Source organism: Demequina flava (genome assembly GCF_000975035.1).
Taxonomy (GTDB): domain Bacteria; phylum Actinomycetota; class Actinomycetes; order Actinomycetales; family Demequinaceae; genus Demequina; species Demequina flava.
Window position 1 is genome coordinate 1 of record NZ_BBRA01000001.1, and the last position, 886,787, is coordinate 886,787.

The window sequence follows — 886,787 nt, forward strand, 5'->3', positions numbered from 1 at the left end:
CCTGCTGACTCACCTTGTCAAATCGCCGTATTTGGCTTCATTCGACATGATCTCGTCAGCGGGATCTCTACTCTACACCCTCAGGCGCGCCGCAGCGAACCCAAGTTCGTGGAGTGAGAGTGGCTGTCAATCAAGCTCTTCGTCGGGACCATTTCTGATCTTGTCCGAAGCGCTTCCGTCGTTGGCAGCGAGGAATACATTACGGCTCCCGGGACACCGCGTCAAATCGTGATTTGTCCGGGCGTGTCGCAGGTTTTGACCGGCATCTCGCCTGGTAAACCAGCATATAGCCTCCGGTTCGTGCGGTCGTCGCGTCAAACGACGCGCAACATTCCTACAGATTTTTTTCCACGGCGCAGGACAGTCCACCCGCCGGCCAGGCTTGCAACGTCGCCGAGTGTCGTCTCGAGCTGGTCAACCTTGGCGTTGTTGAGGTACGCGCCGCCGTCCTGGACTGCCCGGCGCGCATCGGACTTTGACTTCACAATCCCTGCCAGCACGAGCGCATCAACCACAGTCGTGTCGCTGGGAGCTTCCACTCCCCCAAGCTCCTGAGCGCAACCGGCCAAGGTGCGCTCATCGAGCCCCTCAAGTTCTGCGCGACCGAAGAGAGCCTGCGAGGCCTGAACAACAGCATCGGCCGCTGCGGCCCCGTGTACCAACGCGGTGACGTCCCACGCGAGCGTGCGCTGCGCTTCACGCTTGAAAGGCTCGGTTTCCACCTTGCGCTCCAGCTCTTCAATCTCCTCGCGCGTGCGGAAGGTGAAGATCTTGGCGAAGCGGATCACATCGGCATCGTCGGTGTTGATCCAGAACTGGTAGAAGGCGTAAGGGCTCATCATGTCCGGGGCCAGCCACACGGCCCCGCCCTCGGTCTTGCCGAACTTGGTGCCGTCGGCCTTCGTGATCAGCGGCGTCGTCATGGCGTGTACCGCTTCGCCCTCAGCCTTGCGGATGAGCTCCACGCCCGACAGCAGGTTGCCCCACTGGTCGTTGCCTCCTGTTTGGAGAGTGCAGCCGTGACGCCGGTAGAGTTCGAGGAAGTCATTGCCCTGGAGCACTTGGTAACTGAATTCGGTGAACGAGATTCCTTCGTCGCTTGCGAGCCGCCGCGCGACCGTGTCCTTCGCGATCATGGTGCCGAGCCGGAAGTGCTTGCCGACTTCGCGCAACATGTCGATCGCAGTCAGGTCTCCGGTCCAGTCAAGGTTGTTGACCATCTGGGCGGCGTTGTCGCCATCGAAGTCAAGGAATCGTGAGATCTGGGAGCGCAGACGCTCGACCCATTCGGCCACGGTGTCCTTGGTGTTCATGACGCGCTCGCCGGACATGCGCGGGTCGCCGATCATTCCCGTCGCGCCGCCCACGAGGGGAAGGACGCGGTGGCCGGCCTGCTGCAAGTGGCGCAAAAGCACGAGCTGGACCAGGTGGCCGTGGTGCAGGCTCGGTGCTGTGGGGTCGAATCCGCAGTACACAGTGATGGGGCCGCTCGCGAGCGACTCTCCCAACTCGTCTTGTCCGGTGGTCTGCGCGATCAGCCCGCGCCAAGCGAGTTCGTCAAGAATGTCCGTAGTCATGATGCTCGCCATTGTGCCAGCAGTCGCGCCGCAGCGGCGCAAGCTTGTGCCTGCCGCACGGGGCTGAAGAAGAGAGGTCGCTGGACGCGCGGGCTACAGACGCGGATCGGTGCTGAGGGGTTGGACACCTAGGAGGGGTCCGACCGACACGGTTGGCGGCGCGTCCAGCGACACTTCGACGGTAGGCGGCACGATCTGAGAGCCATCTCAGATTGTTCACGAGAAACCGTTACAACTCTGTGAGATGGACCGTGCCATGAAGGCTCAGGTCGGCAGCTTCGCGCGTCTTATCCGACGCAAAATGTTCCCGCTCCGAGTCCATCCACGTGAGCCATTCGCTCCGCATCGCTTCACCATCGCGTTCGATGCCTCGCTCGAGGCGCACGTCATCGGGCGCTTCGATCCAGACCAGGACACTGGCGCGTTCGCGCGCAGCCACCCGCCCCACCCCGACACCCTCGATGATCAGATACGGGCGTGGCGGCACCTCAATGCGGTGAGTGCGTTCGCTGCGGTGCCAGTCCCACATGCGGAAGCCCCCGCGTTGCCCTCGCGACAGCGGATCTAGAACCTGATCCACCAGCACCTGGTCGAGGACGGGTAGCCCCGACCACCCCTCGTACATGTCGTCCCCGTGCAGCGTATGAACGGGAGCGCTATCAGGCAACGGGTTGACGGGATCGAACTGGCCAGCACCCGCCGAAGCGACACCGCCCAGTGCGTTGGCGAGACGCCCAGCCAGGGTCGTCTTGCCCGAGCCCGCTGGGCCATCGATCAGCACGACGCGCGTGCCACCCGGGAGCGCACGAGCCGCCGAGACAAGATCGACGAGGTCACGGATGGAACTGACAGTCACGCGCTCAGGGTACGGCAGGTGCATCCGGCCGATGCTGTGGTCACCTCAGACTCACGCCACCTGAAGGTGGCGGGCTCCGACCTCGAACTCAGCCACGGCATCGGCCTGAGGCTCTTCACACAGGCCTGCAAACGTCGGCACGGCGATGCGCCCGTTCTCGATCACAAACGGCGTGGTGAGATCGCGCTCATAGAATCGGCTCGACGCGGAGATGTCGCCGGGGAGCGTGAAGCCAGGCAGCCCGGCCAAAGCCGCGTTGGCTCCGCGTGCTAAGCCCGTCTCGAGCATGCCGCCGCACCACACCGCAATCCCGGCTGCACGCGCGACATCGTGAATGCGGCGGGCCTCGAGGTATCCGCCCACACGCGATGGCTTGATGTTGATGACGGCTGCAGCACCCAACGCGATGGCGTCGGCAGCGCCCTCGGCGGACACGACCGACTCGTCGAGACACATCGGTGTGGACATGACCCTCGCGAGTTCGGCGTGCTGGCGCATGTCCGCCTCCCCCAGCGGCTGCTCGATCAGCAACAGGCCGAACGCGTCGAGGCGGCTCAGGTGCGCGGCGTCAACCAAGGTGTACGCAGCATTGGCGTCCACCTGGAGCGGGATGTCGGGGTGTGCTTCACGCACGGCCGCGACGGGTTCCGTGTCCCATCCGGGTTGAATCTTCAGCTTGATTCGCTGGTATCCCTCGTCGACGTAGCCGGACACCACATCAAGCAACTGCGGGATAGAGTCCTGGATGCCCACCGAGACCCCGGAGGCCACCGAGCGTGCCGTGACGCCCAGGTACTGCGCGAAAGACGTGCGAGTGGCCTTGAGTTGTGCGTCGAGCACGGCAGATTCAATCGCAGCCTTCGCCATGCGGTGGCCCACGATTGGAGCGAGATGTTCGCCGACCGTCTCAGCGCTCAGAAGGTCCAGGCTCTGGGCGTCCATGAGGCGAGGGAGCAGGAAGCGTTCAATCACATCGACGGCGCCCGAGGCGTACTCCTCCGAATAGACGGGCTCAGCCAGCGCGCCGCACTCGCCCCATCCGGTGACTTCCCCGGCCTCGGTGCGGGCTGCGACCTCGACGGCCACAACGGTCCGCGCGCGCTGCGTAGAAAAGGACGTCGTAAACGGGGTTACGAGCGGTATCCGCAGTTCGTGAAGTGTCACGTGGTCGATCTGCATCATGATGCCTCCAAGAGGTAGCGATTGTCGTCGAAACCGACCACGGTCCACCCGTGGCTCAAACGCGGGGCTACGGCATCTCTCACCGCTAGCCTCCACGCAGTTCCGAGCGCGGGGTCCTGCGCGCGCAAGCGAGCGATGTCGGGTGGGACCGATACCGAGGCCAACCGAGTGGTGGCTACGGGCACGAGGGGTACGGGCTCACCGTGGACGCCTGTGGTCAGCAGGGCCGATGCTTGCTCGCCTTCCGTGGCCGGCTTACCCGGGACACGGGGGTGGCCGACGGCGTCAACACGACGCGACAGGTTCCAGCTCGCGAGCATGCGGTCGCTGCCCTGGCCGGCATTGACGGTGTCCGGCATGTCTCCGTAGAAGTCGACGAGATACTCGGCGATGTCGACCTGAAGCCGCGTCAGGTTGAAGGCGGCGTTGCGGGCCACCAGCGGATCGAAGGTCCATGTAATGCGTTCAAGCCCACGCGCGAGTGCCCAGGCGCGCTGATGCATTTTGAGGGCAATACCGATCCCCCGGCGCCCGGAGTCGGGTGCAACGGCCGCGACGTGAGAATGCAGTGCCGTGCCCAAGGGCTGCGAGAAGTAGCCGACGCACACGCCGATCAGGGACGCCTCGGCAAAAGCGCCTGCAACGTATGCGCCCGCGTGGCGCAGCGCCACCATCATGGGTGCCTCCACGACTCCCGAGCCCCACATACTCTCGAGCAGCGCGGCGGCGTCGTTGACTTCGCCAGTGTCGAGCTCGCGCACCGTGACACCAGCGCGATCTGCGGCCTCGGCCGCGTCCTGCGCGGCGTCGCTCACCGTGACAGGGGCCGATGCTGGCGTGGGTTGGCCCGTCACGAGGTACCCAAGATGTCGTCGATCAGCAGCGCGACGAGCGCGGTGCGGTGCGGAACATGGGCGATGTCGACATGCTCGTCCTCTGCGTGTGCGCCGCCCCCGACGCCTCCGAGTCCGTCGAGCGTAGGGATGCCGAGGCCAGCAGTGAAGTTTCCATCGGACGCTCCGCCTACCGAGCACTCGTCGAGATCTTGAATGCCCGCCGCGGGGGCCAGTCGGACGGCGCGCTCGAACAGCGGATACGCCAGTGCGCGCTCGAGCGGAGGTCTGTTGATACCGCCTGCGACGCTCACGCTGGCTCCCTCGAGGTGGGGTGTCAGCGTCTGCATTAGCCCGTCGACCCTGGCGAGCTCTTGTGACGTGCGTGCCCGGACGTCCACGTCGAAAGAGGCATGGGCGGGAACGGTGTTGGTCGTGGTGCCGATCGAGCCGCGCGTGGGGACAACTGACGTGCCAGCCCCCGTGCCGTTGAGCCTCGCGACGGCCTGCAGTTGAAGAGCGAGTTCGACACCTGCGTTGATGCCGTTCTCGGGCTCCAAGCCTGCATGCGCAGCACGGCCGGTCGCTGCGACCGTGTAGATACTCGTGCCCTTGCGTTCGGTCTTGAGTGCTCCGCCGGGGCCCGAGGCCTCGAAAACGAGCACGGCATCGGCGTCCCGCGCCTCATCCTCGAGCAAGGACCGTGACGTCGTGGACCCAACTTCCTCGTCCCCGGTGACGAGCAACGTGATCCCAGCCACGGCATCGGCCCCGCTGCGTTGGGCAAGCGCCGCCACGGCATGGGCCGCCTGCACCAAGCCGATGGCCATGTCGAAGCATCCGGGGCCCGTGAGCACGCCGTCGCGGACTTCGAACGGGTGGGTCGCGAGGGTGCCGTGGGGCCACACAGTGTCGTGGTGCCCCAGCAGAACGATGCGCGCGGGACCGCCGAGGCGCCAACGCAGGTGGGTGACTCCATCGATGACGATGCGCTCGGGCTCGCTCGGGAGGCTGGCCTGAGCGAGGATCCCGCCAAGGACATCGGCGACCACCTCTGCGCTGCGCGCATTCGCGACGAGGTCATCCGACGGGGATTCGCACTCGATGATCCGCTGCGCATCCTCCAGCATCGCTGGCAGACGGGCGGCGGCGTCATCGAGGAGGGTCACCCCGCCATCGTGTCAGAAGACACGTGACGGCGGTGTTTCGCGCGCGGGGCCGGCGTGAACTGGCGGTAATGCTAGTTAGGAACCGGCTTCTGCCCAGGGACGGAAGTGGCGCACGCGCTCACGTGCGGCCTTGCCCTGCTCCACAACGCGCTCAGGTGCGGTGCCTCCGACGCCGTTGCGCGCGGCGAGCGAGCCTTCGACCGTCAGTACTTCGAGGACGCCTTCATTGAGCGCGGGATGGATGCCTTCCATCTCCTCCGCCGTCATCTCGTGCAGTTCCTTGCCGCGCTTTTCGCACAGGCGCACGCATGCCCCTGCAACCTCGTGGGCGTCTCGGAAGGGCACGCCTTCCTTCACCATCCACTCGGCGATGTCTGTGGCAAGCGAGTAGCCAGCGGGTGCAAGTTCAGCCAAACGGTCCTCGTGGAAGACCAGGGTGCGCACCATTCCGGAGAATGCGGGGAGGAGGACCTCAAGGGTCTCGACCGCATCGAATCCGGGTTCGTGCACTTCCTGGATGTCGCGGTTGTAGGCCAGCGGCAGGCCCTTGAGCGTGGCGAGCAGACCGGTGAGGTCACCGATGAGACGGCCGGCCTTGCCTCGTGCCAGCTCGGCGATGTCCGGGTTCTTCTTCTGCGGCATGATCGACGATCCCGTAGAGAACGCGTCGTCGAGGCTCGCGAAGCCAAACTCGACAGTCGCCCACGCGATGACCTCTTCCGAGATACGCGACAGGTCAACGCCAATCATCGACGTCACCCACAGGAACTCTGCGACGACATCGCGTCCCGCGGTCGCGTCGATCGAGTTCTCGCACGGGCCTGAGAATCCGAGCTCATCCGCGACGCCCTGAGGGTCCAGGCCAAGCGTGGAACCGGCAAGCGCACCAGCGCCGTAGGGCGATTTAGCGGCGCGAGCATCCCAGTCGACGAGGCGGTCGACGTCACGCAAGAGCGGCCACACGTGCGCCATCAGGTGGTGGCCGAGAGTGACCGGCTGCGCGTGCTGGAAGTGTGTGCGGCCAGGCATGGGCGCGTCGAGGTGACGGTCCGCCTGCTCAAGGAGCGCATCCACAACGCCGAGGACTTGACCAGCGATGACGCGGGCGTGGCGGCGGAGGTACATCCGCGCCAGCGTCGCGATCTGGTCGTTGCGCGAGCGGCCAGCGCGAAGCTTGCCTCCCACTTCTGGGCCGATGCGCTCGATCAGCAAGCGCTCGAGCGCGCCGTGGACATCCTCGTCGGACTCCGACGGTACGAGCTTGCCGTCAGCCTCGTCCCGGCGTAGCCCATCGAGGCCGTCGATCATGGTGGACAGTTCGTCGTCGGAGAGCAGCCCAGCACGGTGAAGGGCGTTGGCGTGCGCGATCGACCCCCGCAGGTCGTCGTCCGCATAACGCCAATCAAACTGTGTCGACTTGCTCAAAGCGGCCAAAGCATCGGCCGGACCTGAGGCAAACCGGCCACCCCACAGGGCGCCTTCATTCGTGCCGTGCTGCTCTCCCACTGAACTATCCCTTCACGCGTGCGGCGCGTGCAGCAGCCTGCTTGGCTGCCAGGCCGTAGATCTCGATGAATCCGCGGGCGGCCGACTGGTCGAAGGCGTCGCCCTCGTCGTAGGTCGCCATGTTGAAGTCATAGAGGCCAACATCGGACTTGCGGCCGGTGACGGTGGCGCGGCCACCGTGGAGGACCATGCGCACGTCTCCGGAGACGTACTCCTGGGTGTCCTCGATGAACGAGTCGAGCGAGTCCTTCAGCGGCGACGACCACATGCCTTCGTACACGAGCTCGCCCCACTTCTGCTCGACTCCGCGCTTGAAGCGAGCCTGGTCACGCTCGAGCGTGACGTTCTCGAGCTCGCGGTGCGCCTCGATGAGCGCGATCGCGCCGGGGCACTCGTAGACCTCGCGCGACTTGATGCCGACCAAGCGGTCCTCAACGATGTCGATGCGACCCACGCCGTGCGCACCGGCGCGACGGTTCATGATCTCGATGGCCTGCAGCGGGGTGACCTTCTCGCCGTCGATCGCGACGGGAACGCCACGGTCGAACGAGATGATGACCTCGTCGGGGACCGGCGGGAAAGCCGGGTCGTCGGTGTAGCTGTACACGTCCTTGGTGGGCGCGTTCCAGATGTCCTCGAGGAAGCCGGTCTCAATGGCGCGGCCCCACACGTTCTGGTCGATCGAGAACGGGTTGGACTTCGTGGTCTCGATGGGCAGGTTGTGACGGCCTGCGTACTCGATGGCCTTGTCGCGGGTCAGCGCGAGGTCACGCACAGGTGCGATGCACTTGAGGTCAGGTGCAATCGACGTGATGCCGACCTCGAAGCGGACCTGGTCGTTGCCCTTACCGGTGCAACCGTGAGCGACGGTCGTGCCGCCAAACTCACGGGCAGCTTCCACCAGGTGCTTGACGATCACGGGACGCGAGATGCCCGACACCAGCGGGTACTTGTCCTGGTAAAGGCCGTTCGCCTTGAGCGCCGGCATGCAGTACTCCTCGGCAAACTCATCGCGAGCGTCGGCGACATACGCCTCAACCGCACCGCAGTCGAGCGCACGCTGACGGATGACCTCGAGGTCCTCTCCGCCCTGGCCGACGTCCACCGCAACAGCGATGACCTCCGCGCCCGTGGCATCGGCGATCCAGCCGATTGCCACCGAGGTGTCCAGTCCGCCCGAATATGCGAGCACCACCCGGTCAGTCATGTTGTGTCTCCTTGTGAATCGTGTGTCGTTGTGTCGTAGTTCTAAATCGTGTTGCCGGCCGGGCCGGCGTGTCTCAGAGAGGTCGTGTCACGAAGGGGGCGTTACGAGCGCTCGTGCCCGCCTCCGACGGCTCGCTCCAAAAAGCGTCGCGCCAGGCGTAGGCCGCCCTCGGGATCGCGAGTAATGACCATGATCGTGTCGTCACCGCCCACCGTGCCGAGAATGTCCTCGTCATCGTGCTGATCGATCGCGCTTGCGAGGTACTGCGCAGCCCCGGACGGGGTGCGCAGGACTGTGAGGTTGGCAGACCCGTCCGCGGTCAGCAGCAATTCGCCGCACAGCCGCGTGAGTCGCTGATCCGTGTCTTCCGACGCGCTCAGTGAATCAGTGGTGGCGTACACATGTGCACCGCCGAGCCCACGTACCTTGACCGCGCCAATATCCACGAGATCGCGCGACAATGTTGCCTGCGTCACCGCAATCCCTTGGCCCTCCAAGCGCAATGCCAACTCACCCTGCGAGTGAATCGACTCCGACTCGATGAGTCGGCGAATCAGCGCCTGACGCGCGGCCTTGGTGGCGGGGATGGTCTGCGTCATCGTCACTGCTCCACCAACCAGGTCAGCAGTGCCTTCTGCGCGTGCAGGCGGTATTCGGCCTCGAGCCACACGATCGACTGGTCGCCGTCAATGGCCGATGCTGAAATTTCCTTGCCGCGGTACGCGGGCAGGCAGTGGATCACCTGAGCGCCAGGGGCGGCGAGCTGGAGCGACGTGTCGTTGACCTGGAAAGCGAGGAAAGCCTGCTCGCGAGCGGTCTTCTCGCCCTCGTCACCCATGGATACCCAAGTGTCCGTCGCGATGACGTCGGCGGCGTGGACGGCCTCATCGTGCTCGTGGGTGATGGTGATCGAGCCGCCTGTCTGCGCTGCGATCTCGGTCGCCCTCGCGATGACCTCCGCATCGGGCAGGTATCCCTCGGGAGTACCGATGCGCACGTGCATGCCTGCCGTCGCACCGCCCAGGAGGTAGGACTGCGCCATGTTGTTGGCGCCGTCACCGATGTACGCGAAGTCCAGGCCGGAAAGCGCGCCCACTCCCCCGCGTTCGTCGGCGATAGCAGCAAAGTCAGCGAGGATCTGGCACGGGTGGAACGAGTCGGTGAGCGCGTTCACGACAGGCACCGACGAGTGCGCCGCCATCTCTTCGATGCGGTCGTGGCCGAAAGTACGCCACACGACGGCGCTCACCATGCGCTCAAGCACCTTCGCGGTGTCGGAAATCGACTCGCCGCGACCCATCTGCGAACTCGCGGCATCGATGACCAGCGGATAGCCGCCAAGTTCCGCGATGCCAGCGCTGAATGACACGCGGGTGCGCGTTGAGTGCTTATCGAAAATGACCGCCACTGCCTGCGGACCCTCAAAGGGTCGGTGCATGAACCGGTCGTGGCGCATGGCTAGCGCCAGCGTGAGTACCTCACGCTGCTCGGCCGGTGTCAGGTCGTCGTCACGCAGGAAGTGGCGGGTCATCACCGTCCCCCGTCTTGGGTTAGGGGGTTCGCGGCGAGGTGGCCGGCGAACCAGTCAAGGAAGGAGTCCGCCTCGGGGACGGACAATGTCAGTGCAGGCACCAAACGGATGGTGTCTGGCGATGGCGGGTTCACGATGAAACCAGCGTCGATTGCAGATGCCGCGATGGCGGGCGCCTGGGGCGATGCCAGGCCAATTGCCAGCATCAGGCCCTCACCGCGGACCTCAACCACGCCGTCAAGCTGCTCAAGGCGCTCGGTCAGGTGCGCGCCAACGTTCTTGGCGTTGGCAAGCAGCTGCTCGTCCTCAATAGCGTCCAAGGTCGCCAAGGCCGTAGCCGCGCCCATGGGGTTTCCGCCGAACGTGGTGCCGTGTTCGCCCTTGCCCAGCAGGTGCCCGGCGCGTTCGCCATAGGCCACAACGGCGCCGATGGGGAAGCCTCCGCCCAGTCCCTTGGCCAGCGTCATGACGTCCGGCTTCACGCCGTACAGCTGGTGCGCAAACCAGGCACCGGTACGTGCGACGCCCGTCTGTACCTCGTCGAGGATGAGCAGCGCGCCTGCACTGGTAGTGAGTTCGCGCGCCAGCGTGAGGAACTCGTGAGTCAACGGCTGCACGCCGGCCTCGCCCTGAATGGGCTCGGCGATGATTGCGGCGAGGTCGTCGCCTGCCTGGGCGACTGCGGCTTTGAGCGCTTCCTGGTCGTTTGCAGGAAGAAACACCACGCCACCCGGCATCGGTGCGAACTGCTCGCGGATGGCCGGCTTGTGAGTCATGGCCAACGCACCCATCGTGCGGCCGTGGAAGCCGCCCTCGAACGCGATGATGGTGCCGCGTCCAGTCTTGCGCGCCATCTTGAAGGCGGCCTCGTTGGCCTCCGCGCCGGAGTTCGAGAAGAACACGCGCGAGCCTTCGGGCGCGTCTGCCAACTGGAGCAGACGTTCGGCGAGCGCCACCTGTGGCGCCGTCGCGAAGAAGTTCGACACGTGGGCCAGCGTTGCGGCCTGTTCGGTGAGCGCCTTCACCCACGCGGGGTGGCCGTGGCCAAGCGCATTGACGGCAATGCCACCGAGAAGATCAAGGTAGCGGTTGCCGTCGGCATCCCAGACGTAGCTTCCTTCACCGCGCTCGAGCATGCGCATCGGCATGCCGTACGTGCCCATGAGGGCGTGCTCGTAGCGCTCGAGGCCCGCGGTACCGGCGGGTGCGGTGGTCTGTGCGTCGCTCATGCCCACAGCTCCGTGTCATCCGGGCGCACCATGGTGCCGATTCCGCGGGTCGTAAAGATCTCGGTCAACAGCGAGTGCGGCTCGCGGCCGTCAATGATGTGGGCCTGTGCCACACCACCGCGCACGGCGCGGAGGCAACCTTCCATCTTGGGCACCATGCCTGATGCGAGCGAGGGCAGCATCTTCTCGACGTCGGAGGCGTGAATCCGGCGCACCAGCGACTCGGGGTCGGGCCAGTTGGCGTACAGGCCCTCCACGTCGGTGAGCATGACGAGTTTGCGGGCGCGCAGTGCCACAGCGATAGCGGCAGCCGCGGTGTCCGCGTTTACGTTGAGAACCGTGGTGGGGTCCTCCATGTCAGGAGCGACAGTGGACACGACGGGGATACGACCAGCCGTGATGATGTCCTCGATCGCGGCGGGGTTGACTTTGACGACGTCACCGACGAGGCCGACGTCGACCTTTTCGCCGTCGACGGTCGCCTTGCGGCGCTTGGCCTGCAAGAGGCCTGCGTCTTCACCGGAGAGGCCGACCGCGAGCGGGCCGTGATCATTGATGAGGCCCACCAGTTCGCGCGACACAGAGCCGGTCAGCACCATGCGGACCACGTCCATCGCCTCGGGGGTCGTGACGCGCAGTCCACCTCGGAACTCGGACTCGATACCGAGCTTGCCCAGCATCTCCGAGATCTGCGGACCGCCACCATGCACGACGACGGGATGCAGCCCCAGCAGGCGCAAGTGGACGATGTCCTGGGCGAAAGCAGCCTTGAGGTTCTCGTCGATCATGGCGTTGCCGCCGTACTTCACGACGACCGTGGCGCCCTTAAAGTTCTCAATCCAGGGCATGGCGTCGATGAGGACGCCCACCTTCTGGTGAGGGGTCATGTCGGGATATTCGATGTCTGTGCTCATGAGCTATATGCGCTGTTCTCGTGGACGTAATCGTGGGTGAGGTCGTTGGTCCAGACGGTCGCCGTCGCGTCGCCTGCGTGGAGATCCACGACGACGGTCACTTCGCGGCCGGTGAGGTCGACGAGGTCGCGGTCGTCGCCTACGCCGGAAGCGCGGCAGACCTGGACTCCGTTGACGTAGACATCGAGGGTGGTCGCGTCATACGGCGCGACCTCGGCGGGCACGGTGCCTGCGGCGGAGATGATCCGGCCCCAGTTGGGGTCGTTGCCGAAAATCGCCGTCTTGAAGAGGTTCGAGCGAGTAATCGCACGGGCGACAGCCTCAGCCGCGTCTTCCGTCGTCGCGTTCTTCACGGTCACCGCGATGTCGTGACCGGCACCCTCGGCGTCAGCAACGAGCTGGCGCGACAGGCTCGCGAGAACCTCGGTCAGCGCCGCCTCGAAGTCCTCAGCGGAGACCGCGGTCTCCGAAGCGCCCGAGGACATCAGGATGACGGTGTCATTGGTCGACATGCAGCCGTCAGAGTCAACTCGGTTGAGAGTCTGTCCCACGGCCGATGCCAGGGTCGCCTTGGCAACCTCCGGGTCAATGACCGCGTCGGTCGTCACGACGCACAGCATCGTCGCCATACCCGGGGCAAGCATTCCTGCTCCCTTGGCCATGCCGCCCACAGTCCAGTCATCGCGCGAAGCGACGGCAGTCTTAGCGACCGAGTCGGTCGTCATGATGCCTTCGGCAGCAGCCTGACCACCGTCGGCCGACAGACCTGCGATCGCAGCATCGGCCCCACCCAAGACGGTGTCCATGGGCAGGCGCACGCCGATCAGCCCGGTTGAGCAGACCACGACATCTCCTGCGCCAATGTCGCGGCCGGTGCCCTGGAGTGCGGTAGCGACGTGTTCGGCGGTGCGGTGCGTGTCCTGAAAGCCCTCTGGACCCGTGCACGCGTTGGCGCCGCCGGAGTTCAAAACCACAGCGTCGGCCCGACCGTCGGCGACGACCTGACGCGACCAGGTGACCGGAGCGGCCTCGATGCGGTTCGTGGTGAAAACGCCGGCAGCGACCTTGTGGGGGCCTTCGTTGACGACGACCGACACGTCCTTGGCGCCGGTGGACTTGATGCCCGCTGCGACGCCGGAGGCGGTGAAACCTTGAGCTGAGGTGACACTCACGGCGCCACCCCCAGGACCTGGAGACCAGTGGTCTCGGGCACTCCGAGCGCGAGGTTCATGGACTGAAGTGCCTGACCCGCGGTGCCCTTAACGAGGTTGTCGATCGCGGAAATCACGATGACGCGGCCGGCCTTCTCGTCGACGGCAACCTGCACCAAGCAGGTGTTGGCGCCGAGTGTTGCCGCGGTCGTTGGCCACTGGCCCTCCGGAAGGAGGTGCACGAAGGGCTCATCGGCGTAGGCCGTCTCCCATGCGCCGCGAACCTCGTCGGCTGTGACGCCAGCAGCCAACGGCGCCGTGATGGTCGCGAGGATGCCGCGAGCCATGGGAACCAGCGTGGGCGTGAAGGAAATCTTGATGTCCTCGGCACCTGCGACGCCAAGGTTCTGGACGATCTCGGGGATGTGACGGTGAACGCCACCCACTCCGTAGGCGCTCGCGGCGCCCAGTCCCTCGGAGGCCAGCAGGTTGGTTGCGAGCTTCTTGCCCGCGCCGGAGTATCCATTCGCCAGGACGGTGACGATGTCGGTCGGGTCAATGACACCGGCCTTGACACCTGGCTGGAGACCGAGAGTCACAGCGGTGACGTTGCAGCCCGGCACTGCAATGCGCTTGGCGCCAGGCAGGTTGTCGCGCTGGTGGCCGTCAGCCGTGATCAGTTCAGGCATTCCATAGGGCCAGGTGCCGGAGTGCTCGCCGCCGTAGTACTCGGCCCAGGCTTCAGACGAGGCAAGGCGGTGGTCGGCGCCGCAGTCGATCACGAGGGTCTCGGGAGGCAACTGTGCCGCGACCTCGCCGGAGGCGCCGTGCGGCAGGGCGAGCACGACCACGTCGTGGCCTGCGAGCGTTTCCGCGCTCGTGGCGACGATTTCGCGGTCAGCAAGCGTGCGCAAATGTGGCTGGTGCACCCCCAATCGATCGCCGGCGGAGGAATGCGCGGCCAGTGCGCCGAACTCAACGTCCGGGTGCTCACTGAAAACGCGCAGGACCTCGCCACCGACATATCCGGAGGCACCAGAAACTGCGACAGAGATTGACATGTGCATAACTATACATGCCAGTGAATGGCCGACGCCAAACCTAGGCCGGTTTCAGGCCGGCATGCCACGATGGACAGATGAAGCAAATCGTCGTGCACTCCCCCGGCTCACCGCAGGCTATGCAGGTAGAGGACGTTCCGACGCCGCAACCCGCTGCCGACCAGGTCCTCGTTGACGTGGCTGCATGCGGAGTCAACTTTATCGACACCTATCAGCGCTCGGGTGTCTACCCCGTCCCGATGCCTCACCCACTGGGCCTTGAAGGCGCGGGAGTCGTGCGCGAGGTGGGTGCGGACGTCGATTTTGCGACTGTCGGTGACCACGTCGCGTGGGCGGGATCGCGCGGCTCGTACGCCGAACAAGTACTGCTGGGCGCCCAGGATTGCTATCGCGTTCCGGAAGGCGTTGACCTCACCGTCGCCGCAGCCCTGATGCTTCAAGGCCTCACGGCTCACTACCTCAGTGCCTCGACCTTCCCTTTGGGCGCCGACCACACCGCGCTCGTTCACGCGGGAGCTGGCGGGGTCGGACTGCTATTGACCCAGTTGGCAGTCGCGCGGGGCGCCCGGGTCATCACGACGGTGTCTACTTCCGACAAAGAAGCGCTGTCGCGTGAAGCCGGCGCGAGCGACGTGATTCGCTACGACCAATTCGACTCGGTGTCCGACGAGCTGCCCGCCGCAGTCCGTTCGCTTACCGACGGCGCCGGAGTCGACGTCGTGTACGACGGCGTGGGCGCGACGACGTTCGACGGCTCGCTCGCGTCCCTCAAACCCCGCGGAATGCTCGCGCTGTTCGGCGGTTCGTCGGGCCAGGTCCCGCCGTTTGACCTTCAGCGTCTGTCCCGGGCTGGATCGATGTATGTCACCCGCCCGTCGATGGGTCACTACCTCGCCACCGCCGAGGAGCGCTCCTGGCGTGCCGAAGAACTGTTCGGTGCGGTGAGGTCCGGCAACCTGAATGTCCGCATTGGTGAGACCTTCCCGTTCGATCGCGCGGGGGAAGCCCACGCGGCACTGGAGGGTCGCCGCACCACCGGGAAAGTTGTGCTGATTCCATAACTGAGCAACGGGCATGAATCGTCATTGTCACGCAATCGTGACAATCGCGGGGCACAATAAGCACATGCAGAACCTTCGCCTCCGCGTCATGCGCCCCACCGATCTCGACACGGTGCTGCGCCTGAACAACGAGGCAGCGCCTGCGGTGAATGAGCTCACGGCGGAGTCGCTAACGGCGGTGCGCGACATGTGCGACGTCGCACTCGTCGCGGCGAACCGCGATGGCGATGTCATCGCCTTCCTGTTGTCACTTGCCGGCGGGCAGGACTACGACTCCGAGAACTATCACTGGTTCGAAGAGCGTCACGTCCGTCACCAATACATCGACCGCATTGTTGTCGGCGAGCAAGCGCGCGGAACCGGCGTGGGCCGCGCGATGTATGAGTCGGTCTTTGAACGCGCCCGCGAGCGCAGCGTCACCGACGTCACAGCAGAGGTCAATCTGCGCCCGGCGAATCCACGCTCGATGGCCTTTCACGAGCACCTTGGGTTTCGCCGTCTAGGCGAGTTGGAGACCAAGGGCGAGACCGTGCGCGTGGCGTTGCTGGCGCGAGCGGTCGACACCGGCTTCTAGCCGCCCCCCGCGGGTGCCGCAGGCGCCGTTGGTCCCGTCGCGGGCGCGAGGATTCCCGCCGCGGGTGCGGACCCTTCAGTCGCGGTTACGCTGGGAAGATGCGCATCCTCATAGTTGGCGGTACCGGCCTGATCTCCTCCGAAGTCGCGTCGCTACTGGCCGCCCAAGGCCACGACCTGACGCTTGTCACGCGCGGCCGCTCAACCACAGCCGCGCCACCGCCCGGGGCACACACCATTACGGCCGATGCCACGGACCCCGAGGCGCTGCGGGCAGCTTTGCGGGGACCCAGGTTGCGAGGCGAACGGTTCGATGCCGTCCTCCAGAGCGTGGCGTTCACCCCCGAGCATGTCGCTCAGGACGTCGAGACCTTTGCGCCGCTGACAAATCAGTACATGCTGATCGCGACGTCTGCGAGCTACCGCACATTCGATCAGTTCCATGCACTGCGCGAGGACGACCCACAGGAGAACCTCTACTGGGAATACGCGCAACTCAAGGCGCAGGCTGAACAAGCCTTGCGAGAGCGTGCCCCCGCAGCGGACCTCAACTGGACCATTGTGCGGCCGGCCCACACCTACGGGCCTTCCAAGATTCCCGCCTACACCGGCAACTCGTCGGCTCCTTGGACCGTCGTGGATCGGATGCGCCGCGGAGCTGACATCGCCGTGCCGGGAGACGGCACCGCTCTGTGGACTCTCACTCACGCACGGGACGTCGGGGCCGGGATCGTGGGCCTCATGGGCAATGAGCGTGCGCTCGGTAAGGAAGTCCACATCACCTCGGATGAGGCGCTCACGTGGAACGCGCTCTACGGAACCATCGCCGCTGCAGCAGGCCTGTCTCCCGAGCAATGGCACGCCCAGCGTGTAGCCGTCCCGTCCGACGCGATGGTCGCAGCCGCCCCACGCCAGGCAGGCTCGATCTACGGCGACAAGATGCACAATGCGGTGTACGACACCTCACTGATCAAGGACTTGGTCCCGGGCTGGACGGCAACAACGTCGTTCGCCGAGGGGATCTCCGAGTGCATTGAGTGGTTCGAAGCGGACCCCGAGCGCCAACACGTCGACGATGAGGCGAACGCCATGTTCGACTCGCTGTGCGCGATCTACCGCGCGGCATTGCGTGAGGCTGGCGCGTGAGCCCCTGGCGCCGGCGCTCCCCTGAACCGACCCCCGAGGCGGACGCGGCCGCACGCCGCAAACTGATGGATGTCGCGCTCAAGGAGTTCGAGCGCAACCCGGAGGCCTCCCTCGAGGACGTCGCTGACCGGGCGCGCGTCGACCGCGCTCAGGCCGTCCGGCTGCTGGAAGACCGTGATGGCCTCATCCGCGCCACGGCCATGCGGGGCGCCGAGCGAGTCGGCCGCGCGGCGTTTCTGGACGACGGCGAACCCAGCGAACAGATTGCGATGCTGATCGGCCGTGTCTGGGAGGACCAAAAGGACGTACTGCATGTCACGCGAATGGCCGCGCGCGGCGGATTCCGCTCCGATGTCGAGAACGCGCTCACGCCGCTGCGGGCGGTCCTTGTTGTGGCCCTTCAGCGCGGGATCGCTCAGGACTCCGTCCGCACCGACATTCCGGAGGCTGCGCTGGCCTGGTACGTCGAGCAGGCAGCATGGGACACGTTGATCCTGGCCGCCGCACGTCCCGAATTGGCCTCTGACTGGCGGCGACTCGCCATGACCCATGCACTGTGTGCCGCGGGACTGGGCTGGCGTGAGGCCGCCGCTGTCGCACACGCCGCGGGAGCTCGCCTCGACGCAGAAAATCACCGTCCCCGGTAGACCCCTCCACCCCACAGTCCCCTGTACCGAAGGAGCAGTTCATGCACGCGATTGCCGCACTCGAAGCATTGCCCATCGATGACCCGCTTTCACTGCAAGATATTGACCTTCCGGACCCCGAACTGCGCCCCACGGACCTGCTCCTCCGCGTCGAGGCGACGTCCGTGAACCCCACCGACGTGCAACGCCGCTCACGAGTGAAGGCAGGCGGGCCACCACGTGTGTTCGGCTTCGACGGCGCGGGCACCGTGACCGCGTTGGGTTCCGACGTCGAGGGATTCTCCATTGGCGACGAGGTGTGGTGGGCAGGCGACGCCAGCAGGCCAGGAGCGAATGCCGACCTCGAGGCCGTCGACCATCGCATCGTGGCGCACAAACCGCGCAGCCTCTCGTTCGCCGAGGCAGCGGCGCTTCCCCTCACGGCGCTCACAGCCTGGGAAGGCATGTTCGATTCGATGCGCCTCAGCCGCGAAGACTCCGGCACGCTCCTCATGGTTGGCGGCGCCGGCGGCGTGGGATCAGCGCTCACCCAGATCGCCAAGGCAGTCACGTCCTTGAAGATCATCGCGACCGCGTCTCGCCCACAGTCCCAGGACTACTGCCGACAGATGGGCGCAGATCTCGTGGTCGACCATCACGACCTGACCGCGGCCGTGCGGGCAGCGCACGACGGCGACGTCGATTACGTCTTCTCGAGTTACACCCCGGGAAATATCGCTACATACGGCGAACTTCTGCGGCCCTTCGGCCAGATTGTGTCCATCGATGGCGGCAAACTAGACCTCCTCCCCCTGTTTCCCAAGGCGGTTGGATTCCATTGGGGCTACATGTTCGCGCGCTCGCGCTATGAGACATGGGACATCTCGCAACAGGGGCTGATCTTGGCGCAGGTCGCCGACCTCGTGGATGCGGGACAGGTCCGAAGCACCATGACCGAGGCCATCAACGACTTCTCTGCCTCTGGACTCCAAGAAGCCCACCGGCTCGTCGAGTCGAAGTCGATGATCGGCAAGGTCGTCGTCCACCGCTAATCGCTGGCGCGACGAGGCACTCCGGCCCCCGCACCAACTACGAGCGAGGAGGCCCATGTGACATCCTCGTGGCATGCGACTGCGCCTTCTCATCATCGTGCCCACCGTTGCTCTTGTTCTGAGCGCCTGCACCGGCTCGGAGAGCTCCGAAGGCGAGACCACGACGAGCGTGGCACCCACAGGCTCCACGGTTCCCACAGCATCGGCCGATGCTGACGCAAGTGGGTCGGATAGTGGCACCGAGGACGGCGGTATCGAGGGCGACGCGGAGTCCGGGGCCGACGAATCTGGCAATGACTCAGGCAGTGAGCCGGACGACGCGATGGCCGCGGGCATCGACCCCTATTGCGAGCCGGCACTCGCCGGCGCGAAGGCGATGGGGGACCTTCTCGATGCAACCGATCGCAAGTCTGCCCAGACGGGAGTCGACGGCGACGGCGGCAGCGTTGCCGAGATGAATGCCGCTGGCACCGAGATGCTCGCGGCATCCGCCATCGTGGCTGATCAGTGGAGCGAAGCCGCGGGCGCGCTAGAGAACCCCGCGGCTCCGACCACTCCAGACTTCGCTAGCGCGGACGTTGAGGCGGCCCTGACCGACATCGAGACGTACCTGACCGAATGGGTGAATCCGGAGGCCGAGATTGCCGCGAGCGCGGGCTCGATCGCCGAGTACGACCAGGCCACCGTGGCCCTGCTCTCAGACGCCTCGGTGGTCGAAGCAGCATCGGCCGGCGGTGAAGGACTCAGCGTGGTGTTGCCCTACACACTCGAGCGCTGTGGCGAGCTCCCTGACCTCTAGGCCACAGCATCGGCCCGGCTCCACGGGACAACACGGAACTTAGGCGCCCAACTGCTCACGCACTCGCGCTAGCAGGTCCTCCCACGCATCGGCGAACTTCGCGATGCCCTCGTCCTCGAGCTGGGAGGTCACGTCACTCATATCGATGCCGGCATCCGCGAGCGCCGCGAAGGTGGCACGGGCGTCGTCGTATGTGCCACGGACGGTGTCCCACTGCCCACCGTCGCCACCAGGCTCGCCGTGGTCACCGAACGCATCCAGGGTTGACTCGGGCATGGTGTTGACGGTCCCGGCAGTGACCAACTCGTCGACATAGAGCGTATCGGGGTAGGCGTCGTCCTTCACCGACGTCGAGGCCCACAGTGGGCGCTGCGGGTGCGCGCCCGCGCTGGCGAGCGTGGCCCAGCGGTCCGAGGCAAGCACCTGCTCGTGGTGCTCGAACGCGAGCCGCGCGTTGGCGATTGCTGCCTTGCCGCGCAGTTCCGGTGCCGCCCCTCCTGTCTCCAGGCGGGAATCCACCTCAGAGTCGACGCGCGAGACAAAGAATGACGCCACGGACTCGATGCTCGGGAGGTCCTTGCCGTCCGCGTGGGCATCCTCCAGTCCGGCGACGAAGGCTTCGACGACCTCGCGGTAGCGGTCAAGGGAGAAGATCAGGGTCACGTTGACCGAGATTCCCTCGCTGATTGCGGTGCGGATCGCGGGAAGGCCCTCGACCGTGGCAGGAATCTTGATCATGACGTTGGGCCGGTCAACGAGCCACCACAATTGGCGTGCCTCGGCAATGGTTGCTTTGGTATCGCGCGCAAAGCGTGGGTCGACCTCGATCGACACTCGCCCGTCGACTCCCCCGCTCGCCTCCCACACGGGGCGCATCACATCGCAAGCGTGACGAACATCGGCCGTCGTGATCATCCTCACGGATTCCTCGACACCCACGCCACGCGTTGCCAACTGCGCGATCTGGGCGTCGTACGTGTCCGCACTCGAGACTGCCTTAGCGAAGATGGACGGGTTGGTCGTCACACCCACGATTGACTTGGCGTGGACGTCCGCCTCGAGGGATCCGGAGTTGAGGCGTTCGCGACTGAGATCGTCGAGCCAAATGGAGACGCCGGCGCTCGCCAACGCCTGGAGCGACTCATTGGGTGGTGCGGCCTGCGAGTCAGGCGCGGTCGCGGTGGGGTCGGAATCGTGAGTGTGCGTCATTGCGTATCTCCTTCTTCTGAGGTGTGGCGGCCGTAGAAGCCGTCGATGTGAGGGGAACCACTGCTGACACATGAGCATTCCATCGGCTCGCCGCCCTCGCGAGCGCGTCGCCGAACGTTCACCCACCCACTCACGAGCCCGCGCCTGATTGCCCGCCGTTCAGCCACACGTGCCTCTAGGGTGGGAGGAGACGACGACGCCCGACTTACCAGCGAGCACAAGGAGTGCGCATGCCAGGAGCTGCCCCCGAAACCCCCTCAGACTGCCTCGTATTCTTTGGCGCCAGCGGAGACCTGGCGCGCAAATCGATCTTTCCTTCGCTGTACCGCATGGTGAAGGCCGGAACGCTTACAGTGCCGGTCATCGGCGTCGCGTTCTCCTCGTGGTCCCTCGACGACCTCAAGCAGCGAGCCCACGACGCCGTCGAGGCAACCGCCACCGGCATCGACGACGCGCACGCAATGGAACGCCTGTTGGCCTTGCTGCGCTACGTCGACGGCGACTATCAGGACCCAGCGACCTTCGACGCGCTACGTGAGTGTCTGGGCACCTGCCAGTTCCCGACGCACTACCTGGCGATCCCACCCGTGCTGTTTGGCACCGTGGTCCAGGGCCTCAAGGGGGTGGGGCTGCACGAGAATGCGCGCGTGGTCGTAGAGAAGCCATTCGGCCGTGACCTTGCGTCCGCGCGTGAGCTCAATAGCGTCATCACTGACGCCTTCGACGAGCACGCTATCTTCCGCATCGATCACTTCCTTGGCAAGGAAGAGATCATGAACCTGCTGTACTTCCGGTTCGCCAACTCGATGTTCGAGCCCATCTGGAACCGCAACTACATCGAGTCCATCCAGGTCACCTTCGCCGAGAGCTTCGGGGTCCGGGGCCGCGGATCGTTCTATGAGTCCGCCGGAGCCCTGCGCGATGTCGTCGAGAACCACCTCTTCCAGATCGTCGCACTCTTGGCCATGGAGGCGCCGACCTACCAGGGATACGGTGCCGTTCAGGCTGCGAAGGCGAACGTCTTTAAGGGGATGCGCCCACTGACGCGTCACGACTATGTGCGCGGCCAGTTCAAGGGCTACCGCGACGAGGAAGGTGTCGCCCCGCACTCCGATGTCGAGACGTTTGCGGCTGTGCGCTTGTTCATCGACTCGTGGCGCTGGTCAGGAGTCCCCTTCTACCTGCGCACCGGCAAGTGCCTCGCGACCTCGGCTGGCGAGGTCGTCGTGAACTTCAAGCGCCCACCTCAGGCGCTCTTTGGCGATGCGATGGACCCCGACCAGCACCCCAACCGCCTGCGCTTCCGTCTCCAGCCTGAGGGCGAGATTGGCCTGGGCGTGCGCGTCAAGCGTCCCGGTGAGGAGTTTGTGGGCCACGAACGCGAGCTCCTGCTTCCGACGGAGAGCCCGCTCGAGCTCGAACCATACGAGCGGTTGCTGACCGATGCGCTTGCTGGCGACAGCGCCCTGTTTACCCACGAGGATTCGGTCGAGGCCGCATGGCGCGTGGTCGACGGGGTACTCACCGATCACGCGGCCACCATTCCTTACACCCCCGGCACGTGGGGTCCCGAAGAAGCTGCCGGACGCCTCATTGGCGAAGACGGCCCCTGGCACAACCCAGAAGCACACGCTGCGACCGATGGAGGCAACTGACATGACTGACACCCCAATGCAACTCGGAATGATTGGACTGGGCCGCATGGGCGCGGGCCTCACCCGTCGCCTTATGCGCGACGGTCACACGGTTGCCGTCCACGACGTTTCGGCCGATGCTGTGGAGACCTTGGCAGCCGAGGGCGCCGTTCCTGCGCCCCAGGTGGCCGACCTCCTCACCGCGCTTGAGGCGCCGCGCACGGTATGGGTGATGGTCCCCGCTGGCGCCATTACACAGGGGGTCATCAATGAGCTTGCTGAGGTCCTAGAGCCGGGCGACACCATCATCGACGGTGGCAATAGCTACTACCGCGACGACATCGCGCACGCGGCCGCACTAAGTGACAAGGGCATCCACCTCGTGGACTGCGGCACCTCGGGCGGCGTGTGGGGCTTGGAGCGCGGCTTCTGCCTCATGATTGGCGGCGAAACAGATGTGGTGACGCGCCTGTCACCCATTTGGGACACGATCGCACCCGGTGCTAAATCCGCCGGTCGCACACCTGGATTGACCGGCGAGGTCTCCCCCGCCGAGCGTGGTTGGCTCCACTGCGGTCCCAACGGCGCGGGACACTTCGTCAAGATGGTGCACAACGGCGTCGAGTATGGACTCATGGCTGCCTACGCGGAGGGGCTCAACGTGCTGCGCAATGCCGACATTGGCACACAGCAACGCCAGGCCGACGCGGAGACCGCGCCGCTGTCGAACCCCGAATTTTACCAGTACGACATTCCGGTGGATCAGGTCGCCGAGGTATGGCGTCGCGGATCAGTGGTGGGCTCGTGGCTGCTCGACCTCACTGCCGAGGCGCTTCAGCGTGACCCCGATCTGGATGAGTTCTCGGGCTCGGTTGCTGACTCGGGTGAGGGCCGCTGGACATCGATCGCGGCGATCGACGAGGGTGTGCCGACCCCCGTGCTCACGACGGCCCTGTACTCCCGCTTTGCCTCGCGCGACCTCGACATCTATGCGGAGAAGGTGCTGTCCGCCATGCGCAAGGGATTCGGCGGACACGTGGAGCGCCCGACCGGCGAGTAAACGGACACCGCCCCGCGCGGCCAGTGCGTTGGTGGCCGTGGTGGGTCTGTGTGCCCGTGCGTCGGTGAATCAGCGAGTCAGGCGGTGACCTGAGCGAGTGCCTCTGCGCACTTGCGGTCGTCGGCGACGCCGAGGTAGACCTTGCCTCCGTCGTGGAGCGTCAGCACCAAGGCGGTCGACCCGGTGACGGTGTACGCGCGTGCCCGCTTGTCGTGGAGACCAAAGCGCCATCCCCACCCGCCGAACTCCCGCATCGGCCGGTATGACGCGACCGTCACCGACGCAATGTCCGCGGCAGGGATGTCTCGCTTGAGCACCCCGCCAAGGGACACGTGTACGCCCGCTGGCGCCACGGTGATCGTCAGCGGGATGCATGCGCACGCGACGAGGATCGCAATCGACGCCACAGCGATCCACGGCGTCTCCAGCCATGTGTCGGCCACGGTGAAGGCCACGCCACAGGCGACCGCTGCGAACGCCAAAGCACCGAGCGCAATTGAGTTCTGCCAGGCCCACTGCCGCGAAACATACGTTGCCATGGTCATGATCGTGCCATCGCACCCGGGGACCGTGGCGTACGCCGGAAGAAGGATTCACCGCAAGTCACAGCACATACGCCTCAAGCACAATCCACCCGAACGTCGCCAGCGCCACGAGGCCCGCAAAAATGCTCAGCACTCCGACCCTGACGCCTGCTCGCGCGATGCCCGCGTGGTGCTCCCCTTGCCTGATGCCGTGGGAGACCTTGACGTACCGGCGCGAGGCCGACAGGTGCATGATCAACGCAGACGCGAGGCCCAGAACCGCAAGCAAATAGGCGGCAGGACCGTAGTACAGAACCAGGAGCTGAGCTCCCGCGATCGAGACTGCCCCGATCCGCAATGACGTGCGTCGCCACGCCAACGCGGTCAAGGTACGCAGATCGAACGCGTCTGGCGGACGCATCGGACCGGGGTCGTGACTGTCCGCGCCGTCCGGAAGCCTTCCGCGCGATCGCCGGCTCATGCGAAGAATGCTCCAAAGCACAGGATCAGCGTTGCGACCACGACGCCGACGGCAATGACACCACCGAGAGGCAGCGTCGGCTCCCAGTCGCCCCGCCCCGCATCGCGATTGGTGATGCGCCAGCCAATCCACGCATGAATTGCAGTCACGATGCCAAGGAGCACGAATACTCCACCGGACACCAGCAGCCAACCCGGATGAACAGGGGGGTCGAGCGCGACGAGGGCACCGCCGGTCGCCGTCAGCGCTAGAGAGGTTCTAATCCACGCGAGGAAGGTGCGCTCGTTTGCAAGCGCGACCTGCGGTGTTACCTGATGCGGCATGCAAACCTCCTGGTCAACGATCTGTGAGGGTGCCCCAGAGTCCTCGGGAAGCCCACGTTCTCGACGGTAGCGTTTGGAGCGGGCCGATGCTCGCCGGACACGGCGCTGTCTCGCACCTCCGTTGAGGGGACGCGGCGCACGGGTGCGGGTTGCGACCGGGCCAGCAGCGCCAGCGCTACTTCTGGTGCGCGGTGATGATCCCTGAGTAGGGGCCGTCGAGCGGACCGGGCTCATCCATCCCGGTGACCCAAAGGGACGAGATGTCGCCGTCGAGGTAGAGCGCATCGTCGACGCCCAGCTCGTCGCGATACAGCGTTGCGAAGTCCCAGAAGTTTGTGAGGCTGCGGCTGATAGCCAGATAGACCGTCTCCCCATCGGGGCTTACTCCCACGCCGGACCGCACAGCGAGATTGGTCGAGCCCTCGTTGAAGTCTGGGTGGATGTCTCCGTCCAGGATGAGTGCTGGACCGGACTGGGTCGCTTGCAGCACGCCGTCTGGGACGTAGTCACGGCTGTCCATCACCGCCGCGGTATCGCCATACACAGCGAACACTGCGTTCGGCATCAGGTGAAAGTTGCCCCCGCCTTCGTTGAGATTCACCGGCACGAGCTCCTCACCGTCCGAGACCAGCAAGCCGCCTGGCACCAGCTGTTCCGTGAAGATTCCGGCGTTCGTGGCGACTGCGGCCGTGGGGTCGTCCGCAAGTGCGTCGCGCAGCATGGTGCCGGGGTCACCCGGGTCCCAATCGATGGAGATGTCGAAGTCGTTGAGCGGAAGCGTCACCACCAGGTAGCGATTGTCGGCGTGCTCGATCACTTCTGCGTCGACGTCGGCGATGGGGTCAAGGCCGCCATCCGCGCCCTCGGGAGCCGCGGCGGACGCGGTTGGAGTGACGGTGACTGTCGACGCTGGAGTCGGCGCGCCGGGGCCGATGCACCCTGTCAGCGTCAGCACCACGGGCACGGCGAAGAGCATCGCGCTCCGCGTCCTGCTGCGCCTCACAGAAGTGTCATCCACACCATTAGCCTGGCACGCCCGGAAGCGCTGTGGTGCCACGCTGACATGGGAATCCTCGCGGCCGGCGATTGGTTGTCGACAGAGACAGGGGCATATGAGACGCCCATCCCGAGATTTGCTCAGGAGGTTCACATGTCATTTGATCAACTCACCTTCGACGACCCGTCGCAGCGCTACGCGCACATCCGTCCGAAGGCACAGAAGCATCCGTTCCCGGGCCTGGACCGAGACCTCGATCCCCAAGCCGATCACGGCGAGGAGACCTACCGCGGCACCGGCCGACTCCAAGGCCGCAAGGCTCTGATCACCGGCGGAGATTCCGGCATTGGCGCTGCCGTCGCCATCGCATTCGCACGTGAGGGCGCGGACGTTGTCATTTCCTATCTTGAGGCTGAGCGGGCTGACGCCGAGCGCATCGGCGGCCTTATCGAGAGCGAGGGCCGCCGCGCCGTCCTCATCGCGGGCGATCTACGGCACCGCGACTTCTGCCGCACCCTTGTGAGCAAGGCCGTCGACGCTCTTGGCGGACTGGACATTCTCGTGAATAACGCTGGTTACCAGGTCTTTCACGAGGACTTCAAGGACTTGTCCGATGACGATCTGGACCAAACGTTCAAGACCAATCTCTACGCGATGGTGTGGCTCACTCAGGACGCGCTCCAGCACATGGGTCCGGGCTCAACCATCATCAACACCACATCGGTGCAGGCATACAAGCCCTCGCCCATCATCGTGGATTACGCCACCACGAAGGCCGGTATCAACGGATTCACGAAGGGCCTGGCCATGCAATTGGCCGATCAGGGCATTCGCGTTAACGCCGTGGCCCCTGGTCCTGTCTGGACGCCGCTCCAGGTGAGCGAAGGACAGCCACAGGGCAAACTCGACGGCTTTGGCGACAACACGGCGCTGGGCCGTGCGGGCCAGCCCGTCGAAATGGCACCTGCGTATGTCTTCCTCGCCTCACCCGAGTCGAGCTACGTTGTGGGCGAGACCATCAACGTCAACGGCGGACTGCCCGTGCCGTAAGTGGTGCTGAGGCAACCGCCGCGAACAAGCATGCGGGCACGAGCGCGTCTACAGTTCGAGCCGGATTTGGTCGGCATCGAGGCGGTCCATTTTGGCCGACAGCGCCTGCGAACTGAAGATCCCTAGTCCACGGGCGTCGATCAGTGCTTCCCGTTTGGCCTCGATTACCGCGACGTGTTGGCTTACGCGATGTTCTGCGGTGCCCTCGTCGCGGTACTCGGCGCGGGCTTGATCGGCGGTCTCCGCCAAGTACTCGTCGAGCGCGGCCGCTTCCGCGCGCTCCTGTTCGGGGCTCGCGCCGCGGGAAGGCTTCAGGAGTTGGATTGCCCACTTGACGGTGCCTCCCTGAATGACGAGCGAGCCGACGGCGACCGCGTATGCGATCAGCACTAGGAGCGCGCGCCCAGGGGTGTCCGTGGGAAGGGTCTGCGCAGCGGCGACCGTGACGACACCGCGCATGCCTGCCCACACCATCAGTCCGCCTTCGCGAGGCCCCAGCGGTTCCCGCACGAGGTAGCTGATGTCTGCCTCGGTGCGCCGGAGATGGCGGTGGACGTGCTCTTCGCTGACCTTGCCACGAGCGATGGCGCGCCCGCGCAGGCCGCCCGATGCGCGTCCGACCTGCTTCATGGCGCCAGTCGCGGTATCGGGGTCGCGAAGTCGTTCGCGCAGGGACTCAAGATGCGGTTGAAGGGCGGCAGCGCGACGCGCGCGCTTGGCCTGCACCCACAGCAGCGGCGCGATAAAGGCCGCACGAATTGCCAGCACGAAGAACAGGGCTCCCGCCGCAACCGCGACAGCGAATCCCACCCCCTGGTGGTTGGCCTCAACCTCTTCGATCGTGGCAAGAAGCTCGAGACCGACAATGAGGTAGACGACACCCTCGAGAATCAACTCGATCGCGTGCCAAGTCTGCGCGTCAGAAATCCGCACCTGTGGCGACAGCGCCCGCGCGGCGCCATTTCCGGTCACGAGCCCACAGACGACCGCGGCGACGAGTCCGGAGGCTCCAACCAGCTCGGCTGGAATCGAGGCGATGAAGGGCACCGCCAGCGTGAAGACAGTGTTGGCAGTCGTATCTGTGATGCGTCCCGAGATCCACAGGTTGAGCCGCCCCACCACGAGCCCAATGATCACGGCCACCGTCATCGCAAGGATGAACTCGACGGCGACATCCCAGATGGTGACTGCCGCGGCGGCCGCAGCAACCGCAGCGCGCAACAGGACAAGCGCGCACGCGTCGTTGAGGAGGCTCTCCCCCTCCAGGATGCTGACCACGCGGGGCGAGACACCCAGGCGCTTGATAATCGCCGTGGCGACGGGGTCCGAAGGCGACACGATCGCGCCCATGGCGAACGACCACGCCCAGGACAGGTCCGGGATCACCCAGTGGAAGAAGACTCCGAGCAGCAGCGTCGAAATGATGGTCAAGGCCACCGACATGCCAGAGATGGCTTTGAACTCGCGACGGAAGTCTGTCGCCGGGATGGAGGCACCGGCCGCGAACAACAGCGGGGGCAACACGCCCGCGAGGATGACCTCCGGATCGACTGAAATGTCCGGCACGAACGGCAGTAGTGACACGCCAAAGCCGAGCGCGACAAGGATCAGCGGCGACGCGATCCCGACTTTGGGGCTCACCGCCGTGGAGAAAGCAATCGCGACGAGCGCGATAACGGCAATAACCAGGAACTCCACTGCGTCCTCCCAACGACGGCGAGTCCCATCGTAGCCAGGGAAGTCACGCGCAACTGAGGCTCAGGAGATATCCGGGACTTTTGGTGCTGGCCACAGGGCCGATGCCCGGGTTACGCTCACAGGGTCCACTCACGAGGAGATGAAGATGACTGCGACAATTCGCATCGTCAGGCCCGCACGCTCGGGCGCCGCTTCCACCTCGCGCACCTCGGCTATGGGCCAGGTGAGCGGCAAGGAGGCGGACATGATGACCATGCGCGTCTACATCATCACCATGACTCCTCGCGGCGTGATCGTCACGGACGGCGAAGGCTCAGGGCTCTGGCAGCTCGATGACGCCGCGACCGCAACGCTCACGACCGCCGTGGCTGCCGGGATTACACGAGTCGACGTCCTCGAGCAGGGCCGCGCCTCCATCGCTGGCACGGAGTTCGCCTTCGCTGAGTAGCCCGCTCGCCCTGCGCTTCATCTAGAAAAGACGAGCAGGCTCCTGCGCCGCGGTGTCGGGAAGTGCGGCGTCGGGAAGCGCGGCGTCATGATCTGTGGCACCGAGCGCGACGGACCTGGCACCTGCGCTCCCCGACTCCCCGATGCGCTGACGTGAGGCTTGGGTTCTCCGCCACTCGCCGTTACCGTCGCGGGCAGTCGCACGCGCACTAGCGCTACGCTCCCGTGCGCTGTCAGTTGATCCCATCGACCCAGTGTTGGGGTCCTCGACAGTCGGTGCGAGCTCGTACTTGCGGATCAGCGGCTTGATGCGTGCGGCGAGCTCGTGTCGGTAGTGCTTGGGCGCGTAGGCGCCGTCGCCGAAGAGACGCCGGTACCTGGGCGTCAGGTCTGGTCGGTGGGTGTTGAGCCACCGGGCGTACCACTCCTTGACCCCGGGCCTGAGGTGGAGTGCGGTGTAGGTCACCGACGATGCGCCGGCTTCCTTGATACGCGTCAGCGCCGCGTCGAGGTGAGGCTCGGAGTCGGTCAGGTAGGGCAAGACCGGCATCATGAATACTGCGACGTTGAAGCCCATGTCCGCGGCCGCCTTGACGGTCGCCAGACGGGCAGCCGTTGTGGGCGTGCCCGGTTCAATGGACTGCTGGAGGTCGTCGTCGAAGATCGCGATCGACATCGCAATATCGACGGGGACATCTTGTGCGGCCTGGGCTAGGCGCGGGAGGTCGCGCCTCAGCAACGTGCCCTTCGTAAGGATGGACATCGGAGTGCCCGATTCCGCGAGCGCATCGATGATGCCGGGCATGAGTTGATAGCGGCCCTCGGCCCGCTGGTACGGGTCGGTGTTGGTGCCGAGCGCCACGTGCTCGCGCTGCCACGACTTCTTCGCCAAGTCCGCGCGGAGTGCATCAACGATGTTGGTCTTGACAATCACCTGGTTGTCGAAGTCGTCCCCGGCATCAAGCTCAAGGTACTTGTGGCTGGGCCGCGCGAAGCAGTACACGCAAGCGTGCGAGCAGCCGCGGTATGGATTGATGGTCCAGGTGAACGGCACCACCGAGGAATCCCCGACTTTGTTCAGCGCGCTCTTGGCGTGAATCTCGTGGAACGTCACTCCCGCAAACTCGGGCGTCTGCACAGACCGAATGAAGGTGTTGAGTTTGGCCAAGCCAGGCAGGGCGTCGGCCCGCTCCACCGTCACATCCTGTGCTTCCCATCGCATGCCGCCATTCGAACACATGTTCGACTGACTCGCAAGGACTCCCCCGGCGCGCCGGAGTAGCGTAAGACAAGGACCACCCACGAGAGGCACACGCTGATGGCTGACATGATCGATGACGATCCAGACCGGTCCGAGTTCGACAAGATGGTGGCCGGCGATTGGTTCCGCTATCGGCACGCCGGGCCAGAGCTGACGGACCGCACCGACGCCACTCAAGCCGCCTGCCGCGCCATCAACTCCGTCTACCCTGACTCCCCGCGGCGGGCCAATGAACTCATGCACGAGTTGCTCGACTCGTGTGGTCACAATCTCGACTTTCGCCCGCCCATCTACATGGATTACGGCGAGCGCGTCCGCATTGGCGACGACGTCTTCATTAACGCGGGCCTATTGATCCTGGGCGGCGGGCTGGTCTCCATCGGTGCGAAGTGCCTCATTGGGCCCGACGTGCGGCTCTACACACCCAACCACGCCATGGATCCCGCAACTCGACGCGAGGGCTGGGAGCGCGCCCTCCCCATCACTGTCGAAGAGAACGTATGGATCGGTGGATCGGTCGTGGTGTGCCCGGGCGTGACGATTGGTCGCGACAGCGTGATTGGCGCCGGCTCCGTCGTGACGCGAGACGTGCCGCCCGGAGTCCTCGCCGCGGGCAATCCTGCACGCGTCATTCGCTCACTGACGGACGACGACCGCGAGCGCCCGTAGCCTGCTGCCCCAACAAAGGCGATCCACAGACAGAGGTGAAGGGCCGATGCTGTGGTCACCACAGCATCGGCCCTCACCAATCAACTGCTGACGTCCGGGGCGATGCGGACGGCACGAACGGGTCCGGCCCGGGCATCAGTCAGGTCAGCGGCGGCGCTATCCGCACAAGGCGCCGGCCTCCCATGCTCCCCAGGGCTTGGACCCAGGAGCGGTGTTGGTGTTCCACCACGACGAGGTGTGGTTGACACCTGCAAGCGAGACCACGTCACCGCGGGTGTACACCTCGGCAGAATCCCACGCGGGTGCACATTCCTCGAGCACGATCTCCGTTCCGGAAGATCCGCAGTCGCCGATGATGCTCCAGCCGTTGCTGGGGGCGGCACCCGGCTCCACGTTGCGTACCCACCAGTCGGCGCGATACTCGGCGCCGTCGTGCGAGACAACCTCACCGCTCGTGTAGACGCCCGCGGCAAACCACCGTGCGGCGCAGTTGTCGGCGACAGTCGGCCCCGAGGCGGCGGCCGCGAACGCGTTCCCGGCTTCAGTCACGAGGTCGGCGTTCTTGTCTCCCGACAGGTCCCACCACATCGCGCCACCGAAGTCACCTTCGGCAAGCCACATCGACTTTGCGCGGACAGACTGGGTGTCGTCATAGCTCCACCACTGATCGCCGTCGTAGCGCCATGAGGCGCCTGCGGCGGGATCGAAGTATCCATCGCCTAGGTTCTTGATCTCGTCGTAGGTGGCAGTCCCGGTGGCACCGGTTGCCGCGGTTCCGGCGATCTCGCCGTCGTCCACGCCTTCCCAGCCGTGACCGTAGATCGCCATACCAAGGTTGAGCTGCTCACCGGTGTAGCCCGCAGCCTTGTACGCGTTCATGAGGCCATCTGCAGCTAGTCCCCAGTTCGCGGTGGCCTGATCACCAGTGGGGTCTGCGGGGTCGACCGGCCAGTCGTAGGCGTGAAGGTTGCCCTGGTGCCCGGTCCGGCCCGCGACCCAGGTTCCGTGATAGTCGTAGCCCTGAACGTTGAGGAAGTCGAACGCCTCAACGGCGCGCGGATCAACCCAGCCACCGTTGGTGCGCGGGGCCCAGCCGGCAGGCGCAAAGCCCGTCAGCAGGTATTCCGCGTCGTTGGCCGCCTCGCGCTCGTCCAGCTGGGCACGGAACTCCTCGAGGAGTGACAGGAAGTTCTCCTTGTCGACGTCCGGCTTTGGCCTGGGGTGCTCGCCGTTGGCCGCCGGCCACTCCCAGTCGATGTCGATGCCGTCGAAGATGCCGGCCGCGACGCCTTCGCCACCGAAGGTGCCGTCGACGGGCAGGTCGCCATCAATGTAGATATCGAGGCACGAGTCGACGAGACGCTCGCGACTCTCGGCAGTGAGCGATGCTTCAGAGAAGTTGTCCGACCAGGTCCAACCGCCGAGCGAAATGAGGATCTTGGTGTCGGGGTACTCCTCCTTCAGCTTGAGGAGCTGGTTGAAGTTACCCGCGAGCGCTTGGCCTTCCTTGTCGGCCTTGCCATCCACCGAGTCCTTCTTCGACACCAGGCGCTGATAGTCGTTCAGCGGGTCGCCTTCAATCTGACCGGGGTCCGGCGCATCGGCCGGGGCCTCGGCATCGGTGATGTCACACACCAGGTCGCTCGTGACATTTCCGAACGAATAGTTGATGTGGGTCAGGTGATCAATCGCACCCGAGTCGATAATGTCGGCCACTTGGTAGTCACGCCCGTCCTTGTTGGGGGCGTGCTGTTGGAAGTACCCGACCGACCTGTAGCCGTTGATGCCGTCGGGATCGCTGGCAGGTTCAGACGTCTGGGGTGCGGCCGATGCTGTGGTGGCCACCAGCGCGGTCACCCCCAGGGCGGCTGTGGTTGCCAGCGCGGTTGTTGATGTGCGCGCGATGCGCGATTTCCATGTGTGCATTGATCAGGCCTCGTTGCTCTGTTCAGTCCCATTGCGGGGGATCCATCACGGACTCTCGAACGCTAGCCAGACCAACGGCACGCTGTAGATACGGGAAATCACGTATCTTGTCCGTTTTGTGCGGAGACGCGTCTCACTTTCCGCACGCTCGTTGCACTCTTTGCGACACCTGGGCCCCTACGAGTACGCCTGAACCCGTCCCGCGTGGCGAGCCATCTCCGCCAGGATCTCGAGATCGACGTCCTCGACACTCTTGAAACTGATCGAGGCTGCACCGACTTTCGTCTTCCCCAGACGCGGCCCATACTCCTTCGACAGGTACTGGCGGCCGTCTGCGGCATTCACGTACAGGCTCACGTAGTCCTTCTGCCGCGCGAGCCCAATCAGAAACCACTCCACGTCCGCGCCACGCGGGCGCGGCTGCGTGATGTCGCCGTAGCCGATGATCGCCTGCTCCGACCCACCCCAGAAGATTCCGCGCCACAGCGTGCGCGTCCCATCTGGCAGCGCAGCCACGATCACCGCGTCGATGGCAGTCAAGGTGCCATCCGCGTCGCTGTCCCCCTGTGCCAAGAACTCATCGACGGATTCTGCGGTGCGCTCCATGGGTCAGACCTCTCATCGCGGACGTCACGAACTACATCTCGCACAAGGGTACGGAACCCACCCGTTGTACGTGCTTGACCCCGCCCATTTCCCGTACAATCCATCCATGCCCGACGGCCATAGTCCGAAGCGCCAGCCCGCAGCGATCACGCGCGGCCTGGCGCCTGCCCTCATCCCTCTGTCACGCGACGCTGCCTGCCCTGATGCCACGAGCATCGGCCCGGCGCGGTGCTCCATCGATTCGGTGGGTCTGATCGCATGACCACTGCCGGCATCCTGCTTGTGCTCGCGGTGCTGCTGATCGCCGCCAACGCATTGTTCGTCGCTGCGGAGTTCGCCTTCGTCACCGTGGACCGCCCGACCGTCGACAAGGCGGTCAAGTCCGGTGACAAGCGCGCCAAGTCCCTTCAGTTGGGCTTGCGCACGCTCTCCACCGAACTCTCCGGCGCTCAACTCGGTATTACTGTCACGAGCCTGCTCGTCGGATTCATCGCCGAGCCATCGCTTGCAACCCTCATGCGGCCCGCACTCGAGGCCACCGGCATGCCCGATGGCACAGTCCTCGCGGTGTCGTTCACGGCCGCGTTCATCATTGCCACCGGCACGCAGATGGTCTTTGGCGAACTCGTTCCCAAGAACTGGGCGATTGCGGAGCCGATGCGTGTGGGTCGCGCCGTATCCGGCCTGCAGCGCGGCTTCACGTGGTTCGCGGGCCCGCTCATTCGTTTCCTCAACGGCTCCGCGAACTGGCTGGTACGCCGCATGGGCATCGAGCCCGTGGAGGAGTTGGCTTCCGCGCGATCTGCGCAGGAGTTTGAGTCGCTGGCGAACCGTTCTGCGGCACAGGGCAAGTTGGACCCTCGCGTGGCGACTCGCTTGTCACGCGCCGCAGAAATGCGTGAGCGGACCGCCTCCGACGCCATGACGCCGCGCACCCGCGTGACGTTCGTTGAGGCCGATGACACGGTCGCGGATGTCTTGGCGCTCGCGGCCCGCACGGGTCACGCCCGCTTCCCCGTCGTGGGTGAAGACGTCGACGACATCGTGGGCGTCGCTCACTTCAAGAAGGCGCTGGCCGTGCCCGCGCGTCAGCGCAAGAGCATGACGGTCCGCGAGATCTCCATGAAGGTCGAGTCGGTTCCGTCAACCATGCCGCTGTCTGCGGTGCTCGAGGCGCTGCGCCGTGGCTCGCAGATCGCCGTAGTCGTTGACGAATACGGCGGCACGGACGGCATCGTGACGCTCGAGGACCTGGTCGAAGAGATCGTGGGCGAGATTGAGGACGAGCAGGACCGTCCTCTCGCGCGTCACCGCGAGATCGACGAAGGCAAGTGGTCGCTGTCCGGCCTGCTGCGTCCCGACGAAGCGGGCGACATCATGGGCTTCGATCTGCCTGAAGCCCGCGAGTCCGACACCCTCGGCGGATTGCTCACTGAGCACCTCGAGCGCTTCCCCCAGCTTGGCGACCAGGTCACGGTCGAGGCCCGAGATGAGAAGCACCGCGACGAAGACGACATCCCAACACCCGTCGATGTCCGCATCACCGTCACCCGCCTGGATGGCCACCGCGTTGACCGCGTGATGCTGGAGGCGATGCCGCGCGACGATGACGACGACGAGGATGAGGAGGACGACAATGTCTGACGGAGTAGCAATCCTCATCGCCGTTGCCCTATTGATCGGTAACGCTTTCTTTGTGGGCGCGGAGTTCGCGCTCGTATCCGCCCGTCGCACGCAGGTTGAGCCGTACGCCGCCGAAGGTTCGTGGTCCGCGCGCATCACCGTGCGAGCGATGGAACGCGTATCGCTGATGATGGCCGGCGCGCAGCTGGGCATCACGATGTGTTCGCTGGGTCTCGGTGCCATTGGTGAGCCTGCCGTGGCGCATCAGCTCGAGAAGCCGCTCGCTGCCATCGGTATCGAGGGCGCGTGGCTGCATGGCATCGCGTTCGGTATCGCGCTGGCGATCGTCGTGTTCCTGCACATGGTGCTGGGCGAGATGGTCCCCAAGAACATCTCACTCGCAAACCCCGAGCGCATGGCAATGCTGCTCGCTCCCCCGCTGTATGGCATTGTGTGGATCCTGAAGCCTGTGATTTGGGCACTCAACTGGATCGCCAACTGCGTACTGAAGTTGCTGCGAGTGGAGCCTAAGGAAGAGGTTGAGTCCGCGTTTAGCGCCGATCAGGTTGCGGCCTTTGTCGCCGAGTCGCGCGACGAAGGCCTCCTCGATGACGAAGAGCATCAGGTGCTTTCCGGCTCCTTGACGCTGTCCTTCGAGACTGTCGAGACCGTCACCACGCCGTGTGAGGAGCTCGAAACTCTTCCCGCGGACGTCACGCCGCAGCGCGCGCAGAAGACCTCGCTCAAGACTGGCTTCTCTCGCTTCCCCGTGATGAACGACGACGGCGACTACGTCGGATACCTGCACCTCAAGGACTTCGTTGAGGTCCCGCGTGGCGGCGCTACAAAGCCGGTTCCACCGGAGGCTATCCGGCCTCTGACAACCATTCCGGCCGATGCCTCACTTGAGTCCGCGCTCACCGCCATGCAGGCGCGCGGTACCCACATCGCGCTCGTCGTGAAGGACGGCAACGTGATGGGCGCCGCGATGCTCGAGGACGTCATCGAACGGCTCGTGGGCGAAGTGGTCGATGCGGGGCAGCTCGTCGCGAACGACTAGGTCGTGTGGTGGTGCCTCTGTTACCTGGCGTTTGGATCGGGTAGCGGTTCGTCGTCGCCGCCCGTGGGCATGTCATCGCGTTCGGGCTTGGCACGCAGGAACAAGATCGATGCGATGAGGCCTCCCCACACCACGGCGAGGGTCACAACCATGAGGATGATGGCGCCGGTACTCATCGCGTCTCCTTTGCGGGGGTCGTGTCGTGGTCTGGCGGCGAACTGAGCCCGAGTTGTTCGCGCGTAGGCCACGCCACAAAGTCATCGGTGCCGCGCGCCCACTTGATTGTCGGCATGACCAGGGCCGCCACGACGATGAACGCGAGCGTCCCCCAGCCGAAGACGCCCAGGTACCACGTCGGGTAGCCCTCATAGCCTTCCGAGACGAGCGTGATGACCTTGTCGACGAACATGTACATCAGCAGCACCGCCACGAGTGATGTGACGACGAGCCACACCCTGCCGACCTTCATCGTGGACACCGCTGACAGGTGACGCGCGAGTTCTTCGCCACGGCGCCCGAACCACATCACCACCACAACCATCAGGAATGCGCCGGCCACGATGCCAAGCTGATTCGACCATTGATCCAACGTGTCCAGGAGGTACAGCCCGGTTGTAGTACCGAAGCCGACCAACGACACGATGGCCATCGGGATGCAGATCCACAACGCCGTGCGGCGGACGTTGAGGTTGAACTTTTCCTGGATGGCGGAGAGCACGACTTGCAAGACCGAGACAAGTGACGTCATTCCGGCGAGCAAGAGCGACCCAAAGAACAGCGCACCGAAGATCGCTCCCCCGGGCATTTGCGCGATCACGGCTGGGAATGTGATGAAAGACAGCGTGATCCCGGTCAGGCCCTCGAGCTCGGATACGGAGACGCCTTGCTGGGCGGCGAGGAAGCCGATGGTTGAGAACACGCCGATGCCCGCGAGCATCTCGAACGACGAGTTACTGAACGCCACGACGAGGCCCGGGCCAGTCACGTTGGAACGGCGCTTACGGTACGAGGCGTAGGTGATCATGATGCCGTAGGCGATCGACAACGAGAAGAAGATCTGCCCGTACGCGGCGATCCACACGGCGGGGTCTCCCAGTGCCGCGAAGTCCGGGCTGAAGAGCGCGTCAAGCCCGTCTGCGGCGCCTTCGAGGAAGAGCGCTCGCGCCACCAACGCAGTGAACGTCACGACCAGCAGCGGGATCGCAATGATGTTGAGCTTCTCGATCCCCTTGGTCACGCCGAGCGCCAGGACGACGATCGTGACCACCCAGATCGCAGCCAAGGGCCACAGTACCCCGGGAACGAAGTCGAGGCTGAAGCCAGGATCCGCGGCTTGCAGGTATGTCCCCGTGAAGAACCCTGCGGGGTCCTCGGCGTAGGCCAGGTTGAAGCTGAAGAAGAAGTACGACAGCGCCCACGCAATGATCACCGTGTAATACAGGCCGATGATGAAACACACAGCGACGTGCCACCACCCCACAGCCTCTCCACCCTTGGCCGCACGCTTCAGCGACAGCGGCGACGACCCTCGGAAACGGTGTCCGAGAGCGTGGTCCAGGAAAAGGATGGGGATTCCCGCCGTGATCAGCGCGATCAGGTAGGGGATCATGAACGCTCCCCCGCCGTTGTCGTACGCCTCGCCTGGGAATCGCCAAATGTTCCCTAGTCCGACTGCGGAACCGACTGCGGCAAGGATGAAGGCGGTTTGACCCGACCACGCCTCGCGTTTTGGACGCGCCGCTGTCGAGCCGCCTGCGGAGCCGCCTGTGGAGTTGCTCGCCGGAGGTGGTGCTTCTTCGTCGCCAGACATCGCCGTCCCTCTCGCTTGCTATCGCTGCCACGCAAACACTGTTGCTGCCAGGGCTATCGACCATACGTCGCCGATATCGCTCCACCGTAGCGCGCGACGCCCGCTGGGGTCCTGCTGGGCGCCGCGCCTCGGGGCCACCCACGGCCAGCGCGGTCTCTGTCAGGTATCGACTCACTCGGACTGATGGAGTCGCTGACGAACTACCCCCTGACGCACTGACGCAGGAGCGAGCACTCACGGCGCGGAGAACTCAAGCTCCGACGAAGTCGAGAACATTGATGAATACGCACACAGCGACCGTTGCGCGCGTACTGCCACGTCCCGTCGCTCATCGCCTCGCGACCGTTGATGTCGTGCTGTGTGAATCGAATCTCGCGGCGGCGGATCCGGTGGAATCCCTGGATCAGGCTCGCGGATGTCTATCGCCCGCACCCCACCGGCAATCGGTCGGCGGCGAGGGTCGATCTGGGTTGGTGGAATGAAACTCACACTCGTAGCGGTGGCGACGATGTCCCATCCATATCGATGGATGTCATGGTGACAACGGGTGCAGAGCATGACGCCGTTGTCGAGGTTGGACAGACCACCCCGAGACCACCAGGTGATGTGGTGCGCCTCGCAATGCTCGGGAGGCGCATGGCACTTTGCACAGCCCCCATCCCGCTCAAGCAGAGCCAGCCTCTGAGCGCGCGAAAACACACGTACATGCCGCCCAAGGTCGAGCACTTCGCCGTCCTTACCGAGAACCTCGGGAATGATTCCGGCGTCACCGGCCAGGCGGCGCAGTTGACCCACAGAAACGGGAGCGTCGATGCCGTCGATTGTGCCAATGCCGTCGTCACCCTCGATGTCGGAAACGTTCATTCGCACCACAATCGAGGTGCGCACGCCCGAGCGGTCCATCTGCTGGCATCCGGCTGCATGGCGCGCAAGTGTGTGGAGAGCGTCGGCGCGCATCTGTCCGACCGTGCGCTGGTCAGCCTCAGCGGGATCTGAATCCCTCCGAGCGCGGAAGTCTTGAGTCACCATCTGCTCAATCGCATTGATGATGGGAGCCGCAGTCACCGCGTCCATCTGTCCGTGAAAGCGCACCATCCCCCGGTGGTCCTGCTTCCACGCCACGTACCGCTCGTCGTACTGCTCACGCTCGCGACGCTGCCGTCCCTCACGGTTCGCGCGTGCCAACGCGGTGGCGACCATCTTTTGCACCTCATGCGCTGACAGACCGACGGCCTTGCCAACAAGCCGCGCCTCGAGCTCGGCGACAGCCTGAGGGTCCAGGTCTTGCGCCGCCTCGTTGAGCGCCTGAACGACGGTCCCGGCAGCCTCCACTGAGAGTTCGCCTGACACCTGAGCCTGAGCTACGCGCGGATACTTCACAGACCGCGCAGCACGAGGCCTGGCCGCGTCACGTTCGGCGTCCGCGGGCTCACCACCGCCAAGAAGTCCCGGCGACTCCGCGACAGGAGCCACGGGCGTAAACGCGTCGCCGGCTTGTATGGTTCGCTTTGCGCGCCCAGCGGTCCCACCTGACCGCTTCGCAATCATCTTCCCCGCATCTCCGAAGCCTTCGCGGCGTGCGAATCCACCATCCGGGCTACCGGGCGCGGAGCGGCGCGAAATCTCACCCGCAAACCAGGAGTTCAACGCACCCGCAACCCGTTCCAAACGTGCCGCAGATGCCTGCCCATCACGCAGTTCATCCCGCGACAGCGCCGACGCATCGCCGTCGATGACCGCACTCACCAGTGCGATTACCCGGTCGATCTCTGCGACGTCGCTTGCCATACCTACACTCAATCAGAGGGGTCTGACATGGAACCATCGGCCCACCAAAATCCCAGGCAAACGCACAACACCCCGCGCAGCGAGCGATCCACCGGAGTGGACCGCCCACCACACGGGGCGTCGCGGAGGAAGTAGCGCTCGAGCGTTAGCCCAGCGTCACCACGACCTCTACCTCAGCACCAGGCTCTTGTACGGGAATCGGCGCGGACGCATCGACAGCCACACCGTCGACAGTCACAGACGCCACACCCTTCGACACGTGCGACGGGTTCTTCACCTCGATGTTGTACACGGCTCCGCGCCATTCGCGACGGACGTTGAACCCGTCCCAGTCCTTCGGAATGGAGGGGTCAACGATCAGACCATCGAAGGCCAGACGGATACCCAAGATGTACTTGGTCACCGCGGTGTACATCCAGCCGGCGGTTCCGGTCAGCCACGGGTTCTGGGCCTTGCCGAACCACTCGTGGTCGCGTCCGTAGAGGAACTGCACGTACGCGTAAGGCTCCGAACCGCGGACCTCGATGTTGTCGTTGTGGTTATACGGCAGGATCTTGTCGTAAAAGTCGACAGCCTCGTCGCCGCGTCCCAGCATGGCCTCGGCGATGATGGGCCAAGCGTTGGGGTGCGAGAAGATTGCCGCGTTTTCCTTGATGCCTGGGTAGACACGCGTCACGAAGCCAACGGTGTCGTCAACCTCGGTGAAGGCCGGCCAGTTCAGGTGGTTGCCGTATTCGGAGCCCAGCAGTTCGCGCACGGAGTTCATCGACTGCTCGCCGCGTTCCTGGGACGTGATGCCCGCGATGACGGGCCATGCCTGGTGCTCAAGGAAGATCTTGCCTTCCTTGTTCTCGTTCGACCCCACCTTGACGCCGTCGCGGGTATAGCCGCGGATCCACCAAGCGCCGTCCCACAGCTGCTCATCAGCAACCTTGGCAATTCGCTCGCGCTCGGCCGTGTACGTCTCGACAGCCTCGGCATCGCCGCGGTGTTCAGCAACCTCGAGGAACGCGTTGATAGCCCACGCGTGCAGGAACGTCACGAGCGAGGTCTCGCCGCCGCCCAGGTTCAGGCAGTCGTTCCAGTCCGCGCGCAGACCCAGTGCCACACCGTTCTGGCCGATCTGCTCAGCAGAGAAGTTCAGCGCGGCCTTCAGGTGCTCGTAGACAGTCGCCTCGGGCCCGTCCGCGAACGGAATGACCTCGTCGAGGAAGGCGTGGTCGCCGGTCTCCTTGACGTACTCGATGATCGAGGGCACCAGCCACAGGTGGTCATCGGAGCAGGTGTCCTCGAGGCCGTGGATGAGGTCGTCCATGGATGGCGTGGGCACGATCGTCGGCGACGGAATGTCGGGAAGCTTCTCTGCATCTGGGTCGAACGACTTGGGATCGAACAGGTGGATGCCGTAGCCGCTGGAGACCTGAGCGCGCAGCAGTTCGATGATGCGCTGGCGCGTCTTGGTGGGGTTGGAGTGGATGACGCTCATGACGTCCTGCGCGGTGTCGCGGTATCCAAGCCCGGTACGCCCACCGACCTCGACGAACGAGGCAAAGCGCGACCACACCACACAGGTTTCCGCCTGCAGGAGCGTCCACGAGTTGATCATCGTGTTCATGCCCTCGTGCGGGGTGGAGATGCGCTGCTTGGACTGCTTGTTCTTCCAGTACTGGCGTAGCGCGGCGAACTCGGCGTCCACGTTTGCGACGTCGGCGTACTTGGCCTGGATCTCGCGTCCCGCAGCGTCACGCGAGCCGTAGCCGAGCATGTAGACGAGGCGCTTGGTCTCGCCGGGCTGCAGCGTCACCTTGTGCTGCAACGAACCGCAGTGGTTCTGCGTGGTGGCGGACTTGTTGGTGCCCTCTCCACGCTCGATCGCGATGGGGTTGCGCTCATCGCGGTACGGGCCAATGAAGTTATCGCGCAGCGAGTCGTACGAGTCCGGCGTCTCCGAAGAGCAGAAGTAGTGGAACGTCCAGGGCTCGTAGTAGAAGTCGTACTCGATGATGCCGTCTTCATAGGACGACCCCGAGGCGTACAGCGACATCTGCAGGTTCTGGTTGTCGATCTCGATGGTGTGGAAGGAGAACTCCACGTACGAGCCGACCGTCAGTTCGCGGACCTTGTCCGACGTGTTGGTGACGCGGACGTCCCACAGCTCCACGTCGTCATCGAGCGGAATGAAGATGGTGTGCGAGGTGTCGATGCCGCGGTAGCTCGACTCGAAGCGCGAGTATCCCAAGCCTTGCGCGGTGGTGTACTTCGCGGCGCCCTCCCCCTCGAAGGGCTTACCGACGGGCTGCCATGCCGACGACCAGTAGTCGCCGTCCTCGTTGTCACGCACGTAGACGTAGTGACCAGGACGGTCCAGCGCCGCGCCGTTCTGACGGAAGCGCGAGATGCGTCCGTACTGCGAGGACTTGTAATACGAGTACCCACCGCCGTTGTGCGACAGCACGGTGCACATGTTCTTGGTGCCCAGATAGTTGGTCCAGGAGACAGGAACGTCGGGGCGGGTGATGACGTATTCGTCATTGTCGGTGTCGAAGTGGCCGTACTGCATGGGGTGACAGTGTCCGTTCTTTGGATTGAGAGGTAGGGGCCGATGCTACGGGCACCGGGCCGATGCTGTGGGGGACCTGGGTATTGGGTTCAGTTAGGCAGTCACGAAGGACTTGAGCCAGTCCATCAGTTCCGTGGCCTTCTCCGGGCTGTCCGCTTCGACGAACATGCGCAGGATGGGCTCGGTGCCAGAGAAGCGAAGGAGCGCCCAGTTGTCATTCTCCAGCAGGATCTTGGTGCCGTCGAGGTGACTGATCGACTTCACGGGGTACGGCCCGATGTGCGTCAGTGGGTCGGCTTCAAGGCGACGGGGCACGGCCACGCGCATCTCAGGAGTCGCAGGCACGCCAGCTTCCTCTGTGTAGAGGCGCCCAGTGATCTCGTAAATCATGGCGCGCAGCTCGGAGATCCGCTTGCCGGTCTGGGCCAGCATCTCCGCAACAAGGGCACACGCGAAGATGCCGTCCTTGCCCAGAATCCAGCCGCGCACGGTCAGGCCACCGGAGGATTCGCCGCCGAGCACGGCGTCGATCTCGTCCATGCCCGCAGTCACGTGCTTGAAGCCCACGCGGCACTCGCGCGACTCCTCGCCAAAGTGCGCGGCAAGGCGGTCCAACAGGTGCGTCGTCGCGAGGTTGCGGACTACGCCGCCCTTTTCGCCACGGACCTCGTGCAGGTACCAGTACAGGAGGAGCAGGAGGTCGTTTGTAGAGATGTACTCGCCGGTCTCGTCAACGATGCCGATGCGGTCGGAGTCACCATCGGTCGCCATGCCGAGGTCGTACTCCCCGTCAGCCTTCTTGATGATTCCGATCAGGCTGGACAGACGCTGGAGGTCAGGCGCGGGCGCCACGCCACCAAACAGCGGGTTGTGCGCGTCGTGAATGAACTCCGCGCGCACTCGCATGTCGGACAGGATGGTGCCGAGCGTCAGCTGGCTGGTGCCGTACATGGGGTCCACGACCACGCGCAGGTCGGAGCCGCGGACAGCCTCAACGTCAATGATCTTCTCGATCGCGTCGATGTAGGGCTCGGTGAGCGGCTTGTCGACGACCATGCCGGCCTTGCGGGCCAGCGGCAGGTCGAGCGAGATGACGTCATCCACAGACATGGCGTTGGCCTCGTCCTGGTAGCGGTCCGTTTCCTCGTCCAGCGGCAGCGAGCCGTCCGCGCGGAAGACCTTAACGCCGTTCCACTCCGGCGGGTTGTGGCTCGAGGTGATGATGACGCCATATGCCGCGTTCGTGTGCGGCGCAGCGAAGGTCACGAGCGGAGTCGGAACATCGTCAGGCAGCAGGATCACGGGGATGTTGTTGCCGGCGAAGACCTCCGCGGCAGCCTCAGCTGACTCGCGAGACAGGAATCGACGGTCACCACCAATGACGACGCCCTTGCTAGCAATCCCCTGGCGCGTGGCCTCGTTCGCGACGGCCTGGCACAGGCGGCGCAGGTTGCCGAGCGTGTAGCCCTCGCCGATGACGGCACGCCAGCCACCGGTACCAAACTTGATCGTGGTGTCGGTGTCCTTCTTCGGCATGAACAGGCGCTTCAACACAATGTCGGCTGCCTGCTGCAACTCCTCAGGCGTGTTGATGCCCTGGACCTCATCAGGGTCAAGGCTGCGGTAGGTCACGACCGTGGAGCCGTCCTGGATGAACTGGCGCGCAACCTCGGTCAGGCGGTGCTCGCCCTTGGCCGCGAGCGCATCGATCTGCGCGAACAGGCGCTCGGGGGCCGCAACGTAGGAGCCCACGTTGATCTCGTGCAGGTCTGCCTCGGCCGTCGTCAGATCTTCGGGCTCAACAATCGAGGTGACCTGGTCGTGGTCGCCCCGCTCGATGCGCCCGTACGGCAACGGCTGGTCAACTACTGCAGAGAGCAGAGAGAAATCCGCGCCGAGCAAGTGGTGACGGTTCAGCAATCCCCGCAGCGAATCGGTGCGCAACAACGGCGTGTCAGCGTATGTGACCAACAGTGCCGCAGCATCGGCCGGAATCGCGGAGCGGGCCGCAAGGACCGCGTCTCCCGTACCCAACGGCTCCGTCTGCTCGACGTAGGTCAGGTCGGTGCCCAGGTGCTCGCGAATGGCGGCGTCTCCCGGAGCGGTCACGACCACGATGTGGCTCGCGGGCACCACTGCGCGGACGTTCTTGAGCGCGAGCTCGGCGACCGTGGAGTCCCCGAGGGACTCGGACAGCAGCCCCCGCGAGGCGTCATCTGCGCCAGCGGCGAGGACGACAGCCGCGGTGACGGGCTTGGCGAAGGGTGACTCGGCGTCTTTGGCCATCGGTGTGCTCCTCAGGTCGACCACATTGTTTGTTAGGAAACCTACCTAACTCCTGAGTGAAGCCTATCTTCTTCCGGCCACATCGCATAGACACGCAGGCGCGCCACGAGCAAAACGCGGGTTTAGAAGGGCCGATGCTCGGGCCCAGAGCACAGCAACGTCGCCACACGAGGTGGCAAGGTGAGCGCGGAAGGGCTACTGCGTGGCGGAAAGCCAGTCGCGCGCCTGGGCCCGCGCGGTGTCGAGCGAGGCGCGGCGGGCGCGCAACGAGTCCGCATCCGTGCCGGCCGCTGACGACGTGTCAGCATCAATCGCCTCGGCGAGTAGACGCAGAACCTGCTGCCCCTGAGCCGCGCGGTGACGCCGCTCGTCAGAGGGCGCGGACTCGGTGAGTTCGTGCAGTGCCTGGTCTGTGTCAATGACCCGCGTGCGGCCCGCCTGCCACATCGACATCGCTTCCGTCTGGCTGGGCTTGGCGAGGATCTGCGGGATCAGCGAGTCCTCGAACCAGGCGATCTCCGCGCGAGCCTCCATGAGCTGCTTGTCCCACCCGCTGCGCTTGGAGTGCCACACACCCCAGATGATCGCGATGGCGGCAAGAATGAGCGCCGCGATGGCCCACGGCCACAACTCGTCACCGGAGCCGTCTGCGACGTCATTGCTCGACGCGGTTTCCGTCGCGGTCGGCGTGGGCGTGGGCTCCGGGTCCGGCTCGGGAGCGATCGTCTCGGTCTCCGTGGGAACGGGCTCCGGGTCTTCAGTCACCGTCTCCGTCGGAGCGGGCTCAGGACTACTGGAGTTGTCCGGAACGCGCGTGATGCTCGGAAGGTTCGAAGGATCGATATCCGGCAAGTACCCACAGCCCGCGACTCCCGTCACAAGCGTGGCGCCAAGGATCAGTGCGGTAATGCGACGGGCAGTAGACCTCACGGGACATCCTCCGTTGGAATCAGCGGTTGCTGGTGAGCCTAGCGGGCAGCACCACGAATGTCTGCGTCTATCAGGCGGGTTCGTCAGACTCCGGCGCAGCGCCAGGCAACCGGTCAAGCCGCGCCATCACGTTAAACACGATCGCCACGACGACCCACGGCCACCCAATCGCAAGCACGGGGTCAATTCCGCTCGGCTCCCCCGCCGCCGCAATCACCGCAGTTCCCTGAGCCCACACGCCCAACGGAACCACCACTGCCCACGCCACAGCGACACCGGCGGCTGCGTCCCAATCTCGCCGACGCATCGGCCCTACCAACGGCTCACCATCAGCCAAGTGGCGTGCGAAGCGGCTCAGTACAAAGGCCGTAAACGCGATCGACAGCCACATCGCCACATCGCCGAGATAGATGCGCGCGCGGTCGGCAAGATCGGTGATGTTCGAGTATTCGAAGGTCGCGGAAGCCTCAACGCCCTTCAAGACGCCTTCCGGCATGGACGCGGGGTTGAGCACGTCGCTGTCGAGAACCACCGCGGCGCTGCCCTCGGACACAGTGAGCCCGTAGCCAAACTGGAAGATCGCGATCAGGAAGGTCATGCCCATGACGAACAGCAAAGTGCGCGATGCGTTGAGCCAGCGGTGGGCAGGGTCAGCGGTCTGCTCGGTCTCGCTCACGTGACTCCCCTGCTGTTCTGTGTGGCTTGGTTCCGCATGGATCGTATCGCTGAGTGGCGCTCACGTGGGTGTCGTGGCGGGCCGATGCTCGGGTTGTGCGGCGTTCCTGGGCACCACCTTGACGTGTCGGTGCTGATTGATACGGTCGTCAGTGGATCAGGAAGTTTGGCCGTCAAGCCCTCCAGCTGGCCAACTGGCAACCGCGTCCCGACACGGTGCCTCTGGAGGAAGATCCGCCCTGTGTCACATCGTCACGGGGAAGAACGGATTCTCGAGGAGAGAACCATGTCGCAAGACAGCCCTGCCCGTTGCACCTACTCAGCTTCGGGCCACATGATTCACCCCATTCAACGCAAGCTCGCGCGCCGTGCGGGTCGGAGGGAACAAATGCAGATTGTCGGCGAACACGACCGTGGCTTCGTCGTAGCGCCGCTGGAGAATCCGGACCGAGTCGAGGTCTGGTGCATGCATCAAGAGTGGCGCGACAAGGTACGCGATGCAGTCAAACGGACGAACCCAACCGTGATTGCGTACGACTACGGTCTCGCAACCGTCGGAGGCTTCGATGTCTCCTACGCATCGCCCCACGGCTGGGAGCCCTGTCCCTCACCGGATGAGATGGCTCCGTGGATGAAGGGCATTATCACCCGTCAGGAACTCAGGGCGTGGGCGCAACGTGAAGGGGGCGCTACTGGGTCCTGACCTACGCACCTAGAGAACGAGAAAGCGGGACATGAGTGCCCGATTCCTCACGGATTCGGACACTCATGTCCCGCTAAGACGCGTTTGGGTTAGCGCGTGCGACGACCGCCCCGGCTGGACGAGAAGTCCGCTGCCGATTTGTGGCCGCCCGAGGACTGTCCACCGGAACGGCGCCCCGCAGGCTTGCTGCTGGCGTGGCGAGTGCCACCCTGCTCGTTTGAGGTCGCGGTCGAGCGCGACTGGGTGTTACGCGAGCGACCGCGTCCACCCTGGCCACCGGAACGCTGTCCGCCCTGGCTCTGGCCACCGCGCGACTGTCCGCCACCGTGACCACCACGGCGCGAGTTTCCGCCGCCGTTGCCACGGCCGCGTCCACCGCCGCCCTGCTGCTTGGGAGCCTCGGGAGACGGCTTCACGTAAGGAGCGACCTCACCAATCAGGTCGATGACCTGGGAAGAGGTGGAGCTGACAGCCTCGGGCTTGACCGTGATCTTTGCGCGACGCAGAAGCTGGTCGGCGTCACGACGCTGCTCGGGTAGAACAATCGTCACGACGTCACCGGCGGTGCCGGCGCGGGCGGTGCGGCCCGAGCGGTGCAGGTATGCCTTGTGCTCGGCTGGCGGGTCAACGTGGATGACGAGTTCGATGCCATCGACGTGGACACCGCGCGCTGCGACGTCGGTCGCGACGAGCACCTTGACCTCGCCGGACGCGAATGCCGCGAGGTTACGGTCACGGGCGTTCTGCGACAGGTTGCCGTGCAGGTCGACCGCGGGGATGCCGTCGGACGTGAGCTGCTTGGCAAGACGCTTCGCGTGGTGCTTGGTGCGCATGAAGAGGATGCGGCGCCCGGTACCTGATGCCAGGACGCGGACGACCTCCTTCTTGGCTTCAGCATCGGCCACACGGAAGACGTGGTGCGTCATGGCCTCCACTGGGCTCTCAGCGCTGTCGACGCTGTGAGTGGTGGGGCTGTCGAGGAAGCGCTTGACGAGCTTGTCCACGCCGTTGTCGAGCGTGGCGGAGAACAGCAGGCGCTGTCCCTGCTTAGGAGTGGCGTTCATGATGCGCGTGACGCCGGGCAGGAAGCCGAGGTCGGCCATGTGGTCGGCCTCGTCCAGCACTGTGATCTCGATTGCGTCGAGCGACACGATGCGCTGCTTCATGAGGTCTTCGAGGCGACCCGGGCAGGCCACGACGATGTCGACGCCACGTGCCATGGCACGCTCCTGGCGCGACTGGTTGACGCCACCAAAGATGGTGGTGGTGCTCATGCCGTAGGCGGCTGCCAGCGGTGCGAGCACGGCGTCGATCTGGGTTGCGAGCTCACGGGTAGGAGCAAGCACGAGCGCACGAGGGCGACCGGGCTGAGCCTTGCCGCCCTTGGTGTTAAACGTGGTGGAGCCCAAGCGAGCGACGATGGGCAGCGAGAAGGCAAGGGTCTTACCCGAGCCAGTCTTGCCGCGTCCCAGGACGTCGCGTCCTGCGAGGGTGTCGGGCAGGGTGTCTGCCTGGATGGGGAAGGCGTTGGTCTTGCCTTCACGCTCGAGTACATCGGTCAGTGCGGTGGGCACGCCGAGTTCGGCGAAAGTCTGAGTCATGCTGTGGTGATGCCTTTCGGGGCAAGGTGCCGGACGCGTCACTGAACGTCAGCAGCGCGTGTTGTCCGTGGAAGTCACGGCACCGGCAATGGTGGCGAAGCGCGAAGGTGTCCGCGTTCGTTCGCCGAAGAGAGGATTTCTACGAGCCGCGCTGGTGTCCAGTTGGTGGACGTGGGCCTAGATACAGGCCGAGCGCTAAGCGAGAAGGAGAAGCAATCTGCGACGCGTGTCCGGTCTTGTCGACCGGGCTACAGCCTCAAGGATACCAGGTGCAGCGCCAGCGGCGTGGATCCTGGAGAGCGCCGGGCTAACCGGAACTCCCCAGGACCGCCAGAAGGCCTAGCGCAACTGCGCGCCGAACTCCTTCTCTGCGGAAGCGATGATCGCCTCGCGCACAGCGAGCACCTCATCAGCCTGGAGCGTGTGGTCGGCAGAGCGGAGGCGGACGTTCACGGCCAGCGACTTCTCGCCTTCGCCGATCTGTTCGCCTTCGTAGACGTCGAATACGCGGGCGTCCTCGACGATCTCTCCCCCGGCGCGCTTCACTGCATCGACAAGTTCGCCAGCGGCGACATCCGCCGCCACGACGAACGCGAAGTCCTCCTTCGCGACGACCTGCTGCGACACAGCCACAGCCTCAACGATGGAGCCTTCGCCCTCTTCGATCAGCGGATCGAGGATGACCTCGAACGCCACGGAGCGCGCGGGCAAACCGAGCGTCTCGCAAACCTTGGGGTGCAGCTCACCGGCGTGCGCAACGAACGAGCCGTCTGCGAGCCAGTAGCTCGCGCCGCGACCCGGGTGCCACGGCATGCGCGCACCCTGCGACACGACAACCTCAACACCGGCAGCACGCGCAATGCGCTCCACTGCGGCGAGGGCGTCTTCCCAGCTCCACGCCGTCGCGTGACCGTTCCAGCCAGCACGCACGCGGTTACCCGCCATGATGCCGGCGACGCGGCGCTCCTGGCCGGGTAGCGCCTCGTTGAGCGCCTGGATCTCCTCAGGCGTGATGCGGCCGTCGTTCGGGTTGGCCGCAGGCACGTCGCCGATGTTCTTCCCCTGATAGGCGCGCCCCAGCTCGTATACGGCGATGTCCTGCTCGCCACGGCCCAGGTTCACCTTCACGGCGTCGACGAGCGTCGCCATCATCGAGGTGCGCATGATCGGCAACTCGGCAGACAGCGGGTTGGCCAGGCGCACAATGTCGCGACGGGCATCAACGTCGGCGATGCCGAGCTCGTCCAGGCGCGACTCCGCGATGAACGGGTACGTCAGCACCTCGGTCAGGCCGGACTCGGCGAGCGTGCGCGCCACCGAACGACGCACGCGCTGGCCATGCGTCAGCCCACGCCCAGGAGGCGCCACGGGCAGCACGGAAGGCAGGTTGTCGTAGCCACGCAGGCGTGCGACCTCCTCAACGAGGTTCACCGGTGCTTCAAGGTCCGGGCGCCACGTGGGCGGCGTGACGAGTAGCGATTCGTAGTCGCGGTCGACCTCGCAGCCAACCTCCTCGAGCGCCGCAACGACCTCGTCGGGCGTGTACTCCACACCCACAATGAGGGACGGGAACGCCACATCCATGGCAATCTGCGGAAGCGCGACGGTCGAGTCGACGTCGGTGAAGACGTCCTCGATCTCACCCCCACCAAACTCCTTCATCAGCTCCAGGGCTCGCTGCACCGCCAGCGGCGGGAGCTGCGTGTCGACTCCACGCTCGAAACGGCGCGACGCCTCGGACCCCAGACGGTGCCGGCGCGCGGTGCGGGCGATCGTGATGGGGTCGAAGTGCGCGGCCTCAAGCAGGATGTCGGTGGTCGCGTCGGAAACCTCAGTCTCCGCTCCACCCATGACACCGGCCATACCAATGGCACGAGCACCGTGACCACCGGCGGAGTCCGTGATGAGCAGGTCCTCTTCCGACAGCGAGCGCACAGCGTCGTCAAGCGTCGTCAGCTTCTCGCCAGTGTGAGCACGGCGCACCACGATGGGCTCGGTCAGCGTGCCCAGGTCGTAGGCGTGCAGCGGCTGGCCTAGCTCGAGCATCACGTAGTTGGTGACGTCGACAGCCAGCGAGATGGGACGCATCCCTGCCTGGTCAAGGCGACGCTTCATCCATGCTGGAGACGCGGCAGTGGGATCGAAGCCGCGCAGGCGGCGCGCCACGAAGCGATCGCAACCGACGGTGTCGCGCACGGGCGCCTGGTCCTCGACGACCACAGCGAAACCGTCGCCGGCAGTTCCGGTGACCGAAACATCGGCCGGATCCCGGAACTCCTGCCCCGTGGCGTGGCTGTATTCACGTGCGACACCGCGCACGGAGAACGAGTAGCCGCGGTCGGGGGTCACGTTGATCTCGAGGGTGGACTCGTCCAGGCCCATGAGGGCAATGGCCGATGCTCCAGGCACCAAGTCGCCGTCGCTCACCAAACCGGGGAACGTGACCTCGGACTCACCGGACGGCGAGGACAGCACGATGATGCCGTCGTGGTCCTCCCCCAGGCCCAGCTCCTTGGACGAGCAGATCATGCCGTCAGACCAGTGGCCATACGTCTTGCGGCCACCGATTTGGAAGTTTCCAGGAAGCACGCCGCCGGGCAGGATGCACACCACGAAGTCGCCCTCGTGGAAGTTATGCGCACCGCACACAATGCCCTTGGAGGAGGGGTACTCCTCCTTGTTGTCAGGCTTGTGGCCGGGGCCCGCAGGGTCGTTGTGCTCCCCCACGTCCACGCGGCAGTAGTTGACGGTCTTGCCGTTGGAGGCAGTCTCCTTGGTCAGCGTCATCACGCGACCAATCACGAGCGGGCCGGACACGCCGCCGCCCTCGATGCCTTCTTCTTCCAGGCCCACCTTGGCGAGCGCTGCGGCTACGTCCTCGGCGGTGTGTCCGTCAACGAGAGAGACGGACTCTTCAAGCCACTTCAGCGGAATCTTAGGCACTTAAATCTCCATTCCGAACTGCTGGGAGAAGCGAATATCGCCCTCAACCATGTCGCGCATGTCCTTGACGCCGTGGCGGAACATGAGCGTGCGCTCAATGCCCATGCCGAAGGCGAAGGCGGTGTATTCATCGGGGTCGATGCCGGCCGCACGCAGCACGTTGGGGTGCGTCATGCCGCAGCCGCCCCACTCGATCCAGCCGGTGCCGGAGCAGGTGCGGCAACCGGAGTCCGCGCCGCCGCACACGAAGCAGCGCAGGTCCATCTCAGCGCTGGGCTCGGTGAAGGGGAAGAACGATGGGCGCAAGCGCGTGACGGCGTCGGGGCCAAAGAGTGAGCGCGCGAAGGCGTCGAGCGTGCCCTTCAAGTGCGCCATCGTGAGGCCCTTGTCGACCGCGAGGCCCTCGATCTGGTGGAAGACCGGGGTGTGGGTCGCATCGAGTTCGTCAGTGCGGAAGGTCTTGCCCGGGCACACGACGTAAATACCGCGACCCTCATCGACGAGGCCGTCGCGACGGTCCATGGCGGCGCGGATCTGCACCGGCGACGTGTGGGTACGCAGCAGCAGGCCGGACTCGGGCGGGTCGATGAAGAACGTGTCCTGCATCTCGCGCGCCGGGTGATCGGGGTCGAAGTTGAGGGCATCGAAGTTGAACCACTCCGCCTCCATCTCGGGCCCTTCGGCGACTTCCCAGCCCATAGCGACAAACGTGTCGCACATGCGCTCCTGCATGGACTCCAGCGGGTGGCGCGCGCCCACGAGCGCGCGGTTCACGGGAAGTGTGACGTCAACGGTTTCCTCGATCAGCACGCGCGCGTCGCGCTCGGCCTCGAGTTCCTCCTGGCGCGTCGCGAGTGCCTTGTTCAGGCGACCGCGGGCCGCGCCCATGGTCTTGCCCGCAGTGGCCTTGTCTTCAGGAGCGACCTGGCCAATCTGGCGGTTCGCCAGCGTCAGGGGTGCTTTGTCCCCCGTGTGTGCCAGGCGCGTCTCCTTGAGAGCGTCTAGAGAATCGGCGGCGGCGATATCCGCCAGTGCGGTCTGAACGGCCGCGTCGACGCCAGCGGCGTCCAATGGTGAGAGCTCAGTCATAGCTGCTTTCCAGAAAGCTGTTTTGGGTCCGTGCGGAAGTCTACCGGCGCAGGCTGGCACGCAACGTGGGGCCAGGCCGGATTGGGCCCAGGGGTCCTCCCTGGGCCTACATAAACAGCGAAGGTGCGGTGCGACGCGGCGCGACCGACTCCCCGAACACGGCAGCGCGGCGGGCCTGGACGGCGATGCGGGCGCTGGTGTTCATGAGAACTACTGTATCGGGAACGCCGACGCATCCCCGGCATCGGGCCGATGCTCGCTCAGGTTTCGAATTAACCGGAAGCCAGGAGGCCGGCAAGCAAGATGACGATCAGGCCACCTGCCACGGTGTTGATGATCGGCAGAGCGATCCGCAGGAAGATCGGCATTGCGGGAGTCTTCACCACGCGCACCGACATGAAGAACAACACCAGCCCCAAGACCACAGCGAGGAAGCTTCCGAGGAGCACCAGCAGCAGCGGCGCGAACATCGCGATCTTCTCTGCCAGCGTGGCGTGTGCGCCCATGCGGAAAATCTCGGTGCCCTGCCACGACAGGCGCTGGAACCCAGGAACCCACCCGTGTGCTCGGAGCTCGCCCATTTCGCCGTTGGCCATGGGGATCAGCCACCGGCCGCGGCGCCGCGAGACGATCTCGTCGTCGTGGCGAATGAAGTAGAGAACGCCCTGGGCACCCTTAATCTCAGTGGAGCCCACTGAGCCGGGCAGTTCTAGCGGCGTGATTTCGTTGGTCATGCGTACCTCGTTTCCGCGCTGAGGTTAACAGCCGCGTGTTTCCGCTTGGTATCAGCGTGGGGTGTCGTCGGCGGTCGGCGTCCCGGTGTCGTCGGGATCCAGGCCGGCGTCAGGACCGTACGCACGGCCCTTGCGGGTCCTCTTTCCGCGCACCAGGCGCTCGTCCGCTTCCGACAACAGCGCGTGAAGCTCAACGCGCGTGCCAGGAGCGATGACGGTGTACCCGGCGGTCACGCCCACGTGCACAGCGTCGCCAGACACCGCATGAATCTTCTGCGCGACGGCCTCGCGCAAGCGTTCTGCGAGGACTCCTCCGTCATCAACGTGGCGGACGCTGTGGAGAGTGACGAACTCGTCTCCCCCGAAGCGCGCAGCCACGTCCTTGCCGCGTGTTGAGTCCCGCATCGCGGTTGCCGCGGCGATCAGCACCTGGTCGCCGGCATCGTGGCCCGCGGAGTCGTTCAGCGCCTTGAAGTTGTCGAGATCGAGCACCGTGAGCACCACCGCGTCGCCTTGTTCAACGGAGCGGTCGAGCAGGCGGTCACCGCGCAGCGTGAACTCCGCCCGATTCACGAGGTTGGTGAGAGGGTCCCGGGCCGCGTTGTGGCGCAATCTGCGCAATGGCCGCCTCACTTGCCAGATCAGTACCGCTGCGATCACCGTGACGGTGAAGGAGTACAGGGTGATCCAGGCAAGCAAGTCGCGTGTGCCACCCAAGCCGCTCGACAACTGACTGGAATCGGCCGTCATATGGATGTACCAGTCCAGGTTGTCCTCAGCGGCGAAGGTCTGGTCAAGAACGAGGGTCTGGCCGCGTTCGGTGAAGCGGGCCTGGTCCGGTCCACCTGGAGAGCCTTCCGTCGCGATCCCGAGATCGGTGGCGTAAGGCACTTCGCCGGTGTCGACGACGTACGACGTCAAAGCGTCGAGGTACTCCAGTGGGACAGCGATGACGTGAGAGTCCGCGGACAGGACCACCGCCTCGGCTCCGGCCCCCAGTGGCAGGTCGTCGAGAACGTCCCCGAGCGCGTCCAAGCTCAAGTCAGCGCCGATCACTGCAACTGGGTCCCCTGTGGGCCGCTCGCGCGCTGCCAGCGCGACAGAGACAAGTGGCGCCGGCGCAACGAAGGACACGTAGGGGTCGGTCCACTCGATGTGAGCGCCGTCTTCCCCCGCGAGGTACCAAGGGCGAACGCGTGGGTCGTACTCTGTGTCTCCAGTGGCCGGCTCGCCGAGCGGGGTAAACACACTGTCGTAGGTCAGGACATCGACCTGACCATCGCCAGTGGACGCTCGCGACACATATCCCCCGGCAGAGCGCTCGAGGTTGAGAAACGCCCCATCCGGCCAGCCCACATACATCGATCGCACATCGGGAGCCGCGACCATCCGCTGGTACAGGGAGTTCAGAAGATCGTCATCGGATGGAGCCTGGTCGCCTCGCGTGATCTGCAGTGCGGTGGCAATGACGGCACTCTCCGCGAATTGGGCGTAGCGCGCGACGCGCTCGGTCGTGAGGTCCCCAACGTAGGAATAGGTGTCAAGAGCGGCGTCTTCCAGCTTGCGGTCCGCGGCAACGGCGAACACGACGGTAGCGGCGCCTTGCACCACAGCGATCGATGCAATCAGCACCAACGCCAACAGATACCCGCGCGTGCGAGTAAGCCGCCAGCGCCTACGAATACCCATGGATCAAGGTTAAGCAAGGGCTATGGCCACGATTGGCCAATTACGTGTGGAGTGTGTCACCCACACCCGCGGCGTCAGGCTGAGTGCTGAGCCTGCGCGGAGGCGTACAAGCAGACGCTTGCCGCGGTTGCGAGGTTGAGGCTTTCGGCGCGGCCGTAGATCGGAATTCGCACCACCTGATCGACGAGCGACAGTTCGTCGTCGCTGAATCCCCAGGCCTCGTTGCCGAAGACCCACGCGGTGGGCTCGGAAAGGGCCGATGCATCGGCTGAGTTATCGCCCAGCGTCACGTCCCCGGAACCATCAGCGGCGAGGAGTCGCAGGCCCGCAGTCGACAGCGCCGCGAGGGCATCCTCGTACGGGAGCGACCGCACGACGGGAAGGTGGAACAGGCTTCCTGCAGTCGCGCGGATCACCTTGGGGTTCGAAATGTCCACGCACTGCCCGGCGAGGACGACAGCGTCAGCCCCTGCAGCATCGGCCGCACGAATTACCGTGCCGGCGTTACCTGGATCCCGGACGTTACTGAGGACCGCAACCAGGGTGGGCTTGGTCGCCACGACGTCGTCGAGCGAGGTGCCGGCATCATCCAGCACCGCGACGACGCCTTGTGCGTCCTTACTCATTCCCTCAAGCACCTGCGCGGTGCCGAGGTGAACGTAGCGCCCGGCGTCCAATGCACGCTGGGCGATCTCGGGGTGGCGCTCAAGCGCCTCTTCCGAGATGTAGAGGTCGCGAACGCGTTCGGGAACGCACGTCACGGCCTCTCGCGCTGCTTGCGGCCCCTCCACGAGGAGGGCACCGACGCGCGAACGCGCAGAACGCCCCGCAAGCGCGGCGACCTTCTTGATGCGCTCAGCCTTCACGTTGGTGAGGGTGAGCTCCAGGTCTGCCAGCGATGCGGGGCGTTCTGTCATGCGAATGCGCTTTACGCGGCGGGAGCGTTGACGTCCTCGGGAAGCGCCTTCTTGGCAGCCTCCACGAGGGTCGCGAACGCGGCCTCGTCGTTCACAGCGATCTCTGCGAGCATGCGACGGTCAACCTCGATCTCAGCAGCCTTGAGGCCCTGGATGAAGCGGTTGTACGTCATGCCGTTCGCACGAGCTGCGGCGTTGATGCGCTGGATCCACAGACGACGGAAGTCGCCCTTACGCTTACGGCGGTCGCCGTAGCTGTAGACCATTGAGTGGGTGACCTGCTCCTTTGCCTTGCGGTAAAGGCGCGAGCGCTGGCCGCGGTAACCCGCTGCCCGCTCGAGGGTGCTACGGCGCTTCTTGTGGGCGTTTACTGCCCGCTTGACGCGTGCCATGTGTTACTCCTTGCGTTAAACGGGCGTTACTCGCCCAGCAGCTTCTTGATCTTCTTCGAGTCGGCGTCCGACAGAATCGCCGAACCGGCGACGCGGCGCTTGCGCGAGGAGGTCTTCTCCTCGAACTTGTGCACGTTCATTGCGTGAGCGTGCTTCACCTTGCCGGTGCCAGTGAGCTTGAAGCGCTTCTTGGCGCCCGAGTGGGTCTTGTTCTTCGGCATGTCTGCCCTTTCTTGACATCAGGCCCGGTTGTGACCGGACGCGTCTGTACCCGGCTTATTCGCCGGACGGCTTCTTGGCAGCCTTCGCGGCTGCTCGCTCTTCACGCTCAGCGGTCGCTGCGACCTTTGCCGCATCGCGCGCCTTGCGCTGCTCTTCCTTGGCTTCCGCCTTCTTCTTCAGCGGGCCCAGGACGAGCGACATATTGCGCCCCTCTTGCGAAGGTGCGTTCTCGACGACTCCGTACTCCTCGAGCTCAGCCGCCAGCTTCATCAGCAGGCGACGACCCATCTCAGGACGGGACTGTTCGCGACCGCGGAACATGATCGTGACCTTGACCTTGTCGCCGCCCTTAAGGAAGCGGATGACGTGGCCCTTCTTGGTCTCGTAGTCGTGCTCGTCGATCTTGAGGCGGAATCGCATCTCTTTGATCTCAGTGTTGGCCTGGTTGCGCCGGGCCTCACGTGCCTTGACAGCCGCCTCGTACTTGAACTTTCCGTAGTCCATGAGCTTGACGACTGGGGGGCGCGAGTTGGGAGCGACCTCGACAAGGTCAAGCTCTGATTCCTGCGCCAGACGGAGCGCATCCTCAATGCGGACAATGCCGACCTGCTCGCCCTGCGGTCCGACAAGACGGACCTCAGGAACGCGGATGCGATCGTTGATGCGGGGCTCGTTGATGAGTGGCTCCTTACACAGTGGACGTGGCTACTACCCCCGAGCAAGGAAAAAGGCCCTCACCCGAACACGAGTGAAGGCCACCGTCATATCTGTACTGGCCTCATCGTAATGAGGTCGATACCTGACATGGGACCCAGGCCCATTTGCTGGCCCTAGGGTGGGAGGTGGACTCCACTTGCGCGCCGAGAAACCTCTTCCCGGCCGGTCGACTCACAAGGATATCACGATGACTGACTCCCCGTCCGCCAATGACTCACTGGGCGGCGCTGACGCCAACGCGGCACGCGATCTCGCCGAGGTCAATGCGGTGGAACTTATCTCTACTGTAAGCGTTCATCTACTGAGCGCCGCCGCGCTCCGTTGCGGATTGGCCGACGAAGGCGAAGAGCACCAGGACCTCGATGAGGCCCGCACGCTCATCAACGCCCTCGCTGGTCTGATTACAGCGTCCTCACCGGATCTCGGCGACACTCATGCACGCGCGCTGCGTGATGGATTGCGAAGCGTACAGTTGGCGTTCCGGGAAGCCTCAGTGGTTCCCGATGCGCCGGGTGAAGGCCCAGGAGAGAAGTACACGGGGGCAGTGAGCTAGATGGATCGAACTCCTCAGGAGACAGACACCGACGACACAACTGTCGTTGGCGACCCTGGCGCGCCTGAGGAGTCCATCACTGACACGGCTGACGAGACTCCCTCGGAGACGGCGGCACCCCCCGCAGAGGTTGAGACAGCTCTCGACGAACCGGACAGCACCGATGACGAGGCTGTGAGTACCGACGACGTGTCCGCGAGCGCGGACACCGCGACTGCCGAGCAACGCATTGTCGGAACCGTGCCGGCCACCGGACCCATCCCGATCGTTGGCGATGCCATCCCCGTCACGGGTCCCGTTCCCGTCATCCGTCCTATCTACCCACCCAAGCGCCGCCTGCCGTGGATCATCTCCACGATTGCGCTCCTGCTCCTGCTGATCGGCGGCGCGTACCTGGGATGGCGGATGTACGAGGTCAATACAGAGTGGCAGGCGTATGCAGGCGATCTGGAGATGGCCAACTACGAACTGGGCGAGCAGATCGCGCAGGAGCAGGCGACTGTGGTGGAGAAGGAGGCCGAGGTCGACCTCCTGTCGGAGCAGCTCGCCAATTCCAACGACCGGTTGCTGGACCTCGCTGACGAGAAAGCCTCCGCTGTCGACGGCCAGGAGTTCAATGAGCAACTCATCGAGGGCCTCAACACGACGTTGAGCCTGGGGCAGACCGCCACGGCTTCGCTCAACAGCTGCATCGACGGCCTCGAGCAGCTCAACGAATACCTTGCGGCCCCCGAGGACGAGTACGACCCGGAACAGGTCGAGGACTACGCCGACGGAGTCAACGAACTGTGCGCGGCCTCTGACACTGCGACGGCAAACTTCCAGTCAGCCTTGGCGTCCGAGTGAAACGCCTCGCTGCCGCCGCCATCGCAGCCGCCCTGACCTTGGGTGGATGCGCGGTCCTCCCCGCATCCCCGGCGCCCATGCCCTCGGACTGGGTGCCGGAGCCCTCAGCGGCCCCTGAGCTCAACAATGTGGCCCTGTCCCCCGACGGGTTCAGTGCCGCCCAGCGGATGACGTTGCGTGTGCGCAATATTGGTTGCGGATTCATCTCGACCGGCTCAGGCTTCGCGCTTGACGCCTACACGCTGGTCACGAACCGTCACGTGATCGACAACACCCAACGCATTGAGTTGTCGACGCACGACGGCCGCACGGTCGAGGTCGAGACCGCATCAGTCACCACTGTCGCCGATATCGCGATCGTCACCACCGCCACATCGATGGGCGGTGCCTTCGCCGTTCGCGCCGACGAGGATCCCCTCGAGGGCGACGCGGTCACCGCCGTCGGCTACCCCAAGGGCGGACGCCTCACCACCACTACCGGTGTTGTACTGGGTCCCGTCCAAGATCCGCTCGCGGAGGACGGCGCGGGCGGCGCAGTCGACAAGGTTCTGGCAACAACTGTGCCCGTCGAGGTCGGGTCATCCGGCTCACCCGTGCTGAACGAGGCCGGTGAAGTGGTGGGTGTCGTCTACGCCAAGAACGACAACAATCAGAGTTTCATTGTGCCCGTGTCGACGCTGAACTCGCTACTGACCCAGCCAAGTCTCCTGGTGCCCGAGCCCACCAACTGCGACGCCTAGCGTCCGCACCGTGGCGATCGCGGCATCGGCCCAATGCGCCCACCACACGTCACGCTTGGGTGAGCTTCAACTCCAAGCCATCCACCCGCTGCGCCACCACATCTGACTGTGCGAGCTCGCGCTGGACGCGCTCCAGCACCGTATCGACCTCGGGGCGCGTCAGCCCCGCGACCAGCGCCAGGACAACAGCAATCTCCGCCCCTGTGCCCTGCCGGACTGACACCGCCTTGAGCGCGGAGTCCAACGTCACTGCGTCGCGGACAGCCTCGACGATGTCCGGCTGAACCTCGCCCTCGATGACTGCGGGCTTCCACGTGTCCCCCTGACCAAGGGCCCACACCGCAGGCCGCGGAATGAGCACAGTCTCCATGCCGGGGTTGAGGACCAGCGACGACCAATTCTCCGCGATCGCGGCGAGCGCTGCCCGTGGACCTTCAGCGGGGATCGGCCGGGCCTTGTCGTTCCAGGCCTTGACGGCATCGACGTCGGTAAAGACCGGAAGCGCGGCGCGACCGTCAGGCATCTGGACCGCCACGACGCCGGTGGATGCCACTGCGTCTTGTTCGAGTCCGTGCTCGCCCACGAAGCGCTCTTCCCCCGTGGCCAGGACGGGTATCAAAACCCGCGCATAGGCGAGGGCGTCCACCACCTCAGACAACGGCGCGTGGCCATGCGAGTGGCGGATGAGCACCTGAGCCAGGCGGGCATCGGCGGTCCCGTCGTCGTCGGAAAAGACCGACTCGGGAATCTCTTTCATGGGCTCGTCACTCATACCTACGACTCTACGCGCAGGCTGTGACTGGAACTACGGGCGACCCGCGATGTCCAGCGCCTGCGGCAGCGTGAAGTTGCCGTTGTAGAGGGCCTTACCGACGATGGCGCCCTCGACGCCGATGTCAGTGAGGGTGCGGATCGCCGCAATATCGTCGAGGCTCGAGATTCCGCCCGAGGCAACGACAGGGGCCTTGGTGGCCTCGGCAACCTGGCGCAACAGCTCCAGATTGGGCCCGGACAGCATGCCGTCCTTCTTGACGTCGGTGACGACGTAGCGCGAGCAGCCTTCGGAGTCTAGGCGAGCGAGGACGTCCCACAGGTCGCCTCCGTCGCGGGTCCATCCGCGTCCCGACAGCGTGGTGCCGCGTACATCCAGTCCCACGGCCACGCGGTCGCCGTGCTTCGCGATGGCGGCTGCGGTCCACTCGGGGTTTTCCAGGGCCGCGGTGCCGATGTTGACGCGGGCGCATCCGGTCGCGAGAGCGCGCTCGAGCGACTCGTCATCGCGGATTCCGCCGCTCATCTCAACCTTGATGTCCACGCTCTTGACGACGCTCTCCAGCAGTGACGCGTTCTCACCACGACCAAAGGCGGCGTCGAGGTCGACCAGGTGAATCCACTCCGCTCCCCCGTCAACCCAGTCCTGCGCGGCCGACAGCGGGTCGCCATAACTGGTTTCCGAGCCGGCCTCTCCCTGAGTGAGGCGCACGGCCTGGCCGTCAGCAACATCGACGGCGGGAAGGAGTTCGAGGCGGGGGGTGTCGGTCATGGTCTCGCTTTCTCAGGCGGGCTCGTGTGCGGCTTGTCAAGGGCCGATGCGGGATCAAGGCTACCGGCACCCTCGCCTAGGGTGCGCCGTGGGTAGAGAGGGCGGAGTTCGCCTCACGAAGATTGATACACGTTTTTCTGGACAGTTCATCACTTCGTGTATTACCGTGGCGGCTATGACAGCAATGGCACACGCGAACGCCGGCGCCGAGGGCATGGACCCCGGACTCATCGCCCTGAGCGCGACACCCACCCACACCGCGGCGCTCGCCCACCTGGGCCACGCGCTCTCCGATGCGACGCGCTCCGCGATTCTGCTCGCCCTACGCGATGGTGCTCAGTGCCCCGCTGACCTCGCCGAGGCGCTCGATGTCAGCCGCCAGAAGATGTCCAATCACCTTTCAACGTTGCGCGGTTGCGGCCTTGTGGTGGCTGAGCGCGACGGGCGTCACGCCCATTACCGGCTCGCGCACGACGACGTCGCTCGCGCTCTGGACGCCATGCTCGGCCTCGCTCTGGCGCTCGACCCTGACTGCTGCGACAACAAGGAATGCACCTGCTGATGACCACTCCGACTCTCACCACTCCACGCACAGCCGTCCTACGGCGCCGCATTCGCTGGATTGTCGCCGCCACGATCGCCTACAACACCGTGGAAGCGATCATTGCGCTCAGTGCCGGGGCAGTCGCCTCCTCGAGCGCCTTGATCGGCTTTGGACTCGACTCCGTCGTCGAGGTGGGCTCAGCGGCGGCCGTGGCATGGCAGTTCGCCGCGCCCGATCCCAAGAAGCGCGAGCACCTCACGATGCGGATGATCGCGGTCGCCTTCTTCGCGCTAGCGGCAGTGGTGACGGCCGATGCCGTGAGGAGTTTGGTCTTTGGCGCTCCCCCGGAGACATCGTCTGTGGGCATCGTGCTGGCAGCCGTGTCGCTGGCGATCATGCCGACGGCCGCTTGGTTTGAGCGCAAGACGGGCGAAGAGCTCGGGTCGCCTACGGCCGTGGCCGACGCACGTCAACTGATCCTGTGCTCGTACCTGTCCGCCGCGCTGCTCGTGGGGTTGTTGCTGAACGCCACGCTGGGCTGGTGGTGGGCTGACCCGATTGCCGCCATCGTTATCGCTGGATTCGCGATTCGCGAGGGGCGCGAGGCCTGGAAGGGCGACGGGTGCTGCGCCACCTCGGGGGCGCTACTTCACGGAGAAACCGACGTTGCCTGCGAGGACAGCTGCTGTGACGCGCCTGCAGCGCACACGACCGTGTTGGCCGCAACGCGCGCAGACGATTGTGGCGACGAGTGCTGCACGGCAGGTGCCTCCACTGGTGAGGCACCCCCCGCGGCCACAAACCGTGGCGCCCGCAAGGACTTGCTCTAGAGGCTTGTCACCCAGTTGCGAAGCAACTGCAGCCCGGCTTCACCGGACTTCTCGGGGTGAAACTGCGTGGCCTTCAAAGCGCCGTTCTCGACGGCTGCGACAAACCTATCCCCAGCATCGGCCGTACCTGCGGTTGACCACGTCACCTTGGGTGCCGCAAAGCGCCCTGTGTCCTCTGTAGTACCGAGCGGGAACTCCCGCGCAGCGTAGGAGTGCACGAAGTAGAAGCGCTCGTCTTCGATGCCAGCAAAGAGCTCGGACCCCTGGGGCACCTCGACCGGAGCCCAACCCATGTTCGGGACGATCGGACTGGCGAGCTTCTCGACGACCCCGGGCCACTGGTCGAGACCATCGGCCTCTTTACCGTGCTCTACGCCACGCTCGAACATGACCTGGTGGCCGACACAGATGCCGAGCACCGGGCGGCCGCCTGCGAGGCGCCGGCCTACGATCTGGTCTCCGCGGACGCGCTTAAGCCCCTCCATGACCGCTTCAAACGCTCCCACGCCGGGGACGACGAGGCCGTCGGAGTGCTCGGCGATCACGCGATCGTCCGTCAACACCACGCGGGCGCCGACGTGTTCGAGGGCGCGCACGGCCGAGCGCACATTGCCGAAGCCATAATCAAGAACAGTCACCAGTGGTTTTGTCACGCCACAAGAGTAACGACCGCGCTAGGGTCGAAGAGACGCACTCCCGCGCTACCAGGAGGTTGCCATGGAAACCCAGGAAATCCTGATCATCGTCGCCGCCGTAGCGGTGGTGGCACTCATCATCGTGATCCTTATGCGGGTGCGTCACTCACGCAAGGTCAAGGCAATGTCGCCCGAACAGCGTGACCTGCACTACGCGCAACGAGCACACAAGAAGCGCGTCTCTGAGCTCAAGAGCGACTACAAGGCCGTCGAGAAGGACACCGAGCGTGCGGTGAAGGAGGCGCGCGACCGCCTCAAGAACGCCCTCGCGATCGGCAGCGAGAAGATCGACTCCGTGAAGGGCCCCGAGGGAACCGTGTCCCTCACCCAGCTGACGGTGACGCTGCCCGTGGGCGAGCGTGAGCTCCAGCCCGGCACATCCGCCAGCGCGTCAACGGAAGGGACCGCGCCCGCGGCCGAGGGGGACGAGGACACTCGCAAGGCAGTTCTCACGGTCACCATCGGCGAGGAGACGGCCACCGTGCCGTTCAAGCCCGAGCAAGAGGACGCCGTGCGCGCCATCGCCGCCAAGATCACGTCCGCGGCGAGCCACGTCGACGAGGTGAAGCGCCAGCGGGACGAAGCTACTCAGGCCGCCGAAGCCGACATTGCGCAGGCCAACGAGCAGGCAACTGTCCGCCTCAACGAAGCGCAGAAGACCTACGACAGCGGTATCGCCGAGTCTGACGAGAAAGTGCGCAAGGCCGAGGAAAAGGTTCGCCAGACTCGGGTGCGCTGACAGGCAGTCGCACTTCGAGCATCGGCCCTAGTCCGAGCCCGAACCGTCCGGGTTTGGGTCCGAATCGCGCTTGTTCTTCTCCATGGCCTTGTAACGCTTTTTCGCGTCCTTCGATGCACGGCGCAGTTCCTTGAACGCGGCCATCTTGGACATGCGCGCCTCGAAGACCTTGCCGGGGTGCGTCATCGCGAGTTCGTCGACAGTCTGCACGCCCGTCATGAGCGTCTCGAGGACACCCGGGGCGTTGTCGAGCGCGAGTCCCGGTGGGACCTTGCCCTTGTCCTCGCCAGCGAGCCAGCGCGTGATGGAAATCTGACCGGCGCGGCGATCCATCTGGAGGATCGGCTGCGTCTTCACGAACGCGGACAGCGCCTGGGCGGCGCGAGCCGAATTGCCGGGCTCGGTGTCGTCGAGCATCACGAGCGCTCCGGCGGAGGTCTCGATGCAACGGCCCTGCACTTCGTTGAGCGAGCACACCGCCGCGAGCATGCGGCCGTTGTTCACCGGGGTGAAGATGGCGCTGACCGCCTCTTCGACGTGCCGCCCGCTCTCCCCCTGCGGGGCTGCGTTGTCCAGGCCCGACAGATCGTCGGGAATCTCGACGCCCTCGGGGAACGAGTCATCCGACTGACTCACAGCGCGCCCTTCGTTGACGGGATCCCCTGAACCCGAGCATCGGCCGTCACAGCGAAGCGCAGCGCGCGGGCAAGCGCCTTGAACTGCGCCTCCACGATGTGGTGCGGATCGCGACCGGCCAGGACGCGCATGTGCACGCAGATGCCCGCGTGGTGCGCGATCGACTCAAGAGCGTGACCGGTGAGCGACCCCGCAAAGTTGCCGCCGATGAGGTGTGTCGCCTGGCCGACAGGCTCGCCGACGTGCACAAAGTACGGGCGACCGGAAACGTCCACGACGCACTGCGCGAGGGCCTCGTCAAGCGGCACCATCGCGTCGCCAAAGCGGGAGATCCCAGCCTTGGTGCCGAGCGCCTGCTTGAGGGCCTCCCCGATGCAGATCGCCACGTCCTCAACGGTGTGGTGCGAGTCGATGTGCACGTCTCCCGTCGCCTTCACGGTGAGGTTCATCAGCGAGTGCTTGCCCAGGGCAGTGAGCATGTGGTCGTAAAACGGCACGCCGGTGTCGATCTCGGTGGTGCCGGATCCGTCCAGGTCGAGTTCAACGAGAACTTCAGACTCGCTGGTCTTGCGCTCAATGCGTCCCGTGCGGGTGCCGAGCTCGGGTGCGGCGTCGCTCATGCCGTGACCTCCATCAGGGCGCTGCGGAACAGCGCCATCTCCGTCGCGGTGCCGATCGACACACGCAGCCATCCTTCGGGTCCCGTCACGCGGATCAAAACGCCGCGTGCGAGGAGCCCCTGAAACACTTTCTCACGGTTATCGAAGGGACCGAACAGGCAGAAGTTCGCGTCCGTCTCCGCCACGATGTAGCCCTGTGCGCGTAGCCACTCGACGGTGTCGTCGCGCTCGGCCCGGATTTCGTGAACCTGGGCCTGCAGTTCGCGGTGGTGCGCCAGGGCTGCACGGGCAACCGCCTGGGTGATCGCGCTCAGGTGGTACGGCAATCGGACCACGCGCAGGGCGTCGATCAGTTGCTCGTGCGCCACGAGGTAACCCAGGCGCCCGCCAGCAAGCGCAAAGGCCTTCGACATGGTGCGGCTGACCGCGAGGTTCTTGTGGGTGGGGATGAGCGTCGCGGCACTGGGGACCCCCGAGCGGCGGAACTCCGCGTACGCCTCGTCGATGACGAGCACGCAACCACCCTCGACCTCCTCGGTCGCGGCGTATAGCGCGCGGACCTCGTCGAGGGTCAGCGCCGTTCCCGTGGGGTTGTTGGGGCTTGCCACGATGACGAGGGTGGGCTGAGTCTCGCGAATCTGACGCGCGGCTGCCTCAATGTCGATCGTGAAATCGTCGTTGCGCGGCACCGTGAGGTACTCCGTGAGACTGTCACGCGCGTACTCGGGATACATCGAGTACGTGGGGGCGAAGCTCATGACCGTGCGCCCGGGGCCACCAAAGGCCTGGTGCAAGTGCAGCATGACCTCGTTGGACCCGTTCGCCGCCCAGATATTGCGCGATTCGACGAAGTCCACGTGGCTCTCCGCCGCCAAATAGTTGGCGAGATCCTGGCGCAACAGGGTGAAGTCGCGGTCCGGGTAGCGGTTCAGCCCCTCCGACGCCTTGCGGACCGCCTGCGCGATCGCATCGACCACCACCGGTGGCGGCGAGTAGGGGTTCTCATTCACGTTCAGGCGCGCGGCTACTGACAGTTGCGGGGCGCCATACGGCTCGAGCCCCGCGAGGTCGGGGCGCAGGGGCAAAGTCATGGTGGGAAGTCTAGTGGGATCGGTGAGGCGGGCCGATGCTGGGGTGTTCCGAGGCTCAATCCTCAGATTCCGAGGGCACGGGCCTTCGCCGCAGCGAACTCCACATCGCTGAGAACTCCGGTTCGGTGGAGCTCCTCCAAGCGCTGAATCTGGTCAAATGCGTCGTGCTTAGGAGGCGCGCCCACCAGGCGTTGCTTCGCCGCGTCGTACTCTTCGCGCGTGATGACTCGGGAGTAGACAAGATGGTTGAGCTGCTCAAGCGCCTTGGCCGTGTCCGGGTTTGCGAGCGCGTTGACCTGAGCGGCCGTGGCACGGTCCCCGCCACTGGTGTGCTCGGGCGCCGGGCTGGTCCCCATGCCGAAAAAGCGGGCCGTGACGCCTGCGACGTTGCCGCTTCGACGGCGGCTACGCGCCTGCTTGCGTTCCTCATCCAAACGGCGTTCCACGGCCTCCGTCGTGGGCCCTTGGCCCCGTAGTTGATATATACCACCTGCTATTCCAGCTAGCCCTAGACCGAATAGCACGGCGAACAGAGCGAATGTCGGAACGCTCCCGTCATTGAGGGGGCCCGCGAATACGCCAGCGACGGCGAACGCGCCGCCGAAGAGAATCAGGGGCCACGCAGTCTCCTCGCGCGCCTTGGCCGCGAAAGCACGCCGTGGCGGCCGGGTATCCCCCGTCCATCGAGACCCGTCCCAATACCGAGTGCCACCAGTTTCGGGATCTGCGTACCAACCGTTGAAGGTGGGATCAGGCGTGCTCACGAGGCTCCTCCGTTCCAGCCCGCGGCGTATACGCCCCTCTGCGTACACAGTGCAACTACGCGTGCCGAACTGTCCGCCAGCGTACTAGGGCATCCAGTGTCAGCGGGCGCACGTACGGTGGGGCCATGGCAGACAATGCAGGGCTCAGCGCACCTTCCGCGAATACGGCAACGGGGGCATCGGACGCTCCCGGCGAGGGCGACGTCCGCAATGAGGCCGAGGCGGCCCTGCGACGCCTTGTGGGTCGGGACGATGCCCGTTTGCGTGACGATCAGTGGCTCGCGATCGATGCTCTCGTCGAGCGGCATGCGCGTGCGCTGGTGGTGCAGCGCACAGGGTGGGGAAAGTCCGCGGTCTATTTTGTGGCCACGTCGTTGCTGCGTGCTCGGGGCGCGGGACCCACAATCATCGTCTCTCCCCTGTTGGCGCTGATGCGCGATCAGATTTCGGCGGCGGCCCGGGCCGGAGTAAAGGCGGCCACGGTCAATTCCGCGAACGTCACAGAGTGGGATGAGGTCCACGAAGCGATCCGCGCGGGTGAGATTGATGTGTTGCTGTGTTCACCCGAGCGTCTGAACAACCCTCAGTTCCGTGACGAGGTCTTGCCTAAGCTTGCTGCCGATGCAGGGCTGGTCGTCATCGACGAGGCGCATTGCATCTCTGACTGGGGCCACGATTTCCGCCCGGATTACCGCCGCATCCGCACGCTGCTCACCGAACTGCCGTCAGGAATCCCTGTGCTCGCCACGACGGCCACCGCGAATTCACGAGTGACGGATGACGTGGCGGAGCAGTTGGGTGTCTCCGGCGTGGACGGCATCGAACGCGACGATGTCCTCGTGTTGCGGGGCGAACTCGATCGCGAATCGCTTCACCTCGCGGTGATGCCGCTGTCGGATCCCGCCACCCGTGTCGCCTGGCTCACCACGGCGCTCCCGCAGATGGACGGCTCAGGCATCATTTATTGCCTCACGGTGTCTGCTGCGGAAGAAGTTTCCTCACAGCTGCGCAGCGCAGGGCTGGAGGTCGCCTCATACACCGGGCGCACGGACCCCACCGAGCGTGAGTCCCTCGAGGAGGACCTCAAGAACAACCGCGTCAAGGCACTGATTGCGACGTCGGCCCTTGGGATGGGCTTCGACAAGCCTGACCTCGCGTTTGTTTTCCACTTGGGCGCCCCGTCGTCTCCTATCGCGTACTACCAGCAGGTCGGCCGTGCGGGCCGTGGTGTTGACCGAGCCGTCGTGGCGCTCTTGCCCGGGGCTGAGGACAAAGCCATCTGGGATTGGTTCGGATCGCAATCGTTCCCTGGCGAAGACCAGGTGCGCGCGACTCTGGATGCACTGTCACCGGACAACGCGTTGTCGGTCATGGCCCTCGAAACCCAGGTTGACCTTCGCCGGTCACGGCTCGAGGCGATGCTCAAGGTGCTCGACGTCGACGGCGCGGTCAAGCGGGTCAAAGGCGGGTGGGTGTCTACCGGCCAAGAGTGGGTTTACGACGCTGATCGGTACGCGCGCGTAGCTCAGGCGCGCGAGGCAGAACAGCAAACAATGATCGACTACGAGAACCTCACTACGTGCCGCATGGCGTTCCTGCGCCACGTTCTCGACGACCCCGACCTGGTGGAGGGGTGGCAGTGTGGTCGTTGCGACGTGTGTGGCGGCGTCGAACTCCCCGCTGCGCCCGAGTTGGCAGCCATCGAGTCTGCCCGGGCGGACATGGACCGGGTTGGCGTCGAGATCACGGCACGCCGTCAGTGGCCGAGCGGCCTGGATCGCATCGGCTTTGACCTGCGCGGCCGCATCCCGGCGGATGAGCAGGCGCAACCTGGCCGCGCGGTAGCCAGGCTTGATGGCCTGGGCTGGTCCGGCGCGTTGCGTGACCTCTTGGAGGCGCGCGATGCCGATGGCCGCCCGGTGGATGGCGAGACCCCCGTACCACTACGTGGGGCAGCGACGCGCGTACTCGACGACTGGGATGGCCTCTGGAACGGCTCTGGGCTCATGCGCTCGCTCGCTGTTGACGCCGTGGTGGGCATCCGGTCCACCACCCGTCCGCAACTCCTGAGTCACCTGGCGCCCGGCCTCGCCCGGTACCTGGAGATGCCGTTCGCGGGCTGGCTCGGGCCGGCTGCAGGCCAAGAAGAACCCGGCCGTCACGACCTCAACTCAGCGCAGCGACTTGCTGTCGTTGCGCGCAGGTTGACGCTCGAAGACTCGGCACGCGCCTCGCTCGCAGGACGGTCGGTACTGCTCGTCGACGACTACACCGACTCGGGCTGGACGCTCACCGTGGCGGCACGGCTTCTGCGACAGGCGGGAGTGCAGGCGGTCTACCCATTCGTCCTAGGTGTGCGCTGACCTAGCGGCACCGAATCTGGTGCGGAGTGCAACGACGAGCCACTACTTATCGAGTCGCGCCTGAATCGCCTGGCCGTGTGCCGGGAGGTCTTCAGCGTTCGCCAAGGCGACGACTTTGTGACCAATCTCAGCCAAAGCATCGGCCGTGTAGTTGATCGTCGAGACCGCCTTCAAGAAGCTGTGCGCGCCCAGACCAGACGCGAATCGCGCCGTGCCGCCTGTAGGCAACACGTGGTTCGAGCCCGCCATGTAGTCACCCAACGGCACAGGACTGTAGGGGCCAACAAAGATGGCACCCGCGCTCCGGATGCGCGCGGCCACGGCCTCCGCGTCCCGCGTGTGAATTTCGAGGTGCTCAGCTCCATACGCATCCGCGACCTGGACCGACTGGTCGATGTTGCCGGTCAGGATGATCGCGCTTTGGCGGCCGGTGAGGGCCTCCTTGGTGCGAGCGATGTGGGGCGTCGCATCCACGAGGCCGTAGAGGGCTTGCTCTACCTTGTCGGCGAGCTCCTCCGAGTCCGTGATGAGAACAGAGCCGGCCATGGGGTCGTGCTCGGCCTGGCTCAGAAGGTCAGCGGCAACAAAGTGGGCGTCGGCGCTGTCGTCAGCAATGATCGCGATCTCAGTCGGACCAGCCTCGGAATCAATACCCACCACACCGTTCACCGCACGCTTGGCCGCAGCGACGTAGACGTTTCCGGGGCCGGTGATGACGTCGACGGGGTCGCACAGTCCGTCCACGCCGTACGCGAGCATGCCGATGGACTGCGCACCACCAGCTGCATAGACCTCATCGATTCCCAGCAGCGCGCACGCAGCGAGGATCGTGGGGTGCGGCTCTCCGTCGAAGGCCTTTTGCGGAGGCGTCGTCACCGCGATGGACTCCACGCCAGCAGCCTGCGCGGCCACGACGTTCATTACGACTGAGCTGGGATACACCGCCAGTCCGCCTGGCACGTACAGACCAACTCGGCCTACCGGGATCCACCGCTGGCTGAGCTTGGCCCCGGGCGCGACCTCCATCTCCACGGGAGGTGGGACGGTGGCCTCGTGAAAGGCGCGGACTCGCGTGATGGCCTCGCGCAGCGCGTCAATGACGGCTGCGTCCTGATTCTCAAGGGCTGCCTCAATACGCTCATTCGGCACTCGGAGGTGCTCGGGGTTGACGCCGTCGAACTTCTCGCCGAACTCGCGTAGGGCGGCCTCGCCGCGCTCGCGCACGTCAGCGAGCATCGGCTCGACGATGGTGAGCGCATGAGAGACGTCGACGTCGGCGCGCGGGACAATGTCCAGCAGCTCACGGGCAGTCGGGGCAGATTCACGAAGATCGATGCGGCTCAACACACAAGCGAGTCTAGTGGCCACCGCTCCTCCTCTCCCCTGGCCGTACATACGCGGCGGGGATTCGGAGTCCGGGGGCTCCTGGCCGTCAGTTTTCGGTGGAACGCGCAGGGCCCGCTCCACCAATCCACCCCAAGTGTGTGTGCTTGAAGTCGTCGCTGACCTTCAAGCCATAGCCGAGCGCACGGTCCACTCCGACGTGGAACACCCACGAGGCCGTGATCAGCGCGGCAACGCGCCCGCCCGGCACCCCAAAGCCCCAACCAGCAAGAGCCCACATCCCCATCAGCGACGGACCAATCAACGAATGGCCGGCGTTGTAGAGCGCGGCACCCAAGCGGGGGTTCGACACATAGCCAAGCGCGCTGAGGTCAAACAGCAGGAACAACGCCAATGGCCACCACCAGCCATCGAGCATCACGGCGGCCATGATCGCTACCACCGCGATTGCCACACCTTCGAGCCTTTGCCAGGTCACTGGAGTCATGGGGCCGATGCTAGCGGCGGCCTGGCAACCGACACGGACTAGGCGAGGCGGGAGCGCCCTTGGCTCGCGATGGAAGTCATGTGCTCCATCGACGTGCCACAACACCCTCCGAGCACAGTGAGATGCGGGTGATGCGCGCGCAGAACAGCAAGCTGCTCGCCTAATTCGATGGGGTCGCCGGAATCGAGTTCGGCAGCGTTGTCGAGTTCCTCGTGTGTCTTCCGCGACGCGTTTGCCACGACGCCGCGCACGCGCTCCACCCACGTGCCGGCAAGCACTCCCGTGAGGTGATCGGGATGCACGCAGTTGATCAGGTACCCCAGCGCGAACGCTTCAGTGCCCCGGTCGACGGCATCAATGGCGTCACCCAGCGTCGAGCCATCGGGCAAGAGTCCGTCGGTACCCAACGTGAACGACATCAGCACGGGCAGGTCGCAGTCCCGGGCCGCGCGCACTAATCCGAGTGCCTCATCGACCGAACCGATCGTCGCGGCCATCAGGACCTCCGCACCGGCATCCCCAAGCGCCGCAACCTGCACCTGGTGATAATCCTGAGCCTCCGCGGCCGTCATGAGTGCGTCGTGGGCGTACCCGTCATCCCGCGGGCCAATCTGCGCGCTGAGCAACGCCGTGACACAGGGATTGTCATCGCGGACCTTCGCAACCAGCGCGACGGCATCGCGGTACACACGGGAGAGGTCGGCGCTCGAATACCCCAGAGCGGCCGCGCGCTCGGGGCTCGCAACCCACGTGCAGGTGTCGAGCAATGCCCCAGTCCCGTGGCGACGCGCTATGTCGACGACTCCCTGCGCATATCCCGATAGGAGACGGCGACCTTCGGGCGTCTCGAGCAGCGGAAACGATGCGAATCCCGGGAGTTCAACGCCCTGGGTGAAGACAAGGTCGGTCTCCATGCCGAAGTAGGCCAAGTAGAGCGCGTCCTCACTGGTCAGGGCCGATGCCGGCGTCAGTGAGGACATCACGTCACCTCAGACTGCGAGGCAGTTGGGACCGAATGCCGCCTTCAAGTCCCCGTAGAGGGCTGAGGAGCGTGAGACCCGGAATTTGTCGTCCAGGCGCATCGTCACTGGATCCTGCGATCCGGTGAGGACCATCCGAACCTCGATGTTGCCCGGGTGCGAACCCAAGATGTTCTTCAGTTCGTTCACCAGCGCCGGATTCACCCGTGCCGCGGGCAGCGTGATCGCAAGCGGCGACGTGTCCTGAACCTGGAGGTTCGGAATACGCACCTCGACAGCAGAGAACTGCAGACCACCGTCACCACGCTCGCGGGCGCGGACCTTGATCGCAAGCACGGCATCGTCCGTCAGGTCCCGGGCGTACGTCTCGTAGGTTTTGCCGAAGAACGAGATCTCGGTCTCGCCAGTCATGTCCTCAAGGGTCACGATGGCGTACGGGTTGCCCGACTTGGCAACCCTGCGATCCACCCGCGTCAGCAGGCCGGCGAACGACACCTGAGACCCATCGGCTACGCCAGCTGCGGGCGTCGCGTTCAAGATCTGATGTGACGCCTCGGAGCGGATGATGTGGTCCAGCCCGGACAACGGGTGATCGGACACATACAGACCCAGCATGTCGCGCTCGAGGTTGAGCTTGGTCTTCTTGTCCCACTCCTCGAGATCAGGAACGTGGACGGTCACCCCACCGCTGAGATCGTCATCGCCACCAAAGAGATCGAACTGGCCTGTGGCCTCTTGGCGCTTCACGCCCACGACGGAATCGATCGCCTGCTCGTGAACCGCGTTCAGCGAGCGGCGCGAGTGACCCAGCGAATCGAAGGCACCGGCCTTGATGAGCGAGTCGATCGTGCGCTTGTTGCACACCTGTGCTGGGACCTTGTCGAGGAAGTCCTGGAACGACGTGAAGGCGCCCTTCTCGGTGCGGGCTTTGATGATGCCCTCGACCACGTTCGTACCCACGTTGCGCACGGCGGACAATCCAAAGCGAACGTCGGTCCCGACTGCGGAGAAGAACGCAATCGACTCATTGACATCCGGAGGTAGCACGGTGATACCCATGCGGCGGCACTCCGCGAGGTACATCGCGGACTTGTCCTTGTCCGCACCCACCGAGGTAAGCAGGGCCGCCATGAACTCGGTCGGGTAGTGCGCCTTGAGGTACGCGGTCCAGAACGACAGCACTCCATAGGCCGCTGTGTGGGCCTTGTTGAAGGCGTAGTCGGCGAACGGGAGCATCGTGTTCCACAGCGCCTTGATGGCCTCATCTGAGTAGCCATTGGCCTTCATACCCGCGCTGAAGGGCTCGAACTCCTTGTCGAGGATCTCCTTCTTCTTCTTACCCATCGCGCGGCGCAGCAAGTCTGCGGCGCCCAGTGTGTAGCCCGCGACGATCTGCGCAATGCGCTGGACCTGCTCCTGGTACACGATCAGGCCGTGCGTAATGCCGAGGACCTCGCGTAGCGGCTCCTCGAGCTCAGGGTGGATCGCCTCGACCTGCTGACGCCCGTTCTTGCGCTCGGCGTAGTTGGTATGCGAGTTCATGCCCATGGGGCCCGGGCGGTACAGCGCAAGGACCGCGGAAATGTCCTCAAAGTTGTCAGGCTGCATCTGACGCAGCAGCTGACGCATCGCCACGCCATCGAGCTGGAACACCCCAAGGGTGTCGCCACGGCCCAGGAGCTTGAATGTCTCCTCATCCGCGAGTTCAAGGTCCTCCAGCACCAACGGTTCCTTGCCGTTGTGCTCGATGTTGTACAGAGCATCGTCCAGGATTGTGAGGTTGCGCAGTCCCAGGAAGTCCATCTTGACCAGTCCCAGACCCTCACAGGTCGGGTAGTCGAACTGGGTAATGACAGCGCCGTCTTGCTCGCGGCGCATGATGGGGATGATGTCGATCAGCGGATCGGAGGACATGATCACGCCGGCGGCGTGCACTCCCCATTGACGCTTCAGTCCTTCAAGGCCCTGGGCCAGTTCCAGAACCTGAGGAGCATCGGGGTCGCTTTCCAAGTGGGCGCGGAAGTCAGCGCCCTCGCTGTAGCGCGGGTGCTTCTCATCGAACAACCCTGACAGCGGCATATCGCGCCCCTGCTGCGGCTCCGGGTAGAGCTTCGTGAGCTGCTCGCCCACTGCGAAGGGCTTACCCAGGACGCGCGCGGCATCCTTGAGCGCCTGCTTGGCTTTGATGGTGCCGTAGGTCGCGATCATTGCGACCTTCTCTTCGCCGTACTTATCGGAGACGTAGCGGATGACTTCGGCACGCCTGCGCTCATCGAAGTCGATATCGAAGTCGGGCTTGGACTCGCGCTCGGGGTTGAGGAAGCGCTCAAAGTACAGCTGGTGAACGAGCGGGTCGATGTCCGTGATCTTCATCGCATACGCAGCCATGGAACCTGCACCGGAACCACGGCCGGGACCCACCCGGATCCCCTGTTCCTTGGCCCACTTGATGAAGTCAGCAACGACCAGGAAGTAGCCGGGGTATCCCTTGCCGGCGATGACATCGATCTCGAGATTGGCGCGCTCCTGGACTTCGCCAGGAATCTCCTCACCAAAACGCTCGTGCAGGCCGCGCTGGACTTCCTTCACGAACCACGAGTGCTCGTCTTCACCGGCGGGGACGTCGTAGACCGGCATGTAGTCGGCCTTGGTGTCGAACTCGACCTCGCACTTCTCGGCGATCTCCAGTGTGGAGTCGCAGGCCTCGGGAAGTTCCTTCCACAGCTCGCGCATCTCAGCGGCGGACTTGAGGTAGTAGCCGTCACCATTAAACGCGAAGCGCTTTCCGCCCTGGTCATACGTGGGCTCGTTGAGGTTGGACCCCGACTGGACGCACAGCAGCGCCTCGTGCGCGACGGAGTCTTCCTTCTTCACATAGTGCGAGTCGTTGGTCGCAACGAGCGGTGCGCCGATCTGGTGCGCGAGCCGCAGCAGATCCTCTCGCACCCGCTTCTCGAGGTCGAGGTTGTGGTCCATGAGCTCGACGTAGAAGTTGTCTGCGCCAAAGATGTCCTGGAACTCGCCTGCAGCCTTGAGCGCCTCGTCGTACTGCCCCAGCCGCAGCCGGGTCTGCACCTCACCCGAGGGGCACCCGGTCGTCGCAATGATGCCCTTGGAATAGCGCTGCAAGAGGTCGCGGTCCATGCGCGGCTTGTGGAACTGACCTTCGAGCGAGGCGTACGAGGACATGCGGAACAGGTTGTGCATGCCAGCGGTGTTCTGCGCCCACATCGTCATGTGCGTATAGGCGCCGTTGGCGGAGACATCGTCGCGCTCCTGGCCACGCTCGCCCCACTTCACGCGGGTCTTGTCTTGACGAGCCGTCCCGGGGGTCAAGTACGCCTCGACACCGATGATGGGTTTCACACCGTGCTGCTGGCCCTTGGACCAGAAGTCGTAGGCACCAAAGATGTAGCCGTGGTCAGTGGTCGCGATCGCGCTTTGACCCAGCTCTTTGGCGTGCGAGAACAGGTCATCCAATCGGGCAGCACCGTCCAGCATCGAGTATTCGGTGTGGACGTGGAGGTGCACAAAATCGCTGCCGGGCATGGGGTTGATTGTAGGACCGTCCACCGACATCGCGTCTCGCTTCCCGGCCCTGGGAACCAGATCTTGCGGCAACACGCCGTCACAGCACGGGCGATGCTGTGGTCACCCGGCGTGTCGAAGTGATCCAGGGTTCGCGTGACGCACCTTCCCTCCCTGCGACAATGGCACCGTGAGTTCCCCGTCCCCATCCCGCAACCGCCGCGGAAACGCGAAAAGGCGAGGCCAGCATCGGCCCGATCCCCACCGCACGGTGAGCTCACGCGAACTCGAAAAGGCCGCGAGCGCCAGGCGCGCCGTGACCGTGCCGCCCATCGACTACCCCACTGAACTTCCTGTCTCAGCGAGCCGCGGCGAGATCTCCGAGGCCATTCGCGACAACCAGGTCGTGATCGTGGCCGGCGAGACGGGATCGGGAAAGACGACGCAGATTCCTAAGATCTGCCTGGATTTGGGCCGCGGGCGCGAGGGGCAGATTGGCCACACGCAGCCGCGCCGCATCGCAGCACGCTCGGTCGCCGAACGCATCGCGGAGGAGTTGGGCACCACCCTGGGCGAGATCGTCGGCTACCAGGTGCGGTTCACCGACGAGTCCTCGGAGCGCACGCTCGTCCGTGTGATGACCGACGGCATTCTCCTGGCGCAGATTCAACGCGACCCGGACCTGCGCGCCTACGACACCCTGATCATCGACGAGGCTCACGAGCGCAGTCTCAACATCGACTTCCTGCTGGGCTACCTCACCAACCTGTTGCCGCGCCGCCCCGACCTCAAGATCATCATCACGTCGGCGACGATTGACTCGCAGCGGTTCGCGCGTCACTTTGCGCCCGGCGGGCCGTTGCCGCCGCTTCCCGAGGATGCGGCCGATGCCGTGGAGGGGGCCGATGCTGCCGTTCAGTCCGCGGGTCAGTCACCGAAAAACGACGGCCAGGGCGGCCGCGAGTCCGAAAGCCCGCCGAGTATGTACGGCCAGGGGGAAGGGGGGCACGCGGAGACTGCGCCTGTTGTTGAGGTCACCGGGCGCACGTATCCCGTCGAGGTGCTTTACCGCCCGCTGGAAGGCGAGAAGCGCGGCGAGGAGGTCGACCAGGTCACTGGGATCGTGAGCGCGTGCGACGAGCTCATGGCGGCCGGCCCCGGCGACATCCTGGTCTTCCTGTCCGGAGAGCGAGAGATCCGCGACGCCGCAGACGCGCTGGAGGGGCACCTGGGGCCGCGAGCGCGTGACCCCAAGCACCCCAGCGCCGTCGACATCCTGCCGCTGTACAGCCGGCTCAGTGCGGCCGAGCAGCACCGTGTCTTCGAGCGGCACAGCACCCGCCGCATTGTGCTGGCCACCAACGTCGCCGAGACCTCGCTGACAGTCCCTGGCATTCACTACGTCGTTGACCCGGGAACGGCCCGCATCTCGCGCTACTCGAAGGCGACGAAGGTCCAGCGCCTGCCGATTGAGCCCATCTCACGTGCCAGCGCCAATCAGCGTTCTGGGCGTGCGGGGCGTCTCGCCGACGGCATCGCGATCCGCCTGTACGTCGAGGAGGATTTTGAGGGCCGGCCGGCGTTCACGGAGCCGGAGATTCTGCGCACCTCGCTTGCCAGCGTTCTGCTCCAGATGATTGCCGTCGGTGTGGTTTCCTCCCCCGACGACGTCGCGGCGTTCCCGTTCGTCGAGCCGCCGGACACGCGCGCGATCCGCGATGGCGTGCAGCTGCTGACCGAACTGGGCGCAATCGAAACCCGTGAGGGCCGCACCCGGCTCACCCAGACCGGCCGCACCCTGTCCCGGCTCCCCATGGACCCGCGAGCGGCGCGAATGGTGGTCGAGGGCGCCAAGCACGGCGTCGCCCATGAGGTCGCAATCATCGCCGCAGCGCTCAGCATCCAGGACCCGCGCGAGCGCCCCGCGGAGCACCGCGAGGCCGCGGACACACTCCACCGGCGCTTTGCGGACCCCACCTCCGACCTGCTCAGCTACCTCAACCTGTGGGAGCACTTGCGTACCCGCCGCGACGACCTCTCCGGCAACGCGTTCCGCCGCGAGGTGCGCGGCGAGTTCCTCAATTACCTGCGCATCCGCGAATGGCAGGACGTGGTCAGCCAGATTCGCCAGACGGCCAAGCCGCTTGGCATCACCCTGACGCGTCACGAACCCAAGCCTGCGGACTCCGATAGCGGCGGCGCCGAGAAGTCAGATGCCGTCCGCTACGTGTGGAACGAGGAGGCCATCCACCGCTCGGTGCTGTCCGGCCTCTTGAGCCAGATCGGCATGCAGGTGACGCAGGAGCCCAAGGCCTCCGACTTCACTCACCTGCGTGGTGGCGCGCGCGAGGCGGCGGTGCGGCGCGCAAAGAAGTCCGGCCGCAACGAATACATGGGTTCTCGCGGCGCCCGGTTCGCGATCTTCCCCGGCTCTCCCCTGTCCAAGAAGCCACCGAGCTTCGTCATGGCCGCGGAACTCGTCGAGACCTCCCGTTTGTGGGCGCGCGATGTTGCCTCGATCAAGCCGGAGTGGGCCGAGGAACTGGCAGGCGACCTCGCCAAGAAGACGTACACCAACCCTGTGTGGTCGGCCAAGCGCGGGGCGGCCGTCGCCACGGAAAAGGTCCTGCTGCACGGCGTGCCCATCGTCACGGACCGAGTGGTCCTGTGGGGAAAGACGCACCGCGAGGAAGCGCGCGAGATGTTCATCCGCCACGCCCTGGTCGCAGGCGAGTGGCGTACGCATCACCACTTCTGGCGTGACAACCAGCGCACGCTCCGCCAGGCGGAGGAGCTTGAGGCGCGCACGCGTTCGCGCGGCCTCATCGTGGACGAAGAAACGCTCGTGGAGTTCTACGACGATCGCCTGCCCGAGTCGATCATCTCCCAGCGCCACTTTGATCGGTGGTGGAAGGACGAGCGGCGCCGGTCCAAGGACCTGCTCACGTTCACGATGGCCGATGTCGCTCCCGAGCACGAGCAGGTCGACACCTCGGCGTTCCCCGACCGTTGGCCCCAGGGCGACCTCTCCTTGCGCCTGACGTACCAGTTCGAGCCCGGCACGGACGCCGACGGCGTGACGGTGCACATCCCCGTCGAAGTCCTGGCCCGCGTGGCCCCCAACGGCTTTGACTGGCTGGTGCCGGGGATGGCCGATGATCTGGCGACCGGCACAATCCGGGCGCTGCCCAAGACTGTCCGCCGCCTACTCGTGCCCGCGCCAGACACCGCGCGCGACGTCGTGGCGTGGATGGGGCGGGAGACTCCCGCATGGGAAGACATGGCGCGCGCGGGCGACATGGCGGAGTCCTACCAATCTGCCTTCACCCGCGCCGTGCGCGAGCTTCGCGACGTCGAGATTCCGGACGCGGCTTGGGATGAGGCCGCGACCCGGATCGCTCCGCACCTGCAAGTGACCTTCCGGGTCGAGGACGGCAAGGACTCTCTCGACGAGTCGACCTCGCTCCTCGCGTTGCAGCGCCGGTTGGCCCCGGAGGCCCAGGCGGCAGTCTCGGCTGCAGTCGGTACCCCCGCTGGTCTGGCGCAAGCGAAGGCCCGTAGCGCGAAGCCGGAGAAGTCAGGGAAGCCGGCCGATGCTCCGGTCACCTCTTCAGGGGCGTCCCGGACCGTATCGAGCGCGATCGAAGTGGCTCAGCTGGACGGCTGGCCGGACGTTGCGGGATCCAGCGGCGACGCGCTGCCGCGCGAGGTGACCGTTGAGGCTGCCGGCGCGACCGTGCGGGGCTACCCCGCGCTGGTTGACGAGAGCGGCGACGGAGTCGCGCTGCGCGTACTGGCGCATGCAGAGTCGGTCGAGAGAACCCACCGCTCGGGCGTGCGCGCGCTCCTGCTCAGCGAGCTCGCGCTCCCCACCAAGCGGATCACGAGCCTGTGGGACACGCAACAGTCCATGAACCTGGGCACCTCTCCCTACCGGTCCACTGATGCACTCGTGACGGACCTACACCGTGCAGCCATCGAGCGCCTCACCAGCGGCGACGATGATGTTGCGCGCGTGACCACGCGAGCCGACTACGAGGCAACCCGCAACCGCATCCGCGATGTGCTTGAAGGCGAGGTCCAAGCGGTGGCGACCCAAGCATCGGCCGTACTCGCCGCCCACCGCGATCTCGAAACCGCGATATCCAGCTCCAACTCGTTCGCCCTCTTGGCCACGGCCACGGACCTGCGAGACACCACTGGCGCGCTCGTGCATGACGGCTTCGTCGCGACCACCCCGCCCGCCTGGTGGCCGCACCTGGAGCGCTTTGTGCGTGCCGGGAGCATCCGACTGGAGAAGGCAGTCGCGGACCCTCATCGCGACGCGGTGCTCGCTGGCCAGGTGCGCGATGTTGAGGACACCGTTCAGCAGGCTCGTGCCGCGTACGACAAGGGCCGTGTCGATGCGGACCGCGAGGCGGCGCTGGTGCGCGCTCAGTGGCTCATCGAAGAGCTGCGAGTGTCCTTGTTCGCCCAGCAGCTCGGCACCAGCGAACCGATCAGCGCCAAGCGCATTGTGAAGGAACTCTCGTGACCGCCTCCCTCGCGCCCCCGTGGCGGGTGTGGACCGAACGCGGCATTGCCGTCCTGTGGATCGCCGTCGTGGTGTGGGCCTTCGCGACCGCATGGGGCGGCATCATCCATAGCCACCCCGCCTACGCGGTGCTCTTGATCCTCAGCGCCGTCGCGGCACTAGCCGTCCTGATTCGCTCGCTCACGTGGCAGCGCCGCACGGCTCGTCACGGATGCCGGCGGGTGTTCCGCATCACGGGTGCCGTCCTGGCGATCGGCTGGGCGGGCCTGCTGATCTGGCTCAAGCCCTTCACCGCTATTGAGCCAGCGCTCGACGCGATGGATTCCGATGCCGCGGTGACCGTGACCGAGACCGCGACGAGCGTCACGATGGTCCCCACGGAGCAGGCCACGGATACCGGCGTGCTGTTCCAGCCGGGTGCACTCGTGGATCCCCGCGCCTACGCCGCTCACCTGCGTCCGCTCGCGGAGGCCGGCCACACCGTGGTCGTCACCAAGCAGCCGCTGGGTATCGCCTTCCTCAACACACGTGCGCTCGATGGCGCGCGGGCCGCGCACGCGGGACTGACGACCTGGGCGGTCGGCGGCCATTCGCTGGGCGGCGTGGTTGCGTCGATGGAAGCCAATGGCTCAACGGATGCGCAGGGTGCGGACGGGCTGTTGTTGTTCGCGTCCTACCCCGCGAATGACATGAGCTCGTCACTCACGGCCGCTGTCGAATCGATCTCGGGCACCGACGACGGGTTGTCAACGCCGGACGCGATCGAGCTCTCACGCGGGAATCTTCCTGCAAGCGCTCACTTCACGGTGATCGACGGCGCGAGCCACTCTCAGTTCGGGGACTACGGACCACAGCCAGGAGACGGCGTCGCCACCATCTCCGATGATGATGCGCGTTCTCAGATCTCCTCAGCCGCGTTGGCGTTCGTCGACTCGCTCGGCTGATGAGGTTCGAGGCGCCCCACATCCTTGAACGCGTCCCGGTGCCAGATGCCCTCGTCTAGATACGGGTCGCCGTAGACGGTGTACCCAAGACGCTCGTAGAACGGGATGGCGTGGTCTTGCGCGGACAATTCCACCCGCACGCCGCCATCGACTCCGTAGTGCTCTAGCGCGGCGCTCTCCAGTGCCTGCATGAGGGCCCGGCCCGCGCCAGTCCCGCGAGCTGCACGAGATACCGCGAGGCGGCCGATGTGAGCCGTTGACGGGTCCATCACGCCGTGTCCGGTGCCCTCGCCGTGCACGGTGTCGGTGAGGGGTGCCAGCAGGCGTCCGGCGCCAAAAGCCATGCCGTCGCCGTCAAAGGCCACCACGTGGATGGTGCGTGGGTCGTCATCGAGCGCGTCGCGCTCACCTTCAGGCGACACTCCCTGCTCATCGACGAAGACCTCGAAGCGCACCTTCATGGCGTCCTCGAGCGTGGCTCCCTGCCCAACGATGGCAACGCGCATGTCAGTCCCTCAGAATCGCGAGCGCGGAGGCGAGGTCATCCGGGTACTGCGAGGTGACGCGGACCTCCTCGCCATGCGCGGGGTGTGCGAAGGCAAGTTCGTGGGCGTGGAGCCACTGACGGCTCAGTCCCAGACGCTTTGCCAAGACCGGATCCGAACCGTACGTGAGGTCACCCACCAACGGGTGCCGCATGGCCGTCATGTGCACGCGGATCTGATGCGTGCGCCCGGTCTCGAGGTGGATCTCCAGCAAGGATGCCGCGGGAAACATCTCGAGGACCTTGTAATGCGTGATCGAGTCCTTGCCGTCTTGCATCACCGCGAACTTCCAGTCGGACTTGGGGTGGCGGCCAATAGGGGCGTCGATCGTGCCTTCGGTGGGGTCCAGGTGGCCCTGCGCAATTGCGTGATAGACCTTCTCGACCGTGCGTTCCTTGAACGCTCGCTTGAGCTCGGTGTAGGCGATGTCCGAGCGTGCCACGACCATCAGGCCTGAGGTTCCGACATCCAGCCGATGCACGATCCCCTGGCGCTCGGGAGGTCCCAGTTGAGAGACGGTCACGCCGGCGGCGGCGAGGCCACCCACCACCGTGGGGCCAGTCCAGCCTGGAGAAGGGTGGGCCGCAACGCCGACGGGCTTGTCGACGACGACGATGTCCTCGTCCTCATAGGCGATCGTGAGCCCGCCTGGAAATTCCGGCTCAGGGGTCGCTTCGCGCTCGTCAGGGATGTCGACAGCGAGCACGCCATCGGCGACCCGGTCAGACTTTCCCAGCGGACGCCCGTCCAGGAGCACCGCGCCGTCAGACAGCAACTGGGCAGCCTTGGTGCGGCTCACACCCAGCACTCGCGACAGGGCGGCGTCGGCGCGTTCGCCGACCACTGCATCGGGCACTGGGAGATATCGAGTGTCAGCCACGTTCCTCATTGTCCTGGGTTGAAGCATCGGGCGCCTCTTCAGTCGAGGTCCCGGGCGCGGGCGTGAGGAGCTGGGTCCCTCGCATGGTGAGCAACAGCACCGCGATGGCGACGCCAACGATCGCGATATCCGCGACGTTTCCGACAAACCAATCGTTGTAGTTGATCATGTCGATCACGTGGCCCTGGCCAAAACTCGGGTCACGGAACAGCCGGTCGATCAAATTACCGACGGCGCCTCCGAGGCCGATGCCGAAGAGCCATACCGCGAGAGTTGACTTAGCCCGCCGCGCGTAGAACACAATTCCGACCGTGATCGCCAGCGCGACGACGGTCAGAACCCACGTGAAGTTGTCCCCTAAGGAGAACGCCGCGCCGGAGTTGAACACCAACTGGATGGACAGGAAGTCACCCAGAACCTCGTGCTTCTCGTATGGCACAAGATTTTTCAGCGACCATTGCTTGGTCGCCTGATCAACCAGGACAACGGCAAGTGCGACCAACCACAGGGTGGGTCGCCAGGTCAACGACGCTCCTCGCGCTGCTTGCACGCCACGCAGTGAGTAGCGCGCGGGAAAGCCTGTAGACGTGCTTTGCCAATGCCTTCACCGCAGACCTGGCAGGTGCCGTAGGTGCCTTTGCGGACGCGGCGCAGCGCGTCGACGCTCTGTTCGAGCATGTCGCGCGTGTTGTTGACGATCGACATCTCCTGCTCGCGCTCGAGAGCGGATGAGCCGACGTCGGCCTGGTCGTCGCCAGCACCTTCGGAGGTGTGGAGCAGATCGTCGAGTTCATTCTCGACGCCCTCAAACTCAGTGACGAGGCGCTCGACGTCCTCATTCAGCGTCGTGACGAGTGCGCGAAGCTCTGCGAGCTTCCACGAGTCGTCCCCCTCGCGCACTGCGAGCTTCTTGGCGTCGGCGGCCTTTAGGTCGGCCGGATCGATCACGATCACCGTGACATCTGTGCTGGACATGACCATCCTCGTTTCGAGTAGTAGCGCGAGACTAGTCCCGTTCGGACCCCGGCGCAAAGCGCCACGCCCCATGAGACACAGCGACGCCGTCGCCAGCCCGGAGGCTGACGACGGCGTGAACGCTGGTGAAGCTGTTGTGCTTAGTTGTGCTGGTTGTCTTCGCCTGCGGGAGGCTGAACGCGCGGCGTGTACTGAGAAGCTCCCCACGGAGTGGTGGACTCTTCAGCCTCACCGGCGCTCGACGAGCTCTCGGGACGGACCTGGGCCCACGGACTCGCAGCGGGCTGCTCGCCCTCCGCTGCGTCTGCTGCGGGCTCGTCCTCAGCGCTGGCCTGGGCCACCGAGGGGGCGGAAACGACCGAGTCGCTCGCCTCTTCACTGACGGACTCTTCCGTGGCTCCAAACGAGGCGCCGAACGAGACGCGATCCGGTGCGGGTGCGTCGTCAAGCGACGCGGCGCCGGGCTCCTGGTTCGACGAACCGTGGTCGAGGTCACCGAGCAAGTTCTCGAGGTAGCCCTTGAGACGCGACCGGTAGTCACGCTCAAAGCGACGCAGGTCGTCGATCTTGCCCTCAAGCTCGGTGCGCTCGGAGGAGAGCTCATCGAGGCGGGACTTCGCGTCGGTCTCTGCCTGGCCAACGATCGACTCCGCCTTGACCTTCGCGTCGTCAATGAGGCGATCACGCTCTGCCTCACCTGCCGACACGTACTCGTCGTGGAGACGCTGGGCCATCGCAAGCATGCCCGTCGCCGTCGGAGGCGTGGGGTCGGTTGCGGCCTGGAGAAGGCTCTCGCTCTGAGGCGCGGCCTCTTCCGCGGAAGGTGCGACCGGTGCCGGAGCGGTGGCCTGTCCTGCCTGAGCCTGTGCCAGACGCTGCGCAAGGTCATCGCGCTCAGCTGTCAATGCCGAGATGGCCTGCGCCACCTCGTCGAGGAAGTCGTCGACCTCATCCTGGTCGAAACCCTCGCGGTACTTCGTCTTGGAAAACGCCTTGTTCAGCACGTCCTCTGCAGTCAGCAGTGCCATGTGTCGACCACCTCTAGTCACGTCAAGGCCATAGTGTCCGGCCCAAACTGGTTGTACTTCACTCTATATACGTATCGGCAGAAGCATGAGTCTGCCGTAGTAGGAAATATCAGCCGACCACGAGGATCAGCTGACTCAGGAGCCCATCGAGCACGATGCAACCGATGAAGAGCACCAAGAATGCCAGGTCTAGCGACGCTCCGCCCAGTCGAAGGGGCGGAATAACACTCCGCAACGCCTTCAGCGGCGGATCAGTGACTGTCAGGACGCCCTCAACCAGCACGAGCATGGGTCCCTTGGGACGCCACTCGCGGGAGAAAACCAAGACCCAACTGATAATCATGCGCGCAAAAAGCAGCAGCATGAAGAGATAGAGCGCGAATTTCAGCGCGGCAAGAGCGAAGACCACGCAGTGAGCCTAACTGGTTTAGTGCTCGTTGAAGAATTCGCTCTCGGCGGGAGCCTGAGGCTCCTCGTCGACACCGATCTCCACGTGTGCGGGCGACAGCAGGAAGACAGCGGTCGTCACGCGCTCAATCGATCCGTGCAGACCAAAGGACAGACCTGCAGCGAAGTCGACGAGGCGCTTGGCGTCCGCGTCAGACATCTCGGTGAGGTTCATGATCACGGGAACGCCCTGGCGGAACGCTTCACCAATCAGGCGCGCATCGTTGTAACTACGAGGCTTGACGGTCTGAATACGACGCAGGTCAGTCTCGGAAACGGACGCACGGCGTCCCTCGCCGCGGGAGCGCGACTCGCTCTTATCACGCACGTCAGAGACGTCGTGAAGGTGGGTGACGGGAGCAAGCTCCTCGTCCGCGTAGTCGTAGTCCTCGTGCTGCGATGTGTCGAAGCCGAGGTACTGGATCGCCTTGCGCATGGCGCTCATGGGCCCGCTCCTTACCAAGTTGCCAGGTGGTTGTTCTCACGGTACGGCTCGCGTCGACATCGATCAGGGAGCGACACGCCGCGCATCGCTACGGATGCACAATGACGCCCGCGTGACGCCCCGTCAGACCGTCACGCCGATGCGAGAAGACCTGCTGGTCCTCGAGAGTGCACACCGGGATGCGCACAATGGTCCGCACGCCCAACTCCCCTAGCCGCGCCTCCACGGCGCGAGGAAGGTCGAGCGCCGGTGTGCCCCACGACGTGGTCGCGAAGGCGGCCCTGTGGCGTGCAGACACTTCCGCACGCATCTGTTCGGGGACCTCGTAGCACTTGCCACAGACGGACGGACCGATCGAAGCGCTGATGGAGGTCGTGGGCGTGGACTTGCCTCGCAAGTCGATCAGGGCTGCCATGGCGGCATCGATCACGCCTGCGTACAGACCCGGCCTGCCCGCGTGCACCGCGGCCACAGCGCCAGTCCCGCCATCGTGCAACAGCAACGGCACGCAGTCCGCGGCGATCGCCCCGAGTGCGACGCCGGGCGTGGTGGTGATGAGGACGTCGGCCGGCGGTGGTTCTCTACCCGCCTCGGTGATCCACTCGACGCGCACTCCATGGGCCGCATTCAGGAACGTCACGGGCGCGTCCGCGTGCCTCGCCACGACCGCCCTATTGGCGGCTACCGCCTCAGGGTCGTCGCCGACGTGGGTCGCGACGTTAAGGCTTGCGTAGGGCGGTTGGGATTGTCCGCCGGTCCGCGTCGTGAAGAAGGCGCGGACCGGCAGACCGGCGTCAATCACCGCTTAGCGGAGGAAATCAGGGATATCGAGGGCGTCGGCTTCGCTCTTGCGTGCCTTGCTGACGTCGATCGCGTCAGTCTCAGGCGCCGGCTCGGCGTCGATTGCCTGCGGGACTGCGGCGGGTTCGGGCGCGACTGCCGGCCTTTCGACCGGTGCCTGCACGGGCTCCGTCGCGGAGGCGGCCGGTGCGGCAGTGGCACCTTCTACACCGCCAAGCGCGCCTTCGTGCTTGCGAACAGTCGGCGCTCCCCCGTCGAATCCAGCGGCGATCACGGTGATACGCAGTTCGTCGCCGAGCGAGTCGTCGATGACCGTTCCAAAGATGATGTTGGCCTCAGGGTGGGCGGCTTCGCGCACCAGACGGGCTGCGGTCTCCACTTCCTTGATGCCGAGGTTCGTGCCACCGGCGATCGACAGCAGCACGCCGTGAGCGCCTTCGATCGAGGCCTCAAGCAACGGCGAAGCGATCGCGCCTTCGGCTGCAGACAGCGCGCGGCCCTCGCCGCGCGACGAGGACACGCCCATGAGTGCAGTGCCCGCATCCTTCATGACCGACTTCACGTCGTTAAAGTCAACGTTGATCAGGCCGGGGGTCGTGATGAGGTCGGTGATGCCTTGCACGCCGCCCTGCAGAACCTGGTCGGCAGCGGCGAAGGCACCGAGGATCGAGAGCTCGGCATCGGAGATGTCGAGCAGACGGTCGTTGGGGATCACGATGAGGGTGTCGACCTCTTCGCGCAGGCGCTGAATGCCGGAATCTGCCTGGTCCGAGCGGCGGCGCCCTTCGAATCCGAACGGGCGCGTGACGACGCCCACGGTGAGCGCACCTAGCGAGCGCGCGATCTTGGCCACGACGGGCGCGCCACCGGTTCCGGTGCCACCACCCTCACCGGCGGTGACGAACACCATGTCGGCGCCCTTGAGTGCCTCGGCGATCTCGTCCTCGTGGTCATCGGCAGCCTGGCGGCCCACTTCGGGGTCGGCGCCGGCGCCAAGGCCGCGCGTCAGGTCCCGGCCGATGTCGAGCTTCACGTCGGCGTCCGACATGAGCAGTGCCTGAGCATCGGTGTTAATCGCGATGAACTCGGCGCCCTTGAGGCCGACGTCGATCATGCGGTTGACGGCGTTCACGCCGCCGCCGCCCACGCCGACGACCTTGATGGCGGTGATGTAATTCTGCGGTGCGGCCATGAGCCCTCTCCCAACCTTAACCTTCTACTTGAAGGTTATAGTTATGTCAACTACTTCCACCGATGACGGTACGGTCCGCACGCCGATAACGGCGGCACCGGCGCGCGCGTGTCGCATCTTGAATTCGACCCATTTGCGCGGCCTCAATCAGCCCACCACACTGGTTCCCCATGACTGCCCGTGCCCGCCCGCGGATCCAACCCAGCATCGGCCCTGCTACCCAGGCTGCACGCGTTGTCACCCTCGTCCTCACGGTATGCGGCGCAGCCGCCGGACTCATCGCATACCCATCGTTGCCGGACCGCATCCCCATTCACTGGAATGCCGCTGGCGTCGCCGACGGGTGGGGATCCCCGGTGATGCTCGCCGTCCTCATCGGATTGTGGGTGGCGCTGGTCGCGGGGCTCGAATGGCTCTCGCGCGTGCCGCACATTCTCAACTACCTCGTAGAGGTAACGCAGGACAATGCACCGGGTCTGTATGGCGCAGCGGTCGACATGCTCGTGTGGCTGAACCTGGCGATCGCGGTGCTCTTCGGCTCACTGGTTGCGCAGTCCTACGGAATGAACCTCGAGGTTGCCACCGGTTTCGCGCTCGCAGGCACCCTCGTCATCCTGGTGGTCGGCATAGTCCGCATGGTGCGTGCCGCGCGGACTAACTCTTGACGACGGTCGGCAAACTCGGTGCCGAGACGTCGATGACCTCAGCGTCCTCAGCCTCAGGCGAGGCCAGCAGGACGGTCAGTACCTCCGCCTTCAGCGGCGAATCGTCAACGCTGCCCCACTCCACGCGCGGGCCGTCGCGAAGGACAAAGTGAATCGAGTCCTCCGTGTCAGCCTCAACATTCTCGATCCGCTCGCGCAGGTCCACCGGGGTCTCGTCAAGGACGCCGAGCACACCGGACAGGATCCGCTCATGCTCCTCCCCCACCGGAACGGCAACAACGGGCAGGTCTCCCGGCTTCTCTTCGCTCGTCGACACCTGTTCGCCGGTGTCGGTCACGAGCGCGAACCCATCCTCTGATGGAATTGCGGCGACAGGCTCCGATGGTGTCAGCGTCACCCGCAAACCCGATGGCCACACCACCTCGACCTGTGCGGCGCTCACGCCAATGATCTCCGTGAGCTGATTCTCAACGTGTGACGTGTTGAGGGTTGCGAGCGCGGAGCCGTCATACGCGGCAAGCACGGTGTCGACCTGCGCCGGATCCACGACCGAGCCGTAGCCCGAGGCCTCGATTGCTTCAGCGTCAAACTCGAGCAGCGGCGACATCAGCACGACCCAGCCAGCAGCGGCCACCGCGGTGGCGAGTGCAGCGCGCTTGCCCCACTTGATGGCCCACACCCGGCGTTCGACCGAACGCTTCTCTTTGAGCCGGTCCTGCATGCGTCCGGTGACGACTGCGCTGCTCAGACGCGTGCTGACCCGCGCCCACGGGGTGGCAACGGTCCCTGGCTCCGCCGTCGTCGAGGTGGCTGTCGCGACAGCCTCGTCCGAGCCGCGCTTGGGAAGTCGGATTGTGCGCGCCCACATGCGTAGCCGACCCGCGCGTGGGGTCGCCTGGGTGGCTGGCGACTTCTCACTTCCTTTCGCGGGACGGGCCGATGCTCGGGCTGAGGTGGTTGCCGACGTCGCCTTGCGGGTGGGGGCGGTCCGTGGGGCGGTTGTGCGCGTTGATGCTGTGCGCGTTGAGGCCGTGCGCGGAGCTGCTTTGCGCGTACTACCGGCGCGCACCGCGCCTGGCGTCGGAGGCTTGGGTGCGGACTTCCGTGTGGCTTGTTGGCCGCTCCGAGGCTTCTTGGCGCCGCCCAACGGCTGTTTGCCCGTGCGTGGAGGCGTGGGCTGGGCGCGCCGGACAGGCGCCTCCGACTCGCGCTTACTCGTAGTCCGGGGCACAGCGGGCCGCCCCGGCGCTGCCGGACGGCCGGAAGACGGCGGCGTGCCCTTGTCAGCCATTGCCGGCCTCGCGTGCCTTCAGTGCATCAAGGATCCACTCGCCGGCATACGTCACGGGTCCCGAGCCGACGGTGAGCACCAAGTCGCCCTCGGAAGCAACGTCAGCGACGCGTGCTGCCGCATCCTCGAGCGTCTCGACGACGACGGCAGTCGAGTCCTCAGGGATCACCATCTGATCGAGAATGGTCTGCGAATTGACGCCGGGAAGGGGGTCCTCGCGGTCACCGTGGACCCCGGAAATGACCACATCCGCGTTAGGCGCGGACAGCGCCGCGGCGAAGTTGGCGGCGTGGAGCTGAGTACGGCTAAAGAGCGCAGGCTGGAACAGCACCACTAGGTGGCCAGCTCCAGCAGAGCGAGCCGCCGCGATCAGGGCTGCCACCTCGGTGGGGTGATGCGCGTAGTCATCCACGACGGTGATGCCCGCGACCTCGCCGCGAAGCTGATAGCGCCGGCCGGTGCCGCCGAAGGACTCCACGGCACGCGCGGCTGCCTGGCGGTCTGCGCCCATCGCGACAGACGCGGCCCAGGCCGCCGCCGCATTGAGCACCATGTGATCCCCTGGCACCGGCACCGCGACGGTGTACTCCTCGCCTTGGTATGCCCAGCCGGTAGCCGAGACGCGCACATCGCCGTCTCCACGTCCGTAGCTGATGACCTCGACGCCGCGCTCGCTCGCGGTGCGGGCGATGCTGATCGCGGTGGGGTCATCCGCGCACACCACGAGGACGCGGCAGTCGGAGGAAAACTCGGTAAAGGCCTCGTGGAGGCGTTCCTCGGTGCCGTAGTAGTCCAGGTGGTCGGGTTCAACATTGAGAAGAATCGCCACCTCGGGGTGGTAGCGCAGGAACGAGCCGTCGGACTCGTCCGCTTCCACTACAGCAATGTCGCTGTCTCCTGCGTACCCGCCCGCGACAGCGCCGTCAATGCCGAAGACGCGTGCGCCGACCGCGAACGACGCGTCAACACCCGCGCCGTGAAGCACGTGAGCGACCATCGCGGAGGTCGTGGTCTTGCCATGAGAGCCTGCGACCGCGATCAGGCGGTGGTGGTCGAGAGCACGCGCGAGCGCCTCCGAACGGTGCACCACCTCGATGCCGCGCTCACGAGCGCGCGCAAGTTCTGGGTTGGTCTCACGCACAGCCGTCGAGATCACGACCTGATCGACGCCATCTACGTTGGCGGCATCGTGACCAATCGTGACGTTCATGCCGGCGTCGCGGAGCGCCTCGAAGTAGTGGCTAACGCGCATATCGGTGCCCGAGACCTCGTGTCCGGCCGCCGCAGTGAGGCGAGCCACCGCGGACATGCCGGAGCCACCCACGCCAATGAAATGCACGCGACTCACAGCGTTTCCTCCACAAGGTCTGCCACTCGCGCGGCTCCGTCAGCGATGCCAAAGTCGGCAGCCGCTTGAATCATTTGCTGTCCATCGGTGCCCTCAAGCAACATGCGCTCGGCACCTAGTTCAAGAACGACTGGGGACAGCTTTGCGTCCTCCACCATCGTCGCGGCGCCCGCCTCCACGGCTGGGATCGCGTTAAGCGCCTGCTCGCCGTTGCCGTGAGGCAATGGCACATACATTGCGGGAAGGCGCATCGCAGTGACCTCTGCCACCATTCCGGCACCCGCGCGGCACACAACGGCGCCCGCGGCCGAGTACACCGTTGCCATGTCGTGGCAGTACTCCTCGACGCGGTACATGTCTCGCTTGGCGGCGCTCAGGTCGCCCTTGGCGCGCTCGGCCTCCACCGACTTGCCCCGACCGGTGATGTGCCACACGTGCACGCCGTGATCGGTGAGCGTCGCTGCTGCTGCGGCCGTCGCTGCGTTCAGGCTTGCCGCACCCTGGGAGCCGCCGGTGACAACCAGCACCGGGGCATCGGCTGCCCATCCCAACGCCTCACGGGCGGCGCCACGAACGTCCGCGGCGACCCGAGCATCGGCCAATGTCTCTGCCAACTCCCGCACAGGCGGGAGAAGCGGCATGCCGGTCACGACACCGCCCTTGAGCGGCGTATCCGGAAGGGTGATCGCGACGCGAGCGGCCCAGCGAGCCCCGAGTTTGTTGGCCAGTCCAGGGCGCGCATTCGCCTCGTGAACGATGATCGGCAACTTGCGGCGGCGAGCAGCAAGATAACCAGGCGTCGAGACAAAACCGCCAAAACCCACGACGGCCGATGCTCCGGTTGCGTCGATCGCGTCCTCCGCCGCGCGTACGGCGGCCCGCAGCCGGCCAGGAAGCTTGAACAGGTCGCCAGAGGGGCGACGCGGCATGGGCACGCGCGGCACCACATGCATCTCAATGCCGGCTCGAGGCACGAGGTCCGCTTCCAGTCCCTCGGAAGTGCCGAGCGCTGCGACATCGTGGCCGCGGTCGCGGAGCTCGTGCGCAGTGGCGAGCATGGGATTCACGTGTCCGGCGGTACCCCCGCCAGCGAGCAGGATGCTAGCCACGACGGCCTCGCGAAACGACCGCGATGGAACGGCGCAGAACGCTGGGACGGGCAGCGAAGGCTGCCTCTGCCCCTGGCTCGCGGCGCGCGAAGGCCATGAGAACTCCAACGGCAGCCAGCGACATGATGAGAGACGAGCCTCCAGAAGAAATCAGCGGCAACGGCACACCGGTGACGGGCAGCAGGCCGATCACCACGGCAATGTTCACGAGTGCCTGACCGACAAGCCACGCGCCAAGGGCGGCAGCAGCGATCTGTACGAACGGGTCGGTGTGGCGCTGGACCAGGCGGTTGATCGCGACCGCCAACATGCCAAACGCGATCAGGACCAGAAGAGTTCCGATGAGGCCGAACTCCTCGCCGATGATCGCGAACGCGAAGTCGGAGTCCGCGACGGGAAGGTAGCCGCCCCACTTTTCGCGGCTCATGCCAGGGCCCAGGCCCCACAGACCACCGGACGCCAGCGCCCACAGACTGTGCACCGACTGCATGCCGATCCCCTGCGGGTCTGCCAGGTCGGGGTTCAGCCAGGCGTCAATACGGGCAGAGCGGCTCGACCCAACCGTGAGCGACGCCGCGACCAAAGCAACTGAGGCCAGGGCTCCGATGACGAAGAACTTCTTAGGGGCGCCGGCCACCCAGAATGCTGCGGCAACCATCATGATCATCACGAGCGTGGTGCCGAGGTCCTGGCCCAACATGACCAAGCCAATGACAGCAATCGACATCAAGCCACCGGGGACCAAAATGCCCTTGATGGTGGTCAGGTCGCGGCGGAAGCGCGCAAGCACGACGCCCAGGTACAGCGCGATGCCCACCTTGGCCATCTCTGATGGCTGGAAGCTCATGGGGCCAATGCGGATCCAGTTGCGGTTACCACCGACGGACTCACCCACCAGGGCCACCATCACCAGCAAACCCATCGAGACGTAAAGAATCACAGGGCCGCTGCGTTTCCAGAATTCGATGGACATGCGCGATCCCACGAGGAGCGCGGCCAGTCCCAGCACGAGCGCGACGGCCTGCGTCACAAACAGCGTGTACGGCGAGTTGTCGCCGTCGATGCGCAGTGCGGTCACCGAACTCGCCGACAGCACCACCGCGAGACCGATCAGCACCAACATCGTGGTGGCGGCGACGATCAGGTAGTACGTCGTGACCGGGGAGCCGGAGGGCGGGGTGTCGGAACGGGAACGTCGTGAAGCCGTGGCCGTCATCACCCCTCCTATCCGTCCAGTGCCTCCACCGCTGCGGCGAAGGCTTCGCCTCGATCCGCATAGCTGCGGAACTGATCAAAGGAGGCACATGCCGGTGACAACAGCACGGTGTCGCCCGCCGATGCGGCCTCCCGAGCCGCGTGTACGGCCCTGACCATGACAGTCTCCCCCGGCTCAATGCGTGTGACCGGGATATCCGGCGCGTGTCCCGCGAGCGCGCTTGCCAGCGGCTCGGGGTCCTCACCGATCAGCACGACTGCCCGGATGCGTTCCTTTACGGCGCCGACCAGGTCGTCGAACTCCTGACCCTTGGCCAATCCCCCGGCGATCCACACCACCGATTGCGGGCTGTGGCCCCCGAAAGCAGCGATAGCGGCGTGGGCATTGGTGGCCTTGGAATCGTCGACCCACGTGACGTCACCGACGCGCCCCACCAGCGCAGTGCGGTGGGCGTCGAGCGCAAAGGTGCTGAGACCTCGCGTGACAGCCTCGGGAGCGACGCCCAGGGCTCGAGCCAGGGCGGCGGCGCACAGCGCATTGAAGATCAGATACGGAGGAACCGTGCCTCCGACAAGGTGAGCCAAGTCGTCAACGTGGCCGAGCTCGATGGCCTCGTGACGCCGGCCATCGTGGAACGCGCGATCAGCGAGCACGCCCTCGACAACGCCGAGCTGGGACAGCCCTGGTGAACCGAGCGTCACTCCTATAGCCCGGCATCCGTCCACGACGTCGGCGTTTTCCACCATCGACTCCGTGACGGGGTCATGTGCGCCGTAGACGCATGCGACCTGGACGCGTTCATAGACGCGCGCCTTGTCAGCGCGGTAGGCCTCGACGGAGCCATGCCAGTCCAGGTGGTCTTCATCGGCGTTGAGGCACACCGCGGCGTGCGGCGACAACGTGGACGTGAAATGCAACTGCAAGCTGGCGATCTCGACGGCCACGGCATCGTGCTGCTCACGTGCGGCGGCAATCACGGGGACGCCCATGTTGCCGCACACGGCGACATCGACGCCTCCAGCTTCAAGAATCGCGCCCGTCATCTGCGTCGTCGTGGTCTTGCCATTGGTACCGGTGATGAGAACCCACGGGATGCCTGGAGTGCGCACCCGCCACGCGAACTCCATCTCCGAGACGATCTCGACGCCGGCATCCTGCACGGCCCGGACCCACTCGTGGTGTGGAGCAAAACCCGGCGACGACATGCACAGGTCGAAGGATGCGAGATCGACACCGGAGAGGTCGGTGTGATCGGCGCGACCGCTGGGATCGACCGTGACGGCCTGTGCTCCAAGTTCATCGCAGGCGTCTTTGGCGGACGCTCCGGCAACGCCGAGGCCGAGGATCAAGACCCTCAGTCCGGCAAAGGCGCTCACTGGCCAGAGGGCAGCGTGACTACCCACTCGGTATAGAACAGGGCTCCACCAGCGGCAGCACACAGCGCCGCAATAATCCAGAATCTGATGACGATCGTCACTTCTCCCCAGCCCATCAGCTCAAAGTGATGATGCAGGGGCGCCATCTTGAACACCCGTTTACCGCCGGAGATTTTGAACCAACCGATCTGGATGACCGAGGACGCGACGATGATCACGAACAGGCCACCAATGATCACGCCGAGCAGTTCGGTGCGCGACATGATCGTGATTCCCGCAATGGCACCACCGAGGGCCAACGAGCCGGTGTCGCCCATAAAGATCTTCGCTGGGGATGCGTTCCACCACAGGAAGCCGAAGCACGCGCCGGCGATCGCGGCGGCGAGGATGGCGAGGTCTCGCGGATCTCGCACCTCGTAGCACTGCGAGGACGCGGAGGTGAAGCCACACCACTGGTTGTACTGCCACACGGTGATGAGCGTGTACGCGCCAAAGAAGATCAGGGCGGCACCGCTGGCGAGACCATCGAGTCCATCGGTGAGGTTCACGGCATTCGACCAGGCCGTGATGAGGAAGTTCGACCAGATGATGAACAGAATGATGCCGATGGCCGGGCCCCAGTAGGCCAGGTCCAAGAAGGTATCGCGGAGGAAGGATATCGACTCCGACGCTGGCGTCAGTCCACGCTCGTTGGGGAACTGCAGCGCGAGCACACCGAAGGAGATACCGACGATGGCCTGGCCGAGGATCTTCCACCGGGCTCTCAGACCCAGCGATCGCTCTTGGCGGATCTTGATGTAGTCGTCGAGGAAGCCGACGAGGCCGAGGCCCACGATCAGCAACACCACGAGCATCGAAGACGCGTACGGCGTGCGGCCCGTGAGCAGGTTGGCACCCAGCCAACCGACAACGAGCGCGAAGATGATGACGACGCCACCCATAGTGGGCGTGCCGCGCTTTACCAGGTGAGAAGCGGGACCATCGTGCCGGATGAACTGCCCATACTGATGGCGAGTCAGGTAGCGGATGAAGACAGGGGTCCCCAACAGTGCGATCACGAGGGAGATGCCGCCTGCGAACATCACCGCTTTCATGCAGTCTCTCCCACCAAGTCGTCCGCCAACTTCCACAGCCCGGTGCCGTGGGAGCCCTTGACGAGCACGGTATCTCCGCCGCTCACTCGTTCCGCGAGAAACTCGCGGGCTTCGTCAATCGTAGCGACGAACGCAGCCTCGTCGCCCCAGGAGCCCTCGCGGACCGCGGAAACGTACGCGGCGCGCGCACCAGCGCCCACCACGACAAGGTGATCGATGCGTAGGCGCACAGCGTCCAGCCCCACCTCCTCGTGAGCCGCAAGCGACGCGTCGCCCATCTCGAGCATCTCGCCAACCACCGCAAAGGAACGGCCAGCGTCCGCGACGTCCTTCAACGCGCGCAGCGCAGCACGCATCGATTCAGGCGACGCGTTGTAACTGTCATCCAGGATGCGCACTCCGTCAGCGCGCACCGTCAATGCCATGCGGTGGGGGCTCAGTGGCGTGGCGGCAGCGACACGCTCAGCGGAGTCGCCGACCGTCAGCCCCGCCTCAAGCGCCACCGCGATCGCGGCGAGCGCGTTGGTCACGTGGTGTTCGCCGACGAGCGACAGCGTGAGGTGCTCGGTGGCAGTCGCAACGGTGAGGTCGAAGTCAGCGCAGCCGGCCTTGACCTCGATACGCGAAGCCTGGAGCGTGCGGCCCTGTCCGCCCACTCCGAACGTCACCAGACGGCGGTCGCCCTCGGAAAGCACTGGCCGCGACTCCATCGCCGCCACTCGCGGATCGTCGCCGTTCAGCACAGCCAATCCACCCGGCACCAATCCATCCAGAAGGCTGGCCTTCTCCTCAGCCAAAGCATCGGCCGATCCATATCCACCCAGGTGCGCCGTACCCACGGTCAGCACCACCGCAATGTCGAGGGGCGCAATCCGTGTCAGGTAGGCCAGGTCGCCCGGGGCGGACGCGCCCATCTCGAGCACAAGCCACTCGGTAGTGACGTCTGCGCGTAGGACCGTCAGCGGCAGGCCAATCTCGTTGTTGAAGCTCCCCTGGGGCGCAATGGCCTCGGGCAGGACCTGAGCCAACAGATCCTTGGTGGTGGTCTTGCCATTGGAGCCGGTAATGCCGATCACCCGAATATCGCCCTCGACACGCAGCAGCGCCAGATAGGCGCGCGCGAGCGACCCAAGCGCCGCAACGACGTCGTCGACCAAGATGTGCGGACCGGCCACAGGCTGCGACACGAGCGCGAGCGCTGCACCGGATTCAAAAGCGCGAGGGGCGTACTCATGGCCGTCGACACGTTCGCCGACAAACGCGACGTACAGCGCGCCCGGCGTGATGAGTCGCGAATCCTTCTCGACGCTTCGCACTCGGGTGTCGACGTCAGCGGCCAACTCACCTCCTACGGCGTTGGCGATCCACTGCGCCGTCAGCTCCCTCATGCGTGCCCTTCCGTTTCGGCAGTAATGCGTGCGTACGCCTGCAGGTAGGCGTCGCGGTCGTTGTATCGATGGAACACGCCCGCAATTTCTTGCGTGGGTTCGTGTCCCTTGCCCGTCACGATAACGGTGTCTTCTGAGTTCGCCAGGCGCAAGGCGGTCTCGACGGCCAGTGCGCGCGGCTCGACTTCGTGGACATCGGCGAGCGCAGGGCGCACCTTCTGGATGCCTTCACGGATCATCGCCCGCACCGCAGCGGGCGCCTCGGACCGGGGGTTCTCGTCTGTCAGCACGATGACGTCGGCAAGCCGCGCGGCAATCTCGCCCATGACCGGACGCTTGCCCTGGTCGCGGTCGCCGTCCGAGCCAAAGATGAGGATGAGGCGGCCCGGGGTAATTGGGCGCACGCCTTCCAGGGCCAACTCGAGAGCGTCCGGGGTATGGGCGTAGTCCACAATCGCAAGCGGATCCACGTCACTGCGCTCAATCACGCGTTCCATGCGTCCGGGCACGCCATGAGCAGTCGCCACGCCCTCAATGGCCTCCGCGAGGCTCACCCCCGCGGCATGCGCCGCAGCGATCGCAACAATCGAGTTGGAGACGTTCACGAGCCCTGGCAGTGGAGAGAATCCCTGGTGCTCCGCGCCATCTGGGTCGGTAAAAGTGAATCGCGAACCGACGCCGTCGAGGCCGATGTCCGCGTGCGTCACGGTCCAGTCGGCCGGGTGAGGATCGGCTGCATGTGTCGACACGGTCTGGACGGGAATCTCGACGCGGGCGGCCAGCTTGCGCCCCCACTCGTCGTCGACGTTGATGATGCCAAAGCGCGCACGACCCGGAGCAAAGAGCTTCGCCTTGGCATCGAGGTAGTTGTCCATGGTGCCGTGGAAGTCCAGGTGATCCCACTGCAGGTTCGTGAAGACCGCGACGGAGAACTCGACGCCGGAGATGCGCTCCAAGGAGGCGGCGTGTGAGCTGACCTCCGTGACGGCAGCGGTGACGCCCTCTTCCCGCATGCGGGCAAGGAGCCCGTGGAGCACCGGCGACTCGACCGTGGTGCGAGGCGACTCGATCGCCTCATCTCCAATCCGAAGTTCAACCGTGCCCATGATGCCGGTGTGCTCGTGCACCCGCGCCAGAACGTTCTCGATGAGATATGCCGTGGTGGTCTTGCCATTGGTACCGGTCACACCCACAAACGTGAGATCGCGGCTGGGGTCCCCATAGATTAAGGCGGAGGCCTCGCCCATAGCGAGACGAGCATCGGCCGTCACCAAGACCGGCACGTCCACGCCCGCCTCAGACAGAAGCTCAGCTCCTTCAGCATCGGTGAGGAGGGCCGATGCTCCACTCGCGACGGCATCGGCCCCAAAGCGGGCGCCGTGGACGGTAAAGCCAGGGAAAGCGCCGAAGAGGTCGCCTGGGCGCACGTCCCGTGAGTCAACGGTTGCCCCGGTCACGCTGATGCCTTCGCCTCCCGCGGACAGCGGTGCGCCAATGCGGTGCGCGACGTCTGCGAGTGCGGTGGGCGCCGCGCTCGAAGGTCGCAGTGCCATATCTGCCACTGTCACTCCCAGGTGGTCGGGTACATCTCCTCAGCAGGAGCCGAGGGCGGAACCCGCAGAGCCTGCAAGGCAAAGGTTGCCACGTCGGAGAACACCGGCGCGGCCACCTCGCCGCCCCAGATGGAACTCTTGGGGTCAAACACGATCACGGACACGACGATCTCAGGATCGTCAGCGGGCGCGACGCCTACGAACGATGCCACGATCGAGTCGAGTTCACCAGAAGTGCCAACGGCCTGTGCGGTACCAGTCTTGCCGGCAACGCGATAGCCATCGATCTTGGCCAGTCCACCGGTTCCAGACTCGGTGACATCCTCCAACATGAGCATGACCTGATCTGCAGTCTCTTCCGAGACAACGCGGACGGGCTCGGTGTCCTCGGCCGGCGTGAACTCACCATGACCATCGACAAAGCCCTTCACCACGGAGGGCTGCACGCGCACTCCCCCGTTGGCGAGCGTTTGGTAGACCTGCGACGTCTGCAGCGCAGTCACTGCGACACCCTGGCCGTACAGCACGGCGTACTCGGTGCGGCCGTCCCAGTCCTCCCAGTCGCGCAAAATGCCGGGCGACTCCGTTGGCATTCCCACGCCCGTCCGGGTTCCGAAGCCAAACTTCTCCAAGTACTCGTAGCGCTGCGCCTCGCTCAACTGCTCACCGATCTTCACCGTTCCGGTGTTGGACGAGGTGACCAGGATGCCGGAGGTCGTCAGCTGCTGCGTCTCGTGCTCGTGCGAATCCTTGAAGGTCTGGCCATTTTCCGTCGTGTACTCGTAGGGAACGGAGAAGCGGCTGGTAGGAGTGACGATGCCTTCCTCAAGCGCGGCAGCGACCGTGATCGCCTTACCGGTCGAGCCGGGCTCGAACACGTCTTCCACGGAGGCCGCGCCGCGATCGCCCGCGTCAGAGGCGCCCGGGTCATTGGGGTCGACACTGCTGGAGTCGGCAATGGCGAGAAATTCACCCGACTCCACATGCTGGACCGTCACGATTCCCTGGCGGCCGCCCGTCGTGGCGAGAGCCTCATCGAGGCGCTCTTGCGCGTAGTACTGAATGTCACGATCGATCGTGAGCATGACGTCTTGACCTGGCGTAGCGGGATCCTCGTCGAGCACGCCGGTGGGGATCACCGTTCCCTGCCCGCCGCGCTCGTACGTCAGCGATCCGGACTCGCCGAGGAGCACGGACTCGTACGAGGCCTCAATGCCAGCAAGTCCCCAATTGACGCCTACGGCATCGGCCTTACCGCCCACGAAGCCCACCAGGTTTCCGGCGACATCTCCGTTGGGATACTCGCGCTCGGACACCGGCTCATAGTCGATGCCGGCAATCTTCTCGTCGGCAACCAAATCCCAGGTCTCTGGCGTCACGTACTTCGCGATGTACTGAAAGTCCTTGTCACCCACGAGGTCCGCGGCAAGCTCCGACTCACTGACCCCGAGGATTGGAGCCAGGATTCGCGCGGCGTCGAGAGCTCCGGAGGCGACAACCTGACCGCCCTCCTTGCGCTCCCACGCCGCGACATCGTTCTGGTCCACAAAGAGGTGGAAGCGCTCAGCGGACGTAGCGAGCACCGTGCTGTTGCGGTCAACAATGTCCGCGCGCTGCGAGGCAATCTCCGTTGTGGCGAGCCTATTCTCGAGCGCGGCCGTGGATAGTTCCTCCGCGTTCACGACCTGAACCATCACCAAGCGCGCAGCGAACACTCCCAGGATCGCCAAGATCATGAGCATCATGAAGCGCTGGCGGTTGACAGGGTTGCCGACGCGCTCGACGCGCGAGGTCCGTGGAGGCGTGGATGAGGCTGTTCGCGGGGCCGTGGGGCGCGCCTGGGCAGGACGTTTGCGGGCTGGACCGGGCTGAGTGTTCCGCCGAGGTGCACCGGCCGCCGGCTTGGCCGACCCCGATGTGGAGCGAGACTTGCTTTGCGTAGGGCGCTGAGGCCGAGCGGACTTGTCCGTACTACGTGTCTTTCGCGGTCCGCGTGGAGGCTGCTTTTGGCTCATCACTCTCCCTGGTGCAGGACCGACGACTCTGCGATGGACACAAATCCTCTGGCTTCCGCGGGCACCATGCCCAGCTCATCGGCAGCCGACGCGAGGTAGCGCGGCGCCGAGAACGACTCGAGCTCACTCACGAGCGCTGCGCGCTCCTGGTGCAACGTAGCGATCTCAATCTTGAGGTCGCGACGCTCGAAAGCGCCTTCAGTCATCTGGGTGTTGATCAACAGCACTGAGGCCATGGCACCGAGGATGATCAGCACGCACGTGATGGCGAAAGGTGCCAACGACCGTGCTTGTTCCGGCGCGGCGACCGCATGAAGATGGCGTCGAGGTGCCGGGGCCTGCGCGGCGCCGCGGCTGCGCGAAGGCTGGCTCGCGTTCACGGGCCGGGACTGACGAAGGGGCGCTGCACTCATGCTGCCCTCCTATGGCGCTTCGACGGGGTGGGACGGGTTCGTTCGGCGGCACGGAGCCTGACCGGCTTGGAGCGAGGATTAGCCTCTGCCTCTGCCTCGGGGGCCTTCTCCGCTCCCCGAGTGAGGAGTTTCAGGTACGGCTGATCCTCATCCGGGATGACAGGCAAACCAGGAGGGGCCGATGCTGTCGAGCCTTCCGCGAGGACGTTCTTGACGATGCGGTCCTCAAGTGAGTGATAGGACTCGACCACGATGCGGCCGCCGGTTCCCAGGGCTTCCACCGCAGCGGGTACGGCACGCTCAAGGATTTCGATCTCGCGATTGACGGCGATGCGCAATGCTTGGAACGTGCGCTTGGCGGGGTTGCCGCCAGCGGTGCGGGTGGCGGCAGGGATGCACGCCCGCACAAGGTCGACCAGTTGAGCGGAACGCTCCACGGGGTCAGTGTCGCGCCGGGCGATGATGGACTCCGCGATGCGCGCCGCGTAGCGCTCTTCGCCATACACACGCAGGATTCGCGTCAGTTCACGCTGGTCCGCGGTCGCGAGAAGGTCCGCGGCCGTCACGGAGTCCTCGGAGTTCATCCGCATATCCAGCGGAGCATCCTGGGCATATGAGAAGCCGCGGTCGGCCTCATCGATCTGGAGCGAGCTGACCCCCAGGTCCAGCAAGATTCCATCGGCCTTGTCGACGCCTGCGGCCGCGAGCGCCCCGGCCATGTCGTCGTACTCCGCGTGGTGAGCAATGAAGCGGTCACCGAAACGCTGCAGCCGCTGAGAGGCCAACGCAATGGCTTGAGGGTCGCGGTCGATTCCGACGAGCGTGGCGTCCGGGCACTGGGTGAGGAGGGCTTCCGAGTGGCCGCCCATTCCGAGCGTGCCATCGATGACGACCGCGCCCTCGTGGCTGAGCGCAGGCGCGAGAAGGTCGACGCATCGCTGAAGCATCACCGGCTGGTGACGTGATGCTGCATCCGACATGGTCCCTCCTTCCCTGTCTTTCACCGTGTTTCCCGGTCTCCCTCCGGCTCTCTGGCGGGGGGAAGTCCGTCAGAGCTGCGCGGGAGGAGGCCGCGAAACACGGTGCGTCTACATGGCGTCAAACACCTCCGCCGCAGTAGCGGCGTACTCGTCTTCGCCTCGTTCGAGGTAGTCCTCCCAGGCCTGCGCATCCCACACCTCAACGCGGGAGCCCATGCCCACCACGGCGACGTCTCGATCAAGCCCGGCGTACTTGCGTAGCGGAGTGCTGAGCAAGATTCGACCCTGCTTATCGGGAATGTCATCCGAGGCGTGACCCAGGAAGTTACGTAGGTAGTCGCGTGCGTTCTTGTTCTCCAACGGCGCGCGTCGCAGGCGGTCGTGGACGACTGCGAACTCGTCGAGGGGGAACAGGAACACACAACGATCCAGCCCACGCGTGGCAACAAGACCCGACGCGAGCCTCCCGCGAAATTTCGCGGGCAGGATCAGCCGGCCCTTGTCATCGAGTCGAGGCGTGAACGTGCCAAGGAAGACCCCTGTGGGGCCCAGACCGTGCGCCAGTGCTTCCGACACGCGATCACCTCCTCAGCGCCACGACTCGCTCGATTCCCCCACTTTACTCCACTTCTCCCCACATTTGGAGGCGAAGTCCACGATTCACCCGCGACTGACCCTAAACCTCCTGGTAAACAGCGTGGATGTCGAGTGGAGGGATTTCCGCGTCGAGGCGAGCCGAAGGCGCCCCGGGAGTGTCGCAAGCGGCGTTCATCGCATAGGCTCACCAGGTAGAGACGCAAAGGAGCTTCCATGACCCAGTCCCCTCCCACGGCCGTGCAACTCGAACAGGTCCAGCGCCGGATGAGCGCGATTCACGAGTCGATGAGCAGGGTCATTGCGGGGCAGGAAGATGCCATCACCGCCGTCCTCGCGACGGTGCTGGCACGAGGCCACGTCCTGATGGAGGACGTCCCGGGCGTGGGAAAGACCACGTTGGCCCGCGCGTTCGCCGCAAGCATCGATGCCTCGGTAGGCCGTATTCAGTTCACTCCTGACCTGCTGCCAGCGGACGTGACCGGAGTCAACATCTATCGCGCGGCTGAGCACACCTTCGAGTTTCGCCAAGGACCCGTGTTCGCCAACGTCGTCATCGCAGACGAGATCAACCGTGCTTCTCCCAAGACACAGTCAGCGCTGTTGGAATCCATGCAAGAGCGATCAGTCACCGTCGACGGGACCACTCGCCCGCTCCCAAACCCGTTTGTGGTGGTCGCGACGCAGAACCCGATCGAGATGGAGGGCACCTATCCGTTGCCCGAGGCTCAGCGCGACCGCTTCATGGCGCAGGTGTCGGTCGGGTACCCCTCAGCGCAGGCAGAGATGGCGATGCTGGACGGCCGCGACGGCGGTGGCGATCCGCTCGCCGATGTGGTCCCAGTAGCCTCAACGCGCGATATTGCCGAGGCGATGGCTACGGCCGACGCGGTCCATGCCTCTGCGGCTGCGAAGCAGTACGTTCTCGCGCTGGTCGCTGCAACGCGCGGGCATTCGGCTCTCCGGCTCGGAGCGTCCCCGCGTGCCTCGCTTCAGCTTCTCGCCGCTGCGCGAGCCACTGCCGTTATGCACGGTCGCGGCCACGTACTCCCCGAAGACATCAAGGCGCTTGCACCCGCAGTGCTGTCGCACCGCCTCCTCCCCTCCCACGAAGCCCGCCTCGCGAGCCTCGACCCCCAGGACGTCGTGACACAGATCATCGCGGACACAGCGATCCCTGGTGCACCCGCATCTCGATCGGCTACCCGCGTCGCCAGCGCACGTCGCTGACATGTCTACGCGTCACGCGTCTACGCGCCTGAGCCCCACGGGCAGCGGCGTCGGTGTCTTCATCGCCGGCGTCTCCATGGTGGCGCTCGGTGTTGGATTCGCGTCCCCAGCATTGACCTACATCGGGGTCATGACCTTTGGGGCGGCCACATTCGCGGCCATCTGGGTCGTCGTCACGGGAATTGTCCTGCCGTCGCGCTACGCGCGAGTCTCACGCGCCGTGGGACCAGGACACCCCATGGTGGGCGCGCCATCCAAGGTCATCACCACCGTCAAACCCATCCGCTGGAATGCCACCACGCACGCCATGGTGCGCGGTCTCGGAGTCAGCGAGCAGGCCGCGGCGGAGATTACGGGAACGGCCCACCAGCGCGCGGCAGTGTCGCGAGCTGACCGCGCCGTCACCCTCACCTACCCGATCACTCCCTCGTTGCGAGGGAGATGGATTCTGGGGCCGTGCGTCGTCGACTCCGCGGATCCACTCGGCCTGATGCGCGCGTCGTGCGCCATGGGCGCGACCGACGAGGTCAGCGTGTGGCCCCAGATACACGACCTCTCCGACGTAGCCCGCGCGATCATGGGTGAAGCAGAACAGACACGCTCGGGCACGAGGTCCTCCTCGGCCGACGACGCATCACTGCGCGAGTACCACGAAGGCGACGACCTGCGCCGAGTCCATTGGGCATCGTCCGCACGCCGAGGCACCATGCTCGTACGCAGCGACGAGCACGAAGGCAAGCGGCCCGCAGTGGTTGTGCTGGACCTTCCCTTTGCCCCGCAGGCCACCGAGTGGGCAATTTCGGCGGCGGCGTCGATCGCGTGCAGCGTCCTCGATTCCGGCCACGCGGCACATATTCATGCGCGGGACCTGCCCCCAGCGCAGGCACACACCGGCGATGCTCGTGCGCGCCTCCTCGACTCCCTGATCGATCTCGAGGCACCTGCACGCAGGCGAGCCGAAGATCTCCTGGAACCCATTTCTGCAGCCTTCGACGTGGCACGTCGGGGCGCGGTCGTCTTTGCCGTCCTCGAGCCTGCGAGCGACGAAACGCTCCGCGCGCTGAGCGCACTTGGCCCCGATGGCCGAGCGTGGGCGCTGGTCCGCGAGACCGGTAACGCAGCCGCGGCCGGTCGCACCGCGGCGTCGCTTCGCGCGGCGGGATGGCACGTTGCCCTCGTTGACTCCAACGCCGGCGTGCCCGACGGGTGGGGGCATCTCCTCAAGGAGGCCGTGAGCGTATGACCTTGCAGCCTCGCGCCGGCGCCCGGACCCTTGCCACTGCGCTTATCGCACTGGCATCGTTGTTGGGTCTCAACGCCGTGTCTGCATGGGTCACGTTCGACGGCGGCATCGCCACCATCACGCTCATTCTGTTGGCCACCGCGACCGCCGTCGCGTTGACTCGTGCCTATTCGCCGGTGCGCGCACTTCCCAGCCTGGTGGGCATCGTCGTCGCGATCGTCGTGAGCGTCCCATTCTTCTCGGTTGGCGACGATGGGAGCACGAATTGGCTCCCCACGCCCGAGGCGCTGGGGCAACTCGGCGACGTCGCACGCGATGGTGTGAACTATGCCGCAATCACGGTCGCCCCTGCTGACCTCACTGCGGGGCTCACCCTTCTCATCGCGCTTGCCGTCGTAGCGACCTTCCTCGCCTCCGACCTGTTGGGCGTGGGCCTTGGCTTCGCAGCATCGGCCGGCATCATCTTGCTTGCCCCGTGGCTACCCGCTGTCATCCTCGACAGGTCCGTACCGATCCTGCCCCTGATGGTCGCTGTCGGATGCTGGATCGCCACCCTGGGGCTGATGCGCCGCGGCGAAGGTGCTCGCCGCACCGCGCCACCACTGGCACCGCCATTGCTCGCTGCGACGGCTGTCGTACTGGTCGCCACGATCGTCTCACCGCTCCTGGTCAGCGGCCCCGGCTGGGGCTCCTTGCCGAGGTTCGCTGCGGCAGGCCCCGGCGCCGAAGTCACTCGCCTCAGCCTGGACCTGGATCTGCGCGCCTCTCTTGGTGCACGCTCGTCCGTGCCCGTCCTGCGGTACACCACCGACGGAGGGCGCCCGAGCGCGTTCAAGTTCCACACCGTCAGTGACTTCAACGGCGTCACGTGGGCGGACACCGGCGCCGAGAACCTCGAGCCGCAGGCCGACGATGCCGTGTTGTGGTCGGCACCCGTGGATGACTGGGAAGAGCAACGGCTTATGACCATCGCGCTCGATCCCGTCGGCGTGGGCGAGTCCAACCTGCCGCTTCCCACCGCCCCGCGGGTCGTCGAAACGGATGCCTCATGGGAGTACGACGCCCAACTCGACGAGGCGGAGGTGACCAGCGGCTCCGCGCGCGGCCAAGAACTCATGATCACGGCTGCGACCTCGTACGTCACGGGAGAGCGGCTCTTGGCGGCGCAAGACAATGTCGGCACCGAGCTCGATGCTGTGCCGGGTATCTACCTTGAACTCCCCGATGCCATGGACGCCGAGGGCGTGCTGGCGGTCGCCCAAGAAGTCACCGCGGACGCGACCACCCGCCACGAGCAAGCCGTCGCGCTCCAGCAGTACCTACGCAATCCCATGGAGTTCACATACGACACGTCGGTACAGGACAGCACGGACGATGCTGTCAGTACCTTCCTGGACGAACGGTCGGGATACTGCGTCCAGTTCGCGACGGCTATGACGATGATGGCGCGCACCTTGTCGATCCCTGCTCGGCTCGCCGTGGGTTACTTGCCAGGTCAGATCAATTCCGAACGCGAGTACGTCGTGACGGGCTCCGAGGCTCACGCCTGGCCTGAACTGTGGTTCCCGGGCGTCGGGTGGGTCCGCTTTGAGCCCACCCCAGCCGTGCAAACTGGCTCTGCCCCCTGGTACGCCACGAACGCCGCAGTCGACACCGCGGCCGCGCCGGACGCGTCAGACCAAATCACGCCGAAGCCGGAAGACGAGGAACTCCCCGAAGAGATCGAGCCAACGACCGAGGGAACCTCGGCACCCGTGACGACGGCCTCCAGCGACGACTCGTCCGTATGGTGGCTCGTCGCCCTTGCCGGCGTGCTGCTGCTCACCAGTGGAATCTGGGCGTACCTGCGTCACCGCGCGAGCCGGCCACCCGAGGCGGCTGCCACGGACGGAGTTTGGGCGCGTCTGTACCGCGACGTGCCCGATGGGATGCGCTGGCCTGAATCTCTGACCCCAACGGAGGCAGTCGAGTACGTGCGCGCCGAGCGGACCGAACGGGGCGATCCGCTTCCTACGCACGCAGATGATGCGCTCGCTCACCTGGCGCATGCGGTCACCGCCTATCGCTACGACCCTGCGGGCACTGACGTACCGCTAGCCCACATGAACGCGTGGCGCGCGACGGTCGTCGATGCACTCAAGGCAACCGGCGCGCGGAAGTAAGCCACGGCATCGGCCCTGCCCGAAAGACCCCGGGCGGGACCGCCTGGAGCCGGACACAGCAATGCCCCGGGCTTCGACGCCCGGGGCACTACTTAGAAAATCTCTGAACCGACCCTAAAAGTCGCCGTTCTCCCGGCGACGATCGAATCGCTCTTCGAAGCGCTGCATGAAGTCCTTGTTGTCGCTGGCAGGCTTTGCCTGCGGCGTAGGACGCTTAGGCCGCGGCGCGGCTGCGGCCTCTGCAGTGGGCTCTTCCTTCTTCCCGGTGGCCAGGAGCGTCCACAAGGCGACACCAGCCATCAGGACGAAGCCAGCGATTCCCAAGACGGGGATCTGCATGGCCACACCAGCGACCACGATGCCCAGCCCGGCGATGACGCCGATGATGCCGATAATGACGCGCGTAGGCGTCGCCGACGATCGATTCATGGCACGGTGAAGCGACGGGTCACTCCCGAGATCTTGTTCAAGCTCGTCGAGTACACGCTGCTCATACTCAGAAAGCGGCATGATGCCCTCCTCCAACACGGTCTGTGGCGTAGACCCTAGTCTAGTTCGCGTCGCCCTCGCACACTAGTCCTGGCGCAGAAAGTTGGATCATGTCTCCCCGCTCACCTCAAAATCCCGTCGCAGCGGGGGTTAAACGCGGTGTCGACATGCCAATTTCGAGTGGAATGGTGCGGCTCGAGGACGAGCCTGATGGGTCAACGATCGTATGGGTGGGTGGAGTTCCCAGTTCTTCGATGCGGATTGAGCCCGATTTCTTGGACTTCGAGTACATGCGGCACGAGGCTGCGGCTGTCGATGCGTGGGCGCGCCCCGAACGGCTGCTTGCGCTCCACGTCGGCGCTGGGGTGTGCACGCTGCCACGCTATCTGGCGCATCGCTACGGCGACTCTCGGCACATCGCGGTGGACATCGATGCCGATCTACCCCGGCTGGCACGTGAGTGGTGGGACCTGCCCCGCGCGCCACGGCTGCGCATTCGAGAGCAAGACGGGCTCGAGGCATTAACGACGCGCCACGACGACAGCATTGACCTGCTGGTGCGTGACGCGTTCGCAGGCGACGAGACTCCCCCGCCCCTGTGCAGCGACCAGTGGTGGACCGAGGCCCGCCGAGTGCTCCGGCCGGGCGGATTGATTCTTGCCAATGTGGGGACAAGGCCGGGCGGGTCCGCACACAGGACCGATGCGCGCGCGGCGAGCGACGTGTTTGGCGCGATGGTGGCGATCGGTGAGCCCGCAGTGCTCAAGGGGCGACGTCGCGGCAATGTGATCCTGGCGCACTCGTCGGGACTGAACGTTGATCAGCTCCGGAGGTACGCCGCTTCTGCACCGCTACCCACCGGAGTCTCGACTCGCTGGCCTGCCTAAAGCCTGGCGCGCCCGCGTGCAGCACCGCACGTGAGGCCCCTGAAGACACACAAAGGCCGCTGCCGGTTTCCCGGCAGCGGCCTTCGCTGCTATTGAAAGTCTCTAGGTCTTAGAGGGGGCGAACGTTCGCCGCCTGGGGGCCCTTCGGACCGTCCGTGACCTCGAACTCGACGCGCTGCGCCTCTTCGAGGCTCTTGTAGCCGTCGGTCTCGATTGCCGAGTAGTGGACGAACACGTCGTCGCTCGAACCATCCTGAGCGATGAAGCCGTAGCCCTTTTCAGCGTTGAACCACTTCACAGATCCCTGTGCCATGCGTATTTCCTTTGTCTATCTTGCCCGCGGACGGGAGCAACGAACACTTTGCTCGCCGCTGTCGCCGCAATGTTCTTGTTCCGGGCCAGACAGACCGGTTCTTGCACACTACGTTTTCTGCAACCACCCCTAGTGTGTCACGGATTACGTCCCAGGGGGAGAGTCTCCGCGCTGTTGTTTGAGGAATTTCTCGAATTCGGCACCCAATTCGTCTGCCGAAGGCAGTGGACCGTCCGCTTCGATGCCGTCCTCACGGCGCTCCATGAAGGCGTCGTACTGCTCTTCTAGCGCCGTCACAAGGGTCTGGATCTCCTCCGACTCGGAGGCCTGACGCACAATTTCGCTCTCAGCGACTTCGATGTCCTCTGTCAGTCCCTCGGAGTCAAGCAACAGTCCGGAGATGTCCTCGATCGCCGAGATTGCGCGCGTTGCGGCCTGCGGGTACGACGACTGCGAAAGGTAGTGCGGGACGTGCACGGCGACGTTGACCGCCGACAGACCCCACTGACCAAAGCGGTACTCCATCAGGTTCATGGCACTGGCGGGGACAGCCGCGTTGCCGAAGAAGGACGGTGAGTCCGGCAGCAGCTCCTGCGGCGTGCCGTGCACCGTCACGCCAAGCGGGCGCGTGTGCGGCGAAGCCATCGGAATGCCATGGGCACCAAGGGTGAGCCCCACGTGGGTGCGCGAGACAATCTCCCGCATCGCGGCGATGTAGCCCTCCCACCGAATGTCCGGTTCAAAGCCGTGCAAGAACAGGAACGGCGTGTCCTCGCTGTCACGGACGATGTCCACGTGCAGGTGTGGTTCGTCGTAGTCCGTGAACTCGTTGACGGAGAACGTCATCTCGGGGCGGCGCGAGCGGTAGTCCAGCAATTCGTCGATATCGAACGAGGCAAGCCGGATGGGCTCGGAGTTGTCCAGAATCTGCGAGGCCACGAGTGACCCGGTCTTGCCGGCATCGATGAAGCCTCGCAAGGAGTGCATGAGGACCGCAGAGTCGGCGGGCGCAATACGCGCCCACTCCTCGACACCGTCGGGGTCCCAGCTCAGGAGTGAAGAGTTCATAGTTCCTTCATTGTTTCACGCGAGGTGCGTGCATCGGCCGATGCACGCTGAGCGCGAAACACCGGCCGTCCCAGGTGAATTCCCGGCAAGGCGGTGGCACTCACCCCAAGTTGCGGGGATAATAGAGGACTGCCTCGGCGCGAGCGGGCTGGGGATGAAGGGCGAAAGCATGCAAGACGACAGCACCCGGACCGACTTTGGACTGGATGCCGAGCAAGACGTGATCGATGGGCTCTATGGCCGCCTCGATGACGTGCGCACCGAAACGGAACTGCGCCTGGCTCAAATCCGCAAGGAGGGACCCTCCGGTTCCCCGCAGAACCGATCGGAACGCGATGCGTTTGCGACTCTCTACGAGGACCGCATCATGCAGCTGGACGCCGTCGAGGACCGCCTGTGCTTTGGGCGGCTCGACCTGGCAGACGGCGACCGCCTCTACGTAGGCCGCATCGGTTTGTCCGATGAGCAGCACGCTCCCCTGCTGACCGACTGGCGTGCCCCCGCCGCCCGTGCCTTCTACTCCGCCACCGCTGCTTCCCCCTCCGGCGTCGTCAATCGTCGGCACCTGACCACGCGTGGCCGCACCGTAGTCGCTGTCGAAGACGATGTCCTCGACGTCGCAGCCCTTCGCGAAGCAGGTCTCGAAGACACCCTCGCCGGTGAGGGCGCACTGCTCGCCGCCCTGGACGCGCGCCGCACCGGACGCATGGGCGACATCGTGGCGACGATCCAGGCCGAACAGGACGCGGTCATCCGTGCCGGTCTCGACGGCGCTCTCGTTGTCCAAGGTGGCCCCGGTTCGGGCAAGACGGCTGTGGCCCTGCACCGTGCAGCCTTCCTGCTCTATCACCACCGCGAGCAACTCGAACGGCGCGGCGTCCTCATGATTGGACCGTCGGCTCAGTTCCTGCGCTACATCGACCACGTGCTGCCATCGTTGGGCGAAACCGGCGCGGTCTCGACCACCATGGCGGGCCTGGTCCCGGGCGTCCGAGTCACGGCCATTGAGGAAGACGACATTGCCTCCGTCAAGGGCCGCACGATCATGGGCCGCGTCATCAAGAACGCGGTCCGCGAGCGCCAGCGCCAGCCACGTGCCGATCAGGAAGTCAGCATCGACGGGCGCACCGTGGTCATCCGCCGTGCCGATATCCGCGATGCCCAGGCGAAGGCGCGCCGCGAGGGAAAACCACACAACGAAGCGCGCGCCAGCTTTGCCAAGGAGATGATTTCGCGTCTCACCACACAGCTGATGGAACAACTCGATCATCAGCTCGACGGTGAGGAGCGCATGGAACTCGAGCGCGATGTGCGCGACTCGAAGACCATTCGCATCGCGCTGAACCTATGTTGGTTGCCGATCACGCCGCAGCAGTTCGTGCGTGACTTGCTGTCGAAGCCGCACCTACTCGAGCACGCAGCCCGGGGACTCAGTGCCGCCGACCGCGGTCTGCTCCTGCGTCCGGCCAACGCGCCGTTCACCGATGCCGACATTCCCCTCCTGGATGAGGCCGCTGAACTCTTGGGCGACATGCCGTCCTCCGCTCCGCGCGCTTCGCAGGGGCCCAGCGATGAGGAAGTCGCATACGCGGAGGAAGTGCTGTCGACGTTCGACACTGACGGAATGGTGACGGCTCAAGACTTGGCGCAGCGGATGCGCGGCGGTTCGTCTCGCATGAGCCTGGCCGAGCGTGCCGCGTCAGACCGCACGTGGACCTACGGCCACGTCGTCGTCGACGAGGCCCAGGAGTTGTCCCCGATGGCCTGGCGGATGTTGCTGCGCCGCTGCCCCACGAGGTCGTTCACTATTGTGGGCGACGTCGCGCAGGTGACGTCCGCGGCCGGCTCGCGGTGGTGGCCCGAGACGATGGACCCGCTGTTTGGGCCCTCGTGGCAGTTGCGCGAGCTCACCGTTTCCTACCGCATCCCGGCCGCCGTGGCAGAGGTCGCACAGGCCTTCGCGACCGCGGCCCAACTGCCTGTCAGCGAGTTGAGTGCAGCGCGCGACGTAGATGACGCGGTGGCCCAAACCAGGGCCGATGCCGGGGCACTGTCATCGACGGCCGTCGCCATTGCTGTGGGTCACGCCGAGCGGATGGCCGATGCCGAGGCCGGGTTGGTTGCCATCATTGCGCCTTCCGAATTGCTGGGAGACGTCCGACGAGCGCTTACCGACTCGGATCTAGCTGACGACGTCACCGTGTGCACGGCACGGGAGTCGAAGGGACTGGAATTCGATGTCGCGGTGGTCGTGGACCCCGCCACTATCGCGGTCCGTCCTGGCGATCTCTACGTGGCGCTCACTCGACCGACTCAGCGCCTCGAAATCGTCCACGACGGAAACCTACCTGCGGGCCTCTAGCGACCTACTGGCAGGGCCCAGCGCCCGCGATGGCCAGGCCTTGGCGGTCGCCGGGGCCCCATGCGGCTGCGGCCATATTCTCCGCATGCATGAGTTCCGTGGAATCTTCCACGTGTCCGAGGCCTACGACGTGCGCGAGTTCGTGGCGAATGATCGACTCGGCTCGCTCGGAGCCGTTGGACTCTCCGAGCAGCTCGCCGAGGTCTTCGGTATCGAGGATGACGACGCCTGCGGCAAGAAAACGCTGATCCCCGTAGGCGCCCGTGACCGAGGACGAACCTCCGAGCCCGGCGGTCGATCCAGCAAGGTCCGGAGTGCTTTCCTCATCGGACCAGCCAATGATGATGGGGGCGAACCGATCGCCGTATTCTTCCTGAATCAGGGCGCGGTCAAAGTGGGCGACCTCGTCGACCTCGCCTTCATAGGAGAACGCCAGGCCGGTGTACGTCTCGATGTCTGCAACGGCGCTAGCTACAAGGCCCTCCGCACCATCAGGCATGCCGGCCGGATTGTGTACCCAGGCCAGTTCCATGCACGGGTCGTACCGGGTCGGCTCCTCATCCTCGGTAAACAAGAAAGAGTGCTCGCCGGTCGTCGAGACCGCCACCGCTGGCGACAACCTCTCCCCCGTTGTTTGCGCCTGGGGAACGCGGATTTCCTGGCCCTCAATCTCCAGCACGTTGCGTGGCTGGCCCATGTGGGTGATGTCTTCCCAGGTCGCGCCAGTAGCCCAGATCCCGGCGCCCGCCGCAGCAGCGCCGAGCCCGAGGATGATGGCTATTCGTGTCGGCGCTCCCATGTGGCATAGCCTGCCATGAGCCCTGGTGAGACAACGACGCCAAGGCGTGCGAGCATCGGCCCGATGTAGGGGCGGGGTGTGCCGTGCGGCGTCCTTGAGGTCGCGGATTGGTCACGGGGACCAATATGGGGAAAGATGACCACGTGCGCGCACTCCTACTTGAAAATCTTCATCCCAAGGCCACCGAGAACTTCGAGGCCGCCGGCATCTCCGTCGACAACCACGGCGGAGCGATGGACGAAGACGAGTTGATCGAAGCCCTCAAGGGCGTCGAAATCCTCGGCATTCGTTCCAAGACCCAGCTCACCGAGCGAGTCATTGAAGCGTCCCCGTCACTCATCGCCGTTGGTGCATTCTCGATCGGTACCAACCAGATTGACCTCGATGCGGCAGCTCGTCGCGGTATCGCAGCGTTTAACGCTCCGTACTCGAACACCCGCTCGGTCGTGGAGATGGCAGTGTCCGAGATGATCTCGTTGACGCGCCGCCTGCCCGTGCACCAGAAGCTCATGCACGAGGGCCTGTGGAACAAGAGCGCCGATGGCGCTCACGAGATCCGCGGCCGCACGCTCGGCATCGTGGGTTACGGCAACATCGGCTCGCAACTGTCTGTCGTGGCTGAGGCCCTTGGCATGAACGTCATCTTCTATGACGCCGCCGAGAAGCTCGCACTCGGCAACGCCACCCGCATGCCTTCGCTCGACGCGTTGCTGCGCGAAGCTGACATCGTCACCCTTCACGTCGACGGTCGCAGCGGCAACCAGGGATTCTTTGGCCGTGCGCAGTTCGAGGCGATGAAGCATGGCGCGCACTTCCTGAACCTGTCCCGCGGCTTCATCGTGGATGTGGATGCTCTGCGTGAGGGCCTTGAGTCGGGCGCGATTGGCGGTGCCGCCATCGACGTGTTCCCCGAGGAGCCCAAGAAGAAGGGTGACCCCTTCATCACTCCGCTGCAGAACATCCCGAACGTGATCCTCACCCCGCACATCGGTGGTTCAACCGAAGAGGCTCAGCGCGACATCGGCATCTTCGTGTCGACGCGCCTGGTGGACTACGTCCAGAAGGGCTCGACCTCGCTGAGCGTGAACGTGCCCAGCCAGCAGCTTGATCGCCCCATGGGTTCGCACCGTATTGCTCACCTGCACGAGAACATCCCCGGTGTGCTCGCGGCCGTCAACCACGTCTTTGCCGAGCACGACGTCAACATCGAGGGCCAGATGCTCTCGACGCGGGGCGAACTCGGTTACGTCGTGACGGACGTCGCTGCCGGCCTGACTGACGAGGCCGTGGCCGCGCTTGGCGCCATGCCCGGCACCGTTCGTCTGCGGGTGCTCTCATAACTGGCGACGCAGTCCAATTCGCAGACCTCGGTCTGCCCGACGCCCTCATCCAAGCGCTGGACAAGGCAGGTCTCACGACCGCGTTCCCGATCCAGTCGGCGACGATCGCCGATGCCCTGGCTGGGCGCGACGTGCTGGGCAAAGCACGCACCGGCTCGGGAAAGACGCTCGGATTCGGGCTACCCGCCATTTCCCGTCTAGCCGACGGTCCTGCGCCTGAAGCGCGCAAGCCGCGTGCAATCGTCCTGGTCCCCACCCGGGAACTCGCGATGCAGGTCAATGACGCGCTGGAGCCCTTCGCTCACGCTATGCAGGTTTCGCTACGTCTCGTTGCCGGCGGCCTGTCGATGACGAAGCAGGTCCAGGCGCTCAACCGTGGCGTGCACCTCGTGGTGGCCACACCCGGCCGCCTCGCGGACCTTGTTCGCCGCGGCAATGCCGACATGTCTGACGTCGATCTCGTCGTCCTCGATGAGGCCGACCACATGGCGGACATGGGCTTCATGGACGAGATCAACGAGATCCTCGAGCACGTGCCCTCCGGAGGTCAGCGGCTCCTCTTCTCTGCGACCCTCGACGGCGACGTCGATCGCCTCGTCGCCGAGCACATGAGCGACCCGGTACTCCACGACGTCACCGATGGTGCTGCGGCCCAAGTGGATATGACCCACGTGGTGCTGAGCATCCCGCCACACCTCAAGTACCAAACGGCGCATCGCATCGTTGCCCGCGACGGCCGCACGATCGTCTTTGTGCGCACCAAGCTCGCATGCGACCGCATCGCTACCCAGATGCGCGACGCCGGCATCCTCGCGGTTGCTCTGCACGGTGACAAGACGCAGAACGAACGCAACGCCGCCATCACCGGCTTCCGCTCGGGTCAGATTCCCGTCCTGGTCGCCACCGACGTGGCAGCACGTGGCATTCACGTGGACGCCGTCGACTTGGTCCTTCAGATGGACCCCCCAGCCGACCACAAGGACTACACGCACCGCGCCGGTCGCACGGCGCGTGCCGGTTCCGCAGGGCTGGTCGTCACGCTGTCACTTCCCCACCAGCGGCGCACGATCGACCGCTTGATCGAAAACGCTGGTGTCGACGCTACCTTCCGCAAGATCAAGGACGACGGCGACGAGTCGCTCGCGATGCTCGAGTCACTCACTGGCGCTCAGGAGCCCTCCGGAGAGCGCGTGAAGCTCCCCCGCTTGGCACCAGCCGAGCGCGAACGTGGTGGCCGCGACAAGCGCGGACGTGACAATCGCAGCGGTGGAGGCCGCGGACGCGGGCCACGCGTTGCAGGCCAACGGCGCGACCCACGCGACCGCGACGATGACCGCGCATACGGTCATGATGACCGTTCCACTGCTCGTGGCGACCGGCGACCTGCCCGTGACGACCGAGACGCGGCTCGCGGTGAACACAAGGAGCGCCCCGCCGAGCGCCAGCGGGACGACCGTGCCTCAGCCTCGCGTAGCCAGCACCGCTCTCAGGGAGATCGCCCGCAGCGCGGTGGCAAGGGTGCGAAGCCGCCACGCAAGGGTGCCAATGCACGCGCGCGCGACAACGACTGGGCCGGCGACGCGTCCCGGGGCCGCGGCGACTCACGCAAGGCTGGCTCGAGTCGTGACGGTGGCCAGTCTCGCGGCCGAAACGCGTCGACCGACCGTCGTGAGGCCAATAGTTGGGATTCCTCGCGTAAACGAGATGACTCGCGAGGCCGCTCCGAGACGAGTGGGCAGAAACTCACTTCGCGGGAGCGTGAAGCCGCCCGCCGCCAGCGCGGTCGTGACGAGGTCGATCCTCGCGACCGGCGTGGACCCAAGAAGCCGGGCAGGACATCCGCTCCTCGTGACGATACGGCACGAGGAGCGGGCGCAAAGCCCTCTCGCAAGCCTCAAGACAACGGGTCTGCCTCACATGGTGACAGTGCTGGATCCGCTGCACCGCGTGGTGAATGGCCAAAGTCGTCTCCCGATGGCAAGAAGCGGAAGAAGTCTTCGAAGGCATCCGGCCGTTCGGGCAAGCCTCGCCCCAAGAACAAGAGCCAAGCGAAGTCTAAGAAGAAGCGTTAACTTCCAGCGCCTGTCGAATCGCGCTCTGCGCGGAGGTCGCTGATTGCTCCCTGGAAGTCGTCCAGGTTCTGGAAGTTTTGGTAGACACTCGCGAAGCGCAGGTACGCGATCTCGTCGAGCTCACGCAGCGGTGGCAAGATCGCCAGCCCGATGTCCGTCGCGTTGATCTCCGCGACTCCCGAGGCGCGAATTGCTTCTTCTACCTTGTGTGCCAGCACGGCGAGGTCGTCGTCGCTGACAGGTCGTCCTTGACATGCCTTACGGACGCCGCTCATGACCTTTTCACGACTAAAGGGTTCAGCAACCCCATTGCGCTTCATGACGGTCAGGCTTGCCGTCTCCACCGTCGAGAACCGCTTTCCGCACTGGGGACACTCGCGTCGACGCCGGATGGACAGGCCATCATCGGTCGTGCGTGAATCGACGACACGAGAGTCTGGGTTCTTGCAGAACGGACAGTGCATGACACTACTGTCCCACGACCGACCCCTCAGATAGCAATCCGCCACCTACCAGCGACGCCACAAATCCGGCCTTGGCGGCGTTCCGGCTAGTCGAGAGCGGGAATTCGCAGCTGCTCGCCGACCTGGAGCGTGGAACCGGACATTGCGTTCATGTTCGAGATGTCTGCCACGGCGTCACGGACGTCCTCCCCTGGCGCGGTGATGGAGGACGCGATCGACCAGAGGGTCTCGCCGTGAGCCACCGTGTGGGTGTCATAGACAGCAGGTGTACCTGAGCCGTCACCGGCGAAGGCCTGGGGGCCAAACACCGCTGCGGCAATCGCCAAGATGACGGCCGCCAGCACGCGACGCCGACGGCGCATCACTGGACTGTCGATGATGCGGACGCGTCCGACGGAGTGAGAGGCGGCGTTGCGCTCACGCTTGTGCGCGGGTGCGGGGCTCTGGGACCGCACACGGTAAGCACCTGCGGGAATGGTCATCGCTGCTGCAGTCATGATCTCCTCCATTCGAACATCTGTTCGTCGAACATCTGTTCTATTTGTAGCACTGTCGGCACGGAAGGGCAAGACACGCTCGAACATATGTTTGATTCCTGTGCGTGGTTGCTCTACCGTCATGGAAGACAGCGAATCACCGGGGTCTGACATCGAATCGGTCACCGGGTATCTCAGGAGGAGACATGGAGCACTCAACGGGCGGCACGGATGCCACCATTCACGAGTTCCCCGACAAGGGCGGCGCCGGAGTGAGCGAGCGCCAGCGGCTCATCCTCGAGTTCATTCGCGAATGCGTCGACTCCCGCGGGTATCCGCCGTCAATGCGCGAGATTGGTCGCGCCGTCGGCTTGACCTCAACCTCTTCGGTTCAGCACCAGCTAAGTGCGCTGCAGGGCAAGGGGCTTTTGCGCCGCGACCCAAACCGGCCACGCGCGATGGAAGTGATCCTGCCGGAAGAGGCGAGCGAGACCAGCGCACCCGCAGAAGTCGTCTCGGACGGCCCGGTTCCGGCCGGAGACGTCACGACCGTACCTCTAGTGGGCCGCATCGCCGCAGGTGGGCCGGTCTTGGCCGAGCAAGCGGTCGAGGACACCTTCACACTCCCCCGCCAGCTAACGGGTCAAGGCGAGTTGTTCATGCTGACGGTCACCGGTGACTCGATGATTGACGCCGCGATCTGCGACGGCGACCTCGTCGTGGTCCGCCGGCAGAACACCGCTGAGAACGGTGACATCGTGGCCGCTCTGCTCGATGATGAGGCCACAGTGAAGACCTTCCGTCGCAAGAACGACCAGGTGTGGCTCATGCCTCACAACCCCGCGTACACGCCCATTGATGGCACTCACGCGTCCATCATGGGCAAGGTCGTGTCAGTGCTACGTAAGGTCTAACTCACGACCTCGTCGCGGCGCGCAGCTACTTCTTCCAGCCGTCTTGCCAGTGGAATTCACCGGTGATAGCGCGGCGCATGGCGTTCATCGCGTTCGCGATGGTGGTTTGGTAGACACGCGAGTCTTCGGTCTCTGCCTGCTCGGCTAGCTTTCTGGAGCCGGCCTCATACGACTGAAGATACTCCGCAAAGCGGGCGCGCTCGGCCTCTTGGCCGCGGCGAAACTCTTCGGAGGTCTCGTTGTCACTCATCGTGGTTGCCCACCCTCTCGTTGTGTTCTGCATAGAGGCTACTGCCCCTGCTTGCTCGCAGCATCGTCCAGTCGCTCAAGTGCCCCGAGCACGACGCCCCGATCGGTCGTCCCCCACAGCGGGGGCATAGACCGCGCGAGGAATCCGCCGTATCGCGCGCTCGAGAGCCGGGAGTCCAGTACCGCTACGACGCCCCGGTCAGCGGAATTACGAATCAGGCGTCCGGCACCCTGAGCCATCAGCAGCGCCGCGTGCGTAGCTGAGACGGCCATGAAGCCGTTTCCACCGCGCTGAGCGACTGCTTCGGTGCGGGCCTGAGCAATGGGCTCATCCGGGCGCGGGAACGGGATGCGGTCAATGAGCACAAGGCTCGCTGAAGCGCCGGGAACGTCAATTCCCTGCCACAGCGATGTCGACCCGAACAAGCACGCACGCGGATCAGCCTTGAACTGCTCGACGAGCGTCGGGAGCTGATCGTCCAGTTGGTAGAGGATCGGCATATCGAGGCGTTGGCGCATCGCTTCCGCGGCTGCCTGACCCGCTCGATGTGACGAGAAAAGGCCCAGAGTGCGCCCGCCCGCGGCACGGATCAGCGCCTCCATCTCATCGAGTGCCTCCTCCGAGATTCCGCCGGGACCGGGACGCGGCAGGTGCGAGGCCACGTAGAGGATGCCCTGGCGCTCATAGTCGAAGGGGCTACCCGCGTCGAGGGTTGTGGGTTCGTTGACGCCCAGGTGCGCGCTGATGGCGCGGAAGTCTCCGCCGAGCGCAAGGGTCGCGGATGTGAAGACCGCAGCCTTGTCTTCAATTAGCCGGTTCTTGACGAGACCGGCTACGTCCAAAGGTGCCGCAACGATGCGCACCGCTTGCCTGGAGTCGTAGTCGCCGTCCGGTGGGGCCAGCCAGATCACGTAGCGACCGTGCTCGCCCTGCAGTTCTTCACAGACATCGTGAATCTCCTGCAAAGCGGCGGTTGCGACCTTGGTCGTCGCCGATGCCGCTTCGGGAGTGGTCTGGCTTTCTTTCTGGATGGCGCTGAGCAACGTGCGCGTCTCCATGCGGACGGTCTCGATCGCTTGCGCTAGCCCTTCATCGAGGCCCGATCGCAACCGAGTCGGCTCGTGCTCACCCAGCGCCGCGTCCAATGCCCTCGCCGCGCTGTCGAGCGCCTCGGTTGTGTGCCCGGCTTTACGGGCGGCCCTTGCTGCACGGTCGACTCGCAGCACTGTGATCTCGTGGGTCGCGGCGGAGGTAATGCGGGAAACCAGCTCGTGGGCCTCGTCGACAATTAGAGCGTCGTGCTCGCCCAGGAGGTCGTGGGACGCAGCCTGCACGCCGAGCACGGCGTGGTTCGTCACGACGATGTGCGCCTTGGCCGCTTCATCGCGGACCTTCTGCGAGAAGCACTCCTTGATGACGGGACACTTTGACTCCAGGCACTCACGGCCGGAGACCGACACCTGGGCCCACGCGCGATGAGACACACCCGGCACCAAGTCGTCGCGGTCGCCGCTGTCAGTCTCGTCGGCCCACTGATGCAGGCGCGCCACTTCCTCGCCGAGCTCGCTCGTGGGCCCCGCCGCGATGGGCAACATGTCGTCGTCCGGCTCGCCATACCCGCCTGCGAGTTTGTGCACGCAAAGGTAGTTAGCCCGACCCTTGAACAACGACGCTGCCGGCCGCTTGCCCAACTCAGGCTCAAGAGCGTCGAGCACCATGGGCAGGTCCTTCGAGAACACCTGGCGCTGGAGCGCAAGGGTCGCAGTCGACACCACGACTCGCGACCCTTCGCGCGCGGCGTGGGCGACCGCGGGCACAAGATAGCCCAGCGACTTACCGGTACCAGTGCCCGCTTGGACTAAGACATGCTCGCCGTCACCCAGCGCTTCGTCCACCAACACGGCCATCTGGGTTTGGCCCTCACGTGCAGAGCCCCCGAGAGCGCTGACCGCGACCTCGAGCAGCCGTGCGGCCTCGGCGTCCCCGCTCACTCGCCGCTAGCCGCGTCGTGCAAGCGGCCGGCCAGAGGTTCGTCGACGAGCGCCACCAGGTGGGTTCCAGCCGCTTCGTGGTCTTCAGACAGGACCTCGCCGTGGAGGTGCACTTCGTTGACAAGGTCGCCCCGCGTGTATGGGACCACAAGGTCGATGCGTACCTCGGGTCGCGGCAGCTCACGCGCGATGAGCGCCATGAGCTCAGCGATGCCCTCGCCGGTCAGCGCGGACACTTCGATCGTCATCTCGCGTCGCCCACGAAGGCGCATGAGCGTTTCCGGCTCCGCCGCATCAGACTTGTTCAGGACGATGACTTCCTTCACGTCATCGGCCCCAGGAACGTCTGCCAGGACCTCGCGCACCGCGGAGATCTGGCTCTCCGGGTCAGGGTGCGAGGCGTCGACCACGTGCAACATCAGGTCAGCGTGCGCCACTTCTTCCAGCGTCGAGGCGAAGGCCGCCACCAACTGGTGCGGGAGGTCGCGGACAAATCCCACAGTGTCGGACACGGTGAACTCACGACCATCGGGAGTCTGAGACCGCCGAACTGTGGGGTCAAGCGTGGCGAACAGAGAGTTCTCGACCAATACTCCAGCTCCCGTCACGCGATTGAGCAGCGACGACTTTCCCGCGTTGGTGTAGCCGACAATGGCGACGTTGGGCAACGCCAAGCGCCGGTCGCGTCGCACATTGCGCGCAGGCTCCATCGCCTTGATCTGCCGGCGTAGCTGAGCCATACGCGTGTGGATACGACGGCGATCGAGCTCGATCTTGGTCTCACCGGGGCCGCGCGAGCCCATACCGGCGGCGGCGCCACCCACCTGGCCACCGGCCTGGCGGGACATCGAGTCACCCCAACCACGTAGACGTGGAAGCAGGTATTCCAGTTGCGCGAGCTCGACCTGCGCCTTGCCCTCCTTGGACTTGGCGTGCTGCGCGAAGATGTCGAGAATCAGTGCGGTGCGGTCGATGACCTTGACCTTCACCACGTCCTCAAGTGCGCGCCGCTGGCTCGGCGCAAGGTCGTCATTAACGACGACGGTGTCCGCGCCCACCGCCTTGACGATGTCCTTCACTTCTTCGGCTTTGCCCTTGCCGATGTACGTGGCTGGGTCCGGGTGAGGCCGGCGTTGCAGCACACCGTCAAGTACCTGGGAACCGGCGGTCTCGGCGAGCGCAGCGAGCTCTCTCAAGGCGACCTCGGCATCGGCTGTAGTGCCCCGCGAAAACTGCCCCACGAGGACAACTTTCTCGAGACGCAACTGGCGGTACTCGACCTCAGTAATGTCTTCGAGCTCTGTCGAGAGGTTGTCGACGCGGCGCAATGCGGCGCGCTCGTCGCGGTCGAACTGGTCGCCGTCGTAATCGGTGCGTGCGGTGGCGCCAGCGGCTACCGCGGTGCCGGCGCGCGACAGTACGCGCTCGATCGTCGCATCGTCGCGGCTCGCCTGCTCGGCGCTGGTCGGGGTGTCAAGGTCAGCCATATGCCTCCATTGTCTCACTGTGATTCACCAATGACCACGACTGTGCATGTAGCCTCGCTGGAATGAGCCCGACCGACCACTACTTCACCGCGGAGCCCGCGTCCTCTGATGAACGGCGCCGGATCCGCGTGCCTCTCGCGGGACGCGAGGTTGAACTCGAGACCGCCGCGGGCGTGTTTTCCCCCGGACACATAGACCTTGGAACCCAGGTCCTGCTCAAGCACCTCCCGCCGCCAGCGGCGACGCTCCTCGACTTGGGCTGCGGTTGGGGGCCCCTCGCTCTCACTGCGGCTTTGCAGAGGCCCGATGCTCGCATCACTGCCGTAGACGTCAACCGTCGCGCGCTGGACCTGTTGGAGCGCAACGCCGCGCGCCTAGGTGCAGCCGGCGCCATTACGGCCGTCGAGCCCGATGCCGTGCCCGCGGAGCAGACCTTCGACGCTATCTGGTCGAATCCGCCTATCCGCATCGGCAAGCAAGCGCTGCACGAGCTCTTGACCGCGTGGCTCCCGCGCCTCAACACAGGGGGTCAGGCGCACCTCGTCGTGCAGAAGAATCTTGGGTCTGACTCACTCATGGCATGGATCGCTCGACAAACCGATGCCAACGGAAAGCCGTGGGGCCAGATAGAGAAGGTGGGATCCGCGAAGGGGTTCCGCGTCCTGAGGCTCACGCGTTCTTGACAGCGGTCAAGGAAGAGTGACGACGCCCTCGGCGACCAGGACTGCTGGTCCTTCCAGCACCGTGTGGTCCTCGAAAATCCGTACTGTCACCACGCCGCCGGGAACTTCAACGTCCCACACAGCCGGAGCATCGGCCCCCGCCCAGGTCTTGACAGCCAACGCGACCGCGCACGCCCCGGTGCCGCACGACTGAGTCTCGCCAGAACCACGCTCGTGGACACGCATTCGCACTAGCCCGCGGGCCTCCGCGTTCACGGCGCGCTCCCCCAGCGCGACCACAAACTCGACATTGGAGCCGTCCGCCGGAACCGGCATCACATCCGGTGCGACGGTGAGGTCAAGGGCTTCCAACTCGTCGAGGGAGGCCAAGGCGACGACGTGATGAGGGTTCCCGACGTCGACGGAGAGGGCGGGCCTGGCCATATCCAGTCCGCGCGCTTGCACTTCCGCGTCAAAAGGCGCGTCGCCTGTGCCGACCGTGTAGCCGCCCATGCCGATCGCGTAGGTGCCGTCGCCGGCCGACGTCACGCGGCGAGCTCCACCGCGGGTCATGAAATCCAAGCCGCCGCTGAGGTCTGCGCCCGTTTCGCGTTCCAAGAACGCGCCAAACACGCGCGCCCCGTTTCCACACATCTCCGACGTGCTGCCGTCGGCGTTCCAGTAGTCCATGAACCACGAGTCAGGCTCCGCGGCGCTTCCCGCCGGCAGGTTGCCCGATCGCACCGCGCGGATCACTCCGTCGCCACCAAGCCCGCCTCGACGATCGGCAAGAAACCGCACAACCTCGGGCGTGAGGTCGATGTCACCGTCCTCATCAAGAAGCAAGACAAAGTCGTTGCGCGTCCCGTGCCCCTTGGTGAAGGGCAAGGTAGTGCCTGGGGCCGATGCTCGGGTCATGTTTCCAGGCTACCCGCGATACGTACGACCTCAGCCGCCGCACGATCGGCGTCCGCGGCATCGACAGGCCCGTCGACCCACGTCACGCGTGGATCAGGTCCAAACCAGCGCCGTTGACGCCGCGCCAGTCGCCGCGTGTGTTGGGCAATGAGGTCCTGGGTTTCGCTGCTACTGAGCTCACTGTCGAGATAGCGCAGAGTCTCCGCATAGCCCACCGCGCGCTGCGCTGTTGTGGCCGTGCGGAGGCCTGCGTCGACCAGCCGCTGCACCTCGTCGACCAGGCCGTCGGCCCACATGCCCGCCACCCGGGCTTCGATACGTGGGTCAAGGACGTCATAGCCCATCTCAAGCCCGATTTGGACTGCGGGCATCGCGTACTGGTGCGTGGGAAGCGTTGACGAAAACGGCTGCCCGGTCAATTCAATGACTTCGAGCGCACGCACGATGCGTTTGGCGTTGCGGGCATCGATCCGCTCCGCGGCCACCGGATCAGCAGCGACGAGCTCGCTGTGCAGGATGCCGGGGCCCTCCAGCTCCGCTCGCGCTTCCAGGCGGGCGCGGACCTCGGGGTCGGTGGGTGGAAAGGAAAAGTGGTCCAGCAGCGCGCGGTGATAGAGGCCCGATCCGCCCACGACAACCGCTCGCTTGCCGCGCGCATGAATCGCGTCGATGTCCGCGCGAGCGTCACGTTGAAACGCGGCCACGGAGGCATCCTGGTCGACGTCGAGGACGTCGAGTTGGTGATGCGCGATCCCGCGCCGCTGAGCCAGGGGAAGTTTCGCTGTGCCGATGTCCATGCCGCGGTAGAACTGCATGGAGTCGGCGTTGACGATCTCCCCGTTCAGCGCCTCTGCGACGGCCAGAGAGACATCCGACTTGCCTGTGGCAGTAGCGCCCACGATCGCAATGACGTGCGGCGCGTCGTCACTCACGCGCTTGTGGACCGCAGCGTCGGCATACCCAACCCCACGGGACCGTCAGCCGGCGCTCCTGTGCCACACGAGGACCCGCAACCGCCGCCTTCGTGATCGTGGTCACCATCGCGCACCTGCTGCCATACGTCGCCAGCACGCGTGGGACGCACTGAGTACGTGCCACCGTCCAGAGCCGAATCTGCAATGAGGTGGTACGGAGCCGCGTGCGTGACATCGACGGTCACGAGATCTCCCGGACGGGGATTCTCGGCTCCGCTCGGCACCGTGAAGTGCACGAGGCGGTTGTCGGGGCTACGTGCCGACATGCGCTCGTGCTGAGCGTCCTTGCGGCCGCCGCCCTTGCCCTCGTTGTCCATGACAAGCAGCTCCACGGTTCGCCCCACCAACGTGGCGTTTTCTTCTGCGCTGATGCGGTTCTGCAGTGCAAGGAGACGCTCAAAGCGTTCCTGCACCACGTCCTTGGGCAGTTCGGGCAATTCGAAGGCAGGCGTGCCGGGGCGCGGCGAGTACTGGAACGTGAATGCACTGGCGAACCGCGACTGTTCGACGACGCGGAGAGTGTCCTCGAAGTCTTCGTCCGTTTCGCCGGGGAAGCCCACGATGATGTCCGTCGTGATGGACGCTTCCGGCATGAGCTCACGGACCTTGTCGAGGATCCCGAGGAACTTCGAGGAGCGGTACGAGCGGCGCATCGCGCGCAACACTGCGTCCGAGCCTGACTGCAGCGGCATGTGCAGGCTCGGCATGACGTTGGGAGTCTCCGCCATTGCCTCGATGACGTCGTCGGTGAATGCAGCGGGGTGAGGCGAGGTGAAGCGGACCCGTTCCAGACCTTCGATCTCGCCGCACGCGCGCAGGAGTTTCGCGAAGGCGCCGCGGTCGCCGAACTCGACACCATAGGAGTTCACGTTTTGGCCAAGGAGCGTCACCTCGACCACGCCCTGCGACACCAGCGCCTCTACCTCGGCGAGGACTTGGCCGGGCCTGCGGTCACGCTCCTTGCCACGTAGGGAGGGCACGATGCAGAACGTGCAGGTGTTGTTGCAGCCAACAGAAATCGACACCCACCCGGAAGCGATGGCATCGCGACGGCTCGGGAGCGTCGAAGGGAAAACCTGAAGCGACTCTTCGATCTCAACTTGCGCCTCGGCATTGTGCCGGGCGCGCTCAAGCAGGACGGGCAGAACGTCCAGGTTGTGGGTGCCGAAGACGACGTCGACCCAGGGAGCCCTGTCGACGATCTCGCCGCGGTCCTTCTGCGCCAAGCAACCGCCCACGGCGATTTGCATCCCCGGACGACGAGCCTTGACGGACGCGAGTTGACCGAGGTTGCCGTACAGCTTGTTCGCGGCGTTCTCACGCACTGCGCAGGTGTTGATGACAATGACGTCAGCCTCGTCGGCAGACGGGTCTGCAGCACTGTATCCGGCGCCCTCAAGGAGACCTGCCATGTGCTCGGAGTCGTGGACGTTCATCTGACAGCCGAGTGTCTTGACGAGGTAGGTCGGTGCGAGTGCGGTGTCTGTCATGCCTATCCTGCGACGGCATCCGCGCGAAGTTCGCGGATGACGGTCACTTTGATCTCCCCAGGGAAACTGAGGTCCTTGCTGATGTGCTCAGCAATTGTACGCGCCAGTTCCGGCACCGCGGTGTCAGCAACCTCACCGGGATCGACCATCACGCGCACGTCGCGGCCCGCTGACATCGCGAGGACCCGGCTCACACCGGTGTGCTCAGCGACGAGGTGCTCGAGGTTCTCGAGGCGCTCGACGTAGCCATCCGAGTCCTCGCGGCGCGCTCCCTCGCGGCCCGCGGAGACTGCGTCCGCCACTTGCACGATGACAGCTTCCACGCTTTCTTGAGGTACCTCATCGTGATGAGCTGCGATCGCGTTGACAACAACGCTCGACTCGCCGTGCTCAGCAGCAACAGCCGCACCGATCGCCGCATGGGTTCCGGGAGTGTTGTGGGTGAAGGCCTTGCCGACATCGTGGAGGAACGCCGCGCGACGAGCCGTGTCCGCGTCGGCACCGATCTCGCTGGCGATGTCTGCCGCTATCTGTCCGCATTCGACAAGGTGCGCGAGGACGGTCTGGCCATACGACGTCCGTAGACGTAGCCGCCCCAGTGCGAGCACCACCTCATGACTGATGCCCTTGACGCCAGCGGCCTCGATGGCGTCGAGCCCGGCCTCTTCGTGGCGCTGCTCGGCTTCCTCGACTGCAGTGGCATACGCCGCCTCTACGCGCTGCGGATGAATACGCCCATCATCAACCAGCGCATGCAGCGTCACTTCAGCAATTTCACGACGCTCGACGTCAAAGCACGACAACTGGACCGCATTCACGCCCTCTTCGACGATGACGTTGACGCCAGTCAGCGCTTCAAAGGCACGAATGTTGCGCCCTTCGCGGCCGATGATGCGCCCCTTCATCTCCTCGTTGGGCAGATCGATCCACACCGTCGCGCTCTCCGACGACGTCGCGGCTGCCTGACGCTGCATGGCGCTGACCAATATCTCGCGAGCCTTCGCGTCGGCTTTACGGCGCGTTTCGCGTTCGATCCGGCGGATGGAGGATCGCGACTCCTCCTTGGCCTCGGCAAGGAGCCTGGCCTCAAGTTCCTTCTTGGCGTCATTCATCTCGAGATGGGCAATATCCGCCAACGCCTCACGTTGCGCACGCTCGTATCCGGTGCGCTCGTCATGCAACCGCCGCTCATCGCGACTCACGACTGCGGCGCGCTCTTCGAGCACGCGGGAGTACTTCTGAGCGGCGCGCTGATCGCTCGACAGCTCTTTCTCGCGCAACGCGACACGTTCCTCGCGCCGCTGCGCCTCAGACAGGAGATCGCGTGCTTCTGTCCGGATGCCCTGAACTTCTTCTTGCGACGACCGCCGAATGTCGGAGGCTTCGCGCCGCGCGAAGTGGACAAGCAGGAGCGACACCAGCAGGAGGATCAGCGTCGCAGCGGTCGCGATCACTTGTGCCACGGCGACGCTCCTGTTCGGTCGGTGTAGTGCGCCCGTGCGGGCACTCGAGTCAGACTACGCGTCCTCAATATCGGCACGTTGCAAGTCTTTCACGAGTGCAAAGGCCAACGACGGTGAGTAGCCGCGCCTTCCGAGCATCCCGACCACGCGCCTGACGCGCGCATCCTCATCGACATTCGACAGTTGCCGCCACCGCTTTTCGGCAAGGTGAGCAGCGGCGTCGCGCTCGTCATCTTCGCTGATTTGCCCGACAGCCTCGTCGACCTGGGCGGCGTCGAATCCTTTGCGCTGGAGCTCCTGAGCGATGACTCGGCGTGCCTTGCCTCGCTCGCGGTGCCGCGTGCGGGCGATCGCGCCGGCCAGCGCGGCATCGTCGAGCAGACCAACCTCGACGTACCGCGCGACGACCTCGTCCGCGACGTCCTCGGGTATCTCACGCGACACGAGAGCCTCGCGCAATTGCCCAGTGGAACGCGGCGCATGCGAGAGCAGGCGCAGGGCAATCTCCCGCGCCTTCTCTCCCTGCTGAGCCGCATCGTCACTGTGCGTCAATGACGCCTCGGCGGCCGCTTCATGCTCGCTGACCGACTGTGCCATTAGAAGGTGGCGCTCTCCTTGTCTTCGGGAGCGGCGGTCTCTGCGACCGCATCATCCTCTGACATTCCGGCCACGCCAAGTTTGCGCTTGACCTTAATTTCGATCTCAGTGGCGAGGTCGGGGTTGTCCTTGAGGAAGTTGCGCGAATTCTCCTTGCCCTGTCCCAGCTGGTCGCCCTCGTAGGTGTACCAAGCACCTGACTTCTTCACGAAGCCGTGCTCAACACCGAGGTCGATGATGCTGCCTTCCTTCGAGATGCCCTGGCCATACAAGATGTCGAACTCGGCCTGCTTAAACGGCGGCGCCATCTTGTTCTTGACGACCTTGACACGCGTACGGTTTCCGACCGGCTCCGTGCCTTCCTTGAGCGTCTCGATGCGGCGCACGTCCAGTCGCACGGACGAGTAGAACTTCAGTGCCTTTCCACCCGTGGTGGTCTCGGGAGAACCGAAGAACACGCCGATCTTCTCGCGCAGCTGGTTAATGAAGATTGCGGTGGTGCCGGTCGTGTTCAGTGCGCCGGTGATCTTGCGCAGTGCTTGCGACATGAGGCGTGCCTGAAGGCCCACGTGGGAATCGCCCATTTCGCCCTCGATCTCCGCCTTGGGCACCAGTGCCGCCACGGAGTCAATGACCAGGATGTCCACTCCGCCGGAGCGGACCAGGATGTCTGCGATCTCCAGCGCCTGCTCGCCGGTGTCCGGCTGGGAGACGATGAGGTTGTCGGTGTCGACACCAAGCTTCTTGGCGTACTCCGGGTCCAGGGCGTGCTCAGCGTCGACGAACGCCGCAGTACCACCCTGACGCTGCATGTTCGCAACGGCGTGAAGCGCAACCGTGGTCTTACCGGAGGACTCTGGTCCGTAAATCTCGACGACACGACCGCGAGGCAGTCCGCCAATGCCGAGAGCGACGTCCAACGCCAAGGAGCCAGTAGGGATCGCTTCAATCGCGACCTTCTTGGACTCCCCCAGTCGCATGGCTGAGCCCTTACCGAACTGACGGTCGATCTGTCCGAGTGCCGCTTCTAGTGCCTTGCTACGGTCTTCTGCCTTAGCCATGTTTTTCCCTGTCCTTACGTGACGTTGCTGTCATGTTCCGGTGATCACTGATGACGCTACGCCGCACCTGTGACATGGAATCCGTGCGCATCACCATCTGTGTGCAATGAGCCGGTGTTCCTCGCTCTGTGCACTACAGTAATCGAACGCATGTTCGAACGCACGCGCTACGGTGGGCGTGTCGCGCAAGGGCAAAACGAATGGGGCGGCTAGCGCCGTGGAGGCACGACGTTTTCTTGTCGGCCACCGTCACGGGCACCTTCGGGGATATCCATCTGGTCACACAGCGCGTGCCAGACATCACGTGCGGCTACGCCGTCACCGAGCGCTTGATCCGCGGTACGAGAATCGAGACCGTCAAGGGCCAGTTCCCTCGCAAGGGTGTGGGAGTAAGTCTCCCCGAACACTGTGTCAGCCAGTGACCAGAATTCACTTAAGCGCACTAGCGCGCACGCACACCGCTGAGGAGTTCGGGCACGGTGTCAGGAATGCGAGGCATGACCTCGACCGACTCAAGCGACTCTGCAGTCGCGAAGCGATCGGAGACCTCACTCAGCACCGTCGACATGGGCACGTCAAGTGCATCGCAGATCGACGCGAGCAGTTCCGAGGAAGCTTCCTTCTGTCCGCGCTCAACCTCGGACAGGTAGCCCAGGGAGACGCGAGCGCCAGAAGAAATGTCCCGCAGAGTCTTGCCCTGCGTCAGTCGGGCGTCCCGCAGGACGTCTCCGATCTCATTACGAAGCACTGGCATGTGCCCCTCCTCACGTTCATGGTGGTTCGCCATGTCCAACGCACACTACCGCAGTTATGTTCCCGACTTCCAGGCCAACATGCGCGTAGGTGACTCAAGAATACCAATTGCTAGTTCCATGGCGGCCTCCGCCGCCCGCTCACGTACCGACTGGCGGTCACCGTCAAAGTGATGTTCGCGCGCCCACACTCCGCCCTCGTGGGCAACGCTGACCCACACGGTCCCGACTGGTTGGCCTCCGTGAGGCTCAGGTCCCGCGACACCCGTGGTCGCCAAGGCCAGGTCCACGTGGAGACGGCCTTGGGCCCCTTGGGCCATGGCGGTCGCGACGGTCCGCGAGACCGGCCCGGGATCGTCAAGAGCTGTTTGCGGCACGTCGAGCAGGTCGTGCTTGAGGTCCACGGCGTAGGAGACCACGCCACCGCGCACAACCTCCGAAGCCCCAGGAATCTCGACCAGTGCGGAGACCACCTGGCCGCCGGTGAGGGACTCAGCAGTGCCGATGGTCGTGTGCGTGGCGACCGCAGCAGCCACCAGCGCGCGCGCCTGCTCGCTCAGCTGTGTGGTCGCCATGGGGACGTCAGTTTTCGGAACCGCCGGTCGCGGATCGCGACGCGTCATGGTCCGTCGCGTTCTTGCCCTCGCGGTGGTCACGGGCCGCGCGTGAAATCATCCGCGCATAGTCAACGCCTGTGATCACTGCGACCACGACCGCTGCCACAAGAACCCACCACGCGATGGCGTCGAACCAGCCCGGCATGCCCGGGACCAGGTACATGCAGATCGCGGTCATCTGTAGGACCGTCTTGATCTTGCCGCCGCGCGAAGCCGGAATGACGACTCCCTTTGCAACAGCCAGCCTGCCGACCGTCACGCCCACCTCTCGGACAATCAGGATCGCCAGCGGCCACCACGGAATGCCGTCAACCCATACGAGTGCGGCGAGGATTCCTAGAACCAGTGCTTTGTCAGCGATGGGGTCCGCGAGTTTGCCGAACGAGGAGACCACGTTCCACCGTCGCGCCAGGTATCCATCGAGCCAGTCAGTAAGTGACGCAAGCAGCACCAGGATCAGTGCCCACCATCGCTCGGCGCCGTCCTGGCCGCCGTCCATGATGAGCAAGATGACGGCAACAGGCACCATCACGAGCCTGAGGGCCGTGATCACGTTGGGGAGAGTCGCAGTCACGCCTTCACCCTATAGCCCCGAGCGGTGGATGTCCGCACCCTTCTCGGCCTGGATAATGGCCCTATGCCCCCCGCCAAACCGCCGGCACACGCCCGTCGCCACGCCACCCCAGCGCTCCTCACGACGGTGATCGTGTACCTGCCGCTGGCCGTCGTCGCTGGCGCCGTTCTGGCTTCAGGTCTCGGGGACGACGACTCGAACCCGGCATCGGCCCTCACCACACCTAGCCCACGTGCCACACCGAGCGTCACTCCTAGCCCCACGCCCTCCCCCACTCCGACGACTCCCACCGTCGAGTTTTCCTTCGTCGCGGGCGGTGACGTGCTGACGCATATGCCGGTGGTGTGGTCAGCCACGACCGATGAGGGCATGGACTTCTCACCGCTCATGGCCGGAGTAGACCCCTATGTCGCCGGCGCGGATCTCGCGCTGTGTCACCTGGAATACCCGGTCGATACGGAGGGCAACTACACCGGCTACCCGATGTTCGGTGGGCCCGCGCAATTGATCACGGACTTGGGCGAGGCGGGCTGGGACGGGTGCTCGACGGCGTCAAATCACTCGGTCGACCGTGGATATGCGGGGCTCGAGGCGACGATCGACACCCTCGAGGCCGAAGGCATGGGCTACGCCGGCACGGCGCGCACCGAGGCAGAGTCCACGCAAACACAGATGTACACGGTGTCGTCGCAGGGGCGCGACATCACCGTCGCCTCTGTGTCGTGGACCTACGGACTCAACGGTTTGCCTAAACCCGAGGGGATGCCGTGGTCGGTCAACACCTTCGATGCGGATGGCATGGACGCTGCACCGATTATCGAGTCGGCGAGCGCGGCACGGGATCAAGGCGCGGACGTCGTGATCGCCTCGGTGCACTGCTGCGTTGAGTACCTCACCGAGCCCACTGCCGCGCAGCGAGACATTGCTGAGCAGATCGCCGCGTCAGGCGAGGTCGACCTGTACGTCGGCCACCACGCTCACGTGCCGCAGCCCCTCGAGCTTCTCGAGGGAGGCCCCTACGGCGACGGCATGTGGACGGCATTCGGTCTCGGTAATTACCTGTCCAACCAAGACGACGCATGTTGTGTGCCTGAGACGGGAGCGAGCGTGCTCTTGTCCGCGACTCTTTCCGTGGCACCGGACGGCGTGACCGACGTTGAAGCGTCGTGGACTGCGCTGACCTACGATCGCCGCGGAGATCACACCATGCACGCTTTGCACGACATCGCAGACGAGGGAGCGGGCACTCTGAGCGCTGAAGAAGCGCAAGCGCGCTACGCGCGGGTGGCTGATGCTGTGGGGCCGGACGCGCTAGAGCGGACGATGCCGGTCGCACCATTGGCGGACAGCGTCACCGTTGAGGCGCGGGGCTGATACAGTCCCTTCCGCCCTCGCGCCTTAGTACCCGGGGGTGCTTGCCGCTAGTCGCGGTTGAGACGCATCGCGTCTTGAGCTGACTCGCCCTCGGTTGGCCGAGGGTCAATGAGACTGGATGTGTATTCCGGCGTGCTCTCTCGCAAGGCACCCACCGGCTGTGCGACCCCGAAGAGCCACCCTTGCCCGTAGCGCCAGCCACAGTCCGCGAGGAACTGGGCCTGGTCTTCGTTCTCAATGCCCTCCGCGATTGTGGCAAGGCCAAGTTCGCGCGCCAGGGCGCCCAGCGCGCGGGAGACGCGAGCCCCCGCGGGGTCCTCGGGGATTCCCGCGACAAACGACATGTCGAGTTTCACGCCAGAGACGGGCAGGTCGCGCAGATACGACAACGGAGATACACCGGTACCGAAGTCGTCCAGCAGGATCGGGACACCCGCGTTGCGCAACTCCGTGAGTTCGTGACGAATACGCGTGTTGGGTGCCACGAGCGAGGCCTCAGTCAATTCCACGACTAGGCGCTGGGGGCTCAGGTGATACCGGCCGATGGCGCTCAGCACCTTGTCGGCAAACTCCGAGTCGCCCAACTGGTCGGCCGAGACGTTGATGGAGACCCAGGTGGTCTGTGACGGGCCATTGGCCAGGAACGAGGCGGCCTGTTCAACGAGCGACATGCCGAGTGCGACGGCAAGGTTGCGGTCGTCGATCAGCGGCAGGAAGCTCGCAGGAAGCAACAGGCCCCGGGTGGGGTGTTGCCACCGCACCAGCGCTTCGTAGCCGACCACCGTGCGTGTGCGCAGCTCCAAGATGGGTTGATAGTGCAGCACGAGGTCGCCGCGCTCGATCGCGTCAACGAGTTCAGCAGCCAAGCCGGTGTGACGCTCGCTGGCTGCGCGCATCGATGGTTCGTAGACCTCAGTGCGGGACTTTCCGAGCGACTTGGCGCGGTACATCGCAGAATCCGCGGCGCTGAGAAGGGCGGGCGCGCCGCCGTCAACCGTCTCGCCGTCGGCCATGGCGATGCCCACCGAGGCGTGCAGCGCGACCTGGTGGCGCTTGACCTGAATGGGGCGGCGCAGTCCTTCGTGAATCGCACCGGCGATGTCGTACAGCGCCTTCGAACAATCGGGGTCTTGGACCACAATGACGAACTCGTCACCGCCGATGCGCGACACAGTGCCACGGCCCCCCGCGGCGGCACGCAGAACTCCCGCGACGTGGACAAGGGCGTTGTCACCGGTGGCGTGTCCAAAGCGATCGTTCAGGCCCTTGAATCCGTCAAGGTCGATCGCCAGCACACCCACCCGTGACTCAGGATCGGGCTGATCGAGCAGTTCCTGCAACACCTCTTGCATCAACGTGCGGTTAGCAAGCCCCGTGAGGGGGTCGTGCATTGCCCGATGAGCAAGGATCTCGGAGTGCATGCGGTCGTCAGTGCTGTCTCGCAGCTGGACCACGTAGTGATCGGGGGCACCGCCGGCGTGACGCACGAGGCCCACGTCAAGCTGTGCCCACACCACGTTTCCGTCGGCCTTGACGTAGCGTTTTTCCACGTTGAAGCGGTTCTGCGCGCCTGAATACAGGCGCTCGAGCTGGTCTTGCTCCGCGTGTAGGTCTTGGGGGTGCGAGAGGGATGAGAACGGCACGGATCTCAGCGCGGACACGGTTGAGCCCATCATCTCCGCGAAGGCGCGGTTCACTTCCATCAGGCGCCACTCGAGGTCCACGAGCGCCATCCCGCTGGGGGCGTTCTCCATGGCCTTGCGGAACTGGGCATCGGACCGCGAGATGGCCTCTGCGGCTTCCCGAAGCCCGGAGGTGTCCATGATCGTGACGATGGTGACCGGCCCGTCATCGAGTCCGTCCTCGACAACGCGTGCGCGCACCTGGACCCAGCGAATGTCGTCGGCTCCTCGGCGTCCTGGAACGCCGATGATGCGCGACGTCAGGTCGTTGGAGTCGATTCCAAACGCTTCTCGCAACAGCAGCGGCCGCATGCGGTCATCAACGACCCGCATCCCCAGTCGGGATAGTGGCTTACCGACCGCCTCTTCACGGTCAATGCTCAACACATTGGCGGCGACGTCAGACAGCAACGCGATCTCATCGGTCTGCGTGACGATCAGGATGCCGTCGCGAGTGGACGACATGACCGCCTCGAACTGCCGCTGAAGCTTGCGCTCACGCGCCATGACCTGGTCGCGCGCAATCCGGGCACGGCGAGAACGCCAGAAAAAGAAGAGGGCGAAGAAAGCGAGAACGAGAACCGTGATGGTGCCGGTCCATGCCACAGCCGGCTCGGTTATGGCCTCTACGACTCCTCCCACGGTGCTCCTTCGCTCTCGTCATCGGGTGCGGATGCCGCTGCCGGAGCAGGGGTCTCACCACGAAGAATAGCGAGTGTTCCAGCCAAGTCATCCGGACTAACCAAAACTTCTCGGGCCTTCGAGCCCTGCGACGGACCAACGACCTCACGGCTTTCGAGCAGATCCATCAAACGACCGGCCTTCGCGAAGCCCATCTTCAGCTTGCGCTGGAGCATCGATGTCGAGCCCAACTGCGTCGTGATCACAAGTTCAGCAGCGGCAACCAGGTCATCCAGGTCGTCGCCGATGTCCTCAGCCACAGTCGCGGCGCCGCCTTGCGGCTGCGTGACATCGTCGCGGTACTGCGGGTTCGCTTGGTCCTTAGCGTGCTCCACGGCCGCGTGGATCTCCGATTCGGAAACCCAGGCTCCCTGGACGCGCATTGGCTTTGACTCCCCCATCGGCAAGAAGAGCGCGTCACCCTGTCCAATGAGCTTTTCCGCACCGGGCATGTCGAGCACCACGCGCGAGTCAGCCAGAGACGAGGTCGCGAACGCCAACCGGGATGGAACGTTGGCCTTGATGGTTCCGGTGATGATGTCCACGGACGGGCGCTGAGTGGCCAGCACCAGGTGGATTCCGGCCGCGCGAGCCAGCTGCGTGATGCGCTGGATCGACTCATCGACATCGCGAGGCGCCACCATCATGAGGTCGGCGAGCTCATCGACGATCACCAGCAGGTACGGGTACGTCGTCAGTTTGCGCTCTGAACCTGGAAGCGGCTTGAGCTTGCCCGTGCGCACTGCCTTGTTGAAGTCGTCGATGTGCTTGAAGCCGAACATTGCCAAGTCGTCGTAGCGCATGTCCATCTCCTTCACCACCCACTCCAAAGCCTGTGCCGCCTTCTTGGGGTTGGTGATGATGGGCGTGATCAAGTGAGGGATACCCTCGTAGATCGTCAGTTCCACGCGCTTGGGGTCAACGAGCACCATGCGCACCTCATCGGGCGTGGCGCGCATCAGGATCGACGTGATCATCGAGTTCACGAAGGACGACTTACCAGCACCGGTGGCACCGGCGACCAGCATGTGCGGCATCTTGGCGAGGTTCGCCATGACGTAGCCGCCCTCGACGTCCTTACCGATACCGATGGCCATGGGGTGATCGTTCTTGATCGCGTTGCCCGACCGGAGCACGTCGCCAAGCGCGACCGTCTCGCGGTCAACGTTGGGGATCTCGATGCCGATCGCAGACTTACCCGGAATGGGCGACAGGATCCGGACATCGGGGCTCGCCACGGCGTAGGCAATGTTCTTCGACAGGTTGGTGATGCGCTCAACCTTGACGCCCTGGCCCAGTTCCAGCTCGTAGCGCGTCACGGTGGGGCCACGCGTAAAGCCGGTTACCTCGGCGTTCACTCCAAAGTCCGTGAAGACTTGCTTGAGCGCGTCAACCACACGATCGTTCGCCGCCGACCGTGTCTTGTGTGGAGCACCCTTCACCAGCAACTCGGTGCTGGGAAGCACATAAGGCGAGGAGTTCTCCAACTCGCCCTGCTCCCCCGTCGGAACCAGGCGCGTCGTGGCCGGGGCCTCGCGTTGGGGAATCTCGCCGCTAGGCATCTCGGCCCACTCGTCGCCGGCCTCGGACTCGGTCTCAGCCCCGGCATCGGCCCCGGACAAATACGGCGAGACCTTGCCCGCGTTCGTCGACAACAACTCGGTGCCGCCGGGAGTGAACTCGGGCTCCTCTTCCCCGCGCACAACCTCTGCGGCGGACGCGAAGGCCTCGTCGGCCTCGTAGGACTCCAGCTGGCCGTCGTCCTCCTTGGGCTTCTTGGGCCCAAAGAGTCGCTTCTTGGTTCCCTTGGGCTTGGGTTCCTTGTCGCCCTTGCGGGCCAAGGTGCGGTGCTCAGGGAACTCTTCGTCCGCGCCCTCGCCACCGGCGCGGCCGAAGCGCTCCTTGGCCATGGCGATCAGTTCACGTAGAGGGATTCCGACAATGATCAGGATGCTCAGCAGGGTCAGCAGGATCAACGTGATGACGGCCAGTGGTGCCGACAGCACGGCAGCAAGTCCGGTCCCCACTGCCCAACCGACGACGCCGCCGGCACTGCGGACTGCGTCCATATCGTCAAACGGGCTAGGACGGCCTGCGCCAATCTGGATCAGACCGGCAACGCCAATGGTCAGGAGGACCGCACCAAAAGTGATGCGGTGGTTCGCCTGCTCCTCATCCGGGGCTCGCATGAAGCGCACCGCAAACACCACGAGCACCACAGGAAGGGCAACCGCCAGGACACCGATCGCACCAGCAAACAGCCAGTGAATCGCGGTCCCGGCCCAGCTGGGAAGCTGGAACCACTCGCGCGCCGCAATGATGATGGCGAGCAGGATCAGGCCAATAGCCAGGCCGTCGCGGCGCACCTCGGGACTCACTTCGCGTGCACCGTGGCCGACACTGCGCACGCCTGATCCGACCGCATTTGAGATGCCGCGCCCCATCGCGGCGATGCCACGCAGGATCGCCGGTGGTCGCTTGCGCTCGGTCTGTTGCTTGCTTTTGGGCGCACCCTTAGCGGGGGCGCGCTTGGCAGCGGGCTTGCTTCGGGTGCTCGTGGGACGTGACTGAGCCATGCTTCCGGAGGCTACCGGCGCATCGGCCCTTCACGCGGTTGCCACCCCGCGCGTACGCGTTTCGTTCTCCCAGCGTTCCCTAGGACTCAATCACGATCGGGATGATCATGGGCCGGCGTCGCAGTTTGGTCCCCACGAAGCGACCCAGGACGCGGCGCATGACCTGCTGGAGCTGGTGGTTGTCCGCGGTTCCGGTCGCTGCGGCCTCTTCGAGTGCTTCGCGGATCTTGGGCAGGATCGGGTCAAAGACCGAGTCGTCCTCCGCGAGACCTCGCGCGTGCACCTCTGGCCCGGAGACGACCGAGCCGTTCGTGGAGTCGATCACGGCGAAGACGGACACGAAGCCCTCCTCCGACATGATTCGACGGTCCTTGAGTTCCGCATCCGTCACCTCGCCCACCGAGGATCCGTCGACGTACACGTTGTGCACCTCGACCGCGCCAGCGATCTTGGCGACGCCATCCTTGAGGTCCACCGCGACGCCATTCTCCGCGAACAGGACGTTTTCCTTGGGGATACCCGTCTTGATGGCGAGGTTTCCGTTGGCCAGGAGGTGGCGAACCTCACCGTGAATGGGCATCACGTTCTTGGGGCGAACGATGTTGTAGCAGTACAGGAGCTCGCCCGCGGAGGCGTGACCTGACACGTGCACGCGCGCACTGCCCTGGTGAACGACCGTGGCGCCCAAGCGCATGAGGCCGTTGATCACGCGGAAGACCGCGTTCTCGTTGCCCGGGATCAGGGACGATGCCAGGATCACCAAGTCGCCCTCGCCCACCGAGAGCTTGTGGTCCTGCGAGGCCATGCGGCTGAGTGCCGCCATCGGCTCACCTTGGGAGCCCGTGCACATGTACACGACCTCGTGAGCGGGGAGGTTGTCGGCCTTCTTGGCGTCGACCAGGATGTTTGCTGGCACGTCGAGATAGCCCAGCTCTGCTGCAATGTTCATGTTGCGCACCATCGAGCGGCCCACAAAGGCCACGCGGCGCCCGTGGGCGTGTGCGGCGTTGATGACCTGCTGAACGCGGTGGACGTGGCTAGAGAAACTGGCAACCACGATGCGGCCCGTGGCCTGCGCGAAGGTTTGGTCAAGCACCGGGGTGATCTCGACCTCGGAGGCCGTGAATCCAGGCGACTCGGCGTTGGTGGAGTCCACCATGAAGAGGTCGACGCCGCGCTCACCAAGAGCACCGAATGCGCGCAGGTCGGTGATCCGGCCATCCAGCGGCAACTGATCCATCTTGAAGTCACCTGTGCCGAGCACGGTGCCTGCGGCGGTCGTGATGAAGACCGCGAGCGCGTCGGGGATGGAGTGGTTGACGGCGACGAACTCGAGGCCGAAGCCTCCGAGTTGCTCTTCCTGGCCCTCCTTGACGGCGAGCGTCAGAGGCGTGATGCGGTGTTCCTTGAGCTTGGCCTCGATGAACGCAAGCGTGAGCTGCGAGCCGATGATCGGGATGTCGCGGCGCAGGCGCAAGAGGTACGGCACGGCGCCGATGTGGTCCTCGTGACCGTGCGTGAGCACGATCGCCTCGATGTCGTCTACGCGGTCTTCGATGTAGCCGAAGTCCGGCAGGATCAGGTCGACGCCTGGCTGGTGGTCCTCGGGAAACAGCACGCCACAGTCGACGATCAACAGGCGACCATCGATCTCGAAGACGGTCATGTTGCGCCCGACCTCGCCGAGGCCTCCCAACGGGACGACGCGCAAGGTGCCCGGCTCCAGCGGTGCCGGCTCGGATAGTTCGGGGTGGAAGGTCACTTCTCTCCTAGGGTTCGACGGGCACACCTGCGTCGCGCAACAGCGCGACGTACTCGGCGTACTCGGCATCATCAAAACTCACGTGTGGCAGGCGCATGTGGCGGCTGCCAATCAGGTCAAGCGCGTACATCGCGCTCTTGGCGGTCACGGCGCCCAGGCCTCCGCCCATCACGGCGTCAATGGCGCCAGCGTGTGACATGAACTCAGCGGCGGCCTTCTCAGGTTCACCAGCGCTGTGTGCGGCAACCATGCGGGCGATGGACTCGCCCACGACGTGGCTGGCCACGGAGACAACTCCGACAGCGCCTGCGCGCAAGAACTCGAGGGTGAGTGGGTCATCACCCGAATACCAGTCCAGTCCCGTGCGCTCAATGCGCGCCTTGGCCTGGTCGATGTCACCGGTGGCGTCCTTCACAGCCACAACGTTGGAGCGCTCCGCGATCGCGTCGAGAACCGTGTCAGAGATGGGCTTCGCCGTACGTCCCGGGATGTCGTACAACATGACGGGCAGGTCGGTCGCGCCGGCCACAGCCTCGAAGTGGGCAAGGACGCCGAGGTCCGAGGGCTTCGAGTAATACGGCGTCAGTGCGAGCACGCCATCGGCGCCACATTCCTGGGCCTGCTGGGCCATCATGACCGCGTGGGCGGTGTCGTTGGAACCCGCTCCCGCCACGATCGTGGCACGGTCACCGACCGCCTCGACAAGGGCGGTCGTGAGTTCGAGCTTCTCGGGAGCGTGCGTGGTGGGTGCCTCGCCGGTCGTACCCGACACCACGAGCCCATCAGAGCCGTGGGCAAGCAGGTACTCGGCCACCTTGATGGCACCATCGATGTCGAGAGAACCGTCATCGTGCATCGGCGTCACCATCGCAGTGAGCACCGTCCCCATCGGGCGCATGTCATCCATGATGACAAACCTATCGCGTGTGCGCCATCAGTCCGTCATCGGCGGAGCGCAACTGTGCCCCGCGACCAGCGCGGTTGCGGGGTACAGCGCGTTCAAGCGATCCGATGGCCTCGCGGCCGCTTACGGCACCACGATCTCAAATCTGGGGTCGCCCGGCTGCATCACCGACAGCAGCTGGTCGAGGACATCACCGTCACCGTCGATCTCGATGCCGGGCGACTCGGTGTCGCCCGCCGTAAGCGCGATGAGACGCATCTTGGTGAGCGACAGTCGCGCTGCGGCGCCCTCGCGGGGCTCGCTCTCGTGACCGACCAGGACTCCGTTGCGAAGCGTCACCCGGAACGAGCGGCCAAGGTCCGTCAATGTCACGTCGAGCGCGAGATCAAGGTCCCAGGCCTTGGGCCCGTCTACCGCGATAGCCATCGCGTCCCAAATCTGTTCTGGACTGAGCTGCGCGACGATCTCGGGCGCGGCAGTCGTGGTCGGGGTACCAAAGTTTCCTTCTCGCAACTCCTGCGCACCGGACAGGAAGAAGTTGCGCCACGTGCCGTTCTCAGACCCGTATCCCAACTGCTCGAGCGTCGCGGCGTACAGCTCGCGCGTAGCGGCGTGGTCTGCCTCCGTGAAGATCGCATTGTCGAGCAACGTCGCAGCCCAACGGAAATCACCCTCGTCGTATGCCTCCTGGGCAAGTTCCACGACACGCTCCATGCCGCCCAGCGCCTTCACGTAACGCTCCGCTTGAGCCTTAGGAGGGTGTGGCCATAGGCGCGCGGGGTTGCCGTCGAACCAGCCCATGTAGCGCTGGTAGATAGCCTTGACGTTATGGCTGACCGAGCCGTAATAGCCATGGGTGCCCCAGACGTTTTCGATCGCTGGCGGCAGCGTGATCTCCTCGGCGATCTCCGCCCCAGTCATGCCCTGGTTGAGCATTCGAAGTGTCTGGTCGTGCAGGTACTTGTAGAGATCGCGCTGAATCCCGATGTAATGGAACACGCGCTCGCGACCCCAGGTAGGCCAGTGATGAGAGCTAAAGAGAACATCCGTGCGGTCGCCGAACGTGCCAATGGCTTCCGTCAGGTACTTCGCCCACACGTTGGGGTCACGTACGAGCGCGCCGCGCAATGTCAGGAGGTTGTGCAGCGTGTGCGTGACGTTTTCCGCCATACACAGTGCGTTGTAGCGCGGGAGGAAGAAGTGCATCTCCGCGGGCGCCTCGGTGCCCGGCGCCATCTGGAACTCCATCTCCACGCCATCGATGGTGTGCGACTCGCCGGTCTTCGCAACATCAATAGTCGGCACGATCAGACCTGCTGCCCCCACGCTCGTCGACTGACCGAGCCCGGCGCCCACCTGCCCTTGCGGACCCTTGTGCAAGAGCGCGCCGTACATGTAGCCCGCGCGACGCGCCATGGCCGTACCTGCATAAACGTTCTCAGCGACCGCGTGCTCGACGAGTCCCTCGGGGGCGATGATCTCAACCTCGCCGTTGTCCACCTGCACCTGCGATACGAGCCCGAACACTCCACCAAAGTGATCGATATGTGAGTGAGTGAAGATCACCGCCTTGACCGGGCGGTCGCCACGGTGGTCGCGATACAAACCGATCCCGGCGGCGGAGTTTTCCTTTCCGATGAACGGATCCACCACGATCACGCCTTCATCACCCTCGATGATCGACATCACCGAGAGGTCAAACCCGCGCACCTGGTAGATGCCCTCGACGACCTCGTAGAGACCGTGCTTTGCGACGAGCTGAGCCTGTCGCCACAAGCTGGGGTGGACGGACTCGGGTGCCTCGCCATCCAAGAAGTCGTAGGCGGAGTTGTCCCACACAACGTCGCCTGCTTCATTCCGGATCGCGGGATCCTCAAGGGTTCCGAGAAATCCACGATCTGCATCCTCAAAGTCCTGGCGATCGCCAAACGGCATCGTCTGCAAATGCCGCGCGTGCGCTACCTTGATCGACTCGCTCGGGTCATGGTGAGACATGTGGTTCTCCTCTTAGATCGCAATCCGTGGTGCCAACGTCAAAAACATCATTGCCCAGGCAACGGCCCACCGCAATGGGGCTCATCGGCGTCTCAATGGGGTCCCGCCGAACCTCAAGCGCAGCACACGGAGCTCCACCACGACCATCACCTACTCTTTACCTTCCCGCGCGCGATGCCACGGTCAGCAGCACCGCACAATCGGTCGCTGCGGTGAGCCCATGACGCACCGGCGGAATGACCAAGAAGTCACCGGCCGACAGCGCCAATTCGGAATCACCAGAGGTGAATGTCACTTCTCCCCTGAGCACCTGCAGCGTCGCTTCTCCTGGACTGTCGTGATCATGGAGTGCGTTGCCACCCGCTATCGCGATAACCGTCTGACGCAAGTCTCGGTCGCGCCCTCCCATTAAGGTGACCGCATGGCGCCCGCTGGGCGCTTCGTAGGCCAGGGCCAATTGCTCGTCGACAAGGCCGTCCAGGTCAACAATGCTCATGTCACGTTCCTCACTCCCCCTGCGAGCCAGTCAACCGCAACTGCACCCCGAGCGCACGGCGACCCCAGCATCGGCCCTCCGGTGTGGCACCCACCCGCGAGCACAGGTCGCCCTAGAGTTGGACCCCATGAGCACCATCCCCACGCCGTACGAAGACCTGCTGCGCGACGTGCTCGCGCATGGCACGCGCAAGGAGGACCGCACCGGCACCGGCACGCTGTCCGTGTTCGGTCGCCAAATGCGGTTCGACCTGCGCGAGTCTTTCCCGCTGATCACAACCAAGCGGGTGCACATGAAGTCGATCACGGGCGAGTTGCTGTGGTTCCTGCGCGGCGACACGAATGTGCGGTGGCTCCAGGAGCGCGGCATCTCGATTTGGGACGAGTGGGCCGATGACAACGGGGATCTTGGTCCGGTCTATGGCGCGCAGTGGCGTTCGTGGCCCACCCCCGGCGGGGACTCCATTGACCAGATCGCGAACGTGATCGAGTCCATTCGCACTAAGCCCGATTCCCGCCGTCACATCGTCACTGCGTGGAACCCGGCCGAGGTGGACAACATGGCGCTCCCCCCGTGCCACGCGATGTTCCAGTTCTACGTCGCGGGCGGCGAACTGTCGTGCCAGCTCTACCAGCGCAGCGCTGACCTCTTCCTCGGCGTGCCGTTCAACATCGCCTCCTATGCGCTGCTGACCCACATGATCGCGGCGCAGACGGGGCTGAAGGTCGGCGAGTTCGTGTGGACCGGCGGCGACTGCCACATCTACTCGAACCACCTCGAGCAGACCGAATTGCAGCTGAGCCGCGAGCCGTATCCGTACCCCACGTTGCGCCTCGCCCAGCGGGACTCCCTCATGGACTACGACCTGGATGATGTCGTCATCGAGGACTACCAACACCACCCGGGCATCAAGGCCCCGATCGCGGTCTGAGACATGGCACTCAAGGCAATCTGGGCACAGGCTCGCGACGCGGACGGCCGGCCCGTCATTGGGCTCGACGGCGACATGCCGTGGCACTTGCCCGAGGACCTGAGGCACTTCAAGAACTCGACCATGGGGTGCCCGGTGATCATGGGACGCCGGACGTGGGAGGCGCTGCCTGAGCGATTCCGGCCGATGCCGGGGCGCCTCAACATCGTCGTCACCTCCCGCGACAGCGTGGAGGGGGCCGATGCCGTGGTCGCCTCACTCGAACAGGCACGCGATATCGCGACGGACAGGGCGCCGGGGCGCGATGCGTGGGTCATGGGTGGCGGGCAGTTGTATGCGGCCGCGATGGACGTCGTCGATGCACTCGTGGTCACCGAGATTGATCTCGAAACGCGCGGCGACACGTACGCGCCCGAGGTTAACGAAACCGACTGGGAAGCCACCGAAGACTCCGGATGGCGTGACTCCGCAACGGGGCCGCGCCACCGCTTCCTCACCTACACCCGACGCTGAGAGCCGGCGCATGAGGTTCACCGTGCCACACCGCGTGGAGACCGAACGGCTCGTCCTGCGGCGCTACACCCACGCCGATGCGGAGGCGCTCGGCGAGGTCACAACCCGCAACGTCGATCACTTGCGTCGCTACATGGAGTGGATCCAGTTCGAGCCGCAGAGCATCGAGCAAAGGCGCGCCCTCATCGATACGTTGAATTCCCAGGCGGACGCGGGTGAGGACTACACGCTTGGGATGTTCCTGCACTCAGGGGAATTCATCGGCGGCACCGGGTATCACGTGCGGGCCCATCCTGACCGGCTCGAACTCGGCTACTGGATCGATCGAGCACAAGAAGGGCGTGGTCTTGTCACGGAGGCCGCGGTGGCTCTCACGCTTGTGGCGTTGAATCTCGCGGGCGCGGACATCGTCGATGTGGCTCACGCGCCGTCAAACGAGCGGTCTGCGTCTATCCCCCGCCGGCTGGGATTTGTGCGCCAGGAGGCTGTCGCGCACGGATGCTTCGATGACGGTCAGATGCACGATGGCGTGATGTGGTGGGCGACGCGAGATCACCTCACGCAGGAACCGTTTGCCGCCGCACCGCGCCCGCGCGCCTGGGGCGCCGACGGTACCGAGTTTGCCTGGCCCGCTGAGCGGGCAGACGCTTAGCCGAAGATCGTGGCGAGAACGATGCCACCGGTGACCGACAGGGTCAGCGCGATGATGGTGATCAGGGCCACGATGCGCACACGGCGCTGCTTCTTGTCCTCGGTGCTCATGGGACGCAACTCTACCGGGCGACAGGACACAGGTCATCACCTGCCACAATGACCGGCATGTCTGTGTCCCGACTCGATGCCACGCGCCAACAGGCGCTGTCGGTGTCACTGGCCACAGGGGCCTACGCGATTAGCTTTGGGGCGCTGTCGGTTGCGGCCGGTCTGGACATTTGGCAGACCATGGCGCTGAGTTTGCTGGTCTTCTCCGGGGGCTCTCAGTTCGCCTTCGTGGGGGTACTGGGTGCCGGAGGCACGGCTGCCGCGGCGGTCGCCACGAGCACATTCTTGGGTCTTCGCAATGGCTTCTACGGAGTGGGGCTTGCGCCTGTTCTCCGGCCGATGCGTGGGTTGCGTCGCGTGTGGGCATCCCAGGTGACGATTGACGAGTCCACCGCGGTCGCTTTGGCGCAGCCGCCCGAGGACGTCGAGGCTCGCCGAGCTGGATTCTGGTGGACCGGTGTTGGCGTCTTTGTGGCGTGGAACGCCGTCACCGTGGTCGGTGCGTTGCTCGGTTCGCGGATCGGCGACCCGGCTCAGTGGGGGTTGGATGCGGCAGCTGCCGCCGCGTTCCTTGGCCTGCTGTGGCCGCGACTAGCGAGCCGCCCTGCGCAGGCGGTGGCCGCAGCATCGGCCGTCGTCGCCCTGCTGCTCACTCCCGTGCTGCCGTCCGGTCTTCCGATACTGGCCGCAGCGCTCGTTGCGGTCATCGCGGGCTGGCCGGCGCCCGAGGATGTCGAGGCGGTGCCGGAATGAGCGAGTACATGCTGATGTGGGTCGCGATCGTCGTCGCGGGCGTCCTGGCGTGGGCGACGAAGTACGCGGGGCACGTCGTTCCAGAGACCTGGCTCGAGAACCCGCGTGTGCACCGTATCGCCGCCTACGTGACGGTCGCGCTACTCGCGGCGCTGTTCGCGGTGCAGGCCTTCACGGCAGGCTCCGACGTGGTGCTGGATGCCCGCGTGGCCGCGGTGGCAGTTGCGGCCGTGTTGCTGTGGCGCAAGGCCCCATTCATTGTCGTGGTGTTCGTCGCCGCGGGGGTGGCCGCAGGCTTGCGGCTCCTTGGCTGGGGTTAAGCGGCCTACGTCAGCTCATTGAGCACGAAGGCGACCAAGAATCCTGCCGCGGCGAGCAGGCCCGTGGCCCAGTGATCCTCGTGGAAGGCCTCGGGAATCATGGCGTTGCACACCATCGCCAACAGCGCACCGGCAGCCAGCGAGACAATCACCGCGAGTACCTCCGCCGGAGCATCGGCCAGTAATGCGGCGCCCGCGACAGCAGCCAGCGTGGCGATCACGGTGATTGCCGCCCACAGCCCAAACACCTGACCGGCAGGGCGACCGGACTTCTTCAGCGGGACTGTTCCAGCGAGCCCTTCGGGGATGTTGCTCAAGCCGATAGCCGCAACGATCGCCACTGGGAAGCCGCTGGCGGCGCTGAGTCCGATCACGATTGCTTCAGGAATGCCGTCCAGGAGCGCGCCCACAGCAATCGCCCCGCCGTTGCCACGGGTGGCCCCACCTCGCCTCGCAGTGATGTTGCGCGAGTCGGTGCGCGCTCGCTCGGCTGCCCGCGCCGCGCGCGCCGCGACCAAGCGATCGCCGCCCACGTACAGGAGCGCACCCGCAGCGAAGCCGACAACGACGGGCCACACTCCCCCGCCGTCGGCCGCCTCAGCGACGAGTTCAAGCGCGAGGGTCGCGACCATCACTCCCGCACCAAAAGCCATGACACCCGCGACGACGCGGCGGGGCACGTCCCAGAACCAGCCGATGGCCGCGCCGATGAGCAGCGTGCCAATTCCCATGGCGCTCGCGAGCGCAGCAACTCCGACGTCCATCAGGCCACCATAGCCATGGCCATGAGCCGCGTACGCTTGTGGGCATGCCCACCGCTGATGTGTCCGCCCGCCCCGCCGTCCCCGGAGACGAGGAGGCCATCACTGACATCCAGTTGGCCGCGTGGCGACTCACCCTTGGCGAAGACGCCGTCGACGAACTCCCCCGCGACCAGATCTTGGCGCAGTGGGCATCTGCGATCGAGTCGCCTCCGTCCCGAAAGCACCGCATGTTTATCGCCACGGACGGCCCCAATGTTGTGGGCTTTGCGGCGTTGGCGATGACCGAGATCATTGCCCTCGAGGTCGCCCCCGAGTACCGGCGCCTTGGCCACGGATCGCGCCTGTTGGCCGCCTGCGTCGACACCGTCCGGATTCACGGCGGCGGCGAGATCAAGGCGTGGGCGCTTGAACAGGACGAGGTGCGCACCGCGTTCCTGCGCTCTGCCGGACTGGGCGAGGGCGGCATGCGCCGCGGCATCGACGGACCTGGCGATGAACTCAGCGAGATCCTTTGGAAGGCGACCCTCGTCGATTAGTCGCCCGGGGTGGGGGCTCTAGCGGCCCGCGCGCATCCGCCGGCGCTCGGCGCGGAACAGGTCTGCGGCGTGACGCAGTGACTTTCGGGCCATGGAACGGTCGCGGTTTTCCTCATACGCGTAGGCGACTCGGAACCAGGCTTCCCACTGCTCGGGCTGGGCGTCGACGGCGGCCTTAGCCTCCTCGTACGCGACCTCTGCAGACTCCGGGGTCAGGCGTCCGCTGACTGTGACCTCACCGTCGAAACTCGGAAGTTCCTCACGCTCCTGCAGGTCGCGCGCCATCTTCTGGACGGTCATGCCCAGACGCCACTCAATGATGAGATACCAACCCGCAATGAGTGGCAACACCATCATCGCTACGCCGAGTGCGCGAGCCTGCCACGCATCGGTGTTGATCAGCACCCAGGCGTAGTTCGCGACAAACGCCACGTACAGCGCCAGGATCACCGTCATCGCGACGGCGCCAAGGAACGCGGGTGAGCGCATGAGTCCCATTTACAGGCTCATGTACTGGTCGAGGCCAACGGTCAGTCCCGTGTGGTGACCTACCTCACGCACACCCAGCAACACGCCTGGCATAAACGACACGCGATCAAAGCTGTCGGTGCGGATCGTGAAGGCCTCTCCCTCGTTGCCAAAGAGAATCTCTTCGTGGGCGACCATTCCGCGCAGGCGCACCGCGTGCACGTTGACGCCATCAATATTTGCACCGCGAGCTCCGCCGGGATCGTAGGTGGTGGCATCCGGGCTCGCGCCGAGTCCCGCTGCGGCGCGCGCTGCGGCAATCCCCTGAGCGGTGTGAGTCGCGGTGCCCGAGGGTGCGTCGACCTTGTTGGGGTGATGGAGCTCGACGACCTCTGCGGACTCGAAGTATGGCGCGGCCATTGCCGCGAAGCGCATGGCGAGAACCGCACCGATCGCGAAGTTGGGTGCGATCAGGACACCGAGTTCAGGACGCTCGGCAAGGTGCTCCTGCACTCGACCAAGCGACTCGCTCGTCCATCCCGTGGTGCCGACGACCGCGTGGATGCCAGCATCGATCAGCGCGTGGACGTTGGCCTCGGTCGCGTCGGGAACGGTGAAGTCAACGGCCACGGTGGCGCCCGCGCGGGCAGCGTCAGCGATGTCGTCGCCCACGTCGAGAGATGACACCACTTCCAGGTCCTCAGCGCCAGAGACGGCGTTCACGACGTGGGTTCCCATGCGCCCCGAGGCGCCCAATACTGCGACGTTGATCATGGCGTCTACTCTACGGGCGCATCGACCTTTCCTACACGCACACTGACACGCTCACGCGAGGCGAGGTCCGATGCCAGGGCAACCACGTCATCGGCCGTCACCGCGCGTACTCGATCAAGAGATTCTCCGATTGACCACAGCTCACCTTGGACGAGTTCGGCCTTGCCCAAACGCGACATGCGGGAGTACGAGTCCTCGAGGCGTAGCACGGTGGTTCCGGCAATTTGGCCCTGGGCACGCTCGAGCTCCTCGGCGGTGATGCCCTCTGCCAAGCGTTCCAGTTCGCTTCCTAGCAGGCGTTCGACCTCATCGGCGTTGGTCGGGTTGCACGCGGCATACATGCCCCACAGCCCCGTGTCTGCGCTCGGAGCACCGAACGAGTACACACCGTAGGTGAGCCCGCGCTTTTCCCGGATTTCCTGGAACAAGCGCGATGACATTCCGCCACCGAGAATTGCGTTAGTCACGCCGAGAACCGCGCGGCGCTCGTCGGTGGCACGGAATCCCCGCATGCCGAGGAGCACGTGCGTTTGTTCGAGATCGCGGTCGACCCGCACCTCGGGAACGACGCCGGCCTCCACGTGGGCGAGAGTGTCGCGGCGGTCCAAGGGCGCACGGTTGTCCGTCAGGTCCCAGCCGCCTCGCGCGAGCGCGTCGGCCACCTGTGCGCACACCATGTCGTGGTCGACTCCCCCGGCGGCCGCAATGATGAGTCCTTCGGGAACGTAGTGCTCGCGGTAGTGGTCTTCGACCGCGTCGCGGGTGACGGCGCGGATGATGTCCGGCGTGCCGCCGATGGGACGGCCCAGCGGGTGCCCGTCAAGGACAGCCTGCGTGAAGCGCTCGTGAGCCACGTCACCGGGGTCGTCCTCGCTCATCGCGAGCTCTTCCAAGATGACGCCGCGTTCCATCTCGAAGTCAGCGTCATCGAGCCGGGCCGAGGTCACCATGTCGCAGATCACGTCGATCGCGAGTGCCAGGTCCTGGTCGATCACCCGGGCGTAATAGCAAGTGAACTCCTTGCCCGTCATCGCGTTGGACTCGCCTCCGACGCGGTCAAACTCGACGGCGATGTCTTGCGCACTGCGTCGCTGGGTTCCCTTGAACAGCAAGTGTTCAAGGAAGTGTGTCGAGCCGGCGTGCTCTGGGGTCTCGTCGCGGCTCCCGACGCCAACCCAGGCGCCAACGGTCGCCGACCGCATCCCGGGGATGTGCTCCGTGAGGACTCGCACGCCTCCCGGGAGCACACTGCGGCGTATCACCGCACCATGATCCTGTTCAACGGCGAGATGAGAACCGATGGACTGGGCAGGGACAAGAGGAAGGGCGTGAGGCATACGGGCGAGCCTAACTGCTTGGCGGGTGTGCGGCAGAAACGCCACGAGGGCGGCCCCGGCGAACCGGGACCGCCCTCGTGAGCGTCAGATCAGACGACGATTACTCGCCGGCCTCGTCCGAGTCTGCGGACTCAGCGCCCGCCTCCTCGACGACGCCCAGCGACAGCTTGCCGCGTGGGTCGACCTCGTTGATCTCGACCTGAATCTTCTGGCCGATGGACAGGACGTCCTCAACGTTCTCGACACGCTTGCCACCGACGAGCTTGCGGATCTGCGAGATGTGCAGCAGTCCGTCCTTGCCGGGGCTGAGCGAGATGAAGGCACCGAAGGCAACCGTCTTGACGACAGTTCCCACGAAGCGCTCGCCGACCTCAGGCACGTGCGGGTTAGCGATCGCGTTGATCGCCGAGCGCGCAGCCTCAGCAGCTTCACCGTTGTCGGCGCCGATGAACACGGTGCCGTCGTCCTCGATGGAGATGTCAGCGCCAGTGTCGTCCTGGATCTGGTTGATCATCTTGCCCTTAGGGCCAATGACCTCACCGATCTTGTCGACGGGCACGCGCACCGTGATGATGCGAGGTGCGAACGGGTTCATCTCGTCAGGCTCGGAGATGGCCTCGTTCATGACCGACAGGATGTGCAGACGCGCATCCTTGGCCTGGCCCAAAGCACCGGCGAGGACCGATGCGGGGATGCCGTCGAGCTTGGTGTCCAGCTGGATGGCGGTAATGAACTCGGAGGTACCTGCGACCTTGAAGTCCATGTCACCGAACGCGTCTTCTGCACCGAGGATGTCGGTCAGAGCTGCGTAGCGGGTCTCACCGTCAACAGTGTCGGACACGAGGCCCATAGCGATCCCGGCGACGGGGGCCTTCAGGGGCACACCGGCGTTCAGCATGGCCAGGGTCGATGCGCAGACAGAACCCATCGAGGTCGAGCCGTTGGAGCCCAGTGCCTCAGAGACCTGGCGAATCGCGTACGGGAAGTCCTCACGCGACGGCAGGACGGGAACCAGCGCGCGCTCAGCGAGAGCACCGTGGCCGATCTCGCGACGCTTGGGGGAACCCACACGACCGGTCTCGCCCGTGGAGAAGGGCGGGAAGTTGTAGTGGTGCATGTAGCGCTTCTTCGTCTCGGGGTTAAACGAGTCGATCTGCTGCTCCATCTTGAGCATGTTCAGCGTAGTGATACCCATGATCTGGGTTTCGCCGCGCTCGAAGATGGCGGAGCCGTGCACGCGCGGGATGGGGCCAACCTCGGCCGACAGCGGACGGATGTCCTCGAGGCCACGGCCGTCGATGCGGACGCCGTCCTTGAGGATGCGCTGGCGGATGGTCTGCTTGGTCACGGAGCGAATAGCTGCCGAGACCTCCTTCTCGCGGCCTTCGAACTGCTCAGCGAAGTTCTCGAGTGCGCCAGCCTTGATCTCGTCAAGGCGGTTCTCGCGCTCAGCCTTGTCAGCGATCTGCAGGGCAGCGGTGAGGTCAGCAGCGACGAAGGGCTCGACGGCTGCGAAGACGTCGTCCTGGTAGTCAAGGAAGCGCGGGAACTCCACGGTCTCCTTGGCTGCCTTGCCGGCGAGCTCGGCCTGAGCGTCGCACAGCGACTTGATGAAGGGCTTCGAAGCCTCAAGGCCCTGCGCCACAACCTCTTCGGTGGGTGCCTGGGCACCCTCGGAGATGAGGTTGAAAGCGTCGTCGGTGGCCTCAGCCTCGACCATCATGATGGCGACGTCGTCACCAACCACGCGGCCAGCAACGACCATCTCGAAGACGGCGCGCTGCTTGTCGGAGTAGCGCGGGAACGCGACCCACTGGCCGTCGATGAGTGCCACGCGGACACCACCGATGGGGCCGGAGAACGGCAGACCGGACAGCTGGGTGGACATCGACGCAGCGTTGATTGCGAGGGTGTCGTAAGCGTCGTCGGGGTTGATCGCGAGGACGTCGATGACGACCTGGACCTCGTTGCGCAGGCCGGACACGAAGGACGGGCGCAGCGGGCGGTCAATCAGACGGCACGTGAGGATGGCGTCGGTCGAGGGGCGGCCCTCGCGACGGAAGAACGAACCGGGGATCTTGCCGGCTGCATACGACCGCTCTTCGACGTCCACCGTCAGGGGGAAGAAGTCGAAGCCGTCGCGGGGGTGCTTGCCAGCCGTGGTGGCAGCCAGCAGCATCGTGTCGTTGTCGAGGTAGGCGGCGGTGGAACCGGCGGCCTGCTTGGCGAGGCGACCGGTCTCAAAGCGAACGGTGCGCGTGCCGAAAGAACCATTGTCGATGGTTGCTTCAGCGAACTGAATCTCAGGACCTTCCATGTGGAAGTTGCTCCTTTTCTGTGGAGCAGGCCAGGCGAACATAAGGGACTCGTTGAGTCCGATACTGATCGTCAGTCGACATAGTCAGACGTGCGCCCGCGTCTGATGCGCGGGGATTCTGCCCATCTCCACCGAGGATCAGCGTCCAGCTGCCCTGCCAGGTGTATGAAATTGGGCACCGCCATGAATGGCGGGCCTTGCCCATGCTATCAGTGTGACCGCTTCTGGCGCACGAGTGCGGGCTGGGCGCGCCCCAGCAGATGGCTCACTCATATACATCACGAGCCTCGTGGGGCCGATGCTGTGGTGCCGCATGCGCATGGCTTGCCTAGTTTGTGGGTGCGGCAGGGTGGAGCGGAGTGGCGGCGGGGCGGACGGGTGGGGCGAGGGATCCGTCCAGACAAGCGAAAAGCCCGGCTGCTCGACCTCCGTGAGGAGGGAGCAACCGGGCCGAGCGCGACCGGATCTGCGCGTTAGCGGCGCAGACCCAGGCGCTCAATCAGCGAGCGGTAACGCTCGATGTCGATGCGCTGAAGGTAGTTCAGCAGGTTGCGGCGCTTACCAACGAGGAGCAGCAGGCCACGACGCGAGTGGTGGTCGTGCTTGTGCTCCTTGAGGTGACCGGTGAGGTCGTTGATGCGCTGCGTGAGGAGCGCGACCTGAACCTCAGGCGAACCGGTGTCGCCCTCGACGGTGGCGTACTCGGTCATGATGGACTTCTTGGTGGCTGCGTCAAGAGGCACGGCTCACTCCTTCTGATGTCTTGTTGCACGGAGCTCCCGGGCATGTTCTCCGGGGGCTTGGGATCCGCGGCCGTTTCACGGCGACGTCCCACTATACAGCAAGGAGAAGGCTTCGGGCGAGCCGATGCTGGCTCACCGGGGCGAGATCAGAGCCCTAGCGTGCTGTCCTTCAGCGTACGGCAGCTCTGAGGTGACGGATTCCAGTGCCACAGGCGGAGCCATTAGCGATCCCCAGTCGCGGGTGGCATGTGTGCCCGCCAGGAAGTCCAACGCTGCGAGCAGGTGGTGAGGGCCCACGTGCGGAGCGCCGCGAACCGACAGCGCTTCGCGCGACAGACGGGCCATGTCGAGGTGCAGATGCGCCACGCGTGCACGAGTGCGGCCCACCACGAGCACTCCCCCGGTGTCGAGGGCATCGCTGGCGGCCGCCAACGCCGCCGCTCCGCCGGAGACATCAATCACCACATCCGCGCGTGCCAGCCCCGTGGCGGGATCCAGTGCAGCGTCCGCCCCAAACTCGAGGGCGCGCTGGCGCCGTTGCGGGTCCGGCTCGACGATGGTGATCGACGATGCACCCGCCTCCGCCACCATCGCGACGGCCACGAGGCCCTGCATGCCTGCTCCAAGAACGAGCACACGCTTGCCCGCAAGCGGCCCAGCCGTGTCGATCACCGAGCAGACACTAGCCACTGCACACCCAGCAGGTACGGCAATCATGTCCGGGATGCTGCGCGGCACTATCGCCACGACCGCGGTGGGCGGTAGCACTGCATGCGTGGTGAGGCTGCCGCTCAGGGCGACCTCAGCATCCGCCTGCGCCTCGCCCAGGACCGTAGGGTTGCGGCAGGCTCTCCCCGTAGCGCACCCCTGGCACCGCCCACAGCCGGCGTTGCGCCCCCACACCACTCGCATACCTGGTGCCAAGAGCGTGCCATCGGCAGCAACGGCGGCTTCCCCCCGGCCAATTGCTTCAATGACCCCGACTCCTTCATGCCCCAGCACTGCTGGGTGAGCGCCCGCGTGCTGCTGCTCCACCATGTCGACCACGCATCCGCACACGGCACCGAAGTGCATCGCGACCAAGATCTCCCCTGGAGAGAGATCTGGAACCGGGAGGGTCAAAGTGTCGAGCACGGCACCGTCATGGGAGACGAGTGCGCGCGCGGTGACCGCAACGGCGGCGTGGGGAGCAGGCATGTGCTGGACCTTGCCGGACCAGGGCCGATGCGCACAACCGGCACACTCGATCCTCGCCTGACATTCACCGCTAGTTCACACCTTTGTCACTCACGGTGCCATTTAGGTGTCGCGATGTTCACAAACTAGCTGTCGCTGTCGCCTTCTGCGGACGCCTCATACCGGTCCAGGTGAGGCCGCTGTGGCTCGGGGAGAACGGTGCCCGCGGTCGAGTCCCACGCGTCCTGCCACGAGCCATCTTCCATCGATGCTTCGAGGGTGTCGTTGATCCACGCGCGGAACTCGTCGTCGTCATGCGCGACGCCAATGCCGTAAGGCTCGGCGGTGAAGGGCGCACCCACAATCCGGAACTGACCATCGGACTCGTCCGCGTACCCAGCGAGGATCACGTCATCGGTTGTCACGACGTCCACTTGGCCGGTGCGCAGTGGCTCAAGGCAGTCGGAGTAGTCGTCGAACAGCACAACCGATGCGTCCGGGGCAACGCGACCGATCGTGACAGCTGCGGTTGAGCCGGCCACGGTGCAGACCTGTTTGCCGTCCAAATCCAGCGGGGACGCGATGTCGACATCGTCCTTGCGAGTCATCAGCGTCTGGCCTGCGACGTAATAAGGACCGGCAAAGCCGACCTTCTCTTTGCGTTCCTCGCTAATTGTGTAGGTCGCGACGATGAGGTCGACCTTGCCGTTCACGAGGAGGTTCTCGCGCTCATCGCTCGGCGCCTCGACCCAGGTGATGCCCGACTCGTCGATGTCTAGGGCGTCGGCAACAATGCGCGCTACCTCGACATCGAAACCCTGGGGAACACCCTCGGAATCGAGTTCGCCGAAGAGGGGCTGATCGTGCTTGACGCCGATCGTAATCTCCCCCGACTCAGCAAGGCTGGACATGGTCGAGTCGCTTGGGTACTCATCGGCCGAGCAGGCGCTCAGCGCCGCCACGAGAGCGATAGCACCGGCGATCACGCCGCCTCGCACAACTGTTCTCATCATCGATATCGTTCATCCCCTCTGCGGCACGAGAGTACACGTGAGCGCAGCAGCTATGGGGCTTCGTCGTGCCATGTATGTCACACCGCGGGGGCGCCGCCCGCCTGAGTGGGGGCCGCGGCGGGCTTGGCTCCGGCGGAACTGTGGCGCATACGGCCCTCGAGCCAGGTCGCCAAGCGCGACACTGCCATGTTCACGCCGATGTAGATGACAGCAGCCGCGAGGATCAGCGGCACCACCGAGCTGTTGCCGAAGAAGTTGTACAGGTTCTTGGTCACGGTCAGCAGCTCGACGTACGCGATGATGAAGCCCAGCGAGGTGTCCTTCAAGAGCACCACGATCTGGCTGATCAGCGCGGGCAACATGATGCGGACCGCTTGCGGGAGCTGGATTCGCATCATGGTTTGCAGCGGCGTCAGGCCGATGCTGAGGCCTGCCTCGCGTTGCCCGGAAGGCAGCGCCGCGATGCCAGCGCGCAGGATTTCCGCCACCACGGCCGTGTTATAGACCACGAGACCAAGGACAACAGCCCAGAGCGGACTGAGGTTGAGGGCGAGCACACCAAAGTAGATGATGAGCAGCACGGGGATGCCGCGGAAGATGTGAGTAAAGCCGTATGCCGGGTAGCGCACCCAGCGCGTGGGCGCCTGACGTGCGATGGTCAGCATCAGCGCGAAGACGACCACAATCGGCACCGCGATGACGACAGCCTTCATTGTTCCGAGGATGAGTCCATCCCACAGAAGGCGCTGCCACACCTCGAGACCGGAGAAGCCCTTGTCTCCGGCCCACAACACCTGCCAGCGGTCATCAAAGATGCCGCGGCGGTAAGCGTCGAACGCGAACCAAGCGATCGCGCCCAAAATCACGATGGAGAAAATCACCGTGTAGAGCTTGTCCCGGACGATGGCCTTGGGGCCCGGGATGTCGTAAAGAACCTGCTGCTTTTCGCTCATCGCGCCACCGCCACCTTCGACTCGAGGTTCTCCGCTGCGACGGACAAGGGCACCGTCATCACCAGGTACGCCAATCCAACCCCGAAGAAGATCCCAATAACGTCACCGGGATTGCCGTTGGACAAGCGGTTCGCGATCGCGGTGAGCTCCGTCGTGGCAAAGCCTGCCGCGACGGACGTGTTCTTGATGTGGGCAATGTAAACGTTGATCAGCGGCGGAACGACGGACCTAAAGGCTTGGGGCAGCACCACTGTCGACAGGGACTGCACAAAGGTCAGGCCTACACTCCGGGCCGCTTCTGCCTGGCCCACTCCCACGGAGTTGATACCCGAGCGAACCGCTTCACAGACGAAGGTTGAGGTGTACAGCGTCATCGCCAAGATCGCCATGGGAATGCCGAGCGGAACAACCAAGCCAAGCAACTGCGGCGACGCGGTGACAAGGAACAGGAACAGGAGCGTCAATGGCGTGTTGCGAATGATGTTCACATACGCCGTGGCGAACGAACGCAAGGGGCCAATCGGAGACACGCGGAATGCCGCGAGCGTCACGCCCCAGGCGAACGACAGCACACCTGCCGCTGTCGCGATCCACAGTGTGGTCAGGAAGGCCCGCCACAGTAGATCGAAGTTTTCGAGAAGTGCTCCCATGTCCCCAGTTCCTCAAGAGGTGTGCGGGTGGGGCCCGGCGCCGTATGCGCCGAGCCCCACCTCACAACGGTTACGTCAGTGGATCAGTAGCGGTCTACCGACGGAACCTCAGGCTCCGGCAGCACGGTGCCAGCCGAGCCATCCGCGTTCCAGGCCTCGAGCCAGCGTCCGTCCTCGAAGATCTCTTCGAGCACGTCGTTGATCCAGTCGCGGAACTCATCGTCCTCGAGACCCACACCGATGCCATAGGGCTCCTCAGTGAAGGGCTCACCAGCAATAGCGAACTCGCCGTCGGACTCATCCACGTAGCCAGCAAGGATCACGTTGTCGGTGGTGACAACGTCGACCTGGCCGTTACGCAGCGGCTCGAGGCAGTCGGTGTAAGCACCGAACAGCACGAGGTTCGCGTCGGGGTAGTTCTCGTCGATGTTCGCGGCGGGAGTCGAGCCCTCGACCGAGCAGACGTTCTTGCCCGACAAGTCGTCAGGGCCAGCGATGTCGGAGTTGTCCGCCATCACCATCAGCGACTGACCAGCGTTGTAGTACGGGCCGGCGAACGACACGACTTCCTTGCGCTCATCGTTGATCGTGTAAGTAGCGACAACCATGTCGACCTGGCCACCCTCGATGAAGGGCTCGCGGTTGGCTGAAACAGTCTCAACCCACTCAATGCTGTCTGCGGAAATTCCGAGCTCTTCCGCGATGATCGTGCCGATGTTGACATCGAAGCCGACCGGGGCGCCGTCAGGGCCCACGAGTCCGAACAGGGGCTGGTCGAACTTGGTGCCGATGGTGATCGATCCGGCGTCGGACAGGGCTGCCATGGTGGAGCCTTCGGGGAAGTCGCCCGAAGCAGCTTCTTCGGAGCCTCCATCGTCAGAACTGCAGGCGGACAGTGCGAGCACTGCTGCGGCGCCCAGCGCCGCCACCTTGGTCTTCGTGAACATGCGGTGTTCTCCTCTCATCAGCTACGGACGGACAGTCCGCAACACTTCTGTGACGCGTCAGTGCGTCAAAATCTTGGACAGGAAGTCCTGGGCGCGGTGTGACTGCGGGTTGGTGAAGAACTCCTCTGGGGTGTTCTCTTCCTGAATCTTGCCGTCAGCCATAAAGACGACTCGGTTCGCGGCCTTGCGAGCGAAGCCCATCTCGTGCGTGACGACGATCATCGTCATGCCTTCCCTCGCGAGGTCGGTCATGACGTCGAGGACCTCGTTGATCATCTCCGGGTCAAGCGCGGAGGTGGGTTCATCGAAGAGCATCACCTTGGGATGCATCGCGAGCGAACGAGCGATAGCAACACGCTGCTGCTGGCCGCCCGACAATTGTGCAGGGTACTTATCCGCCTGGTTGGCGACCCCCACGCGCTCAAGGAGTTCCATGGCCTCGGACTCGGCCTGCTTCTTCGACATCTTGCGGACCTTAATGGGTCCGAGCGTCACGTTCTCGAGGATCGTCTTGTGCGCAAAGAGATTAAAGGACTGGAAAACCATCCCGACATCCGCGCGCAACTTTGCAAGCGGACGCCCTTCAGCGGGCAACGGAGTGCCGTCGATCTCGATGAGTCCGTCGTCGATTGACTCAAGACGGTTGATGGCGCGACACAAGGTCGACTTACCCGACCCTGAGGGCCCAATCACCACCACGACTTCACCGCGCTTGACGGTCATGTTGATGTCATTGAGGACGTGCAAGTCCCCAAAGTGCTTATTGACGTGCTCTAGCCTGACGAGCGCCTGTGCTCCGCTGTCGGGCGAGCCGATTGAGGCATCGTCCATTCTGTGACCTTAGCGGCTTTAGCAGGCATATGGGCGGCTTTAATCAAGTTGTAACACGCGGCGGCACCACGCTACGTCTGCCGCCAAGGCATCGGTGAGCGCTTCTACGGAACCGAAGTCCAGCATCGGCCGGTGCCACTTCACCAGGTCGAAGGCGACTTCCACGTCGTAAAGGTCCAAACCATCTCGATCCATAACGAAGCCCTCAACACGCAGACCTGCCACTCCGACGGTGTAATTGAAGCCAATGCTGATGGCCGTGGGCATCGACTCGCCGACCAGCGACTCCGCCGCAGCGTTGTCGCGAGCGTCAAGCACGGTCAGCCATCCGGCGTAGACACCGTGACGGGGAATCATGCCGCCCGTGACGCCAAGGTTTGCGGTGGGAAAGCCGATCTCGCGGCCCAATTTGTCGCCGTGCTCAACGACGCCGCGCACGCGATGTGGGCGGCCTAGAATCTTCGCGGCCTCTTCAAGGTCACCGGACTCAAGCAGGTCTCGAACCCAGGTCGATGACCACCGCCGACCGGCTTCAGTCACCGCGCACGCGTCGGAAATCACGTCCGTCTCAAAGCCAAGCGTGGAACCCAGCGCACGCATCGTGCCCACATCGCCGGCATTACCGCGGCCAAAGCGGGTGTCCTGACCCACAACGACGGTCTTCGCGTTCAGCCCCTCAACGAGCCAGCGCCGCACAAACTCCTGCGGCGTCTGTTGCGCGAACTCGAGCGTGTAGTTCACCACGAGCACTGCGTCGAGACCTGTCTGGCGCAGGCGGTCCAGTTTGTCCTCGAGCCCTGTGATGAGTTCGGGAGGGTGCGCGGGGTCGTGGACGGCCTTGGGGTGCGGATCAAACGTCATAGCGACGGCGATCTGCCCGCGCTCGCGAGCATCGGCCACCATTCGTTCAAGGACGGCTTGGTGACCGCGGTGGACTCCGTCGAAGTTGCCGATCGTGACGGCTGCCGGGCCTGAGTCAGCCGGGATATCGGCGAGGGAGTGCCAGATCTGCATGGCGCCTATTGTGCCCGATGCTTCTCCGCGCTCCTAGCGGGCGTCCAGCATGATCAACGCGAGCTTGCTGGGCTCGAGTGCGTCGACGGCGTGGGGCAGGCGCGTCGTCAGGTGAATCACGCCGCCGGGCACCAGTTCTTCCGTGCGACCGTCAGCCGTGATGGTGAGCCTTCCTTCGAGCACCATCAGCAGCACGGGCATCGCCGCCGTGTGTTCGGTCAGGATCTGTCCCTCATCGAAGGCGAAGAGCACAATGCGCGACCCATCGGCCTTGAGGACAGTGCGCGACACCGTTGACTCCGGCTGCACCGAAACCAAACTCGCAAGCTCTTCCACCCCTGTCATGGCCCCGGCAGGCGTTTCGCTTGCGCCGAGCATGGAGGGGCGGGCCGATGCTGGGGTTGGGTCAGTCATGAGGGGTCTCCTTGAGTGGGGTCCTCATCAGATTAGGCACGGTGCGTATCCAGCACATCGGACGTACGTCCCGGGGCGAGCGCTAAGACTGAGAAGGCTTGAAGACGATCTCTGCCTTCACGCGACCCTTGACCTGGCGCACGATCGCCACCAACTCGCCATCCGGGTCAAGCCCTGCGAGAGGACCGTCCCACTTGAAGTCTTCGGTGTCGTCGAACTGTTGGCCAAAGCCTAGGGTTCTCGCCTCACGCTCAGTGAGAGCGCGGACCGGAAGGATGTCGGCACCCGCAGAGCCCATCGACAGGCGCGGGACCTCTCCCCCGCCGTCAACGACCCCGCCGAGTTGCTCGAGGGTCATCGCGTCCGTAACCTCGAAGTCGCCGACGCTGATGCGGCGCAGCGCAGTGAGGTGACCGCCCACGCCGACGGCGGCACCCAAGTCGCGTGCCAGTGCACGGACATAGGTGCCAGATGACACATCGACGCGCACGTCGAGGTCGATGAAGGGGCCTTCGCGGCGGGCGCCGGTCACCTTGAATTCGTGAACCGTGACGGGGCGCGCTGGGATGTCGACGTCCTCGCCGTCGCGTACACGCTTGTAAGCGCGCTCGCCGTTAATCTTGATGGCGCTCACGGCGCTTGGGACCTGCTGGATATCGCCGGTCAACTCAGCCACGGCATCGGCGATCTGCTCCTGCGTAACACCCGCGGCATCAGCCTCAGCCACGACGTCGCCTTCGGCATCGTCGGTGACGGTGCTCTGACCCAAACGAATGGTCGCGGTGTACGTCTTGTCGTGGCCTACGACGTAGGTCAAGAGTTTGGTGGCCTTACCGATGCCAATGACCAGCAGGCCAGTCGCCATCGGGTCCAACGTGCCGGCGTGGCCCACCTTGCGGGTGCCCGCCAGGCGACGCATTCGTCCGACGACGTCGTGCGAGGTCCACCCCGCGGGCTTGTCAACGAGGACAATTCCCGGGGTGGGCTCGTCCTTAGCGCCCTTCGCCATCCTCATCCGAGTCAGCGCGCGTGCGGTAAGGGTCCTCGTCGCCCGCATACTTCGCGTTCTCGCGGAGGCGACGCAATTCCTCGTCACGCTGGTGGGCCTCATGAAGAGCCTTGTCCAACGTGGCCGCGGTCTCGGGGACCGCGTCGAGGTGGAACTCGAGGGTGGGCGTGAGTCGGATACCCAACTCACGGCCCACCAGCGAGCGCAGCCGGCCCTTCGACGAGGCGAGGGCGGCGGCCGTAGCCGCGCGCTCCTCTTCCCCGCCGTAGACCGTATAGAACACGGACGCCTGCTGAAGATCGCCGGTGACGCGAACATCGGTCACCGTCACGAAGCCCAGTCGTGGGTCCTTGATTTCGGTCTCAAGCGCGCGGGCCACCAATTTCTTGATGGTTCCCGCGAGCTTGAGCGCCCGTGCACTGTCTGCCATTAGTTCCTCGGAATCTCAACCATCTCGAAGGTTTCGATGATGTCGCCCACCTGGATGTCATTGAACTTACCGAGTCCAATACCGCACTCGTAGCCGTCCTTGACCTCGGTGGCGTCATCCTTGAAGCGGCGCAGGGTGTCGATCGTGGGCTCGCCGATGACGACGCCCTCGCGGACCACCTTTGCCTTGGCGTTGCGAACGATCTTTCCGCTGCGCACCAAGCAACCGGCAATGTTGCCGAACTTGGAGGAACGGAAGATCTCCATGATCTCTGCTCCACCGACCTGACGCTCTTCGTACTCCGGCTTGAGCATGCCCTTGAGCGACGCCTCGACGTCCTCGATGGCACGGTAGATAACCGAGTAGAAGCGCATGTCCACGCCCTCGCGGTCTGCGAGGTCCTGCACACGCTCGGCGGGACGGACGTTGAAGCCCAGGATGATCGCGTTGTCGACCGTTGCCAGGTTCACATCGTTCTGCGTCACAGCACCCACACCACGGTGGATGATGCGCAGGTCGACATCGTCGCCCACATCGATCTGGAGCAGCGCGTCCTCGAGTGCCTCGACGGCACCGGAAACGTCACCCTTGATGATGAGGTTGAGCGTGTCGACCTTGCCGTCCTCGATGGCCTTGTTGAGGTCTTCGAGGCTGATGCGCTTGCGACGCTTGGCCAGCTGAGCAGCACGCTGTGCGGCTTCACGCTTCTCGGCAATCTGACGCGCCGTGCGGTCGTCGTCAGAGACCAGGAAGGTGTCACCGGCGCCAGGCACCGACGTCAGACCGATGACCAGCACCGGACGTGCCGGAGTGGCCTCCTGAACGGGATTGTCGTGCTCATCGAACATGGCGCGGACACGGCCGTGAGCCGTTCCCGCGACGATCGAGTCACCGACACGCAGCGTTCCGGAGTTAACCAGCACCGTTGCGACTGCACCGCGGCCCTTGTCCAGGTGCGCCTCGACTGCGACACCGCGGGCGTCCTTGTCGGGGTTGGCACGCAGGTCAAGGCCGGCGTCTGCGGTCAGCAGCACCGCCTCAAGCAGCTTGTCGATGTGCAGGTTCTCGCGAGCGGAGACCTCGACGAACATCGTGTCGCCGCCCCACTCCTCGGAAACCAGGTTGTACTCGGTCAGCTGCTGGCGGATCTTGTCCGCGTTTGCGCCTTCCTTGTCGATCTTGTTGATCGCGACAACGATCGGCACGTCAGCTGCCTGAGCGTGGTTCAGGGCCTCAATGGTCTGCGGCATCACACCGTCATCGGCAGCGACCACGAGGATCGCAATGTCGGTGACCTCGGCACCACGGGCACGCATGGCGGTGAACGCCTCGTGACCCGGGGTATCGATGAACGTGATGGCGCGAGTGATGCCCTCGTGCTCGTGGTGAACCTGGTACGCACCGATGTGCTGGGTGATACCGCCGGCCTCGCCGGAGATGACGTCTGCCTGACGGATCGAGTCCAGGAGGCGCGTCTTACCGTGGTCAACGTGACCCATGACGGTGACGACCGGAGGACGAGCCTCAAGAACGTCATCGCCTTCAGCCTCAAGCTCAGCCTCAATGTCCAGGCCGAAGTCCTCGAGCAGCTCGCGGTCCTCTTCCTCAGGCGAGACGATCTGGATCTTGTAACCCAGTTCGGCGCCCAAGGTCTCGAACGTGTCCTGGTCGAGCGACTGCGTGGCCGTTGCCATCTCACCGAGGTGGAAGAGCACGGTCACGAGCGACGCGGGATTGACGTCAATCTTCTCGGCGAAGTCCGTAATGGTCGCACCGCGACGCAAACGGATCAGCGTGTTGCCATCACCGCGAGGGATCTGCACGCCGCCGACTGCTGGAGCCTGCTGCTGCTCGTACTCGGCCCGCTTGGCACGCTTGCTCTTACGCGAGCGTGCAGGACGGCCTCCCTGGCGCCCGAAGGCACCAGCAGTACCGCCACCGCGGCCACGACCACCAGCTGCCGGACGGCCACCAGGGCCACCGAAGCCGGGACGACCACCAGGACCGCCGCCGGGACGACCACCGGGGCCGCCACCAGGACGTCCACCGAAGCCACCGGGTGCCTTCTGAGGCATCTGGCCGGGAGTCGGGCGTGCACCGCCGCGACCGCCGCCGCCACCGGGTCCACCAGCGCCGCCGGGTCCACCAGGACCACGACCGCCGGGTCCACCCTGCCCGCCCTGACCGCCGCCACCAGGGCGAGGTCCGGGACGGTTGGTCTGGAACGGGTTGTTGCCTCCCGGACGCGGACGGGGGCGTGGGCCCGCCGAACGCTCCGAGAACGGGTTGTTGCCGCCGGGCTTGGGGCGCGGCTTCGGCATGTCTGCCGGGGTCGGCGCACCGGGCTTCGGCGCAGCCTTGTCGGCAGGCTTAGGCGCGGGCTTGCCGGCAGGCTTGTCAGCGCCCTTGTCTGTGGCAGCGGCGGGGGCCGATGCTGCAGGGGCTTCGGGTGCGGGTGCCTCCTGCGCAGCGGGAGCCTCGGGCTCCGGCGCAGCAGGCTTGGGGCTTGGCTTGGGGCCAGGCTTGGGTGCGGCCTTCTTCGCGACTGGCTTCTTCGCAGGGGCAGCCGACTTCTTGTCAGCGGCGCCAGCGGGGAAAGCTTCGCGGGCTTTACGCACTACAGGGGCTTCGAGCGTCGAGGAGGCTCCCTTGACGTACTCGCCCATGTCATTGAGCTTGGCGATCAGGTCCTTACTCGGAATACCGAGTTCCTTCGCGATCTCGTGAACGCGGGGCTTTGCCACAATTCTCCTGTCTCGGTCCGACCGAGGCAGGGGTCGAACCGTCGTTACTGGTGGGTACTCATCGTGAGGGACTCATCGGATGACCATGGGCTTTCATCCCAACTTGTTGACGATCGGTGGACGGTGCTGAAGAACCTGGCAATCCCACTGCAGAGGTGTCGGCACCCGGTGAGCGCAGGGCTCTACCAAAGGCGCGTCGCCTATGAGCGAGGTCCAGACATGTCGCGTCGGGGTGCAGCCACGCTCCCCGACCCGGCTTGGTCGCGGTCTCATCGACAATCACGCGATCGCCGTCAAGAACCAGACGCATCAGAACCGACCGAGGTGCCGTCTCCTTGCATCCCACGCACGTGCGCATCGGCTCTAATGAGCCTCCTGCGGGCGTGCGGGAGTTACCGGACATGGCTTCTCGGCCTCTCTAGTCTAGCGGTTCGCGGCTTGAGCCCGAACCGCGGCGTGTTGTCAGCGGCGTGCGACGGGCGATTCCGGGTCCTCATCGGAACGGATATCGATGCGCCAGCCCGTGAGACGAGCGGCCAGGCGGGCGTTCTGCCCTTCCTTGCCAATGGCCAGCGACAAGTGGAAGTCGGGAACGACCACGCGGGCGGCGCGTTCTTCCTCATCCACCACCGTGACCGAGACCACGCGGGAAGGCGACAGTGCGTTGCCAACAAACTGCGCGGGGTCGTCATCCCAGTCCACGATGTCGATCTTTTCGCCGTGCAGTTCGCTCATGACGGCGCGCACGCGCGATCCCATGGGGCCAATGCAGGCGCCCTTAGGGTTCACACCCGGCACCGTGGCGCGGACGGCCATCTTGGTGCGGTGACCAGCTTCCCGGGCGAGCGACATGATTTCGACCGTGCCGTCAGCGATCTCAGGCACCTCGAGTTCAAAGAGTCGGCGCACAAGGTTGGGGTGCGTGCGCGACAGCGTGATCGACGGGCCCTTGTTGCCGCGAGTCACCTCGAGCACATATCCGCGGAGGCGTTCGCCGTGAGTGTAGGTCTCCGTCGGCACCTGCTCGTGCTGCGGCAGTACGGCTTCCACATCACCAATGTCGACGTGAACGTTGCGAGGGTCAGCCGCCTGCTGAATGACACCGGACACCAGGGTCCCGGCACGTTCGGCGTAAGTGCCCAGCACCTGGTCGTCACCCGCCTGGCGCAGTCGCTGAACGATGACCTGGCGTGCGGTCATCGTGGCGATGCGGCCAAAGTCCTTGGGGGTGTCGTCGAACTCGGGCATGTCACGAGCATCGACCCCTGCTTCGAGGTCAACCTCCTCACGCGCGAAGATCGTCACGCGACCGCTGGTGCGGTCCACGTGCGCACGCGCCTCCCGGTAAGCGCCCGGCGTCTTGTGGTACGCCGACACCAGCGCCTGCTCGATCGCGTCGATCAGGACGTTGAGCGAAATCTCACGTTCCCGCTCCAGGCCCTTCAGGGCCGCCATATCAATGTCCATCAGTCCTCCTGCTGGCGTGAGGGAAACCCCACGCGTCAATTGCGATCGTTAGTCGAGACGCTTCAGTTCAACAACGATGTGGGCGCTTTCCACGTCGGCCAAAGCCACCTCACGCGCACCGGAATCAGTGTCCAGTTCGAGCCTGTCTCCCGTCACCTCACGAAGGCGACCCTTGATGGTCTCTCCCCCGGTCACGAGTTCCACGAGACGCGTGCGCGCTCGCATGAAGTGGCGACGCTCGGTGAGCGGCCGGTCCGTGCCTGGCGTCGACACCTCCAACACGTACGGCGTGGAAGGCACGTTCGCCTCGTCGAGCGCAGCACCAATAGCGCGAGATGCGTCCGCGACTGCGTCGAGTTCTGCGCTACCGGTGCGGTCTTCTGGAAGGTCAACCGTGACAAGCACCTTGGTGCGCTTGCCAGCGGGAGACACGTGCACTCCATCGAGCTCCAGACCGGCCTGCTGGGCGGCTGGGCCCGCGAGGTCGGCAATTCGGCTGTCTAGGTCCATGGGCCATTCGCCTCCTCGCGTGCGGGTGCACGCTTCCGTTGCTGAAGTTCGTCTGCGCCATTCTACCGGTGACACGTGGAATCATGGCCGCCATGACTCGGTCCGTTTTCGCGATGCGCTCTGTCGCCGCTGTCGCCGCCATCGCCATGCTTGCGGGATGCTCATGGCGACTCGAAACGCCCGAGCCGGACTGGCCCACCCCAGACGCAGAAACCCTCATGCGTGATGCCGCCGCCCAGCGCGAACAGGACGTCATCGAGGCGATCGACGCGCAGGACAGTTCCGCGAGTCAGGAGGCATCCGTCCTCGCGGACCTCGAGGTCAACGACGCGCCAACGAGGCTCGAAGCCCTGGGTGGGGTCTACGTCCCCTACCCCGACGCTTCCGCGTCCCCCACGCCGTCCGTATCGGCTAACGCCACCACAGTCCCCGACGCCGTCCTTGCCGCCCAAGAAGGCCACTTTGGTGACGCACTGACGACTGAGGACGACAACCTCGCTGTCATCACAGCATCGGCCGGACTGTCCCACGCTTTGAGCCGTTGGTATGCCACCTGGGTGACGGACGTAGTCGCGGCGGTCGACCAGCCGGTATCCGCGGAACGTTTGCTTGAGTCCGAGACTCTCGAAGGGGAAACGCTTGTGCCGACCGCGCCCGCTTTGGACGCTGCAACCGTCACAGACCTTGCGCTGGCTCACGACCAGGCGGGATACCTCTACGAGGTCCTCGCGGCGCGGTCTGCGGACACCGAGCGCGAGCAGTGGCTCGCCCGGCGCGACATTCAACGAGACCGCGCCGCCGCCCTCATTGCACTACCAGGCGTCGACGACCTCCGTAAAGCGACATACGTCACCGCGACCCGTGAATTGCCGGACGCCGCCGCCCGCACGCAGGCGGCCCAGACGGAGGAACTGGCAATCGGCGAGACCTACGCGACACTGGCGGCCGGCGCCGATGTGTCCGACCTGCCATGGCTCCTCAGCGGAGCCTTTGACGCCTACGCGCAAGCAGGCGCGTATGGCGACGCGACGGTGGAGGTACTGGCCGTGCCAGCCCTGCCAGGCGTCGCGAGCCCCTAAACCGGACTAGCCCTGAACAGCTGAGGCGACGCGGCGCGCCACCTCGGCCACAGCATCGGCCACCGGAAGGTTCTCTGACTCCCCCGTGGCCCGGGTCTTGAGTTCAACGACACCGTCTGCAAGTCCGCGTCCGGCGACCAGAATGAACGGCGCGCCGATCAGCTCTGCGTCCTTGAACTTCACGCCCGGAGACACCTTGGGACGGTCGTCGTAGAGCACCTCTGCACCCTGCGACTCCAGTCCCGATGCCAGCTCTTCCGCAGCCTCGAAGATCTGAGGGTCCTTGCCCGTTGCCATCACGTGAACGTGGAACGGTGCGACGTGCGCGGGCCACTTGAGACCCAGTTCGTCGTTGTGGAGCTCTGCCAGGAGCGCCATCACACGGGTGACGCCGATGCCGTACGAGCCCATCGTGACGACCTGCTGCTTGCCGTTGACGTCGAGCACCTTGAGGTCGAGCGCCTCGGCGTATTTGCGTCCGAGCTGGAAGATGTGGCCGATCTCAACGCCGCGCGCGAGCTCGAGCGGGCCCGAGCCGTCCGGGGCCGGGTCGCCTGCACGGACCGACGCAGCCTCGATGGTCCCGTCGCCAACGAAGTCGCGGCCAGCGGTGAGTTCGAAGACGTGCTTGCCGGCCTCGTCAGCTCCGGTGATCCACCGGGTGCCGGGGACGATGCGGGGGTCAAGAAGATACGGAATCGCCGTGTCGTTCTCGTCACCGCGCTCCACGCCGTCCGCTCGGTGCTGTGGGCCCAGAACTCCGGGGCCGATGTAGCCCTTGACGAGTTCGGGGTGCTTGGCGAAGTCGGCCTCCGTCGCAGCCTCGACGTCGTTGGGGGCCAGTGCAGCCTCCACGCGCGCCATGTCAGCGTCACGGTCGCCGGGGACACCGACCACGAGGAGCGAACGCTCCCCCGCCGGGGTCGTCACGGCGAGGACAACATTCTTCAAGGTGTCCGCCGCGGTCCACTCCCGGTCAGGGCGCGGGTGCTCAGCATTGGCGACGGCCACGAGGGTGTCGATCGTGGGGGTGTCGGGGGTGTTCTCGACGTGCGCGGCAGGGGCGTCTGCCCAGTCGATCGCGTCGGGTACGGGGGTGGTCACGGCCTCGACGTTCGCGGCGTATCCACCGGGCGAGCGGACGTAGGTGTCCTCGCCAATCTCGGTGGGAGCGAGGAACTCCTCGGAACGCGAACCGCCCATTGCGCCCGATGTTGCGGCCACGATGACGTATTCCAGACCGAGTCGGTCGAACACGCGGATGTAGGCCGCGCGCTGGGCCTCATACGATGCCTCGAGACCCTCGTCGTCGATGTCGAACGAGTACGCGTCCTTCATGATGAACTCGCGTCCGCGCAGGAGTCCCGCGCGAGGGCGCGCCTCGTCGCGGTACTTGGTCTGGATCTGGAACAGCGACAGCGGCAAGTCCTTGTACGACGAGTACAGGTCCTTCACGAGGAGGGTAAACATCTCCTCATGCGTGGGCGCCAACAGCATGTCGGAGCCCTTGCGATCGTGCAGGCGGAACAGGTTGGGACCGTACTCTTCCCAGCGGCCCGTGGCTTCGTAGGGCTCGCGCGGCAGAAGCGCCGGGAAGTGCACCTCCTGGCTTCCTGCACGCTCCATCTCTTCGCGCACCACGGCCTCGACCTTGGCGAGCACCTTGAGACCTAGCGGCAGCCACGAGTAGATACCCGGCGCCGCGCGACGGATGTAACCCGCCCGGAGGAGAAGTTTGTGCGAGGCGACCTCGGCATCGGCCGGGTCCTCACGGAGGGTGCGCAGAAAGAGTGTGGACATGCGAAGCATGGGGCCAAGCCTAGTGCGGGCGGCCGATGCTGCGGTTCAGAACCAACGCAGAAGTACGGCCTGGAGGTGGCGAATGCCAAAAGCCCGCCGAGTATGTACGGCCAGGGGAGAACGTCAGCGAGCGTGATAACTGTCCGTTGCTGACGCGTCAGAACATGATCGTCGCGAAGGCTCCATGCCGGTCGAAGCCCACTGCGTCGTACGCGGCGACGGCGGGCTCGTTGAAGTCGTTGACGTACAGCGAGACTGTCGGCGCGTGGTGCGCTCTTACGCCGTCGATGACGGCTCCAAGCCCAGCCCGCGCGAGACCCCGTCCGCGCAACGACGGGTGCACCCACACACCCTGAAGCTGCGCAACTCCCCCGCCAAGGGCCCCAACTTCTGCCTTGAAGACGACTTCCCGGCGCCCCTCGATGTCACCAAACTGGACGTAAGCCCGTCCGGCACGGATCAGGTAGTGCAGCCGATCCTCGTAGGCGGCGCGGCCGTGCCGCATGGGGTCATAGCCAACCTCACCGATGAACATGTGAACACACGCGGGCAGGAGGCGTTCATAGTCGATCTCCCGGGCAGGGCGCACCGCTTCGAGGTTGAGGTCTGCGACATCGAGCGCTCCCACGGTGCGGGCGGGCCCTGTAATCGACATCGACACCTGATGCGGCCGCACTTCGCGGGCCGGAGCCCACCACGGCTCAACCCTGCCCCACAGATCGAGGGTGATTTCTGCAGGCCCAACCATGGCCGCGGGGCGCGTGAGCCGGCCAATGATCGCCGCGGCCAGGTCTGCGCGAACGTCGTCGTCCTCACTCAGGTCCCCGGACGACGGCAAGACGTATGTCAGGTTTGCGCCGCCCCACACCAGTCCAATGAGCGAGCGGGACCAGCCGGACCGGCGCCGCACGGCCCACAAACCCGCGGGCACCACACCCGAGGCGAGCGCGACCTCCACGTGCATCGCGGGGACCACATTCGTGACGGGATCGGCCGCACACAGCGCGGCCATCTCCTCCAAGTCACGCCGCTGCGCCGGCGCCAGCACATGCTGAGCGCGCCGGAGCAGCGAATCGGTCATGACGTGGCAACCACCTCAGGCGACGAGCCCTCTTCGGTCTCCATCGTCTCTGCGATGCGCATGGCCTCTTCGATGAGGGTTTCCACGATCTGCGACTCTGGCACGGTCTTGATGACCTCGCCCTTGACGAAAATCTGGCCCTTGCCGTTACCGGATGCGACGCCGAGGTCTGCCTCACGGGCTTCACCGGGACCGTTCACGACGCAACCCATGACGGCGACGCGCAACGGAACTTCCATGCCTTCAAGACCGGCGGTGACCTTCTCCGCGAGTTCGTAGACGTCAACCTGCGCGCGGCCACACGAGGGGCACGACACGATCTCGAGCTTGCGCTCCTTGAGGTTAAGCGACTGCAGGATCTGAATGCCTACCTTGACTTCCTCGACAGGCGGCGCGGACAGCGAGACGCGAATGGTGTCGCCGATGCCCTGGCTCAGCAGTGCTCCGAAGGCCGTCGCGGACTTGATGGTCCCCTGGAACGCCGGGCCGGCCTCCGTCACTCCGAGGTGCAGGGGCCAGTCACCGCGCTGCGACAGCAGTTCGTAGGCCTTGACCATCACGACAGGGTCGTTGTGCTTGACGGAAATCTTGAAGTCGTGGAAGTCGTGCTCTTCGAACAGGCTCGCCTCCCACACTGCGGACTCCACGAGTGCCTCGGGCGTGGCCTTGCCGTACTTCTCAAGCAGCCGCGGGTCAAGAGATCCGGCATTCACGCCGATGCGCAAGGACGTTCCGTGGTCCTTGGCCGCCTGGGCGATCTCCTTGACCTGGTCGTCAAACTTGCGGATGTTGCCAGGATTGACGCGCACGGCGGCGCAACCAGCCTCGATCGCCTTGAAGACGTACTTGGGCTGGAAGTGGATGTCGGCGATCACGGGGATCTGCGACTTCTTCGCAACTGCGGGGAGCGCGTCAGCGTCATCCTGAGTAGGACACGCAACACGCACGATGTCGCAACCGGCAGCCGTGAGCTCCGCGATCTGCTGGAGCGTCGAGTTGATGTCGTGAGTCTTCGTGGTGGTCATCGACTGCACGCTCACGGGCGCGTCGCCACCGACATACACATCACCGACCTTGATTTTGCGCGTCTTACGGCGCGGGGCAAGAGTAGGGGCGGGCATGGCCGGCATTCCGAGTCCGATAGCAGTCACGGGTTCATTATCTCCTTCAACGTCTCACCACAGTGCATCACGTCACCGTCACAGGAGCGACGATGTCCGCATAGATCAAAATCACGCCCATCACGAGCAATAGTCCGAACATGCCATATGCAAGCGGCATCATGCGAGCCACGTCGACAGGTGCGGGGGTACTCATACCTCGAACACGCGCCCACCCGTTCTTGATTCCCTGCCACAAGGCGGAGGCAATGTGCCCACCGTCGAGCGGCACGAGCGGAATCATGTTGAACGCGAAGAGCGCCAGGTTCAGGCCGCCCAGCAGCATCAGCATGTCGCCGATGCGCTGTTCCATCCCATAACCGTCAACCTCAGCAGAAGCGATCTCACCGGCGACCTGGCCTACGCCCACGACACCGATGACGGACGAGGCGTCGCGCTCTTCGAGCCCGAAGGCCGCGCGAGCCGTGTGATACAGGTGCTCAGGGAGCGTGAAGATCACCTTCATGGTCTGCCCTAGGTAGTCCCAGGTCAGTTCTGCGCCTGCCGCGAGCGGCTGCTGCTGGACCTCGACCTCGGAGTACATGCCCATGTAGCCGACCGTCTCGGTCACGGGATCGCCGGCGTCGTCGATAACGGGCTGGCCGGCTTCGTCGTACACGACGCGTTCGCGCGGCTCCGGCGTCACGCTCAGCGGCACAATCTCGCCGCCGCGGTCCACATCGACCTCGATGGTCTCCCCCGCGGACGCCGCGATGATCGCGGTTGCGTCTTCCCACGTGGTGACGTCCTGTCCGTCGACAGCGACAATCTCGTCGCCCGCCTCCAGGCCTGCAGCCGCCGCGGGCGATTCGGGATCATCCGCAGAGCACTCGACCGCTCCGGCAGCAGGCACACATGGCACCACAGACTCGACCTTGAGCGTCGACGTGGGAGCGCCAATGACGGACAGCACAAACGTGAACGCAATGATCGCCAGGAACAGATTCACGAGCGGCCCGCCGGCCATCACGATGACCTTCTTCCACCACGCCAGGTGATAGAAAGCGCGGGCGTCTTCGCCCTCGTGAATCTCCTCGACGGCAGCGTCACGCGAGTCGGCGATCAGACGCGCGGCCCAGCCATCGCCCTTGACTGGCTTCACCCGCTCTGCCGGCGGAATCATGCCAACAAGCTTGACGTATCCACCCAGGGGGATGGCCTTCACCCCGTATTCGGTTTCCTTGCCGTGCCTGGACCACAGGGTCGGCCCAAAGCCCACAAAGTACTGGCTCACACGCACGCCGAACTTCTTGGCCGGCACCATGTGCCCGACCTCGTGCAGCGCGATGGAGACCAGCAACCCGATGACAAGCACCAGGACGCCGATGACGGTTGCCATAGTCCTACCCTACGTTTCAGTAATCAGTCCGCGGCGTTCAGCCGATCGCTGCGACGGCACGCTCACGTGCCCATCGCTCAGCCTCGTCGACCGCGGCCAGTGACAATTCCTGAGGAGCTTCATACGCCTCCACAACGCTCGTGAGGGTGTCAACGATCCCAAGGAACGGCAGCCGTCCATCAATGAAGGCGGCGACGCACTCTTCATTCGCCGCGTTAAATACAGCGGGGTGGAGGGCCGATGCTTGGACGGCTTGGCGTGCGAGTGCGACAGCTGGGAAGGCGGTTTCGTCGAGCGGCGCGAAGGTCCAGGTTTGGGCCTGGGTCCAGTCCATCGCGGGAGAGGCATCCGCGACGCGCTCGGGCCAGCTCAGACCCAGCGCGATCGGGAGACGCATATCAGGAGGCGAGACCTGGGCCAGGGTCGATCCATCAATGAACTCAACCATCGAGTGCACGATGGACTGCGCGTGCACCACGACGTCGATCCGCTCCATGGGGATGTCGAAAAGCAGGTGCGCTTCGATGACCTCGAGCGCCTTGTTCACCATTGACGCGGAGTTGATCGTGACGACCGCTCCCATGTCCCAGGTGGGGTGCTTAAGGGCGTCTGCGGCGGTCACATCCGTGAGTTCCTCGCGTGAACGCCCGCGGAATGCTCCCCCGGAAGCCGTGACAACGAGGCGCTTCACCTCGTCGGCGCGACCGCCTCGCAGTGCCTGCGCGAGCGCGGAGTGCTCCGAGTCGACGGGCACAATCTGGTCAGGCCGTTGCATCGCGCGCTTGACCAGCGCGCCGCCCGCGACCAGCGACTCCTTGTTGGCCAAGGCCAAGGTGCTACCCGATTCCAGCGCCGCCAAGGTAGGGCGCAAACCCACGGAACCCGTGATGCCGTTGAGTACCACATCCGCGCCGCGACGCGCCGCCTCAACCACAGCATCGGCCCCACCTGCAACCTCTACGCCGGGGAGCTCGCCTGCGATCTGCACCGCAGCATCGGCCTGTGCGACTGCAACAAACTGCGGACGGAACTGACGTGCCTGAGCAATGACGAGGTCCGGGTCGGAACCGCCAGCGGCCAGCGCCCTGACGGTGAAGCGGTCCGGGTTGCGCGCAATAACGTCGAGCGCTTGCGTGCCAATGGAACCAGTCGAGCCCAGGAGCGCGACCGAGCGGGTCGCTTCGCTCACGAGGCGCCGAGGAGGATGTCGATCGCGCGGGCCAAGTACGCGTCCACGACGCGCTCTTGGTATGCGTGTGCGCCGCGCTTGCGCTTAAAGGTCAGCGCACGGATCTCGTCCGCGGTGATGGGCGTGCCCTTGTCAAAGAACTCGATGAGGCGATCCAAGATCGCATCGACCTCGTCGGCCGCGTACCCGTGGCTCATCGCGCCCGGGTGGGAGAAGCGCTCACCGACTGGCCGGCGCAAGCGCGGGTAGAGCGTCTGCGCGCGGTCAGCGAGTTCACGCATCCAGGCATCCTGGCCGCGGTCTTTCACGTAGGTCTCGCGCCCACGAAGTGAGAAGGCCACCTCGAGGCGGTCCAGGGCTGCATCTACCGCGGCGGGGTCGTAGCCACCGTGCGAGAGATCGAACGATGCGCGGCGAACCTCGAAGGGCTCCAACTTCTTGTCCGAGGCCATGTCCTCGTACGCATCGCGCGCGAAGTTGAAAAACTCCTCAACATCTTCGCGGTCGTAACCGAGTTTGAAGACATTGACCCTAGGAAACATGCCCTTCGCCACCGCTTACGCCTCCTTGATAGCCAGCTGCCCGCAGGCGCCGTCGATGTCACTACCTCGAGTATCGCGGATTGTGGTCGGAATCCCGTGAGCACGCAGGCGGTTTACGAATTCTTGTTCCACGGCAGGGTCAGATGCGGTCCAGATCGAGCCGGGCGTCGGGTTCAACGGAATGGGGTTCACGTGGACCCAGCCCTCACCGCGCGCGTTGAGCTTCTCGCCCAGCAGGTCAGCGCGGTGGCCGTGATCATTCATGTCGCGGATCAGCGCGTACTCGATCGACACGCGGCGTCCCGTGGCGTCGAAGTAGCGGCGTGCTGCGTCGAGGACCTCGTCGACGGACCAGCGCGTGTTGATCGGCACGATCTCGTTGCGCAGTTCATCGTCGGGAGCGTGGAGGCTGACCGCCAGCGTGACGGGGATGCCCTCCTTCGACAGCTTGTCGATGGCCGGGACCAGGCCGACGGTCGACACCGTCACGTGACGGGCAGACAACCCGAAGCCCTCAGGCTCCGGGGCAGTCAATGCGCGCACAGTGCCCATGACTGCCTTGTAGTTGGCCATCGGCTCACCCATGCCCATGAAGACCACGTTCGACATGCGCACCGGGTCGCCGCCCAGTTCGCCGTCGCGCGCGGACTTGGCGGCGAGGCGCACCTGCTCGATAATCTCCGCCGCGGACAGATTGCGAGTCAGGCCCATCTGGCCGGTCGCGCAGAAGGGGCAGGCCATTCCGCAGCCCGCCTGGCTAGTGACGCACAGCGTCGCGCGCTCGGGGTACTTCATCAGCACAGACTCGACCTTGACACCATCGTGGAGGCTCCACAGCGTCTTGCGGGTCGCTCCCCCGTCGGCCTTCAGCGACGTCACGGGAGACAGCAACTTGGGGAAGAGCGACTCAACGAGCGCATCACGAGACGCTGCCGGCAGGTCTGACATGTCCGAAGCGTCGTCGGTCAGGTGCGAGTAATAGTGCCGCGACAACTGCTTGGCGCGGAACGCCGGCTCACCGAGTTCGCGCACAGCCTCTTGTCGCTCTTCGCGGGTGAGGTCGGCAAAATGGCGCGGCGGCTTGCCACGCTTGGGTGCTGCCATCTGCAGCACGGGTCGGTCAGTCATTACGCTCCCAAAAACAATGCGAAGACGACGTAGCCCACGGGTGCGGCTACGACGATAGAGTCCAGTCGGTCCATGATCCCACCGTGTCCGGGGATCAGCCCGCTCATGTCTTTCACCTGGATATCACGCTTCAGTGCACTTTCGGCAAGATCGCCCAAGACGCCGGCCGCCGCACAGGCAGCTCCCACGGCTGCACCAATCCACCAGCGTTCATCCAGCGTGAACCAGGCCGCGATGCTCGCCACTAACGTTCCCAGGATCATGCCGCCCGCGAAACCCTCCCAGGTTTTCTTGGGGCTCACGCGGGGTGCCATCTTGTGTTTACCAGCAAACATTCCGGCAAAGAGTCCCCCTGTGTCGTTACCGACGACAGCAAGAACAACGATCAATACACGTGCCCAGCCGTGGTCCGCAGTCTCCATCAAGATCAAGAAACTGGCGAGGAACGGGATCCACATGAGGGTGAGAATCGACGCCATGGCGTCGGCCATCGTGTTCTCAACACGTTCATCCGCCACGCGCCACGCGACAACGCCGGCACACCCCACCAGCAAGGCCACGACGAGGCCCTCCGGGCCGCCAGTCCATGTCGCCACTCCCATGCCGGCTGAGGCCAGCATGATCGGGATGATCGCGACCTCACGCGAATGCGTGGCGAGCGCCTGCTTCCACTCGTACGTGGCACCGATGCACACGACCGTCAACACGATCGTGAATGCCAAAGGGCTCCACCAGGCCAAGGCGAGCGTCGCGACCAGAATCGAAATACCCACAGCAGCAGCCACGGGCATGTTTCGTCCACCGCGACGTGCGACAGGTGCCACCTGTTCGGTGGGAGTCTCGACGCTCGTCGTAATACGAGGGTCGATGTCTTCGCCGTCGACTCCCTCATCGGGAACGTCCGCTTCCGCACGTGCGCGCTGCTGGGCCTCGCGAACCTCTGACGCCGAGTTCGGATGCATGGCGCCGTGAAGGACGGGTTCGTGTGTCCTCTGCACTGCCGTGGCGTCCGCGGGCGCGAACGGAGACGTCGAAGCAGCCGGGTCTACAGGTGGCGGCGGGTCCTCGTGCAGGGAGGGCATACCCGAGCCCTTGAGTTTCTCCGGGGTGAACTCCACAGGTTTGGACGCAGGTGTCTCCTCAGGAGGCTGCTGTCGCCTGCGGAATCTACTCATGGTGATGCACGGAGGACCGAAAGGTCGGTCAGACCTCCAGCAGCTCGCTCTCCTTGGCGGCCAGCAGCGCGTCAACGGCGTCGACGTGCTTCTTGGTCAGCGAGTCCAGCTCCTTCTCCGCACGCGAACCCTCGTCCTCGCCGACTTCGCCGTCCTTGACGGCTCCGTCGATCAGGTCCTTGGACTTGCGGCGCATGTTGCGAATCGTGACGCGGGCGTCTTCTGCCTTGGACTTAGCAAGCTTGACGTAGTCGCGGCGACGTTCCTCGGTCAGCTGCGGCATGTTGATGCGCAGCACCGTGCCGTCGTCGGAGGGGTTGACTCCCAAGTCCGAATTCCGCAACGCCGTCTCGATGTCCTTCTTCGCGGATGCGTCGTAGGGCGAGATCAGCACCATGCGAGCCTCAGGCACCGAGATGGAAGCCAGCTGCTGCAGCGGCGTGGGGGCACCGTAGTAGTCGATGCTGATGTTCGCGAACATCGAGGCAGATGCCTGACCCGAGCGAATACCTGCGAAGTTGTCCTTGGCAACCGCCACGGCGCGGTCCATGTTGTCCTCTGCCTCGAGCAGAATCTCGTCAATCACGTGCGTCTCCTTCAAGTGTGGCGGTCCCGCGCTACGCGGTGACCAGGGTGCCGATTCTCTCACCCAGTAGGGCGCGGGTCACATTGCCGGTCTCTTCGAGTCCGAACACGACCATGGGAAGTTCGTTTTCCATGCACAGGGAGAACGCAGCGGCGTCCATCACCTGGAGGTTCTTAGCGAGAGCTTCGCGGTACGTCACCGTCTCGAGTCGCTCCGCGTCGGGGTTAGTGCGAGGGTCAGCCGAATACACCGCATCCACACCGTTCTTGCCCATGAGCACCTCGGTGCACCGCGTCTCAAGGGCTCGCTGTGCGGACACCGTGTCGGTGGAGAAGTACGGCATGCCGGCTCCTGCGCCAAAGATGACGACGCGGCCTTTTTCGAGGTGACGCATGGCGCGGCGCGGGATGTAAGCCTCCGCGACCTGGCCCATGGTGATGGCTGTCTGGACACGAGTGTCGACGCCAGCCTGCTCGAGGAAGTCTTGGAGGGCGAGGGCATTCATCACGGTGCCCAGCATGCCCATATAGTCGGCGCGGGCGCGTTCCATGCCGCTTTGCGACAGTTCTGCCCCGCGGAAGAAGTTGCCGCCACCGACGACGATGCAAACCTGCACGCCATCACGGACGGCATCCGCGATTTCCTGCGCGATGCGCTTGATCACAGCCGCATCGAGTCCTACTTCACCACCGCCGAAAGTCTCGCCTGAGAGCTTCAGCAGAACGCGCCGCTGCGCCGTGGGATCCTCCGTGCCCGTCGTCATGTCACTGTCGTCGGGCATGGAGTTCCTCCTAGGCGTAGCGGCGCGTTACTGATGCTGAAAGGTGGTGGTAATTAGGCTCCCACACGGAAGCGTGCGAAGGCAGTTACCTCGCCGCCGGAGTTCTCGATGACCTTGCCGACCGTGGTCTTGGGGTCCTTCGCGAACGCCTGGTCCACCAGGGTGTTCTCCTTGAAGAAGCCGTTCAGACGGCCCTCCACGATCTTCGGCAGGGCGCCCTCAGGCTTGCCCTCGCCCTTCGCGGTCTCCTCGGCCACACGACGCTCGTTCTCGACGACGTCAGCGGGGACGTCATCGCGCACGAGATAGGTCGGCGAGTAGGCAGCGATGTGCATGGCGATGTCGCGAGCGACCTCACCAGCCTTGGCGTCCGAACCCACGAGGACACCTACCTGAGCAGGCAGGTCCTTGTTGGTGCGGTGGAGGTACTCGGTGACAACCGGGGCCTCGACGCGAGCGACGCGACGAAGCACGACCTTCTCGCCCAGGATTCCGGCGTTCTCGTCGATGAAGGCCTGAATGGTCTTGCCATCGATGTCGGCAGCAAGTGCAGCCTCGGCCGAGTCCGCACCAGCGGCCTCAGCGGCAGCGAGCACCTGCTGAGCGAGAGCCACGAACTTGTCGTTCTTGGCCACGAAGTCGGTCTCGGAGTTGAGCTCGATGAGGGTTCCCACCTGGCCGCCATCGGCGTCCTGGATGGAAGCGATGACCAGGCCCTCGGAAGCGGCACGGCCCTCACGCTTGGTGACGCCCTTGAGGCCCTTCACACGGAGGATGTCAACGGCCTTGTCCAGGTCGCCGTCAGCCTCGTCGAGAGCCTTCTTGACGTCCAGCATTCCAGCGCCAGTGCGCTCACGCAGTGCCTGGATGTCGGCAACGGTGTAGTTCGCCATGAAAGCGTTCCTTACTTGTCGTCGGTGGCAGCCTCAGCCGGAGCGGCCTCAGCGTCGTCAGTCTTGGCAGCAGCCTTCTTGGCGGCTGGCTTCTTGGGGGCAGCCTTCTTGGCGGGAGCCTCTTCAGCCTTAGCCTCGTCGGCCTTGGCGTCGTCAGCCTTCGCCTCGTCCTTCTTGGGCTCCTCAGCCTTCTTGGGCTCTTCAGCCTTGGCGTCGTCGGCCTTGTCAGCCTTGGCGTCGTCCTTCTTGCCCTCGAGGAGTTCAGCCTCCCACTCGGCGAGGGGCTCGGTCTCGCCCTCGGCCTCAGCCTCGTCACCCTTGGGGGTGTGGCGGATGCGCAGGCCCTCGGCGCAAGCGTCCGCGATCACGCGGGTCAGCAGCGAGACGGCGCGGATGGCGTCGTCGTTACCGGGGATGCCGTAAGCGACCTCGTCGGGGTCACAGTTCGAGTCAAGGATGCCAACGACGGGAACGCCAAGCTTGCGAGCCTCGTCAACGGCGAGGTGCTCCTTGTTGGTGTCGACGATCCACACGACGGAGGGAACCTTGCCCATGTCGCGGATTCCGCCGAGGACCTTGTCCAGCTTCTCCTTCTCGCGGCGCATGCCGAGGAGTTCCTTCTTGGTGCGTCCCGAACCGGCGACGTCGTCGAAGTCGATCTCTTCGAGCTCCTTGAGGCGCGAGATGCGCTTGGAGACGGTCTGGAAGTTGGTGAGCATTCCACCCAACCAGCGCTCGTTCACGTAGGGCATGCCCACACGAGCGGCTTCCTGAGCAATGGGCTCCTGCGCCTGGCGCTTGGTACCCACGAAGAGCACGCTGCCACCGTGAGCGACGGTGTCGCGCACGAAGGTGTACGCGGCGTCGATCTTGGCGAGCGACTGCTGCAGGTCAATGATGTAGATGCCGTTGCGCTCGGTGAAAATGAAGCGCTTCATCTTGGGGTTCCAGCGGCTGGTCTGGTGTCCGAAGTGGACTCCCGAGTCGAGCAGCTGGCGCATGGTCACGACGGCCATGGCTGTCCTTATCCGCACACCACAAGGTGTGCCTTGCTTAGGCGGGCTTTGTGCCCGCGTTTCGGTTACCGATGAGCCTCGAGTGAGACTCATCCCTAGCGCCTACGCGTGGACGGCACCGAGCGAACTCGGACCTTGCCGCTTCCGGCGCACTTCCCTGGCGATCGAGATCGCGTAGGAAGCGCGAAAGGCGCGCGATGTCATCCGGGCATGCCGGATGCAGGCTCAATCATAACCGATGAAGCCTCCGTCGCGCGCCCGCTTCCCGCGTTCGCGCATCGTCCCCCGCGCGCCGAGTTACCCGGGCTATCCACACGTTGCGACTGACCACACGCCGGGAGCGACGAATCGGTCCAACCTGACTACATGGTTACGCGTCTCACGAATCGTCCTCGCTTCTGGCTTTGCACCCTCGCCGTGGTTTGCGTGGTGGCTTGGACCACCACAGCATCGGCCGATGCTCGGGGCACTTTGACGCCGGACTCCCCCGCTGTGGTGGTCCAGTGGGAACGGGACTTCGGCGCGGTGGGAATCGCGCCGATCCACAGCAGCCGAGCGGTCGAGCAACCGGTGTTCCAGTCGCCGGTCGCGCCGTTGACAGTGATTGAGCACGCGAGGATCCCGGCGCAGCCATGGCATCCGGGCCATCGGGGAGTTGATGTTGCTCTCGAGCCCGGTGGCGGCATTCTGGCGCCCCGCGGTGGAGTCGTGTCCTTCGTGGGGGTGGTCGTGGACCGGCCTGTCATGACGATCACCCATGACAACGGACTGCGATCATCATTCGAACCGGTGACGGCGACTGTGGCAGTGGGCGACACGGTGCTTGTGGGCGAGGATGTTGCCACGCTCGCGACAGATCCCCACCATTGCGCGGAGACTTCATGCGTTCATTGGGGCGTTCGCCGGGGCGACGCCTACGTCAATCCGCTCGATCTGCTCGCGGGATTTGGTCCGGTGCGATTGCTCGAGGTGGACCCGTAGTCCGCAGCACAGGGCGACGGACCACTTACGCCGGAGCCTTCAAACGGGTTAGAACGCTCCGGTACGCAGGAGCGACTCGCGAAGCTTCTTCACTGCTCCCGAGTGGATCTGCGACACCCGGGACTCCGTGACGCCGAGGATCTGGCCGATCTGCGCCAAAGTCAGGTTGTCGAAGTAGTAGTACCGCAGAACCTCTTGCTCACGGTCGCGCACACCCTGGATCGCGGTGGCCAGCAAGGCGCGCGTTTCGCGAGCTTCGACCGGGCTAGAGGCCTCTGGCATGGCGAGATCCTGGGCGGCGTCGAGCACATCGTGTTCACCACCGGCCACCATCGCGTCCAGCGCGCTGACGTGCGACAACGCGACCTGAGCGCGCACGGTACGCACCTCGCCGGTTGCCCACCCCAGGTGGTCCGCCACGTCCTCGTCCGTCACGGGACGCATCAGCGACTGCTCGAGCGCGCGCGTGGCGTGCTCGACCGTGCGCGCCTTCGAGCGCACGGAACGCGGAACCCAGTCGGAGGCGCGGATCTCGTCGATGATTGCACCGCGAATGCGCTGAGAGGCGTACGTCTCAAACTTGAAGCCGCGCTCGATGTCGAACTTCTCAACAGCGTCGATGAGGCCAAAGAACCCGTAGGAGACCAAGTCTGCGAGCTCGACGGTCTCGGGCAGGCGGCCGATCATGCGCGACGCCACCTGGGACACCAGCGGTGAATAGTGCGTGATGATCGCATCGCGCGCCTCCTTGGCCGCTAGCTCGTTGCCGCTAGCCAGCGCAGCCCACGCATCGGTCAGGTCGGGCGCGTCAGCGCGCAACGGTGTGCGCCCTTCGGTCATCTGGCGGTGTGCCACAGCGGTCTCCCTCAGCTCAGTCATCGTCATTTCCCTCAGGCGCGCGGATGCGCAAGTTGATAGGCGGCGCGAAGCCGCTCAGCGGATACGTGGGTGTAGCGCTGCGTCGTGTTGAGGCTCGCGTGCCCCAACACTTCTTGCACCGAGCGCAAGTCAGACCCCTCGGTCAAAAGGTGGGTCGCAACGGAGTGGCGTAGCGCGTGCGGAGCAACATCAGGGATGCCCGCCGCGGCACACAGCGTGTGAATCACGTCGCGAAGTTGGCGCTGGTCTGCCCGCTTGCCGCGCCGCCCCAGCATGAGCGCGCCGTCTGTGTGGGGCGTGACGAGCTTGGGGCGAGCCTGGTCGATCCAGGTTTGAAGGGCGCGTGCCGCGGGAACTCCGAAGGGGACGACGCGCTCTTTGTTCCCCTTGCCGATCACGCGGATCATGCGGCTGTCCAGGTCGACGGAGTCGACGTTGGCACTGACAAGTTCACCCACGCGCATGCCCGTCGCGTACAGAAGTTCAGCGGCTGCCCAGTCCCTCACGTGCAGGGGGTCGTTGTCATCGCACCGGGTGCGGGCCACATCGAGAAGGCGCTCGATGTCCGCCCCAGACACCACGTCCGGCATCACGGATGCGGGACGAGCAGACGCCAATCGCGCCGCGGGGCTTGCGGCGACCACCTGGGTGGTCTCGGCCCACGCATAGAACGTGCGTGCGGCGGCACCGCGACGAGCGAGTGTTGTACGGGACAAACCCTCCTGGGACATCGCGGCGAGCCACGACCGGAGGTCCGCTAGCTCGATGCGACACAGGACGGAGTCAATCCCCTCGTCATCGCCGGCGCAGAAGTGCGCGAGGTGACTGAGGTCGCCCAGGTAAGCGCGCACGGTGTTGGCCGAGAGCCCGCGCTGGTGCAGCAGGTACCGCTCAAAGCGCGCGAGAAGATCACTCGCGGCGATTGCGTCCGTGCCAGGCATGACGACATCGTGGCACCGTCACACCTGTCAAATCAACCCCTTCTGTCACATTTGTCACATCAACATCGTTGCGTCACTGGATTTTGATGGCGTTTAATATGCTTTGACTACCTTAACAGGCGTCACCTATCGGGACCGAACCCACCGAGACCCCCGCATCTGAACTGTGCCGGACAGTTCCATGCGGCCCAACGCCGCGAGCGCCTCGCCCGCGCTCAGGCCCGCACCGACCACGACCTCTTCCACCAGCGCACCGCGCCTGCCGAGGACATCGAATACGGCACGATCGTGCGGGTGCGCGAAGTTGACCCTGTCGTCGCGGGTTCCGAGGTTGAGGTCGAGTTCCAGCGCCTGCTCCAACGGTTCGACAAGTTCCAGGACTTCCGAAGCCTTAGTGACGAGCACGGCCTCCTGGTCACGCACCAGTGCGTGACATCCCCCGGACGAGGCACTCGTCACCGGTCCAGGGACAGCCGCCACTGGCCGGGCGATCGCCGTCGCGTGCCTTGCAGTGGATAGTGCACCTGAGCGATACGCGGCTTCCACGACGACGGTGGCCGCCGCCGTCGAGATCAGGCGGTTGCGCAGCAAGAATCGCGAACGGTGGGGCGCGAACCCAGGCGGCGCCTCCGACACCACGGCCCCGGTTCTCATCACTTCCGTCAGCAGGTCCGCGTTGCCCGCCGGGTACAGGCGGTCCACGCCGCCGGCCAGGAACGCAACGGTGATGCCGTCGGCCGCGAGCGCACCCCTGTGAGCCCGCGCGTCGATCCCGTAGGCGCCGCCAGAGATCACGGGCCGTCCTGCATCCGCGATCGATGCACCCATCTCCGCCGCCACGTGTTCGCCGTACCCCGTAGCCGCTCGAGCGCCGACCACCGCGATCCCGGTCGCAAGCGCGGCATCCACATCGCCGTCGCCCCGAACCCATAGTGCAAAGGGCGCCGCGTCACCCAAGTCCGTCAGGGACTGCGGCCATCCAGGTTCACCGCGCGTGAGCACGCGAGCTCCGCAAGCGCGGGCGGCATGAAGCAGTTGGGCAGGGTCCGCCCGGCCTTCACGCGCCACCCAGCGCTCCACGGCGCGCTGGAGTGCGTCCCGCTGTTTGGCGTCGACATCAAGCGGAAGCCCTCGCGAGACATCGCCGTGGATGCCCACCTCTCGCCGCCATGCGAGCGCGCCACTCGCGCCTACGGTCCCCACGAGCCACTGCGCCACGGAGTCGGATGGCTCAGCGAGCGCCGACCACGTCACCCATGCATCCGCCTCGGAAGTGTCGACGTGAAGCTCGGCGAAGGCCTCCCGCGCTGTCATGACGCCACCCTGGTGCGCAGCGCCATAGCCGCCGCGACGTGATCCACAGACGGACTGTCGTCGCCGGCCAGGTCTGCCAGCGTCCAGCCGACACGCAACACGCGGTCGGCCCCACGAGCCGTGATGACGCCAGTGTCGAGCGCTCGCAGCACATCTGCAACCGCACCTCGCGGCGTGTGTGCGCGTAACCACGTGCCAGTCACTTGAGAGTTCGTCACCCAGCCATGCTCATTCAGGCGTTCGGCGGCATGCGTTCGTGCCGCCGCCACCCGTGTGGCGATCGATGCGCTGTCTTCTCCAGACTCGTCAAAGCCCCGACGCACCGGCCGCACCTCGACTTGAAGATCGATGCGGTCCAGCAAAGGGCCTGAGAGCCGGCTGAAGTATCGACGACGAGAAATGGGCGCACAGTCGCAGTGCTCACCAGAGCCCGCGAACTTTCCGCATGGACAGGGGTTGGCGGCTAGAACGAGCTGAAACCGCGCGGGATAGCAGGAAGCACCCAAGGCTCTGTGCAACACGACCTCTCCGTGTTCGAGCGGCTGACGCAGAGTCTGCAGTACGCGAGAGCCAAACTCGGGTGCCTCATCGAGGAAGAGCACCCCGCCGTGTGCGCGCGAGATTGCGCCGGGCCGCGCCCACGCACTCCCTCCGCCCACGATGGCGGCCGCTGAAGCGGAGTGATGCGGGGCTTCGAACGGGGGCCTTCGCATGAGTCCCCCGCCAGGATCGAAGGTGCCCGCGAGCGAGTGCACTGCGGTTGCATCGACGGCATCCGCATCACACAGGTCCGGCAGCAGTCCGGGCAGACGAGTCGCCAGCATGGTCTTGCCGGCCCCTGGAGGGCCCACCATCAGCAAGTGATGCCCGCCCGCTGCCGCGACCTCCAGGGCCTGACGCGCCTCTGGCTGGCCACGCACGTCTGACATATCCCTCGTGGTCGCACGCTGCGCCGGACGCTCAGCCACGTCTACAGACATGCGTGCCGCTACCGGGTCCTCAACAGCGGTCCTGCAGCCGTAGCGCAGCGCCACCTCAGCGAGCGAGCGCACGCCCACGACTGTCGCTCCGGGCACCAAGCGCGCCTCGGCGACGTTCCCTTGGGGCACCACCACCGTGCGCGCACCGTCCTTCACCGCCGCTGCAACCGAGGGAAGGATCCCCCTCACCGCGCGCACCCGTCCGTCGAGGCCCAACTCGCCGACGTGGACGCAGGCGGCTGCGCGTGCAGGATCGATCTCGCCAGCGGCCGCGAGCGCGGCAATCGCCACCGCCAAATCGGTGCCAGCGCCCGATTTTGGAAGGGACGCTGGTGTGAGGTTGACCGTGACGCGGCGCGCCGGCCAGGAGATGTGCGACGAAGAACAGGCCGCGCGCACGCGGTCCCGCGCTTCGCTGAGGCCCGCGTCGGGCAAGCCAACGATCGTGAAGGCCGGCAATCCCGACGCCACGTGAGCCTCGACCTCGATCACGTGGCCCGTCACGCCGGTCAGGACCACTGAGCGCGTCCGGCCAATCATTCGATACCGCGCACGTGCTCGACGTCGGTGCGACCGTTGGCGCCGACACGGACTGCGACGACGTCGATGCGGACATCCCGCCACCGCGCGTGATGGCTATGGAGCCAGACGCCAGCCAAGCGCCGCAGGCGCCAGACTTTATGTGGGGTAACTGCCTCCAGCGGAGTCCCCGCTGACACGCTGCGCCGCGTCTTGACCTCAGCGATCACAAGCGTTCCGCCGTCGGCGGCCACGATGTCGATCTCCCCCTCCGCGCACCGCCAATTACTCGCGAGCACCTGCCACCCGCGCTCCACCATCCACGCGCGGGCTACCTGCTCGCCGTAGCGCCCCACTTCTTGTGCTGTCGTCACGTCTGCACCTCCGCAACGACACTCGCGCACGGGTCCGGAGGCCACTAGTACCGGAGAGGGAACGGTGGACTACACGACGGCGTCGGTCTCCTTGGGGACGACGGCAGCGCTCCCACTGTCCACGTCTTGCTCGCTGGCCAAGGCAACCTCAGCATCGGCCCTCATCAGGAGCGGGATGCCAACGAGCGAAACAACCAAGGCGATCGCGCCACCCACCACAAAGGGAACGGGAAGGTACGCACGGGCAATCCACGCGCCGAGCATCGTGGCGATCGGCATGAAGAACCAGGTGACCGTGCGGATGGCGCCCACGACGCGCCCCAGGATGCGGTCGGGAATGATGACCTGACGCAAAGTCGCCCACGGCACATTCCATGTCGAGATTCCGAAGGCGCTGATGGCGTAGCCCACCATTGCCAGCCATAGCCAGGGCGCGACACCGACAACGATGAGGCCGACGGCGCCCAGGACTGAGCCCCCGACCAACGTCCGCCCGTACCCCAGTCGCTGCATAAGCCGGCCTGCCAATAGCGAGCCCGCGAGCCCACCGACACCAATCCCCGCGGTCACGACACCCACGGCCGCCTCGGTGACGCCAAAGTGCTCCACGAACACGAGAACGGTCACGGACTGGGCAAGTGCGATCGAGGCACCGATGGCCGTCGTCAAGAGCGTGACGGACCGCAGATACCGGTGGTTCCACAAGAATCGCATCGCCTCGCGCAATGGAATCGGCGCAGTCGCCTCCTCACCTGGCACCGCGCGAGGTCCGGCGGCAGCGACGGGAAGGGCCAGGACGAGGACCACGGCGACGATGTATCCCGCGCCCGAGACGATCATCGGCAGGGCCACGGCGATGGCGTAAAGGAGCCCGCTGAGCGGGGTGGCGACGAACATGTCGACGCCCACTTGGGCCGCTTGGATCCGCCCGTTGGCTGCACCGAACTTCTTGCGCGGTACCAGCGAGGGCACGACGGCATTGGTGGCGTTGTCAAACAGCGTCTCGCCCATGCCGAGAAAGAGCGTCGCTGCGGCGAGAATTGCGATCGAGATTGTGCCCGTGGCGATCGACACCGCCACGAGCGCGGCAGTCAGCATCCGCGCGACATTCGCGATGGCCATCGCTTTGCGGCGGTCGATGCGGTCGACCAACATGCCCGAGGGGATTCCGAAGATCAGCCACGGAACGTACGTCAGTGCCGTCAGCAGGCCGATTGCGAGGGGGTCTTGAGTGAGCGCGACCGCGGTGAGTGGGATCGCTAGGCGGCCAATGCCGTCGGCAAGATTCGAGCTGATGGCGGCGGTGAAGAGTTTGCCGAAGTCAGCGCCCAGGCCCGCGCGGGTCATGACCCACTCTCCGGCTCTCCCTCGAGCGGGAAGACGTTGATGTGCGTTGCGACGCGGCGTGCACCGTGAGGCGTGTCGCGCTCACGTCTGGGATCAAGAAAGTCACTCAGAGTGTCCATGAGCAGTTCGGACAGTTCGCCCATCTCTTCGAGCGTGAGCGAGGCGGTCGCACTACTCAGCACAGACGCGTCAACCCAGTCAGCGCCCATACCCCTTTCGCCCGCGCGAATGAAGGCGTCCGCCCGTCGAGCCCGCTGGTCAATGAACTGACGCGCGACCATTCCCACGGCTTCACGCGCAGCGGCGTCGTCCCCCATCCCCGATGCCGCAATGGTCATGCCACCATGAACGACTCGCCACCACCGCTCGCGCCCACTCGCGTGGTCAGGGTCGTCCTCGATGTAGCCGTGGCGCGCGAGCTGGCGCAGGTGATAGCTGGTGGCGCCGGACGACTCACCCAACTGCTCAGCCAAGGCGCTGGCGGTCGCTGGCCCACCCACGACGAGGGCGTCCAGCAGATCCACACGCATGGGGTGCGCAAGACCCTTCAGTGCGGCGGCATCAACTCTGCGTTGCGGTGTGGTCATACGGAAACGATACGACTACAAAGAAACCTTTGCAACACTTTCTTTGCGATCAGGCCGCGCTTGAGTACTCGCGGGGTGGAGGGCCGATGCTGACTAGGCTCGGGCGGGAGGCTCGCCGTCGGATTCTGGTCCCGAGTCGGAAGACTCGCCGGGCCCGGGCTCGCCTGAGAATCTTGCGCAAGCAGAGCCTTTGCCTCGGCATCCAGTTCGCGCGCGAGCTCTCGCGCGTCAGCGCTGGCATCTTCGAGGATCACCGCGCGCAGTTCGTGCGTCGCGGGCGCGGTGTAGTCCGACTCCCACTGCCCGTCGCGGTCCAGCGCCTCCCCCGGCCCAAAGTCACGGTCAATGTGCGTGCGCAACGGAACCCCTTCAACGAACATGAGGAGAACCATGGCGATCAGGGTCAGTGGCGCGATCAGGCCCAGCACGGGTGCGAGCGCATCGCTATAGGAGCTCACCACGATGTCGTGATACGGATTTGGCAGCGACGCGACCGCCTCCGGCGTGATCGAGTTGAAGTCAGCGCCCGACTGTTCCACAGCATCGGCCGGAAGCCTTTCTTGGAACAGGCCCGTGAGGTTCGCGGTGAACATCGAACCCACCAGCGCCGCGCCCAGCGAGGCGCCGATCTGGCGGAAGTAGTTGTTCGAGGACGTCGCCGTGCCCACGACCTTCAGCGGGAAGGTGTTCTGCACGACCAGCACGCGGTTCTGCATCGTCATACCCAGGCCCATGGCCAGGTACGTGCACGTCAGCCACAGCGGCTCATCCCACACCATCGTCGACATCAGGAACAGCGCGATCGTCGAGATGCCTGCGCCCGCAACGAGCAGCTTCTTGTACCTTCCGGTGCGGCTCACCGCGCGGCCCGCCACGATCGACGTGACCAGCATGGTTCCCATCATCGGCACCAGCAACAGACCAGCCTCCGTGGTGTTAACGCCGGTGACCATCTGCATGTACGTCGGCATGTAGGTCAGCGTGCCGAACATCGTGATACCGATCAGCAGGCCGGCCGCGGTGGTGAGGACAAAATTGCGCTTGCGGAACAACTCGAGCGGCAGGACTGGCTCGGCAGTCGCGTTCGACGGCGACGAACGCGACTGCCGCCGCCACCGTGACGATCGCGAGACCGATAATCATGGGCGAGATCCAGTCGTACTCGTGCCCGCCACAGACGAGAATGCGAAGACGGACCCGAGGATGCCCATGTAGCGCCCGCGCTCGCGGGCTGGAATGACGTCCGCAATGATCGCTTGGGACAGCACCATGAGGCCACCACCGCCGAGGCCCTGGATCGCGCGGCCCGCAATCAGCTCGGGCATGTCAGTCGCAAGCGCACCCACGACCGACCCGAGCATGAACACGGCGATGGCGGCAAGCAGGAGGCCCTTGCGGCCAATGAGGTCGCCGAACTTCCCGGACAGCGGCATCATGATGGTCGCGGCGAGGATGTAGGCAGTGGTCACCCACCGCGTCAGGTTGACTCCGCCAAGCTCGCCCACAATGGTGGGCAAGGCCGTCGCGAACATCGTCTGGTCAAGGGCTGACAGCAGCATCGCCGTCATCAGCCCAATGAACATGGGGACAATCCCGGCACGGGACTGAGAAGACGCCGTCGTCGCCATGTCGCCGACCCTAGCGACCGGGGTTTACCAGGCGCGAAAAAAACCCAGCGGTCAGCGTCCCCTGATCTGACGGATGTCCGGCATCGCGTCATCCTGCGCGAGTTCTTCGATGTTGACGTCCTTGAACGTCACGACGCGAACGTTCTTCACCAACCGTGCGGAACGGTAGACGTCCCACACCCAGGCATCGGTCATATTGACCTCGAAGTACACGTCATTGCCGGACGAGCGCACGCCTAGGTCCACCTTGTTGCACAGGTAGAAACGTCGCTCAGTCTCCACCACATACTGAAAGAGCCCCACGACGTCGCGGTACTCGCGGTACAGGGCCAGTTCGGCTGCGGTTTCGTAGTTCTCAAGATCGTCACTGCTCACAGGAACCATCTTGGTGGCTTGGGCGTGTTGGTGCGGACCGGCGCGCCGCGATTCGACTGGCGACCTACGCGTCTTGCGCGGGCAGTGACCAGCTGCGGCGATGCAAATCGGACGGACCCAGCCGCCGAATCGCATCGAGATGACCGGCGGCCCCATAGCCCTTGTTGCCGTCCCAGCCGTATTGCGGGTGCTGCTCGTGCGCGGCGACCATGATGGCGTCGCGCTCCACCTTCGCTCCGATCGACGCCGCCGCGATCGACGCACAGCGGTCGTCGCCCTTGATCACCATGGTCACCGGGGGCACGGGAACATCCGGGAAGAGGGCCGATGCTGCGGTCGCCTCAGGCTCCACACTTGCGAAGAGGTCGGCTTGCGGGGGCGTGAGCCAGTCGTGTTTGCCGTCCAAGAGGATGGCGTCAACGCGGATGCCTTGCGCTGAGACCTGCGCGAGCGCACGCATCCCGGCGAGGCGGAGTGCGCCGACGATGCCAACTTGGTCGATTTCAAGGGCACTGGCGTGGGCAACGGTGCGGGCCAATCCAAAACCCGTGCCGTCGTGCTCGGCCAGAGCATCAACCATCGCCACGCGGCGCGCGGGCGTCAACCGCTTCGAGTCGGCGAGGCCATCTGGCCATGAGTCACACGCAGCGGCGGCGCACACGCCCACCGTCACGGGGCCAGCCAGTGCTCCCCTGCCTACCTCATCTATACCGGCCACCACGCGCGCGCCGGCAGACCAGAGGTCGTGCTCAAATTCGAGGGAGACGGGCACGGGCTAGTCCGTGACGACGTCGGGGTCCTCGTAAGGGTTCCCGATGCCGTGGAAGTGCGACAGCGGCCACACCGTGGCGAATGCGGTTCCCACGATCGAGTCGATCGGGACGGAGCCGCCGCCGGGGTTGCCCACGTGAGCACGGGAGTCGGCGCTGTTGGCGCGATTATCTCCCATTACCCAGATGTAGCCCTCGGGCACGGTGGTCTCGAACTCGCTCAGCGAGGGGTCAACGTCGCTGGGCAGATACGTCTCGTCGAGCGGTTCACCGTCGATAGTGATGTTGCCGTCCGCATCGCAGCACACCACGGTCTCGCCGGGAAGGCCCACGACGCGCTTGACCAGGTGGGTTCCGGCGTCCTCGGGGAGGAGCCCGGTGAAGGTCAGGACGGTCTTGCCGAACGCCTCGAGCTCAGTGTCGTCGGTGTCCTCGGGGACGGTCGGCAACCATCCGCCCGGGTCTTTGAAGACGACGATGTCACCGCGGCGCAGATCCAAGGGGTCCGGGCGCCACTTCGTGACAAGAATGCGGTCGTTCTCTTGAAGGGTGGGATCCATCGACGCTGACGGGATCCAGAACGACTGGAAAACAAACGTCTTGAGGATCAGCGACAACGCCAGCGCGCACAGCACGATGACTAGGAGTTCCTTGATAAACCCCCACAGACGCCGACCGGCGGAGGGCGCTGAGCCCTCCGCCGGTGCGTGCGACGTGTCGCCGATGATCAGTTCTCGCGCTTCTCGCGGATGCGAGCAGCCTTACCGCGCAGGTTGCGCATGTAGTACAGCTTGGCGCGGCGAACGTCTCCGCGGCTGACGAGTTCGACGTGGTCGATCGTGGGGGCGTGAACCGGGAACGTACGCTCCACACCCACGCCGAAGGAAACCTTGCGGACCGTGAAGGTCTCGCCGATGCCGTGACCCTGGCGACGCAGGACGAAGCCCTGGAACACCTGGATACGAGAGCGGTTGCCCTCAACGACGTTGACGTGGACCTTAACGTTGTCGCCCGGACGGAAGTCGGGGACGTCATCGCGGACCTGGCCCGCGGTGACGTGGTCAAGCTTCTGCATGACTTACTCCTACGCACACGCCACAGGTCCTGCACGCACTCTGCCTTACGGCCTTGTTCAGTGGTGGTGAAAAGTCGGGATGTGCTGAGGCCCCCTGTGGCAGGCGTCAGCCCCGCTTACACCGAAGATCGATTATGCCATATCTGAAGGCTCACCGGGGAGCAGATCGGGCCTGCGCTCGCGCGTGCGCTCCACCTGCTGCTCGTGACGCCATTGCGCAATCTTGCCGTGGTGGCCGCTCAAGAGAATCTCGGGGACGTCGAGGCCGCGCCATGAGGCCGGTCGCGTGAAGCTTGGGTATTCGAGCAGCCCGTCCGAGTGTGACTCCTCAACGATCGACTGCGCATTACCCATGAATCCCGGGATGAGGCGCGTGATCGCCTCAATCATCGCGACCACGGCGACCTCTCCCCCGTTGAGCACGTAGTCGCCGATCGACACTTCGGAGACAGTAAATCCCGCCTCGGCGTAGTGCTGCGGAACACGCGCGTCGATGCCTTCGTAGCGGCCACAGGCAAAGACCAACTGCTGTTCCTGCGACAGCTCCGCCGCCATGGCCTGCGTGAAGGGACGCCCTGCGGGTGTCGGCACCACAAGGTGAGCGCCCGGCTGCATGACGTCGTCGAGTGCGGCTCCCCACACATCGGCCTTCATCACCATGCCAGCCCCGCCGCCAAAGGGAGCATCGTCGACTGTGCCGTGAACGTCGGACGTCCAGCCGCGCAGGTCATGAATGTGCGCGTCAACGAGTTCCTTGGCACGAGCCTTGCCCAATAGCGAGAGGTCCAACACCGAGAAGAACTCGGGAAAAATGGAAACGACGTCGATCCTCATCCGTGCGTCTCCCCTGTCTGCTCGGGCTGCTCGCCGTCCAGGAGCCCGTACGGGGGCGTCACGATCACGTGCCCGGCCTCGAGGTCAACCTCCTGCACAAACTCCTCCACGAACGGAATCATCGCGCGCGAGCCACTGCCCTGCCGCACCACGAGCAGGTCCTGAGCCGGCATCGACTGCAGATCAACAACCTCACCAAGGACCTCGCCGGACGGGCGCTGCACGCCCAGCCCCACCAACTCATGCACGTACCAGGCGTCCTCTTCGTCAGACTCGTCACCGTCGAGAACCAGCTCCACGCCGCGGACGGCATCAGCCTCTTCGCGGGTTGCGATCTCCTCGAAGCGGACGTACCAGCGGCCCGACTGAGTGCGCACATTCTCGATGGTGAGGGGCCCCGCGGTGGCCGGCTCCGTCTCGTATACCTCGCCCGGGACCAAACGGTCCTCGGGGATGTCGGTTCGAACCTCAACGGTGAGTTCACCCTTGAGCCCGTGAGCACGGCCGATGCGCGCAACAGTCAGTTTCATAGGTCCAAGGGTAGGCGACGCTCACCACGGCAGTTCCGCGGGCGAGGGCACTACATTGGTGCGTGAACACACTTTTGTCCCCCGACAAGGAGCTGCCATGGCCCCCCGGAACGTGCGACCTGGGTCCGTCACCTTCGTCGTCGTGCTGACGTGGATCTACGCGATCCTCATGATGATCAACGGAGGGCTGTGGCTCTTCGCGATGGGCGAGGACGGCTTCCTGTCCGAGGTGGATGCCACGGCAAACACCGTGGAGATCTACGCGTGGAGCATCCTGATCATCGGGGTATTCATCGCATTGCTGGCGATAGGCCTTGGCAATGGCTCACGCTTCGCGCGGTTCCTGATCAACGCAGTGATGGTCATCCGCATCGGCCTCGATGTCTGGGGACTGATCTCCATTCCGGGGTATCCGCTGTGGCAGGCCGTCATCTCGATCGCGTGGGCTGCGCTGATCTTGGCGTTGCTGAACCACCGCAGCGCATCGCAGTGGTTCCTCGACACGTAAGGTCCTCGGCTCCACGCAAAAGCCCCCGCCACCTCACGGTGACGGGGGCTTTTCTCGCTACGTAGGGGTTTAGGCCACGTCGACGATGTTGACGCGTACGTCGTCGCGCGCAATGGCGTCGACAACGGTGCGCAGTGAGGTCGCGGTGCGGCCACGACGGCCGATCACGCGCGGAAGGTCCTCGGGGTGCACCACGACGTTCAGCGTGGTGCCACGACGGCCGGAGCGCTCGGACACGGTGACGTCGTCCGGGTGACGGACGATGCTACGAACCAGGTACTCCACGACGTCGACAACCACGATTACTTCTCCTCGGCCTCAGCAGCCTCGTCGGCTGCGGGCTCCTCGGTGGCGGCGTCAGCCTCAGCGGCCTTCTCAGCCTCGGCAGCCTTTGCGGCCTCCTCGGCTTCCTTCTTCGCCTTCTCAGCCTCAGCGGCCTTTTCAGCCTTGAGCTTCTCGGCGGCGTCAGCGGTCGCCTTGATCTGGTCGTCTGCGCTGGCCTTGCCTGCAGGCATTTCGAGAGTGGACTTTGCGTCCTTGTCACCCTTGAAGGTGCCCCAGTCGCCGGTGAGCTCGAGCAGCTTGCGGACCTGGTCGGAGGGCTGTGCGCCCACCGAGAGCCAGTACTGCGCGCGCTCGGAGTCAATCTCGACGAACGAGGGGTTGGACAGCGGGTGGTACTTGCCGATCTCTTCGATCGCGCGACCATCACGCTTGGCCTTGCCATCGATCACGATGACACGGTAGAAAGGCGCCTTCTTCTTGCCGAAGCGCTTGAGTCGAATCTTCACAGCCATGGCTGTTCTCCTTGTATTTTCGGTGTGAGCCGGTCCGCTATCCACGGGGAAAATCGCGGAGACGGACTAGCCAGACGAAAGGCCGATGCGGGTAGAGGGCCACATCAGCCAACGCACCATTGTGCCAGATGTTGACCCCTGCCGCGAAACCGGCGCTACCGCCCAGGTGCAACCCTCGCGGTTACGCGAACTCGTCCAGCCGCGGCTCGATGACCGCCTGCACGACCGCATCGTCAACGAGCAACCACAATCCGGCTGCACGGCGCTCAGTAATGGCTTCGCGCGCGTCCTCCGCAGCGACATCGGAACCCACCGGCTCCCAGTTGTGAGCGGCGAGATACATCTGCGCGTCCCGAGCGACCTCAACTTCGATATCCAGACGCACGTCGTTGGTAATGACATGGTTGCTCGGCGCGACATCGTCATCCAGGCCCTCTGCGTACGCCTCCCACGCCGCAGAGTTGACGCCGAACATGCAAGCAACGTCAACGGTCAACGTGTGAGCGCTCTCGTCCACCGCGTGGACGAACACGAACCACTGCCCGTCAGGCAATTCGGTAGCTTCCTCAATCTCACACCCCGAGCCCAGCGAACCATCTTCGTTCGTGGGGCCCGAAAGGTTAGACAGCGCGGGAGCGGACAACCGGACAAGATCACGGGTGTCACCCGTGGCCGTAGCCGATGCTGTGGCCGCGACAGCCGCCTGCGAGTGGGCGGCGGCGTCACTTAAGACCTGGCTCGACGGAACCGTACAAGAAGCCGTGAGTGCGGCCGTCACCATGACGACTCCCACCCGGCGGAGCGAGTTTGCCATCGCACTCCCTCGGACAATGAAGTGCCTATGAACCTACCGCACTCACGCGTCGTGACGCACCTATACGCCATCGACGGCACGCATCGTGCCTGTTAAGCCGGCCACCCTGGCGTGCGTGACGACTTGATCCGCTCCCCGACCTGACGCAGTGCCAACACCTCGACGCCGTACTTCGGTGCACGTCTGGCCACCTCTGCGCCGCCGGCGACAATCGCGGTGGCCCAGGCATCGCACTGAACAATGTCGGGACCGATGACGCTCGCCTGTGCCACCTGGGCCCCGCGCTCCTGTCGAGGGGTCCAGATAGACCCCGCGGTCGCCCTCCCTGATGTCGCGATGGCATGTGGGGAGCGCTTCCCGCCTCCCAAGACGACCTTGGCCACCGTCCGTGCCGCGGGCCCAGGTTCAGCGCGCGGATCGGCTACGCCGATGCGCCACCCGGCATCGGTCGGCGGCGTGCCACTAACTTGGATGTCTCCTGCACACCCCCACGACCAGCCTTCTGCACCGAGGAGCGCAATCCTCCACGCGCTGCGTTGCATCGCCCACGTCTTCACGATTCCGGTGGGGTCGATGCGCCCGTCAGGAGTGCGTGCGTCGAAGTGGCCGCCCGTTTCCTCTCGAAAGTGCTCGCATAGGTCGAGCACCTCGGCAACGGCGGGTGGCGCATCGGACACTGTCGCGGCGCCTGCCCCCATGCGCGATATCCACGAATCCTCGCGGAACGTCGAGAACACAGCGTCGACCCATTGGAGGTCGCTGTCGACATGCGGCATCACGGTATCCAGGGAGGCGTCGGCAACGTCGCCCACGACGGTCAAGGTGAAGTCCATCGCCATCGCGGTGACCGTGCGCGCATGGGTCGGCCGGGGCGGGCTCGGCGTGGGTCCGTCGCTCACAGCCCGGCGTCCTCAAACGCCCCCTGAGCGGACTCGATCATGGCCGGCGAGGTGTAGCTGGCACCCGAGACATGCTCCACGTCCCAGTCTTGAGCCTCGAGGAACTCTTCTTCAAGGATGGGCAACGCCATGTCGTTGACGCGTCGCGACTCGGCCGCCTCGGTGCCGGCGACCGGATAGTCGACAGCCACGAGAACCCCCGCCTCGAACGTCAACTGAACCTGATAGTCACCGCGGATGTTCGACACGACTGGACCATCGAAGGTCCCGGTGACTGCGGCATCGGCCCCCTGCTCCCTTTCGCTCGCCTCAGCGGCAGGGCTAGGCTCCCCCGTCGTTGTACCGTCAGCATCGGACTCGGCGAGCCCGTCAGTCTCCTTCGCTGTGGGTTGCGGGGCCGCGGCAAATCCTCCAACGAGAATCACCGCGGAGGCGCCTCCCACCATCACAGCTCTTGCGCGCTTCACACCATCACCACCCAAACTCTTCACGGTGAATTGCAGCTGGCGCGACGCCCGCCGCGAGCGCATCGGCAGCAACGACCTGCGCCCATCCCCGGGGTCCGCAAATGTAGACGTCTGCGTCTTGGGGTGAGGCGACCAGATCGCTTATGGACGCCGGATTCTCGCGCGTTCCCCACGTCTGGCCCCTCGATCCCAGGAGCAGGTGCACTGTGGCCCCGCGCGCAGTCGCGAGGTCCTCAATTTCATCTAGCAGCGGTGCCTCGTCGCGTGAACGTGCACGGACAATGACCGTGACGTCGTCGCCGGGTTCGCACTCTTCGAGCATCGACCGCACAGGTGTGACTCCGATGCCGGCGGCGACCAGCACGAGCGCGCTACGAGTTCTGGACTGATGAGTGAAGATTCCTAGCGGCCCCTCCACCATGACCCTGGTTCCCGGCGTGAGGTTCTTCACCGCGGTCGACCCGAACCCCGATGGCTTGACCGTAATGCGCAGACGGTCCCCGGGCGCGGCAGACAGCGAGTATGGATGCTGTTGCGTCCGCAGCTCAGGGCTGAGGAAGCGCCACAGGAAGAACTGCCCGGGTTGCGCCTTGAGTCGGTCCAGGTTGCGGCCGGCGACCGTCACCGTGGTGCTGCCGTCCGCCAGTGGCGTGACCGACTCCACCATGAGCCCGTGCCGCCCAATGCGAACGACCGGGCGAATGAGACGGAAGAGTACGAACGAACCGATCGACAGTGTCCACAGCACGGCCCAGAACCACCACGCGATACCGCCTGCGCGGAATGTCGAGCCTTCTAAGAACTGGTGCGGGACCGCGAACGCCACGCCTATGTACACAAGCATGTGCACCGCGTGCCAGCGCTCATAAGGCCACCGCAGTCGCACTGCCGTCAGCGACGTGACGAGGACGACGATGAAGGCCGTTGCAGCCACGAGCGCCGCGAGCATCCACCAGCCGTACTCGGGCCACGCGAACACCTGCGCTCCGACTGAGCGCCCGTCGTACGAGGCGGTGACGGTCGTCATGATGGCCAGATGCACGAGCATCAGGACAATCGCGACCTTGCCCCACCTGGTGTGCACTGCAATGGCCCGGTCGTGCCCGATGGCCCGCTCCACCCACGGCACCCGCGACGCAAGCAATACCTGCGCCATCATCAGGACAGCAGCCACGATGCCGAACGCGCGGCCTGCCGCATACAGCCAGTCGGCCGGGGAGGTCGCGTAGGCGACACCGCCGGAGGCGATCATGAGCGCGATTCCGGTCACGGCAGCGAGCCAGACTGCGGCCTCGAGCCCGTCGGTCCACCAAGAGCGGCGCGCCGACCGGCGGCGACGATCTTCCAGGAGAGTCAGAGCCGGTTGCCGTGTCGAGCTCATGCGGTCCGGCCTGCGACGACGCGGCCACGGAGGACGACCGCGTCCGGCTCATGCAGCACAGAGATGTCCTCGCGCGGGTCACGCGGATAGGCCACAAGGTCAGCGGACGCCCCCTCGGTGAGCGTGTCCACGCCAAGGAACCGTCGCGCCCGCCACGTCGCGCCGGCCAACACCTCGGCGTCAGGAATGGCGCGGGCCATCTCGACCGCCTCCTGTGGCAACAGTCCGTGCCCCAAGGTTCCCCCAGCATCGGTCCCCACCAACAGTATGACCCCAGCGTCGTGGAGGTCACGTACGTGGTCGTAGCGACGTTCGTGCATGCGCCGCATACGTGCCGCGTACTCCGGATACTTGGCCGCACCCGCGTCCGCGAAGCCGATGAAGTTGTCCACCTGCAGCATGGTCGGCACCACCGGGACGCCGCGCTGGGCAGCCACGCGCATGTGCTCCGCGGTCATGCCGGTGCCGTGTTCGATGCAGTCGATGCCAGCGTCCAGTAGCGGCCCGATGGCTTCGGTTGAGAACGTGTGCGCGGTGGCGCGGGCACCAGCATCATGGACACGGACAAGCGCCTCGCGCAGTTGCTCCGGCGTCCACAGCGGCGTCAGGTCTCCCGCGTCGCGGTCGATCCAGTCCGCGATGAGTTTGATCCACCCGTCGCCCTTGGCGGCTTCCTCTGCCGCGACGTCGGGAAGTTCGGTGGGCTCAACCTCGCGTGCGTAGTAGCGCAAGTAGCGCTTGGGGCGGGCGATGAAACGTGCGGCCCGGATGAGCCGGGGAAGGTCCTCGCGGGCGTGCACAAAAGATGTGTCGAGCGGGCTACCCGCGTCTCGGATAAGAAGTGTGCCGGCGTCACGGTCGAGCGTCGCCTGCTTGACGGCCAGCTCCGGATCCGTCGCCCCACCGGAGTCCAAGCCCACGTGACAGTGCATGTCGACAAGTCCAGGCACCACGAACCCGCCGACCGTGGTGATCTCCCCGCTGTGACGGGGCTGCTCAAACGTGAGGCGGCCACCCACGGACCAGGCCTGGTCGGCGACGGTGTCGTCGTCGACCAGCACGGGCCCGGTGAAGTGGAGCGCCTCCACGGCGACTACTTCCCGAGGTACTTGCTGAAGTCGGTGTCGAGGTCCTTGGGGTCAAACTTGGGCTTCTCTGCGAGTCCGAACGCGCTTCCCTGCGCGCCCTGGCCAGACGCCCGAGACTTGGCGGCGGCCTCTTGCTGAGCTCTCTTGGCGGGGTTGCCCGACTTGCCCTTGACCTTCTTCTGCGGAGCCTGCTTGCCCTTGGACTTCTTGCCGCCGGGCATTCCGCCCCACGCACCGGGAGCACCGCCGCCTTGACCTGGCATTTGCGGCATGCCCCCACCGGCGGACATCGCGCGCATCATCTGCTGTGCCTGCTCAAAACGCTTCACGAGCGAATTGACCTCGGTGACTGTGGTGCCGGCACCGGCCGCGATGCGCGAGCGACGCGATCCATTGAGCACCTTGGGGTTGTCGCGCTCAAGCGGCGTCATGGACTGGACGATGGCCTCGGTGCGCACAAGCTCGCGCTCGTCGAAGTTCTCGATCTGGTCGCGCATCTGCCCCATACCAGGCAACATGCCCAGCATCTTCTTCATGGAGCCCATGTTCTTGAGCTGCTGCATCTGCGACAGGAAGTCGGTGAAGGTGAAGTCTTCGCCCTTGGAGACCTTGTCGGCCATGCGCTGGGCTTCGTCCTGATCAAAGGACTTCTCAGCCTGCTCAATCAGGGTGAGGATGTCACCCATGTCGAGGATGCGGCTAGCCATGCGGTCCGGGTGGAAGACCTCGAACTCGTCGAGCTTCTCACCGGTGGACGCGAACAGAATCGGCTTGCCGGTCACTTCGCGCACCGATAGCGCCGCACCACCGCGGGTGTCGCCATCGAGCTTGGTCAACACGACACCGGTGAGGTCGACGCCCTCGTCGAACGCGGTGGCCGTAGCAACGGCGTCCTGACCGATCATCGCGTCGATGACGAACAGAACCTCGTCGGGCTCTACGGCCTTGCGGATGTCCGAGGCCTGCTTCATCAGCTCGGCGTCAACACCCAAGCGACCCGCGGTGTCAACAATCACGACGGAGTGCTGCTTGGTGGCAGCTTCCTTCATCGCCTTCTTTGCGACCTTGACGGGATTGCCCTTGACGCGCTCCCCTTCGCGGGTCACACCCGGCTCCGGCGCGAACACGGGAACACCCGCGCGCTCACCAACGACCTGGAGCTGGTTCACAGCGTTGGGTCGCTGGAGGTCGGCCGCCACCAGCATTGGCGTCTGGCCCTGGTCCTTCAGGTAGTGCGCGAGTTTTCCGGCCAGAGTGGTCTTACCCGCACCCTGGAGACCGGCCAGCATGATGACCGTGGGGCCAGTCTTGGCAAACTGCAGCGGACGCGCTTCGCCACCGAGGATGGCGATGAGCTCCTCGTTAACGATCTTGACGACCTGCTCGCCGGGGTTCAGCGCACCGGAGACTTCGGCGCCCAGGGCACGCTCACGGATGTTGCCGGTGAAGGTGCGGACGACGGGCACGGCGACGTCGGCGTCCAGGAGGGCACGACGGATCTCCCGAATGGTGCCGTCGATGTCTGCCTCAGTGAGGCGACCCTTGCCCCGCAGGTTGCGGAAGGTCGACGTCAATCGGTCGGAGAGGTTGGCGAACACGTACTGTCCCTTCAAAGTGCTTCAGGTGCATAGCCTACCGGCGTGCCGAGGGACCGTGGCCGCTACGCCCGCTTCGCCAGCTGCGCCCTCGCGTTGTCGGTCAGCGTGTCCACGAGCTTGGCCCGCCACGAGGTCCATGCCTTGGGGCCGGCAGCCCGAGCATCGGCTTCCGTCAGCGCCCGCAGCGTATCGAGGAGATCTACACGGCCGTCCAGGCGATCCAGGAGGGCCGCTGCTGTGGTCGGGTCTGCGGGGTCGTGTTTCGTGGCGAACTCGGCCAGGGTCAGGTGCTCCCGGACAAGGAGGGTCACGTCGGCGGTGAACTGGTCGGACAGGCCAAGACGGGAGCCGATGCCGGGGATCAGTTCCGCGCCATCAGCGGAGTGATCGGTGGCGCCGGGGCGCTTGCCGATGTCGTGGAGCCAGGCGGTGACGACGAGAAGGTCGAGATCGGGAACGTGCCGGCGCATCTTTCCCGCCAGCGCCGTTGCCTCGATCATGTGGCGGTCCACGGTGAAGCGGTGGACCGGACTGCGCTGCGGACGGTTGCGCACGCCCTCCCACTCGGGAACCCAGCGCGTGGCAAGGCCGTACAGGTCGATCGCCTCCCACACATTCACCAGGTGATTGGAACCGCGCAGCAACTCACGCAAGTGCTCGCGAGCCTCCGCAGGCCACGGTGCCGGGAGGTCGGGGCACTCGGCAAGGGCTTCGAGCGTGCCCGGCGTGAGGGGAAGTCCCGTTGTGGCGGCGATTCCCGCGGCGCGCGCTGGGAGCAACGCATCCAGCTCAGCCTTGGGCGCCAATGCGAGCTCGCCGTCAACATCGATGAGCCCCGGCGCCACTTCAAAGTGGCGCGGCGCTGACCTCTGCCGCCGTGCCTTCCATGCGCGCGAGCCGATTCCGGAACGCTCGAGCGAACGGCGCGCTCCCCTCTCCGTCGTATCTACCGCAAAGGCGACCGTGCGCCCGGCCTGGGCAAGGGATGCCAACAGATCATCAGCATCGGCCATCCCCATCACCTGGGCGACGTCATCGGCCAGGTGCCGGCCCAAGATATTTACAGGACGGCCAGAGACAAGATGGATCGCGTCGCGCACGTCACGCAGGTGCTCGGCGGCCGCGTCGACAGCACCGTGGGGCTTGTCGGTCAGCCACGTCGCACTCAGTGCCTGAAGGCTCGCGTAATCGCGTAGGCCTCCCCTGGCCTCCTTGAGGTGGGGCTCGATGAGGTAGGCAATCTCGCCGTGACGCTCGGTGCGTGCGTGCGAGGCGGCGAGGAGTTCAGGAAGGCGCTTGCGGGCGGCGGCGCGCCAGTCTTGATAGATGGCCGCGCGGGCCTGGGTGACGAGCGCATCGTCTCCAGCCAGCGGCTGCACGTCCAACAGTCCGGCTGCGGCGGCGAGGTCCTTGGATGCGACCTGCCGGCACTGGGTAATCGACCGCGTGGAGTGATCGAGCTCGAGGCCGGTGTCCCAGATCGGGTACCACAGCCGCTGCGCGAGTTCGCCGAGCCCGGCATCGTCAAGCGTGCGACCGTCGTGCAAGAGCACCAAGTCGAGGTCGGAGGCAGGGCCCATATCTCCACGGCCCAACGACCCGACCGCAGCGAGGGCAACGCCCTCAGCCGGAGCATCGGCCTCGTTCCAATGCTGGATAAGACGCTCTCGCACAAGGCGCGTGAGTGCGGCCCGGCGCTCAGGACCAAGAACGCCATCATCGAAAAGCTGCTGAGCGAGGTCCGCCCTGACGCGCTTGAGGTCCCGCACCCCAGAAGGGTGCGGGACCTCAGCGTCGGAGCCCTCAGCAGTGCTGGGGGGTGTCTCCATTAGTTCTGCATGACTCCCATTTACAGAGCGTCGGAGCCGTGCTCGCCAGTGCGAACGCGGGCGACGTCGTCAACAGACACGGTCCAGACCTTGCCGTCGCCGATCTTGCCGGTCTGCGCTGCCGAGACGATTGCCTCGGTCACGCTGGCGGCATCTGCGTCGTCGACGAGGACCTCCATGCGAGCCTTAGGCACCAGGTCCACGGTGTACTCAGCACCGCGGTAGACCTCGGTGTGACCCTTCTGGCGGCCGTATCCGGCTGCCTCGGAGACCGTGACGCCCTTGACGCCTGCGGCTTCGAGAGCTGCGCGGACCTCGTCCGTGCGGTGTGGCTGAATGATCGCTGTGACCAACTTCATGGCTACTTCGCCTCCTCGTAGGCCGTCTCACCGTGTTCGGCGAGGTCAATACCCGAGATCTCGACCTCTTCGCTGACGCGCAGGCCGATCGTGTACTTGATAGCAAGACCGATGATCAGCGTAGCAATCGCGGCGTAAACAATCGTCACGAGAGCTGCCACGATCTGTGCCCAGAGTCCGCCGAGACCGCCGCCGAGCAGGAGTCCGTCCCAAGCACCGAAGGTGGTGGTACCGAACAGGCCGATGGCCACGGTGCCCCAGAGACCGGCAACAAGGTGAACGCCCACGACGTCAAGCGAGTCGTCGTAGCCGAACTTGAACTTCAGGCCAACAGCGAGTGCGGAGAACACACCGGCGAAGGCACCGATAAGGAGCGCGCCCCACGGGTCCACTGCCACAGCAGCGGGAGTGATGGCGACCAGACCGGCAACAACACCGGAAGCGGCACCGAGCGAGGTGGCCTTGCCGTCACGGATCTTCTCCGTCAGCAACCAACCAAGGATGGCGGCTGCAGCAGCAGTCGTGGTGTTGACCCAGGCAGCAGCTGCCGAGTCGTCAGCAGCGAAGGCCGAACCAGCGTTGAATCCGAACCAGCCGAACCACAGCAGGGCGGCGCCCAGCATGACGAACGGAAGGTTGTGGGGACGCATGGGCACCTTGCCGAAGCCCTTACGGACACCCAGCAGCAGTGCCAGCACGAGGCCAGCAACACCAGCGTTAATGTGCACGACGGTACCGCCGGCGAAGTCCTGCGGGAACCAGTCTTCGCTGAAGATGGGGCCGCCATCCGAGAGGATGCCGCCGCCCCAGACCCAGTGCGAGACGGGCGAGTAAACGAGGATGACCCACACGAAGGCGAAGACCATCCAGGCGCTGAACTTCATGCGGTCCGCGACCGAACCGGAGATCAGGGCCACGGTGATGATGGCGAAGGTCGCACCGAAGCCGGTCGCGATCAGTGCCTCACCATCTCCAGACACGAACGACGACTGAAGCAGGAAGTCCGTGCTTGGGTCACCGAACAGTCCGCCAATGGACTCTCCGACCGAGATCGAGTTACCTACGAGCACCCAGGCAACCGCGCCAACCGCGATCGCGCCGAAGCTCATCATCATCATGTTCAGCACCGACTTGCCGCGCGACATGCCACCGTAGAAGAACGCCAGTCCAGGCGTCATCAAGAGCACGAGCGACGCAGAGGTCAGGAGCCAGGCAATGTTGCCGCTGTCCATTCTGCTTCTCCTTTGTTCCCGCCCCTCGGCGAGTCAGGAGTCACACTTCCGCACTGCTGTTGCCCCTGCGCGGCCATTGTGTTTCGCGACTGTTACAACAGGCTCTCTCAGGTAAAAACTCTGTTGCGACAACAAATATGGGGAACTAATTGGCGATAACTGAGTCGACGACCCAGTCGCCGTCCGGATCGACGACCAGTCCATAGGTGAGGGTGTCGGTGATGTAGTCGGTGCCATCCAGCACCGTTTCGACCATCACAACCGTCGCTTTGTTGCCGTCAATCGTGAAGTCCGTGACCATGCGTTGGGCGGACTCGGCCTCTTCCGCGTAGTCCGCGGCGCTGTCCGCAAACTGCTCGCGGGAGTTAATCCCGAGCGACTCGAGCAGATGTGCCGTCGTGATCCACAGCAGGGCGCGGTAGTTGGCCTCGTCCCATGCGCGGCAGTACGCGTTGACGATCTCGACAGGCGTGCCGTTTTGTGGCAACCAGTCGATGCTCTTCTCGTCGAGCGGATCGCTCACGTTAGGAACCCAGGAGTCCGTCGACAAACTCTGCGGCGTCGAACGGCGCCAGGTCGTCAGCGCCCTCGCCGAGGCCAATCAGCTTGACCGGAACGCCCAGTTCGCGCTGCACCGCGACGACAATGCCACCCTTTGCGGTGCCATCCATCTTTGTCAGGACGATGCCGGACACCGGTGCCGCTTCTGCGAACACCTTGGCCTGGGTCATCCCGTTTTGACCCGTGGTGGCGTCAAGGACGAGGAGCACCTCGACCGGCGTCGCCGCCTTGGAGGACACCCGGATGATCTTGCCCAGCTGATCCATGAGGCCCGCCTTGTTCTGCAAGCGTCCCGCGGTGTCGATCAGGACGACGTCCGTGCCGTCTTCCTTTGCCTTTGCGGCGGCCTCGAAGGCAACCGACGCGGGATCGGCGCCATCGCGGTCCGAGCGCACGACGGGCACACCCACGTGGGCGCCCCATGTTTCGAGCTGGTCTGCGGCGGCCGCGCGGAAGGTGTCGGCGGCGCCCATCACCACGGTGCGGCCCTGCGCGACGAGAACGCGCGCAATCTTGCCTGCGGACGTGGTCTTACCGACTCCGTTTACGCCCACGACGATGATCGCCTCGTGCGCGCCGGATGCGGGAGCGGACAGATTGAGTTCGCGGTCGAGCGTGGGATCGACGATTTCGAGGAGGACCGCTCGCAACGTCTCGCGGGGATCGGCGTCGGGGTCAGCCTTCAGTCGCGCCTTGAGAGATTCGAGGATCTCGTCGGTGGCGCTGGCTCCCACGTCTGCCATGAGCAGCGTTTCTTCGAGTTCGTCCCAGTCATCCGCGGACAGCGAGCCGCGCGAGAAGATCGCCAGCAGGCTCGCCCCGAGGCCACCGGACAGGCGTGAACGTAGCCGTCCGAGGCGGCCATCGGGAGACTCCGGCGCCTCAACAGTCGCGGTCGCGGCGGGGGAACTGGGTTCCTCGCTCGCTGGTGCGGATGCCTCAGCGCCCGCGTCGCGTGTCTCTGGGGGGCGCGTGGTCGGGGTCGAATCCGAGCCCTTGCCTAGCTTGAGGAACCCGACGGCACCGCCGAGTGCTGCCAATGCCACAACGGCGACGACGATGAGGTCGGCATCACCGGGAATCCAGGTCACGTCCATGACGCCCAGTCTCTCAGGTCAGCGCAGTGCTTCACACCCGCGCACTGGATATTAAGGTCAGGCGTTAGCGGCGTCCCACGGCGAGTTCGCCAGTGGTGGGGAACTCGCTCGTGTCAGTCGAGGGCTCGATGGGAGCAGCCTTAGCGATCTGCTCGCGGCCAGCGTCGAAGGCGGAACGCGTCAGGTCCTTGGCCTGGCCGTAGGCGTCGATGGTCCATGCCTTGGCGCGGTCGGCACCAGAGAGCTCCTCGGGCTCAGCGTGGATTCCCTGCAATAGGGACCAGTCGCTGGCGGGGCGCTCGATCTCGTCGTAGACGTGTTCCTTGCCCCGATTGCGCTCCAGGCCAAAGGCGATCCGGAGCACGTGCCGCAGGCGACCCTCCGACAGTCCGGCGACAGCCACAACGGCGAGCGACAGCAGGACGGTGACGATGAGGAAAGACACGGGCGAACTGAACATCGAAGCAACCTCCATGCGAGACAAACGGACAAAACGGACACTCGCGGACGGCGCCAATAACCTTGGGATACAAGGAGGTGGCCCGCGCCGCGTCGTGGCCGCGCATGCACTCCGGAGCCGATAGCCTCCCCCACATGATGAACGCATCGCCTGCGCGCACCCGCGGAATCTGGATAGCCGTCGCCATCGCGCTCGTGGCGCTTGGCGTGGTCACCGTAGTGCTGACCACGGGATCAAATGAGGGCCCGACGGAGACCTCGTCCACTCCCGTGGCGGAAGCCGGCTGCAACGCCGACGGTGTCGAGTATATCGACCTCAATACTCAGGTCTCTGAGCCCGAGGACCCCATCTGCGTCACGATCGACACCGATACGACGCTGACCGTGGGCGCCGCATCGCTCGAGCCCGACACCCCCATTACGGTGACGCTCGCGACTGCCAGCGGTGATGTCCTCGCGACGGCGGACTCCACGCCTGAGGCCGACCCCGAAGTGACCGCTGAGGTCACCCCAGGAATCTATGAAATTCAGGTCACAGTGACCGGCGCGCCGAGTGATCCTCCCCCGCCGTTCCTCTTGGTGACCGCCACCTCCCAGGCAACTGAAGCATCGGACGAACCCACGAGCGAGCCCGATTCCTCGACGGCCGCCGCGACCGCGTGCCCAGCGGACGTACCGACTGTGGCCACCGATGCGCCCGCGACCGTGTCCGACGAGAACCCCTTGGCGTGCCTTGAGGTATCCGCGGACGCGTTCGTGAAGATCGGGGCGGACTCCGACGGCGGCGATGCGGACCTGAGACTGCTCGTCACGACGGCCGACGAGGCCCGCTCCCCCATCATCGCGATCGACGACACGTTCGGCACCGACCCGGAAGTGAGTTGGGACTTGGAGGCTGGCGCGTACTTCGTCGAGATCGCCGCCTGGGACGAGGCGCCCTTCGCGGACGTCGAGGTTTATGTCGACGACACCGGAACGCTGATGCGCCACGGAACGCCGTCCGCATCACAGGCCTCGCTCACGCCGGACGTGTGCGAGGACGCCCCGGCGCTCAGTGTGGGCGACGCGATGACCGTCGAGAGCGAAGGCGAATACCTCTGCGTCAGCGTCGATGAAAGCCAGCGCCTCACTATCCAGGCGGCAACGCTCGGCTCTCAGGATCTGGTGCTCGAGGTGCTGGGATTCGAGGCCGATGGCACACCGTTCCGCGTGGCGTGGGCCGACGGGAATCCGCTGGCAACCAGCCTCGCCGACACCGATCCACTGCTCGACCAGGTGTTCAGCAGCGGCACATGGGTTGTTGCGGTGACGGACTACCTCGGCGAGCCAGGCGAGGCCTACGACTTCCGGGTTGTCGCGACGGATTCGTAGCGCGCCGCGGGCGTGAGTTAGACCTCGTCGCTGAGGCGCTGCGAGATCACCGTCGTCACACCGTCGCCGCGCATCGTGACGCCATAGAGCGCATCGGCGATCTCCATGGTGTGCTTTTGGTGCGTGATGACAATGAGCTGGCTGTCTTCTTGGAGCTCGGTGAAGATCTCGAGAAGGCGACCCAAGTTGATGTCGTCGAGCGCCGCCTCGACCTCGTCCATTACGTAGAACGGGCTAGGGCGGGCCTTAAAGATTGAGACGAGCATCGCCACGGCCGTGAGTGACCGCTCGCCGCCCGACAGCAGCGATAGCCGCTTGACCTTCTTGCCCGCGGGGCGCGCCTCAATCTCGATGCCCGTGGTGAGCATGTTCTTGGGGTCAGTGAGGACGAGCTTTCCCTCGCCGCCAGGGAAGAGCCGCGGGAAGATCCTGTCGAACTGCTTCGCGGTGTCCTCGAAGGCCTCGACGAAGATGCGCTCAACGCGTTCGTCGATCTCGCGCACGATCTCGAGCAGGTCCTCGCGGGACTTCTTGATGTCGGCGAGCTGATCTTGGAGGAAGGTGTGGCGTTCCTCGAGCGCGGCGAACTCCTCGAGCGCGAGAGGGTTGACCTTGCCCAGCTGGTTCATGGCGCGCTCAGCGGTGCGCAGGCGCTTCTCCTGACGCTCGCGCACGTACGGCTCGGTCGGGGGGTTGCCGTCCTCGTCCGGTTCACCTTCGTGGACGGGGACCGGGAGGTGAGGGCCAAACTCCTCGACCAGCTGCGCCGGGTCCATGCTCAGGTCATCGACGGCGCGCTGTTCCAACTGCTCATGGCGCACACGTAGCTGCGTGCGCATGACCTCGTCGCGGTGGGCGTCGTCGGTCAAGCGACGGTGCTCGTCGGCCATCTGCTCGACAAGCTTGCGTACGTCACCGAGCTGTCCGGAGCGCTCGTTGCGAGCGGCCTCCGCCGCGGCGCGCGCGTCGTCTGCCTGGGCGACCGAGGAGTCGATGGCCGCGAGCGCGTCCGTGCAGCCAGCAATGACCTCTCGCGCGGCGAGGGCCTGGCGTTCGCGTCGCTTGGCGGCCTCTTCAGCGCGCACGCGGGCGTCCCGCTCGGCTTCCACAGCGCGCTCAAGTGACTCGGCACGGGCGGCCGATGCTCGGGCTCGCTCTTCAGAAGTACGTAGCGAGAGGCGGGCTTCAGTTTCGCGGGCACGTGCGGAACGGGCCGATGCTTCATCGTCATCGCGCTGCGTTTGCGCTTCGCGGGTGTCGGCTTCGGTTTGCTCGGGTTCGGCCTGAGCTGCGGCAAGGCGTTCGGTGAGGCTCTTGAGCTCCTCGGACTGCTCGGCCATGCGGGCTTGGGCGGCCTCAATCTGGCCGACGTGGCGTTCAGAGTCCGCCTTTGCGGCACGGGCTGAAGCGCCCAAGTGGCCAAGTTGCTCCGCGACGGCGGCCATTTTGGCGTCCGACTCGTTGAGGCGCTCGAGGGTGCGTTCATGGTGGCTGCGGGCGTCCGCGGTGGCCTCTTCGGCATCGGCGAGATCCTGGGTGATCTTCTCCACCTGCTTGGCCGCGGCGTCCCGCTTGGCGCGTGCCTCGTCGTGCGCTGCCTGCATCTGGAGGACGCTTGGGGCGTCTCCGGCACCTCCCGAAGCGGACCGTGCTCCCAGCACATCTCCGCGGCGCGTGACTGCGGTCACTTGAGGAAGCTTCCCGACCAGGGAGCGCGCTGCGGCGAGGTCGTCGACGACGGCGACGCCGGACACCAGCGAACGAACGGTCTCCGCGATTCCGCCGGCTCCGGACACGAGGTCTGCGGCCCAGTCAGCGCCTGCAGGCAGCGTGACATCAGGCTGGCTGATCGTTGCTGATGGGTCGGCCACCAGGAACCGCGCGCGACCTGCGTCTTCATCGCGTAGCCAGCGAATGGCGTCGACGGCGTCTTCGACGGATTCAACGGCGAGTGCGTCAGCAAGTGGGCCGAGCGCGGCGGCAATCGCGTCCTCTGCTTCTGCGCCCACTTCGATCAGGGCGGCGACGGTTCCGCGCACTGACGTCGAACCCGAGGCCAGAAGCTCTCCGGCGCCGTCCTTACGGGCCAGCGACATCTCGAGGGCTTCGACCTTCGCGGCCCACGTGTCACGCTCGCGCATCGCGACGTGGAGGGCGTCCTTAAGTTCGTCGCGCTTGGCCTTGGCGTTGTCCCACGCCTCGGTGGCGGCTTCGTGAAGTGCGTCGAGGTCTTCCTCGTCGCCCTCGACCGATGCAACGGTCGTTTCGAGCGCCTTGAACTCGGTGTTGGCGTCGTGGGCGCGCTTGTCGGCATCGTCCTTGGCCTCGCGCAGACGCCCGATCTCTTGCTCGGCCGCCTCGACACGGCTGCGGCGCGCGGATACGTCGCCCGCTAGGCGCGCAACGCCTTCACGTCGGTCGGCGACCGACCGCATGAGGTTAGCCAGGTGCTTTTCTGAAGCCTCGGCGACCTTCTCCGCTTCTTGACGCTCCTCCTCAGCAGTGACCAAAGCATCGGCCGCTTGCTGGACTTCCGCATCCAACTCCTGCTTGGCCGCCCGAGCCCGCTCGAGCTGCTCGTCCAGGTCCACGAGGTCGGTGGGCGGCGCGGCGTCGGTCGCGGTGCCGAGCATGCGTAGGCGCTCTTGGGCGAGCGACTCGAGATTGCGCAGGCGCTCACGGATCGCGCTGAGTCGGTAGTAAATGTCATTCGCGGCGGTAAGGGCGGGGGTGGCTTCGGCGGCGCTGCGCTCGAGTGTCGCGAGGCGGTCGCGGGCCTCCCCCAGTTCTTTCTCGACCTGTTCACGGCGTTCAAGGAGTGCTGACTCATCTGCCTTACCGGCATCCAGCTTGGCCTGCATCTGCGCCAGGTCATCTGCAAGCAGTCGGGCACGTGCGTCGCGCACATCGATTTGGATCTGCTGAGCGCGGCGGGCGACCTCTGCCTGCTTGCCGAGGGGCCCGAGCTGGCGGCGAATCTCAGCGGTCAGGTCCTGGACGCGCGTGAGATTCGCTTGCATCCCGTCAAGCTTGCGCAGCGCTTTGTCCTTACGGCGGCGGTGCTTAAGGATGCCGGCGGCCTCCTCAATGAAGTGGCGTCGCTCCTCAGGGGTCGCGCGCAACACGGCATCAAGCTGACCCTGACCCACGATGACGTGCATCTCACGGCCGAGCCCAGAGTCACTCAGCAGGTCCTGAATATCCATCAGACGGCAGTTGGAGCCGTTGATCGCGTACTCGGACCCGCCGGAGCGGAACAGGGTCCGCGAGATCGTGACCTCGGTGTACTCAATGGGAAGAGCGCCGTCGGTGTTGTCGATCGTCAGCGAGACCTCGGCGCGGCCCAACGGAGCACGACCGGAAGTACCAGCGAAGATGACATCGTCCATCTTGCCGCCACGCAGGGTTTTCGCACCCTGCTCACCCATCACCCAGGCGAGCGCATCCACGACGTTGGACTTGCCCGAGCCGTTAGGGCCCACCACACAGGTGACTCCCGGCTCGAACTCCAGCGTCGTGGCAGACGCAAAGGACTTAAAGCCTCGGAGCGTCAGTGTCTTGAGGTACACGCAGGTCAGCCTAGGGGACGCACAGCGCTACGAACGTGAGGCGTACCAGGTATAGCCAGCATCGGCCCTCCTCCCGAATGGCCTCACGCCTTGGGTTGCGCACTACAGCGAAGGGAACCAGATCCCAATCTCGCGGGCGGACGACTCGGTGGAGTCGGAGCCGTGCACGAGGTTTTGGAGCACCTTGGTGGGCCACTGACGACCCAGGTCACCGCGAATGGTGCCAGGCGCTGCCGACGTGGGGTCGGTGGTGCCGGCCAGCGAGCGGAAGCCCTCGATGACGCGGTCACCCTCGGCGACGACCGCCAGCGTGGGCCCGGACAGCATGAACTCAACCAGCGGCTCGTAGAACGGCTTGCCGACGTGCTCTTCGTAGTGCTGCTCGAGGAGTTCGGGGGTCGCGGTGCGCAGTTCGACGGCGGCGAGCTTGTAGCCCTTGGCCTCGATGCGGCGCAGGATCTCGCCGGACAGGCCGCGGCTGACGCCATCAGGCTTGACGAGGATGAGGGTGCGTTCGGTGGGCGTATTCGCATCGGTCATGGCCACGACCATACCGGCGCGAAGGCGCGCGTGGGAGCATAGTGCGGTGATCACGCTCGATGACTTTGCGACCTTTCCCGACTTCCCCGTTCCCGGCGTCTTGTTCTACGACATCTCGCCGATCCTGGCCGACCCTGCGCGCTTCCGTGACGCGTGCGATGGGTTGATGCCTGTCTCCCCCGTCGATGTCGTCGTGGGCGTGGACGCGCGCGGCTTCATCTTTGCGCCGGTTGTTGCTCAGTCCCTTGAACTCGGCATGGCGATGGTGCGTAAGAAGGGCAAGATGCCCGGCGAACTGCTCGAGGCCGACGCGACCATTGAGTACGGCGCATCCGAGCTCGTCCTCGACCCAAACGGCATTGCGGGCAAGCGCGTGCTCGTGATCGACGACGTGCTCGCCACGGGCGGTACCGCGGTCGCCGTTGCGGACATGCTGGAGCGCGCGGGTGCGGCGAGCGTGCAGTTCAGTTTCTTGATGGAGATCGAAGCCTTGATGGGCCGCGAGCGGTTGGCCGACTACGCCGTCAACACGGTCGTGCACGTCTAGCGCTCCGTCGCCCCCTTCCCTGCCCTCTCCCTCGCCCCCTTGTGCCCTGGCCGTACATACTCGGCGGGGTTTGGGAGCCGGAGGGCTCGTGGCCGTCAGTTCTCGGTGATTGCTGCGTGAGTGGTGCTGGCCGGGGTTAACCGCGTCCGACTTTGTCGAGGTAGGTGTTGATGTCGTCGTCTGGGACGGTGTAGTTGTCGGTGCCGTCGGCATCCGGGTCGGTCAATGTTGGGACCGCACCGGTGGGTGCCTTCTGGCCGGATGCGCAGTTGCCGCCCAAGTCACAGTCCACCAGGCGTGGCGTCGGCGAATAGAGGTGGACGGAGCGCTGTTCGCTGGTCGTGGTTGCCGTGCCCGGCGCATCGATCCAGGTATCACCGCCGTTGAGGCTGTAGGCACCTTCCCATGTCGTGGTGAGATTCCAGCCGATGCGTCGCTCACCCGGCATGAACGTGATCGGATCATCATCGCTCTCGTAGCCACCTGACGGGGTGGTGTGGACGTATTCGTCGCCGTCGGTGGAAGACCAGTGCCATGTAGTTGGAGTGGCTCGCAGTGTGACCGTGGTGCCTGCGAGCGTCACGGTCGCAGTCTGCGGTTCTCCATTGGGAATCGCGTAGAACCCCTGGTGAGTGGTCGCCCATCCGTTGTCGGGCTGCAACACATAGCCCTCGGGCGCGATCGTCATGGACTGCCACGCCTCAATCGCCAACGCATGAATCGGATCCGTAGTGCAGGTGTAGTTGCTCACACGTCGCCACGGACCGTATGCGGTGTCAGAAACCGGATCCGACCGCCAAAGCGGATCCTGAAGAACTTGCCCATCCGTGCATTCGACGCCTGGGGTGGCCTCTCCCGCACCTCCACAGACGGGGATTGTGCCGTGAAACTCTACTGACACCCCTGCGGCATACTCGCCCGACATAGTCCATGCCGCACAAATCGGCGCCCGTTCCCAACGCACTTCGCGATGCTCGGCACCTTCACCGAAACCGGACTGGTCGACGGTCTGTCCGGAATCCTCGCGGAGCTCCGCTTCAAGGCGGTCTCCGCAAGTCATCGCAAAGAGGCCCGAACTCGCATCGCCGTCATTACATGGGGCAGAGGCCCGAGCCAGCGGCTGGGAAATCAGCAAGCTGCCGGCCGCTAACCCAAGCGCGACCACGACAGGAGACATCACGTGCGCTCTGCTCCGACGTATTGCACGCGCCAGTGGTCTTCATAGATCAGAATTACAGTCGCAAGCCCTGGACCACCATCGTCAATCACCTCAGAAGCGCCATCCGACGAGGTCCTCACCAAGTCCTCGACGTCAACCTCAAACTCGATTGCCCAGGTGCCGTCTTGCTGCAGGCCTGATTTTGAGTCGACTGCTCGCGCTTCGATGGCACCGCCACTGAGCTCGGCATTCTCACTCGCCACTTGTTCATAGTGATCCTTAACACCAGAACAGAAGTCACAGTCCGCGGTGGTCAACGCGGCGAAGAGCGCCGGTGCCTCACCAACAATGTCGTGGTAACTCGAAAGAAACCGCGTGGCAAACGCAGTTGCGCCCGCGACGTCTTCAACTGACTGCGCTTCGGGAAAATCCTCAGCCAACTCCACTGGGTTCACCTCGGCCGCCGTCGCGGGTGGCGTGATCGAAGTAGGCGCCGCGGACACCTCTGCCGCGCCAGCATCGGCCGATGGGCTCACCGAGACCCCAGCAACACCTTCCCCGGTGCACCCGGCGAGCAGTACCAACGTACCCAGGCCAGCAACGGCGCCGACCAAGGTTCTACGAATTCGAGAAGTCTGTTGTGCCCCCATGCCACGCGACGATAGCCGCGCCACGCGCCACCTCGCGAGGGCAAAACCGCAATCTGTGGAAAACCCGCGTCGAGCTCAGCGCTTGCGCGGAACCGCCTTATACCCAGGCGCCCAGCGCACGCCGATCAACACCAGCGGGACGAGCACGAGCGTCAGGCACAGAGTCTCGAACAGAATGAATCCGAGGTCGGGCTCGAGCGGCACCGGGCTCTGCTCGCGCATCCAACCCGCGTGGATGGCAAGCGCGGTAATCAGCAACGCACCGGAGATCGCCATGACCAGGATCGCCACCCACAGCGGCATCTGCTTGGTCCCGGGGTTCTCCCGCAGGTGCTGGGCCCACGTCCGTAGCGCGAACGCGACGGTGAAGAACGTCACGAGAAGGCCAAAGAAGATCGTCATATAGACCGTGAAAGGCAGGTTTCCATCGGACTCACCTCGCACCTCCGCCATCCGCAAGAGCGCGGCCTGCTCCAAGCCCCAGAACACCATCGAGATGCCGATGGTCCCGGCCACAAGAGCAAGCATCATGCGCCTGAGGAAGACCCGCGCGGAACTCACTCCGGCGACTCCCGTGCTTCCTGGGCCGCGTCGAACTCGGCTCGTTCGCGGTCAATACGGCCGCCAATGCGCAGTCCCATGATCCACAGAATCAAGAAGACGACGCCGACGACGGCAATCGCGGGGTCAAGCAAGCCGGCAACGATCAGGGGTACCTGCAGCGCCCATCCAAGCGGCTGGCCCCACGACTTCGCTTGCTTCCCTGACGCCCAGGCCATGATGAGCACCAGCACGAGTCCGCCGCCAAGCAGCCACGGGATCGGCACGTCAACCATGCCGCCACGCGCGAGACCCCACAGAAGCAGCGTCGCAAACAGAGCGCAGAACGCCTCGAGCATGAGAACGGCCTGTGTGAAGATCAGCTTCGCGGAGCGCTTCTTGCCGGTCTTGGGGACGTCCGGTTCCGTGGTTTCGGCCGATGCTGGGGCCGGGCTGGAAGCGGCGCCTTCACCATCGAGTGGCGTGGGAGGCGTGGGGTCTTGCTCGGTCATCGTGCCTGCCCGGTGCCCTTACGCTCGTCGGCCCGCATGAGGATGCGCACCTCTGAAATGAGCGTGACGGAACCGACGGCGAGCACACCCGCGCCCATGTCGTGGTCGCGCTCGGCAATCTGCACGGCGCGGTCGAGCGCATCAGGCAGGTTGCTCGCGACGGTGACGCGGTCCTCGCCGAACAGCGGAGTGGCGATGGCTTCAAGGTCATCAGTCGACATTGCGCGCGGCGAGGTCGACGCGGTCAGGACCACGTGGTCGAGCGCAGGCTCGAGTCCCGCCAGGATTCCCTCGGCATCCTTGTCCTCGAGGATCCCGACGACGCCGACGAGCGACTTGAATGTGAACGACTCCTCGAGCGCGCCCACGAGCGCGTCGATGCCCGCAGGGTTGTGAGCGGCATCGACAAGAACCATGGGCGAGGTGCGCACAGCCTCGAGGCGGCCCGGCGACGTGACGTTTCCGAAGCCGGTCTCGATGGTCTCGCCGGCTAGTGCGGCGGGCTCTCCCCCGTCGGCCATGAGTGCCTCGACCGCCGCGAGCGCCAGCAGCGCGTTGGATGCCTGGTAGTCGCCGTAAAGCGGGACAAAGATGTCGGTGTAGGTCGCCGCCGTGGTGCGCAGAGTGACGAGCTGGCCGCCTACGCCTGGCTGGCGTTCAACAACCTCGATGTCGGAGCCCTCCCACTGCACGCGGGCTTCGCGCTCCGCCGCAGCGCCAATCAGCACCGGCAGGACCGCCTCCGACTGCTCGGAGATGATGGTCGCGGCTCCGGGCTTGATGATGCCCGCCTTCTCGCTCGCGATACCGGCGAGCGAATCGCCAAGCCACTGCGCGTGGTCCATCGAGATGGGCGCGATGACGGACACGTCGCCATCGGCAACGTTGGTCGCATCCCACACGCCACCCATGCCGACCTCGATCACTGCGACATCAACGGGCGCGTCGGCGAAGGCCGCGAATGCGAGCACCACGAGCACCTCGAAGAAACTCAGTCGCGGCCCGCCGTTCTCGATCGACTTCGCATCGACCAGGTGGATGATCGGCGCGACCTCGGTCCACAGGCGGATGAAGTCCTCCTGCGCAATGGGCTCACCGTCGATCTGGATACGCTCGCGCACGGACGACAGGTGCGGCGACGTGAACATCCCGGTCCGCAGTCCGTGCTCGCGCACGAGCGACTCGGCCATGCGGGCGGTCGACGTCTTCCCGTTGGTACCGGTGAGGTGAATCACCTTGTACGCATGCTGGGGATCGCCGAGCAGCGCGCACACGTCGCGCACACGGTCAAGGGTCGGTTCAAAGGAGTGCTCGGGGTTGCGGGAGATGATGTGCTGATAAATCTCGCGCTCGGCCTCGTCCGGAGAGAGGCCACCAAGCATGAGGTCAGAAGACTCAGGCATGGGACCCAGTCTCCCATGCCGCACCTAGACTCGCGCCATGCCCGTCACTCACATCGACCTGTCGCAGCCCGTCGCCGACGGCACGGTAACCACTCCCGGCCAGCCCAGCGCGCGCATCGGCTGGTGGCGCACCCATTCCGACACCGCGTCGATGTACGCCGAAGGGACGTCGTTCGCGTTCTCTCACCTGGATGTCATTGGCGGCACCGGCACGTACATGGACGCTCCCCTACACCGCTTCCCCGGCGGCGCGGACATCACCGGATACGAGTTGGACCGTCTCGTGAGTGTTCCCGGGATCGTGATCGACGTTGAGGGGTCTTTTCTTTCGGCCGATGCTGTGGCCGGCCTGGACATCGAAGGCAAAGCCGTCCTTGTGCGCACCGGCGCGAGTGCACGGTTCAATACGGATGGCTACGTGGTCGACGCTCCGTTCATCAGCGCCGACGCCGGAGCCGCGCTTGCTGCCGCGGGGCCGGCCATGGTGGGAATCGACGGCCCAAACGTCGACGGCACATCCACGAACGCGAGACCCGTCCACACTTCGCTGCTCGCTGCGGGCATTCCGATCATCGAGCACATGACGAACATCGACCGGCTGCCACGCGACGGCTTCACCGTGACAGCCGTTCCGTTGAACTTCGCGGGCCTGGCGACCTCGCCCGTCCGTCCGTTCGCAACCGTTCCCGCGTAGCACCACCACTCGCAAGGAGTTCTCGCATGACAGAAGACATCTCTGGAGGTCACGTCAACGAGGTCGAACGGATTGGCGACACCGTTCACCGCACAGCGGGGCCATGGACGCCGACCATCCACGCATTCCTCACACACGTGCGCGACAGTGGCATGACATTCGTACCGGCGCCCCTGGGCTTCGACTCCCAAGGCCGCGAGGTACTGACGTGGATCGACGGCAACGTGGGCGGCTGGCCGGTTCCGCAGTGGGTGTGGACGGAGAAGACTCGAGTCCAGGTTGGCCAGATGTTGCGCTTCTTGCACGACGCATCCGTGGACTTTGATCCCGATTCCCCGCACTGGCGTTCGCCCAGCCACGAGCCGCCCGAAGTCATCTGTCTCAACGACGCCGCCCCCTACAACATGGTCCATGACGGCACTCGTGTCGTGGCGTTTATTGACGTCGATATGTCCTCGCCCGGCCCCAGAGTGTGGGATCTCGCCTACCTCGCGTATCGCCTGTGTGGCTGGTGCGAAGATATGCCCGCCCCGGCGGGTACGACTCCAGGAGATCGTCTCCACGATCTTCTCGACGCGTACGGTCGCGATGTAGCACCCACGTCACGCGAAGTACTCGCCACCATGCACACGCGCCTCCTGGACCTCGCGGATTGGTCAGATAACCATGCGGTCGCTTCGGGCGCGTCGGAGCTCCACGCTCACGCTGAGATGTACCGCCGCGACGCGACCCGCCTGACCGGCCAGCCGGACTGCGGGCAACGGCCCTGGTGAGCCGTAACGTTTGGTGGAGCCGCATCGATACCGTCCGACCCTAAAAGATCGCTGGCTGAACCCGCGCCCTCGGACACCGCAGCCATAACGGCGGGGTTGGCGATTGGACACTCAACGGTTCCCGCGAAAACACACCCCAGGCACAACCCATCGCTGTCGCTCCCAGCGGGTCCGCATCGGGTCCAGTGGGCGCGAACGAGGGACCGCGTGAGGAAATAGCGCGGACAACGATGGAGACGACCGACAGTCCATCAGAAATCACCCACTTGAAGGCCGGGAGTGCTAGCGGGATTAAGGCTGCGGGGGCACATCAGGCAGAGCAATTTGACGCCCCCGCAAGAAAGGTATCCAATTAACGTATTATCGGATGCAACATACCTAACGGCTGATCATCGGAGGCCCCCGTGGACAACCACACGACTGCCGTCTCGCGCGCACACGCAACCCTGAAGCGCATCGACGCCGACCCCACTCGAGCGGTGTGGATTGAGCTCCGAGACGCCTCAGCCATTCTCGCCGAGGCGCAGGCTGTCGATGAGAGGGTCACAACGGGCGAACCACTCCCCCTCGCGGGGCTCACCGTCGCAGTCAAGAACAACATTGACGTGGAGGGGATTCGCACCACTGCTGCACACCCGAACTTTGGTGCGGTTGCCAGTGCCGACTCTGCAGCTGTCGCGAGGCTTCGCGAAGCTGGCGCAATCATCATTGGGTCGACAAACATGGACCAGTTCGCCACTGGGCTCGTCGGCACCCGTTCCCCTTTTGGAGCCCTGGAGTCCGCCACCCACTCAGGCAGGATCGCAGGAGGCTCGTCCTCAGGCTCGGCGGTGGCGACGGCCCGCAATTTAGTCGACATCGCACTCGGAACCGACACCGCCGGCAGTGGCCGTGTTCCTGCCGCCCTGAACGGCATCGTCGGCATCAAGTGCACTCGCGGACTCATCCCTGCGTCCGGCGTCGTGCCCGCCTCTCGCACTTATGACTGTGTCACCGTGTTTGCACGGGACGTCGCCACTGCAGCAAGGGCCGCCGCAGTCCTCATCGGCCCCAATACTGCGGACCCGCTATCTCGAACATGGTCACTAGATGCCCCGCTGGCGGCTCCCCCGACGCCTACCGTTGCAGTTCCTCGCGCCGAAGACCTCACGTCTCTCGACGCTGAACGAGTAGAGGCCTTCGAGGCGGCCGCGCGCCGCCTCGAGGCGAGCGGAGCCCGGTTGGTGACAGTGGACATCAGCGGACTGCTCGAAGCCGCGAAGCTCCTGTATGGCGGCGCCATCGCCGCAGAACGTGCCGCAGCATACGGAGAATTCCTTGCCAGCCACCCGGAAGGTGCGAACCCGATTGTCGCGAGCATCGCCGCTGGCGCAAGCCGGCACAACGCTGTCGACCTTGTGAAGGACACCGAGCGGCTTGACCAGGCGCGCGCCGAGGCAAGACGGCTCCTCAAAGAAACTCACGCACTACTCATTCCCACGGCGCCCATGCACCCCACTCTGGCCGAGGTGGAAGCGGATCCCGTCGCCACGAATACGCGCATGGGGACTTTCACAAACTTCATGAACCTTCTTGACCTGTGCGGCGTCGCAGTGCCGGCAGCAAGCACGAAAACCGGCGGCTTTGGCGTCACCGTGGTCGCGCGCGCCTTCGAGGATCAGGTTGCGCTGGACCTCGCCGCTATCTTAACCGGGGAGAGTTCGCCACCGCGGCTGGGTGGGGGCACCCCCCTAGCAGTCTTTGGCGCCCACCTCTCGGGAGAGCCGCTGAACGGTCAACTCACTGACCGAGGCGCCACTCTTGTCGGCCCAATCGCCACCACGGAGAGCTACCGCATGGTCGAGCTACCAGGAGATGTGCCGAAACCAGGAGTAGCACCAGCACCGCAGGGTGAAGGCGCACGCATCAACGGGGAACTGTGGATGCTCCCTCCGAGCGCTTGGGGCCCGCTCCTCGCCGACGTTCGAGTACCGCTGGCACTCGGCCCGGTTGAACTCGATACCGGCGCAGTGGTCACCGGGTTCTTGTCTACGAACATGGACGGCACGGACATCACCTCCGTTGGTGACTGGCGAGCACACAGGCGTTCCCAACGGACCGCCTGACAGGCGTGCCCTAGACTGTGTCAATTGGATCCAACGGCGCGGTATCGCGCGCGCTCCAAGACAACCTGCGAGGGGCAATTCCTATATGACCGCCACAGACAGCGCCGCACTGGTCGACGATCTTGCCAACAAGCTTCGTGACTTGATCGTGTCGGGAGAAATCGCCGCGGGGACACCACTGCGCCAAGCGGATCTGGCCGTGCGCTTTGGCACGAGCCGCACTCCCGTACGAGAAGCCCTCCGTCAACTTCAGGCAGGCGGGCTGATCGAAATATTCCCTCACCGCGGCGCGATCGTGCGGATTCCCACACCCTGGGAGGTCCGCGAGTCCTACGAAGTGCGCGCAGAACTAGAGGCCCTCGCCGCACGACGCGCGGCGACGCGGCTGTCGACTCAAGCCATCGCCCAGATGCGCGAGCACAACGACAAGCTCTTCGACCTCACCCGAGCGGCCGCCCAGGAGGGCTCCCAGGACTCCACGAGTCAGATACTGGATGCGGCGAACGAGTACGCACTGCACCCAGCAATCCTGGCGGCCGCCGACAACGCCCGCCTCGAGTCCGTGCTCGACGGCGTTCAAGCGTCTCTTCCCAAGAATGTGCCAGGTTTGCTCCTACTCGAAAACGCAAGCCACCGCGAAGAAAACCACCGAGAACACACACGCATCATCGACGCGCTTGCCGCCCAGGACGCCAACGCGGCATCGGACCTGATGCGGGCCCACGTCCTCAGCGCGGGTGATCAGGTCGCACGCTGGTACGAACGGCGTTCGACCAAGATACTTCGCCACTAAGCCCTCACTCCCGGTTTTGACATCCGACACTGAGCCAGTGCACGTCATTCGGGTTTGGATCCAATATACTGATAATAGGGTCCATTACGCTATGTCTCGGAGCACTCCATGCCTCTTGCCCCCGCAGGTCACCGTTCATGGGGCTTTTGGCTCGTCACTCTTGCCGCGACCGCGAACTACGCAGTTATGGCAGCCACAGCCCCGCTCCTGAATAGATCCGTCCCTGAACTTCTCGGGTACGACACGGCCATCGCGGGTAGCTTTGTTGCGATAGCGGGGTTCGCGGGAATGGCCACCATGCCCGCGCTGGGCTACTTAGCAGGACGATTCGGCCCACCGAGAGTCACAATTGTGGCAGCCGCCCTGGCCACCATCGGGATCGGGATCGCGACCATCGCGTTCGCAACTCCTGGAATCGTGGCGAGCCGGATCGTATACGGCCTCGGAAACGCTGGAATTACCGTGGCGACCACAGCGTGGGTTAGCGCCACCTCCCCTGCGGCTTCTCGCGGCCGCGCTCTCGGTTATTACGGGATGAGCGTCTGGTTGGGCTTGGCGATCGGGCCAGTGCTGGCAGAGAACGTATATGCAGCCATTGGCAACGGCCGCACCTGGGCCGTTCTGCTCGCGGTCCAGGCTCTGACCTTTATTCTCGCTGTGACGGTACGGGGCAACCCCGTGCGTGGTGAAGACTCCCGGGCGGGTCAGGCCTCCACCGTGACGACCGTGCGCCGAGCCGTCGCCGTGCCCGCCGCAGTGGCCATTGCAGCTTGGGGCGCACAGGGCGTGCTCACGGCATTCCTCGTTTCGCATCTGGAGGCACGCAGCATTCCCGCAACGGGGCTCCAGGGCGGAGCCACCATCCTGCTGGTGTTCGCGAGTTCAGTATTACTCGCCCGTATCGCGCTGGCGTCCTTCACCGACCGCCTTGGACCCACACGCGCCACGCAAACGGCGCTCGGAGTCGTTGCACTAGGACTAGCGGGACTTGCTGTTGCCCCAGGATTCGCTACTGCATGCGCGGCAGCAATCGCCCTTGGATTTGGCTATGCGCCGCTCTATCCCTCGCTGACCGTGCTGGCGACCCAGTCGCTCGCGGGGCCAGATAGGTCAACCGCCATTGGCTGGTTCTCCGCCGCGACGTCAGCAGGCATGGCAGTCGGGGCCGTCGCTGGAGGATCCCTGATTGTTGTCGTGGGATCGACAGCGACGATCGCGCTCTGTGCTGTGGCTCAAATCGCAGTTATCCCCCTCTTACCTCCGGCTAAAACTCGAAATGCCGCGAGGAGTTAAAAGGCACGCGCGTCAAGGGTCGATGGACGCGACGCAAGGCCAACGAAAAGCAGCCGGCGGCCACCACAGTGACCGCCGGCTGAATCGTCGAAATGCCTATCGCGTGCGTTGCGGCTCCTGCTCGCGAACAGCCGCTGCAAGCGCTCGCGAGGTGCGTTCGACACAACGATCAAACTCGGCTCGTCCATGCTCGGCATTTGCCGCTTCAACTTCGTTGCCCCACACCCCCGACTCCGACACCTGATCCATTCGGTAGTCCCAGAACGAATCTACGTCGGCATGTGAGATCGCCTTGTCCATGCGCACCAGATCGGGCCGCAAGTGCAGCATTACAGAAGTTTCAAAGAAGTTGGCGTGCATCAAACCACGTCCGAATTGGACTCGCCCGTCAACCTCGGGCCCGGGATACATGGTTACGTACCCGATCGAGCGAGCGCGCACGTCGTCGTAACGAGTACGGAGCTTTTCTATCGACACGTCGAGGGCACCGTTGTTCCAGATGTGCCCCGAAATGAAGATGAACTGGCGCACACCGGAGGCGTACAAAGAGTCGGTCAAGTCATGCATGACAGCAATGAGCGTTTCTGGGCGCAAGGTGAGCGTGCCGGGAAAGTCGCCGTGAGACCCGGAGACCCCGATCGAGACGGGGGGTACAACTGGAATTCCAGTAATGGCGGACACGCAGTCGGTCAGTGCGGCATCGATCTCGGTGTCAACATTCATGGGCAAGTGCGGCCCATGCTGTTCGATCGCACCGATAGGAATGATGGCTGCACGGTGGTGTTCGACGGTCGAGGACACTGATAGCCAATCGAGTTCCTCCCACCTCAACGGCGCGCCGGTTCCTCCTAGTTCTGAGGCAAGTGCGCGGATATCAAGTCCAGTGGGTGGCAATGATGGGGTCATGCGGGGTCCTCCTTGAAAGGCGTAGTTAGGCGTCCTATGCGCTGATGGCGGTAGGGCAACAGCTCTTCTGCAGTAACGGCCGCTGGATCCCCCGCCTTGCCAGCCCATACACGCGCGCTCGGCCACATCTCGGCCAGGAGCTCAGCGCACACGCCGCAAGGCTCAATGAGATGATCCGTGCCGTCTGGCCTCCTCACAACCGCCACGAGGGACACGACGCGCAGCCCGACGGCCACCGCGGCAGAGGCGACTCCCGACTCTGCGCATATTGAAGCGCGACCCTGGGAGGCTTCGACGTGAATGCCCGTCACCACTCGGCCGTCCTCTAAACGCGCAGCGGCCGCGACCTCATGTCGACGAACCTCATACCGCGCCTCAAGAAGTGCGATGGCTTCGCTCATGAGCGCAGAGTCAGCGGTTCCCATACAGGCCTGGGCCTGGATCACTGTTGGGCGTTGGGCGCTCATACCCAGCCCATGATTCGGCACATGTTCCCTCCTTCAATCAACGCACGATCATCGGCATCCGGTACCGCCTTCGCAATCTTCATACGCTCAAGGTCGAAGTCGGAACCGGGCCACTCGGAACCCATCAGGATCTTCTCCGCCCCGACCCGAGCGTACGCTCGCTTAACGTCTGACATGAGGGTCGCCGACGTTTCTAAGTAGACGTTCTCGCGGCGCTCAGCGACGATGATCGCTTCTGGGACGTTCCACACTGCACCCATGTGAGCGATGATGGTGGGCACCGTCGGGTGGTCTTTCGCAATCTCCTCGATAGCAAACGGCGCACAAAACGCATCATCCAGCGCGTTAATAAGTACCGGGATCTTCAACTCAGCGCAAACCTCAAAAACGGGATCGAGCAGTCCGTGATCGGCAACGTGGTAGCCGTGCATACTCGGATGAAGCTTTAGTCCGACAAGACCCGCATCGACGAACGTTCGGATCTGCTCGGTGGCGTCGTCGTCTTGTGGCATGACTTGGCCAAACCCGAAGAGTCGGTCAGGGTGACGCTTGACAAGTCCCGCGAGGAACTCATTCTCGATGCGCTGCGCTAGCGAACACACCATCGCCTTGTCCACTCCCGCCGCGTCCATCCGGTCGAGGATGCGAGAGGCATCAAACGGCACATAAGGCGGCGCCTGTTGCCCTGGACGCGCGCCGGTGAGGTAGTCACTGCGCCCACGCACATCCTGCGTTGTGTTGTAACTATCAATAATCATGAGCTTCTCCTTGTGTTCAGACGATGGGACGGACGATGGCTACCGGTTGGCCCGCGGTGACCGGTTCGCCGGGGTTGACAAGTAGTTCCAGGACAGTGACGGCACGCTCGGGCACAACGGGAACTTCCATCTTCATGGCCTCGAGGACAACGATTGCGTCGCCCGCGCCAGCTTCCTGACCTGGTACGGCGGGTACTTTCCAGACGACACCGGCCATGGGTGCTACGCACACGTCCGCCCCGTCGGGGACCTCAGTAGCGGGACTAGTTCCGAGGTCGGAATCGCCCAAGGGCCCGGGGTCGGCCACTTCAAATTCCCCTGAGGCCTCCCATGCGGCGCGCTCTGCTTCGAAGGCTTCGCCTTGTCGCCCGCGGAACAGCGATATTGATTCGGCTTCCCGCTCCAAGAACTCACGATGCTCCGCCAGCGAGAACTCTCCTTCAGTCACAGGGACTTCGAAGCGCCCTGCTGCGAAGGCAATCCGCTGTTCTTCAAGGGTGTCTGGATCGACCTCGACAAATTTCACGCGGTCGAAGAACCGCAGCAACCACGGTTCACCCGGGAGAAAGTTTGGGTTTGAATTACGAACTCCGCCCCAGATCGGGAGCGTTCTTCCAACAAGTTGATATCCACCGGGGCTATCCATGCCATAGATACACATGTAACTTCCACCGATGCCAACTGTTCCTTCCGCAGTCCATGTGCGTGCCGGGTTGTACTTAGTCGTGACGAGGCGGTGCCGGGGGTCGATCGGTACAGCCGCGGGCGCACCCAGGTATACGTCGCCGAGTCCGAGCACCATGTATGACGCGTCAAAGACCGTCCGCCGTACATCGTCGGCCTCTGCCAAGCCATTGATGCGGCGAATGAACTCAATATTGTCCGGGCTCCATGGTGCGTCGTCACGAACGAGATCTTCGTAGCGGCCTATCGCAGCTCTAACCACAGGGTCATCCCACGACATGGGGAGGTGCACCTCCCTACTCGGCACCACGAGGTTGTCAGTGGCAGGCAAAGCGGATTCGAGCTCTTCCAAGAGACGATGAAGGTCCCGCACACTCATCTGGTCGGCGTCGACGTGGAGGTGCAACGACCGGATACCGGGTGTCACATCGACGACCCCACGCGCGGAATGTTCGGTCAGCGCCTCCATCAGCGCATGGACGCGCAAGCGGAGTCCGAGGTCGAGTTCCATGTCGCCGTACTCGACTAAGAGATTGTCGTCACCGCCACGGCGGTACACAACGGCTGGGCTGTCGGCTTCAGCCTCGCGTCGCCCAAGCACACCGTCGTCCGAGTCACTGCCGACGTGGGAAGGGTTGAAGACAGCAGCCTTTGCGCGGGCGGAACGGATATCAGACGTTATTGAGTCATCTACGGGGACGAGCGTTACCGTGTCACCAGGACGCATCTGGCCGATCTTCCATCGATCAGCCGAGACCACGGTCACCGGGCACGCGAACCCTCCCAGAGACGGGCCGTCGGGGCCGAGAATCGAGGGAGTGTCACCAGTAAAGTTGATTGCCCCGACGGAGTAGGCATTGTCGTGGAGGTTGGATGGGTGCAGTCCAGCTTCGCCGCCATCTGGCCGTGCCCACGTAGGCTTCGGGCCGATCAGCCTCACACCGGTCCTCGCAGCGTGGACGTGAACGCGCCATTCGGCTTCATAAAGCGCGTTAATAGACTCTCGAGTGAAGTACTCCGGCGCTGGCTGCGGGCCCTCAGCAACATGCAACACCCACGCACCGGGGAACTCAGGACGGTCGAGCCCGGCACTCTTGTCAGGGGCAAGAGCGGCACCCGCCCCTGCCCGCAAGACGTCTCCGAGCCGCAATGCTCGCCCGCCGTGGCCGCCAAATCCTCCTGCGACAAAGGTCGATGCACTCCCCAGGTACGTGGGAGCGTCGAATCCTCCAGCAACCGCGATATACGTACGCGCACCTGCCGTAGGAGTTGCGACATCGAGCACCTGCCCGGCATCGACCCGGATCAGTTCCCACTGCTCCACGTTTACGCCGTCAAGTCGGACCTGCGCTGGCGCTCCCGTGACCGCCACATAGGTGTCATAGCTGAATGAAAGGGCGGGACCCTGCATCGTAGCTTCAAGCGCAGTTGCTCCTTCATCGTTACCCACCAACCGATTGGCGCGGCGCATCGAGACATCATCGAAGGGCCCGGACGGAGGAACTCCCACTTGCCAGTGGCCAACACGGCCCGGCCAATCCTGCAATGTTGTCGACATACCCGGCCGTTCAACAACGATCCTGGCGTCAGTTACGTCGACGGACGCCAAGGTATTCGTCGTGGGAGTCGTATCGACCACAAGCGGATCCACGGCGAGCGCCTTCAGCAAAGGAAGGTTCGTCTCGATGCCGTCTATTCGAGTGTCAGCGAGCGCACCCGCCAAGATGGAGAAGGCTTCGGCCCGATCCTGACCAGTCGCGATGATTTTGACCAGCAAACTGTCGTAGTCAGTCGTCACGACATCACCGGTTTCGATTCCCGCTTCGACGCGGACGCCGGTGCCCTCGGGCAGTAGCACCCGGGTAACCAGTCCCGAACTTGGTCGAAAGCCTGCAGAGACGTCCTCCGCACACACTCGAGCTTCTACGGAGTGTCCTGTCTGGACTATTTCAGGCAGAGTTTTCTCACCGCCAGCGAGCCGGAGCATCACGTCGACCAAGTCAACTCCGCTCACCTGCTCGGTCACCGGGTGTTCAACTTGGAGACGGGTATTCGCCTCTAAGAAATAGTGATCATCACCGCTCACGAGGAACTCCACAGTTCCTACGGAGCGGTAGTTCACTGCCGATGCGATACGTCGCGCATCCTCCCAAAGCTGGTCACGCAGACGGCAGTGAAGGCCAATCGCCGGAGCCTCCTCCATCACCTTCTGATGACGCCGCTGGAGACTACAATCTCGATCACCCAGCACGACAACATTCCCGCTTCCATCCCCTACGATCTGGACCTCGACGTGGCGCGGAGCGATGATGGCCTTTTCAAGAAACACGCTGGAGTCACCGAACAGGCGGAATGCAAGCGAACCTAGCGCCGAGTAGGCCTCAACGAGCTCTGTCTCGTTGTCGCACCGCTGAACTCCCATCCCTCCTCCCCCAGCAACGGCCTTCAGCATGACCGGATATCCAATCAACGCTGCGGCTCGATTCGCTTCCGCCGCAGAGCCAAGAACCCCCGTGCCTGGGATGCTGCTTACGCCTGCACTGGCGGCGAGCGATCGGGCACGGGATTTGGAACCGAACAACGCGATTTGGCGGGCTGTTGGGCCGATGAACGTGAGCCCTGCGTCATCGACAGCTTCAGCAAACGCGGCGTTCTCCGAAAGGAACCCGTACCCTGGATGAATAGCGTCAGCTCCGACACCAGTGGCAATGTCAATAATCTCAGCGATGTCGAGATATCCGGCTCCGTCCGCAGACAATGCGACCGCCACATCCGCCTCGCGCACGTGCGCAGCAGCAGCATCGGCAGCCGTGTATACCGCGATTGCTGTCTGTCCCGCGGACTGAACGGCACGGATGATACGGCGCGCGATCTCGCCGCGATTCGCAACCAATACAGCGGTAATGGTGAGTGACATGTCCGGCTAGGTCCTTTCAGACAAATCCGCGACCGCCCTGGGGATCTCACAAGTCGGAGCAACCATGCGGAGTTGTCTACTATTTAGAGCAAGTTGGATCCAATCTACACGCTTGAGTATCCGAACAGCGACACGAGCGTTTCCCCCATGTAAATTTTCCCGCCGATGGCGCGAACGACTCATGCCGCGGGGTGATCCTGGAATCGAGACAGGGCCTGGCCTGCAAGCATCGGCCCCGACCGCAACCCCTCGACACCCGCATCGTCGGCCTCGAATTTACAAGAACGTAACCTGGGAGTTCACGTTCGGATACACGGGAATGTAGATTGGATACACATCAGCACAAGTTGGATGCCTGACCGCTCTCCGCGACTCACCTTTGAGCTGATCCGCAGCGGCCTCGCAAACGTGAGGCGGAACCACTGCGGCTACCTCCCCCTCCGTCCACTAGGAGTAACAATGGCTAGGAAAACCGTCGCCTTCGCGACTTACGCACTTACCGCGACACTTACGCTCGCGGCATGCTCAGCCGCCACGGAAGAACCAGGAACCGCTACCTCGGCTGGCGAGTCTTCGGCACCGACCGCATCGACCGACACCATCAATACAGAGCTCTTTTCCGCTCCGACTCAGTTTGATCCCGCAATCGCATCCGGCTCGGCAAGCGTCTCGGCCGCCCGCCTTGGGTTCGACACCCTGCTCAGGGCTAGCGACGAAGGATATGTTGGCGGATTGGCATCGGACTGGGAAGCCCAGTCCGCGTCGGACTACACTCTCACCATTCGCAGCGACGCCACGTGTTCCGATGGCACAAGCATCGATGCGCAGGTTGTCGCGGACTCGCTGACGTACCTCACAACCGTCGACGATGCCGCCGCACAAGCCGCCACGGCACAGGCATTCGGAGCGGGCAGCGCGACGTTCACCGCGAGCGACGATGTCCTCACCATCAGTTTGAGCGAACCGTATTCAGCAGTGTTGGCGGGCCTTGCGCTCGAGAACACCGGCGTGATCTGCCCTGCCGGTCTCGAAGACCTCGAGGGCCTCGCAGCGGGGACAGTTGAGGGTGCCTGGTCGGGCCCTTACACCCTGAGCGACAGCAACCCAGGCGTGAGCGCTTCCTACGCCTTGCGTGACGACTACACAGTCTGGCCCTACGAGCTCGACGGTGTGCCGGCGGAAACGATCAACATCACCGTTGCCGCAGATTCGACTACCTCCGCCAATCTCCTGCAGTCAGGAGGAGTGGACGTTACTCGTTTCTACGATTCCAACGCGCTTCAGTTCACCGAAAGCGATGACTACTCATATGAGACAACCAACGCCTCAGCTTACTCTCTCGTCTTTAACCAAACGGAGGGTTCTGGATCCATCTTCATCGATGCTCCGGAACTCCGTGCCGCTGCTGCCAGCGCAGTATCGCGCGAAAGGTTCAACGAGGCCGCACTCGATGGTCTCGGCACTCCGCTGACCTCCATCACGTACACGCAGTCCCCGTGTGTAGCTGATGACGAGTCACTACTTCAGCCGTACGACACGGCGGCCGCCACGAGCGAGCTCGAAGGCGTGACGATCCGTCTGCTCACGATGTCGAACTGGGACGCCGCGACTGACTACATGTCAGAGTCTCTGCGGGCCGCAGGCGCAACCGTCGAAGTTACCGAACTTGACCCCGCCGACTGGAGAGCAGCTCAGCGGGCCGAGAAGGGCATCTGGGATGTCACTCTCGTCGCCGATGGCAACACCACCGGAATTGTCAGCCTTTCTCTCGAACGTGTAATGGGGCCGCTGACTGAAGACGGCGGTTCCAACATCACAGGCAAGGTCAACGACGTTGCAGACTCTGCACTCGCCGTCTCGATGTCGACCGACGATGAGGATGCCGCGTGCGCTTCCTTGCTCGAAGCTCAAGAGTCGGTACTTGCCGACGTCGCCTTTGCCCCCCTGATCTCCGACACGCACTTCATCGTGTCGCGCGCAGGTTTCTCGTCGCCGATCATCGCCGGCAACTGGGACCTCACCGCCATGCGTGTGACGGCGTAGAGACATGAATAGCGCCGCTCGCGCCGGAGACCAAGGAAGGAACGACACCACAGTGCCCGAATCGCTGTCGAACGACTCCGAGGCCCCCGGCACGGGCGGCGCTCCCGCCGTCAGCCCGCATGGAGCAGGAAGTCGGGCTCAGACGTGGAAACGGTTCCTCATTCGCAGGTTCAAGAGCCTCGCAATCAGCCTCGTCATGCTCGTCCTCATGACGTTTTTCATCGTTCAACTTATTCCTGGGGACCCAGCTGAGGCTATCGCCGGCCCCGACGCCTCGCCGGCCACCGTCGATGCTGTGCGCTCAGAGCTTGGCCTTGATGACCCCACCCTTGCCCAACTGTGGGACTACCTCGTAGGGGTGGCGACCGGCAATTTTGGCGAATCATTTCGCTACGGCGTTCCGGCCCTCGACATCGTCATGGCTGCTGCGCCGTACACAATCACAATCGCGTTCGCGTCCGTTCTGATCGTGCTGGTGGGCGGTGTGGCGTTGGGGATCTCGGTCGCAATCGCAACGCGTGGCGACCGCCGCCGCTGGCTCGGCACAAGTTTCACCACGATTACAAGTGTTCTCACATCGATTCCCCCGTACATCCTCGCAACATTTCTCGTCGTGATTTTCGCTCTGTGGCTGTCGTGGTTTCCGCCGGCGTACACCCTTGCCTATGGGTTTTGGCAATCTGCCGTGCTGCCTATCGCAGCACTGTCCATTGGCAGCATCGGAGGCATGGCCCGCATCGTGCGGCGTGAAGCCGCGGTGATCGAAGAAATGGACTACATGCGTAGCGCGCGCGGATGGCGACTTCCGGCCATCGTGCGATATGGGAAGCACTTGCTCCCAAACGTGCTCACCACCGCGCTCACGCTGTCAGGGATCATCCTCACCGCGTTGCTCGGTTCCGCTCTTATCGTGGAGACGGTGTTCGGCTGGCCGGGAATTGGCAGTGCAGTGATCCGCGCTATCGCTGAAGACAAGGACTATCCCGTCATCCGCGCCGCGGTGTTCGTCATCGGCGCGATCTCGCTGATCACTACCCTCGTCATCGACATCGTCCTTGGCGCTATCGACCCTCGGACCCTCGGAGAAGAACGTTGAACGCCACCGTAGCGCGCCCGCAGACGCGCCGTGTCCGTTGGAACGGCACACTGATCGCGGGCATCGTCATGTTCGCGATCGTGGCGCTCGTCGCCATCTTTGCGCCGTTTTTCTACACCGACCAGGCGGCCGAGTTAACGGGAAACTCAAACCTTGGCACCGTTGCCGGTCACCCACTCGGGACGGATGCCCTTGGACGAGACATGCTCGCCAGGACCCTCGTCGCCACACGGACGACAGTATTGATGGCTCTCGCGGCGACCTCGCTGGCGGCAGTCGTGGGAATCGGCTTCGGGATCGGCGTCTGGCTGGCTCCTCGACGTATCCGCAACCTTGGACTACGGCTAATCGAGTTCTTCATTTCCTACCCGGGACTCCTGCTGGCGATCATCGTGGCCGCTATCTTGGGACAGGGTGCGGTCACTGCAGTGATCGCGGTCGCCATCGCCAGTATCGCGGGATTTGCGCGCCTCACTGCCAACCTCGCGTCAGGCATTGCGGCCCGCCAGTACGTGACGACAGCCCGTCTCTTGGGCGTTCCAGGCCCCCGCATCGCAATTCGGCACGTGCTCCCTAATATGGCTGAGCCGATGCTAATCATTACCGCTCAGGCATTCGCCGGAGCCTTAGTCGAGATATCCGGGCTATCGTTCGTCGGCCTAGGCACACAAGCTCCGTACTACGACTACGGGACCCTACTTTCCGACAGCCTGTCAAAGATCATGACGAACCCGATTTTGCTCGTTGGTCCTGCGGTGGCCATCATCTTTGTCTCAATGGCCGCCCTCTTCGTTGGAGACGGGCTAGCCGCCGCAGCAAACCCCCGGTCCAACGCAAAGCAAGCGCGCGTCTCCGCGCGATCTGACAAGTCCACTTCACTCGAGGTGCCGCAAGACGCACTCCTTGTCGCCGATGGTATCCACGTGAGCCACATTGAGTCTGGACGGGAGATTGTCTCCGACGTCTCGTTCACGATTCGCCGCGGGGAGATCGTGGGAATTGTGGGAGAGTCCGGCTCGGGAAAGTCTCTGACCGCTTCTGTCGCATCTTGTCTTTTGCAGGATGGATTGCACGCTTCCGCACGCCGCCTGACCCTAGGTGAAACCGACCTCCTTGGGCGAGTTCCACAACCTGAACTCGCTTCACGCATCGGCCTTGTGTACCAAGACCCAGGAACAGCGCTCAATCCCGCCCTTACTCTCGGTTCGCAACTCACAGACGTGTTGCGCACCAGGATGGGGATGCGACGGCGTGAAGCTCGCAATGCCCTAGTCGCGGCATTCAAAGATGTTCTCATGCCAGACCCAGAGGGCCGCCTGCGCCAGAATCCTCATGAGCTCTCTGGAGGCATGAACCAAAGGGCGATGATTGCATCCGCGATGAGTGTTGAGCCCGAGTTGCTGATTGCAGATGAGCCAACCACCGCACTTGACGTCACTGTGCAGCGTGAGGTCCTGGCGCTCATCCATCGCCTTAACTCAGAACGAGGCACCGCCGTGCTCTTCATCTCACATGACCTCGGAGTGGTTCGTCGCCTATGCGACCGAGTTCTGGTCATGCAGCGGGGTCAGATTGTTGAGGAAATCTCTTCGATGGAGAATCTCACTGTTGAGGGGGCTCAACACCCGTACACCAGGCAACTCCTTGCGGCCACTCCCGTCGTGAGCGTGGCAAACGAGGAGCAGCAATGAACGAGACCATCGTCAACGTCGCCAATCTCAACGTCCACTTTGGCTCGGCCCACGTCCTGCGCGATGTGTCGTTCGCCCTCGCTACCGGCACGACCATCGGGGTCGTTGGCGAGTCAGGATCGGGAAAGTCCACGCTCGCGAAGACGCTCGTAGGAACTGTGCCTGCATCCGACGGTGAGGTGTGGGTGGACGGCCTGGATGTGCGTCACGCCACCCGCCGGCAACTTGCAGACTACCGACGACGAACCCAGATGATCCCGCAAGACCCTTTCTCCTCGCTATCACCCAGGAGGACCATTGGCCAAACGTTGGCGGAAGCGATCGAGCCCGGCCGAGGCCGTGTGCGGCCGCACCGCGAACGGATCGTCGACTGGCTCGAGAGAGTGGGCCTCGCAGGGTCGATGATGGATCGCTATCCCCACGAGTTCTCCGGCGGCCAACGCCAACGAATTGCAATCGCGCGTGGGCTGATTGTGGACCCGACCCTGGTCATCGCAGATGAGATTACGTCGGCGCTCGATGTGTCTGTACAGTCGCAAATCCTGGAACTTCTGGCCGAGATCAGGGACACCCTCGGCCTCACCATGATGTTCATCTCGCACAACCTTGCCGTCGTCCAGCGTGTGAGCGATGAGGTGCTGGTTCTGTACAGGGGCGTCGTGGTCGAACGCGGGCCTGTGGCACAGATTTTCAACGATCCAAAGCACTGGTACACGCGCTCGCTCCTGGAAGCTGACCCGGGATCGCCAGGCTTCACCCTCGATGCCACAGCACTGGACGCCGAGCGGTCAATGGCTTCCACTCCGCGGGGAAAGGCATCTCACCAATGACGGTCGCTCGACTCCCACACGTGCCCGCTTCTCCCGGCATCACTCGCATCGTGGGCGCCACCGTGCTCGATGGGACGCTCCGGGATCCTCTATTCGATGCTGAGGTGGAGTTTGTCGACGGCGTAGTGTCCTACGTCGGCCCTCGCCGCCCGTCACGCGGCCACGCTATGACCGTGGTCGATGCTCGGGGCGGGTTTGTCATGCCCGGCTTTGTCGACCTCCATGTGCACCTTGCGATGTCCCATGAAGCGGATCAGGAGGAACAACGGCGATGGTTCCCTGAAGAGGAAGCCTTTGCCACCGCGTCGACCATGCGATCGACGCTGAACGCTGGCGTCACCACGGCTCGTGACCTCTCGGGACTGACCCCGGGATATCGCAAGGCCATCGCGCAGGGCAGAGTCTCTGGCCCCCGTCTACACCTGGCTATCGCACTGCTCTCCCCCACCGGTGGGCACGGAGATCCAGTCCACCCGAATGGCTCCGTCCCTCTCTACGCCGAGCGCGCCACCACGCCGGGGTGGGAGGTTGTTGACACTGACGACGAAGTGATCCGCGCCGTTCGCAGACTCGCCCGGACTGGGGCGGATGTCATCAAAGTTTGCACCACTGGGGGCATGTCGTCACCGAGTTACGGTCCCGACCACCCCGGCGTACCCACGTCCCAAGTCTCGCTCATTGTTGAAGAAATGGCGAAGCTTCAAGGCCAGCCCGTCACTGCCCACGCACAAGGTGCGGACGGCGTGACGGCTGCGGTAGTTGGTGGTGCATCCAGCGTCGAGCACGGGTACGACGTTACAGACGAGACCTTGTCGCTGATGGCCGAACGCGGGACTGCATTGATTCCCACGCTTGCCACTCTCCTCAAGCCAGCGGACCCCACAGTGGTCGGACCAGAGAGGGCAGCACTCAAGCGAGGTTGGCAGGAGCGCGGTCGTGATTCGACGCGACGCGCCATCGACGCCGGCGTCACCCTTGGGATGGGTACTGACGCGGGGATCCATACACAAGGACGCAACCTAGCGGAACTCGGCCACCTGGTCGATGCTGGGTTGACCCCTTTCGAGGCTATTCACGCAGGGACTGCGGTAGGTGCACGCATTCTTCGTCTCGGCGACAGCCTAGGGACTCTGGGACCGGGGATGATGGCGGACCTCGTCGTTACTGAAATCGACCCGCTCAAGAGCATTCACGCCCTCGAGGATCCAGACACGATCCGCGCGGTTGTCCAAGCGGGCACGGTAGTCAAGGACCTCGACTCGATGACAAGCCGAGTGTGAAGTAGCTTTCCTCCGCGCGGTGCCCGCCTTGAGGAAAGCTACTTCACATACGCACTCAGTTCCCGACGGCGATCTCCGCTAGCAGGTCATCCCCGGCCACCACGGACACTCGAGCCGCTCCGGTCGCAGGGTCGACCGCCAAGGTTTCCGACGCGATGAGCTCGGCCCACGTCTCCACGGCCGCAACGCGGTCGGAAGGCACCGTCAGCGCAAGCACGATCCGGTCTGCGACGTTGAGGTCGAGCGACTTGCGGGTGTCCTGCACGGTGCGAATGACGTCGCGCGCGTAGCCCTCGTCTTCCAGCGACGGCGTCAGCGCGGTGTCGAGCAGCGCGAAGCCGCCAGACGGCAGAACAGACGCGGCGTCCGAGGACTCGCCCCCGTCCCCAATCACGGTCGCAAGCTCGTACTCGCCCTCGACCAGCGCGATCCCGCCGGACACCAGCTCACCAGAGTCGGACACAGACCAGTCGCCCGTCTTGGATCCCTTGATCGCGGCCTGGACCTGCTTGCCGATGCGCGGACCAGCGGCACGCGCGTTAACCGACAAGCGCTGTTCAACGGGGTGCGCGGCGGTGAAGTCCTCCACGGACACCAGCGACACCGCCTTGACGTTGAGCTCGGACGCAATGAGGCCCGCGTACGGCTCGAGCGAGACGGGTGAGGCGACGGCAACCTTGAGCAGCGCGAGCGGCTGGCGCACACGGATCTGCTCGGCCTTGCGCAGCGCGTGAGCCGAGGACACGACCTCACGTACCTGGTCCATGACGCCACCCAGCGAATCGTCTCGCCACGCATCCAAAGCCACCGGGTAGTCGGTGAGGTGCACGGAGCGCTCGCCAGTCAGCCCTCGGTAGACCTCTTCGGTCAGCAGCGGCAGCAGCGGAGCGGCCAGGCGCGTGACCGTCGTGAGGACGGTGTAGAGCGTGTCGAACGCCTGAGCATCCTCCGACCAGAAGCGGTCGCGCTGGGTGCGCACGTACCAGTTGGTCAGCAGGTCCATGAAGGACTGCAGGGTGTCGGATGCTCCGGGCACGTCGTACTCCGCCAGTTGCGCGGACATGGTGTCGACCAGTTCCGCGGTCTTGGCGAGCACGTAGCGGTCCATCACGGGCAAGCCCGTGACGGCGTCCGGCGATACGGCCGATGCTTCGTATCCGTTTCCGCCGTTGGCGGCACCCGCGTAGAGGGTGAAGAAGTAGTACGACGACCATAGCGGCAGCATCACCTCGCGTACGCCTTCGCGGATGCCGTCCTCTGTCACGACCAGGTTGCCGCCACGGAGGATTGGTGAGGCCATGAGGAACCAGCGCATCGCGTCGGAGCCGTCGCGGTTGAAGACCTCGTTGACGTCCGGGTAGTTGCGCAGGCTCTTGGACATCTTGCGTCCGTCAGAACCCAGCACAATGCCGTGCGAGATGGCACTCGAGAACGCCGGGCGGTCAAACAGCGCGGTCGCGAGCACGTGCATCACGTAGAACCAGCCGCGGGTTTGCCCGATGTACTCGACGATGAAGTCCGCCGGGTTGTGGGTGTCGAACCACTGCTCGTTCTCGAACGGGTAGTGCACCTGTGCGAACGGCATGGAACCGGAGTCGAACCACACGTCGAACACGTCGGAGATGCGGCGCATCGTGGACTGGCCGGAGGGGTCGTCCGGGTTGGGGCGCGTGAGCTCGTCGATGAACGGCCGGTGGAGGTCGGGCTCGCCGTCCTCGTTCAGGGGGAGGCGACCAAAGTCGGCCTCGAGTTCAGCAAAGGAACCATAGACGTCGACGCGCGGAAACTCCGGGTTGTCCGAGACCCACACGGGGATGGGCGTGCCGAAGTAACGATTGCGGCTGATGGACCAGTCGCGCGCACCCTCGAGCCACTTGCCGAACTGACCATCCTTGATGTGCTCGGGCACCCAGGTGATGTCGCCGTTGAGCTCGACCATGCGGTCGCGGAAGTCGGTGACCTTGATGAACCACGACGAGATGGCGCGGTAGATCAGAGGGTTGCGGCAGCGCCAGCAGTGCGGGTAGCTGTGGTCGTAGGTCTCGTGGCGCAACACGATGCTGCGTTCTTTGAGATCGCGGATGATGTTCGCGTTCGCGTCGAACACCTGCTGCCCCGCATAGTCAGACACCTGACTGGTGAAGCGACCCTTGGAGTCAACCGGCACGACCGTCTCGATGCCTGCCTCGCCACACACGGCGGCGTCGTCCTCACCAAAGCCGGGAGCCATGTGCACGATTCCCGTACCGTCCTCGACCGACACGAAGTCGGCAACGAGCACCTGGTGCGCGTTGTCGAGGTCCGCGAAGTACTGGAACGGAGCGTCGTAGGTGAGCGCGCCAAGCTGCGCGCCCGTCACCGTCGCGACAACTTCGGCATCCTCGCCAAGTTCACGCGCATACGCAGCCACGCGACCAGAGCCAACGACAACCTTGCGGCCAGCAAACGCCGACTCGGCGCCGGGAGCCACAATCGAGTACTCGATTTCCGGCCCCACCGCGACGGCAAGGTTGCTGGGCAGCGTCCACGGGGTCGTCGTCCAGATCAGGATCTCCGCGCCAGTGAGCGCCTCCTTCACGGAAGGATCAAGCGCAGACCCAGCCACGGCATCGGCCCGTAGCGGCATTGCAACCGTGAGCGCGGGGTCCTGGCGCATCGCGTACACGTCGTCGTCCATGCGCAGCTCGTGGTTGGACAGCGGCGTCTCATCGCGCCAGCAGTACGGAAGCACGCGGTGCCCCTCGTAGGCCAGGCCCTTGTCGTACAGCGTCTTGAATGCCCAGATCACCGACTCCATGAAGGTGGGGTCGAGCGTCTTGTAGTCGTTGTCGAAGTCCACCCAGCGCGCCTGGCGAGTGACGTACTCCTGCCACTCGTCGGTGTACTTCAGGACCGAGTCCCGGCATGCCTTGTTGAAGGCGGCAATGCCCATCTCGTCGATCTGCGACTTATCGGTGATGCCAAGGATGCGCTCGGCCTCAAGCTCAGCGGGCAGTCCGTGCGTGTCCCAGCCAAAACGCCGCTCGACCTTGAATCCGCGCATAGTCTCGAAGCGCGGCACCACGTCCTTGACGTAGCCGGTCAGCAGGTGGCCGTAGTGCGGCAACCCATTCGCGAAGGGAGGACCGTCGTAGAAGACGAACTCCTCGGCCTCCGCGCGGTTGTCGATCGACGCCTGGAAGGTGTCGTCGTCCTTCCAGTACCCGAGCACTTCCTCCTCAATGGAGGGAAAGCTCGGCGAGGCCGGGATGGAGGATTCGGGCCGATGCTGGGGGTAGGCACTCATAGCAGCTTCAGTGGTCCTTTGCGCGGGTCTCGTGGGACTGTTCCGTACGAGGACGCAACCTTCCGTGCTCACACGGCCGATGCGCGGTACCACCTCGCTTGCCGCACTCCCCTGCCGTTGCAGGCAAAGCGCGACCGCTCATGCTCTCGCTTCCACGAAAGCGCCGCTGTGACGGGCTGCCCGTGCGGTTCTACTGAGACCCACGTCCTAGGACAAGAATCCGTTCTTCCGCAAGCTCACCGGTGATGGCCGGGTCTGTGCTGATGCTCCCAGTGTATCGCCCGGACCGGCACGCGCAGATCAGGAACAAACCGGGCACGCGCGCCGTTGTCGGGACGGACATGCGCAGCACCCAGATTGCGCCCACAGACAAGGGACTGTACCCATGGAGTAGCCACTCTCCACCAGCCGCGAAAGGAGTGCTGCGTGAACGACGTGCCCCGCACCCTAGAACTGGACATGCGGCCGTACCTTGAGAGTGACGCGACGCGCACGATGGAGATCATCGAGCGCATCGACGCCGAGGAGGCGGAAGCCGCGGCGCACTCCGCCGAGCAGTCCTCCGAACCGGGCCAATCGGATGGCGAAACGACTGACGGAATCCCTACCGTCGAGGCACACGCCACCGACGATACCGCCGACGCGGAGCCCACCCACGACTCGTATTACGCAGAGCACTACGAGCACCAGCCCACCACGATGTCCATACCGGTCATCGGCGGTGCGGCAGCCGTGGTGCTCGAGGAAGAAGAGCCGGGTAGCCGGTCCGAAGCCTCGCTTCTGGTCAGCGCGCGGCGCGCCAAGCTTGGACTTCTGACCCTTGCAGTCGGCGCCTTCGCGATGGGTGTGAACGAGGCGACGATTGTCGCGTTGAGCACCGATATCGCCGCGGGGCTGGGCGTCAGCGTCTCTGCTGTAGGTCTCTTGGCCACGGCGTTCGCGCTCACGGTCGTGCTCAGCGCGATCCCTCTGACGTTCCTCACAAAGCGATGGAGCCGCCGTGTCTCGATCACCGCGGCAATGTCGGTGTGGAGCGTTGGGCTCGTCATCGCAGCGACATCGACCACCATGGGGCAACTCGCGGCTGGCCGTGTCACGTCGGGCGTGGCACACGCACTGTTCTGGGCTCTTGTCGCGCCTACTGCTGCGAGTCTCTTCGCGCCTCATCTGCGCCCCAAGACGGTGACCGGCATCATGTTGGGCGCCGCAGCCGCGGGTGTCATCGGTACACCGCTGGTCACGGCTGCGGGCGCAAACCTGAGCTGGCGCGTGCCGTACTTCGCGCTCGCCGTCCTCGGTATTGCGCTCGCCGTTGCCGTCGCCATGGTGTTGCCGAGCAGTCGCGGAGTGACCTCCACGTCACACACCCTCGGTGACCTGCCGTCCCGCAACGACTTCTTCCGCGTGCTTGCGGTGACCTTCCTGGCCGCGATGGGCATGTCCGCGACGTGGACCTACATCGTGCCGTTCTTCACCGAAGTGTCCGGTCTTGACACCGACATGTTGCCGCTGATGTTTGCGTTCGGCGGCCTCCTCGCCGTCGCGGCCACGATGGCGGTGTCGCGCTACATCGTCCGCCACGCGGTGCGCACGGTCGCGATCGGTGCGGCCATGGTTGCGCTGGCATGGGCGATTCTGTGGACCGGCGGTGGCTGGGCGGCCGTCATCGCCCAAGGACTCCAAGCGGCGGGATGGGCCGTGCTGGTCGCGGCGCTACTGAACTGGGCCATGCGTCACACACCGTGGCGCACGGAAGTTGGCGGCGGCATCTACACGACGACAGCGAATGCAGGTGCGGCAGCCGGTCCGGTCGTCGGTGCAGGCATCGTCGGCACGTGGGGAACGCAAGCGCTCCCCGCCGTGTCCTTCTTCATCTTCATGATTGCGCTGCTCATCACGGTCACCGTCGACAAGCGCACCCGCTCCCTGCTGAACGTGCCACGGCACGTGCGCGCGGCCCAAGCGAGCGTCGCCGAGCTCAATGCGCGCCGTTCCGCCTGGAGGCAGCGCGAAAAGGAGCTCGGAATTCAGCGCCGCAAGGGTGGCAAGCCCAAGTCCGGCAAGGTCCGCACCCGCTCCGTGCCGGGTGACCGGTCCGAGCGACTGCAGTCGATGGAGAGCGTCGGCTACGGCATCACCACGCGGATGCGCTGACGTTTCCTCGCGCGCTGGCAGGTGCTCAGTGCCCATATCGCGTCGATTCGGGCACTGAGCACCTGCTGGGGCGACGCGGGGCGGCCCGCGCGTCACACTGGTGAGAAGAGGAGGCTCCATGATCCGCGCCATCGCGACAGCTGCAGCAACAGCGCTCGCTATCACCGCATGCTCAGGCGACTCCCCTGAGGCAACGCCCTCGGCGACGATCGGCCTCCCGGTCCCGGGAGTCACCGCGTCCGCCGCGCCCGACAACTCAGGTGACACGAGCATCGTCCCTCCGACTGTCAGCGACCCCGTCGAGTCGATCACCGTGACCGGCTCCACCGATATCGCGACGGACCTCGATGCCCCGTGGGAGGCAGTCTTCACGTCCGACGGCGCGGCACTCATCACCGAACGCGATGCCGGCCGCATTGTGCGCGTGGTCGACGGCGAGACCACTACCCTGAACGGCCCAGGTGCGGACGCCATCGCGGAGGCTACCGACCCCACGGGCGAGGCCGGCTTGCTCGGGATCACGCTCTTGCCGACGGACGAGTCCATGCTGTACGCCTACCTCACGCGCGCCGACGGCAATGCGGTGGTACGTATGGACCTCGACGGTGACAGCCTCTCCGTCCCCGCCGATGTCCTCACCGGGATCCCCAAGGCGTCGAACCACGACGGCGGCCGCATCGCCTTTGGCCCGGACGGGCACCTCTACGTCGCAACCGGCGACGCGGCACAACCCGGCCTAGCGCAGGATCAAGACTCGCTCGCCGGAAAGATCCTACGAGTCACCGCCGACGGCAGCGATGCGGACGGTTCTGTGCCGGAGGGGAACCCCTTCGATTCACCCGTGTGGTCCATGGGGCACCGCAACGTACAGGGCCTCGCGTGGCTTCCGGACGGCACCATGGTCGCCAGCGAGTTTGGGCAGTCGCAAGCGGACGAACTCAACGTCATCGAACCGGGCGCAAACTACGGCTGGCCCGCATTCGAGGGACTCTTTGGCGCACCCGAGGGCACCGAGTTGGGCGAGACGGCCAACGGATTTACCTATCCCGTCGCGCAGTGGTCTCCGACGTCGACGGCGTCGCCCAGCGGCATCGCCGCCACAGAGGCTGGAGTATTTGTCGCCGCACTACGTGGCGAAGCTCTCTTTTGGATCCCGTGGAGGGCCGATGCTGGCTTCAGTGAGCCTGAGACCATCGTTGAAGATTTGGGGCGCCTGCGCGCGGCGGTCGTGGACGCCGACGGATCGCTTCACGCTCTCACGAACAATACCGACGGGCGCGGCTCGCCCACAACGGGCGATGATCGACTCGTGCGGCTGCAGCTCGAGGTCGACTAGTTATTAGGCTCCTCGTCGACACGATCGTCGTCGACAGGAACGTCGGCGACGTCTGACGGCTCGATGACGCCGGTCTCGGGCACCGCGACGACCATGAGCGCGTGACGCCGAGCATCATCACGCTCGGGCAGCGCCGAGTACTTGGCGTACACAGCCTTGAGGTCAGACGAGAGCTCTTCACGTTCGGCAGCGGTGAGCCAGACCGACTCGTGACGCAGCGAATAGCGGTCTTCGCGCCACTGGGGTCCGTCATGAGCGATCGATCGCGCCACGGTTGCTGGAATCCAATCAGCGAACGTCTGGACGGCCGCCATGAACTCGGCGCCGTCCGATGACGTGAACTCCTCCGGCGTCATGAGCGTCTCTTCTGGGACCGCACTATAGGTGCGCTCAACGGCGCCGCCCTTGCGCTCTTCCTTGACCACCTCAATGGCGCCACCGGTGAACAATTGCTTGATTGCGCGGTACAGGGAGGCCTGCGGGACATCGGGAAGCAGTTGTTGCAACTCGCGCGCGGTGAGCTCGTCCTGGCTCAGCGCCATCGCCACCTGCATACGCACAGGGTGCAGGAGAAGTCTTGCTCGTTCGCTAGCCACCCGCGTCATGTTACTCACTTAACGCCAGGTAACGAGCACCCCGCGCACAATCCGCACATAACCGACAACCGTCGTTTTCCAGGCTGAACGTTAACGTCGCACGAGCTTGGTGGCTCCACCCTGTTCGCGAGGACGCAGCACCATGAGGTCGACGTTCATGTGGTGCGGACGGGTCAAAGCGTAGGAGATGGCATCGGCGACGTCGGCTGCTGTCAGGGGCTCGACGCCTTCATACACAGCAGCAGCCTTGTCTTCGTCACCGTCAAAACGCTTCTTTGAGAACTCTTCCGTCTTCACCATGCCCGGCGCGATCTCGATCACGCGCACGCCGCTGCCCGTCAGTTCGAGCCGGAGTGTCCGTGTCATGGCGGCCTCGGCATGCTTAGCGGCGACGTATCCGGCGCCGTTCTCGTAGGGCTCATGCCCTGCAGTCGAGGTGAGGTTCACGATGTCGCCACGGCCCGACGCTTCCAGAAGCGGCAGGAGCGCCTTGGTCACACGGACTGTGCCCACCACATTGAGCGCGTACTGCTGGGTCCATGCATCCAGGTCGGAGACCGCAACGTTTTCCCACCCGATCGCGCCGCCGGCGTTGTTGACCAGTGCGTGCACCGGGCCTTCGAGCCCGGCCGCGAGCGCCTCGACGTCTGCGTCGCTGGTGATGTCCGCGACAGCAACCGCACAGCCGGTCTCAGCCGCAAGGGCCTCGAGGCGGTCGGCGCGACGCGCCACCGCGGTGACTCGCCATCCCAGTCCAATCAGGTCGCGGACGGTGGCTGCACCAATACCGGACGATGCTCCAGTCACCACAGCATGCAAAGGTGTCTCAGTCATGAGGTGAGCCTAGTAGCCGGGGCCACCCGAGCATCGGCCCGTCAGCGTCGCTTGCCGACGCCAGGCAGGAACTTGCCGGTGCGTGCGGCGTACTCGGGATAGCCCTCGTAGCTGCTGGCAAGGTAGCGCTCCTCGACCCGGGTCTTCACCTCGAAGAAGATGATCAGCGCGAGGACGCTGAGCCAGCACGCGATGGTTCCGGCGCTGACCGCGATGCCCGCGCACATCATGATCAGCGCGGTGTACATGGGGTGGCGGACCCAGCGGTAGAGCCCGCGCGCGACGAGCCCTTCCCCGTTGGGCACGGGAGACGGCGTGAGGGATCCACCGAGCGAGCGCCCCGTCGAGATCACGCCGATCGCTCCCCCGACGATCAGCACCAAGGCCACCCATAGCGACGACCACAACGACGGGCCGACGGTCACAAATGCGGTAACGGCAACGGCGAGGAAAAGGAGGCCTTGCACGGCGACCATGACCCACCGGCCCTCGCTCACGATCTCGCTGAAACGGGACATCACTGGGCTGCCTTTTCTTTGCGCTTTGCGGCCTTGGACTCGCGTCGGCTCTCGCGACGGGCCTTGGCGACGGCCTCGGGCGAGGTCTGCGGCTGGTTCTCATCAATCCAGGCGTCGATCCGCTCCCACCAATCAAAGAGCCACTCCTCGCGGGCTTCGCGGCCCTCAGGAATGTTGGCGGGGTCGGTAGCCCAACCGCGCAGGATGATCTCCTTATCGACCGGGAGTTCGCGCCATATGTCGCGCACTGTCGAGAGTCGCTCAAGACCGGTGTGGGCCACCATCACGATGGTCGCCTCTGGGCAGGCCTCCATTGCGGACAGCACTCCCCCGGCGTGCGGCGGCATCACATGGGGCATGGACTCGGCGCGGGCGGCGAGTTCCTCGTGCCCGGAGCGGCGCAGTTGCTCGATACGGCGGTCGCGGCGCTTGGGTGTCGCGTTGGCGCCTTCAGGGAAGATCAGCAGTGCGTCGTCGCCCTTGAGCCCGGCGGCCAGGGACCCGACGGATGCCGTGCCGCTGGCAGCGCCAGGCTTGCGTCGCTTGTACGGCGAGACGAAGCGCGTGGGGACACGGTTGAGGAGCACGTCAACGGCAGGGTCCCATTGCAGCGTGTCCTTGAGGACGATGGCCGGCTCGCGCTTGAACCGGTTGATGAGCGACTCCACGATGATGAAGGAGTCGGCGGGGCCCGCGTGGCGGGAGACGACGATGATGGGCCGGCCAGGTGCCACCGCATCGAAGTCTGCGTCACGAAACTCGATGGTGAGGCGCAGGATGCGACGCGCAGCTGCGAACAGCGACTTCAGCATCACTCCCGCCAGCTTGTAGTGCTCACGCTGGAAGCGGTCCGTGCGGACCTTCCAGCCAAAGCCGGACACGATCCACAAGCCGAACATCCACACGAGCGCCATCGCGTCCCACAGCAAATACAGCCCGGCCATGAAGAAGATACGGAACAACCGCAGACGGCCAGGCAGCGCCCACGCCACCACACCTGCGATCAGGATCGCCAGCCACAGTGCAGCTGGCGTCCACGCGAGTGCCAGCAGGACAATGAACGGCGCAATCACGCAGCGGCGCACCCACACGGGTGGGAGTGACCACGAAATGCGTCGGAGGGCCTTTGCCCGTTTGCGGTCCTCGGAGTGCGAACTCACTGACCGACTCCGGCCTCGCACAGGTATGTTGCCGATGCCTCATACCCAGCGTTCATGCGCACCTGCGCCAGTTCGAGGTCCTTATAGGCGCCCAGTTTGGTGTCGCCAGGCTGGGGACCACCGTAGGGCAAGACGTGAACGGTGACGCCCTCGGGGACCTCGGACATCTCGCGCACAAAGCGGTGGCGACGGGAGATCTCGAATGTGACCTTGCCCACGTCTGCGGGGTTGGTCGGCACGGACAATGGCTCGTCGATGCGGCCCACTTGCAACACGTAGACGGTATTCGCGCCGCGCTTGATCGCTTCGCCCAAGGGGATTGAGTTCACGACTCCGCCGTCGACGTAGTGCTCGCCATCGATGAGGGTAGGCGGCAGCGCCGCGGGCACGGATGCGCTCGCGATGACGGCGTTCATGAGCGGGCCGGAATCGAACCAGGTCTCGGCAGTTCGCTCGATCGACGCCGCGCAGACGGCCAGCGGGATCTCAAGGTCCTCGAACGTGCGGACGTCGTCCAGCACTGACTCAATGAGCTTCTTGAGCGGCACATGCGAGTTGAGGTGCGTCCGCGAGCGCGCCAAGCGGGTGAGTTGCTTGGTGAAAGGTTCGCCGTAGATGGTGGAGGCCGTCTTGGACTTCCACGCGGTCTCGAGCTGCTCAATCACATCCATGCTGGGCTTGTGCGCAACCGCGGCGCCGTTAATGGCTCCGATCGACGTGCCAACGACCAGGTCCGGCGTCACGCCGGCCTCGAACAAGGCACGCAACATACCTACCTCGACGGCTCCACGTACCCCGCCGCCACCAAGGACGAATCCGACTGTCATGTGACCAGGCTAGCCGCACCCACCCACACGGCTGCGGACGGCATCGGCCCTGTTGCCTTGCCGGCCAGACAGCGCGACCCAACCTCGGGCCGCTTGGCACCGAATGCCCCACATGATCACGCTCACCATCGTCGGCTTCCTGTCCGGCATCATCACGGCGCTGAGCCCGTGTGTGCTGCCGGTCCTCCCTGCGATCCTCACAAGTTCCGTCCAAGATGGCGCCACGTCGCGCCGCCGGCCCCTCATCGTTGTGTTGGGTCTCGTCACCAGCTTCGCGTTCTTCACGCTGTTGGGTGGCCTGCTCCTCAGTTCGCTCGGCCTGCCCGATGACCTGCTCCGCTGGGCGGGAATCATCATCCTCGCCATCGTGGGACTGGGACTGGCGATCCCGCCGCTGGGTGAACTGCTCCAGCGCCCGTTCGAGCGCATTCGTCCCATCCAGATGGACCGCGACGGCAACGGCTTCGTCATGGGCCTTGCGCTCGGACTCGTCTTCGTTCCGTGCGCCGGCCCCATCCTCGCGTCCATCACCGTTCTCGCCGCCACCAATGGCTTCAGCTGGGGACTCGTGACTCTGACGTTGTCCTTCGCCGCCGGAATCGCAATCCCCCTGCTGGGCTTCGGGCTCGCGGGTCAGGCCATGGGCTCGCGCATCTCCTTCGTGCGTGAACGCCTGAACGCTATCCGCATCGGCTCCGGCGTGGTCCTCATGCTCACCGCCCTGGTCATCGCGACAAATATCGCCGAGCCGCTGCAGCGCTGGGTTCCCGGCGTGCTCGCCAGCGCCCAGGAGGCCATCGAGGACAACGACACCGTCCGCACCGAACTCGACGATCTCCAGGGCCGCGAAGAGCAAACAGCCGCTGTTGGCGCGATGACCTTCGACGAGTGCGAGGACGCAGGAGGCGACGTGCTGCGCAATTGCGGCCCCGCCCGCGACCTCCCCGGAATCCAAGAGTGGCTCAACACCCCGGATGGCGAGGCCGTTGATCTCGACAACCTCGACGGCCCCGTGCTGATCGATTTCTGGACCTATTCCTGCATCAACTGCCAGCGCACCTTCCCCTACATCACCGAGTGGGACGACCGCTACCGCGATGAGGGCCTGACAATCGTGGGCGTGCACTCCCCCGAATTCGCATTCGAGAAGGAGGTGGGCAATGTCGAGGACGCAGCCGAGCGCTACGGGATCGAGTACCCCATCGCGATCGACAATGACTTCGAGACCTGGCGCGAGTGGGACCAGCGCTTCTGGCCCGCCCACTACCTCGTGGACTCGTCCGGAACCGTGGTTCAGGTCCACTACGGCGAGGGTGCCTACGACGACACCGAGCGACTGATCCAGGAGCTCCTCGACTCCGATCAGCAGGACGTCGTCGAGGCCGATCCCGGCAACCACACCTCGGGCCGCACCCACGAGACGTACGTGGGCTACGGACGCCTCGAGTACGCCGAGAACGAGGACCAGGTTGTCCGCGACGAGCCCACGACTTACACCTACGGGTCCACGCCCGGCGAGGACATGTTCGCCTATCGGGGCGAGTGGACCTTGACCGACGAGTACGCCTTGGCTGGGGCCGATGCTTCACTCACCTTGAACTATTACGCGGCCGATGTTCACCTCGTCATGGCAGGTGAGGGAACCGTAACCGTCACTTCCCAATCGACGGGTGAGACCACCGAGGTGGTCGTGGACGGCACCTCGGATCGCTACGACCTGGTGCTCGGGGAACCCGAGCGCGACGTCATCGACATCGAGTTCGAGGAAGGCATCGAGGTTTACGCCTTCACCTTTGGGTAAAGGACTTGGCCAAGATTTTGCCCGTCTCGAGTGGAAGAAACGGACATTTCGGGCGTGAATGGTAGAGGCGGGTCAGAGTGGCTCGCCGCAGTACTAAGTCCCCAGGAGGTATCCACCATGGAGCTTCGTAAGGCACTTGCCCTTCCCGCCACCGTTCTACTCGCCGGCTCACTGCTGGCCGGTTGCGGAGACTCATCGTCGGACACCAGCGACGACTCAACGATGGACACCGAGATGGAGTCCACCATGGAATCCACGATGGATTCCGAGGGCTAAGACCCCTCACCCTCCCATCCGAGGGGCGGCACCGCAGCATGCGGGGTCGCCCCTCGGCCCATGTCTGGACCCATGCGCAACAAAAGAGAACGCTGCACCCATCCGCAAGCATCGGCCCTCCGAATGCTTGATATCGGGCCACCCCTGGCCCGCACCAACGCAAGGAGGAATCATGCCTGCACTACGCACATTCGCCGTTCCCGCGGTCATCCTGCTGTCCGGCTCGCTGCTGGCTGCCTGTGGCGACTCGTCCGAGCCCGAGGACGCCATGAGCGAAGACACCATGATGGAAGAGTCCATGGAGCCCTCGGAAGACGCGATGATGGAAGAGGACGACGCCATGGAGGAAGACGCCATGGAAGACGACTCCATGGAGCACGACGAGGACTCGATGGAAGAAGATGACGCCATGGAGGACGACTCCATGGAAGAGGACGACGCGTAACCTAACGCGAGGAATGTGACGGAGATGGACGAGAGGGATGACGCGATGAGCGCTCAACGGCACTTGCGCGCCGTCCCCTCGGAGACCTCTGGCGCCACCAGCAAGGACGCGAAACCCGATTCCCCGGAAGCCCTCGCATCCTTGCTCGAAAGCACCGCCCGCGGTGACGAGGAGGCGTTTCAAGCGCTGTACGACCTCGTCGCCGCGGCGGTGTTCGGCCTGGCCGTGCGCATTGTGCGCGACCGCGAAATGGCACGGGACGTGGCACAGGAAGCGCTGGTTGAGGTGTGGCGGCAGTCGTCGCGCTTTGACCGCAGCGCCGGCACCGCGCGCTCGTGGATCCTCACGATCGCCCACCGCCGCGCCGTTGACCGCGTCCGCTCCGAGCAGGCACATACCGACCGCATGCTCAACCACGGCGTCGCAGCCGAGGTGGACCACGGCGAGCAGGACGATGTCGTGGACCAGATGCACGGCCAGTGGCGCGCAGCGCGCGTTCGGGCCGGAATGACCGCACTGACCGAACGCCAGCGCGAAGCAATTGAGTTGACTTACTTCAAGGGGTATACGCACCGCGAGGTGGCGCATGCCCTCGACGTGCCGCTAGGCACAGCCAAGGCGCGCATCCGCGACGCCCTTATCAAACTGCGAGACTCGTGGGGAGTGGAACGATGAACGACAACATTCACTCCCTTGCCGCGCCCTACGCCGTGGACGCCCTCACCGAGCTCGAGCGCACCGCGTTTGAGGCGCACCTGACCTCCTGCGAGGACTGCCAGGAAGAGGTCGTGTCGCTCGCAGGCGCCGTCGAAGAGCTCGCCCTGGGCGAAGAGACCGCTCCCCCGCTGAGCCTCAAGGGTTCCGTGATGGACGAGGTGCGGCGCACGTCGCAGTTGCCTCCCATCGTGGAATCGGGCGTTGCTGAGACCGGCGCCGCTGGGCCGCGCACCCACGATTCCGACACCGAGGTGTTGAAAGCCAATTCCGGCGATGACCTGAGCGCCCGCCGCCACCGCCGCGCCCGCCGCGGATGGGCAGTGTCCGCAGTCGCCGCAGCCTCCGCCGTTGTGCTAACGCTGGCTGGAGTGGCCTGGATGGACGTGCGCTCCGACCGCGAGTCCGAGCTCGCCATCGAGAAGGACGTGATGATGGTCGCGTCTGCGCCGGACGCCAACTCGATGGACCTCGAACTGGGCAAGGGCCACGTCGTCACGAGCGAGCGCATGGACTCGCTCGCAGTGATGGGCACGTCTGCCCCCATGCCCGAGGACGGCATGGAGTACCAGTTGTGGCTCGTGATGGCCGACGGCTCCAAGATGGCCGGCCCCACGTTCATGCCGCACGACGGCGAGTACATGGCCGTTGCCGAGGGCGCGATGGGTGACGTCGCTGCCGTTGCGGTCACGATGGAGCCTCCGGGCGGCTCGCAGGAGCCCACCTCGGATCCCGTGTGCGTCACCAACATGCCTACTAAAGCCTGAAGTTTCCGCGCGCATCCCGGTTCACCGCGCGCCGGTGAGCATCTCGGGGAAGACTGAAGACATGGCGAACGTCATGCTTTTCCACCACGCGCACGGCCTCACTGGCGGGCTGTGTGCGTTCGCGGATCGCCTGCGTGCCGACGGCCACACCGTGTACACCCCCGACACCTACTCGGGGCGCGTCTTCACCAATCTTGACGAGGGCATCGGCTTTGCCGAGACCATTGGGCGCGACGCCATTGCCCACGTGGGTATGCGCTCGGCGCGCAAGCATCGCGATGCGGATGTGACGATCGGGTTCTCGATGGGCACCATGCAGGCGCAACTGGTCGCGCAGCACGTGCGGCGCATGCGCGGTTGCCTGTTGATGGGCGGGGTGTCCGCACCGGACAACTTGGGCTCGTCGTGGCGGCCCAATGTCGCGCTTCAGATCCACGTCGCGGAGCCGGACGATTGGTGCACATCTGATGAGGTCGAGTCGCTTCACCGCGCCGCCCCCGCAGCCGATGTCTTCACCTACGCCGACCAGGCCCACATGTTCGTCGACCCGTCGCTGCCTGATTACGACGCGGACGCCGCAGACCTTTTCGAAGAGCGCGCCCTAGCCTGGCTCGCCGCCCTCTAAATTCCCCTGGCCGTACATACTCGGCGGGGTTTGGGCTTCTCGCTCGCCCTGGCCGTCAGATTCCGTTGATGCGGAGGGCCGATGCTCGGGTTACTCCGCGTCGAAGCCTTCCGTGACGTCGGCAACAGCGGCCTCGAGCACCTCGACCAGTTGCGCCGGGTCCACGTTTGCGGCCACGCCGTGCGCTCCCCCGCCAATCGACACTGGCCCTTCGCGAGACACGATGAGGCGATCGGCAATGACTGGCCAGGGCGTGCCCGCGGGCGACGGCAATGAGCCAAACGGCGTGATGGTGCCGCGCTCGTACCCAGTCACGTCGCGGGCCTTGTCCTTGTCCGGCATCGATAACCGACTGACCCCGAGGTACTCGCGAAGCTTGGGCCACGAGATCTGCCGGTCGCCGGGCACGAGCACAAAGAGGTAGTCGCCCGAGCCGCGGCGCACCACGAGCGTCTTCAGGAGCTGCCGTGGGTCGAGTCCGCGGGCACGCGCCGCTTCCTCGAGGGACTTCACGGGACCGTGCTGCGTGACCTCATGCTCAATACCGCTGTCGACGAGCGCGTCGAGCGCTGGCGTGCGTGGAACGTCGGCGTGGGCGGGGTCGACGGAACTATCCGTCATGGACCGGTCCGCACCAGGACCGAATCAGCAGGCACGCCATCCACGGGCTCCACGGCGCTGTCAAAGTCGATGGCCATCCACGGTGCCACTTCTTCGCCGTACCAAGACCCGACGGCATCGGTCGCGGCGCCGAACCAGTTGTCGGTCCAAGCAAAGTAGATCACCGCGATCAGACCCGCGAAAACCGCGAACTTCACGGCCCACTCGATGGCCACGACACCCATACCCGCGCGGCGGGCATTGACGTTACTAGCGTGTTCACGGGCCGGATGCTCCGCGTGTGGCTCGTGGGCCGCATCGATCTCGAGCGGGAAGGGACCACTAGGCGCCGACTGAACCTGACCCGGGGTTGCCCGGTTCTCACGTCCGCGTCGTCGCGTCCACTCGCCGATGCCCGGCGATGGGACTCCTGAGACTGTCACGTTTCCTCCAGATGTGGGGATTGCGCGCCATCACTGTCCATTTTGTCACCGTTGTCCCGGTGACGCTTGCTTGTATATCTAAACGTGACTAAGGCTTGTCACTATTCCCCAAACCCGTTGCCAAGGGCTGTCGGTGTTGCCCGGTTACCCCGAGCATCGGCCCTGCTAGGCCGCGAGCGCCAGGCCGAGCTGGTCGCGCGCGGAGGCGACATACGTGATGTCGTCAGCGATGTGCGCGAGGGTGCAGTTGAGTCCCTCGTCACGCGAGGCGACCGTGACCCGCACGTGGCGCGCCTTCATCTGCACGACCGTCTCAATGAACTCGTGATCCCCGGAGGCCACCACGACCTCGTTGAAGCGCCTCGCGATGAAGTCGTGATCCGCTGCAACCTCCACCAGCGCGCGGTCAGCACCGTCGCGGCCAGCTTTCATGACGAGGCGGTGTGGCACGGCGAGACCGAACACGCGGTGCACAGCGTCAACCCCCACACCCACCACGATCAGGTCGCGGCGCAGGTCGTAGTGGAGGCTCTCCAACAGGGACTCCACGGCAATGGCGAACAGCCCAGGCTCCGCGGCGGCAGGCTCGCAACCCAGCAAGTTCTCGACGTCAATCAGGATCAGCCTGCGGGCTGGCGCGGTGGTGTCGATGTCGTTGCTCATGGTGCGTCCCCTCAGTCGTGTGCTCTTGCAATCGACTGTAAGACCGACCACTGACATTGGCGCGGTGAGGGCGAACGGCTACACCCGCCTCACCCCCACGTGCCACACCGCGCCCCCTTAGCACTCCAGGCGGGTCGCAGTCTCACGGACCACCCGCGTCTCGGGCCTTTACGACGAAGTCCGGCGCCACCATCGTCGCCGGCCACCTGCTGCAGCTCCGTCGGCGTCTCGCGCCGAGCGATCAGCACCGTCACGGTCGCGACCTAGATCATCGAGCGCCGCCTGATACTCGGCGCTGTAGTGATACGACGAATGCGTCAGAACGTGATCAACGCCGCGCGGCGGCGCGTGGCCCACGAGGCGATTGGCGTCCCCGATCGCGTCGATCGAGTGCCCGAGCGGATCGGTTTCGCGAAACAGGTTGATCCACCGCCCAGGGTTCGCGGTCTCGAGCGACGCCAGCCTGTCGTCGTCGAACAGGTGCGGGAACAGCTGCTGATAGTGAGCCGACAGCAAGTTGCCGTATGTCAGGTACCGAAGCGAGCCTCCCGGGACCTCGGTGTTGTGAAGCACACGGCGCATGACAGGGAAACCCAGCACGGCGCCTTGGCTGTGGCAGCTGAGCACGAGGGTGTGGGCAGGATGGTCCGCGTGAAGGTGGCGCAGTCGGGTCGCGAGCGCCGGGATCGCCGTCTCGCTATAGGGCGGCGGGGCCCACGGGTGGTACAGGCGGGGCCAGAAGTTCGTGAGGTCCCACAGCACTCCCACGCCGCGGCGCGATTCGCGGTCGCCAGAGGCGGACACGACGAAGAAGAGCACAGCGATCGCGGGCAGGAACAGCGCAGCAACGACCGCGACCAGAGTGAAAGACGTGGCGGCGACCCACGGGTGGTCGATCCCGGCGGCTCCGGTGAGGTCGGTGTCGAGCCGTGCCCACGCGAGCACGTCGACCCCACCGCGATGGATGAGCCACGCGAGCCCCGCCAGCGCGACCACCACAACGCCCGCACCGAGCAAAGCCACCGGGCGCCCGCGACACACGCGAACGACCAGGTAGACCAAAAACAGCCAGCCCACCGCGCCCAGGATCAGCCGCGGCTCCATGACGACCTGCGCGACACGCTGCGCCCACTCGGCGTCCGGAAGGGCAATACGTAACAGTTGCGCCCCGAGAAGCACTAGTGCGGCCGCCAAGAGACCAAGTCCCGCGCGCCGCAGTTCCACTGGCGCGTAGGCAATGGCAGCGCGGATACGCCGTGCCGCGTCCACGCCCAGCTCGCCTCCAGGGGCCAGCGGACGCACGTGCCCAACGATCCGCCCTGCGGCCCACAGCACTGCACACGTCAGGACGAAGGCAGAGTAGTCGATGAAGTGGAACATCGTCGCGGGCTCGGGGTCGGTGACGAACGCCTGCGGTGAGCGGTCCGATGCGAACGCGAGCATCCCGTAGGACAGCGCCCCGAATGCCGAGTACGCCATGAAGAAGCCCAGCACCGCGAACGCAGGCGAGAATCCCGCGGAGCTCCGCACCGGCATGCGCATCTCCGCCACCAGCGCGACGGACAGCAGCACGGCGGCCGCGGCCGCGAGGGTGATGTGGATGACGGTCAGCGCGTCAGCGGCCGCGAGCGCATGGTCGCGCAGTCCGGCCGCCACCATTGCCACCACGACCGCACCCAGCCCAAGCCCGGCAGAAGCAGCGCCCATCCAACGCGACCGGTCGGGCCCCCTCACCTGCGTGGCGAGGATCCCGGTGGCGCCAAGGCACGCGCCACCCAACGCGACTGCGAGTGCGGTGATGCCCCAAGCATCGGCCCGCCCCACGTCGCCGGTCACCGCCCACCCCAGCGCAGCGACGGCGGCCAACCCGACGCCGAGGTGCGCGTGCCCCAGTGAGCGGAGCGACTTCGCACGACCCCAGGGGTCGTCGTGTTCCTCGCGATCGTCGGCCCTGCCGCCGACCTTTGACAGGAGATGCAGTCCCAATGGCACGAGTGCGGCAAGACCGACGACGGCTGTGCCGCGTCCAGCCACCATTGGCGCGTCAGTCGTCATCAGGCCCAGCACGGACGCGGCGGCTTGCACGGCGACCGCGGCGACCAGCACTGTCGCGACCACGGTCACAAGCCGGATCGCCGCATCTCGCCACATCTGTGCGGGGCCCTCGCGGGTGCGCATCGAGTGCGTCGGTGTCATCCATCCGGCGACATTGATCAACGCCAGCGGCGCGAGGAAGAGCCACAAGGCGGTCGAGCGCTTGCGGGACGTGAGGCCGCCCCAACTGAAGGCCTCGGCAATCCCGCCGGCCGCGCCCGCGTCGTGGGAGCGGTAGAACCCCGCGTCAGCGTTGCCTTCGACCCGCACGGGAAAGGAGCCCAGCAACACCTCGGGCGGTGTGCCCGAGACGCCGTGCACGCGTAACTCCACGGTGCGATCTGGGACGCGGGTGCGCACCAGCTCCTCAATTGGCTCCATGGTCGCGAACGTACACCCGGCCCCTGACACGCGCAGGATGGCCCTGATCGGGCGGGCGCCGCGGAACGTGTCGCACCCCACCGCTACTGTGCGAGGCATGAGGTTTCTGCACACAAGCGACTGGCACATCGGCCGCACATTCCACGGGCACAGCACGGACGATCATCTGCGCCACGCACTCGCCGCCATCGCGGACGCCGCACGCGAACACGAGGTGCACGCGGTCATCGTCGCCGGCGACGTCTTCGACTCCTCCACGCCCAAGGCCGACGCCTTCACCATCCTCGCCGAGGCCCTCAAGGCCATCCGCGACACCGGCGCCCAGGTCATCCTCACGTCCGGCAATCACGACGGCCCGGCGCGCTTGGCGCACAACGCGGCCTTCGCGAGCGCAGGCGGCGTCCACATCAAGGCCGACCACACGGACCTCACGCCCGTGACCCTCACCGACGAGCACGGCGAGGTCCTCGTCTATGGAATCCCGTACCTGCACCCAGAGTTCATGCGCAGCGCCTATAAGGACTTCACCGGCAGCACGCATCAGGATGCGCTGACGTTCGCGATGGACTGGATTCGGGCCGATGCCTCGGCCAGGTCCGCTTCCGCCTCACCACGGTTCGTGGTCGCCGCGCATTGTTTCGCAGCGAGCGTGGGCGGCGAGGCACCTCCCGAGACCACGGAGGACACCGGTCGCGCCGAGGAGCGCGACATCACCCGCGGCGGCCTCAACCTGGTGGCGACCAGCACGTTCGACGGCGCCGCCTACGGCGCCCTGGGTCACATCCACTCACGGCAGACCCTTTCCGACACCGTCCGCTACAGCGGCGCTCCCCTGCGGTTCAGCTTTGGCGAGCGCTCAAGCGCGAAGGGGATGTGGCTGGTCGACATCGACGCCGCTGGCGCCGCGCAGGCGGAATGGCTCGAGCTGCCCACGCCGCGCCAGGCTGTACGCATCGAAGGAACGCTCACCGAGCTTCTCGCGGACGGCGCCCACGAGGACGCGCGCGACGCCTGGGTCGAGGCCGTCCTCACCGACGACCAGCTCCCGCGTGACGCCATGCGCACCCTGCAAGAGCGCTACCCGCACGCCGTCACACTCACGCACCGGCCGGCGAACGTCCACGACCACGGCGAGCAAGACTACGCCGCGCGCGTCGAGGGCAAGTCTGACGCGGAAGTCTTCGACGAGTTCCTCGCCTACGTGCGCAACGGCGCCGGGCCCACCGATGCGGAGCAGCACCTCTTCAACGCCGCACTGGACGCCCTCGACGCCAAGGAGGCCTCGCGATGAAGGTCCTCCACCTCACCGTTGAAGGCTTCGGCCCATACCTCGCGCGCCAGACCGTCGACTTCACACAGTTCGACGACGACATCTTCGTCATCACCGGCAAGACCGGCGCGGGCAAGTCCACGACCCTCGACGCAGTCGTGTTTGCCCTGTACGACAAGGTGCCGCGATACGAGGGCACCGACAAGTCTGTGCGCAGCCACTTCTGCACGCCGACCGACCCCACCGAGGTCATCCTCGAGTTCGAGGCCGGCGGCCAGCGGTACAAGGTCAGCCGCTCCCCGGAGTTCAAGCGGCCCAAGCAGCGCGGCGACGGTCTCACTAAGCAGGCAGCCCAGGCACAGCTGTGGATCGAGCGCGACGGGGACTGGGACGCGCTCGCCGTGCGCCCCGTCGAGGTCGGCAACGCCATCGCCGAGATCATGCACCTCAGCGCCGAGCAGTTCCTGCAGGTCGTCCTCCTCGCTCAGGGCCGTTTCCAGGAGTTCCTCCAGGCAGACACCAAGGAACGCCTCGCAGTCCTACGCAGCCTGTTTGGCACGGGCCGGTTCCGCGCAATCGAGGAGCACCTGCGGGAGGTAGCGCGCGAGCGGGGACGCGCTGTCGAGACGGCCGATGCTGCCTTGAGTGACCTGGTGACGCGCGCCGCCGCCGTGGTGGGCGACGAGGCGCCCGAGCCCGCGCAGGTGGCGCCCTGGTGGATTGAAGCGTCTGAGCAGGTAGAGACGGCTGCAACGGAGGCAACGCAAGCGCGCGAGGCGTCCGTCAAGCGGGCCGATGCTGCGGCCAAGGCCCATACCGAGGCCAAGCAAGCGGAGGAAAAGAGGGCGCGGCTTGAGCGGGCGCGCACCACTCTCGCGGAACTCGAAGAAGGCTCCGAGGCGCACGCTGCGGACGTCGCGAACCTCGAGGCGGCGCGTGCCGCCGCACCCCTGCTGGGTGCGGTCACTTCTGCGCGCGAGGCTGAAGAGTCATTGGAGAGGGCGCGCTCTGGTCACCAGCTTGCGTGCGAGTCGGCTGCGGCCGATGACCGCCTGGCTCTGGCGTGGAGTCGGGGCGACATTGCCGATGCTGATGAAGATGCGTTGCGCGCTGCGGTCGAAGATGTGGCGGGGCGGATCGGGGCTCTCTCGACCGCTCTCGAGGCCGAGGACAAGCTGCCCGCGCTACGGACGGCGAAGACGGCCGCTGAGTCCGCGCTGGCCGCGGCCCGCGCCACCCACCAGGACCTCGTCACGCAGCGCGAGTCGCTGCCTGCCCAACTCGACACGTTGAGGGAGGCGCAGGGAAAGGCGACTGAGGCATCGGCCAGGGTCAAGGACGCCGCCGACGCGTTGGAGCGCGCGGAGAAAGCGCTCGACGCCCACGCCGGTGTCGCCGAACTCGACACCAAGCTTGCCGCTGCGCGCGCTGCGGAGGGCGGGGCGTCCGCGGTACATGTGCGGGCCGCTGAGGACCACAACGCGTTGCTGCAGCGGAGGCTCAGGTCCCAGGCCGCGCACCTCGCGCAGGCGCTGGTTCCTGGTGAGCCGTGCCAGGTGTGCGGATCGACCGAGCATCCTGACCCGGCGCGGCCGTCAAGCGATCACGTGACCGACGATCAGGTCGAGGCCGCGCGTGAGGTGATGGATGTCGCGCATGCCGCGTTGTCATCGGCGACGGCTGCGGCGCAAGCCGTGGAGCGTGACCTCGCAGCCGCGCGCTCTGCCGCGGGCGACGGTGACGAGGAGGAAGCCCAAGCCACGTTGGTGGGGGCTCGCGAGTCTCACGAGCGCGCGACTGACGCAGTGGCAGAACGCGACCGACTCGCCGGTGAGATCGAGGCGATGACGACGAAGCTCGCCGGTCTGGACGCCGACGTTGAGTCCGCGTCAGCGAAGGTAGGCGAAGCGCAGACAGCACTGGCCGCGGCAGAGAAGGACGTCGCCGATGCCGAGGAACTCACCGGCTCCGTGCCCGAGGGCTACGAGTCGGTGCGTGAGTTCGCCGATGCGCTTGGCGAGGCACGTGCGCTGGTGCAGCGGGTCGCGAATGCTGCGGGTGATCTCGACGAGGCGCGCCGCTCTGCCGCCACGCGAGAGGCTGAGGTTTCCGATGCGGTCGCGGGTAGTGCATTCGACTCGGCCGAGGACGCGCTTGACGCCGCGCTGGAGCCCGGTGCGCTCGAAGCGTTGGCGGCCGCTGTCGAGCAGCACCGCACGCGTCTGAGCGGCGCCCAGGCGGTCGTCGCGGAACTGTCCGGCGAGGAACTGCCCGACACGCAAGCAAACGTCCCGGCGCTCGAAGCCGCGTCGGTCGAGGCGTCCCAGGCGCGCGATGCTGCGGTCGCAGCCGAGGCATCCGCTGGCGGGAAGGTCACGCAACTGGCGACCATGCGCGCAGAATACGAGGACCGCTCTGCAGCGACGCAATCCGCGCGCGAGCAACGAGACGTAGCGCTCACACTGGCGGACTCGGTCGCGGGAGAGCCACCCAATGCGCGCCGCATGCGCCTGGAGTCCTTTGTGCTGGCATCCAAGTTGGAGCGGATCGTCGCCGCGGCCAATCAGCGCCTGCAGATCATGTCCGGCGGGCAGTACACGCTCGAGCACGACGACGACCGCCAGTACCGCAATGCCCAGACGGGCCTGGGACTGCGGATCGCCGACTCACACACCGGACAGTCGCGATCCACCAGGTCGCTGTCCGGCGGAGAGACGTTCCTGGCGTCACTCTCGCTCGCGCTCGGACTGGCGGAGACGGTGTCCGCGGAAGCCGGGGGCGTCCGCCTGGACACTTTGTTCATTGACGAAGGGTTCGGGTCGTTGGACGGAGACACCCTCGAGGTCGCGATGTCCACGCTCGACGAGTTGCGCGCGGGCGGCCGCACCATTGGGCTTATCTCCCACGTCGAGGCGATGAAGGAGCAGATCCCCGCGAAGCTCGACGTCGTGAAGGCTCAGGACGGCTCAAGCCGCATCGCCTCGTCGAGCACGCGATAGACAGGAGGCGTCGAATGTCATCGGTGGGCTTTCTCGTGGGGCTGTTCCTCAGTCCCTTCGTCTTCTATGCCGTGATGTCTGGCTTCGTTGTGCGCAGGCGCGGCAGTGGCGACCAGGCAGGCCCGTCACGCCCGGTGGGTAAGACACCACCCCCGGACGAGGGCGACATTCGGCGCTACTACGAGTAGCTCGCGCTCTGCTTAAGCCTCGAGGAAGGGTCCGCCGTTGAGGCTCGGACCGTCCGGCGCCGCGAACTCGATGCGGCAGATGGCACGGATGGCACTCACGAGCCACTCGGCGATCATCTCGTCGTACTCGCCCTGGACTCCGCTGAATGCCACCACGAGCCCCTCGCGGGCGATGCCGCCGGGCCACTTGATGTCGCCGGCCCTGTACAGGTGCGGCGAGTGGTCACGCATGCGAGAGGTGTCCATCCCGGTGCGTGCGGCCACGGCCGCCTTTGCGGTCGCCCACTCAACGAAGGATTCGGGGTCCTCCCCTAGGTGCGCGGTGAACAGGGCCGGGCCGGAGGTATCGGCTGGGTCGAGGACAACGACGCCGCCCTTGAAGCGATTGAGGAGGCCCTGCTCGTAGCCGCGCTCGATGGACGGGGTGATGACGTCCCACGCTTGCGCGCAGATGTCGGAGGTGATGCCGGTAAACATGTGTGGCCCTTCGTTGGGTTTGTTCGTCCAGTGTGGCGCAAGCGCCAGTGCGATGGAGCGCTCCTACGCGTCGCTGGCCTCGGGGAGACTGCACCCCACCACCGCGCCCGCGACACCGAGTGCGGCCAGGAGAAGCAGCGCGTACTGCGGACCCCACGCCGACAGCACCGCAGTGATGCCACCGGCTGCGAGGAGCAGGATGCCCATCAGTGTGTTGGCGACGGCGACGTACTGCGTGCGCTGGTCCCCTTCCGCGATGTCAACCACGTAGGTCTTGCGGGCCAGGCGCGCGCCCACGTGGACCAGCGCCAGCAACAGGTAGGTGGCGGGGGCAAGCCAGAAAGCCTCGCTCGTTGCCGGAAGCGCGAGCAGTCCGAGGAACACCACGATCACGGCGGAGCTCGCAAGCGATGCCCCAATCATCAAGCGCCTCGACGACTTGTCCGCCAGGCGCCCGAACAGCGGCCCACCGATGATCCCCGCAATGCCCTGCGCCATCACGAACAAACCAAGAGACCCCAGCCCGGAAGCGCCCTGCTGGATGCCGAGCCCCACCACGAAAGGTGGGCTCAAAGCGGCGACCAACAGCAACGCCCGGGCGGTGACGAACCGGCGGAACACGGCATCGTCCCTCCACAGGTCCTTGGCCTGAGTAGCCCAGCCTGGCCCGTCCTCCGATTGGGCCTCGGGCTCAACGTCCTCGGCGGGTTCGTGGATGGTCGCGTAGACGGCGGCGGCGATGGCCCACGCGAGCGCGGCACCGCCCAGAAGCGCGGCGAGGACGCCCACACCAAGGCTGTCCCCTCCCCACACGCGTAGCGCCAACCCGAGCGTGAGCGCCACGACGGCGGAGGCGACCGTGGTGACCCCCTTGATCTGACCGCGCACGCCCTTGGGCACGGTCCGGCCGAGCACATTTTTGCTGGCAATCGACGTCAGCGAACGCGCCAACGCAAACACCGCGAGCGCAAGAAGCACGCCCACACCAGCGATCACGCCTTCGGCGGTCGCGGCGACAAGCGCGAGCACCGCCGTGGCGAAGGCTTGTCCGGCGGCTCCCGCGACCCACACCCACTTGCGCACCCGCTGGCGGCGAACCTTGGGCGCCCACGCGGCCTGCGGAAGCATCGACCCTGACTCGCGAATAGGCACCAGGAACGCGACGAATGCGCTCGGCGCACCCAGCGCATTCATCAACCACGGCAACACCGTCTTGGCATTGACGACCTGGTCGCCTGTGGACTGAAGGGCCTGAGCCGCCATTTGCCGCACGGCGTTGCCCGCGACGTATGGGCGGGCGTCCTCGTTCAGGCTGTCGAGGTCCGCGTCATCCGTTTTGATGAGTTTGGAGAAGATTCGCTGGGAGGGCACGAGTTCATGATGGCACGCAGAAAGTGGTCTACTTGCGGCTCTCCGCGGCACTGCAGTCCTGCAGCCCGCACAATTGTAATTCCGCTCTTCCGCCGCCCACGCGCGCACCACCTCCAACCCGAAGCGCCGTGTATCCGGAACAGTGAGTTGGTCAAGAGTCGGCGACTCACACCACACTTGAAGGTTCGACGGGCACAAGAAGACTTGTTCGCTGGGCGGGTGACCACGCAGCGCTGAGCCGCGTTAGACGGAAAGGTCAGCCCAATGTCACCAGGGCCCGTAGAAACTCCCGCGTCTCGTCATCGGTGGAGTACAAAACGGTACCGACCATCCCGCGAGTCAAGAGCACCTTGTAGACATTGCGCACGTTGCGGTCAAATGCCTCGTCGCTCACTGCCTTCCGGCTCTTGAACGATGGGTCCTTATTGTACTCGCGCTGACTCACCCAACGGCCGTCACGGATGACCAGATCTGGGCCAAAGATCATCCCATTCCAGTCATACTCAAAACCCTGCGCCGTATACACGCACCCCACTTGCCCCTCACCCCCGGGCTCGGACGCCCAAAGAGCAGAGGGAGGGATGTCACCTAGCCGCCGATCCTCCTTGGAGTTCCACGGCCGGCGCCATCCATCAATGACCACATCGTCGACGAGTGCGCCATTCTTAGCGTTGGACCACGACCAACAGAAACCCGCAGTCATGCGCGCAGAGAATCCTTCGGCTCGCTTTGACTCGAGTCGGGCCTCAAGCTCGAGCGGCGAGTCCACCACTTCCACGGAGAATGCATCGTCGCCACCCCACTCCATAGGTCCGCCATCACTCAGCCCCAGCAGTCGTAGCACCCACTCGATATAGGCGGCGCTACCTCCTGCGCGGTACTGCGCGTTCAAATCCACTTGCCGCACAGGTAGGTTGCGGACAGCAGCATGCGCACGAATGTCCGCAACGGTGCCGAGTTCACCCGGCTTCACCACTTGGTGCTCATCGAGCAGGAACACCGGGACGCGCGCAGCATCCATGAGTTCGTCGACCTGCGGTCGCGCCTGCTCGCGTACGGCCTTGGGCGTGTAGCGGGTAGTGGATGTCTCGCGGATTCGGTGAGCCTCGTCGAGGATCAGCACCTCGAGCCCGTTCTTTTCCGCGTCCATGAAGCTGTTGAAGTACTTGAACAGTTCCTGGGTGGACGACGATCCCTTGCCCGCCACCTTGCGCATCGTCTGAGTAAAAGACCGCGAACCGGTCGCGTGAAGTGCCACACGGCCCTGGCGCGCCAGCTCACCGAGCAGCGACAACGCGATCACGCTCTTTCCCGAGCCAGGACCGCCAGTCACAATGACGACCTCTTTGGTGTCGGCTTGGCGTGCGGTTTCCACCGCCCGCATCACAAGCTCGTAGGCCACCTTTTGCTCGTCGAGCAGGACGAACTGCTCGCGGTCACGAATCTCTGCGGCCGCCACTTTGAGTAGTTGCTTGGACGGAGCAATAGCCGAGGAAAGGAAGTCGTCAGCGGCACGGGCACCATCCTCCGGCGCCAACCGTGATGTCAAGAACTCAGCAAAGTCCCCGCGTCGTTGTCCGGTGAACATTCGCCCATCGGCACTGGGTGCCACCGACCACAGATCGGCCACACCCGAGTCATTTGCGTTGTGAAGGTACGCGGCTCCCACCAGCGCATCCGGAATGTCGTCCAGCCCCTTGACGAAGTCCCGGTAGTAGCGCGCGTACTGGCCCACCTGTAGCGAGGGGTGCAACACCGGGTTGTAGGCCACACCGTCGGCATCCACCAAAGTATCTGAGTCCTCGTGCCTGCGTGCCTTGGCCCATTGTTTGAGCTCGACAACCACATAGGAAGGCGCCCCTGTGCCGGGGTGCACACCGGCGAGCACGGCATCGGCGCGCTTGCTGGTCAGCGGGAGCCTGTGCTCGAGCATTACCTCTACCTGTCCCAGCCCAGCATCGGCCAGCACGGAAGCGAGCTGCGGGATGCTGTTCCGCCACGATTGCCGCTCCCCTGCCCCCGGAACCCCAAGTCCATGAAAGAAGAACATGTCGGCAAGAGACTCCTCAACGGGTGAGAAATCGTGGCTCGCGTAGTTGGCGAGCGTGTGGGCGCTGTGGCGCACAACCTGCATTTGGACTCCCAGACAGTACGAATACTGCGCGGGAGGCGTGTTTGCCGGAGCAAAAGCCTGTCGGTGCGCTTACGTTCACGACATTAGCGCTCGGGGCTGACACTGGTTGAGACCACGTGGGAGAGTCATGTCATGAGTGACAAAACCGACTCGATCGCACACCTCACCCACGAGATCCGGGAATTCGCCCGCGAACGTGACTGGGAACAGTTCCATGACCCCAAGTCGCTGGTTCTCGCGCTTGTGGGCGAGGTGGGCGAGTTGGCAGAGCTCTTCCAGTGGGTTCCGGCGGCCGATGCCGTGGCTGAGTTCCAGGATCCCGCCCGCAAGCAGCGGGCGGGAGAGGAAATTGCGGACGTCCTTACGTACTTGCTGCGCCTCGCGGACGTGCTCGAGATTGATATCGCCGAGGACGCCTGCAGGAAGCTTGATGGGTCACGCGAGCGCTTCGTCGCGACAACCGTACGCGGTCAAGCCCCCTTAAAGAACTAATCTCTTGCGGCTCAGCCCGCCCTACTGCAAAGGGTGGAGCAACGTCGTCCAGTGGCCGCGAGCGTGCCCCTCCCTCAGTTCAAAGTCCGAGGCACCCCAACGTGAGCCAATCTCGGGTTCGTCTGCGAACGGAAAGCCGGTGATGCGAACCCGCCCCTGCTGTTCTACGGGTGCTATCACTCTTGCCCAGATACCCTGTCGTGCACCAGCATCATCGACCTCCAGGACATCGAACGCGAAGGCGCGGCCCGCCCGGCGGTCACCTGGGGGCGCTTCGAGGTACGCGCGGCAGACGCCGCGGAACGGGCAGCCTCCACACGTCTTTGGCGCAGGCTTCCCGGACAGTTGTTCCTCACCACGCTCGGCAGCCAACAGCGAGGCGTGAGCTCGTTGAGCGATTGCGACCGCATCGTCCACCAACCCGGGACTGGATTCAACGAGCCGGACCTGCCCCGAGGCGTTGTGAATCTCAAGCCGAACGCGCGACACTCCGAGTTCAGCGGACACCAGCGCGGCATACAGGCGCAGTTGCAACTCATGATCCGCTTCGGCACCTTCTCTTGCGGTACCGGTCTTGTGGTCCACGATGACGACCTGTCCATCGTGTTCCTCGACCAAGTCCGGAATCCCCATCATCCGCGTGTCAGAATCGAACAGTTGTCTCTCGATCCACGGCAACGGCGTGTACGCGTTCTTCACGGAGTCAAGTTGCGGAGACATACTCGCGAGGAGAGTGACGTGTTGAAGCCTGCTGGCACGAACATCGTCCGTAACAGAGTTCACAAAGCTACCGTGGGTGTCCGAATCGCCGAATTTGACCTTGACGCGCTCCCGGGTCAAGGCCCAGTTGGGCCACTGACTGGGTTGCGGGGGTGTCGCAGGCGCCCATTGTGCAGCGAGCTTCTCGAACGCACTGCCAGCAGAGGCACTCCAGACATCATCGAAGGCGACACCGGCGCCCGCTGCCGCCAACACCTCGTGGGCAATAATGCCGACCGCCGCTGCAGGGCCCGTCCTTCGCAGTCCGACCACGGACGGGTCCCGCCCAAAGCCAGCCTTAGCCGGACATGCTTCAAACGCTATGACCAAAGTTGGGCTGATGTATGACGGGGCCTCGGGACGTGGATACAGCCCCGTCATGGGTACAGCAGCGGCAAGACTTGGAGCGGGTTGAGTCGAAAACGGCGCGCGTCGAACCACTCCACCTCCAGGCCGTCCATACTCTGAGCTTGGACCTGCGCTACAGCCTGAACATCATCGAGCCACGCCTCTTCTGTTCGCCAGAGCGGGTGGGAGAGGAGCACACATCGTGAGCCAGAAACGATAGCTGGGATCTCACCGTATGACCGCGCCTCTGCATTTGGTAGGGCACGAGCGGCAACTTCATAGACCTCGCTGCCAGCGAGCAGGGACCTGCCAAGAGTGAGTTCCTCGCCGCTAAACAACTCGAGCATGTCTAGTGCAAGGCGCCAGTCGAGCAGCGGGTGCTTGCGTGAGTTGTCGTACGACCGCATGCAGTCGGGACACGAGACGTCACACTTGCTCGCGTGGCTGTCTTGCATCCACTTACTTTGGAGATCGTGCAGGGCATGCGACAAAATGCTCGCAAACGTGTCCCGCTCGCCAATCTCAACCGCGTACCCCGCGCCGTTCTCGGCCGTATCTGCCATGTAGATCGCCGCCGCGACTTGTGCCTTGAGGTCTGGCTGATCGTCAACAACGATCGGAACTCGAACCGGGCTAAGTCCGACCGCAAGTTCTCCAGGGTCCAGGTCAAGGTGTGCCTGGGCCGCAATCTTGAGGCATTCAGCAAGCGAGGTATATGCCGCGCGCGCCGACCACTGCTCCAGCAGCCCAAGCGAGCCTGTCTTCAACGCCAACCGACGGGGGGTAATCAACAGTGCGTCTGTGACTCGGATCTCGCCGATGACCTTCTTTACCGGATCAAGCGGGTTGCCTCGATCCACAGTGACAGATCCATCCTCTGCGTATGCAAACTGGTACCCCGCGCCCCCGTTATCGTTGAAACTCACCAACGGTGCCTGTGGGTACGCCTCAAGGTCTAGCGGCCCCAGTTCCTCACGCCATTCGGGCGTGGTTTGGACCGAGATATCAGGAGCCGATGCATACGATTGTTCGTCATTGCGATCGTCATAGGGACGCGGCTTGTACGTCGTCCGGAACCCCCGTGGTTCATAGAGGTCCATGGAAGATAGCGTCCCGCCGCACTGTCCGCACACCGTCGAACGGCGTACCTCTTGAAGGTCGGTGCGGCCACAGGTGTCACACCGGCCCACATGCGTTGCTCGTCCAAGAGGATCAGCCACTGGCTTCACCACTGCCCCCTGGACGTTGTACGCCACAAATCCCTCCGCCGTGTGAACCTTGCCGTCCTTCACGACCTCGGCACCAGGAGAGAACGTGGAAATCGCTTGCCCAAGAGGTCGGTCAGAAACGACCATTCTGTCCAAGGTCTCCGTGTTCCAAGGTTTGCCGTCGTACAGCGACCTCACCCGCGTGGGGAATCCAAACATCGGGAGCAGCCCCCGGCGAGCGAGCAGTTCACTCAGTTCGCCCTGAAAATCCTCGCCTTCATCCTCGATAACGCGGTCGATCTGCTCAACGAGCGTAGTCCGGACGATCTCGACTGCGGCATCAATCTCATCGACCGGTAGCCGCGTGTACCGCGCTGCCCGCTCGGCAACGTCCCCAATGACGTCGGAACCTGCCAAGAAGACACGGACCGCGTCGCGATAATCGGCCCATTCCTCAGCCTGCCCAAAGGTCCCGTGGCTGCTGCTCGGCTTCCATTTGGGACGGATAGTGAGCGACAAGAAAGCCAGCCGGAGGCACTCTGAGTTGACACCTCGCTGGATGATGGCACGGCGCCCCAAGTCCAAGAACGGCTGCGGCGGAATATCGCCCGTGATGCGATCCGGGCGCTGGAAGTAATAGTCGTCGTGGGTACGATCCCGGCACAGCGTGAGTGCGAAGCTCACCGCTTGACCCGACCGTCCGGCACGTCCCACACGCTGCTGGTAATTGAACCGTTGGGGCGGCACGTTGGCCATCATCGTGGAGCGAAGTGACCCAATGTCGACACCGACCTCCATTGTCGTGGTCACGGATAGTGCGTCTAACTCATCAGGGAGCAAATATTCACTGGGGCTCAGGGCTCCTTTAAAGCGCCGTTGGCGATCACGTTGTAGCGCCAGCGGGCGTGTTTGCCCCGTCAATTCAGCGATTGCGAGGCGGCGCGGCGTGTGCCCAGCCAACCATGCGTAGTAGTCGGTGGAGTCTTCTTCTCGAGTCTCCATCGTGAGTGCAGGTGCCAGGCACTGGCTGTTGGCACACACACCGGCACTCGGGTGCAGGTGGATAAATTTACAGACTGCGCATCTCCAGACATTGCGGCCGCCGGGCACCGCCACCAAACTTGTGTCAACCGATCCGGTGGTCAGGATCCAGCCCTCCACAGCGCGCACGACCACCTCGGTGGCGAATAGCGCATCCACTTGGTTGAGCCCAGCGTCAGCGTCAACGCCCAACGCCTTTGCCGCAGCGGTGACAAAGTACTTGGCTGCAGGAACCATCACTGGCTCGGCCTGGACTCCAGAGGCAAAACTGTCGTCAAAGCGCCGCTTAAGCCCAAGTGTACGAATGACGGAATCCATGACCTGTATGAGTGTTTCTGGGTCGAACGGACCATCCACATGCGGCGTGTCAGCGATCGTGAGGCGCGCGATCCCGACCGATTCAAGATCTCGGCGCGCCCGATCGAAGAGTGACTCCGAGATTGCCTTCCGCATCTCGCGGAGCAATTTCTCTCGGCCTTTCTCAATCGGGGGAGTCTTCCACGCCCCCTTCACCGGCGGGTCGAATGCGCGATACCACGGCGTCGTCGACGCGGCATGCATATCCTCAAGTTGGGCGTTCCACGGACTCGGGCCTCCAGGGTTGACGCCGATCTCGAGCAGTGCCGACTCGACACGACCATGGAGCTCAAGCATGGAGAGCGATTGCCCCTCGCCCAACGTCTGCAGCGCCGATTGAAGGTCTGCTACTTGAGACTCGCCCAGGGAGATACCCGCCTTGCGCATGACGTGCGCCTGCCACCCCACCAAGACACCCAACTCTTCCGCCTGGTCCGGGTCCTTGACCGAGTCCAGGATTGCGATGGGGTCTGGCGCGCGGTGCACCTCACGACGGACAACTTGTCGGATCAGGTCCCGGTGCCGATTGAGCGCGACTCCTGCGGCGGTACGTGCGGCATCGTCGCGGCTGTCAGTGAAGATGATGGTCTTAGCATCGACAATGGCGTCTCGCCCAGTTTTCCCAATGGCCAGGGACCGAACCAACTCGGACAGATACAGTTGAGTCGCCGCTGCGTTACCAGCAGTATGTGCACGGATGGGAGACCGGGCAACTCCGCTGAGGAACACGTCCGAGTTGGGCTGCTTCTCGTTGACATCGCATGCGGGACACTTCGTCGGTAATGCCGGGGAGTTTCCGGTGTCGCTACCGCTCAATGAAGCGAGTCGAATCGCATTGCCTGCCCCAACCGTAGGCTGCGCCAACCCCAGTGCTGGGTCCCAATCGAGCGAGCGGAAACCAAACTTGGTCTTAGCCGCGCTCCAGTCGTCGACGTCGACGGGCCCGCCGGGCCTCAGCCAGAGGTACTCCTGGCCAGTCTTGCGAAACACTGGCCGGCTCGCTTGGCGTTCAATGGTCGGCAAAGACGAGATCAGTCTGTCGCTGCCCTTCACCTCAACCGTGTTGCCACCCAAACTCACATCGCCGCACTGGAAGCAGTACAGCAAATCCAGCACTCTGCAGCCGCAATCGTCGCAGGTAGTCCTGGGTGCCGAGTAGAGACGGCCGATGCGCCGCTCAGCACCACGATTGCTGACACCACTGCACGACGCATTTGAGCATGCCCAGATCCCGCGGGGTGTGCGCACGAATAGGTGAGCACGCATCGGGATCAGTCGAGGCGTTGTCTCTGCAGCACTCGCATCTGCCAGGCGCTGGAGCACGGCATCCAGTTGGGCCTCGGAGTTTACCCCCGGGCCCAATAGTCGCGCCGCGATGTCGCCCACAGACGTTGCCCTTATGCGCTCCGTTCCCGGCTCGCGGCATGCGGCCGCTACGGCGTGCGAAACGTCCGTCAGCGATGCATCAGAAAGTGCGCCCGCGCTCCAGTAGCCCGATAACTCCTCCACGTCGAGAGGCGCCCCCGCGTCAACCGCGAAAGACTCCCGCGAGGTGCCAAAGAACTCTTCCAGGTACGACTGGCTCGAAGGTCCCTCATCCAAGGAAGCGGAAGTCGCGATAACCCTGAGTTGCGGGGAGTCTGCGGACAGACCCAAGCGACCTAAGAGTTGACGGATGATAAGCGCCACCTCGCTACCTTGCGTTCCCCGGTAGAGGTGGAGCTCATCCACGACGAGAGTGAACACATGAGACGGGTCGGATTCGAGCCAGTCACGCGTTGTAGTGAACAGCGAGTCCTCGAATGAGCGCATCATCATTGTGCTGAGCATCGAGTAATTGGTGACAAGGATGTCCGGAGGACTGTCAATCATGTCCCACCGCGTCATCATTTCGCCCGACACCGGATCAGAAAACTCTGCTGGGTCGAGTTTGGATTTTCCCGCAGTTCCAAGGTCGCGGTCGTTCTCAATAGACTTTAGAACATCTGCGAAACTCTGATCCAGTTCACGGAGCTCCTTCGCAACCTCAGCCGCCTTTCTTGAGTTCTTGGTCGGCTTGCCTTGGTTCCCCAGCGTGCTGCCGGTGAATCGACCAAACCAGACTGGGCGGCCAGGATTTGCGGCGTTGAGGGTGCGAATTGCCCTGCGCAGTCGGGTCATTTGATCCTCGACCAGCGCGTTCGTGGGGTACAGCACCAGCGTTCGAACGGCACTAGCCCTAGTCTCGCCATGGCGCATAGGAGCCCACTGTGGCTGAGTTGCCTTCCACCAGTGGTTAGCCTCCGGCTGTGCCCCCCAGGATTCCGCTTCCTGCAGCAACCGCGCTAGCACCGGAAAAAGGAAAGCCTCTGTCTTTCCAGAGCCGGTACCAGACGTCACGACAACGTTGTGTTGAGAATCATCGCTAAAGTGACGTTCGATCGCATTTGCCTGATGCGTCCGCAGCCGCACACCTTCGGCGTCATCCACACCAAAGAGAGCACATGCAACCTGCTCCAAGTGTGATCGCGACACCCCTGCGGCATCCGCGGCAGCCCCAATGGGCACTACGTTGGGGTACGGCAACACAGGCTCGATGAGTACGTCACCTACGACAGCACCTTCGGCTTCGAGGAGTTCTTTGCGTTCCTGCATGAGTTGGGGGTCGTTGAGCCAATACGCGGTGTCGTAGTACCGCAGGAAGGCATCTCGCAATCCCTGTGCAAGTGTGGAGGGACTCGCTTGAGCGCTCATCAATGGCCTTTCAGTTGATGCCGATACGGCACTGGTAGACGGGGTCGCTAGGAACAAAGAAGCGTGAGAAGCCAATCTGCAGTCGGCCGGTCGACGTTGGTGTAAACCGACACACGCCTCTTGACTTTGCCAACAGATATCCGCGCTGGGCGCGGCAACCTGCCAGAGCTGACAACAGCCGCACGGGCATAAAGTCCCGGTAGATTGCACCCTCGGGGAACCATGATTGCTGCGCTGTCCGCATGATATGTGGCCAGTGGGTGTCCCGCGTCAGTCGCGGCCACGTATTTCACCAGAGACGCGGGTCCACGCGCGCAGTGCCCTAGGCCAACGTCCGAGGCCTCCCGCCAGATGTACATGCGCTCAAAGCCGCGGATAAGTCTGAATGCCCCCGCGCGATCCACATCAGTTGTAGCCACCCACGATGCGCTGACGGTGTCGAAGAACTCGGCTGACACGAAGCCAGGTAGTTTCACGCGAGGCAGTGAGCCCCCAACGGAACTAATGGACGGTAGCACCTGCGTGAGCTGCCAGGCAGGGTCGTCGACCACTCCGATACCGTGTTCGAACGCGACCTCCAGCACTGACTCCGGGACGTTCTCGATGATCGACCGTGGCGGCTGGACTTCGTTCGCGCGCTCGCTGAGCAACGCACCCTCCGATCCGGCCGAATCGATCAGCCATTCCCACGCCTCCTGCGGCCAAGAACCAATCGGCTCAGACTCAGTATTGGGGCGCACCGCAAGCTGAGCCTCAGGCACCGACCACCGGACGACGGCTCCCGTCGCGTCCCGTTCAATATCAATGGCGCAGATTTGCTCAAGGGCTTCTACAAATGTGGATCGGAAAAGAGAACCCGGTTCGATTTGCGTCGCGACGTAGTCAAGTGCAGAAGGCTTGCCCGATCCCAGGTGTTGAACGGCGTCGAGCGCTCCTGCCCATAGGCGAGACTTCCCCTCGTCAACTGTAGGCAGGTCTGAGACGTCAAGCTTTTGTTCTACATACGCCTGTGGAGCGACCTTAGTCGCTTTCCACGCCCAGCCCGGAGAACGCTTGACGACCCCACAGTACTTGCACTCGCCCGAGATGTACTTGAGTTTTGGGCCGGTCCCGAACACCGGATACTCCAAGTAGTGAGCGCCGGTGCGCACACACGACTTCGGGTCGGACTCGGCAAGCGCAACGGACGGTTCAGAGACGACGTTCGTCTCAGTCCGCCGCATCCATGGTGCCGTCGCCGGTGCCGGCGCCACTTCTACGTCAAGTTCTCCGCCCTCTACCCATAATCCAGAAATGCTCGCAGTCACATCGGATTCCGGGGATACTTCCATGCCGACCGCACCGCGTGCAGCTTGGTCGGGTCCCACTCGATAGGAGCAGGCCAGCACATCGCCGGTCGATGAAACTGGTTCCTGTTCGCCCCCCGTCCGTAGACGCAGCGTGACCTGCTGGACTGGGTCAACTTGACCCGGGACATATAGTTCGATGCGGTAGTCCCCCACGGCAAGTTGCTCAGACGAGAGCTCCACGATGGCAGCGCCGTGGTCCGCGTTCCATGTGCGCACCACGGTGTCCGTCTTGAGAGAGGACATACGGATCTCTAGCGAAGGCACCTGTTCGAGCGAAACTCGGATCTCCGGCGGCGCTTTGACAGACCACTTTCTGATCCTCGAAGGAATCTTGATCCCGCCGCCAAGCGTAAGGAATCCGCGAGCTAGCGGGACTAGTTCTGGCACCAAATTCTCGAGGGGCGGCGTGAACATCTGAACATCGGTGAACAGCGCCCATCCTTCAGGTACACCCTCCACCCCAGTCCGCTTCTGCCATCCTGGACGAGCATGGGCTTCAAGCGTCTGCTCTACCAGGCCCAAGCCGGTTCCTTTGATGCACCCCTCGTCCACCAACAGGATCGACTCGGAATTAAGTTGGAGCCGCTCCCGCTCCACGAATGCCTGCTGCAATTCATCGAACACCAAAGGCACGATGAATCGCGGGTCACGTCGGAGCGGCGCAAGGCCATCACTTGTGCTCTCGCGCAATTCAACGATGCCCGAGACCACACTTGCGGGTGCGATGGTCCCGCGTGTGGGAATAATGCGCGTGGTAGACGCCCCTGCGACGGCTTCGATGTCGCTCCAATCCCCTTTGGAATCTCGCACTTCCAACGCCGTCGCATTTGCAGACGCACCCCTGGAGTTCAGGAGGAGCATTAGTTCCAGATTGCTGCCGAAGAAACCCTCATGGAGGTCGGCGAGCAAACGTACGGTGCCTTGGCTCTGCGCAAGTTCCGAATCTGTCGAATCAACCGAACCATCCCAGCCTGCGAGTTCAAGTGCGACGACATCGGCGATTCGAGCCCGGGTGGAGTCTCGAGACCACAGTTTCTTCAGGCTCATGGAAGCGGGACAAGACTCAAGCGAGAACCACTCACCCAAATATCCCTCGAGGTCCGCCCCAGCAATCTCCATACCGGGTGCCAGCCCGTACTTGACGAAGAAGTGGATGAACTTTTTCCTGTCGCCATCGCGCACCAACGCTTGCGACAATGGCAAGCCCACATACCTATGGCTCAACGCATACGCGGTCGGCAGCCCTCGCGCACCATCGCACTCCTCAAGCCACCAGTTCAACGCCCCCCAATAGTCTTCGGCCCGCGCTGAATAGTGTTTCTGAACGTCTGACAACGATGCCTTGTCCGTCGCGAGCCCTAGTGCAGCAGCGAGTTGGGGGTAGTACGCGTTCTTTGCATACGGCGAGTCGTCTGCTCCCATCTGTTCGGCTGCGACCACCGTCATCGCAAGAAACGCAAGGATGGGTGGAGGCTGCTTCCTGGTGTTGGCGTCTCGCATCCACACCCGTCGTTCCACGGTGAGCGTGTTAAGGCGGAGGCGTCCGGAGCTCACTACAACGCCGGCCACCGCATCCCTCAGACCGGATACCGGGTCCCCCGACCAATTGGCTGCCTTAGCAATCTCCGCGAGGATGTCGTCTTCCAGGTCGAGATACGACGGACCCGCATCTTCAGCCTCTGGGTAGATTATCGCTGCTACAGCGTCATTCCAGGATGAATAGTTGCTCCAAGCTTCAATGCTTGCCACCGTCGCCCCCAGCGTCGTCGGTTGTGTGTTGCTATGTAATATTCCTTATCGCGTCACCGCAAAGCAACTCGACACGTCCAGGCTTTCACGCACCTGTGACATCGCTGACAATTGCACTGTGGCCACGCGCCCCGCCGGGACACCCAATGTCTCTCCCATCAGCTAAGCTGTCGATCATGCGAAACGCTTCCTCCTCTGGCTTTACCTACGCGGATCTGTTCGCCGGCATCGGCGGATTCCACGCAGCGCTGAGCCACGGAGGAGGGCGATGTGTATATGTATCTGAGATTGACGACCGTGCACGTGCAACCTACGAACTGAATTGGATCGCACCACTCCCTGGCGCAGACCAGCCACAGGTCAACACGGATATCACGAAGGCCACGCCTGAGCACGGTGCGGTCGACGTCCCCGAGCATGATGTCCTTACAGCAGGCTTCCCCTGTCAGCCGTTCTCCAAATCTGGAATGCAGCGAGGCATGGATGAGGCTCGCGGAACGCTGTTCTGGAACATTGCTCGCATCCTCGAGGACCGCACTCCCTCCGTGGTGCTCCTCGAAAACGTACGCAACATAGCGGGACCCCGCCATCGCCATGAGTGGGATGTGATCATTCGCACGCTCCGCGAGATTGGGTACCGCGTGTCCGATCAGCCAACGGTCTTCTCTCCCCACCTTCTCCCACCCGCCGAGGGAGGCACGCCGCAGGTCCGTGATCGTGTATTTATCCTGGGAACCTACATCGGTGCTGAACGCGTGGCCTCCGAAATCGCCGCTGAGAGGATTCCGGGTCCCGTGGTAGACCGTCGTGCCAGCGCAGGGTGGTCCGTGGACGATTGGCTCACCGAGTGGATACTTGACGACGACGAAGCGATTACGGACATCGACCGCTACCGGCTCACTGCGATCGAACGTGACTGGATTAATGTCTGGGACGACTTGGTGGCTCGCTACCGCCAAGAAACACTGACAAGCCTGCCAGGATTCCCTCTTTGGGCGGACCATTGGGTCTCAGAGGGCACGCTGGACCCCTTGGACCTAGAATCTATGCCAGCGTGGCGCCGGTCGATCATCCTCAAAAACGCGCGCTTTTACGATTCGCACCGAACGCTCATCAATGGTTGGCGCAAACGGCACCCACAGTTCAGCGCCTTCCCCGCATCTCGTCGCAAACTGGAATGGCAGGCACGCGATCTCAAGTCCCTTTGGGATGGAGTTTTCCAACTACGCCCGTCCGGAATTCGAGTCAAGCGACCCAGCTACCTGCCCGCCCTCGTTGCGATTACCCAGACGTCCATATTCGGGCCACGGAGCCGACGGCTAACGCCGCACGAAGCGGCTCGCCTGCAAGGCTTCCCGATGAACTTCAGCTTCGGGGAGCAGCGAGACGCAGCATCCTACAAGCAGGTCGGCAATGGCGTTGCTGTGGGGGCCGCGTGGCACGTGTTCCGTACCCATGTCGCCCAAAACGCTGACGATCTACCTCAAGACCTGGTCGATTCAGTACTTGCGGCACCACGAGCTCCATCAACGTCCCTCAGCGCGATCCGCTCCTGAGGACTCTGGGTAGCGGCGAGCCGGACCAAACCGTCCACACCTGACGATCCAAACCGCGTTCGAAGCGCAGCGGCCACCTCGGAAGCGGGAACGTCGAGCGTCTCCAGGATGTCCGCAACAATGCCTGCAATATATGACCACTGGACTTTGGACTGTGTCTTCTCAGGACGTGCCCAACCCCTGGCGCTTGAGAGTTCCCTCCACTCGTCTGTTGCAGCAGTCACGTCCCGGACAACATCTTCACCCCGCACGGCGGATGCGGCTGCAAAGCCGATCAGTACCCCTACTAACTGGAGTTCCTGCCACTTTTCATAGGCTTGCGCATTACGGAAAGTCGGGGACCACGTGGAGGGAGCCACCGCTCGATGTGCTTCGACACCGAGCGCGAGCATTTCCACAAGCGAGGTCACTGCGGTAGTAGTGCGCAGGGGGCTGCGCTGCGACTCATCAACGCCCTTGAACAGCAGATCGACGTGACGCGCGGTGGAGCGACTATCGGGACGCCCCTCCTCCACGAGCAACGCCGATGCTACCCAGGCCAGCAACTTTGTCCTGCGGAAGCCCGCGCGCGCGAAGCCGTAGCCTCCGAGTGTGCGCCCCATCGCAGTCACACTGCCGCGCAGCGGTCGGAGGAAGGGAGCCACACCATCGAGATCTTGGGTATCCCCTGCAGCCACCAACAGCGCCTTCATCAAAGGCAGGTGATGATACAACGCGTTGCGGATCTCCTCCGCATTGAGGTGCTTGCCCTGCTTGTTGTACAGGCTAAAGACTTCATGGATCTGCTCGGACGTGACCTGCTTGTAGACGATCACAGGCAGTCGGTACTGAGACGTCTGTTCGAAGAGCGAGCGCACTGTACGCGGTTCCCCCACGACCGTGATCGGGAGGTTGCGCAAGTCTGAGTAGTACCGGCCCTTGAACGGCTCGAGTTCACCGGACAACGCCCGGATCGCACCAGACCTGAGTGGGAACGGAAAATAATACTCACGCTCTTTGGTCGCGGACAGATTCTCGCCCTCATTCTGCTTCCACAGTTTCTTGAACCGGGGATAGTCAACCTGGAAAATAGTCATCAAGTCCGGCATCTCCCACTGCGTCGACTTGTGCTCGACGATGTCGAGTGCAGTGGGGTGGTTACCGGTGAACCGCAAGATCGACGTGAGCCGCTGCTTTCCATCAACAACCTCAAACCGCAACACTCCCGAGTCAGCACGCTGCAACAAAATGACAGAGGGCAGGGGAATGCCGCGCAACACGGACTCGACAAGGATCTGTGCGTCACTGTTCGGCCACACATCCGCGCGCTGATACGACGGACTCAAGTCGAGCTCACCGTCACGGGCGTGTTGGACAAAGTCAGCAATGGGCCACGTGTCGGCGAGCGCCTGAATCGGCTGGTCCACCTCACTTTGGGCTTCGTCATCGGCATCGTCCCAGTTTCGCTTCCACGTCACCGTCGCTGCGGCCACCGCACCGTCAAGGTCGTCGGCCGCCAGCACCTCCGTCTCGAAAGCGTCCCTCAGGGCCACCGCTCGATCCAGTCGCTCACCAAGTCGCGTCAAAAATTCAGACGACCAAGCACCGTTCTCTACTCCAGAAAGTTCCGTGGCGTCTCCGATCCCTTCGAAGAATGATCGTGCCAACGATGTCTCGGTGGCAGTGTCAAGTTCGGCTGCGAGGTGGAGCCAGTCCTGCACCGACCGGAGTGCAGACCGCCATTTGCCCGTCACGAAGTCGCCGTCGAGAGGTCGGTATGGAGTAGTGGCTTCAACCACCCCCGCCGGTACCGCTTCCGCGACTTGAGAAAGTAGAGCAACCCGCTCCAGGATCTCCCGCTGTTGCGCTGTCAGTTCGGGAGCGTCCGGCGTGGTGTCCTCCGGGACTGGAGTGACGGGGACGGACTCGTCATCAAGGAACTCGATGCGAATCGCCTCGACGTCCCCGGCTAGTTCGACGTCCTCGTGTTGCTCGGTTCGTTCAACGGCTACGGGCCCCACCTCGAGGAGCCTCTCCATGAAGTACTTTCTCGCGAGTGCATCCTGTGGCGCAGCAACGTTTACGGCCGCATCGACCAGTGCGTTGAGCCCTTGGAGCGTCACGGTGTCACCTGCAGACCAATAGGCGGTATCCCATGGAATTCCCAAGGCACCGGCGATCTGGCGACAACATTCGACCTTGCCCGGTACGTGCCGCAAATCAAGTCCCACGGCGGTACCCAATGCCTCTACAGCCGAGCGCTTTTCTTTGCTTCCGGGGCCGAGAGGCTGCTGCTCTTCTCCCCCTAGGAAGTACATACGTGCAACGGCGTGAGCCTTGTCCTTGGCCGTTTCGTAGACAGACAACGTTTCTCTCCCGGGCGTTTTGCGACCGCGCATGTGCCGCACGGCTCCCCTCTCAATGTATCGCGTACAGCAACACCGCCTATGAGTAGCGCTTTAGGCCGGTGGTTCACTTGGCCACGTCGGGCACTGTGCCACTCCAAGCATTTGCTGCGTACGACTCATCAGGAGTTGTGTAATCTGCACACAGAAGGGGAATGTGAATGTCAGTTGAGTGCGTGTGTCCAACAAACGGCTACCGAGAGCCGTACCGGTGTAAGGTGCGTTGGCGCATCGCGCTCGCGCCCCGCTGACCCACGGAATCCACGTGACGGACCATCTCGATCGCCGACAACAAGCGGAACGCCAATCCCACTCCGCCAATGCTGCGGAGCGCATCCAAGTGGCCAGGTCGCTCAGCAGCGTGGGTGAAGAATGGGTCGTCCCTATACTCACCGAGTTGTCACTCGACCAGGACCTCGATGTCGCCGAAGCCGCCCGCATAGCGGTGCAATCGCTCGGACCTCAGCTCCGCAGCGCAGTCCGACGGAGTTGGCTGCTCTCGCCGCGTACCGCGACGCCCGTACCTGCACCCCGCACGCCCGACACAGCCATGGGCGAAGGTCAAACTGCGAGCCCAAAGACTCACACACCACGATCCCGGCAAGAATCGATCGAGCCAATCGTGCTCGAGGCGCTCTCAAGTGGAGGCGAATTGCCGGGTGGTGTATTGCGCTCGATTATTCGGGGTCTCATGACACAGCGAAGAATGGGGCTTGCACTAGACACGATTGACCAAACGGTCGCGGATCTGGTGCAGCGTGGCCTCCTGGACGCGGTGGGAAACGGCACCACATTCGCGACACAGTCGTTCCGCATTGCCCATCGTGACACGGCTCCCACAAACAACCCCCCTTCCCGCCCATACACGGTGAAGATGCTGAAAGAGCCTCGCCAGGACCCGCCGACGCCCGAACCAGCCCCGGCGCTCGGAGAAACCACCCAGCAGATTCTGGATTTTGTCCGGCGCGCCGGACCTGTCACGGGTCGACACATCGTCGCTGAACTCCGGCGTTCGCAAGTGACTGCCGCTCCCAAGTTAGCGCGTAGCGAGATTCAAGCAGCAGTCGAAGAACTCCTTGAACGCAACGCGCTTGACGTAGTGCCGGCTTCCAGGCGGCAAGACTTTGCTTTGTGGGTATTGCACGAACACGGCACCCCGCCGGTTCGCGTGAGGCGAAGGGCGGGACGGCGGCTCCGGCATCTCCCAGCCAACGAAGTCGCACTTCTCCTCGAGCAGACGAGAATTCCCAGGGATCCGAATGGGATCCGAAACCGCACCGCGGCGGAGGTTGCTATTCGTTCCTGGTACTCGTGCAACGCGACTGAGGACCGAATTCTCGCCGAACTCCTCAACGGCGAATGGGCGGAAGCGTTGCGTCCGCGAGCCTGATGAGTACTACGACAGCGTGTTCGGTGATCGCAGACCGTCACATGCGGCGTCGGCCCCGCGTGTGTGCAGCGACTCAATTCACCTGAAACCCAGGTATATACGGCACATTCTCTCGCTCGAAACCACGGAGATACCCGCTATATTCTTGTAGGTGACCGCCAACCCACCGTGGACTTTCGAGGAGCTCGTTCTCGCAACCGACCTGATTGATCGACTAGGGTGGCGAGGCGGAAATTCTCGCTCACCCGAAATTGTTGCCCTCTCACAGACCCTCCGACTAGCCAATTTCCCGAATGTCCCCACCGTAGGCTCGAATTTCCGCTCCGGAAACTCCGTCTCAATGAAGCTGGGAAATCTAAAGGGGGCGAACCCGCTCGTGGACGGGGGGCTTCGGGCTACTAAACGAGAGAGCCAGGTCGTAACCGAGTTCTTAGAGAACCGAAGCCTGATGCGCTCTCTTGCTGAATCGCTCCGACGAGACGTAGGCGCGCAAGAGGGCCTCGATCATGAGCGAGTCATCCCCCTCGATGAGGAGGAGGTCACTGCAGCAATCGAGGGTGGGGCTTCCTACGTCCTCACTTTGCGCCGGGAGAGAAGCCGTTCACTCCGGCGAAGGAAACTGACGCAGATCGCCGCCGCGGGTGAGGCATTCAGTTGCGAAGTCTGTGGGTTCAACTTTGAAGCAACCTACGGCGAGCGTGGGCGCCAGTACATTGAGGTACACCATAGGACTCCACTGCACGCATCGGGGCAAACGGAGAGTTCGATCAGTGATCTTGCCCTCCTTTGCGCGAATTGCCATCGAATCATTCATCGTCGGGATTGGATTAGCGTAGAAGAGCTTGGAAACCTGATCAAGACCGGCGAGCACAGGCAAAGTTAAGGTGCATCTAGTTCGATGTCGGACTTCGCGATCCGGTGAATTCCGACCACCTGGTTGCATTGGTGTGAAACGATCAGCGTATCGCTACGCGCTTAGTTTCGCCCGCGGAGTACCCACGCATGCGCCCTCTCCTCGGCGCAGAGTTTGCCTTCACCGGGCGCCACGAACCGACTGGCCGCGACCGGACGCGCCAAATCCGACTGCACTGCCGTCCCCAACCGTGCGGGGCGAAAAGCGCCGAAGCCCCCCGGTTCTTCGAAGAGCACCAGCGGGCCGCGAGCAGTCGTCAGCCTGCCAATGGACGCTCAACGGGCCAGCCCTCACGGTGCGGCTGACCTGGCCCTAGAGACGGCGGTCAACCAGTGAAATCAATTCATCGTGCAGTCGCTTGTCACTCGGATCGAGCCCATCCAACACTTCCGAGAGCCCTACAGAGGACTGAACTATCCGGCCGTGTTTCGAGTGCGTGAGAAAGAGCATCGAATAGTCGGCATCCGCTGGATCAACGGTGTCGGACCAGTCCTTGTCAATCTCATTGGCGAACCAGGCTGTTGGCCCGAACTTAATTTGGAGACGCCCGTCGGAGGACCTCCGTTCGGTGTCCGCAGTGTGGATATTCACGGTCCACTGGTATATGCCGCTAAAGCCAATGTCGACCGCAAAGACATACTCTCCCCCATACGTCTCGCTCAACTGTGCGGCCAGCGGACCGGCGCAGAAAACTCGCAGGAGACCCTTAGCGCGATGCAGCACGTCCCGGCTCTCCGTCATCATCTCCCGCGCTTGGTCGGCGAGGTCGCTCGCGAACTGAGTCGCCGCCACTTCAGGGTGCTGCTGATAGCGTCGCGCCTCACCCGTCTCACACATGGCGGTGACGAAATCAACTGCGCTGTGGTTGTCCATGAGCCCTCTTCCTGTCACAAACTTCCGGTACATCTGCTCAATAAAGACGAACGCCTCCGGGTTACGCCGTGGATACGCACTGTCCGCCGCCAGTTTCGCGTGCAGGCGCTCAATCAATGCGCCATACGTGAGGACGACGGCTTTTTCCTACCCGTCAGTTTGGAGAGACGCGTCGCGGTCTCGGCACAGGAGGACGACCTCACCCCGTTTGCCTAGCCGCTCACTGTATGAGCGGTAGCCGTGAAAGACATGCCCGTGCCCATCGGAGGTGAAGTAGTTCTCAACCACGATCCTGCTGTCTGCACCGTCGAGCACGAGATCGGCGATATCGGCACCCATTGCCGATGTCGCGGTATTGACTTCCTGACGAACCACGTAGCCGCTCGCGGGTAGCGGCTCGGAACCGGCTCTAGCCGCATTGATTTGCTCGATGAAGATCTCGGTAAAGCCACTGCCGAAGCCGTGCGTGCCGTCTTCCTCCAGAAGCCACCGGAACACGTTGGAGATCTGCTTCTCGTGCAGACCATGGTGCATCACGTCGAAGACGTTGAATCCGACCTCAGCGGACCTTCCAAGGGGACGGCAAGACTGACGTCACCAAGTCGTGTGGCATCCGCGCCTCAACTTTCACTTGCCGTTGCGGGTTGAGGCTATCTCAACGGCGCCCATGGCACCGCGGGCGATAGCACGGATTACGCTCCCGACCCGCATTGGCACTTCAACCTCTGGTTGCGGACCGGGGCCCGTGGCCGCCGCTACAACCCAAGAATCTGGTTCTTCACCCGCGCGAACTCGTCGTCGGTCAGCAGCCGCGAGTAACGCAGCTTGTTGAGCTCCTCGATCCGCTGCGTCGCGGTCTGCCCAGAACTGTTGTTGACGATTCCGTCCAGCATTGACTTCAGGTCCGCGGACGTCACGGCCTGAGGCTTCAGGGACTCCACCAGCGTGTCCAACTGCTGCACCAACGTGCGCGCGTGGCTGACGTGGTCCGGGTGAATAGGGGCGGTCAGCGCCCACTGCGCGCTCGTGAACTGAAGGGTCGCGCTACGCATGTCGTGCTGCTGGTTGACCATCTGTTGACGTCCCCGCTGGTCGGTCACCACATGCGAGGTCACCTGAATGGAACCGTCCACATGGACCTGTCCGCGCGTGGTGAGGTCCACGTCGTAACCCTCCTGACCAAACACCACGTAGTCGCGAAACACCTCGACAAAGCCACCAGACGTAGAGCCGATGCTGCCGAACCTTGGCGAGCCGATCCTCGCCATATCGAAGGGGATCGAGTCAACAGCTTCACGAAGCTTCGCCTGGGACTGCGTGGGGAAATAGCGCTTCGTGGCGGCCTCAAGTTGGCGGTAGGTGATCAGTGCACGCGCACCAGTTTTCGCCTCGGCCAGCCTATTTGTCGCCTGTGTAACGGCGTAGTTGGCGTTCCGGGCCTCGCGCTCAGCGCGCTCGGCCTCCTTCGCAGCCTTCTTGGGATCCACACCCTGACCGCGCAACGTGTAAATGCCCCACGCCAGCGCGCCCAGGCCACCGAGGAAGAAGAAAAGCCCTGAGAACGGCTCCGCGAACAAGAGAAGAAGCCCTAGCAGCGCGGCAGACCCGCCGCCAATCGTGAGCCGCTTCCCAAGTACCGGATTCTCGTACTTCGCCGAGAACCGGCGACGAGTGGGCTCGGTGGTGGACGGCGTCGGCGCTGTATTCACTCTTCTAGTTTAATTTTCGCCGCGACACGCCCATTACCAATATTGAGAGGACTTCGTCACACCGGGCGCGCCGGACACCAGCGCGAGACCGTGAGGTAGGTCACGTTTCGCCTAGCGCGCACCCAAACAAGAAATACCTGGGCCGCCGGTGGGGTTCACCCCTGTAGACACCCGTACACGGCAGTCACCACCCCAACGTCGAAAGGCCATCACTCATGCGCGCACTCGTTCAGCAGCAGTTCGGAGATCCCACCAAGGTCCTGAAGATCGAGGAAGTCCCCTCGCCCACGCCCGGACCACGCCAGGCTCGCGTGCGCATGGTGCTGTCTCCCATTCACAACCACGACCTGTGGACCGTGAGCGGGGACTACGGCTTCAAGCCCGACATGCCCGCCGGTGCTGGCACCGAGGCGGTCGGTGTTGTCGAGGAGATCGGCGACGAGGTCGAGGACCTCAGCGTGGGCCAGCGCGTCGTGTCCGCGGGCACGTTCGCCGTGTGGGCGGAGGAGTTCGTGGCAGACGCCGCCGGGCTCATCCCCGTCGCGGACGCCATCCCCGACCAGGTCGCCGCGCAGTTGGTCTCGATGCCGTTCTCCGCGATCGCACTCCTGGACTCGCTCGACCTCAATGAGGGCGACTGGCTCATCCAAAACGCGGCCAACGGCGCCGTGGGCCGCTTGGTCGCGCAACTCGCCAAGGGCCGCGGCATCAATGTCGTAGGACTCGTCCGCACCCCCGAGCGCGTCGACGAACTCGCCGCTCAGGGCATCGACGATGTCGTCGCGACCGACCAGGACAACTGGAAGGACACGGTCGCAGACATCACAGGCGGCGCACCTATCAAGTTCGGCGTCGAGTCCGTCGGCGGCTCCGCAGCCGGCGACGTCCTGTCGCAGCTTGCCGAAAACGGCACCCTCGTAGTGTTCGGCGCCATGGCCTCCCCGGTGCTGGAACTGCGCTCGGGCGACGTCATCTTCAAGCAGGCAACAGTCCGCGGCTTCTGGGGCTCCAAGGTCTCGGCCACGATGTCCGGCGAGGACCGTTCGCGCCTCATGCAGGAACTCTTCGCGCGCCTGACCGACGGCACCATCACCCTTCCCGTCGAGGCCGTCTACCCCCTCGACCAGATCGCCGATGCCGCCCGCGCCAACTTTGTGCCCGGCCGCACCGGAAAGATCCTCCTCAAGCCGTAAGTCCTCCAATTCACCTTCAGCACGGACCTCAGGTCCGAGTGAGCGAGAATCATGACGACACCAGCACCCGTTCCCACCGTCCTCGACAACCTCGACAGCGACGAGGCGCTCAGCCGCATCCGCCACTACTTTGGCGCATGCAAGGGGGCCCCGGCGCACGCTGGGGCACAGTTCACGACCCTGGGCCACCCCTGGGACGCCAAGAAGACCGCGACCACGATCACGCCCGCGGACCTTCTCGCACTATCCACGCTGCAGGCACCCATCCGCGGTGAGGCAGCCGTGTGGATCCTGCGTCCCAAGCACCTCAAGAAGGCCAAGAAGCAGCTGGCGAAGATTCCGGTCGACGCCAAGCTCACCGACAAGCAGGCGCGCAAGCTGCTCTCGGCGAAGGGTCCGGTCGCCAAGCTCGAGGCGCTGTGGAGCAAGGCTCCCGGCATGGGGCCCGTGACGGTCAGCAAGCTACTTGCTCGAAAGCGTTCCAAGCTGGTGCCATCGTTCGAGACCTCGGTCGCGAGCGAGTTGGGCATTACGAGTGTCGACGAGCAGTGGGACACCCTGCTCGAGATCTTCGTCAAGGATCCCCATGGACTCTGGGAGGCGGGCAAGTCCCTGCGCAAGCGGGCCGGGCTCGACGCGTCGGTTACGCCCCTACGTGTCCTCGACGCGCTGCAGTGGCACCGCGTCAACTACCCCGACTGGGACGGCTGCCCCTCAACCGAGGACTAACCCGCCGCCACCCCGCACAAGCAACCGGCACGCGCGGCTCACTCTTGGTTTTCCGAGAATGAGCCGCGCGAACCCGCCCTACCCCCGCGCTACCTCTCACCTCCCCTACGATGGTCCCCAATCTCATCGTTGAGAAAGAGGATGCATGGCTGACGACACCCCCGCGACCCTCATTGTCGGAGCAGGACCGGGAGGACTCGCCGCTGCGCGCGCCCTCGCCGACCACGGCCTCGACTACGACCACGTCGAGCGCCACAGCGCCATCGGCGGACTGTGGGACATCGACAACCCGGGCTCGCCCATGTACGAGTCGGCGCACTTCATCAGTTCCAAGACCCTGAGCAACTTCCCCGGCTTCCCCATGCCGGAGGACTACCCCGACTACCCCAGCCACCGCCAGATCCTGGCCTACCTCCGCGCCTTCGCCGCCCACTACCATCTGGACCAACGCATCCAGCTGGAGACCACCGTCACGTCCGTCACGCCCACCCCAACGGGCCGCTATACGGTGAAATTCAAGCCAGCATCGGCCGGATCAAAGCCCTATCAGCGCACGTACGATCACGTGATCGCGGCATCGGGCGTGCAGTGGGAGCCCAACGTGATCGACGTTCCCGGCTTCACTGGCGAGGTGCAGCACTCGCAGACGTATCGCGATCCTCAAGAGTTTGCGGGCAAGCGCGTGCTGATCGTGGGCGCGGGCAACTCCGGATGCGACATCGCGTGTGATGCCGCCCGGTCCGCCGAGCACGCCGTGATCTCGATGCGCCGCGGCTATTGGTTCATCCCCAAGCACATCTTTGGCGTGCCCGTCGATGTCTTCGCAGACAACGGCCCCGCCCTCCCCATGGCCACCGAGCAGTCCGTCTTCGGTAGCCTCCTGCGCCGGATCAACGGCGACGTCACGCGCCTGGGGCTCCAAGAGCCGGACCACAAACTCTTCGAGACCCACCCCATCCTCAACGACCAACTCCTCCACCATCTGCGCCACGGGGACGTCACCGCGCGCCCCGGAATCGCGAGCGCGGACGGCTCAACGGTCACGTTCACGGACGGAACCAGCGCGGACTTCGACCTCATCTTGCTCGCCACCGGCTACTGCCACTCGGTGCCCTACGCGCAGGATTTGTACGGCGACGAGCAGCACCCGGACATGTATCTCACGGCGTTCAGCCGCAACAGTGGTCTGTATGGGCTGGGGTTTGTCGAGACCAACTCGGGCGCGTACCGGCTCATGGACATGCTCGCGGAGATGATCGCCTCTCACATCTGGGATCGCGATCACCGCCCCGGCCAGTGGGAGCGTTTTGAGCGTCACGTTGCGAGCGACGATCCCGACCTCACCGGCGGCCTCCAACTTGTGAATTCGCCGCGGCACCAGGGCTACGTCGACTCGCACACCATGGACCGGTATCTGCGGATGGTGTGCCGGCGCATGGGGTGGGACCTGCGATGACGCGCCAGCGCTGGGATGGCGCCGGCCAGGTGGTCGTGGTCACGGGCGGTGGCGGCGGCATCGGCTCGGAGTTCGCTCGCCTGGTCGCGGCGCGCGGCGCGACCGTGGTGCTCGTGGATCTGCGGGCGGAGGCGGCCGATGCTGTCGCAAGTTGGCTCCCCGGCGACACCCACGAGGTGGTCATCGGCGACCTCACCTCGCGCGACGAGGTCGAGCGGATCATGGCGCACATCGAGGCCAAGCACGGGCGTATCGACGTGCTCGTGAACTCGATGGGCATGACGTCCGCGGACCGCTTTGACGAGCGCTCGGTGGAGTCCATCGACCGTGAACTCACCGTCAACCTCAATGCGCCTTTGATGTTCACGCGCTTGGCGGTGCCGTTACTGAAGGCATCGGCCGATGCGCGGGTCATCTCGGTCGTATCGCTCGGCGCGATCTTCCCGCTGGGTGAGACCCCGATTTACACGGCCTCGAAGTTCGGCTTGCGTGGGGCGATGCTCGCCATCGCGCTGGACCTGCGCGACAAGGGCATCACGGTGTCCTCGGTGTTGCCTTCTGCCACTGACACCCGCATGCTGCGGCAAGAGGCCGTCGAGGGCGGCAACGCCTTCCAGTTCCAGGACCCGCCACAGTCCGCCGAGCACGTCGCGCGCACCATGGAGAAGCTCCTGGACAAGCCGCGCTTGGAGGCCTACCCCAAGCCCAGCGAGTCGTGGCTCGTGCGCGTGGCCCTGGTCTCCCCCAACCAGTTGCCGCGCATCATGCCGCTCTTTCGCTCCAAGGGTGAGCGCGGGATGGCCAGGTACGTGCGCCAGCTCAAGGAGCGCGGCTACATCGATGAGGACGGGCAGTTACTGCGCTGACTCAGTCCGCGACGGCGCGCGCCTCGCGGGCCGCGCGCTGGACGAGTTCGCGGTCACCGGCGTCAACGAGCCCGTCGAGGGCACGACGCTCCGCCCGCTCCGACGCGCCCACGAACACCGCCACATCCCGCGGCTCCGCGAGCGCCAGCAGGTGCTCCAATACGCGTTGCACACGCAAGCCAATCTCCACGAGCGGTGCGCCGTCGCGTGCCACGGGACGCAGCGCGTCCTCGATCAGGTCACCTAGGTTTGGTGCGGGAACGTGGACCCGCGGATACGGAACGTCGGTGTCGGGCTGCGCAGTCAGGACGTGGGTGAAGGTGCGCTCGATGGCGTTGAGCGCCTCGATTGCGGTGCCGGGATCGTTCGTCGACGGCGACAGGGCGCGGGAGCCAATCTCCGCGAGTGCCACAAAACCCAACCGAGGATCCTGCTCATACGTGCGGTGATCCTCGATCAGGAACGCCTCGCACAGGTGCCCAAGGTCGGCTTCACTCACGGAACTGTCGCTTTCCACGCGACCCAAGCACTGCCCCTGACCCACCGTGCGGCCGGGCAGAACGTCCACGTGGACCCGAGCATCGGCCCTATCCGCCCACTCCTGGAGCGACTCCATCGCGATCCCCGTCACACAACCCGGTCGCCCGGCTCGAATCTCCGTGACACCCGCGGCAGGCTCGCGCTCTTGCGAGCCACCAAAGCGTGGCGCGCGGGCGTAGTCGCACGCCGCCTGGGTCGCTGCCCGCTCCACACGGTCGATGGTGTCCGGCACGCGCCCAAAGCCGGTCAGGTGGTGGATCCAGCGCAGCAGCGTCCCGACCACGATCGCGATCATGATGAGGCTCGCGATGAATAGCACGGCGCGGGCCTCGTCCCCGAAGGCCTCGAGCCCCAAGGCCACGATCCCGACGATCGAGAACACGAAGGCGCCCAGGAAGGTCGACAGCGCGTTCTGCGAGGTGGGGTCGTCGATCAGGAGCTGTGTGGCACGCGGTGTGGTGGCCCGAGCCGCCGCCGAGTACGCCGAGATCATCGCGGTCAGCGAGAAGGTCGTCACCGCCAGCATGGAGGTGGCCATGATCTCCAAGATGGTGCCGACCGAGTCCTGCCCCAGATCAGCAGACAGCACGCTAGGCAGGTACGGGCCCAGCAGCCACGCGATAAGGACGACCGCGATCGCGCCCACGGTGAACAGCGCGAGCCGGAACCAGATCCGGGACGCGAGCCGCGTCACCCAGGTCTTCCACCACGCCATGGCGTCTCCTCACCGTTGCTTCTCCCGCCATTGTGCCCCCGATTATGGTGAATGCCGCGCCCACCAGGTGTGACATCGTGGGAACCATGAAGATTCTGCTGATCGGCCAGGGCCATGTCGGAACCGCTGCGCTTACGTCACTCGCGCCTCACCATGAGGTGATTGTCGCGAGCCGCTCCACGGAGCCGTCCGTGGACATCACGGACGCGGGATCCGTCCGCGCGCTGTTTGAGGCGGTGGGCGAGGTCGACGCTGTCGTCGTCACGGTCGGCAAGGTGCCCTTCGCGCCGCTCGAGGAGCTTGGCGTCGAGGCATTCGCGAGTGCGTTCGCCGGCAAGGTCGCGTCCCAGATCGAGGTGGTGCGTACCGGGCTGCCGTTCGTGCGCGACGGCGGCTCGTTCACTCTCACGTCTGGTGTGCTCGCCCGCGAACCCATTCGCACGGGTGCGGCTGCGTCGCTCGCGAACGGCGCGCTCGAGGCCTACGTCCTCGCAGCCGCCCCCGAGATGCCGCGCGGCGTCCGTCTCAACATCGTCAGCCCCTCGGTGCTGGAGTCCTCCCCCGGCCACCACGCAGCATTCGCGGGCTTCCCGCCCGTGAGCGATGAGGCCGTGGGCCACGCCTACCGTCGCGCGGTTGAGGGCATCCAGACCGGTCGCACGCACACAGTCGACTAAGCCACTACGCGGGGAGCGCCACGTCTGCAAAGAGCGGCGCCTCACGTCCTTTCCACACCGGACGCAGCCCCACCTGGAGCGCGCGCGGCTGCGGGTCGTGCCAGTTCAGTCCGTGCCGCTCGGCGATCGCGGCGACGACGTATGTGGCGGTCGCCGCGCGCGTGTGCTTGGCCTGGCAGCGCCACACCGGGCCCGAGGCGCTCGTGCGCGCGGGCCACTTCCACGGGCTGGACCGGGGCAGTTCGATTCCGCGCGTGGAGACGCGCTCGGGCCACACCTCGAGAAGGTCGGCCATGAAGGCCGCTACCGCGGGCGTGGGAGGAGCCACCTCATCCATGAGGTGCTCGCAGGCAAGGCCGTAGAAATCACGGATCGCCTCATCGCGATCGGAGGGCGCAGGGCCTTCCCAGACATGCAGTACGTGTCCCATACCGTTGGACGGTAGGGATTGACGCCTGAGAAAACTCTCAGATTGCCCCAAATGTGGACAAACAACGTCAAATCAACCGTTTCGACATCGTCGTTCTCACTATTGAGCCTGGAAAATCACCTGTCGACGTACCCTGAGGGCATGGCCGACCCTTCCGCACGCGAGCTCCGCTTAGTCCTGTGGATCGCCATCCTGGCCTCGTTCGTCTCCTTCCTCGACGGCACGGTCGTCAACGTCGCCCTGCCCGCGATTGAGAACGACCTTGGCGGCGGGATCACGACCCAGCAGTGGACAGTGGACGCGTACCTGATCACGCTCGGCTCGCTGATCTTGGTCGCTGGTGCCGTCTCCGACGCGTTCGGACGGATCCGAGTCTTGCGGTGGGGCCTCATCGGCTTTGGCCTCACCTCCGTGGCCATCGCGCTCGCACCCACTGCCGAGTTCCTCATCGGCGCGCGCCTAGCCCAAGGCGTCGCCGGGGCCCTCTTGGTGCCGTCCTCCCTCGCGCTCATTACCTCGAACTACTCGGGCCCCTCTCAAGGAAAGGCCATCGGCACGTGGACCGCGGCCACCTCGGGGGCAATGGTCGCCGGACCGGTCATCGGCGGCCTCTTCGTCGACCTCGCGTCCTGGCGCTGGGTGTTCCTCATCAACGTGGTGCCCATCGGGATCTGCGTGTGGCTGCTGACTCGCCTCGAGCAGCGCGACGTCCGCCACCCGGAAGCGCACGTCGACATTCTCTCCGCGCTGCTGTGCGCCGGAGGCCTCGCCGGGATGGTCTACGCGCTCATCGAACAACCGCACCTGGGCTGGTCCGACCCCGAAGTGTGGGTAACGGGCCTGGCTGGCACCGCGGCATTCGTCGCCTTCATCTGGCGCCAGGCAGTCGTCGCCCGGCCGATGCTGCCGCTCAGTTTGTTCGCCCGCCGCAATTTTGCGTGGGGCAACCTGGCAACTTTCCTGATCTACGGCGCACTGTCGCTCAACGGGTTTGTGCTCACCGTCTACCTGCAGGAAGGCGCAGGGTTCTCCGCCACAGCCGCGGGACTTGCCAGCCTGCCGCTCACACTCATGATGATCGCCCTGTCCTCTCGCGTGGGCGCGCTGTCGGGCAAGTACGGACCGCGCCTCTTCATGACGGTAGGCCCGCTCCTGATGGGCGCCGGCTCGCTGATGCTGCTGGCCGTGGGTGGCACCGTGAACTACTGGACCCAGGTACTTCCTGGCATCACCGTCTTTGGACTCGGGCTCACCCTCATGGTGTCGCCCCTCACCTCCGCGATCCTGTCTGCAGCGCCGCGCGAGCGCGCCGGCATCGCCTCAGCCACCAACAACGCGATCTCCCGCGTGGCCGGACTCATCGCCGTCGCGATGGTGGGCGCCGTGGTTGGCGGAACCCTCGACCTCGACGGGTTCCACCAGGCGATGATCGTGATCGCCGCATTGATGGTCGCCGGCGGCGTGGTCTCGTGGCTCGGAATCCGCAACCCGAGTACGGAGCCTGAGCCAGCATCGGCCCCTACGTCCTAAACGACTGTCTGAGCGCGGACGTACGCTGAGGGCATGTCATATCCGCAGACCTACCGTCCCTACCGCGCGAAGTCGTTGCCGATCGCCTACATCCTGTGGTTCTTCCTCGGGATCTTCGGCGTCCATCACTTCTATCTGGGCAAGGTCGGACGCGGACTGCTGTACCTGTTTACGGCGGGTATCTTCGGCATCGGCTGGATTGTGGATCTCTTCACGCTCCCCGCGCAGACCCGTCAGGTCAATACGCAGCGCGCGCTGGGCTTCTAACCGCGTTCCGTACACTTGAGCCCATGTGCTCACCGATTGCCTGCGACACCTGCCACAAGACCACCTGGACCGGCTGCGGCCTGCACGTCGAGGAAGCGCTGGCTGGCGTTCCCGACGACAAGCGCTGCACCTGCGCCGCGTAACGTCAGCGGCGGTTCACAATGGCGGCGTTCATACGCCGTCGAGCAGCTCGACTCCCCACGCCTTCTTCTCATTGGGCGTGTAGAAGGCGGTCCAGCCCTCGTACTCTCCGCCGTGGTCAGCGGCGATCTGCTCGCCAACGTCGATGGTCTCGCGAAGAACATCCGGCACCAACGCCACGTCTTGGCGCACGAGCAGGATTCCCCACTCCTCGACCCCGTGACTCGGCGGGACCAACTGCCCCGCAGCGCCCGAGGCCGCGAGCGCCTTTGCCGCTGAGCGGGCGCCGTCCTCCTTCACGAAGGACACTGATACTTCGAGGTTGCGCTCCGCAGTAGGGTCGGCGCCTCGCGCGAGGAACGCCTCCCAGCGCTCAGCGTCATCCGACCACAGCTGATACGGCTCCACACGGCGGCGCTTGCGTCCGAACAATCCCATGTGCCCAACTTAGTCTGACGCGAGCGATGTATATCTCACCGCGTCGCATCGATTCGATCACGCGCCCACGCACCGCCCACGCGCACCACGTTGATGGCCAGTGGCAACTGGTGCGAGGCGCTCTCGAGGATATGCATGAGGTATCCGCCTGTGTTGATAAAGGCCGCGATGTCGCCGCGCGCCACGCCGTTGGGAAAACGCAGGCGCCGTCGCAGGATCAGTTCGTCCTCCACACAGTACGCCCCCACGAGAAACGCCTCGACGGGCTCACTGGGCTCGCCCGCGCTAGCTGGCCGAACCCATCGCGGGTCGAGTAGGAAATCCGCAGACGTCGAGCGGACTTGAGTGCGGTTCATGTGCAAACCCACCAACGGAACCGCATCGCTCGTGGCTTTGCGGAACGCGACCTTGGCCAACGTCATTCCGCACCCGTCCAAGACCGACCTGCCGGGTTCGCACCGCAGTTCGAGCTCGCGAGCGACAAAATCTTGCGCAATCAACGCACCATCGACGCCCGGTGCGCGCAGCACTTCGCGTAGCCACTCACCTCGCACAGGTGCCTGCCAATACGGGTAGAGCTGGCTTGAGGGCCGGGCCGCCGCCGGATCCGTCAGCCCCAAGTTGTCTCCACGCCATGTCAGGGCTCCCCCGGTGTCCTCCGCCAGCGCGTCCCAGAAAGAGGTCCACTGCGTCCGGTGCGCCAGGTAGCTCATCGGTATACCGCCGCCCATGTCGATGAAGGCCACGGGGTGGCCAGCATCACGAAGACGGTCGACCCACGGCAATGCCTCGCGGAGAACCACGGCGCGCTCGTCGGAGCTGTAGGCGTTGAGATGGAAATGGATGCCCTCGACGTTCACTGTGCCGCTTTCGGTGCCCGTGAGAGCGCTGTCCCACTGGCCCGTGGTTAACCCAAAGCGGGTGGGCGGAATCGATGGGTCGGAGGATGCGAGGCGGAGCGCAAGCCGTGCTGGGGTGCCTCCGGCCGATGCGGCGTGAGAGACATCCTCCAGCTCGTCCAGATTGTCGACGCTCACGACGGCGCCAGATTCGAGTGCGAGCTCGATCAACGCGTGCGACTTCACCGCAGCCGTCACGATGAGGTCCCGGCCGCGTACTCCTGCGTCAAGACACTGCTGCAGTTCGGCAAACGAGGCAACGTCGACACCCAACCCCGCCTCCCGCGCCGCGTCAACCAGTCCAAGTGCCTTGTTGGCCTTGCTTGCGACGTAAACGCTGAGGCGCACGCCCTCGTCTTGGGCTGCGCGCGTGAGTTCCGCGGCGTTGCGGGCCAGCGGAGAAAAGTCGAGGACATTCACCGGAGACCCATGTTCCTCAATCAAAGACTCACACGTCTCCGGGTCTGCAAGAAGGTCTTCCATCCATGGCTCGGTCCGGGGCACGAGCGGGAGAACACCCTCACATGCCGGAGATTCCAGGTCAGCCATTTGCGCCTACCGTTGCGTGGCGTTCGGCCGTGGAATCCACCTCGTGCGTCCAGTCACTTGCCGTGGACACTGCCCACCGACGCGAGTCTTGGTGGAGTCGCCGCTGAAGGGAGTCGTGTCCAATGACCGGGTCTTCGGTGGGGCGCCCCAGTGAGGCAAGTCCGCCCACAGCGTCACCCTGTGCATCGACGCATGTCCCATCCGGCATGGTCAGCACACCACGTTCGCCAGCACGCACGGATACCAGGCCGTCGGCAAGGAGACCGGCCCAAGGTTCCGTGTCCGCCACGCGTTCCGTGGGTGCCGAGTCCCCAAGCGTGTCGCCGGCGATGACCCCTGGCCCACGCGTGTAGGCGTTCACGATGGTGCAGGCGGGATCCTCGACGTTGAGGTCCGCTGGGCGAACCACACACAACAGTCCTGCATCGCGAAGCGCGACGAGGCGGTTGAAAGTCTCCAACGGCGGCCCAAACGCCCACCGTTCTAAGGTCGCTGCTCGGGTACGCCACCGTGACCACAACGGGTTTTTCCGAGGCGCGCGCTCCAGCGAACGCACCACGTCCGCGTAGCCGGCTGCCCAAGCACGTCCCCACCACCACGCAGGGTCCTCATCGACTTCTCCCGTAGCGCGCGCCAGGTCCCGGTGCCAGCGCAGGTCGGGGCGAGTCTGGGCAGAGCCCGCGTGCCCCACACGGGACCACAATTCGTCTCGCCGCACCGTGACACCAGAAACCTTGGCGGCCGCGATCGCGGCATCGGCCAGCACCTCCCACCACGCATCATCGGCAGTGGCACCACGCTCCCAACGGGATGTCTCCTCGCGGACAGCCTGCGTCAGATCGGCGGACTGCGTCACGGGTTTAGGCAGCATCGTCTCCCCCGTGCGCGAAACCATTGTGACCTTCGACGGCTCCATCCCTGAAGGCACGTACCGATTCCCAGCGGGGGCGTCAGGATTGGATTCCCAGGTACCGCCGCGTCCCACCGTCAGGTCCATGACCACATCGAAGGCCGTCAGCGCTGCCCCGTGGATCACGACCGGCTCGCTAGGGGCGGGACCCCGAGTCGGATCCGTCAACGCACTGTGATCGAGGCCGATGCCACCTGCATGCCCCGTCGCGAGCAAGACCCGTGCGGAACGCTCGGAGATGCTCGCTCTACCGTGGTCCGTGCTCGTCTCGCAGACCCATCCTGCGCCGTCCCTCCGCACGGAAGTTACCCTCGCACGCCAGTGAATAATTTCCAGGCGCGGCGACTGACACAAGTGCTCAAAGCTCCACGAAAGATAGCGGCCCACGTCAGCGCGCGACGGGAAAGTGACCTCGTCACCCCCACTCCACTGGTGGTACGTCCATGGCACGGATGGGCTGGTCGCATCGACGATTGCCGCATCTACGTTCATCATCAGATGCGACGGCTGGGATGGATCCCATACTGCACCGGCTCCTGGGACTCCCGGCTCGAGGACCGTCACGCGGAGCGGCCGCGCCGGCAGTTGGGAACTGCGCGCCAACTCCTCGTCCAAGTCCGCCAAGGCGTACAGCGCGCGCGGGCCACCGCCCACCACGACCAGATCGCTGTACCGGCCCGGCGCGCTTTCCGTCATGCTTGCTCCACGAACGGATTTGGAGTGGCAGTACCCGCAAGGACATGCTCCGCATCTGGGATTTCCGAGCGGACCCACGCGTCGTTATACACCGTCGGCAAGTACGCACTGCCTCCATCGTGGACCAGCATCGCGACGGACGTGCCCCGGGCCAAAGACGGTAGATCGCGTCCAATCGCAGCGACGATAGCGCCCGTTGAGGCTCCCGCGAGAATCCCCTCGCGCCGTGCCAACAGACGGCACCCTCGGATCATGTCGGCTTCACTGACTCGATGAACCACGCTGGGGTGGGCCTCATGTGACAGGTCAGTCTCAAACCCTGCGCCCAGTCCAGGAAGCTTGCGCTCGCCCATCGAACCGCCAAATAGAGCTGACCCCTCAGCGTCGACCCCCACTAGGCGCGTGCTCCAGCCCGCAGATTCGATCGCCTGCTGGCACCCGAGGAGCGTCCCGGTCGTGCTCATCGCTACATACAAATGGTCGGGAGGCGCACCTAACGATGCCACGAGTTCCGGCATCGTCGTCGTCGCGTGCGCGGACGGATTTGCCAGGCTTCCATATTGGTTGGTGGTCACTGCACCTGGAATCTCGGCGAGCAACTGCTGGACGCGTTCAACGCGGGCGCGGAGCCGGTTACCGTCCGCCGGGGTCTTCACCTCATCGACCCGCGCACCAAAGGCCTCCATGGTCCTCGTGGCAGCGCCGTTAGCGCGCTCGTCCACCACCGCGATGAAGGTGTAGCCACGTAACGTGCATTGGCGAGCAAGCGCCATTCCGAGATTGCCTGACGTGGACTCGACAACGGTGCCGCCAGGCAGCAGAGCGCCACTGTGCACAAGTTCGTCAAGGAGGAAACGCGCGGTGCGTTCCTTTGTGCTCCCTGACAACTGGAGTTGGTCGAGCTTGGCGTGAAGCCGTGCCCCACTACCCGGAAAGAGCCTCTCAAGCTGACTCGCCGGGGTCGGCAGGTGGCTGCCGTGGATAGAAACACTCGGCATCTGCAGAGTCTGAGTCGTATCACCTAACGTCATCGGTATTGCCCTCCCTTAGATCTCCCTGTTGCAGGGACCGTCACTGGGTCAAGCTCTGTGCACTCCGCGAGGGTCCACATGAAGAGCAAACCACCACGGGCTCACAGTAATTCCACAGGTAGATTGGCGATCGGCCGTCTCACGGTTGCGGCAGGCCGCAAGAAAGTGACCTTGGTACCGGCCGATGCTGGGGCGGGCTTGATAGCGTCAGGAGACCAGTCGTAGCCAAGGAGGCCCCGATGGCCGGAACGTTGATCGACACCGAGCGGCGCGAGTTTGGCGTGCACTCTGAGGTGGGCCAGCTCCACAGCGTGCTCGTGTGCTCGCCGGGCCTCGCCCATCACCGCCTGACCCCGTCAAACTCGTCGGACCTATTGTTCGACGATGTGATGTGGGTCGCGAATGCACGGCGGGATCACGACGAGTTTTGCGAGTTGTTGCGTTCACGCGAGATCGAAGTCCTCGAACTCACGCAACTTCTGACGGAGACGATGGAGATCCCGCATGCGCGCTCATGGCTGCTGGACCGCAAGGTCACTGCCAACGAGGTGGGCGTGGGTCTGATCGACGACGTGCGCGCGTTCCTCGACTCCCTGGAATCGCGGGCGTTGGCGCAGTTCATCCTGGGCGGGTTGTCGACGACCGACCTTCCACGCGGGTTTGCCCCTCCCACCGTCGAGTTGGTGCGCGAGGAGTCCGGCATGCGCGACTACCTCCTGCCTCCCCTGCCCAACACGCTGTACACCCGAGACACGACCAGTTGGATCTACGGCGGCGTCACGCTTAATCCGTTGTACTGGCCCGCACGCCACGCGGAGACGCTCGTCATGAAGGCCGTTTACACCTTCCACCCGTTCTTTGCCGATCAGGTCACGACCTGGTGGGGCGACCCGGAAATGGACCACGGGCTGGCCACGCTTGAGGGCGGCGACGTGATGCCGATCGGCTCCGGCACGGTGGTGATCGGCATGTCCGAGCGCTCAAGTCGACAGGCCATCACCCAGGTTGCGACGGAGTTGTTTGCTCGCGGCGCCGCGGAGCGGGTCATCGTCGCGAAGCTTCCGCGCATGCGTTCCGCGATGCACCTGGACACGGTCTTCACTCTGGCGGACCGCGATCTGGCCACGGTGTTCCCTGCCGTCGTCGACGACATCGAGACCTACTCGATCCGCGAGGCACCCACCCCGCTTGGGCTCGATGTTCAGCGCGAGGACCGGCCGTTCATCGAGGTCGTCGGAGAAGCCATGGGACTCAAGAAACTCCACGTCATTGAAACCGGCGGCGACCGCTACGACGTGGAGCGCCAGCAGTGGGACGACGCAAACAACGTGCTCGCCCTCGAACCCGGCGTCGTGGTCGCCTATGACCGCAACGTAGCGACCAACACGGCGCTGCGAGCCGCGGGCATCGAGGTACTCGAGATTGTCGGGGCCGAGCTCGGCCGCGGGCGCGGTGGCGCGCACTGCATGACGCAGCCGCTTGTACGCGACCCCTAAGCGCCGCGTACGCTCGCGACCATGCTCCACCTTCAGAACGTCACGTACCTCACCACCGATCAGGACGCGGCCAAGGCCTTCTTCGTTGACGCGCTCGGATTCGAGGTGCGCCAGGATGAGCAGATCACGCCCCAATGGCGACGCATCGTCGTAGGACCACGCGGCGACGGCACCGGGTTTGTGCTTGCGCTGACCTCCGGGGACCAGCAACCCGGCAGCCTCGCGAGCACCGACGTCATGTACTTCCTCGCCACTGACGACTTCGCCGCCGACCACGCCCACATGCTGGGCCAAGGCGTCACCTTCCTCGAACAGCCCCGGCACGAGCCGTACGGCACCGTCGCGGTCTTCGAGGACTTCCAGGGCGTCCGCTGGGATCTGATTCAACCCCGCAACGCCTCCTAGCCAAGCGCGCCCCACGCCCTGGCGACCGTCAGATCGGTAGCCTTCGAAGCATCGGCCCTGAGGAGGTGACATGCCTGCATCCACTGCACCCGAGCGCCCCACGTCAGGCGTCATCGACCGCGGCCTTTCGCGCCTGACGGAACCGCGCACAGGCCGTCCTCGAGCGCCGCGAATTCTCGAATTCAGCTTCTCAGGCGTGGGACTTGTCACCGGCCTGTACTTCTTCTCTTTGTCGCTCACGCCCTCACTGCTTCCGCGCACAGGCATCACCCAAGGCATCAACTCCGGCGTGACCTTCATGGTTGGTTACGCGCTCGGTGTCGCGGCGTTCGCCATTGCACGGTTCCTCACTGTGCCCACTGCTCGCGGGAAGGTCCGGTTCGTGCTGCTCGGCCTTGCGCTGATCATCATCGGGGTCCAAACAGCGTTTGCGGTGTGGGCGTACGTGGGATGGCAGAACGCGACGCGACTGAGCTTCGGGATGGAGCCACTGTCGCCGTGGGTATGGCCCGTGATCCTCATTGCCGGCGTCGCCACCGGCGCCCTGCTGCTCATCATTGGGCGCTCTCTGCGCACCCTGTTTCGCTGGGCGGACGACCTCGCGGACCGTTTCCTCCCGCGCCGTCTCGCAGTGACTGTGGTCGCGATAGTACTGGGTGGATTGTTGTGGTGGGTCGCCTCTGGTGCGTTCGTCAACGCGTTCTTCACGGTGTCGAACTGGGCGTTCTCTGGCCGGGACCTGGCCACGAACCCGGGCGTGGAGGCGCCAGTAACGCCCACCTTGTCCGGCTCTGCTGAGTCGCTCGTGGAGTTCGACGATCTGGGCCGCCAGGGCCGCTCCTTCGTTGCCACCGGACCGACAGCTGCGGATATCGATGCGGCGAACATCGACCGCGGCGAAGGCGACAGCGGGTCGGGCGCCATCGAGCCTGTGCGCGCCTATGTGGGATTGCGTAGCGCTGAGACGCTTGAAGAGCGGGCGGAACTCTTACTGGATGAATTGATCCGGGCCGATGCTTTCTCACGTGAGGTGCTCGTGGTCGCCACCACAACAGGGACTGGTTTCCTTGCGCCTCACGGCGTGGACTCGCTCGAATACCTGTGGAATGGCGACACGGCGATCGCGGGCATGCAGTACTCCTACCTGCCCAGTTGGATCTCGCTGTTGGCCGACCAGGACGTTGTCGAAGAAACCTCGCGGGTCACGTTCCGTACCATCCATGACTACTGGTCGACCCTGCCAGACTCCGATCGCCCGGAGCTCTATCTGTATGGACTCTCGCTCGGCACCACGGGCGTGGAGGCTGTGCTGTCCAGCGTCGACATCCTCAATGAGCCGATCGACGGCGCACTCATGGTGGGTCCCCCGTTCCTCAACGAAATGCACTACGAGATCACGGAAGAACGCGACGTCGGCTCCCCCGCCTCGCTGCCCATATTTAACGACGGACGCACGGTGCGCCTCGCGGACGAGCAGGGGATCTCGGAGAGCAACGGGCCGCTGTGGGGAGACACTCGCGTTGTATACCTCCAGCACGGCTCCGATCCCGTGGTGTTTTTCAACCAGCACCTCGCGTGGGAGTCCCCGGACTGGCTACGACCCGACGAGCGCGCGCCTGATGTGTCCTCCACGATGGCCTGGTACCCGCTGGTCACGATGTGGCAGGTACTCCTGGACCTTCCAGCAGCTGGGTCCGTTCCCGATGGGTTCGGGCACCTCTACACGGTCACGGCGAACCTGCAGGCGTGGGCGGAAACCACCAATTCTCCACTCGAAGGCACTGCGCTGGACTCGCTCGCGAACCACCTCGAGGACCGCTCGGACATGCTGGAGCAGCAAGCGCAGACTGCGCCGTAGCCCCCGGTCGCTAGCGTGCGCGAGCGGCTAGAGATTACCTGCAGAAAATTCACATACGAATGTGTACGCTATTGAGAAGCGGGGGCGCGGGCCGGTCGCGGGAGATTCGCTGAGGGACCTCTCCGCCGGCCGTTCCCGGCAGTAATCTAGGCCCCGGGTGTAGTGGTTCCGACCGAACGCCCGGACTCTGTCTCTCCGAGCTCCGAGAACATCTCGCCATTCAGGCCGAACGCGAGTTTGGCTTCCGCGAATAACGTCTGCTCCTGCTCGTCGGCGAAGCCCAGGGAATCGACTTGCTCGCGGTACGACCGCTTGTAACGGGCAGCACTGCTGATGAGTTCAAAACGATAGAACGCGAGCTGGTCATCGGAGGCGCCGTAGTGACGCGCCACGAGCTTTGCGATCGCCTGGCCACCCGAAAGGTCGCCGAGGTAGCGCGTGTAATGGTGCGCGAGGTAGCGCGGCACATCGCTGTCCTCGATACTTTCAAGGTGATCCACGTACGCTTGCGTCGCCTTCAAGGCCGGGTGCGATCGCTCCCAATCAGTCGCACCCAGGTGCTCGAGGTCGGACACAATCGACGCGAAACGTGGAAGCGCGGGATCGGACAGAATCGCGGGGTCGCCAGGCTGAGGAGCGCGCGACTCGAGTGCCCGATACACGTACGCATACTGCGCCAGATAGATCGTGTAAGCGTCGAGGCTGAGCTCGCCGCCCATCAACTGCGAGATGAAGCTACGGCTCTCCGTGTCCTTGTGTTCTGCGGCGGTAGCCTCGCGCAAACGCGCGGCGAGGCCTTTGTCCTGCTCGGGGACGTCCATGTGCGCGATGCTAGCAAGCCCCCTGCGGCAGGCCCATCGCCCCAGGTGAAGCAGCCGTTCGCTTTCCGCGCATCGGTCATCCTCGGGAAACACTAGCCAAGTACACTGTCGCCATGTTGGATCACGCCCCCCTCTTGACCACAATGGCCTTGGGGCTGGTGTTTGCCTTCGTCTTTGGCTTCATCGCCCAGAAAATGCGGATGTCGCCGATTGTCGGCTACCTCGCAGCAGGCCTCGCCATTGGCCCCTATACGCCCGGATTCGTCGGCGACACAGAGGTCGCATACGAACTGTCCGAACTCGGCGTCATCCTCCTGATGTTCGGCGTGGGCCTGCACTTCTCCTTCAAGGACCTTCTTGCCGTGCGCAAGGTCGCGGTGCCCGGCGCAATCGTGCAGATGGTGACGGCAACCGCTCTCGGAACCGGGGTCGGGCTGTGGCTTGACTGGACGCTCGGCGCATCGCTGCTGTTTGGACTGGCACTCTCCGTCGCCTCGACGGTCGTGATGCTCCGCGCGCTCGAGGACAAGCAACTCCTCGATACCCGCGCCGGACACATCGCCGTGGGTTGGCTCATCGTCGAAGACCTCGCGATGGTCATTGCGCTAGTCCTCATCCCCGTCCTGGCTGTCGATGCGTCGGGTCCTGGCGAGATCGCCGGCGAGTTGGCATGGACGCTCGTGCGCGTCGGAATCTTCGTCGCCCTGATGCTCGTGGTGGGCCGCCGCGTGATCCCGTGGCTTCTGGCTCGGGTCGCCGACACCGGGTCGCGGGAACTGTTCACGCTGTCGATCCTCGCGATCGCCATGGGCGTCGCGCTCGGTGGCGCATGGCTGTTCGACGTGTCCTTCGCGCTGGGCGCCTTCTTCGCAGGCATGATTATGCGCGAGTCCGACCTGTCCCACCGCGCCGCGAACGATTCGCTCCCCTTGCGCGATGCCTTCTCCGTGTTGTTCTTCGTCGCTGTTGGCATGCTGGTGGACTGGCACATCATCGTCGATGCTCCCCTTGCGCTCTTCGTGACGACGCTGGTGATCGTGGTGGGCAAGTTCATCGTCGCGTTCGGCCTTGTGCGCCTCCTGAAGTACTCGCGACGCATGTCCCTCGTAGTCGCAGCATCACTCGCCCAAATCGGTGAGTTCTCCTTCATCCTCGTCACCTTGGGAGCGGACTACGACATTCTGTCGCAGGACGCCCAGGACCTGGTGCTTGGCGGCGCGATCCTGTCCATCATGATCAACCCGCTGCTATTCGCGTGGGTGTCGCGCTTCTACCGCGACGGTGCAGACCCCGAGTCCGATGAGCCCGGCGCCGGCACAGCGTCGATCCCCACGGCGGACTCCCCTCGCTCCTACGACGGAGCCGAGCACGTTATCGTCATCGGCTTTGGCCGAGTCGGCACCCGCGTCGCGACGGAGCTGTGGCAGCACGGAGTCCCCACTGTGGTGCTCGTCGACGATGAGGACGTCGTCAAGGCGCTCCGCGAAGACGGCCAGGACGCAATTCTGGGCAACGCGGTGCGCTCCAAGGTGCTCGGCGCGGCAGGACTGCCCACCGCGACCACCGTCCTCGTTGCCATCCACGACACGCTTACTGCCGGAGCGATCGTGTCGAAGGTGAAGAAGTTGAATCCGCGCGCACGCGTCATCGCACGCGGACACGGCGACACGGACGTCGAGTACCTCACCGAGCTTGGCGCGGACCGCGTCCTCGTGGGCGTGTACGAAGTCGCAGACCTCATGGCCGTCGACGTGATGACGGACGGCGAACCCTCGTAACTCTTCGCAGTAGTGCATGGGGCCCGGTCAGCAGTGCGCCGAGCGGGCTCATGCACTACTGAGGCGGCTAAGGGCGATGGGAGACGGCGAGTGGCGAGGCGGGGCGGGGATCCAGAGCGAGACGCACGAAGGCCCCCCGGGACCATCCCGGGGGGCCTTCGTCACGAAACGTGAGAGTTTGCGTTAGTCCTTGTCGCCCACGCGTTCCTTGATGATGAACGTCAGCAAGATCCAGCCCGCGAGCGCGGAAGCCAGCCAGACGATCAGCGTTCCAAGGAGCCACGCCATCGCACCATCGATGGCGAGGCCGTCGGTGATGAGCGTGGTGAGGAACAGCGCCACGAAGGTCGAGATCAGGGCAACACCGCCCTGCAGCGCCTTCGCGTAGTTGTGCGCCATCTTGAAGATGAATGGCGACAGGATGGCCTGCGCGGCAACAAAGATCACGACGGCGATGATGAAGCCATCCATCTGCATCGAGAAGCCGTCAACGACGGCCGCCGCGATGAGAAGGCCGACGACAGCTGCCAGCAGGTTGGTCAGAATATTCCACATGAATCGCACCATGGCTCTGACGCTACTGCACCGCCTGCTGGTCCGCACGGGAAATGCCTGCGACACGCCCATCATCGGACACGCCACGAGGCCCGCGCCGAAGGCAGGTATTTGGCAATAGTGTGTGTCACACACTATCGTGTAGCCCATGATCGCGCCTGACCTCGTCGCGCAACACCAACAGGAACTGCGCCGTGGGACCACCTCCTTGGCCTGCCTGGCGCTGCTGACACAGCAGTCGGACTACGGCTACAACCTGCTCTCCAGGCTCGCCGACGTCGGCCTGGCGACAGAGGCCAACACCCTCTACCCCCTGTTGCGCAGACTCGACAAACAAGGACTGCTCACCTTCGAGTGGGATACCTCAGACACCCGCCCACGGAAGGTCTACTCGACCTCGTCGGAGGGCATCGAACTACTCACACTTCTGCGTTCGGATTGGAACCGCCTCACGGACGCGCTGAACCACATGGAGACACCATGACCCTCACCGATCGCTACATTGCTGCCACGGCAGCGAAGCTTCCCGAAGATCAGCGCGCGGATGTCTCTTCAGAACTGACAGAAGCGATCGGCGACGCGATCGACGCTCACCTGGTGTCGACGCCACAGACCACGACCGAGGAAGCCGAACGCCACGTGCTGAACACGATGGGCGATCCCGAAAAGCTCGCCGCAACGTACGCGGACCGTTCGCTCTTCCTGATCGGGCCAGAGCTGTTCCTCCAGTGGAAGCGCCTCACGGTTTCGCTGCTGTGGATCGTCCTGCCGATCATCGCGATCCTCATCCCCGTAGCCGGGTACCTCGACGGCACCGGCGTGTGGGCAATCATCGGGCAGACCTGGGGCGGCACGCTCACCGTGGGCGTTTACCTGGTGTTCTGGGTCACCGTGGTTTTCGCAGCCATGGAGCGGACGGGAACCAAAGCCGCCGAGCTGTCAGAACCGTGGACGGTCGACAACCTCAAGACCCCCACCGCGACCGTCGTGATGGGAGACACCATCGGCGCCGCCGCAACCCTCGTGGTGACCGCGGTCTTCATCATCTGGCAGCAGGTCTATCCCTGGGCCCACGACGCTGCAGGCGAGGGCCTCCCGCTCATCAACCCCGGCCTGTGGACCTTCGTTCTACCCGCACTCTTGGCCGTCATGGCCATCGAACTGGTGGTGGTTATCGCCCGGCAGGTGCGGGGGCACTGGACCAGGGCCGATGCTTGGGTCACGCTGGGTCTCAATATCGCCACCACGACGGTGGTCGCGATGCCACTACTGCAGCACACGTTCCTCAACCGGGACCTGTTCACGGAGATCGGCTGGCCCGATGGCACAACGACGCTGACGCTCGAGAACATCGAGATGCTGACGCTTCTCGTCCTGGTGATCGTCGCAGTAGTAGATGTCGTCTTGGGATTCCGGAAGGCGGCGCGCGCTACTCCATCCCGCGCGTAACGCGGTTCCAGGCGTTAGTGACGGCGACGGTTTCCACGATCGCGCCGAGCTGCTTGCGCGTGAAGAACTGCCCAGCCGCGTCGCGAGCTTCGATTTCGAGGCCGCGCGGCGGGTCGGTGAGGATCTCCGCGAATCGCAGCGCCGCGGCGTCCCCCTCGGAGACAATGTCGTCGCGCATGAGCTTCACGGGGCGCGCCAGAGCAGAGATGAGTTCCGGCGACGTGCCCAGGGTCGCCAACTGCTCAGAGTGCAGGCGGATGCAGTACGAGCAGCCGTTGATGTGAGACACCCGCAACCGCACCATTTCCCGCAGGCGCGGCTTCAGTTCGCCGCCCACGGACATGTCGAAGTCTTCAAGTGCCTTGAGGAATTCTGGTCGTACCGCCGCTGTGCTCACCGGGCTGACACTAGCAATCGGGGCCGACACATTCCAGCATCCCAGGCACGTTGCGCATCCGGTCCGCCCCAATAGGCAACCTGGGTACAAATCCAGCCGAAAAGTGACCCAGCTGTCCTTCCCAGACCCGCCGCGAATCGGCCCCGATCACCGGTGGTGACCCCAGCATCGGCCCGCCGTATGCGCACGCGCGAGAGCTTGCGTGCCCGCACAGGCGCGCGACTCTGGAACAATGACCCCCATGACTGCGCGTATCCCCGACAAGGCCACCGTTGATGGACTCGAGGACCGCTGGAACGAGACGTGGGAAGCGGACGGCACGTACCGCTTCGACGCGTCGAAGTCCCGCGATGAGATCTACTCGATCGACACTCCCCCGCCGACCGTGTCCGGCTCGCTTCACGTTGGCCACGTGTTCTCCTACACGCACACCGACGTTGTCGCGCGCTTCAAGCGCATGTGCGGCCGCGAGGTGTTCTACCCGATGGGCTGGGACGACAACGGCCTGCCCACCGAGCGCCGCGTGCAGAACTACTTCGGGGTCCGATGCGATCCCACCCTCCCGTACGAGGCGGAATTTGAGCCCCCTCACGTGGGCGGCGACGGCAAGTCGATCAAGGCTGCCGACCAAAAGCCCATCGCGCGCCGTAACTTCATCGAGCTGTGCGAGCGCCTGACCGCCGAGGACGAGCAGCAGTTTGAGGCGCTGTGGCGCCACCTGGGTCTTTCCGTGGACTGGTCGCGCACCTATCAGACCATCGCGCCCACCTCTCAGGCTGTCGCGCAGCAGGCGTTCATCCGCTCGCTCAAGCGCGGCGAGGCCTACCAGGCAGAGGCTCCCACTTTGTGGGACGTCACCTTCCGCACCGCGGTTGCGCAGGCCGAGCTTGAGGACCGCGAGCGCCCCGGCGCGTACCACCGTCTGGCCTTCGAGCCCGCGGCAGACATGGAAGAGGCCACCGGCTCCTACGACTCCATCTGGATCGAGACCACGCGTCCCGAGCTCCTGCCGGCGTGTGTCGCCCTGGTCGCTCACCCCGATGACGAGCGTTACAAGCCGCTGTTCGGCAAGCACGTGCGCACCCCCATCTTTGGTGTCGAGGTGCCCGTCGTGGCTCACCGTCTTGCGTCGCCCGACAAGGGCTCCGGTATCGCGATGATCTGTACGTTCGGTGATGTCACCGACGTGATCTGGTGGCGCGAGCTGGACCTGCCGATGCGCTCGGTGCTGGGCCACGACGGCCGCATCCTCGCCGACGCCCCCGCCGGACTTGAGTCCGAGGAAGCGCTCGCAGCCTTCTCCGAACTGTCTGGCCTGACCGTGTTCTCCGCCCAGAAGCGCATCGTGGAGATGCTGCAGGAGGCGGACGTCATCGACGGCGAGCCCCGCTCCATTCAGCACCCTGTGAAGTTCTTCGAAAAGGGCGACAAGCCGCTCGAGATCGTGACCTCGCGCCAGTGGTACATCGCTAACGGTGGCCGCGACGCAACGCTGCGCAACGCTCTGCTGGAGCGCGGCGAGCAGCTCGACTTCATCCCGTCCCACATGGGCAAGCGCTACGAGAACTGGGTCAACGGCCTCACCGGCGACTGGCTGATCTCCCGCCAGCGCTTCTTTGGTGTGCCGATTCCGGTCTGGTACCCGCTGGACGCCGAGGGCGAGATTGTGTGGGACTCCCCCATCGTTCCCGCCGAGGACCAGCTCCCCGTCGACCCGTCCGCCGACGCCGCTCCCGGGTACACCGAGGACCAGCGCAACGTGCCCGGTGGCTTCACCGGCGAGAAGGACATCATGGACACGTGGGCGACGTCCTCGCTCACGCCCCAGATTGTCTGCGGATGGCGCGACGACCCCGAGCTGTACGCCAAGACGTTCCCGATGGATCTGCGCCCCCAGGGCCAGGACATCATCCGCACCTGGCTGTTCTCCACCGTGGTGCGCTCGCACCTGGAGCACCACCAGTTGCCGTGGAAGCACGCCGCGATCTCCGGCTGGATCCTGGACCCGGACCGCAAGAAGATGTCGAAGTCCAAGGGCAACGTTGTGACGCCCATGGGGCTGCTAGAGACGCATGGGTCCGATGCTGTTCGTTACTGGGCATCGTCCGCTCGCCTCGGCACGGATGCGGCCTTTGACGAGGGCCAGATGAAGATTGGCCGTCGCCTTGCGAACAAGGTGCTGAATGCGTCGAAGTTCGTGCTGGGCGCGACCGGCATTGCGACTGCGGCGAACGAGTCGCTCGCAGCTGGCGTGGCGGCGACGTCGCACGTGACGTCTGGCGTCATCAATGGCACGCACACGGGCCTGGGTGGCGGCGCCGCTGGTGACGCTCACCCCGCGGCGCTCGATGGCACCGGGTCGCTCGTCACCGAGCCGCTTGACCGCGCTCTGCTCGCGGGACTGGCCGACGTCGTCGACACCGCCACCAAGGCCTTCACCGCTTACGACCACACCCGCGCGCTCGAGCAGGCCGAGACCCTGTTCTGGACCTTCTGCGACGACTACGTCGAGCTGGTCAAGGCCCGCGCGTATGACGGTGCGGCACCTGGCGAGGAGATCGATCCTCTGGCTCCGTGCTCTGCTGGCGCTGCATCGGCCCGCGCGACGCTCGTGATCGCGCTGGAGACCTTCCTGCGCCTGTTCGCTCCGTTCCTGCCGTTCGCCACTGAGGAGGTGTGGTCGTGGTTCCGTCCCGGCACCGTCCACCGCGCCGAGTGGCCCACGTCCGGACCGCTACACGCTGTCGTGGGTGACCGCGCGGACGCGTCGCTCGTCGGCACCGCCGGTGAGGCGCTGGCCACGCTGCGCAAGATCAAGTCCGAGGCCAAGGTCTCGCAGCGCACCGAGCTCGTGTCCGTGGACCTGTTGGTGCCTGAGGCTCAGGTCGAGGCCGTCAACGCGGCCAAGGCGGACCTCATGGCTGCTGGGCGCGTGCGCGCACTCCAGGTCGTTGACGCTGTGGCTGCACTGGACCCGTCGGTGGACGGCGGCGACTCGGCGGAGATCGCCGACACCACCGTGATGCGTACCGAGAACGCGGTCCTGGCCGACTCCTAACCCCCACTCCTACCCCCGCCTTCTCCCCTGGCCGTACATACTCGGCGGGGAAAGGCACTCGCGAGCGCCCTCGCCGTCACTTTTCGACGGTGAGGGCGCCGCCGCGTGAGCGCTGGGCCATCACAGACCGCAACATCTGCCGGCACCACGCTGCCCGCTCCGTGATGTCCCAGTACGAAAACCTGACCGTCACCACTCCTTGAGCGAGCAGCGCCGCGTCGCGATTGAGGTTGCGCTGCCAGTGGCCCTGGCCCGCGTGGTACGCCGCGCCGTCGAGTTCCACCGCGATGCGCAGCTCCGGGTGGAAGAGGTCGAGCCGGTAGCGTCTGCCGCCGGCCACGATGTCGAACTGCGGCACAAACCCGCTGAACTCCACCAGGTCGAAGACATCGTTCTTTGCGTCGCGTTCAAGAACTGATTCAGCCCCGGCCTCCGCGTCCTCCACCAGTTGCTTGAGGATTGGGCGGTCCTTAATGCGCGGCATCACGGCGAACGCGCGTCGCATCCCCTCGACCGTCACGGCGCCATCCGCGAGTGCATCGAAGAACACCCCGGCCCTGGTCTCGTGATCTAGCCGACCGAAGCACTGGGCAAGCGCCATGCTGGGCTCGACCACTTCCCACCCCTCGACGAAACTCACGCGCGGCGCGTACTTCGCGTACGTCACCCGCAACCACGGTGGCGCCTGGGCGATTCGCGTGTGCCGCGGCACGACCACCGCGACGTCCCGCGGAGGTTCCGGGACCACACCGGCGATGAACAGCGCCGCCTCACCCCCGAGCGTCCCGCGGGTACCGATCCACTGGACCGCAGCATCGGCCCTAGTCCAAAAGCTCTGCGCCGCGGCTGCGTGAGCGTAGTGGCCCGGAGTCACCCGCACCAGGTCGCCGGTTGTCACTGCGTGGCGCACAGCGAAGTCGGAGGCGATCGCCGCCAGCTCTTTCCAGGTGAAGGCACGCCAGGTTGTGGCCATCACGTCGGGCAGGTCCCGCGGGGCCGGGCACGTCGGCATGCTCTTGAGTCTGTTCACATGGTCACTGTGTGGCGGATTGCCCTCGGCGGGCAGGGCCGATGCGCGCTTCCGTGGATAACGTCCCTCCCCTTGGGCGCTGGGGACGACGGCAACGCGGGTTGTCCACAGATGTGCGCCATCCGTAGCGAGTGCTCAGGTCGCGTCATTAGCGTCGCCAACCATGACATCAACAAAGATCATGACCCGTGCGGTCGCTCTCGCCGGCGTTGCCCTTCTTCTCGCAGGTTGCACTTTCGCAGGAACGGACTCCGCTACGGAGCCCAGTCCCTCGTCGGTGGCGAGTGCTCACCCAGTGTCGTCGTCAACGCCCGAGCAGTCGGAATCTCCGGCCATCGAGATCGGGAGAGACCTCGACAGCCCGCTGACTCGAAACCGTCTGCTCGCCGCGCTTCCCGAAGAAACCCTCGCCCTCACGCCAGAGGCAGCTCTCGCCTTCGCGGCATTCTTCATGGACCTCGAGTACGAGATGTACGCACCGCCATACGACACAACGTTGTACGGCACCCTTTCCAGTACCGAATGCCAATATTGCGGAGCCGCACTGTCCAGCGTCGCCGACTGGGAGACGTTGGAAAGGTCGGTTGAGAAGGAACCCTGCCGCTCTGACTCCAGTGACGGATATCTCCTTGAGGAAACTGACTACCTCTGGGTCATGTACCAAGTGTGCGACTCAGGACTGTCCACGATCACACGGAGCGAGAATCACACCGAACTCGCGACCTACGCCGAGTACTGCCTCGTGACAAAAGTGATCTGGACTAACTCGCACTGGATGACAGTGGAGTCCACGCTCCACGACGTCAGGGAATGCACGCCAAGCGAGTCGTCACCCGCCAAGCCGATCAACAAGAACTGACGGCCAGGAGGCTCGCGCCGCCGAAATCCCGCCGAGTATGTACGGCCAGGGCTAGAAGGCTCAGGCGTCAGAACACGCCTTAGGCGGCGCCTTCTTCTTGCTCCTCGCGAGCCTCGTAGGCGGGCAGCACGCGGTCCATGACGACCTCGCGCGTCACGCGCACTCGAGCCACATCCTCGCGGCCGGGGACCTCGAACATCGTCTCCTGGAGGACTTCCTCCATGATGGCGCGAAGACCGCGCGCTCCGGTGCCACGTTCGAGTGCCTGCTCCGCAATCGCCTCGATCGCGCCGCGGTCAAACTCAAGCTGCACGCCGTCGAGGTCGAACATCCGCTGATACTGCTTGACCAGCGCGTTCTTGGGCTCAGTCAGAATCGACACCATGGCGTCGACGTCGAGCGGACGCACGGTCGCGGTGACAGGCAGACGCCCAATGAATTCGGGAATCAGCCCAAACTTGTGGAGGTCGGCAGGGGTGACCTGCTCGAAGAGGTCGGAGTTGTCGGCCTCCTTGAGCTGAGCGCCAAAGCCGATGCCCTTGCGTCCCACGCGTGACGAGATGATCTCCTCGAGGCCAGCGAACGCACCACCCAGGATGAACAACACGTTGGACGTGTCGATCTGGATGAACTCCTGGTGCGGGTGCTTGCGTCCACCCTGCGGCGGCACGGAGGCCTGCGAACCTTCGATGATCTTGAGCAGCGCCTGCTGCACACCCTCACCGGACACGTCGCGCGTGATGGACGGGTTCTCCGCCTTGCGGGCAACCTTGTCGATCTCGTCGATGTAGATGATGCCGCGCTGGGCCTTCTCGACGTCGTAGTCGGCTGCCTGCAGGAGCTTCAGCAGGATGTTCTCGACATCCTCACCGACGTAGCCGGCTTCCGTCAGCGCAGTGGCGTCAGCGATGGCGAAGGGCACGTTGAGCATGCGTGCCAGGGTCTGCGCGAGGTACGTCTTTCCGGTTCCGGTGGGACCGATGAACAGCACGTTCGACTTCGCGATGTCGACGGTGTCCTCGCCGGCCTTGGCTGCGGTCTCTCCCGCACGCACGCGCTTGTAGTGGTTGTACACCGCAACGGACAGGGCGCGCTTGGCGGCTTCCTGCCCCACGATGTACTGCCCGAGGAAGTCGAAGATCTCGCGAGGCTTGGGGAGCTCGGTCAGTTCCGCCTCCGCGGCCTCCGCGAACTCCTCCTCGATGATCTCGTTGCACAGTTCGATGCACTCATCGCAGATGTACACACCGGGGCCAGCAATGAGCTTGCGCACCTGCTTCTGGGTCTTTCCGCAGAAGGAGCACTTCAGCAGATCGCCGCTGTCGGCCGGACGGGTCATCAGGGTCTCCTCTCACGGCGTCGAGCACCATCAACTCGAACCGTCTTGCATCAGGCTACATAGCCCCTCTGACACGCGCTGGTCGACGCGCCGCCACGTACGCCCACAGCGCATTCCAATCCCGCTCAGCCGCGGCATCGGCCCCCTCACAGCACAACGGCGGCCGCCCCACACTGGGATGGCCGCCGTTGAACGGGTAAAGAACTGTGCGTTACTCCGCCTGGCGCAGCGCGCGGTCCTCGGGCGAGACCGTGTCGACGCCCTTGCGGGACTCGAGCACCTGGTCAACCAGGCCGTAGTCCTTGGACTCCTGCGCGGACAGGAAGCGGTCGCGCTCGATGTCCTCGCGCACCTTTTCTTCCGTCTGGCCGGTGTGCTTGGCGAGCGTGTACTCGAGCCACTCACGCATGCGGATCATCTCTTCGGCGTAGATCTCGATGTCCGAGGCCTGCGCACGCGCACCACCCTCAATACGAGGCTGGTGAATCATCACGCGAGCGTTCGGAAGCGCGAGACGCTTTCCGGGCGAACCTGCCGCCAGCAGCACGGCGGCCGCGGAGGCTGCCTGACCCAGGCACACGGTCTGCACCTCGGGCTTGATGTACTGCATGGTGTCGTAGATCGCGGTCAGCGCGGTCTGCGAGCCACCAGGCGAGTTGATGTACAGCGTGATGTCGCGCTCGGGGTCTTGGGACTCGAGCACGAGCAGCTGCGCCATCACGTCATCTGCGGAAGCGTCGTCGATCTGAACGCCGAGGAAGATGATGCGGTCCTCGAACAGCTTTGCGTAGGGGTCCTGACGCTTGAAGCCGTAGGCGGTGCGCTCCTCGAAGGACGGCAGGATGTAGCGCGAGCTGGGCGATGCCGGGGCGGCACCACCGAAGCCTGCGGTGCGGCCTGCGGCGTGCAGTGCCTGCTGAATCTCACTCATGCCTTGCCTCCCTGCGACGCGTCGCCGGCCTCGGCCGCGTGGGTAATGACCTTGTCCACAAAGCCGTACTCCATCGCCTCGGGGGCGGTGAACCAGCGGTCGCGGTCAGCGTCCTTGTTGATCTGCTCGGGCGTCTTGCCCGTCTGCTCCGCGGTCAGCGTGGCGAGCGTCTTCTTCATGTGCATGATGAGCTCGGCGTTGATGCGGATGTCCGTCGTGGTGCCGTAGATGCCGCCGGAAGGCTGGTGCATCATGACGCGGGCGTGGGGCGTTGCGAAACGCTTGCCCTGGGCGCCGGAGGACAGCAGGAACTGACCCATCGACGCCGCCATGCCCATCGCCACTGTGGCGACATCTGGCTTGATGTACTGCATGGTGTCGTAGATCGCCATGCCCGCCGTGATGGAACCACCCGGCGAGTTGATGTACAGGTAAATGTCCTTGTCCGGGTCTTCAGCCGCCAGCAACATCATCTGGGCGCAAATAGCGTTCGCGTTGTCGTCGCGAACCTCGTCGCCGAGCCAGATAATCCGCTCGCGCAGAAGCCGGTTAAAGATCGAGTCATTCAGCGCCATGCCGGCGCCGTCTCCTCGAGCCGTGATCTCGTTCACGTGAGTCCTCCTAGTTGAACGTCTTGCTTGACCCTAACGCGCAGGAGCGCCTCACTATTGCCGTTTACCCCCTGGTTTCGCTACTGGGAGAACGGGGAATGGGATCGGGTGCACAGGACCCCCGATTCACGTCAGGGGTGGGCTCGTTCTGAGGGCCGATGCGTGGGTCGCCTCCCACTACTAAGGTTGCGGTCATACGTGGCGAAACCTTGAGGAGAACACCGTGAGCACACCCCCGAACGACCCATTCGAACGCAAGAGCGACGGAACTGGGCCCGACGCTTCCCAGCAGCCCCCAGCATCGGCCCCACAAGCGCCGCAGGCACCCGAGCCTCCCGTCTACGGCGCTCCCCCGGCAGGCGGCTACGCGCCGCAGCCGCAGTACGCGCAGCCGCCAGCCCAGTACGGCCAGCAGCCGCCATACGCCCAACAGCCTCAGTACGCGCAGCCCGGCGGCAAGATGCCAGGCACTGAGAAGAACTGGATGAACATCACGTCATTGGCGTGTTCGCTCGGCGGTCTCATCATCGGCATCTCGGTCATCCCGGGCATCATCTTTGGCCACATGGGCCGCGCCGCCGCCAAGCGTGGAGAAGCCAACAATGGCGGGCTCGGGCTCGCCGGCCTGATCGTCGGCTACGCGCTCGTGGTGCTCAGCATCATCGCGATCGTGGCCTTCACCATGTTCTTTGGGTGGCTGGCATCGGAATGCGGCGGCTCAAGCCCCGCTGAGTGGTGCGAGAGCGACTCGGGCGTGACCATCGAGGCATTGGCCTAGCCGCAAGCACGCAACGCAAAGGCCCCGCCACCCACAAGGGTGACGGGGCCTTAACGCGTATGCGACAGGGAGCGATTACTCGCCCTTGTCCTCCGCGGTCTCGTTCTCATCGTCGGACTTCTCGTCCTCGATCGATCCGATGACCTCGGACAGGTCAACCACGGTGCCCGCGGTGTCCTTGACGGTCGCGCGGCGCAGTGCGAAGGCGGTGGCCTTCGAGCGTGCAACCTCGGCGACTATCGCGGGGATCTGGCCACCCTGCTCCACCTGCTGGATGAAGGTCTGGGGGTCCATGTTGTACTGACGCGAAGCGTTGATCAGGTACTCGAGGAGCTCGTTCTGCTCAACCTCGATCTCGAGGTCGTCAGCGAGCTGGTCCAGGAGGATCTGCGCGCGCAGGGCCTTCTGAGCTTCCTCGGTGACTTCGGCGCGGTGCTCGTCGTCCTCAAGGCGGTTCTCGTTCTCGAGGTGCGAGTGCACCTCTCCCTCGATGACCTTCTTGGGGAGCTCGAAGTCGGTAGCCTCGGTGAGCACTTCGAGAAGCTTCTCGCGTGCCTCGATGGCCTGGTTGTTCGCCTTGATCTTGGCGGCCTGAGCCTTGAGGTCTTCCTTCAGCTCATCGACGGTGTCGAACTCGGAAGCGAGCTGTGCGAACTCGTCGTCGACCTCGGGGAGCTCGCGCTCCTTGACCGCGGTCACCTTGACGGTGATCGTGGCGGTCTGACCGGCGTGCTCGCCCGCGGCCAGCGGTGCCTCGAACGTGGTCTCCTCGTCAGCCGAGAGGCCGATGAGTGCGTCGTCCATGCCCTCGAGCATGTTGCCCGAGCCCACCTGGTACGAGGTGCCCTGCACGTTGTCGACATCTTCGCCGTTCAGCTTCGCAGCCAGGTCGATGGTCGTGTAGTCACCGTCGGCCACGGGGCGGTCGATGGTCTTGAGCGAACCGAAGCGCTCGCGCAGGTTAGTCAGGCGCTCCTCGACGTCCTCGTCCGAGACCTCAACGGGCTCGACCTCGACGGTGATGTCGGCGGCGGCGGGAAGGCTCACCTCGGGGCGGATCTCCACCTGTGCGGTGAACTCCAGGCCCTCAAAGCCCTCTTCGGAGCCGGGAACCTTGGTGACCTCAACCTCAGGCTGGCCGAAGGGGCGGATGTCCTGCTCGTTGACGGCGTCGGAGTACCAGCCGGGCAGACCGTCGTTGACGGCGTGCTCTACGACGGCACCCTTGCCCACGCGCTGCTCAAGAATGCGTGGCGGCACCTTGCCCTTGCGGAATCCGGGAATCTGGACCTGCTCGCCGATGTGCTTGTAGGCGTGGTCCATCGAGGGCTTGAGGTCTTCCTCGGTGAGGGTAACCGTGAGCTTGACGGTCGTGTCGTCGATCTTCTCGAGCGCGCTGGTCACTGATGTGCTCCTGAATATTGGGATTGAGTCCATGCCCGCACGCGGGCACGCCGCTAGTTAAGGCAACCCCACGAGTCTAGTGGGAGCGGGGCCTCACGCCCAATCGCGTTCGCTGAGGGCCGATGCCGGGGTTACGCGGATTTCTTGGGTGCGACCTCGTGAGGCGTTGCGCCCGGCGCTCGCTTGAGGAGCCCGCCCAGGCGTGAGGTGGGTCAGATACACTGCGAGTTAACGTTAACTTTCGAGCCGGCTGCAGCGACGCGGCGGGCGCACATTGGAGTGAGAAGCCGTGACAGATTCGACCACCGTGGCCAGCATCATCAGTTCCGGACAGACCTCTCTCGGGATCGAGTTGGGCTCAACCAACATCAAGGCGTGCCTCATTGGCCCGGACCACGAGGTACTCGCGTCCGGCTCGCACGCGTGGGAGAACCAGTTCCACGACCGGCTGTGGACCTACGCCGATGCCGACATCTGGAGCGGCCTGCAGGGCGCGTATGGGACGCTGATCGCCGATGTCCGCGAGCGCCACGGCGTCGACCTCACCTCGATCGGCGCGATCGGCGTGTCCGCGATGATGCACGGCTACCTTGCCTTCGACGCCGAGGACCGCCTCCTCACCCCCTTCCGCACCTGGCGGAACACGAATACGGCAACCGCAGCATCGGCCCTCACCACGGAACTGGGATTCAACTTCCCGCAGCGCTGGTCCGCGTCCCACCTCTACCAGGCAATTCTTGACCACGAGCCCCACGTAAAGAACGTCTCGTTCATCACCACGCTCGCGGGATACGTCCACTGGAAACTGACCGGCGCCAAGGTGCTCGGCGTGGGCGATGCCTCCGGCATGTTCCCGATCGATCCCGCCACCCGCGACTACGACTCCGCAATGCTGGAGGGCTTCCAGTCGCTCGTCACGGGCCAGGGCGCGGACCTCTCGGTATCCGCGGTGCTCCCTCAGGTCCTAGTCGCCGGGCAAGATGCGGGCTCGCTGACGGACAGCGGGGCCGCACTCCTTGACCCCAGTGGCGCCCTTCAGCCCGGCACTCCCCTGTGCCCACCCGAGGGCGACGCCGGCACCGGCATGGTCGCCACCAACGCCGTCGCTCCCAGGACCGGCAACATCTCCGCGGGCACGTCCATCTTCGCGATGGCGGTGCTGGAGCAACCGCTCGATGCGGTGCACGACGAGCTCGACATCGTCACGACCCCGGCCGGCGACCTGGTCGCGATGGTCCATTGCAACAACGGTGCGTCTGAACTGGGCACGTGGGCGTCGGTCTTCACGGAGTTCGCGGGCGCAGTGGGCGGCTCATCCGACCCTGATGCCGTCTTCGGGGCGTTGTTCAACGCAGCGCTCGAGGGCGACGCGGACGGCGGAGGGCTCCTGGCCTACAACTACTTGTCAGGCGAGCCCATCACCGGGCTCGAGGAGGGACGCCCCCTCGTGGTGCGCACCCCAGGGAGCCGTCTGACTCTGGCGAACTTCATGCGCACGCAGTTGTATGCCGCTTTCGGGACGCTGAGCCTGGGGATGCGCGTGCTCCACGATGAGGGCGTCGAGCTGGACTCGATGTTTGCCCATGGCGGGATGTTCCGCACCGCCGGCGTCGCCCAACGGCTCCTCGCGGCTGCGATCGACACCCCGGTGACCGTCGGCGAAACCGCCGGCGAAGGCGGCGCGTGGGGCATCGCCGTGCTGGCGAAGTTCACGCGGTCCGGGGGCGAGGCCGGTTTGGCTGACTACCTCGCGCACGAGGTCTTTGCGGGGGCCGATGTCACCGTCGCCTCGCCTGATCCCGCGGACGTCGAGGGTTACGCCAGCTGGCTCGCGCAGTACGAGGCGGGCTTGGCTATCGAGACGGCTGCGGTGAGCGCACTGCGCTAGGCGTTTGCCGGCTCGCTGACGGGGGCGCCGATGCGTCGCGCACCGGCCCACGCCGCCAGCCCTACCCCAAGCACGATCAAAATATCGCCGATGCTGAAGGTGTTGGCGAGCGGCATGGGGGCGGGCCACGCGAACACGTCTCCGAGCCACGGAAGCACGGGGTCATCGACCACGCCCGCGTTCACAAATGCGTGATCCACGTCGATACCGGCGGCCTCAACAGCCTCCGGCCGCGCGGGGAGAACACCACCGTTCAGTGCGATCGTGATGCCATTCAGGAACGCGCCTGCTCCAACGACGAGCACTCCCCTGACCTGCCGGTTGAGCCACATGAACGCGATCGCCAGAACGTAGGTCGCGACGTGGAGCACGGGTGCCCAGCCGTCCGGTGCACCGAACTCGATGATGACGATCTGGGTCGCAAGCGCGACCCACACCAAGATCGGCAGCGTCCATTTGCGCGTGAGAAGTCCGGCGGGCCATCTCCACAGCACCAGTGGTGACGCCACTGCGATGAGGCAGGCGGCGAGAACGAGCACGTCAGCGCACCTCACGTGAGGTTGAGATGGTGCCGGATGTCACCGCAGAACGGTCCGAGCGCTTGAGCAATTCAGAAACCTCCTGGGCACTCGCGGGCCATGCCAGGTACCGCCCCTGCCCAATGACGTGCCCCATCGTGGCGAGGGTCTGAGCCGTCCGCTCGTCCTCGATCCCCTCTGCGACAACACGCAATCCAAGAGCGAGCGCAAGGTCGATCGTGGAACGCACGATGACGCGATCGTGACGGTCGCTCCCGAGGTTGGTGACGAAGGTTCTATCAACCTTCAACTCGTCGATGTCGAGGCGCTTGAGGTAACTGAGCGACGCGTTGCCGGTGCCGTAATCATCAATTGCGATTGCCACCCCGAGCTCTCGCACTGACTTGATCACAACATCGGCCCTCGCGGGATCAGACAAGATCCCCGTCTCCGTTACTTCAAGGACCAACTGCGACGGCTCAATCTTGTGCCGCGCCAACGCCTGCGAGATTTGTTGCGGCAGCGCCAGGTCGGACAGGTGCCGTGCCGCAAGGTTGACGGACATGCGGATGTGGTGGCCCTGACGGTGCCACGCCGCGGCCTGACTGAGCGCGGTGTTGAGCACGAAGTCCGTGAGCGGAAAGATCAGTCCAGAGTTCTCTGCCAACGGCACAAACTCGTCTGCCGGAATGAGCTCGCCACTGGGGTGTTGCCACCGCACGAGCGCCTCCACCGCAACCACGGTGCCGTCTGCCAAATCGAACTGCGGCTGATAGACCACGCGAAGTTCATCGTTGTCCAGCGCCGTGTGCAGGTCTGCGAGCAGCTGCAGTCGCTCAACGGAGTTCACATCAAACTGCTCGGTGAAAATGCTGATTCGGTCCCGTTCCAACTTCGCGTGATAGAGCGCAATGTCCGCGTTCTTCATAAGCGTCTCGACGGAGTCACCGTGCTCGGGCGCAATGGCGAGGCCCGCGCTGCCGCGAACAAGGAGCTCAAGGTTGTCGACGCGCACGGGGACGTCGAAGGACTGGAGTAGGTCCTCAGCGCACTGTTGGGCATCGTCCTGCCCAGCGGACAGGACGATCGCGAACTCATCACCGCCAAGGCGGTGGACGCTGGCCCCTTCCGGCGCGGCTTCGATGAGGCGGTGAGCCACCTCGCGAAGAATCAGGTCCCCCACCGGGTGACCGAGCGTGTCATTGAAGTCCTTGAAATGGTCGAGGTCGATCAGCACCACTGACGCCCCGTCGGCTGCGCCCGCGTGGACCCCGGCCAGGACGCGGTCAAGGTCACGGTGGAGTTGGCCTCGGTTGCCCAAACCCGTGAGCGGGTCATGGGTCGCGTCATGCGCGTGTTCCGCCGCGGTTGCCGCAAAGATGTGTGCCGCGATGACCGGAGCGGTCACGAGAATCAGCACGCCGATCCCGTCCGCTGCCACCATGGCCGCCAAGCCTCCCACGCTCAACAGCACGATGTTTGTCACGACGAATACGCGCACGTCTTCGCGCAGGACTACCGCGATGGGGACCTGAGTTGCAAGTGTCACCACTGTTGCGACCAGCAGCCAGTTCACCGCGATCATGGCGACCCCCGCCGCCAAGATCGGAAGGAGGTCGTTGGCGGTGACTGCCACGGGTCCGCCGAAGATGGGGCGGTCGGTCAGCAAGGCGAACACCACGCCCGCAGCCGTCACGCTCAAGATGTACTGGCCGCTATTGAACAGGGATTTTGGCAACGACCGTCGGAAACGGACGTCGTCAACCAAGCTCGCCAGCAGTTGGACGCCTACGGCGACCCCCAGGCCCGCCACCGGGATCAGCGCGAGCACAAAGGGCGCGGATGTGGACAGCGAACGGGTCTCCGCGCCACGGCGCGCGAACTGAATGGGCATGACCTCGCCGACAACGGCTGCCACGGCGAGGAACACCGTCGGCCATATCAATAGCGCGTCCGCGGTCTCCGCCCACGGCGTGAGGACCGCGATCGCGACGAGCGCGGTCGCACCACACAGGACTATGACTGCGATGTATGCAAGGAGCGGAAAGGGCGGTGCGGACGATTGTTGCCCCGCACCGCCCTGCCCAGATTTGGAACTCAGAACCACTTCCAGCCCGCGCCCACCACGACTGCTGTGGCGACGAGGGTGCTGACGCCTGCCGTCGCACGGACGACGGTGCTATTGCTGAAGATCTTCCACTTCTCCATCGCTGCTCCAAGGGACTCGCGGACGATGACACCCACCGACGACGTCTCCGCCGTTGCCGAGTCCCCGGTGCCCCAAGTGCGCACCGTGCCATCGTCCTCGGCTTTGTGACTGCCGAGCGACACTCACTTTCACATCATGGCCCAGCCGCATTAGAAATACCAGCGTTATCGGGGATCGCGTTATAAAACGTGACGTGAGGGCTCCGCGCTCGGCTTGGCGTGGGCCACAGACACAACTCGGCTCGCCGCGGTCTCCGAGAGAGCTGGGTGGCGTAGGGTCAAATGCATGACAACGACGTCAATTCCCATCCGCGTCGCGACACCCGACGACGCCGCCACTCTCGCGCGCCTGCTTCGCGACTTCAACAGCGAGTTCGGTGCTGAGCTCGACGACCGGTCAACCGTCGAGGGCAGGCTGAGCAGACTCCTAGCCCGACGTGATTTCTTCGCCATCCTGGCGGGCGAACCAGCGTACGGGTTCGCTACAGTCGCGCTCCGGGCCACCGCTTACGGAGACAACGCGGTAGCAGCGCTCGAAGATCTCTACATCCAACCCGACGCGCGCAATCATGGCGCGGGCAGCGCACTCATTGAGGCGCTCGGCGAGCGGGCGCGAGCACGCGGGATCATGGCCGCAGAGGTGTTTGTGGACGAGCCAGATGGCGATGCCCTGCGGTTCTATCAGCGACATGGGTTCGTGCACCGCGACCCATCAACCGGTGACCGTGCGTTCTACCTGCACCACGATCTCGACGGAGATGCGCGTCTGCCGCACCCCGAGCGGCAGTTTGAGCGCTGACCTCGAGCAGCCTGCGGGGTTAAGCGGCGATACTGCTTCCGGCCGATGCTGTGACGAGCCGTTCTGCAACGAACGGTGACGTCATGGCACGCAGCAGTGCAGAGTAGCTAGGCGAGAATCTCACCTCGGTCCCAGCAGGCATGCGAGTGGGCGTTTCGAGCACGAGGTGGTCACTGCTTGAGCCCAGAACATGGAAGCCGGCGGGCGGCGTCACACCCTCAGGATCCACGTCTTGACGGCCCAGCGCCACCAGCGTCTGCACGATGGACCCGCGTTCTCGCGGAGCCGCGACCGTACCGAATGCAGACTGCGCCCGCAGTCCCCAGGGATAGGACGGCTTCGCGAGCGACTCAATAACGGACGCGACGACGCAGAACGTGTCCTGGCGCAACCCTGGGATGGGCTTGCGGGTCAGCGGATCCATGCCGAGCAAGATGGCCTCCCCCAGTCGCAGATCGTTCACGCGCCCCACCGGCGTCGTCCCCATGGCCCACGTGAGGTTCGCGGAGTTGCCGCCGCTGACCACAGGCGTTGCGACACCAAACTTTGCGCCGAGCGCGGTCGCGAGCGCCGACAACTCCCTCATCTGGTCGTCTCCGGGGATCACGCCGCTGCGGCATGCCAGGTTGGTTCCAATGCCCGCGAGTGTGACATGGCGGGTACGCGAAATACGGCGCGCGGCGTCGAGGACGTCGGCAACCATCACCCCTTCTCTCAGGTCCCCAAGTTCCACCATGAGCACGAGGCGATGATTCACGGCACGTCGACCCGCAGCCGCCGACAGCGCGTCCACGACATCGAGGTCGCTGACGAGGGTGGTGGATGCGCAGGCAACGGCTCGGTCTGCCCAATCTGGAGCCGGAGAGCGTAGGAGCGTCATGGGCGCGCGGATGCCGGCGTCCCTTAGCGCTTCAAGATTCTCGATGCGCGAGTCCGCGATCCCGACCACTCCACCCCTGAGCATCGCCTTGGCGACATCCGGTGAACCCAGAGTCGCCTTCGTGACTCCCGTGACCGAGAGTCCCCGCTTGGAAAGCTTCGCGACCAGCGTGCGCGCGTTGTGTTCAATCGCGGTCAGGTCAATATCAATCCGAGGCGTGATCACGCGGTCGCCGCCACAACCGTCCGCATCAAGCTTGGGAATGCCTTCACGACCATCTGCACGAGTTCCACCGGGTCTCGCCACAGAGCATCTGTGACGGGGATCCCCAGGTCCACTTGGTACAGCGCGATCGCGGCCGTGACATCGACCCGCGACATGTCTTCGTGGTTGATGGTCATGCCCACCACTCGGGTGCGGCCAAACATCTCGATCAGCGCGATCTCGTGCTCCGGCGTGCCCATAGGGACGTCCGGGTAGTCCGACAACACGCTGCGACCTGGAGCGTGTTGCATGATGACGCCGTGAGGACGCGAGGCGCGCAGGACCACGGTGGAGCTGAGGTAAGCCGGGTGGCTCAGCGCACCCTGGCCCTCAACCACAATGACGCGCGGCCGCTGCTCCTCCCACGCCGCAACGACGGCACCTTCGAGCTCTCCCACCCCAAACTGAGCGGGAATCGCGTCGAGCGCTACGCCGTAGGCCGCACCTTGCATGATGCCTGTCTGGCCGGTGCCCACCATGACCGTCGGGATGCCGGCGGCGTTGAGCGCGTCCGTGAGGATCGTGCTCGTGGTGCGCTTGCCGATTGCCCCATCGGTGCCGAGCACCGCGATCCGCACGCAATCCACTGTGTCAATCGCGCCGTCGAACATCCGGAGGTCCTTGGTTGGACGGGGCCGGCGCACATCGTGCAGTTCGACGCCCGCTTCCTGCGCGGCGAGCGCAATCTCGGGGTCGTCATTCAAGAATTCATGGAGACCGGACACCACATCGAGCCCTGCCTCGACGGCGTCGATGACCGCAGCGCGGTCACCCGCGGACATCAATCCGGACAACGGGGCCAAGCCAAAGACGAACACATCGGCCGATCCCGCTGCTTCCAGGGCGGCAGCCAAACTCGCGACCACAGGGATCCCGGCATGCTCCGCTCCCAACGCAAGTCCGGCATCGGCCATTTCGCAGGTGCTATCGATCACCGCTGCGATGCGATACCGCTCGCTGCTGCGGACCAACCCATTCGCGGTCTTGCCATCGATGCGGCCAAAATTGGCTTCGCAGTACACGATCGCCGCAGGGCGCGTGTCAAGGGGTGCGGGCGCGGGCAGGCGCGGGACAGTAATGAAGCCAGTCATGAAAGACGTCCTCGAGTCAGTGCTCAGAGGAGGCGCCGGGATCGTGCCGGCCAGGTGGCCGGTGTCAACGAGAGGTCCCCACTAAGAAGTGGTGGAGCCTCAGTGTAAGCCCGCGCGAGCCATGCTCAGCGCGTGTGTCATTACTTCTTCAGTCGGGGTGACAGGATTTGAACCTGCGACCCTCTGTTCCCAAAACAGATGCGCTACCAAGCTGCGCTACACCCCGATGCCCACAAATGCGAGCGACGTAACTCTAGTACGAGATGAGGGGTGCTCACGACCCGACCCCGGCATCGGCCCTCGGAACCCCTCCGGCAACGGGTTGCCAATACTTATTCGTCGAGTGCAAAACGACTCAGGAGGACTCGAGGGCACCAGCCGCGTCAAGGGCCGCGATGTATCCAAAGACGAGCCCTTGACCGATCGTCGCGCCAGCGCCTGGGTAGCGATCGCCGAAGGCATTACCTGCGGTGTTTCCGATCGCATACAGTCCCTCGATCGCGCTGCCGTCGGGACGCAGTACACGGGCCCGCTCGTCGGCCTTGAGCCCGCCGCAGGTACCGAGGTCGGAGACGACAACCTTGACCGCGTACAAACCTCCGCGTAGCGGTCGCAGGCAGGGGTTGGGCGTCTGGGTGGGGTCGCCGTAGTAGCGGTCATATGCGCTGGCGCCGCGGTGAAAGTCCTCGTCGTTACCGTTGGCCGCGAGCGCGTTGAACCGCCGCAAAGTGCTCAAGAGCGCGTCGCCCGGCACACCGATCGCGTCGGCCAAGGCACGCGGGTTGTCACCGCGGTGCGCGATGCCCGCGTCGAGCCATTCCTGCGGCAAACCCTGGCGCGGGAAGACGGCCCCTGCCAACACGTATGAGTCGCGGTAGCGCTGATCGAACACCATCCACATGTCGCGCGGGCCCTCGCCGGACGTCCGGCCAGCAAGCACAGTCTGCCCAAAGGTCATGTAGTCGGTGGACTCGTTGATGAAGCGCTCGCCGCGCTCGTTGACGATTAGCGACCCCGGTAGAGAGCGCTCCGCCAGTAGCACTTGGACCGGCCCGTCCCCCACCGGCGCGATCGCGGGGAACCACCATGCCTGGTCCATAAACGCTAGGTCCGCACCCGCGTCCTGGCCGGCGAAGATGCCGTCGCCGGTATTGCCCTCGGACCCCAGGCTGTAGTCCTGGTCGTAAATTGCCCCTCCGTGCTCACGGCGCAACGGCACGTTGTGCTCAAAGCCGCCCGTGGCAAGGATGACTCCACGCCGCGCGGTCACCGTGACGGTACGTCCGTCCTGTTCGACAGTGGCACCAGTCACTCGCTCGGCATCCCGAGTGAGCGACACAAGCGACGTGCGGGTCCACACCGGGATCCCCGCCTCAGTGACACCAGCGAACAGGCCAGCAGCAATCGCCTGTCCGCCAGCGACATACTCGCGACCGACTGCCTTGCCGCCTATCCCCTGTGCTACTCGCTTCCCGATGCGGGGCAGCGCCGACATCGGCTTGCGTGCCACCAGATTCATCCACTTGTAGTCGGCGCCGGTGACGGGCATGGGCACGGGTGCCTCCATGAGGCCTGGACGGAACCGACTGCGCTCCTCGCCAAGGGCCGATGCGTCGTACGGCTTGGACTCGCACGTGCGCCCCACCGCCGAGCCACCAGGGTTTTCGGGGTGATAGTCGGAGTAGCCCTTCGCCCAGAAGAATTCCAGACCTGTGGTGCGCTCGACCATGTCGATGGCGGCACGGCCGTGGTCGAGGTAGGCGTGCCAGCGTTCGGCGGGTGCCACATCACGCACGACCGCTTCTAGGTAGCTTTCAGCCCGCTCGGTCGTGTCCGTAGCGCCGTCGCGCGCGAGGGTCGAATTGGCGGGGACCCAGAACGCGCCGCCAGAGCGCGCTGTGGAACCGCCCACATACTCGGTCTTCTCGACGATGAGGCACGTCAGCCCCTTCTCGTGTGCCGCGAGCGCAGCGGCCATACCTGTGCCCGAGCCAACGACGAGGACGTCGACCTCGACGTCGTGTGCCTGAGGTCCGGGGGCGATCTGCGGTGAATTCATGGCGAGAAACTCCTCATTTTGCGTGGTGCCTGCGCTCTAGCGATCAGGGTCAGCCGCGTTGCTGTCAACGCCAATTCTAAAACTAGCCGATCGGCTAGTACAATAGAAGCGTCGATATTGACGCCCGGGCCACACGAGGACGTGATGAGCAAACCCAAACAACGCCGCCCCGGCCGCGACCACATGGTCTCCTCCGCGATGACCCTGTTTGCGAGCCATGGCGTCCAGGACACGTCCTTGCAGATGATCGCCACACAAGCGGGCGTGACGAAGGCCGCTGTCTACCATCACTTCCCATCCAAAGCCGCAATCGTCGAGGCCGTCATGGAACCGGTGCTGGTCGAGATCGAAGAGAGCGTTGCGAAGGCGAACACCATCGCCGACGCCAGCGGACAAGTCGACAGCCTTATCGCGGACCTCGCGGAGCAAGCGGTCACCCACCACGACCTCTACGCCACCGTTCTTCGGGACGTTGCGATGGGACCACTCGCTGTCGGAAGCGACCGCGCACGCACCGCCTTCACTCGGCTCGAGGACGCACTGGCGGGACCCAGCGCCAACGCGGCACGGCGCCTGCGCGTCTCGATGTTTCTGTCCGGCCTCATCGGCCCCGCCGTCGATCCACGCATACGTGACATCGACTCGGCCACCCTCAAAGCCGAGGTCCTGACTGCTGGCCGGGCCCTTCTCGGGCCCGTCAACGACACCCAAGTTCATCTCAGCAGTCCCTGACGTCCCCACGAGGCCACGGCATCGGCCCGCCTCACCCCACTACAACACCTAAGGAGAAGTCCACATGTCACGCACCTACGTCGTCACCGGAGCCGCATCGGGAATTGGTGCCTCCACCGCCGAAATGCTGCGCGCCCAGGGCGCCACAGTCGTCGGCGTTGACCTGCACGACACTGACGTCATCGCAGATCTGTCAACCACTGAGGGCCGCGCAGAGGCAGCGGCAACCGCGACCAAGAAGGCCGGCGGCACCGTCGATGCCGTCATCGCTTGCGCCGGCATCTCCGCGCCGATCGCCAAGACCATGTCGATCAACTTCTTTGGGGTCACCGAGTTCCTCACGGCTCTACTGCCCGCGTTGCGCAATTCTGACGCGCCCCGCGCGGCAGTCGTGTCCTCGATGGCTTCGCTGCACCCCGTGGCGGAGTCGTTGGTCGATGCGGCGCTCGCGGGTGACGAAGAAACAGCGGTCAAGCTCGGCACCGAGCTCGCGGAAGACCCTCGCGCTGGTTACATGAACTACTCCTCGTCCAAGCGGGCGTTGTCACGGTGGGTGCGACGGTCTTCGGTGTCCGAGGACTGGGCGGGCTCTCACATTCCCCTCAACGCGGTGGCCCCCGGTACTGTCATCACCCCCATGACCGCCGAGCTGCTCGCCACGGAGGAGGGCGCAGCCATGGTGGACTCCTCGGTCCCCATGCCACTGAACTACCACCAGCCTGCGTCCTCCATCGCCGAACTGCTCGTGTGGCTAACCAGCGCTGCCAACTCGCACATGGCGGGCCAGACCATCTACTGCGATGGCGGCGCCGATGCCGTCTTGCGCGGCGACGACGTGTGGTCCTGGGCCGACGCTTCCCAGTAGCCACCCCGGCATTGGCCCTCCCCTGGCGCCTAGACTCGCCACAACAGTCGTGCACAACCGCATGGAGGGCCAATGCTCATCGCCGCACAGATTCTGGCCGCGCTCGCTGCGCTCCTGCACGTCTACATCTTTTGGATGGAGTCGTTCGCGTGGGAGCAGGCCTCTACGCGCGCAGTGTTTGGAACCGGTTCCGTCGAGAACGCTCGAGCGACCAAGGATCTCGCCTACAACCAGGGCTTTTATAACCTGTTCCTGGCGCTCATCACGCTGGTGGGGTTGGCCCTGATGTGGGCCGGGCAGGACGCGCCGGGTGCGGCGTTGATCTTTGCTGGAGCAGGGTCGATGCTCGCCGCGGCGATCGTGCTGACGATAAGCGGCAAGAAGTACCGCGGCGCCGCAATCAAGCAAGGAACACTGCCTGCATTGGCGATCATCTGCCTCGCACTCGCGCTGATTTAGGCGCGGCGGTTTTTCTCTTGGGCGAGGCTCGGCTACTCTAGTGGAGCCGATGCGGCAGGCAGCTAGCCTGAAGCGTCGCCAGTGCGGGTGTAGCTCAATGGTAGAGCCTCAGTCTTCCAAACTGATCACGCGGGTTCGATTCCCGTCACCCGCTCCGCTGCGAGGCCCTCGTCTGATGACGGGGGCCTCGTTTCATGTCCGGGCTGGGGCATCGTCGAATTCTGACGGCCAGGAGGCGCGCGAGCTCTAAATCCCGCCGAGTATGTACGGCCAGGGGAAATGGGGGGCTAGTCGGTGGGGGCTTCCGCGGCCTTCGCGATGTCTTCCAGGTCCGCCTCGAGCGCCTTGCGCGAGGCCCGCATGCCAGTCGCACCAAAGATCGCCCAGCCGACCTTCTGCATGAAGCTCGGGCCCTGCGGGATTCCGGCGAACACTGCGGTCACCACCGTGGACTCCCCGTCGGGCTCGCAGCGGAACTCTGTCGTGTAGTAGACACCATGAGAGGGCGAGCCAATAGTCGTCGACCGTGGAGCATCGACTCCGGTCACTTCCATGACCTCGGAGGCTTCTTGGCCGAACATCTTGCGCGTCTCACGCCAGGAAACTCCGACCTCATACCCCTCCCCTTCGAGGCGCTCGACCTTCCGGATCGACGTGATGACATCGGGCGCCTGATCAAGGTCAGTGAGCACTGCGAAGACGGCCTCCGGGGACGCGTCAATGGTTCGCGAGCATTCCACCGTGCGGTTCTTCATGGCAAAGCCTCCCTCGAGCGCGGCCTATCTTTCCTGCTATCACGCTATCTCAGCCAAGGCCCTCGCGCGCGCGTTTTTAGCTGGTGGCGGGATCCGCGTCGTCACGAACTCGCATCCGGGCTTTCCCCACGCCCCCTTGACCACGTCAATGCGGCCAATCTGCGGATGGAACCGCGCCTGCACCTCACGGTCGTCGACGAACGCCCACACATCCTGGGCCGCCGCATCAAGCGGCAGGTCAAACGTCGCGTCCAAGGTAAAAACCGGCACTGTTCCTCCTCTTTTCCAGGGCCGATGCCGTGGTCACCCTAGCGAATCACCCTCACCTTGTTGCCCGCTCGGGGCATCGGCGCTAGCCTGGCGATATTCGCACTTGGAGGGACCGCGACATGAGCCACGTCACGCGCACAGCCGCGACGCAGGCCCGCGCCTCCGTGATGTGTTCCAGCCGCTCGAGCATGTGCTGCCGCATGTGCGTCGAGTGCTGCTGTCTGTAGAGCGCTGGCACGAGCTCGCGGGGAGCCCCGCGACAGATACCCGCCGCCAGCGCTCGAAATAAGGAATCACCACGATTCACTCTGCGTTACCCACTCCAGCCGCGCCCCACATCGGGGCACCAACACCAAAGGAAGAGAACCCATGGCAAAGATCTATGAGGACGCCACAGCCCTCATCGGTAACACCCCGCTGGTCAAGATCAACTCCCTCACCGAGGGCATTGACGCAACCGTGCTGGGCAAGCTCGAGTTCTACAACCCCGCCAACTCCGTGAAGGACCGCCTCGGTGTCGCCATTGTTGACGCTGCCGAGAAGGAAGGTTCGCTCAAGCCCGGCGGCACCATCGTCGAGGCCACCTCGGGAAACACCGGCATCGCGCTCGCGATGGTCGGCGCAGCCCGCGGCTACAACGTCGTGCTCGCAATGCCCGAGACCATGTCGAAGGAGCGCCGCGGTCTGCTGCGCGCATTCGGCGCCGAGCTCGTGCTGACCCCCGGCCCTGAGGGCATGAAGGGTGCGGTCGAGGCTGCCAACAAGATTGCCGAAGAGCGCCCCGGTTCCATCCTCGCGCGTCAGTTCGCCAACGAGGCCAACCCTGAGATCCACCGCCGCACCACGGCCGAGGAGATCTGGAACGACACCGACGGTGAAGTCGACATCGTCGTCGCTGGTATCGGCACCGGCGGCACCATCACCGGTGTCGGCGAAGTCCTCAAGGCCAAGAAGCCTGAGATCCAGATCGTCGCCGTGGAGCCCAAGGAATCCGCCATCCTCAACGGTGGCCAGGCCGGTCCTCACAAGATCCAGGGCATCGGCGCCAACTTCGTGCCGGAGGTCCTCAACACCGAGATCTACGACGAGGTCTTCGACGTCGACTCCGAGACCGCTGTTGCAGTGGCACGCGCCACCGCACGCAAGGAAGGCCTCCTGGTCGGTATCTCCTCGGGTGCGGCACTGCACGCAGCCATCGAGATCGCGAAGCGTCCCGAGAACGCCGGCAAGACGATCGTCACGATCATCCCGTCGTTCGGTGAGCGCTACCTGTCGTCGGTGCTGTACGCCGACCTGATGGACTAAGGAGAACCCTTCCTCTATGTCTGACCGCATCGGCCCTTTGAGACTGGCTCTCGAGGACATCCGCACCGCCCGCCGCCGCGACCCCGCGGCGCGCTCCAATGTGGTGATTGCGCTGTCCTACCAGGGCGTCCACGCCGTGTGGCACCACCGTGCCGCCCACTGGCTGTGGAACCACGGTCTCAAGAGTTACGGCCGTTTGTGGTCGCAGTACGCCCGCCGTCGCACCGGGATTGAGATTCACCCCGGTGCGACGCTGGGGCGCCGCCTGTTCATCGACCACGGCATGGGCGTCGTCATCGGCGAAACTGCAGTAGTCGGCAACGACGTCCTGCTGTTCCACGGCGTCACGCTGGGCGGCACGACGATGAGCCCGGGCAAGCGTCACCCCACTTTGGGTGATCGTGTTGTGGTGGGTGCTGGCGCCAAGGTCCTCGGACCCGTGCACGTGGCGTGCGATGCGCGCATCGGCGCCAATGCGGTGCTCGTCAGGGATGTCCCTGAAGGCGCCACGGCCGTCGGCATCCCGGCGAAGATTCGCAGCCACCCGTCCGAGCGCGAGGCCAACACCGCGGCCTCGGCTGTGGACTGGGGAGACTCACAGCATCACCCCGACCCCGATGCCCCGCCGGAGGGTGTCGAGCAGCGCGAACCGGCGATGTACTACATCTAACCGCTTCTCGACCAACCAACTGTCAGACAAGACCCCTGGCAAAGACCTCAACAACACCCTCGAGTGAGGTAAGTCACTTCGTCTCCCACATTTGGGAACGACTTGCTAGGGTGACAACCAGAGCAGTTGCTCACTAAACGTGGCGCGTCCCTCAGCCGCGCCGACGACGAAGGCCCCCTCCTTACGGTGGGGGCCTTTGTCGTTGTCTGGCGAAGAGGCTAGGACGCGAAGGACCTGAGCATCCAGGCGGTCTCCTCGTGGAAGCTCAGACGCGCGTTGTATAGGTCGGCGGTGGCGCCGTCGCCGGCCTCGTCGGCTGCGTCAGACAGCGGACGGATCAAGGCGGCGACCTTCTCGTGGTCACGCTGGAGGTTGGTCACCATCGTCATCGCGTCGTCGGTGGGCTCGTGGTCCTTGAGGCTCGTAAGTTCGAGCATCTCTGCCATGGAGCCGGGCGCGGTCTCCCCGAGGGCGCGCATGCGCTCGGCGAGCTCATCTGCGGCCAAGAACATCGCGTTGTACTGCTCCTCAAGCATGAGGTGCAGCGACCGGAAGTGCGGGCCCGTAACGTTCCAGTGGTACCCGTGCGTCTTGAGGTACAACGTGAACGTGTCCGCGAGCGTGCGGGCCAGGCCGGCGTTGATTTCCTTGAGGTTGGCCTCATCAATTCCGATGGCGGGGGTCGTGGCGTCAGCCATGATGCATTCTCCTTTTCGAATCGACGTACAGGGACTACACCAGTCATAACGGGTAGGTCACAGTCATCATTCCCGGGCCATTTCGAAGTGCGGGAATGACCGGCTGACAGTTACGGTTCCAGGTATATGAACACGTCACCTTTGGAGCCAGTCCCCACTGAGGGTGGGTCGTGCCCGGCGCAGGCCACCGGCCAACTCCCGGATGATGCCGCGCTCACGCAGGTGCTGGGTCAGGCCCAGACCGTGGCGGTCGTGGGCGCCTCGCCGAATGACCAGCGCACCTCGTACGCGATTGCCGTGTGGCTGATGGAGAACACCCCGTATCAGGTGTTCCTCGTGAACCCCATGGCCGTTGGCGAGGAGATTCGCGGCCACGCCTTCTACTCCTCGCTCGCGGACCTGCCCGTCACGCCCGACATCGTGGACGTGTTCCGCCGTAGCGAGCACGTGCCGCCGGTAGCTGAAGAGGCTGTCGAGGTGGGCGCGCGGGTGCTGTGGATGCAGTTGGGCGTCGTCAACGAGGAAGCCGCGACGGTGGCACGCTCCGGTGGCTTGACTGTGGTGCAAAACCACTGCATCAAAGTGGAGTACGCCCGCCTGCGCGACGAGATCGCGCAGCACCAGCACTGACACCACCACGGCGCCGCCACGGGAGCCGTGTCAGAATCTGAAACATGAGTACCCCGGACGGCTACCGCCGCGTCTCCATCGACTCCTCACGTGCCAGCGAAGTCCTGCACGTGGACTCCTTCGCGTTTGCGTTTACCGTTCCCGACAAAGATCGGGACTTCCTGACTCAGATCCTGCCGTGGGAGCGCACCCGCGCCATCGAGGTAGCCGATGCCTCACGCGGCACAGTGGGAACGCTCGCCGCGGTCCATGCAAGCTTTGAATTCGGCATGCAGGTGCCCGGCGGCCACCAGATCCCGACGTCCGGGCTGACCTGGGTTGGAGTCCACCCGGGCCACCGGCGGCGAGGGCTCCTGCGGGACATGATTGATGACCACTTCGAGCGCTCATTGGGGCGCGGCGAGGCGGTGTCGATCCTCATTGCGGCCGAGACCGAGATCTATCAGCGCTTTGGCTACGGACTTGCGACCTCCGATATCCAGATGGAGTTGGGGCGTTCAGTGGGCCTACGGGACTTCCCTGGCGCCGACGCGCTGATCGTCGAGATCGATACCGCGAACGTAGATCGCCACGGCGACACGATGCGCGCAGTCCAGGCCCGGCAAACCCGTCCCGGGATGGTGACCCAGTGGGATTCCCACACGGTCGCGGACGTGCTCATGGACCTCGACGCCGACCGCGATGGCGCCGAGGAACTCCGGATTGCGATCGTGCGCGACGGCGATGAGCCGGTGGCATGGGCCCTGTTCCAGCGGAAGCTCGGCTGGGGATCCTCAGGTCCCGACGGTCGCACCCGCGTGCGCATGTGGGCCTCCACCTCCCCCGCCGCCACACACCGTCTGGTGAAAGTCCTCACCGACTTTGACCTGATGAGCACCACAGTCATGCGCAACTTCACGGCCGATGACCCGCTCTTGCTGCGCATCAAAGACATTCGCGGAGCCAAGCTCGCCGTCAGGGACATGATCTGGCTACGCGTCCTCGACGTCCCCGCCGCCCTCCAAGCACGCTCATACGCAGCCGACTGCGACGTGGCGCTCGCCATCACGGACAAGCAACTTCCGGGCAACGAGGGCACGTGGCGCATCCGCGCGTCCGAGGGAACCGCAACTGTCACCCGCACCGACGAACCCGCGGACGTCACTGTCGCCGCCCAGGAACTTGGTGCCGCGTACCTTGGCGGAACCACGTTTGCCCAGCTGCATGCAGCCGCATTGGTGAGCGAGCATCGGCCCGACGCGGTGCGCGACCTATCCCGCGCCTTTGCCTGCGAGGTAGCGCCAGCTGGCAACCTCTTCTTCTAGCCTTCCGAAGCCGCGCAAGGAAATCTCGATTTCATTCGAGACGCACAACCTGGGAAACTAGGGGGTATGAAGAAGGCACAGGGTTACCAGTCCATCTCCGTTCCCGAAGACCGCCTCGACGATTTCTTCCAGGTGGTGCAATGGGCATTCGTTGGCGAATGGCTCAAGGAAGACCGGCAGGACTACATCGACGCCCTGCCGACAGAACGCGCCCGCGCACTCGAAGTCACCGATGAAGCGCGCGGCGAAGTCGGCGAACTCGTGGCCGTCCACGCGTCCTTTGGCACGGAAATGGTCACCAACGGTGGCCGCCGTGTCAAGACCGCTGGCCTGTCGTGGCTGGGTGTCCACCCCGCCCACCGTCGCCGCGGCCTCATGACCGCCATGATGCGCGACCACTTTGACCGCTGCATTGAGCGCGGCGAGGCCGTCAGCGCTCTGTACGCGATGGAAGCGGAGATCTACTCGCGCTTTGGCTACGGCATGGCGTCGCAGACCGTGAAGGCATCGATCCCCCGCGGTTCGGCCATGTGGCCCGTGGACGGTGTCGACGACCTCAACATCCGCATCGAGCGCGCTGACTTCGACAAGCACGACCAGCTCGTCGCGGACCTGCAGGCCAAGTTGACCCGCCCGGCGACGATCATCAACCCTGAAGGATCGGGCCGTAACGCCCGCTTCACCGACCCCATCGGGAACCGCAAGGGTTACGAGAAGTGGCGCATCGCGATCGTCGAGGACCGTGGCGAGCCCGTCGCCTATGCGTTCTTCCGTCGCAAGGCGGACTCCGAGATCGGCATCCACGACGGCGTGTGCCAGGTGCGCGAGCACGGTTCGCTCACGCCCGCCGCGTCACAGAAGCTGTGGCAGACGCTGCTCGACTTTGACCTCGTGGGCACTACCCACACCGAGAACCTTGCGATCGACGACCCGCTGCTGCACCAGCTCAAGGACGCCCGCGGCGCGCGCTCCAAGGTCATCGACAACCTGTGGGTTCGCCTGCTGGACGTCAAGACCGCGCTCGAGGCCCGCGAGTACTACCACGACTGCGATGTCACGTTCTCGCTGACGGACCGTCACGTGCCGGCCAACGCGGGCGTGTGGCGCATTGTCGTTGAGGGCCCTGACGCGACCGTGACCAAGATCAGTGACAACTCCTCGGATGAGGCGGACCTGTCGATGGACACGCGTCGCCTGTCCACGATCTACCTGGGCGGCACGTCAGTAGAGTCGCTGTCCGCAGCCGGCCAGATCGCCGAGCACACGCCCGGTCAGGCACGCGAACTCGCCGTGGCGATGCTGTCGCCGATCGCGCCGCTCACTAACTGGGACTTCTAAGCCCTTCGCCAGGTGGACCGCATCGCTCACGCATGCGGTTCGCCTGCGTGAGCGCCCCCGCTCGAGTAGGACGTTTGGGTCACTAATCAGGCGAAAAGTGACCCAGATCGCCTACTTCAGGGGACTCGCCGTCTAGCGACTAGCCGCGCGACTTCTCGTACGCGGTCATCTCATCGACGCGTCGCTGATGGCGCGCGTCACCGCTGAACGGCTCGTTGATGAAGGCGTCCGCGATGGCGGTGGCTTCCTCGAGGGAGTGCATGCGTCCGCCGAGCGAACCCACCTGCGCGTCGTTGTGCTGACGAGCCAGGCGCGCAATTTCCTCTGACCAGATGAGCGCGGCCCGGATGCCGGTGACCCGGTTCGCCGCGAGCTGCTCACCGTTGCCGGAGCCACCGATCACGATTCCGAGCGAGCCCTCATCGTCACGCGTGCCCTCCGCTGCCGCGATGCAGAACGACGGATAGTCGTCCTGGGCGTCATACTCGTGCGCGCCATGGTCCACGACATCGTGGCCCGTAGCGGTGAAGTGGGCCTTGAGGTGCTCCTTGAGCTCCCATCCGGCATGGTCCGCGGCGATGTGGATACGCATAGGAACATCTTGCCAGGGTGCGGTGCCGGCTCGCGACCGTAGGGCCGATGCCTGGGCCGGGCTGGAATCCGTCCTCGCCGTGAGCGAAACGGCACCTGGGTGCCTGGCCCGCGCACGTAGGGTGAGAATATGGCAAAGCATTCAGGAATTGACCAGTCCGAGTTTTCCCCCTCCATTGCCCCCGGCGATGACTTCTTCCGCTACGTGAGCGGGCCGTGGGAGGAGGCGCACGTCATTCCTGACGACCGCTCCGCCGACGGTAGCTTCTACACACTCCGCGATGAGGCGGAGAAGCACACGCGCACCATCATCGAGGCGGCCGAGAAGGACTCGCTCATCGGTGCCCTGTACTCGAGTTTCATGGACGTCGCCAAGGTCGATGCCCTGGGTTCAGCACCTCTGGATGAGGACCTGGCGCAACTCGACGTCGCCGACCACGATGCCCTGGCCACGGCTGTGGGCCGTCTGCAGCGCACCGGCGTCGCAGGTCTCGTCGGGTACTACGTCTTCGCAGACAAGAACGCCCCGGACCGCAACGTCGTCTACCTCAGCCAGTCCGGCATCGGCCTGCCTGACGAGGCCTACTACCGCGAGGACTCCTACGCCGAGGTCCGCGACAAGTACACCGCGCACATCGACGCGATGGCCGCGCTGACCGGCCAGGACTTCACCGGCGCGGAAATCCTCGCGCTCGAGACCGCGATCGCCAAGCACCACTGGGACGTCGTGAAGTCCCGTGAAGCCGAGCTCACGCACAACCCCGCGACGCTTGCCAGCCTCGCCGAGCAGGCCCCCGGCTTCGCATGGTCGACCTGGGCGGATGCAATCGAGTTGCCCGCCGCCGCACACGAGCTGCTCGTCGTAGGCGAGCCAAGTTACTTCGAGGCCGTCGCCGCCCTGTGGGCTGAGACTGACGTCGAGACGTGGAAGCGCTACTTCGCGTGGCGCATCGTCTCCTCGCGCGCCCCGTACCTCACGGAAGAAATCTCGAAGGCGAACTTCTCCTTCTACGGGACCGTGCTCTCGGGCGCGACGCAGCAGCGCGAGCGCTGGAAGCGTGGCGTGGGCTTCGTGGAGGCCGTCGCGGGCGAGGTCGTGGGCCAGGAGTACGTGAAGGAGCACTTCCCTCCGGACCACAAGGAGCACATGGACCGCCTGGTCGCGAACCTCATCGAGGCCTACCGTCAGTCCATCACCGGCCTCGCTTGGATGACTCCCGCGACTCAGCAGCGTGCGCTGGACAAGCTGGCGAACTTCACGCCCAAGATCGGCTACCCCGAGAAGTGGCGCGACTTCACCGGCCTTGAGGCGTCCGCGGATGACCTGCTGGGCAACGTGCGTGCCTCGTGCCGCTTCGACGAGGACTGGGAGTGGTCAAAGATCGGCAAGCCGGTTGACCACACCGAGTGGCTCATGACCCCGCAGACTGTCAACGCGTACTACCTGCCGACCGCGAACGAGATTGTCTTCCCCGCCGCGATCCTGCAGCCGCCGTTCTTCCACCCTGAATCCGACGACGCTGTGAACTACGGCGGAATCGGCTCCGTGATTGGTCACGAGATCGGCCACGGCTTCGACGATCAGGGCTCCAAGTACAACGGCTCCGGTGCGCTCGAGAACTGGTGGACTGAGGACGACCGCTCGGCCTTCATGGAGCGTGCCAACAAGCTCATCGCACAGTACGACGGCTACTCCCCCAAGCAGCTGAACGGCTCGCACCACGTCAACGGCGCTCTCACAGTCGGCGAGAACATCGGCGACCTCGCGGGCGTCGAGATCTCTCTCAAGGCCTACGAGATTGCGCTGGGACACCCCATCGACGAGGCGCCGGAGATCGACGGCCTGACCGCCAAGCAGCGCTTCTTCATCGGCTATGCCCTCACCGAGCGCATGGTCACCCGTTCCGAGGCCCTCATCACGCGCATCGCGATGGACCCGCACTCCCCGAGTGAGTTCCGCGTCAACGGCATCGTGCGCAACGTCGCAGCCTGGTACGACGCCTTCGGCGTGACCGAGGACAACGAGCTCTACCTGCCCGAGGACGAGCGCGTCGCTATTTGGTGATCGCCACCGCGCCGCTGCGGGGTTACAGTAGTCAGATACTCCGCAGCGGAGTTGTTCATTCCCCCTCAGGAGGCGCCTATGGCTGAGAAGACGAACATCGAACTGATCGACCCGAAGGCTGACGAGGCCGCCACGGATAACGGTGGCGGATGCTGCGGCGGAAGCTGCGGTTGCGGCCAGTAAGGTCGACCCAAAACTTCTAGACAGAAGGCGGGATCGGAGCACTGAGCTCCGGTCCCGCCTTTTGCGTCTCCACACACTTCGCCGTCGCCCCTCATCCTCCGTTTTCGGGGAGGGCCGATGCCTGGGTTCCGTTTTTGGGACATAGGCGCCCGTTTCGGCGCCCATCCGGGCATTCATGTCCTATTGATGTTCGGCGCGCACAGGGCCGATGCTCGGGTTTAAGCCGGCGGTGCTGTCGCCTGGTCGTGGGCGAGGGTTGCGTAGAGCCCGCCGGCCGCCATCAGGTCGCGGTGCGAGCCCGACTCCGCGATCTTCCCCGCGTCGACGACGTGGATGACGTCAGCGTCCCGGATCGTGGAGAGCCGGTGCGCCACCACCAGAGTCGTACGCCCGCGTGCGGCGCGATCGAGTGCGCTCTGCACCACGCGTTCGGACACGGTGTCGAGAGCGCTCGTCGCCTCATCCAGCAGCAGCACGGGCGGGTCCTTGAGCAGCACGCGCGCGATCGCGATGCGCTGCTTCTCTCCACCAGACAGACGGTAGCCACGCTCTCCGACGAGCGTGTCGTAGCCGTCCTCGAACTGTGTGATCTGCTCGTGGATGTTAGCGGCCCTGCACGCCTCTTCTAGCTCTTCGTCAGTGGCGTCCGGCTTGGCGTACCGCAGGTTGTCGGCGATGGATGCGTGGAACAGATAGGTCTCCTGGCTCACTACGCCGACCTCGTCGACGATCGATGCATGAGTCAGGTGACGCACATCCTCGCCCGCGAACTTCACCGCTCCGCCCGTGGCCTCATGAAGGCGCGCGGCGAGGTACACGATGGTGGTTTTGCCGGCCCCGGAGGGGCCCACGAAGGCAACCGTCTGCCCTGGTGACACGGCAAACGAGACTCCATCCAGCGTCGGCCGCAGCTCAGGCGAACTGCCCGGATACCGGAACGTCACGTCGTCAAACTCCACCGATCCCAAAGGACCGGGAGCCTCGGAGACGTTCCGAGCATCGGGCTTATCCGTGATCTCCGGGGTGAGGTCGAGGTACTCAAAGATGCGCGCGAACAGCGCCCGTGAGGTCTGGATCTCGAGCGCGACGCGCATGAGCGCCATGAGGGGGAACAGCAGGCGTCCCTGGATCGCAGTGAACGCGACGATGGTTCCGGCAGTGATGGACGGTTCGAATCCCTGATCGAGCGACCGCGCGATCAGATAGCCCGAGACCAGGTAGATCACCGCAGGCACCGAGCTCATGATGACGTTGACGAGCCCAAAGAACCACTGTCCCGACATCGACAGGCGCACCTGGAGGTCCACCTGGTTGTCGTTCTCTGCGCTGTAGCGCTCAGACTCCAGGCGTTGACGATTGTGGACCTTCGAGAGCAGGATTCCGCTGACAGACAGGGTCTCCTGCGTGATCGCCGTCATTTCCGACAGCGACTCTTGAGTACGTGACGCCAGTCGCGCGCGGACCTGCCCGACTTTGCGCTGCACCATCACGAGAATCGGCATCATCACGACAGCCACCAGGGTGAGCCGCCAGTCCAGCAGGATCATCGCGACCAGCGAGGCGATCACCGTGACCGTATTGCCCACGATCGACGTCACGAATGTGGTCAGCACGCCGGAGACGCCGCCCACATCGTTGCCCAGCCGGGACTGGATGTCGCCGGTGCGCGTGCGGGTAAAGAAAGCGAGGTCCATCGACTGCAAGCGGTCAAACAGGCGGGTGCGAAGGTCCCCCGTGACCTTGTTGCCCACAGACGAGGTGATGTAGGTCTGCCACACGCTCAGCGCCGCGACCAGCAGGAAGATCACAATGACCAGTCCCACGAGTTGCGCGAGCAGCGTGAGGTCCGGGCCCGGTGCATCCTGCGGGAACAGCGCGTCGTCAAAGATCCGCTCGATGAGCAGCGGAGGGATTACGCCGGCCGATGCTGTGATCAGCACCAGCACAGCCGTCACCGTGAGCGCGGCACGGTAGGGCTTGAACAGTGCGCCGACGCGGCGCCACAGGTGCGGAATGTCGGGGGCATCCGCATTCGCAGCTCGCTGAGCGGCCTCATCTCGTTTGGCGACTCCCCTGCCTGAGCCGCCGCCCATGACTGCGCGGCGGGACCCTGGAGGCGCGGGAGTATGCATGGCCACAGCCTAGAGTGACGGTGTGACTCGCATTTCCCCTCCTCGTGTGACCTCTTGGAGTTTCCCGGCGCTCGTGAGCGCGGACGCCTACGACGTTGACGAGGGCCCGGTGTGGGAAGACCTCGAGTTTGTTCGCCTCGATATGAGCGATCGCGACTTCACTGATGCCGTGTTCACCGGGTGCCGATTTGAGGGTGTCGACCTGGCGCAATCACGTCTACGCGGGGCTTCCTTCACGGACTCGCAGATTGAGGCCGTCACCGCATCGGCGATAGAAGCTCCTCATAGCCGGTGGGCGCACTGCAGCATTGAAGTCTCACGGTTCGGTGCCGCTACCTGGCATGGCAGCACGTGGGATCAATGCCTCGTACGCGGATCCAAAGTCGGTTACGCGAACCTCCGCGCGGCGACCATCACCGACACTGTGTTCGAGGACTGCACCTTTGACGACCTCGATCTCATGGACGCCACGCTGAAGCGCGTGGCGTTTCGAGGTTGCCGCGTGGGGATGCTCACTGTGCGGGGCGCGGAGCTCACCGATGTCGATCTGACGGGTCTCGACTTCGACGGAGTCGATGACCCGGTAGCGCTTGCCGGAGCCCTCGTCTCGCATGAGCAACTCCTGGCGTTGGCGCCACTCATGGCCGCCAAAGCCGGCATCATCGTCGACGACTGACCACTGCTGGAACAATGGCCTCCATGTCAGCCGCGCCGCACCTGTGCTACTTCGAACCCCGCATCCCCGAGAACACGGGGGCTGCGATTCGCCTGTCCGCAGTGACGGGCGCGCATCTTCACCTCGTGGAGCCGCTCGGCTTCGACCTGTCCGAGCCCAAGCTCAAACGCGCGGGACTCGACTATCACGACCTCGCATCCGTGACCGTGCACGCAGACTTTGATGCGTTTGCCGCCGCTATGCCGGAGTCGCGCATCTTTGCCTTCACCGCGCATGCAGAGACGATCTACTGCGACATTGAGTACCGGCCCGATGACGTGTTGCTCTTTGGCCCCGAGCCCACGGGGCTGCCGGAAGAGGTCATGGCGCACCCGCGGGTCTCGGACCGAGTGCGCATCCCCATGATCCCGGGCCGCCGCTCGCTCAACCTCACTAACGCCGCGTCGCTCGTGACGTATGAAGCCTGGAGGCAGGCCGACTTCTCCTGACAGCAGGCCTTGTGGAAAAGCACCGCCGTGCACGACAATCGCCTCAGCTCAACGAAAGGCTGGTCATGGAGACCGTCGTCATTTCCTTCCTGCTGGTCACGGGTGCTTTGTGCATCCTGGCTCAGGCCATCGTCACCGTATACCGCCAGCGAGAAGCTGCTGCGACATCGGTCGCTCTCTTGGAGAAGTCTCAAGCCAAGTCTGCGCCAAAGCCACGAGCCAAGGCCTCCACGGCGAAAACCACCGCGGCGAAAACCAGTGCCGCTAAGTCGACGGCGAGCAAGACCTCTGCCGAGCCGGACCCTGCCGACAGCGACAATTCCGGAGACGAGGAAGCCACCCCCACCACGCGGATGCTGGCGACCGTGGCCGGCGTACTCGGCGAGCGCACCCCCGCGGGCGCCCAGTTGGGCCTGCTGGGAGTGGGCCTCATGCTCATCGCCGTGGTGATGGTGCTCGACGTTTCGATCGCCTTCTCCATCAACACCTAGGCGAAATCGCTACGGCGTCGGATTCCGGTCGTCGTAGTCGCGGAACGTCTGCCCAGTGCGGGAGCGTGTCACGCGCGTCAGGACGCCCACGAGGCAAATGATGAGCAGTCCGCCAAACAAAGGCGGGCACCACAGGGCGACGGCGGTCGCGAAGATTCCTGCGTACATATCGCCGATGCGGGGGCCGCCGGTGACGACAACGACGAAAATTCCTTGGAGTCGCCCGCGCATTTCGTCCGGGGCCGCCTTGAGCGTCATGGTCTGGCGGAAAATCGCGGAGACCTCGTCCGAGGCGCCCATTCCGGCCATCGCGAGGCTCAGCAGAATGAGTGCTGGCCAGTAGATGCCGGACCAATCATCTGCCGCGTCGTGCGAAATCGCACCCATGACGAGCACTGTGACGCCGAACAGCGCCACGAATCCGCCGAACACGGCGATGGCTCGCGACACCGCCAGCCCGTGCCGGTGGATGCGCGCGACTGGCCCCGAGAACAAGCTCGCGAGAATGGTTCCTGCCGCACCGGCGGCCGTGAGGGCACCCACGGTCAGCGAGCCTCCACCCACGATCGTGGCGCCGAGCGCGGGGAACAGAACATACGGGCGCCCGAAGGTCATCGCAATGATGTCGACGATGAAACTCATGCGGATATTCGGTGCACGCTTCAAGAATGCGGCGCCCTCGCGGATCTGTCCCCAGCCGGCCTCAACCTTCTCCCCCAGACGCGGCAGCGATGGCAGCATCCAGATCCCGAGGAAGCCCGCGGTGAACAACACCGCATCGATCGCGAAGGTCCACGGAAGTCCCACGGTCGCAGCGAGCACGCCCGCGAGCGCAGGACCAACTGTCAACATGAGGCCAAAGCCGATGCCACCCAGGGCGGTGGCCCTCGAGATCATGTCCGGCGGCAGGATGCGGGGCGTGACGGAGGATCGCGTTGCCCCCGAGATGGTGGCGGCCACGGCGTTGACGGTTGTGACGAGGTAGAACGGCCACACCGGCGCATGCGCACCGTCGCCTTGGAGGACCGCGTCCCACGTCGACAACGCCACGAGCGCGAGGGTGCTCGCCCACGCGGTGAGTGAGGAAATGATGAGGATGCGACGACGATCAAAGACGTCGGCCAACATCCCGCCCCACAGTCCCGCAATGATCATGGGGATTAGCGCGATGCCGCCCACCAGGCCTACAGCGAACGTGGATCCGGTGATCTCGAAAATCTGCAGCCCGACGGCAACGATCGACATTTGTGAGCCAATGCCGGCGATCACACCACCGATCCACAGCCGCGCGAAGGCGGGAGATGCTTTGAGTGGGGCGAGGTCGACGAGCCGGCGCTGGCGCTGGCGAGGGGCTTCCGTCTGGGTCACCGCACAAGTGTACGGACCGTGGCCCCGTGCAAAGTTTCGCTGATAGCGGTACGTGTTCTCGCATCGGCCGTGCCCGCCTCATGAAAGAATCTCGCTATGCCAGGTACAAACCTCACTCGCGCGGAAGCTGAAACCCGCGCCGCCATCGTCTCTACCGAGACCTACGACGTCGAGCTGGACCTCACCACCTCAGAGGAAACTTTCCACTCGACATCCACCGTCCGCTTCTCAGCCACTGCGGGCGAGTCAACCTTCATCGATCTGGTTGCACCCACGGTGCACCGCATCGTCCTCAACGGCGAGGAACTCGACCCAGCCACGCACTTCGAGGACAGCCGCATTGCGCTCCCGAAGCTCGCCGCGAGCAACGAACTCGTGGTCGAAGCCACCGGTGAGTACATGAACACCGGCGAGGGCCTCCACCGCTTTGTCGACCCCGAAGACGGCGAGGTCTACCTCTACACCCAGTTCGAGGTCGCGGACACTCGCCGCGTGTTTGCCGTGTTCGAGCAGCCTGACCTGAAGGCGCAGTTCACCTTCACCGTCACGGCGCCGGACCACTGGCACGTGCTGAGCAACAACCCGGGAACCTCAAGCAAGGTCGACGGCACCATCGACATCGCGGGCACTGCGCGCGGCAAGCTGCGCTGGGAGTTCACCCAGACCACGAAGCTCCCCTGCTACGTCACGGCTCTTGTCGCCGGCCCGTATCACGAGGTCGAGGGCACCGTGGAGTCCCGCAAGGGCACGCTGCGCGCCAACGTGTACTGCCGCGCCGCACTTGCGCCGTACCTCGACGCAGACGTGATCCTGGACGACACTCAGAACGGATTCGCGTTTTACGAGGACAAGTTCCAGATGGACTACCCGTTCGAGAAGTACGACCAGATCTTTGTCCCCGAGTTCAACGCGGGTGCGATGGAGAACGCCGGCTGCGTCACGTTCCTCGAGGACTACGTGTTCCGTTCCAAGCCGCCGCAGGCACGCGTCGAACGCCGCACCGTCACGGTGCTGCACGAGCTCGCACACATGTGGTTCGGCGACCTCGTCACCATGAAGTGGTGGAACGACCTGTGGCTGAACGAGTCCTTCGCGGAGTACGCCTCCACCGTCGCAACCGTGGAAACCACCAAGTGGAAGAACAACTGGGTCACGTTCAACTCGCTCGAGAAGACCTGGGCCGCTCGTCAGGACCAGCTGCCCAGCACGCACCCGATCATGGCGGACATCGCGGACCTCGAGGACGTTGAGGTCAACTTTGACGGCATCACCTACGCCAAGGGCGCTTCCGTTCTGCGCCAGCTCGCCGCGTGGGTGGGCGAGGACGAGTTCTTCGCGGGCGTCGCCGAGTACTTCCGCAAGCACCACCACTCCAACACCACGCTCAAGGACCTCCTGGTCGAGCTCGAGGCCACCTCCGGCCGCGACCTCAAGGACTGGTCCGAGGTGTGGCTTCAGAAGGCCGGCATCACGACCCTGCGCCCACAGATCGAGGTGGACTCCCACGAGGACATCGCGTACTTCGCCGTGCGCCAAGAGGTGCCTGAGGAGTGGCCCACGCAGCGTCCGCACCGTTTGGGCATCGGTGGCTACGACGTGATCATCGGCGACGACGGCAACGCACACCTTGAGCGCACCCTGCACGTCGAGATCGACGTCCGCGGAGAGCTCACGGAAGTTCCCGAGCTTGTCGGCAACCACCGCCCGGCGCTGATCCTCGTCAATGACGGTGACCTCGCTTACGCGAAGGTGCGCCTCGACGAGCAGTCCCTCGCCACGGCTGTGGAGCACGTCGCCGGGTTCTCGGACCCCCTGGCGCGCTCGATGGTGCTGTCCGCCGCATGGGACATGACCCGTGATGGTGAGATGCCGGCCCGTCAGTATGTGGAGCTCGTGCTGCGAGCGCTGCAGTCGGAGACCGAGTCCACGACCGTGATGGTGCTCCTGCGTCAACTCTCGACCACGCTCGGCTTGTACGTCCACCCCGATGTCGCCGACGAGGTCGCTGAGCATGCCGCAGACGCTCTGTGGGGCATGGCGCTGACCGCTGAGGCTAACTCGGACAGCCAGTTGCAGCTGGTGCGCGCATTCGCCACCCATGCCTCGACGGACAGCCACCTCGACACGCTCCAGGGCCTCATCGACGGCAAGCTGGTGCTCGAGGGCCTCGAGATCGACACGGACCTCACGTGGGATCTGCTTATCGGCCTCGTGGCCGGTGGACGGTGCGAAGAGGTCGCCATCGAGGTGCAGCTCACCAACGATGCCACCGCATCCGGCCACCGCCGCGCCGCTCAGGCTCGCGCGACCATCCCCACCCCCGAGGGCAAGCGCAAGGCCTGGGACGCATTGGTCAACGCCGAGAAGGACATGCCCAACGCACTGCAGTTCTCCGCGACTGCCGGCTTTGGCCACGTCCACGACACCGACCTCCTGGTGCCGTTCGTCGACGAGTACTTCGCCTCGGTGAGGCGCGTTTACGAGACCAAGACCAACGAGATGGCCACGACCCTCATCGAGGGCCTGTACCCCGTCGAGTTGGCCGGTCGCCTGCCTGAACTTCAGGACAAGGCCGATGCTTGGCTCGCCGAAAACGAGGACGCTCACAGCGCGCTCAAGCGCCTGATCATCGAAGGTCGCGACGGCGTGCGCCGCGCGCTCGAAAACCAGGCGGTTGACGGCGCCGAGTAGTACCGGCACTCACACGCGAAGAGGCGGGGTTGGCTGCGGCCGTCCCCGCCTTTTTGCGTGCCAGACTTAAACCATGCCAATCCTGACTCGTGAGGAGGCCGCCGCGCGATCCGCGGCAGTGCCGACCGCCACTTACTCCATCCACCTCGACTTCTCCCCTGCGGGCGACACCTTCCGCTCGACGACCACCGTCGAGTTCACCGCCGCCCCGGGCACGGACACCTTCATCGACCTCGTCGGCACCGCTACCAGCGTGACCGTCAACGGTGAGGCGCGTGAAGCATCGGCCCTTCAAACCGAGGACCGGATTGCGCTCACGGGGCTCAGCGGCGCGACGACCGTGACGATCGAAGCCGAGTGCGCCTACCGCACCACGGGCCAGGGCATCCACCGCTTCATCGACCCGGAGAGCCACGAGACCTTCCTGTACAGCCAGTTCGCGATCGACGACGCCCGCGGAGTGTTCGCCTGCTTCGATCAGCCGGACATCAAGGGCACCTTCGAGATTTCCGTGACGGCGCCCGATCACTGGAACGTTGCCTCGAACTCGATCGCGCCTGAACCCGTCGACGTGCCCGGCGAGACTATGGTCGCGGGCGTGAACCGTGGCCTGAGGCGCTGGGACTTCTCCCCCACGCCCCTGCTGCCCACCTATGTGGCAGCCATCGCCGCTGGGCCGTGGGCCTTCGTTGAGACCACGCTCAAGTCGGCGGGTGGCGACGTTCCAGCGCGCCTTTACGGACGTCCGCAGCTCGCCGACCACTTTGATGCCGAAGAGATCTTTGGCGCAGTGCAGGCCGGAATCGACCTGTATGAGCGCATCTTCGACACCGTTTACCCCTACGAGTGCTACGACCAGCTCTTCGCGCCCCAGTACAACCTGGGGGCGATGGAGAACGTCGGGCTCGTCACCATCAGCGAAGACAAGTTGCTGTTCCGGACGCGCCCCTCGCAGTCGGTGCAGGAGTCACGCCTGGTGACGGTGCTCCACGAACTCGCACACATGTGGTTCGGCAACCTGGTCACGATGCAGTGGTGGGACGACCTGTGGCTGAACGAGTCCTTCGCGGAGTTCGTCGGCACCCATGCGGGCGAGCGAGCGCAGAACCTCGACGGCGCATGGACCGCGTTTGGAGCCGAGCGGAAGTCCGTCGCATACGTGCAGGACCAGCTCCCCACGACCCACCCAGTGCTGTCGGATATCCCTGACATCGAGGCCGTCGCGGGTCAGTTCGACATGATCACGTACGCCAAGGGCGCGTCCGCGCTGCGGCAGCTCGCGCTGTGGCTGGGCGAGGACGTGTTCTTCGCCGGCGTGGCGCGCTACCTCAAGGCGCACGCATTCGGAAACGCGACCCTGCGCGACCTCTTCGATGAGCTCGAGTCCGTGTCCGGCAGGGATCTCACGGCCTGGTCGCGTGCCTGGCTCGAGACTGCCGGGCTCACCGCTCTGGGCGCGCAGATCGAGACCTCCGAGGGCGCGGTGACGTCGCTCACGGTCACCGAGGATGTGCCCGACGGCTCCGTGCACCACCCGCACCAGCTGCGTGTAGCTGGCTTCGGAGTGGGCCCGAGCGGCCTCGCCGAACTCTGGGCGCTCGACGTGTCCACCGACGGCGCGTCGACGCCTGTTCCCGAAGCCGCTGGCCTGACCGCGCCCGACCTGGTGCTGGCCAACCACGGCGACCTCACGTACGCGAAGGTGCGCCTGGACCAGCACTCGGCCGCCACGGCCGTGGCTCACGCCAATGACCTCCCTGCCGACGCGCAGGTCGTCGTCCTGGGCGCCCTATGGCACATGGTGCGCGATGGGCTTCTCCCCGCCGCCGACTACGTCGACGCAGTACGCCGCGCGGCTCCCGCGATCGCCAACCCCCAGGTCCTGGGTAGCCACCTCGCCAACGCGCAGGTCGCGATCCAGCGCTACGCGCCCGTGGTGGACGCTCCGGAACTGTCAGTGGCATGGGCCGATGCTTTGGCCGAGTTGGTCGACAGCGCTGAGGCTGGAAGCGATGCTCAGCTGCAGTTCGTACGCCGCTTCGCGGCGGCCGCCTGCACAACCGGCCACGGCGACCGACTGCACGGATGGCTCGAAGGCGGAGTTGACCTGCCCGGTCTGCCGATCGACACCGAGCTGACGTGGGACCTGCTGGGTGGCCTGGCCCGCGTGGGCGCGGTCGATGACAACGACATTGACGGCTATCTCTCTCGCGACCCGGGATCGGCCGGTGAGCGCCGCGCCGCGGGCGTCCGCGCCATGATTGCTGGCGCGGAAGCGAAGCAGCGCGCATGGAACCGCTTGGCCCGCCCGGCCGGCGCGGTCCCGGCCAACGCGATCGCGTTCGAGATCGCCTTGGGGCTCACCAGCTGCGCTGACCCCGAGATGCTCGCGCCGCTCCTCGACGACTTCCTGCACACCCTCCGCCCCACCTACGAGGCGATGGACCCGATGATGGGTGTGCGCGTCGCCAAGTACGTAATGCCGGTGACTCTTGCGGGGCGCGTGGAGGGGCTCGACACACGGCTCGCAGCATGGCTGACGGACAACGCCGATGCTCCAGGCGTCTTGCGCAAGGTCGTCACCGAGGCCCTCGATGACGTGCGACGGTCCCTCGCGGCTCAGGCCGCTTGAAGTAGCGGAAAGACTGGGTGGGGCGGTCCCGTCTCGGGATTGCCCCACCCGCTTCGCTCGCGCCTATCGCGCGGTGCGAACCGCCTTCATCAGCCGCTGTACCCGCGGCGAATCGAAAATGTCATCCAGAAGGATGGGCGCACCGTTGCCGTCGGCCAGCGGCACCTGCCAGTTCGGGTACTCGGTGTGAGTTCCGGGGTGGTTCTGCGAGCGGCGCTCCCCCACGGCATCGGTCAATGCCACCGAGGTCAGCAGCGCGGGTGACGCGAGCGCCAGCTTGTGAACCGCAGCGACCAGGTCTTCTTCTTCCCAGTCCTCGATCATCCAGCCGCGCGAACGCACGTAGTTCACGATCTGCTCGCGCTCGTGATCGCTCTTGGCACGTTCGTCGTCAATGGAATCGCCGATGAGTCCCAGTTCAGCGCGCGTCGCGATGTGGTCGCCAGCCAGGTAGGTGGCGGTAGGCGGCAGGTCGTGCACCGTGACTGACACGAGCGCGTCCGAGCGGTAGTTCTCGGGCGGGGTTGGCGAGCCGTCGTTCTCCTTCTCGAACAGCGCGACGACTGTGCCGAGCAGTCCTCGGCCATTGAGGTAATCGGAGACCCAGGGCTCAAGCGTGCCCAGGTCCTCGCCAATCACGATCGCACCGGCGCGCTGAGCCTCGAGTGCGAGAATGCCGATCAGCGCTTCGTGATCAAAGCTGACGTAGGCGCCGTCGCTGGGCTCGTGACCCTGCGGCACCCACCACTGCCGGAACAGTCCCAGGATGTGGTCGATCCGCAGCGCACCAGCGTGCCGGACTGCGGCACGCACCACGTCGCGGAACGGCAAGTACGCGTTGGCCTCGAGCGCACGCGGTTGCCACGGCGGCTGCGACCAGTCCTGACCGCGCTGGTTGTACATGTCCGGCGGCGCCCCAACCGATACGCCACGGGCCATGACAGGCCCCAGAGCCCAAGCATCGGCCCCAAACGGGTGAACACCAACGGCGAGGTCGGTCATGAGACCAATGCTCATGCCGGCGTCCTTCATGCGTCGCTGGGCGCGCTCCAACTGTTCGTCGGCGACCCACTGCAACCATGCATGGAAGAGGATGCGCTCGGAGTGCTCCTCGCGCCATGCCTCCACAGCAGCCCGGGCTCCGGTGGCCAGCTCTTCCGGCCACGGCACGCCGCGGTGGGCCTCCGCAATCGAGCACCACGTTGCGTAGTCCTCGAGCGAGCGGCCCTCGCGCATGCAGAACGCCTCGAACTGAGCCTCGCGTCCCGCGGAGCGCGGCGCTGCAAAGATCTGCTCGAGCCCCACGACCTTGGAACGCCACACGGCATCGCGGTCGATGTTGTCGCCTGACGCGTTCGCGCGGCGCGGTTTCTCCGACTCCCATGCCAGGACTGCGCGCTGCTGCGACGGCAGGTAGGACACCTCGGGGATGTCCTCGATACGGATGTACAGGGGCGACAGGAAGCGCCGCGATGTGGGCAGGTACGGGGAAGGCTCGATGGGAGCGACCGGCTCCGAAGCGTGGAGCGGGTTGATCTGCAGGAACGAGGCGTCGCCGCGCACGGACGCGAGCGCTCCCAGGTCACCCAGGTCGCCGAAGTCGCCGATTCCCCACGAACGCTCGGACCGCACGGAGTACAACTGGGCGGCAAGGCCCCAGGGCCGATGCTCGCGCACCCAGTCAGGCACGCTCACCTTGGAGGGGGTGACCACGACGTAGCCGCGGCCGCGGCGGCCATTGGTGGTCGCTTCGATCCGGTGCCAGCCCAAAGGCAGGTCACTCGGCAGCGCAAACGTCGCTCGCCCAATCGCGCGAGGGCCGTCTCCGCGCGGCGGCACCAAAATATCGAGCTGCTCGAGTTGGCGCTCGCCTCCGGCCTCAAGCGTGACCTTCACCTGTGCCGGATCCCCATGGGTCACATGAACTGGGATGTGCGCACCTTGGTGCTCACGCACCACCGTGACGGGAGGGACCAGACGGCTCCACTTGTGGTCATCGATGGCCGCGAGCGCGCGTTCACAGCCGGCGTCGTCAGTGGCATCCATTCCCATGGCGGCGAGGACCGCGCGGATGGAGTCGGGAGAGGAATCTCGACGCTGCCCGTCCCACCCGGTGTAGGACAGGGAGACCCCGCACTCACGTGCGAGGGTTGCCAGGGCTTCGCTGACACCGGACGGCGGCGTGTCACTCATGCCCCTATCCTGCCAGGGTCAAGGCCACCCGCGTAAGGCCTTGAGACCTAGTCGACACCGCATCGGTCCCCTGTCATTTCCGTATTGCGCGCAAGTGACTAACCTGGACATCGTGTTCGCCTTCAATTCGTCCGCAGACCCTTCGACGTCGCCCACGGCGTCCCCATCGCCGTCGCCCATCTCGGTGCCTGACTCAGAGGACATCGGCCAATGGCTGGACGGCGTAGAGCAGCGCGTCCCTAGCCTGCTCGCCGTCGTGGTGATCGCCTTCGTCATTTGGCTGGTCTTCCGCTACGCGATCAAGTTGTTTACGCGCAGCATTGAGCGCGGAGCGCCGATGTCCGACCCCAAGACGGTCGCGGCGCTCAAGAAAGCGAAGATTCGACTTCCGCAGCAAGACGAGGTCGATGCCCGACTTGAGGCTGAGCGCCGTCGCCAGCGTGCGCATACCTTGCAACGCGTCCTCAATTCTGCGCTCACGCTAGTCATCGTCATCATCGTGTTGATCACGATTCTGGGCGTCCTCGGCCTTCCAGTGGGGCCGATGCTGGCTTCCGCAGGAATCTTGGGTGTTGCCCTCGGTTTCGGTGCCCAGTCGCTGGTGAAGGACCTGCTGGCCGGAATCTTCATGCTGATCGAGGATCAGTACGGCGTGGGGGACGTCGTCGACCTTGGTGCCGCTGCCGGTGCCGTCGAGGAAGTCGGCCTGCGGTCCACCCGTCTCCGCGCCTTGGACGGCACCGTGTGGTACGTCCCCAACGGTGAGATCACCCGCGTGGGCAACATGACGCGCCTGTGGAGCCGCGTCATGGTCGAGGTGCGCTTCGCGTATGACACGGACATCGAGGCAGCTCGCGAGGCCATGATCGACGCGGTCAAGGCCGCTGCCGAGGAGTCTGACGAAGTGAAGTCTGCACTTCTGGGCGAGCCCGAGGTCGCCGGCATCGAGTCGCTCGAGTACAACGCGATCATGCTGCGCCTTATGTGCCAGGTGAACCCCGCAATGCAGTGGGACGTGCAGCGCGAGATCCGCCGCGAAATGCGCCGCATCTTTGGTGAGCGCAACATCCGCCTGGCCGTTCCCGGCGACGCGATGGTCATCGACGAGAAGCCCGCCAAGCGTGCGCCGCGCATTCGCGACCGTCGCCGCCCGCACGAGCAGCCCGTTGATGACGACGGCTCGCCCCTGCCCCCCGCCTCGGACGACCTCGACGGCGACGGCGAGGCCGACTGACATGACCCAGCCGGGAATGAACATCGGCGCTGGACCCACGCAGGAGCCCGAGCAGAGCTTCTTCGAGGCCGTAGGCGGGCACGAGACGTTTGCGCGCATCGTCCACCGGTTCTACGCCGGTGTCGCCGAAGATCCGATCCTTGGCCCCATGTACCCCTCGCACGACATGGAGGGCGCCGAGTGGCGCCTCACCGCGTTCCTTGAGCAGTACTGGGGCGGGCCCACCACGTACTCCGACCAGCGCGGACACCCGCGACTGCGGATGCGTCACCACGGCTTCCACGTCAACCCGGAAGCCCGTGACCACTGGATTTCACTGATGCGCGATGCCGTGGCCGAGGAGAACCTCTCCCCGCTCCATGCGATGACCCTCATGGACTACCTTGAGCGCGCAGCACACTCCATGATCAACACCTTTGATCCCACCCCGGGCCCACAAGGCCCTGCTTCCGAGGAGAACTCATGAACCGCGCAGAGGACATCTGGGCAGACAAGGCCGTCGAGTCAGGCATGAACGTGCTGACGTTGCGCCGCCTGAGCGACACCTCGTTTGAAGGCGACTCCCTTCCGATGCCCGGAGGCCGCGCTTATGGCGGTCAGGTGCTGGCTCAGTCCCTGTTGGCCGCGGGACACACCGTCGATGACGACCGCGCTGTGCACTCCATGCACGGGTACTTCCTGCGCCCGGGAGACGCCTCGCGTCCCATCACCTTCGACGTCGAGGAGTTGCGCGATGGGCGGTCCTTCTCCGCGCGCCGCACCCACGCTATGCAGGACGGCAAGCCGATCCTGTCCATGATCGCGTCGTTCCAGCTTGAGCAGGATGGGCCTGAGCACTCGGTCACGATGCCGGAGGTTCCAGGCCCAGACTCCGTGGTCTCGGCCATCGACATCTTGGCCCCCATGGCCGGTCACCCCACGGCTGACTACTGGCTCGAGCGCACCTCGTTCGACCTCCGCCACGTCGAGGGCAGTCTGCTCATGCAGCCTGATCCCCGCCCAAAGCAGTACCAGACCACCTGGATCCGGCTTCGCAAGCCCGTCGAAGCATCGGACCTCATGCACCGCGCGCTGCTGGCGTTCGCGTGCGACCAGGTGATGCTTGAGCCGTTGTTGCGCCGCCACGGCGCTTCCTGGCAGACCCCGGGCCTTAACTTTGCGAGCCTCGACCACGCAATGTGGTGGCACCGTCCCGTGCGCGCGGACGAGTGGTTGCTGTACGTCCAAGACGCACCCACGGCCCAAGGAGGCCGCGGTCTTGGAGGCACATGGATCTTCTCCGAGGACGGACGTCTGGTGGCATCGGCCTCTCAGGAAGGCATGTTTAGGATGGGTAGTCCTGAGTAAAGCGGACCAAGGTCCCCCTTTACCCAAATGTGACGTAAATGGCACATTTTGCTTTTTACCAGGCAAGTTGAACTTTCATGCGACATGAACCGCGCCCAAAACTGGCCGTACGAGTTGAGAGCGTTGCCCCACGGTTGATAGCGTCGTAAGGCCGTTTCGGGGTCCGCGTCAGTCACGACCGAAACGCCAATGACCAGCCCAGACCTTGTGTTGCAGCGCCGTTCCCCGGCTGCGCCCAGGCGAGCGAGGCGCACATCCCGATGATGTCGCCTGCGGGCCCGTGACTGCCGTCCGACGGCTGCGAGTCCTCTCGCCTGTGTCAAGGTCGCAATCACGCTCCCGACCTGACGCTGGGAGCAGCTGAGGACATCAGTGAACGACACCGCATTGAAGGCGGAGGGCCTCTACAAGGTCTTCGGCCGCAACGCGCAAGATGCCGTTAAGAAACTGCAAAACGGTGCTTCGCGAGACGACCTAGGCGGCGCAACCGCCGCTGTCATCGACGCCTCGTTCGAGGTCAAGAAGGGCGAGATCTTCGTGGTCATGGGGCTATCCGGCTCCGGTAAGTCCACGTTGATTCGTATGCTCAACGGCCTCCACCCGCAGACGGCGGGAACCGTCACCATCGGCGAAGACTCCATTACCGGCGTCACCCCCGCCAAGCTCCGCGACATCCGTCGCCACAAGATCTCCATGGTCTTCCAGCACTTCGCGCTCCTGCCCCACCGCACCGTCATCGACAACGTCGCTTACGGTCTGGAGATCCAGGGCATGAGCAAGGAAGAGCGCCTCAAGCGTGCTCTCAAGATCACCGGTGTTGTCGGCCTGTCCGGCTGGGAAGAGAAGTACCCGTCGGAATTGTCCGGTGGAATGCAGCAGCGCGTGGGCCTGGCCCGTGCGCTCGCCGCTGACACCGAGGTTCTCCTGATGGACGAGGCGTTCTCCGCCCTTGACCCGCTAATCCGTCGCGAGATGCAGGACCAGCTCCTCGAGCTGCAGTCCGAGCTGGGCAAGACCATCATCTTCATCACGCACGACCTCAACGAGGCCATGTACATCGGCGACCGCATCGCAGTGATGCGCGATGGCCGCATTGTGCAGATTGGCTCCCCTGAGGACGTGCTGACGAATCCCGCTAACGACTACGTTGAGCAGTTCGTGCAGGATGTCGACCGCGCCAAGGTGCTGACCGCCGAGTCGGTCATGCGCAAGCCGTTCGCCGTCGCTCACGAGAACTCCGGTCCTGCGGCAGCGCTGCAGGCCATGCGCGAAAACGCGATCTCCGCGCTGTACGTCATTAAGCGTGACCGCACCATCGTGGGCTGGATTCGCGACCGCGACGTCATGGACCTAGTTCGCAAGGGCGAAAAGTCCATTGCCAGCGTCATTCAGACCGACCACGGCGCTGTCTCGAAGGACACCCCGCTCGCGGACCTGTTCATTCCGTCGCTCGAGGCCGCGCTGGCACTTGCCGTCACAGATGACAAGGACCGCCTCGTTGGTGTTGTTCCCCGCGTCACGCTGCTGGCAGCTTTGGGCGGCGAGCCCGATGCCGCCACGTCGGCCGAGCCCGTCGTTGAGCCCCTCCCCAGTGAGGTTGTCGACAAGGTGCTTGACGCCTCCACGGAGAAGGGCGGCACCCTGTGAACTTCAGCGAATTCTTTAACGAGTACTTCAACGTAGGCGACTGGATCGCGTCATTCTTTGACTGGCTGGACGACACGTTCGGCGCTTTCTTCGACTGGCTAGCCGACGCCATCGACGTGGTCTTCGACGGCCTGGACTGGCTGTTCGCCACTCCTGCCGCATGGATCATCATGGTGATCGTGGGTGTCTTTGCGCTGCTCGCCCGCGGATGGAAGTTTGCGACCGGGGCCGTCCTGGGCCTGGTCTTCATCTTTGGTGTTAACCAGTGGGAAAACGCCGTCGACACGCTCGTCCTCGTGATCATCGCCGCCGCTCTCGCGATCGCGGTTGCTATTCCCTTGGGAATTTGGGCCGCTCGGAATGACAAAGTGTCGCGAGTGGTTAAGCCCACGATGGACTTCCTGCAGACCCTACCCGCCTTTGTTTATTTGGTGCCTGCGTTGGCACTGTTCGGCATTGGCGTGACCCCCGGAATCATCGCCACGTTCATCTTCTCCCTTGCACCCGGAGTCCGACTCACTGAGCTCGGAATCCGTGGGGTCGACAAGGAAGTGGTTGAGGCTGGACAGGCCTTTGGCGCCACCCCGCGTCGCATCCTGCGCCAGATTCAGATCCCCCTGGCGATGCCATCGATCATGGCCGGCATCAACCAGGTCATCATGCTGTCACTGTCGATGGTCGTCATCGCAGGTATGGTCGGCGCGGGCGGACTGGGTGGCGACGTCACCCAGGCGATTACCTCGCTCAACGTTGGTCTCGGCTTCGAAGCCGGCCTCTCCGTCGTGGTTCTCGCGATCCTTCTGGACCGCTTCACCGCATCGTTCGGCAAGGGCCAGGGCCTGTACGGCCAGATTGCACGCAAGCGCCACGCCAAGCGTGAGGCTGCCGAGCAGGCTCGTATCGATGCACAGCAACTCGAAACGGCGGGACCCCGCCGCGCGGGTATCTGATCTAACTGTCCACCTGAACCCAGGCATCGGCCCTCGCGCCGTTGCCCTTACGCAAGACTTCGCGGTCCTCACGGACTGCGGGCGCCTCGCCCGACAAGCACGGCGAGACGCTTCCACGGCACCCGGAAATCCCTGTGCCGAGAAAGGAAGAAAAATGTTGAAGCGCACTGGAACCGCATTCGCGGTCACCGCTGCTGCGGGCCTCGTGCTCGCTGGTTGCTCGTCCTCGGACGACACCACCGACGAGAACACCGCTGGCGCCACTGACGACAGCTCGATGGAGGCCATGGCCGGCGGCGAAATCACGCTGGCCGCATTCAACGGCTGGGACGAGTCCATCGCGACCTCGCTTCTGTGGCAGAACATCCTGAACGAAAAGGGCTACGAGGCTTCGGTCGAATACGCCGACGCCGCCGTGGGCTTCCAGGGCATCGCCGATGGCGACTACGACGTCCTCACCGACGTGTGGCTGCCGCTCACCCACGCCTCGTACATCGAGGAGTTCGGTGACGACATGGAAGAGGTTGGCGCATGGTTCGACCAGGCCAAGCTCACCGTCGCTGTGAACGCTGACGCTCCCATCGACTCGCTCGCCGAGCTGGGTGCTGCTGCTGACGAGTTCGACAACCGCATCGTCGGTATCGAGCCCGGTGCCGGTCTGACCGCCACCATGCAGGACGCCACCATCCCCACGTACGACGGTCTGTCGGACATGGAGTTCATCACCTCGTCGACGCCCGCGATGCTCGCTGAGCTCGACAAGGCCACCGGCGACGGTGAGAACATCGCCGTGACGCTGTGGGAGCCCCACTGGGCCTACGGCGCCTACGACCTCAAGAACCTTGAGGACCCCGAGGGCACCCTCGGTGAGGCTGAAGAGATCGTGACCTACTCGCGCACCGGTTTCGGTGAAGAGTTCCCCGAGGTCACCGAGTGGCTCGGCAACTTCACGATGGAGTCCGACCTCCTGTACAACCTTGAGAACGCCCTCAACGCTGCCGACTCCACGGAGCACGAGCAGGTTGTGGCCGACTGGGTTGCAGAGAACCAGGAGTGGGTCGACTCGCTCACCGCGTAAGTCTGATCCGCGTCATCTGACGCAGTAATACACAGCGCCGGTCATCCCGAAAGGGATGGCCGGCGCTTTGCTGTATCCCCCTACTCCCCTGGCCGTACATACCCGGCGGGGATCCGGCGCCGCGGCCCTCCTAGCCGTAGGTTCTCGATGATGGCGAGCCAGCATCGGCCCTAGGAAAGGCACCCGGGGCGCGATGTGTCCTGTGAGGACATGAGGCTGGAATTCAGCGACTTCCGCGGACTGGTGCACTCAGAGGGTGCAAGGAGCGCCCGGTGATCAACGCTGGCGGAACTTCACCGGCTCCTCGACGTACTCAGACCACGCATCGCGCTCCCGCTCGGTCAGGCGACGGGGCCGCTCCGAGGCGGCATCCACCAGCACAAGCGTGGTCGTCGCGCGCGCGTACACGCGCTGCTCACCATCGCTGATGGGTGAGCGCACCTCGTAGCAAATCTCGATGCTCGCTCCCCCGAGCCGCCCGATCCACAACTGGACATCCAACGGCTTGCGCACGTACGGCGCGGGCGCGAGGTATTCGATCTGCTGGCCAGCGATCAGTGTGATGGTCTCCGCGCCTGGCCCGCCCGAAATGACTGCCGTTCGGTGGCCGTCATTGGAAGCATCGTGGTGCTGACCGTCTGGGGCGTGATCTCCCGATTCATCCGCCCAGAAGGCCCGGATCCTCACTTCTTCCAGAAGGCGGAGCATCTCGGCATTGTTGACGTGCCCGTAGGCATCGATGTCGGACCAACGGAGCGTGACGGGGACGTGAATGCGACTCATGCGATCCACGGTACCGCCGAGAACTGACGGCCAGGAGGGCCGGGGCCGCCAATCCCCGCCGAGTATGTCCGGCCAGGGGAAAAGGCGGACCACGAGGGCCGGGTCCAGGCCCCCTCCGTGTGCCCACGACGAACCGGGGCCAACAACAGCAAAGACCCTCCCCCGTACGCCTCCGTCACCGGAGATGTACGGCCAGGAGGGCCGATGCTGCGAATCCCCGCCGTGTATGTACGGCCAGGGGAAAAGGAGGGTTAGTCGCGGGTGAGCTTTCGGTAGGTCACGCGGTGAGGACGTGCGGCGTCGGCGCCGAGGCGCTCCACCTTGTTCTCCTCGTATGCCTCGAAGTTGCCCTCGAACCAGTACCACTTGGACGGGTTCTCCTCGGTGCCTTCGTAGGCGAGGATGTGGGTGGCAACGCGGTCCAGGAACCAGCGGTCGTGCGAGACGACCACGGCGCAACCGGGGAACTCGAGCAGGGCGTTCTCCAACGAGCCGAGTGTTTCGACGTCGAGGTCGTTAGTCGGCTCATCGAGCAGCAGGACGTTTCCGCCCTCCTTGAGCGTCAGCGCCAGGTTGAGGCGGTTGCGCTCACCACCGGATAGCACGCCAGCAGGCTTCTGCTGGTCCGGACCCTTGAACCCGAACGCCGAGATGTATGCACGCGAGGGCATCTCGACCTTGCCGACGTTGATGTAGTCCAGGCCGTCAGAGACGACCTCCCACAGCGACTTGTCGGGGTCGATGCCGCCGCGTGACTGGTCCACGTAGGACACCTGCACGGTCTCGCCGACCTTGAGGTCACCGTCGTCGAGCGGCTCGAGACCCACGATGGTCTTGAACAGCGTGGTCTTACCCACACCGTTGGGGCCAATCACGCCGACGATGCCGTTGCGTGGCAGCGAGAACGACAGTCCGTCGATGAGGACGCGGTCGTCGAAGCCCTTCTGGAGGTCCTTGGCCTCGATGACCACGCTGCCCAGACGCGGGCCCGGGGGAATCTGGATCTCTTCGAAATCGAGCTTCCTGGTCTTCTCCGCCTCCGCGGCCATCTCCTCATAGCGAGCCAGACGAGCCTTGGACTTGGTGCGCTTGCCCTTGGCGTTCGAGCGGACCCACTCCAGCTCCTCCTTGAGGCGCTTGGAGAGCTTGGCGTCCTTCTTGCCCTGGACGCTCAGGCGCTCCTGCTTCTTCTCGAGGTAGGTCGAGTAGTTGCCCTCGTACGGGTACAGGCGGCCGCGGTCGACTTCACAGATCCATTCCGCGACGTGGTCGAGGAAGTAGCGGTCGTGTGTGACGGCCATGACGGCACCGGGGTACTTCGCGAGGTGCTGCTCAAGCCACAGCACGGACTCGGCGTCCAGGTGGTTGGTGGGCTCATCGAGCAGCAGCAGGTCGGGCTTTTCCAGCAGCAACTTGCACAGCGCCACGCGGCGACGCTCACCACCGGAGAGCACCGAGACATCGGCCTCTGGCGGCGGGCAGCGCAGCGCGTCCATGGCCTGTTCAAGCTGAGCGTCGAGGTCCCATGCGTCGGCGTGGTCGAGCTCCTCCTGGAGCGTGCCCATCTCCGCCAGCAGCGCGTCGTAGTCGGCGTCGGGGTTGGCCATCTCTTCGGAGATCTGGTTGAAGCGGTCCAGCTTGCCCTTGATCTCGGCGACGCCCTCTTCGACGTTGCCCAGGACAGTCTTCTCTTCATTCAGCGGCGGCTCCTGCAACAGGATGCCAACGCTGTAGCCGGGGCTCAGCCGCGCCTCACCGTTCGACGGCTCTTCGAGGCCTGCCATGATCTTCAGAATGGTCGACTTACCTGCACCGTTGGGGCCTACGACACCGATCTTCGCGCCCGGGTAGAACGCCATCGTGACGTCATCGAGGATGACCTTGTCGCCGTGCGCCTTGCGCGCCTTCTGCATCGTGTAGATGAACTCTGCCACTGCTACTCCGTGAAGTTGTGGGGGCAGCGCCCGAAAGGCACCGCATGAATGACTGGCACCAGCCTACGCGGTCACAGCCTGCGGTGAGGCTCCGCACGCTACTGAGGGGAGCAAGCGTGCGGAGCCGGTCTCGATAAGCGGTCAGGAAGCGGCGAGCGCAGGCTCCTGAGCGGCTTCTTCTTCACTCGCAAAGGCCTCATCGACGTCGCTGCCATCGATCTCGGCATCAGTGCCTTCAGCAGTCGCGTCCCCACCGGCTTCGCCCTCCGGACCCGGCTCCGACGGCTTGCCCGGCAACATCTCAATCTCCCCGTTCTCCACAATCGCCCGCTTGAAGGTAGCGATACCTCGGGAAAGGTCGTGACCAATCGCTGAGGCATTGACCTGGAGAGCGAAACGCGCGCCTCCCGACTGAGTTGCCCACTCGTCGGTTTGGAGACGGCCGGCAACAATCACGGGTTCTCCCTTGTGGACAGACTTTTCAACAAACACGGCGGCCTTGCCGCGCACACGGATGTCGAACCACTCAGTCTTCTTGTCTACCCAGCTGCCGGAATCCCGGTCGAAACGCCGCGGCGTCTGCGCCACTCGGAACGTGCACATGTCGGTCGGCTGACCGTCCTTGCGCACCACGAAGGCGGGCGTTGTGGCGACCCATCCGGTCACCGTGATCGTCAGATCGTTCATCGTGTCCTCTCGCGGCCGCACCCTGCGACCTCCCACCACACTCGGGGGATCACAGGGTGCGGACCAGACACGAGGGCCGATGCGTGGATAGAGCACGCACCAGCCTTACCTGGGGACGAGGCTCAGTTGTTATTCACCGAGCTCGATGTTGCGGCGGCGCGCGGCATTGAGCGCGTCGCCGACAGTTCTGAAGAGATCGCGCTCATCGAAAACCGCTACAGCGGCAGCCGTTGAACCACCAGGACTGGTGACCTGCTGCCGCAAGGTCTCAGGAAGCTCTCCGGCTTCCTCCATGTACGCGACGGCGCCGGAGAACATGGCAGGAACGATGCGGGAGGCCTGGTCGTAATCGGCCCCCATCGAAATCGCTGCCTCACGCAACGCCTGCGCGAAGTAGAACACGTAGGCCGGTCCCGACCCGGTGACCGCAGTGAACGCGTCGATGAGGTGCTCATCAATACGTTCAACGACACCGGTGGGTGCCAACACAGCCTCAGCATCGGCCAAAGCATCGTCGTTCCCGGGCAACGCGCACACCAGCGTGGTGCCGCGTCCGATGGCTGTCGGCGTATTGGGCATGGTGCGCACCAACCGCGCGGTGTCAGGCAACACGGCATCCATCGCATCGAGGCGCGTGCCTGCCGCGACCGACAGCACCAAGGCACCGGGCTGCAGTGCAGGCGCGATCTCCGCGGCGAGGTCCACGATGCCCTTGGGCTTGACGCCAAGGATCACGACATCGGCGCCATCCACGGCCCACAGGTTGGCCTCAGGATCCGCCGACACCGCACGGTGCTCGGCAGCCGCGCCATCCGCTACCCACTCGGGAACGGACGAGCCCGTCGTCACGCGCATACGGCGATACGGCGCTGTGGACAGGAGCCGACGCGCAATCGCGCCAGCCATGTTGCCGCCACCAAGAACAGCGATCGACGCTTCGTTCATCGCCGTAGACGTCATGAAGTCTCCTCCTGTGCACCGGGTTCGGCGCCAGAGTTTTCCACGCCCAAGTCCCCAAGGTACAGGGACACCACCTTGGGGTCATGCAACAAGTCCTCGCCACTGCCCTCATGCGCATCGGTGCCCTGGTCGAGCACGTACGCGCGGTCACAGATCTGAAGGCAGCGGCGAGCGTTCTGCTCAACGATGACCACGCAGACGCCCGCTGAGCGGATGTCGTGGATGCGCAGGAAGGCCTCGTCCTGACGGGCGGGTGACAGCCCAGCGGACGGCTCATCGAGCAGCAACACTGATGGCTCACTCATGAGCGCACGGCCCATGGCCGCAATCTGCCGCTCACCACCGGACAGCGAACCTGCCCGGGCGTTGAGCATCGGCTTCAACTCCGGAAGAATGCCGAGCACCTTATCGATGCGCTCGCCGAACAGGTTGCGCTGAAGGTGAGTTCCCAGTTGGAGGTTCTCACGGACGGTCATGGGGCCAAAGACGTTGTCCGACTGCGGAACAAACGCCATACCGGAAGCCACCAGTTTGTCGGCGGCCCGGTTGGTGACGTCTTCGCCCGACAACTTGACGGTTCCAGAACGCACCGGCACCAGGCCGAAGATGGCCTTGAGGAGCGTCGACTTTCCGGCTCCGTTGGGGCCAATGATGCCCACAAGCTCGCCGTCGTCGGCGTGAATGGAGCACTCACGGACGATGTCGATCTCGGGCAGATAGCCCGCGACCATGTCGGTGACGTCGAGGTGCGGAGTCTTGGTGCTGTCGCTCATGCTCGACCAGCCTCTCGTTCGCGAATGATGGCACGCAGGTCCACGTCGTGGTGCGCGCCCAGGTAGGCATCGATCACGGCAGGGTTTGCCAGCGTAGGACCGGACTCGCCCTCGGCGACCACGCGCCCCTCCGCCATCACGACAACCCAGTCCGAGATTTCTTTCACGACGTGCATGTCGTGCTCCACGAACAGGATGGACAGGCCCTCGTCACGGAGGTCCGTGATGTGACTCAGGAGCGACTGCACCAGCGCGGGGTTCACGCCGGCCATCGGCTCGTCGAGCATCAGCAGCTTGGGCTGGGTCATGAGCGCACGGGCCATTTCGAGAAGCTTGCGCTGGCCGCCGGACAGGCTCGCTGCGTGGTCGTCGGCCTTGGTATCGAGCTTGAAGCGCTTGAGGAGACCCCAGGCGCGCTCGGTCGCCTCGTCGTAGTCGGCCTTCCACAGCGGCTTGAACAGCGAACGGGAGAACTTCTCCCCCGACTGACGCGCGCCCAGCAGCATGTTCTCCATGACGGTCAGGCGGCCCAGCACTCGCGTGAGTTGGAAGGTACGCACCATGCCGCGGCGGGCCACACGGTGGCGGTCCACGTTCTGCATGGGTTCGCCGTCGAATGACCACTTTCCAGCGTTGGCGGAGTCAAAGCCCGTGAGGCAATTGAAGAGCGTGGTCTTGCCCGCTCCGTTGGGACCAATGAGTGCAGTGATCTGACCGCGAGGCACTTCGAGGAGTTCAACGTCAACGGCGGCCACACCGCCGAAGTGACGTTGCACACCCTCAGCCACGAGGATCGGATCAGAGGCATGCTTAACTGCGGGCAAAGGACATCTCCTTCTTATTGCCAAGGATTCCTTGTGGTCTGAACACGATCAACAGCGCCAGGGCAAGGCCCACGAGGGCGAAACGGAGCTGCGGGGCATCGGCGAAATTCGCCAGGATGCCGATGTCGACCAGCCAGGTGATCATGGCTTCCGACAGCACCAAGACGGTCCAGAACACGATGGATCCCACGATGGGGCCAAGGATCGTGGCGGCTCCACCCAGGATCACGATCGTGAACAGGTTGAACGTCATGCGGGAGTTGTAGTCGATCGGAGACACCGCGGACGGGAGCACGTAGAGGATGCCGGCCATGGCACCGATGACACCACCGAGGATGAGCGCCTGCAGCTTGATGCCCGAGTCGAACTTACCCAGTGACGCCATCGCGTCGGGGTCCTCACGGACGCCGCGCAGGGTCAAGCCCCACGGGCTACGCATAAGCAGCCACACCAACAGGGTGACGATGCCGACGATGACCCACGTCACGATGGACCACCACAGCGCAGTGCCGGTGAAGACCCACGGGCCCAACTCGATACGACCTTCGCCGAGCGGGTTGAACTGGTTGAGCCAGCTCGAGTAGTCCGAGCCCTGTGACTCGTTGTTCGTGATTCCCTGCGCACCGCCGGTCACGTCGTCGAACAACGAGGAGTTCACGGTGTATCTGATGATCTCCGCGGCGGCGATGGTGACAATCGCTAAGTAGTCACCTCTGAGCCGCAGTGTCGGAATGCCGAGAAGGATGGCGAACACCGCTGCCGCCGCGAACGCGATCAGGATGGCTAGCCAGATTGGCAGTTCGAGCCACACAACCGACAGCGCGAACCCGTATGCACCGACGGCCACGAAGCCTGCTTGACCAAAGTTGATCAGTCCGGTGTAGCCGAAGTGGATGTTGAGGCCGATGGCCGCGAGCGCGAAGGCCGCGGTGACCGGAGAGAGTATCTGCTGACCTGCGGCCAGCAATGCGTCGAGGAGCGCCATGGATCAGCCCACCCTTTCCGCGCGACCGAAGATTCCTTGCGGTCGCACCATGAGAACAACAATGAGGATGGCCAGGGCGCCGACATACTTCATGTCCGACGGCAGCCACAGGACGAGGATCTCGGTGAGCAGACCCACCGCGAGACCTCCAGCGAGAGCTCCCCGAGCCGTTCCCGGTCCACCGAGCAGCATGGCGGCGAAGATCAGGAGCAGGGCCTTGAAGCCCATGTCCCAAGAGACGCCGTTCAAGAGCGCAAAGAGCACGCCGGACAGCGCAGTAATGGCGCCGGAGACAATCCAGATCGAGGAGATGGTCTTCTCCACGTTCACTCCTGTGGCCGATGCCAGGGCCCGGTTGGCAGCGACGGCGCGGGCCGCGCGGCCTGTTGACGAGCGCATCAGCCACCAGCCGACGAGTCCCACCACGACGGCCGCAGCTGCAGCACCAATCCAGGTGCTCGCGGGGAAGGCGACGGGGCCAAGCGACCACCGCTCCGACTGCTCAAGCGACACGCGCTTGGTGGTCGATCCAAAGAACGCGGCGAAGGTGAAGCGCAGCATCAGCGCGATACCAATCGAGGCGATCATGGCCGACACGATGGCGACGCCACGCTTGCGCAGCGGTTTCCAGATGGCGGCGTTTTGCGCCCATCCGGCCACCGCTCCGACGCCAGCGGCGAACACTGCGGCGAGAGCCAATGGCAACGACATTAGCGTGGTGCCCACATACGCGGCGAGCGCACCGATGGTGACTTGCTCACCGTGCGCGAAGTTCGTCAGGCCCGTTGTGGCGAACACCAGTCCAAGGCCCAAGGTCGCGAGGGTGAGGACGATGCCGAGGTTCAGTCCCGACGCGAGCTGCTGGAGAAATTGGTCGAACGTCACGGATGCGGATCCGGTAGAGGATCCGGTCGAGGTGTTGGTGTCGATTTCACCATCCTCGCCAAGAGCCACCTCGCCGTCATTGGCGGTCTCCTCAAGGGTCACGATCACGCGCTGAACGGGAAGCGTGTTGGCCTCGCCCAGGGTGCGGGCCACCGCGTACACGTCGCCGCCGTCAAATGAGGCGTCGATCGCGGAAGTATCAAAGGTGAGGACGTAGTCGCCCTCGTCCGGGACGGCGAGCGTGTCGCCGTTGCCGTTCTCGCCCGTCGTGGTCTCCGCGAGCTCGCCGTCGGCGTTGGCGACGGTCACGAGCGCACCTTCCACGGGCTCTCCATCGGCATCAACCAGGCGGGGAATGAAGCCCCACTCGGCGTCCGTGGATGCGCTCGCGGTGGTCGCAGCGAGGGAGGGAATCAAGAGTGAGGCCAGCAGCGTCAAGACTGCGAGGGCGGCCCTGGAGCGGGCTCTTGGTCGATGATGCACAGGTGTCCTTCGGTCGGTTGGTCGAACGCGGTGAGCGGGCGGGGCGCGAGAGGTACGCCCCGCCCGCGAAGCGCTTACTCCACGACGGAGTAGGTGCCGTCTTCCGCGTACACGAAGTGCAGGTAGTTGGTTGCGCCGACGTCGTTGTTCTCGTCGAAGTCGATCGCACCGGTCAGACCGTCAAAGTCCGGCAGTCCGCCGCCGTCGATGATGGCGAGGCAGTCGGCGTAGGTCGTGCAGGTTTCGCCCTCACCGGAGGTACCGCTGACCTCGGTCAGAGCGGCAGCGATGGCGTCGGGCTCAGTGCTGCCTGTGTAGGCAGCGGCCACGGCGGCGACGATGGTCGCGTCGTAGGTCGATGCCGAGTAGGCGAAGGACACCAGGTTGGGGTCGATCTCGAGGAGCTTCTCCTCATAGGTCGCCTGCGTGTCGAGGTCCGCACCGGGCTGGTAGGCCTGGATGCCGGTCAGGTAGGACAGGTCAGACAGCGACTCGTCGTAGCCACCAAGTGTGGAGCTCGAGAAGTAGATGTCCTCCGAGGGGTAACCCTCGGTGCCCACCAGCTGCTCGATCATGGCACCGGTGTAGGTGGCGTAGGAGAGGAACACCACCGCGTCGGGCTCAGCGGCAGCAACCGCGGTCACCTGTGCCGAGTAGTCCGTCTCCTCAACGTTGAAGGGCTCGTTGGCGGCGATGTCGAGACCTGCGGCTTCGAAGTTGGCAACCATTCCCTCTTCGAACGCAGCACCCCAGGCGTCGTTCTGCCAGATGATGCCGACCGAGGTGTGGCCGTCACCAGCGACGAGGTCAGCAAGACGTGCCGACTCGAGAGCATCGGTGGGAGCCGTGCGGAAGTAGTGCTCGCTAATACCCGTCAGCGACGACGAGGTGTTCGAGCCGGAGACCTGAATAATGCCGGCCTCGGTGATCAGCGGTGCCACGGCGGCGGCCATACCGGAACCGTAGGTACCGATCAGCACGTCTGCGTCAGAGTTGATGACGCCGTCCGCGGCGGAGGTAGCGGTGTCGTTGTCGGAGGTCGAGTCGACCTCTTCGAACAACACGTCCTGGCCAAACACACCGCCAGCAGCGTCGATCTCGTCGATCGCGAGCTGAACACCGGCGATCAGCGGCTCAACCGCGGATGCCTGGGGTCCCGTGTGAGGCAGGAACGAGGTAATGGCCAGGGGTTCGTCCGAGGTCATCGCGGCCGTTTCGGACGCTGAGGACTCCGGAGATTCCGAAGTTTCAGCTTCGGTGTCGGAGGAGCAGGCCGCGAGCGTGCCAACGAGCGCGAACGCCATTGTGGCGCTCATCGCTGCGCGGCGGGCGCGGCGGGTGGTCGGAGCAGTCATGAGTTCTTCCTTCGCTTGTGCGAGTGGTCGTCATCCTTGCCACGACGCGGGGCCCTCGCCCGTTGCCGCGATGCCTCGAAACAGTTGATGCCTCGTTGCATGTGAGTCAAAGTACCGTGTTGTATACAGACCTGTCTCCCGTCTTGTGTAACGTCTTTGTTACTTCTTTCACCATCCATCACGTTCGTGGGACTGCGTTTCAACAGCGCGGGCACGCACAAAGACTCACGAACCCACCAGCCGGTGATACGTTGCCTGTTTGTAAAGAGGTCATCAAGGAGGCCGCCCTCATGTCTGAGCTTTTGGCACGACGTCCCACCACGCGCACCGTGGCGGCGGACGCGGTATATGAGCGCGTACGGGATGCGATCCTGTCCGGCGAACTCCGCCCAAATGCCCGTTTAGTGGAAGAGGACCTGGCGGCAAACCTCGGAGTGAGCCGCTCGCCGGTTCGCGAGGCACTCATGGGGCTCACGCGTGATGGCCTGGTCGTCCGCTCACGGGGTTGGGCGGTCCGCGACCACACTCCGGAAGAAATCCTGACCTTGCTGGAAGCTCGCACCGTCTTTGAGACCGGAGCCGCGTACCTCGGCGCACCCCGCGTGACCGGCGACCAGCTCGACGCACTGCGGGAACTTGCTACCCAAATGGAGACGGGCGACCACGACCTCAGCACTCGTAACCGGCTCAACCGGACTTTTCACGAGGTTGTGACCCAGACCGCTCAAAACAGCGTGCTCGACGACGTCGCTCACCGCACGTCGTTTTCTTATTGGTCATTTGGCGCGGCGGCGATTCATCCCCCCGCAGACGCCGAAGTCGTCAATTCGCAACACCGCGACATCATTGCGGCGCTCGAGTCACGCGATCCCAATGCCGCACAACGCGCCGTCTACGACCACCTTCGCCGCACGACAGAGATCGTCAGCGAGTACGTGACGCGGAATCAGTCCCGCTAGCCTCGGGCTCGCTCGCATCGAGGCGAGTCAACTCATCCATGGCGCGATAGGCCTGGTGAATAGTCTCTGTCGGCTCCACGATTTCGGGAGCGACCACAGCCAAGACCGCATTGCGGCCCACCTCGAGCGTGCGCTTGCGAGCCTTCGATGACAGTCCGGCCTTCGCGAACAGCGCCTTGATTCCCGTGGGTCGCTCAACCTGAGGCCATGGCGCCTGCGCCAACGCTTCCTCGATATCAGCGGCCAACGACTCCCCGCCCGCGGTCGCCTCGGCCACGACACGACGCCACGTGGGCGGAAGCCCCTCGGTCGCCGCGTCAACCCAGTCCATCCGCTCACGCTCCGCAGTCGCGACGGACATGCGCAACGCAGTGTGAACGTCACCAGCGCTGCCCTTCGCCCGGGCGGCCACGGCATCGGCCCTTGCGTCAACGCCGGCAGCACGCGCCAGGGCCTCAACGAGTTCCGAAACGTCAGGCAACTTTGGCTCTGCTCCGCGTGCCAGCGCACCCGACAGCAAGCGCCCGGCGTACACGAGGTCCGCACGCACGGCTTCTGCGGCCACAGTCTTCGCGGCGACAGCTCCCGCCAGCTCAGCACGCAAGATGTCGAGCCCCTGGCCCGTCTTTGCGCTGATCGGCATCACCGGCACCTGGTTCATTCCGTCGACGGCGAGCAGTCGCTGCAGATCACGCGCCACGGCCCAAGCGTCTTCGGTGGCCAGCCGGTCCACGTGGTTCAGCACCACGAGCGACGGCCGCTGCTGTTGCGACGCAGCCTCAAGATAGGCCGAATGCAATGCATTGTCCGCGTACTTCTGCGGATCCACGACCCACAGCAACAGGTCTGCCATGGGCACAATGCGATCGACCGTCTCGCGGTTATCGGGATTGACCGAGTCGTGGTCGGGCAGATCGAGCAGCACCATGCCGCCCATGGCGGTTTCCGCCTCATCATCGAGCGGGTCAAGTTCGCGCGTGAAGCGGCGCTGCTCGTCGATACCAAGCCAATTGAGGAGGGCCGATGCGTCTGTCCCCCACACGGCTGCGCTCACCTTGGAGGTGGTGGGTCGGGCCACGCCGGAAACGGCGAACTCACGGCCAAGGATCGCGTTGAAGAGAGTCGACTTTCCCGAGCCGGTACCACCGGCCAGCGCCACGACCGTGTGGTCAATGCCCAGCTCAAGCCGTTCCTCGCAGCGGTCAACGGTCGCAAACACGTCGTCCCGGACAGCCGCCGGAATCGCCTCGGAGGCCCATTCCATCGCCGAGCGCAGCCGCGCGACGCGCTCGCGCAAAGCCGTGGTCTCCGAACGCGGCTCGAGGGGCACGAACTGGACGCTCACATCAGCCCCCTGAGCTCGGCGCGACGCAGGCGCACGGTCGATGCGACCTCGGGAAGCAGGGACGGCACGTCGGTGGGCTTCATCATGTCGAGAGCCTCACGGTTGATGCAATAGCGTCGCGCGCCGGTCAGTTCCGCCCGGGCCAGGTGGACCGGTTCTCCGACCGAGGGCGTGACGAGCACACCGAGAATGGTGCGCGCCTCCTCAACGCCGAGCGCCGCGGAGGCCAGCGCGATTGCAAGCCCCTCTTCACCAATAATCTCGGCTCCGCGCTGCGCGCCGTCAAGCCGCATGACTTGCTCGTGGCACTTGGTCATCCACGCACGCGTGGCATCGGAGGCTCGGCGTTCGCGAATAATGCGTGCGTCCCGCGGATCGCGCTGCCCGGCCAACCACTTGCCCGGCGATTCATCGCCATCGGTGAGGGCCTCGACCATGGTGTCCGAAGCATCGGCCGCTGCTGCAGCCAGGGTTGCCTCCACGGAGGCCAGCACATCCTTGCGAATCGCCTCGAGGGACGCGTCGCGGAGCTCCCGGGCGGACCTGCGCTTGGTCCACATGCTGTGGCGGAGTTTGTAGAGCGGGCCGCCCTCGGCGCAGGCAGACTCCCACCGACCAGCGAGCGATCCGGTCGAGATCTCCTCGTACCAGGTGGTTCCGCCCTTGGCCTCGGCCTGGGCAGCGCAGCGGCGCACCTCGGCTCGCACCTCACGCGCAGCGCCAACCTGATCATCCATGCGTTCGGCGAGGGTCTCGAGCCACTCTTTGAGCGACTCTGTCGCGCCGTGCATGGTGCGTTCGACGATGGTCGCAGCTGACGACGCCGCAACCGACTCCAGCCAACGTCCCAACCCACCAACAACATCGGCCGGAAGGTCTTTCCCGCCCCGGGTGTCCTCGGGAATCACGAACAAGGGCAGCGCTTCGAGGTCCTCATCGGCGAGGCGTTGCACCAACTCGCGACGAACCTGCGCGGCCACGTCGAGGGTGACGCGGTTGAGGACCATCGCGATCGAGGCACCACGCTCAGCGCCACGGCGCAGTGCATCCCACGGCACGGCATCGCCGTAACGCGCCGCTGTCGTGACGAAGACCCACAGGTCCGCCGCCTCGAGCAGGTTCTCCGCGATCTCGCGGTTCTCCGCCCGCACCGAGTCGAGGTCCGGCGAGTCAACGATGGCGAGGCCACGCGGCACCGCATCGGTCGCGACAACCTTCGCCTCGTGCGCGACGGAGGTGAGGACGTCCGCGTCGAGCGGGTGGTGAAAAACGTGGGGGGTGCGAGTCGTGGGGCGGAGCACGCCCGAGGGGGTGAGCTGTTCGCCGAGCAGGGCGTTGACGACTGTCGACTTACCCGCACCGGTGGATCCGGCCACCACGACGATCGCGGGCGACGCCTCTTCGCGCACGCGCGGAATCAGGTGGTGATCCAGCTGATCGAGCATGTGATCGCGCAGTTCGCGCGTGTCTTGAGCGTTGCCCAGCGGGATCGGCAGGTCGAGATTGGCGACTACCTTGCGGGTGTCGACGAGAGCGTCCAAGAGCGCACCGGGGTACGACCACGTCTTCATGGGTCGGATCGTCATACCCGTGTGGTCCCTCCTCGCTCGCAACAGGCACCAGGCTACCGTGACTGCCGCCTGCCCTAAGTTCACCACTGACCAGGACAGTTGCGCCACAGAAGCACCGCTCAAGGCGGTATTCGGGGCTTCGTCCACCCCAGCATCGGGCCGATGCTCGCAAGACTTTCGCTCTACTGCCACCGGGCGATGCGGTCCGGGCCGCGCCGGCGACTACCCTAGAGGCGTGCCGCGGGCACGCCGGCCCCCGTAGCTCAATGGATAGAGCAACGGCCTTCTAATCCGTAGGTTGCAGGTTCGAGTCCTGCCGGGGGCACTCCGTTTTTCTCACCCGAGGAGTCGTCACCAACGCCTCGGCCTACCCCAGTAGTGGGGCCAACCCGTCCGTCCCACGTGGCGCCTGCGGCACCCAGGGCAACACGACGGGCGCTGTGGCGCTGAGGTTGTGCACCTCAGATAGCCAGCGAGACTCCGCCTGAGCACGGGCAACGAGGACTGGATCCTGCGTGTCAGTGCGAGCGAGCGACTGGTTCACCACCCATGTCAGCGGCCGGATGCCCGCGCGCGCGAGGTCTTCTTGAAGGCCCTGCGCCTCGTGGACGGGCGTCGCCTCGGGTAGCGCTACCAGGAGCACGCGCATTTTGGCGGGGTCGGTCAGCGTCTCGAACAGCGTGGCCGTCGCGTCCTGACCCACTGCAGCGGTCTTAGACATTTGATTTTCGAAGCTGCGCGACGAGTCCAGGAGCAACAGCGTGTGGCCAGTGGGAGCGGTGTCGATCACGACGATCCGGTCCCCTGCTGCAGCGACAGCGCGGGCGAATGCGTGGAACACCGCGACCTCCTCCGTGCATGGAGACCGAAGGTCTTCCGCCAGCAGATCGATCGCGTACTCGTCCAAGCCTTCACCGGCTTCAGCCAACACCTTGGCGGTGTACTCCGCAGTCTCCGCGACCGGATCAATGCGGGTGACCTCGAGGTTCGCGGGCGGGTCGGACAGCACCTCGTTCACGTGAGCGGCGGGGTCAGTGGTGGTGAGCGTGACGTTGAGGCCGCGCTCCGCAAGCCCTAACGCGACGGCAGCGGCGACGGTCGTCTTGCCGACGCCGCCCTTGCCCATTGTCATCACCACGCCAGAGTCGGACTCAGCGAGTTGGTGCACTAGGACGGAAAGATCACGAGTGTCCGCGAGCGCGTCCAGTGCGGTTGCCGCGACGACCTCCGATTCCCACTGCGGCCCAGCGATCAGTTCACGCAGGCCGGCGATGCCCACCGGCGCGCTCGGCATCAGCGGCACGTAGTCCACGGACAGCGCCTTGCGGAGCTCTTCGGGCATGTGGGCGAGCGATGCGGCCTCGCGCTCCTGCCACGCAGTCGCGATCGGGTCGGATGAGTCGTGGGCGCGCAACACGCCGTTCACGATGACGCGCTGGTTGCTCATGTTGAGGTCGTGCAATTCGCGTGAGGCGCGGGCCGCTTCTTCAAGCGTCGCGCGCTCGGCGCGGGCGACAAGCACGATCGTGGTGGCGTCCTCATCCGCGAGCGCGGCGAGCGCGCCCGAGTAGGACTCTTGAGCCTGGCCCAGGGCGGAGACGGGGCCCACGCATGTCACGCCGGAGGTATTGGTCTCGAGGAAGCCCGTCCATGCGGCCGGCAGCGACAGCAGGCGCAAAGTGTGGCCGGTGGGCGCGGTGTCGAAGACAACGTGGTCGTAGTCGCGGGCAATCTGGGCATCGGCCAACAGCCCCACAAACTCGTTGAAGCCAGCGACCTCAACGGTGCACGAGCCGGACAGCTCTTCTTCAATCTGAGCGATCGCCGAGTCAGGCAGAACACCACGGAATGGTGCGACGACATTCTCGCGATACGTGGCCGCAGCCGCGACCGGGTCAACATTGAGCGACCACAGGCGGTCTACGCCTGGGACCGCCTGAGGTGCGGTGGCTGTGGGGTTGTCGAGATCCAATACCTCGCCGAGGTTGCTGGCAGGGTCGGTGGACACGATCAACACGCGGCGCCCAAGGTCCGCGAGCGCAACGGCAACTGCCGATGCTGTGGAGGTCTTACCGACGCCGCCCTTGCCCGTGAAGAACAAGTACCGGGTGGCGTTGTTCACAACGTCACCGAGAACGTCGGTGTCAGTGTCTAGGAGGGAGTCGGTGATAGTCATCTCAGCAGCACCCGGTGCTTCCGCAGCAACCGTTGTCGGCCTTTGCGTCCTTGGCGTTGTCCGCTGTGACAGCAACTCCCGCCCACTGCGCGAGTGTGTTGCGCTCGGGGTACTCGCCGCTCGAGACCAGGGCCCCGTCAACGATGATCGCTGGCAATGCACCGTCGCCGTTCTCGGCAAGCGCACCGCTGACGAGTGGATTGGCGACAAACTTTGCGGGCTCCTGTGCGAGGGTGGCGCGCTCGACGGCGACGCCGTTGGCTGCAAGCCACTCCAGGTCCGCAGCGAAGCGGGACAGTGCGGGATCCACGGACGGACCGCACACTCCGGTGGAGCAGCACATTGCGGGATCGAAAACCTCAACCTTGACCATGACACATGACCTTCCATATAGATGAGCGTCGATGTGGCGCTTCCCTCAGCATACATCGATGACCGTCAATATGAACCCGGCCAAAGGTCCCGATCCACTCTGCGCACAAGGCCTCTGACACCGGGCCGTCCGGCCGGCGGGAATCACGGGACCCTGCGGGCGCGTTGACACAGCGCAGCCATCCCGTCGAAAGGCACCTCGTGACTTCTTCCGCTCTGTTCAGCCCGCTCACCGTCGGCAACACGACGTTCCGGAATCGCCTTTGGGTCGCCCCCATGTGCCAGTACTCGTGCGAGGACCGAGATGGCGTCCCCACGGACTGGCATCTCGTGAACCTTGGCGGCATGGCACGCGGCGGGGCTGGGCTCGTGATCGCGGAGGCGACTGCGGTGGTCCCCGAAGGCCGAATTTCACCCTGGGACACAGGAATCTGGAACGACAATCAGGCCGATGCTTGGGCCAGGATCGTGCGCTTCCTCCACTCCCAAGGGTCGAAGGCGGGCATCCAGCTCGCACACGCAGGCCGCAAGGCGTCGACGTACCGTTCGTGGTCGGGCCGCGGGGCGGTGCCACACAGTGACGGTGGCTGGACACCGGTGGGACCTTCCGAGCTACCGTTCCGCGGACTGGCAGATCCGCAGCCGCTGAGCCACGAGGACATAGCGGACATCGTGACCGCCTTTGCTGACGCAGCGCGCCGCTCCGCTGCCGCAGGTTTCGACGTCCTCGAGGTCCACGCCGCGCACGGCTACCTCCTGCACGAGTTCCTCTCCCCCGCGTCCAACGACCGAACCGATGAGTACGGAGGCTCCCTCGAGAACCGAGCCCGCTTCATGCTGGACGTCATCCGCGCGGTCCGCGAGGCGGCGCCATCAACGACCGTGTTCCTCCGCCTGTCCGCAACCGACTGGATCGAGCCAGAGGGCTGGACGCTCGAGCAGACCGTCGAGGTGTCCCGCTGGGCCCGCGAGGCTGGCGCCGACCTCATCGACATCTCTTCCGGCGGCAACCTTCCCGACGCTCGCATCACCGTGGGCCCGGGCTACCAGGTGCCATTCGCCACGGCAGTTAAGGAAGGTACCGGGATGCCGGTTGCCGCAGTAGGCCTCATCACGGAACCCCACCAGGCCGAGCACATCGTGTCCGCAGGCCAGGCCGATGCCGTTATGGCAGGTCGCGAGTTCCTGCGCGACCCCCACTTCCCGCTACGCGCTGCGCACGAGCTCGGTGTGGACGTGGACTACTGGCCGCTGCAGTACGAACGCGGAACGTTCGCCGACAAGCCGTAACAGCACGTGCGCTAGCCCGTGGGCCAGCCGGGAACAGCCGCGCTTTCTCGACCGTTCCTCTCAGGACACCAGTTGTTCTGAGGATTCATCAAGGAGGATGTCATGCGCCATGCCTGGGTGCCGGCAATCATGGTCACGAGCGTTGCTCTGACGGGCTGCTCGAACGGCGGCTGGGCGGATGACATCGCCGACGCGGCAGGCAGCGCGGCGGAGAATGCCGTCGAGAACGCCACTGGCGGGGACGTTTCCGTCAATCTCGGCAACGGCGCATCGGTTCCTGCGAACTGGCCGCAAACCGTGCCCGTCCCCGATCTGGAACTCACTGCCGCAGGCACCACCGGAAGCGGGTGGAGCACCGCCGCCGCGGCACCCGCGTTGGCTTTCGATGACTACGTCGACGAGCTCACGCACTCCGGCTTCGAGTCCGTCGGAGACATCTCCGTCGAGGACGCCGCACGCACCGAGCGGCTATCCGACGGCGACCACGAGGTGACGGTGGCCTGGGCCAAAGAGCCCGGCGGCGAATCAGGTCTGCTATCCGTGACTGTGGTCGCGCAGTAGTCCCGACCCGCCGCGCAGGCCCCGTTAGCTCCGTGGCGTAGCGTGCCGGAGGATGCCCCAGCCAAGGCCAGCGCACACGACCGTCGCGGCCAGTGACCACAGCGACATCGACGTCAGCGACTGCTCACCGAGCCACGAGAACAGGTCTCCCCACAGACTCTGCGAGGTCATCCACCAGCCCGCGGCCACACCCAGGGTCGCGAGCACGATGAAGAACGTGTAGAGCCCGTAGGCCCTCCACCGCATCCAGATGCCGGCGACCACGAAGCCGATCGCGAAGGACAGCAGCATCGCCGCGAAGAACACCAGCCAGACCACGGCGATCGGGGCATCAGCCAGGCCCCATGGGCCAAAGAATCCGCCGCCAAGTCCCCAACCGTCCGTGGCGCGCTCGAGCGCGGCCATCGTGGCCAGGAACACCGCGTAGACCGCGCTCATCCCCGCGAAGAACAGCAACGTGCCAGCGAAGTAGTCACGCCTGGTCACCGAGAACCCCAGCGCGAAGCGGAACGTCAGGGTCACGGCCTGGACGCCGATCACCATCATGAACACGATGATCCACGTCACGCCCCCGTTGTACGAGAAGGCATCGGCTTCAAGGTTTGACCGACCCCCGGCGGCAGAAGCGACCATCGCCCAGATGGCGAGGTTCACTCCGAAGATCACGAACGTGATGGCCACGGGGATCACGAACATGGGCACGGGATTGGCCACGTGGAGACGTGCCACGTTGACGATGCGGCTCAGCGCACCACGTGAGCCGTGCGGCGTGACGTCTGCGACGCGCTCAGTGTCTGTCGAGGTCATGCTGCTTCCCCTTCCGAGATGGCGCCGGTTCGGCGCACGATCAGGTCTTGGAGCGAGACAGAGCTCGCCTCGAGTCCGGCCGATGCTGCGGCCGCCTTGTCGTTATCGTTCAGTCCGGCGATGGTCACGGATGCGATCCCGCCGATGGTCGAGCGATCGAGGACATCGCGGCCCGCGGCGAAGGACTCGACGTCGGAGGCGCGACCCACGAGCGTCGTGACGCTTCCCCGGAGTTCATCCGCATCCGCGTCCATCACGAGTTTTCCTTCGTGAATGACCAGCACGCGCTCGAGGAGGTCTGCGGCCTCATCAATGAGGTGCGTGGACAGCACGATGGTGCGCGGGTGCTCCGTGTAGTCCGCGAGGAGCTCGTCGTAGAAGCGGCGGCGCGCGACGGCGTCGAGGCCGGCGTAGGGCTCGTCGAGGAAGGTGAGTTCTGCGCGGGAGGCCAGGCCAACGATCACTCCAATGGCACTGCGTTGACCGCGCGATAGCTTCTTCATTGGCCTGTCCAGCGGAGCATTGAAGAGCTCGACGAGCTTTGCCGCGTAGTCCCCGTCCCAGTGCGGGAAGAACCACGCAGCACTGCGCAAGACGTGCTTGCCCTTGAACGCATCGGGATAGACCTGGGACTCCTTGATGAAGCACACGCGGCCCAGGACCGAGGCATTCTCCACCGGAGACTCACCAAAGACCCTGATGTCTCCCGCAGTAGCGAACTCTTGCGCGGTCAGCAGCGACATGAGCGTCGTCTTACCCGCGCCGTTGCGACCTAGAAGCCCGTGGATACCGCCCTCTTCTAGGGAAAACGTGACGTCATCCACGGCACGAACCGCGCCGTACTTCTTTGTGAGGCCTGCCACCTCCACCACTGCGTTCATTTCTCCATCTCCTTTGAAATCATGGTTTGCACTTCTTGTGCGGTTAGTCCTAGTGAGCGGGCTTGCTGGACAAGCGGAGCCACATGCGACTGGCTGAATTCGGATCGCCGCTCAGCCATGAGCCGGTCATGCGCTCCCTCGGCGACGAACATCCCGATCCCGCGACGCTTAAACAACGTCCCCTGGTCAACCAAGAGATTCACCCCTTTGAGCGCTGTCGCCGGATTGATCCGCAAGAAAGCCGCCAGCTCATTGATGGACGGCACCTGCGCGCCCTCGGGCAGGTCGCCCGCAAGAATCTGCGACTCGAGATTCTCGGCCACCTGAATGAAGATGGGCCTTCCTTCGTCCACGCGCTGTCCGCCTCACTTGTGATCGACGACCCTGAGGTTCGTCGGTTAGTTACTTGTGTAACTAACTAACCATCGTGACGGCTCTCTGTCAAGCCAGAATCTCGAGCCTGGCCCAACCCGCCCGCTCCGTAGCCGTGAACAGCGGCACCACTGGAGCCGTAAAGTGGACACATGCCTGAGACCCCCCTCGTCTGGATTGACTGTGAGATGACCGGCCTCGACGCCACCCGCGACGCACTCGTCGAGGTGGCTTGTCTGGTGACCGATCACGAGCTCAACGTGCTCGGAGACGGCGTGCAGGTGGTGATCAAGCCCTCAGATGAGGCCCTCGCCGGGATGAATGACTTCGTCACCAACATGCACGTTGAGTCGGGACTGCTACCCGAGCTCGAGCACGGCACCACGGTGGCCGACGCTCAGGAACAGGTCCTCGCATACGTCAAGAAGTACGCCCCGCAGGTTGGCAAGGCTCCGCTCGCGGGCAACACCGTGGGGATGGATCGCATCTTCCTTGAGCGCGACATGCCGGACCTCACTGCGCACCTGCACTACCGCGTCGTGGACGTGAGTTCCATCAAGGAACTGGTGCGCCGCTGGTACCCCAGGGTCTTCTTCAACGCGCCCGCAAAGACTGGCAACCACCGTGCCCTCGGGGATATTCGGGACTCCATTACGGAACTCCGCTACTACCGCGAGACCGTGCTCGTCGACCTTCCTGGGCCAGATTCAAACTCAGCAAAGGAAGCAGCCGCTCGCGTCGCCGCCGTGCACGAAGGCGCTAGCGAGGCCTAAATTAAGTTCTTCGCACTCTCGAGGTCACACCTACCCCCACAGGCAAGGTATGATTTTCGCTGGCCCTGAATTGCTGGGGCCGATGGTGGCTATAGCTCAGTTGGTAGAGCACCTCGTTGTGGTCGAGGGGGCCGCGGGTTCAAGTCCCGTTAGCCACCCGGTTAGATACGAAGGCCCCCGGCAGTCGCCGGGGGCCTTCGTTATTTCTCGTGCCACTCGGAAACTGATTCCGCGCAGGCTAACCTAGACCGGTTAGCCCACACTGATCTCGGAGGACTCGGATGCTCGCAGCGCTCACCGGAGCTGGACTCGCGGCGGCTGCCGGACTGAACGCCTTCATTCCGCTCGTGATCGTTGGGCTCTTCGCGCGCTTCACCGAGTTCATCGTGCTCCCCGACCACCTCGCGTGGCTTGAGTCGTGGCCCGTCATCATCATTTCGCTGCTGCTGCTGATGCTGGAACTCGTTCTGGACAAGATCCCTGGTGTCGACCACATCAACGACCTGATTCAGACGCTGATCCGTCCGGTCGTGGGCGGCATCCTGTTCGCCGCCACTGCAGCATCGCAGGTTGTCGATCAGTCAAACTTCTGGCAAGAGAATCCGCTTGTCGCAGGCATCGTCGGTGCGCTCGTCGCGCTCGCCGTTCACCTGGGCAAGGCGAGCTCTCGCCCCGCAGTCAACGCCACCACCGGTGGTACAGGCGCTCCCTTGGCGTCATTCGCGGAGGACGCGATCGCGGTGATCCTGTGCCTGGTCGCGATCTTTGTGCCGGTGCTCGTCATCTTTGTCTTCATCTTCATGGCAATCGCGGTCTATCGGATCGTCACCACCGGCCGTCGCCGTCGCCGCCACCGCGAAATCCTGCAATCCCAAGAGCGTGCCGCTCGCGACGCAGCCGAAGCCGAAGGCGGCATGGTCGCCTGGTGGCGCTCCAAGTGGCGCGAGCCGCGCAGCCCGAGCCGCTGGTCTGAAAACGGCGGCGGCCTGTCGCTGCGCAAGTCACGCTCGGCCGCGAGTTCGCAGACCGAAGACACCCCAGCATCGGCCGACAGCCCTGCCAGCCCCGGCGTAGAAGACACCCCGCGCTCTCCAGCGAGCCCCAAGGACTAAGTAACGCGGCCTGGCCACACCCAAGCGTTAGTTGCGCGCAAGGCCGCCAAAGTCAGCGAGGAAGTCCGCGACGAAGTCATTGGCAGGCTCGTCGACAATGCGTTCGGGCGTATCGAGTTGCTCGAGCACACCCCCGGTCGACAACACCGCGATGCGGTCCGCCATGAGCACAGCCTCCCGCATATCGTGCGTGACCATCATCACCGTGAGGCCCAACTGCCGCTGCAACTCCATAAACTCGCTTTGCAGGCGACGACGACCCTGCGGGTCAACTGCGCCGAAGGGCTCGTCCATCAACATCACGGGCGGTTCAACCGCGAGCGCACGGGCCACTCCCACGCGCTGGCGCTGACCGCCTGACAACTCGTGCGGGTAGCGCGGGCCGTGGGTATCGGCATCGAGACCCACCAGGTCCAGCAACTCGTTGACGCGGGCCGCGATCCGGTCCTTGGGCCACTTGACCAACTGTGGGACCGTCGCGACGTTCTGGGCGACGGTCTTGTGCGGGAAGAGCCCGACGTGTTGGATGACGTAGCCGATTGAGCGGCGCAGTTCGACTGCTTGCGCGGCCATCACGTCTTGGTTGTCAACCGTGATGGTGCCGGCGGTGGGCTCGATGAGGCGATTCACCATGCGCAGCGTGGTCGACTTGCCGCATCCGGACGGTCCCACCAGGCACATGATCTCGCCTGGGGTGACGTCGAGTGAAAGGTCGCCCACAGCGACCGTCCCGTCCGGGAATTCCTTGCGCACATGGGAGAACGTGATGCCACCGTGGTCCATCCCGCCACCGTACAGGCCCGCCTTACCCAATCGTGGAGCAACGCCATGTAGCGTCAAGGCATGGACTCCGTGCCCAATCCGTGGTTCTCGCTGGATTACCTGACACGAAATTGGTCAGAGGTGTCCGAACAGTTGTGGATTCACACCACCCTCACGCTGCAAGCCGTGCTGATCGCGCTCGCCATCGCCGTGCCGCTCGGCATCGCTGCCAGACGCATCCCCCGCTTGGCCGGTCCCATCATGGGCACCACTGGCGTCCTGTACACAATCCCCTCGTTCGCGCTGTTCGGACTGCTCGCGCCGTTCACCGGCATCGGGCGCACGACAGTGCTCATCGGACTGGTCGCGTACGCGTTGCTGGTGTTGGTGCGCAACATCGTCGTGGGACTACAGGGCGTTGACCGTGACGTCGTGGACGCGGCACGCGGCCAGGGCTACACGTCGGGACGCATGCTGTGGCATGTCGAGTTTCCCCTCGCGCTTCCCTCGATCATCGCTGGAATTCGTATCGCGACCGTGACGACCGTGGCGCTTGTGACGGTCGGCGTGGTCGTCGGCTACGGCGGCCTGGGCCAGCTCATGTTCCGGGGCCTGCAGTCTGATTACCGGGCACAGATCATGACCGCGACAATCCTGTGCCTGGCGCTCGCGCTGGTCTTTGACCTGATCCTGATGCTCGTGGGTCGAGCGCTCACACCCTGGACACGCAGGAGGCCCGCATGAGCATCCTCAGCGACGCGTGGGACTACCTCACCACCGCACAGAACTGGACCGGCGCCAACGGCATTACGTCCCCCACGTTCGACGGCGGGTGGCGATTCTCGCGCGACTCGATTCTTGGGCTGGGGCTTGAGCACCTGTGGCTGTCGGTGGCAGCCGTCGTGCTCGCTATCGCGGTTGCACTCCCCTTGGGAATCTTCCTCGGTCACGTCCGCAAGGGCGGCACCGCCACGGTGGTCGTATCCAACGTGACCAGAGCGATGCCGACGCTCGCGCTGCTGACCTTGTTTGCAGCATCGGCCATTGGGTATGGCAACCAGGCCGTCATCCTCGCCGCAGCGATCTTTGCGTTCCCTCCCGTGCTGACCAACGCCTACACCGGTATGGCCGATGTTGACCCGGATATCCGCGACGCCGCGCTCGGACAGGGGCTCACCCGCCGGCAGGTGGCACTCAAGGTAGAACTCCCGCTAGCGATTCCGCTCATCGCGGCTGGACTGCGCACCTCGATGGTGCAGACGGTCGCGACTGTCCCCCTTGCGGCGCTTGTTGCAGGAGGCGGCCTGGGCGTCATCATCAACGAAGGTCTCGCGACGCAGCGGTACGGCCAGGTACTCGCCGGAGCCGTCCTCGTGGCCTTGCTGTCGCTCGGGATCGACGCGATCATGGCTCGTCTGCAGCGTGCCGCGACGCCCCAGCCGCTACGCGAAGCGGCCATGGCTGCCTGAACACGATCGTCACGATTTCGACGCGAATTGCACTTCGTCCGGCGCATCGTGCCTGGTCGTCCTAGCCTGGTAGGTGTTCACCGGGAACAACTGGGGCGGCGCGGTGGTTTGCACCGTTGACCGTCCCCTGACACGAGGAGCTGTGATGCACACCCGTTCCCTTCCGTTCGCGGCTATTGCCGCATCGGCCCTGATCATTGCCGGATGTTCGTCTGACGGAGGTGACTCCGCGGACCCGTCCGCCGAGGCGAGCACCGACGTGGGCGCCGCTGGCCCCACCGGAAACCCCGGAAGCACCACCGAGTGCCTGCCGGTCCCCGGCGACCAGCTCGTCGTTCTCGACGATGACTTGATGCTGCAAAACAGCGACAACATCATTCCTGCGCTCAACGAAGACGTCGCGAACGACGACGTGCTCGAGGCGCTCGCCGCCGTGTCGGAGACGCTCACCACGGATGGGCTGATTCAGCTCAACAAGGCCGTGGACATCGACCGCCGCACGTCCGAGGAAGTCGCCGAGGAATGGGTTGACGAGGCAGGATTCAGCATCGCCGAGGCTGGCGACGGATCCTCCATCACCATCGGCGCCGCAAACTTCTCCGAGAACATCACCCTCGCGGAGATCTATGCCGAGGTCCTCGACGACGCCGGCTACGAGACCGAGGTTCGCGAGATTGGTAACCGCGAAACCTACCTGCCGGCACTTGTTAGCGGCGAGATCGGCATCGTGCCCGAATACGCGGCAACCTTCACCGAGTTCCTGAACCTCCGCATCAACGGTGCTGACGCTGAGCCAGTGGCCAGCGGAGACATTGCGGACACCGTTTCCGCCCTCGAGCCGCTCGCGGCGGAAGAGGGCATCGTGGTCGGCGCTGCGGCCGATGCTCAGGACCAGAACGCCTTCGCGGTCACCTCGGCATTTGCCCAGGAGTACGAGGTCACGAACCTCTCCGACCTGGCAGCCACGTGTGAGGGCATCGTGCTGGGCGGACCTCCCGAGTGCCCCGAGCGCACCTTCTGCCAGGTGGGCCTGGAAGACACCTACGGCATCGAGGTGCAGCAGTTCCTGTCGCTCGACGCTGGCGGCCCGCTGACCAAGAACGCCATCACATCCGGTGAGATTGCACTGGGTCTGGTGTTCTCTTCCGACGGCGCGCTCGCAGTCGGCTAACGACGGTTTAACCACCCGCGAGGCCCGGCTCCCCTTTCGAGGGAGGCCGGGCCTCGTCGCGTTGTGGGGAGGGTGTCGCGGACTTCGACGGCGGCTCACTGTCCGGCGGTTCACGGGTCCGCGGCATCACGGTCCGGGGCGTCTCTGGCCTCAGTAGGACATTTGGGTCACTTTCTGGGCCGAGAGTGTCCCAAATCCCCTTCTGGGGAGGCTGTCGCACGCTCGGCTCTACGGAAACACAAAAGGGCCGCCCTCACGGACGGCCCTTCTTGGTGGTACACCCCCTGGGACTTGAACCCAGAACCCACTGATTAAGAGTCAGTTGCTCTGCCAATTGAGCTAGAGGTGCTTGCACGCGGCTGCGCGGTGCGAGAAACAACTTTAGCAGGAGAAGGGCCATTGTGTGAAATCGAGGTGACGAGCTCAAGAGACACGCTTCCACGAGCCCAGTATCGCTGGTCGCGAAGCCTGCCGGACGGCCCCAGCGCCCGCGATACCGTGGACCTATGAGCGACACTCGACTAAGCATCGGCGACAGTGCCCCCGACTTCACAGCCCCCACCGACCAGGGAAGTTTCTCCCTGGCAGACGCGCGCGGCAAGCACGTCATCCTGTACTTCTACCCCGCTGCGATGACGCCCGGCTGCACCACCCAGGCGTGCGACTTCCGCGACTCGCTGGACGCCCTACAGGCCGCTGGCTACGAGGTCGTGGGCGTGTCCAAGGACAGTCCCGAGAAGCTCGCGCAGTTCCGCGAGAAGGAGGGCCTCACTTTCACTCTCGTGTCCGACGAGGACAAGGCCATCCAGGAGGCCTACGCCGCCTGGGGCGAGAAGCAGAACTACGGCAAGACCGTCGTGGGCTCGATCCGCTCGACCGTCGTCATTGACCCCGAGGGCAAGGTCGAACTCGCGCTGTACAACGTGAAGGCCACCGGCCATGTCGCGCGCGTTCGCCGCGAACTCGGCATCGACTAGTCACTTCGACCCCGTCGACCCCAGTATCCTGGGGACCTCGCGCGAGTGGCGGAATTGGCAGACGCGCTGGATTTAGGTTCCAGTGTCTTAGGACGTGGGGGTTCAAGTCCCCCCTCGCGCACTTATCTACCAGGGCATTTACCCTGAAACCAGGCAGTCGCCTACACGATGCGCCTACAATGCCGTCATGGCATCCGTCACACCAGTCAAACGAGCCACCGGCTACGCATGGCGAGTCCAGGCCCGCGACGCAGGCGGACGGATGGTCCAAGAGACCTTCTTCCACAACGACCCACTGCAAGCAGAACGCAGCGCCCGCTCCTTCGCAAAGGTCGTCGACCGCCTCGGCATCACCGAAGCACGCCGCATCCGCAACGCCCGCGACCAAGCCGCACAAGGCGGCCACGACGTTGTCACCCTCAACGACTGGATTACCCGCTACCTCGACCCCACCACCGGTATCCTCGCCGGCGTCTCCCCCACCTCAAGAGCCCGCTACCAACAGATCGCGCGCGACGCGATCCTCCCCCACCTCGGAGAGCTACCCCTCGACGCCATCACCCGCGACGACATCAACGTGTGGCTCTCCCGCGTCGAGTCCGAACGCAAACCGGACGGCACGCCCCGCGCGGCGAAGACCATCCGCAACTGGCACGGACTGCTCTCTCAAGCACTCGCCGAAGCCCACAAGCGCGGCCTCATCACATCGAACCCCGCCCGCGGACTCAAAGCCACGCGCACCAAGAAGCGCAACATGGTGGTCCTCACACAGTCGGAGTTCAACACCCTCGCCCACTTCATCCCACCAACGTGGCGACCCCTGTTCGTCTTCCTCGCTGGGACCGGGCTGCGCTGGTCTGAAGCCACCGCGCTCACATGGGGAGACATCGACGCAGACTCGAACCCACCACTGGTGCATGTCACGAAGGCGTGGATCGACGGCGACAAGGGCGTGCCCCGCCATCTGGGCCCACCCAAGTCCCGCGCCGGAGAGCGCACAATCGCGATCCCCCCGGCACTCGTCCTCGAGCTCGGTCCCCGCGGCGCCGGTGACGCGCTCGTGTTCGCCACCTCTGCCGGGACGGCACACTGGTCGGGGTCGGTGTGGACTCGCGTGTGGAGTCCGGCCGTCAAGAACGCGAACGACCCGGCCGCATGCGCCAAGGCGAAGCTCACGCCCCTGGGAAAGCGCCCCCGCATCCACGACCTACGGCACACCCACGCGTCCTGGCTCATCGCGGCAGGTCGCCCACTGCCATACATTCAAGCGCGGCTAGGGCACGAGAAAATCACCACCACCGTAGACACCTACGGTCACCTCATGCCGGACGCCACAGCGGGCGACGCCGACGCTGTCGCCGCGATCATGGGCACGATCCTCACCGCCCCCGAACAGATCACCGGCTAGCCTTGCGCCTTCTTCTCCGCGAGGGCCGTTGCCTTCTCTAGTCGCTGCGGCAACTCCCCTATGTTCCAGCCCTCGCGCTCACGCAAAGCGATCTGCTCGCGGAGAAAGCTAGCCTCGACGTCGGGAAGGCCACGCTTCCGATAGATGATGGCGACCTGGTTCGCATACCCCGTGCCCGGATCGAACGTGCCTCCGTGGACTGCCCTGTGAGCGCGAGCCTCGCGCACGGTGGCTGCCAAGCACTCAAGAGCAAGCCGCTCCGCCTCTTCGAGCCGCCCCTCGCGCTTCAGTTCCTTCACGTATTTGATCTGCACGTTGTAGCGCTCGCCGCGAACCAGGGCGGCTTCCTGGACCGTCTCTAGCGCACGATCGGCCTCTTCCTGCTCGCCACGGAGAACTAAGTTAAGGAAGGGTGAGTCGGAGTGCTCGCCTCCATCGTCAGCGCCGCTCGCTGCTGGGGTGTCGCGTGTCGCCGGGACGGGGGGCGACGGCATCTCTGGGGGTTCCGCGCTGAGTCCCTGCTCGGCCGCATCTTCGCCTCTGCTCTTGCGGAATCTGTCAAGCCACCCCATTGTGCCTCCATGCTTCTACTGTCTCGATGATCCGCTCGTCTCGAGCGAAGTCCTCACGGCGCAACTCCACCAGTCGTCGCGTCACACCCAACTCTCGTGCGAGCGCGCCTGCATGCGAACCTACCAGCGCCTCCGCTGCCGCATACTCGACCGGCGAGATCAACAGCCGCGCCGCGTACTGGTCAGCCTGACGCTCGTCGCGGTGTCGGTCGTGGTCGCGGGTCCAGTCGTGACCGTGGTGCGCGTGGCCTAGCTCGTGCGCGAGCGTGACGCGCTGAGTCAACTCACTGCGGCGGTAGTTGAGCACGATGAGACCACCGCCGTACAGGTACCCGCTGGCGCGACCGATGTCGCGAAACTGCACCCTGTAGCCCATGTGCTCGGCTGTGCGGATGATCCGACCCATGACCCCCCTCAAGGTCTACTAGTCCTGCTGCGCTTCACTCTCGGCGTCGTCGTTGTCCACGCGAGCCGCGATGGGCAGTTCTTGCACTGTGCCAGTGCCGTCTGACACGGATCGGCGGCGACGCTCGCGTTCATCGCGTGCCTGCTCGATTGACTCGATCATTTCGCGAGGCATGTACTCCTCACGGTCGCGTACACGACGCTCGAGCTGCCGGATCCCCGCCTTCAAATTCCTCATGGCCTCCGGCGTCTCGTCGTCGGCGTCGAGGAGACCGCGCAACTGTTCGATGTGGTCAAGCAGGTGCTCGTGGTCTTCGCGTAGTCGCATCTCGTAGTCGGAGTGGTGCGGGTCGCTAGGCAGGTCTCGTCCTGCCCGCGCAAGGAGCGAAATTTCGCTGAGCGTGATGTCGGAGATTGAGTGGGAGTCGTAGGCCGCGGTCCCGTACTCAAGTAGTTCGTCCCACGCCGTGTCGTAGATCTCCTTGAAGAGTTCGGAGGCACGGTCGTCTAGGTCGAACGCGCTCGCGATTGCAAGGAACTGCTCGAGGTCGATCGCATAGTCGCGAGACTCGATCCTGCGGTACGTGCCGTATGAGATGCCGGTTAGCGCTGCGGCTTGCTCTTGACTCAGGCCGGCTTCGGCTCGCATGCCTTTGAGCCGGCGGGCGAGTACGCGGCTCATAGGCCCTACTGGGCGGTCCTTCTTCGAAGATCGTTGTGCCATACAGCACACGATACGCCAAATGTGAAACAATCGGCGCGCCACATTTGACGTTGCGCAATACTGCGCAGATGATGTTTCACATGGCACGACGCATCGACAACACCGCGCTGCGGGCGATCAATACAACGATGACCCGCCGAGGAATCTCACAGCGAGACCTCGCCGAAGAGACCCTCATCCCCCTCTCGACTCTCCACCGTCGACTTGTCGGCGCAAGCCCCCTCACGATCGACGAGTTCATCTCCATCTGCATGGCTCTCGACATCAACGCAGGACGCCTAATGCAGGCCCTCGCCGCCGAACAGCGCACTGCCATGGGGCAAGCATCATGAGCGACCTCACCGTCAAGGAAGTCGCCAGCGAGCTCCGCTGCTCCGAGCACACCGTGTACGGGATGATCCGCAGCCGACGCCTGGACCACTACCGCGTCGGCGGCACCACAGGTCGAATCCGCATCACCCGCGAAGCCCTCGACGCATTCCGCGGAGCGACCGTCAACCGTGACCCCTGGGCACGCACCCGCCCCCTCAGGAGCCGCGCATGAACGCCTCGACCCTCGGTGCTGCAGCGATCCGCGCAGAACTCGCCGACGCCACCGAGCACCGCGACATCGCCGCCACCATCGGCGACCCCCGACGCGTCAACCACCACCAGACGGAGGCGCGCAAAGCCACACAAGCCGCCCGCGTCCTCCACATCATCGCCCGCGGACACACACATGCCCTCGAACAGGAGACCGCAGCATGAACAACCCCACCGACACCACCACAAGCTGGACACCAGACGAACGACGCAAGGGACTGGACCGCAACTCTCCCGCCACTGTCGCAACCGTCACCGTCGGCGACACCGTCGAGCACTACGTCCGGGCCGGCAACACTCAGATCCGCGTCAACGACGGCGTGCAGGCACGGGAAGCGGTGTTCATGCACGAGGTCAAGCGCCGCATGCACACGTCCGACCCGCTGTTCTCAATCCTGCGTGAACCGGTCGGCTACAGCGAGGACCTCGCGTCATGAAGCGCGACATTCTCGCGACGTTTGGCCTGTTCGGTTTCGCGTTCGGACTGACGATTGCTGGCCTTTTCACCGATGGCGGCACGTCCGCATGGCTGCACATCGCCGCGATCGTTCTTGCGGCCCTGGCCCTGTGTTGGTCCTGGTTGCAGGCCCTCGGTGAGGCGGACCGTCAGCGTCTGCGCGCTCGCCACTATCAGCGCACGACTCGCACCCAGGCACGCCGCTACAACGAGCTGCGCGCGTTCACCGTCGCCCTGGGCGCAGAGGTTGAGAGGAAGTCATGAGCAAGTACACGAAGGAATCGCCGTTTGAGTTCGAGGGCGTGCGGATCTATCGCCTCGAATGCGGAGAGGTGTCGGTCGGACGCGTTCCGTTCAAGGTCAATCCATCGGCCTATACGGACGTGCAGGCGAGCGCCCTTCACGCCTTCATCGAAGCCGAGCGCGACGAGTGGCACTACACGAACGCCGACAGGACGGAAGCGCGCAAGGGGCGGCTCACTGTTCGCCAGTCGCTCACGTACCACCTGCTCGAAGTGACCCCGCTGTGGACGATGACGCACGACGACTTCCCTGGTGCCTCCATGCACAGCAAGCAGTCGAAGCCGACCAGCAAGTCAAAGCCGGGATATGCGTTGCGGCTCGCCTGGTTCGAGCAGATGGACGACTTCCTAGCCTGGCACACCTCGTGGGCTGGTTCGACATCAACACCAACCACGGCACCGGACGAGCGCACTGGGACCGCACCGGCCACCCCGAATGCACCGCCATGCACCTCACCCTCAATCACGTCATCTACACACTCATGCAGATCGCAGAGCGGGACTACAAGGGCGAGAAGTGCTACCAGTGCCCCGACTTCAACTTCAAGGGCCACCCTCACTCGCGGGAGCACGAAGTCGATTTCTGGCTACACCGCTACTACCTGCCACGAGTCCATGACGTGTGGCCCGACCATTCGCACGCCGACCTCGACACGTATATCGCCAAGTGCGCCAGCGAGCTCGAAGTGGGCTGGGCGTTGGAGGTGGCCGCATGAGTGACCTCCTCACCCTCCTAGACGACCTCGACGTGCAACCCGCAACCGAGGTGTACGCACTCATGCCGGACATGGCCACCGCATGCGGGCTGTGCACCCTATGGAACTGCACCGACTGCACCCACCGAATCGCACACACGAGCGACACCGGCTGGGACTTCCCCTGCCCCCAAGTCACATGCCCGGACTGCCTCATCGCCGACATGCACCTACGGGCACGCCAGATGCAAAGCAACCAAGCGAGGGCAGCAGCATGACCGCCGAATGTCGTGACCCATGGCACATCAGCGAGGACAGGCCCGAATGCTCATGCGTCCAGGACGCCGAGTACGACGCATACATCGAGTCGCAGCGTGTCCGCATCTGCTTGCCCTGCCAGGCCGGGGATCACCGTGCCTGCGACCCCGTGTTCTGCGACTGCGTCCACGCGATCGAACCCTCAGTTTCCCCACCGACCGGTGGGGACGCCCTGGACGGACCCGCCACCGATGCGGGACAGATTCGTCCGTCCAGGGCGACACCACCATCCACACACACGACACACACCGGAGTGACCTCATGACCAGCAAGAACACTGCGCCTGACCTCGCAGCCCTCGTCAACGAAGAACTCACCCTCGCCGCCGCGGCCGAGCAGATCGCTGAACGCCGCGCCACCATCAAGGCCACCCTCATCGACAACCTGCCCATCGGGTCCCACGACATCGGAGACCACACCGTCCAGGTGCGCGCCGGTGCCCGCCGCGTCGACCCCGGCAAGGTCGCCGCCAACCACCCTTATGAGCAGTCCCCCGAGCTGTACAAGCACACCGTCGACACCACGGCAGTGAAGCACCACCTCGCGCCCGCCGAGCTCGACGGCTACAAGACCGACGGACAGCCGACCGTCGTGGTGAAGTAGTGAGTTACGCTCTGCGTCCGGTCAAGACGCTCAATCGCCACTTGAGGCGCGAGAACACCCGCGTTCGGCGCGGGGGGAGCGCCGAGTCCGGTGTGTATTCCTCGGGCATGTACGTCCGTGCCGGGATCGAATGCTCGACAGTCTCGTACCCGCCCCATTCCTCGTTGAGCTTTTCCTCTGTGAGGGGTGGACGCGGAGCAACGTCGCTTAGCCGCATCGTTCGCATCCGTCGCGAGAGCCTGCGGAAACGGGTTGGCGACGCGGTCCAGGTGAAGACGATGCGAGCCTCGTGCCATACGCCTGGGTCGCATGTCACCGTCAAGTGGAAGTGGTCGCCGCTTCCCATTCGTGGCACAAGCGCGAACTGCTCGCGCCACGACCCGAAGCCGTGCGAGCTCGTCCTCTTCTCGCCCTGTACAAAGACCTGGCACCCGGCGCCGGTCACCTCGACCCGGTACGCATCGCCGTCCCCGGTGTTCGCCACTTCACACTCGAGTGCCGCCGCAGCGGACTGCGGCGATTCGCCGTCGTACCGCCAAGTTGACTTCGACGAGTGCGCGACCCACTCAGCCCGACGTCCGTCCAGCATTCGCCAAAAGAGCGAGAGCACGAGCGTCGCTGTCACCGACACGGCGGTCGCGATCGCCGCAACGCTGGCAAAGGTCATGGGCTCGGTTTCCATGCGCGAATGCTACCGACCGGCGGTGACACCATGACCACCACTATCGATACCGCGCCAGAGGCCCGCTACGCCGAGTTCGCCGACATGAGCCCGGATCTCGCCCTCAAGGAGTACCGGTGGGTCATCGAAGACGGCATCCTCAACCAACCCCGCTCATTGCAGAAGCGCATCGGACCGTCAGAGATCGGCGACCCATGCGACCACTGCCTCGCCGCGAAGCTCGCAGGCTGGACCAAGACCGACGATGGCATCCCCTGGCTACCCGCCATCGGAACCGCCACCCACGCCTTCCTCGAAGAGCTCTTCATCCGCCACGAAAACCAACGCGGGGCCCAACACAACGGCGGCCTCAGGTACCTCACCGAACGCCGCGTCAGCGTAGGCGAAATCGGCGACCAAGACATCACCGGATCCACCGACCTCTTCGACACCGTCGCAGGCATGGTCATCGACCACAAGATCGTTGGCGCATCCACCCTCAAACAAGCACGCACCAAAGGAGCGAAGCCCCAGTACCGGGTCCAGGCACACCTGTACGGACGTGGCTGGACCCGCGCCGGATTCAACGTGCGCCACGTTGCCGTGTGCTTCCTCCCCCGCAACGACGTGTCCCTGAACAACGCCATCTACTGGCACGAACCCTACGACGAACAGATCGCGCTCGACGCCCTCGAGCGCGCCAACCAACTCCACCGCAACATCACCGCACTCACCTCCGTCAGCGAAGACGCCAGAGACGCGTGGATCACCAGTCTTCCTCGCGACAGTTCCTGCTGGGACTGCGCCAGGTATCCCGACGGCACGGGACAGACCAAACCAGGTCACGCCGCACCGCAGGAGGCATTCGCCGGCCTGCTCCCCCAATAACGCAGCACCAACCGAAAGGCAGCAGAACAATGACCGACGCCAGCGACTTCCTCATGGGAGGCGGATCCGCATCCGCATTCCAAAAGGACGACCCCATCGGCACGTCCATCACCGGACAGATCGTCACCACCGAGGTCCGCCAACAGACCGACATCCAGTCAGGCCAGCCCCTCACCTGGGACAACGGCGACCCCAAGATGCAGCTCGTCGTCACCATCAACACTGACCAGCGCATCGACGACGAAGACGACGGCAACCGTGCCCTTTACGTCAAGGGCTCCAAGTCCATCGGTTCCAAGTCCCTGCACGACGCAGTCCGCGCCGCAGTCCAGAACGCGAACGCCAAGGGCCTCGAACCCGGCGGCACCCTCACCGTCACGTTCATTGGCACCGAACCATCCAAGACCCGCGGCTTTAACGACCGCAAGCTGTGGGAAGCAACCTACAAGGCCCCGGACCGGGCAGCAGAAACCGGCGGGTTCCTCGGAACCACAGAACAGACCGCACCTGCAACCACCGCAACCCCGGCACCCGCAACCACGACTCCTGCCCCCGCACCTGTTGCAGAAGCCACCCCAGCCGCAGCTTCACAGGAGACCCCGGCAGTCAAGGCCAAGCAGCTCAAGGCCCTCGGCATCACCGACGACGTCATCGCCGCTCAGCTCGGCGTCGACGCATCCATCGTTCCCGCACTCCTCGCCTAACGAGGGCCCATAGACGGCCAGCCCACCCCCTGCTGGCCCGTCCTGCCCCAAAACCGGTGGGCAGCCCGTTCGAGCCGGGCCAGGACGCGAAAAGCACGCACACCACTAGGAGCATCCGTTGACACTGCTCGACACCGCCAACCTCTGGCTCGAGGCCGGCACAGCCGTCGTCCCCACCGCCACCGACGGCACCAAACGCCCCGGCCTCCCCCAGTGGAAGCAATTCCAAACCGAACGCCCAACCCCCACAGACCTCGAAACCTGGTTCACACCAGGACGCACCGACGGCATCGGGCTCATCTGCGGCCAAGTGTCCGGCAACCTCGAAATGGTCGAGTTCGAGGGCCGCGCCACCCACCTCATCCCCGAACTCGCCGAGCTCATGGCCGACAACGGATTCGCGGACCTCTGGACGCGCCTCACCGCCAACGGATACGTCGAAACCACCCCCTCCGGCGGCATCCACATCTACTACCGCGTCGACGGCGACGCAGCACCCAACACCAAACTCGCATCCAAGCCCCGCGACGGCGGCGGCGTCGACGTCCTCATCGAAACCCGCGGCGAAGGCGGCTTCACCGTCATCGCCCCCTCCGCAGGCCGCACCCACCCCACCGGCCTCGCCTGGACCACCATCACCGGCACCCCACAGTCGGTTCCCACCATCAGCATCGACGACCGCGACGCCCTCTTCGCCCTCGCATCCACCCTCGACAAAATGCCCGAACAGGCACTCCCAGCCACCCCGGCAGCCGCCCACAACCCCGCCGACGGGCTACGTCCCGGCGACGACTTCGACGCCCGCACCACATGGGACGAAGTCCTCACCCCAGCAGGCTGGACAAAGACCAAACGCATCGGCGCCGGTTTCGGATGGACCCGCCCGGGCAAAAACGCAGGCGACGGCATCAGCGCAACCACCGGGCAGAACGAGCACGACCGCCTCTACGTGTTCACCACGAGCACTGAACTCCCCACCGAGAACCCCCTGTCAAAGTTCGCGGCCTACGCGATCCTCCACTACGCCGGCGACTACACGGCAGCCGCCAAGCAGCTCGCGAAAGACGGCTACGGCACGATCGCCACCCGCCTCGCCCCCGACAACCCCACCGCCGAAGACCTCAACCAGCTCGTCGCCCCCACCGAAAGCACCCCCACATGGAACAACCAGCCACCATCATCAACAGCACCTGCAACGGAAACCTCCACGGCGACCACAACTGGGCCCACAGCCCCCGCACCGGCCGCGACATCTGCATCTGCTGCGGAACCCAACGAACCGACCACCCCGCCGGCGCGTGACGCCGAACCCAACGAAGACAACACCGCACTCCTCCTCGTCGACCAACACCAATACGAAATCCGCTACTGCCAAGGCCGCGGCGGCTGGCTCACCTGGAACGGCCACCGCTGGACCGAAGACGACCGCGGCCACATCCGCCAACTCGTCCGCACCATCGCCCGCCGCCTCCCCAAAGGCGAAGGCTGGGACACCTACCGCAAACGCGCGCTCTCAGCGAACGGCGTCAAAGGCATCATCGACCTCGCCGCATCCGACCCACGCATCGTCGCCCACATCGCCGACCTCGACGCACGCCCGTACGAACTCAACACCCCCGCAGGCGTCGTCAACCTCCGCACCGGCACCATCAACAAACCCGACCCCGCAGCACTCCACACCCGCTCCACCACCGTCGCACCCAACTTCAACCAACCCGCACCAATGTGGAACAAGTTCCTCGCCGACACCTTCGCAGGCGACCCCACAATGACCGCCTACGTCCAACGCCTCCTCGGCCTCTCCCTCGTCGGAGTCGTCCTCGAACAAATCTTCCCCTTCGCCCACGGCGCCGGAGCCAACGGCAAAACCACCCTCTTCTCAGTCGCCCAACACCTCGCAGGCATGGGCCCCACCGGCTACGCCATGAGCGCCCCCGCCACCATGCTGCTGGCCACCAAAAACGACGCCCACCCCACAGAACTCGCCCGCCTCTCCGGCGCACGCATGGTCGTCACATCCGAACTCGAAGACAACCAACGCTTTGCAGAAGCCAAAATCAAACTCCTCACCGGCAAAGACACCATCTCCGGCCGCTTCATGCGCCAAGACTGGTTCGACTTCACCCCCACCCACACCCTCTGGCTCCTCGCCAACTACCAACCCGAAGTCCGCGCCGGCGGCGACGCATTCTGGCGCCGCGTCCGCCTCCTCCCCTTCCTCCACACCGTCCCACCCGAACAACGCGTCCCAGACCTCGAAGACAAACTCATCGACCAAGAAGGCCCCGCCATCCTCGCCTGGATGATCCAAGGAGCCGCCGACTACTTCACCCAAGGCCTCGCCGAACCCACCTCCGTCACCCGCGCCACCGCCGCCTACCAACGCGACCAAGACTCCCTCGCAAGGTTCGTCGACGAATGCTGCGAACTCGGCCCCCTCAGCGACCCCAACATGTCCGTCCCCTCCCACGAGCTACGCCGCGCATACGAACGCTGGTGCACCGCCGAAGGAGAAGAACCCCGCAACCAACGCTCCATGACCACCAGCCTCAAAACCCGGTTCGACGTCATCACATCACGCACCTCAACCCTTCGAATCCTCAAAGGAATCCGGCTCGCAGGAAGCGTCACCGATGCGTCACCCGAAGCGTCATCCCAAGGGTTCCTCGACGGCACCGATCGTTCGGATAGAGGCGGATGGTGACCCATGAATGACGCATACACCCCAAAAAATGACACCACCAGTGACGCATCGGCGACGGCAAATCCGCAGGTAATGACGCTTAATGACGCTAGTGACGCATGTTCTGAGTTAGCAGCCCTTACGCGCGCGTATACGCGCACATGTGGACCGACGAACCAGGAACAAGCGTCACAAGCGTCACTGATCGCCACTCAGAAAGCCGTGGCATGACCCAACCCACACCCCAATGGCTCATCCTCCACACCCAACAAACCGGAGACGACCCCACCCTCACCGGCACCCAAGCCCACCCCCGCCACTGCAAAAAATGCGGACGCCTCACCCTCACCGGATACGACTCCCACATCATGGCCGGCCTCGCCATCACCAACCCCAACCCCCTCACCCCGAGGCTCGAAGCCGCCGCCGTCATCCTCCACATCCCCACCTACCGCCTCTGGGGCACCCCCGGCCACTACCAACTCACCCCACGCCACCAACCACGCATCCCACCCCTCGGCACACACCCACCCGCCAACCAAGTCACCGTCCTCGCCCAACACAACTGCCACCACCCACCCCTCAGCCGCGAAACACTCCCGACCCGACCACCACAAAGCGCCATCGACCTCGAAAGGATCCCCTTCTAATGGACAACCACCGCCCACACGATCGCCTCACCCGAACGCTCGCCACCGCCGAGTCAGCGCGAAACAGTCATCACACAATGCGGCACGGGAACGAGTGCGACTGCCCAGGACGCGACACCCTCGAGGCAATCCTCGACGAGCTCCTCTACGCCATAGACGAATGGGAGGACGAACTGTGACCCGCAACCGCAAGAGCGCCAAAGCCGCCGGCGCCAAATTCGAACGCGACATCGCCGACTACCTCAAAGACACCCTCCAAGACGACCGCATCGACCGCCGCGTCAAAACAGGAGCCAAAGACCGCGGCGACATCACAGGCCTCCGCATCCACGGCCAACGCCTCGTCATCGAATGCAAAAACGAAGCCACACTGAAGATCGGACCCTGGATCCGCGAAGCCGAGGTCGAACGCGGCAACGACGACGCCCTCGCAGGCATGGTCGCCCACAAACGCCATGGCGTCGGAAGCCCCGCAGATCAGCTCATCACAATGACCCTGCGCGACCTAACCGCCCTCATCAGCGGCACACGACCCGAGGAGGACAAGTGACCAGTCAAGTGAGCCTCACGCGTCGCGCGCGTGAGCAAGTCCCCGCAACCGACTTGGAGCGGGCTGCACTGGAGACGGTCGAGCTGCTCGAGGAGGTCGCCGCGCTAATCCCGACAGATGATGCGACCGCCGTGGAGTCGTCTGGTGGGAAGCCTTCGAAGCGTGCCGTGTTTCCGGCGCCCTGGAACACCCCGGCTGGGAACATGCATACGACGGTCGGTGAACGCGCGAGGGAGCATGAGCTCAACTTGTGTTTGTTGCTGTTCGGTGGTGTCCGGTATCGGGGCCGGTCGGATGCGAACACTATGGCTGCGATCATGCGGATTCCTGACCTCGTCGCCGCAGCGGTGCGCGCAGGGTACGCAGACAGGCGGTACGTGACGGATGCCGTGAAGGAGCTCAGTGGATGGCCGGCCTTGCTGCGGCGCTTCCTCGACCACGATCCCGAACCGGGGGATCCGCGGCCGTGGACGCGAGCACCGGGGGACCTTTGCTGTCCTCACTGCGATTGTCGGTTGTGGCTGCGTCCCGGCTGGCAGCATCAAGGCGCGGGCGCTGACGTGTGGTGTCGTCACTGTCGAGACGAGCATGGCCAGTGGCTGCGTTGGCCCGCTGATGCGTGGGTGGCAGTCCTGCAGCAAGCAGATGTCTAGCCTGCTTGCTGCAGGACCCTGCACTACTTGCTCTCGACGATCGCCGAGCCGGGCTGAACACCGCCATCAATGAGCCGGAATGCTAGCGCGTAGTCCTTCGCACGACGATTGTCGCCTTGACTCACGCTGTGCACGATCGCCTCGAGCAGAGCCTTCTTCGCGGGTAACTTGTCAACGGCCATGGTTGGCCTCCTTTCAGGTAGGTCCGTTCACTGTCCCAGAGCCCTGTGACACGCCAGGCAGACGGGTCCTTGCAATAGTTATCCACAGCCCCTACTCTTGGTGGTGAACAAGTGCGCCCTCACGCGGGCGCGCAACACGAGGCCTCGACCACACCGGTCGGGGCCTTCGTCATTCCCCAAACGTTCCTCCCTGCCAGTTCGTGTGTGTGCTGCCATGTCGAGGACCCTGCCGCCCGAAGGACCACGGGCCAGCCGAAAGCGCCGGCTGCAACCGCCCCTACATCGTCTCCAGCGGACTGTTTGCGACGGAGCGCCAACACGTACCCGCAACGGGCCAGGAGCCCAGCGGCCACGCCAACCCCACCACCTCGGAGGCACGCCGCAACCACACGCCCAGGAGGCCCCTCATGCCCAAGCGCATCGAATGGACCCCCGACAAGGACGAATACCTCCGCACCAGCGCCACCGCAATCCCTCCCCTGTCCCTCAACACACAAGCCAAACACCTCGGGGTCTCACACGGATCGGTCGCGAAGCGCCGCAAACACCTCGGCATCAAGTCCGACCACGCCGGCACGAAAGCAGCCGTCGAAGCACGCAGCATCACCGCCGCAGAACGCCGGGCGACCCTCGAGCACCGCCACCTCGACCGCATCGAAGCAATCCTCGCCCGCCTCGAAGCATCCGAATTCATCACCATCCTGCGCGGCGAAGGCGGCGTAGAGAACGAAGCAACCGTCACCCGGCCACCGACACGAGACGAACGCGACCTCGCATCCTCGATGACACAACACTGGGCCGCGATCGAACGCATCCGCCGTATGGACACCAACAACGGCACCTCCGAGGCCGTGTCCATGCTTGGAGGCATCGCACAAGCCATCGCAGACGCCGCCGCACAAATGCCTGAGGACGGACCGGGCACGTGACCAACGTCAGCGACTCGCTGGCCGTCCTGCAGTCGTTCCTATCCCCGCGGCAACTGTGGTCGATTGCCCGCTCAACGGCCCGCGTCAACCTCTGGACCGGATCCATCCGCTCCGGCAAAACCATCGCATCCCTCCTGCGCTGGCTCATCTTCATCGCCACCGCACCCCGCGGCGGCGAACTCGTCGTCATCGGCCGCACACGCGAATCCATCGCCCGCAACGTCTTCGGCCCGCTCAAAGACCCGTCACTGTTCGGGCCACTCGCCGCACACGTCGAATACACCGCCGGTGCACCCACCGCGACCATCCTCGGCCGCACCATCCACGTCCTCGGCGCCAGCGATTCCCGCGCCGAAGCCGTCCTCCGAGGTCTCACCGTCGCCGGTGCGTATGTCGACGAAGCAACCCTCGTCGCCGAAGCGTTCTGGACGCAGCTGATCGGCCGCATGTCCGTGCGTGGCGCGCAACTCTTCGCCACCACCAACCCCGACGGGCCCGCACACTGGCTGAAGAAGCAAGTCGTTGACCGTGTCGACGAACTCGGCTACCGGGTGTTCCAGTTTCGCCTCACGGACAACACGCACCTCGACGCCGACTACGTCTCGCAGATCTGCCGCGAATACACCGGCCTTTGGTATCGCCGCTTCATCCTCGGCGAATGGGTGCAAGCCGCCGGCGCCGTCTACGAACAATGGGACCCCGACCGACACGTCATCCGCGCCCACGAACTACCCACCATGGACCGTGTTCTCACAGCGGGTGTCGACTACGGAGACGAGCACGCAACCCGCGGCTACCTCATCGGCATCGGACCAGACACCCGCGAGGACCACAACGGCGAGCACCGGCTCTACGTCCTCGCGGAATGGGCGCCGGGCAAAGGCACCATCGGCCAACGCTCCACATCGCTCCGGCAATGGCTCGCTGGCCAGCCGCACGACAAGTGGCGCACTCCCGAATGGGTGTCTGTCGACTCCGCAGCCGCAGCGTTCAAGAACCAGTTGTTCCACGACGGTGTCCCCGGGGTCCGCAACGCCCACAAGGCCGTCCTCCCCGGCATTCAAGCCATCGCGGGACTCCTCGCCGTGAACAAGCTCGTGGTCGCTGACACGTGTGAGCAGCTCATCAACCGTATCCCCGGGTACGTGTGGGACGACAAAGCCACCAAGCGTGGCGACACCGCACCCGTGAAAGCCGATGACGACGAAGCCGACGCCCTCCGATACGGGGTCTACACCACCCGCATCGACTGGCGACCCCTGATCCCGATCGCACCAGCCATGGACACCGCACCAGGCAACGACACCGACGACTAACCCAGGAAGGGGAGACTCGTGCCGCTTCCTCAATCCAACCGCCCCTGGCCACCACCAGAGCTCCACAAGATCGACCGCGCCATGCGCGAGTGGTCAGCCTGGTACGAAGGCACCCCCGAAGCGCTCTCGGCGTTCTACGCACCCCGCCAGCGCGAATCAGTTCAGCAAAGTGAGCGCCGCGCAGGTGGCGTACTCGGTCTTCTGCAGCGCATGTGGTGGGGCCGCATCCCTGCGAACCCGTCCGAACGGATCGACCAGGCCCACCTGCCCGTGGCCGCGGACATTGCGCGTGGCAGTGCCGACCTGCTGTACGACGAGGCACCCCAGATCACGGTCAGTGAATCCAAGAGCACGCAGGCCCGCATCGACTCGTACATGCCGGACGTGCACCAGGTCCTCGCGAACGGTGCCGAACTTGGGTCAGTGCTCGGTGGCCGCTTCCATCGCGTCACCTGGGACAAGACTGTCGCCGACCGGCCATTCGCGACCACCGTCGATGCCGACGCCGCGTACCCCGAGTTCACTTGGGGCCAACTCACGACAGTCACGTTCTGGTACGTCGTCGCCTCCGACGAGACCCGCTCCAAGGTGTGGCGTCACCTCGAGCGCCACGAGCTCGACGCCGACGGCTACGGACTCGTGTTCCACGGCCTCTACGAAGGTACCGACAGTGAGCTCGGTCAGCGTCGCCCGCTGAACGTCCAGGCCGCGACAGCACCATTGTCGAACCTGGTCGACGAGTTCGGCGCCCTCAAAGAGGGCCGCACCAAGGGCCTCAACGTCGTGTACGTGCCGAACCAGACCCCGCAGCGACGTTGGCGGCATCACGACCCAGGCATGTTCCTTGGGCGCTCCGACCTCGATGGTGTCGAAGCGCTCATGGACAACCTCGATGAAGCGTTCTCGTCGTGGATGCGGGACATTCGCATCGGCAAGGGCCGCATCATCGTCCCCGACTACATGCTGCGGTCCAACGGTCCCGGCGCGGGCACGACGTTCGACCTTGACCGCACCGTGTACGACTCGCTCAACATCCCCGACACCGAGGGTTCAGCGCCTCCGATCATCGCGCAACAGTTCGCGATCCGGGTCGAAGAGCACCTGGCAACGTGCGAGAAGATCACGCAGCAGATCGTCCACACAGCCGGCTACTCGTCGCAGACGTTCGGTGACGACGCAGACGGTGCGGCGGTCACTGCGACCGAGGTCAAGGCTCGTGAGCGTCGCACGTTCCGTACCCGCAATCGGAAGATTCGCAACGAGACGCCCGCGGTTCGTGCCCTGGTGGCGAAGATGCTGTCCATCGATGCTGCCGTGTTCAACACCGGCGGCCTCGACCTGACGGAACCTATCTCGGTCGAGTTCCCCGACACTGCTGAGGACAGCCCACTGGCGATGGCGCAGACTGCGCAAGCGCTCTACACGGCGCGTGCGGCATCCACCGCAACGCTGGTGCGGATGCAGCACCCTGACTGGACCGGCCAGCAGGTGCAGGACGAAGTGCAGCTGATCATCGCCGAACAGCGCTCCGTCGTCGACCCCTTCACCATCGGGTCGTAGACCGTGGCCCGCTACGAGCCGGACGGGCGTGACGGGCTCGACCGGCTCATCGCCACGATCGTCGAACTGTTCTCCACCGCAGAGCAACGCCTCACCGCGTCGCTCGCCCTCCAAGGCCGTGTGGGGCTCGAACAGGGTCAAGGTCCTGACGAGGCGCTCAACCTCGCGGAACTGCGACGCGATGCCGAGCAGATCGCGCGGGAGTTGCGAGACGCGTACCCCGACGAGGTCGCACGGATCGCTGACACGGCTGCGGAGTGGGGCGCCGAAGCAGCCTTGCAGGAGATGTCGGCGCTGGCGAAGGTTACGGACCTCACGACCACCGCGGGCCTGCCCGGGTCCCCTGCCGCACAGTCGATGGTTGCGGACCTGACGAACGCCCTCGACGACGTCACCATGCGTGTCCTGCGGTATCCGGACGACGTGTACCGCGCCACCATCGGCCAAACGGCAGCCGCTGTGCCCCTGGGGCAAGCGACCGGCGTGCAAGTGCAGCAGGCGGCGTGGAACGAGCTCCTCAACCAACGCGTCACCGGCTTCACTGATGCTGCTGGTCGGCGCTGGTCCCTCGCCTCGTACGTTGAGATGGCCACGCGTTCGGCCACCCGTCGTGCTTTCGACGATGCGAAGGTCGCGGGGATGCGTGAGAACGGCGTCGAGTTCGTGACCGTCGTCGTCGGCTCCGGTAGTTGCAAGAACTGTGCTGCGTGGGCTGGACGCATCCTGCGTGTCGACGATGGGCCCACGGGCCGTATCGAAGTGCCGTCCATGCTGGACCCTGACGAAACCGTGTCGGTGCGGTGCGCCGGGACGCTCGAGGATGCGAAGCGTGCCGGATGGAGGCACCCAAACTGTCGATGCAGCACTGCCGCATACGTGCCCGGGACCACGCCCGTCGTCGATGCCACGACCTACGACCCGGAAGCGGAACAGGCACGCCAGCGCCTGCGGTACCTCGAGCGTGAGGTGCGCCGCTCGAAACTGCAGGCCGCGAATGCTCTCACCGACGCGGACCGGACCGCAGCGAACGCTCGCGTCCGTGACCTGCAGTCGAAGATCCGTGAACACGTGTCCGCGACCGGCCTGCAACGCCAGCGCCGTCGCGAGCAACTGAACCTCGGCAACCGCCGAACATAACCGCCCCCAGGAGGGGCCTCACCCATTCCCCAGGAGGGAACACGCCATGCCGAAGAAGTTCTATCTACTCGCCCGCAAGGGCATGATCCGCCTCAACGACACCGACAACGGTGCAGGAGGCGGTTCGACTCCACCCGAGGGCGGCACACCGCCCGCCGCTCCCTCTGCAACGCCTCCCGCGACGCCGCCGGCTACACCGACGCCGCCAGCCGCACCCGAGGGCGACAAGGGCAACGCGTGGGACGGCAAGGTTGAGTCACTCCCCTCCGGCGCACAGGACCTGATCCGCCAACTGCGCAGCGAGAACGCTCAGAAGCGCACGAAGGCGTCAGAGGCCGAGACTGCGCAACGTGACGCCGTGATGGCGCTCGCAAAGGCCGTCGGGCTCGAACTGCCCGAGGGCGCCGAGACTCCCGACCCTGCCGCCATGGCGCAGCAGCTCGTTGACTCCCAGACGGAAGCGAAGGATGCGCACATCGAACTCGAGGTGTACCGCACCGCACGCGACCACGGCGGGGACCCTGCCCGCCTCACAGACTCCCGGACCTTCCTGGCGAAGGTCGCGGACCTCGACCCCACGGACGAGGACTTCACCACCCAGGTGACTGATGCCGCCAAGGCTGCGGTCACCGCGAACCCATCGCTCACAGCCGTCCAGGTGGCGGGTCAGAGCACGGTCCAACACCCCGGCGGGTCCGGGGAGAAGGCCATCACCGTCGAGCAGTTCAAGGCCATGAAGCCGGCCGAGAGGAACGAGCTCTTCCAGACGGACCCCGACCTATACCGCCAACTGACCGGCCGCTGAGCCGGGAAGGAGACCACTCACCATGACTGCCACCACTTCCGGTGACCTCTACGCCCCCGAGGTGTGGGAGGACGCCGCACAGGCCGAGTTCATCGGCAAGTCCATCGTTGCTACCACCAGCGCCGTCCTGCAGGACGACACCCTCGCGGGCCAGCCCGGCGAGACCGTCGAATTCCCCAAGTGGATGGCACTGGGAGAACTTGACGACCTCTCTGAGGGCACCGCGATGACCCCCGAGAAGCTGTCGCAGCGCTCGTCCAAGGCCACCATTAAGGAGGCTGGCAAGGCTGTCGAGATCACCGACACCGCCAAGCTGGTCGGCATCGGTAACGCCCAGGACGAGGCGATCCGCCAGTTCGGCGTGCTCGCCGCCCGCAAGGTTGACGCCGATCTGATCGCCGCTGCACAGGCCACCGTCACCGGTGGAATCACCTATGCCGACGGCACGACCGCCACCGACTCGGCGCCCCTGACCTGGGACTCTACTTCCGGAGCCGTCTTCGGATGGGACGCCTACGTCGACGCGACCGCAGAGTTCGGGGACGACCTCGAGCCCGAGGAGTTCGGCGGCATCTTCATCAACGCGAAGCAGCGCGGCCAGCTGTTCAAGGACGACGACTTCGTTCGTGCCGACGGCTCTGCGGGCAACGACGTGATCCGTCGTGGCCTCATCGGCACGCTGGGAGGCGTGCCCGTGTTCGTCACGAACCGTGTCGCAGCCGACAAGTTCCTGGTCCTGAAGAACAACTCGCTGGGTGTGATGTGGAAGCGTCGCCCCCTCGTCGAGCAGGACCGCGACATCCTCGCCCGCACCACGCTGGTGACGACCAACCTGCACTACGCGGTCAAGCGCCTCGCTGACAACGGCGTGCTGGTCGGCACCCTCACCGCGTAATGGGCGCCGGCGCGCTGCGGCGCTACCACTCCACCCCCGAGGCGTCTGCTGAGGGCGTCTCGGAGGTGGAGGTGCCCGCGAAGAGTGCCTCGAAGTCCGAGTGGGAAGCGTATGCGCAGTCGCTCGGTATCGAGGTTGGTGGCAAGACGAAGGCAGACCTGCAGCAGGCAGTGTCCGAACTTCAGTCCGCCGATGAGCAGGTCATTGCCGGCGACACCGACGAGAGCCAGGAAGGCTCCGAAAGCGACGCGGACGACGAGTCTGACGCGTCGAATGACCCCGACGAGACGTCGGCGTAACCCCCTCTGATGAACGCGGGGCGTGAGATGACCCCCGGCTCACGCCCCGCGTTCACACACCGCAGCCAGGAGGCACCATGTCCCGTGTTTTCGCGACCACGTCGGACCTAGCGAAGTCCCCTTGGTTCGTCACCGGGGTCGACGCGAAGGACACGGCCCGCTGGCTCGCCCTCGCGTCCCGACTCGTGGCCCGCGCCACGATGTCCTCCCACTACGCCACCGACGCTGAAGGCATGCCCACTGATCCCGTCCTCCGTGCGGGCCTGCGTGACGCGACCTGCTCGCAGGCCGCAACCTGGGCCGCCCTCGAGGTGAATCCCGCGAAGGGGGCAGCCGACGGCGGCAACAGTGTGGCCTCGAAGTCCCGCGGTGCGGCATCGGTGCAGTACGCCGTCTATGCGTCGACGGTCCTCGAGCGTGCGAAGGCAGCGACCCAGTTGTCGCTTGACGCGCGCATCATTCTCGCGGAGGCCGGCCTGACCGGCGGCAGCCCTGTCGTGATCGGCTAGTGAGCGACTTCACAGATTTCAACGCCCACACCGTCACCGTCGAAACTCTCACCGGTTCGGGCGGTATGGGCGACACGTTCGCCGCACCCCGCACTGTCGAGGGCGTCCAGGTTGACGACGCCCGCAAGGTCGTGCGCGACATGTCGGCGCGCGAGGTCGTGTCCGAGACCACGATTTTCGACGACGACACCACCCGCGCCGGGATCTACGCCCCCGGGTCGAAGGTGACGTTGCCGTCCGGACGGGGCGCAGCAGTCATCACCGTCAAGACGCTCGACACGCTCGGCGTGGACCTACCGGCACACGTGGAGGTGAACCTCACATGACAATCTTCCACAACGCAGACGACCTCATCGCAGCCGCGCGCGCGGGCGCGATCGACGCCGTCAATACTGTTGGGGAGCGCACGCGCGCGACCGCGATCCCCATGACGCCCATCTCTCAAGGCGGTGGTGACCTGCGATCGTCCCTGACGGTCGTCCCTGCACGCGAGACTGAGCCCGACATCGAGTCCGCAGTTGCGTCTGACCTGCCGTATGCAGTGCGCCAGCACGAAGAGCTCGGCTACCGCCACCCCAACGGCGGGCAGGCGAAGTTCCTTGAACTTGCGTCCCTGCAGGTCGCGACCCATGAGGGTGAACGAATCGCGGGCACCATCGTGCGTCGCCACTTGGAGCGCTGATGGACACCCGCACCCTCATCGAGACGCTCGCGCAGATCCTAGCCGACCGTACCGGTTGGCAGTGGCGCCCCAACGGCCCCGCCTACTCCGACGGTGAAGTGGGCATCACCTATGGGGCGCTCCCTGACGGTCCGGACACGGCCGTGGGGATCACCGCGTACTGGTCGGACGACGACCTCGCTACAAGCCTGGCGGTGCGTCGGGTCCAGCTCCGGTTCCGCGGCCCACGCCGCTCCCGTGCTGGTGCCGACGATCTCGCCGATGCGGCGTTCGCCGTATTGCAAGGCCTTGCCCGGGTGGCAGGCCTGAACTTGGTGTTCAGAGTCCAGATGGCTCACTTGGGCGCCGACGAGAACGACCGCCAGGAGCGGACGGACTCCTACGAAATCATCCTCGACAACCTGGAGGCCTAACCCATCATGCCTACCGCACCTGCACTTCCCGCCGGCTTCTCGCTGGGCCACTCCTATGAGTGGGGCATCGACGTCAATACCGGCACCACCGGCTCGCCCGCATGGCAGTCGTGCCGCCGTATCAGCGCGTTCCAGCCGAACCTGACTCCCATCACTGAAGACGCATCCACGTATGACGACTTCGGCAGCCCGAATGACGACAAGACCGGTGAGAACTGGTCGCTCACGTTCACTATCCAGGGCAACCGCAACACCGCCACCGGTCTGTACCCCGAAGAGATCGAAGCGATCATGGCTCGCACCAAGCCCTCCGCTAAGGGTGAGGCTGCGGTCCTGCACGTCCGGTACTACGACAAGCCCGAGACTGGGACCCCGAACCCGAACCAGGCGTTCGAGGGATTCGCTACCGTCGGCATCCAGCGTGCCAACACCGGCAACCAGGGTGTCGAGGCGTTCACCGTCACCCTGACCGGCAAGGGCCCGCGCACCGAAATCGCGAACCCCTTCAACGGGTGGGGTGCAACGGCACCGACCATCGCATCGATCACACCGGTCGCTGCGGCCGAGGGTGAACTCGTGACCATCAGTGGTTCAGGGTTCATTGGCACCACGGACGTGACCTTCGACACCGAGGGCACGCCTACGTCGGCCACGTTCAACGTGATCTCCGACTCGACCCTCTCGGTCCTGGTGCCCGCCGGCACTGCAGGCGAGGTCGGGGTGTCCGTCACGAACGGCACAGGCGAATCCAGCGACTACGCGTACACGCGCGGAGCCTGACCCGACAATGAGCACCGTTGACTTCACGGACTGGCTGACCCCGTCTTTGAAGCTGCCGTTGGGTGGCGTCACCTACGAGGTGGCGCCACCTGACGTGGAGCGCGCGAAACTGATCCTCGCGTTCGTCGTGACGGCAGAACATCGCCTCGGACTCGCCAAGGGCAAGGCTCCCGCTGAGGTCGTTGAGGTGGTTGAAAAGTACGGCGACAAGCCGCTCGCTGACATCACCCTTGGCCCCAAGGTCCATGCCCAATTGCGCGATGCAGGCCTGGACCCAGAGTCGATTCGCCGCATGGCCTATTACGGCATGTGGTACTGGGGTCGCGGCAAGGAACGCGCCGACGCGATCGCGCTAGCGATGTGGAGCCAAGACCAGAGCGACGACCAGGGTGAGGGTGATGCGTCGGGGGAATGACGATGCCGGTGACGCTTGAGGACTGGGCTCCTTACGGCATCGGCACCCCTGACGCGGACGGCCTCTATCCCGACTACCGCATCCCCGCGAACCTCAAACCCGCTGCGCCCGCGCAGTCCACCTCGAGCGGTCGGCAAGTGTGGTGGTCCGACATCGTCACGCACTGGGACTGCGTGATCGCAGACCTGGCAGACAAGTATCGCCTCGACCTGTACGACCCTGCAGTGCTGGCCCGCCCATGGCCAGGCGTACGGACTTTGATTCTCAGCCTCGTGCACGAATCTTCTCGCCTCAGAAACGCTCTCATCAAGGACGGTGACCCCACATGACCCTGCGCGTCGCCGAACTCGAAAGCCTCTTCACCGCGAACATCCAACCCTTCGAGCAGGCTGCCCGGAAGGTTGAGACGGAACAGAAGCGTCTTGACGGTTCGAAGGCGAACATCACAGTCGACACCAACAGCACCACCGCGATCCAAGACCTCCAGCGCGTCGAGTCGACCGTGCGGGGCTTGCCCGACGGCAACATGACCGTCGAGGCCGACACCAGTAGCGCCACGCGCGCCCTTGATGACCTCGAGGACGATGCTGGCGACGCGGGCCGCGAGGGCGGCAAGCAGGCCGGTGAGGGCCTGTCGGATGAGCTCGTTGCGGCGATCATCTCCATTCCCATCGCGGGCGCGATCGTGGGTGTCGGAGTCGTCGCGGGCAAGGCCCTCATGCAGGGAATCTCGGACGGCCTGTCGGTCGAGGCGAACGCTGACCGTCTCATGGCCGAGACAGGCTTGGACGAAACGTCAATCGCGGTGATTGGTCGTGCCGCCGGAGAGGCGTACGCGAACAACTGGGGCGAGTCCGTCAAGGCGAACCTCGACACGGCCCGCATCGGATTGCAGACCGGCCTGCTCGATCCCGACGCCACGAAGAAGGACGCACAGCAGATCATCTCCGACCTCGCGGGCGTGTCCGATCTCCTCAACGAGGAAACCAGTCGTGTGGCCCGCTCGTCGTCGCAGCTGATTAAGAACGGCATCGCGGCCAACGCCGACGAGGCGTTCGACATCATCGTGAAAGGCCAACAGGCGGGCCTGAACGTGTCGGAGGACTGGCTCGACACCATTGACGAGTACTCCACGCAGTTCCGTGCGCTGGGGCTGACGGGCGGGCAGGCCATGGGGCTGCTGCGTCAGGCCGTCCAGGGCGGTGCGCGTGACACCGACGTGGCTGCTGACGCGCTCAAAGAGTTCGCGATCCGAGGCAAGGAGCTCGAGGACAGCGAGGGTGGCTACAAGAAGCTTGGTCTCGATGCTGAGGAGATGGCCGCGAAGGTTGCCAAGGGTGGCGAGGATGCCACCGAGGTGCTGCGAGTCGTCCTCGACGAGTTGCGTGCGGTCGAGGATCCTGCGATTCGTGATGCCGCCGCGATCGAACTGTTTGGCACCAAGGCCGAGGACATGCAGGCCGCACTCCTCGGCATGGACCTCTCGACTGCCGTCGACGAACTCGGCGCGGTCGAAGGTGCCGCATCGTCGGCACTCGACGCTCTCACGGATAACGCGCAGAACGACATCGACACCGCGCAGCGCAACCTCGAGACTGCCGCGACCGGCATCAAGGCTGCTCTCGCGGACGCGTTCGGACCGCAGATCGAAGCCGGTGCAACGTTCGCCACCGAGAACCGTGAGGCCGTGGTCGGGTTCCTGCTCGACACAGCGAACGGTGCTATCGAGTTAGGTATTGCGCTTGTCGAGGCGTTCGCATCCGGTACGGAGGCTGCTGGCGATTTCGTCGGCGGTCCGCTCGTGACTGTTGCATCGACCGTGCGCGGCATCCTGGACAACCTCAACGCGAGTCCGTTCATCGATCTTGGTGACGAGATCGACAGCATGGACACGATGATCCAGGACATGAAGGATTTCGACGGGGCGTCTGAAGACGTGGCCGACACCATCCGCAAAAAACTCATCAACCAGGGACTCGTACCCGCACAGGAGCGCCTCAACGAGTTCGGTGACGGGCTCCTCAAGGACGCGGCCCTCCATGACGCGACAGTGCGCCTCGCAGGCGACATCGACGCCGTCGGATACGCCGCCTCGACCGGCAAGAATCTCCTCGAGGACTACGACGGTGAGATGACGAGGGCCGCGCTGGCAGGCACGGAACTGGACTCGCAACTCAAGGCCGTCGTGTCCGCGATGGAAGACCAAGCCGTCGCGTCAGCACTGGCCGGCGAAGACGCCGCCACGATGAACGAACGCCTCGAGGAATCCAAGACCGCCCTCGAGGACCAGCTCGAAGCGATGGGCCTCACCGAAGACCAGGTCGACACGCTCGTCGAGGCGTACGGTGCGATCCCGTCGGAGATCTCCACTGACATCAACATCGACACCGCGATTGCCGAGCAGCGCCTCGCCACCTTGCGCGCGAAGTTGGATGCGGCCGGAATCTCCGCACCCATCGCGTATGGCGACACCGCGTACAACCGCACCCAGCCAGTCCAGACCAACGCCTACGGCAACCTCAACCTCGCCGGGGCCTCCCCGTTGGCTCCGATCGCACAGATGGTTCCCCCGGGCACGCTGCGCGTGGTCGGTGACCGCATGGACGTCGACGAAGCATTCATCCCGCTGGACGGGTCGCCACGTTCGATGGCGATCCTGATGGAAACGATGCGCCGCATGGGCGTCCAGCCCATGGCCAATGGCGGTGTCACCCGTGCACCGACGATCCGCCAGACAGTGCGGCACACCACCGAGGCCCCGATCAACGTGTCGATCGCGAACTGGCAGGGCCGCATCGAAGAGCTCGAGCGTGAGGCTCGCGAACGCGCCGCGACATCATCGAACGGAGGCTACCGTGACTGACCCGCAGATCACCCTCGCACTCACGACCACCCTGCCGGCACCGGACGGGGCGGTGGACTTCAACGACCACACCCGGTTCGAACTGCTCACGCGCCCCAACCCGGGTCAGCGGTGGCGACGCGAGTCCGGAACAGGGCGTTATGTTCCAGGCGAGGCACTCATTGTCGCGGTGCAGGACACAGCGGTGCTGAGGTTCTCGGTGCGTGTCCTGGGTGGCACGTGGGCCGATCACACCCTGAATACGCAGCTGATGGAGCGTGCGTTGTCGCGGTTCTCGTACTCGTTGACCGATGTGGTCGAGGGTGTGACGCGCACGTGGACGCGCTGCCAGCCTGCCGACATCGTCCCGCGCGAGGAAACCGACTTGCAGTATGCGGCAGGGTCGCGTGCGTTCGACATCAGTCGCGGCCGGGACCAGTACCTAATCACGGTCCGCTGCGACCCCCAACCTGTGGTGGAGGCCTCATGACTGCCCTGGACCCAAACTCCGCGACACGTGTGGTGGAGTTCCCCTCTGGTGAGCTCACTGACACGGGTGTGGCGTTTGGGCCCGGTGGTGTCACGTTCTCGGCGCCGTTCACGGATGGGGGTACGACCCCGTATCAGCCGGTGGAGGTGTCCGCGCACGGCTTCAATGTGTTGCCGCGCGACACGTCGGTTGACGGTGACGCTGCGTATGTTGAGGCGTCGTCGTTTGCTCCTAGCGATGACTGGACTCTGATGGTCGCGTTCGACCAGATTGCTTCGAAGGGGTCGGTCAGCCCTCTGTTCTTTGCGTCTGGTTGGGGTGACATTGTCGGAAGCGCGACTCAGATCGTGCAGGCGACCGCCGCAGACGTTGACCTTCTGCCCATGGGTCCGACGACGCTGGCGACACCCTTGAGTGACGCGCCTGTGGTGGTGTTCTTGACCGCGAACACGGTCGAGTCGTTCTTCGGGACGAGCCTTGACGGAGTCGTCGCAGCTGGTGCTGGCACCACGGGTGCGGCAACGGCGTCGGCTCTTGAGTTCAACACCGAAAGTGGTGTGGGCGGGATGCGGTTGCTGGGTGTGTGGCTGTGGGAAGGCCTCGCGGTGTCGCAAGCCGATGCGACCGACACTGCTCAGTACCTTGCCGCGGTTCTCAACGGTGAGGGTCCGGAGCCGCCGACTGGTGCGGCGTCCACGGTTGGCCCGTCGTTTGCGTCCCGTGTCGCGCAAAGCATCGTCGGCCCCAACCATGGGCAACTGATTCCTGACGTGGTGTGGGGTGCGTGGATGGATGACGCCAACACGGTGATTGCGACGACGGGCGTCCAGGTTCCGCACGACGCGTTCGGTCCGGGCGTGAACAGTGCGACGAACATTTCGGACGTGGACGCTGGACTCATGCCTGTCACGGTGCCGACACGGTTCGGGATCTTCGACGCCGCAGACGGTGGGAACCTGGTGATCTACGCCCAGGTGACGTGGCCTGACCCTGTTCCTGTCGAAGGTGACCCGGTACGGTTCCCACCCGGCGCGTTGAACTTCGCGGTCACGCCAGCAGGGGCCTGACATGGCTGACGCGCAAGGCCTCGGCGCCGCACAGATCCAGGGAACGGGCGCGCCAGTCGGCGGCAAGCCCTACACGCTGCCCCCGGTCACGATCCCCACGCCGGGCGGGTCCCGCACGCCGCCTGAGCCGCCTGAGCTAGTCATCCCTCCTGGCCTTGAGCCGATCCCGGTTCGGCATCGCTGGGAGCGCTTTGAGGCGCCCGCGGGCGACGCCCCCTGGCAGCCGTCCGCAACGGGAGCAGCGGAGTACGGGCACTTGCAGATCGTGATCGAGGGCGTCGACTTCACTTACCTGAACGGCGTGCCCACGCCCGAGCCGGACACGCGCGAGTCCGAGCCGTTCTCCTATGGGCCGGCGACGATCCGGCTTCCGCAAATCAAGGTGCACGACGACATCCCGCCTCAGGCGGCGGCTGGCGCCAACTTCGCGGTCCGTGTGAAGAGATTGTCCGACGGCGGCTACGACACCGTCTACGAGGGCATCGTCGGCGGCACCAACGACCTCCAAGACTCTGGCCCTTTCACGCTCTACTGCGACGGCCTACTCATGGCCGCAAACCACCAAAACACCAGTCCCTCATTCGACACCGACCCGAAAGACATCGGCGCCGCGATCCCGGACAAGATCAACGCGGCAACGTCGGTGCGATACGAACCCATGGATCGCACCGTGACCGGCATCACCACGTCCGTCGCGGGACGTTGGGAGCCGCTGCTGACGGGGTTTGTGCAGGCCCGCCTCGCCACCGCGGTGAAGGAGGGCAAGCAGTACACCCTCATGCTCGACGGTCGCAAGCCCGTGTTGCGCGCCAAGGATCTCACCACGATCGCTTGGGAGGTCCGGGCCGGGCAGCGCCTGATCAAGGTGGACCTGACAAAGGACTCGACCGAGGCTCCGAACTACATCACTGGCTACGGCGTCAACCCCGCGGGCGGAGCGTGGTTCAACACCCTGTACCCCGACGCGAAATACGATGACAGTCCGGAGTATTGCTTCAACGACGCTGGCCGATCAGTTGTGGTAGGCACGACCGATGCGGACACGGACACCGGCAACGGTGTCACGCTCGCACAGCGCAAGCTCGACCGCCCCGAGACTGGGCGTTGGTCGTGGGGGGACGCGGAGGCGGCAGAACGGTTCCAGGAGGACCACGGTCTACTCGTCGATGGTGTGGTAGGCCCTCAAACGTGGGCTGCCCTGTTCGATATCGGCGCGAACGTCGGGATCCTGACCCCCTTCCATGCGCCTTTGGCCGCGGCGACCGAGGTCATGCCACGCCTGCATGGGGCCGATGGTGAAGACCTTGGCCCCAACCCTGCATACGACCCGAACGTGCCCCGTATCGACAGGATCATTGAGTACGGGCAGGGAGTGTGGCGTTCCGAAGCGCGCCGCGACGCGCGCGAGGTCCTGGCACGCGACTCGAACCCGGGCTATACCGGCACGATCACATTCTCCATCGACCCCGAACAGATGCCACGCCACCTGATCCGGGCTGGACAGAACGGGCTCGTGCGTGGCCACCACGACGAGGACATCGTCGTGCACGTTGTCGACGTGAAGCGTCGCGGAGGCACAGTCACCGCGACGGTGGACTCGAAGGCGCGGGACCTGCCAACTCTGCAGGCAATCATGCAGCGTGACAAGGCCGCAATGGATCCTGCACGGTCTGCGGTCAAGAGGATCACGGAAGCAGCTGTGGCCACCGACCGTCCTACCTTCGATGCGGAGTCGAAGGCGGGCCGTATTCCTGAGCATGCGATCCGTGAGGACCTGTTCGATGTGCGTCGTATCCCGATGTCGAAGGTTGGGATGGCGGTGTTGTTTGAGATGCAGACGTTTGGTCCGGCGACGGAGTTCTCGACGGCAGCGTTCGGTAAGCCCATCACGGCCGCACAGTTGCAGGCGATCGTGGGCAACCCGCTGAATGTGGGTGCTGATCCGCTCGAGTCGCCGTGGGATGTGCATGCAAAAGAGCTGCGTGAGAAGTTTTGGTTCATTGACGCGTGGGGTTGGCAGGAACAGCCTGCGGGTTTGGGTGAGCGTGCGCGCACGACGCCGAATGGAACAACGTCCGCGCCGGTGACGGGTGAACTGATTCACCGAGGCTCTTGGCAGTACACCACTGAGCGTTCTCCTTGGCTGTATGTGGCGACGATCTCGCGGACTTCGTGTTTCGTGAAGGGCCGCATTTACGGGGCGCCGGCGTGAGTTTTCCCGGCTCGTGGCAGGGCACGGTGGATGATCCGCAGGCGCATGCGCGTGCGTTGATGACGCCGGGCACGATTGATGCGTCGTTCACTGCTCAGCCCGCGGGCGTGGGCTCGATGCCGCACCCGTTTACGCGGGATTGGGCGGCTTTGGATTCGCGTGGCCGGTGGCAGTCGTGGCCTGACGTGGCGTGGCCGTCTGGCGATCCGAACTATCCCACGAACGACCCGAACTATTTGCGGGACTACTCGTATGCGTTGGGTCATGACTCGACGTTGGCGAGTTTCGTTGATGGTGACTGGGTTGCTCAGCAGGTCGTGTTTGATGACCCGTACACGTGGGAGGATTCGTCGCTGTTGCATCCGGCATATGCGGCGATGCCTGCCGGTGCTGTGGATGTCGAGTTTGAGCAGGGCCCGTCGTCGGCGTATATCGCGCTTGAGGTGCATTCCTATCAGGCGGTGGTGACGGTGTCGGCGCCTACGGTGCCGGGTGTGCCGACACCGTTTGAGGTCATCAAGGCCGATGGTGATTTCGCGGACTTCGATTTGGTGGGGACGTGGAATCACGGCTTGACGTCGGTGCCGGGGCGTCTTAGCTGGGACGAGATTGGCACGGGCTGGATTGACACGTTCGGCACCGTTGCGCCCGCGGTGTTTCCGTTCACGGTTGATGCTGGCGACAAGGCGCAACTGTTGCTGGTTCGCACTACGGGTATGGACACCGGTGATGTGGCGGTGTCGGGTATCACGTTCACGCGTCATGTGACGTGGGACAACTACCGGTACTTGTATGACACGCCTCAGGGGCATGGCATGTGGTCGACGCAGCAGCGCGGCACTGCGGGTGGCACGTCTGGCGGCTGGCCACTCAAGCATGGCACCACAGGTTCGTGGCCTTTGTCTCATCGCAACAACAGGTTTTGACCATCCGCACTCGCGAGCCTTTGTCTCGTATCGCGCTGACGCGCATCCACAGCTTCTAGGAGAGTCCCAGGTGAACGACATGTCCGAAACCGAACAGATCGCTGGCCTGACGGCCACGGTCCAAGCGTTGAAGGATGAGGTCCACGGGCTTCGCCAGGACCTAAAGGATCAGCGTGACAACTTTGTGCCGGCACGAGAGTTCATCGCATGGAAGACCGGTCTGGACCGGGAGATCGCCGACCTCAAGACAGGCCTCGCGAACGAGCGCGCTGAACGCAAAGCGCAGCGCATCCCTCCTGCCGTGTACGTGACGGCCCTTATCGGTGTGTTGTCGCTCGCGGCGACCGTCATCATCTGGCTGGCCGAACGCTCATAAAGCCCCCCGCCTTGATCTGACCAGATCAAGCCTCAACCCTTGAGCCCACCCATCGCGGTGGGCTTTCGCATTCCCACACCCGATTGGAGCCCACCCCCATGAGCGTCAAGGTTGTTGACCAGATCACGTCCAAGCGCCGCTACTATCCCGGCACGAACCCCTGCCTTGGTGCCACGGTCCACATGACCGGCAACACCAACAAGGGTGCGGACGCTCAAGCACACGCAAACCTGCAGTCCCGCGGAAACGTCCGCGTCGCTTCCTGGCATGTCTCCATCGACGACAAAGCGGCATTCCAGTCCTACCTGGACTCACGGAAGTGCTGGCACGCCGGTGACGGCACCGGTCCGGGCAACACCACGACCATCGCATACGAGCTGTGCGTCAACTCCGACGGCGACTACGTGAAGATGGTTCACAACGCTGCGGAACGCATCGCGATGGACGTCGTCGAGTACGGGTGGACCCGTGACGACATCTACCAGCACAACGAGTTCTCGTCATGGGGCAAGGACTGCCCGCGCGAGTTGCGTGGTTCCAAGACGGATATCTCGTGGTCTGACTTCGTTGACCTGATCTTCATGTACGCCGGCGCAGGTGACGTGAAGCCCAAGCCGGAACCCAAGCCCGACAGCAAGGCTGATGGCCGCACTGACGTCGACGGGTATTGGGGCACCGACACCACCATCGAACTGCAGTACATCTTCAACCCTGACGCGATCGACGGTGAGGTGTGGCGCCAGAACAGTGTGTGGCGCTCCATGAACCCTGCCCTCACGTGGGGCTGGAAGTGGGAGTCCACCAACACCGGTGGATCGCCTCTGATCTACAAGATGCAGGACTGGCTGGGTTCGGACTACCGCGGCGAGCGCGACGGCGACATTGGCCCCGAGTTCATCAAGGGTCTGCAGCGTCGCCTCAAGCAGTTGGGCTACTACACGGGCCGTATTGATGGCCGCCTCGACAAGGAGTCGCTCACGATCCAGGGCCTTCAGCGGGCCATCAACGACGACAAGATCACCAACTAAGGAGACCCTCATGTCTGATGCTGCTATTGCTCGACTTCGTACCGCTGTCCCGGCCGCTTGGGCTGTGCTGGTCACGTGGCTGTTGGGCACCGCGACCTGGCTCCCCGACTTCGTTGGCGTGTGGCTGAGTTCTGAGGCCACCGTCCTCGCGGTTGTGGCTGCGGTCACGGCCCTGTGGCACTGGTTGTGGTCGAGGATCGGCCCCCACATTCCCAACTGGCTTGAAGCTATCGTGATGGGTCACACCGGTACCGCGTCGTACAAGGCGGCAGTCGATGCCTGAGCCGGAGACCAAGGCCCCGGCGGGGTATCGGGTCTTGCAGATCGTCCCGTGGGACGTTCCCCAGGGTTCGGACGTCACCAATCCCTTGATCTACGGCACGCAGACCGGTGAGGGCGAGGAAGCGGTCATCACGTATCCCGACCTCACGCAGGGATGGTCTGCACGCGCACAGATCCGCGATGTCGCTGGCGGCACCGTGTGGGCAACCCTCACGTCGGAAGCAACGGACGGCCCCCGCATCATGCTCGAGGCTGACGGCATCTTCACTCTGATCTTGCCCGCCCAGGCCACCGAGACTGACGAGTGGGATGAGTACGCGACCGTCGGGCAAGGCGTATATGACGTCGAGCTCGTAACGCCCGATGGCCGCACGATCCGTCACACCGAAGGCATCGTCACGGTGTACCCCGACGTCACGCGAACGGAGTCATGATGGCTGAGGACTACGCAGCAGCAATCGAGCGCGAGGTTGTCGCGGTCGGCGTCGTCGAGCGCCAGGGCCCTCCTGGCGCGCAGGGTGATCCTGGGCCTGAGGGGCCGGCTGGTGCTGATGGCGCTCAGGGTCCCGAGGGTCCCGAGGGTGCCGCTGGCCCACAAGGACTACCGGGCGACCCCGGTCCCGCTGGTGCCGATGGTCAGGACGGGGCGACCGGTCCCGAGGGTCCGCAGGGGCCGAAGGGTGACACGGGCGACACTGGACCGCAAGGTCCGCAGGGCGAGCCTGGCCCGACTGGTCTACACGGTCCGGCTGGCAATGACGACGCGGATGGCGCAGACGGTGCCCCCGGTGTCGGTGTTCCTCCTGGCGGCACGACGGGTCAGGTGATGTCGAAGGCGTCGGGCGCTGACTACGACACTCGGTGGGTTGATCCTGCGTCGGGTGGTGGCGCGGAGCCGACAACGGTCACGCTCACCGACGTCGATGGGAACGAACAGTTCGCCTTCCCTGAACTGGCTAGCATCTACGCGATCAACTACTCAGGACCATGCCGACTACGCCTGTACCGCACGGCCTCTGGGCGCGCTGCGGACGCCCCACGCGAGGTCACCACCGAGTATCCAGGCGGTCGCGACCGCATGTACGAATACGTCGCCACCGCACCCGAAACCGACGACGGATCGCCCGTCACAATCGACCGCGCCGTCGCTGAAACCAACGTGTACGCGCACATCGAAGGCGGACCGGTCACCATCGCGCTCACCATCAAGGAGATTTAAACATGCCCGTCACTACACACTCATGGATGAGCGCGCCCTCAAACCACACCACGACCGCGGCACGCAAGTGGATGCAAGGAATCCACGACGGCCTCCTCTCTGCTGGCCTCGTGCAGACAGGGGACACCGGTCAGATCAACCTCGCGACAGTGACCCCGACGAACCCCGGTTCGCCCACGGCCCTGGGGTATGAGATCTGGCGCTTCGACGACGACGTACAGGCGACCGCACCGGTCTTCATCAAAATCGTCTACGGCGAGTTGTACTCATCGTCACAGGCGAAGCCTTGGTACAGCGTTGCAATTGCGACAGGTTCGGACGGAGCAGGCAACCTCACGGGCCCTGTGAAGGCGTCAGCCAAGCTATCCAACAGCGGATCGTTCTCGTCGAACTACAAGCAAACGACGACCGAGTATGCGTCCTACAGTTCCGGCGATGGATCGTCCGTGAACATCATCACTTGGCCAGCCTGGCAGGAGTCACAGCAGCCAGCGGGCTTCTCGATCATGCGGTCCTGCGGGACGGACGGCAACTACAACGCGGACGCCATCGCAGTCATGTGGTACTCGCCCAGCGACCGAGGCGTCTACATCGTGGGAGCAACCACAGGCGTCGAGGGGGCCAGCGAAAGCGCGGAGTACGGCGTGCTTGGAATGACTCTCCCGACCAAGGTCAACGGCGTCGCCATGAACACCTCCAACCTGCTGACAGCGACACTCTCGGAGGACGGAACGAAGGCCCCGGTGTTCCCCGCCCCGCTGGCTGCGCCCGGAGTCGCACCTTGGGTCCCGAATGGCATCGCAGTCGTGATGCCAGGTGACGCAGGGGCCACCTCTGTGATCCAGGTAGCGACCATCAACGGAGCCGCTCGCACCCTACGAGCCTTCCCATACACGGCAACCTCTACATACCCCGGACTTGCGGCACAGGCTGCTGTAGGCGTATCAACGAATATTGTGTGCCTCCCAGCGATCGCATGGGCGGTTGAGTGATGGCCGTCACTGAATGGGTCAACGTACCCAGTGGACCCGTCAGCGGGTCTCCCGGCGCCGTACCCGCAATCTTCGTCAATGGGGCTGGCGAGCCCAACGGCGGCGGTTCATACACGCCACCCACCGAAGGTCGCATCTACCCTGCACCCCGAGTCCTCGCCGCCAACTAGCCCCACCCGCACACGCGACCGCCCCGCCTGCTCTCACGAGTGGGCGGGGCGGTCTTTTGCGTTTCTAGCGGCGCATCAACACCGTGGCAAGAGCATGCCCATTCACAGGATCAGTCATCACATCATGCGCATTGCCCTTAACGTCAACCACCTCAAGCGCCATACCCCCCGGCACCTCAACCGCAGACTCAACCAGCGCAACCTTCCAACGCTTCCGCACACCCCAACGATCAGCCAACACCCACGCAGGAACACCCAACACAAGCGTCCCCAACGTCAACACAACCGCCGCCTGCCACGACCACCACGCCAACATCAACAACGCGAACACAAACCACAACGCACCCAAAAACGCGGCAGCCACCGCCGCCAACACATTCCCAGGACGCTCAACGAAATAATCCGGCTTCACCCACACAACACGCTTCACACTTACCCCTTTCAATTGAAGCCACACTAGCGCGAGACCCCCATGTCACACCCCGCCGCTACCCTGCGACCTATGAAACTCGGATCACTCGCATTCATCGCCGTCGTAGCACTCGCATGCATCATCTTCCCCAACGAAATCGGCGCCGCCTTCAGCGCAACCATCGGCTGGATAGGCGACACAATCGCCGGCTTCCTCACGGGTGCCATGTCCCAAGAATGACCGCCCCGCAGCTCGAATACTACGCAGCCGACCGCGCCGGACACACCGCCATCATCCACACCGAATCGGGGAGCATCGTCGCGTGGGTGGAGCGAGACGGTGATGGGCTACGCGGACGCGGACGCGGATGGAGGACGGCCGTGGTGGAGACCGTTCCGCAGGTGATCAGGGAGGTCGCGGGGCGGGCGACGTCAACGACGACGGGTACCATCTCCCAACGTGTGGATCTTCCTCGATGACTCTGGCGACTGCGGCGTAAAACTCGGGCGCGGTTCGACCTCACACGTTGTTATGGCCGCCTGCATATTCGACGACAGGGCCCACATCAAGGAAGCGCTTCAGTTGGTGGAGAACGCCCGAATCCACACGGCACCCGACGGCACCACCTTCCGCGTGTCCAAGGAGTTCAAGTACTCCAAGTGCAAGGACACCCACAAAGACAGATTCTTCGAAGAGATCGCCGAAGCGAAGTTCCGTGTGCGCGCGATCATCCTGGACAAGGAGCTCCTTTGGAGCGACCGCCTGCTCGCACAGCCAGGGCACCTCAAGAACGAACTCATCTTCCAACTAATGTCGAGCCACTTCGGAACCATCGACGACGCGAAACTCGTCATCGACGGGCAGGACACTCGCGCGTTCGAGATCTCAGACCGAGACCACTTCATGGCACGCGTCAACGGTCGCACGCCCGGAACGCTACGAGAGGTTGAGTTTGCCGACTCAGCGAAAAACGGTCTGGTTCAACTAGCCGACATGGTTGCGGGCGCAATCAGGCGGCGGGTCGAGACAGGGGAAGCGAAAGCCATCGAGCACATGACGAGCTTCGTGACGCGCACGCGGCGTGCCAACGGCGGAACCTACTGGCACTTCACATAGAAACGGCCGACCGCTCTATCCTCGCCCCGAGGGGAGGAACGCGCACCGGTGGGGTGACTGTTCAAGCGGTCGGCCTTGGTTATGCGTGAACAGTAGCACGCGGGTCCGACAGAACACTGGGGTGACACATGGGTGACACGTCGAGTGACGCATCGGCCCCAACGAATCCCCTGGTGGTGACGCATAATGACGCCAGTGACGCTTCTTTCCGGGATCGACGCCCTACGCGCGTGCACATGCGCGCATGAGGTTCATCCAGATCAAGCGTCACTAGTGTCACTGAGCGTGTAGGCGCGCCTACAAATCCCTGTCAATCCCCGCATAAATCGCCCCGCACGCCTACACGGAGAGGCGGTCAGACAAGGGCCGGATTTCGTTGATTACCAGGCAAGACGCTCAATCCTTCGAGCGGGGTTCAAGTCCCCCCTCGCGCACGATGAAGATTGTGCATGCGCAGCAAGGTGTGCATGCACTTCTCCCCAACGAACAGAATCCCTGTACTCGGCGAAGTTCGCACAGTACCGTGAAGACATAACCACCCGGATGCTTCGGCTACCGGGCGCGGCCCCCGAGAGCAATCGGGGGGGTCTGCTCTTTTTGCAGCGACGTTGGCGGTTTCCAAACCCTAGGGTCGCTTGACGCGGACGATGTCGACTCAGCCCTTTCGGGGCCCAAGGGCACCGCGTATTGGAGCACCAGTGAAGCGATCCAGTACATTCGACCTAGCCGCAACGGCATCAATTTCGTCGATGGCGCTAGCGAAAGGTCGTGAATCCCGATGAGTCCGCTTGTTCCCACCATGTATGACGTGATCTTCAGTGTCGTCGCTATTGCTGCACTCGCATTTGCCCTGGTCGCCTTCGTCTCGATCTTGCGCACGCCAGTCAAAAGCGGACTTTCGCTCATCGGGTGGAGCCTCGCCGTCCTGGTCATCCCGGTGCTCGGTCCGATCGCTTGGTTCAAGGTGGGCCGAAGCACTGCGGTTACGAAGTCTCTCACCTCGTAACTCACGGGCTAAGTAGAGTCGAACCCTCGCAGTGAACGGGGCGGGGCCGTCCTTCCACTGTCGGTAGTGCGGCACGACGACTGGCAATCCTCCCCACCCGTCGACCGCCTATGGCTCGAGGGACAATGGCTAGCGGCTGCGCGCAACGGCCTGAAATCGTGCCCTCGACATGGTCGGGCCGAGAGGACTCGTTTGTCCCGCGGATCCTCGACAGACCAGTCTCAAACCTGCTGAACCCCAACTGGGTATCTGCATCGGAAGCACGGAACGCTGACGACTCACGCCGTCACGGTAGTGATCGGAGCGCTAGCTCGTCGGCGACCTGTGGACAACGCCCCCAACACAGCAGAAGGCCCCTCACCCAAAGGTGAGGGGCCTTCTGTGCGTGAGGACCGCTCCGGCCCTCGTGACGATTCTTAGCCCTGCTGCTCGGCGAGCTTGGTGCGAACCTCTTCCATGTCGAGCGCCTCAACGGCGTCCACGACCTGCTGGAGTGAGGGAGCGGGCAGAGCGCCAGCCTGCTGGAAGACCATGATGCCGTCGCGGAAAGCCATCAGCGTCGGGATCGAGGTGACGCCGAACTGCTGGCCCAGAGCGGCCTGGTCCTCGGTGTCGACTTTGGCGTGCACAACGTTGGGGTTGGACTCCGACGAAGCGTCGAAGACAGGTGCGAAGCGCTTGCACGGGCCGCACCATTCTGCCCAGAAGTCGACGAGGACGATGCCGTCCTTCGTCACGGTCTGCTCAAAAGTTTCAGTGGTCAGATCAACTGTTGCCATGAGGGGATTCCTTTCGTGTCGCTTCCCCGGATGCCCCCGTAACGCATGCCACGGGAAACCTATTCCTCCTCTACCCTGCCACGGCTCGGCGAGCGTTCGCGACGACCGCGCCTAGGCAGTCACAATGGGGGCATGACGGATATGGCGGAGATGCCCCCAGAGCCCTCAGGCTGGCTCAGCGAACCCGAACTTGATCACGTGCGCTCGGAACTTCCGGTGATCTACGTGAATGTCGTGCCCGTGCGGCTGGACTCGGCAGGTGAGGTCACCGAGGTCGGGCTTTTGCTCAGGGCCGATGATGACGCGATCCACCGTGCGCTGATCGCGGGACGAGTGCTCTATCACGAGCGCATTCGCGACTGCCTCATCAGGAACATCGAGAAGGACTTGGGCTCCGTCGCACTCCCGCGGATCCCGGCCTCGCCCACGCCGTTCACGATTGCGGAATACTTCCCCGTGCAGGGCGTCACGTCGTTCTACGACCCGCGCCAGCACGCTGTGGCACTTGCGTACGTGGTGCCCGTTGACGGCGACTGCGAACCGAGCCAGAACGCGCTGGACATTGTGTGGATCTCCCCCGAAGAGGCGGCCAGCGAGGAAGTCCTGCGGGACATGACGGGCGGCCAGGACACCCTGCTGCGTCAGGCGCTCGCCCACTGCGGCGTGCTTCCTTAGATCTCTGGGCGCTGTCGCGATGACAGCCGCGTGAAGAACCTGCGGTCACACGAGTCAGGTTCTCCGATTCGCGCACAAAGTCGCGGACCTGATTCGCCACACCGCAGGCTTCTCACGGGCGTAGCGATGCGGACCCGCGTGCGTGCAGGGCAGAAGGGCGGTGGACGGGGGTCCCGCCACGGCAGTAGCGGTCAGCGCGTCAGTTGCTGAGCGCCTCCGCGACCAGCGGCGCAAGCGACCGGAATGCCGCTCCGCGGTGGGACAACGCGTTCTTGACCTCGGGTTCGAGCTCGGCGTTGGACACCGTCTGACCCTCGCCCATGAAGATCGGGTCGTAGCCAAACCCGCCGTCGCCCTGCGGTGCGCGCAGCAACACCCCTGGCATGCGCCCCACGACAACGTGTTCGGCGCCATCAGGCATCGCCAACGCAGCGGCGCACACAAACGCCGCGCCGCGGTGCTCGTCGGGCACCTCGGCCACTTGGTCAAGAAGCAGTTGCAAGTTGGCGGCGTCGTCCCCATGGGAGCCGGCCCAGCGCGCGGAGAAAATTCCCGGCGCTCCACCAAGAACATCCACCGAGATCCCGGAGTCGTCAGCAATCGCGGGCAAACCCGATGACGCCGCGAGCGCACGCGCCTTGATGAGCGCGTTCTCCTCGAACGTCACGCCGTCCTCGACAGGAGCGGGCGCGCCCAAGTCGCCCGCAGAGGCGACGTCCTCCCGCCCGAGCCCCGAGACCAGCGGCGCAAGAATCGCCCAGATCTCCCCCACCTTGTGGGCGTTGTGCGTCGCGATCGCCAGGCGGGTCATCAGCGCACCGGGCCGTCCGCTGCGTCGAGGGCCTCGTTCTGCATGCGGGTCAAGTCGGCGGTGCCGGAGGTCGCGAGCGCGAGCAGCGCGTCGAGCTCGTCCTTGGAGAACGGGGCACCTTCCGCAGTGCCCTGCACCTCGACAAAGCCGCCGTCGCCGGTCATCACGACGTTCATGTCGGTCTGGGCGCGCACGTCCTCCTCGTACGGGAGGTCGAGCATGGGCACGCCGTCGATGATGCCTACGGAGATCGCAGAGATCGAACCGGTCAGCGGGCGCACACCAGGCTTGATGGCGCCCTGAGCGCGGCCGTACGCGATCGCATCGGCCAGGGCTACATAGGCGCCTGTGATTGCCGCGGTGCGCGTACCACCGTCTGCGTCGAGGACATCGCAGTCCAGCACGATGGTGTTTTCGCCGAGCGCCTTCATGTCGACCACTGCGCGTAGCGAGCGACCAATGAGGCGCGAGATTTCCATGGTGCGTCCGCCGATCTTGCCGCGGACGGATTCACGGTCGTTGCGGGTGTTGGTGGCGCGGGGAAGCATCGCGTATTCGGCGGTGACCCAGCCCTCACCGGAGCCCTTCTTCCAGCGCGGAACGCCCTCGGTGAACGATGCGGAGCACAGCACGCGGGTGCCGCCAAAGGTCACGAGGCACGAGCCCTCGGCATTGCGCTGGAAGCCACGCTCAAAGCTCACGGGGCGCAGCTGGTCAGGTGTGCGCCCATCGGCGCGGGTGATGTCGCTCATAGTTCATGAGCCTAACGGTCGCGTCAGATCTCGATGTGCTGACCAGGCCTCGCCAGCGAGACGTCGGTGCTGCAGTGGGCGGCGGCCTCGGCCAGGACGCTCTGGGAGTCGACCCATGGCGGGACGTGGGTCAGCAACAAGCGCCCCACGCCCGCGCGCTCGGCAGCGGCTCCCGCGGCTGCCGCCGTGAGGTGGAGTCCGCGCGGGGCATCATCGGCTTCCAAGAAGGAGGCCTCGCACAGGAACAGGTCCGCTCCGGCTGCAGCGACATCAAGCCCGTCACACTCATCTGTGTCGCCGGAGTACGTCAGGACGGCCGATGCTCGGGCTGGCTCCGCGCTGGGCCCCTCGATCCGTAGGGCGTACGCGGGCACAGGGTGGTTCACTGATTCGCACGTGATGTGGAAGGGGCCGATGCGCGTCTCCCCGGATGCCTGCCACACCACAGTGGGCAGAACGTCGGAATGAGTGTTTTCGCCGCGGAGCTGATCGATGCGCCCGGAGGCACCAAAGGGCGCGTACACAGGCACAGACATCTCGCCACTGGGGTGGTACTTCAGATACACGTGCAGGCCGGTGAGGTCCGCGCAGTGGTCGGGGTGCAGGTGGGTGATCGCGACGGCGTCGAGTTCCCGGGGATCGCAATAGCGCTGGAGTGCGCCCAAAGCGCCCGAGCCCATGTCGAGCGCGATGCGCCAAGTCTTGCCATCGGCATCGTCCGCTTCAAGGAGGTAGCACGACGCCGGCGAGGCGGGCCCTGGAACGGAGCCGGAGCAGCCCACAACTGTCAGCCGCATCAGCCGAGCCTTTCCACTTGAGTGACGACCGGGCCCAGGAACCGCTGAGCGAGTTGCTCAAACCTCGCGGTCTCGCCGGTCGCAGAGAACACGTGCTCGGGAGCGCGCGCCGTGTCCCGTTCGATTCCGTGCGCGGTGAGCGCCCGGTAGACGTCGATGGCAGTCTCCGTGGCTGAGTCGACGAGTGTCACGTCAGGCCCCATCACGTAGCCGATCGCGCCCTGCAGCATCGGGTAGTGCGTGCACCCCAAGATCACGGTGTCGACTTGGGCGACCTGGAGCGACTCGAGGTATTCGCGCGCCACCTCAATGACCGCTGGACCGGCGGTGATGCCGGCCTCGACCAACTCAACAAAACGCGGGCAGGCCTGCGAGTACACCTCGATGTCGGGTGCGGCAGCCAAAGCGTCGTCGTAGGCACCGGAGGTGATGGTGGCCGTGGTGCCGATGACGCCCACGCGACCGGACTTGGTGAGCGCGGCCGCACGTCGCACGGCCGGCACGATCACCTCAACGACCGGTACCCCGCGCTCACGCGAAAACCGCTCGCGCGCATCCCGCAGCACCGCCGCGGAGGCCGTGTTGCACGCGATGACGAGCATCTTCACACCGTCATCGACGAGCGCGTCCATGATGTCCAGCGCGTGCTGGCGGACGTCGGAAATCGGCAACGGTCCGTAGGGACCGTACGCAGTGTCCCCCACGTAGTGGATCGACTCGTGCGGGAGCTGGTCCATGATGGCGCGCGCCACCGTCAGGCCTCCCACTCCGGAATCGAACACCCCAATGGGCGCGTCAGAGTTCGTCATCGTCGTCCTCCATGAGGGTGTCGAGCAGGCTCTGCTGGAGCCACCCCAGTGATTCATACAACATGCCCAGCCAGATACGTTCGGCTTCGCTCCGGCTCGCGGGCTCGTCGTCCGCCTCGATCGCAGTCGCCAGTTCGCTGCGCAGCAGCTCACCGTCGTCGTCGGAGTCCAGGCCCAGCCGGCTCGCGAGCACAAGGCGAATATCGGTGAGGGCCGATGCCGTGGCCAAACATTCATCAAAGGGCACCAGCCAGTCGGGCCCGTCTTGGCTAAGGTCCTCCCACATCCGGCGCAGGCGGTCGGTCTTGTGCAGGCGGAGGTCTTCTTCGGTAAGACGGCGGAACTCTTGGGCGAGTTCGCGATCGTCATCGGAGGCGTGCGGAAGCAACGCGAGGACGGCAGGGTCGTCGGGGTCCTCAACGGACTCCGTGATGCGGGCAAGCGCGGCGAACAGCGCATCCTCATCGTCACGCGGCTGCTCACGGTCGACCGGGGCCGTCATCCCGAAGGGCTCTCCGCCAAGGAGTAGTCCCACATCAGCGACGATGCGCGCTACGACAGTGCGCTCTTCATCGTCAAGCTGCGCAACGGCGCCGTTGTCCGTGGCGACAAATCCCCTCATGCATCGCTCCGCTGCAACGTGGCATGGAGGCCGTACGAGTGCATTGCCTGCACGTCGACCTCCATCTTTTCTCGCGGACCCGAACTCACCACGGAGCGTCCATCACGGTGCACTTCCATCATCCGTGCCGCCGCGACCTCCTTGGTGAACCCAAAGTAAGTCCGGAAGACGTACGTCACGTAAGACATGAGGTTGACGGGGTCGTTCCACACGATCGTGACCCACACGTCGTCGACGAGGGTCACGACAGCGCGGTCGCGCTCGAGTTCCTCCTGGGTCGACACGCTTCTACCCTACGGTGAAGGCCGGCCGATGCGAGGGAGGCTGCTAGCTGTCGTCGCCGTCGTTATTGCCGAAGGCGGCGTCAAGGATTTCCTTGCACTGCGGGCACACGGGGAAGCGCTTGGGGTCGCGGCCGGGAATCCACACCTTTCCGCACAGCGCGATCACGGGTTCGCCGGACAGTGCCGACTCCATGATCTTGTCCTTCTTCACGTAGTGCGCGAAGCGCTCCGCATCGCCGGGCTCGGCCATTTCCTGCTGTTCAACCCGCTCAATGGTGGCGGTGCCGCCCTTGGTGGAGCCGGAGTCGCGCTGGGGATCGAGGGTCTCGCTCATGCGTGCCAGTGTACGACGCGCTACGTCACCGCGGCGATGAGTTTTCCACTGCGACGGTCATAGACCGTGCCAGATAGCCGCGCGCCCGCAAAGAACGCGGCGGCTCCCAGCGTCACGCCCGTCACGCAGGCAACCCATCCCCACCCGGCGTGAACGGTCAGCGACAAGATGAAGGGAACCGTGACAAGCGGGAGAACGATCAGCGTGGCGATCGAAGACACCATCTGCGCGAGGAAGGACGCCCCCAAGGAGCCGACTTCCGCGCCAAAGGGATTGTCGCCGGGGCCAGCCGTGCGATACGGGAGCAGGACCGAGGACAGCGCACCGACAGCCATCGTTGTCCCCAAGGTGCCCAGGCTCGCGCCGATGAGTCCCGGAGCATCTGCCCAGCGACCACTCCACGCGAGCACTCCGACAACGGCGATGAGCACCGCAGGCACAGCCCAGACCAGGACTGCCTGCATCCGGCCCAGCATCACAGCGCGCCCCCGCGAGCCGGACACGATGTCCAGCCACAGGCCTGAGTTGTCGAGCGCGACATCGTTGTGGCGGCCCCACCCAATCGACGAGGCGAGTAGAACCGGCGCCACAAATGCCCACCGCGTCTCAAGGCTTAAGACGGGCATGGCGACGGCGAAGAACAGCACGGGAAGCGCGACCACGCCGGCGGCGCCCACCAAGTACCTAGCGTCCGTGGCCCACGACACGAGCATGCGAGCCCTCACCGCCCTCGTGGCCCCGCCGCTTCGCCACCTGCGTGCTGGCGCGCTGGATGCGTGGGTGAGGACGGCATCGGCCCTACGCCTGCGTCCGCCACCGCGGTGAACGGGGTGAATGAGCGCGTGGGCGATCGAGTCTTTCCACGCCCACGCCAGCAGTCCGACAGTCGCGGCCATCATGGCCAGGCGCCACACGGCTCCGGCGGCGTCACCAGCCACGAAGGCGGCCGGCGCGTACATTCCCGCGCCGATGGGTGTGCGCGCCAGCCATTCGCTGAGGACCGGCACTGTGTATTGGAGGCCGTCGTCGAGCCCGTCCCGCAGGCCCACCCACATCACCGAGCCCAGTACCGCGATGCCGAGGCCGATGCTGAGTAGCAGTAGACCGCGAGCGCGGCGATCGTTCACTGCCCGCGCGCTCCAGGCCACAGCGACGCGGGCTCCCAGGACCATGACCGCCACGGTCAGGAGGCTGCCCGCAGTGGCGATCGCGCGCGCCGTTGTTCCGTCGTACCGCCAGCCTCCGGTAAGCACCACGAACATTGCAGCGAAGAACAGGGCCGGCACGGTCAGGAACGCTGCGACGGTGAGCCCTGGAGCGATCTGCCGGGCGCTGACTCCCAACGTCGCAAACCGCGTGGGATCCAAAGTGTCCTCGAGACCGGTCACCATGAGCGGCACCACGATCCACCCCACGATGCACACGGCCGCCGCCATGACGAGGATGGTGCCCCGAACATCGGCCGATTCAAATCCCAGCCTCACCTGCGCCCACCACACCATCGGGACCAAGGTGAGGGACCAAACGGCGCCGCCGATCAGGAGAAGCGCCCGCCACCATTCGCGCCGTAGCTGATGCGCCACGGTCGTGAACTTCAGTCTTAGGACTGTCGCAACCACGACAGATCCCGCTGATCGGACACGTCGCCTACGAGCTCAACGAATCGCTGCTCGAGGTCACGGCCGTCACTGACCTCTTCGATGGTGCCCTCGGCGAGAATCCGACCGCCGCCCACAACGGCGACGTGATCACACAGTCGTTCCACGAGCGCCATGACGTGGCTCGACATCACGACGGTCCCGCCCGAGGCGACGAACTCCTTGAGAATGCGACGAATCGCGCCGGCCGAGACGGGATCGACGGCCTCGAAGGGCTCGTCGAGGATGAGGACCCGGGGCGCGTGGACGAGCGCGCACGCGAGCGCGATCTTCTTCGTCATGCCTGCGGAGAAGTCCGTCACCAGGGTGGATCCGGCGGAGTCGAGGTCCAGCGCCGCGAGCAGGTCGTCGCGTCGCGTCCGCACAGTGGCCTTGTCGAGTCCGCGCATGAGTCCCGCGTAACTAATGAGTTCCCCGCCGGTGAGGCGGTCAAAGGTGTGCAGACCATCTGGCAGGACGCCCACAAGCGGCTTCGCGCGCGCCGGCTCGCGCCACATGTCGACACCGTGGATGAACGCGCTGCCGGAATCTGGCTCCAGAAGGCCGGTTGCCATCGACAGGGTGGTCGTCTTTCCAGCGCCGTTGGGGCCCACGACGCCATAAAAAGAGTGCGTGGGGATGTCGAGGTCGATGCCGGCAACCGCGACTGTGGAGCCGAACCGTTTGCTCAGACCCCGCAGAGACATGGCGGCCGGGGCATCCGGGGGTGGGGTGTGCGTCATGTCGGATTAGGCGGTGATCAGCAAGAACGCGGTGTAACCGATCCACAGGCTCAGCAGCACAGCGCCTTCGAGGCGGTTGATCCGTCCGTCCCTCTTCCACCGGAACCCGAAGGCGATGACGAGGAGAGTTAGGCCCATCACTACGGGGAAGTCGCGATAGAGCAGTTCCGAGCTGACCGCAGCCGGGTGGATCAGGCCCGCAATACCGATGACACCAAGAGTGTTGAAGAGGTTGGAGCCGATGACGTTGCCCAGCGCCAAGTCGTTCTCACCGCGGCGCGTGGCGCTGATGGTGGAAGCCAGTTCGGGGGCGGACGTACCGATCGCAACCACCGTCAGTCCGATCACGAGGTCGGACCACCCGAGGGACTCCGCAATCTCGACAGCGCCCCACACCAGGAGGCGTGACGACACGACAAGCAGCACGAGGCCCGAGACAAGCCAGATCCACGCCGCCTTCTTGGTCATGCCGCGGCTGTCCGTCGATGACTCGACGTCGACGCCGAGCGCGTCGCCCTTGTGCTGCCGAGCGGACATGATCTGCCAGGTCAGGAGGACGATCAGGAGCAGGATGAGCACTCCTGCGTCGCCGCTGGACAGCGTGCCGTCGCTCATGAGCAGCCACGCGATGCCCGTCACGACGACGAGCAGCGGGAGCTCCTTGTGGAGGATGCCGCGCTTGACGATGATCGGCAGCATGATCGCGGTCGTTCCGAGGATCAGGCCGATGTTGGCGATGTTGGATCCGAGGGCGTTACCGAGCGCGACTTCAGGATCGCCGTCTGCGGAGGCGAAAGCTGAGACCACCATCTCTGGCGCCGAGGTTCCGAAACCGATCACGATCATGCCGATCAGCAGCGGAGCCATGCCGAGGTAGCGGGCAACGGACGCAGCGCCCATCACAAATTTGTCGGCGCTCCAAGCGAGCGCGCCGAGCCCTACGAGGGTGGCGAGGACTGGGATCAGCATGGTCACGAGCGTAGCGGTGGGCGTGTCCCGACGAGGTCTACCGGACCTCGCGTCACGCTTCCTCGCGTGGCCCTTCAAATAAATTCATTCGCGCATGTATTGTGTTCGGCATCCCCGTCGACGCTGAGGAGCAATCGTGCGCATTCGAAAACCCATCGCCTCTGTGATTGTCGCCGCCTTGGTGGCCACCGCGGCCGCACTTGGGCTGAGCGCGCCAGCCGCCGCCTGGACCACTTTTCCAACCGAGTCCGGGGACTGGCGGTACGTCTTCGACAACACCCAGGCCCGCATCACCGGATATTACGGTCCGGGCGGCTCAGTCGAAGTACCGGAGACCCTTGGCGGAAAGACGGTCGTGAGCATCTACAACCGTGCGATGTACCGCAAGGGCCTGACGAGCGTCGAACTCCCCGCGACAGTCACGTCGATTGGCACCGATGCATTCGCGGAAAACGACATCACCTACATCAACGTGCCCGCGAATCTCGTCACGATCCAATCAGGTGCGTTCGCCAGCAATCAGCTGGAACACATTGGCCTCGAAGTTGCGACCGGACTCGCCTACATCGGTAGCCAGGCGTTTATTAGCAACCACCTCGAGCAAGTCACCGTTCCGTCCAGTGTCCAGCGACTTGAAACCCGCGCGTTCGCACACAACCACCTCACCCAGTTCACGGTCGGCGGGGGCGCCATGGAGTACTTCTTCCCCTCCGCGTTTGAGGACCAAACCCGCAGAGGCGAACTCTTCGCCGATTGGCGCGATGCCGCCAGCGACGGCAACCACGTCGACCTCAACGATCGTTCAGTGTGGGAAAACCCCGGGCGTGACACCTACTACGCACACTACGTCGACGCCCACATCGTCACGTTTGACCCGCAGACCGGCAGCTCGGGCGACCGCTTCGAGTCGCACGTGCCCCTCGGCGGCACGGCGAGCGAGCCGTCAGCGCCCAGTCGCGCACACCACACGTTTAGCGGCTGGCACACGAACGCTAGCGCCGGCACAGAGTGGGATTTCGACGCCACCGTCACGGGTGACATGACGCTGTGGGCACAGTGGGCCCCCGTTGATTACAGCGTCACCTACGCCGGCGAGGGAGACGGGCTACCCGCCAGCGAGACCGTGACCTATCCGGGCGCAGCGAGCGAGCCGGCCGATCCCACTCGCGAGCACTACACCTTCACCGGCTGGGTCGACGACACGGAAAGCCCCTGGGACTTCGACGCGACCATCACCGCGGACACGACCCTCACCGCCACCTGGGACCCCCTGGACTACACGGTGTCCTTCGCGGGAGACGGGTCGGGAATCCCAGCCGACGCCACGGTCACCTACCCCGCCACAGTCGCTGAACCGGCAGATCCCAGCCGCGAGCACTACACCTTCACCGGCTGGGTCGACGACACGGGAAGCGCGTGGGACTTCGACACGACCGTCACCACAGACACCACCCTCACTGCCGCCTGGAGCGCGAACAGCTACGACGCGACCTTTGACTCCAAGGGCGGCAGTGATGTGCCAACTCACAGCGTTGTCTACCCGGGCACCATCGTCGAGCCCGCCGCCCCAACTCGAGACCACTACGCGTTTGGCGGCTGGGTGGGCGATGCCGACCAGCCCTGGGACTTTGACGCAACCATCACTGCCGACACCGCCCTCACCGCGACCTGGACTCCGCTGGACTACACGGTCGCATTTGATCCCGCACGCGGCACGCCAACTCCGGCGCAGACCATCACCTACCCGGGGACCGCCACCCTCCCCGCCGAACCCACCCGAACGCACTACGCCTTCTCCGGATGGGTCGGCGACACGGACAACCCCTGGGACTTCGACGCAACCGTCACTGCGGACACGACCGTCACCGCCACCTGGACCCCGAACGACTACACCCTGACGTTCGATCCTGGCAACGGAGAGGACCCCCACGTCGCGGTCGTGACATACCCGGAACCGGCCAACCCACCGACGAACCCATTCCTGAGTGGGCACACCTTCACCGGGTGGGTGGGATCCGATGGGTCGGCCTGGAACGCCGGCACTGCGGTCACCACCGACACCACCGTCACCGCGGTGTACACGGAGAACGTGCGCACGATCATCGCGCCGGCCCAGGTCGCCCTCGGTGACACCATCGAACTGTCTGGAAGCGGTTTCGATCCCGGCGAGCCCGTCGAGATTGAGCTTCACTCGACGCCGATGACCCTCGACACCGTGCGGGCCAGCGCGGCGGGTGACTTCAGCGCTAATGTCACCATTCCAACGAGCATCGCGCCCGGTTCGCATGAGCTCGTGTTGGTGTCAGCGTCGGGCACAGTGTCGAAGCCACTCACAGTTGACCCGGTCGAGCTAGAGGAGACTCCTGCCGACGGAGGCGGCGTGCCCGCCGACGACGCGGTGGAGCAGAGTTCCACACCAGGCTCCACTCTTCCGACGACGGGCCCGGAAGCCACCGCCGCATCGGCATGGTTCGCTGTCGTGCTCGCTCTCGCGGGCGCTGGCCTCATCGCTCTCAGGCGCCGCGCCTAAGCCCGTAAGGTGGCAGCGGACGGCGAGCCGTGCATCGGCCCTAGGAAGTTTCGCCGACCGAAGGCGTGACAAGTAACCTACGGTCGCGTAGGGTCGAGGCATCCGCACGGCGCGCGCTGTCGCTCGCTGGACAGTTTGCACCGTGCCAGTTCGACGGCTGGGAAGTCGTACGCCCCCTGTTTTTTGTTCTGGAGACGCATGACTCGCACGCCCAACGCTGGCACCGTGATGCCGCTAAACCACATCACCCACCGCTTTGCCGAACTCGCCGCAACGGTGCGCGACACCGGGCTCCTGCACCGCTCGTACGGCTTCTACGCAGGCTTTGGCGCCGCGCTCGTTCTCGCAATGGGCGGTGTCATCACCGGCATCATCCTGCTCGGCGACTCGTGGTTCCAGCTGCTGATGGCCGCCGCGCTGGGCATCGTGCTCACGCAGGTCGCATTTCTCGGTCACGAGGCCTCGCACCGCACGGTCTTTAAGTCGGGCCCTGCGAACGACCGCCTTGGCCGCGTGCTGTCCGCGCTGATTGTCGGCATCAGCCACCAGTGGTGGATGAACAAGCACTCGCGTCACCACGCCAACCCCAACAAGGTGGGCTCGGACCCAGACATCGAGACGGACACCATCTCGTTTGTTGACGAGGACGCCGCGAAGGCGCGCGGAATCGTGCGCTGGGTCACTCAGCGCCAGGGCTGGCTGTTCTTCCCGCTCCTCACCTTCGAGGGCCTGAACCTTCACTACCGCTCGGTGGTGTCGCTGTTCGCACAGGGCACGCGCAAGCAGCGCTGGACTGAGCTTCCGCTCATCGCAGCCCACTTCGCGCTGTACCTGGTGCCGCTGTTCATGTTCCTGCCGCTCGGGATGGCGTTCGCATTCATCGGCGTGCAGATGGCCGTGTTCGGGGTCTACATGGGTGCGTCGTTCGCGCCCAACCACAAGGGCATGGGCATTGTGCCCGCCGACGTGAAGATGGACTTCCTGTCTAAGCAGGTCCTCACCAGCCGCAACATCTCCGGCGGCTGGGCCATGAGCATCCTCACCGGCGGCCTGAACTACCAGATCGAGCACCACCTGTTCCCGAACATGGCGCGCCCCCACCTGGTTCGCACCCGCGAGATTGTCCGCGAGTACTGCGCCCAGCACGATGTCCCGTACACGGAGACCACGCTGATCGAGTCATACGCGATCGTCATCGAGTACCTCAACCGTGTGGGTCTCGCCGCGCGCGATCCCTTCGATTGCCCCGAGCGCGTCTCGATGGGCCGCTAAGACACTCCTCACTCCGCCGACACGGGCGGCCGCACTTGTTGCGGCCGCCCGTGTCGCGTTGACGGCTGACCCGCGCCCGGCCGCGCCCACTCCGATCACTTTCCGAGTGGACTCAGTCACACCGTATTGTTTACATACAGTCTTGTATGTACTCTGTTTTCGTGATGAATCGCCAGGACAACAAGCACACCACCTCCCTTCTCCGCCGCACCGCCGCCGCGATCGCGACAATCGCCCTCGCCTCGGCGGGCGCCGTCGCTGCCGCAACCCCGGCATCGGCCCTCACCGATGACACGTATTCGTTCACGTTCGAGGTCGTTGCAGGCGAAGCGCACGTGACCGGGTGCAACTACTCCTGCGCCACGCTCGTCGAGATTCCCGCGACCCTCTCTGAAGGCGGCTCGACCTACCCGGCTGTCGCCGTGGCAGATGGAGCATTCGAAGGCGAGTACATCCAGGAGCTCACGATCGCCGAAGGCGTGACCTCCATCGGGTTCGAGAGCTTTCGCAACAACCGAATCACGTCACTGACGTTTCCCTCAACGCTGACGAGCATCGGTGAAGGCGCGTTCAGGAGCAATTCGCTCACTGCGATAGTGATCCCCTCCGGCGTCCAGTCCATCGGCGAAGAGGCCTTCCGCGACCAGTGGGCGGATGACTCGACCCTGACCTTCGAGGAGCCGTCGACCGTGACGAGCATCGGAGAGTCCGCGTTCAGTTACGCCTCCTTGACCGGACGCCTTGAGATCCCCGACTCGGTCACGTCGCTCGGCGGATATGCGTTCTCAAGCAACAAGCTGACTGACGTGAGGTGGCCGGACGGCATCACGGCAATCCCCGAGGGCTTCATCAGCAACAACCCCTTGGGCGAGGGAGCGTCGTCGACTGTCGAGATCCCGTCCACGGTGACGTCGATCGGCAATTACGCATTCAACGGCGCACAGCTTGGTCCTACCGTTGTGCTGCCTCCCGGCCTCACGACCATGGGCTACGGGGCGTTCTCGATCAATGAGCTGGAGTCGATCACATTTCCCGATTCGCTCACGGAGATCCCGTCAGACTCGTTTTCGGAAAACCTCCTCACTGACGTCACGATTCCCAGCACAGTGACGTCAATCGGCTCCTTCGCGTTCGAGGACAATCCCCTCGAGACCTTCACGTTCCTTGGAGACGAACCCAGCGCGATCGGGAATCAGGCACTCGGCACCTACCACTTCTCGGGCACTCAGGAGCCGTACGAACGCGCAACGGTGATCTACGACATGGCGAGGAACGGTTTTGACTACCCTCGATGGGCTCCTTACACGTCTGGTCATGACGTCGTCGATGAGATCGACTACCCGACGTCACCCGTCGTGACGGTCTCCTTCGAGGCCGACGGCCATCCGGACACGCCCAGCGATCAGACCGTGGCCGTAGGCGGCTCACTCACCGAGCCCGCACCTCTCACCTCAACGGGCGAGGCCTTCCTAGGCTGGTCGACCGACCCCGAAGGCACCTCGATGTGGAACTTCACGGCGGACTCCGTCGACGGCCGCACCACGCTGTATGCGCAGTGGGACGTCGCCACGTATCCGGTGGTCTTCGAGTTGGGATACGGGAGCGGCGATGTGACAGTCAACGTCGAGCACGGCGATCTCGTGTCCGCTCCGGACGCGCCCTTTGTCCCCGGCCACCGCTTTGCCGAGTGGACGCTGGCGGGAGCGCCCGCGGACTTCACAGTCCCCGTCACCGAGGCGCTCACGTTCACGGCCGAGTATGACGTCAGCGTCTATAGCCTCACCGGGCCCGCTGAGGCCGCCCCTGGCGACACGATCTCTGTGACCGGCGAGGGCTTCGACCCGAATGAGGCCGTGGCGCTTGAGCTTCACTCCACGCCGGTATCGGTGGGGTCCACGACGGCCGATGCTGCGGGTACCTTCACCACCGACGTCACCATTCCGGCCGATGCTGCGGCAGGCTCCCATGACGTTGTCGCCTTGGGTGCGGCGGGCCAGGCGTCAGCACCGTTGACGCTCGTGGCGGCCGATGACCCCGACCCAGAGCCGGAGCCGTCTGCGTCCACGTCGCCCACCGCGTCACCGGAACCGTCCCCTGCCCCCAGCACCACGGCATCGGCCGAATCCAATGATGGGACCGCAGGGCCCAGCCTCCCGGTCACCGGCGCGAGCGGCTCGGCGTGGCTTGTGGGTGGCGCTGCGGCGTTGGTGTTCCTCGGGTTCGGGATCCTGATCGCCCGACGGCACTTCTAGGTCAGGCGGGGAACAACGACTCGATCAGGCCCACCTGGTCGGGGCTTGGGCGCCAGTGGGCCGAGTCTGCGTTCTGGCGCACTTGCTCGGGTCGGGTCGCACCGGCGATGACCGAGGAGACCACGGCACGCGACAGGAACCAGCCAAGCGTGGCCTGGAGCATCGTCACACCCCAGTCATCGCATAGCGCCTGGTATGCCTCCATGGCGTCCCAGTCGGCGTTCTGCGCAATCTGGGGGCGAATCTTGGCGATACGGGAATCCGCAGGCATGTCCGTGCGAGTGAACTTGCCGGTGAAGAGTCCGTTGGCAAGCGGGAAGAAAGGCAGGAAGCCAGCGTTGATGTCGTGCGCGGCGGACAAGCGGCCATCGTTCTCGACGCCGCGGGCGATCAGGCTGAGCTCGTCCTGACTCGACGCAATGCCGGGGATTGAGCGCTCGTGGACCGCAGCATCGGCCTCCCGCAGTTGGCTTGCCGTGAACTGGGAGACGCCATACGCACGAATCTTGCCCTCCTCCACGAGTTCCGCGAGCGCGCCGAGCGTCTCTCCGACGGGGACGGCCGGGTCCGGCTGGTGCTGCTGGAACAGGTCGATGTGGTCGGTCTGCAACCGCTCAAGGGATGCCTCACACGCGGCGCGGAGGTATGCGGGCGAGCCCTTTGCGCCGAGCTCGTCAAGCGGCGTGGGCACCTCGGTGAAGCCAAACTTTGTGGCCAGGACGACCTCGTCGCGGCGCCCCTTGAGCGCCTCGCCCATCAGGGTCTCACTGAGGCCCCACTGGCCGCCGTAAAGGTCGGCGGTATCGAGGAAGGTCACACCCGCGTCCAGGGCCGCGTGCAGAACCGCGTTGGTGCCCTCCTGCGTCTGGGAGACAGTGCCTTCACGGCCGAAGTTATTACAGCCAAGGCCCATCGCGGAAACGGTGAACGGGGCGGATCCAAGTCGTCGTTGTTCCATGACGTCAACCGTAACCCCGTGCCCGGCAAATGGCGCCAACTCTCTGTTTCGCGCGCTGAGACCGAGCGATAGAGCCAGGTGCGCGAAAAGCGGTAGGCACACGAAAGGCCGCCGGCGCTCCGAAGAGGAGCGACGGCGGCCTTTCGGTCACCAAACAGGGAGATAAACGTGGAGATGGCGGGAATCGAACCCGCGTCCGCATGTACGACGACAGGTATTCTCCGGGCGCAGTCTGAAATAACAGTGTCTCGGACCCGCACGACCTTCAGACAGGCTGTGCGATAGCCCCAGTTACCTAAGAGTCCCGAGCGGCCCGGTAACGAGGCCACTCAGCAAGTTCCCTAGATGACGTCAGGGACCAGGACGGGAACTAGCCTGGGCTGACGGACTTCGAGGCTCGCTTAAGCAGCGAGGGCGAAGTCGGTGCGCTTGTTATCGGCACCTATTGGTTTGTCACGAGCGTTAACGAGATAACGTGACGTCCTCGGCCCGCTTCCCCTGAGGAAAGCACACACGTCGAAACCGATCATCCCCTGTGCAGTTATCCCTCTAGTGTACGGGAGGGACTGACACGCGACTAGCCCCTGACTAGCTGGTGACTACCGTGTCTCGCGACGGACCCTGAATCACCCACCAGATCCACTCGGCCGCAGTCGCTACGTCAGGTCGCGGGCTCATCTTCAGCCACGACGCCACCACGCCACCGATCAGACCCGCCATGCCCGCCGCGAGCACCTCGTCGGGCATCACGCGCCCGTCAGGCATGTGATCGTGGGCCGTCTGCGCGACGGCGGACTGAATCTCGGCACGCAAGCGCGCCAACACCGCTCCGTAACCGGGTTCCGTGAACACCCTGCGGTAGAGCTCCGCATGCGCGTCGATGTGGGTCAGAAAGGTGACGAGCGCTTCAGGCGGGCGGCCCGAGAGAACCTCGATATCACCCAGCTGGGCACCGGCCTCCGACGCCACCAAGTCGAGCGCGTCCGCCAGGAGCGTTTCCTTGTCGGAGTAGTGCTGGTAGAACGTTGTGCGGTTGACACCGGCACGCTCAGCAATGTCGCTGATCGTCACGTGGTCGATCCCACGCTCCCCCGCCAACGCGAACAACGCTTCCTGCAGGCGCCTCCGCGTGCGCACGATCCGAGCATCCATGCCCCTATTGTGCCGGGCCGATGCTGGATCCACCAAGCAATAACCGACAAGTGTCGTTTTTCTTGAGTTGGGGCAGTTACACTTGCCGGAGGCACCGTCGCCCGTCCCCTTGACTCACCACCTGTGAAAGGCATTGCACGTGGCAAATTTCCTGTTCAAATTGGGGCGCTCCAGCGCGAGTCGCCCCTTCGTCGCGATCATCGCATGGATTATTGCGCTCGCAGCAAGTGCTGGCGCATTCCTCAGCTTTGGCGGCACACTCACCGACTCCTTCTCCATCCCGGGCACGGCCACTCAGGAAGTGACCGACCAGCTCTCGACAGAGATCCCCGAGGCCGCCGGTGCTACCGCTCGCGTGGTCTTCCAAACGGAGGACGACAGCGAGTTCACGTCTGAGCAGCAGGAAGAGATCTCCGCGACGCTGACCGAGGTTGGCGAACTCGACTCGGTTTCCGGCACCATCGACCCGTTCGCGACCGAGGCCGAGCTCGAGGCTCAGGGCGAGGAACTGTCCGGCGGCCTTGACCAAATCGATGAGGCACGCGCGGAGCTCGCCGCCGGCCAGGACGAGGTCGACGCTGGCATTGCTGAGGCTGAAGCGGGCCAAGAGCAGCTCGACGCGGGCCAGGCAGAACTCGACGCCGCAATCGAGCAGGCACAGGACGCCGGCGTCTACGAGGCCGGCAAGGCACAGTTTGACGCCCAGCAGGCCGAGATTGATGCTCAGCAGGAGGCCATCAACGAGGGCCTCGCTGAGGTGCAGGCCGCACAGCAGCAGATCGACGAGGGCTACGCCGAACTCGAGACAAACGAAGAGCAGCTGAACCTCGGGCAACAGCTTTACGACAACGCGTCGACCATCAGCACAATCTCCGACGACGGCACCACCGCCCTTGCGGCAGTGTCGTTCAACGACGACCTCCTGAACCTCGCCCAAGAGGACAAGGACGAGGTCATCGACCTCATCGATAGCGCCGACATTGACGGCGTCACGGCCTTCTACTCCACGGAGCTTGCCCAGGAAATCGACGGCATTCTTGGCGTAGGCGAGATCGTGGGTGTGTTCCTTGCACTCGTCGTGCTGTTCGTCATGATGCGCACCGCTTGGCCGGCGGTTACGCCGATTCTGACCTCGATGATCGGCGTGGGCGTGGGTGTCGCCGCGTCTCTCTCGCTGTCGGGCACAATCTCCATGTCGTCCGTGACGCCCGTGCTCGGTGTGATGCTGGGACTCGCGGTCGGTATCGACTACGCGCTGTTCATCATCAACCGTCACCGCATCAACTTGAAGCGGGGGATGGACGTCAAGGAGTCCATCGGCCTCGCGAACGGGACGGCGGGCAACGCTGTGGTGTTCGCAGGATCCACGGTGCTGATCGCACTGTTGGCCCTCAACGTCACCGGGATTCCGTTCATTGGAGTGATGGGCAACGTTGCCGCCTTCTGCGTGTTCATCGCAGTTGCCGTGGCCGTGACCCTCGTGCCCGCAGTTCTGGGCCTCGTCGGAATGCGCGCGATCTCGAAGAAGTCGCGCGGACGCGCCGGAACGCCTGAAGAGGCCGAGGCGCCGTTCGTTCCCATGAAGACGGGCAAGGCGTGGTTGCGCGTCGTCTCGGGCGTGCTCCTGCTGGGAATCGTCGCGATTCCCGCAGCAAGCATGCGACTGGGACTTCCCGGCGGCGACCAGGAACTTCCTGACTCCACCGCCTATAAGGCCTACACCGCCATTGACGAGAAGTTCGGCGAAGGCCTGAACGGGTCACTCGTGGTGACGGCAGACCTGCCCGAGCCCATCAGCGAGGACGACCTACTGGCCACGCAGGTGGACATCGAGAACCGCCTCATGGAGTTCGATGACGTCACTGCCGTGACGCCCGCCGGATCCTCGGAGGACCTCGACTACCTCGCGTTCCAGGTGGTGCCGGCCGAAGGCCCCAACGCCGAATCGACTGAGACACTCGTTCACGACATCCGCGCAATCTCGCCGCTCGATGACGGCACCGAGATCGGTGTCGCTGGTACGGCCTCCGGAAACATCGACATTTCTGAGAAGCTCGCGGACGCGCTCCCGATCTACCTCGCGGTGGTCGTGGGTCTGTCGCTCATCATCCTCATCGTGGTGTTCCGCTCCCTGGTGGTGCCGCTCATCGCAACCCTGGGCTTTGTGCTCAGCCTGTTTGCCGCGTTGGGTGCCGTCACCGCGGTCTACCAGTGGGGCTGGCTGTCAGACATCTTCGGCGTTCACGCGCCGGGGCCCATCCTGAGCTTCCTGCCCATCCTGCTGACCGGAATCCTGTTCGGTCTCGCAATGGACTACCAGCTCTTCATCACCTCGGGCATGCGCGAGGCATACGTCCACGGCAACAACGCCCGCGAGTCCGTGGTTGCAGGTATGCGCCATGGTCGTGCAGTGGTGACGGCGGCAGCGATCATCATGGCGTCGGTGTTCGGAGGATTCATCTTCTCCCACCTGACGATGATCAGGCCCATGGGCTTCGGCCTCGCGATTGGTGTGCTCTTCGACGCCTTCGTGGTGCGCATGTACATCATGCCGGCGCTCATGACGCTCGTCGGCGAAGGCGCATGGTGGCTGCCCAAGTGGCTCGACCGCATCGTCCCCAACGTCGACGTCGAGGGCTCCTCGCTCGAGCGCGAGCACCCGGCACCTGCCGCCGTGACCGCCTCGGGCGCTGACCCCGCGCCCGGTGCCACCGAGGACTCCTCCCCCGAGTCAAAGGACAGCGACAAGTAGTCGTAACCCGAGCATCGGCCCTGAACGCCCGGTCTGCCCACGGCAGGCCGGGCGTTTGTGCGTGTGGTGAGTGTGGCATCGGCCCTCCTGATCGTTAGGGTCTTGGGTTATGGACGACATCCTCGCCAGCGTGCGCGACCTCATCCCCGACCGCCACGAGCGGGTCTTCATCGCTGTTGCGAAGGACGGGCAGACCGCGCACCGGTACTTTGGGGCGCCCGAGGGCAGCGATGGCGAGCTGGGGTCGATCACGAAGGGGCTGACGGGCTTGCTGTATCAGCAGGCGCTCGTTCGCGACGAGATCGACTCGGGGACACGGTTGGGCGACCTCTTGGACCTTGGAGAGTCGCCGGTGGGCGGACTCCTGCTTGGCGACGTGGCGATTCACCGGTCCGGCCTGCCCCGCCTGCCTGCGTTTGCGAAGGACAAGTCGATTGGCGCGCGCACCAAGGCGATGAAGCGGGACGGAACTGACCCCTACGGTGACTCGCTGGACGAGTGGTTGTCGTTTGCGCGTGCGACGCGGGTCAAGCGGGCACGCTTTCGCTACTCCAACCTGGGGTATTCGCTCTTGGGTCACGCGCTGGCGTCCGCCGCAGGGGCTCCGTATGCGGAGCTGCTGCAGTCGCGGGTGCTGACGCCTGTGGGCATGCACGATGCGTACGTGGCGAATGTACCGAATGACCTGCGAGCCGGGGCGCTCGCGGGGGTGTCGAAGCGGGGCGTAACGCAGTCGGCGTGGACGGGCGAGGGGATTGCGCCCGCCGGAATGGTCCGGGCTACGGGAGCGGATCTCGAGGCGCTAGTGCAGGGCCTGGCGGGGATCACCGAACTACCTGGGGCCGATGCTTTGGAGCCAATGGCGAAGGCGCAACCTCCGTCTTTGATTGGGTCCGCGTGGATGGTGACGCCTGCGCGTGGGCATACGGTGACGTGGCACAACGGGATGACGGGTGGGTTCGCGTCGTTTGTGGGGGCCGACCGCGATGCTGGCGTTGGCGTGGGGATCGTGTCCGCGATGGCTGCGGATGTGACGCACTACGGGTTTGCGGCGATTGACGCTCTGGCTTAGTGGCTTTTTGGTTTTTACCTGGGGTTTTGCGGGCTTCTCGTTCCGTGTCAGACCCTGGTGATTGACTATGGTCATGGACGCGACGACCGCACCTCCCGAGGCTCCCGGGCTCACGCCTGCGCAGCTGCGGGAGCGTGTGTTGACGTCGCTGTCTGGTCGTAGCGGCTTGTCTGCGGCGGAGGCCTCGGCGTTAGGTTCGCGGGGCCTGCTCGCCATGGCCGAGGCGCTGGGGACTGTGCGACGCGAGGTTGACACCATGCTCGCTGTTGTCGCCAATGCTCAAGCCGAGCTGTCCTCTGAGGCTGCGGGCGCTGATGGGCTGGCGCGTACGCAGGGGCACGGATCCACGCGCGGCATGGTGTCGAAGCAGACCGGCGGCACGCACCACGAAGCCGAGCGGCTGTTGCAGGTGGGTGCTGCGCTGGCGGAGGTGGAGCGGCGGGACTCTGATCGCTCTCAGCCGCGCGGTCCGGTCAGGGCGCCCGAGCGTGCCCCGGAGCCCGATGGTTTGCACTTCCCCCACGTCAGCGCCGCGATGCGCGACGCGATGATCAGCATCGATGCCGCGAACGCGATCACCCGCATGCTTGAAGCCGTTCACGGGCGGTGTCTGGACTCGGATTGGGTCGATGCCGAACGCACCCTCGTCGCCAAGGCTCAACTTCTGCCCTACGAGCAACTCATCCGAGTGATTCGCCGCTACCGCGACAGCCTCGATCAAGCTGGCGTTGAGGCGCGCGCGGAGGAGCAACGGCAAAAGCGCTACTTCATCATGAGCGAAGACAAGGACGGGATGCTCCTGCTCAATGGGCGTCTCGATCCCGAGAATGCCGCACCGTTGCGCGCTGCTGTCGATGGCATGGTCGCACATGGTTTCCGTATGCGCCGGCGTGAGCAAGAGCATGCGGGGACTGGCGCGCCTGTGTCCGAGGACCGGCGCACAGCAGGCCAGATGCGGGCCGATGCCCTGGGGACCTTCGCCCGGCATCTCCTCAAGTGTGAAGCGGAAGAATTGCCGCTGGCCGGTGTGCGTGTTGTGATCCGGATGTCGCTCGACGACCTGGTCAACGGTGGCGCGGCCCAGGTTGATGGCGCTGCGGGTGCAGTGTGTGCGGGCGATGCGCGGCGCATGGCTGCTTCCTCGGGGATTGTGCCGGTCGTGTTGGGCGGCAGGTCACAAGTTCTGGACCTTGGCCGCGAAGTGCGACTGTTCACTAAGGCTCAGAAACTCGCGCTCATCGAGCGCGATGGAGGATGCGCAAAGTGCGGCGCGCCACCGTCGTGGTGCGACGCTCATCACATTCGCTCATGGGCTGATGGCGGGGGCACTGACCTTTCCAACGGCGTGATGCTCTGCGTGCGATGTCATCACGATGTTCATCGCCAATCGTGGGGAATCCGGGCGACACCAGACGAGGTGTGGTTCACTCCCCCGGCATCCATCGATCCGCAGCGGCGACCGTGTCCGGGCGGGAAGAAACTCTTCGGCGGGCCTGCGCCCAGCGCATTGGGTGAAGACCGCGCGGTGGGTGCGAGCGGCTCTGTGGCGTCCGGCAGTGGGCCTGAACCCGGCGGCGGGGCGGATCCCGGCGGCGGGGCGGATCCCGGCGGCGAGGTCGACTCTCGTGGTGACGTGGATCGCGGCGGTGGTTCAAAACCCGGCGGCCGGTCGGCTCCGCGTCAAAACTGGCGATGTGAGGCTCGGGCGATGAGCATGGCAGTGTCAGGTCCCGAGGTCGACCAATCAACGTCGGGATGGCGGTACGTGGGTCCGCTTGACTGTCACCGTGATACTCGGATGCGCGCCGAGCGCAGCCGATTCTCGGAGAAGTCTGCCGGCACGTAGTCGATACCGACGTAGTTCCGGGGTCCGTAGCTAGGGGTTCGCGGTCCGCAATCTGCGTTCCAACGTCACCGGGGCGACCTCACGCCGGCGATAGCTCGGAAAGACCTCTCAGTCTTGCTGGAACTTCGCGACTGGAGCTGGTGCCGACGCTCCCGAGGCCGCGCGCGTCGCGCTTTGGCCCTGAGGTTGCGCCTCGACCTGGCTCTGGTGTTGGGCTTGTTGCTGGGCTGCGGTCTGGGCCTGGCGCTGGGGCTGGGGCTGGCACTCGGCGAACTTGTCCGCGAACCTGCCGTCGTCATTCAACGGCACGCGCTGTTCCTTTGTGTCCAGGGTTGGCGCAGCTGCGTCGCGGTCGATATCCGAGCCATCGGCCTCGTTTTGGCCCTGCGGACCAGAGATGAAGAGGTACCCCATGCCGATGACGACCATTCCGCCCACGAGGTTGCCGAGCCCGACCCAAAGCATCGATGTTGCGAAAGCCCCGAGGGATACGGACACAGTTCCCGCGCCCAAGATCCCCAAACCGTAAATCGTCATGTTCGCGACCACGTGCTCAAATCCCGAGGCGATAAACGCGAACACACCCCAAAACAGAATGATGGCCTTCGCAGACTCACTTCGTAGACGGGACGCCGACCAGATCGCACCGCACACGAGGATGTTGCACATCACACCACCAAAGAACATCTCCGCTGGCGTGTGTGCCATCTTCGATGTCAAAGTGCCGTCGAGCATCGCCTCGGTCGCAGCGTTGTGGAACATCCCCGACTGAATCAGAACCCAGGCCAACGCGAGTGAGCCGATCAAGTTGCCAACAAAGATGAACAGCAATGTCCATATTGCCGACCACCACGAGATCACCCTGCGGAACGCCCCCAACGGCAACGCCATCATGGCGGACGTCGCGAGCTGGGCTCCGGCGAAAACGACAAACGTCAGCGCTACAGCGAACACCGCACCGGAAACGAGTTTGGTTGCTGGAGAGTCTGACGCAAAGAAGGGGCCAGCCGCCGAGAACATGACGTAGACGCCAGTCCCAATCCACAGGCCCGCCATCATCGCGGACGCAAGGAATCGCCAGGGGTGGCTACGGGCCATCGCAACTTTGGAGGCAGCGTCGTCAGCTTGCACGGAGACGTTTTCGGGGAGGGATTTCACACTGCCACGTTAAGCCGCGAAAGGCGCTGACAGCGGGGCCTTTGGTCCCTTGGGCGCTGGGGTAGGTCCTGACGCGCGGGCGTGTGCGCGACGCGTTGCTCGACCTGGCAGCGCAGGTATCAATGGCGCTGGGCTTCGCGAGTCGTGGCTGCGCACGTTTCTGTCGCGCTACGCCACGCTAGTCGTGACGGCGAAGGCTCATGGCGCGCTGAGCCTCGCGGGTGTCCTGCTGCTCACGCAGCGTCTGCCGCTTGTCGTAATGCTTCTTACCGCGGCCAATGCCGATCTCGATCTTGGCGCGACCCTTCACGAAGTACAGGCGAAGCGGCACGATCGTGAAGCCCTTTTCGCGCGTCTTGATCATGAGCTTGTCGATCTCAGCGTGGTGCAACAGCAACTTGCGCTTGCGACGCGGCGCGTGGTTGGTCCAGTTGCCCTGGGAGTACTCGGGGATGTGGACGTTGTCGAGCCACGCCTCACCGCCGTCGATGTACACGTAACCCTCGCCGATCGCCGCGCGACCCGCTCGCAACGCCTTGACTTCGGTTCCGCGCAAGACAAGTCCGGCCTCGAAGGTCTCGTCGATGAAGTAGTCGTGGCGCGCCGAACGGTTCGAAGCAACGATCTTCAACTCTTCAGGCATCTCACACCTCCTTCATCTCCGTGCGCCACGTTCGTGACGCGTCACCGCGGTTGCGATGCTGCTGGCTAGCATGCCGTGTCCCCTCCCCCAAGAAGGCCGCGCGAGCACGCAGCCCATCGTGGAGGGGCGAGGTACGAGTCTAGGCGATTCCTTAAGGAAGCACGCTCATCGGGTTCACGGTCCCGCCGTTGACGTACATCTCGAAGTGCAAGTGGCAGGCCGTCGACGTTCCCGTGGTGCCCGAGTAACCGAGCAGCTGTCCGCGGGAAACAGACTGGCCAGCGCTCACCGCGAAGCCCGAGAAGTGGTTGTAGCTGGTCATCACGGCATCGCCACCCACGTACCCGTGGTCGACCATCACCTGGTTTCCGAATCCGCCTGTGTACTTTGCCCAGGCAACCGTGCCGGAAGCCGCTGCATAAATTGGGGTGCCACAGTAGGCACGGAAGTCGGTTCCTGCGTGCAGGCGCCAGTAGCCCAGAACCGGGTGATAGCGCATGCCGTAGGAAGACGTGATGTGCACGTTGGAGGTGGGGTACGCCCAGAAGCTTGAACCGCCGCTCGATGCACCACCGGAGCTTCCGCTTGACCCCCCACTGGAGCCACTACTCGAGCCGTTCTCGGCCTCTTCCTTCGCGGCTTCCTCGGCAGCCTTTCGAGCAGCCTCAGCCTCCGCCTCGGACAAGCCCTCCTCGGCTGCGGCCTTCGCTGCCTCGGCAGCCTTTTGCTCCTGGTAGAGCGCGGCAACCTGGTCGCGGATCTGCTCCTGCAGCGCATCGTTCTCCTGCTGCTGGCGCACGAGCGTCGCGCGCTGCGACTCAAGGTCGGCCTTCACGGCCTCCTGTTCGACCACAAGCGCGTCCACTGCGTCGCGGGCGGCCTGCGCCTCTTCGCGCAAACCCTTGAGTTCAACGACCAGAGCGTCGGCCTCAACCTTCAGCTCCTCGATGTACTCGCGCACCGCCTCCTGGCGGGTTCCGCGGTTGCGGTTGACGGCCGCAATCTCTTCAAGTTCCGCAAGAGTGCTGGCCTGAACGCGCGATGCGGACTGTTGCGCGGAGTACTCATCCACGAACTCTCGCGCATCCGCCGCACCGAGCACGATGCTCAGCGAAGCGTTCAGCGACGTGCCCTTGTACTGCTGATAGGCAATGGCGGCAACGAGGGTTTCTAGTTCCTCGGTGCGCTCCTCGTCGGCCTCGATCTGCGCAGTGATGGCGCGGTCCTGCGCCTGAGCCGCCTCAAGCTTGTCAGCGACGATGCCCTGCTCCACCACGGCCGCGTCAACGGCAGCCTGCGCGGCAGCGAGTTCGTCCTCGAGCACCGCGAGTTCGTCGTTGAGCTCCTCGAGCTTGGCCTCGGTCTCGACGATGTCAGTGTCGGTCTCGTCGATCGCGGTATCAAGCATCGCGGCCTCGTCCTCGACGGAAGCCTTTTCGCCCTCGGCGTCGTCGATTGAAGATTGCGTGTCCTCAATCGCGTCTTCCTGCTCAGCGATCTCGTCTTCCCAGTCGGAGATCGACGCGCGCGCCGCCCCCGTCTGGCCCACGGCAATGCCGCCCAGGATCGCCGCGAGCAGCACGGCGGCGATGACGATGAACTCTCTGCGTAGTGACCTCATGCGCGCGTGTACCTCTTGAGCGTCAGTAGCGACGCGATCAGGGCCAGGCCCACCGCGGCAAGAATCAGCCAGGGAGCCACCGCCCACACGTCTTCGCGCCCCACGTAGTCAACCCACGCGACGGAGCCGGTGAGCCAGCCCTCGACGAAGTACTTCACCGCGAGCCACAGGCCCGCAATCGCCATGACAGCACCACCGGTTGCCGCTGCGGCGCCCTCGAGCATGAACGGCGCCTGAATCAGCGAGCGAGACGCACCGACCATGCGCATGATGTTGGTCTCACGCCTACGGCTCAGCGCGCTCAGGCGGATCGTCGTCGTAATCAGCAAGATCGCGGTCAGCATCATGACGCCGGCCAGGACGGCGGCGAGGATGGTCGCGGAGTTCAGCAGCGAGAACAGGTCATCGAAGACCTCTCGCTGGTCGTACACGGATTGGACGCCGGGCAACCCAGCCGTGGCATCGGCCACCACCTGGAACTGCTCGGGGTCGTGAAGCTTCACGCGCAGCACGGGAGCCAGGTCCTCGGGCTCAAGCTGCGCGTACACGCCGGAATCGTCGGCGGCGACGATGTTGTCGTAGACCTCTTCACGCGTCTCGACGTAGACGGATTCGACGCGGTCAGCGACGTTGCCCTCCTCGAGCACCGCCAGGATCTCGTCCTGCTGCACCGTCGTGACGGCGCCCTCGACGCAATTTTCCTCGAAGGCATCGGGCTGGCACAGGAAGATCGACACCTCGACCTGCCCGTACCAAGCGTCCTTCAGCTGCTGGACTTGCATCTGGGTGAGCGCAGCCGCGCCCACGAAGGTCAGCGACACGAACGTCACGAGCGCGACGGACAGCGCCATCGTGGAGTTGCGGCGCAGTCCATTCCAGACCTCGCCGGCGATAAACCTCAGCCGCATCAGACGGTCTCCAACCCGTAGACGCCGCGGTCCTGGTCGCGCACCAGCTGGCCGCCCTTGAGCTCGATGACGCGTTTGCGCATCTGGTCAACGATCTCGTCGTCGTGCGTGGCCATCAGCACAGTGGTGCCGGTGCGGTTAATGCGGTCAAGCAAGCGCATGATGCCCACGGACGTGCCGGGGTCCAGGTTTCCTGTCGGCTCATCGCACAGGAGGATCGGCGGGTGGTTCACGAATGCGCGCGCGATCGCGACACGCTGCTGCTCACCACCTGACAGTTCGTGTGGGAGGCGACGCTCCTTGCCGGCCAGTCCCACCAGTTCAAGCATCTCGGGCACAGTCGCCTTGACGTCACGACGCGACTTGCCGATCACCTCGAGCGCGAACGCGACGTTTTGGTACACCGTCTTGTTCGGCAGTAGGCGGAAGTCCTGGAACACGGTGCCGATCTCGCGGCGCAACTGCGGCACCCGCCAGTTGGAGAGGCGGTTGAGGTGGCGTCCGGCCACCCAAATGTCGCCGCTGGTGGGGCGCTCTTCGCGCAGCACGAGCTTCAGGAACGTCGTCTTGCCGGAGCCGGATGAGCCCACCAGGAAGACGAAGTCGCCGCGCTCGATCTCCACGTCAATTCCGTCCAGCGCGGGTCGCGCGCCGCGGGAATAGACCTTGGAGGCATTGTCGAATCGGATCATGGTTCACTTCCGCGCACGGGGTTCGGGTCGCACGCTGTACGCAAGCATCGTAAGAAGGGGTCAAGCACGGTCCCCGCAGGCGCGCCGCGCGTGTCCGTGTCACATTGTTCACACCTCAAGTACTTCCAGAGGGCCGATGCCGGGGAGACGCGGGCTGCCGTGTCACCTAGTGTCGGGTGAAGCGACGTGAGGAGACCGGGAATGGAACAGCCAGATTCGACCGCGCCAGTTCCGCCTGTACCTGCGGCGATCGAGGCGGTCATCGCTGACTACTCCGACGACGTCCGCGCTCGGATTCTTGAGCTCAGAGAACTCGTGTGGCACGTCGCCGCGACCGATCCGGGCGTTGGTGAGCTCCACGAGACTCTCAAATGGGGCCAGCCGAGTTACCTGACGACGTCGCCGCGCACGGGGACGACCGTGAGGATTGACCGGGTGAAGGGCAGCAATGACGTCGCGATCTTCACGCACTGTCAGACGAGTTTGGTCGGCGAATGCCGGGCGGAACACGGTGAGGTGTTCGATTACGACGGCACTCGCGCCGTGATTGTGAGGGCGCCTGAACCAGTGCCTGAGGCGGAGCTACGCGACCACGTCGCCGAGGCATTGCTGTATCACCGCAGGTAGAAGCCAACACAAGCCGGGGACGTTACCTAAGCCAGCATCGGCCCTATGAAGGCGCCGGAGGCTAGTCCTGCGCGACCTGCTGCTGCTTGCGCCAGCGAATACCGGCGTCGATGAGGCCGTCGAGGTCGCCGTCGAAGACGACCTGCGGGTTGCCGACCTCGTAGCCCGTGCGCAGGTCCTTGACGAGCTGCTGGCCGTAAAGGAAGTACGAGCGCATCTGGTCACCCCACGAGGCCTTGATGTCGCCCGCGAGTTCCTTTTTTTGCGCAGCTTCCTCTTCCTTCTTCTGAAGGAGCAGGCGCGACTGCAGCACGCGCATGGCGGCGGCACGGTTCTGGATCTGCGACTTCTCATCCTGCATCGACACGACGATGCCGGTGGGGAGGTGGGTGATGCGGACCGCAGAGTCGGTGGTGTTGACCGACTGGCCGCCGGGGCCCGATGAGCGGAACACATCGATCTTGAGGTCAGCCTCGGCCACCTCGACGTGGTCGGTGGACTCAATCTGCGGAATCACCTCGACGGCAGCGAAGCTGGTCTGGCGCTTATCCGCGGAACCAAAGGGGCTGATGCGCGCGAGGCGGTGCGTGCCGGCCTCAACCGAGAGAGTTCCGAACGCGTACGGGGTGTTGACCTCGAAGGTCGCGGACTTGATGCCGGCACCCTCCGCGTACGAGGTGTCGAGCACCTTGGTCGCGTAGCCGTGGCGCTCCGCCCAGCGCAGGTACATGCGCAGCAGCATCTCGGCGAAATCGGTTGCATCGTCGCCACCCGCGCCAGAGCGGATCGTGACGACGGCGTTGCGCTCGTCCCACTCCCCCGACATCAAGGTGCGGACCTCCATGGCCGACAGGTCCTTCTTCAAGACGTCGAGTTCGGCGTCTGCCTCAGCGAGGGTCTCCTCGTCTTCGCCCTCGGTACCGAGCTCGACGAGGACTTCGAGGTCCTCGATGCGGCGACGGAAAGTGTTGAGACGCTCGAGCTCGCCGTTGGCATTCGACAGAGCGCTGGTCACCGCCTGGGCGTTGTCCTGGTCATCCCACAGGTCCGGCGCTGACGCCTCGGTCTCAAGGGTGGCGATCTTGGCCTTGAGGGCGTCGGGGTCGCTTACGGCCTCGATCTGCGCGAAGGTCGCCTGAAGCGCGGACAGCTCTGCTGGGAAATCGGTAGCCACGACGGTCCAGTCTAGTCGGGATCACGCGGACGGCTCCGCGACGGCCTGGGCGCGTGCGATGGGCCGGTGTGTCTCGCGCACGCGCCCAGCCCCCTGAGGCCACGGCCGTGGTAGGAAAGAGACAGCAACCAGGGGAAATGCCGCATTCGGCGCACACACGATTCAGGAGCACACATGTCTGAAGTACTGACCGCGATCGCGCAAGTGTCGATTCTTGTCTTTGTCGTGGCCTCCATGATCGCGTTGGGGCTATCGCTCACGGTTGAGCAGATCCTGACTCCGCTCAAAAACGCCAAACTGGTGATTCTGGGGCTGCTCGTGAGCTTCGTGATCGCGCCCGCGGCGGCCTGGGGAATCGCAACGGTGTTTGGGCTCGGCGACGATCAGGCCTTGGGCCTCATCCTGCTGGGCGTCGCGGCGGGCGCACCCTTCCTCCCCAAACTGGCGCAGATGGCCAAGGGAAACGTGCCGTACTCGGTGGGCCTGATGGTACTGCTCATGGTCGTCACAGTCATCTACGTGCCCCTGGTGCTGCCGCTTCTTGTGGACGGCGTGAGTGTGAGCGCATGGGACATTGCCCGCCCGCTCGTCCTGCTGATGCTGCTGCCGCTCATCATTGCCCTTATCGTGCGCGCCAGGTACCCCGAGTCCGCGAAGGCTGCGCCCAAGTTCAATCAGATCTCCTCGACTGGCCTCGCCCTCGGCATTGGCGCCGGGATCATCGTGGCGCTGCCGTCTATCTGGGATCAGATCGGGACCGGACTCATCTTCGCGACGATTCTGTTTGTTGTCGTGTTGCTCGTGTTCGGCTACCTCATGGGCGGGTCCACTCGAGATGAGAAGGTCGTGACCTCACTCGGGTCCGCCCAGCGCAACCTGTCCGCGGCTCTCTTGATTGCAGGCACCAGCTTTGTCGACACGCCCACGGTGTTGGTGTCCGTCCTGGTCGCCTCCTTGATCCTGACGGCTCTGCTCCTGCTCACTGCGGGGGAACTTGGCAAGCGCGTGGCTGGGGCGCCTTCGACGTCTTGAACAAGGTCCGTCGCGACAGGCACGGACCTGTCGGATGGACACAAGCCTTCCCGCTGGTAGTCGGCACGCCGTATGCTCGCAGACATGACTGTGGATGCGGCTGCACATTCCCCGGACAAGACCTCACGCGCTCGAAAGTTGCTGCGAGTCACGGTGCCGGCCGTGATCATCGGCGCAATGTGCGGTGTCTTGCTGTGGGCTATCGACGAGGCCGCGCACGGCGTCACCGTGTTCATGTGGGAACTGGTGCCCGATTGGATCGGCATTGATCCCGAGGCCCGCTGGTGGCCGATCGTGGTCCTGGGACTTGCGGGGCTCTCCGTCGGCGTCATCATTCGCTACATCCCAGGGCACGGTGGCTACGACTCCGCCACGACAGAGCTCGTGGCTCCCCCACTCCCCCTCAAGGTGCTCCCGGGCGTTGCGCTGGCACTGATCGTCAGCTTGGGCGCTGGTGTGAGCCTTGGTCCTGAAAGCCCGATCATTTCGATTGCCGTAGGGCTGTCGATGTGGGGTCTGCTGAAGATCATGCCGAACGTGGGTCACGGCCCTGTGATCCTGATCGCGAGCGCCGGAATGATCGGTGCAATGTTTGGCTCCCCGGTGGCCGCCGCACTGCTGCTGACGGAGCTCGTCGCAGGCGTCAAGACCGGCGGATTGCTGTGGGACCGCCTCTTCGCACCCGTTGCAGCGGCGTCCGCTGGCGCGTTGACCGCCCACTGGCTGGGCGTGGCGTTCTCGCCAAGTGACATCAGCGACTACGCGGGTCCGCACTGGATGGACCTCGTGATCGGCATTCCGATCGCAGTCGTTGCGGCACTCGGCTCTCTCGCCGGAGCCTGGCTGATGCCCAAACTGTGGCACCTGCTTCGCCGTTTCCCCAATCCCATCGTGTTCACGACATTGGGCGGCATCATGCTCGGCGTCCTGGGAGCGATCGGTGGACCCATCACGCTGTTCAAGGGTGCCGAGCAAACCGGCGAATTGGTCTCCCGCGCAGGCGAGTTCTCGTTCTGGGCACTGCTGGGCATGGCGCTGATCAAGGTGGCAGCGCTCACCGTCTCTGCGGCGGCGGGCTTCCGCGGCGGTCGAATCTTCCCGGCCGTATTTATCGGGGCGGCGTTCGGACTTGCAGGCCACTCGCTGTTCCCGGAGTCGTCACTTGCGCTCGCGATTGCGGCTGGCTCTATGGGCTCGATCCTCGCGATTGGGCGCGACGGCTGGCTTGCGGGGTTCATGGGTGTGGCTCTCGTCGGCGACATCACCATCCTGCCGGTCCTGATGGTCATCATCTTGCCCACGTGGCTCGTGGTGACCTCGGCGCCCGCGATGATCGTTGAGCACGCGGTCGTGCCGCCGAACGCAGGCCACCAACCCCCACCCGAGCCGGAAATCACGCCCGAAGAAGCGCGCGAAAAGTAGCGCTAGCCACGGTCTCTCACCGCGCTCGACCATTCCTCCGTTGCCCACGGGCACCGAAAAACAACGGCCAGGACGCGCATCGGCCCGTATCCCCGCCGAGTATGTACGGCCAGGCGAAAACAGTGCGGCCAGGCGGGGGCGAGACGGGTGCGGTTGGGCAAGACGGCGCGGCGAGCCGCCGGGGCATGACGAAGCCCCCAGGCGTTCACACCCAGGGGCTTCGTCTTGATCGCGCTAGTGCGCGTCGTACTTACTTCTTAGCGCGGGCCTTCTTGGCTGCGGGCTTAGCCGCCGCCTTGGTGGCCTTCTCGTCGGCCTTGGCCTCAGCATCGGCCGCCTGGACCTCGCGGGCCTCGACGTCCTCGTAACGGATGCCGTAATACGCGGCCTGCATCATGACCTTCATGTCCGCCAGCATGGGCAGACGTGGGTTGGCAGGTGCGCACTGGTCCTCGTAGGCGTTCAGCGCGAGGGTGTCGAGCGAGGAGATGAACTCCTTCTCGTCGACGCCGACCGCCTGGAACGAGGCCTCGATGCCAACCTTGGCGCGCAGCGCCTCGATTGCCGTGGCGTAGGCCTCGACGGCCTCGTCCGGAGTGGAGTGTGCGAGGCCAAGGACCTTCGCGATCTCCTGGAACCGCTCGGGCGCCACGTAGGACTCCTGCTTTGGCCATGAGGTGGGCTTGGTCGGGATCTTGCCGTTGTAGCGGATGACGTGCGGCAGGTAGATCGCGTTGGTACGGCCGTGGGCGACGTGGAACATCGAACCGGTCACGTGGCTCATCGCGTGGACGAGTCCCAAGAACGCGTTACCGAACGCCATTCCGGCAATCGTCGCAGCGTTGTGCATCTTCTCGCGAGCCTTTTCCGCCTCTGGTCCACCAGCAACCGAAGTCTCGATGTTGTCGAAGACCATGCGGATCGCCTGCAGCGCCATGCCATCAGTGAAGTCGTTGGCGTAGACGGAGACGAACGCCTCGGTGGCGTGGGTCAGAGCGTCGAAGCCGGAGTCCGCGGCAACGCGAGCGGGAAGCTGCGCGGTGAGCACGGGGTCGACGATCGCGACCGACGGGGTCAGCGCGTAATCGGCGAGGGGGTACTTGCGACCGGTCTCGGTGTCGGTGATGACAGCGAAGGGGGTGACCTCCGCGCCGGTGCCCGATGTAGTCGGGATGCACACCAACTGCGCCAGTTCGCCCAACTGGGGGAACGTGAACGCACGCTTGCGGATGTCGAAGAACTTCTCCTTGAGGTCGTTGAAGACCACCTCTGGGTGCTCATACATGAGCCACATGACCTTCGCGGCGTCCATGGGTGAGCCACCGCCGACGGCGATGATCGTGTCGGGCTTGAACGCCCGCAGCACCTCGGCACCCTTGGTGACGGTGGCCACGGAGGGCTCCGGCTCCACGTTGTCGATGATCTGGACGGAGACCTTGTTGTTGCGGCGGTTTAGGACATCGAGAAGCTTGTCCACAATGCCGATGCGGGTCATGGTCGAGTCGGTCACGATGGTCACGCGCTCAACGTCAGGCATGGACTTGAGGTAACGGATCGAGTTGGGCTCGAAGTAGGTCTTTGCCGGAACCTTGAACCACTGCATGTTGTTGTTCCTCCGGCCGATGCGCTTGACGTTCACGAGGTTCACTGCGGTGACGTTGTTGCTCACCGAGTTGTGGCCGTAGGAGCCGCAGCCCAGCGTCAGCGAGGGCAGGAACGCGTTGTAGATGTCACCGATGCCACCCTGCGATGAGGGCGAGTTGCAGATGATACGCACGGCCTTCACGCGGGAGCCGAACTCCTGGATGAGGTCCTGGTCGGTGGCGTGGATGGCGGCCGAGTGGCCCAGGCCGTGGAACTCGACCATGCGCTCGGCGTAGTCGAGGCCCTGCTCGGTGGACTCGGACTTGAGGACGGCGAGGACGGGGCACAACTTCTCGCGAGTCAGGGGCTCGGACTCACCGACGGTGCTGACCTCGGCCATGATGATCGAGGTGTCCGCAGGAACCGAGAAACCGGCCTGCTGGGCGATCCACTCGGGCGACTTACCCACCACGTTCGGGTTGAGCTTTGCGCCAGCGCAGTTTTCGCCGTTGGCCTGCACGCCGAAGATGAACTCTTCGAGCTTGGCCTTCTCATCAGCGTTCACCACGTAGGCGTGCAGCTTCTGGAACTCGTCCATCGCGGTGTCGTAGATGGAGGTGTCGATGATGACTGCCTGCTCAGAGGCGCACACCATGCCGTTGTCGAAGGCCTTCGAGATGATGATGTCGTTCACGGAGCGCTTGAGGTTGGCGGACTCGTGAATGTAGGCGGGAACGTTGCCGGCGCCCACACCGAGGGCGGGCTTGCCGCAGGAGTATGCGGCCTTGACCATCGCGTTTCCGCCGGTGGCCAGGATCAGCGCAATGCCGTCGTGGTTCATCAGGGCGTTGGTGGCCTCGATGGAGGGGTGCTCGACCCACTGGATGCAGTTTTCGGGAGCGCCGGCCTCGATGGCGGCGTCACGCACCACGCGAGCTGCGGCTACGGAGGATTCCTGAGCGCTGGGGTGGAACGCGAACACGATCGGGTTGCGGGTCTTGAGCGCGATCAGCGACTTAAAGATCGCGGTCGAGGTTGGGTTGGTGACCGGGGTGACTCCACAGATGACGCCCACGGGCTCGGCGATCTCGGTGATGCCCAGCAGGGGGTCCTCGTGAATGACGCCCACGGTCTTCATGTTGCCCATCGAGTGAGTCACGTGCTCACAGGCGAAGATGTTCTTGACCGCCTTGTCCTCGAATACTCCGCGGCCGGTCTCTGCGACGGCCTGCAGGGCGAGGTCTCCGTGCTGGTTGAGGGCTGCGACGGATGCCTTCTTGACCAGAAGGTCCACGTCGTCTTGGGTGAACGCTGTGTAGGCGTCGAGTGCGCGCTGGCCGTTGGCGACCAACCGATCGATTTCCTCTGCGACGGACGGCTGAGCAGCAGTGGGGCTGTCAACAGTGGCGGTCATGATGATTCTCCCTTGGGTCACGGACCCCATGTGGGATCCTGATACCTCGAATCTATGCCTGCAGGAAGCCCATATCTTGAGGCCATAGTCCCGCGTGACAAAGGTCCCGACACCCAAGGGACATCAGTGACTAGTAGGTCGTGAGACCCCGCGCCTCGAACTGCCCGCGCACGCGCTCAACCAGTTCCTTAGACGGCGGCTCCGTGTCCTCGAGTGGGTAGTTCTCCCCCAACTCGTGCCACTTCTCGCGGCCCATCTGGTGGAAGGGCAGCACCTCGACACGCTCGACCGAACTGAGCGAGGCCGCATACTCGGCGACCTTCTCCACGTTGTCGTAGCCGTCGGTGAGACCGGGAACCACGACAAAGCGCAACCAGATTGGGATGCCGCGCTCCGAGAGCTTGCGGCCAAAGACGAGGGTGGGCTCCAAGAGGCGCCCGGTGACCTTCTTGTAGATCTCGGGGTCGCCGGACTTCACGTCCAGCAGCACCAGGTCGGTGTTGTCGAGCATGTCGTCGGTGGCACGGGCTCCAAGGAACCCGGACGTGTCCAGGGTGGTGTGGACGCCGATCGCCTTGCACTCGGCAAAGACGCGCTCGACGAAGGCAGCCTGCAACATCGCCTCGCCGCCGGACAGCGTGATGCCGCCACCGGAGGCCTTCATGACGGGCGCGTAGCGGTTCACGCGCTTCATGAGGTCGTCGACGTGCACGCGGGTGCCGCGGCGCATCTGCCAGGTGTCGGGATTGTGGCAATACAGGCACCGAAGCGGGCAGCCTGCCAGGAAGAACGTGAGTCGCGTGCCAGGACCATCAACAGCGGTCACGAGCTCCCACGAGTGCACGGACCCGGTGTCGCCGCCCGCGGCTTGCGGGCGGTGCAGGTCAGAATCCGCCGCCTCAAGCGGAATCGGATTACGACCGGAGAGGTCCGATGCCAGGGTCGCCGGTGCATCTGGGGAGCCCGATGCTGTGGTGACCACAGCATCGGCCGAAGTCTTGTCAAGGTCAGCGGGGACGGACATGACCTGCACTCCTAACGGGGAAAGAGAGGTGCGCCCGGCGCCCTCACGAGGAGGGCGCCGGAGCGCTGGGAGGAGTTCTTAGAGGCTCGCGTGGAACGTGCGCGACAGGACGTCGAGCTGCTGCTCGCGGGTCAGTCGCACAAAGTTCACGGCGTAGCCGGACACGCGCACGGTCAGCTGCGGGTACTCCTCGGGGTGCTCCATGGCGTCCTCGAGGGTCTCGCGGTTGAGCACGTTGACGTTCATGTGGAAGCCCTTGGACACGGTGTACGCGTCCAGCACTCCCACCAGGTTCGTGATCTGCTCTGCCTTGTCGCGGCCCAGGCCCGTCGGTACTACCGAGGTGGTCAGCGAGATGCCGTCCTCAGCATCGGCGTAAGGCAACTTCGCTACCGACAGCGCGGAGGCCACGATGCCGTGGGTGTCACGACCGTTCATGGGGTTGGCGCCAGGTGCGAAGGGCTCACCGGTGCGGCGACCGTCGGGAGTGTTGCCCGTGGCCTTGCCGTAGACCACGTTCGAGGTGATCGTCAGGACCGACTGAGTGTGCTTCGCGTTGCGGTAAGTGGGCTGGCGGCGCACCTTGTCCATGAAGCGGTGCACGAGGTCGATCGCGATGTCATCTGCGCGGTCGTCGTCGTTGCCGTAGGTCGGGTACTCGCCGGTCACGTCGTAGTCGATGACCAGGCCGGTCTCGTCACGCACGGGGCGAACCTCGGCGTACTTGATGGCCGACAGCGAGTCAGCTGCGACCGACAGGCCGGCGATGCCGCAAGCCATGGTGCGCAGGATTTCCTTGTCGTGCAGGGCCATCTCGATGCGCTCGTAGGCGTACTTGTCGTGCATGAAGTGGATGCAGTTCAGTGCGTCGACGTAAGTCTCTGCGAGCCAGTCCAGCAGTCCGTCGAAGGCCTCGAGGGTCTCGTCGAAGTCGAGCACCTCTGCGGTCAGCGGTGCGCTCACGGGCGACACCTGCTTGCCGGAGACCTCATCGCGGCCACCGTTGATGGCGTACAGGAGTGCCTTGGCGAGGTTGACGCGAGCTCCGAAGAACTGCATCTGCTTGCCGACCTCCATCGCGGACACGCAGCACGCGATTGCTCCGTCGTCACCGCACTGAGAGCGGATCAGCTCGTCGGACTCGTACTGGATCGACGAGGTGTCGATCGAGACCTGAGCGCAGAATTCCTTGAAGCCGCGTGGGAGCTGGTCAGACCAGAACACGGTGAGGTTCGGCTCCGGGGCAGGACCCAAGTTGTACAGGGTCTGCAGGAAGCGGAAGGAGGTCTTGGTGACCAGCGGGCGACCGTCGGCTCCCATGCCGCCGATGGACTCGGTGACCCAGGTGGGGTCGCCGGAGAAGAGGTTGTCGTACTCAGGGGTGCGCAGGAAGCGGACGATGCGTAGCTTGATGACGAAGTCGTCGATGATTTCCTGGGCGCCGTCCTCGGTGAGGGTGCCCTCGGCGAGGTCGCGCTGGGCGAAGATGTCGAGGAAGGTCGAGGTGCGACCGAGCGACATTGCGGCGCCGTTTTGCTCCTTCACCGCAGCGAGGTAGGCGAAGTACAGCCACTGGACGGCCTCACGGAAATCCTTGGCGGGACCGGAGATGTCGTAGCCGTAACTGGCGGCCATCTGCTTGAGTTCGTTCAGCGCCTTGATCTGTTCGCTGTTTTCCTCGCGGTCGCGGATGACGTCCTCGACGGAACGCTCCATGTCGAGCATGGCGCGCTCCCGCTTCTTGCCAGCGATCAGTGCATCGACGCCGTAGAGGGCCACGCGGCGGTAGTCGCCGATGATGCGGCCGCGGCCGTAGGCGTCGGGCAGGCCCGTCACGATGTGCGAGCTGCGGGCTGCGCGAACGTTCGGGGGGTAGACGTCGAAAACGCCGTCGTTGTGGGTCTTGCGGTACGTCGAGAAGATCTTCTCGAGCTCGGGGTCCACGTCGTAGCCGTAGGTCTCGAGAGACTTAGCGACCATGCGCCAGCCGCCGTAGGGCATGATGGCGCGCTTGAGTGGCTCGTCAGTCTGGATGCCCTCAATCACGTCCTCTCCCTCAAGCACGTGGCCCGGTGCGTGGGAGGTGATGGTCGAGGGGGTGGTGGCGTCGACGTCGTAGACGCCCTTTTCGCGCTCTTGCGGGAAGCGAGCGGCGATGGAGTCCCAGGCCCGGGTGGTGCGGTCTGTGGGACCGGCCAGGAAACTGCTGTCGCCCTCATATGGGGTGTAGTTGGCCTGGATGAAGTCGCGGACGTCGATACCGTCTGCCCAAGGGCCACGGTCGAAGCCGCGCCACTCGTCAGCGTGTGCCAGGGTGTCGGCTGCTGTGCGGGGGTCGGTGCTCGTCATGGTGGATTCTCTCCCTCTCGAGCACGGGGATGAGCGGTGGTTCCGCTGGTCCTCCCGTGCGCTCTTTAACCACCGTAGCCCTGGCGTTCCACGCTCGCTTGGGACCTTCGGCCCCACTTTCGAAAGGCGGGTCGATGCTCGCTTGGGGACCCCAGCATCGGCCGGTTTTCCACGGGTTGCGGCACGCAACGTTTCGCCCGGCTACGGTGGCCTCATGTCGGCAAAGTCGCTCACATCCATTCCCCTTGCCCACGGCTGGACCCTGACCCATACCGGGGGCAATGCTCCCGGTGAGGTTGCAGGCGTCACGGTGCCCGCGACGGTGCCCGGAAGCACCCACGTGGATCTCCTGGCCGCGGGACTCGTCCCGGATCCCTATCTCGCGACCAACGAGCAAGAGTTGGCGTGGATGCACCTGTGCCAGTGGCGTTACGCGTGTGAAGTCGACGCCGAGCCGGCGGCCCCCGGTGAACGCGTGGACCTCGTCTTCGATGGCCTGGACACCATCGCGACCGTCAGTATTGACGGCGTCGAGATTGCTCGCACCAAGAACATGCACCGCTCGTATCGGTTTGACGTGCGCGAACTGCTCGGCCACGAACCGCACGCGCTGACCGTCGACTTCGCCTCAGCGCTCGAATACGCCCGCAATCTCACCGACCGCCTGGGCCACCGCCCCACTCCGTACCCGCACCCGTACCCCGCGATCCGCAAGATGGCGTGCTCGTTTGGATGGGACTGGGGTCCAGACCTGCAGACCGCGGGCATCTGGAAGGACGTGCGGATCGAGCGGTGGAGGACCGCCCGCATCGACTCTGTGCGGCCTGTCGTGACCGTGGAGGGCGAGACGGGCCGAGTCGAGGCGCACGTGACCGTCGAGCGCGCGGCCGATGTTGACCTCACCGTGGTCGCCCAGGTCGCCGGAGTGTCCGCTGAGGCGCAGATTGTCGCTGGCGAGTCAACGGCGACGGTTGTCCTCGACGTGCCTCAGGTGGAGCGCTGGTGGCCCCGCGGATACGGCGAGGCGCGGCTGTATGACCTTGAGGTGTCGGTCTCCGCGGGCGACGGCCCGCTCGACACGTATGCGCGGCAGATCGGGTTCCGCACGGTCGAGGTCGACATGGCCGCCGACGACACCGGCGCTGGCTTCACCTTCATCGTGAACGGCGAACCCGTGTTCGTGAAGGGCGCCAACTGGATCCCCGACGATCACCTCCTGACCCGCATCACGCGCGACCGGCTGCGTCGCCGCATCACCCAGGCCACCGATGCCCACATGAACCTGCTGCGCGTCTGGGGCGGCGGTATCTACGAATCCGAGGATTTCTACGAACTGTGCGACGAGGCCGGCGTCATGGTCTGGCAAGACTTCCTGTTCGCCTGCGCGGCATACGCCGAGGGGCCGCCGGTGCGAGGCGAAGTCGAGGCGGAGGCGCGCGAGGCGATCGTGCGGCTCATGCCCCACGCCTCTTTGGTGCTGTGGAACGGCTCGAATGAGAACATCTGGGGCTGGCACGACTGGGACTGGCAGGGAAACATCGAGGGCGATGGCACGTGGGGCATCGGCTACTACGAGGAGCTCCTCCCCGCCCTGGTCGCGGACCTTGATCCGGGCCGCGTGTACACGCCATCCTCGCCGTTCAGTCCCCATCAGCCGTGGGACACAGTTCACCCCAACGACCCCGCGTGGGGACCTGTGCACGAGTGGCAGGTGTGGAACCAGCTCGACTACACGCACTATGGCTCATACGTGCCGCGTTTCTCGTCGGAGTACGGCTTCCAGGGACCGCCCACGTGGGCAACGCTGACCCGTGCGATACCGGAGGATGCGCGCTCGCAAAACTCCGCGGCCTGGCTCGCCCACCAGAAGGCAGATGACGGAAACGGGAAACTCAATCGGGGACTGGCCCCGCACCTGCCCGCCGGGCGCGACTTTGAGGAGTCGCACTGGGCGGCATCGCTCAATCAGGCCCGCGCGATTCGCTACGCGATCGAGCACTACCGCTCGTGGTGGCCCACCTGCGCCGGGTCGATTGTGTGGCAGCTCAACGACTGCTGGCCGGTGACCTCGTGGGCGGCGGTCGACGGCGATGAGCGTCCCAAGCCGCTGTGGTTCGCGCTGCGCGCCGCGTATGCGTCGCGGCTGTTGACGTTCCAGCCGCGTGGGGCCGACGGCTCGCTCGACCAGGAGGGTGCGCTCCACGTGGTCGCGGTGAACGATACGGACCAGGACTGGGACGAGATTGTGACGCTGACGCGGATGGCCTTGGACGGCACGGAGCTTGCGGTCGCCACTGTGCAGGTGGCGGTGGCGGCGCGGTCTGTGCGGGCCGTCGCGGTACCCGGGCATGTGGCTACCCCGGACGAAGCCGCCGCAGAGATCGTGGTAGCGGATGCGGGATATCCGGGGGACTCTGATCATGTTCGTGCCGTATGGACCGCGGCGGAGGACAAGGACATTGCCTATGAGGACCGCCCGTTCACCGCGACGGCCGCGCGCGTGGCCGGTGGCTACGACGTAACGGTGCGCGCGACCGGTGTGGTGCGCGATCTTGCAGTGCTCGCCGACAAGGTCGCACCCGACGCAGTCGTGTCCGACGCACTCGTCACCGTAGTTCCAGGAGAGTCGGTCACGCTCCACATCGCGACGGCAGCGGACGTCGACCCGCAGGCGTTCCTCGACGAGCGCGTGTTGGTCAGCGCCAACTCGCTCGTGGCCGGGGAGCGCGCCGGAGACGTCCCCCGGCCCGATGCCTAACTGGAGCGAGCAGTTCCTGTCGCGGTGAGAGCGACTCCATCGCTCCACGGCGTGAGTACGTCGAGATGCATCAGGAGCGGCACGTCGCGCCCGAGCGTCACGGTCGCGCTCACGCCGTCGTTCGACGAGGCGTCGAGAACTTCGACCGATCCCTGCCACGGCGCCGCGCCCACTGAGCCGAGACGTTGATGTGCCGCATCGGACACAGCCCGGTCCGTGAGGACGCGGGTGCTCTCGCCCCCAAAATACGACGCGCCGCCGGACCCGACAGCGGTCAGCGCGATCTCGTCCGCGAGCGCGCTGAGTCGCATGCGTTGCACGTGCAGGTCGGAGGCGACGGCAACCACAAGCACCGCGATGGCGACGACGACGATCCAACCCAAGGTGAGGATCGCGATACTGCCGTCGTCACCGTGCGGTTCGCGCGTTCGCCTGGTCGGTCCGGTTTCCCTAGGCCCAGGCTCGGCACTCCCCGTCTCGGTAGTCCCGGTCACGGTGGACCCAGCCACGACGGGCGCGGTCATGATGGGCCTGGTCACGGTGCGTCGCCGGGCACTGGCGAGGACCCTCGCGCGCTCACCGCTACGTCCAGAGGAATCACGCCGGCCAAAAAGTCGGGAGCCCCAGGCAGACGAACAGTCATCGTGACCTGCGAAGTGACGACCGAGCCTGGACTCAAGCAGGCACCAACACATTCGACCTCGAGGCTCACAGCATGCGGCCCGAAGTCGGCGCGCGCGAGATCGACCACCGCGTGAGCGTCCCCGACGCCTTGAGTAAAGGCTCCCGTCGTCGTCTCTCCATCACGCAGTGCCTCGACTCCCGTTGTCACGACTACACGTGCGGCGCTACGGGCCGCGCCTTCCGAGGCAAAGGTCGCCGCCTGCACTTGTGCCAGCGCAATGACGACGTAGACGAGCGGGATCAAGAGCAGCACAGTGATGCCGAGGAACTCCACGATGGCGCCGCCGTCATCGTTGAGCGCACCGCGCCGGCGCATGCGCGTGTCACTCACTTCCCTCCTCCAACGCTCTCGCCGTGACAGTGAGGTTCGAGGGCCCCCAGATGCCGATGAGTGGCATCCGCGCCGTCAAGGTGACTTCATTCGCCGGCTCGCCTCCCACGGTGATGGCCTGTGCACTTGCGCTCGTCGCAACAGCCCCAAGAGCTTGGCTCATCAATGCTTCGGCACGGACGGCCCCTTCCGCAGTGGTGCGATCCGCCAAGGCCGCATGGGTAGCGCCTCCATAAGCGCTCGCGGTCATGGTGTTGCGCACATGCAACGCGAGAATGAGTTGAACGAGCGCGAGCGCGACGATGACAACGATCACCGCGACCCCGAGAAACTCGACGACTGCGCTGCCGTCATCCCGCGTGACTCGTTGACGCCTATCCCCCGGTGACGGAGTTGATGGCATCGTTGAAGAGGTTGGTCAGCGAGGACTCGGCGACCGCCCATAGAACGGCAACGATTCCGGCACTCATGAGCGTGATCAGGACCCATCCGGGCACGTCGCCGCGGTCCGACGCCGCTTCCTCCCTCAGTGCGGTCCGGTACCGACGAAGGCCCAAACTCAATCGCTCGTGCAATGTGTCATGACGGTGATGGTCTTTCATAGTTGCTCCCCTATTTGGTGGTGGGTGTGGTTGTGGTGCGGCATCAACTAATGCGCAGTGCGATCAGGCCGGGATAAACCGCAAACACGATGGTGATGGGCAAGATGAGGAAGACGACAGGGACGAGCATCGCTAGCTCGCGCTTGCCGCCCTCCTCGATCAGCGCTTCGCGCCCATGGGCGCACACGTCTTGCGCTTGGGCGCGCAGCACAGCGGCGAGTGGCGTACCGCGGTCAACTGCTGTCGCGATTCCCTCGGCGAATCGCGACAACGCGGGCACATGAGCATCCGTCGCCATGGTCTCGAGTGCGCGCGGGAGCCGCGCGCCCGCTCTGCAGTCGGCCAGGGCGATGCGAAGCTCGTCTGACATCGCTCCGTGAGTGATGCGTGAGACTCGCTCGAGCGCCGCAGTCGCGGACTCCCCAGCGGCGACCGCGAGCGCCAGGAGTTCCGCGATCGTCGGAAGTTCTTCCACGATTCTGCGCTCCCGCGCCGCAATCGCTCGGCCCAGCACCGCGTCGCGCAGGAGCGGGCCACTGGCGGTCGACACCGCCACCAGGACAATCAGCGAGAGCCATCCCGAACCTCGCGTGAACGCGAGCACCGTGGCGCAAGCAATGCCAACGGCAAGTCCTCCGCAACCAGCCACGACCTGCTGGGCTCGGTACTGCTCGACTGTCGTCCTTGCACCGGCTCGGCGTAGGCGCTGACGAACCTGCGTCGCGGGAGAACCCCACCTGGCGAGAAATCTGGACCCGTCCCTGACCGCAGGCGCGAGAATCCGTTCCAGAGTCGGCCACGGCGTGACGGTCACCGCGCGCATCCGAATTTCATCCGCCAGTCCCGCCCGGACAAACGGTGCGATGCGGGCGTGAAGGGTCGCGCGCCGCGCCCTGTGCCACAGGTAAAGCAGCCACGCGCCAGTACCGAGCGCCGTGGCAGCGGCCCACATCACCGCGGTCATCGCAGCACCCGCACTTCGGTGCGCAGACGACCTGCGCGCATCATGAGCCGATACGCCACGACGGTCGCAACCCCGCCCGCGGCGAGCACCATCACGCCGCCTGCCGAGTTGTATGCCTGCGCGTTATCTCCACGCGCCGCTAGCAAGGCGAGCAGGACCCACGGTGCGGCAGCGGCCAGCCGGGCCGCGTTGACCGTCCAACTTTGGCGAGCCTCGATCTCGCCACGGATGCGCGCATCGTCCCGAAGGAACTCGGACAGGGCGCGCAGCACTTGCCCCACGTCGGTGCCGCCCACTTCACGCGTGAGACGCAGTGCCTCGACGACGCGGTCTCCCACCGGGTCTGCCAGGCGCGCCTTGAGTAGATCGAGACAGTCGTCGAAGCGGCCCGATGCGCGATAGTCGGCGGCAAACAGCACGAACGGTTCCCTCAGATCCTCCGGCCCACGCAGACCCACTTGAGAGATCGCCTCGGGCAGCGCCATCCCTGCGCGAATTCCGGACGCGAGCGTGTCCACGACATCTGGCCACAGCTGCCTCACCCGAGCGTTCCGTCTTCGTGCGCGGGCAATCACCAGCGCCGACGGTCCTCGCGCGGCGATCAGCCCAAAGCACACAGAAATCGGAAGTGACCCCGTCACCGATAGCGACACAACGCATGCCAGCAACCCACACCCCACCGAGGTGACGACGAGCGCGGTAGGCGTGACAGCATCGGCCCCTGCTTGCACCAAGAGGTCGCTGGTGCGCGCGTGCCAGCGTGAACCGCCGCGCGCGCCCCGCGCTGGAGCTGCCCAGAACGACCACCACACCAAGAACGCACCCACGCCAAGAACCAAGCCCCACACTTCCGTCATGCGCTCGCTCCGGCGCCGTGGGGGACGAGCCGCGCACCATCGTGAGCAAACAGCGTCGACATGGTGATGACTCCGCCTTCGACGGTGCCGGGAACCGCGACTATCTCGCGAACACGGCGTGCCCCGTGCGGACCCCGATCCAGGTGGACGACGAGGTCGATAGCCGAGGCGACCGTGGGCACCACGAACCGGTCAGTCACGTTCTCTCCGGCCAGTAGCGGCAGGGTGCACAGTTTTGTGATCGCATCGCGCGCGGAGTTCGCGTGGAGGGTACACATCCCGGGTACTCCAGCGTTCAAAGCGATGAGCATGTCAAGTGCCTCTGCCTCGCGCACCTCCCCGATCACGATGCGATCGGGGCGCATGCGCAGTGCCTCCTTCACCAGCCGGCGCAAGGCGATCTCGCCGGTGCCCTCAAGGGATTCCTGGCGGCACTGCATGGCGACAGTGTCGCGACAATCGAGGGTGAGTTCGAAGACTTCCTCGCAGGTAATCACCCGCTCTCGCGCGGGGATCGCACCGCCGAGGGCGTTAAGCATCGTAGTTTTTCCGGCCTGTGTGGCACCGGAGACCAAGATGTTCGCGCCACCCGCGACGGCTGAGGAAAGCGTGTCCGCGGCTTCTTGAGACAGTGATCCCAGCGCCACCAGGTCGTTGAGGTGCCGTGCTCGCGCGACGAACTTGCGAATGTTGACGGCCCAGTCGCGCCGGGTCACGTCGGGGATGACGACATGAAGTCGTTCCCCACCGGGAAGCGCGGCGTCGACGAAAGGCGAACTCAGGTCCAGCCGACGACCCGACTGCTTGAGCATCCTCTCAACGAGATCGCGCACCAACTCTTCGGTGAGCAAGGTCGTCGTGAGCTCAGAGCGCCCCGCCCGACTCACGAAGACTTCAGAAGGACCGTTAATCCAGATTTCTTCAATCTCCGGATCATCAAGGTATGGCTGTAGCGGCCCCAAGCCGGCGACTGCGTCGACAACGGACCGAGCGACCGCCTGCCCGTCAGAGATTGGAGCCACCGCGCCGGACAAGGACCGCGCATCCCAGTCCGCGAGCGCCTCATCGACCATGGCGCGCACTGCTGCAACCTCCGCAGACGGATCCACTCCCGAATCACGTATCCGCTGTCGCACCTGACGCTCGATGTGAGCGATGGCCTCCCCCGTCATGGCCCCGAGACTAGGGAGAACGCGGCTCAGCCGCGAGGGGCTTCAGGCAATCTGTGGATAACTCTCGCCAGCATCGGTCCGATGCTCGGGTTACCTCAAGCGCGACCCTCACCTCAAGGCATGGGTACCACGAGGAGGCTAGCGCGCGGCCGGGCTCAGCCCTAGTTCCACTGACTGCGGCTGCGCCGGAGCCGGCGCGCAGCACGCGCCGCTCAACTGCGATCCAGCGGGAGCATCAAAGTCCCCGGCACCGCCACACACGCCTGTGTCCGGAAGCACGAGATCCACGCGCGCAGCCGCCTCGCGGTCTCCTGCAATCTCCGCGACGACCGAACGCACCTGCTCGTAGCCGGTCAGCGCGAGAAAGGTGGGAGCGCGACCGTAAGACTTCGCGCCCACGATGTAGAAGTTGGACTCGGGGTGCGCGAGGTCGGCGGCGCCGGTGGCACGGACCGAGCCGCACGAGTGCTCGTTGGGGTCTACTTCGGTCGCGACCTTGGCGGGCGCCTGGAGACGCAGGTCGAGGTCGAGCCGCACTTCAGTGAGGAAGGTCAGGTCGGGACGGAAGCCGGTCAGTACGTAAACCTGATCAGCGGGCTCGAGTGTGCGGCCATCCTCGGCGGTGAGCGCCGCGCGACCATCGACCAGCTCGATGCGCTCGGTACGGAACGCCGTGACCATCTCGACGTCGCCGTGGCGGACGGCACGGCCAGCGCGCTGCCCCAGGGCTCCACGCTCGGGAAGCTCATCGGCGGCGCCGCCACCGAAGGTGTTGCCGACGGTGCCGCGGCGAAGCACCCAGCTCACGTGAGTCTCGGGCTCGCGCTTGGCGACATCGGCTAGCGCGGTGATGGCTGTCGCCGCGGAGTGACCGTTGCCGACAACGACGATGTGCTTGCCTGCGAGGCTCTGCGCCTCATCAGCGTTGGGGATCCGGGTGGCGACGACACCAGTCTCACGAGCGGCCGTCTCACCGAGAGCAGGAAGACCCTCGGCGCCAGCGGGGTTGGGCGTGGTCCAGGTTCCGGAAGCATCGATCACGGCCGATGCTTCGACGCGCGCCTCGGCTCCGTCGCCACGGCGCAGTTGCACCACGAGCGGTTCGCTGTCGCGCCCGGCATCAACAGAGAGGTCGCGCCCCTTGCGTGCCACGCCAACGACTCGCGAGCCGTAGCGGACGCGTTCGCCCAACTCCTGCGCGAGCGGCGCGAGGTAGCTCTCGATCCACTCGGAACCTGTGGGGTATTGCGTACCGTCGGCGGCTGCGGTGGGGGCCTTCCAGCCGGTGGGCTCCAGGAGTCGCTGTGCAGCCCCGTCCACCAGTTCTGACCACCCGGAGAACAATCGCACGTGGCCCCAGTCGGCGACGGATGCCGCCGGTCCATCCCCAGCCTCGAGCACCAAGGGCTCAAGTCCGCGCTCGATGAGGTGGGCAGCTGCCGCCAAGCCCTGGGGGCCGGCGCCGATCACGACGACTGGTCGCATGAGGTGAACTCCATTCCGCGGGCGACATCGACGCCCGTCAATGTTTCGAGCATGGGCCAAACATCGATGATTGTCAATGTAAGCCACCGGTCGGCGCTAGCAACGCAGCAAACCCGCCCCAGCATCGGCCCTCCGCGACCACCCAACCCGTGCCACGATGAACGGTATGTGCGGCCGCTACGCGAACTTCCTGACCGAGCAAGAGCTTGTCGACCACTTCCACCTTGCGCAGGTGGCCGACGAACCGCGCTTGCTCGACCCCAACTGGAACGTCGCCCCCACCCAGCTGGTCGCAATCGTGGTGCCGGGCAAGGACGACGCGCCCGGGCCGCGGCTCGAGCCGGCCCGCTGGGGCCTGGTCCCGTCGTGGGCCAAGGACCCTGCGGTCGGGTCGCGCATGATCAACGCGCGCTCGGAAACCGCGGCCGAGAAGCCGTCGTTCCGGTCTGCGTTCACAAAGCGCCGATGCGTGGTGCCAGCAAGCGGCTACTACGAGTGGCAGACGGGTACAGACGGCAAGCAGCCGTTCTACATTCACCCATCCGACGACGCACCCCTCGCCTTCGCAGGACTGTACGAGTTCTGGAAGGACAAGGCGCTTGGGGACGAAGCGCCGTGGCTCGTGACGACGACAATCATGACGACGGCCGCGCGCGGCGACATGCGGGACATTCACGACCGTCAGCCGGTGATGCTGGGGGCCGATGCCGTGGAGACCTGGCTTGATCGCGACAGTGATCAGGGCACGCTTTTTGATGTCATCGCGGCGCCCGCGCCAGATCTCGATTGGCACGCCGTGCGAAAGGCCGTGGGCAGCCCTAAGAACAACGCCCCCGAGAACATCGCGCCGCTGAGCTAAGCCGGAACCTCCAGCCACTGCTGAATGCATGCACCGGGCCCCGCATGCCCGTCAATGTCCGTTTATGTCTTGACATGCCCGTTTGCGCCCGCTAGCGTGTCAACATAGTTCCACAGGAACGGGCCCAATCGGGCACACTAAGAGAAGCCCTTCGCAATGGAGCGGAGGAGAAAGGTTGGACGCTCATGTCCTTCAGCGACGCTCAGGCCCAGGCCTCGGAGAAAAAGAATCGCTCAGGCCCCGGCATCGGTGCACAGATTCAGCGGCTAGGCCGCTTCATGTCGGCCATGATCATGCCCAACATCGGCGCCTTCGTGGCCTGGGGCCTCATTACGGCCCTGTTCATCGAAGCCGGCTGGATCAACAAGATCGCAGAGATGTTCAACGGTGCGCCCAACCAGTCCGTCATGGACTGGACGGCAAGCATCGCCGTGATCGTCGGACCAATGATCACCTACTTGCTCCCGCTGCTCATCGGCTACACGGGCGGAAAGCTCGTCTACGACACTCGCGGTGCCGTGATCGGAGCTGTTGCAACAACGGGTGTGATCGTCGGTTCAGACGTCCCGATGTTCCTGGGCGCCATGATCATCGGCCCGTTTGCCGCATGGCTCCTCAAGATCGTCGAGGGCTCCTGGTCGGGCAAGGTCAAGCCTGGCTTCGAGATGCTGATCGACAACTTCTCGCTCGGAACCATCGGCGCCGTCTTGGCGATCCTGGGCAAGATCATCATTGGCCCCATCGTCTCCAAGGGAGTCGAACTGGCAGGTGAAGGCGTGGACTTCCTTGTCGAGAACAGCCTGCTTCCGTTTGCGTCCGTTGTGGTGGAACCCGCAAAGGTTCTGTTCCTCAACAACGCCATCAACCACGGTGTGTTCACCCCCTTGGGCACGGCAGAAGCGGAGAACACCGGCAAGTCGCTGCTGTTCATGATCGAGTCCAACCCCGGACCCGGCCTGGGAATCCTGCTGGCCTTCATGTTCTTTGGCCCGCGCATGCTCAAGGCTGCGGCCCCCGGCGCATCCGTCATCCACTTCTTTGGCGGTATCCACGAGGTCTACTTCCCCTTCGTCCTCGCAAAGCCCAAGCTCATCGCAGCAGCCATCCTGGGCGGCATGACCGGCGTGCTGGTCGGAGTGATGTTCAACGGTGGCCTCGTGGCTCCCCCCTCACCCGGCTCGATCTTCGCCTGGATCGCGTTCACCCCTCCGGGCTGGACCAACTACCTCGTGATGTTCTCGCAGGTCATCCTCGCCACCGCAGTGTCGTTCATCGTCGCCGCGTTCCTCATGGGCTTTGGCCGGGAGGCACGTCGCGAAGACGGTGCCGACGACGCCGCTGCCGAGGCACAGGTCACCGAGACCGCATCCGCCTAACTCGTACCCAACCAACCCACGACGGCACCGCCGTCAGGATTCAAAGGAGAGTCACATGCCTACAGTCAACGGTTCCGAAGTCACCAAGGTCATCGTCGCTTGCGACGCCGGAATGGGCAGCTCAGTCATGGTTGCTAGCAACCTGCGCTCGAAGCTCAGGGCCAAGGGAATCGACGTCGTCCACACGCCAGTGAACGAGATCCCCGAAGGCGCCAAGCTCGTGCTGTGCCACCAGGGACTCGCCGCTCGCGCACAAAGCACCGCCCCCAATGCGGTCGTCGTGCCGTTCTCGATCTTCATCGGCGATCCCGCGTTCACGCGAGTCGAGGACGCGATTCTCCAGGGCAAGACCCTTGAGTCCTGAGTCGCAGCTCCTCGGGGCGAACGCGGTCCGGCTGGGACTGACCGCGGCTGACAAGACCGAGGCGCTGAACCAAGCTGGCGCTCTTCTGGTCGAGATCGGCGCCGCCACCGAGGCATACGCCGATGCTCTCCACGAGCGCGAGACCTCAGTGTCGACGTACGTGGGCGAAGGCGTCGCAATCCCCCATGGCACCAATGAGTCCCGCGAGTACATCGAGCGCGCTGCACTCGGTTACTTGCAGTTCCCCGAAGGTGTCGACTGGGACGGCGAAACCGTCTACGTCTGCGTGGCGATCGCGTCCAAGTCCGAGGAACACGTCGACATTCTGTCCGCCCTCGCGCAGGTCCTCATGGACCCAGCCAAGGCCGAACAGCTTCGCACCGCGACGTCCGCCGACGACGTCCTCTCCCTGCTGTCCCCCGAACCCAACCAGGAGTAACTCCATGAAGGCCCTCGTGTTTTATGCCCCCGAAGACGTTCGCGTCGAAGACGTCCCCGAGCCCGAAGTCGGGCCTGGAGAAGTCAAGATCCGTGTACGCAACTGCTCGACGTGCGGCACCGATGTGAAGATCTTTCACAATGGCCACCAGAACCTCTCGCCTCCGCGCATCATTGGTCACGAGATCGCCGGTGAGGTAGTCGCGACCGGTGACGGCGTCGAAGGCTGGTCCGAGGGTGACCGCGTGCAGGTCATCGCAGCAGTTCCCTGTGGCGACTGCTACGAATGCTCCCGCGGCTGGATGGAGGTCTGCCAGAACCAGACGTCCATGGGATACCAGTACTCCGGCGGGTTTGCCGAGTACATGATCGTCCCGCGTGAGGTCATGAAGGTTGACGGTCTCAACCGCATCCCTGAGGGCGTCGGCTTCGACGAAGCGTCCGCTGCTGAGCCTTTGGCGTGTGCGATTAACGCCCAGTCCATCCTCGGCATCGAGGAAGGCGACACCGTCGTGGTGTTTGGCGCCGGCCCCATTGGAGCAATGCACATCCGCTTGGCACGGGCCAACGGAGCGGGCCGCGTCTTCTTGATCGACGTTAACGCGGAGCGCCTGAAGATGACGGCCGATGCCGTCCACCCCGAGGAAGTCATCGATGGCTCGCAGGTCGACGTGGTCGAAAAGGTCAAAGAACTGACCGATGGCCGCGGCGCTGACTGTGTCATTACCGCAACGGCAGCCAACATCGCCCAAGAGCAGGCCATCGAAATGGCCGCGCGCAACGGTCGCATCTCCTTCTTCGGAGGGCTCCCCAAGACCAATCCGACCATCACCTGTGACTCCAACCTCGTTCACTACCGCCAGCTACGCATCTTTGGCGCAAACGGGTCAGCTCCGCACCACAACAAGGAAGCGCTGCGCCGCATTGCCTCCGGCGAGGTTCCTGTGAAGGACCTGATTACTGAGAGGATCCCTCTTACGGACGTGCTGGACGCCTTTGGCATCGTCAAGCGCGGCGAGGCCATCAAGGTCACGATCGAGCCGTAAGTCGCCGCCGACTAGTCGCTACCCATGAACCAGGAGCACCCCGTCATGTACGCCCAAGAACGCCAGCAGTCCATCGTCGCAACCGCCCGCCAACGCGGTCGGGTCGAGGTGGGATCGCTCGCCGAGGAACTCGGCGTCACGGTGGAGACCGTCCGCCGCGATCTCACTGCACTGGAACGCCTTGGTGTGCTGCGCCGCGTGCACGGCGGGGCCCTCCCGGTTGAGCGACTCACCCTCGAACCATCCCTCGAAGCTCGCCATGCCCAGTACTCCGAGGCAAAGCGCCGCATCGGGGCGCGTGCAGTGATGGAAATCAAAGAGGGAGACGCCGTCCTGCTCGACGCAGGCACAACTACCCTCGCCATCGCTGAGGCTTTGCCCCCGGAAATGCGCCTCACGATCGTGACGAACTCCATCAACATCGCCTCGCGCCTGGCCGACCGGCCGCGCACCGAGCTGATGGTGCTGGGCGGTCGCGTGAGGCGCCGCACGGGGGCCGCGGTGGGCGACTGGGTCACCGACTCACTCACCGAAGTCGCGGTCGACATCGCGTTCTTGGGAGCCAATGGCTTCACGGTTGACCGCGGTGCGACGACCCCCGACCAGGCCGAGTCTGCTGCCAAGCGAGCCATGGCATCGGCCGCCCGCCGTGTGGTCTGCGTCGCCGACTCGTCCAAGGCCGGCCAAGTTCACATGCACCGCTTTGTTCCCACGGACGAAATCGCGCTCTTGATCAGCGATTCAAATCTCGACGACGACACGGTCCAGGACTTTGAAGACCGCGGCGTGGAAGTAGCGCGAACATGATTGTCACCGTCACCCCGAACCCGAGCATCGACCGCACCATCGCTGTCGAAACACTCGAACGCGGCCACGTCAACCGCGCGACAAGTGTGTTCGAAGAGCCCGGCGGCAAGGGCGTGAATGTGTCACGCGCACTCGCCGCTAACGGCACGTCAACACTGGCACTCGTACCCGTCGGGCATGACTCCGAAAGCACGTTCAGCGACCTGCTCACGGCCGCTTCCGTCCCCCACAGCCTTGTCGACCAGCCAGGGTCGGTACGCACCAACATCACGCTGGCTGAGGCCGATGGCACGACTACCAAAGTGAACGAGGCCGGCCGCACCTGTGACCCCGCGGATACCGCAGCGCTTATTGATGCGGTCGATTCTCACATCGCCGGCGCGAATTGGCTCGTGGGTTGCGGGTCGCTACCTCCCGGACTCGATACGGACATCTATGCCCGGCTCGTGGAACTGGCGCACCGTCGTGGGATCCGTGTCGCGATCGACACCTCCGATGCGCCTTTTGCCCACGCGGTCGCCGCTCGGCCAGACGTCGTGAAGCCCAACCGGCACGAGCTGGAAGAGTTCGCCGGCCGCCCGCTGGAGACGCTGGGTGATGTTTTGGGCGCGGCGCAATCGCTCGTTGACTCGGGGATCACAACGGTTCTCGTCAGTCTTGGCTCCGATGGCGCAGTCGCGGTGACAGCCAGCGGTGTGACGCATGCGGTCGCGGTCGTCGACGCGCCCCGCTCGACCGTCGCGGCTGGCGATTGCTTCCTCGCAGGTTGGCTCCACGCCACCTCGCGCGGCGCTACCGACTCCGATGCCCTCGCGACAGCAGTCCGGTGGGGAAGCGCCGCCGTGCTCCTGCCCGGCTCCGCGGTACCCCACCCAGAGGACCTCACCACCATCAACGTCGAGGTCCTGCCTTCCCCAGTCACCACGCTGAAATTGACTAGCGACTAACCCACACTTCACTACTCATCAAAGGAGATGACATGCCTACTCGTAGCGTCACCATTGGATCAAGCGTCGGCCTGCACGCCCGCCCTGCAGCCCTCTTCGTGAAGGCAGCCGCGGCTGCCCCCGTGCCCGTCACCATTGCGAAGCCAGGCGGCAACCCTGCTCCCGCCAACAGCATGATCGCGATCATGGCGCTCGGCGCGAAGTTCGGCGAGGAAGTGCAGCTCACGGCTGAAGGCGATGGAGCAGAACAAACGCTTGACGAGCTCGCCGCCCTGTTGGCCACCGACCTGGACGAGGCCACCGAGGCGCCCTCATGAGCATCGTTCAAGGCATTGGAGTCTCCTCGGGCCTCGCCTTCGGTCCGGTCGTCACGGTCGGCAAGCCCGTCCAGCCGCCACAGGACGAGGCCGCTGCGGCCGACGCTGAGTCCCGAATTCGAGACGCCTTCGAGGCCGTTGCGACCGACCTCGACAGCCGTACCGCGCACGTTGACGACACCGCAGCAGCGATCCTGTCTGCGACCGCGATGCTGGCTCGAGACCCGAGTCTGATCGACGGCGCGATCGCCCGCGCCACGGCCGGAAGCGGGCCGGCGACGGCGATCGACGGCGCGACGCGCGAGTTTATGGAACAGTTCGCGGCGCTCGGCGGATACTTCGCTGAGCGAGCCACGGACCTGCGCGACGTGGGTGACCGCGCCATCGCGTCCGTGTTGGGCCAGCCCGCTCCGGGCGTGCCACCGCTCACCGGCGAGTGTGTCCTGGTCGCGCACGACCTCGCGCCGGCAGACACTGCCACTTTGGACCGCTCTCAGGTGTTGGGCATCATCACCGAGGTCGGCGGCCGCACCTCACACACAGCGATCCTCGCGGCTCAGATGGGCATTCCTGCTGTCGTGAAGCTCGCGGAAGCGGTGAATCTGTCCGATGGCGATGTTGTCCTCGTCGACGGAGAGACCGGGGAAGTCCACCTCGACCCGTCAGAAAAGACGGTGGCGAAGCGGCGCAAGCGCGACAAGCGGCGTACCGATGCGCTGGCAAGCACTTCCGGGCCCGGACGCACCCAAGACGGCAAGCAGGTCAAACTCCTCGCCAACATTGGCGGCGTTGAGGACGCCCGGGAGGCGGGCGCCCTCGACCTCGAGGGCGTTGGGCTCTTCCGTACGGAGTTTGTCTTTCTGTCCGCGGCGTCGGCCCCCACAGTCGAGGAACAGACAAAGATCTACGCCGACGTGTTCGCGCCGTTTGAGGGCCGGCGCGTCGTGGTCCGCACGCTGGATGCCGGTGCGGACAAGCCGCTCGCATTCGCGAACCTTGGGGCCGAGGAGAACCCCGCCCTGGGACGCAGGGGTCTGCGGCTGTCCGCCGAACTCCCCGATCTACTTGACACTCAGCTCGAAGCCCTCAGTCGCGCCGCCGCGGACACTGGTGCGGACGTGTGGGTGATGGCACCCATGGTCGCGGACGCTCAGGAAGCCGCATGGTTCGCCCGACGCGTGCGGGAAAACGGCCTGCGCACGCCGGGCGTCATGATCGAGATTCCCGCAGCGGCTCTGCGCGCCGAGCACGTGATGGCGGAAGTTGAGTTTGGTTCGCTCGGGACAAACGACCTCGCGCAGTACACGATGGCTGCGGACCGCATGCAGGGCGAGCTCGCGGAGCTCTTAGACCCGTGGCAGCCGGCAGTGCTGGACGTTGTCGCGAGCGCGGCGCGTGGCGCGGTCATCAACGGCCGGCCGATGGGCGTGTGCGGCGAGTCCGCCGGTGACCCTCTCATGGCTCTTGTGTTGGCAGGACTAGGGATCACGAGCCTGTCCATGGCACCGTCGCGGGTTCCACTTGTCAGGTATGCGCTGTCGCGGCACACGTTCGCGCAGTGTGCTCGGCTCGCTCACCTGGCTCGGTCTGCGCGCACCCCCGTGGACGCCAGACAGGCCGTCTTGGAGGCCTGCGACCCGGACCTGGCCGCCATTCTCTGACTCGCCTCGCGCGGCTCCTGGCCGTCGAGAATCTACGGCCAGGAGCTCGCGGAAGCCGACAACCCGCCGTGTATGTACGGCCAGGGGAAAAACGGGCTAAGCGCGGCGGACCCGCAAGTCGCCGGCCATGACTTCGCGCTGTCCTTCACGAGTCGCGATCAGCAGCGCCCCCGACTCCGACAGGCCCGTCACGCGCCCCGAGACAACTTCCCCGCCGGGCATGTCGACGGCAACGTCCCAGCCAATCGACGCGCACACGGACTCAACGGCGGCGTGGACCCGCGGGAGGTCCTCATCGGACTCCCACATCGACACGCAGTCCCGCAGGTGTGCGGTGAGCGACTTGGCGAGCGCGGCTCGGTCCAGGCGTGCGGCCCCGAGCGATGCGAGCGACGCAGCATGCGGCACGGGCAGTTCCGACGCGGACTGCGACACGTTGATCCCGATGCCAGCAACAATCGCGGGGTCCTCATCAACCCCGGAACGCGGCACCATTTCGCACAGCACGCCCACGACCTTGCGCCAGCGACCCCATCCGGGAATCGGCTTGACGCCCGCCTCAACAACAACATCGTTGGGCCACTTCAGGTAGGCGCCCACGCCCGCATCGCGAAGCGCGCGCACCGTCGCGAGACCCGCGACCAGCGGCGCCCAGCCCAAGCGGTCGTCCGCGACGTCGGGCCTGAGCAGGAAGGACGCAGTCAGCGCCGCACCCTGCGGGGTCGCCCAGCCACGTCCGGCTCGCCCGCGCCCGGCAGTCTGATGGTCGGCGATGATCGCGCTGAAATGCGGCCACTCATCCGGCTCGGTCCGGGCGGCATCAAGCAGCACTGTGTTGGTCGACGGTGACGCAGGGCGCACCTCAAGCCTGGCCAATTGGCGGCCCGGCCCCACCAGCCCAGCCAGGGCATCGGCCGTCAGCGGCTCGCGGGAAGCGGCAACGGCTGCAGGCGTCAGTGAGGTCACCGGGCTAGGCTAGCCGCCGAAGCCACACCAAAGGAGTACCGTGACGGATCCCAAGCCCACCGCGACCACCGCAGGCGCACTCGATGCACTGCGCGGCAAGCTCGACGAGGCCGTGACTCAACGCGAGGCCACTGCCCAAGAGAAGCAGCATGCCCGCGGCAAGAAGACCGCCCGCGAGCGCATCGAGCTGTTGCTGGACGAGGACTCGTTCACCGAGCTCGACGCCCTGGCTCGTCACCGCAGTCGCAACTTTGGCCTCGACAAGAACCGCCCGTACGGCGACGGCGTCGTGACCGGTTACGGGACCATTGATGGCCGGCAGGTCGCGGTCTACAGCCAGGACTTCACCGTGTTTGGCGGGTCGCTGGGCGAGGTACACGGCGAGAAGATCACCAAGGTGCAGGACTTCGCGCTGCGCACCGGCGTTCCCCTTATCGGCATCTCTGACGGTGGCGGCGCGCGCATCCAGGAGGGCGTCGCGGCCCTCACCCAGTTCGCGGAGATCTTCCGGCGCAACGTCGCCGCATCCGGCGTCATCCCGCAGATTTCCATCATCCTCGGTCCCAGCGCGGGCGGCGCGGTCTACTCCCCCGCCCTCACGGATTTCATCGTGATGGCCGATGGCACCAGCCAGATGTTCATCACCGGCCCCGACGTCATCAAGTCCGTCACCGGCGAAGAGGTCACCTTCGAGGAACTCGGCGGCGGCCAGGCCCATAACGCCAAGTCCGGCGTCGCGCACTACCTGGCCTCCGACGAGGACGATGCGATCGAGTATGTGCAGCACCTGCTGCAGTTCCTGCCCACCAACAACCTCTCGGACGCGCCCGACTGGGAAGCGCCCGCAGACCTCGCGGTGACCGATGAGGACGAGGCCCTCAACAGCATCGTCCCCAACTCCCCCAACCAGCCCTACGACATGAAGTCAGTCATCGAGACGGTGCTGGACGACGGCGAGTTCTTCGAGATCCAGCCGCTCTTCGCTCCCAACGTCCTGGTGGGCTTCGGTCACGTCGAGGGCCACTCCGTCGGAATTGTCGCCAACCAGCCGCAGTCCATGGCCGGCACGCTCGACATCAACGCGTCTGAGAAGGCCGCGCGCTTTGTCCGCACCTGCGACGCGTTCAACATCCCGGTCATTACCTTCGTCGACGTCCCGGGCTTCCTGCCCGGCGTGGACCAGGAGCACCAAGGCATCATCCGTCGCGGAGCCAAGCTGATCTACGCCTACGCCGAGGCCACCGTCCCGCTGGTAACCGTCATCACGCGCAAGGCCTACGGCGGCGCGTACATCGTGATGGCGTCCAAGCAGCTGGGCGCAGACGTAAACCTCGCGTGGCCCACGGCGCAGATTGCTGTGATGGGCGCCGGTGGCGCTGTCAACATCCTGCAACGTCGCGCGCTGGCGTCTGTCGCAGACGAGGGTGGCGATGTCGAGGCAGAGCGCGCCCGCCTCACAGCGGAGTACGAGGAAGAGATCGTCAACCCCTACGACGCTGCCGACCGCGGCTACGTGGACGCGGTGATCGAGCCGTCCGAGACGCGCGCACAGATCACCAAGGCGCTCCGCGCGCTACGCACCAAGCGTGCGTCGCTACCGCCCAAGAAGCACGGGAACATTCCGCTGTGACCGACAACCCTGAAGATCCTTTCGAGGCCGCCGCGGGCCTGCGGGTCGTGCAAGGCTCCCCTAGCGACGCAGAACTCGCGGCGCTGGTCGCTGGCGTTGCCGTCGTCGCGTCGGCCGATGCGGAGGACGCCGCTCCCGGTTCGCCAACCTCGGCGTGGATGGACCGCACGCGCACCATGCGCGGTTCGTTCCGCAACCTGCCACTCGGTCGCGGCTCATCCGCCTGGCGTCACTCGCTGAGGTAGGGCCGATGCCCGGGTTACGTCCTGCTCTGACCGCCGCCGTGGCGGCGGGATCGGTAGCGCTCGTCGCGCCCCAGGCATATGCCAGGGCGAGCGCTCACGGGGATCTCCACCCAGCATCGTCCCGGCGCTTCATGCCGGCCGATGCGGCGCTCATCTTGGGTGCGCGGGTATGGGCGGACGGCAGGCCCAGTCGCTTCTTGCGTCAGCGGGTTGAGGCTGGGGTCGCGTTATACGAGGCGGGCCACGTCGAACTGCTGGTTCTGACTGGCGCTGGGCATAACCGCGAAGGTCTCGACGAGACAGAGGCGATGCACCGGACTGCTCGCGAGCTCGGTGTTCCGGAGGAGGCGCTCCTGAAGGACCCGCACGGCTACGACACTCGGGAGTCGGCTCGCAATGCGTGGGCCGTTGGGATCAACAGCGCGATCGTGTGTTCCCAAGAGTTCCATCTGCCGCGAGCGATGTGGCTGTGCCGGTCAGTGGGACTCGATGTCCAGGGCGCGTACCCGGAAGTGCTGACAACCAGGTGGCATACCTACCGCGGATACATCCGGGAAGTGCCCGCCACGTGGAAGGCTGCGCTAGAGATCGCTCGCGACGCCGCCGTACCAACGGACGCCGCGAGCGATTCGCGCTAGTGGTTGCTTAAGCCCAGACCATGAAGCCGATGACGGCGACGGCGATCGAGACGACCCCCAGGCCGAGCGCACCGGTGAAGGGCTCGTTGCGCTTCTTGTGATCGATGATCGCGAGGATCATGGTGATGACCAGGCCAACGGCGGCGATCGGGGCCAGGATCACGGCGATGCCGGTCAGCGGCGGCAGAATGAGGCCGAGCGCGCCGAGAACCTCGACTGCGCCGATTCCGCGCTGAGCGCCGATGCTGCGGCTGGCGGGCATCATGCCCATCTCCTGCATCTGCTCGGCGGACTTGGTGAGCTTGGTCAGGCCGGCGGCCAGGAACGCGAGGGCGAGGATGCCTGCGAGGATCCAGTAGACAATTTCCACGAGGGGAACTCCTTTTAAGTGATGCCAGTGGAGCACGCTGCCCCATCGAGTTATAGTTGACGTATCAATCGTTGATGCTACAACGATAACAGAGCATCTATTCCCGCCAACGCCGCGCTATCACTACGATGAGGACATGACCGTGGAAGCACACACCACCATCAGTGCCCAGGACGAACTCCTGTGGCGCCGGTTCGTCGTGCTCCTGTCTACCGTGCCCGCAGCGCTCGACGAGCGCGTGCGGGAAACCACTGGGCTCAACCACCACCAGTACACAATCCTCGCGACGCTCGCCACGCAGCCCGATCGCATGCTGCAGATGGCCCGCGTTGCGCAGGCGGCGGAGTCGTCGCTATCGCGCCTGTCCCACACCGTGTCGAAGCTCGAGGCCGAGGGGTTGGTCGAGCGCCGCACGTGCGACCACGACCGCCGCGCCAGTTGGGCCGCGCTCACCGACAAGGGCTTCGAAGTGGTGACCGCAGCATCGGCCGCCTACGACGAACTCAAGCAAGAAGTCCTGCTCTCGCGGGTTCCGGAAGCCGTCCGCGGCGACCTCACCTCGCTTCTCACGCAACTGCTACCCGGTGAGGTTGCGCAGCAATGCACCGAGTTCGACAAGGACCTCACTGTCGAAGAGCCCCAGTAGGCAATCCGGGTCACGGCAGGGCCATTATGTGACCCCCGTGTCCTACTGGAAGCGATGTCCGTCAGCGTCTGCCGCGAGCGCGGCGACAAGTGTGTCGAGGATTCCCCGGAGTTGCTCCACCTGCTCATCGGACAGCACGGAGACGTGATCGATAAAGTCCTTCTCCGCCGCGTCGACCGCGTTGTCAACCGTCTGAACCCCGGATGGCGTGAGGGACAGCAGACGCACGCGCCCGTCGTGCGCCGAGGGCTCGCGCGCCACCCACCCGCGCTCGACCAGCCGCTGAATCACGCCTGAGGCGATGTTGGGCTTGACCCCCATGGCGTCGGCGGCCTCCGCCGTGGGAGTCCCAGGGCGCGAATGCAGGAATACCAGGAGGTGGAACTGCGCGGGGGTGAGGTTCTCCCCAGCCATGGTGCGCGAATGGTGACGCATCGACGTGCGCATCAGGGTGCCCTGCAGCGTGAGGATCTGCGCGATCGTGTCCTCGCGTGCCACTGGCGCCTCCTCGTGTTGCGTTTGGCCAGGATTCCCGTCAATAAATAGTTCATGTCACACGAACTTGATAGTTCTTGTCACGCGAAGTAGTGTAGCCGAGTCCCACGGGAGGGACTCCCTCTTCTTCACTCTCTAGGAGTCGCGTTGTCCAAGCCTGCCCCCGCACAGTCCTCGCTTCAGGACGCCCTCGACGAGGGCATCTCCGAGTCCACGTACAAGCGGCGCTGGGCCATCCTCGCGACTCTGTGCCTGGGACTCATGACCGCGATGATCGCGAACATGAGCCTCAACCTGGCACTGCCGGAGCTGGCGGTTGAGTTCTCGATGACGCAGCTCGAGCTGACTTGGGTTGTCGAGGCATTCACCCTCGTGTTCGCAGCGCTCCTGTTCATCGCCGCGGCCATCGCGGACCGCTACGGGCGCAAGCGCGTGATGCTGGTCGGACTCGTGATCTTCGTGCTGTCTTCCGCGTATGCCCCGCTCTTCGCGACGACCGCGGGCGAGCTGATCGCCTCGCGCGCCGTCATGGGAATCGGCGCCGCGCTAGTGATGCCGACAACGCTGTCGCTGGTCAACGTGGTCTTCCCCTCCAAGGAGCGCCCCAAGGCCATCGCGATCTGGGCGGCCGTAGCGGGTGTGGGCATGATGATCGGCTCCGTGCTGACCGGACTCCTTCTGCACTTCTTCGACTGGCACGCCGCGTTCTACCTGGGCGCCGCGTTCGGCATCGTCGCACTCATCCTGACCATGCGCATCGTCCCCGAATCTGTCGACGAGAAGGCCACCCCGGTGGACTGGATCGGCGGACTGTTCGTGACCGTCGCGCTCGCCGGAATCGTCTACACGATCATGGAAGCGCCGTCGCACGGCTGGGAGACCTTGACCATTGGCGCGGCCGTCCTCGGTGCCGTCTCTCTCGCCCTCTTCATTTGGTGGGAAAAGCGCGTCGAGCACCCCATGCTCGACCTCACGCTGTTCAAGCGCCGCCGCTTTACGCTGTCAGTCATCTCCGTCACGCTGACGTTCTTCGCGATGATTGGCGCCTTCTACTCGATGACGCAGATCTTCCAGCTGGTCATGGACTACGACGAACTCACCACTGCACTGGCCATGATTCCCCCCATGCTGCCAATGATGATCGTTGGCCCCATGGTTCCCAAGTTGGTCGAGAAGGTCGGCTCCCGCTGGACGGTCATTCCTGGGCTCGTCATCATCGCGGCAGGATTCCTGCTCATGACGACGTGGCCAGTGATCCCGTCGTACTGGGACTTCTTCTTCGCAATGACGATCATCATCCTCGGCATGGCGCTCGTGATGACCCCGGCAACGAACATGCTGATGGCGTCCGTGCCGCGCAACCGGTCCGGAATGGGATCGGCGATGAACGACACGACGCGCGAGCTTGGTGCGTCGCTCGGCATCGCACTGCTGGGATCCCTCATTGCCAATCAGTACACGTCGAGCATTTCGGACGTCGCCGAGCAGGTACCTGGCGAGGCTGGCGAGGCCGTCCAGGACTCGCTCGCGGGTGCCGTGGCCGTCACCGACGCCATGACCGCAGAAGGTGGCCAGGCGGCACAGATGGCTCCTGGCATTCTCGAGGCCGCGCAGACCGCCTTCATGGATGCTAGCCAGCACGCGATGCTCATTTCCGCGATCATCGCGGGCGGCACCGCGATCCTGATGCTGCTCACGCTGCCACGCGGCGACAAGTCGCTGTCCGCGGAGCCCGGCCACTCGCTCGAGGAAACCGAAGAGGCCCACGCTCACTAGCCACCTGCGATCGGTAGGGTCTGGGGCATGACAACCCCCGTACCCCTGCTCCTCGCCTCGCAGTCCCCCGCTCGCCTTGCCACACTTCGCTCGGCGGGCGTTGAGCCCGAAGTGATCGTGTCTGGCGTTGACGAGGACGCGATCCTGGAGCGCCTCAGTTCTGAGTACCCGGAAGCGGGTCCGGCCGATGCTGTTCTCGCCTTGGCGCAGGCCAAGGCCGAGCATGTGGCCCGGGAGTACGAGACGGGTTCGATCGTGCTGGGTTGCGACTCCATGCTCGAGCTGGACGGCGAGATTTACGGCAAGCCCGGCACGCCCGAGATCGCGCGCGAGCGCTGGCAGCGGATGCGGGGGCGTTCCGGGGTGCTCCACACGGGCCATTGGCTTGTCGATGATCGCGAGGATGGCACGCGCGGCTCGGTCGGGGCATCCTCCGACACGGTCGTGCACTTCGCGAATCTCACCGACGATGAGATTGACGCCTACATCGCGACTGGCGAGCCACTCAAGGTTGCGGGGGCCTTTACGGTCGACGGCTTGGGCGGCCCCTACGTGGAGGGAATCGAGGGCGACTTTCATGGCGTCGTGGGCGTCTCGCTGCCCCTCCTGCGCGCGCTCCTCGCGGAACTATCGGTTCCGTTCCACACCCTCCGCGCATCGCCCCAGATTGTGGAGACTGCACAACCTACGTCCGCGTAGCCAAAGAAAAGGTCAACTCGATTGTGGGATTCCTACAATCGACCCCCGGCAACGTGTCACCGGCTACCAAAGTTCCCAATGCGCCCTCGTGAACACGCTGGGCGAGGCGGGCACGCGCGCTACGGTGTCGGGGTGTCCGCCTTTTCTTCAGTCCTCATCGCCAATCGCGGCGAGATCGCCGTCCGTGTGATCCGCGCCTGCGCCGACGCCGGACTTCGCTCTGTCGCCGTCTACGCAGAACCCGACCGCGACGCCCCGCACGTCCGCCTCGCAGATGAGGCGTACTCGCTAGGAGGCGAGACCGCAGGCGAGACCTACCTCAACATCGACAAGCTCATTGATGTCGCCCGTCGCAGCGGCGCGGAGGCCATCCACCCGGGCTACGGCTTCTTGTCAGAGAACGCGTCGTTCGCGAGCGCGGTCATCGAGGCCGGCCTGACCTGGATTGGACCTTCGCCCGAGTCGATCGAGGGCCTGGGCGACAAGGTCAGCGCGCGCCACATTGCGCAACGCGCGGGCGCTCCCCTGGTTCCCGGCACCAAGGACCCCGTCGCTAACGCGGACGAGGTCCTGGCATTCGCGGACGAATTTGGCCTGCCGGTCGCCATTAAGGCTGCCTTTGGTGGCGGTGGACGCGGGCTCAAGGTTGCTCGTACCCGCGAGGAGATTCCCGAACTGTTCGACTCTGCGACGCGTGAAGCCGTCGCCGCCTTTGGCCGCGGCGAGTGCTTCGTGGAGCGTTTCCTCGATAAGCCGCGCCACGTGGAGACTCAGTGCTTGGCGGACTCGCACGGCAACGTCGTGGTGGTCTCCACGCGCGACTGCTCGCTGCAGCGCCGCCACCAGAAACTCGTCGAAGAGGCGCCCGCGCCTTTCCTGACCGATGACCAGAACGCTCGCCTCGTCGAGTCCAGCGAGGCCATCCTCCGCGAGGCCGGCTACCAGGGCGCCGGCACCTGCGAGTTCCTCGTGGGCGTCGACGGCACCATCTCCTTCCTTGAGGTCAACACGCGCCTCCAGGTTGAGCACCCCGTCACCGAAGAGGTCACGGGAGTTGACCTGGTTCGTGAACAGTTCCGCATCGCCGCGGGCGAGGAGATCTCGAATCTCAACCCCGTCACGCGCGGTCACTCGATCGAGTTCCGCATCAACGGCGAGGACCCGGGCCGCAACTTCATGCCGGCCCCGGGGCGCCTGAGCACGCTGACGTTCCCCTCCGGCCCCGGTGTCCGCGTCGACGCTGGTGTGCGTGAAGGCGACACCGTCTCCGGCAACTTCGACTCGATGATCGCGAAGATCATCGTCACCGGTTCCACTCGCGAACAGGCCATTCAGCGCGCTCGCCGAGCACTCGCCGAGACCACGGTCGAGGGCATCCCCACCGTGATCCCCTTCCACCGCGCTGTCCTGGACGCCCCAGAGTTCACCGCCGCCCACGGCTCCTTCAGCGTTTTCACGACCTGGATTGAGTCGGAGTACGCAGAGACCGTCGCTGCTCTTGGCTCAACCGGTGCAGGCGTCGAGGTCGCCGCGGAAGCCGCAGCGACCGAGCGCGTCGTTGTCGAGGTGGGAGGCAAACGACTGGAAGTCGTCCTGCCCGCCGCGCTCGCGCAAGCTGGACGCGCCAACGCCCGCCGTGGCGCGGGTCCGGCTCGTCGCGCCACGCGACGCAACGGGGGCGCCTCGAAGGCGGCCGCGTCCGGCGACTCGCTGTGCTCGCCCATGCAGGGCACGATCGTGAAGATCGCGATCGAGGACGGCGCCGAGGTTTCCGAGGGCGATCTCATCGTGGTTCTCGAGGCGATGAAGATGGAGCAGCCGCTCGTTGCTCACAAGTCAGGCACGGTCACGGGCCTGTCGCACGCCGTGGGCGCGTCGGTCAGCTCCGGCACCGTCATCTGCGAGATCGCTTCCGCCTGACCTTCGCCCTCGTCCCCGGTGGGGCGGGACTGCGGAGAAGTCCACAGCCGTGCCAGCTCGCTTTCGCGACCGCAGCACGTGCGCGGTAGCGTGACGAGCATGACCGCCGCGCGCCGCTCCCTGGGCCTGATCGCCATCGCGACATGGCTCCTGATTGACTCACTGCGCACAGCGGGGCCGCTCCTGCTCGACCTCGCCGAGCCCACGCCGGCTCCGGCGTATCTCGCAATTGCCGCAACACTTGTCGGCGGCGCGCTCCTTGCCTGGGTCGCGTCCCTTGCGTCAGAGTTCTTCTCTCACGGCGGCACCGTGTGGTTCCTGGTCTCCCTCACCGCCGTCTTCCGGATAGGCCTGCCGTTCCTCGATGGAGCCTGGATGATCGGCGCGGGGCTGTATGTCACGGCCCTCGCCATCGCCTCGGTCATCCTGGCCGCCCGGGTCGCCATGGGCAACGGCGCGGGGCCCACGTTGATGGCGGGTACCGCTCTTGGCGCCGCGGCTGCCGTCATCGAACAGACGATGCTGCGGACCCTCGACGCGGTCTGGCGCGACGACATCTGGGGCTGGGTGGCGATCGGAGTGGTCGCTTTGCTCGCGATCGCCAACGGCTGGCGGTGCCACGACCTCGAACCCGCGGCGCACACGCGCGGCTGGTGGGCGTACGGACTGTTCTGGGGGCTCATGGTTTACGCCTTCGCCAACGTCGGATACGTCGCATCGCAAGCGGATCTGCGATTGTCCTTCGCGGTTGCGCTCGCGGTCGTCGGCCTACTCCTGGGCGCCAGGCTCGCGGCATCGTCGGGGGCAATGCCAGGTGGCATCAACATCGCTCTGGTTACTCTCGGTGCAGCAGCGATCGCCGTCATGGCACTCGTGCCCGGAACAGCGGCGGCTGTTGCCCTGCCTGCGGCAACAGCCATATCGACATTCGCCGTTGCGCTCGTCATGCGCACGGCCGAGGGAACCGCCTTGCGCAGTCTGGGTGCCTCGATGGCGTTCGTCGCGCTACTGGGCCTGCCCCTGCTCGCTGCGGAAGTAGATCGCCTGGCAGACCTTCCCTTGCGCCACGGGCTGCTGATCACGACGATTGGGCTCGTCCTCATGGCGGGTGCGTCGATGGCCGCCTGGAACCCCGTCAAGCCCCCAACTGCGCCGGGTGTCTTGCCGCGGATTGCCGTAGGCGTTCTGATCGTCGCAGGGGCGTCCTGGTGGACCCACGACCACTACGAGCAAGAGCGCACATTCTCCCAAAACTTCTTGCCCACGCCGGCCGTGATGGCGTGGAACCTCCATCACGGCGTCACGCCGTCAGGCGAGGCCGGACCTGGCGTGAACGCACAGCACGTGGCCGCCACGCTCACGGACAACCCCGTCGACGTCGCGATGCTGCAAGAGGTCGAACGCGGCGGCATCGCTGGCGGCGGCATCGACATGGTCGAGTATCTCTCCGGCGAGTTGAACTTGCCGTACCTCTATGCCGGCGCGCAGACCCCGCAGTCGGGCAACGCCATCTTCACGTCCCGCCCCTTCTCGGACCCACGCTCGATCGACCTCGATAGCGCGGATGGTCCCGATCGCGGCGCGGTTTCGCTGTCATTCATGGGGGCCACGTACGTATCGACGCAGATTGGCCCCGACGACACCGACCTCACCGCGCGGGCTCGCGACTGGCTAGGTTCGGTGGGACCCACAGTGATCGGCGGCGACCGCGGAGACACCGCCCCCGGACTCGACGCAACAACCGTCTCGGTTCTGCTGGACTCGGGCTTCACCTTACCGAGCGCAGGCCTGCCAGGGGACGGCCTCGCGGCAACCGCCCTGGAATCCGAGGACGTGCGCGTCGACTTCCTCCTGGGTCGCGAAGTGGAGCTGAACGACTTCACTGTCCTCGACGTGCTGTGGTCGGACCACAGGCCGCTCATAGCCAGCGCCGTGACTGGGCTGACCGGGACCATCTCACCGGAGGCGGCGGAGGAATCCGGAGTCGACGCCGACACCACCTCACCAGAACCCAGCGCGGACCCAAGTGCGAGCGCCACGCCTGCCGACTCAGGCGCGTCAGAGTCCCCCAACCCGGAGGCCTCCCCCGAAGACGGCTAGGTCACATCCGCGAGGCGTCACCGAGGTGATGCAAGCGGCGTGCGACCTCCGCGGTGGTGCCTGACAACGACGGGTACACGGTGAACGTGCCCGCGACATCGTCGACCGTGAGGTGATGCGTCACCGCGAGCGTCAGCGGGAAGATGTGCTCGCTAGCGCGTGACCCGACGATCACAGCGCCCAAGACCTGACCGGTCACGGTGTGCCCAAAGATCTTGACGAAGCCACCGTCCATACCGAGCATCTTGGCGCGCGGATTGCGGGCCAGGTCCAGTCGGGAGACTTCGTAGAAGATTCCGCGTTCCTTGAGGTCCGCCTCGCTGGCACCCACAGTCGCGATTTCGGGAGCCGTGAACACCGCCGATGCCACATGGCGCAGGTCGAGAGGCTGCACGGCGTCACCCAGCGCGTGCGCCATCGCGATGCGCCCCTGCGTCGCCGCGACCGAGGCCAGTGGCAATACGCCGGTGCAGTCACCCGCGGCGTAGATGCCGCGCGCAGAGGTTCGTGAAACTCGATCCACCGCGATGTAGCCGCGCTCGTCGATCGCGACCCCGGCATCGGCCAGACCGACTCCGTCCGTGTTGGGCACCGATCCCACCGCCATGAGGCAGTGGCTGCCCTCGACCTCACGGCCATCGGTCAACGTGACGCGAACGCCCGCTCCGGTGTTGACGACGGTCGCAGCCCGGGACCCGCCCATCACGTTCATGCCGCGCTCAGCGAAGGCTTCCTGCACCAGTGCCGCGGCCTCAGGGTCTTCCTTCGACAGCACGCGCTCACCGGAGGACACCAGCGTCACGCGGGAGCCCAGCAAGCTATAGGCGCCCGCAAACTCCGCTCCCGTCACGCCGGATCCCACCACAATCAGGTGCTCTGGCAACGCCTCGAGGTTGTACAGCTGCGTCCAGGTGAAGATCCGTTCGCCGTCGGGCTCCGCGCCGTCAACCACGCGAGGGCGAGCGCCGAGCGCGAGGAGGACAGCATCGGCCCTCAACTCGCTGCCGTTCACCTCAACGGTGCCGTCGGCCGTCAACGTTCCGGTGCCATCGACGATCTCGATGCCGTTCTTGGCCATTCGCGCCGCGATATCGCCCGACTGCTTCTCGACCAGCGCCCCCACACGTGCGTTCACGGCGCCCAGGTCGACGAAGTGCTCAGGAACCTCGTCAGCATCGGCCCTCTGTGCGTCGCGAATCCCCAACTGAGGCGCGCGGTCAGCGATGGTGCGCCATTCCGCGGTCGCGATGACCGTCTTGGAGGGAACCACGTCTGTCAGGACAGCGTTGCCGCCCATCCCTTGACGCTCAATCAGGGTGACGTCCGCACCCGCCTTGCGCGCCACCAGCGCCGCCTCATACCCGCCTGGGCCTCCGCCAATGATCGCCACTGAAGTCGATGCCATAGTGACTATTGTCTCGCACATGTCCCAGGCGAAGCACCCCACATGGGGACTACTGTCGTAGGTATGAGCGAAGCAGCCACATATGCATCAGAAGCAGCAGCGGCCCTGGCGGCAGCCACCGGAGTCGAAAACCACGACATCGCCCTCGTACTGGGGTCTGGATGGGGCGGCGCGGCCGACCTCATCGGCGAGGAAGTGGCCTCCGTGCCCGCCTCCGAGATTCCCGGTTTCGCCGGGCACGTCGTTGCTGGCCACAATCCCACGCTGAGGTCCCTCAGGACGGCCGATGGTCGGGCTGTGTTGGTCCTCGGAGCGCGCCAGCATTTCTATCAGGTCCGCGACGCGGCGAAAGTAGTGCACGGCATCCGCACGGCGGCGGCGGCGGGCTGCAAGCAGTTGGTGTTGACCAACGGCTGCGGATCGACACGCCCCGAGGTGGGACCCGGGTCCGTCGTGTTGCTGTCCGACCACATCAACCTCACCGGTGCGACGCCGCTTGAAGGCGCGACATTCGTCGACCTCACGCAGACCTACTCTCCGCGACTTCGCGACATTGCGCGTGAAGTTGACGGGGACCTGCACGACGGCGTCTACGTCCAGTTCACTGGGCCTCAGTATGAGACGCCTGCCGAGGTGAAGATGGCGACCGTCTTGGGTGGCGACCTCGTAGGCATGTCCACCGCGCTTGAGGCGATCGCTGCGCGTGAAGCCGGGATGGAGATCCTTGGCGTCTCCCTCGTCACCAACCTCGCCGCCGGAATTGGCGGCGAGACCCTCAACCACCAGGAGGTCATCGACGCCGGCACCGCCGCCGCGCCTCGCATTTCCCGCCTCCTGGCCGATGTCGTGGAGCGCATGCGATGACTGACACGAACGCCCTCATTGAGCAGGCCCACGCCTGGGCTGCGGACGACCCCGACCCAGAAACCCGCGAAGAGCTCGAGGCCATCATCCTCGCGGCGCAGGCCGGATACGACGACGCCGTGGCACAACTGGAAGACCGCTTCCGGGGCATGCTGGAGTTCGGCACGGCGGGACTGCGTGGAGCGATCGGCGCCGGCCCCAACCGGATGAACCGCGCGGTCGTGATTCGCGCGGCTGCGGGCCTGGCACAGTTCCTCACAGACGCGCTGGAGCAGGCCGGGCAGGAGCCCGCCGCCACTGTCGTGATCGGATACGACGCTCGCCACGGCTCACGGCAATTCGCCGATGACACTGCCGCTGTGATGACCGCAGCCGGGCACCGTGCGCTCGTGATGCCGCGACTGCTCCCCACCCCAGTTCTGGCATACGCGACCCGCGCGCTGAACGCCGACGCTGGCGTCATGGTGACCGCCTCGCACAACCCGCCGCAGGACAACGGCTACAAGGTGTACCTGGGTGGCCGTGTCGTCACCGGCGACGGCCAGGGCGCGCAGATTGTGCCTCCGTACGACGCCCAAATCGCCGCACACATCGACCAGGTCCACGCCGTAGCGGACGTTCCCCGCGCAGACAGCGGATGGGAAACCATCAGCGAAGAGCTGCCCGCCGAGTACGTGACAGAGATGTCTGGGTTGGTCCCTGCGCCCACGGGTGACGGGCACCGCTCGGCTGTGACGATCGTGCTCACACCTCTGCACGGAGTCGGCGGCGACACCGTCGAGGCTGCGCTCAGTGCCGCAGGGTTCGGCAACATCCACACCGTCCCCCAGCAGGCTGACCCGGATCCTGACTTCCCCACTGTCGCCTTCCCTAATCCGGAAGAGGCCGGTGCGATCGACCTATCGCTCGCACTTGCCGCCGAGACCGGTGCGGACTTGGTGATCGCGAACGACCCCGACGCTGACCGTTGCGCTGTCGCCACCAAGATCAACGGCGAGTGGGCCATGCTTCACGGCGACGTCGTGGGGTCGCTCCTCGGCGAGCGCATCGCGGCCACGGGCGACCACCCCGAGGGCGCGGTGCTCGCGAACTCGATCGTGTCGTCTCAGTTGCTGGGCCGCATCGCCGAGCGGCACGGGCTCAGCCACGCCCATACCCTGACCGGCTTCAAGTGGATTGCGCGCGAGCCGGGCCTGGTCTACGGCTACGAAGAAGCGCTCGGGTACTGCGTTGCGCCGGATCTGGTCCGCGACAAGGACGGAGTCTCGGCGGCGGTGCTCATGGCGGACTACGTAGCCGACCTCAAGCTCGAAGGCCGCACGCTCGAGGACGCGATTGACGACCTCGCGCGCACCTACGGCGTCCACCTCACGCGCCAGGTCTCGGGGCGGTTCTCTGATGTCGCCCAGATCCCTGCGCTCATGGCACGGCTACTCGAGTCCCCTCCGGCGACGCTGGCCGGCTCGCCGGTGGTCCACACCGACGACATGAACGAAGGCTTCCACGGCCTCCTGCCCACCAATGGGCTGCACTTGGCAACGGAGTCCGGCGCGCGCGTCATCATTCGACCGTCCGGCACCGAGCCCAAGATCAAGGCATACCTTGAAGTGGTCGAAGAGCCCACGGACGATGTCGCGGGCGCACGCTCGCGCGCAGAGTCTGCCATGGACGCGCTGGCGTCGGACGTCCGCGAAGCCTTGGGCCTCTAACCCCTTTTCCCCTGGCCGTACATACGCGGCGGGGATTGGGAGGCACAGTCCCGCTGGCCGTAGGTTTGCGACGGTTTTTCAGTCGCAGACCCTCGTGCCAGCGTGGCGGCGCTTAGTACCCGCCGTCCCCAGCATCGGCCGTCTCAACGCCATCAAGGCCGTCCAGGACCGCACGGGTGCCCGACAGACCCAAGCGCGAGGCGCCCGCCTCGATCATGGCGAGCGCAGCATCGGCCGTCCGCACGCCACCGGAAGCCTTCACTCCGAGCTCGTCACCGACGGTCTCGCGCATGAGACGCACGGCCTCGACACTCGCGCCGCCAGCCGGGTGGAAACCAGTCGAGGTCTTCACGAAGTCCGCGCCCGCGGCCTTGGCAGCCCGGCACGCGCCCACGATGGACTCATCGCTCAGCGCGGCGGACTCGATGATGACTTTCAGAATCTTGCCCTCCGGGACGGCGGCGCGCACGGCGGCGATGTCTTCCTCGACCTGAGCGAAGCGCCCCTCGATTGCAGCGGCGATATCGATCACCATGTCGACCTCGTCGGCGCCCTGCTCGATGCTGAGCGCGGCCTCGGCGGCCTTGATGGACGAGTGGTGCTTGCCAGACGGAAAACCGCACACGGTTGCGACGGCGACGCCCTCCGGGGTGTGCACCGGAAGCATCGACGGCGACACACAGATCGAGAACACGCCGAGTTCGCCGGCCTCTGCCGCGAGCTCGTCAACGTCGCTGGGCGTGGCCTCAGGCTTGAGCAGGGTGTGGTCGACGTACTGGGCCAGTTCTGCGCGGGAAATTGCCATCGGAGTTCTCCATTTCGTAAGGGACGATGCGTCTGTTACCAGCCTACGTCCCATGGCGGTTTCTTGGGGTGTTGCCGAGTTGGGCGGAGCGTGCGATCATGGCGGCAGAGCCAGCAACCGGCTCCCGGACGAGGGTGACGTACCCGGCAACGCGACAAGACGTCACACGGGAGATCTCATGCCGTGGCTCATTCTTGTTCTTTCTGGTGTCCTCGAGGCTGTCTGGGCGACCGCCCTGTCACGCTCGGAAGGCTTCTCGCGCCTGTGGCCCACCGTCATCTTCGCTGTCGCGCTGGTCGCGTCCATGGGCGGGCTCGCGTGGGCGCTCAAATCGCTCCCCGTCGGCACTGCGTACGCGGTGTGGGTCGGCATCGGCGCGGCGCTCACTGCAATCTGGGCCATGGCGACCGGCGCGGAGCCGTTCTCGATCGTGCGCGTGCTGCTGATCATGGGCATCGTCGGCTGCGTGGCGGGGCTGAAGCTCACGCACTAGGCCGGCACGGCAGGCCGTGTCGCTCCCGACTTGCCCGGCCCACATCACCGAAAAAGTACGGCCAGACGCACCAGCGCCCCCATTTCCCGCCGTGTATGTACGGCGAGGGGAAATGGGGGCGCTGGGTGACGCGTGTGGCTTGTTACAGCTCGATGCCGTAGGCCTCAAGAATCGTCTCGGCGAGGTCGCCGCGCTCCTGGTACGGCAGGAACGCGCCCCAGGCGGCACTCAGAGTCGCCTCAAGCAGATCGTCCTTGGTCCAGCCCTGCTCCACGAGCACCTCGAACTCACCGGACATCGACACCCCGGACACCAGGCGGTTGTCCGTGTTGATCGTCACAGCGAAGCCAAGGTCGCGCAGCGTGTGCACCGGGTGCTCCTTGAGCGACTTGGCGGCAGCAGTCTGCACGTTCGACGTGGGGCACACCTCGAGCGGGATCTGCTGGTCGAGCGCGTGCTGGGCGATGTAGCCAAGGTTGGGCTCGTCCGATTCGAAGTCCTCGATGTCCTCCCAGATGCGCACACCGTGGCCCAGGCGACGAGCGCCCTGAACCAGCGCGTCCGACACGGAGGAAGCACCGTCGGCCTCGCCCGCGTGGATCGTGACGGGCATGTGGTTGGCGCGCAGGTACGCGAAGGCGTCAGCGTGGTTGGCCGCGGGGAAGCCGTTCTCCGGACCAGCAATGTCGAAACCGACGCAGCACTTGTCGCGGTTGGCCACGGCCAGTTCCGCGATCTCGCGCGAGCGGTCGAGGTGGCGCATGGCGTCCAGCAGTGCAAACGCGCGCACAGCACGGCCGTTCTCGGTGGCCTCGGCCACACCCTCTTCGATGCCCGCCTGGACGGCCTCGACGACCTCCTGGAGGCTCAAGCCACCTTCGAGGTGCTGCTCGGGCGCGTAACGCAGCTCGGCGTAGATAACGCCGTCGTCTGCGAGGTCAACGACCGCCTCACGGGCGATCCGGCGCAGGTTGTCTGCGGTCTGCATCACGGCGGTGGTGTGAGCGAAGGCCTCGAGGTAACGGACAAGGTCGCCGGAGTCGGCGTTCTTGGCGAAGATCTCGGCGAGTTCATCGGGGGTGGTCGAGGGGAGCTCGTGGCCGATCTCGGCAGCGAGCTCAATCAGAGTGGAGGGACGCAGTCCTCCGTCGAGGTGGTCGTGCAGGACGACCTTGGGCAGGGCGACGATGTCGGCGTGCGAGAGTGTCATGCCTCAAGGCTAGTCGCTGTGCCACGGCCTCGCGCTCGGGTTAGCCCTTGCGACGCTGCTTGGGCAAGATCAGCCAGCATGCGCGCGTCCAGTGTCCGAAAGCTGGCTCCTTGGGCCCGCCGCCGGTCAGTCGCTCGTCTGCCAGGGGCACAATGCGCCCGGTGCTGGGTTCGTACACACGGAAGCCCCCGTCGATGCGGCCCACGAGCAAGACCACGTGCCGCGGAACCACGGCGTCAAGGCCCAGATCCGAGTCGCCTCCGACGAACAGCGGAACCGGGATCCCGTCGCGCAGCGCAGCGCATGCGTGCGAGATCGCGGCCTCCATCAGCTCCTCGTCCGTGTCGTCGAGCATCGCCGAGTGGAAACGTACGCCTGCATAACGCGTCTGGTTGTCGACCCGCCAGGGCGGAGTGCCGAGCGACTTGGGCCACGGCGCCACACCCAGCGCGCGCGAGGTCGTCTTGGCGTGGAAGACACGCTGCAATGCGGCCCAACGCTCGTCGATCGTGCGGGGGTTGTCCTCGTGAAGAGTGACGGCAAGAGCCTCCGCCGGGAGGTGGTCGCCGAACACGCGGCCGGTCATCACCCACGCAGCCAGCAACGGGTCGCCGGTCATCGACATCATCGCCATGACGGCTGCGCCGCACGTGGTGTCATCGGTCTGGACCGCCTTGACGGAACCGAGCTTGGCTGCCCCAATCCCTGTCCCCGCCGGTGCCCTCACCACATCTTTCGCGGTCTCCGGAAGCTTCTCCCATGCTGCCGCGAGTCCGGCTGCGGCGGTCACAGTGGCACCCGAGGCGAGCGCGCGTTCAAGCACCTCTGCATCGGTCACCATCTCTGACCGAGCCGCTTCGATCGCCTTGCGGTCTGCTCCGCTGAGTCCGGCCATGGTGCGCGCATACGCACGCGCGAACACCGTGTCGCCATCACGCCGCGGCCCGCGCTGAGCGAGGCCCGCAGCATGCGAGGCCGCATACGGCTTCGCCCACGCACCCCTCAGCCCCACAGCACCCGCGGCGCGTGCGGCCAGGGAAGTGACGGTCCAGCCCACTCAGGACACCGTGCCCAGCGTCTCCAAGATGATGTTCCGCTCCTCAGCGCTATCGGAAATCTCGATGGCCCCGGCTCCGTCGCATGCTTCGGCGAGTGCCGCAAGGCCTCGAGGCATCCGCGACTCGGTCTCGGTGTGGAGGGTCAGGATGGGCTCGCCCTTGCGCACCTGCTCACCTACCGTGCGGTGCACGGTAATACCGGCCGATGCTTGGACTGGGTCTTCCTTGCGGGCGCGGCCAGCGCCAAGTCGCCACGCGGAGATTCCGGTGCCAAGCGCATCGAGGCGGCTCACCACCCCGTCCCGCTCGGCAAGCACCTGATGCTGGTGAGGCGCCTCGGGCATCGGCGCATCAGCGTCGCCACCCTGTGCCTCGATCATGCGGCGCCACGCGTCCATGGCGCGGCCGTCCTGGAGCGCTTCTGCCGGGTCCACACCCGTGACTCCGGCGCCCGCGAGCATCTCGCGCGCCAGCGCCACCGTGAGCTCGACGACGTCCGCGGGGCCTCCGCCAGCCAGAACCTCGACGGATTCGGTGACTTCGAGCCCATTGCCGATGGTCAGGCCCAAAGGAGTGGACATGTCTGTCAGGAGCGCTGAGGTCTTGACCCCTGCGTCCGTGCCCAGGTGCACCATGGTCTCGGCGAGTTCACGGGCCTGGTCGATGTTTTTCATGAACGCGCCGGAGCCGACCTTGACGTCGAGAACAAGCACCCCGGTGCCTTCAGCAATCTTCTTCGACATGATCGAGGAAGCGATCAGCGGGATGGCCTCAACGGTGCCCGTGACATCGCGTAGCGCGTAGAGCTTCTTATCCGCGGGCGCCAGGCCTGACCCGGCTGCACAGATGACTGCGCCAACATCCCTCAACTGATCCATCATCTCTTCGTTGCTGAGCGCCGCGCGCCAGCCCGGGATGGACTCCAACTTGTCGAGCGTGCCGCCGGTGTGACCAAGTCCGCGACCGGACAGCTGCGGAACCGCGACACCGTAGACCGCAACGAGCGGCGCGAGCGGCAACGTGATCTTGTCGCCAACGCCTCCAGTCGAGTGCTTGTCCGCAGTAGGAGCGCCCAGGCCGGAGAAGTCCAGACGCTCGCCGGTGTTGATCATCGCCTTGGTCCAGCGCGCAATCTCTGCACGCGTCATGCCGCGCTGCAGGATCGCCATCGCGAGCGAACTCATCTGCTCATCCGCCACGGCGCCCCGGGTGTACGCGTCGATGACCCAGTCGATCTGGTCATCCGCGAGCACTCCCCCGTCGCGCTTGGTGCGGATGACGTCGACGGCGTCGTGGGTTTCGGTCTTGCTCTGCTCGCTCATTGCACCTTCTCCAAATCGTCGGGACCAAATGCTCCGGGGAGCAACTGGTCCATAGTGACCACACCATCGGCCGTCTCTACCAAAAGAGCGCGACCGCCGTGCTCAAATAACAACTGTCGGCACCGGCCACACGGCGCGAGGATCTCGCCGTTGCCGTCAACGCACGTGAATGCGACCAGACGCGAGCCTGCTCCATCGGTGTGCAGCTTCGACACCAGGGCACACTCGGCGCACAGCGTCAGCCCATAGCTGGCGTTTTCCACGTTCGCACCGACCACGAGCTCGCCGGTGTCGGTCACTGCTGCGACCCCCACCGGGAACTTCGAGTACGGCACATAGGCGCGGGACGACGCCTCACGAGCCGCGGCCCGCAATCCATCCCAATCGATGTCAGGCACTGCGGCCTCCTACTTCTTGTACGGGATACCTTCAGCAGCCGGCGGACGGGACAGGCCCACAAGACCGGCCACTGCCAGGATGGTTGCAAGGTAGGGAGTCATCGCGAGGAACTCGGACGGAATGGACGACCCGATGATTCCGAGCTGTACGCGCAGCGCGTCCGCAAAACCGAACAGGAGCGCCGCAGCGAGAGCGCCGCGAGGGCTCCAACGGCCAAGGATCATGGCGGCCAGGGCGATATAGCCCTTACCTGCCGTCATTTCCTTACCGAACGCCAGCCCCGAAGCGACCGTGAAGAACGCTCCACCGAGTCCGGCAACGGCGCCACCGAGCATGGTGTTGCGCACGCGGGTGCGGTTGACCTTGATGCCCACAGTGTCGGCGGCCTTGGGGTGCTCGCCGACGGCGCGCACGCGCAGGCCCCACCGGGACTTGAACAGCATGATCTGCAGCACGATCACGACGACATACATGATGTACACAAGCAGGTTCTGCTGGAACAGCACGGGCCCTAGGACGGGGATCGAGGCCAGCAACGGGATGTCAATCGACGGCAGCGACAACGACTGGTTGAGGCTGGGGTCGTCGGTCATCATCGTCGAGAAGAAGAAGCTCGTCAGACCAATGACGAGCATGTTCAGCACAACGCCGACAACGATCTGGTTGACCCAATACTTGGTCGCAAAGATCGCAAGCAGCAGGCCAACAAGCCCACCGGCGATGGGCGCAACGATGAGGCCCACGTAGGCGTTGCCGGCCATGGAGCCCACCAGTGCGGCGAGGAATGCGCCGGCCAGCAGCTGGCCCTCAATCGCGATGTTGATGATTCCCGAACGCTCACACAGCGTGCCCGCGAGCGATCCGAAGACCAACGGAACGGCCAGGAACAGGGCCGAGGTCAGCAGGCCCGTGAGCTGAATGGTCGTTCCGGAGCGGTCAGCGCCGGCCCACGTCAGCAGCGCACCCATGATGGCCATGCCGTAGACGATCGGTAGCCACACGCCCACCTTGCGGAACTGGTTGGCACGGAACGCCACATAGCCGGTCAGCAGCAGCGCCACGATGGACAGCGTCACCGCCGCGGCACGCGCCGGAACCGTAATGCTCGGTACTGCAATGAAGTCGGTGCTAGTGGCAACGGTGAACGTGGTCTGGACCCCGGTCGGCGTACCGAACCCGAAGAACAGGAGCGAGATCAGCGCTACAGCGCCGAGCCCGATCGTGGCCTTCCACGACTTGGTCTTCACAACCTGCCCTGACGCACCTTGCTGTGGTGCGGAACTCGCCTCAGTCGTCATGGCGCTCATGCCGCCACCTCCTTCTCGTGGGCCGGGGCAGGCAAGCGGAACATCGACCTTACGAGCGGCGGTGCCGCGATGAACAGAACGATGAGCGCCTGGATGACGAGCACAATGTCAACGGGAAGTCCGGCCTGCACCTGGAGGGTGGGCCCTGCCGCGCGGAGGCCACCAAAGAGGATCGCCGCGAAGACGGTTCCCAAGGGCCGGGATCGTCCCAACAACGCCACGGTGATGGCGTCGAATCCGATCGATCCGGCCGTTGCGGTGGTCAGCACCTTCTCTGTACCGAGCACCTGCGCGGAGCCCGCGAGTCCTGCGAACGCACCCGCGATCACCATGACCAGGATGTAGGCCTTCGAGACGTTCATACCTGCGGTACGGGCCGCGTGGGGGTTGGCACCCACGGCACGCAGCTCGAAGCCGAGCGTGGACCGCTCCATCAGCCACCACGCGAACCACGCGCAGCCCAAGGCAAGGATGAAGCCCCAGTGGAGGTTGAACTGGCTCCCGAGCAACAGCGGGTACTGCGCGCTCTCGTCAACAATCGGCGAGATGGGGTTGCTGGAACCCTCACGCTGGAAAGCCTCACGCGTCAGCAAGTACGCGACCAAGTACAGCGCGATGTAGTTGAGCATGATCGTCACGATCACCTCGTGCGCGCCGGTCCTGGCCTTGAGGAATCCGGGAATGAAGCCCCAGATCGCGCCACCCAGAGCGCAACCGATCACTGCAAGCAGCAGGTGAATCGGGAACGGCAGGTGGAACGTGAAGCCGATGAAGGCACCGAGTGCGGCACCGATCAGGAGCTGTCCCTGAGCACCGATGTTGAACAGTCCGGCACGGAAGCCGATTCCCAGTCCAAGACCAGCAAAGATCAGTGGCGTCGCCATCGTCAGGGTCTGCGTAAACGGCTTGATGAACCCAGCAAAGGACTCTGCCTGCAGGTTCACCACAGCGCCTTGGAAGATTGCGCTGTAGGCGCCGCCGAGCGCGTCGCCGATCGCGGAGAACATGTCCGCTGGCTGCGAGAAGAAGTACCCGGCAGCCGTGCGCACATCCTCATCCGCAAAGCAGATCAGGATGCCGGCGATCAGCAGGGCTGCGACGACAGCCATGACCACGACGAGAGTCGAGCTCTCGAGGATCTGGCGCAGGACGCTCTGCGAACGCGACTGCTCTTCGGTATCGGAGGGATCCGTCGCTCCGCCGGCACCCTCAGGTTCAGGGGCCTTGGTGTCTACCGCGTCGGGCTTTGGCTCGTCCTTGTCGCGGGATGCGTCTGCGTCGCTCATGCGGCTTCCTCCTCGTGAGCACCGGCCATCATCAGGCCCATGGTGTCGCGGTCGGTGTCGGGAGACACGATGTCCACGATCTTGCCGTGGTACATCACGGCGATACGGTCTGCGAGCGCGTAGACCTCGTCGAGTTCGGAACTGACGATGATGACCGCCACTCCCTTGTCGCGCTCCTCGATAATCCGTTTGTGGACAAACTCGATGGAACCCACGTCGAGTCCACGGGTGGGCTGGGATGCGATGAGCACCTTGAGGTCACGCGCCAACTCACGGGCCAGCACGACCTTCTGCTGGTTTCCGCCGGACAGTGAACCCGTGAGCGCCTGAATCGAGGTGGTGCGCACGTCGAACCGCTCTACCTGCTCTTCCGCGTTGTCCCGGACCACGGACGGCTTAATGGCGCCGCCACGCGAGTACGGCTGGCGGTCGTACAGGTCGAGGATCAAGTTGTTGGCCACCGTGAAGGAGGCAACGATGCCGTCCTCTGTGCGGTCCTCGGGGACGAAGCCGACCCCGGCATCGAGCACCTGGCGAATAGAGCGGCCGGTGAGCTTCTTGCCCTCCAGCGTTACCGAGCCGCCTGCGGTCTCGACGACGCCCATGATGGCCTCCGCGAGTTCCGTCTGGCCGTTGCCCTGCACACCTGCAATCGCGAGGATCTCGCCGGCGCGGACCTCGACGGACACGTCATCGAGCAGGGTGATCGACGTGGCCGAGTCGACAACCGACAGGTTGTTGATCTCGAGTACTGGGTCGCCGGGCTTGGCCTGTTCCTTATCGACCGTCATCGAGACGTCGCGGCCCACCATGAGGGACGCGAGATGCTCTTGTGAGTCGGTGGGCTCGGCCGTGCCGACCACCTTTCCTCGCCGGATGACCGTGATGGTGTCGGCGATCGCTTGAACCTCACGGAGTTTGTGCGTGATCAATACGACGGCGGTGCCGGAGTCACGCAACTGGCCCACGATCTCAAGCAGTTCATCGGTCTCCTGGGGCGTGAGCACAGCGGTGGGCTCATCCAGGATCAAAACCTTGGCGTCTCGCGAGAGCGCCTTGATGATTTCGACGCGCTGCTGCGCGCCCACGGACAGATCCTCGACGACGGCGTCGGGGTCAACGTGGAAATTGAAGCGCTCGGAGATCTCGTTCACCTTGGAACGCGCCGCTGCGAGGTCCAGTAGCTTGGCCGGCCCCGTCACCTGCTCGTGTCCCAGCATGACGTTCTCTGCCACCGTGAAAGGCGGCACCAGCATGAAGTGTTGGTGCACCATGCCGATTCCAGCGGCCATGGCCTCGCCGGGGCCGGAGAAGACGACGGGATCGTCGTCCAGGAGAATCTGGCCACCGTCTGCGTCGTACAGTCCAAACAACACATTCATCAGTGTCGACTTGCCTGCGCCGTTTTCACCCAACAGGGCGTGAACGGTTCCGGACTCAACGGTGATGCTGATGGCGTCGTTCGCGGTGAAGTCACCGAACTTCTTGGTGATCTCGCGTAGTTCGAGTTTCACGCTGTTCTCCTTCTAGGACCTGCGCCGATGCGGGCCCCTCAAGTCAAGCACGAGGGGCGCGCCGCGTCTACGCGGCACGCCCCTCGCGTCTAGTGAGCTGTCTGCTCGACTTCCCGTGAATTAACCGGCGGTCGACGGCTCGATCTCGCCAGCGATGATGCCCTCACGGAGGCCATCAAGTGCACTCACGACGTCCTCGGGGACAACGCCCTCGGGGAAGTCAGCAATGCCGACGCCCTCGTTCTCCAGCGTGCCCACGTAGGGCTCGTTGGTGAAGCCTTCGCCAGCGGCCTGCTCGATCGTGTCGAACACAGCGTTGGAGATGTTCTTCAGCACGGAGGTCAGAACGATGTCTGCGTACTCAGGAGCGGACTCGGTCCAGTCGGAGTCCACACCCACGAGCCATGCGTCGCCGGCCGACTGCACGGCCGATGCGGCACCCAGGCCCACGGGGCCAGCAACGGGCATCACGACGTCTGCACCCTGGTCCAGGAAGCCCTGAGCGGTGTTCTGGCCCTTGGTCTGGTCGTCGAAGTCACCGGTGAACGAACCGTCGGTGCCGTCCCAACCGAGGACCGAGACGTCGCCGCCCATGTCCTCGTTGTACTTGTTGGCGCCGGCGAGGAAGCCGTCCATGAAGATCGAAACGGTCGGAATGTTGATTCCACCGAAGGTGCCGAGCGTTCCGGTCTGCGAGGCGCCGGCCGAGGCGTAGCCCGCGAGGAATGCGGCCTCATCGGTCTCGAAGAACATGGGCTTGACGTTTTCGATGGGCTCTTCGTAGCCGAAGTCGACGATCGCGAAGTTCACGTCGGGGTTAGCGGCGGCGGCCTCAGCGGTCGCGTCACCGAGCAGGAAGCCGACCGTGATGATCAGGTCGCAACCTGCGGCAACCTGTGCCTCCAAGTTGGGGCCGTAGTCCGACTCGGCGGTCGACTCTGCCTCAGCGACCTCGACGCCAAGCTCGGCGCCAGCGCGCTCGATGCCGTTGTATGCCGACTCGTTGAACGAGGCGTCATCGAAGCCACCTGCGTCAGAAACCATGCAGGCCTTGAAGTCGATCGACTCCGCGGCTTCCATCGTCGAGTCGTCGCTGGCCTCTGCGGAGGTCTCTTCCTCCGGGGCCGAGCCACACGCTGCCAAGACAAGGGCGGATGCTGCCGCCACTGCACCAATGCGAATCGAATTGCGCATCTGTTGCTTCCTTACTTTCGAATGACCTGTTGGGTACGCCAGGCTGTTGCGTTAGTCACAATGCTACGCAGATAGCGTTTCGCGTTCGCGCCGGAAGTGTTGCTTACAGGCTACGGTTCGGTATCAATCGTTACCGCCCCGTCACCTGGGCACTTACTCAAATCGGACATCCTTCACGCGTTGAGCGACATCGCGCCGGGTCACGAGGATGGCCTCATCGGTCTCCACGACCACGGCGTCGTCGATCCCCACGATCGCCACGGGCTTGGTCCCACCCATGACCACCGGTCCACGTGCGTCAACTGTCGCCACCGCCTGCTCACGGCCTACCGAATAGACGCCCGCAGCATCGGCCCTCAACAATTCCGCCAATGAATCGAAGTCGCCGACGTCATGCCAGCGGAAGCTGCCCGGCACCATCGCTACCCCGCCCTCGGCGGCCACCGGTTCCGCGATCGCGTGGTCGATCGCGATCTTGGTCAGCGTGGGCCAGACGCGCTCCACGACTGCATCGCGCTGCTCGGTGTCCCACGCGGCCGCGATCTCGCGCACACCACTTTCCAGCGTGGGCTGCAGACGCGCGAGGTGGGCGAGCAGCACCGATGTCGACACCACGAACATGCCGGCGTTCCACGTGTGACCGCCAGCGGCAAGCATCTGCGCTGCGCTCTCCTCATCCGGCTTCTCGGTGAAGGCCTCGACAGCAAACGCGCCAGGCGCATCCGCGAGCGCCTCCCCCGCGCGGATGTATCCGAACGCGCTCGAGGGTCCGGTCGGCTCAATTCCGATGGTGACAACCTTGCCGGTGCGCGCCGCGCCGATCGCGGTGCGGACTGCATCGCGGAAGACATCCCCATCCGGGATCACGTGGTCTGCGGCGAACGAACCCATGACGCGTTCGCCGTGACGTTGCTCAATCACGGCGGCGGCGAGCGCGATTGCGGCCATCGAGTCGCGTGGGCTGGGTTCGGTGAGGAGGGCCGATGCGTCGGTTGCGGGCAGTTGCTCGGCGACAGCGGGCGCGTGGCGCACCCCCGTGACGATGAGCGTGTGCGCGGAGAGGGGGCCCAGGCGTTCAACCGTGTCCTGAATGAGCGTCGACCCCGTGCCGAGCAAGTCGATCAGGAACTTGGGGCGGTGAGGCTGCGACAGCGGCCACAGCCGCGAACCGACCCCTCCGGCAGGCACCACCGACACAAAGTCGTCCACGAGGTTCACACTGCTGTCATCTGTCGTCATGCGACCACATTAGGATGGACGGCGAGTCAACCCGGAATTCGAAGGAGAGTCCGTGTCGCCAGCGCCCACGCTCTACCGAGGAGCTGAGGGGATGTGGATGTGGGTCGTGCACCGCACGACCGGTGTCGCCATCTTCTTCTTCCTCTTGGTTCACGTTCTTGACACCGCCCTCGTGCGCGTGTCGCCTGAGGCCTATAACGAGGTCATCGGGCACTACAAGACACCCATTTACGCCATCATCGAGGCCGGCCTTGTCGCCGCCATCTCGCTGCACGCCCTGAACGGCCTGCGCGTGATCGCCGTCGACAAATGGACCTGGGCGCTACGCCGCCAGAAGGTGCTGGTGTGGGTCGTGTGGATTGGATTCGCGATCGTCATGATCGGCTTCCTGCCCCGCCACCTCATGCACGCGTTCGGAGGTGCGTAATGAGTAACGCACCCGATCTCAAGGCCCCCAAGAAGGCCATCAGCCACTCCACGCTTGGACGTGCGCGCCGCTGGAGCTGGATGTTCCAGCGCATCTCTGGCGTCATCCTGATCCTGCTGATCGCCATCCACTTGACCATGAACCTCGTCATGGGCGACGGCATCAACCAGATCGACTTCGCCTTCGTGGCTGGCAAGCTCGCCAACCCGTTCTGGCAGTGGTTCGACTTCCTCATGTTGGTCCTGGCGATGCTGCACGGCGCCAACGGCATGCGCATGATCATCGACGACTATGCACGCAAGCCCTGGATGCACGCCACGCTCCAGTGGGCGCTGCGCATCGCGACCGTCGTCATCATCGTGCTGGGAACGCTGGTGCTGTTCACCTTCGACCCCTGCCCAGCGGGTTCTGACCCGTCCCTGCTCCCAAGTTTCTGTGAGGACATCTAAATGGCCACCGAGCACGAGTTCGACGTCGTCATCGTGGGCGCCGGCGGAGCCGGAATGCGCGCGGCGCTGGAAAGCTCCCAGCGCGCCAAGACCGCCGTCATCACCAAGCTGTACCCCACTCGCTCGCACACCGGTGCCGCGCAGGGCGGCATGGCCGCAGCGCTCAGCAACGTCGAGGACGACAACGCCGAGTGGCACACCTTCGACACCGTCAAGGGCGGCGACTACCTCGTCGACCAGGACGCAGCGGAGATCCTGTGCAAGGAAGCTGTGGACGCGGTCCTGGACCTCGAGAAGATGGGCCTGCCGTTCAACCGCACGCCCGAGGGCAAGGTCGACCAGCGTCGCTTTGGCGGGCACACCCGCAATCACGGTGAGGCTGCCGTGCGTCGCGCCTGCTACGCCGCAGACCGCACCGGCCACATGATTCTGCAGACCCTGTACCAACAGTGCATCAAGCAGGAAGTGGAGTTCTTCAACGAGTTCTACGTCCTGGACCTGATCCTCGATGGCGACCCGCAGGCCGCTGGCGAGGACGGCGAGGTCGCCGCTGCCGGTGTTGTCGCGTATTCGCTGGCCACCGGCGAGGTGCACACCTTCCGCGCCAAGTCCGTGATCTTCGCGACCGGCGGTGCGGGCAAGGTCTTCAAGACCACCTCGAACGCCCACACCCTGACCGGCGACGGCATGGGCATCGCGCTCCGTGCGGGCCTGCCGCTGGAGGACATGGAGTTCTTCCAGTTCCACCCCACAGGCCTTGCTGGCCTGGGCATCCTGCTGTCTGAGGCTGCTCGTGGTGAGGGTGGAATCCTGCGCAACTCCGAGGGTGAGCGCTTCATGGAGCGCTACGCCCCCACCATCAAGGACCTCGCGCCTCGCGACATGGTGGCGCGCGCGATGGCGAACGAGGTGCGCGAAGGCCGCGGATGCGGCCCCAACAAGGACTACGTCCTGCTGGACCTCACCCACCTTGAGCCCAAGCACATCGACGAGAAGCTCCCGGACATCACGGAGTTCGCCCGCACCTACCTCGGTGTGGAGCCCTACACCGAGCCCGTCCCGGTCTTCCCCACCGCGCACTACGCGATGGGCGGTATCCCGACCAACGTGCAGGGCGAGGTGCTGCGCGACAACACCCACGTCGTGAAGGGCCTGTACGCCGCCGGCGAGTGCGCCTGTGTGTCCGTGCACGGCGCCAACCGCCTGGGCACCAACTCGCTGCTCGACATCAACGTATTTGGGCGCCGCGCGGGCATCGCCGCCGCGGAGTATGCCAACGCGACGGAGACCACTCCAGAGCTTCCGGCCGATGCTTCGGCTGGGGTTGAGCAGTCCGTCGCCCGGTTGCGCGACACCGTGGGTGGTTCCGGAACCGAGCGTGTGGCACAGATCCGCAAGGAGCTGCAGGAGACCATGGACCGCAACGTCCAGGTGTTCCGCACCGCTGAGTCGCTCGCCGAGGCGCGTGACCTGGTGATCGAGCTCCAGAAGCGCTACGAGAACATCGCGATCCACGACCGCGGCACGCGCTTCAACACCGACCTCCTCGAGGCGATCGAGCTGGGCTTCCTGCTCGAGTTGTCAGAGGTGGTCATCGCTGGTGCCGACGGACGCAAGGAGTCGCGCGGTGGTCACTACCGTGAGGACTTCCCCACCCGTGACGATGAGAACTACATGCAGCACACCATGGCGTACAAGCGTGCCGATGGGACTGTCGACCTGTCCTGGAAGCCGGTCGTCATCACCAAGTACCAGCCCATGGAACGCAAGTACTAGGAGGGACGCGAGATGACTGCCACTGCTGAGAAGTCCGCCGAGGCCGGTGCTATCCCGTCGATGACGGTGACGCTGAAGATCCTGCGTTTTGACCCCGACGGCCTTGACGGCCGCGAGCCGGGCACGGAGTACTGGGAAGAGTTCCAGGTCGAGGCACACGCCACCGACCGCGTGCTCGACGCCCTGCACAAGATCAAGTGGGAGCAGGACGGCTCGCTGGCCTTCCGCCGCTCTTGCGCGCACGGTGTGTGCGGCTCCGACGCCATGCGCATCAACGCCCGCAACCGCCTAGCTTGCAAGACCCTGCTCAAAGACCTCAACCCGGCCAAGCCCATCATGGTTGAGCCCATCAAGGGTCTGCCCGTGGAGAAGGACCTGATCGTCGACATGGAGCCGTTCTTCGCCTCCTACCGCGAGATCATGCCGTTCCTCATGACCACCGGCACCGCTCCCGAGCGCGAGCGCCTGCAGTCCCCCGAGGACCGTGCACGCTTCGACGACACCACGAAGTGCATCATGTGTGCCGCGTGCACCACGAGCTGCCCCGTGTTCTGGACCGACGGCCAGTACTTTGGCCCGCAGGCAATCGTGGGTGCCCACCGCTTCATCTTCGACTCTCGTGATGAGGGTGAGTGGGACCGCCTTGAGATCCTCAACGACAAGGCCGGCGTGTGGAAGTGCCGCACGGCCTTCAACTGCACCGAGGCCTGCCCCCGTGGCATCGAGGTCACCAAGGCCATCTCTGAGGTCAAGCACGCGCTGAATACCGGCGAGATCTAAGTCTTCGCGCTAGCAAAGCATCGGGCCCCGGCTGAGGATCACTCCTCGGCCGGGGCCCGTTGCGTTACGCGGCATTAGCGCCGCGGCATTCGACTACTCGTCGGCGCAGTACCCGGTGATCGTGGGCACGCCGCGGCCGCCACAGGTCTCGGCGTACTCCTCGTACTCCGAGCCGATGGCCGACGCCCAGTACAGGTCGTCACAGGCCTGCCCGTCGCCCGCGCCGCACTGGTCGTACAGGACGTCGAGTTCGGGGTCGTCGCCGTAGTTCTGCGAGGTGGACAACTCCGTTTCCCAGTCGATCCCGGTCTCATCCAGGAACGTCACGGTGGCCACGAGGATGCTCGTGATGTACACGGCCCACGCGATGGTGGACACGGTTCCAAGCACGAGGCCCGTGACGGCCATCCAGGTGCCCTTACGCGCGCCCTGGGCGGTACGCCGCAGGCCCACTGCGCCCAGCGCGATAGCGACCACGGACAGGCCCACGATTCCGGTCACGAGCGCCGCGATCGAGAAGCCGTCAGTCTGGTTGGACGTCGATGCAGGCGCACCGTAGGAAGGCGGCGGAACCGAACCGTAGGCAGGTGCGCCATACGCGGGCTGCGGTTGACTGGGCGCCATGCCGCCGGACTGTGCATAGGCATCCTGCGTCGGGGCCGGCGCGCCAGGTGCTCCCGGCGCGGCGTAGGCGGGCTGCTGCGCTGCCGACGGGTCGCCGTAGGTCAGGCCAGTATCAGCCTGCCCCGGTGCCGTTGCCTGAGGTGCCCACTCGGGCGTCTCCTGCGGGGTAAATGACTGCGGCGCGCTGGCCTGGCTGGGCGCGGCAGGGTCGCCCGGCTTGGGCGGCGGGCGCAGGAAAGGGTCGTTGTCGGTCACGTTTTCTCCTCAGCATCAAGGTGACGCCAAGAATCTACTGGTAGTTACCGACTTTGCGCGACCCCCGCTCCGTGGAGAGCGCTAGTCCGAGGGCTTCTCCCGCGTTGTCGCCCGCTTGGTAGTGACGGATCCGTGAGGGCGACGCGCGGGAGAGTCAGCCTTCGCCGCAGGGATCTCACCGGTCTCTTGAGTATCGCCGAGCTTGCTCGGCGGCAAGGTACCCAGCCATGCGGCGCAGTACAGCATGATGCGCGCGATCCAGTCCACGAAGACAACTATCGTGATGACCGCAGCGATGGATCCCAGGACGGGGTTGCTTCCAACGCCACCCACGACAAAGGAAACGCCCTGTCGCAAGATTCCCATCGCGATACCGCCGAGGATCAGAATCATCCACAAAGACTTCTTGGAACCGCGGTACTTTCCGAGAATCACGATGGCGAGCGTCAGGAAGGCCATGTCGACCAAAAGCCCCACGAACAGCGCGGGGCCGCGAATGACCCACTGCGATACTGTTTCTCCTGGTATCCAGCTAGCTAAGACATCCGCGAACTGCGATGCCAACACCTGCACAATGACCCCCACCACGACGATGAGGAAGATCGCGAACAGCGCCGCAAAGTCGCCAAGTTTTCCCGCGACCGCGGGCATCTTGCCCTTGCCCAGCATCGCGCGGGTTCCAATTCTCACGGCGGTGAGGTACCGCGCTGCAGTGTTGAACAGGATCAGGAACGAGACAAGACCCACTATGCCGGTGATGGTCTGCGGCTGAATGGCGGCGGGGTCGACGAGCCCGTTACCGCTGCCGTCATCAACGACACCCGGGATGGTGTCATCGAGGAATGTGTAGAACGCGTCATTCCAATCCTCGTTGAAGTGCACCATGAATGTCGACAGCGTGATGCCGATCACGAGCCCCGCCGCCAAGGACGTCAGCGAGAAGTACGCCATTCCGCCCGCGAGGATGGTGGCGTTCTCTTCCGACGCGCGCTTGAGCGTCCGGCCCACATGGGTGCCGTCGAACTTCTCTTTTTGCCCCTTGGCCTCCGCGAGGGCTGCCTTGGTCTTGTCGATAGCGCCGGAATCCTCAAGCGCGGTCTTGCTCTTCTGGACGGCGATGGACTCGGTGAACGTGTCGCGCAGCGGGACGTGCTTGGGTTCAGGAGAGTCACTCATGCATTAACTCCGCGGTCGAGGGGCGACCAGCCCCACACGGTCATACAGGCGTGCAAGGGTCTCGCGCGCGATGGACTGCACCTTCGCTGCGCCGTCGGCCAGGACCTCGTCCAACGCGTCAGGCGATTCGATCCAGTCCATCGCCCGGTCGTGCACGGGCGTGAGGTACTCGACCACAACATCGGCCAAGTCCACCTTGAGGTGGCCGTACATCTTGCCTTCGTACTCAGCGACGATGTCCTCGACTGCGCGGCCGGTCAGGGCCGAGTAAATCGTCAACAGGTTCGAGATTCCGGCCTTGTTCTCGCGGTCGAACGCGATCACGGTGTCGGAGTCGGTCGCGGCGCTCTTGATGTTCTTGGCGACCTTCTTGGGGTCATCCAGAATCTCGATGAGGCCCTTGGGGCTCGAGAAGGACTTCGACATCTTCTTGTCCGGCTCTTGGAGATCGTAGATCTTGGCCGTCTCCTTGACGATGTGCGGCTCGGGGACCACGACGGCCCCTTCGCCCAAACGGGTGTTGAGGCGCTCAGCCAGGTCTCGCGACAGCTCGAGGTGCTGGCGCTGGTCCTCCCCCACGGGCACCACATTCGTGTCATACAGCAGGATGTCCGCTGCCATCAGCACCGGGTACGTGAACAGCCCCACGTTGGTGCCGGACTCCCCCAGCGCGCCCGACTTGTCCTTGAACTGCGTCATGCGGGCCGCTTCGCCAAACCCGGTGAAGGTGCTCAGCAACCATGCGAGCTCAGCGTGCTCGTGCACGTGCGACTGTACGAAGACGGCGGAGCGCGATGGGTCCACGCCCGCCGCGAGGAACTGCGCGGCGGTGCGGCGTGTGCGCTCGCGGAGCACCTCGGGCTTGGGGCTCACGGTAAGAGCGTGCAGGTCGACGACGCCGTAGATTGCGTCGTGCGTGTCCTGCAGCTTGACCCACTCCACCAGCGCGCCCAGGTAGTTACCGAGCTGGAGAGAATCTGAGGTCGGCTGCATGGCCGAAAACACGCGAGGCTTCATGCCCGCCATTGTTCCGCATCTGCAGGTGTCTTGTGAACTGCCTGTGGACCTACGTCGCTTCGTCGTCGAAGGGAGATGGAGAGCCCGCGGCAAGAGTGCCGGACTCGCGCTGACGCCCGGTATCCGACAGTCCGGCCGATGCCGTGGTCACCGTGGTAGCACCAGCCGCCTTGGCAGACGCGGCCGAGGGCGCCGGGCTCGGTTCCGACAGGGCCTCGCGCACGATGCGGCGAGGATCGTATTGACGAGGGTCGTACTGGGTCCAGTCCACGTCGTCGCCAACTTCGGACTTGATCTGGTCCTTGCCCTCGTTGACCATGTCGCGGCCGCGGACAATCCACTGACGCAGTTGCTGGGCGTATTCGGGCATACGTTCTGGACCGATCACGACAATCGCGATCAGGATCAGAACGAGGAGTTCTCCTCCGTTAATGCCGAACACAGCATCTATTGTGCCCTGGGCGGCTAACCCTGCTGTGCGTTGAGTGTCGCGGACGAAGCCAAGGACACCGTGATGTCCTGTTCCTCGTTGTCGCGCAACACGGTCAGCACCACTTCATCGCCTGGCGCCTGAGCACGGATCGACACGATGAGTTCGTCCACTTGTGTGATGGGACGTCCGTCAATCGCGGTGATGACGTCGCCGGGCTCGATGCCGGCCTCAGCTGCGGGCGAGCCAGTCGACACTCCGCTGGGGTCGTCGAGAACCTTGACGCCCTCGCCGGTGTACGTGTCGTCGAGCAGCACGCCGATGATCGGGTAGGTCGCCTGACCGGTCTCGATCAGCTCTTCCGCCGTGCGCTTGGCCTGATTGGACGTGATGGCGAAGCCCAGTCCGATCGATCCTGTGGTGTCGGTCGCCGTCGACAGCGTTGCGATCGCGGAGTTCACGCCGATGACCTCGCCGTTAGCGTTCAGCAGCGGCCCACCCGAGTTTCCGGGGTTGATCGCGGCGTCCGTCTGGATTGCATCGATGAAGGCGGGCTCCGTAATTTCGCCCGCGCGCACAGGGCGGTGCAGCGAGGACACGATGCCGGTGGTGACCGTCGCCTCGAGCCCCAGGGGCGAGCCGACGGCGATGGTCTCGTCGCCCACAACGACCTCGTCGGAGTCGGCGAAGACCAACGGCGTCAGACCCGTCAGTTCGACCTGCAGAACCGCGATGTCGTAGTCGCCGGTGGCGCCCACGAGTTCAGCCGGGTACTCCGAGCCGTCGGAGAAGATCACGGTGATGGAGTCAGCGCCCTCGACCACGTGGTTATTGGTGAGAATGTAGCCGTCCTCGCGGATAACAAAACCGGAACCGGTCGACGAACCGAGCTGTCCGGCGCTTGCCTCAATCGAGACGGTCGACGGCATGGCCTCCGCTGCGACGGCAGCGACTGAGCCTGCTTCGCGGTCAACGGTCTCGGCGGTCGACGTCGACAGTTGCGCCTGAGGTGGCGCGGTGTACTCGTCGTATCCCCACGCACCCAAAACGCCACCGCCGAGGCCAAGGAGCAATGCGCCGGCCGCGATACCAGCGACAGCGCCCTTGCCAACGCGGGCGCGCTTTTCCTTCTTGGGGGCCGGAGCGGCGGGCGGAGCCACGTAGCCCGAGGCGTCGTACGCGGGCGCCGCAGTTGAGAATGTGCCATCTGCGGCCGGCGCCATCGCGCCAGGCATGGCGGCGGCTGCGCCGGCTACGGGCACTTGGGTGCGGTCGATCACTTCAGTGTCGTACTGAGGGTCGCTACCGGGGGCCGATGCTTGGGAGCCCGACTGCGGGGCGGAGGCACCGTATGCACTTCCCGGGGCGACGGGCGTTCCCGCTGCGGGCGCGCTCTGCGGTTGCGGGGCGCCGTTGTGCGCCTGTCCATACTGTGGCTCGCCGGGTTGTGGCTGGCCGGGTTGCGGCTGACCGTCCGGTTGCTGGGCGCTCGCCTGCGACTGGGGGTCGGGCGAGTCGCCGTCACGGCGCTCGGAAGGGGACGCAAAAGGGTTGTCAGACATGTTGCTCCTCGGGGCGGGGTCTCAGTCTCCGGTCAGGACACTTACGATGCGCGCGGCGCCATCGCCCACGCGCTCGACAATGCCGGGGGCTCCGGCAGTCGGAAAACTCTCTACTGCTTCGCTCAACGTGGCGGCGGTGCACTCACACGCTGCCGAGGCGACGAAGTCGCCGGTCTGCCACACCACTCGGAGCGGGTCCTCATTGACGAGATACGCATGCACCTCACCAATGTCGACGGTCGGGAAATGCTCAGCCACGGCATCGGCCAGGCTGCCTTCCTGTTCGGTCACCACGATGGTGTCGGCACCGGCCAACAACCACAGGACCAAAACTTCGCGATCGCGGGCGTCGCGCACAACGCGCGCCTCCACCGGGACAAGGTCCGTGGATTCCCACACGGGGTGTGCCCAGCTGGCGAGCTCGTCGCTGCTGCGCATCGAGTTCGATGAAATGTAAGACTCGGCTCCGGAAGCACTCGTGGCCGCGTCAGCGAACGCCGGCTCGACCTGCTGCGGAGCACCGGCCGCATAGGATCCGACGACGCCTGCAGAGAGCACGACGAGGACCAGCATCAGGGCAAAAACGGGACGGCGGCTGTGTCCAGAGGCCGCACGAGCGTCTGCTTTGGACTCACGCTGCGCAATCTCGGCCATGCGCTCGCGATCCAGCAGTTGCTGGGCGAAACTCATATCGATTCCGGCAGGCGATGACTGGAGGGCCTCACGGGCCGCTCGCAGTTCTTCCCACCGGGTACGGCACTCGAGGCAACCCTCGATGTGAGCCATAGCATCGGCCGTTTCCTGGGCACCCAAACGGTTGTCCAGCAGATCGTGAACCTTCAGACCAAGGTGTTCTTCCCTCACACGCCACCCCGCACCGGCGCACGGTGAGCCAATGACTCACGGAGCTTCGCGCGGGCGCGAGACAGTCGGGACCGGACAGTGCCCATCTTGATGCCGAGTGTGGCGGCAATCTCCTCGTAGCTCAGGCCTTCGATGTCGGCGAGGACCACGGCGGCGCGGTACTCGGGAGGAAGGTCTGCGAGGGCGGCGATGATGTCATCGCCAAGGTGGGCCATGTCGAAAGCGTCCTCCGGCTGTCCCGACCGCTCGTGGCGGTCGAAGCTGCTGGACGTGGGCACGGAAACGTCGTCATCGGCCATGAAGTCGAATCGGATGCGCTTCTTGCGACGCATGCGGTCAAGGAACAGGTTGGTGGTGATGCGGTGCAGCCATCCCTCAAAGGTCCCCGGCTTGTACTGCGACAGCGAGTTGAACACACGGATGAAGACATCCTGCGTGAGGTCCTCGGCGTCGTGCTGGTTGCCGGTGAGGTGATAGGCCAGGCGGTAGACGCGACCGGAGTGTTCCTCGACGATGCGCTCCCACGTTAAATCCTGGGGCGTTGTCGTAGGCGCGGCGGAGGCTTCCACGTGCTGTGTCTCAGTCATTTGAGTCTTTGCCTCCTCCACGTAGCGGTCAACGGTTGCCAACAAGAACATGTTCCCACGTGATCCTGGGAGTTTGCTGAGACATAGGTCCTTAGACCCGGACTACGATGCGGTACTAGAGGAGGCCACATATGAGCGTCGAAGGCAATAACTGGGCCTATGCCGAGGATTTCCTGCCCGAGGACCGCGTTCTCCTGACCGCGCGTGATCTCGCCGAGGAGTTGGGCTGTCCACCAATTCTTCCCGGGGCTGGCCAAACACTGCAACTCATCGCGCAGGCCTCTGGCGTGCGATCCGTCGTCGAGATCGGGACCGGTGCCGGTGTGTCAACGACGTACCTGTTGCGCGGCATGGTCACTGGCGGAGTCGTCACGACGATCGACGTCGAGCCCGAGCATCACAAGGCCGCCAAGCGCACTCTCCGCGAAGCTGGCTTTGCCCCCGAGCGGGCACGCATGATCACCGGCCGCGCTCTCGACGTCCTCCCCCGCCTCACCGACGGTGGCTACGACATGGTGCTCATCGACGCGCGCAAAGTTGAGTACCCACAATACCTCGAACAGGCGCTGCGCCTGGCTCGCGTGGGTGGAATCATCGCGATCGACAATTCGCTGTGGCACGGCCGCGTCCCGGACCCCGCCCAGCGCGATCAGGAAACCACTGCGATCCGCACCACCCTCAAGTCGGTGCGCGAGAACGAGTCGCTCACCACTGTGCTGCTGCCGGCCGGCGACGGACTGCTGCTGGCCATCAAGAACGCCTAGAGGCTCCACATACGACAACGACCGCGGCCCCTCGGGGCACGCGGTCGTTGTTGTATGAAGTTCGTCGGCGTTACTGCAAAGCGCCTGCAAGGGCGTCGCGGAGTTCCGCGACCTCATCTGCATTCACCTCAACGACGAGGCGTCCGCCACCCTCCAGCGGCACCCGCATCACGTACCCACGGCCCTCCTTTACGACCTCCATGGGGCCGTCGCCGGTACGGGGCTTCATCGCAGCCATATGTGCTTCTCCTCGCCAGTGTGCGTCGGCCACGCTGACGCGTGGCACCGCGAACTATTCTACGACGTATCGGACAAGCGTCCCAACTCCCTGTTCAAATGAAGACCGCAGCCTTTTGTAGAAGTGCCCAAACGGCGGCACGGCCCCCTTTTTCGAGGACAGGGCTTACATCGGCTCCGAAGTGGGCGGCGTGGACGGCGCTAGAGGTCTGGTGCCCTCGCCGCGGGAGTACTCAGAAACTATCCGGACTGCTTCCTCGATGTCATCGGTCACGTGGAACAAGTCCATATCGGTCTCGGACGCCTTTCCATCGGCGACGACAGAATCGCGCAGCCAATCCACGAGTCCGTCCCAATACTTGTGACCCACGAGCACGACGGGGAACTTTGTAATGGTGCGCGTTTGCACAAGAGTGAGGGACTCGAAGAGCTCATCCATAGTCCCGAAACCGCCGGGCAGCACGATGAAGCCTTGGGCGTACTTCACGAACATGGTCTTGCGCGCAAAGAAGTATCGGAAGTTGATGCCCAGGTTCACGTATTGGTTCACGCCTTGCTCGAACGGCAGCTCGATCCCGAGGCCCACCGATACGCCGCCCGCGTCATGGGCACCCTTGTTGGCCGCTTCCATCACGCCGGGGCCACCGCCGGTAATGACGGCGAAGCCTTCTTCGACGAGTCGCCGTCCCACGGTCTCGCCCTGCACGTAGTCCGTGGCATCCGGCTTGGTGCGCGCGGATCCAAAGACCGAAACGGCCGGCCCGAGCTCCGCGAGTGCGCCGAAGCCCTCGACGAACTCCGACTGGATGCGCAAGACGCGCCAAGGGTCCTCATGAAGCCAATCAGGTTGCTCCTGGCCGCCTAGCAACCGCCCCGACGTCGACTCCTTCGGGATGTTCAGCCCGCGCAGCAGCACCGGTCCCTTGCGGTATTCACTCATGTTCGCCTCCTGAGGTGAGTTGCCAACGCCGCTCACGCAGGCATCGGCCGGATGGTCATTCCGTGAGCCACGCTTCCAAGCCTGCCCGGCATGCATGAATCTCGGACACTGCGCACTGCTCCTGGTCCGCGTGCGCCAGTTCCGGATCTCCAGGTCCGTAGTTGACGGCGGGGATGCCCATCTCGCCAAAGCGAGACACATCAGTCCAGCCTTCCTTGGCGCGAGGCTGCCCACCGCCTGCTGCCGACACGGCGGCGGCAAAGGACAGCGCCAAGGGTGCGTCAAGGCCTGGCCGGCAGGCAGCAGACTCGTCTGTCCACACCAGCGAGTACTCGCCGGTCAGTGTTGCGGCAACGAGCGCTTCGACGTGGTTCTTGGCGTCATCGAGACTCTTGTTGGGTGCAAAGCGGTAGTTCACGGTCAGCGTCGCCTCATCCGGAATGACGTTGTTGGCGATACCGCCGCGAACGGCGACCGCGTTGAGGCCCTCGCGGTAGTCGAGGCCATCCACGGTGACGGCGGCCGGGTTATATGCGGACAGGACGGTGAGAAGCGGCGCAAGCCCATGGATCGCATTGATGCCCTTCCACGCGCGGGCGCTGTGAGCGGCCTTTCCAGGCACGGTGATTTCACAGCGCAGAGTGCCGTTGCAGCCGCCCTCGATCGCGGCGGAGGTGGGCTCACACAACACTGCGAAGTCGGCGTGGAACAAGTCCGGGTGGTTGCGGACAAGGCGACCGAGCCCATTCTTGGTCGCGACCACCTCTTCATGGTCGTAAAACACCCAGGTGATGTCGCGAGTGGGAGCGTCCAGTTGCGCCGCGAGCGACAGCATCACCGCCACCCCGCCGAGCATGTCGACGCTTCCGCGACCCCACAGGACGGTTCCATCGGCGTCAAAGCGGCCGGGAACGTTGTCCTTGATCGGGACGGTGTCGAGGTGGCCGGCAATGATGACTCGCTCCGCCGCCCCGGTCTCGGTCCGCGCCACGATCGCGTCGCCATCGCGGGTGACGCTGAGGTGCCCGTGGACGCTCAGCGCCGCCTCCACGGCGTCGGCGATCGCCTTCTCATCCCCTGACACCGACGGAATATCGATCAGCTGCGCTGCGAGGCGCTCTACGGCGGAGGCAAGGTCAAGGTGCGGCATCTTTCCAGCCTATCGACGCTGGAGCCGCGCCCTCCGCACGCCGCGACCGCGGTTCACCGAGTCGTCACGTAGCGAGGCCGCGCGCCAATGCCCCGGGACGCGGGCGACTGAGACCGATGGCATGGCACCTCAACTAGTGTTGGGGGCATGACTCGAGCTGCTTACGGATACGGACTTGCCACTTACGACGCGAACGGCGTCGCCCTCGATACTTGGTACCCCAACCCGGGCCTGGGCTCCGGCCCCACTGGTGATATCCCCGCGGCGATCGCGTCCGCCGAACGCGACGATGAACTCCGTGGCGTCACCGTCCGCGCGCTACGCACGGAGATCGACCTCGATACGCCCCCGGCGTCGGTCGAGGACGCCTACCTGCGCCTGCACCTCATCTCCCATCGCAAGGTCCAGCCGCATGGCGTCAACCTTGACGGCGTCTTTGGCGCTCTCACCAACGTGGTGTGGACCTCAGCTGGCCCGTGCGCCATTGAGGGCTTCGACGCCACCCGCCTGCGGTTCCGAGCAGCCGGTCAACAGCTCACGGTGTTCGGCATCGACAAGTTCCCGCGCATGGTCGACTATGTCGTTCCCTCGGGCGTGCGCATTGCTGACGCGGACCGTGTCCGTCTGGGCGCTCACCTGGCGGAAGGCACTACCGTCATGCACGAGGGCTTTGTGAACTTCAACGCCGGCACGCTCGGCCACTCGATGGTCGAGGGACGCATCTCCGCGGGCGTCGTCGTAGGCGACGGATCCGACGTTGGTGGCGGCGCCTCGATCATGGGAACCCTCTCCGGAGGCGGCAAGGAAGTCATCTCCATTGGCGAACGCTCGCTCCTGGGCGCCAACTCAGGTCTGGGCATCCCGCTCGGGGACGACTGCATCGTCGAGGCCGGGCTCTACGTGACCGCTGGCTCCAAGGTCGTGCTGGTGGGTCAGACCGACGACGAAGGCAAGCCCACGGTCGTCAAGGCCAAGGACCTCGCGGGTCGCGACGGACTGCTGTTCCGCCGCAACTCGGTGACAGGTGCGCTCGAGGCCGTGATGCGTCAGGGTCAGGGCGTCGAACTCAACGCCGCGCTCCACGCGAACTAACGTGGCAGCTCGCCGTCGCGGACGCGGCGCGAGCATCATCGCCCTCGCTCTGATCGTGGCGGTGACAATCGCCGCCATTGTGTGGGTGCCGCGCCTGTGGGAGCGGTACGGGGACGAGTACTTCGCGTCCTCGCGGTGCACGGTGACTCTTGACGACCGCTCCGACAGCAAAACTGCGGACCAGGCCAACAACATCGGCCTCATCGTGGCCGGGTCAATCCGTTGGGACCTGCCCGCGCGCGCTGCGACTATTGCCGTGGCCACGGCCATTCAGGAGTCGAGCCTGCGCAACATCGACTACGGCGACCGTGACTCTTTGGGCCTGTTCCAACAGCGCCCGTCCCAAGGCTGGGGTTCAGAGGAAGAGATCATGGACCCCTATTACGCCACCGACCGCTTCTACGAGGCGCTCATCACGATCGACGGCTGGGAAGGCATGGACGTCACCGACGCCGCACAGGCCGTGCAGCGCTCGGGCTTCCCGCTTGCCTACGCCGATCATGAGGAGGAGGGCCGCCTGTGGGCGTCTGCGGACACCGGTCACGGCGGCTCGGTAGCGTGCGACCTCCCCGATCCTGACGCGCCTACGACAGCCCGAGCGTTCACCGAACGGGTAAACGCGGACTTTGGCGAGGGCGAGTACACCGTCGAGGTCATCGGCACCGACGACTCCGACACGGTCTTGGCGGTCACGGGAAGCGACGCGCGCGCTGACGCCGCGCTTCAAGAGTGGGCGGTCACTGTCGCCTCGTACGAGGCCGTCACCTCAGCCGTGAGCCAGACCGATGCTTGGGTCAGGGATGGAGCGGAACCCGCCAGCGCTCTCGACAACGGCGTGAGGGTCACGATCCGTACGCAAGCCGAGTAGGCATCGGGCCCTCGCCCCCACCATCACAAATGGCTCCATTCGTCTGTTCTAGCTAACTGAAACAGATAAATGGAGCCATTTGAGGATTAAGCGGGGGGTTAGCGCTCCTGGATAGGGGCGTAGGTGCGGTCCGTCTCACCCGTGTAGATCTGGCGCGGGCGCCCGATCTTGGTGCGCGGGTCCGCCAGCATCTCGCGGTAGTGAGCGATCCAGCCGGGCATGCGACCCAGTGCGAACAGCGGCGTGAACATCGCCTTGTCGAAGCCCATGGCCGAGTAGAGCAGGCCGGTGTAGAAGTCGACGTTCGGGTAGAGCTTGCGCTCAACGAAGTAGTCGTCCGACAGCGCGATCTCTTCGAGGCGCTGAGCCATCTGGAAGGTCTCGTCGTTACCGCCGAGGTCAGCCAGGATCTGGTTCGCCATCTTCTTGACCTGCGCACCGCGCGGGTCGTAAGACTTGTAGACGCGGTGACCGAAGCCCATCAGGCGGGCGCCTTCGGCCTTGTCCTTGACCTTCGCCACGAACTGCTCGACCGTGTCGCCAGACTCCTTGATCTGGTCAAACATCCGCAGTGCGGCCTCGTTGGCACCGCCGTGCAGCGGGCCAGAGAGTGCGCCGATTCCGGCGGAGACGGCAGCGTAAATGTTGGCCTGCGACGAGCCCACGATGCGCACCGTCGACGTCGAGCAGTTCTGCTCGTGGTCGGCGTGCAGAATCAGCAGCAGGTCGAGGGCCTTGCGCATGATGGGGTCAATGGCGAGTTCGCCATCAGCACCGGAGAAACCGATGCGCATGAACTCGTCGACGTAGTGGCCGCCCTGGCGGGGCTCAATGAGGTCGCCGCCGGTGGAGCGACGCTGCAAGTACGCCACGACCGTTGCCGACTTGGCCAGCAACAGCACGGTTGCGAGCTCGAGAGCTTCCTCATCCGAACCGACTGACTCGGGGTAGAAGGTCGGCAGTGCCGAGATGGCCCCGGACAAGACCGCCATGGGGTGCGCGTCGCGCGGGAAGGCTCCCAGGAACGACTTGATGCCCTCGTGCACGTGCATGTGGCGCGCAACGCGGTTGTTGAAGGCGTTGAGCAGGTCCTCGGTGGGCAGTTCGCCGTGGATCAGCAGGTAGGCCACCTCGAGGAACGTGGAGTTCTCTGCGAGCTGCTCGATCGGGTAGCCGCGGTACTTCAAGATTCCGGCGTCGCCATCGATGTAAGTGATCGCCGATTCGCATGAAGCGGTGTTCATGAAGCCGGGGTCTACGGTCACCAGACCGGTGTCGCGCATCAGGGTGGAGACGGACATGCCGTCATTACCGACTGTTGCCCGTTCGATGGGGAGTTCGCGGGTGGTGCCGTCCACCGTGAGACGTGCGTCGACAACTCGAGTCATACTGTGGTTCCTCCGTGCGCCGCAGCGCCTTTGTGTGCGTTCGCTTGGGTGTGAGTTTACCCACTATTGGACAAACGCATCACCGCTTGGGAGATGCGTTCGTCTGTTGCGGTGAGCGCAATACGGACATATTGCGCGCCCGCATCACCATAGAACGCGCCGGGCGCTGCGACAATTCCGCGTTCGGCCAGGTACGCGATGGTGTCCCAGCAGTCTTCCCCGCGGGTTGCCCACAGGTACAGGCCTGCCTCAGACCCCGGGACAGTGAAGCCCGCCCCGCGCACCGCGGGAAGTAGCGCATCGCGGCGAGCGCGATAGACCTCGCGCTGCGCTGCCACGTGCTCGTCATCGCGCAGTGCGGCGGCCATGGCGGCCTGCACGGGAGCGGGCACGATCATGCCCGCGTGCTTGCGCGTCTCCAACAGGGCACCTACAAGCGCGGGATCTCCAGCGATGAACGCCGCGCGGTAGCCCGCCAGGTTGGACTGCTTCGACAGCGAATACAGCGCGAGCAGGCCCTCATGGGACCCCTCGCAAACCTCAGGGTCTAAGACCGACGGAACGCCGGCATCGGCCCACGGAGCCTCCCACGGCAGCGCCGCATAGCACTCGTCGGATGCCACCACAGCACCCTGTGCCCGCGCCTGGCGCACGATGGCGCGCAGCTGCTCACGTGACAGCACGGCTCCCGTGGGGTTGGACGGCGAGTTGATCCAAACAAGCTTGACGTCGTCGCGGTGAGCCCAATCGGCCGGGTCGTCGGCAGCGACGGGGGTCGCGCCGGTCAAGGTCGCACCCACGGCATAGGTGGGATAGGCCGATGCTGGGTGGACCACCGCATCCCCCTCCCCTAGTCCGAGGAGAGCGGGCAACCACGTCACCATCTCCTTCGAGCCGATGGTGGGAATCGCGGCGTCGGGACCGATCCCCGTCACCCCACGGTGGGTCGCAAACCACTCGCTGATGGCGGCGCGCACATCCGCAGTTCCCTGCGTTGTGGGGTATCCGGGCGCATCTGCCGCACCTCGCAACGCATCCTGCACCACCGCAGGGGTCGGGTCGACAGGTGTGCCGACAGACAGGTCAACGACGCCGTCAGGGTGCTGACGGGCGCGCTCGCGATACGGGACCAGACTGTCCCACGGAAAGTCGGGTAGGGCGCGCGGCTGCAGGCCCATGCGGCGGCTAGGCCTGGGGCTCGAGCGTCTTGATGAGGTCGTGATCGTGTTCGATCAGACCCATCTTCGCAGCACCACCGGGCGAGCCAATTTCCGAGAAGAACTCGACGTTGGCGTCGTAGTAGTCGGCCCACTTATCGGGGACGTCGTCCTCGTAGAAGATCGCCTCAACGGGGCACACGGGCTCGCAGGCACCGCAGTCAACGCACTCATCCGGGTGGATGTAGAGCATTCGATCGCCCTCGTAGATGCAGTCAACGGGACACTCGTCGATGCAGGCCTTGTCCTTCACATCGACACAAGGCAAAGCAATGACGTAGGTCACTTCGTCTCCTCCACTCAGGGGTGCACGGGCCGCACCATCATACCGCCGCTTCTGTGCCTTGTGCACAGCCTCAGCAGGTCAGTTGTTAGTCGTCGTCTTCGTCGTCATCCGAGACGCACTTGATGGCATCGTCGGGTTCATAAGTCCACGTATCGACATTCTCATCTACTTGCTCGCCATCCAAGAAAACCTTGCGCGTGTTGGTAATCGTGAACCCGTCCTGACCCGGCCCCTTGGCCTCACAGTTCGCGTTGTCGACCTCCTGCACGCCAGGCGAGCGCACGTTGGTTTTGTCTGAAGCGTAGGTCTCCACATCAAAGTGCGGCGTCGACCACATGTCGACGTAGAGCCTTCCGCCCGAGACATAGCTGTTCATTACTGCCGCGTAGGGCGTGTTGTTCTCGAAGATCACGTTGATGGTGGTGCCCCACAGCGTGGACTCGCGGCCCGCGGGGTAGCGCGTGAACCACACCGAGTGCGGGCGGTGCTGGATCAGATCAAATCCTGCGAAGTAGCCCACGTTGTACGTCGTGGTCGCCATCTGCGACAGGCCACCACCCACGCCGTTCGTCAGAACGCCGTCGACAATGACGTGCGCCTCGCCGTAGCCCTCGGCCACGGTAATGGGCGCCAGCGTTTCGGCAAGGTTGAACTGCTCGCCGGGAAGAATCACTGTGCCCTCGACATCGGCCGCTGCAGTGATGAGGTTCTGCGTCCGGATGGCCTCGTTGGTGAGCGGCGTATCGAAGGTCGCGACCACCTCCTTGAGGTCCTCAATACCGAGTGACTCAGAGGTGACCTCGGGTTCAGTGACCTCCACCGGCAAGTCGCCCGAACGAGTCGCGGAGTACGCGGCCTCAACGATCGCCTCGCCGAGCGCTGCATCGTCAATATCTTGGCCCTCGACGCCTTCAGTGGCGTCGACCTTCTGATCCGAAGTGAAGCTCAGCTCGGCGTCCTTAGGCTCTGTAATGAGGTCGGGATTGGCCTCGCGCAGGCTTTCCGCGAGCGGAACACCGTCGACCTCGAGGGCCAGCGTGCCGCCGTGCTGGACGACCGTGGACATCTCCGCGATTTCTTCTGGCGTCAATGTCACTTCGCCGGCATCCGCCACCAACGTGACGGGTCCGGAGAACGCGACAGTCGTGACCTCATCCGCGAAGTTCTCGGCGGTGCCATCAGAGATCGTCGCTTCGTTGACGTCGGCGACGCCCTCCACCTCGAAGGATTCGGGCCAAGCCTGAGCCACCACGGCGCCCGTGGCATCTTCGTCCAACGTGACTCCGGTCTGCCCGGGAGACGCGATGGCGGACGTGCCCACAATCTCAACCGTGGCATCGGCCGGCTCGCGGTTCATCTGACCGCTCAAGCCCGACATGGCGGCGACCATGGCGTCGGCATCTGTGGTCTTCTCGACCTCGAGTTCCCCGCCTCCCGCGAACCGCTCCCACATCCGTGCGGGTTCAAGCGTGAAACCGATCGTCTGCTCAACGGTTGCCTGGGTGTCGACGCCCATGCCGGCCTCCGTCCCCGTGACCTGGCCTTCGACATTGGCGACCGTCACAGTGATCTCTTGGGCGCCAACGGTCTCGACTTCGTCATCCAATGCCGCAACCGCCTGGCCGGTAGACATTCCACCGATCTCGACTCCCATTGCGGTCGTGCCGCGCGGCACCGTGTTCGACAACAGTGCAGCGGCGCCCACGTAGGCACCTGCGAGCACGAGAAGAAGGACGAGCGTGACGAGCCATCCGCGGCCCTTGCGCTTGCGCTTGGGAGCGTCGGACACGGGTGCGTCTTCCTGTGCGGTGGCTGGAGGCACGGGGGGAATGGAGGACGGCGCTTCGGGTGCCGGGGTTGGGTCAGGCTCGACCGCGGGCATGACCTCAGTCGCGTCCTCCGCGGGTGGGTCCACGACTTCTTCACCGGTAGCTTCGACGCCCTCCATGGGGTCGGCCGCCTCCGCAGAAGCCGCGGATGGACGGGACGACGCAAACTTGGCTGCGGCGGCTGCGGCGACAAAACTGACGCGCTCGGCATTGCCCGAGTCGTCGTTACTGATCTCTTCCGCGGTGTCGTCTGGGAGGCCGGCCGCGGCGGCGTCGGGTGCGAGCCAAGTGGGGGCTACAAGCTCGGAGGTGGGCGTGCGCTCGGTCGGCACCTGAGGGGTGTCCGCCGTCACGCGGGGGGCGGCAACCGCGGAGTGCGCTCCTGCTCCGCGCTCAGCGCGCTTGCGCAAACTACGATGCGCTGCGGAATTACGGCGTCGTTGAAGTTCCTGCTCGGCCGCAGCGCGGTCCAGGTCTTTACGGCGTGACATCATCCCCCACGAGAAGTTTTACGGGCACAAAGGCCGCGACAACAATCGCGACCGCGGCGCCAACAAGCCAGGTCACTCCCAAGGCATCTTGCGCAATCAGCACTGATCCGCCAGGGCCATTGAGGGACCACACCATCGTGGTCACAGCCCATAGTCCTGCGTAAATGCCCAACCCCACCCATGACTGCCACGTCCGTGCGAAGACGGCTGCGGCCAACACCATGATGATCGCAAGGACGGCACCCCATGGCGGGATAGAGCGATATGCCACCGCACCAACCGTTGCGGTCAGCAGGCCGGCGAGGCCGACGACGACATATCCCAGGGAACCCTTCATGCGCACCAGGATAGGCGCAAGCACAGACACTGCCCGTGCACGGGTCCCAGCCGATGCAGTTCCGTAACGTGACGCACCCAAAAAACCCAAGGGCCGATGCTCCACTCAGGTGAGTGGGGCATCGGCCCTTGAGGTACGGCGCTAAGCCGAATTACATCTTCTTGGCGCGCGAGGCGGCGCGGGCACGCAAGGTTGCGTCCAGCTGCACCTTGCGGATGCGAATGTTCTCGGGAGTGACCTCGACGCACTCGTCTTCGCGCGCAAACTCGAGGGACTCCTCGAGGGTCAGCGTGCGGGGAGGCGTGAGGCGCTCAAGCTCGTCACCGGTCGCGGACCGGATGTTGTTGAGCTTCTTCTCCTTGCAGATGTTGATGTCCATGTCCTCGCCGCGCGAGTTCTCGCCGACGACCATGCCCTCGTAGACATCCTCTGTGGGCTTGACGAAGAACGTACCGCGGTCCTGCAGCAGCAGCAGCGCGTTCGTCGTGACGGCACCGGTGCGGTCCGCAACGAGCGAACCGTTGGTGCGGTAGTCGATGTTGCCGGCCCACGGCGCGAAGCCGTGCGAGATGGACGAGGCGATGCCGGTTCCACGAGTCTCGGTGAGAAATGTGGAACGGAAGCCGATCAGGCCACGCGCTGGAACGATGAATTCCATGCGGACCCAGCCGGTGCCGTGGTTGGACATCGAGTCCATGCGGCCCTTGCGCGACGCCAACAACTGCGTGACGGCACCCAAGTGCTCCTCGGGGACGTCGATGGTCATGTGCTCCATGGGCTCGTGGACCTTGCCGTCCACGTCCTTCGTCACAACCTGCGGCTTGCCGACCGTGAGCTCGAAGCCTTCGCGGCGCATCTGCTCCACGAGGATGGCCAGCGCGAGCTCTCCACGGCCCTGAACCTCCCAAGCGTCGGGACGCTCAGTGGGCAGAACGCGGATCGAGACGTTACCGATCAGTTCCTTGTCCAGGCGGTCTTTCACCTGGCGTGCGGTGACCTTGGCGCCCTTGACGCGGCCGGCCAGCGGCGAGGTGTTGATACCGATCGTCATCGAGATCGCGGGGTCGTCGACGGTGATGCGCGGCAGCGGACGGGGGTCGTCCATGTCGGTGAGGGTTTCACCAATGGTGATCTCTTCGATACCGGCCACAGCGACGATGTCTCCAGGACGCGCAACCTCAGCGGGGACACGGTCCAGGCCCTTGGTTTCAAGGAGCTCGGTGATCTTGACCGAAGAGGTGCTGCCGTCAGCACGTGCCCATGCGACCTGCTGGCCCTTGCGGAGCTCACCGTTGAAGACACGCAGCAGCGCGAGACGGCCCAGGAAGGGGCTCGCGTCGAGGTTGGTCACGTGCGCCTGCAGCGGGTGGCCGTCCTCGTAGGACGGGCCGGGGATGCGGTCCATGATGGTCTGGAACAGGGGCTCGAGGTTCTCCGAGTCCGGCAGTGAACCGTCCGCAGGCTGCTCGAGCGAGGCCAGGCCGGCCTTTGCCGAGGCGTAGACGACGGGGACCTCGAGAAGCGAGTCGACGTCGAGGTCGGGGACCTCGTCGGTGAGGTCGGAGGCCAGGCCCAGCAGCAGGTCGTGGGTCTCCTCAACAACCTCGGAGATGCGCGAATCAGGGCGGTCAACCTTGTTCACAACGATGATGACGGGAAGCTTCGCCGCGAGCGCCTTGCGCAGCACGAAGCGGGTCTGGGGAAGCGGGCCCTCGGAAGCGTCTACCAGCAGCACGACGCCGTCCACCATGGACAGTCCGCGCTCCACCTCGCCACCGAAGTCGGCGTGGCCAGGGGTGTCGATCACGTTGATGGTCACGCCACCCTCGACAGCCGCGGCGCCCGTGTAACGGATCGCGGTGTTCTTGGCGAGGATCGTGATGCCCTTTTCGCGCTCGAGGTCGCCCGAGTCCATCGCGCGGTCCTCAATGTGGGCGTGGTCGCCGTAAGCGCCACCCTGGACGAGCATGCCGTCCACCAGCGTCGTCTTTCCGTGGTCGACGTGGGCGACGATCGCGACATTGCGCAGGTCGGAGCGCACAGGCATGGGTAGAACTCGTTTCGTTGAGGGGGAGGTCGACGCCGATGGGCACCGCCGGTCCATGATAGCGGTCTTGGGGAAACATTGCGTGTGGGGCGCTATTGGGCATCGCAGGCCGTGACACGATTGCGTCATGGACCTCGACTCCCCCATCGACTCGTACCGCACCGGTGGTGCCCCCATGTGGGGGTGGTTTGGTATCGCGGCCGGTGGACTGATCGTCGTGTTGAGCCTCGTAGTCGACGGTTTTCCGCGTGCGTTCGGATCGATCGGCGTGGGGTTCGCCGTCATGCTCGTGTCCTACGCGACGTTCATGCGTCCGTCAGTGGACGTGCACCGCAGCGGCATCGTGGTCCGCAACATCATTCGGAACGCTTACGTGCCTTTCGCCCGCATGGCAGACCTCAGCACCCAGTGGGGACTCGAAATCCTCACGGACGACGGCAAGAAGGTCAGTGCCTTCGCGGCGCCCGATCCTCAGCGCCGGGACCGCAAGAAGCCGCCATCGGAGCACAAGTCCGCGCCGCTTGTTGCCATGGTTCGCGGTGGCGAAGAGGCGTGGCTCGAGAGTGATGAACGCCCCGCGGACACCGCAGCGGCAGCCGGGCAACCGTCGGTGCAACGGTCCTGGGACTGGACTGGGGTCGCCTTCGTCTTGGGAGCCGCCGCGATCGTCGTGCTTGGCTTCCTGCTGGCATAGGGCCGATGCTGCGGTCCCGTGCCGTACGGGATGGAACCTTGGGGCTGTGGTGACCCGAGCATCGGCCCAATTGGCGGTGACGGCTCAGACGGCACCATTGCTGGGGATCGGCGAATCGTCCGCGTGAGACTGCAGGAACTCGTGAAGCTCACGGTCATCAATGCCCGGGTAGGTGCCATGCGGAAGTGGCGCAAAGAGGTAGGGGCGCACGCGTGGGGACGCCCATGAGCGACCTGTCCACCGCTCCGCGAGGCCATCCGCGGGACGCCGGCAGCACGACACATCAGGGCACTTCGAGGTCTCGTGGACCGGGGTTTGCCGGCCGCGGAACCACTTGGACTCCGCGTAGGGCACGCCCACGGTGATTGAGTATTCGTCCGAGCCGATTCCCGTCTGCGTGGCCTCGAAGAACGTTCCCGCAGGCGTGTCGGTGTATTGGTAGTGCTCCGTTGTGCGGGTCTTGCGCGCAAACGCGCGGCGGGCGCTCCAGAACCGGCAGACAACCTCCCCTTCCGTGGATCCGGTCGCATCCAGCGGAGGTGGGAGTCCGTCGTTCTCGTAGGCGCCTGCGACCGTGCCGTCCCCCGCGACCCGCACGTAGTGGAGGCGGATCCCCAAGCGTTGAGTAGCGAGGTTGGTGAACCTGAGTGCGGCAGCCTCGTGCGTGACGCCGTAGGCGTCGCGGAAGTCGTCGATCGCGATGGCGCGGTCACGCTTGGCTTCCTCAAGGAAGGGCACCGCGGACGAGCGCGGCATCAGGCACGCTGCTGCGTAGTAGCTGGCTTCGAGCCGCTGGCGCAGGAAGTCGGCGTAGTCGACCGGTTCGCGGTGCTCGAGAACGGTTTGCGCAACCGCTTGGAGCGCGAGCGAACGTAGCCCATGGCCGCCGGGAATGGAGGCGGGCGGAATGTAGATACGGCCGTGTTCCATGTCGACGACGGCACGCGCGGAGTGCGGGAGATCGTCGGTGTGGACAATGCTGAGACCCACATGCTCTGCCATCTCCGCAACCGTGCGGTGCGTGAGGGCGCCGGCCGTGTGACCCACGGTGGCGACGGCCTCGTCCGCCAAAGCCTCGATCTCGGGCAAGTAGTTGTCAATCTCGCGCATCTGGAGGCGCAGATCGGTGTTTGCGCGTCGCGCCTGCTCGGGAGTTGCGATGGCCTGCCTGGCTCGGCGGTCAAGCTCGCGGTGGAGCCCCACGAGAGTGCGAAGCGTCTCATCGGACATCGACTTGGACGGACGCAACGCGGGCAGCCCCAGTTCCCGGTACGACGGGCCCTCTTGCGCGCGCTCGAGCTCGATTTCGAGGGCGTCGCGCCCTGTGGGCGCTTCCTCACGAAGGAGATCCGACACGGATACGCCGAGCGCTTCGGCAATGACTCCCAGCAGCGACAGACGCGGCTCCCGCTTGCCGTTCTCGATGAGGGAGAGCTGACTCGTGGCGGTGTCACAGGCTGCGCTGAGCTGATCGAGGGTCATCCCGTTGCGGGTGCGATAGAAGCGAATGCGGCGCCCAAGTGTGGAGAGATTGGCCATGGCATTCACCATAGAGAAAGAATCGCGAAATTTCACGCGCAAATGGGTGGAAGGTTGGCGGGGTCCCCTCCGTAAGGTGAAAGCACGGCACATCTTCTACCCGCCAGGAGCCACCATGACCGCCACAGTCGCTGGACACCGCACCTACTCCGCCAATCCCGCCCCAGCCGCAGCCGACGCCCGCGTCGTTGCATGGGTCGAACGCATGGCTGCTCTGACCCAGCCGGACCAGATCGTGTGGTGCGACGGATCGGACGAGGAGCGCCAGGGTCTGATCGACGGACTCGTCGAGGCGGGCACCCTGACGCAGCTCAACCAGGACAAGCGCCCCGGGTCCTACCTGGCGCGCTCGCACCCCGACGACGTCGCTCGCGTGGAGTCACGCACCTTCATCTGCTCCCGCGATGAGGCTGACGCCGGCCCCACCAACAACTGGGCCGACCCGACCGAGATGCGCGAGACCCTTGACGACCTCTTCGACGGCTGCATGCGCGGCCGCACCATGTACGTCGTCCCATTTTCGATGGGGCCCGTCGGTAGCCCCCTCGCCCGCGTCGGAGTCCAGGTCACCGACTCGCCCTACGTCGTCATCAGCACCGGAACCATGACCCGCATGGGCACTCAGGCGTTGCGTCAGATCACCCCCAACAACGCGTGGGTCCCCGCCGTTCACACCGTCGGCGCACCTCTGGCTCCGGGCGAGGAGGACGTGGCCTGGCCGTGCTCGGACACCAAGTACATCGTCCACTACCCCGAGGACCGCGAGATCTGGTCGTACGGCTCGGCCTACGGCGGCAACGCGATCCTTGCAAAGAAGGCCTTCGCGCTACGCATCGCTTCCGCCATCGGTCGTGACGAGGGCTGGATCGCCGCCCACATGCTGCTGCTCAAGGTCACGAACCCGCGCGGACGCGTCTTCCACGTGGCGGCCGCATTCCCCAGCGCCTGCGGCAAGACCAACTTCGCAATGCTGCAGCCGTCCATCCCCGAGTGGAAGGTCGAGACCATCGGCGATGACATCGCCTGGCTCGCCCCAGGCGCCGACGGTCGCCTCCGCGCTATCAACCCTGAAGCCGGCTTCTTCGGTGTCGCCCCCGGCACCGGCGAGGACACCAACCCGGTGGCTGTGGACATGCTGAAGCGCGACGTCGTTTTCACGAACGTGGCGCTCACGGACGACGGAGACGTGTGGTGGGAAGGCCTCACCGAGGAGCCGCCGGCCCACCTCACGGATTGGCGCGGCAACGACTGGACACCTGACTCCCCCACCCCGGCCGCACACCCGAACTCGCGCTTCACGGTCGCGGCCTCGCAGTGCTCCACCATCGCCGACACGTGGGACGACCCCGCCGGAGTTCCCATCGACGCGATCATCTTTGGTGGCCGTCGCGCCACGAACGTGCCGCTGGTGACCGAAGCACGCGACTGGGAGCACGGCGTCTACCTGGGCGCGACGCTTGCATCCGAGCGCACCGCAGCAGCCGAAGGAACCGTGGGCGAACTGCGCCGCGACCCCTTCGCCATGCTGCCGTTCTCCGGAACACACATGGGTGACCACTGGCAGCACTGGCTCAACGTGGGCGCCGATTTGGACCGCCAGGGCGAGGCACCCGCGATCTTCCAGGTCAACTGGTTCCGCAAGGGCGAAGACGGCAAGTTCCTGTGGCCCGGATTTGCCGAGAACGCCCGCGTTCTGGCATGGATCCTCGACCGCGTCGACGGCCGCGCCTCGTACACCGACGGCCCGCTGGGCCGCATGCCGGTCGACGGCTCGATCAACTACTCAGCCGCGGGCATGACCCGCGACAAGTGGGACGCCCTCTTTGAGGTCAACCAGGAGTCCCTCCAGGCCGAGGCCGTCGACACCTCACGCTTCCTCGCCAGCTATGGCGACGCAGTCCCCGAGGCTGTGCACGCCCAGCACGAGGAATTGCTGAAGAACCTCAACTAACACCCTCCCGAGCATGACGAGGGCCGATGCTGCGATCCAGCATCGGCCCTCGTCATGCGTTGCATTGGAGTTACGTGAGGGAGGCTTCCGCCACCTTGGTCAGGAGTCCGTCGAAGGACCAGCGGTCCACGATGACGATCGTGCCCGACTCGGTCTCGAGGCTCCATTGGTTCTGCGGCAACGTCAGCTCCTCGTTGCCGTCGGCATCCGTGCACGTCACATCAAACATGTGCATAGTGCCGTCCTCCCCTGCCACGGTGGCCGGGTGCTCCGCGAGCAAGGTGCCCTCCGTGGGCGTGGTGCCGAGAACAGGGCAGGCGATGCCGTCGTCGAAGAAGGGCTCGGAAGCATCGATCTGCGCCGCGGTGTCGCCGGAAATCACTGCAAAGGACGGGCATGGAGCGTCAGCTTCACAACCACCCGCCGCAACGCGGCTAATGTCACCCTCGGCCTGGACGGGAGTCCAGTACTGAGCTGCGTCGATCTCGAGGGGACCAACGGGCATCGCCGCCGTAGCAGCATCGGCCGAACCCTCCTCCGCGTGTGCCGAGGAGCCCTCCGAATCCGTGCCCGAGGCCTCCCCCGGCGCGGGAGCGCCCCCCGTGCACCCCGCCGCGAGCAAGCTCACGGCGAGGGCAACGGGGAGCACCCGCGCAGTCATGCTGCCTAGCAAGCGCCGAGGTCCTCCCAGGGACCCCACTGAGCGGCGCCCGGGGTGTCCCCGTTCGTCCACCACTTGGCGCGGTAGTTGTGACCGTTGTGCGACACCTCGTCGCCACCGACATAGACGTCACCGCTGACCCACTCGGTCAAGCACTGACCAGGGTCCACGGTCGGTTCGGTCGTGGGCTCCGTCGTGGGTGTGTCGGTCGGCTCAGGCGTGGCCGTGGGAGTGGGCTCGGTGCCATCGCACGATCCCTGCGAGACCCAGGGGCCCCACTGCGAGGCGCCGGGCTCTTCACCCTGCGACCACCACTTGTTCTCCCAGGTCTCACCGTTGTGCGTCACCTGAGTGCCACCGGGGTAGCCCTCGGATGCGCTCCACGGGTTGGCGCACTCCTCGACAGGAGGCTCCGTGGGGGTCACGGTGGGCTCAGGCGAGGTCGTAGGCGTCACCGTGGGGTCCGGAGTCGACGTTTCGGTCGGAGTCGGAGTCGGCGTGACGACAGGACCGCCGTCGACCGGGCCGCGAGCGCCGTTGCCGAGGTCGTTCATCAGAATCTCGGTCAGCTCGCCGTTGCGGTCGCCGTCAAGCTCCCACCACATGCCGCCGCCGAGGCCCTGGTCGCGAATGTAGTCCGCCTTGACAGGGATCGTCTTGTCATCGTCAAGGGTCCACCACTGGTTGCCGTCGTAGCGCCAGGATGCGACCACCTCAGGATCAAAGTACGAGGTACCCAGGTTCTTCAACTTTGTGTAATCCTCGTTGCCGGCTTCCCACGTTCCGGGGCCAGCACCAGTGGCAGCGGCCCACGGATCAGCGTCATCGACGCCCTTCCAGCCGCGTCCGTACATGGCCATACCGAGGCCCAACTGCTCAGGCGCAACGCCCGCATCGATGTACATGTTCACCGCCTTGTCCACCGAGAACTGCTGGTCCTCATCACGAGGGTCTGCAGGGTCGTCATACAAGTTGATCTGGTGACCCGTCAGTGACGCGTTCCATGCTCCGTGCAGGTCGTAGCCTTGGACGTTGCCGAAGTCGAGCGACTCAAAGTTGCGGGGGTCGTTCCAGCCGCCAGCTTCGATAACAGTCGGGCTTGCGGGCAGGAACGCAGACAACAGGTAGTTCTCGCCAGTCTCTGCGCCGTATTCATCGAGCTGCTTGCGGAACTCGGCCAGCAGGAGACGGAAGTTCTCTTGGTCGTTCTCCTCATCGACATAGTTGCCTTCGAGGCCGGCGTTCGTGCCTGGCCACTCCCAGTCAATATCGATGCCGTCAAAGACGCCTGCGGCTGCTCCATCGCCACCCTTGCCATCAATGGTGGGCAGGTTGCCCTTGATGTAAATGTCGATGCACGAAGACACCAGCTTCTCGCGTGAGGCGTCCGTCGCTGCCGCCTTGGAGAAGTTCTTGGACCAGGTCCAGCCACCGATCGACAGCATGGCCTTGAGGTTAGGGTTTTCCTCCTTCAGCTGCTTGATCTGGTTGAAGTTACCTGCAAGGGGCTGGTCCCACTGGTCGGCCACACCCGCGACTGAGTTAGCAGCGGTGTAACCCATACCGAAGTCGGCCCAGGCATCGCCTGCACCGTCTGAACCGTTGGGTCCGGTTCCCTGTGCCTTATTCGCGATGAAGCAGGTCAGTTCCTCGTGATGAATGTTGCCGAACGCGTAGTTCAGGTGAGTCAGGTCTGCGGCGGCACCGGAGTCCTGGAGTTGCTTGAGTTTGAAGTCGCGCCCGTAGACGCCCCACTGGGCGAAGTAGCCGACGTTGCGAAATCCGTTGATGTTGGAGTCACCGTCAGCGGTGGAGACCGCCTGGGTGGTGATGGGGGTGGCAGAAGCCACCGATGCTGTGTTCGCCGAGGCGCTGGCGGCAGCTGTGCCGACCAACGCAAGTGAGGCGACCACGGAGCCGACGACAGCCCAGGGGCTGCGGCGACTCGTGCTCGTTGATGGGGCCATGATGTGTGTCCTTTGTTCTCGTGTGTGCTGCGAGAGCGCCGATGGGCCGATGCGGGGGTTCTCCGATCAACGCCACCGGACGGAACGCAGCCTGCGTGAGGGATGAGGCTGCGCCCCTTCCGGGCGAGTAGCCCGGACGGTTGGTGTGCGGTGGCGGGCCGGAAAGGTCACGGCCCGCCACCGCCGCTAGATCAGCAGGTGCCGGCTGGAGCCCATGGGCCCCAAGCGTTGGCACTGCTGGGCTCGTTGCCCTGCGTCCAGTAGCGGGAAGTCCACTCCTGGCCGGCGTGGCTGACCGTGGCGCCGCCGTTGTACACGGTGGCGGCATCCCATGCCGCTGCCGAGCACTGGCCATCACCACCGCCGTCGCCGCCACCGTTACCGTCGCCGCCTCCATCGCCGCCACCGTCGACCGGGGCGGACACGACCTGGATTCCACGACCGTGGTCGTAGGTGGTCGAGTAGTCCGCGCCGCCGAAGGAGACGATGACGTTGGAGAACTGCGCGACAGGCAGGGTCCACTTCAGGTTGTTCACGATCTCGCCACCGGCGGGAAGGCCGGTCATCGGGACTGTGAACTCCGCGGTGTGGAAGTCTCCGTCGAGGCCACCGATGTTGTCACCGGTGTGCCCCAGATCAGTGGTCGTGGTGCCGAATCCGGACCAGTCACTCATCTCGCCCGTGTCGGACGTGGCGTACTGGAAAGAGATCGTGGCACCGGCCGGAATGTCGACCTCACCGTTGTTGCGGAAGACGACCTTGGGGGCAATCGGGTAGTTGTTGTCGCCGAGTGCGAACTCGGTGTACTCGATGTCCAGGTCAAGGGCATCCGTAGGCATGGTGCGATCGGCGTTGGCCTTCGAGTCACCGTAGGCACCGACACCCGACAGGCGCGAGTGCATGAGGTCCACGAGGGTGGAGCCCATCTCGTACTGACCCTTGTCCTGGTTGTACTCGTAGTCACCTGCGAGCTCCCAGATCATGAGGCCACCGAGTCCGGTCTCAGCGACATAGTCTGCCTTCGCCGCCACGGCCTCGTTCGAGTCACCCGACAGGAACGTGTTGGTGGTGTCGTTCCACCACCACTCGTTCTTGGTGGTCTCGTCGAAGTAGCGAACGTAGTCGCCCTCGATCTCATCGGTAACGCCGTACGAGTCGACGTAGTCGCCACGGACCCCGTCCTCAAGGTTGAGAGCGTGCCAGATCGGGTTCACACCGGCGGGAATCGGGTCGCCGTTTTCGTCCAGATCGTGCCAGAGGTTGTTAATTCCCTCGCCACCGTGACCGCAGGCATTGTTGGTGCCGTCAGGGCAGTTGAAGCCAGACGGTGCGGCGGCGGTGCCTCCCATGCCGTTGACGCCACCGGTCACGTTCTCGAAGCCGCGAGTGTAGAACGGCACGCCGATGTTGATGCGTCCGGCCTGCATAGCGCCACGGAAGTAGTGCGCAGCCCAGTCACCGTTGAGGTAGCCGATGTTGTCGTAGGCGCCGTAGACACCCGCTGCAGCGAGCTCGGGGTCCTTGCCGTCGTCGAACAACGGTCCGTTACCGCCGACGTACTTGTTCCACGCGCCGTGGAGGTCGTAGGTCATGAGGTTCAGGTAGTCGACATACTCCGTGACCTGGAAGGCCTCCATACCGCGCAGGAGCCATCCGGAGGAAGGCACAGCGGCGGTGAGCATGTAGTACTCGCCGTCTTCTGCGCCGGCCACGTCGAGTTTCTCGCGCAGCGTCTTCATCAGATCGACGAAGTCGCTGAACAGTTCGCCACGCTTGGCGTCCGCGATAGCGAAGTCGAGCGGGTTACCGGCCTGGCCATTCGAGGTCGGGTACTCGTAGTCGATGTCGATGCCGTCGAAGCCGTACTCACGAATGAAGTCCACGACCGAGTCGGAGAAGGTGTCGATGCGGTCCTGGGACTCGGTCATCGTGTAGAAGCCGCCGTTGCCGACGCGGTCTCCGTTGCCGTCGAAGTAACCGCCGGACTCAGCCCATCCACCCACTGCGGGGAGGATCTTCACGCCGGGGTTGTCTTCCTTGTACTGGTTCAGCAGGTTGAAGTGACCGGTGTACGGCAGTGAGGGGTCCATCTCCGCCCCAGGCACGCCCGGGAACGTCATGTCGGTTGCCGCGTTACCGGGGACGTCCTCGTTCACCGAGACTTCCCAGTTGTCATCAATGTGCGCGAACGCGTAGTTGATGTGCGACAGCGAGTCCCAAGGGATGTCGCCTGCGAGGTATGCGGGCCCGTTGCTGCCCGTCCTCCACGAGGTGAAGTAGCCGATTACGCGACGATCGAGGCCGTTGGGGAGAATCTCCACGCCGTTCTCGTCGTAGATGTCGCAGTACGGGGTGTCAACGCCGGGGGTCTGGGCCATCCCATCAGGGCGGCAGGCCTCATCGGGATTGGCGTCTGGGTCCGGAGTCGGGTCCGTGGTCGGTGTGGGATCCGGAGTGGGCGACGGGTCGGTCGTGGGTGACGGGTCCGTCGTCGGGGTGGGATCCGGCGTAGGTGACGGATCGGTGGTGGGTGATGGGTCCGTCGTAGGCGACGGATCCGTGGTGGGAGTCGGCGTCGGAGTTGGCTCGGGCGTACCGTCGCCGCAAGTGCCGAGCGACTGCCAGGCGTTCCACTGCGACGCGCCGGGAACCTCCCAACTGCCGGCCCACCACTTGGCCTCCCAGTTCTCACCTTCGTGCGACACAACCGTGCCGCCGCTGTAGTTGGAGTTACCGGAATCCCATGCCGGGGCACAGTCCGCGGCCGAGGCGGCCGTGGCTGTCGCGGTCATCGCGACCGCTGTGAGCGACGCGCCGAGCAGTGCGGTGACTGTCGTCGCCGCGACTGAACGCCGCGCTCGTGAGTGGGTAGGAAGCATCGTTGCTGCCTCTCTTCCTGCCTGCGCTGAGGGTGCAGACGTTGGGGAACGTGACCCCAATGTAGGAAGATGTTCAGCCGCTTGTAATCCGCGTTCACCACATTTGTGAGGAAACCTCACTAACTACCCGTACGTACTTCTACGTACGTATGAGCGCGGGTGGCTCAGGAACTGTCTGAGTAACGATGCGCGAGCACCGCGAGTTCCACGCGCGAACGCAATCCGAGCTTGCGGTACACACGCCCCAAGTGCACTTCAACAGTCCTGACGGACACGTACAGGCGCTCTGCCACGTCACGGTTGGCGTAGCCCTGTGCCACGAGCGTCGCGACCTCGCGCTCGCGATCAGTCAGGTCAACTGCCCATGCATCCGCGTCCTCGCGGGATGCGGAGTCCGTGCCCGCGGGGCTCACGTGCTCGGACACTTCGGTGGCACGTCGCATCGGCTCTGTCGCCCCTGAACTCAACGACGCGGCCTCTTCACGTACCAACGCAACCCAGGCATCGGCCCCTGACTCGTCAAACAAGTCCTGGGCGCTCAGCATGGCCGCCTCCGCCCGCTCCTGGAGTCCAACGCGGGCGAACGCTCGTCCCACGCTGAGTTCCGAACGCGCACGGTCGTAGGCGCTCGTGATGTCGCGCGCCGCAGCGGTTGCGGCCTCGACCCGCGACTCGATGTCTTCCTCGGTAGCGATGGCGAGTTCCGCACGTGACAGAACCACCGCCCGGGATAGCGGCGACAGCGTGCCGATGCGGGCGCGCAAGCGATGCAAGGCGCGGTGGGCCTCATGGTTCCTGCCAGCGGTCGCCCACTCCTCGACGATGTCGATTCCGGGCACCGTCAGCCCCGCAGCTGACTCGCGCAGCTCACGCTCAGCTGCAACCTCCAGCAACGTCGCGGCCTGAACGTGGTCGCGATCAAAGCTGGCCTCGATTGCCCGGTCCACGAGCAACCCCAGGCGGACCTGCGTGCTCGCGTGGCACGGCGATGTTTCCGTAAGCGCCTCTGAGGTTGCACTGACCGCACCGTCGCGGACAACGTCGATGCGGCGGCTCAGCGTCACACCAAGCCCCGACAACACCAGCCCAACGGGAAGGTGCTCGGCGGCCTCGCGGAGCGTCGAGGCGGCGCGCTCGACGTCGCCCGCACGGAACTCGACCAGTGCCTGCACGACTCGCAAATGCGCGACGACCAAAGGAGACGCAGCCCCCTCTGGTCCGTCGAACCACACGTCGCTACGTCTCACGGGAGACAGTTCTGCAACTGCACTCGCGAGGAGCCGGGCCGCGGCGTCTGGCTCATCGGCGTGCATGAGCGCCACTCCCCTGGCGACGGCACCCAGAGATTCGTCGTCGGGGACCACGGCTTGGGCGGGCAGGTCCACCTCACCCGTGGCTTCCGCCGCGTAGATCGATAGCCACGCCCGGGCGAGGCGCGTGCCGTCTCGATCACCGCATCGACCCCCTCCCACGAGTTCTCGAGCTTCCTCGAGGCGACGCCACGCCGCTGCCGTCGCACCGCGTTCCATGTGCAGGCAGGCGGCGGCGGATAGCGCGCGCGCCACGTTGGACCTCACGCGCCTGCCCGACTCGTCATCGGGGCCCGCGATCGCTTCGACGCGCGCCCGCTCCAGCACCTCGTCCGGCACGCGCCCGTCGGTCAACGTCAAGGTCACGACCAGACCAAGCAACGTGCGCGCGCGGGTGGTGGGATCGCCAGACCTCGCGGCATGTGGAAGCCAGTGAGCGGCGTCATGAATGTGGCCGCTGAGGACCGCCGCAATGCCTGACAACTCGCAAGCACGGACACGCTCGTCGCCGGTCGCGTGACCCACAGCCTCGCGGGCAATTGCGTGCGCCCACCGCGTGTCACCGTGGTGCAAGTGCCTGACCGCCAGGCGCAGCAGGTCGGGAACTACCGCAGGGTCGCCGGCGATCCGCGCAAGGGCCGTATGCCACGCCGCCACCTGGTGCTCCCCTGCCTCCTGGTGAGCACGCGCGAGCGCCTCGTGCGCCGTGGTGCGCTGCGCTAGCGAAGCCTGTCCATGAAGGAGCGACCGCAGTCGTTGGTCCTCGAAGCTGAACCCTCCGGCCAACAGCGTGAGGTGCTTGGCGACGGGGCCGGAGACGAAGTAGTTGACATCCTCCCCGGTCGCCGCGGTCAGTGTGTCGATCCGATCCACGACGGCGACGGCACCGATCAGGAGCGCCGCACGGTCGCGGTCGGTCAAGTCCTCGAGATGCGCGGCCAGGGCGTTCTTCACCGCTGGCACGACCGGGAGCGGGTCGGGGAGCATGGATGTTCCGGCCAACTGCTGGGGGCTCAGGCGCCGCGCGGTCTGCACGATGCAAGCGGGGTTGCCGGCCAGGCGGTAGGTCAGGGTCGCGGCCACGTGCGGCGCGACGGCTCCACAATGAGCCTCGGCCATGACACGTAGTGCGCCGTCCGTCGTCACGCCTGGCAGCTCTCGAATCTCCACGTCGTGTGGCGGTCGCTCCCCAAACGGAGAGCGGCAGGCGGTCGCAAGTACAACGGTGGCGGAACCGTCATGGCCCAACAATTGGAGGACAGAATCGATCGCCTCACCGGAGAGCATGTCGGCGTCATCGATGAGGATCACGCACGTCTTGCCCGCGGCGACCTTGCGCAACTGCGCGGCGATGGCGGCCTCGAGCCCGCGCTCAACGGGAAGATCTTCTTCGCCAGTATCACTGAGTCGTTCCACTTGACTGAGTAGGGCAGCGAGAAACGCGTCGCGGCTACGGTCGCGATCCAGGCGCTCTGGCGAGACCCGCACAACCAAGGCGCGGGCCGATGCCGCGGTTGCCGTGAGCGCCTCAGCGAGGGTATCGAGCAGGGTCGAGCGCCCCATGCCGTGCTCCGCGGTCCACAGGATTGCCCCGGAGCCCTCGTCGACCCGTTCCAGGGCGTGCTCAATCTCCGTTTGGCGCGCGCCAGGTAGATCCGCGGCCGAACCGTCACCGCCGTGCGACGCTCCTCGCGCTACCAGCGGCACTTCCGTGGTCATTGCCATCATTGACCCTCTCGACCCCACCCGAGCGTCACTGACCCATCACCCTCATTCGCGTCAATGCGAAGGGCGATCAGCCTGCTACGCGCAGGTGGCGTGTGTGTGCGAAGTTGTGGTGAGAAGGGATTGCCAGCATAACCGCTGGAAGATCTCGAAACTCTCAGAAATCGCCAAGCTTTGGCCAGCGCGGGATACTGCACGCATGTCGATCTATCACCTGGCACACGTTGCCGATTGGACTGCGGCCGTGAATGACGGTCGGTATACCGTGTCGACCCGAGGTGCGGACCTGGCTCAGGTCGGATTCATCCACGCCTCCCACGCCCACCAGGTGTCCACGGTGGCGGAGTTCCTCTACGCCGATGACCCGGAAGAACTGTGCGTGCTCGAGGTCGATACTGAGGCCGCCATCGCCGCGGGCGTCGAGTTGATTGAGGAAGACGGCGGCGAGGGAGAGTTCTTCCCGCACATCTACGGCGCGATCGACCCCAACTGGGTGACGCGCGTGTGGCCCGCCCGCTTCGCGGACGGCCGCTTCATCTGGGGTTAGCGGACCGCGCTGCCGAAATCACCGGGCAACAGGGTCACCGGGGCGGGAACACCGGCCGATGCTGGGGCAGGTCGATCGTCGACCCCCACCCAGGCGGGAGCCGGGTCGGGCTCAGGCGTGCGGACGGGTTCGATCCGACGCTCGCCAAGCTTCACGATGACGACTCCGGTCAACACGAGGGCGGCGCCGGCGATCTGAATTCCGCGCGGCGCCTGGCCTAGCAAGAACCACGCGAACAGCGCCGCCGCCATGACCTCGGTCAGCGCGACGAAGGATCCAAGGCGCGCGCCGAGGCGTCGCGTGGCCGCAATTCCGGCTACGTAGGACACACCGGCAGTCACCACGCCAAGCACGATCACCACGAGCCACCATGGCGCCGCGAACGGCGCGAATTGCACAGTGCCGGTGGCGAATGCCATAGGTAGCAGGCCCGTGACGGCCGCTGCGCTCAAGACAACCAGCGCCACGAGGAGCGCACCGGCGGCCAGCGTGAGGGGTGGGAGTCCGTTGGACTCGTCACCGGAGATCACGAAGTACACAGATGCACCCACCATGGCGCACAGTGCCCAGCCAATGCCGACAATGCTGACTTCTCCGCCGCCCAGCACATCAAGCAAGAGCACCAGGCCGCCGAACGCCACTGCCGCGCCCGCGAGGGTGAGGCGCGTGGGGCGATGTCCGCGCCGGAGCCACATCCACAGCACCACGGCGATAGGCGCGAGGTACTCGATGAGGAGTGCAACGGAGACGTCCAGGTGCTGGACGGCGAAGAAGTAACACAGCTGCGCGCCCGCCACGGCGAAGACGCCGTAAGCGATGATCGAGCCGATGCCGCGGCGCACAAGGTGCCAGCGACCGCGCAGGGCGATGATGCCGGGGAGGGTCAGCACCATCGCGGCAATGGCCACACGGATGAGCGTCGCGGACCCTGCGGTCCAGCCCATGTCCATGAGGCCACGTCCAAGGCTTCCAGACATGCCAAAAGCCGCCGCCGAGAGCAGGGCGAATCCCAACCCGGATGCCAGGCGTGGGGCTTTGATGTCATGAGCCAAAGTCGTCATGACTCATGACAGTACGGTCTCACTTGGTAATGTGTCAACATGGTTTTTGCCGATGACACCGCGATGGCCCTCGAGACCGGGGTGTGGCTCGCCAATTCCGAGCTAGAGCCGGACACGCTGACGACGTTTGACGAGCTCGTGGCGTTCTTCGATGACTGGGGCTACACGGGCGCACGGCCCACCGCGAAGGACCTGCGCGAAGTCCGCGCCATCCGCTCCCGACTGCGCGCACTCTTCAAAGCGACGCGCGACGGCGCCGTCCCCCTCGTGAACTCGGTACTGGCCGAGCACCACGCTCTGCCCCAGGTCGTGAAACACGGCGACATTGACTGGCACATTCACGCCACCACTGACGACCGGCCACTGGCCGACCGCATCCTCGTCGAGGCCGCGATGGGCATGATCGACGTGATCCGTGCGGATGAGATGAGTCGCTTTGACCGCTGCGAGATGGACGACTGCGACGGCGTCGTCTTTGACCTGTCTCGCAACCGCTCACGAAAATACTGCTCAACCACGTGCACAAACCGTGCCGCGGTGCAGGCGTATCGGGCCCGCCAGGCCGAGGACGACGACTAGCCCACACGACAGTCCCCTGGCTGGCACAGCACGGGACTCAGTACTGTGGCCGCATGCCAAGCCGCCGTTTTCTCCGGATGCGCCATGAGGTCGTGGGGTTCGCCGTCGGCTCGCTCTTCTTCTTTGTGGGCTCGCTGCCGTGGTACTTCGATGCCGTGGGAGTCGTGGCCGCCAATGCGACGTTCTTCGTGGGCTCACTGTTCTTCACCACCGCCGCGGTGCTCCAACTCCTCTTGGACGGGAGGCGCGCCCCGATCACTGGCACGACAGCAGCCAATGCCCTCGACTGGTGGTCCGCCACCGTGCAACTGGTGGGAACCGCCATGTTCAACGTGTCCACCGCCGTGGCACTCTTCGCCGTCGTGGGCGACCCGGACGAGGTAGGTGCCGGGTGGCGGTCCGATGCTTGGGGATCGCTGGCATTTCTGGTGTCGAGCTTCCTCGCACTCGGGGCGCTCCAGCGGCGGCACGAACTGTGGGACATGTTCGCGCGCACCCCGGGTGCTGTGTGGCTCAACGTCGCAGGCTCGGTGGCCTTCGCCGCCTCCGCCGTAGGCGCCTGGGTTGTGCCCCACACGGACGAGGTACTGAGCGCATGGTGGGTTTCGGCAGGCACCATGGCGGGTGCCGCCTGCTTCTTCCTCGCCGCAGTTGTGAGCCGACCAGGTGTCACGCAGACAGGCGTCTCGTCGCCCCGCGACTGATTGCTAGTGCGTGAAGCCAGGCTGAGCGTGTTCGTGGGGAATGGGGCCATCGAGGCTATCCAGCCACTGGACGCACTCCTCGATGTCGCTCAGCAAGTCCCGAGCCAGGTTGAAGCCGAGCCCGTTGCGCACCACGATGCGCTGGACGGTGGTCTCCTGCAGGTCCTCGGGCATGGGGTACGCCGGGATCAGCCAGCCGCGCCCGCGCAGGCGATCGGACAGGTTGTACAGAGTCCACTGCGCGCCGTACGACTCCTTGAGCTTCCACGCGAACACCGGAATGTCGGAGCCGTCCGAGACGAGTTCGAACGGCCCCATCTTCTCCAGCTCCCGGGATAGGTAGAGCGCCACGTCCTGAGTGGCCTGCTGCACGGCGGTGTAGCCCTCCCGTCCCAACTTCATGAAGAGGTAGTACTGCAGCAGCACCTGCGCGCCCGGACGCGAGAAGTTCAGCGCGAGCGTGGGCATGTCGCCGCCCAAGTAACTGACCTTGAAGACCATGTCCTCCGGCAAGTAGTCCTGGTCACGCCAGATCGCCCATCCCAGTCCCGGATAGACCAGGCCGTACTTGTGTCCTGACGTGTTGATGGACACCACTCGCTCCAACCGGAAGTCCCACACGAGGTCAGGCTGGAGGAAGGGCGCGATCATCCCGCCGGAAGCCGCGTCGACGTGGACGGGCACATCGGGCCCACCTTCGGCAGCGAGGGCATCCAGGGCTTGGCAAATCTCCTCGACCGGCTCATACAAGCCGGTGTACGTGACACCCATGATGGCGACCACGCCAATGGAGTTCTCGTCAACGGCGTCACGCACCTGCCCGCCGTCGAGCACTGGGTGCTCCGTGGATACGGAAATAAGGCGCATCTCGATGTCCCAGTAGTTGCAGAACTTCTCCCAGCAGACCTGAACCGCCGAACTCATCACGAGGTTAGGACGGTCCGTTGGCTTGCCCTCGGCGCGGCGCGCAGCGCGCCACCGGCGCATCAGGGCCAAGCCCGCAAGCATCGCGGCCTCCGAGGACCCCACAGTTGATGTACCGATGGCCCTGTCGGGGTCGGGCGCACTCCACAAGTCCGCCAGGATCCGCCAGCACCGGTTTTCGATGTCGGCAGTCTTGGGGTACTCGTCCTTGTCGATCATGTTCTTGTCGACGGTCTCCGCGTACAGCTTGGAGGCCCAGTCATCCATCCACGTCGTGACGAAGGTGGCGAGGTTGAGGCGGGCGTTTCCGTCGAGCATGGCCTCGTCGTGAACCAACTGATACGCCTCGTGGGCGTCGAGCTGGCCTTCAGGAAGCGTGAACAGTGGAATGGGCGCGCTCGCGGGGTCATGCGCGATTTGCGGGTTGAGGTCCACGTGTTGGACTTCACGGCCTGATGGTGTCGGGACGGCATTCACGAGAGGGCCTCCTTGGGGGGCGATTCTGTACTAACACGACCCTAGTGGGGCACCACTCGCCGCGCAGGAGACACCTGCACTGCACAGGCCCTGGCTTTCGCCGTTAGACGCGTGTCACCGCCACAGCCCCGTAGCCGGTCCGCACATGCAGCTCGACCGGCTGCTCACCCTCAACGGGACCACTGTCCGCGTCAAGATCAGTGGTGACCTTGCCGTGTCCAGAGGACGCATCTAGCCACACCGGCGCTCCACGCCGCACGCCCACCTTGACCGACCCCATGGAAGTCTCCAGCCGCGCTGTGCCGCCACTCAGGTCACGGACGCGCACCGCGCCGTGAGTTGAGCGCGCTTCGAGCGCACCGGTCACGGCCCCCACCTTGATCGAGCCGTTCGTGGTCTCGAGCGTGGCTTCACCACGCACGTCATCCACTCCGATCGAACCGTTGGTGGCTCGCAAGGAAAGGGCACCCCCGACGGCTCCAACGCGTGCAGCCCCATTACTCACCGTTACCGTAGAGTCCCCGGCGACCGTCCCGATCTGAACCTTCCCATTGCCGCCGCGAATGTCCGCGGTGCCCACAGCATCGGCCCGGATCTGTCCATGCTGCGCCGCTACCCGCACTGCACCCACGGCGCCGGCGAGGCGAATCTCGCCGTACTTTGTGTTCGCGTCGATGTTCAGGCCCTCGGGCCCTTCGATGATGACGTCAACCGAGTCCGGCTTGCCAAACACCGTGGTGCGCGTGGGAACGGCCACGACAACGACCTCTCCAGCGCGTTCGACGCTTGCATTCTCTGCGGCCTCCCGATCACCCGCACGCGAGCGGTTGGAGGGGTTGACGACGACGGAGACTTCGTCTCGACCGGGGACGGCCACAACCTCGATGCGGCCCGCCGGGATATCTACCCTGACCCCTGTGATCTCGGGGGCACTCATCGGACCCACCCTGTGTAGCGGGCGGCGGCCATGCCGCGCCGGCTCTGCGGCGCGGGCGTGACCGCCCCCGCGACTGCGCGCACGAGCCACGCGTTAAGCGACAGCCCCTCTTGGGCGGCGGCGGTCTCCGCACGCTGCTTGAGCTGATCGGGAAGGCGCAGTGAGATACGGGCGGTGGCGTCCTCTCCGTCTGCCGCGAGCGCCGGAGCGTCCTCGGCAACCGGCGTTGCGGGTGTCGCGACGGACTCTGAAGACTCCGGGCCCATTGAGTCGACGCCCGCGACAACGAAGTCGACGTCGCGACCGCGCATGCGCACGTCAACGGAGCCCGGGGCGATTTCCCGGGAGATCTCGCCGGCGGCCTCTGACAAGGCTTCGACAAGGACGAGGCGCGTGGCGGGCTCGAGGGCGGAGGCGAGGCGCTCGGCGAGCTCGCGCGCCTCATCGGAGCCGGCTGCGGCGGCAACGGCCAGCTGACGCTGGAGCTCTTCGGTGTAGTGAGATAGTTCCATGACGTCAGTATGACGCCACAGTGACGCCAATGCGACATGACGAAGGTCCGGGGCGTGCGCATTCGCGCCTGGGCTACAGTGCCGGGGTGACTCTCGTACTGTCGATTCTCCTGCTGACCAACGCGATCTTCGCCTTCATGGTCTGGCCACAGTTCATGAAACGCATCGCCGCAGACGATCGCTCAACGGACGCCGACGGCAACCGCACCAAGTTCTACTCGGTGCACCGCAAGCTCATCACGATCGCTTTGATCCTGGCCGGCATCTCCGGCGTCGCGGGCGTGGTCGGCCTTATCTTTGGCTAAGCCCTGCGCGCACTGACGTGGCGGCGGCGGCCAAGCCCTCTTCGGTGGATCCAGCCCAGTCCGCGGTGATCCCGAAGCCGTCGCCTTCGTAGCGCGGCAAGACATGCAAGTGGGAGTGGAAGATCTCCTGTAGCGCGGCCTCACCTTCTGCGAAGAAGAGGTTGACTCCTTCGCAACGCAGGTCGGATGCACGCAAGGCACGAGCCAGTTCCTGAGCCACCTGCATCACGCGTGCCGCAGTCTCCGCGGGCATATCTGTGAGCCCCTGCGAGTGCTCCTTGGGCACCACCAGTAGGTGGCCGTCCGTCACGGGATTGATGTCCATGAACGCGATGACGCCGTCCTCATCCCACACCACGTGGTCGCTCGAGGGGTCCGCGACAATCGCGCAGAAAACACAGTCATCATTTGTTGGAGGCGTCGTCACCATTGCACCAGCCTAACGAGGCCACGGCCCCGCGCAGTCACCGCGCCGCCTACATCCACTTCTTTGCGCGGAAGATGAAGTACAGCGCCACGGAGAAGCCCACCATCACCAGCACGGCCATCGGATACCCAAAGGCCCAATGCAGCTCCGGCATCGAATCAAAATTCATGCCGTAAACAGCCGCAATGAGTGTGGGCGCAAAAAGAATGGCCGCCCAACCGGAGATCTTCTTCATGTCCTCGTTCTGGCGCTGCGCCACCAGGGTCGCGTTCACGTTCAGAATCTGTGTCAGGGCCTCGCGGTACTCAGCGGTCTGTGCGCCAATCCGCTGGAGGTGGTCGGACACATCCTGCAGGTAGGTCTGCAGCTCCTCCGCAACGTCATGCTTCGCGAAGCCGTCGCGCAAACCAGCCAGAACCTCCGCCATCCAGGACGTCGCATGCTGAAGGTCAATGACCTCCTGGCTCAAGCGATAGATGCGCTCAGCGACCTCCGGATCAGCGCTGAACACCTGGCGCTCGATCTGGTCCTTGTCGATCCCTACCTCGCGCAGTACCGGCGCATACCCGTCGACGATCGCGTCGAGCATCCGGTAGGCCACCGCTTCCGGGCCGAGCCCCAGCAAGTCGTCACCCAAGAGTTCCCCGATCACCCGGTTACCCGCGGCATCGTTCGCATCTACCAGGTCGGTCGCGGATGTGCCGTCAAACCACATGCCGTCTTGGCACAACACCGCGATAGCACCGTGTTTCACCAACACGTGGAACTCCGCGAAGTCCACGTCCTCGCGGGCATCGTCGTAGTGCGCGGACCGCATAACCAAGAACAGCACATCGCCATAGCGCTCCACCTTGGGGCGCTGACCACCGTGCAGGAGGTCCTCCACCAGCACAGGGTGCAGATCCCACGCCTGCTCAAGTTCCCGTACCGACTCGGGGCCGGGCTCCGGGTAAAGCATGAATGCCATGCGCTCGGGCTCCGCAGCAGCCAGGTCGAGCGCCTCGGCCGCAGTGGTGCCGTCGGGCGCGCATTCGGGAGTCCCGCCGTCATCGACGAGCCGGACCAGGCAGGCTCCGCTGACAGCGGCCTGCGTCGTGGTCTTTGCCGTCTTGGCGCTACTGCGCCCTCGAATGATGCTCATGGCGCCTCCCTAGGTATCTCACACAGGTTACGTGGGCACCACGTCGAGCGAAGACATCAACGCTCGTGCCGCCGGCGACGGGTTGAATGAACTCCACGACAGGAATTCATGGCGGGTGGGCCCATCCTCAACCGGCAGCGCGATCAGACCCGGCCGTTGCTCAACCACCGCCTGCGGCAAGAGCGCGACCACCAGTCCGTTGTCGACGAGCTCGAGCATGAAATCGCTCGAGACGGCCTCGAACGCCACGTCGCGCTGTAGCCCGGCGTCGGCAAAAGCGCAGTCAGACTGGACGCGACCCGGTGTGCCATCGGGGAAGTCCACGAAGACCTCTCCGGCCAGGTCGCGGAGCGCGAGCGCGTCGCGCTGCGCGAGCGGATGCACAGCCGGGAGGACCGCGACAAGACGCTCAGAGGACAGCAAGCGGGTTGCGACGCCCGCGCGGTCAACGTGCGCCTCATGCAAGCCGAGCACCGCAACGTCCAGGTCGCCGGCGGCGATCGCGGCAATGAACTGGTCACTGCCGCCGCCGCGCATGTGGATGTGCACGTGCGGATGGGCGCGGTGGAAGGCACCGAGCACGGCAGGCAAGTCGATCGCCGTCACCGTGGGGATGACGCCGACCGACAGGGTGCCGCGGACCTCGCCGGTGGTTGCGGCGGCCTCGGCCACTGCGCGCTCCGCGGCGGCAAGGGACTCCCGGGCCGATGCCACGAAGGCTTCGCCTGCGGACGTCACCTCGACGCGGCGACTGGTGCGGGCGAACAGTTGCGTCCCGAGCTCCCGTTCAAGCGCCTTGATCTGGTGGCTGAGCGCCGACTGCACCACATGGCAACGCTCGGCAGCGCGCGTAAAGCTGCGCTCTTCGGCTACGGCGATGGCGTAGCGCATCTGCTGGAGTTCCACCCATTCATGATGTCAGTTCATGGAAAGCATGTCGACAATGTGTTGGACTCATGGTGGATGCCCTGGCCACGATGAACGCATGACGACATTGGCCCCAGCCCCACAACCGGTTCCAGCGCCCGATCCTGCGCAGCCGTCTTCCGGCACCGGCGCCAGCAGCCGCGCCGGCTGGACGCTGCTCACCGCGATCGCGCCAGCCACCTGGGGCACGACCTACATCGTCACGACCCAGTTCCTACCCGAGGGCCACCCGCTCTTCGCGGCCCTCATGCGCACGCTCCCCGCCGGGCTCATCGCAATCGCAATTGCGCGCACTCTCCCACGAGGCGACTGGTGGTGGAAGTCACTAGTCCTCGGCACGCTCAACATGGCGGCGTTCTTCCCGCTGTTGTTCATCTCCGCTCAGCACCTGCCGGGCGGCGTCGCGGCCACGTTGGGCGCCATCCAGCCCATGCTCATCGCGCTCCTCGCGGTGGGTGTCCTGCACGAGAAGCTGTCGATCTGGCGACTGTCGTGGGGCGCGGCCGGAGCATTCGGAGTGGCGCTCGTGGTGCTCGGTCCCACCGCGCGCCTTGACGCAGTCGGGATCGCGGCTGGCTTGGGAGGCGCGGTGTCGATGGGGCTGGGCGTCATCCTCACCAAGAAATGGGGACTCCCCGAGGGAGCGTCCCCCGTCGCGCTCGCCGGGTGGCAACTCACCGCCGCGGGTCTCGTTCTGCTCGTGCCGGCGCTGGCCGTCGACGGCATTCCCACCATCGATGCCCCCGCCGTAATCGGCTACTTGTGGCTCGGTGTGATGGGAGCGCTGGTGACGTACAGCCTGTGGTTCGCCGGCATCGGCCGACTGCCTGTCACCGCGACCGCACTACTAGGACTCCTGGCTCCCCTCGTGGCGGCCCTCTTGGGTGTCACGATTGCCGGGGAGACCCTCACCCTCATTCAAATCATTGGCTTCGCCATTGCGCTCACCGCGATGGTCGCGGGTCAACTCAGTCCGCGTGACCGGCGGGGAGCACGGCCTCGACGCACCGCGCAATGAGGTCAAGGTCCTCACCCTCCCCCGCCGCAAAATCGCCGTCGGACCGCTTCCCGTCCGCGCTAGCTGCGGCGAAGACACTCAAGCCCGGGCCCTGACCGCCGTGCCCAACCACGCTCACTGGGTCGCCGCTCGTCATGAGCCCCAATCCGTAGCCCGCGCCGGGTTGCATGGGGTGCGTGTCCGGCGCGCCCACGAGGTGGACCTGCTTCATCGCCTCAGCCAGACTCGGACCCAAATCCCCACGCATGATGCGCGCGATTCCAGCCGCAGCATCGGCCGGATCGGCAATAAACGTGCCCGGGTATACCCAGCCCGGGTGGTACGCGCGGAGAGATTCGTCGATCTCTACCCCTGAGCATCGGCCCCAATCCTCACGCGTCTCAAAGCGCTGTGCATCGACGGAGAGCGGGGTGAGAACCATCGCATTGAGAACATCGAAGAAGCTTTCGCCGTGCGCGCGCTCGAGCGCGAGGCGCACCAAGAGATACCCGATGTTGGAGTACGCGAACTGGCCGGACTCACCGACTGTCGCGCGCGCGAGGACCTGGGAGGCGGGCCAGGGGTCACGGCGGGCCGCGACGTCCGCGCGGTAGTCGTCCCAGGGGAAGTAGTCGTTCAGCCCCGAGCGATGACTCAGCACGGACTCGAGCGACAACGGACTGCTATTCGGGTCCGCTTCCGGGAGCAGGTCACCCATGCGCGTGCCGACGGGCCAGGTGAGGAGCGCGGCGGCAGCGGTGTAGGTCTTGGCGATGCTGTACACGGGAACGATCGGCACGCGCTTCCTTTCTAGGCAAGTGATGCTCATCGTACGGCGCTCCCCCACGCTCATGAGGTTGATAGCGTCTATTGACATGTGGACCGTCAAACTCGCTGTGCCCGTAGTCGCCGTCGCGATGGCCCTGGCGTCGTGTTCGACTGAGGCTGGCGACGACGCCACGAGCGCCGTCGCAACGACGACCCCTGCCACGAGCACCGCCCCGTCGGAGAGTGCGGCAGATGCGCAGCAGCAGTACCCGGACGTCGTGGACGCTGAACTCAGCGCCAGCGGCGACGGGTTCACGATCGCGGTCACCCTCTCCTCGCCGTACGACACCCCCGAGCGCTACGCCGACGGGTGGCGGGTGATGACGGCGGACGGTGATGTCCTGTCCGAGCACACGTTGGGCCACGACCACGCGAACGAGCAACCCTTCACACGGACGAGCTCCCCATTCGAGATCCCTGATGGCGTCTCGGAAATCGTTGTCGAGGGGCGCGACCAGGAGTTCGGGTACGGCGGCGACACCGTAACGGTCGACGTGCCGCGGTGACTGCGTTGGCTTGACGCTGCCACTGCGCGACCGGGGCACCGCGCCTACCGTGGAGACATGACTATCCGGATGGACAACGTCGGCATCGTGGTCGAGGACCTTACGCGCGCGATCGAGTTCTTTGAGGTCCTCGGCTTAGAACTTGAGGGGCGCGCGGAGATCGACGGCGAATGGTCCGGACGCGTCACGGGCCTGCCTGGACAACGCGTCGAGATCGCGATGCTCCGCACCCCCGACGGCCATGGACGGGTCGAACTCTCGCGATTCATCGAGCCAGCCATCGCTGAGGATCACCGCCACGCCCCCGTCAACGCGCTGGGGTACCTCCGCGTGATGTTCAACGTCGACGACATCGACGCCGTGCTTTCGCAGGCACAGGCGCACGGCGCTGAGCTAGTCAGCAACGACGTCGTCCGCTACGAAGACGCTTACCGCCTGTGCTACATCCGTGGGCCTGAGGGGATCCTGGTCGGGCTCGCGGAGTCTCTGCCGTAGCGCTGATCGCGTTCTGGCGCGGCTAGGCCGGACCCTCGGAACCACGGCGCTGCCCCTCCACGAAGGGCATCAGGCTCGACCCGTCCCCCATCGCACCGTCCGCGATCACGCCCAGCGAACCGTCTTGGTGCAGCACCACTGCGTCAATGCCTGCCAATGAGCCGTGCCCAGATTGGCGGGCGGCGGTCTGGACGTCTGCCTCGGTGAGCCGGTGCCGGCGCAGCGACCGATGTTGCATGTCACCGCCGTAATACAGCAGTACCGGGGGCGAGTCGAGAAGGTGGCGCATGCGAGGGGACCGGGCACGCAGAGCCGCGAGCACCCACTGGATGACGACGAGAAGCACGAGCGCGACAACCGCTTGGGCGAGGCTCACGGTCTCCGCCGTGACGACACGCCCAAACGCGGAGCCCAACGTGACCGCAATCACGAAGTCCAGCGGCGTCATCTTGGCCATGGTGCGCGGACCCGTGCCGCGCAACAGGATGACCAACGTGAGGTAGCCGACAATGCCGACCAACAGCGTGTGCCAAATGGGGGTCCAGCCGGTCCAGAAGTAGCTCATGTCCATCACGCCAGGCTCGCACGGTTGAAGGCGAGAGCCAACTGCCCAACGCTGAAGCGCACACATCGCGCGTACGATTCTCGTCGTGCCCACCCTCCGCGCTACTGAACTCACCTGATGCCACCGCGCTCACCTCTGCCTCAACGCGACGGAGTCGACGCCGCGTGGATACGCACCCCCGGCATCGGCCCGGATGAAGAATCGCCGTGGGCGACAATGCGCGATTTCCTCATGGTCCGCCTGCCCGCCCGCGCGGACGTGCCCCGCATGCTGGAATCTGGCGACTTCGTGGACCAGGCCGGGCTGGCGTGGACCGGCGATGAGCCCTACCGCCCGCACACGTTCGTGTGGTTTTACCGGCCGCTACGGCCCGAGGTCCCCGTCCCGTTCCCACTGGGGATTCTCGAACACAACGACCGCTACGTCGTGGTCGACAAGCCCCATTTCATGGCGACGACGCCACGCGGCGCGCACGTCCAGGAGACCGCTCTCGTCAAAGCGAGACTGTTGCTGGACTTGCCGGAGCTGGCGCCGGCGCACCGCCTGGACCGACTCACCGCCGGAGTGTTGCTCCTGACCACGCGACGCGAGTACCGCGGAGCGTACGCCGGAGTTTTTCAGGAGCGCCGGGCCACCAAGACGTACGAGGCACTGGCTGCGTTTGACCCCGCCCTTGAGTTTCCACGCCGCGTCGTCAACCGCATCGAAAAGACGCGAGAGAGTTTGCAGGCGCTCGTGGTCCCGGGCGAACCCAACGCCGAGACCCACATCGAGATTGTCGAAGTGCGCGGCGACGTGGCGCGCTACCGCCTGTCCCCCGTCACCGGGAAGACGCACCAGCTCCGTGTCCACATGGCGGGGCTGGGCATACCGATCCTGGGTGACTCGTTCTACCCGAGCGTCCGAGACGTCCCACCAAATGACTTCAGTTCGCCTTTGCAGTTGGTCGCGCGACGTCTGCAGTTCACGGACCCTATCGACCGGGAGCCACGAGACTACGAGAGTCAGTGCTCGCTCCAGTGGCCGGCATAGCCCACGGGGAGCCTCGCTTGCCCAAGTACGCGAGACAGGAGGCCGGACCTCTCCAAGCTCCCGCATGAATCGACGCGTGCTGTCGTCACGCACCGCGCCGCACCTACACCGCGCACGCAACAGTAATTGCGGCCGCAGCGTCGATCGTCCGACTGCGACATCTTGGGCCGTCGCAGTCGGACGATCGAGATATGGATACTCCGTCGCATTGCGCACCTGCCGCATCCAATCGAAGTTCTCGAGCGATGAGTCATCGGCAAACACGGCCGCGGCGACCGCTGTGTTTCGGTGCGCGCCACCCACCGGGCGCACGCGTAGCCCCTCAGTTGCAAGAACCACTGCGACTGCTTTCCGCGCACCGTCATACGCAGCGGTGAACGCCATCCCCTGGCCGCCGGTCTCCGAGAGCCCTCGCGCCGTAATCACGTGTCGCTCCGCCGTCTGCACGACGGCAAGCGCGTGATCAAGATTCGGCTCGACGCGTTCCAGTCGACGGTTCGCCAACATCTGCTCGATCACATCAGACATGCACGTCGCCGGTCAGCACGTCGACGATCGGGCGCGATTTGACCGTCGAGACGAAGGGCGACGGCTCGTCGGTCTCCCATTCGTCACGATCGAGTCGGGTCACATTCACCGGCACGTCGAGTCGATCGCCTGCTTCGCTCGCGATCGTCGACAGGGCACGACGCGGCACAGTTCCGATGACGAGCACATCAATATCGTTCGGAAACGCCCCACTCTCGCTCGCGCGACGCGCGGCCCACGAACCGTAGATCAACACCTGGCCCGCGCCGTCGACCTCATCGAAGAGTTCGCGCAGTAAAGGAACTGGACCGTACGTGGCCGCGATGAGATCGCGCATGAGCGCAAAAAGCGGGTGGTCCTTGTTCGCCCGCACGAGTCTATTGCGTCCCTCGCGGCGATCGCGAAGCACACCGTTCTCAACCAAACGGCCCGACTCGCGATGGACGACCGGCCCACTCGCGCCCGTGCGCCGTCCGAGCTCAGATAGCGTGAACTCACGATCGGGGTGCCCCAGCACCTCTGCAAGGATCGCCCCGACCGCGTCTGAACGCACGAACGGTGTCAACTGCGACGCAGAAGTCTTCACAAAACAGGAATATATCTTCCTGTTAAGGGAAGAGTCAAGGGGTCCTTCTCAGACGTTAAACCGGAACTCCACCACGTTAAGTAGTCGAATAACCTCAGGTTGAGAACGCGGCAAAGCCGTCTCACCCGATATGACGATAATCCGCTCATGCGTGACAGTAACGCCGGGGCAAGGCCATCGTCAGAACCTGGGACCGTCGTCCCGATCCCAATCGACGGGACCCAACGCGAGGGCAGAGTCGGTCCACTCGTCGGACGCTCCTGGCCACGTCGTGGGCGGTTCGTCACCGGCATACCGATACTCTCCAAAGCGGCCGGTTGCTCCGACCCCGAGCACCCAGCCTGATGGCAAGCGACGCCACGCCCGCCACTTCTTCTTGTTGTTCGTCCTCTGAACGACGATGCCGTGCTGATCTGGTAAGCCCCATTTCGACACGGGGCTGATCACCATATCGGTGAGGTCATCCCAGAAAATCTCTCCCCGCCGTTCGTACCGGAGAGCCTGGGCAGTATGGATGAACTGTAGAGCGCGTTTGGAGCCGTCGAACTCTCTACGGTCGAGTTGAGCCCCTGTATCGTCAACCCCGACCTGGCCTGAGAAGATCTCCAGGTCGGCAAGCCGATCAGCTTCGAGTCGCTCGCGTCGGGTCACGTCGTGTCGGAAGTCGCGCATCTCCGACAGCGCTCCCCTGAATGTCGTTGCGCGCGCTACGTGGTGGTAGCGGCCAGTCAGTTCCTTCGCCCAGTTCACAGATCCGTGCAGCCCCGCGGAAACTCCCAAGCGTGCACGCAGTGGCATCCCTTCGTTTGTCCACAGGAGCCTCCTCAAGATCACTTCAGTGGCGGCGTAGAACGCCACTCCGTAGAGGTAAGGGAACATCGCGAACGGGAGCCACACTGAGAGCGCCAACGGGGCCAGTAGGTCTGGCCAGTCGAGCTCGTCCCACTTGTTGACGGTCTGGGCGGTGGTCCATGCGAGCAGGCCCAGTCCGATCAGCACGAGCGGGATCGAGAAACACCCGAGTACTCGCTGGCCCTTCTCGTCATGCTGAGCAAAGGCCGTCATCGCCGCGAGGAGAAAGATGACCGGTTGCGCGATCAGCTCGCCCCACAGGGGCAGCGATTCCAGGTTCAGGTAGAACAGGAACAGCGCGGACAGCGTGACGGTCTCGCGACGGACATGGTTGAGGATCTCAACGCCGGACTTCGCTCCTATGGACTTGAAGAGGAGCGGGAAGCCAACACCGACGAAGATGACGACGGTGTCCTTCAGTAGTTCCATCTGCCAAATGCCGATGAGCCATGCGAGCCAGACCCACAGTGCGACCCACACGATGAAGAGCCCAAAGACGCGGAGCACCGCCCATTTGAAGAGAGCGCGCGCAACAGATCTGAGAGAAGGCAGCACGACCTCGCGCCCTTTAGGGAGCACCATGGCGAGCACGACCAGCAACGCGATCAAGATCACGGACGCAAGTTCACGGTTATTCAGCATGTTTGCCCAAGCCACTAGTCACTACGGGATTCGCTCAACCGTATCTAGACACACCGACACCAGTCGGATCTCTTGACGGGCATGCGGGACCGCTGAGGGCTGAGGCGACTCCGTAACCTGCCCAACGGTCGGGTTTGCGGTAGCAGCGCGTTGGGCTTGCGCGAATGCAAGGAGCCCAACCTTGCCTAAGGCCTGTCCTGCAGAATTTCAGCGTCGAGCGGTCGCACTAGTGCGCACTGAAGACTAGCGATGGCCACCGCTAGCAGAAGTTAGAGCGCAGATCTAAATACCATCACGATCCGTAGCGGAGTAACCTATGGCCGCTCTCGCACACCTAGGTTTGGAAGCAACGCCCGCAACGAAGTTCGTGTCAGCTCTCGCAGTTCCGCTGACGAATGAGATGATTTCGGGATGACGGCCCCGCGGACCAAGCAGCTTCACAAGAACCACATCGCCGGCGAGCGCGGCGTGAGGTTGGTCCGCAGCAAACTACCCGACTACTGGGTGGTGCGCGAGCTTCAGCCCGACTACGGGCTCGACCTTCATGTCGAGGTGTTCGAGCCGGACGCGCTCGAGGCAGAGAGCGCGAACACCCTCGGCGAGCACTTCTTTGTCCAGGTAAAGGCAGTGGCGCGCGTCGAGACGGAGCTCGTTGCTGTTCGCAGTCGCATGAACGTCGCGAAGTATGAGCCCGACCCGGGCTATGGAGACGAAGTCGAGATCGAGGTCGTGAAGTTCTCTCTCGACACCACAACCCTCCTTACCGTCGAGGCCATGGGTGCGGCACTACCAGTGGTGTTGTGCCTCGTGGACCTTTCGACGGAGACCATCTTTTATGTGTGCTTGAACGATTACGTAACCAAGTCGCTCTTGCCCTACAAGCCCAACTATGAGGACCAGGGATCAGTGACGGTGATGATCCCCTCATGGAATGTTCTGGACGCGGAGGACCCTAGCTTTGCCTACCTGTGGCTGCTCGCCAGGCGCAGCAAACTCTATGCAGCCTTCAACACATTTGGATACCAATATCACGAATTGATCAGGACCACAGAAGCCCTACCCGCGATCGTGCGGGACGAGCACCAACCGCAGATGGTGACGCTTTCTCCAGAACTCAGGGTGATGGCTCGCATCTTCCTCAGAGCCTCTCTTAGGCTGGCGATCTGGACGCCAGCTGGGCCGGGCTACTGGTCGCCGCTGGAGGATGTACAGCGCGCCCTTCAGTCTCTCGCGAATGATTTTCCACCGGAAGGATTACTGTCAGCAGACGAAGCCAAGAGATACATGCACCACCTGTTCGACACCTTCCGCCGGGCGGACAATCTTGGCCGTATGTATGAAGAGCTAATTCGAGAGTGGCGACTCCCCACGGCGTTGGCGGCGCGACTGGATTATCATGAAGAGAGCCACGACAACCCGCTGCAGAGCTGAGCGCGACCGCAAGAGCGGATGACGCTTGCCCCGTTTAGCGACGTTCTTCGTGCCGGAATCGCGCTAGACGTTAAACCGGAACTCCACCGAGTTCCGGCACATAGCAACCTCTGGATCGACAGGTGGCGCGTCCGCCGCGGTCGCCCTGCAGCTGCGGGGGCAGGAGCGCAAACCGCTTCAAGCTCAACCCCATAACTGCCAGCTGATGGGCCCCGCTTGAGACACGCGCGTAACGGACGTCCCTGAAGCATCTATGTCGACTTTAGTACCCTAGAGCTATGTTTCGAATGCCGTCCTGGCGCGGTGGACGACGGTCCACCGGAGGCCGTCCGCACGACGCGACCACGCCCGTCAGCTCGCCCGAACCGAACCCGGATCACGCATGGAAGACACTCGCATTGATGAACGAGTGGATTCGCCACTCGGATGCGAAGGCCGGCGTAACGCTGGCCTTCACTGGCGTGATGGCAACGACGACGTTCAACCTCGCAAAGGACTTTGCTCCTCGGACTGCGCTGTTCGACACTCTCGTTGTCATGGCCTGCTTCTTGCTTCTCATCACCGGCGCTATGTGCGGATGGACGCTGACACCGAGAGTGAAGGACAAGGATGCAGATCGGGACACGATCAACAGGCTTTTCTTCGCCAGCATCGATCGAAATTTCAGGGGCAAGCGACAGGAGTACAGTGAGGTGCTCCATACGCTGACCTCTGATCCTGTTCAGCTGACGAAAGATCTCGCTGACCAGATACATGTCAATGCTCGGATTGCCACGGTCAAAGCAACCGCCGCAAAGTGGGCCATCCGGTGCGCTCTCGCTGCAGGAGCCGCGATCGCAGTCCTTGCCCTCGTTGTCGGCATCACGAACAGCTAGGACGCACATGGACGGCAACTACAGACCATATGACTGGACGGCCAGCTCGGCCCGGATCAAAGCGATCCTGGATCAGCCGGCGGGAGCGTACGAGGAGGTAGACGGGCTCCCTGACCGGGACAAGCTCACGTTCTCCAACGGCTTCTACGGCATGTGCTCGGCGATCTTCATTGACATCCGAGACTCGTCCGGCCTGACGTCGAAGCACAAAAGGCCCGTCCTTGCGAAGATCTACCGGTCATTCATCTCGGAAATGGTCGCAGTCCTAAATTCCGACTCCTATGTGCGCGAGGTGAATATCGTCGGCGACTGCGTGTGGGCCTCCTACAAGACGACGCAGGTCAACCACATCGACGATGTGTTCGCTACCGCAGCGCAGGCCAATACCCTCCTGAAGCTCCTCAACCACCACTACGAGAAGGCAGGGATCACCCAGCTCAGCATCGGCATAGGCGTCGAGTACGGGCGGGTCCTCATGATCAAGGCGGGGTACAGCGGCAGCACGATCAACGACGTCGTGTACATGGGCGACGTCGTCAACAGGGCAGCCCATCTGGCGCACCTGGCGGGGCGCGCTTGGGGATCGAGCCCGATCGTCGTCGGAGACGTCTTCTACTCGAACCTGAACGAGAACAATCAAGGCCTACTCCGACCGCAGTGGACGTCCGGCATCGGAACCGTGTACCAGGGAAATCCCATCATCCCGCCGATGGACGAGTGGCTCAGCTCCCTCAGTTGACATCCGGCGTCAGCCCGACCACCAGAACGTCGACCCGTAGATCTGATAGCCCATGTCGGAGGTCCCCAGGTCAGTCCACATGTTCCGCTTCGGATTACCCCCGAGCTTCGAGGTCTCATTCAGCCTGCTGTAGACGTCGGCGGTGATGTAGGTCGGGTAACGAGGATCGAGCGCAGCCAACTTCGCCGCATTGTTTGCCGCGTTCCCAACCCACACCAAGTCATTGCTGCCTCGGATGCCTGTTCGGGCGACGAAAAGCTTCGAGGTATCGATGCCAACCCGTTGCTTGAGCACGAACGTGCTCTTCGGGTACTTCTCGGCGATCTTCGCTGCCACGATTTTCTTCGATGCCCAGTTGATCTGCAGCCCACACTTCGCGGCGTCGGTGTTCTTCGAGTCCCCGATGAACACACCCATGACACGGTCCCCGTCGTAGGCCGTGATGATGCCGCCCCGCGCTCGAATGATCTTCGCTGCACAGTAGAGGTAGTTCTTGTAGACCACCGCAGCGAACCAGTCCTTGTGACCCTTGACCATCTTCGTCGACGACGCAAGATCCGCGTAGAGGACGGTTGCGTCGAGCTCGACAGCAAGGTTCTTCAGCGGAAGGTCATCGGCGTCGGGCACTTTCTGGCCTGCGCGACGCTCCCACTGCTCGTCGACAGTCTTCTGGACGTACGCATCCAGTTCATCTTTCAGACTCATGTCGAGGCTCCTCCCCCACGCTCACTCTAACCGTTCGCTTGATCAGCTTGGCCGCTGGGCAGTGTCAAAGGGTCGCAGCAGTAGGTCTGTTCGCAACCTGTCACATACGCCAGAGGTTATACGGCGAAACGGAACTCCACGACGTCACCATCGACCATCGTGTAGTCCTTGCCCTCCATACGCACCTTGCCGGCCGCCTTGGCGTCGTTCATGGTGCCGTGCTCCATGAGGTCGTCGAAGGACACGACTTCAGCCTTAATGAAGCCCTTCTCGAAGTCGGTGTGGATGACTCCGGCGGCCTGCGGCGCGGTCCAACCCTTGCGGATGGTCCACGCGCGCGCTTCCTTAGGGCCGGCGGTGAGGTAGGTCTGCAGGCCCAGCGTGTCGAATCCGATGTGCGCGAGCTGGTCAAGGCCGGACTCGGTCTGGCCGGTGGACTCGAGCATTTCGCGGGCTTCGGCGTCGTCGAGTTCGATGAGCTCGGACTCGAACTTGGCGTCGAGGAAGATCGCCTTCGCGGGCGCCACGAGCGCTTCGAGGCGCGCCTTCTTGTCTTCGTCCATCAGGCCCGCATCGTCGGTGTTGAACACGTAGATGAAGGGCTTGATGGTGAGCAGGTTGAACTCACGGAGTTCTGCGGTGTCGATGCCAGCTGCGGCCGCTCCGGCGAACAGGGTCTGCCCGGCCTCGAGGACTTCCTTGGCCTGCGACACTGCGGCCAGCTGATCCGCCGAGCCCTTCTTGATCTTGACTTCCTTCTCCAGGCGCGGAAGGACCTTCTCGATGGTCTGCAGGTCCGCGAGGATCAGTTCGGTGGCGATGGTTTCGAGGTCGCCGGCCTCGTCGGTGGAGCCGTCGACGCGGGTCACGTCTGAGTCGTCAAACGCACGTGTCACCTGGCAAATCGCGTCAGCTTCGCGGATGTTCGCGAGGAACGCGTTGCCCAGGCCCTCTCCCTCGGATGCGCCCTTCACGATGCCCGCGATGTCGACGAACGACACCGTCGCGGGGATCTCCTTCTCCGAGGAGAACACCTCGGCAAGCTTGCCCAGGCGTGCGTCAGGCAGCGGCACGACGCCGACGTTGGGCTCGATCGTCGCGAACGGGTAGTTCGCGGCGAGCACCTCAGCGCGGGTCAGAGCATTGAACAGGGTGGACTTGCCGACGTTGGGCAGTCCGACGATTCCGATAGTTAGAGCCACGGGCGACAAGTCTAGTTCGTACGGGGACGCCTTGCGTGCAGAGGGCCGATGCTGGGGTCACCCGTTGCCGCACACTCACGCGGCGCACGGCGTACAGTCGGGCTATGAGCGGTCTTGAAGAGATCTTCAATCCGGGCGCCGAGGAGACGATCGACTACCTCGCGCGCGAGAAGGTCTTGCCCGCCCCCGCGCCTGTCGCGGGCGCGCCCATTCGGGACGCTGACGGAGCCGAGTTGTACATTCCTCCCCTGCCCACCGAGGCAGTGATGCCCGAGCCGCCACGGCGACCCGAGCATCGGCCCGATGCCGAAGGCACCCGCACAGACGACGACGGGCCGAGCGCAACCTAAGTCGCGCATCGGCCCGCCGTGCGTAGTTGTTGTGACTACTTGTCGTCGATACGCAAGCCGTGCTCGCGCTCGCCCACCTCTTCGAGGAAGCGGTGACGCTCCTCGCGACGCTCGCGCTGCTCATCCGGGTCTGGCACAGGAGCAGCCATCAGAAGACGCTTCGTGTACTCCTCCTGAGGGTTGCGGAGCACCCGCTCGCGGTCACCCTGCTCGACAACTTCGCCGTCCTTGAGAACCACGACGCGGTCGGCGAGCATGTCGACCACCGCGAGGTCGTGCGAGACAAAGAGGCAACCGAAGTCGTACTGCTCCTGAAGCGCGGTGAACATCTTCAGCACTGCGGCCTGGACGGACACGTCCAGCGCCGAGGTCGGCTCATCCGCAACCAGGAGCTCAGGGTCAAGGCTGAGCGCACGCGCAATCGACACGCGCTGACGCTGACCACCCGAGAGTTCGTGGGGGTACCGGTTGGCCATCGCGCGCGGAAGTTCGACCGCGTCCAGCAATTCGAGGACCTTCTCCCGACGCGATGCCTTGTTGCCCACGTTGTGAACTTCCATGGGCTCAGCGATGCAGTCGCCCACGGGAAGGCGCGGGTTGAGGGAGCTGGCCGGATCCTGGAAGACCACACCGACGCGCTTGCGCAGAGCCTTGAGAGGCTTGCGCTTCATCTTGGTGATGTCCTCACCGAGAATCGCGACCTCACCTGACGCGGCAGGGATAAGCCCCAGCGCGGTCCGGGCGATCGTCGACTTGCCCGAACCGGACTCGCCGACCAGACCCACGATCTCTCCCCGCGACACGCTTAGCGAGACGTGATCGACCGCGCGGAACGGGGTCTTGCCCTGGCGGTGGAACTCCACCACCAGATCGGTGACCTCGAGTGCCTTGGGTCCGTCGGACTCGACTGGAGGGGTCTCGCCGCGCGTTCCCAAGCGCGGAACCGAGTCGAGCAGTCGCTTGGTGTACTCGTGCTTGGGCTCCATAAGAACCTCATGCACGGTGCCCTGCTCGACCAGGTCGCCCTTGTACATCACGGCGACGCGGTCGGCCATGTCTGCCACGACACCCATCGAGTGCGTGATCAGCAGGATGCCGGTGTTGAGTTCTTCCTTGAGCGAGCGCAGCAGGTCGAGGATCTCGGCCTGCACCGTCACGTCGAGGGCCGTCGTGGGCTCGTCGGCGATGATCACCGTCGGGTCACACGACAGCGCCATGGCGATCACGATGCGCTGGCGCTGACCGCCGGAGAACTCGTGCGGGTACTGGAACAGACGACGCTCAGGGTCGGGGATGCCGACCATTCGGAGAAGCTCGATCGCCTTCTCGTCGGCTTCCTTGCCGTAGGCCTTGCCGTGAAGTTCCAATGCCTCGACCATCTGAGTCCGGACCGTGAGGACCGGGTTCAGGGCCGTCATGGGCTCCTGGAAGACCATGGCGACATCGTCACCACGCATCTTGCGCAGGCCCTTGCTCGACATGGTGTCCACGCTCTTGCCCGCAACGTTGATCTTGCCGTTGATGGTGGCGTTGCGGGGCAGAAGCCCAAGCGCGGAGGTCGAGGTCACGGACTTGCCGGAACCGGATTCACCCACGAGCGCCAGGACCTCGCCCGGCTTCACGTCGAGCGAGATGCCCTTGACTGCGTGGACCCGTCCAAACTCGGTGTTGAACTTCACATCGAGATCGGTGAACGACAGGACCGAGTCGCCCTCGAGTGGCGCGTTGGTGGTGTTGTCAGTCGTCGTCATGATCAACCGTCCTTGCCCTGGCGGGGGTCAAACGCATCGCGCAGACCATCGCCAATGAAGTTCACGCTGAGCGCGATCGCGAGAATGAACACACCGGGGAACCAGAACAGCCACGGTCGCGATGTGAACGCCGTCTGGTAGTCGCTGATGAGCGATCCCAGCGAGATGTCTGGCGGCTGCACACCGAAGCCCAGGAAGGACAGCGACGTCTCCAGCAGAATCGCCGAAGCGATTGCAAAGGTCGTCGCCACGATGATGACACCAATGGTGTTGGGCAAGATGTGACGGAAGATGATCCGCCAGTTTCCCGTGCCGATGGCCTGTGCGGCAGCAACGAACTCGCGTTCGCGCAGCGACAGCACCTCTCCGCGCACCAGGCGCGCAAGGCCGGTCCACGTCACTGCCGCCAGCACTACCGCCAGCGCCCAGATTCCTGCGCCACTCGCGATGCTTCCCAGGACTGCGGCGAAAACCAGCAGCGGGATGATGATGAACAGGTCGGTGATGCGCATCAGCAGTGACTCTGCCCACCCGCGGAAGTAACCCGCGACGGCGCCAATAATGGTACCGATGATCGTGGACAGGATGCCCACGACGAACGCGATGACAAGCGAAATCTGCGTGCCACGCATCACCAGCGCGAAGTAGTCGCGACCGGTGGTGTCCTGCCCAAACGGGTGCTCGCCAAAGTGGAAGAAACCCATCGTGGGCTTACCGCCGTTGACGACTGTTCCCGTCTTGGTGAAGTCCTGATCCCACCAACCGGGGATGGGGCCAATCCCGATCGAGGTGAAGGCAAGAAGCGTGATGAACACGAGCACGGCCAAGCCAGCGATCGCACCCTTGTGGCGGAAGAACCGCCGGCGCACCAGTTGGCCCTGACTGTAGGACTTGTCGGCGAACTTGGGGTCGTCGATGTCACCGCCCGCGTGAGGCAGCGGCTCCGGAGCGCCCTGCATCGCGGTGTCGCGATTTTCCTCACTCATGAGTAGCTCCGTTCATACGAATCGAGAAGTAGCGGTCCATCACGGCACTACCTCCTAATCCGCGGGTCAAGGGATGCATAGGCAAGGTCAGCAACGAGGTTCATGATGACCGCGGCAGTACCCGTCACCAAGAAGAACGCCATGACCGGGTTGGGGTCGACATGCTCAAGGCCCTCCTTGAACATCGCTCCCATACCCTTCCATCCAAAGACGGTCTCCGTAATCACCGCGCCACCAATGAGCGCCGCGAAGTCCAGCGCGATGATGGTCGTGATCGGGATCAACGCGTTGCGGAACGCGTGCTTGGTGATCACCGTGCGCTCGGACAGACCCTTGGAACGGGCAGTGCGCACGTAGTCCTGGTTCATCGTCTCCAGCATCGACGAGCGCGTGTAGCGCGAGTACGTCGCGACGGATATCAGCGTGAGCAGGATCGACGGCAGCAGGAGCTGGGTGCCCCAGTCGAGGGTGGTCTCCCAGAAGTCGCCTTGGAAGTTAGGCGTCGATGCGCCAATCGTCGAGATCGGTCGCGGCTTGAGTTCGAGGAATCCGCCCCACGCATACACCAAGTGGTCGGTGAACGTCATGGCCGCCATGAACACCGCGGTCACCGCGGACATGGCCATGGCTTGGCCCCTGGAGTAGCCGCCCCAGAAGTAGCCCACGATGAGGCCCACCACCACGGCAGAAACCAATAGACCAAGAAGCAGCCACCAGTTTGGTTCCGCGAGAATCGGCTGCAATGCGAAGTAAAGGATCGCTCCGACACCAACGGTCGTCAGCGTCGAGTACAAGACACGCTTGTTGCCCAAGCCAGTGATCAGCGCAGTGAGTCCAACGGCGAACGCGGCGGAAACCAGGATCACGATGACCGGACCGAGCGCCGGGCTACGCCACCAACCGACGTAGGTGAAGTACAGCAGCGCGACGATCACGAACACTGCGGTCGCTCCGCCAGTGAAAAGGCGGCGCTTGATATGGCCGCCCATGATGCCTTGCAGGATGAATCCCAGCACCACTCCGGCTATCACCGCTTGTATGACAGATATTTGTGGATCCGCTATCCAGTCGTTGTAACGGATCGCGCCGTACTCCTTAAGGAGCACCGCGGCCCAGAACACGGGTAGCGAGAAGAATAGGAACGTCAGGAACGTCACGACGTAGTCAAAGCCGGAGTACTGACGGATCGCGGTGAGAATACCGACGATGATGCCGATGATGATGGCGGCGAAGGTAGCGATAGTCACCAAGCGCAACGTTGCGCTTGCGGACTGCTGAAGCATTGACAAGACGTCAGTGCCGGAGCGGTCGGTGCCCAGGTCGCAGGCTCCGTAGAAACAACCGGCAACGCCGGTGAGCCAGCCCCAGTAACGCTCGTACCAGGGCAGATCGAGGCCCATGGTTTCGATACGTCCGTCGATGAGAACATCGCGATTGTTCGCGGTGGACTGGCGGAGATCTTCGAGCGGGTCGCCCGAGTTAATCACCATTATGTACAACAGGAAAGAACCGACGAACAAGACCCCGAAGGAGATCGCCAGTCGCCTGAGGATGTAGCGAGTCATAAAGAGACTTCCTCTTGGACAGTGAGACGCCCGCTCGCCACTTCGCTACTGGAGCGACGCTGGTCCGCGGGCACCTCACATGTGACCGGTGGGGTGGGGCCGTGAAGCCCCACCCCACCGGCGAGTGCTGTGCTAGGTGGGTAAGCCTAGCGGACCCACTCCTCAGCGTTCCACACGATGCCCGACTGCGATGGGTTCGGGATCACGTTCTGGATCGTCGAGTCCCAAGCAGCGACACCGGGGTGTGCGAACAGCGGGATGCCGAACAGCGAATCCCACAGTTCACCCTCGATGACGACGAGCTGCTCCATCTGAGCCTCGGGGTCGAGCGTGGCGGTCAGCTCGTCCCATCCAGCGTCGACGGTCTCGTTGGAGTACATGCCGTAGTTCTGCGGACGCTCGGTTCCGTAGATGTTCTGGCCCGAGGTGATCTGGCCGGAGCCGGACCAAGCGAACATGGCGACGTCGAAGTCACCTGCGCCCAGGTCTGCCGAGAAGAACTCGGAAGAACCGTTGTCCACGATCTCGAAGCCGGCCTGGTCGCACGAGTCCTTGATCAGTGCGGCCACGTCGGTACGACGGGGGTTCGGGGTGTTGTAGCCCAGGCGAACCTGAACGGGGGTTTCGGCACCGGACTCAGCGATCTTGGCGGCAGCGCCGTCAATGTCGACCTCGTCGTAGCGGCCGTCGTAGGCAGCGGAAACGAGCTCCTCGTAGCCTTCCTGGAAGGGCAGACGCTCACGAGCGTTCATGACCTCAGCCTCAGGTGCGATCGGGGAGATCAGGTTGTCAACGATGAGCTGACGGGGCACGCACATGGCGAAGGCCTCGCGGAGCTCAAGGCTGTCAGCGAAAGCAGCACCCTCGGCGAAGTTGAAGTCGAGGTGCTCCCACACGAGAGTGTCGTAGGTGCCAACGGTGACCGACTCACCAATGGCCTCAAGCTGGTCGAGGGTGTCGACCGTGGCCTGGGGCTCGATGACGTTGAGGTCACCGTTCTGCAGCGCCTGCACGTGCGTGTCAGCAGCGGCGAAGCGGAAGGTCAGGTTGCCGGTTGCCGGCGGGGTGCCCCAGTAGTTCTCGTTCGGGACGAGGGTCAGCGACTGACCGGCTTCCCACGAACCGTAGGTGTAGGGACCCGAGGACAGTGCGAGTGCCGGGTCGGGCAGCTCGCCTGCGGTGGGCGACAGCCATCCGGTGTTCCAGAACTCTGCAACGGGTGCGAGGGTGTCGGTGTCGCCGGCCTGGATGGCGGTAACCATCTCTTCGAGCGAAATGCCACCCTGCTCAGCTGCGATGTGCGCGGGGAAGTCCACGACGGTCGTCAGCATGTAGTCGGGGTACGGGTTGGTGTACTCGACGGTGAAGGTCTTGCCGCCGGGCTCGCCCTGCGGACCCTCGGGAACGCGGTCGCCGTAGTCCACACCACTGACGTGGTTGAACATGGCTGCGTCGTCGACCATGAGCGACTGAGCGGCCCAGGTCAGCAGCACGTCTTCGTACTTGATGGGCTCACCGTCGGACCACACAGCGTCGTCCGCGATGGTGTACTCGACGACCATGGGGTCTTCCGAGATGAGCTCGACGTTGCCGAACTCCTCGTTGACCTGAATGCCGGAGTTCTCGTCAAAGTAGACGAAGGTCTGGCGAACACGCTCGTTGATGACCGAGTTGTACGTCGAGTAGGTGTCAGGGGTCAGGTCGTTGTAACCGTCCCACTGGTCCTCACCAACGGAAATGAAAATGGTGTCATCGTTCGAGCCAGTTGCAGCCTCGGTCGTGGCCTCGGTCGACGGCGACTCGGACATCGCGTCGTCGCTGTCTCCAGCATCCGAGGTGCACGCCGCCAGGGCGAGGGTGGAAGCAGCGAACAGTGCTACTCCCTTTCCCATCGTGCCGATCTTCATACTTGTTCCTCTCGCATCACGCGCCAACGATGACTCACGGGTTGGGGACGACATCTCTGGCGCGAAGGGGAAGCGGGGAGTTTCCCCACTCGTGCCGAACAGGTTAAGTAACGGTTTGTGTCAGATTCGTTTCGAGGGGCCCCAGAACGGGTGATTGTGCCTGAAATGTGACAAAACTCTGCATATCGTGCACTCAATGTGACCTACGCCACACTCAATCGTGACCTTGAGCCAAGCCATGTCAGACGTCCGTGGAAGGCTGACGTCATGGTCGAGATCCTCCTTGTCATCGTGTCGCTCCTCGCCGGCCTTGGGGTGGGCTACGCGCTCGCCGCACGCCGCGCATCGGCCCTGCGAACCGAAGCCGCCGTCGCTTCGTCACGGGCCACGGACCTCGAGGCTCAGGCGCACGCAGCTGCGTCCACGCGCGAAGCGCTCACACGTAGGGAGGCGGAGCTTGCGGCGGCGCATCAGCGCATTGAATCGCTGACGCAACAAGCAGCGGCCGATGCCGGCGCGGCTGAGCGTCGTGAGCAACGGTTGGTCGTTGAGCACGAGAAGTATGTGCAGCAGGTGCGTGGGGACCACGAGACGATGCGGCGCGAGTTCGAGGCGCTGTCCGCGAAGACGCTAAGGGCCTCCCAAGAGTCGTTGCTCGAGGTAGCAAAGGAGCGACTCACGCGGGAACGTGAAGCCGGTGAGGCCGAGATGGCCAAGCGCGAGGCGGCAGTGAAGCAGCTCGTTGAGCCGTTGTCCAAGGCGCTCGAGCAAGTGCAACGCCAGACCTCCGACGCCGACAAGGCGCGCGCCAGTTCGCAGGCGCAGATGACGGAGCAGGTCAAGCAAATGCTCGAGGCCTCGGCCAAACTTGATCAGCGCACGAGCGAGTTCGTGAACACGTTGCGCCGCTCAGATGTCCGAGGAAACTGGGGCGAGGTGCAACTACGCCGGGTCGTGGAATTGGCCGGGATGGTGCAGCACGTGGACTTCACCGAACAGGACTCGGTGCGCAATGCGGACGGAGAACTCCTGCGCCCGGACATGACGGTCCGCTTGGCAGGTGGACGCACCATCGTGGTGGACTCCAAGGTGGCGCTTGCGGCATTGCTCGAGGCGTTCGAGACTGACGACGAAGCCGTCCGCTCATCACGACTCGCCGCGCACGCACGCCACGTCAAGAAGCATGTCGACGACCTCGCCGCAAAGAAGTACTGGGAACAGTTCGACTCGGCGCCCGAGTTCGTCGTGATGTTCGTGCCGTCGGAGGCCTTCTACCAGGCGGCCCTCGAGCAGGATCCGCAGCTGCAGGAGTACGCCTACGGCAAGCGAGTGTTCATCGCCAGTCCCACCACACTCGTCGCGATGCTGCGCACCGTCGCACACGCGTGGAAGGAAGACGCCCTCGCCAAGAACGCGCAGGAAGTACTCCAAGCAGGGCGCTTGCTCCACGACCGACTGTCGACAATGGGCGAGCACCTAGCGAAGGTCGGGCGCGCAATCGAGGCAGCCGGCAAGGCCTACAACAACACGGTGGCGTCTCTCGAGTCACGCGTACTGGTGACCGCCCGCAAGTTCGGGGACATGCAGCAGATCGAGGGCGAGTTGGAAGCACCGGAGCAGGTCACGACCGACGTGCGAGCACTCGCCGCCCCAGAACTGCGCGACTGACTCCTCTCCCCTGGCGTCACTGCTGCCCTAGGCGCCCACATCCACCAGGCCTCCCGCACTCCCCTGGGCACCCGTGTTCCCCTGGCCGGCGATACTCGGCGGGATTCGCTAGCTGACGGCGCCCTGGCCGTACATGCTCGGTGGGAAAGATTGATCGACTTGCCCCTGGCCATCAGAGTCCGGCGCAGCCGGGCATTCCGGTCAAGGCCGTCGTCGCTACCGCCCCAGTAGGCGTCTGGGGTCACGTCGAGCGCGGAAAATGACCGAGAGTGCCTACTGGAGCGCGGCAGGCCGCGGCGCCACAATCACTGGAACCGCGTCTGGCAGCAAACGGTGACGAACCGGCCCATCGGCGCACCACCGAGAAGTGACGGCCAGGGCGCCGCAAACGCCCAAAGCCCGCCGAGTATGTACGGCCAGGGGAAGTGGGGCGCAGTGCGCCCGCTAGGCCTTCATTGCCTGGTCTGCGGCCTTGAGGTCGGCGCGGATCTCGCGCGGCAGCGAGAACATCAGGTCCTCCGTGGCGGTCTGCACTTCCTGGACCGTCGAGTAGCCGAGCCCATCGAGGCGCTCGAGCAGGTCGCGCACCAGGATCTCGGGCACAGACGCACCGGAGCTCACGCCCACGGTCGTCACGCCCTCAAGCCAGGACTCGTCCAGTTCGGCTGCGCGGTCAATGCGGTACGACGAGTCAGCGCCAGCCTGCAGCGCAACCTCAACGAGGCGCACGGAGTTCGACGAGTTCGCCGAGCCCACGATGATGACGAGCTCGCACTCAGGGGCCAACTTCTTCACGGCGACCTGGCGGTTCTGCGTGGCGTAGCAAATGTCGTCGCTGGGCGGGTCCTGGAGGTTCGGGAAGCGCTCGCGCAGGCGACGCACTGTCTCCATGGTCTCGTCGACCGACAGCGTGGTCTGCGACAGCCACACGACGTTGTCCGGGTCAGCAACCTCGACGGAGTCGGCTTCTTCGGGGCTGTTCACGACGATGGTGTGCTCGGGCGCCTCGCCGGCGGTCCCTTCGACCTCTTCGTGACCGTCGTGGCCGATGAGGAGAATCGTCTGCTCCGCCTTCGCGAAGCGCACTGCTTCCTTGTGGACCTTGGTCACGAGCGGGCACGTGGCGTCGATCGTGAGCAGGTTGCGCTGGTCCGCGCTTTCGCGGACCGCAGGCGACACTCCGTGAGCGGAGAACACGACGCGAGCACCCTCGGGTACTTCGTCGGTCTCGTTCACAAAGATGGCGCCACGCTCGGAGAGGGTTTCCACCACGTACTTGTTGTGGACGATCTCCTTTCGCACGTAGATCGGGGCGCCGTGGAGCTCGAGCGCCTTCTCGACGGCGATCACTGCGCGGTCAACGCCAGCGCAGTAGCCGCGAGGCGCGGCAAGGAGGACTCGCTTGGAGGAGGTGTCAGGCATGCGTTCCATCCTACGTGCCACGCGCGAACGCACCACCACCCGGTCAGTGCTCTCTGGCACGCTGGGTCCCGTGACCGAATCGCCCGATGCCCCCGCACCTTCCGTGAGCCTTCCAGGCACGGCGGGCGAGACCTCGGCGGAGCGCCCGTGGCCGGTCAGGCACCTCAGCCCCAAGATCCGCGACTACATCGCGCGCATGCCGCCAGTGTGGGTGGAGGGGCAGGTCCTCAACGCCAAACGCTGGAAGCACATGGTGTTTCTGACCCTGCGCGACACCGACGAGCAGATGTCGCTCAAGGTCACCCTGCCAGCCGCAGAGGTCGATCAGTTGAGCGTGCCATTCGTCGATGGCGCCCGCGTGGTCGTGCATGCCAAGCCATCGTGGTGGGTCAAGAATGGCGACCTGCAAATGGCCGGCGAAACGGTCCGCTCGGTCGGATTGGGCGATCTGCTCGCCCGCATCGAGATGCTGAAGGAAGATCTCGCCCGTGAAGGCCTCTTCGATCCCTCCCTCAAGCGCGACCTGCCGCTCGTGCCACGCCGGGTGGGGCTGGTGTGCGCGAATCAGGGCGACGCGGAGCACGACGTCATCGAGAACGCCCAGCGCCGCTGGCCCGCGGTCGAGTTCACAATTCGACGCGTCACCGTGCAGGGCGTCCGCTGCGTGCCGGAGACAACCGCGGCGATCGCGGAACTCGACGCCGATCCGCAGGTCGATGTCATCGTGGTCGCCCGCGGCGGCGGTTCGTTCGAGGACCTGCTGCCGTTCAGTGACGAGACGCTCGTGCGCGCTGCGGCACGGTGCGAGACGCCTCTTGTCAGCGCGATCGGACATGAGAAGGACTCGCCACTTCTCGACCTCGTCGCGGACTATCGCGCCTCTACCCCAACGGACGCGGGCAAGCGCATCGTCCCCGACGCTGACGTCGAGCGGGCACTCATCCAAGAATTGACGGCCGATGCCGGGGTCGCCATGGCGTCCCGCCTCACCCGCGAGCGCGACGGGCTCACGCAGTTCCTGTCGCGCCCGGTGCTCGCGCAGCCCCAACGCATGCTGGATCCGTTCATCGACCATCTCGGCCACGCACGCGACGCGTCTCGGCGGTCCCTGATCGCAATGCTCACGCACGCGACCTCGACTACTCGCGAACTCTCCGCGAGCCTGCGAGCCCTCAGCCCCCAGGGCACCCTTGACCGTGGTTACGCCATTGCCAGGGATGCCTCGGGCGCTGTGGTGACGGAAGCATCGGCCCTCTCAAGTGGCGCAGGCGTGCACGTGCGATTCGCTTCGGGTAGCGCCGATGCCACGGTCACCGAGGTGTACGCGGAGCGCCAGTAGCGCGGCGGGACCTTAGCCAGCAATCCCAAACTTGCCGAGCATCTTGGACCTGCCGCCCTTGGCGGACAGCCGTTCACGAGCGGCGCTCGAGTACTCCTTGCCAAACTTGCGACCCAGCTTCGCGATGATCGCGTCGGGAACCTGCTCGTTGGCGATGAGGGCATAGACGACCTCGGGGGTCTTGTCTGCCGCGAGGTCGAGGTAGATGTCCTCGGGCATATCGGGGCGCGGGTTGCGCGCCACACCGGCGCGCACGGTCGCGGACTCGTCGCGCACGAGCTTGAGCAGCAACGTCAGGGGGGTGTTGGGGTGGGCCGCGGCAGCTGCGCGGATCATCGCCTCGTCGGCCTTTGCGAACCGCACAAGTTCCTGGTCAGACAGGTTCTCGTCGAGGTCCTTCAAGCTTGCCAGGGCGGTCTGGCGGGAATAGTTCTCACTAAACATGTTCACTCCGTTGTGAATCAGGAAGCATCAGCATGTCATGAGAGGGATGAGGCCCCCAACTATGACGCTGTAAGTTGAGACATATGCCACACAGTAACGAAGACGTGCAGAACCTCACCTACGAGGAGGCACGCGATGAACTGATTGCGATCGTCGCAAAGCTTGAGGCCGGTGCAGCCACCCTCGACGAGTCCGTGGGCCTGTGGGAGCGAGGCGAGGCGCTTGGCGCGCGTTGCCAGGAACTGCTCGACGGCGCTCACGAGCGCATCAACGCCGCTAGCGGCAATGACGAGGCGGCCGACGCGCTCTCCGACGCCGGCATCATCGGCACCGTCCCGGCCGATCCCGCTGAAGACGACGACGAAGGCGAGACCCAGTCGTGACGCGCGGCGCACTCGTCATCGGCGAGGCCGTGGTGGACGTCGTGGTCGCCGCGGACGGCAGCCAAGCCCGTCACCCCGGCGGCTCCCCCGCCAATGTGGCGCTAGGGCTCGGCCGCCTTGGACGCCCCGTTCAGTTGCTCACTCACCTGGGACACGACGACGACGGCCGGCTCATCACCGATCACCTGCACGACTCCGGTGCCGCGCTCTTGCCGGGCAGCGCCACCGCCGAGCGCACCCCTGTCGCGACCGCGCACCTCGATGCGACCGGGGCGGCGACCTACGAGTTTGATCTGGCATGGAAGGTCAGCGGGGATGCCGAGGCTCCGCGCGAGTTGCTCGTCGTGCACACCGGTTCGATCGCCGTGACCCTGGAGCCAGGCGCGAGCGCCACCGCCGACATCGTTCGCGACCTGCGCGACGTGGCCACAGTGACGTACGACCCCAACGCCCGCCCCTCACTGATGGGGGATCCGGCCGATGCTCGGGTCGCCGTCGAGCAGATGGTGGCCTTGGCGGACGTGGTCAAGGTGTCCGACGAAGACCTCGAGTGGTTCTCTCGCGACGGCGAGAGCATTGACGACCTCGCGGGATCGTGGCTTGAAGCGGGACCCGCGCTGGTCGTCATCACCCGTGGCGGCGACGGGGCGACGGTCCTCACGGCCGATCACCGCTTCGACGTAGCCGCTCCCGCAGTCAAGGTCGCAGACACTGTGGGTGCAGGAGACTCCTTCATGGGTGGCCTCATTGACGGTCTGTGGGCTGCGGGCCTCTTGGGAGCGGAGCGCCGCGAAGGCTTGCGCGCTGCGGATCCGGCAACGCTTCGCAGGGTTGTCGAGCGCTGCATCGCGATCGCCGCAATCACGGTTTCGCGCTCGGGCGCCAACCCGCCCACGCTCGCCGAACTCGCGTAACCGAGGCGGTCGACCGGGCCCCAGCATCGGCCCATCTCACGGCTGTGCTCCCGCACGGGGAACCAGGGGTTCTGAACGGGCGCAAGATGGTGCCAGAATGTGTGCCATGGCAAGCAACGAGGCACCTGAATACCGCATCGAACACGACACCATGGGCGAGGTCCGCGTACCCGCGAACGCCCTGTACCGCGCGCAGACACAGCGTGCCGTCGAGAACTTCCCGATCTCGGGCACCACGCTTGAGCGCCGCCACATCGAGGCGCTTGCACGCGTGAAGAAGGCGGCCGCACGCGCCAACTCTGAGCTTGGCGTGCTGGACCAGGACATCGCTGACGCGATCGTGGCTGCCGCGGACGAGGTCGCCTCGGGCGAATACGACGAGCACTTCCCCGTCGACGTCTTCCAGACCGGCTCCGGAACCAGCTCGAACATGAACACCAACGAGGTGCTCGCCACGCTTGCCACGCGCAAGCTTGGCGCAGACGTGCACCCCAACGACCACGTGAACTGCTCGCAGTCCTCCAACGACGTGTTCCCCACCTCGGTGCACGTCGCCGCCACGTCGCAGTTGGTCAACGACCTCTTGCCCCAGCTCGACCGCCTCGCGCAGTCGCTGGAGGCCAAGGCGTCCGAGTTCTCCGAGGTCTACAAGTCGGGCCGCACCCACCTGATGGACGCGACGCCCGTGACCCTGGGCCAGGAGTTCGGCGGATACGCGGCCGCTATTCGCTACGGGATTGAGCGCCTCGAGGCCGCTCTCCCCCGCGTCGCCGAGGTCCCCCAGGGCGGCACCGCAGTCGGTACAGGCATCAACACCCCTGACGGCTTCCCGCAGCGCGTCATCGCGCTACTCGCCGAGGACACCGGTCTGCCCATTACGGAGGCCCGCAACCACTTCGAGGCGCAGTCCGCGCGCGACGGACTTGTCGAGGTGTCCGGTGCGTTGAAAACCGTCGCCGTATCGCTGACGAAGATCTGCAACGACCTGCGCTGGATGGGCTCGGGCCCCAACACCGGCTTGGGCGAAATCGCACTCCCCGACCTGCAGCCCGGCTCGTCGATCATGCCCGGCAAGGTCAACCCGGTCATCCCCGAGGCCACACTCATGGTGTGCGCACGTGTCATCGGCAACGACGCGACCGTTGCATGGGCCGGCGCCTCGGGCGCATTTGAACTGAACGTGCAGATTCCGGTCATGGCGCTGGGCGTGCTCGAGTCGATGCGTCTGCTGGGCAATACCTCGCAGGTCCTTGCCGAGCGCACCATCGACGGCATCACGGCAAACGTGGACCGCGCCCGCTTCCTCGCGGAGGCTTCGCCGTCGATCGTGACGCCGCTGAACCGTGTCATTGGCTACGAGAACGCCGCCAAGATCGCCAAGCATGCCGTGAAGGCGAGCCTGACGGTGCGTGAAGCGACAATCGACCTGGGCTTCGTGGAGCGCGGCGAGATCACCGAGGCGCAGCTCGACGAGCTCCTGGACGTGACGACCATGGTGGGAGAGAACCGCTAGCGGTTCCCCACTCTCACCACGGTCTACGATTGCCAATGGTGGAGCACGCAGGCGCCCGCACGTGAGGCAGCCAAGGCTCGACGTTCTCCACCCGGTGATGCCGCAGTAGCGCGCATTGACCGCGCACCGGCGCACACCATCAATTTTCACCTGGATGGAACAGTGCGGCCGTGGATGCGTTGCACTGTTCAGGAGGCAATCATGAGTCCAACTCGCGTTCTGATCCTGGGCGGCGGCTACGTCGGCCTGTACACCGCCCTGACCCTCAAGAAGAAGGCCGGCAACCACGTCGACATCACCATCGTCGACCGCCGGGCTTACATGACGTATCAACCGTTCCTGCCTGAAGCGGCCGCCGGCTCCATCGAGCCGCGCCACGTCGTGGTGCCGCTGCGCAAGGAGCTCAAGGGCGTCCGCATCGTCCAGGGCAAGATCACCGACATCGTTCACGACGAACGCCGCGTGCGCGTCGAGACCGACTTTGGCGGCGACCAGGACCTCGAGTACGACGAGGTCGTCGTGGCGCTAGGTGCGATCCCACGGACCCTTCCGATCCCTGGCCTTGCCGAGATGGGCATCGGCTTTAAATGGGTCGAGGAAGCGATCAACCTGCGCAACACCGTGCTGGGCCGCATCGCCCGCGCGGCCACCACCGAGGACCCGCACGTGCGGCGGCGCCTGCTGACCTTCGTCTTTGTGGGAGGCGGCTTCGCGGGAATCGAGGCCTATGCTGAAACCGAAGACATGGCCCGAGCGGCCCTGCGCTACTACCCCGAGCTCAAGCCCGCCGATCTGCGCTTCGTGATGGTCGAGGCCATGCCGCGCATCCTGCCCGAGATGGGCGAGGAAATGGGCGGCTACACGCTCGAGGTGCTTCGCAAGCGCGGCATGGAGATCTACCTCGCCACACGCCTCGAGAGCTGCGAAGAGGGCCGCATCAAGCTCTCTGACGGCCAGGAATTCGACGCGGACACCGTGGTGTGGACCGCGGGAGTCAAGCCCAATCCCGTGCTGGGCGCTTCCGACCTTCCCACCGGCCCACGCGGCCACGTCAATGCGCTGCCAACCCTGCAGGTTGCCGATGACGACGGCAACGTCGTGCCCGGCGCCTGGGCAGCTGGCGATTGCGCCCAGGTCCCTGACCTCGCCAAAGGTGAAGGTGCATGGTGCGCGCCATCAGCGCAGCACGCGGTGCGCCAAGCTCGGCTGTTGGGCGCCAATCTCGCCAACCAGATTCATGGCCGCGAGGTGAAGGAGTACAAGCACAAGCACCTGGGTACGGTGGCATCGCTGGGCCTCAACAAGGGTGTCGCGCAGGTCATGGGTGTGAAGCTGCGTGGATGGCCCGCATGGTTCATGCACCGGACCTATCACATGAGCCAAATTCCCTCGTTTAACCGCAAGGCCCGCGTGGTGGTGGACTGGACGACGGCGCTGTTCTTCCGTCGCGACCTGGTTTCGCTGGGTCGGATCCACGAGCCTCGCCGGGCCTTCAAGGAGGCTGCGGACAGTTAGTCGGGCCGATGCCGGGGTTGGGCTGGGCAATCCAGCCCACTCCCGTCTGGGCTTAGGCGGCGTCGGTGGCGGCTTCGTTGACGAGGTGCTCCACCGCGCACGCGGCGTAGGCCGACGTGGCGAGCTCGTCGAGTGCGTCGGCGTCGAGCACGTCCGATTCAAAGCGCACCACCGAAACGGCGAGCACGGAGTCGAAGCGCACCGAGGCTGCCGCTCCTTGGGCACGCGGGCGAACTGACCTCAGTGCGCTGACGGCTCGTTGGGCGGAGAGATCGGTCACGAACCACCTCACCGGCCCGGCGGCGAGCAGGGGCCCGCGGGCATGGCCGCCATCGAAGTGGATCTGCTCGACGCAGGGGTCGTGAGCGTTCTGCGCCGGCCACTGAGACACCACATGTCGGAAGGCGTGCGCGCACATCGATGCCTCGGCGAAGTCGCCGACGATCACAGTGGTGCCGCCGTGGGTGTCGAGGGACACCGTCAATTGCGGCACCGCAGATGCCAGTGCAGCGACGTGCGCCAGTGCTGAGACCGAGATCGACATCTCACGCTCCTTGTCACGGGTGGGGCGCACTCGATGCGCGCTCGTGACAGTGACGATAGCGACCCCCAACGCATTTTGGCAATACCTACGTTGCGAAAAGATAGGGCCAGCCGCGCGCCATCACGCGAGCGACAGGAAGACCTTCTCCAACCGGGCCAGGTCCGCCTCGCGACCCTCCTCGTCCGCAGAGGCCAGGCACTCGCGAACAGACGAAGAGATGATCATGAATCCTGCGCGGTCGAGCGCCTTGGACACGGCGGCGAGCTGCGTGACGGTGGGCTCACAGTCGCCACCCTCCTCGACCATGCGGATCACGCCATCCAACTGCCCGCGGGCACGCTTCAGGCGATTGAGCGCTGCACGCTGAACCTCAGCATCGGCCGCCATGTCACTTACCCCGCAACCACGGGAAGAACGAGCGCCCGGCGGGCTTGTCGTGGCCCTCGCACCACTGACCGGCAGGCACGCGGGCCTTCACCGAATCAACATGCTGACCACAACCGGTCCAGGTGGTCTTGCCGCATTGGCGGCAGGAAACGGGCGAACACATAAGCGACTCCTTAGGTCGTAGCTGAAGTTGCTTCGACAATACCCCCAGGGGTATATTGTTTGCAACCCCAAGGAGGACCACATGGCCCACAAAGTCGTCATCATCGGCGCAGTCGCGGCAGGAATGTCCGCCGCCACTCGCCTACGCCGCCTCGACGAGAACGCACACATTGTCGTCCTCGAGGCCGGCGAGCACGTGTCATTCGCCAACTGCGGATTGCCGTACTACGCCGGCGGCGTGATCGAGGAGCGCGACGCCCTGCTGCTCCAGACCCCGGAATCGCTTCACGCTCGGTTCAATCTTGACGTGCGCACGCGCTCGCTCGTCACGTCCATCGACCCCGCCGCGAAGACGGTGACGATCGATTCCGGCGAGCACAGCGACGCCACTGAGTCATACGACTCACTCATTCTTGCGCCCGGCGCGCGACCCATCGTTCCGCCCATCCCTGGAGCCGAGCGCGCGCTCACGTTGCGCGACGTCGCCGACGTCGACCGCGTGGTCGCAAGCATGGAGGGTGCCTCAACTGCCGTCGTGATCGGCGCCGGCTTCGTAGGCCTCGAGATCGCGGAAAACCTCGCACACCGCGGCCTGTCCGTGACCGTCGTTGAACTCGCCGACCAGGTCCTCAGCGCACTCGACCCGGAGCTTGCGATTCGCATCCAGGACCGGCTTGAGGCCAACGGCGTACGAGTACTGACGCGCACGCAGGCGACTGCCATCACGGCCGATGCCGTGGTCACCGAAGGCCCCGACGGCACCCAGGAACGGCCTGCCGACCTCGTGATTGCGTCGATCGGGGTCCGTCCCGATAGCCAGCTCGCGACAGATGCGGGTCTCGTCCTTGCACCCAATGGCGGCATCGCCGTCGACGATGCGATGCGCACCTCAGAACCTGACATCTACGCGGTCGGGGACGCCGCGGCCAAGGCGGACGCCTTCAGCGACGGCCCCACGTTGATCCCTCTTGCCAACCTCGCCAACCGTCACGGACGACGCGTGGCTGATGCCATCGCGGGCCGTGATGTGAACGTCGGTCCCTCGATCGGCACCGCGGTGGTGGGCGTGTTCGGTCTCACCGCAGCCGTGACTGGCCGCACCGAGCGCCGCCTTCGCGCCGAGGGCCGCCCGTACCGCGCACTCCACACGCACCCGCTGAACCATGCGGGCTACTACCCAGGAGCATCGGCCCTCGCCTTGAAGTTGCTCGTCGACCCGGACACCGACGCCATTCTTGGCGCTCAGGCCATCGGCATTGAGGGAGCAGACAAGCGCATCGACGTGATCGCGACGGCCATCCGTGGCGGGATTCGAGCGAGTGAACTCGCGGACCTGGAACTCGCCTACGCCCCTGCGTATGGGTCGGCCAAGGACCCCGTCAACATGCTCGGCTACATTGCGGAAAACGCGGCGTCGGGATCATCGCCGATGGTGCAATGGCACGAAGTCACCGCCGACGACTTCGTCGTTGACGTGCGCGAATCCTCCGAGCGAGAAGAGGGCTACGTCGACGCCGGCGGCACGTCCATCCTCATCCCCGTCAACGCTCTTCGCGAGCGCCACGGCGAACTCCCGCAGGACCGCCGCATCGTTGTCCACTGCAAGGTCGGACTCCGAGGACACACGGCCACGCGTGTCTTGCGCCAGTTGGGATTCGACGCGGTCAACCTCGACGGCGGCTACCTCACGTGGGCAGACGGGCAGCGCTCGGTTCGGTAGGCGACTACTGGTTGCGCAGGCGCTCGCCCTTGGCGTAGGCGACGTCGCGCAGCTCCGACTGGAACTGGCGCATCTTGTCGCGCACCGCTGCCGCCTCGTCGGTCTCGCCGGCACCCAGAATCCTGGCTGCCAAGAGACCGGCGTTGCGGGCACCGCCGATCGACACTGTCGCCACGGGCACGCCTGCCGGCATCTGCACTATCGACAGCAGTGAGTCCATGCCGTCCAGGTGCTTGAGCGGCACGGGCACGCCAATGACCGGAAGCGTCGTCACGGACGCGAGCATGCCGGGCAGGTGTGCCGCCCCGCCCGCGCCGGCGATGATGACGCGCAGGCCGCGCTCTTCCGCTTCACGACCGTAGGCAATCATTTCGTCGGGCATGCGGTGCGCGGACACGACGTCCTTCTCGAACGTGATCCCGAACTCGCTCAACGCAGTGGCGGCGGCTTCCATGGTGGGCCAGTCGGAGTCCGACCCCATCACGATGCCGACCTTGATGCCTTCGCTCATGAGGTCACTCCATCCCGGACCACGGCTGCTGCGGCCACGGCCCGATCGTGGGTCTCGGCGCGGTCTGCGCCGGAAAGATTGACGTGTCCCACCTTGCGGCCCGGGCGCACGCCCTTGCCATACAGGTGGATCTTCGCGGCACCGTCGGTGACATCCGCGAGGGACTCTTCCAGCTCCGTGCGCTCGCCGCCCAGCACGTTGGCCATGACCGTCCATGGCGCGGTGGGGGCGGTGTCGCCGAGCGGAAGGTCGAGCACTGCACGCAGGTGCTGCTCGAACTGGCTCGTCACGGCGCCATCCATGGTCCAGTGGCCGGAATTGTGCGGCCGCATCGCGAGCTCATTGATAAGAATCTGGCCGTCGACCTCGAAGAGTTCAACCGCGAGTGCGCCGGTGACGTCGAGTTCGGCAGCGATGGTGCGGGCGATTCCTTCCGCCTGTCGCGCGAGAGTCGTGCTCAGTTCTGGTGCCGGGGCAGTCACCTCCGAGCACACCCCATTGCGCTGGATGGACTCGACGACCACCCACGTGCAGGCGTCGCCGCTTGGGCGACGCGCGATCTGCACGGCGAGTTCACGCGTGAACGGAACCTTCTCTTCCAACAGCAAGCGGGGCCCACCTTGGGCGGTGGCCTCAAGCCAGCCGTGAGCATCGGCCGATGCTCGGATCACCATTACGCCCTTGCCGTCGTAGCCGCCGCGTGCAGTTTTGAGGATGGCCTCGCCGCCGTGGGCATCGAGGAAGGCGTCGACGTCGGCCGCGGTCTCCGCGATGGCCCAGGCGGGGTTGGGCAGGCCAAGCTCATCCATGCGCTGGCGCATCTCGATCTTGTCCTGTGCAAAGCGCAACGCCTCGAGCCCCGGACGAGCGGGGACACCCACCGCCTCAGACGCCTCGAACACCTCGGCGGGGATGTGCTCGTGCTCCCAAGTGAGGACGGCCGGCCGCGGATGTGCCAACAGACGCTCGATAGCCTCAGGGTCGGTCGGCAGTCCGACGACGGTCTCGTGGGCGGGAGCGGCGGCAGCAGCGGACTCGGATTCGACGAGGACGCGCAAGGTGATGCCCAGATTCGTGGCCACGGGGGCCATCATGCGGGCAAGCTGACCGCCGCCGACGACGGCAACGATGGGGGAAGTCATGGCACTAACCTACCGGCGACTAGGCTCGTCTCTCGTGACGATCCTGACCACGCTTCGATCCCGCGCGGGGGAACTGTTGCGCTTTGGGGCTGTGGGGATCGCCGGAATCGTCGTGAACCTCGGAGTTTTCAATCTGCTGAGGCTTGGCCCACTCGCGCCGGACAGCGAGATCGCGGGTGATGACGACCGCGTCGTCACCGCAAAGATCATCGCAACGGTCGTGTCCATCATCTTCGCGTGGTGGGCGCATCGCGGCTGGACGTTCAGAGGACCAAAACGCCACACACCCACTCGCGAACTCGCCCTGTTTGCCGTGATCAACGGCGTGGCGATCGTCCTCGAGGCTGCTGTGGTCGCGATCAGTCACCACGGCCTGGGATACACCTCGTTGATGGCGGACAACGTCGCGTCCATCATCGGCATTGGACTGGGCACAATCACGCGCTACATCGGCTACGACCTGTTCGTCTTTACCTCGGAGGGGAAGGCGCAGGCCGATGCTGCGGGAAGCGTTAGCGACGATGGCGCGGATTGACTGTCTGACCGTGAGGGATCACGGAGTCCAGGTCGACCATCTCGGGCACTCCCTGCAGGAACACTGCGAATGCCGCCGGCACCCGCTGCGCCAATTCCAGGCGCCCGCCGTCCGCTGACACAAGGTCACGCGCCAAGGCAAGTCCAAGACCGGTGCCACGACCCGAGGTAACCTCACGCTCGAAAATGCGCGGTGCCAGTTCCTCGGGAACACCGTCACCTTCGTCACGCACTTCAACGACGGTCGCGTGATTGGCACCCGACTCGCGCGCGGACACCGTGGTGGTTCCGCCACCGTGATGCAACGAGTTCTCGATCAGTGTGGCCAGAACCTGGGCGAGGCCCCCCGGCGTAGCAAAGACGGTCGCGTCGGTGCGGTGGATCACCAGGTCACGGCCGGCCGCGGAGAACGCAGGCATCCACTCTTCACGCTGCTGCTGGAAGATCTCCTCCAGCGCGACAAGTTCCGTGCCCGAGCCGAGTGCCTGGCGCGAACGCCCCAAGAGCTCATCGACCACGCCAACAAGGCGCTCGACCTGTTCCAAGGACTTATCGACCTCTTCGCGGACCTCGTCGCTGTCCGACAGGGCCCCGATCTCCTCCAGGCGCATATTGAGCGCGGTGAGTGGGGTACGCAACTGATGTGAAGCATCGGCCGCAAACTGGCGTTCCGTGGCCAAGCGGGCGGCCATCCGGTCCGCCGACCGCTCCAACTCCTCCGCGACCTGATCGATCTCCTCGATCCCGGACTTCTCGAGTTGCGGCCGCACCTGCCCAGTACCGAGCTGCTCGGCGGAGGCGGCGAGGTAGACCAGCGGCGCGGTGAGGCGATTGGCCTGCCAGATCGCGGTCGCGATACCGGCGGCCACGGCCACGAGGCCAGCGCCAATCACGAGCACCACAAACCGCGCCGCGGACCAGAACACGTCCCACCACGGCACGTACATGACGACGACCAGGCCGTCATCGGTCACGTGAGAGTCGGAGAACGCTGGGCGAGGCTCCTCGCCTGCGGTGAGGACCGTGCCATCGGGCAGGCTGACGTAAATGTATGCAGGGGCGCCCGCGACGTCGGACACGTACGAGTCCAAGACGTCCTCGGTGATGGTTTCCCCAGCGCTGTATCGCACCTCGAGCGCGCGTGCGGCGGTCGCCGTGCGCAGGTCGAGGTCACTCAGGGCGTCATTGCGCACCAGTTCAACGGCCGCAATCCCCAGCGGGATGCCGAGCAGCACCACTGCCACGGCGAGTGCTGAGACCGTGGCACGCAGAATTCTGCGCCGCAAGGGTGGCCCCTACTCGTCGTTCTCGAAGCGGAAGCCCATGCCTCGCACAGTGGTGATGTAGCGAGGTGACGTCGCGTCGTCACCGAGCTTGCGGCGCAGCCACGACACATGCATGTCCAGGGTCTTCGACGGCGCGGAAGCCTCGGCATCCCACACGTCACGCATCAGCGTCTCGCGCGAGACCACGGAGCCGGCATTGGCGACGAGGATGTGCAGGAGGTCGAACTCCTTGCCCGACAGTTGCAGTTCGCGGTCGTCGAGGTAAGCACGGTGTCCAGCGACATCAATGCGCACGTTGTGAACAGACAGTTCGCCGGCGCCGTCGCCAGCCAGGCGCCTGCGCAACAGCGCACGAACGCGCGCCAAAAGCTCCGCAAGGCGGAAAGGCTTGGTGACATAGTCATCCGCGCCAGCGTCGAGCCCGACCACAAGGTCAACCTCGTCGGCGCGCGCGGTCAGCATGAGGATAGGTACCTGGAGTCCCTTGTCGCGGATGCGGCGAGCTACGTCCACACCATCGATGTCCGGTAGGCCAAGGTCGAGGATGACGAGGTCAGCGTCATCCGCTGCTCCCACGCCGCCCATACCGGTCCCGTGCCACTCCACGTCATACCCTTCTCTTCCCAAAGCGCGGGTCAAGGGTTCTGAAATGGTCGGGTCATCTTCGACCAAGACGATTCGAGTCATGAGGTAACGATACCGGGGGCGCGGCACATTGCAACGACGCGAACCGCCAACGGGGCCCACGAATGCGCTCCGCCCGCCGGTAGGGTGGCGCCCGTGACGACTGAAGCCATGACCGCGACCACTCCCGTGAGGGTGCGCGTCGCCGCGGCCCTACCCGAACGCCTCGTGCTTATCGGAGTGTGTATTGCCCTTGCGGCCGGTGTCATGGTGACCGCTGGCGTCCACTATTGGTGGACCGTCCTGCCGGCGGCGATCGTGCTGACGGTGCTGGGTTGGCGCGCGTGCACACCACGGGACCTCACCCCCCGAGCTGCACTCGCCGGGCTCATCGCCGTCGGGGGCACGCTCGCCTGGACAGTCGTCAACATGATGCTGGCCGCGGAGTACCTCATCGTGGTCCGCGACCCGGGCTTCCTGACGCTGTCGGGCCTGTGGCTCGTCGATCACGGCAGTACCGACATTCCCGCTGCGGGCGCCGTCGAAGCGGCCGAGGCCAGTTCGTCAATGCTTCCCGACGCCTCCGAAGCCTGGAACCTCAAGGGCGACGTGATCCAACCGCAGGGCGCAAAGATGCTCCCCGCCACGATCGCCATCGGCGGCTGGCTCGCCGGCGATACTGGAGTACTCGCGACCAACGTGCTGATCGGCGCGCTCGGAATCCTCGCCGTCTACGCTCTCGCACGTCAGTTTCTGTCGCCCATGGCGGCCCTGGCCCCCGCTGGAGCCCTCGCACTTACTGTTTCGCACATCGGCCTGTCCCGCCCTGCCTACACCGAGCCCCTTACCCTCCTGCTCGTGATCGCGGGAATCCTGTGGGCGTGGCGCGGCGTCGCGGAACGCTCCACGGGCCTGCTCACCGCGGGCGCGATCGCTTCAGGCGCCACCATGCTGGTCCGCGTCGACGGCCCCAGCTACGCCATCGGGGCGCTCGTGGGCGTTGGCATCGCGTTGGCCTCCATGAGGGCCGATGCTCGGTGGCGTCGCAATGCAGCCTTCACCTTCGTGGGGTGGCAGCTGATGACGGTGGCGGTCGGGTACGTGTCGGTGGCGCTGTGGTCCACCGAGTACTTGGAGCGGCTGGCCGACGAGACGCACGCGCTACTGGCCGTCTACACCGTATTGGCGATTGCGCTGGCCGTGTGGGCCGCGTTGTGGACGCGCGGTCCCGGGTCGTGGATGGAGCGACTGTCCGATGCGCTCGGCACCACGGGCGCCTGGATCCTCGGCGGAGTCGTGACGCTCACGCTCTTGGTGTTCGCCTCCCGCCCCCTGTGGACCACCGTGCACCGCGGAACCGAGACGTCGCGCGACGAGTTCACGAATGGCGTGGTCGAAGGCTTCCAGACTTCCCAAGGTTTGCCCGTGGACGGCACTCGCACGTACGCGGAGTCCACCGTCACCTGGCTGTCGTACTACCTCACGTGGCCTCTGGTGATCCTCGCCATCCTGGGCTTCGGCTGGGCCACCATGCGCATGGTGCGTCGCGATGCCCCGTGGGCGGTGTTCCTGGGCGCCGTGCTCGCGCCCACGCTCCTGTACTTGTGGCGGCCGTCCATCGTGCCGGATCAGCTGTGGGCCATTCGCCGCTTCGAACCCGCCACCCTCCCAGGCTTCCTCCTGGCCGCCGCTGCGGCGGGCTGGGTCCTGGCATCGTTGGCGACATCTGAGCGCCTACGTGCCCTGCTGCGACGCATCGTGGGCGTGTCCATGCTGCTCCTCCCACTCACGAGCTGGCTCAGCATTGTGCCGGGCGCCGAGTATCCGATCTCGGGAGCCGTCAACGTGACGACCCGCGAAATGATCGGTGCGCGCGACCAACTCAATGACTTGTGTGCCATCGAACCGGGCCGGCCCATCGTGCTTGTGGGAACCAGTTCCCACTACGGATCGCTGCGTGTGATGTGCGACGCACCCGTTGTTTTGGAACTGCGTGATCCCACCGAAGACCAGCTCGCCGAGGTCGCGAGCGCGTTTGGCCAGGCTCCCCTTGTGCTCACCCGCCAGGGTGACTCCGTGCCGTGGACGGAAACACCATCGATCGTCGTCGACTCCAAGGTCTCCCATTCGGCGTACACGCTGCAGGGCATCCCTCGTAGCCTGCTGAATCGGAACTATTCCTGGTACGCAGGCATCGTGACCTCGACCGGCGAAGTGGCCCCCGTCACCGCCGGTCACACCGCGTCGACCCCGTAGGGACTATCCACAGATCGCGCCCGACGGGCGCGCGGCGAGCGCGCGCTGAGCCATCGTGGCTGTCATGCGCGTCACCGACCCCTCAGGGCAAGACTGGGAGCTTCAGCGCGGCACCACCGTGAGCGAGATGCGCGCGGCGTGGAAGTGCGGCCAGTTGTGGTGCGGAGCCACCGTCCTCACTGACGACCACCCGGCTGGCGTGCCACCCCTCGTGGAGGGTGCGGCGCTCTCGCAGTCCCCTGGTCCGCTGACTGACACACCCGCCGGGCCTCACCTCGTGGCCGTCCGCGGACCCGACGCGGGAGCCGTAGCGGCGCTCGCCGGACCTGTCACCATCGGCTCAGGCCGCGATGCCCCCTGGCGTCTCGACGACCCGGCTCTGTCCTCTCGGCACGCGCGCATTGACCCCGGCGCGCCGCCGCGCATCACTGACTTGGGGTCCACGAATGGAATCGGCACTCGGTTCATGCGCCACCGGCCGTGGCCCGCTGGAGCGCCGGTGGTGCTCGGACACACGTGGCTTGAGTTGCGAGGCTCGACCGCCGGCGCCCGCGAGGAAGCCCGCAGGCGAGGAGGGATCCCGTGGACTGCCGTCATCGGAGCTCTCGCTAGCGGCACGGTCATCGCCGTGATCACGGGCCGCTGGTATCTCGCGCTCATCGCGCTCGCACTTCCCGCGACCATCCTTGGGGCTAGGGCCGTGGCGCGTACGCGCGAGCACACCAGTACCGCCACCACGCCGCCACTGCCCACTGGGAGCCTCGCCATTCGCGGAGACGACGATCTGGTGCGCGCGTACGCGCGCGCCATCATGATCGACAGGAATGCCCGGCTCGCTGACTGGGATGAGTCGTGGATTCGGTGGCTACCAGACGCAGGCGACGACGACGTCGTGCTGTTGAAACGCGGGCAGGTCGAGCCCTCGTGGTGCCGGACCGTCGTCGACGTCGAGGCCTCTGCTACCCGCGAGTCAAGCGAGAACGGCGTGGCCGAGCGCCCGCCGCTGGCGATGAATACCGCGACAGCCGAAGCAGCCGCTCGACGCAGTGCGGCATCGCGAGCGCGGGATGGACTGCCGCGAACCGTTCGGTGGGCACAGCTGGACGATGCCGATGTTCGACGGATTCCTGGACGCCCGCGGCGTATGCGCGTGGCTGTCGGCATGGGGCTCGGCGGCACGGTGGTGCTCGACCTCGACCGCCACGGACCGCACCTCCTGGTCGCCGGCACGACCGGCTCGGGAAAGTCGGTGCTCCTCGAGACACTGGTCGCGGGCCTGGCGCATGCCCACCACCCACGTGACCTGCAGATCGCGCTCATGGACTTCAAGGGCGGAGCGGGGCTGCGCACGTGTCTTGATCTGCCGCACGTCGCGGCGACCGTCACAGACCTCGACGATGAGCAGGCACGGCGTGCGCTCGCGGGCCTTGCGCATGAGGTGGCGGAGCGCAAACGTGCGCTCGCACAGAACGGTTTCGTGTCGCTCAGCGACTGGGAGAGCGCCGGTGAAGCTCCACCACGACTCCTGGTCGTGGTGGATGAATATCAGGAGATGAGTGTGCGCATGCGTGACTTCATCCCGGAGATGGCGCGAATTGCGGCGCAGGGTCGCTCGCTCGGGCTGCACCTTATCCTCGCCACGCAGCGCCCCTCAGGAGCGGTTACACCCGAGGTCCGCGCGAACATCGGCTCCACCATCGCGCTACGGGTGAGCACCGAGTCCGAGTCCCGCGACCTGATCGCTTCAGGGGACGCCGCCCATCTCCCCCGCACGTCGCCGGGCCGCGCGATTCTGTCCGGGCCCGACGGAGACGTGCTCTGGCAGGCGGCCACACCCCAGGTCTCGACGGCACCTGCGCTTGTCCGCGCAGACGCGCCGCCTCCGCCAGGGGACACTCTCGCGAGCGCGGCGGCCCGGCGGTGGGAACACGCTCCTCGCGCCCAGGCCTTGTGGTGCGCGCCACTGCCAACAACTCTCGCGCCACAGCCACGATCTGACGGCTACCTGGTGGCGGTGCGCGACGACCCCGACCATCGGCGCCAACACGAGGTCGTGTGGAACCCCCGCGACGGTGCGTGCGTCGTCGTGGGCCCACCTCGCTGCGGCAAGACCAGCACGCTGCACGCGATCGCAGCCCAAGCACCCCGTCTGGGGGCAACCCCCGTGTGGCTTCCCGGCGATCCACGCGAGGCCGCCCGCACCATCGCGCTTGCTGCCGCGCGCACGGACGTTCTGCTCCTGGTCGACAATGCTGACGCTGCTATGACGAAGCTCGCCAAGGTCGATGACGGCGCAGCGCAAGAAGCCTTCCTCGATCGGCTGGCGCTCGGGCTTCCCACTGCCATCGCGGGCACCGCGCGTATGCCTGCTCGAGTGGGCCAGCATGCAGCGATCGTCGCCGTTGCCGAGGGGACGGAACGCCAGCAGGCCACCGTGTGGGGTCAGCCGCGCGCCATCGCGACGGTGGGCGTGGCGGGGATTCGGGTGGGCCGATGCTGGCTCAAGGAACCCGGCGGCGACGGACCCGCGCAACTCGTCACCCAGTCAGCTTCACCACCAACGACCCTGGTCGCACCCCTGCCGACCCACGCACCCCGCGACGTATGGGGTGTGGGCGGCGACGACGGCGCGGAGGTTCACCCGCCGCACGGAGCGACGGTGGTGGGTCCTGACAGTGCGCTGCGGAGCGCCATCGTGGAATCGCTCGGCGGCGATGTCACCACCGCGGAACTGCCCGCGCTGGTCACGGCGAGCGGACCGGTCATCTTGTGCAATCCGCGACCTCGAGACGTCCGCACGTTCGCGCGCGCACTGGTCGGCGGCCTCGTCGATCCAGTTCCGGTGTCCCACCGGGTTGTGGTGATCCAGGACGGCCACGCGGCGGCCGTGCAACTGGGATCACTCGTCGTCGGGCATCTCCTCGATGGCGTCGAGCATGACGGCGCCACCCGCGATGACGCCCACCACAATGGCAGCGACCGCGACCGCAGCAGCGCTTGAGAACATCAGTGCAGCCGACGCGATCTGGAGTAGTTGCCACATGATCGAATACGAGCGACCCCACCGCTGGCCGCGTGCCAATGCACGAGCAGCAAGACCCAATGCCACCGCGAAGATCACGAGGGTTCCTGCGACCGCAAAACCCAATCCGGTTCCGTCACCAGAGATGGAGTCGACGACAGTGACGACGGCAAAAACGAGCAGCGCGACAGCCTCAAGACCGACAAGCACCACTCCCACAGGGCGCACTACTCGCTGTCGCGCCGTGAGAGAATTGTTCATGTCATCCAAAGTACCGCGCCCTAAATGTGAGCCATCACACATCGCGGACCTCTTGTCATCTGTTGTTAACAATGAGAACCTAGAAGCAGTGACATACGCGACGGCAGCGGAATAGTCCCCCTCAAGAACCCCCAAAGGTCTGGGATTGTCCGCGCCTCCCCACCCCACTGGAGGATCCCATGGATTGGCGCAGTAACGCAGCATGCCTAGACGTTGACGACCCGGAGCTTTTCTTCCCCGTTGGCAACACTGGCCCCGCACTGGTGCAGATCGAGAAGGCTAAGGCCGTCTGCGGCACCTGCGAGGTTCGTGAAGTGTGCCTCAAGTGGGCCATGGAGCACAACCAGGACTCCGGTGTCTGGGGTGGCTTGTCGGAGGACGAGCGCCGCTCGCTGAAGCGTCGTGCCGCACGCGCACGCCGCGCAGCCAAGTAAGCGACCCTTACTCCCCCACCTGGACTTCGAGGCTGACGACTGACCCTGCGTCGGTGTTGCTCCACGCGATCTGACCGCTCAGCTCGTTTTCGACGAGCGTACGCACAATTGACGAGCCCAAACCCGAGGGTTCCGCGCTCAGCCCCACCCCGTCGTCTGCAATAGTGACGGCGAGGTGGGCGCCTGTGCGCGTCGCATTCACCGTGATGGTTCCAAGATCGCGTCCCTCGAAGCCGTGCTCCACCGCATTGGTGACGAGCTCGGTGATCACCAGCGCGAGCGACGAGCCGTATTGCGCGGGAATCATCCCAAAGTCGCCCTCGCGGACAATCTTGACCTGCACATTTGGCGACGCAATTTCCGCGGCCATGCGCATCGAGCGGGCAGCCAGATCGTCGAAGTTCACGAGTTCGTCCAACGTGCCCGACAGCGTCTCGTGAACCAACGCGATGGTCGACACACGCCGCATTGCCTCCGCTAGCGCTTCCTTCGCCTCCGGCGCATCCACGCGGCGGGACTGCATGCGCAGTAGCGCTGCGACAGTCTGCAAGTTGTTCTTCACGCGGTGATGAATCTCGCGAATAGTCGCGTCCTTGGTGATGAGCTCGCGCTCGCGACGGCGCAAATCTGACACGTCGCGGCACAGCAGTACCGCGCCCGACCTCTCCCCTCGCTCAACGACTGGAATGGCCCGGAGCGACAGTGCGGCACCGTTCGCCTCGAGGTCGGTGCGCCACGCCGCACGCCCCATCACGACCATCGCGAGGGTCTCATCGATGTGACCCTTGTCGTGCACGATCTCGCTGGTCACGCGCGGGAGCGAGCGGTTCATCAGCGACCCGGTCACGCCGAGCCGGTGGAAGCACGACAGTGCGTTGGGACTGGCATAGGTCACGTGTCCAGCCGCGTCCAGTCGCAGGACACCATCGCCCACACGCGGCGCCCCACGCCGGGGCCCCGTCACTGACGTCGTGACCGGAAACTCGCCACGTGTGATCATGTGGAGAAGGTCGTCAGCGGCGCCCTTGTAGTTCAGCTCAAGGCGGCTGGAAGAACGCGAGACGGCTTGTGACACCTCACGCGTGAGGACCGCGATGGCTCGCCCATCCATCACGACGGGCAGAGCATCTTCGCGCACCGCGTACGTCTCATCCCACCGCGGCTCACGCGAGGCGACAATCTCACCCTCGTCAAGAGCCCGTTGCAGGTGCGCGATCCTGCCGGCCGCTGCCATGGTGCCCACAACATCGTCCTGATGCACGGTGGGCCCCGTGGAGGGACGGCATTGGGCGATCGCGACAAAGCCGTCGTCGACTGCGCGCCACAGCACCAGGTCGGCGAACGATAGGTCAGCGATGATCTGCCAGTCGGAAGTGAGCAGCGCGAGCCACTCGGCCTCCGCGTCTGTCACGGTGCCGTACTTTTCAGCGGTCTCTCTGAGCGTTGCCACCCCTCTAGCCTAGAGCGCGCAACAAGGGGCGGTAGCCTGGTGGCGACGCGTAAGGGGCAAGGAATGAAATTCTCTCACTCACACGACTTCGCAGCGAGCGTGACCGACGTCTATGCGATGTTCGCCGACGAAGCCTTTGCCGCGCGTCGCGCAGATGCTTCCGGGTCTACCGGCAGTGACGTCGCGCTGAGCGGCTCGGTGACGGACGGATTCACGGTCTCGATTCGCCGAGTTGTCCCCTCGTCGTCCATTCCGCAAGAGTTTCGCAACTTCGTGGGCTCGGACCTGACTGTGCTGTACACCGAGGCGTGGAATGCGCCCAGTGGCGAGGACCGCACAGGCACGTTCGCGGTGGAGATCACCGGCGCCCCCGGCCGGGCTGCTGGGAAGCTGCAACTGTCCCCGATCGCCGATGGTTCACACCTGGAGATCGAGGGTGACGTCAACGTCAAGATCCCCATGTTTGGGTCGATGATTGAGCGCTCGCTCCTGCGCACTGTGACAGAGAGCCTCGACGAGGAACTCGCAGCCGCAGACCAGTGGTTGGCCGCGCGCTAACCATGCCTCCTGTCCTCCTCGTCTTCCTGGGCGGAGCGATCGGCGGTGGAGTGCGCATCCTTCTCGACGAGCTCATCCCAAGCGTGGGCGCGGTTCCGTGGGATCTGCTCACTATCAACGTCGTGGGATCCGCGGTGCTCGGAGCAGTCGCCGGATGGTCAATCATCATGGGCAAGAAGTGGTGGCAGCCCATGGTCGGCCCAGGGATGCTCGGTGGCTTCACCACATTCTCTTCGGTCGCGGCTCTGACGTGGAGTGCCCAGGCTGGCATCGCGCAGGGCTTGCTCGTGCTCGCGGGGACCATGGTGGTCGCCGTACTTGCCGCGGCCGTGGGTTGGCGCTGGGGTATTCGTAGGGCTGACTCTCAGGCGGCCGAGCTGTGAACGCGGCGCTGTACGTGGGGGCGATCATTGGCTGCGGCTTTGGCGCTGTGTTCCGCTACGTGCTGGGACGCATCGACTACGGAGCCGACTTCCCGTGGCACACGGTGATCGCGAACGCGGTGGCATCAGGACTGGTGGGAGTACTCGCCGCGCTCTCGACGGCACACCCGGGTTGGATGCTTGTGCTCGGCGCTGGCCTTGGCGGCGGACTGTCGACGTTCTCCTCGCTCGCCGTCGACGCCATTGAACTGTGGAACGAAGGGCGCAAGCGCGCCACCATCTCCTACTTGGTGGTCACGTGCATCCTCGGATTCACATTCGCAGCCGCGGGGTGGGCGATTGCCACCACCGCGACCGCGTAGCGATCAAGACCTGAGAGCCCTAGTTTTCGACGACCTCGACGCCGTTCCAGAACGCGACATGGTCGCGAATGTTCTCTGCGCGCGGCTTAGGGTCGCGGTACGACCACGCCGCGTGAGAGGAGCGTTCGCCGTCGACGACCACGTCCCAGTAGCTTGCCTCGCCCTTCCACGGGCAAGCAGAGACCATGTCGGAGTCTGTGAAGTACTCGGTCGTGATGGAGTCGAGCGGGAAGTAGTGGTTACCTTCGACGACGACGGTGTCGTCGGACTGGGCAATGACCGTGCCGTTAAACAGTGCCTTCATAAGTCTGTCCTCCGTAATGCTGTCGGGGTACTCCCAGGATGGTGGGTGTGCTTTCGAAAACGCAGGGCCTGGCGGCCTCATTCCCGCGACGCCACCGGCGCGTGTTACGCGCGTTCTCCGCGCCGCCTCACGAGCGCCACGGCCAAGGGCCACCCGAGCACTGCAACCACCAGCAACACCGTCGGCCACCAGGCGCGTCCAGCGCCTTGCAGTGCAACAACTGCGAGTATGGCCGATGCTGCCAGGCCCGCGATCGAGACCGCCACGGGGACACGCAGCCCGGCCGTGCGGCCGGCGCGTCGCTGACGCACCGCCGCAATGTTCGCCACGGCGTAGTACGTCAGGACGCTCGCAGCGGAGACGAGGACGAGCGACGTGCCCTCAGTCCACACCAGCACGATCGCCGCAACGGCCACGACCGCCTCTGCGCGCCATGGGGCTCCCGAGGCACCCTGATCAGCCAATGCGCGCGGCAAGTCCCCTTCTCTGGCCATCGCCATCGCGGTACGCCCCGCACCTGCCATCACGGCCAGCATGGCCCCGCCCACACTCAGGGCGGCTGCCACGGTGATGATCCAGACCGGCATGCCCACGGCATCGGCCAATGCCTCGAGAGGAGCCCGCGCGAAGTTGGGTTGAACCGGCCATTCGACCTCGTTTCCAGGGAAGTGCGGTAGCGCGAAGAACTTGTGCAGAGCGAAAGCAATCGCGAGATACACCGCGACAACGATTGCCAGCGCGATCACAACGGCGCGCGGAATCGTCCTCGCGGGGTCGCGCACCTCCTCCCCGAGCGTCGCGATGCGGGCGTAGCCGGCGAAGGCGAAAAATGTCGCCGCCACGGCAACGAGGAACGGTGGGCCCGAGGTCGCCGTGGAGGCCTCGGCGGCCATCAGCGGTGCTTCTGAAGGGACCCAAGCGACCGTGGGGTCAGCGCTGAGGGCGGTCACCACCAACGCCGCCAACGCGACCACGACCACGACGGCAATCACTGTGGCGCCAAATGCCGTTCGGGTGATGCCGCGCGAATTCAGCGCCCATGCGAGCGCAACCGCCGCCGTGCCCACGACTGCAGCGTGCCCGGGCAGGACATATGAGCCCAGGACGGTGGCACCGACCGCCACGGACAACGTCTTGCCCACGACAAACGCCGCACCAGCTATGTGCCCAGCAAGCGGGCTCAACTCCGCGCGTCCGTACGCGTAGGCGCCCCCGGCGACCGGGTACTTCGCAGCCAGCTGAGCGGTCGAGAGCGCGTTCGCGAGCGCGACGGCCGCGGCCACAAGAATCGCTACGACGTACCAATCGCCAGCGCCAAGGACGTCGACCCACATGTCAGAGAAGACGCCAGCGCCAATCATGGAGCCGACGCCAATGCCGACGGCGGCGAGGAGGGAGATCCGGCGCTGAGACGTCACGGCCACAGCGTAGTGCCCACCGGTGTCGCGCCAATGAACGCCGCCAGGGCGAACAGTGGGATTACCAGGCCACTGACTTAAGTCACAAGTCGCACGAGCACACGTGGTTGAACTCGACGACCTGTTCGCCCTCATCGGTGTGCGCCCACTGTTCGGCTTCGGCACGGTTTGCAAAGGTGCGAGGTGCGAGACGCCCGTTGGCCATGAGGACGCCGTACTCGATTTCCTCGCGCGGATGGGTCCACTCGAGGAACTGCGTCGTGTCAGCGGCCATACTTCACGGTACGTCCGAGTGTGAGTCCATGTGAAGGGGGGAAAGGAAAAGGACCACCTACCGGGATAATTCCCAAGTAGATGGTCCTTCTGTAGTAGCGGGGACAGGATTTGAACCTGCGACCTCCGGGTTATGAGCCCGGCGAGCTACCGAACTGCTCCACCCCGCGTCGGTAGATACAACCCTAACCGACGCGGGGCGTGGAACCAAATCGCCTTACTCGGAAGCAGTCGCCGACGGCTCAGGCGAAGCCGCGGGCTCCGATGCAGTGTCGTCGAACGTGACACCGGTGAGCTCCGCGATGCGGTCATCTGCCGCAACTGCGTCGTTCAGGGCCTGCTCGAGGTCAGCCTGGGCTTCACCGTAGGCAGCGAAGTCGCCGACGGCAAGTGCAGCCTCGCCGTCCTCGATCGCCTGCTGAGCGGCCGCGAGCGACTCGTGCAGCTGAATCTGCGCTGCCTCGAGGTCGTCTGTGGCGATGGTGCCCGAGTCAGTTCCGGTGTCGCCCGTATCGGTATCGCCGGAATCCGTGTCACCAGTGTCGGTGTCGCCCGTGTCGGTATCGCCACCGTCAACATCGGCTTCATCGGTGATTTCGCCGTCGTCTGTGATGGTCTCCGTCTCATCCGGCGCCTCCGGCGCCGCGCCCGGTCCGAAGACCTGGTCAAGCGCCTCCTGGAGGGTGTCAGCGAAGCCCACTTCCTCACCGAAGGACACGAACACCTTGCGCAGAAGCGGAATCTGCGTGCCCTCGGATGCCTGGACGTAGACCGGCTGGACGTACAGCAAGCCGCCGCCAACAGGCAGGGTGAGGAGGTTTCCGTTGAGGACGTCAGTCTCACCCTGGCGCAGCAGGTTCAGCGTGGTCTGCGCGTCGGAGTTCGAGTTGAAGTCGTTCTGCACCTGACCTGGACCAGGAATGGTCGTGTCACGCGGCAATTCGAGCAGACGCAGAGTTCCGTAGTCCTCCGCGACCTCACCGGGGGTGTCTCCGGTCTCGGAGTCCGCCGCGAGGTAACCAGTCAGAATGTTGCGGTCCGTGTTACCACCAGGGATGTAGGTGGTGTACAGCGAGAACGCGGGGTCATCCTGGCCAGGCATCTGCAGCGTCAGGTAGTACGGAGGCTGCAGCACCGAGTCGCCTGCGGTCGGGTCGTTAGGCGTTGCCCACTCGTCCTGACCGGAGTAGAAGGCCGATGCGTCGGTCACGTGATAGCGCTGAAGCTGAGCACGCTGGACCTGGAAGAGCTCCTCCGGGTAGCGCAGGTGGCTCATCAGGTCGCCTGAGATGTCCTCGATGGGCTCGATCGCAGTCGGGAACACGTTGCTCCAGGTCTGCAGGATCGGGTCCTCGGGGTCCCAGGCATACAGGTTGACCGAACCGTCGTAAGCGTTGACGGTCGCCTTCACGGAGTTGGACATGTAGTTCAACTGTGAGGGCAGCGGGTTCACTGCCGAGCTCGCGAACAGGGCGCTCGAGCTCCACGGCGCCGAGTAGGGGTACAGGTCAGACGTCGTGTATCCGTCAACCACCCAGACGATCTCGCCATCGACCACGGCGGGGTAGCTGGTCGAGTCGAGCTCGAGGTACGGCGCCACGCGGGCAACGCGCTCGAGTGGGTCGCGGTGGTACATGACCTGCGACTCGGCCGTCACGCGGTCGGAGAACAGAATCTGCGATTCCCCGAACTTGATCGCGTACATCAACTTCTCGAAGAACGAACCGATGCTGGGGCCGCCATCACCTGTATAGGTCGTGTTGACCTGGCCGTTGGCCGCGTCGTCATCCGGGAAATCGAGCTCCCACGGGTCAGTGCCCTCGGGAGCGCCGACGATCGAGTAGTCCGGCACCGTCGTGCCGAAGTACACGCGAGGCTGGTCAACCTCGAGCAGGCCGGTCGACGGGATGCCGCCCTCGAAGAAGGAGGGCTGGCCGTCCGCCGTGGTGCGGTTTCCGTAGGCCGCGGCGATGCCGAATCCGTGGGTGTAGACCGTGTGGTCGTTGACCCACGTGCGGTTCTCGTCCGACAGTCCGCTGAGGTCGAGCTCACGAACTCCAATGACGGTGTCCTGAATCTCGCCGTCGATCCGATAGCGGTCGACCGCGAGGGTGTCAGGGAAGTTGTAGTACTGCTTGTTCTGCTGCAGCTGACGGAACGCAGGAGAGACGATGTTGGGGTCCAGCAGACGGATCTGCGCGGTGGTCTCGGCATCTCCGCGGAGCGCGTCGGCATCAGCTTCTGTCGCCGCGGCATAGGGGGTCGTCTCGACCTCATCAATGCCGTACGCCGCGAGCGTAGCGTCAATGTTGCGCTGGATGTACTCGCTCTCAAGTTCCTGTGCGTTCGGCTCAACGGAGAAGTTCTGCACGATTGCGGGGTAGACACCACCCACGACCAAGGCGGAAAGCACCATGAGTGCAACACCCGTGGCCGGGATACGCCAGTCACCGCGCCAGATCACCGCGAGGAACAGCAGACCCACCAGGAGCGCAATGCCGACCAGGATGATCTTGGCCGGGAGAATCGCATTGATGTCGGTGTAGCCGGCGCCGTAGAACTTCTCACCCTGCGAGTTGAGGAGCGCATAGCGGTCAAGCCAGTAGTTCGCGGCGATTCCGAGCATCACCAGGAGACCGGAAATTGCGAGCTGGATGCGCGCGCCGCCGGAGGCGACGAACGCACGGCCGCCGCCTGAGATTCCGCCGTACACGAGGTGAACGAAGGCGGCCAGCAGGGTGCACAGAATCGAAATGACGAGCCAGAAGCCCACGAGCGCCTGCAGGATCGGCAACGTGAAGACGTAGAAGCTGACGTCGAGGCCGAACTGGGGGTCCGTGGTTCCGAAGGGCTCATGGTGCCACCAGGCCAGGAACTGTTCCCACCGACCGGACATCGAGAAACCAGCAATGATGCCGACGAAGATCGGCAGCGCGACCATGACGGCCTTTTCCAGTGGCTGGATCTGCTCACGGAGCTGGTCGGCCGGCCCCCGCGTGGCCGTGGAAACCGCTGGGCGCGCACGCTTGGCAAGCCACAGCGACAGCCACACGGCGCCTCCGGCGATGAGACCAAAGACGACGAACATGACCAGGCGGACCACCCACTGCGTCCAGAAAACGTCTTCGTGGCCCAGCTGCTGATACCAGCGAACTTCGGTCCATACCTGGGCGAAAATCACGGTGGCCAACAGGAACAGGCCAACAGCAATCAGCGCAACAAGAAGTGGCGAGCGCTTGCGCGGCGGGGTAGCGACCGGGCGCGTAGGCCGTGGTCGGTCGGACGGTGTATCGGCGAAACTCACAAAAGGGTCCTTTGGGTCACTGCATCGGAACTGAGGTCAAGAGTAATCACGGTGCGGTGCACGTGGCTAGCGCGGAGGTGTCGGAGGCTCCAATTGCTTGGATCGCCTCGTAGGCATCCTCCACGGTGTCCACGGCGAACACCTCGAGGCCTTCGGGAACATGATCGACGACCTCGTCGCAGTTCTCGATCGGCGCCAGGAAGTACTCGGCACCCGCATTGAGCGCTCCGTAGAGCTTCATGCGGATACCGCCGATGGGGTGCACATCGCCATCAGCGCTGAGGGCGCCGGTGCCTGCAACATGGGCGCCCTCAAGTTCATCGATCTCGGTCAACTTGTCAAGGATGCCCAGCGAGAACATCATTCCGGCGCTCGGTCCCCCAACCTTGTCGATCTGGACCGTGACGTCAATGGGGAGATCGAAGGCAGGGTCGATGTACAGACCCATCACCGCGCCTCCGGAGCCGTTGTCGTTGAGACCAAAGGTGGCTTCGTCCTCGGTGCCGTCACGGGTGAAACCCACCGTAATGTCGTCGCCGGGAGCGAGAGCCGTCACAGCATCGGTCAGTTCCGTGAAGGTCGTAACGTCCGCACCGTCAACCGAGGTGATCACGTCCCCGGCCTCGATGAGACCCTCTGCTTGCGACGTGGGATCAAGGCCGGCCACGGTAAGGGTCGCGGGTACGGGCTCGCCCAGCACCTCGAGAGCGGCGACGGTGGCGGCCTCCTGGGATGTGACCCATTCAAGCTGCGACTGCTCGTCGAACTCTTCTTCCTGATCCGGATCGCCAAAGACGTCCTCTTCAGGCTGGACGTAGCGCTCCTGAGACAGCCAGCCGCGCAACACCGGGCCTAGCGTGAACAGTTCTGAGCTGGAGCGCGCGACTGACACGGTCGTGAGGCGCAACTCGCCTGACGCGGGATAGGTGGGCGCACCCTCAATCTGCACGAGGGGAGTGCCCTCGTCGTCCACACCAAGCGTGTCGTAGGTAGGCCCCGGACCACCGATGGCGAACTGGGCAGGAAGCACAGACAGGATCGCCATGAGAGCCGCCGCGACGAGTCCGGCAATGGACATCACGGTGTAGCGGTGCGCGCCAATCTCATCGGGATCGGTGGCCACCGGTTCAGTCTCGTCTTGAGGCATCACCGGACCATCATTGCTTATAGCGAACGATGCGCCCAACTCGCGTGCGCGCGGGTTAGGTTGGAATCGACGCGAGCGACGCGCGCCCGTCACCGACACCAGGAGATTTACGTGAGCGACGACAACACCCCGTGGATGCGCCTGCTGCGCGAACTGTTCGGAGACGACGCCGAGGCCGCCATGGAAGAACTTGAGCGCATGGGCATGGATCCCAATGCCCTCGCGCAGGCCTCGGGCATGCTGGACAACCCCGGAATGATGGACCACGTACTCGGCCAGATTCGATCGTTGGTGAATCAGTCGCAGGGCGAAGACGTCAACTGGACGCTTGCCCACGACGTGGCACGGGGCGTCGCGGCACAAGGCGGCGACCCCACAGTGACGGCCACCGTGTCCCAAAAACACCGTGCCGCAATCTCGCAAGCGCAGCTGTGGCTGGATGCCACCACCGACTTCAACCCCACCGGCCGCGACCCCAAGGTCTGGAGCCGCGCCGAGTGGATCGAAGCAACCCTCCCCACCTGGCAGGTCCTCACCGGCCCGGTAGCGATCTCGGTGTCGAAAGCACTGTCCGGCATCCTCAAGGGCGCTCAGGAAGACGGCGGAATGTCCGCGATGCTCCCCGGCGCAGAGACATCGGGCCTGGTGGGCTCCGTGAGTCCCACGGTGTGCGGCATGCACATGGGGCAAGTGGCCGGTCAGATGGCCCGCGAGAGCTTCGGTTCGACCGACCTTGGATTCCCGCTGCTGGCTGAGCCCCGCGTCGCGCTCGTGCCCAGCGTCATCAGCGAGTTCGCAGAAGGCCTCGACATCGACGAAGACGAGGTCCTCACGTTTGTCGCGCTCCGCGAGGCCGCTCACGTCCGCCTGTTCACCGCCGCTCCGTGGCTCGTGGGCCACCTCCACCACCTGATCGAGCGCTACGCCTCCGGAATTAACATCGACATCGAGGCCCTCGATGAGGCCGTGGGCGAGATCGGAATGCAGGACCCCGCCAAGCTTCAGGAGGCCCTGACCCGCGGCATCTTCCAGCCTCGACACTCGGATGAGCAGGAAGCGACGCTGACGTCGATCGAGACGCTGCTTGCGCTCATCGAGGGTTGGGTCGACGAGATTGCCCTGCGCGCTGCAGCACCACACCTGCCGTCGATCGGCGCGCTGAGCGAGATGCTCCGTCGACGCCGCGCCGCTGGCGGCCCAGCCGAGGACGCCTTCTCGACCCTGCTGGGCCTCGAGTTGCGCCCCCGCCGCATGCGCGAAGCGACCGCACTGTGGCGCGAATTGTCCATCCGTGCTGGCCAGGACGAGCGCGACCGCGTGTGGTCGCACCCGGACCTGCTGCCCACCAGCGAGGACCTCGACGAACCCAGCGCGTGGATTGACCGCTGGCTGTCCGGACCTGACGCAGAGGATGATGTCGATCGCGAACTCGAGGCCATGCTGTCGGGAGCGGCAGGCGCCGGCGATGAATCTGACACGTCTTCACCTGCGAACCCCGACGGCGATTCAGAGGGCGATTCCCGGCCCGAATAGGCGCTGTGGCGCGACACGGCGCGGACGCGGGTTGAGCACAAAAGCGCCAGTTCCGTCTACGCTGTCTCATGATTGGTCCCCGTGGCCACCACGTGCGCGACGTCCCCGGCGCCGCGCGTCACTAGAGAAGGAGAAGGCTGATGGCCGACAAGTACCAGGGTGAGTTCTACTGCGTGAAGTGCAAGGACAAGCGCACCACTGAGGGTGACGTGGTTGTTTCCGAGAACGGTCGCCGCATGGCGAAGGCCGTGTGCCCCGAGTGCGGCACCAAGCTGAACCGCATCCTCGGCAAGGCGTAACGCCTGGCATTAGCCACGCGTGAGTGAAGGGCCGTCCCCGTGTGGGGGCGGCCCTTCACTGCGTTCACGGCCCGTGACGTACGGAGGGCCGATGCTGCGGCTAGGCCAGCGAAGTATCGTCCCTGTGGACAACGGTTGCGGGCCCGTCGCGCCTGCCACGCTGGAGGGATGCGACTGAAACCAGGGGTTCCCGTGCTGGCACTGCCGGACAATGGCGTCCGGGTCGGGCTGCACCACTACGTCGACTTTCCTCGCCTCGACGCGCCACAAAGGGAGTGGCTCATGGCCCTCGAGGGTAGCCGTGCCGCCGACTCAGCCCCGTATTCCTTTCTGGCCCACCGACTCCGCACAGCGGGACTGATCGCCGAGGACGACTCCACCGTGTCCGGCCCGGTCTCGGCACGCGTCAACGCTCCGCGATCGGTGCGGGCCGCGCTGGAATCCGCACTCCGCGCATCTGGGATCCGCGCTGGCGAAGACATCGCCGCGTTTGAACCGGTAGATGTCGAGGTGCTCGTGTCCTTCGGCAGCCCGTCGCTTACAGCGATAGACGTACTGGCGCGCGACCAACCCCACCTGCTGGTGGTCACGGATGACGCCGGGGTGAGCGTGGGTCCGTTCATTCGGCCGGGCACCACCCCTTGCTCGACATGCCTGGGACTTCATGCGGCCGATGGCGACGCCGCGTGGCCCTACATCGCGATTCAGTGCGACGGACGGCGCGCTCGTGTTGATCCACACCTGGTGCCTGAAGCCGCCGCGCTGATCGCACGGGCTGTCCGAGCGGGGACGGCAGGGCACGACCCAGGGGTGTGGCGGCTCGCGCCGGACGCGCTGACACACCACGGCACGCCACACCGGCACCCCGAGTGTCACTGCGGATCAGTGCTCGGCGACGACCTCGAGGATTGCGAGGCCGTAGGTTTCGAGTTTGGAGGCGCCGATTCCGTGGACCTTGGCGAGCTCGCCAAGGGTGCCGGGACGGTTCCGGGCAATCTGAGCCATCGTTGAGTCCACAATCACGGTGAACGCGGGCTTGCTGGCTTCCTTTGCGACGGCGGCACGCCAGGTCTTGAGCGACTCGAACAGCCGTAGGTCCTCAGGCCCCAGGTCCTTGAGCGACTCCTTCGTAGACCGGCGCGGCGTGCGCGGGGCGACGGAGTCGGGCCACATCGGCTCGAGGAAGCGTGTGCGCTTGCGGGTCGCGCGCCCACCGGCCTTGCGCGCGCGTGCGAAACTCAGGTGCAGGTGTTCGCGGGCACGGGTGATCGCGACGTAGAGCAGCCGCCGCTCTTCCTCGACCGACTCGGGCGTCTCCGCCATCGACACGGGCATCAGTCCCTCGGAACAGCCGGCGATGAATACCGCGTCCCACTCCAGACCCTTCGCGGCGTGCATCGTGGTCAGGGTCACGCCCTCGACCGTGGGTGCATGTTGAGCCTGAGCACGCTCGACGAGGTGCTCGACAAACTCCCGCATGGTGGCGCCGCCACCGGCATCGGCGTCGAAATCGTCGGCGAGTTGCGCAAGCGACTGGAGCGACTCCCAGCGCTCACGGACCGCGCCCCTAGCAGGCGGCGCCTCTTCACTCCAGCCGGCTCCAGAAAGCGCCTCGCGAACCTGGACGCCCACCGTCTCTTCCGACGGCGCAACCGCGGCGCCACGTAGTAGCACCATGGCCTTGCGCACCTCTTCGCGGTCGAAGAACCGTTGACCGCCCCGCACCAGGTAGCCGATTCCACGTTCGGCCAGCGCCTCTTCAAGCGCCTCCGACTGACTATTGATTCGATAGAGCACCGCGATCTCGGATGGCGCGACGCCTGAGGCGATGAGCCGGTCGATGCGCTCGGCAATGCCCGCGGACTCCGCTTGCTCATCCTCATAGGCGGTGTAGACGGGCGCAGGACCATGCGGCCGCTGAGCGATCAGTTCCACGCCTGCCTGGCCCGCACCCCGCTTTGCCATCAGCGAGTTGGCGAGGCCCACGACTTCCGGTGTCGAGCGATAGTCACGGACAAGCCGCACCACGGTGGCGTTGTCGTAGGTACGCGTGAAGCCCATCAAGTGTTGAGGCGACGCCCCCGCGAACGAGTAGATGGTCTGGGCCGGGTCACCGACCACGCACAGTTCATTCCGGCCGCCCATCCATTGTTCGAGCAAAAACTGCTGCAGTGGAGAAACGTCCTGGTACTCGTCCACGACAAAGTGGCGGTACTGCCGCCGGATCTGTTCGCCGACCTCGCCGTGACGCCCAATAATGTCCGCGAGCAGCAACAGGATGTCCTCGAAGTCCAGCACCACGGCATCGGTCTTCGCGTCCTCGTACGCCCGCATGACATCGGCCATCACCGTGGGCTCGACTCCAGCTGGCGTGGGGCGGCCTTCCTTCGCGATCACCGTCGCATAGTCCTCGGCGGACACGAGTGCGACCTTGGCCCACTCGATTTCACTCGCTAAGTCGCGCACCGTGAGACGGTCAGGACGGAGCCCAGCGTGACGTGCTGCGCGGCCCACGAGCGGCGCCTTCTGCTCCACCAACTTAGGCATCTGGCCACCCACCACTTGCGGCCAGAAATAGCTCAGTTGCCTCAGCGCGGCCGCGTGGAAGGTGCGCGCCTGCACACCGCTGACGCCCAAGCCTTTGAGTCGCTGTCGCATCTCCCCTGCAGCCCGCGCTGTGAACGTCACCGCCAGCACCGATTGCGGGTTGTAGGCGCCTACCTGCGCGCCATACGCGATGCGATGGGTAATGGCGCGCGTCTTTCCCGTACCGGCACCGGCAAGCACGCACACGGGACCGTGAAGGGCCGTCGCCACCTCGCGCTGTTCGGGATCAAGCGCCTCAAGAATCTTCTCTGCTGACATCAGGGGACCATGGTGTCAGGTGCCACTGACATCGTTTCCCCACCCCGGCATCGGCCCTCCGTCGCCACGCAACCACATCGCCACCATCCGGCTCGCGATTGACCCCACAGGCGGCGGTACTAACTCCCCTGCCTCGATCAGTTCCGGGAGCTCGTCGCGCGACACCCACCGGGCATCGAGAATCTCTTCCTTGTCGAGGTGCAGCTCCGTTTCAATGGCGCGCGCCTTGAATGCGGTCATCACCGACCCGGGGAACGGCCACGGCTGTGAGCCCAGGTAGGTGACGTCCGTGACGCCAATCCCGACCTCTTCGCGCACCTCGCGGTGCACGGCGTGCTCGAGGCTCTCGCCGGGTTCCACGAAGCCCGCGAGGACCGAGTACCTCCGCCGTGAGAACCTCGCTCCGTGCGCCAGGAGGAGCCGGTCCTGGTCGTCCGTGATCGCGACAATCATCGCCGGATCAGTCCGCGGGTAAAGTTCCCGCTCGCAGGACGCACATTGCCGCGTCCATCCCGCTTGACGCGGCTGAGTCGGCGACCCGCATCGTGGGCAGTGACCGTGGGTGTCGTGCCAGGTCGTGATGGCCACGGCAGTCGTGGCCAGTTCCGCTTCGAGAGACCCCTTTTCAAGGGCCGATGCTTGCATCAGTACGTCGCGCAGGGGCGCCCACCGCGCGTGGCTGGGAAGGGCGGAGTCGGGTTCATCGGGGACGATCGTCACGAGGTGCTGGTCGTGTGCGGTGCCGAGAAAGACAACCGATGATGCGTCCGGGTGGGCACCCGGAGGGACGAGCGCGAGCCCGCTGTCGGTGACGGCGACCGAGCCGCGGTGCACGATCACGGCATGACAGGCTGCGGGATCGATGGTCTCTCTCAGGTGCGCGGCACGGTCCACCAGGGACGGAGCTGCAAAGTCATGGGGTCGGCTCACCCGGCCACGCTACGCCAACAGGCGGCGTGGAGCGTGGCGTCCAGGGGCTTTTCGCTCTACGGTGAGCAGGTGCCTCGTTCTCCGCTTGCGCTCGCAGCGCTCGCATCAGTCGCCGTTCCCGGCCTTGATGTCTACGACGTGCTGCGCAGCCCACATTCTGACGCCGACTTTGATGTGGTCGTCGTCAAGGACGCTACTGGCACGCGCTGGATCGTGCGCGCACCCCGCCGCCCTGCCGCTGGTGCCGCTCTCGAGGCCGAGCGCGGACTGCTCAAGGCGCTTGGACGTGCCCACGACACTGACCTCGTCTCGTTCGACGTGCCGCGCCCCAAGGGCGCCGCGTCCCTCAGCGGCAGTGACGACGGACGCGCGATCGTCTACTCGGAAGTACCCGGCGCTCCGCTCGTGCTTGCGCGGCTCGAGGCCGGACCTGGCCTTGCCGCGAACCTCGGCCGGGCACTCGCCGAGATCCACGAACTGCCGCCGACGCTCGTCGACGACGAAGGCCTCCCTACCTACGACGCCGAGCAGTACCGGCAGCGTCGCCTTGCGGAGCTGGACGCGGGTATTCAGACCGGCAAGATTCCCCCGCGCCTCGCGGACCGCTGGGAGCGTCAACTCGAAAACGTCTCGTGGTGGCGCTTTGAACCCGCCGTCGTGCACGGCGACCTCGGCGAGCACCAAATCGTCACCAACCGCGATGCCGTGGCCGGGATCAAGGACTGGATGGATGCAAGAGTCGCGGATCCGGCCGATGACCTTGCGTGGCTTGTCGCATCTGCGCCCGAGGACATCCTCGACACCGTCATGGAGGCGTACCGTCTGCGCCGCCGCGAGACCCCCGACTCGCACCTGCTTGACCGCGCCCGGCTGGCCTCGGAGCTCGCTCTGCTGCGGTGGCTGATGTACGGCGTCCGCACGGACAACGCCGATGTGGTCGCCGATGGCGAAGGAATGCTCGCCGACCTCGAGGCCATGCTCTTCGACGACGCTTCCGAGGACTAACCGGTTCCTGCTGGAGTGCCGTGCCGGACGGCTACTCGGCGTCGTCTCCGCGGATGAGCGCCACGATCTCCTCGCGCGACAACAGCGCCTGCGGTCGCACCGTCACGTCGGCGCCCGCGTAGTAGAACGCCGCGTCGACCTCTTCGATGTCCAGACTCTTCCATTCCGCCCAGGCCAACCGGTAGACAGCGAGTTGCACCTCGCGTGCGGTGCGTTCGGCGTCGTCACGTGGCGGCCGGCCGGATTTCCAGTCCACGACAGTGACGCGGTCGAGGCCCTGTCCCGGCGGGAAGACAGCGTCGATGCGCGAACGGATCGTGACGCCCTCGACCGGCAATTCGACGCGCACCTCGATGTCCGACGGCTTGCGGCTCGCCCACTCCGACGATGCGAAATTGTCCTGCAGTCGTGCGAGGTCGGCGCGGTCATGGCCAGCATCGAGGCCATCGAGTTCGTCGACGCTGAGCAGCGACGTGTGCCCGAATTGCGACTCGATCCACGCGTGCAGCGCGTTGCCCATCTCGGCCGCGATGGTGGGTTCTTGTGGCACCGGCCGACGAAGCTGATCTGCGAACTCCGCGCGGTCGCGCTTGAGAGCCACGAGCGCGGAAGTCGTGAGGTGGCCTGGCATGGGCACTGCGGGCCCAGCGAACCGGGACGCGTCACGCTCTGCCAACATCGCCTCGAGATCGGAGGCCAGGGGTAGTTCCGAACTCCAGGCGGGGTCGCTGGCTTCAGGCGTCGACATTGCCTCGAGAACTTCACTCGCGAGCGCGCGACGCTCACGCTGCGCGGCCGTGGCCGGCGGTGGCCACAGGCCCTGGGCGGGTGGCTGCTCGGGACGCTCGGCATCGGGCTCCGGCTCATGTGCCCAGCCGTCCTTCGTGACGTGGCCCGCGTCCAGGAGTTCACGCATGAGGAGCGAGGGCGCCGACGGCGACTTCGACGTCGTCCACCACGATCCGGTGAGATAGACATGGGAGCGAGCACGCGTCAGTGCAACGTAGAACAGCCGCCGCTCCTCGTCCAGGCGGTGCAGGCCGGCATCAGCCTTGAACCCTGCGAGGGAGTCGGCGAGCGTGGGGCGATCCACGACGTCTCCCCTGTCCCACAGCGGCAAATCATCCCGGTCAAGGCGCAGGTCAAAGGGCAAGTTTCCGATGCCACTGAGCCATGCGCTGTCGTTGAGGCGAATCTCCGGTCCGTCATCGCCATCGACAACCTTCGGCACCGAGCCGGATGGAAACTGGCTCTTGGCGCCCCGTCCAGTTCCCTGGGTGAGTCCGGGTACGGCAACGATGTCCCATTCGAGTCCCTTAGCGCTGTGCGCGGTAAGGATCTGCACAGCGTCGGGCTCGGGCTCCTTGACCGGTGCGGAAAGCCCGCGCTCCTCACTGCGTGCCGCGTCAAGCCACGCGAGGAACGCGCCCAGGGTCGCCCGCTCGGCTCCTGCGGCGAATCCGCGCGCGGCATCGATGAAGGCGTCCATGTTGCGCACGGCGCGGCCGTCGGGGCGTGCGACCTCAGCCTCAATGTCGAGGCCCCATGCGCGCTCCGCAAACACGATGAGTTCACCCAGCGAGAGGTAACTGTGTTCACGAACAGCGCGGATTACTGATTGGAGATCCCGCAGGCGTCGCAGCGCAGTCGCCGAGATGCTGCGGCCGTCTCGCGAGCGCCAGTGTTCATCAGGGAGCTCTTCGAGCCCGTCGACGATGGTGGGCGCAAAGGCGGCCCCACGATCGCTGCGGTCCATGTCCCGCTCCGACCAGTCCTTGAGAGCCATCAAGTCCGCGGGGCCCAGCGCGATGCGCTCCCCCGCGACGAGGCGCATGAGCGCGTCCCCACGGGCCGGATCGTGTACGACCTCCAGAAGCGCGAGGAGTTCTGCGACTTCAGGTGTGTCGATGAGTCCGCCCAGCCCCACAACTTCGTAGTCGAGGCCGCGGTCGGTGAGGGCTGCGACGATGGCGGGGAACTGGACGCGGCGACGGCACAACACAGACGCCGTCACGGGTTCGTGGGGTTTGCGTTCGGGTGCGAGTTCCGCGCGGCGCGCGAGGATGAAGTCGGCGACGGCCTCAGCTTCCGCAGTGAGGTCTGCCGCCATGTGCGCGCTGACTCCGGGCGAGGCGCGTTCCGGCTCTGGCCGTTCCAGATACTGGCCCTTGGACTTGAGCGGCTCGACGGAGACCTGGGGATTGACCGGAAGGGTGTCAGCGATCGCGTTCGCGACGTCGAGCACCGCGGCTTCGTTGCGCCAGGACACCGACAGCGTCCGGCTCACAACCGAACCGGGACCGCCGAATTGCGACACAAACGAGGAAAGTGCACTGGCGGACGCGCCTCTGAAGCCGTAGATCGCCTGATTGGGGTCGCCGACGGCCATCACGGGGTGGTCCTCGCCAAACATGGTGGCGAACAGTGTCAGTTGGGCCGGCGAGGTGTCTTGGAACTCGTCGAGGAGCACAACGCGGTAGCGACTACGTTCGATCGCTTGAACTCCCGGCAAGGCGGCGAGTTCGACTCCGTAGGCGACCTGATCAGAGAAGTCGAGAAAGGCGCTCTCACGCTTGCGCCGCTGGTACGCCTCGACCATCGGGACCAGATCCAGCAAAGCCTGAACGCCACTCAGGTCCTTCGCCTCCGGGGTCGCGTTGCCGTTGCGGTTGACGAGCGCGGTTCCCTGAGGCGCAGGAAGCTCTGACAGCGTCTCCCAGAGGCTCTCTGCCCAACGCCGCACTTCCCGAGGAGTGACGAGGTGCTCGCGCATCTGTGAGTTCAAGTGCACGATCGCGCGCGTGACGGTGCTCTGGGCGGATGACAGGGCGACTACGTCCGTCCAGTTGCTCACGATGTCGTGGGCCAGTTGCCACAGCGCGGCGTCGGTCACGGTTGCGGAATCCGGATCGACTCCAAGACGCAGTCCGTGCTCCGCCACGAGGGATGCCGAGTAACCGTTGTACGTCGCCACCGAGACCGGCGGGCGGGATGCGTCCTTGCCGAACGCGGCGGCGATGCGCTCCCCCGACCGTTCCGCGATCTCGGCAGCAGCCTTACGGGTGAAGGTCAGGCACAGAATTTCATCGGGGCTGATGGGTCGGCCAAAGAGTTCCTCGCCGTGGTCAAGGAGATAGACCATGCGCATCGATAGCGTCTCTGTCTTACCCGAACCTGCGCCCGCAACCACCAACGTGGGCGACAGGCCCGAGCCAATGATCGCGGCTTGCTCCGCAGTGGGCCGCGTGGAGGGGTTGATGAGCGCGGACAGTTCCTGGACGCTCCGGGACTGGCCCACAATCACGCTGTCGTCATTCATCCGTCGCTCACCTGCTTTCCCTCCGGCTGAATGGGGCACACGTGGCGCACCGGGCACATGGCGCACATGTCGTTCTCGACCGCGATGAAATGGTCTGCGCTCATCGCCTCGACGACCGTGCTCAGACGCTTCTCTTGTTCGGCAACATCAATGGCGTCTTGCTTGACCACCTTGTGATTAACGGTGTCGCCACCGACGAACGCGAGGGCCGCGCCGTCGACCGAATCCAGCCCCTCGAACGCTCCGTGCGCGGCAGCAAGCTGATACATCGACAGTTGGGCGTGAGTCTCGACGTCACCCACGTAGGAGGCGCTGCCGGTCTTGAGGTCCACCACAGTCACGCCGTCCTCGGTGCACTCGACGCGATCCGCGCTACCGGATAGCACTGCGTTACCGATGTGGACGGAGAATCCCTTCTCGACCGCGACTGCCTCCGCCGGGTGGGTGACGATGTAGCCGGCCAGCCGGTCGATCATCTTGTCTGCTTTGGTTCGCAGGGCACGGTCAGGGAAAGTCTCCGTCCCGGCCACCTCGGGCCAGCGGCGGTCCAGCTCTGCCGAGAGCTCCTCGTGAGATCCCCGTGGAAGTTCCGCGGCGATTTCGTGGATCAGGGTTCCCAGGCTCTGCTTCTCGGAGTCTTGCCCAGTACCGCCGGCGGCCTCAAGCGCCCACCGCAGCGTGCACCGTTCGACGCCTTCGACCTTGGACGGCGATACCCGCACCGGAACATCCTCGGGATAGAACCCGTCGACGGTCGATGGAGCGGACACACCGTGCCACTGACTGGGAGAGGCTCCTGCCACGCCTCGCCGCGCGAGCTTCGCCAAGGCCGTGACATAACCCGCGCGGTCGTCGCCCTCTGCCGCGGCGCCTTGCGCACGCAAGGTGGCAACCGCATGCCTCAGGTCGCCGACGACGGGTGTGGTGCCAGCATCGGACCGGTCAACCCCAGTGACCTCTTGCACCCAATCGATGTACCGAGACGGCCGGCTCTCAGCGTCTTGCACACACGTGAGCACTAGGGACTTCTTGGCCCGCGACACAGCGACGGCAAATGCACGAGTCTCGTCGTCCACGATGTCGCGCCGCGCGCTGGACGCTAGTTGTGTGCGCCGCTCAGCCGTCAGCGGGTCAAGGGCGGCACGGCCAGTGAGAACCTGAGCCAGGTGTTGTGCACCGAGCACCGAGTCTCGGAGCCGAAGGTTTGGCCAGGCCCCCTCTTCGAGCCCTGCAACGACCACGACGTCCCATTCGCGACCAGCAGCCGATGCGGGGGTCACCAGGGACACTGCGTCGACACCCTGGGCACGGGCACCGAGGCTGTCGGTTGCGAAGTCCTGCGACGCAACGTGCTTAATGAATCCGTCAAGACGCGCGGCACCCATGCGCTCTTCATAGTTCTGAGCAGCACGCATGAGCGCGATGACGGCGTCGAGATCCGCATCGTCGCGAGCGGAACCGGCGAGCGCTCCGGTTCGCCATGTGTCGGCGACGTCGAGTTCGGTCCACAGCGCCCAGATCACGCGCCGAGGCGAAGCGCTTTCCTCGACGAGCGTGCGCGCCGCATCTACTGAGCGCACCGCGCGGGCTGCCAGCACGGCCTCTCGCTCGTCGATGCTCGCCCAGCGCTCGTGCGCATGCATCGCCTCGACCAGCAGCTCGCTCGCCGGTCGCAATCCATCGTGTGCGCGTTCCTCGCGGACGAGCGCGCGCCGCAACCTGCGAAGTCCCACGGGGTCCACCCCGATGAGCCGCGAGGTCAGCACGTCGACCGCGCTATCCTCCGTCCACTCCTCGCCTAGGGCGATCCGCATGAGCGTCAGGAGTGAGGCGACGGCGCCCTGCTGATGCAGGGCCACCGAGTCGCCCAGGGACTCGCACGGGATATCCGCGCCCAGGAGATCCGCACGGAGCTCACGCAATTGCGTGTTGGAACGTGCGATGACCGCCATCGACGACCACGGCACCGGCGCCGCGTCCGCGTGACGCACGCGCCGCAGGGCCGCGGCGATGGACCTGGACTGGGCGTAGCGGTGCGGCGCGACAATGACCTCGACGGGTGCACCGGCTCCCGAGCGCCCCCCGGTCCGCACAGACCCGACTCCCTGCGTACCGATGTGACTCACAACAGCATCGGCTACCGCGGCGAGAGCCTCGCCTTGCCGATGCGTTTTGTCCAGGCGCACAAGCTCCGCGCCGAATCCCCGGCCAGGCATATCCGAGGTGGCATCTGCGAGGGCGGAGGGCACCGCGCCCCGATATCCCTGCACGGACTCGTCCGCGTTTCCAAGGAGCACAAGCCGCGCGCCCGCCTGCGCCATGGCGTCCAAGAGCGCGATCGTCGCCTCGGTCGCGTCCTGATAGTCGTCGACAATCACAAGGGACCACATGGGACGCGCACCCCACGCCTCATCCCACGTGTCCAACGCGACGGCTGCTTCACGCGCGGCGCTGGCGGGGTCGTACTTGAAGCCCTGGTCCCCCGGAAGGGTCCGGTAGACAAGGTTGTCCTGGTACTCGCGCATGACATGGGCGACGGCGTCCCACTCGGGCCGTTGCACTTCACGTGCGACGTCAATGAGTTGGTCGGGTTCGAGCCCCGCCTCAGTAGCGCGCATGATGACGTCTCGCAGTTCGGACCGAAATCCGGGCAGGGACGTGGCCTCCTCGGGAACGACGCCCGCCCAATCCGGACCCGGAACCGAGCCAGAACGATGCCCCTCGAGGAGCTCGCGCAGCACTGTGTCCTGTTCTGCTCCCGTAATCAGCGCGGGCACCGGCGCTCCTTGCGCCTCTGCCCGAGCGGCCAGGATCGCGTGCCCAACGGATGCTGCGGTCCGCACCACCGGCACACCGGTGGGCCTGCCAATCGCAGCCGAGACGTCGTCACGGAGCGACGCCGCGGCGGTACGTGTGGGGGCCAGCACCAGAAGTTGTTCGGGGGCGAGACCGTCAGCGACTGCACGGGCGGCGACTTCCGCGGCGACCGTGGTCTTCCCGGTTCCCGGCCCACCCACGATGACGAGATGCGACGGACCGCCAACTGCGTGCGCGACCGCGGTCCGTTGCGAAGGGTCGAGCGATGGCACTGCGTCACGCGCCGCCGGTGGGGTGAGTCGAACGCTCATGCAGCTACTTCACCACACCCCTGTGACATGCCCGCGGCTACTCGTCGGCGGAGGGCGAGACTGAGGGTTCCGGCGTGGGGCTGGGCTCCGGAACCGGTTCGTCAGGGTACGGCCAGGGGTTGGGAGTGCACTCGTCCGGCAGCTCTTCCTGATTCGTCATCAGCAAGGCACGACCCGATGCGCAAATGCCGTCCTCCTCGCCCAGCACGTGGCCCACGCCGTGGCTTACGGAGTACTCGCGCGACTCATTGCGTTCGTCGCCGTAAGAGTCGAGACCGGCTGCCCAGTCGTAGGCGCTGATCATGATCAGGCCGCGGTCCGCACAGGTGCCTTCCTGCTCAGCACTCACCGACGGAGACGCAGAGGCGGATGACGACGGCGAAGGCGAGCTCTCGGGGCTCGCGTCTGCGGATGCCTCGGCGGATGCGGACGGCGTTGCCGTGGGGTCGGCTTGCACCCCAAGTGATGCGGGCGCATGAGGGTTGGGGCATGTCAGCGTCGCTGTGTAAGGGCTGGCGAGCGCCACACGAATGTCCGCGACTCCCGCTGTCGGTACGTACTCGTAACGACCGTTTGCGCCCCACCCACGCGGATCGTTGAGCACGTCCAAGACATAGCTCGCGAGAGCGAGATCGTTGATCCCCAAGCCCGTCTCATAGTCCACCCGTACGTAACGGATAGCTTGGGCATCCCCGGTGGGTTCAGCATCGGCCGTCACCGTGGTGTACATCCCGTCAAGGCGCTCAGGTATCGCCAGCGACGTCAACCCTGCGTTTATGTCGTCCTCGTCGAGCTCGCGATCGATGGGCTCTAGAGGTGGTAGCGATACATCGACCGTGGGCGACGGTTCCGGCGTGGCACTGGGGCTCAGAGACGGCTCGACGGTCGCGAGGTTACCGCCTACCAGGCTTGTTCCCCACCCGACGGCAAGCCCAGCCACGAACGTGATGGCGACGGTGACGATGATGGCCTTCCAGCTTGGCAGGTGGATTCCCCTGCCCGCGAACAGGCCCCTCTCGCGCTCACTCACGCCTCTACGATAGTCGTGAGACACATAGACCATCACCATCGGAGGCGACAATGGAGATCCGCATCGGCGTGCAGAACGTGGCACGCGAGATCGTCATCGACACAGATATGAGCAGCGACGACGTTGTAAAGGCGGTGTCCGATGCCGTGGCTGGCGCCACGCTAGACCTGTCCGACTCCAAGGGGCGTCGCCTCGTGGTGCCAGCCGGAGCACTCGGTTACGTCGAGATCGGCGAAGAGAGCAAGCGCCGCGTCGGCTTCGGAGCCTGACTCACAGCACTTCAGGACCCTCCGTGCACTCACCGTGCACGGAGGGTCCTCGTGCGTCACGAGGCCGTGAACCACGGGGGTTGCCGTCTCACTCCTTAGGGCTTTCTCGTCGGAGTGACCGCTTCGCCATCGGGTTCGGAGTCGGAGCCGTCACGCACAGCCGTCACGCCACTGGTCAGGCTCATCCCCTTCTTTCGCATCGCACGCGCACGCTCGCCCGCAGAACGCAGTCGCGGGTTGACGTACTCATCGATACCGAAGTTGATCAGCGACAACGCCATGCCAAAGATCGCGATGCATAGGCCGGCCGGGAAGTACCACCACCAGAAGTCCGGGAAGGCGCCGTTCTGCTGGGCCCAGAACAGAATGGTTCCCCAGTTCAAATTGGTGATGGGAATAACGCCGATGAACGCCAAGGTCGTGAGACCCAGCACGGCGGCAGTCACAGTGCCGACAAAGCTTGAGGCGATGATCGCGGTCAGGTTGGGCAGCATCTCGACGGCGATGATGCGGTAGAGCTTCTCCCCGTTGGCCCGGGCCGCCTGAACAAAATCACGATTGCGCAAAGACATCGTTTGCGCTCGCAGAACGCGAGCGCCCCACGCCCAACCCGTGATCGCAATCACCGCAGAAATCAGCACGATGCTGGGGTTGTCATATTGCGAAGCCACGATGATGATCAGCGGCAGGCCTGGAATCACGAGGAAAACATTGGTCAGGGCTGACAGCGACTCGGACCGCCAACCTCGCACGTAACCGGCGGCGACACCAACGATAACCGCCACCAACGTGGCAAGTATTCCCGCGATGAGGCCCACGACGAGGACACCGCGTGTGCCGTACACAATCTGGCTGAACACGTCCTCACCGAGGTGCGTGGTCCCAAGCCAGTGCTCCGCCGACGGCGGCTGCTTGAGCGAATCGAAGTCCTTCTCGAGCGGTCCATATGGCGCTATCCACGGCGCGAAGACTGCCGTCAACATGAAGATGGCCACGATGATGAGCCCCACGAGGGACTTGCCATTGCGGAACATCGCGAACGACTGCCCGAAGCGCTTGATCGCGCCGGGCCGGCGCGGTTCGTTGGACAGGCCCTCCTTGGGAGAGCCTCCAGTGGGGAAGTTAGACACAGTCATGATCAGGACTCCATCATCCGAGTGCGCGGATCGAGCATGGCGTGGGCGATATCAGCAATGATGTTCGCGAGCAGAACCGCCATCGTGATCACCAGGAACACGCCCTGCATCAGCGGCCAGTCTTTGGCATTGGTGGCGTCCAAGAGCATCTTTCCGACACCGGGGTAACTAAACACCAGCTCCGTGACGAGAGTGCCGCCAACAATGAAGCCGAGGGCGAGCGCGAAGCTCGACAACTGCGGCAGGACGGCATTGCGCGACGCGTACTTGCGCAGGACCCAGCGCGGAGCGAGGCCCTTCGCTTCGGCCACAGTCACGTAGTCCTCGTCGAGCACCGTAATCATCATGTTTCGCATTCCGAGGATCCACCCGCCGAGCGACGACACGATGATCGTCACGGCAGGTAGCGTTCCGTGCATGATGACCTCGCCGATGAATTCCCACGACCAGTTCGGCACGGAGCCCTTGTCGTAAGCGTGCGACGCCGGGAACCAGCCCAGCCTCGTAGAGAACACCGCGATGATGATCAACGCCATCCAGAAGTACGGGACCGTTGAGAAGAAGGTCGCGAACGGAATGACGTAATCTGCACGGCTTCCACGCCGCCATCCGATCACCGCTCCGGTCAAGGTACCCAAGAGGAAACTCAGGATCGTCGTGAGGCCAACCAGTCCCAGTGTCCACGGAAGGGCCGAGGCGATGACCTCCGTCACGGGAGCAAGCCCCTTGGAGAAGGACCGCCCAAGGTCCCCGCTAAACAAGAGCCCCCAGTAGTCGATGTACTGCTCCCACACGGACTTGCCGTTGTCGAGCCCGAAGAGAGTCTCGAGCGACTCAATCGCCTCAGGGCTGACGCTGGGGTTCTTCTGGAGGTACGCAGTGATTGGGTCGCCCTTCATGAAGCGCGGAAGGAAGAAGTTGATCGTGATGGCGGCCCACGCTGTGAACGCATAGAAGGCGACACGTCGAAGAATGAATCTCATCGCGAATCCTCCTTCCCGCCGAGCTGCGTATCTCCCGGCTGGGCAAAGTGCTTGTCCGGATCCGGTGAGGCGTTGCGCAGTTGAAGCGTGTACTCATGTTGCGGGTTCAAGATGACGTCGTCGGCTTGCCCGCGCTCGACCACGACCCCGTGGTTGAGCACCATGATCTGGTCCGAGAAGTGCCGTGCCGTAGCAAGATCGTGGGTGATGTACAGGACGCCCAAGTTCGACTCCCGCTGGAGGTCGGCGAGCAGGTTCAAGACACCGAGGCGGATCGATACATCGAGCATTGACACCGGCTCATCCGCGATCAAGAGCTCAGGACGCGAGGCGAGTGCTCGCGCGATGGCCACGCGCTGCCGCTGACCACCGGACAACTCGTGAGGGCGGCGATCAATCACCATGTCCGGTTCCAAGCGCACGCGCTCCAGCAGGTGACGCACTTCCGCATCGACCTCGTCGCTCGGCACCACCTTGTCGAGACGAAGAGGGCGCTCGAGGTGATGGCGGATCGTGTGATACGGATTCAACGACGCGAACGGGTCTTGGAAAACCATGCGCACTCGCTGGCGATAGCGCCGCAGCCCCTTCCCACGACGCGGGATCGGCTCTCCGTCGAGAAGGACTTCCCCCGACGTTTCTCGTTCAAGTTGCGTAAGGATCTTGGCAATCGTCGACTTGCCCGAACCCGACTGCCCCACCAGGGCAATCGTCTGGCCGGACGTGAGAGAGAACGAGACATCGTCGAGTGCGAGCATGTCGCCAGCCCCGCGTACTCGGTAGCGCTTCGTGACGTGGTTAAAGTCCAGAGTGGTCACTTGCTATCGCCCCCCTGTCTGGGTGCCGTAACTAAAACCACCGCGATCACCCGTGAGGCTCGGGAAGGATCCGAGGAGCTTGCGGGTGTACTCGTGCTCGGCGTCGCGGTAGATCTGCTCTGCAGGAGCAAGCTCGACGATCCGCCCGTCTTTCATCACGGCGATACGGTCGGAGATCTCAAGCAACAGCGGCAGGTCGTGGGTGATGAAGATGACGGAAAACCCCAGTTCCTTACGCAACTCGGAGATCTGAATCAGGATCTCGCGCTGTACCAAGACATCCAGTGCGGTCGTGGGCTCATCCATGATCATCAGCTGAGGGCGCAGCGCCATCGCCATCGCGATCATGACGCGCTGGCGCATTCCTCCAGAGAGTTCGTGTGCGTACGAGCGGTAGCGCTCGCTTCCCACTCCGACGATCTCCAGCAGGCGCTCGCCTTCGACGCGGCGCTCGGCAGCAGACATCTCCGGCCGATGCGTCTCGAAGACATCGTCAAGCTGCGCCCCGATCTTGGCCACGGGGTTGAGCGAGTTCATCGCTCCTTGGAACACCATCGAGACTTTGTCCCAGCGGAAGGCGCGCATCTGCGCTGGGTTCAGGGTGTTGAGGTCAATGTCCTCGCCCGACTCATCGTGAAAGATGGTGTGCCCTGACGTAATGATCGCTGGCGGCTTGAGAAGGCGCTGGATGCCGTACGCCAGAGTCGTCTTGCCGCACCCTGACTCGCCTGCCAGCCCCAGGATCTCCCCACGCTGCAACTCAAGCGTGACGCCTGAGACCGCCTCGACGGGCGGGTCCACGTCGTAGACCACGCTGAAGTCCGAGACGGTGAGCAATGTTTCGGTACTCACGAATGCCTTCCTAATAATGACGGGTGGGTCTGGGTGGGGCCGGGCAATACATCCGGCCCCACCCAGAGTTGTGGGACTTAGTTCGCGGGCTCGAGACTCGTCAGAATCAGCGAGACGTTGGAGATCGTGGGGTTAATGTCGGCGTACGGGTCCTCATCCGATGGCCAACCCACATAGTTGCGGGTGTTGTACTCGCCGATCGAGGGGCGGGTTCCGATAGGAAGCACCGGCGCTTCCTCGACAAATGCGGTTTCGACGATGTCGAGCGCAGCCTGACGTGCCGCGTCATCCTGTGCATTGGCGAAGTCCTCGAGTGCCTCAGTGACCTCAGGGTTGTCGTAGCGCCCGAAGTTGTTGTTGGCGGACTCGCCGAAGGGCACCAGCCACTCACCGGACAGCATCGACTTGTACATGTCGTACGGGGTCAGGCCACCATCGGTCCAGTGGAAAATCGCATCGAAGTCACCGACCGATTTGTCGTTCCACCAGGTGTCAACATCCGGCGTGAGCACGTTGGCGGTCACTCCGAGCGCGGCCACCGAATCGGCTACGAGGGAGATTCCAGTGACATAGTCGTTCCAACCTTGCGGAACCTGCAGGTCGAAGGTGACAGTCTCACCGTCGGGGTCGACGAGGGAGTCGCCTTCCCAGGTGTAGCCGGCATCTTCGAGCACGGCGCGAGCTCCGTCAACGTCAACCGTGTAGTTCTGACCCTGATAGTCAGCGGAGACGTACGAGTCCCCGACGGGCGACGGCAGCCCCGTCACCGAGGTGAGCTCCGGAACGCCACCCTCACGGGCGATCTCGGCGTGCTTAGAACGATCGACGACCATGTTCACTGCCTGGCGGAAGGCGACGTCGTCAAACGGCTTCTCGTGCAGGTTCATGTACATGACGTCTGCCGCAAGACCTGGCGGCGCCCAGTACTTGTTGTGCTCGGGATCCTCATCCAGATAGGCGGACTGCACGTTCGGGATGAAGGCCTGAGCCCAGTCCGCGTCGCCAGTGGCGAGCGCGGTCGTGAGCGCGGTGTTGTCGTTGTAGGACACGTAGTACAGCGTCGGAACGGCAACTTCACCGCCCCAGTAGTCAGGGTTGCTGTCCAATTGGACAGACTGCGTGCTGAAGCTACTCATGAGGTAGGGACCAGTGCCGACTGGATCAAGGAACGGGTCCGTGGTCGGATCTTCGACGGAGGCCCAGAGGTGCTCGGGCACGATAACCTTGTGCAACACCTTGTCTTGCTTGACAAACATCGGAGCGTCAAACGACAAAGTGACCGTCTCGCCGTCGGAGTCGACGGACGTAAGACCCACTGCAGCGCCGTCGATCTCGGGGTAGTCGAGGATCAGCTCGAAGGTGAAGGCAATGTCCTCAGCAGTGAAGTCCTCACCGTCGCTCCACTTCACGCCAGCGCGGGGAGTAAGCGTCACGGATGTGTAGTCGTCGGACCATTCGATGCTCTCTGCTAGCCACGGCGTGACCTCTGCGTTGGGGTCGATGGTGTTGACATGTGCCAGGGGCTCAAGCATCGCGTAGATGTATCCGAGTTTGGTGCCGGACGCATCTCCAACCCACGGGTTGTTGGACTCGGTAGCGATCGCGCCATCAGGCTTGGCGATCGTCAAAGGGGCGCCCGGCTCGGCCGGAGCGGCCTCGCCAGAGGCACTGGCCGAGGTTTCTGGATCGCTGTCGCCGCCCGAGCAGGCTGCGAGTGTCAGGACTGCAGCCATCGACATGGCCGCAATCGAGGACTTCTTTATCCTCATAATTTCTCCTTGTGTGAGGCCTCGAGTTCCAATCGAGACATTGACTTCATTGTCGGGTTTCTTGCGTTGAGACAGATGCCGTGGGCGTGCCTTACCGCCCTCCTTCCGTGTCGCCGGCGAACTCGACCACTGCTTCGAGTTGCAGGTTGCGGGCAGAACGACCCACCTGCAGGCGGTAGGGGCCGGGGGGACGCGTCCAGCCAGCGGAGGCATCCCACGTTTCGAAGCGGCGGCGTGCCAGGCGCAAGGTCACCGTGGATTGTGCACCGGCAGCAACGTCGACGTTCGTGAATCCGCCGAGCCACAGCACGGGCCGGTCGCTGTCGCCACCAACGTGCTGGAGATAGGCCTGAACGATCTCCGTTCCATCGCGCCGCCCGGTGTTCGTGACAGTGACGTCCACCTCAACATCACCGGAGGCATTGACCTGGGGTTCGCCGACGCTGTCGTAACGCCACGTGGTCCACCCAAGGCCGTGGCCGAACGGCGCGGCCGGCTGTGCACCCCGGCGCTCCCACGCGCGGTATCCGACATCGACTCCGTCGTCATACGCGATGCGCCCGTCCACCGGGATGGCGTGTGGGACGGGAACGTCAGCCTGAGACCCAGGCAGGGTCCACGGGAGTCGGCCTGCGGGCTCAACGTCACCCGCGAATATGTCGGCAAGCGAATGCCCCGCTTCCTGACCGGGAAACCACGCCCACAGCACAGTCTGTGCGCGCTCCAGCCATGGCAGGAGGACAGGGGCACCGGCATTGACCACGATCACGGCGTCGGGTGCGACATCGAGGACACGGTCGACGAGAAGGTCTTGCTGGCCCGGAAGGGAGAGAGTGGTGCGGTCCCACCCCTCGGATTCACATTCCTCATTTGTTCCGACCACAACGACGGTGAGATCAGCGCTACGAGCCGCTTCCACCGCAGCGTCGAGTTCCTCTTGAGCCGTCCTCGAGGGCAGCTGGTGGCGCAGTTGGGCTCGCACAAAGATGCCGTAGCCCTCCGCGTCAATCACTTGGAGACGCGCCCGCACGGAGGCAACTCGGGGCTCCTCGACCTCCACCGCATACGCGACACCTCGTGGGTTGTTCGCTGACGAGTCCAGGATGCAATCCACCCCGACCGACGACTCAGATGCGGACACCACAGCGCCATCAATTGCGATTGAGTGCGCCCCGACCGTGCCAATCGACACGTAGTGGGTGCCGGCGGCCTCGAGGCGCACGTCAAACGCCAGTTCGGCTGCGACAGCACCGTCGGGGACGTCACCGAGCCAACCGTCCCACTCAGGCAGTTCGACTGACCCGACCACAGCATCGGCCCTATCCACAAAGTGAACTGAGGCCACTCCGCCGACAACATAAGAGAAGTCCAAGTCTGGGGCATGTTCACGGGTGCTGCCGCCGCATTCCATCAAGATCTGGGCGTCAGGCCAGCGCTTCTCAAGGCCCTCCCTCGGGGTCACGACGTGCACTGGTGCCACGGTTGAAGATCCGCCACCAAGCACATGGGGTTGCTCGGCGTTAGCACCCAGCAGCGCAATCGAAGTCGGCGCAGATCGGTTCCACGGCGCATTGTCGCCATCCGCCTTGAGGACCACCATTGATTGCGCAGCAGCCTTGCGGACCAAGGCGCGCAGGTCCTTGGTGTGCGTCACCTGGGCAGGCTCAGAGTCGAGTGCCCCCACGCGGTGAGCCAGGAGAAGAATGCGCGCGACCTTGTCGTCGATGGTGGCGATGTCGACACGCCCATCTGTGACGGCAGCCATGAGCCCTTGCGCCCACGCCCCACCGGGCCCCGGCATCACGATGTCGAGCCCCCCGTTGGCGGATGCCACGTCGGTGCGGTTCGCCTCCCAGTCGGACACCATCACTCCGTCGAAGCCAAGTTCGCCTTTGAGGACGTCGGTGACGAGGTGCCCGTGCTCGGTCATTGACGCCGACTGAGTGCCGTCGTCCACGCCGTTATAGGCGGCCATCATCGCCCATGCTCCCGCGGCGACCGCCTCTTCAAACGGTGCGAGATACACCTCTCGCAGGACCTTCATGCTGACGTCAGACACGTAGGTAGTGCGGTCGGTTTCAGAGTCATTCGCGATGTAGTGCTTGATGCACGCGCCCACTCCCTGGTCTTGAATCCCCTCCACCACGGCGACGCCCACAGCAGACGTGAGGAAGGGGTCCTCGGAGAAGCACTCGAAGTGCCGACCGCCCACGGGGGTGCGCTGAATATTGACCTGGGGGGCCAGCACGACGTCCACGCCGTGGTCGCGCGCCTCACGGGCAAACGCCTGACCGATCTCGAACGCGATTGCCGGGTTCCAGGTCGCGGCGATCGCCGACGGCGTTGGGAACAGTACGGACGTCTCCCCCGGGGTCTCACCCAGTCCACGCACACCAACGGGACCGTCAGAGAAGGCCACAGCGCGGAGTCCGATCTGAGGGATGCCTCGCAGGCGCCACATCGTCTCGCCGGTCAGCAGCGCGACCTTGTCTTCCACGCTCAGGGCACTGGCGGCTCGGCGACATTCGGCCAGCGTGGCGTACGACACTGGCGCTGAAAGGGACGACGTTGTCACCTTCGATCTCCTCATCATTGGGGCCGATGCGGTGTCGAGCACCGCAATGACGAGTAACTTACAATACAGTTAGTAAGTAACTCAAGGGAGACAAAGGTTGTTGCCATTTTGTGACCTGACCGACATGGTCCGGGAGCTCTACCCGTGTCTGCGTAGACTCATGAACTAGCGATCCACCGGCCCCAACGACCTTTCAATCCAAGGCATGTGAAACACGATGAGTTCCAACCGACGACGCTTGGCTCCACGCCCTGAGACCGCGGCGCGCCGTGAAGAAATCCTCAAGGCATCCCTCGAGATCTTTGGCTCCAAGGGCTTCAACAAGGGGCCGCTCGCCGAGATCGCCGAGCAAGTCGGGATGACTCACGCCGGCGTGCTCCACCACTTTGGCTCGAAAGACAAGCTCCTCGTCGAAGTCCTGCGCTATCGCGACAGCGCGGACCTTCAAGACCTAGAGGGACAGCACATTCCTGACGGCGCCGACCTCTTCCGGCACCTCGTGCGCACCGCGTTCGACAACGAGCAGCGGCCCGGAATTGTCCAGGCATACGCCGTGCTGTCGGCGGAATCGGTCACAGACAAGCATCCAGGACACGAGTACTTCGTCGAGCGGTATGCGACGCTACGCGTACAACTGGCTGACGCGTTCCACATCATGTGCGAAGAGCACGGCGTGACTGACCAAACAACTGTGGATCACGCGGCGGCCTCCATCCTGGCCGTCATGGACGGCCTTCAGGTTCAGTGGCTCTTGCAGCCAGACTCGATTGAGCTGGCGGAAACGTCGGCCTTCGCGATCGAAACCCTGGTCACGGCGGTCCTCGATCCGCGCCCATCCGCGCTCGCCATTCATGATGTGACGGAACAGTCATAGCCTGATTTCCCGTTCGGCGGGTAGACTGGGAGGCGACCCGGGGCTGACCGGTCGTCATGCAAGTATCGCGGTGCCGCTGAAGAGAGCGTAGGCCGCTAACCCAAGATGATTCGCGATCGGCTGCCCGCCGAATGGGCGCGCCACTAGAGCAGCGCCCGCGAAACACCTACGAGGAACCATGACAGACACGCACGCCACTGTGCAGACAAAAGACCAAAGCTTCGCCGATTTCAAGGTCAACCCCTTGATCGTTGAGGCGCTGGCGGACGCGGGCATCATCAACCCCTTCCCAATCCAGGCGATGACCTTGCCCGTCGCGCTGTCGGGACACGACATCATCGGCCAGGCCAAGACCGGTACCGGTAAGACCCTCGGCTTCGGCGTTCCCGCGCTGCACCGCACGGTCTCCCCCGGCGAGGAAGGCTTCGACGAGCTCGATGAGCCCGGCAAGCCGCAGGCCCTGATTGTGGCCCCCACCCGTGAACTCGCGGTGCAGGTTGCCGGCGACCTTGAGACTGCGTCCAAGAAACGCTCGACCCGCATCGTCCAGATCTACGGTGGCCGTGCATACGAGCCCCAGATCGAGGCGCTCGTCCGCGGCGCCGAGGTCGTCGTGGGAACTCCGGGCCGCATGATCGACCTGCTCAACCAGGGCCACCTGGACCTGCGCTTTGTACGCACCGTCGTGCTCGATGAGGCCGACGAGATGCTGGACCTGGGCTTCTTGCCTGACGTCGAGAAGCTCCTGGCCGCCACGCCTGCGTCGCGCCACACCATGCTGTTCTCGGCCACCATGCCGGGAGCGGTCGTGTCGCTGGCACGTCGCTACATGATCCAGCCCACCCACATCCGCGCCGCTGAGCCCGACGACGATGGCGCCACCGTCAAGGCCACGACCCAGTTCGTCTACCGCGCGCACGCACTCGACAAGGTTGAGGTGCTGGCCCGCATTCTGCAGTCTGAGGGGCGCGGCCGTACCGTCGTGTTCGCCCGCACCAAGCGCACGGCGGCGAAGGTCTCTGACGAGCTCCAGACTCGTGGCTTTGCTGCAGGCGCCATCCACGGTGACCTTGGCCAGGGCGCCCGCGAACAAGCGCTACGCGCCTTCCGAAACTCCAAGATCGATGTGCTGGTCGCGACCGACGTTGCCGCCCGCGGTATCGACGTTGACGACGTCACGCACGTGATCAACTACCAGTGCCCCGAGGACGAGAAGACATACCTGCACCGCATTGGCCGCACCGGCCGCGCTGGCAAGACCGGTACCGCCGTCACGTTCGTGGACTGGGACGACATCCCCCGATGGGGCCTGATCAACAAGGCGCTGGACCTGGGCTTCCCCGAGCCCATCGAGACTTACTCGACGTCGCCGCACCTGTTCGATGACCTCAATATTCCCGCAGGCACCAAGGGCCGCCTGGCGCGCGACAAGCGCACCCTCGCGGGTCTGGACGCTGAGCGTCTCGAGGACCTGGGCGAGACTGGCAAGAAGCCTGCTGGAGGCGGTCGCGATGGCGGCCGTGGCGGTCAGGGTGGTCGCGGCGGTTCTGGCGGAGGCCAGGGCGGCGGTCGTGGACGCGGACGCTCCGGTGGCGGCCAGGGCGGCAACCGTGGCGGCTCGGGCAATTCCGAGAAGCGGGCCGATGCTGGGGCACAGACCGCTGGTGAGCGCCCCGCTGGCAACAGCGAGGGTGGCCAGCGCAAGCGTCGTCGTCGCCGTCGCAGCGGTGGCGGCCAGGGCGGCAACGCTCAGGGCGGCCAGAACAACGCCGGCCAGAGCAGCACCCCCACCGCTTCGGAGTAACTGTCATGGCCGAGCACAAGGTCCTGCTGTTCTATGTTTTCACGCCCCTGAGCGACCCCGATGCGGTGCGCTTGTGGCAGCGCGACCTGTGCGAGTCGCTTGGGCTGACGGGCCGCATTATCCTGTCCAAGGACGGGATGAACGGCACCGTCGGTGGCGAACTCGCGGCGGTCAAGCGCTACCTGCGCAAGACGCGCGAGTACGCCGCCTTCAAGCCCATGGACGTGAAGTGGTCCGATGGCACTGGCAGCGACTTCCCCAAGCTCAGTGTGAAGGTGCGCGAGGAACTGGTCTCCTTTGGCGCCCCCGGCGAACTGAAGGTTGACGCCAATGGCGTCATCGGCGGCGGCACCCACCTCACGCCGGAGGCTCTTCACGAGTTGGTCGACGAGCGCGAGGTGACCTTCTTCGACGGCCGCAACGCAGTCGAGGCGCAGATTGGCCGGTTCAAGGACGCCGTTGTGCCTGACGTCGAGACCACCCGGGACTTTGTGTCGGAACTCGAGTCAGGCAAGTACGACCACCTCAAGGACTCCCCGGTCGTCACGTACTGCACTGGCGGCATCCGCTGCGAGGTTCTCAGCGCGCTGATGATCAACCGCGGATTCTCCGAGGTGTATCAACTCGACGGCGGAATCGTTCGCTACGGCGAGAAGTACGGCGACCAGGGGCTGTGGGAAGGCTCGCTCTACGTCTTCGACGGGCGCGAGGCTGTCACGTTTAGCGACGATGCCGCGGTGATCGCGGCATGCGCCTTTTGCGATGCGCCAACGAGCCGTCTGCAGAACTGCGATGACCTCGCGTGCCGCGAACAGCTCGTGATCTGCGAAGAGTGCACGGTGGCGGACCGCTTCTGCCCCGCACACGCAGCCGAACGGTCGTCGACTCCTTAGGAGTACACCCTCGCAAGTGATTCAACTCACTTACATGGGTTGAGTTCTGCCAACAGCCCCCACTATGGCCGCCACCTGCCGGGCCGCATGCGCAAGCGCGTGTTCGGTCACGTCCGGCTTCATGGCTTCTGCTAGCGGCAACGGTTGTGTGTGAATGGGCAGGACCGCGTCGACGCCGTCGAGCGTGTCCGTGCCGACCGCTCCTCCCAGCGCTACAACCACAGGCGAGCCGTGCCTCCGTGCGACGACTCCGACGCCGTGGGGCACTTTGCCGAGGGCACTCTGCGCATCGATGTGACCCTCCCCTGTGAAGACGAGGTCCGCACCGTCCCAGACGTCAGCACCGGCGAATTCGAGTATCCACTCGGAGCCGCTCACCAAGTCGCCACCGAGGGCCAGCAGCGCTGCGCCGATGCCACCGGCGGCCCCCGCGCCAGGAGTCGCCCCAATGCGTCCGCCGACCTCGGCCTCCCACGTGGCCATCGCGCCCTCGAGTCGCTCGACCATCGCAGGCTCAGCACCCTTTTGCGGCCCAAACATGCGCGCAGCCCCCGAGTCGCCCCGTAGCGGTGCCCTCACGTCGGTGAGCCCACGGATCGCGACATTGCCCAAGTTGGGCAGTTCCACTGAGGCAGCGCCGCGTAGCAGCGGATTGCCATCAGCCGGGTCCAAGGAAACCCCAGCACTGTCGCGCACAACTCCTCCGAGCCCAACGACCAATCCCGTTCCCCCGTCGGTGGTGCCGGTTCCGCCAAGGCCCACCATCACAGCAGTGGGCGCGTGCGCGTCGATCACCGCGCGCATCACAACGCCGAGCGGAAGCGACGTGGCCCGCATGGGGCTTGTCTGGTCGACAGTGCCATCAAGACCGTGGTCCAGAAGCGGCAGTCCCAAGACCGAGGCCGACTCCACGATGACGGTGTTGCCGACCAGAACGTAGGCCGCCTCGATTGGCCTTCCCAAAAGGTCCTGCGTGGCAATCGTCAGACGCTGCGCGCCAGGAACTGACGCCATCGCGTCGATTGTTCCCTCGCCCCCGTCAGCCACGGTGAGGATGCTCACGTGAGCATCGGCCAAAGCCCGCTTCACACCGCGCGCGACAGCCCGGCCTGCATCAGCGGACCCCACAGACCCCTTGAAGGAGTCCATCGCGACGACCACGCGCATCGGCCCGCCTGTCATGTCAGGAGCCCTGAAGCCACACGACGCCATCGGGCGCTAACTCGGGAGAGTCGAAGCGGTCGCCTGTCAGCAAGTCAGTTCCGGAGTATCCGTCGACTCGGGCGGGCGTGCGCGAGACATTCACGAGCGCCGTCACAGCCTGCGCGCCCGTGCCGCGCTTGATCGCGTAGACCTGGTCGCCTGCATCGAGAACCTCCTGTGGCGAGGTGGGGGCGAACGCAGGTTGGCCGCGCCGCACCTCGAGCATATGAGAGATCGCTTCGAAGACGCCGTGGCGCCGAGCGTCGCTACCGAGTTCCGCGAGCAACGTATCCGCGTCGAGCTTCTCGCGATTGATGCGCCGGTTCACACCCGAGGACTCCATCCCTGCCGTGTCCCCACGGGAGCCGAAGAGCGAGTGCACGTAGATTGCCGGCACCCCAATCTGGGCGAGCAAGATCGCATGTGCCGCCCGGGCACGGGCGGCGACCACGGCATCGTCCCTGCGCTCGGCGTCATCGACGAGCGCATCGACATAGTTGACGTTGAGCTCGTAGACCGACTGCGACCCATCCGGTTCCATCGCGTACGAGGCACGGCCGCCGCTGGCGTGAGCACGAGCCGCGAGCGCCTCCTGCTCCTGGGGCTCGAGAATGCCGCGGGAGGGGCGCATCCCGACGCCGTCGTGGCTGGCGAGGAAGTTGAACCACGTCGCGGCTGCGCCGAGGTCTTCGAGGCCGCGTGACCACGCGCTAAGACGTGCGGCGGAGCCCGACAAGAAGGAATGCAGGACTAGCGGCGGAAGCGCGAACTGGTACACCATGTGCGCCTCATCCGTGAGGTCGCCGAAGTAGGAGATGTTGTCCGGATGCGGCACGTTCGTCTCGGTCAGAAGCTTCACCCCTGGTGCGGTTGCGTCAACGATCGCGCGCCAGATCTTGACGATCGCGTGAGTACCCGGCAGGTGGATGCAGGCCGTTCCCGAGTCCTTCCACAAGTAGCCGATTGCATCGAGGCGGATCGTCGTAGCGCCTGCCGAAATGTACGTGAGCAAGACATCGGTGAGCGCCTCTAGCGTCGCCGGGTTCGCGACGTTGACGTCGACCTGATCGCGGCCGAACGTGCTCCACGCTGACACCGTTGACCCGTCTGGGCGCTCGTAGTCGTGGATAAGCGGCGTCGTGCGTGGACGCACCACCTGCGAGGCATCAAAGTCGCCCGCCGGGGTGATGAAGAAGTCGGCAAATGAGGGGTCGCGGTTAAGCCACGCCTGGAACCATCCGGCCTGGGAAGACATGTGATTGGCCACGAAGTCGAGGGCGATACCGCGCGTCGCGGAGAGATCAGTGACATCACTCCAGGCACCCACGTTGGGGTCGATCTCGTAGTAGTCCGTGACAGCAAAACCGTCGTCTGAGGTCCACGGGAAGATCGGCAACAGGTGGACGTCGGAGATACGGTCCCCCACGGTCGCATCAAGGGTGTGGCGCAGGGTCTTAAGGGGCGCCTGTCCGGTGCGGCGGATTGAATCTCCGTACGTGATGAGGAACGACGTGCGCTCGCTCATCGGGACCTCAGCGGGGGCACCGCCTCCTTCAACAAAACGTGACGTGACCGCAAGCAGGCGATTGAGGATCTCGGCAGCTTCGCCGGGTTCGTCCGTGAGGACCGCGATGAGCGGCTCGAGCTTCGCTGACAGATCGCCGTTGATCGTGGGCACGTGGGTCGTCCTTTGCTTCGTGATGTGAGCCGTGACGTCGGAGTCACGCTTTCGTAACAGTGTTGCACACCTTTTGCATAACTGCTATACAGATCCTACGGCGCAGGTGCCAAGCCTCCGCCACACCACAAAGTGAGGAAGCGAAAGATGTCAATGAAGACACCCACCATCCGTACGGTGGCCGTCGCCGGAGCTGCAGCGTTGTCGCTCGCAGCCTGTGGCAGTGGCGGATCCGTGAACGACGCCTCAGACGGGCTGCTGATGTGGACCCTCGAGGTTCAGCCAGACCGTCTCGAGACCCAGACCGCAATCCTCGATGGCTTCACCGAGGAGACCGGCATCGATGTGGAACTCGTTCCCGTCGAGCAGGACCAGCTCGCCCAGCTCATGGCCTCCGCGGCACTGTCCAGCGAAATGCCTGACGTCGTGGGCGGCGTCACTTTAGGGCTCGTGCGCTCCTTCGACACCGAGGGCTACCTCAACGCCGACATCGCTGCCGATGTTGTCGACTCCCTGGGGGCAGATACCTTCACGGACGCCTCGCTCACGCTCACCCAGGACGGGGACACTCAGCTCAGCGTTCCGGCCGATGCTTGGGCACAGATCCTGGTCTACCGCGCCGACCTCTTTGAGGCAGCGGGCCTGGAGGCACCGACCACGTACGAGTCGCTTATGGCGGCGTCGCAGGAACTCACCGCAGGGGACCAGTTCGGCATCACTCTCGCCACTGACCCATCGGGCACGTTCACGCAGGAGACCTTCGAGTCCCTCGCGCTCGGTAACGACTGCGAACTCGTTGACGACTCGGGCGCCGTCACCCTTGACTCGGGTGCCTGCACCACGACGACGGACCTCTACACGGCGCTCGGCACGGACTACTCCCCCGCGGGAACGCAGACCGTCGAGTCGACTCGTGCCTCCTACTTCTCCGGACAGTCCGCGATGATCCTGTGGTCGACGTTCATTCTCGACGAGCTGGCCGGACTGCGTGATGACGCGGCCCCCAGCTGCGACGAGTGTACTTCCAGCAGCTGGCTCGCCGAGAACTCGGGCATCGTCCCGATGGTTGCCGGCCCCGACGCCACCGACGGCGGCGGCGCGTTCGGAGAGATGACGTCGTTCGTCGCCTCTTCCGACGCCTCCCCTGAGGAGTCGACTCAGCTCATGGAGTACCTCATGACTGACGGTTACGTGGACTGGATGTCCATGGCGCCTGAGGGCAAGATGCCCGTCCGCCACGGTGAAAGCGCTGACTCCACCGAGTACCTCGACGCCTGGACCGAGCTCGAGGCCGGCGTGGACACCAAGATGCCGCTTGGCGAGATCTACTCCGAGGAGACCATCGCGTCGCTCCTCGACGTCACCGAGAACATCTCACGCTGGGCACTGACCGAGGGCCAGGGCTCCATCATTGGCCCCCTCAACGCAGAACTGCCGATCTCGAAGGCCATCGCCGAGTCCACCTCGGGCGCGATCGACGCGGCCACGGCTCAGGCGGACATGGTCGACGCCGTCACAGAAATCGCTGATAACTAATCATGACGACCACTGTCGACACTCGTCCGGCGGGGGCACGTCGCCCCCGCCGGACCGAGTCGGAGCGCCGGGACGCCCGAGCCGGCTGGAGCATGGTCGGGCCTCTGGTCGCCATCGTCACGATGGTGATCGTCATCCCGATCCTGTGGACCTTTGTCCTGTCCTTCCAGGACGCGCGCTACTCCGACGTCGCCCGCAACGGGCTTGCTAACCCCTTCACCCTCGATAACTACATCGACACCCTGACCTCGTCCGGGTTCTGGGAGTCGATCTGGGTCACGATCATCTACACGGTGTTCACGACCCTCGGCTCGATTGCCCTGGGTTACATCGCTGCGTTGGCGATGCGCGACCGCTTCCGGGGCCGCGGCATCATGCGCGCCGCCTTCTTGTTGCCCTACGTCGCACCCGTGGTCGCCACCGCCTACGTGTGGAAGACCATGCTGAACCCGCAGTACGGCATCATCAACGCGATCGGCACGGAGTACTTGGGATGGGAACAGGGCATCGACTTCCTGGGCCGTGAGCCCTACGCCCTGATCACAGTGATTGTCTACGAAATCTGGCGCTACTTCCCGTTCGCCTTCATCTTCTTCGCCGCCGCGCTCACTGGCCTCAGCCGTGACGTGGAGGAGGCCGCGCTCGTGGATGGCGCCACGCCGTGGCAGAAGTTCCTGCACGTCATCACTCCGCAGATGATGCCCGTGATTGTGCTGCTCACGCTTCTGCGCATGGTGATGACCTTCAACAAGTTCGACGACATTTACCTCCTGACCGGAGGTGCGGCCGGCACGGAAGTTGCCGCGGTACGCGTGTACGACCAGCTCGTCGGCTCCTCGGACATTGGAGCCGCCTCTGCCAACTCCGTGATCCTGGCGATTATTTTGGCAATCGGCCTGGGTGCGTACATGAAGCTCACGAAGAGGATGGCCGCCTGATGACCATGGTCTCGTTCCAAACCACCCTGTTCCGCGTGCTCAAGTGGGTCTTTCTCGCGCTGCTCGCGATCACCGTGGTCTTCCCCTTCTACTACATGGTCGTGATGAGCTTTGTGCCCATCCAGGACCTGCTGCGCAACCCGCTCACACTGGTGCCTGAGATCCAACAGCTCACGATCGACACGTACCGCCAGGTTGTGGCCCCCGAGAGCGAGGGCGGCTTCGGTTTTGCCCGCTTCATGCGCAACTCGGCGATCGTGGCCACCGCAGCGACGGTGCTCACGATGTTGCTGTCGATTCCCGCCTCTTACGCGATGACACGCATGCGCTTCGCGGGCGTCAAGAAGGTGGGCGCGCTCTTCATCGCGGTGTACATGTTCCCGCAAATCATCATCGCGGTGCCGGTGTTCGTGGGCTTCCAGATCATCGGCCTGGGAACCTCGCTGGTGGGCCTGACGATCGCCTACATCGCACTCACAGTGCCGGTGTCGGTGCACATGCTCCGCTCCTACCTACGGGGACTGCCCGAATCCATCGATGAGGCGGCCATGATTGACGGCGCGACGCGCTGGCAGATCATGCGCAAGATCACCGTCCCGCTGGCGATGCCCACGATCATCTCCACGGCGCTGTACTCGTTCATGATTGCGTGGAACGAGTTCCTCTTCGCGCTGCTGTTCCTGTCGGCGAAGCCAGAACTATGGACCGTGTCGCTGGGTCTGACCCGTCTGGCAGACGGCCAAGAGGTGTCGCGCACAATTCTGATGGCCGGTAGCGTTCTCATCACAGCACCGATCATCCTGCTGTACGGACTGGTCGAGCGTTGGCTCACTGAGGGCCTCACTGCAGGCGCAGAGAAGGGATAACCGGCGTGAAGCAAGGACCCGGCGACCTTCTCCACCTCATCCGCACGGGCGAGGCCACCACTCGCGGAGAACTCCAGGCCGCGACGGGCCTGTCCCGCGTGACGGTTGGCAAGCGCCTGGACGCCCTCGAGGCCGCCGACATCATTTCGGAGGCAGGCACGGGCTCGGCAACGGGCGGACGCCGCGCGGGCACGTTCTCGTTCTCCCCGGGCGGTGTCGTCATGGTGGCGGCTCTCGATGCCGTGGGCGGCTCGACCGCCGCCGTCGATTGCCACGGCACCGTCCTTGCACGCGGAACCGTCGACGCTTCGGTCTCCCACGGGCCCGAGGCAACCCTCGACATCGTGGTGGAAACACTGCGAGCCCTCGCAGCATCGGCCGGACTGGGATGGGACCGCGTGGTCGCGATCGCGATCTCGGTTCCGGGCCCCACAGACCCCACGGACCACCGGCTGAATGACCCACCGATCATGCCGGGTTGGTCCGGCTGGCCGATCATCGAGTACGTGAGCGAGACGACCGGCGTGCCCGTGTATGTCGAAAATGATGCGGACGCGATGGCGTATGGCGAAGCATTCGCTCACGGCACGCCTCCGCGCTCGCTCGTCCTCGTGAAGGTGTCCGACTACATCGGCGCCGGCCTCGTGCTCGAGCAGCGGATCTTCCGCGGCGAGGATGGCAGCGCCGGTGACATCGGGCACATTCACGTGGGCGGGACACGCACCTGCCGCTGTGGGCGCACTGGATGCCTCGCGGCTGAGGCCTCGGGTGCAGCAATCGCCGCCGAGCTCACGGAAGCCGGCTACTCGGTGAGCCGTCCCGAGGCGATTGTGGAACTGGCCACCGAGGGCGACACGCGCGTCACGCAAGAACTGCGCCGCGCGGGCGAACTCATCGGCACCGTTGTGTCCTCGGTGGTGAGCATGCTCAACCCGGCGACCCTGGTGATTGCGGGACCGCTCGCCAGCCCCGACTTGATCGCGACCATTCGCTCGACCGTCTACGCCAAGTCACTCCCCCGTGCCACGCGTCACCTGGCGATCCGCCCCTCCGAGCTAGGGGACGATGCTGGGGTTGTGGGACTCGCGACGGTGGCAGTGAACGACTTCTATTCAGCCGAGTCGGTCAACCTGCGGCTCGATACTGAGGCAAGCGCGTAGAGACCCTCCCGGTCTAGTCGCGGTCCGACGGGCCTTCGTTGATGGCCTGCTCGAGGCGCTCGAGCTTGCCATCGAGCTCACCGGTGAACCCCGGCCGGATATCGGCCTTGATCACCAGCGACACGCGCGATCCGTACGGCTGCACCGCTTCCGTCGCACGCTTGACGACGTCAAACACCTCATCCCACTCCCCCTCGATCTCGGTGAACATTGAGGACGTGCGGTGAGGCAAGCCCGAGTCGCGCACGACTTTCACCGCCTGAGCGACAGCTTCATGGACGGAGCCGTCAGCGCGGCCGTTTCCTGAGGGGGCAACGGAAAAGGCAACAATCATGGTGCGTCCTTACGTGTCTCGAGTCCGAGGGTCGTGGCCGAGATTAGCGCGCGGCCTCGAGCTGGGCGAATGCTTCCTCCGTCGTGAGGTTCTCGCCCAACTGGTTGGGTTTACCGGTGCCGTGATAGTCCGAGCTGCCGGTGACAACGAGCCCAAGCTGGTCGGCGAGCGCTCGTAGGCGCCCCCGCTGCTCGTCGGTGTGGTCCCGGTGATCAACCTCGATGCCCACCAGCCCCGCCTTCACAGCGCGCTCGATGACTCGCGTCGGCAACTCCGAACCCGCCCTGCCCGCATACGGATGCGCGAGCACCGGCACGCCACCCGCGGCACGCATCGTCTTCACCGCACTCACAACCTCCGGCGCATAGTGCGGCACGTAGTACGCGGAGCCTGGACGCAGAATCTCGGTGAACGCAGCGGACCGGTCCGCGACTACCTCCGCCGCAACCAAAGCATCGGCGATGTGCGGCCGCCCCACGGTGACCGCGCCGCCTGACTGAGCCACGACATCGGCCCAGGTCACGGGAAAGTCCTTGGCAAGCAGCTCAACGATCGCCTGCGCCCGGTGGATGCGGGCGTCGCGAGTCTTGGCAATCATCGCGTCAACGTCGGGCGCGCTGCGGTCGTGCCAGTAGCTCAGCAGGTGCACTGACGTGCCGTGCGCGCGTGTCGAGACTTCCATTCCGGGCACAAACTGGATCCCGTGGAGCTGGGCCGCCGATCGCGCCTCATCCCACCCAGCCATCGAGTCGTGATCGCACAGCGCGACGATGTCGAGGTTTGCGTCCTTCGCGCTCGCCATCACGTCCGCTGGGGTCTGAGTGCCGTCAGACACGGCGGAGTGGGTGTGGATATCGATGCGCATAGCCCCAGCGTAGGCCGATGCTGCGACACGCAAACGCCCCGCCGCACCCTGGGTGGGGTGCGACGGGGCGTTCGACAGTGGTAGTTAGTTCTTCAGGAAGCGGCGGGACACCAGCAGGCCGGCACCCAAGGCCACCAGAATTCCGGCGGGCAGGACCATGTTCAGGTCGCCACCGGTGGCGGGCAGAGCGGCCGAGGTGGTCTCGACCGTCTCGGAGTCGGTGCTGTCCGTCGATGCCTCGTCGGTTGCAGTGTCATCGGACTCGGTCACGACCGCAGAGGTGGTCTCGGCAGAAGCCTCTTCCTCAGCCTCGTCCGTCGACTCGACTTCTTCAGGCACGGTGACCGTCTCGATGACGGGCAGTGCCTCGACGTCGAAGGACAGCGAGTGCGATGCCTCGATCTTGGCCTTGTTGACCGCGGTGCTACGCGGGTTTCCAGGGCCCAAGGGCAGGAAGCCGGACAGGGTGACCTCGAGAGTCACGGAGCCTGAGGCGACATCCTCATCCGTCACCGCGTAGTCGACAGAGCAGTTGACGATGCCGCCTGCAGGAACAATGCCATCTGCAGCAATGACGCACGCGGGGGTCAGACCGGCGGGCGAGGTCACCTCGACGACGACACCGGACAGATCGTAGTCCGAGGATCCAGGAATGGTGAAGTCAACCGAAACGACATCTCCAGGCTTCGCGGCGCCAGGCACGGAGTCCGTGCCCCACACCACTTCCTGAGAAGCCTTGCGGTAGTCGGCGAGGTCCGCACGGCGGTCAGCGACCGACGCCTTGCCGTCCGAAAGCCCGTCAACCAGAGTGTCAAGAGCGGCGACCTTAGCGGCACCCTCTCCCTGCTCACCGAGGAGGGCAAGGTAGGCAGCCTCCGCATCGGCCCGGACATCCTTGGCAGCAAACAGTGCTGACTGAGCATGACCCTGGAGCGCGCGGAGTCGGTCGAGTTCGACCTTGGCGTCGCTGTTTGCCCGCTGCTTCGCCTTGTGGTCAGCAACGGCAGCGTCGAGGGTCTTCTGCGCTTGTACCACTGCAACGTTTGCCGCACTCAGCATTGCCTCAGAGTTAGCGAGCGCATCGCGTGCAGCCTGGGTCGCGACAGCGGTGTCCGCTACCGCCTGCTTCTTGGCATGGCCGTCCACACGAGTCGTCATTGCATCGACGGTGTCGACCCACCCCTGCGCCACGTCACGAGAGAACTTCGCGGCCTCAAGGTCCCACCAAGTGCCGACCTGGTCGAGTCCCGTTGCCGCATCGTGCGCGGCCTGCGCGTCAATAACATCCTGCTGCCGCGCGTCGCGCTCGGCGACTGCGTCATCGTAGGCATCACTCAGGTCCGACACACGTACTGGGCTGTCGTTCCATCCGGTCCACTCGGAAGGAATCCCGGCGAGCGAAGCAAGAGTGGCGTTGAACGCATCGTTCGCGGCCTGCTCGGCAGCCTCAGCGTCCCCAAGAGCAGTCGTAGCGTCCGTCACGGCGGACTCGGCACCGGGCACAGCATCCTGAGCAACCACAAGTGCATCTTCCGCGGCACGCTTGGCTTGGACTGCCTGGTTGCGAGCGACGCGGGCAGCATCCTTCACATCCTGCTGGGCGTCGGCGGCGGACTTGGCCTGGTTGCGGGCAACCTGCGCGGTGCGGTGGTCCGTCTGCGACTGTTCGTAAACCGCGAGCGCCGCAGCGAGCGCGCCAGTTTCGAGTGCCGCGAGATCGGCTGCAGCCTGATCGCGCAATGCAGTCAGCTCGGTAGCCGAACCATCGAATGCATCAGCGTTCGCGAGAACCGCGTCCCAGTCGCCGTCGATAAAGGCCTGGTTTGCGGCGTCAGCGGCGGCCTGGGCGGCCGCAGCGATAGCGTCTGGATCCGGCGTCGCAGGATCGGAGGTGGCGAGAGCCGGCGTTGCGGCCCCCATGGTCAGTGCGACGGCAGCGCACGCGGCCGCCGTGGACGCGCCAAAGCGTGTCAGTTTCATGTGAAATTCCCCTCAACTCGGGTCAGCGCATTGCGCGCGACCCAGGAGCGAGGCTAGTGGCAGACTCGCGACGTGACAAGAGTCACAGGCCCATGTCATCACTGGAAAACATAAAGTTCACACGCGGATGTACGCAAATGTCCGTTTTGCCCTAGGCCACTCCGTGAAGTGAGAACATAGAGGGGTGAGCGAGAACACTTCTGACAAGTCCAACAAGGCCCGCGCGCTGCGCCCTGACAATGACGAGTTCAAGACCTGGGTGGGCTCGAACTGGGCGGAGCCGGATGATCTCGCAACCCAGCGCCTGGGCTCGGCGCCCTACGCGGCTCAGCGCCGGCAACGGCTGTCTGAAATCTTCCCCGGCAAGCGCATCGTCGCGCCTGCCGGCGACTTGAAGGTGCGCTCCAACGACACCGACTACCGCTACTCCCCCTCGCGCGACTTCGCATACCTCACAGGCCTGGGCACCGACCGCGAGCCGGGCGCCGTCCTGGTCATGGAGCCCACGGCAGATGGGCATGACACCACGCTCTACCTGGTGCCACCGGCCGGCAAGGACGACGACGGCTTCTACACGAACCCCCGCTCAGGCGAGTTCTGGATTGGACGCCGCCCCGGCCTTGCCGAGTTTGAAGCGATGACAGGCATCACGACGCGCCCTCTCAGCGAGTTGCCCAGCGACATCCGTGTCGCCAACCACCCGCACAAGGCCGTGGCCCGCGTTCTGCACGAGATGCGCCTGGTCAAGGACGAGTGGGAAATCCAGCAGATGCGCGACGCGGTGGACGCCACCATGGCCGGGTTTGAGCGCGTCGTGGGCGAACTGCCGAGGGCCATCGAACACAAGCGCGGCGAGCGCGTGGTTGAGGCCACATTTGACGGCCACGCGCGCGAGGAAGGCAACGCCGTCGGCTACGAGACCATCGCGGCCTCGGGCCCCCACGCGACCACCCTTCACTGGATCACGAATGACGGCCAGGTCCACGCCGGCGACCTCCTTCTCCTGGATGCGGGTGTCGAGGTCGACTCGCTCTACACCGCGGACATCACACGCACCATGCCCGTCACCGGGGAGTTCTCTGCGGTGCAACGCCGCGTCTATGACGTTGTGCTTGAGGCGGCAGATGCGGCCTTCGTCGTTGCCCGTCCAGGCGCCACGTTGCGCGATGTGCACGACGCCGCGATGGACGTCATCGAGGCACGCCTGAACGAGTGGGGCATCATCCCCGAGGCCGCCTCAGACGACTCTAAGCTGTTCCGCCGCTGGATGGTCCACTCCACCTCTCACCACCTCGGCCTCGACGTGCACGACTGCGCCGCCGCCAAGCGCGAGACCTACATGGACGGACCCCTGAAGCCGGGCATGGTCTTCACGATCGAGCCGGGCCTGTACTTCAAGGCGGACGATCTCGCCGTTCCCGAGGAGCTGCGTGGCATTGGCGTCCGGATCGAGGACGACATTCTGGTCACCGAGGACGGCGTGGAGAACCTGTCGAAGGCGCTACCGCGGACGGCCGATGCTGTGGAGACCTGGGTGGCCAAGCACCGCAAGTAGTTTCGCGGGGTTGGGCGGGAATCAGCAGGGCTCGCGGACCGTTCCACGAGAGTCCGTCACCGCCGTATCTGGAGTGCCATGTCTGTTCCCCTGTCTGTCCTTGACCTTGCTCCCATTGGAGAAGGGGACAGTGCCGCAGATGTGTTCGCGCACTCGGTCGACCTTGCTCGCGCTGCTGAATCATCCGGGTTTAAGCGTGTTTGGTATGCCGAGCACCACAACATGGTGACGATCGCGTCCTCAGCGACCAGTGTTCTGATCGCGCACATCGCGGCTCACACCTCCACGATTCGTCTGGGTGCCGGCGGCATCATGTTGCCGAACCACTCGCCGCTGACGATCGCCGAGCAATTCGGCACACTCGAGTCACTCCACCCCGGGCGCATCGACCTGGGACTCGGCCGCGCGCCCGGCGGTGACCGGGCGGTGTTTGCGGCGCTGCGCCGCACCCCCGAGGCCTCCGACCGCTTCCCGCAGGACATCGTCGAGCTACAGGGCTATCTGGGCGATCAGTCCCGCGTCGAGGGCGTGAAGGCCACGCCGGGCGCGGGTACGCAGGTGCCGCTGTACATCTTGGGATCGTCGTTGTTTGGGGCGCAGCTGGCGGCCCAGTTGGGTCTGCCATATGCCTTCGCATCGCACTTTGCGCCAGCGGCGATGACCGAGGCCGTCGCCGCCTACCGCGAGGGCTTCACGCCATCCGAGCAGCTTGCCGAGCCTCACGTCATCCTCGGTGCCAACGTGTTCGCCGCCGACTCCGCCGATGACGCACAACAGCAGTTCCTTGAGTCACGACGTGCCCGCGTCCGCATGATGATCAAGCGCGGCCCGTCCACCCCGGACTACACCGACGCGGACATTGACGCGTTCCTCACCTCACCGCAGGGCGCTCAGTTGGCGGACATGATGCGTCACACCGCGATCGGCACGGGCGCCGAGGTGCGCGCATGGCTCGAGGACTTCGCGGCGTCCCACGGCGCCGACGAGATCATTACGGCGCACGGCGCCAAGCGGGCCGATGCTCGGGTCACCTCGGTCAACCTCACCGGGGCTGGGTCTTAGGCTGCCCGGTCAGCCAGGACCTTCACGCCTAGCCGCATTTCCTCGGGCGTGAGGTAGAACGGCAAGCGGAAGTGCGCCGCTCCGCCTCCCGGCGCCACCTCAAAGGCGGTGCCGGGAGCGACAGGGACGCCAGCATCGGCCGCCCTGGCCGCGAAGCGGTCTGCATTCGCGCCTGGCACGTGCACCCACAGACTCGGCCCGCCATCGGGCGTGCGGACCTGCCACTCGGGCGCATACTCCGCGATCGCCTCGAGCGTCGCGTCCAGGGACTCCCTCAGAGCCTCTTGGCGCCACTGCAGCGTCTCGTCAAACCCGCTCATCAGTTCCCGCGCGATGCGCTGCATGAAGGCGGAACTCCCCAGATCCATAGCGGCCTTGCGCTGGCGGAGCTGTGCGGCGAGTGTCGCGTTGGTGTGCAACCAGCCGATGCGCATCCCACCCCAGAACACCTTCGACAGTCCCGAGATGGTGACGACGGAGGCGCCCGTTCCAAGCGACGCAAACGCCGGAGCGGCGGTCCCGTCGAGGGCAAGGTCCGCGGTGATGCGGTCGTCGACGAGGGTGGTGCCGGTCGCGGCGGCGGTCTCCGCGAGCGCGAGCGCGCCGTCTGGAGTGAGCGTGGTGTCGGTGGGGTTGTGGAACGTCGTCACGTAGGCCGCTTGCGGGCGCGCCGCTTTGAGGAGTTTCACGGACGCCTCGACGTCGAGCCCACCCGGGCCCATCGGCAATGCGAGCGGGCGCGACCCCGCCGACGTGATCGCGTCGAACACACCCGGGTACGTCACGGACTCGAGTGCCACGGGCGCATCGGGGCCCACCAGTTCTGTCATGGTCAGCCACAGCGCCTGCTGCCCACCGGAGGTAATGACGACCTCGTCTGCGCTGGCCTCAATACCCTGCGAGCGCAGCCGTGCCACGACCACATCGACAAGGTCCGGGTCGCCCAGGGCCGCGTACCCCGTGCCAAGGGTCGGGGACGCCTCGAGCATGCTGCGCGGATCTGCGAAGGCCTCGACCACCGACGGCGCTGGCGGCGGGCACGCCGACGACAACCCGACCAGCGGTGCTTGATTCCCCGGCAGGATCTTGGCAAAGCGATCCTGCAAACTCATCGCATCAAGGCCGCGCGCGCGTGACCCCAGCGTGGGAGCGGCACCGGCGCGGGTGTCGAGCCAGGCGTCGTCGCGCAGTCGCTGGTAGGCGGAGGTCACCGTGTTGCGCGACAGGTGCAGGGAGTCGGCCAGTGCCCGCTCGGACGGCAGCCGGGTGCCGTGTTCCAGGGAGCCGGACTCTGCCAGCGACACGATGGCGTCGGCGAGCTGCTGATACAGCGGCCCGGTGCCGGAGCGCCAGTGGTCGAGGACGTCGCGAAGTTGGTCGGCAGTGGTGCGCATGGAGCCATCTCAGCGCAAACTGGACCCCTGTGCCAAGTGCCAGTCTCAAGCAGACTGGCACTCGCGCACGAGTGCCAGTTGCGACAGGCTCGTAGCCATGAGCACTTCACACCTCGATCGCGTCTTCACCAATCCCACCTCGCGCGGACGGCGCCGCGAGCACATGGGCCTGCTCACCGAAGCCACGCGAAGGGCCGGAAGCTACGTCGCCAACTCCCCGCATCGGCCCGTGTATCCCTCCCCCGAGGCCGTCGCGGCCCTCGATGCCTTCCGCACACCTCTTCCCGACGGCCCACGCGAGCCCAGAGACGTCCTGCGCGAACTCGACGAGGTCGGCTCCCCCGCCACCGCGGTTCTCAACGATGGACGCTATTTCGGCTTCGTGACCGGCGGCACCGTTCCGGTGGCGAGCGCTGCCTCAGTGCTGGCGGGCGCGTGGGACCAAAACGTCGGCGGTGGCTCCCCCGTGGGCGAGGCGATCGATCAGGTCGCTTGCCAGTGGGTCGTTGAGGCGCTCGGACTCCCCTCCCAGTCCGTTGCCGCCTTCAACGGCGGAGCCACCGTCGCGAACCTCACCGCCATCATTGCGGGGCGCGACGCGCTGTACTCGCGGCTCGGGTGGTCCGTCGCGGATCGCGGTCTTGCCGGGGCACCCGCGTTGCGCGTCGTCGTGGGCGACGAGGTGCACGCCTCCGCGCTCAAGGCACTTCGTTTGGCGGGCTTTGGCGAGTCTCAAATCGAGCGCGTGCCCACCGACCACAAGGGCGCAATACGGGCCGATGCTTTCCCCACCGACACCGACGACCGCACCTTGGTCTTGCTCCAGGCAGGCAACGTCAACACCGGCGCATCTGATCCGTTCACCGAGATCATCCCCGGGGTCCGCGAGTGCGGCGGCTGGGTCCACGTCGATGGCGCCTTTGGGTTGTGGGCTGCGGCCTCCGAGACCCGCCGTCACCTCGTGGCGGGCGTCGAGGAGGCCGACTCGTGGGCAACAGATGCCCACAAGTGGCTGTCGGTCCCCTACGACTCCGGCATTGTGATCGTCCGCGATGGCGCAGATCTGCACCGCGCCATGAGTGGCGATGCCGCATACATCAACTTTGACGAGTCGGCGCCGATGAACCGCGGGATCCAGATTTCGCAGCGCGCCCGGGCCGTCGAAACCTGGGCCATGCTCGCGACGCACGGCAAGTCCGGACTAGCGGCTCTCATCGACCGTCATTGCTCGCTCGCGCAGCGCTTCGCGACGGCATTGGCCGATGCCGGGGCTGAGATCCTCGCACCGGTCGCCCTCAACCAAGTGCTGGTGGCGTTCGGAGATGAGGCAGAGACAGTCGCGACGATTGCAGCGATCCAGGCCGATGGCACGTGCTGGGCGGGCACGACGGTGTGGCAGGGCAGGCGCGCGATGCGGGTCTCCGTGTCTGACGTGGCGACGACGGCCGATGACGTAGACGCTTCGGTCAACGCAATGCTGGCGGCGTGGCGTTCAGTCCGCGCGGACACCTCTGCCGCCACCGCCCCAGTGGTGAACACTCGCTGAACGAGCAGGGCTCACCAGCCAATTGGAGCCATTTGCGGGAGGCAGGCAGGGGTGCGCCGTTAGGCTGACCCCATGAGTCAGTCAGCCGAGCGCGTTTACGTCGCACGCCTGGCCGGTACCAGCGTGTTCGACCCCTTGGGCGATGCTGTGGGCCGTGTCAGGGACGTCGTGCTGCTCATGCGACGGGGCGCGGCACCCAGCGCCGTGGGCCTAGTGGTGGAGGTGGCCGGTCGCCGCCGCGTCTTTCTTCCGCTCACCCGCGTGACGTCCATCGCTGCCGGTCAAGTGATCTGCACGGGCGTGCTGAACCTGCGCCGCTTCCAGGCCCGCACCTCGGAGACGCTCGCGATCGCGGAACTGCTCGAACGGTCCGTCACCATCAAGAACGGCCAGATCGACGCCTACATCGAGGACCTCGCGATCGAGCCCAAGCGCGGTGGAACGTGGCAGGTCAGCAAGCTGTTCGTGCGAAAGAGGGCCCGTCGCAAGGGGCCGCTCGGTTTCTCCCGCCGCGGCGAGGCCGTCGTGGTCGGACTCGACGAGGTCACCGGGCTCATGCGCCGCGACCAACTCCAGGGCGCGCAACTGGTCATCCAGACGTTCGCCGACCACAAGCCCGCGGACCTCGCGGCTGCCCTGATGGAAATGTCCCCCTCACGTTCCGCTGAGATCGCTGCCGCGCTGGACGACGAACGCCTCGCCGACGTGCTCGAGGAGCTCCCCGAGGAAGACCAGATCAACCTCCTGGGGACCCTGCGCAATGAGCGCGCCGCGGACGTGCTCGAAGCCATGGACCCCGACGACGCAGCCGACCTCCTGGGCGACCTCCCCGAAGCCCAGGCACAGCAACTGCTCGAACTGATGGAGCCGCAGGACGCCGACCAGGTGCGCCAGCTGCTGCACTACGAAGACGACACCGCCGGCGGCCTCATGACCACCGAGCCGGTCATCGTCGGCCCCGAGACCACGGTTGCCACGTGCCTGGCGCTGGTGCGCAAGCAACAGTTGCCGCCCGCGCTCGCGTCGATGGTGTTCGTGGTGCGCCCGCCGCTGGAGACACCGACCGGCCGGTACATCGGCCTGGTACACATCCAGCGCCTCCTCCGCGAGCCCCCGCACGACCTCATCGGCGGCCACACCGACCCCGCCATCGAGCCACTCGGCACCGACGACTCTCTCCAGGAAGTCTCGCGCCGCATGGCCGCATACGACATCCTCGCTATGCCGGTAGTCGACGACAACCACAGCCTGCTGGGCGCGGTCTCGATTGATGACGTGCTCGACCACCTGCTGCCCAGCGACTGGCGCGAGCACATGGACGATGACGAGGTGGTCTCATGAGTGAGCGCCTAGACCGTCCAAAAGAGGAGCAGTCGAGGTTCTGGCGGCGCTCAGGTCGGAGCAAAGACCCGGACCGCATGGGTGCCGTCACCGAGGGCATCGCTCGTTTTCTGGGCACCACGCGATTCCTGATTTACCTCACGGTCTTCGTGATTGTGTGGCTACTGTGGAACACGTGGGGCCCTGAGTCGCTGCGATTCGACTCGGCCACCAACGGCTACACCGCACTGACGCTCATGCTGTCCCTTCAGGCCTCGTACGCTGCTCCCCTGATCCTGCTCGCGCAGAACCGCCAGGACGACCGCGACCGCGTTGCTGCTGAGCAGGACCGTCAGCGCGCCGAGCGGTCCCTTGCAGACACCGAATACCTTGCCCGCGAGGTCGCGGCCCTGCGTCACGCCGTCAACGAGACCGCCACACGTGACTTTGTGCGCTCAGAACTGCGCGCACTGCTCGAAGAGCTCCAGCAAGCCGACGAACGCGACCGCGAGGACGACGAACGCCGCCCGAGCGACTAGCCCGCGTCCCGTTTGCCGTAGGCAAGCGTTGCCAACACTGCACCAGCGGTGGTGAGGGCGGCGAGAACGCAAGCGAGCATCGGCCCTGCAAAGAGTCCGGCCGATGCTGTGATCGGGTCGTTCCACCACGGCACCAAGGCGGCGACCAAGTCGCCGTCGGTCGCCATCGCGGTCAAGCTCGCCTGGGCCACAGCGCCGGCCAGCCACAGCGACGCGAGCCCAAGCACGCTAGCGACCGCGCAGGCCGCACCGCCCGGGGCGACGCCTCCCACGCGTAGACCCGCGCCGCACAGGATGCCGAGGACAATGGCGGCGGGGTAGATCTCTACGCCCACCAGGATCGCGAGACTGACGTAAAACACCCCACCAAGCGGGCCCAGAACAACGGCTGCGAAGAGGCCACGGGCCCACCGGATGAGCACGTGCGCCTGTCGCGGTTCAGTGCGGCCTTGTGCATTGCCCGGTGGCATCGCGGGAGGCCCCGGCATCGAGACGGCCCAGCCCGGGGCGTAGCGCACCGGAAGCTCACCCGTGTCGTCTGGCAAATGGATGACCGAGCGCGATCTTTCCTGCGTCGCCGGTGCGCCGGAATCCGTCAATGTTCCCCCTTGAGCCGCAATGGCTTCCCCTTAGCGATGCCTACGCTGACAGGCACGGGGCATCGGCCGCAATGGTAGCGACACTCTCTGTGAGCAATCTCATAACTGAAACTGGACATTGCGGTTTTTTGGGGCGTTCCAGCACCGCGACCACAGCGCCTACGATGGAGGGCATGTCTACCGTCGAGCTCGTTACCGACGCCCTATCCAAGGTCATTGACCCTGAGATCCGCCGCCCCATCACGGAAATCGGCATGGTCCGTTCCGTGGACGTCGACGGCTCCCACGCCATCATCGGGATCGACCTGACGACGTCTGGTTGTCCCATGAAGGAGCGCATCACCGGGGACGTCAAGGAAGCCGCACTTCGCGTCAGCGGCATCGAGGAAGCGTCTGTTGAACTCGGTGTGATGAGCGAGGAGCAACGACTCGAGTTGCGCTCCAAGCTGCGTGGCGGCAAGCCCGAGCCCGTAGTCCAGTTCACCCAGCCGGGCAACATGACGCGCATCTACGCGATCGCTTCCGGTAAGGGTGGCGTTGGCAAGTCGACCGTGACCGCGAACCTGGCTGCCGCTATGGCCGAGGATGGCCTGAAGGTGGGCGTCCTGGACGCTGACATCTTCGGCTTCTCGATCCCCGGCATGCTCGGCGTCGAGGGCCAGCCCACTCGTCTTGACGACATGCTCCTGCCACCCATTGCGCACGAGGTGAAGGCTGTCTCGATCGGCATGTTCGTCCCCGCGGGCCAGCCCGTCGTGTGGCGCGGACCCATGCTCCACCGCGCGATCGAGCAGTTCTTGGCCGACGTCTACTGGGGCGACCTCGATGTCCTGCTCCTGGACCTGCCCCCGGGCACCGGCGACATCGCCATCTCCGTGGCGCAGCTACTCCCGCACGCCGAGCTCGTTGTCGTGACGACGCCGCAGTCCGCCGCGGCTGGTGTCGCGGAGCGCGCCGGTTCAATCGCCACGCAGACGTCGCAGAACGTCGTGGGTGTCATCGAGAACATGGCATGGCTTGAGCAGCCGGATGGCTCGCGGCTGCACGTGTTCGGTGAAGGCGGCGGCCAGGTCGTCGCGGATCGCCTCACCAAGACACTCGGCACCGACGTGCCCGTGCTCGGTCAGATCCCGCTCGACATTGCCGCCCGCGAGGCCGGCGATGCCGGAACTCCCGTGGTGATCAGCGACCCCGACTCGACCGCAGCGACTGCGCTGCGCGAGGTGTCGCGTCGCCTGACCGGGCGCCAGCGCGGCCTTGCCGGGCGGTCGCTCGGTGTGACGCCCGTCAGCAAGTAGGCCGCTCGGTCGTCACCCTCACGGGCCCGGCTCCCAGTAGGGGACCCGGGTCACATTCGGGCGCGAAAGTGACCTGAATGTCCCTCTCTGAGGCATCAGGATGTGGGTCCGGGCGCGAGAAGCACCGTGGCCGGCCTAGCGGCGCGTTGCCCAGCCGGCGATCATCGCGGCCACGAGTCCAGCCAGGAGCGTGCCCATGGAGACCGGCGGAGTCGCGAGCGCCGTCTTGAGCGCATCGTCGAACGTCACGGTCTCGATGCCGGTGAAGCGCGACAGCGGGAGGGCTGTGCCGGTCAGCGTGCCGACCACAGCCATGAGGTGCACGCCCACCACCGCGGGGACGAACGCCGTGAGTTGAGTCTTCCAGCTACGGTCGACCGTCAGATAGCGCACGGTGAAGCCCACAGCAGCCGTCACCAGTGACCCCAGGATGAACAGGGCGAATACGCCCGTGTCAGGCGGGACCACAACAGACAGCAGCAGACCCACCACAATCGCGACTCCGAGTCCGACGGCGAGCGGCCCCAGCGTGGTTTGACGGACCGACTCCAGGACGGAACGGCGGGGCTGCGAGGACTGGTCGCTCATGCGAATCTCCAGATCTTTGTGTGGCGTCACGGACACTGCCCCCATCGTAGGGTCCAGTGGTGCCGCGGGTCATCCTGCCTGATGCGGGACGTACCAGCCGGGCCCTACAGGTTGTAGTCGACGACGAGCGGCGCGTGATCGGACCACCGCGCGTCGTACGCGGCCGCCCGGTCCACCCGCACTGACGTTGCAGACGCAGCGAGCGTCGGCGTCGCCAACTGGTAATCGATACGCCAGCCGGCGTCGTTGTCGAACGCCTTGCCGCGCATCGACCACCACGTGTACGGACCGGGCTGATCGCCTGCGTGGACACGGTGGGTGTCCACCCAGCCAGCCTCGAGCCATCGGTCAATGTAGGCTCGCTCCTCCGGCAAGAACCCGGCGGACTTGAGGTTGCCCTTCCAGTTCTTGATGTCGTTGTTGGTGTGGGCAACGTTGATGTCCCCCATCACTACGACCCGGTCGTACTGGGCATTCAACTCAGCGAGCCGTGCCGTCATCATGTCCATGAACGCGTACTTGTCGGCCATCGACTCGGGCTTGTCGACGGACCCCGAGTGCACGTACACGGACACGACTCGCACCGGACCGGACTCCGACTGGACCGTCGCCTCAACCCAACGCCCGGTGTGGCTGGCGGCAGTGGCCACCTCGCCCAGAGCATCGGCCCCCGCGAGAGCGCCAGCAAGTTCGGTGCGCGCCAGGATCGCGACCCCGTTGCGCCCCTTCTGCTCACTGATCTGCTGAGCAATCTGCCAGTCGTCGCCGAACTGCGTGCCGAGGATTTCCTCGGGCGCGCGCACCTCCTGAAGGCAGATGACATCGGGCTGGGCCTCATCGATCCAGTCCTGCATGCCCTTGCGCACAGCAGCGCGCACTCCGTTGACGTTGACTGAGGCGATGCGCATCAGCGAATCCCTGCCTTCCGTTCGCTTGCCTCGACCACATTTGCCAGCAGCATCGCGCGGGTCATGGGACCTACTCCCCCAGGATTGGGCGAGAACCACGACGACTGTGCCACGGCATCGGCCGAAATGTCGCCGGCGACCTTTGACTTTCCGGTCTCCGGATCGGTGATGCGGGACACTCCCACATCGATCATGACGGCGCCGGGCTTGACCATGTCCCCGGCAATGATGTCGGGTACGCCTGCGGCTGCCACGATGACGTCCGCCTCACGCGTGTGCGAGGCGAGGTCGACAGTGCCCGTGTGGCACAGCGTGACGGTCGCGTTGACGTCCTTGCGGGTCAGCAACAGGCCGATGCTGCGGCCCACCGTCGTACCGCGGCCCACCACGACCACGTGCTTGCCTCGCAGCGAGACGCCGTGGCGTTCGATGAGCTCGATGATGCCCTTAGGCGTGCACGGCAGGCTCGACTCGACGGGCTCGGCGGTGCGTAGCACCAGACGTCCCAGGTTGGTCGGGTGCAGACCGTCGGCATCCTTATCGGGGTCGACGAGCTCGAGCACACGGTTGGTGTCGATACCGTCCGGGAGCGGCAGCTGCACGATGAAGCCGGTGCACGCGGGGTCCCCGTTGAGGCGCGTCACGGCCGCTTCGATCTCTTCCTGCGTCGCAGTGGCGGGCAGGTCCTCGCGGACGGACGTGATGCCGACCTCGGCGCAGTCGCGGTGCTTGCCCGCGACATACCAGGTAGAACCAGGATCTTCGCCCACCAGGAGCGTGCCCAGGCCCGGAGTCACGCCGCGGTCCGCAAGGACCGCGACGCGCTCAGCGAGCTCGGACTTGATGGCCGCTGCTGTGGCCTTGCCGTCGAGCTTGTCCGGAGCCATTACTGCTGCAGGCCCGGGTACAGCGGGAAGTCGTCGGCGAGCTTCTTGACGCGCGCACGGAGGGCTTCGATGTCCGCGCCGCCCTTGAGTGCGGTCGCGATGATCTCTGCGACCTCGGTGAACTCCTCTGCGCCAAAGCCACGGCTCGCCAGGGCAGGCGTGCCGATGCGGATACCGGAGGTGACCATCGGCGGGCGGGGGTCGAACGGCACGGCGTTGCGGTTCGAGGTGATGCCGACCTGGTGCAGGAGGTCTTCGCCGTCCTGGCCGGTGAGCTCCGAGTTGCGCAGGTCCACGAGGACCAGGTGCACGTCGGTGCCGCCGGTGACGACGTTGATGCCGGCCTCGATGGCGTCGGGCTGGACCAGGCGGTCAGCGATGATGCGAGCACCCTCGAGGACCCGCTCCTGACGGCCCTTGAACTCGTCGCCTGCGGCAGCCTTGAGCGCGGTCGCCTTGGCGGCGATCACGTGCATGAGGGGTCCTCCCTGCTGACCGGGGAACACGGCCGAGTTGAGCTTCTTGGCGTACTCGGTGTCGCGCGACAGGATCATGCCGGAACGGGGTCCGCCGATGGTCTTGTGGATCGTGGTGGAGACCACGTCGGAGTGCGGCACGGGGCTGGGGTGCAGGCCCGCGGCCACCAGACCTGCGAAGTGCGCCATGTCGGTCCACAGCTTGGCGCCAACCTCATCGGCGATTTCGCGGAAGGCCGCGAAGTCGATGTGGCGGGGGTATGCCGACCAGCCGGCGATGATGACGTCGGGGCGCTCGGCGAGGGCCTGCTCGCGCACCTGGTCCATCTCGATGCGGTGCGTCTGCTCGTCCAGGCCGTACGCGGCGACCTCGTAGAGCTTGCCGGAGAAGTTCAGCTTCATGCCGTGGGTGAGGTGACCACCGTGCGGCAGCGACAGACCCATGATCTTGTCGCCGGCGTTGATGAGCGCGTGCAGGACGGCAGCGTTTGCCGTCGCACCCGAGTGGGGCTGCACGTTGGCGTACTCGGCGCCAAAGAGGCTCTTGGCACGGTCGCGGGCAATGTTCTCAGCGACGTCGACTTCCTCGCAGCCGCCGTAATAGCGGCGGCCCGGGTAGCCCTCCGCGTACTTGTTGGTCAGCACGGAGCCCTGTGCCTGCAGCACGGACCGCGGCACAAAGTTCTCCGAGGCGATCATCTCGAGGTAGGTGCGCTGGCGATCGAGTTCGCGGTCAAGGACTTGCGCAATCTCGGGGTCGTAGTCCTGCAGGGTCGCATTCATGACCTCTGCGGTGGCGCTGGAGTCGGTACTCATCTGGGTGTCCTCCTGTGCGCGGCACGGGGCCGCCGGTTGTCCGGTGACCATGGCCCAGGCGTACGACCAACAGTCCGAATAAATGAAGTGCCGCTCCCTCGTGGTATCCCACTGCGCCAGTCGCGACGCGCGCCAGTCTAGCAACGCGTGCGCGCCGAGCGCATCTGACCTAGCGACGCACCAGGTCGCGCCAGAACGTGTAGTCCATGATGGGCCGCGTGAGCCGCACGACGAAGGGACGCGACGCGACGTAGGAGAACACCACGGAGAACACGACGAGCGCCACAATCATGATGGATTCAGGCCAGCCGATGCTGTAGTCATCCAGGTGCGCGGGGTACAGCACGAGGGGGTGGAGCAGGTAGACGGGCAAGGTCGCGGCTCCCACGGAGGCCAGCATGCGGTTGCTTCCTCCGCTGAGCGACAGCAGGGCCAGCGTGAGCAGGGCTCCTGCGATGAGGACGCCGGTGCGCTGGAGCATTCCTTCGCCGTTGTACTGCCCGATGTCCTCGTAGCTTTCCGACATAAAGAAGATGGACCGGATCACGGTCTGTTCGCTCATCCAACTCCACACCAACGCGGCGGCGAGGGCGGCGACTGCTGCCACGCGCATCGGCCAGGTGCGGATCTTCACCCACCACTTGTCGTTCCACATCAGACCGGCCGCGAAGAACGGCGCGAAGCACACGATGCGCTCGAGCGACAGCTCTCGCCCCAGTCCCGCCACGGTGCCGAGCAATATCCCCGCGACCGCGAGCGCCGGCACCACCCACCAGGTTGAGCGCAGCAGGGGTGCGCTGAGGCGCCAGGCCGCGAGCGCCACGAGGTACCACAGAGTCCAGGACGGGGTCAGGAAGTCGACCGAGAAGGGATCCCCGGTGAGGGCCGACGCGATCCAGCCGTGCAGCAGGGTGAAGATGACATACGGAAACGCGAGTTTGAGGACCGTGCGGCCGGGTGCCCATTTGCTCGAGTAGCGCGTGACGTAGCCGGAGACGAACACGAAGGCCGGCATGTGGAACATGAAGACCCACTGCGCAGCCGTCTCTGCGAACTGGCCGCTGAGTGGCTCGATCGCGTGGCCAAAGACGACGACCATGATGAGGACACCCGCAAGGGAATCAATCGAGGTATCTCGCTTGCGGCGGGTGGCCGGGGACGTCGCTGGGGTTGGTGAAGTCACCTTGTCATTGTGTGTTGAACCGTCTGAGAGCGCGCCTCAGCCGGGTGTGTCAGTGACTTAGTTGTCGCCGCGGACCACGCCGAGGTCGGCGTCGTCGTCCACGATTGCGCCCGACTCGAGGACCTTGCGCAGGTAGGCGTAGGTGAGGTCGCCGTTGACCTGGTCAAACTGATAGTCGTATCCGGCCTTGTTGTACATCGCGATGTTGTGCTTGGAGTTCTGCCCGGTGAAGACCCACACCTCGCGGGTAGTGTCCGGCAGGTACTGCAGCACGGAGAACAGCAGCTGTGTGCCGATGCCCTGGCCCTGAAGGTCCGGCGCGACGGCGAGGCGGCCAATGGTCGCCTTGTCCCCTTCCAAACCCACACGGATGGAACCGATCAGGCGGGTGCCCTGCCAGGCGCCCACGGTCACGACGTCATCGGACTCGAGGTCGACGATGAGTTCGTCAAGCGTCTGCGTCAGCGCAGGGATGTTGGGGTCGTTGTACAACTGCGCCTCGGTGACGAACGCGGCGCGCCGCACCGTCAGGAGCTCACCTGCATGGTCGGCACCAATAACATCGATCCGCACGCTGTCTGACTCGGTCATGTTCTTATCGTGGCACGGTTCCCCGCGCGGGTCAGACGCGACGCGCACGCACACACGGGGTGTTTCGCGCTGAGCGTGGAGTGCGGTGTGCGCCGACTACCCTGGGCGCATGACTGACGAGCAGCTCGAGCCGCGCCTGGGCCGGCACAATCCCAGCGTCGCCGACGTGAAGCGCGAGGGCCAGCCCGAGCACATTCGCACCCGCGCGAACGCCGAGCACTGGTCCGCCGACATCTGGTGGCGTCACCTCTCCCCCTATGTATCCACGACGGCGATCCGGCTGGGCCTGAGTGCCAACGCGGTGTCGATCGTGATGATTCTGTGCGGTTGGGCCGCCGCAGCCTCGCTACTCACGGGAGCGTGGTGGGGCGCGCTCTTGGCTGTCGTCTTCGCTCACGGTCAGATGCTGATCGATGCGGCCGACGGCGAGGTCGCACGCTGGCGACGAACCATGTCCCCGCGCGGCATCTTCCTGGACCGCATTGCGCACACCACGACCGAGTCGTTGATGCCGCTGTGCTTCGGAATCGGCCTTGGGCTCGGCACTGACGACGTCTGGAAAGGCGTCGCCGGCGGCGCCGTCCTCGGCCTGCTCGTGCTCATCAATAAATCCGTCAATGACGCCGTCGCGGTGTCACGCGCATACGCGGGCCTGCCCAAACTTCCCGATACCAACGAAGCCAAGGCGCCCCAGCCCGGCCTTGTCGCCACCTTGCGCCGGGCGGCGCGGCTTGTTCCCCTGCATCGGCTCTATCACTCCGTGGAGCAGTCACACATCTACTTTGTGGCGCTACTCGTCAGTGTGTGGGTCACCGGATTCGCAGGCTGGGTCCTGCTCGCCATGGTGATCGTCACGCCCGTCGTCATCGCGGGCCACATTCTCGCGGTGTGGTCGTCGTCGCGCCTGACTGCCCAGTAGCGGTCGCTACCCTTAACTCCATGAACGCCACCGAGACCCGCTATGTGCTGGCACTGTCCTGCCCCGACCAGCCAGGCATCGTCCACGCCGTGTCAGGCACGCTTGCCGATAACGGCGGCAACATCACGGAGTCTCAGCAGTTCGGCGACCCCGACACGGGCCTGTTCTTCATGCGCGTCGAGGTGACGACTGCGGTGGGCGAAGACGCCCTGCGTGCCGCGGTTGCGTCGCTCGGCGAGCGCTTCGACATGGACTGGAAGCTCGATGTCGCTGGGCGACCCATGCGCACCCTGGTGCTGGGCTCCAAGTCCGAGCACTGCGCTAACGACCTGCTGTTCCGCGAGCGCGCCGGCACCCTGCCGATCGACATTGTCGGCATGGCCGGCAACCACACGGCGCTGTCCGACCTAGCTGGCTTCTACGGCAAGCAGTTCCACCACATCCCCGTCACCGCCGAGACCAAGCCCGACGCCGAGGCGACACTCCTGTCGCTCGTGTCCGACCTGGACGTGGAACTCGTGGTGCTTGCGCGCTACATGCAGATCCTGTCGCCCTCCCTGTCCGAGGAACTGCGCGGCCGAGCGATCAACATTCACCACTCGTTCCTGCCGTCGTTCAAGGGCGCGCGACCCTATTTCCAGGCACACGACCGTGGCGTCAAGCTCATTGGAGCGACGGCCCACTACGTCACGAGCGACCTCGACGAGGGCCCGATCATCGAGCAGGAAGTCGAGCGCGTCGACCACACGCACACGCCTGAGTCGCTCACCGCGGTGGGTGCGGACGTGGAGCGCCGGGCCCTGGCTCGCGCCGTGCGCTGGCACGCGGAACACCGCGTGCTGCTGGACGGGCACCGCACCATCGTCTTTAAGTAGCCGCTACGCGGCTTGGCGGGCCGATGCCGGGGTAACCCTGGCATCGGCCCTCGTCCTTAGTAGTTCGCCTTGATCGACCAGATCCACGGCGACTTGCCGCCCACGAGCTTGGAGCGGATTGAGTCGGGACCGCTGATGCTCGATGTCTTGCCGGTCGACGAGGTGGCAGTGATCTTCTCGGCAGCCGCGTCTGAGCCGCCCGACGTGCGCGAGGTCACCTTGATCGACACCACGTCACTTAAGCCGAAGATCGACTTCGCGCGCGACTGCGACAGTGAGTAGGTCCAGGCACGATTGACGTTGTCCTCACCGAGCGACCACTTGTCGTCGACAGACTTCAGGTAGCCGGGCTGCGAGACCCAAATATCGTCCGAGCGCTCGGTTTGTCCGCCTGAGGACGAGAAGTAGTAGGTCGTGGCGATCTTGCCGCCGTAGGTCACGACCTCGCCGTTGGCACCGCCCGAACTGTTCGTCGCGTCCACGGCCGCGACCCAGCGCTTGCCGTAATACGCATCCGTGCCCTCATTCTCTTTGTTCCAACCCGTGAAGTTCTGCGAGCGGGTGTCGTCGTAGAGGTGGCAGTTGCATCCACGGCTAATGCCGCTGTCAACGGCGCGCATCGCATATCCGCGCGCGGTGATGGCCTGGGCTTGGAGCGCCTCCCCGTGCCAGGACGAGGGCATCTCGGCGATTCCGTACAGGTACTCGGTGTTGAGCTTGAGTTCGTTGGCAATGATCAGCCGGCCCTCAGGTGCCGAAATCAACAGCTTGCCGTGACGGTACTTACCGTGCGTCGCGCGAATCTCAGAGGCGCCGTTGCCTTTGTAAATGTCGACGTAGACGTCTTCGTTCGAGCCCGACTGATAGTAGGAGGTCGCCTCCCACTGGAGCGAGATGTCCTTTGTCGCGGTGGCCTTCTCGCCGTCGTCCCGCTCGACCGTCACTGAGTTTCCGGAACGAGTGATGTGCAACTTCTCGTTATTCTTCCCAGTCCATTTTTCAGTGAGTCCGGAGTCGCTGTAGAAGCGCATTACCCACTGGCCGTCATCGGTGCTGTCTGGCCCGAGCGAACGGACGACGACGGTCGCGGAGGACCACCAGTCGTCGTAGGACCCAAAAACCTCGACCCGGATGTCCTCGTCGGCGTTGACCGTCGTCACATCGGTGCCGGAGTAGTAGTGCTCGAGGATCTGGGTCTCGTTAGAGCCGTCTTCCGCCATGCCCAACGCGCCATATTGCGACATGCCCACACCGTGGCCCCAGCCAGCTCCCGACACCGTGAATGACGACGGGATTGTGGGGGCGGGTGTCGTGGTGCCACCACCGCTCGACCCTCCGCTCGACTGCTTCGCGAGCCGGTAAAGGAACGCCGCCATCGCCTCGCGCGTGACATCACCCTTGGGCTGATACGTGCCGTCGGAGTACCCGGTCGTGATGCCGCTGGACCGCAGCCATGTGATTTCTTTGTAGAACTGCGCGCTCGTCGACACGTCTTTGAAGGGCGAGCGGCTTGGGGCCGAGTAGGAGGGCCGGTCTTCGTAGCGGTAGATAAACGCGGCCATCGCCTCACGCGAAATGTCGTCCTTGGGACGGAACGTGCCGTCGGAGTATCCGGTCGTGATGCCTGCCTTCGACAGCCACACGATCTCCTTGTAGAACTGATCCTTCGTCGACACATCCTTGAACGGCGACCGCGAGGGCAAGGTCACCGAGGGACGCCCCGCCATGCGGTACAGGAAAGCTGCCATCGCTTCGCGGGAGATGGATTCCTTGGGACGGAAGGTGCCGTCCAAGTACCCCGTCGTGATCCCCGAGGCTGCAAGCCACGAGATGTGAGTCGAGAACTGATTCGACGACGGCACGTCCGAGAACCGCGATGCAGACTGCGCCTGCGGTGCTGCCATCAAGGGGATCAAGAGCGCGGCGACGAGGGCGACGATCAGCGCTCGCCAAGGTGTGCGGCGGGTGGATTCAAGCATGTGTCACTACCTTCATGTCGGGCGTAGGGGGCAGCCCAATTGTGAACAGTGTGACAGATGTGACAAGGATGTCAACAAGTCGCGTTCTGTGGACAGCGCGGGTTCCGCTTGGCGGGCCGCACGGAGTGGACTTCCTCACATTCCCCTGTTGCTGGTGCTTAATAGGCCCGATACTCGGGTCACATTGTCCGGTTTGTACCTAGGGGTTTCCATGCGCGCGCTTGTCGCTTCAGCACTGACCGCACTCATGCTGGCCGTCGGCCTTGCGGCTCCCGCATCCGCATCATCAGCAAGCGAATCCGACCACTTGATCCGCGAAACTAACGCGTACCGCAGTTCACACGGCGAAACGCAGCTGGCCACCTACTCCGCCATGGATTGGGTTCCACAGAAGTGGAGCGAGTGGATGCTGGACAACTACATGAAGCACAATCCCTCGTACGCCAAGCAACTCCCCCAGTCCGGCCTGCGGGCCATGGCGGAGAACGTCGCGTACTCGTGCGGACGCGGAGGCGAACGGGCAAACGCGGATGCGGTCTTCAACGCCTGGAAGAACTCGTCAGGCCACCGCAAGAACATACTTTCCTCGACCTACACCCACATCGCGGTGGGCACTGCGTACGACTCCAAGCGCGACTGCCTCTACGCAACGCAGAACTTTGCGAAGTACACGAAGGGGTCAGCGCCGAGTCTCAACACCGGCACCCCGTTCGTCGACGTGCACGAGGACGACCAGTTCGCGGACCAAATCATGTGGCTAGCAGACAGCGGGGTGACGACTGGATACTCGGATGGCACGTTCCGCCCCAAGGACTCCGTGTCGCGCGAGGCGTTCGCAGCGTTCATGTATCGCATGGCAGGAAGCCCTCGAGTGAGCGTGCCCTCGCGGTCCCCGTTCAAGGACGTCTCCACGAACGCTCAGTTCTACAAAGAGATTGTGTGGCTCGCGAACGAGGGCATTTCCACCGGGTGGGCCGACGGAACGTTCCGTCCCAAGGACAACATCTCCCGCGAAGCTATCGCAGCATTCCTCTACCGCTACGAGGGCTCACCTCGATACAACGCGCCCAGCCGCTCCCCGTTTAAGGACATCAGCACCCGCGCGCAGTTCTATGACGAGGTGACGTGGCTGCGTTCGACGGGCATTACGACCGGATACGCGGACGGCACGTTCCGCCCCCGCGACAGCGTCACGCGCGAGGCAACCGCTGCATTCTTCTCGCGGATGTAGGGCTAGAGAACGAGCAAGCGCCCGTTCTTGGCGATGAATCCCACGCTCTTCCAGCCCATCTTGGGTTGGTCGTGCGGGCATTCCCGCCAGCCGGCCCACCAGCCACCGAACCACGGCTTGAGGGTCGCGGGCTGCTTCACGGATCGCGCCACCTGGATGAGCGCCCAGTTCGTCGCGTAAATCGCAGACAGTGGCGCTGGGAGGTTACGGCGCGCTACCCACACGCGATTGCGTGCGGACAGGTGGAAGTACTGCGCGTGGCGTGTGGGCTTCTTGATCGGGTGGTACACACGCAGATCGGGATCGTAGATGACCTTCTTGCGCTGTTCCCAAACTCGCCAGGCGAGTTCGATGCCCTCGTGGGCATAGAAGAAGTCGCCAGGCCAGCGGCCTGCAGCCTCCACCACATCGCGGCGAACGGCCACTGCGCCCTCCCACAGGGAGAACGCCGCGAACGGCTTCTCGACCTCGGAACGCCCCAGACGTGGAACCCAGCGGCTCGGCGCGCCCTTGCCCTTGGGGTCAAAGACCCGCCCCTGGAGTGCACCCAGGTCGGGGTCGTCGTCGAAGCGGTCGCGCACTTCAACCAGAAAGTCGTCGTCAACAACCTCGGCGTCATCGTCGAGGAAGAAGATCAACTCGCCCTGGACATGTCCGATGCCCGCGTTGCGTCCCGCTGGAATGCCAACATTCTCGGGAAGCGCCAGCGTGCGGACGCCTTCGGGGAGCTTCTCGTACGTAGCCGGGTCCCACCCATTGCCAACCAGCAGAATGTCGGTCGTCACGTCGCGCTGCTTCATGACGGACTTGATCGCCATGCGCAGGCGCTTCTTCCGCTTCCCCATAGTGAGGATGACGACGCCAAAGTCCGGCGCTTCTGAGGTGGGCATCCGTCAAGTTTACCGGCGCGTCACCCAAGTCCCGGGACGCGCCGCTCGCTCAGGCCAGGCCGAGCAAAGCCCGAGGCGTCGTCGACGCCGCCGCAACCGCCTCGGTTTCGGGAACCCCTGCTTCAACACAGACTTGGACGGCCCGCGTCATGGTGAGCGTCGATCCCGCAATGGTGTCCGTTCCCTTGAGAACTGCCTTGCGATCCTTGACGGTCACCTCGAAGGCACCCAGCATGTATTCGCCGTCCGGCGCTGCAGCCGCACCCATAGCGTCGGTGACGAGCACGACGCGTCCTGGCGCTGCACGGAAGACCGCAGCAATGAGCGCAGGGTCCACGTGGATCCCGTCTGCAATCAATTCGATGAAGACGCGCTCGTCGTCGAGAGCAGCACCGACCGGTCCCATCTCACGTCCCATAATGCCTCTCATGGCGTTGAAGCCGTGAGTGATAAGGGTGGCGCCAGCGTCAAAAGCCTCACGCGATAGCGCCGCGGTAGCCTCGGTGTGACCCACGGCAACGATGACTCCGTCATCCGTGAAACGCTTGATCGCGTCGAGCGCTCCTTCGCGGGCGGGGTCCATTGTGATCTGTTTGATCGCGCCGTCGGCGACTTCGAGAAGTTCGTCGACAACATCCTTGCTGGGGTCGATGAGGTTCGTAGGCTCGTGGGCTCCCTTGCGTTCGAGCGCCAGGAAAGGGCCCTCGAGATGTAGACCCAAAATCGATGAGTCCTGCGCCATCGCCTCGCGTACCACCTCAATGGCACGAACAGTCTGCGGGATGGTCAGCGACACCAAGGAGGCGACCATCGCGGTCGTTCCCGTATCTCGGTGAGCTTGGGCCGCAGCGAGAGTGTCCTCGACGGTGCCACCAAAATTGAAACCGCCACCGCCGTGACAGTGAAGGTCCGTGAGCTGTGCCATGAGCGCCTCCTTGTGGAGAGTTTTAGATTCCTTGCCAGTCAGGCTTGTTCCGCTGAGCGTGGCGATAGTAGTCCGCGAACTTCAATTTGGAGGCAGCCGCCTCGTCAATCACCACGGTGGCGTGCGCATGCAACTGGATCGCGGATCCCGGCATTGACGCGGAAACGGCGCCTTCAACGGCACCCGCGACAGCATCGGCCTTCCCCTCGCCAAAGGCGAGCATGACCAAGTGACCGGCGCGCAGGATGGTGCCCAGTCCCTGCGTGACACAGTGCATCGGGACGTCATCGATCGAGTCAAAGAAGCGCGCGTTGTCCTCACGGGTCTGCTCCGTGAGCGTCTTCACGCGGGTGAGCGACCCAAAGCTCGAGCCGGGCTCGTTGAACGCCAGGTGGCCGTCGGTGCCAATGCCGAGGAGCTGCAGGTCGACGCCGCCGTGAGCCCGGAGCGCCTCTTCATAGCGCTCGCCCGCCGTCTGCACGCCGTCGGCTGAGCCATCGGGCACGTTGACACGAGCCACGTCGAGACCCAAAGGCTCCGTGACTTCGCGATCCACGACAGCGCGGTAGCTCTCGGGGTGCCCGGCGGGAAGTCCCACGTACTCGTCGAGCGCGAAGCAGGTGATGCCGCTGAAGTCGACCCCGGCCTCAGCCTGGGCAGCGAGTCCGCGGTACACGGGCAGCGGCGTCGAGCCGGTGGCCACACCGAGCGTGAAGGCCGGATTCGCCTTCACCTTCGCAGCGATGTGCTCGGCGACGAGTGCGCCCGCTTCTTCTTTGTTCTTGACGATCAGTACTTCAGCCATGGTTCACTCCCAACATTGCCGCCCCGATGGCGGCCACGGGCTTGTAGCCCTCAAGCATTCGGGTTCGCTTGGCAAGCGCCAACGAACTGAGGAAGGACGAGGAGCGCGCCCACTCGTCCAAAACGTGAGTGGTGCCGTCCATCAAGGAGTCACCGAGTCCGGTCAGACCGCCCCCGATGATCACCTCTTCGACGTCGTAGGCGAGCACCAGCACGCGGATCGCGGATGCCACGCCCACGTACAAGCGGTCACGAATCGCGACAGCGTCGGGGTCGGCCTTGGCGGCTAGCGCCATGATCTCCCGTGCGTCCGCACCGGGTTTGCCCCATTGGCGCACGATGCCGGAACCTGACGCATACGTCTCGAGGCCGCCCGCGACACCCTCGGCATCCACGGGACCGGTCGGGTCGATGCTGACGTAGCCGATCTCGCCGGCAGCACCATGGACGCCGCGCCAAAGTTGGCCGTCAAGGATGATCCCGGCAGCCAGTCCGGTTCCGAGGTTCAGGTACGCCACTGAGTGCGACTGCGGAGCCACAAGCTTCCACGCGCCGATGGCAGCGGCGGAGACGTCGTTCTCGACGAGCACTTCGCGACCCCAGTGGGAACCCAGGGCCGATGCTAGGTCCAGTTCCTCGAGATCGAGGTTCTGGGCGTAGCGCACCACGCCGTTGGTGACAGTTCCCGGGATGCCGATACCGACGCTCGCGGCATCGGTGACATTGATCCCGACCTCGCTCGTGAGTGTCGCAACGGCCTCGGTCGTGGCGCTGAGAACCCCATCGGGCCCTTTGCGCACCGGAACCCGGTGGCGGCCGAGTACCTCGGCGTTGTCGTCCACGACGACAGCGTCGATCTTTGTGCCGCCGATGTCGACGCCAATACGCACGCCACTCATGCGAGCACCTCCTTCAAAGCTTCTCCCACCAAGCGCGAGGCGCCGAAGGTGGCAATGTCTGCGTAATTGTCAGTCAGGTCGGGCCATCCCATATCGACGGCGACCGCACCGTGTGTGCGCAACTCATCGATCGCGTCCCGGGCCCAGGCATGCCGGTGGTTGTCCTTACCGACCACCACAACCACGGCATCGGCCGCTGGCGTGAAATCTGTCAGCGGCTCGTCCGGGGTGACCACGGCATCGGCCCTCACGCCGGAGGCGAAAGGCCCCCAGGGGCTCTCCCCCACCGCCATGTTGTGGGCGGGCTCAAGCTTGACCCACTGGATCCGCTGGACGCCCGAACGACCGGCCAGGACCGTGCTCGCGTGGTCGTTGATCGCGAAGGCATCGCGGACGCGTGCGGCGTCGACGCCCGGCACGACGGCGTGGCGGTAGGCCTCTGGGACTGGGGTGGTCTCGGCGCGGTGCGAGAATTCCGCGACCATCGTGCCGATGCGAGTGGAAGCCTCGCGTAGCCGGGCCTCGGTGAGGTCGCCGGTCGCGATCGCAGCCTCTATCGCCTCGACGATTTCATCGATTTCGTCATCAGTGTTGCCGTAGCCGACACACAGGAGGTCCACACCTGCGGCGAGCGCCTTCACGGACGCGCCGGTGGTTCCGCCGTACGCCTGAGCTCCAGCCATGTTGAGCGCGTCGGACACCACAACGCCTTCAAAGCCGAGTTCTTCGCGCAGCAAACCCGTGAGGATTGGCGCGGAGAACGTTCCGGCGTTATCAGGGTCCAGTGCAGGAACAACGATGTGAGCGCTCATGATCGACGCGACACCCGCATCGATCGACGCGATGAACGGCGGGAGCTCGCGCTCCCGGAGAACATCGGCCGATGCTGTGACACGCGGGAGGTCGTGGTGAGAGTCGAGCGAGGTGTCGCCGTGGCCAGGGAAATGCTTGGCGGTCGCGGCGACGCCGGTGCTTTGCACCCCATCGGTCCACGCGGCAGCATGGCGGCCGACGAGGTCTGGGGTGTCGCCAAAAGCGCGAACCCCGATGACCGGATTGTGGGCGTTTGAATTGACGTCCGCTTCCGGTGCCAGGGTGAGATTGACGCCGGCTTCGCGCAGCTCCCACCCCACTTGAGCTCCCACCGCCCGGGTGGCGCCCAGGTCGTCGAGACGACCCAGAACCGCGCACCCGGGGTAGGGAGAACCTTCACGCTGGTACAGCCGGGAGACGTCGCCGCCTTCTTCATCGATCGCGACGACGGCCCGCGGGTTCGCGGCGTAGATGCGATCGGTGAGGGCGCGGAGCTGCTCAGGAGAGGAGACGTTGGTGCCAAAAAGGCATACGCCCCCCATCCCCTGGCGCAGTCGACGTTCCACCCACTCCGGCAACTCGGTGCCGAGGAACCCCGGCATGAGCACCGAGAGGGGATTCATCCCTTGACCGCCCCTCCGACCATTCCTTGGGTCATGCGACCCTGAACGATGAGGAAGAAGATCATGACAGGGATGGCCACGAGAACCGAGCCGGCCATGACCTGGCCCCACGGCACGGGACCGCTCAACGAGGGCTCAGAGAAGCCAGCGAGCCACAGAGGCAACGTTTCCTTCGCGTCCTGTGTGAGGAGAACTGACGCAAGTGCGTACTCGTTCCAGACCTGGATCAGCGCAAACACTGACGAGGCAACGAGGCCGGGTGCCAGCAGCGGGAACGTCACTCGCATGAACGCACCCAAGCGCGTGCACCCATCCACCATCGCTGCTTCCTCGAGGTCTGCGGGGATACCCGCGACGAACCCACGAAGCATCCAGGCGGTGAACGGAATGACCGTCGCGATGTAGATGATTGATACGCCGAGGACCGAGTTCAAGAGGTCCATGCCCGCGATCATCTTGTACTGCGCGATGAACATTGCCTCAGCAGGAAGCATCTGGACAAGAATGATGGCAATCACAAAGGACTTGCGGCCGCGGAACTTGAAGCGAGAGATCGCCAGCGAGGCGAGGAACGCGAACACGACGCAGACCACGATCGACAGCACGGTGACCTGAATCGACATCCAGAATGCGTTTCCGAATCCGGTCTGTGGGTCAAGAACTGCCGTGTAGTTGTTAAGAGAGCCACCGGGGAACGGCAGCCACTTGGGAGTCAAGGAGTTGATGTCCGTGGCGCTCTGGAAGGACGAATTGAACATCCAGTAGACGGGGAAGACCCACAGCGCGGCGACCAGGATCGCGAAGATGCTGAGAACCCCGAACCGAGGCTTAGCGTTGACGTTCATCAGTTGTCCTCCTTGAGGAGTTCACGCACGTAGAACCAGCTGAGGGCGATCGTGAAGAACATCACGAGCATTGCGGCGGCGGACGCCATACCGAAGCTTCCCTGGCCAATTCCCAAACTGTAAATGTACGTACCGAGGAGGTCGTACTGATCGCCCGCTGAGCCAAACCCTTGGAGCAGGTCGATCTGCGCGTACACGCGCAGGTCCCAAATCATCTGCAAGAGCACCAGAATGACGAGGATGGGGCGGATGATTGGCAACGTGATGTTGCGTAGCATCTGCCACCGGGTCGCGCCGTCCAGAGACGCGGCTTCCCTGACCTCAGGCGAAACCTGAGTGAGCGCGGCGTAAACCGAAAGTGCGACGAAGGGCACCGAGGCCCAGGTGATGATGACCGAGGCGACCGCGAAGAATGACAGCGGGTTGACGAGCCAGTTGTGGCCCAACATGTCGACGCCGGGAATCCAGCTCAGCACGTAGTTGAACAGTCCATTGCGGCTGTCGATGAGCCAGTTCCACACCGTCATTTGCGCCACGATCGGCATTGCCCACGCGAGCAGCATCGCGACCTGAAGGAAGATCCGCGCACCGTTGGTGACAGACTTCATGAGCAGCGCCATACCGACACCGAGAATGACAGTGGCCCCGGCGGTAACCGCCATGAAGACGATGGACCTGCCCAGGACCGCCCAGAAGTGGCTGTCGGTCAAGAGAGCGGTGTAGTTCGCTAGCCCCACGAATTCTGGCGGGGCCTGCCCGAACTGCTGCGCGAGTCCATACTCGCGGAAAGAATTGAGGACCTGCCACACGAGTGGGTAGCCCAGGCCAACCAGAAGCGCGATGACCGCTGGAGTGATGAGGAGGTAAGGAAGGATCCGCTTAGAGAACGGCTTCTTGGAAGGAGCCGGCGAGTCATCGAGCCTGCTGGGCGCGACCGCGGGGGTTGTCATGGTGTGCCTCTCGAAAGTGCTGAGGTGTGAGTTAAGAGGGGCGGGGATCCCCCACTGAACGTGGGGCCCGGGCGAGCACTGCCTGCCCGAGCCCCACGCGTGCGACGACCTCAGTCGTCAGTGGCTATTAGCCGTTGATCAGCTGGTTGATCTTCTCGTCGTACTCAGCAGCCAGAGCGGTGACGTCGCCACCCTCAGCAACTGCCTGGAAGAACTGCTCCATGATCTGCTGCTCTTCAATTGCAGCCCAGCCCGGTGCGGCGGGGGTCAGCTTGGCAGCCTCTGCGGTATCGAGAGCAACCTGGTTCTGCGGAGCGAGACCGGCGTAGATGTCACCGAACTCGGTGTTGGCCGGGCCCCATCCGCTCTCAGCGAGCAGGGTCTGGTACTCGTCGGAGAAGATGATCTCCATGAGCTGCTTGGCACCATCAACGTTCTGCGATGCGGCCGAGATAGCGATGTTCGAACCACCGGCGAACACGGGGGCCACGCCACCGTCAACACCAGGAAGTGCGTAGAAGCCGTTGACAGCGTCGTCCCACACGGGTGCGGGGTTGCCCTCGTCGTCCTCACCGGTCAGCGGGCCGATGCAGCACGCAGCCCAGTTCGGAGCCATCTGAGCAGCTGCGGGGAGGCCCTGCAGCGAGTCGTCGTTGATGGCGTTGAACAGCTCGTCGGTGTCCGTGACCTGGGCGACGCCAGCGGTCTCGAACAGTTCCTGCCACTGCTCCATACCGGCGATCGACTCGGCGGAGGACAGAGCGGCCGACCACTCGGAACCCTCGTAGGTGGCGATGTCACCACCGTTGGCGAAGATCCACGAGATACCGTTGCGCCAGTCCTGACCACCGATGTAGAAACCAGCGATGTCCTGGTCCTTCAGCGAAGCGTGAGCCGTCGTGACCTCTTCGAGAGTGGTGGGCACCTCAACGCCGCCCTGCTCGTACAGGTCCTTGCGGTACCAAGCGAAGCGCGAACCGAAGTAGTAAGGCACTGCGTAGACAGAGTCGCCGACCGAACCGGCCTCAACGAAGCCCTGGAGCAGGTTGTCGCCACCCAGGTCCTCGTACATGTCGGTGATGTCCAGGAACGCGCCCACCGTGGTGAACGTCGCTGCCTGGGTGTTTCCGACCTCGGTGACGTCGGGGGTGTTGGCGGAGTCGGGCAGTGCGGTGGTCAGCGCCGAGATGGCGTCGCCCCAACCCACGTACTCGACCGACAGTGCGCCGCCGTTGACCTCGGCGTACTTGCCCTCGAGGAACTCACGGTATGCAGCCGTGGTGTCGTCCTCCTGGCCCATCCACCACATGGTGAGGTCCTGAGCAGCAGCGGTTGCTTCGCCGCCGGCGCTCTCGGAGGTCTCGGGTGCGGTGCTCTCTTCGGTCTCGGCGTCGTCGGACGAGGAGCATCCGGCGAGAACGACGGCTGAGGCAGCGGCGAATGCCGCGATGCCGCGAGTCATCTTCTTCATAGTGCTACTTCCTTCTCTTGTGTGTGTGCCGTCCGTGACTGCGTGGCCACGACGTTGTGGTTGCTGAAGGTCACGAGACCCCCAGTTGTCCGGTGAGGACCATGACCACGGCGCCGAGCACGACAATGTCGCGCCCGAGTGCGGTCATCCGCAGCGTCAGATCACCGTGGAGTTCGGCCATCGTCCTCGTGCGGAGCGTCTCGGAGGTCCCCTCAAGGAGAGGTCCAGCGAGAAGATTGTGAGGCCCGGCGAGGATGACCTCGCCGAGGTTGAGAGCCGCGACGACGGGCGCGAGCGAGATGCCCAGGCGCTCACCGGCCTCGCGGAGGGTAGCTTCACGTGCGGCGTCGTCGCCTTCGGCAGCCGCAGCTTCCAGGCGGGGCGACGAGAGCCACGTCTCGAGGCAGCCGCGCTTGCCACATGCGCACAGGTCGCCGCCGTCGGTGCCGACCACGACGTGGCCGATCTCGCCGGCTGCGAATCCCGAGCCGTAGACGAGGTGTCCGCCGACGACGACGCCCGAACCAACACCACGGCCGATGCGCACCAGCATCATGTCGGTGCCCGCTCCCCCGAAGGAACGCTCACCCTGGGCCGCCATGTTCGCGTCGTTGGCGACCTGTGCGGGCACTTTGTAGCGCTCGGAAACGAGCTGCTGAAGCGGTACGTCGGACCAGCCGAGGTTGGGGGCCGAGACGACGGTGCCGTCGAGGTCCACGATTCCCGGGCTGCCGATGCCGATGCCGACGACTGGAGCGCTGGCGCGAGCCAGAAGGTCGTCGAGGAGTGTGTAGACCGCGTTGACTGCGTCTACGCCAGTCATGTCGCGCACCGAAACCTCTGCGCGCTCAACGACGGAGCCGTCCAAGTCCGTGACGACCCCGCGGAACACGGAGTTGTTGGAGAGGTCCAGGCCGACGATCGTGAAGCCCTCGCGGTTGATGTCGAGGAGCGTCGCCGGCTTGCCTGGCCGAGCATCCGGGCGCAGGCCCAACTCGATGACCAGGTCTTCCTGGATGAGGTCGGATACGAGGTCTGAGATCGTGACGCGAGTCAGGCCGACTTCCCGAGCGAGGTCTGCGCGAGACAGACCCTCAGCGCGGTACAGCGCCTGCAGGACCAGTGCGCGGTTGTGACGACGGGCCGTCTCTGGACGGACGCGGGCGCCCGGGCGCACAGCACCGGCGAGCGCCTTAATGCGCTGCGGTGCAGCCGCGCTGCCCTGTCCGGTGCGAACCACGGTTTCGGCCGTGTCACCGGAGGAGCGCCGCTGAGCGTCCTTGGTCGTCATAGTTAGTTAGTAAAGGTTACTAACGAACATCGCGCAAGTCCCTCGAATCGATTCGAGGGGAACTGTTACCTTCCCGTGATGAATTTTGCGAAGGCTTGACGACACGCCGACATGGAGCGCGGGGGTCGAGTCCGCGCCTCGCGGCAGGTGTTGACTTCTCGGACCTTAGATTACGTAGTTGGCCTCGACACGGCCGGTGAGGACTGCCAAGACAGTCTCTACCGCATCGTCCACCGATTCCCCGTCGGCGCCCACAACGACGTCTGCGCGGGCAGGCTCCTCGAATGGATCGGAAATGCCGGTGAACTCTTTGATCTCTCCGGCGCGCGCCTTCGCATAGAGCCCCTTGCGGTCGCGGGCCTCACACACGTCGAGAGGGGTGGCTACGTGGACCAGCACAAACCGCCCTACCTGCTCAGCCATCGCGCGTACACCTTCGCGCATTACCTCATACGGCGCGATTGGCGCGCAGATCGCGATCCCGCCGTGGGCCGAAATTTGCGACGCGACCCACCCGATACGACGAACATTCAGTTCTCGGTCCTCGCGAGAGAAGCCCAAGCCCGATGACAACATCGCTCGCACTTCGTCACCATCGAGCAAGGTGACGCGTTGAGAACTTTCAGCACGCAGCCTTCTCGTGAGCTGACGCGCAATAGTCGACTTTCCTGAGCCAGAAAGTCCGGTGAACAGCACTACGAGGCCATCACCCCGAGTGTCGTCCTCGCCGCGGATCACACGAACAGACGATGAAAACACTACGGAGGCCAAGTGCGTCAGCAACTCAGCACGGTCCGCGCCGTCGAGATGCGAGGCGGCAGGCTCGGGCAGCACTCTCACGTCCAGGCCGTCGGATCGAACGCTACGGACGCTCTTAGCAAGCGCATGGGCGTCGCCTCGATCAACAACAATGACAGGGGTATCGACACGGCCCACGCTTCGACCAAGCAGCAACGTAGCCTGACCAAAAGGATCACCCTGAGCCGCGGGCCGAAGTTCCGGAAATGAGGGCGTCGCCGGTTCGCGCAGCATCGTAATCGCGCCCGAGAGCCAGGTTCCACGGCGTTCTGTACGCGCGTCGTCGATGTTCACGGTCGCGACAGGAGTTGTCTCCGTGTCGAGCAGAGTCACCGTCGAGCCAGGCGCAAGTTCGCCCACCAGAAGCGTCGCCACATGCGGGGATCTGTCGGGCAGTTCGTATCGAACCGCTCGGCCATAGGCTCCCGCACGTAGCAACTCGAGTTCGTTCAGTTGCATCTGCGTCAAACGGACGTCAGTCATCGTGGTTCCTCTTTCGTGACGCGTTTTTCCTGCCAGGTGAAGAAGGGGAAACCGAAACTGTGCCGGATCCAGGCCCATGCGAGCGTACCGAATATAATCTCCGCGCCGACGACCGCAAAGGCAACTGCGTTTGAGAGCCCCATGAGCTTGAGCCCCGACAGGGTCAAGACGAAAACGAGAGCTCGTCGTACGAGTCCTCCGGAAACCCTGGACGACAGTTGCGCGCCGAGATAGGTGCCAGGAACGGACCCTAGGATCACAGGCAACGCGATCGACCAGTCGACGTCACCGAACATCAGGTGCGCGATCGCGGCGGCGACCACCAGTGGAACTGCCTGGACGAGATCTGTGCCCACGAGCTGATTCGCTTTGAGCGTCGGATACAGCGCCATCAACGCAATGATGATCAGCGACCCCGACCCGACTGACGTGAGGCCAACCATCAGTCCACCGACCACGCCAACGATGATGGTCGGAACAGGGCGTGGCACTACATCTGGCCGCTCGCGAGGCAGCGCGGAGGCACGCCCGTTGCGCACCATCGCATGTTCTCTCAGGCGGAGGTAAGCTCGCACCGCGAGTCCCCCTGCGGCGATGACAAGCACTACACCGAGCGCGTGCTTGACGAAGCCTTGCAGGGTGTCCGGGTCGATAAGGAAGTGCGCCGCCATGACCCCCAGAAATGCTGCGGGAACTGACCCGTAGACCAAAAGCCGGACGAGCGGCCAGTTCACCGTGCCGTTCTTGATATGCACCCAGGATCCAGCAGGCTTCATCGCGGCGGAGGCCACGATGTCCGACGACACCGCAGTCACTGGGGGTACACCAAAGAAGAACACGAGCGCCGGCGTCATCAACGCGCCGCCACCCATTCCGGTAAGGCCGACAATCACTCCGATTCCGAGTGCTGCGGCCACAAGGCCGATTTCCATCGCTAGTGGCGGATCACCCCGGCGCCCACGGTGCGGTTACTCGCCTCGTCAATCAGGATGAAGCTACCGGTGATGCGGTTCTCTGCGTAGTCGTCGACAAGCAGCGGTGAAGTCACGCGAAGTTTCACTCGGCCAATGCTGTTGAGACCGAGCTGGTGAATGTCCGCATCACGGTGAAGTGAGTTGACGTTGAGCTCATAGGGGATGTCCTTCACCACGGTTCGCGCCATACGGGTGGTGTGGAGAATACCCAGTTTGCGCCCGACCGTGAGTGCCTCCGAGTCCATCCAGCACACCATGGCCTCGACGTCCTGCGTCGGCTCGGGGTGATTTCCCTTACGGCAGATGATGTCGCCGCGCGAGATGTCGATCTCGTCTTCCAGTCGAACCGTGACCGACATCGGCGGGTAGGCCTCCGTCACCGGCCCGTTAGGGCCATCGATCGCCGCAACCTTCGTGGAAAGCCCCGACGGCAACGCCATGACATCGTCCCCCACCTTCAGGATTCCGGACGCTACCTGGCCCGCGAATCCACGGTAGTCGGGGTGCTCAGCGGTCTGCGGGCGCACCACGAACTGCACCGGGAATCGCACATCCTGCAAGTTGCGATCCGACGCAATGTGGACGTGCTCCAAGTGGTGCAGAAGCGACGTGCCGCCGTACCAATCCATGTTCGTCGAGCGATCGACGATGTTGTCACCCAGGAGCGCAGAAATCGGGATAGCGGTGAGGTCAGGAATATCGAGCTTTGATGAGAACTCAGTGAACTCGTCATAGATCTCGTTGAAGCGGTCTTGTGACCAGTCGACGAGATCCATCTTGTTGACGGCGAGCACGATGTGCGGCACACGCAGGAGCGATGCGATCGTCGCGTGTCGACGTGACTGTTCTGTCAATCCCTTGCGCGCATCTACGAGGATGATTGCCAGGTCAGCCGTCGACGCTCCGGTCACCATGTTTCGCGTGTACTGCTGGTGGCCTGGGGTGTCCGCAATGATGAACTTGCGGCGCGGCGTGGCGAAGTAGCGATAGGCCACGTCGATCGTGATGCCCTGCTCTCGCTCTGCGCGTAGACCGTCCGTCAAGAGAGCGAGATCCGTCGTCTCGGCGCCGCGTGTCTTCGAGGCAAGTTCGATCGACTCAAGTTGATCTTCAAATATCGACTTGGAATCGTAAAGGAGCCGTCCGATCAACGTGGACTTTCCGTCATCGACGGAACCTGCGGTCGCGAATCGTAGAAGATCCATTAGAAGTAGCCCTCCTTCTTGCGGTCTTCCATCGCCGCTTCTGAGACTCGGTCGTCACCACGAGTGGCGCCGCGTTCGGTCAACCGCGTGGCCGCCGTTTCTTCAATGATCTTGTCGATGTCGTCAGCCTCTGACTCGACCGCTGCCGTCAGCGTGGCATCACCCACGGTGCGGTACCGCACCTTGCGGGTCACGACTTCGTCGTTCTCGCCTGGCACTGCGAATTCATTTGCGGCCATCCACATTCCGTCGCGCAGGAACACTTCGCGCTCATGCGCATAGTAGATCGACGGGACCTCAATCTCCCGGGACCTGATGTAGTCCCAGATATCGAGTTCAGTCCAGTTGGAGAGTGGGAAGACGCGGATCGATTCACCTTGGTGAACCTTGCCGTTGTACAAGTTCCACAACTCGGGTCGCTGGTTGCGGGGATCCCACTGTCCAAAGTCGTCGCGGAAGGAAAAGACCCGCTCCTTGGCGCGCGCCTTCTCCTCGTCGCGACGCGCGCCCCCCATGCACGCGTCGAACCGATTCTGTTCGATGGTTTCTAGCAGCACCGGCGTCTGGATCCGGTTCCTCGATCGGTTCGGCTCTTCTTTGACACGTCCCTCATCGATAGCGGCTTGAACCGACCCAACAACGAGCTTGAGTCCGTGTTCTTCGACGATGCGGTCCCGGTACTCGAGAACCTCGGGGAAGTTCTGCCCTGTGTCGATATGGACGATCGGCATGGGAACGGGGGCTGGGGCGAACGCCCTGATAGCGATCTGCAAGAGGCAAATCGAGTCCTTGCCCCCTGAGAACAGGAGTGCCGGACGCTCCATTTGCGCGACCACCTCGCGAACGATGTGCATCGCCTCCGCCTCGAGCGCATCTAGCTGGCTCAGCGCGTGGGCAGGTTGTGTCATGAAGTCTCTCCAGGCGTTTCCTCGTGGGCGGCAATCAGTTCAAGTATCCGGCCGGCAAGCTCAGGCCGACATACGACCAAGTCAGGCAGGTAGGGGTCCTTCTCGTTGTAGATAATAGGCGAGCCGTCGATACGGGACGTGTGGAGCCCCGCTGCGCGCGCGACGGCCACCGGCGCAGCTGAGTCCCATTGATACTGTCCGCCGGCATGCACGTAAGCATCGGCCTGCCCGCCGATAACCGCCGCAATTTTGACCCCGGCAGACCCCATGGGTACAAGTTCCGCGTCAAGCCCGGCCCGCACCGTCTCAGTAACTGCGGGCGGACGCGACCGCGAAACCGCAAGGCGAAGTCGGCCTTCACTGCGTTCCGACGAGACGAGTTCGACCGCGCCTGAATCGAGCACGAGATCCTCACCCGGGATAGCGACAGCCCCAACAGCCAAATCGCCTTCGACCCACAAAGCCACGTGTACAGCCCAGTCGGCGCGCCCCTCCGAATACTCGCGCGTGCCGTCAAGTGGGTCTACTATCCAAACTCGATCTGCTGACAAGCGAGCAACTGTGTCTCGGCCTTCCTCGCTCAGGAGTGCGTCAGAAGGGCAATCAGTAGCGAGACGCGTAGCGATGAAGGCCTGTGCGTCTCTGTCACCTAACTTCCCGAGTTCACGTCCGGTGATCCTGTCAGTTGCGCGTTCGCGGACATCCACGAGAACCGCCCCAGCCTCACGGGCAAGTTTGGCGGCGTACTGAGAGTCAGATGGCATATAGTCGTATTCCCCTAGTTTGAGCGTTCGCACGATCCTAGCGGTTCGTGTCAATTCAACGCGGAAGCACGGGGCTGTGCAGAGTGCGGACGCGTCCGGCGGCTACGCTGGTGGTCAGCATTTGCGGAATCGTGAGGAACCCTATGAACGTCGTCATTGTCGGTGACATCGGTTGGCGCTACCTGTATCACCTGGGCGACGAGGCCATGACTGAAGCCGCAGTCGACATGCTCCGTGCACGCGGTATTGATGACTTAGTACTCGTCGCGGGTGAGCCATCTGTCGCGACCGATTTCTATAAACTGCCCGCCGTCTCCCGCGTAGGGTTCAAGAGTTCATGGAGCCGATCGCGAAATGACCGTGTGCTCGCCTCGGTAGCCGACACTCTCGCGCAAGAGATGTTGCCCCCCGATTCGATCTACACTGCGATTCGAGACAGCGACGCGGTTGTCATCGCAGGCGGCGGCAACATGAACTCGCGGGACTACCACCTCTTGTACGAGAGAGTGGCAACTGCCCGGATTGCGCACCACTTCTCAAAGCCCCTATATGTAACGAGCCAGACCGTAGGACCCATGCTCAGCGACTCAGATCGAGCTCTTGTGGTTGAGATCGCAGAGATCGCGCTCGCTTTCGGTTGCCGTGAGAGTACGTCTGCGGCGCTAGTCCGTAGGCATGTGAAGTCGCCGGAGAAGGTGCACCATACTCTTGATGATGCGGTTGTTCTTGCATCAGATGACGAAGCAAGGGTGCAGGCCCGTGAGTTGTCCGGGCCGGGCCCCTACGTCGTAGCATCATTCACGGATCATCACGGGACAGTCTGGCCGAACAAGAAGGCCTACCTCAGAGACCTCAGCATCCTGTGCCGCACGATAGCGGAGGACCACGACGTCGATGTCGTACTTGCACCGCACGCAGGCTCCCTGGATCCCTCTCAGAAACAGCGAGATCAGATTAGCAACACGGCTATCGTTGAGTTAGCTCAGTCAAGCCGTGTGCGCGCGACTCGAATGATCACCGCACGGGAAGATGTCGCGCTTGTCGAAGGCGCGGCGCTGTCACTTTCGACGCGATATCACCCCGCAATATTTGCAATCGCTACCGCAACGCCAGCGATTGCAATTGCCCCCTCCTATTACTCGTCAATCCGAATGCGTGGGGCGATGCGCAACGTGGGGTTTGAACGTTTCGCGATTCCGGCATCGGCTCAACACCTGTTGCGCGATGCCGTCGGCGAAGCCCTCTCGCGTACGGATCGCTACACCACTGCACTCAGGACTGCCTCGGTCTACTCTCGAGAGTTGCAAAGCCGCTGGTGGGACGCACTCGTCGCGTCCATACAGGGAGTCGCTCCCGTGAAGTTCGATGAGGGCCCTGGGGCTGCCACGTATGCCCCATCCGGTCAGTGGTCGCACGACGTCGAGACCATCGTCCCGATCTTTGACAACTATGCGCGGACGCTCGACCGGGTTTCCCAGTTGAAGGCCGAGCTTCAGTCCGTTCGAGCCGAAGCAGACGCGACTGCCGACACGCTTGCCCGGTATCGCGACCGGAAGGTCATTCGCGGAGCAGATCGCGTCGGCCGTTTGATCCCGCGCAGCCGCTCGTAACTCTCAGCCCTAAGCAACCACACCTCATGGAAACGAGCTGATCATGCCGATAATCCGCAAGTCCAAGCAAGGACTCCTCTTCATCCACATTCCCAAGACCGGAGGTGGTTCTGTAGAGGCAGCTTTCCGTGCAGACGGCTGGAGTGTCAACATCCTCGACGGCAATATGGGCAAAGGCACTATCAACCATTACCGCCACTGCACTCCTCAGCACATCCACGGTTCGGTCTTGCAACAGTTGTATAAGTTGGACCGGTTCGACGGAATCTTCACATATGTTCGCGACCCACTGCGACGGACAGTGTCCGAATACCTGTGGCGCAATCAACGCAACGAGAACCTCGATCCAGGTGCGCCCGCATTTGAAGCGTGGGTGCGAGAGGCCATCAAGAAGACGATGGCCGACCCGTATGTGTACGACAACCACATGCGCCCGCAGCACGAATTCCTAGTACCCGGCACGCGGGTGTACAAATTTGAAGATGGTCTCGAGACCGGCCTGGCAGATCTCGAACGCGTAACGGGACTGGAAATACCGTCGTCGGTGCCGCGTAATCACTCAGGTTCAGACTTGTCCGGGGTGTCGAGCTCGGACGTTCAGATAAACGACAACATCCGTAAGTTGGTCGCCGACTTTTATGCCGAGGACTATCGGATCTTCGGCTACACACGCCCCGACGCGTAGCAACGCCAGGGCCTCCTTCGGGAGGAGCATGCGTTCCTAGCCGATGCGGTCCAAGTTCCACGACGACAGCGACGGCGTTGCGGAGCGAGGTCGCTCGTGCCGTCGCTTACCGTCAATCACTCGCGCGACAACATCACGCGCGGCCGTGCCTTCGTCGAACTCACAAAAGATCCTGCGGAACTTCGCCCGTGCGTCACGGTGCGCCAGCTCGTCGAATGCGCCCGTCATCAATGAATCAAGGAGGGCTTCCGCATCCTCCACCACCTGACCAGGACGATCGGCCGTGATGTCGAAGTACGTGCCGCGCTCGCGCGAATAGAGATCCCAATCTTCCGCCAAAATCACAATCGGGCGATCCAACAGTGCATAGTCAAACATCGCACTTGAGTAGTCCGTGATCATGACGTCAGCAGCCAGGTAAAGTCGCTCAACGTCCGCAATCGCGGACACATCACGCACGTTCTCGGGCAAAGTCGAGGTGATGGCGTCACCAGCCAGGTAGTGGTCCCGTACGAGAAGCACATCGTTCTCAGCTAACTTCTCGCCAATCCGAAGCAGATCGACGCTTCGAGCCACATTCGCACCACGGTCACGAAAAGTGGGCACATACAAAATTGCTCGCTGGTCAGTGGCGAGCCCTAGCGAAGTGCGCGCCTGCGCGACGTCCTCAGCAGTGGCATTCACGAGCAAGTCGTTGCGCGGGTATCCGTACTCGAGGGTTTCGCACTTGACCGGATACGAGTGCTTCCAAACTTCGGCTGAAAAACTGTTGGAGACTACCGAAAAGTCCCATACAGCACACCGCTTGAGCAGACTCGTCCGCCAGGCCTGTGTCTTGCCTCGTTCCTCAATTCCCATCAGCTTGACAGGGGTGCCGTGATGGAGCTGCGTGACTGTCTGACCTGGGCGCTTACGCCACCAACCGGGGAGGTTGGCGTCAACAAACAGGTGCGAGGCCTGAGCGAGCACCTTGTAGTACTTGTGGGTGTCCCGCACCGCATACTCGGTGCCCTCAGGAAGCTTCGGGACCTCGGTCGGCAGAACCAGCCAAACTTGACGCAAGTGTGGATGGCTGCGACGTAACTCCGCACTCACCGCAGCGCAGTTCAGCCGTGGCGATAGACCCCACAGATTCTCGAGAACGACGATTGACTCGTCGACACGGGCTATCCGCCGCAGAACTCCGTAGGTATAGCGGCTGTGGTACAAACGGCGGCCGATCTGGCGAATGCGCACCGAGAGCGAGCGCGCACTGTCTAGTGCCGCACGCACGGCAGCACGGCCGCGAAACTCTAGCGTGAAGCGCAAATAGCCATGGCTCCAGACAGTGCGCATCGCATTGACCTGGTGCCCCGTAGTCGGTGGAGTCCAACCTTCCGGGGCGAGCCGCCGCGACGTCTCTCTGATCCGGTCGTAAAACGGCCTCCGAAGAGCCTGTGGGATGCGCTGACGTTGAGTTGTCTGCAGGGTCACGAGATTGCGGAAGGCGCAATCATAGATAGAACTACGCTCGGGGTCGGCAATGTCGAGTCGCTCAAGCTCACCGGCAAGCCTCTCGAACTGGTCGAGAATCTCAAGGTGTCGAGCATCTGTACTCCGGAGAATAGATCCCGACCATCGCTGACGGTACGCATACAGGGGCCGATCGATCCCGACGATCGAACTCGCCGCGGCGAGGATGGGATATGTCCACGGGATATCCTCGTAGTATCCGACGGGGAAATTGATGTCGAGCGATTCTAGAAATCCACGCCGGTAAGCCTTGTTCCACGCCACATTAAGCACGGAAAACACGTCAGGGACCTGGCGTGCTGTGTACGGACCTTGGGCCTGAAGCGGCGCGCGGATGACTCCCTCCACGGCATCGCCATTGGGGTAAAGGCGGTTGTAGCCGAACAGCACGACGTCTGGGTGGTGATCCGCGACAGCGCCGTGAATAGCGTCCAGAGCCCCATCCATAAAGTAGTCGTCCCCGTCAAGGAACAAAACGTACTCACCCGTTGCGTGCTTGAGACCTAGATTGCGTGCCATGCCTAGGCCAGAGTTCTCGTCTGGCCGCAAGACGGTGACGGCCGCATAGCATTGGGCCAGCTCATCAGCGAGTACCGAGGTCGCATCCGTAGAGCAATCGTCGACCACGATCACCTCTGCCCGCGGGTCGCCTGCAACCGATGCAACTGCCTGGCGGAGGTAGCCCTGGACGTTGTACGCAGGGACAACAATCGTGAACTCGACCAAATCTCGCACATTCGTTAGGCCGACTGTCACGCCATGAAGGCGAAGAAGTCGGGAACCGGACCTCGGAAACGCAACACAAGCGTGACTCGCATCACGCATACGCATCGTCACTAGCCAAGGACTTGGCGTGCCTCAGGGACAGTCTCCTTGACCGGCGTTCACCTGCGCGCGAAACGCGCAAATGGGGACGATGACGTCCGCTCAGATTACAGGAGGTCGGGGCAGGCCTCCGAACAAGGCGCGGCCCTCTCGTCAGTCCACGAGACTCTCGAGGAACTGGGTCACGAGAGCGGCTTCCTCCGGATGGTGCCACTGGTCGGCGTCAGGTTCACCGAGCGCAACGACCTGGAGTGCGCGGTCATCGAGGAGGCGTCGCATGCGTTCGGGGAGCCGCAAGCTACGAAGCGACAGGAATTCGTACCGGAGCGTGTCTGGCACATAGCGCCCAGTCATGTACCCGTAGTACTGAGCCAGAGACGAAAGAACTGAGAAGTCTGAACCAGAACGAAAGCGGCTAGCGCGCGTACGGGCGAACTCATCCGGATAGCGATTCTCAAGTTCCTCGAGCACGTCGCGCCGGTGCGGGTAGGGGATATGAAGCATCGACTGCGTAATCTCCATACCAAAATCACGCAGTAGAAGATTGCGATTGTTGTGTGCCGCGCCAAGGTGAGGGGCACCCTCAACATCACCGAAGTTCACCTTCAAGTGAGACGGGAAGAACTTGGCCGCCCCATTGCCGAGGAAGAAGTGTCCAGGTTGCAACGCGCTCGCAAGGATCATGTCGTCGTTGAAATAGATAAAGTGGTCGGCAATTCCCCGGATACGATGAAGGCATGCCTCAATCGCGTGAGAGTTAAATACCGGCAATACGTCTGCGTCCGGGAATATCTCCCGGTGATCCACAAAGTTGATGTCAGGAAACTCCGCTGCGATCCGCTCAGGGATCTGGCGGTCTGTCACCACATGAATAGAGCGGATCCACGGCGCAAACTTTCTCACAGACCTTACGGCGTAATAGATCTCATCACGGCTGTGGAATCGAGCGTCACGCAGACCGTCTGACGACGACTCATCAGGTGCCGACTCAACGTACCCAGGCTGAAACTTCCTGCGACGCTCCGCCCACGCAGGATCCGCGCCGTCGACCCAAGTGAAAACGGCGTCAATGGGGAAGTCCACTTGCTGCCAGAGTGCCTTGCCTGAGACCGTTGTATTCCCCGAACCTACCCAGGCGTCCCAAGTGGGGGCGTCGACCCACGTTGCGTTGAGGTTGGAACGGGGTGCGCGCCGGGTCCCGTTCGGATCCGCCTCCCAAAACTCGATTCCCACACGCGACAATGGAAATTCGTCGTCCTCTGATGGAATGGTGACCTCGACGTGCGTGGCATAAGGCAGCGTCACCGGCGCTGCGGCCTTGTCGCTCCACGGCCCCGCAGACAAGTGACCACGTCGGACCCACGCGCACATCTGCCAGTTTTCTTCGGTCACGACATCCGTGATCGCGCTGAGCGCACGCTCCCGGTCTTCCAGCGCCACGGCAAAGTCGATGCGAGAATCCGCCGTGGAGACGCGCGCTGCCGCGATGCCCGCACGTTCCAAGGCCTGAGCCACGTTGTCTTGCATCGCTTGTTGACCCAGTAGGTCCGGCGCAAATCGGCGCACCGGCGCACCTAACTCCAGCACGCCCCCATCGAAGCCCACATCATGAGTAGTAACCGTTCCGAGGTTTTCGTCGTAGAGCGACCCTGACTGTTTCCCGTCCAGAACGCGCGAGAAAACCTGATCCCAACGATCAGCGATCGCTTCAGGATCAAACGCCTGGGCACCCTGTCGTGCACGTTCTCCAAGTTCCTCGAGACGCTCAGGCGATGCCATCAGGTGCGCCAGACTTGCGCCGAGGGCCTCAATCGAACCATCGGGCGCAAGCAGGCCACCGCCTGCCTTCTCAATAATCTCTCGCGGCCCAGTTTCAATGTCGTAGGCCACCATCGGCACGCCCGCCGCAGCAGCCTCAATGCCCACCATCGGAAGACCCTCGTATCGAGAACTGAGGCCAAAGATCGAAGCCTTCGACATCTCCGCCGCGAGTCGCTTGGTGGGAGGCAGGATCTCGACCTTGCCTACAAGACCCCATCGCTGGACCTTTTTACGCAGTTCATCCCGTTCGTAACCATCACCGAAGATCCGCAGGCGCCAGTCGGGAACGAGCTGGTTCGCTTCATAGAATGCCTGAATGAGGTGATCAAACCGCTTCTGATACGTGAACCGGCCCGCACCGATAATTAACCTGTTTTTCAATCCGCTGCGCGGGATAAAGCCTCGCTCGTGCGGATTCTCTACGACAGCTAACGGTGGCGCATCGGCGCCAAGACGGTCCGCGAGCCAATCCTGTGAACGTTGGGTCAAACTCGTCAACAGATCCAGTCTCGAACCGTGTGAGACCAGAGGGCCTAGCCCCTCGTTGCGGTGCATCGGTGGCCGATGCTCCTGGTGAATGACTGCCACGCGCCGCGGCACAAATTCGGTCGCCAGAGCCGCAAGTGCTGGAGTTGAAGTGACTACGACGTCGGCTGCAACTCCCCGGAGGTACTTCTCAATGGCCCGATCGGTCACAGGCGAAAACTGGTTGTCCCACTCACTCGGAACAAGCCGGGAGCGTCCCGCGGGAATACCCTTGCGCGCGTCAACAAGGTACGAGAGCCGGACTCGGCGACTCACCTGGTAATGGGGGGCTTGCGAAGTCCGGTAGACGCCGACGACCGTGACAGAATGGCGCTGCGCCATCTCCGAGGCTTGCGTCAGAATCGTCCTCTCAGTTCCCGCACCTGAGTCTGGCGTTGTCAGCAGGTAAATGATCCTCATACGGCTTCCCCCCGGTCAGACGGCAACGACTTGACAGTCAACCCTGCCTCGCGATTGATATACGGCTTCCACCCGTTGCGTTCGTAACTGGCGCCTTCGTAGAAACCCGGGATACTCATCGCCCTGTGCGCAAGGCGAATATCTGCAGACGTCGCCTTCAGAGGGTGCGAGTTGCCTTCGCCGACGACGCATGTGAGGTCCCATAGGAGTTCGCCGCCGCCTGTGGGCAACACTGTGACGTCAAACTCGGCAAAACCGTCAGTCACGGGGCCGAGGTCTACGACACGAGTGCCATCGCGCTCGACCGCTCGCAGGCGAGTGGAGGGCGCAGAACTCTCGATGCACAAAGTGTAAGTACCCCTATTAGTTGCGATCACCTCACGGATATGTGGCTGGGACGGTACGGCCGTCACTATCAACTGCGCGCGGTCTTTGCGACTCGAGACACTCGCTTGGACACCACCCCGCCAGGATCGAATACCGTCTCGTGACGGCTCCGCCGCATCGAGGTTCCGTTGCCTCCATACAAGCGCACGGCCCGTATCGGGCACACGAAAGTCGTACCTGCCTGGCACCAGACCAAATGCGACAAGGTCGACGGTCCACGAGTAGCCGTCACTCCGTTCATCGCCAACTCCAAGGTCGGCCACGGTCACATTGTGAGAATCCGTTAAGACCATCGCGGTGATGTTCGACTCGCGAGGCGCAAAAGCATTCAGTGTTCGCCCATCATGCACCGCCAGGTAGTCAGGCCTACGATCACGCGGCAAGCGAGGCTCGCGGTTGCTCCACCGACGCAAGCGACGCTTCGCTCCACGAGCAATTCGCCTCATCTGTTTGTGCTCGGCCACTTCCTACCTCACGTCATCATCATTGGATTTGCTGGCCGACCGCGAGCACGCTAGGCGTGGCCACAAGTCCTTGGTTTGCGAAGAATCTTAGCGGCCTATCGTAGGTCCGCTATGCGCACATGCAGTCATCTACTTGTATCTGCTACCCTGGCGATTCACTGACGGGGAGCCTGAGGAGTGGCTCTTCTCCCGTCTGGCACAATGCGTCCAACCACATTTCAGCTCATGGGGAGGCGACGTGCACCAAGCGGACGCTCAAGAATCGCGCAAGACTTTCCTGCTCGGTCTGGGGGCACAGAAAGCGGGCACGACCTGGATGTACTCGTACCTTCAACGGTCTCCGCAGTTCGCTCACGGGTATTTCAAGGAGTACCACGTCTTTGACTGTATTGATGTGCCCCTGCAGCAGTGGAACCGGCGCAAAGTATTTAGGCTGGCGTCGGAAGAGTCTTTGAAAGCCCTCGATGGCGAGCGCGCGGAAGCACGCAAAATCCATCGCGCGAGCATGGTGCTCCAACCGAAGCACTATTTCAACTACTTCGACGCATTGTCTCGTGCACGAGATGAGACTCGACTCGTTGCGGACGTTACCCCCGACTACGCACTGTTGCCGCAGTCACGCTTGGAGAACATTAGGGACTCATTCGCGGAACGTGGCCTCAGGACTGCGGCTGTATTCCTTCTACGTGACCCGGTAGACCGGACCTATTCGCAGATTCGTATGCAACAGGGCCGACAGCCAGACCGATTCCCCGCTCCAGCTGAGCAAGTGATCTCGACGATTCACACCGACGAGATATACGCTGCGCGTAGCCGCTATGAAGACACAATCGAGCGGCTCGACAGTGTTTTCGATCCGAAAGACTTGCATTTTGAGTTCTACGAAACACTCTTCACCTCGAGCGCGGTCAAACGTCTGTGCGATTTCCTTGGAATTGAAACTATTGATGCCGACTTCAACGACAAACGCAATGTATCGCGCCCGGTCGCAAACGGAGGGCTAGACGAGAACATTGTCGCGGATATAGCGCACTATTTGGCACCGACGTACGCGGCGGTCGCGCGACGTTTCCCCAAGCAGGACCTCACCGAAATCTGGCCGAGCGCGCGACACGTCCTGTAGTTAGAGCACGTGTCGGGCACTAGGCCATAACGCACAGAGGTCGATACTCGGAAATCGCTGCTGCACTTTATGGCAGGTCAGGCGATGGTACTCAGCTATTTCCTGTGCCAAATCTCCCGGAACGTGCCGCTTAGACCCCGTAGTGACATTTGGAATGTAGGCAAAGTCCGGCTCAATATAGTCAACCACAAGGAACTCACACACTCTGCCAACGGCTTCCTTCGAAAACAGTCGCTCATAGAACTCGTAGTGCAGGTCGCTGTCTGGAAATGCCTGTTCGAGATTGGCGATAGTTTGGTCGTACCGTCCGCGGGCAGCGGTGCCAGGATGGGTGTACAAGTCGCGCAATGCCTGTTCCGGCGGAACAGTGAAGCGCTCTGGGTCTCGACGGTGCTCCATTCTCACCTGCGAGTACGCCCGCTCGACTGGGTCCCGCATCAAGAAGACGGCACGCGCACGGATACCGCGTCGTTTAAACGCAGTCCGAATCTTCGCATACCTGTCCGCCGACAGTAGCGCGTAGGCTGGGGTGACGTCCGCCGCAAGTCTGAACTCCGGCCCCGAGCAGAGCAATGTATCGAAGTATCCGTAATAGTGCTTGGGATGTAGCACCATGGAAGCTCGCAGTAAGTGCTTCGCCTGCGATGACTTTTGGAGCTTCGCGTTCGCGGAATTTTCTGCAGAGAGCCGGAATACTTTCTTGCGGCTCCATTCTTGGGTCGCGGCATCGCTACTATCGAAGACGTGGTACTCCTTAAAGAGACGATGCACGAATTGCGGTGACCTCCTCAGATAGTCATAGAGCCACGTAGTTGCAGCCTTCTGGGCACCCACGCCCAGCATGAACGTAGGATTCGCGCTGGAAATTGTCGCTGTGGCCTCTCCTCAACGACATGACGCCATGAATTCATGGGTGTTGACCTTACCCCATCAGTATTTCACGCGTGCCCAACTTTGCAGCGCCCTGCGAGCACCCCAAGCCCCTAGGCACGGGCGACAACGGACCATACGCGCCTCGGACTCTGCTTACCTAGAGGTGACGAAGATCACGCAGGCAGCCCCGGTCCCAGACTCCACGCAAGCGTTAGCGGCATGATCTCGCGATCAAAAGGGGGCGTCGAGAGAATAGGTACTAAGGATCACTGCAAGGGCCCTTTGAGCCACGGTTCTCCTGGGCCGCATCGGCATGACGCCACAAGCCCGGGTCTTGTCGTAGAAGTGCCCCGATCGTGGTTTCGGGCGAAAATACATGAGATGGAAGCTTATATGTCAGTTTATTGAGTGGATTGCGCTCAAGGATTTCCCGGCACAGTTCCGCGTCGTACTGCAACGGCAGTTGCAAAGCAAGCTCGTGGGCACCCTCTGAGGGGACTGTGGGATAGGTTGCCCAAACCTGCGCCAGACCACTGTCAACTTGCGTCAGGAATTCAACGATAGTGTGGAAGAAGTGATACTCCGGGTATTCATCGTTGTCAACGCACCACAAAGAAAGGGCTGCCTGGAGCCGTTGTAGCAGGACATTTCCTGGTTCACCTGCACCGATGCACCAGTTACTTGGACGATGGTCGCCACCATGAACTGAAGTAAAGCGAGGCATGAACGCAACGTCGCCTTGAATGCACGACGCGATAAGCTTCCCAAACCCTTCGCCAACTAGCACCGTGGGATCCATCCAGATCCCGCCGTACCGGGTAAGCAATGCAAGTCGCACGTAAACCGCATAGTTGGGGTAACTATTGTCTCGGAGACGTTGCACGTGTGTAGGGATGTCAACCCATGCTGGCACGGTCTCTGAGTCAAGTTCGAGGACGGGGAATGACCCGGACTGTAGAGCGGGCTGTCGCGCGAGCAACTTGACGATGGCAGGCGCACGCTCTATGCCTTGGCCCCAATGGATGAAAATCGTGCCAGGGTCTAAGCGCCCCTCCGTGGTGGGGAAAGAGTCCGCAATCGAACAGATGGTGTCGTGATGACGTTTCAGCCATTCCACCGTACGGCGGCGTTGCCAGTAGTTTCGCGGGCTGTACTCCAGCAAATCCTTGGGTCCGCCCAGGTCGCCTGAAAGGCGCTCACGCGCCACATCTCTCTTGCGCGCTTGCCCAACCTTTCCAGCACGAGCCAAGAGCCCTGCCAAGGCTTCGAGGGACCGAACGTCGGTAGACTCTTGTCCCCCCTTAGCGCGCTCGATCGCCTGTAGCAACCCGCGCGCATCGGACCTCGAGCTGCGACGGTCGCGCAGCACCCGGGACGCCAAGTGCCATAGCGTCGGCCCCTCCCACTGAGTCCCCATCACCGCAGCAAGATCGTCAGCTCGCAGTTGATCGGCGCCCTTCCCTACGATCTGGATGGAACACGCCGCTGTGCTCCCGAGAGCGGCAGAGAAGCCGGCACAAACTCTACGATGAAAGTCGCCGTCCGGAGCCCCCGACGAAACCTCAACGGCCGAGAGAACCGCTGCCAAGTAGCCCTCGCCAGGTTGTGCGCCTTGATCCACCAGGTGCCAAGTCGTCTCGACTACGCCGTCTGTACGCTGCTGGTGTGAGGCGTGAACTGCCTCGTTTCCGGAGAATAGTGCGAGTTTACGCGTCACGCGTCCCTGATAGACACGAAACTGAGACCAGAGGACTTCCCCCCGCCCCAGCGAGCATTCCGGTCTGTAAGCGGAGCCATGCGCCCTGCGCATGGTCTGGGACGGTACCGTGGCTCTCAACCCACCACTTCCCGGTAAGGTTCGGGCCGCTCGTTCCAGTCGCGACGGATCGTTGAATCCCCGCTTCGGTCGCTATGTCCAGAGCAACTGAAAGCGCATCGGCGCGGGCCACCAAACGGGACACCAACGGTGTGTCAAGCGCGAACTCAGCAAACACAGAAAACTGTGTTCCCGGAACGAGTCCGAAACTAAAACGATCCAAAGAAGCGCGCCCGCCGCCTGGGAATATTGAGCAGTCCCCACGATCCTCGCGGACAGATCTTTGGGAAAGGTAGCACTGACGACCGTCGCTTGAACTTCGGCGACGCTCGACCATCACGCCCGGCGGTACGTAGACTTCGCGGTCCGTTGGGTCTAGTCGAGAAGTAGTCTCCACTGTCGAGAAGTCGACGAACTGGTAGCGGGGTGCCGCTATCGCACGCAAATATTCCCGAGCTCCGAGGCTCGAGTTCGGGAGAGCGCCGTCGCGCACTCGCGCCCTACAGCAACCCGAGCTCCGCCACGGCGTCGCGCTCTTCGACAAGCTCAGCAACGGAGGCGTCGATCTTCTCGCGAGCTCCGTCGGCAATAGAGAGCCCCTGAACAATCTCCCACGCACCGTTCCGCGACACAGCCGGGAACGAGGACACGAGGCCCTCAGGGACGCCGTACGAGCCGTCAGACGGCAGCGCCACCGACGTCCAGTCACCCTCGGGGGTGCCGTGGACCCAGTCGCGCACGTGGTCGATCGCGGCGTTGGCAGCGGAAGCTGCGGACGAAGCACCGCGGGCCTCAATGATCGCCGCGCCACGCTTCGCAACGGTGGGCACGAACGTGTCCGCGACCCAAGCATCGTCCCCAATGACGTCAACGGCCGCACGGCCGCCAATCGTGGCGTGAGCGATGTCCGGGTACTGCTTGGCGGAGTGGTTACCCCAGATGGCCACCTTGGAAACATCGGAGACGGACGTGCCGGTCTTGGCCGCAAGCTGCGCGAGAGCGCGGTTGTGGTCAAGGCGCATCATGGCGTTGAAGCGGTCCGCGGGGACGTCGGGCGCGTGAGCGGACGCAATCAAAGCGTTCGTGTTCGCAGGGTTACCCACCACGAGGATGCGAACATCGTCCGCAGCGCCAGCGTTGATTGCCTCGCCCTGCGGCCCAAAGATGCCGCCGTTCGCCGCCAGGAGGTCGCCGCGCTCCATGCCCGGGCCACGAGGACGGGCGCCCACGAGCAGGCCCACATTCACGCCATCAAACGCAGTCTTGGCGTCGTCGTAGATGTCGATGCCGTCCAGCAGCGGGAAGGCACAGTCGTCGAGCTCCATCGCGGTGCCCTCGGCAGCCTTGACGCCCTGCGGGATCTCGAGCAGGCGCAGGCGCACAGGGGTGTCCGCGCCGAGCATCTGGCCGGAGGCGATGCGGAACAGTAGCGCGTAGCCGATCTGGCCTGCGGCGCCGGTGACAGTGACGTTGACGGGTGTGGTGCTCACGACTGTGTGACTCCTTGTGGGTTATAGAGCGAAACTACTGAAAAGTAAGCGGGCCCGCAGACCGGTTGGCCTGCGGGCCCGAAGAGTTATGCCAGGCGGGTCGAGAGGTTCTCGTCGAGCGTGGCGAGGAACGCCTCGGTGGTCTGCCATTCCTGGTCAGGGCCCACGAGGAGTGCGAGGTCCTTGGTCATCTTGCCGGACTCGACCGACTTGATGATGACGTCCTCGAGGGTCTCGGCGAAGCCGGTGACCTCGGGGGTGCCGTCGAGCTTGCCGCGGTGCTTGAGGCCGCCGGTCCACGCGAAGATCGAGGCGATCGGGTTCGTGGACGTCGGCTTGCCCTGCTGGTGCTGACGGAAGTGGCGCGTCACGGTGCCGTGAGCGGCCTCTGCCTCGACGGTCTTGCCGTCCGGGGTCATCAGCACGGAGGTCATGAGGCCCAGCGAACCGAAGCCCTGCGCCACCGTGTCGGACTGGACGTCGCCGTCGTAGTTCTTGCAGGCCCAGACGTAGCCGCCCTCCCACTTCATGGCGGAGGCCACCATGTCGTCGATGAGGCGGTGTTCGTAGGTGAGACCGCGGGCCTCAAACTCGGCCTTGAACTCGCGGTCGAAGACGTCCTGGAAGATGTCCTTGAACGCGCCGTCGTACTGCTTGAGGATCGTGTTCTTGGTGGACATGTACACGGGGTAGTTGCGCAGCAGTCCGTAGGAGAAGGACGCGCGAGCGAAGTCCTCAATGGACTTGTTGAAGTTGTACATACCCATGACGACGCCGCCGTCCTCGGGCATCTTCACAACTTCGTGCTCGATGGGCGCGGAGCCGTCCTGCGGCGTGTACGTGATGGTCACGGTGCCGGGGCCGGGAACCTTGAAGTTGGTCGACTTGTACTGGTCGCCATGAGCGTGACGGCCAATGATGATCGGCTTGGTCCAGCCGGGCACCAGGCGCGGGATGTTCGAGATGATGATGGGCTCGCGGAAGACCACGCCGCCAAGGATGTTGCGGATGGTGCCGTTAGGGCTCACCCACATCTTCTTGAGGCCGAACTCCTCGACGCGCGCCTCGTCGGGCGTAATCGTCGCGCACTTCACGCCAACGTTGTGCTTCTTGATGGCGTTGGCAGCATCGATCGTGATCTGGTCGTCGGTCGCGTCGCGCGACTCCACACCCAGGTCGTAGTACTCGAGGTCGATGTCCAAGTAGGGGTGGATCAGGCGTTCCTTGATGAACTGCCAGATGATCCGCGTCATCTCATCGCCGTCGAGTTCGACGACCTTGCCTTCGACCTTGATCTTCGCCATTGAGTGTGCCTCATCACGTTTATAGGGACAATTACGACGAACCCAGGCTAGTCCACTCGGGCATGCAAGGGGAACGCGCCCGGGCCTGCACGCCGCGCACCAGGCCATTCCGATTAGCATGGCGCCATGGCGAGCGTCCGGAATGCGAAGATCGAGTTGCTTCGCATCCTCGCGATGGTCGGCATCGTCGCTCATCACTACGTCGTCCACGGCGGTGTCCTCACCCAAACCGAGTCCGCCAACACCGCCATCTTCCTGAGCGCCTTCGGGAGCTTGGGCAAGTGGGGCGTGGACGTCTTTGTCCTCGTGGGTGCTTGGTTCATGGTGCAGCGTCCAGCACGGGGGAAGGCCCTATCGCGCATCTACAGCGAGGTGCTGCCGGTTTCGTGGCTGATCGCCGCACTCCTCGCCGTGACCGGAGCAGTTGCGCTGTCGACCGCCGACGTTCGTGAAGCGCTCCTTCCTGTCATCTTCAGCGAGTACTGGTTCGTCACCGCCTATGTCCTCATGGTGTTGATCGCGCCCTACCTGGCCATCGTGCTTGAGGCTCTCAGCAAGCAACAGCTCGCGCGCCTGCTCATCGTCGGCCTCGTGATGTGGAGCCTCCTCACGTTGGTCCCCCGGGTCGCCCTCGGGCTATCGGACTTCGCATGGTTCGCGTTTCTGTTTCTGCTGGCGGGGTACCTCAGGCTTCACGGGTTGCCTGGAACGGGCCGATGGTGGGGTTGGGCGACGCTCATCGCCACCGGTGCGCTCGTGCTTGCCCCTGCAGCAATGGCGGCGTGGAGTTCGGCGTCCGGGTCCCCCGGCGACTCCGCGCGCTGGCTAAAGGAGGTCGCCTCGCAGACCTCTCCCCTGACCGTCGCCGCCGCGGTGGCCATCCTGATGTGGGCGACCAAGAGCGCACCATGGCGGTCGCGGGCGATCGTCTACGCAGCATCGGCCTCCTTCGGGGTCTACCTGATTCACGACAACCCGCTGGTTCGCCGCGTGCTGTGGCCGGACGTCGTCGACACCCCATCAGCGGCAGGACAGTCCTGGCTACCTCTCCACGCAATTGGCTGGACCCTCGCTGTCTACATCGCGTGCTCGATCGCGATCTTTGCGCTCCAGCCTGTCCTCCTGCGCCCTATGCACCGTCTGACAGAGTCCATTCGCCGCGGCGTCGAACAACGGCTCGACCGGGCCAACAGCGGCCCACAACCTTAAGAAACTTCGCGCACCCGCCGCGTCATGCGGCATGGACCAAGAGTTCGTGCCACGATGCCTCGTAGAGTGCCGAACAGCACCGCCATCTCGACCGAAGGGCGCAACGCCATGACTGAACCCACACACACTCCCGCCTCAGAGCCAGACCCCGACGTCCACGGCACGCTCGTAGACGAGGACCTCGATAACGACGAGTGGGTCGACGACCCCGCCGGCCCCAACCTCCTGCCCCGCATGGCGGCGGAACTTGTCGGCACCTTCATCCTCGTGTTCATGGGTGTCGGCACCGCACTGTTCTTCGCGACGGGCAACAACGGCACGCTAACGGTGGCCTTCGGCTTCGCGCTCGGTGTGATCATCGCTGCGGTCATCTTCGGCGGAGTCTCCGGCGCGCACCTGAACCCCGCCGTGACGCTTGGCGCATGGGCCGCGGGCCGTTTCCCCGGCCGCGACGTCGCTCCGTACATCCTGGCCCAGGTCATCGGCGCCACCGCTGCAGGCGGCGTGCTCTTCGGCGTCTCGCAGTCGCACCCGCAGATCTCCGGCGGCGAGGGCGGCACTCGCACGTACATCTCCGGCGGTGCGAACGGCTTTGGGGAGCACTCCCCCACCGGATTCGACTGGGCGGCCGGCCTGATCATCGAGATCATCATCGCCGCGCTTCTGGTTGCAGTCGTTCTCGCCGTGACTTCCGCACGCGCCACGCACTTCACCGGTGCAGCCCCGATCATCATCGGCCTCACTGTCGGCTTCCTTGTCCTCATCGCCGTGCCGTTCACCAACGGTGCGCTGAACCCCGCGCGCGCCACCGGCATCGCGCTGTGGTCGGACACCTGGGCGCTCCAGCAGCTGTGGCTGTTCTGGCTCGCACCTCTCGTGGGCGCGCTGATCAGTGGACTGCTGTTCCGCATGGTCGGCCCGGTCGAGGACCTCATTTCGGCTGAGCGCATCGAGGAGACTGTGGTCATCGACGAGACGGTCATCGTCGAACGCTAACCCCGACGTCAACAAAGGGGGCTTGGTATCGCACTGGATACCAAGCCCCCTTTGTTGTCCCCGTAAGACGGAAGAGCTAGCTGCGGTGGGTTCGCGTCACACTGGTGTGACGATCGTTCCCTCCCACGCAAACTTCTCGTTCGCCGGGTCGATCGGCGTCTGCGCCAGGTGGTTCGTGTAGTTCGACATCACCTTCTGCGCGATGCCGAGCACGACCTCGAGGACCTGCTGCTGGGTGTAACCGGCCGCGAGGAACTCTTGCACGGTAGCGTCGTCGACCTCGCCGCGTTCGCGCACCATCGCGAGCGTGAATGTCCGTAGCGCTTCAAGGCGCTCGGTCGGGAGAGCTGTTCCATCGCGAAGCGCATCGGTGATCTCATCGTCCACCTTCATGCTCTTGGCAATCGCGGTGTGTGCCGGGACGCAATAGTGGCACGAGTGCTCCACGTTAATGGTCTGCCAGACGACGGTGAGTTCATCGGCGTCGAAGCTTGTGTCGAGAAACAGTTGGTGGAGTTTCTTGTACCCCTCCAGAAGCCCGGGCGCCTCGGCCATCGTGGCGTGAAGACCCGGGATCCTTCCAAACTGCGCCTTCGACTCCGCCAGGAACGGGGCGCTCTTTTCGGGGGCTGTGCTTTCATCATGCATCGTGAATTCAGTCATGGTGTCCTCCTAAGACGGGTCTGAGGGGTGTCAGTTCAACGAACTAGATGCTCCGGTGGTCCCTGACGGCCGCTTCCAGGTCGTCGAGGCCGCCAACGATGGCTGCGTCAACCTCGAGCGGGTCGGTTGCATTCCGCCGATGCGTGTCGTGCGCTTCGGGAGCAGTGGCACTGATCTCGTGGTGGTCTTGAGCCAAGCCGGCGAGAATATCGGCCACGACTGCGCTCACGGGCCGCCGTGCCCAGTCTGCGTTCTGGCTCGTCATCATGGCGGTGTCAGTGGCGCCCGGGTATGCGGTGGCGACGTGCACGCCTGTGCCGTGGAGTTCGCGGCGGAGCGCCTCGCCGAAGGCGGCGAGGCCAGACTTGGTCGCGGCGTAGACCGCATAGAACGGCATTGCGACGAGCGCGATCTCGCTAGAGATGTTGAGGACGAGGCTTCCGGAGTCGTCGGCTGAGGCGCGCACCGTGGGCAACAGCGCGCGGGTCAACTGCACCGGCGCGGTGAGGTTGAGGTCAATCATGGCCTGCACGTCCGCCGCCGAGGACTCCTCGAGCCGGCCCGCGCGCACGTTGCCCGCATTGTTAACTAAGAGATCCAGGCTGTCCCACCGCTCGACGGCTTCGAGCACCGCGTCAATCGCCTCGAGCCGGCTCAGGTCCTGCACCAAGACGTCAGCGGTTCCGCCCGCGGCTTCAACCTTCGTCGCGGTTTCGTTCAGGGTTTCTTCAGTTCGGCCAACGAGTAGCAGGTGTCCGCCGCGTGAGCCGAACTCGACCGCGAGCGCTTGTCCGATACCTTGCCCGGCCCCGGTAATCACGCCGTTTCGGTTGCTGAGATCCATGCTGATTGTTCCCTTCGTCGGTGGGCCCGGGGGCGCCCGGGAGAACTCAAAACAAGTTCTGTACCGAACGGTAACATAGTCGATTTTGCTTTGCTAACGACCGGTACCAAAAGCCCCTGTCTCGGGCTACAGTGGACAGATGACGACTCGCATGACAGCAGGGACTGGGCGCCCCAGGCTCTTCGACGAGGAGGCAGTCCTCGCGACGCTGACTGAGCTTTTCTGGCGCCAGGGGTACAGTCAAACGTCGTTGTCAGACATCGTCGACGCCAGCGGCGTCCACAAGCCGAGCTTGTACCGCACCTTCGGCTCCAAAGACGAGCTGTTCGCCATCGTCCTGCGCCGCTATCTCGCTGAGCGCATTGCGATGTTTGGCTCAATGATCGACCAAGCGGGCCCCGGCATCGACGGTGTGCACCGCTTCCTCGATCTCTTCGAAGCCGATGCGGAATCCGACCGCGGGCGCGACGGCTGCCTACTGGTCATGGCGTCCAACGAGTTGCGCGGCACGGTGGCAGACTTCGACTTCGCTACCGCCTACAGGGCACAGATGCGGGAGACGATCGGTGGGCTCATCGCGCACACTGTGCCAGCAGGCGAGGGCGACTCCGAGCTCGCGCATGCCCGCGCCGACCTCTTCACGACCTACCTCCTCGGACTGCACGTGACCATGCGCGCAGGCGCGCATGCCGAAGAGATACATCGCTATATCCACTCGATGCACGTCGTCGTCGACCAGTGGTGACGCACAGAGCAGCTTCTATGACAGCGGCGTCGTAAGCCCCAAAAACGCGAGCGCCAAGCCAAAGACCACCATGAGGGAAATGTCGACGGCGCGGCGCCGCACAGAAAACGCCACCCCGGCGGGGAGCACGATGCGCAGTGCGGCACCCGCGAAAGCGGCGCCGGCCAACAGAAGCGTGCCCGCCTGGGCGTTCACCATCGCACCCACCGCAACGCAAACGGCCACGACGGCGAGCACAATCCCCGCGGTCAGAGCGCGCGTCTGAGGGGTGTTGTCGGTGACGACCACGACAGGTTCGCTCACCTGCTCCTCCTCAGACGGTTCAGACATTTTCCGGCGCCCGTCCTAGTGGAAGAAGTGCCGGGTACCGGTGTGATACAGCGTAATCCCGGCGGCGTTTGCGGCGTCGATGACCTCCTGGTCACGCACCGATCCGCCCGGAGACACCACTGCCTTCACGCCGGCGTCGATCAGCGTCTGCAGTCCATCAGCGAAGGGGAAGAAGGCGTCGGAGGCGGCGACGGAGCCGGTCGCCCGCTCCGCCCCTGCGCGCGACACGGCGAGTCCGCACGAGTCCACACGGTTCACCTGCCCCATGCCAATACCGACCGCGGCGCCGTCCTTAGCCAGCAGGATTGCGTTGGACTTGACCGCGCGGCACGAGCGCCACGCGAAATCGAGGTCCGCGAGCGTCGCCTCATCGGCCGCAGTTCCCGCGACCAGCTCCCACGTGGAGACCGGGTCGCCGGGGGCGTCGATGGCATCGGCCTGCTGAACGAGCAGCCCGCCGGTGATGCGGCGCCATTCGGCCTTGAGAGGTGCCGGGTCTACGACGAGCAGGCGGATGTTCTTCTTGGCCTGGAGCACCTCGGCGGCGCCGTCCTCGAAGGCGGGGGCGACCACGACCTCGGTGAAGATCTCCTTGATCTGTTCCGCGGCCTCGACGGTGATGGGGCGGTTGGCGGCAATGACGCCGCCGAACGCGGAGACGGGGTCCGTTGCGTGAGCCTTGGAGTGGGCCGCGGCGATGGTGTCCGCAACAGCGATGCCGCAGGGGTTGGCGTGCTTGATGACTGCAACGGCAGGCTTGTCAAAGTCGTATGCGGCGCGCAGCGCGGCATCGGCGTCAACGTAGTTGTTGAAGCTCATCTCCTTGCCGTGCAGCTGCTGCGCCTGGGCGAGGCCACCGGACACAGCGGGGTCGGAGTAGACGGCAGCGGCCTGGTGCGGGTTCTCGCCGTACCGGAGGATCTGCGTGCGGTCGAAGGACGCGGCCACCCAGGAAGGCAGTGCGGTCTCAGGCTCGGGCGCGACGACCGAGGTCATCCACGACGCGACCGCGATGTCGTAGTCGGCGGTGTGGCGGAACGCGGAGGCGGCGAGTGCCTGGCGCTCGGACAGCGTGAAGCCACCACCAGCAACGGCAGCGAGCACATCGCCATAGGCGGCAGGGTCTACGACCACGGATACGGACGGGTGGTTCTTTGCCGCGGCTCTCACCATCGACGGACCACCGATGTCGATCTGCTCTACTACCTCGCCCTGCGACGCGCCAGAGGCAACAGTCTCGACGAACGGGTACAGGTTGACGACCACGAGGTCGAACGGCGCGATCTCCAGCTCATCCAGCTGCGACCGGTGCGACTCGAGGCGACGGTCGGCCAGGATGCCGGCGTGCACGCGCGGGTGCAACGTCTTCACGCGCCCATCAAGGCACTCAGGGAAACCCGTGATCTCTTCCACCGGCGTGACTGCTACCCCAGCATCGGCGATCCGAGCCGCCGTGGAACCGGTCGAGACAATCTCAACCCCAGCATCGGCCAGACCCCGGGCCAGGTCCTCGATCCCGCTCTTGTCGTACACCGAGATCAGTGCTCGACGCACTGGCTGCCGCTCGCTCATGCTGTGCCTTCCTTGCCGAGGGTGACCCGGCGTCCGTCAATGGTCCATCCGTCGCGGGCCATGCGGCCCACAGTCTCCGCCACGAGGGCGCGTTCCACGGTCTTGATGCGTTCGTGGAGGGAATCTTCGGTGTCATTGTCTCGCACCTCGACGGCCGTCTGCGCGAGGATCGGGCCCGTATCGACGCCGTTGTCGACGAGCATGACGGTGCAGCCAGTGATCTTGGCGCCATTGGCGAGCGCGTCCCTCACTCCGTGCGCGCCGGGATAGGCGGGCAGCAGCGCGGGGTGGGTGTTGATGATTCGACCGCCGTGAGCCTCCAGCGTGGGGGCGCCGATGAGCTTCATGAATCCGGCGCACAGCACCATGTCCGGCGCGAACACGTCGATGGCCTTGAGCAGCGCCTCATCCCAGGCGGCACGATCGGGGAAGTCTGCGAGCGCGACCGTCGCGGTGGGGATCCCGGCCTCGCGTGCGATGTCGAGCCCCGCGGCATCCGCCTTGTCGGAGATGACGCCGACAATCCGGGCTCCGTACGCGTCCTCGGCGCTGGCTTCAAGCACCGCGCGCATGGTGGAACCGGCACCAGAAATGAGCACAACGAGCCGCTGAGGCGCTTGTCGGTTTGTCACGGAGGCGAGCCTATCGGCATGCTGGTCACACCACCTACCTCTGGAGCACCGTGGCCGAAACAGAAGAACCTCGTCCCACCATGCCCGATCACGTACGTCGCAACGTGACCTGGTTCACCATTGTGTTGGGGCTCACGGTGTTGTTGTACCTGTTCTCGATCCCCCTCGCGTACGGGATGCTGATCACAGCTCCCGTGGCGATTTTCCTGGGCGCGCGCATCCTGATTCTGTCGCGCAAGGAGAAGAACGCAGCCGTCTTCCGGATCTCCGTGACGCTCGGGCTCGCAATTGCAGGTTTCTCGTTCCTGCTGGGAGTGTCAATGGTGTTCCTTGGCACCACCATCACCGCCCTCCAGGACTGCATGGAGCGCGCGGTCACTAACTCTGCACAGCAACGGTGCCAGACGGAGTACGAAGACGGCCTGAACGACCGACTCGAGTCCGTCTATGAGCGCTTTGGCGTGACCCCTCCCTAAATCGTCGCGGGGTCGGTGTCCTTGGTTTCGGCCGATGCTGGGGCTGAGTTGGCCTTGGCGGTCGCGCCAGTGCGGCGTCGCCTCCACCATTGAGTGAGCGCGAGAAGGCCGGTCGTGAGTGCGAGTCCGGCGAGCGTCAGGCCGAGCATCGCCGCCAGCACTGGCACGATCGCGGGTCCAGTGGTCTCGAGCGGTCCGGGGCCAATCGATCCTGCAGCCATGGCCACGAGTGCGCCCGCCACCGCGCCCACCGTTGCCAGGGCCACGCCGTCTGCCGCAGCGTCATCCCAGGTCAGGTCCTCCGTGCGCCGCGTCATCCACCGGGCGGCGGCCGCAATTGCGACGATCACCAGCGGCACCCACACCAGCCACGAGGCGGTCCAGTCGGGCAGCGCCGCCAAGAGCGGGATCTGGGGAAGAACATCGGCCTCCGCCACGCCGGGCGAAAACGCCGTGCCCTCTCCCACGGAGAATCCCGGGCCGGCCAGGTAGGACAGCATCCACACGATGAAGGTGGGCGCGTAGGCCAACTGGGCAATCGCGAGCACTACGCCGCCGATCGCGTCGACTCCCAGGCCGGTCGCCCATGACGCCATCTGGTCGCCGTGGAGCACCACGGTCGTGACGGACAAAATCGATGCCGCGGCGAGCGCCCATGCCATGACGCCCAGTCCGCGACGCAAGCCTCGACGGGTCCAGTCGGGCAGTTGCAAGACCCACGCAAACGATGCGCCGTGCGCGCGCCAAATCCCCAGCGCAGCCGATGCTCCGGCCACCAACGCGGCGACCGTGCAGGCGCGTACGACGAGGCTTCCGCCGTCCGCGTCTGTGCCGAGCGAGAACGAACCGATGACGCCGACGACGGCCACATAGGACACGACAGCCAAACCCCAGCTCATCCACGATCGCGTCGCGAACCGGCGTGCACCCGCGGCGATGACTGCGCCGCACAGGATCGTGAGTCCGGCAGGCAAGAGCGTGAAGGTGACGCCGCCCGCGATCGCGGGGACGCCGTGAGCCATCAGAAAGACGGTGGTTGCGACTGAGAACGCGGCGCTCCAGTCAATGCCCGAAGACGTCGTTGCTCCGGGGTCGGAGGCGATCACTGCGAGCGACAGCACCACGACCACGAGGTACGGGATCAGCGCGCCCTGAATGCCAGTGAGAACGCCGCCCACCCAGCCCGGGTAGCCCTCGAAAAACCCCTTGACCTTGCCCCCAAAGGCACGCAGGTCTCGCGAGAAGGATCGTGGCATGGGTCCATGGTCGCTCACTCGCGCGCCGAACCTCGGGAACGGCTCGCCACCACTGGCCCACCGCTCCGCTTCCCTACCGTCTCAGCACCTCCGCACCCGCCTCACTCCGATTTCGGGACATCAGTGCTCAATGTGAACGTTCCGCGGGCGCTGGTGTCCCAAAATCGCGAGGAAGAAGGATCAGGAGCGCCGTTCGAGCACCTCGATCACGCGGCGTCGACACCACGCCGGCCGCTTGGTGAGGTCTCGCCATCCAAAACGGAGGGTCGTGTACCCTGCCGCGGCGAGGTCAATATCGCGCTCATGGTCAGCCGATTGCGCTGTCCGGGACTCGTGATACCGCGCGCCATCGAGTTCAACGATGACCTTCTTCTTGCGGTGCAGCATGTCCGGACGCACCCGCCTGTGTCCAAGGTCGAGCGTGGCCTGCCACTCAAACTCGTCAAACGGCGGCCTCACAAATGTTTCCTCCTGAGCGATGCGTTCCAGCGGGGTCGTCGCACCGGCCTCGCACGCGTCGATAAGTCTCAGAAGTTCCGCCCGTCCGGGCAGTCGGGGTGACACCTCCATAATCCGCCGCAGGTATTCGAGCCCGAAAGCGCGCGCCCAGAATGCCTCGTAGAAGATGTTGCGCCGTGCCTGCGGCGGGGAGGTCCGCCAAGCGTCAACCAGCGCCCACGCCGTTGGCACCGTGCGCACACCCTGGGCGTACCCTTCCGTCTCCGGGACGATCCCCTGAATGCACGCGACCCAGTCTCGCGCGCGAGGTCTGAAGCCGGACGCGACCCGGATGCTCGCCAACGACGGCGCTGGCAACTGGGGGCGATGGAGGTGGAGTGCTAGCCCACCGGTCACGAGACCCGCCGGGTGCCAGAGGTTGAGCCCGAGCGCCCACACGATTGGATCCGCGCGAAGCTCTCGCCCGCAGTACACGTCCGGAAGCAGGCGAACCACGGTCCCCGCGGCCACCTCGCCGTCGAGCGCACGCCTGCCCCAGCGCTGAACTGCCTGCTCGCGGGAGAGCACCCGTGGTTCATGGTTGAGAAACGCCTCGAGTGAGATGGGCTTGGGACGACTGGCGAGCGGCACGGTTCTCACCTCAACGCACGGGCGCAGCGGCCGCCCGTGCAGCACGTGGCTCAGTGGACTACACCCACAACTCGGCACGTTGGGGACGCCGCCGCCTACGCCAACAAAAGACCTCGGCCGACACTGGGACACCAGCGCACAATGTGAACGTTCCGCGGGCACCCATGTCCCAAAGTCGGGAAAAGGAGGGGGCACGAGGGTGGGAAGCAGGAGGGAAAAGCAAACGGCCCGCCTCCCCCGACGAGGGGAAGCGGGCCGTCCAGCGGACTAAGCGACTTAGCCGTTGATGATGGCGCGCATGAGCTCCGCGGTCTCGGTCGGCGTCTTGCCGACCTTCACGCCCGCGGCCTCAAGGGCCTCTTTCTTGGCCTGCGCGGTACCAGCGGAGCCAGACACGATGGCGCCAGCGTGGCCCATGGTCTTGCCCTCAGGCGCCTCGAAGCCGGCCACGTAGCCCACGACGGGCTTGGTGACGTTGTCCTTGATGTAGGCCGCGGCGCGCTCCTCGGCGTCTCCACCGATCTCACCGATCATCACGATCGCTTCGGTCTCGGGGTCGTTCTGGAACGCCTCGAGGCAGTCGATGTGCGTGGTGCCGATGACGGGGTCGCCGCCAATGCCGACTGCGGTGGTGAAGCCGATGTCGCGCAACTCGAACATCATCTGATAGGTCAGCGTGCCCGACTTGGACACGAGGCCGATCTTGCCGGAGCCGGTGATGTTCGCAGGCGTGATGCCGACGTTGGACTGGCCGGGCGTGATGAGTCCGGGGCAGTTGGGGCCGATGAGGCGCACGCCCTTGGACTGCGCGTACGCGAAGAACTCGGCCGTGTCAGCGACGGGCACGCCCTCGGTGATGATGACGGCCAGCTCGATGCCGGCGTCAACAGCCTCGATGACGGCGGCCTTGGTGAAGGCCGGCGGCACAAAGAGCACGGAGACGTTGGCGCCGGTGGCAGCCATGGCATCGGCCACCGAGCCGTACACGGGCACGGAGGTGCCATCGAAGTCGACGGCGGTACCTGCCTTGCGGGGGTTCACACCGCCCACGATGGTGGTGCCGGAGGCCAGCATGCGCGCGGTGTGCTTCTGCCCCTCGGATCCGGTCATGCCCTGGACGATGACCTTAGAGTCGGAGTTAATGAAGATCGACATAAGTGGACTCCTTAGGCGTTGGCCAGCTCGGCGGCCTTGGCCGCTGCGCCGTCCATGGTCTCGACGATGGTCACGAGCGGGTGGTTGGCGGCGGCGAGGATCTCGCGGCCCTCCTCCACGGAGTTGCCGTCCAGACGCACGACGAGCGGCTTGGTGGCTGCATCGCCGAGGGTCTCGAGCGCACCCACGATGCCGTTGGCAACCTCGATGCACGAGGTGATGCCGCCGAACACGTTGACGAACACGCTCTTGACCTGTGGGTCGTTGAGGATGACGTCGAGACCGTTGGCCATCACGGCTGCGGATGCGCCGCCGCCGATGTCCAGGAAGTTCGCAGGCTTCACGTGACCGTGCTGCTCGCCGGCGTAAGCGACAACGTCGAGGGTCGACATGACCAGGCCTGCACCGTTACCGATGATGCCGACGGAACCGTCGAGCTTCACGTAGTTGAGGTCGAGCGCCTTGGCCTTCGCCTCGAGCGGGTCGGCAGCGTCCTTGTCCTCGAGGGCCGCGTGGTCCTCGTGGCGGAAGCCGGCGTTCTCGTCGAGCGTCACCTTGCCGTCCAGCGCGATGATCGAGCCGTCCTCGGTGCGCACCAGCGGGTTGACCTCAACCAGCGTCGCGTCCTCGTTGGCGTACACGCCCCACAGCTTGACGATGACGTCAGCGACGGCACCCTTCAGGTCCTCGGGGAAATTCGCGGTGTCCACGATCTCTCGCGCCTTGGCCTCGTCGATGCCAACCAGCGGGTCAACGGCGACACGTGCGAGTGCCTCGGGGCGCTCGACAGCGAGCTGCTCGATTTCCACGCCACCTTCGACGGAGCACATTGCGAGGTACTGGCGCTGCGCGCGGTCCAGCAGCACGGAGAAGTAGAACTCCTCGGCGATCTTGGCGCCTGCAGCGATCATCACGCGGTGCACGGTGTGGCCCTTGATGTCCATCCCGAGGATGGCTTCAGCGGCAGCCTCAGCCTCTTCAGGCGAGTGCGCGAGCTTCACGCCGCCGGCCTTACCGCGGCCTCCGGTCTTGACCTGAGCCTTGACGACGACTGTTCCGCCGCCCATCTGCTCAGCTGCGGCCTTAGCCTCCGCAGGTGTTTCGGCGACGATGCCGGGAAGCACGGGGACACCGTGCTTTTCGAACATATCGCGCGCTTGGTACTCGTAGAGATCCATGTGCGTCCTTGCTTGTCGCGAGCGGCGAACGGGTCTCGCACGCCGGGGTTCGTGGGGCACAGCCTAGTACGCCTAGATGACCGTTCCGTAACGCGATTGGTGAGGGCCGATGCTGGGAAAACAAACGCGGTTGCTTACCCTGGTGAGGTGAGCGCCTCTCCATCCTCAAGCCCGGGTAAAGCGGAAGGAAGCCGTACGCCGATCATTCTCGGCGTGGTCATTGCACTGTGCACCGTCGCCGCCGTCGTGATCGCGATACTGGCCTCGGGTACGGACGATGAGCCAGCATCGGCCCCCTCGACGAGCCCCACGAGCTCCGCGAGTGCCACCGTCGCGCCATCGCCGTCGGCATCGCCAAGCGTGACGCCGTCCTCCGATGCCGTCGCGCTGGAGCCCGGCGAGTTGATCGCCACGAGCACGGTCGACGAGTTGGGTCTGTATGAACGGCCCGGCGACGAGGCCCCGATGGACTCCTACGGACCCTGGTCTGCTTACGGTTCGCCCACGACCCTCATGGGCTTCGCGACGCAAAGCATCGCGGGCACCGAGTGGATCCAGGTCGAACTCGTAGGATCCCCGAATCACCGGCAGGCATGGGTGCGCGCGGACGACGTCGAGACCTCGTCAACCGACGTCGCGGTGCACATCTACCTGGAGGAGCGCGAGTTGGAGCTCATGAACGGCGACGACATCGCGCTTGCCTCTGAGGTTGTGATTGGCGCCCCCGAGTCGCCCACGCCGCCGGGTACGTTCTTCCTCACGGATCCGCTGGACTTCTCCTCGAACCCGTCGGGCGTCTACGGCGCCTATGCGCTGGGCACAAACGGCTACTCCGAAACGCTCGACGAGTTCAATGGCGGCGACCCGCAGATCGCTATCCACGGCACCGATCAACCTGAGTTGATGGGCCAGAACATCTCCAACGGCTGCATCCGCGTTCCCAACGACATCGTGCTGGAACTTGCCGATGCCATGGAGCTCGGGACACTCGTGATCGTTCACGCGAGCCGCTAAGCCGGACACCGCGCGGTTAGACGCCGAACTTGTCCGCAGTCTCGCGGATGGACCGGGCCGATGCCTCAAGCGCAGCGCGCTCGGTGTCGTCCAACGGAACCGTCGCGTGGTGCTCGATGCCGTTGCGGCCGATCACCGCGGGCACCGACATGCAGACCTCGCCCACGTTGGGGTACTCGACCATCGTGGACACCGGCATAATCCGGCGCTGATCCCCCAGGACCGCCTCGACGATGCGCGCTCCTGCGGCACCGACCGCGTAGTTGGTCGCGCCCTTGCCCTCGATGATCGTGTACGCCGAGCGCATGACGTCGTGGTGGACTTGTTCACGCGTGGCCTCGTCCATCACGATGTTGCCTGCACGGTCTGTCCACTCGGTGAGGGGCTGGCCGCCAATGGTGGCCGAGGACCACAAGGCAACCTCGGAGTCACCGTGCTCGCCTGCGATGTACGCGTGGACGTTGCCCACGGCGATGTCACATTTTGCGGCGATCTGGTGGCGCAAGCGGGAGGTGTCGAGCGCAGTGCCGGAGCCGAACATCTGAGCGGGGTCCATGCCCGACTTCTTGATCGCGGCAAGTGTCACCACGTCCACGGGGTTCGTCACCATGATGTAGATCGCGTTGGGGGCAACCTTGAGCAGCGGCGGCAGCACCTTGTCCATCAGGCCGATGGTCGCGCCCGCGAGATCCATGCGGCTCTGGCCCGGCTGCTGCTTGGCGCCGGCGGTCACGACGATCACGTCGGAGTCGCGGCAGACCTCGACGTCGTCCGAGCCGAGCACCGTGGCCTCGGGCATGAACTGAATGCCCTGAGCGAGGTCGAGCGCTTCCGCCTCCACCTTCGCCTTGTTGATGTCATACAGCGCAACGGTGCGGGCAAAGCCCCTCATCAGACCCGCATACGCGAGGGTCGAACCCACCGCTCCGGCTCCGACAATCGAGACCTTCGGCGTCCTGGTTTCCACGGGTTCCTCCTGGGGTGAGACAGCGATTCGACTGCGATGCGGCAAGCCTAGCGGGAGGGCCGATGCTGTGGCCGGCGTTGGCCGAAACTACAGTTTGTCGAGGCTGTTGAACCGCAGCACCAGGCGCTTGACGCCCTCGGATCCGAAGTCGACCTTCGCGACGGCGTTGCGTCCCGAGCCCTCCGTGCCGACAACCTTGCCCATGCCGAACTTGTCGCTGACAACGCGGTCGCCGACTTCGAAGCCAACGTCACCGCCGCCACCACCGGGCGGGCTCGGTGGCACGCGACGCGTCGAGACGGCGCCCGCGCGGCTGTAGGTGTTGCCATCGGCGCGGTCCTGGGAACCGCCGTACCCGCCTGCGCCACCGGAGCCGCCGGACCCGTAGCCCATGCCGGACCACGATCCCGAGCGACTGGTGCCGCGGTCGGACTTAGCGCGCAGGGCCTGCATCGAGGTCTGCGCGATCTCCCACTCAATGAGCTCAGCCGGAATCTCCTCGACAAAGCGCGAGGCGCCAAAGTACTGCGGCGCACCCCAGCTCGAGCGCACTTGAGCACGCGTCAGGTAGAGCTTCTGGCGCGCACGGGTCAGACCCACGTAAGCGAGGCGTCGCTCCTCTTCCATGTCCTTTGTTGCGCCGGACTCGATCGAGCGCATGTGAGGGAACGTGCCGTCCTCCATGCCGGTGAGGAACACGACAGGGAACTCGAGGCCCTTCGCGGTGTGCAACGTCATCATGGTGACCACGCCGCCGCCCTCGGCATCATCCGGCAGCTGGTCGGCATCGGCCACAAGTGCGACCTTCTCCAGGAAGTCCTCAAGCGTGCCGTCGGGATTCTCCTCAGAGAACTCACGTCCCACGGCCACGAGCTCCATGATGTTCTCGACGCGACTAGCGTCTTGGGGGTCGTCACTGGCGCGGTAGGCCGTGAGCATCCCGGAACGGTCAGCGATGGCGTCGAGGACACCTGCAGGGCCGTTGTCGACCGCGAGCGCTCGCAGGTCGTCCATGAGAGACAGGAAGTCGCCCAGCGCGCGGATTGCCCGGTTCTGCAGCCCCGTCTCGTCAGCGCGACGCAAGGCGTCACCGAAACTGACCGAAGCATCGGCCGTGGTCAAGGACCGGCGCAACGCGTCGACGCCCTCCACTGCCGTATCGCCAATCCCTCGCTTGGGGGTGTTGATGATGCGACGCATCGCGATGTCGTCATCCTCGTTCACCACGGCGGCGAGGTAGGCGAGCATGTCTTTGATCTCTTTGCGCTCGTAAAAGCGGGTACCGCCGATGACCTTGTACGGAATGTCGGCGCGCATGAAGCGCTCTTCCAGCGCACGGGACTGAGCGTTGGCGCGGTACATGATCGCCATGTCGCCGGGCGAGTAGTCGCCGCTGTCGCGGAGCGCATTGATCTGGTCCGCGATCCACTTGGCCTCGTCCTGCTCGCTCTCCGCGCCGTAGCCGGTGATCTTGGCGCCATCGCCCGAGTCCGTCCACAGGTTCTTGGGGCGGCGGTCCGAGTTGTTCTTGATGACCGTATTGGCGGCCGTCAGGATGGTCTGCGTGGACCGGTAGTTCTGCTCGAGGCGCACGATGTGCGCGTTCGGGTAGTCCTTCTCGAACTCCATGATGTTGCGGATCGTGGCGCCGCGGAACGCGTAGATGGACTGGTCGGCGTCACCGACGACCGTGAGCTCTCCCGGAGGCAGCGACGCGTCGCCGTCCTTGCCAATGAGTTCGCGCACGAGCGTGTATTGCGCGTGGTTGGTGTCCTGGTACTCATCCACGAGCACGTGGCGGAAGCGCTCGCGGTAGCGGCGGGCGACGTCCGGGTTGTTCTGGAGCAGGCGGACGGTGCGGACGATGATGTCGTCGAAGTCGACGGCGTTGGCTGCCTCGAGGCGCTTTTGGTACTCGCCGTAGGCGCGGCCGGCCGCGTTGTCGATCGAAAACTTCGACGCCTTCTCGGTCATCACGAGCGCCTGCTGGGGGCTCATCAGCTCGTCCTTGAACTTGCCGATGCGGTTCAGCAGCGCCTTCGCGTTGAACTTCTTGGGGTCGATGTCGAGTTCCTTCGCCACCAACTTCATGAGGTTGGCGGAGTCGGAGGAGTCGTAGATCGAGAACGTTGACTTGAGTCCGGCCGCCTCGTAGTCGGCGCGAAGCATGCGCACGCACGCCGAGTGGAAGGTCGACACCCACATGCGGCGCGCCTCGGGACCGACGAGGTGTTCGACGCGCTCGCGCATCTCACCCGCGGCCTTGTTGGTGAACGTGATCGCGAGAACCTCGTGCGGGCGGGCGCGGCCGGACTCGAGGAGGTAGGCGATGCGGTGGGTCAGCACGCGCGTCTTGCCCGATCCGGCTCCGGCCATGATGAGCAACGCTTCGCCCTCGTGCAGGACCGCCTCAGCCTGGGCCGGGTTCAGGCCCTGGACGAGCGGAGAGTGCTCGCCAAGTGGAGTCGCGGGGGCCACGTGCACGGGCTCGGGAGGGACCCAGGCGTCCTGGGGCATCGGCTCGTCCTCGGGCTCCGGCGCCGGTTCGGGTCCGGGCTCCCACTCAGGCTCAGGGCCGGGCTCCGGCTGTGACGCAGGAGCCGGCTGCGGCGGGGCTGCGTCGGGCTCAACCCCGCGGCCGGCGGGGTCGGAAGGGCGGGTGGTCGCGGGCTTCGAGGAGTCGGAGCCGTCGAGTTCAAAAAGCGCATCCATGACGGCCACGAGTCTAGGCGCTGGCGGTGACACTCGCTTCCGTCACCGACTCATCGGACCCTCAGTAGGGTTCCCGGGTCACAATCGAGCGAAATGTGACGCTGAGGTACTACTGAAGCACCGCTCCGAGTGTCTAGCCAGCGGCGCGACTCGGAAGCGTGCCGTATCGCTCAAAGGCGGTGAGCGCCTCATCCGCAGCACCGCTCACGACGGGGTCTGAGTCCGCTGCGAGCGTCAGCAGCGTGGCCCACACCTTGCGGTCGGCGGGACCGCGCCCAGCTTGCGCGAGGATTGCGAAACTCTTGGCGACAGTGGTGCGGGTGTAGGCGCTGCGGTCGCTAGCGAGGCGGAGAAGTTCGGGGACCATCGCTTCGAGTTCACGGACGCGGGCCTTGCGTGCATCCTCCCGCGCGGCGGCTTGGGCAACAGGGCCGATGCGCGGAGCGGGCTCGGAGAGTTGATGGTGCCCCACCCAAAACGCCAAGGCACGCAAGCGTTGCTGACTGTCGTCGGCTTGTCGCTCTTGCTTGAACGCGTCACTGCGCTCAGCGGCCATCAGGGTCATCCGGTGTCAGCCATCTCTCGGGGGATTCTCGCTGGAGGTTACCGAATGTTCACCCTCAGGTACCTGTGAAAGACAACCCAAGCATCGGCCCTCCGCACGCACCATCGCGACGCGATGCCTAGGTCAAGAGAGCACCAAGGTCCGGCACGAGTCCTGCCGGCCAAAATCCCCGAGAACCGACGCCGAAGTGTCAGACGATGCGCCGTTGCGCGGCCCAATGCGCGAGCTCGTGCCGGTTGGACAGTTGGAGCTTGTGGAGCACCTTGCCAACGTGCGTCTCCACGGTCTTGACGGAGATGAAGAGCTTCTCCCCCACCTCGCGGTACGTGTATCCGCGGGCGATGAGGCGCATTACTTCTTGCTCGCGCGCGGTGAGTTGATCGAGTTCGTCGTCGGCAGCGGCGACCTCTCCCCCGGCGGCGCCGAACGCGTCGAGCACGAAGCCGGCCAGGCGCGGCGAGAATACGGCGTCTCCCCCAGCGACCCGGCGCACGGCATCGGATAGGTCCGGTCCGGAGATCGACTTGGTCACGTAGCCGCGAGCGCCCGCGCGGATCACGGAGACGACGTCCTCGGCAGCGTCAGACACCGACAGCGCGAGCGTGCGCGTGCCCTCCACACGGCCGCGGATCTCGGCGAGTACGTCGAGCGCTCCCGCGCCCGTTCCTCCGGGGAGGTGCACGTCGAGGATCACGACGTCGGGGCGCTGGTCGAGGATCTCGGCGATCGCCGACTCCACATCACGCGCTTCGCCCACGACGGTGATGCCGTCGTCGAGGCTCTCGCGCACGCCCACGCGGATGACATCGTGGTCGTCCACAATCACTACTGACACGCTCATCTAGTCCTCCTTGGGGACGGTGATGGACACTTCGGTGCGGCTGCCCGGTGCCGACTGCACGGCGGCGTGACCGTGGTGCCGCTCGATGCGGCCGATGATGGATTGGCGGATGCCCAGGCGGTCCTCAGGGATCGTGGCCGGGTCGAAGCCGGGGCCGCCATCGCGGACATAGATCTCGACCTCGGTCGCCGTGACCTCGGCATAGACAGAAATAGGGCCGATGCCGTGGCGAGCAGCATTTGCCGTCGCCTCCCGTGTGGCGGCGACGGCGGCGCGCAGGTTTTCGGTGAGTGGCGCGTCGCCGACGGTGATGGCCTCGATGACGACTGACTGGGAGTCCTCGACGTCGGCGATCGCGTCCTTGAGTGCGGTCGCGACGGAGTCTGAAGGGTCGGGGCGGTCGGCATACAGGTAGGCGCGCAGGTCACGCTCTTGCGCTCGGGCGAGGCGGGACACCGCGTCCGGGTCCTCGGCACGGGCGCGGATCAGAGTGAGAGTTTGCAGCACAGAGTCGTGCAGGTGGGCGGCGATCTCCGCGCGCTCGTGCTCGCGGATCCGCTCGGTGCGCTCGATCGAGACTTGGCGGATGAGGCGCAGCCACCAGGGCGCGAGCATGAGGGCAATCCCGAGCACGATCACAACCGACGCCACGACCGAGCGCAGTGCGACCGACTCCGTGTACTCCCACGTCGCGAACCACCCCAGCGCAACGATGCCCAGCGTGAACCCCACGAGCAGACGGAGCCAGTCGTCGCGACGGAACAAGCCCTGCACGTCGAGGCGCCGCGCGTCCTGACCGAAGGCGCCGTCCAGCGGGCTCCACGTCAGCCCGAGCGAGGCGAGGAACAACAGCAGCGGCATCAACCAGCCGGGAAGATCGTCAGTTCCCCATCGCTGGAGCGCGAGAACCCCGGCCCCCACCAGCAACGCGATCCCGATGAGGGCGCGCCACACCGCGGGCGCGTTGCTGCGGCGCTCCAGGGGGCGTGCGACGCGGGTCGCCTGAGGGGTGGTCACGGAAACATCGTCACACACGGGCGCGCGCGGCCCGGGCGTAGGGCATCAATCTCAGGGTTCGCCCCGCGTAAGAACCAGGGTGCCAATCAGGGTGATACCTCATAGCGGGAGCGCGTGGGTCTTCGCGAGACTTGAGCCATCAGCCGGTGCGTCAAGGCACCCGAGACGTTCAAGGAGCATCATGACCGAGAATCCGCAGCCTCCACGCGAGGCCGCATTCTTCACCACCATTCGCGAATGGGGGCTCGTCCGTGAAACCCGCGGCCTGGGCGGCGTGGCCTCCGGGTTGGGCGCGCGGGTCGGGATGGCGCCAGTTCCCGCGCGCCTCATCACTGTGGTCGCCGCACTCGTGCTTCCCGGCCTCGTCCTCCTTGCCTACGCCGCGGCATGGGGGCTGCTGCCCGACCGCAACGGGCGGATCATCATCCAAGACTTTGGGCGCGGCGTCACGAATGTGGGAGCGCTCCTCGGTATCGCCGCCATGGCGATTATCGGCATGTTGACCCTTGACTCTGGGCCGCTCTTCAGCGTCTTTGGCGGCAGCTGGGGCTGGTGGAACTACGGCGGTGGCTACGACCCGTTCCACATCATCGCCACCTTCTTCTCCGTCGTCATTCCTCTGGCGGTCGCCGGAGGCATCACGTTCCTGGTGATTTACCTGGTGCGCCGACAGAAGCAGGCAGATCAGCAGGTGCCACCCAGGTCTGCGCCGGGCACGACATGGAATAGCGCCGATGCTCAAGAGACTTCCGCCGACAACGCACCTGCGGAGGGGCCTGAAGCCCCTGAGGGTCCGGTAACGGACGGGACATCGGCTGAGCCCTCGCCAGCAAACTCGGCCCCAGCCTCAGGTGAGACCCTGGCGGCAGCTGCCCCGGCATCGGCCGTCAGCACCGACGCGCCTCGCAAACCGCAGCCATGGGAACCTGCGGTGCCCCCGCAGGCGGCCGGCGGTTCCGCCTACGCGTGGAGTGCCTCAACCGGCTATCCGACGGCGGCCCCACCGGTCGGCGCGCGTGCTAACGGCCCAGCGGCACCCATTCACCGTGCCCCGACCAAGCCACCGCGGGTACCTGGACCGGGCAAAGGCGCATGGCTGGCGTTGCTGGGCGTGGTCTTCGTCTCCGCAGCCGGTGTCCTCATCGTCGACCGGACGACCGGGCTCGCCGTGCCGTGGCCGCTGGCGTGGTTTGCCGGTCTCGCGATCGGGCTCGGACTCATCCTCGTGGTGGTGGCGCTCGCCGGACGGCGCCTGGGGTTCCTCGGGTTCATGTCTGTACTGGTCTTGATCGCGGGCGTAGTGCTGTCGGCGAACTCCTCGGACTTGACCACCGCCTACGATCAGGCGCGCGTCGACCTTGGGCTTGAGACGGTCGATACCGAGCCGAGCCCCGGGCCCAATCTTCCCGTCGACATCACGGTCGCTGAGGCGTTTGGAGACGACTACGCCTCGGCCTACGTCGAAGGCCAGTGCAAGGCCTACCCGGACGGCTGGGTTCCCAGCGATGACGACGGCGTCGGCTTCACAAACCGCATCCCTAATGCGGTGACGCGAGTCGACGAGGTCACCGAGAACACATTTGTCAGCTTGCGCGCGGAGGTCACCGACGTCACCGTTCCCGCAGACACATCGCTGTCGGTGAGCGGCGTGAACGGTCAGGTCGTCGATTGGCCCGAACGTCAGGTGTACTGCGAAGTCTGGTCCGACCGCAACGATGGACCAGTCATTGAACTCACTAACCCGGACAGCCCGGTCCTGACGCTCAACGCGTACGACGGCGGCACCATCTACATCAACGAGGAGGTCACCTCGTGATCACCACAGCTCCCCGCCGCCGCGCGGGCCAACGCATCTCATCCGCCCTGTGGGGCGTGCTCGTGATCGGCGCGGGCGTATTGATGGTTGTGTCCTTCTCGGGGCACGAGGTCGACCTCGAACTCCTCGCCATCATCCTGCTGGCCGCGCTGGGTGGCTGGATGCTGCTGTCCGCGGCGCTGTCAGGCTTGGGGCGCAAGCGCGAGATCCGCTCGGCCACTGCGCCGGTCGAGGAGGAGACCTACTCCGAGGTTGACGGCGCTCAGACTGCAGCGGGTGCCGAGTTCCGCAACGAGACGACGGAATCCCCCGTTGCCACTGAGGACCCTGTCGAGGACGAGGACTCCTCGGACCAGCCCGACGACGACTCCGAGCCTCCGCGCTCGTAGCTACTGAACTTTCTGGCCCAGCCGCCGGGTGCGCTTGCCATCGCGCGCCCGGCGGCTTTTCTCTTGCTCGGAATCGTACTCGGAGCCGGGCTGTTGTCCTTCATAAGCCCGTAGCGCCGAGCCCTTGGAGGAGATCGTGAACGCACCCCTAGTGACCGCAGTTCTGGCAACCACCTTGGTGGTGGCTGGTTGTTCAAGCGACGCCGGCGATCCTGACGCCACCGTCACTTCGACGGAGCCCGCCACCGAAACCACGGCATCGGCTGAATCCAGCACCTCCGCCACGTCGCAAACTGACGCCGACATCGATGTTGACTCTGGCACCTCCCCAAGCGCCGACGCCCAGGATGCGGAAGGTAGCGCTTCGCTGGGAACCGCATTCGCGACAATCGAGATCACCCTGCCGGGCCAGTGGCAGTACGAGGGCACGTACGGCGACGGCGCTCTGCCCTACGCCGTGCTGGTCGATGCCTCTCAAGCCTTCGACCTCTCGGAGCCCGGCTCCGACGCTTACAAGGAGTCGGTCTGGCTTCAGGTCGAGACGTACCGAGTGGGCGACCAATGGCCTTACGGCGACGCGACGCCTGACGACCCTGCGGCACTGGGCGACCAGATTGCCGAGGCCACCGGCGGAAGTGCCGAGGGGCTCGACGGTCGCGACGTGTCCATCGTGCACGCGACGTACGAGGAAGACGGCCAGCAGATCGACGATCTCTACGCACTTCACGGCGACGTGTGGATTCTGGCGCGCGCCCATAACGTCGATGTCCCGGGATACGTCGATGGCGAGGACGTCGAGATCTTGACGGCCGTGCTGGAGACATCCCAGATCAAGTAGCCGCTCACCAACGAAAAACGACGGCCAGGGTGACCTGACCGTCGTTTTACCGCCGCGTATGTACGGCCAGGGGAAATGTGCTCCCCTTACTCCCACTCGATGGTGCCCGGCGGCTTGCTCGTGACATCGAGCGTGACGCGGTTGATCTCGGGCACCTCGTTGGTGATGCGGTTGGAGATGTGCGCGAGCGTCTCGTAGGGCAGGCGCGACCAGTCGGCGGTCATGGCGTCTTCGGAGGACACGGGCCGCAGCACGACTGGGTGGCCGTAGGTGCGGCCGTCGCCCTGGACGCCCACGGAGCGGACGTCGGCGAGGAGCACCACGGGGCACTGCCAGATCTCGTTGTCGAGGCCCGCCTTGGTGAGCTCTTCGCGCGCGATGAGGTCCGCGGCGCGCAGGATCTCCAGACGCTCCTGAGTGACCTCACCAATGATGCGGATACCGAGGCCGGGTCCAGGGAAGGGCTGGCGGCCCACGATGTCCTCGGGGATGCCGAGCTCGCGGCCCACCGCGCGAACCTCGTCCTTAAACAGGGTGCGCAGTGGCTCGACGAGCGAAAACTGCAAGTCCTCCGGCAAACCGCCCACGTTGTGGTGGCTCTTGATGTTGGCCGCACCCTCGCCGCCGCCGGACTCGACGACGTCCGGGTAGAGCGTGCCTTGCACGAGGAACTCGACGTCCTCGCCGTGAGCACCGGCCTCTTCAACCACCTGGCGCGCGGAGTCCTCGAACACGCGGATGAACTCGCGGCCAATGATCTTGCGCTTGGTCTCGGGGTCGGACACTCCCGCGAGCGCGTCCAGGAAGCGTTCCTTCTCATCGCGAATGATGAGGCGCACGCCGGTCGAGTCGACGAAGTCCTTCTCGATCTGCTCGACCTCGCCGGCGCGCATGAGGCCGTGGTCGACGTGAATACATGTGAGCTGATCGCCGACGGCCTTCTGCACGATCGCAGCCGCAACGGCGGAGTCAACGCCGCCGGACAGCGCGCAGATGACGCGCTTGTCGCCAACCTGGGCGCGGATGCGCTCGACCTGCTCGTCGATGACGTTGGCGCTGGTCCAGTCGGCCTTGAGGCCAGCGACGCGGAACAGGAAGTTCTCGATGGAGGCCTGACCCAGCGGGGAGTGCTTCACCTCGGGGTGCCACTGGACGCCACACATGCGCTTGTCGAGATTCTCGAAAGCGGCAACGGGAGCGCCGTCGGTTTGCGCCAGGACCGTAAAGCCATCCGGTGCGGCGTGGACGGCGTCTCCGTGACTCATCCAGACGGTCTGCTCGATGGGGCTGCCCGCAAGCGATTCACCCTGCTGCCCGATCTCGGCAGTGGTGCGGCCATACTCGCGCTTGCCGGTCTGAGCGACGGTGCCGCCGAGGACCTGCGCCATGGCCTGGAAGCCGTAGCAAATGCCCATGACGGGGACGCCTGCGTCGAAGATTGCGGGGTCGATGCTGGGCGCACCTTCCGCATAGACGGACGACGGACCGCCGGACAAGATGATGGCAGCCGGGTCCTTCGCGAGCATGCGCTCGGCACTCATGGAGTGGGGAACGACCTCGGAGTAGACGTTGGCTTCGCGGACGCGGCGCGCGATGAGCTGCGCGTACTGGGCGCCGAAGTCGACGACCAGGACGGGCCGATGCTCGGTGGGCTGGGCAGTCATGCGGTCTCCTTGACGGCGGGCTCAAGTTCGCGGGCAATCCGCTTTTCGATAAAGAACGACAGTAGCGGGACAACTCCGCCGAGGACCATCGTGAGCAGGCGGCCGTAGCCCCAGCGCGCCTGCATCCATAGCTGCATCACGGTGATCACGTAGACGATGTACACGAACCCGTGGACCTGCGCGAGGATCGAGAATCCCGACTCCCAGGATTCCGGGGTGTTCAGCGCCGGGATGTAGCGAAGCATCGCGAGAAACACGATGATCAGCAGGGTGCCTGTGATGATCGCCATCACCTTGTAGCGCTTCAGGGCTCCAGGGGTGACGGCCGATGCTGTGGCCGGCTGAGCGGACTCAGTCACGAGGGTCCTTCCTTCAGGGCGGGGTCGGGGGTTTCCGCGTCCTCGTCAATGGGGTCACGCGGCACCCGTCCATTGTCCCGTATCCGAGAAGCACCTGTCGCCAGGCTACCCGTGTCCCTTCAAGCCGAGCCGACCCAGTCGTGCACGTCAATCGCAATCACCGGGACTCATACTCATGCAACTCCTGGCACGACTGGAATCGCATCTAGTAGTCGCTTGGTGTATTCCTCGCTCGGGTTGTCAAAAATGTCATCGACGCGACCCTGCTCCACGACCAGGCCCTTCTCCATAACCGCCACACGATCCGCAATCATGCGGACGACGGCGAGATCGTGGGTGATGAAGAGGTAGGTCAAATCCAGTTCTCGCTGCAACTCGTCGAGAAGACGCAAAATCTGATCCTGCACAATCACGTCCAAAGCAGAAACCGCCTCGTCCAGTACGAGGATTTCAGGCTTGAGAGCCAGCGCGCGGGCAATCGCGACTCGCTGCCGCTGCCCGCCGGACAATTCGTTGGGGTAACGGTTGAGTGCAGCTTGCGGGAGAGCCACTTCGTTCATCAGTTCCTGCGCCCGGTGCTCTCGCTCCGTTGGCGTTCCTACCCCATGAATTGCCAAAGGCTCGATCACGGTGTTGCGCACGCTGTACTGCGGATCAAGGGTGCCGTAAGGGTCTTGAAACACCGGCTGGATACGCCGGCGCAGTTGAAGCATTTGAGATGCCGTTGCATCGCCGATATTTTGCCCGCCGACGGTGATCGTCCCTGAAGTCGACTTCTCTAGACCCAGCACCATCTTTGCGAGCGTCGACTTCCCGGAGCCGGATTCACCGACAATCGCGGTCGTGGTGCCAGCGGGTACGCCAATCGACACGCCATCGACTGCCTTCACCTCCGCTTTCTTGCGGCCACGCAAGGCATAGACCTTGCGTACGTCCTGGATGTCGATCACTGCGGTAGGCGATTCCGCGACACTCGTGCCAACGCTACGCGCACCAGTTAGGATTCTCCTTGCCGCGACGCTGGGCGCGGCAGCGATGAGGCGCTTCGTATAGGGATGGCGAGGGTCGGACAAGATTTCAACCGAGGGGCCCGCCTCCACGACCTTGCCGCGGTACATAACGACAAGGCGATCTGCGCGTTCGGCGGCGACACCGAGATCGTGTGTGATGAGGATCATGGCAGTTCCATGTTCACTCGTCATGTTCTTGAGGTGGTCCAGGATTCGCCGTTGGACAGTTACGTCGAGGGCGGATGTCGGTTCATCTGCAATAAGGAGCTGCGGACGCGCACTCATGCCGATACCAATTAGCACTCGTTGCCGCATTCCACCAGAGAATTGGTGGGGGTACTGGGAAGTGCGCGCCGATGCCTCGCCCAGCCCCGCCTGTTCAAGGAGCTCAACCGCTTTCAACTTCGCATCTGCCCTGCTCATGGACGCCGTGTTTGCGCGCAGCGTCTCTTCCACCTGGAAGCCGATGGGCCACACCGGGTTAAGGCTCGACATCGGGTCCTGCGGCACATATCCGATTTGGGATCCGCGGATCGATTCGAAGTCGCGTGCCGACATGTGCGTGAGGTCCTTGCCGTTGAACGCGATGGACCCCCGAGTAACGCGGCCGTTACTCGCAAGCATGCCGATGACGGCCTGAGACGTCGTCGACTTTCCAGACCCAGACTCACCGACCACCGCGACGGTTTCCCCCGGGTACACCGAGAAATTCACATCCGAAACTGCCTTGACGACCCCGCTTCCGGTGGTGAACTCCACATCAAGGTCACGCACTTCTAACAGGGGGCTTCTGCTGACTTGGGTCATCGGCGAGTCCGCTCCTTTGGATCCAAGGCGTCTCGCAATACGTCCCCAAGCATGAGGAACGACAAGACGGTGATTGACAAAGCGCCTGCTGGATACACCAGCAAGAGTGGGTTCGTCCGCAGCGAAGATTGGGCTTGGCTTATGTCGTTGCCCCACGACATCGTGGAAGCAGGAAGCCCGATTCCCAGGTAGGACAGCGTCGACTCGGCAACAATGAAAGTCCCCAGCGAGACTGTCGCCACCGCAATGACGGGACCGAGCGAGTTAGGGACAACATGGCGCACGAGCGTCTTGAACGGCGATAGTCCGAGCGATGTCACGGCAGTCACGTAGTCAGATTTACGCGCGCTCAACACTGCACCCCGCGCAATGCGGGCAATTTGGGGCCAGGCAAAGACCGCAATGACGACAGCAACGAGGATCGCGGTGCGCTCATTCGACACTGACATCATGACGATCGCGCCCAGAACCATCGGGATCGCGAAGAAGATGTCGACCACCCGGGAAAGGATGGAATCGAGTATTCCACCGTAGAAGCCGGCAAGCGCCCCAACAATGCCACCAAAGGCAGTGGCGAGGAGCATGGCCAAGAGGCCAACCATCACTGATGCACGCGCACCGTAGATCACACGCGAGTACACATCACATCCTTGAACGGTGAAGCCGAAGGGGTGTCCCATCTGGGGTGGTCCATCCGAGTTCGCGAGCAGGCAGCCCTCGTCGGGCGACACACTCGTGAACCAACTCGGGAAGGCCGCGACAGTCACAACCAAAGAGATGAGGATGGCCGAAGTCCAGAAGAGCGGCCGCTTGCGAATGGACATCCATACGTCGCTCCACACCGAACGGGGTTTGGTGCCTGCGTCGAGCGTGGGTTCAGAAATCCTCACATCGTCGTCGTCGAAGGGCGCAACGTAACGCTCGGACGGAAATGGTGAACTAGTTGGCATAGCGGATCCTGGGGTCGAGTACGGCGTACAGGAGGTCAACGAGGAGATTCGCGAAGATGAAGATGATGACCATCACCGCAACGATCGAAACAATGGTGGGTCCGTCCCCAAGCTGGACAGCGCGGTAGACCGTGCCACCGATTCCGTTGATGTTGAAGATGCCTTCCGTAACGATTGCACCCACCATGAGCGAACCTAGGTCGACGCCGAGGAAGGTAACCACGGGGATCAGGGAGTTACGAAGCACGTGCACAGAGATGACCCTCCGGCGCGGAAGGCCCTTCGCCGTCGCGGTCCTCACGTGATCCATTGCCTGCGTCTCAACCACGGACGACCGCGTAAGTCTCACGATGTACGCGAACGACGCAGTCGCGAGCACAATGGCGGGCAATACATAGTCTCCCCAGCTTGCGTTTGCTCCGACCGTGGGCGAGGCCCACCCCAGTTTCACCGCAAAGATGTACTGCAGCACGTAGCCGGTCACAAAAGTCGGTATCGAGATCAGCAGGAGGCTCACGACTAGCGCTGACGCATCGAAGAATTTTCCCTTACGCAACCCCGCAACAAGGCCAATGGAGATTCCCGCGACGGCCTCGAAGAGGAGCGCGAGAGTGGCTAGCTGCAACGTCGCAGGAAACGCGTTCATGATGACTTCAGAGACCGGTCGACCGGTGTAAGTGGTCCCCAGGTCACCGTGAAGCAACCCCCATATGTAATGGAAATACTGGATGATGAACGGATCGTTGAGGTGAAACTGCTCGCGGATCTGCGTTAGGAGAGCTTCCGGCGGCTGCCGTTCCCCAAACAATGCACGAATAGGGTCACCCGGCAGAGCGAAGACCATGAAATAGATGAGGAACGTCGACCCAAAGAAGACTGGGATCAACTGCAGTAGGCGCTTACCTGCATATGTGAGCAATGGGGGCCTCCGTGGCGCCCTTTTCAGGGCTCCCGTGACTGGGGCGCAGTGCTCGGTCGGAGCATTTCGGGGAGGGGCTTCCTCCGGCCGAGCACTGCGCAGGATCTACACGTGGATCGTTAGGACTCAGTCCCAGTGATTTCGTAGTAGAGAGGTGCGGAGTCCCAGCCGAAATCGACGTTGTCGACAGTTTCGGACCACACTCCGACAACGTTCTGGTACCAAAGCGGAATCATCGGGAGATCTGCCATCAAGATCTCCTCGGCATCCTGATACAGCTCGATGCTCTGCTCCAGGCTCTCGGCGTTGGCTGCGGCATCGAGCGCCGCGTCCATCTCATCCGATGCGTATCCCTCGAAGTTATAGGTTGAGGTCGAGCCAAACAGCGGAGCGATGAAGTTTGCAAGCGATGGGTAGTCAGCCTGCCAGCCGGCACGCGTCGCTCCCGTCAGCGTGCCGCCCACTCGCGGCTCAAGCGAGGCCGAGAACGACGGGTATGGGTTCCCTTGTGCCTCAATTCCGAGAACGTTTGAAATCGAGTTCGCGACTGCGTCAACCCAGATCTGGTGTGGAGCATCCGAGTTGTAGTCGATGGTGAAGGTCTCGTCGTAGGGCGCGATCGCATCGGCTTCCGCCCAAAGCGCTTGGGCAGCCTCAGCGTCATAGTCGAGCACCTCTGCTCCCGCGAGGGAATCCGACCAACCATCGACCACGGGAGAGGTAAAGTCCGTCGCCGGCGAACGCGTGCCGTCGAAGATCGTCTCGGTGATCTCTTCACGGTTGATCGCCATCGAGATCGCTGCGCGGCGCAGTTCGCCCTCCTCGCCACTCCAGTGGTCGAGGTAGAACGGGATGTTGAGCCCCTGGTTGATGGCAGCCGCCTGGTTAACGGAACGAGCTTCAAAGTCAGACTCAAACGTGGCCAGAGCGTTGTCTGGGATCTCGTCAAGCACATCGAGGTTTCCAGCCTGCGCATCTGCATAGGCCGCGTCCGCTGAGCCATAGAACACGAACGTCAAGCCATCGTTCTGGGCCTGACGCACTCCCGTGTAATCGGGGTTTGCAACCAGCGCGATCTGCTCGTTGTGAAGCCACGCACCTTCGCCTTCGAGCATGTACGGGCCGTTGCCGATGGGGTTTTCGCCGTAAGCAGCGATGTCTTCGTAAGCCACCGAGGGCATAGGCATGTATGCGGTGTAGCCCAGTCGTAGCGGCCAGTCGGACTGCGGAGCCGTGAGCTCGACCTCGAAGGTGAGGTCATCAACCACAGTAAGCCCGGTCAGTTCCGAGTCCTCCGAGTCGCTGTAGCCGACGATGTTGTCAAAGAAGTAAGCACCTCCCTGAGCATTGGAAAGGAGGGCGCCATACTGCCACGCATCCACGAAGGAATCTGAAGTCACCGCCTCGCCATTCGTGAACTTCTGACCATCCTTGAGGGTCACGGTCCAAGTGATGTTGTCGTCGCTCTCGATGGACTCCGCAACATCCATTTCGATCGAGCCATCGGCGTTATATGAGACAAGACCAGCGAAAAGTGCGGTCATGATCTTGCCGCTGCCGGACTCCTGAATCTCCGTGGTCACCAACGGGTACAGGGGCTCAGTTCCGTTGGCCGTGATGATGACGGGGTCCGTAGACCCGGCCTGGTCGCTCGAGGACGCGTCGCTATCGGAAGCGCCGTCTGAACACGCGGCGAGGGAGAGGGCGGTCGCCGCGGTGGCGGCGAATGCAAGGCCCTTCATGATTGATCGTGCCATGGGTGGGTTCCTCCTAGGTGTGGATGCAGGCGCTGGGGGATGACCTGCTGCGGTGCGCGCTGGACGCACCCTCATATGGCCCTGCTGGCAGAACTCCCAAAATTAGGGTTATCGTCCAGCAACATCACATATGAACGCCCTTCGCAAGCCACACCTTACAAGCATGTCGTGTTTCGGCGATGTTAACTGTCGCATGCGAAGCGCGGGGGTAGGCTGTCCCCATGACTTCAACACCACTTGCCCCCGCCCTGCCCCTGCTCATTCATGGCTCAACTGCTTCGGCAAACATGGCCCACGTGATCCACCACGAGGTCCATGACCCGTTCTTGTACATCGAAACGGCCGACGGGAACCACGTCGCAATCAAGACTCTTGAAGTGGCGAGAATGCAGGAAGTCGCAGGCCTGACCGTGCACGCCTTGGACGAACTGGGCTATGACGAATTCACCGCTGCCGGTGACGACCCCGACGTAGCTGAGCTAAAGGCGCTCGTGCGAGCATGCACGTCGCTCGAGATCTCGGAAGCCGTCGTCCCACCGGAGTTCCCCACTGAACTCGCCGACGCGCTGCGGGCAAGTGGCCTCACGCTGCACACCGACCGCAAGCTCTTTGCGATGCGTCGTCGCGTGAAGTCAGGAGCATTACTCAAGAGCGTCCGGCGCGCGGTCAAGGCGGCAGAAGCAGGTCTTGCCACTGTCGCAACGGAACTAGCGAACGCCACGGTCGGCGCAAATGGCGGCTTGATGCGCGAAGGCCAACCACTCACTTGCGAATTCCTACAGGAACAAGTGCGTATCGCCTTCTTGCGGAACGGGGCGACGGACGCCGGGATTATCGTCGCGCATGGCGAACAGACCTGCATCGGCCACCACGCCGGCTCAGGTCAGGTTTTCGAAGGAGAGCCTGTCACCGTCGATATTTGCCCCAAGGACACGGACGGCGGCGGGTGCGCGGATCTCACACGCACATTCGTGGTGGGACCCATCGACGACAAGTTGCAGCGCTACTTTGCGCTGGTGCAGGAGTCTCTGGAAAAGACGTACGCGGCGCTCAAGCCAGGCGTCACTGCGGCAGAATTGCACGCTATCTCCTGCCAGCCCATGATCGATGCTGGCGAACCGACGCAACTCACTAAGGAGCCTGGCAAGCCAAATATCGAAGGCTACTTCCATTCGCTTGGCCACGGCGTGGGAATCGAAGTTCACGAGGCTCCGAGCCTTAACCAGAACCCCGAAGCCATCGTCGCCGGCGACGTGCTCGCACTAGAACCGGGCTGTTACCAGCAAGGGTTCGGAGGCGTCCGACTCGAGGACAACGTGCTCGTCACCGAGGAGGGATATGAGATTCTCTGCGACTATCCATACGACTTGACCCCGGTCGCTACCACGCGAGGTCGCTAAGCGTGGATCGCCGGATCCTCGACAACGACTCCCGATTCATCGAAGACTGGCGGAGTATTTGCATGATCCCCTCGGTGTCGCGAAATGTCGCTGCCCTCGACACCGCACGCGACTGGATAGTCGAACGCCTCACGCCACTCGCAGACACGGTGACGACGGTAACGCTTACCGGCCTCGGGGACGTGATCTTGGGCAGAATCCAGGGTCAGTCGGACCGCGCCATCACACTGTACGTGCACTATGACGTCCAGCCAGAAGGCGACCACGATCGCTGGACGCACCCACCTTTTGGTGCCGAGATTCACGATGGACGCATGTATGCCCGGGGGGCTTGCGATGACAAGGCTGATGTCGCGGCGCGGCTCGCAGCGCTCGAACTTTGGCTCGAAGACCATCAAGGGACTCCGCCATACACCGTGATCTTCATCGCTGACCCCTGCGAAGAAATTGGCAGTCCGGGCTTGCGAGGCGTGCTCGAAGAGCATGCTGACGCGCTGCGGTCCGAGGGCGTGCTCTGGGAGAGTTACTTGCGCGAGGAGGACGGCCGTCCCTCCATCGGCCTCGGGTGTCGCGGTGTACTTGAAGTGGAGCTCAACCTCAAGTTACTTACTGCGAACCAACACCCCTCCTATTCCCAGTTACTACGTTCCGCCCCGCTCGAGATGATGCGAACCATCAGCTCGCTCACCGACGCGGGGGGCAAGATCACTATCCCGGGATTCACTGACGGCGCTCTCCAGCCCACTGCGTCTGCAGCGGAACGTGCAGCCACGATTGCGCTTCCTGAAGAGGCGATCGCAATGCCGGGGGTCAATCCCTTTCTGTCCTCCAACGAGCGCCAACGCGCGGTCGACTTTGTCTACGCCCCATCGATGAGCGTTTCTCGGTTTGACGTCGACGACGCTATCCGGCAATCGATCGCCGCATCATGTGTTGCTCGAGTCAGGTTCGGCTTGGTCCCCGGAATGCACCCAGAATCAGCCTTTAGCGCCCTCTCCAGCCACATCCAGAACCTCAACCCCGACATCCAAGTGAGCCTCGTGCGCTCTATGCAGCCCGCATACTCGCCTATCGGATCCGGCCTCGCTGATGCAGTCACAGTCGCTGCTCGCAAGGCATTCCAGTCAGGCGAGCCTCAGATCTATGACGTCATGACTGGTGCGGGTCCCGGCTCCGCATTCACCGACGTCCTGGGATCCCCCATCGTGTCGCCGTCTGGGACGCTACGTCCCGATGGAAATATGCATGGCTACGATGAGCACGGCCACACAGCCGATTTCCTTACTCACATACAATTCACGCTTCAAATCTTGCAGGAATTTGAAGTCACGATGGGAGCGCGATCATGACCGACGATTCGCAAGGATCACCGATGTCTCACATCGGCGATCTACTGGAACGCACTTTAGATCCGGTTTCTCTCGATGAAATCGATCAACGAGTCCTCACCATTTTGAGCGAGGATTCAACTATTTCCCAAAGAGCACTGTCAGCAAAGGTAGGAATGTCGGCGCCGGCAATCGCAGACCGAGTTTCGCGACTTGAGCGCAACGGCGTGATACAACGACGTGGCATCGAAGTTGACTGGAGCGCCCTCGGGTACCCCATGCTCGTCATCCTGCCGATCAACATCTCGGGGCACGTCGATGGCAGGGTTGTGGTGGAGCGCCTTCAATCCCTGCCCCACCTCACAGAGCTGCTCGTTCTCACGGGCACCTACGACATGATGGCTCGCTTCCGCCTCCGCGACTACAGCCACCTGCAAGAACTCCTCCTGGAGAAGATTTGGCAAATTCCAGGAATCGAACGTGTCGAGACGATGCTCAGCCTGGGGAAGGTACGTGGCGAACACCCCCTGTCGAGGCTCGTTTTGCCCCAAGACTGACGTAGATTCACAACATTTTTACGTAGACCCAGGAGAACCATGCGCATCGACGAATCATGGCGCGAACTAGCCTCACCCGACTTCAGCCTGTTTTCAGGGATGGATCCTGACAACAAGATCATGATGATGGGGGCCGACCCCTTCGCACCGGACAACGTCCTACCTCAACACATTATTGATGCTACTAAAAAGGCCCTCGACGACGGACTTACACACTATTCCCTCGACAACGGGTACGCGGAGCCACGACTAAAAGAAGCACTCGTATCTAAGTTGCGAAAATTCAACAACATGGAAGTCGACCCTGAGACGGAACTACTCGTGGGGCCCGGCTCGGCGTTCACACTGTTCCTAGCTATCCGCGTGTGCATTCGCCCCGGCGTGGGTGATGAAGTGCTGGTTATCGGGCCCGGGTTCGCCGAGAATCACAATGACGTACCTCAGATGGGCGCTGTTGCTGTCGAAGTCCCGACGTTCGCGGAAGATGACTTCGACCTACGTATGGATGAAATCACGAGCCGGATCACGCCTCGGACGCGCGCAATTGTCATCACCAACCCCAACAATCCAACTGGCACCGTGTACTCGCGGGAAACACTGGAACAACTTGCCTCCGTCGCCGAGGAACACGACCTCGGGGTGATCGTCGACCAGGACTTTGAACGCCAGGTCTATGACGACCGCGAGTTCGTGAATTTCGCTTCCCTTCCCGGGATGCGCGAGCGCACACTCACGGTCTTCGGCACGTCGAAAGACATGGGTCTCACCGGCTTCCGCGTCGGGTACTTGGTTGCTCCCGCAGAAATAATGCCAATCCTCAAGACCGCGACGTTCAATTACGTGGGTCCTACCAACACATTCGCGCAATACGGCGTGGCTGCCGCCTACGAAGACGACGCTTACTTGGAAGACTGGATGGCCATCTACGACCGTAGACGTCGTTACGTGTACGAAGCCATATGCAATATTCCGCTGGTCGACGCAAAGATGCCGCAGGGTGGATTCTTTCACTGGGTGGGAATCAGCAACCTAGGGTCATCACTGGATGTCGTGCGCTACCTTGCCTCTCACCAGTCCCTCGGGGTTTCGCCCGGGTCTTGGTTTGGAAATGCAGGCGAAGGCTACATCCGCGTGATGTACGGGACGAATGGCTCAGATGCCGTGTTCGAAGAGGGTGTGCGAAGGCTCGCTCAAGGCCTCCGACAACTCGCGTCCGAAGTTCAGTAAGACGACTGCCGATTCGCCCGCGGCCACGTGGGCGGCTCGGCTTGAGCAATCCATCGAGCGGGGCTTGTGGACTCACAGGGCCGGGTTGGGTGCCTCCATGTCCTCGTCAATGGGGTCACGCGGCACCCGTCCATTGTCCCGTATCCACCGTGCGGCGATGAACGCGAAGAAGGCCCCGAACAACCACCATTCCAAGGCGTACGTGATGGAGCGGAAGTTCAGCGAGGTCTCAGGCTCGGGCTCGGGCATCGCGTTGAGCCCCTCTTCAGGGGCGTGATTGACGAGGACCGCCGAGTACAGCGGGCTGTCCCAGTGCTGCGCGAAGATCGCCGGCGACAGGGTCGGCACCCAGAAAGCTCCGGGAACGTGGGTCTGGGGTGTCTCGCCGATCCCGGCCAATCCTTCAGATCCGCGTAGGTAGCCCACGACGTCGGTCGTAACACTTGGGGCCTGAGAGACCTCAGTGATGTCGCCGGCGGGAAGCCAACCCACCACGACCGCGAGCGTTCCCGGCTCCCCGGTGCCCGTGGCATCGGCGCTCACCGTGAACGGGCGGACCACCAGAACTGCTTCCTCGTCCTCGATGGTGCGTCCGGAAACCAAGGCAGCCTCAGCATCGGCCCACTGCCCGGGGGCTTCGACAGCTGTGCCGACGCTTCCCTCTGCAGGGCTCGCCGGCTCCAGGGCCTCCGCAATGGGGACAGGCGTGAGGTCAGGAGGTGGCGCCTGTGCGTGGGTGCCTGCGCTCCACTGCCACCAGCCCAGCGAGACGCATACGATGATGACGATGGTGCCGAAAGCCCCAACGCCGAGGACCGCGCCCCACTTGACCGATCCGGGAGTACGGCCGCTCACGCCCCAGCTCCGCGCACACGCCTGCGATCGGCGGCTCGCGGAAGTTCTTCGTCGACACTGGGTTCTCGGCGTACGGCGCTCACTCGGTCGCGTCCCTCCTGCTTGGACTTATACAGTGCGTCGTCGGCCCGCTTAATTGCGTAGTGCGCGGTACCGACGTGCTCACCGTTCGTCACACCGATCGACACAGTCACATAGTGCTCGTGATCGCCACACAGGATTGCTCGCTCGCCAATAGACCGGCGGATGCGCTCCATCGTCAACGCGGCGTCCTCGAGGGAAACATCGGGCAGGACGAAGATGAACTCCTCGCCGCCCCATCTTCCCACGGAATCGCTCACCCTCAATTCTGCGCGCACGCGTACGCCGACCTCGGTCAGCACCGTGTCACCGCACTGGTGCCCATGCTCGTCGTTGAGGTCCTTGAACTTGTCGAGGTCCGCGATGGCGACGCAGTACGGACTCCCGCCTACCGCGGCGAGCGCGTCGAGGCGACTGAGCACGGGCCTTCGTGTCGCTAGCCCCGTCAGCGCGTCCGTGTTGGCCAAGAATTCGGCTTGCTCCGCGGACAGCGCGGCCAGTTCGCGGGCCTGCTCCCCACGATGGTGGGTGAGGGCCGCGAGGGAAAAGAGGAGGCCCGCAGTGATGACCGCGGCAATAGAGAACATCGTGTTGAGAACCGTTTGAGGCATCTCGTATTGGGCGCGAGAAGCGGGAAACGCGACCTGACAGATAAGGAACGACCCCAACGACACGAGCATCCAGAACGCCCGCCATAGGCGCTGGCGCTGCGTCAGGAGGACGTACACCAGCTGCGCGGCACCCAGCATGTAGAGCTGGATTCCCGACTCCCACCCCAGGAACCAGGTCGCGAAGACCATCTGGATCGTCGGGATCGCGAACGCAGCCAGGGCAGCCGTCAGTTGATGGCCCAGGCGCACCATCACGATGGCTCCGACGTACAGGGCAATCCAGAGATTGTGCATCAGGATGAGATAGCGCAGTCCCGTTGCGTCGTAGGTGAGATAGAAGATGTCGTAGCCGAGCGACAGCGCCAGGCACAGGATCAGAAACGCCTGCGTCGTGGTCGCTGCGCGCCCCGTTTCCCCCTCGAGGCCACCCACGCGACGGTCAAGCAGGCGTGCGACGGCGCCAGAGAACGCGCGGTCGCGTCGCACGCCCGAATCCTCAGCTGTCATGGGTCCCTCACACCCACGGCAATCGGCTCACGCGGGTTCGCGAGCCGGCGGCCGTAGCCCCTCAGATCCCCCAGCCTACGCGCGGGCGCCGACATCCTCTACGGCTGTTGATGAATGGGACCACAGTCACGGGGCATGCATGGCCCCTGCGTGAAAGGATGTCCACGTGGCTCGGAACATTTACATCGCATCGGCAGAGGGCGACACCGGTAAGTCAACGGTGGCCCTAGGAATCACGGCGCTCCTGGCGCGGACTGTGACGCGCGTGGGGGTCTTCCGGCCCGTGGCGCGCGTGGCGGACGGCTCGGACTACGTGCTCGACTTGCTCCTTGGGCACGACGGGGTCGACCTCTCGTACGACGAGGCCGTGGGAGTGACCTACGAGGACGTGCACCGCGATCCCGAGGCTGCCCTCGCGACCATCATGTCTCGCTATCACGAGGTCGAGCGCAAGTGCGATGCGGTCGTGATCGTCGGCACCGACTACACCGACGTGTCTGCCGCGGCGGAACTCGAATTCAACGCGCGCATTGCCGCAAACCTTGGGGCACCCGTGGCACTCGTGGTGCACGGCAAGGACCGCACCCCGCGCGAGGTTGCCCGCGTTGTCGAGCAAGCCAGTAACGAGCTAGAAGACTCCCACGCGCACATTGCCGCAGTATTTGCCAACCGCTGCAATCCCGATCAGCTGGATCAAATCCGCGATCAGCTTCCCGAGGGCCTGTGCATGGGAGCAATCCCGGAAGACCCTCTGCTCGTGGCCCCGCACCTGGGACAACTCATGGAGGCCGTCGACGGCGAACTGCTCGCGGGCGATCCCGAGTTGCTGTCTCGCGAGGTGCGCCGCGTGCTCGTGGGCGCCATGACCTCGGAAAACCTCTTGGCACACTTGAAGGACGATGCCGTGGTCATCGTTCCGGGAGATAGGTCCGATGCCGTTCTCACCTTGATCACGGCCCACAGTGCCGAGGGATTCCCGACACTGTCGGGCATCATCCTTAACGGTGGCCTGGTGCCGTCGGAGACGGTCAGCCGCCTCGTGGCCGGAACGGGCTCCTCCCTACCTATCATCCGCACAGAGTTGGGCACCTTCGAGACCGCAAACCAGTGCTGGAACACTCGCGGCCGGCTCTCCCGTGACTCCGCCGTCAAAGTGGACGTGGCGCTGAGCCTCTTTGACCGCAATGTCGACACCGCCGCGCTCGGCGCGCTGCTCGACGTCGCCCGCACCGACGTCGTCACTCCCCTGATGTTCGAATACGACCTTTTGGACCGCGCTCGATCAAGCCGCAAGCACATCGTCCTGCCCGAAGGTGACGACGACCGCATCCTGCGTGCAGCATCGACCCTGCTCACGCGTGACGTCGTTGACCTCACCATCTTGGGCACGGAATCCGCTCTACGCCAGCGAGCCGGAGAGTTGGGTATCGACATCGACGCGGCCCGCATCGTGTCCCCATCGGACCCCGAGTACGTGGAGCCCTTCGCTGAGAAGTATGCGGAGATCCGCTCCTCGAAGGGCGTCACCGTGGACCACGCGCGTGACCTAGTCCAGGACGTCAGCTACTTCGGCACGATGATGGTGCTCGAAGGCATGGCCGACGGCATGGTCTCCGGTGCCGCGCACACCACAGCGCACACGATTACGCCCTCCTTCCGGGTCATCAAGACGGCTCCTGGCGTCGGGGTCGTGTCGTCTGTGTTCTTCATGTGCCTCGCTGACCGGGTCTTGGTATACGGCGACTGCGCCGTGAATCCCGACCCCACGGCGGAGCAGCTCGCGGACATCGCGATCTCCTCTGCCGAGACCGCCCAGCAGTTCCACATCGAGCCGCGCGTCGCGATGTTGTCGTACTCCACCGGCGAGTCCGGATCGGGGCAGGACGTGGACAAGGTGCGAGAGGCGACGCGGATCGTCAAGGAGCGCCGCCCGGATCTCTTGGTGGACGGGCCGATGCAGTACGACGCAGCCGTGGAACCAACCGTCGCCGCGAAGAAGGCACCGGACTCCCCCGTCGCCGGCCAGGCCACCGTGTTGGTGTTCCCTGACCTCAACACGGGTAACAACACCTATAAGGCCGTGCAGCGCTCGGCGGGCGCCGTAGCCGTGGGCCCGGTGTTGCAGGGTCTACGCAAGCCCGTGAACGACTTGTCGCGTGGCGCACTCGTCCAAGACATCGTCAATACTGTGGCTATCACCGCGATTCAGGCACAGGGCCTGGACGCCTAGGGAGGAACACGCGTGAGCGTCAATTACGAGGGGACCGCACTGGTCCTCAACTGTGGTTCGAGTTCGATCAAGTACCAGGTGGTCGACACCACACGCGAGGAACCCCTGACCGTAGGTCTCGTCGAGCGCGTCACGAACCACAGCGAAGGCGTGCAAACCATCATCGCGTCGCTTGAGCAGCCAGGATCTGGCGTCGACATCGCAGACATCACGGTCGTGGGCCACCGCGTCCTGCACGGCGGCGAGGAGTTCTCCGCGCCCACCATCATCGATGACGCCGTCGAGAGGACCATTGCGCTGCTCGCACCTCTGGGCCCACTCCACATTCCCGCCAACCTCGCTGGCATCAATGCCGCCCGTGCGGCCTTCCCGAACCTCCCCCACGTCGCGATTTTCGACACAGCGTTCCACTCGACGCTCCCCGAAGCGGCCTACACCTACGCGATCGACCGCCGCGTCGCCGCCGAACACGGTGTGCGCCGCTACGGATTCCACGGCACCTCGCACTCGTACGTCTCGCGCGAAACCGCAAAGCAGATGGGCCGCTCGTACGACGAGATCAACACGATCGTTCTGCACCTAGGTAATGGAGCATCGGCCGCTGCTGTTCAACGAGGGCGCTGCGTCGACACGTCGATGGGCCTCACCCCGCTCGAGGGGCTCGTCATGGGAACCCGCTCCGGCGACATCGACCCCGCCGTCGTCACCCACCTCGCACGCACGGCCGGCATGACGGTCGACGAGGTCGACACGCTGCTGAACCGCCAGTCGGGAATGCTCGGCATGACCGGTTACTCCGACATGCGCGACGTGAACGCCGCGATTGCCACGGGTTCTCACGAGGCCAAGGTCGCGATGGACGTCTATTGCCGACGCATCCGCGGCTACGTGGGTCAGTACTACGCGCAGCTCGGCCACCTGGATGCCATCACGTTTACCGCAGGCGTGGGCGAAAACGACCACGTGGTGCGCGCTGGTGCCCTGGGAGGACTCGAGGAAATGGGCATTGTGCTGGACCCCGACCGCAATGCGGGCCGCAAGAAGGAAGCCACGCTCATCAGCACCGACGACTCGCGCATTCAGGTCTGGGTCATTCCCACCAACGAGGAGCGCGAGATCGCCGTGCAGTCCGTCGCGGCTGCGAGCTAGGCCGCACCCCCAGGTGTGACTTATCCGACATGTCCGTTTTGGGCTTGTCGCACTGGGTGCTCGTTCACTCGCACGTAAGGTGACTCCACCGGCGCCCGGATGGCGGGCGCTGGCAAGGAGCGATACAGCATGTCTGACACGTCAGTGTGGACGGTGAGCGCGACCCGTGAGCCCTCCGACGACTTCCTCGCGCGCCTAGACCGGCGTTGGCGAGACGGCATTGAAGCGGCGGCCGATGGTGCCTGCACGTGGAGCCGCGACCCGATGCACACCTTTGTGCTCACGCACGTGGACCGTGCGGCGCACCGGCGACGCCTTCGCGCGGTGTTCTTCACCGCGGGCACTGCGCACGAGCGCGGCCATGGCTTTACGCCGATGTCCGACCTCGTCACGGGCGACATGTTTGGGCCGCAGGAGATTGAGGCGCGCCACACCGGAGACTCGTCTCCTCTTGCAGCCGCCCTCGAGCTCGCGATGTCAGACCCCCACGTGCTGGCAGTGCCGCTCATGACCGAGCGGATGTACACGCAGATTGACTCGCTAGACGCGCACGCCGTCGACGCGCTCCGTCCCGGCGTTCACGGCGCGGTGCTGCCGATCATGTACGCGCCAGCCGACGAGACTCTCGACGACGTCGATGCCCGCGAGAACATGCTCCGCGCTGGCGGGTTCGCGACCTACACCGTCGTGGTGGACTTCGCCGAAGACGAGCCCGTCGACATCCACCGCAGCGTGGCCGTCGTCCTCGAAGACGCGCTTGACTCCGTGGCACACCTCAAGATGGACTCCAACGACGGCGCGCTTGCCAGTGGCCTCGCGTGGCCTTTAGTCGCGCTGCGGGCGGATGCCTCCTGGGATCCAGACCGGTGCCGCGCCGCATCCGGAGCTAGCCGTGAAGAACCTGCGGCCACAAGAACCGGGTCCGGGGCCTCACGCACAAGTCGCGAAACCTGAATCCGCACACCGCGAGTTATTGACGAACGGAGACGCGTCTACCCTTGACAGGTGGCACATCTCATTGGCGCTCAGGGCGTCCACCTCGACTTCGGCACCGGCACTGTCCTCGATGAGGTGACGATTGGCCTCGAGGACGGCGACCGCATCGGCATCGTCGGCGCCAACGGCGCGGGCAAGTCATCGCTCATGGCGATCCTCGCTGGACGCCTCAATCCGCACGGCGGGCAGGTCACCACTTCACGTGGCACCAGCGTGGGCGTCCTCGATCAGTCAGACCACGTCGACGAGTCGCTCACCGTTCTCGACGCCATCGTGGGCGACGCAGACACCCACGAATGGGCCTCCGACCCGCGGGTGCGCGACATCATGTCTGGCCTGGTCCCCGATCTTCCGGCCGATGCCGTCGTGGGGAACCTCTCCGGCGGCCAGCAACGTCGCGTTGCCTTGGCGCACGTCCTCGTCGGCGAGCACGACGTGGTGTTCCTCGATGAGCCCACCAACCACCTCGACGTCGATGGCGTGGCGTGGCTCGCGGAGCACCTGAAGCGCCGCTGGGCGCGCGGCCGCGGAGCTCTATGCGTCGTCACACACGACCGTTGGTTCCTTGACGCGGTCACGGAGCGGACGTGGGAAGTTCACGACGGAATCGTCGACCAGTACGAGGGCGGCTACGCGGCATACGTGCTCCAGCGCGTCGAGCGCGACCGGATCGCCGCCGCAACGGAGGCCAAGCGCCAGAACCTGATGCGCAAGGAACTTGCGTGGCTCCAGCGCGGCGCGCCGGCCCGCACCTCGAAGCCGAAGTTCCGCATCGATGCCGCCAACGAACTCATTGCGGATGTCCCTCCCGTGCGCGACAAGGTGCAGCTGGCCCGCATGGCCGCATCCCGCCTCGGCAAGGATGTGGTGGAGCTCATCCGCTGCTCAGTGGCGTATCCGCACCCGGACGGCGGCACCCGCGAGGTTCTTCACGAGGTCGACTGGAACATCGGCCCCGGCGAGCGCACGGGCATCCTGGGCACCAACGGCGCGGGTAAGTCCACGCTGCTGAAGCTCATCACCGGCGATGTTGAGCCGACCTCTGGCCGCGTGAAGACCGGCAAGACGGTACGAGTCGCGACGCTGTCACAGCAACTGGCTGAACTCGATGACGTCGCGGATGAACGAGTCTCCGGCCTGGTCAAGCGCTTCCAGTCGATCGAGCTGTCCGACGGCTCCGAGATGACGCCCACGCAGCTACTTGAGCGCCTGGGATTCACCAGCGCGCAACTCAAGATTCAGGTGGGGCGCCTTAGCGGCGGTCAGCGCCGGCGCCTCCAGCTCCTCATGGTTCTCCTCACCGAGCCCAACGTGTTGGTTCTGGACGAGCCCACCAACGACCTCGACACCGATGTCCTGGCGGCGATGGAGGATCTCCTCGACTCGTGGCCCGGAACGCTCCTGGTGGTCAGTCACGACCGATATCTCCTTGAGCGCGTCACGGACCAGCAGTATGCGGTACTCGACGGCGGCCTACGCCACCTTCCCGGCGGCATCGACGAGTATGTGCACCTCACGCGCGAGCGCCGTGCGGCGTCCGGAGGAGTCGGCACGTTCGGCGCCGATGGAGCCTCCGGCCAGTCGTCAGCCCTTGCCGCTGGTGGTGCCGAGCGGCGCGCACTGGAAAAGGAATTGTCCGCCGTGGAGCGTCGGATGAAGCGCCTCGAGCGCGACGCCGTCAAGATCCACGACCAGATGGCGGCACACGACCAGTCCGATTACGAGACCCTCGGCTCATTCACCGCCAAACTCCGCGAGTTCGAGGCCGAGACCGCCGAACTCGAAGAGCGCTGGCTCGAACTGTCCGAAGAGCTAGGCGCCTAGCCCCGCCCGACCGTCGCCGCGCACCGCGCACACCCCCGTGCGCCATCACGCGTTATTGGGACATGAGCGCCCGAAACATGTCGATTCCGTGCGCTCATGTCCTATTGTCGAGGCGGTCTAAGCGGCGGATCAACCGCGCTTGAAAGCCTCCGTCAGCTTCATGCGCCCGCCTGTGTTCAGCACCGCGCCGGCGTAGACCTTGCCTGCAATCCAGGTCAGCACGGGGATGGTCACGAGGCAGATCACAACTGCGAGGACAGTCTCGCCGGTGGAAATGGCGCCAAACGCCGCGCGCATCGGCACCATGAACGGCGCGAAGAACGGAATCTGCGTCAGCACTACCGTCGCGGTCCCGTCGGGGTTGTTCGGCACTAGGTAGATCGCGAGATACAGCGGCACCATCATCAGCAGCATCATGGGCGTTGTCACCGAGCCGATGTCCTCTTGGCGAGACACCAGCGCTGCGAGCCCGCCAAAGAAGATCGTGAAGATCGCGAAGCCCAGCACGAACCACACGGCGAAGTTCGCCACAATCGTGCCCACCGGGACCTCCAGCGACTCCAAGAAGCCCAGATACCAGGACGCAAAGAGAATCGGCAGGAACAGTGTCACGGCCTGCACCAGTGAGTACAGCCCCACGCCCAGCACCTTTCCGCCCAGCAGCGTCACGGGGCGCACTGTCGCGAGAAGCACCTCGACTACGCGCGAGGACTTCTCCTCCACGACGCCCATCATGATGACTGATGCGCTCTGGATCAGGACGACGAACAGCACCACACAGACCACCAGGCCCGCAAAGAACGTCTCCGGGTCAAAGTCATCAGCGTCCCCCACGGGCGTGACCGTGGGCGTCGCGGCCGCGAGCGCGGCACCGATTTGGGCAGGATCGCCACCGAGGTCAGTGACCTGAGCATCCAACACTGCAGCCTGCGTGGCGGAATGCACCAAGGCCACCACGGCATCGTCGCTGTCCTCCATGAACAGCTCGGGAGTCTCGACGGGGCCCACAATGAGGCCTGCCGCGTCCTCGGGAAGCGTCGTATCCGCACCGTCGACCTCAGCGTCTAGTTCTTCGATCTCGACGTCCATGCCCTGCGCCTCAGCCGCCGCCTCAATGAACGGGATCAGGGGCGCGGCCGTCGCAGAGTCCACCGCGAGCACGGTGGCCTCCGGCTCGGTGTCCGACAGGAAGGGCTTGGCGAGCAAGGCGCCGCCCACCACGAGCACCAGCATGATGGAAGTCGAAATCAGGTTGGCCTTGGCCAAAGTGCGGGTGCGAAATTCCCGCGTCGCAATCAGCCACATCATGCGTCGCTCCCCTCCTCGGTCTCACTGACCACGTCTTGGAACAGGTCCGTCAGCGACGGGCGCACAGGAGCGAACTGCGTCACGGTTGCTTGCGATACGGCCGATGCTAGGACGGCCTGGGCAGCCGCGCGAGAGTCGGCTTCGACGAGCCAGGTGTGGTCGCCTTGCGCGGTGACGGTCACCCCGGGCCACGTGCCCGTGAGGTCACCGTCCGCGAGGCCCAGTTCCCACTGGAGCCGTTCGGTGGTGCGCAATTCGTCGGTTGTTCCCAGGGCCACGAGCCGGCCAGATTTCACGATCCCGACGCGGTCGCACAACCTCTCCACCAGTTCGAGTTGGTGCGAGGAGAAGATCACCGGCACGCCCTTGGCCGCCTGGCCGCGGAGCACGTCACTCATGACGGCAACTGCGACGGGGTCGAGACCCGAGAATGGCTCATCGAGCACCAGGATCTCGGGGTCATGCACCAACGCGGCCGCCAACTGAACCCGCTGTTGGTTACCGAGCGACAGTTTGTCGACCTCATCGTGACGGCGCTCGGAAACCCCGAGCACCTCGGTCCAATGCTCCATTGATGCGGTGGCCTCGGCAACGTCCATGCCATGAAGGCGCGCGAGGTAGACGAGTTGTTCGCCCACCTTCATGCGCGGATAAAGGCCGCGCTCTTCCGGCATGTAGCCGATGCGCTTGCGTACCGAGAGGTCCACGGGCGTGCCGTTCCAGCGCACCTGGCCGCCATCGCCACGCAGCACACCAAGGATGATGCGCATCGTTGTGGTCTTACCAGCACCGTTGGATCCCACGAATCCAAAGATCTCGCCCCCCGGGACATTGAACGAGACGCCGTCAAGCGCGCGAACCGCGCCGTATGACTTCTCGAGTCCGTCGATCTCCAAGACCGCCATGCATCACTCCTTGTAGCCCGTCGTTTGCTCGCACCACGGTACAGGCGGGCCCTGACGTGCAGGGTCGTCCGTGTGGACGATACGTACGCAAGGTCACTGCCTGCGACCAAGTCTTCCAAGCGTCGGCCCGATTACCCTGCACAAGTCGCCCGCAGGTGGAACGCTAGTGACCAGGTTCCCCACCGACGATGGAGGTAGAGATGACCACGAGTTCCTGGATGCCCCGCACCGCGGATTCCGCCACGGCGGAAGAGATTGATGCGGTTGACCGGTGGTGGCGCGCCACCAACTACATGTCGATCGGGCAGATCTACCTGCTCGACAATCCCCTGCTGCGCGAGCCGCTCCACCGCGATCACGTCAAGCCACGCCTCGTGGGCCACTGGGGGACGACCCCCGGCCTGAACTTCCTCTACGCGCACCTCAACCGCATGATTAAGGCGCGGCAGCAGCCCACGATGTACATCACCGGCCCCGGTCACGGCGGACCCGGCCTGGTCGCGTCGAGCTTCCTCGACGGAACGTACACAGAGACATACCCGCACATTTCTGCCGACGACGAAGGGATGAAGAAACTCTTCACGCAGTTCTCCTTCCCCGGCGGCATCCCATCACATGTCGCGCCAGAGACTCCGGGATCGATCCACGAGGGCGGCGAGTTGGGGTACTCTTTGTCCCACGCCTATGGCGCCGCGTTCAACAACCCGGATCTCCTGGTTGCGGCGATCGTGGGTGACGGCGAGGCAGAGACCGGGCCGCTCGCGACGAGCTGGCACTCCAACAAGTTCGTTAACCCCGCGACCGACGGCGTCGTCCTGCCGATCCTCCACCTCAACGGCTACAAGATCGCCAACCCCACCGTGCTCGCGCGCATCGGGGACGACGAGCTCGATGCGCTCATGCGCGGCTACGGGCACACGCCGCACGTGTTTGTGGCGGGCTTCGATGACGAGTCGCACGAGTCCATCCACGAGCGCTTTGCCGCCATGGTCGACGACGTGATGGATGAGATCGCGGACATCAAGCAGCAGGCGGCGCAGGATCCCGAGATGGACCGCCCGGCCTGGCCCATGATTGTGCTGCGTACCCCCAAGGGGTGGACCTGCCCGCCTCAGATCGATGACGAGGTCACGGAAGGCTCGTGGCGCGCGCACCAGGTGCCGCTGTCCAGCGCCCGTGACACCGACGAGCACCTCCACGTCCTCGAGGACTGGATGCAGTCGTACCGCCCGGATGAGCTCTTTGACGAGACAGGCGCGCCATACCCCGAGACCCGCGCCATTGCCCCCGAAGGGGAACTACGCATGTCCGCGCGGCCAGAGGCCAACGGTGGGCTGGTGCTCCGCGACCTCGTCATGCCGGACTTCCGCGACTTCGCCGTTGATGTGCCCAATCCGGGCGCCGGCCCCGTCGAGGCCACCCGGCAACTCGGTGAGTTCCTGCGGGCGGTCATGGAAGCCAACATGGATAACTTCCGAATCTTTGCGCCCGACGAGCTGGCCTCCAACCGCCTTCAAGCGGTCCTCGAGGTCACAGACAAGGTCTGGGAGGGCGAACGGGAGGACGATGGCACCCACACCGCCGCGTCCGGCCAGGTCATCGAGATGTTGTCCGAGCACCAGTGCCAGGGGTGGCTCGAGGGCTACCTGCTGACCGGTCGCCACGGGCTCTTCACGTCCTACGAGGCGTTCATTCACATCATCGACTCGATGTTCAATCAGCACGCCAAGTGGCTCAAGGTCTCTCGCGAACTTCCCTGGCGCCGGCCCATCGCATCGCTGAACTACCTGCTGTCCAGCCACGTGTGGCGCCAAGACCACAACGGCTTCTCGCACCAAGACCCCGGCTTCATTGACCACGTCGTCAACAAGAAGGCCGAAGTGGTCCGCGTTTACCTCCCCGCGGACGCCAACACGCTCTTGTCGACCTACGACCACTGCTTGCGCTCGCGTGATTACGTCAACGTGGTGATCGCGGGCAAGCAACCGGCACCGCAATGGCTCACGATGGAGCAGGCCGAAGACCACTGCACGCGTGGCCTAGGTATTTGGGACTTCGCGTCCAACGTGCCGCTGGGCGAGGAGCCTGACGTGGTACTGGCGGCAGCCGGAGACGTGCCCACCCTTGAGATCCTCGCAGCGATCGACATTCTGCGTAGGGAGCTACCCGACCTCAAGGTGCGCATGATCAACGTGGTCGACCTGATGCGGCTCCAGCCCGAGGGTGAGCACCCCCACGGAATGAGCGACCGCGCCTTCGACCAGCTCTTCACGACCGACAAGCCGATCATCTTCAACTACCACGGCTACCCGTGGCTCATCCATCGCCTCACCTACCGCCGCACCGGGCACAACAACCTGCACGTGCGCGGATTCAAGGAGGAAGGCACCACGACCACGCCGTTCGACATGGCGATGCTGAACGACATTGACCGCTTCCACCTGGTGATGGACGTGATCGACCGCGTTCCTGGGTTGGGAACCCGCGCCGCGCTCCTGCGTCAGCAGCTGTCAGACCAGCGCCTTGCGGCAAGGCGGTACGCACGTATTCACGGCGCGGACCTTCCCGAGGTGGCCAACTGGGTATGGCCCGATGCTGGGGCTGAGACCCGCGAAGCCATGGCCGGGGTGCAGGACACCGGCGGTGATAACGAGTAGCGGGATGGGTTTCGGGCCGGCCTATGCGGACGGCTCGAAACCCGGGGCGTAGATCACGTAAGACAACGCCCCACCGTCGAGGAAGTACGTCATCCTCACGGTGTAGTCGTTGTCATCAGAGGTGAACGTGTCGACTGTCTCGCCAATGGCGCCGCTCTCGGTGGTCCCGTTGGACCAACCCGCGCCCTGAATTTCACCTTTGAGACTTGTCACGTCACCGACCGTGATGCCCTCGTAGAACTCGTAGGTCACGAAGTCTGGCCAGAAATCCATCATTTCGTCAGGCTCTTGGTCGGGCAATGGAAGGGATGCCAAGATCTCGTCTTCGGCGCCGTCGCCGGCATCGGCCGCCTCCGCATCGTCCTCTTCCATCGCGTCGTCATCCGTGGAATCTTCCTCCCTGGCGTCGTCGGTGGATTCCTCCATCGAGTCGTCAACGGTCGATTCCATGGTCGTGTCGTCCGCGGGCGTGTCGTCACCCTCTGAGTCGCTCGAGCATCCCGCGATGAGCGCGAGGCTGGCCAGTCCAGCGATGGTTCCTGTCACCCAATGCCGTGCGGCCTTTGAAGTAGTCACGCCGTGTCCTCTGTCTCTCTATTCTTCGATTGTCACAATCGTGTTGAGCAAGTACTCCTCGTTGGTGCCGGCGTAGACCATGGCCACTCGGTACGTCCCATTCGTGTATTCCCGGAGACGGCTGACCTCGCCCTCGCCCAGCTCAAGATCAACCGATGACCCCTCCACCACGGTGAAGCCTTCGGCGACCATGGAAAGTCCGTGCTCGTCCATCCCCTCCGGACCGTCTAGGGACACCACCAGGTACCACTCGCCGTCGGTACCGAAGCCCTCGATAACTTCGCCGTCGGGCACGGGGATCTCGTCGGGCCAACTGTCGGGGACGCCCTCTCCGAACGTGAAGTCATCGCCGCCGTCACTGGCGGAATCGTCGGTGGAGTCCTCCATGGACTCGTCGGACGAATCGTCCATGGCCGTGTCATCTGCCGCATCAGATTCGACTGGTTCATCATCGCCGTCACTTGGGACGACGGTCATGCTGAAGAAGTACTCGCCGGGTGCGCCCACGAGTCCCACGATGACGTCGTGGCCGTTTCCGGAATACATGCGGCTCTCAAGGAGATCGTCTTCGCCGCTGCCGAGAGACGCGCTCGCATCTTCGTTCAGGGCGTAGCCGGCGCCAGTGAGTTTCGCATCCAGGTCGTCGAGCACTGCGGAGTCCTCGACGAGCATCGATATCGTCAGGGTGCCTTCGATATTCGATGACTGCTGGATGGTGCCGTCGGGCACCGGAAGCCCGTCCGGCCAACCGTCGGGAAGGTCCGCTCCGTCCCCATCCAGGTTGAGATCGATGTCCGCGTCTCCACCCGAACCCGCCTCGAGCGCTTTTTCCGCAGCGCCTTCGATGAGGCCGTTGGTCGCGTCTTCAAGCGGGTTGGAGCACGCAGAGAGCGTCAGTGCGGCGGCAAGTCCGCCAATGGCAAAGATGGTGGTGGTCGATTTCATGGTGTCCCTCAGCAACGATCTTCTCGATGGATCGCAGGAATCCGCACCCCTCGCAGAAGCACCGATGCCATCGAAGCCTGCCCGTCAACACTGACACAGTGTGAGGCATGCCACAACAGGAGAGATCGTGTGTCACGGGATCGTAACCCTACGCGTGGCCTCGAGCGACGGCCCCGCCGGACATGCCTCGGGGCCGCCACGCATGATGCGCGACGGCCCCGAGGTGAAGAGCGGGTTAGGTCTTAGGAGTGCGGCACAACCACGGCGCGGCCAAGAATCTCGTGGTTGACCAGCTTCTGGTACGCGTCAAGCGCCTCGTCCATCGTGAATGTCGTGACATCCATCTCAATCTTGCCATCGCGATAGAGGGCCGCGATCTCGTGGAGGTCCTCGATGGTGCCCCAATACGTGTTCGTCAGGCTTGACTCGTAGGGCGTGGTGAAGAAGCTCCACTCGGCGACACCGTTCGCGATCCCAGCGACGGTGACTGAGCCCTGAATCGCAACGACCTCACGCGCGAGCTTGATGGTGGGCGTGATCCCCACGAAGTCGAAGACCGCGTTGACACCGGTCCCGCCCGTGATTTCGCGGATCCGCTCAGCCTGGCCTTCACCGCCCGGGACGGTCACTGCCCCGCGCGCTTCGGCCGCAGCCATTGCGTCTTCCTTCATGTCCGTCGCGATGACGGTCGCTCCGGTGATTGCCTGCAGAATCTGCACGGCAACCTGGCCCAAGCCACCCAAACCGATCACCAGCGCATACCGACCTCCGCCCACAAGGCGAGGAGCCGCGTTCTTGATCGCGTGGTACGGGGTGAGGCCAGCATCGGCCAATGGCGCGGCCGCCACCGGGTCCGCGTCACCTAGCGGCACCAAGTTACGAGACGGAACCACCATGTACTCCGCCATGCCGCCATCGCGCCCCAAGCCAATCGCCGCGTACGGGTTGGTCATCTGGTTGATGCAATATGTGTCCTGGCCACGCGAGCACGCGGGGCACAGCCCACAGCCAATGGGGCCATAGACCAGGAAGGCCTCGCCCTTCTCAACGCCGAGGACGCCTTCGCCGACCTCCTCAACCCAGCCCGACGTCTCGTGACCCAGCGTGTACTCAGGTGCCATGAGCTTCGCGATGGGGAGGGAGTCGTCGTAGTCCTGGAAGACGGAGACGTCAGAGTGGCAGGCGCCCGCACCGGCCACCTTCAGGAGAACTTCACCGGGACCTGGGGCGGGGCGCTCAATGTCCTTGAGGACGGGCGGTGTGTGCCACGCTTCGAACCGAACGGCCTTCATGACTGGCTCCAATCCACCACGGCGGACAGGTACCGCGAGCCTCGATGCCCCCGGGCACGTCGTGGTCCCTCCACCCTATGCCTGCGGAGCGTTCGTACGGTCCGCGAAATGGTCCACTCCAGCCCGCACCGCACAGAGTGTGAGAATTCTCACGTCTGGGGGGCGCGGCCGAGAATCACATCGGGTCGTAAGGCGAAATAACCACGTCGACGCGCTGGAACTCCTTGAGGTCCGAGTAGCCGGTCGTGGCCATCGAGCGACGCAGCGCGCCCATGATGTTGGTGGTGCCGTCTGCGGAGTGCGCAGGGCCGTTGAGGATCTCCTCAAGGCTGCCGCCGGTGCCGACCTCGACGCGCTCGCCGCGGGGAAGCTCCGAGTGGTACGCCTCCTGGCCCCAGTGATAACCCTGCCCCGGCGCCTCCGAGGCGCGAGCGAGTGCGGAACCCAGCATCACAGCATCGGCCCCACACGCGAAAGCCTTCACGAGGTCACCGGAACGCCCCAGACCACCGTCGGCGATGACGTGCACGTAGCGGCCGCCGGACTCGTCGAGGTAGTCGCGACGTGCCGCCGCGATGTCGGACACGGCGGTCGCCATGGGGGCGTGGATTCCGACTGTCGCGCGGGTGCGCTGGGCGGAGCCGCCACCAAAGCCCACGAGGACGCCCGCGGCACCGGTACGCATCAAGTGCAAACCAGCCTGGTACGTCGACGCGCCGCCAACGATGACGGGGACGTCTAGGTCGTAGATGAACTTCTTGAGGTTGAGCGGCTCAACGTGCTCGGAGACGTGCTCGGCGGACACGGTGGTGCCGCGAATCACGAACAGGTCAACGCCGGCCTTGAGCACCGTCTCGTAGTGCTCTTGGGTGCGCTGGGGGCTCAGGGCTCCCGCGACCGTCACGTCCGCTGCGCGGATCTCGCGCAAGCGCTCGGTGATGAGCTCGTCCTTAATGGGCTCGCGGTAGATCTCCTGCATCCGCGTAGTCGCGGCGGCCCCTTCAAGCTGCGCGATCTCCTCGAGCAGCGACGTGGGGTCCTCGTAACGCGTCCACAGCCCTTCGAGGTCGAGCACCCCGAGTCCGCCCAGACGCCCCAGCGCGATGGCGGTGGCGGGGCTCATGACGGAGTCCATCGGCGCCGCAATCACCGGGATGTCGAACTGGAAGGCGTCGATCTGCCAACTCAGCGACACCTGCTGGGGGTCGCGGGTACGGCGCGACGGCACCACAGCGATGTCATCAAAGGAAAATGCGCGGCGGCCACGCTTGCCAGCGCCGATCTCGATCTCATTACTCACTGCTCCACCCTATCGCTCCTTATATTTAGTGGGGAATGTCAGGGGCACATGGAAGAGTGGTGCCATGAGTTGGTTAGACGAGACCATGGTGGGGTTCGACACCGAGACCACGGGCGTGTCCACGTCCCACGACCGGATCGTCACTGCCGCGATCCTCACTCGCACGGGCGGTGAGACCACGACGCGGACCTGGCTCATCGATCCCGGAGTGGAGATTCCCGAGCGAGCCACGGAAGTCCACGGGATCACGACGGCGTACGCACAGGAACATGGAGTTCCACCGGCCGATGCTTTGGAAGAGATCGCAGGCATTCTCGCCGCGGCGATGGGTGCAGGCTTTCCCGTGGTCGCCTTCAACGCCCAGTTCGACTTGTCGATCATGGAGGCGGAGTTGGAGCGCAACGGCCTAGCGTCGCTGGCCTCGCGGCTTCCCGGTGGAATCGCACCTGTAGTGGACCCGTTGGTGCTGGATCGGCACCTGGACAAGTGGCGCAAGGGTCCACGCCGGCTGATCAACATGTGCGAGCACTACGGCGTGAGTGTCGTCGCCGATGACCTCCACGCTGCGGATGCTGACGTCGCCGCGACGCTGGACCTCTTGCCTGCGATGGCGCGCGCGCACCGCACCCTGGGTGAAGTCGCTCTCGCTGACTTGCAGGGCCAGCAGGTCGAGGCGCACCGGGTGTGGGCGACCGACTTCGCGTCCTGGCTCAAGTCCAAGGGGCGCACCGAAGACTTGCCGAGACCCGAATGGCCCGTCGCTTCTAAATAATCGTCGTTTTTCACTCCGAATCCGTGCAGGATTCGCATCTGCACCGCGTTAAAGTCGAAAGAACTCAACGAGGAGGCACGAATGAACACACCTGCCAGCGGAGACGCGGCAGTGATCCATGGTCCTTGGCATGACGCCCAGGCGCAGCTGACCGAGGCGGTCGCTCACCTGAAGTGTGCACCAGGGCTCCACGAGATGCTGGCGATGCCCCGGCGAGAACTCCAAGTTGCCGTGCCTCTGCGTCGCGACGACGGAACCACGGCAGTGTTCTCGGGCTACCGCGTTCAGCACAACTTCTCGCGCGGCCCTACTAAGGGTGGGCTGCGCTTCTCGACCGCCGTTGACCTCGACGAGGTCCGCGCGCTCGCGATGTGGATGACGTGGAAGTGTGCGCTCGTGGACGTGCCCTACGGCGGAGCCAAGGGTGGCGTGGCAATTGAGCCGCGCGACCACTCGGCCGCTGAGCTCGAGCGCGTGACGCGTCGCTACACGTCAGAGATCCTGCCGGTCATCGGACCGGACACCGACATCCCCGCGCCCGACATCGGCACGGATGAGAACACCATGGCGTGGATCATGGACACGTACTCCGTGGCGAAGGGTCACACTGTGCCCGGCGTTGTCACTGGAAAGCCAATCGCCCTTGGAGGTTCGCTCGGACGCGCTGGTGCAACCTCACGAGGTGTCGCACATATCGCCATGATGGCGATGTCCTCAAAGGGCATTGAGCCAGAAGGCGCAACGGCGTCTGTGCAGGGATTCGGAAAGGTGGGCCGCGGTGCGGCTCGGCTTCTCGCCGAGGCCGGAGTACGTGTCCTGGCCGTGTCCGACGTCGACGGCGCAATCTTTGACGGCGACGGACTCGACATCACTCGACTTGGCGCGCACGTGGACCGCACGGGATCCGTTGTGGGGTTCGACGACACCGAGAGCATTCACCCTGGCTCCCTGCTCACCCTTGACGTCGACGTCGTGGTGCCTGCCGCCGTCGAGGGAGTCATCACCGCACAGAACGCGGCCGATATTCGAGCGCGCATCGTCGTCGAGGGCGCGAACGGGCCCACGACCCAGGAGGCTGACGCCATCCTCACCGATCGCGGCGTGCTCGTCGTTCCAGACATCCTTGCCAACGCCGGCGGAGTGATTGTGTCCTACTTCGAATGGGTGCAATCCAACCAGGCGTATCAGTGGCGCGAACGTGAGGTGAACGACCGACTCGAAGAAAAGATGACGGACGCATGGCGCGACGTCGTGGACTACGCGGGTGCTCACGGTTTGACCTATCGCCAGGCTGCAACAGCTCTCGCGGTCCGGCGCGTCCTCGAAGCTCACGAGCTCCGGGGCCTCTACCCCTGATCTGCACCTCAGCCGCTGCAATGGAGCGCTGGCCGCCACGAGCACGCCTCGATGGCGGCCCGTGCTCCATTTCAGGCAGTGCTGGGCGAGGCCGGGCGTGTGGGACCGGAGTGCCGCGACTAGGAAACGAGCACGCGCCACAGCATGACGAGCGAGACCACCACGATCAGCACGCGCAGCACCATGGGGTTCACGCGCAACAAGATGTGTGACCCGATGTATGCGCCAATGAGCTGACCGGCAATCATCACCGCACCCACGATCCACACGATCTTTCCGGCGATGATGAATACGATGAGCGACGCGATGTTAGTGGCGAAGTTGAGCGTCTTGGCGATCGCGGTGGAGCGCCGCAGCGGAAGTGCCCGCAGCGCGACCCCAGACAGCGCGAACAGAGACCCAGTCCCAGGACCGAACGCGCCGTCGTAGGCACCGATGGCCGGCACCACTGTCGCCTCGTATGCCGGGTCGCTCATGCGCGGCTTTGCCGGTGGCTCATGGGACTTGGGCACGAACAGGAAGTACGCCGCGATCAGCGCCAGCACCACGGGAATCACAATCTCGAGGGCGTCGGCGGATACGAAAAGGATCGCGATCGTGCCAGCCACAGACCCAAGGAAAGCCCACAACATTGGCCAGCGAACATCGGCCCATCTCACGCCGTGTTTTCGTATGACCTGGTAGGTGGCCATACCGGTGCCGGCCGGAGCCTGGAGCTTATTGGTCGCGAGCGCCTCAAGCGGGGGCAACCCGGCCAACATCAGCGCGGGCACCGTGATCAGGCCGCCGCCTCCGGCAAGCGTGTCGAGGCACCCGGCCAACAGCGCGACCACGGCGAGAAGGAGAAGGATCTCCCAACCGATATCCACGCGTGTGTCAGTTCGTTGCCGCTCAGCGCCCCGTGTAGTTGGGCGCCTCCACGGTCATCTGAATGTCGTGGGGGTGCGATTCCTTGAGACCCGCGGGGGTGATGCGCACGAACTTGCCGCGCGAGCGCAGCTCGTCGATGTTGCGCGCACCGACGTAGAACATGGACTGGCCCAGGCCGCCCACGAGCTGGCGGGCAACGTCGTGCAGCGATCCTTTGAACGGAACGCGGCCCTCGATGCCCTCGGGGATGATGTCGTCGTCGCTGGGGGCGTCCGACTGGAAGTAGCGGTCCTTGGAGTAGGAGACGCGGCCGCGTGAGGCCATCGCTCCCATCGAACCCATGCCGCGGTACATCTTGAACTGCTTGCCGCCCACGAGCACCAGGTCTCCGGGGGCCTCGGCGCAGCCGGCGAACAGCGAACCGATCATCACTGACTCTGCGCCGGCCACCATGGCCTTGGCGATGTCGCCGGAGAACTGAAGCCCACCATCGGCGATCACCGGGACACCCGCGGGACCCGCAGCCTGGTACGCCTCCCACACGGCGGTCACCTGGGGAACGCCCACACCCGCGACAACGCGAGTCGTGCAAATCGATCCCGGCCCAACGCCAACCTTCACGGCGTCCACACCGGCGTCGACAAGCGCCTGAGCGCCCTCGCGGGTCGCGACGTTGCCGCCAATGACCTGGACGTGCGACGTGGTGGGGTCTGACTTGAGGCGCGTGATCATGTCGATCATGGCCTGCGCGTGGCCGTGAGCAGTGTCAACAACAAGTGCGTCGACGCCAGCCTCGACCAGCGCGGTGGCGCGCTCCCAGGCGTCGCCATAGAAGCCGACCGCGGCAGCCACGCGGAGACGGCCCTGCTCGTCCTTGGTGGCCTTGGGGTAGCGCGACGTCTTGACGAAGTCCTTCACGGTGATGAGGCCCGTGAGGTGGCCAGCGTCGTCAACCAGGGGCAGCTTCTCAACCTTGTGCTGCGCCAGCAACTCTGCGGCGTCGGCGTTGGAGACACCCGTGGGGGCCGTGATGAGCGGCATGGGGGTCATGGCCTCGCGGACCTTGCGGCCCTCGTAATCGCTGTGGTCGATGAAGCGCAGGTCGCGGTTGGTGATGATGCCGAGCAGGCGGCGCTCTTCGTCGACAACCGGGAGGCCGGACACGCGGTACTTGCCGCACAGTTCATCGAGCTCGGTGAGGGTGGCCTCAGGGCTGACGGTGACGGGGTCGGTGATCATGCCGGACTCGGATCGCTTGACGATCTCCACCTGGTGAGCCTGATCAGCGATCGACAGGTTGCGGTGCAGCACGCCAATGCCGCCCTGGCGCGCCATGGCGATGGCCATCCGCGCCTCGGTGACGGTGTCCATCGCGGCGCTGAGCAGCGGCGTCTCGATGGTGATGCCCCGGGTCAGTCGCGTCGTGGTCGAAACCTCCGACGGGATGACGTCGCTCTGTCCAGGCAGGAGAAGCACGTCGTCGTAGGTGAGGCCGGTGAAGCTGAAAGGATTGTTGTCGACTGTCGCCATTGCTCGATTCTACGGGCCTGCGCACGCACCGAGCGAACAGCAGGGAAACGCCCCGTAAACCTTCCTTCCTATTTCTGCGAAAGGTCTAGCCAAGCCCTGATCCGGGGAGTATGAATAGGAGAGATGGCCACAACACACCTGGTGTCGACGGTTGGAGCCGGCACCAAATAGTGGGGTGAAATCTGGAGTTGTCCACTGCTCAACGGCGAGTAGTGGATGCGGTCGCAAGGCCCGAACGTGTAAGGAGTGCCATGAGTACAGTTGCAAAGCTTCCCGCACCAACGCAGGAGCAGTGGGAGTGGCAGTACAGCGGAGCGTGCCGGGAGGCAGACCCCGACCTCTTCTTCCACCCCGAGGGTGAGCGCGGAGCCGCTCGCCGACGCCGCGCGGAAGCCGCGAAGGCCTACTGCGAGCGGTGCCCGGTTCTCGACCTGTGCCGCGAGCGCTCACTCGACGCCCGTGAACCCTTTGGTGTTTGGGGTGGCATCAGCGAAGACGAGCGCCACTCCATGCTTGTGCAGCGACTACCCAAGGCCGGCTAAGAGCCCCAAGCCGTAGGCCGCGCTCTAGACGTTCGGCGCACCGCACATCCCCCCGAGCGAGTGCCCGCACAGTAAGAAGCCCCCAACCGGATCTCCGGTCGGGGGCTTCTTCGCGTCTGCGGAACGTGCGTTACTGCACAACTCCGAGCAGGTCACGCGACGAGAGGATCAGCAGCTCTTCGCCGCCGTACTTCACCTCAGTGCCGCCGTACTTGCTGTAGATGACCTTGTCACCCACCGCGACGTCCACGGGGATGCGGTTCCCGTTGTCGTCGAAACGACCCGGGCCGACCGCCAGGATTTCACCCTCCTGGGGCTTCTCCTTAGCGGCATCGGGGATGACGAGGCCGGACGCGGTGGTCTGCTCGGCGGCAGAGGGCTTCACCACGACCTTGTCCTCAAGAGGCTTGATAGAGACCGACACAGCGGACCTCACCTTCCATGATCCATGACAGTTGTGTCCGTGTCCCTGGCGTCCGTCCTGCCGTCGCGGGGGTCAGGGCGGCCGATGCGGGCCACGGGTGCTCCTCTTCTGGAGCAAGTCCAATTTAGCACTCACGCCATGCGAGTGCTAACCGATCTCACCTGTTGTTCACCGACCGTGAAAGGATCGCCCCATGGACGCCGCCACTGCCCGCTCTCTCACGTCGCCTCAGGGCCGGGCACTCGTGGACTCGTTGCCGCCATACGACGAAAAACAGTCGTTGGCGTGGGGCCAGACGATGCGTGGCGACGGCGTGGATCCGGCGCTCGTGGCCGCTGTTCTCACCCAGTCTCGCTTACGGGCCGATGCTCGGGTCAAGTTCGGCGACTTTGCCGCCGGGATGCTCCTCACCCAGGACGGGCTTGAGCAGGCAACGCGGCTGGCGGTTGCGGCGCGGCACGGCGCGCGCTTCCGCGACGCCGGGGTGACGCGGATCGCTGACCTCACGTGCGGGATTGGCGCGGACGCCATGGCCCTGTGCGCCCTCGGACTGACCGTCACTGCGGTCGAACGCGACGAGGCGACTGCACTTCTTGCCGACCACAACCTCCGCCACTGGCCTGATGCACAGGTAGTCCACGCCGATTCGATGGAGGTCGCCGCGCACCTGGACGTGGACGGATTCTTTGCGGATCCTGCTCGGCGCAATGCGCGCGGGCGCCGCCACCATCCCAAGGACTACTCCCCCGCGCTCGACGACGTCCTCGCACTGCGTTCGGTTCACGCCGCGGTTGGCGTGAAGGTGGGGCCGGCGATCCCCCACGAGGCCATCCCGAACGATGTCGAAGCCGAGTGGGTCAGCGTCGATGGCACCGTCGTGGAAGCGGCGCTGTGGTGCGGACCGCTCGCGGACGTCGCGGGTCACGCCGCGCTCGTCATGCGAGATGGCGGTGCGCACCGGCTCACGGGTTCCACCGAGCGCGCGCCGGCCGGCGAGTTGGGCGAGTTTCTCTTTGAGCCGGACGGGGCCGTGATCCGGGCGGGCCTCATCGGCGAAGTGGCCGCCGCGACCGGGACCCACCTCATGGATCCGTCGATCGCCTACCTGACCGGCGGTGCCACTGTGGACTCGCCCTTCGTGCGCGGTTGGCGCGTGCTCGAGACGGCTCCCTTGCACGCGAAGGTCATTGCCGCTGCCCTGCGGACTCGCGATGTGGGGACGGTGGACATTAAGAAGCGCGGCGTCGACATCACTCCTGAGCAACTCCGGCCCAAACTCAAGCTCCGCGGATCCCAGCGCGTCACTCTCTTCCTCACGCGCGTGGGCGATAAGCGCCTCGCCATCATTGCCGAGCCGCTCTAGATCCCGAGGACGAGCATCACGGCGAGCGTGGCCATGACCACAGCAACAAATCCGTCGAGGATGCGCCATGACCGCGGGCTGGCCAGCACCCCAGACAGCAACCGCGCGCCATATCCGAGGACCGTAAACCACACCAAAGAGCCTGTCATGGCGCCAAACGCAAACAACCACTTTTCATCGCCGTAGGTCCCTGCCACCGATCCCAGCAGCACCACCGTGTCCAAGTACACGTGTGGGTTGAGCCACGTGATCGCGAACGTCGTGAGCGCAACCGACCAGATTGTCGTGCCCGCGCCCCGCGCCTGCGACGCTTCGAGGCCCTCGTCTCCGCCCTTCCATGCACGCCGGGCGGCGAGAATCGCGTACACGCCGAGGAAGACCGCGCCACCGGCACGTGCCACAGTCTCGACCCATGGGTGCGCCCCGATCAGCGCGCCCAAGCCGGCTGTCCCGGCAGCGATGAGCACAGCATCGGACAGGGCACACACCAGGACAACGGCGATCACGTGTTCACGGCGAATGCCCTGGCGCAACACGAACACGTTTTGCGCCCCAATGGCCGCGATCAACGACAGGCCGAGCCCGAACCCGATGAGATACGTCATGGGCACGAAACTAGCGACCTCATTACCTAAGCACCACCAAGAGTTTCTACTCTTCCATTAGCCTGACTACATGAAGGTTCCCGTGGATCTCGCCCTCACGCTCGCGGCCGCGGTCGACGAAGGAACGCTTGAGGCGGCCGCACACCGACTTCACCTCACGCAGTCGGCAGTGAGCCAGCGCCTTGCCACGCTCGAACGCCTCACCGGCCAGGTACTGCTTGTGCGCTCACGCCCCGTGCGCGCCACCGCCGCGGGAGAACGCGTCATCCGCTACGCGCGCCAGGTTGACCACCTTGACGATGATCTCGCGCACCAGCTCGGCCTCGAGAGCTCTGCGGCCACCGTGCCGCTCGCCGTCAACGCGGACTCACTCGCCGCCTGGCTCCTGGGTCCACTCGTCGAGGCGGCGACCCGCGCCGACGTCCTCCTCGAGATCCATCGTGAGGACGAGTCCCACACCACCGCGCTACTCGCAGACGGCACCGTGGTCGCGGCGGTCACGACTGTCGCGGAACCCGTTCCCGGATGCTCATCGACCCCCTTGGGTCGCCTGAGCTATCAGGCCGTTGCGGCCCCCTCCTTCGCAGCCCGCTGGTTTCCCGACGCCGCGACCACTGCCGCGCTTGAGCAGGCGCCCGCGGTCGACTTCGACCGCCGCGACACGATTCAGAGCGAGTACCTGCGGGCCGTGGGCGCCGACCCTCGGCTGACGCCGCGCAATTTCCTGCCGTCCTCCACTGAGTTTGCACAGGCCATTGCGATGGGCCTGGGGTGGGGACTCCTCCCTGCCGTGCAGCGCGAGGGGCTAGACCTGGTCGAACTGGGCGGTCCGCCCGTCACCGTCACCCTGTATTGGCAGCAGTGGCGCGCGCACTCCACGACGCTCGGCGCGCTGTCGCATGCAGTGCAGTCCGCAGCGCGCGATTACCTCACGCCGCTATAGCGCTCACTTGCCGCACACAGGCACCGGCAGGTCCAGCGCCACGGGCCAGTCTCCGCCCGGCTCGGCCTCGCCCGTCAGCACGTCTGCCAGTGCGTTGATGCTTGAGCCGCTCGTCCCGTAGAGCCCCACGTAGACGCTCGCCGTCGCATTCTCCAAGCCCCACGGTCCGCGGAGGGCGACCACAACATCGGCCGTGGGCGAGGACGTATCTGCCCCAGCCAGGCCGATGCTGGTTCCGGTCTCCCCAACACTCACCCCACGCTCGGTGAGGGCCTTGGCGAGAGCCGCGCGGTTGCCTTCGGAGCCACCGCTGATCGAGACGCTGTCTCCAATAAGGGGGCCGCCGCATCGGCCCGTTGCGACCGTCGCGCCTGCGATGGCGAGGTCGTGCGCGTAGCCCGCCCCGGTGTCCTCCACTGAGTCCAGCTCGGCCCGCCAGCGGCCCGCGAGAATCATGCGCGCGGCAGCGTCGGTGAGGCGAGAACGGTCGAGGTCGCCCGACTCGACCGCTTCGATGATTGCGTCGCGAGCCGCTTGCGGGCTTGGCGGGAGGAGCAGAACGTCGGCGCCTGCGGCGAGAGCAGCGACGGCGGCGTCACCGGGATCGTTGTCCTCCTGGATGGCACCCATGTTGAGCGCGTCCGTGATCGCCAGGCCGGTGAAGTTCAGTTCGTTGCGCAGGTAGGCGTACGCCTTCGGGTCCAGCGAGGCAGGCTTCGATCCCCACTCCTCGACGGCGATGTGAGACATCATCACCGCAGGCACCCCGGCGTCGATTGCGGAGGCGAACGGAATGAGGTCAAACTTCTCGAGTTCGGCGATCGACGCGTCCTGAATCGGAAGGCCCTCGTGCGAGTCCACGTCCACCGAGCCATGGCCCGGGAAGTGCTTGGCGACCGGCACGATTCCCGAGGCGACATATCCGTCAACGGCGGCGTTGACGGTTGCCGCGACCCGCTGCGGGTCATCGCCGGCGGCGCGGGAGCGGATCACCGGATCGCTCGGGCCCTGCGTTACATCGGCGACCGGGGCAAAGTCCATCGTGAAGCCGAGTCCCTCGAGGTCCACGGCCTGCTGGGTGTACGCCTCGGTCACCGCTGCCTTGTCGCGCGTAGCTCCCGCGGCCATGAACCCAGGCATGCCGGGCAGCACTCCTCGTAGGCGAGAAACAGTCCCGCCTTCCTCGTCGACGCTGACGACCGTGCCCCAGTCACGGTCGCCTCCCGCTTCGGAAATCGCGGAAGTCAGTGCGCTTACTTGTTCAGCGTCGTCCACCGCATTGCCCATGACGATGATGCCGCCAAGGCCCAGGTCCTCCACGAGGTCGGCGGCGCCTTCGGCGTCGGTGCTGTTCCACTGGGCCACGATCACCTGCCCGGCCGCTTCTTCTGTCGTGAGTGACTCAGCGGTGGCACGTGCCCGTGTCCAGTCACGAAGAGTGGGGCCCCACGAGAGCATCGGCTCGACAACGCTGAGGCTAGGCGTGTTGGCCAACCACTCCCCGTCGCCCGCAGGCATCGCCGGAAAAGGCTGGGGACTCGGAGTCGGAGCCGGGGACGCGCTTGGGGTGGCAGACGGCCCCAGGGTGACCGAAGCATCGGCCGGATTGGGGCGCATCGCGGCCCACGTCACGGACCCCGCGACCGCGAGGACCGTGGCGCTCAGGGCCACCCATGCGGTAGCCGACTGCCGGCGAGACACGAGCTCAAGCGACGATGCGCGTGAGCGGCATGGACGAGTCGACCCCGTAGCCGAGGTCGCTCGGGGCCACGCCGCGGCGCACCACCGCCGAGCCGAGCGCAGCGATCATCGCGCCGTTGTCCGTGCAGTAGCGGATAGGCGGTATGCGCACATCGATGCCGGCCTCCTCGCCACGCTTGACGGCCATGTCGCGCAGCTGCGAGTTAGCGGAGAAACCGCCGCCGATCACAAGAGTGTCGATGTCGTGCTCGCGGCAGGCGTTCAGGGTCTTGAGCATGAGGACGTCAGCGACGGCGTCGGCAAAGGACGCGGCGACATCCTCGATGGGAATCTCACGCCCGGCGTCGCGTTCGCGCTCAACCCACCGCGCGACGGCGGTCTTGAGACCCGAGAAAGAGAAGTCGTAGGCGTGCTTGTCTTGAAACTTGGGCGCGGTGAGCGCGCGCGGGAAGGGAATCGCGGTGGGGTCGCCTTCGCGGGCAAGCCGGTCGATGTGCGGGCCGCCGGGATAGGGCAGTTCGAGCAGGCGGCCAACCTTGTCGAAGGCCTCGCCGGCGGCATCATCGAGGGTGTGGCCGAGCTCGGTGACCTGCGTTGCGACATCGTCGATCTTGAGCAGCGAGGTGTGACCGCCGGATACGACGAGCGCCATTGTTCTATCGGGGAAGGCGCCGTGGACGAGCTCGTCGACGGCAGCGTGACCAATCACGTGGTTGACACCGTGCAAGGGCTTGCCGAGTGCGACGGCGAGGGACTTGGCGGCGGCGTTGCCGACCGTGAGCGAGCCCACCAGACCGGGGCCCGCAGCGACAGCAATCGCGTCGATGTCGGAGAGGGTCTTGCCCGCTCTCGTCAGCGCTTCCTCAAGCGTCGGGATAAACGCCTCGAGGTGCGCGCGACTGGCGACCTCGGGGACGATGCCGCCGAAGCGCGCGTGCTCGTCCATCGACGATGCGGTCACGTCGACGAGGAGCTCAGTGTCCTTAACGAGTGCCACACCCGTCTCATCGCAGGTGCTCTCAATTCCCAGTACAAGTGCCACGCGATGAGTCTAGTTGGTGGGGTGGCGCGCAAGTGCCTTCTCACAGGGTCACGCACCGGTGTGCTGAGGGGCTCGCCACTCGGGTGACAATGGTTGACATGTCTACTTTTGTTCTTGACGCCGATGCACGCGCGACGCTCTTCACGGACGCGCGCTCAAATGTGCACTTCTCTGACCAGCCCGTGTCGATGGACGCCGTGCACGACGTGTGGGATCTCATCAAGTGGGGTCCGACCGCGAACAACACCGTCCCGCTGCGCCTTGCTGCTGCTACTTCGGACGATGCTCGCGCTCGTGTCCTCGAACACGCAGCCGAAGGGAACCGGGCAAAGGTCGAGGCCGCGCCCCTGGTGCTCGTCGCCGCTCGCGACGAGCGCTTCCACGACCACTTCGCCCTCACCGGCGGATCCGAGACCGCCGCGGCGCGCTTTGATTCTGACCCGGAAGCTCGCACGCGGTTCGCACACACCAACGCCATGCTGCAGACCGGCTACCTGATCGTGGGCCTGCGCGCGGCGGGCCTCGCTGTGCGTCCGCTTGGCGGGTTTGACCGCGCCGGCTTGGACGCTGACATGTTCGCCGACTCCCCTTGGCGTTCCGAGGTGATCCTCCTCGTGGGTTATCCCACCGACGAGCACGGCGCCGGCGACCGCAAGGGCCGCATCGACTCGACCCTTGCTGTCAAGGAAATCTGATGAGCGCCGCTACTGACACGGCCGCCACGACGCGGACCCCGTTCAAGGAGCTGCCCGGCATCTCGCGCGCCTATGTGGTGCTCGCGTTCATCGAGGGCTTCACGTGGGCGGGACTGCTGGTCGGGATGCTGATGGAGCACGTGCTTCACGTCACCGAGTGGGGCGTGACCGTCTTTGGGCCGCTGCACGGTGGTGCATTCATGCTCTACGGACTCGTCACCCTGATCGCCGCAGTGAAACTTCGCTGGGGATTCTGGGTCACGATCGCCGCGCTCGCCGCAGCCGTACCGCCGCTGACCACGATCCCGATGGAGATGTGGCTGCGCCGCAAGGGCAAGCTCGACGCTCGCTAAGCGACGCCGCCACTCGCCGCTCGACGCCGTTTCCGGCGTTCGCGGTGAAGAACCTGCGGTGAGCCGACCCCGCTCGCTGGATCCGTACGGACGCAGCAGGACCTGATCCGTGTCACCGCAAGTTCTTCACGTCTCCGCGCCTGGTGCCCGGCGTCTAGTGCCCGGCGCCCAGGTTCCCGGACAGCCGCCCGTGACGCTCGGCCGAGTCATCGTTCAGCCCGATGATCTCCACGGTCTTGCCGCGCGACTCGTACTTGGTCTTCACGGCGTCGAGCGACGCAACGGTCGACGCATCCCAGATGTGCGCGCCTGACATGTCGATCACGATGCGCTCGGGGTCTCCCGAGTAGTCGAATTGGTACACCAGGTCATTCGAGGACGCGAAGAACAGCTCACCCTCAACGGCGTAGACGCGCTCGCCGTCATCGTCGGTGGCGTCGAGCCGCTTGACGGTCGTCAGGTGCGCGACGCGACGGGCAAACAGCACCATCGCGACCAGCACGCCGGCGACAACTCCGTACGCAAGATTGTGGGTAAAGACAGTCACGGCAACGGTGATCAGCATCACGGCTGTTTCCGACTTGGGCATGGACTTCAGCGTCTTGGGCTGGATCGAGTGCCAGTCGAAGGTGCCGACGGACACCATGATCATCACGGCAACGAGAGCGGCCATCGGGATCGCGGCAACAACGTCGCCCAGACCCACCACCAGGATCAGCAGGAACACACCAGCGAGGAAGGTCGAGATGCGCGTGCGCGCACCGGAAGCCTTCACGTTGATCATGGTCTGACCGATCATCGCGCAACCACCCATGCCACCGAAGAAGCCGGTGATGATGTTGGCGGCGCCCTGGCCCCACGCCTCGCGGGTCTTGTTGGAGTGCGTGTCGGTGACGTCGTCGACGAGCTTCGCGGTCAGCAGCGACTCGAGCAGACCCACCAGGGCCATCGCGAGCGCGTACGGGAAGATGACCTGCAACGTCTCCCAGGTGAGCGGCACGTCCGGGAACAGCAGCGACGGCAGCGATTCGGGCAGCGCGCCTTCGTCACCCACGGTCGGCACGTTGATCGCGGCGATCACGGCGGCGAGCGTCAGCAGCACGATCGCGACCAGCGGCGCGGGGATGACCTTGGTCCAGCGCGGCATGAACACCATGATGACCAGGCCAATGACGACCATCGGGTACACGGCCCAGGGCACATCGATCAGGTGCGGAATCTGCGACGTGAAGATCAGGATCGCGAGGGCGTTGACGAAGCCGACCATCACGGAACGCGGGATAAAGCGCATCAGTTTCGCGACACCGAGCAGTCCGAACGCCACCTGAATGATGCCGCCCAGGATGACGGTCGCGATCAGGTAGTCGACGCCGTGCGAGGCGACCACGGGGGCAATCACGAGGGCGATCGCGCCGGTCGCAGCGGAGATCATGGCGGGGCGCCCACCCAGGAACGCGATGGACACTGCCATCGTGAACGAGGCGAACAAGCCAATACGCGGGTCCACGCCGGCAATGATCGAGAACGCGATGGCCTCGGGAATCAGCGCGAGCGCGACGACCAGACCGGCGAGGATCTCGGTGCGCAGCAGTCGCGGCGATCGGAGGGCGGCGCGCACGGAGTACGAAGCGTCGGCCTCGGGTGCGCCGGTGACCTCGACGGGCTCGGGCAGGCGGTCAGAAGCAGGTGTCGACACAGGAAATCCTTGAGATAGAGCGGTCAGAGCAGGGCGTAGGGCCATTGCCTGACGCCAGAAAAGTCTGTGAGCGCGACATCGCGCGGGGCTCAGGGCGGTTGTCACCTTCGGAGCCGGAGCAACCCTACCCTAACGTGAGGGTAGAGTCGACCCTGCTGACATACAGAAAGAATGGAACGCATGACCGCACCGCAGTCGCCTCATACCCACCACATCGGAGCCGTGGCAGAACGCACCGGCCTGTCGTTGCGCACGCTGCGACACTACGACGAGGTGGGTCTGGTCACGCCATCCGGCCGGTCTGAGGGCGGTTTTCGCCTCTACACGGACGCGGATGTGGAGCGGATCCTACTGGTGCGGCGCATGAAGCCGCTGGGGTTCACGCTCGAGGAGATGGGCGACCTGCTCGGACTTGCCTCGACGTTGGAGTCCAATCCGGGGGCCGATGCTCGGGCCAGGCTGGACGGCTACCTCGCCTCCGCGCACGAGCGCCGCGAGGCTCTCCACAACAAGCTCGACATGGCCGATGAGTTCATCGCCCTCCTCGAACAGCGCCGGGACGGCGCGGACTCCTGAAGCCGGACTACGGGCGTAGCCGCAGGCGCATCACGAGCGCGTCGAGCCCCTCGGGCTGGTAGTACCGGGGCCGCACGCGGACATCCTCAAATCCGTACTCGCGGTACAGGGCCAGAGCCCCACGGTTGTTGGTCGCGACCTCAAGCCAGGCGTCCGGTGCACCGAGGCGCCGCGCTTCAGCCAAAAAGTCCTCGAGCAGGCGGCGCGCAAGTCCCTGCCGCCGCGCCTCGGGAACCACCGCGAGGTTCATGAGGTGGAAGGCATCGCCCTCGTACCCGTACACCGCGTACCCGGACAGCAGTCCCTCGACTTCGATGCCGCGCCAGCGCGAGAAGCCGTAGAGAAAGTCCTCCCGGATCAGCGACAGCGACCAAGCGGCGAGCCCAAAGATGTCGCGCTCGCGCTGGGCGACCCAGTCCAGGTCGTCGTCTTCGAGGTCCCGGATGATGACCTCGGCGTCGGAGTCCAGCGGGCCGGTGACGCCCTTCAAGCGCCGGGAATCCCGTGGACGTCGGGACGGCGAAGGTACATCGGCTCCACGGGGAAGTCAGTGATTCCGGCCGATGCTTGGGCTGAGTACACGCGTGCCAACCAGGCGGGATCGGGGTCGCCGGCCTCGGCGTCTGGGAACGCGTCGGGGTACACCAGGGCGCCGCGTCCAATGACCGTGCCGGCAACGGGCACGTCGGCAGGCGCGCTCACCGCGGGTCCGTCGAGGCGTTCGCCGTCACGGTAGGTGGCCCAATAGACCTCCTTGCGACGGGCATCGGCCACCACTGTGACCTCGCTGCCGTGTACGGCCGCGAGCGCGTCGAGCGAACACACGCCGTGCACGGGCACACTCCACGCGAACCCCAAGGTGCGCGCGCTCACCAGGCCCACGCGTAGGCCGGTGAACGGCGCCGGGCCGGTGCCCACAACGATGCGTTCGATGTCCGCTCCGGAAACCGCAGCATCGGCCAGAATCCCCTCAACGAAACCGCTCAGGAGCTCCGCGTGACCGCGGGGGGCAAACTCGGCACGTTCGGCGAGCACGTCACCGTCGCGCACGAGTGCGGCGGAAACGGCGGCGGAGGTATCGATCGCGAGAATCACGGGATCCAGCCTAGTTGCGCTCAAAGGTCACGCCGGCCCAGCGGTCACCATGCGCGGCGATCGTGACCTCGCGCACGCCACGGTCGGGGTTGGCGAGGTCGACGTCGCCACCGCGTTCGCGCGCGAGGGTGATGTGCAGGCGGTCGTCCGCGAGGGCCTCAGCCTTGTTCTCGCCCCACTCGACCACGGTGACCGACGTCTCGAGGCTCGAGTCCAGGTCCAGGTCGTCAAGCTCGGCCAGCGTGCCGAGCCGGTAGGCGTCGACATGGATGAGCGACGGGCCGCCAACCTCGGACGGATGCGTGCGGGCGATGATGAACGTGGGGCTCGCAACGGGGCCGCGCACGCCAAGCGCCTCACCCAAGCCCTGCGTGAAGGTCGTCTTCCCCGCCCCCAGGTCACCGGTCAGGATGATCAAGTCACCAGGTCGCACCTGGGGTGCGATCACGTTGGCGGCGAAATCACGCATCTGGCCGGCATCGGCGATGGTGAGGGTCTCGGCACTCACGCGCGCTCCTTGTCTCGCAGTCCGCCAAAGCGGCACACAATCTCGTAGTCAATGGTGTCCACCGCCGTGGCCCAATCGCGAGCGCCAGGACCGTCGGGCCCGATGAGCGTGACCGCGTCCCCTTCGGACACCTCTGTCCCGGACCCCAGGTCCACCACGAACTGGTCCATGCACACGCGCCCGGCGATCCGGTAGCGGCGGCCACGGATCGCGACCTCTGCCTGGTTACCTCCGGCGCGGAAGACGCCGTCGGCATACCCGGCGCTCACGAGCCCCAACGTGGTGCGATGCGGCGTGATGTATTCGTGGCCATAGCTGACGCCTTGACCCTCGGGCACGTCCTTCACCAGAATCACGCGCGAGCGCACTGACATTGCTGGGCGCAGGCCAAAGTTCTCACCGTCGGGATCGGGGACGGGAGGCAGCCCGTAGACCGCGATGCCTGGGCGGACGAGGTCAAAGTGGAGATCCGGGCGGGTCAGCGTGCAGGCCGAGTTGGCCAGGTGACGCACCTCAAGCTGAATCTCGCGCTCTTCGGCCATCAACACCGCGGCACGGAAGTTCTCTGCTTGGAGGTCGATCGTGGAATGGCCCGGACGGTCAGCCCATGCCAAGTGCGACCACATGCCGACGATCTGGATCAGCCCTTCGCGCTGAGCCTCCTGAGCGACCGTGATCAGGCCTGGCAGGTCGTGCAGAGTGACGCCCTCACGGCCCAGGCCCGTGTCCACGCAGATGTGCAACCGTGGAGCGACCGTCAGGTCTCGCGCGACCGAGATGATCTCGCCCAGGACCTCCGTCGAGTTCACGGACAGGTCCACATCCGCAGCAATGAGAGCACGCGCAGGAACCTCGGTGCCGTACAGCCAGGTGAAGATGCGTCCGGTGTCGCCGCCTGCGCGTAGCGCGAGCGCCTCGTGAGGTTGAGCGACGCCCAGCCACGTGGCCCCACCCTCGCGTGCTGCCCGGCCGGCTTCGACAAGCCCGTGGCCGTAAGCATCGGCCTTCACCACGGCCATTACCTCGGCGTCGCCGGCACGCGCACTCAAGGTGCGCACGTTGTCAGCAATGGCGTCGTAGTCCACCGCAATGTCGAGGGCGCTCATCAGTCTCCTTCTGCCACGACCACGGCCGAGGCGATGCCAGCGTCATGAGACAGCGACACGTGCACCTCGGTAATGCCAAGGGACGCGGCGCGCTCAGCCACGGACCCTCGCATGGTGAGGGCCGGGCGACCCCCATCTTCGCGCAAGACCTCGCAGTCATGCCAATGCAGGCCAGCTGGTGCGCCGAGCGCTTTCGCGAGCGCCTCCTTCGCGGCCCACCGGGCGGCAAGGGAGGCGGTGCCGAACTCGCGCTCGGCCGGAGTGAAGACACGCTCCACGAAGGTGGGCGAGCGGCGCACCGTGTCTTCGAATCGCTCAATCGCGACTACGTCAATCCCGACGCCTCGCACGCCCATGCGCGCACCTCACTTCGCTCTACTCGACCGTCACCGACTTCGCTAGGTTACGCGGCTGGTCGACGTCATAGCCCTTCGCCGCGGCGAGTTCGAGCGCGAAGATCTGCAGCGGGATCACTGACAGGAGCGGCGTCATGAGCACGGGGGCGCTGGGCACGTAAAAAACGTGGGCGGCGTGATCGGCAGCTACAGCGTCACCCTCCTCGGCAATCACGAGCGTGCGGGCGCCGCGAGCACGGACCTCCTGCACGTTGGACAGCACCTTGGAGTGCAGCGACTCACGGCCGCGCGGGCTGGGCACGACCACGAAGACGGGCTGGTCCTGCTCGACCAGCGCGATGGGGCCGTGCTTGAGCTCTCCGGCGGCAAAGCCCTCTGCGTGAATGTAAGCCAGCTCCTTGAGCTTGAGCGCGCCCTCCATCGCCACGGGGAAGCCCACGTGGCGGCCAAGGAACAGCACCGTCTGCTCGTTTGCCATGGAGCGAGCAACCTCGCGGATGGGCTCCGAGGTGTCGAGGACGCGCTGGATCTTGGCGGGGATCTCGTCGAGTTCGCGCAAGAGCGCGTCGATCTCGTCGGGGAACTTGTTGCCGCGCAACTCCGCGAGGTAGATGCCCAGCAGGTAGCCGGCAGTGATCTGCGCGAGGAAGGCCTTGGTGGATGCCACCGCGATCTCTGGGCCGGCACGCGTGTAGAGGACGGCGTCTGCTTCGCGGGCGATCGTGGAGCCCTGCGCGTTCACGATGCCGATGACCGTCGCGCCCTGCTGCTGCGCGTGGCGGACGGCCATGATGGTGTCCATCGTCTCGCCGGACTGGCTGACGGCAACCACGAGAGTCTTCACAGAGACGATGGGGTCGCGGTAGCGGAACTCGTGGGCGAGCTCGACCTCGACGGGGACTCGGGTCCAGTGCTCGATCGCGTAGCGGGCCACCTGACCGGCGTAGGCCGCGGTGCCGCACGCGATGATGATGATTTTGTCGACGGACTTGAGGATGTACTCGTCGACGATGCCCTCGTCGAGCTTGAGGCGCCCGCGCTCGTCGACACGACCTCGCAGGGTGTCCGCAACGGCGGAGGGCTGGTCGTGGATCTCCTTATCCATAAAGGAGTCGAAGCCGCCTTTTTCTGCAGCGGCGGCGTCCCAGTCCACGTGATACGGCTCGCGCTCCACGACCTCGCTGTGGGCATCGGTGACGATGACCTCGTCGGGCGTGATGGTAACGACCTCATCTTGCTTGAGTTCGAGCGCGGTGCGGGTGTGCTCGATGAACGCCACGACGTCCGAGCCCAGGTAGTTCTCGCCCTCGCCCAGTCCGACCACGAGGGGCGAGTTCCGGCGCGCTCCCACGACCGTCTGCGGATCGGTGGCGTCGACGGCGAGCAGCGTGAAGGCACCCTCGAGGCGGCGTGCGGTGGCACGCATGGCGTCGGGCAGGCTCATCCCCGAAGCGACCAGCGAGCCCAGCAGGTGCCCAGCGACCTCGGTGTCGGTGTCCGAGAGAAAGTTGATGCCGGTGGCGGCGAGCTCGGTGCGCAACTCGGCGTGGTTCTCGATGATGCCGTTGTGAATGATCGCGATGCGGCCACCCAGTGCCAGGTGCGGGTGAGCATTGGTGTCCGTGGGCGGGCCATGCGTGGCCCAGCGGGTGTGACCGATAGCTGCGGTGCCCTCAGGAAGCGGGTTCGCCTCGAGTTCTGCGGAAAGGTTGGCGAGTTTGCCGGCCTTCTTTGCGGTGGCTACGCGGTCCCGGTCATCGCTCACGAGCGCGATGCCTGCGGAGTCATAGCCGCGGTACTCCAGGCGTGCCAATCCGCCCATCACGACCTCGCGCGCACGCTCGCCGTCACCCAATTTGCCGACATATCCAACAATTCCGCACATGGGGATGAGTCTACGGCGGCCGGCTCAAAGAAACCGTCACCACACCGCCCCGTCCCAACCCGAGCATCGGCCCTCCGCATTGATGCCCGGGCACGATGCTCAGACCGGATGCGCAAGAATGGTCGGGTGAATGAGCGCACTACCCCGGACGAGACCACGCCATTTGTCACCTTCACGCGTGACGAGTGGGCGGCGCTTGCGGACAACACTCCCCTGCCACTGACGCAGGAAGACATCACGCGCGTCCGCGGACTCGGCGACCCCATCGACCTGCTCGAGGTGGACCGCATCTACCGGCCGCTGTCGCGTTTGCTCGACCTGTATTCATCCGCCGTGGGCGGCCTGCATGACGCCACGAGCTCGTTCCTGGGCGAACGCTCGCGCCGCACTCCCTATGTGATCGGCATCGCCGGCTCCGTTGCGGTCGGCAAGTCCACGACCGCCCGCGTGCTGCGCGAACTCATGGCCCGCTGGCCCGGCTCGCCGCGCGTGGAGCTCATCACGACCGACGGCTTCCTGCACCCCAATGCGGTCCTGCGCGAGCGCGGCCTGTTGGAGCGCAAGGGTTTTCCCGAGGCGTACGACCGCCGCGCGCTGCGCCAGTTCATCTCAGACGTGAAGTCTGGTGCTCCTGAGGTTCATGCGCCCGTCTATTCGCACATCACGTACGACATCGTGCCCGGCGAGGTCGCCACCGTTCACGCGCCAGACGTCCTCATCGTCGAAGGCCTCAACGTCCTACAGCCAGCTAGCCCCCGCGACCTCGACGAGACCGCGCTGGCCGTGTCCGACTACTTCGACGTGTCGATCTACGTCGACGCCGAGCCCACCGATGTGCGCCGCTGGTACATCGAGCGCTTCCTGTCGCTGCGCAGCACGGCGTTCTCGCGGCCGGACTCGTACTTCATCAACTACGCGGGCTTGAGCGACGAGGAAGCCACCGAGCGCGCCGGCCAAATCTGGGACTCGATCAACGCCCCCAACCTGGCCCGCAACATCGCCCCCACGCGCTCGCGCGCCACGATCATTCTGTCCAAGGGCGCCGACCATGAGGTCGAGTCCGTGCACATGCGCAAGTTGTAGCGCGTTTGGCGCGCAGGCTCGATGAACTCGGCCACTGGCTGAGGAGCCGGGCCTTAAGAGTCCTTCGCGCGATTCGGCGGATCCGCCGAGTCGGTTGCGGCGGTCGTATCGGTCACGTCGGTCGCGTCGTCCGGGTCCGCCTCAGCGCCATGCTCTGAGTCCACGCCCCGTCGAAGGTCGCGGCGTTCGTGGCGCTCGTCACGCCGCCCCTCACGCGCGGCCCGGCGCTCTTCCCGCTCGCGCTCGAGCAGTTCAGCCTTGGCGCGCTGCTCAGGAGTCATGAGTTCATCGATGTCAGCGGCGAGGTCCGGAAGGTCGGGCTCGGTGATACCGAACTTGCTCAGGACCTTTTCAACGACGAACCCCATGGCGACACCGCCAATGACGCCGACGGCGATCGACAGCAAGAGGTTGTCCTCGAACATCGAACTGAAGAACCAGCCGATGAGAATCGTATAGGTGGCCCACAGAACTGCGCCGATGGCGTCCATCCCCATGAACCGGCGGTGCGGGTATCGCAGTGCCCCCGCGCCAATATTCACCGCGAAGCGCCCCATCGGCACGAACCGCGCCGCAACAATGAAAGTGCCGCCGCGGCGTTCGAGCGCGTGCTCGGCCCAGTCAAGCGACCGGCGTCCGCGTGCGGTGCGGAAGATGCGCCACTTGCGCACATCGACTTTTGCCCCGATCAGGTACGCGATTTGGTCGCCACACCACGCGCCAAGGGCGGCTGCGATCCAGATCAGCCACAGGATAGGCGACCCTTCGACCAGCCAGGTCGACGTGGTCGCGATCACCACCGATTCGCTCGGGACCACCGGGAAGAATCCATCGATGACGGTCAGTATGAACACGCCCGGATAGATCCACAGGGAGTCCACGAGGTCGAGGATGTACTGCTCGACGGTCGACGAGAAGTGGAGGATCCAGTCCGTGAAGGCGGTGTCGTTCACGTCGCTATCGTTTCACCGGCACGTGTGAGTGCGCTATCGGGGAAGGCCCCCATAGGGCCGATGCTGGGGTAGGGATGACCACTAGGGCAGGGCCAGCGCTTCACGCACCACGGACGCGAGTCCGTCAGCGTGGCGTTGGGCATCGTCGGCCGTGGTCGCCTCGACCATGACGCGAACGAGAGGCTCGGTGCCCGACGGGCGCAGGAGCACGCGACCCGACTTGCCCAGTTCGCGGCGCGATGCGTTGACGGCGTCCTGGACGCGTGCGTCGCTGTAGACGCGGGCGCGGTCCACATCCTTGACATTGATCAGCACCTGGGGCAGTGACTCGATCGAGGCGCACTGGTCCTTGAGTGGCCCAGCAGCCGCAATGCGCGCCCCCAGCAGCAGGCTGGTGAGGACTCCGTCACCAGTGGTCGCGAACTCGGAGGCGATGATGTGGCCCGACTGCTCACCGCCCAGGGTGTAGCCGCCTTCGCGCATCGCTTCGAGGACGTAGCGGTCGCCCACGGCTGCCTCGATCACGGCGATGCCGGAGCGCTCCATCGAGCGCTGCAAACCTAGGTTGCTCATCACCGTCGCCACGAGGGTGTCGTGATAGAGCGTGCCGGCTTCCTTCATCGCAATCGCGAGGATGCCGAGAATCTCGTCACCGTTGACGACGGCGCCGGTGTGGTCGACGGCGAGGCAGCGGTCTGCGTCACCGTCATAGGCCACGCCGTACTGCGCCCCGCGCGCGACAACCTCTGCCTGAAGCGACTGCATGTGGGTGGAGCCCACGCCGTCATTGATGTTGTAGCCGTTGGGCGCGGCATGCACGACGTGCACGGTGGCGCCTGCGGCTTCAAGCGCTTGGGGTCCGACGACGGAAGCGGCACCGTGCGCGGTGTCGACGACGACGCTGACGCCCTCGAGCGGGCGGTCGGTTCCAGTGAAAGTGCGGACCGCCGCGGCGACATGCGCGACGTAGTCCTTAGCGAGGTCTGCGGCGTCACGGATGGAACCCACTGACTCGCCGACGGGGCGCGTCCACTCTTCGCCCATCTTCGACTCGATTGCGTCCTCGATGCCATCGTCGAGTTTGTGTCCCCCGCGCGCAAAGAACTTGATGCCGTTGTCGGGCATCGGGTTGTGCGAGGCGGAGATCACGACGCCGATGTCGGCACCCGTGGACGCAGTCAGGAATGCGATTCCTGGCGTGGGCAGGACGCCCACGTCAAGAACGTCGACGCCCGCGGAGGCGAGACCGGCGGCAACCGCGTGGGACAGGAACTGCCCCGACACGCGAGTGTCGCGGCCAAGGACCGCGCGGGGGCGATGTCCGGAGAAGTCGCCTCGCTCAGCGAGGACCCTGGCCGCAGAAACAGAGAGGTCCACGGCTAGCTCTGCCGTAATAAAACGGTTAGCTAGGCCGCGGACCCCGTCCGTACCAAAGAGACGCGTCATGCGTCGAAGGTTAGCGCTTCGAGTACTGCGGTGCTCGACGTGCCTTCTTGAGACCAGCCTTCTTGCGCTCCACAACGCGGGGGTCGCGGGTCAGGAAGCCAGCCTTCTTGAGGGTGGCGCGGTTGGTCTCGGAGTCGATCTCGTTCAGCGCACGAGCAACGCCCAGGCGCAGCGCACCGGCCTGACCCGAGGGGCCACCGCCATCGATGCGAGCGTGGACGTCGAACTTGCCCTCGATGTCGAGGATTGCGAACGGGTCGTTCACGAGCTGCTGGTGCACCTTGTTCGGGAAGTACTCGTCCAGCGCGCGGCCGTTGATCTTCCACTGGCCGGAGCCGGGAACCAGGCGCACGCGGGCGATTGCTTCCTTGCGGCGGCCAAGGCCGGCGCCAGGAGCGATGGTCGAGCTGCCCTTGCCGCGCTCAGGCGCGGACTCGGAGGTGTACTCGGTCGGGGTGTCGGTTTCGACGGTTTCAGTAACGTCTGCCACTTCAATCAGTCCTTATGTCCTGCGGGCGCTACTGCGCGACCTGGGTGATCTCGAACGCCTGCGGCTGCTGCGCGGCGTGGGGGTGCTCGGGGCCTGCATAGACCTTGAGCTTAGAAATCTGGGCGTTGCCGAGCTTGGTCTTGGGAAGCATGCCCTTGACTGCGTTCTCGATGACGCGCTGAGGGTTCTTCTCGAGCAGTTCGCCGATTGGCACTGCGGAGAGGCCGCCCGGGTAGCCCGAGTGACGGTAAACCATCTTGTCGGTTGCCTTGGCGCCGGAAAGCGACACCTTCTCGGCATTGATCACGATGACGAAATCGCCGCCGTCGACGTGGGGCGCAAAGGTCGCCTTGTGCTTGCCGCGGAGCAGCGTAGCAGCCTGGGAGGCCAGACGACCGAGCACCACGTCAGTTGCATCGATGACGTACCAGTTATTGGTCACGTCACCCGGCTTGGGGGAATACGTACGCACTGTTAAGCCTTCTTCACTGGTCATGTGGATGGTGGCTGGTGGGCCACCGAGGTTGATTCGGTCGGCAGATCCTTAAGGCACAGGCGAGTGGGAGGCACCATTCCTCGTGGAACGCACAACGACGAACGATTCTACCGGCCAGGAGGCGCGCCGGTCAATTCAGAGATTCTCGCCGCGCCCTGGTGACCTCGGCGCGGGCCCCCAGTTCAGCATCGGCTGGGTAGCTCACCTGCTCCAATGTGAGCCCGTGGGCGGGCGCCACAGAGATCGCCGACGACCGCTCGCGACCACTGGCAACGATGGCCAGCCAGTCCAAGTCGCGCCGTCCTGAGCCGACCGGAAGCACGGCGCCCACCAACGAGCGGACCATCGAATGACAGAAGGCATCGGCCCGCACCGTCGCCACCACGAGTCCCGCGTCAGGACCGACCTTCACGCGGGACCATGAGAACTCCTTGAGTTCCCGGATCGACGTAGCGCCCTCTCGCGGTCGACAGAAGGGCGCAAAGTCACGCAGGCCAAGAAGCGTCGCCGACGCGGCGTTGAGCGCTTCAAGGTCCAAGGAATCGTCGCTGAACAGCACGTGACGGCGCATCAGTGGGTCTCGCAACTCGCGCACGTCGCAGATTCGGTATGCGTAGCGGCGCTCGGTCGCGGAGAACCGTGCGTCAAAGCCCGGAGGCGCTTCCGTGACGTCGTGGATCAACACGTCATCCGGGGCCAGCGCATCGAGTTTCGCGCGGAGCGCGTCCGCTGGGGTGCGGCCCGTCTGTCCGGGCACCCGCTCCCACGCTTCCAGTGGAACGTCCACGTGCGCCACCTGTTGGCGCGCATGCACGCCGGCATCCGTGCGCCCCGCAACGGTGATTCGTGGATTTAGGGATGCCCCCGTCTTAGGGTCCCGCACGATCTTCGCGAGTGCCTGCTCGAACTCGTCTTCAATCGTGCGCAGGTTCGGCTGTCGAGCCCACCCAGAGAACTCGGTGCCGTCATACGAAAAAACAAGACGAGCCCTCACGACCACACCGGAGTGTTCGGTCATGAGAGCTCGCCTTGTGTTAGCTAGATACGCGAGGCAACCCGCGCATCGGCCCTATTACTTGTCGTCGCCTTCGGCAGCGTCGGCGCCCTCAGCGGGTGCGTCTGCGTGCTCGGCCACGGCCTCTTCAGCCTTCACCTCGGGCTCGGAAGCCTCGGCGTTGGTGTCGGTGGCCTTCTCGGTCGCTGCCTCAGAAGCAGCGGCCTTCTTGGTGGCCTTGGTGGCCTCGTTCTTGACGGCCTTCTTGGCGGGTGCGCCGAACTCAACGAGCTCGATCACAGCCATAGGGGCGTTGTCGCCCTTACGGCTTCCAACCTTGGTGATGCGGGTGTAGCCGCCGTCGCGCTCCGCGAAGCCGGGGCCGATCTCGGTGAAGAGCGTGTGAACCACGCCCTTGTCCGACAGCAGGCCCAGGACCTTGCGGCGCGAAGCCAGGTCTCCACGCTTGGCGAACGTGATGAGACGCTCAGCGTAGGGACGCAGGCGCTTGGCCTTGGTCACAGTGGTCGTGATGCGGCCGTTCTCGAACAGGCTCTGCGCGAGGTTGGCCAGGATCTGGCGCTCGTGCGCAGGACCGCCGCCGAGGCGGGCACCCTTGGTGGGGGTAGGCATGATGCTTGGTTCTCCTTGTTACTGGTCGCTGCCCGAGAAGTACACGCCGGCAGAGCCGCCGTCGTACTCGGTGCCGCCGTCCTTGAGGGAGAAGCCCAGCTCGTTGAGCTTCTCCTTGACCTCAGTGATGGACTTCTGGCCGAAGTTACGGATGTCCATGAGGTCAGCCTCCGAGCGGGCAGTGAGCTCGCCAACGGTGTGGATGCCCTCGCGCTTGAGGCAGTTGTACGAACGCTGGGTGAGGTTCAGCTCCTCGATGGGCTGGTTGTAGTCCTCTTCCAGGGTCTCCTCGGAATCCGAAGGTCCGATTTCAATACCCTCGGCAGCCTCGTTCAAGCCCTTTGCGAGCGAGAACAGCTCGACCAGCGTCGAGCCGGCCGAAGCCACTGCGTCGCGGGGCGAGATGGCGTTCTTGGTCTCTACATCGATGACAAGCTCATCGAAGTCGGTGCGCTGGGCCACACGGGTGGCCTCCACCTTGTAGGTGACCTTCAGAACCGGGGAGTAGATCGAGTCCACGGGGATCTGACCGATCTCCGCGTCGTAGCTCTTGTTCATCGAGGCGGGCACGTAGCCACGGCCACGCTCGACGGTCAGCTCGACCTCGAACTTCGCCTTCGAGTTCAGGGTCGCGACGTGGAGGTCGGGGTTGTGGATCTCAACACCGGCGGGCGGTGCGATGTCGGCGGCCGTTACGGCGCCGGCACCGGACTTGCGCAGGTACATGACCACAGGCTCATCGTGGTCAGAGGAGACCACGAGGTTCTTGAGGTTAAGCAGGATCTCGGTTACGTCCTCCTTCACGCCCTCAATGGTCGTGAATTCGTGGAGGACGCCCTCGAAACGCACCGACGTCACTGCAGCGCCTGGAATGGACGACAGCAGGGTGCGACGGAGCGAGTTGCCGAGCGTGTAGCCGAAGCCAGGCTCGAGCGGCTTGAGGGAGAACTGCGAACGGTTGTCCGAAATGACCTTCTCGGTCAGCGTGGGACGCTGTGCGATCAGCACGGTTCATTTCCTTTCCGAGCACCCGCTATTTGATGCTCGCAAACCTGCCGGGGTTCTGTCCGTCAGGGTGGGAGTTCTTCAGTTGAAAGGATTCGGGTCACAGCTGGGCCCGAATGACGAGGCGTGGTGACCGCGGCCGTAGATGGCCGCAGTCACCACCGTTCGCTAGTTGCGGCGGCGCTTGGGAGGACGGCAGCCGTTGTGGGCCTGGGGCGTCACGTCCTTGATGGACGTCACCTCCATGCCAGCGGCCGTCAGCGAGCGGATCGCAGTGTCGCGGCCCGAACCCGGGCCCTTCACGAACACGTCGACCTTGCTCATGCCAGCGTCCTGCGCACGGCGTGCAGCGGCCTCAGCGGCCATCTGCGCGGCGTAGGGCGTCGACTTACGCGAGCCCTTGAAGCCGACCTGACCAGACGACGACCACGACACCACGGCACCCGAGGGGTCCGTGATCGAGATGATCGTGTTGTTGAAGGTCGACTTGATGTGAGCCTGACCGTGCGCGACGGTCTTCTTGATCTTCTTGCGCGGCTTACGAGTAGGTGCGGCCATGGCTTACTTCTTCTTTCCGGCGACGGTCTTCTTGGCGCCCTTACGAGTACGGGCGTTGGTCTTGGTGCGCTGACCACGGACCGGCATGCCACGACGGTGGCGCAGTCCCTGGTAGTTTCCGATTTCCACCTTGCGGCGAATGTCGCCCTGCACCGTACGGCGCAGGTCACCCTCGACCTCGAAGTTGGCCTCGATGTAGTCGCGGATAGCGACCAGTTCGGCGTCTCCAGCGTCCTTCACGCGCAGGTCTGCACTCACGCCGGTAGCGGCGAGAATTTCCTGGGCGCGGGTGCGGCCGATGCCATAGATGTAGGTGAGCGCGATCTCCATGCGCTTATCGCGCGGGAGGTCAACGCCTACGATGCGTGCCATTGTTTCTTTTCTACTCCTCAGTAGTCGGAGGTCTGACGCTCAAGCTTCCCGCGGGATATGGTGCGGGCCTCGGCCTCCGAGCCGAGGGCTGCCTTGCGGCTGCCTGAACGCTGTCTTTTGGGTGTGTCAGCCCTGACGCTGCTTGTGGCGCAGGTTGTCGCAGATGACCATGACACGGCCATTGCGGCGAATTACCTTGCACTTATCGCAGATGGGCTTAACGCTGGGCTTTACCTTCATGATTCCTTCATTCGCTCTCGGCGTGCCTGGACGCAACCGCTCGGGACGCGCCGGGGGCGACGATCACTTGTAGCGGTAGACGATGCGGCCGCGGGACAGGTCGTAGGGGCTCAACTCGACTACAACCCGGTCCTCAGGGAGGATTCGGATGTAGTGCTGTCGCATCTTGCCCGAGATGTGGGCGAGGACGAGGTGTCCGTTGGTCAGTTCCACTCGGAACGACGCATTAGGAAGCGCCTCGACCACGGTGCCTTCGACCTCGATGACTCCGTCTTTCTTGGCCATGAACTCCACTCACATTAGTTGACTGGTTTTCGGGCGCGGCAAAACGCCCGAGGATCAACTATACGCGAAGATGTGCCGCTTCTCAACCACAGGGACCTGATGGTCCCTGGAGAGGGCCGATGCTGGGGCTGGCTTGTGTAGGCAACGCCCGCGATCGTGGCTCAAGTTGGCACGAGACGTGAGCTCGCAAGCTTCTCTTAAGCGGTAGCCCCATTCTACCTCTCGCCGCGCCACCGAGGTGACCGCGGCATCGTCCCTTCTGTCTTACGTGCCGGGGGCGAAGCGCATGGAGGCTGCCGGCTGCTCCGCCGCCTGTCGGGAACCGCGGCCCGGGACCGGACGCGGTGGGAGTGCTCGTGGAACGCGCATGTGCCATGGAGATGCCGGGTTTGGCGCGGATGTGTCGTCCGCGTGACTGGCGCGATCCGTCATCCACGCCGGAGGAGCCCCAGGTGGCGTTGCGCTGTGACGCTCGGTGATGGTGTGTTCAACCAGGTGGCGCACCTCGGGCCTGCGGTGCCGCGTGAGTTGTGTCAGCAAAGACTGGGGCACGGCAGCATTGCGAACCACGGCCTTCACCACGAACGGGTCCCTGTCCCCTGCGAGTAGTTCGAGGACCGTGGCACCCGCACTGGGGTGACTGGCGACTGCACTGCGCACCGCGCTGCGGCCATCGTGCGCCAGTGTCACCAAGACTCCGAAGGCGCAATCGTGGCGCCTGGCCAGCGCCTCGCGAACGCCCGAGTCGCGGTGCCTCGCCAGTTTGAGCATGCGTTCGAGGCTCAAGTCAGCGCCTTCAGCGATGTGCTGCTCCGGCGACTGTTTTCGTGGGGAATGACTAAACGACAGCCCGGACGCAGCCATGTAGGCGCGCGACCAAGAGCCGTCGTCCATTCCGCGCACCATCGTCGCTCCCCACCACCGTCAGTTATCGTGAGGACCGAACGTACGTGGCGGGGATTGCTACCGACTGTCGGCAAGGTGGCCGGCATGTGAATGCCGCGTGAAGAAGCGAAGTTGGAACTCGGGTCAGAAGCCGCTGGTACCTGTGGGGTGCTGGGGCACGGCCGGCGTGGCGTCGCGGGTGACTTCCGCGCCATCGGGAAAGCGCAGAACCGCGCCAGAGCCATCCGCGCTGGGCGTGTCCCGCGTGATGAAGCGCTGCGGTGGCGCCGCGGCTTGGGTGGGCCTGGGCTCATTGAGTCGGGCTGAGGCAGCCGCGCGCACCGCGGGCTTCTTGTGGAACGCGAGGCGCTCCACCAAGGCGCTGTCCGCAGCGGGATTGCCCAGGACCGCCACAACAACCTCGATATGACGATCCGTGGCGAGGTGCTCGAGCACAGGGTGAGTCACCGCGCTGTTGGCAGCCAAGGCGACCCGGACATCGAGAGTGCGGTCGTGAGCGAGCGTGGCCATGAGCCCAATCGGGATGTCAGCACGGGACGCGACCGCTTCGCGCACCACGGCGTTCTTGCTCTGGCCGAGTGCCGCCAGGTCTGCCTTGTGCACGACAGGTTGGCGTGCGCGCTCCACTTCGTCGCTCGCCCCGGGGGCATATTGGAAGCCACGTGCCATGAGCCACCTCCCTATCGCTCCAGACTTTGTTGTCGGATGCGACATGGGAAGGCTATCGAGCCCGGGTGTCAGCGACGTGCCGGCGTTGTCACAAGTGTGTGAACTGGGGTGGAATGCCTCACAGAGGCCCGCACGGGAGCGCGGAGGAGGCGCCCTTGATCGCTCGCCCGCTAGTCGAGGGGCGTGGGCTCAACGCCAAACGGCGCCAGTCCCTTGAGGCCACCATCAGCGGCCGTGAGGACCCAGATCCCGTCGTCATGCACGGCAATCGAGTGCTCCCAATGCGCACCCCTGCTGCCGTCGGCAGACACGATTGTCCAGTCATCGTCGAGGACCTTGCTGTCCTCGGTCCCTAACACCAGCATCGGCTCGATTGCGACACACATGCCGGGCTTAACCCGGGGGTGGCGGCCCCGCGTGCGGTAGTTCAGGACGTCCGGAGGCTGGTGCATGGCGGTACCGATTCCATGGCCCACGTAACCGACAAGCGGGTGTAGACCCGCAGCATCGGCCACATCCTCGATCGCTGCCCCCACCTCATCAAGACGATTCGCGGTCGCAAGCGCCGCGATACCGGCCCACAGGGACCGGCGCGTCTGCTCGACCAACTGCACGTCGCGCTTGGACAGCGGCTCGCCAATGATGAAGCTGATTGCTGAGTCGCCGTGCCAGCCGTCGACAATCGCGCCGCAATCGACTGAGACGACGTCCCCGGGTTCGAGGACCTTGTCCCCCGGGATGCCGTGCACGATCTCTTCGTTGACCGACACACACGCCGTGGCTGGGAAGCCGTGATAGCCGAGGAAGTTGGAGGTCGCTCCCGCGTCCTCAATCACCGCCGCCGTGGCGTCGCCGACATCGCGCGTGGTGGCACCCGGAACCGCAGCCGCCTTCGCGGCTGCGAGCGCGCGCTCGACGATCAGCCCAGCTTGAGCCATGACCCGCATCTGTTCGCGGGTCTTGTACTCGATCCGTTGACTCATCGCCGCGCGCCAGAAGCGTTAGCGGGACTCGACGGCGGTGACGATGCGCTCAGTGACCTGGTCGATCTCACCAAGTCCGTCGACCTGCACGAGCAGACCGCGGCCCTCGAAGAACGCGGTGAGCGGTGCAGTCTGCGTGGCGTAGACCGACAGACGCTTGCGGATCACTGGCTCGGTGTCATCCGAGCGGCCTTCGATCTCAGCGCGGTTGATCAGACGCTTCGTCACCTCGTCAGAGTCCGCCGTGATCTCGATGGCGACATCCAGGATCACACCGAGGTCCGACAGCATTCCGTCGAGCTCGACAGCCTGCTCCGGGTTGCGGGGATAGCCGTCGAGAAGGAAACCTGGCTCGACGTCGTCCTCCGAGAGGCGGTCACGCACCATGGCATTCGTCACCTCATCCGGGACGAGCGCGCCAGCCGACATGTACTCCTGCGCCTTGAGGCCGAGTTCGGTCTTGCCGGAAACGTTCGCGCGGAAGATGTCGCCAGTTGAGATGGCGGGGATCCCGTAGCGCTCGGCGAGGCGAGCGGCCTGGGTTCCCTTACCTGCTCCGGGAGGACCGAGGAGAACGATACGCATTACTTCAAGAACCCTTCGTAGTGGCGCTGCTCCAGCTGCGACTGGATGCGCTTGACGGTGTCCAGACCCACACCCACAAGGATGAGGACGGATGCGCCGCCAAATGGGATAGATGCACTCAGGCCAAGAGCCACGAACACGATGGTCGGCAACAGGGCCACGATCGCCAGGTACAGCGATCCAGCGGCCGTGATGCGCGACAGCACGTATGCGAGGAAGTCGGCCGTGGGCTTGCCGGGACGGATGCCCGGCACGAATCCGCCGTACTTCTTCATGTTGTCAGCGACGTCAGTTGGGTTGAACGTAATCGCTGTGTAGAAGTAGGCGAAGAAGATGATCATCAAGGTGAAGAACAAGATGTTCAACGGCGCACCGGGGTCCGCAATGTGCGTCTGCATCCACAAGACCCAATCGGACGGGTCGTTGCCGGAGAACTGCACGATCACCGACGGCAACGTCAGAAGCGACGAAGCGAAGATCACCGGGATGATGCCGGCCATGTTGATCTTCATCGGAATGTACGTCGAGGAGCCGCCCAGCATGCGACGGCCAACCATGCGCTTGGCGTACTGCACAGGGATACGGCGCTGCGACTGCTCGATGAAGACGACCACGGCAATGATCACGAGGACCAGGCCGGCGACAAGGATGGAGTTGCGGACGCCGTCCGAGGAGTTCCAGATGGTCGACGCTGCACCCGGGAACGACGCTGCGATAGACGTGAAGATCAGCAGCGACATGCCGTTACCGACACCGCGCTCAGTGATCCGTTCACCCAACCACATGATCAGGATGGTTCCCGCAGTCATCGTCAGGATCATGACGGCAATCACGTACCAGGAATCATCAGGGATGATCGGGAACGCGCACCCTGGGAAGAACGCATCATTGCGTGCCAGAGTGATGTAGGACGCGGACTGCAAAGCCGCGAATCCAAGCGTGATGTAGCGCGTGTACTGGGTCAGCTTGGCCTGGCCCTCGGGACCTTCCTTGTACAGGGTCTCGAAACGAGGGATCAGGACGCGCAGTAGCTGCACGATGATCGACGCGGTGATGTAGGGCATGATGCCCAGCGCGAAGACCGAAAGTTGGAGAAGCGCTCCACCCGAGAAGAGGTTGAGGATCGCGAACGCCGAGTTGCTCGACGCGGTCGATGCACACAGCTGGACGTTCTCGTAATCCACGCCTGGGGTAGGGATCGCCACACCCATGCGGTAAATGACGATGATGCCCAGCGTGAACAGAAGCTTCTTGCGTAGATCCGGCGTGCGGAACGCGCTCACGAAGCCTTTCAGCATTGATCCTCCACAGTTTGGGCCCACCGTCGGGCCATATGAGCGGGGCGGGCCACGCTCACGCGTAACCCGCCCCCGACTCTAGTCTGGCTAGCTCTCGTTCACCGAACCGCCGGCAGCCTCAATCTTGGACTTCGCCGACTGCGAAACCTTATCGGCATCGACGATCTCGATCTTGACGGCGATGTCGCCCTCACCGAGAACCTTGACGGGCTGGTTCTTGCGGACCGCTCCCTTGTCGACCAGATCAGCCTTGGTGATCTTGCCGCCCTTGGGGAAGAGCTCGGCGATCTGAGCCACGTTCACGACCTGGTAGGTCACCTTGAACGGGCTCTTGAAGCCGGGCAGCTTCGGGATACGCATGTGGATGGGCGTCTGACCACCCTCGAAGCGCTCGGGCACCTGGTAACGGGCGCCGGTTCCCTTGGTACCGCGACCTGCAGTCTTACCCTTCGATGCCTCACCACGACCCACACGGGTCTTCTTGGTGTGCGCACCCTCAGCGGGGCGCAGGTGGTGCATCTTCAGGGTGGTGACCTTGGCCTCAGGCTCAGCCTTGGCGGCCGCGGGCTTCTTAGCCGCAGCAGCCTTCTTAGGCGTTGCCTTCTTAGCAGCGGGCTTGTCAGCCGCATCCGCCTTCTTCTCAGCGGTCGCCTTGGAGGCCGTGGCCTTCTTGGCGGCAGGCTTCTTAGCCGCGGCCGACGAGCTGGCCTTCTTTGCGGCCGGCTTCTTGGCCGCGGGCTTCTTGTCCGCGGTCTCGTCGGCGGGAGTCTTGTTCTCCTCAGCCATTACTCAACCTCCTCCACGGCAACCAGGTGGTCAACCGCCTTGACCATCCCGCGAATTTCGGGACGGTCTTCCTTCACGACGATGTCGCCGATGCGCTTCAGTCCGAGCGACCGCAGAGTTTCGCGGTGCTGCGGCTTGATGCCGATCGTCGACTTCTTCTGCTGGACCTTCAGTCGTGCCATCGTCACTTCACCCCCGCTGCCTGCGCGCGGAGCATCGCGGCCGGAGCCACGTCTTCCACGGGCAGTCCGCGACGAGCCGCGACAGCTTCAGGCTGCTCGAGACCCTGGAGGGCCGCGACGGTGGCGTGCACGATGTTGATTGCGTTGGACGAGCCAAGCGACTTCGACAGAACGTCGTGGATACCGGCGCACTCGAGTACGGCGCGCACGGGTCCACCCGCGATTACACCGGTACCCGGTGCAGCGGGGCGAAGGAACACGACGCCAGCTGCGGCTTCACCCTGCACCTGGTGCGGGATGGTGCCCTGGATGCGGGGAACGCGGAAGAAGTTACGCTTCGCTTCCTCGACACCCTTGGAGATCGCCGATGGGACCTCCTTGGCCTTGCCGTAGCCCACGCCGACGTTACCTTCACCGTCGCCCACGACCACGAGGGCGGTGAAGCTGAAGCGACGACCACCCTTCACGACCTTGGAGACGCGGTTGATGGTGACCACGCGTTCGATGAACTTGTTGTCAGGCTCGTTGCCGCGGCCATTGCCGCGACGGTTGCTGTTGTCAGCCATACGAATTCCTTATCCTGGACCCGGCTACAGAGCCAGGCCACCCTCTCGGGCGCCGTCTGCGACCGCGGCCACACGACCGTGGTACTTGTTGCCACCGCGGTCAAAGACCACGGATTCGATGCCGGCTGCCTTGGCGCGCTCAGCGACAAGCTCTCCGACCTTGGTGGCCTTGGCGGTCTTGTCGCCGTCCAGCGAGCGGACGTCGGCCTCGAGAGTCGAGGCAGACGCAAGCGTCTTGCCGACGGTGTCGTCCACGATCTGCGCCACCATGTGGCGGGACGAACGGGTCACGACCAGGCGCGGACGCGCTGTGGTGCCCGAGATCTTCTTGCGCAGGCGGAAGTGACGGCGCTTGCGCTGAACCGTCTTCCCCTTGCCCTTGATGGTGATAGCCATGGCTTACTTACCCGTCTTTCCTGCCTTGCGGCGAACCTGCTCACCCGCGTAGCGCACACCCTTGCCCTTATAGGGCTCCGGGGGACGAACCTTGCGGATGTTGGCAGCGACTTCGCCGACCTGCTGCTTATCGATACCGGAGACCGAGAACTTCGTCGGACCGTCGACCGCGAACGTGATGCCTTCAGGAGGGTTGATCACGACGGGGTGCGAGAAGCCGAGTGCGAACTCAAGGTCCGAACCCTTCAAGGCGACGCGGTAACCCGTGCCGACAATCTCGAGTTTCTTTTCGTATCCGTTGGTCACACCCTCGACCATGTTGGAGATCAGGGTGCGCGTCAGGCCGTGCAGCGACTTGGACACACGCTCGTCGTCAGGACGCGAGACGGTGATGCCGTCTTCGCCCTGCGAGACCGTGATGGGCGACGCAACGGTGTGCGACAAGGTGCCCTTGGGGCCCTTGACCGAAACCAGTGCGTCCTCGATTGTGACGTCTACGCCGCCGGGAACCGGGACGGGGTACTTTCCAATGCGTGACATAAGAGTGCTCCTTCCCGACTTACCAGACGAACGCGACGACTTCGCCGCCGACGCCCTTCTTCTCGGCCTCACGGTCCGTCAGCAGACCGGAGGAGGTGGACAGGATCGCGACACCAAGACCGCCGAGCACCTTCGGGAGGTTGGTCGACTTTGCGTACACGCGCAGGCCCGGCTTGGACACGCGGCGCACGCCAGCGAGCGAACGCTCGCGGTTGGGGCCGTACTTCAGGGTCAGCGTGAGGGTCTTGCCCACCTCTGCGTCGGTCGTTTCCGAGCCAGAGATGTAGCCCTGCTGCTCCAAGATGGTGGCAATGTTTGCCTTCAGCTTGGAGTGCGGCATAGACACGGTCTCGTGGTATGCCGCATTCGCGTTGCGCAGACGGGTCAACATGTCTGCGATGGGGTCAGTCATCGTCATGAGTTTTGAACTCTTCCTCGCCATGGTTTCCGCGCATCTGCGCGGACCTGTGGCGTAGTGGTTTTACCAGCTGCTCTTGGTGATGCCGGGAAGCTCACCAGCGTGGGCCATCTCACGGAAGCACACGCGGCAGAGGCCGAACTTGCGGTACACGGAGTGCGGACGGCCGCACCGCTGGCACCGAGTGTAGGCGCGCACAGCAAACTTCTGCTTGCCAGCCGCCTTGTTCTTCAGGGCAGTCTTCGCCATGTCACTTCTCCTTGAACGGGAAGCCCAGCTGCTTCAGCAGCGAGCGGCCCTCGGCGTCGGTCGTCGCGGTGGTCACCACAGTGATGTCCATTCCGCGGACGCGGTCGATCTTGTCGACGTCGATCTCATGGAACATCGACTGCTCCGTGAGACCGAACGTGTAGTTGCCGGTGCCGTCGAACTGCTTGGGGCTGAGTCCGCGGAAGTCGCGGATACGCGGCAGTGCGATGGACAGCAGACGGTCGAGGAACTCCCACATGCGGTCGCCACGCAAGGTGACGTGCGCGCCGATGGGCTGGCCCTCGCGGAGCTTGAACTGCGCGATGGACTTCCGAGCCTTGGTCACCTGCGGCTTCTGACCGGTGATGGCCGTGAGGTCCGAGATGGCGCCCTCAATCAGCTTCGAGTCCTTCGCTGCATCGCCAACACCCATGTTGACCACGATCTTGGTGAGACCAGCAACCTGGTTCACGTTCTCGTGCCCAAACTCCTCCTGGAGCTTGGCGATGATCTCCGAGCGGTACTTCTCCTTCAGCCGTGGCTGAGTCGTAGCGGTGCTCATTCGACGTCCTTACCCGAGCGCTTGGCGACGCGCACACGCTTGGTGCGAGTACGGCCGTCCTGCTCGACCTCCGCCGTGCGGTAACCCACACGAGTGCCCTTCTTGGTCTCCGGGTCCACGAGCATCACGTTCGAGATGTGCATCGCTGCCTCTACCTCGACGATGCCGCCCGACTGGTTGTCACGACTGGTGCCCGGCTTGATGTGCTTGGTGACGCGGTGAACGCCCTCAACCAACACGCGGTCGCGCTCCTTGTCGATCTCGAGCACGCGGCCCTGCTGACCACGGTCGCGTCCGGCGATGACGACAACGAGGTCGCCCTTCTTGATCTTCGCCATCAGATAACCTCCGGTGCCAGCGAGATGATCTTCATGAACTTGCGGTCACGCAGCTCACGACCCACGGGGCCGAAGATGCGAGTTCCACGGGGCTCGCCCGTTTCCGCGCTCTTGAGAATCACAGCGGCGTTCTCATCGAACTTGATGTAGGAACCGTCGGGACGACGGCGCTCCTTGGTCGTGCGGACGATGACGGCCTTGACCACATCGCCCTTCTTGACGTTGCCGCCAGGGATTGCATCCTTGACGGTGGCGACAATCGTGTCGCCAATGCCGGCGTAGCGACGCTTCGAACCACCGAGCACACGGATGACAAGGATCTCCTTGGCACCAGTGTTGTCGGCGACTCGTAGTCGCGACTCCTGCTGAATCATGTCTGTCTCCTGTCGTCTGGTTCTCGCCCGGCAGCACCGAACGAGCCTGGTCGAACGTTAGTTACTTGGCCTTCTCGACGATTTCGACGAGACGCCACCGCTTTGAAGCGGACAGCGGACGGGTCTCCATGACAACGACGAGGTCGCCGATACCGGCGGTGTTGTTCTCGTCGTGTGCCTTGATCTTGCTGTTTTGACGGATGACCTTGCCGTAGAGGGGGTGCTTTACGCGGTCCTCAACGTCAACGGTGATGGTCTTGTCCATCTTGTCGCTCACGACGTAGCCGCGGCGGACCTTGCGGTCTGCGCGCTGCTCGTCGGAAGCGGTGCTGGTCTTGTCAGTAGACATGTTGGCTCTTCCTTACTCGGCCGACGCCGTGGGGGCCGTGCGGATTCCGAGCTCGCGCTCGCGCAGGATCGTGTAGATGCGGGCGATGTCGCGCTTGACTGCCTTGAGGCGGCCGTGGTTTTCCAGCTGGCCGGTGGCCGACTGGAAACGGAGGTTGAACAGCTCCTCCTTGGCCTTGCGCAGCTCGTCCACGAGACGCTCGTTCTCCATGGCATCGAGCTCGCTTGGCATCAGGCCCTTGGTACCGATAGCCATTAGATGTCACCACCCTCACGGGAAACGAAACGGGTCTTCATGGGGAGCTTGTGCTGAGCGCGGCTGAGCGCTTCACGAGCGAGGTCTTCCGGAACACCGGCGAGCTCGAACATGACGCGGCCGGGCTTGACGTTAGCCACCCACCACTCGGGTGAACCCTTACCGGATCCCATGCGGACCTCGGCAGGCTTCTTGGTCAGAGGACGGTCGGGGTAGATGTTGATCCACACCTTTCCGCCACGCTTGATGTGACGGGTCATCGCAATACGAGCCGCCTCAATCTGGCGGTTCGTGACGTACGCGGGCTCCAGTGCCTGGATGCCGTAGTCGCCGAACGAGACCTCGGTGCCGCCCTTGGCAGCGCCACTCCGCTTGGGGTGGTGCTGCTTGCGGTACTTCACACGACGGGGAATAAGCATTGTGCTTAAGCCTCCTTCTTGGCCTCGGCCGGAGCCTCAGCCGCGGGGGCCTCGGCCTTGGGAGCCTCGGCAGACTGCTGGCGGTCACGAGGACCACCCTCACGACGGGCGCCGCCACGGCCTCCACGGCCGCGCTGGGGACGGGGAGCCTTTGCCTGCTCGGCGGCCCACTCCTTCTCCGTCATGTCGCCCTTGTAGATCCACACCTTGACGCCGATGACGCCAAACGTGGTGCGGGCCTCGAAGAAGCCGTAGTCGATGTTCGCGCGCAGGGTGTGCAGGGGCACACGGCCTTCGCGGTAGAACTCCGAACGCGACATCTCAGCGCCACCAAGACGGCCCGAGCACTGGACTCGGATTCCCTTGGCGCCTGCGCGCAGCGAGGACTGAATGCCCTTACGCATTGCGCGGCGGAAGGCCACGCGGGATGCGAGCTGCTCGGCGATGCCCTGGGCGACGAGCTGTGCGTCGACCTCGGCGTTCTTCACCTCGAGGATGTTGAGCTGCACCTGCTTGCCGGTCAGCTTCTCCAAGTTGGAGCGGAGCTTGTCGGCTTCGGCGCCACGGCGACCGATGACGATGCCGGGACGAGCGGTGTGCAGGTCCACGCGGACACGCTCACGGGTGCGCTCGATCTCGACCTTCGACACGCCTGCGCGCTCGAGGCCCTGGCTCATCAGCTTGCGGATCTTGACGTCCTCGTCCACGTAGTCGCGGTAGCGCTCCCCGACCTTGGTCGAGTCGGCGAACCAGCGCGAGCGGTGGTCGGTCGTGATCCCCAGGCGGTAGCCATGCGGGTTGATCTTCTGACCCATTAGTTGGCCCCTTCCTTCACGGCAACCTCGGGTGTCGCGACGACCACGGAGATGTGGCTGCTGCGCTTGAGGATGCGGTTGGCACGACCCTGAGCACGCGGCTGAATGCGCTTCATGGTCGGACCCTCGTCGACGGTGATCTCCTTGATAACGAGCTCGCGCTCGTCGAAGCGCTCGCCTGCCGCTTCGGCCTTCTGCCGAGCGTTAGCGATCGCGGACTCGATGAGCTTGCGCACGTCGGTGGCCACCGCCTGCGGCTGGAACTTCAGCGAGGCTGCTGCCTCGGTGGCGTTCTGACCACGGACCAGGTTCACGACACGGCGAGCCTTCTGGGCGGTCACGCGAAGGTATCGCGTCTGCGCCTTGGCTTCCATCTGTACTCCTCTAACCTTCGCCGGGCGCCTTAGCGGCGGCCCTTGCGGTCGTCCTTGATGTGGCCCTTGAACGTGCGTGTGGGTGCAAACTCACCCAGCTTGTGACCGACCATCGACTCGGTGACGAACACCGGGACGTGCTTGCGGCCGTCGTGCACGGCAAAGGTGTGACCCAGGAAGTCCGGCGTAATAACGCTACGGCGCGACCAGGTCTTGATGACGTTCTTGGTACCCGCATCGTTCTGGGCGTCCACCTTCTTCTGAAGGTGGTCGTCGACGAAGGGGCCCTTCTTAAGACTGCGTGGCATTCTTCAGGCTCCTTAACGCTTGTTCTTGCCAGTACGACGACGACGGACGATGAGCTGGTCGGATTCCTTACCCGACTTGCGGGTACGGCCCTCAGGCTGTCCCCACGGCGAGACCGGGTGGCGTCCACCGGAAGTCTTGCCCTCACCACCACCGTGCGGGTGGTCCACGGGGTTCATGACGACACCACGCACGGTCGGGCGCTTGCCCTTCCAGCGCATGCGGCCGGCCTTACCCCAGTTGATGTTCGACTGCTCGGCGTTGCCGACCTCGCCGATGGTCGCACGGCAGCGAGCATCAACGTTGCGGATTTCACCGGAAGGCATGCGCAACTGCGCGAAGCGGCCCTCCTTGGCGACCAACTGGACCGAAGCACCAGCTGAACGAGCGATCTTGGCGCCACCACCGGGCTTGAGCTCAATGGCGTGAATGACGGTACCAACCGGGATGTTGCGCAGCGGCAGGTTGTTGCCGGGCTTGATGTCAGCTCCGACGCCTGCCTCTACAACGGTGCCCTGCGAAAGCTTCTCGGGGGCAATGATGTAGCGCTTCTCACCGTCTGCGTAGTGCAGCAGTGCGATGCGAGCGGTGCGGTTGGGGTCGTACTCGATGTGAGCGACGGTGGCCGGCACGCCATCCTTGTCGTGACGACGGAAGTCGATCACGCGGTAGGCACGCTTGTGGCCACCACCCTGGTGGCGAGTGGTGATGCGACCGGTGTTGTTACGGCCGCCCTTCTTGTGAAGCGGACGGGTCAACGACTTCTCGGGCTCCGTGCGCGTCACCTCGACGAAGTCGGCGACCGACGAGCCACGACGGCCCGGAGTCGTCGGCTTGTGCTTGCGAATAGCCATGGTTGCTTGAGTCCTTTACCTAGCCCACGTGGCCCGAGAAGATGTCAAGTGCTTCGCCGTCACCAACGGTGACGATCGCGCGCTTGACGTCCTTGCGCTTGCCGATCCCATAACGGGTACGACGCGCCTTGCCCTTGCGGTTGATGGTGTTGACCGAGGTGACCTTGACACCGAAGACCTGCTCGACTGCGATCTTGATCTCAGTCTTGTTGGCTCGGGGGTCGACCTCGAAGGTGTACTTGCCCTCATCCATGAGCGAGTAGCTCTTCTCCGACACGATGGGTCGGATCAGGATGTCGCGGGGGTTCTTGTTTACGGTGCTCACTTGGTCTCCTCCGCCTCAGACTCGGTGGCAACCGCGGTTGCCGACTTGCCCTTGGCAGGGCCGGCCAGGAACGCCTCAAGAGCGCCAGCGGTGAAGACGGTGTCGTCGTTCACCAGGACGTCGTAGGTGTTGAGCTGGTCGACCGCGATGACGTGGATCCACGCTGCGTTGCGCAGCGACTTCCACGAGACCTGGTCGTTACGCTCGAGCACGACCAGGGCGCTACGGCCATTGGTCAGGTTCGAGATCGCCTCGAGGGCCTTCTTGGTTGACGGGGTGTCCCCGGCGACGAGGCTCTTGAGGACGTGAACGCGGCCAGCGCGAGCACGGTCCGACAGAGCACCGCGCAGGGCGGCAGCCTTCATCTTCTTGGGGGTGCGCTGCGAGTAGTCGCGAGGCTGGGGACCGTGAACGGTTCCACCACCGGCGAACTGAGGAGCGCGAATCGAGCCCTGGCGGGCACGACCGGTGCCCTTCTGCTTGTAGGGCTTGCGGCCACCACCCGAGACATCGGCGCGGGTCTTGGTGGCGTGGGTTCCCTGGCGCGCTGCTGCGCGCTGGGCCACGACCACCTGGTGGATCAGCGGAACGTTGGTGACGACGTCGAAGACCTCAGCGGGAAGGTCGGTGGTGCCGGCCTTCTTGCCCGAAGCATCGCGCACGTCGACAGTCAGTGCATCAGCCATGGTGTCACGCACCCTTCACGGCGGAGCGGATCATAACAACGCCGCCCTTGTTGCCAGGAACCGCGCCCTTGACGAGCAGCAGGCCCTTCTCGGAGTCAACCGAGTGGACGGACAGGTTCTGGACGGTCTTGCGGTCATTACCCATGCGACCGGCCATCTTCAGGCCACGGAAAACGCGCGACGGCGTCGAAGCGCCACCGATCGATCCGGCCTTACGGTGGTTGCGGTGTGCACCGTGAGATGCGCCCACACCGTGGAAGCCGTGGCGCTTCATGACACCAGCGGTTCCCTTACCCTTCGTGGTACCGGTGACGTCAACCTTCTGGCCAGCCTCGAACACCTCAGCGGTGAGCTCCTGGCCGAGCGTGTAGTCAGCGGCGTCTGCGGTGCGGACCTCAGCCACGTGGCGGCGCGGCGTAACGCCGGCGGCCTCGAAGTGGCCCTTCAGGGGGTCCGTCACGCGACGGGGGTCAACTGTGCCGAACGCGAGTTGGACAGCTTCATAGCCGTCCTTGTCCGCGGTGCGCACCTGAGTCACAACGTTGGTGTCTACCTGAACGACGGTGACGGGGATAACCCGGCCTTCGTCGTCCCACACCTGCGTCATGCCCAGCTTCGTACCCAGCAGCGCACGCGTGGTGCGCTGGGCATTGGAAGTCGTAGTCATGGTGCTTGGTTTCCTTTTGCTGGAGTGCTTAGAGCTTGATCTCGATGTTGACGTCCGCAGGGAGGTCGAGACGCATGAGCGAGTCGACGGCCTTGGGAGTCGGGTCCACGATGTCGATGAGGCGCTTGTGAGTGCGCATCTCGAAGTGCTCGCGGGAGTCCTTGTACTTGTGAGGCGAACGGATCACACAGAACACGTTCTTCTCGGTGGGCAGCGGGACGGGGCCCACTACCGACGCACCAGCACGCGTGACCGTCTCGACGATCTTGCGAGCCGAAGAGTCGATGACCTCGTGGTCATAGCTCTTCAGCCGAATGCGGATCTTCTGTCCCGCCATGGCGTGGTTCTGCCTTTTCTCTCGTACGACTAGGTTCTCCACCTCCGACCCCCGCGCTCGGGCGTGTCGCATATCTGCGACGCACAGGCGCGCTCGCCGAAGTCAATCGGCTCGTCGTTGGTGGTGTGCGGTCGCCCACAATGGGCAACCTGAATATTGTGCCAGATTTTGCCTCGGCGCGCCACTCGAGCGGCAAGGTCCGATGCTGCACTGGCCTGGGGGCGTCCCTCACGACCGAGGTTACTCCCCTTACGGAGGTCCGACAAGCATCGGGCCTACGCACAGATGCGGGGCCCGACCGAAGTCAGGCCCCGCATCGTGAGGCTACAAAAAACTACTTGATGATCTTGGTGACGGTGCCTGAACCGACGGTGCGGCCACCCTCACGAATCGCGAAGCCCTGACCCTCTTCGAGGGCGATCGGCTGAATGAGCTCGACCGACATCTCGGTGGTGTCACCCGGCATGACCATTTCGGTGCCCTCGGGCAGCGAGATGACGCCGGTCACATCCGTGGTGCGGATGTAGAACTGCGGACGGTAGTTGGTGTAGAAGGGGTTGTGACGGCCACCCTCATCCTTGTTCAGGATGTAGACCTTGCCCTCGAAGTTGGTGTGCGGCGTGGTGGTGCCGGGCTGGACGATGACCTGTCCGCGCTCGACGTCTTCACGCTTGGTACCACGAAGCAGCAGACCGCAGTTCTCGCCGGCCCATGCCTCATCCATCTGCTTGTGGAACATCTCGATACCGGTGACCGTGGTCTTCTGGGGCTCACGGATACCGAGGATCTCGACGTCAGAGTTGATGGCAAGCTTGCCGCGCTCGACCTTACCGGTGACGACAGTTCCACGACCGGTGATCGTGAAGACGTCCTCAACGGGCATCAGGAAGGGCTTGTCCATGTCGCGCTCGGGCTCGGGGACGTTCTCGTCCACTGCCGTCATGAGCTCCTGGACCGAAGCAACCCACTTCTCGTCGCCCTCGAGCGCCTTCAGCGCCGAGACCTTGATGACGGGAGCGTTGTCGCCGTCGAAGCCCTGCGACGACAGCAGCTCGCGGACCTCCATCTCGACGAGGTCGAGGATCTCTTCGTCGTCGACCATGTCGGACTTGTTCAGCGCGACCAGCAGGTAAGGAACACCAACCTGCTTGGCGAGCAGCACGTGCTCGCGGGTCTGAGCCATAGGACCGTCGGTTGCTGCAACCACGAGGATTGCGCCGTCCATCTGGGCGGCACCGGTGATCATGTTCTTGATGTAGTCAGCGTGACCGGGTGCGTCGACGTGTGCGTAGTGACGCTTCTCGGTCTCGTACTCGATGTGCGCGATGTTGATCGTAATTCCGCGCTCGCGCTCTTCAGGAGCCTTGTCGATGTCTTCGAAAGGCGTGAAGGGGTTGAGGTCGGGGTACTGGTCGTGCAGCGTCTTCGAGATCGCAGCAGTCAGCGTCGTCTTACCGTGGTCGACGTGACCGATGGTGCCGATGTTGACGTGCGGCTTCTTCCGCTCGAACTTGGCCTTAGCCATGAGGGGTTCCTCCTGAATTATTGAGAGACTCGGGTAAAGATGCTAAGCCTTGCGGTGGCCGATGGCCATCTGGGGCGTGATCCCTACTGGTCGTATTATTTCTTATTTTCAACCGGTGGGGTTACTCGCCCCGGGTCTTGGCGATGATCTCGTCGGCTACAGCCTTCGGGACCTCCGCGTAGCTGTCGAACACCATCGAGTAGACGGCACGACCGGACGTCTTCGACCGGAGGTCGCCGACGTAGCCGAACATCTCCGACAACGGCACCAGCGCGTCAACCACCTTCACGCCGGACGCATCCGACATCTGGCGGATCTGGCCGCGACGGGAGTTGATGTCGCCGATCACGTCGCCCATGTACTCCTCGGGCGTGCGTACCTCAACGGCGAACACAGGCTCGAGCAGGACGGGCTTAGCGATGCGCGAGGCCTCCTTGAAGGCCATCGAGCCGGCGATCTTGAACGCCATCTCCGAAGAGTCGACGTCGTGGTACTGACCGTCGAGCAGCGTTGCCTTGACGCCCACAACCGGGTATCCGGCCTGGATGCCCAGCTCCATCGACGCCTGGATACCAGCGTCGACCGACGGGATGTACTCACGCGGCACGCGACCACCGGTCACGGCGTTCACGAACTCGTACTGGACCTCGGAGTCCGCGGGCAGCGGCTCGAGCGAGATCTGCACCTTCGCGAACTGGCCGGATCCACCGGTCTGCTTCTTGTGGGTGTAGTCGTACTTCTCGACCGTCTTGCGGATGGTCTCGCGGTACGCGACCTGCGGCTTACCAACGTTGGCGTCAACCTTGAACTCGCGACGCATACGGTCCACGAGGATGTCGAGGTGGAGTTCGCCCATTCCGCCGATGACGGTCTGGCCGGTCTCGTCGTCCAAACGCACGCGGAAGGTGGGGTCCTCCTCGGCGAGCTTCTGGATAGCGGTCGACAGCTTCTCCTGGTCACCCTTGGTCTTGGGCTCAATGGCCACGTCGATCACGGGCTCGGGGAAGGTCATCGATTCCAGGATCACCTGGTGGTCAGGGTTGCACAGGGTGTCGCCCGTGGTGGTGTCCTTCAGACCGATGACCGCATAGATGTGGCCAGCGGAGATGGTCTCTACCGGGTTCTCCTTGTTGGCGTGCATCTGGAACAGCTTTCCGATGCGCTCCTTCTTGCCCTTCGTGGAGTTCACGATCTGCGCGCCGGTCTCGAGGTGACCCGAGTACACGCGCACATAGGTGAGACGACCGAAGAAGGGGTGGGAGACAACCTTGAATGCCAGCGCGGAGAAGGGCTCCTCGGCGTCTGCGTGACGCTCGATCTGGATCTCTTCGTCCTTGGCGTCCACACCCTGAATGGCGGGAACGTCGAGGGGCGAGGGCAGGTAGTCGATGACTGCGTCGAGCATCGGCTGCACGCCACGGTTCTTGAAGGCCGAACCACACAGAACGGGGTAGGCCTCCGAGGCGGTCGTGAGCTTACGAATCGCGCCCTTGATCTCATCGATCGAGAGCTCTTCGCCGCCGAGGTACTTCTCAAGCAGCTCATCGTCGGTCTCAGCAACGGCCTCGAGCAGGGCAGCGCGGTATTCGTCCGCCTTGTCCTTGAGGTCCGCGGGGATCTCCGTGGTCTCGTACTCAGCACCCATGGTCACGTCGCCCTTGGCGTCGCCGGGCCAGACCTTGGCGTTCATCTCGACGAGGTCGATGATGCCCAGGAAGTCGTTCTCGGCACCGATCGGCAGCTGGATCACCAGCGGACGAGCACCAAGGCGCTTCACGATGGTCTCAACGGTGAAGTAGAAGTCCGCGCCGAGCTTGTCCATCTTGTTGACGAAGCAGATGCGCGGGACGTCGTACTTGTCCGCCTGGCGCCACACGTTCTCCGACTGGGGCTCAACGCCCTCCTTGCCGTCGAACACGGCGACAGCACCGTCGAGGACGCGCAGCGAGCGCTCAACCTCAACCGTGAAGTCCACGTGACCGGGGGTGTCGATGATGTTGATCTGGTTCTTACCCCAGAAGCAGGTCACCGCGGCCGAGGTGATCGTAATGCCGCGCTCCTGCTCCTGCTCCATCCAGTCAGTCGTCGACGCGCCGTCGTGGGTTTCACCGATCTTGTAGTTCACACCTGTGTAGAACAGGATGCGCTCGGTGGTAGTGGTCTTGCCGGCGTCGATGTGCGCCATGATGCCGATGTTGCGGACCTTGTTGAGGTCCGTGAGCACGTCCTGTGCCACGAGTGGTTCTCCTTGGGTGTGTTCGGTCGAAAGGGCCTGCGACTACCAGCGGTAGTGCGCGAACGCCTTGTTCGACTCGGCCATCTTGTGCATGTCCTCGCGACGCTTCACAGCGGCGCCAAGGCCGTTCGAGGCGTCGAGGATCTCGTTCATCAGACGCTCGGTCATGGTCTTCTCACGACGTGCGCGTGAGAAGTCGACGAGCCAGCGCAGGGCGAGCGTGGTGGAACGCGCAGGGCGCACGTCAACCGGAACCTGGTAGGTCGCGCCACCAACACGGCGGCTGCGGACCTCGAGGGCGGGACGAATGTTCTCCAGCGCGCGCTTGAGCACGACGACGGGGTCCTGACCGGACTTTTCGGCAACGCCCTCGAGCGCGCCGTAAACGATCGCCTCTGCGGTCGACTTCTTGCCATCAAGCAGCGTCTTGTTGATCAGCTGCGTGACAACGGTCGCACCGTAGACGGGGTCGTTGATGATGGGCCGCTTAGGGGCCGGTCCCTTACGAGGCATTACTTCTTCTCCCTCTTCGCGCCGTAACGGCTGCGAGCCTGCTGGCGGCCCTTGACACCCTGGGTGTCAAGCGATCCGCGGACAATCTTGTAGCGAACACCGGGGAGGTCCTTCACACGGCCACCGCGCACGAGCACGATCGAGTGCTCCTGCAAGTTGTGACCCTCACCGGGGATGTAGGCCGTGACCTCGATGCCACTGGACAGGCGGACACGTGCCACCTTGCGCAGAGCGGAGTTCGGCTTCTTAGGGGTCGTCGTGTAGACGCGCGTGCACACGCCGCGACGCTGGGGGCTTGACTTAAGCGCCGGGGTCTTGGTCTTGCCCGGCTTGTCTTGCCGGCCCTTCCGAACCAGCTGCTGAATCGTAGGCACTACTTCTCCGTTTGGTCGTTGGACTAAAACTCGTGGTGGTGCGACCCCCGCGCCCGGGCGTGTCGCTCCTGTGGTGAGCGCACCCGAAAGGGGCACACTAGAAGGCCCGACGGTGCGGGCACGAGTATCAACAATACTCGCCACACGCCCTTGCGTCAAAGCGAATCTCTTGGCGGGCGTGGTATGGCACTTCCGCGGTGGACTCCACCGTCGTGGACCCTCCACCATACCTGGATCATCGCCTCTACGCGAGGACCTCTGTCCTAGGCGGGGGAAGCCAGGCGTGTGGCGACCTACAATGGGCACGTTCAGACGATTGCCAACGCGGGGAGGGGGGCTGAGATGGCGACCCCTCCGGGATGGTATCCCTCCCACTCCGGCGTTCCCGGCGAGTTGCGCCAGTGGGACGGCGAGCACTGGACCGCAGACTTCGATCCTCCGCGACCGTTCCTCGAAGCTGACCTGTGGACTCCCCCACCAGCACGCGTGTCAGACCCTGCTTTGCAGGATGCTCCCCCGGCGACAGCGCCGCCACTTCCCAGGCCGGCTGCGTCGGGCGCCGCGCTGAGTCCCCGCTCCGACCTGCCGCAGCCACCTCGCGACCGCGCGACGCCGTCGATCGCGCGTCGATGGGGAGGACTGATTGTGGGGGCCTTCGCTGCCGTCGCTTTGTGGGCTGGGCTGGGAGTGATCACCGACGGCGGCGCCGGAATACCGCCTGCCAGTGCGCGGGCCATGCTCGACGTGTCCACGACGGTGCCGGCCGATCTCGAATCGAGCGACCTGGACTCTGCGGAGGCGTTCGCCGCCTCGCTACCTCGCACCCGCGACAACGAGGGGTCCTACGTCACCACAGCCGCGACGATGGCCGATGCCTTCAGCTCTGAACTGCGCTGGCACGAGTACGCGAGCTATGGGCTATGCAGCACTGGCGATCACGGTGATGCCGAGTTTGTCCTCGCGGCATACTGCCCGCTCGATCCCGGCACAGTACTGCTGAACTCCTCGAACAGCTCGTATCCGGACTTCCTTTACTACGAGGCCTTCGTGTCTGTGGTCGCCCACGAGTTGGCACACAAAATCATCGACAGTCGCTGCGGCTCGACCGACCCTGGCATCGAGGGTGTGCACTACGAGGGCCTGACGAACTCCTATGCCGTGGCATTCCTCGGCGCTTCCCGGACAGACCTCGCGGTCACCATGGACGGATTCGAGGAATACCAGATGACGTCCGCCTCCGACGCTGCGGCGCAACGCGTCAACCAAGGCGACTGCTCCTAGCCCACGGATCCCAGCATCGGCCCGCTGCAGAGGCCGACACCCCTGGCACAGCGCCCACAACGCAACAAGCCCGGCCCCACCGTGAGGTGGAACCGGGCTTGTTGGCTAGACGCGGTTAGTCGCGCGGGAGCTCGAACTCCTCCAGCGGCACGGCTTCGCCGGTGCCTTCGGAGAACATCTGACCATCCCACTCCTCGTACCCGAAGGTCGGGAACAGGTTGTTCTTGGCCTCCTCCGTGGGCTCGACCGTCGCAGTGCGGTACTGGTGCAGACCGGTACCCGCGGGGATCAGCTTTCCGAGGATGACGTTCTCCTTGAGGCCCAGCAGCGGGTCGGACTTGCCCGACAGTGCTGCCTCAGTGAGGACGCGCGTGGTCTCCTGGAACGATGCGGCCGACAGCCACGACTCGGTAGCCAGCGACGCCTTGGTGATACCCATGAGCTCGGGGCGGGCCGATGCCGGCTTGCCACCCTTCGTCACGGTCTCACGGTTGGCACGCTCGAACCGGGCGCGCTCGACGAGCTCACCAGGCAGCAGCGGTGCTTCGCCAGCCTCGAGGACGGTCACGCGGCGCAGCATCTGGCGCACGATGACCTCGATGTGCTTGTCGTGGATCTCCACACCCTGCGAGCGGTACACGTTCTGAACCTCGTCCACCAGGTGCTTCTGGGTGGCGCGGGGGCCCAGGATACGAAGGACCGACTTGGGGTCCACCGCACCGGCGATCAGCTGCTGGCCGACCTCCACGTGCTCGCCGTCCTGCACAAGCAGGCGCGAACGCTTGGTGACGGGGAACTCGATGACCTCGTCGCCGTTGTCAGGGGTGACAACCAGGCGGCGCATGGCCTCCGAGTCATCCACCTTCAGGGTTCCCGCGACCTCGGAGATCGGAGCCTCACCCTTGGGGGTACGGGCTTCGAAGAGCTCCTGGACACGGGGCAGGCCCTGCGTGATGTCATCCGCGGACGCGACACCACCGGTGTGGAAGGTACGCATCGTCAGCTGGGTTCCGGGCTCACCGATCGACTGAGCGGCGACAATACCGACGGCCTCGCCGATGTCGACGAGCTCACGCGTGGCGAGCGAGCGACCGTAGCAGCGGGCACAGGTACCGACGGCCGATTCACAGGTCAGCACGGAGCGGACCTTGATCTCGGTTGCGCCGGACGCCATCAGAGTGTCGATCACGACATCGCCGATGTCCTCGCCAGCCTTGCCGACGATGTTGCCATCGGCGTCCGCGACGTCCTGCGCGAGCGTACGCGCGAAGACCGAGGTCTCCACACGCTCGTGCTTGACGACCTCGCCACCAGCGGTGGTCTCGACGATCGGCATGTTCAGGCCACGCTCGGTGCCACAGTCGTCTTCGCGAACGATGACGTCCTGCGACACGTCCACCAGACGACGGGTCAGGTAACCCGAGTCAGCGGTACGCAGCGCGGTGTCAGCCAGACCCTTACGAGCACCGTGGGTCGCGATGAAGTACTCGAGAACCGACAGGCCCTCGCGGTAGTTCGACTTGATGGGCCGAGGGATGATCTCACCCTTCGGGTTGGCCACCAGGCCTCGCATACCGGCGATCTGACGGACCTGCATCCAGTTACCACGAGCACCCGAACCCACCATGGTGTGCACGGTGTTGTACTTCGGGAACGACTCACGCATAGCGCGGTCGACCTCGTTGGTTGCCTGGGTCCAGATCTCGATGAGCTCCTGACGACGCTCATCGTCGGTGATCAGACCGGTCTCGTACTGGACCTGGACCTTCTCCGCCTGAGCCTCGTAGTTCTCAAGGATCTGCTGCTTCTGAGCAGGCATCGCCACGTCGCCAATACCGATCGTCACACCGGAGCGCGTAGCCCAGTGGAAGCCGGCCGACTTGAGCGCGTCAAGCGAGGCAGCAACCTCGACCTTGGGGTAACGCTCGGCGAGGGTGTTGACGATGTCGCCAAGCACCTTCTTGTCGACGTCGCGGTTGACGTACGGGTACGACACCGGGAGCAGCTCGTTGAACAGCGCGCGGCCCAGGGTGGTCTCGAGGATGAAAGGTGCACCCTCGACGTGGCCCTCAGGCAGCGAGACACCAGCGGGCGGAACCGTCTGTCCGTCAACGCGGAGCTTGATCTGCGCGTTCAGCGAGATCTCACCAGCGTCGAACGCCATCTGAGCCTCGGAGGTGGTGGTGAAGGCCTGGCCTTCACCCTTGTCTCCGGGCTTGTGGAGCGACAGGTGGTACAGACCGATGATCATGTCCTGCGAAGGCATGGTCACCGGGCGGCCGTCCGACGGCTTCAGGATGTTGTTGCTCGACAGCATCAGCACACGGGCTTCAGCCTGTGCCTCAGCGCTCAGCGGCAGGTGAACTGCCATCTGGTCACCATCGAAGTCAGCGTTGAACGCACCACACACCAGCGGGTGCAGGTGGATGGCCTTGCCCTCGACCAGCTGAGGCTCGAAGGCCTGGATGCCGAGACGGTGCAGGGTGGGCGCGCGGTTCAGCAGCACGGGGTGCTCGGTGATGACCTCTTCGAGGACATCCCACACCTCGGGACGCGAACGCTCGACCATGCGCTTTGCGGACTTGATGTTCTGTGCGTGGTTGAGCTCAACCAGGCGCTTCATCACGAACGGCTTGAACAGCTCCAGAGCCATCTGCTTAGGCAGACCACACTGGTGCAGCTTCAGGCGCGGACCCACAACGATGACCGAACGGCCCGAGTAGTCCACACGCTTTCCGAGCAGGTTCTGACGGAAACGACCCTGCTTGCCCTTGAGCATGTCGGAGATCGACTTCAGGGGGCGGTTACCAGGACCGGTGACCGGGCGACCACGGCGGCCGTTGTCGAACAGTGCGTCGACGGCCTCCTGCAGCATGCGCTTCTCGTTGTTCACGATGATCTCGGGGGCACCGAGGTCAAGGAGACGCTTGAGGCGGTTGTTGCGGTTGATCACGCGGCGGTACAGGTCATTGAGGTCGGAGGTCGCAAAGCGGCCACCGTCCAGCTGCACCATGGGACGCAGGTCCGGCGGGATGACCGGGACGGCGTCCAGCACCATGCCGGTAGGCGCGTTCGTGGTCGTCAGGAATGCGTTGACGACCTTGAGGCGCTTGAGCGCACGGGTCTTCCGCTGGCCCTTGCCGTTGGCGATGATGTCGTGCAGCAGCTCGGCTTCGGCCTCGAGGTCGAAGGACTCCAGACGCTTCTGGATAGCCTCTGCACCCATCGAACCCTTGAAGTACGGGCCATAGCGGCGCGACAGCTCGCGGTAAAGCAGCTCGTCGCCCTCGAGGTCCTGGACCTTGAGGCTCGTGAAGCGGTCGAACACGGCGTCGAGGCGCTCGATCTCGGCGTCTGCGCGCTTACGCAGGTTCGCCATCTCGCGCTCAGCGCCGTCCTTGATCTTGCGCTTCACATCGGCCTTGGCACCCTCAGCCTCAAGTTCGGCGAGGTCCTTCTCCAGCTTCTCGGCGCGGTTGTTGATGTCCACGTCGCGCTGGTTGGCGATGTACTTCTTCTCGTTCTCGATCTCGTTGCGGAGCTCGGGCAGATCGCGGTGACGCGCATCCTCATCGACCTCGGTGACCATGTAGGCCGCGAAGTAGATGACCTTCTCGAGGTCCTTGGGAGCCAAGTCGAGCAGGTAACCCAAGCGCGAGGGAACGCCCTTGAAGTACCAGATGTGCGTCACGGGAGCGGCGAGCTCGATGTGACCCATGCGCTCACGACGAACGCGCGAGCGGGTCACCTCAACACCGCAGCGCTCACAGACGATGCCGCGATAGCGGACACGCTTGTACTTACCGCAACCGCACTCCCAGTCGCGAGTAGGTCCGAAGATCTTCTCGCAGAACAGGCCGTCCTTTTCAGGCTTCAGCGTGCGGTAGTTGATGGTCTCGGGCTTCTTGACCTCACCGTGCGACCAGGTACGGATGTCCTCGGCCGTAGCCAGGCCGATGCGCAGGTCGGCGAATTCATTCACGTCAAACATTTATTGAGACGCCTACTTTCAGATCTCGTCGACGCTGGACGCGTCCGGGCGGCTGGACAGGGAAATACCGAGCGACTCGGCGGCCTGATAGGCGTCCTCTTCGGACTCGCCCATCTCAACCGTCTGGCCCTCAGCGTTCAGGACCTCGACGTTCAGGCACAGGGACTGCATTTCCTTCATCAGGACTCGGAAGGACTCCGGGAGGCCTGGGTCAGGGATGTTCTGTCCCTTCACGATGGCCTCGTAGACCTTCACACGACCCACCACGTCATCGGACTTGATGGTCAGGAGCTCCTGCAGAGCGTAGGCAGCGCCGTACGCCTCAAGTGCCCAGACCTCCATCTCACCGAATCGCTGGCCACCGAACTGCGCCTTACCACCGAGCGGCTGCTGGGTGATCATCGAGTACGGACCAGTCGAACGTGCGTGAATCTTGTCGTCGACCAAGTGGTGCAGCTTCAGAATGTACTTGTAACCCACGGCCACGGGCTCGGGGAACGGCTCACCGGAACGGCCGTCGAACAGACGTGCCTTTCCGTTCTCGTTTACCATGCGCTCGCCGTCGCGGTTGGGGTTGATGACCTCACGCAGGTTCAGCAGCGTGGCCTCTTCCAGACCGTCGAACACCGGGGTCGCAACCGGGGTGCCCGGCTCCGACTTGATGGCGCCCTTGGGCAGCTTCGAAGCAACCTCGGGGTTGTCCGTCGCGTCCCAGCCGTTCTTGGCAACCCAGCCGGTGTGGGTCTCGAGGACCTGACCGACGTTCATGCGGCCAGGAACACCCAGCGGGTTCAGGATGACGTCGACAGGCGTGCCGTCCTCGAGGAACGGCATGTCCTCGACAGGCAGGATCGTCGAGATGACGCCCTTGTTGCCGTGACGACCGGCGAGCTTGTCACCCTCGGAGATCTTGCGGCGCTGCGCGATGTAAACGCGAACCAGCTGGTTCACGCCTGCGGGCAGGTCGTCGCCGTCCTCTTCAGTGAACACGCGGACACCGATGACGGTGCCGGTCTCGCCGTGGGGAACCTTGAGCGAGGTGTCGCGAACTTCACGGGCCTTCTCACCGAAGATGGCGCGCAGGAGGCGCTCCTCGGGGGTCAGCTCGGTCTCACCCTTGGGCGTGACCTTGCCGACGAGGATGTCACCGGCGCGGACCTCGGCACCAATACGGACGATGCCGCGCTCGTCGAGGTCAGCGAGGACCTCTTCCGAAGCGTTCGGGATCTCACGGGTGATCTCTTCTGGGCCCAGCTTGGTGTCACGGGCGTCGACCTCGTGCTCCTCGATGTGAATCGAGGACAACGTGTCGTCCTGAACGAGGCGCTGCGACAGGATGATCGCGTCCTCGTAGTTGTGACCTTCCCAGCACATGAATGCGACGAGCAGGTTCTTACCGAGCGACAGCTCTCCACCGTCGGTCGAGGGACCATCGGCGAGGACGGACCCGTCCACGACCTTGTCACCCTCGTCGACGAGCACGCGCTGGTTGTAGCTGGTGCCCTGGTTGGAACGCTGGAACTTGGAGATCTTGTACGAGCCGGTCGTGCCGTCGTCGTTCGCGATCGTCACGAGGTCAGAGCTGACCTCGGTGACCACACCAGGCTGGGTAGCAACAATGACGTCACCGGCGTCGATGGCCGCGCGACGCTCCATGCCGGTTCCCACCAGCGGAGCCTCGGAACGGACCAGCGGCACAGCCTGACGCTGCATGTTGGCACCCATCAGGGCGCGGTTCGCGTCGTCGTGCTCGAGGAACGGGATCAGGGCCGTCGCGACCGACACCATCTGGCGCGGCGAGACGTCCATGTAGTCCACTGCCTCGCGGGGAACGAACTCGACCTCTCCACCCTTCGAGCGGACCAGCACGCGCTCTTCAGCGAACGTATTGTCGTCGTCGAGCTCAGCGTTGGCCTGCGCGATAACGAAGTGGTCCTCGTCGTCTGCGGTCAGGTAGTCGACGTTGTCGGACACCTTGCCCTTGACGACCTTGCGGTACGGGGTCTCCACGAAGCCCAGCGGGTTCACGCGGCCATAGGTCGCGAGAGCACCGATCAGACCAATGTTCGGTCCTTCAGGAGTCTCAATGGGGCACATACGGCCGTAGTGCGAGGTGTGAACGTCTCGCACTTCCATGCCTGCGCGGTCGCGGGACAGACCACCCGGGCCCAGCGCGGAGAGACGACGCTTGTTCGTCAGACCGGCCAGCGGGTTGTTCTGGTCCATGAACTGCGACAGCTGCGAGGTTCCGAAGAACTCGCGGATCGCTGCAACCACGGGGCGCGTGTTGATCAGGGTCTGCGGCGTGATGGCCTCGACGTCCTGCGTCGTCATGCGCTCACGGACAACGCGCTCCATGCGCGACAGGCCGGTGCGGATCTGGTTCTGCACGAGCTCGCCGACGGCGCGGATACGACGGTTACCAAAGTGGTCGATGTCGTCGGTCTCGACCTCGACGGTGCCAGCGGCGCCCTCGAAAGTCTTGTGACCGGCGTGTGCCGCGACGGTGTACTTCACGGTCGCAATGATGTCGTCGATGCTGAGCACCGAGTTCGACAGTTCCTTGCCAACCTGGAGCTTCTTGTTCAGCTTGAAGCGGCCGACCTTCGCGAGGTCGTAGCGCTTGGGGTTGAAGTAGAAGTTGTCCAGCAGGTTCTGACCGGCCTCAACCGTGGGGGGCTCACCCGGACGGAGCTTGCGGTACAGGTCAACCAGGGCCTCTTCCTGGGTGTGAACCGTGTCCTTCTCGAGGGTCTCGAGCATGGCCGGGTAGTCCTTGAACTCCTCGGCGATCTGCTCGTCCGTCATGCCCAGCGCCTTGAGGAACAGGGTGACGGGCTGCTTGCGCTTGCGATCGACACGCACGCCGACTGCATCGCGCTTGTCGATCTCGAACTCGAGCCATGCGCCGCGCGAGGGGATGACCTTCGCGGTGTAGATGTCCTTGTCGGACGTCTTGTCGGGCGTGCGCTCGAAGTAGACACCAGGCGAACGGACCAGCTGCGACACGACAACGCGCTCGGTGCCGTTCACGATGAACGTGCCCTTGGGGGTCATGAGAGGGAAGTCGCCCATGAACACCGTCTGCGACTTGATCTCGCCCGTGGTGTTGTTCATGAACTCCGCGGTGACGAACAGCTGCGCGGCGTAAGTGAAGTCCTTTTCCTTGCACTCATCCGGCGTGTACCGCGGGTCCTCGAAGTAGGGCTCCGAGAAGCTCAGCGACATCGTCTCGCCGAAGTCTTCGATCGGGGAGATCTCTTCGAAGACCTCCTCCAGACCGGCGATCTCGGGGACGTCGTTGCGGCCGGCCTTCTTGGCGGCGGCAACGCGAGCCTTCCAGGAGGTGTTGCCGACGAGCCAGTCAAAGCTCTCGGTCTGAATGCCCAGGAGATTCGGAATCTCGATGGGCTCGTCAATCTTTGCGAAAGAGATGCGCGGTGATGCGGAGCGGTTGGCGATTGCTGTTGCCGAGGGGGTGCGCGAGGCAGCCAAGGGCGGGTCCTTCCCTTTGAAGAGCGTGCGTGTCACGTGTCACAAGCCGCGGCTCCACCGGATCCTGGGGCCAAGCCGCTACGGAGCGGTGGCGCGCCAGGTAGGCATCTGAGGGCAGGGCAATAGACAGCGCAAAGCAAGAGCCTACTCGGGCGCGCGGAAAAAGTCCAGTCGCGCAAGTCGCCGCGCCGGGCCGATGCGACATCGTCATCCAGCCCGCGTTGCTACCGCTTGAACACGAGGATACCCCCTCCCCTGACGCACCCCAAGCATCGGCCCGATGCTGTGGAGAATTTCGTACCCGGGAACGGCAAAAGCCGGGCTGCCCCGAAGGGCAACCCGGCTTTTGAGAACCGAAAAGTCGAGTTACTTGAGCTCGACGGTGGCGCCGGCAGCCTCGAGCTGCTCCTTGGCCTTCTCAGCGTCTTCCTTCTTGGCACCCTCGAGGACGGGCTTGGGAGCCTCGTCAACCAGAGCCTTGGCCTCACCGAGGCCGAGCGACGTGAGCGCGCGCACCTCCTTGATGACCTGGATCTTCTTGTCGCCGACCGAGGCGAGGATGACGTCGAACTCGTCCTTCTCTTCCTCGGCAGGGGCAGCGTCGCCAGCGGGGCCAGCAACAGCAACGGCGGCCGGAGCGGCTGCGGTGACGTCGAAGGTCTCCTCGAAGGCCTTCACGAACTCGGAGAGCTCGATGAGGGTGAGGTCCTTGAACTGCTCGATGAGCTCTTCGGTGGTGAGCTTAGCCATGATGTGTTTCCTTACGTTTTATCTGCGTGTAATGCAGGTTCTTGCGATGGGGGGTGACGTTGCGGTTAGGCAGCGTCTTCCTGCTTGGCACGCAGGGCGTCTGCGGCACGCGCTGCCTTCGACAGCGGAGCCTGGAACATGTATGCAGCGTTGACGAGCGATGCCTGCATGGCACCTGCCGCCTTCGCGAGCAGCACTTCGCGGGACTCGAGGTCTGCGAGCTTGTTGATGAGCTCGGCGGAGATTGCATTACCTTCGAGGACGCCGCCCTTGATGACGAGCGCCTCGTTGGCCTTGCTGAACTCCTTCAGAGCCTTTGCAGCCTCCACCGGGTCACCGGTGATGAATGCAATAGCCGTGGGGCCTACGAAGAGGTCGTCAATACCCTCTACGCCGGCTTCCTTGGCCGCGAGCGCCGTCAGAGTGTTCTTCGCAACCCGGTAGGTTGCGGCGCCGCTGAGCTTTCCGCGCAGCTCAGCGAGCTGGGGTACGGAAAGGCCGCGGTACTCGGTGACTACGACAGCGTTGGCTTCACGGAATCGTGCCGTGATCTCCTCAACTGCCGCCACCTTGTCTGGCGTCGCCATAGTTGTCCTTCCTTTGGGTGACCGTCGGCGCCTCCTTGCGGAGACGGCCTGCCCCGGACAACGAAAAAGCCCCGCGTAGGCGGGGCTGAAGAGCTACATCCGGGCTTGTCGCACGGCACTGGGCCGATGCTGGGGCTCCGATGAGCGTTCAATCTCTCCTACGCTGGCCTCCGCTGAGCGGGACTTCGGTCGGATTCAGTTTCCTGAAGCCGATGACCGGCGGTCTTGGGCAAAGAACAGTGTACGGCCTGAGGCGAGCAATGCGCAAACTGAAGCCAGCATCGGCCCTACTGCTGTGTCAGCCACCCCTCGACCCCAGTAGGCATCTGGTGTCACTTTCGCCGGGGAAAGTGACACCAGATGCCTACTGGGGGGCCGGTGCCGGGAGCAGCGCCTCGTGGGTTCGTGTGAAGGACGGCCCAGACGCACGAAGGCCCGGCACCTTGCGGTACCGGGCCTTACGCGTTGCTGAAAGTGTCAGCCAGACTCTACGCCTCGGGCTTCGCGGTGGCGTCCACGGGGATGCCGGGACCCTGCGCAGCGGAGATGGCGGTCTTGATGATGTAGCGACCCTTCGAAGCCGAAGGCTTCACACGCTGGATCTCGTCAAGGACGGCCTGGAAGTTCTCGAGCAGCTTCTCGTCGCCAAACGATGCCTTGCCCAGCACGGTGTGCAGGTTGGCGTGCTTGTCGACGCGGAACTCGATCTTTCCGCCCTTGATGTCCGAGACAGCCTTGGTCACGTCCATCGTCACGGTGCCGGTCTTGGGGTTCGGCATGAGGCCGCGAGGACCCAGAACCTTACCCAGACGACCGACCTTGCCCATCAGGTCAGGGGTAGCAACAACGGCGTCAAAGTCCTGACGGCCTTCCTGCACCTCTGCGATGAGCTCGTCGCCACCGACGATGTCGGCGCCGGCGGCCTTGGCGGCCTCCGCCTTGTCACCGTTGGCAAAGACCAGGACCCGAGCGGTCTTGCCGGTGCCGTGAGGCAGGATGACGGTGGAACGGACAGCCTGGTCCGCGTGACGGGGGTCAACGCCGAGCTTGAACACGACGTCGATGGTCGAGTCGGTGTTCTTGGAGGACGTCTTCTGAGCGAGACGCACGGCCTCGATCGGAGTGTAGAGCTGGTTACGGTCGACGAGCTGTGCTGCGTCGCTGTAAGCCTTGGAGCGCTTAGTCATCTGCTTTTTCCTTTGCAGTCGTGGTGGCGGGTCAGCGCGACCCCTCCCACTGAATGAATTGAGTGGTCTTAGGAGACCGTGATGCCCATGGAACGGGCGGTGCCGGCGATGATCTTCGCTGCGGCGTCGATGTCGTTGGCGTTCAGATCAGCCATCTTCTGCTCCGCGATCTCACGAACCTGCGCCTCGGTAATCGAGCCGACCTTGTCCGTGTGCGGAACGCCAGAACCCTTCTTGACGCCGGCTGCCTTCTTGATCAGCTCAGCGGCGGGAGGGGTCTTGGTGATGAACGTGAACGAGCGGTCTTCGTAGACCGTGATTTCCACGGGGATCACATTGCCACGCTGCGACTCAGTAGCCGCGTTGTAGGCCTTGCAGAACTCCATGATGTTCACGCCGTGCTGACCCAATGCGGGTCCAACCGGCGGTGCCGGGTTTGCGGCGCCGGCCTGGATCTGAAGCTTGATCAGACCAGCGACCTTCTTCTTAGGGGCTGCCATGTTTCGGGTCCTTCTATTGCTTGGGGCGGCTGGCGCCGCCGGATGTGCTGACGAGGATCAGATCTTTGTGACCTGGTTGAACGCCAGCTCGACCGGGGTCTCCCGGCCGAAGATGGAGACGAGAACCTGGAGCTTCTGGGACTCAGCAGAGATCTCGGAAATCGTGCCGGGCAGGGTCGCGAACGGCCCGTCGACAACGGTGATCGACTCGCCGACTTCAAAGTCGACCTCGATCTTGGGCTTGGCGGTACCGCTCTGAGCGTCATCTTCAGCGAGGTCGGCCTCAGCCTCAGGCGTGGCCATCATCGAGTAGACCTCGTCGGGCGTCAGCGGCACGGGCTGGTGAGCGTGGCCCACGAAGCCGGTCACACCAGGCGTGTTGCGCACGGTGCCCCAGGACTCGTCCGTAAGGTCCATGCGGACCAGAACATATCCGGGCATACGCACACGCGTGATCAGCTTGCGCTGACCATTCTTGATCTCGGAGACCTCCTCCATAGGAACCTCGACCTGGAAGATGGTGTCTTCCTGGTGCAGGCTCTCGCGGCGGTGCTCGATGGACTGCTTCACGCGCTTCTCATGACCCGAGTAGCTGTGAATGACGTACCAGTCACCCTCCTGCATGCGCAGCTGGGCTTTGAACTCCTCGATCGGGTCCACGACGGGCTCCGCGATCTCTTCTGCCTCGACAGCGTCAGCCTCAGGCTCTTCGCCCTCGGGTGCGTCCGAGGGAACGGTGTCGTCGTCAGAGGTCACCACCGCGTCAGCGGGGGCGTCACTCAGCGCCGCCTCGTCAACGGCGGGAACGGTGTCCTCCACCGAGTCGAGCTTGTCGTCACTCACCAGTCATCACTCCTTGTAGCGTCGGACGGCGTCAGCCGCCGAAGACCATCGACGAAAGCCAGCCGAACGCAATGTCCAGCGCGAACACAATCACCATCATTACGGCGACAAATCCCAGCACGATCCAGACGTACTGAATCCACTCTTCGCGCGACGGCGTCACGACTCGCTTGAGTTCCGAGATCACCTGACGCACGAACAGCGCGATGCGTCCGAAGATGTTCCGACCCTCGCGGGATTCGTGCCGCGGGTCGTTCTCTCCGGAATCCGTCACGGCAGATTCACTCACCAGGAAGTCCTTTGCTCGGAATAGGGGATTTCTTGCGCACGCGGCTTCCCGCGTCAGCAGGGTAGGAGGGACTCGAACCCCCAACCGTCGGTTTTGGAGACCGATGCGCTACCAATTGCGCCACTACCCTTTGGAGGCGGTTGGACCTCCGTGACTCTTGACCACATTCATGACGATCCGCACCGGGGCGCGATTCATCATGACGGTTGTCAATCGCCGAACTGCAATAGTACGGGTTTGGTGACCGAAAAGCGAACCCGTGCTCGGAGACCTCCGGCAAGGACAGCTCTGGCCCGCGACCGGACTGCCTCCACCCTAGGGCCTCCCTGTCTCCGCGCGAACCGCCAGGCCTTGAGGCGGTGACCCGCGCCCGCGCACGTGGAACAATGACGGGCATGACCTCCTCCAGCCGTGTCTCTGCCCGCCTCGGCGCCATTGCGCCGTCTGCCACCCTCGCTGTTGATGCCAAGGCCAAGGCCCTTAAAGCCGCCGGCCGCCCCGTCATCGGGTTTGGCGCCGGCGAGCCCGACTTCCCGACGCCCGCACACATCGTTGAAGCTGCAGTCGAGGCCGCCCGCGACCCTAAGAACCACCGCTACACGCCCGCCGGCGGACTCCCCGAACTCAAGCAGGCCATCGCCGCAAAGACGCAGCGCGACTCGGGCTACGAGGTTGATCCCGCTCACGTGCTCGTCACCAACGGTGGCAAGCAGGCGGTCTTCCAGGCGTTCGCCGCGATCCTCGATCCGGGCGATGAGGTCATCCTGCCCGCGCCGTACTGGACCACCTACCCCGAGGCGATTGGCCTCACCGGCGCCACGACCGTCGAGGTCTTTGCCGGAGCCGAGCAGGAGTACCTCGTCACGGTGGAGCAGCTCGAGGCCGCTCGTACCGAGAACACCAAGGCTCTGCTGTTCTGCTCGCCGTCCAACCCCACCGGTTCGGTCTACTCCGCGGAGCAGACCAAGGCGATCGGCGAGTGGGCCCTTGAGCACGGCATCTGGGTCATCACCGATGAGATCTACGAGCACCTCTTGTACGACGACGCGCAGTTCACGCCGATCCTGCGTGAGGTCCCGGCGCTGGCTGACACCACCCTGGTCCTCAACGGCGTCGCCAAGACGTTCGCAATGACCGGTTGGCGCGTGGGCTGGATGAGCGGCCCCCAGGATGTCATCAAGGCGGCGACAAACTTCCAGTCGCACCTGACCAGCAACGTGGCCAACGTGTCGCAGCGCGCCGCGATCGCCGCGCTGACCGGCCCCATGGACGAGGTGCACGCGATGCGTGAGGCCTTCGACCGTCGCCGCCAGACCATGGTGTCGATGCTTCGCGAGATCGAAGGCTTCACCGTGCCGACCCCGCGCGGCGCGTTCTACGCCTACCCGTCTGTCGAGGGCCTGATCGGCCGCTCGGTGCGTGGACGCGAGATCGGCTCGTCCATTGACTTGGCCGCCGTCATTCTCGAAGAGGCTGAGGTCGCAGTGGTTCCGGGTGAGGCGTTTGGCCCGTCCGGTTACCTGCGCCTGAGCTACGCATTGGCCGATGCTGACCTCGCCGAGGGTGTAGGCCGCATCCAGGCACTGCTTTCGGAGGTCTAAGCCCTCCTCGTCTCACCGTTCCTTATGGGGCGGAGTGACGTGCCTGACATGCTGCGACCTCGCTCATCGGCGTGTTGGCAGCAACGCGCGGCGATTGCGGCGAGCGGCATGTCAGGACTGTCCCGGTCGCGACGAATGCCGTTCCGAGGGCCGATGCTCGCTCATCCTGGCGGCGGACGTACAAGTGGGGTGCGCCGACTAGCCTCGTACCCATGAACGATGTTGCAGTCCAGGTTTCCGGCCTGATCAAGTCCTACGGCGGCGTGCGCGCCGTCGACGAACTCGACCTCACCATCAAGCGCGGCGAGATCTTCGCGCTGTTGGGGCCCAACGGGGCCGGTAAGTCCACGACGGTCGAGATCCTTGAGGGCTTCCGCGGCAGGGACGCGGGTGACGTCACGGTGCTAGGCATCGACCCCGTGATGGCGACGCGGTCGTGGCGCGAGAAGGTTGGCGTGATGTTGCAGTCGACATCCCCAAGATCGTTTCTCACGGCCCGCGAGGCACTCACGCACGCCGCACGGCTGTACTCCAACCCCCGTGACGTGGACGACATGCTCAACGCGGTCGGTCTCATGGACAAGGCTGAAGAGAAGCCGCAAGAGCTCTCCGGAGGGCAACGCCGCCGCCTCGATGTCGCCACCGCCCTCATTGGCCAACCGGAGTTGGTCTTCCTGGACGAGCCCACAACCGGGTTTGATCCCGAAGCGCGGCGCCAGTTCTGGGGCTTGGTGGAGTCGATTGCGGCAGACGGCACCACCGTGCTGCTGACCACCCACTACTTGGATGAGGCAGACCACCTCGCCGACCGGATCGGCATCATCTCGGCAGGACAACTTGTCGCGCTCGACACCCCGGAAGGCCTGCGTCAGCGAGCCACCGGCGCGCGAGTCTCCTGGCGAGAGGCAGGTGCAACCCATGCGGAGACCACCGAGACCCCCACTGCGTTCCTGCGCAATCTCCTCGCTCAGCACGAGGGCGAGATTGACCGCCTCGAGGTCACCCACCCCAGCCTCGAAGACGTCTACCTCGACCTGATCGCCACCCCTGAAGCGGAGGCGGACGCATGAGCACCGCGGCCGCTCAAGCGCCCTCGTGGTGGTCGATGACCGTTGATCGCACGCGAGTCGAACTGAAGGAGTTCCTCCGCTCACGCGAGCAGATGATCTTCATCTTCTTCTTCCCGATGATGCTGCTCGCGCTGTTCGGCGCGATCTTCAACACCGACGACCTCTACGGCACCGGCGTCTCGTTTGGACAGTACTTCTTGGCGGGCATGATCGCGTCGGGAATCCTCAACACGGGCTTCCAGTCGCTGGCGATATCCATCTCGATCGACCGGTCCGAGGACGTCCTCAAGCGCATCCACGCCACGCCCCTGCCTCCGACCGCCTACTTCACCGGCAAAATCATCCAGGTGCTGATCGTGTCGATCGTCCAGGTCGCACTCCTGGTCGCCATGGGCGTATTTCTGTTCGACGTGGAGCTCCCGACGGACGCGGGCACCTGGGTGACCTTCACGTGGGTCTTCGTGATCGGGCTCGCGGCGTCGACGGCGTGGGGCATTGCCACCTCGTCGCTACTACGCAACGGCAAGGCAGCATCGGCCCTGCTCACCCCGATAGTGCTGGCACTGCAATTCACCTCGGGAGTGTTCTTCGTCTTCACGGAACTGCCAGTGTGGATCCAGAACATCGCGCAGATTTTCCCGCTGAAGTGGCTCGCTCAGGGCATGCGCTCGGTGTTCCTGCCCGAGTCCTTTGAGGCGGCTGAGGCTACCGGTTCATGGCAGTTGCCGATGGTGGCCATCATGCTGAGCGTCTGGCTCGTCGCCGGGTTGATCATCTCCGCCAAGACTTTTCGCTGGCTACGCGTGGAAGACCGTTGATATGCACGTCTACCAGGGCGTCTGAGTGAGTTCTCAGATTCGTCTCGCCACACTAGTCCGATGACTGCCCCGACCATGCGCGCTGTCGCGATCGCCGCCGGATTCTTTGGCGTCTCGCTCGTCGTGGCCGGCACCGCGAACGCCATGGCACAGGGTCCTGGGGAGCAGACCGTAGGCGCGGCGATTCACCTTCCCGTCCCGGAAGTTTCAGTTTCCGCAGCCCCTTCCCCGACCGCTGCGCCCACGGCCACGGAGCCGCCCGTCACGGTCGTCAACACCTCGGAGCCCTCCCCTGAGCCCATCGAGGTCACGCCAGAGCCGGTGGAGATCACCGCCGACGCCGCTGAGGCTCCCAGGGAGCCACAAGAGAGCGAGGCTCCCGTCGAGGTGGGGTCGGCGCCCATCGAGTGTTCCGATGAGGGCCGATGCGACGGCAACGACAGCTCGAAGGAAACCGAGCGTTGTGGTCACGTGGATGCGCCTCGTGTCACCACCGATTGGTCACGAGAGGATCTGCGGGAGGCTGCGGACCAGTGGCGCGAGACGCTCCGAGAACTGCGTGACGACTGCAGCCACCTGGTCGCCAGCCTGCCCTCCTCCGACGACCTCACGGCGACGTGGAAGGCTCTCATCGAGTCAGCCACCGACAGCGATACGTGGGATGACGGCCAGTGGCGCGGCAACGACGGTGACTGGGACGATGGCCAGTGGCATGGCAACGACGGCGACTGGGACGACGGGCAATGGCGCGACGACACCGGAGACTGGGACAACTAGTCGCTATTTGGTCGGCGCAAGGCTCGAAACCGGTTGGGGGTTGTGGTGTCACCCCAGCCCGGGGGCGCTAGCGTGAGGCCAAGACTGGCGTGGAGGCCCTCATTACACACATCGTGGACACCATGACGACAGCGGCGCGGCGCATGACGGTGCGCGCCCGCTTGTTGGTGTACCTCCTTGTGCTCACTGCAGCTGCGCTCATCATCGCTGGCTTCACCGCATTCGCCATCGAACGTGGACGGATCGATAGCCAGATCACCGAGGACCTCGCTCTGAGAACGGAGGCGTTCACGGAGCTGGCGAACGGGGACGATCCGTCAACGGGAGAGCCTTTCGCGACCGCAGACGACCTCATGCGCGAGGCCATGATTCGAGTCGTGGCCAGCCCCACCGAGTCCGCCGTCGCACACGTCGGCACCACCGCCCGGTACGTCCCCTCCGCACCATCGCGCCTGCGCCTGGAGGACGACCCGGAACTGCTCGAGGCCGCGTCCGAGAACGCCACCGAAGAGGTCGTAGTCCGGGCGGTGACGACCGACATGGCCGACTATCGGTACGCCGCGGTCCCGATCATCGCGCCCGACGGGTCCGAAGCGGGGGTTTTCACGATCGCCACGGACCGCGGGGCGCTCCAAGCGAACCTGAGCGAGACTTTCAGGCTGTACGCACTGGTCGCCTCGCTCGCGCTCGTCATCATTGGCGTCATCGCATGGACCACCGTGGGCCGCACCCTCCACCCCATCGGTGTCCTCGAAACCCGCACCCGTCGCATCTCCGAGCACGACCTATCGGAGCGCATCCCGGTACAGGGCCACGATGACCTCGCCCGCTTGACGGCGACGTTCAACGGCATGCTCGACCGCCTCGAGGGTGCCTTCGATGACCAGCGGCGGCTTCTCGACGACGCCTCGCATGAGCTCCGTACTCCCCTGGCAATCATGCGCACCAATCTCGAGCTGCTCGAGCCTCGCGACCCGGACGAGATTGTCCGCGTCCAGCGCGAGCTCCTCGAGGAGGTGTCGATGATGTCCCGCCTCGTTGACGACCTCGTCACGTTGGCGAAGTCTGATCGCCCCGAGTTCGTGCTGCGCAGCCCAGAGAGCTTGCTCGACCTCACGCGTTCGACATACACGCGTGCAAGCGCGCTCGGAGAGCGCGACTGGCGCGTCGAAGCCGCCGGTGACGCCACCGTCGTCGTGGACGGCCAGCGCCTCACCCAGGCGTGGTTGCAGCTCGCGGCCAATGCAGTGAAGTTCTCCGAGCCTGACTCCACGATCTGGATTGGCTCGTCGGTGACCGCGTCCCACATACGCATCTGGGTGCGCGACCAGGGCATCGGTATTGCGCCGGAGGAACAAACGCGGGTCCTGGAACGCTTCCATCGGGTAGACCCTGATGCAGAGGGCGCTGGTCTGGGACTGACCATCGTCGCGGCGATTGCGGCCGCCCACGGCGGACGCCTCGAACTGGACTCCGCATTGGGGACCGGCTCTCAATTCACTATCGTGCTACCCAACGACGGAGGTGCGTCATGATTCACATGTTGCTGGTGGAAGACGAGGACAAGCTCGTCGCCTCGCTCATTCAAGGCTTGAGAACCGCCGACATCGAGGTCGACGCGGTCCGTACTGGCCGCGAAGGGCTCGAACGCGCCACAGCCGGCGATTACGACATCATGGTGCTCGACATCGGCTTGCCCGATCAGGAGGGCTTCACGGTCTTGCGCAAACTCCGCGCAACGGGCTCCGAACTTCCGGTCATCATCCTCACGGCCCGTAGCTCCGCCGAGGACACCGTGCGCGGCCTCGAAAAGGGCGCGGACGACTACATGGCCAAGCCCTTCTCCTTCGACGAGTTGGTCGCCCGCATCAAGTTGCGCGCCCGTCCCGCCGACGACGACGCGGCCCCCGCGGGCGTCATCCGCGTAGGGTCATGCGACCTCGATCCCACCGCCCGCACACTCACGTGCAACGGCCACGAGGTCCCGCTGAGTCCGCGTGAATTCCAGCTGGCCCAACTGCTGATGGAGCGCGGCGGAGAGGTCGTGCCGCGCAACGTGGCGCTCGACCACGTGTGGGGATCGGCCACCCGCGACAACGTCCTCGACGTCTACATCCGCTACCTGCGCTCGCACCTGGGCACCGACGCCATCGAGACGGTGCGCGGCGTCGGCTACCGCTTCGTAGGGTGACGTACACGCGGTCCTGAACCCGAGCATCGGCCGTAGGAACGATGCGGCGGTCGCCGTAGCGCCCTAGCCTTAAGCGCATGGATGTCAAAGGACCCCGGTGGTCCGATGTTGCGGTGGCGGCCGCGCTGCTGGTGTTAAGCCTGCTGTGGAGTGCCTCGGCGGTGTCGTTCCAAGCGCTCGACTACCGGCCCATGGACGTTCTGGGCTGGAGCCTCATCGCGGTCGTCGTCGCGCCCCTGATGTGGCGCCAGCGCTACCCACGAGCGGTGTTGTGGATCATCTTCGCCGCCTGGATGGTGTTTGCGGGCCTGGGCTACGAAGCAACGCCGGCCATGCTCGCGCTGTTCGTCGCGATTTATGGCGTCGCCGCGTACCTCCCGCGGGCGGTTGCGATTCGCCACACCGCCGTGATGCTCGGGCTCATGATCAGTTGGACGGCGCTCGGAATCGTCACGCTTGAGTCCGTGAGCCCGTGGGCCCTGATCAGTGAGTTTGTGGGCGTCTTGGTGCCCTTCCTGCTCGGGTCCACCGATCGCAAGCGCCGGCAGCGGCTGGGGGAACTCGAAGTTGCCCATGCGCGGCGCGAACAGGCCGAGTTTGAGGCTGCGACCGATGCGGTGCGCGCCGAGCGAGCGCGCATCGCCCGCGAACTCCACGACGTCGTGGCACACGAGATCACGGTGATGACGCTTCAAGCCGAGGGCGCTCGGCGGCGGGTTCGCGATGAGCCGGAGGTTTCCGAAGCACTGTCGACGATTGCCGCATCGGGGCGCCGCGGCCTCGACGAGATGCAGCGCATGATTCGGGTCCTGCGTGCCTCAGAACAAGAGGCAACCGAGCGCGCCGATCACGACAAGGTGGTCGCCGGGAATCAGGGCGCAATGCGAGCGCCGATGCGCGATGAGTTGGCACCGATGCCATCGCTGGCAGCGCTCCCGGCCCTCGTGGAGCAAGTGCGCGACTCGGGGGTGGCCGTGACGCTCGAGGTCTCCGGCTCGGCCCACGTCCCCGCAGGCGTGGAACTCAGCGCATACCGAATCGTGCAAGAGGCCCTCACAAACACGCTCAAGCACGCGGGGCCCGGAGCGGAGGTGTCGGTCACGGTGAATAGGACGGCCGATGCCGTGCGCATCTCGGTCGAAGACCGTGGGGGTAGCGGTGGTTCAGAACGCCCGCGTGCGATGGGCGGTCAGGGACTGACGGGCATGGCCGAACGCGTCCAGGCGCTGGGCGGCTCCCTGCAGCACGGGCCGCGCGCTGGCGGTGGCTTCCAAGTTCACGCTGTGCTGCCCTCCAGCGATGACCAAATTACGTCCGCCGCGAGCGCGGCATCGAAGGAGGACCTGTGATCACGGTGGCGCTGGTGGATGACCAGGCGATGGTGCGCGTGGGATTGCGCATGATCTTGGAGGCCGAGCCCGACATCGAGGTGCGCGCTGAAGCCTCCGACGGGTCAGAGGCGCTGGCGATGGTCAGGGACCACGCGCCGGACGTCGTGCTCATGGATGTCCGTATGCCCGGAATGGACGGACTGGCCGCGACTCGCGAGGTGTTGGCGGCCAGCCCGGACACACACATCGTGATCCTCACCACCTTCGACGACGACGAGTACGTCTACGAGGCCCTCAAGGCCGGTGCCTCCGGATTCTTACTCAAGAGTGCGGAGGGCGATGCCCTGATCGACGCCGTGCGGGTGATCGCATCGGGCGAGGCTCTGCTTGCTCCCGAGGTGACGCGGCGCGTGATCGAGCGTTTCGCCGCTGCGGACATCCCAGCTGACCCCGACGAACACGTGCCGTCACCCGAGGCGATTGGCGATCTGTCCGAGCGCGAGGTCGAGGTGCTGCAGCTCATGTCCCGGGGGATGTCGAACCAAGAGATCGCGCAGGAACTGTGGGTTTCGGCCACCACCGTCAAGACTCACGTCAGCCACATTCTGACCAAGCTCGGCGTCCGTGATCGAGTTCAAGCCGTCGTCGAGGCCTACGACTCGGGAATTGTGGTTCCACGCGGGTGAGGCGCCCCATTGCGGGTCATCCCTGAGGAGGGTTCCGCACAACCGTCCTTGAGAACGATTCCCTTACGTGCCGCATTCTTGGCAGACTGTTCCCCGTTCCGACTTCCCTGCCCTGTTCTGGAGAGGCCCCATCATGACGACCACCGAAGTCCCCGCGCTCGCGGCGACCATGCGCGACGGATTCAAGGACTACGGCACCGGCGAGGCTGCGGTCCGTGCCCTTGACGGCATCAACGTCGACATTGCACGCAGCGAGTTCACGGCGATCATGGGCCCCTCGGGCTCCGGAAAGTCAACCCTGCTGCACACGCTCGCCGGGCTGGACGGGCTGTCCGCCGGCTCCTCGACCATCGCAGACACCACCATCACGAGCCTGTCCGAGGCGCAGATCACCGAGGTCCGCCGCAAGTACATCGGCTTCGTGTTCCAGTCCTTCAACCTGATCCCCTCACTGAACGCGCGCGAGAACATCACGCTGCCGCTGGACATCTCCGGCACCAAGGTCGACCCCGAGTGGTTCGACAACATCATCGGAATCTTGGGACTGGGAGAGCGCCTCACCCACCTCCCCGCAGAGCTCTCCGGCGGCCAGCAGCAGCGCGTAGCGGTCGCCCGCGCCCTCGTGGCCCGCCCCGAGATCATCTTTGCCGATGAGCCGTCCGGAAACCTGGACTCCAAGTCGGGCTCTGAGCTCCTCGCCTTCATGCAAAGCGCCGTCAAGGACTTCGGGCAGACCATCGTCATGGTGACCCACGACCCCACCGCCGCCGCATACGCCGACCGCATCCTCTTCCTCGAGGACGGCCAGATCGTCGACGAAATGCGTGAGCCCACTGCTGACCGCGTGCTCGACCGCATGAAGCAGATGGGGCACTGATCGATGTTCCGCCTTGCACTGAAATCCGTTAAACACAGCCCCAAGCGGCTGATCCTCACTGCGTTTGCAGTGGCACTGGGTGTATCGCTCGTCGCCGCGACGCAGGTGTTCACCAATTCGCTGTCGTCAGGCTTCTCTGACCTGTTCGAAGACATCTACGCAGGCTCCGACGTCATCGTCGAGGAAGCGCCCGATGCAGATGAGGACGAGGGAGACCCGTTCGCTGCGGCCGAGGGAATCCTCTCCTCTGATGACGTGGATGCAATTGGCGCCGTCGAGGGTGTCGAGATTGCCGCAGGCGGCCTCCAGGTTGCGGGTGCCGTTCTAGGCCCCGACTACGCCGAATCCGCCGGAGGCGATCCCTTCGCAAACGCAGGTCCGCCCAGCCAGATCGTGAACTGGTACGGAGATCCGCGCGTGGACCAGGCGACCGTTATTGACGGACGCGGCGTGGAATCCGACGGCGAGGTCGTGCTCGATGTCGACTCCGCCCCCACGCTCGGTTACGAGATCGGCGACGATGTCGCCATCGCGACCGAGACGGGTGTGAGCCTGTTCGAGCTGGTCGGTACCGTCCGCTTCGGCGACGAGAACAACCTCCAGGGCGCCACGCTCGCGTACGTCTCAGACGCTGACGCCCACACGCTCGCTGACGACCCCAACTACTCCTCTGCGGCCGTCATCGCCGCCGAGGGCGAGGATCTTGATCGCCTCGCGGGTCGCATCGGGGATGTGATCCCCGAAGGCACTCGCGCCATTACCGGCGAGGACAAGGCAGCCGAACAGACCGAGCAGCTTGACGACGTCCTGCAGTACGTGGACATCTTCGCCATCGCGTTCGGCCTCATCGCGCTGTTCGTCGGTGCGTACATCATCGTCAACACGTTCCGCATCATCGTGACGCAGCGCACGCGCGAATTTGGCCTCATGCGCGCCATCGGCGTCACGGGATCGCAGATTCGCCGCATGATCCTGCTCGAGGCGGTCGTCATCGCCTTCGTCGCATCGACCCTCGGCATCATCATGGGTTACCTGCTGGCTCTGGGCTTCGCGGGACTCGTGACGCTGTTCTCGGGCGACATCTTCGGCACGCTCACGCTGCCGCTGGATGCCGTGCTGTGGAGCTACGCGTTGGGTACGGCCGTGACCATGATCGCTGCGATCATGCCTGCGATTCACGCCTCACGCATTGCGCCCATGGAGGCTTTGCGCGAGTCCGCCACCAGCGGCAAGAAGCCGCTCAAGGTGCGCAACATCGTCGGTTCCGCCATGTTCCTGGTGGGCGCAGGCGTCATCTCGATCGGCCTATTCGGCGACTTTGAGCGTCCCTACATCTACGTGGGTGCCGGTGCAGTCACGCTGGTGATCGGTGCAACGTTGCTGTCCGCGCAGATCCTGTCGCCGCTCGCTGGCGCAATGCGCCCGGTGCTGTCGCGGTGGTTCCGGGTGGACGGCAAACTTGCCGCGAACAACATTCAGCGCGAACCGCGCCGCTCGTCCAACACCGCCGCGGCGCTGATGATCGGTGTGATGCTGCTCGCACTCGTCGCGACGTTCACCGAATCCCTGAAGACGGTCGTCACCGAGGAGTTCGCCTCCACGCAGGCGGACGTCTTCGCCACCTCGTCGCAAGGAGCGATGCCTCCCGGCGCGATCGACGCGATCGAGGGCGTGGACGGCGTCGAGCTCACGAGCTCGATCGGCTTCTCGCAGGCCCAGTACGACGACATGGCCTACTCGGTCGCCGTCTTGGAGCCAGAGACTGCGTCCGAGGTCTTCGAGTACCAGAGCGAGCCGTCGGTCGATGAGCTCGGCCCCGGCCAGACCTACATCGATGCCAACATCCAGGATCTGGGCGTTGAGGTCGGCGAGGAGATCACCCTGACGAGCCCCGAGGGTGACGTCACGCTCGAGGTGGCCGGCACCCTCTCTCGTGAGGGCGAAGGCAACTTCTGGGTCGACTTCGCCACCGGCGAGGACCTCTTTGGCGAGGTGCCAATTGTCCAGACGATGGTCGTGTTCGACGACTCAATCGTCGCTGACGATGCCGACAACCCCGACGGCGCGACAACCGTCTCGGAACAGACCGAGGCCGTGCAAGCCGTGCTGACCGACGACTACCCGCTGGTCATCCTGGCGCAGCCCGGTCAGTTGGAGCAGCTCGCCAACACCTTCATCGACCTGCTTCTTGGCGTGATCTCCGCGCTGCTGGGCTCGGCACTCGTGATCGCCCTTCTGGGTGTCGCGAACACGCTGCTGCTGTCGGTGACGGAGCGCACCCGCGAGATCGGACTGCTGCGTGCGGTCGGCCTCAAGCGCTCGTCTGTGTGGCGCATGATCACCGTCGAGTCGATGGTCATGGCCATCTTCGGCACCGTGCTGGGCATGATTCTGGGTGTCGCGCTCGGATCGGCGCTGGTGCTGTCGCTGGCCGACTTCGGCTTCGACGGAGTGACCATTCCGTGGATCTGGCTCGCCTTCTATACGATCGCCGCCGCAGTCGCGGGTGTGCTGGCCGCTATCTGGCCCGCATGGCGCGCGTCACGGCTCAACATCCTGGCCGCGATCGCCGCGGACGGCTAAGCCGGACACGCGAACGACACCTGCGCCCCCTTTCCCCTGGCCGTACATACACGGCGGGGAAAGGGGGCGCAGTGCGTTCTGGCCGTACATTGTCGGTGAGCCGCCGGCGGGCAACCGATCTACAGACTGAGCCCCACGCACACGGGCTCAGGCACAAGCTCCACGCCGAAGCGCTCCGCCACACCCGCCTGCACAGCACGCGCCAACTCGACCACGTCATCGGCCCGCGCGGAGCCCCGATTCGTGAGCGCCAAGGTGTGCTTGGTCGACAAGGACGCCGGAGCATCGGCCCTCACTGCGAAACCGCGCGAGAAGCCAGCCTGCTCGATGAGCCACGCAGCAGACGTCTTGACCAGCCCATCGGTGGCCGCAAAGCGGGGGGCATCGGCGGGGAGCCGGTCGGCATCGGCCGCGGGCAGGATCGGGTTGGTGAAGAAGGACCCCGCGCTCCACGTGTCGTGGTCCGAGCCATTCAGGACCATGCCCTTGCGGCCACGAACCTCAAGCACGGCGGCGCGCACATCAACCAGCGGCGCACGCTCCCCCTCGGCGACGCCGAGCGCCGCAGCGAGCTGGGCGTAGCGAATCGGCGCGGACAGCGCGCCAAAGCGCATCTGGAAAGTCACGTCGAGAACGATGTAGCGCGGGCTGGGCCGCCACACTTTGCCATCGGGAGCCAGTCCGCGCATCGACTTCTTGAGAAGCGAGTCCCGGTACCCGAACCCACATGCGATCTGCGGCAGCGTCCGCACGCGACCGTCGGCACGGTCCCACACGCGCACGCTCGCGATGGTGTCCGCGACCTCAGCTCCGTAGGCACCCACGTTCTGCACGGGGGTCGCCCCGGTGGAGCCCGGGATGCCCGACAGCGCCTCGACGCCGACCCAGCCCTCGGTGCACGCCTGCTCGCCGAAGGCGTCCCACGGCAAGCCGGCGGTGGCCGTCGCTGACACGCCCCCACACATTCCGTCGTCCTGGACGCTGACCTCGCGGCGTGCGTCTCGCAAAACAATGCCCTCGAAGCCCTCATCCGCGATAAGCAGGTTGGAGCCGCCACCGAGCATCAGGAGCGGCGTGCCGGACGCGTCCGCCTCGCGAACGGTCTCTATGAGTTCGGCTTCCGTATGTGCCTCGACGAGGGAGCGGGCGGGCCCGCCCACGCGCAGGGTGGTGAGCTCAGCGAGCGAGACAGTCATGGCTTCAGCGTAGAGGGCCGATGCCCGGGTTGAGGATGGACGCCCGTCACCGGCGTGCGGTCTCGCCAGGGGTGGTCGCGGTGGGATCGGCGGTCTCGGAGGTCTCGGAGGTCTCGGAGGCGTCCTCGTTCGCGGGCGCGTGCTTGTCGTAGTGCTCCGGCGGAACCGTGCCAGTGTCCGCACCGACGGTGGCGTGCTCGGTCGCGTGGCGCGTGCGCTTGGATCGGCGCAGGCGCACCTGTCCGGCGCCGCGTACTCCTTGGGCAAACAGCAACGTCACCGTGGATGCGATCGCGACAACCAGCAGCGCCTCACGGAGAGGTACGAACTCACCGAGCTGACCAACGATCTGCGGCACAAACAGTCCGGCCAGTGTCGAGAAGGAGGTCACGGCGGCGACGCGCGCGGCGGCGTGCTTGGGGTCATCGGCGGCTGCAGTCATGAGGATCGGCACGCCCAGTGCGGCGCCCATGCCCCACAAGATCACCGCGAGCGGAACAAGCCACGGGGTTGGCGAGAAGGCGAAGATCGAGATGCCGGCGATGACGCTCAGTGCAGAGAGCCGCAGGACGGTGACCCGGCCCAGGCGGGCGATGATGGGCGCTCCGAGCCAGCGCACGGTCACCATGGCGACCACGAACAGCCAGTAGATGACGGCACCAATGGCCTCGCTGCCGCCGAAGTCATCAACAACGCTGAGGGCGAGCCACTGCCCAGCCGTCATCTCCGTCATCGCGGCGGCGCAGATGAGGATTCCCAGCAAGATGACGTGCTTATTGCGGTACTCCTGCTTCGCTGTCGCGAAGGGTCCGCCGATGCTCGCGGCCTTGCTGTCTTCGCTCGGCATGCCGTTCATGGTGGCGGCGGGGATGATCGCGAAGCGGATGATCGTCATGATGATGACGGCAGCGACAAAGTGCCAGGTAGGCGCGACGTGCAGCGCAGAGGCGCCCGCACCGATCGCCAGCCCCGCGGCCAGACCGATCGAGAACGTCGCGTGAAACTGGCTCATCACCGCCCGGCCCATGTGCCGCTCGACCTCGGCGGCCTCCGCGTTCATCCCGACGTTGATGAACGAATAGGAAAAGCTCATGAGGAAGTAGCCAGCGGCGAACAGCCACGGTGAGGGCAATTCCATGGACAGTGCGATCACGCTGAACGCCCCGAGCACACCCCAGTTGGCCCACCCCAGAACACGGCGAGTGCCAAATTGGGCGGCCGCCCAGCCGGTGACGAGCAGGCCCACCAGGGCCCCGAGCGCTCCAAACATGATGAGCGTCGCGAGCTGCGCCGAGGACGTGTCGAGTGCGTCCCGAATGGATGGCATGCGCGACATCAGCGTTGCCATCGAGAAGCCCATCAGGGTGAACAATCCGAGCACCGCGAAACGGGCAGAGCGCACCCGCGCCACAGTGGGCGCAGTGGTGGGCTCGAAACGTCGCACAGCAGGCATGACTTCCTTCAGTTTTGTTGGGGGTCCCCCGTAATTAGCCAATGTGAGGATGAGGGCACAACGGCGCTACGATGCGCTCAGACGGGGGTACCGACCATGGTACGCGCGTGGATAGTGAAGGAGTCACCGTGGCATCGAAGCGACGACCCACCATGGCCGATGTGGCAGCGCGCGCGAAAGTGTCACTGTCGACCGTCTCCTTGGCCTACTCCGGCGCCGGCCCCATCTCCGATGACATGCGCGCTCGCGTCATCAAAGCCGCCGAAGAACTCGACTACGCGGGCCCGTCCGCGCAGGCTCGTGCGCTGCGGTCGGGCCGCTCTCATGTGGTCGGCGTCGTCATTCACGACCAGCTCTCCTTGGCCTTCCGCGCCCCTCTGATCCTCAACGTCATGGACGGCCTGATCTCCGACCTAGGCGAGATGGGACTGGGCGTCCTGCTCATCCCCTCCCCCAGCGGCAAGGAGGGCGAGAAGTCCCTCCTCGAAACGGCACCCATGGACGCGGCGGTCCTGTTCCGCGTTCGCGACCACGACGAGCCCGCCCTCGAGATTCTCCGCAAGCGCGCCATCCCCACAGTGGTGATGGACGCCGATGCCCCCGCCGGCGGCGCGCAGGTCAGCATCGACGACGGCGCCGCAACGGTGGAACTTATCGAGCACCTGCAGGCCCTGGGCCACGAACGCATCGGCACCATCACGCTGCCGCACGCCCCTGGCGGCGAAACCACGCTCAAGCCCGTTGACTACGACCCCCGTTCTGCGTGGGCGCCCATGCACAACCGCCTCCGTGCGTTCCGCGAGGCCGGCGTCCAACCGTGCGTCGTCGTGGAGTGCCGCGAGTCGATGGTCGCCGAGGGAATCGCAGCGGGCCACCTGGCGCTCACTCACGAGTCCAGGCCAACAGCGCTGATCGTGCAGTCCGACATCCTCGCCGCGGGCGCCGTACTAGCCGCGCGCGAGCTCGACCTCTCCGTCCCGCACGACGTCTCGATCACAGGCTTCGACGGCCTCGACCTGCCATGGATCTCTCCCCTGGAGCTCACCACGGTCGAGCAGGACGGTGAAGGCAAGGGCCACACGATGGCCCGCCTGGTGCGCGAACTCCTTGACGGCGGCGCACCCCAGCAGGTGCTGTCCCCGCTGACCTTCCGCGAAGGAAACACAACCGCCAAGGTGAACCTGGAGCGCTAACGCACCCCGAGCATCGGCCCTCTCCCAGGCACTACTCGCAGTCGACGACCGCCTGGGCCTTGCCCAGAACCTTGGCGCCGTCGAACTCGACGGTCAGGTCAACGCGCGCGGTACGGCGTTCCTCGTCGAGCGCGCCAATCTTGGCGCTGATCGCGACGACGGCCTCGCCGGGGTTCGGAACGGGAATGGGGCGCGTGAAACGCACCTGGTAATCCGACACATTGCCGGCGCCTGCCCACTCCTCAACAACAGACGCACCCACACCCATGGTGAGCATGCCGTGCGCGATGACGCCGGGAAGCCCGACCTCTTCGGCGATGACGTCGTTGTAGTGAATCGGGTTGAAGTCGCCCGACGCGCCTGCGTAGCGCACGAGGGTGTCGCGGGTGATGATGGCCTCGCGCTCAGCGACGACCTGCCCCACCTCGAGGCCGGCGAAGCTAGGACTCGTTGACTCGGTCATGCGACCTCCCTCACAGCCAGGGTCGAGGTGACGGTGGATACGGGGGCGCCGTCGACATCGGTCAGTTCCGCGCGGGTGGTCACCATGGAGATGCCCGCGCGCTGCTTGATGGAGTCGATGTGCACGGTCGTGTAGATCACGTCGCCGGCCACGAGTGGGCGCACATGCGTGAAGCGCTCCTCCCCGTGGACCACCATCGAGAAGTCGACGCCGACCTCGGGGTCCGTGACCACATGGAACTCGGACTTCTGGGCGATGATCACGGCGAACGTCGTGGGCGCGACCAGGTCCTCGTAGCCTTCCGCCTGCGCAACCGCGACATCGCGGTGCGCGCCGGAGTAGGCGTCGACGGCGTCGGCGAACTCGCGGATCTTCACGCGAGTCACCTCGTAGGGCTCAAAGGGGCCGTACGAGCGGCCCACTGCATCTGCGTTTACTGGCACACCATCAGCCTAGCGAACCGGTCGCGACCACCGGCGGGCGGGGCGCGCTCCGCGGGAGGCCGGCCGTCGTTTCGTTCATTCTTGGATTTCCGAGAATGAGAAATGCGAGGCCAAGGCCCCTGCGCGATTGCCGTTGCGGCATACGCGTCCCTGCGGTGGACTGGGGAGATGATTCCGACAGTGCTCATCATCGGCCTCATCGTGGGTATCGCACCAGCGCGGTCTCTGCGCGCGAAGGCCATAGGCGCAGCAGTCCTCGCGACCGCGTGGGCCCTGCTCATCACCTTCACGCTCGACGGCGGGCTAGCGACCGTCGGCGTCGCGTGGCTCGTCGCGGCCGTCAATGCAGCCCTGGGTATTGCCGTGGGCGCAGGCTTGTGGGCACTCATCGTCCGGGTCCGTCAGCCGGCGTCCGCCTGACCGGCCCCACAGACACACACGGGCCGATGCTCGGGCTGGCTTCCGTACGTAAGCCAGCCCGAGCATCGGCCCTAGGTCTGTTTTACGACAGCGCGGAGAGGATGGGTCCCAGCGCGAAGTAGAGGACGAACGCGCCGGCCGCGCCCCACATCAGCGGGTGAACCTTGCGGGCGCCGCCGGTGAAGACCTGGAGGACGACGTAGGAGATGAAGCCGACGCCGATTCCTGCGGAGATCGAGTAGCCGAACGGCATGATGATGAAGGTCAGGAAGGCCGGGATGGCGATCCGGTAGTCCTTCCAGTCGATCCCGGCGACCTGGGCGACCATCAGGAATCCGACCACGACGAGGACGGGCGTTGCGGCCTCGAACGGCACGAGCGCGTACAGCGGCGTGAGGAAAGTCGACAGCAGGAAGGCGATGCCGGTCACGACGGAGGCGAGACCGGTGCGCGCTCCATCACCCACACCGGCGGCGGACTCGATGTACGAGGTGTTCGAGCTGACCGAACCCAGACCACCGGCGGCGGCGCCGACCGAGTCGACGAGCAGGATCTGCTGGGTGCGCGGCGGGTTGCCGTCCTTGTCGTTGAGGCCCGCCTCGGAGCCCACGGCCGTCATGGTGCCCATCGTGTCGAAGAAGTCGGTGATCAGCAGCGAGAAGATCATCAGCAGCGCGGTCAGAACGGGCAGCGAGGTGAAGCCGCCGAACAGGTCGACCTGGCCCACGAGGGAGAAGTCTGGGGCGGAGACCACGGAGTCGGGGATGGCGGGAACAACGAGGGCCCAGCCGTCGGGGTTGTCGGCACTCTTGGCGCCCAGGCCGGCCACGGCCTCGACAATGACCGCGATCACGGTGGCGGCAATGATCGACAGCAACAGCGCGCCGCGGACCTTTTTAGCCATCAGCACGATCGCGATGAACAGGCCAATAACGAACACGACCATGGGCCAGGTGGAGATGTATCCGCCGTTGCCGAACTGGGTGGGGGTGCCTGCGCCGGTGGTGACGATGCCTGCGTCGTAGAGACCGATGAAGGCGAGGAAGAGGCCAATGCCGACGGCGATCGCCTGCTTGAGGAACGTCGGGACGGCGGCAAAGACCGCCTTGCGGAAGTTCGTCAGCACCAAGATGAAGATGATGATGCCCTCGATGACCACGAAGCCCATGGCCTCCGGCCACGACATCCCTTCGCGCGAGGCGATCGAGTAGGCGAGGAAGGCGTTGATGCCCAGGCCAGCAGCCATGGCGAGCGGGAAGCGCGCCCACACGCCCATCAGGATGGACAACAAGCCCGCGACGAGCGCGGTGGCTGCGGCGACAAGCGCGAGGTTGGGCTCGGAGCCGCCTCCCAGGAAGTTGCCCTCACCGTCGGCGACTGTGCCGATGATGAGCGGGTTGAGGACCACGATGTAGGCCATCGTGAAGAAGGTGGTCAGACCTCCCCGAATCTCCTGCCCGAAGGATGACCCCCGGGCGGTGACGTCGAAGTAGGTGTCGATCTTCCCGGCGAAGCCGGTGCGCTCAGTGGCGGGCGCGGACATAAGTGCTCCTCAGTAACTTGATGGGTGCTGAGTTCCCAACGGTGATGGCCATCTGGTGCGCTCGGCGAAGCCTGACTGCGTGCTTGTGCAGCACGCGCGCGGCTGAGCGCGGTCACAGCCTACTGGTGAGAAAGGCACGCCCTGGCCACGCCCTCCAGACGCACGAAGGCCCGGCACCTTGCGGTACCGGGCCTTCGTGGAAAAGGTTGTGCTTAGCGCGTCTCGCGGTGCGCGGTGTGCTTGCCGCACTTCCGGCAGAACTTGGAGAGTTCCACGCGGTCGGGGTTGTTGCGACGGTTCTTGCGCGTGATGTAGTTGCGGTCCTTGCACTCGGTGCATGCCAGCGTGATCTTCGGGCGAACGTCGTTCTTTGCCATGGGTCTCTCCCAGCCTTGTGATGACGCGCTCTTGCGAAGCGCGGTCGCAGATTGAACACCTGCGTCGTAGCGAGGGCGGGACTTGAACCCGCGACCCCACGATTATGAGTCGTGTGCTCTAACCAACTGAGCTACCCCGCCGCGAGAATGGGACAGCCGCCGCGTCTCTGGCGAGATGCGACGGCACCCATTCTTGGAGCCCCGACAGGGAATCGAACCCTGGACCTTTTCCTTACCATGGAAACGCTCTACCGACTGAGCTATCGGGGCCAGCCGGACTAGGGTACACGGACTTGAGCCCGGAAGTGAAATCGGCGGCTGGGGTGCCTGGAAGCGCATCGGCGCGCGACCCCTCCACTGTGTCACACAGCCCCTCTAGGGTGACAACGTGACCTCAGACTTGAGCGCGGCAGAGGCTCGCCGCATCTTCCTTCACGCCCAGGACCTGGGCCGCGCAAGACCACGCAAGACACCGCGCCCCCGCGACATTGAGGCCTACCTGGAGCGTCAGGGGGTTTTGCAGCTCGACACGGTCAACGTGCTCGCCCGCGCCCACTACATGCCGCTGTACTCGCGCTTGGGGCCCTACGACACCGCCATGGCCGACCACACTCTCTGGGGGCATGAAGCAGGCCACGCCGCGGAGGCCTTCGAGCACTGGGGCCACGAGGCATCCGTGATGCCGCGCACCTTGGTGCCGCTGATGCACCACCGCATGGTCTCGCCGTCGTCGTGGCAGGCACGCACGCGAGAAAAACTGGAGGCCGAGCGGCCGGGCCTCATCGCCGCCGTCCAAGAGGCGGTCGAGTCAGAAGGTCCCGTCACCGCGGGCGCTTTGGACCACCTCGCACCGCGGGAGCGACCCAAGGGACAGTGGTGGGATGCCAGCCACGTGAAGGTGGCGCTCGAATACCTCTTCATCACCGGGCGTGTGGCCGCTTCGCGAGGGCGTCACTTTGCACGGACCTATGACTCGACGCAACGGGCGTGGGGCCTGCCGCCATCGGACCAGGGCGATTGGGGGCAGCCTGCGCGCGAAGCGCACCAAGCGCTGTTCGATCACGCGCTCACCGCGTCCGGCATCGGCACTGTCAAGGACCTGTGCGATCACTTCCGGTTGCCGTTCCAGGCAGGCGCGCGTAGCCCCGATGTCGCGGGCGGCATGGCGTGGGCGACCTCCGCGGTCGAGCGGGGGCTCGCGCAGTGGGTGACGGTAGAGGGCTGGGAAGAACCCACCTTGCTGAGGGCCGATGCCGAGGTTCCCTCCCGCATGACCGGCGCCACCTTGCTCAGCCCCTTTGATCCGGTGTGCTGGTTCCGACCGCGCCTGAAGCGCATGTTCGGTATGGACTACCGGATCGAGATCTACACCCCTGCCCACAAGCGCCAGTACGGGTACTACTGCCTGCCGCTGCTCATCGGCGATCAACTCGTGGGACGGTTCGATCTCAAGGCGGATCGCAAAGCAGGGACCCTCTTAGTGCAGGCAGCATGGTCGGAGCCGACCCCCGCACCCGGTGCCCGGCGAATCTCAGCCGCGACGACGGCGAATGTCGCGTCGCGGGAATTCCTCACCGTGGCGCGATGGTTAGGACTGCAGTCAGTGCGCTCGGGCCCCCGCGGCAACTTAGCTCCGTCGCTAGTACCGGCCATCGTGAACGCCGCGCGCGACTGAGACGAAGCCGCGTTATGGTGAGCAAAGTGGCAATCGCGGCGAGGTCCGTCGCTACAGTCGGGAAAGCGAGAACTTCACCTTGAGTACACCAGCAACGGCCGCGACGCCGTCGTCTCGGCTCAATCGTCGAGTAGTCGCCATCAGTATTGGAGCCGCGCTTGGCGGGTTCCTCTTCGGCTTCGACTCCTCCGTGATCAACGGCGCCGTCGACTCGATTCAGGGGGAGTACGAACTCTCCGACGCGTTCACCGGGTTCGCGGTCGCATCAACACTGTTGGGGTGCGCCGTTGGCGCCTGGTTCGCGGGCACAGTCGCCAACCGGCATGGCCGAATCCGAGTCATGGTGCTGGCATCGATCCTGTTCCTCGCGTCGGCACTGGGATCGGGCCTGGCCTTCGGGATCTGGGACCTCGTCCTGTGGCGCGTGCTTGGCGGCCTCGCGGTCGGAGCAGCTTCCGTCATCGCGCCCGCGTACATTGCCGAGGTGTCGCCGTCAAAGTTCCGCGGCCGGCTCGGCTCCCTCCAGCAACTTGCGATCGTCACAGGAATCTTCACCGCACTGTTGACCGGGCAGCTCTTCGCGGGCGCCGCCGGTGGAGCGTCCGAGGAGCTCTGGCTTGGCCTAGAAGCCTGGCGCTGGATGTTTATGGCCGAAGCGGTACCAGCCCTCGTATACGGGCTCGCAGCGTTGCGGCTCCCCGAGTCGCCGCGCTACCTCGTGGGTCGCGGCAAAGACACCGAGGCCGCAGAGGTCCTCAGGCTGTTCTCCGGCGTACAAGACGTGGACCACAAGATCGACGACATCAAGCAGTCGCTCCACCTCGAAGAAAAGCAAAGCTTGCGCGACCTTCGGGGCAAGGCCCTGGGGCTCAAGCCCATCGTGTGGACCGGAATCTTGCTGTCGGTGTTCCAGCAGTTTGTCGGTATCAACGTCATCTTCTACTACTCCACCACACTGTGGCAGTCCGTCGGGTTCGACGAGAGTCAGGCTTTCCTCACGTCGACTATCACGTCGGTCACAAACATCGTCGTCACGATCGTCGCGATCCTGCTGGTCGATCGGATCGGGCGCCGACTCATGTTGCTCATCGGTTCGGCCGGCATGACTCTGTCCTTGGGCCTGATGGCAATCGCCTTCTCCCAAGCAATCACCAATGACGCAGGAGAAGTCACAGACTTCGTGGGCGCGTGGGGCACGGTGGCCGTCGTGGGCGCGAACGCCTTCGTCGTCTTCTTCGGCGCAACCTGGGGGCCAGTCGTGTGGGTTCTGCTGGGTGAGATGTTCCCCAACCGCATCCGCGCCTCCGCACTGGCCGTCGCAGCCGCGGCGCAGTGGCTTGCAAACTGGGCTATCACGGTTTCGTTCCCTCAGATGGCCTCGATCGGCTTGACCTTCGCGTACGGCTTCTACGCCTCGATGGCTCTGCTGTCGCTGGTCTTTGTATTCTTCCGAGTCCCTGAGACCAAGGGCATGGAGCTTGAGGAAATGAGCTCCGACGTGAAGGTGAAGCGCGGCAAGTTCGTCGAGATCAAGGGCGGCGAGACTAAGATCGTCGACTAGTCGTCCTTTGCGCCGCTCGCGGCGCCTCACGTGACATCGAAGCCCGCTGGCCCGGAAGTCCCGGTCAGCGGGCTTCGGTGCGCCATAGGGTCGGCCACGTGACTTGGTTCTACGACCCACGGGCAAGCTACGAGCACAACCTTGCGCACGGGCCCTTTGGCGAGTTCGCCGAGCGACCCCGGCCTGCGAGCCGCCCGGACGTCCAACGAATGACGCCACCGAGCCTGACCTTCCTCGGCCAGCCCGTGCATCGGCCCTTCGGAATCCCAGCCGGCCCCCTGGTCAACGCGAGGTTCTGCGCGGCCGCCTTCAGCCACGGCTTCGACCTCGCCGTCTACAAGACCGTCCGCACCCGCGCCCACGACGCACATCCGTTCCCGAACACGCTCGCCGTGCATGTCGACGGCGACCTGTCGCCCGCACGCGGCGCGACCCTTCTCGCCGACGACGACCTCGACAGCGCCACAAGCATCTCCAACTCATTCGGCGTCCCGTCGCGCGATCCCGATGACTGGCAGCCCGACATGGCACGCGCCGTGGCTGCGGCGAGCGACGGCCAGGCGCTCATTGGCTCGTTCCAGGGCACGCGGCCAGAGTGGCACCGGCGCGACAGTGAAGCCGCCTACATCGCGGACCACGTCACGGCTGCCCGTCTCACTGCGGCGACGGGCGCACCCATCCTGGAGATGAACCTGTCGTGCCCCAACGAGGGCACCGGCGAACTGCTGTGCTTCGACACCGCGCTCGTCACGCGCATCTGCGTAGCGGTCAAGGATGAGGTTGGCGACACCCCGCTGGTCCTCAAGCTCGCGCACTTCGCTACAGACGCGCAGCTCCATGCGTTACTGCGCGCGACCTCCGACATTGTCGAGGGCTATGCGGCGATCAACACGATTCCGGCGACGCTTGTGGACCGGACGGGACGGCAGGCACTATCGGGGCACGGCCGCGAACGCGCGGGCGTGTGCGGGGCGAGCATTCGGTGGGCTGGCCTGGACATGGTCGTGCGGCTTGCCCGGTGGAGGGCCGATGCCGGCGCTGACTTCGCGATCGTTGGCGTCGGTGGAGTCATGGGGGCCGATGACGCGGTGCGGTACGCCACGGAGGGTGCCAATGCGGTGATGAGCGCGACCGGAGCGATGATCAATCCGGGCCTGGGGCAGGACGTGCGCGGCGTGTCGTGGCCGATTTCTCACGGCGTCTGAGCGCACCCGGGACCTTGGGCCCAGGCCACCATTCCAACCAGATCTAGTGTCAGTTCCACGACATGGCACTAGATGTTGTGGTTCACCGTGGTGATCCGCCAGGACAGTGCCTAAAGCGCACGCGTCACCACTGGAGGGGACCCATGACCACGATCGACCTCGGCGCCGACACCACCACGACCGCCACGCCCACGCCCTCGCCCTCGCCCCTCACCGTCGTCAAACGCGACGGGCGAGTTCTCAACTTTCAGGCCGAGCGCATCGGCGCTGCCCTCCGCAAGGCCTTCACCGCAGCCCACGGAGACCTCGGTGCGGAGCGTGAGGCGAGCATCGGCGCTGTGACGACGCGAGTCGTCGAGGAACTGGCGGGACGCGGCTCCGTGAAAATCTACGAGATCCAGTCCGCAGTCGAGCACGAGCTTCTTGAGGCCGGCGAGTACGACGCCGCCCGCGCGTATATCGACTACCGCGTGGCTCGCGACTTCGCTCGCGCCAAGGCCACGGACCTCAACCACACCATCTCGACGCTCCTGGACAAGGACTCGAGCGTCGTGAACGAGAACGCGAACAAGGATGCCGATGTCTTCAACACGCAGCGCGACCTCACCGCGGGGCTCGTCGGCAAAGCGATCGGCCTTCGCCTGCTGCCCGAGCACGTCGCAAACGCCCACGCCAAGGGCGACATCCACTTCCACGACCTCGACTATCAGCCGTACTCGCCCATGACGAACTGCTGCCTCATCGACGTGCCCGAGATGTTCGCGCACGGGTTCCGGATGGGCAACGCGGAGATCGAGCCACCCCGGTCCATTCAGACCGCTACGGCGCAGATCTCGCAGATCATCGCGAATGTGTCGTCGAGTCAGTACGGCGGGTGCACGGTGGACCGGATCGACGAGGTCCTGGCGCCCTACGCGGAGCTCAACCACGACAAGCACATGGCAGAGGCCGCGCAGTGGATCGGGGACCTCGCGCGGCATGAGGACTACGCCCGCGAGCGCACGCGCAAGGACATCGAGGACGCGATGCAGTCGCTCGAATACGAGATCAACACGCTCTTCACCTCCAACGGACAGACGCCGTTTACGTCCATCGGGTTCGGACTCGGGACCGGCTGGTACGAGCGCGAGATCCAGAAGGCGATCCTGCGAATCCGTCTTCGTGGCCTGGGCAAGGAGGGACGCACCGCGATCTTCCCCAAGCTGCTGTTCACGCTCCGCCGCGGTGTGAACCTGGAGCCACAGGACCCCAACTACGACGTCAAGCAGTTGGCCGTCCAGTGCGCCACGGAGCGCATGTACCCGGACGTGCTGAACTACGACAAGATCACCGAGCTCACCGGCTCGTTCAAGGCCCCGATGGGCTGCCGGTCGTTCTTGCAGGGCTGGGAGGATGCGGACGGCAACAGCGTGGTCAATGGCCGCATGAACCTCGGCGTCGTCACCCTCAACCTGCCGCGCATCGCGATGGAAGCCGCCGGCTCGCTCGAGACCTTCTGGCGCCTCCTCGACGAGCGCTTGGTGACGGTCCACGATGCGCTGAACTACCGCATCGGCCGATGTAAAGAGGCGGTACCGGCGAACGCCCCCATCCTCTACGTGCACGGCGCCTTCGGGCAACGGCTCAGCGTCGACGACGATGTGGATGCACTCTTCCGCGACGGGCGCGCGACCATCTCCATGGGGTACATCGGGCTGTATGAGGTCGCAGCGGCGTTCTACGGCGGGTCGTGGGAGGACAACCCGGAAGCGAAGGATCTGACGCTCGCGGTGCTTGGGCGTCTGGCCGGCGCCGCGGCGCAGTGGAAGGCCGAGTCCGGCTACCACTTCTCCGTCTACTCCACGCCGTCGGAGTCCCTCACGGACCGGTTCTGCCGACTCGACCGCGAGCGCTTTGGCGCCGTCCCGGACATCACGGACAAGGACTATTACACGAACTCGTTCCACTATGACGTGCGCAAGAGCCCAACCCCGTTCGAGAAGCTCGACTTCGAGGCGCCCTATCCCGAGTTCGCTTCCGGCGGCTTCATCCACTACGTCGAGTACCCCGTGCTGCGCACCAACCCCAAGGGCCTCGAAGCTGTGTGGGACTACGCCTACGACCGCGTCGGATACCTGGGCACCAATACCCCGATCGACCGCTGCTACGCCTGCGGGTACACCGGCGACTTTGACCCCACGGCCCGCGGCTTCGCGTGCCCGGACTGCGGCAACGACGACCCCCGCACGTGCGATGTTGTCAAGCGCACGTGCGGGTATCTGGGCAACCCGCAGCAGCGCCCCATGGTGCACGGCCGTCACGAGGAGATCGCCGCGCGGGTGAAGCACATGCCGGGATCCGTGAGGGCCGATGCTGGGGCTGAGTTGGGTGCCGGCGACCACCCTGGGGAGTAGGCATGGCGCTTGAGCCGAACGTCCGCACGTGGGTCGCCTCCAAGGTGTCCCACTCGTACGTTGCGGACTACAAGCCGTTCAGTTTTGTCGACGGCGAGGGCGTGCGGTGCTCGCTGTATGTGGCCGGCTGCCTCTTCAAGTGCGACGGCTGCTACAACGAGGCGGCGTGGTCATTTCGGTACGGGAAGCCCTTCTCGCGCGACCTCGAGGATCGCATCATGGCCGACCTCGCCCACCCGTCCGTCCAGGGGCTGTCGCTGCTGGGCGGTGAGCCGTTCCTCAATACTCAAGTGGCGTTGTCCGTGGTGCGGCGCTTGCGGGATGAGTTTGGTGACTCTCGAGATGTGTGGGCCTGGTCGGGGTACACGTTCGAGCAACTCGCGGTGGACTCGGAGGACAAGCGCGCGTTGCTGGCGGAGCTCGATGTGCTGGTGGACGGGCGCTACGAGGAATCGCAGCGCGACCTGTCACTCGCGTTCCGGGGCTCCCGCAACCAGCGCGTCCTGGATGCCCGCGCCTCGGTTGCCACAGGCACCGCTGTTCCCTACTCGCAGACCACTCCGTCGCCGTCGCGGTCCTGGTAGTACTCGTACTCGGGGTCTTCTCCCTTAATGTACGGACCCTTGCCGGCGGGGAGCTTGTAGCAGGCGCCGTAATCGGGATCGACATCGTTTGAGCCGCCGCTGGACTCGCTCGTCTCGACGGGTTCGGGCTCTGGTTCCGGCTTGGGCGCGGGTTCCGTGATGTCGACCACGATCGTGTCTCCGGCCGCTGGGAGTTCTTGGTTGGGGCAAGAGTCGAGGACGTCCTCCATGACTCCTGCTTCCCCCGTCGTGACCCACAGGTCGTATTTGGTCTTCACCGCGATCTGGCGGGCGACGTACTGGCAGCGAAAGTCCGCGTGCGGTGGGAGCCATTCCTCGGCGTCATCGTCGCCTTTGGAGCGGTTCTCGCCGGCGTCCACGGGCTCGAGGTTGAGGGGGTCGTTGGCGAAAGCCACGCGGGTGCCGTAGTCCCACTCGGACGCACCGGTCACCCACGCCGCCGACAGCGCCACGAGGTGATCAACATCAACCTCTGACGCACCGCCACGCTCAAACCAGATCGAGGTGCCGGTGAAGGGGTCGGCCAGGCGGCCGGACAGCACGGTGCACGAGCCACTCATCTCGCGCTCTTCCAGCCGCAGAATGAGCATGTCGTTGCGGGTGTCGCATCCGTTGTGATCCACGTCGATCCAGCCGTCGCCGAAGGCTTCACGCTCGTAGTCGCTCGACGCGCTCTCGGGCTTCACGTGGAGAGCCGCCAGCGCCGCCGCGGCCGTGCCCGACACCGTCGCCGGCTCGGTCGGTGTCGCAGTAGCGCTGGGCGACGGGGACGCGCTCGGGGTGGGCGATGCGCTCGGGGTCGCGAAAGTGTTCGAAGGCGTGGGCGTGGGCGAGGTGGCCGTGGCGGACGGGCTTGGCTCACTGGTGACTTGCGCCGCGGCATCCAACCCCGCCGGCTCATCTGTGTCATCCGCAGTGGCAACGGCGATGACCATCAGGAAAATAAAGAAGCCCACCACGGTCAACGGGATCTTCACCAGTAGCGAGGTACCCCGGCGTAGCCACAGCAGAACGACGCCAGGTACCACCCAGAAGAACGACGCAACGATGATCGCTGGCCACGACGTCCACCAGCGGCGCTGTGGCGCAGGTGCGTTGACCGGCGCAGTTTCAGGCATGGCGTTGCCACGGTTCGTCATGGTGCTCCCTCAGCGTGTGACTGAGAGTGACTGTAGTCGGGGGCCTGGGCGGTATTCACGCCCGTGTGACGAAGGCCTCATTGGCGACTCCGTGATGTTCCTGACAAGGGATCGCCCGGGCGCTCGGCGCGTCGCACGCGACACCGCGGGGCTCAGGCTTCGACGATGTCGGGAACGTCACGAAAGCGAGCGGCCAACAAACATCAAAGACGTCGAGCGACGTCACCGCATGCACGCGAGCTACCCCCGGGAAAGCAGAAGGCCCGGCGCGAGCCGGGCCTTCTCAGTGTGGCAGGTGAGGGATTCGAACCCACGTAGTCAGTGACGGCTGATTTACAGTCAGCTCCCTTTGGCCGCTCGGGCAACCTGCCATGCTCCGGGTCCAACTGCAACCTGGCGCGCATGGAAGGATAGCAAGCAAATGGCCTACAACGCGAACTGGCCTCCCGCACGCTGGGGGACCACCGCATCGGCCGGACCCACCGACCACAATTCAGGAGGACACCATGGCAGGTGACAGTAGCTTCGACGTCGTTTCCAAGATCGATCGCCAGGAGGTCGACAACGCCGTCAACCAGGCGTACAAGGAGATCAACCAGCGCTACGACTTCCGTGGCGTGGGGGCCTCGATTGAACCGTCGGGCGACGCGATCCTTATGAAGGCAAACTCCGAGGAGCGCGTGAAGGCTGTCCTCGACGTGCTCATCGCGAAGCTCGCCAAGCGCGGCATCTCGATGAAGTCACTCGACTACGGCGACCCCGTCGCATCCGGCAAGGAGTTTCGCCTGGTCGCCGACCTCAAGGAAGGCATCACCCAGGAGATCGCCAAGAAGCTCGGCAAGCTGATCCGCGAAGAGGGACCCAAGTCCGTGAAGTCGCAGATTCAGGGAGACGAACTGCGCGTGTCTAGCAAGTCGCGCGACGACCTCCAGAAGACCATCTCGTTGCTCAAGGGCGCGGACGTGGACGTCGACCTGCAGTTCGTCAACATGCGCTAAAGCGGGCTACTGGCGGCCGGACATCACTGCGCCGGCCGCCGTAGCATCGGCCCTATCAACGGCTCTCGAGAGCTTCCGTGACCTTGGCGACCGCGTAGCCCCACGCCTGCTTGGCCTTGGGATTGGGGGGAACGGCGATCTCGTCGGGGTTGGTGACAACGTCCAGGAGCACGGGCCCATCCTGGGCGAAGGCCCATTCCAGTGCACCGTTCACATCGTTCGGGTCTTCCACGCGCCGGGTCGCCAGGCCCATGGCCTCGCCCACGGCAGCGAAATCCGGGTTGTCTAGCCCGGTTCCGAACGACGCGATGCCGCCCTCCTGCTGCTCAAGTTGCACCATGCCCAGCGAGGCGTTGTCGAAGACCACCACGACGATGGGCAGGCGGTAGGTGACCGCAGTGCGGAGGTCTCCCAAGAGCATCATGAGGCCACCATCGCCGGACATCGACACCACCCGGCGCGAACGATCGAGCGCTTGGGCGCCGAGTGCCTGCGGGAGCGCGTTGGCCATCGACCCGAGGTTGAAGGAACCAAGCAGCTCGCGGCCCTCGCGCATCTCGATGAAGCGCGCGAGCCACGTCGTCGACATACCGGTATCAACGGTGAAGATCGCGTCGTCCGGGGCGTGGCGGTCCACGGCCGCGGCGAGCGCCTCGGGGCGGATCCGATCATCGGGATTGTCGAACGTGGAGCGAACCTTTGCGACCAGTCCTGAGTCCTCGTAGTCAGGATCCGCGACCTGGGCCTGCCGTTCCTGCCAGTCGGTATAGGTGGACCGGCACTTGTCGAGGTGCTTAGAGTCATCGCGGGTGTCGAGCATGGGCAGGAGCGCGGCGAGAACCTCGCCTGCGTCACCCACGACGGGAACGTCCACGCTCACGCGGCGGCCGATGTGCCGGGCCTCACGGTCAATCTGGATCACGGTGGCGTCATCCGGATAGAAGTCGCGATACGGGAAGTCGGTGCCAACCATGAGCAACGCGTCGGCCTCGCCGAGGGCCTCGATTGCCCCTGGGTTACCGAGCAAGCCCGCCTGTCCCACCTGGTAATCATTGCCGCCATCAAAGCCGGTCTTGCCCTTGAGAGTCACGACCATGGGTGCCTGGAGACACTCGGCGGTGGCGACGGTCTCCTTGCGGGAGTGCTCGGCGCCGCGGCCCACGAGCATCGTGACTGTCTTTGCGCCGTTGAGCGCCTTGGCGGCGGCAGCGAGAGCCTCGGTGTCCGGCTGTGCGGAGGCTGGGGGCGCACTGAGGGCGGGCATTGAAGCATTGCCAGGTAGATCGAGGTCTCCGACGTCGCCGGGGATCGTGAGCACAGCCACGCCATTGTCGGCGTAGGCGGCGCTGACTGCCTGCACCAGCATCTGTGGGAGCTGCTCCGGCGAGGTCAGGGTCTGGTTCCACACCGACACGTCCTCGAAAACGCGGCCGTTGTTGACCTCCTGGAAGTAGTCGGTGCCGATCTCCTGCGTCGGGACTTGTCCGCAGATGGCGAGCACTGGCCCGTGGGACTTCTTTGCGTCATAGAGGCCGTTGATGAGGTGGAGCGACCCGGGTCCCACTGTGCCCATGACGACTCCGATACGGCCGGTCAACTGGGCCTGCGCGGAGGCGCCGAACGCTCCGGCTTCCTCGTGCCTGACCCCGACCCACTCCATGCGGTCTTCGGTACGGATCGCGTCGGTCAGGGGGTTGAGGGCGTCGCCGACGACGCCCCAGACTTGACCGACTCCGTGGTCGGCCAGTGCTTTGACGATTCCTTGTGCAACGGTCGTACTGATCGTGACCTCCGGGCTCTTGGTGCCGCACGGTCGGCGGCAATCCGCGTCCACCTTGGTCAACAGGACCGCCCGCGCCAGGTATTCCCGGGCGCCCCGGCACCCCCGCCTCACAACTAAACAACTAGGCACGTCATGCACTCGGGAAGGCGCGGGTGCGCCGTCATGAGGCACGTCATGCCTACGAGACGGCTCGCCCCGAGGACTCAGGGTCTCCTGTCGCGAGAGGCCGTCTCAGACGTCAGGTGTGGGGATGGGAGGCGGGTCCCTGCAGCGGCACTTTGTACATCACGTGCCTCGTGAGGCGCGCTAAGGCGCGACGCGAGTACATAGCGTGCCTAGTTTGCGGGGTGGGCGGGGTCAGCGGTGCGCCGGTCAGTGCTGTGCGGGTGCGGGACGGCAGAGGTGAGTGATTGCAGTCGCTAAAAGTACTGGCCGTTCTTGCGGGCCATCTCTTCCAGCCGGCCAATGCGCTCGTCCATAGGCGGGTGGGTTGCGAAGAGGTTGGCGAGCCCTTCCGGCTTGAAGGGGTTCGCGATCATCATGTGCGAGACGTTCTCGAGGTTGGGGTCAGCGGGCAGTGGCCGCGCGGCGGTCCCGGACTCCAGTTTCCGCAGCGCGGACGCCAACGCCAGTGGATCTCCAGTCAATGACGCGCCGTCCTCGTCGGCGTCGTACTCCCGGGTGCGTGAGATTGCCATGCGAATGAGGGTCGCGGCGATTGGCGCAAGGAACAACATTGCGAGCATCGCGAGGGGGCCAAACGGACTGTCGCGGTTGTTGCCGCCACCGCCGAAGAAGAACAGCATCTGGGCGAGCGCGGTGATCATTCCTGCGAAGGCCGCCGCGACGGAGCCAATCAGGATGTCGCGGTTGTACACGTGCATGAGTTCGTGGCCCAGAACCCCGCGCAGTTCTCGCTCATCCAGGAGTTGCAGAATGCCGTCGGTGCAGCACACGGCCGCATTCTTGGGGTTGCGCCCGGTTGCGAAGGCATTAGGCGCCGCCGTGGGAGAGACGTACAGGCGCGGCATAGGCTGGTTAGCTTCAGCGGAGAGCTCACGGACAATCCGGTACATCACGGGGTGCTCCACCTCGGTGACGGGACGGGCACGCATAGCGCGGATCGCGAGCTTGTCAGAGTTCCAGTAGCCGTAGAACGTCCCGAAGACGCCAAAGAGGGCGAAGGCCCATAGGTACTGGCCACCGCCAACAAACGAACCGATGCCCAAGAGCACGATCCACATGAGCACGAACAAGCCCATAGTCTTGACGCCGTTGAAGTACTTCCCTGACACCTGTTTCCTCCGGTCGCACGTTGCTCTTGCTCAACGCGCGGTGCAACGCACGCGTTCCCCGTCATTCTCACTGACGGGAAGGTACCGGCAGCCGCGCGGCGCACGGCAATGCCACAAGCGGCGATCCGCCTGTCCGGGACGAAAGTCGCGCGCGAACGCATGTTCACCGTGATGGGCTAGACGTAACCTCACACCAACTGCTCGGGAGCACGTCATGGCACAGCGAATGATCTGGAATCAGACAGCGTACTTTGGAGCGGGGTCCATCTCCGTGATCCCCGAGGAGCTCGCCCGCCGCGGTTTCACGAAGGCCTTTGTCGTCACCGACCAAGTCCTCGTCGACACTGGCGTAGCCGCGAAAGTCACCACGTTGCTCGATGACGCGAACGTCGACTACGAGATCTACGCAGACGTTGTGCCGAACCCTCCCATCGAGAACGTCCAAGCCGGCGTGGCTTGCTTCCAAGCCTCGGGTGCCGACGTATTGATCGCGATCGGCGGAGGCTCCCCTCAGGACACCTGCAAGGCCATCGGCATCATCGTTGCAAACCCAGAGTTCTCCGATGTTCGATCGCTTGAGGGCGTGGCCGACACACGCAACCCCTCAATTCCAATCATCGCAGTGCCCACCACCGCCGGAACGGCTTCAGAGACCACTATCAACTACGTCATCACCGACGTCGAGCGCAAGCGCAAGTTCGTCTGCGTCGACCCCCACGACATCCCCATCCTCGCGGTGGTGGACTCGGAGATGATGTCGACCGCTCCCCGCAGCCTCAAGGTCGCGACCGGGCTCGACGCCCTCACTCACGCGATCGAGGGGTACACGACCGCTGGAGCATGGGAGTTGTCTGACCTCTTCCACCTCAAGGCCATCCAAATCATCGCAGGCTCACTCGCGGCCGCCGCTGACGGCAATCCCGCGGCCGCCGACCGCATGGCGCTCGGTCAGTATGTTGCCGGGATGGGCTACTCGAACGTCGGCCTAGGCCTCGTGCATGGCATGGCACACCCGTTGGGAGCTTTCTTTGGGGCGCCTCACGGCGTCGCCAACGGAATCTTGCTCGCCCCGTTGATGGCCTTCAATGCCGCAGAAACCGGAGAAAAGTACCGTGACATCGCCAGCGCCTTCGGAGTCGAGGACGCTCCCACGATGCCCATCAACGACGCGCGAACGGCAGCCGTCGAGGCTGTGGCCGCGCTAACCCTGTCGTTGGGCAACCCCACAACGATTACCGAAATCGGCGCATCCGAGTCGGACATCGACGCCCTCGCACAGGCGGCATTTGAGGATGTATGCACCGGCGGCAATCCCCGCACCGCCACGGTCGAGGACATCGCTGGCCTGTACCGCTCGCTGCTGTAGCGCAAAAGACGGAGGGCCGATGCCTGGGTCACCCCGGCGCATCGACCCTCCGTTTGCGTAGTGACTGGCGCTAGTCGCGACCCAGCGAGATGTTGGTCATCTCATCGCGAGGAACGACCTTCACGCGCTCGCGGCCATCGGCCTCACCAAGGGCTAGCTCGTGGGCGTTTAGAATCTCCCAGTCAGCCCACTGAATAACGTCCACGCCGCGGTCCTGAAGCAGGCGCAAAACGTTGTCGGGACTGCGCTGCTCGGCGCCTGCGGAGGACTCCTCGTACAGCTTGTCGGCGTCCTCGATGATCTTCCGGATGGTCTCCTGCGCGTCCGACTTGGTGTGGCCAATCAGACCCACGGGACCGCGCTTGATCCAGCCAGTGGTGTACATGCCGTGGACTGGGTTGCCGTCCTCATCGAGCACGCGGCCAGCCTCGTTGTTGATGGTGCCCTTGCGGTCGTTGAACGGGATTCCATCGATCGGCGTTCCGTAGTAGCCCACCGCGCGGTACACAGCCTGGACGGGGTAGTCGATGAACTCGCCCGTGCCCTTTACGGTGCCGTCACCCTGCAGCTCGGTGCGCTCGACGCGCACGCCGGTGACCTTGCCGTCCTCGCCGAGAACCTCGTGAGGCGACTGCATGAAGTGCAGGTGGATGCGTCGCGATGCGGTGCCAGGCTCGCGCAGCGCGTAGTCCGTGAGGGTCTTGACGACCTGCTTCTGCTGCTTGTTGTTTTCGGCGATCTCCATCGACGCCTCGTCGAACTCGTAGTCCGTCTCGGGGTAAACCACGATGTCGACGTCAGGCACGTGGCCGAGCTCGCGCAGTTCCAGTGGCGAGAACTTCACCTGAGCGGGGCCGCGGCGACCAAAGACGTGCACGTCGGTGACGGGCGACTTCTCGAGGATCTCCATGACGTTCGCGGGGATCTCGGTGGGCGCGAGGTCCTTGGGGTGCTTCGCGAGAATACGCGCGACGTCAAGCGCCACGTTGCCGACACCGAAGATTGCAACTTCCTTGGCCTCGAGCGGCCAGGTGCGGGCGACATCTGGGTGGCCGTCAAACCACGACACGAAGTCCGCAGCGCCGTACGAGCCGTCGAGATCGATGCCCGGAATGTCGAGGTCCGCGTCCTTGAACGCACCGGTCGCGAAGATGACCGCGTCATAGTGCTCGCGCATGTCGTCAAGCGACAGGTCCGTACCAATGTTGACGTTGGCGAGTAGGCGGATATCGCCGCGTCCCAGCACGTTCGCGAGCGCCACGATGATCTGCTTGATGCGCGGGTGGTCAGGCGCCACTCCGTATCGCACCAGGCCGAACGGCGCGGGCAGACGCTCGATGATGTCGATCGACACATCGATATCCGACTTGGACAGAATGTCGCTGGCGTAGGTGCCGGCAGGGCCAGCTCCCACGACGGCGACGCGCAAAGGGCGTTCCGTAGTCACGCTAATCACAATCCTTGGGGGATGGGGTCCGCGAGCCGGGCACGCTCCCGGTCGCAATGGCCCCGAGTATAGACATGCCCGTCAAGCGTAATTCGCCGGGCCCTGACATTTGGTCACTCAGTTTGGGCAGCCTCGGCCTCGTCAAGCGAGCCCAATCCGGCCAGCGCGACGGTCAGCGTGAGCGTTTCCTCCGTGAGGTTCCCGCCACGCGTAGCCACCTCGTCCACGAGGTCCGCGTAGAGCGCGAACGTCGCGTCCGAGTACGTGCCCAATTCGCCGCGCAGATACGTCTCAAACGACGTCGCTTCGAGGGTGTCCTGCGCCGTGCGCAGCACCCGCATGCCCGCACCCAAGCACGGGAAGCGAGAGTGGAAGTCCCGCGCCCATTCCACCTGAACACCAATCACGCGTTCCTGGGCAGCCACACGCGCCTCCGCCAAGACCGGCAACCGCGGCGCAATCTCACGGGCGTACCGCTCGGGCTCCATGGAGGCCATCATCCGCGCGTACTTCTCGGTCAGCAGGTTCCGACCGGCAGCATCGGCCGCATCCAGGTCCGCCGCGTAGGACGTCAGCAACGGCACCGGCCACGTGAGGAACTGTGGAAGCCGCTGCCCGTGGAACGTGAGCCAGTCGTCTTGGCACGCCGCGCGACCACCCTCTGCAGGCACCTCGCCCATCTGCGTGAACTCGTGGCGCACGATTCCCTCGGCCAGGTCCAGGCGCTCGGCCAAGACGTCGCGGTCCATGTCAGCCTCCTACTGCTGTCGTAGCCACGGGTCGGAAATCTTCGCCGCGAGCTCGGGGCGATGGTGCTCAAGGAAGGTGGCATCCGACCCTGACAAGCCCTGGACACGCAGTTCCGCACCGATAGCCGCGCAGACCGCCTCGATCCGCTCCGTCAGTTGGGCCGATGCGACCGAAGCTCCCTTGCCACCCTCGCCAAAGGCTTCCCCACCAAGGCAGGCGGCCGATGCCACACGCATCACCGCAGTCAGCTCACCATAGACCTGGGGTAGCCGGCTAAGGGGGCGGTCGGAAAGGCGGCGCAGCGCCGCGAACTGCCACTTGTAGTACGGCAGATAGCCCACCTGGGCGGGCTTGTTCAGCAGGAAGACGGTCGAGGCGGCAGAGCGCACAAACTCGCCAACCGCGAGCCATGCCGCCTCGCCATCACCACGCGACAACATCCGCGGCACGTTGTACTGCCCCGCCTGAGCGAGCATCCCCAACCTGCGCGACAGGTGCGTGAGCCACACGTCCGGCGGCATCCGCTGGAAGCCACCACGCGCTGCTCCGAACGCGCCGTGCGGATCCGCGAACACTTCACCGTTGGTGGCCGCCGCGAGTGTAGCCTCGTCGAGGCTGAGCCACACATGCGGTTCGTCGGCGCTCGGCGCCTGGCGCAGGCCCGTGATGGACTCAAAAAAAGCACCGATCTCGAACACACCCGACCGCTTCTGACCGTGAGCGGCGAGCGCGGGGCGGACCGGGACGCCCTCGAACGTGTCCGGCAGACCGTCGTAGGCACGCTGCAGATCGGCACCAATCAGTTCGTGATCAGCCTCCGTGAGCCACAGGCAGAACCCCACCCCAAAGTCGTGATCCGTGCTCACCGCGTCGTCGAAGCCGTAGCACTCAGACCCGTGCCCCACGAGCCCCGCGGCGATGCGTCCTGCGAAATCGGGGAACTGCGCGTCGAGCATGGGCTTGCCGTGCTCGAGCCAGTAGCGGCGGGCCAGCTCCAGTCCGGGGACATGCTGGACGCGGGCCGATGCTGGGGCCGGGTCACGCACCTCAGCGGGCGTGGGTGCGGGGTCGGGGTCGACGGCCGCGGCGCCCGACTCACCGGCAATCGCGTCACGGAGCTGCCGCGCCTGGTCGAGGTTGTCGCGGGTGACCTCGGCGGCTTCGGACTGTGGACCGTACGCACGCTCGACGATCGCGAGCGCCTCCTCGTAGCGGTCCACTGCCCCGGCGGCGTCGCCAGCGCTGATGAGGGTCGACGCATGGGCCGCGAGCGCGGCTGCCATGTGCGGGTCGTCGGTGGCTCCCGCGGCGCGGAACAGGTCGATCGCGCGGCGGGCATGCTCATCCGCCCCGCCCGGATCACCGACTGCGGCGCACGAGTGCGCGAGGTTCGCATGGGTCATTGCGATGTCGACATCCGCGTCCGGGTCCGTGGTGGCCCGGGTGAGGATCGCAAGGGCTTCGCGTTGCTCGGCCAGAGCCGCTTCGGGCTCGCCCGCATCCGCGATAGCGAGCGACAGGTTGTTGTGCAGCGCGGCCAGTCGCCGGTCGTCGGGACCAAACAGTCGCCGCGCTCCGTCGAGGGCTTGCGCGTAGGTGACCCGAGCATCGGCCGTCTTCCCCGCTGCCCGCTGAGCCGTTGCCACGTTGATGAGCGTCGTGGTCTGGGCGTCCGTACCCTCCAGGCCGAGGTCGGCGACCAAGGTGAGTGCAGCATCGGCCGCTTCCAGTGCCTCGTCGTGCGCGCCGATCGACCTGAAGAACCCCGCCTGCTCATTGCGAAGCGTCAGCAATGCCGGTTGGTCGTCGAGTTCCTGCGCCCGCGCGACCCCCTCCTCGAGAAGCATGCGCGCAACCTCGGGCCCGCGCTGCTCGGCGAACACCTGATCGAGGCGGTTGAGGAAACCCTCCATGGGGAATCGTGCCTGGGACGTGCTCACCGGAAACTCCTGCCGGACGGGGGCGAATGGGCGGTGGGGACGGTACCGCAATTCCAGTCTACGAACCGGGGGTAGCCACCACCTAGGCCGTATGGCACAATCACTGACATGTCACACCAGCTCACCATGCGCGCATCGATGATGTGCCGTTGCTGCTGTGTCATGTGTCTGCAGGCCTAGTCGCCCGCGGATACGCAACGTAGCCCTGGGCGCTCGGCCTTACGAGCGCGAACCAGCAGCGCTCTGACGGCCTCGCTCCCACAGTGATTGTGAACGAACGAGTCGAGGAGATTCGGTGACTGACGCCGACACCACCACCCCGGGTGGTACCACCGCACTGACGGACGCTGAAGAGCGCCGCCGCCACCGCGAGGAGGCGCGCCTCATCCGCACCCGTGAGGCTGCCGCGCGCAAGAACACCGCGTCGAAGGACGGCCAGTGGGCAGCGGGCGACCGCACGCCGCTGAACCCCAACGAGGAGATGAAGGCTGCGAGCGACCCTCTCGAGGTTCGCCAGCGCATCGAGTCGATGTACTCCAAGTGGGGCTTCTGGTCGATCCCTCCCGGTGACCTGCGCGGCCGCTTCCGTTGGTGGGGCCTGTACACGCAGCGCCGTCCCGGGATCGATGGCGGCAAGACCGCCGTGCTCGAGCCGCACCAGCTCGACGACGAGTACTTCATGCTCCGCATCCGCTCGGACGGCGGTCAGCTGTCCGTGGCGCAGGCTCGCGAGATCGGCAAGATCTCCGCTGAGTTCGCCCGCGATACCGCGGACGTGTCCGACCGCCAGAACATCCAGCTGCACTGGATCCGCATCGAGGACGTGCCAGAGATTTTCCGCCGCGTCGAAGAAGTGGGCCTGCTGTGCACCGAGGCCTGCGGCGACGTGCCGCGCGTGCTGCTGGGCTCCCCCGTTGCGGGCGTGGCCAAGGACGAGCTGATCGACCCCACGCCGCAGATCCGCGAAATCATGGACAAGTACATCGGCAGCCCGGAGTTTTCCAACCTGCCGCGTAAGTTCAAGACCGCCTTCACCGGCCAGCCCGTGCCGGACATCCTGCACGAGGTCCAGGACATCGCGTTCTGCGCCGTCGAGCACCCCGAGCTCGGCGTTGGCTACGACCTGTGGGTGGGCGGCGGCCTGTCCGTGAGCCCGTTCCTGGGTAAGCGCCTGGGAGTCTTCGTCAAGCCAGACATCGCACACGACGTGTGGCGCGGTGTGGTCAGCATCTTCCGCGACCACGGCTACCGCCGCCTGCGCACCCGCGCTCGCCTTAAGTTCCTCGTCAAGGCTTGGGGAGCGGAGAAGTTCCTCCAGGTACTGCAAGACGACTACCTCGGCTACGAACTGCCGAAGGGCCCGGCCCCCAAGCTTGCTGAGCGTGGCGACCGCGGTGACCACGTTGGGATCCACGAGCAGGCCGACGGCAACTACTACGTAGGCGTTGCCCCCGTGGCCGGTCGCGTCTCCGGCGAGAAGATGAAGAAAATCGCCGACATCGCCGAGTCCGTCGGTTCCGACCGCGTGCGCCTGACGCCCCTGCAGAAGGTGCTCGTTCTCGACATCCCCAAGGATCGCGTGAGCGACGTCGTCAACGGCCTGCGTGCCCTCGAGCTCGACTCCGAGCCCGGCGAGTTCCACCGCAACGTAATCGCCTGCACCGGCATCGAGTACTGCAAGCTCGCGATCGTCGAGACCAAGGCCACGGCCCGTGAGGTCGTCAAGGTCCTGGACGACAAGTTCCCCACGCTGGACAACCCCATCACCGTGCACGTCAACGGCTGCCCTAACTCCTGCGCCCGTGTGCAGATCGCGGACATTGGTTTCAAGGGTCAGTTGGTGCTGGACGAGGAGTCCGGCGAGCAGGTGCCCGGCTTCCAGGTTCACCTGGGTGGCCGTCTGGGCCGCGGCGACGACAACGACTTTGGTCGCAAGATCCGCGGTCACAAGGTAACGGAGAAGGGCATGCCCGACTACGTCGAGCGCGTCACCGCGAACTACCTCGAGGACCGCACCAGCGAGACCGAGACGTTCGCCGAGTGGGCCTTCCGGGCTGAGGAGGAACTGATCAAGTGAGTGCGATCCTTCCCGCCGCGGCTTCGCTGACGCTCCTGAACCCTCAGGAGTGGAACGCTGAGTCGTGCGCAGAGGTCAATGCGCGACTTGAGAGCGCATCGGCCGCTCACATTGCGGATTGGGCCGTGGCCACGTTTGGTCGCAACCTGATCGTTGCCGCGTCAATGCAGGACACGATCCTGCCCCACATGTTCGGCACCCGCCTCGAGGACGTCGACGTGCTGTTCTTGGAGACCGGCTATCACTTTGACGAGACCATCGCCACGCGCGATGAGGCGGCGCGCCGCTTCCCGATCACGATCGTGAACGCCGAGCCCGAGCTCACGATCGACGAGCAGACCGAGAAGTACGGCAAGGACCTCTTCCGGACCGACCCCAACCTGTGCTGCCAGATCCGCAAAGTGGAACCACTCAAGCGTGAGCTCGCCAAGTACGACGCGTGGGTCACCGGAGTGCGCCGTGTCGACGCGATCACGCGTTCCGAGATGCCCGTCATTTCGTGGGACGCCAAGCACGGCCTGGTGAAGATCAACCCGCTGGCCCTGTGGGACGATCCCGCCGTCGAGAACTACCAGGCTGCCAACGACCTCCCCCGCAATCCTTTGGTCGCGGACGGTTACCCCAGCATCGGCTGTGCTCCTTGCACCCGTAAGGTCGCGCCCGGCGAGGACCCGCGCGCCGGCCGGTGGGCTGGACAGAACAAGACCGAGTGCGGCCTGCACAGTGAGTAATCGTGAAGCAGTGAGTGAAGAGGAATTCGTGACGACTGACACCCCAGCCCCCGCGCGCCTGAGCACCCTCGACTCGCTCGAGGCCGAGGGCATCCACATCATCCGTGAGGCCGTGGGCACCGCCCGCAAGCCCGTACTGCTGTTCTCCGGCGGCAAGGACTCCGTCGTGGTGCTGCACCTGGCGACCAAGGCGTTCTGGCCCGGCAAGGTGCCCTTCGAGCTCCTGCACGTGGACACCGGCCACAACTTCGACGAGGTCATCGAGTTCCGCGACCGCACCGTCGAGAAGCTGGGCCTGCGCCTGCAAGTTGCCAAGGTCCAGGACTACATCGACGATGGCCGCCTCCGCGAGCGCCCCGACGGGACCCGTAACCCACTCCAGACGGTGCCGCTGCTGGACGCCATCACCGAGCACAAGTACGACGTCGTCTTTGGCGGCGCGCGTCGTGACGAGGAGAAGGCCCGTGCCAAGGAACGCGTGGTGTCGCTGCGCGACGAGTTTGGCGCGTGGGACCCGCGCAATCAGCGCCCCGAGCTGTGGAACCTCTACAACCCTCGCCACCTGCCCGGCCAGCACGTCCGCGTGTTCCCGCTGAGCAACTGGACCGAGCTGGACGTGTGGCGCTACATCGAGGCCGAGGGCATCGAGCTGCCACCTCTGTATTACGCGCACGAGCGCGAGGTCTTCCAGCGCGACGGGATGTGGCTCACTCCCCACGACAGCGTCCGCGTGCGCGACACCGACGTGATCGAGAAGCGCACGGTTCGCTACCGCACGGTCGGCGACGCCTCGTGCACCGGTGCGGTCGAGTCCCCCGCCGTCAGCATTCAGGACGTGATCGCCGAGGTCGCCTCCACCCGCATCACCGAACGAGGCGCAACCCGCGCCGATGACCGCATGTCCGAGGCGGCCATGGAGGATCGCAAGAAGGAGGGCTACTTCTAATGAGTGCCGCACCCCAGACCACGGACGCCCTCGATTCAGCGGGCGTGCCTGACACGACCCGCACCTCGCTGCTGCGTTTCGCCACCGCCGGTTCCGTCGACGACGGCAAGTCCACCCTCGTGGGCCGCCTGCTTCACGACACCAAGTCGATCCTCGCCGATGCCTACGAGGCCGTCGAGCGCGTGTCCAAGGAGCGCGGCTCCGAGGAAGTCGACCTGGCGCTGCTGACCGACGGCCTGCGCGCCGAGCGCGAGCAGGGCATCACGATCGACGTCGCATACCGCTACTTCTCGACCCCGCGCCGCACCTTCATCCTCGCGGACTGCCCCGGGCACGTGCAGTACACCCGGAACACGGTGACCGGAGCGTCGACGGCCGATGCTTTGGTCGTGTTGATCGACGCCCGTTACGGCGTCGTAGAGCAGACCAAGCGCCACCTCGCGGTGGCGGCACTGCTACGGGTTCCGCACGTGATCATCGCGGTTAACAAGATCGACCTGCTCGACTACGCGTCCGGGCCCTTCCGCTCGATCTCGCAGCACGTGCAGACGCACGCCGAGTCGCTGGGCCTGCCCAACGTCATCTGCGTTCCCGTCTCCGCACTCAACGGCGACAACGTTGCCGAGCGCTCCGACAACACCCCCTGGTACGAGGGCCCCACGGTGCTCGAGATCCTGGAGACTGTCCCCTCGATCGACCAGGGCGCGGACGCCTTTGCGGCGGCTCACCGTCACGGGGTGACGCACCCCGGGAGGGCCGATGCTGCGGCTGAGGAGATCGGTTGGCGCCTGCCCGTACAGCTTGTGTTGCGTCCCCAGGATGCGGCCGTGTCCGAGGAGTACCGCGAGTACCGCGGCTACGCCGGTCAGGTCGCCGAGGGCACGATTCGTGTGGGCGATGAGGTCGTGGTGCAGCCCTCGGGCAAGCGCACCACGGTTGCCGGGATCGACACGGCCACCGGGCCGCTCGACGAGGCACACACGGGCCAGTCCGTTGCGGTGCGCTTGGCTGATGAAGTCGACATTGCGCGTGGAGACCTGCTGTCCTCTGCGTCCGACGCCACCGAGTCCACCAAGACGTTCCACGCCCACGTGGCCTGGCTCACCGACCGTCCGTTGCGCGTGCGCGACCGGGTGCTCGTGCAGCACGGCTCCGCGGTGGTGCAGGCCATGGTGACGACGATCGACGGCATCCTCGACATCTCGCTCCCGGGCGGAACGCTGGACTCCTCGATCGCGAAGGGCCACGAGCTGCAGCTCAATGACATCGGCGTGGTGTCGCTTCAGCTGGCTCAGCCGCTGGCCGTCGAGGACTACGGCAACCACCGCCGCACGGGCGCCTTCTGCCTGCTGGACCCCCAGGATGGCAACACCCTGGCGGCAGGCACGGCCCGCGCGCAGGTGCCTGGCACCGCGGATGAGTCGTATATCTCGATCTAGATGAGCGCATCCGTATCCCTCACCGACGTCGCCCAGGCGTTCCCTGGGCGCGAGCGTGCCCGCTTGGCGCTGGACGGCATCACCCTGGACATTGAGCCCGGGCAGTTCGTGTGTGTCGTGGGACCGTCAGGATGCGGAAAGTCGACCCTGTTGGACCTCGTTGCCGGGCACACCCGCCCGGCGCGCGGTGCGGTATCCGTCGATGGCGCCGCGGTGAAGGGACCCGGGCTGGACCGCGTGATGGTCTTCCAGGACCACGCGCTGTTTCCCTGGATGTCCGTCGCGGACAACGTCGCATTTGGCCTCAAGAACGCCGGCATCCCCGAGGCCGAGCGTGAAGCACGCGTCGCGAAGTGGCTGGGCAAGGTCGGTCTGACCGATGCCGCCTCACTCCACCCGCACCAGCTCTCTGGCGGCATGCGTCAGCGCGCGGCGTTGGCCCGCGCCTTCGCCATGAAGCCGCAAGTGCTCCTGATGGACGAGCCGTTCTCCGCACTCGACGCACCCTCGCGCGACCGCCTGCACGTCGAGCTCCAGGAACTGTGGGCGGACACGGAAACCACCATCATCTTCGTAACCCACAACGTCCGTGAGGCGATTGCGCTCGGTGACCGCGTCATCGTCCTGTCCTCGGGCCCCGGCCGCATCATCGGTGACGTTCCCGTTGCCCTGAACCGGCCCCGTGTCGTCGAGTCGGAGCGCGTCGTTGCGCTCGCGCACAAGGTCCGCGGACTGCTCGACGAGGCCGACCAACTCGGCATCACCACCCCACGCGAGGGTGGTGACTCGTATGTCTCGATCTGATGTGGAGCTGACGACCGAGCAGAGCGTTCAGGCGAGGTCGCAGGCCCCCTGGTGGAAAGCATCGGCCCCCATTCTCATCACCGGCCTGGTACTGGTGGTTGTGTGGGCGGTGCTGTCACTGTTCGTCGACACGTTGCCCGGCCCGGGTGACACGGCGGCGGAGCTTGCCCGGATGGCCTCCGACGGTGAGCTGTTCTCGATCTTTGGGCGCATCACCCTGTTCATGGGCGTGTGCTTCGTGATCGCGGCCGTCGGCGGCGTGGCTCTGGGGCTGTTGCTCGGTTCCAAGCGCTGGTTGGACCGCGGACTGTCGCCGTACTTGGCAGCGCTGCAGGGAATGCCGACGTCGATGTGGATCCCGGTCGCGGCTGTCGTTCTCGGCACCTCGCCCTGGTCGCTCGCTGCGGTGGTGTCGATCGGCGCGATGCCGGCCATCATGCTCGGCACTCGCTCCGCTGTCGCCAATGTGCCGCCGCTGCTGATCCGTGCGGGGCGTACCTATGGCGCCGACGGCGGGACGTTGCTGCGTCACGTCGTCCTGCCAGCGGCTCTTCCGGGCATCATGACCGGTTTGGAGTTGGGCTGGTCGATCGCGTTCCGCTGCCTCGTCGCAGGTGAGATCTTCTCCGGCGCGCTGTCCGGCACCGGGATTGGCGACGTGATTGACCGTTCACGCGAGACGGGCGACCTCACCGAGATGATGGCGACCATCATGATCGTGCTGGCCTTCACACTGATCGTGGACCGCCTGGTGTTCGCCAAGGTGCAGCACCGCCTGCGCGTCTCGCGTGGCCTGGTGGACACAGGGCTGCCGCACTAACCGCGTTGCCGATCCAAGCATCGGCCCGTCATCGCAGTTGATTCCGCCTCGGTAGGCAATCAGTGTCACTGGAATCGCTGCATGTGGCCCTCAGTGCCCACCGGCACGTTCGCGCGGGCTGGCGGGAATTCTGTCAGACCCTCGTCGTACGCTGTCTTCATGATCCACGTTGAACCCGCAACCGCCTCCCGCTGGGATGACGTGCGCACCATGCTCGGGCCCAAGAGCGTCGACACACCTTCCTGCTGGTGCCTATCGATGCGGATCAGTTCGGGCGACCCGCGCGTCAAAGGCCAACCGGCTAGTGCGCGTGCGGATGTCGCGCGCGAGCTCTGTTCCGCTGAAGTGCCGCCCGGAGTTCTCGCATACGACGGCGACAAAGTTGTGGGCTGGTGTTCCGTGTCTCCTCGTTCGTCGTATCACCGGCTGGTGAAGTCTCGTGTGATTCCCCACGTCGACGATCAGCCGGTGTGGTCCGTGGTGTGCTTTGTCGTCCGCGCGGGTCATCGACGGCAAGGCGTGGCGGGATCGTTGCTGGATGGCGCGGTGGAGTTCGCTCGCACTCACGGTGCCACCATCATCGAGGGATACCCCTCCGACACCGGTGGCGCCCGCATGAACACGACGTCCGCCTACGTGGGGACTCGTACGCTGTTCGAACGGCACGGGTTTGAGTTTGCCAGTGACACTAAGTCCGCGGCCGGGGGGCATCCGCGCGTCATCATGCGCCGGGAAGTGTGAGCGCACCCGCGTCCCAGTAGTGCAGGACGCCGGTGCGTGGCACGGAAATCGGGCTCAGGTCCTCCCGGCGCGTGAGTGCGGTGAACCCGCCACCTGACTGCCGACTGGCCCCTCAATGCCCCGGCGACCACGGCATCGGCCCTTCGCTATCCAATTGGGTGACAGACTCGTCCCGTGAACGCACCTCTCTCCCGCTCGGGCCTGATGTTTGGCGCCGGTGCCTACCTCATGTGGGGACTGTTTCCCCTACTCATGGCAGCCCTCAAGCCTGCCGGTGCAGTGGAGATCACCGCGCACCGTGCGGTGTGGTCGCTGGTGGTGTGCCTGATTGCGGTGGCAATTGTGCGCGGGTGGAAGCGACTGCGGACCGTTCTCACCTCCAGACGAACCGTCCTGATCCTCGCCGCAGCTGCTCTCGTGGTGTCGATCAACTGGCTGGCGTACGTATATGCGGTCGTGACCGATCACGTGAACTCGGCGTCGCTAGGCTATTACATCAACCCGCTGTTCACGGTTGCGTTGGGCGTCATCTTCTTGGGGGAGCGTCTCACCCGCGCCCAGATAGTCGCCATCAGCATCGCGGCCGGCGCCGTGATCGTCATTGGTGTTGGCATGGGCGAAGTGCCGTGGCTGTCCCTGATCATGGCCGTGTCCTTTGGGCTCTACGGGCTTCTCAAGAAGCAGGTGGGCGGCAAGGTCGATGCCCTTACTGGCCTCACCGTCGAGACGATGGTGCTCGCTCCCCTAGGGCTCATCGCCATCGTCTTTCTGGAGCGCGCGGGCCAGACCACCTTTGGGCACCGCGGCGCGGACGGGCTTGGACTGTCGCACGATCTGCTGATGATGTCGACGGGACTGTTCACCGCGGGGGCGCTGTTGCTATTTGCCGCTGGCGCGCGCCGGCTGCCCCTCTTCGTGACCGGGCTGCTGCAGTACATCGCCCCCACCATGATGTTCATCCTGGCCGTGTGGCACTTTGGCGAGCCGATGCCGGTCTCGCGCTGGATCGGGTTCGTGCTCGTGTGGATCGCGTTGGTGATTCTCACGGTCGACGGGTGGCGGCGTAGGCCACGAAAGGCCGAGGCTCGGGTGGAGCCAGCCGAGCCCGTGTGACCGCGCCAGCCTTCGCAGCCGCGGTTGACTGGTCAGCCGTTCAGGCCCGCGTCTTCAGGTATGCCTTTCTCGCCGTGGATGCCCGTGAAGAATCTGCGGTCAGGTGGGTCAGGTTTGTCGTCCCGTTCGGGGCTGCGTGGACCCGGTGCGGCTCACCGCAGATTCTTGACGATGTGCGGCGGCGAGGACTGACCTGGTGGACGTAGCGGACGTGACGGGCACGTGCTCGAGATCCGCCACACCGGTGCTGAACAGGCGCGGGACATCACCGCAGAGTTACGGCCAGGAGGCCGCGGGCGCCGAAACCCCGCCGAGTATGTACGGCCAGGGGAAAGAGCACGGCGCGTGGTTAGGCGGCTCGGGCTACCAGGGCGTCCGCGAAGGAATTGAGCGCGTCCTTGACGGCACCATCGGGCAGCGGCGCGACCGACTCGGAAGCGCGAACCGCCCATTCACGCGCCTTGGCGCTGGTCTCGTCAACCACCGAATGCACGGCGAGGCGGCCCACAACATCTGCGAGCGCCTCATCGGACGTAAGGTCACCGTCGATGTCAGCGAGGAGCTTCTCATCGTCGGCTGTGCCGCGACCGGCGGCGATGCGCTCACGCAAAAGCAGAACTGGCATTGTCGGCACGCCCTCACGGAGGTCGGTGCCGGGAGTCTTGCCGGTCTCTTCGGCGCTGGAGCGTACGTCGATCACATCGTCGGCCAATTGGAAGGCAACGCCCGCCAGCTCGCCATAGCGGGTGACCCGCTCGACGGTCATGGGGTCGCAGCCCGCGAACAGCGCGCCAAATCGAGCCGAGGTGGCGATGAGCGACCCGGTCTTGTCGGCGAGCACCTGAATGTAGTGCTCGACGGGGTCGTCGCCCTCTTGCGGACCCACGGTCTCGTGGAGCTGACCCAGGCACAGGCGCTCGAAGGTCTGCGCCTGAATGCGCACGGCCTCCGGACCCAGCCCAGCCACCACGCGCGAGGCGCGGGCGAACAGCAGGTCGCCCGTAAGGATCGCGACCGAGTTGCCCCACACTTCATGAGCCGCGGGAGCACCGCGCCGCGTGGGCGCGGAGTCCATGACGTCGTCGTGATAGAGCGTCGCGAGGTGGGTCAGTTCGACCACCACGGACGCCTCGACGATCTCCGGGCGCGCGCCGTCTCCCAGCTGCGCAGTGAGCAGCGTCAGCATGGGACGCAGTCGCTTGCCCCCAGCGTTGACGAGGTGCTTCGACGTGGAATCGGCAAGCGAGTCCGCCTGCCCCACCGCGTCGCGGAGGCGCTCCTCGACGATCTCCAGACGCGGGGTCAGGATCTCGTCGAGCTCAGTGCTGCCCAGAGGAAGTGACATCAGATCAGCCCGCGCTCACCAGAAGGTGTGCGGCGCTTTCGAAGATGTTCAGTACGCCCGAGGGCAGGATTCCCAGGATGACAATTGCTGCCGCGGTGATACCGATCACGACGCGCGTGAGGGTCTCGGTCTCGACTGCAATCGCCTCGTCGGCGCCCTCGGGGGCATCCGTGAAGAACATCAGCACAATGAGGCGAACGTAGAAGAACGCGGCCACCATCGAAGCGATCACAGCAACGAGCACGAGCGGCCATGCGCCGCCAGCGATCGCAGCGGAGAAGACCTCGAACTTACCGATGAATCCTGCGGTCAGCGGGATTCCAGCGAAGGACAGCAGGAACAGTGCCATCGCTCCGGCGAGGAACGGTGAGCGCTTGCCCAGCCCGGCCCATTGGCCCAGGCGCACGGCCTCGGCACCGATTCCGCCATCCTCGGCACGTTCGCGCACCTGCGTGATGATCGCGAAGGCACCGATGGTCGCAAGACCGTAGGTGAGGAGGTAGAACGGCAAGGCGACGAGCGCTTCCGGCGTGAGGCCGGCGAACGCCACCAGGATGAATCCGGCGTGAGCCACAGCCGAGTAAGCGAGCATGCGCTTGATATCGGTCTGCACCAGTGCTGCGAGCGTTCCGATGATCATCGACGTGATGGCCACGGCCCAGAACATCCATGACAGTTCCCACTCGAGCGGGTAGAACGCCAGGTACATGACCCGCACCAGCGCGGCCGTCGCGGCCGCCTTGGTGGCGGCACCCATGAACGCGGTAACCGGGGTGGGGGCACCCTGGTAAACGTCCGGGACCCACGAGTGGAACGGCGCGGCTCCGATCTTGAACATCAGACCAGCGACCACCATCACCGCACCCGCGAGGAGCATGCCGTCGCGGTTGGGGATGAAGTCGATCGCGATGCCAATGGACTCGAGGTCGATCTGCGTGGTCGCACCGTAAACGAGTGCGGCACCGAACAGGTAGATCGCGGAGGAGAACGCGCCCAGCAGGAAGTACTTCAGCGCGGCTTCCTGCGACAGCAGGCGGCGTCGGCGTGCCAGCGCCACCATGATGTACAGCGGCAGCGAGAACAGCTCCAGCGCCACGAACAGGAAGATCAGATCCGTGATGCAGGTGAAGAGCATCATGCCGCCCACTGCGAACAGCAGCAGCGGGAAGACCTCGGTCACCTTGAGGCCCGCACGGCGTGCAAGGCGCTCCTTGGTGGAGCCCGGAGGTACGGAGCCCAGGGGCGTGAAGGCATCCTCACCATCGGAGGTGCGGGCCGCGAACAGCAGCGCGCCCAGGATTCCGAAGACGAGCAGCATTGCCTGCCACGCGAGCGACTGAGCATCGACCGTGATCTTGCCGGTCATCACGACATCGCCAGCGGAGCCGTCAAGGCCAACCCACTGCACGATCACGAAGCCGAGCGCGACCAGCAAAGCGCCGATCGTCACCGTGAGCTGCACCGTGCGACGCGTGGCCGGCGACTTGATGAACGCCTCGATCAGGATGGCCACCGCGGCGGTGCCCAGGACGATCAGGATGGGCGTCAGTGGAGCCCAAGCGATCTCGGGGGTCACGAAGTTCACGCGTTCGCCTCCTCTAGCTGAACGTGGGCCACGGCGTCAGCCGATGGTGCACTCACGTAGTCGATGGCCAGACCGGGCACGAAGCCCAGCACCAGCATCGCGATGATCAGCGGCCACACAGCCAGCTTCTCTCGCAGGCTCAGGTCCTTGGTGCCGGCGAGCGAGGGAACCTCGGGGCCGGTGAAGACCTTCTTGTAAGTCAGCAGGATGTACAGCGCTGCCAGAACCACGGAGATCGCGGACACGATGACCGCAACCTTCGCGACCGGGTAGGCGCCGATGAACACCATGATCTCCGACACGAACGGCGACAGACCAGGCAGGGCTGCGGCCGACATACCGACAATCAGGAAGCTGCCAGCGAAGATCGGCACCACACGCTGCAGGCCGCCGTACGTGGACAGTTCCGCGGAGCCGGTGCGCTTGATGAGGAAGCCCACCAGGAAGAACAGTGCGGCCGTCGACAGTCCGTGGTTGAACATGTACAGCGCCGCGCCTTCCATGGCGGTGGGCTGGAACACGAAGATACCGAGGATCATCACACCGAAGTGGCTCACCGAGGTGAACGCCACCAGGCGCAGCATATTCTTCTGGCCGATTGCCAGCAGGGCGCCGTAGATGACCGAGATCACCGCGAACACGATGATGACCGGCGCCGCCCACTGGGAGGCGTTCGGGAACATCACCAGGCACAGCGTGATCATGCCGAAGGTACCGATCTTGTCCAGCACGGCCACGAGGAGCGCGGTGGTGCTGGGCGGTGCCTCTTCTGCCACGGTGGGCAGCCACGTGTGCAGCGGAACCATGGGCGCCTTGATCGCGAACGCGATGAAGAAGCCAAGGAACAGCAGTCGCTCCGTGGTGGCGGACATCTCGATGCCGGTGAGGTTGTCGATCAGGAAGGCCTGCTCGCCACCGGGGCCCACGAAGTACAGCGCGACGACGGCGACCAGCATGATGAGGCCACCGACGAGCGAGTACAGCAGGAACTTCACCGCGGCGTAGCGTCGCTGAGCGCCACCGAATCCACCGATGAGGAAGTACAGGGGCACGAGCATGGCCTCGAAGAGGACGTAGAACAAGAAGACGTCGCGCGCGGCGAAGATGCCGACCATGAACGCCTGGCTCAGGAGCACCAGCGCCATGTAGTTGCGGATGCGCGTCGCGTCAGTCTCGTCGCGCCATCCGGACATCATTGCCAGCGGCACCAGAATCGCGGCGAGGCCGACCATCAGCAGGCCGATGCCGCTGACGCCCAAAGCCCAGCTTGCGCCAATCTGCGGAATCCACGAATACGTCTCGGAGAACTGGATGGCACCAGCATCGGCCTTGTCGAACTGCAGCGCCATGACGGCGAACAGTGCGAACTCGATGACGGTGACGCCCAGTGCGATCTGGCGCGCCTTGGAGCGGGCCGATGCGGGCAACGCCCACAGCGCGGCCGCGCCCACTGCGGGCAGCGCGATCAGGACAGTCAGGTAAGGAAACACGGTTTAGAGACCCCCGACCACGATGATGAGAGCAATGACGATCACGCCGACCAGCATGGTCGCGGCGTAAGAGCGCGCTTGTCCCGTTTGCAGCTTGCGTGACGCTTCACCCAAGCGAGCCCAGCCGCGAGCCTGCTTGTTGACGGCGCCGTCCACGATGGTGGCATCGGCGTAGACCAGGGTCCGGGTGAGGTGCTGTCCGGGACGCTGGAAGACCGCACGGTTGACCGAGTCCTGGAAGAAGTCGTTGCGCGCTGTGATGGTGCCGAGCGATCCAGCGGGAGCTTCGACGGGCACGTCCGCGCGGCCGTAACGCATCCAGGCGAGCACGGTGCCAACAGCGACCAGTGCGAGCGTCAGACCAATGATGACCGGAATCGAGATCACCGGATCGTGGTGCTCTGCGTGGCCGGTGACGGGCTCAAGGAAGTGCGTGAACTTGTCACCGGTTGCGAGGAACAGACCCAGGAAGGCGGACCCGACAGCCAGGATCATCATGGGCACGGTCATGAGGGCCGACGACTCGTGCGGATGCATGTCGTCCTCCCAACGCGCCTTGCCGTGGAATGTCATGAAGAACAGTCGCGACATGTAGAACGCGGTCATACCCGCACCCACGAGGGCCGCGCCACCGAGGACCCAGGGCTGCCAGCCCTCGCCGACGAAGGCGGCCTCGATGATCTTGTCCTTGGACCAGTAGCCAGAGAACGGCGGGACACCCAGGATGGCGAGCCAGCCAAGTCCGAACGTCACCCACGTGATGACCATGACGCCGCGCAGTGCACCGAAGCGGCGCATGTTGACGGTGTCGTTCATGGCGTGCATGACGGATCCGGCACCCAGGAACATGCCGGCCTTGAAGAAGCCGTGCGTGACCAGGTGGAAGATCGCGAAGGCGTAACCGATGGGTCCCAGACCCGCGGCGAGCATCATGTAACCGATCTGCGACATCGTCGAGGCGGCCAGCGCCTTCTTGATGTCGTCCTTGGCCATACCGATGAACGCACCCAGCAGCAGGGTGATGGCACCGACAACGGCGACCACGAGCTGAGCGTCAGGGGCACCGTTGTAGATGGGGGCGGAGCGCACAATCAGGTACACACCCGCCGTCACCATTGTCGCGGCGTGGATCAGCGCGGAGACCGGCGTGGGGCCAGCCATGGCGTCACCGAGCCAGGACTGCAGCGGGAACTGCGCAGACTTTCCGCAGGCGGCAAGCAACAGAGCCAGGCCGATGCCGGTAAGGGTTGCGGTCGAGGCTTCCGGTGCCTGCGCGAAGACCGTGGCGAAGTCGAGCGAACCGAACGCGGCGAAGATCATTCCCATCGCGATGATGAGGCCGATGTCACCGATGCGGTTGACGACGAACGCCTTGTTCGCGGCAGTGGCGTACTCGTCCTTGAAGTTCCAGAAGCCAATGAGCAGGTACGAAGCAAGACCCACGCCCTCCCAGCCAAAGAACAGCAGGAGGTAGGAGTCAGCCAGCACCAGCAGCAACATGGCCGCGATGAACAGGTTGAGGTAGGCAAAGAAGCGACGGCGTGCGACGTCGTGCTCCATGTATGCCACCGAGTACAGGTGGATAAGTGTGCCCACGAAGGTGATGAGCATCACGAATGTGATGGACAGCGGGTCCAGCAGGAGGCCGGCGCTCACACTCAGGTCGGAACCGGGGATGAACTCCCACAAGGTCACGGTGGTGGCGCGGTTGGCGGCGTCTTGTCCCAGCATCTCGAGGAGCGCTCCGGCTCCCACGAGGAATGCCGCGGACGAGGCGACCACTCCTACCCAGTGACCCCACGCATCGGCCCTCTTGCCAGCAAGCAGCAGGAACGCTGCGCTTGCCAGCGGAATGGCGATGGCGAGCCAGATCAGTGACTGCATCCCTTACCCCTTCAGCTCGGCGGGCTCGTCGAGCGAGATGGTCTGACGTGCGCGGAACAGGGCGATGATGATCGCCAGACCCACCACGACCTCGGCCGCCGCAACGACGAGCACGAAGAAGGCCATGATCTGTCCGTCGAGTTCGGCATACATGTGCGCGAAGGCGACGAGCGCAAGATTGGCGGCGTTCAGCATCAGCTCAACGCCCATGAAAGCCACAATCGCGTTGCGTCGCAGCAGCACTGCGGCCGCGCCAATCGCAAACAGGATCGCGGCGAGGTACACGAAGCTCATCGCGGTCACTTGGGCTCCTCCCCTTCACGGGTGTTGCGCGTATCGGAATCGCGCGACGGGGCACCGTGGGGACGGGCCTCATGGTCGGGGTTGTCGGTGTCCTCAAGCTGGGCGCGGAACTCCGCGCCGTCCTGCGTCTGGTGACGCACCTCGAGGACACGGGAGACCGAGTCCTCGATGGGGTTGCCCTCGGGGTCAAGTGCCGGAACGTCAAGCGCGTTGTGGCGGGCGTAGACACCGGGCATCGGCTTGTTGACCGGGTCGGCACCGGCGGCCACGCGAGCGGCCTGGAGCTCGACCTGCGTGCGACGCGGCGTGAGGCGCGGCACGTGGGTCAGGACGAGCGCGCCGACGGCGGCGGTGATGAGCAGGAAGCCCAGCACCTCCATCACGAGGACGTACTCGCTGAACAGCACCATCGCGATCTCTTCGGGGTTACCCACAACGTCGCCCGTGCGGGGCTCAATCGTGGCGTCACCGATGACGGCGATCAGCAGAATCGCCAAACCGCCGGCGGCGGCGAACGCGATCCACTTCTGACCCTTGATGGTTTCGCGCAGGTCCTCAGCGTTGTCCACGCCTACGAGCATCAGCACGAATAGGAACATCATCATGACCGCGCCGGTGTAGACGACGATTTGCACCATTCCAAGGAATGGCGCGCCCATGCCGACGTAAGCGGCGGCAAGGCCCACCATCACAAGCACGATCGACATCGCGATGTGCACAGGGCGCTTGGCGAAGATCAGCGCGAGCGACGGGATGACCGTGAGGAGTGCCACGGTCCAAAACAGCACCTCGTTAACCACGGGCGGTTTCCGCCTTTCGGTTCTCCGGCAGGGTGGGCTCCTCGGGACGGTTCTCGCGAACCCATGCCACCTGCTCGTCCACTACCTGGGTGACGTCACCCTTGTAGTAGTCGTCGTCCGTGGTGCCGGGCACCATGGGGTGGGGTGCGTCGAGCTGACCCTCGGACAGGGGCGCGAGCAGATCCTGCTTCTCGTAGATGAGTCCTTCACGGGTGGGGCCCGCGAGTTCGAAGTCGTTGGTCATCGTGAGTGCACGCGTGGGGCACGCCTCGATGCACAGACCACAGAAGATGCAGCGCAAATAGTTGATCTGGTAGACGCGGCCGTAGCGCTCACCTGGCGAGTACTGCGCGTCCGGGGTGTTCGAGTCGGCCTCGACGTAGATCGCGTCCGCGGGGCACGCCCACGCACACAGTTCGCAGCCAATGCACTTCTCTAGCCCGTCCTCGTAGCGGTTGAGCTGGTGACGGCCGTGGTAGCGCGGCATCGCGGTGTCGCGCTTTTCCGGGTACTGCTCGGTCACGGTCGGCTTGAAGAAGTTGCGGATGGTCACGCCGAATCCGGCGACCGGCGCAAACACCTTGCCGACCGGTCCAGGCTCGGGGAAGTTCGACACGAACTTCTGGTTTTCACCGTCGCGTTCGCGGTTGACCTTCCAGACGTCGTCAGAGTCAGTCATCGTCGCCTCCTTCGGTGGCGGCTCGGCTGGCGCTCGCCTCAACGGTGCGACCCGATCGAGGTGAGGGGGGCAGGGTCTGGTGCGGCAGTGGCGGAACCGGGTAGCCGCCAGCGAAGGCGTCGAGCACCTCTGGCTCCGGTTCTGTCTCTTCCGGCTTCTTAGATTCCTTGGCATCCTTGATGAAGCTGATCACGGAGATCGTCAGCAGGATGCCGACAAGTCCGGCCACCGCGTCGTACACGGCGAGGTCGCGGCCCCATGAGTCGAAGATCTGGCGACCCACGGAGAAGAACACGAGCCAGCCCAGACCCACGGGGATCAGGACCTTCCAGCCGAACTTCATGAACTGGTCGTAGCGGAATCGCAAGAGCGAACCGCGGACCCACACAAAGAAGAACATGAGTGCCCAGATCTTCAGGATCAGCCATACGGGGCCAAGCCAGGCGGAGTTGAGGAACTCCCCTCCGACCCAATCCATTGGCCACGGCGCATGCCAACCTCCCAAGAACAGGGTGGCTGCCACAGCGGACACGTTGATCATGTTCATGTACTCGGCGAGGAAGAACCAGGCGAACTTCATCGAGGAGTATTCGGTCATGAAGCCGGCGACCAGCTCGCCCTCTGCCTCGGGGAGGTCGAAAGGCAGACGGTTGGTCTCGCCGACCATGGAAATCACGTAGATGATGAATGCCGGGAACAACGGCCAGATCCACCAGCGGTCATCCTGCGCGGCGACGATGCCCGATGTGGACATCGTTCCCGACAGGAGGAACACGGTGACGAGCGACAGGCCCATGGCCAGCTCGTAGGAAATCACCTGTGCGGTGGAGCGGACGGCACCCATCAGCGGGTACGTCGAGCCCGAGGCCCAACCACCCAGGACGATGCCGTACACACCCAGCGCGGCACACGCGAGGACGTAGAGCACGGCGACCGGGAAGTCTGTGAGCATCATCGGCGTGGACTCGTCGGTGAAGGGGATGTCCACCACGGGGCCGAACGGAATCACGGCGAAGATCAAGAACGCGCAGAACACGGAGATCATGGGGGCTGCGATGTACAGCACCTTGTCTGCCGCGCGCACGGTGATGTCTTCCTTGAACAGCAGCTTCATCGCATCGGACACCGACTGCAGGAGGCCGAACGGACCCAAACGGTTGGGGCCGGGGCGCAACTGCAGGCGACCGATGACGCGGCGCTCAAACCACACCGCGAACAGCACGCTCGTCAGCAGGAAGATCAGCAGGAATACGGCCTTGGCGATCGGCACCCACAACGGGTCATCCGCCAGGGCCTCGGTCGTCACGGCGACCGGGTCCACTGCTGTCAGCAGGTTGGTGAACATCAGATGCCTCCCTTGACGGTGACGCGCGCACCCGGCTCAACGCCGAGTTCTTGCGCGACCCATGAGCCGGGCGACTTCGCCGGCACCCACACCACGCCATCGATCATGTCAGTGATCGCGACGGGAAGTTCGAGCGATCCGAACTCCGTCGACACCGTGACCAAGCCATCCTGGATGCCCACGGCATCGGCCGTCTTGCGAGACAAGCGCGCGACCGAGGTGCGGCCCGTTCCTGCAAGGTAGGGCTCGCCATCCTGGAGGGCGCCCTCGTCGACCAGCTGGTGCCAGGCGGCGAGGATGAGCTCAGCGCCGGGCTTGGCGTCCACCTTGGGGGCGTCCACCTTGGGAGCGGCGGGGCGCTCCTTGGCGGCCGCGGCACCGAGCGAACCGAGCTGCTGCGAAACCTCAGCGACCGTGCCGGTGCCGAGGTGCACTCCGAGCTCGCGAGCCAGAATGTCGAGCACGCGGTGGTCGCTCATGGCGTCGGTCTTCAGCGCCGTGGCAAAACCGCGCAGGCGGCCTTCCCAGTTCACGAAGGTGCCGGACTTCTCCGACGGCGGTGCGACGGGGAGGACAACGTCGGCGGCCTCAGCAGCCTCCGATCGGCGAACCTCAAGCGACAGGACGAACGGCGTGCGCTCGATTGCGGCCTGCAGGTCACCAGTGAGGTCCGATGGGGTGACGCCACCCACGATGAGCGCGTCCACCTTGCCGGCCTCGGCATCGGCGATGATCTGCGCAGCTCCGCGACCAGCGGCCTCGGGAAGCGAGTCAACGCCCCAAGCCTGAGCAACGGCGGTACGGGCCGATGCTTCGGTCACCGCACGGGCACCCGGCAGCAAGCCTGGGAGGGCTCCCGCTTCGAGCGCGCCACGCTCACCGGCGCGACGGGGAATCCACGCCAGCTTTGCGCCGGTGCGCTTGGCCAGCGCGAGCGCCTGCGTGAACGCTCCGGGCGATCCGGCCAGGCGCTCACCTACGACGATGATGGCGCCGTCTTCCTTGAGGGCCTCGGCGGCGTCCGTCGAGCCCTTGACGGCGGCGAGCGCCTTGCCCTCGCCGCCGGGGGCGGTGGGAAGGAGCGTCGCGTTGAGTTTTTCGGCGCCGCGGGTCAGGAACGGCGCGATCGAGAAGACCTGCTGCTTGCCTGTCGACTTGTGCAGGCGGAGGAAGACGATGCCGCCCTCATCCTCGGGCTCAAAGCCGGCCAGCAGCACGGCGGGAGCCTTTTCAAGGTCGGCGAAGGTGACGCCCATGCCTTTTGCGGCCACCGACGAGCCGAGGAAGTCCTGCTCCTCGTCGGACGCGGTGCGGGTGCGGATGTCGACGTCGTTGGTGCCGAGGACCGTGCGGGCGAACTTTTGGTACGCGTAGGCGTCCTCAAGTGTGACGCGGCCACCGGGAAGCACTGCGGCGCCCTGAGCCTCGTCGCCGGTAATGGCAGCACGCAGACCCTTGGCTGCAGCGGCGAGCGCGTCGGGCCACGAGGACTCGTGCAGTTCGCCGTCTTCGCCACGCACGAGCGGGCGGGTGATGCGGTCGTTCAGGTTCTGCCACGAGAAGGCGAAACGGTCCTTGTCGGTGATCCACTCTTCGTTCACGACGGGGTCGTTGTCCGCGAGGCGGCGCAGGATCTTGCCGCGGCGGTGGTCCGTGCGGATCGCGGCGCCCGAGGAGTCGTGCTCCGAGATTCCGGGGCTCGAGACCAGGTCGAACGGACGCGAACGGAAGCGGTACGAGGCGCTGGTGAGCGCGCCGACCGGGCAGATCTGGATGGTGTTGCCCGAGTAGTACGAGGAGAAAGCACGGCCGGACTCGTCCTCAGCGGCAACGCCGATGGGCTCGTAGCCGTCGAACTCCAGGACGTCCTCGTTGAAGGTACCGATCTGCTGCATCGCACCGCGGTTCTGAAGATCGATGAACGCGTCTCCCGCAATCTCCTTCGAGAAGCGGGTGCAGCGCTGGCACAGGATGCAGCGCTCGCGGTCCAGCAGAATCTGCGAGCTGAGCGACAGCGGCTTCTCGAATACGCGCTTCACGTCGATGAAGCGGCTCTCGGTACGGCCGTTGCTCATGGCCTGGTTCTGCAAGGGGCATTCGCCACCCTTGTCACACACCGGGCAGTCGAGCGGGTGGTTGATGAGCAGGAGCTCCATCACACCCTCTTGTGCCTTCGCAGCCGTGTCCGAGGAGTGCTGGGTGTTGACGATCATGCCGTCCATCACCGTCATGGTGCACGAGGCCTGCGGCTTGGGGAACGGACGAACGTTGCCCTCGCGGTCTGGAGCAGCAACATCCACCAGGCACTGGCGGCATGCGCCGGCGGGCTTCAGCAACGGGTGGTCGCAAAAGCGCGGGATGTCGATACCGACCTGCTCAGCGGCACGGATGATGAGGGTGCCCTTGGGCACGGTCACCTCGGCGCCGTCGATCGTCAGCGAGACGGTCTCGACGGCCTGCGTGGTGGCCTTGTCCGCGGTCGAGGTCATGCGTGAGCCTCCTCGGTGGCCTTCGCGGGGGCGTCGTAGTCAAACAACGCCGCGGCGGAGTGGTCGAACGGGCAGGCGCCCTCAGCGATGTGCTGCTCGAACTCCTCCCGGAAGTACTGGATGGAACTGGAGATACAGCTAGTCGCACCGTCGCCGAGTGCGCAGAACGCGCGGCCCAGGATGGACTCGCAGGTGTCCAGCAGCTGCTGGATGTCTGCCTCGGTGCCCTGGCCGCCCTCAACTCGCTTGAGGATCTGAGTGAGCCAGAAGGTGCCCTCGCGGCACGGGGTGCACTTTCCGCAGGACTCGTGCTTGTAGAACTCGGTCCAGCGGGTCACGACGCGCACCACACAGGTGGTCTCGTCGAAGATCTGGAGGGCGCGGGTTCCGAGCATGGAGCCGGCGGCGCCCACGGACTCGTAGTCCAGCGGGGTGTCCAGGTGCTCATCGGTGAAGATGGGCGTGGACGATCCGCCGGGAGTCCAGAACTTGAGCTGGTGGCCAGCACGAATGCCGCCTGCCATGTCGATCAGTTCGCGCAGGGTGATGCCCAGCGGGGCCTCGTACTGGCCGGGGCGCTCGACGTGGCCGGACAGGGAGAACAGGCCCATGCCCTTGGAGCGCTCGGTACCCATCGAGGTGAACCAGTCAACGCCGCGGTCGATGATCGCGGGCACGGAGGCCACGGACTCGACGTTGTTGACGACCGTGGGACGGGCGTAGAGACCTGCGACGGCAGGGAACGGGGGCTTGAGGCGCGGCTGACCGCGGCGGCCCTCGAGGGAATCCAGTAGCGCGGTCTCTTCACCACAGATGTAGGCACCAGCGCCGGCGTGGACGGTGACGTCCAAGTCGAACCCAGAACCGTGAATGTTCTTGCCGAGGTGGCCGGCGGCATACGCCTCGCGCACAGCCTGCAGCAGGCGGCGGTACACGTGAGTGACCTCGCCGCGCACGTAGATGAAGGCGTGGTTGCAGCCAATGGCGAAGGACGTGATGGCCACGCCCTCGACCAGGACCTGCGGGGCCGACAGCATGGTCGGGATGTCCTTGCAGGTGCCGGGCTCGGACTCATCGGCGTTGACGACGAGGTAGCGGGGGCCGCCGTCGTCCGGGGGCAGGAAGCCCCACTTCATGCCGGTGGGGAAGCCCGCACCGCCACGACCGCGCAGACCGGAGTCCTTCACGGCCTGGATGATGTCAGCCTTGTCCATGCCGAGCGCCTTCTTGAGCGCACGGTAGCCGCCGTGGTCTTCATAGGTCGACAACTTCCAGGACTCCTGAGCGTCCCAAGTCGCCGACAGGACGGGGGTGAGGTCGGTCATCGCTGCTCCTCCCAACCCTGCTCGCGAGCAATCTTGAGGCCCACCAGCGTGGGGTCGCCCACGCCCTGGTCCTCGTCAACCTTGCCGTCCTCGAAGCCGGCGAGCACGCGCTCGGTCTCCTTGAACGTGGACACCTTGTTCGAGCCACGGGTGGGCTTCACGTCGCGTCCCTCGAGGATGTCGTCCACGACGCGCAACGCGCGGTCGGGCGTCATGTTGTCGAAGAACTCCCAGTTGACCATCATCACGGGTGCGTAGTCGCAGGCAGCGTTGCACTCGATGCGCTCAAGCGAAATCTTGCCGTCCGCCGTGGTCTCGTCGTGGCCCACGCCGCACTCGTCGGACAGCTGGCGCCAGATCTCGTCGCCGCCCATCGTCGCGCACAGCGCCGTGGTGCACACGCCCACCTGGTACTCACCGTTGGGACGGCGCTTGTACTGGGTGTAGAACGTCGCAACAGCGGAGACCTCGGCACTGGTGAGGCTGACGGCCTCAGCACAGAAGCCGATGCCGTCGGGGCTCACGTAGCCGTCTACCGACTGCACGAGGTGCAGCAGCGGCAGCAACGCCGAGCGCTTGACCGGGTAGCGGTCCAGGATCTCGTCGGCGTCCTTGCGCAGCTGCGCGAGGGTGTCTGCGTCGTAGGTCATCGGTCAACGCCTCCCAGGACCATGTCGATCGACGCGATGGCGACCACGACGTCGGCGACCTGGCCGCCCTCAGTCATGATCGACAGCGCCTGCAGGTTGTTGAAGCCTGGGTCGCGGAAGTGCGCGCGCCACGGCTTGGCTCCGCCGTCGGACACGAGGTGCACGCCGAGCAGACCCTTGGGACCCTCAATGGCTTGGTACACCTGGCCAGCAGGGACATCGAAGCCCTCGGTCACCAGCTTGAAGTGATGAATCAGCGCTTCCATCGACTCGCCCATGATGTGACGGATGTGCTCGGGCGAGTTGCCCTGGCCGTCGCCACCGATGGACAGCTGTGCAGGCCACGCGATCTTCTTGTCGGCGACCATGACGGGGCCGTCTCCAAGCTTTTCGAGGCGGTCGGTGCACTGCTCGACGATCTTGAGCGACTCGTAGCACTCCTCCATGCGCAGGACCATGCGGGCCCACGCGTCGGAGTCTGTCGAGGTAGGAACCTGGAAGTCGTACGTCTCGTAGCCGCAGTAGGGCTCGGACTTACGCAGGTCGTATGGCAGACCAGTCGCACGCAGAATGGGCCCGGTGATTCCGAGCGCCATCGCGGCAGGCAGGTCCACCTTCGCGACGTTCTTAAGGCGTCCCTTGAGGATCGGGTTTTCCATCTGGAGCTCGACGAGCTCGTCCAGACGCAGCTTCACCTCGGGGATCATCGCGCGCAGTGCGTCAATGCCGCCCTCGGGCAGGCCCTGGGCCACGCCGCCGGGACGGATGTAAGCGTTGTTGGTGCGCAGACCCGTGATCATCTCGATGACCTTGAAGGTCTCTTCGCGACCAATGAAGCCGGTCGTCATGATCGTGGTCGCGCCCAGCTCGTTACCGCCGGTGCCGATGGCGACCAGGTGCGAGCCAATGCGGGTCAGTTCCGCCATGAGCACGCGCAGGATCGAGGCGCGCTCAGGGATGTCGTCCGTGATGCCCAGCAGGCGCTCAATGCCGAGGCAGTATGCGAGCTCCTGGGTCATGGAGGCGACGTAGTCCATACGGGTGCAGAACGTCACGCCCTGGGTCCACGTGCGGTACTCCATGTTCTTTTCGATACCGGTGTGGAGATAGCCGATGCCGGCACGGGCTTCCGTGACGGTCTCGCCTTCGATTTCCAGCATCACGCGCAGCACGCCGTGCGTGGACGGGTGCTGCGGACCCATGTTCATCACGATGCGCTGCTGGCCCAGACGGATGGCCTCTTCGACCGTTTCCGACCAGTCAGCTCCGTAGACGTTGTACTCGGGGACGTCGGCGTCTTCGGGAATCGCGCCCGTGGCCTGTGCGGTGGGGTTGTTCATCGGTACTGCCTCCGCTCGCCGGGCGAAGGTACTTCTGCGCCCTTGTATTCGATCGGGATGCCGCCCAGCGGGTAGTCCTTACGCTGCGGGTGGCCTACCCAGTCGTCGGGCATCTCAATGCGTGCCAGCGACGGGTGTCCGTCAAAGATGATTCCGAAGAAGTCCCAGGTCTCGCGCTCGTGCCAGTTGTTCATCGGATAGATCGCGCACAGCGACGGGATGTGGGGATCGTTCTCATCGATCGCGACCTCAACGCGCAGGCGACGGTTGTGCGTAATCGACTGCAACGGGTACACGGCGTGAAGCTCGCGTCCCTTGTCTGCCGGGTAGTGCACACCGGAGACGCCCAGGCACATTTCGAAACGCAGGTCCTGGTCGTCGCGCAGGTGCTGAGCAACCTCCGCGAGGTGCTTGGCGGCGATGTAGAGCGTGAGCTCGTCGCGGTCAACCACGACGGACTCGATCGCTTCGTCGGCCTTGTCACCGAGCAACTCGGTCAGGACGTCGACGACGCCATCGAACCATTCGCCGTAGGGACGCTCAGACGCGCCGGGCATCTGGACGGGCTTGACCAGTCCGTCAAAACCGGAGGTGTCGCCCTTGGCGCCAAAGAGTCCTTCGCGGACGTTGATGAGTGTGAGTGGTTCACGCCCCTCCGCCTCGACCGGCTGGATCTCGCTGTTGTCGGTCAACGCAGCAGCCCCTTCTGGTCGACGGTCGGCGTGGCCTTGAGCGCGGCAGCCTCAGCGGCGGCAGCCATCTCGCGACGGTTGGCGCCCATGGGAGCGTTCTTCACCTGCTCCTGCAGTTCCGTGAGCGCGTACAGCAGCATCTCGGGACGGGGCGGGCAGCCGGGGAGGTAGATGTCCACGGGCACGACGTGGTCGACGCCGGGAACAATCGCGTAGTTGTTGAACATGCCGCCAGAGGACGCGCAGACGCCCATCGACAGCACCCACTTGGGCTCGGCCATCTGGTCGTAGACCTGACGGACGATCGGGGCCATCTTGTTGGACACGCGACCGGCGACGATCATCATGTCGGCCTGACGAGGCGAGCCACGGAAGACCTCGGAGCCAAAGCGCGAGATGTCGAAGCGGGACGTACCCGTTCCCATCATCTCGATCGCACAGCACGCCAGTCCGAAGGTCGCCGGCCACAGCGAGCCTGCTCGCATATAACCCACGAACTTCTCGACAGTGCCGAGCATGAACGGTGGTGCACTCTCTTCAATACCCATAAGTCAGTCCCAATCAAATCCGCCGCGGCGCCACTCGTACACGAAGGGAATCGTGATGAGGGCGAGGAAGGTCATGGTCGCGATGAGGCCGAACCATCCCAATGCATCGTGGGCCACGGCCCACGGATACAGGAACACGACCTCAATGTCGAAGACGATGAAGGTCATCGCCACGAGGTAGTACTTAATCGGAACACGTCCGCCGCCGACCGCGCCCGGGGTGGGCTGCAGGCCGGACTCGTACTGGTCCACCTTCGCTGAGTTGTAGCGCTGGGGGCCCACGATGCGGCTGACGATGAGGCCAGCCACAGCCATCAGTGCGGCGATGGTCACCATCACCACGATCGGCACGTAGGGGTTCACGAGGCAGCTCCTTCGTATGTCTCGTCGGAAGCGGTGCGGACGGTCATCATGCTGCTGGTGCCACCTTAGTCAGTGTTGACATCAGACGGTCGGCCCAGTCGCCGCCAGTCGGTTCGTAGACGTCCGCGAGAAGTTTATGCGTGAAATGCATCACGAATGGCCGGGGAAGGCCGTACTTGGTGCAGATCTTCATGACAGCGGGGTGCGCGATCAGTTCAGCGAACACGCGCCCCAAAGAGTAGTAGCCGCCCAGATCGTCCTTCATCTGGCCCGCATAGGCCTCAAGTGCAGCCTCACGTGCGCCGTCGGTGGGAGCCTCGCGCCAGTTGACCAACGCCTCGGCCGCGCGGCGCGCAGAGTGCATCGCGTACGCAATGCCTTCGCCGTTGAACGGGCTCACCATGCCGCCGGAGTCGCCCACGAGCATGAGACCCGGGACGTAGTGGGGCTGGCGGTTGAAAGCCATCGGGATTGCGGCGCCCTGGACCTTCGACACAGGCGAGTCCGGATCGACACCCCAGTCGCCAAGGCTGTTGCGGACCCAACCGTCAAACAGACCGCGGTGGTCAAGGCCGGACGGAGCACCGTTAGGACTCAGGGTTCCGAGCCCAATGTTTGCGGTGCCGTCCCCCAGCGGGAAGATCCAGCCGTAGCCAGGAAGAAGATTCGACTTGCCGGGCTCGCCGTCCCAGATGGTGAGGTGCCCCTCCATCCACTCCTCGTCGTGGCGGGGGGTTTCGAAGTAGGTGCGCACGGCCACGCCCATGGGCCGGTTGTCCATGCGTTCCATACCCAGGCCCAGCGCGATGCGCGCACTCACACCATCGGCGGCAATGACGATCGGCGCCGAGTAGGTGACCTCGTCGCCCACCTTGCGGCCCTTCTCGTCCGTCGCCTTCGCCGTCACCCCGGTGACCCGGCCGGTGAGCTCATCGCGAACGGAACCTGTGACGAACCAACCCTCGCGAACATCGGCCCCTGCAGAACGAGCATGCTCGGCAAGACGGTGATCGAAGTTGGCGCGCGTGAGGCTCAGCCCATAGTCCGGGTAGGACTCCTGCTCGTGCCAGGGGAATTCGAGGCGGTGGCCGCCACCGACCATGCGCAGACCCCAGTTCGGGATCCATCCCTCATCGCGAGGCGTTGGAAGATCAAGGAGCTGAAGTTCCTTCACCGCACGCGGGGTAAGACCGTCGCCGCAGACCTTCTCGCGGGGGAACCGGGACTTCTCGAGCGCGATGACGTCAAAGCCCTCGCGTGCGAGGTAATACGCGACGGCGGAGCCACCAGGCCCAGCGCCCACCACGATTACGTCGGCTTGTGTTTTCACGCCCATAGCCTACGCGGTCCGGGACCATGGTCACGAACGCAAAAATACGGCATCCCCGCACGCAAAACGCAATAAGAGCGTTGCGTAATTCACCTCCGCCTCCCCAAAACTAGGCAACTCATGTATGCACCGCCCCGCCCCAGCGCACTCACGAGGCAAGCCATGCCTACGCCCTCCCCCGCGCCCGTACGCTGGCCCCATGAGCATCGGCGGTACTTGGGCAGGCACTCACACCTTTGGCGCGCAGCGCCTGATCGAGGCGACCACCATCGATGAAGTGCGAGACGCGGTCGCAAGCACTGCTGGGCCCATCCGCGCGCTCGGCACGCGCCACAGTTTCAACGATCTTGCCGACACAACCGGCACGCTCGTCACCGTGACGGGCATCCCGCCGGCTCCCGAGCTCGACGAAAACGCGCGGACTGTCACGGTCGGCGCCGGAATCCGGTACGGCGAACTGGCGCTGTGGCTCGAGGAACGCGGCTGGGCCCTCCACAACATGGGGTCGCTGCCTCACATCTCGGTAGGCGGCGCGGTTGCGACGGGGACGCACGGATCCGGCGTCACCAATGGCTGCCTGTCCGATGCCGTGGCAGGCCTCGAGTACGTGAACGCCAGTGGCGACCTCGTGACGGCGCGGCGCGGCGGCGAGGGCTTCGACGGCCTCGTCGTGAGCCTGGGCGCATACGGCATCGTGGTGCGCCTCACGCTCGACATTCAGCCCACCTACCTGGTCCGCCAGGATGTCTACCGCGACCTCCCGTGGCCCACGCTCCTCGACGAACTCCCTGCGGTGATGAGCGCTGGTTACTCCGTGAGCGCGTTCACGATGTGGGAGGAAGAGACCGTCCAGCAGGTGTGGCGGAAGACGCGCATTGGCGCCGGCGACGAGCCCACACCCGAGTGGCTCGGCGCGCGCCTCGAGCTTGCCGCCGAGGCCGGGCTGGTCGACGTCCCGCCAAACAATCTCACGGTGAAGGAAGGCCTCGAGGGCCCCTGGCTCGAGCGGTTGCCGCACTTCCGCCTTGACTCGACGCCCTCCAATGGCGACGAGATCCAGACGGAGTACTTCGTTGACTTGGCCGACGGTCCCGCCGCCTTGCGCGCCGTCCGCGAACTCGCCGCCGACATCGCTCCGCACCTCCTCGTCACCGAACTGCGCACGGTCGCCGCGGATCGGCTGTGGCTCTCTGGCGCCTACGGCCGTGACACGCTCGCCATCCACTTCACGTGGCGCAACGACCCCGCCGCCGTGGCAGCTCTCACGCCTCGCATCGAGGCTGCGCTGGCCCCGTTTGGCGCACGACCGCACTGGGGCAAGGTGAACTCGATGACGGCCGGCGCGGTGGCACAGGTGACGCCACGTCTCGCCGACGCTCGGGCCCAGTTTGAGCGGCTCGATCCCGATGGCCGCTTCGCGAACGACCATCTGCGCAGGCTCGGTGTACGCACCTAGCGCCCGTCGCGTCGAAGTCTGCGTGCGGACGGACGTAGGCTTGCTTAGGTGAGTGTTCAGCCCGCTACTCCCGGCCCCCTGACCGTCCGCACGGTCGAGATCGAGGCCCCTGACGACCTGTTCGCGCTGCTGCCCGAAGGTGGCATGTCGTGGGTCCGGCGCGGCGAAGGCATGGTCGCGTGGGGAGAAGTTGCCCGCCTGGACACAGCTGGCACCCACCGCATTGATGAGGCCGATGCCTGGTGGCGCCGCATCTGCCGGCACGCACTCGTGCGCGACGACGTCCACGTTCCCGGCACGGGACTCGTGGCGTTCGGCTCGTTCTCCTTCGCTGACTCATCCGCGTCAGGGGGCGCGCTCATCGTGCCCCGCTATGTCGTCGGAGTTCGAGGGAACGATGCTTGGCTCACCGTGATGAGCGAAGACGGCTTGGGCGAAATGCCCGACCTGGCCCAAGCATCGGCCGGAAATACGCCTGCCGGGCCGATGCCGAGTGTCAGCCTCGCACCCGGCGACAAGGAATCGTGGGGTACCGCGGTGACGCAAGCCGTGGCGCGGATTGGCGCCGGCGAGCTGGACAAGGTGGTGCTCGCGCGAGCTGTCGAGGCCACCGCGGATGCGCCGATTGACGTGCGCCCGGTCCTGACCACGCTCGCGGAAGCCTACGAGACGTGCTGGACGTTCCACGTCGATGGGCTCGTGGGTGCGACGCCCGAACTTCTTGCTCGCGTGGATCACGGGCTCGTGACGTCGCGCGTGCTCGCCGGCACCATCCGGCCCACAGGTGACGAGACCGCGGACCTGGCTCACGCCGCCGCGTTGGCGCGCTCGTCCAAGGACCTTGAAGAGCACGAGTACGCGGTGCAGTCGGTGACTCAGGTCTTGGCCGCCCACTGTGGTTCCGTCAACGTGCCCGAGGCGCCGTCGGTCCTGCACCTGCCCAACGTCATGCACCTCGCGACCGACGTAACTGGCGTGCTGAGCCACAACGCCTCCGCACTGGAACTGATCCGCGAGCTTCATCCCTCTGCCGCGGTGTGCGGCACGCCGACTTTGACCGCCGCTGGCGTCATCGACCAGCTCGAGGGCTTGGACCGCGGGCGCTACGCCGGACCCGTGGGATGGATCAATGCGGCAGGCGATGGCGAGTGGTGCATTGGACTGCGCTCGGCAGAGGTGTCCCCGGCGGATCCCACACGCCTGCGCCTCTTTGCTGGGTGTGGGATCGTCGCGGCGTCTGAGCCCGAATCGGAGTGGGCCGAGTCGGAGGCGAAACTCGAGCCGATGCGCAAGGCGCTGGGCGCGTAGGCCGCCGCCGGACCACCGAAAAGGTACGGCCACGAGGCTGCGGAGCCGAAATCCCCGCCGCGTATGTACGGCTAGGGGTTAGTTTGGACAAGAGACTCGTACGCGCGCCGCATTTGGAGGCACCATGTCCCACTCGCACTCCCACCCAGAGCAGCAGCCCACCCCTCCCATGAACGACTTTTCCCGTCAGTCGTGGGAGGAGCGCTACAAGTCGCGCGAGTCGGTGTGGAGCGGGCGCCCCAACGGCGTGCTGACCGAAGAGGTCGAGACGCTTGAGCCCGCGCACGCGCTGGACGTGGGGTGCGGTGAAGGCGCCGATGCCGTGTGGCTCGCGGGCAAGGGCTGGCACGTGACCGCCGTTGACCTGTCTGCGACCGCTCTTGCGCGAGCGGCGGCCCACGCCGAGCAGGCCGGGGTCGACTCCCACATCACCTTCACGGACGGCGAGCTCGACGAAGTCATTGCCAACGAGGGCCCCTGGAACCTGGTGTCCAGCCAGTACACGCACCCCGGCCAGGGCAGTCGCTGGTTGGTGTCGACGCTCGCCGAGGCCGTCGCCCCCGGAGGAATGCTGCTCATCGTCGGCCACCACCCCACCGACCCACACGCCGCCGATCACCCCGACCTGAAGGACGCTGCCTTCGCCGCAGAGGACGTCGCGGACGTGCTCAGCCGCGACGCCTGGGAGGTGTCCGCCACGATGCGCGAGCGGACCACCTACGAAGCTGATGGCCGCGAGCGACTGTGGCGTGACTCCGTCCTCATCGCCCGTCGGCACGGATAGAAAGGCGTTACCCGAGCCCACCTAAGATCAGCGTGCCGGGCCAAGGTCCCGGCTCCCGGGCATCCGCCATTGCTACGTTCCCAATCATGGACACCACCTGGGCATACCGGCTGACAGCTCCCCTCGAGTTCGAACGCGTAGAGGTACCGGTGCCACAAGCCCCGAGCGCCGGCGAACTGGTCGTGGAACTCACCGCGGGCGCGGTGTGCGGTTCCGACTTGCCATTCGCGCGGGGCGCTCTGATCCCGGCAGGAGGCGCGGGGCAACCGGGCCGGCCGATGCACGAGGTCGTAGGCGTAGTGCTCGCCAGTGCACACACTGATTTTGCGCCAGGAGACAAGGTTGTGGGGTGGGCGTCGAACTGGGATGCGTTGCGCGGTGTGTTCGTGACGCATGGCTCACAAGTCGCGAAGGTCCGCATGGACACGACGGATCCACTCGCGACCGTCGCGCAGTCCGTTGCGTGCCTGATGACTGTGTTCGATCGCTTGGGTCCGCTCGCCGGACGCTCGGTGGGGATCGTGGGCGTGGGGCCATTTGGCCTGATGACCTCGGTGCTAGCGAAGCACTTTGGCGCTGGGCACATTGTCGGGGTGGACCCGCTTGAGCGTGCGGGAGACGCGGAAGGTCTGCCCTTTGACGAGTTGGTGCGCAAGAACTCGCGAATCTGGGCGGCTGAGATTGCTGACGCGGACCGACCGGACATCGTCATAGAAATGGTGGGACATCAGTCCTCGACGGTCGCAGATGCCATGAACGCGGTGGGCCAGGCGGGCACAGTGCTCGCGTTCGGTGTGCCCGACGATGATTGGTACTCGCTGCCCATGCGAAGCTTCTTCCGCCGCAACGGCACACTCATCACGGGCGTGACCAGCGAGCACCGCGACACCCTTGAGCGTGCTCAGGACTACCTCGTTGACAATCCGTGGTTCGCGCCGCGGATGGTGACGGACGTCATTCCGATGGACCAGGTGGGCGACGCTTTCGCCGCCGCATGCCACCCCAAGCCCGGCCAGCGCAAGATCGTTCTGTCCGTGTGACAGCAAGCCTCAACCCCGCGCGCGTCGCCTAGGTGCCCCTTGATGCGCAACGCCCCGTAGGTCTATCCTGTAAATGCCGCTCGTTGCGACGAGTTAGGAAGAGGACCTTAGAACCCCAGCCGGACGACTGGATCTAGGGTCCTTCGTCATTCTCTGGGAGAAGTGAGTCAGGCGTTCGAGCCTCAAAGACAACGGTCGATCTCAGTTGCTCGAGGTAGCTCCGGTCACCCTTGGCGTAGGCATTGACAGCGCCCAGCACTGCGTCGGCTATCCATAGGAGTGACTCGTCCCCGCCACGAAGGTGCTCAATACGAAGGCGCGGGTCCAGGCCCGCGTGACGTAGCGCAGTCAGGTGAGCAACGTCCTGTCGGTCCTGAGCGGGGCTTCGACTCTCAAGTGTCAGATCGACAACCTCCATCGAGGCAAGCTCACGGTAAAGCGTTTCTAGACATTTCCGTCTGTACCGGTCGACTTTGCGGCGTTGCGCGTCGAGATGGGTCACGATCACGTTGAGCGACCCCAGGGAAGAGATCGCCTCGATCATTTCGCGCTTGCGTGAACCCGACTCATCCGTCCAGTGCCACTTCACCTGACCGGGCTTCAAGAGACGTCTCAGGGACAGGCGAGTATCAACACAGGCATCTTCAGCGATCAGAGCGGCACACAGCAGATACTCTTGTTGTGCCTCGCCGCGCATCGCGATTGATTCGTCGACAAACGCGCGAAGCGGCGAATTCGACATGACGGTGACGCTACCGACGGCATCCGACATGGGCCGCGAGCACGTCCCATGCCGTTGATAGTGGTGGCGATAGCATCGCGCTGTGACCAGCCCGCGCCGCCGACGCAATTCCGCGAATCAGTCGGCCGCGACGCGCGCCCGCTACGCCAAGCGCCGCAAGAACCGCATGGCGCGGGTCGACAACGACCTTGAGCCAGGCCAATGGGATGCGCTCGTCGCCGCATGGGGTGGGTGCGCCTACTGCGGCGCGACAGGCGGGGCACTCCAGAAGGATTGCGTCCAGCCCATCTCCCGAGGCGGCCGGTACACCCTCGACAACGTGGTGCCAGCGTGCGCCTCGTGCAATGCGAGCAAGCACAACGACGAGGTCACCGGGTGGCTACGTCGCAAAAAGTACGACGAGGGCGCCTTCCTCCTGAAGCACGCGCAGATCCAGCGGGCGCTCCGGGCTCAAGGGGACGCCACGCCGGGGGCCGCACCAGAGACCACGCCGGACACATAGAGCCCCGGAGGTCAGCGCAGCCGCGCCTCCACGACTTCAATACCCACTGGAGCCTTCGCGAGCGCCTTGGCCAAAGCATCGGCCGACTTCACCGCCGTATGCCCCACCCCGTAGCCCGCGCACAGGCTCGCGAGATCCGCACCGTGCGGCGTGGTGAAGACCCGCTCGACGTTCTCGGGCGGCGCCGCGGAGTGCTCGAGGCCGCCAAAAATGGTCCCTCCCCCGTCGTTCACCACCACGATGCGCAAGCGCGGACGCTGCTCGCGCGGGCCCACGAGGAGACCACCAACGTCGTGGAGGAACGTGACGTCCCCCATGAGCGCATGCACGGGGCGACCGGCCGCGAGCGCGACACCGACCGCCGTGGCAACCGTCCCGTCAATCCCGGCCAGGCCCCGGTTGGCAAGCAACGTGGGCGCCTGCCCCACGGCCCACGCCGGCCCAATGCGGTCCAGCGCTCGGATGGAGCCCGAGGAACCAATCACGGCAACGTCGCCCGCTGACAACGCGTCGAGGAAAACCCGGCCAACCGCCCGCTTGCCCCAGGGCCGCTCGTCGGCGACCACGGCATCGGCCGCCTGCCTCCACTCACGAAGCCACGGCGAATCTCCCAGCTCAATGCGACCGTCGTCCCGGCTCGTCCAATTCGCGGGCACGGACCGGAGGATGCGGTCGGCGTGCCGCGGGGCCTCGCGCCAGCGCGCACCGTGGCCTGCAATCATCAACGCGGGGGCCCGGGAGATCAGCGCCTGGATGGGTCGGGACAGCGTGGGGCGGCCAATCACGATCACCTGATGCACGCGGTCCGCGAGATCCTGGCCGTCACGGGTCGCAAGCAAATCCAAATACCGGCCGATGCAGGCGTCACCTTCGCGCGCACCTGACGTGGGTTCGGCGAGCAGTGGCCAGCCGTGAGCCTCCGCGACCTGGCGGGCGACGTCGCCCGCACCGTCACCTGCGATGACGAGTCCGCGCTCGACGTCGGGCAGCGGAGGCGGGGTCTCGACTACGGGCGTGCCATACGAGCCTTGCGATGGAGATGGGTCCACATGGGGCGGGTCATCCCACACGCCGTTGTCAGGCCCAAGCGGGTCACGGAACTCAAGATCCAGGTGAACGGGACCAGCGGTACCGGTCATGTCATCGCGTGCCGGGTCGCCCATGGCAACGGCCACGGCGCGAGCGGCGAGGAGGGCGGCGCGGCCTGGCTCGTCCCCTGGCTCGGGCGCTGCCGAGGTCGCTTCCCAGCGCACAAAAGTGCCGAAGATGCCTTCCTGGTCCGTGGTCTGGTTCGCGCCCACGCCGCGCAGTTCACGCGGGCGGTCGGCGGTCAGCAGCAAGAGCGGGACGCCTGCGTGGTGGGCCTCCATCACCGCCGGCAAGAGATTGCCCACGGCGGTCCCGGACGTGGTGATGATTGCGACAGGTCGCGGGGTCCCGGTGGCGGCGCGGCCTCGCGCGATACCGAGTGCGAGGAACGCTGCGCTGCGCTCGTCGATGCGCACGTGAAGGTTGACACGGGGAGCCCCCAGCGGCGGATTCCCTGAGCCGGCCTCCGCGAGGGCATGCGCCAACGGGCCCGAGCGGGAGCCCGGGCACAGCACGTAGTCCTCGACGCCCAACTGCGCGAGGGTCGCGACAAGCTCGCGCGCAAAAGGCGCGGAAGGGTTACTCATACGATCACCTCGAGTGTTCCTGGCACCATGCGGCCATGAGCCGGTAGCCACGTGTGAGCGACAGTATCGGTGGCCAGCAGCGCGCCGGTGCCCAGTCCGCACGCAAGGGGTTCGCGTGGGAGCGCCCGTGCGAGCGCGAGCCCGGCCGCGAGGCCTACCGAAGACTCCATCGCACTGGAGACCACGACGTCTCTGTCGCCCACGCTGTCAGCGATCTCGAGCGCCCTGCGCACCCCTCCCAAAGGCTGAGCCTTGAGGATAAAGACGTCGGCAGCATCGGCCCTCAGAACGTCCTGGGCGGTACCCGGCATGCGGATGGACTCGTCGGCAGCGATGGGGACCTCGACGTTGCGGCGCAAATGGGCGAGGTCCTCGACGGATGCGACGGGTTGCTCGGCGTATTGGAGGCCGGCGCCTCCGGCAGAGCGAGCCGCGGCATCGAGGCGTGGCAGGCAACGGATGGCCTCGTCCAGATCCCAGCCGCCGTTGACGTCGACGCGGATGCGGCCCTTGGGCCCCACAGCGTCCGCGACTGCTTCGATGCGCGCGATGTCGTGGGCCAGGTCGGAGCCGCCGCCCACCTTGACCTTCGCGGTCGTGCAGCCGCCACGGGTGGCGAAGTCCCGGGCCTCGTCTGGACCGACAAGAGGGACGATGCTGTTGGTAGCCACGCTGTCGCGTTGCGCCTGGGGCCACTCACCTCGGGCGGCCTCCATGGCGGAGCGCCACCAGCGGGTCGCGCGCTCGGCGTCGTAGTCGGGAAACGGGCTGTACTCGCCCCAACGGCGCGTGCCGTCATCGGCAATGGTGGAGATGAGAACGCCGGTGCGGCGGGTGGTCGCGCGGAAACGCGTCGAGAGCTCGACGGAAAAGGGCCGGAACTCCATGGCCACAGACTACGCGCCCCGGGCCTGGCGGCGGTGCTTCACCGGTGCCCGACTACCCTGGGAGCATGAGCATCCCGGCCTCCGTTTCCGACACCTTCGACGCTGAGCAGTGGCGTGCCATTGACGGCTTCCCCGACGGCGACATCACCTATCACCGGTGGGTCTCGCGCGACGGCGACGAGGTGCGCGATCTGCCGGCCGTGCGCATCGCCTTCAACCGGCCCGAGGTGCGCAACGCCTTCCGCCCGCAGACCGTCGACGAGCTGTACCGGGCGCTCGACCACGCGCGCATGACCGCCGATGTGGCCGCCGTCATTCTCACCGGCAACGGCCCCGCGCCCAAGGACGGCGTGTGGGCGTTCTGCTCCGGCGGCGACCAGCGCATCCGTGGACGCGACGGCTATCTCTACGAGGGCTCGGCAGCCGATGCTCCTGCCCACGGCGGGCGCCTACACATCCTCGAAGTGCAACGCCTCATGCGCACGATGCCCAAGGTGACGATCGCAGCGGTCAACGGCTGGGCCGCCGGTGGTGGGCACTCTTTGAACGTCGTGGCGGACCTGTCAATCGCGTCGCTCGAGCACGCACGGTTCAAGCAGACGGACGCCAACGTGGGGTCGTTCGATGCTGGGTACGGTTCCGCTCTGTTGGCCCGTCAGGTGGGCGACAAGCGGGCGCGCGAGATCTTCTTCCTGGCGCGCGAATACTCGGCGACCGATGCCGCCGAGTGGGGTGTCGTCAACGAAGCAGTGCCGCATGCCGACCTGGAGGCGACTGCGCTCGAGTACGCGAAGACGATCGCCACCAAGTCGCCGCAGGCGATTCGCATGCTGAAGTACGCGTTCAACTTGGCCGACGATGGGCTCGCCGGTCAGCAGGTGTTCGCCGGTGAAGCGACCCGCATGGCGTACATGACGGATGAGGCGCAGGAGGGCCGCGATGCGTTCCTCGAACGCCGCGACCCGGACTGGCGGAAGTTTCCGTACGCGTTCTAGGCGAGTCGAACCCGACTTCTCGCTGGGCCGCCCTCTCCGTGGGGAGCCTTCTCCCCTGGCCGTACATACTCGGCGGGGTTTGGCTGTCCGCGCAGTCGTGGCCGTCACTTATCGGTGAACAGGGACTGTCACGCGGCACCTACTCGATAACGACGCCGCTATCGAACTCGGTCCCGGACTCCGGAATCAGCTCGACCCACGTGTTGCCGGGGATCAGTTCAGCGGTCTCACCGGCCGGAGTCTCGATCACGTATGGGTCGAACTGACCGGCCTTTGACCAGGTGACGTCGACGTAGGAGTCACCCGCGGCGACGATGCCGGTGCCCTCATCCGTGATGACGATGGTTTCTGGCACGGTCGAGCCGCCGCCGGAACTATTGGGCTGAATGTCGACAAACAGGACCACGACGTTCGATGCCGACAGTTGCGTTCCGTCCGACATCACGTGCGGCGAGCCTGACTCGGACCGCATCCATGCGTCCGCGTCGCCGTCCCACTCCCACGACGGTTGCATGCGCGGCGAGGCCACAATGTCGATCGACGCGACCGACGTGCCCTCTTCCACCACGTTCGACTCTTCCGCCGGATACGCGTAGGTGAACTGCTGCGGCGGAGCATCGGCGTCAGTCTGCGCGAGGAAGTCAGCCATGGTGCCGTGCAAGTTGTGCGGGGCGGGCTTGTCGGACGTGCGGAAGAATCCGTAGCCGCCGGTGTCCTCTGCGATCAGTTCCTGACCCGAGCTACGTGCGTCACTAATGAACCCGCCCTGAGCGCCGGAGAAGACGAGGGGGCCTTCCATCGAGCCCATGATGTTCTTGTCCATGGGGCGCATCGAGCGGATGGGGCCAACCGTCTCGGGGATGTCCGACTGGAAGACCGCAACCAATCGCGAGATTCCGTACTCCACCTGCTCCTCGAACACGATGTCCGCGTACTGCAGGTTGGACTGAGGGCGCGAATCCACCGAGTTCTCGATTTTGATGGACAGCGCGGGACCAGCGAGAGCTTCCTCGTCAGCGCCCTCGGCATCGACACCGGTCAGGGGCCACACCGACTCCGGAGTCGCGTCTGCTGGCGGGGGCGGGACCGCGCTGCGCTCCACCGGTGACGTGGACGCCGATGCTGTGGTCGCCGGCCCCTCTTCAACATCGGAGGAACAGGCGGCCAGGAGGACAACCCCCGCGGCGGCGGCAAACGGGGCAAAGCGACGCGTCATCATGGGCGCCAGTCTAGGAGCGCACGCACCAGTACGGCATGACCTAGACCAGAACTATGGCGAGGCGACCGTCAAAGAAGTACGGCCAGGAGCAGACGGAACCCAAAATCCCGCCGAGTATGTACGGCCAGGGGACAGACGGCTAGGAGATATCGACCGTCGGGTTCGTTGCAACGCCCGACTGCGGCACCAGCTCGACCCACGTCTTACCGGGCTTCAGCTGAACAACCTCACCGTCGCCTTTTTCGAGCACGTAGGGGTCGAACTGCCCGGCCTTGGACCAGGTGATCTCCACATAGGAATCGCCAGCGGCCACGTAGCCAGTGCCGTCGCGCCCGGCGAGCATGGTCTCGGGGACCGAGGAGCCGCCGCTGGAGGACGTGTACTCAACATCGACCCACAGCACCACGACGTTGTCCGCGTACAACTGGGTACCGTCATCCTGCGAGTGCGGGGAGCCACCCTCGAAGCGCTGCCACACGTCGCCGTCCCAGTCCCACGACGGGGCCGAGTACTGCGACATGTAGATGTCGATCGCCGATGCGGTGGTGCCGCCGGTCACGACGTTCGACTCCTCGTAGGGGTAGGCATACTCGAACTGCTGCGGCGGAGCATCGGCATCAGTCTGCGCGATGAAGTCGGCCATGGTGCCGTAGAGGTTGTGCGGCGCGGCGCGGTTGGAGACGCGGTAGAAGCCTGCGTCGCCACGGTCGTCGATGATCGACTCTTGCCCCGAGTTGATCGTGTCGTTCACGAAGCGGCTCTGAGCACCCGAGTAGATCAGCGGACCCTCGAACGAGCCCATGATGTTCTTGTCCATGGGGCGCATCGACCGGATGTTGCCGACGGTCTCGGGGATGTCGGACTGGTAGATCGCGACCAGACGGGAGATGCCGGACTCGACGTACTCCTCGAAGACCACGTCCGCGTTGACGAGGTTCTGCTGGGGACGGGCCGCAGCGGAGTTTTCGATCTTGATGGACAGAGCGGGGATCGCGAGCGCGTCCTCGTCGGCGCCCTCAGCATCCACGCCGGTGAGCGGCCAGACGGTGTCGGGAGCGGGGTTCTCGGGCGGCGAGGGGACTGCGCTGCGCTCGACCGGTGCCGTCGACGCGGAAGCCGTGGTCGCCGGCGCCTCTTCGACATTGGAGGCGGAGCACGCGGCCAGGAGAACAACCCCGGCGGCGGCAGCAAACGGGGTGAGGCGACGCGTCTTCATGGCCGCCATTGTATGGGTGCGCCTACCCTTGGGTCATGACATACGCTCGGCTGGTCGACGACGCCGCAACCGCTGTGGACGACGCCCTAAGCGGACGTGCGCGCGGAATCGCCGCACGCACGTCCGGGTCCACGGGTGAGCCGCGCGAAGTCTTGCTGTCGGGGAAAGCCCTCAAAGCATCGGCCCTGGCCACGCTGGACCGCCTTGGCGGGCCTGCCCACTGGCTCCTCGCGGTGCCCGCTGACCGCATCGCGGGGGCGATGGTTCACGCCCGCGTGCAGGTGGCCGATGCTTCGCTCACCCGGATCGGCGACGTCCCCTTCACGCCGGATGCGTTTTGCCGGGCGGCCGATGCCATGGAGCCCGGGCGGCGCTACGTTTCCTTGGTCCCGACTCAGGTCAGGCGGCTCCTCGCGGATCCCAGTGGCTCACAGGCGCTCGCGAGCTTTGACGCAGTTCTTGTCGGTGGTGCCGCTCCCGGGATGGAACTGCCGGCGAACGCGATCGAGACATACGGCATGACGGAGACTGCGGGAGGGTGCGTCTACGACGGCGTGCCGCTGCCAGGCGTCCAGGTCCGCACCAACGCCGACAACCGCATCTGCATCGCCGGTCCCACGCTCGCCGACGGGTATGCCGACAGCGACAACAGCGCCTTCACCTCTGCTCAGGGGCTGCGCTGGTTTGTCACCAATGACGTGGGCTCCTGGGATGGGTCGCTCACGATCCACGGCCGCGCAGACGACGTCATCATCACCGGCGGACACAACGTGCATCCCTCAACCGTGGAACGCGCTGTGGCCGAGCTGCCCGGGGTGCGCGAGGCGGTGGCGGTAGGCGTGCCAGACCCCGAGTGGGGCGAGCGCGTCGCCATCGTCATCGACGCCCCTGCGCCCGCGCCAAGCCTGGCCCGCATGCGCGACGCCCTGGACCTGCCTCGGCACTCGCTCCCCCGGCAAGTGGTCGTGGTGCGGTCGGTGCCGCGCACGGAGGCTGGCAAAATCGATCGCAGTGCCGCACGCGCTCTCGCAGCGGCAGCCGACGTCAAGGAGTAAGCATGACCACCGCATCTGACTGGGTTGCTGGCGCGCGTCCGCGCACGCTGTGGGCCGCGATCTCCCCGGTAGCTGTCGGCACGGGCGCGGCCATTGCCGTCGATGGGTTCGCGCTGATCCCCGCACTCCTGGCGCTCGCGGTGGCGATGGCACTTCAGATCGCCTCGAACTACGCCAACGACTACTCGGACGGCATCCGCGGAACTGACCTCGACCGCATCGGCCCTGACCGCCTTGTCGCGACCGGCCGGGCGACGCCTACGTCGGTGAAGTACGCGGCGTTCGCATCGTTTGGCGTCGCCGCGGTGGCAGGGCTCGCGCTCGTGGCGCTCACCGCGACCTGGTGGCTGATCATCGTCGGCGCCGTGTGCATCGCCGCCGCGTGGCTCTACACCGGCTCCTCGCGCCCCTACGGCTACTCCGGCTGGGGCGAGGTCAGCGTCTTCATCTTCTTTGGCCCAGTCGCCGTGCTCGGCACCATGTACACGCAATCGGGCACCATCACCTGGTGGGCCGCCGTCGCGTCGGTGGGCGTGGGCCTGTACTCCGTGGCCCTGCTCATGGTCAACAACATCCGCGATATCGCTAGCGACACGGCTGCGGGCAAGATCACGCTGGCAGTGAAGATGGGGGAGGCCGAGTCGCGCCGCCTCTTCATGCTGGTCGTCATGCTGCCGATCCTGTGCACGGTCGTCGTGGCGTTCGCCCAGCCGTGGGTGCTGATTGCCACCGTGGTGGCGCTGCCCAGCCTGCTGGTCGCTTTTGCCGGCCGCGTAGGCGCGGAGGTCATCAACCTGCCGCTGATGTTCAAGGCCATCTCCGGCATCGGCCTGGTCTACGGACTGCTGATGGGCGTGGGGCTGGCGATCTAGCTCCGCTCCCAGTAGGCGTTCTGGGTCACCGAACGCCCAAAAAGTGACACGGATGTCCCACGGGGACCCACCGCCAGCGCGTCAGCGACTGCTCTGTGAGCCGTCCTCGCCAATCTCGGCGTCTTCCTCATCGTCGAGGTTGCGGATGCCCTTCTGGGAACGATCAATCACGCCCTCCATTTGGTACCCCGCCGCACGGCGCATCCCATCGAGGAAGAGGTACGACAGCATCCAGGCGATAATGAACGACGCGATGATCGAGATGATGTCGAACCAGCCCACAAGCGCCAGCAACAACACCACGGCGAAGAAGATGCCAGTGCGCGCAGCCCAATAGGCAAGGATTTTCATGCCTACAAGGGTACGACGGCTCGTCGCTCCCACCGCACCGCTGTTCCGCGCGCACCACCTACCTCGGGACCCGCTGGGCGCATTACACTGATGCGATGCGTTACCTGGTGTTCGTCGGCCTTTACATCGGACTCGCGGCCTATGCCGTGACCGATGTACTCAATCGCGGCCAGCAGTCGTACTTCGGTATGCACCGCTCCCTGTGGATCGCGATCATCATCCTCGCGCCGTATCTGGGTGCGCTGATCTGGATCGGGATGATCTGGCGCGGCCGCGGTGGCCGTCCTGCGACCGGGCCCAAGGCTCCGGACGACGACCCCGACTACCTGCGTTGGCTCCGCCAGCAGGAGCGTCGCCGCAACGACGACAAATAGGGCCGATGCTCGGGTCGGGTCCCGCTCAGTGCCCGCCCGCCGCGTCGCTCCCCACGATGGAGCAGCACCCGCCACGTGAGGCCAGAGATGGCGGTCTGCGCTCCATTTGAGCGCCTTTAGTGGGCGCTGTTCGCCGCGTCACCAATCGCGAGCGCGCTTGAGACCCACAGGTCCGGCTCCCAGCCGCGCCGAGCTGCGCGTTCAATCGCCTCCGCGACGACAGCATTGAGCAGCGCCGCACCCACCACGGTCGATGTGGGCCCCAGGTGCGTCCCCGCCGCCTCGACCGGAACGGCTGCGTCGCCGGGCACGCCGTGATTGTCGAGGACGATGTCCGCGACCTCGTGGAGCTTGGCATGAGGGGTCGGCCGCGCGACAGGGGATGTCGCGTGTCCCACGGAGGTGATCGCGATGGTCGTGAGCCCGCGCTCGCGCGCTTCCTGCACCGCCTCGACTGAAACCGCGTTGCCGCCAGAGTTCGAGGCCACGATGAGCACGTCACCGGACTGAACTCCGTGGTCATCCAGGAGCTTCGCGGCCAGTCCCTCGATGCGCTCCAACTGCGTCGCAAGCGTGGGCGACCCGTGCAACATCAAGCCCTCGAAGAGCAGCGGCTTCACCTGCTTGAGTCCGCCTGCGCGGTAGAAGATTTCCTCCGCCAGCATGTGCGAGTGGCCGGATCCAAAGGCGTGAACCGTGCGACCGGCGATCAGGGCATCGGCGATGGCGGCGGCCGCGGCGGACAGCGAGGCGGACTCGGCCTCCGCGGCAGTGGCGAGCATCTGCTGGGCGGTCGCGAGGTAGCGCGCACCAGCGCCCTCGGGAGGTAGGGCATCAGACATGCGCCCCACTGTACTGGCCGCTTGGGCTGCCACATCTCTTGACGACCCACGCCCGGGAGGGTGAGGATCAAGCTCTACGCACAGACAGGACTCCGCCCATGACTGCCACATGGCTTCCAGTGGATTTCGCACACCCGTTGCGTGTCGACCTGTCGGATTCGGCGCACCTGCGCCCCATCAGCGCAGACGACGTCGATATCGATATGCCTGCGGTCATGGGCAATCAGGCCATGCTGTGGGCCAAGTACGGCGACGCGTGGGGCTGGCCTCCCACCACCATGACCGCTGACGAGGACCGTGAAGATCTTGGTCGGCACGCCCGCGAGATGGTCACGCACGAGTCATTCAACTACGCGATTCTGCCCAGCGACGAGAGCGCGCTTTACGGGTGTATCTACATCGACCCAGCCGAGGAATCCGCACACGCGCGCGGCCCTGCGGCGGAGGTGTCGTGGTGGACGACGGCCGATGCTCGGGATGGCCTGGCGAGCACCGTGCGTGCGTTTGTGCCGGCCTGGCTTGCGCAGGGCTGGCCGTTCGTGGACGTGCGCTATCCGTTTGGCGAGGTGGGCTGACTTCTAGGAGGCGTAGAGGTCAAGCACCTGGGCGCCCACGGTGGCGACGTCGAAGCGCTTGACGCGTTCGGCCTGGAGTTCGTGGAGTTCAGCCCGCAGGGCGTCGTCCTCGATCAGGCGAGTCAGCGCGGCGGCGAACTCGTCGGTGTGGGTGGCGTTGACCGAGACCTCGGGCCGCACGCCCAGGACCGTCAGGTAGCCGGGGTTCGCTCCCCCGAACACCACTCCAGCGCCGGAGGCCATGGCCTCGATGAGCACGATGCCAAAGCTCTCGCCCCCGGTCGCGGGGAAGACCGCGATGTCAGCGCTGGCGTAGTACGCGGCCTTATCCTCCTCGGCCACGAAGCCGTCAAAGTGCACCACGTCCTCAAGCCCCGCCTGGGTGACGGATGCTTGCAACTGCTCGAGCATCGGCCCTTTGCCACCAATACGCACCTCGATGCGCGAGCGCACCTCAGGCGACAACGCGGCCACGGCGTCAACCAGTTCAGCCGCGCCCTTGCGCTCCACGAGCCGGCCCAGGAAAGCCAGGCGCAGGCGGCCGTCGACGCGCGGCGCGCCCTCGGCGCCAGCGAAGATCGACGTGTCGATCGAGCATGGGATCACCGATGCATCGATTCCAAACGAGCGGTGCGCGAACTGCGCCGCCGGCTCCGACACCGCGCAGAACGCGTCGAACTTGCGCAGGTTGTTGCGCTGCAGCCAGCCCAGTGCGCGCGTGCCGTACTCGGACACGGCGCCGTCGGGAAGGATGTGGAACGTGCCGACGATGCGCACAGAGCGCCCCTGCACGGCCCGCGCCTCATCGACCACGCGCGAGGCAAACAGTGGCGAGTGCGGAATCTGCACGTGAATGACGTCGAAGCGCTGCTGGTCCAGAAAGACGCGCAACGCCGCCCGCGACGTGGGCGTCGGTACTCGCAGGTCGTTGCCGTTGAAGGTCACTCCCAGGTTGCGCGCGAGCGAGTGCACCCTCACATCCGTGCGCGTCGCCTCCGAGCACACGTAGTGGACCTCGTGCCCCTCGCGCTCGAGATACGCCCCCAGGGTCAGCGCGTACTGCTGCACTCCGTCGGGACGGTCAATCGAGTCGTCGAGGACAAAGGCGATCTTCACATCAGACTCCGGCGTACGAGTGCAGGCCCTGGAACACGATGTTGACCACCGTGAAGTTCATGATGAGCGCCACGAAGCCGATCAGCGATAGGTACGCGCTGCGGCGCCCGGCCCAGCCCTGGGTGGTTCGCGCGTGCAGGTATGCGGCGTAGATGACCCAGATGACGAAGGACCACACTTCCTTGGGGTCCCAGCCCCAGTAGCGGCCCCAGGCGTGCTCGGCCCAGACGGCGCCAGCCATAACGGTGAACGTCCACAGCACAAAGCCGACGGCGTTCAAGCGGAACGCGAGCGCCTCAAGCTTGGAAGCGGAAGGGGTCGCTTCGAGCCAGTTCCAGCGCTGCAGCCAGCCCGCGCCGGAGTCCCGGTAGTCGCGCAGGAGTTGCAACACGGTCGCGACGGCGCCCACGACGAACACTCCGGTCGCGATGATCGCGATCGAGACGTGGATGACGAGCCAGAAGCTCTGCAACGCGGGCTGCAGACCGGTCGACTGTGCGTACAGCACCGTCAGGCCCAGCCCCAGTGCGATGGTCGCGAAGCCGGTCACGCCCGGCGCGAGGTACGACACGTCGCGCTTGCGCTGCACAATCAGGAACACCACGACCGCGACCCAGGTGCCGGTGATCGTGTACTCGTACATGGTCGACCACGGCACGTGCCCGGACTCAAAGCCGCGTGCGACCACGCCAACACCCTGAAGGAGCGCACCCACGAGGGTCGTCGCCTTCGCGATGCCGTTGGCCTTGTCATTGACCTGGATGCGGGCCGATGCCGGGGTTGCCTGGGCAGCGCCAGTCTCGCCAACGCCAGAATCACCTGCTGCGACGGCGGCCAGCTTCTTGGCCGCCACCTTCGCGTCGGCGACGCGTGCGAGGTGAATCGACGAGGCGATCATCGCGATCGCATACAGCGCGGTGGCGCCCCACAGGGCGAACCAGCTGAGTTCCTGGGCGGTCATGAGTCCTCCGGGGATGGGTCGGCGGCGGGGCGTCCCGTGGCGGCGGCGAGTGCGCGTTCCACTTGGTGGCGCGCTGCCGTGTCGTGATCGGGCGCCCACATCGCAGCGGTGACCACTGTAGTCGGGACGGCGTCGGAGCCGGAAGTGGTGTCAGGTCCGGCGGGTGCGAGCGGCACGACCAGCCACACGCGGCGACGTTGCGCGAACAAGCTCATCGCCAAGCCGGTCAGCGCGCCGATGGACGCGGCCAGCAACCACGGCAGCGACGGGTCACGCCGCAGGTCAAATGCCGCGAAGCGTGGCATCGACTCCCACGTCACGGTGCCCAGGCCGTCGGGAAGCGTGACGGTCTCCCCGAGTTCCATGGCCACCAGGAGGGGGTTGCCGTCGTCGCCGCGCACGGGACTCAGTTGGGACTCGTCCAGTTGGTAGACGTTCTGCGGCACACCGTCGTCGAGACCTAGGTCGCCGGTGTAGGCCTGGAGGTAGATCTCCGGATTGGTGGGCGCGGGGTGCACGGAAATGGGGCCCGTTTCGGAAGCCACCGCGGTCGGCAGCAGCGTGGCCTTGAATCCCAGCTGCTCGCCATCGGTCACATCCGGGACCTTGATGACACCGGTCGAGGTGTAGACCTCGTCCTGCGGCAGGAACGGCACGTTGCCCTCGAACGCCACGTTGCCTTCGGAGTCAGTGACGGTGAAGCGCGGCGCGTAGCCGTTGCCCTGCAGGTAGATCTTGGCGCCGTCGACCTGGATGGGACGGTTCACCTGCGCTTCGACCTCACGCGGCTCTTGCCCGGGCTCGGTCAGCATTCCGTGCGCGGTGAACTCGAGCGGGTTGCCGTCGAGCCCGAACTGCGCGTCGAACTGATCGAGCGACAGGATCCACGGGTCAAGGTCGTCTTGACTGAACAGGGCACCCGCTTCATACGAGTCGTAGGCGACAACCGCGTTCGTGAACGAGTCCCCCTCGACGATGAGCGCTTGGCCGCGGTAGGTCAGCAGCGATCCTGCGGCGACGGCCAACAAGATCCCGACAAGCGATAAGTGGAACACCAGGTTGCCCAACTCACGCACGTGCCCCTTGTGGGCGGACATTGCGAGCTCTGCCCCAGCATCGGCCCGTTTGCTGTCCCGCTCGTCAATCCGGACGCGGTAGCCGGTGAACCAGCGCAGTGGCCCCGAGCCTTCCAGTTCGCGGCGGGCGGCCTCGAGTGCCTCGCGCGGGTCGCGGTCCGCGGCCTCGGTGACGGGCTCGTAGCGGTCCAGGCGGCTGGGCGCGGCGGAGACAGGCTCGCGCAGTTCGCGCCAGTAGACCATCACGCGCGGAATGATGCAGCCGATCAGCGAGGCGAAGAGCAATACGTAGATCGCGGTGAACCACGCCGACCCGAACACGTCGAGGAACCCGGTCGCATCCAGCAGCGGGCCCCAGAACGGGTTGGCGTCAATGAAGGCCTGGGTGTCCGACGGCGCCTGCGGCCACTGCGGCAGCATCGAGCCGGGAATGGCCGCGAGCGCGAGCAGAATCAGCAAGATCAGGGCCACGCGCATCGACGTGACCTGGCGCCACATCCACCGCAGCCAGCCTGTGAAGCCCAGCCGCGGGACGTCGCGGTAAGCGTAGTTATCGATCTTGACGCGCGCCATCACACTGCCACCCAGAACGAGTCGATCCAGCCTTGGAGCTCGCCGGTGAGCGCGCCCCACAGGCCGGTCACGAGCATGACGCCCAGGACAACGAGCATCGCGCCACCGAAGATCTGCAGGCCCCGGCGGTGCTTGCGCAGCCATGCCAGAACGCGGCCGGAACGCTCAAACCACAGCGCGAGCGCGAGGAACGGCAGGCCGAGTCCCAGGCAATACGCGACGGCCAAAAGCGCGCCACGTCCCACGGTTCCTTCGGTGAGGCCCAGGGTGATGACGGCGGACAGCGTAGGGCCGATGCAGGGGGTCCAGCCAAGCCCAAAGACAATCCCGAGCAGCGGCGCACCAGCCAGACCCGCCTTGGGGCTGACGTGGAAGCGGCGCTCGTTTTGCAGGAACGGCATGGCCCCCATGAAGGCCAGGCCCATCAGGATCACGACCACACCGAGCACGCGGGTAATGATGTCGAGTTGGGCCTCGAACGCGGCGCCGGCCGCGGAGACCACGATCGCCAGGGTGACGAAGACCGCCGAAAATCCCGCGATGAACAGCAGCACCCCCAGCACGAGGCGAGGTCGAGATTTCTTACCCCCAGCATCGGCCCCCGCCATTCCGGATACGTAGCCTAGGTAACCGGGCACCAGCGGCACCACGCACGGGGAGGCGAAACTCACCAGTCCCGCAAGCATGGCGACGGGAATCGCGAGGAGCAGAGAGCCGGACAGCACGGTGTTCGCGAAGTCCGCTCCGATGGACTGGATCACTGAAGAGCCCCATCGACGAGCGAATCGAGCGTCGAAGGCTCGACGCGGCCAACCACGCGCGCGGCAACGCGCCCCTCGGTGTCGAGGATCAGCGTGGTCGGCACGGCGTTGATGGACACCAGGCCCTGCATCTGCGCGACAGCCTGGCCGTCGGAGTCGTCAATGCTGGGGTATTCGACGTTAAAGGTGCGATCGAAGGCCTCGGCGGTCGCGGCATCGTCCCGGCTGTTGACGCCCAAGAGCTGAACATCGTCGCGAGCGTCGAGTTCCACAAGGTCCGGTGCTTCCGCACGGCACGGGGGGCACGAGGCGTACCAGGTGTTCACGAGCACGGCCTGGCCCAGGTAGTCGGTGGTGTCGATCGCGTCACCGTTGTACGCGGTGCCGGTGAGGGCGAGGGGCTCGCCGCGCTCGTCGGCGGCCCACTCGGTCACGGTGCCGTCTCCCGACACGTAGCCGGGCGACTCCTCGATGTTGCCCGGTGCGCATGCTGCCAGCCACAAAACGGCGGCGATGATGATCGCCGCCAGGATGACGAGGCGTGCTTCACGTTTCACTTAGGGACCTCAATGTAAGCGGCGGGCTCGCGGTACGTCATCGATACCGGCTCCCCGTCCTCGATCACGAAGCTCGTAAGGCTCGCGAGTCCGCACTGGCGCGAGCGGGGGTCGTGAACCATTGAGCGGCCCTCGTACGAGCAGCGGGTCACCCAGATGGGCAGCTGGTGGCTCACCATGACACTGTCCGAGTCAGGGTTGGCGGCCGCAGCATCCTTGACCGCGGCCCACATGCGGGCGCGCTGCTCCTTGTAGGGCTCGCCCCACGACGGACCCCACGGGTTGCGGAGCTTCCACCAGTCGCGCGGGTGCATGAAGTCGCGCGCGCCCTTGGTGAGGACGCGGCCGGCGAAGTCGTTGCCCGCCTCGATGATGCGTTCCTCGGTCGCGATGTCGAGCTCGAAAGCGCTAGCAATGGGCGCTGCGGTCTCCTGCGCTCGCTGAAGCGGTGAGGCGATCACGCGGCCTACGGGGACGTCGCGGGCGACCAAATCATCGGCGACGGCCTGCGCCATGGCCTGGCCGGCATCGGACAGCCGGAACTGTGGCAGGCGGCCGTAGAGGATCTTGTCCGGGTTGTGGACGTGGCCGTGGCGAAGCAAGTGGACGACGGGCATGGCCTCTATTGTCACCCACGCGCGCGGAACTGAAGTCCTCAGTGGCCCACCGCGTCGCCGGCCCGATCGGTTTGACACACTCATGTGACGGAGGTGACAGACGCGGCGCATGTGACCGTCCCACTCATCACGTCAGCCCCAATGGTCACGTCTATGTGTCAAACCGACGTGAGCGCGAGCAGCGTGGTGGGTGAACTGAGTGCACTACCTACTCAAGGTGCGTCTCCACGACCGAGGACGCCTCGAGGGTCTTGTGGACCGGGCACTTATTCGCCACTCGCAGCAGATCTTGACGTTGCTCCTCCGTAAGATCGCCCTTCACCGTGACTGCACGCGTGAAACGGTCCACCTTGGCGCGTGAATCTGACGTCGCGTCGCTGTCCTGAGCGTGGACACGGTCGTGCGTCACAGTGACATGGACGTGGTCAAGCGGGTAGTTGCGCCGATTCGCGTACATGCGAATCGTCATGGAAGTACAGGCTCCGAGGCCAGCTGCGAGGAGGTCATACGGCGACGGGCCCGTGTTGTCCCCCGTCGGGACTGGCTCGTCCGCCGCCAACACATGCCCGGCCGCGAGGACGTCCTGACTGAAGTCGCCCACGCCGTTCTCTGCCACCACCACGGAACCTTCCACATGGCGTTCCGTCTCGAAGCCGGTCGTGTCCGCCGTCACGAGCGACCGCGCAGCCCATGCGCGAATCACGCGTGCCACGTACTCGCCGTCCTCGGGCCGGCTCAGGAAGTGATCCGCGCCATCGAGCGCGACAAAAGACTTGGGATGCCGGGCGGACTCAAAAATGACCCGCGCGTGGTCCACGCCGACGACGTTGTCCAGCGGTGCGTGAAGCACCAACAGCGGGGCGTTCAGATCGCCTATGGCAGTCGCGGCATCGTGAGCTCGCAGATCCTGTACAAAGTCATCGGTCACGCAAAAGGTGCGGCCGCCCAGGACTACCTCGTGAGAGCCACGCGCCTCAATCTCCGGCACAGCATCGGCAAACAGATGCTCCACGTGGGCCGGATCCGACGGCGCACCAATCGTCACGACGCCGGCGACAGCCTCAAGCCGATGAACGGCCGCCAACGCGGCAGCACCTCCCAGAGAGTGCCCAATGACGAGCAACGGCAGGTCGAAGCGCTCGGTCATGAACTCGGTCGCCTTCAGCAGGTCCGCCACGTTCGCCGAGTAGTGCGAATGCGCGAAATCCCCTCCAGAATCCCCCAGACCCGTGAAGTCAAAGCGCAGCACCGCGACGCCATCGGCCGCGAGCGCGCGCGAAACCCGCGTCGCGGCCTTCGAGTTCTTCGAACACGTGAAGCAGTGAGCGAAGACCGCCACCGCGTGCGGCGTGTGCGCGGGAAGCTCAAGACGCCCCGACAACGTCGCGCCCGTGGCGCCGTCAAACTGCACTGTCTCCGTGTTCATCGCATTCATCTCCCAAGAGTCGGGTCACGGCTTCGCAAGCCAGCATCGGTCCTGTTCACCCAGGATGCCACGACCGCCGGGACCAAATCCTGACCGCACGGTGTTACTTGTCACGACGGCACCGAAGCGGCGCCCTCAGATAGGAGAACCCCCGTGTTTCACGACCCGCAGCGACGTCAGGAGCTCTCCCACCTCACTGACCACCAGTACCTCGCGACACAAGAAGGCGGCACCGAGCCCGCGTTCGACAACGAGTACTGGGACAACGACGAGCCGGGAATCTACGTCGACGTCGTCTCCCACACGCCACTGTTCGCCTCCACCGACAAGTACGACTCCGGCACAGGCTGGCCGAGCTTCACGCGCCCCCTCAGCCGGGATGCCGTGCGGTTCAGCTTTGACACCTCGCATGGCATGACGCGCAGCGAAGTCGTCGCAACCGAGTCCGGCAGCCACCTCGGCCACGTGTTCGGTGACGGCCCCACAGAGGCAGGGGGCGAGCGCTACTGCATGAATTCAGCGTCACTGCTGTTCGTGTCGGCCGACAACCTCGACGCCTACGGACTCGCCGAGTACGCCTCGCTGTTCAGCGAAGACGACCTATAACCCGCCTGCCTAGAGAGCTGACGCGGGTGCACACCGGGCGCTAGGTGCGACCCTTTAGTGCCCGCGTCAGCCGGTCGGCACCGATGCGCCAGAAGCCGACAGTCTCGCCGTCCACGGTGACCACAGGAATCTGTTCGCCGTATTGGGAGGTGAGCGCGGCATCGGCCGAAATATCGACCTCTTCCCAGGTGGTGCGACGCTTGCCGCACACCGCTGCGATCGTCTCGCGAGCCTCGTCGCAGAGGTGGCATCCGGGACGTGAATACAAGATGACGCGGGCGGGCATGTGACCAGGGTACGTTCACGGCCGGTCGTGGCATCGCTAGAGTGGGACGGTGATGGCGAACCCCACCGATGACAGCCTCCGCGGCGCGGCGTTTTTTGACGTCGACAACACCGTGATTCGTGGCGCCTCGTCGTATCACATCGCCCGCGGCCTGCAGCGGCACGGATTCTTCAAGGCTCGTGACATTTTCCGCTTCGCGTGGGAGCAACTGAAGTACACGATGCTGGGCGAGAGCCGCGAGCAGATTGAGCAGATCCGCGAAGAGGGTCTGATGATGATCAAGGGCTGGTCCGTCGCGGAAATGATCGCAGTGGGCGAAGAGGTCTACGACGAGATCCTCGAGCTGCGCATCTTCCCTGGAACCCGCGCCCTGATCGACGGGCACCTCGCCGCGGGCCGTGAGGTGTGGTTCATCACCACCAGCCCGCAGGAGGTCGCGAGCATCATCGCGCAGCGCCTCGGCGTCACCGGCGCGATGGGATCGCAGGCCGAACACGTCGACGGCCTCTACACCGGCAAGCTCAAGGGTGAGATGGTTCACCGCGAGGCCAAGGCCAAGGTTGTCCGCCAACTCGCGGACGAGCGGGGGCTCGACCTCACCGCCAGCTACGCCTACGGCGACTCCATCAACGATGGGCCGATGCTCGAAGCCGTCGCACACCCCACCGCGATTAACCCGGACCACAAGCTCCGTCGGATGGCGAACGAGCGGGGCTGGGCTATCGAGGAGTTCCGCAAGCGCCGCAAGGACGGTCGGCGCGGTGTGGCGCGTGCGTCAGCGGCCGGTGCGGTGTGGGCTGCAGCGGCCGTGGGGCATGGCCTTAAAGTCGCTGGACGCAACACTATTGGCCGATTGATCGGCAAGCCAGCCGGAGACGACGAGCGCGCCCACAAGTTGTAGCTCGGCGGCTCCGCTCTCCCCTTTGCTACCTGGGGCAGCCCGTCCTGCGTGCAGGAAAGTGCTGATTTCGCGGAGTTTTTCAGCAGTTTCCTGCACCGAGGCGGCCGCCTAGTGCGCGGGCACGGTTGCGGTGCCCAAACATGACGAAGCCCGCGTCACCATTGGGGTGACACGGGCATCGTGTGCGTGGAGGCCGGGGCTAACCCGGCGGCCACTACTTCTTGTTGCGGCGCTGGTGGCGCGTCTTACGAAGAAGCTTGCGGTGCTGTGTTCGCAAGCGAGGGACAAGCGTCGGCAAGAGTGTAGGACCGGGGCTACCTGCGATTTTACCAAATCGTTATCTTTGCACGACGTTGCACCATTACGCATGGATTGAACCCCTGAATCGCATGTTGGCGTCACGGCCAAACGCGCCCAGAGACCTCCCGCGAAGACGATCGGCTCAACGCCATTGTGGTGCCCACGGCGGCTCGATAGGCCGCGAGAGAGGGAGCAAGCCTTGGGACAGAAGACGAAGAGTACATATCCGAAGAGCCGTCGGAAGTTCGGCTGTATCCGAAAATTGCCGTCGGGAAACTTCCGTGCTGACTATCTGGGACCGGACAGAGTTCGCCACGCGGCCCCCTTCACCTTCCAGGTGAAAAAGCACGCGAAGGGCTGGCTCAAGACTGAAAGAGTTCTGATCGAGAAGGGCAAGTGGACTTCACCCGCCGACCGCGCCAAGAAGGCCCAAGCGAAGAAAGCCCGCAAGGCGGCGCGCACCGGTCTCACCCTCGAGGAGTATGGGCGAGCGTGGATCGAGCAGCACGATCTGGCCGATTCGACGCGAAGCCTCTGGGAACGCCAACTTGAGACCTATCTGTACCCAAAGCTCGGCGCACTGCCGCTTCGAAAGGTAAAGACTCCGCAGATCGCCGAGTGGCACGCATGGGCCAAGCTAAATGTGCCGCGCCGCCCACGGGAGGGCGCGTACTGTGCTCTGCGACTGATCATGTCTGCCGCCGTATCCGAGGATCGAATCAAAAAGAACCCGTGCACCCTCAAGAAGGTCGTGCAGCGCAGGCCAGATCGAACGGGCGTAACCTTGACCCCAACCCAGGTCGAAGCAGTCGCGATCGCCATGGGGTCCACTGCAGACGCCAAAGCGATCCGTACGGATGTCCGTGAGGAAATCGCGTGCGTGCGCGCAGAGTTGGCAGGGAACTCCACACTGGACGACGTCACAAAGAGAAAGGAGCTCGCGAAGGCGCAGAAGGCGGCGAAACGGGCCGCTATGGTCAAACATGGCATCGACAAGCCCGAGTGGGTGGCACTCGTCGCGTTGGGCTGCTACAGCGCGCTCCGCACTGCCGAACTACAAGCGCTACGCCGTCGCCACGTGAGCACGGCGCACGGTGAGATTGACGTGGAGTTCGCGGCGCGATACCTGCGTCCGAGGAGGCCTGTTGCTGACGGCACGGGACAGGGCGCCGATTCCGACGGTCGCCGACCCGGCCGGTGGGTCGGCGAGGCGCCAGTGAAGGCAGAAGGCGAACGGCAGGTGCCAATCGTGCCTCACATGCTCGAACTGTTGCAGCACCACCTTGACCACTACGTCGACCCCGAGCCCGACGCTCTGCTGTTTCCTCCAACGAGTTGGACGTGCCTCACGTCCGAACAGAAGCTCAAAGCGACGCCCGCACAACGCAACCAGCGACTCGCATCAAGCACGATCTTCGACTATTGGAAGGCCGCCCTCGAGCGCGCTGGCGTGCCCGATGTCCACTTCCACGACCTACGGCACACAGGTGGCTCGCTGTACACCCAGGCTGGTGCCACCCTGAAGGAAGTCATGGAGTTCATGGGCCACCGAAGCCCCGAGACCGCATTGTCGTACCAGCACGGAAACCTCGACCGGCACCGCACAATCGCCGCTGAGGTGTCGCGCCGCGCGACTGACTCACTCAACCGCGCTGCGTAAAGGCCGACCTCTCGCCATAGGTCTCAATCGAGCGGCCCGCGGCGCCGAGCACCATCGCGGACTGCGCCACTTCAAGGTAGCCCCTACAGCGCAACCAGACGCCGCCAAGGGTCAAGACTGTGGCAGACGCACGGCCAGACGACACGCCTAACAGCGAAACTTTTTTGAGAATGAAGCCCCTGCTAAAGGTCATGTTACTGGAATTAATGTTGTAACGTATTCACACACTTTTCCAAAATGTGCAAAAATTGGGAGGATACTTGTCTACATGAACGCACGATCTATCCAAAGCGCCCCTTCGCTGCGCGAGCCTGTTGTCGAACCGCTGCTGACCATCTCGGACGTTTGCACTCGGACTCGCCTGAGCCGTCGTCGGGTGGACGCACTCGTCGCCGATGGCGTCCTCCCGGCCTACAAGATCAAGAAGGTTCGCGGCTTTCGCTTCTTCGCAGAAGACGTCGACGCACTCTTCGAGCGGGTTCGAGTTGCAGCGTGACTGTCGGTCTCGCCCCCCTTGGGCACCGCCCCGAGTCCGGCGGGGTGTACAAGACTTCCCTGCTTTGAGACTGTCGGAGATCTTCGATAGTGGTCAATAGGCGAAGCCGAGGATCCGGCCGGACCACCGCAGGACCCGCGACCAACGCAGTGCGGCGAGGCTTCAGTCCAGCCTATTGTCGCGAACTGCAGCCTCGAGCGCGTCGAGCAGCTGCCGAACGCGTTCCGTACGGGCAAGCATGGCACTTGAGTAATGGACTCCGTCGGAGGCGTCATCGTCAGACGAATCCACTTGGAGTACGGCTTGACGGAACACAGCGCGCTCGCCGATCTGTTTCGCGTGTTCCACCCACTCCGCGTCGTGCTCGTGTGCGACGCTAGCGGCATAGCCGACTAGCGAGCGAGTCAGGTCACCGGCCGCTCGGTCGAAGGAAAGCGCAATATTGAGTGCCGCGTTGACTTCGACCTCGCCTGCTTCTGGCTCGGCGACCCCGTCAAACAAGCCAAAGTACCCCCATGGCTCGCGATGCGCATCGAGTCGTTCGAGTGCGCGATCGACGGTATCGACTGCAGCAAGGATTGGTCGAGCTGTCGGTAGGTCACGGCGCTGCTCCCAAATCCCTAGGACCAAGCCTGCGACCTCGCGCTCGGCGTCGGCGCGTTGTTCGCCCGTCAGCTTTTCGAGTGAATCCAAGCGCTCTGCGATGTAGTGCGCCATCCACCGGCCAAGCGTGTCGGTGTCCTGGAGTTCAGCAGCCAGGCGAGTCCCGAGTTCGAGCACGGCCGCCAAAGTCTCTCCATCCGCCGTCGGGGTCATATGAGAAGACTCGGAACTGTTCTCCGCCGTCACTGCGCTCCTCCTTATCGTCGTTCGATCCGTACCGCCAACGCCGACGGTCGCGCCTCCGCTGCCGAGTCTCGACTATGAGTCGCATGTCGAGAGTCGAAAGCAGATCGTCAAGTGCGTCATTCCTAATGGAGACACGGCTACCGCACGTACCTTGGGGATTGGAGCCCGAAGTCATCGTCGACCAGGTCTCGACGCGCACCACGGGTTCGCCATCGCCTTCCCGGACCCAGATCGCCCCACCATCGACGGGGGCGAGCGACAAAGCCTCGATCACGAACGTAGCGGGAAACGGCGGCTCTCGCGTGAGGTGCTCCGCCAGACGATCATGCAGGTCAATGCCGCGAGCGACATAGCGCGACTCCAGCCAACCCTCGAGAACAAACGGTTCGGTTCGCACTTCAAATGTCTCGTCGCCAGCCCGAGGCAGACTGAACGAACCGTTTCCAGTTCCGAGCGCCCGCAGCAATGCACTGGCCGTCCGAGGCTCAACGAGCGCGCTAGAGATCAACGCATCAGACGACCGGTCAAAGCCATACGCATCCGCATCTAGGTCGACGCATGTCCAAGACGGAGCAGGCCACAGAGCGTGCAGGAGGTTATCTTCAACAATCTCGCTAGCCCACGCCCCCCTTTCGTCTGTAGGCAGAACACTCAGCAGGCTATCGGGGGGCGGCTGTCTGAAGTCCGAGATCCACCGCAGATCACCTCGTGCGAGATCAAAGTCAACCAGCCAGTCACTGACCCCCAAACGCCCCGTATCAGGGTCTCGATACGGGCGGGCGGTCCTCAGCAGGCGACCGGCAATCGTCAGAGTTGCATGACGTACGAGGTAGTAATCGAGGCTATCCCCCTTTGGTACCTCTGACTTGTAAGAGTGCGTCTCTCCATCGGCATACACGCCGGCCTCCCGCCGAGGATCGGACTCTAAGGCGGTTGATCCACGCCACCCCCAGTCTTCGAGGATCACGTCACTCACGGCGTCTATTACGACTTGGTGCGACACCTCAAAGGACATCGTTAGCGCTCCAACCATGAACTCATCCAAATCAGATGGAAGGTGAAACTCTGACTCGGGAGCACCATCCGTGAACGGCTTGGGAGGCACCGGGCGCTTCCACACGTCAAGATCGATGGGCCTCAGAGCAGCTTCCGGCCAAGCGGCGCCGCGTCCTCCACGAGACTGACTGATCTCCGCTGGATGAATCCGGTTGCAGTGAAGTTGTATGGCTACGTGGTCCGGATACTTCCGGCTCAGTCGATCCGCCAGTGAGATCAGTTGCGGATGCTCTTTACCCCCGTCCAGCACGAATCGCTCACTGGCGAGCAAGAGCCACTCCGCCGCATGCATCTCGTAGAAGGGAAAGCGGCCGTCTCCATACATGGGCGAAGGGCCCCGATCGGCGACATCACAGAGCGCATCAACAAGGTCGTTGATCTGCAGTTCTAGCGCGGCCCTCACCGCATGTGTAGCTAGCCAACGGATCTCCACTCGTGGTTCCGCGAGAGCGCACCACAAGAAGTTCGCGACCGCTGCAGACTCAGACAGCGGGTGCTGCTCTTGGGCCATGACCACATTCGGCTCGAGGTCCAAGTCTTGTTCGAAGCCTCGGAGCGCCGCAGATAGTACAACTGCCGCCTCCGCGGGCTCCAGACTCCGCGCAACCCCGGCTGCCAGTCCATAGCAGTGCTCCGCGCCGCGAAGGGCCTCTTCCACAACAAGGTGCTCAAGCGCCTTGAGTCGCACTTCTCGGACGCTGGTTCCCAGCACGTTGGCCGCGCGTTCGAGGTCAAAGTCCACCCAGTTATTCCCATGCAGGAGTTCGCCGGAGTAGTGCTCGACGTAGTCGCGCACCGCACTCTCCCGGGCGTCGACAAACGACTGCGTCTGGCCGTGCCAAGAGGCTATGACGTTGAGGAACTCGGACTTCTGTGCCGCACGAAACGTCTCGCACTCCGACACCCGCGTGACAATCCGTGCCCACTCAAACTCGGACCGGCCTCGCACAGCAGAAAGCAGTGGCGCCATGTCGTAGACCGAAGCTCGACGCAGGGCCTCGGCAGCGCAATCCATTCCTTCAGCAGTTGTCAGATCCAACTGTGCGAGAACTCTCTGACACTCCTGAAGCTCTGCTTCACGTTCCTCCGGACTGCTCGACCATCCAGCGGCGACTTCACGCCTTGACGTCCCGCCACGGACTGGCTCCGAGCGCAGTGGGCCGAGGACTGCCTCCGCAAAGTCGGAGTCGACGCGTCGGCCCAATCGGCGAGCCATGCCGCGCGCGACGGCGACGACTCGCTCCTCCAGCGGCGCGCGCGCCGCGAGTCGACGTAAGGCGGCGGAGATATCGATGCGGTCTGAGAACGGAGCTAACACGAGAGCTAATAGCGGTTGCCGATGCAGCATCCCGTGACTGTCGGCTAGCCCACCCAACTGCCACGCCAGATCACCGAAACGCCGTTCGCGCCACTGGGAGAGAATCGCGAGCACGTCATCTCCGACCAGTTGGTCGAGAGCGCGTGTGAATGACCGCTCGTCAAGCCCGTCGTATAGGCGAGGTGAGAGCGCCTCAGCAACGCGCGACGCGCGACGTGCTAGTTCAAGGTTGGCGCCGTGCTCCGGCTCCTTCGCGACGTCGGCGAGAGCGACGACGGCATCCCAGCGCGGCAGCGAATCGTCCCCGGCCCGCGACGCAACCCGGATTGCGGATTGAAAGTATGCGAGCGCCTCATCTTCACTGTACGCCCACAGGCCGCGGGCGATCCGGACAAGTGCGTCCGCGCGATCATCCGCCAAGTCACCCCCGGTTTCAATGGACTGTCGTGCTCGCTCGGCAAGGTTCAGCGCCACTTCCGTAAACCGAACATCGCCTCGCAGCGGCGGAATCAGCGCAACCGCAGCCGCCTGCGGCGAAGCCTGTGAGTCCGTGTCCGCGAACTGCTCGAAGGCGCGCCAAACATCTTCGTCGGAAGACGCGTGTGCTAGCTGACCTGCAACCTCACGAGCAACTCGCGTCGCGAGCGAGAACGGTTCGCGATAGTTCCGTGATGACGGGTTGGCACGCAAGAGATCAGCGCTCGCCTCGGCACTGCGCCCCACCGCCATGTCCGCCCAGCTAGCGAGCCAACGCACCGATGGCTGTAGGTAGCGGTCAAGTTCTTCATCGTTGGACCTCAGGCGGTCGCTCCGCTCGGGAGTCTCAAACGGGCGAAAGTGGGCGATATCAAGTTTATCGCCCACGAGCGCCGCACGAACCGCAATAACGAAGAGTATGCCCATACGACCTGTGCCGTGGCGGTCACCCAAGCCGAACGGGGCGCCGTCTGGATAGCAGCGCGAAAGCCTATCCGCGATGTCCTCGCTCGCGTCAAGGTCGTGTCGGGCCGCCATCGCCGCTAACCACGCCGCTCCACGCATTGCGATGTCTTCCGGTTCTCGGCTATGAAAATCACGCGAGAGAAGTGACACTCGCGCGTTACCGACGCTTGCCCATGCAGCTTCGGCAAGTTCTTTCGAAAGTGGAAGTCCTATCCGCTGGTACGCCGCTGAAAGCCCTAGCGTCACTGCTGGATGGCGCGACGGGGTGAACCACGATGCGACATGATCCTCCCGACAACGCGACAGGAGGTCTCGCGCGACGCGATACGCCACACGCATCACGAACTCTGAAGGCATCCACTTCGACAAATAGTCGGCGGCCGCAACGCTTCCCCGCGTGAAGACCAGGGCTTCGACGACATGTGCGACTTGCATCACGGTGACGCTCTCGCGGTCACGCAGATTGGAAGGCATCCGTGCCCAGCTCTCAATTGCCTGCGACGCGAGACGGACCCGACTTGTCGCAGAGGCGACTCGGTCGCGCTCAACCGCGAGCATCAACGCCTCGGATCCCAGGGCAGCTCCTGGCCATGGCGAAGGCAGAGCCCGGGAAGCGAGGAGCTCGGCAAGTACGCGTGGATCCAGAACTGCGCCTGCGAAGTCGGGGTGCTCGAGTAGGACGCGTAAGCGACGATCGGTCCCCGCACGGGTCGAGCCCGCACGCAGGGCCAACAGCACCACCGAAGCAGGACGGTGCAATGCAATTGAAGCTCGCAGGCCGAACTCCACTCGCAATTGCTCAATCTGCTTGCGCTGGACTTCATTATCGCCATCCGGCAGGGCTTCGTCACTTGTGGCCAAGCTGAGTAGCTCGTCATTGTGGCCGGCGCTCCACATGACTTCCGGCAGCGATGCAGCCGCGTAGCCGGACGATGGGCTCAGATCTCGGAGCGCAAGCAGTGCGGCCGATGCTGTCTCCTCTGACGCACTGTGGTGAGTACGGAAGAACGTCTCAGTGGGCTCATCAAGGAACTGCACGGAGTCCTCGACAACCAAAAGACCACGACCGAAGTCTGATACGAAACTGCGGACACCTGTCGGCGGCACACCGGCCAGCTTGCTCAGAATGGAAACGGGAATGCTCGGACG

General features: G+C 64.8%; 830 protein-coding genes, 11 tRNA genes, 1 other RNA gene, 2 pseudogenes and 3 riboswitches. Of the genes and pseudogenes, 320 read left to right on the top strand and 524 right to left on the bottom strand.

The window, feature by feature from the left end; all coding sequences use genetic code 11:
* Positions 1 to 314: 314 nt before the first annotated feature.
* The 13 genes from tyrS to argC all read right to left on the bottom strand — a co-directional run bounded on the left by tyrS (position 315) and on the right by argC (position 14,216).
* Entirely contained in the window at positions 315 to 1,577 is a 1,263-nt protein-coding gene (gene tyrS / locus AOP74_RS00005; protein ID WP_061960295.1) for a tyrosine--tRNA ligase, read from the bottom strand.
* 229 nt (positions 1,578 to 1,806) lie between these two features.
* Entirely contained in the window at positions 1,807 to 2,433 is a 627-nt protein-coding gene (locus tag AOP74_RS00010) for a uridine kinase family protein (RefSeq protein WP_152649097.1), read from the bottom strand.
* A gap of 51 nt (positions 2,434 to 2,484) precedes the next feature.
* Positions 2,485 to 3,612 (bottom strand): o-succinylbenzoate synthase, encoded by a 1,128-nt coding sequence (gene menC, locus AOP74_RS00015; protein ID WP_061961838.1) that lies wholly within the window; start codon positions 3,610 to 3,612, stop codon positions 2,485 to 2,487.
* A complete protein-coding gene (locus AOP74_RS00020) occupies positions 3,612 to 4,469 on the bottom strand; it encodes a hypothetical protein (protein WP_061960297.1) in 858 nt (285 codons plus the stop codon). Before AOP74_RS00020 ends, menC begins: the two co-directional genes overlap by 1 nt.
* Positions 4,466 to 5,617, bottom strand: a complete 1,152-nt coding sequence (locus AOP74_RS00025; RefSeq protein WP_236683681.1) for a M20/M25/M40 family metallo-hydrolase — start codon at positions 5,615 to 5,617, stop codon at positions 4,466 to 4,468. The genes AOP74_RS00020 and AOP74_RS00025 overlap by 4 nt, the downstream gene beginning before the upstream one ends.
* A gap of 75 nt (positions 5,618 to 5,692) precedes the next feature.
* Positions 5,693 to 7,123, bottom strand: coding sequence for an argininosuccinate lyase (gene argH / locus AOP74_RS00030; protein ID WP_061960298.1), 1,431 nt, complete (start codon positions 7,121 to 7,123; stop codon positions 5,693 to 5,695).
* A 4-nt stretch (positions 7,124 to 7,127) separates the two neighbouring features.
* On the bottom strand, positions 7,128 to 8,330 hold the full coding sequence (locus tag AOP74_RS00035) for an argininosuccinate synthase (RefSeq protein ID WP_061960299.1): 1,203 nt from the start codon (positions 8,328 to 8,330) through the stop codon (positions 7,128 to 7,130).
* A gap of 101 nt (positions 8,331 to 8,431) precedes the next feature.
* Positions 8,432 to 8,929 carry an arginine repressor gene (gene argR / locus AOP74_RS00040; protein ID WP_061960300.1) on the bottom strand — a complete coding sequence of 166 codons (498 nt, stop codon included), beginning with the start codon at positions 8,927 to 8,929 and terminating at the stop codon, positions 8,432 to 8,434.
* Positions 8,930 to 8,931: 2 nt separating this feature from the next.
* Positions 8,932 to 9,861 (bottom strand): ornithine carbamoyltransferase, encoded by a 930-nt coding sequence (argF, locus tag AOP74_RS00045; protein WP_061960301.1) that lies wholly within the window; start codon positions 9,859 to 9,861, stop codon positions 8,932 to 8,934.
* Entirely contained in the window at positions 9,861 to 11,090 is a 1,230-nt protein-coding gene (locus tag AOP74_RS00050; RefSeq protein WP_061961840.1) for an acetylornithine transaminase, read from the bottom strand. The genes argF and AOP74_RS00050 overlap by 1 nt, the downstream gene beginning before the upstream one ends.
* Positions 11,087 to 12,004, bottom strand: coding sequence for an acetylglutamate kinase (gene argB, locus AOP74_RS00055; protein ID WP_061960302.1), 918 nt, complete (start codon positions 12,002 to 12,004; stop codon positions 11,087 to 11,089). Before argB ends, AOP74_RS00050 begins: the two co-directional genes overlap by 4 nt.
* Complete coding sequence (argJ, locus tag AOP74_RS00060; RefSeq protein WP_061960303.1) at positions 12,001 to 13,176, bottom strand: bifunctional glutamate N-acetyltransferase/amino-acid acetyltransferase ArgJ; 1,176 nt, start codon at positions 13,174 to 13,176, stop codon at positions 12,001 to 12,003. The genes argB and argJ overlap by 4 nt, the downstream gene beginning before the upstream one ends.
* Complete coding sequence (gene argC, locus AOP74_RS00065; RefSeq protein ID WP_201774286.1) at positions 13,173 to 14,216, bottom strand: N-acetyl-gamma-glutamyl-phosphate reductase; 1,044 nt, start codon at positions 14,214 to 14,216, stop codon at positions 13,173 to 13,175. The genes argJ and argC overlap by 4 nt, the downstream gene beginning before the upstream one ends.
* A 77-nt stretch (positions 14,217 to 14,293) precedes the next feature.
* Between argC and AOP74_RS00070 the strand changes: the two genes are divergently transcribed.
* The 6 genes from AOP74_RS00070 (at position 14,294) to AOP74_RS00095 (ending at position 19,473) form a co-directional block, all read left to right on the top strand.
* On the top strand, positions 14,294 to 15,277 hold the full coding sequence (locus tag AOP74_RS00070; protein WP_061960305.1) for a quinone oxidoreductase family protein: 984 nt from the start codon (positions 14,294 to 14,296) through the stop codon (positions 15,275 to 15,277).
* A 64-nt stretch (positions 15,278 to 15,341) separates the two neighbouring features.
* On the top strand, positions 15,342 to 15,851 hold the full coding sequence (locus tag AOP74_RS00075) for a GNAT family N-acetyltransferase (RefSeq protein WP_061960306.1): 510 nt from the start codon (positions 15,342 to 15,344) through the stop codon (positions 15,849 to 15,851).
* Between the two features lie 98 nt (positions 15,852 to 15,949).
* Positions 15,950 to 16,996 (top strand): NAD-dependent epimerase/dehydratase family protein, encoded by a 1,047-nt coding sequence (locus AOP74_RS00080; RefSeq protein ID WP_061960307.1) that lies wholly within the window; start codon positions 15,950 to 15,952, stop codon positions 16,994 to 16,996.
* A complete protein-coding gene (locus AOP74_RS00085; protein WP_152649098.1) occupies positions 16,993 to 17,643 on the top strand; it encodes a hypothetical protein in 651 nt (216 codons plus the stop codon). The genes AOP74_RS00080 and AOP74_RS00085 overlap by 4 nt, the downstream gene beginning before the upstream one ends.
* Before the next feature lie 41 nt (positions 17,644 to 17,684).
* Positions 17,685 to 18,674, top strand: a complete 990-nt coding sequence (locus AOP74_RS00090) for a zinc-binding alcohol dehydrogenase family protein (protein ID WP_061960309.1) — start codon at positions 17,685 to 17,687, stop codon at positions 18,672 to 18,674.
* A 73-nt stretch (positions 18,675 to 18,747) separates the two neighbouring features.
* Positions 18,748 to 19,473, top strand: coding sequence for a hypothetical protein (locus AOP74_RS00095; RefSeq protein ID WP_061960310.1), 726 nt, complete (start codon positions 18,748 to 18,750; stop codon positions 19,471 to 19,473).
* Between the two features lie 39 nt (positions 19,474 to 19,512).
* Here the strand turns inward: AOP74_RS00095 and tal are convergent, their stop codons facing one another.
* On the bottom strand, positions 19,513 to 20,682 hold the full coding sequence (tal, locus tag AOP74_RS00100; RefSeq protein ID WP_082095892.1) for a transaldolase: 1,170 nt from the start codon (positions 20,680 to 20,682) through the stop codon (positions 19,513 to 19,515).
* Between the two features lie 230 nt (positions 20,683 to 20,912).
* On the opposite strand from tal, the gene zwf reads away from it, so the two are divergent.
* Complete coding sequence (gene zwf, locus AOP74_RS00105; protein ID WP_061960311.1) at positions 20,913 to 22,337, top strand: glucose-6-phosphate dehydrogenase; 1,425 nt, start codon at positions 20,913 to 20,915, stop codon at positions 22,335 to 22,337.
* 1 nt (position 22,338) lies between these two features.
* Positions 22,339 to 23,376, top strand: a complete 1,038-nt coding sequence (gene gnd, locus AOP74_RS00110) for a phosphogluconate dehydrogenase (NAD(+)-dependent, decarboxylating) (protein ID WP_236683682.1) — start codon at positions 22,339 to 22,341, stop codon at positions 23,374 to 23,376.
* Between the two features lie 77 nt (positions 23,377 to 23,453).
* On the opposite strand, the gene AOP74_RS00115 is transcribed toward gnd, so the two are convergent.
* The 4 genes from AOP74_RS00115 to AOP74_RS00130 all read right to left on the bottom strand — a co-directional run bounded on the left by AOP74_RS00115 (position 23,454) and on the right by AOP74_RS00130 (position 25,722).
* Positions 23,454 to 23,915, bottom strand: coding sequence for a hypothetical protein (locus AOP74_RS00115; RefSeq protein WP_152649099.1), 462 nt, complete (start codon positions 23,913 to 23,915; stop codon positions 23,454 to 23,456).
* Positions 23,916 to 23,979: 64 nt separating this feature from the next.
* The gene (locus AOP74_RS00120) at positions 23,980 to 24,381 is read right to left on the bottom strand and encodes a DUF202 domain-containing protein (RefSeq protein ID WP_061960313.1); all 402 of its coding nucleotides are present in this window, start codon (positions 24,379 to 24,381) and stop codon (positions 23,980 to 23,982) included.
* Entirely contained in the window at positions 24,378 to 24,704 is a 327-nt protein-coding gene (locus AOP74_RS00125; protein WP_061960314.1) for a YidH family protein, read from the bottom strand. The genes AOP74_RS00120 and AOP74_RS00125 overlap by 4 nt, the downstream gene beginning before the upstream one ends.
* A 175-nt stretch (positions 24,705 to 24,879) precedes the next feature.
* Positions 24,880 to 25,722, bottom strand: a complete 843-nt coding sequence (locus AOP74_RS00130) for a phosphodiester glycosidase family protein (protein ID WP_152649100.1) — start codon at positions 25,720 to 25,722, stop codon at positions 24,880 to 24,882.
* Between the two features lie 132 nt (positions 25,723 to 25,854).
* On the opposite strand from AOP74_RS00130, the gene AOP74_RS00135 reads away from it, so the two are divergent.
* Entirely contained in the window at positions 25,855 to 26,751 is an 897-nt protein-coding gene (locus AOP74_RS00135; RefSeq protein ID WP_061960316.1) for an SDR family oxidoreductase, read from the top strand.
* A 48-nt stretch (positions 26,752 to 26,799) separates the two neighbouring features.
* Here AOP74_RS00135 and AOP74_RS00140 read toward each other — a convergent pair whose 3' ends face one another.
* Positions 26,800 to 28,449: a cation:proton antiporter gene (locus AOP74_RS00140; RefSeq protein ID WP_061960317.1), complete on the bottom strand. Its 1,650-nt coding sequence runs from the start codon at positions 28,447 to 28,449 to the stop codon at positions 26,800 to 26,802.
* Positions 28,450 to 28,594: 145 nt separating this feature from the next.
* Between AOP74_RS00140 and AOP74_RS00145 the strand changes: the two genes are divergently transcribed.
* On the top strand, positions 28,595 to 28,897 hold the full coding sequence (locus AOP74_RS00145; protein WP_152649101.1) for a hypothetical protein: 303 nt from the start codon (positions 28,595 to 28,597) through the stop codon (positions 28,895 to 28,897).
* Positions 28,898 to 28,918: 21 nt separating this feature from the next.
* Here AOP74_RS00145 and AOP74_RS00150 read toward each other — a convergent pair whose 3' ends face one another.
* Complete coding sequence (locus AOP74_RS00150; protein WP_082095893.1) at positions 28,919 to 30,118, bottom strand: Rv2578c family radical SAM protein; 1,200 nt, start codon at positions 30,116 to 30,118, stop codon at positions 28,919 to 28,921.
* Between the two features lie 96 nt (positions 30,119 to 30,214).
* Here AOP74_RS00150 and AOP74_RS00155 point away from each other — a divergent pair, with 96 nt between their 5' ends.
* A complete protein-coding gene (locus tag AOP74_RS00155; RefSeq protein WP_201774287.1) occupies positions 30,215 to 30,826 on the top strand; it encodes a sugar O-acetyltransferase in 612 nt (203 codons plus the stop codon).
* Positions 30,827 to 30,982: 156 nt separating this feature from the next.
* Here the strand turns inward: AOP74_RS00155 and AOP74_RS00160 are convergent, their stop codons facing one another.
* Together AOP74_RS00160 and AOP74_RS00165 are read right to left on the bottom strand one after the other, a co-directional pair.
* A complete protein-coding gene (locus AOP74_RS00160) occupies positions 30,983 to 32,752 on the bottom strand; it encodes a glycosyl hydrolase family 18 protein (RefSeq protein ID WP_061960319.1) in 1,770 nt (589 codons plus the stop codon).
* 177 nt (positions 32,753 to 32,929) lie between these two features.
* Positions 32,930 to 33,358, bottom strand: coding sequence for a DUF1801 domain-containing protein (locus AOP74_RS00165; RefSeq protein WP_061960320.1), 429 nt, complete (start codon positions 33,356 to 33,358; stop codon positions 32,930 to 32,932).
* Positions 33,359 to 33,616: 258 nt separating this feature from the next.
* Between AOP74_RS00165 and AOP74_RS00170 the strand changes: the two genes are divergently transcribed.
* Entirely contained in the window at positions 33,617 to 35,002 is a 1,386-nt protein-coding gene (locus AOP74_RS00170) for a hemolysin family protein (protein ID WP_061960321.1), read from the top strand.
* Positions 34,995 to 36,041 (top strand): hemolysin family protein, encoded by a 1,047-nt coding sequence (locus AOP74_RS00175; RefSeq protein WP_061960322.1) that lies wholly within the window; start codon positions 34,995 to 34,997, stop codon positions 36,039 to 36,041. Before AOP74_RS00170 ends, AOP74_RS00175 begins: the two co-directional genes overlap by 8 nt.
* Before the next feature lie 20 nt (positions 36,042 to 36,061).
* Here AOP74_RS00175 and AOP74_RS11980 read toward each other — a convergent pair whose 3' ends face one another.
* The 7 genes from AOP74_RS11980 to AOP74_RS00205 all read right to left on the bottom strand — a co-directional run bounded on the left by AOP74_RS11980 (position 36,062) and on the right by AOP74_RS00205 (position 46,091).
* The gene (locus AOP74_RS11980; RefSeq protein ID WP_082095894.1) at positions 36,062 to 36,217 is read right to left on the bottom strand and encodes a methionine/alanine import family NSS transporter small subunit; all 156 of its coding nucleotides are present in this window, start codon (positions 36,215 to 36,217) and stop codon (positions 36,062 to 36,064) included.
* Positions 36,214 to 37,851, bottom strand: a complete 1,638-nt coding sequence (locus tag AOP74_RS00180; RefSeq protein ID WP_061960323.1) for a sodium-dependent transporter — start codon at positions 37,849 to 37,851, stop codon at positions 36,214 to 36,216. The genes AOP74_RS11980 and AOP74_RS00180 overlap by 4 nt, the downstream gene beginning before the upstream one ends.
* Before the next feature lie 234 nt (positions 37,852 to 38,085).
* On the bottom strand, positions 38,086 to 39,639 hold the full coding sequence (locus tag AOP74_RS00185; RefSeq protein ID WP_061960324.1) for an HNH endonuclease: 1,554 nt from the start codon (positions 39,637 to 39,639) through the stop codon (positions 38,086 to 38,088).
* Positions 39,640 to 39,784: 145 nt separating this feature from the next.
* Complete coding sequence (locus AOP74_RS00190) at positions 39,785 to 42,199, bottom strand: glycoside hydrolase family 94 protein (RefSeq protein WP_061960325.1); 2,415 nt, start codon at positions 42,197 to 42,199, stop codon at positions 39,785 to 39,787.
* 93 nt (positions 42,200 to 42,292) lie between these two features.
* The gene (locus tag AOP74_RS00195; RefSeq protein WP_061960326.1) at positions 42,293 to 44,485 is read right to left on the bottom strand and encodes an NTP transferase domain-containing protein; all 2,193 of its coding nucleotides are present in this window, start codon (positions 44,483 to 44,485) and stop codon (positions 42,293 to 42,295) included.
* A gap of 195 nt (positions 44,486 to 44,680) precedes the next feature.
* On the bottom strand, positions 44,681 to 45,415 hold the full coding sequence (locus AOP74_RS00200) for a hypothetical protein (RefSeq protein WP_061960327.1): 735 nt from the start codon (positions 45,413 to 45,415) through the stop codon (positions 44,681 to 44,683).
* Between the two features lie 70 nt (positions 45,416 to 45,485).
* Positions 45,486 to 46,091, bottom strand: a complete 606-nt coding sequence (locus AOP74_RS00205; RefSeq protein ID WP_061960328.1) for a hypothetical protein — start codon at positions 46,089 to 46,091, stop codon at positions 45,486 to 45,488.
* 154 nt (positions 46,092 to 46,245) lie between these two features.
* Positions 46,246 to 46,361, top strand: a riboswitch (SAM riboswitch).
* 15 nt (positions 46,362 to 46,376) lie between these two features.
* On the opposite strand from AOP74_RS00205, the gene AOP74_RS00210 reads away from it, so the two are divergent.
* Positions 46,377 to 46,793 (top strand): hypothetical protein, encoded by a 417-nt coding sequence (locus AOP74_RS00210; RefSeq protein ID WP_061960329.1) that lies wholly within the window; start codon positions 46,377 to 46,379, stop codon positions 46,791 to 46,793.
* Between the two features lie 89 nt (positions 46,794 to 46,882).
* Here AOP74_RS00210 and AOP74_RS00215 read toward each other — a convergent pair whose 3' ends face one another.
* From AOP74_RS00215 to infC, 9 genes are all read right to left on the bottom strand, one after another.
* A complete protein-coding gene (locus tag AOP74_RS00215) occupies positions 46,883 to 48,394 on the bottom strand; it encodes a DEAD/DEAH box helicase (RefSeq protein ID WP_061960330.1) in 1,512 nt (503 codons plus the stop codon).
* Between the two features lie 339 nt (positions 48,395 to 48,733).
* Positions 48,734 to 51,337, bottom strand: a complete 2,604-nt coding sequence (gene pheT / locus AOP74_RS00220) for a phenylalanine--tRNA ligase subunit beta (RefSeq protein WP_061960331.1) — start codon at positions 51,335 to 51,337, stop codon at positions 48,734 to 48,736.
* Positions 51,338 to 52,426: a phenylalanine--tRNA ligase subunit alpha gene (gene pheS / locus AOP74_RS00225; protein ID WP_061960332.1), complete on the bottom strand. Its 1,089-nt coding sequence runs from the start codon at positions 52,424 to 52,426 to the stop codon at positions 51,338 to 51,340.
* Between the two features lie 272 nt (positions 52,427 to 52,698).
* Positions 52,699 to 53,160 carry a hypothetical protein gene (locus AOP74_RS00230; protein ID WP_061960333.1) on the bottom strand — a complete coding sequence of 154 codons (462 nt, stop codon included), beginning with the start codon at positions 53,158 to 53,160 and terminating at the stop codon, positions 52,699 to 52,701.
* 51 nt (positions 53,161 to 53,211) lie between these two features.
* Complete coding sequence (locus AOP74_RS00235) at positions 53,212 to 54,849, bottom strand: sensor domain-containing diguanylate cyclase (RefSeq protein ID WP_082095895.1); 1,638 nt, start codon at positions 54,847 to 54,849, stop codon at positions 53,212 to 53,214.
* A gap of 74 nt (positions 54,850 to 54,923) precedes the next feature.
* Positions 54,924 to 55,766 (bottom strand): TrmH family RNA methyltransferase, encoded by an 843-nt coding sequence (locus tag AOP74_RS00240; protein ID WP_061960335.1) that lies wholly within the window; start codon positions 55,764 to 55,766, stop codon positions 54,924 to 54,926.
* Positions 55,767 to 55,777: 11 nt separating this feature from the next.
* Positions 55,778 to 56,158, bottom strand: a complete 381-nt coding sequence (gene rplT / locus AOP74_RS00245; protein WP_061960336.1) for a 50S ribosomal protein L20 — start codon at positions 56,156 to 56,158, stop codon at positions 55,778 to 55,780.
* A 26-nt stretch (positions 56,159 to 56,184) separates the two neighbouring features.
* Positions 56,185 to 56,379 carry a 50S ribosomal protein L35 gene (rpmI, locus tag AOP74_RS00250; RefSeq protein WP_061960337.1) on the bottom strand — a complete coding sequence of 65 codons (195 nt, stop codon included), beginning with the start codon at positions 56,377 to 56,379 and terminating at the stop codon, positions 56,185 to 56,187.
* A gap of 55 nt (positions 56,380 to 56,434) precedes the next feature.
* Positions 56,435 to 57,076, bottom strand: a complete 642-nt coding sequence (gene infC, locus AOP74_RS00255) for a translation initiation factor IF-3 (protein WP_369345499.1) — start codon at positions 57,074 to 57,076, stop codon at positions 56,435 to 56,437.
* A gap of 208 nt (positions 57,077 to 57,284) precedes the next feature.
* Here infC and AOP74_RS00260 point away from each other — a divergent pair, with 208 nt between their 5' ends.
* Genes AOP74_RS00260 through AOP74_RS00270 form a run of 3 tightly spaced genes read left to right on the top strand, consistent with a single transcriptional unit; the run spans position 57,285 to position 59,236 of the window.
* Positions 57,285 to 57,650, top strand: coding sequence for a DUF1844 domain-containing protein (locus tag AOP74_RS00260; protein WP_061960339.1), 366 nt, complete (start codon positions 57,285 to 57,287; stop codon positions 57,648 to 57,650).
* Positions 57,651 to 58,496 (top strand): hypothetical protein, encoded by an 846-nt coding sequence (locus AOP74_RS00265; protein WP_061960340.1) that lies wholly within the window; start codon positions 57,651 to 57,653, stop codon positions 58,494 to 58,496. It begins immediately after the preceding gene.
* Positions 58,493 to 59,236: a S1 family peptidase gene (locus AOP74_RS00270; RefSeq protein WP_061960341.1), complete on the top strand. Its 744-nt coding sequence runs from the start codon at positions 58,493 to 58,495 to the stop codon at positions 59,234 to 59,236. Before AOP74_RS00265 ends, AOP74_RS00270 begins: the two co-directional genes overlap by 4 nt.
* A 49-nt stretch (positions 59,237 to 59,285) precedes the next feature.
* On the opposite strand, the gene AOP74_RS00275 is transcribed toward AOP74_RS00270, so the two are convergent.
* Both AOP74_RS00275 and priA read right to left on the bottom strand, forming a co-directional pair.
* Complete coding sequence (locus tag AOP74_RS00275) at positions 59,286 to 60,008, bottom strand: SseB family protein (RefSeq protein ID WP_236683683.1); 723 nt, start codon at positions 60,006 to 60,008, stop codon at positions 59,286 to 59,288.
* Between the two features lie 33 nt (positions 60,009 to 60,041).
* Positions 60,042 to 60,779, bottom strand: a complete 738-nt coding sequence (gene priA / locus AOP74_RS00280) for a bifunctional 1-(5-phosphoribosyl)-5-((5-phosphoribosylamino)methylideneamino)imidazole-4-carboxamide isomerase/phosphoribosylanthranilate isomerase PriA (RefSeq protein WP_061960343.1) — start codon at positions 60,777 to 60,779, stop codon at positions 60,042 to 60,044.
* A gap of 175 nt (positions 60,780 to 60,954) precedes the next feature.
* Between priA and AOP74_RS00285 the strand changes: the two genes are divergently transcribed.
* Positions 60,955 to 61,341, top strand: coding sequence for an ArsR/SmtB family transcription factor (locus AOP74_RS00285; protein WP_369345489.1), 387 nt, complete (start codon positions 60,955 to 60,957; stop codon positions 61,339 to 61,341).
* A complete protein-coding gene (locus AOP74_RS00290) occupies positions 61,341 to 62,153 on the top strand; it encodes a cation efflux transmembrane domain-containing protein (protein WP_082095896.1) in 813 nt (270 codons plus the stop codon). The genes AOP74_RS00285 and AOP74_RS00290 overlap by 1 nt, the downstream gene beginning before the upstream one ends.
* On the opposite strand, the gene hisH is transcribed toward AOP74_RS00290, so the two are convergent.
* Entirely contained in the window at positions 62,150 to 62,806 is a 657-nt protein-coding gene (gene hisH / locus AOP74_RS00295; RefSeq protein ID WP_061960344.1) for an imidazole glycerol phosphate synthase subunit HisH, read from the bottom strand. The genes AOP74_RS00290 and hisH overlap by 4 nt on opposite strands.
* Positions 62,807 to 62,870: 64 nt before the next feature.
* Between hisH and AOP74_RS00300 the strand changes: the two genes are divergently transcribed.
* The gene (locus AOP74_RS00300; RefSeq protein WP_061960345.1) at positions 62,871 to 63,587 is read left to right on the top strand and encodes a hypothetical protein; all 717 of its coding nucleotides are present in this window, start codon (positions 62,871 to 62,873) and stop codon (positions 63,585 to 63,587) included.
* A 27-nt stretch (positions 63,588 to 63,614) separates the two neighbouring features.
* Here the strand turns inward: AOP74_RS00300 and AOP74_RS00305 are convergent, their stop codons facing one another.
* From AOP74_RS00305 to AOP74_RS12170, 4 genes are all read right to left on the bottom strand, one after another.
* Positions 63,615 to 64,223, bottom strand: a complete 609-nt coding sequence (locus tag AOP74_RS00305; protein ID WP_061960346.1) for a hypothetical protein — start codon at positions 64,221 to 64,223, stop codon at positions 63,615 to 63,617.
* Positions 64,220 to 64,843 (bottom strand): imidazoleglycerol-phosphate dehydratase HisB, encoded by a 624-nt coding sequence (gene hisB, locus AOP74_RS00310; RefSeq protein WP_061960347.1) that lies wholly within the window; start codon positions 64,841 to 64,843, stop codon positions 64,220 to 64,222. Before hisB ends, AOP74_RS00305 begins: the two co-directional genes overlap by 4 nt.
* Positions 64,840 to 65,934: a histidinol-phosphate transaminase gene (locus AOP74_RS00315; protein WP_061960348.1), complete on the bottom strand. Its 1,095-nt coding sequence runs from the start codon at positions 65,932 to 65,934 to the stop codon at positions 64,840 to 64,842. The genes hisB and AOP74_RS00315 overlap by 4 nt, the downstream gene beginning before the upstream one ends.
* A gap of 62 nt (positions 65,935 to 65,996) precedes the next feature.
* Positions 65,997 to 66,698: a DUF2510 domain-containing protein gene (locus tag AOP74_RS12170; RefSeq protein ID WP_160297424.1), complete on the bottom strand. Its 702-nt coding sequence runs from the start codon at positions 66,696 to 66,698 to the stop codon at positions 65,997 to 65,999.
* Positions 66,699 to 66,823: 125 nt separating this feature from the next.
* Here AOP74_RS12170 and AOP74_RS00325 point away from each other — a divergent pair, with 125 nt between their 5' ends.
* Positions 66,824 to 69,061: a RecQ family ATP-dependent DNA helicase gene (locus tag AOP74_RS00325; protein ID WP_061960350.1), complete on the top strand. Its 2,238-nt coding sequence runs from the start codon at positions 66,824 to 66,826 to the stop codon at positions 69,059 to 69,061.
* Positions 69,062 to 69,103: 42 nt separating this feature from the next.
* On the opposite strand, the gene hisD is transcribed toward AOP74_RS00325, so the two are convergent.
* From hisD to dnaE, 4 genes are all read right to left on the bottom strand, one after another.
* Positions 69,104 to 70,408, bottom strand: a complete 1,305-nt coding sequence (hisD, locus tag AOP74_RS00330) for a histidinol dehydrogenase (protein ID WP_061960351.1) — start codon at positions 70,406 to 70,408, stop codon at positions 69,104 to 69,106.
* A gap of 85 nt (positions 70,409 to 70,493) precedes the next feature.
* Positions 70,494 to 70,892 carry a DUF4260 family protein gene (locus AOP74_RS00335; protein WP_061960352.1) on the bottom strand — a complete coding sequence of 133 codons (399 nt, stop codon included), beginning with the start codon at positions 70,890 to 70,892 and terminating at the stop codon, positions 70,494 to 70,496.
* A gap of 38 nt (positions 70,893 to 70,930) precedes the next feature.
* Positions 70,931 to 71,872: a homocysteine S-methyltransferase family protein gene (locus AOP74_RS00340; RefSeq protein WP_061960353.1), complete on the bottom strand. Its 942-nt coding sequence runs from the start codon at positions 71,870 to 71,872 to the stop codon at positions 70,931 to 70,933.
* 9 nt (positions 71,873 to 71,881) lie between these two features.
* The gene (gene dnaE / locus AOP74_RS00345) at positions 71,882 to 75,421 is read right to left on the bottom strand and encodes a DNA polymerase III subunit alpha (RefSeq protein WP_152649102.1); all 3,540 of its coding nucleotides are present in this window, start codon (positions 75,419 to 75,421) and stop codon (positions 71,882 to 71,884) included.
* A 250-nt stretch (positions 75,422 to 75,671) separates the two neighbouring features.
* Here dnaE and AOP74_RS00350 point away from each other — a divergent pair, with 250 nt between their 5' ends.
* Together AOP74_RS00350 and AOP74_RS00355 are read left to right on the top strand one after the other, a co-directional pair.
* Positions 75,672 to 79,934: a DUF3418 domain-containing protein gene (locus tag AOP74_RS00350; protein WP_061960355.1), complete on the top strand. Its 4,263-nt coding sequence runs from the start codon at positions 75,672 to 75,674 to the stop codon at positions 79,932 to 79,934.
* Entirely contained in the window at positions 79,931 to 80,878 is a 948-nt protein-coding gene (locus tag AOP74_RS00355) for an alpha/beta hydrolase (protein ID WP_061960356.1), read from the top strand. Before AOP74_RS00350 ends, AOP74_RS00355 begins: the two co-directional genes overlap by 4 nt.
* Here the strand turns inward: AOP74_RS00355 and AOP74_RS00360 are convergent.
* From AOP74_RS00360 to ftsZ, 9 genes are all read right to left on the bottom strand, one after another.
* Complete coding sequence (locus tag AOP74_RS00360; protein WP_061960357.1) at positions 80,833 to 81,384, bottom strand: GNAT family N-acetyltransferase; 552 nt, start codon at positions 81,382 to 81,384, stop codon at positions 80,833 to 80,835. The two genes, AOP74_RS00355 and AOP74_RS00360, sit on opposite strands and share 46 nt — an antisense overlap.
* Position 81,385: 1 nt before the next feature.
* On the bottom strand, positions 81,386 to 82,303 hold the full coding sequence (locus tag AOP74_RS00365) for an RluA family pseudouridine synthase (RefSeq protein WP_061960358.1): 918 nt from the start codon (positions 82,301 to 82,303) through the stop codon (positions 81,386 to 81,388).
* Positions 82,296 to 82,829 (bottom strand): signal peptidase II, encoded by a 534-nt coding sequence (gene lspA, locus AOP74_RS00370; protein WP_082095899.1) that lies wholly within the window; start codon positions 82,827 to 82,829, stop codon positions 82,296 to 82,298. The genes AOP74_RS00365 and lspA overlap by 8 nt, the downstream gene beginning before the upstream one ends.
* Positions 82,826 to 83,278, bottom strand: coding sequence for a TraR/DksA family transcriptional regulator (locus AOP74_RS00375; RefSeq protein WP_061961845.1), 453 nt, complete (start codon positions 83,276 to 83,278; stop codon positions 82,826 to 82,828). The genes lspA and AOP74_RS00375 overlap by 4 nt, the downstream gene beginning before the upstream one ends.
* Before the next feature lie 140 nt (positions 83,279 to 83,418).
* The gene (locus AOP74_RS00380; protein WP_061960359.1) at positions 83,419 to 84,306 is read right to left on the bottom strand and encodes a DivIVA domain-containing protein; all 888 of its coding nucleotides are present in this window, start codon (positions 84,304 to 84,306) and stop codon (positions 83,419 to 83,421) included.
* Between the two features lie 109 nt (positions 84,307 to 84,415).
* Positions 84,416 to 84,715, bottom strand: a complete 300-nt coding sequence (locus AOP74_RS00385; RefSeq protein ID WP_082095900.1) for a YggT family protein — start codon at positions 84,713 to 84,715, stop codon at positions 84,416 to 84,418.
* 18 nt (positions 84,716 to 84,733) lie between these two features.
* Positions 84,734 to 85,198 (bottom strand): cell division protein SepF, encoded by a 465-nt coding sequence (locus AOP74_RS00390; protein WP_061960360.1) that lies wholly within the window; start codon positions 85,196 to 85,198, stop codon positions 84,734 to 84,736.
* An 88-nt stretch (positions 85,199 to 85,286) separates the two neighbouring features.
* Positions 85,287 to 86,000, bottom strand: coding sequence for a peptidoglycan editing factor PgeF (pgeF, locus tag AOP74_RS00395; RefSeq protein ID WP_061960361.1), 714 nt, complete (start codon positions 85,998 to 86,000; stop codon positions 85,287 to 85,289).
* A gap of 3 nt (positions 86,001 to 86,003) precedes the next feature.
* Entirely contained in the window at positions 86,004 to 87,191 is a 1,188-nt protein-coding gene (ftsZ, locus tag AOP74_RS00400; RefSeq protein WP_061960362.1) for a cell division protein FtsZ, read from the bottom strand.
* Between the two features lie 170 nt (positions 87,192 to 87,361).
* Between ftsZ and AOP74_RS00405 the strand changes: the two genes are divergently transcribed.
* Positions 87,362 to 87,856: a DUF1648 domain-containing protein gene (locus AOP74_RS00405; protein WP_061960363.1), complete on the top strand. Its 495-nt coding sequence runs from the start codon at positions 87,362 to 87,364 to the stop codon at positions 87,854 to 87,856.
* Here AOP74_RS00405 and AOP74_RS00410 read toward each other — a convergent pair.
* From AOP74_RS00410 to mraZ, 12 genes are all read right to left on the bottom strand, one after another.
* The gene (locus AOP74_RS00410; RefSeq protein WP_061960364.1) at positions 87,846 to 88,724 is read right to left on the bottom strand and encodes a cell division protein FtsQ/DivIB; all 879 of its coding nucleotides are present in this window, start codon (positions 88,722 to 88,724) and stop codon (positions 87,846 to 87,848) included. The genes AOP74_RS00405 and AOP74_RS00410 overlap by 11 nt on opposite strands.
* A 415-nt stretch (positions 88,725 to 89,139) precedes the next feature.
* Positions 89,140 to 90,495, bottom strand: coding sequence for a UDP-N-acetylmuramate--L-alanine ligase (gene murC, locus AOP74_RS00415; RefSeq protein ID WP_061960365.1), 1,356 nt, complete (start codon positions 90,493 to 90,495; stop codon positions 89,140 to 89,142).
* Positions 90,492 to 91,604: a UDP-N-acetylglucosamine--N-acetylmuramyl-(pentapeptide) pyrophosphoryl-undecaprenol N-acetylglucosamine transferase gene (locus AOP74_RS00420; protein WP_236683684.1), complete on the bottom strand. Its 1,113-nt coding sequence runs from the start codon at positions 91,602 to 91,604 to the stop codon at positions 90,492 to 90,494. Before AOP74_RS00420 ends, murC begins: the two co-directional genes overlap by 4 nt.
* Positions 91,597 to 92,820 (bottom strand): FtsW/RodA/SpoVE family cell cycle protein, encoded by a 1,224-nt coding sequence (locus tag AOP74_RS00425; protein ID WP_061960366.1) that lies wholly within the window; start codon positions 92,818 to 92,820, stop codon positions 91,597 to 91,599. Before AOP74_RS00425 ends, AOP74_RS00420 begins: the two co-directional genes overlap by 8 nt.
* Before the next feature lie 8 nt (positions 92,821 to 92,828).
* Positions 92,829 to 94,196: a UDP-N-acetylmuramoyl-L-alanine--D-glutamate ligase gene (gene murD, locus AOP74_RS00430; RefSeq protein ID WP_169746267.1), complete on the bottom strand. Its 1,368-nt coding sequence runs from the start codon at positions 94,194 to 94,196 to the stop codon at positions 92,829 to 92,831.
* Complete coding sequence (mraY, locus tag AOP74_RS00435; protein WP_061960368.1) at positions 94,193 to 95,290, bottom strand: phospho-N-acetylmuramoyl-pentapeptide-transferase; 1,098 nt, start codon at positions 95,288 to 95,290, stop codon at positions 94,193 to 94,195. Before mraY ends, murD begins: the two co-directional genes overlap by 4 nt.
* Positions 95,287 to 96,678, bottom strand: coding sequence for a UDP-N-acetylmuramoyl-tripeptide--D-alanyl-D-alanine ligase (locus AOP74_RS00440; RefSeq protein ID WP_061960369.1), 1,392 nt, complete (start codon positions 96,676 to 96,678; stop codon positions 95,287 to 95,289). The genes mraY and AOP74_RS00440 overlap by 4 nt, the downstream gene beginning before the upstream one ends.
* Complete coding sequence (locus AOP74_RS00445; RefSeq protein WP_061961848.1) at positions 96,675 to 98,231, bottom strand: UDP-N-acetylmuramoyl-L-alanyl-D-glutamate--2,6-diaminopimelate ligase; 1,557 nt, start codon at positions 98,229 to 98,231, stop codon at positions 96,675 to 96,677. Before AOP74_RS00445 ends, AOP74_RS00440 begins: the two co-directional genes overlap by 4 nt.
* A gap of 11 nt (positions 98,232 to 98,242) precedes the next feature.
* On the bottom strand, positions 98,243 to 99,976 hold the full coding sequence (locus AOP74_RS00450; RefSeq protein ID WP_061960370.1) for a peptidoglycan D,D-transpeptidase FtsI family protein: 1,734 nt from the start codon (positions 99,974 to 99,976) through the stop codon (positions 98,243 to 98,245).
* A gap of 269 nt (positions 99,977 to 100,245) precedes the next feature.
* Positions 100,246 to 100,659 (bottom strand): cell division protein FtsL, encoded by a 414-nt coding sequence (ftsL, locus tag AOP74_RS00455; protein ID WP_061960371.1) that lies wholly within the window; start codon positions 100,657 to 100,659, stop codon positions 100,246 to 100,248.
* Positions 100,656 to 101,639 (bottom strand): 16S rRNA (cytosine(1402)-N(4))-methyltransferase RsmH, encoded by a 984-nt coding sequence (rsmH, locus tag AOP74_RS00460; protein ID WP_061960372.1) that lies wholly within the window; start codon positions 101,637 to 101,639, stop codon positions 100,656 to 100,658. The genes ftsL and rsmH overlap by 4 nt, the downstream gene beginning before the upstream one ends.
* Before the next feature lie 108 nt (positions 101,640 to 101,747).
* Positions 101,748 to 102,215 (bottom strand): division/cell wall cluster transcriptional repressor MraZ, encoded by a 468-nt coding sequence (mraZ, locus tag AOP74_RS00465; protein ID WP_061960373.1) that lies wholly within the window; start codon positions 102,213 to 102,215, stop codon positions 101,748 to 101,750.
* A 234-nt stretch (positions 102,216 to 102,449) separates the two neighbouring features.
* Here mraZ and AOP74_RS00470 point away from each other — a divergent pair, with 234 nt between their 5' ends.
* From AOP74_RS00470 to AOP74_RS00480, 3 genes are read left to right on the top strand one after another with little or no spacing between them, the layout of a single operon-like run.
* Positions 102,450 to 103,463: an AAA family ATPase gene (locus AOP74_RS00470; protein WP_061960374.1), complete on the top strand. Its 1,014-nt coding sequence runs from the start codon at positions 102,450 to 102,452 to the stop codon at positions 103,461 to 103,463.
* Position 103,464: 1 nt separating this feature from the next.
* Complete coding sequence (locus AOP74_RS00475; protein WP_061960375.1) at positions 103,465 to 104,706, top strand: DUF58 domain-containing protein; 1,242 nt, start codon at positions 103,465 to 103,467, stop codon at positions 104,704 to 104,706.
* Positions 104,703 to 106,868, top strand: coding sequence for a transglutaminase TgpA family protein (locus tag AOP74_RS00480; RefSeq protein WP_061960376.1), 2,166 nt, complete (start codon positions 104,703 to 104,705; stop codon positions 106,866 to 106,868). The genes AOP74_RS00475 and AOP74_RS00480 overlap by 4 nt, the downstream gene beginning before the upstream one ends.
* Before the next feature lie 114 nt (positions 106,869 to 106,982).
* Here the strand turns inward: AOP74_RS00480 and AOP74_RS00485 are convergent, their stop codons facing one another.
* Entirely contained in the window at positions 106,983 to 107,378 is a 396-nt protein-coding gene (locus tag AOP74_RS00485; protein WP_061960377.1) for an SCO2097 family morphological protein, read from the bottom strand.
* A gap of 146 nt (positions 107,379 to 107,524) precedes the next feature.
* Here AOP74_RS00485 and AOP74_RS00490 point away from each other — a divergent pair, with 146 nt between their 5' ends.
* On the top strand, positions 107,525 to 108,244 hold the full coding sequence (locus AOP74_RS00490) for a spermidine synthase (RefSeq protein ID WP_160297425.1): 720 nt from the start codon (positions 107,525 to 107,527) through the stop codon (positions 108,242 to 108,244).
* Between the two features lie 109 nt (positions 108,245 to 108,353).
* Here the strand turns inward: AOP74_RS00490 and AOP74_RS00495 are convergent, their stop codons facing one another.
* Together AOP74_RS00495 and AOP74_RS00500 are read right to left on the bottom strand one after the other, a co-directional pair.
* A complete protein-coding gene (locus AOP74_RS00495; protein WP_061960379.1) occupies positions 108,354 to 108,557 on the bottom strand; it encodes a cold-shock protein in 204 nt (67 codons plus the stop codon).
* A gap of 144 nt (positions 108,558 to 108,701) precedes the next feature.
* The gene (locus AOP74_RS00500; protein ID WP_061960380.1) at positions 108,702 to 109,625 is read right to left on the bottom strand and encodes a proteasome assembly chaperone family protein; all 924 of its coding nucleotides are present in this window, start codon (positions 109,623 to 109,625) and stop codon (positions 108,702 to 108,704) included.
* Between the two features lie 169 nt (positions 109,626 to 109,794).
* Between AOP74_RS00500 and AOP74_RS00505 the strand changes: the two genes are divergently transcribed.
* Positions 109,795 to 111,987, top strand: a complete 2,193-nt coding sequence (locus tag AOP74_RS00505) for a HelD family protein (RefSeq protein ID WP_061961849.1) — start codon at positions 109,795 to 109,797, stop codon at positions 111,985 to 111,987.
* Between the two features lie 4 nt (positions 111,988 to 111,991).
* Here the strand turns inward: AOP74_RS00505 and AOP74_RS00510 are convergent, their stop codons facing one another.
* Complete coding sequence (locus AOP74_RS00510) at positions 111,992 to 112,786, bottom strand: hypothetical protein (protein ID WP_061960381.1); 795 nt, start codon at positions 112,784 to 112,786, stop codon at positions 111,992 to 111,994.
* Positions 112,787 to 112,911: 125 nt separating this feature from the next.
* On the opposite strand from AOP74_RS00510, the gene serA reads away from it, so the two are divergent.
* The gene (serA, locus tag AOP74_RS00515; protein ID WP_061960382.1) at positions 112,912 to 114,126 is read left to right on the top strand and encodes a phosphoglycerate dehydrogenase; all 1,215 of its coding nucleotides are present in this window, start codon (positions 112,912 to 112,914) and stop codon (positions 114,124 to 114,126) included.
* A gap of 89 nt (positions 114,127 to 114,215) precedes the next feature.
* Positions 114,216 to 116,198: a DEAD/DEAH box helicase gene (locus tag AOP74_RS00520; protein ID WP_269078712.1), complete on the top strand. Its 1,983-nt coding sequence runs from the start codon at positions 114,216 to 114,218 to the stop codon at positions 116,196 to 116,198.
* Here the strand turns inward: AOP74_RS00520 and nrdR are convergent.
* Together nrdR and AOP74_RS00530 are read right to left on the bottom strand one after the other, a co-directional pair.
* Entirely contained in the window at positions 116,195 to 116,662 is a 468-nt protein-coding gene (gene nrdR / locus AOP74_RS00525; protein WP_061960384.1) for a transcriptional regulator NrdR, read from the bottom strand. The genes AOP74_RS00520 and nrdR overlap by 4 nt on opposite strands.
* A gap of 86 nt (positions 116,663 to 116,748) precedes the next feature.
* The gene (locus AOP74_RS00530; RefSeq protein WP_061960385.1) at positions 116,749 to 117,159 is read right to left on the bottom strand and encodes a LysM peptidoglycan-binding domain-containing protein; all 411 of its coding nucleotides are present in this window, start codon (positions 117,157 to 117,159) and stop codon (positions 116,749 to 116,751) included.
* 185 nt (positions 117,160 to 117,344) lie between these two features.
* On the opposite strand from AOP74_RS00530, the gene lexA reads away from it, so the two are divergent.
* The gene (lexA, locus tag AOP74_RS00535; RefSeq protein WP_061960386.1) at positions 117,345 to 118,052 is read left to right on the top strand and encodes a transcriptional repressor LexA; all 708 of its coding nucleotides are present in this window, start codon (positions 117,345 to 117,347) and stop codon (positions 118,050 to 118,052) included.
* Between the two features lie 25 nt (positions 118,053 to 118,077).
* Here lexA and AOP74_RS00540 read toward each other — a convergent pair whose 3' ends face one another.
* The 3 genes from AOP74_RS00540 to hflX are packed head-to-tail and all read right to left on the bottom strand — an operon-like array spanning position 118,078 to position 121,780.
* Positions 118,078 to 118,302, bottom strand: a complete 225-nt coding sequence (locus AOP74_RS00540) for a hypothetical protein (RefSeq protein ID WP_061960387.1) — start codon at positions 118,300 to 118,302, stop codon at positions 118,078 to 118,080.
* Between the two features lie 38 nt (positions 118,303 to 118,340).
* Positions 118,341 to 120,293, bottom strand: coding sequence for an ATP-dependent DNA helicase (locus AOP74_RS00545; RefSeq protein WP_061960388.1), 1,953 nt, complete (start codon positions 120,291 to 120,293; stop codon positions 118,341 to 118,343).
* Positions 120,290 to 121,780: a GTPase HflX gene (gene hflX / locus AOP74_RS00550; RefSeq protein ID WP_061960389.1), complete on the bottom strand. Its 1,491-nt coding sequence runs from the start codon at positions 121,778 to 121,780 to the stop codon at positions 120,290 to 120,292. The genes AOP74_RS00545 and hflX overlap by 4 nt, the downstream gene beginning before the upstream one ends.
* A gap of 62 nt (positions 121,781 to 121,842) precedes the next feature.
* Here hflX and AOP74_RS00555 point away from each other — a divergent pair, with 62 nt between their 5' ends.
* Positions 121,843 to 122,463, top strand: coding sequence for a class I SAM-dependent methyltransferase (locus AOP74_RS00555; RefSeq protein WP_061960390.1), 621 nt, complete (start codon positions 121,843 to 121,845; stop codon positions 122,461 to 122,463).
* A 6-nt stretch (positions 122,464 to 122,469) separates the two neighbouring features.
* Here the strand turns inward: AOP74_RS00555 and dapF are convergent, their stop codons facing one another.
* The 10 genes from dapF to pgsA all read right to left on the bottom strand — a co-directional run bounded on the left by dapF (position 122,470) and on the right by pgsA (position 130,888).
* Complete coding sequence (gene dapF / locus AOP74_RS00560) at positions 122,470 to 123,360, bottom strand: diaminopimelate epimerase (RefSeq protein WP_061960391.1); 891 nt, start codon at positions 123,358 to 123,360, stop codon at positions 122,470 to 122,472.
* Positions 123,357 to 124,292 (bottom strand): tRNA (adenosine(37)-N6)-dimethylallyltransferase MiaA, encoded by a 936-nt coding sequence (gene miaA / locus AOP74_RS00565; RefSeq protein ID WP_061960392.1) that lies wholly within the window; start codon positions 124,290 to 124,292, stop codon positions 123,357 to 123,359. The genes dapF and miaA overlap by 4 nt, the downstream gene beginning before the upstream one ends.
* The gene (gene miaB, locus AOP74_RS00570; protein WP_061960393.1) at positions 124,289 to 125,824 is read right to left on the bottom strand and encodes a tRNA (N6-isopentenyl adenosine(37)-C2)-methylthiotransferase MiaB; all 1,536 of its coding nucleotides are present in this window, start codon (positions 125,822 to 125,824) and stop codon (positions 124,289 to 124,291) included. Before miaB ends, miaA begins: the two co-directional genes overlap by 4 nt.
* 2 nt (positions 125,825 to 125,826) lie before the next feature.
* A complete protein-coding gene (gene rny, locus AOP74_RS00575) occupies positions 125,827 to 127,287 on the bottom strand; it encodes a ribonuclease Y (RefSeq protein ID WP_061960394.1) in 1,461 nt (486 codons plus the stop codon).
* Positions 127,288 to 127,341: 54 nt separating this feature from the next.
* Entirely contained in the window at positions 127,342 to 127,884 is a 543-nt protein-coding gene (locus AOP74_RS00580) for a regulatory protein RecX (RefSeq protein ID WP_061960395.1), read from the bottom strand.
* Entirely contained in the window at positions 127,884 to 128,945 is a 1,062-nt protein-coding gene (gene recA, locus AOP74_RS00585; RefSeq protein WP_061960396.1) for a recombinase RecA, read from the bottom strand. The genes AOP74_RS00580 and recA overlap by 1 nt, the downstream gene beginning before the upstream one ends.
* A gap of 209 nt (positions 128,946 to 129,154) precedes the next feature.
* Positions 129,155 to 129,388, bottom strand: a complete 234-nt coding sequence (locus AOP74_RS11990) for a DUF3046 domain-containing protein (RefSeq protein WP_082095906.1) — start codon at positions 129,386 to 129,388, stop codon at positions 129,155 to 129,157.
* Positions 129,388 to 129,699, bottom strand: a complete 312-nt coding sequence (locus tag AOP74_RS00595) for a helix-turn-helix domain-containing protein (protein ID WP_061960398.1) — start codon at positions 129,697 to 129,699, stop codon at positions 129,388 to 129,390. Before AOP74_RS00595 ends, AOP74_RS11990 begins: the two co-directional genes overlap by 1 nt.
* A 54-nt stretch (positions 129,700 to 129,753) precedes the next feature.
* Positions 129,754 to 130,272 (bottom strand): CinA family protein, encoded by a 519-nt coding sequence (locus tag AOP74_RS00600; RefSeq protein ID WP_061960399.1) that lies wholly within the window; start codon positions 130,270 to 130,272, stop codon positions 129,754 to 129,756.
* A 7-nt stretch (positions 130,273 to 130,279) separates the two neighbouring features.
* A complete protein-coding gene (gene pgsA / locus AOP74_RS00605) occupies positions 130,280 to 130,888 on the bottom strand; it encodes a CDP-diacylglycerol--glycerol-3-phosphate 3-phosphatidyltransferase (RefSeq protein WP_061960400.1) in 609 nt (202 codons plus the stop codon).
* A gap of 63 nt (positions 130,889 to 130,951) precedes the next feature.
* Here pgsA and AOP74_RS00610 point away from each other — a divergent pair, with 63 nt between their 5' ends.
* Positions 130,952 to 132,262, top strand: coding sequence for a CapA family protein (locus tag AOP74_RS00610; protein WP_061960401.1), 1,311 nt, complete (start codon positions 130,952 to 130,954; stop codon positions 132,260 to 132,262).
* 47 nt (positions 132,263 to 132,309) lie between these two features.
* Here AOP74_RS00610 and AOP74_RS00615 read toward each other — a convergent pair whose 3' ends face one another.
* From AOP74_RS00615 to AOP74_RS00640, 6 genes are all read right to left on the bottom strand, one after another.
* A complete protein-coding gene (locus AOP74_RS00615) occupies positions 132,310 to 134,586 on the bottom strand; it encodes a putative bifunctional diguanylate cyclase/phosphodiesterase (RefSeq protein ID WP_082095907.1) in 2,277 nt (758 codons plus the stop codon).
* Positions 134,571 to 137,201 carry a DNA translocase FtsK gene (locus AOP74_RS00620; protein ID WP_082095908.1) on the bottom strand — a complete coding sequence of 877 codons (2,631 nt, stop codon included), beginning with the start codon at positions 137,199 to 137,201 and terminating at the stop codon, positions 134,571 to 134,573. The genes AOP74_RS00615 and AOP74_RS00620 overlap by 16 nt, the downstream gene beginning before the upstream one ends.
* 79 nt (positions 137,202 to 137,280) lie before the next feature.
* Positions 137,281 to 138,963 (bottom strand): ribonuclease J, encoded by a 1,683-nt coding sequence (locus AOP74_RS00625; RefSeq protein WP_061960402.1) that lies wholly within the window; start codon positions 138,961 to 138,963, stop codon positions 137,281 to 137,283.
* Between the two features lie 7 nt (positions 138,964 to 138,970).
* Positions 138,971 to 139,870 (bottom strand): 4-hydroxy-tetrahydrodipicolinate synthase, encoded by a 900-nt coding sequence (dapA, locus tag AOP74_RS00630; protein WP_061960403.1) that lies wholly within the window; start codon positions 139,868 to 139,870, stop codon positions 138,971 to 138,973.
* A gap of 120 nt (positions 139,871 to 139,990) precedes the next feature.
* Positions 139,991 to 141,862, bottom strand: coding sequence for an alkyl/aryl-sulfatase (locus AOP74_RS00635; RefSeq protein WP_061960404.1), 1,872 nt, complete (start codon positions 141,860 to 141,862; stop codon positions 139,991 to 139,993).
* Between the two features lie 157 nt (positions 141,863 to 142,019).
* Positions 142,020 to 142,358, bottom strand: coding sequence for a cupin domain-containing protein (locus AOP74_RS00640; RefSeq protein ID WP_061960405.1), 339 nt, complete (start codon positions 142,356 to 142,358; stop codon positions 142,020 to 142,022).
* Between the two features lie 127 nt (positions 142,359 to 142,485).
* Here AOP74_RS00640 and AOP74_RS00645 point away from each other — a divergent pair, with 127 nt between their 5' ends.
* The 5 genes from AOP74_RS00645 to AOP74_RS00665 all read left to right on the top strand — a co-directional run bounded on the left by AOP74_RS00645 (position 142,486) and on the right by AOP74_RS00665 (position 145,637).
* Positions 142,486 to 143,289, top strand: a complete 804-nt coding sequence (locus tag AOP74_RS00645) for a thymidylate synthase (RefSeq protein ID WP_061960406.1) — start codon at positions 142,486 to 142,488, stop codon at positions 143,287 to 143,289.
* A 3-nt stretch (positions 143,290 to 143,292) separates the two neighbouring features.
* Positions 143,293 to 143,802 carry a dihydrofolate reductase gene (locus AOP74_RS00650; RefSeq protein ID WP_061960407.1) on the top strand — a complete coding sequence of 170 codons (510 nt, stop codon included), beginning with the start codon at positions 143,293 to 143,295 and terminating at the stop codon, positions 143,800 to 143,802.
* 22 nt (positions 143,803 to 143,824) lie between these two features.
* A complete protein-coding gene (locus AOP74_RS00655) occupies positions 143,825 to 144,454 on the top strand; it encodes a GNAT family N-acetyltransferase (protein WP_236683685.1) in 630 nt (209 codons plus the stop codon).
* A gap of 158 nt (positions 144,455 to 144,612) precedes the next feature.
* The gene (locus AOP74_RS00660; RefSeq protein WP_061960409.1) at positions 144,613 to 145,317 is read left to right on the top strand and encodes an AzlC family ABC transporter permease; all 705 of its coding nucleotides are present in this window, start codon (positions 144,613 to 144,615) and stop codon (positions 145,315 to 145,317) included.
* Positions 145,314 to 145,637, top strand: a complete 324-nt coding sequence (locus tag AOP74_RS00665) for an AzlD domain-containing protein (RefSeq protein WP_061960410.1) — start codon at positions 145,314 to 145,316, stop codon at positions 145,635 to 145,637. The genes AOP74_RS00660 and AOP74_RS00665 overlap by 4 nt, the downstream gene beginning before the upstream one ends.
* Positions 145,638 to 145,642: 5 nt before the next feature.
* On the opposite strand, the gene AOP74_RS00670 is transcribed toward AOP74_RS00665, so the two are convergent.
* Positions 145,643 to 146,401 (bottom strand): ZIP family metal transporter, encoded by a 759-nt coding sequence (locus tag AOP74_RS00670; protein WP_061960411.1) that lies wholly within the window; start codon positions 146,399 to 146,401, stop codon positions 145,643 to 145,645.
* Positions 146,402 to 146,445: 44 nt separating this feature from the next.
* Here AOP74_RS00670 and AOP74_RS00675 point away from each other — a divergent pair, with 44 nt between their 5' ends.
* Positions 146,446 to 146,937, top strand: coding sequence for a GNAT family N-acetyltransferase (locus tag AOP74_RS00675; protein WP_061960412.1), 492 nt, complete (start codon positions 146,446 to 146,448; stop codon positions 146,935 to 146,937).
* Between the two features lie 18 nt (positions 146,938 to 146,955).
* Here the strand turns inward: AOP74_RS00675 and AOP74_RS00680 are convergent, their stop codons facing one another.
* From AOP74_RS00680 to rimP, 19 genes are all read right to left on the bottom strand, one after another.
* Positions 146,956 to 147,435: a hypothetical protein gene (locus AOP74_RS00680; RefSeq protein WP_061960413.1), complete on the bottom strand. Its 480-nt coding sequence runs from the start codon at positions 147,433 to 147,435 to the stop codon at positions 146,956 to 146,958.
* Positions 147,436 to 148,179, bottom strand: a complete 744-nt coding sequence (gene dapB, locus AOP74_RS00685; RefSeq protein WP_061960414.1) for a 4-hydroxy-tetrahydrodipicolinate reductase — start codon at positions 148,177 to 148,179, stop codon at positions 147,436 to 147,438.
* Positions 148,180 to 148,184: 5 nt separating this feature from the next.
* Positions 148,185 to 149,516: a M16 family metallopeptidase gene (locus AOP74_RS00690; protein ID WP_061960415.1), complete on the bottom strand. Its 1,332-nt coding sequence runs from the start codon at positions 149,514 to 149,516 to the stop codon at positions 148,185 to 148,187.
* A 100-nt stretch (positions 149,517 to 149,616) separates the two neighbouring features.
* Positions 149,617 to 151,833: a polyribonucleotide nucleotidyltransferase gene (locus AOP74_RS00695; protein ID WP_061960416.1), complete on the bottom strand. Its 2,217-nt coding sequence runs from the start codon at positions 151,831 to 151,833 to the stop codon at positions 149,617 to 149,619.
* A 473-nt stretch (positions 151,834 to 152,306) separates the two neighbouring features.
* Entirely contained in the window at positions 152,307 to 152,576 is a 270-nt protein-coding gene (rpsO, locus tag AOP74_RS00700) for a 30S ribosomal protein S15 (protein WP_061960417.1), read from the bottom strand.
* 132 nt (positions 152,577 to 152,708) lie between these two features.
* A complete protein-coding gene (locus tag AOP74_RS00705) occupies positions 152,709 to 153,773 on the bottom strand; it encodes an alcohol dehydrogenase catalytic domain-containing protein (protein WP_061960418.1) in 1,065 nt (354 codons plus the stop codon).
* A 125-nt stretch (positions 153,774 to 153,898) separates the two neighbouring features.
* Entirely contained in the window at positions 153,899 to 154,762 is an 864-nt protein-coding gene (locus AOP74_RS00710; protein ID WP_061961851.1) for a glutamate ABC transporter substrate-binding protein, read from the bottom strand.
* A gap of 80 nt (positions 154,763 to 154,842) precedes the next feature.
* Complete coding sequence (locus AOP74_RS00715; RefSeq protein ID WP_061960419.1) at positions 154,843 to 155,718, bottom strand: amino acid ABC transporter permease; 876 nt, start codon at positions 155,716 to 155,718, stop codon at positions 154,843 to 154,845.
* Positions 155,715 to 156,368 carry an amino acid ABC transporter permease gene (locus AOP74_RS00720; protein WP_061960420.1) on the bottom strand — a complete coding sequence of 218 codons (654 nt, stop codon included), beginning with the start codon at positions 156,366 to 156,368 and terminating at the stop codon, positions 155,715 to 155,717. The genes AOP74_RS00715 and AOP74_RS00720 overlap by 4 nt, the downstream gene beginning before the upstream one ends.
* Positions 156,369 to 156,451: 83 nt before the next feature.
* Positions 156,452 to 157,315, bottom strand: a complete 864-nt coding sequence (locus tag AOP74_RS00725; RefSeq protein ID WP_061960421.1) for a glutamate ABC transporter substrate-binding protein — start codon at positions 157,313 to 157,315, stop codon at positions 156,452 to 156,454.
* Between the two features lie 57 nt (positions 157,316 to 157,372).
* Positions 157,373 to 158,146, bottom strand: coding sequence for an amino acid ABC transporter ATP-binding protein (locus AOP74_RS00730; protein WP_061960422.1), 774 nt, complete (start codon positions 158,144 to 158,146; stop codon positions 157,373 to 157,375).
* 39 nt (positions 158,147 to 158,185) lie between these two features.
* Positions 158,186 to 159,160: a bifunctional riboflavin kinase/FAD synthetase gene (locus tag AOP74_RS00735; RefSeq protein WP_061960423.1), complete on the bottom strand. Its 975-nt coding sequence runs from the start codon at positions 159,158 to 159,160 to the stop codon at positions 158,186 to 158,188.
* Between the two features lie 33 nt (positions 159,161 to 159,193).
* Positions 159,194 to 159,574, bottom strand: a complete 381-nt coding sequence (locus tag AOP74_RS00740) for a cupin domain-containing protein (RefSeq protein ID WP_236683687.1) — start codon at positions 159,572 to 159,574, stop codon at positions 159,194 to 159,196.
* Between the two features lie 82 nt (positions 159,575 to 159,656).
* Positions 159,657 to 160,583 (bottom strand): tRNA pseudouridine(55) synthase TruB, encoded by a 927-nt coding sequence (gene truB / locus AOP74_RS00745; protein ID WP_061960424.1) that lies wholly within the window; start codon positions 160,581 to 160,583, stop codon positions 159,657 to 159,659.
* Complete coding sequence (gene rbfA / locus AOP74_RS00750; protein ID WP_061960425.1) at positions 160,567 to 161,013, bottom strand: 30S ribosome-binding factor RbfA; 447 nt, start codon at positions 161,011 to 161,013, stop codon at positions 160,567 to 160,569. The genes truB and rbfA overlap by 17 nt, the downstream gene beginning before the upstream one ends.
* Positions 161,013 to 163,757 carry a translation initiation factor IF-2 gene (infB, locus tag AOP74_RS00755; RefSeq protein WP_061960426.1) on the bottom strand — a complete coding sequence of 915 codons (2,745 nt, stop codon included), beginning with the start codon at positions 163,755 to 163,757 and terminating at the stop codon, positions 161,013 to 161,015. Before infB ends, rbfA begins: the two co-directional genes overlap by 1 nt.
* Before the next feature lie 58 nt (positions 163,758 to 163,815).
* Complete coding sequence (locus AOP74_RS11995; RefSeq protein WP_082095910.1) at positions 163,816 to 164,160, bottom strand: YlxR family protein; 345 nt, start codon at positions 164,158 to 164,160, stop codon at positions 163,816 to 163,818.
* A 59-nt stretch (positions 164,161 to 164,219) separates the two neighbouring features.
* A complete protein-coding gene (gene nusA, locus AOP74_RS00760) occupies positions 164,220 to 165,224 on the bottom strand; it encodes a transcription termination factor NusA (RefSeq protein ID WP_061960427.1) in 1,005 nt (334 codons plus the stop codon).
* Between the two features lie 48 nt (positions 165,225 to 165,272).
* Positions 165,273 to 165,734 carry a ribosome maturation factor RimP gene (gene rimP, locus AOP74_RS00765; RefSeq protein ID WP_061960428.1) on the bottom strand — a complete coding sequence of 154 codons (462 nt, stop codon included), beginning with the start codon at positions 165,732 to 165,734 and terminating at the stop codon, positions 165,273 to 165,275.
* A gap of 92 nt (positions 165,735 to 165,826) precedes the next feature.
* On the opposite strand from rimP, the gene AOP74_RS00770 reads away from it, so the two are divergent.
* Positions 165,827 to 166,813 (top strand): hypothetical protein, encoded by a 987-nt coding sequence (locus AOP74_RS00770; RefSeq protein ID WP_152649105.1) that lies wholly within the window; start codon positions 165,827 to 165,829, stop codon positions 166,811 to 166,813.
* 6 nt (positions 166,814 to 166,819) lie between these two features.
* Here AOP74_RS00770 and AOP74_RS00775 read toward each other — a convergent pair whose 3' ends face one another.
* The 12 genes from AOP74_RS00775 to rpsB form a co-directional block, all read right to left on the bottom strand.
* On the bottom strand, positions 166,820 to 168,613 hold the full coding sequence (locus tag AOP74_RS00775; protein WP_061961853.1) for a proline--tRNA ligase: 1,794 nt from the start codon (positions 168,611 to 168,613) through the stop codon (positions 166,820 to 166,822).
* Between the two features lie 157 nt (positions 168,614 to 168,770).
* Positions 168,771 to 169,694 (bottom strand): GNAT family N-acetyltransferase, encoded by a 924-nt coding sequence (locus AOP74_RS00780; RefSeq protein WP_061960430.1) that lies wholly within the window; start codon positions 169,692 to 169,694, stop codon positions 168,771 to 168,773.
* Entirely contained in the window at positions 169,691 to 170,824 is a 1,134-nt protein-coding gene (ispG, locus tag AOP74_RS00785; RefSeq protein ID WP_061960431.1) for a flavodoxin-dependent (E)-4-hydroxy-3-methylbut-2-enyl-diphosphate synthase, read from the bottom strand. The genes AOP74_RS00780 and ispG overlap by 4 nt, the downstream gene beginning before the upstream one ends.
* Before the next feature lie 58 nt (positions 170,825 to 170,882).
* On the bottom strand, positions 170,883 to 172,193 hold the full coding sequence (locus tag AOP74_RS00790; RefSeq protein ID WP_061960432.1) for a M50 family metallopeptidase: 1,311 nt from the start codon (positions 172,191 to 172,193) through the stop codon (positions 170,883 to 170,885).
* Positions 172,194 to 172,230: 37 nt separating this feature from the next.
* Positions 172,231 to 173,382 carry a 1-deoxy-D-xylulose-5-phosphate reductoisomerase gene (gene dxr / locus AOP74_RS00795; RefSeq protein WP_061960433.1) on the bottom strand — a complete coding sequence of 384 codons (1,152 nt, stop codon included), beginning with the start codon at positions 173,380 to 173,382 and terminating at the stop codon, positions 172,231 to 172,233.
* On the bottom strand, positions 173,379 to 173,924 hold the full coding sequence (locus AOP74_RS00800) for a DivIVA domain-containing protein (protein ID WP_061961854.1): 546 nt from the start codon (positions 173,922 to 173,924) through the stop codon (positions 173,379 to 173,381). Before AOP74_RS00800 ends, dxr begins: the two co-directional genes overlap by 4 nt.
* Before the next feature lie 15 nt (positions 173,925 to 173,939).
* Positions 173,940 to 175,052 carry a dual-specificity RNA methyltransferase RlmN gene (gene rlmN / locus AOP74_RS00805; protein WP_061960434.1) on the bottom strand — a complete coding sequence of 371 codons (1,113 nt, stop codon included), beginning with the start codon at positions 175,050 to 175,052 and terminating at the stop codon, positions 173,940 to 173,942.
* On the bottom strand, positions 175,052 to 176,014 hold the full coding sequence (locus tag AOP74_RS00810; protein WP_160297426.1) for a phosphatidate cytidylyltransferase: 963 nt from the start codon (positions 176,012 to 176,014) through the stop codon (positions 175,052 to 175,054). Before AOP74_RS00810 ends, rlmN begins: the two co-directional genes overlap by 1 nt.
* A 241-nt stretch (positions 176,015 to 176,255) precedes the next feature.
* A complete protein-coding gene (frr, locus tag AOP74_RS00815; RefSeq protein ID WP_061960436.1) occupies positions 176,256 to 176,813 on the bottom strand; it encodes a ribosome recycling factor in 558 nt (185 codons plus the stop codon).
* A gap of 31 nt (positions 176,814 to 176,844) precedes the next feature.
* Complete coding sequence (gene pyrH / locus AOP74_RS00820) at positions 176,845 to 177,594, bottom strand: UMP kinase (protein ID WP_236683689.1); 750 nt, start codon at positions 177,592 to 177,594, stop codon at positions 176,845 to 176,847.
* 53 nt (positions 177,595 to 177,647) lie between these two features.
* Positions 177,648 to 178,487 carry a translation elongation factor Ts gene (gene tsf, locus AOP74_RS00825; RefSeq protein WP_061960437.1) on the bottom strand — a complete coding sequence of 280 codons (840 nt, stop codon included), beginning with the start codon at positions 178,485 to 178,487 and terminating at the stop codon, positions 177,648 to 177,650.
* A gap of 11 nt (positions 178,488 to 178,498) precedes the next feature.
* Positions 178,499 to 179,503 (bottom strand): 30S ribosomal protein S2, encoded by a 1,005-nt coding sequence (gene rpsB, locus AOP74_RS00830; RefSeq protein ID WP_061960438.1) that lies wholly within the window; start codon positions 179,501 to 179,503, stop codon positions 178,499 to 178,501.
* A 429-nt stretch (positions 179,504 to 179,932) separates the two neighbouring features.
* On the opposite strand from rpsB, the gene AOP74_RS00835 reads away from it, so the two are divergent.
* Positions 179,933 to 180,484: a M23 family metallopeptidase gene (locus AOP74_RS00835; protein ID WP_061960439.1), complete on the top strand. Its 552-nt coding sequence runs from the start codon at positions 179,933 to 179,935 to the stop codon at positions 180,482 to 180,484.
* 48 nt (positions 180,485 to 180,532) lie between these two features.
* Here AOP74_RS00835 and AOP74_RS00840 read toward each other — a convergent pair whose 3' ends face one another.
* From AOP74_RS00840 to rimM, 15 genes and pseudogenes are all read right to left on the bottom strand, one after another.
* Complete coding sequence (locus AOP74_RS00840) at positions 180,533 to 181,363, bottom strand: FliA/WhiG family RNA polymerase sigma factor (protein ID WP_061960440.1); 831 nt, start codon at positions 181,361 to 181,363, stop codon at positions 180,533 to 180,535.
* Positions 181,364 to 181,374: 11 nt separating this feature from the next.
* On the bottom strand, positions 181,375 to 182,304 hold the full coding sequence (locus AOP74_RS00845; RefSeq protein ID WP_061960441.1) for a tyrosine recombinase XerC: 930 nt from the start codon (positions 182,302 to 182,304) through the stop codon (positions 181,375 to 181,377).
* Between the two features lie 126 nt (positions 182,305 to 182,430).
* On the bottom strand, positions 182,431 to 183,618 hold the full coding sequence (locus AOP74_RS00850) for a DNA-processing protein DprA (protein WP_061960442.1): 1,188 nt from the start codon (positions 183,616 to 183,618) through the stop codon (positions 182,431 to 182,433).
* Positions 183,615 to 185,138 carry a YifB family Mg chelatase-like AAA ATPase gene (locus AOP74_RS00855; RefSeq protein ID WP_061960443.1) on the bottom strand — a complete coding sequence of 508 codons (1,524 nt, stop codon included), beginning with the start codon at positions 185,136 to 185,138 and terminating at the stop codon, positions 183,615 to 183,617. Before AOP74_RS00855 ends, AOP74_RS00850 begins: the two co-directional genes overlap by 4 nt.
* The gene (locus AOP74_RS00860; protein ID WP_082095913.1) at positions 185,135 to 185,491 is read right to left on the bottom strand and encodes a YraN family protein; all 357 of its coding nucleotides are present in this window, start codon (positions 185,489 to 185,491) and stop codon (positions 185,135 to 185,137) included. The genes AOP74_RS00855 and AOP74_RS00860 overlap by 4 nt, the downstream gene beginning before the upstream one ends.
* A gap of 69 nt (positions 185,492 to 185,560) precedes the next feature.
* Complete coding sequence (locus tag AOP74_RS00865; protein ID WP_082095914.1) at positions 185,561 to 186,838, bottom strand: MFS transporter; 1,278 nt, start codon at positions 186,836 to 186,838, stop codon at positions 185,561 to 185,563.
* Positions 186,835 to 187,425, bottom strand: coding sequence for an ArsR/SmtB family transcription factor (locus tag AOP74_RS00870; RefSeq protein ID WP_061960444.1), 591 nt, complete (start codon positions 187,423 to 187,425; stop codon positions 186,835 to 186,837). The genes AOP74_RS00865 and AOP74_RS00870 overlap by 4 nt, the downstream gene beginning before the upstream one ends.
* Positions 187,422 to 188,516: pseudogene (locus tag AOP74_RS12000) on the bottom strand (MFS transporter); the annotation flags it as partial. The gene AOP74_RS00870 and the pseudogene AOP74_RS12000, both read right to left, overlap by 4 nt.
* A 48-nt stretch (positions 188,517 to 188,564) precedes the next feature.
* A complete protein-coding gene (locus AOP74_RS12405) occupies positions 188,565 to 189,053 on the bottom strand; it encodes an MFS transporter (RefSeq protein ID WP_061960446.1) in 489 nt (162 codons plus the stop codon).
* Positions 189,054 to 189,104: 51 nt separating this feature from the next.
* Positions 189,105 to 189,428, bottom strand: a complete 324-nt coding sequence (locus tag AOP74_RS00885; RefSeq protein WP_061960447.1) for a DUF2469 domain-containing protein — start codon at positions 189,426 to 189,428, stop codon at positions 189,105 to 189,107.
* Between the two features lie 64 nt (positions 189,429 to 189,492).
* On the bottom strand, positions 189,493 to 190,200 hold the full coding sequence (gene rnhB / locus AOP74_RS00890; protein WP_061960448.1) for a ribonuclease HII: 708 nt from the start codon (positions 190,198 to 190,200) through the stop codon (positions 189,493 to 189,495).
* Positions 190,201 to 190,203: 3 nt separating this feature from the next.
* Entirely contained in the window at positions 190,204 to 190,866 is a 663-nt protein-coding gene (gene lepB / locus AOP74_RS00895) for a signal peptidase I (RefSeq protein ID WP_439645056.1), read from the bottom strand.
* A 59-nt stretch (positions 190,867 to 190,925) separates the two neighbouring features.
* The gene (gene rplS / locus AOP74_RS00900; protein WP_061960450.1) at positions 190,926 to 191,273 is read right to left on the bottom strand and encodes a 50S ribosomal protein L19; all 348 of its coding nucleotides are present in this window, start codon (positions 191,271 to 191,273) and stop codon (positions 190,926 to 190,928) included.
* Between the two features lie 132 nt (positions 191,274 to 191,405).
* Positions 191,406 to 192,107: a tRNA (guanosine(37)-N1)-methyltransferase TrmD gene (gene trmD, locus AOP74_RS00905; protein WP_061960451.1), complete on the bottom strand. Its 702-nt coding sequence runs from the start codon at positions 192,105 to 192,107 to the stop codon at positions 191,406 to 191,408.
* Positions 192,104 to 192,637 carry a ribosome maturation factor RimM gene (rimM, locus tag AOP74_RS00910; RefSeq protein WP_061960452.1) on the bottom strand — a complete coding sequence of 178 codons (534 nt, stop codon included), beginning with the start codon at positions 192,635 to 192,637 and terminating at the stop codon, positions 192,104 to 192,106. The genes trmD and rimM overlap by 4 nt, the downstream gene beginning before the upstream one ends.
* Positions 192,638 to 192,734: 97 nt before the next feature.
* Between rimM and AOP74_RS00915 the strand changes: the two genes are divergently transcribed.
* Positions 192,735 to 193,145 carry a hypothetical protein gene (locus AOP74_RS00915; protein ID WP_061960453.1) on the top strand — a complete coding sequence of 137 codons (411 nt, stop codon included), beginning with the start codon at positions 192,735 to 192,737 and terminating at the stop codon, positions 193,143 to 193,145.
* 69 nt (positions 193,146 to 193,214) lie between these two features.
* Here AOP74_RS00915 and AOP74_RS00920 read toward each other — a convergent pair whose 3' ends face one another.
* The 14 genes from AOP74_RS00920 to AOP74_RS00985 all read right to left on the bottom strand — a co-directional run bounded on the left by AOP74_RS00920 (position 193,215) and on the right by AOP74_RS00985 (position 205,712).
* Complete coding sequence (locus tag AOP74_RS00920; RefSeq protein ID WP_061960454.1) at positions 193,215 to 193,445, bottom strand: KH domain-containing protein; 231 nt, start codon at positions 193,443 to 193,445, stop codon at positions 193,215 to 193,217.
* Between the two features lie 2 nt (positions 193,446 to 193,447).
* Positions 193,448 to 193,942, bottom strand: a complete 495-nt coding sequence (rpsP, locus tag AOP74_RS00925) for a 30S ribosomal protein S16 (RefSeq protein WP_061960455.1) — start codon at positions 193,940 to 193,942, stop codon at positions 193,448 to 193,450.
* 181 nt (positions 193,943 to 194,123) lie between these two features.
* Complete coding sequence (locus tag AOP74_RS00930; RefSeq protein ID WP_061960456.1) at positions 194,124 to 194,756, bottom strand: hypothetical protein; 633 nt, start codon at positions 194,754 to 194,756, stop codon at positions 194,124 to 194,126.
* Between the two features lie 92 nt (positions 194,757 to 194,848).
* Positions 194,849 to 195,655, bottom strand: a complete 807-nt coding sequence (locus tag AOP74_RS00935) for an FAD:protein FMN transferase (RefSeq protein WP_061960457.1) — start codon at positions 195,653 to 195,655, stop codon at positions 194,849 to 194,851.
* Entirely contained in the window at positions 195,652 to 196,122 is a 471-nt protein-coding gene (locus AOP74_RS00940) for an FMN-binding protein (RefSeq protein ID WP_236683690.1), read from the bottom strand. Before AOP74_RS00940 ends, AOP74_RS00935 begins: the two co-directional genes overlap by 4 nt.
* Positions 196,123 to 196,126: 4 nt before the next feature.
* Positions 196,127 to 197,503, bottom strand: coding sequence for a ferredoxin reductase family protein (locus AOP74_RS00945; RefSeq protein ID WP_061960459.1), 1,377 nt, complete (start codon positions 197,501 to 197,503; stop codon positions 196,127 to 196,129).
* Positions 197,500 to 198,591 (bottom strand): amidohydrolase family protein, encoded by a 1,092-nt coding sequence (locus AOP74_RS00950; protein WP_061960460.1) that lies wholly within the window; start codon positions 198,589 to 198,591, stop codon positions 197,500 to 197,502. The genes AOP74_RS00945 and AOP74_RS00950 overlap by 4 nt, the downstream gene beginning before the upstream one ends.
* Before the next feature lie 5 nt (positions 198,592 to 198,596).
* Positions 198,597 to 200,189, bottom strand: coding sequence for a signal recognition particle protein (ffh, locus tag AOP74_RS00955; protein ID WP_061960461.1), 1,593 nt, complete (start codon positions 200,187 to 200,189; stop codon positions 198,597 to 198,599).
* 62 nt (positions 200,190 to 200,251) lie between these two features.
* Positions 200,252 to 202,018: a [protein-PII] uridylyltransferase family protein gene (locus AOP74_RS00960; RefSeq protein ID WP_061960462.1), complete on the bottom strand. Its 1,767-nt coding sequence runs from the start codon at positions 202,016 to 202,018 to the stop codon at positions 200,252 to 200,254.
* Positions 202,019 to 202,038: 20 nt separating this feature from the next.
* The gene (locus tag AOP74_RS00965) at positions 202,039 to 202,377 is read right to left on the bottom strand and encodes a P-II family nitrogen regulator (protein WP_061960463.1); all 339 of its coding nucleotides are present in this window, start codon (positions 202,375 to 202,377) and stop codon (positions 202,039 to 202,041) included.
* Positions 202,378 to 202,379: 2 nt separating this feature from the next.
* Positions 202,380 to 203,609, bottom strand: a complete 1,230-nt coding sequence (locus AOP74_RS00970; RefSeq protein ID WP_061960464.1) for an ammonium transporter — start codon at positions 203,607 to 203,609, stop codon at positions 202,380 to 202,382.
* A 145-nt stretch (positions 203,610 to 203,754) separates the two neighbouring features.
* The gene (locus AOP74_RS00975; protein WP_061960465.1) at positions 203,755 to 204,132 is read right to left on the bottom strand and encodes a hypothetical protein; all 378 of its coding nucleotides are present in this window, start codon (positions 204,130 to 204,132) and stop codon (positions 203,755 to 203,757) included.
* Between the two features lies 1 nt (position 204,133).
* Entirely contained in the window at positions 204,134 to 205,267 is a 1,134-nt protein-coding gene (gene ftsY / locus AOP74_RS00980) for a signal recognition particle-docking protein FtsY (protein ID WP_061960466.1), read from the bottom strand.
* Between the two features lie 64 nt (positions 205,268 to 205,331).
* Positions 205,332 to 205,712, bottom strand: coding sequence for a hypothetical protein (locus tag AOP74_RS00985; RefSeq protein WP_152649108.1), 381 nt, complete (start codon positions 205,710 to 205,712; stop codon positions 205,332 to 205,334).
* 149 nt (positions 205,713 to 205,861) lie between these two features.
* Here AOP74_RS00985 and AOP74_RS00990 point away from each other — a divergent pair, with 149 nt between their 5' ends.
* Entirely contained in the window at positions 205,862 to 207,097 is a 1,236-nt protein-coding gene (locus tag AOP74_RS00990) for a hypothetical protein (RefSeq protein ID WP_152649109.1), read from the top strand.
* A gap of 17 nt (positions 207,098 to 207,114) precedes the next feature.
* Here the strand turns inward: AOP74_RS00990 and smc are convergent, their stop codons facing one another.
* Positions 207,115 to 210,666 (bottom strand): chromosome segregation protein SMC, encoded by a 3,552-nt coding sequence (smc, locus tag AOP74_RS00995; protein WP_174435630.1) that lies wholly within the window; start codon positions 210,664 to 210,666, stop codon positions 207,115 to 207,117.
* 102 nt (positions 210,667 to 210,768) lie between these two features.
* Positions 210,769 to 211,206: a nucleoside-diphosphate kinase gene (gene ndk, locus AOP74_RS01000; RefSeq protein WP_061961858.1), complete on the bottom strand. Its 438-nt coding sequence runs from the start codon at positions 211,204 to 211,206 to the stop codon at positions 210,769 to 210,771.
* A gap of 46 nt (positions 211,207 to 211,252) precedes the next feature.
* On the opposite strand from ndk, the gene AOP74_RS01005 reads away from it, so the two are divergent.
* Positions 211,253 to 211,753: an adenine phosphoribosyltransferase gene (locus AOP74_RS01005; protein ID WP_061960469.1), complete on the top strand. Its 501-nt coding sequence runs from the start codon at positions 211,253 to 211,255 to the stop codon at positions 211,751 to 211,753.
* A 136-nt stretch (positions 211,754 to 211,889) separates the two neighbouring features.
* On the opposite strand, the gene AOP74_RS01010 is transcribed toward AOP74_RS01005, so the two are convergent.
* The 5 genes from AOP74_RS01010 to AOP74_RS01030 form a co-directional block, all read right to left on the bottom strand.
* Positions 211,890 to 212,504 (bottom strand): hypothetical protein, encoded by a 615-nt coding sequence (locus AOP74_RS01010; protein WP_152649111.1) that lies wholly within the window; start codon positions 212,502 to 212,504, stop codon positions 211,890 to 211,892.
* 425 nt (positions 212,505 to 212,929) lie between these two features.
* Entirely contained in the window at positions 212,930 to 213,562 is a 633-nt protein-coding gene (locus AOP74_RS01015; RefSeq protein ID WP_152649112.1) for a hypothetical protein, read from the bottom strand.
* A gap of 75 nt (positions 213,563 to 213,637) precedes the next feature.
* Positions 213,638 to 214,093, bottom strand: a complete 456-nt coding sequence (locus AOP74_RS01020) for a hypothetical protein (protein WP_152649113.1) — start codon at positions 214,091 to 214,093, stop codon at positions 213,638 to 213,640.
* Positions 214,094 to 214,119: 26 nt separating this feature from the next.
* Positions 214,120 to 214,614, bottom strand: coding sequence for a DUF4233 domain-containing protein (locus AOP74_RS01025; RefSeq protein ID WP_061960473.1), 495 nt, complete (start codon positions 214,612 to 214,614; stop codon positions 214,120 to 214,122).
* Positions 214,611 to 216,017 (bottom strand): bifunctional folylpolyglutamate synthase/dihydrofolate synthase, encoded by a 1,407-nt coding sequence (locus AOP74_RS01030; protein ID WP_061960474.1) that lies wholly within the window; start codon positions 216,015 to 216,017, stop codon positions 214,611 to 214,613. The genes AOP74_RS01025 and AOP74_RS01030 overlap by 4 nt, the downstream gene beginning before the upstream one ends.
* A 37-nt stretch (positions 216,018 to 216,054) precedes the next feature.
* Here AOP74_RS01030 and AOP74_RS01035 point away from each other — a divergent pair, with 37 nt between their 5' ends.
* The 5 genes from AOP74_RS01035 (at position 216,055) to AOP74_RS01055 (ending at position 221,675) form a co-directional block, all read left to right on the top strand.
* Positions 216,055 to 216,711, top strand: a complete 657-nt coding sequence (locus AOP74_RS01035; RefSeq protein WP_061960475.1) for a cyclase family protein — start codon at positions 216,055 to 216,057, stop codon at positions 216,709 to 216,711.
* 26 nt (positions 216,712 to 216,737) lie between these two features.
* The gene (locus AOP74_RS01040) at positions 216,738 to 217,484 is read left to right on the top strand and encodes a phosphotransferase (protein ID WP_061960476.1); all 747 of its coding nucleotides are present in this window, start codon (positions 216,738 to 216,740) and stop codon (positions 217,482 to 217,484) included.
* 404 nt (positions 217,485 to 217,888) lie between these two features.
* Complete coding sequence (gene atzF / locus AOP74_RS01045; RefSeq protein ID WP_061960477.1) at positions 217,889 to 219,589, top strand: allophanate hydrolase; 1,701 nt, start codon at positions 217,889 to 217,891, stop codon at positions 219,587 to 219,589.
* Positions 219,590 to 219,674: 85 nt separating this feature from the next.
* The gene (locus tag AOP74_RS01050) at positions 219,675 to 220,382 is read left to right on the top strand and encodes a GntR family transcriptional regulator (protein WP_061960478.1); all 708 of its coding nucleotides are present in this window, start codon (positions 219,675 to 219,677) and stop codon (positions 220,380 to 220,382) included.
* A 108-nt stretch (positions 220,383 to 220,490) separates the two neighbouring features.
* Positions 220,491 to 221,675: an MFS transporter gene (locus AOP74_RS01055; protein ID WP_082095916.1), complete on the top strand. Its 1,185-nt coding sequence runs from the start codon at positions 220,491 to 220,493 to the stop codon at positions 221,673 to 221,675.
* 96 nt (positions 221,676 to 221,771) lie between these two features.
* Here the strand turns inward: AOP74_RS01055 and AOP74_RS01060 are convergent, their stop codons facing one another.
* The 4 genes from AOP74_RS01060 to uca form a co-directional block, all read right to left on the bottom strand.
* The gene (locus AOP74_RS01060) at positions 221,772 to 222,581 is read right to left on the bottom strand and encodes a creatininase family protein (RefSeq protein ID WP_061960480.1); all 810 of its coding nucleotides are present in this window, start codon (positions 222,579 to 222,581) and stop codon (positions 221,772 to 221,774) included.
* A complete protein-coding gene (locus AOP74_RS01065; protein ID WP_160297427.1) occupies positions 222,578 to 222,982 on the bottom strand; it encodes a cytidine deaminase family protein in 405 nt (134 codons plus the stop codon). The genes AOP74_RS01060 and AOP74_RS01065 overlap by 4 nt, the downstream gene beginning before the upstream one ends.
* Before the next feature lie 62 nt (positions 222,983 to 223,044).
* A complete protein-coding gene (locus AOP74_RS01070; protein WP_061960484.1) occupies positions 223,045 to 223,806 on the bottom strand; it encodes an amidohydrolase family protein in 762 nt (253 codons plus the stop codon).
* 16 nt (positions 223,807 to 223,822) lie between these two features.
* Complete coding sequence (gene uca, locus AOP74_RS01075) at positions 223,823 to 227,407, bottom strand: urea carboxylase (protein ID WP_061960486.1); 3,585 nt, start codon at positions 227,405 to 227,407, stop codon at positions 223,823 to 223,825.
* Between the two features lie 459 nt (positions 227,408 to 227,866).
* Here uca and AOP74_RS01080 point away from each other — a divergent pair, with 459 nt between their 5' ends.
* The 5 genes from AOP74_RS01080 to AOP74_RS01100 are packed head-to-tail and all read left to right on the top strand — an operon-like array spanning position 227,867 to position 234,347.
* Entirely contained in the window at positions 227,867 to 229,450 is a 1,584-nt protein-coding gene (locus AOP74_RS01080; protein WP_061960488.1) for an ABC transporter substrate-binding protein, read from the top strand.
* Positions 229,451 to 229,454: 4 nt separating this feature from the next.
* Positions 229,455 to 230,546: an ABC transporter permease gene (locus AOP74_RS01085; RefSeq protein ID WP_082095918.1), complete on the top strand. Its 1,092-nt coding sequence runs from the start codon at positions 229,455 to 229,457 to the stop codon at positions 230,544 to 230,546.
* Complete coding sequence (locus AOP74_RS01090) at positions 230,543 to 232,237, top strand: dipeptide/oligopeptide/nickel ABC transporter permease/ATP-binding protein (protein ID WP_082095919.1); 1,695 nt, start codon at positions 230,543 to 230,545, stop codon at positions 232,235 to 232,237. The genes AOP74_RS01085 and AOP74_RS01090 overlap by 4 nt, the downstream gene beginning before the upstream one ends.
* Positions 232,234 to 233,067: an ABC transporter ATP-binding protein gene (locus AOP74_RS01095; RefSeq protein WP_082095920.1), complete on the top strand. Its 834-nt coding sequence runs from the start codon at positions 232,234 to 232,236 to the stop codon at positions 233,065 to 233,067. The genes AOP74_RS01090 and AOP74_RS01095 overlap by 4 nt, the downstream gene beginning before the upstream one ends.
* Positions 233,068 to 233,087: 20 nt before the next feature.
* The gene (locus tag AOP74_RS01100) at positions 233,088 to 234,347 is read left to right on the top strand and encodes a metal-dependent hydrolase family protein (protein ID WP_236683691.1); all 1,260 of its coding nucleotides are present in this window, start codon (positions 233,088 to 233,090) and stop codon (positions 234,345 to 234,347) included.
* A gap of 55 nt (positions 234,348 to 234,402) precedes the next feature.
* Here the strand turns inward: AOP74_RS01100 and ileS are convergent, their stop codons facing one another.
* Positions 234,403 to 237,633: an isoleucine--tRNA ligase gene (gene ileS / locus AOP74_RS01105; protein ID WP_061960492.1), complete on the bottom strand. Its 3,231-nt coding sequence runs from the start codon at positions 237,631 to 237,633 to the stop codon at positions 234,403 to 234,405.
* A gap of 426 nt (positions 237,634 to 238,059) precedes the next feature.
* Between ileS and AOP74_RS01110 the strand changes: the two genes are divergently transcribed.
* Together AOP74_RS01110 and AOP74_RS01115 are read left to right on the top strand one after the other, a co-directional pair.
* Entirely contained in the window at positions 238,060 to 239,787 is a 1,728-nt protein-coding gene (locus tag AOP74_RS01110) for an MFS transporter (protein ID WP_061960494.1), read from the top strand.
* Between the two features lie 118 nt (positions 239,788 to 239,905).
* The gene (locus AOP74_RS01115) at positions 239,906 to 241,123 is read left to right on the top strand and encodes a PQQ-dependent sugar dehydrogenase (RefSeq protein WP_061960496.1); all 1,218 of its coding nucleotides are present in this window, start codon (positions 239,906 to 239,908) and stop codon (positions 241,121 to 241,123) included.
* On the opposite strand, the gene AOP74_RS01120 is transcribed toward AOP74_RS01115, so the two are convergent.
* The 5 genes from AOP74_RS01120 to AOP74_RS01140 all read right to left on the bottom strand — a co-directional run bounded on the left by AOP74_RS01120 (position 241,120) and on the right by AOP74_RS01140 (position 245,058).
* The gene (locus tag AOP74_RS01120; RefSeq protein ID WP_160297428.1) at positions 241,120 to 241,719 is read right to left on the bottom strand and encodes a helix-turn-helix domain-containing protein; all 600 of its coding nucleotides are present in this window, start codon (positions 241,717 to 241,719) and stop codon (positions 241,120 to 241,122) included. The genes AOP74_RS01115 and AOP74_RS01120 overlap by 4 nt on opposite strands.
* A gap of 90 nt (positions 241,720 to 241,809) precedes the next feature.
* Positions 241,810 to 242,553: an SDR family oxidoreductase gene (locus tag AOP74_RS01125; RefSeq protein WP_061960500.1), complete on the bottom strand. Its 744-nt coding sequence runs from the start codon at positions 242,551 to 242,553 to the stop codon at positions 241,810 to 241,812.
* Between the two features lie 41 nt (positions 242,554 to 242,594).
* Entirely contained in the window at positions 242,595 to 243,071 is a 477-nt protein-coding gene (locus AOP74_RS01130) for a methyltransferase family protein (protein WP_061960502.1), read from the bottom strand.
* Positions 243,071 to 244,231, bottom strand: coding sequence for a 1-acyl-sn-glycerol-3-phosphate acyltransferase (locus AOP74_RS01135; protein WP_236683692.1), 1,161 nt, complete (start codon positions 244,229 to 244,231; stop codon positions 243,071 to 243,073). Before AOP74_RS01135 ends, AOP74_RS01130 begins: the two co-directional genes overlap by 1 nt.
* Entirely contained in the window at positions 244,228 to 245,058 is an 831-nt protein-coding gene (locus AOP74_RS01140; RefSeq protein WP_061960504.1) for a patatin-like phospholipase family protein, read from the bottom strand. Before AOP74_RS01140 ends, AOP74_RS01135 begins: the two co-directional genes overlap by 4 nt.
* Positions 245,059 to 245,170: 112 nt before the next feature.
* On the opposite strand from AOP74_RS01140, the gene AOP74_RS01145 reads away from it, so the two are divergent.
* The 6 genes from AOP74_RS01145 to AOP74_RS01165 all read left to right on the top strand — a co-directional run bounded on the left by AOP74_RS01145 (position 245,171) and on the right by AOP74_RS01165 (position 249,686).
* Positions 245,171 to 246,859: a cytochrome c biogenesis protein CcdA gene (locus AOP74_RS01145; RefSeq protein WP_061960506.1), complete on the top strand. Its 1,689-nt coding sequence runs from the start codon at positions 245,171 to 245,173 to the stop codon at positions 246,857 to 246,859.
* Positions 246,860 to 246,976: 117 nt separating this feature from the next.
* The gene (locus AOP74_RS12175; RefSeq protein ID WP_160297429.1) at positions 246,977 to 247,135 is read left to right on the top strand and encodes a hypothetical protein; all 159 of its coding nucleotides are present in this window, start codon (positions 246,977 to 246,979) and stop codon (positions 247,133 to 247,135) included.
* Between the two features lie 172 nt (positions 247,136 to 247,307).
* Positions 247,308 to 247,580, top strand: a complete 273-nt coding sequence (locus tag AOP74_RS01150) for a hypothetical protein (RefSeq protein ID WP_061960508.1) — start codon at positions 247,308 to 247,310, stop codon at positions 247,578 to 247,580.
* Between the two features lie 24 nt (positions 247,581 to 247,604).
* Complete coding sequence (locus AOP74_RS01155) at positions 247,605 to 248,255, top strand: sigma-70 family RNA polymerase sigma factor (RefSeq protein ID WP_236683693.1); 651 nt, start codon at positions 247,605 to 247,607, stop codon at positions 248,253 to 248,255.
* On the top strand, positions 248,252 to 249,061 hold the full coding sequence (locus AOP74_RS01160) for an anti-sigma factor (RefSeq protein ID WP_061960510.1): 810 nt from the start codon (positions 248,252 to 248,254) through the stop codon (positions 249,059 to 249,061). The genes AOP74_RS01155 and AOP74_RS01160 overlap by 4 nt, the downstream gene beginning before the upstream one ends.
* A gap of 61 nt (positions 249,062 to 249,122) precedes the next feature.
* Positions 249,123 to 249,686 (top strand): dienelactone hydrolase family protein, encoded by a 564-nt coding sequence (locus AOP74_RS01165; protein WP_061960512.1) that lies wholly within the window; start codon positions 249,123 to 249,125, stop codon positions 249,684 to 249,686.
* A 90-nt stretch (positions 249,687 to 249,776) separates the two neighbouring features.
* Here AOP74_RS01165 and AOP74_RS01170 read toward each other — a convergent pair whose 3' ends face one another.
* The 4 genes from AOP74_RS01170 to AOP74_RS01185 form a co-directional block, all read right to left on the bottom strand.
* Positions 249,777 to 250,307 (bottom strand): aminoacyl-tRNA deacylase, encoded by a 531-nt coding sequence (locus AOP74_RS01170; protein ID WP_061960514.1) that lies wholly within the window; start codon positions 250,305 to 250,307, stop codon positions 249,777 to 249,779.
* Positions 250,304 to 250,729 (bottom strand): hypothetical protein, encoded by a 426-nt coding sequence (locus tag AOP74_RS01175; RefSeq protein WP_061960516.1) that lies wholly within the window; start codon positions 250,727 to 250,729, stop codon positions 250,304 to 250,306. The genes AOP74_RS01170 and AOP74_RS01175 overlap by 4 nt, the downstream gene beginning before the upstream one ends.
* Positions 250,730 to 250,894: 165 nt before the next feature.
* On the bottom strand, positions 250,895 to 251,392 hold the full coding sequence (locus tag AOP74_RS01180; RefSeq protein WP_061960518.1) for an NYN domain-containing protein: 498 nt from the start codon (positions 251,390 to 251,392) through the stop codon (positions 250,895 to 250,897).
* 168 nt (positions 251,393 to 251,560) lie between these two features.
* The gene (locus AOP74_RS01185; RefSeq protein ID WP_061960520.1) at positions 251,561 to 253,867 is read right to left on the bottom strand and encodes a hypothetical protein; all 2,307 of its coding nucleotides are present in this window, start codon (positions 253,865 to 253,867) and stop codon (positions 251,561 to 251,563) included.
* Between the two features lie 97 nt (positions 253,868 to 253,964).
* On the opposite strand from AOP74_RS01185, the gene AOP74_RS01190 reads away from it, so the two are divergent.
* From AOP74_RS01190 to AOP74_RS12180, 3 genes are read left to right on the top strand one after another with little or no spacing between them, the layout of a single operon-like run.
* Positions 253,965 to 255,158: an exonuclease SbcCD subunit D gene (locus tag AOP74_RS01190; protein WP_061960522.1), complete on the top strand. Its 1,194-nt coding sequence runs from the start codon at positions 253,965 to 253,967 to the stop codon at positions 255,156 to 255,158.
* Entirely contained in the window at positions 255,155 to 258,136 is a 2,982-nt protein-coding gene (locus AOP74_RS01195; RefSeq protein WP_061960523.1) for an AAA family ATPase, read from the top strand. The genes AOP74_RS01190 and AOP74_RS01195 overlap by 4 nt, the downstream gene beginning before the upstream one ends.
* A gap of 14 nt (positions 258,137 to 258,150) precedes the next feature.
* Positions 258,151 to 258,324 (top strand): hypothetical protein, encoded by a 174-nt coding sequence (locus AOP74_RS12180; RefSeq protein WP_160297430.1) that lies wholly within the window; start codon positions 258,151 to 258,153, stop codon positions 258,322 to 258,324.
* Positions 258,325 to 258,336: 12 nt separating this feature from the next.
* On the opposite strand, the gene AOP74_RS01200 is transcribed toward AOP74_RS12180, so the two are convergent.
* The 3 genes from AOP74_RS01200 to AOP74_RS01210 all read right to left on the bottom strand — a co-directional run bounded on the left by AOP74_RS01200 (position 258,337) and on the right by AOP74_RS01210 (position 262,306).
* Positions 258,337 to 258,801 carry a heme-binding protein gene (locus AOP74_RS01200; RefSeq protein WP_061960524.1) on the bottom strand — a complete coding sequence of 155 codons (465 nt, stop codon included), beginning with the start codon at positions 258,799 to 258,801 and terminating at the stop codon, positions 258,337 to 258,339.
* Between the two features lie 63 nt (positions 258,802 to 258,864).
* Positions 258,865 to 260,172, bottom strand: coding sequence for an MFS transporter (locus AOP74_RS01205; protein WP_061960525.1), 1,308 nt, complete (start codon positions 260,170 to 260,172; stop codon positions 258,865 to 258,867).
* A 256-nt stretch (positions 260,173 to 260,428) separates the two neighbouring features.
* Complete coding sequence (locus tag AOP74_RS01210) at positions 260,429 to 262,306, bottom strand: DUF2075 domain-containing protein (protein ID WP_061960526.1); 1,878 nt, start codon at positions 262,304 to 262,306, stop codon at positions 260,429 to 260,431.
* Between the two features lie 132 nt (positions 262,307 to 262,438).
* On the opposite strand from AOP74_RS01210, the gene AOP74_RS01215 reads away from it, so the two are divergent.
* Complete coding sequence (locus AOP74_RS01215) at positions 262,439 to 262,798, top strand: nucleotide pyrophosphohydrolase (protein ID WP_061960527.1); 360 nt, start codon at positions 262,439 to 262,441, stop codon at positions 262,796 to 262,798.
* A 21-nt stretch (positions 262,799 to 262,819) separates the two neighbouring features.
* On the opposite strand, the gene AOP74_RS01220 is transcribed toward AOP74_RS01215, so the two are convergent.
* The 3 genes from AOP74_RS01220 to AOP74_RS01230 are packed head-to-tail and all read right to left on the bottom strand — an operon-like array spanning position 262,820 to position 272,342.
* Positions 262,820 to 263,938: a PD-(D/E)XK nuclease family protein gene (locus AOP74_RS01220; RefSeq protein WP_082095923.1), complete on the bottom strand. Its 1,119-nt coding sequence runs from the start codon at positions 263,936 to 263,938 to the stop codon at positions 262,820 to 262,822.
* Entirely contained in the window at positions 263,935 to 269,244 is a 5,310-nt protein-coding gene (locus AOP74_RS01225; RefSeq protein WP_061960529.1) for a DEAD/DEAH box helicase, read from the bottom strand. The genes AOP74_RS01220 and AOP74_RS01225 overlap by 4 nt, the downstream gene beginning before the upstream one ends.
* A gap of 47 nt (positions 269,245 to 269,291) precedes the next feature.
* Positions 269,292 to 272,342: a hypothetical protein gene (locus AOP74_RS01230; RefSeq protein WP_061960530.1), complete on the bottom strand. Its 3,051-nt coding sequence runs from the start codon at positions 272,340 to 272,342 to the stop codon at positions 269,292 to 269,294.
* Positions 272,343 to 272,518: 176 nt separating this feature from the next.
* Here AOP74_RS01230 and dcm point away from each other — a divergent pair, with 176 nt between their 5' ends.
* A complete protein-coding gene (gene dcm, locus AOP74_RS12005) occupies positions 272,519 to 273,898 on the top strand; it encodes a DNA (cytosine-5-)-methyltransferase (RefSeq protein WP_236683694.1) in 1,380 nt (459 codons plus the stop codon).
* Here dcm and AOP74_RS01240 read toward each other — a convergent pair.
* The gene (locus AOP74_RS01240) at positions 273,826 to 276,243 is read right to left on the bottom strand and encodes a GmrSD restriction endonuclease domain-containing protein (protein WP_061960532.1); all 2,418 of its coding nucleotides are present in this window, start codon (positions 276,241 to 276,243) and stop codon (positions 273,826 to 273,828) included. The two genes, dcm and AOP74_RS01240, sit on opposite strands and share 73 nt — an antisense overlap.
* Positions 276,244 to 278,120: 1,877 nt before the next feature.
* Here AOP74_RS01240 and AOP74_RS12410 point away from each other — a divergent pair.
* Entirely contained in the window at positions 278,121 to 278,555 is a 435-nt protein-coding gene (locus AOP74_RS12410) for an HNH endonuclease (protein ID WP_369345500.1), read from the top strand.
* 342 nt (positions 278,556 to 278,897) lie between these two features.
* On the opposite strand, the gene AOP74_RS01255 is transcribed toward AOP74_RS12410, so the two are convergent.
* From AOP74_RS01255 to AOP74_RS01265, 3 genes and pseudogenes are all read right to left on the bottom strand, one after another.
* Positions 278,898 to 279,575 (bottom strand): hypothetical protein, encoded by a 678-nt coding sequence (locus AOP74_RS01255; RefSeq protein ID WP_061960535.1) that lies wholly within the window; start codon positions 279,573 to 279,575, stop codon positions 278,898 to 278,900.
* A 30-nt stretch (positions 279,576 to 279,605) separates the two neighbouring features.
* Positions 279,606 to 279,998 (bottom strand): annotated as a pseudogene (locus AOP74_RS01260) (PDDEXK-like family protein); the annotation flags it as partial.
* A 215-nt stretch (positions 279,999 to 280,213) separates the two neighbouring features.
* Positions 280,214 to 281,167, bottom strand: coding sequence for a hypothetical protein (locus tag AOP74_RS01265; protein ID WP_061960537.1), 954 nt, complete (start codon positions 281,165 to 281,167; stop codon positions 280,214 to 280,216).
* 215 nt (positions 281,168 to 281,382) lie between these two features.
* On the opposite strand from AOP74_RS01265, the gene AOP74_RS01270 reads away from it, so the two are divergent.
* The 4 genes from AOP74_RS01270 (at position 281,383) to AOP74_RS01285 (ending at position 285,411) form a co-directional block, all read left to right on the top strand.
* The gene (locus tag AOP74_RS01270; protein ID WP_061960538.1) at positions 281,383 to 282,360 is read left to right on the top strand and encodes a zinc-binding dehydrogenase; all 978 of its coding nucleotides are present in this window, start codon (positions 281,383 to 281,385) and stop codon (positions 282,358 to 282,360) included.
* A gap of 51 nt (positions 282,361 to 282,411) precedes the next feature.
* Complete coding sequence (locus tag AOP74_RS01275; RefSeq protein WP_061960539.1) at positions 282,412 to 283,089, top strand: DUF6308 family protein; 678 nt, start codon at positions 282,412 to 282,414, stop codon at positions 283,087 to 283,089.
* A gap of 145 nt (positions 283,090 to 283,234) precedes the next feature.
* Positions 283,235 to 284,545, top strand: a complete 1,311-nt coding sequence (locus AOP74_RS01280; RefSeq protein ID WP_061960540.1) for a flavin-containing monooxygenase — start codon at positions 283,235 to 283,237, stop codon at positions 284,543 to 284,545.
* Complete coding sequence (locus tag AOP74_RS01285) at positions 284,542 to 285,411, top strand: SDR family NAD(P)-dependent oxidoreductase (protein ID WP_061960541.1); 870 nt, start codon at positions 284,542 to 284,544, stop codon at positions 285,409 to 285,411. The genes AOP74_RS01280 and AOP74_RS01285 overlap by 4 nt, the downstream gene beginning before the upstream one ends.
* Before the next feature lies 1 nt (position 285,412).
* On the opposite strand, the gene AOP74_RS01290 is transcribed toward AOP74_RS01285, so the two are convergent.
* A complete protein-coding gene (locus tag AOP74_RS01290) occupies positions 285,413 to 286,666 on the bottom strand; it encodes a DUF2254 domain-containing protein (protein WP_061960542.1) in 1,254 nt (417 codons plus the stop codon).
* A gap of 86 nt (positions 286,667 to 286,752) precedes the next feature.
* On the opposite strand from AOP74_RS01290, the gene AOP74_RS01295 reads away from it, so the two are divergent.
* Positions 286,753 to 287,343, top strand: a complete 591-nt coding sequence (locus AOP74_RS01295) for a short chain dehydrogenase (RefSeq protein WP_061961863.1) — start codon at positions 286,753 to 286,755, stop codon at positions 287,341 to 287,343.
* 4 nt (positions 287,344 to 287,347) lie between these two features.
* Here AOP74_RS01295 and AOP74_RS01300 read toward each other — a convergent pair whose 3' ends face one another.
* Positions 287,348 to 287,773, bottom strand: a complete 426-nt coding sequence (locus tag AOP74_RS01300) for a hypothetical protein (RefSeq protein ID WP_061960543.1) — start codon at positions 287,771 to 287,773, stop codon at positions 287,348 to 287,350.
* Between the two features lie 141 nt (positions 287,774 to 287,914).
* On the opposite strand from AOP74_RS01300, the gene AOP74_RS01305 reads away from it, so the two are divergent.
* Genes AOP74_RS01305 through AOP74_RS12475 form a run of 3 tightly spaced genes read left to right on the top strand, consistent with a single transcriptional unit; the run spans position 287,915 to position 289,713 of the window.
* Positions 287,915 to 289,303 (top strand): MFS transporter, encoded by a 1,389-nt coding sequence (locus AOP74_RS01305; protein ID WP_061960544.1) that lies wholly within the window; start codon positions 287,915 to 287,917, stop codon positions 289,301 to 289,303.
* A gap of 33 nt (positions 289,304 to 289,336) precedes the next feature.
* A complete protein-coding gene (locus tag AOP74_RS01310; RefSeq protein WP_061960545.1) occupies positions 289,337 to 289,570 on the top strand; it encodes a TM2 domain-containing protein in 234 nt (77 codons plus the stop codon).
* A 23-nt stretch (positions 289,571 to 289,593) separates the two neighbouring features.
* The gene (locus AOP74_RS12475) at positions 289,594 to 289,713 is read left to right on the top strand and encodes a DUF8730 family Cys-rich protein (RefSeq protein ID WP_500778250.1); all 120 of its coding nucleotides are present in this window, start codon (positions 289,594 to 289,596) and stop codon (positions 289,711 to 289,713) included.
* A gap of 28 nt (positions 289,714 to 289,741) precedes the next feature.
* On the opposite strand, the gene AOP74_RS01315 is transcribed toward AOP74_RS12475, so the two are convergent.
* Genes AOP74_RS01315 through AOP74_RS01330 form a run of 4 tightly spaced genes read right to left on the bottom strand, consistent with a single transcriptional unit; the run spans position 289,742 to position 294,201 of the window.
* On the bottom strand, positions 289,742 to 290,149 hold the full coding sequence (locus AOP74_RS01315; protein ID WP_061960546.1) for a ribonuclease E inhibitor RraB: 408 nt from the start codon (positions 290,147 to 290,149) through the stop codon (positions 289,742 to 289,744).
* A 35-nt stretch (positions 290,150 to 290,184) separates the two neighbouring features.
* Entirely contained in the window at positions 290,185 to 291,597 is a 1,413-nt protein-coding gene (locus AOP74_RS01320) for an alanine racemase (protein WP_061960547.1), read from the bottom strand.
* Positions 291,590 to 293,203, bottom strand: coding sequence for an FAD/NAD(P)-binding protein (locus AOP74_RS01325; protein WP_061960548.1), 1,614 nt, complete (start codon positions 293,201 to 293,203; stop codon positions 291,590 to 291,592). Before AOP74_RS01325 ends, AOP74_RS01320 begins: the two co-directional genes overlap by 8 nt.
* Positions 293,200 to 294,201 (bottom strand): pyridoxal-phosphate dependent enzyme, encoded by a 1,002-nt coding sequence (locus tag AOP74_RS01330; RefSeq protein WP_061961864.1) that lies wholly within the window; start codon positions 294,199 to 294,201, stop codon positions 293,200 to 293,202. The genes AOP74_RS01325 and AOP74_RS01330 overlap by 4 nt, the downstream gene beginning before the upstream one ends.
* Positions 294,202 to 294,473: 272 nt before the next feature.
* Here AOP74_RS01330 and AOP74_RS01335 point away from each other — a divergent pair, with 272 nt between their 5' ends.
* The 3 genes from AOP74_RS01335 to AOP74_RS01345 all read left to right on the top strand — a co-directional run bounded on the left by AOP74_RS01335 (position 294,474) and on the right by AOP74_RS01345 (position 297,993).
* Positions 294,474 to 295,730, top strand: coding sequence for an arginine deiminase (locus AOP74_RS01335; RefSeq protein ID WP_061960549.1), 1,257 nt, complete (start codon positions 294,474 to 294,476; stop codon positions 295,728 to 295,730).
* Positions 295,731 to 295,751: 21 nt separating this feature from the next.
* Entirely contained in the window at positions 295,752 to 296,135 is a 384-nt protein-coding gene (locus AOP74_RS01340) for a VOC family protein (protein ID WP_061960550.1), read from the top strand.
* Positions 296,136 to 296,205: 70 nt separating this feature from the next.
* A complete protein-coding gene (locus AOP74_RS01345; protein WP_061960551.1) occupies positions 296,206 to 297,993 on the top strand; it encodes an alpha/beta hydrolase in 1,788 nt (595 codons plus the stop codon).
* 146 nt (positions 297,994 to 298,139) lie between these two features.
* Here AOP74_RS01345 and AOP74_RS01350 read toward each other — a convergent pair whose 3' ends face one another.
* On the bottom strand, positions 298,140 to 298,814 hold the full coding sequence (locus tag AOP74_RS01350; protein ID WP_061960552.1) for a biliverdin-producing heme oxygenase: 675 nt from the start codon (positions 298,812 to 298,814) through the stop codon (positions 298,140 to 298,142).
* Positions 298,815 to 298,927: 113 nt separating this feature from the next.
* On the opposite strand from AOP74_RS01350, the gene AOP74_RS01355 reads away from it, so the two are divergent.
* Positions 298,928 to 300,592, top strand: coding sequence for a cation:proton antiporter domain-containing protein (locus AOP74_RS01355; protein ID WP_061960553.1), 1,665 nt, complete (start codon positions 298,928 to 298,930; stop codon positions 300,590 to 300,592).
* Positions 300,593 to 300,775: 183 nt separating this feature from the next.
* Here AOP74_RS01355 and AOP74_RS01360 read toward each other — a convergent pair whose 3' ends face one another.
* A complete protein-coding gene (locus AOP74_RS01360) occupies positions 300,776 to 301,159 on the bottom strand; it encodes a phage holin family protein (RefSeq protein ID WP_061960554.1) in 384 nt (127 codons plus the stop codon).
* 136 nt (positions 301,160 to 301,295) lie between these two features.
* Here AOP74_RS01360 and AOP74_RS01365 point away from each other — a divergent pair, with 136 nt between their 5' ends.
* Positions 301,296 to 301,631 carry a PadR family transcriptional regulator gene (locus tag AOP74_RS01365; RefSeq protein WP_061960555.1) on the top strand — a complete coding sequence of 112 codons (336 nt, stop codon included), beginning with the start codon at positions 301,296 to 301,298 and terminating at the stop codon, positions 301,629 to 301,631.
* Positions 301,628 to 302,596: a hypothetical protein gene (locus AOP74_RS01370; RefSeq protein ID WP_061960556.1), complete on the top strand. Its 969-nt coding sequence runs from the start codon at positions 301,628 to 301,630 to the stop codon at positions 302,594 to 302,596. The genes AOP74_RS01365 and AOP74_RS01370 overlap by 4 nt, the downstream gene beginning before the upstream one ends.
* On the opposite strand, the gene AOP74_RS01375 is transcribed toward AOP74_RS01370, so the two are convergent.
* Positions 302,577 to 302,993, bottom strand: coding sequence for a carboxymuconolactone decarboxylase family protein (locus AOP74_RS01375; protein ID WP_061960557.1), 417 nt, complete (start codon positions 302,991 to 302,993; stop codon positions 302,577 to 302,579). The two genes, AOP74_RS01370 and AOP74_RS01375, sit on opposite strands and share 20 nt — an antisense overlap.
* Before the next feature lie 241 nt (positions 302,994 to 303,234).
* Between AOP74_RS01375 and valS the strand changes: the two genes are divergently transcribed.
* Positions 303,235 to 306,051, top strand: coding sequence for a valine--tRNA ligase (gene valS, locus AOP74_RS01380; protein WP_082095928.1), 2,817 nt, complete (start codon positions 303,235 to 303,237; stop codon positions 306,049 to 306,051).
* Positions 306,052 to 306,127: 76 nt separating this feature from the next.
* On the opposite strand, the gene AOP74_RS01385 is transcribed toward valS, so the two are convergent.
* Entirely contained in the window at positions 306,128 to 307,063 is a 936-nt protein-coding gene (locus tag AOP74_RS01385) for a PDDEXK family nuclease (protein WP_061960558.1), read from the bottom strand.
* A 181-nt stretch (positions 307,064 to 307,244) separates the two neighbouring features.
* On the opposite strand from AOP74_RS01385, the gene AOP74_RS01390 reads away from it, so the two are divergent.
* The gene (locus AOP74_RS01390) at positions 307,245 to 307,940 is read left to right on the top strand and encodes a hypothetical protein (RefSeq protein WP_152649119.1); all 696 of its coding nucleotides are present in this window, start codon (positions 307,245 to 307,247) and stop codon (positions 307,938 to 307,940) included.
* 79 nt (positions 307,941 to 308,019) lie between these two features.
* Here the strand turns inward: AOP74_RS01390 and clpX are convergent, their stop codons facing one another.
* The 3 genes from clpX to AOP74_RS01405 all read right to left on the bottom strand — a co-directional run bounded on the left by clpX (position 308,020) and on the right by AOP74_RS01405 (position 310,785).
* The gene (gene clpX / locus AOP74_RS01395; RefSeq protein WP_061960560.1) at positions 308,020 to 309,279 is read right to left on the bottom strand and encodes an ATP-dependent Clp protease ATP-binding subunit ClpX; all 1,260 of its coding nucleotides are present in this window, start codon (positions 309,277 to 309,279) and stop codon (positions 308,020 to 308,022) included.
* 211 nt (positions 309,280 to 309,490) lie between these two features.
* Entirely contained in the window at positions 309,491 to 310,210 is a 720-nt protein-coding gene (locus AOP74_RS01400) for an ATP-dependent Clp protease proteolytic subunit (protein WP_061960561.1), read from the bottom strand.
* On the bottom strand, positions 310,207 to 310,785 hold the full coding sequence (locus tag AOP74_RS01405; RefSeq protein ID WP_061961865.1) for an ATP-dependent Clp protease proteolytic subunit: 579 nt from the start codon (positions 310,783 to 310,785) through the stop codon (positions 310,207 to 310,209). The genes AOP74_RS01400 and AOP74_RS01405 overlap by 4 nt, the downstream gene beginning before the upstream one ends.
* A gap of 259 nt (positions 310,786 to 311,044) precedes the next feature.
* Here AOP74_RS01405 and AOP74_RS12310 point away from each other — a divergent pair, with 259 nt between their 5' ends.
* Positions 311,045 to 311,599, top strand: coding sequence for a DUF4190 domain-containing protein (locus AOP74_RS12310; protein ID WP_061960562.1), 555 nt, complete (start codon positions 311,045 to 311,047; stop codon positions 311,597 to 311,599).
* 75 nt (positions 311,600 to 311,674) lie between these two features.
* Here the strand turns inward: AOP74_RS12310 and tig are convergent, their stop codons facing one another.
* Positions 311,675 to 313,003 carry a trigger factor gene (tig, locus tag AOP74_RS01415; RefSeq protein ID WP_061960563.1) on the bottom strand — a complete coding sequence of 443 codons (1,329 nt, stop codon included), beginning with the start codon at positions 313,001 to 313,003 and terminating at the stop codon, positions 311,675 to 311,677.
* A 289-nt stretch (positions 313,004 to 313,292) separates the two neighbouring features.
* Here tig and AOP74_RS01420 point away from each other — a divergent pair, with 289 nt between their 5' ends.
* Positions 313,293 to 314,891: a xylulokinase gene (locus AOP74_RS01420; protein ID WP_061960564.1), complete on the top strand. Its 1,599-nt coding sequence runs from the start codon at positions 313,293 to 313,295 to the stop codon at positions 314,889 to 314,891.
* Here the strand turns inward: AOP74_RS01420 and AOP74_RS01425 are convergent.
* Genes AOP74_RS01425 through AOP74_RS01435 form a run of 3 tightly spaced genes read right to left on the bottom strand, consistent with a single transcriptional unit; the run spans position 314,888 to position 317,740 of the window.
* Entirely contained in the window at positions 314,888 to 315,430 is a 543-nt protein-coding gene (locus AOP74_RS01425) for a DUF5317 domain-containing protein (protein ID WP_061960565.1), read from the bottom strand. The two genes, AOP74_RS01420 and AOP74_RS01425, sit on opposite strands and share 4 nt — an antisense overlap.
* Position 315,431: 1 nt before the next feature.
* A complete protein-coding gene (locus AOP74_RS01430) occupies positions 315,432 to 317,516 on the bottom strand; it encodes a putative bifunctional diguanylate cyclase/phosphodiesterase (protein WP_061960566.1) in 2,085 nt (694 codons plus the stop codon).
* On the bottom strand, positions 317,507 to 317,740 hold the full coding sequence (locus AOP74_RS01435; protein ID WP_061960567.1) for a hypothetical protein: 234 nt from the start codon (positions 317,738 to 317,740) through the stop codon (positions 317,507 to 317,509). Before AOP74_RS01435 ends, AOP74_RS01430 begins: the two co-directional genes overlap by 10 nt.
* A gap of 163 nt (positions 317,741 to 317,903) precedes the next feature.
* Between AOP74_RS01435 and AOP74_RS01440 the strand changes: the two genes are divergently transcribed.
* The gene (locus AOP74_RS01440) at positions 317,904 to 318,416 is read left to right on the top strand and encodes a GNAT family N-acetyltransferase (protein WP_061960568.1); all 513 of its coding nucleotides are present in this window, start codon (positions 317,904 to 317,906) and stop codon (positions 318,414 to 318,416) included.
* A 19-nt stretch (positions 318,417 to 318,435) separates the two neighbouring features.
* Here the strand turns inward: AOP74_RS01440 and AOP74_RS01445 are convergent, their stop codons facing one another.
* From AOP74_RS01445 to AOP74_RS01460, 4 genes are all read right to left on the bottom strand, one after another.
* Positions 318,436 to 319,521: an alanine/ornithine racemase family PLP-dependent enzyme gene (locus AOP74_RS01445; RefSeq protein WP_061960569.1), complete on the bottom strand. Its 1,086-nt coding sequence runs from the start codon at positions 319,519 to 319,521 to the stop codon at positions 318,436 to 318,438.
* Positions 319,518 to 320,651, bottom strand: coding sequence for an N-acetyltransferase DgcN family protein (locus tag AOP74_RS01450; protein WP_061960570.1), 1,134 nt, complete (start codon positions 320,649 to 320,651; stop codon positions 319,518 to 319,520). The genes AOP74_RS01445 and AOP74_RS01450 overlap by 4 nt, the downstream gene beginning before the upstream one ends.
* Positions 320,652 to 320,803: 152 nt before the next feature.
* A tRNA-Pro gene (locus AOP74_RS01455) sits at positions 320,804 to 320,877 on the bottom strand.
* A gap of 129 nt (positions 320,878 to 321,006) precedes the next feature.
* On the bottom strand, positions 321,007 to 322,710 hold the full coding sequence (locus tag AOP74_RS01460; protein ID WP_061960571.1) for a 3-ketosteroid-delta-1-dehydrogenase: 1,704 nt from the start codon (positions 322,708 to 322,710) through the stop codon (positions 321,007 to 321,009).
* Positions 322,711 to 322,854: 144 nt separating this feature from the next.
* Between AOP74_RS01460 and AOP74_RS01465 the strand changes: the two genes are divergently transcribed.
* From AOP74_RS01465 to AOP74_RS01480, 4 genes are all read left to right on the top strand, one after another.
* Positions 322,855 to 323,442: a TetR/AcrR family transcriptional regulator gene (locus tag AOP74_RS01465; protein ID WP_082095929.1), complete on the top strand. Its 588-nt coding sequence runs from the start codon at positions 322,855 to 322,857 to the stop codon at positions 323,440 to 323,442.
* 64 nt (positions 323,443 to 323,506) lie between these two features.
* Positions 323,507 to 324,307 carry an SDR family oxidoreductase gene (locus AOP74_RS01470; protein ID WP_061960573.1) on the top strand — a complete coding sequence of 267 codons (801 nt, stop codon included), beginning with the start codon at positions 323,507 to 323,509 and terminating at the stop codon, positions 324,305 to 324,307.
* A gap of 72 nt (positions 324,308 to 324,379) precedes the next feature.
* Positions 324,380 to 324,766 carry a DUF1304 domain-containing protein gene (locus AOP74_RS01475; protein ID WP_061960574.1) on the top strand — a complete coding sequence of 129 codons (387 nt, stop codon included), beginning with the start codon at positions 324,380 to 324,382 and terminating at the stop codon, positions 324,764 to 324,766.
* 83 nt (positions 324,767 to 324,849) lie between these two features.
* A tRNA-Gly gene (locus tag AOP74_RS01480) sits at positions 324,850 to 324,920 on the top strand.
* A 133-nt stretch (positions 324,921 to 325,053) separates the two neighbouring features.
* On the opposite strand, the gene AOP74_RS01485 is transcribed toward AOP74_RS01480, so the two are convergent.
* Both AOP74_RS01485 and AOP74_RS01490 read right to left on the bottom strand, forming a co-directional pair.
* The gene (locus AOP74_RS01485; protein WP_061960575.1) at positions 325,054 to 325,521 is read right to left on the bottom strand and encodes an SRPBCC family protein; all 468 of its coding nucleotides are present in this window, start codon (positions 325,519 to 325,521) and stop codon (positions 325,054 to 325,056) included.
* Between the two features lie 39 nt (positions 325,522 to 325,560).
* Positions 325,561 to 325,791 (bottom strand): hypothetical protein, encoded by a 231-nt coding sequence (locus AOP74_RS01490; RefSeq protein ID WP_061960576.1) that lies wholly within the window; start codon positions 325,789 to 325,791, stop codon positions 325,561 to 325,563.
* A gap of 369 nt (positions 325,792 to 326,160) precedes the next feature.
* On the opposite strand from AOP74_RS01490, the gene cysK reads away from it, so the two are divergent.
* Together cysK and cysE are read left to right on the top strand one after the other, a co-directional pair.
* Positions 326,161 to 327,096, top strand: coding sequence for a cysteine synthase A (gene cysK / locus AOP74_RS01500; protein WP_061960578.1), 936 nt, complete (start codon positions 326,161 to 326,163; stop codon positions 327,094 to 327,096).
* A gap of 16 nt (positions 327,097 to 327,112) precedes the next feature.
* The gene (gene cysE, locus AOP74_RS01505) at positions 327,113 to 327,766 is read left to right on the top strand and encodes a serine O-acetyltransferase (RefSeq protein WP_082095930.1); all 654 of its coding nucleotides are present in this window, start codon (positions 327,113 to 327,115) and stop codon (positions 327,764 to 327,766) included.
* A gap of 218 nt (positions 327,767 to 327,984) precedes the next feature.
* Here cysE and AOP74_RS01510 read toward each other — a convergent pair whose 3' ends face one another.
* The gene (locus tag AOP74_RS01510; RefSeq protein WP_061960579.1) at positions 327,985 to 328,464 is read right to left on the bottom strand and encodes a Dps family protein; all 480 of its coding nucleotides are present in this window, start codon (positions 328,462 to 328,464) and stop codon (positions 327,985 to 327,987) included.
* 126 nt (positions 328,465 to 328,590) lie between these two features.
* On the opposite strand from AOP74_RS01510, the gene AOP74_RS01515 reads away from it, so the two are divergent.
* The 3 genes from AOP74_RS01515 (at position 328,591) to AOP74_RS01525 (ending at position 331,736) form a co-directional block, all read left to right on the top strand.
* Positions 328,591 to 329,094, top strand: coding sequence for a CoA-binding protein (locus AOP74_RS01515; RefSeq protein WP_082095931.1), 504 nt, complete (start codon positions 328,591 to 328,593; stop codon positions 329,092 to 329,094).
* 44 nt (positions 329,095 to 329,138) lie between these two features.
* A complete protein-coding gene (locus tag AOP74_RS01520) occupies positions 329,139 to 330,398 on the top strand; it encodes a GNAT family N-acetyltransferase (RefSeq protein ID WP_061960580.1) in 1,260 nt (419 codons plus the stop codon).
* Positions 330,399 to 330,464: 66 nt separating this feature from the next.
* The gene (locus AOP74_RS01525; protein WP_061960581.1) at positions 330,465 to 331,736 is read left to right on the top strand and encodes a GNAT family N-acetyltransferase; all 1,272 of its coding nucleotides are present in this window, start codon (positions 330,465 to 330,467) and stop codon (positions 331,734 to 331,736) included.
* 139 nt (positions 331,737 to 331,875) lie between these two features.
* On the opposite strand, the gene AOP74_RS01530 is transcribed toward AOP74_RS01525, so the two are convergent.
* Positions 331,876 to 332,328 carry a ribose-5-phosphate isomerase gene (locus AOP74_RS01530; RefSeq protein WP_061960582.1) on the bottom strand — a complete coding sequence of 151 codons (453 nt, stop codon included), beginning with the start codon at positions 332,326 to 332,328 and terminating at the stop codon, positions 331,876 to 331,878.
* A 129-nt stretch (positions 332,329 to 332,457) separates the two neighbouring features.
* Here AOP74_RS01530 and AOP74_RS01535 point away from each other — a divergent pair, with 129 nt between their 5' ends.
* Positions 332,458 to 334,392: a M13 family metallopeptidase gene (locus AOP74_RS01535; protein ID WP_061960583.1), complete on the top strand. Its 1,935-nt coding sequence runs from the start codon at positions 332,458 to 332,460 to the stop codon at positions 334,390 to 334,392.
* 401 nt (positions 334,393 to 334,793) lie between these two features.
* Here the strand turns inward: AOP74_RS01535 and AOP74_RS01540 are convergent, their stop codons facing one another.
* Entirely contained in the window at positions 334,794 to 336,668 is a 1,875-nt protein-coding gene (locus AOP74_RS01540; protein WP_061960584.1) for an ABC transporter ATP-binding protein, read from the bottom strand.
* Positions 336,669 to 336,729: 61 nt separating this feature from the next.
* Between AOP74_RS01540 and AOP74_RS01545 the strand changes: the two genes are divergently transcribed.
* The 3 genes from AOP74_RS01545 (at position 336,730) to AOP74_RS01555 (ending at position 338,362) form a co-directional block, all read left to right on the top strand.
* Positions 336,730 to 337,383 (top strand): pentapeptide repeat-containing protein, encoded by a 654-nt coding sequence (locus AOP74_RS01545; protein WP_152649120.1) that lies wholly within the window; start codon positions 336,730 to 336,732, stop codon positions 337,381 to 337,383.
* Between the two features lie 23 nt (positions 337,384 to 337,406).
* Positions 337,407 to 337,871 (top strand): tRNA (cytidine(34)-2'-O)-methyltransferase, encoded by a 465-nt coding sequence (locus tag AOP74_RS01550; protein WP_061961867.1) that lies wholly within the window; start codon positions 337,407 to 337,409, stop codon positions 337,869 to 337,871.
* Between the two features lie 65 nt (positions 337,872 to 337,936).
* Positions 337,937 to 338,362 (top strand): hypothetical protein, encoded by a 426-nt coding sequence (locus tag AOP74_RS01555; protein ID WP_061960586.1) that lies wholly within the window; start codon positions 337,937 to 337,939, stop codon positions 338,360 to 338,362.
* 9 nt (positions 338,363 to 338,371) lie between these two features.
* On the opposite strand, the gene AOP74_RS01560 is transcribed toward AOP74_RS01555, so the two are convergent.
* Positions 338,372 to 339,730, bottom strand: a complete 1,359-nt coding sequence (locus tag AOP74_RS01560; protein ID WP_082095933.1) for an MFS transporter — start codon at positions 339,728 to 339,730, stop codon at positions 338,372 to 338,374.
* Positions 339,731 to 339,826: 96 nt separating this feature from the next.
* Between AOP74_RS01560 and pepN (AOP74_RS01565) the strand changes: the two genes are divergently transcribed.
* Together pepN (AOP74_RS01565) and pepN (AOP74_RS01570) are read left to right on the top strand one after the other, a co-directional pair.
* Positions 339,827 to 342,421, top strand: a complete 2,595-nt coding sequence (gene pepN, locus AOP74_RS01565; protein WP_061960587.1) for an aminopeptidase N — start codon at positions 339,827 to 339,829, stop codon at positions 342,419 to 342,421.
* 73 nt (positions 342,422 to 342,494) lie between these two features.
* Positions 342,495 to 345,053 carry an aminopeptidase N gene (gene pepN / locus AOP74_RS01570; protein ID WP_061960588.1) on the top strand — a complete coding sequence of 853 codons (2,559 nt, stop codon included), beginning with the start codon at positions 342,495 to 342,497 and terminating at the stop codon, positions 345,051 to 345,053.
* 63 nt (positions 345,054 to 345,116) lie between these two features.
* Here pepN (AOP74_RS01570) and malQ read toward each other — a convergent pair whose 3' ends face one another.
* Positions 345,117 to 347,246, bottom strand: a complete 2,130-nt coding sequence (malQ, locus tag AOP74_RS01575) for a 4-alpha-glucanotransferase (protein WP_061960589.1) — start codon at positions 347,244 to 347,246, stop codon at positions 345,117 to 345,119.
* 112 nt (positions 347,247 to 347,358) lie between these two features.
* Between malQ and AOP74_RS01580 the strand changes: the two genes are divergently transcribed.
* From AOP74_RS01580 to AOP74_RS01605, 6 genes are all read left to right on the top strand, one after another.
* Positions 347,359 to 348,480, top strand: a complete 1,122-nt coding sequence (locus AOP74_RS01580; RefSeq protein ID WP_236683695.1) for a mechanosensitive ion channel family protein — start codon at positions 347,359 to 347,361, stop codon at positions 348,478 to 348,480.
* Between the two features lies 1 nt (position 348,481).
* A complete protein-coding gene (locus AOP74_RS01585; RefSeq protein ID WP_082095935.1) occupies positions 348,482 to 348,946 on the top strand; it encodes a globin in 465 nt (154 codons plus the stop codon).
* Positions 348,943 to 349,827, top strand: a complete 885-nt coding sequence (locus AOP74_RS01590; RefSeq protein WP_061960592.1) for an acyl-CoA thioesterase — start codon at positions 348,943 to 348,945, stop codon at positions 349,825 to 349,827. Before AOP74_RS01585 ends, AOP74_RS01590 begins: the two co-directional genes overlap by 4 nt.
* A gap of 372 nt (positions 349,828 to 350,199) precedes the next feature.
* Complete coding sequence (locus AOP74_RS01595) at positions 350,200 to 351,474, top strand: quaternary amine ABC transporter ATP-binding protein (protein ID WP_061960593.1); 1,275 nt, start codon at positions 350,200 to 350,202, stop codon at positions 351,472 to 351,474.
* The gene (locus tag AOP74_RS01600) at positions 351,471 to 352,424 is read left to right on the top strand and encodes an ABC transporter permease (protein ID WP_061960594.1); all 954 of its coding nucleotides are present in this window, start codon (positions 351,471 to 351,473) and stop codon (positions 352,422 to 352,424) included. Before AOP74_RS01595 ends, AOP74_RS01600 begins: the two co-directional genes overlap by 4 nt.
* Before the next feature lie 154 nt (positions 352,425 to 352,578).
* Positions 352,579 to 353,502, top strand: coding sequence for a glycine betaine ABC transporter substrate-binding protein (locus AOP74_RS01605; protein ID WP_061960595.1), 924 nt, complete (start codon positions 352,579 to 352,581; stop codon positions 353,500 to 353,502).
* A 276-nt stretch (positions 353,503 to 353,778) separates the two neighbouring features.
* On the opposite strand, the gene AOP74_RS01610 is transcribed toward AOP74_RS01605, so the two are convergent.
* The 9 genes from AOP74_RS01610 to AOP74_RS01650 form a co-directional block, all read right to left on the bottom strand.
* Positions 353,779 to 354,285, bottom strand: coding sequence for an acyl-CoA thioesterase (locus tag AOP74_RS01610; RefSeq protein WP_061960596.1), 507 nt, complete (start codon positions 354,283 to 354,285; stop codon positions 353,779 to 353,781).
* 251 nt (positions 354,286 to 354,536) lie between these two features.
* Complete coding sequence (ettA, locus tag AOP74_RS01615) at positions 354,537 to 356,219, bottom strand: energy-dependent translational throttle protein EttA (protein WP_061960597.1); 1,683 nt, start codon at positions 356,217 to 356,219, stop codon at positions 354,537 to 354,539.
* 141 nt (positions 356,220 to 356,360) lie between these two features.
* On the bottom strand, positions 356,361 to 356,906 hold the full coding sequence (locus AOP74_RS01620; protein WP_061960598.1) for a single-stranded DNA-binding protein: 546 nt from the start codon (positions 356,904 to 356,906) through the stop codon (positions 356,361 to 356,363).
* A gap of 129 nt (positions 356,907 to 357,035) precedes the next feature.
* Positions 357,036 to 357,866, bottom strand: coding sequence for a pyrroline-5-carboxylate reductase (gene proC / locus AOP74_RS01625; RefSeq protein WP_061960599.1), 831 nt, complete (start codon positions 357,864 to 357,866; stop codon positions 357,036 to 357,038).
* Entirely contained in the window at positions 357,863 to 358,639 is a 777-nt protein-coding gene (locus AOP74_RS01630) for an ABC transporter ATP-binding protein (protein WP_061960600.1), read from the bottom strand. The genes proC and AOP74_RS01630 overlap by 4 nt, the downstream gene beginning before the upstream one ends.
* Positions 358,636 to 359,487, bottom strand: a complete 852-nt coding sequence (locus AOP74_RS01635) for an ABC transporter ATP-binding protein (protein WP_082095936.1) — start codon at positions 359,485 to 359,487, stop codon at positions 358,636 to 358,638. Before AOP74_RS01635 ends, AOP74_RS01630 begins: the two co-directional genes overlap by 4 nt.
* Positions 359,450 to 360,448 carry a branched-chain amino acid ABC transporter permease gene (locus tag AOP74_RS01640; protein ID WP_061960601.1) on the bottom strand — a complete coding sequence of 333 codons (999 nt, stop codon included), beginning with the start codon at positions 360,446 to 360,448 and terminating at the stop codon, positions 359,450 to 359,452. Before AOP74_RS01640 ends, AOP74_RS01635 begins: the two co-directional genes overlap by 38 nt.
* 3 nt (positions 360,449 to 360,451) lie before the next feature.
* Positions 360,452 to 361,771: a branched-chain amino acid ABC transporter permease gene (locus tag AOP74_RS01645; protein WP_061960602.1), complete on the bottom strand. Its 1,320-nt coding sequence runs from the start codon at positions 361,769 to 361,771 to the stop codon at positions 360,452 to 360,454.
* A 119-nt stretch (positions 361,772 to 361,890) separates the two neighbouring features.
* Positions 361,891 to 363,171 carry an ABC transporter substrate-binding protein gene (locus AOP74_RS01650; protein WP_061960603.1) on the bottom strand — a complete coding sequence of 427 codons (1,281 nt, stop codon included), beginning with the start codon at positions 363,169 to 363,171 and terminating at the stop codon, positions 361,891 to 361,893.
* 290 nt (positions 363,172 to 363,461) lie between these two features.
* Here AOP74_RS01650 and AOP74_RS01655 point away from each other — a divergent pair, with 290 nt between their 5' ends.
* Positions 363,462 to 364,130: a GntR family transcriptional regulator gene (locus AOP74_RS01655; RefSeq protein WP_061960604.1), complete on the top strand. Its 669-nt coding sequence runs from the start codon at positions 363,462 to 363,464 to the stop codon at positions 364,128 to 364,130.
* Here the strand turns inward: AOP74_RS01655 and AOP74_RS01660 are convergent.
* Positions 364,096 to 365,475, bottom strand: a complete 1,380-nt coding sequence (locus tag AOP74_RS01660; protein WP_061960605.1) for a GTP-binding protein — start codon at positions 365,473 to 365,475, stop codon at positions 364,096 to 364,098. The genes AOP74_RS01655 and AOP74_RS01660 overlap by 35 nt on opposite strands.
* Positions 365,472 to 367,061, bottom strand: coding sequence for a dynamin family protein (locus AOP74_RS01665; protein WP_061960606.1), 1,590 nt, complete (start codon positions 367,059 to 367,061; stop codon positions 365,472 to 365,474). The genes AOP74_RS01660 and AOP74_RS01665 overlap by 4 nt, the downstream gene beginning before the upstream one ends.
* A 237-nt stretch (positions 367,062 to 367,298) precedes the next feature.
* Here AOP74_RS01665 and AOP74_RS01670 point away from each other — a divergent pair.
* Positions 367,299 to 367,371, top strand: a tRNA-Arg gene (locus AOP74_RS01670).
* A 42-nt stretch (positions 367,372 to 367,413) separates the two neighbouring features.
* Here the strand turns inward: AOP74_RS01670 and arsA are convergent.
* Entirely contained in the window at positions 367,414 to 369,222 is a 1,809-nt protein-coding gene (gene arsA / locus AOP74_RS01675; protein WP_061960607.1) for an arsenical pump-driving ATPase, read from the bottom strand.
* A gap of 1 nt (position 369,223) precedes the next feature.
* Positions 369,224 to 369,595, bottom strand: coding sequence for an arsenite efflux transporter metallochaperone ArsD (gene arsD / locus AOP74_RS01680; protein WP_061960608.1), 372 nt, complete (start codon positions 369,593 to 369,595; stop codon positions 369,224 to 369,226).
* A 200-nt stretch (positions 369,596 to 369,795) separates the two neighbouring features.
* Between arsD and AOP74_RS01685 the strand changes: the two genes are divergently transcribed.
* On the top strand, positions 369,796 to 370,884 hold the full coding sequence (locus tag AOP74_RS01685) for an NADH:flavin oxidoreductase/NADH oxidase (protein ID WP_061960609.1): 1,089 nt from the start codon (positions 369,796 to 369,798) through the stop codon (positions 370,882 to 370,884).
* Between the two features lie 102 nt (positions 370,885 to 370,986).
* On the top strand, positions 370,987 to 371,445 hold the full coding sequence (locus AOP74_RS01690) for a hypothetical protein (RefSeq protein ID WP_061960610.1): 459 nt from the start codon (positions 370,987 to 370,989) through the stop codon (positions 371,443 to 371,445).
* A gap of 24 nt (positions 371,446 to 371,469) precedes the next feature.
* Here AOP74_RS01690 and AOP74_RS01695 read toward each other — a convergent pair whose 3' ends face one another.
* The 3 genes from AOP74_RS01695 to AOP74_RS01705 are packed head-to-tail and all read right to left on the bottom strand — an operon-like array spanning position 371,470 to position 373,486.
* Complete coding sequence (locus AOP74_RS01695; protein ID WP_061960611.1) at positions 371,470 to 372,252, bottom strand: hypothetical protein; 783 nt, start codon at positions 372,250 to 372,252, stop codon at positions 371,470 to 371,472.
* Complete coding sequence (locus tag AOP74_RS01700; protein ID WP_061960612.1) at positions 372,249 to 373,133, bottom strand: ABC transporter ATP-binding protein; 885 nt, start codon at positions 373,131 to 373,133, stop codon at positions 372,249 to 372,251. Before AOP74_RS01700 ends, AOP74_RS01695 begins: the two co-directional genes overlap by 4 nt.
* A complete protein-coding gene (locus AOP74_RS01705; RefSeq protein WP_061960613.1) occupies positions 373,130 to 373,486 on the bottom strand; it encodes a GntR family transcriptional regulator in 357 nt (118 codons plus the stop codon). Before AOP74_RS01705 ends, AOP74_RS01700 begins: the two co-directional genes overlap by 4 nt.
* A 171-nt stretch (positions 373,487 to 373,657) precedes the next feature.
* Here AOP74_RS01705 and orn point away from each other — a divergent pair, with 171 nt between their 5' ends.
* The 3 genes from orn (at position 373,658) to AOP74_RS01720 (ending at position 375,390) form a co-directional block, all read left to right on the top strand.
* Entirely contained in the window at positions 373,658 to 374,278 is a 621-nt protein-coding gene (gene orn / locus AOP74_RS01710) for an oligoribonuclease (RefSeq protein WP_061960614.1), read from the top strand.
* Positions 374,279 to 374,363: 85 nt separating this feature from the next.
* Positions 374,364 to 374,436: transfer RNA gene (locus tag AOP74_RS01715), tRNA-His, on the top strand.
* Between the two features lie 123 nt (positions 374,437 to 374,559).
* Entirely contained in the window at positions 374,560 to 375,390 is an 831-nt protein-coding gene (locus tag AOP74_RS01720) for a DUF4126 domain-containing protein (protein WP_082095938.1), read from the top strand.
* 27 nt (positions 375,391 to 375,417) lie between these two features.
* Here AOP74_RS01720 and AOP74_RS01725 read toward each other — a convergent pair whose 3' ends face one another.
* Positions 375,418 to 376,230, bottom strand: a complete 813-nt coding sequence (locus AOP74_RS01725; protein ID WP_369345490.1) for an ABC transporter ATP-binding protein — start codon at positions 376,228 to 376,230, stop codon at positions 375,418 to 375,420.
* Between the two features lie 3 nt (positions 376,231 to 376,233).
* Here AOP74_RS01725 and AOP74_RS01730 point away from each other — a divergent pair, with 3 nt between their 5' ends.
* From AOP74_RS01730 to AOP74_RS01740, 3 genes are all read left to right on the top strand, one after another.
* Positions 376,234 to 376,896, top strand: coding sequence for an ABC transporter permease (locus AOP74_RS01730; RefSeq protein WP_061960616.1), 663 nt, complete (start codon positions 376,234 to 376,236; stop codon positions 376,894 to 376,896).
* A complete protein-coding gene (locus AOP74_RS01735) occupies positions 376,893 to 377,621 on the top strand; it encodes an ABC transporter permease (protein WP_061960617.1) in 729 nt (242 codons plus the stop codon). The genes AOP74_RS01730 and AOP74_RS01735 overlap by 4 nt, the downstream gene beginning before the upstream one ends.
* Positions 377,622 to 377,766: 145 nt before the next feature.
* Complete coding sequence (locus AOP74_RS01740; RefSeq protein WP_061960618.1) at positions 377,767 to 378,792, top strand: glycine betaine ABC transporter substrate-binding protein; 1,026 nt, start codon at positions 377,767 to 377,769, stop codon at positions 378,790 to 378,792.
* Positions 378,793 to 379,065: 273 nt separating this feature from the next.
* Here AOP74_RS01740 and AOP74_RS01745 read toward each other — a convergent pair.
* Positions 379,066 to 379,141: transfer RNA gene (locus tag AOP74_RS01745), tRNA-Lys, on the bottom strand.
* Between the two features lie 157 nt (positions 379,142 to 379,298).
* Between AOP74_RS01745 and bcp the strand changes: the two genes are divergently transcribed.
* The 3 genes from bcp to AOP74_RS01760 all read left to right on the top strand — a co-directional run bounded on the left by bcp (position 379,299) and on the right by AOP74_RS01760 (position 381,177).
* Positions 379,299 to 379,769: a thioredoxin-dependent thiol peroxidase gene (gene bcp, locus AOP74_RS01750; protein ID WP_061960619.1), complete on the top strand. Its 471-nt coding sequence runs from the start codon at positions 379,299 to 379,301 to the stop codon at positions 379,767 to 379,769.
* A gap of 39 nt (positions 379,770 to 379,808) precedes the next feature.
* Positions 379,809 to 379,890, top strand: a tRNA-Leu gene (locus tag AOP74_RS01755).
* 66 nt (positions 379,891 to 379,956) lie between these two features.
* Positions 379,957 to 381,177 carry a tyrosine-type recombinase/integrase gene (locus AOP74_RS01760; RefSeq protein ID WP_082095939.1) on the top strand — a complete coding sequence of 407 codons (1,221 nt, stop codon included), beginning with the start codon at positions 379,957 to 379,959 and terminating at the stop codon, positions 381,175 to 381,177.
* Here the strand turns inward: AOP74_RS01760 and AOP74_RS01765 are convergent.
* The 3 genes from AOP74_RS01765 to AOP74_RS01775 are packed head-to-tail and all read right to left on the bottom strand — an operon-like array spanning position 381,174 to position 382,836.
* Positions 381,174 to 381,749, bottom strand: coding sequence for a hypothetical protein (locus tag AOP74_RS01765; RefSeq protein WP_061960621.1), 576 nt, complete (start codon positions 381,747 to 381,749; stop codon positions 381,174 to 381,176). The two genes, AOP74_RS01760 and AOP74_RS01765, sit on opposite strands and share 4 nt — an antisense overlap.
* Positions 381,736 to 382,155 (bottom strand): ImmA/IrrE family metallo-endopeptidase, encoded by a 420-nt coding sequence (locus AOP74_RS01770; RefSeq protein WP_061960622.1) that lies wholly within the window; start codon positions 382,153 to 382,155, stop codon positions 381,736 to 381,738. The genes AOP74_RS01765 and AOP74_RS01770 overlap by 14 nt, the downstream gene beginning before the upstream one ends.
* 18 nt (positions 382,156 to 382,173) lie before the next feature.
* Positions 382,174 to 382,836 (bottom strand): helix-turn-helix transcriptional regulator, encoded by a 663-nt coding sequence (locus AOP74_RS01775; protein WP_061960623.1) that lies wholly within the window; start codon positions 382,834 to 382,836, stop codon positions 382,174 to 382,176.
* A gap of 122 nt (positions 382,837 to 382,958) precedes the next feature.
* Between AOP74_RS01775 and AOP74_RS01780 the strand changes: the two genes are divergently transcribed.
* From AOP74_RS01780 to AOP74_RS01815, 8 genes are all read left to right on the top strand, one after another.
* Positions 382,959 to 383,210 carry a helix-turn-helix domain-containing protein gene (locus AOP74_RS01780; protein WP_061960624.1) on the top strand — a complete coding sequence of 84 codons (252 nt, stop codon included), beginning with the start codon at positions 382,959 to 382,961 and terminating at the stop codon, positions 383,208 to 383,210.
* Positions 383,207 to 383,422: a helix-turn-helix domain-containing protein gene (locus AOP74_RS01785; protein ID WP_061960625.1), complete on the top strand. Its 216-nt coding sequence runs from the start codon at positions 383,207 to 383,209 to the stop codon at positions 383,420 to 383,422. Before AOP74_RS01780 ends, AOP74_RS01785 begins: the two co-directional genes overlap by 4 nt.
* The gene (locus tag AOP74_RS01790) at positions 383,419 to 383,625 is read left to right on the top strand and encodes a hypothetical protein (protein ID WP_061960626.1); all 207 of its coding nucleotides are present in this window, start codon (positions 383,419 to 383,421) and stop codon (positions 383,623 to 383,625) included. The genes AOP74_RS01785 and AOP74_RS01790 overlap by 4 nt, the downstream gene beginning before the upstream one ends.
* The gene (locus AOP74_RS01795; RefSeq protein ID WP_061960627.1) at positions 383,622 to 383,897 is read left to right on the top strand and encodes a hypothetical protein; all 276 of its coding nucleotides are present in this window, start codon (positions 383,622 to 383,624) and stop codon (positions 383,895 to 383,897) included. The genes AOP74_RS01790 and AOP74_RS01795 overlap by 4 nt, the downstream gene beginning before the upstream one ends.
* Positions 383,894 to 384,181: a hypothetical protein gene (locus AOP74_RS01800; RefSeq protein WP_061960628.1), complete on the top strand. Its 288-nt coding sequence runs from the start codon at positions 383,894 to 383,896 to the stop codon at positions 384,179 to 384,181. The genes AOP74_RS01795 and AOP74_RS01800 overlap by 4 nt, the downstream gene beginning before the upstream one ends.
* Before the next feature lie 403 nt (positions 384,182 to 384,584).
* On the top strand, positions 384,585 to 384,935 hold the full coding sequence (locus AOP74_RS01805) for a hypothetical protein (protein ID WP_061960629.1): 351 nt from the start codon (positions 384,585 to 384,587) through the stop codon (positions 384,933 to 384,935).
* Positions 384,932 to 385,192, top strand: a complete 261-nt coding sequence (locus AOP74_RS01810; RefSeq protein ID WP_061960630.1) for a hypothetical protein — start codon at positions 384,932 to 384,934, stop codon at positions 385,190 to 385,192. The genes AOP74_RS01805 and AOP74_RS01810 overlap by 4 nt, the downstream gene beginning before the upstream one ends.
* 301 nt (positions 385,193 to 385,493) lie before the next feature.
* Positions 385,494 to 385,835 carry a hypothetical protein gene (locus AOP74_RS01815; RefSeq protein ID WP_061960631.1) on the top strand — a complete coding sequence of 114 codons (342 nt, stop codon included), beginning with the start codon at positions 385,494 to 385,496 and terminating at the stop codon, positions 385,833 to 385,835.
* Between the two features lie 4 nt (positions 385,836 to 385,839).
* On the opposite strand, the gene AOP74_RS01820 is transcribed toward AOP74_RS01815, so the two are convergent.
* Positions 385,840 to 386,517, bottom strand: a complete 678-nt coding sequence (locus AOP74_RS01820; protein WP_061960632.1) for a hypothetical protein — start codon at positions 386,515 to 386,517, stop codon at positions 385,840 to 385,842.
* Positions 386,518 to 386,547: 30 nt separating this feature from the next.
* On the opposite strand from AOP74_RS01820, the gene AOP74_RS01825 reads away from it, so the two are divergent.
* From AOP74_RS01825 to AOP74_RS01850, 5 genes are all read left to right on the top strand, one after another.
* Entirely contained in the window at positions 386,548 to 387,384 is an 837-nt protein-coding gene (locus tag AOP74_RS01825) for a hypothetical protein (RefSeq protein WP_152649122.1), read from the top strand.
* 29 nt (positions 387,385 to 387,413) lie between these two features.
* Positions 387,414 to 388,088, top strand: coding sequence for a hypothetical protein (locus tag AOP74_RS01830; RefSeq protein ID WP_061960634.1), 675 nt, complete (start codon positions 387,414 to 387,416; stop codon positions 388,086 to 388,088).
* A gap of 118 nt (positions 388,089 to 388,206) precedes the next feature.
* On the top strand, positions 388,207 to 390,792 hold the full coding sequence (locus AOP74_RS01835; RefSeq protein WP_061960635.1) for a phage/plasmid primase, P4 family: 2,586 nt from the start codon (positions 388,207 to 388,209) through the stop codon (positions 390,790 to 390,792).
* A 206-nt stretch (positions 390,793 to 390,998) separates the two neighbouring features.
* Positions 390,999 to 391,421, top strand: coding sequence for a hypothetical protein (locus AOP74_RS12105; RefSeq protein WP_152649123.1), 423 nt, complete (start codon positions 390,999 to 391,001; stop codon positions 391,419 to 391,421).
* A 175-nt stretch (positions 391,422 to 391,596) separates the two neighbouring features.
* On the top strand, positions 391,597 to 391,971 hold the full coding sequence (locus tag AOP74_RS01850; RefSeq protein ID WP_061960638.1) for a hypothetical protein: 375 nt from the start codon (positions 391,597 to 391,599) through the stop codon (positions 391,969 to 391,971).
* A 676-nt stretch (positions 391,972 to 392,647) separates the two neighbouring features.
* Here AOP74_RS01850 and AOP74_RS12185 read toward each other — a convergent pair.
* Positions 392,648 to 392,806: a hypothetical protein gene (locus AOP74_RS12185; protein WP_160297432.1), complete on the bottom strand. Its 159-nt coding sequence runs from the start codon at positions 392,804 to 392,806 to the stop codon at positions 392,648 to 392,650.
* A gap of 407 nt (positions 392,807 to 393,213) precedes the next feature.
* Between AOP74_RS12185 and AOP74_RS01860 the strand changes: the two genes are divergently transcribed.
* From AOP74_RS01860 to AOP74_RS01980, 25 genes are all read left to right on the top strand, one after another.
* Positions 393,214 to 393,735, top strand: a complete 522-nt coding sequence (locus tag AOP74_RS01860) for a hypothetical protein (protein ID WP_061960640.1) — start codon at positions 393,214 to 393,216, stop codon at positions 393,733 to 393,735.
* Positions 393,732 to 395,051: a PBSX family phage terminase large subunit gene (locus AOP74_RS01865; RefSeq protein ID WP_236683696.1), complete on the top strand. Its 1,320-nt coding sequence runs from the start codon at positions 393,732 to 393,734 to the stop codon at positions 395,049 to 395,051. Before AOP74_RS01860 ends, AOP74_RS01865 begins: the two co-directional genes overlap by 4 nt.
* An 18-nt stretch (positions 395,052 to 395,069) precedes the next feature.
* The gene (locus AOP74_RS01870; RefSeq protein ID WP_061960641.1) at positions 395,070 to 396,611 is read left to right on the top strand and encodes a phage portal protein; all 1,542 of its coding nucleotides are present in this window, start codon (positions 395,070 to 395,072) and stop codon (positions 396,609 to 396,611) included.
* Positions 396,612 to 396,614: 3 nt separating this feature from the next.
* Positions 396,615 to 397,748, top strand: a complete 1,134-nt coding sequence (locus AOP74_RS01875) for a phage minor capsid protein (protein ID WP_061960642.1) — start codon at positions 396,615 to 396,617, stop codon at positions 397,746 to 397,748.
* A 46-nt stretch (positions 397,749 to 397,794) separates the two neighbouring features.
* The gene (locus AOP74_RS01880) at positions 397,795 to 398,553 is read left to right on the top strand and encodes a hypothetical protein (protein ID WP_061960643.1); all 759 of its coding nucleotides are present in this window, start codon (positions 397,795 to 397,797) and stop codon (positions 398,551 to 398,553) included.
* A gap of 22 nt (positions 398,554 to 398,575) precedes the next feature.
* Complete coding sequence (locus tag AOP74_RS01885; protein ID WP_061960644.1) at positions 398,576 to 399,448, top strand: phage major capsid protein; 873 nt, start codon at positions 398,576 to 398,578, stop codon at positions 399,446 to 399,448.
* Between the two features lie 71 nt (positions 399,449 to 399,519).
* Positions 399,520 to 399,747 carry a hypothetical protein gene (locus tag AOP74_RS01890; protein ID WP_152649124.1) on the top strand — a complete coding sequence of 76 codons (228 nt, stop codon included), beginning with the start codon at positions 399,520 to 399,522 and terminating at the stop codon, positions 399,745 to 399,747.
* Between the two features lie 77 nt (positions 399,748 to 399,824).
* Positions 399,825 to 400,256 carry a hypothetical protein gene (locus tag AOP74_RS01895; protein ID WP_061960646.1) on the top strand — a complete coding sequence of 144 codons (432 nt, stop codon included), beginning with the start codon at positions 399,825 to 399,827 and terminating at the stop codon, positions 400,254 to 400,256.
* Positions 400,256 to 400,582 carry a hypothetical protein gene (locus tag AOP74_RS01900; protein ID WP_061960647.1) on the top strand — a complete coding sequence of 109 codons (327 nt, stop codon included), beginning with the start codon at positions 400,256 to 400,258 and terminating at the stop codon, positions 400,580 to 400,582. Before AOP74_RS01895 ends, AOP74_RS01900 begins: the two co-directional genes overlap by 1 nt.
* The gene (locus AOP74_RS01905; RefSeq protein ID WP_061960648.1) at positions 400,579 to 400,938 is read left to right on the top strand and encodes a hypothetical protein; all 360 of its coding nucleotides are present in this window, start codon (positions 400,579 to 400,581) and stop codon (positions 400,936 to 400,938) included. The genes AOP74_RS01900 and AOP74_RS01905 overlap by 4 nt, the downstream gene beginning before the upstream one ends.
* Positions 400,938 to 401,351 carry a phage tail terminator protein gene (locus AOP74_RS01910; RefSeq protein ID WP_061960649.1) on the top strand — a complete coding sequence of 138 codons (414 nt, stop codon included), beginning with the start codon at positions 400,938 to 400,940 and terminating at the stop codon, positions 401,349 to 401,351. Before AOP74_RS01905 ends, AOP74_RS01910 begins: the two co-directional genes overlap by 1 nt.
* A 6-nt stretch (positions 401,352 to 401,357) precedes the next feature.
* Positions 401,358 to 402,131 carry a phage tail tube protein gene (locus AOP74_RS01915; RefSeq protein ID WP_061960650.1) on the top strand — a complete coding sequence of 258 codons (774 nt, stop codon included), beginning with the start codon at positions 401,358 to 401,360 and terminating at the stop codon, positions 402,129 to 402,131.
* 7 nt (positions 402,132 to 402,138) lie between these two features.
* Positions 402,139 to 402,546, top strand: a complete 408-nt coding sequence (locus tag AOP74_RS01920) for a DUF7426 family protein (RefSeq protein WP_061960651.1) — start codon at positions 402,139 to 402,141, stop codon at positions 402,544 to 402,546.
* Positions 402,547 to 402,548: 2 nt separating this feature from the next.
* Positions 402,549 to 402,875 carry a hypothetical protein gene (locus AOP74_RS01925; RefSeq protein ID WP_061960652.1) on the top strand — a complete coding sequence of 109 codons (327 nt, stop codon included), beginning with the start codon at positions 402,549 to 402,551 and terminating at the stop codon, positions 402,873 to 402,875.
* Positions 402,872 to 405,409, top strand: coding sequence for a phage tail tape measure protein (locus AOP74_RS01930; protein ID WP_061960653.1), 2,538 nt, complete (start codon positions 402,872 to 402,874; stop codon positions 405,407 to 405,409). Before AOP74_RS01925 ends, AOP74_RS01930 begins: the two co-directional genes overlap by 4 nt.
* A complete protein-coding gene (locus tag AOP74_RS01935; protein WP_061960654.1) occupies positions 405,402 to 405,878 on the top strand; it encodes a hypothetical protein in 477 nt (158 codons plus the stop codon). The genes AOP74_RS01930 and AOP74_RS01935 overlap by 8 nt, the downstream gene beginning before the upstream one ends.
* Positions 405,875 to 406,945, top strand: coding sequence for a hypothetical protein (locus AOP74_RS01940; protein WP_061960655.1), 1,071 nt, complete (start codon positions 405,875 to 405,877; stop codon positions 406,943 to 406,945). Before AOP74_RS01935 ends, AOP74_RS01940 begins: the two co-directional genes overlap by 4 nt.
* 1 nt (position 406,946) lies before the next feature.
* The gene (locus tag AOP74_RS01945; protein ID WP_061960656.1) at positions 406,947 to 409,157 is read left to right on the top strand and encodes a peptidoglycan-binding domain-containing protein; all 2,211 of its coding nucleotides are present in this window, start codon (positions 406,947 to 406,949) and stop codon (positions 409,155 to 409,157) included.
* Positions 409,154 to 410,083 (top strand): hypothetical protein, encoded by a 930-nt coding sequence (locus AOP74_RS01950; protein WP_061960657.1) that lies wholly within the window; start codon positions 409,154 to 409,156, stop codon positions 410,081 to 410,083. The genes AOP74_RS01945 and AOP74_RS01950 overlap by 4 nt, the downstream gene beginning before the upstream one ends.
* 79 nt (positions 410,084 to 410,162) lie before the next feature.
* Positions 410,163 to 410,459 (top strand): hypothetical protein, encoded by a 297-nt coding sequence (locus AOP74_RS01955; RefSeq protein WP_152649125.1) that lies wholly within the window; start codon positions 410,163 to 410,165, stop codon positions 410,457 to 410,459.
* Positions 410,460 to 410,557: 98 nt separating this feature from the next.
* A complete protein-coding gene (locus AOP74_RS01960; protein WP_061960659.1) occupies positions 410,558 to 411,487 on the top strand; it encodes a peptidoglycan recognition protein family protein in 930 nt (309 codons plus the stop codon).
* Between the two features lie 10 nt (positions 411,488 to 411,497).
* Complete coding sequence (locus AOP74_RS01965) at positions 411,498 to 411,770, top strand: hypothetical protein (protein WP_061960660.1); 273 nt, start codon at positions 411,498 to 411,500, stop codon at positions 411,768 to 411,770.
* A complete protein-coding gene (locus AOP74_RS01970) occupies positions 411,763 to 412,203 on the top strand; it encodes a hypothetical protein (RefSeq protein ID WP_061960661.1) in 441 nt (146 codons plus the stop codon). The genes AOP74_RS01965 and AOP74_RS01970 overlap by 8 nt, the downstream gene beginning before the upstream one ends.
* A complete protein-coding gene (locus AOP74_RS12380; protein ID WP_082095941.1) occupies positions 412,200 to 412,988 on the top strand; it encodes a collagen-like protein in 789 nt (262 codons plus the stop codon). Before AOP74_RS01970 ends, AOP74_RS12380 begins: the two co-directional genes overlap by 4 nt.
* 26 nt (positions 412,989 to 413,014) lie before the next feature.
* The gene (locus AOP74_RS01980; protein WP_152649126.1) at positions 413,015 to 413,980 is read left to right on the top strand and encodes a hypothetical protein; all 966 of its coding nucleotides are present in this window, start codon (positions 413,015 to 413,017) and stop codon (positions 413,978 to 413,980) included.
* A 234-nt stretch (positions 413,981 to 414,214) separates the two neighbouring features.
* Here the strand turns inward: AOP74_RS01980 and AOP74_RS01985 are convergent, their stop codons facing one another.
* Complete coding sequence (locus tag AOP74_RS01985; RefSeq protein ID WP_061960664.1) at positions 414,215 to 414,580, bottom strand: hypothetical protein; 366 nt, start codon at positions 414,578 to 414,580, stop codon at positions 414,215 to 414,217.
* 72 nt (positions 414,581 to 414,652) lie between these two features.
* On the opposite strand from AOP74_RS01985, the gene AOP74_RS12190 reads away from it, so the two are divergent.
* The 3 genes from AOP74_RS12190 (at position 414,653) to AOP74_RS02000 (ending at position 416,684) form a co-directional block, all read left to right on the top strand.
* Positions 414,653 to 414,802 (top strand): hypothetical protein, encoded by a 150-nt coding sequence (locus AOP74_RS12190; RefSeq protein ID WP_160297433.1) that lies wholly within the window; start codon positions 414,653 to 414,655, stop codon positions 414,800 to 414,802.
* Positions 414,803 to 415,021: 219 nt separating this feature from the next.
* Positions 415,022 to 415,678 (top strand): DUF3800 domain-containing protein, encoded by a 657-nt coding sequence (locus tag AOP74_RS01995; protein ID WP_082095942.1) that lies wholly within the window; start codon positions 415,022 to 415,024, stop codon positions 415,676 to 415,678.
* Positions 415,679 to 416,456: 778 nt separating this feature from the next.
* Positions 416,457 to 416,684, top strand: coding sequence for a PLDc N-terminal domain-containing protein (locus AOP74_RS02000; RefSeq protein ID WP_061960667.1), 228 nt, complete (start codon positions 416,457 to 416,459; stop codon positions 416,682 to 416,684).
* Between the two features lie 416 nt (positions 416,685 to 417,100).
* Here AOP74_RS02000 and trxA read toward each other — a convergent pair whose 3' ends face one another.
* Positions 417,101 to 417,463, bottom strand: a complete 363-nt coding sequence (gene trxA / locus AOP74_RS02005) for a thioredoxin (protein WP_061960668.1) — start codon at positions 417,461 to 417,463, stop codon at positions 417,101 to 417,103.
* Between the two features lie 132 nt (positions 417,464 to 417,595).
* Here trxA and AOP74_RS02010 point away from each other — a divergent pair, with 132 nt between their 5' ends.
* Positions 417,596 to 418,138: an NUDIX hydrolase family protein gene (locus AOP74_RS02010; protein ID WP_061960669.1), complete on the top strand. Its 543-nt coding sequence runs from the start codon at positions 417,596 to 417,598 to the stop codon at positions 418,136 to 418,138.
* 199 nt (positions 418,139 to 418,337) lie between these two features.
* Here AOP74_RS02010 and rdgB read toward each other — a convergent pair whose 3' ends face one another.
* The 10 genes from rdgB to AOP74_RS02060 are packed head-to-tail and all read right to left on the bottom strand — an operon-like array spanning position 418,338 to position 425,896.
* Positions 418,338 to 418,949 (bottom strand): RdgB/HAM1 family non-canonical purine NTP pyrophosphatase, encoded by a 612-nt coding sequence (rdgB, locus tag AOP74_RS02015; RefSeq protein WP_061960670.1) that lies wholly within the window; start codon positions 418,947 to 418,949, stop codon positions 418,338 to 418,340.
* On the bottom strand, positions 418,949 to 419,701 hold the full coding sequence (rph, locus tag AOP74_RS02020) for a ribonuclease PH (RefSeq protein WP_201774288.1): 753 nt from the start codon (positions 419,699 to 419,701) through the stop codon (positions 418,949 to 418,951). The genes rdgB and rph overlap by 1 nt, the downstream gene beginning before the upstream one ends.
* A gap of 23 nt (positions 419,702 to 419,724) precedes the next feature.
* Entirely contained in the window at positions 419,725 to 420,498 is a 774-nt protein-coding gene (locus tag AOP74_RS02025; RefSeq protein ID WP_061960671.1) for an MBL fold metallo-hydrolase, read from the bottom strand.
* The gene (gene murI / locus AOP74_RS02030; protein ID WP_061960672.1) at positions 420,498 to 421,307 is read right to left on the bottom strand and encodes a glutamate racemase; all 810 of its coding nucleotides are present in this window, start codon (positions 421,305 to 421,307) and stop codon (positions 420,498 to 420,500) included. Before murI ends, AOP74_RS02025 begins: the two co-directional genes overlap by 1 nt.
* Entirely contained in the window at positions 421,294 to 421,929 is a 636-nt protein-coding gene (locus tag AOP74_RS02035) for a DUF2017 family protein (RefSeq protein WP_061960673.1), read from the bottom strand. The genes murI and AOP74_RS02035 overlap by 14 nt, the downstream gene beginning before the upstream one ends.
* Positions 421,926 to 422,213: an ATP-dependent Clp protease adapter ClpS gene (gene clpS / locus AOP74_RS02040; protein WP_061960674.1), complete on the bottom strand. Its 288-nt coding sequence runs from the start codon at positions 422,211 to 422,213 to the stop codon at positions 421,926 to 421,928. Before clpS ends, AOP74_RS02035 begins: the two co-directional genes overlap by 4 nt.
* A 43-nt stretch (positions 422,214 to 422,256) precedes the next feature.
* Positions 422,257 to 422,547, bottom strand: coding sequence for a DUF3039 domain-containing protein (locus AOP74_RS02045; RefSeq protein WP_061960675.1), 291 nt, complete (start codon positions 422,545 to 422,547; stop codon positions 422,257 to 422,259).
* A gap of 20 nt (positions 422,548 to 422,567) precedes the next feature.
* Complete coding sequence (locus AOP74_RS02050; protein ID WP_236683697.1) at positions 422,568 to 424,166, bottom strand: hypothetical protein; 1,599 nt, start codon at positions 424,164 to 424,166, stop codon at positions 422,568 to 422,570.
* Complete coding sequence (locus AOP74_RS02055) at positions 424,148 to 424,927, bottom strand: ABC transporter ATP-binding protein (RefSeq protein ID WP_061960677.1); 780 nt, start codon at positions 424,925 to 424,927, stop codon at positions 424,148 to 424,150. The genes AOP74_RS02050 and AOP74_RS02055 overlap by 19 nt, the downstream gene beginning before the upstream one ends.
* Before the next feature lie 6 nt (positions 424,928 to 424,933).
* Positions 424,934 to 425,896, bottom strand: coding sequence for a calcium/sodium antiporter (locus AOP74_RS02060; RefSeq protein ID WP_061960678.1), 963 nt, complete (start codon positions 425,894 to 425,896; stop codon positions 424,934 to 424,936).
* Between the two features lie 136 nt (positions 425,897 to 426,032).
* Here AOP74_RS02060 and AOP74_RS02065 point away from each other — a divergent pair, with 136 nt between their 5' ends.
* The 3 genes from AOP74_RS02065 (at position 426,033) to AOP74_RS02075 (ending at position 431,950) form a co-directional block, all read left to right on the top strand.
* Positions 426,033 to 428,426: an InlB B-repeat-containing protein gene (locus AOP74_RS02065; protein ID WP_061960679.1), complete on the top strand. Its 2,394-nt coding sequence runs from the start codon at positions 426,033 to 426,035 to the stop codon at positions 428,424 to 428,426.
* 198 nt (positions 428,427 to 428,624) lie between these two features.
* On the top strand, positions 428,625 to 429,698 hold the full coding sequence (locus AOP74_RS02070; RefSeq protein ID WP_082095944.1) for a fatty acid desaturase family protein: 1,074 nt from the start codon (positions 428,625 to 428,627) through the stop codon (positions 429,696 to 429,698).
* A 164-nt stretch (positions 429,699 to 429,862) separates the two neighbouring features.
* Positions 429,863 to 431,950, top strand: a complete 2,088-nt coding sequence (locus AOP74_RS02075; RefSeq protein WP_236683771.1) for a leucine-rich repeat protein — start codon at positions 429,863 to 429,865, stop codon at positions 431,948 to 431,950.
* 1 nt (position 431,951) lies between these two features.
* On the opposite strand, the gene AOP74_RS02080 is transcribed toward AOP74_RS02075, so the two are convergent.
* The 3 genes from AOP74_RS02080 to AOP74_RS02090 form a co-directional block, all read right to left on the bottom strand.
* Positions 431,952 to 432,908, bottom strand: coding sequence for an aldo/keto reductase (locus tag AOP74_RS02080; RefSeq protein WP_061960681.1), 957 nt, complete (start codon positions 432,906 to 432,908; stop codon positions 431,952 to 431,954).
* A 166-nt stretch (positions 432,909 to 433,074) separates the two neighbouring features.
* Positions 433,075 to 433,442, bottom strand: a transfer-messenger RNA (tmRNA) gene (gene ssrA / locus AOP74_RS02085).
* A 54-nt stretch (positions 433,443 to 433,496) separates the two neighbouring features.
* On the bottom strand, positions 433,497 to 434,060 hold the full coding sequence (locus AOP74_RS02090; protein ID WP_061960682.1) for a TetR/AcrR family transcriptional regulator: 564 nt from the start codon (positions 434,058 to 434,060) through the stop codon (positions 433,497 to 433,499).
* A 139-nt stretch (positions 434,061 to 434,199) separates the two neighbouring features.
* Here AOP74_RS02090 and AOP74_RS02095 point away from each other — a divergent pair, with 139 nt between their 5' ends.
* The 3 genes from AOP74_RS02095 to AOP74_RS02105 all read left to right on the top strand — a co-directional run bounded on the left by AOP74_RS02095 (position 434,200) and on the right by AOP74_RS02105 (position 439,730).
* On the top strand, positions 434,200 to 436,812 hold the full coding sequence (locus AOP74_RS02095) for an MMPL family transporter (protein ID WP_061960683.1): 2,613 nt from the start codon (positions 434,200 to 434,202) through the stop codon (positions 436,810 to 436,812).
* Positions 436,813 to 436,921: 109 nt separating this feature from the next.
* On the top strand, positions 436,922 to 437,884 hold the full coding sequence (locus tag AOP74_RS02100) for a serine hydrolase domain-containing protein (protein ID WP_061960684.1): 963 nt from the start codon (positions 436,922 to 436,924) through the stop codon (positions 437,882 to 437,884).
* A gap of 73 nt (positions 437,885 to 437,957) precedes the next feature.
* On the top strand, positions 437,958 to 439,730 hold the full coding sequence (locus AOP74_RS02105) for an HNH endonuclease signature motif containing protein (RefSeq protein ID WP_061960685.1): 1,773 nt from the start codon (positions 437,958 to 437,960) through the stop codon (positions 439,728 to 439,730).
* A 108-nt stretch (positions 439,731 to 439,838) separates the two neighbouring features.
* Here AOP74_RS02105 and AOP74_RS02110 read toward each other — a convergent pair whose 3' ends face one another.
* From AOP74_RS02110 to ftsE, 5 genes are all read right to left on the bottom strand, one after another.
* The gene (locus tag AOP74_RS02110) at positions 439,839 to 440,888 is read right to left on the bottom strand and encodes a formate/nitrite transporter family protein (protein WP_061960686.1); all 1,050 of its coding nucleotides are present in this window, start codon (positions 440,886 to 440,888) and stop codon (positions 439,839 to 439,841) included.
* A 178-nt stretch (positions 440,889 to 441,066) separates the two neighbouring features.
* Positions 441,067 to 441,531: an SsrA-binding protein SmpB gene (gene smpB / locus AOP74_RS02115; RefSeq protein ID WP_061960687.1), complete on the bottom strand. Its 465-nt coding sequence runs from the start codon at positions 441,529 to 441,531 to the stop codon at positions 441,067 to 441,069.
* Positions 441,532 to 441,682: 151 nt separating this feature from the next.
* Positions 441,683 to 443,152 (bottom strand): M23 family metallopeptidase, encoded by a 1,470-nt coding sequence (locus tag AOP74_RS02120; protein WP_061960688.1) that lies wholly within the window; start codon positions 443,150 to 443,152, stop codon positions 441,683 to 441,685.
* Positions 443,149 to 444,060, bottom strand: a complete 912-nt coding sequence (ftsX, locus tag AOP74_RS02125) for a permease-like cell division protein FtsX (protein ID WP_061960689.1) — start codon at positions 444,058 to 444,060, stop codon at positions 443,149 to 443,151. Before ftsX ends, AOP74_RS02120 begins: the two co-directional genes overlap by 4 nt.
* The gene (gene ftsE, locus AOP74_RS02130; RefSeq protein ID WP_061960690.1) at positions 444,060 to 444,752 is read right to left on the bottom strand and encodes a cell division ATP-binding protein FtsE; all 693 of its coding nucleotides are present in this window, start codon (positions 444,750 to 444,752) and stop codon (positions 444,060 to 444,062) included. The genes ftsX and ftsE overlap by 1 nt, the downstream gene beginning before the upstream one ends.
* Before the next feature lie 201 nt (positions 444,753 to 444,953).
* Between ftsE and AOP74_RS02135 the strand changes: the two genes are divergently transcribed.
* Complete coding sequence (locus AOP74_RS02135; RefSeq protein ID WP_061960691.1) at positions 444,954 to 445,379, top strand: DUF1801 domain-containing protein; 426 nt, start codon at positions 444,954 to 444,956, stop codon at positions 445,377 to 445,379.
* A 61-nt stretch (positions 445,380 to 445,440) separates the two neighbouring features.
* Here AOP74_RS02135 and prfB read toward each other — a convergent pair whose 3' ends face one another.
* Entirely contained in the window at positions 445,441 to 446,553 is a 1,113-nt protein-coding gene (gene prfB, locus AOP74_RS02140) for a peptide chain release factor 2 (RefSeq protein ID WP_061960692.1), read from the bottom strand.
* A 174-nt stretch (positions 446,554 to 446,727) separates the two neighbouring features.
* Between prfB and AOP74_RS02145 the strand changes: the two genes are divergently transcribed.
* Complete coding sequence (locus AOP74_RS02145) at positions 446,728 to 447,585, top strand: bile acid:sodium symporter family protein (protein WP_061960693.1); 858 nt, start codon at positions 446,728 to 446,730, stop codon at positions 447,583 to 447,585.
* Positions 447,586 to 447,669: 84 nt separating this feature from the next.
* Entirely contained in the window at positions 447,670 to 449,007 is a 1,338-nt protein-coding gene (locus AOP74_RS02150) for an ion channel protein (RefSeq protein ID WP_082096158.1), read from the top strand.
* 250 nt (positions 449,008 to 449,257) lie between these two features.
* Here the strand turns inward: AOP74_RS02150 and adhE are convergent, their stop codons facing one another.
* The 3 genes from adhE to pflB form a co-directional block, all read right to left on the bottom strand.
* Positions 449,258 to 452,005: a bifunctional acetaldehyde-CoA/alcohol dehydrogenase gene (gene adhE / locus AOP74_RS02155; RefSeq protein WP_061960694.1), complete on the bottom strand. Its 2,748-nt coding sequence runs from the start codon at positions 452,003 to 452,005 to the stop codon at positions 449,258 to 449,260.
* A gap of 130 nt (positions 452,006 to 452,135) precedes the next feature.
* Positions 452,136 to 453,029 (bottom strand): pyruvate formate-lyase-activating protein, encoded by an 894-nt coding sequence (pflA, locus tag AOP74_RS02160; protein ID WP_061960695.1) that lies wholly within the window; start codon positions 453,027 to 453,029, stop codon positions 452,136 to 452,138.
* Between the two features lie 78 nt (positions 453,030 to 453,107).
* Positions 453,108 to 455,378 (bottom strand): formate C-acetyltransferase, encoded by a 2,271-nt coding sequence (gene pflB / locus AOP74_RS02165; protein ID WP_061960696.1) that lies wholly within the window; start codon positions 455,376 to 455,378, stop codon positions 453,108 to 453,110.
* Between pflB and AOP74_RS02170 the strand changes: the two genes are divergently transcribed.
* Entirely contained in the window at positions 455,377 to 458,136 is a 2,760-nt protein-coding gene (locus AOP74_RS02170; RefSeq protein WP_236683698.1) for a glycoside hydrolase family 2 protein, read from the top strand. The two genes, pflB and AOP74_RS02170, sit on opposite strands and share 2 nt — an antisense overlap.
* Here AOP74_RS02170 and AOP74_RS02175 read toward each other — a convergent pair.
* The 8 genes from AOP74_RS02175 to AOP74_RS02210 all read right to left on the bottom strand — a co-directional run bounded on the left by AOP74_RS02175 (position 458,133) and on the right by AOP74_RS02210 (position 464,231).
* Positions 458,133 to 458,675, bottom strand: coding sequence for a hypothetical protein (locus AOP74_RS02175; RefSeq protein ID WP_236683699.1), 543 nt, complete (start codon positions 458,673 to 458,675; stop codon positions 458,133 to 458,135). The two genes, AOP74_RS02170 and AOP74_RS02175, sit on opposite strands and share 4 nt — an antisense overlap.
* Positions 458,672 to 459,151: a hypothetical protein gene (locus AOP74_RS02180; RefSeq protein WP_061960699.1), complete on the bottom strand. Its 480-nt coding sequence runs from the start codon at positions 459,149 to 459,151 to the stop codon at positions 458,672 to 458,674. Before AOP74_RS02180 ends, AOP74_RS02175 begins: the two co-directional genes overlap by 4 nt.
* Positions 459,144 to 459,554 (bottom strand): TadE/TadG family type IV pilus assembly protein, encoded by a 411-nt coding sequence (locus AOP74_RS02185; protein WP_152649129.1) that lies wholly within the window; start codon positions 459,552 to 459,554, stop codon positions 459,144 to 459,146. Before AOP74_RS02185 ends, AOP74_RS02180 begins: the two co-directional genes overlap by 8 nt.
* Entirely contained in the window at positions 459,526 to 459,753 is a 228-nt protein-coding gene (locus AOP74_RS02190) for a hypothetical protein (protein WP_061960701.1), read from the bottom strand. The genes AOP74_RS02185 and AOP74_RS02190 overlap by 29 nt, the downstream gene beginning before the upstream one ends.
* A 43-nt stretch (positions 459,754 to 459,796) precedes the next feature.
* Positions 459,797 to 460,717, bottom strand: a complete 921-nt coding sequence (locus tag AOP74_RS02195; protein WP_061960702.1) for a type II secretion system F family protein — start codon at positions 460,715 to 460,717, stop codon at positions 459,797 to 459,799.
* Positions 460,714 to 461,574 (bottom strand): type II secretion system F family protein, encoded by an 861-nt coding sequence (locus AOP74_RS02200; RefSeq protein WP_061960703.1) that lies wholly within the window; start codon positions 461,572 to 461,574, stop codon positions 460,714 to 460,716. Before AOP74_RS02200 ends, AOP74_RS02195 begins: the two co-directional genes overlap by 4 nt.
* On the bottom strand, positions 461,571 to 462,746 hold the full coding sequence (locus AOP74_RS02205) for a TadA family conjugal transfer-associated ATPase (protein WP_061960704.1): 1,176 nt from the start codon (positions 462,744 to 462,746) through the stop codon (positions 461,571 to 461,573). Before AOP74_RS02205 ends, AOP74_RS02200 begins: the two co-directional genes overlap by 4 nt.
* Before the next feature lie 138 nt (positions 462,747 to 462,884).
* A complete protein-coding gene (locus AOP74_RS02210) occupies positions 462,885 to 464,231 on the bottom strand; it encodes an FAD-dependent oxidoreductase (RefSeq protein WP_061960705.1) in 1,347 nt (448 codons plus the stop codon).
* Between the two features lie 166 nt (positions 464,232 to 464,397).
* Between AOP74_RS02210 and AOP74_RS02215 the strand changes: the two genes are divergently transcribed.
* The 9 genes from AOP74_RS02215 (at position 464,398) to ptsP (ending at position 472,046) form a co-directional block, all read left to right on the top strand.
* Complete coding sequence (locus AOP74_RS02215; protein WP_061960706.1) at positions 464,398 to 465,090, top strand: SOS response-associated peptidase; 693 nt, start codon at positions 464,398 to 464,400, stop codon at positions 465,088 to 465,090.
* 185 nt (positions 465,091 to 465,275) lie between these two features.
* Positions 465,276 to 466,466, top strand: coding sequence for a PTS transporter subunit EIIC (locus AOP74_RS02220; protein WP_061960707.1), 1,191 nt, complete (start codon positions 465,276 to 465,278; stop codon positions 466,464 to 466,466).
* A 55-nt stretch (positions 466,467 to 466,521) separates the two neighbouring features.
* Positions 466,522 to 466,830: a PTS sugar transporter subunit IIBC family protein gene (locus AOP74_RS02225; protein ID WP_061960708.1), complete on the top strand. Its 309-nt coding sequence runs from the start codon at positions 466,522 to 466,524 to the stop codon at positions 466,828 to 466,830.
* Positions 466,820 to 467,269 carry a PTS mannitol transporter subunit IIA gene (locus AOP74_RS02230; RefSeq protein WP_061960709.1) on the top strand — a complete coding sequence of 150 codons (450 nt, stop codon included), beginning with the start codon at positions 466,820 to 466,822 and terminating at the stop codon, positions 467,267 to 467,269. Before AOP74_RS02225 ends, AOP74_RS02230 begins: the two co-directional genes overlap by 11 nt.
* Positions 467,270 to 467,273: 4 nt before the next feature.
* Positions 467,274 to 468,314, top strand: coding sequence for a zinc-dependent dehydrogenase (locus AOP74_RS02235; RefSeq protein WP_061960710.1), 1,041 nt, complete (start codon positions 467,274 to 467,276; stop codon positions 468,312 to 468,314).
* A gap of 24 nt (positions 468,315 to 468,338) precedes the next feature.
* Positions 468,339 to 469,121 (top strand): DeoR/GlpR family DNA-binding transcription regulator, encoded by a 783-nt coding sequence (locus tag AOP74_RS02240; protein WP_236683700.1) that lies wholly within the window; start codon positions 468,339 to 468,341, stop codon positions 469,119 to 469,121.
* Positions 469,118 to 470,068: a 1-phosphofructokinase gene (gene pfkB, locus AOP74_RS02245; RefSeq protein ID WP_061960711.1), complete on the top strand. Its 951-nt coding sequence runs from the start codon at positions 469,118 to 469,120 to the stop codon at positions 470,066 to 470,068. Before AOP74_RS02240 ends, pfkB begins: the two co-directional genes overlap by 4 nt.
* 32 nt (positions 470,069 to 470,100) lie before the next feature.
* Entirely contained in the window at positions 470,101 to 470,385 is a 285-nt protein-coding gene (locus tag AOP74_RS02250) for an HPr family phosphocarrier protein (protein WP_061960712.1), read from the top strand.
* Complete coding sequence (ptsP, locus tag AOP74_RS02255; RefSeq protein WP_061960713.1) at positions 470,382 to 472,046, top strand: phosphoenolpyruvate--protein phosphotransferase; 1,665 nt, start codon at positions 470,382 to 470,384, stop codon at positions 472,044 to 472,046. The genes AOP74_RS02250 and ptsP overlap by 4 nt, the downstream gene beginning before the upstream one ends.
* A gap of 96 nt (positions 472,047 to 472,142) precedes the next feature.
* On the opposite strand, the gene AOP74_RS02260 is transcribed toward ptsP, so the two are convergent.
* Positions 472,143 to 473,012, bottom strand: a complete 870-nt coding sequence (locus tag AOP74_RS02260) for a biotin--[acetyl-CoA-carboxylase] ligase (protein WP_061960714.1) — start codon at positions 473,010 to 473,012, stop codon at positions 472,143 to 472,145.
* Positions 473,013 to 473,052: 40 nt separating this feature from the next.
* Here AOP74_RS02260 and AOP74_RS02265 point away from each other — a divergent pair, with 40 nt between their 5' ends.
* The 3 genes from AOP74_RS02265 to AOP74_RS02275 are packed head-to-tail and all read left to right on the top strand — an operon-like array spanning position 473,053 to position 475,525.
* Positions 473,053 to 474,642, top strand: a complete 1,590-nt coding sequence (locus tag AOP74_RS02265; protein WP_061960715.1) for an acyl-CoA carboxylase subunit beta — start codon at positions 473,053 to 473,055, stop codon at positions 474,640 to 474,642.
* The gene (locus AOP74_RS02270; protein ID WP_201774289.1) at positions 474,639 to 474,887 is read left to right on the top strand and encodes an acyl-CoA carboxylase epsilon subunit; all 249 of its coding nucleotides are present in this window, start codon (positions 474,639 to 474,641) and stop codon (positions 474,885 to 474,887) included. Before AOP74_RS02265 ends, AOP74_RS02270 begins: the two co-directional genes overlap by 4 nt.
* Positions 474,888 to 474,892: 5 nt before the next feature.
* Positions 474,893 to 475,525 (top strand): SanA/YdcF family protein, encoded by a 633-nt coding sequence (locus tag AOP74_RS02275; RefSeq protein ID WP_061960716.1) that lies wholly within the window; start codon positions 474,893 to 474,895, stop codon positions 475,523 to 475,525.
* Positions 475,526 to 475,532: 7 nt separating this feature from the next.
* On the opposite strand, the gene AOP74_RS02280 is transcribed toward AOP74_RS02275, so the two are convergent.
* Positions 475,533 to 475,895, bottom strand: a complete 363-nt coding sequence (locus AOP74_RS02280) for a DoxX family protein (protein WP_082095946.1) — start codon at positions 475,893 to 475,895, stop codon at positions 475,533 to 475,535.
* Positions 475,896 to 476,031: 136 nt separating this feature from the next.
* On the opposite strand from AOP74_RS02280, the gene AOP74_RS02285 reads away from it, so the two are divergent.
* Entirely contained in the window at positions 476,032 to 476,541 is a 510-nt protein-coding gene (locus AOP74_RS02285; protein ID WP_061960718.1) for a MarR family winged helix-turn-helix transcriptional regulator, read from the top strand.
* 42 nt (positions 476,542 to 476,583) lie between these two features.
* Here the strand turns inward: AOP74_RS02285 and AOP74_RS02290 are convergent, their stop codons facing one another.
* Positions 476,584 to 477,039, bottom strand: a complete 456-nt coding sequence (locus AOP74_RS02290) for a MarR family winged helix-turn-helix transcriptional regulator (RefSeq protein WP_061960719.1) — start codon at positions 477,037 to 477,039, stop codon at positions 476,584 to 476,586.
* 144 nt (positions 477,040 to 477,183) lie between these two features.
* Here AOP74_RS02290 and AOP74_RS02295 point away from each other — a divergent pair, with 144 nt between their 5' ends.
* The 4 genes from AOP74_RS02295 (at position 477,184) to AOP74_RS02310 (ending at position 483,531) form a co-directional block, all read left to right on the top strand.
* Entirely contained in the window at positions 477,184 to 478,812 is a 1,629-nt protein-coding gene (locus tag AOP74_RS02295; RefSeq protein ID WP_061960720.1) for an MFS transporter, read from the top strand.
* A gap of 27 nt (positions 478,813 to 478,839) precedes the next feature.
* Positions 478,840 to 479,511: a Maf family protein gene (locus tag AOP74_RS02300; RefSeq protein ID WP_061960721.1), complete on the top strand. Its 672-nt coding sequence runs from the start codon at positions 478,840 to 478,842 to the stop codon at positions 479,509 to 479,511.
* A gap of 132 nt (positions 479,512 to 479,643) precedes the next feature.
* Positions 479,644 to 481,431, top strand: a complete 1,788-nt coding sequence (locus tag AOP74_RS02305; RefSeq protein ID WP_061960722.1) for an acetyl/propionyl/methylcrotonyl-CoA carboxylase subunit alpha — start codon at positions 479,644 to 479,646, stop codon at positions 481,429 to 481,431.
* 99 nt (positions 481,432 to 481,530) lie between these two features.
* The gene (locus tag AOP74_RS02310; protein ID WP_061960723.1) at positions 481,531 to 483,531 is read left to right on the top strand and encodes an endonuclease/exonuclease/phosphatase family protein; all 2,001 of its coding nucleotides are present in this window, start codon (positions 481,531 to 481,533) and stop codon (positions 483,529 to 483,531) included.
* A 1-nt stretch (position 483,532) separates the two neighbouring features.
* Here AOP74_RS02310 and AOP74_RS02315 read toward each other — a convergent pair whose 3' ends face one another.
* On the bottom strand, positions 483,533 to 484,936 hold the full coding sequence (locus AOP74_RS02315) for an NAD(P)H-quinone dehydrogenase (RefSeq protein WP_061960724.1): 1,404 nt from the start codon (positions 484,934 to 484,936) through the stop codon (positions 483,533 to 483,535).
* A gap of 63 nt (positions 484,937 to 484,999) precedes the next feature.
* Here AOP74_RS02315 and AOP74_RS02320 point away from each other — a divergent pair, with 63 nt between their 5' ends.
* Both AOP74_RS02320 and AOP74_RS02325 read left to right on the top strand, forming a co-directional pair.
* Positions 485,000 to 485,800, top strand: a complete 801-nt coding sequence (locus AOP74_RS02320) for a purine-nucleoside phosphorylase (protein ID WP_236683701.1) — start codon at positions 485,000 to 485,002, stop codon at positions 485,798 to 485,800.
* Positions 485,797 to 487,509, top strand: a complete 1,713-nt coding sequence (locus AOP74_RS02325) for a phospho-sugar mutase (protein WP_061960726.1) — start codon at positions 485,797 to 485,799, stop codon at positions 487,507 to 487,509. The genes AOP74_RS02320 and AOP74_RS02325 overlap by 4 nt, the downstream gene beginning before the upstream one ends.
* Positions 487,510 to 487,621: 112 nt before the next feature.
* Here AOP74_RS02325 and deoC read toward each other — a convergent pair whose 3' ends face one another.
* Positions 487,622 to 488,314: a deoxyribose-phosphate aldolase gene (gene deoC / locus AOP74_RS02330; RefSeq protein ID WP_061960727.1), complete on the bottom strand. Its 693-nt coding sequence runs from the start codon at positions 488,312 to 488,314 to the stop codon at positions 487,622 to 487,624.
* A 104-nt stretch (positions 488,315 to 488,418) separates the two neighbouring features.
* A riboswitch (guanidine-III (ykkC-III) riboswitch) is annotated at positions 488,419 to 488,483 on the top strand.
* A gap of 9 nt (positions 488,484 to 488,492) precedes the next feature.
* Here deoC and AOP74_RS02335 point away from each other — a divergent pair.
* Positions 488,493 to 488,807 carry a DMT family transporter gene (locus AOP74_RS02335; protein ID WP_061960728.1) on the top strand — a complete coding sequence of 105 codons (315 nt, stop codon included), beginning with the start codon at positions 488,493 to 488,495 and terminating at the stop codon, positions 488,805 to 488,807.
* 142 nt (positions 488,808 to 488,949) lie between these two features.
* On the opposite strand, the gene AOP74_RS02340 is transcribed toward AOP74_RS02335, so the two are convergent.
* The 9 genes from AOP74_RS02340 to AOP74_RS02380 all read right to left on the bottom strand — a co-directional run bounded on the left by AOP74_RS02340 (position 488,950) and on the right by AOP74_RS02380 (position 499,336).
* Positions 488,950 to 490,017: an adenosine deaminase gene (locus tag AOP74_RS02340; protein WP_061960729.1), complete on the bottom strand. Its 1,068-nt coding sequence runs from the start codon at positions 490,015 to 490,017 to the stop codon at positions 488,950 to 488,952.
* A 40-nt stretch (positions 490,018 to 490,057) separates the two neighbouring features.
* Entirely contained in the window at positions 490,058 to 491,074 is a 1,017-nt protein-coding gene (locus tag AOP74_RS02345) for a hypothetical protein (RefSeq protein WP_061960730.1), read from the bottom strand.
* Positions 491,075 to 492,397, bottom strand: a complete 1,323-nt coding sequence (locus AOP74_RS02350; protein WP_061960731.1) for a thymidine phosphorylase — start codon at positions 492,395 to 492,397, stop codon at positions 491,075 to 491,077. It abuts the gene before it with no gap.
* Complete coding sequence (locus AOP74_RS02355) at positions 492,394 to 492,795, bottom strand: cytidine deaminase (protein ID WP_061960732.1); 402 nt, start codon at positions 492,793 to 492,795, stop codon at positions 492,394 to 492,396. The genes AOP74_RS02350 and AOP74_RS02355 overlap by 4 nt, the downstream gene beginning before the upstream one ends.
* A 9-nt stretch (positions 492,796 to 492,804) precedes the next feature.
* Positions 492,805 to 494,103, bottom strand: coding sequence for an ABC transporter permease (locus AOP74_RS02360; RefSeq protein WP_061960733.1), 1,299 nt, complete (start codon positions 494,101 to 494,103; stop codon positions 492,805 to 492,807).
* The gene (locus AOP74_RS02365) at positions 494,100 to 495,389 is read right to left on the bottom strand and encodes an ABC transporter permease (RefSeq protein WP_061960734.1); all 1,290 of its coding nucleotides are present in this window, start codon (positions 495,387 to 495,389) and stop codon (positions 494,100 to 494,102) included. The genes AOP74_RS02360 and AOP74_RS02365 overlap by 4 nt, the downstream gene beginning before the upstream one ends.
* A complete protein-coding gene (locus tag AOP74_RS02370; protein ID WP_061960735.1) occupies positions 495,386 to 496,903 on the bottom strand; it encodes an ABC transporter ATP-binding protein in 1,518 nt (505 codons plus the stop codon). The genes AOP74_RS02365 and AOP74_RS02370 overlap by 4 nt, the downstream gene beginning before the upstream one ends.
* 120 nt (positions 496,904 to 497,023) lie before the next feature.
* Positions 497,024 to 498,097 carry a BMP family lipoprotein gene (locus tag AOP74_RS02375; RefSeq protein WP_061960736.1) on the bottom strand — a complete coding sequence of 358 codons (1,074 nt, stop codon included), beginning with the start codon at positions 498,095 to 498,097 and terminating at the stop codon, positions 497,024 to 497,026.
* 153 nt (positions 498,098 to 498,250) lie between these two features.
* Positions 498,251 to 499,336 carry a mannose-1-phosphate guanylyltransferase gene (locus AOP74_RS02380; protein WP_061960737.1) on the bottom strand — a complete coding sequence of 362 codons (1,086 nt, stop codon included), beginning with the start codon at positions 499,334 to 499,336 and terminating at the stop codon, positions 498,251 to 498,253.
* Between the two features lie 91 nt (positions 499,337 to 499,427).
* Here AOP74_RS02380 and sdhC point away from each other — a divergent pair, with 91 nt between their 5' ends.
* From sdhC to AOP74_RS02400, 4 genes are read left to right on the top strand one after another with little or no spacing between them, the layout of a single operon-like run.
* The gene (gene sdhC / locus AOP74_RS02385) at positions 499,428 to 499,763 is read left to right on the top strand and encodes a succinate dehydrogenase, cytochrome b556 subunit (RefSeq protein WP_061960738.1); all 336 of its coding nucleotides are present in this window, start codon (positions 499,428 to 499,430) and stop codon (positions 499,761 to 499,763) included.
* Positions 499,763 to 500,212 carry a succinate dehydrogenase, hydrophobic membrane anchor protein gene (sdhD, locus tag AOP74_RS02390; RefSeq protein ID WP_061960739.1) on the top strand — a complete coding sequence of 150 codons (450 nt, stop codon included), beginning with the start codon at positions 499,763 to 499,765 and terminating at the stop codon, positions 500,210 to 500,212. The genes sdhC and sdhD overlap by 1 nt, the downstream gene beginning before the upstream one ends.
* Positions 500,213 to 501,988, top strand: a complete 1,776-nt coding sequence (gene sdhA / locus AOP74_RS02395; protein ID WP_061960740.1) for a succinate dehydrogenase flavoprotein subunit — start codon at positions 500,213 to 500,215, stop codon at positions 501,986 to 501,988.
* A gap of 12 nt (positions 501,989 to 502,000) precedes the next feature.
* Positions 502,001 to 502,768 (top strand): succinate dehydrogenase iron-sulfur subunit, encoded by a 768-nt coding sequence (locus tag AOP74_RS02400; RefSeq protein ID WP_061960741.1) that lies wholly within the window; start codon positions 502,001 to 502,003, stop codon positions 502,766 to 502,768.
* Positions 502,769 to 502,861: 93 nt separating this feature from the next.
* On the opposite strand, the gene AOP74_RS02405 is transcribed toward AOP74_RS02400, so the two are convergent.
* The 7 genes from AOP74_RS02405 to sigE form a co-directional block, all read right to left on the bottom strand.
* Complete coding sequence (locus AOP74_RS02405) at positions 502,862 to 503,647, bottom strand: DUF4190 domain-containing protein (protein WP_061960742.1); 786 nt, start codon at positions 503,645 to 503,647, stop codon at positions 502,862 to 502,864.
* 81 nt (positions 503,648 to 503,728) lie between these two features.
* Complete coding sequence (locus AOP74_RS02410) at positions 503,729 to 504,823, bottom strand: YihY/virulence factor BrkB family protein (protein WP_061960743.1); 1,095 nt, start codon at positions 504,821 to 504,823, stop codon at positions 503,729 to 503,731.
* Between the two features lie 3 nt (positions 504,824 to 504,826).
* On the bottom strand, positions 504,827 to 505,849 hold the full coding sequence (trpS, locus tag AOP74_RS02415) for a tryptophan--tRNA ligase (protein WP_061960744.1): 1,023 nt from the start codon (positions 505,847 to 505,849) through the stop codon (positions 504,827 to 504,829).
* Between the two features lie 40 nt (positions 505,850 to 505,889).
* Positions 505,890 to 506,282, bottom strand: coding sequence for a twin-arginine translocase TatA/TatE family subunit (locus AOP74_RS02420; RefSeq protein ID WP_061960745.1), 393 nt, complete (start codon positions 506,280 to 506,282; stop codon positions 505,890 to 505,892).
* 23 nt (positions 506,283 to 506,305) lie between these two features.
* Positions 506,306 to 507,832 (bottom strand): S1C family serine protease, encoded by a 1,527-nt coding sequence (locus AOP74_RS02425; RefSeq protein ID WP_061960746.1) that lies wholly within the window; start codon positions 507,830 to 507,832, stop codon positions 506,306 to 506,308.
* Positions 507,833 to 507,853: 21 nt separating this feature from the next.
* A complete protein-coding gene (locus AOP74_RS02430; RefSeq protein ID WP_061960747.1) occupies positions 507,854 to 508,696 on the bottom strand; it encodes an anti-sigma factor family protein in 843 nt (280 codons plus the stop codon).
* Complete coding sequence (gene sigE, locus AOP74_RS02435; protein WP_061961874.1) at positions 508,693 to 509,283, bottom strand: RNA polymerase sigma factor SigE; 591 nt, start codon at positions 509,281 to 509,283, stop codon at positions 508,693 to 508,695. Before sigE ends, AOP74_RS02430 begins: the two co-directional genes overlap by 4 nt.
* A gap of 131 nt (positions 509,284 to 509,414) precedes the next feature.
* Between sigE and AOP74_RS02440 the strand changes: the two genes are divergently transcribed.
* Positions 509,415 to 510,047: an O-methyltransferase gene (locus AOP74_RS02440; RefSeq protein WP_061960748.1), complete on the top strand. Its 633-nt coding sequence runs from the start codon at positions 509,415 to 509,417 to the stop codon at positions 510,045 to 510,047.
* A gap of 70 nt (positions 510,048 to 510,117) precedes the next feature.
* Here AOP74_RS02440 and AOP74_RS12010 read toward each other — a convergent pair whose 3' ends face one another.
* The 3 genes from AOP74_RS12010 to dapE form a co-directional block, all read right to left on the bottom strand.
* Positions 510,118 to 510,285, bottom strand: coding sequence for a DUF3117 domain-containing protein (locus AOP74_RS12010; protein ID WP_082095950.1), 168 nt, complete (start codon positions 510,283 to 510,285; stop codon positions 510,118 to 510,120).
* Between the two features lie 165 nt (positions 510,286 to 510,450).
* Complete coding sequence (locus AOP74_RS02445; protein ID WP_061960749.1) at positions 510,451 to 511,224, bottom strand: LOG family protein; 774 nt, start codon at positions 511,222 to 511,224, stop codon at positions 510,451 to 510,453.
* A gap of 55 nt (positions 511,225 to 511,279) precedes the next feature.
* A complete protein-coding gene (dapE, locus tag AOP74_RS02450; RefSeq protein ID WP_061960750.1) occupies positions 511,280 to 512,374 on the bottom strand; it encodes a succinyl-diaminopimelate desuccinylase in 1,095 nt (364 codons plus the stop codon).
* A gap of 147 nt (positions 512,375 to 512,521) precedes the next feature.
* Between dapE and dapD the strand changes: the two genes are divergently transcribed.
* The gene (gene dapD, locus AOP74_RS02455) at positions 512,522 to 513,466 is read left to right on the top strand and encodes a 2,3,4,5-tetrahydropyridine-2,6-dicarboxylate N-succinyltransferase (RefSeq protein ID WP_061960751.1); all 945 of its coding nucleotides are present in this window, start codon (positions 512,522 to 512,524) and stop codon (positions 513,464 to 513,466) included.
* A 1-nt stretch (position 513,467) separates the two neighbouring features.
* On the top strand, positions 513,468 to 514,334 hold the full coding sequence (locus tag AOP74_RS02460) for a hypothetical protein (RefSeq protein WP_061960752.1): 867 nt from the start codon (positions 513,468 to 513,470) through the stop codon (positions 514,332 to 514,334).
* A 98-nt stretch (positions 514,335 to 514,432) separates the two neighbouring features.
* Here the strand turns inward: AOP74_RS02460 and AOP74_RS02465 are convergent, their stop codons facing one another.
* From AOP74_RS02465 to typA, 6 genes are all read right to left on the bottom strand, one after another.
* The gene (locus AOP74_RS02465) at positions 514,433 to 515,722 is read right to left on the bottom strand and encodes a citrate synthase (RefSeq protein WP_061960753.1); all 1,290 of its coding nucleotides are present in this window, start codon (positions 515,720 to 515,722) and stop codon (positions 514,433 to 514,435) included.
* A 56-nt stretch (positions 515,723 to 515,778) separates the two neighbouring features.
* Positions 515,779 to 516,900 (bottom strand): succinyldiaminopimelate transaminase, encoded by a 1,122-nt coding sequence (gene dapC, locus AOP74_RS02470; RefSeq protein ID WP_061960754.1) that lies wholly within the window; start codon positions 516,898 to 516,900, stop codon positions 515,779 to 515,781.
* Positions 516,901 to 516,907: 7 nt separating this feature from the next.
* Positions 516,908 to 517,225, bottom strand: coding sequence for a ferredoxin (fdxA, locus tag AOP74_RS02475; RefSeq protein ID WP_061960755.1), 318 nt, complete (start codon positions 517,223 to 517,225; stop codon positions 516,908 to 516,910).
* A gap of 85 nt (positions 517,226 to 517,310) precedes the next feature.
* The gene (locus AOP74_RS02480; protein ID WP_160297435.1) at positions 517,311 to 519,545 is read right to left on the bottom strand and encodes a VanW family protein; all 2,235 of its coding nucleotides are present in this window, start codon (positions 519,543 to 519,545) and stop codon (positions 517,311 to 517,313) included.
* Complete coding sequence (locus AOP74_RS02485; RefSeq protein WP_061960757.1) at positions 519,532 to 519,882, bottom strand: hypothetical protein; 351 nt, start codon at positions 519,880 to 519,882, stop codon at positions 519,532 to 519,534. Before AOP74_RS02485 ends, AOP74_RS02480 begins: the two co-directional genes overlap by 14 nt.
* Positions 519,883 to 520,033: 151 nt before the next feature.
* Positions 520,034 to 521,929, bottom strand: a complete 1,896-nt coding sequence (gene typA / locus AOP74_RS02490; protein ID WP_061960758.1) for a translational GTPase TypA — start codon at positions 521,927 to 521,929, stop codon at positions 520,034 to 520,036.
* Positions 521,930 to 522,056: 127 nt separating this feature from the next.
* Between typA and AOP74_RS02495 the strand changes: the two genes are divergently transcribed.
* Entirely contained in the window at positions 522,057 to 522,623 is a 567-nt protein-coding gene (locus AOP74_RS02495; protein WP_061960759.1) for a PH domain-containing protein, read from the top strand.
* Between the two features lie 84 nt (positions 522,624 to 522,707).
* On the opposite strand, the gene AOP74_RS02500 is transcribed toward AOP74_RS02495, so the two are convergent.
* Positions 522,708 to 524,162: a helix-turn-helix transcriptional regulator gene (locus AOP74_RS02500; RefSeq protein WP_236683702.1), complete on the bottom strand. Its 1,455-nt coding sequence runs from the start codon at positions 524,160 to 524,162 to the stop codon at positions 522,708 to 522,710.
* A gap of 115 nt (positions 524,163 to 524,277) precedes the next feature.
* Between AOP74_RS02500 and AOP74_RS02505 the strand changes: the two genes are divergently transcribed.
* The gene (locus AOP74_RS02505; RefSeq protein ID WP_061960761.1) at positions 524,278 to 526,113 is read left to right on the top strand and encodes a phosphoenolpyruvate carboxykinase (GTP); all 1,836 of its coding nucleotides are present in this window, start codon (positions 524,278 to 524,280) and stop codon (positions 526,111 to 526,113) included.
* 70 nt (positions 526,114 to 526,183) lie between these two features.
* Here the strand turns inward: AOP74_RS02505 and AOP74_RS02510 are convergent, their stop codons facing one another.
* The 4 genes from AOP74_RS02510 to AOP74_RS02525 all read right to left on the bottom strand — a co-directional run bounded on the left by AOP74_RS02510 (position 526,184) and on the right by AOP74_RS02525 (position 534,658).
* Positions 526,184 to 526,774 (bottom strand): hypothetical protein, encoded by a 591-nt coding sequence (locus tag AOP74_RS02510; protein ID WP_061960762.1) that lies wholly within the window; start codon positions 526,772 to 526,774, stop codon positions 526,184 to 526,186.
* A gap of 5 nt (positions 526,775 to 526,779) precedes the next feature.
* Positions 526,780 to 528,741, bottom strand: coding sequence for a glycosyl hydrolase family 18 protein (locus AOP74_RS02515; protein ID WP_061960763.1), 1,962 nt, complete (start codon positions 528,739 to 528,741; stop codon positions 526,780 to 526,782).
* Between the two features lie 191 nt (positions 528,742 to 528,932).
* Positions 528,933 to 531,620 (bottom strand): glycosyl hydrolase family 18 protein, encoded by a 2,688-nt coding sequence (locus AOP74_RS02520; protein ID WP_082095953.1) that lies wholly within the window; start codon positions 531,618 to 531,620, stop codon positions 528,933 to 528,935.
* Between the two features lie 164 nt (positions 531,621 to 531,784).
* Entirely contained in the window at positions 531,785 to 534,658 is a 2,874-nt protein-coding gene (locus tag AOP74_RS02525) for a helix-turn-helix domain-containing protein (RefSeq protein ID WP_082095954.1), read from the bottom strand.
* 196 nt (positions 534,659 to 534,854) lie between these two features.
* Between AOP74_RS02525 and AOP74_RS02530 the strand changes: the two genes are divergently transcribed.
* Positions 534,855 to 535,202 carry a DUF952 domain-containing protein gene (locus AOP74_RS02530; protein ID WP_061960765.1) on the top strand — a complete coding sequence of 116 codons (348 nt, stop codon included), beginning with the start codon at positions 534,855 to 534,857 and terminating at the stop codon, positions 535,200 to 535,202.
* Here the strand turns inward: AOP74_RS02530 and AOP74_RS02535 are convergent.
* Positions 535,199 to 536,263 (bottom strand): EamA family transporter, encoded by a 1,065-nt coding sequence (locus AOP74_RS02535; protein WP_082095955.1) that lies wholly within the window; start codon positions 536,261 to 536,263, stop codon positions 535,199 to 535,201. The two genes, AOP74_RS02530 and AOP74_RS02535, sit on opposite strands and share 4 nt — an antisense overlap.
* Positions 536,264 to 536,302: 39 nt before the next feature.
* On the opposite strand from AOP74_RS02535, the gene AOP74_RS02540 reads away from it, so the two are divergent.
* The gene (locus AOP74_RS02540; RefSeq protein ID WP_061960766.1) at positions 536,303 to 536,842 is read left to right on the top strand and encodes a CGNR zinc finger domain-containing protein; all 540 of its coding nucleotides are present in this window, start codon (positions 536,303 to 536,305) and stop codon (positions 536,840 to 536,842) included.
* A 53-nt stretch (positions 536,843 to 536,895) separates the two neighbouring features.
* Positions 536,896 to 537,546: a hypothetical protein gene (locus tag AOP74_RS02545; RefSeq protein ID WP_061960767.1), complete on the top strand. Its 651-nt coding sequence runs from the start codon at positions 536,896 to 536,898 to the stop codon at positions 537,544 to 537,546.
* 3 nt (positions 537,547 to 537,549) lie between these two features.
* Here AOP74_RS02545 and gad read toward each other — a convergent pair whose 3' ends face one another.
* The 3 genes from gad to AOP74_RS02560 form a co-directional block, all read right to left on the bottom strand.
* Complete coding sequence (gad, locus tag AOP74_RS02550) at positions 537,550 to 538,947, bottom strand: glutamate decarboxylase (RefSeq protein WP_061960768.1); 1,398 nt, start codon at positions 538,945 to 538,947, stop codon at positions 537,550 to 537,552.
* Positions 538,948 to 539,050: 103 nt separating this feature from the next.
* On the bottom strand, positions 539,051 to 539,884 hold the full coding sequence (locus AOP74_RS02555; RefSeq protein ID WP_061960769.1) for a DUF4097 family beta strand repeat-containing protein: 834 nt from the start codon (positions 539,882 to 539,884) through the stop codon (positions 539,051 to 539,053).
* A complete protein-coding gene (locus tag AOP74_RS02560; protein ID WP_061960770.1) occupies positions 539,881 to 540,396 on the bottom strand; it encodes a toxin-antitoxin system HicB family antitoxin in 516 nt (171 codons plus the stop codon). Before AOP74_RS02560 ends, AOP74_RS02555 begins: the two co-directional genes overlap by 4 nt.
* An 86-nt stretch (positions 540,397 to 540,482) precedes the next feature.
* Between AOP74_RS02560 and AOP74_RS02565 the strand changes: the two genes are divergently transcribed.
* Positions 540,483 to 540,701 carry an SCO4848 family membrane protein gene (locus tag AOP74_RS02565; protein WP_152649130.1) on the top strand — a complete coding sequence of 73 codons (219 nt, stop codon included), beginning with the start codon at positions 540,483 to 540,485 and terminating at the stop codon, positions 540,699 to 540,701.
* Here AOP74_RS02565 and AOP74_RS02570 read toward each other — a convergent pair.
* Genes AOP74_RS02570 through AOP74_RS02580 form a run of 3 tightly spaced genes read right to left on the bottom strand, consistent with a single transcriptional unit; the run spans position 540,688 to position 543,175 of the window.
* Positions 540,688 to 541,131: an HIT family protein gene (locus AOP74_RS02570; RefSeq protein ID WP_061960772.1), complete on the bottom strand. Its 444-nt coding sequence runs from the start codon at positions 541,129 to 541,131 to the stop codon at positions 540,688 to 540,690. The genes AOP74_RS02565 and AOP74_RS02570 overlap by 14 nt on opposite strands.
* Before the next feature lie 46 nt (positions 541,132 to 541,177).
* Positions 541,178 to 542,269: a magnesium and cobalt transport protein CorA gene (locus AOP74_RS02575; RefSeq protein ID WP_061960773.1), complete on the bottom strand. Its 1,092-nt coding sequence runs from the start codon at positions 542,267 to 542,269 to the stop codon at positions 541,178 to 541,180.
* Positions 542,270 to 542,296: 27 nt separating this feature from the next.
* A complete protein-coding gene (locus AOP74_RS02580; protein WP_061960774.1) occupies positions 542,297 to 543,175 on the bottom strand; it encodes a LysR family transcriptional regulator in 879 nt (292 codons plus the stop codon).
* Between the two features lie 79 nt (positions 543,176 to 543,254).
* On the opposite strand from AOP74_RS02580, the gene AOP74_RS02585 reads away from it, so the two are divergent.
* Positions 543,255 to 544,214: an EamA family transporter gene (locus tag AOP74_RS02585; RefSeq protein ID WP_061960775.1), complete on the top strand. Its 960-nt coding sequence runs from the start codon at positions 543,255 to 543,257 to the stop codon at positions 544,212 to 544,214.
* Here AOP74_RS02585 and AOP74_RS02590 read toward each other — a convergent pair.
* Positions 544,165 to 544,992, bottom strand: coding sequence for a serine hydrolase domain-containing protein (locus AOP74_RS02590; RefSeq protein WP_061960776.1), 828 nt, complete (start codon positions 544,990 to 544,992; stop codon positions 544,165 to 544,167). The two genes, AOP74_RS02585 and AOP74_RS02590, sit on opposite strands and share 50 nt — an antisense overlap.
* A 76-nt stretch (positions 544,993 to 545,068) precedes the next feature.
* Here AOP74_RS02590 and AOP74_RS02595 point away from each other — a divergent pair, with 76 nt between their 5' ends.
* Together AOP74_RS02595 and AOP74_RS02600 are read left to right on the top strand one after the other, a co-directional pair.
* On the top strand, positions 545,069 to 545,527 hold the full coding sequence (locus tag AOP74_RS02595) for a hypothetical protein (protein WP_061960777.1): 459 nt from the start codon (positions 545,069 to 545,071) through the stop codon (positions 545,525 to 545,527).
* Between the two features lie 57 nt (positions 545,528 to 545,584).
* The gene (locus AOP74_RS02600; RefSeq protein WP_061960778.1) at positions 545,585 to 546,022 is read left to right on the top strand and encodes a VOC family protein; all 438 of its coding nucleotides are present in this window, start codon (positions 545,585 to 545,587) and stop codon (positions 546,020 to 546,022) included.
* A gap of 22 nt (positions 546,023 to 546,044) precedes the next feature.
* Here AOP74_RS02600 and AOP74_RS02605 read toward each other — a convergent pair whose 3' ends face one another.
* Positions 546,045 to 546,593: a DUF421 domain-containing protein gene (locus AOP74_RS02605; protein ID WP_061960779.1), complete on the bottom strand. Its 549-nt coding sequence runs from the start codon at positions 546,591 to 546,593 to the stop codon at positions 546,045 to 546,047.
* Between the two features lie 111 nt (positions 546,594 to 546,704).
* Here AOP74_RS02605 and AOP74_RS02610 point away from each other — a divergent pair, with 111 nt between their 5' ends.
* Positions 546,705 to 547,619, top strand: coding sequence for a pseudouridine synthase (locus AOP74_RS02610; protein ID WP_061960780.1), 915 nt, complete (start codon positions 546,705 to 546,707; stop codon positions 547,617 to 547,619).
* A gap of 520 nt (positions 547,620 to 548,139) precedes the next feature.
* On the opposite strand, the gene AOP74_RS12330 is transcribed toward AOP74_RS02610, so the two are convergent.
* Both AOP74_RS12330 and AOP74_RS02620 read right to left on the bottom strand, forming a co-directional pair.
* Positions 548,140 to 548,700, bottom strand: a complete 561-nt coding sequence (locus tag AOP74_RS12330; protein ID WP_236683703.1) for a winged helix-turn-helix domain-containing protein — start codon at positions 548,698 to 548,700, stop codon at positions 548,140 to 548,142.
* A gap of 213 nt (positions 548,701 to 548,913) precedes the next feature.
* Positions 548,914 to 550,242, bottom strand: a complete 1,329-nt coding sequence (locus AOP74_RS02620) for a hypothetical protein (protein WP_152649131.1) — start codon at positions 550,240 to 550,242, stop codon at positions 548,914 to 548,916.
* Positions 550,243 to 550,638: 396 nt separating this feature from the next.
* On the opposite strand from AOP74_RS02620, the gene AOP74_RS02625 reads away from it, so the two are divergent.
* From AOP74_RS02625 to AOP74_RS02635, 3 genes are all read left to right on the top strand, one after another.
* Entirely contained in the window at positions 550,639 to 551,658 is a 1,020-nt protein-coding gene (locus AOP74_RS02625; RefSeq protein ID WP_061960783.1) for a DUF4365 domain-containing protein, read from the top strand.
* A 287-nt stretch (positions 551,659 to 551,945) separates the two neighbouring features.
* The gene (locus tag AOP74_RS02630) at positions 551,946 to 552,533 is read left to right on the top strand and encodes a Pycsar system effector family protein (RefSeq protein WP_500778255.1); all 588 of its coding nucleotides are present in this window, start codon (positions 551,946 to 551,948) and stop codon (positions 552,531 to 552,533) included.
* A 7-nt stretch (positions 552,534 to 552,540) separates the two neighbouring features.
* Positions 552,541 to 553,272 carry an adenylate/guanylate cyclase domain-containing protein gene (locus tag AOP74_RS02635; RefSeq protein ID WP_061960785.1) on the top strand — a complete coding sequence of 244 codons (732 nt, stop codon included), beginning with the start codon at positions 552,541 to 552,543 and terminating at the stop codon, positions 553,270 to 553,272.
* A gap of 9 nt (positions 553,273 to 553,281) precedes the next feature.
* Here the strand turns inward: AOP74_RS02635 and AOP74_RS02640 are convergent, their stop codons facing one another.
* Together AOP74_RS02640 and ychF are read right to left on the bottom strand one after the other, a co-directional pair.
* Complete coding sequence (locus AOP74_RS02640; protein WP_061960786.1) at positions 553,282 to 553,977, bottom strand: adenylate/guanylate cyclase domain-containing protein; 696 nt, start codon at positions 553,975 to 553,977, stop codon at positions 553,282 to 553,284.
* 116 nt (positions 553,978 to 554,093) lie between these two features.
* On the bottom strand, positions 554,094 to 555,179 hold the full coding sequence (gene ychF, locus AOP74_RS02645) for a redox-regulated ATPase YchF (protein WP_061960787.1): 1,086 nt from the start codon (positions 555,177 to 555,179) through the stop codon (positions 554,094 to 554,096).
* Positions 555,180 to 555,283: 104 nt separating this feature from the next.
* Between ychF and AOP74_RS02650 the strand changes: the two genes are divergently transcribed.
* Positions 555,284 to 555,529 carry a hypothetical protein gene (locus AOP74_RS02650; RefSeq protein WP_061960788.1) on the top strand — a complete coding sequence of 82 codons (246 nt, stop codon included), beginning with the start codon at positions 555,284 to 555,286 and terminating at the stop codon, positions 555,527 to 555,529.
* Between the two features lie 35 nt (positions 555,530 to 555,564).
* On the opposite strand, the gene AOP74_RS02655 is transcribed toward AOP74_RS02650, so the two are convergent.
* The 4 genes from AOP74_RS02655 to AOP74_RS02670 form a co-directional block, all read right to left on the bottom strand.
* Positions 555,565 to 557,280 (bottom strand): ABC transporter ATP-binding protein, encoded by a 1,716-nt coding sequence (locus AOP74_RS02655; protein ID WP_061960789.1) that lies wholly within the window; start codon positions 557,278 to 557,280, stop codon positions 555,565 to 555,567.
* Between the two features lie 2 nt (positions 557,281 to 557,282).
* Positions 557,283 to 558,239: an ABC transporter permease gene (locus tag AOP74_RS02660; RefSeq protein ID WP_061961875.1), complete on the bottom strand. Its 957-nt coding sequence runs from the start codon at positions 558,237 to 558,239 to the stop codon at positions 557,283 to 557,285.
* 74 nt (positions 558,240 to 558,313) lie between these two features.
* A complete protein-coding gene (locus AOP74_RS02665) occupies positions 558,314 to 559,831 on the bottom strand; it encodes an ABC transporter permease (protein WP_061960790.1) in 1,518 nt (505 codons plus the stop codon).
* Positions 559,832 to 559,977: 146 nt separating this feature from the next.
* Positions 559,978 to 561,738 (bottom strand): ABC transporter substrate-binding protein, encoded by a 1,761-nt coding sequence (locus AOP74_RS02670; protein ID WP_061960791.1) that lies wholly within the window; start codon positions 561,736 to 561,738, stop codon positions 559,978 to 559,980.
* 198 nt (positions 561,739 to 561,936) lie between these two features.
* Here AOP74_RS02670 and AOP74_RS02675 point away from each other — a divergent pair, with 198 nt between their 5' ends.
* Positions 561,937 to 563,406, top strand: a complete 1,470-nt coding sequence (locus AOP74_RS02675; protein WP_152649132.1) for a DNA recombination protein RmuC — start codon at positions 561,937 to 561,939, stop codon at positions 563,404 to 563,406.
* Between the two features lie 444 nt (positions 563,407 to 563,850).
* On the opposite strand, the gene AOP74_RS02680 is transcribed toward AOP74_RS02675, so the two are convergent.
* The gene (locus AOP74_RS02680) at positions 563,851 to 564,837 is read right to left on the bottom strand and encodes a 4-hydroxy-3-methylbut-2-enyl diphosphate reductase (RefSeq protein WP_061960793.1); all 987 of its coding nucleotides are present in this window, start codon (positions 564,835 to 564,837) and stop codon (positions 563,851 to 563,853) included.
* Between AOP74_RS02680 and xseA the strand changes: the two genes are divergently transcribed.
* A complete protein-coding gene (gene xseA / locus AOP74_RS02685; protein WP_082095958.1) occupies positions 564,827 to 566,167 on the top strand; it encodes an exodeoxyribonuclease VII large subunit in 1,341 nt (446 codons plus the stop codon). The two genes, AOP74_RS02680 and xseA, sit on opposite strands and share 11 nt — an antisense overlap.
* A 12-nt stretch (positions 566,168 to 566,179) precedes the next feature.
* Here xseA and AOP74_RS02690 read toward each other — a convergent pair whose 3' ends face one another.
* A complete protein-coding gene (locus AOP74_RS02690; RefSeq protein WP_061960794.1) occupies positions 566,180 to 566,611 on the bottom strand; it encodes a hypothetical protein in 432 nt (143 codons plus the stop codon).
* Positions 566,612 to 566,694: 83 nt separating this feature from the next.
* On the opposite strand from AOP74_RS02690, the gene AOP74_RS02695 reads away from it, so the two are divergent.
* The 4 genes from AOP74_RS02695 to AOP74_RS02710 all read left to right on the top strand — a co-directional run bounded on the left by AOP74_RS02695 (position 566,695) and on the right by AOP74_RS02710 (position 570,936).
* Positions 566,695 to 566,994 (top strand): exodeoxyribonuclease VII small subunit, encoded by a 300-nt coding sequence (locus tag AOP74_RS02695; protein ID WP_082095959.1) that lies wholly within the window; start codon positions 566,695 to 566,697, stop codon positions 566,992 to 566,994.
* Positions 566,991 to 567,908, top strand: coding sequence for a carbohydrate kinase family protein (locus AOP74_RS02700; RefSeq protein ID WP_061960795.1), 918 nt, complete (start codon positions 566,991 to 566,993; stop codon positions 567,906 to 567,908). The genes AOP74_RS02695 and AOP74_RS02700 overlap by 4 nt, the downstream gene beginning before the upstream one ends.
* A 106-nt stretch (positions 567,909 to 568,014) precedes the next feature.
* Positions 568,015 to 569,421, top strand: coding sequence for a class II fumarate hydratase (locus AOP74_RS02705; protein ID WP_236683705.1), 1,407 nt, complete (start codon positions 568,015 to 568,017; stop codon positions 569,419 to 569,421).
* A 201-nt stretch (positions 569,422 to 569,622) separates the two neighbouring features.
* On the top strand, positions 569,623 to 570,936 hold the full coding sequence (locus AOP74_RS02710; RefSeq protein ID WP_061960797.1) for an NAD(P)/FAD-dependent oxidoreductase: 1,314 nt from the start codon (positions 569,623 to 569,625) through the stop codon (positions 570,934 to 570,936).
* A 52-nt stretch (positions 570,937 to 570,988) separates the two neighbouring features.
* Here the strand turns inward: AOP74_RS02710 and AOP74_RS02715 are convergent, their stop codons facing one another.
* From AOP74_RS02715 to AOP74_RS12480, 3 genes are all read right to left on the bottom strand, one after another.
* Positions 570,989 to 571,480, bottom strand: coding sequence for a hypothetical protein (locus AOP74_RS02715; protein WP_061960798.1), 492 nt, complete (start codon positions 571,478 to 571,480; stop codon positions 570,989 to 570,991).
* A 120-nt stretch (positions 571,481 to 571,600) separates the two neighbouring features.
* Positions 571,601 to 571,867 (bottom strand): metal-sensitive transcriptional regulator, encoded by a 267-nt coding sequence (locus AOP74_RS02720; RefSeq protein WP_061960799.1) that lies wholly within the window; start codon positions 571,865 to 571,867, stop codon positions 571,601 to 571,603.
* Between the two features lies 1 nt (position 571,868).
* Positions 571,869 to 572,030 (bottom strand): DUF8730 family Cys-rich protein, encoded by a 162-nt coding sequence (locus AOP74_RS12480; RefSeq protein WP_500778251.1) that lies wholly within the window; start codon positions 572,028 to 572,030, stop codon positions 571,869 to 571,871.
* An 81-nt stretch (positions 572,031 to 572,111) separates the two neighbouring features.
* On the opposite strand from AOP74_RS12480, the gene AOP74_RS02725 reads away from it, so the two are divergent.
* On the top strand, positions 572,112 to 573,749 hold the full coding sequence (locus AOP74_RS02725; protein ID WP_061960800.1) for an FAD-dependent oxidoreductase: 1,638 nt from the start codon (positions 572,112 to 572,114) through the stop codon (positions 573,747 to 573,749).
* Between the two features lie 4 nt (positions 573,750 to 573,753).
* On the opposite strand, the gene purE is transcribed toward AOP74_RS02725, so the two are convergent.
* Together purE and AOP74_RS02735 are read right to left on the bottom strand one after the other, a co-directional pair.
* Entirely contained in the window at positions 573,754 to 574,260 is a 507-nt protein-coding gene (gene purE, locus AOP74_RS02730; protein ID WP_061960801.1) for a 5-(carboxyamino)imidazole ribonucleotide mutase, read from the bottom strand.
* Positions 574,257 to 575,402, bottom strand: a complete 1,146-nt coding sequence (locus tag AOP74_RS02735) for a 5-(carboxyamino)imidazole ribonucleotide synthase (protein ID WP_061960802.1) — start codon at positions 575,400 to 575,402, stop codon at positions 574,257 to 574,259. The genes purE and AOP74_RS02735 overlap by 4 nt, the downstream gene beginning before the upstream one ends.
* A gap of 34 nt (positions 575,403 to 575,436) precedes the next feature.
* Between AOP74_RS02735 and AOP74_RS02740 the strand changes: the two genes are divergently transcribed.
* The gene (locus tag AOP74_RS02740) at positions 575,437 to 575,937 is read left to right on the top strand and encodes a GtrA family protein (protein ID WP_160297437.1); all 501 of its coding nucleotides are present in this window, start codon (positions 575,437 to 575,439) and stop codon (positions 575,935 to 575,937) included.
* On the opposite strand, the gene AOP74_RS02745 is transcribed toward AOP74_RS02740, so the two are convergent.
* Both AOP74_RS02745 and AOP74_RS02750 read right to left on the bottom strand, forming a co-directional pair.
* Complete coding sequence (locus AOP74_RS02745) at positions 575,915 to 577,222, bottom strand: ATP-binding protein (RefSeq protein WP_061960804.1); 1,308 nt, start codon at positions 577,220 to 577,222, stop codon at positions 575,915 to 575,917. The two genes, AOP74_RS02740 and AOP74_RS02745, sit on opposite strands and share 23 nt — an antisense overlap.
* Before the next feature lie 9 nt (positions 577,223 to 577,231).
* Positions 577,232 to 577,909 carry a response regulator transcription factor gene (locus AOP74_RS02750; protein ID WP_061960805.1) on the bottom strand — a complete coding sequence of 226 codons (678 nt, stop codon included), beginning with the start codon at positions 577,907 to 577,909 and terminating at the stop codon, positions 577,232 to 577,234.
* Between the two features lie 93 nt (positions 577,910 to 578,002).
* Between AOP74_RS02750 and AOP74_RS02755 the strand changes: the two genes are divergently transcribed.
* On the top strand, positions 578,003 to 580,102 hold the full coding sequence (locus AOP74_RS02755; protein ID WP_061960806.1) for a hypothetical protein: 2,100 nt from the start codon (positions 578,003 to 578,005) through the stop codon (positions 580,100 to 580,102).
* 64 nt (positions 580,103 to 580,166) lie between these two features.
* Positions 580,167 to 583,103, top strand: coding sequence for an FHA domain-containing protein (locus AOP74_RS02760; protein WP_061960807.1), 2,937 nt, complete (start codon positions 580,167 to 580,169; stop codon positions 583,101 to 583,103).
* On the opposite strand, the gene AOP74_RS12110 is transcribed toward AOP74_RS02760, so the two are convergent.
* Entirely contained in the window at positions 583,002 to 583,385 is a 384-nt protein-coding gene (locus tag AOP74_RS12110) for a hypothetical protein (protein WP_152649134.1), read from the bottom strand. The two genes, AOP74_RS02760 and AOP74_RS12110, sit on opposite strands and share 102 nt — an antisense overlap.
* A gap of 179 nt (positions 583,386 to 583,564) precedes the next feature.
* Between AOP74_RS12110 and AOP74_RS02765 the strand changes: the two genes are divergently transcribed.
* On the top strand, positions 583,565 to 583,819 hold the full coding sequence (locus tag AOP74_RS02765) for a WhiB family transcriptional regulator (protein WP_061960808.1): 255 nt from the start codon (positions 583,565 to 583,567) through the stop codon (positions 583,817 to 583,819).
* A 7-nt stretch (positions 583,820 to 583,826) separates the two neighbouring features.
* Here AOP74_RS02765 and AOP74_RS02770 read toward each other — a convergent pair whose 3' ends face one another.
* Positions 583,827 to 585,269, bottom strand: a complete 1,443-nt coding sequence (locus AOP74_RS02770) for a sensor histidine kinase (protein WP_061960809.1) — start codon at positions 585,267 to 585,269, stop codon at positions 583,827 to 583,829.
* A gap of 63 nt (positions 585,270 to 585,332) precedes the next feature.
* On the opposite strand from AOP74_RS02770, the gene AOP74_RS02775 reads away from it, so the two are divergent.
* The 3 genes from AOP74_RS02775 to AOP74_RS02785 are packed head-to-tail and all read left to right on the top strand — an operon-like array spanning position 585,333 to position 586,572.
* Positions 585,333 to 585,827, top strand: coding sequence for a DUF2505 domain-containing protein (locus AOP74_RS02775; RefSeq protein WP_061960810.1), 495 nt, complete (start codon positions 585,333 to 585,335; stop codon positions 585,825 to 585,827).
* 2 nt (positions 585,828 to 585,829) lie between these two features.
* A complete protein-coding gene (locus AOP74_RS02780; protein ID WP_082096169.1) occupies positions 585,830 to 586,210 on the top strand; it encodes a fluoride efflux transporter FluC in 381 nt (126 codons plus the stop codon).
* Positions 586,207 to 586,572: a fluoride efflux transporter FluC gene (locus AOP74_RS02785; RefSeq protein WP_061960812.1), complete on the top strand. Its 366-nt coding sequence runs from the start codon at positions 586,207 to 586,209 to the stop codon at positions 586,570 to 586,572. Before AOP74_RS02780 ends, AOP74_RS02785 begins: the two co-directional genes overlap by 4 nt.
* A 19-nt stretch (positions 586,573 to 586,591) precedes the next feature.
* Here AOP74_RS02785 and AOP74_RS02790 read toward each other — a convergent pair whose 3' ends face one another.
* The 6 genes from AOP74_RS02790 to AOP74_RS02815 form a co-directional block, all read right to left on the bottom strand.
* Entirely contained in the window at positions 586,592 to 586,876 is a 285-nt protein-coding gene (locus tag AOP74_RS02790) for a DUF427 domain-containing protein (protein WP_061960813.1), read from the bottom strand.
* Positions 586,877 to 586,980: 104 nt separating this feature from the next.
* Entirely contained in the window at positions 586,981 to 588,294 is a 1,314-nt protein-coding gene (locus AOP74_RS02795) for an APC family permease (RefSeq protein WP_160297438.1), read from the bottom strand.
* A gap of 82 nt (positions 588,295 to 588,376) precedes the next feature.
* Complete coding sequence (locus AOP74_RS02800) at positions 588,377 to 588,568, bottom strand: hypothetical protein (protein ID WP_061960815.1); 192 nt, start codon at positions 588,566 to 588,568, stop codon at positions 588,377 to 588,379.
* A 95-nt stretch (positions 588,569 to 588,663) separates the two neighbouring features.
* A tRNA-Met gene (locus AOP74_RS02805) sits at positions 588,664 to 588,737 on the bottom strand.
* 47 nt (positions 588,738 to 588,784) lie between these two features.
* Positions 588,785 to 591,871 carry a UPF0182 family membrane protein gene (locus tag AOP74_RS02810; protein ID WP_082095961.1) on the bottom strand — a complete coding sequence of 1,029 codons (3,087 nt, stop codon included), beginning with the start codon at positions 591,869 to 591,871 and terminating at the stop codon, positions 588,785 to 588,787.
* Between the two features lie 46 nt (positions 591,872 to 591,917).
* Positions 591,918 to 593,018, bottom strand: a complete 1,101-nt coding sequence (locus tag AOP74_RS02815) for a YlbL family protein (protein WP_082095962.1) — start codon at positions 593,016 to 593,018, stop codon at positions 591,918 to 591,920.
* A gap of 111 nt (positions 593,019 to 593,129) precedes the next feature.
* On the opposite strand from AOP74_RS02815, the gene AOP74_RS02820 reads away from it, so the two are divergent.
* Both AOP74_RS02820 and AOP74_RS12270 read left to right on the top strand, forming a co-directional pair.
* Positions 593,130 to 594,551, top strand: coding sequence for a zinc-dependent metalloprotease (locus AOP74_RS02820; RefSeq protein ID WP_061960816.1), 1,422 nt, complete (start codon positions 593,130 to 593,132; stop codon positions 594,549 to 594,551).
* A gap of 140 nt (positions 594,552 to 594,691) precedes the next feature.
* Positions 594,692 to 594,850: a DUF5679 domain-containing protein gene (locus AOP74_RS12270; RefSeq protein ID WP_143340430.1), complete on the top strand. Its 159-nt coding sequence runs from the start codon at positions 594,692 to 594,694 to the stop codon at positions 594,848 to 594,850.
* An 882-nt stretch (positions 594,851 to 595,732) separates the two neighbouring features.
* Here the strand turns inward: AOP74_RS12270 and AOP74_RS02825 are convergent.
* Positions 595,733 to 597,715 (bottom strand): ATP-dependent helicase, encoded by a 1,983-nt coding sequence (locus AOP74_RS02825; protein ID WP_061960817.1) that lies wholly within the window; start codon positions 597,713 to 597,715, stop codon positions 595,733 to 595,735.
* A 15-nt stretch (positions 597,716 to 597,730) separates the two neighbouring features.
* Positions 597,731 to 598,645: an NAD(+) diphosphatase gene (gene nudC / locus AOP74_RS02830; protein ID WP_082095963.1), complete on the bottom strand. Its 915-nt coding sequence runs from the start codon at positions 598,643 to 598,645 to the stop codon at positions 597,731 to 597,733.
* Positions 598,646 to 598,714: 69 nt separating this feature from the next.
* Here nudC and AOP74_RS02835 point away from each other — a divergent pair, with 69 nt between their 5' ends.
* Complete coding sequence (locus tag AOP74_RS02835; RefSeq protein WP_061961878.1) at positions 598,715 to 599,650, top strand: phosphotransferase; 936 nt, start codon at positions 598,715 to 598,717, stop codon at positions 599,648 to 599,650.
* 31 nt (positions 599,651 to 599,681) lie between these two features.
* On the opposite strand, the gene AOP74_RS02840 is transcribed toward AOP74_RS02835, so the two are convergent.
* The 3 genes from AOP74_RS02840 to AOP74_RS02850 are packed head-to-tail and all read right to left on the bottom strand — an operon-like array spanning position 599,682 to position 607,127.
* Positions 599,682 to 602,969, bottom strand: a complete 3,288-nt coding sequence (locus AOP74_RS02840; protein WP_061960819.1) for an ATP-dependent helicase — start codon at positions 602,967 to 602,969, stop codon at positions 599,682 to 599,684.
* Positions 602,966 to 606,097, bottom strand: coding sequence for an ATP-dependent helicase (locus tag AOP74_RS02845; RefSeq protein ID WP_082095964.1), 3,132 nt, complete (start codon positions 606,095 to 606,097; stop codon positions 602,966 to 602,968). Before AOP74_RS02845 ends, AOP74_RS02840 begins: the two co-directional genes overlap by 4 nt.
* A 37-nt stretch (positions 606,098 to 606,134) precedes the next feature.
* Positions 606,135 to 607,127, bottom strand: a complete 993-nt coding sequence (locus tag AOP74_RS02850; RefSeq protein ID WP_160297439.1) for a DUF3152 domain-containing protein — start codon at positions 607,125 to 607,127, stop codon at positions 606,135 to 606,137.
* 50 nt (positions 607,128 to 607,177) lie between these two features.
* On the opposite strand from AOP74_RS02850, the gene AOP74_RS02855 reads away from it, so the two are divergent.
* A complete protein-coding gene (locus tag AOP74_RS02855) occupies positions 607,178 to 607,396 on the top strand; it encodes a DUF3107 domain-containing protein (RefSeq protein WP_061960822.1) in 219 nt (72 codons plus the stop codon).
* A 95-nt stretch (positions 607,397 to 607,491) separates the two neighbouring features.
* Here the strand turns inward: AOP74_RS02855 and AOP74_RS02860 are convergent, their stop codons facing one another.
* The 6 genes from AOP74_RS02860 to AOP74_RS02885 all read right to left on the bottom strand — a co-directional run bounded on the left by AOP74_RS02860 (position 607,492) and on the right by AOP74_RS02885 (position 615,529).
* Positions 607,492 to 608,532, bottom strand: a complete 1,041-nt coding sequence (locus AOP74_RS02860; protein ID WP_082095965.1) for an ABC transporter permease — start codon at positions 608,530 to 608,532, stop codon at positions 607,492 to 607,494.
* 2 nt (positions 608,533 to 608,534) lie between these two features.
* Positions 608,535 to 609,515 (bottom strand): ABC transporter permease, encoded by a 981-nt coding sequence (locus AOP74_RS02865; RefSeq protein WP_061960823.1) that lies wholly within the window; start codon positions 609,513 to 609,515, stop codon positions 608,535 to 608,537.
* Entirely contained in the window at positions 609,512 to 610,333 is an 822-nt protein-coding gene (locus tag AOP74_RS02870; protein ID WP_061960824.1) for an ABC transporter ATP-binding protein, read from the bottom strand. Before AOP74_RS02870 ends, AOP74_RS02865 begins: the two co-directional genes overlap by 4 nt.
* Positions 610,334 to 610,336: 3 nt before the next feature.
* On the bottom strand, positions 610,337 to 611,185 hold the full coding sequence (locus AOP74_RS02875; protein ID WP_061960825.1) for an ABC transporter ATP-binding protein: 849 nt from the start codon (positions 611,183 to 611,185) through the stop codon (positions 610,337 to 610,339).
* A 77-nt stretch (positions 611,186 to 611,262) separates the two neighbouring features.
* Positions 611,263 to 612,954: an ABC transporter substrate-binding protein gene (locus AOP74_RS02880; protein WP_061960826.1), complete on the bottom strand. Its 1,692-nt coding sequence runs from the start codon at positions 612,952 to 612,954 to the stop codon at positions 611,263 to 611,265.
* 91 nt (positions 612,955 to 613,045) lie between these two features.
* The gene (locus tag AOP74_RS02885; RefSeq protein ID WP_236683706.1) at positions 613,046 to 615,529 is read right to left on the bottom strand and encodes a beta-glucosidase family protein; all 2,484 of its coding nucleotides are present in this window, start codon (positions 615,527 to 615,529) and stop codon (positions 613,046 to 613,048) included.
* 217 nt (positions 615,530 to 615,746) lie between these two features.
* Here AOP74_RS02885 and AOP74_RS02890 point away from each other — a divergent pair, with 217 nt between their 5' ends.
* The 3 genes from AOP74_RS02890 to trhO all read left to right on the top strand — a co-directional run bounded on the left by AOP74_RS02890 (position 615,747) and on the right by trhO (position 619,100).
* Complete coding sequence (locus AOP74_RS02890; RefSeq protein WP_061960828.1) at positions 615,747 to 616,403, top strand: TetR/AcrR family transcriptional regulator; 657 nt, start codon at positions 615,747 to 615,749, stop codon at positions 616,401 to 616,403.
* 178 nt (positions 616,404 to 616,581) lie between these two features.
* Complete coding sequence (locus tag AOP74_RS02895; RefSeq protein WP_061960829.1) at positions 616,582 to 618,207, top strand: DEAD/DEAH box helicase; 1,626 nt, start codon at positions 616,582 to 616,584, stop codon at positions 618,205 to 618,207.
* 5 nt (positions 618,208 to 618,212) lie between these two features.
* Positions 618,213 to 619,100 carry an oxygen-dependent tRNA uridine(34) hydroxylase TrhO gene (gene trhO / locus AOP74_RS02900; protein ID WP_061960830.1) on the top strand — a complete coding sequence of 296 codons (888 nt, stop codon included), beginning with the start codon at positions 618,213 to 618,215 and terminating at the stop codon, positions 619,098 to 619,100.
* Between the two features lie 30 nt (positions 619,101 to 619,130).
* On the opposite strand, the gene AOP74_RS02905 is transcribed toward trhO, so the two are convergent.
* Positions 619,131 to 620,267, bottom strand: a complete 1,137-nt coding sequence (locus tag AOP74_RS02905; RefSeq protein WP_236683707.1) for a glycerate kinase — start codon at positions 620,265 to 620,267, stop codon at positions 619,131 to 619,133.
* Between the two features lie 16 nt (positions 620,268 to 620,283).
* A complete protein-coding gene (locus AOP74_RS02910; RefSeq protein ID WP_061960832.1) occupies positions 620,284 to 621,981 on the bottom strand; it encodes an alpha-amylase family glycosyl hydrolase in 1,698 nt (565 codons plus the stop codon).
* A 153-nt stretch (positions 621,982 to 622,134) separates the two neighbouring features.
* On the opposite strand from AOP74_RS02910, the gene AOP74_RS02915 reads away from it, so the two are divergent.
* Genes AOP74_RS02915 through AOP74_RS02930 form a run of 4 tightly spaced genes read left to right on the top strand, consistent with a single transcriptional unit; the run spans position 622,135 to position 626,481 of the window.
* Positions 622,135 to 623,517 (top strand): ABC transporter substrate-binding protein, encoded by a 1,383-nt coding sequence (locus AOP74_RS02915; RefSeq protein WP_160297440.1) that lies wholly within the window; start codon positions 622,135 to 622,137, stop codon positions 623,515 to 623,517.
* Between the two features lie 2 nt (positions 623,518 to 623,519).
* Positions 623,520 to 624,455 (top strand): carbohydrate ABC transporter permease, encoded by a 936-nt coding sequence (locus AOP74_RS02920; RefSeq protein ID WP_061960834.1) that lies wholly within the window; start codon positions 623,520 to 623,522, stop codon positions 624,453 to 624,455.
* Positions 624,455 to 625,321 (top strand): carbohydrate ABC transporter permease, encoded by an 867-nt coding sequence (locus tag AOP74_RS02925; protein ID WP_061960835.1) that lies wholly within the window; start codon positions 624,455 to 624,457, stop codon positions 625,319 to 625,321. The genes AOP74_RS02920 and AOP74_RS02925 overlap by 1 nt, the downstream gene beginning before the upstream one ends.
* Before the next feature lie 5 nt (positions 625,322 to 625,326).
* Positions 625,327 to 626,481 carry an ROK family transcriptional regulator gene (locus AOP74_RS02930; protein WP_061960836.1) on the top strand — a complete coding sequence of 385 codons (1,155 nt, stop codon included), beginning with the start codon at positions 625,327 to 625,329 and terminating at the stop codon, positions 626,479 to 626,481.
* Positions 626,482 to 626,494: 13 nt separating this feature from the next.
* On the opposite strand, the gene AOP74_RS02935 is transcribed toward AOP74_RS02930, so the two are convergent.
* The 3 genes from AOP74_RS02935 to AOP74_RS02945 all read right to left on the bottom strand — a co-directional run bounded on the left by AOP74_RS02935 (position 626,495) and on the right by AOP74_RS02945 (position 629,660).
* The gene (locus AOP74_RS02935) at positions 626,495 to 626,815 is read right to left on the bottom strand and encodes a thiamine-binding protein (protein ID WP_061960837.1); all 321 of its coding nucleotides are present in this window, start codon (positions 626,813 to 626,815) and stop codon (positions 626,495 to 626,497) included.
* A gap of 43 nt (positions 626,816 to 626,858) precedes the next feature.
* A complete protein-coding gene (locus tag AOP74_RS02940; protein WP_061960838.1) occupies positions 626,859 to 627,680 on the bottom strand; it encodes a PHP domain-containing protein in 822 nt (273 codons plus the stop codon).
* An 84-nt stretch (positions 627,681 to 627,764) separates the two neighbouring features.
* The gene (locus tag AOP74_RS02945; protein ID WP_061960839.1) at positions 627,765 to 629,660 is read right to left on the bottom strand and encodes a coiled-coil domain-containing protein; all 1,896 of its coding nucleotides are present in this window, start codon (positions 629,658 to 629,660) and stop codon (positions 627,765 to 627,767) included.
* Positions 629,661 to 629,844: 184 nt separating this feature from the next.
* Between AOP74_RS02945 and AOP74_RS02950 the strand changes: the two genes are divergently transcribed.
* Both AOP74_RS02950 and AOP74_RS02955 read left to right on the top strand, forming a co-directional pair.
* Complete coding sequence (locus tag AOP74_RS02950) at positions 629,845 to 631,215, top strand: aminopeptidase P family protein (RefSeq protein WP_061960840.1); 1,371 nt, start codon at positions 629,845 to 629,847, stop codon at positions 631,213 to 631,215.
* A 78-nt stretch (positions 631,216 to 631,293) separates the two neighbouring features.
* Entirely contained in the window at positions 631,294 to 632,277 is a 984-nt protein-coding gene (locus AOP74_RS02955) for an LLM class flavin-dependent oxidoreductase (RefSeq protein ID WP_061960841.1), read from the top strand.
* Here AOP74_RS02955 and AOP74_RS02960 read toward each other — a convergent pair.
* The gene (locus AOP74_RS02960; protein WP_061960842.1) at positions 632,274 to 633,671 is read right to left on the bottom strand and encodes an aminotransferase-like domain-containing protein; all 1,398 of its coding nucleotides are present in this window, start codon (positions 633,669 to 633,671) and stop codon (positions 632,274 to 632,276) included. The genes AOP74_RS02955 and AOP74_RS02960 overlap by 4 nt on opposite strands.
* A gap of 97 nt (positions 633,672 to 633,768) precedes the next feature.
* On the opposite strand from AOP74_RS02960, the gene AOP74_RS02965 reads away from it, so the two are divergent.
* The 3 genes from AOP74_RS02965 to AOP74_RS02975 all read left to right on the top strand — a co-directional run bounded on the left by AOP74_RS02965 (position 633,769) and on the right by AOP74_RS02975 (position 637,076).
* On the top strand, positions 633,769 to 635,217 hold the full coding sequence (locus AOP74_RS02965) for a pyridoxal phosphate-dependent decarboxylase family protein (protein WP_201774290.1): 1,449 nt from the start codon (positions 633,769 to 633,771) through the stop codon (positions 635,215 to 635,217).
* Between the two features lie 72 nt (positions 635,218 to 635,289).
* Positions 635,290 to 636,558, top strand: coding sequence for a magnesium transporter MgtE N-terminal domain-containing protein (locus tag AOP74_RS02970; protein ID WP_061960843.1), 1,269 nt, complete (start codon positions 635,290 to 635,292; stop codon positions 636,556 to 636,558).
* The gene (locus AOP74_RS02975; RefSeq protein WP_061960844.1) at positions 636,555 to 637,076 is read left to right on the top strand and encodes a DUF1003 domain-containing protein; all 522 of its coding nucleotides are present in this window, start codon (positions 636,555 to 636,557) and stop codon (positions 637,074 to 637,076) included. The genes AOP74_RS02970 and AOP74_RS02975 overlap by 4 nt, the downstream gene beginning before the upstream one ends.
* Here the strand turns inward: AOP74_RS02975 and AOP74_RS02980 are convergent.
* A complete protein-coding gene (locus tag AOP74_RS02980; protein ID WP_152649135.1) occupies positions 637,073 to 637,675 on the bottom strand; it encodes a hypothetical protein in 603 nt (200 codons plus the stop codon). The two genes, AOP74_RS02975 and AOP74_RS02980, sit on opposite strands and share 4 nt — an antisense overlap.
* Positions 637,676 to 637,848: 173 nt before the next feature.
* On the opposite strand from AOP74_RS02980, the gene AOP74_RS02985 reads away from it, so the two are divergent.
* Positions 637,849 to 638,973 carry an Mrp/NBP35 family ATP-binding protein gene (locus AOP74_RS02985; protein WP_082095967.1) on the top strand — a complete coding sequence of 375 codons (1,125 nt, stop codon included), beginning with the start codon at positions 637,849 to 637,851 and terminating at the stop codon, positions 638,971 to 638,973.
* 135 nt (positions 638,974 to 639,108) lie between these two features.
* Here the strand turns inward: AOP74_RS02985 and AOP74_RS02990 are convergent, their stop codons facing one another.
* The 6 genes from AOP74_RS02990 to AOP74_RS03015 form a co-directional block, all read right to left on the bottom strand.
* On the bottom strand, positions 639,109 to 639,561 hold the full coding sequence (locus AOP74_RS02990) for a hypothetical protein (RefSeq protein ID WP_152649136.1): 453 nt from the start codon (positions 639,559 to 639,561) through the stop codon (positions 639,109 to 639,111).
* 104 nt (positions 639,562 to 639,665) lie between these two features.
* The gene (locus AOP74_RS02995; RefSeq protein ID WP_061960848.1) at positions 639,666 to 640,469 is read right to left on the bottom strand and encodes an exodeoxyribonuclease III; all 804 of its coding nucleotides are present in this window, start codon (positions 640,467 to 640,469) and stop codon (positions 639,666 to 639,668) included.
* The gene (locus AOP74_RS03000; protein ID WP_061960849.1) at positions 640,469 to 641,356 is read right to left on the bottom strand and encodes a bifunctional methylenetetrahydrofolate dehydrogenase/methenyltetrahydrofolate cyclohydrolase; all 888 of its coding nucleotides are present in this window, start codon (positions 641,354 to 641,356) and stop codon (positions 640,469 to 640,471) included. The genes AOP74_RS02995 and AOP74_RS03000 overlap by 1 nt, the downstream gene beginning before the upstream one ends.
* A complete protein-coding gene (gene glyA / locus AOP74_RS03005) occupies positions 641,356 to 642,648 on the bottom strand; it encodes a serine hydroxymethyltransferase (RefSeq protein WP_061960850.1) in 1,293 nt (430 codons plus the stop codon). Before glyA ends, AOP74_RS03000 begins: the two co-directional genes overlap by 1 nt.
* 45 nt (positions 642,649 to 642,693) lie before the next feature.
* Positions 642,694 to 642,782: riboswitch (ZMP/ZTP riboswitch) on the bottom strand.
* A 35-nt stretch (positions 642,783 to 642,817) separates the two neighbouring features.
* A complete protein-coding gene (locus AOP74_RS03010; RefSeq protein ID WP_061960851.1) occupies positions 642,818 to 643,831 on the bottom strand; it encodes an acyltransferase family protein in 1,014 nt (337 codons plus the stop codon).
* 57 nt (positions 643,832 to 643,888) lie between these two features.
* Positions 643,889 to 644,422: a GNAT family N-acetyltransferase gene (locus AOP74_RS03015; RefSeq protein WP_061960852.1), complete on the bottom strand. Its 534-nt coding sequence runs from the start codon at positions 644,420 to 644,422 to the stop codon at positions 643,889 to 643,891.
* Between the two features lie 109 nt (positions 644,423 to 644,531).
* Between AOP74_RS03015 and AOP74_RS03020 the strand changes: the two genes are divergently transcribed.
* Together AOP74_RS03020 and purU are read left to right on the top strand one after the other, a co-directional pair.
* On the top strand, positions 644,532 to 645,341 hold the full coding sequence (locus AOP74_RS03020) for a CDP-alcohol phosphatidyltransferase family protein (protein WP_152649137.1): 810 nt from the start codon (positions 644,532 to 644,534) through the stop codon (positions 645,339 to 645,341).
* Between the two features lie 20 nt (positions 645,342 to 645,361).
* Positions 645,362 to 646,216: a formyltetrahydrofolate deformylase gene (purU, locus tag AOP74_RS03025; RefSeq protein ID WP_061960854.1), complete on the top strand. Its 855-nt coding sequence runs from the start codon at positions 645,362 to 645,364 to the stop codon at positions 646,214 to 646,216.
* 56 nt (positions 646,217 to 646,272) lie between these two features.
* On the opposite strand, the gene AOP74_RS03030 is transcribed toward purU, so the two are convergent.
* On the bottom strand, positions 646,273 to 648,195 hold the full coding sequence (locus AOP74_RS03030) for a SpoIID/LytB domain-containing protein (RefSeq protein ID WP_061960855.1): 1,923 nt from the start codon (positions 648,193 to 648,195) through the stop codon (positions 646,273 to 646,275).
* Positions 648,196 to 648,406: 211 nt separating this feature from the next.
* Between AOP74_RS03030 and AOP74_RS03035 the strand changes: the two genes are divergently transcribed.
* Positions 648,407 to 649,426 (top strand): CAP and S-layer homology domain-containing protein, encoded by a 1,020-nt coding sequence (locus AOP74_RS03035; RefSeq protein WP_061960856.1) that lies wholly within the window; start codon positions 648,407 to 648,409, stop codon positions 649,424 to 649,426.
* 2 nt (positions 649,427 to 649,428) lie between these two features.
* Here AOP74_RS03035 and AOP74_RS03040 read toward each other — a convergent pair whose 3' ends face one another.
* From AOP74_RS03040 to AOP74_RS03105, 14 genes are all read right to left on the bottom strand, one after another.
* Complete coding sequence (locus AOP74_RS03040; protein ID WP_061960857.1) at positions 649,429 to 650,316, bottom strand: glycosyltransferase family 2 protein; 888 nt, start codon at positions 650,314 to 650,316, stop codon at positions 649,429 to 649,431.
* A gap of 49 nt (positions 650,317 to 650,365) precedes the next feature.
* Positions 650,366 to 651,241 carry an N-acetylglucosamine-6-phosphate deacetylase gene (gene nagA, locus AOP74_RS03045; RefSeq protein ID WP_061960858.1) on the bottom strand — a complete coding sequence of 292 codons (876 nt, stop codon included), beginning with the start codon at positions 651,239 to 651,241 and terminating at the stop codon, positions 650,366 to 650,368.
* A gap of 22 nt (positions 651,242 to 651,263) precedes the next feature.
* Positions 651,264 to 652,046, bottom strand: a complete 783-nt coding sequence (gene nagB / locus AOP74_RS03050; RefSeq protein ID WP_061960859.1) for a glucosamine-6-phosphate deaminase — start codon at positions 652,044 to 652,046, stop codon at positions 651,264 to 651,266.
* Positions 652,039 to 652,944, bottom strand: coding sequence for an ROK family protein (locus AOP74_RS03055; protein WP_061960860.1), 906 nt, complete (start codon positions 652,942 to 652,944; stop codon positions 652,039 to 652,041). The genes nagB and AOP74_RS03055 overlap by 8 nt, the downstream gene beginning before the upstream one ends.
* Positions 652,941 to 654,380, bottom strand: a complete 1,440-nt coding sequence (locus AOP74_RS03060) for a glycoside hydrolase family 3 protein (protein WP_061960861.1) — start codon at positions 654,378 to 654,380, stop codon at positions 652,941 to 652,943. Before AOP74_RS03060 ends, AOP74_RS03055 begins: the two co-directional genes overlap by 4 nt.
* Positions 654,377 to 655,225, bottom strand: coding sequence for a carbohydrate ABC transporter permease (locus AOP74_RS03065; RefSeq protein WP_061960862.1), 849 nt, complete (start codon positions 655,223 to 655,225; stop codon positions 654,377 to 654,379). The genes AOP74_RS03060 and AOP74_RS03065 overlap by 4 nt, the downstream gene beginning before the upstream one ends.
* Positions 655,225 to 656,175 carry a carbohydrate ABC transporter permease gene (locus AOP74_RS03070; protein ID WP_061960863.1) on the bottom strand — a complete coding sequence of 317 codons (951 nt, stop codon included), beginning with the start codon at positions 656,173 to 656,175 and terminating at the stop codon, positions 655,225 to 655,227. The genes AOP74_RS03065 and AOP74_RS03070 overlap by 1 nt, the downstream gene beginning before the upstream one ends.
* A 127-nt stretch (positions 656,176 to 656,302) precedes the next feature.
* Entirely contained in the window at positions 656,303 to 657,646 is a 1,344-nt protein-coding gene (locus tag AOP74_RS03075) for an extracellular solute-binding protein (RefSeq protein WP_061960864.1), read from the bottom strand.
* A gap of 70 nt (positions 657,647 to 657,716) precedes the next feature.
* On the bottom strand, positions 657,717 to 658,937 hold the full coding sequence (locus AOP74_RS03080) for an ROK family transcriptional regulator (protein ID WP_082095969.1): 1,221 nt from the start codon (positions 658,935 to 658,937) through the stop codon (positions 657,717 to 657,719).
* Between the two features lie 165 nt (positions 658,938 to 659,102).
* On the bottom strand, positions 659,103 to 660,218 hold the full coding sequence (gene cysC / locus AOP74_RS03085) for an adenylyl-sulfate kinase (protein ID WP_061960865.1): 1,116 nt from the start codon (positions 660,216 to 660,218) through the stop codon (positions 659,103 to 659,105).
* Positions 660,215 to 661,150 (bottom strand): sulfite exporter TauE/SafE family protein, encoded by a 936-nt coding sequence (locus AOP74_RS03090; protein WP_061960866.1) that lies wholly within the window; start codon positions 661,148 to 661,150, stop codon positions 660,215 to 660,217. The genes cysC and AOP74_RS03090 overlap by 4 nt, the downstream gene beginning before the upstream one ends.
* Positions 661,151 to 661,152: 2 nt before the next feature.
* On the bottom strand, positions 661,153 to 662,397 hold the full coding sequence (locus tag AOP74_RS03095) for a sulfate adenylyltransferase subunit 1 (protein ID WP_061960867.1): 1,245 nt from the start codon (positions 662,395 to 662,397) through the stop codon (positions 661,153 to 661,155).
* Entirely contained in the window at positions 662,397 to 663,305 is a 909-nt protein-coding gene (gene cysD / locus AOP74_RS03100) for a sulfate adenylyltransferase subunit CysD (RefSeq protein WP_061960868.1), read from the bottom strand. Before cysD (AOP74_RS03100) ends, AOP74_RS03095 begins: the two co-directional genes overlap by 1 nt.
* Positions 663,302 to 664,069, bottom strand: coding sequence for a 3'(2'),5'-bisphosphate nucleotidase CysQ (locus AOP74_RS03105; protein ID WP_061961882.1), 768 nt, complete (start codon positions 664,067 to 664,069; stop codon positions 663,302 to 663,304). Before AOP74_RS03105 ends, cysD (AOP74_RS03100) begins: the two co-directional genes overlap by 4 nt.
* A 143-nt stretch (positions 664,070 to 664,212) precedes the next feature.
* Here AOP74_RS03105 and AOP74_RS03110 point away from each other — a divergent pair, with 143 nt between their 5' ends.
* Together AOP74_RS03110 and AOP74_RS03115 are read left to right on the top strand one after the other, a co-directional pair.
* Positions 664,213 to 665,679 (top strand): polysaccharide pyruvyl transferase family protein, encoded by a 1,467-nt coding sequence (locus AOP74_RS03110; RefSeq protein ID WP_061960869.1) that lies wholly within the window; start codon positions 664,213 to 664,215, stop codon positions 665,677 to 665,679.
* 43 nt (positions 665,680 to 665,722) lie between these two features.
* Positions 665,723 to 666,364: a sulfotransferase family 2 domain-containing protein gene (locus AOP74_RS03115; RefSeq protein ID WP_061960870.1), complete on the top strand. Its 642-nt coding sequence runs from the start codon at positions 665,723 to 665,725 to the stop codon at positions 666,362 to 666,364.
* 36 nt (positions 666,365 to 666,400) lie between these two features.
* Here the strand turns inward: AOP74_RS03115 and AOP74_RS03120 are convergent, their stop codons facing one another.
* From AOP74_RS03120 to AOP74_RS03130, 3 genes are all read right to left on the bottom strand, one after another.
* Entirely contained in the window at positions 666,401 to 668,632 is a 2,232-nt protein-coding gene (locus AOP74_RS03120) for a bifunctional glycosyltransferase/CDP-glycerol:glycerophosphate glycerophosphotransferase (protein WP_160297441.1), read from the bottom strand.
* A 222-nt stretch (positions 668,633 to 668,854) separates the two neighbouring features.
* Positions 668,855 to 671,467 carry a stealth family protein gene (locus tag AOP74_RS03125; RefSeq protein WP_061960872.1) on the bottom strand — a complete coding sequence of 871 codons (2,613 nt, stop codon included), beginning with the start codon at positions 671,465 to 671,467 and terminating at the stop codon, positions 668,855 to 668,857.
* Positions 671,464 to 671,733, bottom strand: coding sequence for a hypothetical protein (locus AOP74_RS03130; RefSeq protein WP_152649139.1), 270 nt, complete (start codon positions 671,731 to 671,733; stop codon positions 671,464 to 671,466). The genes AOP74_RS03125 and AOP74_RS03130 overlap by 4 nt, the downstream gene beginning before the upstream one ends.
* An 823-nt stretch (positions 671,734 to 672,556) precedes the next feature.
* Between AOP74_RS03130 and AOP74_RS03135 the strand changes: the two genes are divergently transcribed.
* Positions 672,557 to 673,441 (top strand): sulfotransferase, encoded by an 885-nt coding sequence (locus AOP74_RS03135; RefSeq protein ID WP_061960874.1) that lies wholly within the window; start codon positions 672,557 to 672,559, stop codon positions 673,439 to 673,441.
* Here the strand turns inward: AOP74_RS03135 and AOP74_RS03140 are convergent, their stop codons facing one another.
* From AOP74_RS03140 to AOP74_RS03155, 4 genes are all read right to left on the bottom strand, one after another.
* Positions 673,442 to 674,284 carry a sulfotransferase gene (locus AOP74_RS03140; RefSeq protein ID WP_061960875.1) on the bottom strand — a complete coding sequence of 281 codons (843 nt, stop codon included), beginning with the start codon at positions 674,282 to 674,284 and terminating at the stop codon, positions 673,442 to 673,444.
* A 289-nt stretch (positions 674,285 to 674,573) separates the two neighbouring features.
* On the bottom strand, positions 674,574 to 676,124 hold the full coding sequence (locus tag AOP74_RS12200; RefSeq protein ID WP_061960876.1) for a capsular polysaccharide synthesis protein: 1,551 nt from the start codon (positions 676,122 to 676,124) through the stop codon (positions 674,574 to 674,576).
* A gap of 506 nt (positions 676,125 to 676,630) precedes the next feature.
* The gene (locus tag AOP74_RS03150) at positions 676,631 to 677,620 is read right to left on the bottom strand and encodes a malate dehydrogenase (RefSeq protein WP_061960877.1); all 990 of its coding nucleotides are present in this window, start codon (positions 677,618 to 677,620) and stop codon (positions 676,631 to 676,633) included.
* 86 nt (positions 677,621 to 677,706) lie between these two features.
* Positions 677,707 to 678,924, bottom strand: a complete 1,218-nt coding sequence (locus AOP74_RS03155; RefSeq protein ID WP_061960878.1) for an NADP-dependent isocitrate dehydrogenase — start codon at positions 678,922 to 678,924, stop codon at positions 677,707 to 677,709.
* 126 nt (positions 678,925 to 679,050) lie between these two features.
* On the opposite strand from AOP74_RS03155, the gene AOP74_RS03160 reads away from it, so the two are divergent.
* The gene (locus AOP74_RS03160; protein WP_061960879.1) at positions 679,051 to 680,133 is read left to right on the top strand and encodes an acyltransferase; all 1,083 of its coding nucleotides are present in this window, start codon (positions 679,051 to 679,053) and stop codon (positions 680,131 to 680,133) included.
* Positions 680,134 to 680,241: 108 nt separating this feature from the next.
* Positions 680,242 to 681,129: an aquaporin gene (locus AOP74_RS03165; protein ID WP_160297443.1), complete on the top strand. Its 888-nt coding sequence runs from the start codon at positions 680,242 to 680,244 to the stop codon at positions 681,127 to 681,129.
* A 96-nt stretch (positions 681,130 to 681,225) separates the two neighbouring features.
* Here the strand turns inward: AOP74_RS03165 and AOP74_RS03170 are convergent, their stop codons facing one another.
* Together AOP74_RS03170 and AOP74_RS03175 are read right to left on the bottom strand one after the other, a co-directional pair.
* Entirely contained in the window at positions 681,226 to 681,792 is a 567-nt protein-coding gene (locus tag AOP74_RS03170) for a carboxymuconolactone decarboxylase family protein (protein ID WP_061960881.1), read from the bottom strand.
* A gap of 43 nt (positions 681,793 to 681,835) precedes the next feature.
* The gene (locus AOP74_RS03175; RefSeq protein ID WP_061960882.1) at positions 681,836 to 682,636 is read right to left on the bottom strand and encodes an SDR family NAD(P)-dependent oxidoreductase; all 801 of its coding nucleotides are present in this window, start codon (positions 682,634 to 682,636) and stop codon (positions 681,836 to 681,838) included.
* 139 nt (positions 682,637 to 682,775) lie between these two features.
* Here AOP74_RS03175 and AOP74_RS03180 point away from each other — a divergent pair, with 139 nt between their 5' ends.
* Complete coding sequence (locus tag AOP74_RS03180; protein WP_061960883.1) at positions 682,776 to 683,381, top strand: TetR/AcrR family transcriptional regulator; 606 nt, start codon at positions 682,776 to 682,778, stop codon at positions 683,379 to 683,381.
* 15 nt (positions 683,382 to 683,396) lie between these two features.
* Here the strand turns inward: AOP74_RS03180 and AOP74_RS03185 are convergent, their stop codons facing one another.
* Genes AOP74_RS03185 through purN form a run of 3 tightly spaced genes read right to left on the bottom strand, consistent with a single transcriptional unit; the run spans position 683,397 to position 685,915 of the window.
* Positions 683,397 to 683,684 carry a DUF3017 domain-containing protein gene (locus AOP74_RS03185; RefSeq protein ID WP_160297444.1) on the bottom strand — a complete coding sequence of 96 codons (288 nt, stop codon included), beginning with the start codon at positions 683,682 to 683,684 and terminating at the stop codon, positions 683,397 to 683,399.
* 42 nt (positions 683,685 to 683,726) lie between these two features.
* Entirely contained in the window at positions 683,727 to 685,283 is a 1,557-nt protein-coding gene (gene purH, locus AOP74_RS03190; protein WP_061960885.1) for a bifunctional phosphoribosylaminoimidazolecarboxamide formyltransferase/IMP cyclohydrolase, read from the bottom strand.
* Positions 685,280 to 685,915: a phosphoribosylglycinamide formyltransferase gene (purN, locus tag AOP74_RS03195; protein WP_061960886.1), complete on the bottom strand. Its 636-nt coding sequence runs from the start codon at positions 685,913 to 685,915 to the stop codon at positions 685,280 to 685,282. Before purN ends, purH begins: the two co-directional genes overlap by 4 nt.
* A gap of 80 nt (positions 685,916 to 685,995) precedes the next feature.
* On the opposite strand from purN, the gene AOP74_RS03200 reads away from it, so the two are divergent.
* A complete protein-coding gene (locus AOP74_RS03200) occupies positions 685,996 to 686,391 on the top strand; it encodes a hypothetical protein (protein ID WP_152649141.1) in 396 nt (131 codons plus the stop codon).
* On the opposite strand, the gene AOP74_RS03205 is transcribed toward AOP74_RS03200, so the two are convergent.
* The 4 genes from AOP74_RS03205 to sucC form a co-directional block, all read right to left on the bottom strand.
* Complete coding sequence (locus AOP74_RS03205) at positions 686,388 to 687,647, bottom strand: cell division protein PerM (protein WP_061960888.1); 1,260 nt, start codon at positions 687,645 to 687,647, stop codon at positions 686,388 to 686,390. The two genes, AOP74_RS03200 and AOP74_RS03205, sit on opposite strands and share 4 nt — an antisense overlap.
* A 180-nt stretch (positions 687,648 to 687,827) precedes the next feature.
* On the bottom strand, positions 687,828 to 688,736 hold the full coding sequence (locus AOP74_RS03210) for an endonuclease domain-containing protein (protein WP_152649142.1): 909 nt from the start codon (positions 688,734 to 688,736) through the stop codon (positions 687,828 to 687,830).
* Positions 688,737 to 689,012: 276 nt separating this feature from the next.
* Positions 689,013 to 689,891, bottom strand: a complete 879-nt coding sequence (sucD, locus tag AOP74_RS03215) for a succinate--CoA ligase subunit alpha (protein WP_061960890.1) — start codon at positions 689,889 to 689,891, stop codon at positions 689,013 to 689,015.
* A gap of 11 nt (positions 689,892 to 689,902) precedes the next feature.
* Positions 689,903 to 691,069, bottom strand: a complete 1,167-nt coding sequence (sucC, locus tag AOP74_RS03220; RefSeq protein ID WP_061960891.1) for an ADP-forming succinate--CoA ligase subunit beta — start codon at positions 691,067 to 691,069, stop codon at positions 689,903 to 689,905.
* Between the two features lie 147 nt (positions 691,070 to 691,216).
* Between sucC and AOP74_RS03225 the strand changes: the two genes are divergently transcribed.
* Complete coding sequence (locus AOP74_RS03225) at positions 691,217 to 692,083, top strand: L,D-transpeptidase (RefSeq protein ID WP_152649143.1); 867 nt, start codon at positions 691,217 to 691,219, stop codon at positions 692,081 to 692,083.
* 16 nt (positions 692,084 to 692,099) lie between these two features.
* Here the strand turns inward: AOP74_RS03225 and AOP74_RS03230 are convergent, their stop codons facing one another.
* The 5 genes from AOP74_RS03230 to AOP74_RS03250 all read right to left on the bottom strand — a co-directional run bounded on the left by AOP74_RS03230 (position 692,100) and on the right by AOP74_RS03250 (position 698,185).
* Positions 692,100 to 693,050, bottom strand: coding sequence for an L-lactate dehydrogenase (locus AOP74_RS03230; RefSeq protein ID WP_061960893.1), 951 nt, complete (start codon positions 693,048 to 693,050; stop codon positions 692,100 to 692,102).
* An 87-nt stretch (positions 693,051 to 693,137) separates the two neighbouring features.
* The gene (gene pcrA, locus AOP74_RS03235) at positions 693,138 to 695,762 is read right to left on the bottom strand and encodes a DNA helicase PcrA (RefSeq protein ID WP_082096171.1); all 2,625 of its coding nucleotides are present in this window, start codon (positions 695,760 to 695,762) and stop codon (positions 693,138 to 693,140) included.
* A gap of 133 nt (positions 695,763 to 695,895) precedes the next feature.
* Positions 695,896 to 696,327 carry a hypothetical protein gene (locus AOP74_RS03240; protein WP_152649144.1) on the bottom strand — a complete coding sequence of 144 codons (432 nt, stop codon included), beginning with the start codon at positions 696,325 to 696,327 and terminating at the stop codon, positions 695,896 to 695,898.
* 190 nt (positions 696,328 to 696,517) lie between these two features.
* Positions 696,518 to 697,168, bottom strand: a complete 651-nt coding sequence (locus AOP74_RS03245) for a response regulator (protein ID WP_061960895.1) — start codon at positions 697,166 to 697,168, stop codon at positions 696,518 to 696,520.
* A complete protein-coding gene (locus AOP74_RS03250) occupies positions 697,169 to 698,185 on the bottom strand; it encodes a sensor histidine kinase (RefSeq protein WP_152649145.1) in 1,017 nt (338 codons plus the stop codon).
* Between the two features lie 181 nt (positions 698,186 to 698,366).
* Here AOP74_RS03250 and AOP74_RS03255 point away from each other — a divergent pair, with 181 nt between their 5' ends.
* The 3 genes from AOP74_RS03255 to AOP74_RS03265 all read left to right on the top strand — a co-directional run bounded on the left by AOP74_RS03255 (position 698,367) and on the right by AOP74_RS03265 (position 701,228).
* Positions 698,367 to 700,001: a PspC domain-containing protein gene (locus tag AOP74_RS03255; protein ID WP_061960897.1), complete on the top strand. Its 1,635-nt coding sequence runs from the start codon at positions 698,367 to 698,369 to the stop codon at positions 699,999 to 700,001.
* Positions 699,998 to 700,390, top strand: a complete 393-nt coding sequence (locus tag AOP74_RS03260) for a hypothetical protein (RefSeq protein WP_061960898.1) — start codon at positions 699,998 to 700,000, stop codon at positions 700,388 to 700,390. Before AOP74_RS03255 ends, AOP74_RS03260 begins: the two co-directional genes overlap by 4 nt.
* 136 nt (positions 700,391 to 700,526) lie before the next feature.
* Complete coding sequence (locus AOP74_RS03265) at positions 700,527 to 701,228, top strand: hypothetical protein (protein WP_152649146.1); 702 nt, start codon at positions 700,527 to 700,529, stop codon at positions 701,226 to 701,228.
* A gap of 86 nt (positions 701,229 to 701,314) precedes the next feature.
* On the opposite strand, the gene guaA is transcribed toward AOP74_RS03265, so the two are convergent.
* The 6 genes from guaA to AOP74_RS03295 all read right to left on the bottom strand — a co-directional run bounded on the left by guaA (position 701,315) and on the right by AOP74_RS03295 (position 708,694).
* A complete protein-coding gene (gene guaA, locus AOP74_RS03270) occupies positions 701,315 to 702,892 on the bottom strand; it encodes a glutamine-hydrolyzing GMP synthase (RefSeq protein WP_061960900.1) in 1,578 nt (525 codons plus the stop codon).
* Positions 702,889 to 703,251: a DUF3817 domain-containing protein gene (locus tag AOP74_RS03275; RefSeq protein WP_061960901.1), complete on the bottom strand. Its 363-nt coding sequence runs from the start codon at positions 703,249 to 703,251 to the stop codon at positions 702,889 to 702,891. Before AOP74_RS03275 ends, guaA begins: the two co-directional genes overlap by 4 nt.
* A gap of 173 nt (positions 703,252 to 703,424) precedes the next feature.
* Positions 703,425 to 705,068: a dipeptide ABC transporter ATP-binding protein gene (locus AOP74_RS03280; RefSeq protein ID WP_061960902.1), complete on the bottom strand. Its 1,644-nt coding sequence runs from the start codon at positions 705,066 to 705,068 to the stop codon at positions 703,425 to 703,427.
* Positions 705,065 to 706,018: an ABC transporter permease gene (locus AOP74_RS03285; RefSeq protein WP_061960903.1), complete on the bottom strand. Its 954-nt coding sequence runs from the start codon at positions 706,016 to 706,018 to the stop codon at positions 705,065 to 705,067. Before AOP74_RS03285 ends, AOP74_RS03280 begins: the two co-directional genes overlap by 4 nt.
* A complete protein-coding gene (locus tag AOP74_RS03290) occupies positions 706,008 to 706,937 on the bottom strand; it encodes an ABC transporter permease (RefSeq protein ID WP_061960904.1) in 930 nt (309 codons plus the stop codon). Before AOP74_RS03290 ends, AOP74_RS03285 begins: the two co-directional genes overlap by 11 nt.
* A gap of 119 nt (positions 706,938 to 707,056) precedes the next feature.
* The gene (locus tag AOP74_RS03295) at positions 707,057 to 708,694 is read right to left on the bottom strand and encodes a peptide ABC transporter substrate-binding protein (RefSeq protein ID WP_061960905.1); all 1,638 of its coding nucleotides are present in this window, start codon (positions 708,692 to 708,694) and stop codon (positions 707,057 to 707,059) included.
* Between the two features lie 221 nt (positions 708,695 to 708,915).
* On the opposite strand from AOP74_RS03295, the gene AOP74_RS03300 reads away from it, so the two are divergent.
* From AOP74_RS03300 to AOP74_RS03315, 4 genes are read left to right on the top strand one after another with little or no spacing between them, the layout of a single operon-like run.
* Positions 708,916 to 710,094: a M24 family metallopeptidase gene (locus AOP74_RS03300; RefSeq protein WP_061960906.1), complete on the top strand. Its 1,179-nt coding sequence runs from the start codon at positions 708,916 to 708,918 to the stop codon at positions 710,092 to 710,094.
* A 2-nt stretch (positions 710,095 to 710,096) separates the two neighbouring features.
* Positions 710,097 to 711,443, top strand: coding sequence for a M20/M25/M40 family metallo-hydrolase (locus AOP74_RS03305; protein WP_061960907.1), 1,347 nt, complete (start codon positions 710,097 to 710,099; stop codon positions 711,441 to 711,443).
* Positions 711,440 to 711,979 (top strand): Lrp/AsnC family transcriptional regulator, encoded by a 540-nt coding sequence (locus AOP74_RS03310; protein WP_082095973.1) that lies wholly within the window; start codon positions 711,440 to 711,442, stop codon positions 711,977 to 711,979. Before AOP74_RS03305 ends, AOP74_RS03310 begins: the two co-directional genes overlap by 4 nt.
* 39 nt (positions 711,980 to 712,018) lie before the next feature.
* Positions 712,019 to 713,206: a pyridoxal phosphate-dependent aminotransferase gene (locus AOP74_RS03315; RefSeq protein WP_061960909.1), complete on the top strand. Its 1,188-nt coding sequence runs from the start codon at positions 712,019 to 712,021 to the stop codon at positions 713,204 to 713,206.
* A gap of 72 nt (positions 713,207 to 713,278) precedes the next feature.
* Here AOP74_RS03315 and AOP74_RS03320 read toward each other — a convergent pair whose 3' ends face one another.
* Together AOP74_RS03320 and AOP74_RS03325 are read right to left on the bottom strand one after the other, a co-directional pair.
* The gene (locus AOP74_RS03320; protein ID WP_061960910.1) at positions 713,279 to 714,061 is read right to left on the bottom strand and encodes an SURF1 family cytochrome oxidase biogenesis protein; all 783 of its coding nucleotides are present in this window, start codon (positions 714,059 to 714,061) and stop codon (positions 713,279 to 713,281) included.
* Positions 714,058 to 715,260: a GGDEF domain-containing protein gene (locus AOP74_RS03325; RefSeq protein WP_061960911.1), complete on the bottom strand. Its 1,203-nt coding sequence runs from the start codon at positions 715,258 to 715,260 to the stop codon at positions 714,058 to 714,060. The genes AOP74_RS03320 and AOP74_RS03325 overlap by 4 nt, the downstream gene beginning before the upstream one ends.
* Positions 715,261 to 715,426: 166 nt before the next feature.
* On the opposite strand from AOP74_RS03325, the gene pta reads away from it, so the two are divergent.
* The 4 genes from pta to AOP74_RS03345 all read left to right on the top strand — a co-directional run bounded on the left by pta (position 715,427) and on the right by AOP74_RS03345 (position 721,459).
* Entirely contained in the window at positions 715,427 to 717,490 is a 2,064-nt protein-coding gene (gene pta, locus AOP74_RS03330; RefSeq protein WP_061960912.1) for a phosphate acetyltransferase, read from the top strand.
* A gap of 12 nt (positions 717,491 to 717,502) precedes the next feature.
* Positions 717,503 to 718,639 carry an acetate kinase gene (locus tag AOP74_RS03335; RefSeq protein WP_061960913.1) on the top strand — a complete coding sequence of 379 codons (1,137 nt, stop codon included), beginning with the start codon at positions 717,503 to 717,505 and terminating at the stop codon, positions 718,637 to 718,639.
* A 129-nt stretch (positions 718,640 to 718,768) separates the two neighbouring features.
* Entirely contained in the window at positions 718,769 to 719,593 is an 825-nt protein-coding gene (locus AOP74_RS03340; protein WP_160297445.1) for a thiamine pyrophosphate-dependent enzyme, read from the top strand.
* Positions 719,594 to 719,644: 51 nt separating this feature from the next.
* Positions 719,645 to 721,459, top strand: coding sequence for an ABC-F family ATP-binding cassette domain-containing protein (locus AOP74_RS03345; protein WP_061960915.1), 1,815 nt, complete (start codon positions 719,645 to 719,647; stop codon positions 721,457 to 721,459).
* A 129-nt stretch (positions 721,460 to 721,588) separates the two neighbouring features.
* Here the strand turns inward: AOP74_RS03345 and AOP74_RS03350 are convergent, their stop codons facing one another.
* Both AOP74_RS03350 and AOP74_RS03355 read right to left on the bottom strand, forming a co-directional pair.
* A complete protein-coding gene (locus tag AOP74_RS03350) occupies positions 721,589 to 722,767 on the bottom strand; it encodes an ABC transporter permease (RefSeq protein WP_061960916.1) in 1,179 nt (392 codons plus the stop codon).
* On the bottom strand, positions 722,764 to 723,672 hold the full coding sequence (locus AOP74_RS03355) for an ABC transporter ATP-binding protein (protein ID WP_061960917.1): 909 nt from the start codon (positions 723,670 to 723,672) through the stop codon (positions 722,764 to 722,766). The genes AOP74_RS03350 and AOP74_RS03355 overlap by 4 nt, the downstream gene beginning before the upstream one ends.
* A 200-nt stretch (positions 723,673 to 723,872) precedes the next feature.
* Between AOP74_RS03355 and AOP74_RS03360 the strand changes: the two genes are divergently transcribed.
* Positions 723,873 to 726,329 (top strand): phosphoketolase family protein, encoded by a 2,457-nt coding sequence (locus AOP74_RS03360; RefSeq protein WP_061960918.1) that lies wholly within the window; start codon positions 723,873 to 723,875, stop codon positions 726,327 to 726,329.
* Between the two features lie 21 nt (positions 726,330 to 726,350).
* Here the strand turns inward: AOP74_RS03360 and AOP74_RS03365 are convergent, their stop codons facing one another.
* From AOP74_RS03365 to AOP74_RS03380, 4 genes are all read right to left on the bottom strand, one after another.
* Complete coding sequence (locus tag AOP74_RS03365) at positions 726,351 to 726,905, bottom strand: hypothetical protein (protein WP_152649147.1); 555 nt, start codon at positions 726,903 to 726,905, stop codon at positions 726,351 to 726,353.
* Positions 726,906 to 726,923: 18 nt separating this feature from the next.
* On the bottom strand, positions 726,924 to 727,850 hold the full coding sequence (locus AOP74_RS03370) for a hypothetical protein (protein WP_061960920.1): 927 nt from the start codon (positions 727,848 to 727,850) through the stop codon (positions 726,924 to 726,926).
* Between the two features lie 242 nt (positions 727,851 to 728,092).
* Positions 728,093 to 729,142, bottom strand: coding sequence for an NAD(P)-dependent alcohol dehydrogenase (locus AOP74_RS03375; RefSeq protein ID WP_061960921.1), 1,050 nt, complete (start codon positions 729,140 to 729,142; stop codon positions 728,093 to 728,095).
* Between the two features lie 175 nt (positions 729,143 to 729,317).
* Positions 729,318 to 730,442: a GuaB3 family IMP dehydrogenase-related protein gene (locus AOP74_RS03380; protein WP_061960922.1), complete on the bottom strand. Its 1,125-nt coding sequence runs from the start codon at positions 730,440 to 730,442 to the stop codon at positions 729,318 to 729,320.
* Between the two features lie 64 nt (positions 730,443 to 730,506).
* On the opposite strand from AOP74_RS03380, the gene AOP74_RS03385 reads away from it, so the two are divergent.
* Positions 730,507 to 731,214 (top strand): exonuclease domain-containing protein, encoded by a 708-nt coding sequence (locus tag AOP74_RS03385; RefSeq protein WP_061960923.1) that lies wholly within the window; start codon positions 730,507 to 730,509, stop codon positions 731,212 to 731,214.
* A gap of 81 nt (positions 731,215 to 731,295) precedes the next feature.
* On the top strand, positions 731,296 to 732,570 hold the full coding sequence (locus AOP74_RS03390) for a Glu/Leu/Phe/Val family dehydrogenase (RefSeq protein WP_061960924.1): 1,275 nt from the start codon (positions 731,296 to 731,298) through the stop codon (positions 732,568 to 732,570).
* Between the two features lie 119 nt (positions 732,571 to 732,689).
* Here AOP74_RS03390 and AOP74_RS03395 read toward each other — a convergent pair whose 3' ends face one another.
* Positions 732,690 to 733,439 carry a TSUP family transporter gene (locus tag AOP74_RS03395; protein WP_061960925.1) on the bottom strand — a complete coding sequence of 250 codons (750 nt, stop codon included), beginning with the start codon at positions 733,437 to 733,439 and terminating at the stop codon, positions 732,690 to 732,692.
* Between the two features lie 22 nt (positions 733,440 to 733,461).
* On the bottom strand, positions 733,462 to 734,970 hold the full coding sequence (guaB, locus tag AOP74_RS03400) for an IMP dehydrogenase (protein ID WP_061960926.1): 1,509 nt from the start codon (positions 734,968 to 734,970) through the stop codon (positions 733,462 to 733,464).
* A 251-nt stretch (positions 734,971 to 735,221) separates the two neighbouring features.
* On the opposite strand from guaB, the gene AOP74_RS03405 reads away from it, so the two are divergent.
* The gene (locus tag AOP74_RS03405; protein WP_061960927.1) at positions 735,222 to 735,512 is read left to right on the top strand and encodes a WhiB family transcriptional regulator; all 291 of its coding nucleotides are present in this window, start codon (positions 735,222 to 735,224) and stop codon (positions 735,510 to 735,512) included.
* 130 nt (positions 735,513 to 735,642) lie between these two features.
* Here the strand turns inward: AOP74_RS03405 and groES are convergent, their stop codons facing one another.
* Entirely contained in the window at positions 735,643 to 735,936 is a 294-nt protein-coding gene (gene groES / locus AOP74_RS03410; protein WP_061960928.1) for a co-chaperone GroES, read from the bottom strand.
* A gap of 193 nt (positions 735,937 to 736,129) precedes the next feature.
* Here groES and AOP74_RS03415 point away from each other — a divergent pair, with 193 nt between their 5' ends.
* Positions 736,130 to 737,299, top strand: coding sequence for a THUMP-like domain-containing protein (locus tag AOP74_RS03415; RefSeq protein WP_061960929.1), 1,170 nt, complete (start codon positions 736,130 to 736,132; stop codon positions 737,297 to 737,299).
* Here AOP74_RS03415 and lysE read toward each other — a convergent pair.
* Entirely contained in the window at positions 737,296 to 737,904 is a 609-nt protein-coding gene (gene lysE / locus AOP74_RS03420) for an L-lysine exporter (protein WP_061960930.1), read from the bottom strand. The genes AOP74_RS03415 and lysE overlap by 4 nt on opposite strands.
* A gap of 70 nt (positions 737,905 to 737,974) precedes the next feature.
* On the opposite strand from lysE, the gene AOP74_RS03425 reads away from it, so the two are divergent.
* The gene (locus tag AOP74_RS03425; RefSeq protein ID WP_061960931.1) at positions 737,975 to 738,847 is read left to right on the top strand and encodes an ArgP/LysG family DNA-binding transcriptional regulator; all 873 of its coding nucleotides are present in this window, start codon (positions 737,975 to 737,977) and stop codon (positions 738,845 to 738,847) included.
* Positions 738,848 to 738,850: 3 nt separating this feature from the next.
* Here AOP74_RS03425 and AOP74_RS03430 read toward each other — a convergent pair whose 3' ends face one another.
* Complete coding sequence (locus AOP74_RS03430) at positions 738,851 to 740,548, bottom strand: glycoside hydrolase family 3 N-terminal domain-containing protein (RefSeq protein WP_152649148.1); 1,698 nt, start codon at positions 740,546 to 740,548, stop codon at positions 738,851 to 738,853.
* Positions 740,549 to 740,552: 4 nt separating this feature from the next.
* Complete coding sequence (tsaD, locus tag AOP74_RS03435) at positions 740,553 to 741,590, bottom strand: tRNA (adenosine(37)-N6)-threonylcarbamoyltransferase complex transferase subunit TsaD (protein ID WP_061960933.1); 1,038 nt, start codon at positions 741,588 to 741,590, stop codon at positions 740,553 to 740,555.
* A gap of 98 nt (positions 741,591 to 741,688) precedes the next feature.
* Here tsaD and AOP74_RS03440 point away from each other — a divergent pair, with 98 nt between their 5' ends.
* Positions 741,689 to 742,285 carry a malonic semialdehyde reductase gene (locus AOP74_RS03440; protein ID WP_160297446.1) on the top strand — a complete coding sequence of 199 codons (597 nt, stop codon included), beginning with the start codon at positions 741,689 to 741,691 and terminating at the stop codon, positions 742,283 to 742,285.
* Positions 742,285 to 742,638 carry a DUF3817 domain-containing protein gene (locus AOP74_RS03445; RefSeq protein ID WP_061960935.1) on the top strand — a complete coding sequence of 118 codons (354 nt, stop codon included), beginning with the start codon at positions 742,285 to 742,287 and terminating at the stop codon, positions 742,636 to 742,638. The genes AOP74_RS03440 and AOP74_RS03445 overlap by 1 nt, the downstream gene beginning before the upstream one ends.
* Before the next feature lie 154 nt (positions 742,639 to 742,792).
* On the opposite strand, the gene AOP74_RS03450 is transcribed toward AOP74_RS03445, so the two are convergent.
* Positions 742,793 to 744,379 (bottom strand): SulP family inorganic anion transporter, encoded by a 1,587-nt coding sequence (locus AOP74_RS03450; protein WP_082095974.1) that lies wholly within the window; start codon positions 744,377 to 744,379, stop codon positions 742,793 to 742,795.
* 135 nt (positions 744,380 to 744,514) lie between these two features.
* Between AOP74_RS03450 and AOP74_RS03455 the strand changes: the two genes are divergently transcribed.
* On the top strand, positions 744,515 to 744,910 hold the full coding sequence (locus AOP74_RS03455) for a helix-turn-helix domain-containing protein (protein WP_061960936.1): 396 nt from the start codon (positions 744,515 to 744,517) through the stop codon (positions 744,908 to 744,910).
* Between the two features lie 7 nt (positions 744,911 to 744,917).
* Here the strand turns inward: AOP74_RS03455 and AOP74_RS03460 are convergent, their stop codons facing one another.
* The 6 genes from AOP74_RS03460 to glmS are packed head-to-tail and all read right to left on the bottom strand — an operon-like array spanning position 744,918 to position 749,860.
* Entirely contained in the window at positions 744,918 to 745,400 is a 483-nt protein-coding gene (locus AOP74_RS03460) for a GNAT family N-acetyltransferase (RefSeq protein ID WP_082095975.1), read from the bottom strand.
* Complete coding sequence (gene tsaB, locus AOP74_RS03465; RefSeq protein ID WP_061960937.1) at positions 745,397 to 746,005, bottom strand: tRNA (adenosine(37)-N6)-threonylcarbamoyltransferase complex dimerization subunit type 1 TsaB; 609 nt, start codon at positions 746,003 to 746,005, stop codon at positions 745,397 to 745,399. The genes AOP74_RS03460 and tsaB overlap by 4 nt, the downstream gene beginning before the upstream one ends.
* Before the next feature lie 10 nt (positions 746,006 to 746,015).
* Positions 746,016 to 746,474: a tRNA (adenosine(37)-N6)-threonylcarbamoyltransferase complex ATPase subunit type 1 TsaE gene (gene tsaE, locus AOP74_RS03470; RefSeq protein WP_061961884.1), complete on the bottom strand. Its 459-nt coding sequence runs from the start codon at positions 746,472 to 746,474 to the stop codon at positions 746,016 to 746,018.
* A gap of 35 nt (positions 746,475 to 746,509) precedes the next feature.
* A complete protein-coding gene (gene alr, locus AOP74_RS03475; protein WP_061960938.1) occupies positions 746,510 to 747,619 on the bottom strand; it encodes an alanine racemase in 1,110 nt (369 codons plus the stop codon).
* On the bottom strand, positions 747,619 to 747,975 hold the full coding sequence (locus tag AOP74_RS03480) for a holo-ACP synthase (RefSeq protein WP_061960939.1): 357 nt from the start codon (positions 747,973 to 747,975) through the stop codon (positions 747,619 to 747,621). The genes alr and AOP74_RS03480 overlap by 1 nt, the downstream gene beginning before the upstream one ends.
* 19 nt (positions 747,976 to 747,994) lie before the next feature.
* Entirely contained in the window at positions 747,995 to 749,860 is a 1,866-nt protein-coding gene (gene glmS / locus AOP74_RS03485; protein ID WP_061960940.1) for a glutamine--fructose-6-phosphate transaminase (isomerizing), read from the bottom strand.
* 108 nt (positions 749,861 to 749,968) lie between these two features.
* Between glmS and coaA the strand changes: the two genes are divergently transcribed.
* Positions 749,969 to 750,943 (top strand): type I pantothenate kinase, encoded by a 975-nt coding sequence (coaA, locus tag AOP74_RS03490; protein ID WP_061960941.1) that lies wholly within the window; start codon positions 749,969 to 749,971, stop codon positions 750,941 to 750,943.
* A 53-nt stretch (positions 750,944 to 750,996) separates the two neighbouring features.
* Here coaA and AOP74_RS03495 read toward each other — a convergent pair whose 3' ends face one another.
* From AOP74_RS03495 to rpsL, 41 genes are all read right to left on the bottom strand, one after another.
* Positions 750,997 to 751,896, bottom strand: coding sequence for a DedA family protein (locus AOP74_RS03495; protein ID WP_061960942.1), 900 nt, complete (start codon positions 751,894 to 751,896; stop codon positions 750,997 to 750,999).
* Between the two features lie 81 nt (positions 751,897 to 751,977).
* Entirely contained in the window at positions 751,978 to 753,342 is a 1,365-nt protein-coding gene (gene glmM / locus AOP74_RS03500; RefSeq protein ID WP_061960943.1) for a phosphoglucosamine mutase, read from the bottom strand.
* A 10-nt stretch (positions 753,343 to 753,352) separates the two neighbouring features.
* Positions 753,353 to 753,841 carry a 30S ribosomal protein S9 gene (rpsI, locus tag AOP74_RS03505; protein ID WP_439645057.1) on the bottom strand — a complete coding sequence of 163 codons (489 nt, stop codon included), beginning with the start codon at positions 753,839 to 753,841 and terminating at the stop codon, positions 753,353 to 753,355.
* 19 nt (positions 753,842 to 753,860) lie between these two features.
* A complete protein-coding gene (gene rplM, locus AOP74_RS03510; RefSeq protein ID WP_061960945.1) occupies positions 753,861 to 754,304 on the bottom strand; it encodes a 50S ribosomal protein L13 in 444 nt (147 codons plus the stop codon).
* Between the two features lie 154 nt (positions 754,305 to 754,458).
* Complete coding sequence (truA, locus tag AOP74_RS03515) at positions 754,459 to 755,346, bottom strand: tRNA pseudouridine(38-40) synthase TruA (RefSeq protein WP_061960946.1); 888 nt, start codon at positions 755,344 to 755,346, stop codon at positions 754,459 to 754,461.
* 54 nt (positions 755,347 to 755,400) lie between these two features.
* Positions 755,401 to 755,955, bottom strand: coding sequence for a 50S ribosomal protein L17 (gene rplQ, locus AOP74_RS03520; protein ID WP_061960947.1), 555 nt, complete (start codon positions 755,953 to 755,955; stop codon positions 755,401 to 755,403).
* An 18-nt stretch (positions 755,956 to 755,973) separates the two neighbouring features.
* Positions 755,974 to 756,963, bottom strand: a complete 990-nt coding sequence (locus tag AOP74_RS03525; protein ID WP_061960948.1) for a DNA-directed RNA polymerase subunit alpha — start codon at positions 756,961 to 756,963, stop codon at positions 755,974 to 755,976.
* 165 nt (positions 756,964 to 757,128) lie between these two features.
* Complete coding sequence (rpsK, locus tag AOP74_RS03530; RefSeq protein ID WP_061960949.1) at positions 757,129 to 757,518, bottom strand: 30S ribosomal protein S11; 390 nt, start codon at positions 757,516 to 757,518, stop codon at positions 757,129 to 757,131.
* Positions 757,519 to 757,521: 3 nt separating this feature from the next.
* Complete coding sequence (rpsM, locus tag AOP74_RS03535) at positions 757,522 to 757,890, bottom strand: 30S ribosomal protein S13 (RefSeq protein ID WP_061960950.1); 369 nt, start codon at positions 757,888 to 757,890, stop codon at positions 757,522 to 757,524.
* Positions 757,891 to 758,016: 126 nt separating this feature from the next.
* Positions 758,017 to 758,130: a 50S ribosomal protein L36 gene (gene rpmJ, locus AOP74_RS03540; RefSeq protein WP_061960951.1), complete on the bottom strand. Its 114-nt coding sequence runs from the start codon at positions 758,128 to 758,130 to the stop codon at positions 758,017 to 758,019.
* A 63-nt stretch (positions 758,131 to 758,193) separates the two neighbouring features.
* On the bottom strand, positions 758,194 to 758,415 hold the full coding sequence (gene infA, locus AOP74_RS03545; RefSeq protein WP_061960952.1) for a translation initiation factor IF-1: 222 nt from the start codon (positions 758,413 to 758,415) through the stop codon (positions 758,194 to 758,196).
* A gap of 264 nt (positions 758,416 to 758,679) precedes the next feature.
* Positions 758,680 to 759,309 carry a hypothetical protein gene (locus AOP74_RS03550; RefSeq protein WP_152649149.1) on the bottom strand — a complete coding sequence of 210 codons (630 nt, stop codon included), beginning with the start codon at positions 759,307 to 759,309 and terminating at the stop codon, positions 758,680 to 758,682.
* Between the two features lie 135 nt (positions 759,310 to 759,444).
* Complete coding sequence (locus tag AOP74_RS03555) at positions 759,445 to 759,990, bottom strand: variant leucine-rich repeat-containing protein (protein ID WP_061960954.1); 546 nt, start codon at positions 759,988 to 759,990, stop codon at positions 759,445 to 759,447.
* Between the two features lie 170 nt (positions 759,991 to 760,160).
* Entirely contained in the window at positions 760,161 to 760,973 is an 813-nt protein-coding gene (gene map, locus AOP74_RS03560; protein WP_061960955.1) for a type I methionyl aminopeptidase, read from the bottom strand.
* 18 nt (positions 760,974 to 760,991) lie between these two features.
* Positions 760,992 to 761,558 carry an adenylate kinase gene (locus tag AOP74_RS03565; protein WP_061960956.1) on the bottom strand — a complete coding sequence of 189 codons (567 nt, stop codon included), beginning with the start codon at positions 761,556 to 761,558 and terminating at the stop codon, positions 760,992 to 760,994.
* Positions 761,558 to 762,856 carry a preprotein translocase subunit SecY gene (secY, locus tag AOP74_RS03570; protein ID WP_061960957.1) on the bottom strand — a complete coding sequence of 433 codons (1,299 nt, stop codon included), beginning with the start codon at positions 762,854 to 762,856 and terminating at the stop codon, positions 761,558 to 761,560. The genes AOP74_RS03565 and secY overlap by 1 nt, the downstream gene beginning before the upstream one ends.
* 87 nt (positions 762,857 to 762,943) lie before the next feature.
* Positions 762,944 to 763,642, bottom strand: a complete 699-nt coding sequence (gene rplO, locus AOP74_RS12015; RefSeq protein ID WP_082095976.1) for a 50S ribosomal protein L15 — start codon at positions 763,640 to 763,642, stop codon at positions 762,944 to 762,946.
* Positions 763,642 to 763,824: a 50S ribosomal protein L30 gene (gene rpmD / locus AOP74_RS03580; protein ID WP_061960958.1), complete on the bottom strand. Its 183-nt coding sequence runs from the start codon at positions 763,822 to 763,824 to the stop codon at positions 763,642 to 763,644. The genes rplO and rpmD overlap by 1 nt, the downstream gene beginning before the upstream one ends.
* 2 nt (positions 763,825 to 763,826) lie before the next feature.
* The gene (rpsE, locus tag AOP74_RS03585) at positions 763,827 to 764,390 is read right to left on the bottom strand and encodes a 30S ribosomal protein S5 (RefSeq protein ID WP_061960959.1); all 564 of its coding nucleotides are present in this window, start codon (positions 764,388 to 764,390) and stop codon (positions 763,827 to 763,829) included.
* 24 nt (positions 764,391 to 764,414) lie between these two features.
* Positions 764,415 to 764,786 (bottom strand): 50S ribosomal protein L18, encoded by a 372-nt coding sequence (rplR, locus tag AOP74_RS03590; protein WP_061960960.1) that lies wholly within the window; start codon positions 764,784 to 764,786, stop codon positions 764,415 to 764,417.
* 3 nt (positions 764,787 to 764,789) lie between these two features.
* Positions 764,790 to 765,326, bottom strand: a complete 537-nt coding sequence (gene rplF, locus AOP74_RS03595) for a 50S ribosomal protein L6 (protein WP_061960961.1) — start codon at positions 765,324 to 765,326, stop codon at positions 764,790 to 764,792.
* Positions 765,327 to 765,345: 19 nt separating this feature from the next.
* The gene (rpsH, locus tag AOP74_RS03600) at positions 765,346 to 765,744 is read right to left on the bottom strand and encodes a 30S ribosomal protein S8 (RefSeq protein WP_061960962.1); all 399 of its coding nucleotides are present in this window, start codon (positions 765,742 to 765,744) and stop codon (positions 765,346 to 765,348) included.
* Between the two features lie 63 nt (positions 765,745 to 765,807).
* Positions 765,808 to 765,993: a type Z 30S ribosomal protein S14 gene (locus AOP74_RS03605; protein WP_061960963.1), complete on the bottom strand. Its 186-nt coding sequence runs from the start codon at positions 765,991 to 765,993 to the stop codon at positions 765,808 to 765,810.
* Position 765,994: 1 nt separating this feature from the next.
* The gene (gene rplE, locus AOP74_RS03610; protein WP_061960964.1) at positions 765,995 to 766,555 is read right to left on the bottom strand and encodes a 50S ribosomal protein L5; all 561 of its coding nucleotides are present in this window, start codon (positions 766,553 to 766,555) and stop codon (positions 765,995 to 765,997) included.
* Positions 766,552 to 766,893, bottom strand: coding sequence for a 50S ribosomal protein L24 (gene rplX, locus AOP74_RS03615; RefSeq protein WP_061960965.1), 342 nt, complete (start codon positions 766,891 to 766,893; stop codon positions 766,552 to 766,554). The genes rplE and rplX overlap by 4 nt, the downstream gene beginning before the upstream one ends.
* Complete coding sequence (gene rplN / locus AOP74_RS03620) at positions 766,893 to 767,267, bottom strand: 50S ribosomal protein L14 (RefSeq protein ID WP_061960966.1); 375 nt, start codon at positions 767,265 to 767,267, stop codon at positions 766,893 to 766,895. Before rplN ends, rplX begins: the two co-directional genes overlap by 1 nt.
* A 61-nt stretch (positions 767,268 to 767,328) precedes the next feature.
* Positions 767,329 to 767,616 carry a 30S ribosomal protein S17 gene (rpsQ, locus tag AOP74_RS03625; RefSeq protein ID WP_061960967.1) on the bottom strand — a complete coding sequence of 96 codons (288 nt, stop codon included), beginning with the start codon at positions 767,614 to 767,616 and terminating at the stop codon, positions 767,329 to 767,331.
* A gap of 12 nt (positions 767,617 to 767,628) precedes the next feature.
* Complete coding sequence (gene rpmC / locus AOP74_RS03630; protein WP_061960968.1) at positions 767,629 to 767,871, bottom strand: 50S ribosomal protein L29; 243 nt, start codon at positions 767,869 to 767,871, stop codon at positions 767,629 to 767,631.
* A complete protein-coding gene (gene rplP / locus AOP74_RS03635) occupies positions 767,871 to 768,290 on the bottom strand; it encodes a 50S ribosomal protein L16 (RefSeq protein WP_061960969.1) in 420 nt (139 codons plus the stop codon). Before rplP ends, rpmC begins: the two co-directional genes overlap by 1 nt.
* A 5-nt stretch (positions 768,291 to 768,295) precedes the next feature.
* A complete protein-coding gene (rpsC, locus tag AOP74_RS03640) occupies positions 768,296 to 769,105 on the bottom strand; it encodes a 30S ribosomal protein S3 (RefSeq protein WP_061960970.1) in 810 nt (269 codons plus the stop codon).
* The gene (gene rplV / locus AOP74_RS03645) at positions 769,105 to 769,479 is read right to left on the bottom strand and encodes a 50S ribosomal protein L22 (protein ID WP_061960971.1); all 375 of its coding nucleotides are present in this window, start codon (positions 769,477 to 769,479) and stop codon (positions 769,105 to 769,107) included. Before rplV ends, rpsC begins: the two co-directional genes overlap by 1 nt.
* Before the next feature lie 29 nt (positions 769,480 to 769,508).
* Positions 769,509 to 769,787, bottom strand: coding sequence for a 30S ribosomal protein S19 (rpsS, locus tag AOP74_RS03650; RefSeq protein WP_061960972.1), 279 nt, complete (start codon positions 769,785 to 769,787; stop codon positions 769,509 to 769,511).
* A gap of 12 nt (positions 769,788 to 769,799) precedes the next feature.
* On the bottom strand, positions 769,800 to 770,639 hold the full coding sequence (gene rplB, locus AOP74_RS03655) for a 50S ribosomal protein L2 (protein ID WP_061960973.1): 840 nt from the start codon (positions 770,637 to 770,639) through the stop codon (positions 769,800 to 769,802).
* 19 nt (positions 770,640 to 770,658) lie between these two features.
* A complete protein-coding gene (rplW, locus tag AOP74_RS03660; RefSeq protein WP_061960974.1) occupies positions 770,659 to 770,964 on the bottom strand; it encodes a 50S ribosomal protein L23 in 306 nt (101 codons plus the stop codon).
* Positions 770,961 to 771,650 carry a 50S ribosomal protein L4 gene (gene rplD / locus AOP74_RS03665; RefSeq protein ID WP_061961886.1) on the bottom strand — a complete coding sequence of 230 codons (690 nt, stop codon included), beginning with the start codon at positions 771,648 to 771,650 and terminating at the stop codon, positions 770,961 to 770,963. The genes rplW and rplD overlap by 4 nt, the downstream gene beginning before the upstream one ends.
* A 4-nt stretch (positions 771,651 to 771,654) precedes the next feature.
* Entirely contained in the window at positions 771,655 to 772,317 is a 663-nt protein-coding gene (gene rplC, locus AOP74_RS03670; RefSeq protein WP_061960975.1) for a 50S ribosomal protein L3, read from the bottom strand.
* A 28-nt stretch (positions 772,318 to 772,345) separates the two neighbouring features.
* Positions 772,346 to 772,654: a 30S ribosomal protein S10 gene (gene rpsJ / locus AOP74_RS03675; protein ID WP_042213186.1), complete on the bottom strand. Its 309-nt coding sequence runs from the start codon at positions 772,652 to 772,654 to the stop codon at positions 772,346 to 772,348.
* A 334-nt stretch (positions 772,655 to 772,988) separates the two neighbouring features.
* Positions 772,989 to 774,179 carry an elongation factor Tu gene (tuf, locus tag AOP74_RS03680; protein ID WP_061960976.1) on the bottom strand — a complete coding sequence of 397 codons (1,191 nt, stop codon included), beginning with the start codon at positions 774,177 to 774,179 and terminating at the stop codon, positions 772,989 to 772,991.
* A 121-nt stretch (positions 774,180 to 774,300) separates the two neighbouring features.
* Positions 774,301 to 776,415 (bottom strand): elongation factor G, encoded by a 2,115-nt coding sequence (fusA, locus tag AOP74_RS03685; protein ID WP_061960977.1) that lies wholly within the window; start codon positions 776,413 to 776,415, stop codon positions 774,301 to 774,303.
* Positions 776,416 to 776,457: 42 nt separating this feature from the next.
* The gene (gene rpsG, locus AOP74_RS03690; protein WP_061960978.1) at positions 776,458 to 776,928 is read right to left on the bottom strand and encodes a 30S ribosomal protein S7; all 471 of its coding nucleotides are present in this window, start codon (positions 776,926 to 776,928) and stop codon (positions 776,458 to 776,460) included.
* Entirely contained in the window at positions 776,928 to 777,302 is a 375-nt protein-coding gene (gene rpsL / locus AOP74_RS03695) for a 30S ribosomal protein S12 (protein ID WP_061960979.1), read from the bottom strand. Before rpsL ends, rpsG begins: the two co-directional genes overlap by 1 nt.
* Positions 777,303 to 777,644: 342 nt before the next feature.
* Between rpsL and AOP74_RS12115 the strand changes: the two genes are divergently transcribed.
* Positions 777,645 to 778,583, top strand: coding sequence for a DUF2510 domain-containing protein (locus AOP74_RS12115; RefSeq protein WP_061960980.1), 939 nt, complete (start codon positions 777,645 to 777,647; stop codon positions 778,581 to 778,583).
* Positions 778,584 to 778,698: 115 nt separating this feature from the next.
* On the opposite strand, the gene AOP74_RS03705 is transcribed toward AOP74_RS12115, so the two are convergent.
* The 9 genes from AOP74_RS03705 to AOP74_RS03745 all read right to left on the bottom strand — a co-directional run bounded on the left by AOP74_RS03705 (position 778,699) and on the right by AOP74_RS03745 (position 790,355).
* Positions 778,699 to 782,574, bottom strand: a complete 3,876-nt coding sequence (locus AOP74_RS03705; RefSeq protein WP_061960981.1) for a DNA-directed RNA polymerase subunit beta' — start codon at positions 782,572 to 782,574, stop codon at positions 778,699 to 778,701.
* Positions 782,575 to 782,592: 18 nt separating this feature from the next.
* The gene (rpoB, locus tag AOP74_RS03710) at positions 782,593 to 786,069 is read right to left on the bottom strand and encodes a DNA-directed RNA polymerase subunit beta (RefSeq protein ID WP_061960982.1); all 3,477 of its coding nucleotides are present in this window, start codon (positions 786,067 to 786,069) and stop codon (positions 782,593 to 782,595) included.
* A 366-nt stretch (positions 786,070 to 786,435) separates the two neighbouring features.
* Positions 786,436 to 786,819 (bottom strand): 50S ribosomal protein L7/L12, encoded by a 384-nt coding sequence (gene rplL / locus AOP74_RS03715; RefSeq protein WP_061960983.1) that lies wholly within the window; start codon positions 786,817 to 786,819, stop codon positions 786,436 to 786,438.
* 65 nt (positions 786,820 to 786,884) lie between these two features.
* The gene (gene rplJ / locus AOP74_RS03720; RefSeq protein ID WP_061960984.1) at positions 786,885 to 787,406 is read right to left on the bottom strand and encodes a 50S ribosomal protein L10; all 522 of its coding nucleotides are present in this window, start codon (positions 787,404 to 787,406) and stop codon (positions 786,885 to 786,887) included.
* A gap of 488 nt (positions 787,407 to 787,894) precedes the next feature.
* Entirely contained in the window at positions 787,895 to 788,593 is a 699-nt protein-coding gene (gene rplA / locus AOP74_RS03725) for a 50S ribosomal protein L1 (protein ID WP_061960985.1), read from the bottom strand.
* Between the two features lie 68 nt (positions 788,594 to 788,661).
* Complete coding sequence (rplK, locus tag AOP74_RS03730) at positions 788,662 to 789,093, bottom strand: 50S ribosomal protein L11 (protein ID WP_061960986.1); 432 nt, start codon at positions 789,091 to 789,093, stop codon at positions 788,662 to 788,664.
* Positions 789,094 to 789,150: 57 nt separating this feature from the next.
* Positions 789,151 to 789,936, bottom strand: coding sequence for a transcription termination/antitermination protein NusG (nusG, locus tag AOP74_RS03735; protein ID WP_061960987.1), 786 nt, complete (start codon positions 789,934 to 789,936; stop codon positions 789,151 to 789,153).
* 31 nt (positions 789,937 to 789,967) lie between these two features.
* Positions 789,968 to 790,225: a preprotein translocase subunit SecE gene (secE, locus tag AOP74_RS03740; RefSeq protein ID WP_061960988.1), complete on the bottom strand. Its 258-nt coding sequence runs from the start codon at positions 790,223 to 790,225 to the stop codon at positions 789,968 to 789,970.
* Positions 790,226 to 790,282: 57 nt separating this feature from the next.
* Positions 790,283 to 790,355: transfer RNA gene (locus AOP74_RS03745), tRNA-Trp, on the bottom strand.
* A gap of 265 nt (positions 790,356 to 790,620) precedes the next feature.
* Here AOP74_RS03745 and AOP74_RS03750 point away from each other — a divergent pair.
* The 10 genes from AOP74_RS03750 (at position 790,621) to AOP74_RS03795 (ending at position 802,159) form a co-directional block, all read left to right on the top strand.
* Complete coding sequence (locus AOP74_RS03750) at positions 790,621 to 791,826, top strand: pyridoxal phosphate-dependent aminotransferase (protein ID WP_061960989.1); 1,206 nt, start codon at positions 790,621 to 790,623, stop codon at positions 791,824 to 791,826.
* 212 nt (positions 791,827 to 792,038) lie between these two features.
* Positions 792,039 to 792,896 (top strand): ABC transporter ATP-binding protein, encoded by an 858-nt coding sequence (locus AOP74_RS03755; RefSeq protein WP_061960990.1) that lies wholly within the window; start codon positions 792,039 to 792,041, stop codon positions 792,894 to 792,896.
* Complete coding sequence (locus AOP74_RS03760; protein WP_061960991.1) at positions 792,893 to 793,714, top strand: ABC transporter permease; 822 nt, start codon at positions 792,893 to 792,895, stop codon at positions 793,712 to 793,714. The genes AOP74_RS03755 and AOP74_RS03760 overlap by 4 nt, the downstream gene beginning before the upstream one ends.
* Before the next feature lie 60 nt (positions 793,715 to 793,774).
* Positions 793,775 to 794,491, top strand: a complete 717-nt coding sequence (locus AOP74_RS03765) for a hypothetical protein (RefSeq protein WP_061960992.1) — start codon at positions 793,775 to 793,777, stop codon at positions 794,489 to 794,491.
* Between the two features lie 122 nt (positions 794,492 to 794,613).
* The gene (locus tag AOP74_RS03770; protein ID WP_160297447.1) at positions 794,614 to 796,026 is read left to right on the top strand and encodes a sensor histidine kinase; all 1,413 of its coding nucleotides are present in this window, start codon (positions 794,614 to 794,616) and stop codon (positions 796,024 to 796,026) included.
* Positions 796,023 to 796,682, top strand: coding sequence for a response regulator transcription factor (locus AOP74_RS03775; RefSeq protein WP_061960994.1), 660 nt, complete (start codon positions 796,023 to 796,025; stop codon positions 796,680 to 796,682). The genes AOP74_RS03770 and AOP74_RS03775 overlap by 4 nt, the downstream gene beginning before the upstream one ends.
* 77 nt (positions 796,683 to 796,759) lie before the next feature.
* The gene (locus AOP74_RS03780) at positions 796,760 to 798,031 is read left to right on the top strand and encodes a sensor histidine kinase (RefSeq protein WP_061960995.1); all 1,272 of its coding nucleotides are present in this window, start codon (positions 796,760 to 796,762) and stop codon (positions 798,029 to 798,031) included.
* The gene (locus tag AOP74_RS03785; protein WP_201774291.1) at positions 798,028 to 798,699 is read left to right on the top strand and encodes a response regulator; all 672 of its coding nucleotides are present in this window, start codon (positions 798,028 to 798,030) and stop codon (positions 798,697 to 798,699) included. Before AOP74_RS03780 ends, AOP74_RS03785 begins: the two co-directional genes overlap by 4 nt.
* A 133-nt stretch (positions 798,700 to 798,832) precedes the next feature.
* Positions 798,833 to 799,576 (top strand): ABC transporter ATP-binding protein, encoded by a 744-nt coding sequence (locus tag AOP74_RS03790; RefSeq protein ID WP_061960996.1) that lies wholly within the window; start codon positions 798,833 to 798,835, stop codon positions 799,574 to 799,576.
* A gap of 3 nt (positions 799,577 to 799,579) precedes the next feature.
* A complete protein-coding gene (locus AOP74_RS03795; RefSeq protein WP_061960997.1) occupies positions 799,580 to 802,159 on the top strand; it encodes an ABC transporter permease in 2,580 nt (859 codons plus the stop codon).
* 119 nt (positions 802,160 to 802,278) lie between these two features.
* Here AOP74_RS03795 and AOP74_RS03800 read toward each other — a convergent pair whose 3' ends face one another.
* Entirely contained in the window at positions 802,279 to 803,355 is a 1,077-nt protein-coding gene (locus AOP74_RS03800; RefSeq protein ID WP_061960998.1) for a UDP-N-acetylmuramate dehydrogenase, read from the bottom strand.
* 46 nt (positions 803,356 to 803,401) lie between these two features.
* The gene (locus tag AOP74_RS03805) at positions 803,402 to 804,808 is read right to left on the bottom strand and encodes an MFS transporter (protein ID WP_061960999.1); all 1,407 of its coding nucleotides are present in this window, start codon (positions 804,806 to 804,808) and stop codon (positions 803,402 to 803,404) included.
* 128 nt (positions 804,809 to 804,936) lie between these two features.
* Between AOP74_RS03805 and AOP74_RS03810 the strand changes: the two genes are divergently transcribed.
* Positions 804,937 to 806,001 carry a LacI family DNA-binding transcriptional regulator gene (locus AOP74_RS03810; protein ID WP_236683708.1) on the top strand — a complete coding sequence of 355 codons (1,065 nt, stop codon included), beginning with the start codon at positions 804,937 to 804,939 and terminating at the stop codon, positions 805,999 to 806,001.
* Positions 806,002 to 806,032: 31 nt separating this feature from the next.
* Here AOP74_RS03810 and AOP74_RS03815 read toward each other — a convergent pair whose 3' ends face one another.
* A complete protein-coding gene (locus tag AOP74_RS03815; RefSeq protein WP_061961001.1) occupies positions 806,033 to 806,464 on the bottom strand; it encodes a MaoC family dehydratase in 432 nt (143 codons plus the stop codon).
* The gene (locus AOP74_RS03820) at positions 806,461 to 806,907 is read right to left on the bottom strand and encodes an FAS1-like dehydratase domain-containing protein (protein WP_061961002.1); all 447 of its coding nucleotides are present in this window, start codon (positions 806,905 to 806,907) and stop codon (positions 806,461 to 806,463) included. The genes AOP74_RS03815 and AOP74_RS03820 overlap by 4 nt, the downstream gene beginning before the upstream one ends.
* 168 nt (positions 806,908 to 807,075) lie before the next feature.
* Between AOP74_RS03820 and AOP74_RS03825 the strand changes: the two genes are divergently transcribed.
* Complete coding sequence (locus tag AOP74_RS03825; protein WP_152649152.1) at positions 807,076 to 807,327, top strand: hypothetical protein; 252 nt, start codon at positions 807,076 to 807,078, stop codon at positions 807,325 to 807,327.
* A gap of 82 nt (positions 807,328 to 807,409) precedes the next feature.
* Here the strand turns inward: AOP74_RS03825 and AOP74_RS03830 are convergent, their stop codons facing one another.
* The 4 genes from AOP74_RS03830 to AOP74_RS03845 form a co-directional block, all read right to left on the bottom strand.
* Complete coding sequence (locus AOP74_RS03830) at positions 807,410 to 808,870, bottom strand: NCS2 family permease (protein WP_061961004.1); 1,461 nt, start codon at positions 808,868 to 808,870, stop codon at positions 807,410 to 807,412.
* A gap of 212 nt (positions 808,871 to 809,082) precedes the next feature.
* Entirely contained in the window at positions 809,083 to 809,247 is a 165-nt protein-coding gene (gene rpmG, locus AOP74_RS03835; RefSeq protein ID WP_042213233.1) for a 50S ribosomal protein L33, read from the bottom strand.
* Positions 809,248 to 809,314: 67 nt separating this feature from the next.
* Positions 809,315 to 809,388: transfer RNA gene (locus tag AOP74_RS03840), tRNA-Met, on the bottom strand.
* A gap of 53 nt (positions 809,389 to 809,441) precedes the next feature.
* A tRNA-Thr gene (locus AOP74_RS03845) sits at positions 809,442 to 809,517 on the bottom strand.
* Positions 809,518 to 809,635: 118 nt separating this feature from the next.
* Between AOP74_RS03845 and AOP74_RS03850 the strand changes: the two genes are divergently transcribed.
* From AOP74_RS03850 to nrdG, 5 genes are all read left to right on the top strand, one after another.
* Positions 809,636 to 810,922, top strand: a complete 1,287-nt coding sequence (locus tag AOP74_RS03850; RefSeq protein ID WP_061961005.1) for a winged helix-turn-helix domain-containing protein — start codon at positions 809,636 to 809,638, stop codon at positions 810,920 to 810,922.
* 79 nt (positions 810,923 to 811,001) lie between these two features.
* Positions 811,002 to 812,483, top strand: a complete 1,482-nt coding sequence (locus AOP74_RS03855) for a sugar porter family MFS transporter (RefSeq protein ID WP_061961006.1) — start codon at positions 811,002 to 811,004, stop codon at positions 812,481 to 812,483.
* A 98-nt stretch (positions 812,484 to 812,581) separates the two neighbouring features.
* Positions 812,582 to 813,688: a beta/alpha barrel domain-containing protein gene (locus tag AOP74_RS03860; protein ID WP_061961007.1), complete on the top strand. Its 1,107-nt coding sequence runs from the start codon at positions 812,582 to 812,584 to the stop codon at positions 813,686 to 813,688.
* 143 nt (positions 813,689 to 813,831) lie between these two features.
* Positions 813,832 to 816,081 (top strand): anaerobic ribonucleoside-triphosphate reductase, encoded by a 2,250-nt coding sequence (gene nrdD, locus AOP74_RS03865; protein WP_082095978.1) that lies wholly within the window; start codon positions 813,832 to 813,834, stop codon positions 816,079 to 816,081.
* 2 nt (positions 816,082 to 816,083) lie between these two features.
* Complete coding sequence (gene nrdG, locus AOP74_RS03870) at positions 816,084 to 816,665, top strand: anaerobic ribonucleoside-triphosphate reductase activating protein (protein WP_061961008.1); 582 nt, start codon at positions 816,084 to 816,086, stop codon at positions 816,663 to 816,665.
* Here the strand turns inward: nrdG and AOP74_RS03875 are convergent.
* Together AOP74_RS03875 and AOP74_RS03880 are read right to left on the bottom strand one after the other, a co-directional pair.
* Positions 816,626 to 817,825: a GmrSD restriction endonuclease domain-containing protein gene (locus AOP74_RS03875; protein ID WP_061961009.1), complete on the bottom strand. Its 1,200-nt coding sequence runs from the start codon at positions 817,823 to 817,825 to the stop codon at positions 816,626 to 816,628. The genes nrdG and AOP74_RS03875 overlap by 40 nt on opposite strands.
* Before the next feature lie 289 nt (positions 817,826 to 818,114).
* Positions 818,115 to 818,196 (bottom strand) — tRNA-Tyr (locus AOP74_RS03880).
* Between the two features lie 135 nt (positions 818,197 to 818,331).
* Here AOP74_RS03880 and AOP74_RS03885 point away from each other — a divergent pair.
* Positions 818,332 to 818,823 (top strand): YajQ family cyclic di-GMP-binding protein, encoded by a 492-nt coding sequence (locus AOP74_RS03885; RefSeq protein WP_061961010.1) that lies wholly within the window; start codon positions 818,332 to 818,334, stop codon positions 818,821 to 818,823.
* Positions 818,824 to 818,878: 55 nt separating this feature from the next.
* Here AOP74_RS03885 and AOP74_RS03890 read toward each other — a convergent pair whose 3' ends face one another.
* Together AOP74_RS03890 and htpX are read right to left on the bottom strand one after the other, a co-directional pair.
* On the bottom strand, positions 818,879 to 820,657 hold the full coding sequence (locus AOP74_RS03890; RefSeq protein ID WP_236683779.1) for a thiamine pyrophosphate-dependent enzyme: 1,779 nt from the start codon (positions 820,655 to 820,657) through the stop codon (positions 818,879 to 818,881).
* A gap of 368 nt (positions 820,658 to 821,025) precedes the next feature.
* The gene (htpX, locus tag AOP74_RS03895; RefSeq protein ID WP_152649153.1) at positions 821,026 to 821,901 is read right to left on the bottom strand and encodes a zinc metalloprotease HtpX; all 876 of its coding nucleotides are present in this window, start codon (positions 821,899 to 821,901) and stop codon (positions 821,026 to 821,028) included.
* A 214-nt stretch (positions 821,902 to 822,115) separates the two neighbouring features.
* Between htpX and fucO the strand changes: the two genes are divergently transcribed.
* Entirely contained in the window at positions 822,116 to 823,267 is a 1,152-nt protein-coding gene (gene fucO, locus AOP74_RS03900; protein WP_061961011.1) for a lactaldehyde reductase, read from the top strand.
* Positions 823,268 to 823,337: 70 nt separating this feature from the next.
* Here fucO and AOP74_RS03905 read toward each other — a convergent pair whose 3' ends face one another.
* The 3 genes from AOP74_RS03905 to AOP74_RS03915 all read right to left on the bottom strand — a co-directional run bounded on the left by AOP74_RS03905 (position 823,338) and on the right by AOP74_RS03915 (position 827,404).
* On the bottom strand, positions 823,338 to 824,714 hold the full coding sequence (locus tag AOP74_RS03905; protein WP_061961012.1) for an FAD-dependent oxidoreductase: 1,377 nt from the start codon (positions 824,712 to 824,714) through the stop codon (positions 823,338 to 823,340).
* A 113-nt stretch (positions 824,715 to 824,827) separates the two neighbouring features.
* On the bottom strand, positions 824,828 to 825,463 hold the full coding sequence (locus AOP74_RS03910) for a DUF4125 family protein (protein ID WP_061961013.1): 636 nt from the start codon (positions 825,461 to 825,463) through the stop codon (positions 824,828 to 824,830).
* A 9-nt stretch (positions 825,464 to 825,472) separates the two neighbouring features.
* Positions 825,473 to 827,404 carry a DUF4037 domain-containing protein gene (locus AOP74_RS03915; protein WP_152649154.1) on the bottom strand — a complete coding sequence of 644 codons (1,932 nt, stop codon included), beginning with the start codon at positions 827,402 to 827,404 and terminating at the stop codon, positions 825,473 to 825,475.
* Between the two features lie 295 nt (positions 827,405 to 827,699).
* Between AOP74_RS03915 and AOP74_RS03920 the strand changes: the two genes are divergently transcribed.
* The 8 genes from AOP74_RS03920 to rarD all read left to right on the top strand — a co-directional run bounded on the left by AOP74_RS03920 (position 827,700) and on the right by rarD (position 836,075).
* Entirely contained in the window at positions 827,700 to 829,481 is a 1,782-nt protein-coding gene (locus tag AOP74_RS03920; RefSeq protein WP_304524069.1) for a nitrite/sulfite reductase, read from the top strand.
* Entirely contained in the window at positions 829,478 to 830,212 is a 735-nt protein-coding gene (locus AOP74_RS03925) for a phosphoadenylyl-sulfate reductase (RefSeq protein WP_236683709.1), read from the top strand. The genes AOP74_RS03920 and AOP74_RS03925 overlap by 4 nt, the downstream gene beginning before the upstream one ends.
* A gap of 28 nt (positions 830,213 to 830,240) precedes the next feature.
* Positions 830,241 to 831,158 (top strand): sulfate adenylyltransferase subunit CysD, encoded by a 918-nt coding sequence (gene cysD, locus AOP74_RS03930; protein ID WP_236683710.1) that lies wholly within the window; start codon positions 830,241 to 830,243, stop codon positions 831,156 to 831,158.
* Positions 831,158 to 832,597 (top strand): sulfate adenylyltransferase subunit 1, encoded by a 1,440-nt coding sequence (locus AOP74_RS03935; protein ID WP_061961016.1) that lies wholly within the window; start codon positions 831,158 to 831,160, stop codon positions 832,595 to 832,597. The genes cysD (AOP74_RS03930) and AOP74_RS03935 overlap by 1 nt, the downstream gene beginning before the upstream one ends.
* A complete protein-coding gene (locus tag AOP74_RS03940; RefSeq protein WP_061961017.1) occupies positions 832,598 to 833,401 on the top strand; it encodes an ABC transporter ATP-binding protein in 804 nt (267 codons plus the stop codon). It abuts the gene before it with no gap.
* The gene (locus tag AOP74_RS03945) at positions 833,388 to 834,221 is read left to right on the top strand and encodes an ABC transporter permease (protein ID WP_082095980.1); all 834 of its coding nucleotides are present in this window, start codon (positions 833,388 to 833,390) and stop codon (positions 834,219 to 834,221) included. Before AOP74_RS03940 ends, AOP74_RS03945 begins: the two co-directional genes overlap by 14 nt.
* Positions 834,222 to 834,380: 159 nt before the next feature.
* Positions 834,381 to 834,962, top strand: coding sequence for a GNAT family N-acetyltransferase (locus AOP74_RS03950; RefSeq protein WP_061961893.1), 582 nt, complete (start codon positions 834,381 to 834,383; stop codon positions 834,960 to 834,962).
* 174 nt (positions 834,963 to 835,136) lie between these two features.
* Complete coding sequence (gene rarD / locus AOP74_RS03955; protein ID WP_236683711.1) at positions 835,137 to 836,075, top strand: EamA family transporter RarD; 939 nt, start codon at positions 835,137 to 835,139, stop codon at positions 836,073 to 836,075.
* Positions 836,076 to 836,424: 349 nt separating this feature from the next.
* Here the strand turns inward: rarD and AOP74_RS03960 are convergent, their stop codons facing one another.
* Genes AOP74_RS03960 through AOP74_RS04035 form a run of 16 tightly spaced genes read right to left on the bottom strand, consistent with a single transcriptional unit; the run spans position 836,425 to position 854,249 of the window.
* Positions 836,425 to 837,420, bottom strand: coding sequence for a polyprenyl synthetase family protein (locus AOP74_RS03960; protein WP_061961020.1), 996 nt, complete (start codon positions 837,418 to 837,420; stop codon positions 836,425 to 836,427).
* A 4-nt stretch (positions 837,421 to 837,424) separates the two neighbouring features.
* The gene (gene nuoN / locus AOP74_RS03965) at positions 837,425 to 839,005 is read right to left on the bottom strand and encodes an NADH-quinone oxidoreductase subunit NuoN (RefSeq protein ID WP_061961021.1); all 1,581 of its coding nucleotides are present in this window, start codon (positions 839,003 to 839,005) and stop codon (positions 837,425 to 837,427) included.
* Entirely contained in the window at positions 839,002 to 840,495 is a 1,494-nt protein-coding gene (locus tag AOP74_RS03970) for an NADH-quinone oxidoreductase subunit M (protein WP_061961022.1), read from the bottom strand. Before AOP74_RS03970 ends, nuoN begins: the two co-directional genes overlap by 4 nt.
* Before the next feature lie 3 nt (positions 840,496 to 840,498).
* A complete protein-coding gene (gene nuoL, locus AOP74_RS03975; RefSeq protein WP_061961023.1) occupies positions 840,499 to 842,379 on the bottom strand; it encodes an NADH-quinone oxidoreductase subunit L in 1,881 nt (626 codons plus the stop codon).
* Positions 842,380 to 842,382: 3 nt separating this feature from the next.
* Entirely contained in the window at positions 842,383 to 842,682 is a 300-nt protein-coding gene (nuoK, locus tag AOP74_RS03980) for an NADH-quinone oxidoreductase subunit NuoK (protein ID WP_061961024.1), read from the bottom strand.
* Positions 842,679 to 843,482, bottom strand: a complete 804-nt coding sequence (locus tag AOP74_RS03985) for an NADH-quinone oxidoreductase subunit J (RefSeq protein ID WP_061961025.1) — start codon at positions 843,480 to 843,482, stop codon at positions 842,679 to 842,681. The genes nuoK and AOP74_RS03985 overlap by 4 nt, the downstream gene beginning before the upstream one ends.
* Positions 843,475 to 844,161: an NADH-quinone oxidoreductase subunit NuoI gene (gene nuoI / locus AOP74_RS03990; protein WP_061961026.1), complete on the bottom strand. Its 687-nt coding sequence runs from the start codon at positions 844,159 to 844,161 to the stop codon at positions 843,475 to 843,477. The genes AOP74_RS03985 and nuoI overlap by 8 nt, the downstream gene beginning before the upstream one ends.
* The gene (nuoH, locus tag AOP74_RS03995) at positions 844,154 to 845,506 is read right to left on the bottom strand and encodes an NADH-quinone oxidoreductase subunit NuoH (RefSeq protein WP_061961027.1); all 1,353 of its coding nucleotides are present in this window, start codon (positions 845,504 to 845,506) and stop codon (positions 844,154 to 844,156) included. Before nuoH ends, nuoI begins: the two co-directional genes overlap by 8 nt.
* On the bottom strand, positions 845,506 to 847,995 hold the full coding sequence (locus tag AOP74_RS04000; protein ID WP_061961028.1) for an NADH-quinone oxidoreductase subunit G: 2,490 nt from the start codon (positions 847,993 to 847,995) through the stop codon (positions 845,506 to 845,508). The genes nuoH and AOP74_RS04000 overlap by 1 nt, the downstream gene beginning before the upstream one ends.
* A complete protein-coding gene (gene nuoF / locus AOP74_RS04005) occupies positions 847,992 to 849,320 on the bottom strand; it encodes an NADH-quinone oxidoreductase subunit NuoF (protein WP_061961029.1) in 1,329 nt (442 codons plus the stop codon). Before nuoF ends, AOP74_RS04000 begins: the two co-directional genes overlap by 4 nt.
* Positions 849,317 to 849,970, bottom strand: a complete 654-nt coding sequence (gene nuoE / locus AOP74_RS04010) for an NADH-quinone oxidoreductase subunit NuoE (RefSeq protein ID WP_061961030.1) — start codon at positions 849,968 to 849,970, stop codon at positions 849,317 to 849,319. The genes nuoF and nuoE overlap by 4 nt, the downstream gene beginning before the upstream one ends.
* Entirely contained in the window at positions 849,967 to 851,310 is a 1,344-nt protein-coding gene (locus AOP74_RS04015) for an NADH-quinone oxidoreductase subunit D (RefSeq protein ID WP_061961031.1), read from the bottom strand. The genes nuoE and AOP74_RS04015 overlap by 4 nt, the downstream gene beginning before the upstream one ends.
* Positions 851,307 to 851,984, bottom strand: coding sequence for an NADH-quinone oxidoreductase subunit C (locus AOP74_RS04020; RefSeq protein WP_061961894.1), 678 nt, complete (start codon positions 851,982 to 851,984; stop codon positions 851,307 to 851,309). Before AOP74_RS04020 ends, AOP74_RS04015 begins: the two co-directional genes overlap by 4 nt.
* A 14-nt stretch (positions 851,985 to 851,998) precedes the next feature.
* Positions 851,999 to 852,550, bottom strand: coding sequence for an NADH-quinone oxidoreductase subunit B (locus tag AOP74_RS04025; protein ID WP_061961032.1), 552 nt, complete (start codon positions 852,548 to 852,550; stop codon positions 851,999 to 852,001).
* A gap of 3 nt (positions 852,551 to 852,553) precedes the next feature.
* Positions 852,554 to 852,913, bottom strand: coding sequence for an NADH-quinone oxidoreductase subunit A (locus tag AOP74_RS04030; protein ID WP_269078706.1), 360 nt, complete (start codon positions 852,911 to 852,913; stop codon positions 852,554 to 852,556).
* Positions 852,914 to 852,959: 46 nt separating this feature from the next.
* Complete coding sequence (locus AOP74_RS04035) at positions 852,960 to 854,249, bottom strand: geranylgeranyl reductase family protein (RefSeq protein ID WP_061961033.1); 1,290 nt, start codon at positions 854,247 to 854,249, stop codon at positions 852,960 to 852,962.
* Between the two features lie 193 nt (positions 854,250 to 854,442).
* On the opposite strand from AOP74_RS04035, the gene AOP74_RS04040 reads away from it, so the two are divergent.
* The 4 genes from AOP74_RS04040 to AOP74_RS04055 all read left to right on the top strand — a co-directional run bounded on the left by AOP74_RS04040 (position 854,443) and on the right by AOP74_RS04055 (position 858,831).
* Positions 854,443 to 855,699, top strand: coding sequence for an FAD-binding protein (locus tag AOP74_RS04040; protein ID WP_061961034.1), 1,257 nt, complete (start codon positions 854,443 to 854,445; stop codon positions 855,697 to 855,699).
* Between the two features lie 48 nt (positions 855,700 to 855,747).
* Positions 855,748 to 857,007, top strand: coding sequence for an isochorismate synthase (locus AOP74_RS04045; protein ID WP_061961035.1), 1,260 nt, complete (start codon positions 855,748 to 855,750; stop codon positions 857,005 to 857,007).
* A 124-nt stretch (positions 857,008 to 857,131) separates the two neighbouring features.
* Positions 857,132 to 857,791 carry a class I SAM-dependent methyltransferase gene (locus AOP74_RS04050; protein WP_061961036.1) on the top strand — a complete coding sequence of 220 codons (660 nt, stop codon included), beginning with the start codon at positions 857,132 to 857,134 and terminating at the stop codon, positions 857,789 to 857,791.
* Positions 857,792 to 857,877: 86 nt separating this feature from the next.
* Entirely contained in the window at positions 857,878 to 858,831 is a 954-nt protein-coding gene (locus AOP74_RS04055) for a zinc-binding dehydrogenase (RefSeq protein WP_061961037.1), read from the top strand.
* Between the two features lie 133 nt (positions 858,832 to 858,964).
* On the opposite strand, the gene AOP74_RS04060 is transcribed toward AOP74_RS04055, so the two are convergent.
* Positions 858,965 to 859,573, bottom strand: a complete 609-nt coding sequence (locus AOP74_RS04060) for a hypothetical protein (protein WP_082096176.1) — start codon at positions 859,571 to 859,573, stop codon at positions 858,965 to 858,967.
* A gap of 82 nt (positions 859,574 to 859,655) precedes the next feature.
* Here AOP74_RS04060 and AOP74_RS04065 point away from each other — a divergent pair, with 82 nt between their 5' ends.
* Complete coding sequence (locus AOP74_RS04065) at positions 859,656 to 860,075, top strand: HNH endonuclease (protein ID WP_439645048.1); 420 nt, start codon at positions 859,656 to 859,658, stop codon at positions 860,073 to 860,075.
* A gap of 11 nt (positions 860,076 to 860,086) precedes the next feature.
* On the opposite strand, the gene menD is transcribed toward AOP74_RS04065, so the two are convergent.
* Both menD and AOP74_RS04075 read right to left on the bottom strand, forming a co-directional pair.
* A complete protein-coding gene (menD, locus tag AOP74_RS04070) occupies positions 860,087 to 861,751 on the bottom strand; it encodes a 2-succinyl-5-enolpyruvyl-6-hydroxy-3-cyclohexene-1-carboxylic-acid synthase (RefSeq protein ID WP_061961040.1) in 1,665 nt (554 codons plus the stop codon).
* Complete coding sequence (locus tag AOP74_RS04075; RefSeq protein WP_061961041.1) at positions 861,748 to 862,638, bottom strand: o-succinylbenzoate synthase; 891 nt, start codon at positions 862,636 to 862,638, stop codon at positions 861,748 to 861,750. Before AOP74_RS04075 ends, menD begins: the two co-directional genes overlap by 4 nt.
* A gap of 65 nt (positions 862,639 to 862,703) precedes the next feature.
* On the opposite strand from AOP74_RS04075, the gene AOP74_RS04080 reads away from it, so the two are divergent.
* A complete protein-coding gene (locus tag AOP74_RS04080) occupies positions 862,704 to 863,633 on the top strand; it encodes a 1,4-dihydroxy-2-naphthoyl-CoA synthase (RefSeq protein ID WP_061961042.1) in 930 nt (309 codons plus the stop codon).
* 139 nt (positions 863,634 to 863,772) lie between these two features.
* Here the strand turns inward: AOP74_RS04080 and AOP74_RS04085 are convergent, their stop codons facing one another.
* Both AOP74_RS04085 and AOP74_RS04090 read right to left on the bottom strand, forming a co-directional pair.
* Positions 863,773 to 864,852: a DUF3048 domain-containing protein gene (locus AOP74_RS04085; RefSeq protein WP_061961043.1), complete on the bottom strand. Its 1,080-nt coding sequence runs from the start codon at positions 864,850 to 864,852 to the stop codon at positions 863,773 to 863,775.
* A gap of 139 nt (positions 864,853 to 864,991) precedes the next feature.
* Positions 864,992 to 866,068 carry a DUF3048 domain-containing protein gene (locus AOP74_RS04090; RefSeq protein ID WP_160297448.1) on the bottom strand — a complete coding sequence of 359 codons (1,077 nt, stop codon included), beginning with the start codon at positions 866,066 to 866,068 and terminating at the stop codon, positions 864,992 to 864,994.
* A gap of 35 nt (positions 866,069 to 866,103) precedes the next feature.
* Between AOP74_RS04090 and AOP74_RS04095 the strand changes: the two genes are divergently transcribed.
* Together AOP74_RS04095 and AOP74_RS04100 are read left to right on the top strand one after the other, a co-directional pair.
* Complete coding sequence (locus AOP74_RS04095) at positions 866,104 to 867,123, top strand: AMP-binding enzyme (protein ID WP_061961047.1); 1,020 nt, start codon at positions 866,104 to 866,106, stop codon at positions 867,121 to 867,123.
* Positions 867,124 to 867,125: 2 nt separating this feature from the next.
* Positions 867,126 to 867,995 carry a 1,4-dihydroxy-2-naphthoate polyprenyltransferase gene (locus tag AOP74_RS04100; RefSeq protein ID WP_061961049.1) on the top strand — a complete coding sequence of 290 codons (870 nt, stop codon included), beginning with the start codon at positions 867,126 to 867,128 and terminating at the stop codon, positions 867,993 to 867,995.
* Between the two features lie 81 nt (positions 867,996 to 868,076).
* Here the strand turns inward: AOP74_RS04100 and AOP74_RS04105 are convergent, their stop codons facing one another.
* Positions 868,077 to 868,346 carry a DUF4229 domain-containing protein gene (locus tag AOP74_RS04105; RefSeq protein ID WP_061961051.1) on the bottom strand — a complete coding sequence of 90 codons (270 nt, stop codon included), beginning with the start codon at positions 868,344 to 868,346 and terminating at the stop codon, positions 868,077 to 868,079.
* Positions 868,347 to 868,441: 95 nt separating this feature from the next.
* On the opposite strand from AOP74_RS04105, the gene AOP74_RS04110 reads away from it, so the two are divergent.
* Complete coding sequence (locus AOP74_RS04110) at positions 868,442 to 868,720, top strand: PLDc N-terminal domain-containing protein (protein WP_061961053.1); 279 nt, start codon at positions 868,442 to 868,444, stop codon at positions 868,718 to 868,720.
* Between the two features lie 116 nt (positions 868,721 to 868,836).
* On the opposite strand, the gene AOP74_RS04115 is transcribed toward AOP74_RS04110, so the two are convergent.
* Positions 868,837 to 869,562: a sugar isomerase domain-containing protein gene (locus AOP74_RS04115; RefSeq protein WP_061961056.1), complete on the bottom strand. Its 726-nt coding sequence runs from the start codon at positions 869,560 to 869,562 to the stop codon at positions 868,837 to 868,839.
* Positions 869,563 to 869,660: 98 nt separating this feature from the next.
* Here AOP74_RS04115 and AOP74_RS04120 point away from each other — a divergent pair, with 98 nt between their 5' ends.
* Positions 869,661 to 870,137, top strand: coding sequence for a GNAT family N-acetyltransferase (locus AOP74_RS04120; RefSeq protein ID WP_061961058.1), 477 nt, complete (start codon positions 869,661 to 869,663; stop codon positions 870,135 to 870,137).
* A 3-nt stretch (positions 870,138 to 870,140) separates the two neighbouring features.
* Here the strand turns inward: AOP74_RS04120 and AOP74_RS04125 are convergent, their stop codons facing one another.
* The 7 genes from AOP74_RS04125 to AOP74_RS04155 form a co-directional block, all read right to left on the bottom strand.
* A complete protein-coding gene (locus tag AOP74_RS04125) occupies positions 870,141 to 871,253 on the bottom strand; it encodes a glycosyltransferase family 4 protein (RefSeq protein ID WP_061961060.1) in 1,113 nt (370 codons plus the stop codon).
* A gap of 1 nt (position 871,254) precedes the next feature.
* Complete coding sequence (ccsB, locus tag AOP74_RS04130; RefSeq protein ID WP_061961062.1) at positions 871,255 to 872,214, bottom strand: c-type cytochrome biogenesis protein CcsB; 960 nt, start codon at positions 872,212 to 872,214, stop codon at positions 871,255 to 871,257.
* On the bottom strand, positions 872,211 to 873,863 hold the full coding sequence (gene resB / locus AOP74_RS04135; protein ID WP_061961064.1) for a cytochrome c biogenesis protein ResB: 1,653 nt from the start codon (positions 873,861 to 873,863) through the stop codon (positions 872,211 to 872,213). The genes ccsB and resB overlap by 4 nt, the downstream gene beginning before the upstream one ends.
* A complete protein-coding gene (locus tag AOP74_RS04140; RefSeq protein WP_236683781.1) occupies positions 873,863 to 874,621 on the bottom strand; it encodes a cytochrome c biogenesis CcdA family protein in 759 nt (252 codons plus the stop codon). Before AOP74_RS04140 ends, resB begins: the two co-directional genes overlap by 1 nt.
* Positions 874,621 to 875,181 carry a TlpA family protein disulfide reductase gene (locus AOP74_RS04145; protein ID WP_061961066.1) on the bottom strand — a complete coding sequence of 187 codons (561 nt, stop codon included), beginning with the start codon at positions 875,179 to 875,181 and terminating at the stop codon, positions 874,621 to 874,623. The genes AOP74_RS04140 and AOP74_RS04145 overlap by 1 nt, the downstream gene beginning before the upstream one ends.
* Positions 875,178 to 875,798: a histidine phosphatase family protein gene (locus AOP74_RS04150; protein WP_061961068.1), complete on the bottom strand. Its 621-nt coding sequence runs from the start codon at positions 875,796 to 875,798 to the stop codon at positions 875,178 to 875,180. The genes AOP74_RS04145 and AOP74_RS04150 overlap by 4 nt, the downstream gene beginning before the upstream one ends.
* A 208-nt stretch (positions 875,799 to 876,006) precedes the next feature.
* Positions 876,007 to 877,224 carry a bifunctional alpha/beta hydrolase/OsmC family protein gene (locus AOP74_RS04155; RefSeq protein ID WP_061961070.1) on the bottom strand — a complete coding sequence of 406 codons (1,218 nt, stop codon included), beginning with the start codon at positions 877,222 to 877,224 and terminating at the stop codon, positions 876,007 to 876,009.
* 153 nt (positions 877,225 to 877,377) lie between these two features.
* Between AOP74_RS04155 and msrB the strand changes: the two genes are divergently transcribed.
* Positions 877,378 to 877,830 carry a peptide-methionine (R)-S-oxide reductase MsrB gene (msrB, locus tag AOP74_RS04160; protein ID WP_061961071.1) on the top strand — a complete coding sequence of 151 codons (453 nt, stop codon included), beginning with the start codon at positions 877,378 to 877,380 and terminating at the stop codon, positions 877,828 to 877,830.
* 40 nt (positions 877,831 to 877,870) lie between these two features.
* On the opposite strand, the gene AOP74_RS04165 is transcribed toward msrB, so the two are convergent.
* Positions 877,871 to 878,116: a glutaredoxin family protein gene (locus tag AOP74_RS04165; RefSeq protein WP_061961073.1), complete on the bottom strand. Its 246-nt coding sequence runs from the start codon at positions 878,114 to 878,116 to the stop codon at positions 877,871 to 877,873.
* Between the two features lie 52 nt (positions 878,117 to 878,168).
* Here AOP74_RS04165 and AOP74_RS04170 point away from each other — a divergent pair, with 52 nt between their 5' ends.
* The 3 genes from AOP74_RS04170 to AOP74_RS04185 all read left to right on the top strand — a co-directional run bounded on the left by AOP74_RS04170 (position 878,169) and on the right by AOP74_RS04185 (position 881,473).
* Positions 878,169 to 879,017 (top strand): HAD family hydrolase, encoded by an 849-nt coding sequence (locus AOP74_RS04170; RefSeq protein ID WP_061961075.1) that lies wholly within the window; start codon positions 878,169 to 878,171, stop codon positions 879,015 to 879,017.
* A 499-nt stretch (positions 879,018 to 879,516) separates the two neighbouring features.
* Positions 879,517 to 880,977 carry a tyrosine-type recombinase/integrase gene (locus AOP74_RS04175; RefSeq protein WP_500778252.1) on the top strand — a complete coding sequence of 487 codons (1,461 nt, stop codon included), beginning with the start codon at positions 879,517 to 879,519 and terminating at the stop codon, positions 880,975 to 880,977.
* 268 nt (positions 880,978 to 881,245) lie between these two features.
* On the top strand, positions 881,246 to 881,473 hold the full coding sequence (locus AOP74_RS04185) for a helix-turn-helix domain-containing protein (protein WP_061961081.1): 228 nt from the start codon (positions 881,246 to 881,248) through the stop codon (positions 881,471 to 881,473).
* A 162-nt stretch (positions 881,474 to 881,635) separates the two neighbouring features.
* On the opposite strand, the gene AOP74_RS04190 is transcribed toward AOP74_RS04185, so the two are convergent.
* Together AOP74_RS04190 and AOP74_RS04195 are read right to left on the bottom strand one after the other, a co-directional pair.
* Positions 881,636 to 882,289, bottom strand: coding sequence for a hypothetical protein (locus AOP74_RS04190; protein WP_152649155.1), 654 nt, complete (start codon positions 882,287 to 882,289; stop codon positions 881,636 to 881,638).
* A complete protein-coding gene (locus AOP74_RS04195; RefSeq protein WP_152649156.1) occupies positions 882,222 to 886,745 on the bottom strand; it encodes an amino acid adenylation domain-containing protein in 4,524 nt (1,507 codons plus the stop codon). The genes AOP74_RS04190 and AOP74_RS04195 overlap by 68 nt, the downstream gene beginning before the upstream one ends.
* Positions 886,746 to 886,787: the final 42 nt, after the last annotated feature.

Excerpts from the sequence above, each read along its gene's own strand:
- tyrS (WP_061960295.1), bottom strand. The coding sequence starts at position 1,577 with ATGACTACGGACATTCTTGACGAACTCGCTTGGCGCGGGCTGATCGCG.
- menC (WP_061961838.1), bottom strand. The coding sequence starts at position 3,612 with ATGCAGATCGACCACGTGACACTTCACGAACTGCGGATACCGCTCGTA.
- AOP74_RS00035 (WP_061960299.1), bottom strand. The coding sequence starts at position 8,330 with ATGACTGACCGGGTGGTGCTCGCATATTCGGGCGGACTGGACACCTCG.
- argR (WP_061960300.1), bottom strand. The coding sequence starts at position 8,929 with ATGACGCAGACCATCCCCGCCACCAAGGCCGCGCGTCAGGCGCTGATT.
- argF (WP_061960301.1), bottom strand. The coding sequence starts at position 9,861 with ATGACCCGCCACTTCCTGCGTGACGACGACCTGACACCGGCCGAGCAG.
- AOP74_RS00050 (WP_061961840.1), bottom strand. The coding sequence starts at position 11,090 with ATGAGCGACGCACAGACCACCGCACCCGCCGGTACCGCGGGCCTCGAG.
- argB (WP_061960302.1), bottom strand. The coding sequence starts at position 12,004 with ATGAGCACAGACATCGAATATCCCGACATGACCCCTCACCAGAAGGTG.
- argC (WP_201774286.1), bottom strand. The coding sequence starts at position 14,216 with ATGTCAATCTCTGTCGCAGTTTCTGGTGCCTCCGGATATGTCGGTGGC.
- AOP74_RS00070 (WP_061960305.1), top strand. The coding sequence starts at position 14,294 with ATGAAGCAAATCGTCGTGCACTCCCCCGGCTCACCGCAGGCTATGCAG.
- AOP74_RS00075 (WP_061960306.1), top strand. The coding sequence starts at position 15,342 with ATGCAGAACCTTCGCCTCCGCGTCATGCGCCCCACCGATCTCGACACG.
- AOP74_RS00080 (WP_061960307.1), top strand. The coding sequence starts at position 15,950 with ATGCGCATCCTCATAGTTGGCGGTACCGGCCTGATCTCCTCCGAAGTC.
- AOP74_RS00090 (WP_061960309.1), top strand. The coding sequence starts at position 17,685 with ATGCACGCGATTGCCGCACTCGAAGCATTGCCCATCGATGACCCGCTT.
- AOP74_RS00095 (WP_061960310.1), top strand. The coding sequence starts at position 18,748 with ATGCGACTGCGCCTTCTCATCATCGTGCCCACCGTTGCTCTTGTTCTG.
- tal (WP_082095892.1), bottom strand. The coding sequence starts at position 20,682 with ATGACGCACACTCACGATTCCGACCCCACCGCGACCGCGCCTGACTCG.
- zwf (WP_061960311.1), top strand. The coding sequence starts at position 20,913 with ATGCCAGGAGCTGCCCCCGAAACCCCCTCAGACTGCCTCGTATTCTTT.
- gnd (WP_236683682.1), top strand. The coding sequence starts at position 22,339 with ATGACTGACACCCCAATGCAACTCGGAATGATTGGACTGGGCCGCATG.
- AOP74_RS00115 (WP_152649099.1), bottom strand. The coding sequence starts at position 23,915 with ATGGCAACGTATGTTTCGCGGCAGTGGGCCTGGCAGAACTCAATTGCG.
- AOP74_RS00120 (WP_061960313.1), bottom strand. The coding sequence starts at position 24,381 with ATGAGCCGGCGATCGCGCGGAAGGCTTCCGGACGGCGCGGACAGTCAC.
- AOP74_RS00125 (WP_061960314.1), bottom strand. The coding sequence starts at position 24,704 with ATGCCGCATCAGGTAACACCGCAGGTCGCGCTTGCAAACGAGCGCACC.
- AOP74_RS00135 (WP_061960316.1), top strand. The coding sequence starts at position 25,855 with ATGTCATTTGATCAACTCACCTTCGACGACCCGTCGCAGCGCTACGCG.
- AOP74_RS00145 (WP_152649101.1), top strand. The coding sequence starts at position 28,595 with ATGACTGCGACAATTCGCATCGTCAGGCCCGCACGCTCGGGCGCCGCT.
- AOP74_RS00150 (WP_082095893.1), bottom strand. The coding sequence starts at position 30,118 with ATGCGATGGGAAGCACAGGATGTGACGGTGGAGCGGGCCGACGCCCTG.
- AOP74_RS00155 (WP_201774287.1), top strand. The coding sequence starts at position 30,215 with ATGGCTGACATGATCGATGACGATCCAGACCGGTCCGAGTTCGACAAG.
- AOP74_RS00160 (WP_061960319.1), bottom strand. The coding sequence starts at position 32,752 with ATGCACACATGGAAATCGCGCATCGCGCGCACATCAACAACCGCGCTG.
- AOP74_RS00165 (WP_061960320.1), bottom strand. The coding sequence starts at position 33,358 with ATGGAGCGCACCGCAGAATCCGTCGATGAGTTCTTGGCACAGGGGGAC.
- AOP74_RS00170 (WP_061960321.1), top strand. The coding sequence starts at position 33,617 with ATGACCACTGCCGGCATCCTGCTTGTGCTCGCGGTGCTGCTGATCGCC.
- AOP74_RS00175 (WP_061960322.1), top strand. The coding sequence starts at position 34,995 with ATGTCTGACGGAGTAGCAATCCTCATCGCCGTTGCCCTATTGATCGGT.
- AOP74_RS11980 (WP_082095894.1), bottom strand. The coding sequence starts at position 36,217 with ATGAGTACCGGCGCCATCATCCTCATGGTTGTGACCCTCGCCGTGGTG.
- AOP74_RS00180 (WP_061960323.1), bottom strand. The coding sequence starts at position 37,851 with ATGTCTGGCGACGAAGAAGCACCACCTCCGGCGAGCAACTCCACAGGC.
- AOP74_RS00185 (WP_061960324.1), bottom strand. The coding sequence starts at position 39,639 with ATGGCAAGCGACGTCGCAGAGATCGACCGGGTAATCGCACTGGTGAGT.
- AOP74_RS00190 (WP_061960325.1), bottom strand. The coding sequence starts at position 42,199 with ATGCAGTACGGCCACTTCGACACCGACAATGACGAATACGTCATCACC.
- AOP74_RS00195 (WP_061960326.1), bottom strand. The coding sequence starts at position 44,485 with ATGGCCAAAGACGCCGAGTCACCCTTCGCCAAGCCCGTCACCGCGGCT.
- AOP74_RS00210 (WP_061960329.1), top strand. The coding sequence starts at position 46,377 with ATGTCGCAAGACAGCCCTGCCCGTTGCACCTACTCAGCTTCGGGCCAC.
- AOP74_RS00215 (WP_061960330.1), bottom strand. The coding sequence starts at position 48,394 with ATGACTCAGACTTTCGCCGAACTCGGCGTGCCCACCGCACTGACCGAT.
- pheS (WP_061960332.1), bottom strand. The coding sequence starts at position 52,426 with ATGACTGAGCTCTCACCATTGGACGCCGCTGGCGTCGACGCGGCCGTT.
- AOP74_RS00230 (WP_061960333.1), bottom strand. The coding sequence starts at position 53,160 with ATGACCAACGAAATCACGCCGCTAGAACTGCCCGGCTCAGTGGGCTCC.
- AOP74_RS00235 (WP_082095895.1), bottom strand. The coding sequence starts at position 54,849 with ATGGGTATTCGTAGGCGCTGGCGGCTTACTCGCACGCGCGGGTATCTG.
- AOP74_RS00240 (WP_061960335.1), bottom strand. The coding sequence starts at position 55,766 with ATGACAGAACGCCCCGCATCGCTGGCAGACCTGGAGCTCACCCTCACC.
- rplT (WP_061960336.1), bottom strand. The coding sequence starts at position 56,158 with ATGGCACGCGTCAAGCGGGCAGTAAACGCCCACAAGAAGCGCCGTAGC.
- rpmI (WP_061960337.1), bottom strand. The coding sequence starts at position 56,379 with ATGCCGAAGAACAAGACCCACTCGGGCGCCAAGAAGCGCTTCAAGCTC.
- AOP74_RS00260 (WP_061960339.1), top strand. The coding sequence starts at position 57,285 with ATGACTGACTCCCCGTCCGCCAATGACTCACTGGGCGGCGCTGACGCC.
- AOP74_RS00265 (WP_061960340.1), top strand. The coding sequence starts at position 57,651 with ATGGATCGAACTCCTCAGGAGACAGACACCGACGACACAACTGTCGTT.
- AOP74_RS00275 (WP_236683683.1), bottom strand. The coding sequence starts at position 60,008 with ATGAGTGACGAGCCCATGAAAGAGATTCCCGAGTCGGTCTTTTCCGAC.
- priA (WP_061960343.1), bottom strand. The coding sequence starts at position 60,779 with ATGACCGACACCCCCCGCCTCGAACTCCTTCCCGCCGTCGATGTTGCT.
- AOP74_RS00285 (WP_369345489.1), top strand. The coding sequence starts at position 60,955 with ATGACAGCAATGGCACACGCGAACGCCGGCGCCGAGGGCATGGACCCC.
- AOP74_RS00290 (WP_082095896.1), top strand. The coding sequence starts at position 61,341 with ATGACCACTCCGACTCTCACCACTCCACGCACAGCCGTCCTACGGCGC.
- AOP74_RS00300 (WP_061960345.1), top strand. The coding sequence starts at position 62,871 with ATGGAAACCCAGGAAATCCTGATCATCGTCGCCGCCGTAGCGGTGGTG.
- hisB (WP_061960347.1), bottom strand. The coding sequence starts at position 64,843 with ATGAGCGACGCCGCACCCGAGCTCGGCACCCGCACGGGACGCATTGAG.
- AOP74_RS00315 (WP_061960348.1), bottom strand. The coding sequence starts at position 65,934 with ATGACTTTGCCCCTGCGCCCCGACCTCGCGGGGCTCGAGCCGTATGGC.
- AOP74_RS00325 (WP_061960350.1), top strand. The coding sequence starts at position 66,824 with ATGGCAGACAATGCAGGGCTCAGCGCACCTTCCGCGAATACGGCAACG.
- AOP74_RS00335 (WP_061960352.1), bottom strand. The coding sequence starts at position 70,892 with ATGACTCCAGTGACCTGGCAAAGGCTCGAAGGTGTGGCAATCGCGGTG.
- AOP74_RS00340 (WP_061960353.1), bottom strand. The coding sequence starts at position 71,872 with ATGTCCTCACTGACGCCGGCATCGGCCCTGACCAGTGAGGACGCGCTC.
- dnaE (WP_152649102.1), bottom strand. The coding sequence starts at position 75,421 with ATGCCCGGCAGCGATTTTGTGCACCTCCACGTCCACACCGAATACTCG.
- AOP74_RS00360 (WP_061960357.1), bottom strand. The coding sequence starts at position 81,384 with ATGCGCGTTGCCATCGTTGGGCAGGGAGCCACGCTCGAGGACGCCATG.
- AOP74_RS00375 (WP_061961845.1), bottom strand. The coding sequence starts at position 83,278 with ATGTCCAGCACAGATGTCACGGTGATCGTGATCGATCCGGCCGACCTA.
- AOP74_RS00380 (WP_061960359.1), bottom strand. The coding sequence starts at position 84,306 with ATGGCACTGCTGACTGCAGAGGACGTGCTGAACAAGGCGTTTTCCAAG.
- AOP74_RS00390 (WP_061960360.1), bottom strand. The coding sequence starts at position 85,198 with ATGAGCGCCATGCGCAAGGCGATCCAGTACCTCGGCTTCGACACATCG.
- ftsZ (WP_061960362.1), bottom strand. The coding sequence starts at position 87,191 with ATGGCCGCACCGCAGAATTACATCACCGCCATCAAGGTCGTCGGCGTG.
- AOP74_RS00405 (WP_061960363.1), top strand. The coding sequence starts at position 87,362 with ATGACTGCCCGTGCCCGCCCGCGGATCCAACCCAGCATCGGCCCTGCT.
- AOP74_RS00410 (WP_061960364.1), bottom strand. The coding sequence starts at position 88,724 with ATGTGGGCGCGCACAATCCGACTTCCCAAGCGCGGCTCGGACGAGGCT.
- AOP74_RS00425 (WP_061960366.1), bottom strand. The coding sequence starts at position 92,820 with ATGACGGCCACGGCTTCACGACGTTCCCGTTCCGACACCCCGCCCTCC.
- mraY (WP_061960368.1), bottom strand. The coding sequence starts at position 95,290 with ATGAAAGCGGTGATGTTCGCAGGCGGCATCTCCCTCGTGATCGCACTG.
- AOP74_RS00440 (WP_061960369.1), bottom strand. The coding sequence starts at position 96,678 with ATGAGGGAGCTGACGGCGCAGTGGATCGCCAACGCCGTAGGAGGTGAG.
- AOP74_RS00445 (WP_061961848.1), bottom strand. The coding sequence starts at position 98,231 with ATGGCACTGCGACCTTCGAGCGCGGCGCCCACCGCACTCGCAGACGTC.
- AOP74_RS00450 (WP_061960370.1), bottom strand. The coding sequence starts at position 99,976 with ATGATGCTCATGATCTTGGCGATCCTGGGAGTGTTCGCTGCGCGCTTG.
- ftsL (WP_061960371.1), bottom strand. The coding sequence starts at position 100,659 with ATGAGTGCAGCGCCCCTTCGTCAGTCCCGGCCCGTGAACGCGAGCCAG.
- rsmH (WP_061960372.1), bottom strand. The coding sequence starts at position 101,639 with ATGTCGGATGCAGCATCACGTCACCAGCCGGTGATGCTTCAGCGATGC.
- AOP74_RS00470 (WP_061960374.1), top strand. The coding sequence starts at position 102,450 with ATGACCCAGTCCCCTCCCACGGCCGTGCAACTCGAACAGGTCCAGCGC.
- AOP74_RS00475 (WP_061960375.1), top strand. The coding sequence starts at position 103,465 with ATGTCTACGCGTCACGCGTCTACGCGCCTGAGCCCCACGGGCAGCGGC.
- AOP74_RS00480 (WP_061960376.1), top strand. The coding sequence starts at position 104,703 with ATGACCTTGCAGCCTCGCGCCGGCGCCCGGACCCTTGCCACTGCGCTT.
- AOP74_RS00485 (WP_061960377.1), bottom strand. The coding sequence starts at position 107,378 with ATGCCGCTTTCTGAGTATGAGCAGCGTGTACTCGACGAGCTTGAACAA.
- AOP74_RS00490 (WP_160297425.1), top strand. The coding sequence starts at position 107,525 with ATGCCAATTTCGAGTGGAATGGTGCGGCTCGAGGACGAGCCTGATGGG.
- AOP74_RS00495 (WP_061960379.1), bottom strand. The coding sequence starts at position 108,557 with ATGGCACAGGGATCTGTGAAGTGGTTCAACGCTGAAAAGGGCTACGGC.
- AOP74_RS00500 (WP_061960380.1), bottom strand. The coding sequence starts at position 109,625 with ATGAACTCTTCACTCCTGAGCTGGGACCCCGACGGTGTCGAGGAGTGG.
- AOP74_RS00505 (WP_061961849.1), top strand. The coding sequence starts at position 109,795 with ATGCAAGACGACAGCACCCGGACCGACTTTGGACTGGATGCCGAGCAA.
- AOP74_RS00510 (WP_061960381.1), bottom strand. The coding sequence starts at position 112,786 with ATGGGAGCGCCGACACGAATAGCCATCATCCTCGGGCTCGGCGCTGCT.
- serA (WP_061960382.1), top strand. The coding sequence starts at position 112,912 with ATGGGGAAAGATGACCACGTGCGCGCACTCCTACTTGAAAATCTTCAT.
- nrdR (WP_061960384.1), bottom strand. The coding sequence starts at position 116,662 with ATGCACTGTCCGTTCTGCAAGAACCCAGACTCTCGTGTCGTCGATTCA.
- AOP74_RS00530 (WP_061960385.1), bottom strand. The coding sequence starts at position 117,159 with ATGACTGCAGCAGCGATGACCATTCCCGCAGGTGCTTACCGTGTGCGG.
- lexA (WP_061960386.1), top strand. The coding sequence starts at position 117,345 with ATGGAGCACTCAACGGGCGGCACGGATGCCACCATTCACGAGTTCCCC.
- AOP74_RS00540 (WP_061960387.1), bottom strand. The coding sequence starts at position 118,302 with ATGAGTGACAACGAGACCTCCGAAGAGTTTCGCCGCGGCCAAGAGGCC.
- hflX (WP_061960389.1), bottom strand. The coding sequence starts at position 121,780 with ATGGCTGACCTTGACACCCCGACCAGCGCCGAGCAGGCGAGCCGCGAC.
- AOP74_RS00555 (WP_061960390.1), top strand. The coding sequence starts at position 121,843 with ATGAGCCCGACCGACCACTACTTCACCGCGGAGCCCGCGTCCTCTGAT.
- dapF (WP_061960391.1), bottom strand. The coding sequence starts at position 123,360 with ATGACCCGAGCATCGGCCCCAGGCACTACCTTGCCCTTCACCAAGGGG.
- miaB (WP_061960393.1), bottom strand. The coding sequence starts at position 125,824 with ATGACAGACACCGCACTCGCACCGACCTACCTCGTCAAGACACTCGGC.
- AOP74_RS00580 (WP_061960395.1), bottom strand. The coding sequence starts at position 127,884 with ATGGCACAGTCGGTCAGCGAGCATGAAGCGGCCGCCGAGGCGTCATTG.
- recA (WP_061960396.1), bottom strand. The coding sequence starts at position 128,945 with ATGGCTAAGGCAGAAGACCGTAGCAAGGCACTAGAAGCGGCACTCGGA.
- AOP74_RS00595 (WP_061960398.1), bottom strand. The coding sequence starts at position 129,699 with ATGCCAGTGCTTCGTAATGAGATCGGAGACGTCCTGCGGGACGCCCGA.
- AOP74_RS00600 (WP_061960399.1), bottom strand. The coding sequence starts at position 130,272 with ATGGCGACCACACAGCTGAGCGAGCAGGCGCGCGCGCTGGTGGCTGCT.
- AOP74_RS00610 (WP_061960401.1), top strand. The coding sequence starts at position 130,952 with ATGCCCCCCGCCAAACCGCCGGCACACGCCCGTCGCCACGCCACCCCA.
- AOP74_RS00620 (WP_082095908.1), bottom strand. The coding sequence starts at position 137,201 with ATGGCTCAGTCACGTCCCACGAGCACCCGAAGCAAGCCCGCTGCCAAG.
- dapA (WP_061960403.1), bottom strand. The coding sequence starts at position 139,870 with ATGGATGACATGCGCCCGATGGGGACGGTGCTCACTGCGATGGTGACG.
- AOP74_RS00635 (WP_061960404.1), bottom strand. The coding sequence starts at position 141,862 with ATGTCTCACCATGACCCGAGCGAGTCGATCAAGGTAGCGCACGCGCGG.
- AOP74_RS00640 (WP_061960405.1), bottom strand. The coding sequence starts at position 142,358 with ATGAGCATTGTTGACCTGGACGGCCTTGTCGACGAGCAATTGGCCCTG.
- AOP74_RS00645 (WP_061960406.1), top strand. The coding sequence starts at position 142,486 with ATGAGCACCATCCCCACGCCGTACGAAGACCTGCTGCGCGACGTGCTC.
- AOP74_RS00650 (WP_061960407.1), top strand. The coding sequence starts at position 143,293 with ATGGCACTCAAGGCAATCTGGGCACAGGCTCGCGACGCGGACGGCCGG.
- AOP74_RS00660 (WP_061960409.1), top strand. The coding sequence starts at position 144,613 with ATGACCGGCATGTCTGTGTCCCGACTCGATGCCACGCGCCAACAGGCG.
- AOP74_RS00665 (WP_061960410.1), top strand. The coding sequence starts at position 145,314 with ATGAGCGAGTACATGCTGATGTGGGTCGCGATCGTCGTCGCGGGCGTC.
- AOP74_RS00670 (WP_061960411.1), bottom strand. The coding sequence starts at position 146,401 with ATGGACGTCGGAGTTGCTGCGCTCGCGAGCGCCATGGGAATTGGCACG.
- AOP74_RS00675 (WP_061960412.1), top strand. The coding sequence starts at position 146,446 with ATGCCCACCGCTGATGTGTCCGCCCGCCCCGCCGTCCCCGGAGACGAG.
- AOP74_RS00680 (WP_061960413.1), bottom strand. The coding sequence starts at position 147,435 with ATGGGACTCATGCGCTCACCCGCGTTCCTTGGCGCCGTCGCGATGACG.
- dapB (WP_061960414.1), bottom strand. The coding sequence starts at position 148,179 with ATGATCAACGTCGCAGTATTGGGCGCCTCGGGGCGCATGGGAACCCAC.
- AOP74_RS00690 (WP_061960415.1), bottom strand. The coding sequence starts at position 149,516 with ATGCCTCACGCCCTTCCTCTTGTCCCTGCCCAGTCCATCGGTTCTCAT.
- AOP74_RS00695 (WP_061960416.1), bottom strand. The coding sequence starts at position 151,833 with ATGGAAGGTCCTGAGATTCAGTTCGCTGAAGCAACCATCGACAATGGT.
- AOP74_RS00705 (WP_061960418.1), bottom strand. The coding sequence starts at position 153,773 with ATGCCTGCTCCCCACGCCGCCGTTGCGGTCACCGCGCGCGCACTCGTC.
- AOP74_RS00710 (WP_061961851.1), bottom strand. The coding sequence starts at position 154,762 with ATGAGAACAGTTGTGCGAGGCGGCGTGATCGCCGGTGCTATCGCTCTC.
- AOP74_RS00715 (WP_061960419.1), bottom strand. The coding sequence starts at position 155,718 with ATGAGCGAAAAGCAGCAGGTTCTTTACGACATCCCGGGCCCCAAGGCC.
- AOP74_RS00720 (WP_061960420.1), bottom strand. The coding sequence starts at position 156,368 with ATGGGAGCACTTCTCGAAAACTTCGATCTACTGTGGCGGGCCTTCCTG.
- AOP74_RS00725 (WP_061960421.1), bottom strand. The coding sequence starts at position 157,315 with ATGTTCACGAAGACCAAGGTGGCGGCGCTGGGCGCCGCAGCAGTGCTC.
- AOP74_RS00730 (WP_061960422.1), bottom strand. The coding sequence starts at position 158,146 with ATGGACGATGCCTCAATCGGCTCGCCCGACAGCGGAGCACAGGCGCTC.
- AOP74_RS00735 (WP_061960423.1), bottom strand. The coding sequence starts at position 159,160 with ATGCAGATCTGGCACTCCCTCGCCGATATCCCGGCTGACTCAGGCCCG.
- AOP74_RS00740 (WP_236683687.1), bottom strand. The coding sequence starts at position 159,574 with ATGACTGACCCAACCCCAGCATCGGCCCGCCCCTCCATGCTCGGCGCA.
- truB (WP_061960424.1), bottom strand. The coding sequence starts at position 160,583 with ATGGCGAAGGGCGCTAAGGACGAGCCCACCCCGGGAATTGTCCTCGTT.
- rbfA (WP_061960425.1), bottom strand. The coding sequence starts at position 161,013 with ATGGCAGACAGTGCACGGGCGCTCAAGCTCGCGGGAACCATCAAGAAA.
- AOP74_RS11995 (WP_082095910.1), bottom strand. The coding sequence starts at position 164,160 with ATGTCCGGTAACTCCCGCACGCCCGCAGGAGGCTCATTAGAGCCGATG.
- nusA (WP_061960427.1), bottom strand. The coding sequence starts at position 165,224 with ATGGACATTGATATGGCGGCCCTGAAGGGCCTGGAGCGGGAACGTGAG.
- rimP (WP_061960428.1), bottom strand. The coding sequence starts at position 165,734 with ATGGACCTAGACAGCCGAATTGCCGACCTCGCGGGCCCAGCCGCCCAG.
- AOP74_RS00770 (WP_152649105.1), top strand. The coding sequence starts at position 165,827 with ATGACTCGGTCCGTTTTCGCGATGCGCTCTGTCGCCGCTGTCGCCGCC.
- AOP74_RS00775 (WP_061961853.1), bottom strand. The coding sequence starts at position 168,613 with ATGTCCACACTCTTTCTGCGCACCCTCCGTGAGGACCCGGCCGATGCC.
- AOP74_RS00780 (WP_061960430.1), bottom strand. The coding sequence starts at position 169,694 with ATGACCGATTCGCTGCTCCGGCGCGCTCAGCATGTGCTGGCGCCGGCG.
- ispG (WP_061960431.1), bottom strand. The coding sequence starts at position 170,824 with ATGCCGGCCATGCCCGCCCCTACTCTTGCCCCGCGCCGTAAGACGCGC.
- AOP74_RS00790 (WP_061960432.1), bottom strand. The coding sequence starts at position 172,193 with ATGGCAACCGTCATCGGCGTCCTGGTGCTTGTCATCGGGTTGCTGGTC.
- AOP74_RS00800 (WP_061961854.1), bottom strand. The coding sequence starts at position 173,924 with ATGTTTCCTAGGGTCAATGTCTTCAAACTCGGTTACGACCGCGAAGAT.
- rlmN (WP_061960434.1), bottom strand. The coding sequence starts at position 175,052 with ATGACTGACCGACCCGTGCTGCAGATGGCAGCACCCAAGCGTGGCAAG.
- AOP74_RS00810 (WP_160297426.1), bottom strand. The coding sequence starts at position 176,014 with ATGCATCCGAACTCGGCGTCAGAGGTTCGCGAGGCCCAGCAGCGCGCA.
- pyrH (WP_236683689.1), bottom strand. The coding sequence starts at position 177,594 with ATGCCCGACGACAGTGACATGACGACGGGCACGGAGGATCCCACGGCG.
- tsf (WP_061960437.1), bottom strand. The coding sequence starts at position 178,487 with ATGGCGAACTACACCGTTGCCGACATCCAGGCACTGCGTGAGCGCACT.
- rpsB (WP_061960438.1), bottom strand. The coding sequence starts at position 179,503 with ATGGCCGTCGTGACCATGCGCCAGCTGCTCGACTCGGGAGTCCACTTC.
- AOP74_RS00840 (WP_061960440.1), bottom strand. The coding sequence starts at position 181,363 with ATGACTGAGCTGAGGGAGACCGCTGTGGCACACCGCCAGATGACCGAA.
- AOP74_RS00845 (WP_061960441.1), bottom strand. The coding sequence starts at position 182,304 with ATGCCTGGCACGGACGCAATCGCCGCGAGTGATCTTCTCGCGCGCTTT.
- AOP74_RS00850 (WP_061960442.1), bottom strand. The coding sequence starts at position 183,618 with ATGACAGCGCGGGAGGCCTTCGCCGAGCTTCACGTCGACACTTCCGAG.
- AOP74_RS00855 (WP_061960443.1), bottom strand. The coding sequence starts at position 185,138 with ATGATTGGCCGGACGCGCTCAGTGGTCCTGACCGGCGTGACGGGCCAC.
- AOP74_RS00865 (WP_082095914.1), bottom strand. The coding sequence starts at position 186,838 with ATGACCCGCGCGGGCCTGGGCGCTGACTTCGGCAAACTCTTCACCGCC.
- AOP74_RS00870 (WP_061960444.1), bottom strand. The coding sequence starts at position 187,425 with ATGACCACACCGCAACGCAGAGTTGATGCCGCCGCACTGAAGGGTCTT.
- AOP74_RS12405 (WP_061960446.1), bottom strand. The coding sequence starts at position 189,053 with ATGGCGACGACGGCGTCTTCTCAGTCCCGTGCCGGGATTGTCCCCATG.
- rplS (WP_061960450.1), bottom strand. The coding sequence starts at position 191,273 with ATGCAGAAGCTTGACCACGTCACCGCGGGCCAGGTCCGCGATGACGTC.
- trmD (WP_061960451.1), bottom strand. The coding sequence starts at position 192,107 with ATGAGGATCGACGTCGTTTCCATTTTTCCCGAGTTCTTCTCGGTGTTG.
- rimM (WP_061960452.1), bottom strand. The coding sequence starts at position 192,637 with ATGAAACTGACTGTTGCGCGCATCGGCCGTGCTCACGGGCTCAAGGGT.
- AOP74_RS00915 (WP_061960453.1), top strand. The coding sequence starts at position 192,735 with ATGGCCCCCCGGAACGTGCGACCTGGGTCCGTCACCTTCGTCGTCGTG.
- rpsP (WP_061960455.1), bottom strand. The coding sequence starts at position 193,942 with ATGGCTGTGAAGATTCGACTCAAGCGCTTCGGCAAGAAGAAGGCGCCT.
- AOP74_RS00930 (WP_061960456.1), bottom strand. The coding sequence starts at position 194,756 with ATGGCAAACTCGCTCCGCCGGGTGGGAGTCGTCATGGTGACGGCCGCA.
- AOP74_RS00945 (WP_061960459.1), bottom strand. The coding sequence starts at position 197,503 with ATGAGCTCGACACGGCAACCGGCTCTGACTCTCCTGGAAGATCGTCGC.
- AOP74_RS00960 (WP_061960462.1), bottom strand. The coding sequence starts at position 202,018 with ATGGAGACACCCCCCAGCACTGCTGAGGGCTCCGACGCTGAGGTCCCG.
- AOP74_RS00965 (WP_061960463.1), bottom strand. The coding sequence starts at position 202,377 with ATGAAGTTGGTCACAGCGATCATTCAGCCACACCGCACGGACGAGGTC.
- AOP74_RS00970 (WP_061960464.1), bottom strand. The coding sequence starts at position 203,609 with ATGGACAGCGGCAACATTGCCTGGCTCCTGACCTCTGCGTCGCTCGTG.
- ftsY (WP_061960466.1), bottom strand. The coding sequence starts at position 205,267 with ATGGACGTGACCTGGATTCCCGGTGATGCCGACCTCATCGTCGTCGCC.
- AOP74_RS00990 (WP_152649109.1), top strand. The coding sequence starts at position 205,862 with ATGATGAACGCATCGCCTGCGCGCACCCGCGGAATCTGGATAGCCGTC.
- ndk (WP_061961858.1), bottom strand. The coding sequence starts at position 211,206 with ATGACCGATGCGAATACGCCCACCGAACGCACCCTCATCCTCGTCAAG.
- AOP74_RS01015 (WP_152649112.1), bottom strand. The coding sequence starts at position 213,562 with ATGGGGGCACAACAGACTTCTCGAATTCGTAGAACCTTGGTCGGCGCC.
- AOP74_RS01020 (WP_152649113.1), bottom strand. The coding sequence starts at position 214,093 with ATGATGCTTGCTCTTGTGGCCGGGACCATCGGCATCTCGATGGTGTTC.
- AOP74_RS01025 (WP_061960473.1), bottom strand. The coding sequence starts at position 214,614 with ATGACCGAGCAAGACCCCACGCCTCCCACGCCACTCGATGGTGAAGGC.
- AOP74_RS01030 (WP_061960474.1), bottom strand. The coding sequence starts at position 216,017 with ATGCCTGAGTCTTCTGACCTCATGCTTGGTGGCCTCTCTCCGGACGAG.
- AOP74_RS01035 (WP_061960475.1), top strand. The coding sequence starts at position 216,055 with ATGCCCGTCACTCACATCGACCTGTCGCAGCCCGTCGCCGACGGCACG.
- AOP74_RS01040 (WP_061960476.1), top strand. The coding sequence starts at position 216,738 with ATGACAGAAGACATCTCTGGAGGTCACGTCAACGAGGTCGAACGGATT.
- AOP74_RS01050 (WP_061960478.1), top strand. The coding sequence starts at position 219,675 with ATGACCGCCACAGACAGCGCCGCACTGGTCGACGATCTTGCCAACAAG.
- AOP74_RS01055 (WP_082095916.1), top strand. The coding sequence starts at position 220,491 with ATGCCTCTTGCCCCCGCAGGTCACCGTTCATGGGGCTTTTGGCTCGTC.
- AOP74_RS01060 (WP_061960480.1), bottom strand. The coding sequence starts at position 222,581 with ATGACCCCATCATTGCCACCCACTGGACTTGATATCCGCGCACTTGCC.
- AOP74_RS01065 (WP_160297427.1), bottom strand. The coding sequence starts at position 222,982 with ATGAGCGAAGCCATCGCACTTCTTGAGGCGCGGTATGAGGTTCGTCGA.
- AOP74_RS01070 (WP_061960484.1), bottom strand. The coding sequence starts at position 223,806 with ATGATTATTGATAGTTACAACACAACGCAGGATGTGCGTGGGCGCAGT.
- uca (WP_061960486.1), bottom strand. The coding sequence starts at position 227,407 with ATGTCACTCACCATTACCGCTGTATTGGTTGCGAATCGCGGCGAGATC.
- AOP74_RS01080 (WP_061960488.1), top strand. The coding sequence starts at position 227,867 with ATGGCTAGGAAAACCGTCGCCTTCGCGACTTACGCACTTACCGCGACA.
- AOP74_RS01085 (WP_082095918.1), top strand. The coding sequence starts at position 229,455 with ATGAATAGCGCCGCTCGCGCCGGAGACCAAGGAAGGAACGACACCACA.
- AOP74_RS01095 (WP_082095920.1), top strand. The coding sequence starts at position 232,234 with ATGAACGAGACCATCGTCAACGTCGCCAATCTCAACGTCCACTTTGGC.
- ileS (WP_061960492.1), bottom strand. The coding sequence starts at position 237,633 with ATGAGTGCCTACCCCCAGCATCGGCCCGAATCCTCCATCCCGGCCTCG.
- AOP74_RS01115 (WP_061960496.1), top strand. The coding sequence starts at position 239,906 with ATGATCCGCGCCATCGCGACAGCTGCAGCAACAGCGCTCGCTATCACC.
- AOP74_RS01125 (WP_061960500.1), bottom strand. The coding sequence starts at position 242,553 with ATGACTGAGACACCTTTGCATGCTGTGGTGACTGGAGCATCGTCCGGT.
- AOP74_RS01130 (WP_061960502.1), bottom strand. The coding sequence starts at position 243,071 with ATGTCCCGTTTCAGCGAGATCGTGAGCGAGGGCCGGTGGGTCATGGTC.
- AOP74_RS01140 (WP_061960504.1), bottom strand. The coding sequence starts at position 245,058 with ATGACAGTCGGATTCGTCCTTGGTGGCGGCGGGGTACGTGGAGCCGTC.
- AOP74_RS01145 (WP_061960506.1), top strand. The coding sequence starts at position 245,171 with ATGATCACGCTCACCATCGTCGGCTTCCTGTCCGGCATCATCACGGCG.
- AOP74_RS12175 (WP_160297429.1), top strand. The coding sequence starts at position 246,977 with ATGGAGCTTCGTAAGGCACTTGCCCTTCCCGCCACCGTTCTACTCGCC.
- AOP74_RS01150 (WP_061960508.1), top strand. The coding sequence starts at position 247,308 with ATGCCTGCACTACGCACATTCGCCGTTCCCGCGGTCATCCTGCTGTCC.
- AOP74_RS01155 (WP_236683693.1), top strand. The coding sequence starts at position 247,605 with ATGGACGAGAGGGATGACGCGATGAGCGCTCAACGGCACTTGCGCGCC.
- AOP74_RS01160 (WP_061960510.1), top strand. The coding sequence starts at position 248,252 with ATGAACGACAACATTCACTCCCTTGCCGCGCCCTACGCCGTGGACGCC.
- AOP74_RS01165 (WP_061960512.1), top strand. The coding sequence starts at position 249,123 with ATGGCGAACGTCATGCTTTTCCACCACGCGCACGGCCTCACTGGCGGG.
- AOP74_RS01170 (WP_061960514.1), bottom strand. The coding sequence starts at position 250,307 with ATGACGGATAGTTCCGTCGACCCCGCCCACGCCGACGTTCCACGCACG.
- AOP74_RS01180 (WP_061960518.1), bottom strand. The coding sequence starts at position 251,392 with ATGAGCAACGACATCGACACCACCGCGCCAGCCCGCAGGCTGATCCTG.
- AOP74_RS01185 (WP_061960520.1), bottom strand. The coding sequence starts at position 253,867 with ATGGAGCCAATTGAGGAGCTGGTGCGCACCCGCGTCCCAGATCGCACC.
- AOP74_RS01190 (WP_061960522.1), top strand. The coding sequence starts at position 253,965 with ATGAGGTTTCTGCACACAAGCGACTGGCACATCGGCCGCACATTCCAC.
- AOP74_RS01195 (WP_061960523.1), top strand. The coding sequence starts at position 255,155 with ATGAAGGTCCTCCACCTCACCGTTGAAGGCTTCGGCCCATACCTCGCG.
- AOP74_RS12180 (WP_160297430.1), top strand. The coding sequence starts at position 258,151 with ATGTCATCGGTGGGCTTTCTCGTGGGGCTGTTCCTCAGTCCCTTCGTC.
- AOP74_RS01200 (WP_061960524.1), bottom strand. The coding sequence starts at position 258,801 with ATGTTTACCGGCATCACCTCCGACATCTGCGCGCAAGCGTGGGACGTC.
- AOP74_RS01210 (WP_061960526.1), bottom strand. The coding sequence starts at position 262,306 with ATGCAGGTTGTGCGCCACAGCGCCCACACGCTCGCCAACTACGCGAGC.
- AOP74_RS01215 (WP_061960527.1), top strand. The coding sequence starts at position 262,439 with ATGAGTGACAAAACCGACTCGATCGCACACCTCACCCACGAGATCCGG.
- AOP74_RS01220 (WP_082095923.1), bottom strand. The coding sequence starts at position 263,938 with ATGACGGGGCTGTATCCACGTCCCGAGGCCCCGTCATACATCAGCCCA.
- AOP74_RS01225 (WP_061960529.1), bottom strand. The coding sequence starts at position 269,244 with ATGAGCGCTCAAGCGAGTCCCTCCACACTTGCACAGGGATTGCGAGAT.
- dcm (WP_236683694.1), top strand. The coding sequence starts at position 272,519 with ATGCGAAACGCTTCCTCCTCTGGCTTTACCTACGCGGATCTGTTCGCC.
- AOP74_RS12410 (WP_369345500.1), top strand. The coding sequence starts at position 278,121 with ATGCGCTCTCTTGCTGAATCGCTCCGACGAGACGTAGGCGCGCAAGAG.
- AOP74_RS01270 (WP_061960538.1), top strand. The coding sequence starts at position 281,383 with ATGCGCGCACTCGTTCAGCAGCAGTTCGGAGATCCCACCAAGGTCCTG.
- AOP74_RS01275 (WP_061960539.1), top strand. The coding sequence starts at position 282,412 with ATGACGACACCAGCACCCGTTCCCACCGTCCTCGACAACCTCGACAGC.
- AOP74_RS01280 (WP_061960540.1), top strand. The coding sequence starts at position 283,235 with ATGGCTGACGACACCCCCGCGACCCTCATTGTCGGAGCAGGACCGGGA.
- AOP74_RS01285 (WP_061960541.1), top strand. The coding sequence starts at position 284,542 with ATGACGCGCCAGCGCTGGGATGGCGCCGGCCAGGTGGTCGTGGTCACG.
- AOP74_RS01290 (WP_061960542.1), bottom strand. The coding sequence starts at position 286,666 with ATGGCGTGGTGGAAGACCTGGGTGACGCGGCTCGCGTCCCGGATCTGG.
- AOP74_RS01295 (WP_061961863.1), top strand. The coding sequence starts at position 286,753 with ATGAAGATTCTGCTGATCGGCCAGGGCCATGTCGGAACCGCTGCGCTT.
- AOP74_RS01300 (WP_061960543.1), bottom strand. The coding sequence starts at position 287,773 with ATGGGACACGTACTGCATGTCTGGGAAGGCCCTGCGCCCTCCGATCGC.
- AOP74_RS01305 (WP_061960544.1), top strand. The coding sequence starts at position 287,915 with ATGGCCGACCCTTCCGCACGCGAGCTCCGCTTAGTCCTGTGGATCGCC.
- AOP74_RS01310 (WP_061960545.1), top strand. The coding sequence starts at position 289,337 with ATGTCATATCCGCAGACCTACCGTCCCTACCGCGCGAAGTCGTTGCCG.
- AOP74_RS12475 (WP_500778250.1), top strand. The coding sequence starts at position 289,594 with ATGTGCTCACCGATTGCCTGCGACACCTGCCACAAGACCACCTGGACC.
- AOP74_RS01315 (WP_061960546.1), bottom strand. The coding sequence starts at position 290,149 with ATGGGATTGTTCGGACGCAAGCGCCGCCGTGTGGAGCCGTATCAGCTG.
- AOP74_RS01320 (WP_061960547.1), bottom strand. The coding sequence starts at position 291,597 with ATGGCTGACCTGGAATCTCCGGCATGTGAGGGTGTTCTCCCGCTCGTG.
- AOP74_RS01325 (WP_061960548.1), bottom strand. The coding sequence starts at position 293,203 with ATGACGGAAAGCGCGCCGGGCCGGTACAGCGATCTGGTCGTGGTGGGC.
- AOP74_RS01330 (WP_061961864.1), bottom strand. The coding sequence starts at position 294,201 with ATGCCGAGTGTTTCTATCCACGGCAGCCACCTGCCGACCCCGGCGAGT.
- AOP74_RS01335 (WP_061960549.1), top strand. The coding sequence starts at position 294,474 with ATGGCCGGAACGTTGATCGACACCGAGCGGCGCGAGTTTGGCGTGCAC.
- AOP74_RS01340 (WP_061960550.1), top strand. The coding sequence starts at position 295,752 with ATGCTCCACCTTCAGAACGTCACGTACCTCACCACCGATCAGGACGCG.
- AOP74_RS01345 (WP_061960551.1), top strand. The coding sequence starts at position 296,206 with ATGCCTGCATCCACTGCACCCGAGCGCCCCACGTCAGGCGTCATCGAC.
- AOP74_RS01350 (WP_061960552.1), bottom strand. The coding sequence starts at position 298,814 with ATGGACGTCCCCGAGCAGGACAAAGGCCTCGCCGCGCGTTTGCGCGAG.
- AOP74_RS01355 (WP_061960553.1), top strand. The coding sequence starts at position 298,928 with ATGTTGGATCACGCCCCCCTCTTGACCACAATGGCCTTGGGGCTGGTG.
- AOP74_RS01360 (WP_061960554.1), bottom strand. The coding sequence starts at position 301,159 with ATGGTGCGATTCATGTGGAATATTCTGACCAACCTGCTGGCAGCTGTC.
- AOP74_RS01365 (WP_061960555.1), top strand. The coding sequence starts at position 301,296 with ATGATCGCGCCTGACCTCGTCGCGCAACACCAACAGGAACTGCGCCGT.
- AOP74_RS01370 (WP_061960556.1), top strand. The coding sequence starts at position 301,628 with ATGACCCTCACCGATCGCTACATTGCTGCCACGGCAGCGAAGCTTCCC.
- valS (WP_082095928.1), top strand. The coding sequence starts at position 303,235 with ATGACTGCGCGTATCCCCGACAAGGCCACCGTTGATGGACTCGAGGAC.
- AOP74_RS01385 (WP_061960558.1), bottom strand. The coding sequence starts at position 307,063 with ATGCCGACGTGCCCGGCCCCGCGGGACCTGCCCGACGTGATGGCCACA.
- AOP74_RS01390 (WP_152649119.1), top strand. The coding sequence starts at position 307,245 with ATGACATCAACAAAGATCATGACCCGTGCGGTCGCTCTCGCCGGCGTT.
- clpX (WP_061960560.1), bottom strand. The coding sequence starts at position 309,279 with ATGACCCGTCCGGCCGACAGCGGCGATCTGCTGAAGTGCTCCTTCTGC.
- AOP74_RS01400 (WP_061960561.1), bottom strand. The coding sequence starts at position 310,210 with ATGAGTGAGATTCAGCAGGCACTGCACGCCGCAGGCCGCACCGCAGGC.
- AOP74_RS01405 (WP_061961865.1), bottom strand. The coding sequence starts at position 310,785 with ATGGCGCTGAATGACTCGATCTTTAACCGGCTTCTGCGCGAGCGGATT.
- AOP74_RS01440 (WP_061960568.1), top strand. The coding sequence starts at position 317,904 with ATGACAACGACGTCAATTCCCATCCGCGTCGCGACACCCGACGACGCC.
- AOP74_RS01450 (WP_061960570.1), bottom strand. The coding sequence starts at position 320,651 with ATGACTGGCTTCATTACTGTCCCGCGCCTGCCCGCGCCCGCACCCCTT.
- AOP74_RS01460 (WP_061960571.1), bottom strand. The coding sequence starts at position 322,710 with ATGAATTCACCGCAGATCGCCCCCGGACCTCAGGCACACGACGTCGAG.
- AOP74_RS01465 (WP_082095929.1), top strand. The coding sequence starts at position 322,855 with ATGAGCAAACCCAAACAACGCCGCCCCGGCCGCGACCACATGGTCTCC.
- AOP74_RS01470 (WP_061960573.1), top strand. The coding sequence starts at position 323,507 with ATGTCACGCACCTACGTCGTCACCGGAGCCGCATCGGGAATTGGTGCC.
- AOP74_RS01475 (WP_061960574.1), top strand. The coding sequence starts at position 324,380 with ATGCTCATCGCCGCACAGATTCTGGCCGCGCTCGCTGCGCTCCTGCAC.
- AOP74_RS01485 (WP_061960575.1), bottom strand. The coding sequence starts at position 325,521 with ATGAAGAACCGCACGGTGGAATGCTCGCGAACCATTGACGCGTCCCCG.
- cysK (WP_061960578.1), top strand. The coding sequence starts at position 326,161 with ATGGCAAAGATCTATGAGGACGCCACAGCCCTCATCGGTAACACCCCG.
- cysE (WP_082095930.1), top strand. The coding sequence starts at position 327,113 with ATGTCTGACCGCATCGGCCCTTTGAGACTGGCTCTCGAGGACATCCGC.
- AOP74_RS01510 (WP_061960579.1), bottom strand. The coding sequence starts at position 328,464 with ATGGCTGACGCCACGACCCCCGCCATCGGAATTGATGAGGCCAACCTC.
- AOP74_RS01515 (WP_082095931.1), top strand. The coding sequence starts at position 328,591 with ATGAACACGTCACCTTTGGAGCCAGTCCCCACTGAGGGTGGGTCGTGC.
- AOP74_RS01520 (WP_061960580.1), top strand. The coding sequence starts at position 329,139 with ATGAGTACCCCGGACGGCTACCGCCGCGTCTCCATCGACTCCTCACGT.
- AOP74_RS01525 (WP_061960581.1), top strand. The coding sequence starts at position 330,465 with ATGAAGAAGGCACAGGGTTACCAGTCCATCTCCGTTCCCGAAGACCGC.
- AOP74_RS01530 (WP_061960582.1), bottom strand. The coding sequence starts at position 332,328 with ATGCGTATCCACATCGCCGCGGACCATGCCGGATGGGAGCTCAAGGAG.
- AOP74_RS01535 (WP_061960583.1), top strand. The coding sequence starts at position 332,458 with ATGGCAAAGCATTCAGGAATTGACCAGTCCGAGTTTTCCCCCTCCATT.
- AOP74_RS01540 (WP_061960584.1), bottom strand. The coding sequence starts at position 336,668 with ATGGGCGGCGGCTCAGGCAGGGGAGTCGCCAAACGAGATGAGGCCGCT.
- AOP74_RS01550 (WP_061961867.1), top strand. The coding sequence starts at position 337,407 with ATGTCAGCCGCGCCGCACCTGTGCTACTTCGAACCCCGCATCCCCGAG.
- AOP74_RS01555 (WP_061960586.1), top strand. The coding sequence starts at position 337,937 with ATGGAGACCGTCGTCATTTCCTTCCTGCTGGTCACGGGTGCTTTGTGC.
- pepN (WP_061960587.1), top strand. The coding sequence starts at position 339,827 with ATGCCAGGTACAAACCTCACTCGCGCGGAAGCTGAAACCCGCGCCGCC.
- pepN (WP_061960588.1), top strand. The coding sequence starts at position 342,495 with ATGCCAATCCTGACTCGTGAGGAGGCCGCCGCGCGATCCGCGGCAGTG.
- malQ (WP_061960589.1), bottom strand. The coding sequence starts at position 347,246 with ATGAGTGACACGCCGCCGTCCGGTGTCAGCGAAGCCCTGGCAACCCTC.
- AOP74_RS01585 (WP_082095935.1), top strand. The coding sequence starts at position 348,482 with ATGACCCAGCCGGGAATGAACATCGGCGCTGGACCCACGCAGGAGCCC.
- AOP74_RS01590 (WP_061960592.1), top strand. The coding sequence starts at position 348,943 with ATGAACCGCGCAGAGGACATCTGGGCAGACAAGGCCGTCGAGTCAGGC.
- AOP74_RS01605 (WP_061960595.1), top strand. The coding sequence starts at position 352,579 with ATGTTGAAGCGCACTGGAACCGCATTCGCGGTCACCGCTGCTGCGGGC.
- AOP74_RS01610 (WP_061960596.1), bottom strand. The coding sequence starts at position 354,285 with ATGAGTCGCATTCACGTCCCCGTCACGCTCCGTTGGTCCGACATCGAT.
- AOP74_RS01620 (WP_061960598.1), bottom strand. The coding sequence starts at position 356,906 with ATGAACGATCTGACGATCACGGTGACCGGATGGGTCGCCACAACGCCC.
- proC (WP_061960599.1), bottom strand. The coding sequence starts at position 357,866 with ATGACGTCTACGGCGATGAACGAAGCGTCGATCGCTGTTCTTGGTGGC.
- AOP74_RS01630 (WP_061960600.1), bottom strand. The coding sequence starts at position 358,639 with ATGAGCGACAGCACCAAGACTCCGCACCTCGACGTCACCGACATGGTC.
- AOP74_RS01640 (WP_061960601.1), bottom strand. The coding sequence starts at position 360,448 with ATGGCGCTCCTCGACGCATTGCTGGCCGCAGGTCAGCAGATACTCTCT.
- AOP74_RS01650 (WP_061960603.1), bottom strand. The coding sequence starts at position 363,171 with ATGACTGCTCCGACCACCCGCCGCGCCCGCCGCGCAGCGATGAGCGCC.
- AOP74_RS01655 (WP_061960604.1), top strand. The coding sequence starts at position 363,462 with ATGTCTGAGCTTTTGGCACGACGTCCCACCACGCGCACCGTGGCGGCG.
- AOP74_RS01665 (WP_061960606.1), bottom strand. The coding sequence starts at position 367,061 with ATGACGATCCGACCCATGAAGACGTGGTCGTACCCCGGTGCGCTCTTG.
- arsA (WP_061960607.1), bottom strand. The coding sequence starts at position 369,222 with ATGACTATCACCGACTCCCTCCTAGACACTGACACCGACGTTCTCGGT.
- arsD (WP_061960608.1), bottom strand. The coding sequence starts at position 369,595 with ATGGTCAAGGTTGAGGTTTTCGATCCCGCAATGTGCTGCTCCACCGGA.
- AOP74_RS01690 (WP_061960610.1), top strand. The coding sequence starts at position 370,987 with ATGCGCCATGCCTGGGTGCCGGCAATCATGGTCACGAGCGTTGCTCTG.
- AOP74_RS01695 (WP_061960611.1), bottom strand. The coding sequence starts at position 372,252 with ATGACCTCGACAGACACTGAGCGCGTCGCAGACGTCACGCCGCACGGC.
- AOP74_RS01700 (WP_061960612.1), bottom strand. The coding sequence starts at position 373,133 with ATGAACGCAGTGGTGGAGGTGGCAGGCCTCACAAAGAAGTACGGCGCG.
- orn (WP_061960614.1), top strand. The coding sequence starts at position 373,658 with ATGCCTGAGACCCCCCTCGTCTGGATTGACTGTGAGATGACCGGCCTC.
- AOP74_RS01720 (WP_082095938.1), top strand. The coding sequence starts at position 374,560 with ATGCTCGCAGCGCTCACCGGAGCTGGACTCGCGGCGGCTGCCGGACTG.
- AOP74_RS01730 (WP_061960616.1), top strand. The coding sequence starts at position 376,234 with ATGGACTCCGTGCCCAATCCGTGGTTCTCGCTGGATTACCTGACACGA.
- AOP74_RS01735 (WP_061960617.1), top strand. The coding sequence starts at position 376,893 with ATGAGCATCCTCAGCGACGCGTGGGACTACCTCACCACCGCACAGAAC.
- AOP74_RS01740 (WP_061960618.1), top strand. The coding sequence starts at position 377,767 with ATGCACACCCGTTCCCTTCCGTTCGCGGCTATTGCCGCATCGGCCCTG.
- bcp (WP_061960619.1), top strand. The coding sequence starts at position 379,299 with ATGAGCGACACTCGACTAAGCATCGGCGACAGTGCCCCCGACTTCACA.
- AOP74_RS01760 (WP_082095939.1), top strand. The coding sequence starts at position 379,957 with ATGGCATCCGTCACACCAGTCAAACGAGCCACCGGCTACGCATGGCGA.
- AOP74_RS01765 (WP_061960621.1), bottom strand. The coding sequence starts at position 381,749 with ATGGGGTGGCTTGACAGATTCCGCAAGAGCAGAGGCGAAGATGCGGCC.
- AOP74_RS01770 (WP_061960622.1), bottom strand. The coding sequence starts at position 382,155 with ATGGGTCGGATCATCCGCACAGCCGAGCACATGGGCTACAGGGTGCAG.
- AOP74_RS01775 (WP_061960623.1), bottom strand. The coding sequence starts at position 382,836 with ATGAGCCGCGTACTCGCCCGCCGGCTCAAAGGCATGCGAGCCGAAGCC.
- AOP74_RS01780 (WP_061960624.1), top strand. The coding sequence starts at position 382,959 with ATGGCACGACGCATCGACAACACCGCGCTGCGGGCGATCAATACAACG.
- AOP74_RS01785 (WP_061960625.1), top strand. The coding sequence starts at position 383,207 with ATGAGCGACCTCACCGTCAAGGAAGTCGCCAGCGAGCTCCGCTGCTCC.
- AOP74_RS01790 (WP_061960626.1), top strand. The coding sequence starts at position 383,419 with ATGAACGCCTCGACCCTCGGTGCTGCAGCGATCCGCGCAGAACTCGCC.
- AOP74_RS01795 (WP_061960627.1), top strand. The coding sequence starts at position 383,622 with ATGAACAACCCCACCGACACCACCACAAGCTGGACACCAGACGAACGA.
- AOP74_RS01800 (WP_061960628.1), top strand. The coding sequence starts at position 383,894 with ATGAAGCGCGACATTCTCGCGACGTTTGGCCTGTTCGGTTTCGCGTTC.
- AOP74_RS01810 (WP_061960630.1), top strand. The coding sequence starts at position 384,932 with ATGAGTGACCTCCTCACCCTCCTAGACGACCTCGACGTGCAACCCGCA.
- AOP74_RS01815 (WP_061960631.1), top strand. The coding sequence starts at position 385,494 with ATGACCAGCAAGAACACTGCGCCTGACCTCGCAGCCCTCGTCAACGAA.
- AOP74_RS01820 (WP_061960632.1), bottom strand. The coding sequence starts at position 386,517 with ATGGAAACCGAGCCCATGACCTTTGCCAGCGTTGCGGCGATCGCGACC.
- AOP74_RS01825 (WP_152649122.1), top strand. The coding sequence starts at position 386,548 with ATGACCACCACTATCGATACCGCGCCAGAGGCCCGCTACGCCGAGTTC.
- AOP74_RS01830 (WP_061960634.1), top strand. The coding sequence starts at position 387,414 with ATGACCGACGCCAGCGACTTCCTCATGGGAGGCGGATCCGCATCCGCA.
- AOP74_RS12105 (WP_152649123.1), top strand. The coding sequence starts at position 390,999 with ATGACCCAACCCACACCCCAATGGCTCATCCTCCACACCCAACAAACC.
- AOP74_RS12185 (WP_160297432.1), bottom strand. The coding sequence starts at position 392,806 with ATGGCCGTTGACAAGTTACCCGCGAAGAAGGCTCTGCTCGAGGCGATC.
- AOP74_RS01860 (WP_061960640.1), top strand. The coding sequence starts at position 393,214 with ATGCCCAAGCGCATCGAATGGACCCCCGACAAGGACGAATACCTCCGC.
- AOP74_RS01880 (WP_061960643.1), top strand. The coding sequence starts at position 397,795 with ATGCCGAAGAAGTTCTATCTACTCGCCCGCAAGGGCATGATCCGCCTC.
- AOP74_RS01885 (WP_061960644.1), top strand. The coding sequence starts at position 398,576 with ATGACTGCCACCACTTCCGGTGACCTCTACGCCCCCGAGGTGTGGGAG.
- AOP74_RS01895 (WP_061960646.1), top strand. The coding sequence starts at position 399,825 with ATGTCCCGTGTTTTCGCGACCACGTCGGACCTAGCGAAGTCCCCTTGG.
- AOP74_RS01905 (WP_061960648.1), top strand. The coding sequence starts at position 400,579 with ATGACAATCTTCCACAACGCAGACGACCTCATCGCAGCCGCGCGCGCG.
- AOP74_RS01910 (WP_061960649.1), top strand. The coding sequence starts at position 400,938 with ATGGACACCCGCACCCTCATCGAGACGCTCGCGCAGATCCTAGCCGAC.
- AOP74_RS01915 (WP_061960650.1), top strand. The coding sequence starts at position 401,358 with ATGCCTACCGCACCTGCACTTCCCGCCGGCTTCTCGCTGGGCCACTCC.
- AOP74_RS01920 (WP_061960651.1), top strand. The coding sequence starts at position 402,139 with ATGAGCACCGTTGACTTCACGGACTGGCTGACCCCGTCTTTGAAGCTG.
- AOP74_RS01925 (WP_061960652.1), top strand. The coding sequence starts at position 402,549 with ATGCCGGTGACGCTTGAGGACTGGGCTCCTTACGGCATCGGCACCCCT.
- AOP74_RS01930 (WP_061960653.1), top strand. The coding sequence starts at position 402,872 with ATGACCCTGCGCGTCGCCGAACTCGAAAGCCTCTTCACCGCGAACATC.
- AOP74_RS01940 (WP_061960655.1), top strand. The coding sequence starts at position 405,875 with ATGACTGCCCTGGACCCAAACTCCGCGACACGTGTGGTGGAGTTCCCC.
- AOP74_RS01945 (WP_061960656.1), top strand. The coding sequence starts at position 406,947 with ATGGCTGACGCGCAAGGCCTCGGCGCCGCACAGATCCAGGGAACGGGC.
- AOP74_RS01955 (WP_152649125.1), top strand. The coding sequence starts at position 410,163 with ATGTCCGAAACCGAACAGATCGCTGGCCTGACGGCCACGGTCCAAGCG.
- AOP74_RS01960 (WP_061960659.1), top strand. The coding sequence starts at position 410,558 with ATGAGCGTCAAGGTTGTTGACCAGATCACGTCCAAGCGCCGCTACTAT.
- AOP74_RS01965 (WP_061960660.1), top strand. The coding sequence starts at position 411,498 with ATGTCTGATGCTGCTATTGCTCGACTTCGTACCGCTGTCCCGGCCGCT.
- AOP74_RS01970 (WP_061960661.1), top strand. The coding sequence starts at position 411,763 with ATGCCTGAGCCGGAGACCAAGGCCCCGGCGGGGTATCGGGTCTTGCAG.
- AOP74_RS12380 (WP_082095941.1), top strand. The coding sequence starts at position 412,200 with ATGATGGCTGAGGACTACGCAGCAGCAATCGAGCGCGAGGTTGTCGCG.
- AOP74_RS01980 (WP_152649126.1), top strand. The coding sequence starts at position 413,015 with ATGAGCGCGCCCTCAAACCACACCACGACCGCGGCACGCAAGTGGATG.
- AOP74_RS12190 (WP_160297433.1), top strand. The coding sequence starts at position 414,653 with ATGAAACTCGGATCACTCGCATTCATCGCCGTCGTAGCACTCGCATGC.
- AOP74_RS02000 (WP_061960667.1), top strand. The coding sequence starts at position 416,457 with ATGAGTCCGCTTGTTCCCACCATGTATGACGTGATCTTCAGTGTCGTC.
- trxA (WP_061960668.1), bottom strand. The coding sequence starts at position 417,463 with ATGGCAACAGTTGATCTGACCACTGAAACTTTTGAGCAGACCGTGACG.
- AOP74_RS02010 (WP_061960669.1), top strand. The coding sequence starts at position 417,596 with ATGACGGATATGGCGGAGATGCCCCCAGAGCCCTCAGGCTGGCTCAGC.
- rdgB (WP_061960670.1), bottom strand. The coding sequence starts at position 418,949 with ATGACCCGCCTGGCGATCGCGACGCACAACGCCCACAAGGTGGGGGAG.
- rph (WP_201774288.1), bottom strand. The coding sequence starts at position 419,701 with ATGAGCGACATCACCCGCGCCGATGGGCGCACACCTGACCAGCTGCGC.
- AOP74_RS02025 (WP_061960671.1), bottom strand. The coding sequence starts at position 420,498 with ATGCGGCTGACAGTTGTGGGCTGCTCCGGCTCCGTTCCAGGGCCCGCC.
- murI (WP_061960672.1), bottom strand. The coding sequence starts at position 421,307 with ATGACGAACTCTGACGCGCCCATTGGGGTGTTCGATTCCGGAGTGGGA.
- AOP74_RS02035 (WP_061960673.1), bottom strand. The coding sequence starts at position 421,929 with ATGAGGGGATTTGTCGCCACGGACAACGGCGCCGTTGCGCAGCTTGAC.
- AOP74_RS02045 (WP_061960675.1), bottom strand. The coding sequence starts at position 422,547 with ATGAGCGAGACCCTCGATCCCCAGCGCGACTCCGGCTCCACCAAGGGC.
- AOP74_RS02055 (WP_061960677.1), bottom strand. The coding sequence starts at position 424,927 with ATGACGCACACCCCACCCCCGGATGCCCCGGCCGCCATGTCTCTGCGG.
- AOP74_RS02060 (WP_061960678.1), bottom strand. The coding sequence starts at position 425,896 with ATGCTGATCCCAGTCCTCGCCACCCTCGTAGGGCTCGGCGCGCTCGCT.
- AOP74_RS02070 (WP_082095944.1), top strand. The coding sequence starts at position 428,625 with ATGACTCGCACGCCCAACGCTGGCACCGTGATGCCGCTAAACCACATC.
- AOP74_RS02075 (WP_236683771.1), top strand. The coding sequence starts at position 429,863 with ATGAATCGCCAGGACAACAAGCACACCACCTCCCTTCTCCGCCGCACC.
- AOP74_RS02080 (WP_061960681.1), bottom strand. The coding sequence starts at position 432,908 with ATGGAACAACGACGACTTGGATCCGCCCCGTTCACCGTTTCCGCGATG.
- AOP74_RS02090 (WP_061960682.1), bottom strand. The coding sequence starts at position 434,060 with ATGGATGCTCGGATCGTGCGCACGCGGAGGCGCCTGCAGGAAGCGTTG.
- AOP74_RS02100 (WP_061960684.1), top strand. The coding sequence starts at position 436,922 with ATGGACGACATCCTCGCCAGCGTGCGCGACCTCATCCCCGACCGCCAC.
- AOP74_RS02105 (WP_061960685.1), top strand. The coding sequence starts at position 437,958 with ATGGACGCGACGACCGCACCTCCCGAGGCTCCCGGGCTCACGCCTGCG.
- smpB (WP_061960687.1), bottom strand. The coding sequence starts at position 441,531 with ATGCCTGAAGAGTTGAAGATCGTTGCTTCGAACCGTTCGGCGCGCCAC.
- AOP74_RS02120 (WP_061960688.1), bottom strand. The coding sequence starts at position 443,152 with ATGAGGTCACTACGCAGAGAGTTCATCGTCATCGCCGCCGTGCTGCTC.
- ftsX (WP_061960689.1), bottom strand. The coding sequence starts at position 444,060 with ATGCGGCTGAGGTTTATCGCCGGCGAGGTCTGGAATGGACTGCGCCGC.
- ftsE (WP_061960690.1), bottom strand. The coding sequence starts at position 444,752 with ATGATCCGATTCGACAATGCCTCCAAGGTCTATTCCCGCGGCGCGCGA.
- AOP74_RS02135 (WP_061960691.1), top strand. The coding sequence starts at position 444,954 with ATGGAACAGCCAGATTCGACCGCGCCAGTTCCGCCTGTACCTGCGGCG.
- AOP74_RS02145 (WP_061960693.1), top strand. The coding sequence starts at position 446,728 with ATGTCTGAAGTACTGACCGCGATCGCGCAAGTGTCGATTCTTGTCTTT.
- AOP74_RS02150 (WP_082096158.1), top strand. The coding sequence starts at position 447,670 with ATGACTGTGGATGCGGCTGCACATTCCCCGGACAAGACCTCACGCGCT.
- adhE (WP_061960694.1), bottom strand. The coding sequence starts at position 452,005 with ATGACCGCCACTGTTGACAGCCCCACTGCTGCTCAGCCGTCCGTCGCA.
- pflA (WP_061960695.1), bottom strand. The coding sequence starts at position 453,029 with ATGTCCGTCCCCGCTGACCTTGACAAGACTTCGGCCGATGCTGTGGTC.
- AOP74_RS02170 (WP_236683698.1), top strand. The coding sequence starts at position 455,377 with ATGGTGGATTCTCTCCCTCTCGAGCACGGGGATGAGCGGTGGTTCCGC.
- pflB (WP_061960696.1), bottom strand. The coding sequence starts at position 455,378 with ATGACGAGCACCGACCCCCGCACAGCAGCCGACACCCTGGCACACGCT.
- AOP74_RS02185 (WP_152649129.1), bottom strand. The coding sequence starts at position 459,554 with ATGCCATCAACTCCGTCACCGGGGGATAGGCGTCAACGAGTCACGCGG.
- AOP74_RS02190 (WP_061960701.1), bottom strand. The coding sequence starts at position 459,753 with ATGAAAGACCATCACCGTCATGACACATTGCACGAGCGATTGAGTTTG.
- AOP74_RS02195 (WP_061960702.1), bottom strand. The coding sequence starts at position 460,717 with ATGACCGCGGTGATGTGGGCCGCTGCCACGGCGCTCGGTACTGGCGCG.
- AOP74_RS02200 (WP_061960703.1), bottom strand. The coding sequence starts at position 461,574 with ATGACGGAAGTGTGGGGCTTGGTTCTTGGCGTGGGTGCGTTCTTGGTG.
- AOP74_RS02205 (WP_061960704.1), bottom strand. The coding sequence starts at position 462,746 with ATGACGGGGGAGGCCATCGCTCACATCGAGCGTCAGGTGCGACAGCGG.
- AOP74_RS02210 (WP_061960705.1), bottom strand. The coding sequence starts at position 464,231 with ATGCGACCAGTCGTCGTGATCGGCGCCGGCCCCCAGGGCTTGGCGGCA.
- AOP74_RS02215 (WP_061960706.1), top strand. The coding sequence starts at position 464,398 with ATGTGCGGCCGCTACGCGAACTTCCTGACCGAGCAAGAGCTTGTCGAC.
- AOP74_RS02220 (WP_061960707.1), top strand. The coding sequence starts at position 465,276 with ATGTCCTTCAGCGACGCTCAGGCCCAGGCCTCGGAGAAAAAGAATCGC.
- AOP74_RS02225 (WP_061960708.1), top strand. The coding sequence starts at position 466,522 with ATGCCTACAGTCAACGGTTCCGAAGTCACCAAGGTCATCGTCGCTTGC.
- AOP74_RS02235 (WP_061960710.1), top strand. The coding sequence starts at position 467,274 with ATGAAGGCCCTCGTGTTTTATGCCCCCGAAGACGTTCGCGTCGAAGAC.
- AOP74_RS02240 (WP_236683700.1), top strand. The coding sequence starts at position 468,339 with ATGAACCAGGAGCACCCCGTCATGTACGCCCAAGAACGCCAGCAGTCC.
- pfkB (WP_061960711.1), top strand. The coding sequence starts at position 469,118 with ATGATTGTCACCGTCACCCCGAACCCGAGCATCGACCGCACCATCGCT.
- AOP74_RS02250 (WP_061960712.1), top strand. The coding sequence starts at position 470,101 with ATGCCTACTCGTAGCGTCACCATTGGATCAAGCGTCGGCCTGCACGCC.
- ptsP (WP_061960713.1), top strand. The coding sequence starts at position 470,382 with ATGAGCATCGTTCAAGGCATTGGAGTCTCCTCGGGCCTCGCCTTCGGT.
- AOP74_RS02275 (WP_061960716.1), top strand. The coding sequence starts at position 474,893 with ATGCCCGGGTTACGTCCTGCTCTGACCGCCGCCGTGGCGGCGGGATCG.
- AOP74_RS02285 (WP_061960718.1), top strand. The coding sequence starts at position 476,032 with ATGACCGTGGAAGCACACACCACCATCAGTGCCCAGGACGAACTCCTG.
- AOP74_RS02300 (WP_061960721.1), top strand. The coding sequence starts at position 478,840 with ATGACAACCCCCGTACCCCTGCTCCTCGCCTCGCAGTCCCCCGCTCGC.
- AOP74_RS02310 (WP_061960723.1), top strand. The coding sequence starts at position 481,531 with ATGACCGCCGCGCGCCGCTCCCTGGGCCTGATCGCCATCGCGACATGG.
- AOP74_RS02315 (WP_061960724.1), bottom strand. The coding sequence starts at position 484,936 with ATGGCATCGACTTCAGTGGCGATCATTGGCGGAGGCCCAGGCGGGTAT.
- AOP74_RS02320 (WP_236683701.1), top strand. The coding sequence starts at position 485,000 with ATGAGCGAAGCAGCCACATATGCATCAGAAGCAGCAGCGGCCCTGGCG.
- AOP74_RS02325 (WP_061960726.1), top strand. The coding sequence starts at position 485,797 with ATGACTGACACGAACGCCCTCATTGAGCAGGCCCACGCCTGGGCTGCG.
- deoC (WP_061960727.1), bottom strand. The coding sequence starts at position 488,314 with ATGGCAATTTCCCGCGCAGAACTGGCCCAGTACGTCGACCACACCCTG.
- AOP74_RS02335 (WP_061960728.1), top strand. The coding sequence starts at position 488,493 with ATGCCGTGGCTCATTCTTGTTCTTTCTGGTGTCCTCGAGGCTGTCTGG.
- AOP74_RS02340 (WP_061960729.1), bottom strand. The coding sequence starts at position 490,017 with ATGACACTCTCGCACGCCGACATCGTCGCCCTGCCCAAGGTCGTCCTG.
- AOP74_RS02350 (WP_061960731.1), bottom strand. The coding sequence starts at position 492,397 with ATGAGCGAGCAGAGCAAGACCGAAACCCACGACGCCGTCGACGTCATC.
- AOP74_RS02360 (WP_061960733.1), bottom strand. The coding sequence starts at position 494,103 with ATGAGCGCCATGACGACTGAGGCGAGTTCCGCACCACAGCAAGGTGCG.
- AOP74_RS02365 (WP_061960734.1), bottom strand. The coding sequence starts at position 495,389 with ATGAGCGACGCAGACGCATCCCGCGACAAGGACGAGCCAAAGCCCGAC.
- AOP74_RS02375 (WP_061960736.1), bottom strand. The coding sequence starts at position 498,097 with ATGCGCAATTCGATTCGCATTGGTGCAGTGGCGGCAGCATCCGCCCTT.
- AOP74_RS02380 (WP_061960737.1), bottom strand. The coding sequence starts at position 499,336 with ATGACGACAGATGACAGCAGTGTGAACCTCGTGGACGACTTTGTGTCG.
- sdhC (WP_061960738.1), top strand. The coding sequence starts at position 499,428 with ATGTGGATGTGGGTCGTGCACCGCACGACCGGTGTCGCCATCTTCTTC.
- sdhD (WP_061960739.1), top strand. The coding sequence starts at position 499,763 with ATGAGTAACGCACCCGATCTCAAGGCCCCCAAGAAGGCCATCAGCCAC.
- sdhA (WP_061960740.1), top strand. The coding sequence starts at position 500,213 with ATGGCCACCGAGCACGAGTTCGACGTCGTCATCGTGGGCGCCGGCGGA.
- AOP74_RS02400 (WP_061960741.1), top strand. The coding sequence starts at position 502,001 with ATGACTGCCACTGCTGAGAAGTCCGCCGAGGCCGGTGCTATCCCGTCG.
- AOP74_RS02410 (WP_061960743.1), bottom strand. The coding sequence starts at position 504,823 with ATGAGTGACTCTCCTGAACCCAAGCACGTCCCGCTGCGCGACACGTTC.
- trpS (WP_061960744.1), bottom strand. The coding sequence starts at position 505,849 with ATGGCGGGCATGAAGCCTCGCGTGTTTTCGGCCATGCAGCCGACCTCA.
- AOP74_RS02425 (WP_061960746.1), bottom strand. The coding sequence starts at position 507,832 with ATGTCTGACAACCCTTTTGCGTCCCCTTCCGAGCGCCGTGACGGCGAC.
- sigE (WP_061961874.1), bottom strand. The coding sequence starts at position 509,283 with ATGACTGAGACACAGCACGTGGAAGCCTCCGCCGCGCCTACGACAACG.
- AOP74_RS02440 (WP_061960748.1), top strand. The coding sequence starts at position 509,415 with ATGAGCGTCGAAGGCAATAACTGGGCCTATGCCGAGGATTTCCTGCCC.
- AOP74_RS12010 (WP_082095950.1), bottom strand. The coding sequence starts at position 510,285 with ATGGCTGCGATGAAGCCCCGTACCGGCGACGGCCCCATGGAGGTCGTA.
- AOP74_RS02445 (WP_061960749.1), bottom strand. The coding sequence starts at position 511,224 with ATGAGTGAATACCGCAAGGGACCGGTGCTGCTGCGCGGGCTGAACATC.
- dapE (WP_061960750.1), bottom strand. The coding sequence starts at position 512,374 with ATGCCGCACCTTGACCTTGCCTCCGCCGTAGAGCGCCTCGCAGCGCAG.
- dapD (WP_061960751.1), top strand. The coding sequence starts at position 512,522 with ATGACTCGAGCTGCTTACGGATACGGACTTGCCACTTACGACGCGAAC.
- AOP74_RS02465 (WP_061960753.1), bottom strand. The coding sequence starts at position 515,722 with ATGACTCGAGTTGTCGACGCACGTCTCACGGTGGACGGCACCACCCGC.
- dapC (WP_061960754.1), bottom strand. The coding sequence starts at position 516,900 with ATGGGCCTGCAGCCGCGCGCCCTACCCGACTTTCCGTGGGACAGTCTG.
- AOP74_RS02480 (WP_160297435.1), bottom strand. The coding sequence starts at position 519,545 with ATGTCACGCCGTAAAGACCTGGACCGCGCTGCGGCCGAGCAGGAACTT.
- AOP74_RS02485 (WP_061960757.1), bottom strand. The coding sequence starts at position 519,882 with ATGAAGGGTTCCCTGGGATATGTCGTCGTCGGCCTCGCCGGCCTGCTG.
- typA (WP_061960758.1), bottom strand. The coding sequence starts at position 521,929 with ATGCCTGTGCGCTCCGACCTGCGCAATGTCGCGATCGTCGCCCACGTC.
- AOP74_RS02495 (WP_061960759.1), top strand. The coding sequence starts at position 522,057 with ATGGACCTCGACTCCCCCATCGACTCGTACCGCACCGGTGGTGCCCCC.
- AOP74_RS02500 (WP_236683702.1), bottom strand. The coding sequence starts at position 524,162 with ATGGCCAATCTCTCCACACTTGGGCGCCGCATTCGCTTCTATCGCACC.
- AOP74_RS02505 (WP_061960761.1), top strand. The coding sequence starts at position 524,278 with ATGACCGCCACAGTCGCTGGACACCGCACCTACTCCGCCAATCCCGCC.
- AOP74_RS02510 (WP_061960762.1), bottom strand. The coding sequence starts at position 526,774 with ATGACTGCGCGGGTGCTCCCCGTTGCCCTCGCCGTGAGCTTGCTCGCG.
- AOP74_RS02515 (WP_061960763.1), bottom strand. The coding sequence starts at position 528,741 with ATGGCCCCATCAACGAGCACGAGTCGCCGCAGCCCCTGGGCTGTCGTC.
- AOP74_RS02520 (WP_082095953.1), bottom strand. The coding sequence starts at position 531,620 with ATGCTTCCTACCCACTCACGAGCGCGGCGTTCAGTCGCGGCGACGACA.
- AOP74_RS02525 (WP_082095954.1), bottom strand. The coding sequence starts at position 534,658 with ATGATGGCAATGACCACGGAAGTGCCGCTGGTAGCGCGAGGAGCGTCG.
- AOP74_RS02530 (WP_061960765.1), top strand. The coding sequence starts at position 534,855 with ATGTCGATCTATCACCTGGCACACGTTGCCGATTGGACTGCGGCCGTG.
- AOP74_RS02535 (WP_082095955.1), bottom strand. The coding sequence starts at position 536,263 with ATGACGACTTTGGCTCATGACATCAAAGCCCCACGCCTGGCATCCGGG.
- AOP74_RS02540 (WP_061960766.1), top strand. The coding sequence starts at position 536,303 with ATGGTTTTTGCCGATGACACCGCGATGGCCCTCGAGACCGGGGTGTGG.
- AOP74_RS02545 (WP_061960767.1), top strand. The coding sequence starts at position 536,896 with ATGCCAAGCCGCCGTTTTCTCCGGATGCGCCATGAGGTCGTGGGGTTC.
- AOP74_RS02555 (WP_061960769.1), bottom strand. The coding sequence starts at position 539,884 with ATGAGTGCCCCCGAGATCACAGGGGTCAGGGTAGATATCCCGGCGGGC.
- AOP74_RS02560 (WP_061960770.1), bottom strand. The coding sequence starts at position 540,396 with ATGGAACTATCTCACTACACCGAAGAGCTCCAGCGTCAGCTGGCCGTT.
- AOP74_RS02570 (WP_061960772.1), bottom strand. The coding sequence starts at position 541,131 with ATGGTGACGACGCCTCCAACAAATGATGACTGTGTTTTCTGCGCGATT.
- AOP74_RS02575 (WP_061960773.1), bottom strand. The coding sequence starts at position 542,269 with ATGAGCATCATTCGAGGGCGCAGTAGCGCCAAGACGGCAAAGACCACG.
- AOP74_RS02585 (WP_061960775.1), top strand. The coding sequence starts at position 543,255 with ATGACGACATTGGCCCCAGCCCCACAACCGGTTCCAGCGCCCGATCCT.
- AOP74_RS02595 (WP_061960777.1), top strand. The coding sequence starts at position 545,069 with ATGTGGACCGTCAAACTCGCTGTGCCCGTAGTCGCCGTCGCGATGGCC.
- AOP74_RS02600 (WP_061960778.1), top strand. The coding sequence starts at position 545,585 with ATGACTATCCGGATGGACAACGTCGGCATCGTGGTCGAGGACCTTACG.
- AOP74_RS02605 (WP_061960779.1), bottom strand. The coding sequence starts at position 546,593 with ATGGACATGAGCTACTTCTGGACCGGCTGGACCCCCATTTGGCACACG.
- AOP74_RS02610 (WP_061960780.1), top strand. The coding sequence starts at position 546,705 with ATGCCACCGCGCTCACCTCTGCCTCAACGCGACGGAGTCGACGCCGCG.
- AOP74_RS02625 (WP_061960783.1), top strand. The coding sequence starts at position 550,639 with ATGACGGCCCCGCGGACCAAGCAGCTTCACAAGAACCACATCGCCGGC.
- AOP74_RS02630 (WP_500778255.1), top strand. The coding sequence starts at position 551,946 with ATGCCGTCCTGGCGCGGTGGACGACGGTCCACCGGAGGCCGTCCGCAC.
- AOP74_RS02635 (WP_061960785.1), top strand. The coding sequence starts at position 552,541 with ATGGACGGCAACTACAGACCATATGACTGGACGGCCAGCTCGGCCCGG.
- AOP74_RS02640 (WP_061960786.1), bottom strand. The coding sequence starts at position 553,977 with ATGAGTCTGAAAGATGAACTGGATGCGTACGTCCAGAAGACTGTCGAC.
- AOP74_RS02650 (WP_061960788.1), top strand. The coding sequence starts at position 555,284 with ATGAGCGGTCTTGAAGAGATCTTCAATCCGGGCGCCGAGGAGACGATC.
- AOP74_RS02655 (WP_061960789.1), bottom strand. The coding sequence starts at position 557,280 with ATGACGACGACTGACAACACCACCAACGCGCCACTCGAGGGCGACTCG.
- AOP74_RS02660 (WP_061961875.1), bottom strand. The coding sequence starts at position 558,239 with ATGCAGGGCGCTCCGGAGCCGCTGCCTCACGCGGGCGGTGACATCGAC.
- AOP74_RS02665 (WP_061960790.1), bottom strand. The coding sequence starts at position 559,831 with ATGACTCGCTACATCCTCAGGCGACTGGCGATCTCCTTCGGGGTCTTG.
- AOP74_RS02670 (WP_061960791.1), bottom strand. The coding sequence starts at position 561,738 with ATGAAGATCGGCACGATGGGAAAGGGAGTAGCACTGTTCGCTGCTTCC.
- xseA (WP_082095958.1), top strand. The coding sequence starts at position 564,827 with ATGCGTTCCATCCTACGTGCCACGCGCGAACGCACCACCACCCGGTCA.
- AOP74_RS02680 (WP_061960793.1), bottom strand. The coding sequence starts at position 564,837 with ATGGAACGCATGCCTGACACCTCCTCCAAGCGAGTCCTCCTTGCCGCG.
- AOP74_RS02690 (WP_061960794.1), bottom strand. The coding sequence starts at position 566,611 with ATGTTTAGTGAGAACTATTCCCGCCAGACCGCCCTGGCAAGCTTGAAG.
- AOP74_RS02695 (WP_082095959.1), top strand. The coding sequence starts at position 566,695 with ATGCCACACAGTAACGAAGACGTGCAGAACCTCACCTACGAGGAGGCA.
- AOP74_RS02705 (WP_236683705.1), top strand. The coding sequence starts at position 568,015 with ATGGCAAGCAACGAGGCACCTGAATACCGCATCGAACACGACACCATG.
- AOP74_RS02710 (WP_061960797.1), top strand. The coding sequence starts at position 569,623 with ATGAGTCCAACTCGCGTTCTGATCCTGGGCGGCGGCTACGTCGGCCTG.
- AOP74_RS02715 (WP_061960798.1), bottom strand. The coding sequence starts at position 571,480 with ATGTCGATCTCGGTCTCAGCACTGGCGCACGTCGCTGCACTGGCATCT.
- AOP74_RS02720 (WP_061960799.1), bottom strand. The coding sequence starts at position 571,867 with ATGGCGGCCGATGCTGAGGTTCAGCGTGCAGCGCTCAATCGCCTGAAG.
- AOP74_RS12480 (WP_500778251.1), bottom strand. The coding sequence starts at position 572,030 with ATGTGTTCGCCCGTTTCCTGCCGCCAATGCGGCAAGACCACCTGGACC.
- AOP74_RS02725 (WP_061960800.1), top strand. The coding sequence starts at position 572,112 with ATGGCCCACAAAGTCGTCATCATCGGCGCAGTCGCGGCAGGAATGTCC.
- purE (WP_061960801.1), bottom strand. The coding sequence starts at position 574,260 with ATGAGCGAAGGCATCAAGGTCGGCATCGTGATGGGGTCGGACTCCGAC.
- AOP74_RS02735 (WP_061960802.1), bottom strand. The coding sequence starts at position 575,402 with ATGACTTCCCCCATCGTTGCCGTCGTCGGCGGCGGTCAGCTTGCCCGC.
- AOP74_RS02750 (WP_061960805.1), bottom strand. The coding sequence starts at position 577,909 with ATGACTCGAATCGTCTTGGTCGAAGATGACCCGACCATTTCAGAACCC.
- AOP74_RS02760 (WP_061960807.1), top strand. The coding sequence starts at position 580,167 with ATGCGCGTCACCGACCCCTCAGGGCAAGACTGGGAGCTTCAGCGCGGC.
- AOP74_RS12110 (WP_152649134.1), bottom strand. The coding sequence starts at position 583,385 with ATGAACAATTCTCTCACGGCGCGACAGCGAGTAGTGCGCCCTGTGGGA.
- AOP74_RS02765 (WP_061960808.1), top strand. The coding sequence starts at position 583,565 with ATGGATTGGCGCAGTAACGCAGCATGCCTAGACGTTGACGACCCGGAG.
- AOP74_RS02775 (WP_061960810.1), top strand. The coding sequence starts at position 585,333 with ATGAAATTCTCTCACTCACACGACTTCGCAGCGAGCGTGACCGACGTC.
- AOP74_RS02780 (WP_082096169.1), top strand. The coding sequence starts at position 585,830 with ATGCCTCCTGTCCTCCTCGTCTTCCTGGGCGGAGCGATCGGCGGTGGA.
- AOP74_RS02790 (WP_061960813.1), bottom strand. The coding sequence starts at position 586,876 with ATGAAGGCACTGTTTAACGGCACGGTCATTGCCCAGTCCGACGACACC.
- AOP74_RS02800 (WP_061960815.1), bottom strand. The coding sequence starts at position 588,568 with ATGGCCGCTGACACGACGCAGTTCCTCGAGTGGACCCATCCGCGCGAG.
- AOP74_RS02815 (WP_082095962.1), bottom strand. The coding sequence starts at position 593,018 with ATGCCTCAAGACGAGACTGAACCGGTGGCCACCGATCCCGATGAGATT.
- AOP74_RS12270 (WP_143340430.1), top strand. The coding sequence starts at position 594,692 with ATGGCCGACAAGTACCAGGGTGAGTTCTACTGCGTGAAGTGCAAGGAC.
- AOP74_RS02825 (WP_061960817.1), bottom strand. The coding sequence starts at position 597,715 with ATGTCAGCAGAGAAGATTCTTGAGGCGCTTGATCCCGAACAGCGCGAG.
- AOP74_RS02840 (WP_061960819.1), bottom strand. The coding sequence starts at position 602,969 with ATGAATGACGACAGCGTGATTGTGGGCCAGTCCCGGAGCGTCCAGGAA.
- AOP74_RS02845 (WP_082095964.1), bottom strand. The coding sequence starts at position 606,097 with ATGAGCGTTCGACTCACCCCACCGGCGGCGCGTGACGCAGTGCCATCG.
- AOP74_RS02855 (WP_061960822.1), top strand. The coding sequence starts at position 607,178 with ATGGAGATCCGCATCGGCGTGCAGAACGTGGCACGCGAGATCGTCATC.
- AOP74_RS02860 (WP_082095965.1), bottom strand. The coding sequence starts at position 608,532 with ATGACTGTGTCTAACTTCCCCACTGGAGGCTCTCCCAAGGAGGGCCTG.
- AOP74_RS02865 (WP_061960823.1), bottom strand. The coding sequence starts at position 609,515 with ATGAGATTCATTCTTCGACGTGTCGCCTTCTATGCGTTCACAGCGTGG.
- AOP74_RS02880 (WP_061960826.1), bottom strand. The coding sequence starts at position 612,954 with ATGAGGATAAAGAAGTCCTCGATTGCGGCCATGTCGATGGCTGCAGTC.
- AOP74_RS02890 (WP_061960828.1), top strand. The coding sequence starts at position 615,747 with ATGAGTTCCAACCGACGACGCTTGGCTCCACGCCCTGAGACCGCGGCG.
- AOP74_RS02895 (WP_061960829.1), top strand. The coding sequence starts at position 616,582 with ATGACAGACACGCACGCCACTGTGCAGACAAAAGACCAAAGCTTCGCC.
- trhO (WP_061960830.1), top strand. The coding sequence starts at position 618,213 with ATGGCCGAGCACAAGGTCCTGCTGTTCTATGTTTTCACGCCCCTGAGC.
- AOP74_RS02905 (WP_236683707.1), bottom strand. The coding sequence starts at position 620,267 with ATGCGCGTGGTCGTCGCGATGGACTCCTTCAAGGGGTCTGTGGGGTCC.
- AOP74_RS02915 (WP_160297440.1), top strand. The coding sequence starts at position 622,135 with ATGAAGACACCCACCATCCGTACGGTGGCCGTCGCCGGAGCTGCAGCG.
- AOP74_RS02920 (WP_061960834.1), top strand. The coding sequence starts at position 623,520 with ATGACGACCACTGTCGACACTCGTCCGGCGGGGGCACGTCGCCCCCGC.
- AOP74_RS02925 (WP_061960835.1), top strand. The coding sequence starts at position 624,455 with ATGACCATGGTCTCGTTCCAAACCACCCTGTTCCGCGTGCTCAAGTGG.
- AOP74_RS02935 (WP_061960837.1), bottom strand. The coding sequence starts at position 626,815 with ATGATTGTTGCCTTTTCCGTTGCCCCCTCAGGAAACGGCCGCGCTGAC.
- AOP74_RS02940 (WP_061960838.1), bottom strand. The coding sequence starts at position 627,680 with ATGCGCATCGATATCCACACCCACTCCGCCGTGTCTGACGGCACTCAG.
- AOP74_RS02945 (WP_061960839.1), bottom strand. The coding sequence starts at position 629,660 with ATGAAACTGACACGCTTTGGCGCGTCCACGGCGGCCGCGTGCGCTGCC.
- AOP74_RS02955 (WP_061960841.1), top strand. The coding sequence starts at position 631,294 with ATGTCTGTTCCCCTGTCTGTCCTTGACCTTGCTCCCATTGGAGAAGGG.
- AOP74_RS02960 (WP_061960842.1), bottom strand. The coding sequence starts at position 633,671 with ATGCGCACCACTGCCGACCAACTTCGCGACGTCCTCGACCACTGGCGC.
- AOP74_RS02965 (WP_201774290.1), top strand. The coding sequence starts at position 633,769 with ATGAGCACTTCACACCTCGATCGCGTCTTCACCAATCCCACCTCGCGC.
- AOP74_RS02970 (WP_061960843.1), top strand. The coding sequence starts at position 635,290 with ATGAGTCAGTCAGCCGAGCGCGTTTACGTCGCACGCCTGGCCGGTACC.
- AOP74_RS02975 (WP_061960844.1), top strand. The coding sequence starts at position 636,555 with ATGAGTGAGCGCCTAGACCGTCCAAAAGAGGAGCAGTCGAGGTTCTGG.
- AOP74_RS02985 (WP_082095967.1), top strand. The coding sequence starts at position 637,849 with ATGTCTACCGTCGAGCTCGTTACCGACGCCCTATCCAAGGTCATTGAC.
- AOP74_RS02990 (WP_152649136.1), bottom strand. The coding sequence starts at position 639,561 with ATGAGCGACCAGTCCTCGCAGCCCCGCCGTTCCGTCCTGGAGTCGGTC.
- AOP74_RS02995 (WP_061960848.1), bottom strand. The coding sequence starts at position 640,469 with ATGCGCATCGCCTCAGTCAACGTCAACGGAGTGCGCGCTGCTGTGCGC.
- AOP74_RS03000 (WP_061960849.1), bottom strand. The coding sequence starts at position 641,356 with ATGGCTCCGGACAAGCTCGACGGCAAGGCCACAGCAGCGGCCATCAAG.
- glyA (WP_061960850.1), bottom strand. The coding sequence starts at position 642,648 with ATGAGTACCGACTCCAGCGCCACCGCAGAGGTCATGAATGCGACCCTG.
- AOP74_RS03015 (WP_061960852.1), bottom strand. The coding sequence starts at position 644,422 with ATGACCGAGTCAGACAGCGTGCGGATCGATGTTATTGGTGCCGACCAT.
- AOP74_RS03020 (WP_152649137.1), top strand. The coding sequence starts at position 644,532 with ATGACTGACGAGCAGCTCGAGCCGCGCCTGGGCCGGCACAATCCCAGC.
- purU (WP_061960854.1), top strand. The coding sequence starts at position 645,362 with ATGAACGCCACCGAGACCCGCTATGTGCTGGCACTGTCCTGCCCCGAC.
- AOP74_RS03030 (WP_061960855.1), bottom strand. The coding sequence starts at position 648,195 with ATGCTTGAATCCACCCGCCGCACACCTTGGCGAGCGCTGATCGTCGCC.
- AOP74_RS03035 (WP_061960856.1), top strand. The coding sequence starts at position 648,407 with ATGCGCGCGCTTGTCGCTTCAGCACTGACCGCACTCATGCTGGCCGTC.
- AOP74_RS03040 (WP_061960857.1), bottom strand. The coding sequence starts at position 650,316 with ATGCCCACCTCAGAAGCGCCGGACTTTGGCGTCGTCATCCTCACTATG.
- nagA (WP_061960858.1), bottom strand. The coding sequence starts at position 651,241 with ATGGCACAGCTCACGGACCTTCACTGTCACGGCGGTGGCGGTTTCAAT.
- nagB (WP_061960859.1), bottom strand. The coding sequence starts at position 652,046 with ATGGCTGAAGTACTGATCGTCAAGAACAAAGAAGAAGCGGGCGCACTC.
- AOP74_RS03055 (WP_061960860.1), bottom strand. The coding sequence starts at position 652,944 with ATGAGTGGCGTGCGTATTGGCGTCGACATCGGCGGCACAAAGATCGAC.
- AOP74_RS03060 (WP_061960861.1), bottom strand. The coding sequence starts at position 654,380 with ATGAATCCCCTCTCGGTGCTCATGCCGGGGTTCCTCGGCACCGAGTTG.
- AOP74_RS03065 (WP_061960862.1), bottom strand. The coding sequence starts at position 655,225 with ATGAACGTCAACGCTAAGCCTCGGTTCGGGGTTCTCAGCATCTTCGCG.
- AOP74_RS03070 (WP_061960863.1), bottom strand. The coding sequence starts at position 656,175 with ATGACAACCCCCGCGGTCGCGCCCAGCAGGCTCGATGACTCGCCGGCT.
- AOP74_RS03075 (WP_061960864.1), bottom strand. The coding sequence starts at position 657,646 with ATGAAGAAGATGACTCGCGGCATCGCGGCATTCGCCGCTGCCTCAGCC.
- AOP74_RS03080 (WP_082095969.1), bottom strand. The coding sequence starts at position 658,937 with ATGACGACCAAGGACGCTCAGCGGCGCTCCTCCGGTGACACGGCCGAA.
- cysC (WP_061960865.1), bottom strand. The coding sequence starts at position 660,218 with ATGACTGACGTCCGTTTGACGCAGATGCAACTGAACGAACTCGAGTTG.
- AOP74_RS03090 (WP_061960866.1), bottom strand. The coding sequence starts at position 661,150 with ATGGAAATCGGCCTTGTGGCCGCAGCACTCGGAATCGGAGTGATTGTC.
- AOP74_RS03095 (WP_061960867.1), bottom strand. The coding sequence starts at position 662,397 with ATGGATCTTCTACGATTCGCGACCGCAGGTTCCGTCGATGACGGAAAG.
- cysD (WP_061960868.1), bottom strand. The coding sequence starts at position 663,305 with ATGACACAACCTGCCCACGCGCTGAGCCAGCTAGATGCGCTCGAGGCG.
- AOP74_RS03105 (WP_061961882.1), bottom strand. The coding sequence starts at position 664,069 with ATGCCATCTGACTCTCAGTACGCCGCCAAACTTGCCCGTGAGGCTGGG.
- AOP74_RS03110 (WP_061960869.1), top strand. The coding sequence starts at position 664,213 with ATGAACGTCGTCATTGTCGGTGACATCGGTTGGCGCTACCTGTATCAC.
- AOP74_RS03115 (WP_061960870.1), top strand. The coding sequence starts at position 665,723 with ATGCCGATAATCCGCAAGTCCAAGCAAGGACTCCTCTTCATCCACATT.
- AOP74_RS03125 (WP_061960872.1), bottom strand. The coding sequence starts at position 671,467 with ATGAGGATCATTTACCTGCTGACAACGCCAGACTCAGGTGCGGGAACT.
- AOP74_RS03140 (WP_061960875.1), bottom strand. The coding sequence starts at position 674,284 with ATGCTGGGCGTGGGTGCCCAGAAGGCTGCAACTACGTGGCTCTATGAC.
- AOP74_RS12200 (WP_061960876.1), bottom strand. The coding sequence starts at position 676,124 with ATGCGCAGGGCGCATGGCTCCGCTTACAGACCGGAATGCTCGCTGGGG.
- AOP74_RS03155 (WP_061960878.1), bottom strand. The coding sequence starts at position 678,924 with ATGGCGAAGATCAAGGTCGAAGGCAAGGTCGTCGAACTCGACGGCGAT.
- AOP74_RS03160 (WP_061960879.1), top strand. The coding sequence starts at position 679,051 with ATGGCGAGCGTCCGGAATGCGAAGATCGAGTTGCTTCGCATCCTCGCG.
- AOP74_RS03165 (WP_160297443.1), top strand. The coding sequence starts at position 680,242 with ATGACTGAACCCACACACACTCCCGCCTCAGAGCCAGACCCCGACGTC.
- AOP74_RS03170 (WP_061960881.1), bottom strand. The coding sequence starts at position 681,792 with ATGACTGAATTCACGATGCATGATGAAAGCACAGCCCCCGAAAAGAGC.
- AOP74_RS03175 (WP_061960882.1), bottom strand. The coding sequence starts at position 682,636 with ATGGATCTCAGCAACCGAAACGGCGTGATTACCGGGGCCGGGCAAGGT.
- AOP74_RS03180 (WP_061960883.1), top strand. The coding sequence starts at position 682,776 with ATGACGACTCGCATGACAGCAGGGACTGGGCGCCCCAGGCTCTTCGAC.
- purH (WP_061960885.1), bottom strand. The coding sequence starts at position 685,283 with ATGAGCGAGCGGCAGCCAGTGCGTCGAGCACTGATCTCGGTGTACGAC.
- AOP74_RS03200 (WP_152649141.1), top strand. The coding sequence starts at position 685,996 with ATGCCCGATCACGTACGTCGCAACGTGACCTGGTTCACCATTGTGTTG.
- AOP74_RS03205 (WP_061960888.1), bottom strand. The coding sequence starts at position 687,647 with ATGCCACGATCCTTCTCGCGAGACCTGCGTGCCTTTGGGGGCAAGGTC.
- sucD (WP_061960890.1), bottom strand. The coding sequence starts at position 689,891 with ATGTCGATCTTCATTAACTCCGACTCTAAGGTCATCGTCCAGGGCATG.
- sucC (WP_061960891.1), bottom strand. The coding sequence starts at position 691,069 with ATGGATCTCTACGAGTACCAAGCGCGCGATATGTTCGAAAAGCACGGT.
- pcrA (WP_082096171.1), bottom strand. The coding sequence starts at position 695,762 with ATGGATGCGCTTTTTGAACTCGACGGCTCCGACTCCTCGAAGCCCGCG.
- AOP74_RS03240 (WP_152649144.1), bottom strand. The coding sequence starts at position 696,327 with ATGACCCTGATGGCCGCTGAGCGCAGTGACGCGTTCAAGCAAGAGCGA.
- AOP74_RS03245 (WP_061960895.1), bottom strand. The coding sequence starts at position 697,168 with ATGAGCGTGTCAGTAGTGATTGTGGACGACCACGATGTCATCCGCGTG.
- AOP74_RS03255 (WP_061960897.1), top strand. The coding sequence starts at position 698,367 with ATGACCGAGAATCCGCAGCCTCCACGCGAGGCCGCATTCTTCACCACC.
- guaA (WP_061960900.1), bottom strand. The coding sequence starts at position 702,892 with ATGACTGCCCAGCCCACCGAGCATCGGCCCGTCCTGGTCGTCGACTTC.
- AOP74_RS03280 (WP_061960902.1), bottom strand. The coding sequence starts at position 705,068 with ATGACCCAAGTCAGCAGAAGCCCCCTGTTAGAAGTGCGTGACCTTGAT.
- AOP74_RS03285 (WP_061960903.1), bottom strand. The coding sequence starts at position 706,018 with ATGCCAACTAGTTCACCATTTCCGTCCGAGCGTTACGTTGCGCCCTTC.
- AOP74_RS03295 (WP_061960905.1), bottom strand. The coding sequence starts at position 708,694 with ATGGCACGATCAATCATGAAGGGCCTTGCATTCGCCGCCACCGCGGCG.
- AOP74_RS03300 (WP_061960906.1), top strand. The coding sequence starts at position 708,916 with ATGACTTCAACACCACTTGCCCCCGCCCTGCCCCTGCTCATTCATGGC.
- AOP74_RS03310 (WP_082095973.1), top strand. The coding sequence starts at position 711,440 with ATGACCGACGATTCGCAAGGATCACCGATGTCTCACATCGGCGATCTA.
- AOP74_RS03315 (WP_061960909.1), top strand. The coding sequence starts at position 712,019 with ATGCGCATCGACGAATCATGGCGCGAACTAGCCTCACCCGACTTCAGC.
- AOP74_RS03325 (WP_061960911.1), bottom strand. The coding sequence starts at position 715,260 with ATGACAGCTGAGGATTCGGGCGTGCGACGCGACCGCGCGTTCTCTGGC.
- AOP74_RS03340 (WP_160297445.1), top strand. The coding sequence starts at position 718,769 with ATGTCTGACACGTCAGTGTGGACGGTGAGCGCGACCCGTGAGCCCTCC.
- AOP74_RS03350 (WP_061960916.1), bottom strand. The coding sequence starts at position 722,767 with ATGATGTGGCTGATTGCGACGCGGGAATTTCGCACCCGCACTTTGGCC.
- AOP74_RS03355 (WP_061960917.1), bottom strand. The coding sequence starts at position 723,672 with ATGGCGGTCTTGGAGATCGACGGACTCGAGAAGTCATACGGCGCGGTT.
- AOP74_RS03360 (WP_061960918.1), top strand. The coding sequence starts at position 723,873 with ATGACCACGAGTTCCTGGATGCCCCGCACCGCGGATTCCGCCACGGCG.
- AOP74_RS03370 (WP_061960920.1), bottom strand. The coding sequence starts at position 727,850 with ATGAAATCGACCACCACCATCTTTGCCATTGGCGGACTTGCCGCCGCA.
- AOP74_RS03375 (WP_061960921.1), bottom strand. The coding sequence starts at position 729,142 with ATGAAGGCCGTTCGGTTCGAAGCGTGGCACACACCGCCCGTCCTCAAG.
- AOP74_RS03385 (WP_061960923.1), top strand. The coding sequence starts at position 730,507 with ATGAGTTGGTTAGACGAGACCATGGTGGGGTTCGACACCGAGACCACG.
- AOP74_RS03390 (WP_061960924.1), top strand. The coding sequence starts at position 731,296 with ATGAACACACCTGCCAGCGGAGACGCGGCAGTGATCCATGGTCCTTGG.
- guaB (WP_061960926.1), bottom strand. The coding sequence starts at position 734,970 with ATGGCGACAGTCGACAACAATCCTTTCAGCTTCACCGGCCTCACCTAC.
- AOP74_RS03405 (WP_061960927.1), top strand. The coding sequence starts at position 735,222 with ATGAGTACAGTTGCAAAGCTTCCCGCACCAACGCAGGAGCAGTGGGAG.
- AOP74_RS03415 (WP_061960929.1), top strand. The coding sequence starts at position 736,130 with ATGGACGCCGCCACTGCCCGCTCTCTCACGTCGCCTCAGGGCCGGGCA.
- lysE (WP_061960930.1), bottom strand. The coding sequence starts at position 737,904 with ATGACGTATCTCATCGGGTTCGGGCTCGGCCTGTCGTTGATCGCGGCC.
- AOP74_RS03425 (WP_061960931.1), top strand. The coding sequence starts at position 737,975 with ATGAAGGTTCCCGTGGATCTCGCCCTCACGCTCGCGGCCGCGGTCGAC.
- AOP74_RS03440 (WP_160297446.1), top strand. The coding sequence starts at position 741,689 with ATGTCTACTTTTGTTCTTGACGCCGATGCACGCGCGACGCTCTTCACG.
- AOP74_RS03445 (WP_061960935.1), top strand. The coding sequence starts at position 742,285 with ATGAGCGCCGCTACTGACACGGCCGCCACGACGCGGACCCCGTTCAAG.
- AOP74_RS03450 (WP_082095974.1), bottom strand. The coding sequence starts at position 744,379 with ATGGCCCTACGCCCTGCTCTGACCGCTCTATCTCAAGGATTTCCTGTG.
- AOP74_RS03455 (WP_061960936.1), top strand. The coding sequence starts at position 744,515 with ATGACCGCACCGCAGTCGCCTCATACCCACCACATCGGAGCCGTGGCA.
- tsaE (WP_061961884.1), bottom strand. The coding sequence starts at position 746,474 with ATGCGTGATTTCGCCGCCAACGTGATCGCACCCCAGGTGCGACCTGGT.
- alr (WP_061960938.1), bottom strand. The coding sequence starts at position 747,619 with ATGAGCGCCCTCGACATTGCGGTGGACTACGACGCCATTGCTGACAAC.
- AOP74_RS03480 (WP_061960939.1), bottom strand. The coding sequence starts at position 747,975 with ATGGGCGTGCGAGGCGTCGGGATTGACGTAGTCGCGATTGAGCGATTC.
- glmS (WP_061960940.1), bottom strand. The coding sequence starts at position 749,860 with ATGTGCGGAATTGTTGGATATGTCGGCAAATTGGGTGACGGCGAGCGT.
- coaA (WP_061960941.1), top strand. The coding sequence starts at position 749,969 with ATGCGCAAGAATGGTCGGGTGAATGAGCGCACTACCCCGGACGAGACC.
- glmM (WP_061960943.1), bottom strand. The coding sequence starts at position 753,342 with ATGACGCGTCTCTTTGGTACGGACGGGGTCCGCGGCCTAGCTAACCGT.
- truA (WP_061960946.1), bottom strand. The coding sequence starts at position 755,346 with ATGACCGAACACTCCGGTGTGGTCGTGAGGGCTCGTCTTGTTTTTTCG.
- rplQ (WP_061960947.1), bottom strand. The coding sequence starts at position 755,955 with ATGCCTACCCCCACCAAGGGTGCCCGCCTCGGCGGCGGTCCTGCGCAC.
- rpsK (WP_061960949.1), bottom strand. The coding sequence starts at position 757,518 with ATGGCCGCACCTACTCGTAAGCCGCGCAAGAAGATCAAGAAGACCGTC.
- rpsM (WP_061960950.1), bottom strand. The coding sequence starts at position 757,890 with ATGGCACGCATCGTAGGCGTTGACCTCCCGCGCGATAAGCGCATGGAG.
- rpmJ (WP_061960951.1), bottom strand. The coding sequence starts at position 758,130 with ATGAAGGTAAAGCCCAGCGTTAAGCCCATCTGCGATAAGTGCAAGGTA.
- infA (WP_061960952.1), bottom strand. The coding sequence starts at position 758,415 with ATGGCCAAGAAAGACGGAGTCATCGAGGTCGAAGGCACCGTGGTCGAG.
- AOP74_RS03550 (WP_152649149.1), bottom strand. The coding sequence starts at position 759,309 with ATGGACGACGGCTCTTGGTCGCGCGCCTACATGGCTGCGTCCGGGCTG.
- AOP74_RS03555 (WP_061960954.1), bottom strand. The coding sequence starts at position 759,990 with ATGGCACGTGGCTTCCAATATGCCCCCGGGGCGAGCGACGAAGTGGAG.
- map (WP_061960955.1), bottom strand. The coding sequence starts at position 760,973 with ATGAGTCAACGGATCGAGTACAAGACCCGCGAACAGATGCGGGTCATG.
- AOP74_RS03565 (WP_061960956.1), bottom strand. The coding sequence starts at position 761,558 with ATGCGTATCGTTCTCCTCGGTCCTCCCGGAGCAGGTAAGGGAACCCAG.
- secY (WP_061960957.1), bottom strand. The coding sequence starts at position 762,856 with ATGCTGAAAGGCTTCGTGAGCGCGTTCCGCACGCCGGATCTACGCAAG.
- rplO (WP_082095976.1), bottom strand. The coding sequence starts at position 763,642 with ATGGCTGAGGAGAACAAGACTCCCGCCGACGAGACCGCGGACAAGAAG.
- rpmD (WP_061960958.1), bottom strand. The coding sequence starts at position 763,824 with ATGGCACGACTGAAGGTCCAGCAGAAGAAGTCGACGATCGGCATCAAG.
- rpsE (WP_061960959.1), bottom strand. The coding sequence starts at position 764,390 with ATGGCTGACAACAGCAACCGTCGCGGCAATGGCCGCGGCAACGAGCCT.
- rplR (WP_061960960.1), bottom strand. The coding sequence starts at position 764,786 with ATGGCTATCACCATCAAGGGCAAGGGGAAGACGGTTCAGCGCAAGCGC.
- rplF (WP_061960961.1), bottom strand. The coding sequence starts at position 765,326 with ATGTCACGCATTGGAAAGTACCCCGTCCCGGTTCCCGGCGGCGTAGAC.
- rpsH (WP_061960962.1), bottom strand. The coding sequence starts at position 765,744 with ATGACGATGACTGACCCCATCGCAGACATGTTGACCCGTCTGCGCAAC.
- AOP74_RS03605 (WP_061960963.1), bottom strand. The coding sequence starts at position 765,993 with ATGGCGAAGACTGCCCTGAAGAACAAGGCGGCTGGCAAGCAGAAGTTT.
- rplE (WP_061960964.1), bottom strand. The coding sequence starts at position 766,555 with ATGAGCACCGCTACGACTCAGCCACGGCTGAAGGAGAAGTACCGCTCG.
- rplX (WP_061960965.1), bottom strand. The coding sequence starts at position 766,893 with ATGGCGAAGATCAAGAAGGGCGACCTCGTTGTCGTCATCGCCGGACGC.
- rplN (WP_061960966.1), bottom strand. The coding sequence starts at position 767,267 with ATGATTCAGCAGGAGTCGCGACTACGAGTCGCCGACAACACTGGTGCC.
- rpsQ (WP_061960967.1), bottom strand. The coding sequence starts at position 767,616 with ATGTCTACTGACAAGACCAGCACCGCTTCCGACGAGCAGCGCGCAGAC.
- rpmC (WP_061960968.1), bottom strand. The coding sequence starts at position 767,871 with ATGGCTATCGGTACCAAGGGCCTGATGCCAAGCGAGCTCGATGCCATG.
- rplP (WP_061960969.1), bottom strand. The coding sequence starts at position 768,290 with ATGCTTATTCCCCGTCGTGTGAAGTACCGCAAGCAGCACCACCCCAAG.
- rpsC (WP_061960970.1), bottom strand. The coding sequence starts at position 769,105 with ATGGGTCAGAAGATCAACCCGCATGGCTACCGCCTGGGGATCACGACC.
- rplV (WP_061960971.1), bottom strand. The coding sequence starts at position 769,479 with ATGGAAGCCAAGGCGCAGACGCGATACCTTCGCGTGACCGCCCAGAAG.
- rpsS (WP_061960972.1), bottom strand. The coding sequence starts at position 769,787 with ATGCCACGCAGTCTTAAGAAGGGCCCCTTCGTCGACGACCACCTTCAG.
- rplB (WP_061960973.1), bottom strand. The coding sequence starts at position 770,639 with ATGGCTATTCGCAAGCACAAGCCGACGACTCCGGGCCGTCGTGGCTCG.
- rplD (WP_061961886.1), bottom strand. The coding sequence starts at position 771,650 with ATGGCTGATGCACTGACTGTCGACGTGCGCGATGCTTCGGGCAAGAAG.
- rplC (WP_061960975.1), bottom strand. The coding sequence starts at position 772,317 with ATGACTACGACTTCCAATGCCCAGCGCACCACGCGTGCGCTGCTGGGT.
- rpsJ (WP_042213186.1), bottom strand. The coding sequence starts at position 772,654 with ATGGCGGGACAGAAGATCCGCATTCGGCTGAAGAGCTATGACCACGAG.
- tuf (WP_061960976.1), bottom strand. The coding sequence starts at position 774,179 with ATGGCTAAGGCCAAGTTCGAGCGGAAGAAGCCGCACGTCAACATCGGC.
- rpsG (WP_061960978.1), bottom strand. The coding sequence starts at position 776,928 with ATGCCTCGTAAGGGACCGGCCCCTAAGCGGCCCATCATCAACGACCCC.
- AOP74_RS12115 (WP_061960980.1), top strand. The coding sequence starts at position 777,645 with ATGGCGACCCCTCCGGGATGGTATCCCTCCCACTCCGGCGTTCCCGGC.
- AOP74_RS03705 (WP_061960981.1), bottom strand. The coding sequence starts at position 782,574 with ATGTTTGACGTGAATGAATTCGCCGACCTGCGCATCGGCCTGGCTACG.
- rplL (WP_061960983.1), bottom strand. The coding sequence starts at position 786,819 with ATGGCTAAGCTCACCACCGAAGAGCTCATCGAGCAGTTCAAGGACCTC.
- rplJ (WP_061960984.1), bottom strand. The coding sequence starts at position 787,406 with ATGGCGACGCCAGACAAGGTGGCGGCAGTTGAGGAGATCACGGCACGA.
- rplA (WP_061960985.1), bottom strand. The coding sequence starts at position 788,593 with ATGACTAAGCGCTCCAAGGCTTACAGCGACGCAGCACAGCTCGTCGAC.
- rplK (WP_061960986.1), bottom strand. The coding sequence starts at position 789,093 with ATGGCAGCCCCTAAGAAGAAGGTCGCTGGTCTGATCAAGCTTCAGATC.
- AOP74_RS03750 (WP_061960989.1), top strand. The coding sequence starts at position 790,621 with ATGACCTCCTCCAGCCGTGTCTCTGCCCGCCTCGGCGCCATTGCGCCG.
- AOP74_RS03755 (WP_061960990.1), top strand. The coding sequence starts at position 792,039 with ATGAACGATGTTGCAGTCCAGGTTTCCGGCCTGATCAAGTCCTACGGC.
- AOP74_RS03760 (WP_061960991.1), top strand. The coding sequence starts at position 792,893 with ATGAGCACCGCGGCCGCTCAAGCGCCCTCGTGGTGGTCGATGACCGTT.
- AOP74_RS03765 (WP_061960992.1), top strand. The coding sequence starts at position 793,775 with ATGACTGCCCCGACCATGCGCGCTGTCGCGATCGCCGCCGGATTCTTT.
- AOP74_RS03770 (WP_160297447.1), top strand. The coding sequence starts at position 794,614 with ATGACGACAGCGGCGCGGCGCATGACGGTGCGCGCCCGCTTGTTGGTG.
- AOP74_RS03775 (WP_061960994.1), top strand. The coding sequence starts at position 796,023 with ATGATTCACATGTTGCTGGTGGAAGACGAGGACAAGCTCGTCGCCTCG.
- AOP74_RS03780 (WP_061960995.1), top strand. The coding sequence starts at position 796,760 with ATGGATGTCAAAGGACCCCGGTGGTCCGATGTTGCGGTGGCGGCCGCG.
- AOP74_RS03790 (WP_061960996.1), top strand. The coding sequence starts at position 798,833 with ATGACGACCACCGAAGTCCCCGCGCTCGCGGCGACCATGCGCGACGGA.
- AOP74_RS03795 (WP_061960997.1), top strand. The coding sequence starts at position 799,580 with ATGTTCCGCCTTGCACTGAAATCCGTTAAACACAGCCCCAAGCGGCTG.
- AOP74_RS03800 (WP_061960998.1), bottom strand. The coding sequence starts at position 803,355 with ATGACTGTCTCGCTCGCTGAGCTCACCACCCTGCGCGTGGGCGGGCCC.
- AOP74_RS03805 (WP_061960999.1), bottom strand. The coding sequence starts at position 804,808 with ATGCCTGCTGTGCGACGTTTCGAGCCCACCACTGCGCCCACTGTGGCG.
- AOP74_RS03815 (WP_061961001.1), bottom strand. The coding sequence starts at position 806,464 with ATGACCGAGTCAACGAGTCCTAGCTTCGCCGGCCTCGAGGTGGGGCAG.
- AOP74_RS03825 (WP_152649152.1), top strand. The coding sequence starts at position 807,076 with ATGATTCCGACAGTGCTCATCATCGGCCTCATCGTGGGTATCGCACCA.
- AOP74_RS03830 (WP_061961004.1), bottom strand. The coding sequence starts at position 808,870 with ATGTCCGCGCCCGCCACTGAGCGCACCGGCTTCGCCGGGAAGATCGAC.
- rpmG (WP_042213233.1), bottom strand. The coding sequence starts at position 809,247 with ATGGCAAAGAACGACGTTCGCCCGAAGATCACGCTGGCATGCACCGAG.
- nrdD (WP_082095978.1), top strand. The coding sequence starts at position 813,832 with ATGACCACGATCGACCTCGGCGCCGACACCACCACGACCGCCACGCCC.
- nrdG (WP_061961008.1), top strand. The coding sequence starts at position 816,084 with ATGGCGCTTGAGCCGAACGTCCGCACGTGGGTCGCCTCCAAGGTGTCC.
- AOP74_RS03875 (WP_061961009.1), bottom strand. The coding sequence starts at position 817,825 with ATGACGAACCGTGGCAACGCCATGCCTGAAACTGCGCCGGTCAACGCA.
- AOP74_RS03885 (WP_061961010.1), top strand. The coding sequence starts at position 818,332 with ATGGCAGGTGACAGTAGCTTCGACGTCGTTTCCAAGATCGATCGCCAG.
- fucO (WP_061961011.1), top strand. The coding sequence starts at position 822,116 with ATGGCACAGCGAATGATCTGGAATCAGACAGCGTACTTTGGAGCGGGG.
- AOP74_RS03910 (WP_061961013.1), bottom strand. The coding sequence starts at position 825,463 with ATGGACCGCGACGTCTTGGCCGAGCGCCTGGACCTGGCCGAGGGAATC.
- AOP74_RS03935 (WP_061961016.1), top strand. The coding sequence starts at position 831,158 with ATGAGTGCCGCACCCCAGACCACGGACGCCCTCGATTCAGCGGGCGTG.
- AOP74_RS03940 (WP_061961017.1), top strand. The coding sequence starts at position 832,598 with ATGAGCGCATCCGTATCCCTCACCGACGTCGCCCAGGCGTTCCCTGGG.
- AOP74_RS03945 (WP_082095980.1), top strand. The coding sequence starts at position 833,388 with ATGTCTCGATCTGATGTGGAGCTGACGACCGAGCAGAGCGTTCAGGCG.
- AOP74_RS03950 (WP_061961893.1), top strand. The coding sequence starts at position 834,381 with ATGATCCACGTTGAACCCGCAACCGCCTCCCGCTGGGATGACGTGCGC.
- AOP74_RS03960 (WP_061961020.1), bottom strand. The coding sequence starts at position 837,420 with ATGTCACTTCCTCTGGGCAGCACTGAGCTCGACGAGATCCTGACCCCG.
- nuoL (WP_061961023.1), bottom strand. The coding sequence starts at position 842,379 with ATGCAGTCACTGATCTGGCTCGCCATCGCCATTCCGCTGGCAAGCGCA.
- nuoI (WP_061961026.1), bottom strand. The coding sequence starts at position 844,161 with ATGACTGACTCTGACGACGTCTGGAAGGTCAACCGCGAACGCGACGGT.
- nuoH (WP_061961027.1), bottom strand. The coding sequence starts at position 845,506 with ATGTTCACCAACCTGCTGACAGCAGTGGACCCGGTCGCCGTGACGACC.
- AOP74_RS04000 (WP_061961028.1), bottom strand. The coding sequence starts at position 847,995 with ATGACCTCGACCGCGGACAAGGCCACCACGCAGGCCGTCGAGACCGTC.
- nuoF (WP_061961029.1), bottom strand. The coding sequence starts at position 849,320 with ATGACCGACCTCACCCCCGTCCTGTCGGCGACTTGGGACGCTCAGGAG.
- nuoE (WP_061961030.1), bottom strand. The coding sequence starts at position 849,970 with ATGACCTACGACGCAGACACCCTCGCGCAGCTGCGCAAGGACGCCGAC.
- AOP74_RS04015 (WP_061961031.1), bottom strand. The coding sequence starts at position 851,310 with ATGAACAACCCCACCGCACAGGCCACGGGCGCGATTCCCGAAGACGCC.
- AOP74_RS04025 (WP_061961032.1), bottom strand. The coding sequence starts at position 852,550 with ATGGGTATTGAAGAGAGTGCACCACCGTTCATGCTCGGCACTGTCGAG.
- AOP74_RS04035 (WP_061961033.1), bottom strand. The coding sequence starts at position 854,249 with ATGGGCGTGAAAACACAAGCCGACGTAATCGTGGTGGGCGCTGGGCCT.
- AOP74_RS04040 (WP_061961034.1), top strand. The coding sequence starts at position 854,443 with ATGAGCATCGGCGGTACTTGGGCAGGCACTCACACCTTTGGCGCGCAG.
- AOP74_RS04050 (WP_061961036.1), top strand. The coding sequence starts at position 857,132 with ATGTCCCACTCGCACTCCCACCCAGAGCAGCAGCCCACCCCTCCCATG.
- AOP74_RS04055 (WP_061961037.1), top strand. The coding sequence starts at position 857,878 with ATGGACACCACCTGGGCATACCGGCTGACAGCTCCCCTCGAGTTCGAA.
- AOP74_RS04060 (WP_082096176.1), bottom strand. The coding sequence starts at position 859,573 with ATGTCGAATTCGCCGCTTCGCGCGTTTGTCGACGAATCAATCGCGATG.
- menD (WP_061961040.1), bottom strand. The coding sequence starts at position 861,751 with ATGAGTAACCCTTCCGCGCCTTTTGCGCGCGAGCTTGTCGCGACCCTC.
- AOP74_RS04075 (WP_061961041.1), bottom strand. The coding sequence starts at position 862,638 with ATGGAGTTCCGGCCCTTTTCCGTCGAGCTCTCGACGCGTTTCCGCGCG.
- AOP74_RS04080 (WP_061961042.1), top strand. The coding sequence starts at position 862,704 with ATGAGCATCCCGGCCTCCGTTTCCGACACCTTCGACGCTGAGCAGTGG.
- AOP74_RS04085 (WP_061961043.1), bottom strand. The coding sequence starts at position 864,852 with ATGATGACGCGTCGCTTTGCCCCGTTTGCCGCCGCCGCGGGGGTTGTC.
- AOP74_RS04090 (WP_160297448.1), bottom strand. The coding sequence starts at position 866,068 with ATGAAGACGCGTCGCCTCACCCCGTTTGCTGCCGCCGCCGGGGTTGTT.
- AOP74_RS04095 (WP_061961047.1), top strand. The coding sequence starts at position 866,104 with ATGACATACGCTCGGCTGGTCGACGACGCCGCAACCGCTGTGGACGAC.
- AOP74_RS04100 (WP_061961049.1), top strand. The coding sequence starts at position 867,126 with ATGACCACCGCATCTGACTGGGTTGCTGGCGCGCGTCCGCGCACGCTG.
- AOP74_RS04105 (WP_061961051.1), bottom strand. The coding sequence starts at position 868,346 with ATGAAAATCCTTGCCTATTGGGCTGCGCGCACTGGCATCTTCTTCGCC.
- AOP74_RS04110 (WP_061961053.1), top strand. The coding sequence starts at position 868,442 with ATGCGTTACCTGGTGTTCGTCGGCCTTTACATCGGACTCGCGGCCTAT.
- AOP74_RS04115 (WP_061961056.1), bottom strand. The coding sequence starts at position 869,562 with ATGTCTGATGCCCTACCTCCCGAGGGCGCTGGTGCGCGCTACCTCGCG.
- AOP74_RS04120 (WP_061961058.1), top strand. The coding sequence starts at position 869,661 with ATGACTGCCACATGGCTTCCAGTGGATTTCGCACACCCGTTGCGTGTC.
- ccsB (WP_061961062.1), bottom strand. The coding sequence starts at position 872,214 with ATGACCGCCCAGGAACTCAGCTGGTTCGCCCTGTGGGGCGCCACCGCG.
- resB (WP_061961064.1), bottom strand. The coding sequence starts at position 873,863 with ATGGCGCGCGTCAAGATCGATAACTACGCTTACCGCGACGTCCCGCGG.
- AOP74_RS04150 (WP_061961068.1), bottom strand. The coding sequence starts at position 875,798 with ATGCCCGTCGTCCACTTGCTTCGCCACGGCCACGTCCACAACCCGGAC.
- AOP74_RS04155 (WP_061961070.1), bottom strand. The coding sequence starts at position 877,224 with ATGAACACGGAGACAGTGCAGTTTGACGGCGCCACGGGCGCGACGTTG.
- AOP74_RS04165 (WP_061961073.1), bottom strand. The coding sequence starts at position 878,116 with ATGCCCGCCCGCGTCATCTTGTATTCACGTCCCGGATGCCACCTCTGC.
- AOP74_RS04170 (WP_061961075.1), top strand. The coding sequence starts at position 878,169 with ATGGCGAACCCCACCGATGACAGCCTCCGCGGCGCGGCGTTTTTTGAC.
- AOP74_RS04185 (WP_061961081.1), top strand. The coding sequence starts at position 881,246 with ATGAACGCACGATCTATCCAAAGCGCCCCTTCGCTGCGCGAGCCTGTT.
- AOP74_RS04190 (WP_152649155.1), bottom strand. The coding sequence starts at position 882,289 with ATGACCCCGACGGCGGATGGAGAGACTTTGGCGGCCGTGCTCGAACTC.